The sequence below is a fragment of the Acinetobacter lwoffii genome, from assembly GCF_015602705.1.
GTDB classification, from domain to species: Bacteria; Pseudomonadota; Gammaproteobacteria; order Pseudomonadales; family Moraxellaceae; genus Acinetobacter; species Acinetobacter lwoffii_E.
Genome location: NZ_CP059081.1, coordinates 1,379,554 through 2,302,299, shown reverse-complemented (window position 1 = coordinate 2,302,299; position 922,746 = coordinate 1,379,554). Strand labels below are relative to the sequence as shown.

Below are 922,746 nucleotides of genomic sequence, written 5' to 3'. Positions count from 1 at the left end.
AACCAGTCTCGTTCTAAATACGGTACTAAACGTCCTAAGAAATAATTCGTTAAGAATTAAGTTTTAAGAACGTAGAACCGCAATCCTTTATCGTCTCGCTTGTCTGATTTCTGCATTAATTTTGTGAAAATTCCAAGCGACGTATAGTAAGGCCAGCGAGTAGTACATGACACTTTGTACTCATGCTGGATAAACCTGAAGTGTCATCTTTATAGGTAGTTTAAAATGCCAAGACGTCGCGTAGTCGCTGCTCGTGAAATCCTTCCGGATCCTAAGTTCAGCAGCCAAACAATCGCTAAATTCATGAACCACGTAATGCAAGATGGTAAAAAATCTATTGCTGAAAGTATCGTTTACGGTGCTTTAGACCGCGTTCAAGAAAAATCTAAAGTAGACCCAGTTGAATTTTTCGAGACTACTCTTGAAAAAGTTCGTCCTATGGTCGAAGTAAAAGCACGCCGTGTTGGTGGTGCTACATACCAAGTTCCTATGGAAGTACGCCCATCCCGTCGTACTGCTCTAGCGATGCGTTGGTTAGTAGATGCTGCTGCTAAGCGTTCTGAAAAAACTATGGCTTTACGTCTTGCTGGCGAGTTGCTTGATGCATCTGAAGGCAAAGGCGCTGCGGTTAAGAAACGTGAAGATGTGCACCGTATGGCTGAAGCCAACAAAGCATTCTCTCACTACCGTTTCTAAGCAGATAAAACAGGCCCTATTCAGGAGGGTGATAAGACCGTCATGGTTTTGTCACCAAAGCGCTTTAAGTTGCTATGCAGCTTAAAGCGTCCTGTTTTAAACAACAAAATTTAGGAATGCTAGAAATCATGGCACGTCAAACCCCAATTTCTCGTTACCGTAACATTGGTATTTCTGCGCACATCGACGCAGGTAAGACAACCACTTCTGAACGTATTTTGTTCTACACAGGTGAGAGCCATAAACTTGGTGAAACTCACGAAGGTTCGGCAACTACGGACTGGATGGAACAAGAGCAAGAACGCGGTATTACCATTACCTCAGCAGCTGTAACATGCTTCTGGAAAGGTATGGGTAACCAGTTCGAACAACACCGTATTAACGTAATTGACACCCCGGGACACGTTGACTTCACGATCGAAGTTGAGCGTTCTATGCGTGTTCTTGACGGTGCGTGCATGGTTTACTGTGCTGTAGGTGGTGTTCAGCCGCAGTCAGAAACTGTATGGCGTCAAGCAAATAAATATAAAGTTCCACGTATTGCGTTCGTTAACAAAATGGACCGTACTGGCGCGAACTTCTTCCGTGCAGTTGAACAAGTTAAAACACGTCTTGGCGGTAATCCGGTGCCAATCGTTGTTCCAATTGGTGCAGAAGAAAACTTCCAGGGTGTTGTTGACCTAATCGAAATGAAAGCGATTATCTGGGATGAAGCATCTCAAGGTATGAAGTTCGAATATGGCGAAATCCCTGCTGAATTACTTGAGCTAGCTCAGGAATGGCGTACTAACATGGTTGAAGCTGCTGCGGAAGCATCAGAAGAACTCATGGACAAGTACCTAGAAGGCGAAGAGCTGACTAAAGAAGAAATCGTTGGTGGTATCCGTAAGCGTACATTGGCGAACGAAATCCAACCAATGCTTTGTGGTTCAGCATTCAAGAACAAAGGTGTTCAACGTATGTTGGACGCAGTAATTGAATTCTTGCCAGCACCGACTGACGTTGAAGCGATCAAGGGTATCCTTGATGACAAAGCTGAGTCTGAAGGTTCTCGTGAAGCGTCTGACGAAGCACCGTTTGCTGCGTTAGCGTTCAAAATCATGAACGACAAATTCGTTGGTAACTTAACGTTCGTACGTGTTTATTCTGGTGTTCTTAAAGCGGGTAGCCCGTGTTATAATCCAGTAAAAATGAAGCGTGAGCGTGTTGGCCGTATCGTACAGATGCACGCAAACGATCGTCATGATATCGAAGAAATTCGTGCGGGCGACATCGCGGCATGTGTAGGTCTTAAAGATACGACTACTGGTGATACATTATGTGATGAAAACCACGTAATTACACTAGAGCGTATGGAATTCCCAGAGCCAGTAATTGCACTTGCAGTTGAGCCTAAAACTAAAGCTGACCAAGAAAAAATGTCAGTTGCTTTAGGTCGCTTGGCGAAAGAAGATCCATCATTCCGCGTTCGTACAGACGAAGAATCTGGTCAAACGATTATTGCTGGTATGGGTGAGCTTCACCTTGACATCATTGTTGACCGTATGAAGCGTGAATTCGGTGTTGAAGCGAACATTGGTAAGCCAATGGTTTCTTACCGTGAAACGATCAAAAAGTCTGTTGAGCAAGAAGGTAAATTCGTACGTCAAACAGGTGGTAAAGGTAAATTCGGTCACGTATATGTACGTTTAGAGCCGATGGATCCTGAATCTGAAAAAGATTACGAATTCGTTGAAGAAGTTGTAGGTGGTGTTGTACCTAAAGAATTCTTCGGCGCGGTTGACAAAGGTATTCAAGAACGTATGAAGAATGGCGTTTTGGCTGGCTACCCAGTAGTTGGCATTAAAGCGACATTGTTTGACGGTTCTTACCATGACGTCGACTCTGACGAATTGTCGTTTAAAATGGCGGGTTCTTATGCCTTCCGTGATGGTTTCATGAAAGCGGATCCTATCCTTCTTGAACCGATCATGAAAGTTGAAGTAGAAACTCCAGAAGACTACATGGGCGATATCATGGGTGACTTAAACCGTCGTCGTGGTATGGTTCAGGGTATGGACGATCTTCCTGGTGGTACTAAAGCCATTCGTGCTGAAGTTCCATTGGCTGAGATGTTTGGTTACGCAACTCATATGCGTTCTATGTCTCAAGGTCGTGCGACTTACTCTATGGAATTTGCTAAATATGCTGAAACTCCACGTAACGTGGCTGAAGGCATCATTTCTAAGTTCCAATCTGGCGGTAAAAAAGGTGACGACGAGTAATCTTTCGATTACTATAAGCCCAAACTAATTCATAGTTAAACCCAAGTGCTCATGCAGTGATCCTGCATGAGTAGTTTAAAAAGGAAGATCTCATGGCTAAGGCTAAGTTTGAACGTAATAAGCCACACGTTAACGTGGGCACAATTGGTCACGTTGACCATGGTAAAACAACTTTAACAGCTGCAATTGCAACTGTATGTGCGAAGAAATTCGGTGGCGAAGCGAAAGACTACGCTGCAATCGACTCTGCACCAGAAGAAAAAGCACGTGGTATTACAATTAATACTTCACACGTAGAATACGATTCTCCAACTCGTCACTACGCTCACGTAGATTGCCCGGGCCACGCCGATTATGTTAAAAACATGATTACTGGTGCTGCTCAGATGGACGGCGCGATCCTTGTATGTGCTGCGACTGATGGTCCTATGCCACAGACTCGTGAACACATCCTGCTTTCTCGTCAGGTAGGTGTACCTTACATCGTTGTATTCTTGAACAAATGCGACCTTGTAGACGATGAAGAGCTTCTTGAGCTAGTTGAAATGGAAGTTCGTGAACTTCTTTCTACTTACGACTTCCCGGGTGATGACACTCCAGTAATTCGTGGTTCTGCTCTTCTTGCGCTTAACGGTGATGACAGCCAATACGGCGAGCCAGCGGTAGTTGCGCTTGTTGAAGCACTTGACTCTTACATTCCAGAGCCAGAGCGTGCAATTGACCTTCCATTCCTTATGCCAATTGAAGACGTATTCTCAATCTCTGGTCGTGGTACAGTAGTAACTGGCCGTGTAGAGACTGGTATCGTTAAAGTAGGTGAGTCTGTAGAAATCGTTGGTATCCGTGATACTCAAACTACTACAGTAACTGGCGTAGAGATGTTCCGTAAACTTCTTGACGAAGGTCGTGCGGGCGAGAACTGTGGTGTTCTTCTTCGTGGTACTAAGCGTGAAGACGTACAACGTGGTCAAGTATTGACTAAACCAGGTGCGATCAAGCCACACACTAAATTCGATGCAGAAGTATACGTACTTTCTAAAGAAGAAGGTGGTCGTCACACTCCATTCCTTAACGGTTACCGTCCACAGTTCTACTTCCGTACTACGGACGTAACTGGTGCGATCGCGCTTAAAGAAGGCGTGGAAATGGTTATGCCTGGTGACAACGTTGAGATGTCAGTAGAGCTAATCCACCCGATCGCAATGGACCCAGGTCTACGTTTTGCGATCCGTGAAGGCGGTCGTACGGTTGGTGCTGGTGTAGTTGCTAAAGTAACTGCATAATCGCTGATTGTGTAAGAAAAGCGCCTCTTTGAGGCGCTTTTTTTTGATTCAAACTTTTTATAAAACTAAAAATAGATTGTCGGACAATGATTTTAAAAGCTGTCCTTATCTGATATTGGCTTGACCTAAACTGCACTTATGTAAAAAAAATTACCACGTAATATACAGATAAGAATATGAATCTTACATTTTTGGGCCTGGATTGGCCTGATGGGAGTGGTCACATGAATGCGAAAGTAAATATTACCAATCGTGCGGGTGCAAGTTTTCCAGTTCGTCGCATGAACTTTGATTTTGATGCTGTACCGGAATATTGGATGAATGGTTCAGCAGGTCTCACTCATTTTATGACCGCATTATCTGCGCTATTTCCAGCAGGTGAAAAGTTTTTTATAGATTCAGTCCGCGCGGTACGTAACCATCCTGCAATTGCCAATAATGAAGCATTACAAAAAGAAATTTCTGCTTTTATTGGTCAGGAAGCCATGCATACTCACGAGCATATCGGCTTTAATACTTCTGCGCAAAAACATGGGCATGATGTCGAGACGCTTGATCGTTATACCGATAAAGTCATTCAAACGACACGTAAAGTCATGGCTAAACTGGGTAAGCCTGTGGGAATTACCCAAGAAATGGTAGATTTGACTGCAACTACGGCACTTGAGCATTTCACTGCAACCATTGCCTCACAGCTTTTGACCAATAGCCACATTCAGGAATTGATGACAGATGAAACCATGAAAACCATGTGGTTATGGCATGCTATCGAGGAAAATGAACATAAGGCAGTGGCTTATGATGTCTTCGAAGGGGTTTTTGGCAAAGGATTAAAAGCCTATGCATTGCGTACGTCTTCCTTGGTCATCGCAATGGCAACCTTATTTGTGGTGCAAAGCTATTTCCTCGCCCGTTTGCTTAAACAGGATCAGCAGTTTAATCTTGAGTCCTTAAAAGCCATTTATACCTATGCCTATAGTCCTTCTAAAGGTGTCATTACGGGTATGGCGAAAGAAATGCTGATGTATTTTAAACCGGGATTCCATCCGAATGATCATTATACAGATCAACTGTTGGCGACCTGGAAAGCCAAATTGGGTTTGTGACAGAACTGAAGATTGGAGAGCGACTAAAATCGCTCTTTTTTTTGCTCGATTTTTTGGATGAAGTTTCTATAATGCGGAGGTTGATTCTATATAAGATGAACGAAGATGATTCGTTTAATGCAAGCAGCGGATGTAGAAGTCGTTGCAAAGATTGAAAAATCAGTTCAATCACATCCCTGGACTTTCAAACAGTTCGAAGATGCTGTAACGGCTTATCAAAGTACCGTGATTGAAGTGCAAGGGCAGGTGGCCGGATTTTGTATTTTACAACCGGTGCTGGATGAAGCCAATTTATTGCTCATGGCAATTGATCCGGCACAGCAAGGTCAGGGTTTGGGCTATCAGTTGCTGGAGGCTTCAGTGACGATGCTAAAAAATAATCCGGTGCAGATTTTCCTGGAAGTGCGCGAGAGTAATCAGGCTGCGATCAAGCTTTATGAAAAATCAGGCTTTCATCAGATTGATCTGCGTAAGAACTATTATCCAAATGCCAACGGAAGCCGTGAACATGCCATCATTATGGTGAAAGCATGTACAGATGATTTTGCTAGTCTATTTAAATAATACAAACTGACGACCTTATTTAATAATCTGGTGATTCCATCCGCTGGGTAAGGTCGTCATTAATGAGTTTCCCAAGTGCTGAATCTCCGTGGCACTCAATGCATGATTTAAACGTCGCCATTGTCCATCGATCAAGAGTTCCAGTGGCAGATACTGAGATTTGTAATTCATCTTGTTGGAATGTGGCACCCAATAACCCAGATAGATAAATTGCAAGCCCAGCTTTTGTGCATGTTCAATCTGTTTCAAGATTGCAAAAGCACCGAGTGAACGACGATTTTCATCCGGATCAAAGAAGGTATAAACGGCAGAGATGCCATCATCCAGCAGGTCGCAAGTGGAAACGCTGATTAGACGCTCACCTTGCCATAATTCTAGAAAGAAGCTGTCGGTGCAGCTTTGCAATAAAAATTTTTCGAACTGATCCCGGGTGGGTGGGAACATATCGCCATCTGCGTGGCGTTCATTGATATAGCGTTCATACAGCGCATAATGTAGGTCCCCGGCGTGCTCTGGACTGGTAATTTTTATCACCAGATCCTGATTACGTTTCCAGGCTTTTTTTTGTGAACTGTTCATGCGGAATTCAGCAACAGGCACACGCGAAGACAGACATTGACGACACAAATGACATTCGGGGCGATACACGAAATCACCACTGCGACGGAAACCGGTACGTGACAGTTCCGATAAAGTTACGACATCAATTCGATGTGCGGGATCCAGAAAAACCATGCGCGCCGACTTGTTGGGCAGATAGCTGCAATCATGCGGCGGCGTAATATAATACTGTAAATCGTTCAGTAGGGCCTTTGGCTGATAAGAGTTCATAACAACTACCCTCTGTTATTTTCATTCACTTAAGCGCGCGTTTTGCGCTATTGTTTTACTTGAAAATACACCTTCCTGATACTTTTTCCAATCAATCGCAGGCTTTTTTACAATATCTTGTAAAGAATTAAGATAGGCTTGGCGAGAAAGTGTGCAGGCACCTAGGCTTAAAAGATGATCGTTGACCAGTTGGCAGTCGATCCAGGGTAGTTTATTTTCCTGTCCAATCAGCATTAAAGTATAGAAAGCCATTTTAGAAACATCGGTTTGCGTACTAAACATGGATTCACCAAAACAGCCTTGACCGATGGTCACACCATAAAGTCCACCCACGACGCGATCTTCATCCCAGACTTCAATGCTATAGCTATATCCTGCGTCAAACATGTCGCAATAGCCTGCGATAATATCTTCACTGATCCAGGTGTCGTCTGCATAAGCACGAGGTAGGGAGCAGGAACGAATCACTCTTTCAAAAGCATGATTGACCGTAATTTTATAGTCCTGCTTTTTCATATTACGTAGCAGGGATTTGCTCGGATGATAATCTTCGGGGCGAATAATGCAGCGTGGTTCCGGACTCCACCAGCAAATCGGATCACTTTCTGAAAACCAGGGAAATAATCCATGCGTATAGGCTTCATAAAGTGTGGAAGGGGAGAGGTCTGCACCAATACAAATCAGGCCTTCACCTTCAGGATCAACCTCGACCGGATTGGGAAAAATGAATTCTGAGGGAGGAAGTAAAGACATGGCAGACCCGATATAAATCTATAGATAAATCATCATCTCATTCTAGCAATAAAAAAGCCGCCCATAATGGACGGCGTTTTTATTCTTGCTGCTTAGTCTAGTTTACCCATCGCATCAAGATATTTTTCCGCATCCAGTGCAGCCATACAGCCTGACCCCGCAGAAGTAATCGCCTGACGATAAATGCTGTCTGCAATATCACCGGCTGCGAATACACCCGGTACCGACGTTTGTGTTGCATTACCTGCAGTACCGCTTTGCACCTGGATATAGCCGTCACGAAGTTCTAACTGGCCTTCGAACATGGTGCTATTTGGCTTGTGACCAATCGCCACAAACATACCCGTCACATCAATGTTTTGAGTAGAGTCATCTTGCGTTGATTTAATACGAACTGAGGTCACACCAGATTGTGCATCACCGAGTACTTCATCGACCTGATGGTTCCAGATAATGCTGATCTTGCCTTCTTTTTCTTTGGTAAATAAATGATCTTGCAAGATTTTTTCGGAACGTAAGGAATCACGACGGTGAACCAGAGTCACGTGAGAAGCAATGTTAGATAAATACAACGCTTCTTCAACAGCAGTATTACCACCACCTACGACCATTACTTTCTGGTTTTTATAGAAGAAACCATCACAGGTTGCGCAAGCACTGACACCTTGACCCATATAGGCTGCTTCAGATTCCAGACCGAGGTATTGGGCAGTTGCACCGGTACAGATAATCAGGGCATCACAGGTGAATTCTTCCATATCGCCTTTTAACACGAACGGGCGCTGGCTAAGATCCACTTCATTGATATGGTCATACACGATTTCAGTGCCAAAACGCTCTGCATGTGCCTGCATACGTTCCATCAATGCGGGACCAGTCAAACCTTCGGGATCACCCGGCCAGTTATCGACGTCAGTCGTCGTGGTCAGCTGACCGCCCAGTTGCAAGCCTGCAATCAGGGTAGGTTTCAAGTTTGCACGCGCTGCATATACTGCTGCGCTATAGCCTGCAGGGCCAGAACCTAAAATAATCAGTCGTGAGTGACGTGCGCTCATCAGCTGTATCCTTTTTTATTTAGAAATTTATTGAATTATACGTGAAACTGTATAACAGTGGTGTGAGATTAAAGTCGATATTATTGATCATTGAAATCGATTTGGGCTATATAGCATAAGTAACATTGTGCTTGCACAATAGTGCATCTTTTTTCACAGAACAGGTGCATAATATACATTTTATTGCGTCGCTTTTTTCAAGCATTGAAGCAAAAGAATATTCATGAAGAATTGGTTACAGGACAGTATATGACAGCGGTGTCGAGTGCCTATGCACAGCGCTTAGTAATGACATTATTTTTAGTCTCATTTGGGATTTATCTGTTTCTTGCAACAGTGACCTATACGCCATTTGATCCGGGGTGGATGCATATCTCGAGTGATACGCAGACGGTTTCGAATGCCAGTGGGGTAGCGGGTGCCTGGATTGCAGACCTTTTGTTTGGCTTTCTCGGTTGGGCAAGTCTGCTGATCCCTGTCTATCTGTTTATGGAAGCAATTCAGGTCTGGTGGCCGCGCAGCTTCCTGAACCGGCCATTTCGCTATGCTGCGCAATTCTTCCTGTTACTGACCACCTCAGCGCTATTGTTTTTATTCTGGCAAGTTCCTGCTGATACGCTGGATAATTCTTCCGGCGGTATTATTGGCTATGAATTAGGTCAGAGTCTGGAACAACTGCTGACAGTCTATGGTGCAGCATTCTTCCTGCTGGTGCTTTGGGTGGTGTTATTTACTTTGGCTTTTGGGGTGAAGTGGAACAAGACCTGGAGCAGCCTCAAAGCAACCCCTGCTTATTTACAAGACCTGTTCTACCGCAATGTGCCTGAAGGCATGTCTGATTTTGACCGGACTGCACCTGTCGCCAAAAAAGAGCCAGTCATTAGTGCAAAAAAAGTAGCGGTTGCAGTAACACCTGCGCCTGAGCATCAACTGGTAGAAATAGATCCGGTGGTGCGCGATCAGGTGGCTGAACGCTTATTTGATGATTTTGCCGATAAAGAATCACAACAACCGCAGTTTTATGAGGATATTCCTGAGGCTGAGCAGCAGGCTCCTGAGCCAGTCGAGACATTTAAGCAAGTACAGCAAGTGCCTCAACAGCCGGATCGTGTGGTAGCGACAGGCGAGGTGTGGCGTGCCTTACATTCAAATGAAGATCAGCGCCATAAACAGGATATTGATGCCTTACTCAAAGCAGCCGAAGAAGAACAGCTTAATTCTCCAGTCTCACATATAACCGCTCCTCAACCTGTTTCAGCACAGACTCATGCTCACACCAGAACCGCATCGGCTCCACATACAGGCCTGGACTGGGATGATGATGAAATCTTTGATGAACTTCTGGCTGCAGTTCCGCAAGGCAAAACTGCGACAGATGTGCATAGCCCATTCAATACCGCGCCGCCTGAAAAAACGTCAAGAATTGTAGAAGACATGACCAATGTTGCACCTGTCATGGCATCTATGACAACGGCACATGTCGTGAAAAATAGCGCATTACAGGCCGATCTGGATGACCTGGGTGATTTGCTGATTGAAGAAGAGCCAAGCCAGCCGGTACGCAGCTCTAGCTATGCCCAGTCTTCTGCTTTTGTTCAGGCCCCGATTCAGCATCAGGGTATAGAGCAACCAGCATCTCCTCCTTCTGCAACTCATGCAGCAGTACGCGAGGCTTTATCTAAAGAAGAATTTGTAGAAGCTTGGCAAGAAACGGCTGGTAAACCACATGATGAAGACGAGTTTGATTTTGATGCACCTTTAACCGATGCTTCAGGCCGTCCGATGTCACGTGCCATGCAGGTGGCAGAGCGCCGTAAAGATTTATCGCCGCTTCCAGGCCTGGATTTACTGGATGAGGTCGATCCTAATAAAAAAGTGAATTTTACCGAAGAGCAGCTGGCACGTTTATCTGAGCTGCTTGAAATCAAGTTGCAGGAATTCAACGTCAAAGCCAAGGTGGTAGAAGCACAGCCAGGCCCAGTCGTGACACGTTTTGAACTGGATCTGGCGCCAGGGGTAAAAGCCTCTAAAGTGACGAATATTTCGCGTGATCTGGCACGTTCGATGTCGATGGCATCAGTGCGTGTGGTTGAAGTCATTCCGGGCAAACCGTATATCGGAATTGAAGTACCAAACAGTACCCGTGAAATGGTCCGTTTGATCGAACTTTTGACCATTCCAGCCTTTACTGATCCGAATAGTATTCTCTCTATGGCAATGGGTAAGGATATTTCCGGTAATCCGGTGATTGCTGATCTGGGGAAAGCGCCGCATATGCTGGTGGCAGGGACCACAGGTTCGGGTAAATCAGTGGCGGTCAACTCGATGATTCTATCGATGTTGCTGAAATATACCCCAGATGAATTGCGTCTTATTCTGATCGATCCGAAGCAGCTAGAACTGGCGAACTATAATGATATTCCACATTTGTTGACGCCTGTAGTTACCGATATGAAAGATGCGGTCAGCGCATTGAACTGGTGTGTCAATGAAATGGAACGTCGTTATAAACTGATGTCTTTCCTGAAAATCCGTAAACTGAGCGACTATAACCGCAAGGTGGAAGAGGCAATTGCCAATGGTGAAGACCTGATCGATCCAACCTGGAAAGCCAGCGATTCTGTTGTCGGTGAACGTGCGCCGCGGTTAACACCGTTGCCTTCTATTGTGATTGTCGCGGATGAATTCGCGGATATGATCATGCAGGTCGGTAAAAAAGCCGAAGAAATGATTACCCGTCTGGCACAAAAATCACGTGCGGCCGGTATTCACCTGTTGCTTGCGACCCAGCGTCCATCAGTAGATGTGATCACCGGTCTGATCAAAGCCAATATTCCAACGCGTGTCGCGCTACGTGTGAACTCCAAGATCGATTCGCGTACCATTCTGGATGCAGGTGGTGCAGAAGACTTGCTCGGTCATGGTGACATGCTATTCCTCGGCCCGGGTAAAATTGAACCTGAGCGTGTACATGGTGCGTTTATTGCCGATGATGAAGTCAACCGGATCTGTGATGCATGGCGTGAACGTGGTTCACCAAATTATGTCGAAGAGATCCTGACACCATTTGATGAAGAACCATCCAGCCGTGGTTTTGAAGATGGTGGCGACGGTGGATCAGACCGTGATGCGCTGTATGACCAGTGTGTAGCTTTTGTCTTGGAAACCCGGAAGGCTTCCACTTCATCCTTACAACGAAAATTCAGTTTGGGCTATAACCGTGCTGCACGGATCATTGACCAGATGGAAGAAAATGGCATTGTCAGCGGCATGGGTGCCAACGGCAAACGCGAGATTCTGGTTTAGTTTCAGTGTATCTTCAATAAAAAAGCCTGCTTTCAAAGCAGGCTTTTTTATGTATTTTTGACTCAGGCAAATTTTGCCAATACATCCAGAAATTCGGCACTTTGACGCGGGAAAGTGGCAATCACGTCATGAATCCGTTGTCCTTCCGGATTGGTTGCATTGACATCACGGCCATCAGCGACAAATTTCGTCAACAGGCGTTCATAATCGAATGGACGCATATGCTTGAAAGCATGATAGAGTACGTGAAAATCAGCATTAACACCTGCAGGAGGAAGCTGATTTAAATAGGCAAATACACGCTCATCTGACCATTCTTCGTTAAAGGTCGCTGGTTGAGATAATGCCATCGCAATTTCCTTGATCTAATGTAGTTTTTTCGGCATGAAAAAAGGCAAAATATGAGACTAGATTAGCAAAGCACTGCTTTGCCTAGTCGCAAGACTTGAAGCTATGCTTCAAGTGTGCGGAATATAGCTAAACTACTATTTCTACCACTCTCATATTTTGCCTTGAATCAATTTACTTGACCAATCAAAAATCAGATTATCGTTCTTCAGGTAAATTGATATTCATTTCAAGCATTTCAATATTGGCTTCAGAACGAACCTGCATTTGAATATGCTGTTCATCGACACCACGAACATAACGATTGACCACTTGCATGATTTCAGTCTTCATCTGGTCAATTTTGTCCTGGCTCAAGCGACGACCCAAGCCTTGTTCGGATGCAACGATCACCTTCAAACGGTCTTTAGCAGTCCGTGCGCTTGATGGCTTCTCCTCACCACTAAAAAGTTTACTCCAGAATCCTGCCATGTCTACGCTCCAAATAGTCGTGCTAACCAGCCCTTAGGTTTTACCTCAATATGACGGTAAGGACGCTCTTCACCAAGGAAACGCGCCACCAGGTCATCATAAGCCTGACCCGCTGAAGCCTCAGTGAAAAGAATCACTGGCTTACCTTCGTTTGATGCTTGTAAAACGCTTGGACACTCAGGAATAACACCTAGGGTCGGTACACGTAAAATATCCTTAGAAATATCGTCAATCGTCAGCATTTCCTGTTTATCGGCACGTTCCGGATTGAAACGGGTAATACACAGATGCTTACGGATGCGACCTTCGTTTTGTTCTACTTTTTTTGTTTTGCTATCGAGCATACCAATGATACGGTCAGAGTCACGGACTGAAGAAATTTCAGGGTTGGTCACAATGATCGCTTCATCCGCATGGTACATGGCCAGAATGGCACCACGCTCGATACCGGCAGGTGAATCACAAATAATATAGTCAAATTCCTGCGAAAGCTCATCCATTACACGTGCTACACCCTCATCGGTTAAGGCATCTTTATCACGTGTTTGGGAAGCAGGTAAAATATATAAATTCTCAATATCTTTATCGCGAATCAGTGCTTGTTGTAATCGTGCTTCGTTATTTAAAACATTCACAAAATCATAAACTACACGGCGTTCACAGCCCATAATCAAATCAAGGTTACGTAAACCTACATCAAAATCAATAACAACAGTTTTGTGACCACGTAGGGCTAAACCTGTTGCAAAAGATGCACTTGTTGTAGTTTTACCTACACCACCTTTGCCTGATGTTACGACAACAATTTTCGCCACCGAATCCACTCCTGTTATGGTTCAAATCCCCTGTTTAAAATGGGGTTTTTGGTGTTTATTTATACATTAAAATTGTAGAGCTTCAAATACAAGCTCTTGTTGATCATTCAAGTAAATATGCACTGATTTTTTGACCACATGCGGAGGAATGTCATCCGCTACGCAATAGGTGCCTGCGATCGAAATCAGTTCTGCTTCGAGGCTATGACAGAAAATGCGTGCTGCAGTATTGCCACCCGCACCCGCAATGACCCGACCACGTGCGCTGCCATAAACATGAATATTGCCTGAAGCAATCACTTCTGAGCCACTGTTGATACCGGCATTAATAATAATGTCGCCATTATGCTGCACGATACATTGGCCGGTACGCAGGATTTCATCATGATATGAGGTGATATGCGCGACGATCGGAGCAGCAGGTGCTTGATTATCATTCACCGCTGTAGGTTCTGGTTTAACTTCCACGACCTGTTCTTTGGTGGCTTTAATTTCTTCTAACTGGCGATCAGGTGGCAGTACCGGGAACTGAATGGCACGTGCCTGATCTCCAAGTAAGCCTTCAGTAACAGCCATAGGCTGTACATCCAGACTGATTAATAGTTGAATCAGCGCAATGAGTTCCTGTTCAACTGAACTTTCAATGACTGCCAAAGTGCCGGGTGGAAATGCTGCTTGTAATTTTGGGCTAAGTTGCTGGCGGATTGCATCATGATCATTGGTATCTAGGCTAATGCGTATCGCATTGACCATTCTGCCTTTTATCCGTATATCAGCCATAATTCTTCCTTAAATACTTCTGACGTGCTGGTTTTGTGTCGAAGCAATGTTGTAAATAGTGCAAATCCTAGAACAAATTGCAGTAATTCTCTAGCGATCTCAGTTATTTTTTTATGCGAACAGAACCGGACGGATTGATCTGATTCTGTACTTTAAACTTTACTTATCTATTGAGCTCTGATTTTGCTCATGTTCTTCTAAAATCTGTTGCCACTGTTTGACTTTTACCTGTTTTCGGATTGCTTCAAGTGTTTCAAAAACAGCCGATTCGACCAATTTATCAATATGTGGATTATGTTCAATCTGAATCTGGCTGATTTTATCTGAAATTAGGGTAAAAGTCGGATTTTCTTTTTGACCTGTGTGGGTAAATGGTTCAATCAGTCCTTGCGTGATATTTTCTCCGAGGCGTTGACCAATACTTTGAATTTGCTGTTCAATCCGGCTACCTACGATTGGAATCAAACGTAATAATTGGGTCAGTTCTGGAGTATCTTCAATCGCCTGATTCACTACTTGCCCTACATTTTTAGCGATCATGGAACGTTGTGACTGTAATTCCCTACCTAAAGACTCCTGCAAGATATCTGCCAAGGCAATGGCCAGTAATTTACGGTGATGTTCCACTAAATCATCAATTAACTGTTTATGTGATGTACTTGTGGTCAGTTCACGCTTGATGCTGTCCAGTACGGTCAGTACCACCCGGCTGGAAAGCTCTTCCATCAGCATGTTGTAATAAAAGTTGCCTTGGCGATACCAGCGATTGGGAATTACTTTATAACCATGGCTATGCAGGTTGTAGCCAATCGCGACCGCACGCAGCAGGCGCAGGAAACGTAGCTGAGGGATAATGGATAAAATTTCATACCAGTGCACAAAAGGGAAGAACCACCAGCGTCGATGATGACGCAGGACAATTGCGATAACCCAGCGGGCCAGTAATTCACAGACCAAGAAGGTGGTAAACCAGCCCTCGGTAATGATGACCCAAGGGCGTAAATCACTTTTATAAAACTGCAACACTTCGGGTAAACGAATGAAGTCAAACAACCACTGACCAAAATCGCTCATTAAAATGGCGTTGGCACTGAGACAGAACAGGTTGATGACGATCAAAACCATCATGAAAATGTCGTAAATCAGTGCAATTTTCCAGCCCCAGGTTCCTTTACGAACAAATTTAAATGAGCTGGACGTAATGTCCGGGTTGTCGTTCTTCATAATTACTCGGTTACAGATCCGACCGGGGCTTGGGCAAAGTTCTGCTGCATTTGTGCGATGAGCTGATCTTTTTCAGTCCAGATTTGATCAATCCATTTTTGAAAACGTGCACGATATTCAGAATCATCTTCATAATTGCCGCCCAGTACCCAGTCAGGAATATCAATTTTTCTTAAATTTACCGCAATACGTGGCACTTCACCTAACCAAAATTCACCATAGCCCGGAATACCGTCGGGATAAACAATGGTCATGTCGACCAGCGCATCAATTTCATCGCCGAGAATACTCAGTGCCAATGCCAGACCACCGGCTTTAGGTTTCAGTAAATGTGTATAGGGAGACTGCTGCTGATCATGCTTTTCTTGGGTAAAACGCGTGCCTTCCAGATAATTTAACAGGGTAAAAGGCTGACTGATCAGCTGTTCACAAGATTTGCGTGCTTCTTCCATATCCCGGTATTTCAGCGCAGGATTCTTGGCGATCTGTTCCTTGCTATGCCGCTTCATCATCGGGAAGCCTAAGATTTTAAAGGCCTGACCCACAAAAGGAATAAAAATAAGTTCCCATTTGGTAAAGAAGCGCGTCAGGGGCATACGGGTCAGACCGAAGTATTGATTGACAGTAGTATCGACCCAGCTTTGATGATTACAGGTCATCAAATAACGGCCCTGCATATTCAAATCCAGTGATTCATCTACGCTGATTTGCCATTGCGTGTTTTTCAGCACATGCTCAATCAGCCAGTTATTGACCCCTAACCAGCTGTTGGTAATCTTGATATTGGTTTCATCCACTTTTGCGGATTTTTTAAAAATTTTGGTTAAACCCAAGGCCAGCACCGGGGGGCCATGAAAAAAAGTACTGCCAGTCATGACTGAAGTGACCGTCAGGCCACGTGCCAGTTTTTTTAAAGTCGGTTGCTTATTGCTATTCGATGACATATCCAAACAGTCCCCACAGATTAATCACTTAAATTTTTTCATATTTTGAGTAATATAGAGACAGTTAGGCAAATAAAAAAGCCTAAACAGGAAACTATGAAGATATTGTGACGAACTACTTGGTTTTAGTTACATATAAACATTACAAAATATTACTAAACGATTTATTATTAACAAAAATTCAATGGTTAGCCCATTCAATTTAAATCATTATCTCGCTTAACAACAAAGCATACAACAAGGAGTCATGCGATGCGTGCACTAGTCATTTCAGCAGCTGTAGCAGGGGCCGTAGCACTTACAGGTTGTCAATCAACTGGTAATAACATCGGTGGTGTGGAATATGATAAAGCGGCTCTAGGTACTTTAATTGGTGCTGCAGCTGGCTACGGCGTTTCTAAAAGTAATGCAAATACTAGCCGTCAAAACAACCGTGCAGCAGCAATTGGTGCTGTTGTAGGTGGTGCAGCGGGTGTCTATCTGGATAACAAAGAGAAAAAATTACGTCAAGCAACGGCCGGTACTGGCGTAGACGTTAACCGTAATGCAGATGGTTCGATTAACCTTGTAATGCCAGGCAGCATTACATTTGATACGAACAAGTCAAATATCAAACCAAACTTCTATGGCACTTTGAACAAAGTGGCGCAAGTATTAACTGAAGATAACCAGAGCGGTATTCTTGTGACTGGTTATACAGATAGTACGGGTAATGACTCAATTAACTTGCCATTGTCTCAAGCACGCGCAAACTCTGTAGCGACTTACTTGGCAGGCCAAGGTGTTTCACGTACACGTATTAATGCTCAAGGTTTAGGTTCAGCGAACCCAATCGCAGATAACACAACTGCTGCGGGTAAAGAACAAAACCGTCGTGTAGAAATCGCGGTATATGCAGTTCAATAATTCTTGAACGCTTAAGAAAAAACCACCTTCGGGTGGTTTTTTTATATCTGAACATTGACCTGATTAATCGTATTTTAAATTAGGCAACTGACGCAGAGATGACTATAATCGGAGCCGAATCTAGAAGAGGAAGCCATATGTCACTCGCCAGTCAGTTAAATGACAAGCAACTTGAAGCCATGAAATACACTCAAGGACCCTTGTTAGTACTTGCAGGAGCGGGTTCAGGCAAGACTTCAGTGATCACGCGAAAAATCGCATATTTAGTCAAGCATTGCGGGATTCCTGCACATCGTATTACTGCGATGACCTTTACCAACAAAGCGGCACGTGAGATGAAAGAGCGTGTCAGCAAATTGTTGACGCGTGAAGAAAGTAAAGGGGTTTCAGTTTCGACCTTTCATACCTTTGGCCTGAATATGCTGCGCCTGGAGCTGAAACATACCCCACTGAAAAATAATTTCTCGATTCTGGATGCTGACGACTGTAAACGCATTCTGATGGATCTGATGCAGCGTGACAATTTATCCGGTGCAGAAAGCAAAGAACTGATCGCCAAAGCCATGAAAATGATTTCGGACTGGAAAAATGATCTGATTCCACCGGAGCAAGCCCATACCACCTGTGAAACTGCCGAAGATGTACAGTTCGCGCATTTATATCAGCTTTATGAACGTAATTTGCGCGCTTATAACGCCGTGGATTTTGATGACCTGATTGTGATGCCAACGCGCTTGCTGCAGGAAAATGCCGAAGTCCGTGACAAATGGCAAAATCGTGTGCGTTATCTGCTGGTCGATGAATATCAGGATACCAATACGGCGCAGTATATTCTGGTAAAATTACTGGTTGGCGTGATGGGACAGTTCACCGCCGTAGGAGATGATGACCAGTCGATTTATGCCTGGCGTGGGGCTAAACCGGAAAATATGGCTTTGTTGCAGCAGGATTTTCCTAATCTGAAAGTGATCAAGCTGGAACAGAACTATCGTTCGACCAGTCGTATTCTGAAAGCAGCGAATACGGTGATTGGCAATAATCCGCATATTTTTGATAAAAAGCTCTGGTCGGACAAAGGCCATGGTGAAGTGATTCGTGTGATTACCTGCCGCAATGATGATGATGAAGCAGAACGCGTGGTTAAAGACCTAATCACACATAAATTAATGAATGGTAAAAGCTGGAAAGATTATGCAGTGTTGTACCGCGGCAATTTCCAGGCGCGTATTTTGGAAACCCATTTACGTCAGATGCAGATTCCGTATAAATTGTCTGGTGGACAGTCCTTCTTCGCGCGTGCTGAAATCAAGGACATGATGAGCTATTTACGCCTGATCATTAACCCTGAAGATGACAGTGCATTTTTACGAATTATCAATACGCCAAAACGGGCGATTGGTCCGGTAACGCTGGAAAAGCTCGGCTTATTTGCTCAGGAAAATAATCTGTCACTTCTGGCTGCGGCAGCGGATCAGCGTCTGACTATGGCGATTCCGAAAAAGGCCACCACCCAATTGGCTGAATTTGCCGATTTTATTGAGGGCTTTACCCGCAATTTACTGGATGATGATGAACCAGTCCCGATCATCCGCCAGATGATGATTGAAGCTGGTTATATCGATTACATCAAGGAAACTGCAGCCACGCCAGCACAAGAAAAAACCAAGCTCGACAATATCGAAGTGCTCTACAGCAGTATTCAGAGCCTGATTAACCGCGCTGAAGATGTCGACGAAAAAAATATTGAAAGTGTGATTCGTAAAATGGTGTTGCTGGATATGCTGGAGCAGCAACAGGAAGAAGAAGACACCGATAAAGTCAACTTATTGACCTTGCATGCGTCCAAAGGTCTTGAGTTTCCTTATGTCTATTTAATTGGGCTGGAAGAAGAAATTCTGCCGCATAAAAATTCGATCGCTGCGGAAACCGTCGAAGAGGAACGCCGTCTGATGTATGTGGGGATTACCCGTGCACGTCAGGGCTTGACCATTACTTTGGCAGAACAACGCAAGGCGGGCGGGCAGATGAAGCAAATGACCCCAAGCCGTTTCCTGGATGAATTACCAGAAGATGAGCTGGAATGGTTAGGTCGTAAGAAAAAGCTGGCAGGCAACATCGATCCGAAATTACAAGCCCAACATTATCTGGATAATTTGCGTAATCTTATCAAACGATAAGGCGCAAGGCTTGCTCTTATTTTAAATGAAACAACAGGAATGAATACATGAAAGTTCAGGTGAAAGTCCTTGACTCGCGTCTTGGTCAGGAATGGCCATTACCGACTTATGCTACGACAGGTTCAGCGGGGCTGGATTTGCGTGCGTGTGTTACAGAAACTACGATCATTGAACCAGGCCAGACTGTTTTGGTAAAAACTGGTTTAGCAATCTATATTGAAGATCCTGCATTTGCTGGTCTGATTTTGCCACGTTCGGGTTTGGGGCATAAACACGGGATCGTGTTGGGTAACCTGGTGGGTTTAATCGATTCTGATTATCAGGGTGAATTGATGGTATCTGTGTGGAATCGTAGCCAGACGGCTTTCAGCTTAGAGCCAGGTGAACGTTTGGCGCAGTATGTCTTGGTTCCTGTGATGCAGGCTGAATTCGATCTGGTGAATGAATTCGAAGCCACTGAACGCGGTGTTGGCGGTTTTGGTCATACGGGTAAAAACTAAGTTTTAATCGTGACTTACATTCATTAACTGGATGTAAGTCATTTTTAGTTGATTAGATTCAATATTAAAAAAATGAGTGGGTTGAAATATATTTAAAAATAAAACCTTATTTTCTGGCCAAATAGAGTTCTTTAAATCTAAAATTGATGTAGTGATCAAATATCTAATCAGATGAAACTCAAAATAAATATAATTAAATAATCATTATTTAATTACAAGAACCTTATAATTTAGGACTTACGCACTGTTATTTATAGACTCTCTGTGGTAGCAGATGATTTTTATCGAGAATAAAGTCATCAATGAAGTTTTTGATAATTGGTCTAAATAATTTCTTCTGCCAACGATATACATTTTCAAAGATCCGCTCAAACTGGTTCTTTTGTATCTCAACGTAGGCCATCAAGGCTGAAAAAATATGATTCAAAATCAGTTTAGACCGTCTTACCTGAAACTTTTCAATATGACAAACCTGTTTAATCACCCGGTGATATTGTTCTATTTTCCAATGACTTGAATGTAATTCATGAAAACCCTCAAAGGATAATAAATCATCTTCATCTTGATACACAATATAAAACCTCTGCTGTTCTTTTAACTGAGTCTTAAATAATTGTACAAAGCCAAAATCTTTGAGCCAGACCACTTGACCCTGATGGAAATTTGGCAATAAACGCAGTTGAAACCATTGTCCTTTTTCAGGGGAAACCTTACGGTTACAGTCGATACCAAACATAAATCGAATACCATGTTTTCTTATGGTTTTTAGATTTCCAGTCGATGAATACCAACTATCACCTGAAATAAATTGAATCTTTGCACCCCAACTAAGTACTTCACTTAACATATCCATAAAGTAATCATTCTTGGTTTTACTTTCAGATTTGTCATAAATTCGGAAATTAATTGGAATATTTTGACCATTTTGATCTGTCGCATACAAGGTAATGAGATTAATACCCTTGACGGATCGGTGGTGTTTGCCTGACCAAAAATAGCTAACCAAGTCCATATGTTGACTATATGGTTTATCTAAAACAGTATCATCAATACTGACTATAAGCTTATTATTATCAATATGTTGAATTGCTTCTTGATATAGGTCGTGAGGTGTGTAGTCTTCACGCTCTAGAAAGCGATTTACACTATCATGCGAGATATTATAAGTCTCGGCAAGTTGTGTGCAGCTAATAGAGTTCGGTTCTGTCATGAGAAAGCCCATATAAATGGGTAATGTACAAGTTGCTGTAGAAGCATGTTTAGTTCGTCTGATCACAGATACGTTATAAACTATTGTAATACTTTTTTGAATCCGTCAATGCGTAAGTCCTATAATTCTAAAGTTGTAGATTATATTTTTATAATTGATTGTTACATTGAAATCGTTTAAAAATAGCAGGTCTTAAAACAAAAACAAATGTTTAAAGTCATTATGATGAAATCATCATTTTAAATCTCCTTATTTTAACGAATAGTGAAAAGACAGTTTTATGGGATCTATGAATCATCCATTCCCCATGCATATCTTTCGTGCCTATGACATACGCGGTAAAGTCAGTCTATTAGGTGCCGGGATCATTGATGCAATTGCCCACGGTTTAGCCCAGCAGTATCAGGCTGCGGGACAGACACGTGTCGCCATTGGTTATGATGCACGCATCAGTAGTCCGGCTTTTGCCGACATCATTGCCCGTATTTTTAAAGACTATTCGCTGGAAGCCACTATTATAGGCTGTTGTTCCAGCCCGATGCTGTATTTCACCGCACGCCAGTTTGATGGCAATGGCATTATGGTCACCGCCAGTCATAATCCTAAAGAAGATAATGGGATTAAATGGATTATTGATGGTGAACCACCTTGTCCTGAGATGATTCAACAGGTGGCTCAACTGGCAAAGTCGCATTGCGATAGCCAGCTACTTGGTTTAGCCGAACTGCCGCATCAGATTATTCCAGAGTTTTGCCTGCAGTATCAGCAGGGAATATTAGAAGATATTCAATTAAAGCGCTCATTTAAAGTGATTCTGGATGGTCTGCATGGCTCCGCCGGACGTTGTGCCGACTTGGTACTCAGAAAAATGGGCTGTGAAGTGACTGCTTTACGTTGTGAGGCCAATGGACATTTTCCGGATCATGCGCCGGATCCTTCGCAAGACAAACATCTTGAGACTTTACGTCAAACCGTCATGCAACAGCAGGCTGATCTCGGTATTGCCTTGGACGGTGATGGAGATCGCCTGGTTCTGATTGATGAACATGGTCAGATTATTACTGCAGATCAGTTATTATGTCTGTTTGCCGAAATTTGTCTCAGTGATTCAGCACCATGCCAATTTGTTTATGATGTGAAATGTTCAACTCTAGTTCGAGATACAGTGCAACGTCTGGGCGGGGAACCGGTGATGATTCGTACTGGCAGTTCATTTCTCAGAACCTATCTGAACCAGTCTCAGCATCAGGCGATTTTTGGTGGGGAATATGCTGGACATTATGTCTTTAATGATGGTCGCGGCTGGGGCTATGATGATGGCCTCTATGCAGCGCTCAGAGTCATGGAATATCTCGACCAAACGGGACAAACTCTGGCACAGGCCTTGGCAGCTTATCCAAAACGACATGGTACTGAAGATCTTTATATTTCAACGCGCCAAGTGCGTCCAGTTGAGCTTTTAAACTTCGTTGAACAACAATCCGCAAGAATTCATGCGCAAATCAGTAAAATTGATGGGATACGTCTTGATTTTGAGGATGGTTTTGGCATCATTCGAGCATCCAATACAGGTGAGTATTTCACGGTGCGCTTTGATGCCAATAATGCCCAAGGTCTGAATGAAATTCGTCATCTGTTTGTAGCCATGTTGCGTGACCGTTACCCAGAGATCGCTCAAGACATTTTAGATGCTCAATAAGGAGAGGCGAATGCCAAATCAACAAACAGGCATCGACAAAGCACAGATTTTGACAGAAGCTTTGCCGTATATTCAACGCTTTGCGGGTAAAACCCTGGTGGTAAAATACGGCGGTAACGCGATGACCGATCCTGAGCTGGAAAGTTCATTTGCACGTGATATCGTATTATTAAAAACAGTCGGTATTAATCCGATCGTGGTACATGGTGGTGGCCCGCAAGTCGATTCCATGCTGAAACAGCTGGGCCGCGAATCAGACCGTATTGACGGCATGCGCGTGACTGATCCTGCGACCATGGAAGTAGTCGAGATGGTACTTGGCGGTAGCGTTAACAAATCTATCGTGAACCTGATTAACCAGCATGGTGGTCGTGCGATTGGTCTTACCGGTAAAGACGGCAACCTGATTCGTGCGCAAAAGCTGCTGATGGAAAAAGTGGCTGAAGATGGTTCGGTTCAGCAAATTGATCTGGGTCTGGTCGGTGAAGTTGTCGGTGTGAAAACCGATGTTCTGGAAATGTTCACCAATAGTGACTTTATTCCAGTCATTGCCCCGCTAGGCGTCGACGAAGAAGGCAATACCTATAATATCAATGCTGATTTGGTCGCTGGTAAAGTCGCTGAAGCCCTAGGTGCAGAAAAACTGATTCTACTCACCAATATCACCGGTGTCTTGGATGAAAATAAAAACCTGTTGACTGGTTTGACCACTCAAGAAGTCGATCGTCTGATCGAAACTGGCGTGATTTATGGCGGCATGATTCCAAAGGTCGGTTGTGCGCTGGATGCGGTAAAAGGCGGCGTCGTAAGTGCACATATCGTGGATGGCCGTGTACCTCATGCCAGCTTACTAGAAATTTTCACCGATCATGGTGTGGGCACCCTCATTACCAATCGTGCCAATCCGCATCGTTCTTAAGCCAATTTTTGCGAAAAAGAGTCTCAATAGAGACTCTTTTTTATTTGGATTTCTTATAGCCACCTATTTGAAAGGACTGGGACAGTCATGCACAATAAGCTTCTAAGTAAATAGAGAGCTGAAACCAGACCATGTGCCAACTGCTCGGAATGAATTGTGCCACCCCGACGGATATTACTTTTTCTTTTCGCGGGTTTTCCCAGCGGGCGGGCATTACCTCTGATCATGCGGATGGTTTCGGGATTGCTTTCTTTGAAGATAAAGCCTGCCGTCTGTTCGTCGATAACCAGTCCGCGATTGAATCACCGATTGCCGAGCTGGTACGTAATTATCCAATCAAATCACGCAATGTGATTGCCCATATCCGTAAAGCGACCCAAGGCAAAATTAATCTGGAAAACTCGCATCCTTTTAGCCGTGAACTTTGGGGGCGGCAATGGATTTTTGCCCATAATGGCGATTTATATGATTATTTTCCTGAACTGTCAGGGCGCTTTACCCCAGTCGGAAATACCGACAGTGAGCGTGCCTTCTGTTACCTGCTGGATCAACTGGTGAAACGCTTTGGCTATCATGAGCCGAAACTGGATCAGGTTTTCGATCTTCTAGCTGAAATTTCACCTGCAATCGCGGAGCATGGCACCTTTAATTTCTGCCTGTCGAATGGTCAGGCGCTGTTTAGCTATGCGATTACTAAACTCCACTGGCTGGTACGTGAATACCCGTTTAGACCGGCTCAGCTGATTGATATTGATGTCGAAGTGGACTTTAGTCAGGTCACGACCCCTGAAGATCGCGTCGCAGTGATTACCACTGAACCATTGACCCAGAATGAAGAATGGACTGCCTTCCAGCCCGGTGAAATGATCCTGTTTCAGCATGGGGCGAAAGTACGTTCTCAGTTGACACATGTTGAACGTCTGGAACGTGAACGTCTTGATCCTTCCTTAAAACGCGTCACGCGAGCTGATCAATATTAAAACGCGATCAAAGACGGAGTTTAAACTCCGTTTTTTTATATTTTTAAATAGGAAAAAATCTAAGAATAAATAAAGGTTTATTACAGTTTTTGGTTAATTAATATCTTAGCCTTTTACTCAGGATAAATTATTTTTAATTATATATAACAGAAACTTAAAATGAAAAAGCCGGATTTAGGCGGAAAGCCGACTAATTTGCTTCATTTTTATTTGAATCAATACGCTATATGCTCATTTTCACGTTATAAGTCCTTAATATTTATAGGTGGTCGTAATGAAAATGAAATGGGTTCCAGATTATAATACTGGTATCGATGTGATTGACGATCAGCACAAACGAATTCTCGATTATATCAACGAAATTGATGCCAATACCGAGCGTGCCCGTATTAAACAGATTCTCGACAATATTATTGATTATACCCAGTCGCATTTCACCTTTGAGGAATCTCTTCAGGAAGAAGCCGGCTATAAATATCGGGTGCCGCATAAACGTGTGCATGACCTGTTTATTAAAAAAATCGAGTCTTATCGTGACCGTTTTGAACTGGGACAGTCCATTGAATCAGAGCTGCACGAAGTATTATCGAAATGGCTGATTAACCATATTCAGCACGATGACGCCGATTATGTCGGTGCCGTAAAAGAAAATATGATGGGGATCATCAAGGAAAAAGAAAAGAAAACAGGTAAAAACTGGTTCGCTCGTTTCTTCTCATAATAAAAGACGTAACGAGATAACAAAAATTAAAATCTAATTATAATTTTTGCGCAGCAAATCACTGTCATGGTGGTTTGCTTTTTGTTTTTGATTTTCACCGCTTCACAAGGCAAAATAGCGCTAGATTTTTATAGGAATGCATCATGCAGGACAATGCTATGTCAAAATGGTTATCGCCGCTGATGGCTTTCTGTTTATCGTTTATTATCATCGCGACGCTCGCACCGATAACCGGTATCCAGATTGATCGTCAGCTGGATTTCTGGATGCTCTGGTTGGCCACCATGCTGATTCTGGCGCTTCCAGTCTGCTACTTGGAAATTGCTTTGGCCAAGCGCTCTAAAACAACGCCATTACAGGCGCTGTCGACGCTGACCCGTGAAGCTGATGCGTCACAGAAATGGCGTATTGTCGGCTGGTTAAGTGTGATCTTTATTCCGTTTTTGGCAGGTGCCATGCTGAACAATGCCAGCAATGTTCTGGCGATTGCTGCACTTGATCTTGCACCCAATCTTCTGTTGATTGGATTGGCAATAGTAGCGTTGGCCCTGTCACTGCTACCGCGTCAAATTTTATTGGCTGTTACCACGATTGGCGTACTGGCGTCTCTGGTTCTAGCCAATGTGATGGGAACGGCGCTACCTGCATGGCAAGTCACACCAGTCGAGTTCTCGGAATGGGGCAATGCCACCGTATTGGCTTTGGTCGCAAGTGGTCTGGGCATGGGCTTGTACTGGCAATCTAGTCTGAGCGCTGTACAACAACAGGATGTCGCCAGCAAGACGGTATTGCCGATCTGGATTGCGCAGCTAGTTGCTGTCATTGCATTTGCTTTCTTTGCTATACAAGCGCAAATCCCTGCATTTACTCTAGTCGTAGCGATGGTCGCAGCTGCTGCATTAATTCTGCAAATGGCACGTGAACAGTTACAGCAACGCCAGCTTCATCGTGCGATTCAATGGGCGATTGTGGCAGCGGTTACACTGATCTGGGCTATTCCAAATCTAAGCCCAATTTTCAATGTGGTCTTGTTAGTCTGGGGCCTATTGATTTGTTTGATCTATGCATTATTTGCCGGCTGGATCATGAAGATCAGTCATTTGCGTAAATCAATGAATTTTAGCTCTGAAGCGTTTTATAACATCTGGCGTATTGCAGTACGTGTGGTGTTGCCGGTCGGGATTATTCTTGCAATCATTGCTGTCTTAGGACAATTCGTCTGATGAGTGAGGCGATGATCTGGGTAGCGTATGCGACGTCAGAAAAACAATTTCATCTAGCCGTGCCATTTCAGCCTGGCATGACGGCACTGGATGCGATTCAGCAAAGTAGAATCCGTGAGCAGGTCGAATTGCCTGAACCGTTATCTCTGGGCATTTTTGGCGTGCGTTTGCAAGATCATCAGCAGCTATTGGCAGCAGGGGATCGGGTGGAAATTTACCGAGCACTGACCATCAATCCTAAGGATATTCGACGTAGACGTGCCGAAAAAAATCCGGTGGGTCGTTATGCCAGAGGCAATCTTTTAAGAAAGCTGAAACCGTCTTCCGAATAGAAAGCGGCTTGAATGAGCAGTAGCCTCAATGATCTGCTCAATCAATCAGCTTAATCAAAAAAGCCCCTGATGATTCAGGGGCTTTTTCATGAGAAACCGACTATAGTGGAGGAGCATTTAAAATTGCTTCTTTTGATCCTGGTAAGCCGGGTTGAGATTCTGGAATCGTCTCCAGACCTTCAACACGTTCTACGATACCAGACTGGTTAAAGTAGATTTTCAAATGCTGGCCTTGGGCTGCCGGGATCTTGGCTTTTTTAGCGTAGGTTCCTGGGGTATAGTTATAGATGTAGTCCCAACGTAAAGGATTCAGTGGATCGCTTACTGTTGGACTGCCCAGTAAGAAACGCACCTGTTGATGGCTCATTCCTACCTGAATTTTAGCGGCTTGTGCTTGGGTTAAAGGGGTTCCTTGTGGAATATCTACTTTATAAACACCTAATGTCGAACAGCCGACGAGCAATGAAGTGACGAATAACGTCAACATGATTTTTTGCATTTTGCTAAACTATCCCAAATTAATTATGATGCATTTGATCCAAGGATAGATCATACTGCATCTAAACTTTGTTGCATATTCCAACTTTGATTTTGTTGAGAGACCTTTTTACATGACTATTTCAAACCAAGATTTACGAAAAGCTGGGCTGAAAGTTACCCTTCCACGAATTAAAATATTAGAATTACTAGAAAATTCAAAACAACATCATTTAAGTGCGGAAGATATTTACAAGACTTTACTCGATCAGGGCGAAGATGTAGGTTTAGCAACTGTGTATCGTGTGTTAACGCAGTTTGAAGCAGCGGGCATCATCGAACGTCATAATTTTGAAAATAATCATTCAGTTTTTGAAATTATGCAGGAAGATCACCACGATCACCTGGTATGTTTAAATTGCAGCAAAGTTGTTGAATTTATTAATGACACGATTGAAAAAGAGCAGCATGACGTTGCTGAAAAATTTGGTTTTGAATTAACCGGTCACTCCCTGAATCTGTATGGCTACTGCGATGCGCCTGCCTGTCAGGAAGTGTTTCGTAAAAAATAATTTGAGCTTGGTTCAAACAAAAAAAACAGGCTTCATGGGAAGCCTGTTTTTTTATGCCTTCAAGATGATCAGGACTGACCATCAAAGGTAATATTGGAATGTGCACGTAATAAGTGGCTGCCACCTTCTTCTGACAGTTTGATTTGCAGACGCAGATCGTTGGGTGAGTCCGCATGTTTCAGCGCATCTTTATAGCTGATCTGTTTGGCTTTATACAAATCATACAGCGCCTGATCGAAGGTCTGCATGCCCAGTTCACGGGAACGCTTCATCAGATCCTTGATCTCATGCACATCACCTTTACGAATCAAGTCGGCAATCAGTGGTGAGTTAATCAGAATCTCAATCGCTGCACGGCGACCATTACCATCGATGGTTGGAATCAGTTGCTGTGCCACAATGGCTTTCATGTTCAGGGACAAGTCCATGAACAGCTGATTATGTCGGTCTGCTTCGAAGAAATGGATAATCCGGTCAATCGCTTGGTTGGCGTTGTTGGCGTGCAGGGTAGCAAAGACCAGATGACCGGTTTCGGCAAAGGCAATCGCATAATCCATGGTTTCACGTGAACGGATCTCACCGATCAGAATCACGTCTGGTGCCTGACGCAGGGTATTTTTCAGGGCAATTTCAAATGAATCAGTATCGATGCCGACTTCACGCTGGGTGATAATACAGCCCTTATGCTGGTGAATAAATTCGATCGGATCTTCAATGGTAATGATATGACCTTTGGAATTTTCATTGCGATAACCGACCAAAGACGCCAGCGAGGTTGATTTACCGGTACCCGTTGCCCCGACAAAAATAATGATGCCACGTTTGGTCATCGCCAGTTCTTTTAAAATTGGCGGTAACTTGAGTTCATCCATAGTTGGAATAACAGTTTCAATCCGACGCAAAACCATCCCCGGTTGATCGCGTTGCTGAAAGGCACTGACACGGAAGCGGGCACTTTTGTCCGGTGTGCTGATGGCAAAGTTACATTCACGACTGTCAGCAAATTCTTTACGCTGCTTTTCGGTCATGATGGAATTGAGCAGTTGTCCTACTGCCGCACCCGGTAATTTTACTGAGCCAATCGGTAAAATCTGACCATTAATCTTGATGGATGGTTCGACATCGGCAGTAATGAACAGATCCGATGCTTTTTTCTCCACCATATAATCGAGTAAGCCGTTAAAATCCATGTATATAAACCCCAATACAATTCAATTTTCTTATAAAAATGCTTCTGGCTGTTTGGCTGCAGTACGTGCAACTTGCGGGCTGATCAAACCTTTGGACACCAGTGTTTTCAGGGTCTGGTCCAGTGTGGTCATGCCATAGTTGGCACCGGTCTGAATTGCTGAGTACATTTGTGCGACTTTGTTTTCACGAATTAGGTTACGAATCGCCGGAATACCAATCATGATTTCATGCGCCGCCACACGCCCACCGCCATTTTTCTTCAGCAGAGCCTGTGAAACTACGGCTTGTAGGGATTCAGACAACATGGCACGTACCATGTCTTTTTCTTCAGCAGGGAATACGTCGATCACACGGTCAATGGTTTTGGCCGCTGAGGTGGTATGCAGGGTACCAAATACTAAGTGGCCGGTTTCTGCCGCAGTTAAAGCCAGACGAATGGTTTCAAGGTCACGCATCTCACCGACCAGAATAATATCCGGATCTTCACGTAATGCAGAACGTAATGCTTCATTAAAGCCATGCGTATCACGATGCACTTCACGCTGGTTAATCAAACATTTCTTGGACTGATGCACAAATTCGATCGGATCTTCGACGGTCAGAATATGGTCATAGCGGTTGTCATTAATATAATCCAGCATCGCCGCCAAGGTAGTTGATTTACCCGAACCGGTTGGACCTGTGACTAGTACCAGACCACGTGGATATTCACAGATATCTTTAAAAATCTGTCCCATGCCCAGATCTTCAAGGGTCAGTACTTTAGAGGGAATGGTACGGAATACCGCACCGGCACCGCGGTTCTGGTTAAATGCGTTGACACGGAAACGTGCCACGCCAGGCACTTCAAAAGAAAAGTCAGTTTCCAGATTTTCTTCAAAATCACGGCGCTGTTTATCGTTCATGATGTCATAAACGAGTTTATGCACTTCTTTGTGTTCTAATGCTGGCAGGTTGATGCGACGAACTTCCCCATCGACACGAATCATTGGCGGTAAGCCCGCAGACAAGTGTAAATCCGACGCACCATTTTTAGCAGAAAATGCCAACAATTCTGTGATATCCATAAGGTCCCCGAGTTCATTAAAATGTTAATTATTTTGATAGAATAATAAGGCTTTCCCACAGCTTAACCAACACTTAGTTCATGGGCAAGGGAAAAAAAGATGAATGAAATGAGAACCCCATCAATGAATATGTTGCAACAGTCACGAAATCAGGTCTTAGTGCAAATTGAAACTGCCTGTGTTGAGGCCGGCCGCGAAGCAGATGCGGTGCAACTGCTTGCCGTTTCCAAGACCCAGCCGAGTAGCGTGCTGGTAGATATGTATCAGGCAGGGCAACGTGCTTTTGGTGAAAACTATTTGCAGGAAGCACTGGAAAAAATCACGGCACTGAAAGAGCTGGACATTGAATGGCATTTTATTGGACATGTGCAACGTAACAAAACCAAGGCTCTGGCAGAAAATTTTGCCTGGGTACATGGAGTCGATCGCCTAATTATTGCCGAGCGCTTATCAAATCAGCGTGGAGATGATCAGCCTGCACTAAATATCTGTATTCAGGTCAATATTGACGGTCAGGATACCAAGGATGGCTGTCAGCCGGCAGAAGTTGCAGATCTGGTGGCACAGATCAGCCAACTGCCGAATGTACGTTTACGTGGTTTGATGGTGATTCCAGCACCGAATAATCCTCAAGCCTTTGCTGATGCCAAAGTTTTATTTGATGTAGTAAAAACACAACATGCTCATCCTGAAGACTGGGATACTTTAAGTATGGGCATGTCTGGGGATATGACCGAAGCGATTGCTGCGGGTTCTACCATGGTTCGTGTTGGCACAGCCCTATTTGGTGCACGGCCTAAAAAAGATGTATAAACTACTAATGTCAGTTTTTTGCAGCAAAGCGTTATCGCAGGGTATTGGATAACGCTTTTTTTCTGGCTGGTTCGAGCCATTTAGCCATCAGCCAGGCAAAAACTATTAAGCTGCACATGCTGGCAAGCAAGGCTAAAACTGCTCCACCCAGACCATAGGCCAAAGTTGCTGGAATACAGCCCAAAATAAATAAAAGTAAGGGGAAATGGGTGACATACAAGGTATAGGAAAAGTCTGCGGATTGAACCCAGACCGGATGGTAGTGACTACATTGATGCTGGAGCTGTACCAGCCAGCAGCTAAAGGCCAAACCCACACAGAAATTAAAAGGGGCAAAATTCGCAGCACGGTATTGCTGGGCCTCATCAATCAGCTGAAACTGGTAAGCATCAAAACAGGCGATTAGAAATGCCAAGCCGACTAGGGCTAATTTGACCGATTGTAAGCGGTTTAAAAAACGTAGCTGGATATATCGAAATGAACAGGCAAAGGCACTAAGCCAGACCAGAAAATAAATAAAAAACTGGATGTTCAGTAATGACAGTATAGCCAGAACCATAAAAAATCCGATTTTGGCGATTTCCGAATTTTTTAAAAAAGGTAGGAATCCGGCCAGCACATAAAACCACACTTCATAGCTCAGGCTCCAGAGTGCAGCATTGGCTGAAACCGTTGGTGTTACAAAGCCATTCAAAAATAGCAGCGAACCAAAAAATTCCATCATGTCTACATTATAGTCAGTCCGGATCATCATGCCAAAACTGTGTTGAAAAGCATGAGTATGGCTGGCAAATAATAGTGGAGCGAGTAGATAGAGAACCAGGGTCAACCCCATGGCAAACACAAAGGGTGGTAAAATTCTGCTGCAACGCTGTCGAGCATAACGGTGCAGATTGAACTGACCATGCTGATGAATGTTGTGCTGGATCGAATAGCCGATCAGATAGCCACTTAAGGCAAAGAAAATCATGACTGCAGCCTGTCCAAGCAGGCGTATCCATGAATAAATGCTGGTATCGAAAGGCGCAATAAATGCCTGAAAGCAATGACTGAACAGCACCACAATGGCACTGATACCCCGTAGGCTCTCAAGCTGTAGGCTGAAATAGGGTGAGAGCGTGTTCGGGGCAGGGTGAATCATCGTTAACCTATAATCTGAATGGTACTGGCGCCTGCACCTACAGGCTTGACCTGAATCTGTACAGGAATCCGTTCATGCATTTCCTGAATATGTGAGATTACGACCACTTTACGTCCCTGACTTTGTAAATGATCCAGTGCATTCATCACCATATGTAATGAAGATGCATCAAGGGTGCCAAAACCTTCATCGATAAACAGGGATTCTATTTTCATGGAGCCTGAAGCCATATTGGCAATTGCCAAAGACAAGGCAAGGGCGGTCAAGAATGACTCACCACCAGAAAGCGATGAAACAGAACGGGTTTCACCACCCATATCATGGTCAATAATGGCAAGACTGAGTGAGTTGTCTAAACGTTTTAAGGTGTAACGCTGAGACAGCATCGCGAGTTGCTGATTGGCAAATTCAAGCAAAATATCAAGGTTATATTGCTGCGCATAATCACGGAATTTTTTGCCTGTGGCATCCCCCATAAGACTGGAAATTTTATTCCAGCGATGTTCTTCAGTTTGAATTTGCTGAATTTGTTCAGCAAACTGTTTTTGCTTGTCTAGGTTCGAGTAGTGAACATCTAACTTGGTCTTAAGTTGGTCACGCTGTTCTTGTCGCTCTGCTAAAGCTTTAAGGTTCAGTTCAATGGCACGCTCAATCTGTAAGATTTGTACTTCAGGTTGAGTTTGTAAATGTTGTGTGAGCAGATGTTGTGTGGTTTTCAGTGCGGATGCTGCATCGACAAAGGCATGTTCGATATCTTTAATATGTTGACGTAGTTTTTGAGTTTCTTCAGTTGAAATGAGGCTTAATTGTGAAATCAAAGCATGATTAAAATCTAAATTTTGATTTAACCAGTGTTCGATTTCTAAAACACAAGCATGATGCTGTGTTTCAAGTTGAGCCAACTGAATTTTGAGTTGATCAAGCTGCCGTTGTTGGCTATCAAATTGTTGACGAGCTGTTTCGAAACTTTGTTGTATTTTCTGATATTGCAGCTGTAAATTTTTACGCTGTTCATCGTGTTGAGTCAGCCATTCATGTGGTTTATCGACCCAAGTTTGAGTCATCTCAAAAATAAGCTGAACGGCAAGTTCCTTGTTCTCTTGTCCTTGACGCTCAAATTCAACTTTATCTTTTTCAGCGAGTTCAATCTGATTATTTTTGGCTTGAATCTCGTTATTTTTTTGAGCGAGTAGTTGAGCTTTCTCATTCAGTTGCTGATTTAAAGTCTCAAGATTCTGCAACAGATGCTGACGCTCATGCAATTGTTGCACAATGTGTTGTGCAACAGTTAAGGTTTGCTTATGCCAAGCATTTCGTTGATCAGCAGTGAGCAGGTCTAGAAGGTATTGAATATTCTGTTCAGCTTGTTGAACAATCGACAGTTGTTGTGAGATTTGCTGAATATTTTGGGTTAAATTCCGTTGTGTTTTTTCAACCTCATCGAGTTGTTTGATATTTTCCTCAAGTGTTATTTTTTCTTGTTGCAGGATTTGATTGACTTGAAGCAGTTGTTGTTCAATCTGTTCAGATTGTTGGGTTAAGTCTATTTGAATTTGGGTATTTTTGAAGCTTTGATAAAGCGCCTGTTCATGCTGTTGATGTTGAATATTTAAATCATCGAGACGTTTTTGCTGTTCGCTCAAAGATGCTGTTTGCTGTGTGTGTAATTGCTGAATCTTTTGCCAAGCATTAAAACTGTCTTGTTCGATTTGAATCGCTTGCTGCTCTTGTTGCTCTTGCAAATTGACGAGTTCACTCGATAGTGCAGAAAGGTCAGTTTTAAATGGATGATGTAAACTGCCACAGACTAAACATGCTTCTCCATCAATCAATTGCTCGCGTAATTTCTCAATATTTTCAGCATGTAATAAGCGCTGTTGTTGCAGCATGCGTTGTAAGTTTTCACGTTCAAGTTTATGGGTTTGGTATTGCTGTTCTTGCAAATCAACTTGGATTTTACTTTGGGCACTCTGCTGTGCGAGCGCATTGCACGTTGTTTGCAGTTGATGCTGTTCAGAGCGTTGTTGTAGCCATTGTTTAAATTGATTTTGAATTAAACTAAATTGATGTTGTTGCTCCAAATTTTTTGCCTGATCGCGGCGAAGTTCTAATAGTTGGTGATCAATTTTTTGGTCATCGCCATACTGTTGTTGTAGTGATTCCAATTGCTGCTTTTTCTGACTTAAATCAGTTCTAGCAGAAGCAATATCGCCATATTGTTTTTCAAAACTTTGGTAATGCTGAATAAATCGTTGTAACTGTGTGAGATGCGCGGAAAGTCCATCATCTAAACTGCTTAGTTGCATCGTTTGATTCAACTGTTCGGTTTGTTTTTGCTGATCTGACTTGAATTGCGCTAATTCCTTGTGTAGCTGAGTTTGTACAAGGATTAAGGGCTGTAACTCTTTTTGAAACTCGTCCAATACAGATTTTGCTTTAACAAACTGTTTACCAATGAATTCACGTTCTTGAATACAGTGACGGACTTGGTCAATACGGTGCTGATGGGTGTGTTCAAAATGCTGTAGCGCTTTGAGTTGTTCATCAATCTGTTTAAATGCAGTCTGTTTTTGCTCAAAAACTTGCTGAATGGTATGAAACTGTAGTTCAGTACTTTGAATTTGAGATTTTAACCGAGCTAATTCTGTTTGTGTTTTTTCTTGCTGGATCATACTTGGACGGATGGATGCAAAAACTTCGAGTTGTTTTAGACGGCCACGTTCTGTATTCAGTAAATCAAATTTTTGTTGTTGCTCCACATGCTGACGCTGTCGTTGCTGAACATCATTTTCCAGCTTTTGCTTTTGTTCAAACCATCGCTGGTTTTTTTCGAGTGCCGATTTTTCTTGTTCTAATTTTTTGTATTCAGTACAGATTGTATTGAATTGATCGCTTATAGTCGCTAAATCTTCTTCTGACAAAGTCTCGATATCACCGAGTCTGACTTCTAAAGCTTTGCGCTGATTGGCGATTTCCTTGGTTTTTTCATATGCCAATTGACCAATTTTGCCAAAAATACTGGAGTTGGTCAGATATTCGAGCAGTTCACCACGTTCAGTATCCCGTGATTTTAAAAATGCGGTCACTTCAGATTGAGCCAATAAAACGGCACGGGTAAATTGCTCAAAACTCAGCTGAGTAATTTGCAGAATTTTAGCTTCTACCGCTTTGGCTTTATCGGCAAGAATATTGCCATCACTCAGACATTTCAGTGAACGTTGCACACTTTGCAATTTGCCTGTGGGATTTTCACGTGCACGTTTAATTTCCCAGCGAGCTGAATATACTTTTTGATCTTGTGCAACAAAACTTAGTTCGGCAAAACCAATGCCTGTACCGCGACGCAAAACAGTTAATGGGGAATTGGTGAGAAGTTCAGAACCATCGATATCAGTCAGTTTGCCATCGCTATCTTTTAAACGAGGTACACGATTGAACAGTGCCAAACACATTGCATCCAGAATCGTGGACTTTCCGGCACCTGTTTTACCGACAATTGCAATTAAGCCTGCACTGGCAAGTGGATTGCTTTCAAAATCAATAAAATGTTCACCTGCAAGCGATGCCAAGTTTTTTATACGAATAGATAAAATTTTCATGGCATATCCTTATGGCGTTTCATTAGCATCAATATTTTTTTCCGCCTCAATAATCAGGCTGAGGAAATCTTTCAGCACCGAATCATCGGCGCTGTAACCCTGTTTGAGCCAAAGCTGTTCAAATAGTCTTTTGGGTGTTGGCGGCTCTAAATGGATCTTCTGAGCTTGTGCATCATCAAGATTAATAGCTTGATATTGACGTGAAATGCGCACCAGTCGATAGCGGTTCGGCGGAAGTGCATCTTCAAAAGTTTGTCTTAAATTGGGTGGAGGAGGCGTTGCCGTATGATATTCAATATCGATATATTCACGTTGATCAATTGCTTCAATTTCCCCATGTTCAAGGGTTCGAATATGCTCAAAGATTTCATTGAGTTCACCACGGAGTCGATGCAGGCGTACACTGCGTGGAATAAGCAAAGCTTCAAACTGAAAACGTGCCTCATCTTCTAATTGAGGGTCAATCCTGACTTCAACTATTTGATGCTTATAATTAATCTCACTAAATGACAGCGGAATCGGAGAGCCACTATAGCGAATATGCGGCTGACCGACTTTTTGTGGTTTATGCAAATGCCCCAGCGCGACATAATCAATCACGTCATCAAACAGCGCCGTCGACAGGGCTTCTTCATTGCCGACAATAATCGGACGCTCGGAGTCCGAGGTCTCACCACCTTGCATGTGCGCATGTGACATTAAAATCAGTGCCTGATGTGGCTGTTTGCGGGCTTTGGCTTCAGCAATCAGTTGTTGATGCAGATAACTGATCGCGTTCTGATTATTGTTGGTATGTTCATTCAGTCCGGTAATTTCGGCACTGCGTAAATAGGGCAGGGTCAGACACCAGGCGATGATATTTTTATCCTGATCATAAATAGGAATAAGTAGACGATCCAGGTTCAGGGTATTTTCTGCAGTGCGGCCTACGATTCCCACAGCTTTGGCATTGAATTTGGCCAGCAAGGGTTCAACCTGTTCAATCCGGTAACCGGAATCATGATTGCCTGCAATCATCAGGGTCTGCATATGTGGCGCCAGATCGTGGGCATCGGCCAGAAACTGGTACAGCTGTCTTTGCGCACTGGAAGCGGGATTGATCACATCAAAAATATCGCCGGCAATCAGCAAGGCATGCGGTTGCTTTGCTTTAATTTGCTCAAGTAGCCAAGTCAAAAACTGCGCATGTTCAAATTCACGGTCATGGTTATGGAAAAATTGTCCCAGATGCCAATCGGAAGTGTGAAGAAAATGAACTGCCATGTAATGAACCCCAAGATATCTGCCTTGCTACTATAGGAAAAAGCACAGGTAAAAATCTACTTGAAATCGATATTTCAGTGAATTGTTTGTGATTTGGAGGCTGAATTTATTTTGATCAGTATGGATATTAATGGACGGTTGTATCCAGATCATCAGATATTAAAGGTTCTGCAAGCCCTCAGATTTTAGAAATAGGGATTTTAAAAAATAAAAACCGACGATTCGAGTGATGATGAAATCGTCGGTCAAATTTGTGTTACATGAAGATTTTGGCTGCTATTCAAAATTTCCCTGTACACTGGACTTATTGCTTTAGCTCTAAAGGTCAGCAAAAATTCGTGGATGCCAGTCCAAATTTTTGTACCTTGTACCCTATATAACGTCACCCTGTAGTGGATGGTTGACAATAAAATGAAAAAAAACCTGATTTTTTTTATACTAGCTTGTTGAAGATCACTGAGTCATGCATATGTTGCCGCTAAGTCGTTATTTTATCTGGTTTTTCGTTATATGTTTTATTTTTACCTGTATTTGCGGTGTACTCGCAGCCTTGCTGCCGATGGGCATGGGTGCAGTCTTGACGATTGTTCCGTATCTGGTAGCCATGATTTGGGTGCTTTTTAAATTTTTAAAACAGCAAAAACGTGCCCCGACCCAAGCAGAGCGTAAAAAATTCACCCTCGGGTTTAGCCTGATTTACTGGGGCTATAATTTATTATTTCTCTTGCTCGGTATTGTTATCGCCACCCGTTCCAATCCGAATGCTTGGCAGGACTTTCTGTTGTATCTACAGCAGCCACAATTTATGAGTATTGTGCTGATCATGTTCCTGATGATCGCAATTCCGCTGTATCTGCTGACCTACTGGTTTTATGGCAAGCAGGCCCAGCGTATGGCAGAGAAAATGTTTGGCCATCCACCTCAGTGAGTATAGATGAATCATTGTGTGACGACTGATCTTCATAAATTGATTGAATGATGAAAGATACAAATTCTCCACTACAAAGATCTTCTCGGTTTAAAAAGCTAAAGATGAGTGGCGTATAATTTAAATCAAGAAAATAATAAGGCGAAGAATGACGAATGTATAAACCTGTAGTGCTGTTGACGGGAGCGAGTGGTTTTATTGGCAGTCATCTCGTGCGTTTTTTACTGGAACGGGATTATCGGGTGATTGGGCTGACCCGTCAGAAAAATAAACATGAACCACATCCGGACTTCCATTGGATCAATCAGCTGGATGAATTAAAACAGCCTCAGATTGATTATGTGATTAATCTGGCTGGCGAAAGCATCGGTCAGGGACGCTGGACGGCAGCGCGTAAAAAGAAATTGCTGGATAGCCGTTTAGACACCACCAAACAGTTATTTGACTATTTAGAAAAATACCAGATCAAACCGAAACGGATTATTTCAACCTCAGCCGTTGGTTATTATGGTATTGACCCGAGCGAGCGCTGGGAGCAGGTCTGTACGGAACAAAGCCCGCCACAAGATATTTTTATGTCTGAGCTCTGTGCGAAGTGGGAACAACTGGCTTTGTCCTATAGCAGTCAGGACACCAAAATTGTTCGCTTTGCTGTGGTCTTCGGCAAAGGTGGTGGAATTCTGCCGCAGATGTTATTGCCGATTAAACTGAATCTGTTCGGGCGGATTGGTCATGGGCGTCAGCCAGTCACTTGGGTGCATTTAGAAGATGTATTGCGTGCGATTGAATTCTTGATGCTTGAAACGACGACCGGGCAGATTTTTAATGTGGTTGCTCCGGAAAAAGTCAGTCAGGCACAGTTTGCCCGGACTGCTGCACAGCTACTGAAACGCAAACCTTTACTGCCACTGCCAGCATGCAGTTTGAAAATGATGCTGGGAGAACAATCGCAACTGGTTTTAAACGGTCAGTATGTACAGCCTCAAGCTTTACAGGATGCGGGCTTTCAGTTTGATTATCCAACCTTGAAAGAAGCGCTGCATAATATCCTAAAGCACTAAGCGACCTGGCTCCAATAGATGGGCCGGAGCATAGGGCTGTGGATCTACAATGGTCGGTGTTTGTGCAAGCATCAATTGAGCCAGTAATTTGCCTGAGGCTGGGGCCATGCATAAGCCATTGCGGAAATGGCCAAAATTGGCCCAGGCATTTTGAAATTCGGGGATTTTGCCAATATAGGGAATACCATCGGGTGAGCTAGGTCTTAATCCGGCCCATTGCTTGACCAGCGGAAAATCCGCCAGTTCCGGTACCATCCCCAGACAAGCCTGTAGAATATCTTGCCGGATTTCAGCAGAAGGCGAGGTGTCAAAACCGACCTGACGCATACTGGAACCACATACAACATGTCCGTCGCGCCGTGGAATCAGATACATGACCTTGTTCATGCACATGCTCGGTAGCCAGTTTTCTGGGGTTTTAAACAGCAGCATTTGTCCTTGCACCGGTTGTACCGGAATTTCACAGCCAAGCTGTTCTGACCAGCCTGCAGACCATGCGCCTGTGGCGATTACAAACTGATCTGCCTGAAAGTGTTGGCCGCTTTCACTGGACACACTCGTTACCCAGCCTTGCTGAATATTGAGCTGAGTGATTTTACAATGTTCTTGCCAGGTGACATGCGGATGCTGTTTTAAATAGCTGATGACCGACTGTAATAGCCGGGGGTTGCGGATATTGGCCAGTTCCGGAAAGTAAATCGCCTGTTGGAACTTGTGTTGATCAATTCGAGGATTGATTTGTTGTAGCTGAGTCTGATCAAGCAATTCGGCCTGTTGCTGAGGGTCCTGATATTTTTCCGCATAGCGCAAGCCAAGCTCAAAATCATCTTCATCAAAAATCAGCATACCACTTTCATGAATCTGGAAATCGATACCGGTCACTGGCTGCAGTTTTTGATTCCAGTCCTGATAGAGCGGTTTGGCATGTCGGGCCAACGTATTGACTGCAGCGGGGTAGCGCCAGGGATACATCGGAGAAAGAATCCCGCCTCCGGCCCAGGACGCAGCCTGCCCGGCAACTTGCTGATCAAAAATCGTGACAGAACATCCCTGTTCAAGCAGTTCCAGCGCCGACATCAACCCTGTGATGCCAGCGCCGATAATGGCGATATGCATTGCGCCGAAATCCTTTTACTTCATGTCTTTCAGTTTAAGCGCAGCTTCTTCGGCAAAGTAAGTCCAGATGCCATCGGCACCGGCGCGGCGGCAGCTCATCAGTGATTCAATAATTACGCTGTCAGATAACCAGCCATTTTGAATGGCAGCGGCCAGCATCGCATATTCACCACTGACCTGATAGACAAAGGTTGGTACACCAAAAGTGTCTTTAACTTCACGGACGATATCCAGATAAGGCATGCCCGGTTTGACAATCACCATGTCTGCGCCTTCCTGAATATCCAGCGCAATTTCATGCAGTGCTTCGGCACGGTTACCGACATCCATCTGGTAATTGTATTTATTGCCGCCTTTTAAATTGCTGGCAGAACCGACTGCATCACGGAATGGACCATAGAAGCTGGATGCATATTTGGCTGAATAAGCCATGATGGAGGTATAGATATGCCCATTTTGTTCAAAGGCCTGACGAATTGCACCGATCCGGCCATCCATCATGTCACTTGGAGCAAATACGTCTGCACCGGCTTCAGCATGGCTGAGACCCTGTTTAATCAGACATTCGACCGTTTCATCATTTAAGACATAACCGGTCTCATCAATAATGCCATCCTGACCATGCGTGGTATAGGGGTCGAGTGCACCATCAGTAATCAGCACCATTTCTGGCAGTTCTTTTTTTAATAAACGCAAAGTGCGTTGGACCAGACCATCTTCGCGCCAAGCCGCTTCGGCGGTCAGGCTTTTATCTTCTTGTGGTGTGACTGGAAACAGTGCCAGTTTATTGACACCCAGTTCCAGCAGACGCTCTGATTTTTTTAACAGCAAGTCTGCTGACAGGCGCTGGATATTCGGCATACTGGGAATATCTTGACTCTGGTTTTGTCCCGGCAGTACAAATACTGGATAAATCAGGTGATCTGCACTGATATGCGTTTCACGTACCATAGAACGTAAATGCTCATTTTTACGAATACGACGCATGCGAGTTGCAGGAAACGCGGGACGATTGAACGTATAGGTCATAAAAATCTCAGCAATCAGTATTAAACTAGGCACCTATTGTAGCCCTAACTGAAATTTTTGGGCATAAATTAGCGGTTTTTTATTGCGGTGGATTTGAGCAGAGTGATGACTAAGACAGAGAAAAGCTGGACAGGTAATATACACTTGGGGGCAAAGGTGGATATTGATGTGGTCTTAAATCAGTTGGTACATGCTTTTAATAGCTCTCCTTTTTTTAAGCATAATGGTATGAGCATGCGGGTGGTGGAAGGCCAGATCGAAGCCTATGTCGAAATGCAGGATTTTATGGTTGGGAATGTCGCGTTTCAAATTTTGCATGGCGGTCTTGCGGCCACGGTACTCGATAGTGTCGGTGGAATTGTAGCGATGGGGGAGCTATATAAAAAAGCCGAACCTGAAACCATTGCCGATACCATTAAAAAAGTCTCGCGTTTGGCGACAGTGGATATGCGGGTGGATTATCTGGCACCTGGGCGCGGTAAATATTTTATCGCGCGGGCAGAAACCTTACGTTTGGGGCGTAAGGGCTGCACCATGCGTATGACCATGGTCAATGATGAAGATAAGCCAATTGCTACAGCGATCGCATCTTATGCTTATTGAGGGTAAGAGATAGAAAATAAAAAGCACTGTTGAACAGTGCTTTTTTAGCTTTCGACCTTCAGATCGATACAGGTTATAGATCTGATTTGGCCCGATTTAAGGCCTTCTGCCATTTGGCTAAATGAGCTTCACGTTCATCATTTTGCATTTTCGGTTCAAAGGCATGTTCAAGTTGCCAAGACTGCGAAATTTCCTCCAGACTGGAAAATATTCCGGATTTTAATCCGGCCATGGCTGCTGCTCCCCAAGCGGTAGACTCCAGCATTTTCGGACGCAGTACCGGTACATTCAGAATATCGGCCTGAAATTGCATTAGCATGTCATTGCTGCTGGCACCACCATCAACCCGCAGTTCTTTAAGGGGATGTGCAATATCAGATTGCATCGCACTGAGCACATCCGATACCTGAAAGGCGATTGATTCTAATGCGGCACGAGCGATATGCGCTTTGGTCGTACCGCGTGACATGCCACAGAGTAAGGCACGTGCTTCACTATCCCAATGCGGCGCGCCCAGTCCGGTAAATGCGGGAACCAGAACCACGCCGTCACTATGCTCGACCTGATGCGCCAGTTTTTCCACATCACTGCTTTTTTGAATAATTCCGAGGCCATCGCGTAACCATTGCACTACAGCACCAGCCATAAATACGCTGCCTTCGAGCGCATAGGTAGTTTGGCCCTGGGCTTGCCAGGCGAGAGTAGAAAGCAGCTTGTTCTGGCTAAGCTGAATGTTATGTCTGGTATTGAACAGCATAAAGCAGCCAGTACCATAGGTGTTTTTAGCACTGCCCACCTCAAAACAGGACTGGCCAAAGAGTGCAGACTGCTGATCCCCCAAAATTCCGGTAATGGGAATATTGGCCCCCAGTAAGCCAGAAGCCGTGTCAGCGACATAACAGTCAGAAGAGATAATTTTCGGTAAGACCGAAACCGGGATATTAAACAGCTCGAGTAGCTCTTCATCCCACGATTGTTGCTGCAGATTCATTAACATGGTACGAGAAGCGTTACTGGCTTCAATGACATGCTCTGCACCTTGGGTCAGATTCCAGATCAGCCAGCTATCGATAGTGCCAAATGCCACATGGCCCTGTTCAGCAAGTGCCCGTACCCCCTCGACATGCTCTAAAAACCAGACCAGTTTTCCCGCACTAAAATAAGGATCAATCCGTAGGCCGGTTTTTTGCTGAATTTTGGACATCAGGCCTTGTTCAATCAGCCGGTTACACCAGTCAGATGTACGACGGTCCTGCCAGACGATTGCCGGAGCGAGCGGTTTGCCGTTTCTACGATCCCAGACTACGGTCGTTTCGCGCTGGTTAGTCAGGCCAAGGGCTTTAATATCTTTTGCCAGAATACCTGCAGTCGCCAAAGCTTGTTGTACCACGGCAATCTGTGAGCTCCAGATTTCTTGAGCATCCTGTTCCACCCAGCCCGAATGTGGGGTGTGGATATGCGTTTCACGTTGAGCCGTTGCCTGAACTTGTCCATGTTCATTAAAAATAATGGCCCGACTTGACGTAGTTCCCTGATCTAGTGCCAGTAAATAGCTCATAATTTTTCTGTTATTTGGCTTGAAAAGTAAAATATTAGCGCAATAATGTAATTAAGCGCATCAAGTTGTGTAAATGTTCAGAAAATACATCGTAATTTTTGACATTTATGCTATGATTGCCTTGTACTTTGGGGGTGTTTCTGGCTTCGACGCTGGTGATGAAACTCATAGATGCATGCCGAGAGCGCATTTTCTCTCGTAAATCAAATTTGCATTTTTTAGTCGCAAACGACGAATCATACGCTCTAGCTGCCTAAGGGCAGCTTGTCCGCCTCTCCGAATACTTGTGGTTAGAGAGTCCGACTGAAGCGCACGCACACAAGTCCGTATAAAGCCAAGCCTCGGGGCTTTGTACTAAATTAAGAGGATCGCGATTTGTACCCTGTTCGTCGGGTCACAAAGAGTTAAAACAATAGACGATATCTAAGCATGTAGTATTCTCGAGCGTAGTGCTGGCGGACGCGGGTTCAACTCCCGCCACCTCCACCAAAATTCTTTCCGAAGTAATCCATCGGAATCTAAAAAAGCCTTTAAACTCAATGTTTAAAGGCTTTTTTTTATGCCTGTTTGTCCGATATTGTCTGATCCTATTTGACCCCATATTTGCTCTTTGCGGGTAAATATTGGGAAAATTTACCCAGAAATTAATACATCAATTATGGGTAATCGACATGCCACTTACAGATACTGAATGCAGAAAAGCACAGCCGAAAGATAAACAGTATCGTCTTTCGGATTTACATGGTTTATCCCTCATCATTACCACCAAAGGTCAAAAATATTGGAATGTACGCGTCACTGTCCATGGTGAACGTAAGTCTGAATCGCTTGGCCCATATCCAGATTTAAGCTTAAAAAAGGCAAGGGAGCTTGCATATGAGCTTAAGCATCGATACTCACGTTCAGTATTGCATGAAGACTTAAAGCCCTATTTCGAAGAAGTTGCAGAAGATTGGTTTAATAATCAAAAAGAAACCTGGTCATCCAAACACATCAGTAATGTTCGAGCTTCATTGGATGAGCTTTATATTGCTCTTGCTAATAAGCGTATTAATCAGATTCAGGCACCTGAGATTCTGCAGATCATTAAGAAGATTGAAGCTAGAGGCTCGCTTGAAATTGCAAAACGGACCTTATCTCGTTGCGGTATGGTCATGAAGTACGCCATTGCGCATGGCTATCGCTATGACAATCCGGCAGGTGATTTAGTCTACGCCCTCAAGAATAAAAGGGTCAAAAACCTGGCTTCGCTTTCTGCCTCTGAGATGCCTGAATTTCTTAGACGTATTAAGGCTTATCCTGCCGATGCTCAAACACATCATGCCATTGTCCTGATTATGCTGACAGGCGTTCGGGTCAGTGAGTTACTACAAGCACGCTGGGAAGAATTTGATCTGGAGGGGCGTAAGTGGGATATCCCTGAAGAGCGGATGAAGAACCGACTTTCACATCGTGTGCCGTTGACGGACATGATGATTGCCGAGCTTCAGGCTTTGAGACTTACCCATAATCAGGAACTGCTATTTCCCCATCGTTTAAATAACAAAGAACCTATGCGTAGCGAGTCTATTTTGGCTGTGATCAAGCGTTCGGGCTATGCAGGTCGGATGACCACACATGGTTTTAGATCGCTATTTAGTACAGTCGTAAACGAATCGAATCTGTTTAATCCAGATGCCATTGAACGCCAGCTTGCTCATGTGCCTCAAAATAGAATTCGTTCGGCATATAACCGAGCGCAATATTGGGATGAGCGGGTGAGATTGATGCAGTGGTATGGGGAGCAGGTAGAAGGATGGATGGCTCAGTATTGAGCCTTTCCTTTCTAGTTACTTATAGTCTTTATATTCTTCATATTCCTTATTAATCAATTTTTCTAGAAGTTCTGATTCAGAAATATTGTAAAGCTCTGCTAATTCTTTCAATCGAACTTTTGTATTTTTTCTTAAGGGTAAGTGAAATTTCTTTTTAAGATTATCCTTATTTTTTAATCTAAAAACATTTTGCTGCCATGCTTTTTTAAGTTTATTTAAATCATTAATATACTTTTCTCTATTATGAATATAAAGATCGTCAAAATAAGCATAGATATAATTTTCATGTAACTTTTCTTTTTCAAAAAGAAATTGAGGGAAAACATTGTATTCAAAATTTTTATCAATATAGCTTTTACTCCACTCTATAAAATCTTTATTCTTAATGTATTTATTTAGATTTATTTTTTCTTTTATTATTTTATCAAAATCAGCAATATATTCTTCCAAGTCTAAATTTTTTTGAATGATATTGTGCGTTATTTTGGGGTTTAAATAAATCAAAGCTAAAATAAAAATTCTAGGATTATTAATGTTTTTATGAACTTTATGATTGTCGTTTTGTCTAAGTATTTTAGGGTTGTGGGCGGATTTGTGTATTATATTATTATTAATTTGACTTGATGTTTCTGAGTTTTTTAATTTTTTAAATGTACTTTCTCTAATAAAAATAGGTATATCGTAGTCTTGGGTGAATCTATTAATTAAGAACCAACATAATCTGTCATCCTTTAGGTGTAGATTAATATCTATATTTAAAGTATATTCTTCCTGTTCTTTATGACAATTCTTAATAAAGATATTTATTTCTTCTTCTTCAAGTTTAGATAAAGTTGTTTTTATATAATCAAATAAATATTCATAAGAATATTTTTCATTATAAAAATTGAAAAAATCACGAGGGGTGTAATTATTAGTGCTAGCCACTTTCCAAGCTATCCATACATACTCATGCTCTTTAAAACCTCTTAAAAGTTTGTCAATCAAAAGCCCTTTACGGATATTGTGATTTACTGAAGTTAAGCCCATTTTTATTAATTACCTGTAGTATTTCTTGTAGTATTTATACTAATATTTTCTCTAGTATTTTTCAATACTGAAGTCACCTTGAATGCTTAAAAATATTAGCTTATGGACATTTTTATTAGCTATTAATTAGGTTTTAGCTTAACTCTAGCTTTTTTGAGACTCGATCCTACATGAATTTAAGCATAGAGCAGGGAGGAAAAGTTTTTCATGTGGAGAATAGGTACTGCACTACAGGAGGAATTTGGACTCCCTAGAGCTTTGGTTATATATATTATCTTTTATTAGCTAACACCTGATTGAGAAGTAAAAATTATATATATACAGAATTCCCTATCTCTTATGTAACTATCACACACTTAGGTTTAAACATGAGAGCTTTAATTAATCAGGCACAACTTACACTTGAGATCGAGAGCTTCTTAAAATGTCTAAAAAGAAGAAGTAGGGAATGGGATGAATTCTATTCACAGCTTACCAATCTGTTATTAGACTTTGATGATATTTATAATCCTGATGATGAATACCCAGGTTATCTCCAATTCTTTGTAATTCTGAGATATGACTTACAGAGAATAGACTCCGATTATTTTGATCTTAAAGATGAATTGGAAATGATTGGGTATAGAGCGTTGAGATCGGACTTTTTGAAGTTATCTAAGAGTTTCGAAAGAGATTATGAAATTATCGAAAAACAGAAGGATGAAAATAAAATTGAAGTGCAGGAATATTGTAGGTCAATACTTAATAAATGCAGTCGAATATTAGTTGCTCGTGTAGACTTGGGTTATTTGCAAGAATATTCTAATCGAATCAGAGTTGAAGATATTTATAAGGACTTAGATATACTGCTTAATCGTATCCAAAATAAAGATGGCATATTTAAATATGTGATCGGATATATATGGGGAGTAGAGCAAGGTGGTAAAAGTAAAGGTTTTCATTGCCATTTAGCAATCATTTATGATACTGCCTTTCGTGATGGAAGCGCAGCATATTGGGGGAATAAAATTATCGCGCTTTGGAGTGAGATTACTCGAGATTATGGTCAAGGCTATAATTGTTGGAATCGCAAACGCGTAAAGGAGCTCCGAGGTAGAGATGAGTTGGGGATCGGTTTAATTTATCGTCGCGATTCAACCCAAGTGACAAATTTCATTGAGGCAATGGAATACCTCACTGATCATCACAAACGTACCCTTCAATACTTACGTGTAAAGCCCAAAGGACGAAGAGTATTTGGTAAGGGTCAGTTAAGAGCGCAGTATGATAGACGCTAAATCAAAATAATCTCAGATATACATTATCTAGGTGAAAACGAGTTTTTTAACTTTGCAAGGCTTGCCCATCGGTGAGCTTTTGTCATTTCTAGAGGTATATATTATGAGTTTAAATTGTCCTTATTGTTTTTCCGATCAGGTTATTCAAGTGGTTAATCAGCAGGTGAGTGGATCTGAGTCTACAGGTCTAGCAGCATCAGCTTCGTTCGCAACCATCGGTGCATCCATATCAAAGGGTTTACCTTTACCTGTATCACCACTGCTTGGCGGGCTTGCAGGTGCGGTCATTGGTGGTTTATTCAGCAGCGTGTTTGATGAGCCTAAAAAGCCGATCACCCTGGCCTACTATCACTGCAATCACTGTCAGCAGAATTTTCGTTGAATCAGCATAGGAGATAAGAACGATGGCACATCAAATCGAACAAATCGCCTATGTTGGCGAAACCCCTTGGCATGGTCTGGGTAATCAACTCAGTCCGAACCAACCACTCGAAGTTTGGGCACAGCAAGCTGGAATGGACTGGCGGATTGAATCGTCGAATGTCAGTTATATGGCACAGAATGAACGTGGTCAGAGCATCATCATGCCTTTTGAAGAGCAGCGAGTGTTATACCGTTCAGATACACATGCACCTTTATCTGTGGTCAGTCAACGTTATCAGGAAGTTCAGCCTAAAGAGATTCTGGAGTTCTACCGGGATCTGACTGAGCAATCTGGCTTTGAGTTAGAAACCGCAGGGGTTTTGAAAGGTGGTAAGAAGTTCTGGGCTTTGGCACGTACCGGGCAAAGTACCGCGTTAAAGTCTAAGGATGTCAGTAATGGTTATATCCTGCTGGCTACTGCGTGTGATGGCACCTTGGCAACGACAGCACAGTTCACAAGTATCCGAGTAGTCTGTAACAACACTTTAGCTATTGCGTTACGTGGGCAGAGCAGTAGTGCTGGAGTAGTGAAGGTTCCACATAGTACCAAGTTTGACGCAGAGAAAGTGAAGCAGCAATTAGGTATTTCAGTGCGTGCCTGGGATGAGCACATGTATGAAATGAAACAGCTCACACAGCGTAAGGTGAGTCAGCAGGAAGCCAAAGCCTACTTTGATGCCGTGTTCAATAACAGCACCATGTCAATTTCCGATCCTGAAGAAAACATCATTCAGTTCTATCGTAATGTCGCGCATCAAGCTCAGGAGAAAAAGCCTGAACCAAATGGTCGTGCCATGAATAAAGCCTTGGACATGTTCAATGGTCAAGGTCGTGGTGCCGAATTGTCATCAGCTAAAGATACGGCCTATGGCTTACTGTGTTCGATCACGGAATTTGTGGATCATGAACGACGTGCCATGAGTACAGATCACCGTCTTGATTCAGCTTGGTTTGGTGCAGGAGCAGGTCTTAAGCAACGAGGATTAGAGCAAGCACTTGCTTTGATCGCCTGAAATTAACTGACTCATTTATGTCGAAATCAAGTCACCCCAAACAAATGCTCATCAGAGCACTCATGTAACCCCTTTCAATTAATAAGCATGCATATCGCCATACCCGACCTCGTGTCGGGTATGGCTTTTTTATGCATTTCTTTTACAGAGATCAGAATTAATAAGGATAATTCCATGAATCAAATTGTACCTATTTCCCATCAGCCTACGACTGTAGGCTCAAAGATTGTAGTCAATCCAACCATCACTACCAAACGCTCAACAGCAGCCAAGCGACTGGTCAACACCAAAGGGATGGAATATCAGGACTGGCTCGAAGTTCGTAAACAAGGTATCGGTAGCAGTGATGCCGCGACTGCCTGTGGTCTCAATCCCTATATGTCGATGCTTGAACTCTGGCTGATCAAAACCGGACGGCAGACTACATCCATAGAAGATGAAAGCTCAGGTGTAGCACCGCTGTATTGGGGCAAGCAGCTGGAACCTTTGGTGGCAGAGTTCTATAGCATGCACACCAATAACAAGGTGCGACGGATCAATGCGGTACTTCAGCATCCTGATCCCGATAAACACTTTATGTTAGCCAATCTGGATTACAGCGTGGTCGGTAGTGAGGACGTTCAGATCTTGGAATGCAAAACAGCAGGTGAGCATGGAGCAAAATTGTGGCGTGATGGTGTGCCTTTATATGTGCTATGTCAGGTGCAACATCAACTGGCCGTAACTGGTAAACAGGCAGCGCATGTTTGTGTCTTGATCTGTGGGCATGAAACCAAGATCTTCAAAGTGACACGATCAGAATCGGTGATTGAACATATTGTTCAAGCAGAACGATATTTCTGGGAATGCGTGGAAAAGGATACACCACCATCAGTCGATGCCAGTGAATCCGCAGCTAAAGCGATTCAACAACTTTATCCAGCGCATGTACCTTTAACCGTAGAGGATCTTTCGCAAAATGAAAATGCCAATTTTATGTTTGATCAGCTCATCAAAATGAAAGAAGAGATTCAGCACAAGCAGGAACGCTTTGACCAGCTTAAACATGAAATTCAGATGATGATGCAAGACAAGGAAAGGGCTGTCTTTGCTCATGGCTCAGTAGTCTGGAAGAAAGCCAAGGATTCCATCAGCCTCAATACTAAGGCATTGCTTCAGCACCAGCCTGAACTGATCGACCTTTATCCACTTCAAAAGCAGGGCAGTCGTCGATTCAACATCTATACCGACTAAGTCCTATTTACACAGCACCAAATCAAAAATTCACAAAAATCGCTCCCCGCTCTCTACCCTTCGGTAGAGAGCAAATCGGTCGCGATTTCTGTAGCACTTTATCTGGCTCTACATTCTTTGGGTAACTTATTTGGTCCTTGTTCCGACCTACATACATAGACCCAAATTTGTAAGGTAATACATTAAGGAATATCAACATGATTAAAGGTTTAGCAATTACTCCACCAATTCTGGGGCGTATCAGTATCGGTCGTATGATCGAAAAGAATGGCAAGCGATTGCCTGAAAAGGATGACCAGTTCACCATTACTTCCCAGATTCAAAGCAAAGAAGGCTGGGTTAAACATCCATTAGATGATCAGCTTCGAGCCAATACTCCCAATCAAAAGTTGCGCTCAATCCCGGTCAGAATGATCTTTAATGATCCTGATTTAAACCTGCGTGCAGAATACAGCCTGTTTGACCGACAGACTGGAAGACCTATCTGTGTCGGTAATGGAGAAACCTGCCAGCGTTTAACCAATCAAGGCGTGGAGCAACTTCCCTGTCCATCCCCTGATTTGTGTCCATTGGCTCAAGGAGGGAACTGCAAGCCCTATGGGCGTTTGCATGTGAACTTAGATGAATCGGATGAGTTTGGCACATTCATCTTTAGAACCACGGGCTTTAACAGTATCCGGACTTTGGCTGCACGGTTGAGTTATTACCATGCGGCATCAAATGGCCTGTTGTCATGCCTCCCATTGCAACTGATATTGCGGGGCAAGAGTACGACACAGAGTTACCGTCAGCCAGTCTATTACGTGGATCTAACTTTAAGAGATGGGATTAGCTTGAATGAAGCCATTATGCAAGCGAAGCAAATTGATGAACAGAGTAAACAGGCGGGATTTTATCAGGAGGCTGTGGACTTTACCGCAAGGAAGGGTTTTGCCAATGCACGGTTTGAAATGGATATAGAGGAAGGTTTGGATATGGTTGAGCAGTTTTATCAGCCTGTTGAAGGTCAGCAGATCGAAGAGACTCAGACTGCATTGGATATTCAACAGGGATTGAAAGGATCTGTGAAGGCTTTGAATTAAATCAGACAAGGTAAAACCTTACGAGATTGCCGTATCTCATGAGCGAGTTGCTCGAAATCATGAGATAGGAGTAAACATCATGAATGCATTTGTAGGTCAAACTTTTCAAATGAATCAACTGATCAGTATCAAGCAAGTCATGGAATTTGTTGGAGTGGGGCGTTCTACTATCTATGAGATGATGGATGAAAACTCACCTTATTACGATCCTTCATTCCCAAAGAAAGTTAAAATTACTCAAAATCGTATCGGCTGGTCAGCTTATGAGATCCATCAATGGATTGAAAGTAAGTTGGCGAATCGAGAGTAAGGGACGCTCTTAGCTCCCTTATTTTTTGTTTTTTAGTAGACTAATTGTAATTTTTAGGCTAAGTATTCGTAATCAAAACAATAAATTATCAGCTATTTATAGATGAATTACCTAAAGCTTCTCATATCCTTGACGTTGGTCGTGGTTCAGGTTGAGATCCCTTAGCTTTTTAAAAATAAAAGTTATGAGATTAAAGGAGCCTAATGTTGAAAAAAGCATTTATCTTCTTTGCGAATATAAGTGCTTTTTGGGGCAACAAATCCTGTATTTCTCCATTCATTTTTGCTGAAAAAACTTTAATTTTCGGTACACTAGTCATGTTTTATTCTTTTCATCGGACTTCTATAACAATGACCCACGTACAACTGCAACAATTACAAAAACGACTTTGGAATATTGCCAATACTTTACGTGGCACCATGGGCGCCGATGAATTCCGTGATTACATTCTGGGCTTTATTTTCTTTAAATATTTATCAGAAAAATCGGTGAACTTTGCTAATGAATTGCTGGATGGCGAAGACCTCAGCTTTCTTGAGCTGGATGAAAGCAATTCTGAGCATGTGCCTTATATCGAAGAAATCAAAAAGAATGCCATTGCCGAAGTCGGTTATGCGCTCACACCCAAACAGCTATTCCATACCTTAGCCGAGCGTGGTCGTCAGGGCGAATTCATTCTGGATGATTTAACTGCGACCTTAAAATCGATTGAACAAAGCACGTTAGGCACTGACTCTGCCGATGACTTTGCCAACCTGTTTGAAGATTTGGATCTAAACTCGACCAAGCTCGGCAATAATGCCAGTGACCGTAATGCACTGGTGGCGAAAGTCCTCAGTCATTTAGATGACATTGATTTTGATATTTCCAATACCGAAGCCGATGTACTGGGGGATGCCTACGAGTACCTGATTGGTGAGTTTGCATCAGGCGCGGGCAAAAAAGCGGGGGAATTCTATACCCCACAAACGGTATCGACTTTATTGGCGAAAATTGTCACCCAAGGCAAAGACCGTTTACGCTCAGTCTATGACCCAACTTGCGGTTCAGGTTCTTTGTTGCTACGGGTAAAACGTGAAGTTAAAGATGTCGATATGATTTACGGTCAGGAGATGAACCGTACCACCTACAACTTGGCACGCATGAACATGATTCTGCATGATGTGCATTTTGCCAAGTTCGACATCAAGCAGGAAAATACTTTAACCCGTCCGCAGCATTTAGATAAAAAGTTTGATGCGGTGGTGGCGAATCCCCCATTTTCTGCAAAATGGTCTGCCGATCCGTTATTTTTACAAGATGAACGTTTTGCCGCGTATGGCAAACTGGCGCCAAGTTCTAAAGCCGATATGGCATTTGTACAGCACATGCTGTATCAACTGGATGACAATGGCACCATGGCGGTGGTGTTACCGCATGGCGTCTTGTTCCGTGGTTCGAGCGAGGGCGTGATTCGTCAGTATTTGATTGAACAGTTGAATGTGGTGGATGCGATTATTGGTCTACCCGCCAATATATTCTATGGCACGTCTATTCCGACCTGTATTTTGGTATTGAAGAAAAACCGTGAGCAGAGCGGCAATATTCTGTTTATTGATGCCAGCAATGATTTTGAAAAGCAGAAGAATCAAAACAAGTTATTGCCTGAGCATTTGGATAAGATTGTTGCGGCATTTGAAAAGCGTGAAAATATTGAAAAATATGCGCATGTGGCGACCTTGCAGGAAGTGAAAGATAACGATTACAACCTGAATATTCCGCGTTATGTGGATACCTTTGAAGCGGAAGCCGAGATTGATTTAGATGCGATTGCAAAACAGCTTCAAGCTTTGGAAGTAGAAAGCAAAAAGACTGATGCCGTGATTAATGGTTTCTGTGCCGAGCTTGGGATTGTTTCACCGTTTGCGGAGGTGAAGTAATGGCTGTGCCTAAATTACGTTTTAAAGAGTTTGATGGGGATTTAACAGAATCAAAACTTGTTGAATTAACTTTATGGGCTTCAGGTGGTACACCAGCAAAAGATATTCCTGAATATTGGGGTGATGATATTCCATTGATTAGTGGTGCTTCCATGCACACAAATCAGCTTTATGAATCTGATGTAAAGATTACTAGGTTAGGTCTACAGAAAGGTTCCAAATTAGCACCAAAAGATTCAATTTTAATTTTGGTGAGAGGAAGCATGTTGTTTAATAAAATACCTATGGGAATTACATTAGGTGATGTCGCTTTTAATCAGGATGTAAAATGCATTCGCCCGAAACAGGAAGTTGCCCCACAATTTTTGTTCCAATGGTTACATGCTAAAGAAAATACTATTCAAAATAAGGTAACTGCTACAGGTATTGGTGCTGGAAAACTGGATACTGCTGACCTACAAAACCTTAAGTTATATAAACCATCCTCAGAAGAACAAACCAAAATTGCCTCTTTCCTTTCTGCAGTGGATGAAAAGATTAGCCAACTCACCCAAAAACACGAACTACTTAGCCAGTATAAACAAGGCATGATGCAAAAGCTGTTTAGTCAACATATTCGTTTTAAAGCGGATGATGGGAGTGAGTTTGGGGAGTGGGAAAATAAGGCTTTAAATACTCTTTGTTCTAGAAGTTATCAAGGTATTAATACAGTCGCTGACAAGGTTGAATACCAGCAATCTGGTTATCCTATTTTACAAGCTAAGCATATCACTAGTGAAAAATTGGATTTAGTAGATGTTCGATATTTATCGGACTTAGACTATGAAAAGTATAAAGAAAAGTATATTCCGAATGTTAATGATATCCTTTTTTCAAACATTGGAACAATTGGTAAGGTTGTTTTAGTTGATGCTAAGAATCCTTTTTTTATTGCGTGGAATATTTTTCTCATCACACCCAAAGAAACTTTAATTACACCTCTATATTTGTCTTCATATTTAAGATGGCTTACTGCACTAAATTATTTTGATAATTTACAGACAGGCAATGCAACTAAATTTATTAATAAAACAGATTTATTGGCTACCGTAATTAATCTTCCTTGCCTAGCAGAACAAACTAAAATCGCCAATTTCTTATCTGCCATTGACCAAAAAATTGAAGTGGTGGCACAGCAAATTGAACAAGCCAAAACTTGGAAAAAGGGCTTGTTGCAGCAGATGTTTGTCTAGGGGGAAGTTATGGCAAGTTGGCTAGTAACCGTGAATTATGCTGAGTTTGATTTAGAAGCAGCTTATGATGCTTTGCCGCAGATTTATTGGAAGAATTCAGCCACTAGTGAAGGTAAAGGGTTACAAATCAATGATATTGTTCATGTATATGTGACCCAACCCATCTCAAAGGTGATGTATCAATTCAAAGTTATTGGACATGCGGAAAACTCAGAATACCCAGTAGCACAGAAAGTATTTTGGTCGGATAAAAAGAAAATTGAAAGTTATCTAGGTGGATACTCTATTTTTGAAAAGTTAAACAAAGTGGATAAATCCACTTTGTCTTTTGAATATTTCAAACAGGAAAACTTAATTCCTGATGCTCCTATTCAAGGCCGTCGCACAGATCGAGATAAAGCTTCAAATGATCCAATCCGCATTTTTTTAACTCATATTTTTAATGAGTTTAAAACTGATAGTGTGAATACCGACTATCCAGATGAAGCAGGTTTAGAAAATGAAACCTTTCCTGAAGGAGCTAAGCAAATGGTTTTAGTGAATAAATATGAGCGTAACCCTGAAGCAAGGGCTAAATGTATAGAAATTCATGGAACACGTTGTTATGTCTGTGGCTTAAGCTTTGAACATATGTATGGCTCATTTGCTAAAGATTTCATCCACGTACATCATCTTAAGCCTTTGAACACGATTGGCGAAGAGTATGAAGTAGATCCTAAAGAGGATCTTCGACCTGTATGCCCGAACTGTCATGCCATGCTCCATAAAACCGAAAATGGTATTCCAATGACAATTAAGAGATTAAAACTCTTATATAGCGTTTCTTTGAGTAATCCGCTTAGACAAACATTTGAAGAATAAATAATTCGAGATTTTTAATGCAGCTTTATCAAACCCAAGCACAGTCATTAGTAGAACTTACAGAAGATCCTTTTCGTTTGGAAAGAGAAATTCAAAGCCTGTTTGAAAGCAATCTTTACAGTTTTACAGGTCTGGAATTCATCAAGTCTGAATTCACCATTAAAAATAACCGTATTGATACACTGGCTTTCGATCCCGAAAGTCAGGCCTTCGTAATTATCGAATACAAGCGTGAACGCAATTATAGCGTGATTGATCAAGGCGTTTCTTATCTGAATCTGATGCTCGACTATAAGGCAGATTTTATCGTTGAGTACAATGAGAGCCAGAGCAAACAGCTTAAACGTCAGGATGTGGATTGGTCACAGAGCCGAATCATCTTTGTTTCACCGAGCTTTACCGACTTTCAAAAGCAGTCTACCAACTTTAAAGATTTAGGCATTGAGCTGTGGGAAATCAAACGTTATCAAGGCGGAATTGTTTCAGTCAATCCATTGCAGAAAGCCAAATCAGCGCCTTCAATCAAGCAAGTGCAAAAAATTGAGTCAGAACAAATTCAAAAGATTGCTAAAGAAATTCAGCAATATGATGAAGAACATCATTTAGGTGATAAATCTGATGATATTAGAGAGTTATATGAAAGATTCAGGGATTCTATTTTGAATCTTTCTCCAAACTTTGAACTAAATATTAAAAAAGTCTATATAGCCTTTCAAATTAACAATAAAAATCTAGTCTATTTCTCAATCAGGAAAAATCAAATCAAGATCTATTTGAATAGAAAGTACAGTGAAATAGATGATCCTAAAGGATTAGTCAAAGATATGACAGGAGTTGACCATCATGGAAGTGGTGATTGTGAAATTGTAGTTATAGATACAGAAAATCTAGAATATTTACTAAGCCTGATCAAACAACTTCTGAAGTAACATCTATGCTGTTAGAAACTAAAATCAAATATTTTGAGTCATTACTTGAATCGGCTAAAAAATTTAAAAAAAAGCCTCGAGAAAAAACTTTTTTCGATACTGCGATTCGTAACCATTTCGAAAATCCCACCACTGAATTGCTTGAATTTTTCTTAAACCCTCAAGAATTCCATGAGTTGGGAGAGGTGTTCTGGAAAGGCTTTAGTGATGTTGTTGTAGGAGTTAGCACTCTAGAGAATTCTAGTTTAGGTCAAATGGAAAACTTGGAGCGAGAATGCGTTACACAAAACAGTAATCGTATCGACCTAATGATTGATACCGATACGCATCTCATTTTACTGGAAGCTAAAATTTACCATCATCAAAACAATCCATTTGATGACTATGTGAAATATGCTCAAACACGCTCAAAAGACAAAACTATCCTTGGCTTGATACTCAGCATCTCTGGTAAAAGTGAAGCCAAAAATTGGCACGGTATTTCCTACCAACAATTGGTGAATGCTGTCCGACCTTACCTTGCAGAACAAATGATGGCGAATCCCATGAATAAATGGAATTTGTTTGCACGTGAGTTTTTGCTGCATCTTGAAAGTTATTATCGTACACAGAAACTAGATATGAACCGTATCCAATTTATTTTTGATCATTATCAAGAAATACAAGAGTTACAAAAGTTGAAAACTAATACTATTCAAGAAGTTGTCGATAGTATCAGTCAGCTTCTTAATCAATCCATTGATGGTTATATCTCTAGAAACAAATATGAATCATGGGGAGGGATTCGTTTTTATAACGATGCGTGGAATAACCTGACAAATAACACTTTATACATTTATGAAAATCAAGGCGAGACAATCTTTGGGGTGAATACTTATATTTTGAATTTACCAGAAGAATTAGAGGAGCAAGCATTTTCTATTTTGAAATGCAACGATGATTCACGCTACCTCAACTGGAAAATTGAAAAATATAAAGGTGGTGCTGAACGCTGGTTATGTATCTATTGGCGTGCACCTGAAAATAATTTTGAAGCGATTCGAGATTTGATTTTGGAGAAAGCAAGTTTGTTAGATGTGATTGAAAAAACTTTAAGATAAATCAGTATATTGAATATAAAGCGAATAAGAATTTAGAGAGTAGAGGGTGAAATGACAGTACAAAGCGAATATCAACTTGAAAATGAACTGATTAGCCAACTCAAGCAATTGGGATATGCCTCCGTCACGCTCAAGGACGAAAGCCAACTACTGTCTAACCTGAAAACCCAGATTGAACGTGCCAATGGACTAGCGCCTCTGTCAGAAACTGAATGGAAACAGGTCATCAGTTTTTTAAATACGGGCACAGTATTTGAGCGCGCCAAAAATCTGCGTGATCTGTTCCCAGTCAAATTTGATGATGGAACCAGTAAACACCTTTTTTTCCTGTCTGATGATCCTAGCAAAAACATCTATCAGGTGACCAATCAAATCACCATCGACCACCGTGACTATAATGGCAGAACCAGCCGTTTTGATGTCACGCTCTTGGTCAATGGTTTGCCTTTGGTACAGATCGAGCTGAAAAAACGCGGCATGGAAATTGCCGAAGCTTTCAATCAGACCCAACGCTATATTCGTGAAACCTACTGGGCAGGGCAAGGGCTATTTGGTTTTATTCAGCTTTTTGTGATTAGTAATGGCGCAAATACCCGTTATTACTCAAACGGTACAACAGGCATCGAGTTTGCCTTTCCATGGGCGGATGTCCATAACAAACACATCAATGAAATTGTCGACTTTGCCGAAGCATTTTTAAATCAGCAGCATCTGACCCAAATGTTGACCCAGTACATGGTGCTGCTAGAAACCACCAAAAGCCTAATGGTGCTGCGTCCCTATCAGGTTTATGCGGTACAGAAAATTGTGGAGCATGTGCAAAACTCCGATGAGAACGGCTATATCTGGCATACTACAGGTTCAGGTAAAACCCTGACCTCATTTAAAGCCAGTCAGATCATCATGCAAATGCCCGATGTGGAAAAAGTCTTGTTTGTGGTAGATCGTAATGACCTCGATACGCAAACCTCACGCGAATTTAATGCTTTTAAAGCCGACAGCGTAGACAGCACCGATAACACATCGACCTTGGTGAAACAGCTGGATCAACGCCACGACAAACTGATTGTGACCACCATCCAAAAACTCAATCGAGCCATCAGTACCGACCGTTATTTAGAATCGATTGATTATCTTAAAAATAAAAAAGTGGTGTTTATTTTTGATGAATGTCATCGCAGTCAATTTGGTGAGACTCATCAGAACATCAAAAAATTCTTCAGCAATGCACAAATGTTTGGTTTTACCGGTACGCCTATTTTTGAAAAGAACAGCCAAAGCAAAGCAGGTTTAAAACTCACCACAGACTACCTGTTTAATGAGTGTTTGCATAAATACGTGATTGTAGATGCGATCCGTGACCGTAACGTCTTGCAGTTCCAGATTGATTATCGGGGCAAATACACCGCCAAAGGCATGGCGACGAATGAAAGTTATGAGGAAGATGTAGAAGGCATCGATACCAAAGAACTGTATGACAACCCGCAACGCCTAGAAATGATTGCCCGCTACATTGTCAATATCCACGATACCAAAACCCGTAATCGTGAATTTACCGCAATGTTCTGTGTCAGTTCGGTCGAAACACTGACCCAATATTACGACATCTTTGAAAAAGTGCAGGCTGAAAAACGAATTGAAGATGAAGCACAAGGTCGGATATTTAAGCCATTGACCATTGCCACCATCTTTTCCTACGCTGCAAATGAGGCTGTACCGACTGATGACTTAAATGGCTTGATTGATGAAGAAGCCGCAGATATTCCAAGTCAGGTCAATTCATCCAGTCGGGATAAGCTGGATCGCTACATTGCCAATTACAACCGACAGTTTAAAACCAACTACAATTCAGGTGATCAATTTTATGCGTACTACCGCGACATTGCACAGCGCGTAAAAAACAGACAGATTGATATTCTAATCGTGGTCAATATGTTCCTCACGGGCTTTGACTCTAAGCCGTTAAATACCTTGTATGTCGATAAAAACCTAAAATATCATGGCTTGATTCAAGCATTCTCACGCACCAACCGTGTCTATAACGATAAGAAGCCATTTGGAAACATTATCTGCTTCCGTAACCTGAAACGTGCGACAGATGAAGCACTGGCGCTATTTTCCAATAAAGATGCGCAAAAGGTGGTACTGGTTCCAAGCTTTGAGGAAATTAAGCAGGATTATGATGCTGCTGTTCAGAAGTTGCTCAAGATCACGCCTGATTATCAAAGCGTGGATGATCTCATGACAGAAGATCAGCAGTTGGAGTTTATTAAGGCCTTCCGTGAAGTGATGCGTTATAACGCTCAGCTGCAAACCTTTATCGAATACGATCAGAACCAGACCGCTTTAGATAAACAGCACTTTGCCAATTTTGCTTCCAAGTATGCTGACTTATGTCGTGATGTACGCAAGACTACGAAAAAAGAAAAAGTCTCTGTACTGGATGATGTCGATTTCCAATTGGATCTGCTACATAGTGACCGGATCAATGTGGGCTATATTATCAATTTGCTGCAAATGGCTCTGGATAGCGGGGATGAGGCCAAACGCAAGAAATACGAAGCACAGATACATGATCTAATTGGTAATGAAGTTACCTTGCATGACAAGCAGGAACTGATTCAGAAGTTCATTGAAGAAAACATGCCGAAGATGATCAATGGACAAAGTGTCCAGAGCACTTTTGCTGCTTTCTGGGATGCGGAGAAAGAACAAGCCTATCAGTACCTCTGCCAAGAGGAAAACTTGAAGCCTGAAGCAATGAGAACTGTTCTGGAAAACTACGAATTTACAAAGCGTTTACCAAGGAAAGAAGAGCTAAAGGATTTACCAAACTATAAGGTTAAGCTGTTTGAGCGGGAGAACGTGTTTAGCAATTTGCTGGTCAAGACCCAGAAACTGATTGAAAAGTTTTATGTGGGGTTTTAAATTGCTAAAGAAGTAAAGCACTTGGTGGTGCTTTATATCCTTGGGTGTGCATTTATTTTAACCTTTCTAAGACGGTAGTAGAGAACGGTTGCCAATAGTTCCATGAACGATATTTTTGATCAAAACGGCCACCACCTTCATTCCGCCATTGCTTTAGTATCGTAATGATTTCGGAGTTATAAATACAACTCACGGATATCGATTTGGTCATTTGAAACTTAAAGTGGAACAAATGAAATAGATCAACAAGGGGTAAATAAGGGTAATCACTTTATTAAATTTATAAGAAATTTTAATGGGTTAAATTATGAATTATGCTGCCACCATCTCTGTAATAGGTATATATGTAAAATACCCTTAGCTGATAATAACAACAGTGAACGCTTTTATCAGTTAATGGCTCAGGTCATACCAGATTGGGAAAAATCAAGAAGCAATTGGATGGTAGGGCGAATCGGTTTTTTGGTATAAAAGTAGAGTTTTAAATATTTTTTATTTCCTTTAAGATCATTAAATTAAAAAATTCATTTTACTAAATGGTCTTTATAAATAGGTAGATTTGTGCAGAAAACTGAGGAGTCAATACTCCATAATTTAAAAATTAATGATTGGTTGGAAAGTCTTCAGAATTACTACCTTAGAACAGATGGGCCATATGGGACTACAAAACTGACTTCATTGGATGTCACTCCCGCTGGTCTTGCTGCGGCAGTTGGTGTTGAGAATTTTTCAGATGAGACAGTGCTTCAAGCCTTCATGTCATTATTTACCAGAAATTCTGTACAAATAGTATTGGGGCAAAAAAATCATGTATATAGTGGTCTTTATGCATATAACAATTTTCATTACCTTGTTCTTTCTTGTGTGGTTGCTGCTACTACGACCAACGCAGGTGATAGTAAACAATATAGGGAACGCTTAGGTACATTGCTAGATGATGGTAAAGGAGCAGAGCAAAAAGTCGATGGTGTAAATAACCTATGGAAAGCTTTAGCTATTTGGATTAATAAAAAAGATGATTTATATCGAGAAATAGTTCTTCCTGAACCAGGTAGCTGGACTTTAATTGGGTATGCAGCAAAATTAGCATATCCTTCTAGAAAGGATCGAGCTGATCTAAAAAAAATTCTCAAAGAATTACCCGATAAGGCATTGGATAATCAAAATATTTTATTGAATTATTTAAAGAGTTGGTCTTATTGTCTTCCTGAGCGCATGAGCGAAGACTTAGCTGATTTATTACGATGTTATCGTAATAATCAATCTTTAGAAACACATCATTTTTGGCACTTAATTGAAACTATTCTCGTTGAAATTTCTAGAGAATCACCTAGACACTTCACATTGTTGTGGTCTATTTCAGTGAGTTTTAGCGGGTGGGATGGTGATGAACTAGATGAAGTATTTATATCAAAAGGTAACAGACGATCAGATTTAGAAAACTCTTTTTGGCATGGGACTTTTAGCCAATTACTGAAAGAGTATGGAACACCTCCTCAAATTAAAAAGCTTTTAGATTCAGGCTGTCTTATTTTGTGTGAAAGTTATGGAGGTTTATGGACACAAGATGATAGAAGGCCTCAAAAAAATCAAAGCACTATTATTTTAAGTTCTTCTGAAAAAATCGTAAGAGAATTCAAAAAGCCATTAAAGCTAGGTCATAGATGGTATTGTTCAGAACGAATGTCATTTAATTCAGCATTACGTATTACTGCTGGAAAGGGTGTTTCTGAGTCGAATCATAAAAATACTGATTTAAGAATCGAAGGTGGTATTCCTATTGGGAGAGGGAAGTGGCTTTCTCGACCAGCGAACCGCCCATTGATCTAAAAAAACTACATGCAAAAATCGGTGAGCAGGCATTAGAAATTGATTTTTTAGAAGGTGTGTTGAAGAAACTGGGCCGCTTCAACCACAAAAGTTAATCGACGACTCACTTCAGATTTCAGTATCTAAGCAAGCTAAGCTACTGAAAGTCTCCCGTGGTTGTTATTACTATCGCCCAAAACCTGTGAGTGCATCAGATCTGAAGCTGATGCGCTGTATTGATGGATGGTAAAGGTCGTTGGGTTGATAATGTGATGATTGAACGATTATGGCGGAGCGTTAAATACGAGGAGGTTTATCTCAAAGCCTACAGCAATGTTTTTGATGCGAAAAAGCAATTAAATGCCTATTTTGAATTTTATAATTTGAAACGACCTCATTCGAGTCTGGACAAAATGACTCCAGATGAGTTTTACTATGACCAGCTACCACAACAAAATAAGGTAGCTTAACTAGAGCAGAATATCACTTATAAATAAGCTTTTAGTTGTTCAAACAAGTGGGACCACCTCTATAAAACACTAATCAATGTACAGGCTATCTTCAGTAAGCAAAGAGATAAAGATACCTACAGTTGGAAAGCGATATCAATTTCATAAAAATAAGCCACTCTATCTGAGTGGCTTATTTCATTTTAAATATATTTTATAGCTTTTGAGTTTTTGGGAATCTCTTTAGTTTCATCAATTTCAGGGAATCTTATCCGTAAGAAAGATTCATTTGAAAAAGTGACAAAACCGATACCCCATAAAGGGTGTTGTACTGAATTTTGATGTATGGCAGAACCATCTGATACATCTGATACATCTGATACATCTGATACATCTGATACATCTGATACATCTGATACATCTGATACATCTGATACATCTGATACATCTGATACATCTGATACATCTGATACATCTGATACATCTGATACATCTGATACATGTAACTGATTATTAGTTGAGATTCATCTTAAAACTGGCTTAATTGCAGTGGGGTTAATTTATTAAAAATAATTCTTGTTCCATCGTGGGATATTGAAAAAAACTAGGATCTATAACTTTTTAATATCTAAAAATCATTGTTTTAGAAAAAAATCTCACCTTTTTCAATATCAGAATATTTTAAGTTTTGGATCACCCTACCGCAAAACAACTCACGGTTGCACTAACTGCTCAGCTTCCACTTTTTTCATATCAAATTCAGGACTTTCCTTCGCATGAATAATTTGTACTGGAATAAAACGCACCTGTACCATACTTGGTTTGCCTCTTGGGTCTTGTTTTAATTTCTGATTCAAATCTGAAATTTGCTGTGTTTGAGGAGCAAGATCACCACGTAAAACTACCCGAACCAAAGTCATGTCACTACGACGGTCAAACTGTACCGTATCAATTAAATTGTTATGCTGATTCAATTGTTCAGCAATGGTCGTTTCTATATGGTTTTCATAAATTTGCTTATTGAGCATAAAAAGAAAATTAAATGTTAAATAAACTCCTAAACCCAATAAAAAAATCAAACTCATTGCATTTCTTTTTATGAATTCCAATACATTACTCTGTACTTCTTCATCTGAACCACGTCTAAAACCAGCCATCCACAATACAAGTGAAGAACTAATTTGTATGGCAACAATATTGGTCATAGCCAATAATGCCGCATTGGCCGCATGTTTCCATTCCAAATGGGCCAATAAAATACCACTCGCCACCAAAGGTGGAACCAAAGCTGTTGCGACCGCAACCCCAACCACAGCCACCGACAGACGTGGAGAAACTGCGGCAAAAGCACCCGCTGCACCGCCAGCGAGCGCAATCATCAAATCCATAATGGTAGGTTGAGTGCGAGATAAAATTTCATGGGTAATAGGAAGATTAATATTGATTAAACCCAACACCACACCAATCACAACAATCATAACCACGCCAAGCACCAAGGTTTTGAATGCTGTTTTAAACAACAACCAACGGTTATCAATAAAAGCTAGCGCAATCCCGGATATTGGCCCAAGCATCATTGCTACTAACATTGCACCAATCACTACTGCAGCAGAATTTGACAATAAGCCATAACCTGCAATAACAGCAGCCAAAGCATTCATAATAAAAAAGGTTTTACTTGGCAGCGCATCGGCCTGAATATTCAGACGCACCTGTTTATGATCAATTTTCTTGGAGTTTTCTCTGGCCGCTTGTTTATATTTGAGTTTTTCCTTGAGCAACTCGTATTTTACTTGTTCAGGGCCATCATCTACCACAATGGTTGCTTCTTGATCTTTATCCATCTTCTTCCTCGGTTAGGCTAAGCAGGTATAACCTTAAGATTCCAGCTCAGCCGTAGAACGTGTGCAGTTACGCCCACTGTGTTTTGCTTCATACAACTTATTGTCAGCTATCTCCAAAACTTCAGAGACATCTAGTGCGTCTTTAGGCCAGAAAGAAATGCCTATAGAGATCGTGATTTGCCCCATGTCATGAATAGTGCTTTCCTGCATGGTTTTGCGCAGACGCTCTGCGGCTTTATACGCCACACTTGGCTCGCCTGTGATCATTAATACAACAAACTCTTCACCACCACTGCGGCAACAAATATCATGCTCTCTGAAATTATCTTGCATAAATCGTGCAAGTGTCTGCAACACTAAATCACCTTTAGCATGCCCATATTGATCATTGACCCTTTTAAAGAAATCAATATCTATGGCTAAGGCTGCAAATTCAGTCCGCGTATCAATTAATTCATTTAAAAAAATTGCATACCACGACGATTATACAAACCTGTCAGTGGGTCTGTATTTACATGTTGCTTTAATTCTGAAATTCGGTGACTAAACGTTTCAGAACTGAGCAACATTGACGTTCTAAACTTTAAAACCTCAAAATACCAAGGATCGACCTCTTTAATTTTATCTTGAATATCTGGCTGATTCAGCATACTTGCCATTCTAGCCAAACGATTCAGTGGTGAAGCAATAAAATTAGAAATCCACCAAATCAAGATAAAAATAAATAAGTAGAAAATAAAAATACCCAAAGATACTTTTAAAATTAAAGTATTTGCTTTAGCAAACAATTCATCTGTAGGCTGTTGAGATATTACTGTCCAGTTCACACTTGGGATATGTGCAAAACCTGCTAAGTTATCAACACCTCGACTATTCACCAATCTTATAGAACCACTTTTATTTTTTCTTATATAGCCCAAACCAGTATTATTGACAATTTTATCACCAATACGTTTTTCATCTGGATGGAAAATAATTCGATCGTGTTGATCAACAACATACATATAGCTATTTTTATAATCATACTGATTAGACAGCATTTCATTGAGTACATTTTTTTTATGTAAATGAATAATACCACTAATCAGTCCTAAATATTGATTATTTTTCCCATGTATCGGCTTTGACATCATAATTACAAGGTTGTTATTCACCGACCAATATGGAGAGGAAATATAAGTTTTCTTTTTTTGTAAAGATTCAATAATCCCTTCAGTACCATAAGTCTGTTGAAAACTTAACCCCAAACTACTTGGTGAATAGGCTAACATTTGTTGTTTAGCGCTAACCAATAAAATACTATTGAAATTATCAGACTGGTTTTTTAAACGAGAGACTTCGTTATATTTTAAAACGGGGTTATTTAAATCTTTTTCTAACTGCGCTGCACTATATTCTAATTCTTTAAGCATATCGCTAAAATGCTGATCTGCACTAAGAGCAATTTTTTCAGCATATTTTTCATTTACAGAAAGAGAGTTTTGAATAAGTTGCTGTTTAATGACATAATTTAAAATAAATACACTAACAACAAATAAACCCGACACGCTCAAAATTGTCGAGATCAAAATGAGTTTACGAAGATTTAATTTTAAAGATAAAAGCAAGTCCTTCAACAGCGCAGACCTCTAACTTCAAAGAGCGTGAATATTTTTAACTTTATCATACAATACTGTCGAATTAAGCATGTTTTTTGAGCTGTATGAAGAGTTTAATACTATTTTCCCCTACTTTGCATCAATCACACAAATTGGATAATTCCCTGGATTTTGCCCACCACCTAAATCCAAACACGTATCGGTGTAACTAAATTTTTGCCACGCGCTTCCTAAGAAAAAACCTAAGATTAAACGTAAGCGTCCGCTGAACCCCATGCCTATTTTTTAATTTGAGTTGGATTTCCAGCGATGTGGTAGTAATTCTTCTATTTGGGTCGCTTTATGCGTCGGCAGCCTTTTCAGCACATCACTGAGATAGGCATACGGATCCAACCCATTCAGCTTTGCTGACTGGATTAAAGTCATGATATTTGCCGCTCGCTGTCCACTGCGCAGCGAACCTGCAAACAACCAGTTCTTACGGCCCAATGCCCAGGGGCGCATTGAGTTCTCTGCCCAGTTATTGTCAATGGGTAGATTGCCATCATCCAGATAGCGGCTTAAGGCTGGCCAACGCTTCAGACTGTAATTGATGGCCTTGGCAGTGGTTGAACTCGATGGAACCGTCGGATGATGTTGAGTGAGTTTAGTCAACAATTGGGTGAATTGATTGAGATCTTCTTCTGTTTTGATTCCTTTAGCAAATTCTGCAGCAAGGTCTTTTAGTTTTTGTTCGTTCATCATGTTGCCTGACTCCGTTGTGAATATGAACATAGCAAATTCAGGCAATTACACAATTTAATTTACAGTCTCATTTTTGTCCGAGCTACCGTACAAGCTTTGCTAAATACCTAATACCACCTGATATGGTTTAAATCCTTCTAGCACTGCATCGGAGACTAACTTGATAAAGGCTTCGGTTTTTCCGTAAGCCATCCACTGATCAAGAGCCTCATAGTAAGCCAAACGATTTTCTACTGTAATAACACAAGGTGGATAACCAGCTTTAAGTAATTCTAGATTCATCAATAGGCGTGATGTACGCCCATTACCATCAATGAAGGGATGGATACCTACAAAATCCGCATGTACTTTAGCAGCACGTTCAATAGGATGAAGCTTATGTGCTTCACTATTATACCAATCTACCAATTGAGCCATCTTATCATTTAACAAAGTATAGTCAGGTGGGGTAGTGGTAGCACCTGATATCAGGACGTTTTGTTGACGATAACGTCCAGCATTATCATCATCAATATTCTTTAAAATGAGTTGATGGATATTACGAATTTGCCATTCAGAAAAAGGTTCTTCTTTTCGAATAATATCTTCAACATAGTAAATTGCATTTCTATGGTTGATCGCTTCGAAGTGTTCTCTTAATGCCTTTCCACCAACAGTAATACCCTCCAGTACTACTTTTGTTTCTAGTAGAGTAAGTGTATTACCTTCAATTGCATTTGAATGATAAGTCCAGCGAAGAATAAGGTCTTCTTGTAAATTTTTTACAATTGAATGAGAGAGGGGGCGATGTTGATCTAATTTTTTCTTTAAATCATCGATAGTTTCAAACATTACCTTATCCCTGAATTTGTCTTAGTTGATCATACATGAAAAAATAAAGATCAGAAATGTAGTGATATATCATTACATTTTGTATGAGTTTTAAAAGTGGTAAGTGGACTGCTCCAAGTATTCTAGACACGAGACAGCTTCATTTCGGAAACACATTATTGTTCATTTCACCCACGCATCTATGGCATGTTGTAGATGACCAGTTTTGACATAAAGCGTTGCGCCTGATGGACCTGCCTGAAATTTAGCAGCACTATTGAGGGGAAGACGGACCCACGAACCTGCTGGATATATTTCAGTGCCGCAAAATAATTGACCTTTAATAATGAACAATTCAATCCCTTGTTCTGATTTCTCTACGAAAATTTGATCAGGTTCTAGCTTTTCTAAATAGGTCTGCTCATGTTCAGATTGAAATAGCGGGCATATCATCCGACGTTGGGTAAGCTTCTAATTCGCTAAGTCATTGGTGTTAATCCGGGTTGGTTCTCTCTCATGTTCAGTCATTTGCATCAGTTTCACAAAGATTAAACAACCTGCTTTACTGGAAACCCGATGAGTTGAATGATGGAGGTTACGTAAATACCAGCCTACCGGATAATCATCTTCAGCATTCTCGGTAAAAATGCCTGACAATATGAGGACTTCTTCACCCAAAGGATGTTGATGTTCAGGAAAGGCAGATTCTGGTGCGTATTTCACAAGGCTAGTTGCACGTGCTTTCTCATCGCCAATACGATCAAGCATCATTCTATCGACTTCACCTCCTGGAGATTTCACCCAATGGTAATCTTCTGGTTTGATGATGACGGGTTGTGAGAAGTCGGCATGAATAAACATAATGCTGTCCTGTAATGAAGAAACCTAAGTATTTTAACGAGAATGCATAGGTTTATTTTAAAAGAAATAGCGATTAGTTAGCTCACTGTTTCAGAAAAGATAAGCATGTTAATAGCAGATATTACTCACTAAGCTATGAAATATTAATATTTTAGAGTTTAATCAACTGTGCTTTGTTTTTACATCAATGAGGAATGGCATGAAATATCAACCGCCTTATACGATCACCTCTAAAATTATTCACTTGATTGCACAAATTAGTGAATCAATAGGGCGTTTGACTGCATTAACCCAAATCCAAGATAGCCTTAAATTGCGAAAAGCCAATCGTATTCGAACGATTCAAGGGTCTTTAGCAATTGAAGGGAATACCTTGAGTACAGAGCAAATCACCGCAATCCTGAATGGCAAGACCGTTATCGCTCCACCTAAAGAAGTGCAAGAGGTACGTAATGCCCTAAAGGCATATGAAGAAATTCAAGATTGGAATCCTGATCAAGAATCGCATTTGCTTAAAGCACATCAAATATTGATGACAGGACTGATTGATGAGGTTGGACAGTATCGCCATAGTGGTGTGGGTGTGATGTCAGGGGATCGGGTCGTGCATATGGCTCCGCCTGCGAATCAAGTTCACCGTTTAATGGGAGAATTATTGCATTGGTTGGCTGAGGGTAATGAGCATCCATTAATTCAGAGTTCAGTATTTCATTATGAATTTGAGTTTATACACCCATTTGCTGATGGCAATGGGCGGATGGGGCGTTTATGGCAAACTTTAATCTTAAGCCAGTGGAATCCAATTTTTCTCAATATCCCTGTAGAAAGCTTGATTTATCAAAACCAAAAAGCTTATTACGATGCATTGCAAGCGAGCACAGATCGCTCAGATTCTGCACCTTTTATTGAGTTTATTTTGCAGATGATTCTAGATGCAATACTTAGTTCTGATGCCAGCGATCAATATACCGCTCAAGCTAGCGTACAAGTTAGCGATCAAGTTAAACGTCTCATCCAGAATATGGAGCAGAAAGCATATAGCTTAACTGAGCTTATGGCTCTATTAGACTTGTCCCATCGAGCCACATTCCAAAAAAATTATTTAACTCCAGCATTAGAAGCAGGTGTGATTGAACGTACCCTTCCTGATAAGCCTAAGAGTCCTAAGCAAAAGTACAAATTAAAAAATTGAACTATACTGAGGTTGATGTGATTATTAATATCATAATGAGCTAATTGAAATGTTATAACATTGCATTTATTTTTAGGTGTAATTTTCTGCTATAATGCCGTACGCCACTTCAAATCCTGAATTCGGATTTGAACAAGATTTTAAAGTGATTCAATGCACTAAATCTAATATGGGTCAAAATTGGGTCAATGAATTTTTTTATTCAATAAAAGAGCTTTAAAATGAATGAGTTAGGTTTTGAGTTCAATTGACGCCACCTCCACCAAAATTCTTTTTATAAATCAGCCGCTTATTTAAGTGGCTTTTTTATTGCCTAAATTTTATAAGCAATTTAAAAGAGCAAATCAAAACTAGAACGAATACGCTCAATTAATAAATGTTTCGACTCTGACAAATGGGTATTTTTGCGGACCATCAATTGGGTCTGAGCCGTGTTGCACAGCTCGGAATCAATAGTTAAGGCAACGGCCTGACCTTCTTTAACCGCATCTGCGATATCTGCATAGCGCATGGCGGAAATCCCATGTCCAGCCACCACATAATTTTTTAAGGCATAAATAGAAGTGGTGGTCAGACCAATATTCAGGTTCACTTGTAAGCGCACCATTTCACTGTCGAGTAGCTGACGGAAACCATGCCCTACGGGTATTAAGGCAAATTTATAGTCTGAAATTTCGGAAAGACAAATGCGATGCTTGAGCTTGGCAAGAGGAGGACCGGCAGGAACAGCCAGAATAAAAGGTTCTGTTTTATGGGCAATGGTGCTGATGTCTGTATGAAATGGAGGATTATACGCCAGTCCAATATGCGCCAGGCTGTCCACAATATGTCGTACCACATGCTGGGCACTCATTAATTCTAACTGGATTTCAAGATTTGGATATTTATAATGCACATGTCGAAGTACATCATAAATCATGTGTTGCATATAACTTTCACTTGAAACAATGTTCACTTTGCCGAGTTGAGAAGATTGCAGCTGAAATAAACTATCAAATAATTCATTTTCACGATTTTTATTTTCCTTGAAATACTCAAGTACCAGATAGGCGGCTTCAGTCGGAATAATATGCCGACCCTTACGTTTGAACAGGTTTATTTTTAATTCTGATTCAAAGAGTTGAATTTGTCGGCTCATGGCGGACTGTTCAATATTCAGGATATCTGCCGCTTTGCACATCGAGCCAAACATCATCACCGTATAGAAATAACGCAAACGCTTTTCATTGATTCCGTTCAGTGGCGCAAGGAATTGCAAGTTTCTGTCCATAAAAACTCTGATGCTTTTAAAGCATCAGTATGCTAAATAAATTACATTGTTATCAAGTCAGGAGCATGCTTACATGGATTTTGAACAATAAGAAGATCTAGATAAAAAGGAGTTTTAGATGGATTTAATAACTTCCCGTCAACAACGGTTAGACCAGATTTACAAGAAAGTAAGCTGGCGGCTACTGCCATTTTTATTGCTGTGTTATTTCTTTGCTTATCTGGACCGGATCAATATCGGATTTGCCAAGTTACAAATGCAGCAGGAGCTGGGCTTTAACGATGCAATTTATGGCATGGCAGCCGGCATATTCTTTTTAGGTTATGTGCTGTTTGAAGTACCAACCAACCTGTATTTTGAAAAAGTCGGCGCCAGAAAAACCATTACCCGTATCATGATTTTGTGGGGCCTGACCTCCATGTCGATGCTGTTTGTCACCACCCCACAAATGTTTTATATCTTGCGCTTTTTGTTGGGTGTATTCGAAGCCGGTTTTGCCCCGGGCATGATTTTCTATCTGACCTATTGGTATTCCGGTGCACGCATGGCACGTGTGATGGTGATTGTTATGCTGGCTGGGCCGCTCGCTGGCATGTTAGGTGCGCCGTTATCGACGCAAATTATGAGTACTTTCCATCAGATTTATAATCTTTCTGGCTGGCAATGGTTATTTTTATTAGAAGCTGTGCTAACCGTGCTATTGGGTTGCGTAGCGTACTTTTATTTGACCGATCATCCTTCACAAGCAAAATGGCTGTCTCAAGAGGACAAAGCCTTATTGGTGAAAGAAATTTCCCAACATCAGTCTGCCACTGGTCATAGTAATTTTAAAGCGGTATTAAAGGATCCCTGGATTTATTTCATGGCCTTGGCCTACTTCACCATTATCTGTGGGATCTATGCGATTGGCTTCTGGCTACCATCTTTACTGAAGTCGGGCGGTATCCAGAATTTGCAGATGATTGGCTGGCTGGTGGCGATTCCATATTTATGCGGCGCAATTTTCATGATCATTTTTGCCCGCAGCTCGGACAAATGGCAGGAACGGAAATGGCATTGTGTAGTGCCTACGGTATTGGCCGGAGTCAGTCTGATGTTGTCGGTGATCAGTGCGAATTTCCTGCTGTCCTTTATTGCGATCTGTACCGCAACGGCCTTTATGTTTAGTGCCTATACCATTTTCTGGTCGATTCCATCGAAATACTTAAGCGGTAGTGCGGCAGCAGGCGGAATTGCCCTGATTAACAGTATTGGATTACTCGGTGGTTTTGTCAGTCCAAATATTATGGGCATGGCACAGTCAATGACCGGTTCCATGCTGGCAGGCTGGTTCACGATTGCTGTGATCATGATGCTCGGTGGCGCTTTCCTGATTTATGCCTTCAGACTGAAAAAGCAAGTTGTTCCCGAGCAAGTAACACGCGCTGCCTTAATTGTCGATAAATAATCAATACGTAGCATAGGAAGGATTCAGGATATGAAGAAAATCATCATTGCGGGCTTTCAACATGAAACCAATACCTTTGCCCCGACCAAAGCAAGCTACGTCGATTTTGTCCAGGGTGGGGGATTTCCGCCGCTCAGCCGCGGCGCAGATGTCCTGAAATTTTGGGAACAGAACATTCCGATTGGCGGTTTTATTCAACAAGCAGAACAATTCGGGTATCAACTTTTACCGGTGATCTGGGCTGGAACTTCACCTTCAGCGCATGTAGAGCAGGACACTTACCAGCGGATCTGTGATGAAATTATTGCAAGCATCCAGCAGCATCCGGCAGATGCGGTGTATCTGGATCTGCATGGTGCTATGGTCAGTGAACAGGTGGATGATGGTGAAGGCGAATTGTTAAGACGGGTTCGTGAAGCAGTTGGGCCGGATATTCCGGTAATTGCCAGTCTGGATTTCCATGCCAATGTCACGCAAGCGATGTTTGCCCATAGTGATGTGCTGATTTGCTATCGGACCTATCCGCATGTAGATATGGCCCAAACCGGACAACGTTGCGCTCAAGTGTTGGATCAAATATTCCGGGGTAAAAAGCTGCATAAGCAAATGTATAAGCTGCCGTTTTTGATTGCGCTGAATGCACAATGTACCGAGCTGGAACCTACCCAATCATGCATGAATTTACTGGAACAGCTAGAGCAAAATAATTCTGTCCAGATGAATTTCACGCCGGGTTTTCCGGCGGCAGATTTTGAGGAATGTGGTGGTTGTATCTGGGGTTATAGTGAAAACGTTGAGCAGTTAGATCAGGCCATGCAACGCTATATCGCCCATGTGCTGCAACAAGAAACGCATTGGAATATGGATTTTTTATCACCCGATCATGCCGTGCTGCAGGCACTTCAACTTTATCAACAGCATCATTCGACCAAACCTGTGGTGATTGCAGATACTCAGGATAATCCGGGAGCCGGTGGTGATTCGAATACGACCGGGATGTTATCGGCGCTACATCGGCATCAGGTTAAAAATGGATTGATTGGCCTCATCGTAGATCCTGCGGTGGTGCAACAAGCATATCAGCTTGGGCTTGGTCAGCATTTTTATGCGCAACTGGGCGGAACATCGGGTATTGCGGGGGATGCTCCATTTAGCGCTAAATTTAAAATCAAAGCCTATAGCGATGGAAAATTCAGCTATGGCGGACCCATGATGCATGGCGTCGAGGCGGATATCGGCCCGAGTGTATTACTGGAAATAGACGGTATTGAAATTGCAGTCAGTTCCTATAAAGCTCAGTTGCTCGATCGTAATATGTTTAGAATTTTTGGTATTGTGCCTGAAGATAAAACGATTGTCGTAGTGAAAAGCTCGGTACATTTTCGTGCAGATTTTCAGGACATGGCTGCTGCCATTTTGGTCGCGAAAGCGCCTGGTGCCATGAAAGCAGACCCGAATGATCTGCCTTGGCAAAAGATTGATCCTGATAGACGACTCGTGCCGATGGGCAAAAGTCTGGCGCAACGTGATCAGCCATTGCGTCGTACGGTCTAACATTTAACTAATATCCAATTAAAACACCCAAGCGATTGAACAGGCGAGCTCTATCATGATCTAGCCTGTTTTTTAATGAAAGCTCCCATTCCTTGAACTCAAGAGAAATTTAATACAATTTTCTGTTACCTGATCCCGTGTCTGGATCTGTTATTGATTAAATTCACTGACACCGACTTAAGCTAGCTCATAAAAGTGGACAGGAACTCAACATTCTTTTCAAACTCAATAAAATACCTATAATTCCAATTAGAAACTTGTTGTAAATTAAACCTTAGGGGAAAAAATAAATACAGTTTTGACTTTCTTATTTTAAATTAGACGAATCAACCGGAGATTCTCATTGCGCGCTGCCCGCTATAAAATTTTGCTCGTTATCGTATTGCTACTGGCAGTAGGGTTTGCTCTATTTCGCTGGTGGCAGGGGCCAGTGGTGCCCAGTTATACGCTGAGTGCCATGCCGCTAGTACAAAATGTTGTTGCGACCGGACGTGTTGCGACAGTATCACGTGCCCAGGTAGGCAGTGAAATTAGTGCTGTGGTTCTGCAACGTCTGGTGCAGGAAGGCGATCAGGTTAAACCGGGTGATCTGCTAGTGGTATTGAAGTCGGATGAATTGCTGGCCCAAGTCAGACAGGCTGAGCTGGCATTGACTGAATTGGCAAGCAGCCGACGGCCACAGGCTGCAGCAGAACTGGCCAGTGCCAAAGCCCAGTTGGAGCAGGCCAGCCGAGAAGCAGCACGTAGACGTAATGCAGAAGCCGGCATCCTGTCGAGGGAAGAAGTCGAACAGGCTGTGGAAGCGGAACGAGTCGCGCGCAATAATTATGAGACAGCCCGGGTAAAAGCAACAGCATTGGCTGCGGGTCAAGTCGAAGAAGCATTGCTTCGGGAACAGCTGGCGGTGGCACAGGCTCAACTGGCCAAAACTAAGATTCGGGCTGCAGTCGCCGGTACAGTGCTGACACGCGATGTCGAACCGGGTGATCTGGTTCAGCCAGGACAGACTTTATTTACCATTGCATTAACGGGGAACACAGAAATCCGGGTACCCCTGGATGAGCGGAATTTACCGCAACTGGCCTTACAGCAAAATGCTACCGTGATTAGCGATGCCTATCCGGATCAGTCTTTCCCGGCCCGGATTAACTTTATTGCACCAAGTATCGACCCACAGCGAGGTACGGTAGAAGTCAGACTTACTGTCAATCCCGTGCCAGATTTTTTGCGTCAGGACATGACGGTATCGGTGAATGTCGAGACGGCCAAACGAGCACGGGCACTGGCGATTCCGAATGATGCTTTAAGCAGTATTAAGGGAGATAAAGCCGTGGTCTTCATGGGACGTGATGGAAAAATACAGCGTCAGCAGATTACTTTAGGCTTGCGTGGCCTGGCCATGTCAGAAGTGAAATCCGGCCTGAGCGAGGGCGATCAGGTGCTGGCAGATGGCGAATCTTCATTGGAGGATGGCACCAGAGTTCGCTTAAAACCACAACTGAGTTCATTACAGAATTCTGCTGATATGGCCAATAGTAAAAATGAATTACCGGTGAACTTCGATTGAAAAATTTATTCGGGCGGCTCTGGATCGAATGGAAAATCGCGGTCAGTTTTTTGCGTGAGGGTTGCGCGCAGTCCATCATGATCACCATCGGGGTCGCCGTGGGCGTGGCAGTAATCGTCTTTATCACCGCTTTGATTCAGGGGCTACAAGCCAATATTGTCGAACGAACCTTAGGCACACAGGCGCATATTCGCCTGTTGTCACCCGATGAAGTTAACCAGATTGTGCCGTCTCCCGCCGGGACCGTGCAATTATTGCAGGAAGATAAACGGGCACAGCGGTTGCGTTCGATCAACAATTGGCAGCAGATTACCGAAACGCTGGACCAGTTACCCGTACTGACAGCTGTCTCGCCGGTGGTGTCTGGACCGGCCTTTGTACAACGCGGTGATGCGATTGAATCCGTGGCCTTGGTCGGGATGAATCTGGAGCGTTATCAGCAGATCATTCCATTAAAAGAATATTTAATCAGTGGTCAGTTGCGGGTCGGCGCGGATGATGTGCTGATTGGCAGTCAACTGGCCAAAGACCTCGGTGTTCAGGTCGGCAGCAAGTTGCGACTGGATACTGGTCAACAAAATAGTGCTTTGGTGAATATTGCCGGTATTTTTGAACTGGGTGTGCGCGAACTGGATGCGCGTTATGTCTATCTGGATCTCAAGCAGGCACAGTCCTTACTCGGCCTGCCAGGCGGGGTAACGGTGATTGACCTAACCATTGCCAATATTTTTGAAGCAGACCAGGTTGCCGCACAAGTCGGACGCCTGACCTCATTAAAAGCCGAAAGCTGGATTGAAACCAATGCCCAACTGATGAATGCCATTACCGCACAAAGCCTGTCCACCAATATGATTATTGTCTTTGTCGCAATTTCGGTGGCTTTCGGGATTGCCAGCGTCATGTCAGTTAGTGTGGTGCAGCGCACCCGGGAAATTGGTATTTTGCGGGCGACAGGTGCAACCCAATCGCAAATCCTGCGAGTTTTTCTGTTTCAGGGCGCAATCTTTGGCTTACTTGGTTCAGTTCTGGGCAGCATAGTCAGTTATGGCCTGGTGTGGGTATTTAATAATTTTGGTCCGGGATTATTCTATATTCCGATATCGATTGAACTGGTGATTTTGGCATTATTGTTGGCGACATTAACAGGCGTACTGGCTGCAGCGGTGCCATCACGTCGGGCCGCGGCACTCGATCCAGTGGAGGCGATTCGTCATGTCTGAGCAATCTCAGGAAGTTCTGCGTCTGGAAGCGCTACGCAAGTCTTATAACATTGGACAGCCCAATGAAGTTGAGGTTTTGCATGGCATTGACCTGCGCATTGATCGCAACGACTTTGCTGCACTTATTGGCCCTTCCGGTTCTGGAAAAAGTACCTTACTGAATATTCTGGGACTGCTGGATAAACCAACGAGTGGCGAGCTGTATTTGTTGGGACAACCTACCAGTGCGATGGATGATACCGGCCGTACGGCGCTGCGCGGCAACAGCATCGGATTTGTATTTCAGTTTCACCATCTGATTCAGGCCTTTAGTGCACTGGATAATATTCTCATGCCTTTAATGATGGCGCATGGCAAACCGAATCAGCAGGCAATGCAACGCGCACGTGATTTACTGGCGGCAGTGGGACTGGAAAAATTTGCCGAGCGTAAACCGAATGAATTGTCCGGAGGACAGCAGCAGCGGGTGGCCATTGCTCGGGCCTTGATTACTGAGCCGGCATTATTATTGGCCGATGAACCGACAGGTAATCTGGACACCCAGACCGCGGCTGATATGTTTGAACTGTTTCGTAAAGTGCATCGTGAACGCGACTGCGCCGTACTTTTAGTCACGCATGATCCGCGCCTGTCTGCCACTTGTGATCGTACCATCAATCTGGTCGATGGCCGGATTGAAAGTGATTCGAGCAATTCTCCTCAAGATTAAGCTGTACTGTAAGGAGCCAGGAGGGCTAATTTTTTGAAGCGATCGAAAAGATATTTCAGATTTATAGCTTTCAAAAAATGATATCCATATATGAGATTGAAATAATCTGTAAACAATCTGTTTGTTAAAAAAGGATGTATGCGATTGCCTACATCCTTAAATTTTGATGGTTTAATTTTAATGATCCTGACTTTTAGCTTGATCTAATCATTGAGCGTCGGTAAATCATACCTATTGAAAGCGTCAGGATGAAACCGAACTTAGTGGCACTACCATAAGTTTGCGCTTCATCCTTGCATGAGCCTGATCTCAAATTTGATTCGATCCGATTTTATTGTTCCAGATTACTTCTCAGCATCCAGGCAGTTTTTTCGTGTACTTCCAGTCTTTGCGTGAGAATGTCAGCAGTCGGCTGATCATTGGCTTCTTCAATGATCGAGAAAATACTTCTGGCAGTACGTGCCACAGTTTCATGTGCATCTACCAGTAAACGTATCATTTCTTCAGCTTTAGGCACACCTTCGACTTCTTTAATAGAAGTGAGTTTCACAAACTGTTTATAAGTGCCGGGTGCTGCAAAACCCAAAGCCCGAATACGTTCAGCAATGACGTCCAGCGCATTCCACTGCTCGGTGTATTGAGTCATAAACATGGTGTGCAGGCTATTGAACTGGGGGCCAGTGACATTCCAGTGGAAATTATGGGTCATCAAATACAGGGTATAACTGTCTGCTAAAAGTCTGGATAAACCTTCGACAATTTTGGCGCGATCATCATGCGAAATCCCGATATCAATTTTCATTGCTTTAGATTCTTTTTTAGAAGAGGCCATGCTCTTACTCCTTCAAACTTAACGTGATACGGTGTATTAAAATAAAGTCGGATGTAGTCGAAGCCCGAGCCAAGAGATGAAATGATCTCTATGACTTTGTATTTGATCTGAAAAGGCTAAGAGATTTAAGTGGTTATAAGTTATAGATATTAGATCAATATAAGGGCAGGAAGTTTAGTCATTATGTATAAGCAGGGCGCGGGATTGTAACTATTTAAATCTGTCAAATTTTGACTATACTTCAGCGGTAGTACGTTAATTTCTCATAGCAAATTCAACTTCTAAAAAACTCCTAAGTATTTCAGGATTGAAACATCGTGTTAGGGTATGACATCTATTTATGAGCAAGATCACATATCACCATACTGAATCTTTATTTCGAAATATCTCTGTGAAATTTTAATATTTTATTTTAAATAAATAACTTAGATAAAAATTTAAATCATAAATAAACCCGAAATTTATAAAAAATAACACAATGCTGCCTTAATTAAACAAGGCACTACAAACAATAATAAATCTCTTTCTCAAATGCAGTTATGTTAGGACACAGGCGAAACCAATAACAATATTCCCAGAAGAGCAAAAATGCTTCGAGTCAGCATATTCAGAAGAAATGTGAGGCTGATACAGGATCGGCTGTAGCAGATTGACTTGCGGGATGATTTTGATTCGGTAAGCCATGCAATATATAAGCTCAAGCGACTTTGAGATAGACCAAAAATATCTGAACTAAACTCAAGCTCAGCAAGGAATACATCATGAAAATTAAGGCCAATAGCCCCGCGACTGGTAAAGACGGTTTAGACAAACAAAATACCAATAAAAAAAGTGAACAGCTCGACGCATATCGCAGTGATGCGACCGAACAGGCACTCACTACCAATCAAGGGGTTAAAATTTCCGATAACCAGAACAGTCTCAAGGCAGGCGTTCGCGGTGCGACCTTGATCGAAGATTTTATTCTCCGGGAAAAAATTACCCATTTTGACCATGAGCGAATTCCAGAACGTATTGTGCATGCCCGTGGTGTCGGCGCACATGGCTATTTTGAGGCTTATCCGGGTAATGAAAAACTGACCAAGGCAGGCTTCTTGACTAATACCAGTGTGCAAACGCCAGTATTTGTGCGCTTTTCTACCGTACAGGGCCCGCGTGGTTCAGCAGATACGGTACGTGATATTCGCGGTTTTGCGACCAAGTTTTATACGGATGAAGGTAACTTTGATTTAGTGGCGAATGATGCGCCGGTATTCTTTATCCAGGATGGGATCAAGTTCCCGGATTTTGTACATGCGGTCAAACCTGAACCTCAGACCGAGATTCCTACCGGTGCATCTGCACATGATACTTTCTGGGATTTTGTTTCTTTAGTGCCTGAATCTGCACATGCGGTGATGTGGGCCATGTCGGATCGGGGTATTCCGCGTAATTTAAGAGCCATTCAAGGCTTTGGTGTACATACTTTCCGTTTTATCAATGCCGAGAATAAAGCGGTTTTTGTGAAATTCCACTGGACGCCAAAACAGGGTCTAGCCCAACTGGTCTGGGATGAAGCACAAAAACTGGCGGGTAAAGATCCGGATTTCCATCGTCGTGACTTATATGAAGCGATTGCCTCCGGTAACTATCCGGAATGGGAGTTGGGTGTACAGGTCGTCCCAGAAGAAGATGAGATGAAGTACGACTTCGACTTGCTGGACCCAACCAAAATTATTCCGGAAGAACTGGTGCCGGTGACGCCGATTGGCAGAATGGTGCTGAACCGTAATGTCGATTATTTCTTCGGTGAAACCGAGCAGGTGGCATTCTGTCCGGGACATATTGTGCCAGGACTGGATTTTACCAATGATCCATTATTGCAGGCCCGTCTGTTCTCTTATACCGATACTCAGCTCAGCCGTTTAGGTGGTCCAAACTTCCACCAGATCCCAATTAACAAGCCGGTTTGTCCATTCCACAATAACCAGCGTGATGGTTTACACCAGCGTATTGTACATACCGGTCAAGCCAGTTATGAGCCGAATTCGATTGACAATAACTGGCCGACTGAGACTCCGCCAGCTGAACAAGGCGGTGGTTTTGAAAGCTATCAGGAGCGTATTGATGGACACAAGATCCGTCAGCGTAGCGAATCATTCAGTGATCACTTTAGTCAGGCCCGTCTTTTCTACCGCAGCCAGGCACCACATGAGCAAAAGCACATTGTCGATGCCTATGTCTTCGAGCTGAGCAAGGTGGAGCGCAAATATATTCGTGAGCGTGAAGTGCTTGAAGTGCTCTGCAATATCGATCTGGATTTGGCACAGCAGGTTGCTGACCAATTGGGTATTGAAATTCCAGCAGAGAAAAAAGCAGCAAAATTGCCAGAGGTGCAGATTTCACCACGCTTATCTTTCGAGGCATTCAAACCTGAAGATATTAAGGCACGCAAAATTGCGCTACTGGTGCACGACAAGGCCAATGAGGCGAGTATCAAAGCTGTTCAAGCCTGGGCAGAATCAGAAGGTGCTGTGGTCGATGTACTGACCCCAAAACCGGGTCCGGTACTGGGTCTGCAAGGCGAGGTGATTCCTTCCGATGGTATGCAAAAAGCCGAGCCATCCATCGCCTATGATGCTGTGGTGATTGCTGACGGTGATAATTACGATGTGGTGATGAAAGATGGTGTGGCGACTCATTATCTGCTGGAAGCCTACAAGCATTTAAAACCAATCGTGTTCCTGGGCGATAAAGGCAAGCTGATTGAACATTTACGCTTGGTTAGCGATGAAGGAACTCTGGCAAACGGACAGTTTGCAGCAGTACAAGATAGCTTCAAGACTTTGATCCTGAACCATCGTGTCTGGGCGCGTGAAGCGATTGCAGAAGCAATTCCTGCCTAAACGATCTAATTTATATTTTAGAGGATAGAGGCTCCGGCTTCTATCCTGATGGTTTTAAAATGGATGAAGAGATGGTGAGACCGGATGTCAAAAAGTTGTTGGCTCAAGCACAACAAACCAAATGGAGCAGAGAGCAGGATATCTATCTCATTGAGCATAATCATTTGCCTCTAACTGAACTGATGCAGCAACTCTGTTTCAATGAAGAAGAGATTAATGCAAGACGTAAGGTATTAGGATTAACTACACGTTTGAAACAAATGCGTAAGCTTTCTCACTAACTGAAATAACTGACTTTAAAAAAACACAAAAATATTCTCCGAATTTTATGAGGAACCGCATGCATGAACCTCGGTTCAATATTACAAAGATTTGAAACTTCTCCTCTGGAGCTACAAGAAAAAATTCACCACACTTTAATGGAGCTGGTGGAGATTTCCGCTCAAGTGCCTTATCCCGCTTCTGGAGCTACCTTAAAACGCTGGCAGATGCTTAGTCAGGTTTCGGCAAGCAATTTGAGCCTGGGCAAACTGTATGAATCGCATTTAGATGCTTTAGCTATTCTGCATGAACTGAATATTCCGGTAGAACAAAAAGGCTTATGGGCAGTATGGGCGGCAGAAGGCGGTCCCAAACCTTTAACATTGCAAGCAGGAAAGCTAAGCGGAATTAAGCCCTGGTGTTCTGCATCGGTCTGGGTGCAACACGGTCTGCTGACTTACCGTGATGAGCAGCAACAATCCCAATTACTGATTCTAGATTTGTCACAAGAAGGCATTCAGCATCATCAGGATGCCTGGCAGGCAGTGGGCATGCAGCATACCTTGACTGCCCGGCTTGAACTGGATCAGGTCAAGGTGAAAAAAGTCGCAGCTCCAAATGCCTATCTGGATCGGCCCGGATTCTGGCACGGCGCCGCAGGTGTGGCCGCCTGCTGGTACGGCGCAACTGTGCGTTTGGCTGAATATTTAAGACAGGCATTATTGCTCAAACCGCATGCCTATAAGGCCATGTATCTCGGTGAAGTCAGTCGGGAGCTTTTAGCAACACAAGCCTTATTTTATCAAGTTGCTACATTGATTGATCGGCAACCGCAACACGCACATGAGTTAAAGATTCGTAGCCTACGTGCTCAGGTGGAAGCGACTGCCTTAAATGTACTAACTCATGTAGGTAAGGCACTTGGTGCTGGGCCGTATTGTGAGCATCCGCATTTCGCTCGGCTTGCAGCAGATCTTCCGGTATTTATTCGTCAAAGTCATGCTGCATTTGACTTGGAGCGGATTGGCGAGCTGACTGCACAGGAGGAACAATTATGGACGTTATAAGACATGAGATTGTAGGGGATCGTGTCATCCATGGTGAAGGCACAAGACTTGAAGAATGGCGTTCCTGTCAGATCCTGCAACAGATGCCGGAATTTGATATTCCTAAGGTTATTCCTCTAGATGCCAGAGTCTGCATCATTGCCCCTCATCCTGATGATGAAATTTTGGGCTGTGGAGGCCTGATTCAGCGTCTGGACAAACTTGGCTATCAGATCATACTTTTTGCCGTTACCAATGGGACAGCCAGTCATCCCGGCTCTAGTCTATATACTCCCGAAGAGTTGAACCAGATTCGTCCTGCTGAAACGCGAGCAGCTTTAGAAGCGTTACCTTTAAAACAGAATATCTTGCGGATCGCTTTAGATATTCAAGATGGCAAGGTGGCCGAACAGCGGGATGTGTTGCAACAGCATCTGCAATCTTATCTGCAACCGAATGATGTGTTAATTAGCACATTTGTTCATGATGGACATCCAGATCATGAAATTACGGGGCAGGTCACACAGCAGCTGGCCACTGAACTTCATTTGCCCTGTATTCAGGTCTTGATTTGGGCATGGCATTGGGCAACACCTGGAGATACCAGAATTCCCTGGACCGTCGCTCATCAACTCAAATTAACTGAGGAAGAATTACAATATAAGTCTCGAGCTGCGCGGTGTTTTAAGAGCCAGATCGAGCTTGATCCGACGATAGATCAATCACCGATTCTGCCAGAGCAGGCATTGCAACGTATTTTACAGCCCTGGGAGGTGTATCTATATGAATAGTAAAGCAGCCTATGATCAGGAATACTTCGATGCCTTATATGCACTGAATCAGGGAGATCCCTGGCAATATGAACAGCGTTGGTATGAACAGCGCAAACGCCAGATTTGTCTGGCGGTCTTGCCGAGCTTGCAGTTTGACTCCGCGATTGAAATTGGTTGCAGTAATGGCATCTTCAGTCAGGAACTGGCGCAGCGGACAGATAGCTTAACGTGTCTGGATGCCAATGATACTGCGATCCAGTTAGCGCAGCAGCGTTTACAAGATTATTCACATGTGCAGGTGTTACAGCGTGTCGTGCCAGATGACTTGCCCAAACAGAAATTTCAGCTCATTGTCGTCAGTGAGATTTTATATTATCTGAACCCGATTGCTCTGCAACAGGTGCTGACATGGTTGCATACTGCACTCGAACCGGGCGGATGTATCTTGAGTTGTCATTGGCGTGCGCCGATCTCGGGATTTAGCTTAAATGGTGAAGATGTCCATCAATATCTTAAAGCGCATTTGAACTATGCACATCGTTTAAGTTTGCAGGACTCCGATTTTTTGGTAGATCTGTGGCTGAATTCAGCACAATCCGTAGCAGAGCAGGAGGGCTTAAGATGAAAAAAATCGGTGTGGTGATTCCGGCCTGTAATGAAGAAGCCTATATTGAACGCTGTCTGTTAGCCTTAAAATCAGCACAAACTTATTTTTTTCAATATTTTAAAACAATAGAAAATCTTCCTGAAATCCAGATTCTCGTGGTCTTGGACCATTGTACTGATAGCACCGCCGTTAAAGTTCAGCAAATGGGCATTCCGGCTATGAGCTGCGACTTCCGAAATGTCGGTAAGGCACGCCATTTGGGGATTCAGCAAATGATCGAGCAGGGCTGTGACTGGATTTGCTGTACCGATGCCGATTCATTCGTACAGTGTGACTGGTTTCAGATGATGTTACAGCATCAACCCACCGATGCGATTTGTGGTGTGGTCGAGCTGGATCAATGGGATCATTTAAGCCGGAAAACCCGTCAGGCTTATCTCCGACATTATCAGGACAGCATGGGACATCGGCATATTCATGGCGCAAACCTGTGTTTTAAAGCTTCGGCTTATATACAGGTCAATGGGTTTCAGCAACTGGACTGTCATGAGGATGTTGATTTCATCCGTCGTTTAGAAAAAGCCGGCGCGCAGATTGTCTGGTCGAATCAACTGAGAGTCACCACCAGCAGTCGTCTCAGCTCAAAAATTGCTGCAGGTTTTGCCCATTTTCTGCAAAAACTTGAGCTTAAGCAGGCCACTAAAAAACCGATCAGCCTGTGCAAATAAAAGCATAAAACTATAAATTTTATACAATCAGATACTTGTAAAAAATCTTAAAATTCGGTTCTAAAAACTATTCCATTTAAATTTATTCTGTTTATAATTCACGCAAATTCAGCCCCGCATACTTATATATTTCAACTATAAGTCTGTGGGGTTTTTCTATGGATGATCGGTAATGGATGCCTGAGCCTTCTTTTTTGGTAATACAATGTTCAATCAAACACTGCTTTCTCGAATTCAGTCTCCATCACCATATCTATGGCAGAAAATAGCGACTGCGTTGTGCTTCTTTAGCTTGGGCTTTAGTACTGCGGCTTGGGCACCCTTAATTCCATATGCACAGCAGCGCCTGTTATTAAATCATGCTGATTTTGGCCTGTTATTGCTGTGTGCCGGAATCGGTTCAATGCTGGCGATGCCACTGGCTGGCCGACTGGCCAATGCCTTAGGTTGTCGTACCGTTTTGGCTGTAATTCTCAGTGCATTTTTGTTCATTTTGCCTGCTCTGGCTTATAGTCCGAATCATTTAATGATGGCAATCAGCCTGTTTTTCTTTGGTGCCAGTGCCGGGGCTTTGGGCGTGACTGTCAATATTCAGGCTGCACAGATTGAGAAAAAACTCGGTAAAAGTTTAATGTCGGGTTTTCATGGGGTGTGTAGTTTAGGTGGTCTAGCAGGCGTACTGGGCATGACCATGTTAATGGGATTCGGCTTGGCACCTTTAACTGGTGCGGTGATTGTTAGTGTGATTTTGCTGCTTATTGCCTTATTTGCTGTTCCTTTGAGCTTGGGTGCTGAGCCAAAAACAGCGGTAGAAGACACATCATCAGAACAGCCAGTGAAAAAAGCAGCACCGACCTGGGCAATTTTAGGTATTGGTCTGATCTGTTTTGTGGCTTTTCTTTCGGAAGGTGCCGCCATGGACTGGAGTGGTATTTATCTTGCTACTGAGTTCAGTCTGCCTGCGGCGCAAACCGGTCTGGCTTATAGTTTCTTTGCTGGTTTGATGGTACTGGGACGTTTTAGTGGACACCTGATTATTCAGCAGTTTGGTGAAAAAAATACGATTCTGTTAAGCGCACTCTTGGCTGCAACCGGTTTATTGACCGTAGTCTTTGCGCCAGTCTGGCAGGTGGTATTGGTAGGCTATGCGATTTTAGGTTTAGGTAGCGCTAACATTGTACCGCTGATGTTTTCCCGTGCAGGACGTCAAAAAACTTTGGCTTCACATGTGGCATTGTCTTATGTATCGGTATTTGCTTATACAGGTTCGTTGATTGGACCAGCCTTGGTCGGCTTCGGTAGTGAAATTATCGGATTGAGTCTGGTATTTAGTGTCATTGCAATTGGTCTATTGAGTATTGTGATTTTGAATCATCTCACTGCAGACCCAAGCGAAGTGCAACACAGCGAAGAGATTGTGGCTCCTCTTCAAAACGAAACACCAGCTTAATGCTGGTGTTTTTTTATTTAAAAATTTAGGCATGCACACTGAACTGGTTTGAAGCTCCTGCAGCCACCGGGCGATAGATCCGCAAGCTTTGTGAGTTTTTCAGGTCAGTGATAAACTGATCACGCCAGCGAATAATATCGAAATTTTTCAAGCCTTGGCTTAAATAACGATAGCGCTCCAAACGTTCTGATTTAGACATGCGCAGCGCCTTCTTCAAAGCTTTAGCCATACTGTCATGCTCATAAGGATCGACCAGTAAGGCTTCTTTCATTTGTTCAGCAGCACCGGCATATTTAGATAGAATCAAGACACCCGGATCTAAAGGATCCTGTGCAGCAATATATTCCTTGGCGACCAGATTCATACCATCCCGGATCGAATTTACCCAGCAAATATCTGCCTTACGATACAGTTGCATCAAGGCCTCATGGCCCAAAGTATCATAGCTGCAATCGAAGGGTAACCAGTCCGCTGTGCCATGCTGGCTATTGAGTTCATGCACAGCAGCTTTAAATTGCGTATACAGGTTCTTATAGGTCTTTACATCCAGTCGGCATGGACAGGCAATTTGTAATTGCTGGAATTGATTTTTAAACTCCGGTTGATCTTCTAGCAAGCTCTGCAACGATCCGATTTTTTCCAATAAGCCTTTACTATAATCAATCCGGTCAACTGAAATGATGGTTTTATAAGGCTGCACTGTATCCAGATCAAAGGGAAGCTTTTCCAGATGGGTATCTGAGGCCTGATTCTGTAGTTGCACAGGATGCACACCAATCGGATAGCATTTCACATGAATCTTTCGAGATTGATAATTCAGGATTTCATTGTGACGATGCTGCACTTTTAAGGTCTGTTCAAGGAAATTTAAACAGTTTTCCTGATCGCGAGAGGTCTGCAAACCCAGTACATCGTAGTTGGCCAAATGATGTGCCAGATCGCGATGGGCGGGTAAAGTCTGCCAGAGCCTTAGTTCAGGAAAGGGAATATGCAGGAAAAAGCCAATACGGTTACGCATGCCCAGTTTACGGCAATAATGCGCCACGCTTAAAAAATGATAATCATGGATCCAGATAATATCGTGTGGAGATGCTACCTGTTTAAGGTGCTTGGCAAAGCGTAAATTGACATCCTGATAGATCTTAAAATCCTGCGGCTGATAATCTACAAGTTGATGCTGGTCGTGCATCAGCGGCCACAATGCATTGTTGGCAAAACCACAATAAAAGCCTTGATATTGGGATTCAGTCAATGGACTCGTGTGATATTCAACATTTTGATGCTTCAGGATTTGAAACTTCTGCTCTTTCGTCTGGTCAACTCGGGATCCATTCCAGCCAACCCAGATACCGCCTATATCCTGCAAAGCATCCTGCAATGCCACCGCTAATCCACCTGCCTGTGTATTGTCTGACTTAGGTAGATTTACACGATTTGATAACACTATGAGTTTCGACATGTAATTTCTCCAATAATAATTGTTGTTGTGCTTTCAGTATTTCTAAAAATTCTGCTAGAAAAGCCTGTACTTGAGTCACGTTTTCGAGGCGATGTTGTGCCACGGTGTTGCCTGTACCGACTTTGATAGAGCAGCCTTTGAATGTGTTGATGACTTGAAAACCGGCTTCGTCGGTCAGGTCATCTCCGATAAAAATGGGGTAATGATCACTTAAGTGATATTGCTGAATGATTTGCTGGATGGCTGAACCTTTATTTGCCCCTTTGGGCACCAGTTCGAATACAAACTTTCCAGCCTTAAGTTCAAAATCCTGAAAATGAGTAAGACAATTCAAGGCAAATGCATGCACTTGATGCTCTAAATAGGGATGTTCACGAAAATGCAGGGCGACTGAATAGTCTTTAATTTCTATTCGAGTCTGAGGAATATTATTACTATGTTCTGTAATATAATTTTTTAATAATTCAAACTGTTCAGGATTTAAATCAATTAACTTGCTTAAACGCGATTGATAGCTTAATTCCAGACCGTGAGAACCGGCAATATTCCAGTCAAATGGATAAATAAGTTTTTGTGCTTGTGCAATTGAGCGACCGGTCACTAATATTAGCTGAATATATTGTTGTAACTCTTTTAAGGTATTTAAGGTTTCGCTCTTAATTATACTTTTTGCTGGATCTGGGTGGAATTCAGAAATGGTTCCATCAATATCAAGAAATAAAACAATTTTATGAGAATAAATAATAGGTTTGATTTGATTTAAAATCACTTGAGGTAATATATAAGAAGATGTAGCAAGTGAATCTTCTAGGTCTTGATCTTCTTTTAGAGTCGACATAAATACTACCTAAGCCTCTGAAGTTAAATTGATTTAAAAGTTAGAATTACCTGAATGGTCATTGCTTTGATTAAATTTATAACATATTTCATTTAACAGACTGGCTTTAAGTGCAGAAACGAAACACTTTTAACAAGTACAGTTACTTTGTAAGATTTAGAAATATTTTGGTAGAAATCCAGTATTGTTAATAAATTTTAAAAATAAATTATGAGGATTTTATATTTTAAGATTTTCTTGGATTGATTGTTTTTCAGGATTTTACATAATAAGATTTATTATTTAATCTTTATTTTTGAATATGTATTTTTTAATTAATTTTTTAGAATATAGTTTTATTATTAATTCATTTTTTTATTTTTAAATATATGAGGGAGATGTAATTTTGAGATCTTTTTAAATATAATAATTTAAATAAATTTAAAAATTGAGCATATATAATAAAAAATGTAAATTAAGTTCATGAAAATTAATATTTTTTACAATTGGCTAAGCTGTCTTAACAGCAAAAATACTAAAATTGGCTAGAGGGAAATTTCGTACCATCAAACTTTCTTAGGATCAATTGGAGAGATATACAATTTAAATAGCCTGTTAATTTAGTATCTCAGATTAATTTTTTAATTCTTATCGGTAAATTTTATCAGAGGATAAAAAATCGAAAAAAAATGAACGCCAGTTCTATGACTAAACTCTGAAAATAACTTGAATATTCTTTTTTTGAATCGAAGCTTAGGTGTTAGATGAAGTTGAGCTAAACAGAGAGAAGAGATGTAAAGGTGTCATCGCAAGGACAGAGTAGATACAAAAAACCGAAAACAGATCATTAGTGATCTTACATAGGTTACAAAACTAAATGATGTTTCAATTAAAAAGAATTTTTTGCTCAAATGGATGAGTCAATTTAACAGCAGTAAATGATGAGAGAAAAGGGAAGAAATAATTTCTTGAAAAAATAATGAAAGAGCAATTAAAGTAGAGAGAAGCTCAGGGTCGTATCATATAAGTTAAGAAACCAAACTCAGATACAACCCGTCTATTTGCATGAAAGAAAAATACTCAGATTTCTCGCCACACTTCATTTTCGTCTTTTAAAGGAATGGTAAAGTTAAAATCATCATCATTACTGACCAGAAGACTGGTTGGAGTCTGCATGACCACTTTCAAAACAGTACCTGCTTCAAAACTAATAGGGGCGCAGTTTTCTTTTTCTAGAGTCACCGGTTTAAGTAATTCAATTACCGAACTTTCCATAGTTTTTTCCAAAATAAGATTACTTTTCGATAATTAAATCATAGCATGATTTTTGAAAATTTAACTGTTTCTTCAAAAACTGAGAACTTGATCAATGATTTATTCAAATAGGGAGAAGTGCTCTATTTAGGTAAAAGACACCTAGAAGACATGCAGTATGCCTGATTTTCATCCTATTCTTGCAGTACTCGGAAGCATGAGGTTCTTTTACATAAACCCGACAGATAACAGGCATAAAAAAGTCTATCAAAATAACGAAAGGTCAAAAACATGATAATTTTTTTGTTTTTGATATCGCTCGGCTGAATGATAAAAATCGAGAATATAAGGAAAATCATAACGCAGAGCTGAATGATAAAAATAATTTTCTAGAGACTCGATATCTTTCTATCCTTTTTTACACTAAATTGAAAATTAATGCTTTATAACAGTAAAAATCTAAAATAAGAATAAACTATGCGTCATTTGGATGACCAAGAGACATAAGGAGAACTGGGTCGGCATGTTTAAGTCATTTTTCCCGCAACCCGTCTGGTTTTTTAGCAGCCTGATTTTGTGGTTTATCATTAATCTTGTACTTTGGCATAGTGGTGGATCAGGATGGGGAACCTATCTGGGTTTTCCTGAAGGTTATTTTGATGAAAAGCTTACAATCGGTATCGGGCGTTTCTGGTCAGCTCAATTCATCTGGTTCTATCTCTGGTATTTCATTGCAACTACGATATTTGCGCTGTTCTGGCAATGGAAAGCCGGACACCGATGGCAGCGCTGGTCGGTCTGGGGCTCGGCATTTATTCTGTTTAATATCTGGTTCGGGGTACAGGTCAATGTCGTATTAAATGAATGGTATAGCCCGTTTTATGATCAGATTCAACAAATGCTCACTAAGGGTGGTGGGGATGTTTCATTGCTGTATCAAGGCGCATTAACCTTTATTTATATTGCGATGGTTTATGTCACTTTAGCGGTATTTAACCTGTTTTTTGTCAGTCATTATGTCTTCCGCTGGCGTACCGCGATGAATGATTATTACACCGCACATTGGGAGCAGTTACGTCATATTGAAGGTGCATCACAACGTATCCAGGAAGATACCATGCGCTTTGCCAAAACCACGGAGCAGTTAAGTGTTTCCTTGATTGAAGCGCTGATGTTGCTGATGGCATTCCTGCCGATCTTATATCAGCTCTCTAGTCATGTGAAAGTTTTACCAATTGTAGGGGAAATACCGCATGCTTTAATGTGGGCCTCGATTGGTTGGGCGGTATTGGGTACGGTCATTTTGATGGTCGTGGGAATGAAGCTGCCCGGACTGGAGTTTAATAACCAGAAAGTTGAGGCAGCCTATCGTAAAGAGCTGGTCTATGGCGAAGACTATGCTGATCGCGCACATCCGTTGACATTACAAGAACTGTTTAGCCGAGTACGCTGGAATTATTTCCGGTTGTATTTTCACTATGCTTATTTCAACATGGTTCGGATCTGGTACTTGCAGTTGGACAATATTTACGGATTATTTATTCTGTTTCCAAGTATTGCAGCAGGGGCAATTACCCTCGGTTTAATGATGCAAATCCTAAATGTGTTCGGCAAAGTGCGAGAATCTTTCCAGTACCTGATTTTGTCTTGGCCGACGATTATTGAACTGATGTCGATCTATAAACGGTTGAAAGCATTTGAATCACATATTGATTAATTTTTTCTCATATTATCATCCTGCTTTATTAGCCAAACAGTTTTAGGTTTGGCTTTTTTTATGGCGAGTTAGTTTACAAAATCCAATGGAAAATATCGATCTGACCGTTGGTCAGATGACTTGGGTAAATCGTGTCAGAACCTCCCAATATTGGGGTATTCAGATATTTTTTTCTTGTCTAGAATCCTAAGGGCCAGCCAAGATGGCGTTTAATTTCCGGTGGTTTGACGTATAAAAATAACAAGTGTACGTTGAGGAAATTATTCTTATGCTGATCTTGTTCAGGCAATGTTACAGCGGATAAAAGGTAAATTTATTACCCATTATAATAAAGGCCTGTAGCGTTCCCTGAATAAGCCGCCGGAGAAGGACTCACCGCCTTCTTCGGTTTTTTATGTGTTTTTTCTATCTTTTTCTTGAGTCCTGAATGGAATTGTTTATTATTTGAACTGATTTAAAAATGATACTTGTGTCAATTTTTATCACATGAAGCTTGGCATAATCAGCAAAGTTGAGGCTGATATGTGCCTTTTTACCATTTAAATATTATAGTTATCAATATCTTGTGTTTGTTGTTTTGTGCTATTTAAGCTATGTTATACGGGATTTTGGGGTTGAGATATTTGCTGTGAAGCTAAAAGTAATAATTCTAATAATAGGGGCAGCAGCTTTAGCTGGATGTAATAGCGTGAATCGGTTGAAATCAGAGGTGTTACATCCTTTTGCCAGTCCGGAAGAACTAATTGCCAAACGGGCTTTGAATCAACGTGATGGTAGTGCAAAAGATTATGTTTATCTTTGGGGACAAGCTCAGAAAAATAACACGACTCAGGCCATGTATCCGCGTTCGATACTGACGCAATATTGTCATGAACAGGGCGGTAAATTTTCCCTGCTGTATAAAAGTAATTTTAGTGCCATGGCAGATGTTGCCCAGCGTAAACGCCTGAGTGCCAATCGGGGTGTTGTACAAGGTAGCGGTGCCTATCAGTGTCGTATGGATGACCTGACTGAAAGCTGGATTGTCTCGATTGAACCAACTTCTGAACGACAAGTTGATAAATCTAGCCAGACGCGTAGTGTTCGACTACTCACCCAGGTCATGAGCCCTTCTCAAGCAAAAAACTTTTATCGTCCAACTAAAGCCAGGGTTGCTGTGGAGAAAACCACCCCTGCATTGATAAAAACCATGACTCCTCCTAAGACTCCTGTCGCAAAGACGACAAATGAACTGAAGGAATCAGCACGTAAAGAGCTGGAGAGGAAAGAATTAGAGCGAAAGGAATTAGAAAGAAAAGAGCTTGAGAAAAAAGAAGCAGAGAAAAAGCAGCTAGCAGCGGCATCAGCTCGAGCTACAATAGCAGAAACACCGCAACAACATCAGATGAAGATTTATGTGGCAGCGCGACGTGATATTAATAGTGGCAAGAATCTGAATAATGCCTGTAACAACGCCCAGCGTGCCTATAACTACGGTAAATTGCAGGGCACTGAGGGAACACGTGTCTATACTGAATCAGGGATGTTGGTTGCACGCTGTCTGAACAGTATTCCGGTCTATGCCAGCCGTTTCCCAAATGCTAAAGCGCAATCCAAGCGGATTTTGCAGAATTTGGCCAATAACTATAATCATGCCGGAGCCAAGAATCTTTTGAGGCAGTTAAAATAAGCGCGGGATCAAAAGACTTAATCCAAAATCCGTATGATCCTTTTGACGATCGAGAAGATAGGCGCAAAAATCTGTTCGATCCGACGGGAGAGAGTAGAAGAAAGTCCGCTTGGTTTAGCGGAGAGATCACGTGACCCGAGAATCTCCTTCCGTGATGTCGGATGGATGAATAAAAATACGATCAAGACGAAAAAAAGGACAAGTCCCCACAGTATGATGCTGTGAAATATGTTGGTATTCATAATTATAAGTTTTTATTTTTATTGTTTTAGTCTAAATCATAGCGCTAAGTTTGACTGATCAATATCCTGACCTGATGAATAGCAATATGGACATCAGAATGATCATCCAAGTGTTGCAAATCTGATTTAGGTTTTACAGAGCTCTATCAGTTTATTGCCCTGTTCCATGCTACAAATAACTGGTTTTATATCACTGGCCGGACATCGAAGAACAGGAAATTATGATGGCGCATAGATCTTTCACAAAGCTTCGTACATTTTTAATAAGGGCAACATTATTAGGTGCAACTCAGGTTGCCATAGCAGGTCCAACAGTTGATCAGCTCAGTGACTGTTTGATGAAATCCACCACAGCCACCGATAAAACCACGGTCTTGCAATGGACCTTTGTGGCTTTAGGTAATCATCCGGACTTAAAGGCTTTTAGTAATGTGACCGCTACTCAAAAGGAAGCATTAGATAAGAATCTGGCGACCGTTTTACAGCGCATCCTTGTAGAGCAATGTTCTACACAAACCAAAGCCGTGATTCAGGCGGAAGGCTTGCAAGCTGTAGGGGATAGTTTTCAGGCATTAGGTAGAGCTACAGGCGATGAAATTTTAAAGAATCCTGAAATCAATAATCAGCTCAAAGGTGTGTTGCGTTATATCGATTTGAATCGTGTTGCACAGACTTTTTTAACCCCAGATTTGTTGAATAAGTTGGGACTATAAGGCGATAAGTCATGAGGCTTTATTTGAAGATGCCTGCAATAAGTTTAATTAGCCAGTAAATGGGAATAAAAATAAGTTCTAGCCCATCTGCCCAATCAGATCCTCTTTGACGTTTGGAGGTATCGCCTTTAGGTTCTGTGATCTTTTTTCGCCATTTGGGATAGATGAGCATGATGACGATCACAAGCACGAATATGCCAATGAAAGCTTGAATGATGGTAAGTAATAGTTCAGGTGTCATTTTTGTTTTTCTATTAGTTAGTTTTTTGATTTTATAGCATAAAAGTAATCCTCTCCCTAACCCTCTCCTTTAATAAAGGAGAGGGAACTACGCGTATCCAATTAATCACATGACAAAGTCTCCCTTTTCTAAAGGGAAATTTAGAGGGATTAGGGAAGCTGGATACGTCCTAAGTCTTCAAGTTTGGTGATGGAGGATACTTTTTTAATGGTCATGTTATTTTACGTTGAGAATTATCACTTGAATAAAGTTGGAAAGATTTTATAAATTAACATGTTATACCGTCATAATTAGAAAAGTGAGAGTTTTTCCTTGAAATTAGGGTGTGTTGACACTTTTAGCTTAAAAAAATAGCGAAGTAGTAAAATCAAATCGCCAAACCCAATTTTACTATTCGCTATGCCTCGTACCATGCTGACAGATCAACACTGGCAAAAGTTGAAAGTTATTCTGCGTAATTTATCCATTCACCACAACTCAAATTTACGCAATTTTATTGAAGCTATTCTCTATAGAATTAGAACAGGCTGTCCGTGGCGAGATATTCCTTGTTGTTTTGGTCATTCCAACTCTATTTTCAAACGTTTTAATCATTGGTCAAGCAGCGGTAAGTTACTTAGATTATTCAAATTACTAGCCTCATGTCCCGATATGGAGTGGATTTTTATTGATGGCTCTCATGTACGTGCTCATCAACATTCTGCCGGCATAGCGAATCAATCTATTTCTAAAAGTGTAGGGGGAAACTCCTCAAAAATACATTTGATTGTTGATGCACATGGCAATCCTATTGATTTCATGATTACCGATGGAACCACACATGATGTTAAAGTTGCACCTGATTTAATATCAACATTAGATTTAAAAGAGACAAAAGTGGTATGTGCAGATAAAGGCTATGATTCAGAACCACTGCGTGAACAGATCAGGAAAACAGGGACTAAAGCGAATATACCAAAGAAAACAAATAGCCAATCGAACAATGATCATATGGACTGGTATTTATATAAAATCAGGCATTTAGTTGAAAATATGTTTTGTAGATTAAAGCAGTTTAGAGGAATAGCTACTCGATATGACAAGCTCAAAAGAAATTATCAAAGTTCTGTTGCTTTAGCCTGTATATTTTTATGGCTACCTTTATAGGGTTAATTATGAACAGTAAATGTCAACAGACCCTAGATGAAATACAGAAAAATATCGAAAAAATTTCAATAGAAAATTGGAATAAATCATTTGGTGGAACCGCTAGTTCAGAAATAGCAAATAAAATTGAAATTGATAATTCAATTGTCATGCGTGCTATGGAAGATTTAGTAGCTGCGAACTATGGGACTATCAATGCAAATGTCGAATTGTCTCAAATATCAATAGACTCAGAAACGAGAGAATTTGAATTTACTCCGATTAAGGTGCATATATATTTTCCTTCAAAGCAGATGCTAGAAGAATTTTTTTACTCTAGTGATTTAGTTAGAAAAAGTATTCCAGAGTATAAGAAAAGATTATATCTAGGAGCTCATCAGTTATCACAGGTACTTTTTGATGAATCTGTATTAGCTCGATATTTTGATTATCCTTAATATTATGAACTCGATGATTCTAGATCAGGTGGGCATATCTCTATTTGTTCTGAAGAAACACCTGAAGAAAGATATATCCATGTTAGACATGGTAGAAAAGCATTAGCAAATGGAAAATCAGCCATTGTTGCCATATATAAAGATTTGGCTAACATGAGCGAATTTGAACAAAGATATTGGCATTCGCACGAGCTTAATATCCATGAATTAGATTTTCTCCCTAATGACGAAGCCTATGAAAAATTCTTTAATAGAAATTATGAAGGTGCGTGGGTGAACTATACTGATGAATTATCAGATTTAACTAACAACTTAGAGTCATTAAACTCACTGTTTGAGAATAATATTTTTAATAAAGTACAAAATATTTATTGCCGTCCTCCAGTCGAAAATACTCAAAAATCTTATTTTGATAGTTGTAGTGAACTCTTTAAATTAGTCGGACCAGATAATATTAATCAGAAAACTTTAAAAGATTTTCTTAGAAATAATAAAGATTGTTTAGATAAGGATTTTGTATATGAATCAGGACGAGATATTAGTAAGTTAGAGTTATTAGGATTGTTTGAAGAAAAAATAGGATCTTCAAAAAAATTAACCAAAGCAGTACGTCTTTTGCAAAAAGATAGAACAGAAGCCGATCATAAAATCATTGAGTCAAAAATTGCTAGAGAAAACTTATCAGAACAGTTTTTTAATCATGTAGAAGAGATTAATGCCAACATTAAAGAAATTATTGAAAAAATAAAAAACCTGCTCTAAAGCGGGTTTTTTATTCCAAAATTAATCAGTTTTAACCAATCAATTTCTTCATTAATTCATTTACTTGTGCAGAGTTGGGTTCAGGATGCCAAATCGATAGAACTATCAGTTTCATTCATTTCTTTAGATTCATCTTTATCAGCACTATTCTTCATCAGCTTGAGAAAATTTAAAGCTTCTTTCATATCATCGGCAGTATTTAAGAATCTTGTAGCAAGTATAATCAGTGCGATACTAATTATATTATCGAACCAAGTTACTTTTAAAAACTCAATCCATCCAACTAATGTAAATATAGCTAAAGTAAGGAAACAAGCATACAAGACATAATTTAACTTGGATACAGTACTTGAGGTATATCTCTTTGTTTTAAAAGTAATTACATTATTATTGCTGTTATATGTAAGAAATCTACTTCCCCAGTAGTAATGATCTGTGGCTTGATCAAAGTTTACTAAACCCTTTTCATGTAAATTGATTAAATAGTGAAGTAATTCTGCATTCATATCTTTGGAGCGAGTAATATTTTGAGCAGCTTTATCTCTTAATAATTTGGGATACTTACTTTCATCTGCTTTATAAAATTTTTCAAAATATTCGATAAAATTATCTAATTCGTCCTTAAACTTTTTACGTTTGTGTTCGCCGATTGCATGTAAGGATTTAGGAATAGAGAATATTGCTACTACTATGCCAATAAGAGCTACGATGACATCGATTGATTCCATTATTTTTATTCAAATAATTATGATGTTTTAGTATATAAAAAAGCCCCGATAAATCGAGGCTTTTTTATTCAAATTAATGGTTTAAATCAACCAATCAATTTCTTCATCAACTCATTTACTTGCGCAGGGTTCGCTTTACCTTTTGCTGCTTTCATGACTTGACCAACCAGACCATTGAAAGCTTTCTCTTTACCAGATTTATACTCTTCAACCATCTTCTCGTTGGCAGCAAGCACTTCCTTAATAATCGCTTCAATCGCGCCTGTATCAGTTTCCTGTTTCAAGCCTTTTTCAGCAATAATCTCGTCCGCAGATTTGCCTTCTTCCCACATAAAGCCGAATACTTGCTTCGCGATCTTACCGTTAATCGTGTTATCCACAATACGCGCGATCATACCGCCAAGTTTTTCCGCAGATACAGGAGAATCCGCCAAATCTAAGCCTGCTTTGTTTAAAGCACCAGAGAATTCACCCATCACCCAGTTTGCCGCAATCTTACCTTGTGCAGCACCACCAGCAGCTTTAACGACTTCCTCATAAAATTCAGACATTTCACGAGTAAGTGTAAGCACGTGCGCATCGTACTCAGTCACGCCAAAGTCCGCCACGAAACGCGCACGACGTGCCGCAGGAAGTTCAGGCATGGTCGCTTTAATTGCTTCGATTTGCTCATCAGCAATCACCACAGGCAACAAGTCTGGGTCAGGGAAGTAGCGGTAATCGTTCGCTTCTTCTTTAGAACGCATTGAACGCGTTTCCATCTTTACAGGGTCGAACAGACGCGTTTCCTGATCAATGGTGCCATCCCAGTCCAGAATTTCCATTTGACGTTCAATTTCAACATTGATCGCTTGTTCAATGAAACGGAATGAGTTCAGGTTTTTCAATTCACAACGTGTACCAAACGGTTGACCCGGACGACGTAAAGATACATTACAGTCACAGCGGAACGAACCCTCCGCCATGTTACCGTCAGAAATACCTAACCAGCGCACTAAAGTGTGAATTGCCTTGATATAAGCAACCGCTTCTTCAACCGAACGCATATCCGGTTCAGAAACGATTTCAAGCAGCGGCGTACCAGCACGGTTCAAGTCGATGCCTGACATACCTTCGAACTGATCATGAATCGATTTACCCGCATCTTCTTCGAGATGCGCACGGGTTACGCCAATGCGTTTAACCGTGCCATCTTCAAGCTGGATGTCGATATGACCCAAGCCCACAATCGGGTTCTCCATCTGGCTGATCTGATAGCCTTTTGGAGAGTCCGGATAGAAGTAGTTTTTACGCGCAAATACAGACGCCTGATCGATGTAAGCATCGATGCCCAAACCAAAGCGAATCGCAAGATCAACCACTTCTTTGTTTAATACCGGTAATACGCCCGGCATAGCCAAATCAACCAGGCTGGCTTGCGTGTTTGGATCATTACCGAAAACAGTCGATGAACCTGAAAAAATTTTGGTATTGGTGGCAAGCTGAGTGTGAATCTCGATACCAATAACGACTTCCCAACCATCAATCAGGTTGGATTTTGGTTTAGCCGATTTTTGAGCTTGAGCCATTATGCGTTCTCCTCAGCAATTGCAGCGCGTTTTGTATGCCAATCGGTGGCCTGTTGATACTGGTGTACCACAGACAACAATTGAGATTCTGACCAGTAATTACCAATCAGCTGTAAGCCAACTGGCAAGTTATTTTGGTCAAAACCGACAGGCGCGTTAATCGCAGGAAGACCTGCCAGATTTACCGCAAGCGTATAAATATCGCCCAGGTACATTTCAACTGGCGTTAAATCTGCACCAATTTTATAGGCAGTCGTTGGCGCAGAAGGTGCAGCGATGACATCAACAGATTCAAATGCTTTGAGGAAATCTTGCTGGATCAGACGGCGTACTTTCTGTGCTTTTACATAGTAAGCATCGTAATAACCTGCAGACAGGGCATACGTACCAATCAAGATACGGCGTTGCACTTCGGCACCAAAACCTTCTGAACGTGAACGTTTGTACAGGTCCATCAGGTCCACAGGATTTTCTGCGCGGTAGCCATAACGTACGCCATCAAAACGTGACAGGTTCGAAGAAGCTTCGGCAGGTGCGATCAGATAGTAAGTCGGCACATAGCTTTCAGTCATGTTGAGATCAATCTCAACCAGAATTGCGCCCATCTCTTCCAGTTTTTTTAAGGATTCTTCAACGCGTGCTTTGACTTCAGCATCTAAACCAGCAACATTAAAATATTGCTTTGGAATACCAATGCGTAAGCCTTTTACTGAGGTAGCGTTCAAGTTCGCGACATAGTTATCTACCGCTTGATCCATCGAGGTTGAATCTTTTGCATCATGACCGGCCATGACATTCATCAGGTAAGCACAGTCTTCCGCCGAGCGCGCCATTGGACCGCCTTGGTCTAGTGATGATGCATAAGCAATCATCCCGAAACGCGATACACGGCCATAGGTCGGTTTAAGGCCGGTCAGACCACAGAATGACGCAGGTTGACGGATAGAGCCACCGGTGTCAGTACCAGTTGCAAATGGTGCTAGATCGGCTGCAACGGCTGCCGCAGAGCCACCAGAAGAGCCACCAGGGACATGACCCAGGTTCCAAGGGTTAGCCGTTGCGCCGTAATATGAGTTCTCAGAGGTCGAACCCATCGCGAATTCGTCCATGTTCACTTTACCTAAAGTGACCAGGCCCGCAGCTTTGCCTTTCGCTACAACGGTCGCGTCGTAAGGAGAGATAAAATTGTCCAGCATTTTAGAACCGGCGGTGGTCTTGATGCCTTGGGTACAGAAAATATCTTTGTGGGCAACTGGCACACCAGTCAGGGCAGAGGCATTACCAGCTTTGATTGCGGCATCGGCAGCATCAGCTTCAGCCAACGCCTGTTCAGCAGTTACGGACACATAAGACTTTACCTGAGCATCAATTTTTGCAATGCGCTTTAAGTAGTGTTCAGTCAATTCGCGAGATGAAAACTGGGCATTTGCCAGACCTTCACTAAGTTCACGAATGGATAAGCGATGTAAATCTGTCATGAGAAATAATTCTTTACGTTTAATTTAATAAAAAGAATGAACTGGGTAGTAATTACTCAATCACGCGCGGTACGAGGTACAAGCCATCCTGAACAGCTGGTGCAACTGCCTGGTATTGCTCACGATGATTGGTTTCAGTAACCACATCATCACGTAGCGGCTGAGGGTGGTCGAAAGGACTTTTCAGGGGTTCAACACCATCGGTATTGATGCCTTTCAGGGTTTCCATCATGCCTAAAATTTTATTTAAACTTTGAGCATATTCAGCAGATTGCGTATCATTGAGAGATAACCTTGCAAGGTTGGCAATAGCTGAAACTGTTTCTGCACTTAAATCTGCAGAATGCTGTGCATCCGATGTAGACATAATATTACCTAATCAGTATTAAAAAAATTCAAATTATCATGCGTTATGATAAGCGATTGACTTGTCCAAATCATCACATTTAGTTAAAGTGGCCACCTTGCGTCCATATAAAGTTTAACTGAGAACGTCCCCGTGATTCTAAAACGACTAATAGGCTTGTTTTCGCCCGATCTTGCCATTGATTTAGGTACAGCAAATACACTTATTTATGCGCCAGGACGAGGCATTATATTAAATGAACCAACGGTTGTAGCCATCCGTCATAGTGGTTCACATAAAATTGTTGCGGCAGTCGGTCTTGAAGCGAAGCAAATGCTAGGTCGTACCCCAGCCAATATCTCGGCGATCCGTCCTATGAAAGACGGGGTGATTGCGGATTTTGAAGTCACTGAGACCATGCTGAATCAGTTTATTCGCAAAGTACATGAAAACCGTTTATTCACTCCGGCACCGCGTGTGGTAGTTTGCGTGCCATGTAAATCGACTCTGGTTGAGCGCCGTGCCATTCGTGAAGCCGTGTTTAATGCGGGCGCACGTGATGTGCGTTTAATCGAAGAGCCAATGGCAGCAGCGATTGGTGCAGGGATGCCAGTTGAGCAGGCCTGTGGTTCGATGGTCGTCGATGTTGGTGGTGGTACGACTGAAATTGCAATCATTTCCCTACAAGGTTGTGTTTATGCCGATTCTTTACGTATCGGCGGTGATGTCTTTGATGAACAGATCATTAACTACGTGCGTAAAGCGCATGGCTGTGTGATCGGTGAAACTACGGCTGAAGTGATCAAAAAAGAAGTCGGTATGGCTTTGCCTGATGAAGGTGCTAAACCGCTTGAAATTGAAGTTCGTGGCCGTAACCTCGCAGAAGGTGTGCCTCGTGCGATTGTGGTCAATTCAGACGAAGTGACCCAAGCGATTTCTGATCCATTGCAAAACATCGTGTCTGCTGTGAAATCTGCTTTAGAACATACCCCTCCTGAGCTTTCTTCAGACATCGCTGAACGTGGTATCGTGTTAACCGGTGGTGGTGCATTGCTACGTAACCTGGACAAGCTGCTTGCCAAAGAAACTGGCCTGCCAGTGGTAGTGGCAGAAGATCCACTATCATGTGTGACTCGTGGTGGCGGCAAGGTACTCGAATTTTTCGACAACCCAAATCATGACATGTTATTCGTAGGCTAAGAAAAGGATTCGGCGGGTGCAAGCACATCTGTTTTCTCGACAACCGCCATCTTTTCGCTCTTTTATCATTGCATTGGTAACATGCCTGGTGGTGCTTTTCTTTGATTGGCGCATGCCGCATGTTGTTCAACCTGCAAGGGATGTCCTGTACGCTGCTTATAATCCTATTTATGCGGTGGCTAGCTATCCGGTATTGTCGCGAGAGTGGTTGAATCAACAAACCAAGTCTGAAGCTCAATTGCGTCGGGAAAATACCGCGATGCAAGCCGAGCTGTTACAGGCACAGGTACGCTTACAAAAAATCTCTGAACTTTCTGCTGAAAATACCCGTTTGCGTGGCCTATTGGACACGCCGCTGATCATTGATGGACGTATTGAAATTGCCGAAGTGATTGGTACCGATGCCGATCCATTACGACATATTATTGTGATCAACCGGGGTTCGAATAATGAGCTGAAAGTCGGGCAAACGGTACTGGATGACAAGGGTATCATGGGACAGATTATCAATGTCTATCCGCATAGTAGCCGGGTCATGCTGTTGTCTGATAAAGAACATTCACTGTCAGTACGTCTGGAACATACCGGTATGCGTGCCATTGTCTCGGGTACGGGTGATCTGGGACGTTTAAAAATGGAATATGTACCGACCAGCGCCAATATCAAGGTCGGTGAAAAAGTCTATAGTTCGGGTTTGGGACAACATTTCCCGGCAGGTTATCTGGTAGGGCAGGTGTCTAAAGTACAACGACATAATTCTGGTGAATTTGCCCAGATTGATGTGACGCCTGCGGCTCAACTCGCCGGTGGACATCATGTGGTGGTGTTATTTTCCGATTCATTAGCGATGGAGCAACCGCATGTCAATCGCTAAGATGAAATCCAGAAAGCATCGTGACCCTTTAATGGCCATTGTCATTTCGGTGATTGTGGCTTCCATTTTAATGGTCTATCCACTTTCTTATAATCTCTCGGGCTGGCGTCCGCTGTTTATGCTGATGATCATGCTCTTCTGGGTGTTGTGTCAGCCGACCTGGTGCGGGATCTGGTTTGCCTTTGGTACCGGTATTTTTATTGATCTGCTGCTGGATGCACCTTTAGGTCTGAATGCGCTGAGCTTTATCATTATTGCCTTCTTAGCCCGCTTTCTGACCCGTGAACGCCGTATCCTGACCTTTAATAATCTCTGGGTGATTATGGGGCTGGCGATTGTCGCATATCTGCTGATGATCTTTTTTACCCAGATTATAGCTGGCGTGCAATTTTCTTATGCACGGCACTGGATTCCGATGCTGACCAGTATTCTGGTTTGGCCTGCTATTTATTATATGCTCAAAAAATGGCGCATATAATTCTAGCTTCGAGCTCACCCCGGCGTCGCGAGTTATTGCAACAACTCGGGCTGAGCTTCGATATTTACAGTCCCGAGATCGACGAATCTGTACAAGCAGGCGAGTCGGTCGCAGCCTATGTTGAACGTCTGGCACGTGCCAAAGCCGATGCCGTGGCAGAGCTTTATCCTGATGCAATTATTATTGCTGCGGACACCAGTTTGGGGGTGGATCAGGAGATTTTGGGCAAACCTGAATCCAAACAACATGCGATTGAAATGTGGACAAAAATCTCCGGTCGGTGGCATGATGTATATAGCGGTGTCTGTGTTCGTACAAAGCATGAAAAATACAGTGTAGTGGTACGCACACAGGTCGAATTTCAAATCCTGAGCGCTGCAGATATGGAAAGTTACTGGGCGACAGGTGAGCCACTGGGTAAAGCAGGGGCTTATGCAATTCAAGGAATTGCAGCACGTTATATTCCAAAAATACAGGGCAGTTATTCCAATGTGGTTGGCTTGCCTTTATATGAGACAGTACAGTTATTACAGACGGTTAAGGCACTAAATTAACTGCTGAAAAGAATTCTTATAATGTTTTGAGTGTAGTTATGTCTGACGAGTTGTTGATTAACGTCACGCCGATGGAATGTCGGGTCGCGTTAATTGAAAACGGCACGGTCAATGAACTGTTTGTCGAGCGTACGGCCAAGCGTGGCCTGGTAGGGAATGTCTATAAAGGAAAAGTGGTGCGGGTCTTACCTGGCATGCAGGCTGCTTTCGTAGATATCGGACTCTCTCGCACTGCGTTTTTACATATCAATGATATGGTCTGGCCACGCAATCAACCCACGCCTAATGTTTTTGAGCTGCTTCAACCGGGACAAGTCCTCACGGTTCAGGTGATGAAGGATATGCTCGGCACCAAGGGTGCGCGGCTATCTACCGATCTCTCTATTCCTTCGCGTTATTTAGTGTTGATGCCATATGGCAATCATATTGGTGTATCGCAACGGATTGAATCCGAGGAAGAGCGGAATCGCTTGCGTTCCATCATTGAGCGGATTCAGGCAGAACATAAGCTGCCGGGTTCAGTGATTGTTCGTACTGCGGCAGAAGGCATTGAAGAAGAAGCCATCGCACAGGATATGGCTTATCTGGCCAAGCTTTGGGAATACATCCAGCGCAAGCAAAAGATTATTGCAGTGCCGTCCTTGATCTTTGAAGAATTGCCTTTACCGCAGCGGGTGATTCGTGATCTGGCCAATGAAGAAACTGCCAAAATTTACGTAGATTCACGTGAAATTCATGCCAAGTTGCAGGAATTTGTCGAAGAATTTGTTCCGAACATGAAAGACCGTTTGCTGCATTATCCGGGCGAGCGGCCAATTTTTGACTTGTATAATGTCGAAGAAGACCTGCAAAAGGCATTGCAAACTCGAGTCGCATTGAAGTCTGGCGGTTATCTGATGATTGACCAGACGGAAGCCATGGCCACAATTGATGTCAATACCGGTTCTTATGTTGGTGGACGTTCGCTGGAAGATACGGTTTTTAAAACCAATATGGAAGCGACGGATGTTATCGCGCGTCAGTTACGGCTGCGTAATCTCGGCGGCATTATCATCATCGACTTCATTGATATGCAGGAAGCGCAGCATCGTGAAGAAGTGATGAAACAGTTTGAGCGCATGTTAGAACGTGACCACGCCAAGACCAAGATTACTCAGGTATCAGAACTGGGCTTGGTGGAAATGACCCGGAAACGCACCCGTGAGTCGCTGGAACATCTGCTGTGCGAGTCTTGTCCGACCTGTCAAGGACGCGGTTATGTCAAAACAGCCGAGTCAGTATGTTACGAAATATTCAGGGAGATTCTGCGTTATGCTCGTGCTTATGAGTCACAGAGTGGCTTTACTGTCGTTGCGCATCCGGCTGTTATTGATCGTCTATTAACAGCAGAAGCGCCTGCAGTCGCTGATCTAGAACATTTCATTAATCGCGTGATTAAGTTTCAGGTGGAAAATCTGTATACGCAAGAGCAATACGATATCATTCTCAGCTGAAATTGTAACAGAATATCGTTAAACACTTGTTACATCTGAAATTTTACAATCGGGCCTTTATTTACAATACTAGATGCATGAATTAGCCAAAGCCGTTTCTCCCAGTTTCAGGCTTAGCAAAAGGAGTGTGTGATGAGTATGAGTAAAGCAGTGATCCATAAAGGCCTAAAACACGTATTAGAACCAAAGACTGTACATGCGGGATATATCGTCGATGAGCGCGGTAATGAAGTTCAGATTACCGCGAGCATGATCCGTAACGTCTGCCATCAATTATTACAACAGTGCCGTACCATTAAAAGCTGATTGCATTTGTGCATTGTTTCTAACTTATCAAAAATGATTTGGATAGACGTTTAAATCGAGAAGTCTTCCAAAAATTCTAAAATAATTTAAAAAGATTTCCAAAAATAAAGAAAAGGGACCAGATCGGCATTGCTGTCCCACAATTTTTCACAAGAGGAAGCTCATTTGAGCTTCCTCTTGTTTTATGGGTATTTTATCGGGTGAAAATAAAGCTTTTAAAGTTCTTCTTTCAAACAAATTCACTTGAATTATTCTGAGTAAACGTTGAACTGTCCAACCTGTTTTCCCTAAATGTTGAGCGAAACTCACCAATAAATAGGCGATCATCGCAATCCAGATTTGTGTCTGAATTGCGTTCCTGCTGCGGCCTAGAAACGCTTTTAATTTGAGATTCTGCTTAATCGCCTTAAAGAACAGCTCAACTTTCCAACGATCTTTATAAATCGCCGCAATGGTGGAGGCGGCTAAATGAAAGTTATTGCTGAGAAAGCTAAAGTGCTTGCCACTTTGCTGATCTCTATATTCAATTCTTCTTAACACTGGGGCTTTTCTTTTTAGGGCATGTGCGCTATTCAGCTGAATGGTTTCATCTTTTAGAATACCTTTGGATTCAAGCACTGGATGTTGCCGGATCACCTGATACACAGATTTAGGCCTAAAACGTGGGACAAATCCAATGTTTTGAGCAGTCAGATTTGCATACCATTGGTAATCGACATAGCCTTTATCAAAAACTACAATGCTGCCAGCAGGAAACTGGAATTTGCGGCCTTGTACCATGTCATTTTCTTTGCCATTTTCAACTGCAACAAACTCAGGAATATCATTGCTGTGATTCAATCCTATGCTGAGTTTCATGCTGGCTTTTGAGTCGTGAACTTTGGCCCATTCACATAAGGAAAGCGACAGGTCAATATGACTGGCATCCAAGGAATACAAGGGATTCTTAAAGCGAAATTTATGAGCTACTTTTGAGTGTTCATAGTATTTAAGCAACTTGTAAAATAGCTGTTGATACAAGGCAGCAGGCTGCTGCTCATTGATTCGTGCCAGCGTGCTTCGGGGAATAGACTTTGCTCCGAGATGACTTAGCTTTTCCTGTTGGCACTCCAAATTGGATTGAATATCTCTCAGACTTTGCCTACAAGAGAATTGAGACATCAATATGGCAATAAACTGATCCCACCGGGAAGCCGCTCTAAATTTCTGTCCAACATGGTGTACTTTAGCAAGTTGTTCAAAATCCTGTCGCACAACAGGTTTAATTAGCTCATGAAATACGGTATTCTGATGTGACAAAACCTGAATCCTGGTCGTTAAAGTGTTTGTTTGCACTCATATTTTAACTGTTAGGACTCAGGTTTTTTTATTTAAAGCAAACTATGGGACAGCAGTGACCAGATCGGTCCCTTTATTCTGTGCTCAAAGACTGGCAAAAATGATCAGCATCTTTGGCAGTCCATCTATCTTATTTATTCATCCGCGGTTAGCTTACCGCTCGTAACTTTGGGACAGGTTCGCCATCTACAATAAGTTCAAAACGTTGAATTTCTTCTTCCAGATGTGTTAGCAAGTTCTGCATTTTCGGCAGGGCATTACGACATGCGGTCAAGCCGACTTCCAGTTTGTCTAGATAGCTGGTCATGGTGATATTTAGAGCCTGACCATCCAGTACGATAGAAGCCGGATAAAGTGCTTCAAGACGTGCACCATTCCAGTAAAGGGGCTCTTGTGGTCCAGGTACATTGGAAATAATCACGTTAAACGCCTGACGTGTCGGCATTAAACCGGAGGCAATATTCAGACCTGCTGCACCGTAGACAAAGGCACTATAGTTCAAAATCTGGTTGGCATTCATACGTTTGAAGCGTTCTTTGGCACTCAGCACACTGCGACGTACGATCTTGAGACGTTCCAGCGGATCTTCTTTATGCGTACCCAGATTGGCCAGAATCATGGTAATACGGTTGGATATATCTGAATCGTCACTGCGAACAGAAGCTGGAACCATAGCAATTAACGGTTTTTTCGGTAAGGCATTTTGCGATAATAAATATTCACGTAATGCACCTGAACAAATGGCCAGGACGATATCATTAATGGTCACGCCCAATGCCTTAGAAATATGACGTAAACGTGAAAATTCGAAAGACTGGGCTGCAAAGCGACGTGAAGCACTGACGCGTTGATTCAGAATACTGCTTGGCGCCTGAAAGCTGGATACATAATCCGGATTGCGTCCCATATCTTTCATGACGGTTTGCGACAGTTCATAAGCAACTCGTGGCGCACATTCCAGTTGCCCCTTAATGGTCTGCAGGACATTTTTAAACCTGTTCACTTTAGGTGCTTTCAGGCGTTTAGCACGTGGCCCTTCTACACACCACGGCGGTACAATACTCTTGGCATGGGGGTCAAATGAAAGTGATTTTTCTACCAGACGCATGCCGGCAATCCCATCTACCATGGCATGGTGAATTTTGAAATACATGGCAAAACGGTTACCTTCAATACCTTCAATAATATGACAGGTCCATAAAGGTTTGGCACGATCAATCAGGGCACTATGTTCTTGAGAAATATAGGTCAGCAATTCACGGATACGGCCCGGTTTTGGCAGGGCGATATGACGAAAATGATGATCTAAATCAAATTCTTGGTCTTCATCCCAAAACAGGCCGTTTAAATAATTGTTAAAAGGTGGGATTGGAGAGCATTTCGAATTTTGGATATCCGTGACTAGATCCTGAATAAAGGAAGCTGGCGCATTGTCGGGAATTTGGAATAAAAATAGTCCACCTACATGCATAGGCTGCTGCCGTTTCTCTAAAGTTAAGAAAATAAAATCAATTGGATGTAATGGACGCATAGCGTGGATTGCCTCACTGCATTCTCTATGGCTTTTTTGCTAAAAGGCCTTGTTAGAATTATTACTTTAGTTTTTAAAGTATATCTTTTTTAGCATATAAATGAACTGCTTTATCTTGCCTCAACTGTGAAAAAGTGGCTATTGACAAGAACAAAATATCTTCCTAAGTTTATGAAATGTGAAAATTTTAGTTTTAAAATAGTTTTCTAAAAATAGTATTTACTAGGCGAAGTGGAATGTAACTTAATAATTATGTGTTATTAAAAGAATAGCATTGTGATCAATTTCACATTTTATGCAAATAAATCAATGAGCTAAAATTTTATAAATTCTTTAATTAAAATAATATTATCCCGATAAAAGGTAATTTATATCTTGTCACTAAATGTAAAATTATCAATTAAAAAGACTATCTTTATTAAAAATAGTCTTTTAATCAATAGGAACGATAAAACTTAACTTTATTTTTTTAGATTGCCAGCATGTAAGCCACATTCTTTATGGGTAGCTTCTTCCCACCACCAGCGACCTTCGCGTTCATGCTGATTTGGCAGCACAGGGCGAGTGCAGGGCTCACAGCCGATAGAAACAAAACCTTTCTCATGTAGGGCATTGTAAGGGACTTCCATCATACGGATATAACTCCAGACATCCGCACTGGACCAGTTGGCAAGAGGATTGTACTTGATCAACTGTTTTCCCGGACCGGAGAAACCTGAATCGGCCTGAACCACTGGAATTTCATTGCGTGTACCCGGACTTTGGTCTTTGCGCTGACCGGTAATCCAGCCGTCCAGCGTGGCCAGTTTTTTACGTAGCGGTTGAACCTTGCGTATACCGCAACATTCCTGATGGCCATCTTCAAAGAAACTGAATAAACCTTTAGCGGTCACTAAATTTTGTACTGCATCCGTTTCAGGGAAGCAGATTTCAATCTCGATATTATAATGCTTACGCACCCGTTCAATAAACTGATACGTTTCAGCATGTAGGCGGCCAGTATCCAGACTGAATACCCGGAACGGTTTACCGAGATGCGATGCCATATCAATCAATACAACATCTTCAGCACCAGAAAATGAAATCGCAATTTCACCTTGCTGGCCCAGTGCAAGTGCCAAAATTTCATTGGGCGATTTATCTGCATATTCAGATGCAAGAGCATCAATACGATCAATAGTAGGAATGATGGTCATGAGAGTCCTGGCGATATAGGCTTGGAAAGGACGTGGCCTATATTAATTAATTTCACATCTATTTTAATAGAATTGATTTAGTTGACTTATCACTAAAAAATAAATACTTATGAAAAAAATAGATTTAAAAAAGTACAGTACAAAATCTGTTGCTTCAGCTATGATAGTACAAAATTTTTTCAATACAACTTAGAGGGAATGTTCATGGAAGTCGTATGTCTAGATTTAGAAGGTGTATTGGTTCCAGAAATCTGGATTAACTTTGCCAAAAAAACCGGTATTAAAGAGCTTGAAGTGACGACTCGTGACATTCCTGACTATGATGTATTGATGACCCAACGTCTGAATATTTTAAAACAGCACGGTTTAGGCTTGAACGATATTCAGGAAGTGATTGCAGAAATGGGGCCGTTCCCGGGAGCAAAAGAATTTGTGAAATGGGTGAGTACGCATTTTCAATTGATTATTCTTTCAGATACTTTCTATGAATTTGCGCATCCACTAATGAAGCAGCTGGATTGGCCAACTATTTTCTGTCATAAATTGGAAACGGATGAAGCTGGCATGATCTCGGCTTATAAACTTCGCCAGCCAGATCAAAAACGTCAAGCCGTAAAAGCATTACATGGCTTGAACTTCCGTGTGATTGCAGCAGGAGATTCTTATAATGATACCACGATGCTAGGTGAAGCAGATCATGGTTTCCTATTTGATGCGCCTGAAAATGTGATTGCTGAATTCCCGCAATTCCCGCCAATTCGTGGTTATGATGCGTTAAAAGAAGCGATTCGTAATGCTTCAGTACGTGATATTCCAGCTTAATATTTAAGTGTATGTAATAAAAGAAAGGGCGCTTATAGCGCCCTTTCTTGTTGAATACTAATTTTTTAACGCAATTAGAAACGGTAACCGATTTTCATACCATAGCCGATTGCATGGTTGTCTTCAAAGCTACCTTTTACTTCACCACCTGTTTGTGCTTGTGCATCTCCTAGCCAGAAGTATTTAACCCCAGCCTGGATAAAATAGTTTTCTGCAGGGCTGTATTGGCCGCCTAGACCGACACTCCAATAACCTTCAGTTGGACCCAAGGTGGTTACCGGGTTTCCTGCACCAGAGTCATAACCTACAGCAGCAGAGCCTGACCATTTAACGTTAAATTTATGACCTAAACCCACATTTGCAGACCATTGATCATCTGAATAATCGACAAGATTCTGCTGTTTTCCGGTGAGTGCGCCAGTTAGCTGAGATAAATAAGCAGGTTTTACTGCAAACTGATCCCAATGTACCCAGCGAATATTAGCAAAGGCTAAGGTATTTTTTGCAATGCCTGACTGTAAGTCAATGTTGACTGATTGTGGTGTAGTAATTTCCGCTTTATGGTAAGTTGGAATTACTGGTTTACCTAATAATGTGCCAGTTAATCCAGGAATATATAAAGCCCCATCTGTACCAAAACCGAAGGTTTCTGTGGTATCTAATTCATGTTTAATTTCAGAGCGATAAGTCACAGCAGCTTTTAAAGCAATTTCAGGAATAGAATATGCAAAACCAGCTAACCAACCGTAAGCTTCACTTTCTTTAAGGTCAATATCATAACCGCCAAGAACTTGCGGGCCTCTATAAGCTGTACCACGTAGGGAGACTTTCGCCTTTACGCTTTGATAGACAGGTCCGGCATAAACATTCCAGTTCTCATTTGGCTGATACCCTATAAGTGCTGTAATGCTATTGGTTTTTACTTCAACAGAAGTGCCTTCCAATACACCAGTATTGGTATTTACTGTAGCAAAAGCATTAGATTCAGGCGCATATTGAGAGTCAGCTCCAAATGGCTGGTCATAAAGTAAACCCAGAGATATTTTATCAGTTGCCTGAATTTTTATAGCAGCAGTAGGGAAGTAGTAATCTTCAGCCATATCGCTGACTTTATTGCCGGCATTGTCTTTACCTTGAACTTCTGGATCTAAAACAGAAATACCTGCTTCCGCATAGTTACCCGGCTGTAAAAAAGCAGAAATAGATTGACCAGAACGGTCTAAGCCAGCTGCTTGAACTGCAGAAAGAGGTAAAGTGCTAAGTAAAATAGCAGAATAAATTTTATTAAGCTTCATGGTACGTTCCCTGATGCCATCTGTAACAAAAATGTGATGGAAAAGTAACATAAATTTAAAAAGAGTAAATGCTCAGCTTTGTCGAAGAAATGAACTAAGGCGGTTAAGGAAAGGGCTTGATTAGAGTTTTTATACTAATTTTGTTGGTATAAATATATGAAAAATATCAGATTAAATTAACTTTAAATAATGTGAAAGGATTGAAGTTCTGTTAATTTTAATTGGTGCTAAAATAATCGAATGATATGCAAGTGAATAAAAATAGAGTAAAAAAGTTAAAAAAACCACCCGAAGGTGGTTTTTTTATTAAGGATATCTTAGAAACGGTAACCCATTTTTAAGCCATATGCCCATGCTTTATTGTCTTCAAATTCAGCGACGTATTCAGAACTACCAGCTTGCGCGCCTGTTTGTGCTTTTGCATCACCTAACATGAAGTATTTAACACCACCCGCGATGAAAGTAGCTGGTGTTGGACTGTACTGAAGACCTAAGCCTACATTCCAATAACCTTCAGTTGGACCAAGTGTAGATACAGGGTTGCCTGCACCAGAGTCCCAACCTACAGATACGTTACCAGCCCATAGATCATTAAATTTACGACCCACACCTACAGTTGCTGAAATTTGGTCATCTTCATATTCAACCAGATTAAAGCCATCTGGACGACCTATTAGAGGGCCTACAGCTTCACTTACATTGCCAAATTGGTAAGGACGAATAGAAAAGTTTGACCAGTCTACCCAGCGTACATTAGCGAAAGCTACAGTATTTGCCATTACACCTGTTTGGAAATCCAAGTTTACAGATTGAGGTGTAGTAATTTTGGTTTTTCCAGAATCATCTAGAGTAGCAAGCTGAGCAGGAGAAACACCTAGACCACCTAATACAGTTGTTAGTAAAGGGAAGTTTAAAAGTGATAAGTCTTCAGAAGCTGAAATATCATGGTCAATTTCTGAACGATAAGTTACAGAAGCTTTTAAAGCAATATCTGGGATTTGGAAGGCTAAACCTGCTAACCAGCCTGTACCACTTGTTTCTTTAAATGTCGCATCATAACCATTGAAAAGGCTATATGCTTGACCGCGTAAGCTTAGATTCCCTTTAACGGTTTGATAGACACCACCACCATAGATATTCCAGTTTTCAGTCGGTTGGTAACCAAAAACTAAAGATAGGTTTTGAGTATCTACTTCAACTTTAGTATTGCCTTCGCCTAAGAAATTATTACCTGCAGCAAGTGCTCCAGTTAACTGTTGAAAAGCTGGACTACTTCTAACTTGTGCTTCAGCACCTGCTAGCGTTTGTTCATTTACTGGTGCTCCTAGGGCTTCAAGAGCTGCAACTGCTCTAGCGCGTACAATATTGTTTATTGCACCAGTTGATAAGATAGTGTCTGTACCTGGGTTTGAAGTAAAGACATTAGTGCCTTGGTATTCAGCATCAGCACCATATGGTTGATCATATAAAATACCAACTGAGAATTTTTCAGTAGGTTGAAACTTTAATGCTGCACTTGGGAAATAGTAATCACCAGCCATATCATCAATATTACGGCGTGTTTCACTTGTACCAGCTTCTTTACCAGATACATCTGGGTCTAGGACAGAAATACCTGCTTCAAAATAATTACCTGGTTGCAGGAAGGCCGCCATTGATTGGCCTGAACGATCTAAAGCTGCTGCAAAAGCACCCGTCATTGGTACAGTTGCAAGAATCATTGCAGTAGTTAATGTTTTTAATTTCATTTACGTCTTTCCTTGAGGTACAAATTTATATCTAGCGTTGTTGTTTGCACTTATTAAATTCTTGGAGATTTCGGGTATTTATCCGCAATCATTTGTTACTCCATGTGACAAAAATAGCACAATTAAAATAAGAGTAAATGCTCTAGAAAAAACTAATTAGTCTAAAAAAGCATCAAAATAGAGTTTTTACACCAAAAAATAGCCTCATTTTGAAATAAGTATTTGAAAGTAATAGAAATAAAATAATGAAGAAAAAATGATTTTTTGTATAAAAAATATTCTAAAAATATGAAGATTAACGCTGATTTTTTGAAGTATAGATCACATTTTGAAAGGATGGTGCGCCCTGCGGGACTCGAACCCACGTCGGTCGCTTAGGAGGCAACTGCTCTATCCAGTTAAGCTAAGGGCGCGAAAAGAAGGCTATTGTACTGTAAAAAATACAAAAAAAGTTATTGCCGAAGCAATAACTTTTAAGGACTCATAGCTACAGGAGTTGTCTAAGTATTTTTAGGCTTAAGTAACTTAAACAGACCGAACATGACCACGATCCAAAGCGGGATCATCAAAATGGATTCCTGGAATCCTTGCGTCCACATGATGTAAAGAATCGTAACAATAAAACCAAGAACTAGAATATTGCCCGCCGGAGACCACAGCGCAGGGAAGGAAGTCTTCTGTCCCAGCTTTTTCATGCTTTGAATAAATTTGAGATGGGTCAGGGTAATCATGGCCCAGTTCAATACCAATGCACCGACTACGATGTAAATCAGATGACTTAAGGCATCTTCAGGCACGAAGTAGTTAAGTAGTACACAACCGAAAATCAGCGCAGCAGAGAACAATACAGCGGGAATCGGTGTCCCTTGCTTATTCACTTTCATGAAGACTTTAGGTGCATTTCCTTGTTGAGCCAGACCATATAGCATACGGCTGTTGGCATACATACCACTGTTATACACAGACAGTGCTGCTGTCAGGATAATAAAGTTCAGTAAGTGTGCTGCCCAGTCAATGCCAAGCTGGCTGAAAATCATCACGAAAGGACTTTTGTCCAGACCACCAAGCTCAAGCTGATTCCAAGGCACGAGTGACAACAGAATCGTCAAAGCACCGACATAGAAAATCAGAATACGGAAAACCACCTGATTAATGGCTTTCGGAATGGTTTTTTCCGGATTTTCAGCTTCTGCAGCCGCCATACCGATCAGTTCAATACCACCGAAGGCAAACATCAGGAAGGCCAGCATGTAGAACAGACCTTCAAAACCATTCGGGAAGAAACCGCCCGCGGTCCAAAGATTGCTAAAAGATGCGCCTGAAGAAGCATCAGCAGTCAGGATCAGATACAGGCCAAAGACAATCATCGAGATGACCGCAGTCACTTTAATGATGGAAAGCCAGAATTCTGATTCACCGTAGAATTTCACATTGCCGAGGTTGACCAGTGTAATCACGATAAAGAAAAACAGTACCGATGCCCAGGCTGGAATATGCGGCCACCAGTAGTTGATATATTTCGCAACTGCGGTAAGTTCGGTCATGGCTACCAGGATATACAAAATCCAGTAGTTCCAACCCGCAAGGAAACCGGGAAATTTTCCCCAGTATTTATAAGCAAAATGGCTGAATGAACCTGCGACAGGTTCATGAACAATCATCTCACCCAATTGACGCATGATTAAAAATGCAATCAGGCCCCCAATGGCATAGCCTAAAATAATAGAAGGACCCGCAGATTGGATCACCTGTGCGGAACCTAAGAATAAGCCTGTGCCAATTGCACCGCCCATGGCGATCAACTGAATATGACGGTTCTTTAAGCCACGCTGAAGTTGTGAAGACTCGTTATTCAAAGTGTTCAGCCCGACAATGGAAAATGATAAGTGGCTGATTGTAATTGATCAGACTAAAGAAGCCTAGTCCATCCTAAGAATGAAATATTGTTGGAGGAATAATAAAAAATATTCATATAAATAACTGAAATAAAATATAAATGAATCAATATATTAATTTTATTGAAACTGTTACTGATGAGTTCTCTATTTTCTTGGATAAAATACAAATGCCGTTTTTTTATACTAAGGTCTGGCAGCCAAGCAGTTCTGCTTTCAACATACTATACTTTGAATATAAATATTGAATAACCTGTACGAAAACAAAGACAAGTCAAAGGATGAAATAATTCATGAGTTTTGCCGCCCAAATCAAGATTCCTGCAACCTATATGCGTGGAGGCACCAGTAAAGGTGTTTTCTTTAAGCTGGATGACCTGCCTGTAGAAGCACAACAGCCTGGCCGGATTCGTGACCAGCTTTTGCTACGCGTGATTGGTAGCCCAGATCCATATGGGAAACAGATCGACGGTATGGGTGGTGCCAGTTCCAGTACCAGTAAAACGGTCATTCTGTCAAAAAGCCTGCACGCTGATCATGATGTCGATTATTTATTTGGTCAGGTGTCAATTGACCGTCCTTTTGTAGACTGGAGCGGTAACTGCGGCAATCTGACCGCGGCAGTGGGAGCATTTGCCATTTCCAATGGTCTGGTCGATGCCGAACGTATTCTTGAAAATGGGTTATGCACGGTACGGATCTGGCAGACCAATATTCAGAAAACCATTATTGCACATGTGCCGATGCGAAATGGTCAAGTGCAGGAGCTGGGTGATTTCGAACTGGATGGCGTAACCTTTCCTGCGGCGGAAGTGCAGATCGAGTTTCTGGATCCAGCTGATGACGATGCTGAAGGCGGTTCGATGTTTCCAACAGGCAATCTGGTCGATACTTTGGAAGTGCCCAATATTGGCAGTTTCGAAGTGACCATGATTAATGCCGGCATTCCAACCGTCTTTTTGAATGCGAGAGATCTAGGCTATAAGGGCACAGAACTCCAGGATCATATCAATAATGACGTAGCCGCCCTGACAAAGTTCGAAACGATTCGTGCCTATGCAGCCAAACAGATGGGATTGATTCAGGATATTGCAGAAGCCGTAACCCGACAACACACGCCAAAAATTGCCTTTGTTGCACCACCGAGTAACTATACTTCATCCAGTGGCAAAACCGTCACCGAATCAGATACCGATATTCTGGTTCGGGCCTTGTCTATGGGTAAACTCCATCATGCCATGATGGGCACGGCTGCAGTGGCTATTGGTACGGCAGCTGCCATTCCCGGAACATTGGTGAACCGGGTCGCAGGTGGGGTAGAGCGTGAAGCGGTGCGTTTCGGTCATCCTTCCGGGACTTTAAGAGTGGGTGCACAAGCAAGTTTTGAAAATGGTGAGTGGAAAGTGAAGAAAGCGATTATGAGCCGTAGTGCCCGCGTATTGATGGAAGGCTGGGTGCGCGTACCAGAAGATGTTCTCGTTTAAATGCCGTGCATACATTTAGCCTGTAAAACCACCGGTTCTGCGGTGGTTTTTTATGGTTTAAAATCTCTGACTTGCTTATTTGATATTGAATAGCAAATTTCAGTAGAACAATTCGATTTATGGCTGAAAATTCAAGGCATTTCTAGGTACAATGCCTGATCACCGTACAGGCATTTATTCGCTTGTCATTTTATTCTTCTGGACTACGTATTCGAGGCGAATGTGTCATCTATCACTGACGTATCAACCCATGCACTCACTCAAGCACAACACCGCATTCAACAGGATTTATTGACCGCTCTGGAAGCCTTTGCCATTTCGGAACCGTTAAGGTCGGCAGTCCATCATGCTGTGATGCTTGGTGGCAAGCGAGTACGTCCAGCGCTATGCTATGCCACTGCTGCATTAAAACCCAATCAGAATAGTGCTGCAGTGCGCCGTGCAGCGGTTGCAATCGAGTTTATTCACTGCTATTCACTGGCCCATGATGATCTGCCGTGTATGGACAATGATTTGCTGCGCCGTGGCCAGCCGACATGTCATGTGGCTTATGGAGAAGATACCGCGCTTTTGGCAGGTGATATCCTGCAATCGATGGCTTTTGAAATTTTGGGTAGCCGTCTGTTTGATCAGGGGCCAGCGGTGGAAGCTTCCATTGTACTGAAGCAGATGCAGATTCTGGCAACCGCTTCTTCGAAAATGGTGAATGGCCAAGTTTTAGATTTGCAGTCTGAAGGCAAAAAAATCGATCAGCAAGCACTGGAAAATATTCATCGCAATAAAACCGGTGCTTTGATTAGTGCCGCGATCATGATGGCGGCGGTGACTATTTTTGAGGGTACCGATCTGGCCATTCCTAAATTACGTGAGTTTGGACAGGCGATTGGTCTGGCCTTTCAGGTACAGGATGATATTTTGGATATTATTTCCGATACCGAAGTGTTGGGGAAAACAGCCGGCAAGGATGAACAGGTAGAAAAATCGACCTATCCGGCATTGATGGGTTTGGAGCAGGCCAAGGCCTATGCCCAGCAATTACATGATCAGGCGATCAATGCCTTGAACCATTTTGAAGGGGCGGAAGAGTTGAGGCAAATTACCCAGTTCCTGCTCACGCGCAAAAGCTGATTGAAAAATTATTTTTCTAAAAAATTTTAAAGGAACCGCATAAAAAAAGAGGACTTGAAGTCACTGCTGTCCCATAGTTTGCTTTAAATAAAAAAACCTGAGTCCTAACAGTTAAAATATGAGTGCAAACAAACACTTTAACGACCAGGATTCAGGTTTTGTCACATCAGAATACCGTATTTCATGAGCTAATTAAACCTGTTGTGCGACAGGATTTTGAACAACTTGCTAAAGTACACCATGTTGGACAGAAATTTAGAGCGGCTTCCCGGTGGGATCAGTTTATTGCCATATTGATGTCTCAATTCTCTTAGTAGGCAAAGTCTGAGAGATATTCAATCCAATTTGGAGTGCCAACAGGAAAAGCTAAGTCATCTCGGAGCAAAGTCTATTCCCCGAAGCACGCTGGCACGAATCAATGAGCAGCAGCCTGCTGCCTTGTATCAACAGCTATTTTACAAGTTGCTTAAATACTATGAACACTCAAAAGTAGCTCATAAATTTCGCTTTAAGAATCCCTTGTATTCCTTGGATGCCAGTCATATTGACCTGTCGCTTTCCTTATGTGAATGGGCCAAAGTTCATGACTCAAAAGCCAGCATGAAACTCAGCATAGGATTGAATCACAGCAATGATATTCCTGAGTTTGTTGCAGTTGAAAATGGCAAAGAAAATGACATGGTACAAGGCCGCAAATTCCAGTTTCCTGCTGGCAGCATTGTAGTTTTTGATAAAGGCTATGTCGATTACCAATGGTATGCAAATCTGACTGCTCAAAACATTGGATTTGTCCCACGTTTTAGGCCTAAATCTGTGTATCAGGTGATCCGGCAACATCCAGTGCTTGAATCCAAAGGTATTCTAAAAGATGAAACCATTCAGCTGAATAGCGCACATGCCCTAAAAAGAAAAGCCCCAGTGTTAAGAAGAATTGAATATAGAGATCAGCAAAGTGGCAAGCACTTTAGCTTTCTCAGCAATAACTTTCATTTAGCCGCCTCCACCATTGCGGCGATTTATAAAGATCGTTGGAAAGTTGAGCTGTTCTTTAAGGCGATTAAGCAGAATCTCAAATTAAAAGCGTTTCTAGGCCGCAGCAGGAACGCAATTCAGACACAAATCTGGATTGCGATGATCGCCTATTTATTGGTGAGTTTCGCTCAACATTTAGGGAAAACAGGTTGGACAGTTCAACGTTTACTCAGAATAATTCAAGTGAATTTGTTTGAAAGAAGAACTTTAAAAGCTTTATTTTCACCCGATAAAATACCCATAAAACAAGAGGAAGCTCAAATGAGCTTCCTCTTGTGAAAAATTGTGGGACAGCAATGGACTTGAAGTCCTCTTTTTAGTTGATACAGAATTATTTGCTTTCGTTATATAGACGTTCAGCCTGTTCAAAGCGGTCGGTAATTTCTGCTGTCGGCGCTTTACCCATCAGGCTCACCACGACAATCGCAAACATTGAGCAGATAAAGCCCGGAACGATTTCATACAGACCTGTGTCGGCAAAAATGTTCTTCCATAAAATAACGACGACTGCGCCAACGATCATACCGGCCAAGGCACCATTCAAGGTCATGCGTTTCCAGAACAAAGACAGGATAATCAATGGACCAAAAGCGGCACCAAAACCTGCCCAGGCATAAGCCACCAGCCCCAGAACTTTAGATTCAGGATTACCCGCCATCCAGATTGCCAGCAAGGCAATCAGTAGCACCATTAAGCGGCCGACCCAGACCAGTTCTTTTTGCGAGGCATTTTTACGCAGGAAAGATTTATAAAAATCTTCCGTCAGGGTACTTGAGCAGACCAGCAGCTGACAGCTTAAAGTACTCATTACCGCAGCCAGAATCGCAGCCAGTACCACCCCGGCAATCCATGGATTAAACAGGATTTTGGTCAGTTCCATAAATACCGTTTCAGGATTGGCATTCACCACGCTTGCCAGTTCCGGATGCTGCTGGAAATAGGCAATCCCGAAGAAGCCGGCCGCAACTGCACCACCCAGACATAAAATCATCCAGGTCATGCCAATACGACGTGCATTTGGAATGGATTTGACTGAATCTGCTGCCATAAAGCGCACCAGAATATGCGGCTGGCCAAAATAGCCCAAACCCCAGGCCAGCAGGGAAATAATCGCAACAAGGCTGAGATCACCCAGAATATTCATTGCTTGAGGGCGAGCAGCTTCAAGTGCCAAAGTCACTTGCGACAGATCCGAGAAGGCCATTAACGTCACGATTGGCGTTAGCAACAGGGCAAAGATCATCAACCCGGCCTGAATGGTGTCGGTCCAGCTCACAGCCAGGAAGCCACCAATAAACACATAGCTGATGGTGGCAATTGCACTGATCCAGAGCGCAGTGCTATACGACATATCAAACATGCTTTCGAACAGACGAGCGCCTGCAACCATGCCGGAAGCGCAGTAAATCGCAAAGAAAATCAGAATCACGACAGCCGAAACAATACGCAGGATTTTCTTCTGGTCATTAAAACGATTCGAGAAATAATCCGGCAGGGTCAGGGCATTGTGCTGGACTTCGGTATGCACCCGCAGACGGCCAGCAACCAGTAGCCAGTTCAGCCAGGCACCAATAATCAGACCAATGGCAATCCACATTTCAGACAGGCCTGAAAGATAAATCGCACCGGGCAGGCCCATCAGTAGCCAGCCACTCATGTCGGAAGCCCCTGCAGAAAGTGCAGTTACGAAACTCCCTAAACGTCGGCCCCCTAAGATGTAATCGGAAAAGTTGCTTGTCGCGCGATAAGCCATCAGGCCAATCACCACCATCGCGACAATATAGAAAAGAAAAGTAATTAAGGTTGGATTTAGGGAGCTCATACGGTATCCATTTTTAAGTTGGACAGTAGATCGAAACAAGGAATAAGACAGATGCGAAAAGCTTTAATCCGAAAGCCAGGCAACATCGAATCCAGTAGATTTCAAAAATAAACGCGAAATTTAACCATAAATTCACATTTTTTGCTGAGATTTTCTTGCGCGAATAAAAATAGGCAACCCTCGGGCTGCCTATGTATAAAGTCAAAAGATAAATTAGTTAGGGCGACCCATGACACCGCGGATCGTATTTAACACATCGGCTGGAAGGACCACGGTCTTGGCATTTGGCGACTTGGCCATATCCTGCATGGCTTTAATATACTGTTCACCCAGTAAATAGGCGACCGGAATTTCATTATCACCAATGGCAGAAGTCACCATGTCAATTGCACGTTGTGAAGACTCAGCCAGAACCACTTGCGCTTCGGCATCACGACGTGAGGCTTCCAGACGGCCATCCGCTTCCAGAATTGCGGCCTGTTTTTCACCGTCAGCTTTGGTGACGGTTGCACGACGCTGGCGTTCAGCAGCGGCCTGTTCTTCCATCGCAGTCTGCATGGTAATTGAAGGTTTAATATCCTGAATTTCCACAGTCTTTAGGGTAATTCCCCAGTCCGAGATATCATCGGAAATACTGGATTTCAAGCGTGCCTTGATATGGTCACGTGAAGATAGCGCATCATCCAGATCCATTTCACCGACAATCGAACGCAGTGAAGTCTGTACCAGGTTCTGAATTGCCCATGAGTAGTTTTCAATCCCGTACACTGCTTTTTCTGGTGTGGTCAGGTTGATATAGGCCACTGCATTCATCAGCAGAACCGCGTTATCACGGGTAATCACTTCCTGTGAGGGAATATCCAGAACGATATCTTTGGTTGTGACTTTATAGGCGACTTCATCGACATAAGGAATGACAAAATTCAGGCCCGGATTTAGGGTGGTGTGGTATTTACCCAGACGCTGTACGATCCATTTGTAGCCTTGCGGCACAATCCGCACACCTTTAAAAATGGTAATCGCAACAAAGGCCAGAAACGCGATAACAATGATAGAACCACCAGACATAGCTTATTCACCTTATTGATTTTGATAATTCGTGCTGTAAGGTTGTACGACCAGGTCATTACCCAGAATATCCACGACGCGAACGCGGTCTCCGACCTGAACTGGGTCCAGAGTTCGGCATTCCCATTCATCCGAACCTAAAACTGGCATCGGAAAGCGCACCCGGATTTGCCCATGATCCAGATTGATCTGAATCACCATGCCCACTTGACCAATGGTCGCCTCACGCGACAGACCGGCTTTGGTCTTGTCAATGGAAAGCGGTTTGATAAACTTGAACCAGAGCAGCGTACACAGTACAGAAAGTATGATCCAGGTCAGGAGCTGGGTCGTCAGTCCCATCATCGGGAACATCCAGTACAGGACGCCAACCATGATGGCACCGATCCCGAACCACAGGGCAGCAAATGCGGGCAGCAGTAATTCAGACAGAATCAGAAGAATGCCTAATACAAACCAGTGCCAAGGTTCAAGAACTAATTCCATATCGTGACCTATATCGCTAAGTATTTAATTAATCATCATCTTTATATGATTGATCTTCAATGTAGCAGATGCGGCCGCAGATGAATATAAAAAATTCATACATCAAAATTTTGCCTGACGTGGCGGTTTAAATGCCGCGGGAGACTGCTTAAAGTTGCTAATGGCTTTTTCAATAGTACGGATTTTCAGCTGAGCGGCCTTTTCACCTTCCAGAATGGTGGCATTGCTGGCTTTCAGGTCTAAAGTACCGATATGACCGACTTTGGGCTGAATCACCACAGTGGCCTGACTCAACTCTTCATTAATGCTTTGCTGTCCCATAATATTCAGGGTCTGATCCAGTACGCCCCACATATTTAGAGCCTTATTACCATCCGGACGGGCAGAAATATCCACGGCAATCACAATGTCTGCTCCCATATCTTTGGCGGTCTTGACCGGAATCGGACTGACCAGACCGCCATCGACATATTTGCTTCCACCAATCACGGCAGGCACAAACACATTCGGAATACTGCAAGACGCTCGGACCGCCTGTCCGGCATTGCCTTTAATAAAGTCAGCTTTACGGCCATTGTCCAGACGAGTGGCAACAGCAGCAAAGCGAATCGGGAATTGTTCAATTGGTTTGTTCGCCACATTCTTATTGACGAAATCCTGCAATTTTTGTCCGGCAATAATCCCTTGCCGGTTTAAGGTTAAATCACGGATATCAGATTCTTTAAAATTCAGGGCAATCTGCTGTAACTGATAAGGCGATTTGCCACTGGCATACAGGCTACCGACAAAACTACCGGCACTGGTACCGGTGACGATTTTCGGTTTGATGCCGTGTGATTCGAGCACTTTAATGACGCCAATATGGGCAAAACCTTTGGCACCGCCGCCACCGAGGGCAATGGCGACGACAGGTTCACGGGCTTTTAATGGCGTGGCAGGCGTAGGTGTTTTAGTGGCTTTGTCACAGGCTGCAAGACTGAAACCAAGGCAGCCAATTAAGGCATAACGAGCTAATTTCATTATAAAAACTGGTGATTAAATCAACAAAATTCAGGCTATCACATCAAAAAAAGGCGTATTTGCCTAGTCTTTTTTCAAAAGCTTTTGTAACGGCTTGGCCACCCAGTCCGGATTTTTGGCCGAGAATTTACCTTGATAATGCTGATAAATCTGTTCCAGGTCGTATTCATAATCACCGGTCAGATGGTATACGCCCAGGATATGAATGGTCTTGATATCATAATCAAAGGAAAACATCACAATCGGCAAATGGGCTGCTCTGGCAATAGGATAAAAACCGCTGCGAATTTTATCCGGTGCCTTACGTGAACCTTCCGGTGCCATACCGACCCAGATCTGTTCTGATTTTTCAATAATCTCGACAATTTGTCGGGTATGACCTTGTGGACTATCTCGGACGACCGGAACGACGCCAATCCATTCCAGAACCGGTTTTAGTGGTGTGCGAAACAGGCTGTCTTTACCAAAAATCGTAATCTGAATACCGAGACCAAGCAGCGCATTAAAACCCAGCCAGGCATCAATATTTGAAGTATGCGGAGAAATAATCGCGACTGCTTTAGGTAAGTCTGGAAATTCACCTTCCAGACGCCAGCCTTGGCCCAAAAAAAGCTGCCTGAAAAAAGTCCGGCTCAGCTTGCTGCCGCGGGCTGGTACATGCGGCGGGAGTTGGGGGAAACGTGTCTGGGCCATTGCTTATGTCTCTTCCTGAAACGAATTTTTCTTTATTTTTGATCATATTAGACTTTTGTAAAATCCGGATCATTGGCAAAATGTATAGCATCTTAAATGCTGGTGATGCATTTTCAACTGAAGGACTTGGCCTAAATATGCGGAATACCTATATCTTACTATTTTCGCTGTATTGGGCACAGGGGCTTCCGGTCGGATTTATGACGCATGCCTTGCCGGTCATTTTACGGGCTGAAGGGGTATCACTGGCGCATATCGGGGGCTTTGGCCTGTTAATGCTGCCTTGGTCGATTAAAATATTCTGGGCACCTTGGGTCGATCGTTATGGGAAGAAATCCCAAGGCCATTACCGTAGCTGGATTATTCCCTTGCAATGGCTGTCAGTTGCTGTATTGATTGGGCTCTCGTTTCTACCGATTCAGGCCTTGAATCAGCCGCTGTATTTACTGCTGTTTTTTATCACGCTTTTGCTAATGAATGGGATCGGGGCCACGCAGGATATTGCGACTGATGCACTGGCGGTCAATATTCTGAAAAATGAACAGCAACATTGGGGTAATACCTTTCAGGTCATCGGTTCACGACTGGGATTTATTGTTGGAGGTGGGGCCATATTATGGCTTTTGGATATTTTAAAATGGCAAAGCACCTTTTTATTATTGGCGGCTCTGGTCTTTCTTAATACTTTACCCATTTTATTTTTTAGAGAACCTCAGCATTCAAAAATTATCACGCCAGCTGATAAAGGACCTGCACTCAGCAATATAAAAACCTATTTTCAATACTTCTGGTCAGATTTAAGCTTGGCGAGGTGGCTTCTGGTCTTACTGACCTTTAAAATCACTGATGGTTTATCTGGGCCTTTGTTAAAACCTTTAATGGTAGATCTCGGACTGAGCTTTAGCCAGATTGGTCTCTATGTCACCATGCTGGGAGCGTTGGCTGCCTTGATTGGGGCCGGATTGGCTGGCTGGTGCCTGAAATACTGGTCGCGCAGCTCGAGTTTGATCGTTTTCTCAATTCTAAAAATATTAAGCTTAATAGCTTATGCCTGGCTGGCTGGCCAGTATGAAGCTCAAAACAAAGTAGAAAATTGGATCATTTATCTGATCAATGCGGCCGAAGACATGGTCTCAGCCATGCTTTTGGTGGTCATGTTGACCTTGGTCATGCAATACAGCCGTAAGCATCTGGCAGGGACAGATTTTACCTTTCAGGTTGCTCTGATCGCCACGGTGAGTGGGGGACTTTATAGCCTGAGTGGCATTTTTGGAGATGCTTTAGGCTATCAAAATTATCTGAATCTGATCGTGATCGTGGCAATTTTCAGTCTAATTCCAATTTTCCGATGGATGAAAGTTGCAGAAAAAGTATAAAATTTCTAAATAATCAACTATTTGGTTAAATGTTAGCCTAAAGTACTAAATAGAATATATAAATATTAATTTAATAATTTTGTAATATAAGCGCCGTGTGTATTATTTGTTACAAAATAAATTAAGGATATTTTTGATGAAAACTAAGTTAGCAACAGCAATTGCATTCAGCCTTTTGGCGGGGACAACTTTTGCAGCACCAACTTTTTATGGTGAGATTGATGCCACAGTTGATTATTTACCTGAAGACAATGCTTCACCTGTGTCTGATCGCGATGTTATTGAACTGAATACTAATAATTCATTCTTGGGTTTAAAAGGTGAGGAGAAACTTACTGACCGTTTAAGTGGGCTTTATCAAGCTGAATTTACCTTCTATGTAGACAATGGTGGAAGTACAGATACATTTGTACCGCGTAATCTTTTAGTCGGTCTTAAAGATGAAAAGTTAGGTACAGTAAAACTAGGTAAAATCGATACGCCTGTAAAACAGCTTTCTTCAGTAGTTGATACTTTCAATAACTATGTTGCAAATAAAGCGGATATGGCAGGTATCTTTACCGGTGAAAACCGTATCGATAATGTTGTCGTCTATGAAGCTCCTGGCTTTGCAGTCGGTGAAGGTAAACTAAAAGCAACTGCACTATTAGCTACAGGTGAAGCCGGTGGTATTAGCTCTTCTAAAGGCGGTGCTAAAGTTGCAGGCCGTGGCTTAGGTGATGCATGGTCAGCATCTTTAGTATATGACAGCAAAGCAGTTGTTTTAGGTCTTGGTTATGATAAAGCGATTCCATCCAACTTTGCTGGTGTAGGTATCTTAAACACACAAAATGGTGAAATTGGTACAGCAAAAGCTTTGTTAGCTGCTGCTGATACAATTCGTGCGATTGGCCGAGTAAATGTAAATGATAACTTAGCCATTAAGGCGTTATTCCAAACATCTGATCTTGCAGAGGTTGAAGGTAATTCAAATGCAACTTCAGTGGCAAGTAATGGTATTGCTGTAAATGGTAATGATATTGATGATGCACAAGGCTGGCTAATTGGAGCAGAATATAAATTACCAAATGCTGATAAGTGGACAGTAAAAGGCCAATATAGTCAAAACTCTACAAGCTTTACAAAAGCCAATGTTGCAGATTTTGAAGCCCAACAAATTCTTGTGGGTGCAGACTATGCATTCTCTAAACAAGTAAAAGCATACGGTTACACGGGTCTTTTAACACTTGAACAAGGTTCAGCTGAAACTAAACAGCCAGTTGTTGGTACAGGTGTTGAATACAAATTCTAATTTAGACTTTGTAAGCTAAGAAAAGGCGGTGCTTTGGCATCGCTTTTTTTATGCTTAAAACAACAAAACTTAGCAATTTTATGTCTGATCTAACAAGTGTAGGGCTGTTAACATGATTGAAAGTTTCAGCATTTCGTTTTGAAAATTATGCCTATTCAAGCCGTTTTATTTGACCTCGACAATACCTTGACCCATCGTGATCTGACGACACAAGCCTATAGCCGTTATCTGGCAGAATATTATGCGCCAACATTGAAACAGGTCGAGTCTGACAAAATTATCGAGATTGTAAGACGCATCGATAATGGCGGTTATCCTAAAAAGGAATTGCTGACGCATGGTAGTATCGGGGCTTCGGCTGCTTATGCGTTGTTGCAGGAACTGTCTTGGTTAAATCCCCCAACCATAGATGAACTGGCCCAATTCTGGTTTAGCCAGTTTGGCCGTTTCGCCGTAGAAATGCCGGCAGCAGAGCAAGTATTAACGCAGCTGAAAGATGAGGGTTATCAGCTGGCCATTGTTTCCAATGGCGGACATGACACCCGTTTAAATACGATTCGGGGTTTGGGTATTGAAACTTATTTTGATGAGATCATCAGTTCGGGGTTGGTGGGTTTTAACAAACCACAGCCGGAAATATTCCAGATCACGGCAGAGCGTCTAGGCGTGCAGCCTGCACAGTGCCTGTATATTGGCGACCATCCCATTAATGATGTACAAGGAGCTACAGAGGCCGGAATGCATGCATTATGGATGCAAGGCTTTCATGCCGATGCCGAACATATCCGATATAAAATTCAGCAACTGCCGGAAATTTTTGCGCATTTGCAGTTACTGAATCAGACTTAAGTTATTCTTAAACAGTCAATCGTTTCGGCCCATTGCGAAGAATCACAGCGCGGACATTGCTGGTTGGCATGCGAAAGGGTTTGTACCTGTCCACAGTAAATGCAGGCATATAATTGCCCAGCCTTGACCTGTTGGACTATAGAACAGGTTTTAGGGAAAAGTGGCAGCCCAGGCCGAACCTCATCCGATTTGAAGAACAGGATACTGAACTTACCGTCAGTTTCCAGTAAACCGGTGCGTACCTGACCCAGATGCTCTACGCCTTGCTGGCGCATTTCGGCAAAGAATTCATCATGTGACATCTTACCTTTTTTAATTTCTTCAACGACCAGCACGCCATCTTCTACGATATAAATCGGTTTACCTTCCAGTAGGTCTTCAAACCACTGATATTTCATCATGAGCCAGGTGGTCAGGCGGTACATGATAATAATCACCGACATCACCAGAACTGCCTGAATCAGGGGAATATCTTCAGTAAACATCGGGTCGCCGGCAATCGAGCCCAAGCTCAAAATGATAGCGACTTCGAAGATAGAAAGTTGACGTACCCCACGTTTTCCGGTCAGACGCAAAAACAGGATAATCATCGTGTACATCAGGGCACAACGCAGCAAAATTTCTGCGGTAAACTCCCAGGTGGTGTCATTTATAAATATGGTCGCCCAGTCCATTTAAATTCTTTATCCTCATTTTTCTCTTTGGCTCGAGTCTAGCAATATCGGTATTTTATTTGCTGCTGTGTTTATGTAAGTTTATGAATAAAGGTAGATTCTATTTAAAAAAGAAGCTTGAACTTAAAAATCTAGCTATTTGATCTATTGAAAATAAGATAGAGATTTCATGTAAATAATGCATAAAAAATCAGCAGATTAAATTTGAAGAAGATCACATTCTCTACTGTCTATTTTTAAATCTATAAAAGTATTATCCATTTGAAATTTATCAATATATATTCTGAATAATGTGTTTTGAATAATTAGGAGTATTTAGAAATTTGTAAGCAAATCACTTCATCTTTATAAAAATCTGTAGTTTGTGGCCTGAAAAATAGAGTGATTACACTACTTTAATAAACTGTTTTTAAATTAGAAATTGTGATTTTGACTTCCAACAAGGGATGTATTGTGAAAAGAATATTCACGCTTTTAACGGTTATGGGTTTAAGTACAGCGGTCTGGGCAGATGCGGAGTGGGATTATACTCAGCCTGAACAATGGTCGACTTTGAGCCAGAAATATTCGGCCTGTAATGGTCTGAACCAGTCACCAATCAATATTGAACGAACAGTGAAAGCAGAACTGGAACCGCTCAAGTTCAGCTATAACACCATGATTCATGCGATCGAAAATAAAGGTCATACCGTTCAGGTGGATTTTGCGCAAGGTGGTGAATTGCAGCTGGATGACGATACCTTTGTACTGAAGCAGTTTCATTTGCATAGTCCGAGTGAAAACCTGATTAAAGGCAAAAGCTATCCACTGGAAATCCATTTTGTCCATGCCAATGCCAAAGGTGAGCTGGCTGTCGTGGGGATGATGTTTGAGCAGGGTGCAGAAAGCCAGATGCTCAAACGCATGTGGAACCGTTTACCGAAAAAGCAGGGCGAGAAAGTGGTTTTGAAAACGCCACAACCTGTGAATGCAATGTTGCCTAAGAATCTGGATTATTACCGTTTTAGCGGTTCGCTGACCACACCGCCGTGTTCGGAAGGGGTGCGCTGGCTGATTCTGAAAGATATTCAACAGGCTTCTGCCAAGCAGATTTCGGAATTTGCCAAATTGATGGGGCATCCGAACAACCGCCCGGTGCAGTCATTGAATGGACGTATCATTGTTGAAAATTAATTGATTTCCATCAAGCAGACTTCGGTCTGCATTTTTATTTGCAGTAAATCAGCAGTCACTCAAAAGTTTTAGGGATAAAATAGCATTTATTTGCGTTGCATCTTTGCCATGTCTTTTGATTTAAAAACCACTGTTCAGCCAGATGCCGAGCTTTCACCACAGCAGAGAAAGCTGAACCGTCTGATTGATAAAATTGAACAGCAGCAGCTTGAACTGAAGCAGTGGCAGCAGGCGCAGGAACAGATTCAGCAATATACCCGTCAAACCTTGATGCCGGTCTATCATGAGTTACATGCAGTGCTGTTTCAGCAATTGGAACAGCTCTGGACGCATTTGCATGAGGCAGAATTTTCCAAGGCAGAGGCAACGCAGCTGGATGTCAAAATCCAGTATCTTGCGACCTATTTAAAAGACTCTCAATCTTTATCAAAGCAACAGGCGCAGATTGTTGATGATATTTATAATTACTATCAACAGCATATCGAACATATGCAGGCCAGAAAAAACAAAAAGCCAAGCATAGAGGATATAGAGCTATTTTTTGATGAAGAAAATGCTTCGGATCAGGCGGCATCTGAAGTATTTGAAGAATGGGAATCGGATCATTTTCAGCAGGCACGTGAGCAGGCCAGATTAAAACGCCAGCAGGAAAAACAGGAACATGCAGCAGCGACGGCAGAACAGTCATTGAAAACCGTATATTTAAAAATTGCTGCCATCATTCACCCTGACCGTGAAGTGAACGATGTCAAAAAAATCAAGAAAACTGAATTATTGCAACGTGCCAATGAGGCTTATGCAGAGCAAGATCTGTTTACGTTACTGAGAATGCAATTGCAGATCGAGCAAGATCAGGATGTTTCAAAAAAAGGTTTAAATGCGGAACAACTCAAGTTTTATCAACTGGCTTTGGATGCACAGAGCCAGAAATTACAAGAGCAGATTAATACATTGATTCATAGATTGGTCTGGTCATCGAAAACCAGAATTGCAGTAAAAAAGGCGAAAGGGAAAGTTCAAATTGCTGACCTGTATAAGCAGATTGATGAAGATACTTCAGCCATCAAACAGCAGATTAAAGTAGAAAAAGAACGGTTGATGTATATCAAAAAGGTAAGTGGCTTGGAGATGTTTTTAAGGCATGGGATGCTTTAATCTCTTATTCGTATAATAACTCTAGATGTAGTAATGAAAATTCTCTCTCCTTGTAGGAGATGAGCATCCTCAGAATATATTCTGAGTGCGCAAGGGTGAGGGCTATTTTAAGATTCACCTCTCCCTAATCCTCTCCCAGAGGGAGAGGGAGTCGTAACTGATTAGATGCCATCAATTAATTTAATAATGAACGTTCCCTCTCCTTTTAGGAGAGGGCTAGGGAGAGGTTATAAAATTTGATAATCTAAAGAAAATAATAAAAACATAAGCCTATGAATAAAAAATTCGATCCCCAGCTATTAGAATTCGCCAAATCCATGCGCCACACTGCCACCGATGCAGAACACTTCATATGGCAAATTTTACGTGCCAAGCGTTTTATGAATCTTAAATTCCGTCGTCAGCATGTGATCAAACCTTATATTGTGGATTTTTACTGTCATGAAATTGGTTTAGTGATTGAGTTAGATGGTAGTCCGCATGGAACGGATGATGCGATTGACTATGATGCAGAGCGAACAAAGTTTTTAGAGGCTTTGGGTTTAACGGTGGTTCGGTATTGGAATCATGATGTGTTGGGGCGGATGGATGTGGTGTTGCAGGATTTATGGAATATATGCCTTGAGTTGAAAGCAAATCAATAATGGAAAATTCCTTCTCCCTCGGGGAGAGGGTTAGAGATAGGGAAATATTATTTTTCAACTTTTTCATAAATTTTAGACTTTATTTTTTCAAATAACTCAAGAAAAATAATGACAGTATTCTTGTCAATACCTACAGTAGAATCGCCGTGTACAATCGTATTTCTAATTATTCGAGCATGATTCAAAACTTGATATTCTTCCTGATTAATTAATTTGTCATCAAATAGAATTTGAAAAATTTTTAATGGTGAATACATTTTTTGTTCAGGGAAAAAACTACGAAGAGCTTTTTCTAGAGAAATAAATCCTGTAAGAAGAGCAGTCTCATATTGATTGTTTTCAAGTAGTAAATTCGTCTCTTGATCGAATTTTGCATAGATTTTAATTGAAAGTTCTTTAACTACATTTTCTAAATTTTCAATATCAATATTATGTAACTTAGTATCAAAATCAATAATATGAATCCTACTTGATTTAGTTTTTGAAATTTTTTGGTCTAAAATCATTTTATAAATTGGATGATTATTTGAAAAAAAGTCATTTTTATCTTTAATGATAATAATATTAAAATTTTCGTTAGAATGTAAAAACTTATTAAATATTATATTGGCTTCAGATAATACATATTTAGATTTGGATGTAAGATCTACGATACAAGTATTCGATGTATCGATTAATTTCTTTATTCTTGCGAGATAGTTTTCTGTATTATCTACAAAATTATCTATTGAAACAGCTGTAAATCCATATTTATAAAATATTGGAAATAAATTCGATTTATAATATGGAAGTTTTGCTGCGTCGATTGAGAAAAAACACAATCTATTTGTTCTATTTGATGAAATATTGGAGAGAGTTAAGTCAAGTTCAGATTCCTCCTCCGTAGCATTTGTTGGCATATTTTTTAGCCAGTAATCATTTAACTCCTCAAAGATATTTGAAAAAACCTTATTATAATCAATATCTTTTTTAGCTATTGGGATATTGATTACATTAATTCATCTTCGAGAAAATCTATTTATTTCTTGAATAGAAGAGTTAATTCTAATTGTATATGCTTTTCTTTTTAATTTTCCAAGTCTATTTTTTATCATTTGAAATAATTGTCTAATATCATTATCGTCTACGCTATAGCCAATGAATAATACAGTTTTAGATATAAATAAATTAGTAATAAATGTGGCAAGCATTGGGAAATTACTAATGAATGAATCATAGTCTTCTTCTGTTGCTACAAGTCTAGAAGGATGGCTAAGATCACCATGTATTTTTAGTAAATTTAAATGTTTCGGATTATTGTTGATAATAGGAAGTTGTTCTTCATCAATAATCGTACGGCAAAATTTATTACCAGATTGAAGATATGATTCTTCTAATAGATAATCAAAATTTGTGGTGGCTATTAGCTGAAATGGAAGTTTAGCAAAAGATTTATGTGCTTCATCGGGATGTATTGTGCCAATTTTCAATGCTTGATACATTTTTTCAATGAGTTTTGAACGAGAATATTCATATTCAAAAGCAGAAATAGCATCTATAGCTCCATTATAAGTATAGTGAACTATATCCTTTGCAAAGTAGCGACCTAATTCATCCCAGTCTAGACTCGGTCTGTCGTCATCACTTTTTGCATTACGTGAAAAACCAGCCCCAATGATTGGGAATACATGACCTTCAATTAAATCTTCTAAGAATGGTTTAGGAAAGTATTCTATATATTTATTTGTCATAAAACATTAATAATAAAGGGCTGAATAATCAGCCCTTTATACTACAAATTAGATCAAACTAACAACACATTAAAGCGCTGCAATTTGCTCCATATTCGCTTTAATCTTCGCTAACTGATCAGCAAACTCAGCAAGTTTCACTTTCTCACCTTCAACCACAGCTGCAGGTGCTTTTGCCACAAAACCTTCGTTAGAGAGCTTAGTTGCAATTTGGTCATGTTGCTTTTGAACCTTGTCTAAGTCTTTTTGAAGACGACCCAATTCCGCTTTCGGGTCAATTAAACCCTTCATTGGAACGTATACAGACACGTGACCAACGACAGATGAAGAAGACAATGGTGGTTGTTCGCCATCAGCAAGGAAAGTAATGCTTTCAACTTTTGCCAATGCTTTGAACAATGCTTCAATACGTGTGATCTGTGCTTTTTCAGCATCAGTGGTATTTTGCAAAAGAACAGGCAACAAACGAGCATTACCTAGACCCATCTCACCACGGATGTTACGTACCGCACCAATCAAACCTTGCAGCCATTGCATGTCTGCTTCAGCCTGGTCATTCATCAATGCTTGCTCAGCAACAGGGTACGGCGCCAACATAATAGTTTCGCCAGTGATGCCAAGTTTCGGCGCAAGTGTTTGCCAGATTTCTTCTGTCAAATACGGCATTAACGGATGAGCTAAACGTAAAGACGCTTCCATTACCGAAAGAAGAACACGACGTACTTCAGCTTTACGCTCTTCAGACACATTTTCATCGTTCAGAACCGGTTTGGTTAACTCAACATACCAGTCACAGTATTCATTCCAGATGAATTCATAAATCGCTTGCGCAGCTAGGTCTAAACGGTAGGTTGCAAATGCTGTTTGCACCGCTTGTTCCGCTTTTTGCAGACGGCTTACGATCCATTGTTCAGGCAACTCCCAAAGGTCTTGACGTGCTTCTGAACCAATCGTTTGACCTTCGACATTCATCATCACGAAACGCGTTGCGTTCCAGATTTTGTTGGCAAAGTTACGGTAGCCTTCAACACGTTTCATGTCGAACTTGATGTCACGACCAGTATTGGCAAGCGCACAGAAGGTGAAACGAACTGCATCGGTACCGTAAGACTGAATTCCTTCAGGGAATTCTTTACGGGTTGATTTTTCAATCTTCGCTGCCTGTTTCGGGTTCATCAAACCTGTGGTACGTTTTTGTACTAAAGTTTCAAGATCCACACCATCAATCAAGTCTAATGGGTCAAGCACGTTACCCTTCGATTTAGACATCTTCTGACCTTCGCCATCACGTACCAGACCGTGAACGTACACAGTCTTGAACGGCACTTGAGGCGTACCATCTTCATTCTTCATGAAGTGCATGGTCAGCATGATCATGCGGGCAACCCAGAAGAAGATGATGTCAAAACCGGTTACCAGTACCTCTGTCGGGTGGAAGGTATTCAGGAAGTAGTTTTCTTTGTCTTTTGCTTCGTCGCCAGTCCAACCTAAGGTTGAGAATGTCCAGAGACCTGAAGAGAACCATGTATCCAGTACGTCTTCGTCTTGGTTCAATTGAACATCGGCAGGAATATTGTTTTTCGCCCGAACTTCAGCTTCGTCACGACCAACATAAACACTGCCTTCCGCATCGTACCAAGCAGGGATACGGTGACCCCACCATAATTGACGCGAGATACACCAGTCTTGGATGTTGTTCATCCACGCCATGTACATGTTGCTGTACTGCTCAGGTACGAACTTGATACGACCGTCTTGAACCGCTTCAATGGCAGGTTTCGCAAGAGGCGCGATTTTTACATACCATTGGTCTGTTAATAACGGCTCAACGATCACGCCTGAACGGTCACCGCGAGGGGGTTTCAATGTATAAGGTTGGATTTGGTCTAACCAGCCTTCAGCTTCTGCTTGTTCAACCAGTTTTTTACGTGCTTCAAAACGTTCTAAACCAATGTAGTCCGCAGGTGCAGGGATGGTTTTAGAAATTTGTTCGCCCGCTTTCGCGATGTATTCAAACTCAGCAAGAACTTCAGCATTTTTGTTGAAGATGTTGATGATTGGCAATTCGCAACGTTTACCTACTTCATAGTCATTGAAGTCATGCGCAGGGGTGATTTTCACACAGCCTGTACCGAATTCTTTATCGACATATTCGTCTTTAACGATTGGAACCGCACGACCAGTGATTGGCAGGATGATGTTTTTGCCAACAAGCGCAGCATAACGTTCATCATCAAGTGCAACGGCAACAGCTGTATCACCAAGTAGTGTTTCAGGACGTGTTGTAGCTACTACGATGTGATCTTTACCATCATGCGTGCGCAATGATTTGTCTTCAAAGAAGTATTTGAAGTGCCAGAGTGAACCTGCTTCTTCTTTATCAGACTCAACTTCCAGGTCAGAAAGGGCAGTTTGCAGTTTTGGATCCCAGTTCACCAGACGTTTGCCGCGGTAGATCAGGCCTTCTTCGTGAAGTTTTACAAACACTTCTTTTACTGCGTTTGATAAACCATCATCCATCGTGAAGCGTTCACGTGACCAGTCAACCGAAGAACCTAAGCGACGGATTTGACGGGTAATGTTACCGCCAGACTGTTCTTTCCATTCCCAGACTTTTTCGATGAACTTTTCACGACCCAGGTCATGACGGCTAACCCCTTGTGCACCTAGCTGACGCTCAACCACCATTTGCGTTGCAATACCTGCGTGGTCAGTACCCGGTTGCCAAAGCGTATTTTTACCAGACATACGGTTGAAACGCGTCAAGGCATCCATGATGGCATTGTTGAAACCATGACCCATGTGCAGGCTACCAGTGACGTTTGGTGGCGGAATCATGATACAGAAAGATTCGCCTTTTTCAGACGGCTTAAAGTAACCACGCTCTTCCCAAGTTTGGTACCATTTTTTCTCGATCTCGGTCGGATCGTAGGTTGTCGCGATATTTTGCGCTGAGTCAGTCATAGTCTAAACAGATCAAAAGTGAATGAAAAATTGGATCTATTGTAGCAAAAAAAATAGTGCATGCGGCAGCTTAACCAAATGCAAACTTTAGCCAATTGGCATGTATAGCAACTCATCGTATGATAGATTGATAAAAAAACGCGACTCATCGCAGCATATCAAAAAGGATAATAAGATGAGCTATAACATTTCCCTGAAGCTTCAACCCGAAACCCATCAGCGCTTTAAAGACCTTCATTCCAGATTAAATGCCGGCGAGCGAGACAGTCTTGCCAGACCCTTAGGTGAAAATCTGGCCGATATGGCCTGTGAAATTATTGACCAGATTTTTGGTCAGGTGGTGCAGTTGGCCAATTCACCGGACAGCGAGTCCGAAAAAGTGATTCAGCAGATTATGCATAACACCCGTAAATATATGCCGTGGTCGGTTTCGTTGTTTGGCAATGAGCGTCTGATGCCTATGGTGAACTATTTGCATCGCATGACCTATGAGCATCAAGGTGATGCTTTTGTTCGATATCCGGTGGAAAAATTGCTGGTGATGGAGTTGCTCGGCTGTATTGACCAGATGAAAAATGGTAATCATCAATATGTATCACCCGCTTTAAAAGCCTTTACTCAGGTGGTCGATCAAGGGGTAACACATCTGATCCGTGAACCGAAAAAAATGTTGAAATTTAATGTGGTGGTCGATAAAACCTTGAATGGGGTGATTCATTTAACCACCCAGTTAGGCTATAAACGTTTTGACAAGCTCGGTAGCATCTATGATGCCGATACGATGAGTTATTATTTTGAGCATTTGCTGGCATTTCTGGAAGATGAAATGCAGCAACATATTCATTAAAACAAGGGAAAGAGGATTTCATGGCGAAAGTTGAAGACTTAAATGGAAAAGTGGTCTGGATTACCGGCGCATCTTCAGGGATTGGCAAGGCGATTGCCCAGCAATGTGCTGAACTCGGAGCCCAGGTGGTACTGACTGCACGCCGGCATGCAGAACTGGAAAATGTTCGCCAAAGTCTCACCAATGCAGATCAGCATATTTCAGTCATTGCCGATATCACAGATGAAAGTCAGGTTCGTCATGCTTATGAACAGGTTTTGCAACAAAAAGGCCGGATCGACTGGCTGATTAATAATGCTGGGCTGAGTCAACGTGCTTTGATTCAGGACACCACCATGCAGACTGAACGTGCCATTATGGAAGTGGATTATTTCTCGCAGGTGTTTCTCACCAAAATGGTATTACCGACCTTTCTGGCACAAAAAACAGGTCGTATCGTGTTTATTTCCAGTGTGGCAGGTTTGCTTGGCACCCAGTATCGCGCCTCCTATTCAGCAGCCAAAGCAGCGATTCATATGTGGGCCAATAGTTTACGTGCTGAAGTTGCTGATCAGGGCGTTCAGGTCTCAGTGATATTCCCGGGCTTTGTTCAAACCAATGTGTCGTTTAATGCTTTAAATGGGGAAGGCAAGCCACAAGCCAAGCAGGATGAAGCGATTGAAAATGGTCTGTCGGCAGAAGATTTTGCCCGTCAAAGCGTACAAGCCTTGCAGTGCGGCGAAGAATATATCGTGATTGGCGGAAAGAAAGAAAAACTTGGTGTGCTAGTTTCACGTATTTCCCCCAAGGTGCTGTACAAAATGATTCGCAAGACCAAGGTGAAATAAGAGATTTAAAGTTTTATCAAATTCAGGCAATTTTCTCTTGAGCGAATTGAACCTGATTACGGCCCATCTGTTTGGCCTGATACATGGCATGATCAGCCGCTAAAGTGGCTTCTTTAATCTGATTAGGATGATTGAAGAAGCTGACTCCGATACTGATAGTCAGGTAAATATGCTGCTGTTCATGATGTAATGGGGTTTCTTCAAGCTGTAACCGGATCCGTTCAGCAATTTTAAAGGCGGCATCTTTTTGAATGTCATGCAAGACGAGCAGAAACTCTTCACCACCAATACGTGACACTTGGTCTTTGTCCCGAATATTGGCTTTAAATATCTGACTGATATGTTGTAAAACCAGATCACCGACCTGATGTCCATAACGATCATTAACGGCTTTGAAATGATCTAGATCTGCCATCAAAACTGCATGCTGTAAGGCGGGATTGGGATCTATTTTTTGAATATAGGCTTCAAAGCCACGACGGTTTAATAATCCGGTCAGCGGGTCGTGATGGCGCTCCCGTTGCAACTTTCGCACCAGATCCAAAATTGCACAGCCAATGAATAAACCTAAAAAGATCAGATCAATCAACAGCAGGAGCAGCTGCGTAAATGCCCATGCCGGTTCGTAATGGGCGACAAATCCCTGATCCTCAAGTAAAACAGAGAATAGCAAGGCACGACCCATGATGATGAACGCGGTCGCGAGGGTAAAAATTTTCAGGTAACTGTCGATACGTAAGCGTGTACTCGTCCGAATAAAGGCAATCGGGCGGTGCAAATAAATTGCCGCAGTAATGCTACCAATAATCAGCAAACGGGCAGTCTGGTCAGCAGTCACTTGGGTAAAGTAGTAAATGCCAAACGCACCCAAGGCAATCAGGTAAATATAGTTTGGCCATACATAGTCGATTTTTAAACGCTCATAAATGGCTTTGCTGTGAAAGGTACAGGACAAGAAGTAAAGAGCAGCAATGAAACTGGAGATTTCAACTAAAACTGCTGCAGATAAAACGGTATTGAGTAATATCGTTACGCCAATCAGAATCAGTGCATAAGCATAAGATCTTAAATAATTAGGTAAGCCTTTATAATAGGAAATACTCAGCGTGATGATCCCCAGGCTCGACATGATGCTGGGCACGAGTAGACTGTAAAAATTCAAATCCGGGATCAGTGTGTTAGATTATAATGTGAGCAGGTGGGTGAATAATATCATTTATTTCGATGAAAAATATAAATAAAATGGATAATCAAACTAATCGAAATGACCTGTTGAACCGCTCGATATTTTATAAAAACTCAAAAAAATAATATCAAAATGCCCCTTACTCCTGATGATCATTGAGCTGAAAAGGCATTTGTTTTAGTCCAAATCGATGGACGTATTTATAAAATGCTACCAATTTGGACTTGTAGTTTTATCCTGAAAATTTAAGGTGGAAACAGGATGAAAATATAAAGGATCTATCTGAATGAAAACCCCGGTGCCCGATTATCTTCAGCATGTATTAACGGTTTGTCAGGATAATGATCAGGGCGCTTTGGCTGACTATATCCCTGAACTGGCAGCGGTAGATCCAAACAAGTTCGCTTTGGCGCTGACCACGGTGGATGGCACGATTTATTCCACGGGAGATGATGAAATCGAATTTACCATGCAGTCGATGTCCAAACCTTTTGCCTATGCCTTGGCATTGCAGCATCTGGGGATCAGCGCTGTGCTGGAAAAGGTCGGCGTTGAACCTTCAGGAGAGGCTTTTAATCAGATTTCACTGGATAAAGAAACCAATCTTCCTAAAAATCCAATGATTAACTCGGGTGCGATTACCACGCATTCTTTAATTCCGGTACAAAAAGGCATTTCACGTGCGGAATGCTTGCGCCGTTTTTTAAGTGAACTAGCAGGCCGTCAACTGGAATTCGACAAGCAGGTGTATAAGTCTGAAGTCAAAACTGCATTCCGGAACCTATCGATTGGCTATATGCTGCGTACTGTAGGTGTTCTGGATTCGGATCCTGTGGAAATCGTCAATGGATATATCAAGCAATGTGCGATTAAGGTGACGGTCAAAGATCTGGCAAATATCTGTAGTGTGCTCGCCAATGGTGGTGTTCAGGCCAAAACTGGCAAACAGCTGCTAGAGCGTGATGTGGTGCGCCAAGTGCTCAGTGTGATGATGACCTGTGGCATGTATGATGCGGCGGGTGACTGGCTGACTACGGTCGGCATTCCTGCCAAAAGTGGTGTATCTGGCGGAATTATCGGAGTATTGCCGGGGCAGGTGGGAATTGTGGTTTTTTCTCCTAAAATTGATGAGCATGGGCATAGTGTACGTGGCGTGGATATCTTTGAGCGTTTGTCACGTGACATGGGCTTGCATCTGATGGAAGGGACGCCATCGGCACAGACCATTTTGCAAAGTCGTTATATAGCAGGTAAGAACAATGACATTGTCGTGTATGAGCTGCGCGGTGTATTGCAATTTACCGAATCGGAAATGTTGCTGCGGATTTTGCAGGATGAGCCAGACGCTAAAACACGTATAGTCATAGACCTGACTAATTTAACTTTGATTCATGATGTAGGTGGACGCATGTTATTTGAAGGCGTCAAACGTTTACAAGCGAATGGACACAAAGTGGTGGTCATTGACTCAGAAGGCGTATTGAGTGAAGAGCAAGTGAAAGGCAATAAGCGGATAGTAGTGACAGAAGAGTTAGAGCGTTATTTGGAGAAGTTTAGTTAGACCATGTTCATGGGGATGAGCAATGCCTTTCATTACTGGTGTTTTTAAACTTGCTCAGTAGAGGAAATGAAATTTGAAAAAAGCCCCGAACAGTGTCGGGGCTTTTTTTTAAATCTTGCAAAGCTTATTTAATATGCTCGGCAATGTCCGTAAAGATCACGCCTAAGCCATGTGCACCAGCATCCGGATAGCCTAAGCTACGATCACCCACCGTACCGGCGCGGCCCATACGCGCTACGATGTCTTTGGTAGATTCTGCACCTTTTACCGCAGCCTCTGCACCAAGTATAAAGTTCTCTTTAAAAGGTTTGTCTGTATTGGCAGACCATGAATCTGCACAAGGAAACAAAGCATCAATCAGGGTTTTGTCGCCCACTACAGCGCCACGACCAAATGAACGCTCACCTGTCACTTGAATGCCTTTGACTGCTGCTTGAAGCATCTCGGCAAAATCTGCCACGCTTAGGGTTTGTTTCCCTTGAATGGTTTTACTGGCCGCACGGAATGCTGAACCCCAAATTGGACCGGACGCACCGCCACAGTGTTCCATAATAATCATGGAACTATTCAGCAGGAATTCATCCATGTACTGCGCTTGAATCAGGCCTTGCCATTCGCGTTTCAGCTGTTTAAAACCTTTAGCCACACTCATGCCAAAGTCACCATCACCTGCATGGGCATCCAGCTCGCAGAATGGCACTTCGTTTTTGATAATACAGGCAGCCATCACATCGACCACATAACGCATATTTTCTATCGTAAACTGTTCATTTTGAATTTCAGCATGTTCAGGCTGAGTTTCGATTTCCGTATTTATGACATCTTCTGCTGCGGCATTTTTTGTTGAGAAAATTAAAGGCTGTGCTGCTGAGCCATCCATTTTAAGAGCAGGCGTGTTGGCTTCTGCATCTAAGTAGCCTTTTAGCTCATCATCGACTGCCAAAAGAGACACTGATGCACCATTCATGTCGATACTGGTCATGTAGTTGCCGACAAAAGTGCGATAAATTTTGATGCCTTTGCGCGCCAGATGTTCGCAAACATCATTGTTAAACACATACAGTTCTTGCATTGGCGTTGAACCAAAGCCGTTGACTAGAACAGCAACTTCAGTCAGATCAGGACGGTCCAGAAACAGGTCATCGATAATACGTTGTGCCAGCTCTTTGGATGGCAGGATTTTTTCACGACGGATACCCGGTTCGCCGTGGATGCCGACGCCGTATTCCATTTCATCATTCGCTAAGGTGAAGGTGGGCGTGCCTTTGGCAGGAACGGTACATGAGCTATAGGCGAAACCAAGACTAATCACGTTATCTGCTGCTTTTTGAGCCACAGCTTTGACTTCCTTAAGCTCTAAACCTTTTGATGCTGCTGCACCTGCAATCTTATGTACGAAGATGGTACCAGCAACGCCACGACGACCCACGGTATAGAGGCTATTTTTTACCGCGATATCATCTGCTACTTTTACATAATCGACTTTAATGCCATCTTCCTGAGCAAGTGCTGCACCATTCTGGAAATTCATCATATCGCCAGAATAGTTTTTGATGATCATCAAAACGCCTTTGTCTGTTGCCACATGTTGCAGGGCTTTGTAGACCTGAATTTGAGAAGGTGATGCAAACACGTCACCACATACAGCCGCGTCTAACATGCCTGTACCGACAAAGCCCGCATGTGCAGGTTCGTGACCACTACCACCGCCACTAATCAGTGCCACGTTATTGTGTTTTTGTTTACGTGAAATGATTTTATGCGATTCGGTAAATGTCAGTTCAGGGTGAGCAAGGACAAAGCCTTTGCACATTTCGACAACCAGATTTTCAGGGTTGTTGATGATTTTTTTCATGGAGGAGGGCCTTCACGTATTCTGGGAGATGTATAAAGTCTTATTATTATGGAAATGTTTGAAATTTGCAGACTGAAAAGTGTAAAAACAGATGATTTTGGGGTGAGCGGTTAGAAAAGGGGCTAAATTTGGTATATAAGTTAATTTATATTAATCCCCCTAAATCCCCCTTTGATAAAGTGGGACTTTTCTTCGTTTTTATGAGGCAATAGAATTCGCTTAACTCCTTCCTTTGAAAAGGGGAGTTGGTCATGTGATTAAATGAATTTCGTGACAGTTCCTCCCTTTGCAAAAGGGGGGTAGGAGGGATTTATAAAAACAAATTAGTAGAATAAAAAATGAAACCCTACAATAAAAATTTAAAACAAGCCTCGCGTGATTTACGCAATCATATGACCGAGGCAGAAAAACTATTGTGGTCGCGAATTCGCAATAAGCAAATTTTAGATTTGCAGTTCTATCGACAAAAGCCGATTTTGAATTACATCGTGGATTTTTACTGTCCTGCTGCCAATTTGGTGATTGAGTGTGATGGCAGCCAGCACTTTACAAATGAAGGCTTAGAAGCGGATCGAGTTCGAGATGAGGCTTTGGCGCAGTTGGGTTTAAAGGTGTTTAGATTTGATAATGGTCAGGTGATGGGGCGGATTGATGATGTAGTGGAAGTGGTTTATCAGTGTTGTTTAAATCAGTTAGAGGATCAATTCCCCTAAATCCCCCTTTTTCAAAGAGGGACTTCACACGAATTTGATCGAAGTTTGGAATTCATATTGTTCACCCTTTTCTTAAAGGGAGATTAGGGGGGATTAATCTATTATACAATTGTTTCGTTTTTCTTAACGATGAAGTGCTGAATCTCATCACCTTTTTTATTGATATCCTTTTTTCCCATCTCTAGAAGTTTAAAGTTGGAATTAGTAATATTTTCAATTAATTCTGTTTGAAAAGCAGAGATAGAGTCTTGCACTCTACGCCAATCTTTCTCAAAAAAATGATAAAGAGGATGTTCGTCACCATCATTGAAATTTGTTAGATGTTTTTCAAGTATCGTTTCAAATAATTCATATCTATCTACAATTGTATCTAAATATCCATTTGCTTGTTCAGGTAAAATAAAAACACTTTTGAGCAAGTGCTCAACAATCTCAAGGGCAATTTTTAAAGAGTTTTCTTTTGGTGCTTTAATTTCATGTGCAGAATCATTGCCCATGAATCTGATAGCATGTAATCTTTCAGCATCTTTTTTTGATATATATCCAGCTGTAGCTAATTTATTGATCCGTATAGCTAAATTACCACCTGTTATTTCAAGATGATTACAAACCGATTCAATGCATGCTCTAAGACCTAAGCTAGATAAAATTTTTGCATCTTCTTGTAAAGTTAATAATACTTCATTGTAAATATTCCTGACTAGTTTTGGGATTAGATAGTCATTGTCGATCTTTCTATGATTTTGAAGTTTCTTCGGATAGCATTTAATTGTTATGGGAACTTCCCAAGAATCATCGTATGTTTGGTAAGCAGATTCGATATCGTGATCTTCAATTCGTAAAGATACATTATCACAGCCTAAGCATTTAACTAATTTATGATATTGGGCGTGACTATAATCATCAGGATCTGAATGCCATTCATGACTTGCTAACAAGGAATGATTTGTATTTTTATCGCAAACATTGCAATAGTTTTTTAGGATAGTTTTTTCAGTCATATGAGTAAATTTTCAATGAATTTATGAGATTTAAATAATTATAAATTAAATATTTATTTAAATCCCTCCCAACCTCCCTTTAAAAAGGGAGGAGCTATCACGTAATCAATTTGATCCGTGAAATCCCCCTCTTTGAAAAAGAGGGGTTAGGGGAGATTAAAAGATTCAAAACAAAAAATCCCCTCACTCGAGGGGACTTTTTATTCCCCCTTTAGTAAAGGAGGCTAGGGGGATTAAGTGGTTATTAAACCACAGAATCATCCAAATTCGGCGCTAACCAACGTTTCGCTTCATCCAAGGTCCAACCTTTACGCTTCGCATAATCTTCTAGCTGATCGCCAGAGATTTTACCCACGTTAAAGTATTCAGTTTCAGGGTTTGCATAGTAGAAACCGCTCACTGATGACGGTGGCCACATTGCAAAACTTGTGGTTAAGTACGTACCAATCTTGTCGGTTGTACCTAACCAGTCAAACAATGGCGCTTTTTCAGAATGCTCAGGACAAGCAGGGTAGCCCGGTGCAGGACGAATACCGACATACTTCTCTTTGATCAAATCATCATTTGATAAAACTTCATCTGCTTGGTAGCCCCAGAACTCTTTACGAATACGCTCGTGTAAGTGCTCTGCAAATGCTTCAGCAAAACGGTCACCCAAGGCTTGAACCATAATTGCGTTATAGTCATCGCCTTTGGCTTTGTATTCTTGAGATAATTCTTCCGCACCAAAGATCGACACCGTAAAGCCACCCAAGTAATCCTGAGCGACATCTTTTGGCGCAATAAAGTCAGCCAGAGAGTAGTTTGCTTTGCCAGTGACTTTGTCAGACTGCTGACGTAAATGCTCGAAGCTGTGAGTTACATTACCAGCTTCATCTGCAACCGCAACTGTATCTGCCGCTACACGGTTTGCAGGGTAAATGCTGAACGTCGCACGCGCATCAAAACGTTTATTCTCGATGATGTCTTTCAGCATGGCTTGAGCTTGTTCATACAAGTCACGCGCTGCTTCACCCACCACTTCATCTTCAAGGATTTTCGGGAATTTACCCGCCAGGCTCCATGAAATAAAGAACGGCGTCCAGTCGAAGTATTCCACCAAAGTTTCAAGCGGATAATTGGTAAAGGTTTCAGATCCGATGAAGTTCGGTTTAACCGGTGCATTCTGGTCGAAGTCGATCTTAAAGCCGTTTTCAACAGATTCTTGATAAGATAATTTCGCCGCTTTCGGTTGCTTGTTGGCAAGACGAGTACGAATTTTTTCATAATCCGCTGCATAGTCAGCCAAAAGTTTTGGTTTCATTTCAGGAGAAAGCAATTGTGTTGCTACACCCACGGCACGTGAAGCATCTGCGGTGTAAAGCACGCCATCATTATGATATTGCGGTGAGATTTTCACTGCGGTATGCGCTTTAGAAGTCGTCGCACCACCAATCATTAACGGAATGTTAAAGCCTTTGCGCTGCATTTCTTTGGCAACAAAGACCATTTCATCCAGAGACGGCGTGATCAGACCAGACAAACCGATGATATCGACTTTTTCATCAATCGCAGTTTGTAGAATTTTCTCACATGGCACCATCACGCCCAGATCCACGATGTCATAACCATTACAGCCTAATACTACGCCAACGATGTTTTTACCGATGTCGTGTACGTCGCCTTTCACCGTAGCCAGCAGGATTTTACCTTTTGCTTCGGCTTGGGTTTTCTCAGCTTCAATGAACGGGTTCAACCACGCTACAGCCTGTTTCATCACGCGTGCAGATTTGACTACTTGTGGCAAGAACATTTTACCGGCACCGAACAGATCGCCGACTACGTTCATACCCGCCATCAATGGACCTTCAATCACATCCAGTGGACGTGTAGAGTTTAAACGCGCTTCTTCAGTATCTTGATCGATATAAGTCGTGATGCCTTTTACCAATGCATATTCAAGACGTTTTTCAACAGACTCATTACGCCATTCCAGATTTTCTTCGGCTTTTTGCGTACCACTTTGACCACGGTATTTTTCAGCAACAGCAAGCAGTTTTTCGGTTGCTTCCTGACCGCTTTCACCCTGGTTCTGGTTTAAAACAACATCTTCAACCGCTTCTTTCAATTCTTTATCGATGTCATCGTAAATCGCCATCTGACCGGCATTTACAATACCCATAGTCATGCCTTGCTGAATGGCATGGTACAGGAACACCGAGTGAATCGCTTCACGCACCGGTTCATTACCACGGAACGAGAACGATACGTTGGATACACCACCAGAAATCATCGCATTTGGCAGGTTCTGTTTAATCCAGCCAGTCGCTTCAATAAAGTCCACACCATAGTTGTTGTGTTCTTCAATACCGGTTGCAATCGCAAAGACGTTCGGGTCAAAGATAATATCTTCGGACGGGAAGCCTACTTCATTCACCAGAACATCATATGAACGCTTACAGATTTCTTTTTTACGCGCAGCTGTATCGGCCTGACCATCTTCATCAAATGCCATCACGATGACCGCAGCACCATATTGACGGCAGAGGCGGGCACGTTCGACAAACTCGTCATGACCTTCTTTCAGGGAAATCGAGTTCACCACGGCTTTACCTTGCACACATTTCAGGCCCGCTTCGATAATCTCCCATTTAGAAGAATCCAACATGATTGGTACGCGTGAAATATCTGGCTCAGAAGCAATCAGATTCAGGAAGTGCACCATCGCACCTTGCGAATCGAGCATGCCTTCATCCATGTTGATGTCGATGATCTGCGCACCGGCTTCAACCTGTTGACGGGCAACATCAAGTGCTTCGGCGAAGTTTTCTTCACGAATCAGACGCAGGAATTTTTTCGAACCGGTGACGTTGGTACGTTCACCGACGTTCACAAACAGTGAATCTTTGGTGATGTTAAATGGCTCTAAACCACTTAAACGACAAGCCGGTTCAATTTCAGGAATTTGGCGAGGGGTAATGCCTGCAACAGCATTTGCAATCGCGCGGATATGATCCGGCGTAGTGCCACAGCAACCACCGGTAATATTAATTAAGCCACTTTCAGCAAATTCTTTAATAAATGCTGCAGTTTCTTCCGGCGTTTCATCATATCCACCGAAGGCATTTGGCAAACCAGCGTTTGGATGCGCTGAAACAAAGGTATCGGCAACGTCAGACACGGTTTTCACGTGTGGACGCATCGCATCTGCACCCAGCGCACAGTTAAAGCCGATAGAAAGTGGCTCCGCATGGCGCATCGAGTTCCAGAAAGCTTCAGCGGTTTGACCAGTCAATGTACGACCTGATGCATCCGTGATCGTACCTGAAATCATGATTGGCAGTTCATAGCCTAATTCTTTAAAGACTTCTTTTACTGCAAAGATGGCAGCTTTGGCATTTAAAGTATCGAACACAGTTTCGATCAGGATGATGTCTGCACCACCTTCGATCAAAGCTTTGGTTGATTCAATATAATCAACTTTTAAAGCATCAAAGGTGATGTTACGGAACGCCGGGTCATTCACGTTTGGAGAAATAGAAGTGGTACGCGATGTCGGACCAATCACACCTGCCACAAAGCGTGGTTTTTCAGGCGTTGAATATTTGGCACAGGCTTCTTTGGCCAGACGCGCTGCTTCACGGTTAATTTCAGGAACCAGATCTTCCATGTGGTAATCCGACATTGAAACGCGGGTACCGTTAAAGGTGTTGGTTTCAATAATGTCGGCGCCAGCTTCCAAGTAAGCTTCATGAATGCCTTGAATGATTTGTGGCTGAGTCAGCACCAGCAAATCATTATTACCTTTGAGATCATAGGCCCAGTCAGCAAAACGCTCACCACGATAATCGGCTTCTTCCAGTTTATGGCGCTGGATCATAGTACCCATCGCACCATCGATAATTAAAATTCTTTTGGCAAGAAGTTCTTTTAAAGTGGTAAGTGTAGACATTCAAACTTTCTCAGCAGAAATCAAAAAAAACGACGCTAATCTTAGCAGATTAGTTGGCTGATTTCTGCTGAGATTGCTCAGAATGATGGATAAGCATGATATGAAAATTTGATAAGTCATCTAGAAAAACAACAAGTTTTAACATCCGGATCAGAAAATATTGCAATCTCTAATCTGATTCGATGTCTTTGAGACAGTAAACAAAATCAAAAAATTAAGCTGATGCTTTCATTCATGAAATTGTCATATTGATGGCTTATGCTGTGCAAATGAAACTTTTGCTCAGCTTGATGACAGGCAGGGCGTAAATCGTTTTGGTAGCAAAATATGTTGAGTTTTTAAGCTTGAAGAAGCTGGAATCTTATCTTAAGTAAATGATTTATAAAATCAAAATCTAGTGTTTTAGTCGGAATTAAACAGGACGAATAGCAGCAAGAAAATCCAAATAATTGCTTCATATGACAGCAGTTTGTCATATAATTGTCACAATTTAACTGAACAATATGGGGATTCTTGAATCCTCTATTCCTGCTTGCATGAATCCTAATCAAACTCCCGTAGATTCAGCACACGGGTCGGCTTCCCAAAAGTCGACCAATGTTCATGTGCCAACACCGAAATTCTTTATGCCGGTGTTCCTGACTCTTATTATCACTACGCTGATTTATATCGGCTTCCAGTTGTCTGCAGATTTAGCGCATGTACCGGCCTTGGGCTTGTATTCAGTTATTTTGTTAGCGACGGCACTTTTTATTGCGTTGAGCTTTGAGTTCGTCAATGGCTTCCACGATACCGCCAATGCAGTTGCCACGGTCATTTATACCAATGCACTTTCAGCTCCTGTCGCAGTGATGTGGGCCGGCTTCTGTAACTTCCTTGGAGTTATGGTGGCCAGTGGTGCGGTCGCTTACGGCATTATCGCGTTATTGCCGGTCGAGCTGATCATGAATGTCGGCTCCGGAGCAGGCTTTGCCATGGTCTTTGCCATGCTGATCGCAGCAATTCTCTGGAATCTGGGAACCTGGTTCCTCGGTATTCCGGCATCCAGTTCTCATACCCTGATCGGTTCGATTCTGGGTGTGGGCATTATGAACTATATTCTGAATGCCGGTACTGGCGCTTCAGGTATAGACATGGAGCAGGTGATGAAAGTCGGTAAGGCGCTGTTATTCTCACCTTTAATCGGTTTTGCATTTGCTGCGATTGTGTTCCTGCTGGTGAAAAAAATCTTCAAGCGTCAACTGGAATTGTTCCAGCCACCTGAAGGTAACAAGCCACCGCCACCATTGATTCGTGCCATGCTGATCTTTACCTGTACTGGGGTGAGCTTTGCCCATGGTTCAAATGACGGTCAAAAAGGTATGGGCCTGATCATGCTGATCCTGATCGGCTGTGTACCTTTAGCGTACTCGCTGAACAAGAATCTGGATGCACAACATATTCAGTCTTTTGGTCAGTTATCTGCACAAACAGCGGATGTGATCTATCCAAATCATCAGGACATTCCGGATGAACAAGCCCGTGATGTGATCACCAAGTACATTCAGACCAAAGAAATTACCCCTGAAGTCGTGCCTGCATTGGCAAGCTTGACGGATCATCTGGGTGAAAAAGTTGGTAGCTATACCAGCATTAAGGATGTTCCTGAAGCTCAAGTATCTGAATTCCGTAATGACATGTACCTGAGCACTACAGCATTTAAACGTCTGGATAAAGCAGAAGCTTTACCGGCAATGAGTGCTGCACAGGAAAAAACAGTAGATGAATACCGCGACAATCTGGATTCATTCCTGCAATACATTCCGACCTGGGTGAAAGTGGCGACAGCCTTGGCACTTGGTCTGGGTACGATGGTCGGCTGGAAGCGTATTGTCGTGACGGTTGGTGAGCGTATTGGTAAACAGCATATGACTTATGGTCAGGGTATGTCTGCCGAACTTGTGGCAATGTCAACTATTGCAGCGGCAGATGGCTTTGGTATGCCGGTATCCACTACCCATGTATTGAACTCTGCAGTAGCAGGTACCATGGTGGCGAACAAGTCAGGTCTGAACTTCCAGATGGTGAAAACTATTCTGTCTGCCTGGATCTTTACTTTACCAGCAACGATCTGTCTGTCAGGTAGTTTGTACTGGGTACTGTTAAAAGTATTCTAAATTATTTAGACATAAAAAAGCTGCTCTAGAGCAGCTTTTTTGTATGGGTGATTTTTACTTCTCCCTAACCCTCACTTGCGCTTCGTTTTAAAAGTGGTGCTTTAAAACTTGCTCAGGAGAGGGGGATTTTACGTTATATATTCAAATATGGGGATTGACGCTAAATCTTGCTCTTTTACCTGATAGAAAAGTAGCTTGTAGGTAGATATCTAACAGTTACTAAAATTTATGATGAGTGCTCCCTCTCCCTTTGGGAGATGAGAGGCACTGCTTCGCAAGGGTGAGGGGATAAACATTAAATAAAAGTTTATCTAACGTAGAAGAAGTCTCGAAAGAAGGAACTAAATTACTTCTTTAACTTACTCAACAATCCCTTTGGTAACTTCTCCGTCGCAAAACCATACAGCGCAGCAAAAGGCAGTGCGGTACGCGCCAGATAAGCAACCCGCCACAAACCACCATGATTCGCGCCATGCATCATCAATTCAAGCGGATGGTTGAGTTTTACTTCAGGATTGGCCACCGATTCCGGATTGCGAAGGTCATGAATCCATAGTGCCGCCATAATCGCATTGGTGGTTTCAGGCGCGAAAGCTTCAACATCAAACAGGCTGGCACCGTTAAATGCGGCTTTTAATAGCGGATTCTTGGTCACGGAATAGGTGGTCGTCGAAGGCGCAATATTGATACTGACCCGTTGGCCTTGAGCGCGAGCCAAGGTGGCACGCCATTGCTGGATACGTTTTGCCAGCGCATAGTTCGGGCCTTGTTCAACTACTAGACAGTCACAAATGCCATATGCCTGATCACCAGACTGAATCAGTTCATGCGCATTTTTCTGGAAAAAATGTTTGCGGCTTAAAGTGGAAACACCTTTAGAAAGGATCGCCTGTGCCTTGGAGCGTTCAGTATATTTTACTTTTGACGCTTCAATCACTTCACTCGGCACCGCATACACATCGGTCGGCGTACACATGTACATCAGGCTGGTATTGGCTTTTTGCTGGCTGACATGCTGCATGATGGCATCCATCGCCATAGAGACGCGGACATGCTTTTCACCATCAAGATAAGCAATTGCAGCCAGATCCAGATCCTGCTTGAACTGTAATAACCATTTGGCAATTTCAGGAATCTGGGTTAGCAAATTCGCGCCCAGTTTTTCTTTTAAAATATCAAGTGAAGTATCAGCAGGCAGGTCTTCAGTACAAGGTGCATACAGCGTGGCATTGCCTTGGTTGATGGTATCAACAATCTTGCCCCATACACGGGTATTCGGCAGATCAATCGCTACAATATTGGCTTTCCATTTCGCCAGCCAGGTCAGAGGACCGGCTTCAGATGCTGCACCAAACAGCACCGTGGTCCGATCGGAAAGATCAAACCATTCAGGATGCACCACACATTCACGTAGGGCATTGGCATGGCTGGTTTCCACGATGCCTTGGCTTTCCCAGCGCTCAATCTGCTCCAATAAGGCATCACCTTGCAGCTTCTGGCCGTGGTAGGGCACATACCATTCTGGTGCAGCCTGACTGCTTCCCATCAATTTAAAGCTATGTAGTTGATCAGCGGGCAAGGTGAGGGCATCTTTCAGTAAATGCTTTTGTCCATCACGGTAAAATTCAAAGGTCTGATGCGCCTGTGCCAGACCATCTTCAGCAATTTTCAGGCTGGCTTCAGGCGAGCTTAGCCCTTGCTCGACCAGTTGCTTAAAATGCACGGTATATTGTTTGCGCCAGTTTTTTTCTGATTGTGCCTGTGCAGCACTGTGTTGATTCACATTGGCCAAAGCTGCTGCGATGATCGCGCGTCCTGTTTTTGAGCTACTTGGTTTTTGTTGATTGGACTGAAGCGGAAATTGAAGACCGTCTGGTGTAGTGGACATGCAAAATATCTCGTAAATGACAGTAATTAATATACAGATGTATACATTATCGCTGCAAAATTCACTCCAAGATTGGCAATAAGTGACATCATGACTTTTTAATATATTACGAGATGTTTCAAATAAATATCAGACTTATCTTATATGTAGCCTTATTTCTCTAGCCTTCAATAACCCTGATTAAAACGGAACCTGCATCAGTTTATTCAGGAAATGCGGAATCAGGCGTGGCTCCAGAATAATGGTCATGATCACGCCGTAGGCTGCTCCCCACAAATGCGCGCTATGATTAATGTTGCTATTGCCTTTTTTGCCTGACCAGATGCTATAAGCCACATAGAGCACGGCAAAAATAATTGCAGGAACCGGTATAAAGAACACAAAAATCAGCTTCCACGGCTCAAACAGAATATAGGCAAACAGCACCGCAGAAACTGCACCTGATGCACCAAGGCTGGCCCAGCGCGGATTATTTTTATGGGTCAGATAACTTGGAATAATAGCTGCAATCAGACCGCCCAGATAGAACAGAATAAAACCCAGATCATATAAATACTGACGATAAAAGCTCTCGATCACACTGCCAAAAAAGAACAGGGTAATCATATTGAATAGCAGGTGAGTTCCATCGGCGTGAATAAAACCATGGCTAATAAAGCGGTCATATTGTCCACGTTGCAGTGCCGGTGGCCAGAAAATCAGGCGATTCATCACCGTCTCTTTAGAGAAGGCAATAAAGGACACAATACAGGTGATCAGAATAATGGTAACGGTGTGATTAAAAGGTAAATCAAGCATATAAAGTAATTCTAATGGTGCCTATTTGCCAATTATCATGCCATTAAAATTGCACTAAAGTTGTACTTTTATAATAAATCCGACAATTTTAGTTGATTTTTAAAAATTCCCCCCGATCTTCAGTTAAAATAGCCGTCTGAGCTTGAGGAAATTATTGTTATGTCGACTGAGAACAGCAGCACTCCAGTTGTTGGTGAAATTCCCAACTTATTGATTACACCAACAGCACAAGAGTATTTAAAGGATTTACTGGATAAACAGAACACCCCGGGTATTGGTGTGCGTGTTTTTGTAGAACATCCGGGTACTCCTCGCGCTGAATGTTGCATGGCCTATAGTGCACCTGATGAAGTTGTACCGACAGATTATAAGCAGGAATATCCTGATTTCCCTGCTTTTATCGACTCGCCATCTATTCCGTATTTACTCGATGCCGTGATTGATTACAACAAAGACCGTTTTGGTGGTCAGTTGACTTTCCGTGCACCGAACTCCAAAGTGCCACGCGTGGGTCCAGATGCATCAGTAGAAGAGCGTATTACCTATGTATTGCAGTCTGAAATTAACCCGGGTCTAGCAGGCCATGGCGGTAACTGTGCACTGGTCGAAGTCAAAGAAGACCCTGAAAAAGGTTTAACCGCTGTACTTAAATTTGGTGGTGGTTGCCAGGGTTGTTCAGCGATTGATATCACTTTGAAACAAGGTGTTGAAACCACATTAAAACAACATGTACCAGAGTTAATGCATGTCGTTGATGAAACGGATCATAGTCAGTCTGAAGGTGCGTATATGAAATAAGCTGTTCCATATAACAGTTCATTTATCGCATTTTAAAAAAACCTCGAAAGTTCGAGGTTTTTTTATATCTGGCTTAAAAACCAGTGAATGTTAATGATAATGGTTATCAGTATTAATTGCATTCAATTGAAAAGCTGTTACACTTCGCAACCGAATAAACATGATCTCTTCATAAGTATTGGAGCGCACAAGGTATGAATAAGCCATTCTTAAAAACAACTTTGGCATTTGCTGTACTCACAGCCATGGTGGGAAATACATCTGCAGTAGAAGTTGTTGTTCCACAGGCGGAAGCGACTAAATTACAAACGATTGTGGTGACTGCAAGTGGACAGGCAGTTGATGTTAAATCTGCGCCAGCTTCAATTAGTGTCATTACGGCAGAAGAAATACAGAAGCAGCCTGTTTCAAGTCTGGCCGATATCTTGAAACGTGTGCCCGGCGTAACAGGGGGCCTAAGTTCAAATGGGGCAGGTTCCAAAATACAATTACGCGGGATGCCTGACAATTACACGCTGATCTTAATTGATGGTAAACGTGTCGGCTCTTCTCGAGATACCAATTATCGTGCAAACCTAGGACATCAAGATCTAAACTGGGTGAGACCAGAAATGATTGAACGTATTGAGGTTGTACGTGGACCCATGTCTTCTTTATATGGCTCTGATGCGATGGGTGGAGTGATCAACATCATTACCAAAAAAATCCCTTCAGAATGGGGTGGCTCATTGACCTTAAACCATACCATGCCAACGACATCTTCGGATTTAGGGCGAACCATTCAATCAGGACTCGTGGGATATGGCCCTTTAACCGATACATTAGGTATGCGTGCGACAGTCGGGATCACTGAACAGGAAGCGGATCAAGGCTATCAAATCTCTGACCGTAATCTTCCCGGAATGGCAGGAAGTAAAGCAACCGGACAATCGGGTAGTCGTGATCAGAATGCGAACTTAAAGTTCGATTATACGCCGAACGATATTCATAGCTTATCTTTAGAGCTGGGTTATGGCTTGCAAGAGAATAATGTCTCGACCACGCCTCAGGTGGTGGATGGTAAAGAACAGGCTTTATTAGCATGGGGTCCATCTGAGTTAGAACATCGTTCAGTGTCTCTATCACATGATGCTCAATGGGGTTTCGGTGATTCAAAAATTACGGCTTACTACAATGATTATGATCAAAGTCAGGTGACAGAGACTGGGCCGACCACACAAAAATCCAAGGAAAGCATTGTAGAAGCTAATCTCAATATTCCGTTTAAATTAGGTGTGGAGCATGTTGCAACAGTGGGAGGTCAATGGAAATCAGAAGAACTGGTTAATACCCGTAATATTGGGTTGGCTATTCCAAGTTATGACGGCAAAGAATATGGTTCAGAGCTAGAAGGAGATACCTGGGGATTGTTCGTTGAAGATAAAATTGTTTTTAATGATCAAGTCAATTTGACCCTCGGTAACCGTTTTGATCATCACGATAAATTTGGCACACATAATAGTCCACGTGCTTATTTGGTGGTGCAGCCAAATGATGCATTGACCATTAAAGGTGGTGTTGCTCAGGGCTTTAGAGCTCCTTCACTCAAAGAGAATACTGCAGGTGCAGCGACGCGTTCAGGGGGGAATGGATGTACATCCTTGAAACCTTTAGGCTATGTATCGGGCGGATGTTATATGGCGGGTAATGCAGACCTGCAGCCTGAAGAAAGTACCAACTATGAACTTGGATTTAATTTTGCTCAAAATGATTTTGATCTCGGTTTAACTTATTTCCACACAGATTTTAAAAATAAAATTGAATATCGTGCTTTAGGAGAAATTAATGGGGTGTGGTGGACACAATATCAAAATGCTGAAAAAGCGCGTGTACGGGGCTTGGAAGCAAGTGTGGCATTACCACTTTTAGAGAATTTAAGCTGGAAGATCAATGCAACCTATTATTTTGAATCAAAAAACTTAGTGACTGGCAGAAATCTTTCAACGATTCCCGAGTTATCCGTTTATAGCGCACTCAACTGGATTCCTACTGATCCACTTTCATTGGAACTTGCAGCGCAATATACCGGTGAACAATATACGGCAAGTATTGAAGATACGGTAGTGATGCAAAAACCACATACGGTATTTAACTTATCTGCGAATTATGAAGTGAACGATCAAGTGACTGTTCGAGGTGGTCTCAATAATTTATTTGATAAAAAATTAGTAAATGCTTCAAATGATTATTATCTGGATCGTCAGGAAGTCTTTGTCGGACTGACTTATAATTTCTAAACAATTTAAAAGCCGCTCTCGAGCGGCTTTTAAACTTTATACTTTAAGAATCTTCAAAGTATCTTCTGAATAATAAAACTGTTCCAGATATCTGCGTGTACGTTCACGTAAATGACCTTGTGAAACCATCTGTTGAATGATCGGGCTCAACAATTGCTGTAACTCATGCTGGATTAAGGCTTCATCAATATTCAGATCACGCAGTAAGCTGTCAAAAGTATGTTCCTGATTGCGTACATACCAGGTATGAACTCCATCATGAACTTGCTGTTTTAGATAATCCGTCTGACGCAAATGATCCCAGATCTCATGTCCTAAACCGACTGTCTGATTTAAATCCTGAAGCTCAATATAATTTTTCAATACCGATACCGGCATATCTTTAATTTTATGCCAGAGATTGGCCTGAAAATGATAGAGTTTTTCATCATCAAAGTGCTGGTTCAGCACATGTTCACTCATCTGGCTCAGTTTTAAAATATTCTTTTGCAGATAACGCGCAATAGTACTGTCCAGATCCGTATCGGTGACATTTTCCAGTACCGACTTGCCCATTTTCATAAAACGGGAAACCCCGGGCACGCTTTTAGCGATGACAGAATTATCCAGATAATCCTGAATGGAATGCTGGATCAGTTGCGTGATCATGGCCGAAAATGCCGGATTATTCACGACGGTCTTAATCAGACGCTGACGATGGCCACTTTTACTGGCAACATATTGTGCGATTTTATCCACGGTCAGGACTGGAATCACATCGGCAATTTTGGTCGTATCGTTGGCCGGATGTACCAGTGCAAAACGGATATGCTCAGCAATCTGCTCAATCAGAAAGCTGCTGGCAGCAGTATCCAGAATCTGTTTTTGTAAAAGCTGATGAATCAGATCACAGCTCCATAGATCTTTCAGGTTCTGTTTACGCAACCACAGATAAAACGCATGAAACTCAGTTTGAATCGTTTCAGATTGAGAAAATGCCTGATCGAGAAAATCAAGTTGAGCATCGATCAACTGCTCAATCATCGGGTGTTTCTGCATAACGGCTCTGAAACTTAATTTAAAGGAATGAGTTTATCAGCAAGCGGGTTTTTTAGGGTCTGGGTCTTGGCCAGAAAAGGCAAATAATGTTGTGCCACCTGTTTTTCTGCTTCCAGAATCGGCATATGCCCGACATTGTTTAAAATCACCGGTTTTTCGGCACGTTTCAGCAGGGCATGCAGTTCTTTAACTACTTCGACATTAATGATCCGATCCTGTCTGCCCCATAAAATCAAGGTGGGTGCTTCTACCGTGCGGGTCAGGCGGGCAAAGGTTTCCGGTGTATAAATCCGATTTAGCATCACCACCTGATCAATCGATTTGCTGGTTTGTTCAGCGCGTGAAATCAACAGTTTTTCCTGTGCATGCCGTAACTGATAAGGAATCACTGGCGGATTCTGCATCAGCTGTTTGGAAACATCTTGCAGATCACCGGGTTTGCTGACGATCAGGTCTTTTAAGGCTTGAGGATCTTTGGTATAGGGAGTATTCCCCATTTTGTAAAGACCAGCACTATTGATTAAAAAAAGACTTTGCGTATCGAAAGGATATTGTGAAGCATACACCGTAGCAATCGATCCACCCAGAGAGTGGCCGGCAATGTGTAAATTTTCGTCCACATTTAAGGTTTCAAGGAACAAACGCAGTTGAGAGGTCACATTGGGCACAGAAACATCAAAATTGTCCGGAACTTTGGTGTCGCCGTTGCTTGGCAGATCCGGAATAATGACATGATAATAGGGCGTCAGAAACTGGGCGACCCGGTTCCAGTTGTCGCGCGTGCCGGCCAGACCATGAATCAGTAGAATGGATGGTTTGTTCTTGGCACCGCCTTCGCTATAACTCCAGGTGACCTCGCCAATTTTGAGGGTCTTGGATTTGAGACCGGCAAGGCTGCGTTCTTGTAACAGATGCTGCTGCAAGACTTTGGCAGATGTTTCATTTTTCTGGCTAAATAGTATTTGAGCATGTGTCAGGCCCGGTAATGCCATGCTTAAGGCAACTACGGCTGAACAAATCATTTTCGAGCGCAATTTTATTATTTTCTTCATTGGCCATTCCCCAAAACAAACCCAGTGAGCAAATTGCTCAATCAAAATACTTCCATGTTATAAATTTGCAATTTTCATTCAAATAAAAACATTATTCTTCACTCTATTTTAAATCAATCTTTGCGCTTGTCACCCATTAGTTTTTTGCTGAATTACATTCAATGACTGGAAAATGTGATGTATTGCGCATAAATTACCTGCAGAAATGAAATTAGATAAATGCTAAAAATTTAATCAGCTAAGATTTTTTGCAAGTGACATTCAAAAAAACTGGCAGTAAGATATTGCAACTAAAACCATCGGTGATAGAAAAGAATGCTCACAGCTCAAGAAGCTTTAGAACGTCTTAGACAGGGTAACCAACGTTTTGTCAGTGGCGATACCACGCATCCAAAACAACTTAGCCACCAACAGCGCGCAGAAATGGCAGAGGATCAGAATCCGTTTGCGATTGTCTTGGGATGTTCAGATTCGCGCGTTCCAGCCGAAATGGTTTTTGATCAGGGTCTCGGCGATCTTTTTGTGATTCGTGTTGCAGGTAATATTGTTGCACCCTCACAGGTCGGCAGTGTTGAATTTGCCGCGGCACGTTATGATTGCGCGATTGTGGTGGTGTTAGGTCACAGTCACTGTGGTGCGATTAAAGCGACTATTGATACCTTGATGTGTCCTGATTGCCCCCCATCGGCAAACCTGATGTCGATTGTGAACCGCGTACGTCCTTCAGTTGAAACTTTAATGCAAACTGAACTGAAAAATGACTTGGCAAAATTGTCCAAGCATGCAGTACGTTCCAACGTATTTGCTTCGGTGAATCAGTTGCGTCACGGTTCAGCCGTTCTGGAAAACCTGATTGGACAAGGAAAACTAAAAGTCGTGGGTGCTGAATATTCACTGGAAACTGGTGAAGTGACATTCTTCGATTTCTAATCACGATTCATCTAAATATATTCTAAAATAAGTTAAAGGCGCTTTATAAAGCGCCTTTAATGTATGGATAAGCATTATTTAACAGGATTGTCTGTGCTTTAGCATTTGGATGAATCAGATCCTTTTGCATCAATGTTTTATTACCGGCGACACCCTGCATAAAGAAGGGCAATAACTTCACCTTATATTGCTGACTCACCACTTTATAATTATTTTCAAAAGCCTTGCTATAGGCCTGCCCGTAATTAGGCGGCATTTTTATGCCAAAGACGATGACCTTGGCCTTGGCTTTCTGGCTCTGCTGAACCAGGCTGGCTAAATTTTTTTGAATCATTTGCGGTGGTTGTCCACGTAAGCCATCATTGCCACCTAACTCAATCACCACAAGGTCTGGACGATGCGTCTGCAGCAATTTTGGCAGTCTGGCCAGTGCTCCGCTGGTGGTTTCACCGCTGACACTTGCATTGACCACTTTATGCTGTTTCGGATACTGTTGCTCTAAACGCTTTTGTAATAAATGTACCCATCCCTGCTGGGGCTGGATACCATAACCTGCACTTAAACTATCACCTAAAATCATAATCGTCTTTGCTGAAACCCCAAGAGGTAACAGGCACAGACTGAGCAAAAAAAAGTAAGGCAATAGCCGAGTTTTCTGATTAAGATCTTTCATATAGGACACGTATGATTCAAAGCAGCAACGATTCGACCATCATGCCACAGGCTATTATTTCTGCCCAGAAATTGACACAAAAGATACAACTTTCACAAAAACAGCTCACCATTTTTGAGGATCTTGATCTGGATATTCAGGCCGGAGAACAAGTGGCAATTACCGGTCGTTCCGGTTCCGGAAAATCCACATTACTGGGTATTTTGGCGACACTGGATCAGGCGAGTTCAGGTCAGCTTATGGTCTGTGGCGAATCGGTCTCTAGCTTGGATGAAGAACAACGTGCACTGGTACGTTTAAGAAATATCGGGTTTGTCTTTCAGTCTTTTCAGCTCTTACCGCACCTGACTGCACTTGAAAATGTAATGCTGCCACTGCGCCTGCAGCCCGGCTTTAAATATGCAGAAGCCGAGCAAAAAGCCTTGGCTCTGTTGCATAAAGTGGGTCTGGATCGACAGGCGCAGCAAACGCCGAAAGTACTGTCTGGCGGTGAACAACAGCGTGTAGCCATCGCTCGTGCACTGGTCAGTGAACCAAAGATCATTTTTGCCGATGAACCTACGGGCAATCTCGATGGTGAAACGGCCAGAGAAATTGAACAACTAGTCTTTCAACTAAACCGGGAACTGGGGACGACTTTGGTGCTGGTCACGCATGACCGCAAACTGGCGCAGCAGTGCCAGCGGCATTTTGAACTGCTGAATGGCGAGCTGATTGAACATCCGAGTGGAGGATGAAATGAATCCGTTATTTCGTCCTTTACTGACGCAAAGCTTTAAAACGACCGGAATTTATCTGCTGATTATTGCCTTAACGTTGGCAATTAGCGCGACCACTGCACTTAAGTTTAGTAATGAGCAGATCCAAAATGCAGTCGCCTTGCAGGCAGCAGAAATGCTGGCCGGTGATCTGGTGCTTTCAGATAATGAGCCTTTGCCGGAGCAGTGGCGTGATCAGGCCAAGCAGCTGGATCTAAAGCAGTCAGAAGTCACTTTTTTTAGCAGTATGGCCTATACCGATGCGCAGTTTGTCATGGTCAATGTCAAAGCCATTGATCAGGCTTTTCCTTTGCGTGGTGAACTGCGGGTGCAACCGGCAAAAAAATCGATTCAGTCTGGTGAAATCTGGCTCAGTCCACGAGCCATGGATTTGCTCAAAGTCAAACTGGGGGATCAGCTCAATATTGCCGATGCGGCGTTTAAAGTCACCGCCAAGATTGAACAGGACTCCAATCAGGAACTTGGATTTTCCGGATTTTCGCCGACCGTAATTATTTCCCAGGCAGATGTCGCACGAACCAATGCCATTCAGGTGGGGAGCCGGATTGAATATCGCCTACTTATGGCTGGCCGTCCGGATGATACCCAACAATATGAAGCCCTGTTCAAGCAGCAGGTCAAGTCAGCAAACGCCTCAGCTGAAACACCAACGGAAGTGCAAGGGCAGGAGTTTGAGGAGCAAAGCAGTCTCAGGTTACGCAATGCCAGTGAAGGCAATACCCGCTTGATGAAGCCAATCGCCAATCTGGACACTTTCCTGCAACTGGCCAATATTCTGACCATTCTATTATGTGGGATTGCCATTGCTTTAACCGCGCAGCGTTATGTGCAGCAGAATCAGGATCATATTGCCTTGATGCGTTGTATCGGTGCCACCAAGCAGCAGATTCTGTCGGCTTATCTGGCTTTACTTGGGATGGTGCTGTTAATTGCGATGCTAATTGGTACCGTGGTCGGGATCAGTCTGGGTTATGGACTGTTGCAATTGATGTTGCAGCTGATTCCAAATTTGCAGATTGAATTTTCAGCCCTGGCAATGTTGCTCGGACCATTGCCAGTCGCGATGCTGACCAGTGCCGTGGTGTTACTCGGCTTTGTCATGCCAAGCTTGTTGCAATTGCTGAATACCCCGCCAATTCGGGTGATCCGCCAGCAGGAAAAATCAGTGCAATCCATGCTGTGGATGCTGCTGACTGGAACGCTCAGCCTGATTATTTTTAGTGTGATTTTGACTGAAAACTTGCTGCTGACCGCCTGGGTGATTGGCGCAATTATTGTGTTATGTGCGGTGCTGTATCTGACGGTATGGGGAGTGTTGAAACTGCTGCGGAATATGAAGCTGAATCTGTCGGCCTATGTACGCACACCTTCTCAGACCGCCTTGCAGATTACGGCTTTAGCCTTGGGCTTGAGCCTGATTACAGTATTGGCAGTCTTGCGTACCGATCTGCTGGAGCGCTGGCAGCAACAGTTACCGGAAGGTACGCCGAACCAGTTTGTTTATGGTTTACCACCTTTTGATATGCCGGATCTCAAAGCCCAACTTGAGCAGAATGGCTGGAAAAGTACGCCACTGTATCCAAATGTCCGTGGGCGTCTGGTCGCCAAAAATGATCAGCCTTTTGCCGATGAACTGCTCAAAAACAGCAATACCTTAAAGCGTGAGCTGAATCTGACCCAGTCAAACCGCTATCCTCAGGATAATGTCATTGTTCAAGGTAAGGCAGAATTAAAACAGCCGGGTGAGGTTTCAGTCGAGGCCAATACGGCCGAAGAATTAGGTATTAAGATAGGAGATAAACTCAGTTTCAGTCTGCCTGAAGGCATACTGGAAGCTAAAGTCGTTAATCTAAGAACGGTTGAGTGGGAAAGTTTTAGTCCGAACTTTTTCTTTATTTTTGCCCCGAACAGCATGGATGCCAATGCAGGCAGTTATCTGGGCAGTTTTTATGTACCGGAGGCAGATAAAGGCAAACTGGTGTCGGTAATCCAGCAATTTTCCAACACGGTTTTTATTGATGTCAGCCTGATTCTGGAAGAGATCAAACGCCTGGTGAATGTACTGGTGCAAATCGTGACGATTCTGGCGGTACTGGTCAGTATTTCCGGTTTTCTGGTGCTGATGGCCTGTTTGAACCTGTTAATGGATGAACGTAAACGTGAAGTGGCTTTGCTACGTTCATTTGGTAGTTCCAAGCAGAAACTGAAAACCATGATGAGTCTGGAAATTGGTTTTATCGGGCTGTTTGCCGGAATTGTTTCCTGCCTGTTTGCCGAAGTCATCAGTGCAATTGCCAGCTATAAAATGGATTTGATGATTCAGCCGCATTGGGAAATCTGGATTATCCTGCCGATCTTTATGACCGTTTTATGTATGTTAATTGGCCGTTATCGTCTGAGTTATCTGTCGGATATTCCGCCTTTACAAAGCTTGCGTGAGATGAATCAATAAGATTCATCTCCGTGGCTTTTCAACGGGCTGAGCGTTAAAGCTGTAATTGCTGTTGCATCATTTCCAGAATCTCTTGCCACAGTGGGCGAATTGCTTCAATCAAGGCCAAGTTATGTTGATAAAGCAGCACACAAATGCCGAAACCGACAAGCAGGGCAATCAGATTGAACAGGTGGCTACGCTGCATTTTTTGACCGATGTACCAGAGCAAGGTGAGAAAAGCACCCATCAGCATGCCGCCAATATGTGCGGCATTGTTGATTCCGCTGATCATAAAGCCCAGCGCGAGGTTTAGACCCATCACCATCACCAGGGTTTTTTTATCCAGAATAAAACGTTGCTGTGGCAGCATCGGCAATAAGGCCAGCACCGTCAGTGAAGCCCCGAGTCCCATCACGGCACCGGATGCGCCGGCACTGACCGCAGGCAATAAATCGGGATTGGCGACACCGCCTTCGATCAGGCTATAGCTGTCCTGAATGTTCATATAGCCACTGAGCAGGCTGCCCATTAATCCGGCACACACATACAGGCCAATAAAATACATCCGGCCAAACAGCTGTTCGGCAACACTACCAAAAATATACAAGGCCCACATATTCAACATCAGGTGAATCAGGCCAAAATGAAAAAACATGCTGCTAAACAAGCGCATGGGTTCCGCTAAATAGGTTAAAGGTGCATAATCGGCACCCCAGAGAATAGCGTCTCGGGTACTCGGCTGGCTAACATCCATGCCATGCATGGCTTGCCAGCCAAATAATCCAACATTGATCCCGATTAAAATGGCGGTGATCCACCAGAGATGCATTTCAAGTTTGCGATGTTCGACAGGGGGAGAGTATTCAGACATGCTATTTTTTTGCTGTGATTGTATATTTCGAATAAGCTTAACACGAAAAATTAAATTTTCAGGAGTAACGCACTGACATGAAAGCCTTTCTGATCCGCACGATGCTCGTCATCGTCAGTGTGATTCTGCTGGTTCAATTGTGGATCTTTGCCAGTCTGGCCTGGTGGCGCACCCATCCGGTAAACACCACCATGATGATGCGGATCGATTACTGGTCAGAACCTTCCAAACCGATTCAGCATCAGTGGCGGCCCTACGACGAGATCAGCCTGAATCTGAAACGTGCAATTGTCACTGCGGAAGATGGAAAATTTATTCATCACCATGGTTTTGACTGGGAGGGCATTCAACAGGCGCTGAATAAAAACCGGGATCAAGGCCGAGTCGTCGCAGGAGGTTCCACCATTTCCCAGCAACTGGTGAAAAACCTGTTCCTCGTAAATAAGCGTTCATTTGTACGTAAAGGACAAGAAGCTGTCGCCACCTGGATGATGGAACGCATGTGGTCCAAACAGAGAATTCTGGAAGTGTATATGAACTCGATCGAGTTCGGGGACAACATCTATGGAGTGGAAGCCGCGGCCAAACATTATTTTGGTAAAACCGCGCAAAGCCTGACCCAGGATCAGGCCATCTTTCTGGCCGCCATTCTCACCAATCCGAAATATTTTCAGGATCATCGTAACTCGTCTGCTTTAAATGCACGTAAACGGATGATTCAGCGCTATATGCGCTATGCAGAATTACCTTAATTGATGATTTGAAGAGAAAGACCAATTATTTGGGCTTTTTTTTATGAAATTGTCATCAATTTGAAGCATACTTGGAGCGATAAGCACAATTTTAAATCCGCATAGGTTTGATATGAATACGGCAGCCAGCACAACTTCAGCACAGCCCGAATATACATATAATGATCGTTATATTAATCGCGAACTGTCTATCCTAGACTTCCATTTACGTGTCCTGGAACAGGCTGTCGATCCTTTACATCCATTGCTCGAACGCATGAATTTCCTGTTGATTTTCTCGCGTAATCTGGACGAGTTTTTTGAAATCCGGGTCGCCGGGATGATGGAACAACTGGATCTGGATAATGAAAGCCGGAGTCCGGATGGCTTGACTCCAAAGCAGGTTTTAGAACAGATTTCTAAAACCGCACATGCTGCCATTGAACGTCAATACCGTATTTTAAATGAAGAAATTTTGCCAAAACTGCGTGAGGAAGATATTTGCTTCTTGCGCCGTGGTGAATTGACCCCAGCGCAATCTGCCTGGATTAAAAAATATTTTCAGGAGCAGGTTGCGCCGGTTCTCACGCCGATCAGCCTAGACCCAGCGCATCCATTCCCGCGGCTGGTGAATAAATCACTGAACTTTATTGTGACACTGGAAGGCAAAGACGCCTTTGGCCGTCAGATTGATCTGGCTGTGGTGCCTGCACCGCGTTCACTGCCACGCGTAGTGCGTTTACCGGATGAACTGACCGATGGAAAAGAACATCATGTGATGCTGTCTGCGATTATTCATGAGCATGTCTCTGATCTGTTCCCAGGCATGACAGCGACTGGGTGTTATCAGTTCCGTGTTACCCGAAATGCCGATTTAGCCTTGAATGAAGATGTCGAAGATCTGGCCAAGGCGCTCAAAGGCGAGCTTAGCTCACGCCGTTTTGGTCGTGCGGTACGTCTGGAAGTGACAGAAAATTGTCCGCAGCATATTTATGAATATCTACTGAATGAATTTGATCTGGACGACGAGCAGCTTTATAAAGTCGCGGGCCCGGTCAATCTGGCACGTTTGCTATCTAACTTTAAACGTCCGCATTTACGTTATGACTCGCATACTCCCATCATTCCTAAAGTACTGAAAAAATCTGAAAATATTTTTAGTGCGATGCAGAAACAGGATATTTTGCTGCACCATCCTTTTGAATCTTTTGCGCCGGTCATTTCATTATTACGTGAAGCGGCACGCGATCCGCAAGTGCTGGCGATCAAGCAAACCTTGTACCGCAGTGGGCCAGATTCTGAAATTGTGCAGGTACTGGCTGAAGCTGCCCGCAATGGCAAGGAAGTCACCGCAGTGATTGAATTGCGTGCACGTTTTGATGAAGAATCCAATATTGCGGTGGCCAATGTCCTGCAAGAAGCGGGTGCGGTCGTGGTCTACGGCATTGTTGGTTACAAGACTCACGCCAAGATGATTCTGGTGGTGCGCCGGGAAAATAACAAACTGGTGCGCTATGTGCATCTGGGTACCGGTAATTATCATGCCGGCAATGCACGAATCTATACCGATTATGGTCTATTAACGACAGATAAAGATCTGTGTGAAGATGTGCATCGTATTTTCCAGGAATTGACCGGTATGGGGAAAATGGCCAAGCTGAAAAAGCTGCTACATGCGCCATTTACCTTGCATGCCCAGTTACTTAACTATATCGATAATGAAATTGCCTATGCTCAAGCAGGGAAACCGGCGCAGATTATTGTCAAAGTCAATGCACTGACCGAAATGCAATTGATTAACAAACTCTATGAGGCTTCTCAGGCCGGGGTACAGATTGACCTGATTATCCGCTCAATTTGCAGTTTGCGTCCGGGGTTGCCGGGTCTGTCGGAAAATATCCGGGTGCGTTCAATTGTCGGGCGTTTCCTGGAACATACCCGCGTATATTATTTCAGCAATAATGGCAATTCACGTATTTACTGTTCAAGTGCAGACTGGATGGATCGTAACCTGTTTAATCGGGTCGAGGCCTGTTTCCCGGTCGAAGATGAAGCCTTGAAAAAACGCATCTATCAACAAGGTCTGTTGAATTACTTGAAAGACAATCAGCAATCCTGGTTATTGCAAGGTGATGGTACTTGGCTGCGGGCACAGCCCAAAGAAGGTGAAAAACCGCATAATGCACAACGTATTCTGTTAGAGCTGTTTAAATAAGTTTAAGTATGTAAAGAGGCTGAATATTCAGCCTCTTTTTTATTCCGAACATAGAATTTAACTGTTCAAGCTGAGTTTAACCAGTTTTCGATAGATGTGTTTGACCCGACTATACATCTGATAGTCCTTCATCTGGAGCTGATCTTGTCGTTCAGCTTGCGATTGATGTTGACTCAATAATTTTAATAACTGCAATTCAGCGAGGTTAAGACAGGTTTTAGCAATGGGCTGGTGCAGGATATAGTCTGCCAGTTCAGTATGAATGTAGGCTCCACCGCGCAAGACAGTTTTTAGACTATCAGCGAACTGGGGTAATGAATCATGATGCTGCATATAGCTATCTGCGCCGGACAGCAAGGCTGAATAGATCAGTGCTGTGGAATGAGTATTGAGTATGCCAATAACGGGCGTATCTGAGCTTTGCTGTTTCAGCTGATGAATCAAACTGATCTCTGAAGTTGTTGCTGCATGATAAAGAATCAGGTTGGGCAGATGTTCAGTAATCATGGATTGTGCGGACAGCATATTGTCCGCATACAGCAGCATATCTGGCTGATAGCCGAGTTGCTGTAGCACGGTCTGGATTTTTGACAGGTCGAGTCCAGTCGGTGAACGAATCACTAAAACCGGTGCAGGCAAAAGGCTAGCCAATAAAACGCGATCCTGTAGATGCGATAGAGAGCTATACTGTGAATCAGGCAGATGCAAATGCCTATCCCAAAGAATAGTGATTTAGCTGAAATGTAGAGATTCTAAGTTTCTAGGCGGACTGGATGCATTCAATTCAAGATATAAAAAAGGAGCAACATGTGCTCCTTTTTATTATCTATAGATCAGGCAGCATCGTGCTGAGTGATTTTCTGGAAAATCTGTAATAGCACATCAAACTCGCTTTGCAGCGGTGTGCTTTTACGGGTTACCAATGCCAGGGTACGACTTGGGGCTGAATCGATCGCTTTTACCTGAATCTCAGGATTGCCTTTAATCATATTGGTATGAATCGCGATTTCAGGTAACAAGGTAAAGCCAAGATTGGCTGAAACCATTTCAATTAAAGTCGGCAGTGAGCTGGCTTTTAAACGATGATCATTTTTACGTTCACCAATCGGGCAAGCACTCAAGGCATGATCACGCAGACAGTGACCTTCTTCAAGTAACATCAGGCGAGACAGATCCAGATCTCCTAAAGAGTTTGCTTGTGCAGCATGCTGATCAGATTTTTGGTAAACCAGATACAGATTTTCTTTGGCAATTTCAGCAACTTTCAGACCACGGGTGTCGAAAGGCAATGCCAAAGCCACCATGTCCAGGTTGCCATGTTCCAGCTTTTCTACAATCTTTTCACTTTGCGCTTCATGCAGATGCAACTGGATTTTTGGTAATTGCTTATGTACTTCGTCCAGAAGCTGTGACAACAGGAAAGGTGCAATTGTTGGAATAACGCCGAGATGTAGATCACCGGTTAAAGGTTCACTCATCTCACGACTTAAACGCATTAGGTCCTGAGCATCGGCCAGTAGAACACGTGCGCGTGCAACCACTTGTTCACCAAGAGGCGTTAAACGAACATTCTGGCGGTCGCGTTCAACAAGTACGCCACCGAGTAAACGCTCCAGCTCCATGATGCCGCCAGACAAGGTTGACTGGGTGACAAAGGAGCGGCGAGCAGCTTCTGTAAAGTGTAGCGTCTCTGACAGTGTTACGAGGTATGACAGCTGTCTTAGGGATGGTAATGCAGCCATAGTGTCCTAATGTTTATGATTTAAAATGATCAGCAAATAATTCGCTAAGATATGGAATAAAATGCGGTGGGATATCATGCCCCATTCCATCAATTAATTCAAATTTAGCCCCTGAAATTGCTTTCGCAACGGCCTTGCCATGGCTAGGAGGCAGCAATCGATCTCGAGAACCATGGACTACCAGGGTTTCTTGTTTGATTTGCTTGTCCAGTTGCAGCAATGAGCCTGTACATAATATTGCTAAAAACTGTTGAAGTACACCAGCAGGATAGTAACTTCGCTTATATAATTTACGGGCGGTCTGTACCGCTTCCAGATGATTGACATAACCTGGCGAGCCGATGATCTTAAACAGTTTCAAACTATGATCAACAATGCCATCTTCATCTGTTGAAGTCGGTTTGTCAATCAAACTAAAGAGTTGCTTAGGGAAGGGCGGTGGCAACATCGGCTGGTTATTGCTGGTAAACAGTAAGCCCAGTTTTTTGACTTTGTCCGGATAACGCGCGGCCAGAATCTGGGCAATCATACCGCCCATCGAAGCACCCAGCACATAGACCTGTTCCAGCTGCATTTTTTCAATCAGCAGACTGACATCTTCGGCCATATCATATAGATCATAAGGTGCACCCTGATTACCCAGACCCAGCACAAAACGGCTCATCATTTTCAGGGTATTCAGGCGTGGACCTTTGTGATGGACTTTTGAAGACAGACCAATATCACGATTATCAAAACGGATGATGTGATAGCCATTGTCTATCAGTGATTTGCAGAAAAAGTCAGGCCAGTACAGCATTTGCCCACCCAGACCCATAATCAGCAAAATGGTGGGATGTTCCGGATTTCCGCCAACCTCGACATGTAGCTGGATCCCATTACCAAGATCAACCTTGGTTTCATGCATAAACGAGGTATATGGGGAAAGATTAAACTGTGCTGCGCTGTACATAGTCGCTGTCCTAATTAAAGGATATTTCGTTTAAAAAATATCCTTGCTATTAAACCTCTAAACCGCAGCAGGAATCAAGTCAGGAACCTGCTTGGTCAAGGCCAGACGCTGTTTGGCTGCAGTGGCGCCCAAAAGCACAAAACTACGTAAGGTTCCATTAGCATCGAACGCTTTAGCCAGCATGCCATCGTCAAACTCTTCAGTTTCCCAGGTGACATCAACATCAACCGGTGCAGGCAATACCGTTAAAGGAGCAGCAGGCGTTTTAACTGCCACTGGCATAGCCGGATAATGCACGGCAGTATGTTCACCATTTAAGGTTTTTGCCAAAGCGCGGGCTTGTTGCATGATCGGCATAACATAAGGCAATAAAGTTCCATTGACCTCGGCACAGTCGCCCACAGCATAAATATCGACCTGGTTGGTTTCCAGTTGTGCCGTGGTTAACACTCCGCGACTGGTATGTACGTCTGCCTGTTTCGCCAAAGAAATATTCGGCTGTAAACCCACCGCAGATAACACTACATCAGCAACCAAAGACTGACCGTTGGCCAGCGTGACCAGATAATCACCATTGTCCGCACGAGAGACTTTTTCGACTGTTGTGCCCAGGACAAAGTGAATGCCGGTTTCTTCAAGGTTTTTCTGGAATGCTGTGGCAACATGTTCTGGCAATAAACGGCCAAGCGGCTGAGGAGCTAAATCAATGACTGTGACTTGATGATCGGTATTTTGCAGGTCATTGGCAAATTCACAGCCAATCAGGCCTGCACCTAAAATCACTACACGTTTGTCTTCACGTGCTGCCAGATTGTTACGGAAAGCTTTATAGTCACTCAAATTGTTGACGACATGAATATCATCGCTGGCATCACCGGCAATCGCCAGACGTACCGGATTGGCACCGATGGCTAATACCAGTTTGCTATAATGTTGCGTGCTTTCCTGGCCATCTTTTTCCAAAACCAGTTGATGATCTTCCGGATGAATCGCCTTAACCCAGGTATGCTGTTCAATGCGCATATTCAGCTGTGCCGACATTTTAGCTGCATCGCCTAGTGGAATTTGTTCAGGTGCTTTATTGCCGGCCAGAGCATTGGAAAGCGTCGGTTTGGCATAATTGACCGCATCATCCGCACAGATCATCAGCAATTCATGTTCTGGATTAAGTTTACGAAATTCACGCGCTACGGCATAACCCGCCATACCTGAACCAATAATGACGATAGGATGCATAGTTGTTTCCATATGGTAGAGCTCCATGCTGTATAAATGATTGAAAGGCATAAAAAAAGACCATATGGATATGGCCTTTAACTGGACGTGATTAGACTTCGATCATTTCGAAATCGACTTTAGACACGCCGCAATCTGGACAGGTCCAGTCATCGGGGATATCTTCCCATTTGGTGCCTGCCACGATCCCGTCTTGAGGCCAACCTTCTGCCTCGTCATAAATCCATCCACATACGATGCATTGAAACTTTCTCATGTAACTCTCCAAAACTGAGCAACTGTAGGCGTCAGCTTAAAATCCATAAAAGGCAAGACTCTAAAAGAATATGACTTTTTAACAGTGAACATATTTGGCTAAATTTTTACGCAGTTCTATTCAGAAAGTAAAGTGAATAAAAGCTTAATCAGCGAAATTAGCAGCAGAATAGACGACACATTCCTCATTTATCAGAAAATCACGCCAATCAGCTTTTCTAGCGCAGACGGTTAAAGGATAAAAAGCTGAGGATGGCAAAAATGAGCGTTTATCTTGGGGGATAGACCAAAGTCGTGCAGTAAAAACTTGAGTTTTTAGGTAATTTAGAATCAGTAAAGTCTGGGTTAAATATTTTTAAAATAAATCAATATAATAAAATCAATATCTTGTGGTTAAACATCGGGTTTTTATTAGACAGCTTGGCTTGTTCGTTTCACTCAAATAGGTTTAAAATTCCCATATTCCTTTTCTTTTTTTAAGATCTCCCATGAGCAATTTGTATACTTCTTTGTGGTCTCACATTCGTACGGTCCAAGATTTTCCAAAACCAGGAATTTGCTTCTTTGATTTGACCCCACTTTTCATGAGCAATATTGGTCCATTGACTGACGCTTTGATTGCCAGCATTCCTGCTGACAAACTGGCAGAAGTAGAAAGCTTTATTGCGGTTGAAGCGCGTGGTTTTGTGTTGGCAAGCTTGTTGGCACAACGTACAGGCAAAGGCTTATTGTTGGTGCGTAAAGCAGGTAAATTGCCACCTCCAGTGGTCGGTGTGGGTTATAGCCTGGAATATGGTCTGGATCGTTTAGAAATGTCTGCGGAAGTTCAGTCCCAGAAAGTAATTATTGTGGATGATGTTCTGGCAAGTGGCGGAACCTTAAAAGCAGTGAATGAACTGGCTCAAAAATGTCAACATGAAGTACTTGGTGCAAGTATTTTCCTTGATCTTCCTGACCTGCATGCAGAATTAGGCTTAGATATCTGGTCAGTACTGGACGACAAATCTCAGCCTGAAGCGGCAGTTGCTTAAGTCATAAATTAAAAAAAGCCCCAAAATTGTGGGGCTTTTTTATTGCCTGATAAAATGATCTTCGATTTCCTGAATCAGTGTATTAATTTGCTCAGGATGTTCCAGACGATGGTGGCCGCCATCAACTGCCTGAATTTGCATATAGTCTTCAAGTTGTGTCTGAACCGCATGCATATCCAGAATTTCATCGCCCAGCTCCAGATAGGCAAACTGAGGAATATCATGCTGTAAATCGTGATGCCCAATGGCTGGATAATCATCGCGGAAGTTGGGTTGCAAAATGGGATTGGCTACTACACAGGGAATTTGATACGCCTGTGACATTTTCAGTGCCCAATAACCGCCAAGACTGTGGCCGACCAGAATATCTGGTTTGATGGTTTCAATCATCTCATGATAAAACTCGGTGACCGAACTATAACTCAGATTTCGGTAATCGACATCGATACAGTATTTATGTACCACATCAATGGCGTGGAACTTGGTGGATTCTCTGGAGGAATCTAAGCCATGTAAAAACAAAATCTTAGACATAGTTCATTACTCATTTTTATGGGACATGCCATATTGGTTATTTGTTGATTGGCACATCATCTTCAATCTGAGCGTCATTGTAGAACGTCTAGGTATACAAGGCAGTTAGCTATTGGTCTAAGCCGCAGTTTTGCAGTGCAATGATTTTATATAAGACCTGTCTGTTTTAGACTTTAATCCCAAATGAGAGCAGCAGGATGTTGCAAAAGGTTGAAGAAAGGCAATTTAAAAGAGTGACAGACGGGCTGAACCGAATGGTGTAAATAGCGGGATAGTGGATTCTTCCAAAGAAAAGCCGGTTCCTGAGAGTGTTTACGCTACGATTTGAGAAGGATTTCTGCTATTCTATGCAACTTCTATTTTTTAACTAATCTTATTCGAGGCAGAGATGACGCAAACTAACGCTCAATCGACTTCTGAACAAATCATTTCCGAAAACGATTTAATTGCACAGCGTCATGCCAAGTTAAAGCAAATCGAAGCTCAGGCACAAGAAACAGGTAAGAGCCCATGGCCGAATACCTTTAAGCGTGAGCACTATGCCCAGGATTTACAAGACCAGTTCGCTGATAAATCTAAAGAAGAAATTGAAGCAGGCGAAAAGGTCTACGTCAAAGTTGCCGGTCGTGTGATGTTGAACCGTGGTTCATTTATTGTGATCCAGGACATGACAGGTCGTATCCAGCTTTATGTTGCGCGTAAAGAACTCGCTGAAGATGTACTGGCTACCATTAAAGGTCTGGACCTTGGCGATATCATCGCAGTCGAAGGTTATATCGGTCGTTCGGGTAAAGGCGATCTGTATGTACATATCGAGCATTTTGAATTATTGACCAAATCATTGCGTCCACTGCCAGATAAGTTCCATGGTTTGAACGATACTGAAGTAAAGTATCGTAAACGTTATCTTGACCTGATCGTTAACGAAGAAACGCGTAAAACTTTTGAGATTCGTGCCAAAGTTGTAGCGGGTATCCGTGCCTTCCTGACTGAAAAGCGCTATATGGAAGTTGAAACGCCAATGATGCATGTGATTCCAGGTGGTGCATCGGCACGTCCTTTCGAAACACATCATAATGCATTAGATATGTCATTGTTTTTGCGTATTGCGCCAGAGCTTTACTTAAAGCGTTTGGTAGTTGGCGGTTTTGAACGTGTGTTTGAAATTAACCGTAACTTCCGTAACGAAGGTGTTTCTACCCGTCATAACCCTGAATTCACCATGATTGAATTCTACCAGGCGTATGCAGATTACAAAGATCTGATGGAATTGACCGAGCAAATGCTGGAGCGTCTGGCGATTGATATCTTGGGTACGACTGACGTGCCTTATGGCGATGAAGTATATAGCTTCAAAGGGCCATTCAAGAAAATTTCAATGTTCGATGCGATTTTGGAAAATAACCCGCAATTTACTCCTGAAAATGTCAATGACCGTGAGTTCCTGGCAAACTTCCTTCAGGAAGAATTGAAAGAGCAAGTGAAGCCAGGTTTTGGTCTGGGCAAACTGCAAACTATGGTATTTGAAGAAACCGTAGAAACCAAATTGCGTCAGCCGACGTTCATTACTGAATATCCAGCGGAAACTTCTCCATTGGCACGCCGTAATGATCACAATCCACACATTACCGACCGTTTTGAATTCTTCATCGGTGGCCGTGAGTTGGCAAATGGCTTCTCGGAATTAAATGATCCAATCGATCAGGCTGAACGATTCCAGGCACAGGTTGCTGAAAAAGATGCTGGTGATGATGAAGCTATGCATTACGATGCAGACTTTGTAGAAGCATTGGAATACGGTCTTCCTCCAACAGCAGGTGAGGGTATTGGTATTGACCGTCTGGTGATGATCTTTGCTAATGCAGCAAGTATCCGCGATGTGATCTTGTTCCCGCATATGCGTCATAAAAATGCTTAAATGCTGAATTCAAAATAACCCACCATTGTGTGGGTTATTTTTTGTCGATACATCTGAAAGCTTGAGTAAAAAACAACAGTTTAATCGTTGAAAATTAACATAGGAGCGATTAAGGTGAAGCAGAAAATAAACTTGAGAATATTCATCCCATGTTGCTAAAAAAAACATTATTGAGTGTGTTACTGACTACGCTTGCGCTTCTGCTTTTGCTCAGGGTCTGGTTCTAAATGATGCAAATTTGCGTACGGACCTAAACTGGTTAAACCAGCAAGGGGTTATTCAAATCAGTACCTCAACCTGGCCACTGAGTGGGGATGAAATTCAACGAGCCTTATCAAATGCGCAGATCAGCAATACTGTACAGCAGCGTGTAATCGATTCGGTTCTGGCTAAACTAAAGGCAGATAATCAACAGCTAAAATTGGGTGTATTTGCAGAAACCGATCAAAAAAATATTCCACAGGCTTTCGGGGATCAGCAAAAAGCACAATATCAGGCAGCTTTAGAGTTTAATGCTGGCAGTACGAATTGGGATGCCAAGATCAGGGTGAATGCTGAAAAAGATCCACAAATTGATAATGATCAAGATGTAAATCTTGAAGGTTCTTATCTGGCGGGGAAACTTTGGAATCAATGGTTGATTGCTGGGCAGATTCCAACTTATTGGGGGCCAGGCCATGATGGCAGCTTGATGCGTGGTGATGCCAGCCGTCCAGTCTATGGCTTTACAGTTCAACGTGCAGAACAGACAGCATTTGAAAATAAATGGTTATCTTGGATTGGCCCGTGGCAGTATCAGGCTTTTGCGGGTCAACTCGATGACTATAGCGCAGTTCCAGACGCCAAATTGATTGGTTTGCGTGTTACAGCACAGCCTTTACCTTATTTAGAGCTTGGTGCCTCGCGTGCGATTCAGTGGGGTGGGGAAGGACGACCTGAAAGTTTAAGTTCGCTGTGGGATGCTTTTGTGGGTAGTAAAGATAATGAGGGTACAGGTGAACCAGACCCATCTAACCAGATTGCCGGCTTCGATGCGCGGTTAAATTTATTTTCTCTTACCCAAATTCCGGTAGGTCTATATGCTCAATATGTAGGAGAGGATGAGGCTGGGGGCTTACCTGCAAAAAAAATGTATCTTGCCGGCATTGACTATTCTTCCACTGTACAAAATATGCCATATCAGCTCTACACAGAATGGGCAGATACGCGGACTAATGGCAAGGTTCAAGGCATTTCCTACAACCATACGAATTATACAGACGGTTTTTATCAGCATGGTTATCCTCTAGCACATGCTTTAGGTGGCGATGCGCAGATGATTTCCGTGGGTGGAGATATTCGTATTGATTTTATGAACCGCTTATCAGGGCGTATACTTTTTGCTGATGTGAATCAATCAGAACTTGCCGCTGTTAATAATGCTGCTTTTGCTTTTAATGATGAGATTAAAGCACTGGATTTGACCTGGTCACATTATATACGTCCAGAAATGCCGCTTAAAATTAATGCATGGGTCGGTGATTCAAAGGTAAATGGTCGAGATAGCGGAGTTTCTTTAGGTATCGAAATACCATTAGAAAAAGGCTTGTTCAGTTATTAATTCTTAGCCATGATTAAATCCTGCTTAAACGCAGGATTTTTTTATCATTTTAAAAAACTATAAGCAAAAAAAACGCAATGATTGGGGTTGTCATTGCGTAGAAAAAGGAATGTTTTTTCAAACTATTTCAAAATTAACTGTGGAGAGAGTTAAATCTGATTCCTTACTGAATATGACCATAATAGGACGCATTCTCATATGACTCATCAGTATTCATGTTAATACATGTTAAATAAGGTTAAAACTATGAAGATTATGTGGGGATATTTGCATCATTTTTGCGCAATTTTAGCTTAAACAAAAAAGCTCTTCATCAGAAGAGCTTTTAAGAGCAATTTTTTCTAATTAAAAATGGAATACACCGAGGCCAGATTTAACTTCATCCAGTGTCGCCTGGGTAATATCGCGACATTTATCCGTACCGGTTTTCAGGATATCCATGATGTAATCGGGATCTTTAGCCAGTTCAATACGACGCTCACGAATTGGGCCGATCAACTCTTTTAAAATGCCTTCCAGACGTTTTTTCACTGTACCATCGCCTAAACCGCCACGACGATAATGGGCTTTGAGTTCTTCCAGCTCTTCTTTATTTGGATCAAAAGCATCTAGATAAGTGAATACCACGTTGCCTTCGACCTGACCCGGATCTTCAATACGTAGATGATTTGGATCGGTATACATGGCATTGACAGCTTTCTTGATATCTTTATCTGTCGCATCCAGCACAATAGTATTGCCCAAAGATTTCGACATTTTTGCTTTACCATCAAAACCAGGTAAACGGCCTACATTGGAAAGCAATGCTTTACATTCTGGTAGCAGGTCATGCCCAATTTGACGGTTCAAACGACGCACGATTTCATTGGTCTGTTCGATCATTGGAATCTGATCTTCACCCACAGGAACAACCGTTGCTTTGAATGCTGTAATGTCAGCAGCTTGAGCCACCGGGTAGCACAAGAAACCGGCTGGAATATCACGCTCAAAACCACGCATCTGGATTTCAGATTTAATGGTTGGGTTACGCTCAAGACGTGAAACCGTCACGAAATTGAGGTAAAGCATGGTTAGTTCATTTAGTGCTGGCAGGCATGACTGAACACAAATTGTGGTTTTAGTTGGATCAATACCGACAGCTAGATAATCCGTCGCCACTTCAATAATGTTACGACGTACTTTTTCAAAATTGTCCGCATTATCTGTCAATGCCTGAGCATCGGCGAGTAACAAGTGTTGATGGTGAGAATCTTGCAGACCTACACGAGAGCGTAGTGAACCCACAAAGTGGCCGAGGTGGAGTTGTCCGGTAGGACGGTCGCCCGTCAAGATCACTGGACGATTATCTTGATTACTCATTATCTATTCCAAAGGGTAGTCAGTACTACAGCTGTATTTTAACGAATGGCAACATTGTACGGCATTCTGTTTTTGATTGTCAGCCAGAAAAAAAGCTGTCGTAAAAAAATCTTATAAATTAAACAAGTGAATACAATATTTTTAAGAATTTTGATTAAACTAGATGGAAAGAGGATAAGGATAATAAGTATGGCGAGCAGTTTATTACTATTATTAGATGATATTGCTACAGTCCTGGATGACGTCGCTGTCATGAGCAAAATGGCAGCAAAAAAAACGGCAGGCGTTCTCGGTGATGATCTGGCTTTAAATGCGCAGCAAGTGACAGGTGTGAGGGCTGATCGTGAATTGCCAGTGGTCTGGAAAGTTGCCAAAGGTTCTTTTGTCAATAAACTGATTTTGGTGCCGCTGGCATTATTAATCAGCTTTATTGCAGGCTGGCTGATTAATCCCTTGTTGGTGCTGGGTGGTTTGTTTTTGTGTTATGAAGGCGTGGAAAAAATTATTCATACCTTGCATGCACCGAAGGCCAAAGATGCTGAACAGGCGCGTGAACAATTAATCCATACGGAAATGGATTTGCACCAGTTTGAGAATGAAAAAGTGAAAGGCGCCATTCGCACCGACTTTATCTTGTCTGCTGAAATTATTGTGATTACCTTGGGAACAGTCGCTGCAGCCTCGATGCTGACCAAAGTGACCGTTCTAAGCCTGATCGCGGTGGTGATGACCATTGGTGTTTATGGTTTTGTCGCGCTGATTGTCAAGCTGGATGATATCGGTCTGCATCTGACTGAACAGCAGTCCGATTTTAAACAAAAAATAGGACGTGGCTTGTTGGCATTTGCTCCGGTCCTGATGAAAATTCTCTCCATTGTTGGAACCGCTGCAATGTTTCTGGTGGGCGGTGGAATTATTAACCATGCTATTCCTTTTATTCATCACTTTACTGAAGACAGTGTGGCTTATGTGCAGGATATTCCCAGCATTGGCAACATTGTGGGTGCTGTTACGCCGACCTTGATTAATTTCGCTGTAGGAATTTTAGCGGGTCTGCTGGTCATGCTGGTCATCAGCCTGATTAAGAAAATCTGGCCTAAATCATCAAAAGCTTAAGGTGTGGAAATATCTGGATATTAAGCAGATTAAGAAAAGGAAAAGACTATGCGTTGGAAAGGTCGTCGTGTCAGTAGCAATGTAGAAGACCGTCGCGGTGGTGGTGCCAAAGCTGGCGGAATCAGTATTGTTGGATTGATTGTGGCCTTTGTGGCCTGGAAGTTTTTCGGTGTCGATCCACAACAGGCTTATCAAACCACCAAGCAGGTCACTCAGGGGGTATCGGGTGCGGCAGAAACACGTGGCCTGGAAAATCCCACGCCAGAACAGCAGGAGTCGATTGATTTTGTTGGAACTGTATTGGCAGATACTGAAGATACCTGGAATCAGGTGTTTCAGCAGCAGTTAAATCAGCAGTATGTCCCACCGAAACTGGTGTTGTTTAACGGCATCGTGAATTCTGGTTGTGGTACGGCTCAGGCGGCGATGGGGCCTTTCTACTGCCCGACAGACCAGAAAGTGTATATCGATACGGCATTCTTTAAAGATATGCGCACTCAAATGGGCATTACTGGAGAACAGAATGCCACCGAACTTTCCCGTAATGATCAGGCGGGGGATTTTGCGCTGGCCTATGTCGTGGCCCATGAAGTGGGGCATCATATCCAGACGATTTTAGGTATTTCTTCTCAAGTACAGCAAGCACGTCAGCAAGCAAGCGAAGTGCAAAGTAATCAGCTTTCAGTGCGTCAGGAATTGCAGGCAGACTGTCTGGCCGGTGTCTGGGCTTACCATAATCATGAACGTACCCAATTTTTGGAACAGGGTGATGTGCAGGAAGCGATGGATGCCGCCCATAAAATTGGCGATGACTATTTACAGAAACGTGCTCGCGGACAGGTGGTGCCGGACAGCTTTACTCATGGCAGCAGCGCGCAGCGGGTACAATGGTTTAATACCGGCTTGAAATCCGGTCAGGTTGCGAATTGTGATACCTTCAATCAAAATATTTAAATGACTTCGATAAAAAAAGGAGCAGATGCTCCTTTTTTTATTTATGCAGAAAACGCCGGAAATTTCTTAATATCTTGATACTGACGAATAATGCAGCCAAAGCAAACAGTGCAATTGCAAAGACCGTATATTTGAGGTTGCTCATGTCATTTTGATAGAACTGCTGAATATCTTGTTTGTTATATTCTAAAGCAGTTGCTTTGCCAGTCCGGCTATCTCTGAACTGGATTTTTTCAATATAGAAGAGATTTCCCGCTTTAATTAAGTCAACGCTCTGGATTTGTCGGGTATGCGATTGATTGTCTTCATCGCTACATAAAGCGCTGTAATGCTCACAATTGATTTTGGCCACATAACCATTTCCTGCAATCAGAATAAAAATGGCATTGTCCGGTCGCTGGTTATTGGACACCAATACATACTGCTCCCCGGTTGAACTTTGTAAGGGAATGCTGGTGGCTTGCTGATAATGCTGTTCTGCTTGCAGAATTTCCTGAATTTTAGCAAAGCAGGTAAAACATAAGGACAACGTGATCAGAAAAATCACGCTGGCAAAACAGAGACGAAAAATGGTTTTGACAGTTTGATGCATTGGAGAAAAATTCAAAATAGAATGATGGGAAAGCAAAAGCCGAGTGCTGCCCTGTATGTTAAATCATCATTCGAAAATACTGAAAAGAAACTTAACTCAATTCGATAAAAAACGGACTAAACTTGTTTTGCCAGAATACCTTTCTATTCAAATCTCTATTTTAACAACGCCTCTCGGCGCATAGTGCTCCATATCGCCCGATTTTAGGAAACCGAATGGGAAATTTCTTTTTTCTTCAGCTACTCACAGTCGTATTTGCCCTGTCCATTGCTACGACGATGTTTAATAAGCGTGTTTTAGGCTTTCCGCAAGCGATCGGTGTCCCTATTGTCTCTGCAATCTTTGTTTTCATTTTGCAGTGGGGCGCCAGTTTACTGCATGGTAATCCATTCTTTAGCATCAATATTTACAATATCGAGCAGGCTGTTCGTCACGTCGATTTCTATGATTTTCTGATCAATGGTGTGATCTGTTTTATCCTGACTTCATCTGCGCTGAAGTTTAAGGTCTCAGATTTGCGTAACCACTGGCGGCCGATCAGTATTTTGGCTGGTCTGGCTTTGGTGTTCTGTGCAGTGTTCTTTGGTGTGGTGTTGTATGGTTATCAGTTCCTGATTGGTAAACATGTTGACCTGCTGGTTTTGCTCTTGCTAGGGGCGGCCTTGGGCGCCACAGATCCGATCGGCATCAAAGGCGTATTGAGTTCGGTTCGCGCACCGCATCATTTGATTGTCAAGCTTGAAGGCGAATCACTGTTTAATGATGCAATGTGTATTGCCTTATTTATGACCTTGCTCAATGTTCTGCAAGGTGAAAACTTTACGGTACTGGCAGTGCTGCAAACCTTGCTTTATGAAATTGTCGTGGCGGTGCTGATTGGTCTCGGATTCGGTTTTGCGATCTTGCGGATTTTGCGCGGTAAGCATGAAATGGAATCTCTGATTTTGACCACGGCCTTGCTGGCTTGTGGTTCCTATCTGGTGGCTTTGCTGGCACATGCTTCCGCGCCAATTGCCTGTGTGATTGGTGGTTTGATTGTTGGCAATAAATGGAAAGAAATCCTGGCAGATGCTGAAATTGGTGACGTTAATCATTTCTGGCATACGGTTGAGGGAATTATCAATTCATTCCTGTTTACCCTGATTGGTCTAGAATTGTTTATTCTGGACTTGAGTACCAGTCTGGTTCTGGGCGGAATGGTGGCTTTTGTGATTCTACATCTGGCCCGTTTTGCAGCCAACTATCTGGCCTTTGCCATGTTCCCAAAAGTCAGCAAGAAAAGCTATAACGGCAGTTTGACCATCCTGTCTTGGGGCGGAGTACGGGGCGGGATTTCTTTGGCCTTAATTCTGGCGGTCGCCAATGTTCCTCAGCTGGAAGCCTATAGCAGTATTCTGGTGGGCTATACCTTTATTGTAGTGCTATTGTCCGGTGTGGTATGTGGCTTGGGCCTGCCTGCGGTGATGAATGCGTTTTATTATAATCCCAATGAAGAGACGCAGGGCTTTAAAGGCTGGTATCAACGCATGTGTCATAAAATGAATCGTAAGGGTTTTCGCTATATTGTTGGAGAAGATGCCAAAGGAAATGAGACTATTACTATCTTTCAGCCAGAAATTCTGATTGATCAGAAAGATGCAGATGGCGTTGCCACGGTGCATCATCCAGATAAAGTTCAGGAAGTAAAAAGACTGGAAAATCCGGATAATTTCTAAAGATAAAACTTAGAAGATCAAGAGACTGTTAGATTGGTTTTTATAGTGAGATGAGAGCTTGAATCAGCGTATTTCATCAGGCTTAATCACTCTCCTATAGCTTTTTTACTGGGGGTGGATTGTGATTTTTGATTTAAATAAGCTATTAATGAGATGAAAATGACCCAGACAAGTTCAGCCAGTCAGGAAATGGCAGAAATGATTTTGGCTGTGGTCAATCAGATTCCGTATGCCAAAGTCGCCACCTACGGACAGATTGCTAGACTGGCAGGTTTACCCAAACATGCGCGATTGGTCGGACGGGTATTAAGTCATCTAGATTCGGACACTGATATTCCTTGGTATCGGGTGATCAATGCCCAGGCGAAAATCAGTGTGAAGCAACTGGACGAACATGGCCAGAATATCCAGCAGCAAAAACTCATGCAGGAAGGAATTTTTCTTAAAGGTGATCGCTTGGATTTAAAACGCTATCAATGGGATGGTCTGGTCAAGATATAAAAAAAATCCCCACTTGGTGAAAAGTGGGGATTTTAAACATAACTTAGTTGCGAATCACCATTACTGGGATATCCGCTTGGCCGAGAATGCTTTGCGCTACGCTGCCAAGGAACAGCTTTTTGAAGCCCGTGCGACCATGGGAACCAATCACGATCAGGTCAGAATTTAAATCTTTAGCTGCTTTGACAATCTCGCTATAAATTACCTGACCCTCAAGGAGCTGTGTATCCACTTCAACACCGGCACCAGAGAATTTTGCTTTGGCTTCATCCAGCGTTTTCAGGATGGAAGTACGGGCACGTTCAATCAGGTCATTGGTTTGTGCCGCAGAGATATATTCCGCAGCGATATAAGGGTCCAGTGCCAGCACTTGAACCACTGTGACTTTACTGTTAAATGCTTTGGCAATTTCTACAGCTTTATCCACTGCAGCATACGATGTTTCTGAACCGTCAACAGGTACTAAAATATGTTCAAAAGGCATTAGAATTCTCCTGAGGGGAATTTAGAGTTATTAGAAAATTATGACGCGTTAAACCGGGTACGAATAGTTGTTTATACTTTGATCATAGCCTGTATTGTATAAAAATAAAACCAAGTAAATACATAGGTATAATGTCTAATAGATTAAAGAATCAAGCACCTGTTTAGAGCTATTGAACCGAGTTGTTTATTTAGACTAAGTTAATCATTTATATGTAATTAATAAGTTTATTCAAAATGTCAGTTAATCACATCGAATAGAGGTGGAGTCTAATTTTATTTGCGGTGACAGCTGTTCATAGCGATTTAAAATTGTTTGAGTTTCACCTGCATAAATTTTTTGCTGTAGCTGCTGGATTTTATGTTCTGTCACATGCAAGCGCGCACAATGTAATGCAATCTGATTTTCCCAGGTTACCGCCAGTCGTTGAGGCTGCTCATATTCCGGATAGCGCTCGATTTTCTGCTGTGCTCTGCTGAGTTGTGCCAAAGACCTTTTCTGCTGCATGCTCATCAGTTGCTGCTGATTAATCCACTGTGCCACATCACGTCTGACGCCATTATAATCTACGAAAATAGGCGAGATGGTCTGGCAGGCACTCAGACTTGAAAGGCCAATGAGTAAAATAAATATTTTGATTTTATACATCTAATGATTCCTCGAAGAATTAAATGGTGCTATGAATGCGTGAATTACATACTAAAAAACCCTTTTTTGTTTAAAATTTAAAAGTTTATTCCGTATTTGCATAAAGACTGAACATTTGTGTTTTAAAATGCTTGACGATAGAGGCTGAAATTACGATAATGCGCACACAGTTTACGGCTATGTAGCTCAGTTGGTTAGAGCACCGCACTCATAATGCGGGGGTCACAAGTTCAAGTCTCGTCATAGCCACCATTTTAAAAGACCAAGCTCTCAGCTTGGTCTCTTTTTTTGTCTTTTAAAAAGCACTGCAAACCACAAAAAAATATTTGAAGCATCCACTAATTTTTTTTCAGTTTCCGCAAAACATTATTTTTCCTTCTTAATGTTGGGGCTATTCTTCATTTTACTGCCGCATAAAAAAAATCGCCCAAGCATTCACTTGGACGATTCTGATTTACATCACTGAAAACAGAATTTAGCTACCTGCTTTCCAGCCATTGACGATTGGATAACGACGCTCACGGCCATAAGAACGTGAGCTGATACGTGGCCCAATGGCACCTTGACGGCGCTTGTACTCATTGATATCAACCAGACGAATCACTTTCTTCACGACTTCAGCGTCAAAACCTTTGGCAATGATATCGTCTTGACTCATATCTTCTTCAATATAAGAGTACAAGATCGCATCCAGAATATCATAGGCTGGTAAAGAGTCTTGATCGACCTGATCCGGACGCAATTCTGCTGAAGGTGGACGAGTAATCACACGTTCTGGAATCACTGGAGTTTCTGAAATACTATTACGGTATTTCGCCAGTTCAAACACAATGGTTTTATACACATCTTTCAGCACCGCATAACCACCAACCATGTCACCATACAAGGTGCAATAACCGACAGCTAGTTCAGATTTATTACCGGTTGCCAGCACCAGATTACCGAATTTGTTAGACAGGGCCATCAATAAGGTGCCACGTGAACGTGCTTGCAGGTTTTCCTCGGTGGCATCGACTGGAGCGTTGCCAAAGAATGGGAATAGCACCTGCATAAAGCCGCTTACCACTGGATTGATTTCGGCAATACCGAAAGTCACGCCCATGTTTTTGGCTTGAGCCGCTGCATCTTCGACACTGATTTGTGCGGTATAGGTATAAGGCATCATCACGGCTTGAACTTTGTTTGCGCCAAGCGCATCTACAGCAATCGCCAGGGTCAGGGCAGAGTCAATGCCGCCAGACAGTCCCAGAATCACACCTGGGAAGCCAGAACGCTGTACATAATCACGTGTAGCCATGACCAGGCTTTGATAAATCTCAGCCATGGTGTCTAAAGCAGGTGCAATTGCACCTTTGCTGAATTGCAGTTGTTCAGCATTAAATTCTGCAATTGCCAGATTTTCCTGGAAAGTTGGTGCCTGTAAAGCCACCTCGCCAGATTTGTTGAGCACAAAACTGGTACCGTCAAAGATCAGATCATCCTGACCACCGACCTGGTTGCAGTACACCAGATTGATATTCAGCTGTTTGACCAAGGCCGCCATGGTTTCAATGCGATGTTGTGGTTTACCCACTTCATATGGCGATGCATTCAGTACCAAAGCTGTGTCGATATTCAATTTTGCCAGTTGCTGAACAGTCGCCAAAGACCAGACATCTTCACAGATCAGTACGCCAAATTTATGTCCAAGATACTCAAAAACCAGATGCTGATGACCTTCGCCAAAATAACGCTTTTCATCAAATACGCCATAGTTTGGCAACACTTGCTTGTTATAAACACCCAGTACTTCGCCATCTTTCATGACAGCAGCCGAGTTATAACGCTGACCATCTTCAGTTTGATTAACAAAACCAAAGACCATGACAATATCTTTTACTTCAGTCAGTTTTTCAAAAGCCGCTTTGGTGCGTTTCACCAGGCTCGGGCGAATTAATAAGTCTTCTGCAGGGTAGCCCAGCGTTGAAAGTTCAGGAAAGATAATCAGATCCGCTTTATCTTTTTTAGCCTGATTGGCCAGATCAATCATTTTTTGCGTATTTGCATCCAGATTGCCCACATGTGGAGAGAATTGAGCAATCGCAATTTTAAAACTTTTCATTCCAAGTAAATCCTATTCCTATAGGTTGATACACTAAATTACTGATTTTTATAATTCTAATTATCCAGTTGAGTGCACGTCGATATTCATAAAATGCCAAATGGCTTAAATAAAAAAACTTTTTATCGCATGATCATTGAATCTTAATCTGCGATGCAAAATAATCATACCGGCTTATTTTATCGAAATTTTATCGATAAGCTAGAGCTGATTTAGCAGAACAGGCATTGAGTGAAAAAGTTATTATATAAAATTAGAAAATATGCTGATTTTTTATGCATCTAGGCTTATATAGATTTAAAGATTGAAGTCGAAATTTTGGCTTTTAAAATATGCCTTATCTATTTTCTTTGGAATTAAACTGATTAAATATCATCTGTTTATTTGTGAGTTTAAAATAATATTCGGAATTTTTTTTAGAAAAATATCCCGGGCAATATCGCCTTGCTGTTCAATATTGTAGGTTGAAAATGATTTGTTGGGATTAAATTGATATTTGTACGGATTATATTTTCCCAAGCTAAGAAAATAAGCACTTTGTAAAAATGCGCCTTTTAAAAGCACATTGATGCGGCATTGGTGTTGATAAATATGCGCCATCTCATGAATAAAGAGCGCTTGATAAGATAAACTCTCGCGTGAATAATCTTCCCGATAATTTAAATTGCGTACATGTATGTAGCCACTGGGCGCCATAATGACATGTTTGGATTGCCAGGGCAGGTAGGGGTGATTCATGATTTTAACGCGGGAATAATCGATCAGGTTGCCAAATACTCGTTGGGAAATTTTGATTTCACCAGACGTTAAACTGCGGCACTTAAACTGTTCAAAACGAACCAGTCTCAAAATAAAGGGCAGAAAATACAACAGCATTCAATATACGTCCTGTTTTTAGGTGACTTAATCCGTGAATATAATTTTCATATATTCATTTTAAAACGTTTCAGATCAACTTTTTGTAGGCTTTTGTCAGTGCTAAAAAAACCACCCGGGTGGGTGGTTTTCTTGAGTCTTTCGACGCGGTTCGAATTAACGAACGATATCGCGTTGAACTTCGCCAGTATAAAGCTGACGAGGACGACCGATCTTGTAAGGACCGCTGTGCATTTCTAACCAGTGGCTGATCCAGCCAACAGTACGTGCAAGCGCGAAGATCACAGTAAACATTTCAGTCGGGATACCAATCGCTTTAAGGATGATACCTGAGTAGAAGTCTACGTTCGGGTAAAGGTTACGCTTGATGAAGTATTCGTCAGAAAGTGCGATACGTTCAAGTTCCATAGCCAATGCAAGCTGTGGATCATTGATGCCAAGTGCACCAAGAACTTCGTCGCAAGTTTCTTTCATTACTTTCGCACGTGGATCGAAGTTTTTGTAAACTCGGTGACCGAAGCCCATCAGTTTAACTTCTTTAGTTTTCACTTTTTCCATGAAGCCAGCAACGTTTTCTACAGTGCCGATTTCGTCAAGCATCTTAAGAACAGCTTCGTTCGCGCCGCCGTGAGCAGGCCCCCAAAGTGCAGAGATACCCGCAGCAATACATGCATACGGATTAGCACCAGTAGAACCAGCTAAACGTACAGTAGACGTAGACGCATTTTGTTCGTGGTCAGCATGAAGCGTGAAGATACGGTCCATTGCTTTTGCAAGGATTGGATCAACTTTGTAATCACGATCTGCAGGCGTAGCAAACATCATGTGCAGGAAGTTTTCTGCATAACCAAGGTCGTTACGTGGGTAAACGAATGGTTGACCGATGGTGTACTTGTAGCTCCAAGCCGCCAGTGTAGGAATCTTCGCGATTAAACGAATCGCAGTGATTTCACGATGGTTCACATCTTCGATGTCAAGGTTGTTGTGATAGAACGCAGACAACGCACCCACCACACCGACCATGATCGCCATAGGATGCGCATCACGACGGAAACCATTATAGAAACGGCTAACTTGATCGTGAACCATAGTATGGTTACGTACTTTAGCGTCAAATTCTTCTTTTTGCTCAGCAGTTGGAAGTTCGCCATTTAACAATAAATAGCAAGTTTCCAAGTAGTCAGCTTTAGTCGCCAATTGATCGATTGGGTAGCCACGGTGTAAAAGTACACCTTTGTTACCATCGATGAACGTGATTTTAGACTCGCACGCAGCTGTCGCCATAAAACCAGGATCAAAAGTAAAGTGACCTGCAGCCAACACATCTTTAACGTCGATTACATCTGGGCCCAATGTGCCGCTGTAAATTGGTAGTTCAATTTCTTTGCCATCAAGCTGTAAAACGGCTTTCTTGCCAGTTGCTTCAGACATTCAATAGATCTCCTGTCCTGGTGAATGTATATCCGCTTTGTCTATCAATCTTTTAATGCACAAAACGGACGGATCAAAAATTTGCTATAAGATTAGTGAGTACTGAAATTTTGTCAATTATACTTATGGATGAAAAAATGGCGGCCGCACAGCGGTTTAGTCATATTCGCTCAGTATAAAAAGTTCAGTAAAATCACAGCATCAAACCTCTATAATAAGTCAAATTGATGCAGAGGTGCAGAAAAAAATAGACTGCCTGGGGCATTTGTAAGCGTTTTTTCCTAGTAAGAAATGCGAGCGAAAATAGTGAGAGATTAAGGTGAATATGCTTAAAACTATATAAATCTCATAACTTACATCGTTTTTACCAAGCTGAATTTCACAGGTGGAATTATAAATAAAAGCAATTAATTGAATTTTAAATCCGGTTTAATTGATTAAAAAATAGCTTAATAAATGGCCAACTTTGCAGCAAAGCTAGGCAGGATAAAAATAAATGAATGATTTTTTGAATCTAAATGCTTCAAATTGATTGAAAAACCCATCATCTGATGCACTAAGTCGCTATTTAACATCAGGTTATCTGAATCACTGTGCTGCTGAATTGGGGCAAGTGGTCTGTTAAATATAGGCGCTTGATTTAAATCTGAATTAAAAAGAGATTTAAATAATATTTGTGATGGAACTGTGCGTCTTTAGTCTAAAACTCAAACATGGTCCTGCAGGCTTAAAACCGAGTGAATTGATCATCTTAATTATTTAAAAACAATCATATAGATAGGAATTGAAAGGGCGGAATAATATATTAAGCCCGACTTATTGTTGTTAATGATTCTTATTTAATGGTTTTTTATCCAAAAAGCCAAATTCAGCCGTTTGTATTTTAATAGTTCACGTTTTATAATTCAGTGTCGTTTTGATTTTAGGCATGTATTTGCCTGAGAATGCCAGCTTTCCTTCGAATTAATTCCAACAAACTCCGGATGGAGTTTTTACTTACAGGATGCCCGCTGTGAAAAGCAACAGACCTGTCAATTTGTCCATGGGTCAAGTTTTAGAAGTAAACTTAAAATCACCCGTGGCTATTGCATCAATTCTACACCGTCTTTCAGGTGTTATCGTATTCTTACTCGTACCGGTCCTTCTATGGATTTTAGACAAGTCATTGTCTTCGCCTGAAGGTTTTGCGCAAGTTCAAGAAATCTTTAACGGTTTCATTGTTCGTTTCATTGTATGGGTATTTGTCGCCGGCTTGATTTTTCACTTTATTGCGGGTGTTAAGCATTTACTTGCTGACATTGGCGTTGCTGAAGAACTAGAAAGTGGTCGTGTTGCATCTACTATCGCATTAATCTTGTCTGCAATCGGTATTGTTGCAGCATTTGTATGGATCGTACTCTAATGAAAAGCGCTACTGGTTTAACAGGTTCAGGTTCTCGCGATTGGTTTCTCCAACGTGTCAGTGCTGTAGTTCTAGCTGTTTATACCGTTGTTGTACTGGGTTGGATTCTACTGAATGGTGGTTTCAACTTTGAACAGTGGTACGGCTTTATGATGACAGTTCCAATGAAGATCATGTCTTTGTTGGCGGTCTTATCTCTTGTTGCACACGCATGGATCGGCATGTGGCAGGTATTCACGGATTATGTGACTACTCGTCAAATGGGTCCTTCAGCTTCAGGTTTACGCCTTGTACTGACTTCAGCAGTGATCATTGCTGTACTTGCATATGCAATCTGGGCGATCCAGATTTTTTGGGCGAATTGATAGGAAACAATCATGGGCGCTATAAACCCTAAAGAAGATTACACAAATATTCCGCATGAAACTTTCGATGCTGTCATCGTTGGTGGTGGTGGTTCAGGTATGCGTGCGTCTTACCAACTTGCTCAAGCTGGTTTGAAAGTTGCGGTTCTGACTAAAGTATTCCCAACTCGTTCACACACTGTTGCAGCGCAGGGTGGTATTGGTGCATCTCTTGGTAACATGCAAGAAGATAACTGGCACTACCACTTCTACGATACTGTAAAAGGTTCGGACTGGTTAGGTGACCAAGACGCAATCGAGTTCATGACTCGTGAAGCGCCTCAAGTGGTTTATGAACTTGAACACCTGGGTATGCCATTTGACCGTAATGCTGACGGTACAATTTACCAACGTCCATTCGGTGGTCACTCAGCAAACTATGGTGAAAAAGCTGTGCCACGTGCATGTGCTGCTGCCGACCGTACCGGTCACGCACTTCTTCACACGCTTTATCAAAGCAACGTGAAAATGGGTACTCAGTTCTTCGTTGAATGGATTGCGCTTGACCTGATCCGTAACGAAAAAGGCGACGTTTTAGGTGTTACAGCAATTGATCAGGAAACTGGTAAAATTGCGGTATTCCAAGCAAAAGCGACTTTGTTTGCTACTGGTGGTGCTGGTCGTGTTTACCGTGCATCTACAAATGCTTATATCAACACTGGTGACGGTCTTGGTATGGCAGCTCGTGCAGGTATTCCATTACAAGATATGGAATTCTGGCAATTCCACCCAACGGGTGTTGCGGGCGCAGGCGTATTGTTAACTGAAGGTTGTCGTGGTGAAGGTGCAATCCTTCGTAACAAAGACGGCGAACCGTTCATGGAACGTTATGCACCAACTTTGAAAGACTTGGCGCCACGTGACTTCGTATCACGTTCTATGGATCAAGAGATCAAAGAAGGTCGTGGTTGTGGTCCTAAAGGCGATTACATCCTGCTTGATATGACGCACCTAGGTGCGGATACGATCATGAAACGTCTTCCATCTGTATTCGAGATTGGCAAGAAATTCGCGAACGTTGACATCACTAAAGAGCCAATTCCTGTAGTACCAACAATCCATTACCAAATGGGTGGTATTCCAACGAATATTCATGGTCAGGTGGTTGTTCCTGAGTCTCCTGAAACTGAAGCGCTTGTTGCTAACTACAACAAAGACACCGACGTTTACTCTACCAATGCTGAAGGTCGTGACTTTGCTAAGCCAGTAAAAGGCTTCTATGCAATCGGTGAATGTTCATGTGTATCTGTACACGGTGCAAACCGTCTAGGTACGAACTCATTGCTTGACTTGGTTGTATTTGGTAAGGCCGCTGGTCAACATATCATTGAATATGTTACTAAACAGCACGATGGTGAATATGAGCCACTTCCAACAACTGTGCTTCAAGAAACTGTTGAACGTATTCGTAAACTTGACGAATCGACTACAGGTGAGAATGCTCAAGACGTTGCTGATGCAATCCGTGATATCGTTCAAGATCACGCTGGTGTATTCCGTACATCTGCGCTTCTAGACGAAGGTGTGAAACAGATTCTTGCAATTGAACCGCGCGTACGCAACATTCACTTGAAAGACAAATCTAAAGTATTCAACACTGCACGTATTGAAGCACTTGAAGTTGAAAACTTATATGAAGTTGCGAAAGCAACGCTTATTTCAGCTGCTGCTCGTAAAGAATGCCGTGGTGCGCATACGGTTGTAGACTTTGAGGAGTCTCCAGACCATGCTGAATACCCATATGGTCGTCGTGATGATGAGTGGATGAAGCACACTTTATGGTTCTCTGCGGATAACCGTCTAGAGTACAAGCCAGTTCGTTACCGTCCATTGTCGGTTGACGCGATTCCACCTAAACCACGTACATTCTAATCAGGAGAATTCAGATGAGTAGAGGTACTCGTACATTTCATATCTACCGCTACGATCCTGACAAGGATAAAGCACCGTACATGCAAACTTTCAAACTTGAACTGACTGACAAGCACCGTATGTTGCTTGATGCACTTCTTGCATTGAAAGTACAGGACGAAACTTTAACGTTCCGTCGTTCATGTCGTGAAGGTATTTGTGGTTCTGATGGCGTGAACATCAATGGTAAAAATGGTTTGGCGTGTCTTTGGAACCTGAACGATTTACCAAATGAAATTACTGTTCGTCCATTGCCTGGTCTTCCTGTAGTGAAAGACTTGGTGGTTGACATGAACCAGTTCTATGATCAGTACAACAAGATCCATCCATTCTTGATCAACAACCAGCCTGCGCCTCCTAAGGAACGTTTACAGTCTCCTGAAGAGCGTGAGCATCTTGATGGTCTATATGAATGTATTCTATGTGCATGCTGTTCAACTTCATGCCCGTCATTCTGGTGGAACCCGGACAAGTTCTTGGGTCCTTCAGCATTGTTGAACGCTTACCGCTTCATTATTGACTCGCGTGATACGGGAACACAAGAGCGTTTGGCTCGTCTAGACGACCCGTTCTCATTGTTCCGTTGTAAAGGCATTATGAACTGTGTATCTGTATGTCCTAAAGGCTTGAACCCAACTAAAGCAATCGGTCACATCCGTAATATGCTTTTAGATATGGCAGGCTAATAGGCTGCTCTTCGCAGTTTAGAAAAAAGCACACCTTCAGGTGTGCTTTTTTTATGCAAGCTATTGGAAAAATTAAAAAATCATAGGATAAAAATAAAGATACTAGGACTTACGCATTGACGGATTCAAAAAAGTATTACAATAGTTTATAGCGTATCTGTGATCAGACGAACTAAACATGCTTCTACAGCAACTTGTACATTACCCATTTATATGGGCTTTCTCATGACAGAACCGAACTCTATTAGCTGCACACAACTTGCCGAGACTTATAATATCTCGCATGATAGTGTAAATCGCTTTCTAGAGCGTGAAGACTACACACCTCACGACCTATATCAAGAAGCAATTCAACATATTGATAATAATAAGCTTATAGTCAGTATTGATGATACTGTTTTAGATAAACCATATAGTCAACATATGGACTTGGTTAGCTATTTTTGGTCAGGCAAACACCACCGATCCGTCAAGGGTATTAATCTCATTACCTTGTATGCGACAGATCAAAATGGTCAAAATATTCCAATTAATTTCCGAATTTATGACAAATCTGAAAGTAAAACCAAGAATGATTACTTTATGGATATGTTAAGTGAAGTACTTAGTTGGGGTGCAAAGATTCAATTTATTTCAGGTGATAGTTGGTATTCATCGACTGGAAATCTAAAAACCATAAGAAAACATGGTATTCGATTTATGTTTGGTATCGACTGTAACCGTAAGGTTTCCCCTGAAAAAGGACAATGGTTTCAACTGCGTTTATTGCCAAATTTCCATCAGGGTCAAGTGGTCTGGCTCAAAGATTTTGGCTTTGTACAATTATTTAAGACTCAGTTAAAAGAACAGCAGAGGTTTTATATTGTGTATCAAGATGAAGATGATTTATTATCCTTTGAGGGTTTTCATGAATTACATTCAAGTCATTGGAAAATAGAACAATATCACCGGGTGATTAAACAGGTTTGTCATATTGAAAAGTTTCAGGTAAGACGGTCTAAACTGATTTTGAATCATATTTTTTCAGCCTTGATGGCCTACGTTGAGATACAAAAGAACCAGTTTGAGCGGATCTTTGAAAATGTATATCGTTGGCAGAAGAAATTATTTAGACCAATTATCAAAAACTTCATTGATGACTTTATTCTCGATAAAAATCATCTGCTACTACAGAGAGTCTATAAATAACAGTGCGTAAGTCCTAGATACTATACTTAAAATGTATAAAGTTGAGTGAAACAGTCAGGAAAAGGTTAATGGCTTTGAGCGCCATCTAAGAAGAACATGTGATTATTTTGGGTATTTATGATTTTTAGATGTAAAACTGACCTGAAAAATAGCAAGAACGATGTTATTATATAACGGAAATTTAAGGAGGGAGTGGATTGAAAGGTTTGCTCTCTTTTTATTTATCGGAAATGCTTAGGACTTAAGTCTACATTGAATCTATTTTTGAGATAAAGCACCATATATTAGAGTAAAATATCTGAACTGTATTTAGCCAATTTATGGAAGGTATGTGTCAAAAAAATCAATTGAAAAGTTGAGAACATGTTAGCATTTAGCCCATGACTATGTTTAAAAAATGCCACGCCAGGTACATTTTTTAAACACTGCATAATCAGGGACTGGTATATAAAAGGTAGACCCGAGTCGCTTTAGAAAAAATCTTTGTTAATGCTTGCTTTTTTCTAAGTCGATTTGCAAAAAATTGCCCGGTTTCGATCGGGTATTCAATGAGTGATGATGCCGCTGAGGGGCGTTATTGTTCATTAAACATATCAAGATTTTCTTGGTGTGGTGATAACGCCTCATGGCTTATGCCTTATGGGGGACTAGTATCATATTACCAATTTGATGCTAATAATCCTGGGTTTTGCTTAAAAAGCATCCTGAAAATGTTTTTGCAATAGGAAATGGGTCCACAAATGCAAGAAGTTGCTGACGCTCTGCGTCTTGACACTGAACTTTCCGCTGATAGTGCAGCGTATATTGAAGAACTTTATGAGCAGTATCTGACTGCTCCAGACTCAGTGGGTGCTGACTGGAGAGCGTACTTCGATAAATTCCCAAAAGGTGATCAACCACACAGTAATGTACGTGAGCAATTCCTACTTTTAGGTCGCAATTCAAGCCGTATTCAGCCTATTGTTCAGTCGACAGTCAGCTCAGAGCATGAACGTCGTCAAATTGGCGTGCTACAGCTGATTGCTGCGTACCGTAACCGTGGCCACCAGAAAGCAAAACTGGATCCATTAGGTTTGGCGAAGCGTGAAGTTGTGCCTGATCTAGATCTTGCTGCGCATGGTTTGACTCAGTCTGACTTAGACACAGTATTCAATACTGGTAACCTGGCGATCGGTAAAGAAGAAGCGACTTTGGCTGAAATGGTTCAGTCAATGGAAGCCACTTACTGTGGTTCAATCGGTGCTGAATACATGCACATCGTGGACACCAAAGAAAAACGTTGGATTCAACAACGTCTAGAAAGTGCACGCGGTCAATATGGCTTCAATGCTGATCAAAAGAAACATGTCCTTGAGCGTTTAACTGCGGCTGAAGGCCTAGAAAAATATCTTGGTAATAAATTCGTTGGTGCCAAACGTTTCGGCGTTGAAGGTGGTGAAGCATTCATCCCGATGGTCAACGAAATTATTCAGCGTGCAGGTTCTGTAGGCTGTAAAGAAGTTGTGATCGGTATGCCTCACCGCGGCCGTTTAAACCTTCTTGTTAACATCATGGGTAAGAACCCGGCTGACCTGTTTGGTGAGTTCGAAGGTAAATCTATTCACAAGAAAGGTTCTGGTGACGTTAAGTATCACCAAGGCTTCTCTTCAAACGTGATGACTCCAGGTGGCGAAGTTCACTTGGCATTGGCGTTTAACCCGTCACACCTTGAAATCGTTGGCCCTGTGGTTGAAGGTTCAGTACGTGCACGTCAAGTACGTCGTAAAGACATTGGCGGCGATGACGTATTGCCACTAATCGTACACGGTGATGCTGCATTTGCAGGTCAGGGCGTTAACCAGGAAACTTTCCAGATGTCACAAACTCGCGGTTATACCGTGGGTGGTACAGTGCACATTGTAATTAACAACCAGGTTGGTTTCACGACGTCTGATCCACGTGACGCACGTTCTACAGAATACTGTACTGACATCGCAAAAATGATTCAGGCACCGATCTTCCATGTGAATGGTGATGATCCTGAAGCTGTGGTGTTCATTTCACAATTGGCACATGACTTCCGTCATACCTTCCGTAAAGACGTTGTGATTGACATGTTCTGCTACCGTCGTCGTGGTCATAACGAAGCGGATGAGCCAGCTGCAACTCAACCAATGATGTATCAAGTGATTAACAAGAAAGCGACCACACGTACGCTTTATGCGGATCAGCTGGTACAGCAGGGTGTTCTTGATCGCGCAAGTGCAGATCAAATGGTTGAAAACTATCGTGCAGACCTGGAGGCGGGTAATCATGTTGCCAATGCACTGGTACTTGAACCAAACAAAAAAATGTTTGTGGACTGGACACCTTATTTAGGTCATGAGTACACAGACGAGTGGGATACAACTTTCCCAATCGAACGTTTGAAAGAGCTTGGCACGAAAATGCGTGAGCTTCCTGAAGGCTTCGTGATGCAGCGTCAAGTTGCAAAAGTGATCGACGATCGTCTGAAAATGCAAACGGGCGAAATGCCACTGAACTGGGGTGCTGCTGAAACTCTGGCGTATGCAACTGTACTAGATGATGGTTACTTGCTTCGTTTAACGGGTGAAGACGTAGGTCGTGGTACTTTCTCACACCGTCATGCAAAACTGCATAACCAGGTAGATGGCTCAACTTATCTTCCGCTGTGTAACCTGAAAGAAAACCAGCCGCGTACTGCAATCTATGACTCTTTATTGTCAGAGATGGCTGTATTGGCATTTGAATATGGTTATGCGACGACTCTTCCTAAGAGTTTGATCATCTGGGAAGCGCAATTCGGTGACTTCGCAAACTGTGCACAAGTGGTAATTGATCAGTTTATCTCATCTGGTGAAACCAAATGGGAACGTGTATGTGGCTTGACCATGCTTCTTCCTCACGGTTTTGAAGGTCAAGGTCCAGAGCATTCATCTGCACGTTTGGAACGTTTCTTGCAGCTATGTGCTGAAGACAACATGCAAGTCATCACACCGACCACGCCTGCGCAGATTTTCCACGCATTACGTCGTCAAGCGATTCGTCCAATCCGTAAGCCATTGATTGTTACTTCGCCGAAATCTTTACTTCGTCACAAGCTTGCTGTATCTAGCCTTGAAGAGCTTGCAAACGGTACATTCCAGACCGTGATTGATGAAGTAGACAACATCAACAAGTCAGATGTAACCCGTCTGGTACTGTGTGGTGGTAAGGTGTATTACGACCTAGTTGAAAAACGTCGTGAAAAAGAATTGAACAACACTGCAATTGTACGTATTGAACAATTATATCCATACCCAGAAAAACGCCTGGCAGAAGTGCTTGCGCAATATCCAAACGTTAAAGAACTTGTTTGGGCGCAAGAAGAACCGAAGAACCAAGGCGCTTGGTTGTTCATCGCACCGCGTCTATATGACGACGTGATGAAAGCGGGTAAACAAGTACGTATTAGCTATGCAGGCCGTGAAGCTTCTGCTGCACCGGCATGTGGTTCACCATATTTGCATGCAAAACAACAAGCTCAGCTCATCAACGACGCGCTTGCGATCGACGCTGAATAATCCAGGAGATTCTAAGTAATGGCAACCGAAATTAAAGCACCGGTATTCCCAGAGTCAGTTGCGGACGGTACGATCGCAACTTGGCACAAACAACCAGGTGAAGCTGTATCACGTGATGAAGTGATCTGCGATATTGAGACTGATAAAGTTGTTTTAGAAGTTGTTGCTCCTGCAGACGGTACACTTGCATCTATTATTAAAGGTGAAGGCGATACTGTTCTTTCAGCTGAAGTTATTGCGCAGTTTGAAGAGGGTGCTGTTTCTGGCGCGGCTCAAACTCAAGCAGTTCAGTCTGAAGAGAAAGTTGAACAAGCTGCGGCAAATACTGAAGCAGGTAATTCACCAATCGTTGAACGTCAGCAAGTACAAGACCAGGCTCCAGCAGTGCGTAAAGCATTGACTGAATCTGGTGTTGCAGCAGCTGATGTTGCTGGTACAGGCCGTGGCGGTCGCATCACCAAAGAAGATGTGGCAAATCACCAAGCGAAACCAGCAGCACAACCGTTAAGTGTTGCAGTGGGCGAGCGTATCGAAAAACGTGTTCCAATGACACGTCTTCGTAAGCGTGTTGCTGAACGTTTACTTGCAGCGACTCAAGAAACTGCAATGTTGACCACGTTCAACGAAGTCAACATGAAACCAATCATGGAAATGCGTGCGCAATACAAAGATGCATTTGAAAAGCGTCATGGTGCACGTCTTGGCTTCATGTCATTCTTTGTTAAAGCCGCAACTGAAGCACTCAAACGCTATCCAGCAGTGAATGCATCAATCGACGGTGATGATATTGTTTATCACGGTTACTACGACATCGGTGTTGCAGTTTCATCTGAACGTGGTCTAGTGGTTCCTGTACTTCGTGATACAGACCGCATGAACTATGCTGAAGTTGAAAACGGTATTCGTGCTTACGCAGCTAAGGCGCGTGATGGTAAACTGGGCATCGAAGACATGACTGGCGGTACATTCACAATTACCAATGGTGGTACTTTCGGTTCATTGTTATCTACTCCGATCTTGAACACGCCACAAACTGCGATTCTGGGTATGCATAAAATCCAGGAACGTCCGATGGCGGTGAATGGTCAAGTAGAAATCTTGCCAATGATGTACCTTGCACTGTCTTATGACCACCGTTTAATCGATGGTAAAGAAGCAGTCGGTTTCCTTGTAACAATCAAAGAATTGTTAGAAGAGCCAGCGCGTCTGATCCTTGATCTGTAATTTATTCATTAAAAATCTCCCCTAACCCCTCTTTAAAAAGAGGGGAAGATCCCCCTTTGGAAAAGGGGGATTAATAAGGGGGATTAGTTGGAGATAAACATGTCTCAATTCGATTTAGTCGTAATTGGTGGTGGCCCGGGCGGCTACGAAGCAGCAATTCGTGCAGCTCAACTTGGTTTTAAAGTTGCGTGTATCGAAAAACGTATTCATAAAGGTAAACCATCTTTAGGTGGTACTTGCTTAAACGTCGGTTGTATCCCGTCTAAAGCTTTACTTGATTCTTCACATCGTTATGAAGATACAGTTCAACATCTAGATGACCATGGTATTACGACTGGTGAAGTTAAATTCGATCTTTCTAAAATGCTGGCTCGTAAAGACAAAGTTGTAGATCAATTGACTGGCGGTATCGATCAGTTACTTAAAGGTAATGGCATCGAGTGGTTAAAAGGTACGGGTAAACTGCTTGCAGGTAAAAAAGTAGAATTTGTTTCTCACGAAGGTGAAACTCAAGTTTTAGAGCCTAAATATGTGATTCTTGCGACGGGTTCTGTACCAGTAAATATTCCAGTGGCTCCTGTAGATCAAGACTTAATTGTTGATTCTACTGGCGCGCTTGAATTCCCAGAAGTACCTAAGCGTTTAGGTGTAATTGGTGCGGGCGTGATCGGTCTTGAGCTTGGTTCTGTATGGCGTCGTCTTGGTGCTGAAGTTGTTGTATTTGAAGCAATGGATGCATTCTTACCAATGGCTGATAAAGCATTGGCAAAAGACTTCCAAAAACTGTTGACTAAGCAAGGTATGGATATCCGTATCGGTGCAAAAGTTGCAGGTACTGAAATCAATGGTCGTGAAGTAACGGTTAAATATAACCAAGCTGGTGAAGACAAAACTGAAACTTTCGATAAATTGATCGTTTGTGTCGGTCGTCGCGCATATGCTGAAGATTTATTGGCTGATGATTCAGGCATTAAATTGACTGAACGCGGTTTGGTTGAAGTCAACGATTGGTGTGCAACTTCAGTTGAAGGCGTATACGCAATTGGTGACTTGGTACGTGGTCCAATGCTTGCGCATAAAGCAATGGAAGAAGGCGTAATGGCGGTTGAGCGTATTCACGGTCATGCTGCACAAGTGAACTATGACACCATTATTTCTGTAATTTACACACATCCGGAAGCGGCGTGGGTAGGTTTAACAGAACAGCAAGCGACTGAAAAAGGTCACGAAGTTAAAACGGGTCAATTCGGTTTTGCTGTGAACGGTCGTGCTTTAGCTGCGGGTGAAGGTGCCGGTTTCGTGAAGTTTGTTGCTGATGCAAAAACGGATCGTTTACTCGGTATGCACGTGATTGGACCTGCTGCGTCTGATATCGTTCACCAAGGTATGATCGCGCTTGAGTTTGTATCTTCAGTTGAAGATCTTCAGTTGATGACTTTCGGTCACCCGACCTTCTCTGAAGTGGTACATGAAGCTGCACTTGCAGTTGATGGGCGTGCGATTCACGCGATCCAACGTAAGCGTAAGTAATTCGAAAAAAGAGCGACTTAGGTCGCTCTTTTTACATTTCATGGTTGTTTTTATTGGAACAATCATCTAAAAATAAAGATAACGATTTTAAGAAATGCTGGTACTGCTTTGACGGACGTCTGGGTGCTAGTGGGTTATAACAAGGCAAAGAAGTAATAAAAGGTTATTCAATGAATTTACATGAGTATCAAGCAAAAGCGCTATTAAAAAAATATGGTATGCCTGTACAGGAAGGGATACTTGCCACCAATGCCGATGAAACGGTGCATGCTTTCGAGCAGTTGGGTGGAAAGTTTGCAGTATTGAAAGCACAGGTGCATGCGGGTGGCCGAGGTAAGGCTGGTGGGGTAAAAGTAGTGAAATCGGCTACTGAGGCTGCTGAATATGCCAACCAGATTATTGGTTCACGCTTGGTGACTTATCAGACTGATGCCAATGGTCAGCCGGTCAATAGCATTTTAGTTTCTGAGGATGTTTATCCGGTTGAGCGCGAGCTGTACTTGGGCGCTGTGGTGGATCGCTCGACTCGCCGCATCACTTTTATGGCATCGACTGAAGGCGGTGTTGAAATTGAGAAAGTGGCCGAAGAAACCCCTGAAAAAATTATTAAAGTTGAGGTTGATCCTTTAGTTGGTCTAATGCCATTTCAGGCGCGTGAAGTTGCTTTTGCACTTAAACTCAAAGATGGACAAATCAATCAATTTGTTAAAGTCATGACGGCTGCCTATCAGGCATTTGTAGACAATGATTTTGCACTTTTCGAAATCAATCCGCTGTCTGTGCGTGAAAACGGCGACATTCTGTGTGTCGATGCCAAAATCGGAATTGATTCGAATGCACTGTACCGTTTGCCTGAAGTGGCTGCTTTGCGTGATAAGTCTCAAGAAAATGAACGTGAGTTAAAAGCCTCTGAGTTTGATCTAAACTATGTGGCACTTGAGGGTAACATTGGTTGTATGGTCAATGGTGCCGGTCTTGCCATGGCAACCATGGATATTATTAAGCTGTATGGCGGTCAACCAGCCAACTTCCTGGATGTGGGTGGTGGTGCGACCAAGGAGCGTGTGATTGAAGCCTTTAAAATTATCTTGGCAGATCACTCTGTCCAGGGTGTATTGATTAATATTTTTGGTGGAATTGTACGTTGTGACATGATTGCTGAAGCAATTATTGCAGCGGTTCAGGAAGTAAATGTGACAGTTCCTGTGGTTGTTCGCCTCGAAGGCAACAATGCGGAACTGGGTGCAAAATTACTGGATGAATCAGGTTTGAAATTGATTTCTGCACACGGTCTTGCTGATGCTGCAGAAAAAATCGTTGCTGCTGTAAAAGCTTAAGGAGTATCTAGCATGAGCGTATTAGTTAATAAAGACACTAAAGTATTGGTACAGGGCTTTACAGGCAAAAACGGTACATTCCATTCTGAACAGGCTCTGGCCTACGGCACTAAAGTCGTGGGTGGTGTAACCCCGGGTAAAGGTGGTCAAACTCATCTGGAACTGCCTGTATTTAATACCATGCGTGAAGCGGTGAAAGAAACAGGTGCAGATGCTTCGGTGATTTATGTTCCGGCACCCTTTGTACTGGATTCTATTGTCGAGGCGGTTGATTCTGGCATTGAGTTAATTGTGGTAATTACTGAAGGTGTACCGACCATCGACATGCTTAAAGCCAAGCGTTATCTGGAAACCAATGGCAATGGCACACGTCTGATCGGGCCAAACTGTCCGGGTATTATTACGCCGGGTGAATGTAAAATCGGGATCATGCCGGGGCATATTCATCAACCGGGTAAAATCGGGATCATTTCGCGTTCAGGCACACTGACTTATGAGGCTGTGGCGCAAACCACGAAACTGGGTTTGGGTCAGTCGACCTGTATCGGGATTGGTGGTGACCCGATTCCAGGCATGAACCAGATTGACTGCTTGAAATTGTTCCAGGAAGATCCGCAGACTGAAGCCATCATCATGATTGGTGAGATTGGTGGTACGGCGGAAGAAGAAGCAGCTGAATATATTCAATCGAATGTGACCAAGCCAGTTGTTGGTTATATTGCGGGTGTAACTGCACCTAAAGGCAAACGTATGGGTCACGCAGGTGCGATTATTTCAGGTGGTAAGGGCACAGCAGAAGAAAAGTTTGCTGCCTTTGAGCGTGCGGGTATGGCCTATACGCGCAGTCCTGCCGAACTCGGTTCAACCATGCTACAAGTGTTAAAAGATAAAGGTTTAGTTTGATATTCACATTAGACCTTCAATAAAAAAGCTCCCATCTGGGAGCTTTTTTATATCTCACTCTATTTTTAAGTTTTAGCTTTGAGGCTCTGGGTCATGCCGTTGATATCTCCACCCTGAATACCAAGCTCACTCATCAGACTGTCAATAAGCGGTGCTTGGCTACGATAACGTAGGGCGCTATTCACTACCTGATCTGATAGGGCAACATTGCTACCTTCATGATGGGAATCTGCCTGACAGGCACCGGCATGACCGCCATGTAGGCCATTTACCTGGAGAATCTTGATATCATCAATATTTTCCATTGGCTTGACACTTTCCCGGATAATTTCAGGCAAGTATTTCAGCATGGCCAGACGAATCTGCATTTCGACTTGTTCAGGTGACAGGACGTTATTGGCTTCATTGACCGCACGTGTACCTTCAGCATCCACCTGATACTGTTTCTCCATTGCCTGAGCCAGTAGAATTTTTGCATCCGCTTCACCCTTGGCTTTAAAGCGGACTTTTTCTGCTTCGGCCTCAGCCGCAATCCGCACTGCTTCTGCATCATCTGCTGCCGCCTGTTTGCCGGCTTCAGCAGCAACTGTAATTGCAATCGCATCTTTTTCAGCGTGTTCTTTGGCTGCGACCAGCTCAACTGCCTTTTGACGCTCTGCCTGCTGGATTTGACGTACGGTGATGACTTCTTCTTCCGCTTTTACCGCTTGTGCACGCGCCTGATCGGCTTGGGCCTTGGCTTCAGATTCAGCACGTGATTTTTCCGCAATGGCAATGGCGCGATCCTGTTCAGCCAGTTCAATGGTTTTCTTTTGTTCGACCTGTGCTTTTTGAATCAGCTGGGCCTTTTGAATATTTTCATTTTCGACATCACGGGCGGCCAAAATACGCTTGAGTTCGACTTCTCGTTCAGCGGCAATTTGTGCTTCTTCTGCTTCACGTTTTTTGCCGGCTTCCTGAGCGGCAATTTCAGCCAGCTGTTCAGCACGGCGAATGGCAATTTCACGCTCTTGCTGCAGTTTGGCATATTCTTCTTCACGAATAATTTGCAGGCGCGCCTGTTCAGCTTCCAGATTTTTGGTTTTGATCGCCAGATCGGTATCCTGTTCGATATGGTTACGTTTGCGACGGCGATCCTCAATGGTTTCAGTGAGCTTGGTCAGGCCTTCAGCATCAAAGGCATTTTGCGGATTGAAGTATTTAAATCCGGTCTGATCCAGTCCGGTTAGGGAAACAGTTTCAAGCTCCAGACCATTTTTATGTAAATCTTCCGAAACGACTTGCTGTACTTTTTGCACGAAATCAACGCGTTTTTCATGTAGTTCTTCCATGGCCATTTCTGCTGCCACTGCGCGCAGTGAATCAACAAATTTGCCTTCCACCAGATTTTTCAGTTCATTCGGTGACATAGTTTTTTGACCAAGGGTTTGTGCTGCGGTGGCAATTGAATCTGCGGTAGGCTTGACCCGTACATAGAATTCGGCCATGACATCGACCCGCATCCGGTCACGGGTAATCAGTGCCTGATCATCTGCGCGACGGACTTCAAGGCGTAGGGTATTCATATTTACTGGAATGATTTCATGCAAAACAGGAAGCACGATTGCGCCCCCACCTAAAATCACTTTTTCACCACCCCAACCGGTACGCACAAAGGAAATTTCTTTGCTTGAACGACGGTATAAGCGTGCAATGATGAGACCGAAGGTCACCAATGCCACAAAAATAATTCCCGCAATAATTAAAATATTATATAAATCAAATGTTAACATTGTTATAAAGTCTCAATTGAGTGCTAGCTAAATAAAATTAAAGTGCAATGGCTTGAAAGCCGTTCTTGGTTTTGTGGGTTAGAACTACATTCTGACCTTGATTTAAAATTTGATTGTTTTCTGGTTCAACCAGTACATAGTGGGTCTGACCATGTTGATCACGGACTTTGGCCTGCGCCGGAGAATTCACTTTGGCATCTCCGAGAATAATGGTCGCGGTACGTCCGATGAGTTCATCACTATGAATCGCAGAGGTTTCGTCTTGGGGCAGGAGCTTACTGGCGGCCATGGCAAGAAAGCGCACCACAGGCATACACAGAAACAGGCAGGCCGGAGAAATCAGCCAAACATTAAACAGCTGGCTGGTCAGGCGCTCAAATATGCCCTGAATCAATAAACCGCTTAACCCATAACTGGTCAGAAAAATGATTAGCCAGATAAATAAAGGCAGACGCCCCAGATATAACCAGTCAAATACTTTGCTGAAAACACCCGGAGACTGATCCGGGCTTATTTCTGGTTGCAGGGGATCTTCAGGTAAAAACTGTTCAAAGATATGCTGAGAGCCACCGCCAAGCAGCAATAGAATACATTCTAGTGCTGCAAACATCAGCATTAGGCTCAGGCTAATACTAAATACGATATTGGATGGATGCGTAAACAGTTCCCACATTTTTTTATCTCTATAATTATGTTTTTAGGAAAAGTATCTGAAAGTTTTTATTGATATAACGATAACAGTAATTGTTGATTTTGTATGTAAAAAATAACAAAAAAACTTATAAACAAGGATTGAATATATTGATTATTTAATAATTATTAAACTATTAAAACTAGGGTGTGTTGACACTTTTAGTTTAAAAAAATAGCGAAGTAGTAAAATCAAATCGCCAAACCCAATTTTACTATTCGCTATGCCTCGTACCATGCTGACAGATCAACACTGGCAAAAGTTGAAAGTTATTCTGCGTAATTTATCCATTCACCACAACTCAAATTTACGCAATTTTATTGAAGCTATTCTCTATAGAATTAGAACAGGCTGTCCGTGGCGAGATATTCCTTCTTGTTTTGGTCATTCAAACTCTATTTTCAAACGTTTTAATCGTTGGTCAAGCAGCGGTAAGTTAATTAGATTATTCAAATTACTAGCCTCATGCCCCGATATGGAGTGGATTTTTATTGATGGCTCTCATGTACGTGCTCATCAACATTCTGCCGGTATAGCGAATCAATCTATTTCTAAAAGTGTAGGAGGAAACTCCTCAAAAATACATTTGATTGTTGATGCACATGGCAATCCTATTGATTTCATGATTACCGATGGAACCACACATGATGTTAAAGTTGCACCTGATTTAATATCAACATTAGATTTAAAAGAGACAAAAGTGGTATGTGCAGATAAAGGCTATGATTCAGAACCACTGCGTGAACAGATCAGGAAAACAGGGACTAAAGCGAATATACCAAAGAAAACAAATAGCCAATCGAACAATGACCATATGGACTGGTGTTTATATAAAATCAGGCATTTGGTTGAAAATATGTTTTGTAAATTAAAGCAATTTAGAGGAATGGCTACTCGATATGACAAGCTCAAAAGAAATTATCAAAGTTCTGTTGCTTTAGCCTGTATATTTTTATGGCTACCTTTATAGGGTTAATTATGAACAGTAAATGTCAACAGACCCTAATAATAAACTATAAGTTAAATGGATGTTTGAGCAAGTGATGTCATAGCGGCAATAGGAATTCTGAATAGCATGGCATTCTGTGTATGCTTGCCTGAGAAAGATATAGAGATACATCGACCTGAGTATCTCCAAATTTTTCTGTTCAAGTTTAAAGTAGGGCAGTCTGAATCCGGACTTTCATATCTAGAGTCTGTTGCAGAATATAGTGTTGCATCCATTTGACTTGTTCGCCCATAGGATTGACCTTGACTGCAGTATTCAGGAAGTCGAGATCAGGCTGCTTGAAAAGCTGCTTTTGCAAGGTTTGCTCCAAAATCTGACTGTTGGTTGTCAAAGGTAATGCCACTAGATAGAACGCTTTAGGATAATTATAAAAGGCATATAATAAGTTAAAGGCTTTTTGATCACCTTTGAGGTTGCCAGCACCAATTTCGTAAGCTGCGTTCTGGTTACTATAAGTAACGCCGATTAGAAATTCCCAATGACCTTCTTGCAAACGCAGACCAAACTGTAATCCGATTTGATCCGCGGTCAGCTCGTGTTGCAGATAGATATTTAAAGGCTTGCCATCATCACTGAAAGGTTCTTGCAAGACTAGAATATGTTGCTGATGCTGATAAATATAACCAGCAAGCTGGGCCTGTTCCAGACGGGTTTTTACAGTGGCAAGACCAAAAGCGCTATAGGGCATAAACGAAGTATATCAATAGGGAGAATTGGGTCTTACTCTAGTAATTTTTTAACTATTTGAGAACCACTACTTTAGATTATTTTCCTAGGATTTTATTGGTTTAGCGACAGGTTAATATATACCTCTACCACACAATATCCTCGCTTGAATTGTGCAAATCATTGATTCATAAAAACTGATATTCATTATTGATGAATTTTTATATGAGCTTTTGATATATCAATATCATAAAACAAGCAATGGATAGGATAAGTAAATCACTATAATGAATATAAATTTTCAAAAGTGTCATAAGTACACGTTTTTCTAAGCTGGTGTTGTCCATGTCGTTAAATGAGGAAAGACTTACTCATCTCAAACAGCTTGAAGCTGAGAGTATTCATATCATCCGCGAAGTTGCTGCCGAGTTTGAAAATCCGGTCATGCTGTATTCGATTGGTAAAGATTCAGCGGTCATGCTGCATCTTGCGCTAAAAGCGTTCTACCCAGCAAAACTTCCATTTCCATTATTACATGTCGATACAGGCTGGAAGTTTAAAGACATGATCACTTTCCGGGACAACATGGCGAAAACCCATGGTTTCGATTTGATCGTGCATCAGAATAAAGAAGGGGTTGAGGCAGGTATTAACCCATTCGACCACGGTAGTTCTAAATATACCGACATCATGAAAACTCAGGGCTTAAAACAGGCTCTGGATAAATACGGTTTTGATGCTGCTTTTGGTGGTGCGCGCCGTGATGAAGAAAAATCACGTGCGAAAGAACGTGTTTATTCATTCCGTGATTCGAAACATCGTTGGGATCCGAAAAACCAGCGTCCAGAACTTTGGAATCTTTACAACGGTAAAGTGAACAAGGGCGAAAGTATTCGTGTATTCCCATTATCCAACTGGACTGAGCTGGATATCTGGCAATACATCTATTTGGAAAGTATTCCATTAGTACCACTTTATTTGGCTGCAGAACGTCCTGTGGTTGAACGTAGTGGCACACTTATTATGGTTGATGATGAACGTATGCCTTTAAAAGAAGGTGAAGTTCCACAAATGAAATCGGTACGTTTCCGTACTTTGGGTTGTTATCCATTAACAGGTGCTGTGGAATCTACAGCCAATACCTTGCCGGAAATTATTCAGGAAATGTTGCTGGCAACCAGTTCTGAGCGTCAAGGTCGTATGATTGACCATGATGAAGCAGGCTCGATGGAGAAGAAGAAGCAGGAAGGCTACTTCTAATTTAATCTCCCCCCTTGCGCAGCAATGCTGCTCACCTCTTTAAAAAGAGGGGGAACTCCTAAATCAGAACGGAGATAAAGTCCCTCTTTATTAAAGAGGGATTTAGGGAGATTAAAAAAAGATTCAAAACAACCGATTTCTAAAGAATATGTGGAGCTTTGAGCGATGTCTCATCAATCTGATTTAATCAGCCAAGATATCTTGGGCTATCTGAAACAACATGAAAATAAAGACCTGTTGCGTTTCCTGACTTGCGGTAACGTGGACGATGGTAAATCGACGTTAATCGGTCGTCTGCTGTACGATTCAAAATTGATTTATGAAGATCAATTACAGGCTGTGACCCGTGACTCGAAAAAAGTCGGTACGACAGGTGATGCACCTGACTTGGCACTTCTGGTTGATGGTTTACAAGCGGAGCGTGAGCAAGGCATTACCATTGATGTGGCATATCGTTATTTCTCGACAGAAAAACGTAAATTCATCATCGCGGACACGCCGGGACACGAACAGTACACCCGTAACATGGCAACCGGTGCGTCGACTTGTGACCTTGCAATCATTTTGATTGATGCGCGTTATGGCGTGCAAACCCAGACGCGTCGTCATACCTTTATTGCGAGTTTGCTCGGGATCAAGAACATCATTGTTGCAATCAATAAGATGGACTTGGTGGAATTCTCTGAAACGCGTTTCAATGAAATCCAGGCTGAATATGCGGCATTCGTTGCACAATTGGGCGACCGTAAACCAAGCAATATCATCTTTACGCCTATTTCTGCATTGAATGGCGATAACGTGGTGAACAAGTCAGCCAATACGCCATGGTACACTGGTGAAACGCTGATGGGTACACTTGAATCGGTGGAAATTAACCGTAGTTCAGCGAAGCAGGATTTCCGTTTCCCTGTGCAATACGTGAACCGTCCAAACCTCGACTTCCGTGGTTTCTGCGGTACGATCGCACTTGGCGATATCAATGTTGGCGATACCGTAACAGCATTACCTTCTGGTAAATCATCGACTGTCAAAGAAATTGTCACTTTTGATGGCAATCTTGAGCATGCAGTTGCAGGTCAGGCAGTGACTTTAACGCTTAACGATGAAATTGATATTTCACGTGGTAACGTGTTAATTCGTGCTGATCAAGCGGTTCCAAATATTTCACGTTCAGTTCAAGCGACTGTAGTGTGGATGGCAGATCAACCACTTGTACTAGGTAAGCTGTATAACATCAAGATTGGTACACAAACCGTTCCGGCAAAAGTAACGGCAATTCATTACCGTACCAACGTCAATACATTGGAAAAAGTTCAGGTGGATAAACTTGAGCTGAATGCAATTGCCAATGTAACTGTTGAATTTGATGCACCAGTGGTCTTTGACCGTTATCAGGACAGCCGTTTCACCGGTTCGTTTATCTTCATCGATCGTTTAAATAACGTGACGATTGGTGCGGGTATGGTGGAAGAATCAGTTGAATGGTCTGCACATGATGAGCCTGTCACTGCAGAAGTACGTGCAGCACGTTTGGGTCAAAAACCTGCTGCTGTAACTGTAACTGCCAAAGCTCTGGAAAATGCTCAGGCGCTAGAAAGCTTGCTGATTCAGCAAGGGATCGTTGCTATTGCTAAAGCAGGTTTGAATGCGGAGCAGGTTGCACTGGTTCGTGAAACTGGTGTGGTTGTGATTACCGATGCCGCTGAAGGTACAGACACGACTTTAACCGTAGATACAGTTGAAGAACTTGCTGAGAAGATTGTGGAATTAGTTCGTCTATAAGACTGGGCTAATTTGAAAAAACCCGCTGGAAAGCGGGTTTTTTTATTGCCTAAATTTTGATTGCATGAAAATCATTCGATTAGTCAAAATGTGATCTTTCAATTTACTAGTCAATTAATACAATACTCCCTAGATTTGGGGAATATATGAAAAAATTAATATTGCTGGCTAGTTTGTGTATGGCTTTTGGAGTAGATGCCAAGCAAACCACAACCAGTACTGAATCGATCAAGCAAAAAATAATCCAGCAGTCGATTGAGAGTTATTCGGGCAATTGCCCATGCCCTTACAATACTGCACGTAATGGTAGTCGCTGTGGTAAACGTAGTGCTTATAACCGTGCAGGCGGATATGCGCCACTATGTTATCCGGAAGATGTGAGTGAAAATATGGTAAAGGAATATAAAGGGCGTAGTTAATTAAAGTCTCCGTATTTTTATAGCGAGCTAAAAGAAATATTTTTATTAGATTTAGCTTTAGATGGATAATTATTCATAAGAATCATTGAGGACTAAGGTCAGAATAGCTTTCATTTCGGTTAAGCTTTTCACGCCTGCAATCCTTTTAATGATTTCTCCATTTCTAAAAATAAGCGTAGAAGGCAAACCATAGGCATTATAGCGCAAGGTTAAAATCGGAGACTGATCTACATTGATCTTGCCAAATTTAATCTCAGGATTTACCTCAGCATAGTATGTCGCCAGTTCGGCAAAGACCGGAAAATTCTGAACACAAGGCTTGCACCAGTCTGCATAAAAGCGAATCACGGCAAAACCTTCAAACCACTCAAAATCACTGTAATTGTTTTCGCTATATTCGATCACTTGGGTCATGGTCGGCCTATTATCAATTTTCTGAATAGTTACCCGATTATACATAAGTCCGATGTGGCTTCATTCCTCATGCTAACTATGTTCAAATAAGTCCAAGACATATGAAATGCATAGATTAGGGAAAGAAACCATGTCGCAACAAACCATGCAGCAAGTCATTATTACAGAACCGGGTGGTGTCGATAAACTCGCTTATGAAACGGTGACTGTACCTGAACCTAGAGCAGATGAAGTTCTGGTGAAAGTTCATGCCTTTGGTATTAACCGTCCAGATATCCTGCAGCGTCAAGGCTTATATCCGATGCCGAAAGGGGTAACGCCAGTTCCTGGCCTGGAAGTGGCAGGTGAGGTGGTTGCGATTGGTAGTGATGTAAGTCAGTTTAAAGTTGGTGATCAAGTCTGTGGTTTGACCAATGGTGGCGGTTATGCTGAATATTGCGTCATACCTGAAAGCCAGACCTTGAATATTCCTGAAGGCGTAAGTTTTGTACAGGCAGCGGCCATTCCTGAAACTTTCTTTACTGTATGGGCGAACGTGTTCCAGATGGGTAAGGCCAAAGCAGGGGAAACTGTACTGGTACATGGTGGAACGAGCGGGATTGGTACGACTGCTTTGATGTTGTGTAAATCACTTGGCATCAAAACCTTTGCAACCGTCGGTTCAGATGAAAAAGTTGCGGCTATTGCAGATTTAACCACGGCTATTAACTATAAAACTCAGGACTTTGAGCAAGTTATTAATGAAGCCACTGACAATGGCGGTGTTGATGTCATTTTAGATATGGTCGGTGCTCCTTATTTAGAGCGTAATTTGAATTTGTTGCGCCGTGATGGACGTCTGGTCTATATCGCGTTCTTGGGCGGGGCTAAAGCCAAAGAAGTTAAACTCGGTCAGATTATGATGAAACGTTTGACCATTACCGGTTCCACCATGCGTGCACGTAGCACGGCTGAAAAAGCGGAAATTGCACAAGGTCTGAAAGAGCAGATTGCACCATTATGGACAAAAGGCGAATGTCTGCCGATGATCTATAAAACGTTTAAATTTGATCAGATTCAGGATGCCCATGCCACAATGGATACTGGAGAGCATGTGGGTAAAGTTGTAGTTGAAATTATTTAATACGAGATAAGTGATTCAAAAAAAGCCAGTAATTTTACTGGCTTTTTTTAATTTTAAGTAAAATATTATTACAAATAAATATATAAAATCTTGAATAAAAATTAAAAAATGTTAACTGTTCGACACAACCTGTCAATTATGACACGTAAATTGCATGTATAGATAATTCCGACCAAATGGTTAAACATTCACATGAATGTGAGAGGGAAAATAAGATGAAAATTATTTCAACAGCATATAGTTCAAAACATAGTTTAAGAGCATTACGACGTATTCATAAAATGATTATTCGCGGAACCATCAGCTGGGTAGAGTTACATAAAATGTATCGGGCGATGCTGCATCTGGAGCGTTATATAGAAAGATTAACAATACAAAATCGTCATTCAAGCAAGAAAGCATCCAGAAAATCCAAATAAGATCTTGTATGTTTAGGGTGAATAAAGGGTCAAGATCTGATGCAAAAAAATATCTTAGACTTTGTCCTAATATTATTCATTGATCGGCATTCAGTATAATCATTCAACATCTAGCGATAAATAAGTACATGAGAATGTATTAAGTGGGGATTTATGAAGCGCCCAGCTTCAACACATGAGCGTCTTGCAGAGCGTTTAGCCAGAATTTTGACCAAATTAAACGTCGGATATCAACTCCGGGCTGCAGAGCTAGCTGCAGAATTTCAGGTCAGCACCCGCACCATTGAGCGTGATTTTGATCGTCTAGGCTCTTACTTACCCTTACTTCAAGATGAACAGAAACGATATTATCTGGAACCCTCTTATTTAGGGCGATTTAAATTGCAGGATATCCAGACTTTTGCCCAGCTTTCGGGGATCAGTGAGTTGTATCCGGCGTTGGATATGTCTTTTATGCGTGAACTGCTGGATGAGCGGGCAAATCAGGTATTTTCGGCAAAAGGCTATTATTTTGAAGATGCCAAACAGTTTGCCGAACATTTCAAGTTGCTTGCAAGCGCAATCTATAAACGTCAGCAGGTTGAGTTGCAATATTCAGATCAATTGCGAATCATTAAGCCTTATCGCTTGATTCACCATCATGGTATCTGGTATCTGGTGGGCGTAGATCAGGACAAGTTGCGCACTTATCGCTTAAGTCAGGTGCAACAGCTCAAGCTGGTTTCTAAGGCGGAGAGCTTTGCGCATGATCCTGAAATACTGAAAATGCTGGCAGATGAAGACAGCATCTGGTTTGGGCAGCAAAAGCAGCAAGTCTTAATCAGGGTACAACCTGAAGTCACGGTCTTTTTTAAAGAGCGCCGTTTATTTCCAGAACAGCAGATCGAGCAGGAAGCCGAGACTGGAGAGTTAGTGATCAGTTGCCAGATTCGTCACGAAATGCAGTTGTTGCCTTTGGTGCGTTACTGGTTGCCCTATGTGAAAATTATTGAGCCGATTCATTTTCAGCAGAAACTGGAACAGGATTTGCAAGGATATTTACGTTCTGCTGGATGATATTGAGAAAGCAGAGCAGGAGGGCCTGATTAATGATGACACTTTAAATGGGAATTTAATTTACTTATTTTTTGACTAACTAAATTACAGACATAAAAAAACCAGCTTTCGCTGGGTTCTTTATTTGCACCATCTTTCTATAGTAGAAGAATGGTGCCCGAGGCCAGACTCGAACTGGCACGCTTTGTGGGCGGGGGATTTTAAATCCCCTGTGTCTACCGATTTCACCACTCGGGCTTTAACAAGATGGAGGCGGAGGTCGGAATCGAACCGGCGTCCACGGAGTTGCAGTCCGCTGCATGACCACTCTGCCACCCCGCCGCGTCTTGTTGATGCGTATATTAGCAAGCTCAGAAAAAAAAACAATAGTGTATTCATCTGTATGCGCATAAAAACATCATCTGGCGGAAAATATTTAAATTATTCATGTAGAATGTGCAAAATTGATTCATATCAACACTTGGGAGAAGTGCCGTGGCATTAGTTCTAGACGGTCGTGCATTGGCGAAGCAAATTGAAGCTGACTTGTTTACTCGCGTAGAAGCGCTGAAAGCAAAATCAGGTCGTACTCCAATTCTTGCGACGATTTTGGTAGGTGACGATGGTGCATCTGCAACTTATGTTCGCATGAAAGGCAATGCCTGCCGCCGTGTTGGTATGGATTCACTCAAAGTGGAACTTCCTAAAGAAACCACAACTGAAGAATTATTGGCTGAAATTGAAAAATTAAATGCAAATCCTGATGTGCACGGTATTCTGCTTCAGCACCCGGTTCCTGCGCAAATTGATGAGCGTGCCTGTTTCGATGCAATCTCGCTTGAAAAAGACGTAGATGGTGTCACTTGCCTGGGCTATGGTCGTATGGCAATGGGTGAGGCAGCCTATGGTTCAGCGACGCCTGCGGGTATTATGACTATCCTGAAAGAGAACAACATTGAAATCGCTGGTAAACATGCGGTAGTTGTAGGTCGTTCTGCAATTTTGGGTAAACCAATGGCTGCGATGCTGCTAGAAGCGAATGCAACCGTAACCATTTGCCATTCACGTACTCAAGATCTTGCAAGCTTTGTTAAGCAAGCAGATATCATTGTCGGTGCGGTAGGTAAAGCAGAATTAATTCAAAAAGACTGGATCAAACAAGGTGCAGTGGTTGTTGATGCTGGTTTCCATCCACGTGATGGCGGTGGTGTTGGTGATATCCAACTTGTTGGCATTGAAGAAATTGCTTCTGCTTACACACCAGTTCCGGGTGGTGTAGGTCCAATGACGATTACCACTTTAATCCGTCAAACGGTTGAAGCTGCTGAAAAAGCTTTAGGTTAATCAAATCCTCCCTAACCCTCCTTTTTCAAAGGAGGGAACTCTGATCACTATTTTTGGATGGAGTTTCCCCCTCTTTTTTAAAGAGGGACTAGGGGAGATTCTTCAAAGACATTAATACTAATTAAAAGAAATCTAATGAGCTGCACCTTCCGACTCCCTCAAGCCCCAGAACATCTACTAAAAGCCTTGCATGATGTGATTCCACACTGTGAGCTACATGCACAGCAATTGCCGGATACACCCATTTCCCTGTGGCTGATTCCGCCAGTATTCCCAACAGATAAGCTGGATGATGAGGTGATTCGTCGCATTTGGAATGATACACCATACTGGATCTTTTGCTGGGCCTCAGGCTTGGCGATGGCGCAGTGGCTATTGGCAGAGCCGCATCATGTTAAAGACAAAGTAGTTTTGGATTTTGGGGCGGGATCGGGCGTAGTTGCCATTGCGGCGAAAATGGCAGGTGCAAAACGTGTGATCTGCTGTGATATCGATCAAGTTAGTCTAGATGCCTGTCGTGCCAATGCAGAGCTAAATGATGTCGAGCTTGAATATCTGGATGACCTATATAAGGCAGAGAAAGTGGATATTTTATTAGCCGCAGATGTGCTCTATGATCAATGTAACCGTTTCTTCCTGAATGAGTTTTTAAAATTTGCACCTGAGGTGTGGGTTGCAGACAGTCGGGTAAAAAACTTTAGTCATCCTCAATATGAAAAACTGGATGAGCGTAGTGCGACGACCTGGCCGGATTTGGATGAATCGCCCTAATTTCGTAATGTCAGTTTCTATAAAACACGTTAAATTTAAAAAATTAAAAAGGGCACTAGGCCCTTTTTGATTGTCTTACTCTGATTAAGTAACTAAGTATCAGATATTAAGAACAGGTATAACGAATAACCCGCATGGTCGTAGGGCGGGCTTCTAAAGCTTCGCGTGCACCCGGGTTCTCGCTATTATGTAAATCAGGCGTATTGCTCAAGCTGATTTGCGTGCGGCTATTACCCAGTTGGCGGCCATAGTTTTCCTGTTCCGCAGTTGGATTGGAAATTTCATTGGTGCTTAAAATCTGGATGTTGTAAGTTTTGGAATTTCCTAATACGTGTCTGCAAGCGGCTTGCAAGCGATTTTCATCCTGGCTTGGTCGTCCTGAGAGGGTGTAGCTCAAGGTTGCTGTATTGCCTGAACGTTCCAGAATTTCATAGCCACTTTGTCCATTGAATTGATGGGGTGTGGTCTGACATGCACTCAGTACGAAACTGCTCGCAGCCATAGCCAAAATTACTGTTGTTCTTTTCATATTTATAGTTCCTGAAGTCTTGGCTTAAGTATGCCATATTTTGCTTAAACTGCTGCTCTGGTCAATTGTGATCAATTGTAGGACTTACGCACTGTTATTTATAGACTCTCTGTGGTAGCAGATGATTTTTATCGAGAATAAAGTCATCAATGAAGTTTTTGATAATTGGTCTAAATAATTTCTTCTGCCAACGATATACATTTTCAAAGATCCGCTCAAACTGGTTCTTTTGTATCTCAACGTAGGCCATCAAGGCTGAAAAAATATGATTCAAAATCAGTTTAGACCGTCTTACCTGAAACTTTTCAATATGACAAACCTGTTTAATCACCCGGTGATATTGTTCTATTTTCCAATGACTTGAATGTAATTCATGAAAACCCTCAAAGGATAATAAATCATCTTCATCTTGATACACAATATAAAACCTCTGCTGTTCTTTTAACTGAGTCTTAAATAATTGTACAAAGCCAAAATCTTTGAGCCAGACCACTTGACCCTGATGGAAATTTGGCAATAAACGCAGTTGAAACCATTGTCCTTTTTCAGGGGAAACCTTACGGTTACAGTCGATACCAAACATAAATCGAATACCATGTTTTCTTATGGTTTTTAGATTTCCAGTCGATGAATACCAACTATCACCTGAAATAAATTGAATCTTTGCACCCCAACTAAGTACTTCACTTAACATATCCATAAAGTAATCATTCTTGGTTTTACTTTCAGATTTGTCATAAATTCGGAAATTAATTGGAATATTTTGACCATTTTGATCTGTCGCATACAAGGTAATGAGATTAATACCCTTGACGGATCGGTGGTGTTTGCCTGACCAAAAATAGCTAACCAAGTCCATATGTTGACTATATGGTTTATCTAAAACAGTATCATCAATACTGACTATAAGCTTATTATTATCAATATGTTGAATTGCTTCTTGATATAGGTCGTGAGGTGTGTAGTCTTCACGCTCTAGAAAGCGATTTACACTATCATGCGAGATATTATAAGTCTCGGCAAGTTGTGTGCAGCTAATAGAGTTCGGTTCTGTCATGAGAAAGCCCATATAAATGGGTAATGTACAAGTTGCTGTAGAAGCATGTTTAGTTCGTCTGATCACAGATACGTTATAAACTATTGTAATACTTTTTTGAATCCGTCAATGCGTAAGTCCTAAATTGTTTAAACAGCCAATAAAAAAGGCCGCTTACGCGACCTTTTTTAACTAAATCAGCAATTAAGCAGATTTAACCGCAGCAATAAGTTCTGCTTGACGAGTTTTTAACGCTTCCGGTAAACGCTCACCTAACTTATCGAACAATTCAGTATGGCTTTCAAGCTCTTTGATCCATTGATCTTTGTCTTGAGAAGTTACTAGGTCAAACTGTTCTTTAGTGAAGTCAGAACCAGTCCAGTTCAGCTGTTCGTAAGTAGGAACTAGGCCGATTGGTGTTTCAACAGCATCAGCACGACCTTCACAACGGTCAATGATCCACTCAAGAACACGCATGTTTTGACCGAAACCAGGCCATACGAAGTTGCCTTCAGCATCACGACGGAACCAGTTCACGTTGTAGATACCTGGAAGTTTGTTGCCAGCAGCAGCAGCTTTCGCACCCACTTGCTCACCCATTTCTAACCAGTGCGTGAAGTAATCTGCCATGTTGTAGCCCGCGAATGGAAGCATCGCGAACGGGTCACGACGAACAACACCTTGTTGACCAACAGCAGCAGCAGTTGTTTCAGAGCCCATCGTTGCAGCTTTGTAAACACCGTCAACCCAGTCAAATGCTTCTGAAATTAGAGGCACAGTGTCTGCACGGCGACCACCGAAGATGAACGCAGAAATTGGCACGCCAGCTGGATTTTCCCAGTCAGCGTCAATAGAAGGGCATTGACCAGCTGCAACTGTGAAACGAGCATTTGGATGCGCTGCTTTTTCTTCGCCAGTGTGTGGTTGACCTTTCCAGTTAGTCAGGTTGGCAGGCGCTTCTTTAGTCAGACCTTCCCACCATACTTCACCGTTGTCAGTCACAGCGACGTTTGTATAAATCACGTCTTTGTGCATGGTTGCCATACAGTTCGGGTTGGTCTTGGTGTTGGTACCAGGCGCTACACCGAAGAAGCCAGCTTCAGGGTTGATTGCATATAAGCGACCGTCTTCACCTGGTTTGATCCAAGCAATATCGTCACCTACAGTTTCAATCTTCCAGCCTTCATAGCCTGCTGGTGGAATCAACATAGCGAAGTTTGTTTTACCACATGCAGATGGGAATGCAGCTGCGATGTAGTGTTTTTCGCCTTGTGGATTGGTCACGCCAAGGATCAGCATGTGTTCAGCTAACCAGCCTTGTTGACGACCCATAAATGATGCAATACGTAATGCCAGGCATTTTTTACCCAACAATGCGTTACCGCCATAACCAGAACCATAAGACCAGATCTCACGCGTTTCTGGGTAATGCACGATGTATTTTTCTTTGTTGCAAGGCCATGCGACATCTTTTTCGCCGTTCGCAAGCGGAGCACCTACAGTGTGTACGCAAGGAACGTATTCACCGTCAGTACCAAGAACGTCATAAACAGCTTTACCCATACGAGCCATTTTAGACATGCTTACTGCAACGTAAGGAGAGTCAGTTAACTCGATACCGATATGAGCGATATGAGAACCCAATGGACCCATTGAGAATGGAACCACATAAAGTGTACGACCTGCCATTGAACCGTCAAATAAACCGTTCAATTTTTCGCGCATGACAGCAGGTGCTTCCCAGTTGTTGGTCGCGCCAGCATCGTCTTTGTTTTCAGAGCAGATGTAAGTACGATTTTCAACACGTGCTACGTCAGAAGGATCAGAATTTGCAAGATAAGAACCAGGATGAGTTTCTTGATTCAGCGCTTGCATTGTGCCGTTAGCGATCATCAAGTCGATATAACGTTGATATTCTTCTGCGCTACCGTCACACCATTCAATTTTTGCTGGTTTTGTTAATTTAGCAATCTCTTCCACCCAAGCAATAAGCTTAGGGTGACGAACGAATTCTGGTGCGTTCACTTGGGTCATGGTGAGGCCTATCTCAAATGTGTACAAATTAGATGTACAAAGTACAATCCGAGCAATAAAAAATATCGCCCAGATGAAATATGAAAAAAAGTGGCTGTATTAAAGCATAAAATGATAAAAAAAATAAGACCAAAGAAGTGCTAGATTTCTTTTGGAATATAATGCTATTTTATTTATAAATATAAGTAAAACAACAAGATAAAACTAAATGTTTGAATTATTAATATTATTTATTTAAATTATGGATAGTATTTATTTTAAAAATTAATATTAAAATCATTATCTTAATTTTATAAGACCTTTAATATTCATTATTGATTAAATAAATGGTTGCCATTTGAATTTTACATAAAGCCACTGTTAATTGTCTATGAATTGGACAAAATGCCAATAGGCTTCAATGAAATTGCGCGAAAAATGTCTAATCAATCTAAACCCTTATCGCTAATTTTTAATCATAAAGCTGGTTTTCGCATACAGGGGCCAGAAGGCATTTATGAGCAGCTGATCGATATATTTTCAGCCCAGGGTTATCAAACTAAAGCTTATGAAATCAATGATTCACAGCAATTTGATAAAATTATGGCTGAGGTGCTTGAACAGCATTTGGCATCTAGCGAGTCAGGAATTATCGTTGCGGCAGGCGGAGATGGAACTTTAAATACAGTCGCCAAACATGTGTTGAATACGCAAATTCCTGTCGGTATTTTGCCTTTAGGGACTTTTAACTATGTAGCCAGATTATTGGGGATTCCGCTAGATTTACTTGAAGCGGCAAAAGTGATTGCGACAGGACAGCCACAACGTATGAATGTTGCTCGGATCAATCAGGAAATTTATCTGAATAATGCCAGTTTGGGTCTATATCCTTTATTTATTAAAAAACGTGAAGACTATAATCGTATTTTTGGTCGCTTACCGCTACATGCCTATACTTCTGCACTGGATGTTTTAATTCGCGACCGTAAAGAATTAAAACTAAAAATCTGGGTGGATCAAAAGAAATATCCGGTAAAAACACCACTGATCTTTTTTGGCAATAATCCTTTGCAACTGGCGGATATGAAAATGCGCATTGCAGAGGCGGCTGAAAAAGGTAAAGTGGCGGGAGTGATAGTTTCTAAAAGTGATAAGCTTACTTTATTTAAGTTGGTGTATCGGCTGATTCGTGGGAAGATTGACCAGGCATCGGATGTTTATAGTTTTGCAGCCGATCAAGTCCGAATCGAATCCAGAGCCAGGAAACTGATGGTGGCGATTGATGGGGAAATTGTGGAAATGGCCCCGCCACTCAATATTTCTGTATTAAAAGATAGCCTAAGTGTAATGGTGCCACATGATCCTGCATCTGTCTGATCTGCATTTTGGAACAGAGAAGCAGGAGTGTTTAGAAGCGATTCGGCATTTCTGTCAGACCCATCCACTTGAAGCTGTCGTCATCAGTGGTGATCTGACCCAGCGCGCACGTTTGGGCCAGTTTTTTGCCTGTAAAAAATTTTTAGATCAGCTCAATACGCCTTATATGGTGATCCCAGGGAATCATGATATTCCGCTCTATCATTTATGGAATCGGCTTTTCAATCCATTTACCCGTTACCAGATTTTTTTTGGTGAATTGGAGCCAATATTTGAAACTGAAAATTTTTATCTGATTGGGGTGAATTCGATCCGACGTCGATATCATACCAAAGGGCATTTATCCCTTGAGCAGATTCAGCGTATTGACCTGACGCTGGCGCAGGCGCCTGCGTCCAAATTAAAAATCATTGTCAGCCATCAGCCTTTTTATGTGCCTTTTCAAAATAAGCGCGGTTTCAAGGACAGCCCATTGATGGCCAAAATTGCTTTAGAGGCCTGGGCAGAGCATGGTCTGTTTGCGCTGTTGCATGGGCATCTGCATCAACCGGCGATTTATGATTTGAATCAGATGTTCGGATTGGGGATGGATCATCCTGTATATGATGTACATGCAGGGACTTCTGCGTCAAATCGTCTACATAAAGATGAACCGAACAGCTTTAATCTGATTGATGCCACAGGAAAAATTTCTCAATATTTATTCGATGAAGTGGCACAAGCCTTTATGTTGAAGGCTGATCTGCCGAATAAATAGACGAAAACCTATGATTCGTTAAAAAAAACCAATTTTTTTTCATTTTTGCCCTTGAAGCGTTTTATTCCATCTCCATAAAAGTGACATCAAAAATTTTTGATGATGACCCATGGAATAATTAAGTCGTCATCAGTGACCTAAAAAAGACTTAGTCTGATGGAGTTATTTATGAGCAACATTCGTCCATTACATGACCGCGTTGTTATTCGTCGTGTTGAAGAAGAAACTAAAACAGCTGGGGGCATTTTACTTCCAGGTTCGGCTGCTGAAAAACCTGCTCAAGGTGAAATCATTGCAGTTGGTAATGGTCAAATCACTGACAATGGCGTACGCGCGTTAGACGTAAAAGTTGGCGACAAAGTATTGTTCGGTACTTATGCAGGCACTACTGTAAAAGTAAACGGCGAAGAGCTTTTAATCATGAAAGAATCTGACATTTTAGCGGTATTAGAAGCTTAATCTGCGCTAAAAAAGTTTTATTCATTCCAAATCAGATTTTGTAAAGATACAACAATATTCGGAGTCAAATATGTCAGCTAAAGACGTAAAATTTGGTGATTCAGCTCGTTCAAAAATGATTGCTGGTGTAAACACCCTTGCAGATGCAGTAAAGGTTACTTTGGGTCCTAAGGGCCGTAACGTTGTTATCGACCGTTCTTTTGGTGCACCGCACATCACTAAAGATGGTGTCACTGTTGCCAAAGAAATTACGCTGAAAGACAAGTTCGAGAACATGGGTGCTCAACTGGTTCGTGAAGTTTCTTCAAAAACCAATGACATCGCAGGTGATGGTACAACGACTGCAACTGTATTGGCACAAGCAATTTTGAATGAAGGCATCAAGTCAGTAACAGCGGGTATGAACCCAATGGACTTGAAACGCGGTATCGATATTGCGGTACGTTCTGTAGTTGAAAACATCAAGGCAACTGCAAAACCAGCATCAGACTCTAAAGCGATTGAACAAGTAGGTTCGATCTCTGCTAACTCTGATACGACTGTAGGTCAGCTGATTGCGCAAGCAATGGAAAAAGTGGGCAAAGAAGGCGTGATCACGGTTGAAGAAGGTTCAGGCTTCGAAGATTCGCTTGACGTAGTTGAAGGCATGCAGTTCGACCGCGGTTATATTTCTCCGTACTTCGCGAACAAGCAAGATACTTTAACAGCTGAACTTGAAAATCCATTCATTCTTCTTGTTGATAAGAAAATCAGCAATATTCGTGAATTGATTACAGTACTTGAAGCTGTTGCTAAAACTGGCAAACCGCTTTTAATCATTTCTGAAGATGTTGAAGGCGAAGCGCTTGCGACGCTTGTTGTCAACAACATGCGCGGTATTATCAAAGTATGTGCGGTGAAAGCACCTGGTTTTGGTGATCGTCGTAAAGCTATGCTTCAAGACATCGCGATCTTGACTGGCGGTACTGTGATTTCTGAAGAAATCGGCATGCAGCTGGATCAAACGACGCTTGATCACTTGGGTACAGCACATAAAGTAACTGTATCTAAAGAAAATACTGTAATTGTAGATGGTGCTGGTAATGCTGGCCAAATCGCTGACCGTGTACAGCAAATCCGTGCACAGATCGAAGAATCTACTTCAGAATATGACAAAGAAAAACTTCAAGAGCGTGTAGCGAAACTTGCTGGCGGTGTTGCTGTCATCAAAATCGGTGCTGCAACTGAAGTTGCAATGAAAGAGAAAAAAGACCGTGTAGATGACGCGCTTCATGCGACTCGCGCTGCAGTTGAAGAAGGTGTCGTTGCGGGTGGTGGTGTTGCACTAGTACGTGCTGCATCTGCACTTGAAGGCGTAACAGGCGCGAATGATGACCAAAACGTAGGTATCAACATTCTTCGTCGTGCGATTGAAGCACCGCTTCGTCAAATCGTATCTAACGCAGGTGATGAGCCTTCTGTAGTGATCAACGCTGTGAAGAATGGCGAAGGTAACTTCGGTTATAACGCTGCAACTGGCGAATATGGCGATATGCTGGAAATGGGTATTCTTGACCCTGCTAAAGTAACGCGTTCTGCACTTGAGCACGCCGCTTCTGTTGCTGGCTTGATGCTGACCACTGAATGCATGATCACTGAAATCCCAGAAGACAAACCTGCAATGCCTGATATGGGTGGCATGGGTGGTATGGGCGGCATGATGTAATTCATCATCCGAGCATTTCATAAAAAATCCCCGCAATAGCGGGGATTTTTTTATGCGTTTACAAAATTATGATGCGGACTTTTTAACTAATTTATAATTTAAATTACTGTCGATTTTTTTACCTGATTTCATCTCGCGTGCTTCAACAAAATTTTCACCAACAAAGAATTTACGGTTTTCAGCTTTGTTATCTAATGTGATGATTGAAGGATCTTGAGGGTCAAAACTGAAACTACCTTTAGTTTCCGTCTCATTATTTCCAGCTTTACCTAAATATTCCTCATTTAGCTCATAGGTTTTATCCGGATTGAGATCTAACTCGACCTTAATCCCTTCACAGTCAGCACAAGGAAAAACACCTTCGTATTCACCTGCCCAATCTAGCGAAGTTTCTGCGCTATCAGCACGGTTCACACTGGTATCCGCGTTATTTTGCTCCATCATGGCTGGGCTGGATTGAGCATTATTGTTCCTCGGCTCATTATCATTAGGCTTTGAACAGGCGGTTAAAGCTCCTGCAATAACGACTGCTATTGCAGCAGTAAGCGTTAATTTTTTCATTGTTTTGACCCTATTAAATTATTTGTTATGAATTACATTAAAAGTAGTCAGTACAGATAAATAGGGCAATCTTGTTAAAGTTTGATTCATTAGGTGAATCAGGCCAGAGTTATTGATAAGTGAGCAGGATTTAAGAATTTTTAGCCAAGTTTAAAGTCACTTTATGCTGTTTCGTTAACCAATTCTGAACGCTATGATTAGAAAATAATGATAATGCGGAGGGAATAATGAAATTAGAACAAGAAAATAATCTGATTGCAAAAATTTATGACGCTGCTGTATTGCCATCTTTGTGGCTGGACGTGATCAAAGATATCGTGAGCTATACTAAAAGTAAGAGTGCAATTTTTACCGGTCTGGATCAGCTTAATCCAGGCTATGATTTTGTCTATACGCACAATATCCCGAATGAAAGTCTGGCCGCTTATCAAGATGAGCGTGTCAGAGTGATTGATATGAAACTGCATATGCCCTTATGGAATGCGATCGAGATGGGCGATGCACTGGTCATAACTGTCAGCACTATGCAGAACAGCCGGGTACGGATCACTATGTTTTCTATGAGAAGTGTTTAAAGCCTGGCGGTGTATCTTATCTGGCAGGGGTATTGCTGGATCGGGGAAATTATCGTTGGGCGGTACTGGGTATTCATCGTGCACCTGAAGTACAGCCTTTTGAACAAGTTGAGCTGGATTTTCTAAGACGTATCAGTATTCATTTACGCCGGGCTTTGCAAATTCACCGGCAAATCAACTTGATTCAGCAAGATAATTTAAGCTTGTATACCGTATTGGACAGTTTAAAAACCGGGATTGTACTGCTCGATCAAGACCTGTGTTTAAGTTATTCCAATCCTGTTGCGCAAAAGATGCTTGATCAAAGTTCATGTCTGGATCTCGATATACATAACCGTCTAAAAACCAATTATGCTCAGCAGATACGTCTTGATCAGCTTTTGGAAAGCGCTTTGCTGGAAGATACGACCATTCAGACTGAAGTTGGTGGAGTCTTGGCGTTGAGCAATGGGGCAGGTTCGCAATTCATGCTGACGGTGGTGCCATTTCAGAAATTAAGAAATATGCAAAATTTACAGTCTACTCAGCATCAAATTGCCTTATTTATGACGGATAAAAACCAGCATTATTCCCTGTCAAGAACTTATCTGCAACAGTGTTACCAGCTTTCCAAACGAGAGTTTGATTTATGCGAGTTGTTAATTAATGGTTATAAAATAGAAGATATTGCAGAACAATGTGGCATTACGCTGAGTTCGGTACGGACGTATTTTAAAAATATTTATGAAAAAACCCAATGTTGTTCGCAAATTGAACTGATGCATTTATTGATGGGCTGTACCATTCAATTTGAACATATTGATTAAACCGGCCTGAATTTCATATTCAAGCCGGTTTATGTGGATTATTTAACACGTTGTAAGGTTACAGGATCTTCACCTTGCGGATGTAAGATAAGATTGTTGTTAGATATATTGATGCTTGCAATTGTCTTGCTGCCATTTGAACTATCTTGTAATCCACCACACTCGTTGGTATCGAATAATACCTCGGTTGTGGTGAGAGTATTTGCTGACAATGTATATTTGCCATATTCAATTCCTGGCCAACCACAGTCATCTCCACCTTCAGTGTCTAGGAAGAAATAATAGTTGTTATCAAAGAAAGCAAATAGGTGCGTTTCATTGAGTCGCCACGTGCCGACGAGACTATTAGACTGCTTAACTCGATTTAAACGGTATTCAGTACTAACGCCGGGTTCAGTAAGAATTAATTGAGTTCCATTAAAGTTTAAAGAATAAGGTTTATTCTCGGCAGGATGTGAAAGTCCCCATTCACCATTGGTGTCATGTAGGATTTCCGGTTCAATCACAGTTGTTGTTGCATTCCATTTTAAGCGGCCCATTTCAATGCCTGCTTGACCACTCTCATCTTTTGCTTCTGCTTCACCTAGTGCATAGCGTCCATCTTCCAGAATGTGAATCAACACAGCAGTGTTATCGGTACGGTTAATCTCCCACGTACCGGCAATATCTTTGTAGAAGGTCGCTTGGAAGTTTTCTGAAGCTTTTTCTGGTGTTATCAACTGATCTGGTGTGATGGCTGTTTTGGTGACAACTTCATTTACGAAGTCGGTGGTACTTTGGTTAAAATTAAGCTTTACAGCAGTGAAGGCTGTTTTAGTGTCATCACTAATCTGAATGCCATCGCTATGATCACCTTTTCCATCTAAGGATTGTAAAAAAACCATAAGGTTGATACGCGCATTTTCACTTTCGACTAAATCTAATGGTGTGATACGCTCCTTTGCTTCAATTTCATCACCGAGTTGTACACCCCCAATAAAGAATTTTACTTTTTCATCATCATTAAATTTAAATTCTCCTTTTTCGTTGGTAACTCCTGTTGCACCACTACTGGTGATATAGGTCACCCCTGAAATGATTCCGTCCGTCAGTACGCCGGTTTGGGTGCCAACATTGTTTGCTGGAGGTGTACTGGCATTATCATCCGAACCGCCGCAGGCACTAAGTAACCCCGCTAAAGCAATACAAAGTAAAGTCTTTTTCATTAGAACCTTCCTGAAATTTATAATGTGGATTCAGTATAAAAAGACCCTCGTTTTTGCCATATCCCAAAATTAGGAGGTCAAGAGCTTTTTAATGCATGGATCCTTTAAATTAGAAAGAAATTTCTATTGATATTGGGAAGCAATCTGAACTATCCGTAAATTGATGTATGAGATAAGTTCAAGGTGGAAAAAATAATCAACTATTCATTTAAAAATTCCAATTATACAAATATAGATTAATTGTTTATTTATTGCTCATAGAGCACTATCTATATTTGCCTAGGTTGCTAAAATTCGTGCAATTTTGAATAGAATTGGTGCGTGACGTGTTTGAGAAGTTAGCAGAACAAAGCCTGAACCTGATGGGTTGGGAAATTGATAACCATTGGCCCCTAGATTTAGACCAATGTGTCATGATTGCTGCTCCTCATACCAGTAATTGGGATGCACTGTATGCACGTCTGGCCTTAAAAGCATTAGGCGTGAATGTTCGCTTAACCATTAAAGACAGTTACATGAAATTGCCATTTGGACCTTTTGTGCGTGCTATGGGCGGTATCGGGATTGATCGCCGTCCTAAACAGCCGGGGGAGCCTCGTCCGAGTATGGTTCAGCTGATGACAGACTTATTCAAGACTCATCCTAAACTGGTCATGCTGGTCACGCCAGAAGCAACTCGTGCCAAACAGGAACAGTGGAAGACAGGTTTTTATCATGTAGCGATTAGTGCCGGTGTGCCGATTGCATTGGCCTATATGGACTATGCCAAGAAGAAAACTGGCGTAGGTAAAATCGTTTATCCGACAGGGGATTATGAAAAAGATATGGCAGAAATCATGGCATTTTATGCAGAGATTCAACCAAAATTCCCTGAATGCTTTAGTGTAGATCAGCGCTATTATCAGAATTAAAATTGAGTTGAAAAAAAGCAGGAAAATTCTCCTGCTTTTTTATTGCCTAATCATCATGAAGATTGACAGACTTAAGATGCATTTTCAGAAGCGGGTAAAATTCCACCCAGATTTTGGCAGGCATCTTTATAAAGATCATATTGTTGCTCCACCACTTCATGCAGTGGTAGGTCAAATAACTCTTCACCCTGATGATACTGTTTGATATAAGATTCGACTTTGGATTTGCTGCTATACAACATCTGCTGATAATAGTCGGTCATACTGCTATGTGGCATTTGGGCGGTATCTACCTTGGCACAATGGAAATTTTGCAGTAATTGTTCGGACTTCTTCAAATCGCTGGACATACAACCTGCTAGTAGCAAGGTACTGAGCAATGTCGTGATAAATTTCATGGAAAGTAGACTAAAGGTTTTATGGGAGCGCACTATTGTAGAAGTAAAACCCGGTCACAAAACCTTTTTAATCTACCAAATGGTTAAAAAATAGAACAACAGAATTTGAAAATTCAAGTCCATTCTCTAAACATTTAACCTTTGACCAGCCCGCCATCTACAATCAGGTTTTGTCCTGTGACGGCACGTGAATAAGGTGACAAAAACATCAGGATTGCAGCAGCAAATTCTTCTGGTGTAATTACGCGGCGTAAAGGCGTCGATTGAGCAATCAGGTCAAAGACAATGTCAGGTGTGGCCTTACTGGCATCCGTGGTTTGTAACAGGCCACCAGAGAGCATATTCACATTGATGCCATATTGTCCCAAGTCCTGCGCCGTGGTGCGGGTAAAGGCCAATAATGCAGCTTTGGCGGTGGTATAGTCATGATAAGGAACCACCGGATTTTGCACCAGGTTTGTACCAATATTCACGATCCGGCCAAACCCTGCCTGTTTCATATCATCCAGTGCGGCTTGTGTAGTATTTAAGGCAGCCTGTACTGCACCGCTAAATTGCCGTTGCAACATATCCCAAGTCAGCGTTTCTACTTTAGGGCGTGCATCACCATTAAATTCAAATTGAATCAGTGCGTTATTGATTACAGCATGAATCGCTTCCCCGAAATGGGTTTTAGCTGCGGCAAATAAAGCGCGGACCTGATCAGTTTGAGTGACATCTGCCTGATAAATAAATACCTGTTCAGGATACTGCTGGGCCAGCTGTTCAGCTTGCTGCTGACTGCTATGATAATTGACGACCACGCGCGCGCCCTCAGCCAGTAAAGCCTGAGTAATGGCTAAACCCAAACCACGTGCACCACCAGTAACAAGAACAATCTGATCACGAATCTGCATAATGATGATCTATATTTACAAAGATTGGCCTTAACATAGCAGTTATTTCAACGGATTCAAGCTTTAGCGGGGAAGACAGACTCGGCTTGATCTTGTGTTTAAATGAATTGGGACGCTAATAGAAAACAACCTGCACTAAAGAGTAAACTTAAGATCATGCGTTTGAACAGTAATTCCGAAATTTTATAAAATAGTTTTGCGCCTAAAATTGCCGGAATACTCACAAAAACAATCAGCAAGGCCATATAGGGTAAATGGCTTTGATTGATCAGGCCTTGCCATACATAAGTACCCAGCGTGAAAAGCTGAATTGCAAAATTAAAGTGCCGTAAAATATAGCGCTGCTGGGTTTTGGGTAATTGTTTTAACATCACCCAGGCCGAAGGAATGGCACCGCAAAAACCGCCCAGTCCTCCTAAAATTCCGCCAATAAAACCGATGCAGCTATCAGTCAATTTTCCTGAATGCTGAATTGTTTTGAATTGCGGATTGAATAGCATCACCGGACACCACAGTACCAGAAAAAATCCCAAGATCATCTTAAAGGTATCTGCTTGAATGATCTGCAACAGATAAGTACCCAGCGGCACGCCAATCAGACCAGCAATCAGATAAGGCAGCACCAACTGCCTGGATAAAACTAGCTGCTTTTTTTCCTGACTGAGTGAAATCACATGACTCCAGATCGAGGCAAATACCAGCAAGGGCGCGGCCAGTTGCGGAGGCAGCACCCAGACCCAGAAAGACATGGCGATCAGGGCAAAGGCAAAGCCGGTCAGCCCCTGGACAAAACCTGCGACCATTGCACCAAGAATAAATAACAGCCAAGTCATAAAGATCAGGTCATAAGCAAAGGCAGCAGTATTCTCAAGATTTAAACAAAAGCCAAGCTTCCATTTAGCTGGATTTATGCAAATGAAAGTTCAAATTCTCATAAAAGCATGAATGCTAATTAAGAAAAAAGAGGTTTACGGCCATGCATAAAACATGCATAAATCTCTACAAGAGTGCAACAATGGCTCCGTTCACTCTCCATGAACTCGCCTGATACTGACAGAGTGCAGTAAGAGGTGATGGACATGATGAAAAAAGTGATATTACTTTCTGTATTGGCTGTGTCATTAACCGGTTGTGTGGTTGATCCTTGGGATGATGATTATCGTGGCAACAGAGATCGTAATGGACATTATGATCGAGACCACAGAGATCATGACTGGAAAAATAAGGATCATAAAGATCATCGGGATTGGAAACGTGACCGAGATAACCGCGACTGGCGCCGTGATCGTTAATCACAGTCTTTAAATTTGACTCACTACAATGACAAAAAGGATTCCACTGAGGAATCCTTTTTTAATGGCTCTTCAAAATAATTTAATTCAAGAAATACTTTTTTGATAAAGCCCCGCACGAACTGTACCGGCTTTGGTATTTTTAATTAAACGCCATGAGGGTGGCAATTTAAGCAATTGTAAATCACGATCTGCTTCTACATAAATATAGGCATTGTCCTTGATCAGAGGATCTGCCTTTAGCGCGAGTTCTTCCCATAAATCCAGGCTATATGGTGGATCCAGAAAAACCAGATCAAACTGTGCCTGAAGGGTAGACAAAGCTTGCTGCGCCGTAGCCACTTTTAATTGCGCACGTGCTTTGGTGACTTTTAAAAGTTCCAGATTTTGGGTCAGAAATTGTGCCTGAGTACGATCCGGTTCAATCATCACCACTGATGCAGCACCACGCGATAATGCCTCAAACGCCAATGCCCCAGAGCCAGCACAAATATCCAACACCTGTGCATTTTGTACATCCCACATCAGCCAGTTAAACAGTGTTTCCCGAACACGGTCAGGCGTCGGGCGCAAACCCTCAATGCTGGCAAAAGGCAGTTGGCGGCGTTTCCAGTCACCACCAATAATTCGAAGCTGGTTTTTCATCTTTAATCTCGCTCTATCGGTGTCGGAGCAGGTGTTGCTGCGGGAGATGCAGCCGTATTTGCAGAAGTCGGAGCAGCATTGTCGGGCTGGTCACTGGCTGGAACGGCACTAGATGCTGCATCCTGACTCAACATGCCTGCACCACTTGGCAATTCAGCTGGCTTGATTCCGGCCGTCATCAGACCACCACTTAATTGGTGGCCTTGTGGGCGTACCGGATTTTTATCTTTATGCAGTAACCAGTAATCAAAAATTGGACGGGCCAGAGCCGTTGCGGCACTACCACCGCGACCATTTTCCAGAATAACTGCAATCGCGATTTCAGGATTTTCAGCAGGTGCAAAACCGACAAACAGGCCATGATCCAGCTGACGGTCAGTCAATAAGGATTCATTATAGCGCTTGCCCTGAGCAATACTTTTTACCTGTGCCGTACCGGTTTTTCCGGCAATAGAATATTGTAAGCCGCTTTTGATGCCTCGGCCTGTACCGGATTGAATTACGTCCACCATCGCATCACGCATTTTGATCCAGTCTTCTTCCTGACCATTAAAATCGATCTTGCCATGCGTGCCATTATGCACCTTGAACGGTTTGGCACCGCGACTTTCGCGCAGAACATGGGGAATGACTTTATTGCCATGGTTGGCGGTAATGGCTGTGGCCATAGCCAGCTGCAATGGCGTTGAAGTAAAAGCACCCTGACCAATACTGACAGAAATGGTTTCACCACGTGACCATTTGGCCTTGCGGGTACGCATTTTCCATTCCGGGTTTGGATATAGTCCTGAGCTTTCACTTGGTAAGTCCACGCCGGTTTTTTCACCAAAGCCAAACTGACGCATCCAGGTATTCATTTTTTCAATACCCATGCGGTAGGACATGACATAGAAATAAGTATCACAAGAGACGACTTGGGCCTTATGCATATTCACTGCGCCATGCCCGGATTTTTTATGGTCACGGAAACGGTGACTGTCTCCCGGCAGGCTGAAATAACCCGGATCAGAAATAGTGGTATCCCAGTCCACCAAACCATGATGCAGACCACCGAGTGCAAACATTGGTTTAATAGTAGAGCCAGGCGGATAAACCCCTTGCACGGCACGGTTATATAAAGGTTGATCAAGGTTATCACGCAGGAACGAATAATCTTTGGTGCTGATCCCGGTCACAAACAGGTTAGGGTTAAAACTTGGACTGGAGACCAGCGCCAGAATTTCCCCGGTTTTAGGATTCATCGCCACAATCGCGCCACGACGCCCGGCCAGTTGCTCCGAAGCGACTACCTGCAAGCCGTAATCCAGTGACAGGAACAGATCATTACCACGTACCGGATCTTTACGGCCCAAATGACGCAGCACATTACCAAAGGCATCTGCTTCTACCGATTCATTTCCCGGCACACCATGTAAAAGTTCTTCATAGGATTTTTCCACACCGATTTTTCCGATCAGGTTGGTTCCAGCATAGAGATCCTTATCAATTGATTTCAGTTCTTTGTCATTAATCCGACCGACATAACCAATCACATGTGCGAACAGGTCACCATGCGGATAGTAGCGGGTCATCTGGGTTTCAATATTCACGCCCGGAAATTGATATTTCACTTCACTGAAACGGGCAATATCATTTTCATTCAGGTTGAGCTTGATTGAAACCCGTTCGGTTTTACGTGCTGTTTTAATCCGGGTTTGAAAGCGTTCAAGATCTTCTTCGGTCAATTCCAGAATCGGTTTCAGGCGTTCGAGCGTTTGATCGATATCCTGTACGTCAGCACGACTTAAAGTGGCAGTAAATACTGGATAGTTATCGGCCAGCAACACGCCGTTACGGTCATAAATATAACCACGCGCTGGCGGCAAAGGTTGTAGACGAATCCGGTTCTCATCAGAAGCTGTAGTAAAGCTTTCAAAGTTGAACAGTTGCAAATAGGCATAGCGGCTGACCAGCAGCAGCATAAAGAAAATGACAATCCCCATGGAAATCAAGACTCGACTGCGATAGATGCGCTTTTCTTGTTGTGCGTTTTTTAAAGGAAAGTGCTGCTTCATACGCGATCGACTTAAGACCTGAGAGTGGTAGAAAAGAATCAAAGTGGAGTATTCTAACGCAACTGCACTTGATTTGATAATGAAAAACTACCCTTGCAATCAGTTCCTTTAAGCTTTGACTTTGCAGACATTAAAATTGTAAAGTGCTGTATATAAGAGTTGTGATAATTCTGCTAGAGTAAAATCTAATAAAAATAGGACTATACCAAAAACTATAATTAAGGAAGATGGTGAAGGAATGAACAAGGTTTACCCTTTGTTAGCGTTTGCATTGTGGGCGAACGGGGCTTATGCACATGATCAAATGAGTACTACTACAACCAAAATAGAGCCTGCTCAGGCAAAAGCCTTTAATGTGGGTGTTGGTTTTACCCAGAAATTACTGCATTTAAATACCGAATGGGTGAACCCTTATGGGATTGCTTATGTGAAAGGTGGTGTTTTTCTGGATGATGATCGTACGATTGGCGGTCAGGCAGGCTTTCGTTATCCTGCACATCTCACCGGCAAAGACAAAAATGGTTATTATGTCGGGGTTTATGCCGGTCATATCGACAGCAAACAGGTTGATGGCGAGTATGAAGGCCGTTTAGGTGCTGGCGTTGATTTGGCCTATGTTTTGCTTAGTTCAGAACGGATCAGCAGTTTTAGTATCGGGATCGGTGCCGGAGAGAAACTCGAAGACCGAAATGGTCGTGCTGTGGCTGAAACAGAACCCCGGCTACAATTTTCCTATACTTTAAGTATCGGTTTATAGACAAAATATTCGACCTTATTAATATGTGTATTCTGTGAACAAAAAATTAAATATGGAAGTTATGCATGCTTGAGTACGTCAACGAGTTGTGGCAAACCTTTGTAAACCGCCCGGATTTTTGGGCCGTGCTCAGCATTATTCCAGTGACTGCATTTGTAACCTGGGCTCACGTCTGGATGGCGCTGAAAATGGTCTTTTATCCGATCAATTTTTGGGGTTTCCATCTCGGGCCATTACCTGTGGGCTGGCAAGGGATTGTGCCACGCAAAGCTGGACGTATTTCAGGCATTATTACCGATAACACACTGTCAAAATTAGGCTCTATCCGCGAATTTTTACAGGCGATGGATCCGGATGATATGGCACGCATCATTGGCGAGCAGGTCGGTTTCGAACTGGAACATCTGATTGATGAAGTCATGATGGATCGCAATGCGGTGCTCTGGGAAAACCTGCCTTTTGCCATCAAACGCAGAATTTATGCACAAGCACAAAAACAAATGCCGGCAATTTTGCGTGAATTAGTGACTGAGCTGACCATGAACGTCGAGTCACTTGTAGATATGCGTGAAATGGTAGTGAGCCAGATGGAAGGCGACCGTCGCTTGATGGTGCGTATGTTCCTGAAGGTGGGTCAAAAAGAGATCAATTTTATCTGGCATATCAGTGCCCTCATCGGGATGTTCTTTGGGATTTTCCAGATGATTGTCTGGTTTGTAGTGCCGTGGCACTGGACTGTACCGTTCTGGGCTGCGATCTGGGGCTTTTTGACCAACTGGATCGCGATCTGGATGGTATTCAACCCACTCTATCCACACCCAGTAAAGTACCCGCAATTCTTTGCCCGTACCACAAATCGCAAGTTTCCGTGGATTAAGCCGGTGATTCCTCGTATCGGCACCTATAACATACAAGGCGCATTTATGAAACGTCAGGATGAAGTCTCTGACGTCTTCGCAAGTGTAGTCACAGAAGACCTGATTACGTTAAAATCGATCATGACCGAGATGATGTATGGCGGCAGAAAAGACAAAACCCGCCGCATTATCAAACGTCATATTAATGAAATTATGGAAACACCCCTGGTTCGGACCTCTTTACAGCTGTCTTTAGGACCAAAAGAGTATGCAAAACTCAAGACGGACTTGATCGATCGCTCGATTGAAATTACGATGGTACCTGTATGCGACCCAGCATTTAATGCGAGCCGTGCACAGAAAATCTACCAAATGTTTAGAGACCGCATACGTGAGTTGACTCCGAAGGAGTTTCAGAATCTTTTACGTCCTGCATTTCAGGAAGATGAATGGATTCTGATTTTATTGGGTGGGGTAACCGGTTTTGTCGCGGGTTTAATCCATTTGTTTGTGGCTTTCTTATAATGAGATGTCGGGGGACACAATCGGGTGATTGTGGTCGTGGCGTCATACATATTGTTTAAATGAGGATGTTTATATATGCGCATTATCTTACTCGGACCACCTGGAGCAGGTAAAGGTACACAAGCTCAGTTGATCTGTAAGCGCTACAATATCCCACAAATTTCAACCGGTGATATGCTCCGTGCTGCAATTCGTGAAGGAACTGAATTAGGTCTACAAGCTAAAAGTGTCATGGACAATGGCGGTTTGGTTTCTGATGAGTTGATCATTGGTCTGGTGAAAGAGCGCATTGCGCAACCTGACTGTGTAAACGGCTGCATTTTTGATGGTTTTCCGCGTACCATTCCTCAAGCAGAAGCCTTGGAAAAAGAAGGCATTGCAATTGATCACGTGATTGAAATTGATGTACCAGATGAAGAAATCGTACAACGTCTTTCTGGCCGTCGTCAGCATCCTGCATCTGGCCGTGTCTATCACATCGTTTACAACCCGCCAAAAGTGGAAGGTAAAGATGACGAAACGGGTGAAGATCTGGTTCAACGTCCTGATGACCAGGAAGCAACCATTCGTAAGCGTCTAGGTTCTTACCATACTGAAACCGAGCAACTGGTTGGTTTCTACCAAGGCCGTGCAGCGTCTGGTGAAAATGCACCAACTTATGACAAGCTAAATGGTTTACGTCCAATCGATGAAGTTCAAACTGATCTTTTCGCGATTCTGGATCAGGCAAAATAATCGGCTGACGATGATTTTGACAATCGGAGAGCCCTAAGTCATATTAGGGCTCTTTTTTATTGCGTATTTGAACAGGGTACTTGTTGCTATGAAATTTGGCGTATTGGTGTTGATGGTAGTCTTTCTGGCAGTATTGGTAGGTCTGTTCTATTTCAGTTTTAAAATGCTCAACAAAGTACGTCAGGAAGAACGTGCTGAAAATGCAGCAAAGCGACCTGAGCGCCAGCTCCATCCAAAATTACAAGCCGAACTTGAACAGCGCAAGCAGCAGGAAAAGGCTGAACAAGATCAGGATAAATAATCCATAATAGTTCAGCTCAGCTAAGAATTTGGTTTGAACGAAAAGCACTCTTCTCATAGTCGATAAAAAGGTGACACATTGGTCACCTATTTTTATCCCAGCTTGATCACGCCGTTCTATTCAGCAAGCTCAATATTTTTCACTGCAATTTGGCGGGCTGCACCAAATTCAAACCGATCCGGCCAGTTACACACATCGGATACTACACATTCATGACATTTCGGTTTGCGCGCAATACACGTATAACGACCGTGTAAAATCAGCCAGTGATGTGAATCAATGATAAATTCCTTGGGAATGACTTTGACCAGATGGTGTTCAACTTCCAGCACATTTTTGCCAACCGCTAGTCCGGTACGGTTACCTACCCGGAAAATATGGGTATCAACCGCCATGGTCGGCTGACCAAAGGCCGTATTCAGTACCACATTCGCCGTTTTACGACCTACACCCGGCAGGGCTTCTAAGTCTGCACGATTGTCCGGTACGATGCTGTTGTGCTTCTGAATCAGCATCTCGCAGGCTTTAATCACGTTGACCGCTTTTGAGTTATATAAACCAATGGTCTTGATATATTCCTTCAAGCCGTCCACACCTAGCGCATAAATGGCTTCCGGTGTATTGGCGACTGGAAAGAGTTTGTCTGTGGCTTTGTTGACGCTGACATCGGTAGCTTGAGCAGAGAGCGTGACCGCGACCAGTAATTCAAAGGGATTGGAATAATTCAGCTCAGTTTTTGGGTTAGGCCGCTGTTCACGCAGGCGTTCAAAAAAGGTCTGAATCTGCTTTTTGGTCATGTTTTTAACGGGCTTGGCCTTTGCTGTGGTCATGTTCTATCCCTGTAAAGCCTGTAATTGCTGTGTCAGTTCTTCCAGTTGGGTGCGTTTTCGGGCATCTTCACGAACCGAAAGCTGTTTTTCCAGTTTTTTAATTTGGGTACGTAGTTTTGCCAGTTCAATCGTGGTCTTGGAATCGAAAGCTACAGGTGCATTCTCTGGCTTGCTCGCGACTTCAATCACAGGAAGTTGCTCATTTAAAGCAGAGAAACGGGCAAACAGGGCAGTATCAATTTCTGCACGGACCACAGGTCCCTTACGATCGGTACGCCGTTTTTCTTCACGCTGGATGTGCGCATAGTAACGCTGACGCAGATCATCCTGTTCCGCAAGACGCTGTGCTTCAGTCGGCAAGGGTTGTTGATCTTCAACCAAATCGATGCAGTCTACCGGACAGGGGGGAATACATAACTCACAGCCCGTACATAGATCGGTCAGAATGGTGTGCATCAGTTTACCGGAACCAATAATTGCATCGACCGGGCAGGCGCTAATGCATTTGGTACAGCCAATACATTCATCTTCACGAATTACGGCTTTGATGCGCTGAGGACGACCATCGGCTTGAACTGGCCAGACACTTTCTTCAGCTTGAAGTTTAGGACGATTTAATAATGCAGCCAAAGCATCGGCAACAGGCTGTCCGCCCGGCACACATTTATTGGCATTTTCCCCCTCAGTAATCGACTGGGCATAAGGTAAACATCCGTCACGGTGACCGCAGAGTCCACATTGGGTTTGGGGGAGTAAAGCGTCAATCGATTGGACCAGAGAAATGGGCGAATTCATGTATAACCAGCGTTACTCATGGCAAGCATGAGAGAGTAAGTGAAACAAAATATGTCGATTCATCAATTTTAACATATTTTTAAACTCCTAAGTCGTGCGCAATTAAGGGTCAACTTGTGCCTTATTATTAGGCATAAATCTGAATGTAAGCCTTGATTCGATTGGCATTTCCTAACATAGAAAAAATTTTCATAATCAATATAAATATTTGTTATCAAATTAATTTTAAAGTATTTTCAAAAAAAGTATTGTAGATTAGTTACAAAAGATATTTAATATTTTGCGCCAAAATTTAACATTGATTGTAAATTTGACCAATTTTGATCCATTTTCTGCTGAGGATTAAGCGTTGAAATACAACACACTTAATGAGTTCCTAGATTACGTAAAATCACGTGATGCACATCAACCAGAATTTCTTCAAGCTGTAGAAGAAGTGATGACCAGTTTGTGGCCGTTCATTGAAAAGAACCCACAATACGCAGCACATGGTTTACTAGAACGTCTAGTTGAGCCAGAACGTGCGATCCAGTTCCGAGTTTCTTGGGTAGATGACCAAGGTCAGACTCAAGTAAACCGTGCGTTCCGCGTACAGTACAACTCAGCGATCGGTCCATTTAAAGGTGGTATGCGTTTCCACCCTTCAGTGAATCTTTCAATCCTAAAATTCTTAGGCTTTGAGCAAACATTTAAAAATGCTTTAACCACACTTCCTATGGGTGGCGGTAAAGGCGGTTCTGATTTTGACCCTAAAGGCAAATCAGAAGGCGAAATCATGCGTTTCTGCCAGGCTTTAATGATCGAGCTGTATCGTCACCTTGGTGCGAACACAGATATCCCTGCAGGTGATATTGGTGTAGGCGGTCGTGAAGTGGGCTACATGGCCGGCATGATGAAAAAATTAAGTAACGATACGGCATGTGTATTCACTGGTAAAGGTTTAACTTTCGGTGGTTCATTGGCACGTCCGGAAGCAACGGGTTACGGTACTGTGTATTTTGCTGAGGAAATGCTTAAGTCTCGTGGTGAAAGCTTCAAAGATAAAGTCGTTGCGATTTCAGGTTCTGGTAACGTTGCGCAATATGCTGCTGAAAAAGCAATGTACCTCGGTGCGAAAGTGGTTTCACTTTCTGACTCTGCCGGTACAGTTCACGTTAAAGACGGTTTCACTGAGGCGCTTCTTGCTGAAGTCATGGAACTTAAAAATGTAAAACGTGGCCGTATTTCAGAATTCGCGTCTAAACATGGTTTCGAATATCTTGAAGGACAACGTCCTTGGGGTATCAAGTGTGATATCGCATTGCCATGTGCGACTCAAAACGAACTTGATGCAGACGACGCTGCTCAGCTTCTTGCAAACGGTGTAATCTGTGTGGCTGAAGGTGCGAACATGCCTTCTACGCTTGAAGCGGTTGAGAAATTCGTTGAAGCGAAAATTCTTTATGCGCCAGGTAAAGCATCAAATGCAGGTGGTGTGGCAACTTCTGGTCTGGAAATGTCTCAAAACGCATTGCGTTTGGGCTGGACTTTCGAAGAAGTTGATGAGCGTTTACACGCAATCATGAAAGAAATTCACCGTAACTGTGTGAAATTCGGTACTAAAGAAGACGGTACTGTGAACTATGTTGACGGTGCGAACATTGCTGGCTTCGTAAAAGTTGCTGATGCAATGCTTGCTCAAGGCGTATTCTAAGTCTGACTTAGTCTAAGCTGAAAAAACCGGGGCTGTTGCCCCGGTTTTTTTATATCTGGTATTTTTAGCCTTAAAGAGCACCCTTAACTAATTCACGCTCAACCGCCATATCAAAAATATAGGCATATTTCGATTGATCAGCTGCCGGATGCTTAATTTCAAAACGTTTGACCCGAATAATCTGCCGTTCATTTGGTGAATGCCGAAAACCTTCAATCTGATCATAGAATAAAGTCCAGTCCTTATCGACCTGAGTTTTCAGGCCATTCTGATCATATTTCACTTCTTTGACTTGCAAGCAGCTTTGTTGGGTTACGCCGGTACATTGTTTGGTATCGGGGGAAATTTCCAGAAAAATTGTTTCAGCCAGTCCTTGGTATTTGGTTTCCGGAGTCATTTTCCCGATAAATTCATAGGTTTGACCATTTGCGGCCATCAACGTCAGGGTCGGCTTGTCAGGATCTGTGGTATTGAGCGTAAAAGGAATGTCACGCTTCTGTAAAAGTTGGCTGACAAAACGTTCCTGCTCCATCAATGCTGCATCACAGGCCATTTCAGTGCCTATAACTTCGCTGGTGGTGATGATATTGTTTTTGACTGACCAGGTCGTCCCGAGTCCATTACAGCCCATCACGGCGCTCAGCCGGCCTTGAGCGTTGAAACTCAGTACAACGGGTCGTTCTAGTCCACGATTCAGTTCCCAGTAATAGGCTGGAAGAATCTGATCTGCATTTTTTTGTTGGATGGTGGCCACCGCAAGATCTCCAGCTCGTTGAATATCACTGGACTGACAGCCTGCAAAAGTTAAAGGCAATAATGCCAGCACAATAAATTTTAATTTCATGGACTTATAATGAAGTATATAAAGTTCAAACAATAATAATGGATGTATTGCAAAAAAATATGGATACATTTCGCAGCTTTGGGTTGCAAAATGTATCCATCATTAAGATTTTAGCGCTGAAGCAAGATTAATCGAAGCGGTAAATATCCATACCGAGTGAACCCATGGTGAAACTGCTATGTACCAGACTAAAACGCTGACCTGTGCCCATCGCAAAGAAAATCGGAGCAAAATGTTCCAGCGTTGGATGATTCCGTGCCATATGCGGAATATTGGACCAGTCCAGTACAGCATCATAATCATTGTGCGTCAGTTTATGCACCACAAAATTACGGAAGCCTGAGGCCCATTCGGGTACATCAGCAGCCGATCCATCCCAAGACAGTTCACGTAAATTATGGGTAATACTGCCCGAACCAATCAGCAGGATTTGCTGTTCACGTAAAGGTGCGAGACTTTGACCAATCTGATAAATCTCATCCGCACTCATCGACATGGGTAAGGAAATTTCTACCACGGGAATGTTGGCATCTGGATACATATGTAGCAGCGGCATCCATACACCATGATCACGCGGACGGGTACTGTTGGCATGTGCAGAAAAGCCGGCATTGGCCAGCAAGCCTAAGACTTTCTCGGCCAATTCAGGATTTCCGGGTGCAGGGTAGCGCAATTGATACAGTTCGGGCGGAAAACCACGAAAATCATGCCAGGTTTCTGGGCGAATTGCGCTACTGACTTCCAGCGCATCACTTTCCCAATGCGCGGACATCACAATAATCGCTTCCGGGCGTGGCAGATTCTCGCTCAAACGATGCAAGGCAGGACCCACTTGCTCAGGATTCAGCGCCAGCATAGGAGAGCCATGAGAAATAAATAAGCCGGGCAACGTTTGTAAGTTCATAATTCAAACCACATCTGGAAGATGCCTCAATAATGCATGAAAAATAGAAATAAGAGCAGGAGAGATTATTCAACAAAACGTTGCATATAAAGAACGCTTCAGAAAATTATTAGCCTGCCCGATGATAAGGATGGTTATTGTTGATACTCATGGCACGATAAAGTTGCTCGATCAGCATGACACGTACCAGAGGATGCGGCAGAGTTAACTTGGAAAGTGACCAGTGCCATGCAGCAGCTTTACGCACGGCTTCTGAGTGACCATCCGGTCCACCAATTGCAAGTGCTACATCATTGCCTTCCTGCATCCAGCCTTTCATGGTTTCAGCCAGTTTCTCGGTACTGAATTCGCGTCCGCCCACTTCTAGTGCAATCAGGGTTTCATTCTGCTTGAGCGCATTTAAAATGCTGTCGCCCTCAATATTGCGGTATTTCAGAATATCCGCTTCAGAATCATTTTTCCCGCGCTTGGCCATCGGCAGTTCAATAATCTGGGTCTGTACAAAAGGCTGAATACGTTTGAAATAATCTTCAAAACCAGTCAGCACCCACGCTGGCATTTTTTGACCAATGGTCAGGATACGGATTTTCATACAGACAGATCAATAATTGGATACCTCATTATAACGATCAAACAACATGAAGTTGAGCAGGGAAACAAATTGAAATTGAAATGAGAGATTTAGTGTTGCTTTAATGTCCTTAGTTCAAGTATCCGCTTGATAAAGGAATGGAATAATAATAAATGCGGAACAGTGTCATGATAAAAGGATGTTGTACTGTGCTGCTATTACTGATAGGCCTCATGGGGCCTAGTCTCTGTGCAGCCAATTCGAGCAAAAATGCTCAGGTCTCTCATCTGGAATTATTTTTTAGCCAGATCATGAGTGTCGATGAATACCGAAATTATAAAAATCTAAAAGAGCTGAATCGGGTATCTGCCTGGATCAAAGGGCAGATGCAGCGCTTTGGTATTCCATGCCAGTTTCAGGTTTATGTGGTCAATAACCTGAGTTACCGAAATGTCATCTGTAGCTTGGATACTCAAGCCAAAACCAAGATGGTGATGGGGGCACATTATGATGTCTTTAGTGCCCGAAACGGTGCTGATAATAATGCCTCAGGGGTAGCGGGTTTACTGGAAACTGCAAGATTACTGGCCCTGCAAAAATCCAAGCTCAAACATGATGTCGAATTTGCTTTCTATACGCTTGAAGAGCCGCCTTTTTTCAAGACAGAACATATGGGCAGTTATATGCATGCCAAGTCTTTAAAAAAGCAGAAGCAGAAAATTGAGGGCGTGGTGATTCTGGATTCGATTGGTTATTTTGATGAACATCAGGTGCAGAGCTATCCGGTGGGATTAAAATGGATTTATCCACGACATGGCAATTTCATTGCAGCCATTGGGCATTTAGCCTCAACTGGCCTGACTGGAGATTATTGTGATGCCATGCAGCGTTTTAACCGTCTGGAATGTCAACGCTTTGTCAGCCCAAGTTTTGCTCAGGATATGAATTTCTCGGGCTATCTGAATTATGCCAAATTCAACTATTCGACCATGCTGATTACCGATACTGCGAGTTATCGTAATCCTTATTACAATACCGAATTGGATACCCTCGACAAGCTTGATCTGAACAAGATGACTCATGTGATTGATGGATTGGTTACGATGGCACTACAGCCATAATTCAGTTGTTTTATTCAATAACTCAATAAAAAACCCTGCCGAAGCAGGGTTTTTTATACGAAACATCAAGTCTTAATGACGCGCTGCTTTCGCTTCTTCTTTGGTTTTCACAATTGGTGCTTTAACCAAGGCTTTTGGCAAAGAGGTCAGTGCCAGCGGTAAAATCTCATCAATCGATTTTACGGCTTTAATTTCTAGACCTTCTTTGACATTTTCTGGAATTTCCGCCAGGTCACGTACGTTTTCCTGTGGAATGAATACCAGCTTGATGCCACCACGATGGGCTGCCAAAAGTTTCTCTTTCAAGCCACCGATACGCAGCGCACGACCGCCCAGACTGGTTTCACCTGTCATCGCGATATCCGGACGAATCGGGATACCCGTGAAAGCAGATACCAGTGCTGTAGTCAAAGCCAAACCTGCCGATGGACCATCTTTCGGTGTTGCGCCTTCAGGTAAATGCACATGCACGTCGGTTTCTTCAAAGCGCGAGGCTTCGATGCCGAGTTCATCCGCACGGGTACGCACCACAGTCATTGCAGCAGTAATCGATTCTTTCATGACATCGCCAAGAGAACCGGTGGTAATGAACTTGCCTTTACCTGGTACTGCTGCAACTTCAATAGTCAGTAATTCACCACCAACAGAAGTCCAAGCCAGACCATTTACACGGCCGATTTGCGCTTCTTCTTCCGCCATACCGTAGTCAAATTTATGTGGACCTAAGTATTCTGGAAGATTCGCTGCGGTCACTTCAACCTGAAGGTTTTTAGATTTCTTGCTAACAGCCTCTTTCACCACTTTACGTGCAATTTTTGACACTTCACGTTCAAGGTTACGAACACCGGCTTCACGCGTATAACGACGCACGATGTCACGAATTGCTTCTTCATGCACGGTCAACTCTTTGGCACGTAGACCATTGTTCTTGATGGCTTTAGGAACAAGGTAGCGGTCCGCAATATTGACTTTCTCTTCTTCGGTATAACCCGGAAGACGAATTACTTCCATACGGTCTAGCAGGGCCTCAGGAATGTTCATGCTGTTTGCGGTACAGATAAACATTACTTCAGACAGGTCCAGATCAAGATCCAGATAGTGATCGCTGAACTTGTTGTTCTGTGATGGATCAAGTACCTCAAGCATCGCAGAAGCCGGATCGCCACGGTAGTCTTGCGCCATCTTGTCGATTTCATCGAGCAAGAATAACGGGTTTTTTACGCCCACTTTAGTCAATGACTGCACAATTTTACCTGGCATCGCACCGATATAGGTACGACGGTGACCGCGAATTTCCGCTTCATCACGCACGCCGCCCAGTGCCATACGCACGAACTCACGACCAGTTGCTTTGGCAATTGATTCACCGAGTGAAGTTTTACCCACACCTGGAGGACCAACCAGACACAGAATCGGGCCACGCAATTTTTTCACGCGTGACTGAACTGCCAGATATTCCACAATACGATCTTTGACATCGTCCAGACCATAATGGTCTGCATCCAGAATTTCCTGTGCTTTGCTCAGGTTAATGCTGACTTTGCTGGCTTTATTCCATGGTGTATCCAGAATGACTTCCAGATAGTTACGTACCACAGCAGCTTCACTTGAAGCAGGCTGCATCGCTTTTAATTTACGGAATTCAGCTTCTGCTTTTTTACGTACATGCTCAGGCAAATCTGCTTCAGCCAGACGTTTTTCAATTTCAGCGACATCGTCTTCCGCGCCGCCATTCATATCGGAAAGCTCGCGCTGAATGACTTTCATTTTTTCATTCAGGAAATATTCGCGCTGGTTCTTTTCCATCTGACGTTTAACAGAATCATGCAGGGTTTGCTCAATCTGTTGTTCTTCAGACTGTTGCAATAGATAAGTCATCAGCTCAGTCAAATGCGCTTCGAATTCGTCATGTTCCAGGAATTTCTGTTTGACATCAATATTCAAGGGAACACGGGTTGCGACGAAGAACAATAACTGTAATAGATCTTCAATTTTGTTGGCTGCGGTGATCAGTTCACGCGCATTACGAAGTTTCGCTTCTGCATATTGAGCGAAAAGCGCACGTAATTCCTGCAAGCGCACAGCTTGGGTGTCTGCATCGACGCTCACCGTCATTGGGCTGAGTTCATGCTCTGCTGTCAGATACTCAGTTTCGTCAATGATAGTTTTCAGCTTGGCACGGTGCAGGCCTTCGATCAGGACTTTAATACAGTTTTCATCATTTTCGTGATTCACAACTTGCACAATCTTCGCGACAGTACCGTATTGATATAAATTGTCGTGATCAATTTCTTCTGTAAGCGAATCTTTTTGCGCAACTACAAATACTAGATTGTCACTGTTACGAGCCACATCAACTGCATTGATCGATTTTTCACGACCGACAAACAGCGCAATTTGCATATGTGGATAAACCACCACATCACGCAGCGCCAAAAGGGGTAGTACACTTGGAACCTGAGGCTCTAAGGTTTCTTGATTCATAATAATTTCAGACATGAGCACTCCTAATGAGTGACAACGGTGTTGCCATGCTTTTAATAGTGATGGGTAATTTAAAAAATACAAGGGCAGTTAAGATTAAATTGTATAAAAAATGACTAATTATGTGATTTTAAAGTAGTTAGCAAGGATAAAATTGCAAAATTAACGTTTGAACTTTATAAATATTGTCGGGGTGATTAAAGCATCAAGGGGCTGATCCCATGGTTCACGTTTTAACGGCTGTGCCAGCAGTTGAAAGTCATGTGCCAGCCCCAGACGGAACGGACGCCCAGGCGCAGAAGCCAAGGTACGATCATAAAAACCGCCGCCCATCCCAATCCGTGTGCCTGAAGTATCACAGGCCAATAGCGGCATGAGTAATAAATCCAGGTTGGAAACATGCACACCACGGGTGCTCATGGGCTCTCGCATACCCAGCCGATGATGGGCAAAGCGCTTGTTATGATATTGATGCTGGGTGATCCGGATCCAGACCAGCTGTTGATTCATGTCGCAAATCGCTGGGAGATACACCTGTTTGCCCAGTTTAAAGCAGCGTTCAATAATCGCCTGGGTCTGAATCTCCCCAAAAGCATGCAAATACAGGCCAATATGTTGGGCGTGAATAAATTCTGGACTGCGGATCAGGCGGTTTAGAACTTTTTGTGCGGACTGCCTTTGCTCAAATTTAGAGAGATGACGACGTGTTTTACGAAGGTATCTTCTTAATTCCTGAATGGTCATAGGGCAAAAAGCATATGCAACAAAATTGTGCTCTAGTCTAAGTGGGAATTCTGGAAAAGTAAAAAATAATTATGAGCTGCAATTTTATATTATTCCATATCTGCTTATTTAAATTTCGGCTAATTTTGCCAGCAGTCTCAAAGTTAAAAAACTAAAAAAGTATTTATATCACTAATTTTTTTAATATCTCGAAACGGTCAATTCATTTTCTTTGATTCACGATTTTCCAAGCAATCCATCGTTCAGTGACAAACTCTGGAAACGCATCAATTTAAGCACTTTGAAACAGCTTTCGATCAATAAAAATACAATTCTAAAGTAGGTTTATTCTGTTTTTTGGTGAAAGATAGACAAGGGATCATATGAATATTCTCGACCGATATATAAGACACATTGTGCTTAGGCAGAGCGCGTAAGACCTAAATCAATGGAGATTGAACATGATGAATATTGCGAAGAACACCATCTGCCTTTGGTATGATGACGATGCCGAAGGTGCAGCACGATTTTATGCAGAAACCTTTCCAGACTCCTCAGTTGGCGCGATCAATCTTGCACCCGGAGATTATCCCTCCGGAAAAGAAGGCGATGTTATCACCGTCGAATTTACGGTGATGGGCGTTGCCTGCATTGGACTGAATGGTGGCCCTGACTTTCAACACAATGAAGCATTTTCATTTCAGGTGGCGACTGAAGACCAAGAAGAAACAGACCGATACTGGAATGCCATTGTGGGCAATGGCGGTCAGGAAAGCGAGTGTGGATGGTGTAAAGACAAGTGGGGTATTTCCTGGCAGATTACGCCAATGGTCCTCATCAACGCCTGTAACAGTCCTGACCGTGCTGCGGCCAAGCGCGCATTTAATGCGATGATGACCATGAAGAAAATTGACATCTCCGTGATCGAAGCAGCATTTCGTGGTTAAGCGCCAAAGATATTGTCTTTCATTGCAGTTGATATTGCTGTGTAGCGCAATTTCACTGCAATAGTTAAATCTTCTCCTTTGTTTTGATCAACTCAAATTATCCCTCAACTCTATAAGGATACGTTACAAAAATTACAGATTAATCCAACTTGATCTGAACCTAAATCCAATTTCTTCATGATGATTCAAGGAGAATGTGCCATGAATTTTCCTCAATTACTGCTTATGGCGGGATGGGTCGCGCTGTCTGCACCTGCCGCTTTAGCCGTTGAACCGCCCATGTCGGGCAAAGCCAGCTCAGGCGCAGCTTCATCTGCTGCCGATAAGAAAGCCATTGCAAGTGCCATGACTGCTGCACCTAAGAAAGTAGCCGCTGCAGCCACGATTGTCGCTGTCGGTGCAGATGGCAAAATACGTACCTTGCGCAAGGGCAATAATGGTTTTACCTGTATGCCTGATAATCTGACCACTCCAGGTCCAGACCCAATGTGTATGGATCAGGCCGCTCTAGAATGGGCAGAAGCCTGGATGGGGAATAAACAGCCCACAGTTGGAAAAGTAGGCTTCATGTATATGCTGGCAGGTGGTACGGATGCCAGTAATGTCGATCCCTATGCCAAGAAGCCTACTGCGGGCAATCATTGGGTCAAAACGGGTCCCCATGTCATGATCGTCGGTGCTGAAGCTCGTTTCTATGATATGTATCCTAAACATACGCAACCGGATACCGCTGTGCCTTATGTCATGTGGTCTGGGACGCCTTATCAGCACTTAATGATCCCGGTGAAATAGTGAATACCGTAATGACGAATACACGCTGATTCAAACCTTTCAATTCAGGTATTTAATACACTCAATTTTTATGACTGTACTAAGCTACAAATAGAATAGTTCACTTAGAAGCTCATCAACAGATGGGCTTTTATATGAGCATTGCAAAAGTTGAGATGATGCAGATTATACAATATGAGTTGCAGAATAATTTTTGCACTGAATTGAAAACAGGCTGAACCAAAAACAACCATCCAATGAAATTCTTCCCAATTTATACATCTTAAATTTTGTTAATATATTGAAAATAAAATAAAAATTAAACTGGCATAAGTTCTGCATAACTGTATTCAAACTTGGATACAAGATTGGATGCAGAATGCTTTATCAGAAAATGATCGGCTGGACAGTCCTAAAATGGCGCGATGCCGATCAGTCAAAACAGCTTCAACTGAATCATCTTGCTCAACGCACTACCCATGTTGAGGTGGGTGAACTTGTCTGGATTTCGGTTGCGACTGCTGCACATCTTCGAGCAAAAATCGATGCATTTAAAAAAGCTGTATTTGCGGAAGGTATGCATCAAAGGCTACGACAGAGAGCAGTGAACATAGTCGATAGCGGGTTTATATGCAGCAGCTGAATCAGAAAAAAACGAAACAGATCCATTCAGCAGATTCAAAAAATAGAGAGAATAAAAGGGGATTCACATGTTTAAAACTGTACTGATTGCAAACCGGGGCGAAATTGCCGTTCGTGCCATTCGCACATTAAAAAAAATGGGCGTAACCAGTATAGCCGTCTATTCAGAAACGGACCGTTATGCACAGCATGTGATTGATGCAGATATTGCAGTGTCCTTAGAAGGGACCAAACCTAGCGATACCTATTTGAGTATCGAAAAACTGATTGCTGCAGCCAAAAATACCGGAGCCGAAGCAATTTTCCCGGGTTATGGGTTTCTGTCAGAAAGTGCTGATTTTGCCCGTGCCTGCGAAGAAAATAATATTGCTTTCATGGGACCAACAGCTGAGCAAATTTTAGAGTTTGGTTTAAAACATCGTGCCCGTGAACTTGCTGCAGCTGCCAATGTACCGATGACTCCCGGTACAGGTCTGCTAAATAGTCTGGACGAAGCTTTGGCAGAAGCTGAAAAAATTGGTTATCCAATTATGCTGAAAAGTACAGCAGGCGGTGGCGGAATTGGCTTGACCCGTTGTGATGATGCCGAGGCACTTCAGGAGGCTTATGAAAGTGTAAAACGTCTGGGCGAGCAGTTCTTTAAAGATGCCGGAGTATTTTTAGAACGCTTTCTCGATAAAGCCCGTCATGTCGAAGTACAGATTTTTGGGGATGGTCAGGGGCAAGTGGTGGCTTTGGGCGAGCGTGACTGTTCACTGCAGCGCCGTAATCAGAAGGTTGTGGAAGAAACACCAGCGGCACAGTTACCTGAAGCAACCCGTCAAAAATTGCATCAGGCGGCAGTTGAACTGGGTAAATCGGTGAAATATCGCAGTGCCGGTACGGTTGAGTTTATTTACGATGCAGCACGTGACGAGTTTTATTTCCTTGAAGTGAATACCCGTTTGCAGGTAGAGCATCCGGTGACTGAAATGGTGACCAGTTTAGACCTGATTGAATGCATGTTGAAAGTTGCAGCAGGCGATACTCTGGATTGGAAGCATCTAAGCAATATTCAGCCTCGGGGTGCAGCGATTGAAGTACGCATCTATGCAGAAGATCCAGTCAAGAATTTCCAGCCGAGTCCAGGGATTTTGACCGATGTCTTTTTTTCGGAAAATGTCCGCGTTGATACCTGGGTGAGTACTGGTACTGAAATTTCCCAATATTTTGACCCGATGGTTGCCAAGATTATTGTGCATGCTGAAGATCGTGAAACTGCGATTACAGCTCTTAAAGCGGCACTAGCTGAAACTCGCTTGAATGGTATTAGTACCAATCTGGATTATGTCCATACCGTCATTTCAGATCCGCGTTTTGAACAGATGCAGATCTGGACACGCATGCTGGATGATTTCAAGTATGTGCCGAATGTGATTGAGGTGATTCAGCCGGGTACACAAAGTTCGATTCAGGATTATCCGGGTCGTGTCGGGTATTGGGATATCGGTGTACCGCCTTCAGGCCCAATGGATGATTATGCCTTCCGGCTGGCCAATAAAATTGTTGGGAATGCCGAGGCCGCCGCTGGATTTGAATTTACCCTGCAAGGTCCGACCCTCAAGTTTCATGCAGACAATATCATTGCTTTAACTGGCGCACCTTGTCCGGTAAGTCTGGATGATGAAGCAGTAAATTTCTGGCAGCCTATTCAGGTAAAAGCAGGAGAAACCCTAAAAATCGGACAGGTTGAATCTGGATGCCGGACCTACCTGGCTGTGCGAAATGGTCTGAATGTGCCGGAATATCTGGGTAGCCGTTCTACCTTTGCTTTAGGTAATTTTGGTGGACATGCAGGCCGAGTGTTACGGGCTGGTGACATGGTTAAGATGGTGAATCCTGACCTGCCAGCTGATGGTCTACCTTTGGCGATTGCAGAACCTGAAGCTTTGGCAACAGATCTGATTCCAAGTTATGGCAAGGAATGGAAAATTGGTGTGCTCTATGGTCCGCATGGAGCACCTGATTTCTTTAAAGCTGAATATATTGAGGAGTTTTTTGCATCAAGCTGGAAAGTGCATTTTAACTCGAACCGGTTGGGTATCCGTTTAACCGGACCGACGCCAAGTTGGGCGCGTGAAAATGGTGGTGAAGCTGGATTGCATCCATCCAATGTCCATGACTGTGAATATGCCATTGGTGCAATCAACTTTACCGGTGACTTCCCCGTAATCCTTGCCAAAGATGGTCCGAGCCTGGGGGGCTTTGTCTGTCCGGTGACCATTGCCAAAGCTGAACTCTGGAAAATTGGTCAACTGAAAGCCGATGACACGATTAGCTTCTATCCAATTTCGGTAGAACAGGCCAATGCGCTGGAGCGGCAGCAAATTCAAACCCTCCAAAACTTTGCCAAGGCAGAGATGCCCTACGAGGCTGAAGTCGTGGCAGTTCAAGCAGAAAGTATTCTGGCATTGCGTGAAGCTACACCAGATGCACCAAAAGCTGTATATCGTCAGGCAGGTGACAGTTATATCTTGCTGGAATACGGTGATAACGTACTGGATTTGGCCCTACGCCTGCGCGTACACCGCTTGATGCAACTGATCCGTGAAGCTGATCTTGACGGTATCCTGGAATTATCACCTGGTGTGCGATCCTTGCAGATTAAATATGATGGTCTGCGTTTGAGCCAGCAGCAACTGATTCACTTCCTGCTTGGTCTTGAAGAACAGATGGGTGATTTACGTGACATTAAAATACCTTCAAGAATTATCCATTTACCCATGGCCTTTGAGGACTCGGCGACTCTGGGTGCTGTTGAGCGTTATCAGGAAAGCGTCTGTGCCACAGCCCCCTGGCTTCCGAATAATATTGATTTTATTCAGCGGATTAATGGTTTAAGTCACCGCCAGCAGGTCAAGGACATCATTTTTAATGCCAATTATCTGATTTTAGGGCTAGGTGATGTATATCTGACTGCACCTTGTGCAGTGCCCATTGATCCGCGCCACCGTTTACTGAGTTCCAAATATAATCCGGCCCGTACTTTTACCGCTGAAGGTACAGTCGGGATTGGTGGCATGTATATGTGTATTTATGGCATGGACTCACCGGGTGGCTATCAGTTGATTGGCCGTACCGTACCGATCTGGAATAAGTTTAAAAAGAACAAGCAGTTTGGCGATCAGCAATGGTTCTTACGCTTTTTTGACCAGATTAAATATTATGAGGTCACTGAGGCCGAACTGGATCAGTTCCGTGCTGATTTCGCCCATGGTCTGGCAGAAATCAAAATTGAGGAATGCGAGTTTGACTTTGCAGCATATCAGGATTTCCTTGCTGCAGAACAGGACAGCATTGCCACCTTTAAAGCGCAGCAGCAGGCTGCTTTTAGTGCCGAGGTAGAACGCTGGAAAGACGAGTTTGATGCACCTGTAGAAATAGAAGTGCTGCAGGATGACGCCGATTACAGCCAGTATGTCCCTCTCAACGCCTCTATGACCGGCAATATCTGGAAGATTTTTGTAGAAGCGGGGCAGATTGTGAAAAAAGGCGACACGGTGGCCATCATTGAAGCCATGAAAATGGAACTGCCGGTCTATGCTGACGATGATGGTATCGTTAAGGCGATTATCTGCCGTTCTGGTCAGACTGTACATAGCGGTGAGCCACTGGTCTATATGGAGTAATGGAGTGAGCCATGACTATTGTTCGCAATCCAAGTACTAAAGCGACCGGAAAAAGCTCAGACAATCTGTCTGAGCTGGTTTTCCAGAAAATTAAAAATGATATTTTTGACTTTAAGCTGATGCCGGGAGAGCGGTTTACCGAATCAGAGATTGCTGAAAGCTATGCCGTAAGCCGTACCCCCATTCGGCAAGCCTTATATCGTTTGCAGCAGGAAGGCTATGTCGAGGTGCAGTTTAGAAGTGGCTGGCAGGTCCGGCCACTAAATTTTAAAGCTTATGAAGAACTGTATGATCTGCGAATTTTGCTGGAATGTTATGCAGTCGAGCAACTGTGTCAGATGCCCAAAGACCAGTTGAAAGCTGCTCTAGAAATTTTGATTCAAACCTGGTGTGTTCAACCAGAACAGTATGTTTATGATCTCAGGCAGCTATCTGCACAAGATGAAGCATTTCATTGTCATTTAGTATTTGCAGCCGGCAATGCAGAAATAGCGAAAATTCACAGTGAGATCAGCGAGAAAATTCGGATCATACGTCGTCTGGATTTTTCCAAGGATTATCGGGTTACAGCGACCTATGCCGAGCATCAACAAATTTTAAAGGCGCTGCTTGCCCAAGATGCAGTCGCTTGTCTTTCTATATTAGAGGCTCATATTCGACACAGCCGTAATGAGGTAAAAAAAATTACTTTGGAAATGTTGTCCTGCCGTCCTGCGTAAGTTAGTCAGGATAAATTTATTTTTATAGCAAGATAAATATCAGACTTAACTCAAAATTGATAACCAATTCATAACCAGAAAAAACAAGAACCCGCTAGTGACATCTCAAATTGTTTTTTAAAGTAAGTCGAGGATGATAATAACAAGAGATAAAAATGCTTCATCAGCCTATTCAATTTTTACTTACGGGTGCTAGCTGTGCACTTCTCCTAACCATGACTGGATGTGCCATGCCTTCCAAGTCGCCTATCAATGACAGTTATGGTTCCCAGCCACATTTGCCCAAACCAAAATCAAGCTTGCTGCCTACGGTCAATATTGCACCTGCTAAAGGTTGGCCTGAAGGTAAAATGCCGACACCAGCGACAGGTTTAAAAGTTCAGGCCTTTGCCAAAGGACTGCGACATCCGCGCTGGCTGTATGTATTGCCGAATGGTGATGTACTGGTGGCCGAAACCGATGCACCGCCCAAGCCCGATGACAGCAAAGGGATCAAAGGCAAAATTATGAAATGGGTGATGCAACGTGCCGGCTCATCGCATCCCAGTACCAACCGCATCAGTCTGCTTCGCGATAGCAATGGAGATGGGGTAGCTGAACAAAAAACCGTATTTTTACAGAATCTCAATTCTCCATTTGGCATGGCGCTGATTGGTAATACATTGTATGTAGCCAATACTGATGCGCTGATGCGCTTTCCTTATCATAACGGGATGACTCAAATCACAGCAGCCGGTACCAAGGTGCTGGATTTACCGGCAGGCCGTTTAAACCATCACTGGACCAAAAATGTCATTGCCAATCCTGCAGGCAATAAACTTTATATCACAGTGGGTTCCAACAGTAATGTAGCTGAAAATGGCTTAGAGCAAGAGCAGGGCCGAGCACTGATCATGGAATTTGACATCACCAGTGCTCAAGTACGACCTTTTGCTACCGGACTGCGTAATCCGAATGGCATGGATTGGCAACCCCAGAGCGGCACACTTTGGACGGTGGTGAATGAACGTGATGAGCTCGGCAATGATCTGGTTCCTGATTATCTGACCTCTGTCAAAGAAGGCGCTTTTTATGGCTGGCCCTATAGTTATTATGGCCAACATGTAGATACGCGGGTCAAACCGCAAAACCCTGCGCAAGTTGCGCGGGCAATTCTACCGGATTATGCATTGGGCAATCATACTGCGTCATTGGGCTTGGCCTTCTATAAGGCAGATCTGATGCCTCAATATCGAAACGGTGCGCTGATTGGCCAGCATGGTTCATGGAACCGCAAACCGCACAGTGGCTATAAAGTGATTTTTATTCCCTTTCAAAATGGACAACCGATGGGCCCACCTCAAGATGTCTTGACTGGATTTTTAAGTGATCAGGGCGATGCATATGGGCGACCGGTCGGTGTGGCGGTAGATTCTTCAGGTGCCATTTTGGTTGCTGATGATGTCGGTGATGTGATTTGGCGAGTATCACCCTTGTGTACACCAGCTGCAGTAAGTAAATAAAGGTTTAGGGATTCAGGATTTTATTCGGATCTGAATCTGTGGAAAGTAAAAGTTAAAGCAAAGACTGTTTCATTCAAACGTCAATATTTTGATTGAAAATATGCAAAGGCTAGCGGATTTAAAATAATTTTTAAGCTTCATTTAAGCTGGCTGAATTAGGCTTTCAGGATATTTTTACGCGTGATTACAGCATGTACAGAGATTCTGCTGATCCTATTAAAAATATCTAAATCTAAGTGCTAGTTTTAAGTGCCAATAAAAACTGGATATAAAAGTTAGAACGTTGCAAAAAAAGAGGGTTTTAAGAATGAAATCAATTGTTGCATTTATTTTCCCTTGGTCATTATTTATGGCCCTTCATCGACCAGCCGAAGCCACAGTATGCTTAATGCTTCAGATTTCGATTTTAGGCTGGATTCCTGCTGCAATCTGGGCCATGCATACTTTATATCGGGATAAAATAGCCTGAAAATAGGAAAATAAGTTACTGAAAGATTGTTTGATTTTGACGGAAGTAATTAAAGCCCTATCTTTTTTATAGCTAAAGATTTTTTTTCATTCCAGATGATGAATACATCAATAAAATGAATGTAGAGGAATGTTCGAGAGAAATACTACAAAATTAAAATAAGAGGAAATTCAGGAAAAATTATAATTATATTTTGAAAACGAAATTGAAGTACTCCGAAGATGCCGCTGCATGTGTCGTTACCCTGAACCCGATGAGTTCAAGGAGGATGCGACGTATAATTGCTGGGTTTCCCATACGGAGATGGGCATACACTCTAAATATACAGAACACACCCATAAGTGTTAGTATCGGCAGGGGAATAGACCCGCTGGCGAACACCTCAGAGTTAAGTTAATTATAAACAATAATCCCGGTGTGGCAACTCTATGCTGTTCATGAACTGTAAACAGTTCGGTCGAATGTCCGAAGTTTAAACAGAATTCGAGATTATTCAGTCAGTTCTTCAACTTCTTCTAAAATAGTTTGTAACAAACGCTCGCAATGCGCATATTGTTGCAGTGATCTATTCATATTCAAAACCTCCTGCATCAGCTCAAGTGCCACCATAATAATCAGCTTACTAGGTTCCATGCGTGGCGCTTTACGGCGAAATTCATCATATTTGTCATTCAATAACTGTGCTGCGCGCTCTAATTCTTCCTGCTTGTCAGGAGTAGAGGCCAGACGGAAACTATGCCCCAATACTCTGAGATCAATTGCAATTTGTTCACTCATGATGAGGCTTCCTCAGTCGCTTCAGTCGGATGGGCCAGTTGTTGAATTTCCTGTGCGTGATGATCCTGCGCAGTACCGAGAATCGCCAGACGTTGAATAATCGCTTCAACCTTGGCTTTGGCATTTTCATTTTTCTGGGTTAAGCGTTCAGATTCCTGAGTCAGACGCTGAATTTCCTGCTGGGCATGACGCTGTTCAAGGATCATCTTTTCCTTAACTACGCGCAGCTCATTTCGTTCAGCCAGAATTTCCTGAAAACGGTTTTTCAGATCGGTACAGCTTTTTTCCAGACGGCCATAACGGTCTGCCAGTGCAGTTGCATCATTATTGAGCAGTTGAAATTGGGCACGAGAATCCGTCAGCTGTTCAGTCAGATTTTCATTTTCTTGTTGTTTTTGCGCAATCACGCTGTTCTTTTGTTCAATTTGCTGTTGATGTTGCATCATTGAAGAGTCTTGCTCTTCGCGCAAACTGGAATTTTCACTTTCAAGCCGTGCAAGTCGCGTTTTTAACACGCCGATCTGCACTTGTAGACGCTGTAATTCTTCTAACATATCGAGGTCGCACAGTGTTGCAAACAAAGGTAATATATAAGCAGTATAAAGATTGGATAAACGAATGCAAGACGATATTTCAGGTTGGACCGAATGGCACCGCAATTTTTCTTCAATTGAGGAAATTTCTAGCCCTAGCGAACTACATGGTTTGCTGACTGGCATTGTTTGTGTCACCCAGGCGCCAAGCAGTGAAGAGTGGTTACAGATTTTAGAAACACTGGATGTACCTGAACTGGATGCCGAAGCATTAGAGTTGTTGGCGGGCGAAGCTGAAGATGTGTTCCATGCATTGTCTGAAGATGAGCTGGATTATTTACCTTTGCTGCCTGATGATGAGCATGTGCTTTCAGAACGCGTACAGGCTCTGGCGGACTGGTGTGCAGGCGTGGTCTTAGGTTTCGGACTGGCTTCAGGACATATCCGTCAGGATGAAGTTGAGCTGATTGAACATTTACAAGATGTAGCCGCAGTTGAATTTGAAGACTCAGACGATGATGCTGAAGGTGAAGAAAGCTATCAGGAATTGTACGAATTTGTGCGTCTGATTCCTGTCAGTCTGTCTTTAGGGCGTAAAAAGGTCGAAGTTGAAGAAACGCCACTCTTACAGCAATTTAGTCAAAAAAATCAGCCTAAAGTCGCTACTACAGAAGCGCAAAGTGTAGTCGAGATTTTCTCGCCTAAACGTCCAAGCTGATGAAATGCTGAGGTGAGTCATCACCTGCTTGAAATCAGGCATATATTTTGCTGTTTACAGTGAAATCTATAGTCTGATTTCAAGACTATATTCTAAATACAAGTATTGATCGATAAGAAGTAAGGTGTAATGAAGAAATTGACACAGGCAGTTTTTGAGGAGCGTCGCGCAATCCTCGCAGGGGAAATCGGTTTACGCAGTATCGCTATTATCGCGACCAGTCCGGTAGCTATGCGTAACCGTGATGCAGATTATAAATACCGTGCAGACAGTAGTTTCTTCTATTTAACCGGATTCGCGGAACCTGAAGCTGTGGCTGTGATTGAAACCTTTGACACTGAAGAAGAAGGCTATAGCTACAGTTTGTTCTGTCGTGAACGCAACCGTGAAATGGAAATCTGGAATGGCTACCGCGCGGGTATTGATGGGGCTATTCAGGATTATGATGCAGATGAAGCCTATGCGATTGATCTGCTGGATGAAGAAATCTTAGAAAAGTTACAAAATAAAGATCAGTTATTTTATCGCATTGGACAGCATGCAGAGTTTGATGCGCGTGTCGCCAAATGGATTGCGACTGCAAGTGGTGAAAGCCGTCGTGGGACTTCTGCGCCAGCGCAAATAATTCAGCTGGACCGTATTGTCGATGAAATGCGTCTGCATAAAGATGCAAATGAAATTGAATTGATGCAGATTGCTTCTGATATTTCTGCTGATGCACATACTCAAGCGATGCTAGCAATACGTCCGGGCATGATGGAATATGCGCTGGAAGCCGAGCTGAATTATATCTTTGGCAAAAATGGCGGTGTTCCGGCCTACAACAGTATTGTCGGTGGTGGTGAGAATGCCTGCATCCTGCACTATGTAGAAAATGACAAAGAACTGAAAGATGGCGATTTAGTCCTGATTGATGCTGCAGCTGAATATCAGCTTTATGCTTCAGACATTACCCGTACCTTTCCGGTAAATGGTAAATTCAGTCCGGAACAGAAAGCCTTATATAACGTAGTACTGGATGCTCAAATCGCTGCGATCAATGCCGTGCAAATTGGTAACTCGTATAAAGAACCTCACAATGTTGCAGTGCGTATTTTGGTGCAGGGTTTGCTCGATCTTGGCTTGATGCAGGGTAATATCGACGAGATTATAGAAAAAGAAGCTTTTCGTCAGTTCTACATGCATGGTACGGGACATTGGCTCGGTATGGATGTGCATGATGTCGGTGCTTATAAGGTGGACGGTGAATGGCGCTCGTATGAAGAGGGTATGGTCGTGACCGTTGAGCCGGGTCTTTATATCGCGCCTGATGATGAAACAGTAGATGCTAAATGGCGTGGAATTGGCATTAGGATTGAAGATGATGTGGTGGCCACTGCAAATGGCCCGCTAGTTTTAACCGCGAAAGTCGTCAAAACGGTAGAAGAGATTGAGGCATTAATGGCGAAAGCCCGCGCTGCCTAATCTAAGAAAAATACAGAAAGCCGGTCGCGAAATCGGCTTTTTTTATGACATTTCTATGCCGTTTTAAACAAGAATTCCTAGCTATATCGAATCGATCAAAAAGTGACTTAGCTTACGTTTATATCGAACAAGTCAAATAAAACTCACCTAAGTAAAATTTACAGCTTAAAAATTGACAGGAAGTCAACACAGAAAATCCGTTTTTAGCATCAAAGCTACATATTAAATGGGCTGAGATTCTCATACTTTCTCTGATCCTTAAATAAACTTAAATAAGAGCAGGAGAACACTTATGAGATTAAATACGATTGACTGGATTGCTTATGCTTTAACAATCATTGGTGGCATTAATTGGGGTTTAATTGGTGCATTCGATTTTAATTTGGTCGCTGCAATCTTTGGTGATATGAGCGCCTTATCTCGAATTGTTTATGTATTGGTTGGTTTGTCGGCATTGTACCTGATTTATACAGGAACGAAGTTGGGTAAAACAGTACACCACACAGATCATCATACCAATATTGTGCGTTAAGCTAATCTTCTTGGGCGAGTTTCTTGCAAGATAGGATTCATGTCTTCGAGTAACTTGCCGAGAGGATAGAAATAGTGTGGAAGATGAAGAAACCTCGGTAGATTTCCGGGGTTTTTTATTAGGTGTTTATACGTTATTAATAGAACCATCCCCAGATCTACAACAATGCCTAGCTAAAGATTGATGATCACTATCATACAAATAAGATTAGATTGTACATGGTTGGATAAATTTTTTTAAAATATCTGTTAGCTCAAAGATCGAGTTATATTTATACAATTATCTTAAAATAAGAAAAGAATAGTGATTGTAAATGGGCCTCCTGCTACTGAAAGTGAATATCAGCTCATTTATAAATGGCTTGATTCACAATTGTATCATTCAGGATTTACCAGCATCAGTATGTATTCAAAATTGTGCGAAGCGAGTAGATCGAGTTATACCAATTTGACTAGGTTTGCGATCGAATCGTACAAGTGCCAAATGAAATTACAACATTCCGTTTTTTAATGCCGAGTTGATAAAAGTGAGTATAAATATTTTAGTTGCTGAATTAAAGACAACTCGGTTGGAGTTAAGAGCATATAAAGTTGGAGATGAAATCTCATTATTCCAAGAATATTGTGGCAACGTTGAAGCATCAAAATATTTACAACGACGGGTGCATACAACAGTCAATCAAACTCAACAGATGTTGCAGAAATGGGCGTTAAGCTATTGGCAGCAACCGAGTGAAGGATTTTCATGGGTGATTGTTGAGCGAAAAAGTCATCTGGCAATCGGATTACTAACGATCATTCAACAGCAAAATAACAGCTTTGAAATTCATTTCGGACTTGGTCCTCGATTTCAGGGGCAGGGCTATATGCTTGAGGCGATGAAAGCGGTGATTCATTATTTTAAATAATATCTTACACTTAAATCACTGGATACTTTCTGCGATGCAGAACATATACAGGCACACCAAGTGCTGTTAAAGACAGGGTTTGAAATCGTTGAACGGATCAATGCCTATACTGTATTGCCGAAGTTGGGTACTGAAAAGCGCGATGTCTTGGTTTTTCAATATAGGCTGGATCATCATGAAGAAAACTAAATAAAACGAATCATTATAAAAATTTAAAGCCTTGAGGTAAGATAAAACCAGTATACGTTTTATGTAATTCGCCATAGATGCGAATAAACAGATAAGGAAGTAAGCATGCAACAAGAAGTCATCATTGTCGGTGGTGGGATGGTGGGTTTAAGCCTCGCACTGATGTTGGCGAAAACCAATATTGCAGTCAAACTTTTAGAAGCGATCAAATACCCAAATTATGATGATGAAAATCTTGCGCCATATCATTCCAGTTTTGATGCACGTAACAGTGCCTTGTCACGCCGTAGCGTGCAGATCTATCAGGAGCTTGGACTTTGGAATGCCTTGCAAGAACATGCTACCCCAATTCTGGAAGTGAATATTACCGAACAGGGCAGTTTTGGTAAGGCACGACTGAAAGCCGAGCAGGAAAAAGTTGAAAGCTTTGGTCAGGTCATTGAAAATGCCTGGCTCGGTCGTGTACTGCTGACCCAAGTCAAAAAAGAGCCATTAATTGAACTGATTGATGGTGTTCAAGTGACATCCCTTATCCAAGGTACAGACTTTGCTTATATCGAAGCTCAGCGCGGTGAATCATCACTAAAATTACAGTCCAAACTGGTTATTGCCGCCGATGGACGGGATTCTTTCTGCCGTAAAGCCTTGGGTATTGGTGCGTCAGAACACGATTATGATCAAGTTGCAATTGTGACCACAGTACAAACATCGAAGCCACATGGTCATGTGGGCTTTGAGCGTTTCAGCCATCTGGGCCCTTTGGCACTGTTGCCCTTACCGGGTGAGTATCGCCGTTCAGTGGTCTGGCCTGTGAAAAAAGGTACTGAAGGAGAATGGTTGGGAGATGAAAATGACCAGCATTTTCTGGATGCCTTGCAGGAAACGTATGGCGATCGTGCCGGAAAATTTCAGAAAACCGGAAAACGGTTCAGTTTTCCATTGTCTCAAGTGTTAGCCGAAAAACAGGCTGTTAGCCGTGTCGTGTTGATGGGCAATGCAGCACATACGATCCATCCGGTGGCTGGCCAAGGATTTAATCTGTGTATGCGTGATGCGCATGTATTGGTGCGTTACCTGAAAGAGCAGCAGGCACAAGGCGCAGACTTGGGCGATGCGGCAATATTGCAAGACTATGAAAAATCCCGTCTTAGTGACCAGCAGCGTGTAATCAAGTTCTGTGATTCAGTGGTGCGGGGCTTTAGTAACCAGAATCCATTTTTAAAGCTGATTCGTAATACGGGTTTAATCGCTTTTGATACGATTCCTGGCATCAAGCCACTGGTTGCAAATTATGCCATGGGGTTAAAAGCATGAGCTTAAATCAAACTAACGAAATATTAGACGTCGTCGTTATTGGTGGTGGGCTGGTTGGTGGACTTACAGCGCTTCTGTTAGCTCAAGGTGGCGTGCAGCCTACAGTTCTGGATGCAGCGCCAATTCTGGATGCAGATAAAACTTTGCATGTGGCCAATCCGCGTGTACTGGCCCTAAGTCAGGCAACCATTCATCTACTAAAAACGGTGGGTGTCTGGGAAAATTTAGCACGTCAGCAGCCTTATACCGGCATGCAGGTCTGGAATAAGAATGGCTATGGCGAAATTAATTTTGGCCAGTCTTCAGAAAAAACGCCCTCGGTAGAACAGGCCTTGGGTTCAATGGTGGAGCCAAGCATTCTGAATCTGGCCATTCAGCAAAAGATGCTTGAAGATATTCAAGATTATAGAACACAGGTCAAAGTCAGCCGCATCGAACGTGGCGTCGGTGTATGGATCATTCATCTGGCTGATGGTACACAACTCCAAACTAAACTGGTGATCGGCGCAGATGGGGCCAATTCCTTTGTCCGTGAGCAAGCGTTCATCGATATTGATGTACTGGACTATAAACAGGCAGGCATCAGTTGTGCCATTAAAACTGCACAGCCTCATCAGCATATGGCACGTCAGATTTTTCTTGAAACCGGTCCATTGGCTTTTTTACCTATGGCCAGCCTTAATCAGGAAGAGCAGGGACACTGGCAATCGATTGTCTGGACTTTGCCAGATGATTATGCAGAAGAATACGCAGCGTTGCCAGATGCTGAATTTACCCAGCTATTAACCCGTGAGAGCCAGCATATGCTGGGTGAAGTCTTAGAGGCCACGCCACGTGCCACTTTCCCTTTAAAAGCCCGCGCTGCCCAACAATATGTCCAAGATGGTTTAGCCCTGATTGGAGATGCTGCACATGTCATTCATCCACTAGCAGGTCAAGGGGTAAATATTGGCTGTCTGGATGCTGCGGTGCTCTGTGATGTTTTGCTGCATGATCATGCGCGTGGCGTATGGGCACATGAGCAGACCCTGAAACGCTATGAGCATCGCCGTAAAGGTCAGAACGATGCCATGATGCACAGCATGTCGGCGATTGGCTGGATGGAAACTACATTATTCTTCCCGATGGTTTGGGCACGCAATTTCGGCCTGAAACAGGTAGAAAATCAGCCCATGTTGAAAGATGCATTTATGGCGCAGGCCAACGGTCTGAGTTTACTTAAAGACACACGCTACGCAGCTTAAGACAGAAATGTAAATTTTTTAAACAAACACCAATAAAGAGTAACGATTTTGTTTAAAAAAGATACGATTTTTTGATGTTTGGTACTAGGCGAAGCCCAAAGAGATTGCTAAATTTCACTTAATTCGACACCTGGCTTGGAATACCAAGCAAGCGCCATTTTTGGGGAGATGCAAATGACAGACATGAATGATTATGATGACGACGTTGAAGATTCAATCGTTGACGATGATGAAGCAAAAGCAGCTGAAAAAGGCGCAGCAGATAGCACAGAGGTCGTGAATGATACCGATCTTGCAGAAGCTGAAACCTTGACCGTCACTGCAAAGTTAAAGAAACGTCAGGCACTTGAAGATGAAATTGCGGCTTTCCTTGCCAATGGTGGTCGTATTGTTGAAGTCCCAGCAGATGAATCAGTAGCCAAAGAATAAGTTATTGATTGACTTGCCTCTTATAAAAAACACCACATCAATTGTGGTGTTTTTTTTGCAAATCAAAACGTGATAGAAAATCTAGAACATTAATCGTTTGCCGAAGTCAGTTCTAAAGCACGTTGATAAGCGACTTTCTTTTTGATACCTGTTAAATCTGCTGCCAACTGTGATGCTGCTTTGACCGAAAGGTCCTGTAACAAACGGTTCAATAATTTATCCAGTTTTTCCTGATCCAGATCTTTTTCTTCGATGGCACCACCAATCACCAAAACAATTTCGCCTTTTTGCTGATTGTGATCATTGGCAATGAATTCGACCAGCTCACCTAAGGTCATTTTCTTGATAGTTTCAAAAGTCTTGGTAATCTCACGCGCAAAACCGACCGGGCGATCTGCTCCGAAAACGCTGGCCATATCTTTAACGGACTCCAGAATCCGGTGCGGTGCTTCATAGAAAATTAAAGTCTGGGTTTCATCTTTCAGTTTTTCCAGATTCTGTAGGCGCTGACTTTGTCTGGATGGCAGAAAACCTTCAAAACTGAAACGGTCACTCGGCAAGCCGACTGCACTTAAGGCAGCAATAGCCGCACAAGCACCAGGTACAGGAATCACGCGAATATTATGCGCTTGTGCAGCACGGACAAATTTAAAACCAGGGTCGCTGATCAGGGGAGTACCAGCATCACTGATCAGGGCCATATCTTCGCCATTGAGTAGGCGCTGGATTAGTTGATCAATCTTGTTGCTTTCATTATGTTCATGGCAAGCGGTCAGAGGTGTTTGAATATTAAAGTGTTTAAGCAACTGTGCTGAAGTTCGTGTATCCTCAGCAGCAATAAGACTCACCGACTTCAACACCTGAATTGCACGATAACTAATATCATCTAAGTGCCCGATTGGAGTCGCAACAACAAATAACTGAGCACTCATAGGTTTCTCCATGTGGAATAAATTGAATAATAAAAAATGGAAGATTAAAAATAAAATATTGGGCTTGTGTTTAGTCAGCTACATCAGCAGCGTACAAGCAGAAGTGTTGATTATTCTACCCGAATCCGGACCTTTGGCGCGAGCTGCATCGAGTATCAAACAGGGATTTCTCAGTGCCTATGCGACGTCAGGACAAAAAGTTTCACTGAAATGGGTCAATTCCAATCAGAAAAATATCTCCCAACTACTGAAACAGCATGTCAATAAAAAGACCAAAATGGTGGTGGGTCCATTGGCACGTAGCGATGTGGAACAACTACTCAAGAGCAAACCTAAAGTACGTACCCTCAGCCTGAATGATGTAGCAGGGTCATCACCGCAAGTCTGGCAATTCAGCCTGTCCAAAAAAGAAGATGCTGCTGCCTTAAAAACCTTATTGCACAAAGATGGAATTCAACAGCTGCTGATTTTACGCCAGCCGGGCAGTGAAGCTGAGCATGAACTGTTGCTGATGTCATTGTTCAGTCAGAGTGATCTGAAATTTAAGATCGTGAACAAGGCGCCCATTTTTTTAATGCCGAAGCAGGGGCTGTTATTCCTCGGCAATGCAGAAGGGCTGGCTACTATACCGGAATTAAGCCGTAAACGGATGTATACCGTAGCCAATGCGATCAGCGAGCAGCACAAGCTGCCACAAGGGATCAAGTTCTGTGATGTTCCGGTACTTTATCTGGCTGACTGGCCGGATGTTCTGCAGGCTTATGTCAAAGAGCCGGTGGATATGTCCTATCAGCGGCTGATTGCCTTCGGTGGCGATGCCTGGCAGATCACCCAGCAGTACCTGTCACAACCGCGTTCACAGAATATTGAATTTCAGGGTAGAACTGGCCGGATACAGATCAGTGAAGACAGCATTCAGCGCAGTCCACAATGTTTCCAGTACAGTGGCACAGGTGTCAAGCTGTTATGAGAGAAAGAGGAATGCTACGACAGCAATTAGGTGCATGGGCGGAGCAGCAAGCGGCCCAATTGATGCAAAACCATGGATTTCAGTTCCTGGCAGCCAATTATCACAGTCGCTATGGCGAGCTGGATCTGATTCTGGTGCGTGATCAGGAACTGGTCTTTGTGGAAGTCAAAGCACGTGCGCAAACCCGATATGCGCAAGCGATCGAGTCTATTTCCAGAGCAAAACAGGGAAAGATGCTCAAGACTGCGATGTGCTTTATTCAGAAAAATCCACAACTTGCACACTATTACTATCGTTTTGACGTGATTTGTTTTGATTTTAAACAGCAATTTGCAAAAACCATACAGCATGACTTTTCGCAATACCCTTATGATCTGGAATGGATTGAAAATGCTTTTACTTTTGATCAAGAGTTTATTAACCTTTGAACAAAATAAGGTCTAAAGATGCTTATATTTGCTTCAAGATCATTGTAAAGTTCAAGCAGAATTGACATGATCTGAGCTTGAAAACAGATTATTAGATTGAAAAAGACGTAATAAAATGAAGGAGTCTTGCTGAGTGGTTAAGCGTATTGCAATAACAATGCTGTGTGTCGCAAGTTTATCAGGTTGTGCCAGTTTTATTTCCAGCGGCACAGGTACGGCTCCTGTAGGAACTGAAAGTGGGGCGCGTACCTTGGGGCAGGTATTTATTGATTCCTCAATTGTCCGTACTGCAAAAATTAATCTTTATAAATTGGATTCGCGCTTTAAGCAGGCCCGGGTCAATATTGAAAGTTTTCATGGCAATGTCTTATTGACCGGTCAGGTGCCGGATGCCCATTTAAAGCAACTGGCTGAAGACAATGTCAAATCCATGAGTGATGTCAAAGCGGTACATAATTTTATTACTGTAGGCAATCAGATCAGCTATAGCACCATCATGCAGGATACTGCAGTGACTGCAAATACCCGTGGCTTGATCATGAAAGCGACTGTGGTGGCGGATAGCAAGGTGCATGTGCATACTGAAGATGGCGTATTGTATGTAATGGGGCGTTTAAACGGTGCCGAGATTGCTGACCTGAATCAGGTGCTACAACAGGTGGGTAATGTCACCAAAATTGTGACCTTGATCGATAATGTTGAGCAATCCTCAAGTCTGGCCAATCAGAATTTTGCCGCACCGGCATATGCGCAGCCGGGTATTGAACAGACGCCGGTTGCCATTGATCCTGATACGGTTGAACCGACCTATGAACCATAAGGTCGGCCAGTTTAAAACCCAGCTCTCACAGCGTATTTTGCAGTTTCAACAACACTATCAAGATTTCCGGTTATACGATTTTGGCAGTTATGCTTTAAATCGTTTAACCCCGAAACGGGGTTATACGGTCGAAACCCAATTGGCCTATGGCCTGAAATCCCGGCAACGCTTTGACCTGTTTCGGAGTCAGCAGCCTTTGCTCCATCGTCCCCTGATTGTTTTTGTGCATGGCGGTGCCTGGTTACATGGCGATAAAAAGGATTATCAGTTTATTGGCGAGGCTTTTGCCAAAGAAGGTTATGACGTGGTGGTAATGAATTATCATCTGGCACCACAACATATTTTCCCAACTTATATTCATGATCTGCATTTGTTACTGAATCATTTGCAGCAGTCGGCTAAGCACTTGCAGATCTGTGCTGATAATCTGGTCCTGATGGGACATTCTGCCGGGGCCTTTAATGTCATGTCTGCCTTGTACCATCCGCAATCTGCCAGTATTGACCACGGTCAAATTCGGGCGATTATTGGTCTGGCGGGGCCTTATCATTTTGATTACAAAAATGATCCGATCTGTGCCGATGCATTTGATCAGGCGGTGCCTTATCAGCAGGTGATGCCTTATTATTTTGTTAAAAATAGCTCAATCCGGCATTATCTGTTTATTGCCGAAAAAGACAAGATTGTTGGGCATTTCAATAGCCAGGATTTGGACCGTGTACTGAAAGAGAAGGGCAATCATAGCCATCTGATTCAAATTCCGAAACTTGGTCATATTACGATTGTGGGTTCACTCTCCAGTTTGTTTAGCCGGTTTTTCCAGACCAAGGCACAGGTGCTTTGGGCGCTCGAGGATGCATTTAAATCCTGAGACTGATATTTGGTTTAACCAAGCAATAGATAAAAAAGAATCCAGGGGAGATCACCCACTGGATTCTTTTTTAAGCCGTTAAGCTAAATCTTTCGAGTGCAGATTTATAGCCAGGTCTTGGTGTCGTCTGCGACTGCCGTACCTTGAGTGACATGCATGATCATGGCATGGGCAATACTGCCTTTAAACGGAATTTCCGGCAGCTGATCGAATTTAAAGAATTGCGCATCGCTAATTTCCTCTTCCTGCAGCTGTAGCTCACCGCCAGCATATTCTGCCTTGAAGGCAATCATCAGGTTGCTTGGGAAAGGCCAGGGCTGGCTGGCCAGATACTGAATATTCTTGAGTTGCAAACCGACTTCTTCCAGCGTTTCACGACGTACTGCGTCTTCCAGCGTTTCACCCACTTCAACGAAACCGGCAATCAGTCCATACATCTGGCTTTTGGTATTGCGCGCATTTTTGGCCAGCAAAATCTTGTCTTTGCCTTTGGTAATAACGGTAATTACGCAAGGCTGTACCCGTGGATATTGACGATAGTTGCAGGATGGGCAGACCATGGCATATTCAACAGCATGCGCTTCAGTCGCTGTGCCGCAATGACTACAGAATTTATGGTTACGACGCCATTCTAAAAGCTGCACCGCACGACTGGCCTGTTCAAATTGCTGGGTATTCCAGAACTGTAACAGCTGACGGATGGGAACCAGTTGCAAGCCTGCAGGAATTGGCTCATCGGGAAGAAGATCACGGGCAATCACCTGATCACCCGTGTGGAGTAGCAAATCACTTGCTAAGGCTTCAACCCGTGGAAGTTGAAAGTGTTGATCGACCAGCAGTTGCTGTTGTTGAAAAATATAAGCAAGTGATAATTTGGACATTAGGCAACTATTTTGAGTTTCTCACTACTGTCCAATGCTACCTGAAACATCGCCTGTAATACAGGCTGTTTGTTCTTTAAGTTATCAATCATCATGTCGGCACTGGCCAGGGTGTCTAAAGCACGATGAATTTCTTCCCGACTTAATGCAATCGACAGATCAATACGGTTCTTGATGAATTCTGCAGTGGTGGTGAACGCAGTACGAACATGTTCTGCATTCAGGAACAGCATCGCGCCGCCAATCTCGCAAAACTGTACAGGAACAGGTTCGAGGGCAGTCAAGTCATGATCTTGCAGGTAATTGCTGAGAATCTGGCTAGAAAGCTCGATCAGGGCCTTGGTTTCTGTGAGTAAAGCAGCGTGTGCTTCATCCAGACGGTCCAGAGAAATATTCATGTTGTTGACGCGCAGCTGCAAGCGGCTCGAAGTGTGATGACGTTCCAGTACGCCAATCGAGTTCATGGCAGACAGAATGACATTCATCAACTGCTGGGCAAAGCTGGCATCCTGCATAATCTCGGGCTGGCTCAGTGAAGCAGCCTGACGGGTCAGGTCATGATAGGCTTCATTCAGGTTCAACACCTTGAAGATATTGGCCAAACTATTCAGTTGAGCCTGTAATTCCTGAGTCTTTTCAGGCGTCATATTCTGATAGTTGAACTCGATGTCATTACGAATCTGTGCCATTTCCGTGGTCACCAACTCGCTGATGGTATGCATGGTTTCAAAGTCAGGACCATACAGGTGGCGACTGAAGACCTGTAATTGCATATCGGTCAGTAGGTCATCGCCAACATTGAGCTGGCTACGGATAGATTGCGCAGTTTCATCTTCCTGACTGATACACAGGCTAAGAATATTAGCTAAATCTGACAACGAAGCCTTGAAGCTGTCTGCTGAGCTAAAATATTGTGCCATGTTGCGTTCAATGCTCACCAGTGTGCGTAGACGTGGTTCATTAATCAGCAGGTGCTCAATATTGTTTAACGCGACATATACCAGATTCCAGTACTGCTTGCTGTCATGTTGTTCTGCAAGTCCTGCCAGATAAGCCCCCACCAGTTTGATGGCTTGCAAATCCAGTTCACTTTCTTCCTGATTGATCAGCTTGTTTAGTGACAGCTTATACAGGCGATGTACATATTGGGATTTTTCCAGACTTGGTGCCTGTGGCAACGAAAAATCAGGGGTGACGCAATCCAATAAACCTTCTACATGCTGGCCTTCAGTCGTCAGTGGCTTACCCAAAGCCAGTTCCAGACGGTTCAGGGTATCCAGCAAAAACTGTGGAATTTTCACTTCACGCAGACAGATGAATTCGATATAGCGTTTCAGCATAGTGGTGCCTTCACTCAAGGCGATCACTTCTTGAGTATTGACCTGCGCCGGATTCCCCATAATCTTGCGCATCAGTTCTGCTGAATATTGAGCGACTTTTGCCAGACTGGACATGTCGATGAGTGCCAGAACCTGGGCGCATTGTTCGAACTGATTTAATGCATCATCAATACCAAAAGGTAAAGTCTGGTCTTCTACCAAGGTGCTTACTGCTGATTCGACTAACTTGATCGAGTTATCAACCTCATTTTTTATTATCAGTAAAGCTGTTGGATCAAAATGTATAGAGGTTTGGTAAGACATGATCTGCACCTTTCCTGGAGTATTATCTATATATGAGCCCCACTTTAAACTACGGGGCCTCTTTGTATTTACTATAACTGAAGAACGATAGTTTTAAACCTAAAGTATCCCCGGAAATGTAGATTTTATTTCGCGAAAAGGCAAGCAGTTCCATGTTTTTCTTCGAATTGTTTGACCCAATTCTCATGTTCTTGCAGTTCCTGTTCTGACGGAAGAATTACCGGTAATTCAATTTCAACTCTGGCCATCCCTGAGCGGCTGTTCTGGTCTTCAGACTGAGACAGGGCATCGATATCAAAAGACACCTGTCCACCGGTCATCGCCAGATAAACATCCGACAGGATTTCCGCATCAAGCAAGGCACCGTGGAAAGTACGGTCGCGTTGTGGAATCTCGTAACGGCGCACTAAGGCATCTAGCGAGTTTTTCTGACCGGGATGCTTGGACTTGGCCAGTGCCAGGGTATCGGTGACGTCACAGACTTCGGAGAGCGTTTTAAAACCTGCGCGTTTGAATTCCATATCCAGAAAGTTCATATCGAAGGTCGCGTTATGCGCAATAATTTCCGCGCCGTGTAAATAGTCAAACAGCACTTGAGAAATTTCTTCAAACAGCGGTTTGTCTTGCAGGAATTCGTCGGTGATCCCGTGGACATTGACAGAATCACCGACCGGTGTTTTCGGATTGATATAGATATGAATCGAGCTGCCGGTCAGTTTGCGGTTAATCATTTCTAGCGCGCCAACTTCAATAATCCGGTCACCATCCTGATAATAAAAACCGGTGGTTTCGGTATCCAGAATCAGTTGTCGTGGGCCATGCAGCTGTAGCTTTGCTGGTGTAATGACAATTTGCGGATGTAGCTCAGTCGAGGCAGATGATTCTGAAGATGAAGCATCTTCATTGCTGTCCGTTGCTAAAACTTCAGTCTGTACAATTTCTTCAACCATCACTTCAATGATGGTTTCGGGCAGTTCTTCCAGCTCTTCTTCTTCGCTCTCGGCCAGATCCAGGCCGAAAGGATCATCTAGCAACCAGTCGGGTTCAGATTTTTTTTTATCTTCAGACATTGAAGGGCTTTGCTTGGATTTTTTCAGGGTTTCATCAGCACCCAGGTTGGCCAGCTGATCGGCCATTTCATTGCCCGGATGTCCAGCATGACCTTTGACCCAGTGCCATTCGATCTCACGTCCCTGACAGACTTCATCGAGTTTTTGCCAAAGATCCGGATTTTTGACATCTTTCCAGTTTTTCTTTTTCCAGCCATGAATCCATTCGGTAATGCCTTGTTTGACGTACTTGGAATCGGTATAGATCACCAGTTTGTCTTGCTTGTCACAGAACAGAATCCCTTCAATCGCAGCCGTCAGTTCCATGCGGTTATTGGTAGTATGATCTTCACCGCCATAAATTTTGTGTTCTTGTTGGCCATTAACAATGTACGCACCCCAGCCGCCTAAACCCGGGTTGCCGCGACAGGCGCCATCAACATAAAGTGTGATAGTGTGTGACATAGATTAAATCCGATCAAAATAGAACAAGCTGGAAGGCTTATTGTATAGCGCAAATGCAGTCGATCAATCTATATGTCCGGGATTTTTTAATTTCTTGTAACATTTAACGTGAAATCGCGGTAAATTATTGGCTTGAGTCTTCGACATGCTTCACTACAATGGCATATCTAAAAAATAAATTTATATACGAGTTGTTTGGATTTCTTTATGTATAAACCAACCGCAATTTTGTGGCAGCCGACATTACCTACATTTTTAAAATATTCTGTACTGGGAACTGCACTTGCTTCCCTAGGACTGACGGGCTGTTCATCTACACAAAGTGCGACCCAAACAGCATCAAGCAAGCAGGTTGGATCACAATATCTGGATGCCAGCAGTCTGGATGGACTGGAAGATTTACTCTCTGCAACGGATATGCGTGCAGTCGAAGGCGACCGTTTACAGATTCTGAAACATGGTGATGTCTGGAAACGCATGACCGTGGGTTTCAAGATGGACTTAAGTGTCTGGAATCCGCGGATTGATGCGCAGCGTGGCTGGTTTATTTCACGTCAGCCTTATCTGGATCGCTTAAGTGCGCGTGCATCACGTTATTTATATTACACGGTAAAAGAAGCAGAACGCCGTGGTATGCCGACCGAGTTGGCGCTGTTACCGATTATCGAAAGTTCTTATGATCCGGCTGCGACCAGTAGTGCGGCGGCGGCAGGTTTATGGCAATTTATTCCAAGTACCGGCCGTATTTATGGTTTAAAGCAGACCTCATTATACGATGGTCGCCGTGATGTAGTGGAATCGACCCGTGCAGCCTATGAATTTTTAGGCAGTCTGTATAACCAGTTTGGTTCCTGGGAATTGGCGCTCGCTTCTTATAATGCCGGCCCAGGCCGTATCCAGCAGGCAATTAACCGTAACAAAGCCGCAGGTCTGCCCACCGATTATTGGTCATTGAAACTACCACAAGAAACCATGAGTTACGTGCCACGTTTCCTGGCGGTTGCACAAATTATTAAAAATCCGGGCAGTTATGGGGTGAGTTTGCCACCGATTGCCAACCGTCCGCATTTCCGTGAAGTGCCAGTGGGTGTTGCCAGTTTAAATGAAATTGCAGCGATTACCGGTTTGAGCCGTGCAGAACTGTATCAATTAAACCCGGGTCATCGTGGTGATCATATTGATCCTGCAAGTCCGCGCCGTATTCTGATTCCAGCTGACCTAAGTCCTTCAGTCGATGAAAAGCTAAAAAAATTATCCGGTTCAGGTGGTTTATGGGCGAGTAACACGAGCAGCCTGCCGCGAAATACGACGACAGTGGTGCCCACCAGAGCTGCACCGCCAGAATTAAATACCAAAACGATTACACCTTCTAAACAGACTCCGCCAGCGGTTGTTAGTAATCAGCCTGCAACGACTGTTGCTAAAACAACGACTCCGGCTAAAGCTGCAAGTACGCCACCTGTCGTCACAGCAGCGGTAAGTACCGCGACAACGGCAAATACTGTAACGCAGACTACGAAAAAGATTTCGACGCCTAAAGGCTCATCTGCCTTGGCCAGTTTTGCGGCACAAAGTGATTTGCCGATTCCAAGTGCGCCGCGTATTCCGGTAGCTGTAACACCTGCAGCGCCAGCGAAACAGATTCAGGTCGAACCACCGATTTCGGCAGCTGAGCGTCAGCAAGTTGAGCAGGCGGTCATCGCACAGGATATTCAGAAAACTGTAGATGAAATTCTGCAGCCTGTCGCAACACCGGCAGAACAGGCCCAAGTGGTTGAAGAGCTGAAAGCATTGGCGCCGGCAGGTACAGAAATTGTTGATCCTTATGATGGCAAAATCAAGCTGACTGCCATTCAAACCAGCCTGTCTGTGGCTGAGCAGCAAGGCAAAGAACTGACAAAAGGCTTCTCTTATCCAAAAGAAGTTGCTGACAATACCACTGCGAATTCGGTTGAAGCCCAGCTGAATCAGGGCAAAAATTACGTCAAGACTGATTCTGAAGTGGTGGTGGTCGCTCCAAAAGGCAAACGCAGTACCTATAAGGTGTTACCAGGTGATAATCTGGCAATGATTGCGGCTAAAAATGGCGTGAACTGGCGTGATGTGGCGAAATGGAACCAGATTGATCCAAATTCTCCACTGTATGTGGGCACCACCATTTATCTGTATGATGCCAAACCTGTACAGGAAGCCAGTAAAGCCAAAGAAAAGCCGGAAACTTATGTCGTTCAGGCCAATGATTCTCTGACCAGTGTAGCGAATCAGTTTGGTTTCAGTGTGAAACAACTGGCTGATTTTAATGGACTGAGTACCAATAGCGGTCTATTTGTTGGGCAAAAGCTGTCACTGAAAGAAACGGTTGCCTCTAAATCTAAAGCTGAAGAGATTAAAAAAGCTGAAACTGCCAAGGTTCAGACCAAATCTTATACGGTGAAACGCGGTGAGTATCTGAAACTGATTGCCGATCGTTACGGGCTTTCAAATACCGAACTGGCATCATTAACGTCGGGTCTGACTGCCGGTAGCAGTCTGATGGTGGGACAGAAAATCAATGTACCACTTCAGGAAGTTGAAGGGCTAACAACATCTAACCAGAAAACTGAACAGAAGTTTGAAAATGTTAAAGTCGATCAGACTGCAACTGAAAACTATCAGGTCAAACGCGGTGAAACACTGTATAGCATTGCCAGTCAAAGCAAGCTGAGTGTCTCTGAACTGGCTGCACTGAATGGGTTGTCTGCCAATAGTGGTTTACGTATAGGTCAGACCATCAAGATTCCAGCCGGCAGTCAAATCCCTGAAACCTATACGGTTCAATCGGGTGATACGCTGACCGGTATTGCCGCAAGATATAATTTGTCAATGGACCAGGTGGCGAGCCTGAATGGCATGTCACGTAATGCAGGTTTGCGAGTGGGGCAGCGTCTGAAACTGAGTGGTGACGTGACAGAACCGGTAAGTGAAGTGGTCGCGGAAACTGCGGTCAAGAATACAAAATCGGATTCGCATGTGGTGAAGTCAGGGGAAACCTTAAGCTCTATTGCACGTCAGTATCATTTACAACTGCAATATCTGGCAGATTTGAACGGCCTGAATACCAATAGCACAGTGCGTATTGGTCAGCGTTTAAAAATTGAGGGTGACTTTCCGACAGATAAAAAAGTTGAAGGCGTGAAAGTGGCAGCTAAGCCTGTAGCTTCTAAGGCAACTGAATCCTATACGGTAAAATCCGGTGAATCCCTGAATGTAATTGCCAGCCGTTTAGGCATAAGCGTGACCGACTTGGCTCAGTTAAATAATCTGAGTCCACGCGCAGGATTGCGTGTCAGTCAAACGCTCCAGATTCCAAAACTGGTGACAGATTATAAAGTCAAACGCGGTGATACCTTAATCGGTCTGGCTTCACGTTATGGTCTGAACAGCAATGAACTGGCGGAAATGAATGATCTCAAACCAAATACACAATTGCGTATTGGTGATGTGATTAAAGTGCCGAATTAATGAATGGATCATGAGATTCGCGCATTTATTTAAAACTTTCAGGTTGATCTGGCTAGCCCCGCTGCTCGTAAGTAGCAGTTGGGCAGCCCTGATCGCCACCCCATATATTGCACTACATAGCCAGCCGAAATATGCCCAGGCCAAATCCCTGCCTTATGCCAATCCGCAAGCACCGAAAGGCGGTACGCTGATTCTGGCAGCTGATGGCAGTTTCGATAATTTGAACAGCATGAATGGCAAGGGCAATGTCACTGAGGGGGGCAACTATATTTTTGACAGTTTGCTGTCCAAGTCACTGGATGAGCCCGGTGTGTACTATCCTTTGCTGGCGGAAAAAGTCAGTTTTGACCCCAAGAAAACTGCCTTTATTATTTTTCATTTAAATCCCAAAGCACGGTTTAGCAATGGCCAGCCGGTGACTGCACAAGATGTCAAATACAGTTTTGAGTTGTTTCAGACCCAGTCCAATTTTGGCCTGCAAATGTATCTGGCTGATTTAAACCGGCTGGAAGTCCTGTCACCTTTACAGGTCAAAATGCATTTTAAATCCGGACATAATCCGGAAATGGCGATGATTGTCGCGCAGATGCCCATTTATTCTAAACAGGAATGGCAAAAACGTAATTTTAAAGAATTGACGCTGAAACCGATGCTGGGTTCAGGGCCTTATGTCATTGAACACATAGATGCTGGACGTAGTATTAGCTACAAACGCAATCCCCGATACTGGGGCAAAGACTTGATGGTCAATCGCGGGCGTTATAATTTTGACCGGATCAAGTATCGTTATTATCGTAGTCCTGAAATCAAGTTTGAAGCTTTCAAGTCGGGCCAATTTACCTTGCATGAGGAAAAACAGGTCAACCGCTGGGTGAAAGACTACCAGTTTCCCGCCGTTCGGCAAGGACAGGTGCAGCGTTACCGCTTTCAGCATCACAACCCGATTCCGACCCAGAGTCTGATATTCAATACCCGCCGTCAGCCTTTTGCCGATATCCGTTTCCGCCAAGCCTTGAGTTTTGCCTATGACTTTGAATGGCTGAATAAAGCCATGTTCTATGGTGAATATCAGCGCCTGAACAGCTTTTTTTCCAATAGCGAGCTTGCATCTCATGGACGGCAAAGTGTTCAAGAACTGCATATTTTAAAACCCCATTTAAAGCAGCTTGATCCGGTTCAACGTCAGGCTGTATTGCAGGACTGGAAATATCCTCAGTCAGATGCCTCCGGTTTTAACCGGAACAATCTGTTAAAAGCCCGTCAATTGCTATTAAAGGCAGGCTATCGTTATCAACAGGGGAAGTTGATTAATGCTTCGGGTCAACCGGTACAAATTGAGTTCCTGTTGCATCAGGCGGAACAGCAGCGTGATCTGATGCCATATCTGCGTCATTTAAAACGCTTGGGCATTCAGGCCAGCATTCGTATGGTAGAAACCGCGCAATATTATGAACGGCTGCGGAATTATCAGTTTGATATGATTGTCGATACCATGCCGCAATCCCTGACACCGGGGCAGGAGCAGAAACAGTTCTGGGGCAGTCAGGCCGCCACGCAGCCAGGTAATTATAATTATGCCGGCATTCGAAATCCTGTCATTGATGCCATAATTCAGCAGGTGACTCAGGCTCAAAACCGTGAACAGCTGGTGAATAGTACCCGAGCATTAGACCGTTTACTGCGCGCAGGCTATTATCATATTCTGACTTATGGTACAGGTGAATACTGGTATGCTTACTGGAATATGTATCAGCAGCCGCAACGAAAACCTAAACTCTCCGCCGGGATTGATTACTGGTGGGTCGATGCGGCAAAGGCCAGACATGTGGCTGATTATTTCAAACAGCATTAAGCTCCAAGCCTATCAGGGAGTGCCATGAGCACTTATATTCTCAAACGTCTGTTGCTGATGATTCCAACCTTGCTGATCATTTTGCTGATCAATTTCATGGTGATCCAGCTGGCACCCGGTGGTCCGGTGGAGCAGGCGATTTATCAGGCGCAACAGGTCAATGGTTTGGCGCATACCGGATTGCAGTATCAGGGAAAGCAAGGCCTCACACCGGAGATGCTTGAGCAGATTAATATCCAGTACGGCTTTGACCAGCCGCTGCATATTCGATTTTGGGAAATGCTAACGCGTTATGCGCAGTTTGATCTGGGGCAGAGTTTTTTCAAAGACAAACCTGTGACTGAACTCATCTGGGAAAAATTGCCAGTATCGCTTTCTTTAGGCCTGTGGAGTACCTTGCTGATTTATCTGGTCTCCATTCCTTTAGGGATTAGAAAAGCCCGAAAACATGGCAGTCTGTTTGATCAGACTACCTCTCTACTGTTGGCAGTAGGCTATGCCATTCCAGCCTTTATTTTTGCCATTTTAATCATTGTATTTTTTGCTGGTGGGTCTTATCTGCACTGGTTTCCCTTGCAGGGAATTCGCTCTGAAAATTTTGCTGAACTCTCATTCTTTGCGAAAATTCAGGATTATTTCTGGCATATGGCCTTGCCGCTGTTGGCCATGGTGCTTGGCGGATTTGCCAGTTTGACCTATCTGGTCAAATTTTCCTTTGTAGAAGAGCTGACTAAGCAATATGTCTTGGCTGCGCGGGCCAAAGGTTTAACTGAACATGCAGTGCTGTATCGGCATGTATTCCGGAATGCCATTTTAGTGCTTATCGCAGGTTTGCCTGAAGTTCTGATCGGGGTGTTTTTTGTGGGAAACCTGTTTATCGAGATTATCTTTAATCTGGATGGGTTGGGTGTTTTAGGCTTTGAGGCGATTATCCAGCGTGACTATCCGGTGATTTTTGGTACTTTGTTTATTTTCACCTTGCTCGGTCTGATACTGCGTTTACTCAGCGATTTGCTCTATCAACTGATTGATCCAAGAATTCATTTCAGTTCACGTCGAGGATCACAATAATGTCTTCCTTGATGCAAGTACGCTGGCAACGTTTTAAGCAGCATAAGCTGGGCTTTAGCTGCTTTATTATTTTCAGTGCTATTTTCATCATTTCCTTAGGTGCAGAACTGATTGCTAACGATAAGCCCTTGCTGGTGAAATATGATCATGCTTTTTATCTGCCCATCCTGAAATCCTATCCGGAAACCACGTTTGGTGGGGTATTTGAGACAGAAGCAGAATATAAAGATCCGGCTGTGCAGCAACTGATTGCAGAAAAAGGCTGGGCGATCTGGCCCATCATTCCGTTTTCCTATCAAACGCCAAATTTTGAACTGGCTGAACCGATGCCTTCGCCCCCAAGTACGCAAAACTGGCTGGGAACAGATGACCAGGGCCGTGACGTTCTGGTACGGATTCTATATGGCTTAAGGATTTCATTACTGTTTGGTTTTGCTCTGACTTTGTTTTCTGCGGCGTTGGGAATTTTAGCAGGGGCAATTCAGGGTTATTATGGTGGATGGATTGACCTGATCGGGCAACGCATACTCGAAGTCTGGAGCGGTTTGCCGATGCTGTTTATGGTGATGGTACTGGTCAGTCTGTTTACTCCGAGTATTTACTGGCTGTTTCTGATCATGCTGTTATTTGGCTGGACCACACTGGTGAGTATGGTGCGCGCTGAGTTTTTGCGCGCCAGAAATCTGGAATATGTCTGGGCAGCAAAAAGTATCGGGGCAGGTGATGGACGGATCATGTTCAAACATATTCTCCCCAATGTGATAGGTTCTAGCCTGTCACAGTTACCTTTTATGCTAACCGCCAATATTACTGCACTGACAGCGCTGGATTTTTTAGGGTATGGTTTGCCACCTGATTCGGCATCCCTCGGGGAACTCTTGCTTCAGGCCAAAAACAACTTCAATGCGCCGTGGCTAGCATTGTCGGGATTCTTTAGTTTGGCCATTGTACTGAGTTTGCTAATCTATATGGGAGAAGCGGTACGGGATGCTTTTGATCCAAGAAACTAAATCACAAAAATCTTTAATCATGAAAAAATAAGTAGATAAAAATTGTGTAAATTTGACAAGACTGATTGTCAATTGTTCTGGCTTACGTTATAAACGAGTACAAAATAAAAGTAACGTATCAGGACAGATCATGACTCAATTGGCCGATTCCATTCAAATTCGCAATATCACTTTTAAAAACCGCATCATTAAAGGTGCCATGAGTGAAGCACTGGCCAATGATGCCGGCCAACCCAATCAGGCGCATTTCAAGTTGTATGAAGCATGGGCCGAAGGTGGTTTGGGTTGTGCTATTACGGGTAATGTCATGGTGGATTATCGTGCTAAGAATGAACCGGGCGTCGTAGTGGTAGAAACAGAACGTGATCTGGCGCAGCTCAAAGTCTGGGCTGACGTAGGCAAACAACATGATATGGTACAACTGGTCCAGTTGTCACATCCGGGCCGCCAGTGTCCCAAAGGTCTGAATAAAGAAACGGTTGCACCGTCCGCAGTCCCATTTAGTCCGGCTTTGGCCATGAGCTTTGGAACCCCACGGGAATTGCGTGAAGATGAAATCCTGGATATTATCCAGCGCTTTGCCACTTCGGCTGCTATCTGTGAACAAGCAGGATTTGAGGGGGTGCAGTTGCATGGGGCACATGGTTATCTGATTAGCCAGTTTCTGTCACCGCTGACCAATAAGCGTCAGGATCAATGGGGTGGTAGTATTGAGAATCGTACCCGTTTCTTGCTGCAAACCTATCAGGCTGTTCGTGCTGCGACTTCGGAAAATTTTATTATTTCAGTCAAGCTGAATTCAGCTGATTTCCAGCGTGGCGGTATTAGCGAAGAAGATGTCATTTATGTCTTTAAGGCGATGGACGTTGCAGGCATCGATATCATTGAAGTGTCAGGTGGTAGCTATGAAGCACCTGCGATGGCCGGCGTGAAAGCAGACAAGCGCAAGGCCTCGACCATTGCCCGTGAAGCCTATTTCCTCGATTTTGCCGAAAAAATCCGCCAGGAAGTGAAGTGCCATATCATGGTCACTGGTGGATTCCGAACAGTTGAAGGCATGAATGCCGCGCTCGACAGTGGTGCTTGTGATTTTGTCGGGATTGCACGTCCCTTTGCGGTAGAACCTGACTTGGGCAATCGTCTGGTTGCAGGGCATGATGTACGTTATGCGGTTGAGAAAATTAAAACCGGTATTCCAATGGTCGACAAAATGGCGATTATGGAAATCATCTGGTATGCCGCGCAGTTTAAAGAAATTGCCAAAGGCAAGCAGCCTAATCCAAAGCTGTCACCACTAAAGGTCTTTTTGCAGTATCTGAAAGGCAATGTCAAAGCGGTGATCAAGGGACAATTAAACTCGCGAAAATCGGCTTAATCTTTATTAAAAAACCGGACACTGCAAATGTCCGGTTTTTTAATTTCTGGCACTTAGGGGTGCTTTAGGAATAATGCATCGCCTGGGTCTGAAAAGGAAATAATAACTGGCTTAACTGACGAGTCGCCCATAAACCAATTTCAGTATGATGCATATGCGGTGCAGTATAAGGAATCAGTAAATCAATTTTCTGTTCCGCACCTTCACAGCGCATGAAGCGACTTTTTAACTGATTCAAGCGTTGCTGGTCCATACGGCTCATTGCAGGTTCAATTTTTACCTGTGATGGGGTTGCACTACGTGAGGACAGGCGAGTTGCCAAGCCTGCCCCCTGAATCCAGTCTTTAATAATCTGTTTTTCAGTCGCATTAAAGACCCCAAACATTTTACCTTCCGGTTGATCTATCATTTTCCAAAAGCGGCTTTGTTCCACTGCTGCACCTTTTACGATCCAGCCTTTTTCAATCATGACCTGCAAAAACTCGGCAATCTGGGCAGGATCGGATAACCAGTCATTGATGGTCTTACCACTAAACTGGCATTTCTGATTGTGAATATACTGGCCAATCAGAGCCTTGTTCTGGAAAACTTTTAAAGCCATCTGTTCAATGTCCAGTTCCTTGATGATTTGGGAAGAACTTTTACCGATGTCATTCAGAACATAGCCTTTTTTAATCAGTTCCAGATAAGTTTCTGGGTTTTCTGCATGATTAAAATGCTGGATAAATGCTTGCAGGGATTTCTGCGCATGGCCATTGTGAGCATTATCAATAGTAATGTGCACATTGAAATAATGCGGATCGATACCCAGTTCAGCCAGTTCATAATTGGTGATTAACAGATGTAGCGGTAACTGTTCATAGCCGAGATTAAAGCCAATGACCAAAGGTAAATATTTGGCTGGGGCATAAGCTAGTGCTAGCTGTACGGCAGCCTGTTCGTAGTAACTATCATCTAAATGCTCGGCATAACTGTTCAGCTCATAATGACTCAACAGGTCCTGATACATGGTGACATGATTGGCACGCGGATGCCCTAAACCAAGCTCTTCGAGATAGATGTAAATCAAATCTTTTAGCTCGGGCTGATTACAGTTTGGCACGGTCGAATATAACCAGGCACCATCGACCAGTTTGACCGGTGCAACTTTCGCCAGGAATTCGAAAGCATGAGAAACCGTTGGAAAATATTCCCGAGGCTGCTGCTGTTTACGGCGATTGACATAGGCCTGGAAAGTGGCACAGATTTGATGATGTTGTTCTAAAAGATGCTGTTCAACCTGTGCGGGCTGATCTAACCATCCGAGAGTATCAATATTTAAATTTTTAATCAGATCGCTCAAATAAGATTCAGCTTTTTCAGTTTTGGTATATGTCGAAATTTCAGTATCTTGAAAAAAGTCGACCCAATCCTTAAAGCTTTTAATTTGATAATTATGATTTTTATTTGGCGATAAAGGTAAACTTAGCTCTGTGCTGACGAACATAATCTGATCCTTGCAGATTTCTCTTGATTTACCTTAACGTGCCCTCTAAAAGCAGGGTGTTGAATTTTTGTTCTAATTTATTGGTGTATTGCTTTAAGTGAAAATGAACGGATATTTCTATGAATAGAAATGTTAAAACAATACAAATTGTAAAATTAAGAATGGGATGGCAGCCGAAAGAGTGAGGGAGTAATTTGAACAAATGATAAAAACTGGGTTTAAAGATTCGAGAAATAAAATTTGCAAGATAAAAAAAGCCCGAGTCGCAATGCTCGGGCTTTTTGTTGAGATGTTGCCATCTCGAATATGGCGTCCCTACGGGGATTCGAACCCCGGTTACCGCCGTGAAAGGGCGATGTCCTAGGCCTCTAGACGATAGGGACAGTACAGAAGATAAATTTTAAAACCCTTACTTTTAGCTGGAAGTAATGGCGTCCCTACGGGGATTCGAACCCCGGTTACCGCCGTGAAAGGGCGATGTCCTAGGCCTCTAGACGATAGGGACTTAATAAAATGTACTTCTGAAAATTGGCGTCCCTACGGGGATTCGAACCCCGGTTACCGCCGTGAAAGGGCGATGTCCTAGGCCTCTAGACGATAGGGACGTTTCAGAGGTGGGCGTATAATAGGGTGAAAACAGGGGGGTGTCAAACGCATTTCCATAAAAAAAATGATTTTCTGGGTTGAGTGCATAAATTTAAAACAATCTAGAGAAAATACTGGAAAATTACATGGTTTAAGCTGGATTTTTAAGCAATTCCAGAATTACTTCTACCACCTGCGGATGGAGTAAATAGCCGGTAATATCATGCGGGCGGTGAATATGGGTACGAATGCCGTGGTTAATAATTGCGGGTTGAAACTGAAATGGCGGTTGTGTAAGAGGAAAGGCGGTAAGAAAATCATCAGTTGAATAAAAATTTATCCAGTCGCCTGTAATTGCAGCAGGTCGTACAATCGGTTGCGGTAAATGTGACTGGATCACCTGGAAGGCTAATGGCGATCCTAAAGTAATAAAACGCTGTACATTCAGTTCAGGATGCTGAATAAGATAATTATAGGCAATCACACTGCCCAGAGAATGAGCAATTACAATACAAGGTTTGCGACCATTCAATTGCCGGGCAATCCGCTCATGAACTTCTTTCATGAAAGCAGGATTGTCGAGATACAGATAGGTTTCAATCAGAAATTTCTGAAGCAGGCTCCGATGCAGACTGGGAAAATAATTAAGCAATAATACAAAGTCTCGCAGTGCAACATTTTTGCTTAGCGTGGTAATAAATTTGAATTTCTGTTTGAAATCCATCTGGTCATTCAGGTTAAGCTGGGGAAGATCGGAAATCACTGGCTTGCGCCAGCCAGGACGTGGAACTGGTGCAGGAAGCTGAGGGTGGACAGGTTGACGGAAACGAAAGCTGGGCCATTGCTGTGGCATCAAGGTGCCAGCATTTAGGATGTTGCGAACGTTATAGTGTGAAAGCAAGTCCCCATAAAATGGAATGTGAATGTGACGTCGTAAATAACTGAATCTGGCATCATGACGGTGTTTGCGAATGCCTTTTTGAAGTATATGCAGCCAGCGCTGGCGAATCGATGCAGCACTATGATGTTGCTGGTTCATTCCATGAATAAAAATAACTTTCATCGATACCTCACGGAGGTCGATCTATATATTCACAGTATAGAGAAAATTGCGGCAAGCCAAGCTGCTCTTTTTGTGGCGTTAATGTGTAAATTATCTTTGATAAAACAATCATTAACAGACATCTGTATATTTATAAAAAAGGCAGAAAAAGCAGTAAATTGGTAGGTCTGGATGAAAGATTTTATTGAATAGAAAAAGAATATGAATGGAACGGTAAAAGTTGAATTTAGAGTTTGGTGTGAGTCTTATAGTAATTCCAGGAGCGCTTTAATGACGTCCGGATGCTGAATCAAATAATTATAGGCAATCACGCTGCCAAGCGAATGTGCCACCAGAATCTGTGGCCTGCTGCTATAGAGTTGATCATGAATGCGGCGGTGAACTTCCTGCATAAAATCCGGATTGGCCAAATAAAGATAAGTTTCCAGCAAAACTTATGCAAAAAGCTGGCATGTAAGCTGGGAAAATAATTGATGAGTACCGCAAAATCCCGCAAGGCAATATCTTTGCTTAATGCTGTGATGAACTTCAGTTTCTGATTGAAATTCAGGGCATCATCAAGATTTAACTGCGGGACGTCACAAATTTGATAGGTGCACTGGTCTAGTGGCGGTGCCGGTTGTAGCTGTGCGGGATGTAAAAAAGGGAAATGCGGCCACTGTTGCGGCATCAGGGTGCTGGCATTCAAGACATTATAAAAATGATGCCGAGAAAGTAAATCACCATAAAAAGGGATACGGATATGCCGCTTTAAATAAGTAAAACGGGCTTGCTGTTGTGGGTTTTTCCGGAGGCCTCTTTTGAGGAGATGCAGCCAATGTTGACGTAATGAAGTAGCCGTATACTGTTGCTTGTTCATGCCGTGAATAAACACAATTTTCATCGACGCACCATTAGGTTGCACAATATACAATCAGTATAGTATAGATAAAAAAAGAGCGGCCGAAGCCGCTCTTTTAAAACTGATGATTAAGACTTGTTATGATAAAAGGCATAATAACTTGCGTAACATGCTGCAATAAATAACAGACAGCCTACGAAGCTGATGCGCATTGATGGATCAAAGACCATACTGATACAGGTAATAAAACAGAAAACAAAGCCCAGGATTGGCACAATCGGGAACAATGGTGCAGCAAAGCCCAGTTCTTTGGCAGTATGACCTTGTTTATACCATTGACGACGGAAGTTGAACTGGCTTAAGCAGATACTCATCCAGACCACCACCATGGTAAACGCCGCAACGCCCAGCAAGTTGGTAAAGATCGTCTCTGGCGCAAACTGTTCAGACAATAAACCTGGCAATGCACCCAGCATGGTCACCATGACTGCAATATACGGTACACCGCGAGCATTCAGTCTTGAGAATACGGCAGGCAACTGTTTGCTGTATGACAATGACCACATCATACGAGAAGCAGCAAATAAGCCCGAGTTGGCGGCAGACAACAATGCAGTGATAATTACAAAGCGGATGATGTCTTCAGCATATGGGATACCAATGTGCTGGAAGACGGTTACGAACGGACTGCTACTCACGCCTTCAGCAGCTAAGCCTGCTTCCTGATGCGGAAGTAAGGCTGTTACCACGATAATGGTACCTACAAAGAAAATTAATAAGCGGAAAATCGCAGTATTAATTGCTTTAGGAACATTTTTCGCAGGATCTTCAGTTTCACCGGCAGCCACACCAATCAGCTCGGTACCAGAGAAGGCAAAGTTCACAATCAGCATCGTAGCAAAAATCGGGAATAGACCTTCAGGGAACCAGCCTTGTGCAGTCAGATTGGTAAATAAAGGCGCAGCTTCATAGCCTTGATAGCCCAGAACACCAAAGATGGCCAATAGACCTAAAAGAATAAAAGCAACAACCGTGACCACTTTTACCAGTGCCAGCCAGAATTCGGATTCGGCAAACCAGCGGGTAGAAATCATATTTAGACTAAATACGAATACACCAAAGATAATGGTCCATAACCACATAGAAATGTCCGGGAACCATTCCTGCATCAGCAAGGCCGCTGCAGTAAATTCAGTTCCAAGAGTGACCGACCATGTCAGCCAGTATAACCAGGTGATGGTATAGCCTGTGCCTGGTCCAATATAACGTTTGGCATAAGCACCAAATGAACCAGATTCTGGCATATGAACGGCAAGTTCGCCCAAACATAGCATCACCATGTACGCGATAATACCGCCCAGGAGATAAGCGAGAATGGCACCTACAGGCCCCGTTTGTGCAATGACTTCACCCGACCCTAAGAATAGGCCTGTTCCGATTGCGCCACCAAGCGAAATCATGACCAGATGTCGAGTACTCATAGCGCGTTTTAAAGGCGCAGAATTGCCCTGATGCGTAGCATCATTCGGAGATGAGTGCATAGGAAATAAGAAATACTTCAAAGGAATGAAGCGAGCTATTGTAGTGAAAAACTACAAATCTGCAATCGAATAATGGTAATTTCGAATAAGGTCTGATCGTATGGGATCAATAGATGGCGTCCCTACGGGGATTCGAACCCCGGTTACCGCCGTGAAAGGGCGATGTCCTAGGCCTCTAGACGATAGGGACGTTGCGAGGTGATGCGTATATTAAGGATTAAGCCGGGATTTGTCAAAAGGGTTTTTGCTAAAATTCATTTAACAGTTTAAACATTAGGCAAAACAAAAACTTTATTTTATTGAGATGTTATTTTCTGAACAGATTTCAGGACTATAAAAAATAAATATTTGAAAAGATCACTAAAACTTAGTGATCTGGAGTTTGATATTGCTCAGGCTGAGAGTTTTCAGTTGGCGTTGACACTGTTTCAGTCTCCGCAGTTTTATTGTCATCACGGTTGACGATATAGAGATATAGCGCGGATGGGGCTAAAATCAGTAAAACCAGTAAGATCTTTTTTAACATGACACAAAGGCACAATATGAAATCGCATTAATTATAGCCTAAGCAAATTAAAAAGAGCAGCAGCATGTACCTATTCAGGCTCTAGAATTTAAAAGTAACATCCGCAATAAATTGGCGGCCGATTTCAGTCATCACACGTGGTCTATCATTTGAGGTCGAGCCTGTTGTATAGGTATTCACGCGGTTGGTTACGTTGTTAATGGTTAAACCAAAAATTGCATGTAAATCTTTTGAAATTTCCCAGTCATAGGTGGTGCGCATATCCCATGTAAATTTGGGTTTAATTTCAGAGGCTAAATAGGTGTCAAGCAGTTCACCTTCATATTCGACTTTGTCATTTTTATCGGAGACTGCAACCATATCATCGTAACTGTCTTTATAGCTAAAGAAGTTTGAAATACGTACAGGCAGTGTATCGAATGCAATATCCCAGTTTACTCGTGCGGTCCATGGTTGGTTAAAGTTTGGGGCAGGGCGGTCTGACCAATGGATAATTTGACCATCATAAGAGACCCATTCATCTTGAATGGCTTGATCATAGGCTGAAGTGTAATCTACATAAGTGCGGAAGACTTCACTGTAGTCAAATCCCAAGGCAAATAAATGTTGGCTATCCCCCAGAGCGATCGGTTGACGATTTTTAAGTATTAAGGTGTAGATGTCAGCTTTGCCACTTCCATCATTGTTATATTCGTAGAAGAATTTTGAACCCTCTAAAGGAGTAACTTTAGTTTTTGATATTTCATCCTGATATTTACGATTGACCCATTTTAGCCCTAGATCCCAATTCTGGATTTGTGTATTCAGGCCTAAAACAGTCTCGTCCCTGAAAGGGGTATTGAGCGCTGAACTACGCGTACCGCTGGATAGTGTAGTTTGTGTTTCTACCCAAGGTGCATATGGGTTTTCACGTGACAGTTTGTAGAGCAAATCATTTTGAATTTCATTCAGTTCTGTACCTAACGTTTGCTGACCATAGTAGCGATTCCACCCAGCGGATAAATGCAATTGATCATTACTAAAGGGTTTGTAAGAGAAACGACTACGAGGGGCAATATTGATATTACTACTTAAAGAGTCATAATCAGCACGAACACCAAGGCGTGTTGAAAATTGATCATTCCACTGAATATTATCTTCAATAAATATATTTAGGCGATCTTGCTGAGCTTTGATATCACCAGCTTTGTACAGAGTCCCACCAGCGATATATTGTCCATTCCAACCATTTATAGTTAGTTTCTCATCACAATATGGGTCACTTTGAAGGCAGGTAGTATCTTTGCCAAGTTCTTTTAAGTTGATCTTTGTCGCGAGTAAAACATCCTCGACTCGTTTCCACGCAACATTAGCATGGCTATAACCCGTACCTATAGTCATGTTGTGTTGGGATTGACCAACTTTAAATGGGTCTATATTGGCTTGTAGGTCGTAAGAGAGAACGTCTTGGAGTTGTTTGATTTCTCCCATGATGGCGCCTTCTCGAACAACATCGGTATTATTCCAATCTTTACTTCCTTCGGCGTAGTACCAATGCATACTGTAGTTATTATCTGCAATGCGTTGTGTCGCCGAGTTTTGGAAATTAAGTTTATGTACGAGAGTACCTAGATTGAATTGGTGTTCGAGTTCAGAGAATAATGTAAGTGTTTCGGTTTCAGTGGTACTTCCCGAATCACGATTGCTGTCCACATAGCTCAAACTGTCCAGCAATCCATAATCCAAACCAAACTTCGCTTTGGTTGAGGCGTTTGGTGTATAAAATAATGTTGCACCAAGATTTGAGATATGTCGTTCTTGATCAATTGTTTTAGGTGTTTCAAAGCCACTTTTGACTGGGATGATAGACTCTCTTTGAGAAGCATAAGCATTAAAGCCCCAATCATTCGAGAGCTTCCCATAAATATTGGTGCTTACACCTTGTTTGGTATATTCCTTTTGGTAGTCATCTGTAGGTTCTTCAAATTTACTTTCTTCTAAAGGTGAAATTGAGTTGTAGCGAGCCCAATCACTTTCAGTGTAATCGTAAGTGATAGAACCGTGAATTTTACCTATCTCTGTTTGCGGTGCGCATATTTTAGCATTTATAACACCACCTGTGAATTGACCATAAGCGGCAGACACATTGCTATCTAATACTTCAAGCTCACAAAGTAGGTCAGTGTTCACTGCCATAGCTTGTGCGCCAGTCCCAATATCTTGAAACGTATTTGTGTTTGAATTTGCTGGATTAATAAGTAGGTTGTTGGAAACACCATTCACAATGAAATTGTTTTGGAAGGTTTGTGCACCATTAATTGAGATTTCGGCAGGTTTAATTTCACCTTGAGAACCTGCTGCAAGTTGTGACTGACTAAACTGCACATTCGGATTCACTTTTAAAAAATCGGTAATGTTCTTTGAGCTATTTGGCGTACTTTCTAAATCTTCTTTTGAATAAACTGTTTTTCCCACTTCATTTACTTGCTGAGCTTCGATAATAATCGTGCTGAACTTAACCGTAGCTTCCTTGAGGATGGATTCTTGATAATTTGATTCTTCTGCAAAACTAGATGTTGATAAAGCTGTTAGAACCGCAATAGAAAGTGGGGAATAAGCAAAACGCATGAGAAGGGTTAAATCTGCGAAAGATAATGAAAGTGATTATCATTAACTTAGAGTAGGTAATCAATAGTAATGAGAATTATTTTCATTAATTAATTGATAAAAGTGTAGGACTTGAGCAGCTTAAGATGCTGATCAAAGAAATATAAAGAAGAGAAAAAATAGATGGCGTCCCTACGGGGATTCGAACCCCGGTTACCGCCGTGAAAGGGCGATGTCCTAGGCCTCTAGACGATAGGGACGTTTAGAAGATGGCGGTATCTTATTGATCCGCCACCAGAGTGTCAAGCAGGTGAGGTGCGAGTTTGTTTAAAATATAGCAAAACAGTTCAGCGGTCTTCTGCGTATCATATAATGCAGAATGGGCTTCTTTACCATCAAACTCGATTCCAGCTTGGATACAGGACTTCGCCAGTACAGTCTGACCAAACATCACCGCACTTAAAGTCACTGTATCGAAGACAGAAAAACTATGAAACGGGTTCTGGTTTTTGGTCCCGGTACGGGCAATCGCGGCCTGAAGAAAACCTAAATCGAAATGTGCATTGTGTCCGACTAAAACTGCATGGGTACAATTTTGCTGGCGACGCACTTCATTCACCGATTTAAAAATGCGCTTGAGTGCAGTTTTCTCATCTTCGGCCATGGCGATTCGCATTGGATTAGAAGGATCGATCCCAATAAACTCCAGCGAACGTCGGTCGAGGTTTGCCCCTTCGAAAGGATTGATATGTGCATGGTAAGCTTGACCCGGCACAAATTGACCCTCCTCATTATAAACAATCGGAATGGCCGCAATTTCCAGCAATGCATCAGTCTGCGCATTAAAACCTGCAGTCTCGACATCGACAACTACAGGTAAGAATCCACGAAAACGTTGACCAATGATTGGGAGCGTTTCATTTGTCACACTTTTCTCCATTGAATGGTTTTACCAGCATACAGTGGGATAATCTGTTCACCATCCAGATAGTCTAAACTTTCAGGGATTACTTGATCTTCTTTAACCAGGGTAATGGTATTGGTATTACGTGGCAGGCCATAGAAGTCTGCACCAAAATGGCTGGCAAAACCTTCCAGGCGTTCAATTTTACCCACCTGATCAAATGCCTGAGCATACAGCTCAATGGCAGTCGGCGCACTATAACATCCTGCACAGCCACACGCATTTTCTTTTGCATTTTTTGAATGCGGCGCGCTATCTGTTCCCAGGAAAAATTTAGGATTACCGCTGGTTGCGACTTCCAGCAAAGTTTGCTGATGCGTTTGACGTTTTAAAATCGGCAAGCAGTAGAAATGCGGCTTGATCCCACCAACCAGCATGTCATTGCGGTTAAACAATAAATGTTGCGGCGTAATGGTTGCAGCGACATTACGGTCTTGCTCAAGTACAAAGTTTGCTGCTTCGCTGGTGGTGATGTGTTCGAGCACCAGTTTCAGCTTGGGAAATTGTCTGAGTAAGGGAGCCAGCACTTCATCCAGGAAACGCTTTTCACGGTCAAAAATATCGACATGATTATGCGTCACTTCACCATGTAGCAATAAAGGCACTTGGTGTTCTTCAAGCTGTTCAATTACGCCGTAGACTTTGCTCATATCGCTCACACCACTATCGGAGTTGGTGGTCGCACCCGCAGGATAGAGCTTGATGGCATTGACATGCGCAGATTCTTTGATCTTTTTAACTTCGCTTGCCGGGGTGTTGTCAGTGAAATACAGCACCATACGCGGGTCGAAATTTACCCCTTCAGGCACATGTGCCATGATACGTTCACGGTAGGCATTGGCCTCTTCGACAGTTTTAACGGGTGGCACCAGATTTGGCATGCAAATGGCGCGAGAAAACTGCTTGGCTAAATCGGGAACAGTACGTTGAAGTGCTAAACCATCACGCAGGTGAACGTGCCAATCATCTGGCTGGAGAATCGTAATCGTATTCAAGGCAAATTCAGTCGAACAAATAAAACAAATGATAATCCATCTATAGTAAAAATGGTAACGAGAAAGCGCTACAAAATAAGGGATATGTATAAATTAATTTTAAAAAGTATGTTATTTTAAAATTAATAAAAAAATTACATAAATACTTGGCAATGGAATACAAGTACAATCTAGCGAAATTGCAAGATGATAAAGAAGACATAGAACAACTGATTACACGGCAAAGCCAGCGTGTAGGCCCGGTGTTCCCACAAAATCTGGAACAAGAATTCTGGACCAAAAATCTGGAACGCGCCCGTAAACATGTCGAAAAATATGTCTGGGCTGGAGTACTAGCCTATTTCCTTTTTTTAGTGGTAATGATTCCTACAGATTACTGGAGCATCAGCAAAGAATATTTCGTACATGATTTTGTCCTGTGTATGCTGGGCCTGCTCAATGGTGGCATGTCATTAATCATTTTTTATATATTCTCCTGTTTACCCAAGATCAAGCGCTTTTTCCCGCAGGCTTCGATGCTGTTGGTGTTCTGGATACAGGTGTCAATTTCATGCATTACCATGTCGATTAAAACTGATGCCTTGCAGCATCAGTCCATGGCCATAGTCACGATCGTGTATATCCTGGGTTATATTCTGACCGGTATTAGACCGATTCAGATGCTGGTCACCGGATTACTCGCTGCGGTAACTACTATTCTTGTATTGTTTAGCCTTTCAGTTGAATTTAATCCTATGGTTTTTGGCCGGATTTTAATTGGAAGTTGCTTGCTGGGTTATGTGATTAGCCATATGATTTTTGCCCGTGAACGTGTGATATTTCTCTATAGCATTCGCGCCAGAATCAGTGAGCAGATCCAGCGTATCCATACCAACGAATTATTACATTTGAGTCAGTACGATGAGCTGACCAAGATTTCCAATCGACGGACTTTTGATGAGACGCTGCAAGTCCATTTCGAACGTGCACATCGTGAAGAAACGGCATTGGCAATTCTGTTTATCGATGTAGATTTCTTTAAAAATTACAACGATTTTTATGGGCATCAGAAAGGTGATGATGTCATTTCGACTATTGCCAAAACCATCAAGAATGCCATTCGTCATATGGACTTTGTCGCACGTTATGGCGGGGAGGAGTTTGTAGTGCTCTTGCCAGAAACGGACGCACATGGTGCTTATGCAGTGGCTTCAAATATTTTTAAGGCGATTGACCGTCTGGAAATCCCGCATGAAAAATCCTCGGTTGCGAAACATATCACCATCAGTTTAGGCATTACCGTTTATCGTGGTGAAGATGATATTGATAAAGACGCCTTATTGGGAATCGCGGATCAGGCGCTATATCGTGCCAAACAGCTTGGACGCAACCAGATTTATTATCAGTCCATTCGTTCAGTCAATTCAGATATCGCAAATGGTTAGAGATTATTACAATCAATAAACGAACCCTCAATAAAAAACCGCTCATCAGGAGCGGTTTTTTATGAAACTAAAAAGGACTAAAACTTAGTTTTTGTCTTTTAGTTGTGGCACTGCAGATGCTGAACCAACTGCCAATAAACCAGTCTCTGTATAGATGCCCAGTTTCGCACGAGTATCCGTGATATCCAGGTTACGCATGGTCAACTGACCAATACGATCCATCGGCGAGAACATAGAATCACCTTTCTCCATAGTCAAACGCTCAGCTTCATAAGTGAGGTTCGGAGATTCAGTATTCATAATGGTGTAGTCATTACCACGACGCAATTCGATCGTTACAGTACCGGTAACTGCTTTAGCAACCCAACGCTGTGCAGTTTCACGCAGCATAAGCGCTTGAGAATCGAACCAGCGACCTTGGTAAAGCAAACGACCTAAACGTAGACCGTTAATACGGTATTGTTCAATCGTATCTTCGTTATGAATACCCGTTACCAGACGCTCATAAGCGATGTGAAGCAGCGCCATACCCGGAGCTTCATAGATACCGCGAGATTTCGCTTCGATGATACGGTTTTCGATTTGATCCGACATACCTAGACCGTGACGGCCACCGATGCGGTTCGCTTCAAGAATAAATTCAACTGGATCTTCAATGCGTTGACCGTTGATAGCAACCGGGAAGCCTTCTTCAAAAGTAATCGATACTTCTTCAGCTTTTACTTCTACGTCATCTTTCCAGAACGCAACGCCCATGATTGGCTCAACGATTTTGATGCCTGCATTCAGGTATTCAAGATCTTTAGCTTCGTGCGTCGCACCCAGCATGTTTGAGTCAGTTGAATAAGCTTTTTCTTTTGACATTTTATAGTCAAAACCATTGTCGATCAGGAACTGTGACATTTCTGCACGTCCGCCCAGCTCGTCAATGAAAGTTTGGTCTAACCAAGGCTTGTAGATTTTAAGCGCAGGATTGGTCAATAAACCATAACGGTAGAAACGTTCAATGTCGTTGCCTTTATAAGTCGAACCGTCACCCCAGATGTTAACGTCATCTTCTTTCATGGCAGTTACAAGCATGGTGCCAGTTACTGCACGACCCAATGGTGTCGTGTTGAAATAAGGCATACCACCTGTAGAAATATGGAACGCACCACATTGAATTGCAGCAATACCTTCTAATGCAAGCTGTAAACGGCAGTCGATTAAACGTGCTTTTACTGCGCCATAAGCTTCAGCTTTTTTTGGAATCGCATCGTAATCGTCTTCGTCTGGCTGACCCAAGTTTGCTGTGTAAGCATAAGGTTCAGCGCCTTTTTGTTTCATCCACAAAAGAGCAGCAGAAGTATCTAGACCACCAGAGAAGGCAATACCAACTTTTTTACCTACTGGGACATTCTGCAAGATAGTTGCATTATCAGACATTGTTCATCCTAATGATATGAAATAGGCACGCCAGAATTGGTGGCCTGAAAAAATACATATTGCATCAATTGTATCATTAATTTATTTAGGTTTGCTTTAGAAAAGAAAAACTCGTTTTAAAATCTCTATTCAATAGGCTTAAATAATCATAAATCGCACGATTTTCACCAGAATCCTGCTGAAAACGGAAGAAATTGGTTATATTCACCCGAATAAAGTTAAAAACCAGATAAAACAGGAATAAAAGCATGGCGACTCGCATTCCACCTTTACCTAATTTAAATCCTAAAGCTAAGAATGAAACGCTGGCACTGTTACATGGGATTTATGCCGGCCTGATTGGTTTTAGTACAGTGCTGTTTTTATATCTTGAATATCAGCAATCCAGTATTTCCATGCTGAGTTTAGGTGTGGTGCTGCTGCTTTTAGGCTTGTTGATGTTTTTTAATATCCAGGCCAGTATAAAGGTGAAGCAGGGCAATGGTTCAGGACGTACTTTATCCAGAATAATGGCTATTCTGATGTTGCTGAGTTTTCCAATTGGTACAGTATTGGGCGTGATTGCATTATGGAAATCCAGCGCACGACAATGGCAGAACTAATTCGTCATGTATAGAAAGAACTGTTTCGAAGATTGATATTTGTGCCTGAAAATGCTGAACTCCGGGTCATAAAAAGCCGCTGAAAATCAGTTAAAGTAAGGGAATGACTTGCTCAGCCAAATATAATCAGGGATTTGTTATGACCACGACGCGCTATGCCAACATTTTAAAGCCACTGCATTTGGGTTTTACCACCATTAAAAACCGGGTGGTGATGGGGTCGATGCATACTGGTCTGGAAGACCGCTTCTATAACTATCCTAAACTGGCAGCTTATTTTGGCGAACGTGCAAAGGGTGGTGTGGGTCTGCTGATTACAGGTGGAATATCGCCAAACCGTCAAGGCTGGCTGTTGCCGGCGGGCGGTACCATGAATACCTTGGGCGATATTGCACCACATCGTCTGGTGACACATGCAGTGCATAAGCATGGTGCTAAAATTCTTTTACAGATTCTGCATGCCGGACGTTATGGCTATCAGCCTTTTGTGGTTTCGGCCAGCCCGATCAAATCACCAATTTCTCCTTTTAAACCGCGTGAAATGTCAGATAAACAGATCCTGAATACCATTCAGGATTATGTGAAAACTGCCAGCATTGCCAAAAAAGCCGGCTACGATGGCGTAGAAATTATGGGTTCTGAAGGCTATTTGCTGAATCAGTTTTTAAGTCGTCATGTCAATCAGCGTATTGACCGTTGGGGCGGCCCGATTGAAAACCGGATGCGTTTTGCCGTAGAAATTGTTAAAGCGATTCGCGCTGAAATTGGTGAGAAATTTATTATCTGTTTCCGTTTGTCACTTCTCGATTTGGTACATGATGGCAATACCATGCAGGAAGTGATTACCGTAGCTAAAGCTTTGGAAAAGGCAGGAATTACTTTGCTCAATACCGGGATTGGCTGGCATGAAGCACGTATTCCAACTATTGTGACTTCCGTGCCTCGAGCTGCTTTTGTCGATTACACTTCTGAAGTTAAGAAACATGTTTCGGTGCCGGTGATTGCCTCTAACCGGATCAATATGCCAGACACTGCCGAGGCGATTCTGGCCTCTGGTCAGGCAGATATGGTACAGATGGCACGTCCACTTTTGGCCGATGCTTTCTGGGTCAACAAAACCGCAACCAATCGTGTTGATGAAATCAATACCTGTATCGCCTGTAATCAGGCTTGCTTGGATCATACCTTTAAAAACCAGCGCGCAACCTGTCTGGTCAATCCGCGTGCCGCTTATGAGACCGAACTGGTCTATGTCAAAACCAAAAAACCGAAAAGTATTGCAGTGATTGGTGGTGGTGTTGCAGGTCTGTCAGCGGCTACTGTCGCAGCCAGTCGCGGGCATGATGTCACTTTGTTTGAGGCCAGTCATGAAGTAGGCGGGCAGTTCAATCTGGCTAAAGTGATTCCGGGGAAAGAAGAATTTCACGAAACGATTCGTTATTTTAAAGTGCAGCTAGAAAAAACCGGAGTTGATCTGCGTCTCAATACCCGGGTCAATCGCGAGCAGTTGGAGCGTGAAGGTTTTGATGAGGTGATTGTGGCCACAGGGGTTGTGCCGCGTGCCTTGAATATCGAAGGTAGTCAGGCACCACAAGTGTTGTCTTATGCAGAAGTGCTACGCGGTGCGCCTGTCGGTGATCGTGTTGCGGTCATCGGCGCGGGTGGTATTGGTTTTGATGTGTCGGAGTTTTTATTAAAGCCGCCGCATCAGGTACAGCCACAGCCTGTAGATGAGTGGAAACGTGAATGGGGTGTAGATTCTCATCCAGATTATGTGACTGAAGGCGGGTTACAGCGTGCTGAAGTAGAACCTCCAGTACGGGAAATTTATCTATTACAACGTAAAAAGACACCGCTTGGCGCAGGACTAGGCAAGACTTCAGGCTGGGTACATCGTGCCCAGTTAAAAAAACATGCCGTGCGGATGTTGCGCGGTGTGCAATATAAATCTGTCACGGATGAAGGCTTATGGATTGAGGTAGATGGCCATGCTCAATTATTGCGTGTGGATACCATTGTGGTATGTGCAGGTCAGGAATCGGTAAAAGACCTGATGCCGAGTGCTGGGGAAAATACCTTGGCGCAGTATCATATTATTGGCGGTGCAAAACTGGCTGCTGAACTCGATGCCAAGCGCGCCATTCGTGAGGGAGCGGAATTAGCAGCAAAACTGTAAGGATTTGATGAAACTATATGCAGTTGATTGCATTCACTGTAATTTTCACTTGTCAGCCGGACAAAAGCTCCGTATTATTGCGCCCATGGAAGCGTGGCAGAGCGGTTTAATGCACCGGTCTTGAAAACCGACGAGGGTGTGAGTCCTCCGTGAGTTCGAATCTCACCGCTTCCGCCAAATTTTAAAAATCCTAGTCGAAAGATTGGGGTTTTTTTATTGCTTATGATTTTAATAAAACGATTTAAAATAAGCTGATAGCGAACAAAGTCAAAATTTTAAAATTCCATAATTGATAAATAAATATTCTTTAATCGCCTACTTCAATCTTGATCAGAGCCAAAGCAATTCTTTGCACATGTTGGTAAGCAGGCTGTTCCAGTTCTTCACCAAAAATATCCGGGTCAATTTCCTCATAGGACCAAGTTATATTTTGATGCTGTTTCATCAAATTTTTAAGATGCTGCAAAAACAGATTGCCATGCTCAGTTACAGTTACTCCAGTATAGAGGAATAAACGTCCACCAACATTCAGCCGCTGTAGACCTTCTTTTATAATCCTGAATGATAAATCACAGCCATCCAGTTTATTACCGCCATGACGATATTGACGTTGATCCGGATCAATTAAATACGGCGGATTAGCAAAAATCAGATCAAATTTTCCATCAAGATTGGAAAATAAATTACTTTGAACCGGATGAATATGGTTTAAGCTGGAAAGACTGATATTAATCTGGCTATAGAGCAAGGCTTTGGGATTCAGGTCTGCAACCATAATTTCATTCACATCTGGAAAATGTCTGGCTATACTGATCGCGGCTGCTGAAGTGCCACAACACATTTCCACGGCCCGTTTGAAAGGACGAGGCTGAGTGGCTAGATATTGCTTGAGATGATAGATAAAGCGATACGTATCCGGGCCAAAAAATACCGCATCTTGCTGAGTAGTCGGAAAAGCTGAATGAATAAAGAGTTCGCCATCGAGTGAAGAAACTCGAATCTGACTCAAGTATTGATCTTCCTGAACCTGTAGAAGTTGATGTTCTTGCAATAATTCAAACAGAACGGGATCAAGATCAGTTTTTTTAAAGTTTAGATTCCAGCCAAAGATATCCTGAAGGGTTCTGTGCTTATAAATTTCATTCTTTTTCCGATTCAGAATTCGCTGGTGGGAAAGTGGTGTAATGGTCGTAAACTGATAATCTTGTTGTTTTAAAAAGGCTAATAAATAAAGCAAAGCTTGCTGCGGGCTGCTTTGAATCTCTAAAATTTGGTTCATACGGATATGCTCTTCTATTTATTTAACCTACATGAAAAGATTAATTCACTTTATGGCTGCAAAAGACAATATCAAACCAGTCGTGAATGATCAAAGCTATACAGCACTGGATTCCATGGAAAGGGATCAGTTTATATTCACCTAAATAATGCATTGCTTAGGTAAAAATGTGATGAGAATTGGTTGGATTTGTATAGGTAGCAGGCATAATTTTCTTAGTTAGGAAACCTTATTATGATATTGCCACCTATTATTTCTTATTTACGATTATATGTATAAAAAATGGCTATTAATCACTGGGATCAATAGCCATTAGAGCTGAGAGCTTTAAAAGCTTAGTTGGGTACTTCCGGCAAATCAAACCAGATCACTTGCGCATCTTCGCTTGCTTTAATTTCTGTATCATCTAGAAAAGCAATTGCGCCGCCAGCTTCAACTGTATGTTCAGCGATCTGGACAGTGCCAGAAACAACATGTACATAATTAATATGCTGGGTCGCTTTCACTTCCAGACTTTGGCCTTGCTGAATCACCGCAGTTTTGACTTCGGCATTCTGACGAATATGCATCGGTGCATTGTCATTCGGACCACAAATCAAATGCCACTGGTTCGGTTGCTCATGCGGGTCAAGACGGATTTGCTGATAGTTCGGCTTGGCATCACGTTCATTTGGAATAATCCAGATTTGCAGTAAATGGACCTGTTCGTCGCCTTGGTTCATTTCACTGTGCCGCACACCTGTTCCTGCACTCATCAGTTGCCATTCACCCGCAGCGATTCCGCCATGATTGCCCATGCTGTCCTGATGGGTAATGGTTCCTTTCAGCACACAGGTCAGGATTTCCATATTGTCATGTGGATGCGTTCCAAAACCCTGATGTCCATCAATCAGGTCATCATTAATGACACGTAAAGCGCTGACACCCATATACTTTGGGTTATACCAGTTACCAAATGAGAAACTGTGTTTAGACTCCAGCCAGCCCATTTTTACATGACCACGATTTTCGCTAGGATGTAGAAAAGCATTCATGATTTTATCTCGACATTATTTTTAACTTGAGATCATCATACTGTCGTTTTATAACTGAAAAAATCTCAAATAGGCGACAGATCATTGCATTTTTGCAACGAAAGAGCTGAAAGTAAACATAAGGAATAAAAAAGCCCGCTCAAAAGCAGGCTATTTTTATTCAAATCGGCAGACCGATCATCATTCTAAGAAACGAACCGTTACCCCAGATTTGACTTTACGGCCAAGATCATTGGCATCCCAGTTAGTCAAACGAATACAACCATGTGACGCTGTTTTCGAAATGGTAGACGGGTTTGGTGTTCCGTGAATACCAAATGATTTCTTGCTTAAACCAATCCAGATATTCCCGACAGGACCGTTAGGACCCGGTGGTAAAGATAGTGGTTTTAAGTTTTTACCTTGTACAAAGTTAGACGGTGAATAGCTGTACCAAGGGTTTGGTGCAACACCTGTTACTTTATAGGTTCCGGTCGGAGATGGTGTATCCGCACTACCAATGGTGGCAGGGAATGACGCGATCATTTGATTTTTACTGTTAAATAAGTACAGTTGTTTCGCACCTTTATGTGCAACAATCAAGTGAATACCTTCAGGCAAGTCATTACGTACATTACTGACCAGTAATTTTTCCCCAACTTTATTAAAGTTAGCATTTGGATTGAGTTTCTTTAAGAAATTCTCATCCATATGGAATTTTTCACTCAACATTTCACTGACACGTGTGTAGTACAAGCCTTTCATTTTCGCCTGTAACGCATAATCTGAAGGAATAGACTTGGCAAATGGGCCTGCCAGATCTTTTTCAGTAATGGTGTATTCAACAAAGGTTGGCTTGGAACCCTGACGTGCAACTAGTTTATCCCAGGTTTCCTGAGTCAAAACACCGGTTGGCTTGATGCCATTCATTTGCTGGAAAGATGCAATGGCTTTTAGTGTATTTTTACCGCTGGTTCCGTCAATCGCACCTGGTGATGCATGGGCATTATTCAGCATGACATGCGCACGTGCGTAAACTGGGAATTGACCTGCACCGATATTTTCATACCATTGGGCATTGTTTAAACCGTCTAAAGTCCAAGAAGCTTTGGTCATCGCAGAGTTAGTCGGTGCTTTGGTATTTGGTGCTGCGCCAACAGAGGCAGTCTGATCTTCGGTATCCTGTAGCTCATTCAGCTCTTCAGATGCCTGTTTTAAGTCTTGTTGTTCTTGTGCAGTAATTTGCGCTTCTGCAGGTGCTGCTTGGGCCGCTGAAGCTTCAGTTGCTAATGGATCAATCGGATCTTGCACTGCAACATCAGTCACCACTTGGGGTTTTAATGGTTGTTCAGCAGTAGACGCGGCAAAAACTTGACCTGCGAAAATGCAACCTAGACTCACAGCGAGCATTGTGCGAACGAACATGTAACTCAACCTTAAGAATTATTTCTTTAACTATGTGAAAAAACACTATAAGTATTACAGAAAAAATGTGGAGATGCAGTAGTTGTTTTGTGTAAATCACTAGGTTGCCGTTCAATCCGATCGGTTTTTAAAGTTGCCAGAAGTTATTAAAACTGCGGCCTTTTTGCTATGATGTTGGCAATGTCAAAGAAAGATGGGAATGTGAATGACGACCTTAAAAAATGATCGTTTTCTGCGCGCATTGTTGCGTGAGCCTGTAGATGCTACGCCAGTATGGATGATGCGTCAGGCTGGCCGTTATTTGCCTGAGTACCGCGAAACGCGTACCAAGGCAGGAGATTTCCTTTCGCTTTGCAAGAATACTGAACTGGCCTGTGAAGTAACTTTGCAGCCTTTACGCCGTTATGATCTTGATGCCGCGATTTTATTCTCGGATATCTTGACGGTTCCGGATGCTTTGGGACTGGGGCTGTATTTTGAAGCCGGTGAAGGCCCGAAATTTCACAAGACCATCCGTACCGAACAGGATGTCGCCAATCTGCCTGCATTTAATGCCAAGTCGGATCTGGATTATGTGATGAATGCCGTTTCGACCATTCGTTCAGCCTTGGGCGGTCAGGTTCCTCTGATTGGTTTCTCGGGCAGTCCATGGACTCTGGCAACGTATATGGTCGAAGGCGGTTCAAGCAAGGATTTCCGTTTTACCAAACAGATGATGTATGCGCAGCCTGAAGTTTTGCATGCTTTACTGGATCGTCTGGCTGATGCAGTGACTGAATATTTGAATGCGCAGATCTATGCGGGTGCACAAGCGGTACAGATCTTTGATAGTTGGGGTGGGGCATTAGCACATCGTGAATATATCGAGTTCTCGCTGAACTATATGCAGAAGATTGTCGCTGGTTTGCAACGTGAGAAAGACGGCCGCAAGATTCCGGTAATTCTGTTTACCAAAGGTGGCGGTCAATGGTTGGAACCGATGATTACGACAGGCGCAGATGCATTTGGTCTGGACTGGACCACGCCATTGAATGTCGCTCGTCAAACGGTTGCTGGTCGTGCAGCACTTCAGGGTAACCTGGATCCTGCAACTTTATATGGTTCATCAGACACCATCATTAAAGCGACAAAAGCCATGCTGGATGATGCCTATGCCAATGGCGAGAAAACCGGTTATGTTGCCAATTTAGGTCATGGTATTACCCAGTGGGTTGATCCGGCGAATCCAAAAGCATTTATTGATACCGTACATGAGTATAGTGCCAAATATCTTTAGGATGTAAACCTTGATCGATCTATTCAAATCAGGGTTTGAATTTACTTATAAGGCAGCTTCGGCTGCCTTATTTGGGATTTTACTCCTGCTCGCTTTTGCGCTGACTGCTTCTATGGGCAGCGATCTCTTCTTTGGTTTTTACCGGTATGACTATCTGCTTTTTTTTGCTTTGCTGATTCAGGTGATATTGCTCTATACCAAACTGGAATCCTGGGCTGAAGCCAAAGTGATTGCGTTATTTCATCTCATGGCCATGGTGATGGAAATCTTCCTGACCCATCCGGCAATTGCTTCCTGGCATTACCCTCAACCCGCAATATTTAAAATCCTGACCGTGCCTTTATTTGCCGGTTTTATGTATTCTGCGGTCGGCAGTTTTTTTGCGCGCTCTTTACGTCTATATCAGGTTTCATTTGAAAAATTGCCGCGTTTTAGCCATATGCTGACATTGGCTGTCTTGTCTTATATCAACTTTATGAGCAAGTTTTTTATTCCCGATTATCGGGTGATTTTATTTGTCTGGAGCGTGCTGATGTTCTGGAAAACCAGAATTCGCTTTCAGCTGAATCGGCATACTTTTCAGTTGCCGATGTTACCCGTACTGCTGATTCTGGCGTTTATTATCTGGATTGCCGAGAACATCAGTACCTTTTACCAGATCTGGCTCTATCCAAGCCAGATTGAGCAATGGCATATGGTGGGATGGGGCAAACTGGGCTCCTGGTATTTGTTGTTATTGCTGAGTCTGGTGTTAGTACTGAAAATCTTGGGACAGCGTAATTCACAAGGCGATTGGGCGCTCAAGGAACAGTAAAATCAATCAGGTTATGTTTATGTAAAGCATACATTTTTTCAATTGCGCCAAACTTGACTTGTCGCTACTCTGCTGAGTATGTAATTTAAATTACATTATTAGAGTAATAACAAAGATTGCATGAGAATAATTGGAGAATAACTATGTTGAAAAAAATTATGCTGGCGGCGGTATTGGCGACTGGTTCAAGCATGGCGATGGCTGACCGAGATGTCGGTTGTGGTATCGGAAGCCAGGTGTGGGCGGGTCAGTCTGGTATTATTCCTAAACTCTTTGCAGGTACGACCAACGTTCTGTTCACGAATCAGTGGCTCGGGATCACTTTTGGTACTTTAGGTTGTAGCCAGGGCGGTACCGTAACCGCTCAAGTGGTGACCTTTACCAATGAAAACGCTGAAACATTGGCGCGTGATATGGCAGTTGGAGAGGGTGAAAGCCTGAATGTTCTGGCTGAACTTTTGAATATTAAATCTGAAGATAAAGCTCGTTTCTTTAGCGTTTCCAAGCAGAATTTCTCTGAAATTTATTCCGAAGAAAACCAGAATACATTACAAGTTTTAAGCACCTTACAAACTGTGATGGCCAAAGATGAAGTATTGAAATCCTACATCTGATCCGCACCCTAAAAACCCTGCTGTTCTGGCAGGGTTTTCTTATGACTAAAAGAAATTGATGAGAATAAGTTAACTGAATGAAATATGCGTTCTTCATGTTGGGCCTGACATTCAGCCCTTTAAGTTTTTCTAGCGAAATTAATCCAGACATCCAGCATTATATCGCTCAGGCCGAAACTCAGCATCTGGATCAGAGCACTACCTGGCAACGTCTCATGTATGCCAATCCCCAAGGTCATAGCGAGGTTAACTATTCGGGCTATTTCCTGGCAGAGCAGGGAAAAACTGATCTAAAAAAAGAAATGCAGCATAACATTCAGGCTTTATTCCTGAGCGCAGAGCCGAATCAGTCCGTCCGCTGTAAGTTTCCTGCACGCAGCAGCTGGTTAATGCAGCAATTGAATATTTCCGAGCAACAATTGCCTGCGGTCAGTTGCCCGGATTTGGATAAATGGATTGGCGAGGTCAAGCCTTATCAGGCAACCCTGATCTATGCCACGGATTTTATGGGTAATCCCAGCTCGATGTTTGGTCATACCTTGTTGCGTCTGGACCCTAAAGACCAGCAACAACTCAATCTGATTTCTTATGCGGTCAACTATGCTGCGACGGTCGATGGCAATGACAACTGGTCCTTTGCCTGGAAAGGGCTGACCGGACAATATCCGGGTGAATATTCCCTGATGCCGTATTACCGCAAGGTCAAAGAATATGGTGACTTTGAAAGCCGGGATTTGTGGGAATATGAATTAAACTTAAGCCCGCAAGAAACCAGATTTTTGGTACAGCATCTCTGGGAAATGCAAAATGTAAGTTTCCCTTATTATTTTATCAATGATAATTGTGCTTATCGCCTGCTGGGGCTATTTGATCTGGTACGTCCCGAGTTAAATCTACAGAAACAGTTTAATTCGACTGCGATTCCGATTGAAACACTGAAAGTCGTAGAACAGCAGGGTTTGATCAAACAGAAAGTTTACCGTCCAGCGCTTGAAACTCAATTGCTGGCTCAATCCAGACAGCATGGCAAAGCGCTGGCAAAAACTGCGCATCAGTTAGCTTATGCAGAAACAGGTGTAATGCTTTCAATTTTGCAGCCTTATCCGGCAGAAGATCAGGCCAAAATTCTGGAAATGGCCTATGATCATTTATATCTGGACTTTCTTCGACAAAAAGTCGATGAATCTTTTGCTCAACCACGTTTTCGCAAGTTATTAGGCTTAAGAAGCCAGCTAAATGTCGAGAAACAGCGTAAAGCACCGGAACGTTCAAAAATAGATCCGGTACAAAGCCATCATGCACGCAATATCAGTCTTCAGGCCGGACAGGTTCAGGGTGAATCTTTTGTCCAGCTTGGACATCGGCAGGCCTATCATGATCTTATTGATCCGCAAGGCGGTTTTCGAACCGGCACACAATTGCTGTTTCTAGATGGGGCTTTGCAATATCGTGACAGTGAACTCAAGCTGGAACATCTGGATCTATTTGCCGTCAATTCCTATAATCCGGTCAATCCATTTAATACGCCATTATCTTGGGGTTTTAATCTGGGCTGGAAACAGGAGGCACTGGATGCGCATGGCCAGTTTAGTGAAAATGAACAACATGGCGTCGCTAGCTTAAAAACTCAGGGCGGTTATAGCTGGGCAAATGCCAGCCGTGAATATCTATGTTATGCACAAATGCAAACTCAGCTACAGGCAGGCAAGGTACTGGATCAGGGCTGGCGGGTAGGTGCAGGCCCTACTGTGGGGTGCCAGAATATCTGGAGCGATCAGATCAACAGTCTGGTGCAGGTGGAACTGCCTTATTGGGAAGATTCGCATCGCTGGCAGCTGAAACTGAATACTGAACTCCAATACGCATTCAATCCACAACATGCACTTCGGCTGTCTTGGGAATATCAGCAGCAACAAGCCAAAGACTGGGATCAATGGATTCTTGGTTTGATCCGGTATTTTTAAGATTGAGTCAAAACTGATTAACACTATTCATAAAGTGCTGTGTATCCATGAGGCTGCTGTTCGGTTTTCCCTTGTATAAAAAAATTGGCTAGGTTGGGTACAAATAATCTGGTCGATATTTTAGGAAAAATACCTGATATTTGTTATATTTGTCACATAATGTGAGTGCGAATTGCAAGGTTTTGGGGAACAGACAGTATGAATAATGAATGCATGGCAAGACTGGCCGAGCAATGGGAACAGATCTGTCAAAATTATTCATCTGATGACTTATTGCATGCCTTTCACTTTATTCAAGATCATTCCCTGATTCTGGTGGAAGAATTCTATAAAAACATGCTCATTGAAAAGGAATCTGCAGAATTCTTTTCCGATGACTTGATTCAACAGCGCTTGCGCGACACTTTAAATGCTTGGCTACTTGAAAGCTTTAGTGTGGGAATTAATAAACGCTATGCCGATGCCGTGCAGAAACAGGCGATGGTGGGGCATGTGCATGCGCGTGTCGGAATTCCGTCTTGGCTGATCATGCGCGGTGTGCGTGAAATTGAGCGTAAAATGTTTGAACTGCTGGATGAGAATCCTCACCACAGTATGTTGACCACCTGCAGTTATATTGTCCAAATCATGGGATTTGCCACAGAAGTCATGTGCCGATCTTATGAAGCCAAAACAGCCATGAATCAGGAAATTAAACACAGTTATCGTGTTTTTTCAGCGATGCAGGATGTGGCCGTACAAAAAGATAAACAGCGCAGCTCATTGCTGGACTGGGAAAATGAGCTCATGTTCAAGGTCTTTTCTGAGCATGAGAAATTGAATCATTCGATGCTGTCCAAGTCGGAGTTTGGTTTATGGTTTATCCATAAAGCCTCTTATGCTTTTACCGGTTCTGACCAGGTCGATTTAATCATTGAACGAATTTATCAAGTCGATGAACTTAATCAAGAGATCATGGACTGTACGGACAAAAACAATATGCTGGGACTGATCCAGCAGATCCGTGACTTAAACCGCGAAATTCAGCTGCTGGTGGACCAGTTATTTCAGGTGGCCGAATATATTGAATCCGGTAATGATTCATTGACCCAGTTATTGAATCGTCGTTATTTGAATACGATTATTTCACGTGAAATCACTTTTTCCCGCAAGAATCATACGCCTTTGTCTTTACTTGCCATTGATGCCGACTATTTCAAAAGTATTAATGACAAATTTGGACATGCAGCAGGTGATCTGGCCTTGAAATTTCTGGCCGAAGCATTGCAAAAATACAGTCAGGGCAGTGATTATGCTTTCCGGGTCGGCGGCGAAGAGTTTTTGCTATTACTGGTGGATACTGATGAGAAACGTGCCCTCAATATCGCCGAAAGTATTCGTAAATATATTGAAAATGGCATGATTAATTCGGCACAAGGTCAGCAGTTTAAATTTACGGTCAGTATTGGTTGTGTGCTTTATGATGGACATCCGGATTATCAGCGCTTCCTGAATGCGGCAGATTCTGCCTTGTATATGGCCAAGAACAACGGGCGTAACAGAGTCTATATGACTCATCAGTCCCTGAACCCAGTCGCACAGCCACTCTCAGTTTAAATGAAAGGTTTTTATCCAGTTGCAGACTGCTGCTCTATAAATTCCTTAAATTTCTGTTTTTGCTGAAGATATTTGGGATGATTTTTAGCTTCATCCCATTTCTGTTTAAAGATTTTGGCAGCAGCGGCTTTAACCGGATCTTCATGATTACGTGGCAGCTCGGAACGACCATGTGCACCACTCAAGCCTTTTTTATCCTCCGGAACCGGGCCATCGTATTTTTTGCCACCTTTATGATTGGCATAACGTCGGGCACGGGTGAAACCCATCTGTAAAAACTTGCGTGCCATGTCCGCACCGATAAAATCTTCTTGCTTTAAATAGTCTAGAAAAAGCTGATAGATTTTCTCGCTACTGGCTTGTGCTTTTTCTTCATCTGCAAAGCGCCAGTGCGGCAGGATTTCTGATTTATAAGGCTCAACCAGTAATACACCTTGTTCACCACGGCCAATCCGGTAGAGCTCCGGTCGTTTGCGGAAATTAACCTTTGCAAAGTCCAGAGAATAATCAAAACTATTCGAAACTACACGTGACGGACGTTTTGGTGGCGCTACTTTGGCAGATGGCTTCATATTCGGCCTTTTCTGAAATTTAAAATTGCTCAATATTTCAGCTAATACAAATTATAAAAATAAAGGGGCAGGATACAGAAAAGCCCCTGTCATTTAGAGCTAGGGGCTTTCATTTTACTTCGATTTTTTTGAACTGGTCTTCGAGGTTTTAGCCTTGGTTGACTTGCTCTTAGAGGAGCTACTCGACTGCTTTTTAGCAGGCGCCGATTTTTTTGAAGAAGACTTTTTCACTTTAGTGTCGTCTTTACTCTTGTTGCTGCTTTTCGCTTTAGCCGGTTTTTTCGCGGAAGAGGTCTTTTGGTCTTTCGCTTTATCACTGGCTTTTGAGCTCGAATTTTTCTTCGCCTTCACTTTTTCATCTTTGCTGGCATTGTCTTTCTTAGAAGATGCCGCTTTAGATTTACTGCTCGCCGCTTTTTTAGTGACTTTGCGATCACTGTCTTTGTCACTACTCTTATTCGACTTTTTCAGTTTCTCATCTTGGGTCTTTTTAGCAGTTTTTGCTGATTTTTTGCTGTCTTTCGCCTGGTTATTTTTACTATTCGCCATGGTTACTTTCCTTATCATTAAAAATCAATCAGAAAGATATAAAGCGCTTTGCTGTATATCAACTTCAAATTACTTTAATGGGAGAGCGGCAGGATTAAAACTTTATCGTGTATCCAAGTGTAGGCTTGTTGCAAACACAAGCAGGAATTGTTCGAGTTCCAGACTAAAATATAGCAAGTTTTGGGACAGGTCTTTAAACCCTGTTACCAGATGTCATTTATAGCAAGTGAGCTTTTGAATTAAGTATTGATATCCTCTTCCTTTAAAAGCAAAAAACCCCGAATGATCGAGGCTTTGAGTAACTTATTTTTAAGCTTTAATAATTAATAGCTTTCTGGAACCGCACTTAAAAATTCACGACGTGTTTCTTTGTCGGTTTTAAAATCACCAATAAATGATACCGTACGTGTGGTTGATTCCTGCTTGCCTACACCGCGCATCATCATGCACATGTGTGCAGAATCAATCATTACTGCAACACCGCGTGCTTTGGTGACTTCAGCCACTGCTTCTGCAATTTGCTGAGTCAGATTTTCCTGAATCTGCAAACGGCGTGCAAACATTTCAGTAATACGGGCAAATTTAGACAGGCCTAAAACATGACCTTCTGGCAAATAGGCGATATGTACGCGGCCATAAAATGGCAATAAGTGATGCTCACATAGCGAATAAAATTCGATGTTTTTGACCAGTACCATTTCACGGTTATCGGAAGGGAAGACCGCCTTGTTGGTCACTTCTTCAAGTGTCTGGCTATAACCCGAGGTTAAATATGAAAATGCTTTCGCAGCGCGCACAGGCGTATCTTTGAGACCAGGGCGATTTAGATCTTCGCCAACGGCAGTAAGAATGTTTGCGTAGGATTGCTGCATAGTCATATGACGTATTCACTTAAACTGAGAATGAACAAGGACGGCATTGTAGCAGAAAACTTTTACAATGCCTTGTTTTGAGGCTAAAACCGTTTACTGTTTGAACTTTGGATTCTTTTCTGCACGTTTGAGCAGAACCAATACCGCACCGGTACCACCTTGCTTTTCAGGTGCACTGACAAAAGCCAAAACATCGCGATGCTGACGCAGCCAGCCGTTGACATAGGTTTTTAAAATCGCTTCTGGACCTTTACCATGTACGATTTTAATCACGTTCTGGTTTTCATCTTTGGCGATCTGGATAATCTGCAGCACGGCTTGACGCGCTTCTTCCACGGTACAGCCATGCAGATCCACAGCTTCAAACCAGCGCAAGTTACCGGCTTTCAAGTCTTCAAACACTTTATGCTGCAAGGTGGCGATGCGATAGCTCAAGTTGGCCTGACTGCCGACAGGATTGAGCATGGCCTGAGTATCTGATAAAGCCATTGCCTCTGTTTCCAGCGGGCCAGTAGCCGCTGCACGCTTTGCCAAGATTTGTGCATCCGGCTTTTTCTTGCGTGGTTTGTCCAGTTGAACCGTATTTCCCGATTCAATTTTTTGTACGCCCTGCATTTGCTTGCGGAATAATTCCAGTTCTTCTAACGCTTCTTGCTCGACAGTCTTTTCAACAGGTGCAGCAACGACCGCAGGCGTTTGCGGCTGTGTAATTTGCTTCTTAAAAGATTTCAGCAGGTTGTACTGATCTTTAGATAATGAAGAATCGTGTTTACTCATAATGTAAAAACAAGGGAGATGCGGAATTTACAAGAATTATAGTCTGAAAATAGACAAAGGAGAACTGAATTGCGTTCATGACATTGCTGAGGATTTTAAATACGCTCGAGAATCTATGATCTACTTTTCAATATTGAAAATAAAAAAGCCCAATCCTGAGATTGGGCTTTTTTAATGCTTAGGTGAGCATTTACATTTTAAACCGCTTCAGGCTCACCAAACAGATCGCGGAAAGCATGATCCGGACGTGGTTGTTTCATGAAGCTTTCGCCGACCAGAAAGGCGTGAATATCATTTTTCTGCATCATCGCAACATCCGCAGGTGTGGCAATACCACTTTCAGTCACCAGCAGGCGTGAAGGGTCCAGTAATTTTTTCAAACGTAATGATGTGTTTAAATCGACATCAAAGGTTTTTAAATTACGGTTATTCACGCCAAGCAGACAACGATCAGAAAGCTTTAAAGCACGTGATAGTTCTTCTTCATCATGAACTTCAACCAGTACATCCAGATGATGTTCAAATGCAGTTTTGGACATTTCTTCTAACTGCTGGTCAGACAGGCAAGCTACAATCAGCAAGATACAGTCTGCATGCAGAGCACGTGCTTCAATGACCCCATAAGGGTCAATCAGAAAGTCTTTACGCAGCGCAGGCAGGTCGCAATGTGAACGGGCAATCTGAATATTGTCATCATGACCCTGGAAAAAGTCTACATCGGTCAGCACCGATAAACAGGCTGCACCTGCATCCTGATACTGTGCCGCAATTTCCGCAGGGTTAAAATTCTCGCGAATAATGCCCTTGGATGGCGAAGCTTTTTTTATTTCAGCAATCACACCAGGACGTTTCGACACTAAAGACCGGGCAAAACTACGTACAGGTGATGCACCCTGAGCCAGCTCCTCCAGATCTTTATAGCTTTTCTGCTTTAAACGTAGGGCAAATTCTTCTTTTTTACGGTCAACAATCTTGCCTAAAATTGTGTTTGCGATATTCACCATGATCAAAATCCCTGACCGAATTAAGCTTCGTAATGTTTAATGGTTTTGGTAAATTCAGACAGCACACTCATTTTTTCAAGTGCCTGACCGCCATAAATAATGTCATGTGCCAGCGCAACACCTTGCTTATAGCTGCTGGTCAAACCGGAGACATAAATACCTGCACCAGCATTCAGCGCGATCATGTTCGCTGCTTTATCACCGATGTCTGATTTCTTCTTGCCCAGCGCATCTTTGATCAAAGCCAGACTTTGCGCAGAATCTTCCACAATCAGTCCGGTCAGGGTTTGCGACTCAATATCGACCGATTCAGGAATAATTTCCCATTCAGTGACTTCACCATTTTTCAGTTCAGCAACATGAGTTGAAGAGGCAATACTGATTTCATCCAGACCATCACGTGAATGTACCACCATCACATGTTCAGCACCGAGCTGTTTCATGACTTCCGCAATCGGACGGCAGAGTTCATTGGAAAATACGCCAATGACTAAACGATTTACTCCGGCCGGATTCGTAAGCGGGCCAAGTAAATTGAAAATACTACGAATTCCTAATTCTTTACGTGGGCCGATTGCATATTTCATGGCTTGATGATGATTCGGCGCAAACAGGAAACCGACACCAACGTCACGGATACAGCGTTCAGTCTGCTGCATGTTCAGGTCCAGGTTAATCCCGGCCTGTTCCAGTAAATCCGACGAACCTGATTTGGTCGAAACGCCGCGGTTACCATGTTTGGCAATGGTTGCGCCCGCTGCTGCAATTACAAATGCAGAAGCAGTAGAAACATTAAACAGGTTCTGGCCATCACCGCCTGTACCCACGATGTCCACTAAATATGGAATATCACTGACATCAATTTTGGTAGCCAGTTCACGCATAACACGTGCAGCTGCAGTAATCTCATCAATGCTTTCGCCTTTAAGGCGTAAGCCCATCAGCAGAGCACCAATCTGGGCATCGGTCGCTTCACCTGACATGATGGCACGCATCACGTCTTGCATTTGATCCTGGGTCAGGTGAATGTTTTTAGTAATATTGCTTAAAGCTTGTTGAATATTCATAAGGTGTTCTTAGGCATAAATTTCGAGAAAGTTTTTAAAGATTTGATGACCATGCTGGCTCAGAATCGATTCAGGATGGAACTGCACGCCTTCGACCGGCAATGTCTTATGTTTCACACCCATAATTTCTTCCATGGAGCCATCCGCTTCATTGGTCCAGCAGGTGACTTCCAGGCATTCAGGCAAGGTGGCTTGATCAATTACCAGTGAATGATAGCGCGTTGCAGGAAATGGAGAAGGAAGATTGCTGAAAATCCCGGTATCACTGTGGTACATATCAGACAGACGGCCATGCATGACACGTTTGGCACGCACGATATCACCGCCAAATGCCTGCCCAATACTTTGATGACCAAGACAAACGCCCAGTAAGGGAATTTTGCCAGCAAAATGCTGAATCGCAGGAATAGAAATCCCTGCCTCACTTGGCGAGCATGGGCCGGGACCAATCACCAAATACTTGGGTTGCCATCGCTCTATATCTTCCAATGTCACGGCATCATTACGGACTACTTTTACTTCTTGATTCAGTTCGCCAAAATATTGGACGATGTTATAAGTAAAGGAGTCATAGTTGTCGATCATTAAAAGCATGAGCTTAACCTATTGAAATTAATGCACTTAACTGTGCTAATGTTGTCCAGATCGTACTTTATTTATACGTGTTGCAAGCACTTGCCTGACACAACTAAATCATTGATTTCATTGTGTGAAAATAAAGCACGCTTCATCATAGCAAAAAATAGCCCCATTCGGCGCAACAATTTCGCTCAATTTATTGGCTTTAAAAACCTGTAGATAATTAAATAAAATTTTATAATGATTTAAAGTAATAGGCTTACTAATAGAAAGATTTAAAAGGCTATTTTTTAGAGTAAAACTTAAAAATGAAAAAATGAGATCAAAGAGAGGTAAAATGCTTGATGAAAAAAACATCACTTGAATAATTAAGCTTTATATAAACTTTTCTATTGAAAGTAGATTTAAAGAAAATGCCTCATAATAGGCATACAATCCCAAATGAATCGCAAAATTTTCTTTACTGACATCTTCTAAAAAACGCTCAATTTTTAGCCAAAAGCAAGTAAAAATATAACAAAAGTAAGAAAAAGCAGCATATTTGCTATAAAAAGCTATGTTTCTTATACATTTTTATAGATACATGCACTATTTAGGTGCGCTAAAAAATAAAGCTGAAATAAAATAAATGAAGAATGCTTGAATATAGTGCATTTAGTTTTGCAGCTAGTATAATAGCCGCAAAGTATTTTTGTCACTTCATGATTTCTTATAAAGATTTCAAGATTTTATCTATACTTTTAAAAGTTGGTACGGTAATTGCTTAATAACTATCAACTGCTAACACGCACTTCACGGGTGCAACAAAAACATCGGAGCAAAATGAGCATGGCGAACAAGGTCCTTCAACTCATACAAGAAAGTGGCGCAAAATGGGTCGATTTTCGCTTTACTGATACCAAGGGTAAAGAGCAACACGTCACTTACCCAGCAGACAGTATTGATGAAGATACATTTGAAGACGGCAAAATGTTTGACGGTTCTTCAATTGCAGGTTGGAAAGGCATCGAAGCATCGGACATGATTTTACGTCCGGATGCGGCAACAGGTTTTATCGACCCGTTCTTTGCAGAGCCAACAGTTGTTGTAACTTGTGACGTCATCGAGCCATCAACTGGTCAAGGTTATGATCGTGACCCACGTTCGATTGCGCGCCGTGCAGAAGAATATTTGAAATCTACCGGTATCGGTGATACTGCATTCTTTGGTCCAGAACCAGAATTCTTCGTATTTGACGAAGTAAAATGGGAAATCGACATGTCTGGCGCGCGCCATACATTGATCGCTGAAGAAGCTGCTTGGTCAACTAACAAAGACTACGAAGGCGGTAACTCTGGTCACCGTCCACGCGTAAAAGGCGGTTACTTCCCAGTTCCTCCTGTAGATTCTTCACATGACATGCGTGCAGACATGTGTGCGCGTATCGAAGACATCATGGGTCCAGGTCGTGTAGAAGTACATCACCACGAAGTTGCTTCTTGCCAGTTAGAAATTGGTGTGAGCTTCAACACTATGGTGCGTAAAGCAGACGAAGTTCAACAGTTCAAATATGCGGTTTGGAACGTTGCGCATCAATATGCAAAAACAGCAACCTTTATGCCTAAACCAATGGTTGGCGATAACGGTTCTGGTATGCACGTGCATATGTCGATCTCTAAAGACGGCAAAAACCTGTTTGCTGGTGATGAATATGCAGGCCTTTCAGAAATGGCGTTGTACTTCATCGGTGGTGTAATTAAACATGCCCGTTCTTTGAATGCGATCACTAACCCTTCTACAAACTCGTATAAGCGTTTGGTTCCACATTTCGAAGCACCGATTATGCTTGCTTACTCAGCGCGTAACCGTTCTGCATCTATCCGTATTCCTTACGTGTCTAGCCCGAAAGGCAAGCGTATTGAAGCGCGTTTTCCAGATCCAATGATGAACCCGTACCTAGGTTTCGCGGCATTGTTGATGGCTGGTCTTGACGGTATTCAAAACAAGATCCACCCAGGTGAAGCTGCTGACAAGAACTTGTACGATCTTCCACCGGAAGAAGAAGCAAAAATCCCTACAGTGGCGCATAGCCTGGATATGGCGCTTGAAGCACTTCAAGCGGATCATGATTACCTGTTAAAAGGTGGCGTGTTCACGAAAGAAATGCTTGATGCTTATATCGAGCTTAAAACTGAAGAAGTTCGTCGTCTAAACACGACTACTCACCCAGTTGAATTTGATATGTACTACAGCTTGTAATTCATCACGAATTAAAGCGAAGAAAACCCGCGCATGTCGCGGGTTTTTTTGTATCATCTATTTATAATTTTAAATGATTGATGGGCTTAAATGGCACAACGTAAAAAGCACACCAGCTTTTATCCATGGATTGATCCAAAAGATCATAACAAAGGTTTTAAGTTGAACTTCTCTGAAGTGACTTATCTTGAAGTGGGGCGGACTCCCGAGGGTTATAAGCAGGCTCAATTTGTGGCGCTGAAAAATCCTGAAATAGCGCTGGATTATGCTTATCCAGAATCATTTTATTTGAGTGCTGAAGGTTTTATTTTAATTAAAACCCCACAAGGCAAATATGAAATCATTGCAAAAACAGATAACTGTTAACAATGAATAGTCGTTCTAGAAATCAAAATCAGCGTGTGTTGCTGTCAACTCTGCCTGTTGAGTTAAAACCGTGGCTGTATGCATCGGGTTCACTCACGCAACAACTGACCGATTTGGCGCAAGGACAATTCCATGTCGAGCCAATTCAAGAGCATTTTCAGCGTTTAGGCTTTGCCAATGCCAAATGGATGCAGATGTCACATCAGCATACTTCCTGGGTGCGTGAAAGTTATCTCTACGGCTCGGAACAGTCTCCTTGGGTGAAAGCCAAAAGCATCTTTCCGATTTTAAGCCTGCAAAAAAAAGCCCGAATTTTTCAGCATATTGGCACCAAACCGATTGGCTGGTTTCTGTTTCAGCGCACCAATCCACTCTGCCAGCGTCGGGTGGTACTTTTAGATGAGGGCTGGACCCGTCAGAGCTGCTATACTTGGCACGGCTGTAAATTTATCGTACAAGAGACATTTTTACCGGCATTTGAACACTTTATACAAAATTCACGGGCTTGATTTTTATGGCAACCGCACAAGCAATCACCTGGCGTGAGCGTCTTAGCGCCTATTATTATCTTTGTCGTTTTGATAAACCGATTGGCACTGAACTGGTCTTTTGGCCTACCATGTGGGCGCTGTGGATTGCCGCTCAGGGGATGCCACGTATTGAAATTTTAATTCCCATGATTTTGGGTGTGATTTTTATGCGGGCGGCAGGCTGTGCCATTAATGATTTTGCTGACCGTAAAGTCGATGCACATGTGGAGCGTACTAAAAACCGTCCGCTAGCGACTGGGATTATCAGTGCCAAAGAAGCTGTGATGGTATTTCTGGTTTTGGTGTCTGCCAGTGCCTGCCTACTATTTTTTCTGCCAATCGAAACTTTTTACTGGTCATTTGGGGCTTTATTTTTAGCGTTTATTTATCCTTTTATGAAGCGCTATACCCATTTACCTCAAGTCTTTTTGGGTGCAGCATTTTCCTGGTCGATTCCGATGGCTTATACCGCAGTTGGACAAATGCCGGATTTAACCTGCTGGCTTCTATATTTTGGTAATCTGGCCTGGACCGTAGCCTATGATACCCAATATGCAATTGCAGATCGTGAATACGATTTAAAGATTGGGGTGAAATCAACCGCGATCTTATTTGGTCGATATGATATTCAGATCATTAGCGCTTTGCAGGCCATTAGTATTCTTTTGATTGCTGTGGCACTTTGGCTAGAGAATTTATTGCTTCCATTTGGCCTGGCTGCATTAATTGTTGTCGCTCTTGATTTTATTTACCAAGGGTTAAAAACACGGAATAAAGATCCACAGCTTTGTTTCTGGGCGTTCCGTCATAACCGCTGGATTGGATTCATAATCTTTGCTGGAATTTTTCTGGCTCTTTGGTACTAACCGTCTATCGGCTAATAACAAAAGCGTCCTATAAGGATGCTTTTTGTATTGCCTAATCTATAAGGCTTGAGCTATGACTTTATTTTGTTATATTGAGCAGTGTAATTAAATGACGAAATTAAAGCAGGTTTGTTATGTCCGAGCAGCCACAGCCCCGCAGTGTCAAAAAGCTTTTGATCTTCGGTACGCTTGCACTTTGTATTCCGGTATTTTTAATTAGTATGGCATTTCTTGCAGTGAATAGTGATGCTAAAAATCAGGAAAAATACAAGCAGCAGCAGGCAGATATGATTGCGCGTATTGAAGCACGAGAAGCTGCGGAAAAGCTCAAAGCAGAGCAGGATGTTAAGGCAGATTCAACTCAAGCTGCGTCTGAAAGTAGTGCAACAGCACCTTAATCTATCTAGAATCCCTTTGCACTTGTCTAATACTGCAAATGTCTGTGTAGTAGATAGTTGCATGGGTTTCTGCAAACGATGATTTGACTGTAGATATTCGATACTTAGTAATTAGGCAAGCCGTATTCTAGAATGGAAAAATATAGCCACCCATCATCCGATCGGTGGCTATATTTAAATCATCTTAAAGCAATTCTTTGCGCAATTGTTCTGAAGATTTAATTGAAAGTAGGGCAGGTGCTACATCTAGGGCTGTTTTGGCACCATATTGCTGAGTTTGATTCAGACGGTAGCAGGCACGGGCATAAGCCACTAGAACACTTGCAGTAAACTCTGGATTGCTATTCAGCTTTAAAGAAAACTCAATCACCTGTTTTTGTGCATCACTGGTATTACCACTACGAATGACAAAACCGCCATGTGGCATATCTTGGTGATCTTTCAGTAAAGTTTCCTCACTGATAAAATTCACAGTCGTATTATAATCTGCAAAATAATCAGGCATGCTGACGATGGTTTGTTCAACTGTTGCTGCATCAGCTCCTTGTTCCAAGACCACATAACAGTCACGATGATGTTTATCTTTGGTGCTTAACTCAGGTCGTGCGCCACTGCGGACTTGTTCAATAGCATCAGTGGATGGAATAGTATATTGCACACCGGCTTTTACACCCGGTACACGGCGGATCGCATCTGAATGGCCTTGACTTAAGCCTTTACCCCAAAAAGTATAAGTTTCGCCATCTGGTAATAATGCTTCACCAAATAAACGGTTAATCGAGAACATGCCGGGATCCCAGCCAATAGAAATCATGGCTGTTTTTTTGTTAGCAAGGGCAGGTGCATCGACTGCAGCATAGTATTCCGGAATACGTGCATGCGTATCAAAACTATCTACAGTATTGAATTTACTTGCAAAGATGGGAGCCTGTTGTGGCAAGTCATCTTTAGAGCCGCCACAAAGAATCAGCACATCAATTTTATCGCTAAAATCATTTAATAGTGCATCCATGCTATACACTTGAGTTTCTGCAAAGCAAGGAGAGACGCTGCTTGGTGAGCGGCGAGTAAAAATACCGACAAGCTGCATATCAGGATTTTTTTGGATGGCAGTTTCAACACCGCGGCCAAGATTACCGTAACCCGCGATACCAATACGAATAGAATTTTGCATAAATAAATGATCACTGAATAAAAAAACAACGCCAAAAATAAGCAAGGTGATGATGGCCGGAAATGAAACAGGCCAATCAGGTCATCTGACTTATATTTTGTTTTCGAAAGGATTATAGAGCGATAACTTAAACTTTATCACCCTAATCCTACAGAAAGGCAGGTTTAACTGAGAATGCTTGTGATGAGACGCTAAATTGGACGAAGATTGGCTAATTTTGAAGCACTAAAAGCTGCCGAGAAATTAAAAGCGGAGCAGGAGGCTTTGATCAATCCAATTCAAGCTGCACCGGAAAGTACCGCAATTGCAGCTTAACTTATCTTAAATCCCTTTGCAGTTGTCTTATAATTGGAATCTGGGTGTATCGAATCACGGTATAGCCTGCTGCAATCAGCATGGCATCGCGTTCAGCATCTTCCTGCTCTTTGCCAATATGGCTCGGATCATCCAGTTCGACAATTGCCACTACATTATATTCACGATCAAGTACGACGAAGTCTGTGACTTTGCGATTAAATTGATTGCGCATTTTCATCTGATCGTGCGTGATCAAAGCGCTAAACGCGACTTGTGCCAGAATGTGATGATGGGGAAAGGCATCTTTTAGACGTGTAAACATCCTGCTTTCAAAAGCAGTAATGACGCGCTTTGGATAGAATTTCTTTTGACGGGTGAAGAGATGCGGAAAGAGCAGGCAAACTAATGCAAATGTTGCCAGGCAGCCAATCACAAAAAATATAAACTGACTCAAATCAAACACAGATCACAAATAGGGGAGAATAAAAAACCCACTTCGCAATGAGTGGGTTTTTAGAATCTTGGCTCTCCCACCTGGGCTCGAACCAGGGACCTGCGGATTAACAGTCCGTCGCTCTACCGACTGAGCTATGGGAGAATAGATTGGCTCTCCAACCTGGGCTCGAACCAGGGACCTGCGGATTAACAGTCCGTCGCTCTACCGACTGAGCTATTGGAGAATCTGACAGCGATTATAGAGAGATTTGAAAAGGGGTCAAGGCACTTTTGGAAAAAAGCAGCATAAATTGAATCAAGTGTTTTAAAAATAGTCGAAAAGGTTTGTAGTTCAAACTGTTATGTTTATGTAAACCGGCCCTAACAGCAAAATCGTGATCAGCCTTAATTTTGATAAGTGATCTGGAGCATAAGAAATGAGCGGTTGATCGCGCATATAAATCAATATGATCTCAATTTAAAAAATACAGCTATAAAAAAACCCACTTCGCAATGAGTGGGTTTCTTCAGAATTTTGGCTCTTCCACCTGGGCTCGAACCAGGGACCTGCGGATTAACAGTCCGTCGCTCTACCGACTGAGCTATGGAAGAATAGATGGCTCTCCAACCTGGGCTCGAACCAGGGACCTGCGGATTAACAGTCCGTCGCTCTACCGACTGAGCTATTGGAGAATCTGATCGGCATTTTAGGGATGAATGACCAGGTCGTCAATCAATTAATGTAAAGAAATGAATTGTTTGCTTCATAAATATTCATTTAGAGCCTAAAAATAAAAAAATCACCCGAAATGGGTGATTTTTTTAGCAAAGAAATAAAAAATTATTTCTCAACACCTGCAGGCTGACCTGCATATTTCGCATTTGCATAATCCCAGTTTACTAGGCTTTCTAGGAAAGTAGAGATGTACTTAGGACGAGCATTACGGAAATCGATGTAGTAAGCGTGTTCCCAAACGTCAATCGTCAACACTGCAATTTTACCGTGCGCCATTGGCGTATCAGCATTTGAAGTTTTCATGATTGAAAGCTGACCGTTTACTTCGTCAGCCACTAACCAAGCCCAACCTGAACCAAATTGAGTAATTGCAGCAGCAGCAAATTCTTCAGCAAATTTTTCATAAGAACCGAATGCTTCGTCAATTTTCGCAGCCAAAGTACCAGTTGCTTTACCGCCACCGTTTTTAGCCATACAGTTCCAGTAGAAGGTGTGGTTCCAAACTTGAGCCGCGTTATTGAAAACACCTGCTTTAGAAGCATCACCAGCAGTTGCTGTAATAATTTCTTCTAGAGTTTTGCCTTCAAGCTCAGTACCAGCGATCAGGTTATTCAGGTTAACCACATACGTATTGTGGTGTTTGTCGTGATGGTATTCTAAAGTTTCCTTGCTGATGTGTGGAGCAAGATCTTCGTAGCCATAAGGTAATGCTGGTAAAGTAATGGTTGTCATGTTCTCAATTCCTTGCATTTTGCTGGGTTTTAACAATAAGTGGCTTTATTGTAATAGATAATCGGGCAGAAATGGGCATCGTGTATAAATAACAATACAGAATAAAGCCTGAAAATATATGAATAAAGCCACTGATCATAACCGTCAGTCGAATTAAATCGGATTGTTTAATTCGAAATAATCATACTCAATATTAAACTGTTCTGAAATAGCCTTGCCAAGGCGTTGCACACCGTATTTTTCAGTCGCATGATGGCCACAAGCATAATAATGCACATTCAGTTCCTGAGCTTCATAAAAGGTCCGTTCAGACACTTCGCCCGAAATATAGGCATCACAGTTCTGTAGTGCTGCTTTTTGAATATAATCCTGCGCACCACCGGTACAGAAACCGACTTTATGGATTTGAGTTTGGTCAGCAGGAAGATGAATCGCATCAAATCCCAGCTTTTCTGAAACATAATTTTTAAAATCTTCTGGACTCATCGGCTGTTTTAAATAGCCAATATTGCCAATCGGACGTTTTTCACTCGGATCAAGCTGTTCGATATTTTCGAGTTCCAATAAATCCGCAATGGCAGCATTATTCCCCAATGTTGGATGGCTGTCTAAAGGCAGATGATAGCCAACCAGTGAGATATCATGTTGAATCAGGGTTTTAATACGCTTACCACGCATGCCGGTAATTGGATAGGCTTCACCTTTCCAGAAATAGCCATGATGCACCAGCAATAAATCTGCACCTTGCTCAATTGCGGCTTCAATTGCACTCTGGGAGGCGGTCACGGCACAGAGGATTTTATTCACCTCGGATTTGCCTTCAATCTGCAGGCCATTCGGTGCATAGTCCTTAAATTCACGTGCTGCCAAAGTCTGGTCACACCATTGAATAATATCGTTCAAATTCGCCATAAAATTCCTGTAAGTTTAAAAACTTGCCCATATTTATCTATAGGTCTAATTGTAACTAAAGCTGCACAAATCTCTGTGGAATTTTTTGTGTTTAGTTATGTATTTCGCATTACAATAGGACACAAATTACTTAGTCATCAACGAATTAAAATATTTTAGAGGATAGCAACGTGCGCCGCACCTTTACATGGTTACCCTGGGTGTTACTGATTTTAGTCATTATCGGTTTTTTGGGGTGGCAACAACTACAAAAACCAAAGGCACCAGTTGCGCCAGATGGTGTCAAAATGCCTGCTGAAAAAGTAGAGCCGTTGATTGATACGTCGCGCTCAGGAGGCGTGGTCTCCTATAGTGCTGCTGTAAAAGTGGCAGCACCCGCTGTCGTGAATATTTTTACTACTCAAAAAGTCAAGCAACAGGCGCATCCTTTACTGACCGATCCGGTATTTCGTGAATTCTTTGGCGATCAGTTGCCTGACCAGTATGGACAAAGCCCGAATGAAAACAGTTTAGGTTCGGGTGTAATTGTACGTCCAGACGGTTATATCCTGACCAATAACCACGTGATTGCACAGGCCGATCAGATTGTAGTGGCTTTGCAGGATGGACGTCGTGCTGAAGCCAAGGTGGTCGGAACTGATCCGGATACCGATCTGGCTGTGATCAAGATTGAACTGACGCAATTGCCAGTTTTGCCATTTAAACTCAGTGGCAATGAAGTCGGTGATGTGGTTCTGGCCATTGGTAATCCTTTTGGTGTTGGGCAAACCGTGACGCAGGGGATTATCTCGGCAACGGGCCGTTCAGACTTGGGTATTAATACCTATGAAGACTTTGTGCAGACTGATGCTGCAATTAACCCGGGTAACTCGGGTGGTGCGCTGATTGATGTCGCCGGTAATTTAATTGGTGTGAATACTGCAATCTTCTCGCAGTCTGGTGGTTCGCTGGGGATTGGTTTTGCCATTCCGGCCAAAATCTGTCAGCAGGTGATGAATGCCATTTTGAAAGATGGCCGTGTGGTTCGTGGCTGGTTAGGGATCAGCTTATTACCTGCAGAGCGTGATGATGTTCTGCAACCTAAAGAAAAAGGCGTAACTGTCGCAGAAGTGCTACCGGATGGACCTGCTGCCAAGGCTGGAATCCAGCGTGGCGATAAGATTATGAAAGTAAATGAGGAAGAGATTAGTTCTGCCTCACATCTGATTAATTTTGTGGCCTTGCAAAAGCCAAACAGTACCATTCAGATTGAAATTGAGCGGGCAGGAAGAACCATGATCCTAGAGGTTGTGGTGACTGAACGTAAGGCACAAAACAGTGCTTCACAATATATTCCTCTGCCAGGCCAATAAGTTTGATTAAAAAAAATCCCTCATGATGAGGGATTTTTTTTATACTTTCTTTCAGCATGTTCTGATACAAAAGTGAAATATTAAGCGTTTTATAAATCATTTAGCTTAGTGAAATAACATTAAAAGAGAAAATAAAAATGAATTTTATGACGGCAGATCAGGCCAAAATTTTATCTAATGTTGCTAACCTGAATATTGAAATGTATAAGCCACGTCTGGCGCAACTGATTGAAGATAATGCCCGGCAAGGCAATACAGCGGTACTGACAGTTTTTCCCAAACATCTGCCTTTGGAAGATATCCGTGCCTTGTCTGCCGAGTTAACAGATCTGGGTTATAACGTACGTTTTGAAGTACAAGAATTTTATTACAGCTTTAATGTCTACTGGCTGTAATTTTAACAGTTGTTCAAAAAAGGTCCTGTTTAGGCATATATTTTGCTGCGTTCATCTCATATTTAAACTATGAGAAATTTATGTCTTTATTTATTAATCATGCAGCACAGGCAGATGCACCTTATGTGGTGCTTTCGTCCGGACTGGGCGGACATGCCAGTTTCTGGAATCCTCAAATTAGAGTTTTACAGCAGCATTTTCATGTGGTTACTTATGACCAGGAAGGCTGTCATTCAGATTCTGAACTCTTGCCCACGCCTTATTCGATCGACCATATGGCCGGCCAGATTCTGGATTTATTGATCAATGATGGCATTCGAGAGTTTCATTTTATCGGGCATGCGTTGGGCGGACATATCGGCATGCAACTGGCGACCTATCAGGCTGAAAGAAAGTTTAAGCTGCTCAGTTTGACCATGTTAAATGCTTGGGGAGAGCTGGATGCTCATACTCAGAAGTGTTTCGAAGCCCGGACTTCGTTATTGCTCAATAGCGGGGCAGAGGCATATGTGAGAGCACAGGCTTTATTTCTTTATCCGCCGCAGTGGATTTCAACCCATATTGATCAGTTAACCGAAGCAGAAAATAAGCAGCTCCTTGACTTTCCACCGATCAAAAATGTTCTGGCACGCCTACAAGCCGTGCAGACTTTTAAACTAAACACAGAACATCAACAGGCACTCAAAGATATTCCTATACATCTGCTTGCCAATCAGAATGATTTCCTGGTGCCTTATCAACGGTCACAGCAATTACAGCAATGCTTGCCGCATAGTCAGCTAAGTTTGCTTGCTACAGGTGCACATGCATCTACTGTGACCGAGACAGATCAGGTGAATCAACTGATCCTTTCATTCCTGATTACCCCTTAGTTTGAAGATTTTTTTAAAGCCAGACCTCGTGTCTGGTTTTTTATTTTTTCTAATCAATCATTTTTGTAGCATCAGCATGGTTTTTACTTCGAATTGATGCATGAACTGCAAATGCAAAAATTGCTACGAGTGCACTTGAATGAAACAATATGTTCAAAATTGACTCATAGGTAAAAATGGTTATTTTACTAAAAATTCAAAAAATAAAATATTAAGTAATTGATAATTATAAATTAAATATAGTTGGCACACGCTTTGCAATGTTTATCTTGTAAATAAAATTCCCGAAGTGGAATCAGAATTTTGAATAAGTGTTAAAAATAATGAGGTGTGAAAATGAAAATAGGTGTCTTCTGTCCAATCGGAAATAATGGCTGGTTACTCTCTGAAAATGCACCGCAGTACATGCCGACTTTTGAGTTAAACAAACAAATCGTACAGCGCGCTGAGCACTATGGTTTCGATTTCGCACTTTCTATGATCAAGCTGCGTGGCTTTGGTGGCAAGACTGAATTTTGGGAACATAACCTGGAAACTTTCACCCTAATGGCAGGTCTTGCTGCTGTCACCAGCAAAATTAAAATTTTCGCAACTGCCGCAACTCTGGTGATGCCACCTGCAATTGTCGCGCGCATGGTATCAACTATTGATTCGATTTCAAATGGTCGTTTTGGTCTAAATGTGGTGACCGGCTGGCAACCACCTGAATATACCCAAATGGGTATGTGGCCAGGTAATGACTATTTTGGTAAACGCTATGAATATCTGTCTGAATATGTACAAATTCTGCGTGAACTTTGGGCGACTGGTAAGTCAGACTTTAAGGGCGAACATTTCCAGATGGAAGACTGTCGTGTCAGCCCTCGCCCGCAAGCAGACATGAAAATCATCTGTGCTGGTCAGTCTGATGCCGGTCTGGAGTTTTCTGCGCAATATGCTGACTACAACTTCGTGTTTGGTAAAGGGCTGAATACACCGACCGCTTATGCAGAAATTAATGATCGCCTAAAAGAAAAAACAGATGTGACGGGTCGTGATGTACAGACTTATGTGCTGTTTATGGTCATCGCGGCAGAAACTGATGAAGAAGCTCAAGCCAAATGGCAACACTATAACGATGGCGCAGATATGGAAGCGATTAACTGGTTGATGAATCAGGGCGGGAAAGACACGACTTCCGGTGCAGATACCAATATCCGTCAAATGGCGTCTAGCGTATCTCCAGTGAATATCAATATGGGAACCTTGGTAGGTTCTTATGAAAATGTGGCACGAATGTTGGATGAAATTGGCGAGATCAAGGGCACTGAAGGTGTGTTGCTGACCTTTGATGATTTCGTTCAGGGTGTAGAAGATTTCGGTCAGAAAATCCAGCCATTGATGAAATGCCGTGACCATATTGTGATTGAGGGTGAAGCACCTGTACTGGAGAAAAGCGCATGAGTGAATTAGTGGTAAGGGCCGGTTTTACTGAAAAACTCGGTACCGGAAAATCGCTTAAAGCTGAGCCTGAACCAATCTGCCTTGCACCTGAACAGACTGCCCTGATTGTGATTGATATGCAAAATGCCTATACCTCGCAGGGCGGCTATCTGGATCTGGCGGGCTTTGATGTCTCAAAGACCAAACCAGTCGTAGAGAACATTAAAAAGGCAGTCGATGGAGCGCATGCGGCCGGTATTCAGGTCATCTATTTTAAAAATGGCTGGGATGCAGAATATAAGGAAGCAGGTGGTACGGATTCTCCGAATTTCCATAAATCCAATGCCTTAAAGACCATGCGTAAACGTCCTGAATTACAGGGTCAATTGTTAGCAAAAGGCAGTTGGGATTTTGAGCTGATTGATGAGTTAAAGCCACTGCCACAAGACCTGGTGATCGAAAAGCCACGTTATAGCGGTTTCTTTAATACCGCGCTGGACAGCATGTTACGTGTGCGTGGTATTCGTAATCTGGTCTTTGTCGGGATTGCCACCAACGTTTGTGTAGAGTCGACACTACGTGACGGCTTCTTTCTGGAGTATTTCGGTGTAGCACTTGCCGATGCCTGTCATCAGGCAGGTCCAGTCGAAGCCCATGAAGCCAGTCTGTATAACATCAAGACCTTCTTTGGCTGGGTGTCAGATACTGCAAATTTTGTCGATACCTTTCAAAAAGAAAGTGAGTCACTAAAAGAAACTGAATTGGCTGTAAGCGCGTAAAGAATTAAAGAACAGAATTAAGGAAAAAATAGTATGCCTAAAGAAATCATTATTCCAGCAGGAACATCGAAACCATTAGCACCGTATGTACCGGCAACCAAGGCAGACAATATTGTGTATGTATCCGGTACATTGGCCTTTGATGAAAATAATAATGTGGTGCATGTCGGTGATGCCGCAGCACAGACCCGTCATATTCTGGAAACCATCAAGCGTGTGATTGAAGAAGCAGGCGGCAGTATGGATGACGTGACCTTTAACCATGTCTTTGTCAAAGACTGGGCAGATTATGCTGCGATTAATGCAGTTTATGCAGAATATTTCCCGGGAGATAAACCGGCACGTTATTGCGTACAGACAGGTTTGGTCAAACCTGATGCGCTGGTCGAAATTGCTTCGATTGCCCATGTATAAGCCGATCCACCTGATTCAATCTCATTACTAGATGCCCCAGGTCTGAAACTGAATATTGACTTGGGGGCGGGAGAACAGCATGAATGCCAAACTATCTAAAATCATCACAGAGACAGTTGCAGAAAATAAAGCATTAAATAAGGTTTTGGCGACTAACGCATCGGGTGACATCTTTACCCAGGTCGATCAGCAGATTTTCCGTCAGGGCATGTCTAATCTAGGTGCTGCAGTGAATGTCATTACCACGCAAGGCGATGCAGGAATGGCTGGATTTACCGCTTCGGCCGTATGTAGCGTGACGGATACACCACCAACGTTACTGGTGTGCCTGAACCGTTCTGCGTCAGTCTATGAAACCTTTAAAAAGAATCAGGTGTTGTGTGTGAATACCCTGGCATCACATCAACAAAATCTTTCCAATCTGTTTGGTGGAAAAACACCAATGGCAGAGCGTTTCAGTCAGGGGAACTGGAAAACTTTGGTGACCCAGTCGCCTGTACTTGAAGATGCCTTAGTCAGTTTTGACTGCGAGGTGGTCCAATGTTTATCCGTAGGCAGTCATGACGTGCTGTTCTGTGAGGTGAAAGCCATGTGCCAGAGTCAAGGCAATGCGCTGATGTACTTCAACCGTTCTTACTGTGAGCCACACAAAATGTGCTAATTCAATTCAATCCTAATCAAGGAGGGGAAGCCGATGCAAGAAAAAGAAACGTGGTTTCCAAAATTTAAGCCTTACCAAGGCAATCTCGATACCACACCCGTGCAAACAGATGAATATCTGCCTGCTGGAAAAAGTATTATTCTCGGGTTGCAGCATGTGTTTGCCATGTTTGGCGCAACCGTGCTGGCACCCTTATTAATGGGGTTTGATCCCAATCTCACGATTTTCATTACCGGGATTGGGACCATTTTATTTTTCCTGATCACGGGCGGTCGATTGCCTAGTTATCTGGGATCCAGCTTTGCCTTTATTGGTGCGGTCGTCGCAGTTACAGGTTATTCCGGAGTTGGTGCGAATCCTAATATCGGACTGGCGCTTGGCGGTACCATTGCTTGCGGTATTGTCTATGCCTTGATTGGTCTGCTGGTCATGAAAACCGGTACCAACTGGATTGAAAAACTGATGCCGCCAGTAGTGACAGGCGTGATTGTGATGATCATTGGTTTGAACCTGGCGCCAGTCGCAATTAAGAGTGTTTCAGCGAACCAGTTTGATTCGTGGATGGCATTAATCACCATTATCTGTATCAGTGTGATTGCTGTGTTTACCCGAGGAATGGTACGCCGTCTGTTGCTGTTATTGGGCTTGTTATCTTCCTATCTGATTTACTTCCTTTTCACAAACGTCATGGGCTTCGGATCTGCGATTGATTTTACCAAAGTCAGTGAAGCAGCATGGTTTGGTTTGCCGAATTTCCAGAGTCCGGTCTTTGAAATGAATGCCATGCTGATGATTGCACCAGTGGCCATTATTCTGGTTGCAGAAAATCTTGGGCACTTTAAAGCAGTATCCGCAATGACTGGTAAAAATCTGTCGCCGTATATGGGACGCGGTTTCTTTGCAGATGGGGTTTGTACTTCATTATCCGCTTCTGTCGGCGGTACCGGGATGACCACTTATGCTGAAAATATCGGTGTGATGGCAGTGACCAAAGTGTACGCCACCACCGTGTTTATTTTTGCCGGGATCTTCGCTATTTTGCTGGGACTTTCACCTAAATTTGGTGCGGTGATCAGTACCATTCCAGTAGCTTTATTGGGTGGCGCATCGATTGTGGTCTTCGGGTTGATTACTGTGGCGGGTGCCAAAATCTGGGTGGATAACCATGTTGATTTTACCAAGAACAGTACCCTGATTATTGGTGCGGTGTGTCTGATTATGGGGACAGGTAATTATAGCTTGCAGATTGGTGGTTTCGATTTGGGTGGTATCGGTACTGCGACTTTGGCTGCGATTTTGTTGAACCTGTTCCTAAATCGTGGTGAAGATAAAGAATTGCCTGAACCTGCATCGACCGCAACAGAAGTTGAGGTTAAGCCAGTCGCTTAATATAAGGAGTATTTTTTGAGTCATACAGTTGCATTTTTAGGACTTGGGGCAATGGGCTGGCATATGGCCTCCCATTTGCCAAAACTCGGACATCCGGTTTGGGTCTGGAACCGGACTGAACAGAAAGCGCTAGATCATGCTCAATCTTTCAGGACTCAGGCAGTGGGTATTGAACAGGCGGTTCAGGCAGATTTTATTTTTTCTTGCTTGCCGACCAGTCAGGATGTAGAGAAGCTAATTGCTGCACATCCACCTAAACCGGGTGCAATCTGGATTGACTATACCAGCGGTGTACCAGAATCGGCCCAAAAACTGGCAAATCGATTGGAGCAACAGGGAAGCTATTACCTGGATGCTCCGGTATCTGGTCAGACTGTTGGGGCAGAAAAAGGCACTTTAACCGTGATGGTGGGAGGAAGTGAATCTGCCTTTACGCAAGCCAAACCGGTCATTGCTGCTTTTGCTGGGTTGATTGAATATGTGGGAGAAAGTGGTTCCGGTTTTGCAGTGAAAGCCATTAACAATACTTTGATGGCTACGCATTTATGGGCGCTGGCTGAAGGCTTAACTGTACTGAAAGGGCAGGGAGTTGACTTAAGCAGTGCGTTGAACTGTATTAATCATTCCAGTGGTAAAAGTAGCATGTCGGAAAATATCATGGCGCAGCGTGTACTGAGCCGTGAGTTTCATAAAACCTTTGCGCTGGATTTATTGCAGAAAGATATTGGTATTGCTTTAGAACTGGTGCAACAGCAGCAACTGGATTTATCAGTGATGTCTTTGGTTCAGCAGCAGTTTCAGCAGATTGCCAGACCTCAGGCCAGCCAGCTGGATTTTTCCGCTGCGGTACAAGGATTGGAACAACGTACGCAAATTGAATTAAGGGGATAAAGTTTTTATTAAAACCTGTTATTAAGAGAAATAATTAATTTTCAATTAAGTTCATCGCAATAGATTTCTTTACCTAAAATATAAAAATCCGGGGATTTAAAATTCCCGGATTTTTATTTCAATTGCTTTAAATAGCCTAAGCTAATTTTAATATGACAAGCTCAAACAATTTAAATAAATATCTTAATTTTGTTGATTCGTCTCATATTCCTGAATGACTTCAAGCGCGGCACGAAACGCTTCCTGGGTTGCCGGTGCACCGCAGTAAGGCAGGCTATGCAACAACACTTCCTGAATTTCCTCAACCGTTGCGCCGTTATTTAGGGCACCTCGCACATGACCTTTTAGTTCAGTGGGACTTTTTTGCGCGGTTAGAAATGCAATGGTAATTAAAGAACGATATTTACGCGGTAAAATACCTTCACGTTGCCAGGTCGAACCCCAGGCATGTTCATTAATCCAGTCCTGTAATGGCTGGGTAAAAGGCACGGTATTTTCCTGAGCACGCTGCACAAAGCTTTCCCCCATTACTTCAGTACGGACTTTCAAGCCATTTTCATAATCTTGTTGTGACATGCTTTATCCTCAATTTTATTATTGCTTTAGCTTAACGCTTTTAAGCCAAAATACTATCGTGCAATAGTCGTAAAAAAAAGTGGCTGAAAAGCCACTTATGAAGCTTCCAAAGTGAGGTATTGAAACATGGCTCCACTCTGGAATTTATGACACCTTTGATCAAAAGTTTGATTTAAGGTGATACTGAGTGTGAAGGATCAGTTTGCACTGAAGTATCGGTACCTGTAGCATCTTCCTTGATGAGATACGGATTCTCAAGCTCTAATACCTCATTCAAATGTAGATCGAATACATCGGTCAACATGCTGTCATAACGGCGCGCATTATAGTGCAGCAGTTTTTCTGCTTCCTGATCATTAATAAAGCCTTGTAGCTGTGCATCGGCTACATGCTCAGCAAAACTGAGTCCTTTAAATTGTCCTTTATTTTCAGCTTTTTTAAAGCAATCCCAGAGTTTTTCAATCTCGAGTAGCAGATTGAAAGTAGATTCCATACGGCCAGTGACATCATTTTCATTAATATTATAGTAGACATGTTTTTTGAGTGACTGCCGGAAAGCATTGTTTTCCATCATGCTGTTTGCTACCTGTTGTTTCAGCTGGTCTGATGGTTTCTGTACCGGACGGCCAAATGGGAAACATAGCAGTTTGACCATGCCTGCTGCTGCACCTGATGGAAAGTTGGCAAACAGGTCAAAAAATGCTTCTTGCGCTGTATACAGAGACTTTTCTACCGCAAGCTGTGCATGTAAACGCTCATCTTCAGTCTTTTTGCTATGCTCAAAATATTTCAGAATTGAGGAAGCAATAAACAGATGTGCATGAATATCGGCCAGACGACCCGAAAGCATTTCCTTACGTTTGATATCCCCTGCGAGTAAACCTAGGCACATATCCGCAGTTAAAGCAAAGTTGGCACTCAGCCGATTAATGATCTTATAATAAGGCTGGGTGAAATCAACCGCACTTTGCGGCGCAGCACTTGAGCCACCTGTAAAGGCATAGGCAAAGGAGCGAGCAGTCCGGTTAAAGGTGTAACCCAAATGCTTAAACAGCAAGTTATCAAAAGGATTTAGAGCCGCTGCCGAGTCTTCTGCCTGTAAGAGCTGTAATTCTTCATATAGATAAGGATGGCAGCGTATTGAACCCTGTCCAAAAATCATCAAGGAACGACTGAGAATATTGGCGCCTTCGACGGTAATGGAGACTGGAATTGCCTGATAGTAAGGTGCCAGAAAGTTACGCGGCCCCATCTGAATGGCACGACCACCGACCACATCCATGCCGTGATTGACCACTTTACGCATGCCTTCAGTTGCATAGTATTTGGCAATCGCCGTCATTACGGCAGGCTTGCCACCCTGATTCAGACCACAGGTGACCAGATAACGGAAGGCTTCCAGCATATAGGTGTCACTGGCGATTTCACTATTGGCTTCCTGAACACCCTCAAACTTACCAACTGAAATCTTGAATTGCTGACGAATACGAGAGAAAGCACCCACATTTAAATAAGTCATTTCTGAAGTAGAAGTAGACAGCGCTGGTAGGGAAATGCCACGACCGACTGCCAAACATTCCATCAGCATGCGCCATCCTTTACCGGCATTTTTTACGCCACCAATAATCCAGTCCAGTGGAATAAAGACATCTTTACCTTCCACTGTTCCATTCATGAATGGCGGTCCCGGGTTATGCCGTGGTCCCACTATTACGCCTTCATGACTGGCAGGAAGCAGGGCACAGGTAATGCCATATTCAGTCTGTTCACCCAAAAGATGATCCGGATCATACATTTTAAAGGCCAGACCCACCACTGTCGCAATTGGTGCCAAAGTAATCCAGCGTTTGGAAAAATTCATTCTCAGACCGAGTACTTCCTGACCTTCAAACTGGCCATAGCAGACTACACCGGTATCAGGAATCGCACCAGCATCGGAACCGGCCTCCGGACTGGTCAAACCGAAACAGGGAATTTCTTCGCCTCGCGCCAGACCCGGCAGATAACGGTCTTTCTGTTCTTCGGTACCATAATGCAGTAACAGCTCGCCTGGTCCGAGTGAGTTCGGTACCATACAACTCACGGCTGTGGTCAGAGATCGCGAAGCAATCTTGCTCATCACCCGACTTTGGGCAAAGGAGCTAAAGGCACGACCGCCGTATTCTTTGGGAATAATCAGGCCTAAGAAACCATGTTCCTTAATATATTGCCAGACATGATCAGGCAGCGCTTTCTGCTCATGGATTTCCCATTCATCCAGCATGCTGCACAAGGTCTCAACCTCATTGTCCAGAAAAGCTTGTTCTTCTAGCGATAATTTGGGATAGGGATAACTGTTAAAGGTTTCCCAGTTCGGTGCACCCATAAACAGTTCTTTTTCCCACCAGCTGGTTCCGGAGTCCAGTGCTTCACGTTCTGTCGGGCTGATACTCGGCATGGCATTGGCCAGTGCTTTATAGGCCGGTTTAGAAATGAACGACATACGTAAAGGGTCGATCATCACCACAAGGCTAATCAGGATCAGCGGAATGCCGAGAATAAGTGACCATGGGCTAATAAAGGCACAGACTACTGACATGACAATTAGTGCAATTGCACCCGCGCTACGGGAGAGATGAAAATAGAAAACCGCCCATAAACTAAGTAATAGCAGTAGTACAGCAAATATAAATAGCATTGTTATAGTTCTCCAGATTTATACAACGCTGCCTGTGCCGAGATCTCATAGAATTTTTGTCACAGTTCATTCATTTTTTTTGTCGCTTGAGGATCGGACAGGTTCAGCATTGCACGTGTGAGAATGATCGTTTTCAAGTCTTGCAACGATATTTTTAAATCTTTCATCTATTTTTGAGATTGTTTGAAAAATGCTCAGTCTTCAAGTGAGAACGCGCAAAGAAATGTGAAGATAAGTAATGACTTAATCTTATCTAAAATAAAAAATGGGGTTTAACACTCAGTAAAGATTTAAATTGAAGAGATAAAAAAGCCCTCTACAAGAGAGGGCTTTTATTTCATTAGTTTAAACAGGATTAAGCTTCAATGGCCTGAACTGCAATTTTTTTGGCAGGATCCACTTTACGACGCACTGCTGGTACAGGTTCGCCGTAGTATTGGCGGTCGGCAAAGTAGCTTGAACGAACCATTGGTGCTGCCCAGATATTACGGAAGCCCAGTTTTTGGCCATGTTCGGTATAACGCTCGAATTCTTCAGGTGTTACGAAGCGGTCAATCGCTGCATGTTCTTTTGAAGGCTGCAAATACTGACCAATCGTCACATAATCCACGCCATGCGCATGTAAATCATCAAGCAGAGCAAGCACTTCTTCTTCAGTTTCACCAATACCGACCATGAGACCACATTTGGTTGGTACGTCCGGGCAGTATTCTTTAAACATTTTTAGCAGGTTTAAAGAGTGCTGATAGTCAGAACCTGGACGCATGGCTTTATATAAACGCGGTACAGTTTCGATATTGTGGTTAAACACATCTGGCGGACATTCAGTCATGATACGCAGCGCGATATCCATACGGCCACGGAAGTCCGGCACCAGAATTTCGAGTAAGGTATTTGGGCTTAGAGCACGTGCTTCTTTAATACAATCGACAAAATGCTGTGCACCGCCATCCAGTAAATCATCACGGTCTACCGAAGTGATTACCGCATATTTCAAACCCAGGTTGGCAATAGTTTCTGCCATATGACGCGGTTCATCTGCATCCAGTGCATTTGGACGGCCATGAGCCACATCACAGAATGGACAGCGACGGGTACAGATATCACCCATAATCATAAAGGTCGCAGTACCGCCACCAAAACATTCAGGCAGGTTTGGACAGGCGGCTTCTTCGCACACCGTATGTAATTTTTGCTGACGTAGTGTGGTTTTAATGCGTTGAACTTCTTCAGGTGCCGCCATTTTTACCCGGATCCAGTCCGGCTTGCGTGGCGTTTCAACCGTAGGAACAACTTTTACAGGAATGCGGGCAACTTTTTCCGCACCGCGAAGTTTGACGCCCTGTTCAGGTTTACGGTTTTCAGACATATTCAACTTTTCCACTGTTTTTGAAGGGGGAGATACTCAAAGATAGCGCAGTTATTATAACGGACTTCGTTCTAAATAGGGCAAAAAGGGGTATTCATTTAAAAAATGTTCTTATCAAGCAATATATGTGAGTTAAATACACCAAATCAACAGGATTTACGTCATAATAAGAGTGTAGATTAAAGTGAATTTTTTAATTTTGAGGAGCGTTGAATGCCACGTAAAAAAGAGGTCGTTAGTGGGACTTTCGTTAAATATGATGCGGTAGTTCTAGGTTCGGGCCCTGCGGGCGAAGGCGCGGCAATGAAACTTGCCAAATCTGGTAAGCGTGTTGCAATCGTTGAGATGCGTGAACAGCTGGGTGGTAACTGTACCCATGTCGGTACGATTCCAAGTAAAGCATTGCGTCAAACAGTATCCAGTATTATCCGTTATCAACGTGATCCACTGTTTCAAAAAGTTGGGGACTGGAAGCAGTTCACTATGAAGCAAGTGTTGCGTCATGCACATAAAGTTATTCAACAACAAGTAGATACACATTCACGTTTCTACGACCGCAATAAAATTGATATTTATCATGGTCGTGCCTACATTCAGGATCAAAATACCATTTTTGTATTTAACCCAGATGGCATTAAAGAAACGCTGATGTTTAAGCAACTGGTCATTGCCAGCGGCTCGCGTCCATATCGTCCAGACATTCTTGATTTTAATCATCCACGTGTATTTGATTCAGACAAAATTCTGGATCTGGACTATTCCATCCAGAAAATCATTATTTATGGTGCAGGTGTAATCGGTTGTGAATATGCCTCGATCTTTATTGGTTTGGGACATAAAGTTGACCTGATCAACACCCAACACAAACTTTTAAGCTATCTGGATGATGAAATCTCTGATGCGCTGTCTTATCACTTGCGTGAACAGGGTGTGCTGATTCGTCATAATGAACAGATCGACTTTTTAGAAACATTTGACGACCATGTGGTGATGCACACGCAAAGCGGCAAGAAAATTAAAGCCGACGCGATTTTGTGGTGTAATGGCCGTTCAGGCAATACCGATGGTCTAGGTCTTGAAAATGTTGGCCTGAAACCGAACAGCCGTGGTCAATTGACTGTGAATGATCAATATCAGACTGAAGTTGAAAATATCTATGCTGCCGGTGATGTGATCGGCTGGCCTTCGCTAGCCTCTGCTGCCTATGACCAAGGTCGTTGCGCGGGTGCCAACATGAGCGGCGAGAAAGACGTTGCACCGGTGACTGATATTCCAACCGGGATTTATACCATTCCTGAGATTTCTTCGATTGGTAAGACTGAACAGCAGCTGACTGAAGAAAAGATTCCGTATGAAGTCGGTCAGGCATCATTCCGTCATTTGGCACGTGCACAGATTACCGGTGATACCATGGGCGAATTAAAGATTCTGTTCCATCGCGAAACGCTAGAAGTTTTGGGTGTACATTGCTTCGGTAACAATGCCTCTGAAATTATCCATATTGGTCAGGCGGTCATGAACAGCCCGAATAATACGATCAAGTACTTTGTAGAAACCACGTTTAACTATCCGACCATGGCGGAAGCGTATCGTGTAGCGACACTGAATGGTATGAACCGTTTATTCTAAGTGAGATATTTGACTTAGACAGAAAAACCGCAAGTCTTCACTTGCGGTTTTTTTATTGGAATTGATTAAGTCAGTCAAGTTGATCAAATTGAATTTTTAAGCAGCCATTTTTCGGCATTCTTCAGCACAGCGGCGGCATGCTTCGGCACATTGCTGACAATGTTCATGTTGGTGCTTGCCACATTCTTCTGCACAGTAGTCACATGCTTTGGCGCAAAGTTCACATATCTCATGCATGAATGGAGACTGCTTTTGTTCCATACGGGCACACAGCTGACAGATATCTGCACAATCCAGACAGCGCTGGATACATTCCCGCATCATGTCTAAATCTTCTTCTTTAAGACAGGCACTGGCACAGTTAGCGCATGCCAGGGAACAGTTCATACAGGTTTGAACACAATCTGAAAATTGAAGCTGATTCATTGTCGTTTCCTCTTTCCATAGGTTTATTGCTGATTTTCTAATACGCTAAGCAGAAAAAGGAAAATACACTAGGCAGATTAGGTGAGGAAAAGTAAACAGGCACTTTGTTTTGTTAAAGGATTTACTTCCATATTTATATTCAGAACCAAGGATGTTGATTGTTTGAAAAAATAAAAAACCATTGAGGCGGTCAAAGTCTCAATGGTACAGGATTTAAATATGAGTCATTATTATCGAAGGTTGTAATGTCCTTTCTTATTATTCGGATTTTCTGGTTTTTTAAAATGGGCGGCTACCGGCCAGACTGATGCGTTTCAATAAACGGCGCTGATCCGCCGGGAATGGACGGCGTGAGTGCAAAGTCACCTGATTGTCCCAGAACACGATATCGCCCACTTCCCAATGATGTTCATAAGCGAACTCAGGTTTTGAAATATGCTCACGTAATTTTTCGATCAGTTGACTGCCAGCCTGATCATCATAATTGACCAGCTCGACCTCGGTATGCGTGTTTAACCAAAGCGCTTTACGGCCAGATTCAGGATGGGTCCGCACCAGTGGGTGCGGATAGGCATGACTTAATATGGGCTGATCTTTAAAGCGATACAGCGGACTATTACCGTAACCTTGATCAACAGCCTGATCTTTAGTTTTTTGATGGCGCACAAAAGGGTTATAAGTAATCAGTTGCAGCTGATCGATCTCTACCTTGGTTGCTTCATCGAGTGCATCATAAGCTTTAATGGTATTGATCCAGCTGGTCTGTCCGCCGTCCTGAGGCAGTTCAATGGCATACAGAAGGGAACCAAAAGAAGGTAAGGGCGTCCATTGATGATCGGCATGTGGAGTCAGTTCACCATGCCCGGTGTAATCTCCCTGACCAACAGCATTGGAAACCGGCACGACATCGGGTGGAACACCGCTATCGGACTGCGCAGCCAGTACCGGTGTATCTGCACCGGGACGGAAAATGGAACCGAAATAAGTTGAAAACGCCAGATACTGTAAATCATCCAGACTTTGCTGCTTAAAGATCAAAATCAGATGCTCGGCCAGCGCCTGTTTTAACTTTAAAATGGTTTTGGATGATTGGGCTTTACGGGCATCCAAGCCATAGACCACTGCGCCTAAGGCCTGACCGGTTTGCGGTACAATCTTGATTTCAGCCGGATGTTGAAATTGATCTTGCTGATGCCAGCGTGGAGCATCATGAATCGCTTGTGAAAGTTGGGTTAAGCTGGTCATTATCAAGTCTCAGAATTTTCTTGTTGATCAAAATCTAAGAAAATTCCGGACTGAAATAAAATCAAAAGAAATGATAAGTTTATGAATAATATTATATTTTTATTATTCAATTGATTTTAAAACATTTAACTTATTGTGCGATGGATTGCGCATTTTCTGCTGAGGATATTTCAGCAGTTTAGTGTGCGCAGAAAGCCTGATTAAAATACTCAAACAGCTCAGGGGTCTGAAACCACAGTCCAATCGACAAAGCCAGTAAAAGCAGGATTGCCACAGCAATCGAAAGTTTGAGTTTCAGCAGAGAATCAGTCATGGACGATTTGCTCCTCATTGACCCAGAAATGCACCAGTACCCCCAAAATGCTGAGGACAATTGATAGCATCCACACCGCATTATAATTGCCGCTCAAATCATGGTTGACTCCACCGAGCCAGCCACCGAAAAACGAGCCAACCTGATGGGTAAAGAACACAATGCCACTGAGCATGGTCAGATATTTCACCCCGAACATATTCGCCACAATACCATTGGTCAGCGGAACGGTCGATAACCAGAGTAGTCCCATAATGACACCAAAGCTATAGACTGTCCATGTGCTGAGAGGCAGCATGAGAAAGGCAATAATCGCAATTCCACGCAAGGCATATAATCCCATTAGCAGATGCGGTTTGGAATATTTTCCACCGAGCCAGCCGGCGGTATAGGTGCCTAGCACATTAAACAGACCCACTAAGGCTAAGAAAATCGTACCGGTTGTGGCATTAAAGCCATGATCAATCAGATAGCCCGGCAGGTGGATGCCAATAAAAACTACTTGAAAACCACAGACAAAAAAACCCATGGACAGAAACCAGAAGGGTTTATGATTTTTCACTATCACCAGAATCTGTTTAAAACTCAGTGAGACTTTATTGGGGGTAGAGGCTGCGTTGGGATTAACATACATCGGTGCTTTCAGCATCCAAGCCAATGGCACAATCAGTGCAATTAAAATGGCACTGACCACCAGCGCCGCTGACCACCCGACATTCTGTAATAGCAGCAGGGTCGAAGGCAGCATAATAAACTGACCAAAAGACCCGGCTGCACTGGCAATACCCATGGCCAGACTGCGTTTTTCTGGTGGTGCCGCACGCCCGACCGCAGACAATAATACCGGAAATGAGGTGGCTGACAGGGCGAGACCCAGAATCAGGCCGACACTCAGATTAAGCAATAATCCGGTTGAGCTAACTGCCATCAAGAGTAGACCGATGGCATATAAAGCGCCGCCTACAGCCACCACAATCTTGCTGCCATATTTATCGGCAAATGCCCCGGTAATCGGCTGAACTGCACCCCAGATCAGGTTTTGCATGGCAATGGCCAGGCTAAAAACATTATGACCCCAGCCAAATTCTTCGCTCATCGGCACCAGATACAAGCCAAATGCGTGACGTACACCCAATGACAGTGCCAGAATGATGGCAGAGCCAATCAGCATAAAAATAAGAGCTTTGGAAAATTGACTGTCAGCCATACGTCATTCATGCCTATAAAGTTGATATGTATAGTATTCGATTCAAGCAATAGAGGCGATTAAATAAATATTGATCAAAAGATAAATTTTTTTTATTAATATATTAAGCCTAAAAAAACGGCCGAAGCCGTTTTAATTAAAAATCGGATATTGAGCTTAGAAACGCATCCCAATCCCGGCATAGGCCAGAATCGGATTGACTTCGATATCGGCTTTAGAGCGAATCAGTTCACCTAGATTTGCATCTGTCACTGTAATTGTCGTGTCATTTTTTAGATGTGCATAAGAGACTGAACCTACAGCAAACCAGGTGTCATTAAAGTCATAGCTAAAGCCGACCGTGGCCACGGGCGCGAAAGCATCGGATGCTTCAAGTTTGACTTTTGGATCGGCCCCTTCATTTGGCGTACCATCTAGAGAAGCACCTGCTTTGTTTCGTTTAATGTTGGCAATCATATGTCCGGCAGCAATCAGGTCCTGCTCGGTACGTGAGTTAATTTCCAGTTCATTGAAATAGGCATACATCACACCTAAGCCGACATAAGGCCGGAATTTATTGATCCCTGTTTTACCAAAGTGATACTGGAATTCAAAGGCAGGTGTCCAGGCGCGGGCAGAGGCGGCCGGCCCATAAGCTTCCAGATCAGTAATGAGAATATCATTTTTTAATTCAATGCCGGGTAAATCAATTCCACCTGGAATTTGTGGAATCAAATCAAGACTTGGAGTCGCAAGCGCAGAGAAAGGAGCATAAATTTTACCACTGCCTTGCAAGTCTACTTTAGGTGGAATGCCGGCTTTCATTTCAAAAGAAATATTATCGGTAAAATAGTAATTGGTCATAATGCCTAAAGTGGTGACATCATCCGCTTCCAGGCCAGTACCAGGATTATTCCAGCTTTCCAGTCCATAAATTTCAGCTCGCCCACTGAGCGCTGCAGGCAGTGTTTCTGTACCAAGTCGATCCAGAATATTAACAAAAACAGAGGAAAGGTTTGGATCCATGTCTGGATCAAGATTATTTTTCACAGAGTCAATTGAGATATCACCTACTTGTGATGTTTCACCTTCTTTGACAGCAGTATTCACTTTAAAGGGCTGGGCCTTGCCTTGCGGCATCACATGCAATGTACCGACCGATACCGAAAAGCGCTTAAAGCCATCTCCATCTTGCAAGCTAAAATAAGGGGAATCTGCATGCGCGACCATAGGTAAAGTGGCTAGGCCTGCCATACATGCCAGCAATGTTTTCATTGATTTGGAACTCCATGTCCAGTTTGTTTATTCGTTTTTCTAGTTAACTAATTATGTGAATTGCCTTAAAAAAATCAGTTATAGAACAATAGATCAAAAGTTAAGCGAGGGTTGAGATTGGTAACTTCTGTATATTTTTTGTTGATATCTCTTGAGTTTTGAGAAATGCATAGTGTGTAAAAATCATTATTTTTACCTGACTAGCTTAAGTATAAAAGTGAAGAAAATTTACTCTTGAGAGCGTTAAAATTTCAATCCTATGAATTTTTATCATGGAAGATATAGAGAAGAGTTTAGGTAAATTTTAGGCTGCATTGATTCAAGCATTTACCATCACGGGATCATTTTTTATTTTTCAAAAACAAAAGCATATGAATTTATCCAAGATCCTGCTACCCAGTCGACTGAGTTTTTTTGTACAATAGCTGCATATATTATTGAGTGAATCACATGAGCACCCAAACTCCTCCCAAAAGAAAGCCCCTGGTTAATTTACCTTTCCCGATCAAACAGGCAGAGCAAAATGCTGCAGAAGAAGTTCTGGAAGATTTAAGACCAAGACCACAGCGTTATGCTGACCGTACCTGGATGCCACCACGTGGCACTCGCCGTTCAATGGGCAAACGCTAATTGATCAGACTCAAAAAGCTATGATAAATCATGGCTTTTTTTATGGAATTTTTTAGGGAGTTAGTGATCAATATTTGATTTAATTTTCGAACAAAAAGAAATTAAAACTCTGATTTAGCCAAATCTCTTTCAATTTTATTCTTAATAAAGCAAACGAAATATTTAAGCTCTGTAAATACCCATCAAAATAAAATCCAGACCTGATTGATTTCATATTCGATATTTTAGCCGCCCATAAAAAAAGCCAATTCAAACCTTGGCTTTTTTTGAAAGATATTTTGATAGCACTAACGAATGCTTTTACGCGCTTTATTTTCCGGTTTCGGTGGCGCAATTTTTCGCTCACCTTGCCAGACATCAATAAAATCTTTCTCGTTAATATTATAAAGTTCCAGTAGCGCTAAAATCACGCCTCCAAATAACATGGTACCTTCTGAATGGCTCTGAAAATCGACTAGCTTGGTATTCAGATTGTGCAGGATATCTTCAATTTCAAAGACACGTTCCCGCCCATTGCTGTCGGTCGGATAGATCTGGGTATTTAAAATAATTCTCGCCAGGCTTTTTTCATTTTCGGTCAAAGGCAGTTCTTCAATCAATTCATCGCTGGCCGGAGTTAAAATCACGGAATCGCGGAATATGGTGTGTAAGAAATTTGCGCTTAATTTTGGCAGGGGCTTTTCGACAAAAGGACGGAAAGATTGTGGGAAAATTACATTGCATGAGATGCCTTTAAACATCGGTGCAATTTCCTCGACTTTATAACCTGCGATCCCACAGCCCAAGGAAGTAATAAAATATTTATTTTTAGGATGATTTTTGGTGTAAATCTTAAAGTCATCAATATAGTGTTGAATTTGTGAGAGCGGCATTTGTTGTAAATGCTCGTTCATTGTTGGAATAGCATAGCTCTGACCCGCCCAGCCACGACCCACGCCCATGACTGCACCAAAATGCTCAAGTGCCGTTCTGGCAGCTCCACCACCATGCTGTCCAGCCAAGTTACTGCCAAAAACAAAAACCGTATTTTCCGGAAGGGATTTAACAATACTTTCATCGTGATAGTGGTAAGTCATAATTGTCTATTCTAGGCCATCCTGATCTTCATGTTGCCCGTGAAATGAATAGGGGTCAAGGCAAAATTGTGCCGGACTAGCCAAACAGATAGGTCAATATTCCACCCATGATCCAAAACAGGATGCCGAGTACGCCCAAATAAAGCTGCTGGCTGAAAATGCTTGGTTTTTTCTGTATTTATTCCCTTTGTAACTGTATATTTTATTGATGATTTTTCAAACTAGAGAGTGAGTCAAGCGCTAACAAATAATGAATGCTAATATTGTTTTATTTTACCAAACAGAAACCTAAGCAGGGATTGAGTAATTCCAATTTACCCTCATAATAAATCAAATCTATATCCGCAGCGAAGTCAGCGAAAGCTATGAGTGATAAAAAACCCTTTGAATTGGTGACCAGTTATCAACCAGCAGGCGATCAGCCACAGGCCATTGCAAAGCTGGTCAAAGGCATTGAACAGGGTTTTCATGATCAGCTTTTACTGGGGGTTACCGGGTCTGGTAAGACTTATACCATGGCCAATGTCATTGCACAGACCCAGCGTCCGACCATTGTCATGGCACATAACAAAACCCTGGCTGCACAGCTTTACGGCGAATTTAAAGCGTTCTTCCCGAATAACGCTGTGGAATATTTTGTCAGTTATTATGATTATTATCAGCCGGAAGCTTATGTGCCATCTTCAGATACTTTTATCGAGAAAGATGCTGCAATTAATGACCATATTGATCAGATGCGCCTTTCCGCAACCCGTTCACTCCTAGAGCGTCGTGATGCGATTATTGTCGCGTCGGTGTCTGCCATTTATGGTTTGGGTGATCCGAATGCCTATATGAGCATGTTGCTGCATGTGGTAGAAGGTGATCGTATCGGTCGTGATGACATTATTCGCCGTCTGGTCGAGATGCAGTATTCACGTAACGAACTGGAATTCCTGCGCGGTACTTATCGTATTCGTGGTGAAATTATTGATATTTTCCCGGCAGAATCGGATCAGGATGCGATCCGGATTGAACTGTTTGATGATGAAGTTGACTCCATTCGCTGGTTTGATCCGCTGACCGGGAAAATGGTTCGTAAAGTGCCTCGTGTCACTATTTATCCTAAAAGCCATTATGTTACGCCGAAAGACAATTTATCCCGCGCGATTGAAACCATCCGGGACGAACTCAAAGAGCGCCTGGTGTTCTTCCGTGAAAATGACAAATTGCTGGAAGCACAGCGTATTGAACAGCGGACACGCTATGATCTGGAAATGATGCAACAACTGGGTTATACCAACGGCATTGAAAACTATTCGCGTCATTTATCTGGCCGTCCTGCGGGTGAAGCGCCACCGACCTTGTTCGATTATATTCCTGATGATGCCTTGCTGATTATTGATGAGTCGCATGTGACGGTGCCACAGATTGGCGCCATGTATAAGGGCGACCGTTCGCGTAAGGAAAATCTGGTCAATTACGGATTCCGTTTGCCAAGCGCGCTGGATAACCGGCCGATGAAATTTGAGGAATGGGAACGAATTGTGCCGACGACTGTTTATGTCAGCGCAACGCCCGCACGTTACGAGCTGGAAAAGTCCCAGCAGATTGTCGAGCAGGTGGTGCGTCCGACTGGTCTGATCGATCCAGAAATTGAAATTCGTCCAGTTCTGACGCAGGTCGATGATGTGCTTTCAGAAATTAATCTACGTAAAGACATTAATGAGCGGGTGCTGGTTACGACCTTGACTAAGCGTATGGCCGAAGATTTAACTTCTTATTTGAAAGAATACGGGATTAAGGTTGCTTATTTACATTCGGATATCGATACCGTCGAGCGGGTCAAAATCATTCATGAACTGCGTACCGGGGTGCATGATGTACTGGTCGGGATTAACCTGCTGCGTGAAGGGCTGGATATGCCGGAAGTGTCACTGGTTGCCATTCTGGATGCAGATAAAGAGGGATTTCTGCGTTCTGAGCGCTCTCTCATTCAGACCATTGGTCGCGCTGCGCGTAACCTGAAAGGTAAGGCGATTTTGTATGCTGATCGCATTACTGATTCGATGCAGAAAGCCATTGATGAGACGGATCGTCGTCGTGCCAAGCAGATTCAGTTTAATGAAGAACATGGCATTACGCCGCGCAGTGCAGTGCGTCAGGTGATCAAGGAAATTGATACTGGTGAAGTATTGGATGATGATTCAATTGAATTGAAAGTCTCGGATCAGGCACGTGCGATCAGTGCCGATGAGCGGCATATCATGGCAGATCCGAAAATGTTTGCGAAACACATTAACAAGCTTGAAAAGGAAATGCTGAAAGCTTCCAAAGAGCTTCAGTTTGAGCAGGCTGCGCGTATGCGTGATGAAATTGTGCGTTTAAAAGCCCAGATGTTTGATTGATTTTTGTTGCATTAAATCTTATTTAAATGACGTAAAATCAATCACAAACCAAACATAATGTAACAAATTTAGGAATTGGATAAAGCTATTGTATGAACAGAATTTTTTTAAATAAATATTTTGTGAACATGCAATAGGTATCTTTATGACAACTCAAAAATCTTCACGTACTGGATTAAAGCTGGCAAAAATTGCGGTGGGTAGTGCGGTTCTTCTCGGTTTGGGCGCCGCTACCATGGCCTATGCGAAAGAGGAGCCATTACCGACCATTGAGAAAGTTGAACTGGACCGTTATCTGGGAACATGGTACGAAGTAGCACGCAAGCCTTTGTATTTTCAAAATAAGTGTGATCGTGATGTTACAGCGACCTATACTTTAAATGAAAATGGCAATATCGTGGTGGATAACCGCTGCATTAAAAAAGATGGTGAACAAACCCAGTCGCTGGGCGAGGCATTTGTGCAAAATCCACCGCAAAATACCAAATTAAAAGTCAGTTTCTTGCCGGACTTTATTCGCTGGATTCCGGTCGCTCGTGGCGATTATTGGGTCTTAAAACTGGATGAAAATTATCAAACTGTTTTGGTCGGAGAGCCTAAACGTAAATATATGTGGATACTCTCACGTAATCCACAACTGGATAAAAATGTGGTGAATGAATATTTACAATATGCACAGTCGGTCGGTTATGACCTGAGTGATGTGATTCATACCAAACAAACTCAAAGATAAAAATATCGTCTTAATGGAAACCATGCTACAGCATGGTTTTTTATTTTACGTGTCGAAAGACAATCTAACATCGAGAGATGACTACATTTTAAATAGATGAAGCATCAAGCTTTCTATTGTACTAATCGTTATAATGCCGGCGAACGAAAGTAGAGTTTAAATATGTATAAAGGCATCGCGTTATCTGTCTTGGCCTCCGTGGTTTTTGGAGTGCTCTATGTATTTACGCCTTTTTTACAGCCTTTAGATAGTGAGCAGACCTTTGCCTGGCGCATGCTGGCGACCTTGCCATTCCTCACAGCCTTCATGTGGTGGTCGGGTGATCTGAAACATATCAGCAGTATTTTTAAGCGGGTATTACGACAGCCTTCATTTTTGATCTGGTTGCTGATTAGTTCGCTGTTATGTACTACACAATTGTGGTTGTTTTTATGGGGCCCTATCAATGGGCGTGGCCTCGAAGTCTCACTCGGTTATTTTCTCCTGCCTCTGGTGATGGTGCTGGTCGGCTGTGTGCTTTATAAAGAAAAATTATCATCCTTCCAGATGGTTGCTGTTGCTCTGGCAGTTTTGGGAGTAGGACATGAAATCTGGCGGATCGGTTCAATCGCATGGGAAACTGTTTATGTCGCTTTAGCTTATCCACTTTATTTTTTTATGCGGCGTAAATTCGCGACCGATCATCTTGGTGGATTCTGGTGGGATCTATTTCTGATTTTGCCGGTGGCATTTTATTTGGGCTTTATCTATAGCGATTCCATGCCGCTTATATTGAATCATTCCCACTTGATTCTGGCAGTTCTTGGATTAGGCTTTTTAAGTGCGCTCGGTTTGGGTAGTTATATTTTGGCCAGCCGATATTTGCCCTTTGTGATCTTTGGGTTATTAAGTTATCTGGAACCGGTACTACTCGCTTTTGCCTCGATGGCATTGGGCGAGCGCGTGGAATCAGGTGAGTGGTTGACCTATATTCCAATCTGGTTGGCTGTTTTATTACTGGTTGTGGAAGGAATATTGCATTTAAAACACCAGCAGTTGAAGAAATATGAGCTGGTAAATAAAGCCGCACAGCTAGAAAAAATCAGAAAAAATAATGAATAATGTGGTTTGCATAAGCATTATATTCGTCAGACAATATTGACCTGATTATTTTCAAAATCGTCTACCATTTTGTTTAAAAGAATGTTTTCTATATTTTAAGGGGATAAACATGTCACAGATTGCGATTCCATATCAGTTACGTGCACGTTTATCACAACTGGAACCAAGTCTGGATTTAAATTGGGAGCGAGAGCTTCGTACTATTCTGGCAGAAGTTTCACCAGAATTAAAAGAAAGTATTGATTTTCAAATTTTAAAGCCCAAGAAAATTCTTTGGGATCAAGAAGTGGATCAATACCGTTATCAGGCTCAACATTCGGTAGAACGCCTTAGCCAAAAATTTCTCAATGACCGGATGCGTTATTATGCCAGTACCTTTGGTCTGTCACTGAAAAGTTTGCAGGGTTTGAATGATAGCTTGCAAATCGCGGACTACTTAGAAAACGTACTTGAACAAATCGATAAAATTGACGTCAATGAAAATTTTCAGATGCAGCGTGAAAAGCTGGAACTGCGTCGTACATTTTTATTAAATGCTGCTGAAATTTTCGCGGCCTCCGCTTACAGCCGGTTGAGGGGGTGCGTCAGCTCACTGAACAGCAAATCAAATGCTTTATTATTGAAGTTTTTATCAAGCAGCAATTGTTGGGTTATTGGTATAAGCCGCTATTAAAAAAACAGACTGCAGAAATGACGCATCCACTTTTCCATTATTTCCTGATTAAAGAGCAGCAGATTCGTCATTTTGATATTGTCCGTACCTCGCAATTTCTATTTATTGTTGCGCCGGTGATGGATGTGCAGCAAAACCCGTATTCTATTCGTCGTTTCCTGATTGAAGAAAAAGGTGCACTTGAAGATCAGGTCTACCTGAATATCCTGATTTTGGACCTCCAGGATGATATGGATGAAGCGGTGGTAGAAACCCTGAAATCGCAGATGCAGCGGATGGTAACTTTACAGAGTCAGATTCATTTGGATGTAATCGATATCGTGCATACGCTGGAACAGGTGTCTGAACAGAAGTTATTGCCTTTACTGGTTGAGCCCATTCAAGTCGTAGAGAAAAATGCCGATGTGGTGGCACAACGTCACTTGAAACAGTTTGAAGAAATTATGACGCGTGAATTGCTTTTGCCGATGCGGGATGCCATTCGTGATCATTTATCGCATATTGAAGAGTTTGATTATCTGTATCTGCATGTCCATAAAATATTTACAGAAATTCTGGCCTATTACCGCGATTTCAAGTCCCAGCCGGGTTTGATGTTTAATCAGTACATCCAGAATTTTGAATATAAGCTGCTGGCTTTTATCCGTTTACTGGAAAAGCGTAAAGCGGAAACCTTTATTCCTACATATCGCAATGAATGGCAAGTCATGCATCAGCGTTCACAGCAGGCTGTTTTGGATATTCAAAATACGATTTCTGAAAATGTACAGCAATACCGGGATCTGAAAAAATATATTAATACACTGCAGCGGCAAAAAGCGGATGAAGAGAAAAAATCCGTATTTAAAAAGTTATGGCGTAAAAATAATTTCGATGAGGCAATTGATACCGCGCTCAACCAATTACAGTAGTTAAAGCGCAGTATGTTTCTGGAAATTATTCAGGTGCCAAGAACACATGAAAACTGTAGTGTATTTCTGGAATTTGAAAGTTTGCAGCATTTGCAGCAGGTTGATCGCCACTATGCTTTTCCCTCTGGGGATAATGGCCTGACCCGTTTACCTTTGCTTATTCACTTGCCCGAAACCTATGATGATTTCGATGTAGAAAACTTCAATGCCTCCATGAGTCTGGACATGAATTTTTCAGCAGGGAGTAGAATCCAGCCTGAACAGGGCGGGACGCTAAATTTTGAAATTTAGATTTGTTTGAATAAACAACATTTAACAAATTTGTGTCAGGTACTGAAAAATAGTGGTCTTTAGCATTTTCGGATGCAAAATCATTCAGCTAATTACAACTATTTTTGAAATTTATAGTGAATATACGTTAAAAACCACCCGTCTCAACGAGCTTTTGATTCAAACTTGCGGCCAATTCCATTACAATTGTCGGGTTTAGAAATTTATGCTTAGATTTACAATTAATTAGAGGACGTATCTGTGAGCAAAGACACTATTGTTGCCCTCCATGCAGAACACCAAGGTCGCTGGAAAAACCGTGAAGAACTTGCGGAACGTATGATTGCCCTTGTTGGCCAGTTATATCGTGAAAAAAATATTGTAGCTACAGTTTATGGTCGCTCTTTAATTAACCGTTCTGTAATTCAGATTTTGAAAGCACACCGCCGTACTCGCGTACTGGACGTTGAACTTTCTGTAGTTGATACTTTCCCAATTCTTGAAGCATTGGTGAAAGTTGAAAACATCGGTTCTGCTGAAGTTGATCTGGGTAAACTTGCTGTTGAATTTAAAGAAAAAGGCGGCGACATCGATGCATTTGTTGCAGACGCTGTTAAATCGATCGAAGGCAATGCTGCTGCTGTAGAACATAAAGATGTGGTTCTTTATGGTTTCGGTCGTATCGGTCGTATCCTGGCACGTTTGATGATTGGTCAATCAGGTCTGGGTCGTGGTCTTAGCCTGAAAGCAATCGTGGTTCGTAAATCATCGGATGGTGATTTGGAAAAACGTGCTTCTTTACTTCGTCGTGACTCTATTCACGGTCCATTTGCAGGCACAATTTCTGTAGATGAAGAAAACGAGGCAATCATTGCCAACGGTAACTTTATCAAAGTGATTTATGCATCGAATCCTTCTGAAGTAGACTACACTGCATACGGTATCAACAATGCACTTGTGATCGACAACACAGGTAAATGGCGTGATGCTGAAGGTCTTGCTCAACACCTTAAATGCCCGGGCGCTGCTCGTGTGATTCTGACTGCACCTGGTAAAGGTGACATGAAGAACGTAGTTTACGGTGTAAACCAAGCGGATATCCTTGATGAAGATACCATCATCTCTGCTGCAAGCTGTACGACTAACGCTATTACACCTACACTGAAAGTATTACATGACAAATACACGGTGTTGAATGGTCATGTTGAAACAGTTCACTCGTTCACGAACGACCAGAACCTGATCGACAACTACCATAAAGCTGACCGTCGTGGTCGTGCTGCAACATTGAACATGGTTATTACTGAAACTGGTGCAGCGAAAGCAGTAGCGAAAGCGCTTCCAGCTCTTCAAGGTAAATTGACAGGTAACTCTGTACGTGTACCTACACCAAACGTATCTCTTGCGATTCTTAACCTGACTTTAGGTCAAGACGTTGATCGTGATGAAGTGAACGAATACATTCGTCAGATTTCAATCGGTTCTAGCCTGCAAGGTCAAATCGGTTATACCAACTCGACTGAAGTGGTATCTTCTGACTTTATTGGTTCACGCACTGCAGGTGTATTTGACGCGCAAGCAACGATCACTTCAGGCAACCGTTTAACTGCTTATGTTTGGTACGATAACGAAGTGGGTTATAGCTGCCAGGTATTGCGTATTGCTGAACAAATGGGTGGCGTAAGCTATCCAAAAGTTCCTGCTGAAACTAATGCATAATTAGTATTTAGCTAAAAAAAGAGCCTCATTTGAGGCTCTTTTTTTATGATTTTTTTATTTAAAGTGAACTTTCTTAATCTAATAAGAATCAACAAATCTGCTTGCTGGCGAAATATGAATCTGATAACTTACAAAGAGTAAGTATATTAAAATGAGTAAGTAATAAAAATATGGTGAGAATAGTATGACAAATTATGCAATTAGCCCGTTATTGGGGCAGGTTTTATCAACTGAATGTCCATCACGTGAAATATTGGAACACCTTGCCAATAAATGGTCGGTCTTGGTTTTGCGTTGCTTAAGTGAAGGTGTGCATCGTTTCAGTGAACTGAAACAACGCATTGAGGGGGTAAGTGAAAAAATGCTCTCCCAGACTTTAAAAATGCTTGAACAGGATGGTTTTATTTTGAGAACGGTTTATCCGGTGGTGCCGCCAAAAGTGGAATATCAATTGACGATTACCGGTTCACAAGCGGCTGAAAAAATCATGTATTTAATTGGCTGGATTGAAAAAAGCCTGCCAGATATTTTAGAGCATAAACAAAGTGTTATTAAATAGTTATTATTAAATGGCAGGAATGCAGTGTTTATGAAAATAAAAAATTTGGACTTAGCTTAGTTGATATAAAATATAGATTTTAAATGGTATCCGCATCAGAATATTTTCTTGTGAATACGGTATTTGAAAATTTACTCCTCTATAAATTATTTTAAAAATCATCAAGAAGTTCACAAAAAGAATTTCCAGAATAGGGAATGGTACTAAGGCAAAAGCGCTTGATTTCCTGCCACTTCTTTTCCATCTTTTAAGCCTTCTGTTTCTAAATCTATGCCTTGAAAAGATCAAATAGACTCGGTGAGAAAACGACTAACTAAGATTTATGGGATTGCTGCATAATTCTATTCGAGAAATTCTTTAAAATATGGCAGAATATGGGGTTTTAAAGTTTTTAGAGGATTGGCAATATGCGCTTTGTTGATGAAGCAGTCATTACCGTAGAGGCTGGCGACGGTGGCAATGGCGTAGCCAGTTTTCGCCGTGAAAAATTCGTGCCATTTGGTGGTCCAGATGGTGGTGATGGTGGTCGTGGCGGCAGCATTTATATTCAGGCTGACGACGACACCAGTACGCTAGTTGATTATCGTTATACACGTAAATATCGTGCAGAACGAGCAAAAAATGGCCGTGGGGCGAACTGTGCTGGTCGTGGCGGTGAAGATACCGTATTAAAAGTTCCGGTAGGAACAACAATTGTAGATGTAGAGTCTGGTGACATTATTGGCGACTTGATCGAAGACGGTCAACGCGTGAAAGTTGCAGCAGGCGGTGATGGTGGTTTAGGTAATACCCACTTTAAATCATCGACCAACCGTTCACCACGTAAGTGTACGCATGGTCAAAAAGGCGAATTCCGTGAAATCCGTCTAGAGCTTAAAGTTCTGGCAGATGTCGGCTTGCTGGGTATGCCAAATGCGGGTAAATCCACCTTCATTCGTGCTGTATCAGCGGCAAAACCAAAAGTTGCAGATTATCCATTTACCACCATGGTGCCAAACCTGGGTGTGGTCGATGCCGATAGTCACCGTTCATTCGTGATGGCGGATATTCCGGGCCTGATCGAAGGCGCATCTGAAGGTGCAGGTCTTGGGATTCGCTTCCTGAAGCACTTGGCGCGTACCCGTATCTTGTTACACATCGTTGACGTACAGCCGATTGATGGCTCAGATCCGGCACATAATGCTAAAGCAATTATGAAAGAGTTAGAAAATTTCTCCCCAACGCTTTCAAAACTGCCGATCGTATTGGTGCTGAACAAAGTCGATCAGTTGGCTGAAGAAACACGTGAAGAATGGTGCACCCATATTCTTGAAGAATTGCAGTGGGAAGGCCCAGTTTTTGAGACTTCTGGCTTAACGGCTGAAGGCACCAAAGACGTAGTTTACTACCTGATGGATCAGATCGAAGAGCAACGTGAACGCGAAGCTGAAGATCCAGAATATGCAGCAGAAATGAAAGCATTCCGTGATCAGCTTGAAGCTGAAACACGAGAACAAACCATCGCTGCAAAAGAAGCGTATCGTGAGATGCGTCGTCAGCAACGTCTTGCCGGTATTCTGGGTGATGACGAAGATGATGAAGATGGCGATGATGATAGTGATGTGGAAGTGTACTACGTACGCTAATCTCTGAGAGAAGAGTCTGAGGACAAGATGATAGAAGTGGTAGATGGGCAACGTCAGCTCAAGGGTTGTAAACGAATCGTTGTTAAAATCGGATCATCTTTACTCACAGCAAACGGACAAGGTTTAGATTTAGATGCTATCTCGCATTGGGCGGGACAAATTGCAGATCTACACAATGCAGGACACGAGATTATTCTGGTGTCTTCCGGTGCTGTGGCTGAAGGTATGGTGCGAATGAAACTTGAGAATCGACCCACTGATCTACCCAGTCTTCAGGCTTGTGCTGCCATCGGTCAGATGGGCCTGATTCATACTTGGTCAAGCGTACTTGAGAAGCATCAGATTCGAACTGCGCAAGTATTGTTAACCCATGATGATCTGGCAGATCGTCGTCGCTACCTCAACTCATGTGATGCCTTGCAGAACCTGATTGATTGGCGCGTGATTCCGGTGATCAATGAAAATGATACTGTTTCGACTGACGAAATTCGCTTTGGTGACAACGACACGCTTGCGGCCATGGTCGCAGGTCAGGTTCATGCAGACCTTCTGATTATCTTAACGGATCAGGAAGGGATGTTTGACTCAGACCCACGGTCTAATCCAGATGCCAAACTGTTCCATACCGTACGTGCGATGGATGAAAGTCTGTTTGATATGGCCGGTGGAGGCGGTAAATTTGGTCGTGGTGGCATGCTGACCAAAGTTCGTGCTGCACGTCTGGCTGCAAAGTCGGGCTGTCCGACCTTAATTGCAAGTGGTGATAGTGATGGTGTTCTATCACGTCTAATGTCTGGCGAATTGTTAGGTACTTTATTTGTGACTGATAAAGACCGGATGACAGCGCATCAGCAATGGTTGGCTGCTCACTTGCAAACCGCAGGTCGTTTAGTGATTGATGATGGCGCAGTGAAAGCCATTAAAGACAATCATCGCAGCTTATTGCCTGTAGGGGTGAAAGCGGTTGAGGGTCATTTCGAACGCGGTGATGTGGTGGAATGTGTCGATACACAAGGTCACCGGATTGCGGTCGGTCGTGTCAACTTCAGTTCGCGTTCAGCAGATATCGTTCGTGGTCTGGCATCAGATAAAGTGCATCAGGTGTTAGGTGAAGCGCGTTCGCTGGAAATGATTCATCGCAATCATATGGCGATTTACTAAATTATTCAGATTCAAGTTTAGAGATTCAAAAAATCCCGCTTTCGAGCGGGTTTTTTATGACATTTTAATTAGATTTATTTGATCCAGCCCATTCGAATTAAAGGCGAAAATACCCAATAATGAATACCCAAAATAAAGTTTATGATTTGATTCTCATATTTCCACCACAGCGGCAAGCCAGCTAAATTTACTATTATTGCCATCAGGAATGCACCCAGCATATCAATTGGAAAATGCACACCGACATAAACACGCGACCATGCCACCAGCCAAGCTGTCCAGATTAGAATTCGTCCCAAGTCTCGCTGCGGTGAAAAATAATAGGCGAAGGCAATCCCACTAAAAATACTCATATGGTTGCTGGGAAAAGAACCAGTCGATGCATGTTCAATCAGGGTGCGACCAACATCCATCACAAACGGGCGTGGGGTATTGAGTACCGCAGACAATACTTCACTCATCAATAATGTAATAGCTGTAAAGATGAAGGCTTTAATAATCCCTGTTTTTACTTCGTAACTACCACGGAACCAAGCAATAGCAAAAATCAGCAAAAAGAGATAAACCAGGTCATGCGCAATCAGGGAGGCATAGTTGATCATCCAGATTGAGGCTTGGTCGGGTACATTTAAGATATGAAACAGGTAAAGATTCAGTTGGTCAAGGGACATGAGCAGAGAGGACTGGAACAAATGTCCGTTACTCTAAACCGGTCAAGCCTCAATTCCTACCTGAGTTTGTATGAATTTGTAGTCTTGCTTTTTAAAGAATATAGGACTTACGCATTGACGGATTCAAAAAAGTATTACAATAGTTTATAACGTATCTGTGATCAGACGAACTAAACATGCTTCTACAGCAACTTGTACATTACCCATTTATATGGGCTTTCTCATGACAGAACCGAACTCTATTAGCTGCACACAACTTGCCGAGACTTATAATATCTCGCATGATAGTGTAAATCGCTTTCTAGAGCGTGAAGACTACACACCTCACGACCTATATCAAGAAGCAATTCAACATATTGATAATAATAAGCTTATAGTCAGTATTGATGATACTGTTTTAGATAAACCATATAGTCAACATATGGACTTGGTTAGCTATTTTTGGTCAGGCAAACACCACCGATCCGTCAAGGGTATTAATCTCATTACCTTGTATGCGACAGATCAAAATGGTCAAAATATTCCAATTAATTTCCGAATTTATGACAAATCTGAAAGTAAAACCAAGAATGATTACTTTATGGATATGTTAAGTGAAGTACTTAGTTGGGGTGCAAAGATTCAATTTATTTCAGGTGATAGTTGGTATTCATCGACTGGAAATCTAAAAACCATAAGAAAACATGGTATTCGATTTATGTTTGGTATCGACTGTAACCGTAAGGTTTCCCCTGAAAAAGGACAATGGTTTCAACTGCGTTTATTGCCAAATTTCCATCAGGGTCAAGTGGTCTGGCTCAAAGATTTTGGCTTTGTACAATTATTTAAGACTCAGTTAAAAGAACAGCAGAGGTTTTATATTGTGTATCAAGATGAAGATGATTTATTATCCTTTGAGGGTTTTCATGAATTACATTCAAGTCATTGGAAAATAGAACAATATCACCGGGTGATTAAACAGGTTTGTCATATTGAAAAGTTTCAGGTAAGACGGTCTAAACTGATTTTGAATCATATTTTTTCAGCCTTGATGGCCTACGTTGAGATACAAAAGAACCAGTTTGAGCGGATCTTTGAAAATGTATATCGTTGGCAGAAGAAATTATTTAGACCAATTATCAAAAACTTCATTGATGACTTTATTCTCGATAAAAATCATCTGCTACCACAGAGAGTCTATAAATAACAGTGCGTAAGTCCTAGAATATTCACATGATAAAAAACCACTCAAAAGAGTGGTTCTTAAAAGTCCGAATAATATAATGAAGTCTTATTTAAACTGAATCGCCCCATTCGCGCTGACGGTCATTTGCGATTCACCCGCCGCAACTTCCTGCTCAGGAACCGCCATATCAGCCGATGCAGATTTCATCATGGCCATACGAGGTACTGGCTGTGGTGAATAATTGTTAGTATTCAGGTTTAAGTTCACCAGTTGATAACTCGGTTTATTCCAGGTCTGGGTGAGTGCCTGTGCGCGTTGCTGGAAGTTTTTGGTGGCTTCAATCATCAGCTCGCTTTCAACTTTTTTACGCTTTTCGTCAGATACCTTGAAATTAATCGACTGGGTCTGGAAGTGCTGTTGTAATTCGGCAATCAGTTGAGATGTCGCTTTAAAATCTTTTGATTCCAGACGAATCTGGGCACGACCACGCCATTCTTTTAATTTGCGGTTGTCATTGTCATAAATAGGGTAAGTGCTTTGTGCACCTGTCTCGATTTTCACAGTAGGATATTTGCGTGCTGTGGCGATCGCCTGATTCATCAGCTGGTTAATTTGAGTGGCCAGTTCAGCCGGCTGTTTGTTGGATCTTTCAATATAAAGCACAGCATGCATTTCATCATTTGAGATTTCACGGCTAGCTTCTGCTGAAAGATTAACAACATTATAATTCAGAGATTCAGCAGGAGCTGCAAATGCGCCTGTGGCGAGGGTGCTGGCAAGGATCAAACTGGTAAGTGCTAAGAGACGCATGAAATTGTCCTGTTTTTCTTAAAATTGGCCATCTAAGCCGTTGTTAAAATATTAAATCTCAATTGTGATCTTTTTACGAAATATTTGTCGTAAGAGTGTTAAATTTTCTTTAATTTTATCTCATTATTTAATTTATATTTATTTTTAATAATTAAATACTTAATGAATAATTTTAAGATTAATTATCGGAATGTCGCCTGCGCTACAAAAAAGCATAAAAGAACACGCTTTTCTTTCTGCTGTCACACTGTAAGATGATGATTTAGGGGATGGATTAGCGTGATGTTTTTTTTCGATAAAGATTAGGACAAAATGTGACTGAAAGTTGTTTATTTTCCTGAAAAATTCGGTATCATCCGCCTCCTAGTTATTCGAATACAAAACTGCTAGCTAGAACCTTTATAAAGCGCCGAGTCAAAGGACCAAACGTCACCAGACTTATTTCTTTCACCCATATCAGAGATGGTAATTCGATATGAGCGTTACTTCTGTAAACCCTGCCACCAATTCCACAAACGAATACTACTTGACTCGCCAAAGTCAGATGGAATCGAATGTGCGTAGTTATCCACGTAAATTACCGTTAGCGATAGCGAAAGCACAAGGTTGCTGGGTTACCGATGTTGAAGGTACTGAGTACCTTGATTGTTTAGCTGGGGCAGGGACGTTGGCATTAGGCCATAATCATCCTGCAGTCATTCAAAGTATCCAGGATACGATTGCAAGCGGTTTACCATTGCATACCCTGGATCTTACTACTCCTTTAAAAGATGCTTTTACTGAAGCACTTCTTTCTTATCTTCCGGGTGGCCAGGAAGAGTACTGCTTGCAGTTCTGTGGTCCATCAGGTGCAGATGCAACTGAAGCCGCGATTAAACTAGCAAAAACCTTTACCGGTCGTAGCTCAGTGATCAGCTTTTCTGGCGGCTACCACGGTATGACTCATGGTGCATTGGCAATGACAGGTAACCTGTCTGCGAAAAATGCAGTGAACGGTTTGATGCCGGGTGTACAGTTCATGCCGTATCCGCATGAATACCGTTGCCCATTGGGTCTTGGCGGTGAAGCGGGCGTTGATGCCCTGACTTATTACTTTGAAAATTTCATTGAAGATGTAGAAAGCGGTGTGACCAAACCTGCAGCTGTAATTCTTGAAGCAATTCAAGGTGAAGGCGGTGTGGTAACTGCGCCAGTAAAATGGTTGCAAAAAATCCGTGAAGTGACTGAAAAACACAACATCGTGTTGATTCTTGATGAAGTTCAGGCAGGCTTTGCGCGTTCAGGCAAAATGTTTGCATTCGAACATGCAGGGATTGAACCTGATGTCGTAGTGATGTCTAAAGCTGTAGGTGGTAGCTTACCGCTTGCCGTACTTGGTATTAAACGTAAGTTTGATGCTTGGCAGCCAGCAGGTCATACCGGTACTTTCCGTGGTAACCAATTGGCGATGGGTACAGGCCTTGCAACGATCAATACCATTAAAGAACAGAACCTGGCGCAAAATGCACAAGAGCGTGGTGATTTCCTGCAAGCTGAACTGAAAAAACTGGCTGCTGAATTCCCATGTATCGGTAACGTGCGTGGCCGTGGTCTGATGATCGGTGTTGAAATCGTAGATGAGCGCAAAGATGCGGATCATATGGGTTCTTTGCCTGCTGATGGTCAGTTGGCTGCAGCGATCCAAACCGCTTGTTTCAACAACAAACTGTTGCTGGAAAAAGGTGGTCGTAACGGTACAGTGATTCGTTTACTTTGCCCGTTGATCATTACTCAAGACGAATGTGTTGAAGTGATTGCTCGTTTCAAAAAATCGGTTGCTGAAGCACTAGTTGCAGTTCGAGGCGCATAATTCATGGTAGATTTCGCAGAACATCGTAAAGCGTTACTCTGCAATGATGCTGCATCCATTGCTGACTATCAGGCTGGCATGGACCAAGCGACCAAAGCGGTTGCGGCATGGTTGCAAAACGACAAAATGTACACGGGCGGCAGTATTAAAGAGCTGCGCAGTGCAATTGCATTTCATCCTTCAAAAGAAGGTTTGGGTGTAGAAAAATCTCTTGAGCGTATGGTTGAGCTATTCCTTAACAAGAGCTTAAAAGTGCATCATCCGCATTCACTTGCGCATCTTCACTGTCCAACGATGGTGACTAGCCAGATCGCGGAAGTGCTGATTAATGCAACCAACCAGTCAATGGACTCATGGGATCAAAGCCCGGCCGGTTCATTGATGGAAGTTCAGCTGATTGACTGGTTACGTCAAAAAGTGGGCTATGGTGCGGGTCAGGCAGGTGTATTTACTTCTGGTGGTACACAGTCTAACTTGATGGGCGTATTGCTGGCGCGTGATGCTTGCATCGCGAAAAACTGGAAAGACGAAAACGGTAATCCGTGGTCGGTTCAGCGTGATGGTATTCCTGCGGATGCGATGCGTAATGTCAAAGTCATCTGTTCTGAAAATGCACATTTCTCTGTGCAAAAGAACATGGCGATGATGGGCATGGGCTTCCAGTCAGTGGTCACTGTTCCTGTGAATGAAAATGCACAGATGGACGTAGATGCACTGGAAAAAACCATGGCGCATCTTCAGTCTGAAGGCAAGATCGTGGCATGTGTGGTGGCAACAGCGGGTACAACGGATGCTGGCGCGATTGATCCATTGAAAGCAATTCGTGAAATCACCAATAAATATGGCGCGTGGATGCACATCGATGCGGCATGGGGTGGTGCACTGATTCTATCCAATGACTATCGTTCTATGCTGGATGGGATTGAGCTGTCGGATTCGATCACGCTTGATTTCCATAAGCATTACTTCCAGGCCATTTCTTGTGGCGCGTTCTTGTTAAAAGATGAAGCGAACTACCGTTTTATGCATTATGAAGCTGAGTATCTGAACTCCGCTTATGATGAAGAGCATGGCGTTCCTAACCTGGTGTCGAAGTCACTACAAACGACGCGTCGTTTTGATGCCTTGAAATTGTGGATGACTGTAGAAGCATTAGGTGAAGAGCTTTATGGTTCGATGATCGATCATGGCGTGAAATTAACCCGTGATGTGGCAGACTACATTAAAGCGACTGACGGTCTGGAGCTTCTGCTTGAGCCTCAATTCGCGTCTGTCTTGTTCCGTGTGGTTCCAGCGGGATATCCGGTTGAATTACTCGATACGCTTAACCAAAACGTAGCAGACGAACTGTTTGCACGTGGTGAAGCGAACATTGGTGTGACGAAAGTTGGTCAGGTTCAGTCTCTGAAAATGACGACTTTAAGCCCGGTTGCAACGCTTGATAATGTGAAGAACCTGTTGGCGCTAGTGCTTGCAGAAGCGGATCGTATCAAAGATTCAATCGCTGACGGTACTTATACGCCACCCATTGCATAAGTGATGGTGGTGTGAAAAAAAGGAGATCGAAATGATCTCCTTTTTTGTGCGCTTAAAAATAAAAAAAGGTCCTTTCCCAGATCGAAATTCCTCACAAAAACACGGAAGGTCTGAATCCCGTTTGGCCTGTTATTTATTTGTCATAGGCTTATGTAAAACTGGGGAGCAGGATTTATCCTGAATTCAGGTTTATAAAAATTGTTACATGTCATTGGTCTAAAATTTTTTATTGAAGTGAATGACATAAAGAACTTAATCATTGAAATCCATAAAAATTTAATCAAGAAAAAGCCGCTAGATTAAAAATCACTAAATCGTAATAAAGCTGTAACTTATCTGTCATATTCTAAAATCAAAATGCAGGTATCGAAAGAAGTACAAAACTGAATAAAAAGTGGTGTACTCCAAATTTGCATAAATGAGAGAGATACTAGAATGCGCTTTACAAATATAGCTTTAGCATTAGCAGTAACCGGGGCAACTGCTGTAACGACTGCACACGCAGCACGTGACACCATTCAAATTGCAGGTTCTTCAACTGTACTTCCATATGCCAGTATCGTGGCAGAAGAATTCGGGAATACTTTTCCACAGTTTAAAACACCAGTTGTCGGTTCTGGCGGTTCTTCAGGTGGTTTAAAGCAGTTCTGTAATGGCGTGGGTGATAACACGATTGATATCGCAAACTCTTCTCGTCAAATCAAGAGTACAGAGCTGGCAGAATGTAAAAAGAATGGCGTTAACCAAGTCCTAGAAATCAAAATTGGTTATGACGGTATTGTGTTTGCATCGAATGCAAACAAAGCGGCTTATAAACTGCGTCCACAACATGTCTTCGCTGCACTTGCTGCACAACTTCCATCAAATGGAAAAATGGTCGCTAACCCGTACACGCGTTGGAACCAAATTGACAAAGCACTTCCGAATGAACCTATCACCCTGGTAATTCCTGCGTCGAATCATGGTACGCGCGAAGTCTTCCAGGAGAAAATGGTTGATGCAGGTTGTGAAACGTATGCTGCAATTAAGTCTCTAGACAAAGATGCTAAGAAAAAAGCTTGTACAACATTCCGTAAAGATGGCCGTGTGGTTGAGATTGCCGGTGACTATACCGAAACATTGGCACGTTTAAAAACTTCTCCAAGTGCGGTAGGTGTGTTTGGCCTAGGTTTCTATGACCAGAACCGTGACCGTCTACGTGTTGCTACGGTGAACAATGTAGCGCCTTCTGAAAAGACCATCTTGAATGGTGCTTATCCGGTATCACGCCCATTGTTCTTCTACGTAAAAGGCGAGCACTTGAAATCGATCAAAGGCTTACCGCAGTTCACAGAATACTTCCTGAACAAGAAAGTATCTGGCAAAGGCTCTAAGCTGGAAAAAGCAGGTCTGATTTCAATGTCTGATAAAGAACGTGCAGCAGTCCTGGCAAATTTCAAGGCTGGTAAAGCGGTTGTTGTGAAGTAATAAATGATTTTGAAAACGCTGGTGGTAGGGTCAACCTACCATCGGCTTTTTGCGATAAACAAGTTTTTTCAAACCATGAAAATTGAAAAAACAGTGGAGAATACATGAATCTGCTACTTATAGGTGTGTTATTGGCCATCATGGCCATAGCCTATCAAATCGGATTAAGTAAAAGCCGTAGCTTAGCAGGTAAGGGAAGCAATTCTGCAAACTTACACTCGCGTCCCGGATATTATGGTGCCCTGGTTGCACTATGGTGTGGTATCCCTGCGTTTTTAATTTTGATTGTTTGGAATATGGTAGAACCCACTTTTCTGGAGCAGGTGGTACTCAACCATTTGCCAGAAAATGTTTCGGCCAGTCTGGATCCGGCAAGTTTGAGCGTTGTGATTGATCGCGTTCAGGCACTTGCCTCAGGTTTTGGAGTGAGTGATACACCTGCAGCCTATGAAGTCGCAGCCGCAGAGCAATTGGCTAAATTCTCGACCATTGGTACCTTTGCCAAATTGGCAGTCGTGATTTCGGCGGCGCTGGCTGGTCTGGTCTGGGCCAAGAAACATATTAGTCAGGAATTCCGTGCACGTAACCAAGTCGAAAAAATGATTAATATCGGCTTGGCATTGTGTTCAGGTGTGGCGATTCTGACTACTCTCGGGATTGTGATGTCGATGTTTGGCGAGGCAATGCGTTTCTTCAGCTTCGTCAGCCCACTGGATTTCTTCTTTGGTACCCAATGGAACCCGGGGTTTAGCACCTCTGGCAGTGCCGAAGGTAGTTATGGTTTATTGCCACTGTTATGGGGCACGCTCATGGTCAGCGGGATCGCACTTTTAGTTGCAGTTCCGGTTGGCCTGATGATTGCGATCTATCTGGCAGAATACGCTTCACCGCGGTTCCGCTCTTGGGCAAAACCCACGATTGAAGTGCTGGCGGGTATTCCTACGATTGTCTATGGTGTTTTTGCCTTGATGATCATCGGTCCATTCCTTAAAAGCATGGGTGCTCTGGTCGGACTCGAAATTAATGCGACCAGTGCGCTAACTGCCGGTCTGGTCATGGGTATCATGATCATTCCATTTGTATCTTCTCTGTCAGACGACATCATCACTCAGGTGCCGCGTGCCTTACGTGATGGTTCTTTGGGCTTGGGCGCGACCAAATCTGAAACGATCCGTCAGGTGGTTTTACCCGCGGCTCTACCGGGTATTATCGGTGCGTTCCTGTTGGCGGCGTCACGTGCAATTGGTGAAACCATGATCGTGGTTCTTGCAGCCGGGAACAGCCCGCAGTTGCATGCCAATCCGCTTGAAGCAGTATCCACGGTCACGATTACCATCGTGAATCAGCTAACTGGCGATACTGATTTTGCTAGTCCACAAGCACTGGTGGCCTTTGCACTAGGACTGACGCTATTCGTCATTACCTTAGGTTTGAACATTGTTGCACTGATCATCGTGCGTAAATATCGTGAGCAATACGACTAATGAGTACTTCAAATACAACGCCTGTGGATCAGCGTATTGATCCATCCATCGCCGCCGAGCTGCGTGAAAAGCGTAAGAAGACCATTCAAAGCTCTTTGGCACGACGTCATCGTAAAGAAAAAACCTTTCGTTTATTTGGTTTCTCTGCGGTACTGGCAGGTCTGTTCTTTGTGGTATTGCTGTTCGGGAGTATTTTATCCAAAGGTTTGCCTGCATTCTGGCAAAGCAGCATGAGTTTGCCGATTCATTTCGATCCAGCCCTTGTGGATATTGGTCCAAAACCGAAGCCAGCTGCAGGAGAATCTCCAGCACAGTTTGAAGATCGCTTTATCGCGTGGCAGACCGAAGTCGGAATGGTGGATTGGGATGCGTTGATTATCAACGGCATGATCGCCAAAGACAGCAAGCTGGAAAGCCAGCGTGATGAACTGGGTTCTTTATATACCAGTTCTGAGGCGTACCGCTTGCGAGACATGGTCATGAATGATCCAAGTCTGGTCGGTCAAAGCAAGGAAGTGAAAATTCTGGCGGATGCCAATGTCGATGTCTGGCTAGCGGGAAATATTGACCGTGATCTTCCAGATGAACAGCAGCAGCTCAGTCCTGAAGTACGCCAAGTGGCGGACGACATGAAAGCCTCTGGTGTGATTGAAAACAGTTTCAATACCAATATTTTCACCAGTCCTGACTCGCGCAGCTCACCAGCAACTTCTGGCTTGGCAGGTGCCTTCATGGGCTCGCTGTTCATGATGATGATTGTGATCTTTATCTCGATTCCAATCGGGGTGGCCTCCGCGATCTACCTGGAAGAATTTGCTCCGAAAAACTGGATTACCGATGTGGTCGAAGTCAATATCAACAACCTGGCAGCCGTACCATCGATTGTCTTCGGTCTATTGGGTGCAGCGATCTTCATTGGCTGGATGCATTTGCCACTGTCAGCCCCATTGGTGGGTGGTCTGGTACTGAGTCTGATGACCTTACCAACGGTGATCATCACCACACGCGCATCACTTAAAGCGGTTCCACCTTCGATTCGTCAGGCAGCTTTGGGCCTCGGTGCTTCCCGCATCCAGACAGTATTTCATCACGTCTTGCCTTTGGCTTTGCCGGGTATTTTGACGGGCGCAATCATTGGGGTCGCACAGGCTTTGGGTGAAACTGCACCATTGTTATTAATCGGGATGAGTGCTTTTGTTGCTAGCGTTCCAGCCACACCATTTGATCAGTCAACGGCTTTACCGGTGCAGATTTTCTTATGGCAAGGCAATGAGTTGCGTAACTTCTTTGAAGGGCGTACCGCAGCAGCAATTATTGTACTTCTGGCCATGATGATCAGCTTGAACAGCTTGGCCATCTGGTTACGTAAGAAATTTGAAGTCCGTTGGTAATAGGGGCAGAATCATGAACACAACTGTTATTCAAAATTCCTTAAAAAAGGATCAAATCGTGAATCCACAACAGACACAATTCACCTCGGATGAGGCAACTCAAAAGCCAGCAACTCCGTTTGTTTCCCAGTTCGATACGCAAAGTAGCAGCAAAAAAGATGGGAAGTCGACGAATGTGAAACTTAGTACTTCTAATGTGCATGTGTACTATGGTGAAGCGGAAGCGATTAAAGGCATTGACCTGAATATTTATGAAAATGAAGTGATTGCTTTTATTGGGCCATCAGGCTGTGGTAAATCGACCTTTCTGCGTACCTTAAACCGCATGAACGATACCATTGATAGCTGTCGTGTGACCGGTAAAGTGATGCTGGATAATCAGGATATTTATGATCCAAATCTTGATGTGGTCTTGCTACGTGCTCAAGTCGGGATGGTGTTCCAGAAGCCGAACCCATTTCCAAAATCAATCTTCGATAATGTCTCCTATGGTCCGAAGCTGCATGGTTTGGCACGTGACAAGTACGATCTTGAAGAAATTGTAGAAGGTAGCTTGCGTAAAGCTGGTTTGTGGGAAGAAGTGAAAGATCGTTTGAACCAGCCAGGTACAGGTTTGTCCGGTGGTCAGCAGCAACGTCTGTGTATCGCGCGTACCATTGCAGTCAGTCCGGAAGTAATCCTGATGGATGAACCGTGTTCGGCACTGGATCCCATTGCAACGGCCAAAGTGGAAGAGCTGATTTCTGAGCTATCTACGCAATATACCATCGCGATTGTAACGCACTCCATGCAACAGGCAGCACGTGTATCAGATCGTACTGCTTATTTCCATTTGGGTGATCTGATTGAAGTCAACTCGACCGAAAAAGTCTTTACCCAGCCGGATCATCAGTTGACTGAAGCCTATATTACCGGGCGTTTCGGTTAATCCGATATCTAGAATAAGAGCCGCAAGGCCAATGCTGTCCCATAGTTTGCTTTAAATAAAAAAACCTGAGTCCTAACAGTTAAAATATGAGTGCAAACAAACACTTTAACGACCAGGATTCAGGTTTTGTCACATCAGAATACCGTATTTCATGAGCTAATTAAACCTGTTGTGCGACAGGATTTTGAACAACTTGCTAAAGTACACCATGTTGGACAGAAATTTAGAGCGGCTTCCCGGTGGGATCAGTTTATTGCCATATTGATGTCTCAATTCTCTTGTAGGCAAAGTCTGAGAGATATTCAATCCAATTTGGAGTGCCAACAGGAAAAGCTAAGTCATCTCGGAGCAAAGTCTATTCCCCGAAGCACGCTGGCACGAATCAATGAGCAGCAGCCTGCTGCCTTGTATCAACAGCTATTTTACAAGTTGCTTAAATACTATGAACACTCGAAAGTAGCTCATAAATTTCGCTTTAAGAATCCCTTGTATTCCTTGGATGCCAGTCATATTGACCTGTCGCTTTCCTTATGTGAATGGGCCAAAGTTCACGACTCAAAAGCCAGCATGAAACTCAGCATAGGATTGAATCACAGCAATGATATTCCTGAGTTTGTTGCAGTTGAAAATGGCAAAGAAAATGACATGGTACAAGGCCGCAAATTCCAGTTTCCTGCTGGCAGCATTGTAGTTTTTGATAAAGGCTATGTCGATTACCAATGGTATGCAAATCTGACTGCTCAAAACATTGGATTTGTCACACGTTTTAGGCCTAAATCTGTGTATCAGGTGATCCGGCAACATCCAGTGCTTGAATCCAAAGGTATTCTAAAAGATGAAACCATTCAGCTGAATAGCGCACATGCCCTAAAAAGAAAAGCCCCAGTGTTAAGAAGAATTGAATATAGAGATCAGCAAAGTGGCAAGCACTTTAGCTTTCTCAGCAATAACTTTCATTTAGCCGCCTCCACCATTGCGGCGATTTATAAAGATCGTTGGAAAGTTGAGCTGTTCTTTAAGGCGATTAAGCAGAATCTCAAATTAAAAGCGTTTCTAGGCCGCAGCAGGAACGCAATTCAGACACAAATCTGGATTGCGATGATCGCCTATTTATTGGTGAGTTTCGCTCAACATTTAGGGAAAACAGGTTGGACAGTTCAACGTTTACTCAGAATAATTCAAGTGAATTTGTTTGAAAGAAGAACTTTAAAAGCTTTATTTTCACCCGATAAAATACCCATAAAACAAGAGGAAGCTCAAATGAGCTTCCTCTTGTGAAAAATTGTGGGACAGCAATGGCCGCAAGGCTCTTTTTTTATAGGTGAAATAGAGGGTGATAATCGTAATAATTCTCGAAATAAAGTTGAAAAAAACCGAAATTGACCTAATCTAAAGGAATAAATCCGAATTAAATAGAGAATAGATTTTTTATGTTATTTCATACTCCGAAACTGTCCGCTGAAATCCGTATTAGTCATCTCAATGCGCGTATCAATGAACAACGAAAAAAGATAGCGCAAACTACTGGCTCTAAACTGGAACTTTTACAGTTATCACAACAACTGTCAAAAGAAGCGCGTGCGCGTAAGAAAACCAATCAAAAAATCTATGTACTCGATTTTAAAGGTGATATGGCGGCTTCTGCGGTAGAAGGCTTACGTGAAGAAATCACCCTGATTCTGGCCACTGCCAAAGCAGGTCGTGACCGTGTGGTAGTGCGTCTGGAAAGTCCGGGTGGCATGGTACATGGTTATGGACTTGCAGCAGCTCAACTGGTACGGTTACGTGAGGCAGGTTTTCATCTGACCATCTGTGTCGATAAAGTGGCGGCCAGTGGCGGTTATATGATGGCATGTATTGCCAATGAAATTATTTCTGCACCATTCGCGATTGTTGGTTCAATTGGTGTAGTTGCTCAAGTACCCAATTTTAACCGTCTGCTGAAAGACAATAAAATCGACTTTGAACTCTATACCGCAGGTCAATACAAACGTACCGTGACCATGTTTGGTGAAAATACCGAAGAGGGTAAGGCTAAGTTTGAAGAAGAACTACAGCAAACCCATGCTTTATTCAAACATTTCGTTGAAAAGTATCGCCCACAGCTGAATATTGAAAAAGTGGCCACTGGTGAGCATTGGTATGGTCGGGATGCGCTGGATCTAAATCTGGTGGATAAACTGCAAACCTCAGATGAATACCTGCTCAACTTGTTGACCCAACATGATATCTATTCCATCCAGACCCGAAAAAAACCAACTTTGGGTGAAAAGCTGGGCCTGCAAGCAGCGCAAATTGCTGATTCACTGGTACCCACTGTCATGAATAAAGTCATGGAAAGCTTAAGTAAAGCCAATGCAAACTTGGTACAAATGCGTGATCCAAAACTTTAATTCAGTTGATCTTGAATGAATTTTAAAGCTCACTTCGGTGAGCTTTTTTATTTTTTGAAATCATATTGTTATGATATAAGTGGAGTACTCTGATTGAGTCTAGGCTCATATGCTCACGTTTATTTTGTTGCTTGGGTTTTTTAGTATCGTATTTATTCCGATGTTATGTATGCTTTATTCTGAAGCAAAATTAACTCAGGATAATTCTAAGAAGGTTTTGTTTTGGCTGAGTTTTCTACCCGGCGTTTGTATCTTTCTGCTGTATAGCTTTCTAAAGCCCAATGATCCACCTGTTATTCCATCGAAGGAATGTGGTGTTGTGCAGTTTTATCAGATGCATAAAGTTCGAGGTGGTAACGAATTTGAACGTGTGAGTATTCGCTTTGATGGCGCTCAATATAGTCGGCATTTATTCTTCGATAAGCATCTGGATAAAATCCCTCAAGGCCAAAAGGCCTGCTTTGAATATCTAGATAAGTTCAAATATCCACATTTGTCAGAATCTAAGTTTGTTCAATGGATTGAACCGAATGAAATGTAAACCATCACTGAAACTAATCAGATAAAATAAAGCATATTTTATTGTTAGAGCAGAAACATGGCTATAGCTGAAGCATTTCTTGCGACGCAAAATTGTTATTTTAATTATGAATTTGAAGAACTTTATTTAGAGGATGATTTTCCTGAGGAGTTATCTGTGTCACTGCGTGGCATAATGTTCCGTCATGAGATTCAATATCCTGATGCAACCTATTTCATTTATTACAGTGAGATGTTGACGGATAATGAACTGCAAAAAATGAAAGATGATTGGATGCGATATTGCCCACATTCATAATTGAAGATATGAATGTAATTAAATGCGTCATCCAAAACTTTAATTCAGCTATTAGATTGTGATTTTAAAAGCTCACTTCGATGAGCTTTTTTGATTTTTCGGTATCAATTGCAGCCCGCCTGTTATCGCCGCGCCAATCGTAGCAAGCAAGATGTCTTTGTGCGCATCCCACATATCACCTTGTTGTCCATTATAGTTTTCAGCTTCCTCAGGAGATAAACCAATGGCAATCAGCCATTCCAGCCATTCATAGAGCATGCTGCTGGCCACCACAAACTGAATCACCAGCAGGAAAATGACCACAGGTTTTTGCTGCGGTAACCAGACCTGAAACAGGCGATGGAAAATTGGATAAAGTAATAATCCGTAGGCCAAATGGACAAATCGATCGAACATATTGCGTGACCAGTGCATGGCTTCATTCAGATTAAAGCCAAAAATCTGTTCGATCCACTGGTTATAGGGCACATAAGAATACAGATAGTGCGCAGCAATCACATGAACAATCAGAAAAAGAATATATAAATTAAAACTTAAAAAATTCAGCCCGATTTTATACAGGCAGATGAGCAGCATGATGATCATGAAAACTGTGCCTGCTTGATGCAAGAGATAAGCTTCCAGTTCTAAAGGACGAATACTGACAAGCAAACTCGCCAGAATTAAAATGCTCAGGCTTGTGTAATGTTTGGCAGAAAGTCGATGTTCAATCATGTCGTTATTATGAAATATCTTTTTTAGAATAAAACACATTATAAATAAAAAGGCGAAGCCTGAGCTTCGCCTTTTCGTCTTATTGCAAATTAGATTTTTGCAATCAGCGCAGCTACTTGTTTGGCCTGGTCAGCAGCATTACCTGTATATGATGCAGGGGTCATTTCCGCTAAACGCGCACGGTCAGCAGCAGGAACAGCTTCTAACTCGTTGCCGTTTACGAAATCAACCATCATGTCGCGAGTCATGGCTTGACCACGAGTCAGGGCTTTTAGTTTTTCGTATGGTTTTTCAACGTTGTAACGACGCATTACAGTTTGAATAGGCTCAGCCAATACTTCTTGCGCATTGTCTAAATCTTCATTGATACGCGCAGCATTCAACTCAAGTTTACCAATACCTTTAGAGCAAGCTTCAAAAGCAATTAAGCTTTGCGCAAAACCAACACCCATGTTGCGAAGCACAGTAGAGTCAGTCAGGTCACGCTGCCAGCGAGAAATTGGCAGTTTTTCGCCAAGGTGTGCAAGTACAGCATTGGCAATACCCAAGTTACCTTCAGAGTTTTCAAAGTCAATTGGGTTAACTTTGTGTGGCATGGTTGAAGAACCAACTTCGCCTTCTTTTAGTTTTTGCTTGAAGAAACCAAGAGAGATATAGCCCCAAATGTCACGGTTAAAATCGATCAGAATAGTGTTGAAACGACGTAGCGCATCAAACAGTTCAGCCATATAGTCATGTGGCTCGATTTGAGTGGTGTACGGGTTGAAGTCTAGACCCAAAGACTCTACAAATGCTTGTGAATGCGCAGGCCAGTTGATGTCTGGGTAAGCAGAGTAGTGCGCATTGTAGTTACCTACTGCACCATTGATTTTGCCCAGTAGCTCAACATTTTTGAACTGTTTGATTTGGCGTGCAAGGCGGTAAGCCACGTTCGCCATTTCTTTACCCAAAGTTGTCGGGCTTGCAGTTTGACCATGAGTACGAGACAACATTGGCTGGTCTGCATGCTTTTCAGAAAGCGCAACGATTGAATCGATGATTTGCTGCATAGATGCAACCAGTACATCACGACCGCTTTTCAGCATCAAGGCATGTGACAGGTTGTTAATATCTTCAGACGTACATGCAAAGTGAATGAATTCACCGGCATTTTTAAGTTCTTCGATACCAGCGATTTTTTCTTTCAGGAAATACTCAACCGCTTTAACGTCGTGGTTAGTGGTGCGTTCGATCTCTTTGATGCGATTCGCGTCATCTTCAGAAAAATCGCTCACAATCGCATCAAGCGCTGCATTAGTTTCGCCTGAAAACGCCGGTACTTCAGTAATTTCCGGGTGGTTTGCAAGCGCTTGTAACCAACGCACTTCAACAGTCACACGAGCATGGATTAAACCAAACTCAGAAAGAAAAGGACGTAGAGCATCACATTTGCTCGCGTAACGTCCATCTAATGGAGAAAGTGCAGTTAAAGCGTTCATATCGATTCCTTAGATTTTGGAATTAAACGTAAAACGAAACACGTGCAGCATCAGTTAAACTACCTGAAACTGTAAACGCGCTAGATTCTGAATATCTTGTAGCAACTTGCGTTTGCCAAATACCATGCCCCAAGAGCTGCCACCGAGCTGACGCCACAGGTGTGCCATTTGCAAACCGGTAAATAAGGACGCACGAATACGATTGGTGTGTCCGGCATCTTTAAAGGCTTCGGCATTGCCACGTACCATAATGCGCGGATTAATCTGTCCGGCGGTATCGACATAGGTTTGAGCCAGATTGGCAATGATGCTGGGGTGCACGTAATTATTATCGAAGAAGGAGAGCTGTCTGAGAATTTTCTGTTGGGACTGTTCAATAATTTCAACAAATTTGGGGTTGCTATAGACCTTCTTTTCTAACTGAAGAAGTGCCATTGCATAGCTCATGGGAAGTTTGGTGCTGGAAAGTTTTGGAATTCTGGATTTTGGAGAAGTATTGAAGGGTTGAATGATACTGCTTTCTAATGTTTTTAAACCTAAGGAAATATCGGCCAGTTGATTAAAAAAGTCGAGTGTCTGGGCATTCTGATTGCTGCCGGGACGGATATTAAGACTGGCTCTAATCAACTGTTCAAAATAAAAGTTACCACTTTCACCAATGCTTTGCTGACCCGTCAATGCTGTCATATGGGTTAGCTGGGTGGCCTGAAACACACCCGCTAATGCCAAAGCACGATTTTGACGAGTATTCAACGTTGTGGCTGGTTGAAATGGTAACTCCGTCATGCCGAATTCATCCTTTTATAAAATCAGGTTTAGGTGCATTGGTATGATGAATCACACCACCTCCTAAACAAACTTCACCTGAATAGAACACCACGCTTTGACCCGGGGTCACTGCACGTTGAGGTTCATCAAACTCAACACGAACACCATTCGGTGATTCTGAATCTTGATACACAGTACATGCTTGATCAGTCTGACGGTAACGGGTTTTGGCCGTACAGCGGAAACCTGTTTCAGGAATATCCTGCTCACCTGCCACCCAGTCAATTGCCTCAGACCAGAGCATCGTGCTCTGCATGAGTGGGTGTTCATGGCCTTGACCGACCACCAGACGATTGCCTTCGATATCTTTATGCAATACGAACCAGGCACCTTCAGCAACGCCTTTCATACCGCCAATACCAATACCACCGCGTTGACCGAGCGTATAGTACATTAAGCCGTGATGATCACCAACCTCTTTACCGTCTTCCAGTACAATTTTTCCGGGTTGAGCGGGTAAATATTGCTTCAAGAAGTCATTAAAACGACGTTCACCAATAAAACAGATCCCAGTCGAGTCTTTTTTCTTGGCCGTAACCAGATCTAATTCTTCTGCAATTTTACGGACTTGTGGCTTTTCAATTTCACCAACAGGGAACAGGGTCTTATTAATTTCACGACCATGAACCGCATGCAGGAAATAAGTCTGGTCTTTGTTATTGTCCACACCACGCAATAAAGGTGCATATTCTTCACCACGTGAGTTGGTCATGGTTTCACCACGAAGGCAATAATGACCCGTCGCAATAAAATCTGCACCCAGATTTACTGCGTGATCGAGAAAGGCACGAAATTTAATTTCTTTATTACATAAAATGTCTGGGTTTGGCGTACGGCCAGCTGCATATTCCGCCAGGAAATGTTCGAATACGCGATCCCAATATTCCATGGCAAAGTTTGCGGTATGAAGTTTAATGCCGATTTTGTCGCAAACGGCTTGTGCATCGGCAAGATCCTCCATCGCCGTGCAATATTCTGTGCCGTCATCTTCTTCCCAGTTTTTCATGAAAAGACCTTCAACCTGATAACCCTGTTGAAGTAAAAGCGCAGCAGAAACAGATGAATCTACACCACCCGACATACCGACGATGACACGTTGTTGCATAGGATTAGGCATCCAAATTTGAAATTAAGGGAGAGTTTTGATGCTCGTAAATGAGCGATAAAGGGTATTTTTGACCTGACAGGGCATCTTGCACGGCTTTAATCACCAGGGGACTACGGGCACGCGCCGATTCTTTCAGTTCGTCCAATGTCATCCAGACTGCGCCGACAATATCCGTATCTAAAGCGGCATTTGGGTCGTAGTCAGTGGATTTGGCTAAAAAGCAGAAACGAAAATAAGTACGATCCGGAAACATCGGTGGGGTATAAGTATACATCCCTAAAAGATGGGTCACTTCAATCGTATGTCCGGTTTCTTCCATGGTTTCACGAATTGCGGCTTCGATAATGGTTTCACCGCATTCCACATGACCTGCTGGCTGATTAAATACGGTGTGTGTCACAGCTTCTGTATGTTCTTCGACAAACAGGAATTTTCCGTCTTTTTCGATGACGGTTGCGACAGTGACGTGAGCAGTCCAAGCGGTCATAGAATAGCACCAAGGAAGAGAGTGCACTATTGTATAAAATTTTGGGGTGTGTGGCTATGTCTTAAATCTAATGATTTAAAAAGGTCAGTAACCATTGTCGTAAGAAGTTTTAAAGATTCTAATTTCTTCGCTCGTTATTATATGACTTATATTTTCAATACTATTCTCATTAATTATAGGGTATGAGTCAATAACTTTACATAGAGTTGGTGATAGCCAACCAGAATTCCATAAAATTAATGAACTATCGTTAACTTTTTTAGTTATCGGTTCTACATATTCAAAAAAACGATCATATTTAATAGTTAATCTTTGTAACCAAACTTCTAAGTGTCCTGTATTAGGTATATTTTTAAATTTAAACAATATTAGATTTAAAATTTCTTCACATTCAGCAGGTAACGTGCAAAAAGTGAAAAGTTCACTTAAAAGAGCAGTAGTTGTACTATAAGTAGATGGGTTTTTAACCATGATATCCACTACTATGCTAATTAACACTCTGTAGTCACTTACCTCACTTTTTTTAGATTCAATTTCTAATCGTAAATGAAATTTATGTAATGCCTTTTTTAAAGTTCCAGAATTAGGGTATTTTATTGACAGTTGATGAATTAAGATCAAATGCTCTTGAAGAGATTTATTCGATCTTTTTTGGTTTATCCAAAACAACTTGTCAGGTTTTATTGAGCTTTGAATTATGTTACTAGACATTCCAGTTTTTTGATTATTTAAACTCATTCCCATGTTTAATAAGCACTCTGTTAATAATTTAGCTATGTGCTCTGCTTCATGAGGTGAATGTGTAAATATTCTATAATCATCACGATATCTTATAATTTTATAATTAATAATTTCAGTTTTTTCAATCTCCTTAGTTAGTGATAAGTCGACGTAACCGAGAATGATTTCTGCAATAAAATCCATTAAAGTACTGCCTTGTGGTATACCATTAGTCTGACCATGGCACATATCTCTAATGGCTTTATCTATAGGACTTACGCATTGACGGATTCAAAAAAGTATTACAATAGTTTATAACGTATCTGTGATCAGACGAACTAAACATGCTTCTACAGCAACTTGTACATTACCCATTTATATGGGCTTTCTCATGACAGAACCGAACTCTATTAGCTGCACACAACTTGCCGAGACTTATAATATCTCGCATGATAGTGTAAATCGCTTTCTAGAGCGTGAAGACTACACACCTCACGACCTATATCAAGAAGCAATTCAACATATTGATAATAATAAGCTTATAGTCAGTATTGATGATACTGTTTTAGATAAACCATATAGTCAACATATGGACTTGGTTAGCTATTTTTGGTCAGGCAAACACCACCGATCCGTCAAGGGTATTAATCTCATTACCTTGTATGCGACAGATCAAAATGGTCAAAATATTCCAATTAATTTCCGAATTTATGACAAATCTGAAAGTAAAACCAAGAATGATTACTTTATGGATATGTTAAGTGAAGTACTTAGTTGGGGTGCAAAGATTCAATTTATTTCAGGTGATAGTTGGTATTCATCGACTGGAAATCTAAAAACCATAAGAAAACATGGTATTCGATTTATGTTTGGTATCGACTGTAACCGTAAGGTTTCCCCTGAAAAAGGACAATGGTTTCAACTGCGTTTATTGCCAAATTTCCATCAGGGTCAAGTGGTCTGGCTCAAAGATTTTGGCTTTGTACAATTATTTAAGACTCAGTTAAAAGAACAGCAGAGGTTTTATATTGTGTATCAAGATGAAGATGATTTATTATCCTTTGAGGGTTTTCATGAATTACATTCAAGTCATTGGAAAATAGAACAATATCACCGGGTGATTAAACAGGTTTGTCATATTGAAAAGTTTCAGGTAAGACGGTCTAAACTGATTTTGAATCATATTTTTTCAGCCTTGATGGCCTACGTTGAGATACAAAAGAACCAGTTTGAGCGGATCTTTGAAAATGTATATCGTTGGCAGAAGAAATTATTTAGACCAATTATCAAAAACTTCATTGATGACTTTATTCTCGATAAAAATCATCTGCTACCACAGAGAGTCTATAAATAACAGTGCGTAAGTCCTAATCTATTAAATTTCCTAACAGATTTTTATCATTTTTTAATTTTTTTGCCTCATCTTTACCATGTATGGCCCAAGCAATAGAATGGGTATAAATAGATCCATAGCAATTATTAATATCTGTATGAAGTACATAATCATATATTAAAGCTAGTTCAATAGATTGTTGCTCTATATTTTTCCACCATCTGTGAATATTTTGACTGGAAACAGAATTAGATGAGAAATCCTCTACAGGGGGTAAGCTATAACAGCTTATATTTTTATTATTTTTAAACTCCTTAAAGCGATTTTGAAGCAAACGCCAACTAGTTTCATTGCATATTAAATTGCTTAAATATATATAAAAAGCAGGATGGATCAATTGAAAAGGTCGCCAAGAAAATTTTCCATCTTTATTGTTGAGGAAAATATAATTTACATCTGAAAGTTCATAAGGTTTTGTTGTTGAATTTATTAGGGTGTGTTGACACTTTTAGCTTAAAAAAATAGCGAAGTAGTAAAATCAAATCGCCAAACCCAATTTTACTATTCGCTATGCCTCGTACCATGCTGACAGATCAACACTGGCAAAAGTTGAAAGTTATTCTGCGTAATTTATCCATTCACCACAACTCAAATTTACGCAATTTTATTGAAGCTATTCTCTATAGAATTAGAACAGGCTGTCCGTGGCGAGATATTCCTTGTTGTTTTGGTCATTCCAACTCTATTTTCAAACGTTTTAATCGTTGGTCAAGCAGCGGTAAGTTACTTAGATTATTCAAATTACTAGCCTCATGTCCCGATATGGAGTGGATTTTTATTGATGGCTCTCATGTACGTGCTCATCAACATTCTGCCGGCATAGCGAATCAATCTATTTCTAAAAGTGTAGGGGGAAACTCCTCAAAAATACATTTGATTGTTGATGCACATGGCAATCCTATTGATTTCATGATTACCGATGGAACCACACATGATGTTAAAGTTGCACCTGATTTAATATCAACATTAGATTTAAAAGAGACAGAAGTGGTATGCGCAGATAAAGGCTATGATTCAGAACCACTGCGTGAGCAGATCAGAAAAACAGGGACTAAAGCGAATATACCAAAGAAAACAAATAGCCAATCAAACAATGACCATATGGACTGGTGTTTATATAAAATCAGGCATTTAGTTGAAAATATGTTTTGTAGATTAAAGCAATTTAGAGGAATAGCTACTCGATATGACAAGCTCAAAAGAAATTATCAAAGTTCTGTTGCTTTAGCCTGTATATTTTTATGGCTACCTTTATAGGGTTAATTATGAACAGTAAATGTCAACAGACCCTAATGAATTAAACTGCTTATTATCCATATATTCCGATACTTTGGATAAAAGTGGTGAAAAATTAAAATATACAGGAAGGTCTAAATTACAATAATTATGAGATTCTTGAAAAAATTTTTTAGCATCTAAATTATTTAATTTTATTATGGTCTTCATGTATTATTTACCGACTTCTAAAGTGATTGAATTATTTAAAAGATCTATAATTCCCCGAAACCTTCACATAATTCTGCGCTGAATAAGGCAAAAATGCTTTTTCCTTATCTGTCAGCGGACGCACTTTTTTCACAGGGCTGCCCACATACAAATAACCACTTTCCAAAACCTTATTCGGTGGAACAAGCGAACCTGCACCAATCATGACATCATCTTCAACAATCACATCATCCAGAATAATCGTACCAATACCGACCAAAACACGATTGCCAATGGTACAACCATGTAGTTTGACATGATGGCCAATGGTGACATCTTCACCAATAATTAAAGGCGAACCTTCAGGCTTATCGGCTTTTTTATGACTGACATGCAACATAGCATGATCCTGAACATTCGAATTTTTACCAATCCGGATGGAATTGACATCACCACGAATCACGGCAAAAGGCCAGACTGAGACATTTTCAGCCAAGACCACATCGCCGACCACGATTCCCATCGGATCGATATAACACGATTCATCAATTTCTGGAGTAGTGTCCAGATATGGTCGAATATTTTGGCTCATGGTGATCTGCTCATTAAAAGTTTAAGGATCATGTGCATAGTATAAAATAAAAAGCACCCATCTGAATGAGTGCTTTGGTCTTAGTCCGGGACTAAAACAGTCTATTTAAACTTAGAACAAGTTTGAGAAGAACTGTTTAATATGATCGAGCATACGCGCGAAGAAACCTGCTTCTTCAACTGCGTTTAAAGCCACCAATGGTTTTTCTGAAATCACTTTGCCATCCAGAGTCGCAACGTATTTACCTACGACCTGACCTGGCTGTAAAGGTGCAGTCAGTTTAGGCTGAACCACGAGCTGGGTTTTAATCGCGTTGGCCTGACCTTTCGGCATGGTCACGTTAAAGTTTTCAGCAAGACCGATCTGAACTTCATCTTCCTTACCAAACCAGACTTTGGCTTTGGCAAGTACCTGTTTAGCTGGTTGAACATTTTTGGTTTCGAAGTTTGCATAACCCCAAGCCAGCAACTCACGTGTTTGTGTCGCACGTTCCTGCATGGTTGGTGCACCAAAAATCACTGAAATCAGACGTGTAGGACCACGTTTTGAAGAAGTGGTCAAGCAATAACCGGCTTCATTAGTATGGCCAGTTTTTAGACCATCTACACTCGGGTCAGTATATAGCAGGGCATTACGGTTACCTTGCTTGATGCCATGAAAGGTAAATTCTTTTTCCGCATAAATCGGATAATATTTAGAACTGTCTTTAATGATGTGCTGTGCCAGCGTTGCCATATCTTTGGCAGTTGAATAATGGCCTTCAGCCGGCATACCGGTTGAGTTCACGAAGCTGGTATTGGTCATGCCAATACGTTTAGCTTCCTGATTCATCATATGTGCAAAGGTACCCTCGTTCCCTGCAATATGTTCAGCCATGGCTTTCGATGCATCATTCCCTGATTGAATAATAATCCCGCGAAGCATTTCAAGTGCAGTTGCCGTACCATTTAAAGGTACATACATACATGATTCCGCGCTACTGCCGCGACACCATGCTGACTCGTTCATGCGCACTTGTTCATCTTCAGTGAGTTCACCGCTCAATAGTTTTTGTTCGATGATGTAACTGGTCATCATCTTGGTCATTGAAGCAGGGGCTAATTTTTCATTTTCATTTTTTGAAGCGAGAAGTTGCCCTGTCTCGTAGTCCATTAGCACGTAGGATTTATTATTCAATTCTGGTGGTGCAGATAGGACAGTTGCTGCAAAGCTAAAACTAGGAACTAATAATAATGCAGCAAGGGCAGTTTTTTGGGTCATTTCTAGTGGGTTCCTATATCTTGATGTAAGCACGAAGAGCCTAGCATTTTAGGACAAAGCTAGGCTGACTTCTATGGGAAACCCGGTCTTATTTCAAAAGTATTGTAAGTTATCGGCAGAAAAGCAGCTTAATTGTTATAGGTGGTTAATTCATTACAAATCACCTGATTTTTTTTCTTGCCGGCTTTCTTGGCATCCGATTGTGCTTCGGCCAGAATATTGCGGAAATCGTTCTGTTTAGCCATCTGGTTTAAGCTTTCAACCGGATTACGCTGGCCCGGCATATACTCAGTCACCAGCTTGGTATAACCCTGATTAAACTGTGACTTGTCTTTGACCATGCTTGGACAGATTTCTGAAAGAACATAAATGGCTGCCAGTTCCTGTTTGGTCACTTGCTGAGTTGGGGTAACATTAATGTTTTCATCGGCTGCAAATGCAGAAGTTCCCAAAAGAGTGGCGGCAGAAATTGCGCAGAATGTTAAAGCTTGGAATATTGGATTTTTCATTGAAAACTCAAAAAATGGATTTAGAACAATAATTTGCCTAGCTTAAACTTATTTTTGAAATTGAAAAGTGGGAAAATGTAGCGAAGCTGTAGAATTATGAATAAATCTGTAAGAGAAAATAAGACGATGTTTACACCGTCTTATTTGAAAATTTAGCTGGCTTAGCCTTGGTAGTTCAGCATTTCTTCACAGACAGTTTTCTGCTCGTCTGAGCTGGTTTGCTTTGCACCCTGACGTGCTTCTTCAAGTAAAGATTTATATTCACTGTCTGCCTGTAGCTTTTGATAGCTCATGCCTTTATCTGAGTAGTCTGCAAGATAAGACTGGATCAATTGTTCAACGGTGCTGTTAAATTTTGGATTTTGACCAATGATTGCCGGGCAAACTTCAGCCATAACCTGTGCTGATGCAATATCTTCTTTTACAATGGTATTGTTTTCTTCAACAGTCAGATCGTTTGCCATAACTGAAGGGGAAATAAATGCTGCCAAGCTTAAAGTGAGAGCGCTAAATAAAGAGAATTTTTTAATCATCTTGAGCCACATATTATAAAGATGGATGTCGAGCAATAAATATATATAATTCCTGCACTAATACAATGAAATGTCCTAGTCAGTCATTTTTTAGCGTAACGAGATTTTTTAGTGAATATTTTAGTTTCAAATGATGATGGGGTGTTTGCACCCGGTATTCAGGCTTTGGCGCAAGCGCTAAAGCCTTTGGGGCGAGTGGTGATTGTGGCACCGGAAAGTGAACGCAGTGGCTTTTCTAGTGCCTTAACTTTGGACCGCCCTTTACGCCCAATCCAGATTTCTCCTGATGTCTGGGCGGTTAATGGGACGCCGGCAGATTGCGTTTACTTGGCTATGAACGGGCTATTTGATTTTGAATTTGACCTGGTGGTTAGCGGGATAAATAGCGGCGCAAATCTGGGAGATGATATCTTGTATTCCGGTACAGTCGGGGCGGCCTTTGAAGGTCGTTTAACTAAACATCCTGCGATTGCCGTATCACTGAGTGGGCCGAATGTACGTGGCTATCAGCAGCCTCAGGATTATCAGTTGGCCGCCGAATGGGTGCATGATTTTATTGCTCGTGGTTTGCCTGTTCTGCCTGAGCGACATATTTTTAATATCAATATTCCAGATGTAACTGAATTGCAGGGGGAAAAAGTGACATATCAAAGTCGCCGCCGTCAGTCTAAACCGGTGACGAGTCATATAGATCCGCGTGGTCGTCAGGTATTCTGGATTGGACTCTCAGGAGAAGCAGTCGCAGACCCTAAGCCAGGGTTTAACGAAATCGATTCGGACTTCTCTGCGGTCGCCAATGGCTATGTCAGTATTACCCCGATTCAGATGGATGCTACCAATTATGAGAGTCTGCGGAATTTACAAACACAATTGGCAGAAAATGCGTCCTTAGTGTTATAACTTTGTGAAAAACTCGCGATTGCAAGTATATTGCCGTAAAACTTTGCTAATCTTAACGGAATTTTGCAACCGTATAGCATTAGAGAGGAAGATAATGTTCTTGGTGTTACCGAAATGTGTCGTAGCTTCGCCTGCAACCCTGATTAAAACCCTCGTTTTATCGACCGTTGTTATTTCTACAGGAGTAATTACCGGTTGTGCCACCAAACCCCAGGTGAATAATGCAACGCGTTATGCAACAGCTCCTGATTTCTATACGGTGCGTTCAGGAGATACATTGAGTGGGATTGCAGCACGTTATGGACTGAACTATATCAGTGTTGCCGAGATGAATGATATCAGTGCGCCTTACCGGATTTATGTCGGACAATCAATCCGCCTGAAAAGCAATACTGCGCGCCGTAGCACCAGTACTCAGGCTATGACTCAGGCAGCGCCAATCCAGCGTCAAACAATTGCAGTGCCTACACCGGCACCGGTTACGCCAGCAACCACAGTACAAACCACACCACGCGTCAATACATCTGCACCGGTTACGCCAGTATCTACGGCTGCAGGTTTACGTTGGGTAAAACCATCGAATGGTGCGATTCTTCAGCAATACAATTTAGCTTCTAATATCAAGGGCACCCGCTATAGTGGCAATGTCGGCGATCCGGTATTTGCAGCAGCAGACGGGCAGGTGGTGTATGCCGCTGATGGTCTGAAAGAATATGGCAATCTGGTGTTGGTAAAGCATATCAATGGCTATATCACGGCTTATGCACATAACAGTAAATTGAACGTGAAAAGTGGCCAAAATGTAACGGCTGGTCAAAAAATTGCAGAAATGGGGTCGACTGGTACAACCCGCACCATGCTTGAGTTTCAGGTGCGTTTAGACGGCAAACCTATTAATCCTACTGCAGTTTTACCAAACAATTAAATAAATAATGCAAAGTGTAAATTTCGCCGTATAATACAATAAGTTGCTTTTATCAAATGATGGAGCACCTCATAAGTTTAGAGGGAAATTTATGTTAGATCAACTTCGAGCAATGGGTGTCTTTGCTTGCGTTGTGGAAAAAAACTCGTTCAGCGGTGCTGCCCGTGAATTAGGGATTACGACCAGCGCCGTCAGTCAACAAATTCGCTCATTAGAACACGATATGGAAGTCGTACTTCTAAACCGTTCTACGAGAAAATTAAGTCTGACCGAAGCGGGACAAGCTTTTTTCCATAGCTGTCAAGAAATGTTATCTGCTGCTGAACGCGGTAAAGTCCGGATCAATGAGTTACGTGATGATCTTGTGGGTGAGCTGCGTATCGTTTCTTTGCCAGAATTATGCGCGAATCATGTGATTCCTGCACTTTCTCATTGGATGGCTGCACATCGTGGCTTGGCAGTACATTTAGAAACAAACAATCATGAGGTTGATTTGTTGGATGGGCGGGTTGATATCGCCCTAAGATTTGAACAGAAAAATGATGAGCATAATCTTCAGGTTGTGCCATTGATGCAGATTGAGCAAATTCTGGTGGCGACACCGAGTTATATTAATCAAAGCACCATTATTTCGAAACCTGATGATCTTAAAAATCATGAGGTCTTGCCTTTAACGCATCTTAAAAACCATCAGTATTATCATTTCCAACATGTGAATACTGCAGAAAAAGCCGAGTTTGAACTGAAATCCCGTTTCAGTACCAATAACGGTTTGGTTGCGAAATCGATGTGCTTGCAGGGTAATGGAATTGCCAAGGTTTTATATCTTGATGCTAAAAAGGATTTGCTTAACGGTACTTTAGTTGAAGTTCTGCCTGAATGGAGACTGCCACCGATTACACTGTATGCCGTTATTCCGAAACGTGAACAACAACCTACAAAAATTCTCCGTTGTCTTGATACCTTGAAACAATATTTTAGCCAGATCTCTGGCGGACGTATGTTACAAAACGCATCATAGAATGCAGAATCATAAAAAAGCCGCTTTAGAGCGGCTTTTTTAATTTTTAGGCTAGGGCTTTATGCCAAATAAGCTTTGATCATTTTTACCAGACGTTCGATCAACTGGTCTGCCTGCTCCTGGGTAATATTCAGGGTAGGCAACAGACGAACGACATTGCCTGCAGTGACATTGATAATCATCTTGTATTCATTGCGTGCAATCGCAACCAGATCACCACATTCTTTTGGTAATTCAATCCCGATCATCAGACCGAAACCACGTACGATGACATTTTGATCTGCCAGTTTGTTGCGTAGCTGGTCAACGATATAAGCACCTTTTTCAGCCGCATTCGCGACGATATTTTCTTTTCGCATAATATCGAGAATGGTATAGACCACACGCGAACCCAGTGCTGTACCGCTATAGGTAGAACCGTGATTTCCAGCAGTTAATACACCGACGCCACGACCTTGGGTCATGACTGCACCAATCGGGAAGCCATTTCCTAAGCCTTTGGCTGTGGTCAATACATCCGGAATAATATTGGTGTGCTGATAAGCAAAGTATTTACCGGTACGGCCATTACCAGTTTGTACTTCGTCTAGCATCATCAGCCAGTTGTGCTGGTTACAGATTTGACGGATTTCTTCTAAATAGCTGAAACCTTGAGGTGCGGTATTGACACCGCCTTCACCCTGAATAGGCTCAATCAAAATCGCTACGATATCCGGATGATTGATTGCAGCTTCTTCAATTGCTTCGATATCACCAAAAGGTACACGAATAAAACCTTCAACCAGCGGGCCAAAACCTTCTTGCACTTTTTTATTGCCTGTAGCAGACAGGGTGGCCATGGTACGACCATGGAAAGACTGGTCAGCAACAATAATTTTTGGTGAAGCAATGCCTTGCATATGACCGAATTTACGTGCAATTTTGATTGCACCTTCATTGGATTCTGCACCACTGTTCGAGAAGAATACCTCTTCCATGCCTGCAACTTCAGCCAGTTTTTGTGCGGCAGCAGTTTGCCAAGGCACTTCAAACAGGTTGCTAGTATGAATCAGGGTCGCTGCCTGTTCAGCAATCGCTTCGGCAATGACTGGATGCGCATGGCCCAAACCGCATACGGCAATTCCGGTTAATGCATCTAAATACTCTGTACCATCTTCGGTATAAAGATATGCACCTCGTCCTCGGACAAAGCTGATCGGTTGACGGCCAAAAACAGGCATCAAATGAGACGGTTGATCAGTTTGTACCGGTGCGAGGGTAATATTATTCATGACTAACTCTTAACTGTTAGGTGGAAAGAAAAACTTATATAAGCAAAAACCCGCTCAGATTTAAAGGGTAATTGTAAATAAAATTGGAATTATTGCTTTAGACATACTGTTTTGCCTGGATTTGGGTATAATGCGAGACAGATGAGTTGAGGATTTATCAATGACTGAACAAGCACGCGATACCGAAGCGTTAATTCGTGACCAAATTGCAAAACACGCAGTACTTCTTTACATGAAAGGCACACCGCAATTTCCACAATGTGGTTTTTCTGCACGTGCAGTAGAAGCACTCAGTCAAATTGGTCGTCCGTTTGCTTATGTAAACATTCTGGAAAACCAGGACATTCGCGCGATGTTACCACAAATCGCCAACTGGCCGACATTTCCACAGCTTTGGATCAATGGTGAGTTGATCGGTGGTAGTGATATCATGCTCGACATGTTCCAAAAAGGTGAATTAAAGCCTTTAGTTGAACAGTATAGCCCGGCAGCTGATGCTTAATTTTCTATTAAATTAAGTTCAGATGTGAAAAAGCGCTTCATTGAGAAGCGCTTTTTTTTATCTCTATTTTATCTGGAGCAAGGTCAGAGTTAATTCTCTGTCGCTGCATCCGGCTTTTCAACTGTCGAAACATCAGCTTCAACTTCAGTTTGTGGCTCGACGATTTGCTTCTTGTCTTTCTTCTTCTTTTTTTTCTTTTTCTTCGGTACTTCGACCAGTTCGGCACCATCTTCAATCGCTTGCCAATAATCCAGCTGTGCCATCACTGCGGCATAGATTGAATTTTTGCTATAGCGACCTTTTTTATCCAAGGTACCGACAGGACGCGCCATCAGGATTTCCAGTGCCTGATCAATAGTATCAATCGCGTGAATATGGAACTGGCCTTCTTCCACAGCAATGGTGACATCTTTACGCAGCATTAGATGTTGCATATTTTGCCGTGGGATAATTACACCTTGTTTTCCGGTCAAGCCTTGTAACTTGCAAGCATCAAAGAAACCTTCAATTTTGGCATTCACACCGCCTACCGGCTGTACTTGACCCAGCTGGTTCATGGAACCGGTAATGGCCCAGGACTGATCAATCGGTAACTGACTGATGGCAGATAGCAAGGCAGAAAGTTCCGCGACTGTGGCGCTGTCACCATCGACCTGACCATAACTTTGTTCGAACGCTAGCGCAGCAGAGAAGTGCAAGGTCTGTTCACGGCCAAAATGTGCTTTCAGGAAAGACGACATCAGCAACACGCCCTTGGCATGTAAGGAGCCACCGAGTTCGACACTGCGTTCGATATCCAGAATATCACCGCCACCTTGGTAAACCGAAGCAGTCAGACGTGAAGGCAGACCAAACTCAACATCAGCATAGTGAATGACGGACAGGGCATTGATTTGGCCCAGACGATGACCACGGGTTTCGATCAGTTGAGTACCACGGGTCAGATCCTGCCAGTACAGTTCACGTAAATAGCCGAGACGATATTTACGGTGATCCAGTGCGGTGTTGATATGTTTTTCTGAAACCATCTTGTCACCGGCCTGGAAGGCATGATGATGTGCTTCACGGATCAGATCGCCCAGCGTCAGAGCATGTAATGACAATGAACTTTGATCTTCGGCTTGACGGCTGGAATCTGTGAGCAAGGCGGCCAAAGCAGAACGGTCAAAAGGCAATAATTTATCCGATTGCACATAGTCGGCAATCAGCTGCATATAAGCCTGCTCGTTATTGTCATTACGTTGTAATGTATCGGTGAAATCGGCACGGATTTTAAAGATGCTGCCTAGCTCTGGTTCAAGCTCTAAAATTTCATAATAAATTTCAGGCTCAGCCAGCAAGATGACCTTGATATTCAATGGAATCGAAGCCGGTTCAATCGAAATGCTGCCGGTCAGCGTGATCATATGCTCGAGCGAGGACAGTTTTAAATGCCCGGATTTAAGCGCGCGCTTCAAGCCTTGCCATGCATAGGGCTGTTCCAGCAATTGTTCCGCTTCAAGCATCAGGAAGCCGCCATTGGCCTTATGCAATGTACCTGGACGAATCAGGGTGAAGTCTGTAGTGATCGTGCCATTTTGGGTCAGTTGTTCCACATGACCCAGCAAGTTGTAATGCGTTGGAAAATCTTCAAAGATCACCGGTACGCCACTGTTCGGCTTGTGTGTGATAATCACATTTGCCTGATAGCGGGCTGGTACGCGGCTGAATAGTGCCGGAGTGAAATCATCTTCTTCCTGTTCCAGCACAATTTCGACATTATTGATAATGTCTTCGGCATAATACTTCAGGTAATGTTCCAGACCTTCCACATGTTTGAATTTCGCCAGAATCTGTTCGACTCGCGGTAAGACCACCTGCTTGGCGATATCGCGGTTCAGGATCTGTACGCGGTCGCGTGCATCATCTTCCAGATCACCCAGATGCAAACCCAGACGTTCCAGTTTCTTGTCCATATAACGCATGTTGGACGCCAATTCGGCACGATCTTTGTTGCTTAAGGCATTCAGATCTTCTTGGGACATTTCCTGTAATTTGTCATCAATCAGATGCACAGGGACAAAACAGTGCTCATCATGTCGCGAAATCAGCTTCAGATCCAGTTCTGCGCCTTCCTTGGTCAGTTCGATGAGCGCCTGCTGCTGTTCATCACCGGTTTCCTGGCGAATCATTTCAATGCGGTTGTGATAGGTCTCTGCAGTAAAACGGCGCTCAAGCTGTTTTAGAATTGTTTGCCAGCTTTGATTCAACATGGCTTGGAATTTTGGACCCTGACCCGGAGGCAGTTCCAATGCAATCGGCTGACGCTGGTTCTGAAAGTTATTGACGTAAACCCAGTCATTAGGAGTTTCCATAGTTTTGGCGTACTGCTGCAGCAAACGCTTCACCATAGTGCGTTTTCCGAGTCCTGCGGTACCAACAGCAAAAATGTTATAGCCGGAATAAGGCAGGGCAATCCCGGCCTCAACTGAGGCGCGTGCGCGATCTTGGCCCAGAAAATTATTCAGGGGTTTGATCCGTTTGGTTGACGCAGGAATTTTTTCTAGGTTTGGAATATGCGTCAGCTGGGTGGATATTAACCGGGTATGGTCCAGAGTATTTTTAATTTCGCTTTGTTCAAATGCAGAGATAAGTAAATCTGAGCGGATTTTTTGTGGAGTTGTGCTGGTGTTGCTGGCAATAGAAGAATTAATTTGATCGAGTCTCTGGGTCACTGTTGAAAATCCAAAACGAAATATTACGTTGATAAGAGTTAAGGTATACAGATTTACTTGAAAAATTCAAGCCAACATGTCGCTTTTGCCAGAAAATAAAAAACCGGAAATGTGATAAATATATAAATCTTGTTGAAAGATACGCTATTACAGGATTGAATAGCAGCAATTGGTTTTTCTGCGGAAAATAATAAAGCAATGACAACACAAACGACGGGTTGGAAATCCGCATTTACAGCATTTTTAGATCGACGTGCATTGATCATGCTGTTTTTGGGATTTTCGGCTGGTGTGCCGATTCTTCTGATTTTTTCCAGTCTGTCTTTATGGTTAGGTGAGGCCGGAATCAGCAAAAGTGCAGTAACTTTCTTTAGCTGGGCCGCATTGGGCTATTCATTTAAATTCGTCTGGGCACCGCTCATTGATGAACTGCCAGTCCCATTTCTGACCAAGGTTCTGGGACGCCGTCGTGCATGGTTGCTGATTGCGCAGATTCTGATTGTCTGTGCCATTTCCATTATGGCCTTTTCTGATCCGGCTTTGGGTGCAACACATTTACAGCAAATGGCGCTCGGTGCAGTCCTGCTTGGTTTCTCCGCAGCAACGCAGGATATTGTGATTGATGCCTACCGGATTGAACTGGCGGAAACCCAGATGCAGACCGTATTGGCTGCCACCTATAATGCCGGTTACCGGATCGGGATGATCGTGGCCGGTGCTGGTGCCTTGTTTCTGGCAGCCTATTTGGGAACAGCTAAAGGCAACTATATCTACGATGCCTGGAAATGGACCTATCTGGCGATGGCTGCCGTCATGCTGGTCGGTATTATCACCACCCTGTCCATTCGGGAGCCACAGATTGACCGTGTACGCAAACATTACGTGCGCAGTGATTATTTCCGTTTAGTCGCGGTGTTTTTTGTGGCGGTAATCAGTTTTGTCTTGAGCTATATCTATTCAGGCAATCTGGTGGCCAGCATCACCGAACAATTCGCCATTCAAGATACCTTTGCCTTGTTCTGTTTTGAAGCTTTGCGCTTTATTGGCTCGGGTGCCGTCGCATTTGTCATCGGGGCAAGCTTGGTAAAAATGGGTGCGGTTAACAAGCAGATGGCCTACGAAACCTGGGTCAATCCGGTTGCCGACTTCTTTAAACGGTATGGTTTAAAGCTGGCTTTGGTGCTGTTATTGCTGATTGGTTTTTATCGGGTCTCCGATATTATTGCCGGCGTCATTTCCAATGTGTTCTATCAGGACCTGAATTTCAGTAAAGAACAGATTGCCGAGGCGGTTAAAGTCTATGGAGTCATTTTCTCTTTAGTCGGTGGATTCCTTGGCGGGCTCTTGGCCCAGAAGATGAACATCATGAAACTGATGTTTGTCGGTGCCGTGCTGGCCTGTTCCACCAACCTGATTTTTATCGGACTGGTCAAGTCAGGTGAAAAACTGGCAGCTGTCGAAGTTAAAGCCGGTAATCAGGTTTATCAGGCAGAGACCGATGAAGTAGGTTACTGGAAGCTGGATATCCCAAGTGCAGTGCTGGCGCAGAGCAAACAGCTGCAAGTCTCAGCCGCTTATCTCAATACAGATAATACCAATCAAGCGCCTGTGAAGGTCAATATGCCATATTTGACCGCAGAACAGGGCAGCACCCAGTTACAGATCCTGCCGATCACCAGTGACAATACTCTCACCGCAGCTGAGCAGGACAAGACTATTGTGGTGCGCGGCCAGTATGTCGGTGAAGCACTGCAAGAGAATCAAAAGATTGTTTTGCAAATCAATGATCAGAATATTGAGGCAAAACTGGAAAGTGAAGGCGTATTTACTGCCGCGATTCCTGCACAACAACTGATTCAGTCACCTGCACATATTATCAGTGCCGTCTTGATGCAAGATGATCAGGCACTGCAGCAAACAACACATGTTTATCAGGTCAATGCTCAGCTGAGCAATACCCAGAATCTAGATGTCGATATTCAGCCCTTAGCGGTCGTAGATGGCAACAGTTCAGATACGGTCGAAGTCAGTGGTAAGGTGATTAAACCTTATAGCGACAAGTGGCTTTATTTTGCCATTATTGTCGATAATCTGGCTGCCGGGCTGGCTGGTGCTGCGTTTATTGCATTCTTGTCGAGCTTGACCAGTGTATCATTTACCGCTGTTCAATATGCGATTTTTAGCTCACTCATGACCCTGACGCCTAAGATTTTAGGCGGATATTCGGGTACTATAGTCACCAATATCGGTTATCCGAATTTCTTCCTGATGACTACTCTGATTGGGATTCCGATCCTGATTCTAGTGGTTTGGGTCGCAAAACTGCTCGGTGAACACCAACAACAATCTGTACAGAAGGATGATTAATATGCGCATGCTGCATACCATGTTACGTGTAGGCAATTTAGAACAATCTCTCAAGTTCTATACTGAAGTACTTGGCATGACTTTGCTTCGTAAGCGTGATTACGAAGAAGGCCGTTTTACCCTGGCTTTTGTCGGTTATGGCGATGAAGAAAATCACACCGTACTGGAATTGACGCATAACTGGGATACAGACAGCTATGAACTGGGCAATGCTTATGGTCATATCGCAATTGCAGTCGATGATGCATACAAGGCGTGTGAAGAGATTAAAGCGCGTGGCGGTAATGTGGTGCGTGAAGCCGGCCCAATGAAAGGTGGCGTGACTGTAATTGCATTTGTTGAAGATCCAGATGGCTACAAGATCGAGCTGATCCAGCAAGACAACAATGCACGTAATAACTAAGTGTGACGTAGCGAGATATATGAAATGCATTCATGTATAGATGAAAATATTACATCAATCTGAGTGCATAGCATGGGCCCGGCATCTGTTAAGATAGCCGGGCATTTTTATATCAAACAATAAAATCTGAGGGATTATAGGGATATGCTTAAGTTCTTGGCATTGGATCGGTTTACGATACTGTTGTTTGTGATGGTTTTGCTGGCCAGTGTGCTGCCAGTTTCGGGGCAGGCGGCTGAAGTCTTTGGCTGGGTGACGACAGGAGCGATTGCCATCCTGTTTTTCCTGCACGGCGCCAAACTGTCTCGTGAAGCTGTGGTGCAAGGCATTATGCACTGGAAATTGCATACTTTAGTTTTTGCGCTAACTTTTGCCCTGTTTCCGATTCTCGGGCTTTTGGCCAAGCCGATTTTATTACCCATGCTCGGACAGGAACTATATTGGGGTTTCCTGTTTATGTGTTTCCTGCCATCCACCGTGCAGTCCTCGATCGCCTTTACTTCAGTGGCTCATGGCAATGTCGCCGGGGCGGTATGTAGTGCCTCTTTTTCCAATCTGATCGGTATGTTTATTACTCCATTATTGGTAGCATTTTTTATTCTCGGTCAATCTGATCATGGTTTTGATCCGACTTCTTCGATTATCCAGATTACACTGCTGCTCTTGGTGCCGTTTATTTTAGGACAGATTCTGCGTCCATGGATCTATCCGCAAATGATGAAAATGCCAAAAATCGTCAAGGTCTTCGATCAAGGCTCGATTTTACTGGTGGTGTATGGCGCTTTTAGTAGCGCCGTCGTGGCCGGGCTGTGGAATGAAGTGAGCCTGAGTACCTTGTTGCTGCTATTGCTGGCTTGCTCGGTGTTACTCACCATTGTGATGCTGTTATCACTTTATATTCCACGCTGGCTGGGCTTTAGCCGCGCTGACCAGAAAACGGCATTCTTTTGTGGTTCTAAAAAAACCCTGGCCAGTGGAGTGCCGATGGCGCAAATTTTATTTATTGGCCAGCCGCTGGGCATGATTGTTCTGCCGATCATGATTTTTCATCAGATTCAGTTAATGGTCTGCGGGATTATTGCCAATCTGTGGGCCAAAGAGAGTGAATCAGAAGCTGAAGAATAATTCGCATATTGAATTAGTTTCACGTATAATAATGCCCACTTGTTGCGCTTAGCTCTGACGGTATCCGTCTCGGTGGGCCAAAAGAATGGTCTGTTGTGGTGTTGATCTGCATGAACGATGTTCCTGCTTCCTCATTTGAGAGTGATCAATAGCGATGACAGCTAAACCTTCTTGAATCTAATGGAGTAATCGACGATGCGCGCCGATATTCACCCAAAATATGAAACTTTAGTTGCTACTTGTTCATGTGGTAACGTAATCGAAACTCGTTCAGCTCTTGGTAAAGAAACTCTTTATCTAGACGTATGTTCAGCTTGCCACCCATTCTACACTGGTAAGCAAAAGAACGTTGACACTGGCGGTCGTATCGACAAGTTCAAACAACGTTTTGCTGGTATGTCACGTTCTGTTAAACGTTAATACCCAAAATGAAAAAACGGGCTTTAAGCCCGTTTTTTTGTGCCTGCAATTTAGAAAATTATCATTGGATTCCCTAAATTGTAGGCTTGTACAAGATCTTAGTGATCCTGTACATCAATCAAATGATCGAGTTTTTTCTGGAAATAATTCCCTTGAATAAAGCGGGCATCCACATTCCAGGCATTCGCGAACAGTGTCATATCATTTAATTCACGGATCAGGATATTGAGTGGCTTGATTTCATTATAGCTGGTGATTTTTTCCTGTAGTTGCTCAATCTCGGTATCTTTATTAAGCATATTGGTCAAGCTCGAATGTAAGCTAACACCATCCAGTTCCAGTTCGCGCAGTAAATTTGGACTATAAATTGATTGACCAAAATCACGAAGTGCAATCAGCGCACCATGTTCGTACAGCACTCGTAGATATTTTTGTGCATCTTGCTGATTCAGTAAAATATCTTCTTCTGAGAATTGTAAGATTAGCGGATGCTTCACTTTACTGCGAATAATCGTAATCAGCTTGGAAATAAATTCCGGGAAGGTGCGGTCTTTAAATAGCACGGCACGGTTCAAATTGACAATTAAGCTTGCATCAGGATACTGGGTAATAAAGTTGTGTAGCTGTTTACTGGCTTCAACCAGAATCCAGCGATCCAGTTTAATGGACAGTTCATCATCTTCATGAAGTTCTAAAAGGCTAGAAATATCCTGCCATTTATTCTCAAAAATAAAGCCACTGGTCACTTCATAGGTATATAAACGCGTATCTTCTTTATCATAGAGTTGCTGATACTTTAAATGAATCTCGCCACGTTCCAGACATTCACTTAAGGCTTTCAAAATAGAAGGTGTAGCGCTAGGAATAGACGTGACTGCTGGACTGATCGCTGCCACTGTTGGGCTGGCAACTGGTGTTTCAGCAACGCTGAAATCTATGCTTGGCATTTCTACAGAAGCTTGGCTGCTTAGTGACGCAGGAATATCGAGTTTAAATTCAGGTACAGCTTCTGCTTGAGGTAAAGATGTCGAGAATGCTTTTCCAATCAGCGTATTGCAGTGCATTTCATCCTGTAAACCCTGTTCAAGCATGACATAGCCCAAGCGCAGATTTAGAGGGAATGACTTTTGTCCCACTGTAATGAGTTGCGGTTTGCTTAAGGCATTTAAACTGATTAGTTTGGATTCAAGAATTGCTTTAGAGTCTGCCTGAAACAGACCAACAACGACATCATATTCCAGTTTAAACAGGGGAATATGGGTCTGTTCCGTGAGGAATTCTTTGGCTGCTTTAAAGTAGCCACTAAAAGTTGCCCAGTCAGACTGCAGAAGTTCCGGATCATAAGCGCTAAAAGAGAAAGTGACCAAGGCATTCACCGGTGCAGACTGCTTATGGAGTTCACGTTTAAGTGACTGAAAAACGCTTGGTTTTCCAGGAGTCTTCTCGGAGGAAACTGTTTTAGATTGAGTATCAATGCTAATTTGTACCGCATCTTCTTCAGCAGTTGAAGGCAGGAATTCCAGTTTTAATGGGTTAGATACGGACACATGCGGATTCAAAGACTGGATCTCGACCCGACCTAAATCAAATTGACCCTGAGAAATCTTTTTGAAACGGGTTTTAAAATCATTCAAATCTGAAGGCTGGAGCAGATCCAGAAGCGGTAGGCCAATAATCTCATCTTCATTTTGCAAGCCAAACAGTTTCAGGTAGTCCGCATTGGCCTGAATATGAATCCCTTCCTGAATGGTGGCAACAGCACGGTTGCTGTCGTCTACTAAAGATTGTGCCTGAATTTGTGCTATTTCCAGCTCAGTCATTAAATGTTGCTGAGACTGTGACAAACGGCTAAATGACAATGCTCGGACCAGTCCCACATAAAAGCGTTCCAGGTAGTCAAAATTGAGAATGTCATATACCCCTTTACGGATATATTGCGCATATTGTTCAGCCTGGTAATCATCCGGTTTAAGCAAAATCATCGGCAGATTAGGTTGCTGCGAAAGGCGCACCAAACTTAAGGCCTGTTCATATTTCAGGTCGTAGGCACGTCCAAAAATAATCAGATCCCAGTTGAAATTTAATTGTTTTTCAAAAGATTGCAGATCATCCAGCAGCACAGCATCGACCTGATAATCATGACTGGTCAGAAGATCACGGATTTGGTTATATCTAATTTGATTATCATCAATAATCAGTAAACGTGTTTCAGTACGTTTTAACTTTTTAGACAATAATGGATTTCTCACTTCAATGCTTCCCATAAATCATGATTTCTGCTTTCATTCATGTGCTGATCGATAAAGTTTTCGATCATCTCTTCTTCCTGATCATTGAGTAATTCATAATCAAAACGGATGAAACTCTGCGTAATCAGTTGTGCTTTGGTCAGATAGATTTTGATTTCTTCCTGACCGAGACGTAAATGAATGGTTTGTTTTTCCCTAAACATCTGTGAACCAGAGACAATCAGGCTGGTCGAGACCTGATCCAGTTGCGTCATTTTCACCAACAGGGCAGGCTGATAGTTGACATGATGACGTTCGGTACGGGTATAAGCTGCACAAGGAAAGAGCTCTTGTGCCAAAATTTCCAGCCCGATTTCCAGGCTCTTATCCGTTGACTGCTTGATCCAGCGAATCACACCGCCACGCCACTGACTCTGGGTTTTTTCCTGAACCAGAATGAATTCACCGGTTTTCAGGTTAGCCGGGGTAATACCAGTCCATTTAATCCGGTAACCATTGACACTAATATCCAGAACTTCAGCGCTATGAATCTGTTTCGTTTCACGATCGAGCGCCTTGATACTGCTAAAGGCACTTGGAATCGTATTTTCCATCGAGCTGACAAAACTGCTTTCGCTCTGGAAATTATAATTGGCATCGAGTTCCAGGGTTTCGTTGAAGTTTTTACCTTTAGACAGGTAAAAATGCGCCACGCTTAAGCCAAAGCAGATATTGATCTGGGCTGAATATTCATAACGTTCATGACGACGCTCGACATTGTTCGAGAGCAGATTGTAGATATGAAAATGCAGTGCAGGGGTCAGGAACAGTTTTTCATTTCGCGACAGATACTGCGCATTTTTGCTTTGAGTACCCGTTAAATGATCCATCAGATTCTGTGTGGAAATATAGAAGCTCGGCTGAAACTGTGGCTCTTGATGGGAATTAAAGATCGGCGGATGATCTTTGCTGGCATCGACCACATAACGGGACAGCGTGGTTTCCTTCGGCAGGATCTGTACCAGTTTGGCCCAGTCAAAACTGCATAGATACAGGCCCTGGATTTCTGCAGGCCGGATCTGATGAGTATTGAAGATATCCAGTAAAATCAGCTGTGCATAGGCATGTGCAATGTTCTGGATCTCATGCTGGGTACCTAATACCTGATTGATATTGCTTTGATAGAAATTATTGTCTATTGCACATTCAAGCAGTTGATGGGCAGCCAGCCATTGTCCCAGACCTGGCGTGCTATACAGCATATGCTGTTGATATAAAAGAAGTGTGAGTTGTTGCAGGGCATAATAAATCGATACCATCCGGGCAGTTTGAATGCTCTTCTTTTTGCCTAGAGAAAATAGCGAAAACTTCTGATGGGTCAGCTGATGATTACAGCGTTTGACGATATCAATATAAATTTTGGCAAAATGACTGCGCAGCAGCATGGCCAGTTCAATGATCTGGTCATTCCGGTCGGAAGTGATCAGGCCCTGATTGACGAAATGCTTTTCCAGACTGGTCAGGACATTTTCAAGGGTGGGATGCAAGACCTGAATCAGGTCAAAGCGCAGGGTTTCTGTACATTTCAGCTCAGAAACTTCCAATAAGGCATTAAACAGGGATTTGGATGAATTCCCCAGCTGTAGAATCGAAATCCCCGCAACCCATTCCTGCAAAGCCTTGGCAGTGGTTGGGCAAAAGCTCAACTGCTCTCGTTTAAGTTCCGTCGGTGTCTGAAAAATGTCTGAAGTATGCGTGCTCATCTTTATTATTTAACTCAAAAATGTTGAAACCCCAAAAAGCGGTGTCTTATTCTTCTCGCCCGCTATTTCTCGAACCAGTTTAGGAACCAAATACCCCGGCAGGTTCGCTAAAACTTCTGTATAAATCTCATTAATATGGTCAGGCGCTAAATCAAAATGATGCGCACCTTTTACTTTATCAAGTACATGTAAATAATAAGGCATGACCCCGGCATCAAACAAGCGATAGCTTAAATCTACTAAAACCTGAGCAGAATCATTCACCCCGTTTAATAAAACTGCCTGATTCAGAACGGTGATCTGCTGTTGAACCAGTTGGTTTAAACGCTTGCAAGTGAAGTCATCCAGCTCCGATGCATGGTTTGAGTGTACCACCAGAATAATACGTAGCCTACTGTTTTTTAACATGCTAAGTAGCTCTTCGTCGACTCGGTTGGGGATCACAATAGGAACTCGTGAATGTATTCTTAAGAATTTGAGATGTGGTACTGATTCTAGTCGTTCAATCCAGGTTTTTAATTTCCGGTTCGATAAGGTTAGTGGATCACCGCCACTCAGAATCACTTCATTAATATCAGGCTGGCTTTCCAGATATTGCTTGATATTTATCCAGTCTTCGTTTTTAGGCAGATTTTCCTGATAGGGGAAATGTCGGCGGAAACAATAACGGCAATGTACAGCACAGGCACCAGTCAGTGTCAGCAAGAAACGGGATTTATATTTGTGCAGTACGCCGGGTTGCTGATTGGCCTGTTCTTCGCCCAAGGGGTCGGTAACAAATCCTGGATGTTCTTCCAGTTCCAGATGATGGGGCAGCACTTGTAAAAGCAATGGGTCTAAAGGGTTTCCGGTCTGCATTTTGCCCACAAAAGCACGTGGTACGCGCAACTTAAACTGTTCAGAAGCTAAAATGGCACCTGAGAGCAGTTGCTCTGGTGCAAGTTGCAGCACTTCAAGCAGTTCGCGTGGATCAGTGATCAGGTCGCTGAGCTGTGATTGCCAGTTTTGTTCTTGATATAAATAGTTCGTCATGCCGGAAGATTAACAATAATAAGTGAGAGGACAAAGCCTGATGGGCACAGTTTAACAGTTTGTGCGGAAGCGCAATAATCCACTGCGCTATAAAATAAAGAGTGATTAAGCTATGCTGATCTTCGTGCTCGCCTGATGGTATTTTAACGTTGAGCAAGACATGAATAAACAAAGGATTTTCATGTCTGATTGTAACTTAAACAGCCTGAGTGGGTGAAAGCGGATTTTTTCATTGCGGCAAAGTGTATTGCTCATTTAGAATACGCAACATCAAATGAATGTGCATGTGGCAACTCAATGTTCGTGTCAGACTTGCTAAATGACATCGCAACAGCCCATAGCATCAATAGATTAAAGTTAGTAAGTTTGGAGTGCGCCAGTCATGGCCTATTATTCTACGAATGATTTCAAGTCAGGCCTTAAGGTTATGCTTGATGGCAACCCATGTTCAATCATGGAAAACGAATACGTAAAACCAGGTAAAGGCCAAGCTTTTAACCGCGTAAAATTACGTAACCTTAAATCAGGTAAAGTTCTGGAAAAAACTTTCAAATCAGGCGAGAACCTAGAAGCGGCTGATATCGTTGAAGTAGAAATGGAATACTTGTACAACGATGGCGAAATGTGGAACTTCATGGATCCTGTTACCTTTGAACAGATCGCAGCTGATAAAACAGCAATGAGCGATGCTGCAAAATGGTTAAAAGACGATTCAAATGAAAAATGTACCATCATGTTGTTTAATGGCGTGCCTTTAAACGTGACTCCACCGAACTTCGTAGTACTTAAAATCGTTGAAACTGATCCAGGTGTTCGTGGTGATACTTCTGGCGGTGGCGGTAAGCCAGCGAAACTTGAAACAGGTGCTGTAGTACGTGTTCCATTATTCGTACAGCAAGAAGAAAGCGTTCGTGTAGATACCCGTACTGGTGACTATTTAGAACGTGCATAATGGTTTGAAAATAGACTATTATCGAGAGGGATGATTTAAATCATCCCTTTTTTTATGCCAAAGTCGTAGAGGAAAAGCAAAAGAACAGGCGTAAAGTCGCAAGGGAAAACAGCAGTACCTCGAACAACAACAATCACGCTGATTTGTATGCATCACAATATGAGGGATTGAATGGAAACTTTACAAAAGAAGTCGACGCGGACTTCGAAAATGATTTGGCTTTTGGTAGCCATTGTGGGTGCAGTCTCTTTTGGAGTTCTAGCACTGAGTCGGGGTGAGCATGTCAATGCAGTCTGGCTGGTACTTGCCGCCGCCTGTGTCTATAGCATTGCTTACCGTTTCTACAGTTTGTTTATCGCCACCAAAGTATTTGAGCTGAATGAACGCCGTTTAACGCCTGCGCATCGTCTGGCCGATGGTCTGGACTATGTGCCGACCAATAAAAGCGTTCTGTTTGGCCATCACTTTGCAGCGATTGCCGGTGCAGGTCCGCTAGTAGGTCCGATCCTGGCAGCGCAGATGGGTTATTTACCCGGTACAATCTGGCTGTTAGTCGGTGTGGTGCTTGCCGGTGCAGTTCAGGATTTTCTGGTGCTGTTTATTTCCACCCGTCGTGACGGTCGTTCACTCGGTGAGATGGCCAAGCAGGAACTCGGAACCTTTGCCGGTATTATCGTGATGCTCGGTGCCTTGGGCGTGATGATCATCATTCTGGCAGTATTGGCGCTAGTCGTTGTTAAAGCACTGACTAACAGTCCATGGGGTGTATTCAGTATTGCAGCCACCATTCCGATTGCGATCTTTATGGGCATCTACATGCGTTTTATCCGCCCGGGTAAAATTGCTGAAGTCTCGATTATTGGTTTTGTCTTGATGATGCTGGGCATTATCTACGGTGAAAACATCGCACAACATCCATATTGGGGTCCGTTCTTTACGCTTTCTGGCACTGAACTCACTTGGGCACTGATCATTTATGGTTTCATTGCATCGGTACTGCCAGTCTGGCTATTGCTTGCTCCACGTGATTATCTGTCGACCTTCCTGAAAATTGGCGTGATTGCCGGTTTGGCCGTGGGTATCCTGTTTGCCATGCCTGAAATGAAACTGCCAGCGATTACCAAATTCATTGATGGGACTGGTCCTGTATTCGCAGGTTCTATGTTCCCATTCCTGTTCATTACTATTGCGTGTGGTGCGATTTCCGGTTTCCATGCCTTGGTTTCTTCAGGGACGACACCGAAACTGGTCAACAACGAACGCGATATCCGTATGATCGGTTATGGCGGTATGTTGATGGAATCTTTTGTAGCGATCATGGCTTTGATCTGTGCTGCAATTCTGGATCCAGGAATTTATTTTGCGATTAACTCACCAGCAGCCTTGCTCGGTACTACCGCAGAAAGCGCAGCAGAAGCAGTGCGAACCCTTGGTTTTGTGGTAACCCCTGAAGCCTTGACTTTACTGGCACAGGAAGTGGGTGAAAACTCGATTCTGTCGCGTACTGGTGGTGCGCCAACTTTTGCAATCGGTATGGCACATATCATCACCGAAATTTTCAACAGCCGTGAAATGATGGCATTCTGGTATCACTTTGCGATTCTGTTTGAAGCATTATTCATCCTGACTGCTGTAGATGCTGGTACCCGTGCCTGTCGCTTTATGGTTCAGGATACCGTGGGTATCGTGATTCCTGCGGTGAAACAGTCGCATAACTTCTTCGGAAACCTGTTGGGTACTGCGGTTGCAGTGGCAGGCTGGGGCTTCTTCGTCTATCAGGGCGTAGTCGATCCACTCGGCGGGATTAACAGTTTATGGCCGCTGTTTGGTATTGGTAACCAGATTTTGGCTGCGATGGCGCTCATTCTTGGTACTGTCATTCTGTTCAAGATGAAAAAACAGAAATATGTGTGGGTGACAATTATCCCGACAGTGTTCCTGTTCATCACTTCCATGACAGCAGGCTGGCAAAAGATTTTCCACGAAAATCCAAAGATTGGTTTCTTGGCGCAGGCAGATCGTTTCAACACGGCGATTGCCAATAATGAAATCCTAGCGCCAGCGAAAACTGTGGCAGAAATGCAGACGGTAGCAATGTCAAACCAGATCAATGCTGCACTCTGTGCTTTCTTTATGATTGTGGCCTTTGTGATGCTGTTTGCTGCAATTCGCGTGATCCGTCGTGCCTTGGCAAATCCTGAGCCATCTGTACATGAAGCAGAAGCGATTTATCGCGATCCTGAAGAGATTCAGCCAGCGAAAGGTCATTAAGGGAAATATTATGAATCTGAAGTTTGCCAAAAGCGGGAAAACGATGATTTATAAAATCATCAAAATGACCGTGATGTCACAAAAGGATTTAATCCTGAATCCGAAAAACTGGTCGCGGATTGCGACCTTGTGGCAACGTTTGCAGCAAAGTTTCCGTCTGATGGTCGGTGTACCTGATTACCAGACCTATGTGGAGCATATGCGCAAGCATCATCCCGATCTGGAAGCCATGGACCCGAAAACATTTTATCGTCACTGTGTGGATTCCCGTTATCCATCTGCGGGCGGTGATATGAAGAAGTGTCCGTGTTAATCATTAATTCATAGCAAGCGCCTTTCGGGGCGCTTTTTTTTATCGTTAAAAATTAATATGAGGAATAGACGATCGCGTTAAATCTGAGGTCATTGATTGAGCTAGCGTAGAAAAGTTTTATTATAAAAATCCATGAAATCGCTTAAGTCTCTATACCTTTTAAGTATGATTCTTTTCAAATAGATGGATGAGCTCAGATTGGTATTTTGAGATTTGAGCGAAAAGAAAAATGATCTCTATTTGTGTCGATCATTTTATTTGTTTTCTGCGCTTCTTACTTCTTTTCAACCTGATCATTTTGACTCTTCTATTATTTGAATCCTCGCCATTTTCTAATCAGTATTTTTATTCAGTTACACAGACAGATGATTGATCTTTTGGGAAAATTTAAATTTCAGTGTATGTTAATCTTAGGCCATGTTTTATTAAGGAAATTATTGTGATCTGGGGCATGAAACAAAAGGAAAATAACGACATTGCACACATCAATACTGTGCTTGAACAAAAAATTGCAAGTTATGCACCCAAGATCCAGCGTTTTTTTGAAGAAGTTAATGCCATTGTGTTGGATAAGCAGGCCCAGACCACACTGGCACTCTGTTGTTTGATTGCAGGCGGACATGTCTTATTTGAAGATTTACCCGGATTGGGTAAAACTACATTAGCCAGCAGTCTGGCACATCTGGCTGGGTTAAAGTTCCAGCGGATCCAATTTACCAATGACATGCTGGCCAGTGATGTCATCGGTATTAACATGTTTAACCAGAAAGAACATCAGTTCGAGTTTAAACAAGGCCCGATTTTTACTCAGATTTTACTGGCAGATGAAATCAACCGTTGTAGTCCCAAAACCCAGAGCGCCTTACTCGAAGCCATGGAAGAAGGCTATGCCACCATTGATGGCGTACGCTATGCCTTACCGAAACCTTTCTGGGTGATTGCGACACAAAACCCGCTATTCCAAAGCGGTACTTACGCTTTGCCGGAATCCCAGCTAGACCGTTTCCTGATGCGTTTATCTTTGGGGTATCCATCACGCCATGCAGAAAAACTGTTATTACAGCAGGAATCCCGTTTTGCCCTGATTGCAAGTCTGGCGCATATTTTTACCGAAGATGAAATTCTGGATCTGCAAAGTCTGACGCATCAGATATTTATCAGTGAAGCGATTCAGGAATATTTGCTTGATCTGGCAGAAGAAACCCGTAAAAGCCGTCATGGACTTTCTACGCGTGGCCTTCTGGCCTTGAAGCGCGCAGCACAAGCGTATGCTTTGATTCAGCAACGTGCTTTTGTCACACCAGATGATGTGCAGGCTGTATTTGTCGCGGTGACTTCGCATCGTCTGGGTTTAAGTGAGGCAGAAGCCTTTAATGTGATGCAACAGGTTGCGGTCAGCTAAAGGAGTCCTCTCTTGGATAAAACCTGGCAAAAATGGCTGGCCAAGCGCTTTCAATTCTCACAGCAGAAACAGCTCTCGCAGAAAGATGTCTTGGTATTTATTTATCAGCAGGGCTATCTGTATCTGGTTTTGATCTTCATCACCTTTGTGGCTGGGGTAAACTATGCCAATAACCTGATTTTAGGTTTCTGTTTTTTAATCAGTGCGGTGCTGTGTATCAGTTTTTATCTGACTTTTAAGCAATTGCATGACCTGAAAATTGAATTGATCGCAGATGATGTGGGGCAGGTGGGTCATAGCGTGAATCTGCATCTTTATTTTCAACAGCAGCAGCTTCGCCCCCGTTATTTGTATATCAAAGCAGGAAATCAGCTAGCGAAAGTTTATCTGAATGCAGCAAAGCAGCAATTTATTCTGCCATTTTATGCAGAGCAACGTGGCAAGTTTGATTACCCGGTGATTCAGATTTATTCGGTTTATCCCTTCGGGTTAGTTCGAGCCTGGACCTATCTTTATCATCAGCATTCGGCCTGGGTCGCGCCTAAAGCTGAAGTTTTTAGCACAGAAAATAAATATCACTTTAACCGTTTTGAACCGGATATGGATGAGTTCCGTGAATTGCGCAATTACCAGTCAGGTGATTCCTTGCAGGCAGTGTCCTGGAAGCAGTTTGCGCGTGGACAAGGCCTGTATGTCAAAGTCTTTGAGCAATATGAGGATGAACACAGTATCGAGATTCATTATGCACATATGCCGAGTCAGTCACATGAAGAAAAACTTGAATTTGTGATGGGTCTGGTCGAGCAGTGCGAGCAGCAGCAATGTGCGTATAGTCTGCATTTGCCACAGGCCGAATTGCCTCAGGGCGCAGGTGAAGAACAACTGCGGAAAGCCAAACAATTGTTGGCGCAGGCCTAAGGCGGGTAAATTCATGATCAATGCAAAAATCCGTACCTCGATTGTGCTGACTTTGGGCCTGATTCTCATCGCCCAGATGGCATTTATTCCGGTTCTACTCAGTATTATTTTTGCGATTAGTATTGTATGTATCTGGATTTTCCTGAAACGTCAGCAGCCATTTCCCAAAACGGGCACTTTTCTACTGACGGCTTTGGCACTCGGCAGTATTTATTTGAGCCATCATAGTTTTATTGGTGTTGAGGCTGGGGTAGCAGTTTTATCTACTTTTTTATTTGCCAAATCACTGGAAAGTAAAAATAAACGTGACCTGATTATTCTGTTTAATTTTGCCCTGTTTGTCGCTGCCAGTTCATTCCTATATAGCCAATCTTTTGGGATGGCGATCGTGATTGTGCTGTGTTTAATCAGCTGTTTGATTGGCCTGTACCGGATTCAGACCAGTGAGTTTGAACAGGAGCAGACTACTCAGCGCGCAGCATTGCAACAGGATGCCAAGCATGTGGGCAAGTTTATCTTGTACGCCGTTCCATTTTTCATTTTACTATTTATTTTCTTTCCGCGCTTGCCGCCACTTTGGCATATTCCCATTCCTGAAAATAAGGGTATGACCGGCATGAGTGACAGTATGTCACCTGGGGATATTGCCGAATTATCCCAATCTAGTTCACTGGCTTTCCGGATTATTGGTGATGTCGGCAAGCTTCCGCCGCGCTCAGAACTCTATTGGCGAGCTTTAGTGCTAGATGAATATGATGGGCAACGCTGGACCAGCAGTTTCGTCAATCAGCAGCCTTTAATGCGACAACCGATGGATACTTCACCTGTACCTACAGGCTGGAACTACCAATATCTGGCTGCGGATCCTTCGGTGTTCTGGATCATGGGGTTGGAAAAATCGATACCTGTGGAACGCCGTTATTATAACCGTCAGGATTGGAGCATTGTGCCGAGACGGCTCACGCAACGTGTTGAACCGATTTCGTTACAATGGATCGGGACAGAATATGACCCTCAGACTTTGCCAACGCAATATATCGAGCGAACGAATACTCAGGTGCAGCGCCGGCTTGACCCGCGAGCGCAACAATTAGCACAACGTCTATATGCGCAAAGTGCGGAAGATCCTCGGCGTTATGTACAGAAAGTCTTGAATTGGTATCGACAGAATAACTTTGTTTATACCCTGAAGCCGGGCCAATTGGGGCAAAACCGGATTGATGAATTCCTGTTTAATTCCCGTCAGGGATTTTGTGAACACTATGCCTCGAGTTTCGTGATGTTGATGCGTTATGTCGGGATTCCTGCACGGGTGGTCACCGGCTATCAGGGGGGGGAGTTGGCACCAGATCGCATGAGCTGGGAAGTCCGGCAGCTCGATGCGCACGCCTGGACAGAAGTCTGGATTGACCAGAAATGGCAACGCTTTGATCCAACCGCAATGATCACTCCACAGCGTATAGATGATGGTATGCAAAATCTGCTTTCTCAGGATGCATGGGTATCGGCAAATCAGTCGATCTGGAACTCGCAGCATAATCTATGGATCACCAAACTACGTGTTTGGAGCGATTATGCCAGCTACCAATGGCAAAGTAAGGTGGTGGGTTATAATGCAGAATCACAACAGAGCTGGTTATCAAAATTAGGACTCGGTTCAGTTTATTCGAGTGTCATAATTTTACTGGGCAGTATTGCACTATTGATTTTGGCCTATATCTTCAGAATTTATCTAAAAGCCCGACAGGCGCAATCTCCATTTGATCGTGCGATTCAACAGCTGAATCAATCTCTAACTGATCATCTCAAAAAACAGCCTGCAGAAACTTTTCATCACTGGATGCAGCGTTTATCTCAACAGGTTCAGATTGAAAACCAGACTGCCTTTATTCAAGCTATACAGGTTTTTGAAAAAAATCTTTATTCGGGAACCCCAATAACTGAACAAGAATTGAAAAAATTCAAGGATTTGCTTAAAACTTGCGCGGACGTTTTAAAAACTAAATGAAAAGGCTTGTTTTCGGTCGGAAAAATTTATAATATGCCAAGCATTCTAGGTGTATAGCTCAGTTGGTTAGAGCGCTACGTTGACATCGTAGAGGTCAGCAGTTCGAGTCTGCTTATACCTACCAAGATTCTAAACGTTATGTTATAAGGGTTTTAAGCGAAAACAGTAGCTTAAAGCCCTTTTTTAATGCCTTGAGTAAAGTGAGCCGTTATCCGCACTATCTGCAAAACCCGTATTTTATGCAGTTATTGCCGTTAAACTTACGTCAAGTTTACGTCAAGAATTTTGGAAATTACGTCATGAAATTACCCAAGCCCAGAAAGCGCGGTTCGGCCTACTACATTGAACTAATGATCAATGGAAAACGTTCTTCAGCAACTCGTGATACCGCAAAAGAATGTGAGCAAGGGGTAGCTCAAAAGATGCTTGAAGCGAAGGTCAATCAGATGGCGGAAGACTTGAGCATAAAACAGTACTATCCCTTCAAAACACTTTTTCATAAATACTATGATGAGCATGGCCGTAAACTTCGCGGATCCAAATACGTCAAAGAACAATTAGCGCCGTTTGATGAAAAGTTTGGTGCACTGGCAGATATGTCTATTCATGACATTTAGCTTAAATATTTCAGCTCAAAGTGCCGCAAATTAATAAATTGATTGAAGTGCTGCACTTGCGTTGTACTCGGCTGGAATAGGCTGATCAGCCACAGGCAGATTCGCAGTGTAGGTTCAGTCAATTTTTTATCACGCACAGCGCTTGCTTCATGCTAGATGACATCTTCTAGGGTTTGCGCATCGTAAGATGTTGCTGATGCTGATATGCCTTAAAGAAGAAAGGTAAGAGCAGATAGATCTGTATAAATGTTTGGGCCTGCAGCATTTCGGCTTGTATGACTTTTTTACGTTGGTCACTACGGCGCTCGCTGGCGAACTTAAGGTTTTTTGGCATGGACTTTTATTATTTTTATAATCAGTCTTCATGATAAAAGTAAATTGTTGATCCTAACCGTTTGATCAAAAACCTGGGAATAAACTGCAGGATTTTTGTTGGAAAAGTCGCAATTTTGATAGGGCTAAGTGCAGAATTAAAACGGATTAAAGCTCTTAATAATATGAAAAATAATAGTTTTTATTTCAAAAAATCTCTAGGGTTTTCGGTTATATTGAATTATTTCAATAGTACATCTTCAGATTGTAGATAAGGCCTTACCAGATACAAAGACTGCATCGGGTAAGTAGTTTAATTAATGGCTACTCGATTTGACCATAACTTTATTCTGATACATCTTTGCATCTGCTTCTTTGATAGCTTCAGCTAACCCAAAGGTTGGATTACGCATTGCAAAGCCAATTGCAGCACTAATTCCAACTTTTGTAAAAGTATTTTGAATTCTTAATGCAAGCTTCTTCGCATGCTCTAAGTTAGTTTCAATGGTCATCACAGCAAACTCATCACCCCCTAAGCGAGCGATAATATCATTACTACGTACCGTGTTTTTGAGAGCTAAAGCCATTCTTTGAATGAGCTCATCACCTGCAGCATGACCCAGAGTATCATTTGTGATCTTAAGATCATTAAGGTCTATCATAAGAATAGCAGTAGGGTGACCATAACGCTTACAGCGCTCTTCCTCTTTGATAATAAGCTCATCCCAAGCACGACGGTTGAAAAGTCCAGTCATTGGGTCGGACATTGCTTCTATTTCAAAACGCTCAGCTTTACGTATGTACTCAGCAGCTTTCATATCAGCTTGAATCGTATAACTGAGTACCTTTGCTATCAACTCGAATAATGGAGCATCTTCAACAAGAATTTTAGGTTGAGGTTCGGGATCAATTGCACATAGAGTGCCAAAAAGAGAGCCATCTTCTTTATACAGAGGTTGGCCGATATAGGCTTTAATTGAGACTAGGTGATTTATAGGTGCATCTGCGTAAACTTGAATATCAGGTGAATAGGGAGCAATACGAGGCATATTACTTTGTACCATGTGTGAGCAGAATGAGTCTGCCCAATGAAATACTTGTCCGGGCTTAACGTTATAGCCATTATCTTCACTCAATAATACAATCCAGTCGTCACCCTCAGTACGAGTAATCATCCACAATTTGAAGCCAAAGCGTTGAGATAAGAATTTTAAAATGGCTTGGCCAGCTTCTTCAAAGTTCTTAAAGTTAATATTATTCATGAAGTGAACCTACTGCAACAGTAAGAATATATATGCGAAATACTCAATATATGAGTAATTCTTATAAACGGGAGCCTAAAATAGGTATTATATAGAAATGTGTGAAATTTATACTAAAAATAATACTTAAAGAAATTTATTTTTATAATGAAATTTAAAATTAGCCTGCGGTTAGAAATACCAAGATGTAATTTTCTTATTACTTATGAAAAAATGCAATCACTGCCATTATAGCTGCGATATTCATAAGTATTAGAAATATATAAAAAGTCATAATGAATCGAAGCTACCAAAAAATTTTCAAAATTATAGTTCTAAAGAAGCATTTTAAATGTATCTTAATTATTAACAACGAAAGGAAATTGTAAAGTCGAAAGGAAAAGTGTCTAACCCTTTATATTATAATAATATTTATATTAATTTAGTGATTTATCCAAATCATTCAACAGTTTATCTTCATTGTACGCATTGGGGGGGACAATCTTATAAGAGCTGGTATATAGTTTCCTTTAAATTTTTTGGGATAAGCTTCACATATAAGAAAAAATATAAAGTTTATTGTTATTTAACTTTGAATTATATAGAGAATCTTATAAAAGAGAACTCGTACATATCGGATTGTTTAATATGAACTTAGAAAAATAAGAGATTAAAATCATGTCATCGTTTCTAATAATTATAGGATTTATATGATGTTTTACAGGGATAATTTTTAGACCACATATTTCCCATAAAAAGGTCAAGAATTATATGGCTGCAAAAGCTGCTGGCTTCTTATGTATGTTACCAGGAGTATTTCTATTTTGTCTTAGATCTTATTTAACATAAATCCCCACGCTAGGGGGACTCGATTCTAGTCTTAAAAAACTTCGTAATTACATACTTCTATTCTTGAAATAAAATCGAGAGGCATTGTCAGTCTCTCAGCTGTAATAGTTTCAAAATGAACCCAGATAGCAGCATCTCTATTCTCAAAACTAATACTTACAAGTTTAACTAAGTCGTAAGGTTCAACATTATGAGTCAAGATAATATTATAGAGGTGATCTGAGCGTACGTACGAAATAAGCATTTGATGGATAGTTAATTGCTCTTTAGTGCTTAACTCACTGTAATTACTTAGTTCTGGTAAATCATTTTGAATATTCACTTCAATCCTTAACAATCTTAAATTTTCTGTAGAAAACGGCGATTTTATCAATTTAGACAACGCTGAATATATTGGCTTTTGTTAATTCTTTCTAAATCTTGTTCTCGCTCGATAAACATAGCGTATACAGTTAACTACCTGACCTACAAATATACATTGGTTGTTTAACTCAATAATATTTGGCTTGAACTCTGGACTTAGAGCCTGAAGATATCTTTTTCCATTTGTCTCAATAACTAATTTTTGAAAGTAGCATCATCACCGTAACGAACCATAATAATGTCATCAGATTGCATGTCTCCGTAATAAGCATCCGGATCAACTGGACTGCTCCCAGTATCCTAGACATAAGACAGCCTCATTTTGAAACTGTTTCCAATGGTTTTAGAGTCCTCATCTCAGATTTTATTCATAAAGCACATATATTTTATATTGCGAATATGCGTATATTCATATATAAAACTATGACTCATTGATAAGAGGGAAGCTCATGAATCAAATGCCAAAAGTCCAAATTTATCATAACCCGGCCTGTGGCACCTCACGCAATACGCTGGCGTTAATTCGCAATGCGGGAATTGAGCCGGAAGTGATCGAATATCTGCTTACGCCACCCTCGAAAGATCAGCTGGTCAACATGATTCGGGATGCCGGTTTGACGGTTCGTGAAGTGCTCCGTGAAAATGTCGATCTCTACACCGAGCTGAATCTGGATGATGCCGGCTGGAGCGATGAGAAACTGCTGGATACCATGCTGCAACATCCGATCCTGATCAATCGCCCGTTGGTGGTTACCGAGTTTGGAACCCGATTATGCCGTCCATCGGAAGTGGTACTGGATATTCTGCGTTTGCCACAATTAAAAGCCTTTGCCAAAGAAGACGGTGAAATCATCGTGGATGAACAGGGCAATCGGGTAAAATAAAGTGTCCCCCCATGCGAAAAAGCTTCAACTTGATTGGAGCTTTTTTATCTGAAAAACACATTGACGATGATCTATATCGGAAAAAGCGGGAAATTGTTGAAGCGAGCGCTTTCTGGTAGGCATATTCTGATCTGGATATCATTTTTGACAGGTCATCTTTACCATATATATGGATATGTGTATATTTGCATAAAAAATGGGAGCAATTATGGACCACGTTCAGTTTTTTAAATGTTTATCTGATGAAACACGTCTCAGTATTGTCCTGCTAATTGCACAAAACAAAGAGCAATGCGTCTGTGATCTGACCGATAAACTGCAGTTAAGCCAGCCGAAAATTTCACGTCATCTGGCCTTGTTGCGGTCTTGTGGTTTACTCAACGATCGCCGGCAAAGCCAGTGGGTGTACTACAGCATTAATCAGCAATTGCCGGCCTGGTGTTTTGAAATTCTGGACGTGCTAAAAGCTAGTGAGGTTCCGGTTTTATTTGATTCTTCCGCTCTATCGATTCAGAGCCATTGCGAGTAAGTTTTCATGAAATTTTTGTTTTTATGTACGGGGAACAGTTGCCGCAGCATTCTCTCTGAAGTGTTGTTCAATAGCCGTGCGCCAGAAGGCTGGGTCGCTTACAGTGCCGGCAGCAAACCTTCCGGTCAGGTGCATCCCTTGACGCTTGAAACCCTGCACAATCTGGGCTTGTCGACTGAAGGCTTATCCAGCAAAAGCATTGATGCCTGTGAACAGTATCAGCCAGACGTGGTGATTACCGTCTGTGATGCGGCTGCACAGGAAGCGTGTCCTCTTTATCTTGGCGGAGCGATCAAGGCGCACTGGGGCCTGTCTGATCCGTCCCATTTAGAGGTGGATAAAGAAGAAAAAATGCAAGCCTTTATGAGCACTGTTGAACATATCAATCGTCGCCTGGATGCTTTGTTTAAACTTAACGTAAATGAGCTTTCTCGCTCGCAATTGATTGCAGCGATTAATCAAATTTCGAATGTTGAGTAAGTCACATGTCTGAAAAACGCATGTCCTTTTTAGATCGCAACCTGACGCTCTGGATTTTTATTGCCATGGCGTTAGGCATCGCCATAGGAAACTTTTTTCCTCAAGCATCGGTTGCTCTGGATCAATTCAGTATTAATTCAGTCAATATTCCAATCGCGATTGGTCTGATTCTGATGATGTATCCACCCCTGGCAAAAGTGGATTATGCGACCTTGCCACAAGTGTTTAAGGATAAAAAGACCCTGACGCTATCTTTAATTCAAAACTGGTTGATTGCTCCGGTACTGATGTTTGCGTTGGCTGTGATTTTTTTGCATAGCTATCCAGAGTATATGACAGGCGTGATCCTGATTGGTTTAGCTCGATGTATCGCCATGGTATTGGTGTGGAATGGCCTGGCCTGTGGTGATAACCAATATGTTGCAGCATTGGTGGCGTTTAACAGTATTTTCCAGATTTTATTCTTCAGTACCTACGCCTGGTTATTCCTGACCTTCCTTCCGCCATATTTTGGTATTGAAGCTCAAGTGATCAATGTTAGCTTTTGGACCATTACCCATGCTGTTCTGGTTTATCTTGGAATTCCGTTCTTATTGGGTTTCTTAACGCGCTTAATTTTGGTGAAACAAAAAGGCGTGGAATGGTATCAAACCAAGTTCATTCCAAAAATCAGCCCGCTGAGTTTAATGGCTTTGCTGTTTACGATTTTGGCGATGTTTAGCTTAAAAGGGGGTGATGTTGTGAGTCTTCCACTGGAAGTTTTACGCATTGCGATTCCTTTAATCATTTACTTTGTGGCCATGTTCTTTATTAGCTTCTTTATGAGTAAATGGATGGGCAACGATTATCCAAAAACTGCTGCAATCTCATTTACTGCGGCTGGAAATAATTTTGAATTATCACTTGCAGTCGCCATTGCAACTTTTGGTATTGCTTCGCCGGTTGCTTTTACCACGATTATTGGACCATTGGTTGAAGTACCTGTGTTAATTGCTTTAGTGAGTGTTTCACTGTGGCTAAGAAAGAAATATTTTAAAGAGGCTTGATACGATGAACCTGCCTAACGTAGATCTAAATCTTATTGAACAACCCACCTTTGAAAAAGTTCAAGCCAAAGAACTAGCTCATCCTCCTCGGATTTTGCTGCTCTATGGGTCTAATCGGGAACGTTCTTACAGTCGCCTTGCAGTTCTTGAAGCCGGTCGAATTCTTGAGTACTTTGGGGCTGAAGTAAAAATCTTCCATCCCAAAGGACTGCCTTTACCGGAAGATGCTGATACTGAACATCCAAAAGTAAAAGAACTGCATGAGCTTCTGGCATGGGCTGAAGGTATGGTGTGGTGTTCACCGGAACGCCATGGTTCTATGAGTTCCATCTTTAAATCCCAGATTGACTGGATTCCTCTGGCAGGGGGTGCAATTCGTGCCACTCAGGGAAAAACCCTTGCCTTGATGCAAGTCAGTGGGGGATCACAGTCCTTTAATAGTCTGAACCAGATGCGTGTTTTGGGGCGTTGGATGCGGATGATCACGATTCCAAATCAGTCTTCAATTCCAAAAGCATTCCTGGAATTTGAAGAAGATGGACGAATGAAGCCATCAGCATTCTATGACCGGATTGTCGATGTGATGGAAGAACTGTATAAGTTTACTTTACTAACCCGTGGGCAAAGTGCTTATTTGACCAACCGTTATTCGGAACGCAAGGAATCGGCTGAAGAGCTTTCCAAACGGGTAAATCAGCGTAGTTTATAAATTCTAGGTGATCAGAGAGACTGAAAAGTATCTTGAGCAATGGAAGGCTAATTTAAACGCTTGAAAATTTTATGAAATACGCCCAGTCTGATAAGCAGGCTGGGTTTTTATTTGATGACAATAAAGAAGGGGGGAAATATTTTGGCTCAATTACAAGCTGAAGTTGATGTGATCATCATCGGTGGTGGACAGGCCGGTTTGTCCACGGCTTATTTCTTAAAGCGTAAGAACAGTCCGTTTATCATCCTAGATGATCAGCCTCAGCCTGGAGGTGCCTGGCAGCATGCCTGGGAGTCCTTGCGCCTTTTCTCCCCGAATAGCTGGAGTTCGCTGTCAGGCTGGATGATGCCGGCGACCGAACAGACCTATCCGACCCGCAATGAGGTGATCGATTATTTGACCGCCTATGAGCAGCGCTATCACTTTCCTGTAGTTCGTCCGGTGCGTGTGGAACGCGTGGAAAGTAAGGGCCAGTATTTAGAGGTTTATGCCGGGGAACAATCCTGGAAAGCCAAAGCGGTGGTAAGCGCTACAGGGACATGGAGCCAACCATTTATTCCCGAGTATGCCGGCCGTGAGCATTTTCAGGGCGTACAACTGCATTCCGCAGATTATAAAAATGCTGAGTTATTTAAAAACAAGAAAGTCATGGTGGTGGGTGGCGGTAACTCTGGTGCACAAATCTTGGCAGAAGTATCTCAGGTGGCCGAAACGCTTTGGATCACCCAGACACCGCCGCAGTTTCTGGCAGATGATGTCGATGGCCGTGTCCTGTTCTTAAGGGCGACTGAGCGCCTGAAAGCCCAGCAGGAAGGTAGAAAGATTGAGCAGCCCATTGGGGGGTTGGGTGATATTGTCATGATTGATTCAGTTAAAGATGCACGTGAGCGAGGCATTTTGCAGAGCAGGCGTCCATTTTCAGCTTTTACAGAACATGGCGTGATTTGGGAAGATGGCAGCACAGCGCATGTGGATGTGGTGATCTGGTGTACAGGATTTAAGGCGGCGCTGAATCACCTCAGCAGCCTCGGAATTATCCAGCCGGACCAGACCATTGCGGTTCAGAATGGCCGCTCTGTTCAGGTACCAAATTTATGGCTGGTGGGCTATGGAGAATGGACCGGTGCTGCTTCGGCCACGCTGGTCGGGGTTTCCCGGACAGCTCGGGCAGTAGCGGAAGACATCGCTGCATTTTTGGCCTGAGAGGATTTGATCCTGATTCAGTCGAGTGGATTGAGTGAATAGTATCTGTCTGCAACGAGCGTCATACCCGATGGTCTGATGCTCGTGATGATACGCTTGCATTGACGTTCGAATTTAATCAGGTAACTTATGCCCACAATGTGGACAGAAGAAATATTTGTTTTTTTCCTGCTCGAGTTGTTCTTTCTTACGCTCATGAATAAGTTCTAACAGGATATCCTGCATTTGTTCTTTGCTCAGTCCGACTTCTTTACGTAAAATTTCAATTTTTTCTTGATCTTCAATTAAGTCAATTTCTGCATCATCGAGCAGTTCACGAAATCTTAATTCCAGTTTGTGCTTGCGCTGTCTCAGCTCATTGGCCAGACCATTTGCCAGAATACCCGCAGGAAGCGCTGCCAGACCCACCCCTAAAATAGTAATTAAAGCCCCTAGAAAGCGGCCTAAGGGGGTGATTGGTGTCACATCGCCATAGCCGACCGTGGTCAGTGTCACCACTGCCCACCACATGGATGCAGGGATGGAGCTAAAGACTTCTGGTTGAGCCTTATTTTCAACCACATATACTCCAGCCGCCGCGATGATGATCATGATCAGCAGGATAAAAATAACCGCCTGAAATGAGCCCTTTTCGCGCTTGATCACCCGCAATAAAATCTGCAGGGAGACGAAATAACGGGTTAATTTGAGTAATCTGAATAATCGAAGGATTCGCAGGAAGCGTAAATCGAGATGCACAAAGAAGTTAATATAGGCCGGGAGAATCGCCAACAGGTCAATGATGGCACCGCCACTACGGATCCATAACCATCGGTTTTTCCATGCACCTTCAAAAGGGTCTTTTTCCGCAATGGCCCAAAATCTTAATAAATATTCCAGGGTAAAAATAAAGATCGAGAATAATTCAAAGGCATCAAACAGCAGCTGATAGGATTGATAGAGGTCATTGATTGATTCAAGTAAAACGGCAGCAGTATTCCCAATAATCAATATAATCAGAAATATATTGATGACGCCACTTAAGATGCTTTCGTGTTCTTCATTATGCAAATTGTCATAAATAAATCTGCGAAGCTTATACCAGGCCTTGAATTCCATAACAGTGCATTACGGTGCGATAAGATGCTTTGAGTTTAGCGCAAGCCCGGCCATCGAAAGGAAATTTTTAAAAAATTAATCAGAACTGTGGGGTGGTGATTATCCTGGATTTTTAGGGCTAAAGCGAGTGTGCACGACTCTAAAATCCCCAAAGCATTCTGGTAAATCTCACTACGGAATACTTGAACGATACCGATACAATACTGCTTCAACAAATACCCTGTTGTCTTTGGCAGTTACTCAAACAGTACTTGCTCGTCCGGGCAACAGATCCTTAATCTGTTCCCACTGATCATCTCTTAATGCATAGCGTTTAGTCATGAAAAAATAATGAGGACAGATTAGATTTTTTTAAGCTAATTGGTGACAGGCCTAGTTGCATCAAGTGATCTTTTTTCTCTGGCATTTTTGTTTTCATAGAGGGGTCTTATTATTTTTATACCTGTTTCTATGCTAAAAATTAAAAGTGCGTTGTGATCGCCTGATCATAAACTTGAGAATACAGAGAAGGTTTTTGTTGAAGAAAAAGTTATTTGTATAAACAAAGGAAGTGATTTGAATTGGTGATATCTTTATTGGATGTTGAAAAGTAAGAATTTTTATTTCAAAAAATCTCTAGGGTTTTCGATTGTATTGAATTGATTTCAATGCGAAGCCCATAGGGCTGTCGGGCATTGAAAGAGAGCTGATAGCCATACTGTTTTAACAGGTTAGCGGTCAATGCCAGTCCTAAACCATGGCCGTGCTGCTGAGCAGATTTGCGCCAGAAGCGTTGTCCTAAATGTTGGATATCCTGTGCTGTCAGTTGCTGTCCATCATCTTCAATCACTAGGCAACCAGACTGCATGGAAATCCAGATATGGGCAGCCTGTGCATGCAGCAGGGCATTTTCAAGCAGATTTTTCAGTACGGTATACAGCACAAATTCAGGCAGCTGAATTTCGCCCAAGTTGTCCCAGTTTACTTGTATTTTTTTGTTCATTTCTGGATAGCGTGTACCTAAGTCTGCAAGAACTTTCTCAAGTGTGGGGCGAAGCCAGATGGCCTCAGGCATTGCCTGGATACTGTTTTCTGATTGGGTCAGCAATAAAAGCTGCTCGAGTAACAGCGTATAACGCCGGATACTCTCATTGGCCTGCTGCAAATTATGCTGAATGGATTCAGGCAGGTGCTGCTGCTGACCGATCAGCTGGGCCAGTTGTACATGGGTTTTAATTGCAGTCAGGGGACTGCGTAATTCATGTGCAGCATAGGCACTAAAGGCTTTCTCCTGTTGCAGACTGTCATTGAGTTTTTGAATCAACTGCGTGGAATTGTTGACAAAAGGCTGTACTTCTTGGGGAATACTTGCAGGCTTGAGCTGCATTAAAAAATCTGCCACCTCTGAATAGCTAAGGTTTTTCTGGTTCAGGTATTGACTGAGCTGATCCAAAGACCGGAACTGTCTGCGGATAATAAAGATGATCAGGGCAATACAGATCAGCAGTGAGAAGACCAAGGGAATCAGTACGGACTGCAGAATCTGCTGTAGTAAGGTATCCCTCAAGAACATACGTTCTGCTGCCACCACCTGAATATCGCCACGACGCAGAACATAACTGCGCCATTCCGTATCACCCTGCTGCCAGGTGCTGAATCCTTCTGGTCGCTGGCTTAAATTTTGGGGGGCACCGCGTGTTTTGGCAATCACCTGATTACCTAACGAGATGTCAGAGCTAAAAAGAGAAACTTCACAGGCAATTAACTGGTTTGCATCATCATTCTTGGCTAATTTGGATAAGGTTGCATCCCCTAGACTATCCAGCGGTAACTGCTGAATCAGCCGGGCAACCATTTGTGCAGATGCCGATAAGCGTTGATCCAGTGTGTCTTGTAAACGCTGTTTCAGGTCAATATACAGCCATGAAAATACTGCACTCCACAGCACAATAAACACGGCCAAAAGACTCATGACCAAACGCCATTTCAAGCTGTGACTAAACATGACGCTGCTCAAACGGTTTGAAAATATATCCCACACCACGAATGGTCTGAATTAAATCTGGATGCAGTTTTTGTCTCAGGTGATAAATGTGTACATTCAGGGCATTGCTCTCTATAGAGTCCTGAAAACCATAGAGCTTGTCAATAAGCTGTTCATTTTTCAGGATCTGGTTGGGGTGGCTCATCAGGGTTTCCAGCAGGCTGAATTCACGGCGAGATAAATTCACGGTCTGGTCTTGATAGATCACAGTCTGGGTATCCCGATTCAGAACCAGTTCATCAAATTGCAGGGTATTGGAGGCAAAGCCGCGGTGGCGACGGGTGAGGGCATGAATCCGGGCAATCAGTTCCTCCAATTCAAAGGGTTTGGTCAGGTAGTCATCGGCACCAGCATTCAGGGCCTGAACACACTGATCGGTCCGTAGCCGTGCCGTCAATACCAGTACCGGGAGATCAATCTGGTCGCGTCGCCAGCTGTGCAGCAAGTCCAGGCCATCCTGATCGGGCAGGCCTAAATCCAGTAAACACAAATCGACTGCACTATGCCGGATAAAATAATCTGCAGCACGTGCGTGACTGACATGCTCCACTGAAATATTCAGATAGTTCAGAGCAGCACAAATGCTCTGTGCGATATAGGGATCATCCTCAACCAATACAATAAACATAGAACATCCTGATCAAACTGCCATTATTTTATAAATGATTTGGGCTGTTAATGTTGTCTTAATTTTAGTTTTTCAATAATGCAGTCCTAACAGGAGGAGATCAGCTGGATGTTGAAGTGGATATTGGGTGCCGTGATCGGCGGTGGAATCATGACGGGAACTGTACATGCAGACTTTTTACCACCGGATCAGGCATTTCAGTTTCAGGTGGTTTCTACAAGCCAGGATCAGGCAGAGCTTAGCTGGAAAATCGCAGAGGGTTATTACCTGTATCATGACCAGCTTAAAGTGTCTCATCAGCAGACCCCAGTCAAGTTGGCACTGCCCAAACCCGAAGACAAAGACGACCCCAATTTCGGTTTGACCCAGGTCCATTATGGGCAAGTCAAAACCAATCTGAATGTCCAGCCCAACCAGCAATTTGTGGTGCAATGGCAGGGCTGTGCAGAAAGCGGTTTATGTTATCCGGTGCAACGCACCACAGTAAAAACTGATGCAGATGGTTTATTTCCAGCGCAAAACCTGAGCAAAACACCAAAACTGCTGGCCAGCACTGCACAGCCAGAAGCAAATGACAAGATTCTGACCGCCCAGAAAGATAAACTAGAGGCTATAGGGAAAATTCCAAGTGCAGATCAAGCACTGACTGAAGAAAAGGTGGAGAAAGTGCAAGTCGCTGCAGTTTCCGACCCTGTGGTGCAGCCTGAGACGGGATTAGCAGAGAAAAACGACCAGCTCATTGCAGACCCTAAAAATCAAACTTCGTCAGCAGGCATGAATAGCCAGTGGAACAATGACCAGTATTTTTTAAGTTTGCTGTCGGAACAAGGTCTGTTAATTAATGCACTGATTTTTCTCGGGCTTGGCATTCTGCTGGCATTTTTACCGTGTTCTTTACCTTTAATTCCAATTTTAACGGGAATTCTGGTCCAGCAGCACCGGGGCTACCGTGCTGCACTGATTGCACTGGTCTTTGTTTTCGGTATGGCACTGGTGTATGCGATCATGGGACTTGCTGTGGCACAGCTCGGTTACAGTTTTCAGCGCTGGTTTCAAAGTCCCGTATTCATCAGTATTTTTAGCATTCTGTTTGTTTTGTTCGCGCTCAATCTGTTTGGAACATTTCAGCTGTCCTTACCCCAAGGAATGTTACAGCGGCTGGATCAATGGCAGCAAAAGCAGAAGGGCGGCACGCTGATTGGTGCTGGTTTCATGGGGATGATCGCCGCACTGATTGTAGGGCCATGTATGAGTGCACCGTTGGCCGGTGCCTTAATCTATGTGTCTCAGCTCAATCAGCCGATACTGGGCGCCAGTTATCTGTTTGTCTTAGGCCTTGGGCTGGGCTTGCCGCTATTTATTGCTGCCGTATTTGGGTCCCATCTTTTACCCAAACCTGGCATCTGGATGGATCGCCTGAAGTTCAGTTTTGGTTTTGTCATGCTGGCTCTGGCCTTGTATTTCGCCCGGCCCCTATTGCCCGGCATTTTATACCTGAGCCTTTTGGGGGTGGTACTGATCACCTGTTCAGGCTACTTCTTGTTCAAGATGCTGCCCCATGTGCATCGGTCTGTATCGAAAATAGTCCTGATGCTGCTCAGTGGTTTACTGGTCTATGCAGGAGGCATACAGCTCTATCATGTCTGGAGTCAGGTACAGGTGGCCCATGTAGAATCACGGCTTGAATGGCAGAAGGTCAGTACAGCCGCAAAATTACAACAGGTTTTAGCCAAACATCCTGCACAGCCGGTGGTGATTGATGTCTATGCAGACTGGTGTGTGGCCTGTCAACCGATTGAAAAGGAAGTGATTCCACGTAGTGATGTCCAGGCGGCTTTACAAAATGTGGTTCGTATCAAATTAGACCTGACCCACTATCATCCAAGTCAGGATGAGCTGCTAAAAGAATGGCAAATCCTCGGTCCACCCACTTTCATATTTTTAAATGCAGCGCATCAGGAGCAGCGTGAGTTGCGCTTGACCGGAAGCTTTAGTGCGGCACATTTACTAGGCACATTGCAGCAACTACAAGGGGAGCAACCATGATGATTTCCAGTGATGCGCTGCATCTGGGACCTTTGATGTTGCCCTGGACACTTATTATTGTTGCCACTGGCTTGATGCTGTTATCTGCCCTCCTGTTTGGATTAGCCAGAAAGTATTCATGGTCTAAACAGCTGCTTGGACAAAGTCAGGATTTGCTCTGGAGCAGTTTTTTGCTAGGGATGCTGGGTGCACGTCTTGTTTTCGTTCTGCTCAATGCCGAGCTGTATTTTGCAGCACCCATCGACATACTGAAAATCCAGGACAAAGGTTTTCATTTATGGGGCGGGGTGCTGATTGGTACTTTGTGGTATGTCATTCGAAACAGACAGCTGCAGACCCGATTCAAAGCCATCTTGTTGCTCATATTGGTACTCTGGATCGGGCTTGGACTCGCGTTCAAATCCAGTCTAAAAACTGAAGCAGCGTTTCCTGATCTAGCCTTTGCTGGACTAGAACAGGAGCGTCTGGGTACAGACAAGATTCCACTCAGCCAATTCGTTGGCCAGCCCACGGTAATTAATTTGTGGGCGAGCTGGTGTCCGCCGTGTCATCGCGAAATGCCGGTGTTGGCCAAAGCAGCCAAGCAATATCCTCAAGTGAATTTTGTCATGCTGAATCAGGGTGAGGAGGTAGCCACCGTAAATGCCTATTTAAGAAAACATCAGTTTCAATTTAAACATGTCCTGCTGGACCCATATGGTGAACTGCCACAGCAGATGAATAGTTTTGGCCTGCCAACGACGCTGTTTTTTAATGCTCAAGGCCAGCTGGTCGAGCGGCATATGGGGGAACTCAGTCCGGCCATGTTGCAGCAATATTTAAACAGAATTTCAGATCAACCTTAAAAAAACGGAAGGACTTAGTATGAACAAAATTTACCGGGTGCTTGGTGCAGGCATGTTCCTGATCATGAGCATGCATACGCAGGCAAATATTAAACAGCATATTGAAAAACAGGGTTTTGTGTTTGTAAAACAGATTCCGGCACCGCAAGGAATGACCGGCTGGGTAGGGCATGAAGACCAGTACTCCAATACGGTATTTATCTCCCACGATGACAAATATTATATCAAGGGCGAACTGTTTGACGCACAAGGGAAAAGCCTGTCCAATGAGCAGATTGAAAAGCATATGAAAAAAGCGGTATTGGACGATGTCTGGAAAACCCTGGAAAAATCGACCTGGATCCAAGATGGCAAGCCAGATGCACCACGTGTGGTCTATGTCTTTTCCGATCCGAATTGTCCATATTGCTATAAATTCTGGCAGGCGGCTCGGCCTTGGGTCGAATCAGGCAAGGTACAGCTGCGTCATATTCAGGTCGGTGTGATCCGTGAAGAAAGCCGTGGTCAGGTGGCAACATTGTTAATGTCGAAAAATCCAGCAGCAGCTTTTAATGATATAAACAAGAATAAAGGCAAAAAGCAGCTCAAGAAAATGGCAAAGATTCCTGCAGAAATTGCTGCAAAAATTGATGCCAACCAGGCCCTAATGGGGAAATACGGCTTTTTCTCCACACCGTCGATGGCCTGGAAAAATAACCAGGGTGAATTTAAATCTACTCAAGGCCTGGCGATGGACGTCAAAGAAATTTTTGAACAATAAGATCGGATGAGATATGTCCACTTTGGATCATCCACGGGTATTGTTTGCTTTGGAATGAACCACTCTGGCATGAAACCGGAATGGTCTGACATTAATTGCATTTGGTTTTGTGATTGAAAAATCCAACCGGCTATTGTAATTAGTCGATCATGAACGTTATGCATAAAAAATAGCCTATGCACAGTGGATGGGGATTGCGGTGATTGTGTTTTACATGTTGGTGAATATCGCCTCAATCCTGCAATATCGAGGGGGATGGACATCACTGGGACCGCCGGAATTTATTGAAGGTTATTATACCCAGCACCCCGTATGGCTAAACCTGTTTACTGCTTTTAGCGGGCTGCTTCTGATCATTTCTTTTTGGCTGCACTAAGAAGGAGGGCTAAGCGCAATACAGCTCGTACAGCTTTTGCATTAGGCTCAAGACCTTGGGATCACTCAGACGATAGAAAATCTGTTTACCCTCACGTCGGGTGCTGACCATGTCGGCCTTACGCAGTACAGTCAGTTGTTGTGAAAGTGTAGGTTGATGAATATCCGTAGATTCTTCAATTTCCTGAACATTCATTTCCCCATCCACCAGGACACATAAGATTTTCAGGCGATCAGGATTGGCCAAAACTTTCAGGCATTGGCTGACGAAATCGACTTGAGAAAAATCAATTTTGGCATTTTCAGCAATCATATCCATAAATGTCCTCACAACTTTTGATGTAGCCCGTGCAGTTTACATAATTTACCATAAAACTGCTTGATTAATATTTTTCATTATATAATATAAAAAAGTATATTATGTAGGGATTAATTCATCATGCATGACTTCCTCATCGCATTTATTGGCGGCTTAATGCTCGGGCTTTCCGTAGTTGGTTATCTTTACGTCAATGGCCGTATTGCAGGAATCAGTGGTTTGATTGGGCAGGTATTAAACTCAAAAACCATGTTTAAAACACCTGCAATCTGGTTTTTATCAGGCTTGATTCTCACACCGTTTATTTATGGTCTGTTTGTACAACCTGAAATCGAATTGAATGCCAGCCCACTGATGATGATTGTGGCAGGTCTGCTGGTGGGTTTTGGGACGCGCTTAGGTTCGGGCTGTACCAGTGGTCACGGAATTTGTGGCATCAGTCGCATGTCTAAACGTTCTTTCATCGCGACCATGACTTTCATGTTTGCAGGTTTTGTCGCTGTTTATATTATCCGTCATATCACAGGAGCATTCTAAAATGAAAAATCTGTTTGCCTTTTTATTTGGTGCACTGTTCTCTGTGGGGTTGATGGTATCGGGTATGTCCAATCCGGAAAAAGTACTCGATTTCTTGGATCTGTTTGGTGACTGGGATGCCAGTCTGGCCTTTGTCATGATGGGCGCGATTGCGGTGGCCTTTATTCCTTTCCAGAAAGTATTACGTACGGCACAACCGAAAACAGTATTTAATGAACCTATTGATTTACCTAAAAATAATCAGATAAATAAGAAGCTGATTACGGGTGCGGTTTTATTTGGTGCAGGTTGGGGCATTGCCGGCATCTGTCCGGCACCAAGTTTTACCTTGATCGGTTTGGGCCACTATCAAGTGCTCTATTTTATTGTAGCAATGCTGGTGGGTGTATGGATTCACCGTAAATGGTCAGGAGCTTAACGATGTCAAACTTACCTATAGTAAAAGATTTTTTTCACGAAGATACCAATACCTTCAGTTATGTTGTACGTGATCCTGCGACCAAAGCCTGCGCCATTATTGATAGCGTTCTGGATTATGATCCGGCATCAGCAAGTACATCAACTATTCATGCCGATAAAATTATTGCCTATATTAAAGAGCAGGATTTAACGGTTGAGTGGATTCTCGAAACCCATGTACATGCTGATCATCTGACTGCTGCACAATATCTCAAAGCTGAGTTAAGTGGCAAAATTGCCATGAGCCAGAAAATTGGCATTGTACAGGAAACCTTTGGTGCGATTTATCATCTGGATATTAAACAATGGAATGCCCAGCAGCTCTTTGATTATTTATTTGAAGATCATGAGTCGTTCCAAATCGGAACATTGAAAGCCTATAACATTCCAACACCGGGACATACGCCTGCTTGCCTGAGTTATGTCATCGGTGATGCGGTTTTTGTGGGTGATACCCTGTTTATGCCAGATTATGGTACAGCACGTTGTGACTTTCCGCGTGGCAGTGCAGAACAGCTTTATGATTCGGTACAAAGCCTGTTTCAGTTGCCAGAAGATACCCGGGTTTTTTTATGTCATGACTATTTGCCTGAAACACGTGAATCCTATGTGTGTGAATCTGATATACAGACACAAAAGACACAGAATATTCATATTCATCAGGGAATCAGTAAAACTGAATTTGCTCAGATGCGCAACCAGCGGGATTCAGGACTGAGTATGCCTAAACTGATTTTACCTTCGATACAGATCAATATGAAAGCAGGGCAGTTTCCTGAGCCAGAAGAAAATGGTGTTTCTTACCTCAAGCTTCCTCTTAACTACTTCAAATAAGCTTGTGTCGTGATTCAACAAAAAGTTCAACCTTTATTGAATCACTTTTGTGGATAAGGGAGAGGGCGATGTGGGCATTAATACTTGAAGGGCTGGTTTATCGGAGTGCTATTGGGTTTGACTGGTGCCGGTGGCGGTATTCTGGCTGTACCGGCACTGATGGCGAGTCAGGGTTGGACCGTGGCCCAAGCTGCGCCGGTGGGATTGCTTGCAGTCACGCTGTCCGCCTTGGTCGGAACGTTCGAGGGTTTGTTCAAGCGTATTGTGCGTTATCGTGCTGCGCTCTGGATCGCGCTGATCAGTATTCCTTCAGCCCGTTATGGCGTACATCTGGCTGATATCGTTTCTCCGGTCTGGCTAACGCTGGCTTTCAGTCTGGTGATGCTGATTGTGGCTTACCGGATCTTCTTTAATAAAGTGACCGATCATGGCAATGCACCGTGCAAGGTCAATCAAACCACCGGTCGCCTGATCTGGAATGTCAAAACTGCTTCGTTCCTAGCAGGTATTGGTGTCGTGGCAGGTTTATTAACCGGTCTGTTGGGGGTGGGGGTGGTTTTGTCATTGTTCCAGCCCTGCATAAATTCACCGACCTTGATATGCGCAGTATCGTTGCGACTTCCCTGATGATTATTTTTCTGATTGGTGGGGTGAGTATTTCTGCACACGTGCTGGATGGCTTTCAATATCCTGTTTCGGTTACGCTGACTTTTGTTCTGGCCTGTATTGCGGGGATATTAATTGGACGCAGTCTGATGCAGCGGATTGACAGTAACAAGGTACAGAAAATATTTGCCACTACCGTGGTTGGGGTAGCGATGTATTTAATCTATTCAGCGCTCATGGGCTAAATAGCCAGTTGGAAATTTAAACTCAAACGCTTTCAATCTACCTGAGCATCGTTTATACAAAATATAATTTTAATGGCCGAGGAAGAATGAAAATGATGAAAACTGCAGAGCAATTGATCCAGAATGCAAAAAGCCGGATTCAGGAAGTCAGCGTAAATGAACTGTTTGAAGCGATGCAAAACCATCAACCAATTGCTCAACCATTTTTATGTCAGCAACATGTCCATTCGATAAAGCAGAACAACTAATTTCACCAAATTGGTTCATCACGATATGTAATTTACAGCCATAAAACCAACCCATAGAACTTTTGCCACGTGATGCGATTTGGGCTAATGATTTATGGCATTGAATACGTTGATTTTTACAAACAGGTAGCGTTGTTGAATCAATCTATAAGTATTGTTTATCTTTGCCTTTCATCAAAGCTACATACAGGGCATGTAGTGCTAATTCATGCCTATTGATCAAATGAATCATGCGTTGGTAGCAAGGCAAGTGCTTAAATAAAAAGCTTTTATCCAGCTTTAGCCATGTAAAAAAGGCTTTGAAATTATTGAAATGAGAACATTTGTACCAAATGGTGATAAAGCAGATTTCTGAAATTGTGAGCTGAGCATTTCTGATTCTTAGAGAATGATGACTTTGTTTGAGGAACTTCCAATAAGTTGCTTCAAATTTAAGAAAGAAATCATCAATTAAGCAGAATCGGTACTATTGAACATCAGGACTAGACTTGTGAGTTTGGTTTGGTAACTCAACTGATGGCTCTAGTCCTCTTATTTTTCAAGTCAATTTCTTATCCGTGATTCGGGTTAAATTATTTAAATGATGATTCATTCTGTATTCATATCTTCATAAATTTAAAGGATACTTATTAGGGATATATTCTGTTTTAGACTTAATTCAGGATGCATAAATGAAGTACTCATTTATACAGCAGGCTTTCACTGGTCCCGTGGATATCGTAGGGGATATTCATGGTGAGATTGCCGCGCTGGAACAACTGATCCAGGTATTAGGTTATGACCGGAATGGTCATCATCCAGAACAGCGCAAACTAATTTTTGTCGGTGATCTATGTGACCGGGGGCAAGACAGTGTTGCGGTGATCAAACGCGTCAAACAGCTGGTAGATGAAGGCTATGCACAATGTGTGATGGGTAATCATGAATTGAACCTATTGACCGATACTTTGCGGGAAGGCAATGGCTGGTTTTTTGGTTCACCGCATCAGGATGATCTGAAACCTTTTGATTCGATCCAAGCCTCAATCAAAGATCGACAATGGATTCTGGATTTTTTAAATAGCTTACCGTTGGCCTTGGAGTCGGAGCAGCTGCGTGTTGTGCATGCCTGTTGGCATCAAGGATCAATTGATCAATTACGCAATTCTGGTTTTACTTCGCTTGGCGAAGCCTATGCTGATTTCGTTCAACATACAGCGCTGGATCTGCAAGCCTTAGGTATTAATGAATTCATCCAGATAGAGCAGCAACGCTACCAACACCAGTTCAAAGACCCGGCTGCAACTTTACCTTTATTGCAACATCTCGCAGAAAAAGAGCTACGTGAGCAAATGCACAATCCGATTCGGGTCATTACTTCTGGTGCGGAAAAAATCGCCTTAGAACCGATTTATGCCGGTGGAAGGTGGCGGATGATCGACCGCGTGCCATGGTGGGACAGCTATACCGACCAAATTCCAGTCATTACTGGACATTATTGGCGGAACTTTAAATCTACTGAAGAAAAAACCGGTTTACTCAAATCGATCGATGCACTGCAATGGTATGGACAGCAACAAAACGTATTTTGTGTGGATTATTCAGTGGGTAAACGCTATCTCGATCGTCAACAGGGTGTCGCGTTCAGACATCGACTCGGCGCCTTAAGATTTCCAGAAAATATCTTGAGCTTTGAAGATGGCAATCAGTATTCAGTTCAGCGGTTCTGAGAAAAGGCAATTTTCTGATACAAAAAAAGCAGCTTTTCCAGCCGCTTTTTTACAGAATCTAGATTTTATTCTGCTTCGATTATTTCATAATCATGGGTGATTTCAACACCGCCATCAGACAGCATTTTGCTGGCAGAGCAATATTTTTCAGCAGAAAGTTCTACGGCTTTTGCGACCTGTTTCTCTTTAATCGCTTTGCCGGTCACTACAAAATGCAAGTGAATTTTCGTGAATACTGCCGGAATTGTATCTGCACGTTCAGCCTTTAATTCGCAGCGTACATCGGTAATATCCTGACGAGCCTTCTTTAAAATGGTAACAATATCAAAAGACGCACAGCCGCCCAGACCAGTTAAAAGTAGCTCCATTGGACGAGGACCACGGTTTTCACCACCGTATTCAGCTGAACCATCCATGATAATAGTATGACCACTTTGAGTTTTTGCTTTAAAAGCAACATTCTCTAACCAATGAACGCTTGTTTGCATTGAAACTACCTAAAAAAAGCTATAAATTTGTCAAGTAACTGTACACTAACATAAATTGGGTTGATACGGAATTTCAATCCCACTGTGTGACAAGTTCACATTAGGTCTTGTGCGATCTATAAATTATCCATAATCGGAACTGTTAGCATGACTTCAAACTTTTCACAATTAAGCACTGATGCGCTTTCTCCGGGGCAATTACCAGAATCCGTGAAAGCACTGTTAAAACGTGCATATATTAATCGTTATCCAAAACGTACCACGATCATTGATGCAGGATCAGAATCTAAATCTTTATATTTAATTCTGAAGGGGTCTGTATCTATCATTCTTCGTGAAGATGATGATCGTGAAATTGTCGTGGCTTATTTAAATGCGGGTGACTTCTTTGGGGAAATGGGTCTATTCGAGGTTAATCCACAACGTACTGCGGAAGTTCGTACGCGTGATGTGTGTGAAATTGCCGAAATTACCTATGAAAACTTTCACGAAATCAGCAAGCAATATCCTGATCTGAGCTATGCGGTATTTGCTCAATTAGTACGTCGTTTGAAAAATACCACACGTAAAGTTACTGATCTGGCATTTATTGATGTTTCAGGCCGGATTGCACGTTGTCTGATCGACCTGTCTTCACAGCCAGAAGCGATGATTTTGCCGAATGGCCGTCAGATTCGTATTACCCGTCAGGAAATTGGTCGCATTGTTGGCTGTTCCCGCGAAATGGTCGGACGTGTACTAAAAACCCTGGAAGAGCAGGGCATGATCGAAACCGATGGTAAAGCCATCCTGATCTTTGATGCTTCATTAGAAGAAGCATCTGAAGCAGTGGCAGATGGTGCCATAGACGAATAATCCAGATATTAAAAAGCAAATCTTCGGATTTGCTTTTTTTATGCGTCATTACTCAATACATAAAAATTTAGAACAAGCTTCTCAGAAAAGATGATTTAAGTCTCCCTTATAATTCCGATAGGTTATAGCCCACTTAATCTCAATTCACTGAATAAAATTCACAGGATGTTTTTATGCAATTCAGACCGTTGGCGGATACCGGCATTCTTTTGCCAGAAATTTGTTTGGGCACCATGACCTTTGGTGAGCAGAACACGCAAGAACAGGCTTTTCAGCAACTGGATTATGCCTTAGATCAGGGACTGTATTTCTGGGATACTGCGGAAATGTACCCGGTACCGCCAAAACCTGAAACGCAGGGCGCCACCGAGCGCATGATTGGAAACTGGATCGCTGCCCGTGGTGGCCGTGACAAACTTTTTTTAGCCTCAAAAATTGCCGGACCATCGCAAGGTGGTAGTCATATCCGGGATGGTAAAACCCGTTTTGTTGCCGATGAAATTTCAGCAGCAATAGACCAGTCATTGTCACGCCTGCAAACGGATTATATCGACCTGTATCAGTTACACTGGCCACAACGCCCCACCAATTTCTTTGGCATGTTGGGTTATGGCAATGCTGAAGCGGCAGAAGACCGTGCCGTAACGGATCTGGAAGAAACCCTGACTGCCTTGCAGGATGAAATTAAAAAAGGCCGTATCCGTTATATTGGTCTTTCCAATGAAACCCCGTGGGGCACGATGAAATTTCTGCACCTCGCAGAGAAATTAGGTTTGTCCAAATTTGTCAGTGTACAAAACCCATATAACCTGCTGAACCGTACTTATGAAATCGGCATGTCAGAAATTGCCCATTATGAAGGTGTGGGCTTGTTGGCGTATTCACCTTTGGCATTTGGTTATCTGACCGGTAAATTCCGGCATGGTGCACGTCCTGCCAATGCGCGTGTAACACTGTTCTCCCGCTTTAGCCGTTATAGCAATCCGCAAAGTGAATGGGCAACCGAGCAATATGCCCAGCTGGCAGAACAGCATGGCTTAAGTCTTACCCAATTGGCTTTGGCCTTTATCAAGCAGCAGTTCTTTGTGACCAGTACCATTATCGGTGCGACCAATCTGGATCAGCTCAAAGAAAATATTCAGGCTTTTGAAGTCGACCTGTCTGAAGAAGTACTGAAAGGTATTGAAGATATTCACCGTCAACAGCCGAATCCGGCACCATAATCATGGTGTTGTTATTTTAAAGCACCCTCCAAGCGAGGGTGTTTTAATTTTATGAGAAATTAAATTTGATGATAAACAACATGGCCGGAAAACAATAAAAGCAGCATAATCGAAATAAGACGCATCAAGATGATTTGATAAAAATGAATAGTGAAACAGGTATTTCTAAATCCCAAGTATTAGCTATAGCAGTATTCAACTTAGCTGAGCAGTTGCAACTGAAAGAATTCGAACTTGCATTGATTCTGGGTTTATCTGAGGCGGAATTATCTCTGGTTATAAATGAAAAAGAATTAGAACCAGATACTACAGCAGGCGAAAAAGCTATAGCTTTAGTAAATATCTATCAAAAGTTATTTAGCTTGCATGGTGGAGACTTGAGCTGGATGCGCCATTTTATCAATTCACCTAACAAGCTTTTGAATCATCAAACGCCAAGATCCTTGATGCAAACAGAACATGGTTTGAGTGAAGTATTGCGATTACTAGGAAGGTTGCAACCGTACTAAAAATATCTCTCTATTCTCTACTAAGCTGAAAAATAGCAGAGTAAATTAAATAAAATATGAATTGTTTATCTTCACCTTAAAAATTCTTCTAACCTCACTTGAAATATGATTTGATTACACCAATATTATTATTAAAAACTGTCTAAATGTTTATATTAAGTTTTTGAAAAATATATAAAAATGATTTGAAATTTTATCAAGTGCACCCATATATCCATCAAGTAGAACATTTGTTGTGAGGAATAACAAGAATGCGTTTTGAAAAATTTACCAATCGCCTGCAGCAGATCCTTTCAGATGCACAAGTCTTCGCTATGAGCAAAGACCATACCGCAATTGAACCGATTCATCTTCTCCATGCAGTTTTAAAAGAAGCTTCTTATGCAAGCTTATTACAGCAAGCAGGTGCAAATTTAGTTGAGCTGCAAACGAAGCTACAACAAGCCCTCAATGATGCGGCAAAATTATCAAATCCGTCAGCGGACATTAATGTAAATCCTGAAGCTTATAAAGTACTGACATTAACGGAGAGTTATGCACAAAAAGCCGGAGATGAATTCGTTAGTGTTGATTGGTTGATTTTAGCACTGGCTGAAACAGGATCTACGCAAAAAATACTCAGTAGTGTCGGCGTAAAAGCAGATCTACTGAAACAGCTGATTAATCAAATCCGAGGCGATGAAAAAGTCATGAGCAACAATTATGAAGATCAGCGTGATTCACTGAATAAGTACACCATTGATTTAACTGAACGTGCGTTGGCAGGCAAGCTTGATCCTGTGATTGGCCGTGATGATGAAATCCGTCGTACTATTCAGGTCTTGTCACGCCGTACCAAAAATAACCCGGTACTTATCGGTGAGCCAGGGGTCGGTAAAACGGCGATTGTCGAAGGTCTGGCGCAGCGGATTATTAATGGTGAAGTGCCTGAAGGACTCAAAGGGAAGCGTGTTTTATCTCTAGATCTAGGTTCTTTGCTGGCTGGCGCCAAATACCGTGGTGAGTTTGAAGAGCGCTTAAAAGCGGTTCTGAAAGATATTGCCAAACACGAAGGTGAAATCATCCTGTTTATCGACGAGTTGCATACGCTGGTGGGTGCCGGTAAAGGTGATGGCGCGATGGATGCCGGTAACATGCTGAAACCTGCGTTGGCCCGTGGCGAGCTGCGCTGTGTCGGTGCGACCACACTGGATGAATATCGTCAGTATATTGAAAAAGATGCAGCGCTGGAACGTCGTTTCCAGAAAGTACTGGTCGATGAGCCAAGCGTGGAAGATACCATTGCGATTCTGCGTGGTCTGAAAGATCGCTATGCCACCCATCACGGGGTACAGATTCTGGATTCCGCGATTATTGCGGCGGCGAAAATGTCACATCGTTATATCACCGACCGTCAGTTGCCGGATAAAGCTATTGACCTGATTGATGAAGCAGCATCGCGCATCAAAATGGAACTCGATTCTAAACCAGAAGCACTGGATAAACTGGAACGCCGTCTGATTCAGTTAAAAATGCAGCTGGAAGCGGTGAAAAAAGATGAAGACTCAGGTGCCAAAGCTGAGATTCAATACTTGTCCGATCAGATCGCCACAGTTGAAAAAGAGTATCATGACCTGGAAGAAGTCTGGCGTGCAGATAAAGCGCTGGTCGAAGGCAATAAAGACGTACAGATCAAACTGGATCAGGCACGTACAGCACTTGAAAAAGCGCAACGTGAAGGTGATCTGGGCGAGGCCGCGCGTTTGCAATATGGCGTGATACCAGAGTTGCAAAAGCAGCTTGAACTGGCTGAAAAAGCCGATGAAAGCGCAACGCCAAAATTGCTGCGTAACAAAGTCACCGACAATGAAATTGCTGAAGTAGTGAGTGCTGCGACCGGTATTCCGGTTGCGAAAATGCTGCAAGGCGAGCGTGACAAATTGCTACATATGGAAGAATTCCTGCATAACCGTGTAGTAGGGCAAGATGAAGCCGTGGTGGCGGTATCCAATGCAGTACGCCGTTCACGTGCCGGTCTGTCAGATCCGAACCGTCCAAGTGGGTCATTCCTGTTCCTGGGGCCAACGGGTGTCGGTAAAACAGAATTGACCAAAGCCTTGGCGAATTTCCTGTTTGACAGCGACGATGCCATGGTGCGTATCGATATGTCAGAATTTATGGAAAAACATTCGGTCAGCCGTTTGGTTGGTGCGCCTCCGGGCTATGTCGGTTATGAAGAAGGTGGGGTGCTTACTGAAGCCGTACGTCGTAAACCGTATAGTGTGATCTTGTTTGATGAAGTCGAAAAAGCGCATCCGGACGTATTTAACATCTTGCTACAGGTACTGGATGATGGCCGTTTAACTGACTCGCAAGGCCGGGTAGTGGACTTTAAAAACTCTGTGATCGTCATGACTTCGAACCTGGGTTCGCAGGATGTACGTGAATTGGGCGGTAATGCCACAAAAGAAGAAGTCCGTACGGTGGTGATGAATGCGGTATCGGAACATTTCCGTCCAGAATTTATTAACCGTATTGATGAACTGGTAGTGTTCCATGCGCTGGAAAAAGACCAGATTCGCGGTATTGCCGATATCCAGTTGAACCGTTTACGTCAACGTCTGGCAGAACGTGATATGCGCTTGTCGGTAGATGACAGTGCTTTCGATCAGTTAATCGATGCTGGCTTTGATCCACTGTATGGTGCGCGCCCCCTGAAACGTGCAATCCAGCAGCGTATTGAAAATGGTCTGGCGCAGAAAATCCTGGGCGGAGAGTTCCAGCCGGGCGATACCATTCTGGTGAAAGCTGAAGCAGGTGAGTTAATCTTTGAAAAAATGAAACTTAACTAAACCACTTCTCCTTGCAACAAAAAACCCAGCCTAGGCTGGGTTTTTTTTAATCTTATTGTTAACTTCGAGCATTGCAACACTTTTGTATTCTTGTTGCGGCGAGCTTTAAAGCATGGCTTAAAACTCAGCTCAGGGAAAATAAAGAAGATATCAATCGTGATAAAGACAGTTAATTCATCATCAAATTACACTTGCGGATGACGGATTTTCCAGGCACGGTGAATCTTTTGATTCCGCTTGAAGTCAGGTCCAATGGTTTCCTGGGTAATTTCTTCAACATCAAAGAAGGCCAGAATTTCTTCATCCATCTCAAAACCACGATAGTTATTTGAGAAATACAAGGTACCATCAGTGGTTAAGCGGTTCATCGCACGTTTTAACAGGGACAAATGGTCGCGCTGTACGTCAAAGGTCCCGTAGAATTTCTTCGAGTTTGAGAAGGTTGGTGGGTCGATAAAGATCAGCTCATATTGCTCATGACCTTCTTTTAGCCATTCGAAACAGTCAGAGGCAAAGAACTGATGCTGTTCATCCGCATGATCCACGGTTAAGCCGTTCAGAACAAAATTTTCTTTAGACCAGTTCAAATAAGTATTCGACAGATCGACGCTGGTTGTACTTGCAGCACCACCCAAAGCAGCATGTAAACTTGCCGTTGAGGTATAGCTGTACAGGTTCAGGAAGTGTTTGCCTTTTGCTTCACGTGCAATACGTAAACGCATTTGACGGTGATCCAGAAACAGACCGGTATCCAGATAATCGGTCAGGTTGACCAGAATCTTGGCTTGACCTTCCTGAACGATAAAACGCTTGGATGCTGTACTTTGTTTGGTGTACTGGTTTTTACCTTCCTGACGTGCACGGGTCTTGATAAAGATCGCATCACGGCCCAAACCGGTCACGGCACGAATGGCCTGTAAGGCCAGGTTGAAACGTTTTTTGGCTTTTTCCGGATCAATAGTTTTAGGTGGCGCATATTCTTGTACATGCAAACGCTCGCCATACAGATCTACTGCGACGTTAAAATCAGGTAAATCTGCATCATAGAGACGTAAACAATGGATCTGTTCCTTGACTGCCCATTTTTTTAGAGCTTGCATATTTTTGGTCAGACGGTTGGCAAACTCCATCGCACCTTCAATCGGTTCAAACTGCTGAGGCTGCCAGCTTTCTAGGAATGGACGTACCACTGCGGCCGGTTTAACCGTACCGAAGCGGATATAGATCGGCAATTTACCATTCATCAAACGCAGGATTTGCGGATCATTGAACGCCAGCACATCGGCCTGTTCCACTTGGGAGGCAATCACAGCCGCTTTTTGATTCGGGAAATTCTTTTGCAATAAAGCCGATAAACCCAGGTATAAAGAACGGTTTTGCGCTTTATCGCCGAGACGTTCGCCATATGGCGGGTTGGTCACGAAGAATACTTTCTTGCCTTCTGCATGGAAATCAGGCCAGTCATTTAAAGTCCGTTCTTCGATCATGATATTGTCGAGAGCAGCTTCAAAACCCGCCGCGATAATATTTTGTCTGGTGGCTTTAACCGCTTCCCAGTCCGCATCGAAGGCATAGAATTGTGGTAATGGATTTTCCATTGCCGCTTGATGACGTTCAGCAGCTTCGGCCTTGATGCTCATCCACAGTTCATGGTCATGGCCATTCCAGCCATTAAAACCGAAACGACGGACCAGACCCGGTGCACGGTCGGTCAAAATCATTAGGGATTCAATAATAAAGGTACCTGAACCACACATTGGATCGACAATGATGTCCGGATTTAACGCTTTTAAACCACCTTTTTGCAGAATCGCAGCGGCCAGGTTTTCCTTGATTGGGGCGTCAGTCATAAAGCGGCGATAACCGCGTTTATGCAAAGAGTCGCCAGACAGGTCCAGGCAGTAAGTATGTTCTTTCTTGCCTGCCAGAATATACATGGTAATTTCAGGCTGTTTGGTATCAATGCTTGGACGTTTGCCTACGGCTTCCATAAAGGAATCTACGACACCATCTTTGGCACGTAAAGTCGCAAACTGGGTATTGACCTTGATATCACGTTCGACATGCAAACGAATCGCAAAGGTACTTTGTGGTGCAAAAATCAGCGACCAGTCAAAGCTGAGAGCCCCTTCATAGAGTTCTTCTGCCACATCACGGGCATCATGAGAAAATTCAATTTCATGCGTGTGGATCGGCATCAAGACACGTGAAGCCAGACGTGACCACATGCAGATACGATAAGCATTTTCCAGTGTACCTTTAAAGGTTAAACGGCCTGGAAAACGCTCAATATTCTGAACACCTAAGCCTTGTATTTCTTCTTCTAATAAGGTTTCCAGACCATCGGCACAGGTGACCCAATAATTGCTTAAACGTGGAGAGGTATTCATATAATAGAGAGACCAAAAAAGATAAATAAAAAACTGCGCTAAGTTTACCGTATTTTTATATTGAAAGCTTTTGAAATTCTCTGAAAGGCCGTGGCATGTGATAGAGAAAAATAATATTCACACTATAAATTGAGGAACTGGTATGCATTTTGCTCTATACATGGCAAATCAGGCGGTCAGTCGATGGGGAGCGATGGCTGCCTGATTTTTCAATTTTATAATGGGGGTTAAGATGTTAGAGAATCAGTTACGCAACCATGACGCTTTTTCAGTGGCCACTTTAATCTATGCGCGTTTACGACGTGTTTCAGGTCGGGTGATTGATGCAATTTATCTGGCAGAGAACCTGGATTATGCCCGGCATGTGATTCAACTGGCAGAGCAGACCCAAGACCCAGATTTGAATCATCTGATCCAGCGCCTGAAAATGGTCCTGGAGATTTCGGAAACAGCACAAGATTCACCAACAGAATCTGCACACCCAAGCCAGCAGGAAGGGCTGATCTCGGTCGAACCGGATGAAGACGATATCTATCGTGCACAGGTGTCACATCGTTATATTGGTGCACTGCGTTAAACCTGAGATGGGTGTGAATGCTCCAGACTGAAGCGCCCGTTGGTTTTGTACTTAAAATCAGCAAGATGCAAATCGGGTTAAATTATGTTATTGAAAAAATACAAAGGAATCTGATTTTTTATTTTTATTGTTCAGATGCTTTTTGTACAAGTAGCAGCATGGCCAACTATAAAAATTCGCCAATCTCTGTATAATATGTTGACTTAACGCATAAGGAATCTCTCATGCACTTGGCGGCATTGCATACACCGAGCCAGATTCAACTCAATAAAGAAGGTAATCTAAAACACTTCTTGACCATCGAAGGTCTTTCTAAAGAAACCCTGACAAAAATATTGGACACTGCACAGTCCTTTTTTAATGACCAAAATCAGCTGATCACCAATAATTTGCTCGAAGGCAAAACGGTGATGAACCTGTTCTTCGAAAATTCAACCCGTACCCGCACCACCTTTGAAGCCGCTGCCAAGCGCCTTTCTGCCAACGTTCTCAATATCGATATTGCCCGTTCGAGTACTTCCAAAGGTGAAACCCTGCGTGACACCTTATGGAATCTGGAAGCCATGGCGGCCGATATTTTCGTGGTGCGTCATTCATCTTCAGGGGCAGCGCATTTTATTGCCAAGGATGTCTGTCCAACAGTGGCAATTATTAATGCCGGTGATGGCCGTCATGCGCATCCGACTCAAGCGATGCTGGACATGCTGACCATTCGCCGCGAAACCAATAAAAAATTCGAAGAAATGTCGATTGCCATTATTGGCGATATCAAGCATTCACGTGTCGCGCGTTCAGATGTGGCTGCCTTGCAAACTTTAGGTTGCCAGGATATCCGGGTGATTGCACCGAATACCTTGCTGCCATTGGGTTTTGAAGAATATGGCGATGGTGTTCGTCTATTTAACAATATGGAAGACGGCATCAAAGACTGCGACGTGATCATTACCTTACGTATTCAAAACGAGCGTATTGATTCTCCGGCACTGGCCTCGCAAGCAGAGTTCTACAAAATGTATGGCTTGAATAAAGAACGTCTTGCCATGGCCAAACCGGATTGTATCGTGATGCATCCGGGACCAATGAACCGTGGGGTTGAAATCGACTCAAGTATTGCGGATGGTCCGCAATCTGTGATTTTGAAGCAGGTGACCAATGGTATTGCCGTGCGTATGGCGGTGTTGGCTTTATCGATGCAAGGCCAGTTACAAGAACAAGGTTTGATTGAAGCGATTGCGGGTTAAGGAATAAGTCATGACTATTGTAAAAATTGAAAATGTCCGTGTTCTTGATCCGATCCAAAACACTAATTCTATCCAGACCGTGTATCTGGAAAATGGAAAATTCGTTGCAGAAACAGCAGACGTCTCTGAAACGATTGATGGTCAAGGCAAATGGTTAATGCCAACCATGGTCGATTTGTGTGCGCGTTTACGTGAACCGGGTCAACAGCAACACGGTACGCTTAAGTCTGAAGGAAAAGCGGCACGTGAAAATGGCATTTTGCACGTATTTACGCCACCCGATTCAAAGCCAATCGTACAAGATAATGGTGCGCTGATTCACGGTCTGGTCGAAAAAGCCATGCTGGATGGTGGGATCTATCTTCAAGTGATTGGTGCGCAAACCCAAGGCTTAAATGGTCAACAACCGGCAAATATGGCGGGCTTGAAAAAGGGCGGTTGTACTGCGGTTTCCAATGCCAGTGCGCCGTTTGCCAATGATGATGTGGTACTGCGTACCCTTGAATATGCTGCAGGCTTAGACCTGACGGTGGTGTTCTATGCGGAAGAACCACAAATTGCCAAAGACGGCTGTGTGCATGAAGGGTTTATTGCATCACGTCAGGGCTTGCCGATGATTCCGGCACTGGCTGAAACCGTGGCGATTGCCAAATATCTGTTGATGATTGAATCAACCAAAGTACGAGCACACTTTGGTCTGTTGTCTTGTGGTGCTTCGGTGGAATTGATCCGTATTGCCAAGGAAAAAGGCTTACCGGTGACCTGTGATGTGGCCATGCATCAGTTACATTTAACTGATCATTTGATTGATGGATTTAACTCTCTTGCACATGTGCGTCCACCGCTTCGTTCTGAACAGGACAAAGAATTACTGCGTCAGGGTGTAAAATCAGGTGTGATTGATGCGATTTGTACTCATCATGAACCGCTAAGCAGCTCTGCGAAAATGGCGCCGTTTGCTGAAACGCAGCCAGGTTTCACTGCTTTTGATACCTATGTGCCTTTTGGTCTGCAATTGATTCGTGAGGGGTTGTTGACTCCACTGGAATGGGTGGAAAAAGTGACCCTAGCTCCGGCTCGTGTTGCACAAATGGCAGATCGATGGATAAATGAATCAGGCTGGGTGCTGCTAGATCCGGAACTGGAATGGACCCTGAATAAAGAAAGCATCGTGTCACAAGGTAAAAATACCCCGCTAATTAATCAAAAAGTGCTGGGTAAAGTGGTTCAAACTTTTGCTGCTTAAATGATCCCAATTTTATAAAAGTCAGCTTCGGCTGGCTTTTTTTATTTTTTAAATTTTGTGTTGGTAAAATGAGTACTCAACAAAAACAGTGAAACTTTATGATATTCATACAATTATTTACATTTTCAAAAAATGGGGATCGTTACACTGATTAAATATTAAACATTAGAAAAATCAAAAGAATGGTGACGATTATGAATATAGACTTTATAGAACGCTTAAAAAGCGATGTTACGGCGATTGTGCTTCAAGGTGAAACCGAGCATTTATTTGCCAAAGATCAAGCTTTGGCTCAATTCTATCCCATATTTTTAAGTATATTGCGTGCACGTCCCGCCTGGATTGAGAATCTTGGTCAGCAACTTAATCCAAAAATTCATGAATTATTCAATGCAAATCCGGCACTCAAGCAGCAGTTTCTGGATCAAGTGGATCAGAGCGCGCCACAAGATGAAATAGAGCATACCTTGAACCGGTCAATTGTACCGACCATGAATTTTTTACAGACCGAAGCGGGTGCTTCAAGTCCGGAAGCGATTAGCCATTTGCTGGAAACCCACGCCGATTCGATTCAGCGCGCATTACCCGTTTGGGCTGGCCCTATTCTGGCAGCGCTTGGAGTTTCACCCTTGGCAGGGCAGAATTTAAATCAGGAACCTGTATTGGCGGAGCAGACCATCATTGTTCAGGAAGAGAGAAAAACCGGCTTTTTATGGCCGTTTATTATTTTTCTGATTCTGGCGGGTTTGATCCTGTTTTTGGTTCGTAGCTGCATGCAGGATGATGTTGAAGATTCAAATACCCAAGCGACCAGTGAAGTTGCTGCAGCTCAGCCTGCATCCTTGCGATTAAGTACAGGCAGTAATGGCGAAATTGTCAGTTGTCAATTACAGCTGAATAATCCGCAGTATATGGAAATTTTGCAAAACGAGATCAAACAGATCTTTAATTATAATATTGGTTGTGGGGCGCTGAGCAGTGAGGTTTATCATTCAGAATTTATTGATCAGGATACTATTCCGACTGTGTTGAGAACAATGCAGGGAATGCCAAATGTGTCACTTGACTGGATTGGCAATCAGGTTTCAGTGCGTGCAGCAACCAATGCAGAGGCCGAGCGTCTGGCAGCACAAATTCGTAGTCTGGCCAAAAATGTCACAGTGGTGACCCAGCAGCCGCTCAATAGAAGTGACGTGATTAATACCGCCAATAGTGAGGCAGAACAAGCCTTGGCCAGTATCAAGACCGATAATGTTAAAGCGCTGGATGTGGCGACTGCACTGAATTTACAGATCATTAATTTTGATACGGCATCGACTGAAGTTCCCGAGGTCAATAAATTGGTGCTGGATCAGGCTGCTGCATTATTGCAACGAGCACCGCATGTCATTCTGAAGGTTACAGGACATGCCGATGCTCAGGGTAGTGAAGCAGAAAATAAGGTGCTGTCTGTGCAACGAGCTCAAGCGATTACCAGTTATCTCGTTGGAAAAGGGGTCAATCCTGCACAGTTACAGGCAGTTGGCATGGGAGAGGATCAGCCGGTTGAACCCAATGCCACACCTGCCGGACAGTTTCAGAACCGTCGCGTGACCTTTGAGGTCGTGAATACCGAAACGGGAATTGTTCGTGAAGTAGATGATGAAGGTGTAGTTGAGAAGACAGGAAATTAAGAGAGCGGCCTAAATAAAAAAGGACGAATTTTCGTCCTTTTTTATTGTTTTGAATTAAGAAAATACCGGCGGGCTGTAGGTCAGCGTTCTTCCTAGGAACCAGAGCAGGAACAGTACCAAAGGCAGATGGAAAATCAGCTGGGTCACCGTGAATCCAATCACATCTTTAGCTTTCAGTTTCAGGATACCCAACATCGGCAACATAAAGAATGGATTAATCAGGTTGGGCAAGGCTTCTGCCGCATTATAAATCTGCACCGACCAGCCCAGATGCACTTTCAGGTCATGCGCAGCCTGCATCACATAGGGTGCTTCGATAATCCATTTGCCTCCACCGGATGGAATAAAGAAACCCAGAATCGCCGAGTATAAGCCCATCACAATGGCAAAGGTTTCCTGTGAGGCAATGGAAACAAAGAACTCGGCAATGTAATGTGACAAGGACAGATCGGCCGGGTTTAGCGCATTGGTCATCATAAAGGCAATACTGCCATACAGTGGAAACTGGATCAGTACCCCTGAAATAGCCGGAACGGCCTTTGAAACTGCATTCAGAAAATTTCGTGGTGTACCGTGCAAGGCCACGCCCAAAATCAGAAAGATAAAGTTATAGGTATTTAAGCTGGAAATGGCCAGAATCGGATTGCTTTTGGAAAATTCGTTAAACATCCAGACTGCGCCCAGAATCACAATCAGAATGCTTAAAATGGGTGAATTTTCCAGCCAATCCCCCGGTCTTTTTTCGGCAGATACTTCCGTTTTTTCTTCTTCAATCTGAATCGGGAAGTGTTCAATGGTTTTAATGTCAGAGCCTTTAGGAGCTGACCAGTAAGCAATTGCAATTGAAGCTACAATCAGTACCGCCGTCATGATCATAGACTGTGGCAAGAAAATAGTCTCAGTAAATGGAATCACGCCCGTCAGATTATAGATCGGTTCGGGTAAACTGCTTTTATTGGCCTGTAACTGTGCAGCAGAAGAACTGATGCCCAGCGCCCAGGTCGCACCCATTCCGATAATCGCAGCAGCCGCAGCAGCGCGGTAATCCATGTTCAGCTCTTTACGCTGTGCCAGTGCAATTACTAGAAGTGCAGTCAGTACAGTACTCATGGCCCAATTAATCAGAGAAATTAACAGGCTGACCGTGGCGACCAGGACAATCGCACCACGACCGGAATGTGGCAGGCGCGCCATTTTCTGGATCAGAAGCTGGACAGGCTTAGATACGGAAACCACATAACCGACCACGATCAGCATGCACATCTGCAAGGTAAAGGGGATCAGGCTCCAGAAGCCGTCTCCAAAGGAAATCGCGACATCCTGTGCGGGTGCACCAATTCCGATGGCGGCAATCGCCACAATGATGACGCCAAGCAGGGCAAAAATATAAGAATCCGGAAACCATTTTTCAGACCAGTCGCTGACGCGCAAGGCGAAGCGCTGCAAAATATTTTGTTGAGTTTGCATGGTTAAAATCCATTTATTCTGCGATTATTATTTTGAAATGAAACAGCTATATATAAAAAAGCCCTTAAGATGCTTCATTCTTAAGGGCTGGCTGGATCAGGCAGCGTTACGTAGTAGCGCTACCCCCGTGACTTTTTGAATCTCTTCAAAACTTACCTCTGGTGCCAGTTCAACCAGTCGAATTCCATCAGGAGTAACATCCAGTACACCGAGATCGGTAATAATCCGGTTCACCACAGCTTGGCCGGTAAGGGGCAGGCTACATTGCGGTACAATTTTCGGTGTACCATCTTTGGCGCAGTGTTCCATCAAGACCACGACCTTTTGTACACCCGCGACCAGATCCATGGCACCGCCCATGCCTTTGACCTTTTTGCCTGGAATCATCCAGTTGGCCAGATCACCAGTTTCGGACACTTCCATAGCACCCAGAATGGCAATATTGACATGACCGCCACGGATCATGGCAAAGGAGTCGGCACTTGAGAAAAATGAAGCACCTTTACGCGCGGTAACCGTCTGTTTACCGGCATTGATCAGGTCGGCATCCACTGTCTCCTCGGTTGGAAATTCGCCAATCCCCAGCAGGCCATTTTCCGACTGCAGCCAGACATTGATATTTTCCGGAATATAGTTCGCGACTAGCGTCGGCAGGCCAATCCCTAGATTGACGTAGAAACCATCTTCAAGCTCTTGTGCCGCGCGCTGCGCCATTTCATTACGTGTCCAAGCCATGATCAAGCCTCCGCCTTTAAAGTCATCTGTTCAATACGTTTTTCCGGTTGAGCATTCAGGACTATCCGGTTCACATAAATTCCCGGAAGATGGATTTCGTCCGGATCCAGCACGCCAATTTCGACAATCTCTTCGACTTCAGCAATGGTAATTTTGCCGGCCATGGCACAGACCGGATTAAAGTTCTGGGCGGTTTTACGGAAAATCAGGTTGCCGGCTTTATCGGCCTTATAGGCTTTAACCAGAGCAACATCAGCTGTTAAAGATTCTTCCAGAATATAAGACTTGCCATTAAATTCACGGACATCCTTACCTTCAGCGATCACGGTTCCTACACCCGTCGCCGTATAAAAAGCCGGAATACCGGCACCGCCAGCACGTAATTTTTCTGCCAGTGTACCCTGTGGGGTCAGCTCAACTTCCAGTTCGCCATTTAAATATTGACGTTCGAATTCCTTGTTTTCACCGACATAAGAGGAGATCATTTTTTTAATCTGTTTTGTTTCCAGTAAAAGCCCCAGACCGAAGCCGTCTACACCGGCATTATTGGAAATACAGGTCAAATTTTTGGCACCAGTTTCTTTTAGGGCCGTGATCAAAGCTTCTGGAATACCACATAGGCCGAAACCACCGACAGCCAGAGTATGACCATCTTGCACCACATCCTTTAAGGCGGATTGAGCGCTGTCATAAACCTTGTTTGACATCTTGTCACCTCTATTGTTATTACAGCAGACTTAAATCTGCTGTTTATATCCTTATGGGTTGCTTAAGTTTATTTTGCTCAAGCATGATTATTGTTAAGCACAGGCTTTTTGCCAGTAGGCATTGGCATAATTGGATGGATTATTGCGCTGCAAGACTTCACTGATATTACGACTGGCCTGCATCAGTGCATCTAGCTGAATACCGGTTTCAAAGCCCATATTCGAGAGCAGGTAATACAGGTCTTCGGTCGAGACATTGCCAGATGCACCTTGGGCATAAGGACAGCCACCCAGTCCAGCAATGGAGGAGTCAAAGACCCGAATGCCTTGCAACAGTGACTGATAAATATTGGCAATCGCCATGCCGTAGGTATTATGGAAATGACCTGCCAAAACTTTAGTATCAAGTTCAGCCAGACAAGCCTCCCAGACATTTCTTACCCGATCCGGTGTTGCTGTACCAATGGTTTCACCCAACGACACTTCATAGCAGCCCATCTCCAGCAAACGCTGCGTGACTTTCACCACCTGCTTGGGATCAATGGCACCTTCATAAGGACAGTCCACCATGCAGGAAACATAGCCACGTACCTTAATATCATTGGCTTTGGCTGCTGCCATGACATCGGCAAACTTCTCGAAGCTTTCATCAATCGAGCAGTTGATGTTTTTGCGGGTAAAGCTTTCAGAAGCTGCAGTAAATACCGCCACTTCCTTGCAACCCACAGCCAGTGCCGATTCAAAACCTTTCATGTTTGGGGTTAATAAACTGAACTGAATATTCGGATCTTGGGGTAGGCTGGCAAAGAGCACATCACTTTCTGCCATTTGCGGTACCCATTTGGCTGAAACGCAGGAGCCGACTTCGATGGACTGCAGACCGGTTTTCATCAGGTCCAGAATCAGGTTTTTCCGGTCATCCAATGTCAAAGGTATTTTTTCATTTTGCAGGCCATCGCGTGGCCCGACCTCTACGATTTTGACAAAATCCGTCATGCCACTTCCTCCGCCAGAGGCTGGAACTCGACCAGTTCATCACCGGCTTTAACCTGATCACCCTTCTGAAAATATGAGCTTGCGATGATGCCGTCATGCGGTGCGCGAATCGAGTATTCGATCTTCATGGCTTCCAGCGTCATCAGCACATCATCTTTTTTGACTTTGTCATTGGCTGCCACGAGCACCTGGGTAATGACACCTGGCATTGGTGCGATCAGGTTATTTTCCGTGCCTTGTTCATCCTGATTATTAAAATCAGACTTCAAGTAATTAAACTTATAGCCTTGACCATTCTGGAACAGGGTAATGCCTTGCTCACTCTGGCTAAAAGCCAGTTTTTGCTGTTTACCCGCCAGTTGCAAGGCTAAAGTATGGGCATCGACGAGTTGACCCTGAATCTGAATTTGCTGACCGTTATAGCTGGCAACAAAGCCTTGATCTTGGGTGCTGAACTGAATTTTCAGGTTAATGCCATTGCATTGTAATTGCACTGTATGGCTATTTTGCTGGTTCAGGCGCCAGAATGCTTTTTGCTGCCACACCGGATTGCTTGGAACGGGATTCTGTGCTTGACGTGCCAGGAATTCAATCAGTGCGGCACTGACCACCAGTTCGGCACTGATATCCGCAGAAGGTTTGAGCAGGAATTCCTCTTCACGCTGAATCAGGCCAGTATCTAAATGTGCATTTTTAAACGAGTCACACAGCACCAGGCGATCTAGAAAAGCAATATTGTTACCCAGACCATCAACATGGAACTGACCCAGTGCATGGTGCATCTGGGTTAGGGCTGCTTCACGGTTTTTGCCCCAGACAATCAGTTTGGCAATCATCGGATCATAATAAGTGCTGATTTCATCGCCTTCGACAATACCGCTATCCACACGTACACAGTCACTTTGCTCCGGATAATGCAGGTAGCTGATCTGACCAATCGCAGGAATAAAGCCTTTTTCCGGTTCTTCGGCATAAACACGGGCTTCGAGTGCATGTCCATGAATCTGCAACTCATGCTGCTGCTTCGGTAAAGGTTCACCAAAAGCCACGCGCAGTTGCCATTCCACCAGATCCTGTCCGGTAATCATTTCCGTCACTGGATGTTCAACCTGAAGACGGGTGTTCATTTCCATGAAGTAAGCTGTGCCGTCTTGCTCCACGATAAACTCGACTGTACCGGCACCGACATAGTTCACTGCACGCGCAGCATCGATTGCCGCCTGACGCATCGCCTCAAGTTTGTCTTCCGGCATTTTCGGTGCAGGCGCTTCTTCCAGCACTTTCTGGTGACGGCGCTGTACCGAGCAATCACGTTCGAACAGATGTACATAATTGCCGTGGGTATCACCAAACACCTGCACTTCAATATGACGTGGCTGAATCACATAGCGTTCAATCAGAACGTCTTCATTGCCAAAACTTGAACGTGCTTCACTTTTACAAGATGCCAGTGAACTCAGGAAATCTTCACTGCGTTCCACCAGACGCATGCCTTTACCGCCACCGCCGGCACTGGCTTTAATCAATACCGGATAACCAATATTGTCTGCCTGCTGTTTCAGGAAGTCGGCATCCTGATTGGTACCATGATAGCCGGGGGTTAAAGGCACACCGGCTTTTTCCATCAGGGCTTTAGAGGTGGCTTTCAGACCCATTGCCAGAATGGCATCGACTGGTGGGCCAATAAACACAATATTGTTGTCCTGACAGGCCAGGGCGAACTGGTCATTTTCAGACAGGAAACCATAACCTGGGTGAATTGCCTGAGCACCAGTGCTTTTGGCTGCCTGAATAATGTGATCAATCTGTAAATAACTTTGTGCAGCTGGCGATTCACCAATATAGATCGCTTCATCGGCCAGTTTGACATGTTGTGATAGTGCATCGGCATCGGAGTAGACGGCAACAGTAGCAATACCTAATTTCTTCGCTGTACGAATGACACGGCAGGCAATTTCACCACGGTTGGCAATTAAAATCTTTTCAAACATCGTAGGATCCTTCTTGTTGTTATGCCGTGGTCTTGATCCAGGCCGGGCTTTGTTTGTTCAAAAATGCATTCAGTCCATTTTTCGCCTCATCTCCCTGGCGAATATGGGCAATATGCTGTGCTGTTTTAAGCAGTAAATCTTCGGTCAAAACCTGTTGGTCAACCAGTTGGATCAACTGTTTCGATGCGCTCTGTGCAGCAGGACCACCCAGTAAAAGTGCTTCCACAATTTCATCAATTTTGCTGTCGAGCTGTTCTGGTGTAGTAACTTCATGCGCAAGACCAATGCTTTTGGCCTGTTCAGCAGTAATCCGCTCGGCGGTCAGGAAATAACGTGAGGCCTGACGGGCACCAATCGCACGAATCACATAAGGGCTGATGGTCGAAGGTGCCAGACCTAAGCGAACCTCGGAAGTGGCAAACTTGGCATCTGTACTGGCCACACAAATATCACAGGCTGAGGCCAGCCCCATGCCGCCACCAAAGGCAATGCCGTGTACCCGGGCAATGGTTGGCTGTTTTAAGGTCGCCAGACTTTGCAGCATTTTTGCCAGTTTGAGAGCATCCGCTTCGTTGTCTGCCTGTGATGCCTGACCTGCCTGTTTCATCCAGTTCAGATCCGCGCCAGCAGAGAAACTCTTGCCTCGGCCTGCCAAAATCACCACACGCACATCATCATGGTCATTTAAAGACCGGAAACAGGCATGCAGTTCTTCAATCACCTGGGTATTAAAAGCATTGTGCAGTTCGGCACGGTTAATCCAGACTGTCGCGACCTGATCCTGCTGTTCGAGCTGTAAAAATTGATATGTCATTTTGTCACCCCTTACATGCGGAACACGCCGAATTTGGTTGGCTGGATGGGCGCATTCAGTGCCGCAGCCAGACTCAAGGCCAAGACTTCACGCGATTGCGCTGGATCAATCACACCATCATCCCATAAACGCGAAGACGCATAATAAGGGTGGCCTTGGCGTTCGTATTGGTCACGGATTGGTTGTTTAAACTGGTCTTCTTCTTCAGCTGACCAAGTTCCGCCTTTTTGCTCAATCTGGTCACGTTTTAAGGTCGACAAGACGCTGGAGGCCTGTTCACCGCCCATCACTGAAATACGCGAGTTTGGCCAGGTCCACATAAAGCGTGGCGAGTAAGCGCGTCCACACATACCATAGTTGCCTGCACCAAAAGAACCGCCAATCACTAGAGTCAGTTTCGGTACATTGGCATTGGCGACGGCCATCACCAGCTTAGCACCATTTTTGGCAATGCCTTCATTTTCATACTGGCGGCCGACCATAAACCCGGTAATATTTTGCAGGAAAATCAGCGGAATATTGCGCTGGGTACACAGTTCAATAAAATGTGCGCCTTTTTGGGCAGACTCGGAAAATAGAATGCCATTATTGGCAATAATCCCGACCGGCATGCCATAGAGCTTGGCAAAACCGGTCACCAGGGTAGTGCCGAAACGTGCCTTGAACTCGTCAAAACGTGAGCCATCGACAATACGCGCTATCACTTCACGGATATCAAAAGGCTTGCGCGCGTCACTCGGCACAATGCCGTACAGTTCCGAACTGTCAAACAGCGGCGCTTCGATTTCATCTGCGGTCTTGTTTGGCTTTTTGTTCAGGTTGGCCACGATGTTGCGGGCAATCGCAAGTGCATGTTCATCGTTTTCAGCCAGATGATCAGCCACGCCAGACAAACGGGTATGCACATCACCACCACCGAGATCCTCACTGGACACCACTTCACCAGTAGCTGCCTTAACTAGAGGAGGGCCGCCTAGGAAAATGGTGCCCTGATTGCGGACAATAATGGTTTCATCTGACATGGCAGGCACATAAGCACCGCCTGCAGTACAGCTGCCCATCACCACTGCAATTTGGGCGATACCTTGGCTCGACATACGTGCCTGATTGTAGAAAATACGGCCGAAGTGATCGCGGTCTGGAAATACTTCATCCTGTAAAGGCAAATATGCACCGCCTGAATCCACCAGATAAATACAAGTCAGATGGTTCTGTTCGGCAATTTCCTGGGCACGTAAATGCTTTTTCACTGTTAATGGATAATAAGTACCGCCTTTCACCGTAGCATCATTGGCGATGATCATGCAGGTCACACCCTTGACCTGACCAACACCAGCGACCACACCTGCGGCAGGAACATCATCCTGATACACCTGATAGGCAGCCAGCTGACCAATTTCCAAAAAAGCTGTGCCTGGATCAATTAAATGATTAATCCGTTCACGGGGGAGTAATTTGCCACGGTCCAGATGTTTTTGACGGGCAGTTTCGCCACCACCCAAAGCAATTTTTTCAACTTTCTGTTTTAGGTCATCCACCAGTTGCAGCATGGCAGTCTGGTTGGTTTTAAACTCTTCACTACGTATATTGATTTTGCTCGATAACTGATTCATGACCAACATCCTTGTTTTATTCTAAGTGTTAAGGTTTAGGCTGTTTCGTTGAAAAGTTCACGGCCAATCAGCATGCGGCGGATTTCTGAAGTACCGGCGCCAATTTCATACAGTTTGGCATCACGCCATAAACGGCCGGCAGCAAATTCGTTGATATAACCGTTACCACCTAAAGTCTGAATGGTTTCTCCTGCCATCCAGGTCGCTTTTTCAGCAGCATATAAAATGGCACTGGCAGCATCTTTACGCAGGCTACGGCTATGCTCAGCTTTGTCACATTCAGCACCGACCGCATAAACCAGTGCCTTACAGGCTAGCCAGGTCGAATACATGTCGGCAATTTTGCCTTGCATTAACTGGAATTCGCCCAGCGCCTGACCAAACTGTTTACGGTCATGAATATATGGAATCACGGTATCCATACAGGCATCCATAATCCCCAGTGGGCCAGCACTCAATACAGCACGCTCATAGTCCAGACCACTCATCAAGACCTTGGTGCCATTACCGACGCCGCCCATGACGTTTTCTTTCGGAACTTCAACATTGTCAAAAAACAGCGGATAAGTGTTTGAACCACGCATGCCGAGTTTGTCCAAATGGGTGCCGTGGCTAAAACCTGGCATATTTTTCTCAACCAGAAATGCAGTCATGCCTTTGGCACCGGCTTGCAAATCGGTTTTTGCATAGACCACCAGGACATCGGCATCGCCACCATTGGTGATCCACATTTTTGAACCATTCAACAGGTAGTGATCGCCTTTGTCTTCTGCTTTCAGTTTCATGCTCACCACATCCGAGCCTGCATTCGGTTCAGACATTGCCAAGGCACCGACATATTCACCTGAAATCAGTTTAGGCAGATAACGCTGTTTCTGTTCTTCAGTACCATTTCGCTTAATTTGGTTTACACATAGGTTAGAATGTGCGCCATAGGACAGCCCAATGGATGCAGAAGCACGGGAAATTTCCTGCATGGCAATGATGTGCGCCAGATAACCAAAATTTGAACCGCCATATTCCTCACTGACTGTCAGCCCGAGCAGGCCCATCTCGCCAAATTTTTTCCAAAGGTGAGCAGGGAACTCGTTGTCACGGTCAACCTGTTGAGCAATCGGGGTAATTTCTTTGGCGCAAAATGCGGCCACTGAATCACGAAGCGCTATTAGAGTTTCATCCAAACCGAAATCCAAGCTTTGTAAATTCATTCTTCATCCATCCTGAGGTTATATTTGTTGTGTCCAAAAAAGCATTGTTGTTGTGCTTGTGGTTTTAACATACAACGAAAAAATAAAAAAGTGAATCTATATTCACAAAATGATTTACAATTCATTTTATCTTGTTGAGATTAATTTTATGAGTTATAAAAGATCATCATTGATGCAGGAACGAATGGAACAAAATCGCCTGTCGATTTTGGAATCTGCTCGTGAACTGATTATTCAAGGGGGCTTGAAGGAGGCATCGATTCAGGCGATTGCAGAACGCGCAGGCGTTTCTACAGGGCTGGTCTATCGATATTTCGAAAGCAAAAGCCAGATTTTAATTGAGGTTTTGTCGGCCGCGATTCAGCATGAAGTCGGAATTCTGAACCATATTGCCGAGTCAGATTTATCGCCAAAACTGAAATTGCAAAAATCTGTTACAACTTTTGTCAAGCGTGCCATGAATAGCCCCCAATTGGCGTATTCACTGATGTTCGAACCGGTTGATCCGGAAATGGAACATGAGCGTTTTCGCAGTAAGCAGCTGCTTAAGCAGAGCATTAAGGAAATTCTGGCCGAAGGAAAGGTCAATGGAGAATTCGAATTTGAAGATTTGAATACGGCAGCATTAGGTGTGGTTGGTGCCATGACCTTTGTCGTGATTGAACCTTTAAATCCGTCCCGAAATGTCATGTTTGATCAGAAGTATAAGGATCACTTTGTCAAACAGATTGCCGATTTTTGTGTCAACGCAGTACGTGGGCAGGAGGAAAATTTACAAGCATAAACACACAAAAAACCGGTACACAGACAAGGTCGTCGTGGTCATAAAACAATTAGTAAAGTTGAAAATCAGAATTACAAAGAATCAAGGAGATCGATTCAATGACACAAGTACGGTTAAGCTATGCCTATGGAACCAGCAGCCAGCCTTTATTGGGCATGACGATTGGTGAAAAATTTGATCAGGCTTGCGAGCAGTATGCAGAACGTGATGCGGTAGTGAGTTTGCATCAGAACATACGCCTCAGTTACCGGCAGCTACAGGATCAGGTCAATGCCTTTGCCTGTCAGCTGCTGAAACTAGGTATGCAAAAAGGTGACCGTCTGGCAATCTGGTCGCCGAACTGTGTGGAATGGACCATTACCCAGTTTGCGGCCTTCAAGGCAGGCATTATTCTGGTGAACCTGAATCCGGCCTATAAAAGCAATGAGCTTGAATATGTGCTAAACAAGGTCTCCTGTAAGGGACTGGTGATTGCAGCGCAGTTTAAGACGACGGACTATCAGGAAATTCTGACTAAAATTGCACCGGAATTGCAGGAAACCGAGGATAAGTTCCTTAATGCAGAGCGTCTGCCGCATTTAAAACATGTAATTAAAATTGATGACCAGCAGCATACCGGCATCCACCGGTTTCAGGATTTGCTGAGCTCGCCTGGCGAACAAGAGCTGCAACAACTGCAACAGATCTCCAGTGAACTGCAGTTCGATGAAACCATTAATATCCAGTTTACCTCGGGCACCACCGGCAATCCGAAAGGCACCATGCTGACCCATAATAATATTTTAAATAACGGGTACTTTGTTGGCGAAGCCATTCATTTAGGGCCAGAAGACCGTGTCTGTATTTCAGTTCCTTTATTTCACTGCTTTGGTATGGTCATGGGCAATCTGGCCTGTATTACGCATGGTTCCGCCATGATTTATCCGTCTGCCGTGTTTAATCCATTAGAAACCTTAAAAGCCATTCAGCAGGAAAGATGTACCGCGGCTTATGGTGTGCCAACCATGTTTATCGCCATTCTTGAGCATGAACAGTTTGACGAATTTGACCTGTCCAGTCTGCGTACCGGGATTATGGCGGGTAGTCCATGTCCGCAGGAAATTATGCAGCGCGTGATTGAACGGATGCATATGTCTGAAATCACGATTTGTTATGGCATGACTGAAACCGCACCCGTCAGTGCACAAAGCTCAACGGCAGACAGTGTCGAGCAACGTGTCAGTACGGTTGGCCGGGTACATCCGCATCTGGAAGTTAAAATTGTCGATGAAAATGGCAAGGTGGTTCCACGCGGCCAATTGGGTGAGCTGTGTGTACGTGGTTATTCAGTGATGCTCGGTTATTGGGAAGATCAGGATAAAACCCAGGAAGTGATTGATGCGGCGCGCTGGATGCATACCGGTGATATCGCTGAAATGGATGATGAAGGCTTTGTCAAAATCAAGGGCCGAATCAAGGACGTGGTGATTCGTGGAGGGGAAAACCTGTTCCCGAAAGAAATTGAAGATTTCCTTTATACCCATCCGGCAGTTTCGGACGTACAGGTAATTGGGGTGCCAGACCATAAATATGGAGAAGAGCTGTGTGCTTGTATCATCCTGCATGAAAATGATCCATGTACTGAAGAAACCATCCGTCAGTATTGTAAGGAGCATATTTCTCACAACAAAGTGCCGCGTTATGTGCGTTTCTTCCAGGAATTTCCAATGACGGCTTCAGGTAAGGCGCAGAAGTTCAAATTGCGTGAATTTATGCGTGAAGAGCTGAACTTGAAAGAGATTGCTTAAATTATATTGATGCGATTCTTAAGTGGGGCAAAGCAGTATTTAATGCATGCATTGCCTCCATTTGTATAACGGCTTCGATATCAATGTTCAGGCTTTTCTTACTTTTGATGGGCCAAAAGTAAGCAAAGTCCCTTTATTTTGCTGAAGGGACTTCCATGTCGCCGGGCCTATGATCAAATTTCAAGAAAACAGCAAATAAGATCAAGCTATAAGATTTAAATATTCAATCTATCTAAAGACCCGCCTGAGTTTTAGATTCGTGCATAGATTTAGAGTAAAAATATGGCAAAAAACTTTCACAGTGAAGTCGTGGTCGCTAGTTATGACGATCATATCCGTAAACTGATTCCCGGTTATGAACTGGTGCATCAGCAGATTGAAGCAATTTTCAGCATTGAACTCCTGAAAACCGCTCATATATTGATAATAGGTTGCGGAACAGGTTATGAACTGTCCTATTTATTGCAGCGTTATCCAGACTGGACCTTTACTGCAATTGATCCATCAGCAGCTATGCTGGAACAGGCCAGTAAAAATCTGAATTCTATAGATCGACAAAGGGTGAAATTCGTCCAAAGTATGATTCAAGATTTGAATCAGCCAGATACGTTTGATGCTGCGTTAGCCATTCTGGTGGCACATTTCATTTCAAATTCCGAAAAAAACGGATTTTTTCAGGCTATCCAGCAGTGTCTTAAAACCAATGGTCTTGCATTGACCTATGACCTGATGCAACCCGAAGATCAGCAAGACATCAAAATTATGCAGAAGCTGGCACAACAGACAGGGTTAAGCGTGGTGCAAAGTAACAAGATGGTTGAACGCTTGGAGCAGGATTTTCACTTGTTATCTGCACAAAATTTTAAAGCGCTTTTAACCAAAGTCGGATTTAAACAGTGCAAGATTTATTGTCAAATCATGAATTATCATGGCTTTTTGATACGAAAATAAAGATCAAAGAACTTTTTGTAAACTCTTAAGTTTAAGTGAATATTCAGGGAAGTATTAAAACAATGTCGGCATATTACAGTTTTATTCAGCGCGAACAGCATCCAGATGGCAGTACTACGGCTTATTACCGTTCTAATATTCATGCACAAGGTGCATGGAATCCGCATGAGCAGCACATGGCACCAGCCACTGGTATTCTATGCGTCGAACTGGAACAGTTTCAGCCACGTGCTGACATGCGTATTGGTCGGGTCGGGCTGGATATTTTTGGCCTGATCGCCTTTGGTGAATTTTCAATTACTACGCGCATGATCCGTCCGGGTAAAACCATCGAACTGGTTGAAGCTGAAATGTGTGCCAATGGTAAAACCTGCATTGTGGCACGCGCGTGGAGAATGCTAACTTCAGATACCAAGGCCATTGCCGGAGTGGAAGACTTTCCGATCGAAAGTCCAGAATATTTACCTGTTTGGGAGGGTATGCGCTGCTGGCCAGGCGGTTATATCCAGAGTATTGAAACCCGTGCGCATGCTGACCATCGTGCAGGCAAGGGCATTGTCTGGCTGAGAAATTCGCTAGACATGGTAGAAGGCCAACCGACGACAGACTTTAGCCGTTTACTTGGTATGGTCGATACAGCCAATGGCATTGTGCCACGTCAGGATCCGAATTCCGGTTGGGGATTTCCGAATCTGGACCTGCAGATTCATATGCACCGTCTGCCGCAGGGTAAATGGCTAGGACTGGAAGTGGTGCAGCAATATGGTGGAGATGGTATCGGTTTGACCAGCGGAATTCTGCATGATGTTCATGGGCCTTTTGGTCGAAGTGAACAGATTCTGACCCTGCGAAAGTTTTAAAGTCTATTCGAAACATCAAGGCCAATTGCCTCAATCTTTATTTATTGGCATGCTGTGCGTAATTTATCAGGAAGAACAGCAGATGCGGATCAGTATGATTGGGGCAGGGCGAGTGGCATATCATCTTGCCCTTGTATTGTCAGCACACCATGAGATCGTACAGATCTACAGTCGAACCCTAGAAAAAGCACAGCAACTGGCTGAGCAATTTAAAGCTCAGGCAATCGCTGAGCCTGAACAGCTGGATCATGAGGTGGATCTGGTCATTATCGCGGTCAGTGATCAGTCGATTGCCAGCGTCATTGAACAGATTCATCCATATCTGCAGCAGAATCTGATCGTACATACCTCTGGCAGTACCCATCTCGATTTACTGAAAAATGTGCATGCGCGTGCAGGCGTATTTTATCCTTTACAGACCTTTAGTCTGGAACGCCAGATTGATTGGCAGCAGACGCCACTGTTTATTGAGGCGATGAATGAGCAGGACCAAATTCTGTTATTAGAACTGGCAAATAGCCTAAGCAATCGCGTTTATACTTATAGTTCTAGTCAACGTCTCAGTTTGCATCTTGCAGCGGTATTTGCCTGTAATTTTGCCAATTATTGTTATGACATGGCCAAGCAGGTGGTTGATGCACAACAGGTCGATTTTAGCCTGCTGTATCCCTTGATGCTGGAAACCGCCAATAAAGCCACTCAGAATGATCCCAAACAAATGCAGACCGGTCCAGCGATGCGTGGTGATCAGAATATCTTGAATATGCATCAGCAGATGTTAGCCAATATGCAGCGTGAAGATTTACAAAATGTCTATCAGTTGTTGAGCCAGCAGATTCTCACGCGTCATCAGAAATGAAGAATCTGAAGATTTATCTACGGAGAAGGGCTCAAAGATAAATTTTCTCCATAAAAAAGCGCTGATTAATCAGCGCTTTTTTGAATCTTGGATTAAGAAATTTTCTTGAAGATAAAATCATTAATCTTGTGACCGGCTTCAATCCCGCGACGTTCAAACTTGGTTTGTGGACGCCATTCCGGACGAGGGTAGCTGTTGCCTTTGCCCGCCAGATTTTCCAGTCGTGGACGTTCTTCCAATACTTCAATCATCCATTCCGCATACGGTTCCCAGTCCGTTGCAGCATGGAAAGTTCCGCCAAGTTCTAGCTTTTGCTCCACCAGTGGCATACGGTCATGCGAAACAAAACGGCGTTTAAAATGACGCTTTTTCTGCCATGGATCCGGGAAATACAATTGCACAGTATTGATACTATTGTCTGGCATTTCACGTAATACCTGAATTGCATCAGCATCCAGCACACGTAAGTTCGTTAGGCCTTCAACACCTGCTTCATACACGCACTGCGCAATTCCAGGTATATGCACTTCAATCCCGACAAAGTTTCGCTCAGGATTGGCTTTGGCCATCAATACCAGTGAACGGCCCATACCAAAACCGATTTCTACAGTCAAAGGACGTTCAGGATGTTCAAAGTGCTCACGCAAATCACCGACTGGATATTCCAAAATTAAGTGACCATATTGTTCAAGCGCAGTACGTTGAGAGGTGTTTAGCGGCATTGAGCGGCGCATAAACGTCACGATTTCACGGTGCTCGCTTAAGTTTTCCAGCTCCACGACTTGCTGGTCTAATTGATCGTTCGACATAACTTTGGCAAATCTAAAAATTCAGAATGCGGTATTTTAAGTCCTGAGCCGAGCAAGTCAAACTTTTCTCGGTATTTCTCCATAAAAATCGGCAAGATCTTCCAGATAAAATAAAAGAGCCAATTGAAGCTCTTTTATTAATCACCGTTCATCAGCTACTAAAACGGTCAATCAGTGTACTGCTGGCTTCATTCAAACCGATCACTGTTACGTCTATATTTTGAGCTTTAAATTTCTGGATCACATTATTCAACATGTTCACTGAGGTCACATCCCAGATATGCGCATGGGTCAGATCCAGTTCGACATGATCAAGCTTTTCTTTAAAATCAAAGAACTGATAGAATTTTTCTGTACTGCTGAAGAAAATTTGTCCAGAAATAATATAGCTACGTGAATGGGCTTCATTTAAATGCGTATAGACATGTACGGTTCTTTCCAGTTTATTAATAAAGAACAGGGCAGAGAGCAATACGCCGACAAATACACCAAGCGCCAGATTATGAGTGGCAAGCACGACAATAATCACGGCAATCATCACGGTATTAAATTCTAGCGGATGTTTGCTGAATTGCTTGATTGCTCCCCATTGAAAGGTGGTAAATGCCACCATAATCATGATCGCAACCAGAGCTGCCATTGGGATATAAGCCAGCCAGTCTTTCAAAAAAACCACGAGACACAGCAGAAACACGCCAGCGACCAGAGTCGATAAACGGGTACGTGCCCCTGAAGACACATTGATAATTGACTGGCCGATCATGGCACAACCGGCCATCCCGCCCATAAAGCCGCTGACAATATTGGCCATACCCTGACCACGACATTCCTGATGACGGTCACCTTCAGTTCCGGTCACTTCATCAATAACCGTAGTGGTCATCATGCTTTCCAGCAAACCGACAGTCGCCAAGGTAAAGGAATAAGGCAGGATAATTTGCAAGGTTTCCAGATTGAGTGGAATCTCGGGAAGCAGGAATACCGGCAAGGTATCTGGAAATTGCCCCAAATCACTGACGGTACGCATATCTGCACCCAAGAAGAGAGCTAAACCGCTAAGTACGATAATACAGATTAAAGGTGAGGGAATGGCTTTACCGATTTTAGGGATATAAGGAAACAGATAAATAATTGTCAGACCAATCGCAATAAACAGATAACCGGTGCTATCCATCCGGTTAATTTCCGGGATTTGTGCCACAAATATCAGGATCGCCAAGGCATTCAAAAATCCGTATACCACCGCCTGCGATACAAAACGCATTAATTTAGCGACTTTAAAATACCCCGCAATGACCTGAATGATACCGGTCAGAATTGTGGCAGCCAGCAGATATTGCAGACCATGTTCTTTTACCAAGGTAATCATCAAAAGCGCCATTGCGCCTGTAGCAGCAGAGATCATGGCGGGACGTCCGCCAAAAAAGGCAATGGATACTGCAATGCAGAAAGAAGCATATAAACCGACTTGCGGATCGACGCCGGCAATGGCAGAGAAGGCAATTGATTCAGGAATCAGGGCAAGTCCCACCACCAGACCTGCCAATACATCTGTGCGGATATTGGAAAACCATTCTTCTTTTTTCAGGCTAATCACGAAATATCATCTATATTTTGAAAACCTGTGTATGTTAAACAGATAGAGATAAAAATCTACACAAGATTGACTTGCAAAAGCCCGGAATATCCTGAATATTGAATGAGTAACTGCCCTGAGGTGACAGTTACGCTTTTTTGCAATTTACAGGTTTGATCACTTGAAAGTTTGTCAGAAGCGATTTAAAACATTGAGAAGTGTATAACAAGGATCAGAAATGAAGCTTTACTATTCACCAGGTGCCTGCTCACTGGCAGCACATATTATTTTAAATGAAATTAATGTCGATTTTGATTTGGAACGTGTTGATTTAAAAACACATAAAACAGAAAAAGGTACGGATTATTACGAAGTTAATCCTAAAGGCTATGTACCAGCGTTAGAAATTAACCCTGGTCTGATCCTGACAGAAAATGTTGCAATTCTACCGTTTCTTGCTCAACACGATCCAAAACAAGATCTGATTCCACCATCGGGCATGGGACGTGCCAAAGTGCTGGAATGGTTAGGTTATCTGAACTCTGAACTACATGATGCCTATGCGGTGTTCTTCGGTGGCAAGTTATCCGACGATGAAAAGAAAAAAGCCTATGCGGAAATTGATCGTCTATTGAGTTATATCGATAAAGCGATTGGTGAATCGGACAATGATTATCTGGTGGATGATAACTTTGGCCCTGCGGATGCTTATCTATTTGTCTTGACCAACTGGTCGAACCAGATTGAGCATGATCTGAGTCCATATAAAAATATTATTCATATCCGTAATAAGGTGGCAGAACGTCAGTCTGTACAGATTGCCATGCGTGATGAAGGTCTGATTCCTTAATTACTGGAAAAAATAAAGGACTCAATTGAGTCCTTTATTTTTGTTGATGAAAATTTATTTAAAGAAATAGCCGGTTTCCGGCGAGCTGGCATTGGCCATACGCTTGCGCGGCATACGGCCTGCAAGAAAAGCTTCTCGGCCTGCTTCAACGGCTTTTTTCATCGCAGATGCCATCAAGACCGGATTTTGCGCTGCCGCAATCGCTGTATTCATGAGTACGCCGTCACAGCCCAGTTCCATCGCAATCGCAGCATCACTGGCTGTACCGACACCGGCATCGACCAGAACCGGGACTTTGGCATTTTCCTTGATGATTGACAGGGTATGTGGATTCAGAATGCCCAGACCAGAACCAATCAGGCTACCCAATGGCATAATCGCAACACAGCCCATGCTTTCCAGCTCTTGCGCCACGATCGGATCATCCGAGGTATAAACCATGATCTCAAAGCCATCGTCAATCAAGGTGCGCGCAGCTTTCAGTGTTTCGGTTACGTTTGGATAAAGTGTCTTTTCATCACCCAAAACTTCAAGTTTGACCAGATTGTGGCCATCGAGCAACTCACGCGCCAGCATACAGGTGCGGACGGCACTATTGGCATCGAAGCAACCTGCAGTATTCGGCAAAATGGTATATTTTTCCGGAGGAATCACTGATAGCAGATTCGGCTGGTCAGGATCTTGGCCAATATTGACCCGGCGAATAGCGACAGTGACAATCTCTGCACCACTGGTTTCAATGGCCTGCTGAGTTTCATTTAAATCTTTGTATTTGCCCGTGCCTACCAAAAGGCGTGACTGGAATTGGCGTGAACCAATCTGTAATAAATCTTGCATAATTGTCCCGAGTATTAGCCGCCACCGACCGCGTGAATAATTTCTATTTTGTCTGTATCGCAAATTGGCGTATCGCCCAATCTGCTTTTAGGAATAATCATTTCATTGACTTCAACTGCAAAACGCTTACCCTCAAGCGCCATACTCTGAATCAGTTCCAGCAGATTCTTGCAGTGAGTTTCCTGTTGTTCGCCATTGATGTAAATCATCATTCTAGCAACCCTCCATGATTAAGTGTTGTTCAAACTTATCTGGCGTATTTTAAAGCATTCCAGGCCAGAATTAACCATCCGGCAATCATTAAAGCCCCGCCGATGGGCGTAATAGCACCTAAACCGCGGGGTAATCCTAAGGCCATGATATACAGTGAGCCAGAAAACAGTAAAATGCCGACCTGAATCAGACCGAAGCTCCATTGAATGGGCAATGCAGGGATGACTTTCGCCAGTAAAGAAAGAATCAGTAGTCCTAAGGCATGATAGAAAAAATAATCCGTTGCCGTTTGCCACCAGCCGAGCTGTGCTTCAGTCGCCCGCGCTTTTAAACCATGTGCACCAAAAGCACCGAGCATGACTGCAAGTGCCAAATTAAGTGCTGAAATCGCAATCCACATTTGAATTGATCTTCCTGATAAAGTTTGCGCTCAACCTTAGCATAAATTCAAAATGCGGACATAAAAAAGCCTTCATCAAAGAAGGCTTTTTCGAGGTAAATCAGTAACAGAATTTGGTGTTAATTGGATGACATCGCCACTTTAATTTTTTCCATGGCATTTTTTTCCAGCTGACGAATACGTTCCGCAGAAACATTATATTCGGCTGCAAGCTCATGCAGGGTCGATTTCTCGTCATCTAGCCAGCGACGCTGCAAGATATTACGTGAACGATCATCTAGCTGATCCATGGCTTCATGCAGGGCAGAGGTGCTTTGCTCCTCATAGTCTTCATTTTCAATCAGACGAGCCGGGTCATAACGATTATCTTCAAGATATAACGCTGGTGCCACATGGGTGGAACCTTCATCATCGTCATCGCTTGATGCATCAAAAGCCGCATCATACGCCGTCAGACGGCCTTCCATTTCCAGTACTTGTTCTGGTGTGACATTTAAATCATTGGCAATAGACTGTGCTTCTGCGAGCGTCAACTTTTTCGATGATTTCTTCAGGCTGCGCAGATTAAAGAACAGTTTACGTTGCGCTTTAGTGGTGGCGATTTTCACGATACGCCAGTTACGGATCACGTATTCGTGAATTTCCGCCTTGATCCAGTGCACGGCAAATGACACCAAACGTACGCCCATATTCGGGTCAAAACGTTTCACAGCTTTCATCAGACCCAGGTTGCCTTCCTGAATCAGGTCACCTTGTGGCAGACCATAACCTGCATAACTACGCGCAATATGTACCACAAAACGCAAGTGCGACATGACCAGCATTTTAGCTGCATCTAAATCTTGGTCATAGTAATAGCGTTCAGCCAACTCTTTTTCTTGTTCGGCTGTTAAAATCGGAATCTGATTGACAGTGCTGATATAAGCACCGAGGTTGACACCTGGCGCCGATAATGACAGGGGCATCAACTGATTGCGGCTGTCACTCATGTGTTCTCCTTGAAGTGCGGGATAACCCTAAACTAGGTTTTATCTTAATCCAATCTCTCCACAAATAATGGATATTTGGGTAGAGAAATGTAAAAAAGTATACGAAAGTGAGGATCAACAGTTTAATTGAAATTTTTTAAGATTCAATTAAGTAGTGAAACTCTGTATCAGAAATTTTTTTAAATTCAAGCTTGAGCTGATGCAGCTGACAATAGCGGCTGACATCCGTCTGGCTATGCGGATCAGATGATTTCAGCAGGAATGTTTTCTGATTTCCGGCCTTTAATGCGCGCTTTAACATTAATAGCGGCATCGGGCACGGTTTTCCCATGGCGTCTATAAGGCTGAAATGCGCTGGATCTTCGAGCATTACGGTTTCATTTAGGTAGCAGAAAAGGCTATAAATAGTAGCAAATATGATGCCAGAACCAAACTAGTTTAAGAAAAAGAAGATCTAAATGACTTTATAAAGTCTTTTGACAATTTTCATGAAAAAAATAACTAAATCAAACAGAACATGCTAAAAAAAATCTATTAATTGTGATAAACCCATGTTAAGCTCGTTGCGTATTTGGGACTTTGAATAAACAAAGTGATTGTTTTTCACCCTATTACATAAATGGATGTAACCGGGATTTTGTTGATAGTTTTACAGAATGATTACAAGCTTAAAAATAATATTTTCAAACTTGTTTGCTCTGCTGTTTGCAACACCGGGTGGTCCTTCTTTTAGTTTCAATGAGGATTAACTTATGACAGCTGCTCGCGAACAAGGCGTAGTTAAGTGGTTTAACGATACTAAAGGCTTCGGCTTTATTCAACGTAACGGCGGCGATGACGTATTCGTTCATTTCCGTGCTATCCAAGGTGACGGTCACCGTTCACTTCGTGACGGCCAACGTGTTGAATTCAGTGTTGTTAAAGGCCAAAAAGGCTTTCAAGCTGAAGAAGTTCAACCATTAGACTAATCTTCGGATTAAGCTAAAAAGAAAACGCTCCAATATAACTTGGGGCGTTTTTTGTTTATACTATCCCTATCTTAGTGATTACCCAATTAGAGCACCGCTTTATGTCATCTGGTTTTGAAACCTTAAATTTACATCCCAATCTGAAAAAAGCGATTGATGCTTTAGGCTTTACCACCATGACGCCTATCCAGCAGAAGGTTTTGAAATTCACGCTGGCAGGACATGATGCAATTGGCCGTGCACAGACTGGTACAGGTAAAACTGCGGCCTTTTTAATTAGTATCATGAACGATCTGTTAAATAATCCGATTCAGGAACAACGTTATCGTGGTGAGCCGCGCGCGCTGATTCTGGCACCGACCCGTGAACTGGCATTGCAAATTGAAAGCGATGCACAGCACCTGGCGAAATATGCGGGTTTGCATGTGGTGACCTTGCTGGGTGGTGTGGATTTTGACAAGCAAAAGAACCAGCTTAATAAAGCGCCTGTCGATATTATGGTGGCTACACCAGGTCGTCTGATTGATTTTGTAGAACAAAAAGAAGTCTGGCTAGATCAGATTGAATTTTTAGTCATTGATGAAGCAGACCGTCTACTGGATATGGGTTTCATTCCATCGGTTAAACGGATTGTACGTTTCTCGCCGCGTAAAGAGCAGCGTCAGACTTTAATGTTCTCTGCAACATTTAGCTATGATGTGTTGAATCTTGCGCAGCAATGGCTGTTTGAACCGGTTACGGTTGAAATTGAGCCAGAAAAGAAAACCAATGCTGATGTCGAGCAACGGGTTTATATGGTGGCAAAATCAGATAAATATAAATTGTTGCAAGAAATTCTGCGTGATGAGCCGATTGAGAAAGTCATGATTTTTGCTAACCGTCGGGATCAGGTACGCAAACTTTATGATCATTTAAAACGGGATGGTTATAAGGTGGTGATGTTGTCTGGTGAAATCGCGCAAGATAAACGCACGAAAATGTTAGATCAATTTAAAAATGGTCAGCATAATATTATGATTGCGACGGATGTGGCAGGACGTGGTATTCATGTAGATAACGTATCCCATGTGGTGAACTTTACCTTGCCAGAACAGTCAGATGATTATGTACATCGTATTGGTCGTACAGGCCGTGCCGGTGCGCAAGGTGTAAGTATCAGTTTCTTGTCCGAAGATGATGCGTTCTATCTTCCGGAAATTGAAAAAGCCATTGGGCAAAAATTGCCTTTGACCCGCCTGGAAGGTTATTGTTAATCCAGATCATAGAAAAACCGCTCTTGAAGAGCGGTTTTTTATTGCGCTATGGTTTGGCTTATTTGGCCTGACAGCGGAATGTAAGCACCGTCTGATAGTCGTCATTCTGGTTTAAACCAGTATTGGTACCTGCGATATTGCCAAGGACAGTAGCTGCTGCCTGAATCATCTGACCTGTTTGTTCATCGACCACGCCTTTTAAAGCGCCGTTATAAGCTGTCTTTTCATCTACAATAATTGGGGTTGATCGAGAGCCACAGGCTTTATTGGCCGCAGTAATCGCGTTGTTTTTCGAAGTCAGTTGATTTTTACCTAATCCGGTCACTTCATACTGGTTATTTTCCTTTTGCACTGCCAATGCAGTCGGGTTTGAGGCACAGGCAGTAAGCAGTAATGCGGAAATAGCTAATCCGCTGAAAGCGATTGTTTTTTTCATCATGAAATCTCAAGTAAATACGATGCTGAATATTTCAACACAGCAAGCAGCGCAGATTTTGTAGCTGTTGTATAGGTTTGGCAATTTTTGGTATAGCTCTATGTGAGTTAGGTGAAAAATAGAGCAGCACAGGATTGAAAAACCAAGCAACTTTATCTTCAGATTGTGATGAGCGTGCTGAATCGCTATGAAGTTTCTAGCGTATTTTTCTTTGAATATGCTAATCTTGAGTATGGTTTTTTAAGTGTAGATATACAAGGCAATGACGGAATCTGCGATTGACATCGTTCATCAAAATATTCACCAACGGCAATCGATTGGTCATCTGCTGGCACCCGCACCCAATGCAGAACAACTGGAAAGAGCCTTTCAAGCGGCATTAACTGCACCCGATCATCATCGGCTCAAGCCGACCACATTTGTGGTGGTTCCAGATAATCAGCGTGAAGCTTTTGGAGGGTTGCTGTCGCAGGCGCTCGTCGATTTGGGTGAAACTGAAACAGCGCAGATTGAGCGGGTCAAGAATCATCCATTTCGTGCGCCTTTATTGGTGCTTGCCTTAACGCGTTTGCAGGATCATCCTAAAGTTCCGCATTTTGAACAAATCCTTAGTTCAGGCGCAGCCATTCAGAATTTTCTGTTGTCACTTCAGGTTCAGGGTTTCTCGACCATGTGGCGTAGCGGTGCTGTAGTCGAGTCTGGCCTGTTTAAGCAGGCATTGGGAATTTCAAAAGATGATCTGGTCTCAGGTATTATTTATATTGGCACTGCAGCAAAAGCAATTCCAGCACGCGCAGAGATTCAAACCGGTGATTTTGTCAGTTATTGGAACCAGAACAGCTAGTTTGCAGGGTATAACAGGATATTAAAAAATAAGATGTCAGAATTAAATTTCTCAAAACTGGTAGAACCGGTTGCAGTTGATCATAAGACAGCTTTAAGAGTCACAGTATTGGGTGGGGGCAGTTTTGGTACTGCAATGGCCAATACTGCAGTGCGTAATGGTTGCAATACCATGATCTGGATTCGTGACGAAGCAGTTGCGGCAGATATTAATGTCACGCATATCAATAAACGCTATTTGCCAGATTTTAAGTTAGAAGAAAATCTGCTAGCGGTGTCAGATCTGGAACAGGCTGTGCGTGATCGCGATATTATTTTAGTCGCTATTCCGAGTCATTCCTTTCGGGATGTCTTGCAGCAAATCAAACCTTTTATTACGTCGCAAGCCGTGATCTCGCTGACCAAGGGTATTGAAGCCAAAACCTTTAGTTTCATGAGCGATATTATTCGCGAAGTGTTGCCTGAAGTGCCTTATGGTGTGTTATCAGGACCGAATCTGGCCAAAGAAATTGTGGCAGGACAGCCAGCAGGAACCGTGATTGCCAGCCAGTCCGAGCTGGTGCGTTATGCCGTACAACAAGCCTTACATAGTGCCTTGTTCCGCGTATTCGCCAGTGATGATGTGCATGGGGTAGAACTCGGGGGCGCATTAAAAAATATCTATGCTGTCGCGATGGGCATGGCTGCTGCGTATAACGTGGGTGAAAATACCAAGAGTATGATCCTGACCCGTGCTTTGGCCGAAATGAGCCGTTTTGCAGTAAAACTCGGTGCTAATCCGCTGACTTTCCTTGGGCTTTCAGGTGTGGGTGATTTGTTCGCTACCTGTAGCAGCCCTCTTAGCCGTAATTATCAGGTGGGTTATGCGCTTGGTAAAGGTAAAACCTTGGAGCAGGCAACGACTGAGTTGGGGCAAACGGCAGAAGGGATTAATACCATTGTACAGGTCAAGGCACGTTCGGAAGAGCTCGATGTGTATATGCCGATTACCTCGGCCTTGTATGATGTGATTTTTGAAGGTGCGCCGCCACTCAATATTGCATTGTCATTGATGAAAAACGGTCATCGCAGTGATGTTGAATTTGTCTTGCCACATCATCAAGTCTGATCTATAACACAGGGACTGTCTGCGAATTGTCATATTCGCTGCTTATCATGCAGGCAAAAGAATATAAGGAAATCAAATGCAACTGACTTTAGTTCGACATGGCGAGGCCGCACCACCGGTCAATGGTAATGACACCAAGCGACCTTTAACGGAGCGTGGTCATCAACAGGCTGAGCAGACTTCACAGTTCTTAAAGGATCTGATTAAGCCTGAAGTCTTTGTGGTCAGTCCGTTATTGCGTGCGCAGGAAACTCTGGCACATTTGCAGCATTATTTTAAAGATGTGCCGGTGGTGATCTGTAATACGATCAAACCGGATGATGATGCCAAAGTCGCAGTGGAATGGTTGTCGCAACTGCCTTATGAGTCGATTGCAGTGGTATGCCATATGAATGTGGTGGCACATATGTCTTCCATTCTGCTGGCTGAATCTTTTCAACCTTATGCATTGGCAGAAGCACGTATTTATGATCAGGCGGTGATTGCCCCTGGCTTATCCACACAGATAAAAAGCTTTATTCCTACACTATAAAAAATTTATTAAAACGGCAGAACACAATCGATGTTGTATTTATGGATGCCTGAAGCCAATGGGGTTTGGCAATGGTCAACTGGGGAATTCTGGAACACTGCAGCCACACTTGAGCAGCTGATTCAGGATATACAGGCTCATCATGGCGAAGAGGCGGTGGTGTTTTTTCCGAGCCGTCATGTGCAAATTTTGCAGCAGACCTTGCCTAAGAGCCAATATAAGAAAATGGGCAATGATGGCATCAAATATTTGCTCGAAGAATACGTGGTGCTGCCGGTAGATGCCATGAAAGTGCTGCATCATTTTCAGCAGCCGGATCAGATCAGCATTATGGGGATTGCGAATTCTACGCTTGAGACCTTGCAACATGCTTTAAGCCTGATCCCAGTCAAGCTGGCAGCTTTGTTACCGGACTTTTTGGTGCTGCCGGTTCCTGATGCCAATCAGCGTGTGATTGCGCAAATCGGTGGACGTTTGCTGGTGCGCGAGTCGGAATATATCGGCCAGTCGCTGGATGATCTAAGCCTTTATCTGGATTATCAGCCCAAGGATCTCAGCTATAAGGTGAGCAATCTGAATCAGGAGCAGTTGCGTAGTCTTGAAGCACTGGTCACTCAGGAGCAACTGGAGTCTTTCCAATATGGAATTCCTGTACTGAAAAAACCGAAACAGCATCCGTTTAATGTCTTGCCTAAAGCAAAATCCAATGGCGCTATTTCCGGCTACTGGAAAGCCTGCGCGGCGGTTTTTCTGGGTATTTTAGTATTGCAGTTTAGTTATGATGCTGTGCGCTGGTATCAATATAAGAAAGTGGCGAATCAGACCGCCGCGCAAGCCATCGACCAGTTTAAATACTGGTTTGGACAAAATTATCCGGTCACTGAGCAGAATATCAAAAGTCAGTTTGAAGGGCAGTTGCGTCAAAGCCAGATTGCAGATACGCATGCATTGCAGCTGATTAGTCGGGTGGGGCCAGTCTTGATGCAAAATCAGATTGTGGCACAACGGGTGAATTATGATGCTTCTGTGTTAAGTATGGAGCTTAAGGCCAATTCATCAGAAACGTTAAATGCACTGACCACACAATTAAGCCAGCAAGGCTTTAAGGTGGAGCTGGGGAATATTCAGGCCAGCGGAACAGCTGCGATCGGACTGGTGAGGATTCAATAATGAAAGGCATTGAAGCGCTACAAAATCGTATGGATCAGTCTTTTGAAAAACTGAGTGATTATCTGGACAGCTTGTCGGTACGTGAACGGGTAATGGTGATTTTTACCACTGTTTTTGTGATTGTGGCGGCAGTCGGTTCTGCACTCTGGTATATGCATCAGGCGGCAGATACCCAGCAAAAACGCTTAAATCAGCTGAAAGATACCATTGTTTGGATGCAAAGTAATGCAGTAACCATGAAACCGGCTGGGGACACCCAACTGGATGCAGCGGAGAAAGTACAGCGAGTCGCACAGCAGCAAGGATTGTCGGTGGCTTCCCAGCAAATGGAAGGAAAAATTCAATTGGCGGTCATGCATGAAAATTATGCAGTACTGGCAAATTTCCTGACTCAGCTGGCACAAATGGGGCTAAGTATCGAGAAAATGGAACTAAATAATGAGGCAGGACAGATTAAATTAACGGCGACCATACAATAAACGGTAAAAATAAAGATTTGCAAAGCATGGTTTTTTTGTCAGCCTATGCCTATAATATGCCGACTTAAAAAGCAGTAGACTTTTCTGGATATGTTGTATTCTCTAGCCCGCCCTTTGTTGTTTTCTTTAGCACCAGAGCGTGCACATGAGCTGACATTATCACTATTGAAATCATCCCATAAAATGGGCTTGATGCGTCAAAACGTTGCTGCGAAACCTGTGACCTGTATGGGAATCGAATTTCCCAATCCGGTAGGTCTTGCGGCAGGTTTGGACAAAAATGGTGCCTATATTGACGCCCTTGCCGGTCAAGGTTTTGGTTTTATTGAAATTGGTACCATTACCCCGCGACCGCAAGCCGGCAATCCTCATCCGCGTTTATTCCGTTTGCCACAGGCCAAAGCCATTATTAACCGTATGGGCTTTAATAATGATGGCGTGGATCAGCTGGTTGAAAATGTCAAAGCGGCCAAATTTAAAGGCATTCTCGGTATTAATATCGGTAAAAACGCTGATACTCCGGTAGAAAAAGCAGTAGATGATTACCTCATCTGTTTAGAAAAAGTCTATAATTATGCTTCTTATATTACCGTCAACATTTCTTCTCCCAATACCAAAAACCTGCGCAGCCTGCAAAGTGGTGATGCACTCACCGAACTGCTGGAAACATTGAAGAAGCGTCAGCTTGAATTGGCTCAGGAATACCAGCATTATGTACCTTTGGTACTCAAAGTGGCGCCTGATCTGGATAACAGCGATATTGCCTTTATTGCCAAGCAGTTATTGCAATTCAAGATCGATGGTCTGATCGTGACCAATACCACACTGTCACGTGAAGGGGTAGAGGGTCTAGAGCATGCAGAAGAAGCAGGCGGTTTGTCTGGCGCGCCAGTATTTGAGAAAAGTACCGCATGTCTGGCTGCATTTGCTGCGGTATTAAAAGGACAAATTCCATTGATTGGTGTGGGTGGTATTCTTTCAGGTGCAGATGCTGCTGCCAAGAAACAGGCAGGCGCCAGCCTTGTACAAGTTTATAGTGGCCTCATCTATACTGGACCTAAACTTGTAAAAGATTGTGTAGACGCACTTTAAATCCTATGAATGCCATTGATATCTTTCTACTGATTATCTTGCTCATTGGAGGGCTCAACGGTTTGCGTCAAGGATTTATTAAAGCCTTTGCGAACTTAGTGGGATGGATCTTTGCCCTGATTGTTGCGGCAAAATATTCAACGCTACTTGCGCCGTCTATGGTTGCTCTGAGTACAGATCCAGTCGTACAAAAGATTGCGGCCTTCGCTTTTATCGTCCTGCTGATTGTAGTTCTGACCTGGATCGTTACTGCACTGTTGAACCGTATTTTAAAGAGTCTTAAACTGGGCCCTCTCAACCGTCTGGCGGGTGGTGTCTTTGGTAGCCTGAAAGGTTTGCTAATTGTTCTGATTACCATGCAGGGTATCGGCCCTTGGGTAGAGAGCTCACCGCACTGGAAACAGTCCAAGTTTATTCAAGCCTTATTGCCTTATGCGCCTTGGGCGACTCAAATGTCGAAAGAAGCCGCGAATGGCGCACTACAACATATCAAGTCTGAAGGGGCACCGAAACCTTCAGCTTCATCATCTGAAACATCGTCCAAGTCTGGAGCTTCAGATGAGTCTACAAATAATCCTTTTTATTAATCCTAGCTTGTCTGCGAGGTTGCTATGTGTGGAGTAGTTGGTATAGCTGGTAAATCACCCGTTAACCAAATGTTGTTTGATGCATTAACGATGTTACAACATCGTGGACAAGATGCAGCTGGGATCGTGACATGTGATGAAGGACGTTTATTCCTGCGCAAAGACAATGGTATGGTGCGTGATGTATTCCATACTCGTCATATGCGTGCTTTGAAAGGAAATTACGGTATTGGTCATGTGCGTTATCCAACAGCCGGTTCATCGAGCAGTGCTGAAGCACAGCCGTTTTATGTGAACTCACCGTACGGGATTACCTTGGCACATAATGGTAACCTGACCAATGCCGAAGAAATTCATGATGACCTGTTCAAAACTGACTTGCGTCATATGAACACTGATTCTGATTCAGAAGTCCTGTTAAACGTGTTTGCGCATGAACTGCAAAAACATGGCAAACTGGTACCGACGTCGGAAGATATTTTCCATGCGGTAACACGTGTGCATGAGCGTTGTAAAGGTGCTTATGGCGTGGTGGCGATGATTACCGGTCAGGGTCTGGTAGGCTTCCGTGATCCAAATGGTATTCGTCCATTGATCTACGGTTCGCGTGAAACTGAACAGGGTATGGAGTATATCATTGCTTCTGAGTCGGTTGCGATTACTGCGCTGGGCTTTAAAGTTGAGCGTGATATTTTGCCTGGTGAAGCGATATTTATTGATTTAGAAGGTAACTTCTTCACCAAGCAATGTGCAGTGAATGCTGAATACCGTCCTTGTATTTTTGAATATGTTTATTTTGCCCGTCCAGATGCCATCATTGATGGAATCTCGGTGTATAAAGCACGTTTAAAAATGGGTGAGAAGCTGGCGCAAAAGATTCTGCGCGAGTGGGGTGAAGAGCATGATATTGATGTGGTGATTCCGATTCCGGATACTTCACGTACTTCTGCATTGGAACTTGCCAATATGCTGGGTGTGAAATTCCGTGAAGGTTTCATGAAAAACCGTTACATTGGTCGTACCTTCATTATGCCTGGTCAGCAGCTGCGTAAAAAATCGGTACGTCAGAAACTGAACCCGGTTGAGCTTGAGTTTAAAGGTAAAAATGTACTGTTGGTGGATGACTCGATTGTCCGTGGTACAACCTGTAATGAAATTATCCAGATGGCTCGTGATTCTGGCGCGAAAAAAGTATTCTTTGCTTCTGCAGCACCGATGGTGAAATATCCAAACGTTTATGGTATTGATATGCCGGCGAAATCTGAGCTGATTGCATCGGAACGTAGCGTGGAAGAAATCCGTGAAATTATTGGTGCTGACCGTCTGATTTTCCAGGATCTGGAAGATTTGAAAGATGCGGTAAGAACCACCAAAGTACCGGATGTCAAAGACTTTGATTGTTCAGTCTTTGATGGCATCTATGTTTCGGGCGGTATTGATGCGCAATATCTGGATGATCTTCAGCAAAAACGTAGTGACAGTGCCATGAAAGAAAGCAATTATATTGATGTCAATATTGATGCAGCTTCAGTGGATTTGACTGGCGTACGCGAAGTCTAAGTAGTTAAAATCATCATGAAAAAGCGGGAATTTCCCGCTTTTTTGTTTTATGATGAGCCCATTGAAAATCATCATTTTAGGATTCTGCATTGCGAAACGTAGGATACGATTTTATAAAAAACAAAAATATAGTACTGCCTGTAAGTTTTTGCCTGATTGCAATTCTGTTGACTATTTTTATTATTAATACCGTTGTTGGTCTCTTTGTTTTTTATACTGATCCTAGCCAGTCAATCTTCTGGCATGCGCTGAGTCCTTACCTGATTGCTTTGTTGTTATGTGCCATGATGATCTCGGTCATCTACGAGTTTTATATTTTTCGGAATGGTGGTTATTCACTGGCGAAGCAGTTGGGTGCGCGTCGGTTGAGTCCGATGGACAGTATTCCAGAAGAAAGTGCTGCACTGCACATTAACCAGCAACTGGCAGAGACTTTTCTGATTGAAGTTCCGGCGGTGTATGTGCTGCCCGATGAAGTTGGTGTTAATGCACTGACGGCGGGATTTAGTCCGCGGGATACCGCGATTATTCTGACTTGGGGTGCGATACAAACACTCGATAAAGTCGAGCTGTATGGCTTACTCAGCCATGAATTCAATAAAATCCTCTCTGGTGAGGCTGCGGAAAATACCCGTTTGAAAATTCTGTATAGCAGTTTAACTACGTTTAGTCAGTGTGGCAGTAAGATTGCCAAGTCTGGTTTTTATCGAGCGGGTAGTCCGCGTGAAAACAAGTTCGAAACCTTCTATGTGGCAGTTGGTGCGGTGATCTGGCTGATTGGTAGTTTGGGCGTTTTGATTTCCCGTTTTATTAAATATATTTCGTTGGGTGGTCGAACCTATAAAAATGATCAGAAAACTCGTCGCCTGATTCAAAATGATGCCAATATCCAGACTTTACTCAGAATCCATGTGCATCATTCCGGATCCCAGATTTATAGTGAATATGCTGAATCCATTTCACATATGTGCTTTGCCAATTCTTTGAGCCCGCAAAACTGGCTGAATATTCATCCCAATATCAATCAGCGGATTTATGAATTAAATCCTGCCTTGATTCAGGACTTACAGCTTGAGAATCTGAAAAAACTCAAAAATCAGCCTTTGTTTAGTTTGTTCCGTTCTTTGGAAGAAGTGGTGCCTGAAACTGCAATGAGCTGGAGTTCGCCACAGCCTTTGCCATTATTACGGCTGTCTCCGATCAGTTTTGCGATTAAAGATGCGATCAAGCCGCTGAATCCGGAACTTCGGCTCAAGATGCCACGTCCGGAACTGATTGAGCGTGCATTACAAACGGCAACCGGCTCTCGTGAAGTGATGGTCGCCATTTTAATGATTCGTCAATATCGTGAATTTATTCCGACTGAGGCTGAAGTTAGTCGTGCAATTGTAGATTCATTGCTCAATCTCGATGGGCGTGTGCATATTTCGATTTTCCAGCAAGCCTGCAAGAATATCGGCGGCATGCCGACAACTGTCGCACGGCAGTTTTTGATGAAGCTGGCACGGATTATTCAGGAAGATGGCGAAATTGGCCTGCTGGATGCGTTATTACTGGAATGTGTGAAATATGAGTTAAATCTGCTTCCTGCACATACTCCTACAGCACTCGAAGAAGTCAAGCCACAGATTGTGCGTTTGATTGACGCCTTGCTGCATGTACAGCAGATTAATAGCGGCAACCAGCTTGAGGTGCGGGAGCGGATTTTAAACCGGATTCTGACCGCTCAGGAACTGGACTTATACAATGAAATTTCTGATGAGCCGATTGATCTTGCAGAAATTCTGAATGATATTGCGGGGCTGTTATTACGTGATCGTCTCAGTATTTTAGGTATTGCAGAAGCCTGTTTGTGGAGTGATCGTATCGTGACACAGGATGAGTTGGACGTGATGGAGCTGTTGTATTGGCGCTTGGGTTTTGAGGCAGAACAGGTCGTTCAGCAAATGTTAAAGAAGAACAGTTTAACCATTCTGTAGAAAATAAATGACAACGCGCAGCTTTAGCCGGAATCTGTTATAACAGCAGAAATGGTTTGATGGTGTATTAAAAGCACGGTTTTTAGCAGACAGCTAAACTTTGTACTAGAATCCATCAGGATAAAAAAGAAAAGCTGAAAAAGTTCGGCAAAGCACAGGCAATCCGGCTAAAATGTTCAGCCTGAAATTGGTGATGATGAAAAGATGATTGGGCATCAGCGTGACATACTGGCAACATTAGGAATCGATCTCTGGATTCCTAGGGACAGCGCATGTCAGCCGCACCAGGTTTCGATCTGGCGTGATCAGGCTGCACCTGAATTTCACACCGATATCGTCTTACCACAGCCTGCTTCCGTAGAGGCGTTGGCTGATCTACCGATTCCTGAGCCAGAGCCAATTGTTACGCTTAAGGTTGATACACCACCTGCGGCACCGACTCACATTGCAACTGTTCAGGAAGAGCGTGAAATCGTACAAATCCCGCCATTCAGTTTGCAGGCTTTAAGTCTGGCACATTGCAGTATCGTGATTGATGCAACTGCAATGACCGAAGACACCCAGAATTTATGGGGCAATATCCAGCGTGCAGTCCCAGGTGAGTTTCATGAGCTGAACTGGCCATTTCCCTGGGCCAATGTTCAGGATGGACGTGGTGTAGAATCCTATATTCAGGGTTTTCTGGATGGAATGAGTGCAGAGAAAAATATTATTTTCCTCGGGCCTGTAGCGCATATATCAAATACGAAAATGATCCAGTTGGCATCTTTACAAGAAATGCTGGATCAGCCGATTCTAAAAAAACGTTTATGGCAGTTTATGCAAAATAGGACTGCCAGTCTGGAATAATCTTGCTGTGGAATAAAAATAGATGAAACAAAAAGTGGTTGTATTTAGTCAAATTGATACTGATATTCAAAACAAGCTGGAACAAAATTATCAGGTTAGTTATATACAACCGAAGCTAGGCGATGTGAATCAACAGCTTTTGCAGCAGGTTCAGGATGCTGATGGCATGATTGGCGCAGGGCGCTTGTTGAATCGCGATAATCTGGCCAGTGCCACCCGGTTAAAAATTATCTCCAGTGTCAGTGTCGGTTATGACAACTATGAACTGGATTATTTAAATGAAAAGAAAATTTATCTCAGTCATACGCCGCATGTACTGACTGAAACCACTGCTGACCTGGCTTTCACTTTACTGATGTCAGCAGCACGCAAAGTGGCTTACCTGGATCAATGGACCAAGCAGGGACAATGGCAGCGTACCGTGGGCGAAGCACAATTTGGTATGGATATTTTTGGAAAAACCCTCGGAATTATTGGTCTCGGTCATATTGGGGCGGCAATCGCACGTCGTGGTTTTTACGGTTTTAATATGAATATTCTGTATCATAATCGCCGGGAAAAACCAGAACTCGCTCAAGGGGTGAATGCGCAATATTGCCAGCTTGAGGAACTGTTACAGCGTTCTGACTTTGTGGTTGTTGCAGTAGATTTGAATGCGGATTCCAAGGCGCTGATTGCAGCAGCAGAATTGGCGAAAATGCAACCTCATGCGGTATTGGTCAATATTTCACGTGGTTCGGTCATTGATGAGCAGGCATTAATTGAAGCTTTAAAAACCAAGCAGATTTTTGCTGCCGGTCTGGATGTATATCAGAAAGAGCCGTTAAAAGAATCGGAATTATTCCAGTTGGATAATGTGGTTACATTGCCACATGTGGGTTCGGCCACTGCAGCCACCCGTAAAAAAATGGCAGAACTGGCTTATCAGAATCTTGTTGATGCCTTGGAAGGACGAGTGCCCCGTTATGTGGTCAATCCGGAATTTTAAAATGCATCTGATTCGTCGTTTAAATGGTATTAAAAAATAACATTTTCTTGCGTCTCTGCTCATTGTTCAATGCTATATTCAAGATAAATTAGATCGGCAGGATTAGAGATTTTTCATTGAAACGATTGGCGCTGGCGTGTGGCTTAAGTCTGTATATGGTAGCAGGGCACGGCTCTAACCATGATTTTAATCAAGTAAATGTACAATTTTCTGTGCCTGATATTGGTACAGGCGTCGGCTTACTCGATCAACAAAAAGAAAAAATGATCGGTGAAAAAGTCTATCGTGAAGTGCATAAACAAATGCCGGTCCTGCAAAATCCATGGCTTGAAGATCAGCTGCTTTCAGTATTTTCTCATATCCTGAGTCAGACTCAATTGCAACAGCCGATCGGTTTGCTGGTTATTAATGACCCGCAAATTAATGCCTTTGCTGTACCAGGTGGTCTTTTTGCACTTAATGCTGGTCTGATTAATTCAGCCCGAAATATGGATGAAGTGGCAGGAGTGATGGCACATGAAATTGCACATGTCACACAACGTCATTACAGTCGCTCTCAGGATGCCTTTAAAGGGCAAGGTTTACTGGCGCTAGCTGGAATTCTCGTCGGTGCTTTGGTCGCTTCTCAGGCAGATGGTGATGTCGGCACAGCGGTCATGATGGGTTCACAGGCAGCACTTCTGGATAAACAGCTCACTTATAGTCGTAATCAGGAACGTGAGGCAGACCGGATTGGTATGCAATATATGTATCGTTCCGGCTATAACCCGCATAGTATGGCAGATTTCTTTGAGGTCATGCATCGCTCGACCAGCCGCTTAAGCTTTCTGCCGGATTTCTGGTTCACTCATCCACTCACCACCGAGCGTATGAGTGAAGCACGTTTACGTGCCAACCAGCTTCCTGCGGTGAAACGCAGTCTCAATGACCAAGACTTTGACATTATCAAGTGGTATAGCAGGGTATTGTCTGGTCAGACCAATGCAGAGCAGCTTATCCTGATGGACCAGCAAAATAATTTTGCAGGCCAGCTTGCCTTAACTGCCTATCGAATACAGCAAAGTGATTTCCAGGCCGCGCAGGCCACTTTAGATCGAGCAAAAAAGCATAACCAGATGCATCCTTTACAGGTTTTATTCCAGACTGATATTTATTTAGCTCAGAACCAGCTTGATGCAGCTTTGGAAAGTGTAGCGTCAGCAGCGCGGATCATGCCGGAAAATCGAGCGCTCAATTATAAATATGCAGAAGTGCTGATTCGCGCCAAGCAACCCGATAAAGCAAAAGTTTTAGTGCAGCGATTTCTAAATGCCAATTCACGGGATGTCAGTGGCTGGCGACTAATGCAACTGGCTGCCAATGCAGAGCCAGATTCGCCGATTAAGGCTGCTAATGTGCTGCGCTATCGTGCAGAAGTAGAATATTGGTCAGGATATGAAGAAACTGCCATCAAATCATTATTACATGCCCAGCGTAGCGTAAAGAATAATCAATCTTTATCGTCCACCATTCGCCAGCGTCTGAAACAGATGCAGCAGGCACATCAATACAAGATTTAAGGTTGCACTGGGTTTTAAGTTTTTGTATCAGGATGATATAGCAAGAATATATTCAATCAGGCTACAATCTTTCTAAATATTAGTGTGATTAAATCCGAAGCATGATATGAAAAAAATACTATTGGGCGTGTGTCTACTGGGGTGGAATTATGGGGTTTTTGCTGCGAGTGCAGTTGAATATGTAGAAGCGGTAGAACGAATTAATGCGGATTATAAAAAGGAATCGCGTCAATTTTTAAGTGGTTTAAATCCGCAGCAACAGGGATTTAGTCCTGAGCAGAATGCAAAATTTTGTGGAATAGTAGGACGCTATGTTGATCGTTTATATCAAGCCGCTGACCAGAATCGTGCTTATCTGGATCGTAAGTTTCAAAATATGAGTAAACGGGATGTAATTGTAGAAGTGAAATCGTCGAAAGAGATGCAATTACTTAAGCGTTATCAGGTCGATTGTAATTTGCAATGAGAATACGTCAGGAACTGTCTTTGATTAAAGGCAGTTCAACGTTAAAGAGAAAATACTAGAGAGTATGGATTAAGCAAGTTGCGCTTTGATTTTGGCGGAAACTTGTGCAGGATCGGCGCGCCCGGCTATGAGCGGACGCAGAGAATTCATCACCTTACCCATATCTTTCATGCTAGTAGCTTGTTGCGCTGCAATAGCTTGCGCAATCATGGAATCAAGTTCTTCCTCAGTCATAGCTTCTGGTAGAAACTGAGACAAAATCTCAATTTCGGCTTGTTCCTTACTAGCTAAATCATCTCGGCCAGCGCCTGCAAAGGCTTTAACCGATTCTTTACGTTGTTTAATTTGTTTTTCAATGACCGCAAGAACCTGAGCGTCGTCAAGTTCTTTGCGCTCATCGACTTCGATTTGCTTAATTGCTGCCTGTAGACTACGAATGACCGTCAGCTTGGACATTTCTTTGGCACGCATTGTTGCTTTCAAAACATCCGTGATTTGGTCTTTTAAAGTCGTCATTATTTATTCCAGGCAATCAATCACAAATTAATCTTAGTAAAGGCGAGTTGTACGTACTGATTCACGCGCCAATTTCTTTTGGTAGCGTTTAACAGCAGCAGCTTTTTTGCGCTTACGTTCTTGAGTTGGTTTCTCGTAGAATTCACGCTTACGTACGTCAGCAAGAACACCCGCTTTTTCGCATGAACGTTTGAAACGACGGATAGCTACGTCTACTGGTTCGCCTTCTTTCAATTTAACTTGTGGCATGAAGAATCCTCATATCAGTTAGGGTAAGATCTCGGGCTGAATTGCCCTCAATCACAAGTGAAGGTCACTATTTTACTCATTTACATCTCATACCACAAGTCTATAATAGTTGCTGCAATAGAATTGATAAAGGTTATAGGCAGTTTAATGATCGTTTTAGGCTTGGAAACGTCGTGTGATGAAACAGGACTTGCGCTGTATGACAGCGAGTTGGGTTTGCGCGGACAGGTGCTTTATAGCCAGATTAAACTGCATGCAGAATATGGCGGTGTAGTTCCAGAGCTGGCGTCACGTGATCATGTGCGTAAACTGATTCCACTCATCAATGAGCTGCTTGAACAGAGCGGCGTGAAAAAATCAGAAATTGATGCAGTCGCATATACCCGTGGCCCGGGTCTGATGGGCGCACTCATGACCGGTGCATTGTTTGGTCGTACTTTGGCCTTTGCGCTGAATAAACCCGCAATTGGTGTGCATCATATGGAAGGTCATATGCTGGCACCTTTATTGTCAGAAACTCCGCCTGAGTTTCCATTTGTCGCATTGTTGGTATCGGGTGGACATTCTCAGCTCATGGCTGCTTATGGCATTGGCCAGTATGAACTCTTGGGTGAATCCATTGATGATGCGGCAGGCGAAGCATTTGATAAAGTCGCGAAGATGATGGGTCTGCCGTATCCGGGTGGCCCGAATATTTCCAAACTGGCAGAGCAGGGCGATCCAAATGCATTTGCATTCCCGCGACCAATGCTGCATCAAGGTTTAGAATTTTCATTCAGTGGTCTAAAAACCGCAGTTTCTGTACAAATGAAAAAACTCGGTGATGAAAACCGCGATGCCGATATCGCTGCCAGTTTTCAGGAAGCCATTGTCGATACTTTGGTGAAAAAATCGGTCAAAGCACTGAAGCAAACTGGATTGAAACGTTTGGTGATTGCCGGTGGTGTCAGCGCTAACAAGCGTTTACGTGAGCGTTTAGAAGCAGATTTAGCCAAGATCCGTGCTTCGGTTTATTATGCGGAACCTGCACTCTGTACAGACAATGGTGCCATGATTGCTTTTGCGGGCTATCAACGTCTAAAAGCAGGACAGCATGATGGCTTGGCGGTAACAACCACACCACGCTGGCCAATGACGGAATTAACTAATCCGACAGAAGCATAGATTTCAGGCTTGAAAAAAAGAGGTTAAGGCCACTGCTGTCCCATAGTTTGCTTTAAATAAAAAAACCTGAGTCCTAACAGTTAAAATATGAGTGCAAACAAACACTTTAACGACCAGGATTCAGGTTTTGTCACATCAGAATACCGTATTTCATGAGCTAATTAAACCTGTTGTGCGACAGGATTTTGAACAACTTGCTAAAGTACACCATGTTGGACAGAAATTTAGAGCGGCTTCCCGGTGGGATCAGTTTATTGCCATATTGATGTCTCAATTCTCTTGTAGGCAAAGTCTGAGAGATATTCAATCCAATTTGGAGTGCCAACAGGAAAAGCTAAGTCATCTCGGAGCAAAGTCTATTCCCCGAAGCACGCTGGCACGAATCAATGAGCAGCAGCCTGCTGCCTTGTATCAACAGCTATTTTACAAGTTGCTTAAATACTATGAACACTCGAAAGTAGCTCATAAATTTCGCTTTAAGAATCCCTTGTATTCCTTGGATGCCAGTCATATTGACCTGTCGCTTTCCTTATGTGAATGGGCCAAAGTTCACGACTCAAAAGCCAGCATGAAACTCAGCATAGGATTGAATCACAGCAATGATATTCCTGAGTTTGTTGCAGTTGAAAATGGCAAAGAAAATGACATGGTACAAGGCCGCAAATTCCAGTTTCCTGCTGGCAGCATTGTAGTTTTTGATAAAGGCTATGTCGATTACCAATGGTATGCAAATCTGACTGCTCAAAACATTGGATTTGTCCCACGTTTTAGGCCTAAATCTGTGTATCAGGTGATCCGGCAACATCCAGTGCTTGAATCCAAAGGTATTCTAAAAGATGAAACCATTCAGCTGAATAGCGCACATGCCCTAAAAAGAAAAGCCCCAGTGTTAAGAAGAATTGAATATAGAGATCAGCAAAGTGGCAAGCACTTTAGCTTTCTCAGCAATAACTTTCATTTAGCCGCCTCCACCATTGCGGCGATTTATAAAGATCGTTGGAAAGTTGAGCTGTTCTTTAAGGCGATTAAGCAGAATCTCAAATTAAAAGCGTTTCTAGGCCGCAGCAGGAACGCAATTCAGACACAAATCTGGATTGCGATGATCGCCTATTTATTGGTGAGTTTCGCTCAACATTTAGGGAAAACAGGTTGGACAGTTCAACGTTTACTCAGAATAATTCAAGTGAATTTGTTTGAAAGAAGAACTTTAAAAGCTTTATTTTCACCCGATAAAATACCCATAAAACAAGAGGAAGCTCAAATGAGCTTCCTCTTGTGAAAAATTGTGGGACAGCAATGAGGTTAAGGCCTCTTTTTTATTGTGAATTTTTAAATGAAAACTTATAGCAACGGTATGTTGTAAATATATAGTTTTATAGCTGTATTTAGAGCTTGTATATTCTATTGAAACCGGAAAAATAGTTTAATAGCTTAAGTTTATATCATGCATATTTTTACAGGTTTGTAGCAGAGGCAATCTCGGATGGAAAATATAAATTTCAAAAGTTTTCAGGATGCTGGAGAGGCAGTATTAAAGTTTCTGCATCAGCATTTTGGCTTTGATTTATGGATGATTACCCGGGTAGAAGGCCAAGACTGGATTGTGCTGCAAAGTGAAGACCATGGTTATGATATACGACCCGGCCAAGTGTTTCAGTGGGCTGATTCTTTTTGTTCTCATATGGTCGCAGGTAAGGCCCCGAGAATTGCACCTCGCTCTGAAGAAATTCCTTTATATGCCACAGCGCCGATTAATCAGCAGGTCTGTATAAAATCTTATATTGGTCAGCCACTCCTTAAAGAAGATGGTAGTTTGTTTGGAACGCTCTGTGCGATTGATCCAGAAACCAAATCGGAAGCTATTGTGCAAGATATGCAACTGGTCGAGTTGTTGGGACAATTGCTCAGTTCGATCTTGCAGGCAGAATTACGTCAGAGTGAGCAGATAAGACAGCATGAATTATTGCAGGAAGAAGCCAGTAAAGATGAATTGACCGGGCTCTATAATCGCCGTGCCTGGGAAAAACTGCTGCGAGCAGAAGAAGAGCGTTGTAAGCAATATGGTCATCCCGCCGCTGTATTATTTATTGACCTGAATGACCTAAAAAAGGTGAATGATAGTTTGGGGCATGATGAGGGTGACAAGCTGATTCAAAATGCGGCTCAAGTATTGCGAGATAACGTACGAATTAATGATATTGTTGCCCGTTTGGGTGGCGATGAGTTTGTGATTCTTAGCGTGGAAAATGATGAAACGGGTACTGAAAGTTTAGTGGATCGTTTAATTAATGCCTTTGCAGCAGCAAACATTGGCGCAGCGATTGGTATGGCAATGCGTCATCCTGGTCAGGGTTTATTTGCAACGCTCGCACAAGCGGATCAGAACATGTTTGAATATAAACGTCGGAAAAAATCCAGTGAATCCATGACCAATCTAAAATAATTGACGCTTTAAATCTTCTTTAAATGATTCAGTATTTCATATCATAAAAATGATCATTTTCTATGCTCTAAAGTCATCCTATCTTTTAATATTTTCTTTCATAGCCATGTATGAAAGTTGAGCATGATTCTCCATAAAAAGAAAATTCAATCCGTCTTTAACTTAACCATTACAAATTTTATAAGCTTTGTTGCAAAGTTAATCGATTTAATTAAATGCGCTTTAAGTGTTTTGAAAAGTGACTCTGGTAAGGAACAAGATTCAAATAAGCAATTCATTTCTTATGATAATTGTTGTTTGAAATATACATTAAAATTACAGAACCAAAAAATTCTTTGTTTAAAGATAAAGCGCTATCGAAGGATAAAGCTGGCTGCCAAGAAAAAACATTACCGGCAGAAATAGCATTTGAGCTGTTCCGTTTCGAGAAGGCCAATCTTTAGTGATCACCAAATAAAAATGCAAAGAAATTTTAGGGAATAAATTTTATGAAAAAGCAGATTTCTATCTTTGGACTTGCTCTTGTTTCGGGTTTAATGAGTGCCTGTGGCGGTGGTGGGGGAAGTAGCTCAGACAGTCCTACTGTCACTACACCTCCAAATGTTCCTAAGGAAAGTATTTCCCCTGAGCTTTCAGAGGAGTTTGTCCCGTTTGAAGATCAGGATATTGTAAAGAAAATTCGCGATAAAATTTCCGGAAATACCAGTAATGATACCGACTATAATGTTGCTCTAGGTCACATGATTGGAGAAGTATTCGCAGATTATCCTTATGGGCGTACTGCACGTATTATCAAAATTTATAATTTGGGCATCAATAGTATTAAATATCCAAATCTGATCTGTTCGGAAGTCAATACCACTGGTTCGGTCAAAACCCTGAAATTAAAAACAAATAAAGATAACTGTATTATTCTGGATAAAACTTACCGTAAAGGTTCAACCATTACTCAGACGGTGAATGGTGACACGACGACTTTAAGCTTTAGCAATGTCCGTTATGGCTCAAATGTAGATTTTAATCTCAAGGACGACTACCTGATTTCTGGCACAATTGTGCATCGTAAAACTAAAAATGAAATGGGTGAATCCGAGTCTTATCAAATCGATCAGTTGGAATTCCAGCGTATAGCCGAGACCGGTCAGGCAGGTACTTCTGGAATCGCGTTTGATACAAAGAGCAAAGAATACCTGCAAGTGCGTAATTATAATTACACCTTGGTGGATGATTATGGCAGTGGCAGTAATGGGATTCGTACCTTAACCAGTCGCGGTACGATTATCGGTCAGCCTGATCTGGCAGATTATCGTTATAGTTTTGATTTTAATACCACGACACCATTCAAGATGGACGAAACCGTATTAAATAACTATAGGCATTTGCCAAAAGAGGGCGTGCTTAGAATTAAGGACAGCTATGATCAGGTAATTGAAGTCAAGCAGAACCAGCCTGAATCGTTGAAGGCTACTGTGTATTTCAATGGCAGTCAGATTGATGACTTGCTGTGGTCCACCATTATCGGTGATAAACAATAATTTGAGATGTCAAAAAAGCCCCGTATTACTGGGGCTTTTTTTATTATGAATCGAGGGTAGTCTTTATTAAAAAACTCTTTAAATAGCCGTGCTAATAAATCAGGTAGCTGTAGCATCCAATAACAATTCAGCGGGATAAACTGCTTGCCATGAAGTTTTAAACTGTTTATGCACTTGATCAATCGGACAATTGTTGAATTTCACAATATTTTGTGTCTTTTGAATATCGTCGGCGCGCATATATGCAATTAAATAGTCTTGACCATGAAGTTGCAGATAAAACCAGGATTCAACGTGAACCTGTTCAGCCTTAAGCGTTTCAATTACTTCGTCTTGACGTGCTTTCAAAGTACGCTGCCAGTCATGAACTTGCTGCATGTGTAAGGGCTTAAGTTGAATGAGAACTGCGCCGACATCCATAATTTTAATTTTCTTTTGAGTATCATCATTATATAAATGATTTATATGAAAAAAGCGACCTGAACCGGTCGCTTTTAAGTTTTTAAGAGGCATTTAGTTGGGTTGAACCAATCCAGTGCTTGGAAAACTGATAGGCAGCACGTCCTGAACGTTGACCGCGTGCCTGACACCAGCGTAGGGCTTCAGCACGGGTTTCTGGCGTGAGTTCCATGTCTGCCTTTTTGAGATAATGTTCTACAATTTCTAAATACAGGTTCTGATCCATTGGATAGAAAGACAGCCATAAACCAAAACGGTCAGATAGCGAAATTTTCTCTTCAATCGCTTCCTGAGGATGCAATTCGGTATATTGCGGAACATCAACCCGGGTAACTGGGGTATTTTCATGCATAAATTCGGGTAATAAATGACGACGGTTACTGGTCGCATAAATCACAAAATTGCTGGAACCGGATTGTAAAGAGCCATCTAAAACACTTTTTAAACTGCGATAATTTTCGTCTTCGGCATTAAAGGCCAGATCATCACAGTAGACAATAAACTTCTCTGAACGCTCTGCAATGAGTTGCTGAATTTGAGGCAGATCGGATAAATCATCCCGTTCGATTTCAATTAATCGTAACCCTTGATCTGCATACTCGGTGAGTAGGGCACGAACAATGGAGGATTTACCCGTACCGCGTGAACCGGTCAGTAAGACATCATTGGCAGGTAAGCCGTTTAAAAACTGCAACGTGTTCTGGATGACTTTTTCTTTTTGTCGCTCAATCCCTTTTAAATCGGCCAGTTCCATCTGTCTAAGCTGATGAATAGGTTTGAGTTCACCATGTTGCCATTTATAGGCATGAGCAGAAAAATCAGGAATTTGTTTTAGTTCGGGCAGACTTTGCTGAAGTTGCTGCAGAACAGTCGAAAGAGCATTTAAAATATGGTCAGGTAACTCAATTTTCGCCATGATTTAACATTACAGATTTAAAATTATGGCTAAGATAGTACCATTGCAAAATTCACAGTCAAAGCCAGAAAAGTATGATAATTTGCTTAAAGTAGAGAATTTTCGTTATTGTAGAGGATAGAAAATTTGTACACATTTTCTGGCTCTGGGTACGAGCTGTATCAAGAATAAATATAGGGAAAAGGCAGATGCTGTTTAAAGATTTTACTCAGGATATTAATCCACATCAGGCCTATCGTATTAAAAAGCTCAAGCAGCAGCTGCAACAGGCTGAGTCCTATGAGGAATGGAAATATATTGCCCTGAAAATAGATGAAGAATCAGGTGCACAGGAATGGAAATTTGATAACAGTTCACCCTACTTTGATGCAGAAGTGATCGCACATCGTCTGGGTAAATTACGACGCTATCGACAACAAAAGCGCACCCGTGACCTGATGTATATTTTGCGCGAAGGCCTGAGCTACGATATTGCCAACATTGCCCATCCTCTACTGTTTACCGAAGCCTATGTGGGCACTAAAAGAATTATTGAAGATTATGTCGAAGAAGTCAGCCAAGGCTTAGCCTATATTGCTTCAATAGACTGTACCTGTCTCAGTATGGAAGAAAAAATCGAATATTTTCAGCATTGTCAGCGCGCCTATGGCCAGCCAGCCCTGATGTTTTCCGGTGGTTCGACGCTGGGTCTGTTTCATACTGGTGTATGCAAAGCCTTAATGGAGCAGGACTTGTTGCCGAAGGTAATGTCCGGTTCAAGTGCGGGTGCCATCATGACCGCCATGTTAGGTGTGTCCAAACCTTCGCAATATATTGATATTTTGAAAGGTCATAATTTCTTTCATGAGGCTTTTCATTTTCGCACCATGAGTGAATTGATGAAAGGCAATGGTGGTCTGGCGGATGTAAAATATCTGAAAAAATTTCTAGTCGAAAATCTGGGTGATCTGACCTTCGAAGAAGCGCTTAAAACCTCAGGTCTGCATATCAATATTGCGGTTGCGCCTTATGATGCTGGACAGGATGCACGCATTTTAAATGCCTATACTTCTCCGGATTTACTGGTCTGGAGTGCAGTACTGGCTTCTTGTGCGGTGCCGATTCTGTTTCCACCGGTTCGTTTGACCAGTAAGCGCTATGATGGTCAATATACGCCTTATATGGGTTCAACCCACTGGGTAGATGGCAGTGTACGGAGTGATTTCCCACAGGAAAAAATGGCACGCCTGTATAATATCAATTATACCATTGCCAGTCAGACCAACCCGCATATCGTGCCATTCATGCAGGATGATATTTCACGTTTCCGTAAAGGTACCTTGAGCTGGCCGCAACGGATTGTTCGCCGTCAGGGCGCGGTGATTACCAAAGGCATGATGGATTTTGCCCGAGAGCATGCCGGAAGCTTACCTCCTGTACGCCGTCTGCTGGATCATGGCTATGGTGTGGTGGATCAGCGTTATTATGGTGATGTGAATATTGTTGGTAAATATAGCCTGCGCCACTATAGCTATATGTTGCAGAATCCACGGCCGTATCTGTTTAAAATTTTACAGCGTGAAGGCGAGCGTGCCACATGGCCGAAAATTTCCCTCATTGAGACTCAGGAACGGGTCGGGAAAACTATTCAGCATTGTCTGGAGCTGCTAAATTATCAGCATACACTTAATCCAATACCTGAATACATTGCCACGACTTAATTTAGATCATCTCGATATTTCTGATTTTGAACTACGAACCAAAGCCCGTAGTCTGGGTTTTGGTCGGCGTCTTTATTATGCCAAGGGAAATGCGCTCTGGCTAAAAACCCAGATATCGCATAGATCTGATAGTTTAATATCATCTCCACATGCTGAACTAGGCTGGCAACATGAGCTGGATTTTTATCAGGCTCATGCCAGCTCAGGTGATCTAAATTTTTTCCTTCCACATCAAATTATTCAACAGCCTTTCAAGATCAATCATGAACAATTTGAGCAGGCCTTAATTCTGGTCGATGCGCCGGCGCATTTTCAGATCATGCCGCATCAGCAATCTATCGGGAAAATTTGGCAACATTTGCTGCAAGCCGTGGAGCCTCTAATCTGCCTGCAAGAATTGGGTTATTTACATGCCGATTTAAAGCAGGAACATTTTGTAAATAATCAGGACAGGGTCTGCCTGCTTGATTTTGAGCAAGTCCAAACCCTCCATCAGAATGACCTGCATGAACTGAATGCGACACCGCGTTATATGGCGCCAGAACTGTTTCAAGACCAAGCCAAGAGCTTACAAAGTGAAGTTTATGCTTTGGGGATTATTTTTTATGAGTGGTTGAGTGGTCAGCGTTTACAGGCGACTGATTATCTGGATTGGGCCTTTTTGCACTGTCAGCGCCTGAAGATTGAGTTACCGGAACACATCCAAACTTTTCAATGCTTATTAGAAAAAATGTTACATAAGCAGAAGCAGCATCGTTTGGCCGATTTTCAAGCGGTTAAAGACTACTTAATGACTGAAATTGAATGAGAAAAATACAACAAAACTCGGATTGTTTCTTATTTAATCAAACGAGTGTTTTTTTATGATAAACGGCTTGTCAGTTGGAAATGATCTCTATAATATACACAGCCATTGGGGACGTGGCGAAATTGGTAGACGCACTGGATTTAGGTTCCAGCGCCGCGAGGTGTGAGAGTTCGAGTCTCTCCGTCCCCACCAATCGATATTTGGGAAACTGGATATTGGGTAGAAGTAGAGGATTGGTGTAATGGTAGCATGACGGTCTCCAAAACCGTTCGTCAAGGTTCGAATCCTTGATCCTCTGCCAAAGTTTGAAAGAAATCCAACGCTAAGTTGGTATCCTGATGGGGACGTGGCGAAATTGGTAGACGCACTGGATTTAGGTTCCAGCGCCGCGAGGTGTGAGAGTTCGAGTCTCTCCGTCCCCACCATCATATTAAAGCAAGGCCGATGCCTTGCTTTTTTATTGCCTGAAATTTGAGGTCGGTTTTTTAGTACCAGATTTTTGCTGTCAAGATTGATGAACATCAATGCGTTCTGGGCTTAAATTATCTAGCGAATGATTGCAAGGGCAGGGCTTTAGTAAATTTCATGGTATTGCATGCAATCTGCATATTGAATAATTTAAATGTCATATGGATCAGTTCCATTGTATTCATCAATTTTATATGTTGGTCTAAATAGAGCATTATTTGCTCAATAATGAATTAACTGCTTAATTTTTGATATAAAAGTATTTAGCTTTTTGCAGAACTACTTGTGAATCAGGTCTGATCGCTATAATATACACAGCCATGGGGATATGGCGGAATTGGTAGACGCACTGTGTTCAGGTCGCAGCGCCTTCTGGGCGTGAGAGTTCGAGTCTCTCTATCCCCACCATCATATTAAAGCAAGGCGAGTGCCTTGCTTTTTTTATTGCCTGAAATTTGGTAAAGCTGTTGTTATTTATGCGGTATTGTATTCTGATTTCAAGCACTGGTTCAGACATTATTTATCAATAATAGTTTCAGTATTCTGAATGCCTATGTTGATCAAGATTAGAAATTCATTTGAGTTTTAATTTAAAATGCTGGAATTGAATCGAAATGATTAAAAATAACGAATGGGCAGTCATATCCTAAAATGAATCAAATTTTCGGCAGAAATTTTATAAAAAATTAAAAAATAGAACTAACTGTTTATTTTATAGCGGAATAGATTGTGATTGCTTGTAAAATCGCTTGTCAATGTCGGTCTATCTCTATAATATACACAGCCATTGGGGACGTGGCGAAATTGGTAGACGCACTGGATTTAGGTTCCAGCGCCGCGAGGTGTGAGAGTTCGAGTCTCTCCGTCCCCACCAATCGATATTTGGGAAACTGGATATTGGGTAGAAGTAGAGGATTGGTGTAATGGTAGCATGACGGTCTCCAAAACCGTTCGTCAAGGTTCGAATCCTTGATCCTCTGCCAAAGTTTGAAAGAAATCCAACGCTAAGTTGGTATCCTGATGGGGACGTGGCGAAATTGGTAGACGCACTGGATTTAGGTTCCAGCGCCGCGAGGTGTGAGAGTTCGAGTCTCTCCGTCCCCACCATCATATTAAAGCAAGGCCGATGCCTTGCTTTTTTATTGCCTGAAATTTACTAAACAAAGAAAAGCCCATCGAAATGGGCTGAATAACTGAAGAATAGCGCTGTTGAATCAGTGGAAAGATTAATTTATTTTTCTGCTCTTAAATAGAAGCAATCAGGCTTTTAAATGATCTTCAAATTCCTCGCCTAACTGTAGTGCCAGAGCATTACCTGCCAGATCACAGGTCACCAGGCCATATTCTTTCTTGAAGCTGAAACTGAAACCACGATCATCCGCCAGGGTGCGTACCGAATATCCCAATTTTTCTAACCATAGTCGAAATGCAATCAAATTTTTCGCTTTAACCACTTTTTTCACGAGATCACTCCTTCATCATTGTTAAATCTTAAATAAGGGTGAAAAATTATCTTTTAAAGGGCAAATGCCTTTATTTAAATTAATTTAAATGAATTTGTGTATATAGTGAACATCGGTTGATTAAGAAAAAATCAATTTAAACGTTAAGTAAATGATTTTTATCATATTGAATAGGTTGTAACTAAATATTAAGTTTTTATAAGCTATAAATTTGGATAATTAATTTTCTAATTCAATAGCTTATTAGTGAAACAGGTTATTTCCTAATTTTATCAATCGTATGAAATAGAAAATTTCAGATCTAGAATGAGAAAATTAAAATCCAATCGACTTATTTATTAAAAGAATACCGGCTGCTGGTTTTCTGATCTTCAGCTCGATTTGCATGCTTTATACTGTCTGAAATGTAATTCTCAAACTGAATACCCGCACCATGACTGAATTAACCATTGAAGACTATGTGAATCAGCAAATTGAATTAATGCAGCAGCAGGGACTTGATCCGGTTGCTGTGATGTTGGGACATGAAGACTGGTTGAGCTTTAGTATTCAGTCGAAAGTGGGCTATACGCCTTTCGGCAGTGCCCGTCGTTATCAGCCTGCTTTAGGTGGCTTGCTACTGGTACGTATTGATGAAATGCAGGCGGTGCGTGTCGTGACTCAAGGTGAACTGGATGCTTATGCACAAAGTAACCAGATTCTTTAACATGGCTTTAGGCGACAGATACGTTGTCAGTTTTAGTAAATAGAATCCAAGAAACTAGTTACTGCTATCCTACATATCATCATTCGGGATCGACATGGCCAATGTCACTTTTAAATTTGTACGACAGAACTAATGTCATGCTCTGAAAGCAGACATTTTATTTCTATTTTGGTTTACATTTTAATTTTGAATAATGCCCATTATATTAAATGGGTGCAAATGAGAGAGGGTATTTAAATCTCACTTGTCAAAAATAGACAGTATAGACAGTGAATCGTTCATGAAGTACATGGTTAAATATCCCAATACTACAAGCCATATCAGGATAATAATTCCTGCGGCCCAACAGTTTATAGGCCTTTCAACTAAGGTTTCTGCAAGAATTCTACAATCATCTATAATGTTTTGTGGGGTAAGCTTGATAACTAATAAAATACCTAAAGGTACAATAATAATATCGTCTAAATACCCCAGTACGGGAATAAAATCTGGAATTAAATCAATTGGTGAGAAGGCATAGGCAGCAATAATTAAAGCTAAAAGCTTTACAGAATTGGGCGTTCGCTTGTCTTTTGCAATAAGCCAAACAACCAAGATGTCTTTTTTGATTGATTTAGCCCATTGTTTGATTCTTTGATACATAGCAAATATTAAAAGAACTATAGAGATTTAATCATAAGAGAGTTTTCTTAAAACAATATAGATTTTTATTATCCTATTACGATTTTCTAAAATTAACATAATACACGTTATCCGAAATTCTATTTTTTATTATATATAAATCATATCTTTATAGTTTTTAAAAAGCCCAATTCAAGTAAATTGGGCTTTTTTATTCACTTGTTAGGTTCCATGCTGATTATTTAAGCAATGTTCCACGAATTTCTCTAATTTAAATCAATATCATCCTGTTATTTATAAGTCATTATTTCATGTGTTGGAACTGAAATTGGTTTCTAAAAAAATAGAGGACTTGATTAATTATAAGAAAGCAAAAATGGCACAGAAAGACATTTTTTAGATGGAGATTCAACTTATTCCAATTTGTGCAAAATTTGTACGTGCCTTTCAATAACATTCTATGCATCGCAAATGACAAATAAGTAAGTCGGCTGAAGCATTGATCTTCAGCTTTGAATCCGGTTTAAAACTGATCTTTCAGGGTTCTTAAACGCTGGAATTCTTCCACGCTTTCTGCGCGCAGAAAAGGATTGGTTTGCAATTCATCTTCAATACTACTTGGCAGCGTGCACTGGCCTAGTATACGCAAACGCTCAATATGTTCGAAGCGTTCCAGAATTGCCGAATTGTCCGGTTCAACGTGTTTGGCAAACTGTGCATTCGATAATGTGTATTCATGGGTGCAATAGACTTGGGTGCGCGGTGGCAAGGCAGCCAGACGGGACAGTGAATGATACATCTGTGAATAGGTGCCTTCAAAAACCCGGCCACAACCCATGGCAAATAAGGTATCGCCGCAGAACAGCACATCAATCGCATCAATAAAATAAACAATATGGCCGAGTGTATGCCCGGGTACAGCAATCACCTGGATATCTATTCCATGAAAATTAAACTGTTCTTCATGCTCAAGAGGATGGGTGATAAACGGAATTTTGCTTAGTTCTGCCCGTGGGCCATACACAGGCAGATTTTGTCCTTGGATCAGTTCCGGCACACCGCCAATATGATCTTTATGCCAGTGAGTCAGCCAGATTTGACTTACAGTTAAACCGTGTTCGGCACAATAGTCTTGTACCAATTCTGCTTCGGTTGGATCAATCACAGCCACCTGATGCGACGCGGTATGTTCAAGCAACCAGATATAATTTTGCAGTGAATTCTGGACATCAATACAGTGAATTTTAAAGGGTGTCATAGCACATCACATCAAATGAAGATTATAGATAAAGTAGCATAATTTCGGATACTCTGGTGCTGGTTGATATCGTCTGATCATCCGCGATTACTTTCATTTATTCCAAATTTGAAAAATTTATAATTCCGGATCATCAATGCTCACCGCATTGCCGATGGTGTAAAAATGCCCGCCGGCTACATGATGAATACTTTTCCACTCTTCAGCCACTTCATGATAATGCCAGTGGCCGTCGCGGAAGACCCGATCATCGGCATAGGCTGCAATCACCTTGCCTATAAACAGGTCATGCATTTGCTGGTTATGCGGCTCAGGAATCAGCTCGCAGAGTATCCAGGCCGCACAGCCTTGTACTACAGGAATATCAGCATCAGGAAAATGAAATAGTTCTACTCCGGATTGTGCCAGTTTGTCAGGCACATCATGCAGGCTCTGCGTACCCAGACGATAGACCATATTCAGTTGTTTCAATGTTGGAATTTGCAGCGCGAAATAACCTGAATTTTCAATAATATTTCGGGTTTTGGTGCTTTTATCCAGAACCACAGTCACTTTTGCGGGGCTGAATTCCAATGCGCATGCCCAGGCTGCTGCCATAACATCTGTATCCTGCTGATCTTGAGCAGACACCAGTACAGTAGGGCCATGGGTAATCAGACGATAAGCTTTTTCTAAGGGAACGCTTTGAATATGGGAGTTTGTCATGCAGCACCATTTGCTCTATTTATTTACTAGGCCAGATTAATGAGATCATTAACATATTCAAGTTCATTCTTGCAAAAAAGCTTTTAAACTAGAGATCGTTATATTCAGGAATTCAAAAAATGAAAATGTACCAGGTCGATGCGTTTACCACGGAACTGTTTAAAGGCAATCCTGCAGCCGTGATTGTGCTGGATGAATGGCTCGAAGATGGTCTGATGCAAAATATCGCCTTGGAAAATAATCTGTCCGAAACGGCTTTTGTTAAAGTCATCGATAGCGATAATTATGCCATCCGCTGGTTTATGCCAACTAAGGAAGTGGATTTTTGTGGTCATGCGACATTGGCCAGCAGCTTTGTGCTATTCAATCAATTTGATACGGGGAAAACGATTCATTTTCATGTAAAAGATTTGGGAATCTTTGTGGTCAGCCAGGATGCGGATGGCAAGATCAGAATGAATTTTCCAATCCGTCGTGCAGAGCCAGTTGCTGAATATCCTGAAGCTTTAAGACAGGCTTTGAGCAAACCGTTTAAACAGGTTTATCTGAATGCACAGGGCTATATTGTTGAATACGAATCGGTACAAGATGTGCTGGATGAAACGCCTGATTTTGAATTGTTGAAACAGTTGAATGGTAAGCGTACAGCCATTACTGCTCAAAATACCTATTTAGATGTTGCAATTACTTCACAAGATACCCAATACGACTGTATTTCACGTTATTTTGCACCGAGTAATGGAATCAATGAAGATCCGGTAACCGGTTCAATTCACACTGGAATTGCGCCGCTCTGGGCCGAGAAACTTGGTAAAAATGAACTGGTTGCCTATCAGGCCTCGGCGCGTGGTGGGGTGCTATATTGTGCCTTGCAAGATCAGAATCGAATTGAAATTTCCGGTTACGGCAAGCTATATATGCAAGCTGAGATTTATCTTTAATTTTTTAATTACATAGAACTACATGTCGTCAGGTGAGGCGGCATGTTATTTTGATGGTCCGGCTTGGAATAGATTATTCAGAAAAAGAATCATTCTCTAAGAAGGGCGCGAATAAAAATTTATATTTATAATTTGGATGAAGAATGTTGCTACGTTATAAAAATTTAAGTCTGGCGATTGTATTGTCTGGCTGTAGTGCACTGAGTTTTGCACAACCTGTTTTGGTGAAAACGGAACAAAATGTTGAAGAATACCGACTGGATAATGGACTACGCATTATCCTGGCACCGAATGATAAAGAAAATAAAGTTTTTATGAATACGGTCTATCTGACCGGCTCCCTGAATGATCCTCAGGGCAAGGGCGGACTGGCCCATCTGCTGGAACATTTGGCCTTTAAAGGCACAGAAAATGTCAAAGGGGATGAATTCCAGCGTCGACTGGATCAATATACCTTGATGACTAATGCCAGTACCGACTATTACTCGACCAAATATACCAATGTGATCCGTCCTGAAAAAACTGCGCTGAGTGAAGTCATTTTTCTCGAAGCCGAACGCATGGACAAGCTGGTGCTTCAGGAAAAATATGTACCGACTGAAATTGATATTGTAAAACGCGAGCGTGAAATTCGTCTGGATCAGCCATTTTCAGTATTGATCGATCAGGTGTTTAAATCTGCTTATGGCAATCAGTATTTAGGCCGTTTGCCGATTGGTGACCTAAATGAGCTGCAATCAATCAATATGCAGGAACTAAACCATTTTTACCGTCAATGGTATGCACCGAATAATGCCTTTGTGGTCATTTCGGGCAAATTTGATAAGGCCGAAGTCTTAAAACAGCTGGATACGCATTTCAGTCCGATTCAATCCCGAAATGTACCAGCGCAAGTGAAAGTCCCAGCGCTTAAACCAGAGCAAATCAAACAGCGTGAATTTACAGTAAAGAAAGGCAGTGATCTGGCCAAGTTTAATCTTTATTTGAATCAATCCGAAGAAAGCATTAAAACGGCTTTGGCTGTTTCGCCAACGCTCTATACTTTGCAGCCAAGTGGACATCTCTATCAGAATATGGTGGAAACTGGGAAGTCAACAGCGGTGCAATCCAGTACCTGGCTGGATAAAGACTTTAATCTGGTGTTTATGGGAGCAATCTATGCTCCGAATCATCAGGCACAGGATATTGAAAAGGGGCTGATCCAAGGCGTAGAAAAGAGCCAGCCATTTACCGAAGCAGAATTAAACCGGGCTAAAAATCTGACCCGAAATCAGGCCGACAATATTAAAAATAGTGCGACTGCTTTAGGTTCACGTTTAAGTGATTATGCAGTGGCGTATTCGGGTGACTGGAGCCAGTATTTTAAAGATCTGAGCGCGATTCAAAACCTGAATGTGAATCAGGTCAATCAGGTCTATAAGAATTTTTTAAAACCTGAATACCGTATTTCTGGCAATATTTTACCTACCCCGGAAGATCAGAAAAAAGCGCAGGAACTGGCACAAACAGAAGCACCGGCAAAAACTCTGGATCAACAGACTGAAGCAGAAGAGCCACTGAAAGATGTCAGTGTTTATCAGGCTGAAGTGAAGCAATATGTCCAGGAATCCAAACAGTATTTGTACAGTAAAGACAAACAGATTCAGCGTGGCAAGTTGAAAAATGGCATTAAATACGCGTTGTTTCCGACGACTACCCGCGATGACAAGGTTTATGCCACAATTTCACTGGATTTTGGTACTGCACAAAGCCTGATGAATAAAGGCGAGATTCTGGATCTGACCGCTTATTTAATGTTGCGCTCATCGAAAACTCAAAGCTTGCAGCAGATTGCCGATAAAATTATTGAAGTAGGTGGTTCGGCAACTGCCGGTGCATCCGGCAATGGCCTGACCTTGCAGATCAGCGCCAAAAAAGAAAAGTTTGAGGAGTTTTTCCAGTATGTGGTTGATGTGCTGAAAACGCCGGCATTTGAGCAAAGTCAGTTTGATTTAATCAAGGGGCAGACTTTATCCAGTCTGGATCGTCCTTATACTGAACCAGATACCGTGTCGAGCTTGACGATGGCTCGAACGATCGAGATTTATCAGCCTGGCGATCTGCGTTTTCATTTCGAGCCGGAATTGGCCAAAAAACAGTATCAGAAAGCGACTCGCGAACAGGTTATGGCACTGTATCAGCAGTTTTTAAAAACCCAGCATGCGCAAATAGCGGTTACGGGCGAATTTAATCCGAAATCGATGCAAAAAACGCTGAAAAACAGTTTCTCAGACTGGAAAGCTACACAGCCTTATGAGCGTCTGAAATCGGAATATCGAAGCTATCCAGCCCAGAAAATTCATGCGTTGTCTGAGCAGCGTGAATTCGGGAGTTATGAGGCATTCATGAGCATGCCGGTCGGCGCAGATCATGCCGATGCACCTGCATTACAGGTATTTCGATATATTCTGGGTGATTCACAGTTATCGTCACGACTGGCACAAGAGCTACGCGAGAAAAATGCACTAGTCTATGGTTTTAGTGCAGATGTGCAACTCGATGAATGGGCAGATGTGGGCGCCATGATGATTAGTGCCAATTATACGGCTGGAAAATCCGCACAGGTTTCTCAGGCAGTGCATAAGGTACTCAATGAACTGCTGACACGTGGCGTGACTGAACAGGAAGTCGAAGCGGCAAAAGCCAGTATCTTGAAACAGCGTTTAACTGCACTCGAGGATGATCGTCGTATTCACACTATGTTGATCCCACAGCTGGAAAAAGACCGTAATCTGGTTTACCGGGAAAAACGTGATCAGGCGATTGCTAAACTGAGTAAAGCCGATATTGATACCATGATTAAAAAATACATCAAGCCGGATCAGCTGGTTGAAGTGATGGCTGATCAGTACGGTAAGCAAGTTAAAACATCGTAGTGTTGATAAAAAATCCCCTCAAGTGAGGGGATTTTTGATTTTAGTTTTATGCTCTAGGTTGCTCTATGGCTAAAAATAATCCCTCCGATTATGCCCGCAAGGATAGATAGGGGCAGACTCCAAACAGATACAATAAGAAGAAAAATCAATATTCCACAGCCAATCAAAGCTGAAACGAAAGCAATATCTCGATCAAAAAAATGATGGATCACCATTTGATAATAATAAGACGTTATCCAGCTTGAAATAATAGTGAGTAAAATACATAGTCCTTTGCCTGAAGGCGTATTTAGACTGGAATCTGTTATCCAACTTAGCATGTCCTCATCTACTCAAAGTCGATAAAAACGTTTAGCATTTTCATAAAAAATCGACTTTAAGGCATTTTCATTGTAGTCCTGCACAATATCGCTAAAGGCATCAATAATGTTGGTGAGTGAGCTACTGACACTGTCCATTGGAAAGTTGGATGCAAACATCACGCGCCCAGAACCAAAACAGTCTAAAGTATGCTGGATCACGGGTGCGGCACGTTCCACTAATTCCTGTTTACTTGCCAGCCGTTTCTGCGTGTGAAAATCATGTCCCAAGACTGGCATAAACAGACCAGACATTTTGGTCGATACATTTTTGCATTCGGCCAGTTCTGCCAACTGATCTTTCCAGTCTGCAAATATCTGGGTGCGATCTTGTTCGGTCTTGCCTGTAGCTTTGCCCACTTTGCCAAATAAACCTGCGGGCGTACCCAGATGATCCAGCACAATAGGGGTGTTTGGAAAGGCTTTGGCCAGCGCAGTAACATCCGCAATCTGGGTAGAGTACACCCAGGCATCAAAGCTTAAATCTTGCCTGGCCAGTTCTTCAAAGCCCTTCAGGAAATCTGTGTTGCGATAGAGATGCGGTTCATCGGTCCAGGCATGAATCCCTTTATCTGGATGTACTGCAGCCATTTTACGGATGCCCCGAAACTTGGGAGAAGCTTCGCGATGCAATTGAATCAACTGTTTAAAATTTTTCTGCCGCGGATCCGCCGTGGCGACAATTCCACCCAATTGGATAGTGTGCTGATCAAAAGGAAGCCCAGCGATAAAACGGGTTTCATTTACCACACCCGTACCTTTATGGTCATGCCAGCTGGCTTCAACATGCACAATCTGCTCTATTTCATAATGTCCTGCATCTTTCTTGTAATTTGCAGGCAGATAAGGTGCAGTCAGGTGCTGTGTCAGGCCAATGGTCTCAATGACGTCTCTGGGTTTCAACAGTCGAACCATTCTGTCTAGTAATTTGGGATGATTGCCGAACAGCTTTACCGCTAGCGCTGCCGCATGTGGGGTATTGTACGGATCCCATTGGTGGATATGAGGGTCAATGATCGGGAAGGGAAGTTGCTGCATGCTATGCCTTGTTTTCGTTTATTTATTATTCAATTTATATAGTGCTTAAATCACTTTAAAGTCAATATGATAAATGACAGCAAATAAAAAAAGCCCCGCGGGGCTTTTCGTATTTTAATCAATGATCATGCTTGTGATCATGCTTGTGATCATGGTTATGCTTGTTGGCATGAAACTCTTCATTGTGACGGAAACGTAAATAGTTTTCGAACTGTTCACAGTATTCATCATAGTTATCTTCCAGCATCATTTGAAATTGCTGCAAGATATAAGACATGACCTGATCTTTGGCATCGCGCATTTCATTCCCATCTTTAAAGTTATTCGCTGCCACCCAGGTATTGAAACGGGCAGTACCAAATAACATCGCCGCACTGACTTGACCGCGCTTATCGCTCGGTTTTTCCTGTGAGCCTTTTTCTACGCGACAAAACTCGTTGGCTTGTTGAATAAATTCATCAGCACGTTCAAAGAATGCCGCATTTAACGCTTCTTCTTCGGTTACATCGGTTGCTTCAATCTTTTGAACCATGAATTTGTTCCTAACACTAAAATCTCAATCGTTAATTATAGGCAAAGCCTTGCAGAAACTAAACCTTTGCCTTAATCTAAAAAAATAGCCTAAGCATATAAAAGTGAATGCCATGCAGGATGCGATTGCAGTACAAAGCCTAAAAAGTGATATTGCCTTATTGCGCCAGAATATTTGGCCACCGGCAAATCTAGCCAATGTTGAAGGCTTGCCGATTTATTATGGCAGCCAGTCACAGGTAGATGAATACTATAGCCAGTGGCTCGGGCTGATTGAAAGGGCACAGGATCTGTTTCAGCCTTTTATGGAAGATGAAATCTTGGATGCGATCCATCTGCCGAGTCATTTAAACTTGCCGCTGTTTTATTTTCATGTTGACCGGATTCGCATTAATAAAACCCGCGCCAAGGAATCCAAAACTTTTCGTGGGGTCGCCAGCCTGATCGAAAAATGCGGCCAGTTCGAACCCGAGCAGATTGCAGCCATGCGGCAGTGGCTTGATAGTGACGATACTGCAGCTTTGGTGGCACACCGTGAATTTGTGGATTTACGCACTTATGTGTTTCAGCATGGCCAGAGCGAATATACGCGCACCCGTTTTTATGTGAATGGGATTGTGCTGAGTGTTGAGCCACATTTTGAACTGGTCGATGCACGCGATAAGCCACGCAAGCAACGCAGCGACAGTTATAACGATCCTCTGGCAGACAATAATACCTGGAAAGTATTCGGCAAATATCGCTAGCACAGTTTGACCAAGCCCGGTCTTACCAGAAGGGCTTGGTATTTTCTGCAAACTGCTGTAAACGCTCTGCTGCTTCGTTCGACAAACGCTGCTGTTCCGCACTTATCCAGCCTAGCACAAACCAGGCCTTGGCCTGTTGTTTGACATAAGGTCTAAATAATTCGTCTGCTACAAATAGGTCATTATAATGCCCGAGACTTTCCTGCAAGGGTTTTAAGGCTTTTAGATAGGCTTTAACCTCTTTTTCAGGAAATAAGCTTTGCAAGAATTCTACGTTATAGCGTAAGCGTTTGACCCGTTTGCGTGTGCGATGCCGGGATTCAATATCCAGTTCTTGATAGTTCTCGGCATCCTGACAGATTTGCTGATGCAGCTTGCTCAGGCCTTTACACAAAATTTTATGCGAAGACTTGGCTTTACCCTCTGTATTTTCTTGGCTAAAGCTGAATAGTTGCAGCATTAATTCTACTGTGGCAGGACTTCTGAACAGCGCACTGATATCTGGTTGTTTTTGTCGGTGTGGTGGTAATTTCAGTAAGGGTGAACCTGCTTTTTCCAGTTGTGGAATCAGGCTTTCTGCCAGGGCATCGCGATCTCGGGTAGAACCGAGTTGCTGAAAAATATCCCGTAGCTGTTCCGGCCATTCTGGCTGCACATGTTCAGTTACGGACTGAAAAATTTTAAAAGCACTGCGCAAACGTCGAATCGCAACACGTGCCTGATGCACATGATCACTATTATAGTTTTCGGCAGCAATCGCCGTCGCATTGGGGAAAAGATGAGCCAGACAGTTGGCGACAATTTTTTGTAAAATCGTACTGATCTGATCTTTCTGTTCAAGCACTAAGGGAAGCTGATGCTGAACTGGCAGACTCTCTTCATCATGTAATAAGGCATAACCGCGTTCCGATTTGCTCCGTGTATCCAGCCACAAAGCATAACGCTGAACCCAGGGCTGAATGAAATCAATCAATTCACTCAGCTGGCCGGATTTAAGCTCAAATTCGACTTCATAAATATCGATGGCTTGATCATTGTGTCGAATTTCTCCGACATCAAAGGCAATTTCAATCTTACTGTCCAGATGACTTTCTGTGAGTACATACCGTACGACATCAGTTTCAAATTGCAGAATAAGAGGTGTCTCCAAATCACCGAGCGCCTGTTTCAGGATTTTTTTGGCCGGTTTATGTTTGCGATATAACTGAAAATCACAATGTTCCGGAGGACTTTTTAATTCATGCTCAAGTTCAAAACGTTCAAATTGTTGTTCAGTCGCTGCTTTCAGGGTTTGAATCCATTGCTGGTCTTCCAGACGTTGCCGCAGGGCAATCTGATGTTGTTGTAATTGTTGCGCTTCAGTATCAAAGTAGCGTGCACACAGACGATGCCGAGTCGGCTGAAGTTTCTGAATGTCCTGTTCAAATTGCACACGAGACTGTGGCGGAATCTGGAATTTGAGTTCTATTTCTGCCATCGGGTCATTCCTCCGCGATGTTGGTTTTATAGATTAATATAGCCCAAAGATCGGCAGGGGTGTGATGTGCTTCTGCAACAAAAAGCACGCCAGAGAAGGCGTGCTTTGAGTTTTTCTTGTGATATTTATTTCAATATTTTTATTTCAGGAATTTACGACTGACCAAGAACTGTTCGGTCGCTTCAAGCAGTTTCTGCGCATAGACTTCCTGCTTGGCGGTCAGCCAGCCCAGCACAAACCAGTCACTTGCTTCCAGCTCGGTCTGCTGAATATAAACTGCAGAAGAGGCCAAAGTTTGATATTCACTGGCTGCCAGTTGAGCATCGTTCAGCGCTTTGCTGTATTTCTGCAAATTTTTGACATCATAGATCGTGGTTAAAATCGGAAAGCTGAATTTGAGCTCCTGAATCCGGCCCGACAATTGATCCAGACTTTCAAAATCAGTGATATCCGTCTGGTTCATTTGTTCCTGCAAAGCTTTATATTGCTGTTGCAAGGTAGTTTGAGCAGCAGTTTTCAAGTCCAGCGAGGCATGCTCATTTTCATTTAAACTGAACATCAGCAATTCCAGATAATGATGCACATTCTGTGTAGATTTGACCAGATTACCGAGTTTCTCCTGCGCATACAGAATATCTTTGCTCAGATTTTCTGCCGTGGTTGGATTTTGCAGAAAGCCGGCCAGGCTGTTTTGCATATGCTGCAAATGTTGCAGATGTTCAAATTGCTGCTTAAAAGCCGCCAGCTGGTGAGCCCACTTGTCCGAAAGCTGTGGATGCCAGTCTTTGAAGAGCAGCAAGGTCAGATACAGCTGATCCAGTGCCAGTCGTGCCTGATCAATATGTTCCTGCTCTGCAACCTGAGCTGCAATCGCCGCGATATTCGGCAATAAATGCTGCATCTGCTGTGCAATCAGACTGTACATGGTTTTACTGGCGCTGTCTTTTTTGCTGATCTGAAATTCTTTGCTAAGGGTCGCAGGACTGACGCGCTGTGAAGTGGCCAATAGATTGCCTATTTCAGCCTTGCTGCGTACATCGAGCCAGAGCTGGTATTTCTTGACCCATTCAAAACTAAACGCCAGTAGATGTTGAATTGAACCATTTTTAAGCTCGAACTCGACTTCATGTACTTCTTGCTCGGCATCATGTGTGCGGATATGCCCAATATCCAGGCTGACTTCGATCTGGGTATCTTCATAGTCAATCACCCTTAACGTACGGGAAATATCGGTTTCAAACTGGAGTTGGAGCTGGTCGAACTGATTGCCGAGCGCATTGCTGAGAATTGCCCCGGCTTCTGGAAATTTTTTATAAATATCTAAATCCAGTTCAGGAGATGCGGTTAATTTCCCTAGATCATGATTATGTTCAAAGCGTTCGATATGGCTTTTTCCGGCCGCTTTTAGTGTTTGCACCCAACGTGTACCTTCCAGACGCTGACGCAGTGCCACCTCATGCCGGGCCAGTTGACGGTCGGTAGTATCATAATATTTGGCTTGAAGCTGGATCTGTTGAGACTTTTTCGGATCAAGTGCCTTGAGCAGCGCAGTGCGTCGTGCCACAGGAATTTGGAACTTGAGTTCAACTTCAACCATGATGATCATCCTATCTGTTCAGTGCAATTAAGTACTGAATCTTCACTTGAATAAGGTTTTAAAATGAGGCGGACAGCAGCCGCAATTATATTTTTAGATTTGTGCGCAGCAGATTGTAACCAAAATCAAAATGCATGTAAGACTTGACTGAGCATAAAAAGCTTAAACAGAAGTTTGAAACTTAGATTTCATCGGTTCATTTTAGGCTAAAACGATCGGATTCAGGCGTTCACAGAGAGGTTCAAGATGCATTGAAGCGCGCATCAAAAGGCTGTTATTTGGCTAAAATATACGCTAAGGTAAAACAAAAAACGTCAGGATGATGACAGATGAATGTACAAGTACAACCAGAAAGTAAGAATGAGGTGATGGTTCAGCCCCAGATGCCGATTAAGAACTATCATGAATTTTATCGCTTCTATTTGACTGAGCATCGGCATATTATTAGCCGCCGTCTGCACGTGGCCGGCAGTAGCATCGGTTTATACTGTTTTGCCAAAGCCATTCGTCAAGGCAAGCCGCGATATTTTGCATATGGTTTACTCTCGGGTTATGCCTGTGCTTGGGTCGGTCATTTTATCTTTGAGCGCAATAAACCAGCCAGCTTCAAACAGCCTGTATATAGCTTTATCTCGGACTGGCGCATGTTTGCCGATGTCCTGCGTGGTAATATCAGTCTGATCGACCTTAAATACGATAAAATTTCCAGTTAAGCCAGAATGACTTTTATCGGAATGTGCCCACTTAAAGCATGAAATTTCGATAAAAGCCTTGCAAGTCTAGAATTATTATTCTAATAATTATGGTATTGCAGATTAGGTTTTTTGATCAACCATTATATTTTAATTAATACATCAGTTTTCCAAGCCTGGAGCGACCTTCTCCGGGCTTTTTTTATGCCTGTTTGCTACCAATAAATGTTCAAGATTTTGCTCATGCTATTGTGTAAATATTCATAGAAGAATTCATGTGGATTTGTGCTGAAAGTAAAAGATCCTTTCTGGCTTTGAAACGTTTCCCCACAAACGAATGACTCAAAACCAGAAAGGATCGGGTATTACAAACACAGGTATTTATTTTTCTGTTTATTTTCTGTGTCTAAGGCTATTTAAGACGCTTCGTGCCGATTGGGCTATCCCTGAAAATGGGTATTTTTAATATTAATTAATTTGAGTACGCTTGAGCCAGGCGAAAAAAAGACAAAAAAATCGCTCTTAGAATTTTGCAACTTCTCCACCAAGTTATCTGCAAAATCCTAAAAGCGTTTGTCGGAGGGCGTAAGCATTAACACGTTATAATTATTGTTATAAGGCCATTAAAACGCAGATTTGAAAGTCCGTATATCCCTGAAAATGGTGATATTTACGATTTAATTGATAAATTGTGCTAAAAAACTGCAAATCTGTTGCTACCTGGTCTCAGAAACAGCAAGATGGCGGCAATTAAACCGAGTTATGCCTATAATAGAGCCATCCTAGCAAGTGGCGAGCAAGATGCGCGGTTTATATTTAATTACCAATGATGATCCATTAGAGCTTTTATTGGCGAAGTTGGAAGGTGCAATGGCCAATGGTGGTGTTGCGGTCTTGCAATATCGCCGTAAAAAAGTGGCGAAAGAAGATCAAATTTACGAAATCGAGTACATGAAAGCCATGTGTGCTGAATATGGCGTACCTTTCGTGATTAACGATGATCTGGAAATGGCGGTTAAATACGGCGTGGGTGTGCATTTAGGCCAGGATGATGGTTCGATTGTCGACGCTGTTGCGCGTTTGCCTAAAGGCGTGTTGATTGGCCGTAGCTGTAATAACTCACTTGAGCTGGCTAAACAGGCCATTGCCGATGGTGCGAATTATGTGGCATTTGGAGCAATTTATGCGACTGATAGTAAACCTGAAGCGGGTAATATTGGTCTTGAAACCTTAAAACTGGCCAAAGAAAAATTGAACGTGCCTCTCTGTGCCATTGGTGGTTTAACGGTTGAAAATTCAAAGGATGTCATTGAGTCAGGTGCGGATTATTGCGCGGTGATTAGTGATATATTGGGACTTCCTATGAATGCCATTCCTGAACGTTTAGATGAATGGTCTGCGCTTTTTCAAGCTACAGCATAAAATTTTTTGATTGATTTAATTTTGAGTCGAGTGCCTTCATGAGCTTATCTCCAAAGCAAGAACAATTGTTCAAACAAGCCAATAAACATATCCCGGGTGGCGTCAATTCACCTGTACGCGCATTTAATAGTGTCGGTGGGACGCCGGTCTTTATCGAAAAAGCCCAAGGTGCGTATCTGTATGATGTCGATGGCAAACGTTATGTGGACTATGTAGGTTCATGGGGGCCGATGATTTTGGGTCATGCGCATCCAGCGATTATTAAAGCGGTTCAGGATGCCGCAGTAGACGGTTTGAGCTTTGGTGCGCCCACAGTTCATGAAACCACACTGGCAGACATTATCTGCGAGATCATGCCATCGATTGAGCTGGTTCGTATGACCAACTCAGGTACAGAAGCGACCATGACCGCGATTCGTTTAGCGCGTGGTTATACTGGCCGTGACAAGATTGTAAAATTTGAAGGCTGTTATCACGGTCATTCGGATTCATTATTGGTAAAAGCCGGTTCAGGTTTATTGACCAGTGGTGAAGGGGAAGCGACGTCGGCAGGCGTGCCAGCGGATTTTGCAAAACATACGCTGACACTTCCATATAACGACATCGCGACTTTAAAAGAATGCTTTGCCAAATTTGGTTCGGAAATTGCCGGCGTGATTGTTGAGCCAGTCGCAGGCAACATGAACTTGGTGAAACCAATTGACGGTTTCCTGCAAGCGATCCGTGATGTCTGTGATGAACATGGTTCAGTGTTTATCATTGATGAAGTAATGACCGGTTTCCGTGTCGGTTTGGGTGGTGCGCAAGCACATTATGGCGTTACTCCGGATTTAACCACTTTAGGTAAAATCATTGGTGCAGGTCTGCCAGTGGGCGCTTTTGGTGGTAAGCGTGAAGTGATGGAATGTATTGCACCACTGGGTAAGGTATACCAAGCAGGTACATTGTCGGGTAATCCACTGGCAATGCGTGCCGGTATCGAGATGTTCAAGCATTTACGTACCGAAGGTTTTTATGAAAAATTAACCGCACAACTCGAAAAATTGCTCGCCGGTTTACAAACTGCTGCTGATGAAGCAGGCATTCCATTCAAGACCCAACAAGTGGGCGGTATGTTTGGTCTTTACTTTACCGATCAGGAAGATATTACTAGCTTCGACTCTATGCTGAAATGCGATGTCGATGCGTTCCGTAAATTCTTCCATGGCATGTTAAATCGTGGCGTAAACCTTGCACCATCTGCTTTTGAAGCAGGATTTATTTCTGCTGCGCATAGTGATGAAGATATTGCTTACACGATTCAAGCGGCTAAAGAAACTTTTGCTGAGATGAAAGGATAATTCGACCTCTCCCTGACCCTCTCCTAAAAGGAGAGGGAATATAAGCCCGAGTGATCGGGCTTATTTCATTCTTTGGATTAGACATCATAAGATTTGAAATTGATAAATTAAAGGATTAGATAGATCAATGAAAACCAAACATTATTTGACTTTAAGTGATGCGGAATTTTTATTAAATGAAGCTCATCAATATGCGATTCAGAACAGTTTTAATGTCAGTATTGCTGTAGTGGATGAAACCGGAAATTTACTGGCGATGAAGCGTATGGATGGCGCAGCACCAATGACTGCAAATCTGGCTATTGAAAAAGCCAAATGTTCCGCTATGAGTCGCCGTCCATCGAAGTTATTTGAAGATATTATCAAAGGCGGACAGATGGGTTTTTTGACCATGGAAAGTTTCTCAGGAATGCTGGAAGGTGGTGAACCGATTATGTATCAAGGGCAGTTGGTAGGTGCAATGGGCGTGTCAGGTGTAAAGTCGTTTGAAGATGCGGAGATTGCACAGGTAGCGATTGAGAAGTTTTTGGCGCAGCAAAGCTAATCTAAAATAGAAATTGATCAGCTCAATTTAATAAAATCATCCAAAGATGTTCCAAAATGAAGCGTGGAATGTGAAATGTCAGCTAAAAAGCCCAATCGCTAATGATTGGGCTTTTTACACCAATATAAGAGTTTGTTTTAAAATGAAATTTACAGAGGATTTCATATAACATGTATTATATTAATTTTAGGAAAACTTAATTTTCAAATGCGACAGAAGCAGTCATCGCTCGTAGACACTCGCTCAATTCTTATCTATAACTATAAAAAAATGATTTTGAAGGAATTTTTATGAACGTAGCTTTAGTAAATTTACAAATGGTATGTGTTCATGTTGTGAACAGCTACTCTAAATCTGAGACAGGTTTCGGCTCTTACAAAATTCCAGATATTAGGTGCTCAAAACCCTTAATTTATAATGTTAAAAAAAACGATCAATTGGTTTTTTTACAGAGAATGTTAGATTTAAAAATTGATAATAAAGAGATCAATTTATCGCTTCCTAATGAGATCGGACTATCATTGAATATATTTACTAAAGCTAGAGATGAAGCTGAAAATCTACTAGAAAAACTTAAAAAAGATATGGAAAAGAATAAAGATTTTTATAGTGAAAATGTCTCGTTATTTTATGACTATATTGAACAAATACAAATAGCATCTGTTTTTTCTTATAAAGCAGTTGAAGCATTTTGCAACGCCACAATCCCTAATGACTTCGTTTATAAAAAAACAAACTCAAAAGGTATTCAAGAAGTCTATGAAATTTCTCAAATTGAAAAATGGATACCAACTTCAGAAAAACTCACTGAAATTATTCCAAATATTTTGAACTGTGAATCACCTAAGCAAATCAAGTATTGGTCAATGTTTAAAGAATTAGAAACCCTTAGAAATGAAATTATTCATTCAAAAAAGAAAAATAGCATTGAAAATACAAAAAAATGTTATCAAATAACGTATTAGATATTCTTAATTCAAGCATTTATATTCTTAACCACTTTATTCAAAACGATATATCGAATGAGGTTTTTCCATTAGGTTTTTTAGATAAGAAGTGGCGAATTTATGAAATTGATGACCCGAAGAAAATTTTTGAGTGGACTCATTGGGCAGAGTGATTTTTAGTGCCTCAGATACTCCTCTTTTGCTTATGTTAGTTTTAGCATTTAGTCCTTATTTGGCTAAATCACCCTATTTTTAGGATAGTCGCGTTAATCAACTCTAGGCATATTTAATATAATGGCGATTATGCGAAATTAGAGCAATAATCATCTGTGAAATCAAAGTGTTTTTCAAATAATGCTAAACTAAAATAGCATGAATCATCATGCTATTTTGTATTTATAAGAGCCTCCCATGCTGTACTCTATGCCCAAAAAAATCCAACTTGCTCCATCCCAAGCCAAATGGCAGCTTGCATCAAATGAATCTGTTTTGGTTTTAGTCGGATTACAAAACTTGCGTATGCAACAGGGCATACAAGAGAGTGGACTCATGGTGAATTTGATTCAACTAACCAATAAAGCCAAAGCGCTGGATATTCCGATTGTTGATTTGTACGGTGATGATTTGATGCAAGGCATGCAGCAATTGGGAGAATATGCCTCAACGCATCCGCAGCTGATTTTTGCCGGGCAGGTTACACCGATGCTGAAACAGATTCTGCCGCATCTGATGAGTGTGACGGATCAAATTGGTGTGGTCGATGATGCGATTTTATTGGCAAATCAAGATCAGCATATTCAATGGATCGAAAATATTTCAGCACAGGGGATACATCACTTAAATACCTATAGCCTGACCCGCTTATGGGATTTAAGCGCATCTTCCGAATATGTATTGTCGGCCAAAGGCATTATGTTGGCTGTCGCAGAACAGCTGGATATGGATGCTTTGGAAATTGATCCCTATGTCGACTTAAAAAATTATGGTCTGGATTCGGTAGCGGTGGTGAGTCTAGTCGGTATATGGCGTGCACATGGTGCCAATATCCGTTATGAAGATGTGCTAAAACATCCGTCTTTGCACGAATTGGCAAGCTTCATTTTAAAATCCTCAGGTTGATGCGCTGCGATTGAGCAATTTTATGCGCTAAATCGGAAATTTCATCGTCATTTACATAAATGCGCATTGTAATTATTGGCTAAGCTTTCTATCATTGCCGCCTTGTTTTTCGCGATCAGCCTGGGATTGAACTTTGAGTAATTTTCTAACCGAACATCTGATACATCGTGATGACGATTTCATGGTCATCCAAAAACCTGCAGGTTTACTCACAGTTCCCGGTAAAACAGAAGACTTACAAGATTGCCTGATCAACCGTCTGGTCAAACTAGAACCCAAAACTTTACTGATTCATCGACTGGATCGCGATACATCCGGCATTTTGGCCTTTGGTCTGACTAAATGGGGACAAAAAACCATTTCCCGCCAGTTTCAGGAACGCCAGACCGATAAAACCTATCAGGCTGTGGTTGCCGGTAAACTAGAAGGTGAAGGCACTATTGAAGTGCCGGTGGTATATGATCCAAGCCGTCCGCCCTTACATATCGCAGATCCCGCACATAATAAGCCAGCCATCACGCATTGGCAGGCGATTGAGCATTTTAATATTCAGGGACAGCCTGTGACCCGGGTGAAACTGATCCCAATTACCGGCCGTTCTCATCAGCTACGGGTGCATATGCAATATCTCGGACATCCGATTATTGGCGATACCTTATATGCGACACCCGAACAGCAACAGCTCAGCTCACGTCTATGTTTACACGCGGAACATTTGAGTTTTTATCATCCTCAAACAGAGCAGTTGGTCGAATTTTATTGTCCGGCGCCGTTCTAGGAAATACTTCTTTAATCGGCGTGAATTATGCTCACTTTTTAGTGGGCTTTATGTCAAAATACATTGCTTGAAGGTGTGGAATTTTGCTCCAATGACGTTTCGTGATTGAGCCTAATATTCATAATCTTGTACTTAAGATAAAGGTGGAAAAATTGCAGCAATTTGCTATTGGTCAACGTTGGTTATCAGATACTGAAACAGAACTCGGTTTAGGCGTTCTTATTGATGTTGATGAGCGGTCGGTCAGCATTTTATTCCCGAAAAGCGATGAAACCCGCGTCTATGCACGCAGCAATGCACCCTTATCTCGTATCGTATTTAATGTGAAAGATGAATTACAGGATCAGGAAGGGACCAAGTGGATTGTAGAATCCGTTGAAGACCGCAATGGCGTGGTGCGTTATCATGTCGTTCGTACCTTAGAAGATGGAACTGAAGAACGTAAATCGCTGAATGAAACCCGTATTGGTGCGACCATCCAGCTGTCTAAGCCTCTAGACCGTTTATTGGCCAGTCAGGTTGATTATAAAGAATGGTATGACCTGCGTATTGAAGCGCTGCTGATGCAGGCCAATATGCAAAGCAGTCCACTGCGTGGTTTGGTAGGTTCACGTGTCGGCCTGATTCCGCATCAATTGTATATTGCACATGAAGTCGGTCAGCGTTTTGCACCGCGTGTATTACTGGCCGATGAAGTTGGTCTGGGCAAAACCATCGAAGCGGGTCTGATCATCCATCAACAGCTGAAAACTGGCCGTTCTGAACGTATTCTGATTTTAGTACCAGATTCACTGCAATATCAGTGGATGATCGAGATGCGCCGTCGTTTCAATCTTGAGTTCTCGCTATTTGACTTGACCCGTACTGCGTCGATCAAAGAACATGACCCTGAACAGAACCCATTCCTGACCGAACAAAAAATTATTGCCTCTGTCGATTTGATGGTCGACCATGAAGATCTTCGTGAACAGGCACTTGAAGCAGGTTTCGACTTGCTGGTGGTTGATGAAGCGCACCATTTGATGTGGAGCGAAGAAGATGGCGGTAATGACCGTTATGATCTGGTTGAAGAACTGGCTGAACATACGCCGGGCGTATTGTTATTGACCGCAACACCGGAACAGCTCGGTGTAGAAAGTCATTTTGCACGCCTGCGTTTGCTCGATCCGCAGCGTTTTAACTCGCTGGATCGTTTCCTCGATGAAGAAGCACAATATCAGCATACCGCTAAAATTGCAGAAGTGTTAATGTCAGACCTGCCTCTTGAAGCAGACCACTTGACCGCGATTGAGGCCTTGTTGGGTCATGCGATTGAAGATCATCCTGAACAGCGTTTCCGTGCCATTCACGAACTTTTGGACCGTCATGGTACGGGTCGTATCCTGTTCCGTAACACACGTGAAGCCATTCAAGGTTTCCCGGGTCGTGACTGTCAGCCGGCACCATTGCCAGCACCAGAAAACTGGTCGAAAGATGGAAAATTACGTGAACAGATGTGGCCTGAAGAGGCGCAGCTCGATGGTGCATGGATGGAAACTGATCCGCGCGTGATGTGGCTGATGGAGCGTTTACGTACCGATCTCAAACATAAGAAAGTCTTGCTGATCGCACGTAGTGGGCCAGTGGTTGAAGCACTGGAAAATGTACTGCGTCTACATGCCGGTATCCGTACTGCGATGTTCCATGAAGGCATGAGCTTACTTGAGCGTGACCAAGCTGCGGCGTATTTTGCTGAAGATTCGTATGGCGCGCAGATTTTGCTCTGCTCGGAAATTGGTTCGGAAGGGCGTAACTTCCAGTTTGCCTCTGATCTGATTTTATTCGATCTTCCTGCGAACCCGGATGTGCTGGAACAACGTATTGGTCGTCTGGATCGTATCGGTCAGGAAAACCGCATTCAGATTCATGTGCCTTATCTGCTAGGAACTGCACAAGAACGTATGTTCCGCTGGTATAATGAAGCTTTGAATATTTTCAGCAATATTTCTCCAACCGCACAGACCTTGCAAGAAAACTTTATTGTTCGCTTGAAAGACTGTCTATTGGCAGACAAAGGTCAAGAATTTGAAGACCTGCTGGAAGAAGTCAGCGTGCAACGTGAAGCGCTGGAAGCTGAATTGCAGGAAGGTCGTGACCGTTTGCTTGAGTACAACTCTTGCCGTCCGGTGGTAGCACAGGAAATTGTCAACGCGCTTGAAGACTATGATGACAATACCACTTTGCCGATTTTCATGAAGCGCTTTATGGCGTCCACGAATATCGACTTTGATGAGCAAAGTAACGGGACAGTGATTATCAAGCCAACCGATCAAATGCAGGTTCAAGGTTTGACGCTAGATGAAGAGGGGATTACAGCGACTTTCTATCGTGATCAGGCGCAAATCCGTGAAGATGCCCAATACCTGACACTTGAACATCCATTCACTGAAAGTGTGATGGAAATGATCAATACCCAAGGCTTTGGTAGCACCAACGTTGCGGTACTAAAATCTGCGGCGTTGCCACAAGGTTCGGTATTGCTAGAAGTCTGGTTCAAGGTAGATGTGGTTGCACCGAAAGCATTGAACTTGCCATCTAGCCTGCCGCAACAGTTAATCCGTGTCTTGCTCAGTGAAAAAGGTCAGGATCTCTCCCAGAAGATTGCACCAGAAATCCTGAAGCCTTATCTACATCATTTGGATGGCAATAGCTGTCGTCAGGTGGTGAAAGCACGTCGTGATGTAATTGAAGCACGTTATCAGCAGGCCCTTGAACTGGCACGTAGTGCTTTGCCGGGCTTCAAGCAGCAAGCCAAAGAAGTGTATGGCAATAAATGGCAATATGAAATTGATCGCCTGACCTATCTGAAACAGTTCAACCCAAGTATCCGTGAAGATGAAATTGCACGTTTACAGAAGTTGCAAAAAGAAGGTTTAAGCCTGCTGGATGGTCTATCTGTAACACCGGAAGCGATTCAGGTAATGGTCGTGGTCAAGCCTTAAGTTTTACACAATTAAAAAATGCAGCTTTCGGGCCACTGCTGTCCCATAGTTTGCTTTAAATAAAAAAACCTGAGTCCTAACAGTTAAAATATGAGTGCAAACAAACACTTTAACGACCAGGATTCAGGTTTTGTCACATCAGAATACCGTATTTCATGAGCTAATTAAACCTGTTGTGCGACAGGATTTTGAACAACTTGCTAAAGTACACCATGTTGGACAGAAATTTAGAGCGGCTTCCCGGTGGGATCAGTTTATTGCCATATTGATGTCTCAATTCTCTTGTAGGCAAAGTCTGAGAGATATTCAATCCAATTTGGAGTGCCAACAGGAAAAGCTAAGTCATCTCGGAGCAAAGTCTATTCCCCGAAGCACGCTGGCACGAATCAATGAGCAGCAGCCTGCTGCCTTGTATCAACAGCTATTTTACAAGTTGCTTAAATACTATGAACACTCGAAAGTAGCTCATAAATTTCGCTTTAAGAATCCCTTGTATTCCTTGGATGCCAGTCATATTGACCTGTCGCTTTCCTTATGTGAATGGGCCAAAGTTCATGACTCAAAAGCCAGCATGAAACTCAGCATAGGATTGAATCACAGCAATGATATTCCTGAGTTTGTTGCAGTTGAAAATGGCAAAGAAAATGACATGGTACAAGGCCGCAAATTCCAGTTTCCTGCTGGCAGCATTGTAGTTTTTGATAAAGGCTATGTCGATTACCAATGGTATGCAAATCTGACTGCTCAAAACATTGGATTTGTCACACGTTTTAGGCCTAAATCTGTGTATCAGGTGATCCGGCAACATCCAGTGCTTGAATCCAAAGGTATTCTAAAAGATGAAACCATTCAGCTGAATAGCGCACATGCCCTAAAAAGAAAAGCCCCAGTGTTAAGAAGAATTGAATATAGAGATCAGCAAAGTGGCAAGCACTTTAGCTTTCTCAGCAATAACTTTCATTTAGCCGCCTCCACCATTGCGGCGATTTATAAAGATCGTTGGAAAGTTGAGCTGTTCTTTAAGGCGATTAAGCAGAATCTCAAATTAAAAGCGTTTCTAGGCCGCAGCAGGAACGCAATTCAGACACAAATCTGGATTGCGATGATCGCCTATTTATTGGTGAGTTTCGCTCAACATTTAGGGAAAACAGGTTGGACAGTTCAACGTTTACTCAGAATAATTCAAGTGAATTTGTTTGAAAGAAGAACTTTAAAAGCTTTATTTTCACCCGATAAAATACCCATAAAACAAGAGGAAGCTCAAATGAGCTTCCTCTTGTGAAAAATTGTGGGACAGCAATGGCTTTCGGGCTGCTTTTTTTATGGGAAAAATCCGGGTTTATTATTTTTTGTCGGAGAATGCTGGTCTGTCATTTTTCTCCTGTTTAAAATCAGCTTACTGAATAATAAGAATGACAAAGCATGTCAAAAGCATTGATTACCCTTGGCACAAAGACCAGTCATGGCGGCATGGTGACTAAATGTGAACCCTCTTTTTTGATCAATGGTATTGCCGTACATTTAAATGGCATGAAGCATTATTGTCCCAAATGCCAGACCATGGTTACCGCAATTTCCAGCAATTTGTCTATTACTGTCAAAGGACGGGCAGTGGTCATCGCGGGGGATAAGGCCAGTTGCGGCGCGACTTTTCTACCGATGCAACATTTAACTTTATCGCAGAAATAAACCTTAAATTCTGAAGAAGTACAGAGAAATGACTTTGAGGTCATGCTTTGAGCATTTTTGCACTGCCGAATGAAAGAATAGATCAGTAAGCTCATTTGATGATTTCAGGATGAATACGCACTGCGTTTAAAAAATAATGAAGCAAGCCCTACATTTTACCCATGCCAATGGTATCCCTTCGGCAACTTATCAGAAGTTTCTGGACTGTTTTCAGCAAGACTATGAGGTCAAAGCGATTCCATTTATCGGCATGAATCCGCAATATCCAATTACGCGAGACTGGCGCTATCTGGTCGATGAAGTTATTGCAGATATCGAGCAGCAATTTCCTCATCAACAGGTGATTGGTTTAGGGCATTCCTTCGGCGGTCTGGTGACCCTGATGGCGGCGTATCGACGTCCCGAACTGTTTTCCAAGCTGATCATTATGGATCCACCATTTGTGATTGGAAAAAACAGTGCCATGTTTGAACTGATCAAAAAGCTGAATCTAAAAAGTGTCGATCGTTATACACCCGCAGGAATTACGCTAAAACGCAAAGATTATTGGCCATCGAAACAGGTCGCAATTGAAGCACTCCGGTTTAACCGCTTATTTAAAAATTTCGATGAGCAGTGTTTTGCTGATTATATCGAGAGCAGCATTCAGCCAGAACCTGAACGTGGTGGGGTGACGTTAACTATTCCAAAACAGATAGAAGCGGAAATCTTCCGGACTGTGCCAGCCTGGTGGTGGAGAACACCACGCCGACCGCCTGAAGTGCCGATGCATCTGATGACTGCAGAGCAAAGCCAGTTTTATCAGCAGGGTTTGCCACAAGGGATGCACAAGATTTATCGGATTAATTATTCTGTGGTCGAGGGCGGGCATATGTTCCCGCTTGAGTATCCGGAAGCCACTGCAAAGGCAGTCAAAGCTCAACTCGCACTTTTGTAATCATCATAAAAAGAGACTTTGATTACGTCTCTTTTTATACTAGTTCATGCAAATCGGAAAATTAGCGCAGCTGAGAATCTTCCAGATGACGTGCACCTTCAAGGATCATCCGGATCATGATCATGGTCTGTTCGGCAATTTCTTTGCGGTCTTCGGCAGGCATATCAATCACATTAGCACCCATGTTGAAGACCAGTTGGGTAATCGCTTTGGCTGCAATATCGGGATGAAATAACTTCTTATTGTTTAAGCGTTCCAGACGAATCAAATCATCCTGAAGTTCCTGCTGAAAATAATTCAACTGACGTTCTACCGCCTGTTTATAAGATTTGGAACCGGTATAACCTTCACGTAATAATAGGCTCAGATTACCTTCATCGGCATCCAGCTGGGCAATAAAAACTTCTACAGAACTGCGGATGATGCTGTTCTGGCGAGAAGCTTGCAGACGTGCTTCATGCAAAATCTGACGCAATACAATTCCGGCACGATCAATCAGCTCAATGGCCAGTTCATCAATATCTTTAAAATGACGATAGAAGCTGTTCGGTGCAATACCGGCTTCACGCGCGACTTCACGTAGACTTAAAGAGGAAATACTTTTTTGTGGCCCAATCAGATTCAACGCAGCCTGAAACAGTTCTTCCTTGGTAATGGTGGCCTTGCGACCGACACTCCGTACGATAATCGGCTCATCAATGCTTTTCGATTGTAATAAAGATGCGTCACTGCTTATTTTCATTGAAGGCTCGTTCATCGATAGGTTCATGCATGAATCATTTTATTATAACCGAGCCAGTCAAGCTTGTGAAATGATTAGAAACAATACGGTTGTATATACAAATATATATACATGTGTATAATAATTAAAAACCCAAGGTGATGTCACAAACGATGCATGTACTGCAAAAACTTAAAATGCCATTGAATGCACTGTCTGATAGTGTAGTTGATCAGCATGCAATTAATTTCTGGATTCAGAAACTCAATCCTGTATGGTCGTTGAATCAGCCATTAGGCAAGATCGTGCATATAGAAAATGCAGCACAGGATATGCTGAGTCTGAAAATTCAAGTGAATCGCTTATTTAAGTTTGGTGAAGCAGGGCAGCATCATCCGGTCTATGTGGTGGTAAACGGCATCCGTTATGAACGTAGCTATAGTTTGACCCGTGTAGATGCGCAACATGTTTTATTGACCGTGAAAAAAGTCAATGCCGGTAAAGTCAGTACCTGGTTGGCAGAACAGGCACAAGTAGGTGATGTGATCGAATTTGGTCAGCCTTATGGTGATATGACCTTGCCTGTGCAGACGAGTCCATTGATCTTGCTTGCAGCAGGGAGTGGTATTACCCCAATGCTCAGTATGCTGGAAAGCTTGAGCAAAAAAGGTGAACTATCTGCACCGGTTACTCTCTGGTACTGGGTTAAAAAAGATCAGGATGCCGCATTTAAAGCACGGTTTGAAGAACTTGCTCAGAAACATGCAAATTTCTCATTTCATGTGTATGCCACTCAAGAACAGCCAGCTGCTGCGCGTCTGGATGAAACCTATCTGACCGATCTGCAAAATCTGGAAAATAGCATCGTATATTGCTGTGGTCCTTCAGGTTTTGTATCCAAAGCAGAACAGCTTTTTGCTCAGGCAAAACAGTTTAAAGGTGAAGCCTTCAGCATGAGCTTGGCGGATCAATCGGATACCGGCTTTATTAATGTCACCCTGACCCAGTCGAAAAAAATTGTCAGCATTCCAAAAGGCCAGTCCATTTTGGTGAGCCTGGAACAGCAAAATATTAAACCGACACATGGTTGCCGTATGGGCATTTGTAATAAATGTGCCTGCAATAAAGTAGAAGGTTCGACCAAGAATTTGGTCAATGGTGCGCAAAATACCGAACCCGGCAACCTGCTCAAAATTTGTATTAACTCAGCGCAGACTGACCTTGTCATCGACTTATAAGCGAGTTTTATCCTATGAATATGCCAGTAAAATTACAGTATTTTAAAAATCCTAAAAACCGTGAATTAACCCAGTTTGAACTTGATGAACTTGCACGTGAACTTGATGCGATTAAGCAAGAAGTGTTAGATGATCTAGGTGAGAAAGACGCCAAATATATCCGCCGTGTCTATTCAACTATTCGTTATTCGTCGATTGCCGGTCGCGCCTTATTGTTTGCAGGCTGGTTCCCGCCAGCATGGTTATTGGGTACAGGCTTATTAGGCTTTGCCAAAATTATGGAAAATATGGAACTGGGTCATAATGTCATGCATGGTCAGTATGACTGGATGAATGATCCTAAACTCAATGGTCAGACCTATGAATGGGATATCGTAGGGACTTCAGACAACTGGCGTCAAACCCATAACTTCAAGCATCATACTTATACCAATATTAAGGGTATGGATGATGATATCGGTTATGGTCTATTACGCTTGTTCCCGGAACAGCGCTGGAAACCGGGTTATTTATTGCAACCGATTTATGCAGTGCCATTCTGTTTATTGTTCCAGTGGGGCGTTGCGATTCAGAATCTTGAATTGGGTAAATACTTCAAAGGTCGCAAAAGCAAAGAGCAGACCAAAGAAGAATGGCGTCCAATGCAGAGCAAAATCGGTAAACAGCTGTTTAAAGATTATGTATTCTTTCCACTCATCGCAGGTCCTGCGGCTTTACCGGTTTTGACTGGCAATATGGTGGCCAATGGTCTGCGTAATATCTGGACCTTTAGTATTATTTTCTGTGGTCACTTTACCAAAGATGTGGAAGTATTCCCGAAATCGGTGCTGCAAAATGAAAGTCGTGGTCACTGGTATATGCGTCAGATCCGTGGTTCATCCAACCTGACTGGTTCTGAAGCATTTCATATCTTGACGGGTCATTTAAGTCATCAGATTGAACATCATCTGTATCCTGATGTACCTGCACGCCGCTATCGTCAAATGGCGCCAAAAGTTCAGGCGGTTTGTGAAAAATATGGTTTGAACTACAACAATGCTAGTCTAGTTAAGCAGTACGGTAGCGTGATTAAACGTATTGTGAAATATGCATTTCCATTTAAGAAGTAATTTTTCTTAAAGCTAAAAAACCACTTCAAATGAAGTGGTTTTTTTTATTTAGGAGGCTAATACTTACAGAAAGTAAAAGCCCTGATTGCGAAGCTATTTAAGATGATTTCAAGGCATAAAGTAAAAAAATTAATCTGTCATTTATAGCGTTGTTTAAAGGCGTTTAGTTGGTTAACCCTATAGAATGGAAAGGACTAATATGGCATCGAATGAGCTGAAATATTAATTTTTGGAAGCTGTTTATCATGCCCTTCGAGATAACGTTGATGCGCTAGACTCAACATTTCTTCATCCTCCTCACTATTCCCATAAGCATAAATTTCCGCATAATCTTGCAGTTTATATTTTTCTAAAATTCTGGATTTCTTTTGCTGATTACTACAGTCAGGAGTTTGATAAAACCCTGTCATTTTCCCAGCTTTGATTTCAACTTCGCTACAGATTAAATCGATATTTAAATAACTGCACACCGGTTTAAGATACAAATCCAATGAGGCTGATACCAGCACGACTTCATGTCCTAATTGTTGATGCTGTTTAAGTTGTTCTAATAATTTCGGATTCAACTTGAATATTAGTTGTTGTGCATAATCCTGAGCTAATTGCAGAATTTCCTCTGCATCACTGTTTTTAAACATGCTGGCATACAATTTGGGTCGCATGCGGTGTGCCGGATAGAAATTTAAATAATAGGCCTGTATCCATGGCAAAATTTGCATGCCGCGTTTCACAATATGCCGTTTTCTTAAGGCATGGAAAATGAACCCGGTAAAGCTATCATGTAGATACAGGGTTCCATCAAAATCAAATAAGGCTAGAGTTTTAGATTTTTGATTTTGCGCATGCATGTTTGATATCGACCATCGACGCGGGTAGCAAACCAGTTAGTATTATAATCACGACTTAATTTTGGTCCGGAAATAACCACTTCAGGCATGATCGCATAAATAGGGTCTTTACCGGTTTTTTCCTGATAGAGCTTGCTGACACCACGATAAGTCATCGTATCTTCAAAGTCTTTGTCTTTTTCTTTCTTTAAATCAGCTCGGATTTGACGTTCAGTAATAATAAAATTATTTTTGGCAAAAACACTGATTAACTCACGCTCAGATTGACTCTTCTGCGAACGGATCGCGCCATCTTTGGTGTAGAGTAATAAATCGCCATCCAGATCGAGTTCGGCTTCAGTTAAATCATTCAACATGCTCTGGAAAGCAGCATTTCGACTGGAATACATACCGGAATTATAGTCCGCAAAACGGTAAATCGGCTTGTCATAATCTGCCGGATACATCATCAGGCGATGAATCCCATAATACAGACCGCCATATTGACTGTAGAGATCAGTACGTAACTCTGCGATATTGCCGCCTTGGCGTTTATGTTCTTTCGCATAGCTGATATGCACTTGCATTGAGCCCAAGGTGGTAATTGGATTCATTTTCTCGCCAATATTCTGGCCGACTAGTTTGGCAGCACCAGTCAGGGCGCTAACATGATAGTGTTTCGACATATAGTCAAATATTTCACGATATAATTCGTCGAGTTCACGTTCCGTTTTAACCCGGCGCATCTGGCTCAAGTAGTTGTCTTCAGGACTTGGATGGTTCTTGAGAACTTCCTGGAAATATCCTGCAACTGTGCCACCAATTGCTTGACCGAGTTTATCTTTGAATTTTTCGTCGAGACGGCCTTGGACTTCCTTAACCGCCTTTTCACCCAAACCCGGAACAGTAGGATCTGCAACAAAGTTAGATTCCTGATCAACCACTGCCACAATCGTACAAACATTTTCCTTGGTTTGAGGAATGCCAAGCTGTTCAGTAATGTCGTAAATATCTTGTGCCCAAGACTCACGTTGGTTGACACGGTTTGGAATAGCTTTGCGAATATGTTCAACTTCAAGTGTCGGTTCATCATCTTTTGACCACCATGAACCATTGCCACAGCCGGCAAGACCCAGAGAAAGTGCAAGTACAGACAATGACTTAAAAGAAAAACAAGAAGCGAAAGTTTTATTCATGGTGTCGTAAATTAATTGAAAAGATGAGCGAATAAGGCAGATGCAGTATACTATGCCCATCAAAAAAGTGATGAATTTATATGTATATTGGTCCATATCAACTGTCAAACAATTTGATTGTCGCTCCCATGGCAGGTGTGACCGATCGTCCGTTTAGAACCTTGTGCAAATACTTTGGTGCAGGCCATGCGGTCAGTGAAATGATGACATCTGACAAAACTTTGCGCATGAGTAAAAAGAGCTTATATCGTGCCAATTTTGATGGAGAGCTGGCACCGATTTCAGCGCAGATTGCTGGTTCAGATCCCCATGATCTGGCTGAAGCGGCACGTTATCAGGTGGCCAATGGTGCGCAAATTGTTGATATTAATATGGGCTGCCCAGCCAAAAAGGTCTGTAACCGACTTGCCGGTTCTGCTTTATTGCAGGATGAAGATCTAGTTGCACGCATTCTGGATGCAGTCGTGGCTGCAGTTGATGTGCCAGTGACCTTAAAAACCCGTCTTGGTTATTTGAATGGTCAGGAAAATATTATGCGGGTCGCCAAACGTGCTGAACAAGCCGGGATTGCGGCACTGGCTTTACATGGCCGTACCCGTGAAGACATGTACCTGAATACCGCGCGTTATTCTTTAATCAAAGACGTAAAGGAAATGTTGAATATTCCTGTGATAGCCAACGGTGATATCGACAGTCCGGAAAAAGCCAAATATGTGCTGGATTATACCGGTGCAGACGCAATTATGATTGGTCGTGCAGCCCAAGGTCGGCCCTGGATTTTTCGTGAAATTGCCCATTATTTAAAAACCGGTCAACACTTGGATGCCCCGAGTATTGCGGAAGTTAAAGATGTTCTATTGGGACATTTGACAGAATTATACGAGTTCTATGGCGAGTATTCCGGTTGCCGGATTTCCCGTAAACATATTGCCTGGTACACCAAAGGACTGCGTTCCAGTAACGAGTTTCGTCAAAGCATGTATCAGGTAGAAAATACCGCTGACCAGTATCGTGTGGTAGAAGATTATTTTAATGCACTGCTAGAACATGGTTTAACCATGAATGATGTACAGGTCGAGCAGGTGAATTTACTGGAAACCAAGTAATGACGGGCAAAATTCAGCGAATCATGTAATATTTTTTGCATGAAATCCCTACCTTTTTTATCTTGAGCAGGCGGATTTTTGCATTCTGTTTACACTTCAGCCTGTCTAATACATAGCAGCACAGTTTGTTCACTTAAACTGGACAGGACTTGGACATTGCTTACTCAAGCTTCCTCTATGATGAACCTATCCAGATATAAACCAGATGTGATCCATCTTGTTTATCGTCATCATTGAGGGAGATCTGTAATGACAAATACCAATCGTCCAGTCACAGAGTTTAGCCATAAAACGTCAACGGAATTGTCACAAGAACGCAGTGAAGGCCTGAATATCAATCCGACTGATACCAATGCGCGTCCAGATTTGAATACACCCGTGAAAGATAATCCTCGTGTTCCAGACATGAATGAAGGGGAAGATAATCTGGCTGCGACCAGTGCCGGTACTTTGGGCGGAGCGGCTGTAGGCGCAGTTGCAGGTCTGGTGGGTGGCCCTCCAGGTGCAGTGGTGGGTGGTATTATCGGTGGAGTGGTTGGCGGTATTGCAGGTAATGACATTGCAACGTCTGATCATGGGAAGCAGACAGATAATTACCAGCATCCAGAGAACTTGCCTGAGGCAAATAATTATCGACATCCAGATCATTTGAGTGCAGAAGATAATTACTGGAGAGATGAGTATCATAATCGCCCGTATTTCAATGAAACGCGTAGCACATATGGCGATCTAGATTATGATCGTGATTATCGCGGTGCTTATCGAGTCGGTTATGAAAACCGTCCAATGTATGAGCATGATACGGATTTTGATCGTGCTGAACCTGAACTGCGTACCAAATGGGAACAGTTAAAAGGTGAGTCCCGCCTCAACTGGGAAGAAGCTAAATTTGCAGTTAAAGATGCCTGGCATCGTGTCACACGCTAATTCTAGATAAATTAAAAACCTCTCCATGTGAGAGGTTTTTTTATGATTCAATAATTAAAGATGCTTCATTTCCAGTACGAGCTGGTTAATCAGATCGGAAGCTTCCATTTCACGAATCTGTGCCACGTTCGAACCTGCCCAGAATGCACCATAACCTTGATCCCCATGTTTGGCAGCAGCAGCATGTAATTGCTTGGCCAGATCATAAGTATATGGATAAGCCGGAACATCCAGCCGATCGGGTGTATCCACTTCAATATGCCAGTGGTTAATGATGCCGCGTGCAGGACGACCGGAAATACTGGCACTCACCTGAGTGAGTGGCTTGGAAAATAAGGCTTTACGATAGGCATCATTGGCATTAGAAGATTTACACTGCACAAATGCAGTCCCAAGTTGCACGGCATCTGCACCGAAATCCATCATTTGACGCGCTTGCTCACCCGTCATAATCCCGCCTGCCGCTACAATCGGCAAGGAAGAATGCTGTTTGATTAGCTTGACCAGATTGGAGGTTTTAACTGAGGCATCAAATTTGGTTGAGAAAATTCCCCGGTGTCCGCCGGCCTCAATACCTTGCGCAATAATGATATCAATTCCGGCTGCTTCAATGGCTTTGGCTTCGGCATAATTAGTTGCAGATACCATGGTCAGAATCCCGGCCTGTTTGAGGGCTTGAATCTGATGCGGATGTGGAATCCCAAAATGAAAGCTGACAGCCCGTGGTTTGGTTTCCAATACCAGATTCAGGAAGTCGTCATTATCTTTAAAACTCGGATAAATACACTCCAAATGATCCGGTGCCTGAGCGCCATATTCGGCAAATTTATCTTTAAACTGGGCGATCCATGCCTGCGCTACAGCTTCATCTACAGGAACAGTGTCATGACAGAAAAAATTAACCTGAAAAGGGCAATCTGTCAGTTCTTGAGTCTTTAAAATCTGTTGCCGAGCTGCATCAATACTGCTGGCCCCCAGACCCAGTGAACCCAAGCCGCCCTGATTGGACACTTCGGCAGCAAGCTCGGGCGTAGAGACACCTGCCATCGGTGCCAAGAAAATAGGATGTTTAATTCCGAGATTTTCTAATAAAGACATAGATTTGCTCCTTGTTATGCTTTTACTTTGCCTTTGAGCACAAAATTAAGCAAATCATATTGGTTATTTTATTTTGAAATACTGCAGCATGGGTTACGTGTTATTTACATTTCTTGCGACACGCTACGTCGCCAAGAAGATAGAACTTTTATTAGCCTAGAATTGAACACTTTATAATAGCTTTTTGGTCACATATTCTCTGAGCTCATGTCTGATCGTATCCGTGAAAAACTGCAAATTTTAGCCGATGCTGCCAAGTATGATGTGTCTTGTTCATCTAGTGGTAGCAACCGTAAAAATAAAGACAAGGGTGTGGGCAATACCGGGAATGGCATCTGTCATAGTTATACCGAAGATGGCCGCTGTGTTTCCTTGCTGAAAATTCTGTTCTCTAATGTCTGTATTTTTGACTGTTCCTATTGTGTTTCGCGCCGTTCCAATGACGTCCAGCGTGCAGCATTTACCGTGCAGGAAGTCGTGGATTTGACCATGAATTTTTATCGGCGTAATTATATTGAGGGTCTGTTTCTCAGTTCGGGGATTTTTAAATCGGCCGATCACACCATGGAACGGATGCTGCAGGTCGTCAAAAAATTAAGACTCGAAGAAAACTTTAATGGTTATATTCATCTGAAAACCATTCCGGGTGCATCACAGGAGATCATTACCGAAGCCGGACTGTATGTCGACCGTATGAGTATTAATCTTGAAATGCCGACGGAAGCGGGACTGCAAAAATTTGCGCCTGAGAAAACCCATGCCGAAGTACAAAAAGACTTGGGCATTGTACGCGACCGGTTGATCCAGCTCAAAGATGAACGCAAGCTGATCAAGTCAGTCCCCAAGTTTGTACCTGCCGGACAAACCACACAGATGGTGGTGGGCGCGCATAGTGAAACCGATCAGGATATTATTTTGATGGCTGATCGGCATTACAAGGAATTCAAGCTGAAAAGGGTGTATTTCTCTGGTTATATCCCGATTAATCCTGAAGATAAAGCCTTACCCGCCATCGGTTCAGCACCGCCATTATTAAGAGAAAATCGTCTGTATCAATCTGACTGGTTGATGCGTTTTTATGGCTTTGCTGCTGATGAAATTGTCGATGAGCAGCATCCGAATCTGGAGCTGGATATTGATCCCAAACTCAGTTGGGCCTTGCGTCATCCTGAAGCCTTTCCAGTCGATATTAACCGTGCCGACTATAAAATGATTCTACGGGTACCCGGTATAGGTGTACGTTCTGCCCAGAAAATTGTACAGGCCCGCCGTTTTGGACAGATTCATATTGACCAGCTAAAACGCATGGGCGTGGCTTATAACCGGGCGCAGCATTTTATCTGCTGTGCAGATACACCGAAATTTAAGAAAGATCAGCAGTCCCATCAGATTCGCCAGCAAATTTTGATGTCAGGACAATCCAAATATCAGCAGCAACTTTCACCTCAATTAGGATTGGGTTTCTAGTGGCAAGTTACTGTTTTGATGGCAGCATGACTGGTCTGCTCAGTTGTGTATTTCGTGCTTTCGAGTTTAAAGAATTTAACGTGATAGTGACGGCCAATCCTCAAGCACAAACAGGTTTATTTGATGAATTTATCCATGTGGCCTCTAATGATCAGCATGGGCAGCGGGTGTGGCAGGGATTAAAGCAGAAAGTATCTTCCAGCAGTTTGCGTGCTTTTTACTATACGTTTTTGTCAGAGCAGGAAGCAGCGTTCCAGACTCTTTTTGATTTTGCAGTCTATGTCTTTCAAAACCAGCGTCCAGTCGATAAAGATTATGGTCATACTGCGGTGATCGGCATGTCGCAATGGGCCAAGCAAGTGGGGCGGGAAAAGCATCGTATGGAGGCTTTTGTACGCTTTAAAAAAGCCAAAGATGGTTTGTTTCTGAGTCTGGTCAGACCGGATTTTAATGTCTTGCCGATTATTTCCCGACATTTTCAGGAGCGTTATCAGGATCAAAGCTGGCTGATTTATGACGAGCAGCGTAATTACGGTATTTATTATGATTTAAGGCAGATGCATCAGGTCGAGATGAACGCTGAAATAATCGATCCACAAATCCGGATTGGTCATAGTCAATCATTCAGTATTGAACTGGATGATCAAGAGCTGCTATATGATCAGCTCTGGAAAGACTATTTTAACAGTGTGAATATTCAGGCGCGCAAGAACATGAAATTGCATATTCAATATGTGCCAAAGCGCTACTGGCGTTATATGAATGAGAAAATACTTTAAACAGTACATCAGGCTGCTTTCAGGCATAATAAGCATTGGTATATTTAAATTGAGTGTATAAACATGAAGGTATGGCTAACGTCATTAGCGCTGCTCACTGGATTAACTGCATGTTCGGAACAACCACAAAAAACGGTCGTAGATCCAGTGAAATATCAGGTTCAGACTGCAGAGGAACTGCAGCAACGTTTTGATGCACTCAATGTCCAGTTAGCCCAAGACTTTCAGAAATTTAAGAAAGTCGAAAGCATTGCTTTCGCGCACCAGTTTCCTTTAGATGTCAATAATCTGCAAAGCTTGAACCAGCATCTTGTCAGCAGTACTGCATTAAAACCCAGTAAAATCGCCTATTGCGATATGATGAATAGTTATTTTGCGGATATGTACCGTTTGGGACATTACAATCTGGAACTGGTCGATGACATTAAACTGCCTAATGCCAAGAATGAAAATTTAAAAGCCAATTTCTCTGACGCTGATCATTTTTATACCTTTATTCTGGATCGTTATACGACTTATCGTCAGGTCCAGCAGACCATGGGTTATGGCTGTAATTTAAAAGCTGCGCTGTAAATCCTAAAGCCAGAAAAAAGCCCATCACAGATGGGCTTTTTTGATTTTAAGCATTAGCAACCGGTCAGTTTTTCAGACTGCGGTTTTTCATCCGAGAAGAAAATCGGACGAAGTTTTACCCCGATCCCGTTACCAATAAAAGCGAAGACCAGCCATAACCAGCCATGCAGACTACCCGACGCAATTCCACTGAAATATGCCCCGATATTACAACCATAAGCTAAGCGTGCGCCGTAGCCCAGCATTATGCCACCTACAACAGCAGCAATCAGTGAACGTTTTGGAATATTGAAATTCGGCGCAAATTTACCTGCCAAACTTGCTGCCAACAAAGCACCCAGCATGATACCGAAGTTCATCATTGAGGTAATATCAAACCATAATGATTCTGCCAGTGCTTTAGCATTGCCTGCTTTTTGCCAATAATCCCAAGAAGCTACATCAACACCCACAAGCGTAGCACCTTTGGCACCCCAAACAGCGAGTGCAGAGGTCACGCCCCAAGGACGACCTGCCAGTGCCAAAGTGGCAAAGTTGAGTAAGGTCAGAATAATCCCGCCCCAAATCAGAGGCCATGGACCACGAACAAAGCGCTTCCAGCCCTGATATTCACTGCGTGGCTCAATTTCCAGGCTGCCATGACGTTTCTTTTCGAAATAAACAGTTGCCGCAGCAATGATGGCAAAAACGATAAAGCTCAACAGCAATCCAGGAAGAACGCCTAAACTTTCTACCAGTGAAATAGGCTCAAGATGTGGCAGAGCAAACCACCAGTCAAGGTGCGAGGTCGCAATCACAGACCCGATACAGAAGAACAAGAGCGTCACCAGCATACGTGCACTACCGCCACCGACGGTATACAGCGTACCTGATGCACAACCGCCACCAAGTTGCATACCGATACCGAAAATAAAGGCACCAATCATGACTGACATGGAAACAGGGTTAACATTGCCTTTGACTGGGTTGCCGAACAATTCACCTGCACCTAAAGCGGGGAAGAACAGTAAAACTGCCAGCGCCAGCATAATCATCTGCGCACGTAAACCACGGCCGCGACGTTCCTTGATAAAGACACGCCAGCTCGAAGTAAAACCAAATGAAGCATGGTACAGGGTCATGCCCAGTGCACCACCAACCAAAAATAATAGGGCCTGATTTAAGCCTACGATTTGATAGGCACCGATTGTACCTATGATAAGCAAAATAAAAGCTGCCCAGACCGAAATATTCGACCGTTGGGAAGCAGCAACAATGACTGACATGGGAGATTAAATTTTAAAAATAAAGGCTGGTATTCTACTGAATTTCAGTTTAAATGCAGCCCGTTTTGCCGATTCAATCACAATTAAGTCATTCTAATACTTGATAAGTTTTATCAATTTATTTGATTTTATCGAATCATTTAGATAAAAAATTGATCCCATCAAGAAATAATGCAATTTCAATTTAGATCATTCGATATTTAAAATCATCGCTGATAAAAAAAGCCTGCAATCGCAGGCTTTTAAACATCAAACTGAATGCTAAAATCAGTTTTCAGCTTTTTCCCGAACTTCTCCGGCACCTTCTTCAACTGCCGCTGCAGTTGCTGCAGTTGCTTTACGTGCTGCTTCCGCAGTGGCATCTGCTGCTCTAGACGTTGCAGCAGCTGCTTCGTCCGCTGCCTGAGCAGTATTTTCTGCGGCATTATCCATTGCTCGTTCGGTTTCTACCGCAGCCTCACGGCTGGCATCTTCCATATCATGACCGGCTTGATTGGCTGCATTTTCTAAATGCTCACCTGTGGTTGCGCCGGTTTCAGGCGCTTCTTCTTTACTACAGCCGACTAAGGCAACAGTGGTCGCCAAACCTAAAGCAATCAGTAATTTATTCATCGAGTAATATCCTTTTGTTGTTGTAGAGCTGCAATCTAATTTAGCAGCCATTTATTTAGATTTATGCTAGCAAATAGATCAATATTTGTTGATTAACTGTAACTTTTTTCGATACTTATACTGTAATGGCTCAGTCGGAAGTTGTTTTAAGTTTCATGGAATAGTGATATTCACAGAGAGGGAAGTCTTAATAGTATCATTCGATAGGCAGGTTATAGTATGAAGCTTGGCATTTAAATATTTGTCATCACGACCTAGAGATAATTCTAAAGATGAAGAAATGAAAGACATAAAAAAAGCCCGCATGATGCAGGCTTTTTTTAAGAAAAACTTATAGACCAGCAGACGCTTTAAGCGCTTCCACTTTGTCAGTTTTTTCCCAGGTAAATGCAGTATCTGAACCTTCACGACCGAAGTGACCATAAGCAGCAGTTTGCTTATACATCGGCTGGATCAGGTCAAGCATACGGGTAATGCCATATGGACGTAAGTCGAAATGTTCACGAACCAGTGCAATAATCAATTCTTCAGAGACTTTTGCAGTATTGAAGGTATTGATTGAAATTGAAGTTGGCTCAGCAACACCAATCGCGTAAGACACCTGAATTTCACACTTGTCAGCCAGGCCAGCAGCAACGATGTTTTTCGCTACATAACGACCTGCATATGCAGCAGAGCGGTCAACTTTAGATGGATCTTTACCAGAGAAAGCACCACCGCCGTGACGTGCCATACCACCGTAGGTATCTACGATAATTTTACGTCCAGTCAAACCACAGTCACCCACAGGACCACCGATCACAAACATACCCGTTGGGTTGATGTGGAATTTGGTCTCTGCATGGAACATGTCAGCAGGAATGATTTTCTTCACGATTTCTTCAATCACAGCTTCTTTCAGGTTTGCTTGAGTGATTTCAGGATCATGTTGAGTCGAAAGAACGACTGCATCTAAACGAACTGGTACGCCATTTTCATAAGCAAACGTTACCTGGCTTTTTGCATCTGGGCGTAACCATGGCAAGGTGCCATTACGGCGTAATTCAGCCTGCTTTTCCATTAAACGATGCGCATATGAAATCGGCGCAGGCATTAATACATCAGTTTCGCGACTTGCATAACCGAACATTAAACCTTGGTCGCCGGCACCCTGGTCTTCAGGTTTCTGGCGGTCTACACCCTGAGCAATTTCAGGTGACTGTTTACCAATCATATTGATCACGGCACAGGTCGAACCATCAAAACCAAGATCAGAATGGTGATAACCAATTCCGTTTACGGTATGACGTACAATTGCCTCAAAATCAACATTTGCTATCGTTGTGATTTCACCGGCAAGTACAACCGCACCTGTTTTTACAAGCGTTTCACAAGCAACCCGTGCATATGGGTCTTCTTTTAAGATTGCATCCAAAATAGCGTCACTGATTTGGTCAGCCATTTTATCTGGATGGCCTTCGCTTACAGATTCCGAAGTAAATACAGCGTACTCGCGCATAGTCCTATCACAGTTAATTTTAAAGACCCGATATGTTACATCGAGTTGCGCTCTAGGACTAGCTTAACACGACAAAATTGGTCGAAATTGTTTCAAATTATTGTGTTTTTAATTGATTAATAGAATTAAAAAAATTGATATGTCTATTTAGACAGCATTATTGATTGGGGAATATGAAGCAACAATATTTTAATCCGTCAGACTGTCAGAAAATTAAATGCTTAGATTTCCGATTAAATCTTAAAAAAATAGACGATAGAAAAAATACAAAGCTCAAAATTCAAAATTTACTTAAGCAAGTGATCATTACATCAATAAAGCAGATTCAGGCTGTGCGCCTTGCGACCAAATGTCTTGTTGATGTTCGGGTATATCTTCATATTAGCGCTAAGTATTCCACATTAGCTGGTTAGGAATGGCGACATCTTTTGCTATGGACTTCTTGGAGCAAGACTGTAAGGAGATCAGAAATCATGTATCAAAAGGCATTTACCCTGATTGAAGTGCTGATCGTGCTCATCATTATCGCGATTTTAGTGACGATGGCTTTTATGAGTTATCAAGCTTATGTCGTGCGTAATCAATTGGCCGAAGTGTTTGAACAGGCTGGAGCATATCGAACCCAGTTTATTGCTTCGGATCAGCACTGTGATGCCGGACGCCAGATTGGTGGGCATGGTCAATATATCGAAAAAGTCATTATTAATGCCGCTTGCCGGATAGAGTTCAAGATACGAGAGCAGGGAGTCGATATGGCCATTCGCGGGAAATCAGTCGCTTTTGATGTTCATAGTGACAAATGTTATTCCACTGATATTCAGCAGCGCTATTTGCCTAAAGATTGTCAAGGGCAATAAGTCTGCCGAGGTTGGAAATTAGCCTAAGCAAATTAGATTTCACCTGTATATCAAACAATCCTGCCAATATTTTATAAAATTTAATACAAATTACATTATGAATAGATCAGAGAATTGTATGAATTTTCTTCAAAAATAATGGTGTGAGACATATGAAATAGAAACAAAATCAGCATAAATTCAATCCTGTTTATCAGCTTGAAATCCAGATACAGAAATTAAAGTCGCTTTTGAAATGCAGGATAATTCAATCTGTAAACCAGTAGAGCGAATCAAAGCCGAAGAAGAAATGTGGAATAATTGTACGATAAGGCAAGAGACACTCAATAAACTGATAAATATTGTTGGTTAGTCTTTACCCCTCGCTGTTTTTTTAAGACAATAGACAGCAGTTTTGAAAGTCTTTTCATCATTTCCTATTTCTGAATATTTTGGACTCTGATTTATGACAACCCCGCTTAATGAACGTCGTATTGCAAACGCAATTCGTGTATTGGCAATGGATGCTGTGCAAAAAGCAAACTCAGGACATCCAGGTGCTCCAATGGGGATGGCAGATATCGCTGATGTGGTTTGGCGTGAATTCATGAACCACAACCCGACCAACCCGAATTGGGCAAACCGTGACCGTTTTGTATTGTCAAATGGCCATGGCTCTATGCTTCAATATGCGCTTCTTCATTTAACGGGCTACGATCTTTCGATTGAAGATCTTAAAGCATTCCGTCAACTTCATTCTAAAACACCTGGTCACCCGGAGTTGGGCTATGCACCAGGGATTGAAACGACGACTGGTCCTTTAGGTCAAGGCATCGCGAATGCTGTCGGTTTTGCACTGGCTGAAAAAACTCTAGCTGCGCAATTCAACAAAGACGACATCCAAGTTGTAGATCACTTCACTTATTGCTTCCTCGGCGATGGCTGTTTGATGGAAGGTGTTTCTCACGAAGCATGTTCTTTGGCGGGTACATTGGGTCTGGGCAAATTGATTGCTTACTATGACGACAATGGCATCTCGATTGATGGCGAAGTGGAAGGCTGGTTCTCTGACGATACAGAACAACGCTTCTTGGCGTACGGCTGGCAAGTGATTAAAGTTGATGGCCACGATGCAGATGCAATCCGTCAGGCAACTGTTGAGGCGAAAGCTGAAACTGCTAAACCAACCATCATTATCTGTAAAACCGTGATTGGTTTGGGTTCACCAAACAAGCAAGGTAAAGAAGACAGTCATGGTGCACCACTCGGTCATGACGAAATCGTCTTGACTCGTGAAGCACTAGGCTGGACTGATGAAGCATTTGTAATTCCTGAAGATGTTTACGCAGCTTGGGATGCGAAAGCTAAAGGTGCTGAATCAGAAGCAGCTTGGAACGAAACATTTGCTGCTTATGCTGCAAAATATCCAACTGAAGCCGCTGAATTTAAACGTCGTTTATCTGGTGAATTACCGGCTGACTTCGTTGCAAAAGCGGATGCCTATATTGCAGAAGTGAATGCCAAAGCTGAAACAATTGCAACGCGTAAAGCCAGCCAAAATGCATTGCAAGCACTTGTTCCATTATTGCCAGAAGTTCTAGGTGGTTCTGCGGATCTTGCAGGTTCTAACCTGACCCTTTGGAAAGGCGCGCAAGGCGTACAGGACAATCCGGCAGGTAACTACGTACACTATGGCGTACGTGAATTCGGTATGACTGCAATCGCGAATGGTGTTGCACTGCATGGCGGGTTCATCCCTTATGTAGCAACATTCCTGATGTTTATGGAATATGCACGTAATGCGGTACGTATGTCTGCATTAATGAAACAGCGCGTGATCCATGTGTATACGCATGACTCAATTGGTCTGGGTGAAGATGGCCCAACGCATCAACCTGTTGAGCAGATCGCATCCCTTCGTGGGACACCAAACCTAAATACATGGCGCCCATGTGATACCGTTGAAGCAGCAATTTCTTGGAAATCTGCATTAACGCGTGCTGAAGGTCCAACCGCATTGATCTTCTCTCGTCAGAACTTGCCATTCCAAACCCGTACTCAAGCTCAAATTGAGAACGCTGCGAAAGGTGGCTATGTATTGGCTGAAGAAAAAGGCGAATTGAAAGCCATCATCATTGCAACTGGTTCTGAAGTATCTCTGGCAATGGAAGCTTATGCACAGCTTGAAGGCGTGCGTGTCGTGTCTATGCCATGTGCTGAAGAATTCATGAAGCAAGATGCAGCTTATCGTGAAGCGGTTCTTCCATCAAATATTCGTGCACGTGTTGCTGTTGAGGCTGCACATGTTGATTACTGGTGGAAATTTGTGGGTCTTGATGGTCGCGTAATCGGTATGACAACGTATGGCGAATCTGCACCTGCAAAAGATCTGTTCCAGTTCTTCGGTATTACTACTGAAGCAGTTGTAGCAGCTATAAAAGAGATTACTGCATAATCAACTGATTAAGCAGTTTTTTAAAAGGCGCTCCAGTTTTGGGGCGTCTTTTATTTTTTCGCTTTTTAGCGTTGTTTTCATGTGGCAACTGTTAGAAGGTTCTCCCATAGTCGAAATGAAAGAGTGAGATGAACATGAGCTTGTATGAACAAATTAACGATGAAATTACTTTAATGGATGCAGGCGAACTCAAGTGGATCGGACAGGAATTACCTCTTGAAGCGATGGTTGCAGTTGATTTAATGCTGCAAGAATTAGCCGAAGAAAAGGTCATTAAAGTGCGTCGTAAAAATCATGAAAAGACGACTGGCCTAAAACAGGTTGATCGTATTCTGGTTGAAAAACTTTAAACATAATGCATGAAAAGTCCCTGATTGGGACTTTTTTTATGCCGGATGATTTTCATCTGACAGGTTGCTTATGAGCACCAGATGAGATAAAGCTAAGTTTAGGCCGCTATAAAAATTCAGCGACCACTATTGAAACGACTTAAATTAAAGAAATAAGCCAAAGAAGCAGTTAAACATGAATATACAGTGCCAGATCCAGATCAAATCTCTAGAGCAAATATCACAGCCGGAATGGCTATTTTTATGGCAAGACTATCAACGCTTTTATCAGACCCAAATTTCGGATGAGGTAAGTAAAAATACCTGGGATAAATTAACTAATTATGAGTTAGATTCAATGTACGGTTTTGCGGCCTTGATTGATGGAAAGGTCGTAGGGATTGTGCATGTCATCGAACATAACAGTAGCTGGACAGTAAGACCCTATGCCTATTTACAGGATCTATTTACCCATCCTGATTATCGCGGACAGGGCGTGGCGCGCAAGCTGATTCAGCATGTCTATCAGGTCGCGCAGCAGCGTAATTGCGACCGGGTTTACTGGCTGACTCATGAATTAAACCATCAGGCACAAGCGTTGTATAACAAAGTCGCCAAGAAAACTGGATTCATCCAGTACCGTATGGATTAAAGCTCAAAAATTAAAAAAATAACTTACAATTTTATCGTTTCATCGCTGCAACAAAACGTTTTATCTTTAGGGCTGTAAACGGTTCCAGATTCTATACACTTAATAACATCCAAAACGTGAGATAAAAACATGAATTTCAAAACATTAGCATTAGGCTTGGCGGTCGCATCTGTAGCAACAGTTTCTATGGCAAAACCAGTGGCCTATACGATTGACCCGACTCATTCAGCAACGGTGTTCTCTTGGAGCCACTTTGGTTTCTCTACACCATCTGCAAACTTCAGTGACATCCAGGGTACGATTAATGTTGATAATGCAAAACCTGCGAATTCTTCGGTCAATGTGAATATCCCGGTTGCAAGCATTAATACGAATGTGAAAGCGCTGGATGACCATATTAAGACAGCAGAATTTTTTGATGCTGCCAAATATCCGAATATCACTTTTAAAAGTACTAAAGTTCAGGCTTTAGGCAAAAACAAATACAAAATCACCGGTAACTTAACCGTGAAAGATGTCACTAAACCTGTGGTACTGGATGCAGTTTTAAATAAACAAGGCGTACATCCAATGACCAAATTACAAACGATTGGTTTCAATGCAACCACTTCATTTAACCGCTCAGCCTTTGGGGTAGGCGGTTATGTTCCAAATGTGGGCGATAAAATTACAGTGAATATTACTACCGAGGCTTCTGTACCTGCTCCGAAAAAGTAAAAATGAAAAATTTAAAAAGCACCCAATTGGGCACTGCTGTCCCATAGTTTGCTTTAAATAAAAAAACCTGAGTCCTAACAGTTAAAATATGAGTGCAAACAAACACTTTAACGACCAGGATTCAGGTTTTGTCACATCAGAATACCGTATTTCATGAGCTAATTAAACCTGTTGTGCGACAGGATTTTGAACAACTTGCTAAAGTACACCATGTTGGACAGAAATTTAGAGCGGCTTCCCGGTGGGATCAGTTTATTGCCATATTGATGTCTCAATTCTCTTGTAGGCAAAGTCTGAGAGATATTCAATCCAATTTGGAGTGCCAACAGGAAAAGCTAAGTCATCTCGGAGCAAAGTCTATTCCCCGAAGCACGCTGGCACGAATCAATGAGCAGCAGCCTGCTGCCTTGTATCAACAGCTATTTTACAAGTTGCTTAAATACTATGAACACTCAAAAGTAGCTCATAAATTTCGCTTTAAGAATCCCTTGTATTCCTTGGATGCCAGTCATATTGACCTGTCGCTTTCCTTATGTGAATGGGCCAAAGTTCACGACTCAAAAGCCAGCATGAAACTCAGCATAGGATTGAATCACAGCAATGATATTCCTGAGTTTGTTGCAGTTGAAAATGGCAAAGAAAATGACATGGTACAAGGCCGCAAATTCCAGTTTCCTGCTGGCAGCATTGTAGTTTTTGATAAAGGCTATGTCGATTACCAATGGTATGCAAATCTGACTGCTCAAAACATTGGATTTGTCCCACGTTTTAGGCCTAAATCTGTGTATCAGGTGATCCGGCAACATCCAGTGCTTGAATCCAAAGGTATTCTAAAAGATGAAACCATTCAGCTGAATAGCGCACATGCCCTAAAAAGAAAAGCCCCAGTGTTAAGAAGAATTGAATATAGAGATCAGCAAAGTGGCAAGCACTTTAGCTTTCTCAGCAATAACTTTCATTTAGCCGCCTCCACCATTGCGGCGATTTATAAAGATCGTTGGAAAGTTGAGCTGTTCTTTAAGGCGATTAAGCAGAATCTCAAATTAAAAGCGTTTCTAGGCCGCAGCAGGAACGCAATTCAGACACAAATCTGGATTGCGATGATCGCCTATTTATTGGTGAGTTTCGCTCAACATTTAGGGAAAACAGGTTGGACAGTTCAACGTTTACTCAGAATAATTCAAGTGAATTTGTTTGAAAGAAGAACTTTAAAAGCTTTATTTTCACCCGATAAAATACCCATAAAACAAGAGGAAGCTCAAATGAGCTTCCTCTTGCGAAAAATTGTGGGACAGCAATGGCCAATTGGGTGCTTTTTTATTACGGTTATTTAAGTTGCAGATTTTCTAAATAATGCATCAATACCGAACTGGCTGCCTGTTCAAGCGCGGGCGCATAGCTTTGATGATCCGCCCGTAAGGCGGGAATATTGATCTGGGCTTTGCGTAACTCACAGGTATGTCCAATCAGCCATTTCTCTAAACTTTCACTGGCCACTTCAGCATGGAATTGTAGTGCTAGAATATTCTGTCCTACCCGAAAGGCCTGATTTGGATAAAGATCAGAGCTGGCCAGTAATTCTACCTGTTCAGGTAGGTCAAAGGTATCACCATGCCAATGCAGGACGTCAATATCCTCCAGAGCTTTTAGTGGATTGTTTTCAATAGAAGCAAGACTGAGTTTAGACCAGCCAATTTCCTTCACATCTCCGGGGTAGACTTTAGCATTCAATGCAGCAGCAATTAACTGCGCACCTAAACAGATGCCTAAAGTCGGTAAATTCTTTTCCAGTCGAACTTTAAGTAAGTCTATTTCTTGTTGTAAGAAAGGGTAATCCTCAGTTTCATAGACTGCAATCGGGCCACCGAGAATAATTGTTAATCCAGGATGTTTAAAAGCCTTGGTAAGATCATCGATGCCAGCTTCGAAATAACGCACACGTAAGCCGAGCTGATAAAAAATATCTTCCCAAGCACCTAAGTCTTCAAAAGCCAAATGTTGAATGGCATACACGGTATCGGGGAGGTGAGCTAAGTTCAGCATAGTTTTTTGATATCAAGAGAATGATTTAATTTAACGTGAATCAAAAGCAAAATAAAAGGCTTTATGCCTCACATCACATACATTATAGAAAATAATGAATATCGCTTCGCTATCGGCAACTGTATAAACATTTTTGTGTGATTGCTACATGAAGCGGGTCATTTTCCTTTTATATAGGAAAGAGAGTAGAGTAAGGCTGCCGTACTGAATAAAAACAACAAGCCTATCAGGATCAAGGATATGCAAAATATAAGTTTATATGTCGATAAAAACAGAATCAGCCCTTATGCCATGTCGGTCTATGTTGCCTTAAAAGAAAAGGGTTTAGATTTTCAGGAAATAGTGGTCGATTTAGATCAGCAGCAACAGAAATCTGCGGCTTATCAAGCCATTTGTCCAAGTGCTAAAGTTCCGTATTTAATAGTAGATAACTTTAGCCTGTTTGAATCATGGGCGATCACTGAATACTTGGAAGATGCCTTTCCAGCACCTAATTATCCAGCCTTATATCCAAAGGAAATTCATGCCAGAGCTAAATGTCGGGCCATACAAGCCTTGGTCAAAACGGATTTTATGCAAATCCGCCAGCAGATGCCTTCCGATTCGGTATTTCACCCAGCAAAAATATCTACACCTCTTACAGCTCCGATCACTGAAGAAATTCAGCGCTTGGTGAATGTGGCAGAATATATGCTGGAGGACATATGGTTGACTGAACACTGGTCAATTGCAGACTTTGATCTGGCCTTTATGTTGCATCGTTTGTTGAGCCATCAGGTGAAACTTCCTGTGAAAATAATAGAATATGTCGAGCGTAATTTTAAGCGTGCTTCGGTACAGGCCTGGCTGGCAGAATATGAAAAAGCTAAAACTTTAATCTAATGTCGACTGATAAAACAGTTCATAAAAAACCTACTTAAATAGGTAAAATTCAAGCGTAATATGAATCAGAACAAAACTTGAAAAGATGCTGAGGATACAGTCCTCGTTGAATAAGAAGGAGGGAGGGGTCGGTGGGGAATTCACATCATCATGAACATAGTCATGTCGCCGTGACTGCAAAAAATGCCAGAAAATTATCAATAGCGCTGGGATTAACCACCACTTTTTTAATTGTGGAAGTGATTGCTGGTTTTCTAACTCAAAGTTTGGCCTTACTTTCTGATGCTGCGCATATGTTTACCGATGCTGCTGCACTGGCTATCGCTTTAGTCGCTATCAAAATTGGACAAAAACCGGCAGACAATAAACGGACATTTGGTTATCAGCGCTTTGAGATTTTGGCTGCTTTGTTTAACGCCTTAATGCTGTTTGTGGTTGCGATTTATATCTTGTTTGAAGCTTATCAGCGTTTGAGTCATCCACCAGAAATTCAAAGCCTTGGCATGATGATTGTTGCTGTTTTGGGGCTGATCATTAATCTGATTTCCATGAAAATTCTGGTGTCTAGTAGTCAGGAAAGTCTCAATGTCAAAGGTGCTTATCTGGAAGTGCTCAGTGATGCACTGGGATCTGTAGGCGTGATTATTGGAGCACTAGTGATTTATTTCACCGGCTGGATGTGGATAGATACACTCATTGCAGTATTAATCGGATTTTGGGTATTGCCAAGAACCTGGATTTTGCTGAAACAGAGCATCAATATTCTGCTTGAAGGTGTGCCGGAGGAAATTGATATTGAAAAATTACGTCACGATCTTTTGGCGCTTGACGGGGTCCAGGATATTCATCAGCTCAAGGTCTGGGCGATTACTTCCAAAAAAGTCATGCTGACCGTGCATCTGGTTGCACCGAATGTGGATTATCAGAAACTGCGGCATCAGACCTTTGAGATGCTTCACCATGAGCATCATATTACCGAGATGACCTTGCAGATTGAAGCGGAAGATTGCCCGCCGGAACATCGGGGACAATCCTCACATCCGCATTCACATGCTGAAACCCATCAGCATTGAAGTGGAATAATCTAAGCATCGGGAAAGTTGATTATTTTTTTAAAAGTGAACGAATCACATCCAGATAACTTGGCGGAGCATCGACATACTGACGCTCCCTTAACATCTGATGCATTTTCGCCAGCTTTTGATGCGGCACAGAGGCCATCAAATGATGTTCAATATGATAGTTCACATGAATTGGGGCTACAAAAGCACGTGCCAGCCAGTCTGCACGGGTGGTGCGGGTATTGCTAAGGGCAGAATGACTGGTTTCTAATCCGGCATGCTCAGCCATGGCTCGGATGCGGATGAACAAAGGAAATGGAGTGATATAGGCAAGAGGCCATAATAAATACAGTTTGGGATGCCCACTGGCCCACAGTGCAGAAAAAATTGCTGCATTTGAGATGAGCATACCGGAACTGTTCTTAAATAGATTCTTTGCTAACTCTAAATTGCTGCGATCACCACGCGGAATTGGCTTGGGGTCATTGGAAACACTCCATTCCAGTAATTCAAGATCCATTAATACTCGACCAGCGAGAAATTTAAGCCCAGACTGCCCATTCAGGTCACGGAAGAATTTCCTAAATAATGATGTTTGCGTAATAGGGAAATTCTTCACCAACCCCAAGTCAGGATCATCTGGTTGCGAGGTTTTAGCATGATGTTTCAGATGATAAGGACGGTATTTGCTGACATCATTCCAGATCGGACGTGCACAGAGCCAGTCAGTCAAATGAGTGTTCAACCATTTGGTTTTAAATAGACTATGATGTGAAGCATCATGCATCAGTATGGCCAGCGTAAGCTGGCGTCCAGCCAAAATGGCCAATGCCAATGCACACATCAGGACTTTTCCCCACGTAGGTAAATATTCCCAGCTATAGGCGACCGTGCCAAAGGTCATGACAATTACGGTCCAGGTTGAACCTACTGCCCAAGCACCATGCAAGTCTGAGGTCGTGGTGAGTTCTTTAATTTCATCACGACTAAAAAGTTCTGTGACACTGACCTTGCTGTTCATTTTTCTGCCTATATTTAGTTCTTATTGCTTTATTCAATATATTTGGATGAAATATTACAGTCAATTTATTTTTGTGTATAAAAAAGAAATAAATTAGACCCCTTGGTCTTTAAAATAGTGTTGCCATAAAAGTTGACCCTGTTTTTCTATTTTGCGGACTGCGAGCTCAAATTGTTGTCGGGCATCGGTGTCTATCCATTCTGCAGGAAGCAAAGGATCAGCACGTAAACTAAACAGGGCAGATTTACCTAGATAAAAGGCACTTTTTGCAGCCTCTGCTAAAGTCAGATTTTGGTAATTTTCAAACCAGTCGTTAATATCATGCTGTACTGCATGATAGGTCTGATGTAGCTCTTCGATATCCCATAAATCACGAATTTCGGTTTCACTTTCCAGTTGACTGACTTGGAAAAAACGTGCGTCAGGATCTAATCCAAACTGGATTACAGCTGTTTTTAATGGACTTAGGTTTAGCGTTAAATTATCGGGACGAATAAAAACATTTTGCTCTAGTTCCTGAAAACCATAATAACGCAGCGCTTTTTCTCTTTTAGATAAGGCGGTACGGTCTACACGTCCCAAAGTGCCGGTATAGACCAATACATATTTTCCGTTCCATGTGGTCGCCGTTTGCATATCAGGGTGTTTGTTTAAGCTGATAAAAGAAGTATCGAATTTTTTCTCTAGCAATTGATACACGCCGCGTTCCACAGCTTGAATGAAATTTTCCTGATTTAATCGAGCCACAGCTACACGGATACCATTGTCAGATATACCCAATAATTCAGCAGCAGCTAATATCCGCTTAATAGTCAAGGTTGAGTTCTTAGAAGCGTAGAGTAAGTCTAAAACAAGATGACGAGCATTCAATTTATAAGTCATGAAACGATATCGTAATTAAAAGAATTGAAAGTTTTGAAGTTTATTTACAATAGCACTTTGTCATGAATAACCCAAAAAAATGTCAGGGTGAAAGAGAATGAATAAGTGATTTGAGATATGCATTTTATTAATAAATTTTTTTCAAACACAATAAAAAACCCTTATCTTTCGATAAGGGTTTTTCGTATTCTGGAGCGGGAAAGGAGACTCGAACTCCCGACCCCAACCTTGGCAAGGTTATGCTCTACCAACTGAGCTATTCCCGCAATGAGGTGAATTATAGAGAATTCCACAGCAGTGTCAACTCTCTATAAATCTGTTTGATTAATTAATCAGCACGACGCCAAACTGTACCTTGACGGGTATCCTCAAGTACCACGCCTTGATCAAGTAAAGATTGACGAATCTCATCCGCACGTGCGAACTCTTTGGCTTTCTTGGCATCCTGACGCTGTTGAATCAAATCTTCAATTTGTTCAGGTGACAATCCTAGAGCTTCTTGACCAATGTCAGATTTGAGGAACTCATCTACATTTTGCTGTACCAGACCGAGAATGTTGGTCAGATGGCGTAAAGTTGCGTAGTAGATCGCTGCCTGTTCCGCATTTTCTTCTTTCACGGTACGATTCAGCTCTTTATTGATTTCGAACAATACCGCAATCGCTTCAGGCGTATTGAAATCATCACGCATAGCGGCATTGAAACGCTCAACCAAAGCCTCATCCAGAGTTTCAATCAGATGATCACCATAAACCGCCTGATAGGTTTTAAAAGAATGGTAGAAACGAGACAAGGTATTTTTTGCTTCTTTTAAGGCAACATCCGAGTAATTCACCGGGCTACGATAATGGGAAGAGACAATAAAGTAACGCACCACTTCCGGATGGAATTTTTCAATCACGTCGCGAATGGTGAAGAAATTGCCTAAAGACTTCGACATTTTCTCGCCATCGACATTAATAAATCCGGCATGCATCCAGTAATTGACATACTGTTCACCAGTTGCTGCTTCAGATTGTGCAATTTCATTTTCATGATGCGGGAAGGTTAAATCAGCACCACCGCCATGAATATCGAAATGATTGCCTAGGCAGCAGGTCGACATTGCGGAACATTCAATATGCCAGCCTGGACGGCCATTGCCCCAAGGTGATGCCCATGACGGTTCATTTTCCTTGGCATGTTTCCACAGTACAAAGTCAAACGGATGTTTCTTTTCGACTTCAACATCGACACGTTCAGATGCACCGGCTTGCATATCTTCCAGTTTACGGCCAGAAAGGCGACCGTATTTGGCAAACTTCTCGACCTCAAAGTAGACATCGCCATTATTGGAAGGATAAGCCGTACCTTTGTCGACCAGGTTGCCGATCATATCTTGCATCTGATCGATATAATCTGTTGCTTTAGGTGCAACATCAGGTGCAAGGCAGCCCAGTTTGGCAAAGTCTTCATTCATCGCATCAATAAAGCGACCTGTTAATTCTGAGATACTTTCGCCATTTTCATTGGCACGTTTAATAATTTTGTCGTCAATATCCGTAATATTACGCACATATTTGACTTTCCAGCCTTGGCTACGCAGGAAGCGGATAATATAGTCAAATGCAACCACTGTACGTGCATGTCCAATATGACAGTAGTCATAAACCGTCATTCCACAGACATACAGGTCAATCTGACCTTCAACACGAGGTACGAATTCTACTTTTTTGCGTTGCTCTGAGTTATATAGAACAAATGGTTGCATAGCTGTTCAAAAGACTTCAAATAAAAGGATGAATCATCTTAACCTAAGCATAATTATTCATAAAGATAAAAGCGTAAAAAGCCTCAGTTATTTAGGGGAGTTAGGCGACAAGAGTGATTTAGGAAGAAGAGGTTTAGGAAGTGAAATGGCGATATTGAGCTTACATTTTCAGAGGCAGTGTTTGCCAGTATGATTGAATTATATTTGAATGAGTCTGGTCTGATTTGAACCAAACCTATTTTGGATAGCGTAAGCGTGTTCCCCTAAAAAATAAAAATAAGTACATTCTATAGTTTTAAAAATGGAGCGAATGTAGAGGTGGAGATACCAGATTGCGCAAGTTGAATACAATCTGAATATATTAAAAATCCGTCGAATCTTCTACATTTAGAAAGCTTACAATTGCATAGCTATGCTAAAATTGCGAAAATTATGCCCATCAAACCAGAGTTTTTCTCTGTCCTTAGCGTAGGTAAACAGGCTTTGAATCCACAAAAAACAGCGAATCAACTAGATTTCCAGAAAGTCGCACTTGAAACACTTCGCATCGAAGAAAATGCACTACAGATTTTAGCAACACAGATTGATGACCGTTTTAGCTGGGCATGTGAAATTATTCTACAGTGTACTGGCCGTCTGGTGATTACCGGAATGGGCAAGTCAGGTCATATTGGCCGTAAAATGGCGGCGACCTTTGCTTCGACCGGAACACCGTCGTTCTTTATGCATCCGGGTGAAGCCGGTCATGGCGACTTGGGTATGCTGGTGGCTGGTGATGTGCTGATTGCAATTTCAAACTCGGGCAAGAGTGATGAAATCATGATGCTGATGCCGCTGATCAAGCATCTGGAAATTCCGCTGATTACCATCAGTGGTGATGATCGTGGTCCAATGCCACAAAATGCTGATGTAGCTTTAACGCTGGGTAATATTCAGGAGGCTTGTCCACTGGGTTTAGCGCCGACATCGTCAACGACGGCAACATTGGCTTTGGGCGATGCTTTGGCGGTAGCTTTATTGGATGCTCGCGGCTTTACCTCGGATGATTTTGCACGCTCACATCCTGCAGGTGCGCTGGGTAAGCGTCTGTTATTGCATGTGAAGCATCTGATGCGTACTGGCGCAGATTTACCTAAAGTCTCGCCAGATACCGCCATGAATAAAGTATTGTACGAAATTTCCAACAAGCGCTTGGGCTTAACCACAGTCGTCGATGAAAATGATGTGTTGCTGGGGATTTTTACCGATGGTGACTTGCGTCGCTTGATTGATAAGCAGCAAGGTTTTGATGTCAATCTGGCTATTCAGGACGTGATGACCAAAAATCCGTTGACCATTTCTCAGGAAGCACGTGCAGTGGTGGCACTGGAACGTATGAATGAGCATAAAATTAATCAATTTGTAGTTGTTGATGATGCCAATAAAGTCATTGGTGTGATTAGTATGCATGACCTGATTCAGGCTGGGGTAAATTAATAAATGGCATCTTATGTATTATTAGAGCAGGCACGTCATATTGCAGCACTGGTGCTTGATGTAGATGGTATTTTAAGTGATGGCTTTGTAACGCTGACTAATACTGGCGATGAGATCAAATCCTTTGATATTCGTGACGGTCTGGGCATGAAACTGGTTCAGCAAGCAGGGATCAAGGTGATTATTATCACCGGACGTAAAAGCAATATCGTAGAAAAGCGTATGTCGGATCTGGGTGTTGATCTGGTCTATCAGGGCCGTGAAGACAAAGGTACAGCACTTCGTGAAGCCTGCGCACAGCTCAACATTGATCCTGAAGATTGCCTGTACATGGGCGATGACTGGCCTGATCTGTCTGCTTTTGCCATTGCCGGCATGAAAGTGACCGTGCCTAATGGTCATGTTGAAGTTCGCCGCCGTGCCGATCTGGTGACTCAGGCCCAAGGTGGACGTGGTGCGGTGCGTGAAATCTGCGATATGCTGTTAATGTCCAAAGGCATGTACCAAGAGTTACTTGAAAAATATACTCGTGCGCCTTATTAATAAGTCATATCTTTTGGATTAAGTACACCGCTTATGGATACTAAAGTTTTATATATTACGGCTGTGATTATTGCCGCAATAAGTGGTGGTTATTACTATTACAGCGGCAAGGGCAACAAGCTGCAGGCAGACTCTGCGCGCAGCATGACCTATTCCGCTCAAAATATTAACTTAACCCAGACAGATGAAGCAGGCCAGGTGTCGGTTCGTGCCCAAGTGGACCGACTTGAGCAGAACCTGCAGCTAGAAACCTCAAAGCTGGAAAATCTGCGAGCATCGACCTATGACAACGGTAAAGTCGATGCGACTTTCTTTGCCAAAATGGCGCATGGTTATGATGACAATACAAAAGTTGTACTCTCTCAAGAAGTGCTCGCCACCAAAATCATGCAAAATGGGAAAATGCAGTTCCGTACTGAAGAACTGACCGCTTTTCCGAAAACACGTGAAATTGAAACAGACAAGACAGTGATTGTGGAATCTCCACAGGCTGAATTTGTCAGCCAGGGTCTTAAAGCCAATCTTAATGATGGTCAATACGAATTCTTTAATATTCGAGGAAAGTATGAACCAAACTCCTAAAGCCAAAATGATGCACACTTTCCTAAAGCGTATGACGCTGGCGACTGTGGTTGGACTCGGTTCAATCACTGCTTTTGCCCTGCCATCTGACCGTAACCAGCCAATTACCTTGCTGGCTGACCGGGCGACTTTCAATGAGCGGACGGGTGTGACGACGTATTCGGGCAATGTCATCATTGAACAGGGCACTATGAAGCTGCAAGCCAATTCAATTGTGGCCAATCTGAACAATAAGCGCCAAATCAGTCTGATTACGGCGACAGGCAGCCCGGCACAGTTCCAGCAAAAAGTGGATCCGGCCAAGGGTCTTGCCAAAGGCCAGGCGCAGAAAATTGTCTATAATGCTGAAACTGGCATTATTACCCTGTCAGGTAATGCACTGTTGCAGCAGAATGGTGCCAGTATTCGTGGTGCGACTTTAAAATACAGCATGAACAAGGGTGATGTTGAAGCCATCGGTACACCGAATAAAACCGGTTCAGCTGAAGGTCGCGTAAAAATTGTGATTCCCCCATCTAGTTCAACATCCTTCCCGGGAGCGCGTGATTAATGGAGCAATCGCAGCAGGTTCAAACCCTCACCATTAAACATCTGGCGAAAAATTATAATAAACGCTGGGTAGTGAAAGATGTGTCGTTCAGCATGGAAAGTGGTCAGATTGTCGGGTTGCTGGGACCGAATGGCGCCGGTAAAACCACCAGTTTCTATATGGTGGTCGGTCTGGTGCGGATGGATAAGGGGGAAATCTATCTCGATGATCTGGATCTTTCCGACCTCGCAATGCATGAACGGGCACGTAAGGGAATTGGTTATTTGCCGCAGGAAGCTTCGATTTTCCGAAAACTGACGATTTCTGAAAATATTATGGCGATTCTGGAAACCCGTAAAGACTTGACCAAGGCACAGCGTCAGCAACGTCTGGCGGAGCTACTGGCAGACTTTAAAATCACCCATATCAAAGATTCCTTGGGTATGAGTGTATCCGGTGGGGAGCGACGTCGTGCCGAGATTGCACGTGCACTTGCGGCGGACCCAAAATTTATGCTACTCGATGAACCTTTTGCCGGTGTCGATCCGATTTCGGTTGGAGATATTAAGGATATTATTACGACCTTGAAAGATCGCGGGATTGGGGTACTGATTACCGATCATAACGTACGTGAAACGCTGGCGATTTGTGAGCATGCTTATATTGTTAGTGAAGGTGCATTGCTTGCTGAAGGTACACCAGAAGAAATCCTGGCGAATGAGACCGTAAGAAAAGTTTATCTGGGTGATGATTTCACTGTTTAAATAATCCTGCTTTATATAAAAACCCTGCATCAGACGCCAGTTGTCGGATGCAGGGTTTTTTTTGATCAAATCAAAGTGAAAAAGATTTCTTTTAAAGTGATTTGACCTATTGTTATGCTAAAACAAGAAAACATTACATAATTATGCGATTTAGAGCAGAACACTTTTAAAAGAAATCAGGGGAAAACAGAATGAAAAAGAAGGAGATTAATTCTTCTTTTGCCTTTATCTGTGTCTTTGGGGCATGCAGAAAGCTCACCCCATTATTTTACCAATCTCAAGAATGGCTTGGGTCAGCTGATTGTACCCAAGCCGACACGGTCAGCGCATACCATTGATATTACCTCGCTCGGTCATTATTCATTAGATACATCAAAAGTAGCTGAGCTGCCGCAAATTACCCGGCCACAGTCAGGACAGCCAGCTTTCAGTCCTACGGTCACAGCTGGTATTCCACAAAAAATGAATTTGGTGGAAGCTGTACACCGGGCAGTGCAGCGACGTCCTGAAATCACACAGAGTATTTCGACATTATCTGCGCAGGCCGCGAATATCGATGTGGCGAGAGCGGGTTATTATCCGCAGGTATCCGGTGGTATCGGGACAGGTGACCTCACTTCCGGTGAACGTGGACGTCAAATCGTTTCTTTGAATGCTACCCAGATGCTGTATGACTTTGGCAAAATTAAAACCAATGTTAGTGTAGAAGAAGCCCGTTTGGCAGAAGAACAGGCAAGGGTGCTGGTTAGTCTGGATCAGGTCGCATTTGAAGTGGCTGATGCAATAGTGAATATCAAACGCTATCAGCAAATCACCCAGATTGCCCAACAGCAGATTCAGGGCATTGGACGGATTGCAGAAATTGCCAATTTGCGTGCCCGCGCCGGGATCAGCAGTCAGGCCGACCCGATTCAGGCCCAGTCCAATCTGGAAGCAGCGCAATCGAATCTGATTGTTCAGCAGACCCAACTCAGACAATATCAAAAACGCTTGCGTACCTTGCTAGGATTTGATGTATCCGCCATTGAATGGGATATTCCTGATCGTATTGTGGCACAGGCCGATCTTTATCAAGATCCGGAATTTACCCAGATTCCGAACATGATTCTGGCACATGCCGGGGTCAATGTTGCCCGTTCGCAAAAAGATCAGGCGCGATTAAGTTCTTATCCGACTATTAGTGTTAAAGGTAGTCTAAGTCAGGCGATGAATGGGCGAAATCCAAATAATAATGAAGATGATGGCTTCTATAATTCAGTCATGATTGAAGTCAGCAGTAATTTGTATCAGGGTGGTGCAACGCGTTCACAGACCCGTGCCGCAAGCTATGCCGAAGAAGCTGCACGCGCACAGGTTAATACGGTCTATCTGGATGTGCTAGATCAGGTGCGCTTGATCCGCGAGCAAATTGAAAATAAACAAAAACAAATGGGGGTTTTATCCCAGCGCCGCGCAACCACGATACGCACCAAAGAGCTGTATCAAGAACAATATAAATTGGGTACCCGAACCGTGGTGGATTTGCTGAATGCAGAGCAAGCCATTCATAGTGCCGCGCAGGAAATTGAATCGGCACGCTATGATATTTATTCGGCGATCGTACAGTACATTCAGGTCACGGGCCGTACACGGGATATTTATGCGCTTAACAGTATTTCTATTCAGGGGTTTGAAGTTCAGCCATGAGTACTACAATAATAAATTATCAACCTTGGCTTCATGCAGTTTTAAATATTGCCAGGCATTACCGGATCGAACCTTCTGAGGAGCGGATTCGCCTGCAACTGGACTGGAATCAGCATCATGACATTGATGACATGCTCAAGATTGTCAGTCGTCAGATGGGTTTAAATCTCCGTAAAAATAAATTTGAGCGCAGCCTGCTGAATCCATGGCGTTTACCTTTAATGGTTGAATTCGATAGTGGTGATGTGGGCGTGATTGAACGCATCGATACACAGGGGAATGTCAGCATTCAGCTCAGTGGTGATGAAGGTTTATCTCAAAGCTTTACAGTTGAACAATTAGATACTGGCGTAAAGCATCTTTATGTACTGCGTCCTGAATCTTCAGTTCCGGATGCGCGGGTGGATGAATATATCAAACCTTTTGAAAAAAACTGGTTCTGGTCGATTGTCCTGAATGACTGGAAGCGTTATATCGATGTGATGTTTGCATCTTTAATTGCCAATATTCTGGCACTGGCCACGATAGTCTTCTCGATGAATGTCTATGACCGTGTCATTCCATCACAGTCCATTCCGACGTTATGGGTGTTGGCCGGTGGTGTGCTGATCGCCGCGATTTTTGAGTTTGTTTTACGTGTCTCGCGGATCTATCTATCAGACATTATTGGTAAACGTGCGGATTTAAAAATTTCTGACCGGGTTTTCGGTCATTCATTACGTATCAAAAATAGTGAACGTTCTAAATCAACAGGAACCTTCATTTCACAAATTCGCGAGCTGGAAGGCGTCCGCGAACTGGTGACTTCAACCACAGTCACGGCGATTGTCGATCTGCCATTCTTCTTCCTGTTCTTAGGCATCTTCTGGGTGATCGGTGGCAATCTGTTCTGGGTCATGTTACTCGTTGTGCCCTTAATGATTCTTCCGGGAATGCTGGCGCAGAAAAAACTGGCACAGCTGGCGCAATTGGGCATGCGCGAATCTGCCATCCGCAATGCCTTGCTGGTAGAAGCCGTACAAGGAATTGAAGACATCAAGCTGTTAAGAGCTGAAACACGTTTCCAGAATCAGTGGAACCATATGAATGAAGTGTCAGCTGATGTCAGCATGCAGCAACGTAAAATTTTCGGCTTGATGACCGCCTGGACCCAAAAAATTCAGGGACTGACCTTTGCAATTGTAGTCTTGGTCGGGGCTTTTGCGGTGATGGAGGGTGACATGACCACAGGCGCACTGGTGGCCTGTTCGATTCTATCTTCACGCATGCTGGCACCAATTTCACAAATTACGGGTGTACTGGGTCGCTTGCAACAGGCTAAAGTCGCCAAGGCTGGTTTGGATGAACTCATGAAAAAACTGGTGGACCAGCCGGATTATTCGCACCTGATTCATCGTTCGGCACTGGATGGGCATTATGAGCTCAACGGTGTGGTGTTCAAATATGGCGATGATGATCCGAAACCGAGTTTGATGATTCCCAAGCTAGAGATCAAGCCCGGGGAGAAAATTGCAATTCTGGGCCGTAATGGTGCAGGAAAATCGACCTTATTGCAGCTCTTGTCTGGGATGCAGACACCGTTACAGGGCAAGGTCAAGCTGGATGGGATTGATCTGACCCTGATTGATCCGTCAGATGTGCGGCGTGATATGAGTTTGCTAAATCAGAACTCGCAGTTATTTTATGGTTCAATTCGTGAAAACCTGACTTTGGGTGCACCTTTGGCCACCGATCAACAAATTCTGGAAGCCTTACAAATTACCGGTGCACTGGGATTTGTACAGGAGAAAAAAGAAGGGCTGGATCATATCATTTTAAAAGGCGGTGTCGGCTTCTCTGGTGGACAGCGTCAAGCCTTGTTATTGGCGCGGTTGTTGATCCGTCAACCAAAAATTTTGCTGCTGGATGAACCGACCGCTGCTATTGATGATGTGTCAGAAAAACAGTTGATTGATCATCTTAAAGGCTATTTAACCCATCGTACGATGATCGTTGCGACTCATCGCCGTGCGGTATTGGAACTGGTGGACCGTATTCTGGTGGTCAATGATGGCAAGATTGTGATGGATGGACCACGGGATCAGATCCTGAATCAATCGCAAGGTGGTAAGAAGCGGGTTGTGGGAGCAAGTGCATGAGTGAACTACAGCAACTAAAACGTTCCAGCAAGGTCAGCTTTCAGGAACCGCCATTACCCAAATCAAGTGTCATCATCTGGATTATCGGCATTGGCCTATTGGTATTGCTGAGCTGGGCCTGGTTATTCAAATTGGAAGAAGTATCTACCGGTACTGGAAAAATAATTCCATCATCCAAAGAGCAGGTGATTCAGTCTCTGGACGGCGGTATTCTCACCACACTCAACGTCAAAGAAGGTGAAATTGTCGAGCGTGGGCAAGTATTGGCTCAGCTTGATCCGACCCGCTTTGAATCCAACGTCGGTGAATCAGAATCCTTGCTGGTTTCGTCACGTGCTACTTCAGCCCGTTTACGTGCGGAAGTCACCGGCGCACCGTTGGTCTTTCCTGAAGAAGTGTTGAAATACCCCAAATTGGTTAAAGAAGAAACGGCCCTGTATCAGTCGCGTCGAGCCAATTTGCAAGAATCTGTTGCAGGCCTGGAACAGGCTTTGTTACTGGTGCAGCAAGAACTAGAAATGACCGCACCATTAGTTGCCAAAGGGGCAGCCAGTGAAGTTGAAGTGTTGCGTCTAAAACGTGAAGCCAACGATTTGCGTAATCAAATGAATGATATCCGTAATCAATATTATGTAAATGCGCGGCAAGAGCTGTCCAAAGCCAATACCGATGTGGAAACCCAGCAACAGGTGGTACGTGGCAAGTCGGATACTTTGAGCCGAACTGTTTTTAAATCACCGGTTCGCGGTGTAGTCAAAGAGATTGATGTGATGACGCTGGGCGGCGTGATTCCACAAAATGGCAAGTTGATAACCATCGTGCCACTGGATGAAAAATTACTGGTTGAAGCACGAATCTCGCCGCGTGATATTGCCTTTATTCGCCCTGATCAGGAAGCATTGGTTAAAATTACAGCTTATGATTATTCGATCTATGGTGGGTTGAATGGTAAAGTTGCGATGATTTCACCGGATACCTTGCGTGATGAAGTCAAGCAGGATCAATTTTATTATCGGGTGTATATCCGTACCGATAGCGACAAGCTCAGCAATAATGCCGGGCAGGAGTTCAATATTACTCCAGGGATGGTGGCCACCGTGGATATTCGTACTGGTTCAAAAACCGTGATGGATTATCTGATCAAGCCATTTAATAAAGCCAAAGAAGCCTTGCGTGAACGGTAATATTTGCCAAGCAATTGAGTAAAACAATCGATCAAAATCAGGCCTCTCCGTGGAGAGGCTTTTTATTTGTCTGTGCAAAGCGGGTATACTGCAGCAGTGAGAGTTTAAAGCCTGAAGTTATGCCATTTACCATTGCCAGCCTGGTCAGTTTTGAGGAAGACATCAAAAAAAGCCGCTTTCAGGCCTTTGCCACACCTGTTGAAAATGAGCAGGACGTCAAAGATTTTCTGGAGGCTTATCGCGATCCAAGTACCACCCATCAATGCTGGGCCTGGAAAATTGGCCATCAGGTACGCTTTAATGATGATGGTGAACCTTCAGGTACTGCAGGACGCCCGATTCTGGCAACTATTGAAGGCAATGAGCTGACCAATGTGCTGGTATTGGTCAATCGCTGGTATGGCGGGATCAAGCTGGGAACAGGGGGCTTGGTACGGGCCTATGGCGGTTGTGCTGGGCAATGTTTGTTGTTGGCAGAAAAAATTGAACTGATTGAAAAGAAAAAGGTGCAATTTTCCTGTCAATTCAATGAATGGGCCATCTTTCAATATGAATTGAATCAGCAACAAATCGATTATCAGGAAGAATATACAGCCGAAGGGGTGCAGGTCAGTGCCTTATTTCAGTTACATCAAATTCAATCTTTTGCCTTAAAAATTCAAGATGTGACCCGCGGCCGCGAACAGCTCAAAATCATAGAAGAAGCGACAGATGACTGACGTAGATCCATTACTGAAATATCGTGAACAGCACAAACATCGCCTGAATTATATGCCTTGGCTGTACTGGTCTTTAAAGCCTAAAAATCGTAGCTGGGCAGAAGCGTGGCAAAAGGACTATCAGGCTTACTTGATGGAAATGGAAACCATCGAGATTGGTGAAAACTGTTTTATTTCACCACTGGCACATATTTTCGCGGAGCCGGGACGCAAAATCATTATTGGTGATAATACCTTTATTGCCGCAGATTGCACCTTGCATGGCCCACTGGACATTGGGAATGAAGTGGCGATTAATCATCACTGTATTCTGGATGGCGGTCGAGTAGGGATTAAACTGCATGATCAGGTGCGTATCGCCGCTTATTGTCATCTTTATGCCTTTGATCATGGCATGGATCTGGAGCAGCCGATTTATCAGCAGCCAGTACGATCGCAAGGCATTGAGATCGGTCGGGATGTATGGCTGGGTGCGCATGTCGGTATCAAGGATGGAATTAAAATCGCAGATCAGGCCGTGGTGGGAATGAACAGTATGGTGACCAAGAATGTTGAGGAACGCGCGATTGTCGCCGGTAATCCGGCTCAATTCATTCGCTATCGTGAATAAGCTTTTGGAAGTCAATTGCTTGATACAACAGCCTGACTCAGCAAATAGATCGATATGTTGATCTATATTTGTTCACATAAAAGTTAACATATTTCAATTCAAGCCTTACAGATTTTGCTGCACATTTTTGAATGCTTATGCTAAGTTAAAAATAACTAAGAAATTTTTATCATAAATAGAAGAGAGGCTAAACATGAAACGTGTCATCGCCTGCATCGACTCATCACCATGTATAAACGCGCTGGCAGACGCGGCGGCATGGATTGCCAAACAGACTGGGCGTGAACTGGTCCTGTTACAGGTTTTGGATTATTACCCGGCCAGTTATCATCTGGGGGAAATCAGCGGAGTGATCGGCTTTGAAAGCAATGCCATGTTACTCAAAGAACTGGCTGAGCTTGAACAAAAACAAAGTGAAATTGCGCTGGATTATAGCAATAACCTGCTGCAACACATTTCCGAGCGGATTCTGGCAGAACACGGTATTCAAACCACACATATTCAGGAAAAGGGTGATTTTCTGGAGCAAAGCTTCCAGATCCTGCAGCCTGATGATATTGCAGTGATTGGATTACTCGGTGAACGCTCGGCTGAAAAAAACAAACCGATTGGTACCAATGTCGAAAATTTTATTCGTGGGGCAAACTGTACCGTGATGACAGTCGGGGAACAGTTTAAGCCACCGACACGATTTATTTTTGCCTATGAATATTCACCAACCTGTATCAAGATGATGAAACGGATTGCGGAAAGTGATCTGCTGCGCTTATTGCAATGCCATTTGTTATATATCGGTGATCATGCTGAGATTCTGAATGAGCCTTTGCAATATTTAAATCAGGCTGGTTTAGATGTGGTGCCACAATACCGCTATGGCGATGTCGCAGAAAATATTTTGACCTATCAGCAGGAACTCGGAATTCAACTGATCGTGTTGGGTGCATTTAGTCACAGTAAAATTCACCAGTTCTTTTTGGGCAGTATTGCGACCACGATTTTCCGGAATTCAAAAGTGCCTTTACTGGTTGCGAAGTGAGAATTGCATATAATAGCCAAGCGCGAAGTCTAATCGTAAATTGTTACAGCTTGATTTAAAAATGACCAGAGTTATCCTCATATATTGTGGATAACTCTGTGGATAATATTTATAAGTTAATGTTATTTATGGTAAATATGTCATTGGGTGATTTTTGTTCTTCTTGTTTTATTTCACAATCGCGAGTGCAAAACCATCATGTCCTTTGCTGCCAACCGTTTGTAAAGCAGTGCATGACAAGATACGTGGATGATTTTGAAGCGCTTTAAACATGTCACGAATGCCTTCAATACTTGGTTTATTATTGTCCGGGTTAATGATTTCGCCAGCACGAATCACATTGTCCAGAAAAATAAGTGTACCTGAGTGCGACAGGTTTAAACTGAGTTCCAGATATTCCGGATAACTCTGTTTGTCTGCATCAATAAAGATGAAATCGAAAGCTTCCGTATCTTCAGGCAGGGCTTTAAGCACATCTGCTGCACGGCCGCATTTCAGTTCGACGGTCTGTTTAAGCTGCGCGCGATCAATATTTTCCTGACCCATCGCTGCATGGGTATCACGTCCTTCAATGGTCAGGATATAGCCATCATCCGGCAAAGCACGTGCCAGCCACATGGTGCTATATGCTGCAAATGTGCCGAGTTCCAGTATACGTTTACATTGGTTCATCTGGATTAGCATCTGCAACAACATGCCTTGGTTCGGTGCTACAGCCAGATGATCAGGAAAACCGTGCGCTGCGGTATTCTCAAGAGTTTGATTCAGAATAGGGTCTTCAGGAATTAAATGTGAATCAATATAGTGATCAATGTCTGTCCACATTTGTTGCATAGTCTTAGCACCTCGATTGCGATGCGTGCATTTTAAACTTTTCGCGGCAGAGCGCAATTTATTGTTCTATAGGTGATGATTTTTTAGGCTCTACAATGTTCTGAATGAACTTTGTAGAGTGGTTGTCATGACTTAGTAATTACACATCGAGGAATTACGGCCTAAACTCGGTCCCCAGGTACGATAACCTTGGGTATCGATGTGGATTTGACCTGAAGCATACATGCCAAGTCCCATATTCAGACTTTGACCATGCTGTACCCAGAACTGACACAATTTGAACTTGGTATTTTCAATATAGCTATAATCTTGTGCCTGCGGATATTCAGGCCCAATCCGGAAATCGATGGCAGAGTTGTACAGATGGCGTGAAGAGTTGGCACCACCGGCACACTGGTTTAAAGGCAGGTCACGATAGACTGACGTGACTTCAAAATCAGTCAGTACATTGGCTGCAACCAGATATTTAAAGACTTTTAAAGTTGGGATCTGATTGGCCCATAATTCACGGCTTGGAATCATATATTGGGAACGGCCACACTTGGCCCAATCACGTGCAGTACGCATCAATTCGAAACTCGGAATGATATTGCCAACCCCATGACGTTCCAGAAAAACCTCATATTCACGCACGCGTGACAAATTATCCAGTGCCGATACCCAGTGGGTATACACATAAGGCACAGTTTTTGGGTGGGCTTTACGATCGTATTGAACACGTTCTTGTGGAATGTAAATCCGTTTTCCAGCAGGTGTGGTGGCCTGTCCAGGTTGTTTTGTGGTCGTGGTACAGCCCACAAAAACAAGAGGAATTATACAAAGACTCAATAATCCCTTTAACAAGTTCTTCATTTATAGAAATCAGATATTTACAAAATAGCGCTATTTTAGACTAAATATAGGGAGAAATTTGGAGAATATTGCAATGAAATGTGTGCGTTGAGTATAAAAAAGATCAGCATTTGCTGATCTTTTAAAGTTTAAACTAATTACTTTTCAAGGTATTGTAATTTGTCTGCTTTGCCATTCCATTCTTCACGGTCTGCTGGCTGGTCACCAATTTGTGTGATATTTGGCCATTTTTGTGACAAGTCAGCATTCAGTTCAATAAAGACTTCCTGACCTTCTGGTAATTCGTCTTCAGAGAAAATTGCATTTGCCGGGCATTCAGGTTCGCATAACGCACAGTCGATACATTCGTCCGGGTTAATCACAAGGAAGTTAGGACCTTCATAGAAACAGTCTACAGGGCAAACTTCAACACAGTCTTGATATTTACATTTAATACAATTTTCAGTGACAACGAAGGTCATGGCGACAGCTACCTAAAAAATATGGTTCTAATTACGAATGCTGTATTTTAGGCAAAAACAGGGGGAACTAACAATTCCTTTTATTGATATTTGTTATATATAGGGCTGTTAAATTTGAAAAAAGGTCGCATACCGATGAATTACAGCATTCATCGGTATGTTCAGGACATCGACCCTATGCCAGATGAGGTCTAGGACCGAGAATTAACTTGGCTGTTTGATCAGGTCTTTGAGCGCATATAACTGCTGCAAGGCTTCACGCGGAGTTAAACTATCTACATCAATATCTTCGAGTAAGTCCAGTGCAGGCGATTCTTTTTCAATTTCGATGATACGTTCTATAGGCTCCATAACTTCAGGCATTGCAAACAGATCATGCTGCGGGCTCAGTGGCTTGGCCTGATGCTGTTTTTCCAGAATCTTTAAGCGGTTTTGCGCTTCTTTAATCACCGCAGCCGGAATGCCTGCCAATTTCGCGACTTGCAAGCCATGACTTTGACTGGCCGGGCCATGTTGCACCTTATGCAATAAAATCAGATTACCATTCAGCTCTTTGGCCGTGACATGGTAGTTATTAATGCCACTTTCCTTATCCAGTTCAGTCAGTTCGAAATAATGGGTAGCAAATAGACATAAACATTGAATGCGTTTGGTCAGATCCAGCACACAGGCCCAAGCCAAAGACAAGCCATCATAGGTACTGGTTCCACGGCCAACTTCATCCATGAGTACCAAAGACTGGCTGGTGGCATGATGCAGGATTTGCGAGGTTTCGGTCATTTCCACCATAAAGGTTGATTTGCCGGTCGATAAATCATCGGCAGAACCAATACGGGTAAAGACACGGTCAACCGGACCTAAAGTTGCAGCTTGCGCTGGAACATAGGCACCACAATAAGCCAGCAACACGATCAATGCAGTCTGGCGCATAAAGGTGGATTTACCCCCCATGTTGGGACCGGTAATAATCGCCATCCGATGGGAAAAATCTAGTCGCGTATCGTTCGGGGTAAAGGCCGTTTTACTGAGGGCTTCTACCACCGGATGTCGTCCGGCAGTGATACTTACGCCAACCTCAGGGCTGAATTTTGGACGCGACCAGTTGCGTAAACGTGCCTGATGGGCAAAATTAGCAATCAGATCAATCTGGGCAATGGCACTGCTCATTATCTGTAAATTGCCGATATCCTGACGCAGTTCATCCAGTAGCATTTCAAACAGCATTTTTTCACGGGCCAATGCACGCGATTCGCTAGATAAGACTTTGTCTTCAAATGCTTTCAGTTCAGGTGTGATGTAGCGTTCGGCATTTTTCAGGGTTTGCCTACGAATATAGTGCTCGGGTGCCTGTTCGGCTTGTGCGCGTGTCAGTTCAATATAATAGCCACTGACGCGGTTGTAGCCAATTTTCAGTCCCGGAATTCCGCTTTGTTCACGCTCTTTAATTTCCAGATCAATCAGGAACTGGCTGGCATGATCACGAATCTGACGCAATTCATCCAGTTCACTGTCAAAACCTTCGGCAATGACATTACCATCACGAAGCAGGACGGGCGGGTTTTCCACAATGGCGGACATCAGACGTTGATGTAGATCATGGAAGTCGCCGAGTTCTTCATTGAGTTGTACTAAAAGTTTGGACTGTTGCTGACTGACAATCGGTTGCAGGGCATGGCGTAAAAATGGAATTTGCGCGCAGGCCTGTCGCAATTGCACCAGATCACGTGGACGGGCACTGCCAAGTGCAATACGGCTCAGCACGCGTTCAATATCGCTAATTTCTTTTAGTACCAAACGTACAGGCACTTCGTGGAAACCTTGCAGCAGGGCTTGAATGGCATCCAGGCGCTCATCCAGCAGCGCGGTATCGCGTAAAGGTTGCATCAGGGTGCGACTGAGCAAGCGTCCACCCATAGCAGTCTGACAGTCATTGATCAGTTGAAATAAGGATGTCCCATGTTCAAATAAAGGCTCAATCAGTTCAAGATTACGGCGTGTCACCGGATCCAAAGCAATAAAATCTGAACTTTGTTCTAGCTGAATCGTGCGGATATGCGGTAACGCAGTTTTCTGGGTTTCTTTTGCATAGTGAATCAGTGCCGCAGCCGCTGCTTTAGCCAAAGGTAAATGATCAATGCCGAAACCTGAAAGCGTGCTGACAGCAAACTGGTCGCATAAGGTTTTTTGCGCATTGTTCAGGTTGAAGTCGACATCGGGACGTTTGGTGACCGAGATATCCAGTTGCTGTTTGAGTTGTTCGGTCAATGTTGGATCAGTGATACTTTCATCCAGCAGAATTTCGCTTGGCATCAAACGCGCCAGTTCAATCATGAGCTGGTTAAGATCATAATCCTGCTGCTGGACTTTAAATAGGCCGGCGCTGAGATCAAGAAGTGCAATGCCGATCTGATTCTGCTGAATACATAAAGCCACCAGATTCGAGCTCTGATGTGCACCGAGCATGGCATCATCGGTCAGGGTGCCCGGCGTAATAATTCGAACTACACCACGCTCAACCGGTCCTTTGCCAGTAACCTCGCCGATCTGCTCGCAGATCACCACGGTTTCGCCTTTTTTGACCAGACGTGCCAGATAGCCCTCGGCTGCATGATAAGGCACGCCCGCCATAGGAATCGGCTGACCATTGGCCTTACCGCGATGGGTCAGGGTAATGCCTAAAATCTTGGCTGCTTTGTGTGCATCTTCAAAGAACAGTTCATAAAAATCACCCATACGATAAAACATCAATGAATGCGGATGCTGCATTTTCACCGACATGTATTGCTGCATCATGGGCGTTAAGGTAGAAAGATCAGCCATAATTTCTGAACTGGTCATTAAAAATAAATCCTTTCAACAAGAGATAAATGCAAATACTGCTCAATAGGCTATGCAGGAAAATTTAAAGCACATTTTCAATCTGGCCAATCCCACATGATTGAGCACAGGAGATTGAAAATGTGAAATGAATCTGCTGATTCAATTCAGCTTTAAAGCTGTATTGCAGCAAGTCTATCAAATTTAATTTTTAGAAAGAAATGAAATTCCAGATGAATCTTTAAGGCAGCGCTCAGATCTGTCGCTATGGCTTCTTATTCAGCACTATTTGCAATTTTAAAAAATAAACCACCGGATGTGAACATGCGGTGGTGAGTCTAAATCAAGACGATAGTTTATTCCGGATCATAAAGACCAAGATCGGTCAGATGTAATCTGAGAATCCGGCGTAATTCCAGTACGGCTTCAGGCGTTTCCTGAATCGAGTGGCCACCCTTAATGACTTTGCTAGATACAGCACCTTCCAAGTAAGCACTTTCGTATGAAACGATATCATCGCTCATGAGCTTGGTATCTTGCGTATCTACGGTATTGCCGATAATAGAATGAAATTTGATATTTTTAGAAGGCTGAATATCCTTAGTTAATGCAGTAAATTTCGAATTTTCACTCAGATCGCTTGGACCATTCTGAATCAGGTCATGCCCCAGTTCTTTGACAAACTCGTTTAACCCGATCTGGCCTTGCAGGGTATCGGCAAAGGCACCCAAAAATGCACCCGGTATACGGATAATTTTACGAGCCAGTTTGGTATGCCAGCGGTCGGCATATTCTGTCCCACGATGTGGTGTCGCTAAGAAAATGGCCCGAGTGAAATTTGGAATAGGCCGCATTTGCAGGCGTGCTTTAAAGAGCGGGTTATCCTTAAATTGTGCAATGCGGGTATTTTGTACCAGCTTGAATGCATCTTGGGTAATATCGGCCTGACTGACCATTAAACGGGCAATCACACCTCCCATGCTATGTCCGACCAGTACCGCATCTTTTTTGGCTGGTGCATTGTTCGCGACCTGGGCAAAGCCTTGCTGAACCAGAGCATTAATTTGAAAACGGCTTTCCAGAATCGGCATATTAGTAGAATAAAATACCTGCCAGACCTGGAAATTTTCCCTTAATACCGGATCACCCATAATGTCGTTGGTCAGACGAATCCAGGCTTCAGGACTGCTGGCCAGGCCATGAATCAATACCAGCACTTTCTTGTTCGGATTATAAGGTTCCAGCATGTACAGGTGCGGCATGCTCAGACTGTCTTCGCGATTAATCAGGGTCAGATAGGCTAAACGCCCCAGATTATTCTCGGCTAGCCATAAGCCGTAAGGTGCAGAAAAGTTGGCGGCCAGCGCATATTCTTTCGAAGCCACCTTAATCTTTTCATGCTTATAAGGATCATACAGTTTCAGGTGAAACTCTGAAGTAGATAAAATCTGTTCCGTCGAATTCGCGGATTTGGGTACAGCGGTAATGGTGGTCGCCAGATAGCGGGCTGAATGAATGTTTGGATTGATATCATTTGGATAGTTGTGCTTGAGCGGATCGACAATATATTTTTTATCCTGCTCGGTTTGCTGTGCTTCAGGTAAGACCACTAAAAATTCTGAACCAAAACCATCACGGCGGGTGATGGAACGTAGGCCGGAAAAGTTCATGTTATAGGTAGACATCAGCTGTTCAATGGTCTGGTTTTTCAGCTGCGGAAAATTTTCCAGATCAAGGGTGTATACACTGTCACCGACCTGAATGCGCTGGCCGGACTGTTTGGCTTCATAACGTTCAGCATAGCGTTGAATCAGATGAGCAATTGCCAGGTTATAAAAGTCACGAATCTGGACCTGGCGGTTATCAAAAATACGCTCTTGCGGCGCACGCTCGGTTTTAAATAGATAGGCATAGCTATAACGAATGCTTTTATCCAGCATAGTGAGCTGCTGATCCAGACATTTCTGGATGTTCTGCTTGTGTTGTTGCTGTTTTTCCGGTGATCGGGTTTTGTTTAAAATTCCGGTGTTACATTCAGCAGACTTGGCATTTTGTAAGGAGTTGGCTAGATATAATTCACTTGCTGTAGAAAGCAATTGTTCATCTAAAATTTGGGGAATACTTTTCAGATCTTCCACACATTCTTCGGGCTGATCAATACAGATCTGGGCTTCACGACCTGTCATGGACAACACATTCAGACTGGCTTCACTGAGCTTGTCGCGGGTCAAGATACTGTCACGCTCATTGTTCAGCGTGACATTAATGGCCTGTTCCTTAACACTGACCACCTGACAGCCGCTGAGTACGCTGGTGATGAGTAAAGTGCACAGCATTAATCTTTTATTTATTTTTTCGTGCATAAAACTTTTCACTGAATTCAAGTTATAAAGCGGGATAATGTTTTGTATTTTACTAATTTTTTCCCATAAAAATAGACCGCCGTAGCAGTCTATTTGTAATCAAATTGAAGCGAATCTTGATTATGGGGTCACCGGTGCTGTTGCTGGGTCTGTAGCCGGAGCGGGTGTTGATGTTTGCAAAATTTGCCAAACATTCCAGCGACCATTTTTCTCAATTTCCTGAATCAGACGGTCTGCTACTTCAGCTTCTTGCGGATATTTCACCTTATAGTTCGCCAAGGTTTGAGTGGCATTTTTTTTCTGTTCCAATGCAATATAGTTATTGGCTGCAGAAAGATAAGCCTCCTGAACGCCAGCTTTCATGGCTTTGTCCAGATAAGCGATGGCTTCACGTTGACCACCGCCTTCAGACAGACCAAAACCAAACCAGAAGTTGACCTCAGGATCATCTGGATTAATTTTGAGAATACGCTGGGCATAGGTCAGGGAACTGGTGGTATAAACTGAACCCAGATCCAGGTTACGTGCCATCACGCTGGCTTTAAAAGCACGCATCAACACATCAAAAGAGGCATTTGGACGGGCCGCTAAAGTATCCAGTTGTCGGGTGACTTCACGCAATTTGGCTTCAAAACCACGGCGTTCCTGACGATCGCTGAAACGTGGTGGATAATGACGTGCCTTACCTTCGACCATTTGCAGGAAATCGTCAATTTCGGTGATATCGATTTCATTTGAATTGGCAAGTGCTGCATAACGCATTGCACGTGTATTGCTATCTACCACTGGAATAATCAGTTTATTCACATCCAGGGTCAGTTGCTTGGATGGATCATTAGGATCCGTCACCACCATCTTGGTTACAGGCTGCGCTGCAGCTTTTTTCAAATGCACTTCAAATTCAGGTGGTTCATTATAATTGAATGGATTTAAAGCATAAAATGGTGGGCTCAGTTCAGGCTCTACAAAAACCACTTGATCTACAGGTTTCTCAGCAGATTTCTGAGGAGTGGTTGAACACGCAGTAATTGTGAATGCTAAGCAAGCAAGTGCCAAGGGCTTAAAGGTCATAATAGTCATCCATTCTGTTATTTTTAAAACATCTATTCAAAAATTGCATGATCGTCAGTCTATGAAAAGTATAACGATCATGCAAGTAAACCCGTGTTACAGAGTGAAGTGTGATATTCAGGCTTTGGATTGGCTGGTTTGCGCTTCACATTCACGGCGCGCTTCTTCCAGAATCTCCAACTCTTTTTTACTCAAAGGCTGGCCATCCTGTTGCTGCTTGTTAAAGGTCGGATCTAACAAAGAAAGACGATTGCACAAGTTGTTCATGCGTTTTTCATTTTGCTGAATGCGATCCAGCAGAATCCGCATGCCTTCCAAAATCGGATCGGACTGGTCTTCAGTTGCGGCATAGGGCTGGAAACCGATACTTTCTGCATAGTCACGACGACGCGCTTCAGCATCATCTTTGGGTTTGTCTTTGGTGATAAAACGTGCCGGGTTGCCCACAGCTGTGGCGTTCTCAGGAACCGCTTTGGTGACGACCGCATTAGAACCGACTTTGGCATTTTTACCTACGGTGAATGGCCCAAGAATCTTGGCACCAGCACCGACTACCACGCCATCTTCTAGGGTCGGATGACGTTTACCTTTATTCCAGGTCGTTCCACCCAAAGTCACACCGTGATAAAGCGTCACGTCATCGCCAATTTCAGCAGTTTCGCCAATGACTACACCCATACCGTGATCGATAAAGAAACGGCGGCCAATTTTTGCACCCGGATGGATTTCAATGCCCGTGGCAAAGCGGCTAAACGAAGACAATGCACGTGCAGTTCCTTTACACTCTTTGTTCCATAGCTCATGTGCCATGCGATGCATGATCAGCGCATGAATGCCAGGGTAAGTGGTTAAGACTTCTAAGGTATTGCGTGCTGCAGGATCGCGCGCAAAGACAGCTTGTATATCTTCTTTGAGCTGTTTTAGCATTAGATTTGATCCTCGTCCTGTGATGATGTGTGTGAAGATTTTTTCCAGGTACCGTTGTTCAATGCCTGAACACGGCTGAAAATACCACGAAGTAAGTGATATTCCATACGATCTAATTGTATACGTCCAAAGAGGCGACGCAAGCGTAAAGGCAATAATCTTGGATTTTTTGGATCCATAAATTCAATTTCTGCCAACATTTTTTCCAAGTGTGGATAGAACTGTTCCATCTGCGCATGATTGACCAAGGGTTCATCCCATTCCATTTCAATGCCATCAATGACTTGCATGGTCGCTTTAGCATCACGTGGTTGTTCAATTTGACTCATCGTTGCCATGCGCATCTCATAGCAGATCACCTGAATCGCCTGAGCTACATTCAGTACGCCATAATCAGTATTCACAGGAATAGTCAGATGATAATTGGCCATCGCCAGTTCTTCATTGGTCAGACCACGGTCTTCACGGCCAAATAGAATCGCGACTTCCTGCTGATCTTGTACCACGGCGGTCATGGCTTTTTCAGCGGCAGGGCGCACATCTAACAGCGGCCAGGGAATGGTACGGCTGCGTGCGCTAGTACCGAATACAATCTGACAGTCTTTAATGGCATCTTCAAGTGTTTCTACAATCTCGATCTGCTCGATCAGGTCAGTTGCACCCGCGGCCAGCGCATCAATATCCGAATGTGGATAGGTTCTCGGTGCCACCAGAACCAGCTTAGACAAGCCCATGGTTTTCATGGCACGTAGGGCACTGCCGATATTGGCAGGTAAAGTGGTATTGATCATGACAATACGCACATGGGAGAGATGTGCTGAAACAGCAGCATTGTCAATTTGACTCATGAGGATTCCAATTTTAAGGTGTTTTAAAGATCAGGATTTATGAATATTGCGGCTGGGATTCAGCCTGATACAGTTCCAGTGCATCATCCATGCTCATGCCCACAGGCGGCGGAGGAATATCCACCGGCTTGGCCTGTTCATAGGACACGGCTTTGGCAGCTTTGGACTTGACCTGATACTCAATATGCAAGGCTTCTTTACCAAAATAGTCACGCAATTTGGCTAAGAGCTCATCCAGTGGGGCGACTTTCCAGTTGAGACCCAGATGCAGTTCAGTCGTGGCATACGGATAGTCCAGATACAGAATCACCGGAATATGTGCGGACATATCAACATTGCAATAAGGAGTCAGAATCTGCTGCAAGTCCCGGCTCAAGCTCTTGCTGAAATGCTCGGCTGTGAGAGTGATCTTGATGCTATTGGCACGTTTCTGGCGAATTTCATTCAGGCTGAATGCTTTGGTGAGGCGTCCCATCGGACGGTCAAAGCCTTCACGCTCATAGATTTCGCCTTCAATCACCACCACTTTATCGAGCTGGATAATCTCTTTAAAGCGGTTGAAGCGTTCGTGATTGGCTGAAATCTCAATCCGTGCCGTACCATCATCCAGGGTCATCATCATTCGGTTCGGAAAGTTGGCAATATCCACCACCAATCCTGCAAACACGGTGGTCACGCCACGGCGGGTCGGCGTCAGCTCATTGATCTGACTAGGCACAAAGGCTTTTAGTTCATTGCGATACACATCAATCGGGTGGCCGGTTAAATACAGGCCAAGCGTGTCTTTCTCACCTTTCAGGCGAACTTCATCCGCCCAAGGTTTGACTGGCTTAGATGGCTTGCGCTGAACTTCTTCAACTTCGCCAAACAGGTCCATGATGCCGGTTTCACGATTGGAACGTGCCTGTTCCGCAGCTTGAACCGCTTCAGGCAGTTGCGCCATCAGGTCGGCACGGTCAATTCCCAAGCAATCCAGTGCACCTGAACGAATCAGTGCTTCTAGAGTACGCTTATTGATTTTTTTCAGGTCAATACGATGACAGAAATCAAACAAGTCACGGAATGGACCTTCTTGTGCACGCGAGTCAATCACCGACTGCATCGCCGCTTCACCGACGCCTTTGATCGCCCCCAGACCATAGACAATGGTTTGCTCATCGATAGCATGGAATTGATACAGCGACATATTCACTGACGGCGGTAAAACTTCCAGATTATTCTTGCGACAGTCATCAATCAGGAATACCACGTTGTCGGTGTTCTGCATCTCCGAGGTCAATACTGCCGACAGGAATTCAGCCGGATAATGCGCTTTCAGCCATGCGGTCTGGTAGGCAACCAAAGCATAGGCAGCCGCATGCGATTTGTTAAAACCATAGCCGGCAAACTTTTCCATATAGTCAAAGATATGGTTGGCCGTAGCTTCATCAATGTCTTTTTTCGATGCACCTTCAATAAAGATCTGGCGCTGTTTGACCATTTCTTCCGGTTTTTTCTTACCCATGGCACGACGTAACAAGTCCGCGCCACCAAGGGTATAGCCGGCACAATACTGTGCAGCCTGCATTACCTGTTCCTGATAGACCATAATCCCGTAGGTGGGTTCTAGTACGCCTTCAAGCAAGGGATGCAGATATTCAAAATCGCCACCATGCATCCGGTGAATAAAGTCAGGAATCAGATCCATCGGACCTGGACGGTATAGTGACACGAAGGCAATAATTTCTTCAAACTTGCTCGGGCGTGCCTCTTTCAGCATCTTCTTCATGCCCACGGATTCAAACTGGAATACCGCAGTGGTGTTGGCATTGGCGAAGACCAGATATGCGTCTTTATCTTCAAGCGGGATATAAGCAATATCTAAAGGTTTATCCGCTTTGATGCGTTTATTAATATTTTTAACCGCATCTTCAATCACGGTCAGGTTACGCAGACCCAAGAAGTCAAACTTCACCAGACCTGCAGATTCGACATCGTCTTTATCGAACTGTGCCACGCGTCCGGTACCATCGGCATCACACATGACCGCAGAGAAATCGGTAATTTTGGTTGGCGAGATCACCACACCACCGGCGTGTTTACCGGTGTTTCGGGTAATACCTTCCAGTTTCAGTGCCATTTCCCAGATTTCGGCTGCATCGTCATGGTCTGGATTGGATGGATTGGTGACGATATCTTTAAGCTGGGGTTCAGCTTCTAGTGACTCAAGCAGGCTTAGACCTAAAGGCTTGGTCGGAATCATTTTCGAGATACGATCCGCCAAGCCATAAGATTTACCCAAAACGCGCGCAACATCACGAATCGCACCTTTGGCAGCCATGGTGCCGAATGTTGCAATCTGGGAGACCGCATCACGGCCATAGGTACGTGCTACATAGTCAATCACGCGGTCACGGCCTGCGATACAGAAATCGACGTCGAAGTCGGGCATCGAAACACGTTCCGGGTTCAGGAAACGTTCGAACAGCAGTTCATAACGCAGCGGGTCAAGATCGGTAATTTTTAAGCTATAGGCGACCAGTGAACCTGCACCCGAACCACGGCCCGGACCGACCGGAACGCCGTTACTTTTCGACCACTGAATGAAGTCCATCACGATCAGGAAGTAGCCCGGGAATCCCATCGAGTTAATGATGTTAATCTCGTATTCGATACGCTCATCATATGGCTTACGAATGTCCGGCCAGTCTTCATCACGTTGTTCAGGCGGATAAAGGAAATTCAAGCGTTCTTCCAGACCTTCTTTGGACAAGTGCGCAAAAAAGGTGTCAATGGTATGACCTTCAGGAATCGGATAATCGGGCAGGAAGTATTTGCCCAGTTGCAGCGTCACATTACAGCGTTTGGCAATGTGATAGGTGTTCTCAATCGCAGATGGAATATCCGAGAACAGCGCCGTCATTTCTTCAGCAGATTTGAAATATTGTTCAGGTGAATAGGTTTTAGGGCGGCGGTTGTCACCAAGCACATAACCATCTGCAATACATACCCGTGCTTCATGCGCTTCATAATCTTCACGGGTCATGAAATGCACATCATTATGTGCGACCACACCGATATTGTATTTTTTTGCCAGCTTAACGGCTTCCAGAATAAAGTTATCTTCATCCGGACGATTGGTACGGGTCAGGGCAAGATAAACACGATTACCAAATTTTTCGACCCATTCTTCTAGCAGCGGTTCCGCTTTTTGCGGATTTGAACTCATCAGCATTTTGCCGACGTCGGAATGCATGCCGAGCAGGGCAATCATGTCCTCAGGCTGATTTAAAATCCATTGTTTTTGAACGCAGGGAATATCCAATTGCTGGCCACTGATAAAGCCTTCAGATACTAATTCAGTCAAATTACGCCAGCCGGTATTGGTCATGGCCAATAAGGTCATGCGATGTTCGGCATCATTCAGGCGAATTTCAGAACCCAGAATCGGCTTGATGCCTTTGCTCAGACATTTGCCATAGAACTTGACGGCAGCATGCAGGTTAGAAAGATCCGTGAGCGCAAGGGCAGGCATCTGTTCTTCTTCGGCAGCTTTGACCAAGTCAGGTATCCGTACGATGGATTCAGTAATCGAAAATTCTGTATGAATACCAAGATGAACAAAGTGCATAGATGAGTCCCTGCTAAAACCATTGAATAGTTTAACATGGGATTTATTGTTTCAGTTTGAAATTGATGGGAAATGGCTAACTTTTAGGTCAAGTTTGAATTTGATTTTTTAAGCTGATTATTTAGTTAGTTGTTAGAAGATATTTTCTTTTACTTTTGACGGGACAAAAGTAACAAAACCCCTTTGTTGATCTGATGGCACTTCCTGAGCAAGCTTTAAGCATTGCTTTAAAGCTTGTGCAAGACAGAACAACGGCAGCATCCATGTCGCCGTGGCACGTATCAAATAGTTGCAGGACTTTACTTTGAAATAATGAGAAAGGGATCGTAAGTATTAAAAACAATAAAACCCTCTTTTTAGAGGGCCTTATTCATACATAAAAACTAGCTTAACGAAGTCGGGATAACCAGTCACCGAGGCTTTGTACAATCTGCACTAGAATCAGTAATACAATCACCGTCATGATGACTACAGAGGTATCAAAACGCTGATAACCATAAGAAATCGCTAAGTCACCAATACCACCCGCACCGACAGCACCGGCCATTGCCGTTGCACCAATCAAACTGATGGTAGCAGTAGTCAAGTTTAGAATGACTGAACTACGCGCTTCCGGCAAAATAAACTTAAAGATAATCTGCATTGGCGTCGCGCCCATGGCTTGAGCAGATTCGATAATACCTTCATTCACTTCAAGCAAAGATGTTTCAATCAGGCGACCAATGTATGGGCCGACATAAATGGTCAATGGAACAATCGCTGCCCATGTACCAATTGATGTGCCGACAATTAACTTGGTCAGTGGAATCACCGCAATCAACAAGATAATAAATGGCAGCGAACGCAGCGCATTCACAATCGGATTGAGACCGTGATAAATCACACGATTCGGCAGAATCCCATTTGGACGTGTCACCAGCAGGGTAATCGCCTGAATAAAGCCCCAGATACAGCCAAACAGCATCGCGAAGAACACCATATGAAAGGTTTCTTGTAGCGCTGTCACGAACTGATCTATCGACAGGGAGCTTTTCCAGAACGGTGCAGTGATCGTCGTCAGCCACTGTACAATCAAATCTCTCATGCCTGTACTCCCGCCTGATCGACTTGTACGCCGTGTTGTTCAAGGAATTTTATTGCTGCTTGAATTTCTTGTGCATCACCCAGTAGCTGAATAAACATCTGGCCAATCACCGTGCCATTAATTTCGGTCATGTTTGCAAACAGAATATTTAAACTGATATCAAACTGTTTAATCACCACTTGAATCACGGTTTCCTGTGCCGAGCTACCAAGGAATTTCAGGCAATAAATACTGTTGTGATTCTGGTTTTCCAGATTATTCAGAATATTGACTGGTAAATGCTGCTGTAATACGGTCTGAATAAAATTCTTGGTCGTCGGATGTTGCGGTTGGCTAAATATTTGTAAGGTGCTGCCGGTCTCAATTACGTCACCTTTTTCCATCACGGCGACATAATCACACACGGTTTCAATTACATCCATTTCATGGGTAACCATAACAATGGTGATGCCTTGTTCTTCGTTAATTTTTTTAAGTAGCTGTAGAACAGATTTGGTGGTTTGTGGATCAAGTGCAGAAGTCGCTTCATCACAGAGTAAAATTTTTGGATGATTGGCAAGGGCACGGGCAATACCAACACGCTGCTTTTGACCGCCAGACAATTCATCTGGAAAAGCATGACGTTTATGTTTCAGGTCAATAAAGTCTAATAATTCTTCGAGGCGCTTTTCCCGTTCTGCCTTGCTCCAGCCGAGGAGTTTCATGGGCATTTCGATATTGGCTGCCACGGTTTTGGTTTGCATTAAATTGAAATGCTGGAAAATCATGCCGATGCTGGCACGTTCTTGACGCAATGCTTTGGCATCCAGTGCGGTAAAATCTGTTCCGTTAATGATAATCCGGCCTGAGCTTGGGCGCTCAAGCAGATTGATCAGACGGATGAGGGTGCTTTTACCGGCACCACTATAACCGATGATGCCAAAAATACTGCCGGTTGGAATCTGAAGATTAATCTGATTCAAGGCATGCAAGGTTTGACCCTTAAGCTCATACTGTTTTGAAATATCTTTAAATTCAATCATAGTGTCAAAAACTGCATCACGGATAAAAAAACAGGCAAGAAATCGTCCTTGCCTGTTCTAAAAGTCTATTATAGTACTATTTTGATTCAGTTAAATACGTCACAGGTTTGTTTACCGCAACTTTAGTACCACCAAAATGCTCATCAACATATGCTTTTACTGCTGGCGTATGATACAACGCACCTACTTTTTGCAGAACTGGATCATTTTGACGATCTGCTGCAACCGCTAATACGTTGACGTTCATTTTTGTGCTTTGATCAATCGGCTCATAGTAAATCGCATCTTTTAATACGTTTAAACCACCTTCCATTGCCAAGGTATTGCCCAGCACAATCGCATCAACTTCGTCTTTTACGCGTACTGCAGTCGCCATTTGAATTGGCTTAATCACGATTTGTTTTGCATTTTCGGTCACATCAGAAGTTGTGCCTTTGACATTGTCAAAACCAGCTTTTAATTTAACCAGACCTGCTGATTGTAAAAGTAATAATGCACGCGATTCGTTTGCGCCGTCATTCGGAATGGCAATGGTCGCACCAGTTTTAAACTCGTTTAAAGATTTGACTTTGCTTGAGTAAATGCCCATTGGCTCTAAATAAGTGGTAGATAGAGGTGCAATTTTGGCTGTGTTAGCATCGTTGTAAGCAACCATATAGGCATAAGACTGGAATGCATTTACATCAATTTCTTTGTTGGCTACTGCCGTGTTCATTGACACGTAGTCAGTGAAATTTTTCACATCAAGTTTGATGCCGGCTGCTTTGGTTTCAGGCAATGTCGCGATATAACGCCATACGTCTGCATCTGAACCGGTCGAAGCCATAGTTACAGTCTGAAGACCATTTGCATCTTTGCTTTGCGCTGCATCAGTGGCAGGCGCTTCCTGTTTACCACACCCAGTTAAAGTCAATACAGAGGCACTCAAGATAACGCCAAGTAACTTTTTCATGAAATTGTCCTAATTCTATTCTTGCCTAGAGTATAAGCATTTTTAAATCGTGTTAAATAAGAGTTTTATTACGATCTAAGTAGATAGCTTGATCATGGTTGAAGAAAGCTTGAAGTCGAAAGCTGCAAGCGTGCAACAACAATTCTGGTGAACTTGATCAAGTCAGAGGCAGCCCAAATCTGATGTATTTAATCTATTTGGAGAGAGAAAATAGATATTTTATAAGTACATGGCAAGGTTTGAGTGCTCTGAAGTTGCGGATATCATAGCAATAAATCTATATTCGATATACTGGATAAAAAAGCCTTGCTTATCTCTTTAGTCGAATATAAAAAAAGATCTTTTAAAGAAAATATTAATTAAAACAATATATTATTTATATTGAAAATATAGCTTTAATAGATGTGTTTAAATAGTGATCTTTATAAGATTTTGTAAGATAGAAATATGAAAAATGTATATAAATAAATATAAGAAAATATCTGATTTTTGGCAAATTAAGGAAATTCTATCATTAACGAGATAAATCTTTCCTTTATATTAACTTAAGCGAGTCAGTATCTGATCTTGGTTTCCTCTGGTCATGATATTACAAGCTTGTTTTAACAGAAGGGAATATAGAGATAATCCGAACGCTGTTTTTCATAGAGTACGTGTCTACACAAGATATGATCGGCAGGTACAAGCGGATGGTCAAACTCTCCTACTTTTTCTAAGCTAATGTTTTGCATGACACGTTCTGAGGGCGTGTTGACGCATGCAGTAAAAGAAATGACTTTCTCGAGTCGTAGAGTTCTAAAGGCATATTTCAGTACCGCTTTGGCCCCTTCAGTGGCATAGCCTTGATTCCAGTATTGTGGTAGCAAGCGCCAGCCAATTTCAGGGGCATCAGCAATTTTAAGCTCAGGTGGATGCACGTGTAAGCCAATAGATCCGATAAATTCGCCTGTGGTTTTCAATTCTACGGCAAAGGCTCCCCAACCGCGTGTATCAATAGCATTACGAATACGTTCAAGAAAAGCAGTTGCCTCAGCCGCATCGAGTTTTTTAGGGAAGTAGCGCATGACCTCGTCATCTGCACACATTTGGATAAATGGGGCAGTGTCGGAATCTTGCCATTGGCGTAGGATGAGGCGAGGGGTGGTAATTGAAGCTGATGACATATACTTAGACCAAGATATAAGATGTTATCTATTAATCATTAAAATTTAATATAACATGGATGAAATTATGTTGGATGATCAACAGATTCAGAATCAAGAAACGCAAGTTTGTAGTAATCCTGCTTGGATGGTTCATCTAAAACCTTTTTCAGCAATCATTAGTGAACAACAACCTAGGATTAATTTTTCATTAGATCAGATCAATAACAATGATTATGAGGGAATGCAACTATCAAAAGTAATCGGAATTCTTTCTTTAGAAAGTGATGATAGTTTAGGTGCTTTAATTAGTTATGACGGAGCAATTGCAATCCCTCAAAGCGAAAATTTTCCAACACGCATTGATGGTATTACTAAATTAAATGAGATTTTGTGTTGCCTGTTATTAGGTGGGATCCATGCAGAGGTCTTGCATCCTCATGAGTTAGATGTAGGTACATTATATGAAAAGCGAAGTTTATTTTCTAATTTGCCATCGCTTCATAATCAATTAAGGTGCAATTGGACATCTATATCTGAACGATATCTACCGTTGATGCATCCTAGAGTTTTACATTTTAATGATCTAAGACTCGCTTATAATGCTGGGCAGGAAATAATTAAGTCAATTCCATCTTTTACACCATTCTTTCTATTAAATGGTTATACATCTTTAATTAATCAAAACAATAATGATGCGCTTAATAATTTGTGGATTGTAGTTGAGCAAATTACAGAAATTTTATGGAAGAAAATTTATATTAAATGTAAGGATAGCTATCCAAGACAAGTAAGATGTTTACATACAACATGGGAAGAAGCTAAGTTTTTAAAAAATATAGCAACTAAGCATAAACTTTTAAGGTTAGCCAAAATTATCTCAAGACAAAATTATAAGATATTAGAGAGTGCTCGAAAATCTCGAAATAAACTAGTGCATAGTGGAAGACGTCCAGAATATGAAGTAATTTTTGAATTGTGGGGAATATTATCCGAGTTGCTTGAGCTAGCTACTTGTAGAAGAAATATAGGTCTTAGAAAAATAAAAGTCGGGAAAGAATTAAACTGGAGTAATCCACAAGATACTAATTTTGATGAATGGAAAGAATTAGTAGCTCAAATGAAATAAAAATTACTAATTAAAAACCCCGCACTTAGCGGGGTTTTTACTTAACCAAAATTTAGATTAAGCATTTTCACGCGCAATCGCACGGTAACCAATATCTTTACGGTATTGAACGCCGTCGAATGTCACTTTTTTGCAAAGTTCTAAAGCTTTTGCTTGTGCTTCACCAATCGTGTTACCAAGCGCAGTTACGCAAAGTACACGACCACCAGCAGTCACGATCTCACCATTTTCATTGGCTTTAGTACCTGCATGGAACACTTTCGCATCAGTCATTTCAGTGTCTAAGCCTGAAATTACATCGCCATTGCTTGAAGTTTCAGGGTAACCTTTAGATGCTAGTACGATACCTACAGTCTTACGCTCATCCCATTCAGCTTCCGCAGGTAAGTTACCCGCAATACCAGCTTCAACCAAATCAACTAAAGATGATTTTAAACGCATCATGATTGGTTGAGTTTCAGGGTCGCCAAAACGACAGTTAAACTCGATCACTTTTGGTTGACCTTTGTCGTCAATCATCAAGCCTGCGTATAAGAAACCTGTATAAACGTGACCATCTTTTTTCATACCTTCAACGGTAGGACGCATCACTTCATTCATGGTTTTTTCAAATACGTCAGCAGTCACAACAGGCGCAGGAGAGTACGCACCCATACCGCCGGTGTTCGGACCTTGGTCGCCTTCAAAAATACGTTTATGGTCTTGAGAAGTTGCCATCGGCAAGATGTTGTCGCCATCAATCATACAAATGAATGATGCTTCTTCACCAGCAAGGAATTCTTCGATCACTACGCGAGAACCTGCATCGCCAAATTTGTTGCCTGCAAGCATGTCATCAATTGCTGCAAATGCTTCTTGATTGGTCATGGCAACGATTACGCCTTTACCTGCAGCAAGACCATCAGCCTTGATCACGATTGGCGCACCATTTTTCTCAACAAATGCTTTCGCAGCATCTACTTCAGTAAATACGTCATAGAAAGCCGTTGGAATGTTATGGCGTTTAAGGAAGTGTTTAGCGAATGCTTTAGAGCCTTCAAGCTGCGCAGCAAATTGAGTTGGACCCCAAATTTTAACGCCAGCTTCACGGCATGCATCTACAACACCATTTACAAGTGGTGCTTCAGGACCAACAACCACTAAATCAACCGCATTGCTTTTTGCAAAGTCGATAATCGCAGCATTGTCTAAAATATTTAAGGCAACATTTTCGCATTTATTTTCTGTTGCAGTACCTGCATTACCCGGTGCTACAAATACTTTTGCGACTTTATCATCTTGCGCGATTTTCCATGCAAGTGCATGTTCACGACCACCATTACCCAAAACTAAAATATTCATTAAAAAAAATCCTTCTGAAATAGAATCCCCCTAAATCCCCCTTTGATAAAAGGGGGATTCCCTTCGCTCTACTATGATATAGAAAACCCTCCTTTATTAAGGAGGGCTAGGGAGGATTTAAAATTAATTAGTGACGGAAGTGACGCATACCAGTGAACACCATTGCAATACCAGCTTCGTCAGCCGCAGCAATCGTTTCTTCATCACGCATAGAACCACCCGGTTGGATAATGCATTTGATACCCGCTTTCGCAGCGTTATCAATACCATCACGGAATGGGAAGAATGCGTCAGATGCCATTACCGCACCTTCAACTACTAAGCCAGCATGTTCAGCTTTGATTGCAGCAATACGAGCTGAGTTTACACGGCTCATTTGGCCAGCGCCGACACCAATGGTTTGACGGTTTTTAGCATACACAATCGCGTTAGATTTTACGTATTTCGCTACTTTCCAAGCGAAGATCATGTCATCGATTTCTTGTTCAGTCGGCGCACGTTTGGTGACTACTTTAAGATCATCTTTAGTGATCATGCCCAAGTCTTGATCTTGAACTAACAAACCACCGTTTACGCGTTTGTAGTCAAGTTGCGATTGACGCGCATCGATTGCTGGAAGTTCGCCACATACAAGTACGCGTACGTTTTTCTTCGCGCCTGTTACTTCAAGAACGCCTTCAGCAACGCTCGGTGCAATGATCACTTCAACGAATTGACGATCTACAATCGCTTGTGCAGTTGCAACGTCTAATTCACGGTTGAATGCAATGATGCCACCGAAAGCAGATTCAGGATCTGTTGCATACGCAAGATCATAAGCTGCTTGAATACCGTCTAAAGATACTGCAACGCCACATGGGTTAGCGTGTTTAACGATCACACAAGCAGGCTTCGCAAATGATTTCACACATTCAAGTGCTGCATCAGTATCTGCGATGTTGTTATAAGAGAGTTCTTTACCTTGAAGCTGTTTCGCTGTTGAAACAGAAGCTTCAGTCGCTGTGTCTTCTACATAGAATGCAGCAGCTTGATGCGGGTTTTCACCGTAACGAAGGTCTTGAACTTTGTTCAATTGAGTATTGAAAGTACGTGCAAATTTGTCTGCCTGACCTTCTTCTTTACCTACGCGAGCGCCTAAGTAAGATGCGATCATGCCGTCATATTGAGCAGTATGTTCAAATGCTTTTACTGCTAGGTCAAAACGAGTTGCATGAGATAAAGCACCCTCAGCTTTAAGCTCGGCAACGACAGTTGCATAGTCAGAAGCATTTACGATGATACCTACAGATGCATGGTTTTTTGCTGCAGCACGAACCATGGTAGGACCACCGATGTCGATGTTTTCGATAGCATCAGCAAGTGAACAGTTTGGTTTGGCTACCGTTGCAGCAAATGGATAAAGGTTTACAACGACTAAATCAATAGCATCAATGTTGTGTTCAGCCATCACAGCTTCGTCTAGACCACGACGAGCCAGGATACCCCCATGAATTTTCGGATGTAGTGTTTTTACACGGCCGTCCATCATCTCTGGAAAACCTGTATGCTCCGAAACTTCAACTACAGCCACATTATTGTCTTTCAACAATTTGTAGGTACCACCTGTAGATAAAATTTCTACCCCTAGAGCAGCAAGTTCTTGTGCAAATTCAACAATACCAGTCTTGTCAGACACAGAGATTAAAGCGCGTTTAATAGTCATGATCTTCGTCACAGTTTTCAAGGAACAGAATAAAACAAAATCAGCAATTTACAGGTTAAAAAAAATGCCTGCGGAAGCCGCAAGCATTTTATCATTTATTCACTCATTAAACCGTGAGCTTTTAACTTTTTACGTAAAGTACCACGGTTGAGTCCGAGGATCTCGGCAGCACGTGTTTGGTTACCACGTGTATATTCTAGAACTACAGATAGAAGAGGTTTCTCCATTTCTGCTAGCACCATGTCGTATACCTGAGATGGTTGCTCGCCCTGCAGTTGTGCAAAATAGTGGCGAACTGCGCGATCTACGTGGATACGTAAAGCAACATCAGATTGTGCAGTAAAAATAGGAGATTTGCTATTCATGCGAATTAATCCGAAAAACAAATATCACTTGGGTAAAGTGATATATAAAAGTGGTCTAGAAATTGAAATGAACTCCATTTTAGATCCTAAAACGGAAGTTCTAAAACTTAGTCATTACATTGAGCCTGTAGCTTGACACATCTCTGCGATTTGGTCGAAAAATAAGCGTAACAATAGTTAAAGTTTTGTTACTGACCAAAATCAAAACAAAAAAATCTGCACGATACGCAATAAATTTTATAGCGCATTAGGCAAGACTGTATTTGTTGTGAAAAAGTCGCGAGGAGTTGCAGCACATAGCTTTCGTGGCGCGTATCATACCATTGTCTAAGCAAAAGTGAGCAAGAAAACTGCATTTTTTTTAACTTTTTTTAATTTTTTAATGCTTTCTCAGTAGATTAGGGGCGAATTATTTCCAAAGTATAGCGATCAAAGCTTTTGCGATCGACTGGAAGCTTAAATTTGAATTTAAACGGGCTGTTTTTCGGAATGCGCTGAATATTGACTAAACTTTCAATCAAGTACTCTTCGGAGGACAGGTTATAAGTTGCAATCACTTCACCGCGATGTTCCAGATTGATTCTTAAAATTGGTAAAGCCAGACTACGGTCATGAAAATTAATCAGCTCACCGCTAAACTCAGCTTCATTATTACCGGTTGCCTTGATTTTGACTTTATTAACCTGAATTAGTGTGTAGTATTTTTCCAGATTGGAACAATTAAACACTTCACAAGCACTGTTAAAGGCCAGACTCATGACGTGACTGTTTTTGATGTATTGCGGATTGAACCAAAAAAATTGAAACAGCAGCAGGCTAAACAGCGACAGATTGAGTAAACTCCAGCCTATATAGTACATTGGCCCGCGCTTAGCCTGCTTTTCTGCCTGATCTTCCCAGTTCATGCTCGGTAGGACTGAAATCGGTTCGGTACTGAAATAATTCAAGTTATTTAAATAGGTTTCCAGATCAATATTGGAATGTTCAACTTTTTGGTCAAAAATCTGTAGCAGGCTATGACGATGCTGCTGATCCGTGTGATAAACACCTGGTCTATTTTGAGCATCAGTTTTGCTGAATTCGCTGGAGCTCGACTGAGCGTGAGACATTGAGGCGGTGACCGAATTCCGGGTTTCGGTCACCAAATGCGATAAGGCATTAAATGAGGTGGTACATTTGGGACAGCAAACCATACCCTGCGCAACGGTGAGTTGAGCAACTGTGACCTTATAGGTGGTGGAACAGGTAGGGCAATGGGTTCTTTTGTCACTCATGGATTATTTATAGGCTCATTCATTCTTATGGCGTTTACCCGAGATACGGCACCAGTGCTCATCTCGTTTTTCTACTTCTAATATATCAAAATAATTTGAGTAAATGCTAGTAACATCAGCAACTTGCTCTTCAATTACTCCGGCAAGTGCGAACTGTCCCTCAGATTTAATTAAAGTTGCGAACTCGGGAGCTAGCATCATTAGTGGTGCCGCCAGAATATTGGCAACAAATACGTCAGCTTTGGTATTGCCGAGCTCATCTCTAAATTCTTCTGGCAGTCCTACATAAAGCTTGTCCAGTACGCCATTCAGTTCAGCATTTTGCTGAGTCGCCAGTACAGCTTGTGGATCGATATCAGTGGCATATGCTTTTTTCGCACCTAAGAGAAGTGCAGCTACCCCGAGAATGCCTGAGCCACAGCCATAATCGATGACAATTTTATCTTTCACATCAATCTTTCCGAGCCATTGTAAGCACAGGAAAGTTGAAGCGTGGTTGCCTGTTCCGAAAGCCAGACCTGGATCAAGCTTGATGTTCACCGCCTCGGCATCAGGTGCTTCCATCCACTCCGGTACGATCCAGTATTTATCAGCAATCTGAATGGGCTCATAGGCATCCATCCAGGTACGTTCCCAAGCCTGATCTTCAATCAACTCATGACGGATCGGAGCATCTGGCATTTGTGCACGAATAAAGGTTTCTAGTGCGGCAACATCGATTTCTTCGCCTTCTTCCTGCGCATAAATACCGGTCACAATCACTTTATTCCAAAGTGGCGTTTCACCTGGAAGTGGTTCCAGCAAATCCTGGTTTTCAGCATCATCCAAAGTCACACTCACTGCGCCTAGTGAGCTGAGTAATGTCTCAGTAAAATCAACCTGAGCCTGTTCAACCGTAATATGAATTTGTAACCACTTCACAGAAATAACCTTTATACATTTTTCAAAAAGCTATTGTAACGGAAGTTCAGACTCAACGCTGCTATCTTCTTAATCCATTCCAAAAATAAAAAAGAATGCATGAAGCATCCTTTTAATCGTTCCAGATGTTGTCTAATCCAGATTCGTTAGTGGTGTTTGCGCCGGGAGTGGTGCAAGCCGATTCAACAAGCTGCCAAAAATTGCAGCAAAGATATACATAAAAATAGAATAAACCGCGGCTGGCATCGCCACAGCAGCACTGCCAATCACAGTTAGGGCAATGGTCATGGCGAGGGTGCTGTTATGAATGCCGATTTCAAATGCACTGGCGCGGGCTTGAGCGCTATTAATATTGAGTAATCGCGGAATCAGATAACCAATACTCAGGCTCAGGATGCAGAATAAGGCAGTCGCCAGACCCACTTGGGTTAAGTATTCGCCGATATTTGTTCTTTCTTTAATGAGTGTGGCAATAATAATCAGCACCAAAAAGCCAATGGAAAAAATCCGCAGCGGCCGATTCAGTTTTGCTGTCACGCCTGGAGCATAGCGCCGAATCAACATGCCAATTCCTACTGGAATCAGGATGATGGCAAAGACTTGCAGGATTTTGCCAACTTGCAAGCCGACTTGCTGGCTATCCTGCATAAAATGCATGATCGAAAAATTAATAATTAAAGGTAAGGTAATCGCTGCGATGACTGAATTGATTGCAGTCAAAGTGATATTGAGGGCTAAGTCACCTTTAAACAGATAGCTAAACAGGTTGGCCGTTGCACCTCCTGGCGAAGCCGCCAAGAGCATCAATCCGACTGAGAGTAATGGGGTTAAAGCGAATAGCTTGCAAAGCAAAAAGGCAATGCCAACCAGAATAACCAGTTGGCAGAACAATGCTATAAATACGGCTTTGGGGTGACGAGTGACACGGCTAAAGTCCCGAGGTGTCAGTTCAAGGCCAAGTCCCATCATGATGATTGCAAGTGCCAGCGGCAGTAATATCGTTATAAGGCCAGAATCCATCTGTATGCTCCTTGTCGAAAATTGTTTTAATACTTCTGATTTTCTTTGGAAAAGCATACAGCCTTATAGCAAAATCAGCCAAATAAATTACAAATCTGATAAACGACTTTTATTACTATATACCACTTGCTGGCGGCTAATCAGCACACCGAAAATGGTGGCGAAACTGTACATGAAAATCGTATAAATGCCTGCTGGGATGGCCATCGTGACATTATTCAGAACCGATATCGCAATGGTCAGGGCAATGGCAGTGTTATGAATGCCGATTTCAAAGGTACAAGCACGTGCCATTTTCTCTGGAATGCCCATGAGTAGAGGGATGCAATAGCCAATAAACAGGCTGGAAAAACATAAAATCGCAGTTGCTGTACCAATATTGGCAAAGTATTCGACCAAATTCGAACGTTCTCTGAAAATGGCGAATATGAATAGGATGGTTAGAAAACCGATAGAGAGTAAGCGCATGGGCCTGCTGACAGTAATCGACAGGTTTGGAAATTTGGCTCGAAGCAGCATACCCATGATCACGGGAATCAAGGTAATTAAAAACACTTGTACAATCTTTTCAACTGGAAAAGTCACGTTTGAGTCATGACTCATAAAGTAGTGTAAGGACAGATTGACAATAAAGGGCAAGGTAAAAATAGAGATGATGGTATTAATGGCGGTTAGAGTAATATTCAGTGCCACATCACCTTTATATATGTAGCTAAATAGGTTCGCGGTTGGGCCACCAGGTGAGGCGGCTAGCAACATCAGACCTACAGCAAGCAAAGCGGGCAAGTCCAAAATCAGACAAATAAAAAAAGCAACGCTGGGTAATAGGACTAACTGCGCAAATAAAGTAATAAAAATGACTTTAGGATAGCGACTTAAGCGCAGGAAATCTTTGATAGTGAGTTCTAGCCCCAGCCCCATCATCATAATTGCCAATGTAATTGGCAAAAAAACGCTAAAAAACCCCGAATCCATGAATTTGCCTTTTTATTATACATTTATAGGTATATTTCCAGTTTAGCCTAGATGAATAAATAAGCAATAAAAAACGGGCAAAATGCAGTCACTTTGCCCGTCAAAGCTTTTACTTGAAATCTAAACTATTTAGATATATATCGGCTACATACCTGGCTGGCCTTGCATTGGTGAATCAGGCTGTGCTGGCTGGTTCATCTGATGCTGCATAGGCTGGTTTTGCATATGTGGCTGCATCGGTTGGCTTTGCATCTGAGATTGTCCCTGAGGGCGTGGTGGCATAAAGCCTAATGCACATTTACCTTTGACTTCGGCACCATTGATGGTGGCAGTAGTCGCACCACTGTTGCCACTACAGGTACTCATGAGTTCGGCTTCATCGCCTTTGATTGAAGCATTTTTGGATGAAGCGAAAAACTGCGGCTCACAGGTACCATTCCAGATAATGCCGCGATAGGCAAAACTGACTTGTGCACCTTGGGATTTGCCTTTACAAACCTGTTGGTACTTTTGTGCATTATAAATGGTTTCGACCTTATCATTCGCTGATGCAGCAAATGGCGCAAAACATAAACCACATAGAACGGTTGAGAGGAAAATATTCTTATTCATCTTTTATACCTTTGTTTGTAATGTAACCAACATATAGATTAAAAAATGCGCCAGAATAAACAATGCAAATCGAGTAAATTTCTCAGTTTATATGTTTAATTTATATAGTCCCTCTGCAAAGTTAAATTACAGTGCTTTATTGTTATGCGAGTTAAGTGCGATTTATCTCAGGATAAATTCAACTGAATTTGTCTACTTTAGAGTGAAATTTGCTATAATACTCAGCTATTCTTTTTTATCTCTCAATTACCACTATGCATTATCCTAAAGTATACGATGTCATTGTTATCGGTGGCGGTCACGCCGGTACGGAAGCGGCTCTGGCTGCAGCGCGTATGGGTCGACAGACTTTACTCTTAACTCATAACATTGAGACTTTAGGGCAGATGAGCTGTAACCCGGCCATCGGTGGTATTGGTAAATCGCATTTGGTGCGTGAAATTGATGCCTTGGGCGGTGCGATGGCACTGGCTGCCGATAAAGGCGGTATTCAATTCCGTATTTTGAACTCGCGTAAAGGTGCTGCAGTACGTGCAACACGTGCGCAGGCGGACCGTGTACGTTATAAAGCGGCTATTCGCGAAACATTAGAAAACCAAGCAAACCTTGATATTTTTCAGCAAGCCGCAGATGACCTGATTGTTGAAGGCGATACCGTTAAAGGTGTGGTTACCCAAATGGGTATCCGTTTTGATGCGAAAACTGTGGTGCTGACAGCAGGTACATTCTTAGGTGGTGTCATCCACGTTGGTCTGGAGAAATCTAGCGGTGGTCGTGCTGGTGATCCGCCATCTATTTCACTTGCACATCGTTTGCGTGAATTAAACTTGCCAGTAGGTCGTTTAAAAACAGGTACACCACCACGTATTGACGCGCGTTCAGTGGATTTCTCTGTGATGACACCACAGCCGGGTGATTTCCCATCTCCGACCATGTCATTCATGGGGGATGTGTCTATGCATCCTGAGCAGGTAAATTGCTATATCACGCATACCAATGAACGCACGCATGAAATCATTCGTGGCGGTTTAGACCGTTCACCGATGTACACGGGTGTGATCGAAGGTGTTGGACCACGTTATTGCCCATCGATTGAAGATAAGATTCACCGTTTTGCCGATAAAGATTCTCACCAAGTCTTCTTGGAGCCTGAAGGCTTGGATACACATGAGCTTTATCCAAATGGTATTTCGACTTCTTTACCGTTCGACGTTCAGTTTGAACTGGTTCGCTCGATCCGTGGTATGGAAAATGCGCACATTCTTCGTCCGGGCTATGCCATTGAATACGATTACTTCAACCCACAAGCGTTGAAATTTACCCTTGAAACCAAAGCAATTAATAACTTGTATTTCGCCGGTCAAATCAACGGCACAACCGGTTATGAAGAAGCGGGTGCGCAGGGTTTGCTTGCAGGCTTGAACGCTGCACGCCGTGCCTGGGATCAGGAGCAGTGGACACCGAAACGTGATGAAGCTTACATGGGCGTACTGGTTGATGACCTGATTACACTCGGTACCAAAGAACCATACCGTATGTTCACCTCACGTGCCGAATACCGTTTGATGCTGCGTGAAGATAATGCAGATCAGCGTTTAACAGCAATTGGTCGTGAAATGGGTCTGGTGGATGACGCGCGTTGGGCAGTGTACTGTGAGAAAATGGAAGCAGTGGAAAAAGAAACGGGTCGTTTACAACACCTGTGGGCTGCACCAAATAATCCAATGGGCAAAAAATTCGTTGAAATGACAGGTGCAGATCTGTCTAAAGAGTGTTCTGCGATTGACTTGTTGAAACGTCCAAACATTTCATTCGCTCAAATTGCAGAATTAACCAATTCTGAAGTCTCCCCATTTGTTGGTGAGCAAATTGAAATTGCAGTGAAATATGCGGGTTATATTAACCGTCAGCATGAAGACGTCGCACAAATGAAACGTCTGGAAGAAACCCGTATTCCTGCGGATTTTGATTATGACATCGTGTCGGGTCTTTCCCGTGAAATTACTCTGAAACTGAAAGATGTTCGTCCTGAAACATTGGCGCAAGCCAGTCGTATTCCGGGTGTGACGCCTGCAGCAGTTCAACTGGTGATGATTACAATTCGTAAGAATGCACAAGCAAAGAAATCTGCTTAAGATTTTGAGCTAAAAAAGCCCGCGTTAAGCGGGCTTTTTATCGGCTTGTAGTTTTGTATAAGTTTTGACTATCGTTGAATTAAAAATAACTACTATTAAATTAAGTTATTGATAAATACATATAATAAATATTATTAAGATGTATTAAGTCTATAAATACAATCTTTTAGGTCTAATTTAGATGATATTTACACATGCTAATGTGCTTAAACCCGACTATTGTCGTGCTATTTCTCTATTAAGATTAGGTTAAGAATAATGTAACGGATCGTCAGACTATCAAACGGTTTGTGAATTATTGATGGAGATCAGTCATGGCACAGCCATACAGCGGAAAAGCCCAAAAAATATTAACTATAATCTTGTGTTTCTGGGTTGCATTTTTTGAAGGTTTTGATCTTCAAGCTCCCGGGATTGCAGCGAAAGGAATTGCAGCAAGCTTTGCTTTAGATCAAATCCAAATGAGCTATGTATTTAGTCTGGGTGTCTTTGGAATGCTATTTGGCGCATTCTTTGGCGGACGTATCGCGGACTATTTGGGACAAAAGAAAGTCCTGATGCTCTCTGTGACTATTTTTGGTCTGTTTATGTCGCTGACTGCAATTGCGCCCAGCATCGAAGTTTTATATGCAGCGCGTTTCTTTACCGGTCTGGGTTTAGGCGTGGCAATGCCAACCATGATTTCAGTCGTCGGTGATGAAGCAACCGAAGCCAACCGTGGCAAGTTGAATAGTTTGATGTATTGTGGTTTACCGGTAGGGGCGATCTTTGTTGCTGGTCTGGCCATGCTGCTTCCGGAGATTCAATGGCAAACCTTGTTCCTGATTGGGGGATTAACACCTTTAGCACTGATTCCATTGATGGCGTTTATTCTTAAAGATAAGCTTAAGGTAAATGCGGAGGTACAGGTCTCTGGTGAAGCTGTGCCGGGCATGGCTGAAGTTTTGTTCAAGCAGCGCCAGTATAAAAATACAGTACCTCTTTGGGTCGGTTTCTTTTTTACCTTAATGATCAATTATATTTTGATCAGCTGGTTACCTAACTTACTTATGGAACAAGGTTTGCAGAAACAACAGGCATTTCTGGTGATGTTGGTGTTCCAGGTGGGCGCGGTTATTGGAACCCTGAGCCTAGGTTATTTACTGGATCGTTTAAAGCTTTGGCAAATGGCGACCATCATTTATAGTGGCTTGTTTGTTGCCTTGGTATTGTTATTCACCACAACTTCTATTCCGTTATTAATTTTGGCGGGAGTCATGGGTGGCATTTTCTCTACGGGTGGTCAATCTATTCTATATGGGATCTCACCGATTTTTTACTCAGGCGCAGGCAAAGTGACAGGCGTGGGCAGTGCGATCTCTTTAGGGCGTTTAGGGGCGATGACTGGACCATTATTAACTGGAAAAATTCTGGCATTAGGTTTGGGCACCACAGGTATTCTTGTGGCAAGTTTACCAGCAGTGGTCGTATCGGCAGTAGCCGTCACTGCACTATCACGTTATAAGGCTGCTCATAAGTAATTAATCATTGAGATCTATCAATACAAAAAGGGAATCTGAAAAATCCCTTTTTTATCGTCGAGACTTTTAATTGAATAAAGTCAGTCCATAAAATTTGCTAAAATATACGAATAGCAAACAGATTGATTTTTATATGGCTTATCAACTTATTCCACTCTCGATTCAGGCCACCGATAATATTGCTTGTCCGCATTGTCAGCACAACGTGATTGATTGGGCAGAAGAGCAATATGTGCAACCTTGTGAACATACCCTGTTTATTGCCATGGATATTGGCTTTGAATATATGACCGATGAATTCGAGCACAGCATGCCGCGTTCTGTAGATGATCTGCATGCCAATGATGATCAGGTGAATATGCTGGATGAAATCACCCAAGCGACTTATTCAAATTATGTGATCTATAAGTCTGATCTGGGCATAGATGGGTATTTCCGCTATGTGGGTTTTACTGCATAAATTATCATTAACAAAAAAGCGCCAATCGGCGCTTTTTTATATGGAAAGATTAACTTTCTATTTCTTCTTCGATTTCATCATCCGTAGTATCCATGCCCAGTTCTTTAAGCTTGCGCGTTAAAGTATTGCGACCCCAACCTAGAAGTTCTGCGGCATGACGTTTACGGCCACGGGTTTGTTGCAAGGCTGCATTAATTAAGGTGCGTTCAAACATCGGCGTTGCAACATCCAGAAGTTTCATTTCACCATTTTTGAGTTTCTGCATCGCCCATTGACCCAGCAATTCATCCCAGTGATGTGGTGCGATCTGGTTCAGCGTTGGAATTGGCGCGCCCGGATCCTGCTGATGAATTGGAATCTGTTTCAGCTCAGGTGGCAAGTCTTCCGGATAGACTTCACGACCTGTGATCATGACAGTCAACCAACGACAGGTATTTTCAAGTTGACGCACATTACCTTGCCATGGCAATTTCTGCATATATTCTTGGGTTTCAGGACGCAGAATCTTTGGATTGACCCCAAGTTCCTTCCCGGCACGTGCCAGAAAATGCTGTGCCAGCATTGGAATATCTTCACTGCGATGTGCCAGTTTTGGAATATGAATACGAATTACATTCAGGCGGTGATACAAGTCTTCACGGAAGCGACCATCATGAACCAGTTTTTCCAGATCCTGATGTGTTGCAGCCACGATACGTACATCGACCTTAACCGGAATATGACCGCCAACTCGGTAGAACTCTCCATCGGCTAGGACACGCAATAAACGGGTCTGGGTCTCAAATGGCATATCGCCAATTTCATCTAAAAACAGCGTGCCGCCATTTGCCTGTTCAAAACGACCCTGACGCTGAGTGTTAGCGCCGGTAAATGCACCTTTCTCATGGCCGAACAGTTCGGTTTCGATCAGGTCTTTTGGAATCGCCGCCATATTCAGTGCAATAAAAGGTTTTGAACTGCGTGGTGAATGACGATGCAGGGCATGTGCCACCAGTTCCTTACCTGTACCAGACTCACCATTAATCAATACGGTAATATGCGATTGTGATAAACGGCCAATGGCACGAAACACTTCCTGCATGGCAGGCGATTCACCAATAATTTCGGTAGATTGAATTGGTGGAGCCGCTTTTGCTGATTCTTGTTGCTGTAGCTTGGTGATATGTAAAATTGCACGATTTACCAGCGCCAGTGCTTCATCAATATCAAAAGGCTTAGGCAGATATTCAAAAGCACCAGTTTGATAGCTAGAAACAGCCGATTCTAAGTCTGAATGCGCCGTCATAATAATGACAGGTAGGTCAGGATAACTGTGTTTAACCTTGCCCAGGAAGGTAAGTCCATCAATACCCGGCATGCGGATATCGGTCAAAATCACATCGGGTGCTTCCAGACTCAGTTGGTCTAGTGCAGATTGTGCTTCTTCAAAACTGGTAACGTCCAGACCTTCCTCTTTAAAGGTCTTTTCCAGTACCCAGCGCATGGCGCGATCGTCATCAATCACCCATATTTTATTTCGCGACATGATTTGACTCCCAAGGTAAATATAAGCTAAAGACGGTTTTTCCAGCTACCGACTGACACTCGATCATGCCGTTGTGCTGATGAATAATATTTTGAGCAATACTGAGGCCCAGTCCGGTCCCTTTGGCACGGCTGGTGACCAGCGGATAAAACACCGATTCGATAATCTCTTCCGGCACACCTGGGCCATTGTCTTCAATATCAATCCGTACCACAGAGCGGTGAATCACCCCGTTAATAGTAAAAAGACGCTGGATCCGGGTTCTTAAAATCAGTTCCGGTTGATGTTCGACAAAGAATTCCTTGTTTTCGGTCATGGCCTGTACGGCATTGGCGCAAATATTCAAAATGACCTGAATCAATTGGTCACGGTCTGCCAGAACTTCCGGTAAGGACAAGTCGTAATCCCGGATAATCTTGATTTTCTTTTTGGTCTGGTTGGCAATCAGTGAACGTACACGTTCCAATGGTTCATGGACATTGACCAGTTCATAGCTTGGAAGCTGGCGTGAACCGAGCATGGTATCGGCCAGATTTCTCAGTCGATCGACTTCGCTAATGATAATGTCGGTAAATTCTTTGTATTGTGGATCATTCAAACTACGTGCCAGTAATTGAGTCGCGCCACGAATGCCACCCAAGGGATTCTTGATTTCATGCGCGACACCGCGAATCAGCTGACGCGCTACCTGATGCTGTTGCAGCAGATTTTCTTCACGAGAGATTTTTAACATGCGATCGCGAGGATTGAGTTCGATGAGCAGTAGCGGATGATAAGGTTTGCCCAGATTTAGCTGAGAAACAGTGTAGTCAACATGAATGTCTTTAAAGTTGACCAGAATAGTGGCTTCGCGGCGTGTATAAGGCTGTCCCGTAGTTAAAGTATTATTCAGGGCTTCTTCGGTATTAAACTCATCTGTCGGGTTTTGCAAAATATTGAGCACGGATGTGCCGCTCGCGCGGAATAAGCTCACATCAAATAAGGCTTCACAGGCAGAATTCAGATAATAAATATTAAGATCGCGGTCTATCAATAAGATACACGTGGTCATATTGTCCACTAAAGCACGATAGTCGATCGGAATAATTTGATCCATTCGCGGGTTTGTTCCTGTATTAAAATGGCGCAATGGCATCTTCATAAAGCAATTTAATCAATTTTAAGTTCTGATTTGATGCAAGATGCACGCCAACTTTTATGACGAGAGATTATTTATTGCGATGAAATGCAGAAATGTGACAGAGCAACACAATTCATCTTAGATATAGCGGATTAAATTGAGGCTGTAAATCTAAAATGATTCATTTTGGTGCATGAGTGGGTATGTTGAATATTTTATGGCAATATTTTAGTGCATGATGCAAAGAGTCAGGTTTTCAACTATTTTTATGATGCGAAAAGACATACAATACGCGCATTCTAGTAGAGCGAAAATTCATGAAGTCCCCCAAAGTCGGTTTTGTATCTTTAGGTTGTCCTAAGGCATTGGTAGATTCTGAACGTATTTTAACCCAGTTAAAGACTGAAGGTTATGACGTCGCTTCGGATTATGACGGTGCTGATTTAGTTGTAGTAAATACCTGTGGTTTCATTGAATCCGCAGTGCAAGAATCGCTAGATGCGATTGGTGAGGCGATGAGCGCGAATGGTCGCGTGATCGTAACAGGTTGTCTAGGTAAAGACGAAGACAAGATTCGCCAAATGCATCCCAATGTCCTGAAAGTGACAGGTGCAGCGGCATATAAAGAAGTTATGGATGCGGTTCATCAATACGTGCCTGAGCCGCCAAAACACAATCCATTTATTGATCTGGTTCCAGAACAAGGCATCCGCCTGACGCCAAAACATTATGCTTATCTGAAAATATCCGAAGGCTGCAACCATCGTTGTACTTTCTGTATTATTCCAAGCATGCGTGGCGATCTGGTTTCACGTCCAGTCGGTTCTGTGCTTGATGAAGCTGCAGCGCTGAAACGTGCCGGTGTAAAAGAAGTACTCGTCATCTCCCAGGATACTTCTGCTTATGGCCTGGACACGAAATACAAGCTGGATTTCTGGAATGGCCAGCCGGTTAAAACCAAATTCTATGACATGTGTGAAGCATTAGGTCAGTTGGGAATCTGGGTGCGTTTGCACTATGTTTACCCGTATCCGCATGTAGATGCAGTAATTGACCTGATGGCACAAGGCAAAATCCTGCCTTATCTGGATATTCCATTCCAGCACGCAAGTCCAAAAATTCTCAAACTAATGAAACGACCTGCGCACAGTGAAAATACACTGGAGCGTTTGAAAATCTGGCGTGAGAAATGTCCTGATCTGGTGTTGCGTTCAACATTTGTGGTGGGCTTCCCGGGTGAAACCGAAGAAGACTTCCAGATGTTACTGGACTGGTTGAAAGAAGCCCAGCTGGATCGTGTGGGATGTTTTACCTATTCGCCAGTTGAAGGTGCGACAGCAAATGATTTGCCAGATCACGTTCCTGAAGAAATTAAACAAGAGCGTTATGAGCGTTTCATGCAGGTTCAGCAAGAAATCTCGGCAGCCAAACTCCAAAAACGTATCGGTCAGACCATGACTGTGCTGGTAGATGACCTGGAAGACGAATTCCCGGTAGCGGTTGCGCGTTCTTATGCAGATGCACCTGAAATTGATGGCAATGTTTTTGTTGAAGATATCGATAAAAGCGTCATTAAGGCAGGGGATTTACTTGAAGTCGAGATTACCGATGCAGATGAATACGATCTGTACGCAAAACTCATTTCAATCAAGTCTGCTTAAGATTTTGAATTAAAAAAATTTAAATTGAATACTTTGGAGTTTGATGATGTTGGATTCTAAAAAGCCACGCTTTGGTCGCATCCTGTTAAAGCTTTCTGGTGAAGCGCTGGCAGGCAATAAAGACATGGGGATCGATGCACAAGTGCTCGATCAGATGTCACTTTCTATTGCGCACCTCGTGGGTTTAGGCGTACAAGTAGGTATTGTTGTGGGTGGTGGTAACCTGTATCGCGGTAGCCAGCTACAAAAAGATGGTCTAGTTGGTCGTGTAACTGGCGACCAGATGGGTATGCTAGCAACAGTCATGAACGGTTTGGCACTTCGCGACGCTTTGGTGCGCCGTAATATTAAAACCCGTTTAATGTCTGCATTGCCAATTGGTGCCGTGGTTGAGTCTTACTCAAGCCGTGATGCAATCCGTCACCTGACTCAGGGTGAAGTGTGTGTATTCGTGGCAGGTACAGGTAATCCGTTCTTTACGACAGATACAGCTGCCTGTTTACGTGGTATTGAAATCGAATCAGACTTGATCTTGAAAGCGACCAAAGTTGATGGCGTATATAACAAAGATCCAAGCAAATATGATGATGCGGTTAAATATGACACATTGACTTTTGACCAGGTTCTGGACGAAAAGCTGGGTGTAATGGACTTAACTGCAATCTGTTTATGTCGTGATCACAACGTGCCGCTACAAGTATTCGATATGAATAAATCTGGCGCATTGCTTTCCGTTGTGATGGGTGAAAAAGAAGGGACTCACGTTACCAATTAATGACGTGAGCACCAAAGCACTTTATACTACACGCTAATTTAGTAATAACCTCTTTTCAAGAATTAAGTAAGGAAGATCATATGATTAACGATCTTAAAAAAGACAGCGAAGACCGTATGAACAAAACTCTAGAATCTCTAGAGCATGGTTTTGCAAAAGTTCGTACCGGTCGTGCGCATCCATCAATTTTAAATAACGTGATGGTTTCTTACTATGGTTCAGACGTTCCATTAAACCAGGTGGCAAACGTAGGTGTTGAAGATTCACGTACTTTGTTAATCCAGCCTTTCGAACGTTCAATGGTTTCTGCAATTGATAAAGCGATTCGTGAATCTGATTTGGGTCTAAACCCAATTACAGCAGATGCGATTCGTGTACCGATGGCTGCGTTGACTGAAGAAACGCGTCGTGACATGCAAAAAGTTGCGCGTAATGAAGCAGAAAATGCCAAAGTAGCGATCCGTAACATTCGTCGTGATGTATTGGGCGATATCAAAGCTTTGTTGAAAGAAAAAGAAATTTCTGAAGATGAAGAGCGTCGTGCTGCTGACGAAATCCAGAAAATTACCGACAAATTTGTTGCTGAAGTTGACAAGCGCTTGGCTGCGAAAGAAGCTGAATTGATGAAGGTCTAATTCATCGATGACCGTTGCTGAAGAAAATCCCCGTCTTCCGAAACATGTTGCCATCATCATGGATGGCAACAATCGTTTTGCCAAAAAAAATCAGATGCAAAAAGGTGATGGACACCGTGAAGGAAAAACGGTTCTGGATCCGATTGTTGAACACTGTAAAAAAAGAAATATCCAGGCTTTAACTGTATTTGCCTTTTCAAGTGAAAACTGGAATCGTCCACAGTTTGAAGTTGAATTGCTCATGAAATTGCTGGTTGATACCATTCATGAACAATTGCCCCGCATGGAAAAATTCAATATTGCCTTACGCTTTATCGGTGATCGCAGCCGTTTGTCCCCAGAATTACAGGGACTTATGTTGCATGCCGAAGAAAGGACTGCTAATTTCAATAGTATGACACTCACTATTGCAATCAGTTATGGTGGTATGTGGGATATGGCACAAGCTGCACAGCGAATTGCCAGCGATGTTTTAACAAATAAATTAGATCTTGATGCAATTAATACTGATGTATTTGGTCAATATGTCAGCCTCGGTGATTTACCTGCAGTTGATCTGCTGATTCGTACGGGTGGAGATTTCCGTCTTTCGAATTTCCTGTTGTGGCAGGCAGCCTATGCAGAGCTTTATTTCACTGAGACGCTATGGCCAGAATTTACCGTTGAAGAACTTGATGATGCACTTGCCGTATTTGGTGGGCGTGAACGTCGTTTTGGTAAAACATCAGAACAGATTCATCAGGAAAAACTTGAGAATTAATACATGTTTGAGCGGATTATAACCGCATTGGTGTTGGTAGCAGTTGTACTGAGCTGTATGTTTGCTACCGAATCACATTATCCAATGTTTGTATTGATGGTTCTTGCTGCTGGGGTGGCCGGCTATGAGTGGTTCAAACTCATGCCGCGAAAATTTAAACATGTCATCAAACCTGTTGCTTGGGGATATGGAGTGCTCACTGCGGCACTTTCAGCTTTGGCATTGTATTTTGCCGAAGTTGCCTTATTGTTATGGGTAGCTTCTATAATTACCTGGTTGCTCAGTATTTACTGGGTTAAAACCTATCCTGAATATGATGGCTGGTACAACGCCAGCCTGCACGGAATCGGCGTAGTTCTGATCTCTGCTGCGGTTACTGCAATTTTCTCTGTCTGGCAAAGTTCACCGTGGTGGCTGATGTACCTGTTTTTACTGGTATGGGGCGCAGATAGTGGTGCATATTTTGTGGGTCGTAAATTTGGCAAGAAAAAGTTGGCGCCGAATGTTAGTCCTAATAAATCCGTAGAAGGGCTGTATGGCGGTATCGTTACTTCAATGCTGATCGTGACGGCAGTTGCCTTGCTTTATCTGGATATGACTTGGCCAGAACTGATTTTATTTCTGATTCTATCTGTCGTTACAGTATTTAGTTCGGTACTGGGTGACCTGTTTGAATCCATGATCAAACGTCGTGCCGGTATTAAGGATTCAGGTCGAATTTTGCCAGGACATGGCGGAGTACTGGATCGTATTGATTCTTTGCTTGCTGCAGCTCCAATCTTTGCAGCAGGTATGGCTGTTTTAAAACTTATTGGTGTAGATTTATAAATGTCACAAGCAGTTTGTATACTGGGTGCTACAGGTTCCATTGGTCAAAGTACTTTAAAAATCTTGCAGCGACATCCTGAAGCATACTCGGTTTTTGCTGTGACCGCGCAAAGTCGTATTGATGAGCTGGTCGAAATTTGCCAGCAATACCGTCCTAAAGTGGCGGTGGTACCGGCTGAAAAAGTAGATGAACTTTCAAAACTACTTCAGCAACATCATTTATCTGATATTGAAATTCTGCAAGATGAAGCCGGTTTAATTGCTGTGGCTGAACACGCTGATGTTGATATCGTCATGGCGGCAATCGTTGGTGCAGCAGGCTTGTTGTCGACACTGGCTGCAGTGAAAGCAGGTAAGCGAGTATTGCTGGCCAATAAAGAAGCCTTAGTGATGTCAGGTGACATCATGATGCAGGCAGCGCGCGATCATGGGGCATTACTGCTTCCCGTGGATTCCGAACACAATGCGATTTTCCAATGTCTGCCACAGCATTATTTTGAAGCAGAGCGTCATGGCAAGCCCAAACTGGGTGTGTCCCAGATTCTACTGACCGCTTCAGGTGGCCCATTTCTGAACCACAGTATGCAGCAACTTGAAGAGGTCACACCTGCCCAAGCTTGCAAGCATCCCAATTGGTCCATGGGTCAAAAAATTTCAGTTGATTCTGCTACCTTGATGAATAAAGGTTTAGAATTGATCGAAGCGTGTCATTTGTTTGCAGTTCAAGAACAATTTGTTACAGTTGTTGTGCATCCACAGAGTATTATTCACTCCATGGTTCAATACGTTGATGGTTCGACTTTGGCACAAATGGGTAATCCGGATATGGGCACGCCTATTGCACATGCATTGGCATGGCCTGAGCGTATTAGTACGCATGTGGCGCCACTGGATCTGTTTATGCATTCACAACTTAATTTTCAAGAACCGGATATGCTCCGTTTCCCTGCATTAAAATTGGCCCGTCAGGCCATGCAGAGTGGCGGAATTGCACCTGCGATTTTAAATGCGGCCAATGAAATTGCAGTTGCTGCATTTTTAAATCAACAGATCAGATTTACCCAAATTCCTCAGGTAGTTGAGCACGTCCTAAATCAGATGGACAATCAACCTGCACATGATCTGGAAGCTATCTTGCAAGCAGATCAAATGGCACGAGGTTTATCACAGCAATACGTTGTGAATAAAGGAAGTTAAGATATGAATGCCTTGTTTATGATTGCCGCTGCAATTCTCTTACTCGGTCCCTTAATTGCGATTCACGAGTTCGGTCACTATATTGTGGCGCGTAAACTGGGCGTTAAAGTATTGGTCTATTCGATTGGATTTGGGCCAACATTATTAAAATGGACCTCGAAAAAATCCGGAATTCAGTATCAATTGTCTGCCTTGCCTTTGGGTGGCTATGTCAAGATGCTGGATGAACGTGAAGGTAATGTTGCTGAAGAAGACTTACCCAAAGCTTTCAATCGTCAGCATCCGTGGAAACGGATTGCCATCGTGGCAGCGGGACCATTAATTAACCTGATTTTTGCAGTCCTTCTGTTCTGGGTGTTATTTTTACCAGCTCAAGAACAGCTGAATACCCGTGTGGGTAAAGTTTTACCAAATACGCCTGCTGCCACCGTACAAATGCAGCCGGGTGACAAAATTATAGCTGTGGATGGTACCCAGGTGGAAACTTGGGAAAAACTCAGTTATGCCTTGGTAGATCGTGTTGGTGAAACTGGCGTAGTTTCTATTCAGGCAGATCGCGCTGGTGAAAACAAACTGTTCCAGTTGCCGATTCAAAACTATTTAAAAGATCAAAGTCAATCGCCGCTAGAAAGCCTGGGGTTCTTGCCTTATCGGCCAGAAATTCCGGCAGTGATCAGCAAGCTGAGTGAAGATGGTGCAGCCATCCGTCAAGGTTTGAAAGAAGGCGACAAGATCCTGGCTATTGACGGCGTTCAGATGAAAGACTGGTTTGATGTGGTGCAGGTGGTACAGGCATCTCCAGAAAAATTACTCAAAATGGATGTTCTACGCGAAAATCAGGTGGTTCAGCTAGAAGTCATGCCGCAAGGCAAACGTGACAATATGGGCAATGTGACCGGTATGCTGGGCGTACAAAGCGATCCGGGTAAACTGAATATTCCTGCAGAATATAAACAGACCATTCATTACTCGCCAGGCGAAGCACTGGTGATGGCATTTGATAAAACAGCACATTTATCTTCGATGATTCTGAACTCGATTGTCAAAATGGTACGTGGCCTGATTGGCCTGGATAATTTATCAGGTCCAATTACCATTGCCAAAGTGGCAGGACAAAGCGCAGAAATGGGCTGGGAAACTTTTATTTCCTTTATGGCGCTAATGAGTGTAAGTTTAGGAATATTAAATCTACTGCCTATTCCAATGCTTGATGGCGGACATCTGGTTTACTATTTTGTTGAATTAATTCGTGGTAAACCTGTTTCCGAACAAATACAATTGGTTGGACTAAAAATTGGTATGGTACTGCTCGGCAGTATGATGCTTCTGGCATTATTTAATGATTTTATGCGTTTATAACAACGTAAATGGAATAAATTAACAGCGGAAAAGACTGGCATGCAGCACACACATTTATTTATGCCTCTGGCACTCGTTAGTGCAATGGCAGTAGCACAACAAGTATATGCAGCAGATGAATTCATTGTACAAGATATAAAATTTGATGGATTAGTACGTTTAACTCCTGACAATGTGTATGGCCTAGTGCCGATTAACAGTGGTGATCGGGTCAATGATCCAATCATTGCCAATGCAATTCGTAGCATGTATGCATCAGGCCTGTTTGATGACATTAAAGCCGTTCAGCAGGGCAATACCTTGGTTTTCCAAGTTGTTGAACGCCCGGTCATTTCGAAAATCGAATTGAAAGGCAATAAGCTGATTCCTAAGGAAGCACTTGAAGATGGCCTGAAAAAAATGGGTCTGGCTGAAGGTGAAGTGCTGAAAAAATCAGCGCTGCAAACCATTGAAACTGAACTTGAACAGCAATACATGCAGCAAGGTCGTTATGATGCCGATATTACGGTCACTACGACGCCTCGACCAAATAACCGTGTTGAATTGCTAATTGATTTTATTGAAGGTAAAGCGGCCAAAGTTTTCGATATCAATATTATCGGGAATACTGTATTTAAAGAATCTGATATCAAGCAGGCCTTTGCAGTAAAAGAAAGCGGTTGGAGTTCGGTTATTTCGCGTAATGACCGTTATGCACGTGAAAAGATGGCGGCAAGCCTGGAAGCTTTGCGTGCCATGTATCTCAATCGCGGCTATATCAACTTTAATATTACCAATTCCAGCCTGAACTTGAGTGAAGATAAAAAGAATGTCTTCATCGAAGTTTCTGTGGATGAGGGCGAGCAATTTAAATTTGGTCAAACCAAATACTTAGGTGATGCGCTTTATAAAACTGAAGAATTGCAGGCTTTACAAATCTTCAAAGAAGGTGAAATTTATTCGCAGGAAAAAGTTAACGCGGTTAAGCAGTTATTACAGCGTAAATATGGTAATGCTGGTTATTACTATGCAGAAGTCAACATTGTTCCTCAAATTAACAACGAAACCAAACTGGTTGATCTAAATTACTATATCAATCCAGGTCAGCAAGTTACGGTAAGACGTATTAATTTCACTGGTAATACTAAAACTGCAGATGAAGTATTACGTCGTGAAATGCGCCAAATGGAAGGTGCGCTTGCCAGTAATGAAAAAATTGACCTGTCTAAGGTCCGTCTGGAACGTACCGGGTTCTTTAAAACTGTCGATATCAAACCTGCACGTATTCCGGGTGCGCCAGATCAGGTGGACTTGAATGTTGCCGTTGAAGAGCAGCATTCAGGGACCAGTACTTTAGCAGTTGGTTTCTCGCAAAGCGGTGGTGTAACTTTCCAGGCAGGTTTAAGTCAGACCAACTTCCTGGGTACAGGTAATAGTGTTTCAATCGATTTGTCGCGTTCTGAAACTCAAGATTACTATAACTTGAGCGTGATGGACCCGTACTTCACCATTGATGGTGTGCGTCGCGGCTATAATATGTACTACCGTAAAACCAAGCTTGATGATGACTATAACGTCAATAACTATGTAACAGACAGTTTTGGAGGTGGGATTAACTTTGGTTATCCAATCGATGAAAACCAGAGTGTTAGTTTAGGATTGAATGTCGATCAGACTGAAGTAACAACTGGTTCTGGAGTATCTACTTATGTTCGTGATTATTTATTAGCGAATGGTGGTAAAGAGACAGGGCGAATAGATACTTATTGCCCACCAGAGTTCTGGAATGCGACCACAAGAGAGTGTAGTCAGCCTGCTCAATTCTTTGATGAATTTAAAGGTGATTTTTTAACATATAATCTGAATTTGGGTTGGTCGTATAATACTTTAAACCGTCCTATGTTCCCGACAACGGGTATGTCACATCGTGTGAATGCGGAAATTGCATTACCAGGTAGTGATGTCGAGTATCAGAAAGTCACTTATGATGCTCAAGCCTTTTTCCCATTAGGCAAAGATTTTGTCCTGCGTGGTTATGGTAAGTTGGGTTATGGTAATGACCTGCCATTCTATAAGAATTTCTATGCTGGTGGTTTCGGTTCAGTTCGTGGCTATGAAAATAGTACATTAGGTCCGAAATATGATGGTGTATTTTTTAGTGAAAGAGGTGAGCCTGACCCTTCACCTGAAGAGGTTGGTGGTAATGCTTTAGTGCAATTTGGTACTGAACTGGTACTTCCGGTGCCATTTAAAGGGGATTGGGCACGTCAGGTACGTCCAGTGATTTTTGCTGAAGGCGCACAAGTATTTGATACTAATTGTGATATACCAGCTTCAGGTAGCGATATTATTGTAGGTAGTACTACATATAATGCGCGCCAATACTGTAAAGATAACTTCGGTTTTGATGCAGATAATATGCGTTATAGCGTGGGTGCTGGTTTCACCTGGATCACCATGATTGGGCCATTGTCTCTCAGCTATGCTTATCCGTTGAATAAAAAAGACGGTGATGATACTAAAAACATCCAGTTCGAAATTGGACGTACTTTCTAAAATCGTTTTGACCTAGAAACTAAATTTTGCTCATAAAGCCTGCAGGTTTTGTGAGCAAATTTTTTTGAATGAGTAAGAATATGAAAAAAATGATTATGGCAATGAGCCTGGCTTTGGCAAGTGTTGCACCTTTAACTCAAGCGGCCAGTATGGGGGTAATTGACTTGGAGCGTGTGGTTGAAGGTAGTACTTATCTGAAACAACAAAACACGGCATTTCAGCAAAAAATTCAGCCACAAACCACCAAGATTGAGCAACTCAGCAAAGAGCTGGAAGCTTTGCAGCAACGTGCTCAATCCAATACTAAGCTCAGTGAGACTGAAAAACAGAAAATGTCTGCGCAATATCAGGCTAAGCTGCAAGAATTGAATCAGTTACAACAATCTGTACAGACTAATGTTCAAAGCTCGATTCAGCAGATCCGAATTGTATTTGATGCACGAGTAAAGCAAATTGCTGAACAATTGCGTAGAGAAAACAACTTGGATGTGGTTTTAAATAAAAATTCAGCACTTGCTTATGATGCTAAATATGATTTAACTGATAAAATGATTCAAAAGGTTAATGCAATTAAATAATCAATGAATCATCAACAGCTTCAGTTAGCTGATCTCGCTCGCCTGGTTCAGGGCGAGTGCATAGGTCAGACAGATTTGCGTTTGAGCGCTTTGGCCAGTCTTGAGCAAGCGACCTCACAAGATCTTGCATTTGTAAATGCCGATAAATATGTAGAGCAGGCCAATCAAAGTCAGGCAGGTGCTTTAATTGTCACGGCTGAACTAAAACAACAGATAACTTCACATCAAAACTTTATTGTTGTGGCAAATCCCTATCTGGCTTTTGCGATTCTGACACATGTATTTGAGAAAAAACATCGCCAGCGCGGCATTGAAAGTACTGCCCAAATTCACCCGTCGGCAGTGATTGCGGACGATGCTTATATTGGTCATTATGTGGTGATTGGTGAGCATTGTGTCGTGGGTGCGAATACGATTGTTCAGGCGCATGTGCAGATCGATGATGATGTCGAGATCGGTCAGGACTGTTTTATTGACTCACATGTGACCCTCACCGGCGCAGCAAAAATTGGTAATCGGGTGCGTATTCATGCCAATAGCGTGATTGGCAGCGAAGGGTTTGGTTTTGCGCCTTATCAAGGGAAATGGCACCGTATTGCGCAATTAGGTTCTGTACGCATTGAGGATGATGTACGTATTGGGTCAAATTGTAGCGTAGACCGTGGTGCACTGGATGATACGATTTTGCAACAGGGTGTGATCATTGATAATCTTGTGCAAATCGCGCATAACGTTAAAATTGGTGCACATACCGCCATTGCTGCAAAAACTGCCGTTGCAGGAAGTGTTTCAATTGGCAAAAACTGTATCATTGGTGGTGCCTCTGCGATTTCTGGACACTTAAATATTGCCGATAATGTGACGTTGACCGGAATGTCAATGGTGACAAATAATATTTCTGAAGCTGGAAAATATTCATCGGGGATTGGTCTGTTTGAAAACCAGAAATGGAAACGTACTGTGGTTCGCCTCAGACAATTAGCAGATGTGCCATTGACCCAGGTGATCAAACGACTAGATCATATGCAATCTCAGATTGAGTCCATTGAATCAACATTTAAGTTGCGTAAATAATTATGATGACAGAGTCGAATTTGCCTACATTCACGAAGCCTGAATTGCCAATGAATATTCAAAAGATTCGTGAATATTTGCCCCATCGCTATCCATTTTTATTGGTTGATCGCGTCGTCGAAATTACCGATAATGGCATTGTTGGTTATAAAAACGTCTCAATTAATGAAGAGTTTTTACAAGGCCATTTTCCGAATTATCCAATTATGCCGGGTGTACTGATTGTTGAAGCGCTGGCACAAATCTCTGGAATTCTGGGTTTTGTGATGAATAACGAAGTGCCAAGTGAGGGTTCTTTGTTCCTGTTTGCCGGTGCCGAAAAAGTTAGATTTAAAAAACAGGTGGTTGCAGGTGACCAATTGGTTTTAAAATCTGAATTAGTGATGCAAAAGCGGGGCATTTACAAATATAATTGTATTGCCACTGTAGATGGCGTCATCGCAACAACCGCGGAAATTATGGTTTCGCATCAAAAAGTCGAGCAGGCATGAGCAATAATCCCCTTATTCATCCAACTGCCATTATTGACCCGTCAGCAGTCATTGCTGCTGATGTAGAAATTGGCCCATATTGTATTATCGGGCCAAATGTCACTATTGGTGCGGGTAGCAAACTTCATTCACACGTGGTGGTGGGTGGCTATACGCGTATAGGTGAATATAATGAAATTTTCCAGTTCGCCAGTGTAGGCGAGGTGTGTCAGGATCTTAAGTATGCTGGTGAAGAAACGTGGCTTGAGATTGGCGATCACAACAAGATTCGTGAGCATTGCAGTCTGCATCGTGGTACGGTTCAGGACCAGAGCCTGACCAAGATCGGTAGTCATAACCTGCTCATGGTCAATACTCATATTGCACATGACTGTATGGTTGGAGATTATAATATCTTTGCCAATAACGTCGGTGTGGCTGGACATGTCCATGTCGGGGACTACGTCGTCATTGGCGGAAACTCGGGCATTCATCAGTTCTGTAAGATTGATTCTTATAGCATGATTGGTGGTGCATCACTGATTTTGAAAGATGTGCCGGCTTATGTGATGGTTTCAGGTAATCCTGCGCATGCATTTGCCATGAATATTGAAGGCATGCGTCGTAAAGGCTGGTCGAAGACCGTAATCAGCGGTTTACGTGATGCCTTTAAACTGATTTATAAATCAGGTTTAACGACTCAGGAAGCAATCGAGCAGATCCGTACAGGAATTTTGCCGGAAGTGGCTGAAGTACAGCGTCTCATTGATTCTCTTGAACAGTCGAAGCGCGGTATTGTGCGCTAAAAGTTTAAGATAATAAAAAAGACACCTTATTTAAGGTGTCTTTTTTATTTTGGGAACTTCTATTTTACTTAAGAAATTTAATTTCCTCAGCTTTCGGATAATTCTTCAATAGCTTTGTTTTGTATTGCGATGCAAGCGTAGTATTCTTTTCAACATCTTTGCTGATGTTATAAAGCTGATACAGGGCAGTGGAGGCTTTCGCAGAATTTGGGTAACGGTCAACGACAATCAGATAATTACGTTTCGCTTCAGTAAATTTTGGCGGGTCAATCGCCAGATTGAATTCCGCTAACCAGAAATAGGCATTGCTGATATAAACGCTATTCGGATTGTTTTTAATAAAGTTTTGCATCGGTGCAATGGCTTTGGCTGCACCGCCATTTTTATAAGCATCTAAAGCCACGGTATAAGCTGCTTTTTCCAGCTCAGCAGGTTGCTGTCCGCTGCTTGCTGTATTGACCTTATTTGCGTCTAGGCTGGGCGCAGTATCCTGTGGGTTTTCCTCCGCTACGGTGTCTTCGCTTGGTTCAATTTTTTGCTGTAACAGTTCCAGGCGCTGATCGAGATCGGCATAGCGATTGGTCAGTTCGCTTTTCAGTTGGGCAATTTCATTTTCCTGTTCTTCCATTTTGCCGCGCAAAATCCGTAGGTCATTCTCGAGTTGCTGGTTCTTTTGCATGATTTGCCAGCTAGTATTGGTTTGAACGGTTGGAGTTGCGCCCGCCGTAATTGCCGCTGGGGTATTTACTGCGGTCTGACTAGAAGCTTGGCTCAAGCCACGCGATTCAATCGGAATATTGGCAAATAGAGGCGTGGTAAAGAGTGCTGTCACTGCACACAATACGGTCTTTTTAAACATCATAAAATTTCCATAATTCTTTGTGAGATGCGGATCCGCTGCTCATCTTTTCAAAGTAGATCATTCATATACATTGCACACATTAAAAACGGCATTTTTAGAAAATGCAACAAGGTTTTACAAAGATCATGTGAATCTGAGTATTGATGGATTGATTATGAAGATCCCTTAAAAATCAGCAGAAATATCAATATTGTTTTTAAAATAATCAAACGGATAGCTTGAAGGATGATTTTAGGAAACAAGGCTTGCAACTTGATTAAAAATCTCTATACTCTGTTTTTGTAATGGTAGCCCTGCTGGTTACTTCGCAATTGTACTCTATGAACCCCGCCAGGACCGGAAGGTAGCAACGGTAATAGAACTATGATGTGCCGGAGCTTTGCTGGTAGGGTTGCCACCATATTCTTCTTATTATAATAACAATACAAATTCGCAGTTTTCTATTCTCAAATATCATTCCTTTTTCAATATCGTCAAATAGCATTATCTTATTGTTTTAATGATTAAATCATCATTATATTTTGCCGTGCTTTATTTTATTTTGCAGCTAATATTGGATAAATAACCAATATACTTATACGTGTATTAAGGCTTTCAAAGAAGATAAGAATTAATCTTCTGCTTTACGGTTAATCGCTTTGATAATCGCATCCATTTCAAAACCACGATACATTAGAAAACGGATCTGTTTGGCTTTGAGCTTCGGGTCTTTGGTAGCTTCAGTCCCATATTTTTTAACTTTAAGTTCATAGGCTTGTTGAACCCAGTCAGTTTCTTTAAGTTCTTCCGAAATAAGCGCGGCATCAATCTTTTTGCTCTTGAGTTTCATTTTAATTTGATTGGGACCTTTGCCTTTACGCTTTTGACTCGACAGCATGGTTTCCGCCAAGCGCTGATCACTTTGATAGTTCTCACGGGATAGCTCTTCAACCAGGTTAATAACTTCATCACGATGCTCTGCATAGAGGGCTAATTTCTCGATCAGTTCGGCTTTGGAATATTCCTTGCGCGTCAGTACGGCAAAGGCATAAGAACGTAAGCGTGAGCCTGTCAGTCCCAGTTTTTTCTCATCCTGAGTTGGGGTAGAGGAAAACAAACGCTCTTCGGGATCAAATTCAGGAGTGTCTTGCAGCGCTGTTTTTGCAGGTTGAGCTTGATCTTCAGCATCACCAAATTGCTGTTTTAAAGTTTCATAATCGAGCAGTTTGCTGAATTTCGCGTCTGACATGATTCTCTCGGATTTTACATTCCCTATATAATAACAAAACGCCCCGGAGGGCGCTGTGTATTGACGTTTAAAGATGATGCACCTAATAAGATCACGCATCTAAAAAGTCAGGTTCTTCCTTGCTATCGTCTTCTTCAACAACCACTGCTTTGGTGAGAAGCTGGTCGCGAATCAGCTTTTCAATCGTCTGAGCCATTTCTTTATGCTCTTCCAGATAACGGATGGTGTTGTTCTTACCTTGGCCAATTTTGTCGCCTTGATAAGAATACCACGCACCAGCTTTCTGCACGATTTCTTGCTGTACAGCAAGGTCGATCAATTCACCTAGATGGTTAACACCTTTGCCATAAAGAATCTGGAATAATGCTTCTTTAAACGGAGGCGCCATTTTGTTTTTCACGACTTTGACTTTAGTTTCAGAACCAACAATCTCGTCGCCTTCTTTCACTTGGCCAATACGACGGATGTCCAAGCGAACAGAGGCATAGAATTTCAGTGCATTACCACCAGTTGTGGTTTCAGGGCTGCCAAACATGACGCCAATCTTCATACGAATCTGGTTAATGAAGATCACCATACAGTTGGAACGCTTAGCATTACCAGTAATTTTACGCAGTGCCTGGCTCATCAAACGGGCTTGCAGACCCATATGCGAGTCACCCATTTCGCCTTCAATTTCGGCACGTGGTGTCAATGCAGCAACAGAGTCGACAACGATCATGTCGATCGCACCAGAGCGTACCAGCATGTCTGCGATTTCAAGTGCCTGTTCACCGTGGTCCGGTTGCGATACCAGTAGATTGTCGATATCTACACCCAGCTTGCGTGCATATTGAGGGTCAAGCGCGTGTTCGGCATCGATGAATGCACATGTACCGCCTGCTTTTTGACACTCTGCAATTGCTTGCAATGTCATTGTGGTTTTACCTGAAGATTCAGGACCATAGATCTCGACGATACGACCTTTAGGTAAACCACCAATACCGAGTGCAATATCCAGCGTTAAAGAGCCTGTAGACACAGCTTCAACTGCCTGAACGGTATTGTCACCAAGACGCATAACTGTATTTTTACCAAACTGTTTTTCAATCTGGCTTAAGGCAGCGTTGAGCGCCTTGTTTTTATTCTCATCCATCTTACAACCTCAATACGATGTCACTAAGTTAGTACTCAAGTGGATGTCTTAAATTAGAGCTTTGTTCCACAGGTGTATAGTGACAGAATTTTCCCTAGTGTTCTATAAAAGTCAGCGCATGTACGACATATTCTGACGCTTAAATTTAATCGTCATTATAGGACCATGACTGATCGAAATTCTGACTATTTTCATTTTTAAATCTACTGATATCACGACGATCTTTCTTGCTTGGACGATGGTCGGGACGAGCTAGATTATGCAACTTTCTTTGTGACGTAATCAATTCCCGGCGCGCAATACTGACTTCGGTTTCTTCATACAGTTTTTGTGCCACGGGTGCAGGTCCACGAACATCAGAAAGTTCCTTAACCAACACGGTTTTTTTGTCGATGCCTTGCTGAATCGTCAGTTCCATACCAACACGGACTTCGCGCGATACCTTGACACGTTCACCATTGTGATGGACTTTGCCACCTTCAATCGCATGTTTGGCAATCGAGCGGGTTTTAAAAAACCGTGCTGCCCACAGCCATTTGTCTATACGCATGCCTACCGCATCTTCGGGTAAAGACGATTTACGCATATTTTTTTTCTACCTCAGCCTGATTTAAATGAGTGATTAAATCTGTTAATTGGTGCAGCATCGGGTAATTACAAGTCTGGCGTGCTACTTTGGCTGAAGAGGGTTGCTGGATGCTGAACAGGTTCTGAATGCCATAGGCTTTGGCACCATTCAGAACTTTTTCGGTATCATCAATAAAATAAGCATGTGCAGGGTCAAATGGATGCAACGCATTCAGGCCTTGCCAGAATTCGATAAATTCTTTGGCATGCCCAATCGTTTCTGAACTGACAATCACATCGAAATAATCTCTTAAATTTAAGTGATCCAGTTTAAAGGCCAAGCCAGCACAGTCAGCATTGGTGGCCAGCCAGATCGGATAGCCATTATTTTTAAGATAATCGAGCAATTTGAGACAATGAGTGCGTAAAGCGACTTTATCTTTATGTTCAATTTGCATCGCCAGAACATCGACTTCGACTTTAGCCGTCCAGAAGCGTGAAGAGTACCAGTTTAAGGTATGATTATGTTCCTGATAGAATGCATAGAGTGTCGCCTGGCTGTGTTCCAGGCTACAGCCATGTGTGGCAGCATAACGCACAGGCAATAACTCGTTCCAGATGAAATCATCGTAGGCAAGATCAAGTAAAGTACCATCCATATCGAAAATTATGGTAGGTTTTTCAGAGCATTTTGACATATTTAGGTTTTCTATGTTTAAAGCAACAGCAGCACCACAAGATCCAATGATTTTGCAGTTTGTGCCCATTTTGACACAAGCCTGTGAAATTTTGCGAGAAGAATATCAGCGTTATTGTTCTGGTGCGGCTTTTGATGTCATCAAAAAAAATGATAATTCTCCGGTGACTCAGGCAGATTTTCGGGTCAATACTTATCTGACCCAAGCTTTGGCAGAGATTTCAAGTTTGCCTTTACTGTCTGAAGAAGGACAGGAGCATGAACGCCGCTCATGGTCAGAATTCTGGTTACTGGATCCGTTGGATGGCACTAAAGAGTTTTTGCGCCAACGCCCCGAATTCACTATTAATTTAAGTCTGGTCAGAGGCAGTTTAACCACTTTTGCCATATTGGCGGTTCCGGAGCAGCAACTGATTTATTTCTGTCCTGAGCAAGGCTTGCCTTATAAATATGATATTCAAACTAGAACATGGTTTGCTTATGCAATGTCTTCGACATCTAAAATGATTGCTGTAGGGCTGAGCCAAAGTAGCCAGCAGAAACCGAAATATCTGGAGTATTTGCAAAGTTTGGCCAAGCTCACGGAATACACCGAATTTAAAGCGGGCAGTGCCTATAAATTTTGCATGATGCTGGAAGATCAGGTTGATATCTATCCACGTTTTCATCCGACCTCGGAATGGGATACCAGCGCTGGTCAATGTATGCTCGAACGGATTGGTGGTGGCCTGGTCGATTTAGAAGGCCGTCCATTTATTTATAATCATCGGGATACCTTGCTGAATGGTGGATTCATTGCCTATAAAAATAATGATATGAAAATTATTGCATTGCAGGCGGTGTCTGACATGCAGGCCGAGCATTGAGCAAAATTCTGAGCGTGTTATAGTGGTACTTAACCTATTACCAATCCAGAGTTGGCTGTAACGTGTCCCTGAAACTGCTTCCACCGAGTATGTTGAGTGCAATTGATTTATTGCCCGATGTACAAACGCCTGTCACCTTATTCACACGGCATTCGATTCGTGAAGATGTTCCGGGGCAGGGTTTGGCAGGCTATGATCTGCAACTGACCAGTCAGGGACGCGATCTGGCGCACGAATGGGGTGCTTATCTGGCTGATCAAACCGATCGCGTGATTCATCACTGTATTTCAAGTCCGATCCAGCGGTGTATTGATACCGCTGCATTGATGATTGAAGGGGCAGATGCGGTTACCCCTGAGCAGAATACCCATCGTATTGAAATTATCGAACAGGGACTTCTGGTGGAGCCTGGCAGCTTTGTGCTGGATATTCAAAAAGCCGGACCTTATTTTGCCAAGCAGGGTGCGCTCGGTTTCATCAACAGTTTTGTCAATAATGCCTTGCCGGGGATGAAACAGCCGATTCATGGCGTAGTGGATGTACTAGAACTGATTTACAACACCCATCCACAAAATAAATATGGGCTAAGTTTGGCCGTTAGTCACGACACCATTTTGGCAGCGATGATTGCAGTGATGTCAGGGCGTCAGGATGTCAGTCGGGAAGACTGGCCAAAAATGATGGAAGGTCTGTTTGTTTGGTTTGAAGGTGATGTATTCCTGGAATCCAAACTGAAATGGATCTGGCGCGGACAGGTACACGAACTGGATATTGCCGATTTTAAACGTTCCCAACTTTCTTAAATCAAGTTGATCTATTCAAAACTCAATTGTTCGAAGCAATTGAGTTTTTTTATTGGGGAGTTAAAAATTATAAAAAGGATGTGGCCTTTCATATTGATCATTCAATAAAAGTCAGGCTAAAACGATAAAAATAAATTCTAAACTGCTTCTTTTACATTTATAGGGTGAAAATTCAATAATGTAAGTATAAAAATTATCTATGCTTAATAAATATAGAAATATTCATCTTGAGGAAAAACCATGAAAATTATCACAATTTTTAGCCTGATCGCGATTTTGGGTTTAACCGCATGTCAAAAGCGGGATACTGACAATACGAAACAGGATAAGACTACTTCGCCATCCTCTATGGATAAAGATCAATAATCTAAAAAGGGAGGTGCGACTTATTTTTTTATCTCATCGTATTGGCAGGATGAGGGGCATCTAAACGGATTGTTTTTCTGATTTCTTGAAATTTCAGGCACAAAAAAAGCCCTAAAAAAGGGCTTTTTTCATTTGCGATTAGTTAGAAGCTAATGCTTTAACTTGCGCGTTCAAGCGGCTCTTATGACGAGCTGCTTTGTTTTTATGGATGATGCCTTTGTCAGCCATACGGTCGATTACTGGAACAAGCGATTTGTACGCTTCAGTAGCAACTGCATAGTCATTAGTGCTGATAGCAGCTAATGTGCGTTTAAGATAGGTACGAACCATAGAACGCAAGCTTGCGTTGTGTTTGCGTGCTTTAACGTTTTGACGAGCACGTTTTTTAGCTTGAGCAGAGTTTGCCACTCGTGCACTCCTTGAAATAGATTGGTCTGGGCGGGCTGAAACTCAACTGAAAACCAACATCAGAGGAATTATCACCAGCCCGTAAACAAGTGCCATATTTTGATTAAACTAAGCACCGAAGTCAAGTCTTGACATGCTTTGACAACATTTTAGATGCAGAAAAATTCTAAAGAAAACGTTAGATTAGTATTCCACCTAGGAGATCGTATAAAAAATGACTAAATCACTGACTCATCCCATCGTGATAGGTGCCACCGGCTTGGTGGGAAAACAACTGATAAAACGTTTGCAAGATGAGCCGACTTGCCAGCAGATTACTGCAGTGGTCAGAAAACATCAAAATGATCTGGATGCTTTGGATAAAGTTCAACAACTGGTACTGGAAGATTTCCTGATGTTGAATGATCAGGATGTCAGCAAGCATAGCCATGGTTTTAGCTGCCTGGGCAGCACCATGAAAAAGGCCGGATCCAAACAGGCATTTTATAGTATTGACTATACCATAAATGCTCACTTTGCAGAACTGTTACAACAAACTTCAGCGCATTACCTGTTGCTGAGTGCAATGGGTGCCGATCCACAATCTCATTTTTACTATAATCGGGTCAAAGGTGAACTGGAAGAATATATACAAACATTGTCCTTGGACAGAATCAGTTTGATTCGACCTTCATTGCTCATTGGTGAACGTCCAGAGCAGCGTTTTTTGGAAGATATCGCGCAGCAGGTTTACCACAAAGTATCGCGTTTTATTCCAGATAGTTTTGCGTATAAGCCAGTGACAGCCGAGCAGGTGGCTCATACTATGGTCGAGGCCGCGCTAACTCAGACGGTAAAATTTGAAATTTATGATAATTTACGCATACAAAAAATGAAATGAGGGGAAAACACCGTGCCTACAGCAGCATTTGTTACCTGTGACTTGTTAGATGATCATCCAGAATTAGAGCTTCAGGTGGTGACACCTTGCCTGGACGGTAAATTTTTTAAGAGTTATGGGGCGCGCAAAACCTTTGGCGGTCAGATTGTGACAGTAAAATGTTTTGAAGATAACTCGCGGGTGAAAGAGTTGTTGGCCACAGATGGAACAGGCAAGGTCCTGGTCGTAGATGGCGGTGCATCCATGCGCTGTGCCTTGATGGGTGACCTGATTGCAGAATCAGCGGTAAAAAATCACTGGAATGGCGTGATTATTTACGGTTGCGTTCGTGATGTCGATGCAATTGCTGAACTTGATCTTGGTGTGCATGCATTGGGGGCTATTCCACAGAAGAGCAATCGCAAGGGTGTAGGTGAAGTTGATATTTCTCTCTGTTTTAGTGGTGTCACGTTTAATGCAGGCGAGTATGTCTATGCAGACAATAATGGTATTGTGGTGTCTAAAACAGCATTAGTGGCTTAATCGGCCGGAATCTGCATTTCTGCATGAAAGAATAACAACAAAACTTATCTGTACCCTGAAAGACAGGATGCCTAGATTCTGTCTTTCATTCATATAAAACAAAAATAGGAAAATACTATGTTGAGTCATCAAATTAAAGTTGTACAAGCTTTGGCCTCTTCAATCGCTGAAGGTGGACGTGGGATGGTGGGTACACCGTTTCCAAATCAGCCTGAAAAAGCCTTGAAGCTCTATGAATACGAGGGTTCACCATTTTGTCGTCGGGTGCGTGAAGTCATGACCTTACTCAATCTGGATTATGAAGTTTATCCATGTCCACGAGGGGGTACTCATTTCCGTCCTGAGGTGCAGCAATTGGGTGGAAAACTGCAATTTCCTTTTTTAGTTGATGAAAATACCGGTGATCGACTCTATGAGTCTCAGGATATTATCGATCATCTGTTCAAGCATTATGGCAAAACCGGCAAAACTCCCAAGAAATATGCTCACTATCCTAAAATTCCAGTGGCTGCAATTGCGGGAACCGTCCTCAATGGTTTACGCGGCGGAATGGTGAATCCCAAGATTAAGGATCGGCCAACACCTGAACTGTTATTAGAATTATGGGGCTTTGAGGCCAGTCCTTATACCCGAATTGTACGCGCCGCTTTGAGTGAACTGGAAGTGCCGTTTGTTTTTCATAATGTTGCTAAAGAGCGCTGGCAAGATTATGGACCGGCCAAATTGCGTTTAAAACCGGGAAAATATGAACCACTACCAGGCGGTAAGCGTGAACATTTGTTTGAAATAATGGGAAATAATATTCAGCTTCCCTATCTGGTCGATCCAAATACAGATACCAAAATGTTTGAATCGGCTGAGATTGTGAAATATTTAAAACAGCAATACGGTACTGCTTAAAGTAGACAGCTCGTATAACTTCAAAAGATTTTCTATCTTGAACTGCCATCTGCTAAACAGATGGCATTTTTTATGTCTATGATATGGAAAACGGGCGTAAGCGTTTCTCGCTGCTTAAAACTTCAGATAATAAAAAATAAATAAATCATGATTTTTAGTGTGATTTTGTTTATATTTTAATCTTAAAGGGGATATATAAAAATAAATATAAGGGGCGTGCTTATGACAGCATCGGAGGCAGTCTTGCCAGTACCAGTATTAATCGTTGAAGATGAATATGTCATCCAGCGCCGTTTAAAAATCATATTAAGCAATCTAGGTTATCAGGATGACGTTCTGTTATTTGCCAATACGGTGAAAGAAGCATATGCCGTTTTGCAGCAACAGCCGATTGCACTGGCCTTAATAGATTTGGGTTTACCGGATGGAAGTGGCATTTCAATTATTGAAAAAATCCGCGAACAGGACGCACAAGCGCTGATTCTAGTGGTGTCTGCCTGGAGTACACAGGATAGTCTGTTTAGCGCAATTCAGGCTGGTGCGACCGGTTATGTGCTTAAAGAGCGCGATGATGTGGAAGTCGCCTTGGCTATTCGCAGTATTTTGCGTGGCGGTGCACCGATTGATCCCTTTGTTGCTCGTGAAATTTTAAAACAGATTTCTATTCCCACCATTTCAGCAACAATAGAGCAAAACAGGTCAGCTGCGGATCAGGAAATGCTGACACAGCGTGAGCAGGAAATCCTGTCCTTGGTTGCGCAAGGTCTGAGTAATCGTGAAATTGCCGAGCAGCTCTATGTGTCGCGCTATACCGTCGAAAGTCATATCAAGCATATTTACCGGAAACTTTCGGTCAGTAAACGTACTAAGGCAGTCAGTACCGCACGGTACTTGGGAATTCTGTAATGTCATCTGGCTGTTCCAGAAGTAGCAAGCAGCAGCGACTGAAATGGATGGGCGTTTTTGTCCTGTGCATCTGGCTCTGTCTGTTCTGTAGGATGAGTCAGGCACAAAGCCATTTTCAGATTAATGATCTTTGTCAGGTGAAGATCGACTATATTCAGAAGGTTCAGGCTCAGGGTCCTACCGAGATGCCGACATCGGGCTGGCAAAGCGTACGTTTGCCGGATAACTGGCAGAACAACTGGAAGAATTATCATGGGGGTGCCTGGTACAAGATTGTCTGGCGCTGGTCATGCCAAGACAACATCCGCCTTGCAGAACCAGTTGCCTTTTCTATTGATTATATTAATTCGGCAGGTGCCGTATTCCTGAATGGTGACTTGCTTTGGTCTGACCGGAACTTGCAAGAACCCTTGTCGAAAAGCTGGAATATGCCGCGTTACTGGGTTTTCCCGATTAGCGGTTTGCGTAAAGACAGTAATGAAATCCTGATTTATGTAAATGGCTACAGTTTCCAAAGCGCGGGCCTGGGCAACATTCAATTTAATAATGTGCTGGTGAATAGCCAGCAGTATCTAGGCAAAATCTGGGATCGCCGTACTGTATTCCAGATTAATATGATTTTCTCTGCCACGATTGGGCTGATCTGTTTCATTATCTGGTTATTCCGGCGTTCAGAAACCACTTTTGGCTGGCTGGCACTCAGTTCACTGTTGTGGATTCTGTTTATTTCCAATGTCTTGACTACAGAAAATTTTCCATTTCGCTCCACGATTTCGGCAGCTAAAGCCGATATGCTTTTTTTATTGCTTATATCCATTGTTTCTGTCTGTATCTGATCCGCTTTGTAAAACAGAAATTTAAGCAGTTGGAGCGAGGATTTATTCTGGTCAGCGTTCTGTCCAGCCTACTGGTGATGATCAGTCCCTTGAATTATCTGGAGCATGTGCTAGGTGGAGTGTTTATCTTCTATGTATTGTTCTTTGTTAGTTGTACTGTGTATATCAGCTATCAGGCCATCAAAACCCGAAATGGAGAATATCTCTTCCTGATGCTGTGTCTCTGGGGAATTCTGCTGTGTGTAGTCATCGACCTGATCATGTTGAACCAAACCAAGATCAATGAATTTTCACCTTTATCTCCCTATACCTCACCGATTATTACCTTGTTTGTCGTGCTGATTATGGGCACACGCTTGAATCGTAATGTTAGGAAAATCGAAAAATTTAATACCCAGTTAGAACGTAAAGTCCAGCAGGTCAGTGCCGACCTGAATAAAAGCCTGAGCGATAAACATCAACTGGAGCTGACGAATGTTCGTCTGCAAGAGCGGATTAATCTGTCACATGAACTGCATGACGGGTTGGGAGGGTCTATTGTCCGTTCTATGATTCTGGTGGATCAAAGTAGCGAAACAGTTTCTAAACAGCAGTTTCTATCCATGCTGAAATTGCTTAGAGATGATCTCAGACAAATCATTGACAGTGGTTCATCTATTGAAAATAAAGTCCCACAAACGCCGGTACTCTGGATTGCACCGGTACGCTATCGTTTTACCCAGCTGATGGAAGAAATGGAGATTGAAGTTGAATGGTCATTTCCAAAAGTCTGGCAGCGTGAACCGACGGCATTACAGTGTTTGACCCTGATCCGGGTGGTTGAAGAAAGTCTGACCAATATCATTAAGCATAGTCAGGCCAATCAGGTAAAAGTCAGTCTGGAATATTCCCAGCCGCATCAGCTTAGCTTAAGCATTCAGGATAATGGCATCGGTTTCGATGCTGAAATGGTGCAAAAAAATGGCCTGAGTATTGGAATGCGCAGCATGAAAATGCGGGTTGAGCGCATGGGAGGATTGTTCCAGATTGAATCTGAACAAGGAGATACGCTGATTCGTGTTGTATTAGAGCTGTATCAGCCTTAATTAGTTAGAATTCTAGACTCTAAAAATAAAAAAGAGGATCATGTGACACTGCTGTCCCATAGTTTGCTTTAAATAAAAAAACCTGAGTCCTAACAGTTAAAATATGAGTGCAAACAAACACTTTAACGACCAGGATTCAGGTTTTGTCACATCAGAATACCGTATTTCATGAGCTAATTAAACCTGTTGTGCGACAGGACCATTGCGGCGATTTATAAAGATCGTTGGAAAGTTGAGCTGTTCTTTAAGGCGATTAAGCAGAATCTCAAATTAAAAGCGTTTCTAGGCCGCAGCAGGAACGCAATTCAGACACAAATCTGGATTGCGATGATCGCCTATTTATTGGTGAGTTTCGCTCAACATTTAGGGAAAACAGGTTGGACAGTTCAACGTTTACTCAGAATAATTCAAGTGAATTTGTTTGAAAGAAGAACTTTAAAAGCTTTATTTTCACCCGATAAAATACCCATAAAACAAGAGGAAGCTCAAATGAGCTTCCTCTTGTGAAAAATTGTGGGACAGCAATGGATCATGTGATCCTCTTAAAATTATTGCCTAAATAGAACCGTGGAAAGATTACTCGTCTTCTGGCGGTGGAACCAGCATCAACACGGCTTCATTTAATAATGCAGCAACATCTTCCAGAATTTCTTCATCAGCGAAGTCTTCACCGAATAACAGCGCTTCACCATCTGCAAGCTGTTTGAGTTTTGCGGTAAATGTCCCAGAGATGCACACACCCTCACCATTTGCCCAGAACAGAACGTCGCCGTCCGTTTCAGTATAAAGCAGGCGTGACGCAGGTTCGAGCATCAGGCTATAGCCCTGATCGAGTGCTTCTTCCAGATCACCTGTACCGATTTCTTCTGCTTCAGGCAGGTTTTCAGGATATTTAGGTTCGGACATCAAGCTCATGATGGCATCTTCGAGAACGTTCGAGTTATGCAGTTGCTGCATGATGTGTTCTTTCAGATATTCCAGCTCATTGCTGCTCACTTCACCGATAGCACCGACTTGATCACGGATGATATCCAGCAATGGGTTACGCAGCGTTTCATTTTCAGAGAATTTATCCCCGACACGATCCATCATGTCACTGACATTTGGCATACGGAAACCGAATGAATAAGTCAGGCAGTCATCTTCAGCTACGCCGTAGTGAGCTAGACCGGGCGGTACATAGAGCAAGTCGCCAGGTGCCAGGACTTCATCAAAGTTCACTTCTATTTCAGGTAATAATTTAAGTGGTTGACCTGGAACGAATGCCGTTTCGGCATCACACATTTGCCCAAGCTGCCAGCGACGATGGCCGTAGCCTTGTACCAGAAACACATCATAGAAATCGAAATGCTTGCCGACTGAACCGCCTTGCGGTGCATAAGACACCATGATGTCATCGCGACGCCATTGTGGAATAAATGGGAATTTTTTCCAAAGTGCCGACAGGTCAAATGAATAGTGATCTACAGCCTGAACCAAAAGCGTCCAGAGCTTGGGCATTTTCTGGAAATCTGCTTTGAGCAAAGGTGAAGATTTCACGCTCCATTGATTCGGATCACGATCTTTTTGCTTGATGAGACGGGCAGTGACATGCTCTTCAAGCGCAAGTTCCATCACATCATTGGGTTCAAGCAAACTGGCGATTTCAGGCATTGCATTACGCACCAGTAAAGGTTTCTTTTGCCAGTATTCGCTAAGGAATTGTTCAGCGGTAATACCGCCTAATACGTCTAAAGGTTGAGACATAGATTACAGCCTGAATTTAAATGGGAGATTAAGGAACCAAAATTTTTAATTCACGAAGAATATGACAGAGCTTGATCATTGGCATGCCCATCAACGTGGTCTGATCTTGTCCGATCATTTCTTCAAACAAGCTGATACCGAGGCTTTCACATTTGAAACTGCCTGCACAATGCAAAGGTTGTTCAATTTCGACATAACGCTCGATTTCGACCTGAGACAGTTTGCGGAACTTGACTTTATAGTGTTCAACCAGACTTTGTTCAAAACCGGTCGATAGCTGCTGCACACTGAGCGCAGTACTAAAATAGACAATCTTGTCCGAGTTGGCTTGTAGCTGGCGAATGGCCTTTTCAGTCGTTAACGGTTTACCAATAAAAATATCCGGCGCACCTTCACGCCATGCCACCTGATCTGAGCCGATCACAATCGCTTCTGGATTTTGTTCAGCAATATATCTGGCTTTCTCAAAAGCCAGTCGTTGTGCCAGATCATCTGCGTGATTTTCCCCGCGATGAGATTCATCAATATCCGGTACCATGGAAATATAATTAATATGCAGACGATCCATCAGCGCTTTGCGGGTTTGACTGGATGATGCCAAAATAATCTGTACAGAATTCATTAGACAGCATATTCCTCAAGAATATTTAACGGCACATAAGCCAGAACAGCTTTGTGACAGGCTTGCAGCTTGATTGGAGGTGCTTGACCTGCTTCATAGGCTTCGACCCAGCGCGTTACGCAGATACACCAGAAATCGCCAGGTTGCAGGCCGGGGAAATCCAGTTCAGGCAAAGGCGTAATCAGGTCATTACCGACTTTTTGAGAAAAATTCAGAAATTCTGAAGTCATTTGCGCGCAAACCGTGTGCTGGCCCAGATCAGTGGTCGCAGTATGGCAAAAGCCATTGCGGAAATAACCGGTAATCGGATCGAAGCAACAGCTGGACAAAGGCTCACCTAACACGTTCAAACGGTTAAGATTTGGATCAGGATGTATCGACATAGGGACTGAATCTAAAAGAGGCTTTTTTCTATCATAACAAAACTTTGGCATTCATAATGTTTTCTGCAAAAGATGCTAACCTTTTTCTGCATAATCATTTAAAATCGCCTGGTTTTAATATCTATAAAGTGAGCTCTACATGAACTTTCAGCGTATGACTGACCTCGATTTAGCAGGTAAACGTGTTCTGATCCGTGAAGATTTAAACGTTCCTGTTAAAAATGGTGTGATCACCAGCGATGCGCGTCTTCGTGCAGCATTGCCAACGATTAAAGCAGCACTAGAAAAAGGCGCTGCAGTCATGGTGTATTCTCATCTGGGTCGTCCGGTTGAAGGTGAGCCTAAAGCTGAACAGTCACTTGCTCCTGTAGCGGCTTACTTGACTGAAGCTTTGGGCCAAGAAGTAAAACTGTTTACTGACTATTTAGATGGCGTTGATGTTCAGCCAGGTCAGGTCGTTCTGCTTGAAAACTGTCGTTTTAACGTCGGCGAGAAGAAAAACAATCCTGAACTTGCAGCAAAATATGCAGCGCTGTGTGATGTATTTGTAATGGATGCCTTTGGTACAGCGCACCGTGCAGAAGCCTCTACTGAAGGTGTAGCGCGTTTAGCGAAAGTTGCAGCAGCAGGTCCTTTATTGGCAGCTGAACTGGATGCGCTTGGCCGTGCACTGAAAACTCCAGAAAAACCAATGGTGGCGATTGTTGCAGGTTCTAAAGTTTCAACCAAACTTGACGTTTTGACCTCACTTTCTGATATCTGTGATCAATTGATCGTTGGTGGCGGTATTGCCAACACTTTCCTTGCTGCGGCAGGCTATAACGTGGGCAAATCACTGTGTGAAAAGGATCTAATCGATACAGCAAAAGCCATTGCTGCAAAAGTATCAGTTCCACTTCCAACTGACGTAGTCGTTACAGATGCCTCTGAAATTAACTTTGAAGATTTCTTGGGTTCATTGGCTGCTGCGAAAGCGACGGTGAAAAACGTTGCAGATGTTGCTGACAACGACATGATCCTAGATGTAGGCCCGGAAACTGCGAAAGCATTTGCAGAAATCCTGAAAACCTCTAAAACCATTCTTTGGAATGGCCCAGTCGGCGTATTTGAAGTAGATCAATTCGGTGAAGGTACTAAAACTTTATCTTTAGCGATTGCTGAATCTGAAGGTTTTTCGATTGCGGGCGGTGGGGATACACTTGCTGCGATTGATAAATATGAAGTGGCTGACAAAATTGGTTATATCTCGACGGGTGGCGGTGCATTCCTTGAATTCGTTGAAGGTAAAACCCTTCCTGCTGTTGCAGTACTTCTAGAACGTGCTTAATTGTATGTCCTAAGCTAAAAAGCTGGCCCAGTGCCAGCTTTTTTTATGTCATTTTTTTGACAGTGAAAATTTACCCTTCATGGCTTCGTCATTAAAATGCAATAAATCTGTCATAAGATGCAGTCATTAAATCACCAAATGAAGAGAATACGTGATGAAAAAACAGTTAACTACGGCAGTATTATTAGCAGCATCTCTGGCACTGACTGCATGTGCAAAACAGGAAAGCGCACCAGAAGCTGAAGCAGAAAGCTCGGCAGCAGTGGCGGATCAGACTGTAACTCCAGAACAGCAAGCCGCCATTGACGCCATTGATCAGCCAATTTTAGATGAAAAAAATACCGATATTCCAGCTGAAGTTGCCAATGCGCCAGCCGATGAAGCGACTGCAGACGAGTCAGTTACTGCGACTTCAGAGCCTGTAGCACCTTAATCTGGCTGATGTGACACAAAATCCCTGCAAATGCAGGGATTTTTTTTAAATAGTGTTATTTGTTGCTGAATTGAAACCTTTGAACATGTAGAATATGGGGCATTCACTGGGAGGATATTATGGCTCTTATTTCATTGCGCCAGCTCTTGGATCACGCCGGCGAACATGCTTACGGCGTACCAGCATTTAACGTAAACAACTTAGAACAAATGCGTGCAATTATGCTTGCAGCAGATGCAACCAATTCACCTGTTATCGTACAAGCATCTGCGGGTGCGCGTAAATATGCAGGCGCTCCGTTCTTGCGTCACCTAATTTTGGCTGCAATTGAAGAATGGCCACATATTCCAGTGGTAATGCATCAAGACCACGGTACGAGCCCTGACATTTGTCAACGTTCAATCCAGTTAGGCTTTTCATCAGTGATGATGGACGGTTCACTCGGTGAAGACGGTAAAACACCAACTTCATATGAATATAACGTTGATGTGACTCGCCGTACAGTTCAAATGGCACATGCGTGTGGCGTATCTGTTGAAGGTGAAATCGGTTGTTTAGGTAGCCTTGAAACAGGTATGGCGGGTGAAGAAGATGGCGTAGGCGCAGAAGGCGTACTGGATCATTCCCAACTCCTGACTTCAGTTGAAGAAGCACGTAGCTTCGTTGCTGATACCAATGTTGATGCGCTTGCAATTGCAGTAGGCACTTCACACGGTGCGTACAAGTTCACGCGTCCACCTACAGGTGATATTCTTGCGATTGACCGCATTAAGGAAATTCACGCAGCACTTCCAAACACGCATCTTGTCATGCACGGTTCAAGCTCTGTGCCACAAGAATGGTTGGCAGTGATCAATCAGTATGGCGGCGACATTAAGGAAACTTACGGTGTTCCGGTTGAGCAGCTGGTTGAAGCAATCAAACACGGTGTGCGCAAAATCAACATCGATACTGACTTGCGTTTGGCATCTACCGGTGCAATGCGTCGTATGATGGCAGAAAAACCAAGCGAATTCGATCCTCGTAAATTCTTCAGCGCAACTGTAGACGCAATGAAGCAAATCTGTATCGATCGTTACGAAGCTTTTGGTACTGCAGGCAATGCAGACAAGATTCGCCCAATCTCTTTAGAGAAAATGGTGTCACACTATAAATAATTCCCAGTGAATCATTTATAAAAAAAGCCCACTGCAAATGTGGGCTTTTTTGTAGACTCATAAATATCAAGAATAAGAGCAGCATATGGAACTGATTTTCGCAGCAGCGCTATGCAGCGTTGCGGTCTCAATATTATTAAAAGTCGCCAAAAATAAGGGCTTGAGTCCGATACACATGATTAGCTGGAACTATATGACAGCCAGTCTCTTGTGTTTTTTCTGGTTTAAGCCTGATATTCAGCATATTTCAATGTCTCAGACGCCTTGGTTGCTTATTCTGGCTCTGGGTATTTTACTTCCAAGTGTATTTTTGTTTTTGGCTAAAGCCTTACAAACGGCTGGAATTTTAAAAACCGAAATTGCCCAGCGACTTTCTGTAGTCTTATCACTGGCTGCGGCCTATTTTATTTTTCAGGAACAGTTTAATCAGCTGAAAATACTCGGGATCGCTTTAGGTATTGGCGCAGTGCTGTGCATCCTGTTTTCACATCGACAAAGTACAGGACAGGGCAGTCAGGGAATGTTATATCTGGGCTTGGTCTGGGTCGGTTATGCACTGATAGATGTATTGTTGAAATATACAACCAGTCTTGGCCTGCAATTCGCGGTGGCGCTGAATCTGATGTTTGTTTGCGCTCTGATCATTTCGATGGGCTATCTGTTACTCAAATATAAAAGCTTGGGCTCGATGCAGAATATCGGCGCTGGTCTGTTATTGGGTATCCTGAATTTTGCCAATATTGCGTTCTATGTCAAAGCCCATATGCTGCTCAAGGATTCACCGGCGATCGTCTTTGCCGGCATGAATATTCTGGTGGTGGTATTTGGTGTGATAGCAGGTCTGGTATTCTTTAAAGAGCGGCTCAAACCTGCAAGTACTGTAGGGTTGCTGCTAGGCTTGACTAGTGTGATTTGCCTAGCTTATGCAATGTCTGTTTGACATAAGAAGATGCAAATTCAATCGGATGTCGGAGCAGGTCGCCTGCTTCGGCCAGTCCAAGCAATAAACCGGCCTGTTGGCAGTCTGGACAATGCGGATAACGATGCTGCTGATCTTTATAGTGCTGGAGATAAATTTTATCGCAATGATGGCATTCAAATTTCAGGGATTTGGATGTAAGGAGCGACATAGATGACCTCTATTGTTATTCTATTAGATGGTAAATTAAATAAAGCAAAAAATAGGCCCGAATTGATATGGAAAGGGGCGCTTGCCCCCTTTTATAGCACAAATTCCTTACAGTTTGGTGAAAATATCTTCAGCGGCAAGACGTGATTTAGGCAGTTTGGCATTGAAATCATTTTCACTACGATAGCCTAAAGTCAGCAATACAGAGGGGATCAAGCCCTGTTCTGCGAGTTGTAATTCTTCACTAATTATCTCTTCATCAAAGCCGCCAATTGGTGTGGCATCGACACCTTCAATTCCGGCAGTCAAGAGCATTTGACCGAGTGCAATAAAGGTCTGGTTTTCAGCCCAACGCTGAATATCACCTTTTTCATTACGATAATAATGAATATAACCTGCACGGGTGTTTTTCTGACCTTCCTTGGCGGATTCATCTTTAAATCGGCCACTGAGATCATCGCGGTTCAATAAGTTTTCCAGATGCAACTCATTAATATCGGCTTTGGTGCAGAATAAAATGGTATGTGAAGAATCCAGAACTTTGGGTGCATTGTAGGCATAAGTACCAACCAAGGCTTTGGCAATGCGCTGTTTGGCGGCATCATGATCGGCAATAAAAAAATGCCAAGGCTGAATATTGATCGAAGAGGGTGCCAGACGCAAAATTTCTAACAAGCGTTCAAACTGTTCTGCTGGGATTTTCTTGCTAGGATCATAGGCTTTAGTGGTATAGCGGGTCTGTGTGATCTTGAGTAAATCCATCAATGGACTCCAATCTTTTTAAATAAACAGCGAGTAGAAGTTTTAAATATATACATTTTTCACATCCCCTGATTATTACAATAAAAAAGCATCAGGCAAAGCCTGTTTTGAGATGATCTTGAGCTGGATTCAAGCAAAACTTAGAGTTAAATCAGATTAAAATCCAGTTTTTGTCTATTGGCACTTTTAAGCGAGAAGCGTTTAATAAGAGGCATCGCCAGCAACATGCAAATAGGTTAGCGGATGCAAGTGACCAATTACTTTAAACACAAACTGAAAACCCAGCAGCAAATCGGCTTATGGATTGGATTGGCAGATGCCTATGGAACCGAGATTGCGGCAAATGCAGGTTATGACTGGCTGCTGATTGATGGTGAGCATGCACCCAGTGATTTGAGAACGACTTTGTCGCAACTGCAAAGTATTGCTGCTTATCCCTCGCAAGCAGTGGTACGACCACCCATTGGTAGCGTACAACTGATCAAGCAACTCCTTGATATCGGTGCACAAACGCTGTTGATTCCGATGGTAGAAACCGTGGAACAGGCCGAACTCATGGTCAGGGCAGTCCGTTATCCGCCTGAAGGAATTCGTGGCGTTGGTGCTGCACTGGCACGTGCCACCCGCTGGAACAGCATTCCAAATTATTATCAGACGGCACATGAAGAAATCTGTTTATTAATCCAGATTGAATCGGTCACAGGACTTGAAAATCTGGATGCTATTCTTCAGATCGACGGGATTGATGGCGTGTTTATTGGCGCCGTTGATCTATCTGCCACTATGGGTTATCAAGGTGATCCGAATCATCCTGAAGTACAAAAAGCTGTAATTGATGCAATCCAGCGGATTCGTTCTGCAGGCAAAGCTGCAGGAATTCTGTCAACCCAGCATGAAGTGACGCAAAAATATATCGAACTTGGCACTGAGTTTGTAGCAGTGGGCGTAGATACCAGTGTTTTGATGAATTCCTTGCGTGATCTATTGGGGAAATATAAAAAGGATATCAATGTGATTAATCCGACTAGCGGTTATTAATCAACAAGAGATTCTGAATGAATAGCTTGCTTAGATTTTTAGTTTATTTTTAACCGGAAATTCTTTAGATGAGCTATTCATTCAGCCATAAGAAAATCATAATGAACCTTCAAGATGCAGAACAATTTTTACAAGAACAGCAGAACATCTTAGAGAACCAACGTCAGCAAAAAACTAGACGAGTGCAACAAGCCTTTTTTATGATTCACGTACTGTTTGTAGCCTTAAATGCTATTCTCTTGATCCTAAATTATCAAAAGACGGGAGAGTGGAACTTGCTGTACCTCGGGCTGAGTTTCATGTCTCTAATATTGATTTTAAGGTATTTAAAGACAGGTTTTGTTTATCAACGGAAATGAAATAACGTTAAAATGAATTTTAGATCATAAAAATCAAAAGCCTAATAATTAACAAAGCATGAAAAAAGTTCTTAAAAATCCCATTCTATTGTCATTACAATGTAATTTTGCTTTTAGTAAATAAATAGCTTACACTGGTTGCACTTCAAGCAAGTACTGTTCTTGCTTCTATTATTATTTTAAGCTGATTGTGATGTACTTTTCAGTTCAAGTATTTGAACTCAAATAAGATCTACTAACCATAGAACTATTATGTAAACTAGGTTGTTATTAATCTCTCTCCATATAGTCACAAAAAGCTCATATCGTGTGAGTAAATATTTTGATCAAAATCAATGAATGGCATATTGCCACTGCCGCTGATGGCAATGAAATTAACGTGAAACTGGTTCCATTAAAGCGTAAGCAAAATACAATGGACGGTTTTATCTGGGTTGAAGTCGGTAAAATGATTCAATTGCCAACGGGTGAGGAATTTCAGTTCAATCTCGATGGTAAAAGTTTCTATACTGGGGTAAACCAGCTTTATCGTCTGTGTTAAGCAGATCAATATCGTAAAAAAGTGGCTGATTAATATCGCCACTTTTTTAGTTTCAGGGTATCAAAACTCTGATCTTCCTGAATTTCCAGAATCTCTGCGCTGTCTTCTTTCCAGTCGCCCAGCACAATTCTTCTCTTTTGACCCAGTTCATGAATGGCTGCGCGATGCGTATGACCATGGATCAGTACATCTACATGCTGTAATGCCAGCTCAACTGCATGCGGGTTGACATCCATCACTTCATAGCTTTTAAACTGTTGTGCCTGATGGCTTTGTTGACGAAAGCGGTTGGCTAGTCTGGTTCGAAATGAGAGAGGGGTTTTTCTTAAGAAGCCAAGTAGCCAGGGATGACGAATAATCTTTTTAAAACGCTGATAGGAGACGTCATCGGTACATAGGGCATCGCCATGTTCCAGGCGAAAATGTGTTCCGGCAATGATTAGCTGATCGATTTCGGGAAGAAGCTGCCCGCCAAATCGAGCTAAAAATTTACTTCCTAAGACAAAATCCCGGTTGCCGGCCTGAAAATAGACTTGATTCCCAGCCTGAGTAAACTGTTTTAATGCAGTGACAATCTCGTCCAGCCACGGAGAGGTATAGTCATCACCAATCCAGGCATTGAACCAGTCGCCCAAAATATACAGTTGGGTATTTTGATCTTGATACTCAGTTAATAAATCTAAAAACCCCCGAACAAGTCGAGGGTGATCAGGTGACAAATGTAAATCTGAGATAAACAGATAGATCACGAATCTTTTCCTTGTTTAATTTAATCCCTCCCGACCTCCCTTTGAAAAAGGGAGGAAAACCTTATTTTGATAAAAGGTGATTCCCTCCTTTATTAAAGGAGGGTTAGGGAGGATTTAAACTTATTCAGAAATGATTTTTGCAGATTCGATCACTACATTTTCTAGAGGAACGTCAGCGTGGTAGCCACGGTTGCCAGTACGTACGTTTTTGATTTCGTTCACAACGTCCATACCTTCAACCACTTTACCAAATACGGCATAACCCCAACCTTGAGCAGTTTTGCCAGAGTGGTTAAGGAATGAGTTGTTTTTCACGTTAATGAAGAATTGAGCAGAAGCAGAGTGCGGTGCCTGAGTACGCGCCATTGCAATCGTACCTTCGTCATTGGTCAAGCCGTTGTCTGCTTCGTTTTCGATTGCATCACGTGTTGCTTTTTCTTTGAAGTTTTCATCCATGCCGCCGCCTTGGATCATGAAACCATCAATAACACGGTGGAAAATTACGCCGTCATAAAAACCGTCACGTACGTATTCTAAAAAGTTAGCTACGGTTTTAGGTGCTTTTTCAGCATTGAGTTCTAGAACAATACGACCTTTATTGGTGTTTAATTCGACTTGAGGAAAACTCATTGTGTAATCTCCTGATCATGGACGAGTGCCATGGTTTTTTCTGAATGAGTGAAGCATAAGCAAACTACATTCGACAAGGCAAGTAAAAACATTATTTTCTTTGTTAAAAGCATAAAAATAATACCTTATTTATACGTTGATTTATCAAGGCATTTCAAATGCAGCCAGACAGGGCGTTATATTTCGGACAGGCACGAATTGAATCATTTTCCAGTTTCGTAAAGTGTTGATATTTTAGTTTTGGGCAGCTTGCTGTATTTTCACTTTTTAAAATGAGTGAATTGAAATCAAATACCGTAGTTAGCGGTTGAGAGATTAATCACCTATAGTTAAACTAAGGAACTTTGACAATGAATATACGTACAACTTGTACGATGAAATATTTGTTAATCCCTTTTTAACTTTAGAAGTGAATGATTGATCATGAAGCCAAATGATGTTGTGACATCTCTGCCCGAGAACCCGACCCAAAAGAACAATGCAGTCGATTCAGTGCAGCAGCAAGAACAACAACCAGGCTTGGACTTTGTACGTCAGGTCATTACTGATGATTTAGCCGCTGGTCGTACTCAACAGGTGGTGACGCGTTTTCCGCCTGAGCCGAATGGCTATTTACATATTGGCCATGTGAAAGCAATTTGCTTGAACTTTGGTATTGCTGAAGAATTTAAAGGTGTGTGTAACCTGCGTTTTGATGATACCAACCCAGATGCCGAAGAGCAGGAGTATGTGGATGGTATTGCCAATGATGTGAAATGGCTGGGTTTCCAGTGGGAAGGTGAGCCGCGTTATGCATCAAGCTATTTTGATCAACTTTATACCTGGGCAGTTCAGCTGATTGAGCAGGGTGATGCCTATGTGGATTTGCAAAGTCCAGAAGAGATCCGTTTAAACCGCGGTAATTTCGTTGAGCCAGGTAAGAACTCGCCACAACGTGATGCAAAGGTTGCAGAAAACCTGGAACGTTTTGAGAAAATGCGCAGCGGTGAATATGCAGAAGGTCAGGCCGTTTTACGTGCCAAGATCGATATGACGTCACCGAACGTGCATATGCGTGATCCGATTCTGTATCGTATCCTGCATTCTGAACACCATCAGACTGGCGATAAATGGAAAATTTATCCAATGTATGACTATGCGCATCCACTTTCTGATGCGATTGAAGGCATTACGCATTCACTGTGTACTTTGGAATTCCAGGATCACCGTCCGTTCTATGACTGGGTAGTGGCAAAAGTTAAATCACCATCCGTGCCACGTCAGTACGAATCTAGCCGTTTAAATGTGGACTATACCATCACCTCAAAACGCAAATTGCGTAAGCTGGTTGAAGGTGGCTATGTTCAGGGCTGGGATGATCCACGTATGCCAACTGTAGTGGGTATGCGCCGTCGTGGTTTCACGCCTGAAGGTCTGCGTGATTTCTGTCAACGTGTTGGTGTATCGAAAGTTGATGGCAGTATCGTCGATGTAGCCATGCTGGAATACTGTATTCGTCAATCTTTGGAAAATACCGCCGCTCGTGGTATGGCCGTGTTAAATCCATTAAAAGTGACTTTAACCAACTTGCCAGCTGATATGGACCTGACCCATTCACGTCATCCGAATGTCGATATGGGCGAGCGCGTTATTCCATTGACGACCGAGCTGTTTATTGATCGTAAAGACTTTGAAGAAGAGCCACCAAAAGGCTTTAAACGTCTGATTCCAGGCGGTGAAGTCCGTTTACGTCATGCCTATGTCATCAAATGTGACGAAGTCATTAAAGATGAAAATGGTGAAGTGGTTGAACTGAAATGTTCGATTGATCCTGAAACTTTAGGTAAAAATCCTGAAGGTCGTAAGGTCAAAGGTGTGATTCACTGGGTATCTGCGACAAAAGGCGTTCCTGCAGAAGTGCGTATTTACGACCGTCTGTTTACGGAGTCTGATCCAGAAGTGGGTGATGACTTCTTGGCAAACCTGAACCCTGAATCATTGAAGGTGGTTCAGGCCGTGATTGAGCCTGCATTAGCGCAAGCTCAGCCGGAGGATCGTTTCCAGTTTGAGCGTGAAGGTTATTTCGTGGCAGATCAATATGATCATTCCAGCGAAAAACCGGTATTTAACCGTATTCTGGATCTTAAGGACAGCTTTAAACCAGGTAAATAAGCTGGTTTAAGTCAGAATGTAAAAAGCCCAACTCTGGTTGGGCTTTTTCAATACAACAGGGAAAATTGCATGATTGTGCGTGATAAGAATAATAGTTTGGGTTTACTGTTTGCCTGGCAGGGAACGATTCTGCCCAAGGTGCTGCCAGCATTAATCTTGGTGGTTTTTATTTCCGCTTTGCTGGTGTATTTGAGTCAGGCGCATTTGGTCAGCCTTCCTGCCGTCCCGGCAATTGGTTTTACCATTTTTGGTGTGATTCTCTCGATCTTTCTGAGTTTTAGAAATACGGCCTGCTATGATCGCTGGTGGGAAGGGCGCAAGCTTTGGGGTGCGTTGATTGCAACCACGCGTCATTTATGCCGTGACAGCCATGTGCTAGATGAGCAAACCCGTGAAATCTTATTGTATCGCATGATGCTGTTTACTTATCTGTTGCGGGACCGGCTGAGACAGCAAACGCCTAGCATTCAGGCTTATAAAGCCACGACCGGTTTTGCACCCAAGTCATTTGAGCAATTGCCCATGCAAATCAATCCATCACAATGGGTGCTGGAACAGATGCAAAAAGAACTGGTACAGCAATATAAACAGGGCAAGATCAGCGATATTATTTATAATAACCTGAATCAGCATACTGTGGCCTTGGGAGATATTCAGGCCGGTTGTGACCGGATTTTGTCAACGCCATTACCATTTTCTTATTCGGTGCTGTTGCATCGTGCGGTTTATTCTTTTTGCTTTATCTTACCTTTCAGTTTACAGGCGAATTTGGGACTGTGGACACCAATTTTAGTGGGATTGATTGCTTATATGCTACTCGGGCTGGATGAGCTTAGTGCGGAGCTGGAAGAACCCTTTGGTCTACAAGACAATGATCTGCCGCTAGATTCAATTGTACGACTGGTAGAGCGAGAAACCTTAAGCTCTTTGGGTAAAGCACTGCCTGAAGCGATTCAAGCCAGAAAAGGCCATTTAACCTGATTCCTTATCGATATCATCAAAATGTAAACACGAACTTAAAATTTCTTGCTAATAAAAAATCATCGGCAGGCTGAGCTTTAAATTAACGATGTTTAAGATTGGTCAGGTCTGACACTTTGGTTTTAGCCTGATCTTGGAATTCACGGTATTGTTGCAAACGTAAATTGGCTTTATCTCTGAGTTTCTTCTTGATGTACAGCGCCAATGCGAAACTGGTCGTGGTCAGGGTCAGGAACATGCTGTTCATAAAACTCATCATCGAGCTGATATAACCAATCGTGGTCAGACGATTCATCATATAAATCACTTGCGGGCTGCTTTCCACACCGGTAATCGCCCAAGTACACAAATGTTCGCAATTATTAATAATCAGATGATAGTTATTTTCATGCATTCTGGACCGCATGCGGCGCACCACTTTACGACCTTTATATTTTGCCGAGTCATAATGCTGCATATGAATCGGTTTGCCATGACTGAATTTTTCAATCGAGGTGATTTCAATGGGGCGTTTCTTGAATAAATGCGCAAAGCCGGAATAATGAATGACACGACCACGTCCGGCGTAAATCCCATGATGGGTATAACCGAAATGTTTAACCATAAGGTGTGCGCCTATGGGAAACCGTTTAGTCTGTTGCATATCAGAATTAAGCCATTTAAAAAGCATTGTCGTTTAATAGGAAGTGTACTGTGTTTTGCTAAATTAATCGATGCCTTGCCTGAGTTTCAGATCAGAATTGAAGAGTTATTAAGCCAAATTTAAAGGGATTTAAAGAAAGCAGAATTTAGAACATATTCTTCTGATAAAGGTTTTAAATAGCCTAAGCAAGCCTTAACATTTCTTCAAATCAAAGGGGATCAAATGAGTTGTTTAGAGTTTTCCTGCCTGATCTCTGAAGTTTTAAAGTTGGAGTTAATAAACTATGCTGAAATAGAGAAGACCAAACCCTTCAACTATAAACTTTCAAGCATAAAAAAAGCACCTGACTACGCAAGTGCTTTCTTTATACGGCTGTAACCTTGGCCGATTACTGCAATGGCAAGTGCTGAAGTTCATTCAGTTCTTTACGGCTATAGCCGCGAGATACCAGAACCTTTTTAATTCCGATGATGATTTCTTCATCAGTGGCTTTAGAAAGTGCTTCAAGAAGCTGTTCATTTGTCTTGCAAGAGCAATCATTTTCAACACAAGCAATTTGATTCTTGTGTTCATTGTGTTGTTCATTAGAAAACAACTTTTGCCAAAAACTCATAGAGCCTTCATACAACAACCTAACATAGAGTGAAATATAGCCAATTAAATAAATAAAGCAATAGGACCTATGTGATAAAAGCAGCAGTTGGTCTTGAAAATTTCCGATTGAAGCCCGAAGGTCTAACGATATTTCTTGCTGTACAAGTCAATATTTATTATTAAATACATGATTTTTAATATAAAAAATGGAGCTTTAAAAAGCTCCATTTTTGTAACAATATAATAAATTGAAACAAATTCTTTATACTTTTTCCAACAATACACCCGTTTCAACATGATGTGTATACGGGAACTGGTCAAACATGGCGAACTTGCTGATTCTATGCGTTTGAGACAACTGTTTCAGATTGTCATATAAGGTATCTGGATTACAAGAAATGTAAATAATACGCTGGAAACGCTGTAACAGTTTCAGCGTTTCATCATCAATACCAGCACGCGGTGGATCGACAAATACCGTATCAAAATCATAAGTCGAAATGTCAATTTGTGCTTCCTGCAAACGACGGAAAACACGTTCGCCATTATAGGCTTGAGTGAATTCTTCGGCAGACAGACGCGCAACCTGAATATTTTCAATCTGGTTCTGCTCAATATTCCACTCAGCTGCATAAACTGAAGATTTGGCTAATTCAGTGGCCAAAACACGGCGGAATTTGGTCGAAAGCGGCAGGGTAAAGTTCCCATTGCCACAGTAGAGTTCCAGCAAATCTTTATCTGATTGTTCCGCTGCATCACATGCCCATTCCAGCATTTTTTGACAAACTTGTGCATTCGGCTGAGTGAAGCTGCTTTCGATCTGCTTGTATTTATAGCGACGATCAAAGACCGATAGCTCTTCCACCACATATTCATCAGTCAGGACGAATTTCTGGCCACGGCTTCGGCCAATCAGTTTAATATTCAGTTTTTCCGCCAGTGCTTTTGCTGCAGGTTCCCAGCTTTCATCCAGCTTGCGGTGATAAATCAGGGATACCAGAACCTGACCACTTAACGTCGCCAGAAAATGGACTTCAAATAAACGATGACCCAGATTGGCATCTGCCTTGAATGCTGCCAGTAGTTGCGGCATCAAGTCATTAATACTGCGGTCTGCAATTGGAAACTCATCAATACGAATCACTTTTTTATTGTTGTTTGCGTCACGTTCGAACATGGCATAAAACAGATCATCTTCAGTATGCCAGATCCGGAATTCAGCACGCATGCGGAAATATTTTTCAGGAGACTGGAATACTTCTAAAGCAGGTGGTTGATATTCGGCAAACTGAGCGCTGATGCGTTCAATTTTGGCTTCAAGTTGTTGCTGATAAGATGAAGTCATATGCAGTAAGAAATCGCAAATATTTTAAAGCGCAAATGGTAGCAAAAAATTGCCGATCTGCCTAAGCCTATTGTAGTCAAGCCGCTTTAAAAGCTGCATAAAAAAGACCAAACCTTCTGAGGAGAGAGGTTTGGCCATAAAGAGGAAAGATTTAAGCTAAAAATGCTGAGATGATTGGACTGATTTAGAGATTATCCATCGTCATCAAGCTGGCATTGCCGCCTGCCGCCGCCGTATTGATACTGATCGCGCGTTCAATCACAAATCGCTCGACCGGAATATCATAGTTGCCCGAACTTAAATGGGTGATACCAATAATTGCACCTTTTCGGCCTGCAATGCGTTTTTGCAAATCAATCAGTTCAGAAGAATCACCATGATGCATGACGGCATCAAACGCGCCTGTTTCAATATCCCGGACCACTTTAAATTGCTTGCTGATCGCGGCTGGCATGGTTGGTAAATATTTCAGAATAAAAGTATTGTCAGCTAGGAATGCAGGACGACTGCCGACCGATAAAATTGCCAGAATTTGCTGAATCTGGTCTTGCTCCGTGTGTGCCAAAGATAGAAGACTTTCTCGTGGCAAGATTAGGTACTGATTTTCCTCACCGGTTGGACCTTGCAGGCTAAAGCTTTGACCAGTCGCAATTTGCATAGGTGCTTTTAAAGATAAAGTTGGGAAAGTTTTAGCTACCCAGACTTTAAACTCCTGAACAAGTTTATTTTCAACAAGTGCTGGACCCGCTTGAACTGCATAAGCCTGCGCCAGTTTTTTCTCGGATACTTGATGCATTAAACGGTAGATATACAACGGGCCACCTGCTTTCGGGCCGGTGCCAGACAGACCTTCGCCACCAAAGGGCTGGACGCCCACGACCGCACCAACGATATTGCGGTTGATATACAGGTTGCCGACTTCCGCTCGTGCAATCACGGTTTGCATGGTTTCATCAATACGCGTGTGCAAGCCCATGGTCAGGCCATAACCCTTGCTGTTGATCTGATCTAACAACTGTTCCAGTTCGCCATATTTATAGCTGATCAGATGCAGTACCGGGCCAAACACTTCACGTTCCAGATCATCCAGATTTGGCAGTTCAATCAGGGTTGGTGCAATGAATGTTCCTGGAGTTAATTCAGTCTGGTCCTGATTAAACATCAACTGATGAACTGTATGACCTTTGCTGCGCATCTGCTCAATATGCTTTTGGATATTTTGCTGGGCTTCTGCATCAATCACTGGACCAATATCGGTTTTCAGCAAGACCGGATTGCCAACGCGCAACTGTTGCATGGCACCTTTGAGCATGTTGCGAACAGCCTCCAGATTATCCTCTTGCACACAGAGGACACGCAGGGCAGAACAACGTTGACCGGCACTGTCATAGGCAGAGCTCACCACATCCAGCACCACCTGTTCAGTCAGGGCGGATGAATCCACAATCATGGCATTCTGACCACCGGTTTCAGCAATCAGGTTGACGCTTTCTCCAAACTGGTTTATTCGTTCTGCGACGGTTTTTTGCAGAATTTGTGCGACCTCGGTGGAACCGGTAAACATGATGCCTTGAATACGCGAATCTGCACTGAGCTGTGCACCAATAGTTTCACCACGGCCCGGCAACAGCTGTAATACATCCTGCGGAATGCCGGCTTCCCATAAAATCTGCACGGCTTGTGCTGCAATCAGCGGTGTTTGTTCAGCCGGTTTGGCAATCACAGTATTGCCAGCGACCAGCGCTGCTGCAATCTGACCGGTAAAAATCGCCAGCGGGAAGTTCCATGGACTGATACATAGCACGGTGCCTAAAGGCTGGATCTGTACATTGTCACTGAGATCCAAAACTTGAGCTGAATAATAACGCATGAAATCTACCGCTTCACGCACTTCGGCAATGGCATTGGCATAGGTTTTACCTGCTTCGCGAGAAAGAAGAACCATGAGCGGTAGCAGGCGCTGTTCCATCAGTTCTGCGGCTCTATTCAGGCAGGCAGCACGCTCATTTTTTGACAGATTGGCCCAGAAACTTTGTGCATTAACTGCTTGGGTGAGTGCAATTTCGGCCTGTTCAGAAGTTGCTTCATAGACCGTACCGACCACATCCTGATGGTGTGCTGGATTAATGATTTGCACTACGTTGCTTGTATCGATAACTGTAAACGCCGTTCCCATAGCAGCTGCCTGAAATTGCGTATTTGCCAGACTGGAGGCGACTTCATTTAAAACACGGAGTTCAGCATCATTGGCCAAATCGAGTCCTGAAGAGTTAATGCGTGCATCGGCATAAAGATCTTGCGGATATGGAATATGAGGATGCTTGGCTCCCAATACGTTTTCCTGTTTTGATGCCTTTAAAATCGTTTGTTGAGGATTTTCAATCAAATCCTCAATGTTTAAAGTCTTGTCGGCAATACGATTGACGAAGGAGGTATTAGCACCATTTTCCAGTAAACGGCGCACCAGATAAGCCAGCAAAGTTTCATGATTACCGACTGGCGCATAGATCCGGCAGGGTATACCCAGTTTATTTTTCGATGGATCGCCCACAACATTTTCATACAGCGGTTCGCCCATGCCATGCAGACATTGAAACTCATATTGACCGGCATAGTATTGCTCAGGTTGCGCCAGTTGATAGATCGTCGCTACCGTTTGTGCATTGTGAGTGGCAAATTGCGGATAGATATAGTCCGGTTCAGCCAAAAGCTTACGTGCACAGGCGATATAAGACAGATCGGTATGTACTTTACGGGTAAATACCGGATAATCCGACATTCCATCAATCTGGGCTTTTTTGATTTCGCTATCCCAATACGCGCCTTTGACCAGACGAATCATCAGGCGTTTCTGACTGCGCTTCGCCAGATCAATGATGTAATCCACCACATAGAAGCAGCGTTTTTGATAGGCTTGAATCACAAAGCCAATGCCTTTCCAGTCCTGCAGTTGCGGTTCAAAACACAGGCGTTCTAACAGTTCCAATGAAATCTCAAGGCGATCGCTTTCTTCAGCATCGATATTTAAACCAATATTGTACTGCTTGGCCAAGACTGCGAGTTTAAGTACTTTTGCATAGAGCTCATCATGCACGCGATCCATTTGGGAACGCTGATAACGTGGGTGCAGCGCAGAGAGCTTGATAGAAATTCCAGGCCCGTCATAAACATCTTTATCCTGTGATGCTTGACCAATAGCATGAATGGCTTGCTGATAATCCTGATAATAACGTTCAGCATCCGGATCGGTCAGTGCCGCTTCACCCAGCATGTCATAGGAATAGCGAAAGCCTTTTTCTTCCAGCGGCTCCGCATTTTTCAGGGCTTCATCAATGGTTTCACCCGTAACAAACTGCTCGCCCATCATGCGCATGGCAACATCGACGGCCTTACGGATAATCCCGCGACCACTGCGTGCCAAAAGACCGGTCAATAAGCTAGACAGGCTTTTTTGCTGTGGGGTTTCCATCAGCTTGCCGGTCAGCATCAGTCCCCAGGCTGCTGCATTCACAAACATCAATTGGCTCTGGCCCAAATGTTCTTTCCAGTTACCTTGATTGATTTTGTCACGGATCAGCAAGTCACGTGTGGCTTTGTCCGGAATCCGCAGCAAGGCTTCTGCCAGACACATCAGGGCAATGCCTTCCTGAGAAGATAAAGAAAATTCCTGCAATAAGCCTTGGACAATACCGGCTTTCCCAGTGGAACTTTTGCGTTCACGTAAGGAATGTGCGAGATCAAAGGCAAGCGCCTGAATCTTGTCACTCATCTCGGAAGAAATTTCACTATGGGCCAATAACTCTTCGACGCATTCAGTTTCTGCACGACGCCATGCCGTATTAATACGTTCTTCGTATTGGTTTTTGTGTTTAAATTCAGCAATATAATTTGAGTGCTGGGCTGAATCTAAAATTGAATCTGGGCGGAGAGTGGTTGGCATAGTGAATTCCTGTACTGCGTCAATCAGTTCTTTGAGGTGAATGAGTTTTAATCTATAATCACAGAATATTTGACGAATATCTCACTATAGTTTTCGCTTTTTTTAGAGAATAATTCTAATGCCAAGTCCTTATTTGAACCTTGACCGTATAGATATTAGTATACTGGGTTTATTGCAATCCGATGCCAAGCTATCCAATATCAAACTGGCTGAACTGGTCAATTTGTCGCCTACAGCAGCCTTGGCGCGTGTACAAAAGCTGACCCGGGAAGGTTTTATTGTGGGCTATGAAGCGCGCCTCAATCCAGTCATGTTGAATAATGGTTTTGTGGTCTTTGTTGAAATTTTATTGGATAAAACCACGCCGAATGTTTTAGATGAATTTTCCCATGCTGTGCGGCAGATTCCTGAAATTATCGAGTGTCATATGATCAGTGGCGGGTTTGATTTCGTGGTAAAAATCCGCTGTGCCAATATGGATGAGTTCCGGAAAATCTCTGGTCAGATCTTGTGGCAATTGCCCGGAATTAAAGAAACGCGCAGTTATCCGGTGATGGAAGTGATTAAAGAAAGTCAGCAGATCCATCTGAAAATGCCGGGAAAAGCCAAGTAATTTTCAAGAACTTCATTTGTGAATCTAAGAAACATAAAAGGGACGATTAAGTCCCTTTTATGTGCAAGAAAAAAGGTGATTATTTTTTCATTTCTGCCATTTCTTTTTGATACTCGGCTTTAGCCATTTCAAAGCGTTTGACCACATCAGCACTCGGTGCTTTATCCAGCAGGCTGACGATGATAATGCTGAGGGTGGCCAGAATAAAGCCTGGAATGATCTCATACAGACCGGTATCACCCATATAATTTTTCCAGACAATTACAGTCATGGCACCAACCACCATACCCACAATTGCGCCGTTGAGGGTCATTCGTTTCCAGAATAGCGACAAGATAATCAGTGGGCCAAATGCAGCACCAAAGCCGGCCCAGGCATAAGCCACCAGACCCAAAACCTTACTGTTCGGATTAATTGCCAGTGAAATGGCAATCAGGGCAATCACCACGACCATGCCGCGACCGACCCAGATCAGTTCTTTTTGTGAAGCATTTTTACGCAGGAAACTCTTATATAAATCTTCGGTCAGGGTGGTTGAGCAGACCAGAAGCTGACAGCTCAAGGTGCTCATAATTGCCGCCAAGATAGCAGCCAGAATGATTCCGGCAATCCATGGATTAAACAGGATTTTGGTCAACTCCATAAATACAGTTTCAGGGTTTTGATTCACCACCAAAGCCAATGCGGGATTGACACTGAAGTAGGCAATACCGATATAACCGGCAGCCACTGCACCGCCTAGGCATAGAATCATCCAGGTCATGCCAATACGGCGTGCAGCAGGAATGGTTTTGACCGAATCTGCTGCCATAAAACGCACCAGAATATGCGGCTGACCAAAATAACCCAAGCCCCAAGCCAGACTGGAAATAATCGCAACAGTGCTTAAACCTTCAAGCATGCTTGAAGCATGTGGGCGAGCCGATTCAAGGATGACACTCACTTGCTGGCTGTTGTCGCCCAGAGCCAAGAAGGTAATGATCGGAGTCAGCAATAAGGCAAAAATCATTAAACCGGCTTGGAATGTATCTGTCCAGCTGATCGCCAAAAAGCCACCAATACAAACATAAAGAATCGTCGCCATCGCACCAATCACAAGCGCTGTGGTGTAATCCCAGCCAAACAGGCTTTCAAACAGTCGTGCACCTGCGACCATACCTGAGGCACAATAAATTGCAAAGAACACCAGAATCACCAAGGCAGACAAGACCCGTAAAATACGTTTACGATCGGAAAAACGGCTGGTGAAATAATCCGGCAAGGTCAGGGCATTGTTCTGATATTCGGTATGGGCACGCAGTCGACCTGCCACCAGTAACCAGTTCAGCCACGCGCCGATAATCAAACCGATCGCAATCCAGGCTTCTGACAGGCCAGACAGGTAAATGGCTCCCGGAAGACCCATCAACAGCCAGCCACTCATATCCGATGCGCCCGCCGAAAGTGCAGTAACGACACTGCCCAGACTCCGTCCACCTAGAATATATTCGTCAAAATTGGAGGTGGCACGATAAGCATATAAGCCGATTGCAATCATGGCGATAATATAAAACATGAAAGTAATCAGGGTGGGGTTTAAAGAAGTCATGGGCAGGTCATCCTGTAAATATGGAAATCATCGTCCAAGATGATTTTTTGTACTGAGATTGCAAGGAGGTGATTCAAGCATGGTTTAAAAATTACACTCTGTAACAATTACACAGCTTTTATGTATACCTATTGTAAATAGAGTAGTAATTCACTGAAATTGAATTAGGAATAACTAAAGCGGATAAAAGGCAATATGACGTCGAATTCAGGGGAAAAGTGGAAATTTTGAATAAATAATGAAAATATTTGAATTTTAGCTAACTGCTTACACAATCTTACAAAACTCACAGCCTTAGCGTATTGGTAATAAATCGTAGCAAATCTAGGTTAAAGTCTTCCTATTAGGCCTGTATTTGTTTGCTCATATTAATGTCACACCAAATACGGTGCATCGCCAAGAGTATTTTTTAGTGGACAATATGCTTCAAATCGAACCGACCCGCATTGAACGTGATTTATTGGGGGAAAAACAAATCCCGTTGTATAGCTATTATGGGATTCATACCTTACGTGCCATCGAAAATTTTAAGATTTCTGGATTGGCGGTGGGGCAACAAACGCACTTTATTCGTGCTTTGGCCCAGGTGAAAAAAGCTTCGGCACAAGCCAATCTGCACTTTCAAAAATTGTCCGAGCAGACCAGTACTGCCATTCAGAAAGCTTGTGATGAATTGATTCAGCATCCGGAAGCGTGGCAAACGGCATTTCCACTCGATCCTTATCAGGGCGGTGCCGGAACTTCCATCAATATGAATGCCAATGAGGTAATTGCCAATATTGCACTTGAAATGTCAGGTTATCAGAAAGGCGATTATCACATTCTGCATCCGAATGATCACGTCAATACCTCGCAATCGACCAATGATGTCTATCCAACAGCTTTGCGTCTGGCGACCTATAGCAGTCTGGATGAATTGTTGAGCGTGCTTAAAGCATTGATTGACTGTATCGATCATAAAGCTGCCGAATTTGAATATGTCATCAAAATGGGACGTACCCAGTTACAAGATGCCGTGCCGATGACCATGGAACAGGAGTTCCGGGCATTTGCCACCTTATTAAAAGAAGATCTGAAGCTGATTGGGCAGATGCGACAGTTATTGCTGGAAGTCAATTTAGGCGCCACCGCCATTGGGACTGGGGTCAATACACCGCCGGGCTATGCCAAGCGGGTGGTGGAAATCTTGGCGCATCTGACGGGTTTGCCTTTAAAAGGTGCGGCAGATTATGTCGAGGCGACCAGCGATTGTGGCGTCTTTATTATTTTGTCGAGCAGTTTAAAACGTCTGGCGGTAAAACTGTCCAAAATCTGTAATGATCTGCGCCTGCTCAGTTCGGGACCGCGTACAGGTCTGGCTGAAATTCGTTTACCTGAGTTACAGGCAGGTTCTTCGATCATGCCGGCAAAAATCAATCCGGTGATTCCGGAAGTGGTCAATCAGATTGCCTTTCGGGTGATTGGTAATGATTTAACCATTACTATGGCTGCGGAAGCCGGGCAGTTACAATTGAATGTTATGGAGCCTGTGATTGCCGTGGCGATGAATGAATCGATTCAATTATTGACCCAAGGCATGCAAACCCTGAATCAGAAATGTATTGCTGGCATTCAGGCCAATGAACAGATTTGTTTAAGTTCGGTCATGCGCAGTGTCGGGATCGTAACCTTGCTTGAACCGATATTGGGACATGCCAAATGCGATGAAATCGGCAAACAATGTATGCGGGAAAATAAAACCGTGCCGCAAGTAGTATTAGAGTTAGGTTTATTGAGTGAAGCGCAATTAGAAGAGATTTTTGCATTTGAAAATCTGGTGTCTGAAATCCCTTCAGCAGAGAATCAGCTCGAACAGGTTTCTTAACATACATATATCTATTAAATCGTCTGAAACAGCGAATCGCTGCTATTTTGATAATTTGCCTCAAGTTCAGGATGTGGATTTGAGGTATTTTCATCTAGACTAGAGCCTGAACTATATTTGGCTGGGTAAATGGCGATGTTTGATAAAATCAGTGCATTATTTAAAAGTAATAAACCGACTGCTGCACAGCTATATCTAGAAGAGCAGAATATTCAGTATGTAGAAGGTACAGGTTATATTGTCGATGATATTCAACTCAATCAGGAGTGGGGTGCACGATTAGAGTATTTGTCGAATCGGCGTTTAAAACAGTTTGATGATTTAAAAGCGTTATATGATACCGCGATGCTGATCAATGAAAAAATTGATCTGGAAATTGCCCATCAGCGTTTTAATGCGACTTTAGGCAATACTGAAGAGAATCTGCTGCAATTTAAAATGATCCTTAAGAAGTTAAATGATTATTATCGTAACTTTCTGCGCGATCAAAAATAAGCTGCAAAAGTGGCTTAAAATCGAAGTATATGGATTTGGCAAGACTGCATAAAAATAACAAAATATCCTGAGATCATCGTGCTAGTATAAGCCTCAGGTTATTTAGACTTTAAAGCTATATCCATGTTCCAACAAGAAATTTCCCAACTCAATTTACCACAGCTCAAAGCAGGCGAGAAACGCTGGTTAGGCAATCTGCAAGGTTCCTCAACTGCATTATTGCTCAAGGAAATCGTGCAGCAGCAATCGCGTTTATTTATCGTGATTGCACGTAATAATCAGCATTTGGGTCAACTGGAAAGTGAACTGGAATTTTATGGGGTTAAACCCACGATTTTTCCAGATTGGGAAATCTTGCCTTATGACCGTCTCTCCCCCCATCAGGATATTGTCTCGGAACGTCTGGCAATCTTATCCAATATGCCAAAAACTGGCGTACTGTTGCTGTCCGCCTCAACTTTGGCACAACGTGTGGCGCCGACCTCATGGATTCTGGGTGAGCATTTCGATATTCATGTCGGTCAGAAATTTGATCTGGAACAACAAAAGAAAAAGCTGATTCAGGCCGGTTATCATCTGGTCGACACCGTTTATGATCCGGGTGAATTCGCGGTACGCGGCAGTATCATGGATATTTATGCCTCGGGGCAGGAAGCACCGATTCGGATTGACTTGTTTGATGATGAAATTGAAAGCCTGAAATTTTTTGATTCCGAAACTCAGCGCACCACGCAAAGTTTGCAGCAGTTTACCGTATTGTCCGCACAGGAATTTCCGCTTAAGGAAGGTCGTGCGACGTTCCGTGACCGCTATGCTGAATTTTTCCCGACCGCGAATCCGAAGAAAAATCCGATCTACCAGGATGTGATGGATGGCATAGTCTCACCGGGAATCGAGTTTTATTTGCCCTTGTTTTTCAGCGCTGAAGCCATGCAAGGTCAAAGTTCGCTCATTTCGTACTTACCTAAGAATGGCATTGTCATTACAGATAAGGCTTTGGAAGAAAGTCTGAGCCAGTTTTGGCAAGATGTAGTGCGCCGTTATGAAGATCGTCGCCACAATGTCGACCAACCGATCATGCCGCCTGAAAGCCTGTTTTTTCAGACCAATCAGGTGCTGGAGCAGCTGAACCAGTTTGCACGCATCATTGCCGCACAAACATCTTTTGATCAAAAAGCTGGGGTATTGAATCTTGATACCCAGTTGCCACCGCGTCTGCCCGTAGATCCGAAACGTGAAAAACCGTTTCATGAAGTCAAAAAATATATTGATCAGGCTAATCATCCGGTATTGCTAGTGGCTGAAAGTGCTGGACGCCGGGAAAGTCTTAAAGATGCCTTAAGGCCAAGTCTGGGTGATATCCCCACGGTTGAAAATTTTGATAGTTTTATTCAATCTCTGTATGCAATTGCCATTACCAATGCGCCTTTAGAGCGTGGTCTGGTATTGACCGATCGTGTCAGCGTAATTTCTGAAAATCAGCTGTATGAACATCGCGTGGTACAGCGCCGTCGCAAACGTCAACAGGAAGTTTCCGAAGAGTTTCTGATCCGAAGTCTAACTGAGCTGACCATGGGCGCGCCTGTGGTACATATCGATTATGGGGTCGGACGTTATGCTGGTCTGGTCACCTTAAGTATTGATGATCAGGATCACGAATTTTTGCAGCTGGATTATGCGGATGCCGCCAAAGTGTATGTGCCGGTGACCAATCTGCATTTAATCAGCCGGTATAGTGGTGGTGATCCGGATCTGGCACCGTTACATAAGCTCGGTACAGATGCTTGGAATAAAGCCAAACGTAAAGCACTGGAACAGATTCACGATGTCGCGGCCGAATTGCTGCATATTCAGGCACGGCGTTCTTCTAAGCCTGGAATCAGTTTTGAAGTCGATCAAAGCCTGTATATGCAATTTGCCAGTGGCTTTGCCTATGAAGAAACACTGGATCAGGCCAATGCGATTGAAGCGACGTTGCATGACATGCAGCAGGCCAAGCCGATGGATCGACTTGTGTGTGGTGATGTGGGTTTCGGTAAGACAGAAGTCGCAATGCGTGCCGCATTTGTTGCAGTACAGAATAACCGGCAGGTGGCGATTCTGGTACCGACCACTTTGCTGGCACAGCAGCATTATGATTCATTCAAAGACCGCTTCGCCGACTGGCCAGTCCGGATTGAAGTGCTGTCACGTTTCGGCTCTTCCAAAGCACATACCAAGACCATTGACGACCTGATTGAAGGTAAAGTCGATATTGTGATTGGTACACATAAGATTTTGCAGGAAAATGTTCAGTTTAAGAATCTTGGCTTGATGATTGTCGATGAAGAGCATCGTTTCGGGGTGCGCGACAAGGAACGAATCAAGGCCATGCGTGCCGATGTCGACATGCTGACACTGACTGCAACTCCAATTCCACGGACACTGAATATGGCCTTTAGTGGCATGCGTGATCTGTCGATTATCGCCACACCGCCGGCACGCCGTCTTGCGGTGAAAACCTTTGTGCAGGAACATACCGATGACACCATTAAAGAAGCGATTCTGCGTGAATTGCTGCGCGGTGGTCAGGTTTATTTTCTGCATAATGAAGTTGATACAATCGATCGTGCCGCCGAGCATATCCGTAAACTGGTGCCGGAAGCGCGGGTGATTGTGGCCCACGGACAGATGCGTGAACGTGAACTGGAGCAGGTGATGCAGCAGTTCTATCACAAGGAATACAATGTTCTGGTATGTTCGACCATTATTGAAACCGGGATTGATGTTCCGAATGCCAACACCATTCTGATTGAACGTGCCGACAAACTGGGCCTGGCGCAATTACATCAGCTACGCGGACGTGTAGGGCGCTCACATCATCAGGCTTATGCATATTTGATGGTACCGTCATTAAAAGCCTTAAAAGGTGATGCAGAAAAACGTCTGGATGCCATTCAGCGTGCTTCAACTTTGGGTGCCGGTTTTATGCTGGCAACTGAAGATCTGGAAATTCGCGGCGCAGGTGAATTACTCGGTGAACAGCAGAGTGGTTCGATGCAGGCGATTGGTTATAGCCTGTATATGGAAATGCTGGAAAAAGCCACCAAAGCCATTCAAAAAGGTAAAACGCCAAACTTCGACGCACCATTGTCATTGACTGCCGAAATTACCCTGCATATGCCAGCACTGATTCCGGATGAATATCTGGGTGATGTGCATCAACGTCTGTTGTTCTATAAACGCATCAGTAATACCGATACCCAGGAAAAGCTGGATAATATCCGGATGGAATTGATTGATCGTTTTGGTATACCGCCGCAACCGGTCAAACAGCTCTTTGCTGTACATCAGATTCGATTGAAAGCCGAGCAGCTTGGTATTACTAAAATTGATATCAGCAGTCAGGGTGGGCATATTGAATTTGCACCGGATACTCCGGTTCAAGCCATGACGATTATCCAGATGATGCAGAAACATCCGACCTATTTTCGGATGGATGGCGGTCAACGTCTAAAAGTCATGGTCATGCTGGAAGACTATCAAAAGCGGATTCAGTTTATACAGGATTTACTGGACAGTCTGCTTAAAGAATTGCACTGATTTTATTCGATTAAATCAGCCTGAAAATTCAGTTTGGATTTCATTTTCCAATGAAGTTTGCAGGAACAACAGGCTTGATTTTTTAATGAATTGTTTACAGTAATTGTTGTGATGTGCTTCGCAACAAATCATGAGAATTTGTCTTTAAACACATTGCTTTCAATATTCAGCTTCAGTTGGATATGTTAGTATTAGCCATCATTCTAATTTTGCATCATTTATAAAGATATGTTTAGTTTGCATCCACAACTTGCTCAAGATACGTTTTTTGTAGGCGACTTTCCTTTGTCAACATGTCGTTTGATGAATGATATGCAATTTCCCTGGCTCATTCTGATTCCACGTGTGCCGGGTGTCTCTGAATTATATGAATTGAGTCAAGCTGACCAAGAGCAGTTTTTAAGAGAGTCAAGCTGGTTATCAAGCCAGCTGGCACGTGTTTTCCGTGCAGATAAAATGAATGTAGCAGCGCTGGGTAATATGGTGCCGCAATTGCATTTTCATCATGTAGTTCGTTATCAGAACGACGTTGTATGGCCGAAGCCTGTTTGGGGTACACCTGCTGTTCCTTATAGCAGTGAAGTATTGGCACATATGCGTCAAACCTTAATGCTGGCTTTACGTGGTCAGGGAGACATGCCATTTGACTGGCGCATGGACTAATCAGCCAAGGCATTCCGAGAACCATGAACAGTTGCGGACTTCAGGAAGTGAGTGAGTGCAATTAGACGACTGGATTCAAAAAGAACCCCATCAGTTTGAGTATTTCCATCGCATGATGGGATACATCATGCTGTCTGTGGTTCTGGTCGTCTTTCATTACACTGAACCAGATACCCAGTATCAGCTTTTTGTTCCATTTTTTTTGTTTCTGGTTTTGCTAATTACACCGAAACTATCTCGCTGGCTGATCTATCGTCATGATTATCACATCCGGCGTAATATTCTTTTCCTGATTGATGTCATTGTCATTTCGGTGGTTTTGGCGGCGGTGCATCTGGACTTGGTCTTGTCCTTGCTGGGTCTGGTCGCAGTGCTCTATACCGCGATCAGCAATAAAATTTCATTTATGATGGCATCTCTAGCCAGCCTGATCGGGATTACGCTTTTTTATCTGGCCAATATTCTGGTCTTTGGGTTTAATAATTATTTCGAACCGACCAGCAGTGAGTTGACCGTTTTAGGCTTTATCTGTCTGATTACCTATTTTGGTGTCGGAAGTTTTTATCAAAGTGGTCGTGTGCAATACATGACCCAGAAAAAAGACCATTATTTCGAACAGATGAACCGTTATATGGAATTTGCCAATCAGCTGAGTCGCTATGCGCCCGTGCAGTTATGGCAATCCATTATGAAAGGTGAATCTGAAGCCAAAATTGAATATAAACGTAAAAAGTTGACGATCTTTTTCTCTGATATTCAAGGCTTTACAGAGCTATCTGAAACTCTGATTCCAGATGATTTAGCATTCCTGTTGAATGACTATCTTCGGCATATGACCGAAATCGCTAAAAATTATGAAGCGACTGTCGATAAATTCATGGGTGATGCCATCCTGATTTTCTTTGGTGATCCGAACTCCGAAGGTGTGGAACAGGATGCTAAGAACTGTATGGAAATGGCATTGGCGATGCGTCAGCAAATGAAATTGCTGCGGGAACGCTGGATTAAAATGGGTTATCCGCCACTGCATATCCGCATGGGGATTTCAACCGGTTATTGCCACGTAGGGAATTATGGGGCTACGCATCGTATGGCTTATACCATTGTAGGACGTGATGCCAATCTGGCAGCGCGTTTGCAAAGTGCAGCGGAAGTCGATGAAATCCTGATTTCGGAAGATACTCATAATCTGATCAAAGATGATTATCTTTGTGCACCGAAAAAGCCGATATTCTTGAAAGGCATTAAAGCACCTGTAAGAACCTGGCAGGTCATGGAAAAATATGCGTCTCAGAAAGTCGAGTATCAGCGCTGGTTTGATTATGAATATAAGGGCTTTCATTTATTACTGAATCTGGATGAAGTGCAAAACTTTGAATATCCCGAGCTGATTCATGTGCTGGAAAAAATGATTAAACGTATTGAAACTCAGCAGAAAATGACCAATTCACAAGGTATTGTCAAATTGAAGCTTGAGGATGAAGTAATTGAACACATTTAAAGTTCATGTAAATTTACTTTAATTGTTTCTTATAAAGAGAAAAAACCACGCCTGAGCGTGGTTTTTTATTTTAGCCTGCAACGAAAATCTTAGTGATTTTCTGACGCATGGTTAATGGTGTATTTTGGAATTTCAATTTCCAGATCTTCATCGTCCAGTTTAACCTGACAAGAAAGACGTGAATCAGGTTCTAAACCCCAGGCACGATCGAGTAAGTCAGCTTCAACATCATCCATTTCTTCCAGGCTGTCAAAACCTTTGCGTACCACTACATGGCAGGTGGTACACGCTGCTGACATATCGCAAGCATGTTCGATTTTAATGCCATTTTTTAGCAGGCTTTCGCAAAGATTGGCATTTTGTTCGACTTCAAACTCAGCACCTTCGGGGCAAATCTGCGCATGTGGAAGAACTTTAATACGTGGCATAGTCGTTACCTTAAATTAGTTTGAGTTTGACCAGTCGTCGAGTTTAGTGCCCTTAAGAGCTGCATCAATATGTTGATTCATACGTGCTGCTGCAAAAGCATCACTATGTATTTTAAGCTGTTCAACGGCAGATTCAATCGCTTTGATATCTGAACCCTGAAGCTGAGTTTCAAGTTGTGCTTGCGCAGTTTGCAGTGCTGCAAGTTGATCTTCAGTCAACAGACCGGCATCCGCTTTGAGTGCCTGAACCAGTGCTTCCAGCTCACGCTGTGCTTCCACTTTGGTTTCATTCAAATGACGAAGATTCTTATCTTCTTCAGCGAACTTATAACCGTCTAGCAACAGACGTTCAGTATCTTCACCCGATAAACCATAAGATGGTTTGATATCGATTTGAGCCGTCACGCCAGAGGTGGTTTCTTTGGCAGATACAGTCAGCAAGCCATCTGCATCGACCTGGAACGTCACTTCAATACGTGCCTGACCGGCAGTCATTGGTGGAATGCCATGCAGGACAAAACGCCCTAAACTACGGCAATGCTCAACCAGATCACGTTCACCTTGCACCACATGAATCAACATGGCAGTCTGGCCATCTTGATAAGTCGTAAATTCCTGACGACGAGCGACTGGAATCGCAGTATTACGCGAAATTAATCGTTCAACCAGTCCGCCCATGGTTTCAAGACCAAGAGACAGAGGCGTCACGTCTAATAGTAATGAGCCATCAGTTGAGTTGCCAATCAATTGGTTCGCAGTAATTGATGCGCCAATCGCAACCACTTCATCCGGGTTAATGGTGCAAAGCGGTTCTTGGTTGAACACTTCACGCACGGCTTTTTGTACCGCATAAGAACGGGTTGAGCCACCGACCAAAACGACATTTTGAATGTCATCCAGTTCAAGCTTGGCATCACGCATCACACGCTTACATACGCTGATGGTCTTATCCAAAGCAACTTTAATGATCTCTTCAAATGTCGGACGATCCAGCGTCAATACCTGATCCAGCAATTCGAGTTGAACTGAATCTGCATCAGACAAAGCTTCTTTGGCTTTGCGTGCCGCAACCACAAAATGTGCATATTCTGCATCATTTAAAGTGTCAATATTCAGTTGTTTTTTGGCCCATTTCAGGATCAACCGATCTAGGTCATCACCACCGAGAGCAGTATGACCACCGGTGGCCAAAACTTCAAACACACCTTGAGAGAAACGCAGAATCGAAACGTCAAAGGTACCACCTCCCAAGTCGTAGATCACATAGTTACGATCTGTACTTAAGTTGCTTTCCTGATCAAGACCATAAGCTACAGCAGCAGCGGTTGGCTCATTCAACAAACGTAAAACATTCAAGCCGGCAAGCTGGGCAGCATCACGGGTTGCCTGACGCTGTGCTTCATCGAAGTACGCCGGAACAGTAATCACTGCACCATTAACCGGATTTTGCAGACTGGCTTCAGCGCGGTCTTTCAACTGCTTTAAAATTTCTGCAGAAATCTCAACCGGAGTCTTACGGCCTTGCGCAGTTTCAAAAGCTGGCATTTCATTGGCTTCACCGACCAAGGCATAAGGGTGCTGGAATTTGATGTCAGCTTTCGAGCGACCCATAAAACGTTTTACAGAAACGATGGTGTTTTTAGGGTCAGTAGTAATGAAAGGCGCAGCTTCATTGCCGTATTGAGTTTGTTGTTCTGCATAATGCACGATAGAAGGAAGTAGCACACGACCTTGTTCGTCATTAAGTACTTTGGCTTTACCTGAAAGAACCGTGGCAACCAAAGAGTGGGTGGTGCCTAAATCGATACCAATCGCAATGCGGTGTTCATGTGGTGCACTTGATTGACCTGGTTCTGCAATTTGCAAGAGAGCCATAGTGTTACATCCTTTGCACGTTAAATATTAAATACTAAAAATTAGAAATCATCATCAAGATCAAAGCTGTCATCGTCCAGGAAGCGGTCTTCCGCTTTGTCGATATCGGCCATGACTTTAACGAAGAAGCGTAGTTTGCGCACTGTATCGCGTGCTTCGGCCCAGTCTTCATCCGCATAATCAATTTTGAACTCGCGAACCAAGCCCTCAATCCATTGCTGGACTTCGACTTTCAGTGAAGTTAAATCTTCAGCAGAAGTTGCATCGTCAAGTTGTTCACGAATTTCCAGAGCGTCCTGCAAGAATTCAAAATCACTGATCGACTGATCTAAGTGATAGTCCTGTTTCTTGAGAGACAATAAATACGCTGCACGGCTATCGACCGCTGACAAGACTTTAAATGCCTGATTGATATCACTTGATTTAATCAGAGCCTGATCTTTGTCTTCAGCTTTATCTGGGTGATATTGTTGCTGCAACTTTAAAAATTCAGTCTTTAAAGCCGCCAAATCAATATCGAGTGCTACAGGAAGGTTCAACAACTCAAAATGATTCATGGGAGATGGGATCCGCGATTAATGTGCAAAAATAACTGTATAAATGCAATTAAAACAGTGTGAAACACACTGTTTTAATGTCAAAAGAGAATAACTGCCGGGTTTATACAGTGAAGGATTCACCACAACCGCATTCGCCTTTTTTGTTGGGGTTGTTAAATTCGAAGCCTTCGTTCAAGCCGTTTTTAACATAGTCCATCTCCATACCTTCAAGATAAACCAGACTTTTCGGGTCAACGAATACTTTAACCCCAAACTGTTCAAAGGCTTGGTCATGTGCATCGACTTCATCGACGAACTCGAGCACATAGGCCAGACCAGAACAGCCTGAAGTTTTCACACCAACGCGAATGCCTTCACCCTTACCGCGATTTTTTAAATAATTGCTGATATGAGTTGCAGCATTTTCAGTTAAATGGATCATGAAAACTCCGTTAAAATTTCAAAACGTGGAACAATTAAGCTTTAACTTTCTTGCTACGGTAGTCTTCTACAGCTGCTTTGATTGCATCTTCAGCAAGAACAGAACAGTGTACTTTTACTGGTGGAAGTGCAAGTTCAGTTGCAATATCAATGTTCTTGATTGCTTGAGCTTGATCCAAAGTTTTACCTTTGAGCCATTCAGTCACAAGTGAACTTGATGCAATGGCAGAACCACAACCATAAGTTTTGAAACGTGCTTCTTCAATCACGCCTTCGTCGTTTACCTGAATCTGTAAACGCATTACGTCACCACATGCTGGCGCACCAACCATACCAGTACCAACGTTTTCAGCATTTTTGTCTAAAACGCCAACATTACGAGGGTTTTCGTAATGATCAATTACTTTTTCGCTATAAGCCATGTTGCTTCTCCAAACCTCGGGGTCAGCCTTAGTATTAAATATGGGGGTAAAAAAACTTTTCTCAATGAGATAGCAACGGATTTGTCACTATCTCAAAATGAAAATTAGTGCTCAGCCCACTCAACTTTAGAAAGGTCGATACCTTCCTTATACATATCCCAAAGCGGAGAAAGTTCACGCAACTTCTCAACAGCAGCTTTAGTGATAGTCAATACGTGATCGATATCTTCTTCAGTAGTGTATTTACCAAAGCTGAAGCGGATCGAACTGTGTGCAAGTTCGTCTGAAAGACCCAATGCACGAAGTACATAAGATGGTTCAAGTGTTGCAGATGTACATGCCGAACCTGAAGATACCGCAGCATCTTTCAATGCCATCATCAATGATTCGCCTTCAACGAAGTTGAAGCTGATGTTTAGATAGTTCGCAACGTTTTGTGTTGGATGGCCGTTCAGGAATACTTGTTCAAGACCTTGTAAGCCATTCCACAATTTGTCGCGAAGTACGCGTAGACGAGTCTGTTCAGCTTCCAGGTTTTTGCCTGCAAGTTCAAACGCTTCACCCATACCTACAATCTGGTGAGTTGCAAGGGTACCTGAACGCATACCACGTTCATGGCCGCCACCATGCATTTCAGCTTTAAGGCGTACACGTGGGCTACGACGTACAAACAGTGCGCCAATACCTTTAGGGCCATAGATCTTGTGCGCAGAGAAACTCATCAAGTCTACTTTTAAAGTTGAAAGATCAATTTCAACTTTACCTGCCGCCTGAGCTGCATCTACATGGAAGAAAATCTTGTTGGCGCGAGTGATTTCACCAATCGCTGCAACATCAGTCACAGTACCGATTTCATTGTTCACCATCATCAGGGAAACAAGAATCGTATCTGGACGGATCGCTGCCTGTACCATTTCTGGAGTAATTAAACCCGTTTGAGGTTGAGGCTCAATATAGGTAATTTCAAAACCTTCAGACTCAAGCTCACGACAGGTATCTAAAACTGCCTTATGTTCGATTTTAGAGGTAACGATATGTTTACCTTTAGATGCATAGAAATGAGCCACACCTTTAAGCGCAAGGTTGTCTGACTCGGTCGCACCCGAAGTCCATACGATTTCACGTGGATCAGCTTTAATTAAATTCGCAACTTGTTCACGTGCATATTCAACTTTTTCTTCTGCTTGCCAACCATACGCGTGTGAACGAGATGCCGCATTACCAAAGGTACCATCGAATGTTAAGCATTCCATCATACGTTCAGCAACCTGAGGATCTACAGGAGTTGTAGCTGCATAATCAAGATAAATCGGACGTTTCATGTCAAATACCTGTAACCGATAAAAGGGCTGAATCTAAAGGTGCTGATTTTTGGCGTAATGACACAGTCTGGACGTTGTCACGTGCAACCAGATCAGCAAGCGAGATTTTTTCTAAATAATCGGCGATGTGATGGGAGAGTTCCTGCCATAAATCATGAGTCAAGCACATCGCGCCATTCTGGCAGTTGCCTTTATGGTCACAGCGAGTCGCATCAACTGTTTCGTTTACAGCTTCAATAATTGCTAACACAGTAATTTCATCTGCATTACGTGCTAAATGGTAACCACCATTTGCGCCACGAACACTAGAAACTAAACCATGACGCTTGAGCTTCGCAAATAACTGCTCAAGATAAGCAACAGAAATAGTTTGACGTGCTGCAATTTCAGCGAGCGTTATCGTTTTTTCAGAAGGCTGCAAAGCTAGATCAAGTAGAGCAGTCACAGCGTAGCGACCGCGAGTGGTTAGGCGCATGATTCGATACACATGGTTAGACTAGATGTGTAGATTTTATGAATCCCGACTAAATTAGTCAAGTTATTTTTAGTAGACCTTAGTGGGATTTAATTTTTGGAGAATGAAAGATTTACATGCTCAGCCAATTATACACTAATAACGTAATCAAAAGTACGCTGCTTAAGCCAAAAATGATGTTAATGCGCTTTTGACGGCGTTCAACCCGTTTCAGGCGGTTTTTATACTGTTTGACTTCCACTTGCAGGGTATTGATCTTGGAACGCTGCTCTTCAATTTTCTTTAGAAGCGGCGCAATACGCTTTTTAGAGGCAATAATTTCTGCTTCATTGGTCGGCACTTCAGATAGCCAGTGTCTCCAGTCAGCCAATACTTTTGGTAAGCTCAATACGGTTAACAGATCACGAAACTCATCTTTTAAAACTTGATGACCATCAATGCGCATGCTGCGAATGCTACGACGATTACCAAAAATGAAAATTTTAATCAGATCGGGCAGTGTAGTACGCACATCCAGGTCGACAATACGCCCCGGTGCTTTATGGTCAAATAACAGTCCATTCGGGGTGAATTGCACATAAAAGTCGAAATACGGAATATAGCTATTGATTTTAACCGAGATGTTTTCATCTACAAACTTTTTGGCCTGTAATGCAACGACATGATCATGCTTGAGAATGAAGGTAAATATTGTCTCTAAAACAATTAACGTCATCGTAAGCAACAAATGCGGTTGATTTTGACTTTGTTGCGATTCGCTCATATACAACCAATCCTTACCTGAAATATAAAGTGAAAAAGCTTCCTGCCTGTGAAGAGATTTCAGGGTTAAATCAAATTAGACTTGAAATAAATTGCTTTGTAGAACAGTTTATCAAATCTATCAAGTACTAAATTTGCTATTATGCAGTGGTTTTGTAGAAGAATTTATAATAATTGCGCAGAAAACAAACAGGAGCCGTGCACATGGACAAGTCAAAAACAGCACAAGACTCAGCTGAAGCTTCGAATGAGAAAATGCTGAAACCCAAGTCTAAATCTGCCTCGGAGCGCAAATCGGTTCTTGATTTTCGTAAATACACCAAACAGATCTGGCTGGCTGGACTGGGAGCTTTTTCACGTGCAGAAGAAGAAGGCAACAAACTGTTTGACTCGCTGGTCAAGGTCGGGGAAGAACTTGAATCTAAAACTGCAGATATTGCCGATCAAACTGTAGAGAAGGTTTCAGAAAAGGCCAAAGAGTCGGTCACAGATACCAAAGACAAAGTGGAAAAATTAATCGACAACTCTGTTCATCACTCATTGAATCGTATAGGATTAGTCACACTGAAGGATGTACAGTATTTGGAACGTTTAATTCTTCAGTTGCATGCCAAGGTTGATCAGTTGACTGCGGAACAAGAAAAAATGAAAGAAGAATTGTCGAAAAAACTTAAATAAAATGACTTTATTTATTATTCAATGTTTTTTTCGCATATTTTTTGAAAAAAAAGAGGTTCTTAAGTATTGCGTTTATACCTAAAGCATTGCTATAAAGGCGTTATGGCATGTTAAACCAATTCTTGAACCTTAAATAAACGATATTAAGAGGACGTAATCTTCATGAATAAATCAGAATTAATTGATGCAATTGCAGAAAAAGGGGGATTATCTAAGGCTGACGCAGGTAAAGCTTTAGATGCTACAATTGCTTCTGTTACTGAAGCTTTAAAATCGGGTGATACAGTAACTTTAGTGGGTTTTGGTACTTTCGGTGTGAAAGAACGCGCTGCACGTACTGGCCGTAACCCACAAACTGGTGCTACTCTTGAGATCAAAGCAAGCAAAGTACCTAGCTTCAAAGCAGGTAAAGGCTTAAAAGACGCTGTAGCTTAAGCTTACCCAGCGACGAAACGCGCCTTCTTTGGCGCGTTTTTTATTGATAAATTTAATTGTGATGATTAACACATTCATTCAATGGGTATTTTCGGTTAAAATCCTTTGCAAATAAAATATTGGAATACTTATGGAAGCTTTTCGTAAAGTTATTAAGGGGTGGTTGGGCAAAGTCTTGCTCGTTCTGTTTTTGACCCCGTTAGCACTTGTAGGTATTGAAGGATATTTTAGCAGCGGAAACTCTGATGCGGCAAAATCAGTGAACGGGACTGAAATATCTCAAAAAGAATTAGAGTCACTGACCAAATCATTTAAAGAACAATATCTCAGTTATGCCAATGGGGATGAAACTTTACTGAATCAAAGCTTCATTGACCAGAAAGCCATGGAGACGCTGGTTGCACGTACTTTATTGCTGCAACAGACTGAAGAATTAGGGATCAGTCTGAGTGACCAGCAAATTGAACAGATGATTGCTCAGCAGCCTACTTTTCAGCAAGATGGCAAGTTCTCGAATGCTTTATATGAAAATTATCTAAAATCAATTGGCATGACCAATCGCGCTTTGATTGAAAGTTTACGTAAAGATCATGCGCTGAAAATGCTGTCATCAACTTTCCTGGATTATCCACTAGTGAGCCCAGTCGAAATGCAGCAGATTGCCGATTTACAAACTGAACAACGTCATATTCATATTTCCAGCATTAATCTGGACAGCTATAAAAAAGATGTCAAAGTGACGGATGCAGACATTACTGCCTATTATGAAAAGCACAAAACACTGTTCAAACAGCCGACCAGTGTGGATGTCGACTATGTGGTGTTAAAGCCAAGCGATATTCAGGTACAGAGTTTAGCGGTTACAGATGCTGAACTTCAGGAAGCATACACGGCTTTTGTTGCGACACAAAAACAGGCAGTTAAACCAGATGTGAAGCATATTTTAATTACGGCGGACAGCCGTAGTGATGCTGAAGCAAAAAAACTGGCGACCGACATTGCAGCCAAAATTAAATCCGGTACCACTTTTGCTCAAGCTGCAGCACAATATTCTGAAGATCCTGAATCTAAGTCTAAAGGTGGTGCGCTTGCTGTTTATGAAGAAGGTGTATTTGGTACTGCATTTGATCAGACGGTTAGTTCTTTAAAATCAGGTCAGGTGTCTTCACCAGTGAAAACAGATTATGGTTACCACATTATTTCTGTGCAAACGCCAGATGTTGCAGTTCCTTCTTTTGAATCACAAAAAGCACGTTTGTCTGAAGAAGCCTTGGCTGCTAAAAAATCTAATGCATTTTCTGATACGGTCAATACGCTAAATGATATGGTGGTAGGAAGTGATTCTCTGGATGTCGTTACACAGGAAGTTAAAGGTGTACAAGTCCAGAAAGCTCAAGGAGTGACACTTTCGACTCGTGATCCTGTGCTGAGCGATGCTAACCTTAAAGTCAAATTGTTTAATGATGATGTTAAAAATGGTGATCGTAATGCTTCATCAAGCATTCAGTTGGCCAATGGTGATGTAGCCTGGATTAAGGTGCGTAATTATCATGCAGCTGGCGAACAAACACTGGCAGAAGCAAAACCGCGTGTTAAAGCTCAGTTGATTGAAGACAAAGCAGCTGCTTTGGCAAAAGCAAAAATTCAGAAAGCTTTGGATGAGTTCAAAACCAAACCGGCTGCGGCAGTGGCGAAAGGTGATTTGATCTTTGAAGATGCTGGTGTTTACACACGTGCTGAAGGTTTACTAAAACGTGATGTACAGCGTGCGGCCTTTAGTCTTCCGACACCAAAAGCAGGCCATTGGTCAGTGACTACAGCGAAAATGCCAAATGAGCTGGTTGTGGTTGCCGTATCAGAAGTGAAGAAAAATCCGGTGGATGTGTTGAGTGCAGAACAACGCAGTGAGTTGGTGAAGTTATATCAACAACTTCGTGGTCAGCAAGAATTTGATGACTATACGCGTTACCTGAAGTCTCAGGCAAAAATCAAATAAAATTGTTGTATAAAAAACCAGCCTGCGGGCTGGTTTTTTATTTTCTAGGCAAATAATGGTTTAAGCACGAATAATCAGTTCATAACCGGTATATTTGCGCATATTAATTACGCCAGTATCCAGAATTAAATACTGACCCTTGATGCCTTGTAATTTTCCACGAATCACAGGAGTTTTATCCAGATTATGCGATTTAATCTTTTCTGGATATTGTTCTACCGGATAAATAAACTCTCGTGCGAACTCATCGTCAAGCACTTCAATATTTTCATTAAATTCTAGATTCTGATTAAATTCTTCACGAATGCTTTGAATTTTAGGCGCGAATTCTTCTAAAAGTTGTTCACGCACTTCAATCAGATTGAGGGGTTCTGCTTCACCTTTGAGTAGCTTGCGCCAATCAGTTTTATCAGCAACCTGAGTACTAAACATGAATTCGAGTTTTCCGGAAAGACGACGTGAGCCAACTTTCATAATCGGCAGGGCTTGGGTCGCACCCTGATCAAGCCAGCGAGTCGGCATTTGGCTGGTACGGGTAATTCCGACCTTTAAAGCACTAGAATTGGCCAAATAGACAATATGTGGCTGAAAGCAGACATTCTGTGCAAACTCATCTTCGCGGCAAGTGCCTAAATGATAATGGCATGTCTCTGGCTTCATGATGCACATATCACATGAAGCATTGGTTTTAAAACATTTAAAACAGTGACCTTGCGAAAATGATTTGGAAGTTTTGTTGCCACAGGACACGCAGTAAATATTACTGGTCCATTCAATCTCGATTTCTTGGCCTAAATTAAACGGAAGATCAATTTCTGCACGATCTAAAATTAATTTATATTCAACATTTGCCCGCTGTATCTGTTGATCAGTTACACTAAGGTTCTTGAGGCCGACGTGCATTTTATGACAAATGCCCTGAAGTTCCATAAAAATTACTCACTTAAATCATAAGGATGCAGTTATGGCTGAGCAGAATGTCATTACTTCAATGCTAGACGATTTCGCACAGGAACAGCCAATTCATACTGCTATTTGTATTGGGCAGGACTTGAGCCAAGTCCAGTTTCAGCCAGCTATTCAATGGTCCTATTTTAGCGTATCTGACTTTTTAAATCTGCCTTTTCAGCAACGTTATGACTTGGCTGTGGTGATGCTGGATACTGCAGAAACAGAACATTTGTCTGAACAGATCATGAGTCAAATTCTGGTGAAATTACGTGATTTGTTTGCCAAACGGCTAGTGGTGATCAGCCGACTGCAAAATGAAAAGTTATTGAGAGCTTTAGGATTTACCCAGCTGATTGACAAGACCACACATGAGGCCGATTTTGCGCTGTGGCAGTTTAATATTTTAACCTATAAGCACGTGCCAGACTGGTTTAACTCCAAATTTTGGGCTAATCCGGAAAACTGGGATAAATTTCGCTGGTAAGCCGAAAACCTGCTTAACCAAGATTGCAAATATTAACACAATCTTGCCTAGACAATATGAGGGCAGGCCGTATTCTGTAATTAAGATGCACATAGGATATAGGACATGACAAACCTGAGTAGTATTGTGGAAATATTAGCAAAGCAGGCATTGGGTGGCGGGCAGTCGCAGCAAAAGTCCTCACAACAAGGTGGCTTGGCAGATATCCTAGGGTCTGTGCTAGGGCATTTAAACCAGTCAAATCCTCAGCAAAATCAAAATCCTCAAAACCAGCAGAATCAAACCGGTCAGCAGAACCGACAAAATGGTCTGGGGGCAATTTTAGGTTCAGTACTAAGTCAGTTTGGTGGTGGTAGTACTCAAAGTACTGCCCAGCCTCGTTCAGGACTAGGTGGTTCTACCGGTAAAACCTTATTGATTGCAGTACTGCCTTTAGTACTGGCCTGGATTCAAAAACAGGGCGGTTTACAGGGTGCATTAGACAAGCTCAAAGGACAGGGGCTTAATAGCCAGGTCGATGATTGGGTGTCGACCGGTCCCGGTGAAAATGCAAATGTCGATCCGCAGCAGGTGCAAAAACTGTTTGATGAGCAAGAAGTTGAAGAAGTTGCACAGCAAACCCATGCACCGAAGCAGGATGTGTATAGTGCGATTTCACAGGTCTTGCCGCAGATTATTGATTCGCTTACTCCACAAGGTGAGCAAACCAGCAAGCAGGAAGCCAATAATGATATTCAAAATGTATTGAATATGGTTTCAGGACTTCTTAAAAAATAAATATAGACATTAAAAAATCCCGATATCTGTCGGGATTTTTTAATAACTATCAAATGATTTAGAATTTAATCTAGATTCATGCTGAACAGCTGATTAGATTTACAAATTTTCTTAGCAACATAATGAGATTTTCTCATGCGAATCAGGATAATCTGCGACTGAAAACCTAGTTCACCAAACTCAGGTTCTACCTGTACATAATGCAGTTGCCCATACTCATCTCGCACCCGTGCTTGAGCAGAAAAACCGGGACGGGCATTGCCACTGGAAATCGTCGCCAAACGGCCGAGTAAATTGACATTGTTCTTTTTATATTTAGGTGGAATGACCTGATCCAGACAGTGAATCATAAAAATAGTAAAAAAAGTCGCAATGATTAAAGCCGGAATAATCAGGTAATAAGCAGGCAGAAATTTAAATTCCTGAGAATAGATCAGGAACTGTAAAACATAGCCAGCAAAGCTAAAATTCATCAGGAAGAAAAACACAATCAAAGTTTTGGAAAATTTGACGTTTAGTAGATCCATCTGCTGAAAGTCATAAGGTGAAATTTTTTGCAGAAACTTGCTGGGTCTGAGTCCAAAATAAAAACCAATGGTTTTCACCACACCGAACAGAATAATCGCCAATAAACTCAGATGAAAAGGCATCAGGTTATAGTCTAGAAAAAATGCAGGCATGGTGAAGTCCGTTTTAGTCTTATTCTGAGAGGTAAATTCCACCATCAGAATGCACGGTAATCTCTACTTTTTCAAGTGCTTGACCTTGGCAAGGCCCAGAAATGCATTCACCGCTTTCTACCAGAAACAAGGCGCCATGCGTGGAGCACTCAATAAATTCCTGATCACGATCCAGAAACTGGTTTTCCAGAAATTCCAGCTCGACCTGCAAATGCGGACACAGGTTTTGATAGGCATAGAAGGCACCATCACGTTGGGTGATAAAGATATTATCTCCATCGGGAAGCTCAAAAGAGCGTGCTTCGCGTTCTGGAACGTCTTCGGTCATGCAAATTTTAAACATTAAGCACATTCCTTTTGAAAGTCTTGTAATAATGCCGCATAGTCTTCAACTGCCAGGCGCGGACCAAATTGTGAAACCACTTGGCTCGAAATCAGAATCGCCAGTTCAGCCGCAGCTTGTAAACCCAAATTAGCATTCAATCCGTACAGGAAAGCCCCGGCAAAAGCGTCACCGGCACCGTTGGCATCTACTGCAGTGACTTTGCGACCAGGAACAGTAAAAGTATTCTGATGATCCGAAATCAGTGCGCCTTCAGCTGACAATGTAATGACAACGTGCTGACTGATTGTTTTTAATTTAAGCAGGGCTGCCTCAAGATTATCTGTTTCTGTATACATCAGCGCTTCTTGCTGGTTACATAACAGCAAGTCTACACCATCTGCAATCATTTCATCCAAACCGGCACGGGCATATTGCACCATGGCAGGATCAGATAAAGTTAGAGCAATTTTAACGCCATTAGCACGGGCAATATCACGTGCTTGTTGTACGGCATGACGTGCTGTGTCAGAAGTTGATAAATAACCTTCGAGATATAGCCATTTCGCGCTATGTAATGCGCTGAAATCAATTTGTTGATCAGTCAGTTCGGCCGTAATACCCAGATAAGTATGCATGGTACGTTCAGAATCAGGGCTGACCAGAACCATACAGGTTCCTGTCACACCTTCACTGATTGATTGGGTGGTGGTCTTAATACCGGCATCATTCAAACCTTGCAGGTAGATGTGTCCGAGTTCGTCATTTCCGACCCGACAGCCATAAAATGCAGAACCACCGAGCGCAGAAAATGCCACGGTAGTGTTGGCTGCTGAGCCGCCTGAAGCCTGACCTTTATACACTTGAGTCGCTTGAAGATTTTGATAAAGAGTGGCCTGAGTCTCACCATCTGCAAGTTGCATGGTGCCTTTTTGCAAGTGATGTGCAGTTAAAAAGTCATCAGAAACTTTAAATTCTTGGTCAATCAGCGCATTACCAATCGCAAAAAGATCAACAGTTGCCATGTTCAAATATCACATTAAAAATGAAAGTCCTAAGTTTACACGATTGCTTGGGATTGCTGTAGTTTGCTGAATCATTTTCAAATACTTTTCAAAAATGCTGTATTTTGTTCAGCAGCTATCTTTGGTCTAAAAACTGGCTTATTTTTGTGCACTGGTGCGCCGCAGCATTGATTTAAGGATCAAATTTTATTTATAAAGAGATATCGCTCCTGGCATGATACTTTAAGTCGCTTGGCAACTGTCATTCTCCACAACAATTTCAAATAGTGTGCGTATATGAATATTAAAATTGTAACAGCCGAACAACTCCCGGATCAGATCGAAACACTGGCAACTCTGGCACGTAAAGAAGGCTATAATTTGGTAGATAAGTTAATAGAAGAATATCGCACCGGGAAAAACTGCTTTAGCCACGCCAATGAATATCTGGTGGTGGCGCATGATGGCAAGAAATTGGTTGCCTGTGGCGGCTTAAACCAGCAATTGGGAGATAACGGCATTGAAGACCGCATTGGTCGTGTACGCCGTTTCTATGTGCATCCGAAATATCGTCAGCATGGCGTAGGCAAACAGCTTTTGGCTTACCTGGAGCAATTGGCACGTCCGCATTATTCAGCTTTGTGCCTGCAAACAGATACCCGACTGGCCGCCAGTTTTTATCAAAAGCAGAATTATGTATTTGTGGAAAACAATCCAAGCTATAACTATTTTAAATATCTGATTTCTTAAGCTTGTAAATACTCATCTAGAGGCAGGAAGTAAATTTGATGATTTAATTTTCAAATGATCAAGTTTACTTAATTCGATCAAAATCCTCGGTTTTCAACGTGAATAATTCAGATAACTAAAGCTATAATGCGCTTAGTTATTTTAATTAAAGCATTAGGAGATCGCATGACTGTAGATGTCACTGAAACCATTTCTCAAACTGTACATCCTGCGTTTCAGTTGGTACGTCAACAACATGTTGAAGCTTTAGACATTTTCGTGTCTGAATATAAACATAAAGTGACTGGCGCCACACATTATCATCTGGCGACCAATCACGACGAAAATGTCTTTCTGGTGGCGTTTCGTACCCAGCCGATGGATTCTAAAGGCGAAGCACATATTCTGGAACATACTGCGCTGTGTGGTTCAGAAAAATTCCCGGTGCGTGATCCATTCTTCCTGATGATTCGCCGTTCACTGAATACTTTCATGAATGCCTTTACTGCGGCGGACTGGACTGCGTACCCATTTGCGACGCAGAATAGCAAGGATTTCCAGAACCTGCTTGAAGTGTATATGGATGCAGCATTTGCTGCGAACCTCAATCCACTAGATTTTGCCCAGGAAGGCATTCGCATTGAGCTGGAAAATGGCGAGCCTGTCTATAAAGGCGTGGTCTTTAATGAAATGAAAGGTGCGATGAGTTCGCCTTCAGATCAGTTGTATCACACGCTGGCGCATCATTTATTCCCAAATACGACCTATCACTATAATTCGGGTGGTGATCCTAAAGATATTCCTGACCTGACTTACCAAGAGTTGGTTGATTTCTATAAGTCACATTATCATCCAAGTAATGCAGTCTTCATGACCTTTGGCAATAAGACCGCATTCGAATTGCAAGAGCAGTTTGAACATCTGGCATTGTCTAAATTTGAAAAAGGTCAGACGCTGTATCCAACACCTGAAACCCGCCTGACTGCACCATTGACGGTTACAGACAGCTATGCGGTCGATGCCGAAGATCTACAGGACAAGACCTATCATGTGCTATCATGGTTATTACCGGAAGCCAGTGACATTAAACTGCGTTTGGGCATGCGTTTAGTTGAAGGTATCTTATTAGAAGATTCAGCATCGCCACTGCGTCATTATCTGGAAACTTGTGGTTATGCAGATGCAACAGGTCCATTCATGGGCGTGGATGATTCTAATTTTGAAATGACTTTCTACTGCGCGGTACAGGGTTCAAATCCTGAACATGCAGAAGAATTTAAAAATGGTGTGTTTAAGGTTCTGGAAGATGTTGCCTCTAAACCAGTTGATCAGAGCATGGTCGATGCGATCCTGCATCAAATTGAATTGCATCAGCGTGAAATCAATGGCGATGGTACGCCGTATGGTTTGAGCTTGATTCTGAGCGGTCTGGGTAGCGCGATTCATCATCGTGATCCGGTCGAAGTCTGGGATGTGGATTCTGCGATTGCCGCAGTGAAAGAAGAACTGCAAGATCCGATGTGGTTATCCAATCTGATCAAAGAGCATCTGCTGGATAATCCACATCGTGTCCAACTGACGCTGGTTCCGGATGCGACCAAATCTGCCAAAGAAGCAGCGGATGAAAAAGCACGTCTGGCTGAAATTGGCAAGAATCTGACTGAAGAACAAAAAGCTGAAATTATTGCCCAGACTGAAGCATTAAATGTGCGTCAGGACACACCGGATGACTTGAACTTGTTGCCGAAAGTGGGTCTGGAAGATGTCCCTGCGGAATTGCAGATTGTTCAAGGCCAGTTACGCGAGATTATCTGTAACCGTGTTGATACGCCGTTGAACCTGTATCATGCTGGCACCAATGGTATTTATTACCAACAGGTTCTGGTTAATATTCCGGATGAAGTGGTGCAGTCGCCTTACTTTAACCTGCTGTCGATCTTGATGGGCGAAGTCGGGGCGGGTGAGTATGATTATCTTGAGTTCCAGCAACTGCAAACAGCGGTAAGCGGCGGTCTGGGTATGGGCGCGTCTTTGCGTTCTAAAGTCGATGACAAAAACAAGATTACTGCGTGGTTGACGTTGACCACCAAATCTTTGGTGAATCATCTGGATGCAATCCGTCTGTTAAAGATCGGTTTTGAACAGCTTCGTTTTGATGAGAAAGACCGTATTGTTGAACTGTTACAACAGCGTAAAACGCGCTGGCAGTCACGTATTTCTGGTTCTGGACATAGCTATGCAATGCAAACGGCTTCACGTCAGCATAGTGCATTAGCATTGCGTGATTATCACAATACCGGTCTTGGCGCATTAAACTGGCTGATCGAACTGGTGTCTAAGATCGAAAAAGATCCGGCTGAATATGACCTGCTGATTGACGAGTTAAAACGAATTCATCGGGTATTGTTGCAAGCGCCGAAGCAGTTCCTGTTAGTCTGTGAAGAGCCACAATCTGATAGCTTGATCGAAGAAATTCAGAATGTCTGGGACAAACTGGCGGTTGATTCTGCACCGGTTGCACTGACTCAAGTCGAAAAAGTAACCCATGATCAGCACGAAGCCTGGTTAATTCAAGCCAATGTCCAGTTCTGTGCGGCTGCTTATCCGGCAGTTGAAGTCTCACATCCTGATGCTGCTGCATTGATGGTACTGGCAGGTTATTTGCGTAATGGTTTTCTGCACAGCGCCATCCGTGAAAAAGGTGGTGCCTATGGTGGTGGTGCGAGTTATGACGGTAATGCCTGTTCATTCCGTTTCTACAGCTATCGTGACCCACGTCTGGCAGAAACTTTCCAGGATTTTGATGCCAGTATTCAGTGGTTACTCAATGCACCACAACAGCCACATCAGCTGGAAGAAGCCATTCTGGGTCTGATCGCCAGCATGGACAAACCGGGTTCACCGGCGGGTGAAGCGATCACTGCATGTTATGCCTATCTGCATCAACGCACACCGGCGTTCCGTAAAAAATTACGCGAACGTTTATTGAATGTCACACTGGATGATTTGCAGCGTGTTGCACAGACTTATCTGGTCGAGCAGCAGGCGACGAAAGCAGTTGTAGCACCAGTGGTAAAACGTGAAATGCTGGAGCAGCTTGGTTTTGTAATTCAACAAGTTCTATAAATAAAAAAAAGAGGATAAGGGATGGCGCTTAATTCGTTTAAGCGCTCAACTCTGCAGCTGAGCGTATTGCTGGGCTGTGCAGTTGGGACGCAAGTGAATGCGGAAGAAACAGTAGTTAACAGCCCCATGCCGGCAACGGCCGAAGCCTGTGCCGCACTGGAAAGTAGTGCAGAGCGTCTGGCTTGCTATGATGCTTTATTTAAAATTCCGGTCACTGAGAAGCCTGCAATCGTTTCTGAACGTCGTGCAGCAGCAGAAATTGCGCCTGAACCCGATAATTTAAAAGCGAAAATTGGTCAAACTGTTTCCAATATTTATGCTTCTGAAGGATCAAAGCTGACGCCGAATCTGTCTTTGCTGGATAGCCGCTGGGAACTCTCTCCGGAAAGTAAATTAGGCACTTGGAACATCCGTTCTTATCAGCCGGTGTATTTGATGCCAGGTTTCTGGACATCAAACAAGAATGAATTACCCGAGAGTGAAAACCCCAACAATATAGAGACAGAGAAACAGAATCTCACCTCAACTGAAGCTAAGTTCCAGTTGTCTTTAAAGACCAAGGCAGTTGAAAATATCTTGGGCGATAATGGTGATCTCTGGCTTGGTTATACTCAGTCTTCGCGCTGGCAGGTGTATAACTCGGAAGAATCACGTCCGTTTCGTGAAACCAACTATGAACCCGAAGCCAGCTTGGTTTTTCGGACTAACTATGATCTTTTAGGTCTTAACTGGCGTATGTTGGGATTGACCATCAATCATCAGTCCAATGGCCGTTCTGATCCGTTATCACGTAGCTGGAATCGGGTGATGCTGAATCTTGGTTTTGAAAAAGACAATTTTGCCCTGATGGTTCGTCCTTGGTATCGCTTTGAAGAGAAGCGAGAAGACGATAACAATCCCGAAATCAAAAACTACATTGGCCGTGGAGACATGACCGCATTTTATCGTTATAAGGAGCATGATTTTTCATTGATGCTGCGACATACCTTAAAAGGTGGAGATGAAAACCGTGGAGCCGTGCAGTTCGACTGGTCATTCCCGATTAGTGGGCGTTTGCGTGGTCAATTCCAGCTTTTTGATGGCTACGGAGAAAGTCTGATTGATTATAATCACCGTGCCACTTATGTCGGTTTAGGTGTTTCCTTGATGAACTGGTTCTAGGATTCCAACTTTAAACATCTTGGAATGAAAATAAAAAACCATGCTGCGGCATGGTTTTTTATAGGTGGATTAGCCAATCTGGATTTCTGCAGGCGGATGTTTGAGACGACTCTTTTTCGGAGTCGCAATAAAATAAGCAAGTGTGAGTGGCCCTAGACGCCCTGCGAACATTAACAACATCAGAATGATCAAACTGGCCGGTTGTAGCTCTTCAGTGACACCTCGGGACAAGCCAACGGTGCAGGCCGCAGACACAGCTTCAAACAACAGATCCAGAAAATCCTGCTCAGGTTCCAGGATTAATAAGCTCATAAAACCCATCATGATCAGCGCTGCAGTAATACACAAAACGGCCAATGCTTTAAAGGTGGTTTTTTCAGGAATAGAGTGATTAAACAGCCGGATTTCATCTTCGCGTCTTAAAAAACTGATTACGCTGATCACGACAATAATAAAGGTACCGACTTTAATGCCGCCCGCCGTACTTAAGGAACCTCCACCAATAAACATTAGAAATATGGTAACTAAAGTGGATGCATCACTCATTTGTTCCATCGGCAAGCTATTAAAACCCGAAGAGCGGGGAACCGTGGCATGGAACCAGGCATTCACGGCCTGATCGCCCAAACTCATGAGACCTAAGGTCTGTGGATTGGAAGCCTCTAATAGCCAAAGTACGATAAAAGCACTGAGGTTCAGACCTAGAATCGTTGAGAGGATTAGCTTGCTGTTGGTACTCAACTTACGCCAGCGCTTATGTTCTTTAACATCCATTAGCACCAGAAAACCGATACCGCCAATGATATACAGCATACTGATGGTAAAGGTAATCAGATACTGTCCTGAAAAGCTCATCAAGCTATTTGGAAATAGTGAAAATCCACCATTATTAAAAGCAGAGACGCTATAAAAAGCTGCATAAAATAGTGCATCACTGAACGAATATTCTTTGAGCCAGGACAAGGTCAGAATCAGCGTGCCGATCGCTTCAAAAAACAGGGAATATAAAAACACGGCTTTAATGGTAAAACTGACTTTCTTCAGACTGGTTTGTCCGATCGATTCCTGTGCCATGACTTGTTGTTTTAGCCCCAGTTGCGGTGCCAGACTCATCACTGCCAGAATGGCAAAGGTCATAAAACCCAAGCCACCGCATTGCAACAAAAACATAATCACGATTTGGCCGAATACGGTATAGGCATCACCGACATTTACCACCGATAGCCCGGTAATGGTCACAGCAGAAGTTGCTGTAAATATCGCCTCCAGCCAGCTGATTTCTCCATGATGGGCGATAGGCAGCATCAGAAGTAATGAGCCAATCAGAATTAATCCGAGAAAACCCAAAGCCAGTAAGCTCGGAGGACTGAGGTTAATCGTCCTGTGTTGCTTTAAATCAGAACTTTTCATAAATGTTTAAAATATTTAGCAAGACGGCGCAAAGGTTCCAGCAATCCTTCAACCAGTAAAATGTCGCCTTCTTGAAGAATCTGATTGGCATCTACGTGGTATTGCAGCGTAGATCCGCGTTTATGTAATAAGGTGGTAATTTCAGGTATATGCTTCATCAACTGATTCAACGGTGTACCATGATGATCTGCATGAATCTCGATCTTGACAATATAGTGATCATCTTCAAGTGACATATAACGGCTAACCATCGGGTAGCTGAGTGATTGTGCCACACGGACGCCCATATCTTCTTCTGGGTGAATAATTTTTTCGACGTTCAGATGGGTCAAAATCATATGGTGGGCTTTGGATTTGGCTTTGGCCCAAATTTTCTTTACACCCATATTTTTCAGATGCAGTACACACAGAATGCTGGCTTCAATATCTTCACCAATTGCGACTACGACCGCTTCACAGCGCTGGATATCCAGTTCATCCAGGACATGCTCATCGGTTGCATCGGCAATGACCGCATGGGTGAGCTGATCGGAAATATTTTCCACATATTTTTTATCGAGATCGATTCCAATCACATCATGTTTCAGGCTGATCAGTTGAGTCGCCACTGTTGCACCGAAGCTGCCCAGCCCAATGACTGCAAATAATGCCATGCATATTTCCTTAAATCTTTTTATTTCAAATCAGTTCATGTCTAAGTATGTATCTTAAAGATTTTTATAGTTTTCAGCTATCTGGCCTTACATAAATACTTCATACATTTTCATTCAGCCGGACATAAAAAAACCGCCTCGAAAGGCGGTTTATGTTTGAAAGAATTACTTCAAGAAACGTTGATAACCCAGATTATTGGTAATTTCCTGATATGGATAGGTAATGGTTTCGAGAGTTTCGATCAAGCCATCCGGATTCTGTTGTGCATCGGTTGCTTCAAGACCCACCAGAACACGTCCTTCAGCAGCGCCGTGGTTCCGGTAGTGGAACAGGGTGATATTATGGGTTGGGCCAAGACGTTCCAGGAACATCAGTAAAGCGCCAGGACGCTCCGGGAATTCCACGCGGAACAGGCGCTCATTTTCAATATCGGCATGACCACCGATCAGGTAACGGATATGCAGTTTGGCCACTTCGTCATCAGACAGATCGTCAACGTCATACTGGAACTTTAAGGTTTCATAAATTTCCTGACGTTCTTTCTCGCCATTTTTCAGACTGATGCCGACAAAGACTTGCGCAGCAGAAGCATCGCTGGCACGGTAGTTAAATTCAGTAATATTACGGCCTTGTAATGCACGGCAGAAACTCAGGAATGAACCTTTCTGTTCCGGAATGGTCACGGCAAAAATCGCTTCTTTGCGTTCACCCAGTTCGGTACGTTCAGCGATATAACGTAAACGGTCGAAGTTCATGTTGGCGCCGCAGACAATCGACACCATGTTCTTCCCTTCGATGCCATGTTCAGCCACGTATTTTTTAATACCTGCCAGAGCCATTGCACCAGATGGTTCTACAATGCTACGGCATTCGTCATAAGTGTCTTTAATCGCTGCACAGACTTCATCCGTATTCACCAGCACCACATTCGGTTCCACGATTGGGCCAGAATTGTCCGATTTTTGCAGACGAATCACATCAAATGGTTTTTCACCAATTTGGGCTACCGCTGTACCATCAGCAAACAAGCCCACAGATGGGAGAATCACACGTTCATTTGCTTCTAAAGCAGCTTTTAAACAGGCAGATTCGTCGTATTCCACTGGAATGACTTTAACGTGGGGTGCGACATCACCTAAATACGCTGCAACACCTGCGATCAGGCCACCACCGCCAACTGCGACAAACACGTAATCCACATCGCGCCATTGACGCAGGATTTCATTAGCAATCGTACCTTGGCCAGCAATCACCAGTTCATCATCATAAGGCGGAATGAAGGTCATGCCATCTTCCTGGGCACGTTGAATCGCATACTTGTTGGCGACATCAAATGAATCACCATGCAAAACCACTTCGCCACCAAGACGCTTAACCGCCTGTACCTTGATATCAGGTGTGGTTTTAGGCATCACAATAATCGCGCGAATACCCAGCTTTTTCCCTGAGAGTGCCACGCCCTGTGCATGGTTACCCGCTGAAGCAGTAATAACGCCACGTTCCATTTGTGATTTCGGTAATTGACTAATACGGTTATAGGCACCGCGTAGCTTGAATGAAAAAACCGGTTGTAAATCTTCACGTTTAAAGCGGATATTATTATTGAGTCGTTCGCTAATTCGTGGCGCTGCTTCGAGTGGAGTTTCGATTGCAACATCGTAGACCGTTGCTTGTAAAATTTGTCGAACCAAACGAGACAGCATGTTAATTTTCCATCTAACAGTTTAAAATAGGGGCTTATTGTAACAAACCACACGGCTTTGCGGTTTAAAAAAGCTGCAAAAGTCCAAAATAGTTGAGTGAAGCCATGAGTCTATATGCAACCCAAGATGAGAAAAAACAAGCAGCAGCCAAAGCCGCTTTAAAACACTTGCCAAAAGGGGGCATTTTAGGCGTAGGTACAGGCAGTACTGTAAACTTTTTAATTGACTTATTGCCTGAGCTGCAATTGGAAGCTGCGGTAGCCAGTTCAGAAGCAACTGCACAACGCTTGAAAAAACTCGGCATTGAAGTGGTAGATATGAACTCTGTCAGTGGTCTGGATGCTTATGTTGATGGTGCAGATGAAATTGATCGTCATATGCATATGATCAAAGGTGGCGGTGCAGCGCTGACACGTGAAAAGATTGTTGCCTCTATTGCGAAAAAATTTGTGTGTATCGTGGATGATTCTAAATGGGTTGGACAATTAGGGCGTGAGTTCCCGCTTCCTGTAGAAGTGATTCCAATGGCGCGTTCTGCAGTCGCGCGTAAAATCGTATCTTTAGGTGGCGATCCTGCGTACCGTGAAGGTGTGGTCACTGACAACGGTAATGTGATTTTAGATGTGTACAACCTGAATATTCTAAATGCACTTGAACTGGAAAAAACCTTAAACGATATTCCGGGCGTGGTATGTAACGGTATCTTTGCGATCAACAAAGCAGATATCGCCATTGTCGCGACTGATAACGGAATTGAAGAGCGTACAGCGGTTTAATTAAACTTTCTAGAAAAAATCCCTCTAAATCTCCCTGAGCGAAGTTTTGAAGCACTGCTTTAAAACAAGTGCAAGAAGGGAGACTTTTAAAAGCCCCTCTTTGAAAAAGAGGGGGTTAGGGAGATTAAAAAAACTATAATGACCTTATCCGATCTACCCGAAATCCAAATCACCCGAAATGTCCGTTCAACCCGGTTACGTTTGCGTGTCGATGCGACCCAGATTCGCCTCACAGCCCCGGTTTTTTGCAGCAAAAAACAGATACGGCATTTTATTGAACAATCTGAAAGCTGGCTGATTAAAACCTGGCAATCCCAGCAAGAAAAAATCGAAAATATTGACCGGACGTTACCGATTGAGCTGCGGTTATTTAATCTAAAAGAACCTGTACAAATTTCTTATCAAAGCCAGAAGAACAACTTCATTTTTGATCATAAAAATTTACAGCTTTGCATCAGTGACCGACATCCTGAAGAATATTTAAAAACTTTCGTGATTGCCTACGCAAAAGAACAGCTTCCTTCATATTTAAATCTTGTCTCACAGCAATGTCATTTGCCTTTTAAAAACTGCAGTATTCGACAACCTAAAACCCGGTGGGGCAGTTGTTCGGCCAAACATGACATTATGCTGAATAGTGCGCTAGTATTATTCCCTGAACAAGTCACGCGTTATGTCACTGTCCATGAACTTGTACATACAAAGCATTTTGATCATAGCCCACGCTTTTGGGCAGAAGTTGCCAAGCATGATCAGCATTTCCAGCAGCATCGTAAAGCGCTGAAAAATACGCCGTTGCCATATTGGTGGGGAGCCTAAAAGCATAATTAATAGGTCAATACAACTCTATTAAAATAGCCTAAGCAATCCAGGCATTTTATCCTCTAAATCGGACTTATCCTGCTGATCAATTAAAAAACCAGCAAACCCCAGTGAAATGGTTTAGAAAACCTCAACTTCCTGTCATACTAGGCTGTATAAAGGAAACATTTATTTGAGGTAATCATCGTGATTTCAGTGGGTATTGTGGGTGGTACGGGTTATACAGGCGTTGAACTTTTGCGTCTTTTGCTACGACATCCAGATGTAAATGTAACAGCACTGACATCACGTACTGAAGCAGGCCGTCGTGTAGATGACATGTTCCCGAGCTTGCGCGGGCATACCGATCTTAAATTTTCCGATTTAAGTCTGGATTTATTAAAATCATGCGATGTGGTGTTCTTTGCAACACCGCATGGTGTCGCAATGAAACATGCCGAAGAGCTGGTCGCTGCAAATACCAAAGTGATCGACCTAGCTGCCGATTTTCGTTTACAAGATCTTGCACAGTTTGAAAAATGGTATGGCATGCAACATGCATGTCCAGAACTGTTAAAAGATTCTGTTTACGGTTTATCTGAATTGAATCGTGAAGACATTAAAAAAGCCAATGTGATCGGGAATCCGGGGTGTTATCCAACCACAGTTCAGCTGGGTCTGGCGCCAGTCTTAAAATCTGCTGAAGCATTGGTGAAACCTGAAAGTATTATTATTGATGCCAAGTCGGGTGTATCAGGTGCAGGACGTAAAGCCAGTCTGGGCATGATTTATTCTGAAAATGCTGATAACTTTAAGGCCTATGGTGTAGCGGGTCATCGCCATCATCCTGAAATTGTCGAAGCACTGGAAAATATTTCAGGTCAAAAAAATGTGTTTGATCATATTTTATTTGTACCGCATTTGGTGCCAATGATCCGTGGTATGTTGTCGACCATCTATATCGATTTAACTGAAGCAGGGCAAACCGCAGATTTACAAGCGCTATATGAGCAGTTCTATGCCAATGAAGCATTTGTCGATGTCATGCCGGCAGGCAGTTCACCAGAAACGCGTTCAGTGCGTGGAGCGAATCAGTTACGTATTGCCTTGTATAAGCCACAGCCAACGAAACTGGTGATCCTGGTTGTACAAGACAATCTGGTAAAAGGCGCAGCAGGTCAGGCTGTGCAAAACATGAACCTGATGTTTGGTTTTGCTGAAGACGCTGGCTTAAATAATATTGGTTTATTACCATAAAAAACGTATTAGAACTTCACACACATTTAGATTTGCATTTAAATGTGTGTCTTGATTAAAGCAAACAAGAGATCAAAATGCCGAATAACGAGTCAAATACGACGCTTCCTCAGGAACCCGGTACTAAGAAACCATTCATGAAAGGCAATACGCCCTTAGCCATTGGTGCGGCTGTATTGATCTTAAGCAGTGGCGTACTCGGATATACCGTAGGACATCGTCAGGGTTTGACTGCGGCGGGTTATGATGCGGATGCAGAGCAACTGGTCGATGTGGTACAGACTCAAAAAGCCAGTCTGGAAACACTGAACAAGACGCTGAATACTGCGGTTCAGGAGCGTGATCTGGCGGTCAGTAATGCCAATGATCTGTATCTGGCCATGACCAAGGCACGTGATGAACAGGTGCAGGCCGAAAGTGTGGGAACCATTTATCGCGAGATTTTGCGTCAGCGTGGTGGTCTAGCATTGGCGGTTCAAAACCTGTCGATTAAACCTTTGCCGGAAAATGCCTTTGAATATCAGATTGATCTGGTGCAGGTCAGTCCAGGCAAAAGCCGTGCTTCAGGTAGTGTGGAATTGCGCCTGATTAAAGGGACTGAAATTCTGGTGGTGCCACTGGAAGATAAAAACTTTAATTTCGAAAATTATGAGCGACTCACTGGCCGCTGGACCATGCCTAAGGGCTTTAAGCCAGAATTTATTGAAGTGCGTCTTACTGGTGCCAAACCTGTGATTCGTCGTTTTAGTTGGGAACAGGGCAAAGCAGTAGAAAATCAGTCTGCCACCTTGTCAGAAATTCCGAAAACCGAAGCAAATGCAAATTAAGTGTGAAATATAAATCTTATGCCAAGCAATAAACGTCAAATGTGTTTAAGTGATATTAAAAATTCTTTTAATGAGTCTGGAATCGTTGATTGGCATATCAGCCCACGTTTAGCAAATGAACCCTCTGAAGACGGTGATTCTGACTTAGCTATACAGACTGCACCGCCAGAACTGAAACGTCCACCGTTGTATGCCGTTGTTTTATTAAATGACGACTATACGCCGATGGAGTTTGTAATTGAAATTTTACAACAATACTTTGCAATGAATCTTGACCAAGCTACACAAGTAATGCTAACTGTACATTATGAAGGAAAGGGTGTAGCTGGGGTCTATCCTCGAGACATTGCGGAGACCAAAGCGAACCAAGTCAATAATTATGCTCGATCACAAGGTCATCCGTTACTTTGCCAAATAGAGCCTAAAGATTAAGGGGGTTACATGCTCAGTCGTCAATTAGAAGTATCACTACGTTTGGCTGTCAGCATGGCTCGTCAAAAGAGACATGAGTTCCTGACCGTAGAACATTTATTGTTAGCCTTGCTCGACAATGATTCTGCCGTAAATGCTCTCAAAGCATGTGGTGCCGACATCATCGTGTTGCGTAAGGAATTAGAAGAGTACGTAGAACAACATACCCCTAAACTTGGTGAAAATAGTGATCAGGCACCACACCCGACAGAAAGCTTCGACCGGATCTTGCAACGCGCGATTTTTCACGTGCAGTCAAGCGGTGGTGATCGTACTGTAGAAGGTGCCGATATTCTGGTTGCCATGTATTCTGAGCGTGACTCATTTGCAGTCTATCTGCTGAAACGTCATCAAATTAACCGTCTGACCCTGACTCAGTACCTGTCTCATGGTACCCGTAAAGAAGATGTACAGTCTGAAGAAGAAATCGAAGACCTAGATGGCGAATCAGCATCTTCAGCAAGTTCAGGTCCACTTGAACTTTATACCACTAACCTGAATGTTGAAGCACAAAAAGGCAAGACCGATCCACTGATTGGTCGTGAAAAAGAAATCGAGCGTGCCGCGCAAATCCTTTGCCGCCGTCGTAAAAACAATCCACTCCTTGTCGGTGATCCGGGAGTTGGTAAAACCTCGATTGCTGAAGGTCTTGCTTGGTTAATCGTCAATGGTAAAGCGCCAAAACCACTGGAAAATGCTGAAATTTTCAGTCTGGACATTGGTGCTTTGGTAGCAGGAACCAAATACCGTGGTGATTTTGAAAAACGCTTGAAACAGCTTTTAAATGCGCTGAAAAAGAAACCTGAAGCAGTGCTGTTTATTGATGAAATTCACATGATTATTGGTGCAGGCTCGAGTATGGGCAGTACCATGGATGCATCGAATCTGATCAAACCGGCGTTGGCAAATGGTTCTTTACGTTGCATTGGCTCAACCACATTCCAGGAATATCGTCAGGTCTTTGAGAAAGATCATGCTTTATCGCGTCGTTTCCAGAAAATTGATGTGAATGAGCCATCTATTTCTGAAACTATTGATATCCTACGTGGTCTGAAATCGAAGTTTGAAGATTTCCATCATGTGGAATATGAAGATCAAGCCTTAGTGTCTGCGGTAGAACTTTCTGCGAAATTTATCAACGACCGTTTCTTGCCAGATAAGGCGATTGATGTCATTGATGAAGCCGGTGCTCAGCGCCGTCTCAAAGCAGAACAAGATGACAGTTTAATCACCGTAGAAAATATTGAAGACATCGTTTCTAAAATTGCGCGTATTCCTCCGAAAACTGTCTCTAAAGATGACAAGAGTGTGCTGGAAAATCTTGAGCGTGATTTAAAACGTGTGGTCTTTGGTCAGGATGAAGCGATTGAGGCCTTGGCTTCTGCAATTAAACTGTCACGTGCCGGTTTGAAGTCTCCAGATAAGCCTGTAGGTAGTTTTGTCTTTGCGGGTCCTACAGGTGTTGGTAAAACCGAAGTGACCAAGCAGCTCGCGAAACAGATGGGTGTGGAACTGGTTCGTTTTGATATGTCGGAATACATGGAACGTCATGCAGTGTCACGTTTAATCGGTGCACCTCCGGGCTATGTCGGTTTTGATCAGGGTGGGTTATTGACCGATGCGATTCATAAAAATCCGCATTGTGTACTGTTGCTCGATGAGATCGAAAAAGCGCATCCAGATGTGTTTAACCTGTTATTGCAGATTATGGATCATGGTTCATTGACTGATAACAACGGGCGTAAATCTGATTTCCGTAACGTGGTCTTGGTACTCACCACCAATATTGGTGCGGAAAGTATTTCTCGTGTCAGCATTGGTTTTATGGAACAGGATAATAGTAACGATAATCAGGAAGCGATGAAGAAAGCCTTCTCACCAGAATTCCGTAACCGCCTCGACGGCGTGATTCAGTTCAAGGCATTGCCAAGCAGCATTATTGAAAATGTCGTGGATAAATTCCTGACTGAACTTCAAGCACAACTGGATGACAAAAAAGTCATGCTGGAAGTGGATCAAAGTGCACGTGAATGGATGTCAGAACATGGCTATGACCGTTTAATGGGCGCACGTCCAATGCAACGTCTGATTCAGGAACACCTGAAAAAACCGCTGGCTGAGATGATCCTGTTTGGTGAACTGGCTGAAAATGGCGGCAATGTTGCAGTATCGGTGAAAAAAGAAAATGGTAAAGCGGTTGGCTTAAAACTTGAGGTTTTTGAAGATCAGACTGCTGAACCAGCCTAATTAAAAAGAAGGATCAAACCCGTGCTTGCACGGGTTTTTTCATGCACTCATATTTTAAATTATCAAATTTATATCATTTAAAAGATAAATTATGGATATTCAAGTTAGCAAGCTGTTCACGACATTTTTACTGTTTTTAGTCACGGCATTGATGGAAATTTTAGGTTGTTATTTTCCCTACCTGATTTTAAATCAGGGAAGAAGCCACTGGTTATGGATTCCGACAGCTCTGGCTTTGGCGGCTTTTGTCTGGCTGTTAACCTTACATCCAGCTGCTTCAGGACGGATCTATGCCGCTTATGGTGGTATCTATATTTTTTCAGCGCTAATATGGTTGCGTTTCGTTGATCAAGTCACACTGTCACGTTGGGATCTGCTTGGTGGCATGGTGGTAATACTGGGCGCGTTGATTATTATTTTGCAGCCGCAGGGTCTGGTGCGTTAGCAGGATATAGCAGCAAACCTCATCAAAAAAGGTAGCCATAGCTACCTTTTGTTTTCTCGATTCTTGAATCCTGAATCGAAATAAATGTCTTATGGGTTTAGATTATTTTAATTTGCAATCTTTCTGGGAAATATCAGTTTTATAGGTTTGTGTCTGCGAGTTCAGGCTGAGTTCAACCTTGTATGGATTCTCAATCTGATAGCGATGTTCAAAGAAAATTTCACAATTATTAAGCAGATTATTACGAATGACTTTCATCACTTCTTTGCGCCCCAGGTCTTTTTCAAACTGGCTAAAATCGGGCGTAATGATCATGCCTTTCAGTGTGGTTTTATTGGCGCTCAACTGCAATTGCTCAATAATCGTATTTTGATCAATCTGCAACGGTAAAGTTCTGGAATCTTCTGCACTGAGCACTGCGAGTAATTCATTCAGTTCAGCTTTTTTCTGAATTTTAAATTTGCTGTCAATAATATTTTTTTCTTGAAGATATTGGTCAAATTCAGAAGCATGCACCGGTAAGGCGACACTGCTAAAACCAGTCAAGAGTGCCAAAGCCCAATATTTTTTTTGCATTGTATAAAATCACTTTTTATTCCATTTCAACAATGATTATAAGAGCTGAGACAAAAAAAGCACCAGAGATTGGTGCTTAATTTGTGAAGATTCATCTTAAAAAATTAGTCTTTTTTCAGATTTTCATTAATCAGGAATTCAACCAAAGCTTTTTGCGCGTGCAAGCGATTTTCAGCTTCATCCCAAACTACAGCATTTTTATGGTCAAGCAGATTTTCTGAAATCTCTTCACCACGATGCGCAGGCAAGCAGTGCATAAACAAGCAATCCGGATGTGCAAGATCCATCAGACGTTCATTGACCTGATAATCTGCAAAGGCTTTTTCACGGATCTTCTGTTCTTCTTCCTGCCCCATGCTTGCCCAAACATCAGTGACGATCAGATCAGCATTCACCGCTGCATCTTCAGCAGAAGGAACCAGTTCCACACAATGCGCAAATTCAGACAGGAATTTTTCTTGTGGCTCATAGCCTTTTGGTGCTGCAATTTTCAGATTAAAGCCCCACATATGTGCAGCCTCAATATAAGAGTTACACATATTGTTGCCATCACCAATCCAGGCCACAGTTTTCCCTTCGATTGAGCCACGTTGCTCGACATAGGTCTGCATATCAGCAAGCAGCTGGCAAGGGTGGTGATCATCAGTCAGTGCATTGATCACTGGAACCTTAGAATAGGATGCAAAACGCTCCACGATATCATGACCAAAAGTACGGATCATCACGATATCCAGCATGCTTGAAATCACACGTGCAGAATCTTCAATCGGTTCACCACGACCTAACTGGGTATCGCGTGAAGACAGGAAAATCGCGCTACCACCAAATTGGCTCATGCCAGCTTCAAACGAAACACGCGTACGGGTACTCGATTTCTCAAAAATCATGCCCATCACTTTACCAACAAATGGTTGGAACACTTCATTGTTATGCTGTTTGCGCTTAAGCTCAATTGCGCGTTGCAAAATCTGGTTAAGTTCTAAAGTTGATAAATCGCGTAAGGTGAGAAAGTGACGGAGAGCCATTCGTTACTCCACAATAATTGCCGAAAAACTCGATCAACAATCAGTTGTTGGTTAGTTTAAGAAAAAATACGGAATCGGCTAATATACTATAAGCAATGAAAAATGCAAAAAAACTAGACTTTTTGGTGACCGTCTAAAAAGCGATCCACACAATAACTGATGTATTTGTCGATTTCCTGATCATCTTCCTGTACCGGAATTCCCATCAGAATACGCCATTCCAGATTGCGCAAAATACCAAAATACAGCTGCGCCGAATATTGCGGATTCTCGCAATGCAATAAACCTTGCGCATCTGCCTGTTCTAAAGCCGTAGCAATGGCACTTTGCACATGCACCGGGCCTCGCTCATGGATATGCTGAGCAAGTTCCGGATTGCGCTGACTCTGTTCCAGTACCAGACGCATAAAGGCCGAGTTTTCAGGTTGCATGATCTGGTGATAAAAATTGAGTAGCGTGTGTACTAAATAACTACGAAAATCCAGTGCCATCAGTTCGATTGGAATACTGATATCTTCAAAAAACTTGATACGACGATAATCGCAGATGGCTTTAAACAAGCCTTCTTTATTGCCAAAGTACTTATAAATAGAGGCTTTAGAGCCACCGGCATGCTGAACGATATCATCCAGAGACACAGCATCATAACCTCGTTCCAGAAATAGCTCGGTTGCACTGATCAGCAGCGCAATACAGCGCTCATGACCACGTTTGGTCTGTGGCAGATCTTTGGCGAGCGGTTCTAGGGCGAGGTCTTGCATAGGAGATAGTACATCAACATGTCAATAGAGATTGAAACGCCATCATAGCAAATATATGCACATATTTCATAATTGCGCCAGATAAGTGTGCTATTTGCTAATTAGGTAAAGCAAAACTTAAAAATTTGACTAAAGTTTTAGAGTATTTGTTCTATCGGGTTATGGAATGAGCAAGCCAAATGAGTATACTCGAATTTCAATAATTATAGCCAAGACTGTGGAAAAGGAAGATGACAGAACAAATGTCTGCAGGTTTAAGATTTAGACAAGCACTTGAAATCGAGAAACCATTGCAAATTATGGGCACGGTAAATGCCTATGCTGCCATGATGGCCAAACAAGTCGGTTATAAAGCCATTTATTTATCAGGTGCGGGTGTCGCGAATTATTCTTATGGTTTGCCTGACCTGGGCATGACCAGCCTGGATAATGTTCTTGAAGATGTACGCCGGATCACTGAGCGTGTCGATACCCCTTTATTGGTCGATATTGATACCGGTTGGGGCGGTGCATTAAATATTGCCCGCACAATCAAACAGATGATTGCTGCAGGAGTCGCTGCGGTTCATATTGAAGACCAGGTGGCACAGAAGCGTTGTGGTCATCGTCCAAATAAAGAAATCGTATCGCAACAGGAAATGGTCGATCGTATCAAAGCTGCAGTAGATGCGAAAACCGATTCCAACTTTGTAGTGATGGCGCGTACCGATGCGCTGCAAAAAGAAGGCCTGCAAGCAGTGATTGACCGTGCTTGTGCGTGCGTTGAAGCGGGCGCAGATGCGATCTTTGCTGAGGCGATGACTGATATCACCATGTACCGTACAGTGTGTGATGCGGTCGGTGTGCCAGTCTTGGCGAATATTACCGAATTTGGTGATACACCCTATTATACGGTAGATGAACTGGCTGAGCAGGGCATTGGCATGGTGCTGTATCCATTGTCAGCGACACGTGCCATGCAAAAAGCCGCACTTGAAGTGATGCGTTCAGTACGCGAACATGGTACTCAGGTAAATGTGCTGGATATTATGCAACAACGAAAAGAACTCTACGAATTTTTAGATTATCACAGCTTCGAAGACACATTAGATAAACTGTTTAAACAGGAGAATTAAAAAAATGGCTGAAGGAAAAGTACTCACTGGCGCAGGATTGCGCGGACAAGTGGCAGGTAAAACCTCACTTTCAACAGTAGGCAAAAGTGGCGCAGGTCTGACCTATCGCGGCTATGACGTGCAGGATCTGGCTGAACATTGCCAGTTTGAAGAAGTCGCTTATCTGATTTTCTTCGGAGAATTGCCGACTGCAGAGCAATTGGCTGCCTACAAAGCCAAACTGAAATCCTTGCGCACTTTACCTCAGGCATTAAAAGAAGTCCTTGAGCGTATTCCTGCGGATTCGCATCCAATGGATGTGATGCGTACTGGCGTTTCCATGCTGGGCAATCTTGAAACTGAGCAGTCTTTTGAGCAGCAACAGGATATCGCAGACCGCATTTTGGCAACTTTGCCGGCAATCATTTGTTACTGGTATCGTTATAGTCATGACGGCGTACGTATTGAAGAAAATACTGACGATGATTCGATTGGTGCACAGTTCCTGCATCTTCTGCATGGTGAAAAACCAAATGAGCTACATGAACAGGTAATGAATGTTTCCTTGATTCTGTATGCAGAGCATGAATTCAATGCTTCGACTTTTACCGCTCGTGTGTGTGCATCAACGCTGTCAGATATGCATTCCTGTATTACCGGTGCAATCGGTTCCTTGCGTGGCCCTCTACATGGCGGTGCCAACGAAGCTGCGATGGACATGATCGAAAACTGGAAGTCGCCTGAAGAAGCTGAACGTGAAATGCTGGGCATGCTGGAACGTAGAGAAAAAATCATGGGCTTCGGTCATGCGATCTATAAGGACAATGATCCGCGTAATGGCATTATTAAAGTCTGGTCGGAGCGTTTAGCCAAAGATGTCGGTGATACCGTACTTTATCCAGTGTCAGTGCGCTGCGAAGAAGTCATGTGGCGTGAGAAGAAATTATTCTGTAATGCGGATTTCTTCCATGCTTCGGCTTATCATTTCATGGGCATTCCAACCGAGTTGTTTACCCCGATCTTTGTTATGTCACGTGTGACAGGTTGGGCAGCGCATGTGATGGAACAGCGTGCAGATAACCGTATTATCCGTCCAAGCGCGGACTATACCGGTCCAGAACTACGTAAAGTAGTGCCAATCGCTGAGCGTTCTACAGCGGCTTGATCCGTAAGTGTCCTAGAATAAAAATAAGGTCTCAATTGAGACCTTATTTTTTTTAGTGAATTCTGTTATCGACTTAACAGTGCCGGATCTTCAATGCTATAACCTGTTTCAAAAGGAATACCCAGATACTTTACTATTACCAGGGTTTTATTCTGTTTCGGAACTTTATAGGCCTGGCTAATTTTCAAGCCTTGCTGATAACTGACTGCTTGCTGAACCGGACTTTTTTGTAAGCTGGATTTTACTTGATATTGATAGGTCCATTTTGGCACTTTTTCCTGAGGATCATGCCAGGCAGGCGCGCTACCTTTTTTTGTCTTTAACACCTTAAGCTGTAGTTTTGATTTTTGAATTGGATTTAATGGAACTAAACGTTTTTTGATTTTGGCAATGTCCTGATCAAACTTGCGACTGTCTTGATCATAATCGATGCGCTTGGTTTTAGGATTGATATATAAGGAATTGACCTGAACCAGTTGATTTGGTTTTTGGGATTTAAAATTATAATAATATAGTTGAGGCAAGCGTCCACGACCATCAAGATAATGACGCATGATATAAAGCTTCTGTTCTTTGACTTCATAGCCTAGAACTTCAATATTTTGTGGACCGCCTACGGTAGCGAAAGCCAGAGTGGGCAAGCTCAGAGGGAGCAGGAGCAGTGCAGTTTTAATATTCATGGTCATTCCACCCTCAAAAAAATAGATTGGCATTTGATCATGCCAATCTATCTTAAAATACGGTAGAAATAATGAAGCTTATTCAGGCTATACAGTAACTTTGAAAGCTTAGCTGTTATTCAACAGATTGATCATGTCATGTGCAACCACAGCTGACAGTTTGTTGAGGCGTTCAAGTGGCGAGCCTTTGAGATAATACTGGAACTGATGGATTTGCGTGCCGTCATTAATGGCCACAAAAAATGTTCCTTCCGGTTTCTCTGGTGTCGCGCTACCACCTGGTTTAAGTAACCCTGTACAGGCGATAATCCAGTCAGCATCACGGAACATTTTTTTACCTGCTTCCGCCAGAGCAACTGTTACCGGCATAGATTCCGCAGTATGACTATTGATCAGATTCTTGGAAATGCCCAATACTGAAGTCTTGACACTTACATCGTAACAGATCAAACCACCAATCAGAATTTCGGCACCTTCTCCTTTACAAATGGAGAACTGGCTACTGAGATATCCAGAACTTGCGCTTTCGATAAAGGCAATTTTTATGTTTTTCTCTTCGAGTAAGCCGCAACAGGTTTTTATCATAGTCTCTATATTTTCTTTGTGAGAGTGATTTTAGATCAATTTAGACAGATTTTTTCTGTCGATCAACTCCAAGTATATTTATATTTTTATGAAAGTTAAAATTTTTTTCATAGATTAGTGTAATTTCATGTTGATCTGATCGCAAAATCTGAATGGTTAAAGCTTGGGCTATTTTCAAAAATAGAGGTTTCTTCTCAGGCGGAACAGTGGTAAAAATAAAAATAAAGTGCTTAGTGAAAGTAGGGTGTTGGAATGAAAACCACAGTAAAATATGTAGTCTTAAAAAGTCTTGACTATCAATTGGGTACACCATTATTTCAGGAAGAAATTGACGCTGATGGTCAATATTTTGATCAGATACCAAGCACAATTTCTTATCAGAACTTACAGTTCAAAGTAAAAAGCAAAGAGCTTAAACGTTTGCATCTGGCCGAAGAGCAGGAAGATACTCAAACGATTATCGTCAAAGTGGTCAATATCTAATAAAAACTGAATTTAATAAGCCTCTTTAAAAGAGGCTTATTAATTATCAATAGATTAATAAATATAATTACAAACAATGATTTGATCTAAGTTTATACCAAAATAATAAGTAAAAATATTTGAATTAAAGTCAAGGTAAATTCGAAACAGCTTAAGTTTTATTGGTGAGGTCATGTTAAGTATCGTATTTCTTCACAGTTAATAATATTCAAAAAGAATTGTATTTTTAATGTTTTATTTAATTTTTTAAAAATATAGAAGATTTAGATTTATTTTTATATATTTATAGATATCAATAGTATAGTTATTAAGTGGTTCTGTTTAATAACGCTTTTTAAATTTTATTAAAAATTTTCCTATATATGAAATAGGACTTAAGTTATTCCTTTTATTGGATAATAAATTTTTGACCTATAAAGTCTTTCATTATGTTTCTGTTGCATTATATCAGGTAATTTATGTTGCGCATTAATCTCCACTTCAAGTACTTATCTTACTATTTTTTACATTGAATTAATCTGTAACAGGTTAAAGGTTGGCGAAATCTGAAAAATGCGTAGAGTAGATATTAAGTCGAAACCTATCGGCTTTTAATTTAAAGCAAATAGTAAGGAATACCACCATGGCTAATAATCAACAGCAAGACCAACAGAAACAGCAGCAACAACAGCAACAGCAAAATCAACAGCGCAATCAAGATCAGCAGCGTCAACAAAACAACCAGCAAAACCCAAATCAGCAACAAAATAACCAGCAACAACAACAGCCGCAGGGTGGTCAACACAACCAGCAACAGCGCGACCAGCAGCAACAAAACCAGCAAGGCCAACAGCAACAACAGCCACAGCAAAACAGTAACCAGCAACAACAACGTTCACGTAATCAACAAGATCAGTGAAAGCCACAGCGTTAATCTTTTTAAGATATATGCTCTTCATAAAAAAACCGCCTGATTCAGGCGGTTTTTTTTATATTTCATTGCACGATTAGACTAAGTATTTATTAACACTGAATATTGGCTTTTAGCTTGTAGAAATTCAAGGCATTGTCTAGGTCTGTGAGCAACTCTTTTTCTGTATATTCCTTGGGTGCAAGTTTTAGCAGAGTAGGCATGTAGTTATTTTTATATTCTTTAGGATATTGTTCACACAGGATGCGTGTTCTTTCTTCCAGACTAATTGTTGAAGAGTCGAGTTTGTCCAGATAAGCACTGAGTTGATTATCTGACTGTTCAAACTGCGCTTTAATATTTGCAGCAGCCTCGGCTGAATTCTCTGCTTGCTGTTTTTGGCAGCCGCTTATTGCCAGACTCATCAATAAAGTAATTAGGATGCGATTTTTCATGCTGCCAAAATATTGTTATTGCTCATATGAAAAATTATAGAGAGAAATGACTAAAAAGAAAGCAGTGATGCATAAACTTTATGAGACATTGAACATTCATAACATCTGATATTGACTGAAATAAGGAATTTTCTCCTAAAAATCTGAATTAGCCCATTCTCATTTATAGGTTTAGCAATTCTTCTTAGGTTTTGGTTGTTTAATCGTCTTATTTGTTCATTAAAAAGATTTTTGGATAAATTACAGTCATTTAATTAACAAAAGTAATGGTTTTTTCATATTTTGAAACATTGCATCTATATATCCTACACAGATTGGCTGCATGGCTAGTGATATCTTGGCGTCATTCTAAGAACTTAATGAAAATAATTAAAAATCAGCACATTATAAGGCCTGTTTAATTTAGGAGAGTTAAACAGGCTTTTTCTTTTCCATATTAAATCTTGTTTTTTTCTTTGCTGATTGTATTTTTTGCTCATTCTCTTTCACATAAGTTTTCATACACAACATAAAGCCTGAAAATTCCCTCAGGAGAGATACATGAATAGATGTTATTTATATATCTCTTTTCACGAAAAGACAGGACAAAGCTATGATGAGATGTATATGCGCATTTGGCATGGGCGTGATGGTTGGCTGTTGTTTTAAATCTTGCAAAGAGAAAATGTGTCAGATGATGAGCAGCAAGCATTGTAAAAGTGATCATTGTAAAAAAGATCAGACGACTCAAGCTGAAGAGCCTGTACAAACTTAGCCCAAAAGCTTCAATTTTACTGAAAGGCTAAACAGAGCTGAGTACTGAAGTTGTTCTAGATCGCTGATCCAATCATTTTATATTGAATCATTCTATATTTAAAGCAATAAAGCTTGATCCTAGATTGAGCTTTTTACACTTAGGAGAAAAACATGATGCAATTTATATTTTGTTTATTTGGTCTTCATGGTGCGACTGAAATTAACTACACGTGTGACCATGATGAGGTCAAACAGTGTCGTGATTGCTTGAAAAATATTGAATAATGTGCCAAATCATCAGACATCTTAATGAAGATCAATCCCCGTTCAATCATCAGTTGGCGGGGTTTTTCTTTACTGATGAAATTTTTGGATCTAAACATAATTTCTCACAAGGAATACTTTATAAAAGAATCATTTCAATAGGATTACGTTTTGATAAATTCTTAGCTGCTTAGAACTGGAATACAATAAAATTTATGCGTGTGATCACCCATGCTCGAATTCTTGAAGCAATTCAAAAGAGGCCAAAGGCTGAAACTGCATTAGCTGGTGGGGATTGACTGATTAAGGCCAAGCATCCTAAAGGTTTTGCTGAGATGAAAAGACTTTTTCCGGCAGTGGGTAAGGTTAGAAAATTTCATGTATTTGATATCGGCGCGCACGCGAATTCATATTCTCTGCTGTACCGTCTACGATCAGGCTGAATAGCTTATTTGCTCAGATGGACAACAAGAATTGTGAAATGTCAAAGAGCACTTGAAGGAAAGTTTGTCTCTTTATAAAACTGAATGTGCAACATAAATAACATTGATGTTTAGCAGCAGATATCATATTTATTTATTAATAGATATATGAAGGAGATGCATATGACAAATAAGCCAGAGCAAGAATCAAATCCGCATAAAGAATCAAATGACGACAAGGGTAATCAGGCATCTTATAAGCATGTCAAACCAGAGAAAAAACCCAATGCAGAACCGGAAAATCCATTGAGAGAGCAAAAATAGCTTTTTCACATGGACGAAGCCCTAACTTGGTTTAGGGCTTTTTAATTTCCCAATAAGCGTTGATCTCTAGGCTTTGCAATAAATTCATCTTTCATTTCAAAGAAAAATTCATGGGCTTGTTCATGATCACAGTGCAACCAGTCATGTCGTGATTTTTCCGGAATCACAATGATCGAGCGTTTTTCGTCATTCGGATCATGAAACTGTTTCATAAAGGGATGTTGATCTGAATTTATGGTTAGCATCGAAAATGATCTGATTTTCTCACCATCAATGTGTGCGTCATCATAAATTGCCGCTACGGTAAAAGGATTGCCATCTTCACGTGAAATACCAAACCAGTGCGGTTTACCGTCTATATATTTAGGTTCATAGAAGGTATCGACCGGTACTAAAGCAAACTGGTTGTTTTTCCAGGCATGTCGAAAACTCGGTTTGGATGCCACTGTTTCAGTCCGTGCATTATAGGTATGCCGGCCATATTTCAATTCTTTCGCCCAGGCTGGAATCAGTCCGAAACGTGCAATATCCAGCTCAAATTCGTCAGCACCGCGCATAATGATTGGAGCTGGCGCTAAAGGATAAACATGCATTTTCATTTCCAGTTGATCTTCATGAATATCTAATAAGGAAAGACGTTTTTTTGATGGGAATTCATAGTTCGAGCACATAAATAACCTCTTTCTTTCTAATTATTGTCTGCTAAAGAATTAAGGTATAAAAATGATGGGCTCAAAACAATTCGAAATCGTAAATGTAGTTTTAACACAAAGTAAGAATACGGATTAATATCAGTTTATCCTCTTTATAGAATAGCGCTCCTTTAAAAGACTATTCTATAAATATGAAGATTAAAATATTTGCGTTTTTAATGATTAAATATAAAAGCTCGCCGGGTTATTTTGTAGGGCAGGTGCTCAAAGCTTTTCCTTGTTCAACTGAATGGATAAAGTTTTCAATCAGAAATTCACTCTGTTTTAAGGAATCACGATGATCTCCATTTTTGACTAGATGAAAGGCGATAGATTTCTGCTTTGTACATACCTGCTGGTAGTAAGCATAAGTACCACGATAATCGACCAGTTGATCTTTCTCGCCTTGTACCAGCAGAACCGGCACAGTCGGTGTCATATTCTCAATAGACTGTTCTTTTAAATAATTTGTCAAAGGTGCCAGATTTACATTTGATTTAAAGATAGTCTTAGGTGCTTGTTTTAAGTCCGATTGTAATTCTGACAAACAGCGACTGCGTGCATGATTAAGAATTCCTCCCATTTCTGGGCTCACTAAATTTGCTGGAGCAAGCATCGGGTCTGCAGCTTCTGCTCCTAAAAGCACAATTGGAAAAAATGCGGCGACATCAGTCGTGATTTGCGAATTGCTGGCAACATATTCAGCGATTCCTTCATAATGATAACCGCCCGGCGCCAGTGCAATTGCCCCGCGAAGATTAAATTCAGGCGCATCTTTTTGACCGGACGCTGCAACTTTAAGAGATGCTGCACCTCCTTGACTATGACCCATAACATACCAATTTTTACTAAAGTTATAAGGCTTTAAATGGTGGATCGCTCGTACAGCATCAACGACAGTATGCAACTGACTTCGCGCATTCATATAAGGATGACCGCCCGGAGTGCCTAAACCTTGATAATCAGGTGCAACAACTGCATAGCCGCGAGCGAGCCAGGCATTCAATGCCTTAGCAGCGATTTGCTGATAGACATGGACTGGCCCACCTATATAATCGCCAGAGGGTGCACATGTATCAGCAACGCCAGTTGTACCATGCGCCCAAGCCAGAACAGGCCATCCATCTTTAGGGACTTTGCCTTTAGGTAACAAGATATAGCCTGAAGTGACGATAGGCTCGGATTTTGTGCCACGACTGCGATAATTGATTAAGAAACGTTGTGAGGCATTCGTAAACAGATCAGTATCTTGTTCTTGTATAGATAATATTGTACCCGGTATTTTTTCCGAAATATGAGATGCTTGGATTTTGCTGTTATCGGGAAGTGGAGGAGAGGCTATTGCATATGTTGAACCTAAACATAAACAGCTCATGATCAATTTAATAATAGGAGGTTTAATTTTCATCACTGAAACCATTTTCCTTTTTATAATGTCATTTTTAATGTAGCAGCTTTATTTATGTTTCTAAATTAACTCTGCACAAAGTTTGTAAACTAAAGCTTTTAAGTTAAGGCGAATATGCAATACAACAGGTTATTTTAGGTTAGCTGATAACTTTAATATAAGCACTTATATTTTAATGTGGTTCTGATCTGTGAGTAGAATTCATATCATGTCTAAGCTGACTAATACGATCATAAATCACTTTTCGCATTCGGTTTATTACTCCCAGAGGTTTGTGCTCCGGTAGTGTATGCCATGGTGTAAAAGAGAGATTTTCACAAAACTTGTTTTGTTCAGGTGTATCAAAAACTTGCTGAGGAATGCGGATAGTGGCTACCTTGTAGAAAGGTGCCTCACTTTCTTGCCATTCAGTCATGGAATCTTCGACTGACATGGTGTTTGATGTTCTAGGCTGTATCAGAAACTCCATACATGCTTCACTTTTTTGCAAATATTTGCGCAATTTTTCTCTTAGAAAATTATGATGCGGAGCATGTGGAAGAGGGTCTATCACTGTCGAACATGCTTGAGCTGAATACTTTACAGCTTGACGATCAGTGCCTATTCCTAATTGATAGGGCACCATAGACCAATATCTAGTTTGCAAAGGATTAGAAATTTTATTTCTCGTATTTAAGGCAATCCAGGTTCCTTTAGCTCCTAATGCAAAAGGAATATGCAGCTTATTGAAAAATCTATCGCTATTTATATCTTGCATAAATGACCTATATCGGACTGGATCATTCACAAAAAAGACAGGATGATTGATCATAATGAAATCTTGAGTAGAGGTTTCATCATCTAAAAGCTTTTCTCCCGGTACTCCTAAAAGTTTTATCGCCATGCCACGGGCATCTTTTTTAATATCTGCTTGTTGGGCATCTTTAGAACCATTAGAGAAACGAATCCAGGCTTGATATGTTTTTCCAGGAAGAAAAACACCTTGAGCCAAGTTTTTAGGAAGAGCTTCATCTACTTTGAATTCTGCGCGTACACAACCGTGTGCTTTGGGATGGGCATCACGTAGCGCGATACCTGTGGAATATTCTTTCCGAATCGATATCTCAATTATATCTGCGATTTTTTCAGTTATATTTGCTTCATCAGGATAAAGACTTTCACTTAAATGATGATCTATATTGGGATGAATATTATCTTTTGAAGAGTTAGATGCTATAGGGGAAGCGTTAGCATATGCAGCACTACAAATACTTATTGCCATTAAAGAGAAAACTAGACCCGAGCATATAGGTCTTATAAAGTTAGGCATTGATTTTCTCCTTGCTATAAAGCTAGAGTTAGTTTTAATTTTTTAGCCTATGAACTGAAAATTCTTTGGACATACTTTAGCCATAAAACAATGATAATGTCTGTGTAATTATTGATCTTCAGATTTTAAGTCCATCCAATTCCTTCCTAAAACTGTTTCCACTCTTTGTCGTGTGCTCAATATAGAAGACGATTTATGTTCTTACTTTAATTTAACTCAACACAGAGTTTTTTACTTTAGCAAAATTTATCCATAAACTTATGAAAATTTATTTTTAGACTAATGCGAGATGCTCGTAGCAAAATCAAGAGTCGTCGAATACAGTGCTATAGAAATTTATTGAGTTTAAAATTTTGAAAATATTAGGATATATAAATCAATGCCAGTTCTAGCAATCCAGCATAGACTCAGTGGATTTTACTTTTTTTACTATGCGATTGTTGGGGCATTCATGCCTTTTTGGAGTCTGTATCTTGAAGATCAAGGCTTCAATTATCAGGAAATCGGGATTTTATCTTCTATTGCGATTGTTACCCGATTCTTTGCGCCGTTGATCTGGGGTTGGATTGCAGATAAATCCGGTAAACGCATGTTGCTGGTGCGTATTGCCACCTGGATGGAAGCCTGTATCTGGTTCATGATTTTTATTATTCCCAATAGCTTTCAATCTGTAGCTTTACTGATGCTGATTTTCAGTTTCTTTCAGAATGCCATTCTGGCACAGTTTGAAGGCGTGACTTTGTTCTGGCTCGGGGAAAAAAGAGCAGAACTCTATGGCAAAGTACGAAAGTGGGGATCTGTCGGCTTTATTATCGGTGTATTCGGCTTGGGCGCCGTCTTTGAAATTATTAGCATCAGTATGTTACCCGTCTTGTTGCTGAGTATTTCATTTCTGGCCTTTCTTTGGTCATTTACCATTAAAGAGCCCACGACAGCGCCTACCGCCCAGAAACAGCTCGAACCCTTATGGCCGATATTCAAACGCCCAGTCGTCTATAGCTTTTTCCTGATTGAATTGATTCTGCTATTTTCACACGCGCCATTCTATAGTTTTTATAGCAATTATCTCAGTCAGTCGGGATTTAGCACCAGCCAGATAGGGCTGTTTTGGTCAGTCGGGGTCATTGCGGAAATAATCATGTTTGCCTATGCGACGTTCTTTCTGACACGCTGGTCGTGGCGTCATCTGGTCACGCTATGCTTGTTAATGACCGGATTAAGATGGTTCATCGTCGGGATATTTCCTGCTTCATTCATGGCACAGTTTTTTGCCCAAACGATTCATGCTTTAAGTTTTGGTTTATTTCATATGATCGCGATGCGGGTGATTTTTCAGAACTTCTCTGCAGGGCAGCAAGGACGTGGACAAGCGCTCTACAGCACCATGTGGGGGATTGGTGTGGCGAGCGGCAGTATTCTGGCTGGGCATTATTGGGATCAAGTTGGCGGCACATCTATTTTTATCGCTGCTGCAGCATCGACCTTGCTTGGCTTATTACTGATTTTTGGATTGCCAAATAAGGTCGAACTGCAAAAACAGGCTTGAAAATATCATCTCAACATTAAATACGGATTTTGGCGTATTGCCCAAACCACGGTTGTGCCTGCTCCAATTGGGCTGCCAGTTGTAGTAGCAGATCCTCACGGGCAAATGGTGCAATAAACTGTGAACCGAGCGGCAGGTTTTGTTCATTCCAGTACAGCGGTACAGACATCGCCGGGAGTCCGGTAATATTGGCCAGTTGCGTGAAAGGCACCCATTTCAGATTTTCTTTCACAATCTGGTCGACCAGTTTACCTTGCGCCAGCAAATGTGCTTTATTTAGTTTCAATAAAGCTTTAAGAATCGGTTTCTGCCAGTTTGGTGTTTTGACCTCACCATTTTTTGGCGCCACTGTCGCCGTTGCAGGCGTCAGGTACAGATCATAATTATCAAAGAAATGATTCATCTGGGTTACATATTGACCCCAGTTATTCAGGTTCTGGATATAATCAATCGCGCTGGTTTTGGCCCCAAAAGCTGCCAGCGCTAAAGAGTCCAGTTCAAAATCATTCGATCTAGACGGATAGCCTTTCTGAATTTCATCCAGCATAAATGAAAACTGGCTAAACCAGGTGGTAATAAAATCCTTGGCCAGTTGCATGCCATCAATGGCTGGGCGGTCTTCGACCACTTCATGGCCCAAAGATTCTAGCAATTTGGCTGTTTGTTCAATGGCTTTAATGGCATCCTGGGAAACAGGTGTGCCAATCGTAGAATAAGTGCTAAACGCAATTTTCAGTTTTTTTGGCGGTTGCTGAATCACATCCAGATAATGATGCTGTGGACGCTGAATCTTAAACAGTGAACTATGATCTTCACCATGGGTGGCATCCAGCATTGCAGCACTATCCCGTACCGTTTTGGTCAGTACATGCTGAATCGCGGCGCCATGCATGGCTTCACTCATTTGTGGTCCCCAAGGCGTGCGGCCACGACTCGGTTTCAGGCCAAACAGGCCGCAATAGGAAGCGGGGATACGTATCGAGCCGCCACCATCACCAGCACCCGCAATTGGTACAATTCCGGCAGCCACGGCAGAAGCGGAACCACCGGACGAGCCGCCGCTATTATGCTGTAAATTCCACGGATTTTTACAGCTGCCCCAAGCATCCGGTTCAGTAATACCTTTAATCCCAAATTCAGGAGTATTGGTACGTCCAAAAGTCACAATCCCGGCTTTTTCCCAGCGATTGACAATCTCGGCATTGGTCTCGGCGATATAACCAATCCGTTTTAAGCCCTGACAACCATAAGAAGTTGGATAACCGGCATATTCCTGAAACAGGTCTTTGACCAGAAAAGGCACACCGGCAAAAGGCCCCGACAGATTTTGCTGGCTCCGTTTCAATGCATGCTCATGCATCGGAATAATAATCGCATTTAGCTCGGGATTGGCAATTGAGCTACGCTCTAGTGCAGCAGATAAAAGTTCACTTGAATGTACTTGTTTATTGGCGACCAGATCAGCCAGTCCTAAACCGTCATATTGCAGATATTCTTCAAATTTCATTGCCATTCCCTAGTGTTGCTGCTTCAAGGTTGTAGATCATTTAGGCTCAAGATGCAAGCACCACCTGATTTCGCCCACGATGTTTGGCCTGATACAAGGCTTGATCTGCAATATTGATCAGGTTTTGCAGGTCTTGGGCCTGCGGTTCATTTTGATGAGTGATGCCCACACTCACGGTAATATACAGGGGCGAGCCATCTGATTGATAAATCGGGGTTTTTTCCACCAGATCATGAATCCGTTCTGCAATAAGACGTGCTTCTGATGGTTCGGTATTCCAGAGTAACAGCACAAATTCTTCCCCACCAATTCGTGCAAACAGATCTTCAGCACGTAAATTGCAGCGAATGATTTCCGCAAAATGTTGCAGCACCTTGTCACCGACATGATGGCCAAAATCATCGTTCAGACGTTTGAAATGATCAATATCCAGCATGATGACCGAAAATTCCATTCTGTTGGCATATTGCAGTAAATATTCACCTTTCTGAAAGAAAAAATGACGGTTCATGGTGCGGGTCAGACTGTCATGATTGGCCAGATAGAGAACCCGTTTAAACAGCTCATTGCGGTTTTGACTAATAATACAAAGAATAAGCGGCGATAAGGCCAGCATAAACAGCCCGATCCGGAGCGAAATATAAATCGTAGAATCTGCCAAGGTGTCATGCGTTGTGGCATAAAACCGCGTCAGGCTGTAATAGGTTAAAATAGTCACAAACGCATTAATCAGTGTCATGCTAAACAGGCGATAGGTCAACGCAGCCCAGATCAGTGCAGCCAGAGGGTAGAGCATTGCACCCGGGCCTGCAAAAATATTGGTAATGATGACACAGGCCACGACTGAAGATGCAGGTAAAAAATAGCTGAAGTAATTACGTTTTTGACGACGGTTTTTAAATAAGTACTGCATGTCTTTTATTCTTGGAAATGCCAAGATTAAAGGAAGAAACACAATATAATTCACCATTTCACCGGTCCACCACAGACCAAAATCAATCCATAAATTTTCTTTGGTCATGAATGAATTGGGTAGATTGGGCAAGGTGATGACTGCAAAAGCCGCACTGGCCAGGCAGCCTGCAAAAGCGAAGATGCCAAATAAATGAACGAAGGTATAACCGGTATTATAGTATTTGTAATTAATTAGGACTTACGCATTGACGGATTCAAAAAAGTATTACAATAGTTTATAACGTATCTGTGATCAGACGAACTAAACATGCTTCTACAGCAACTTGTACATTACCCATTTATATGGGCTTTCTCATGACAGAACCGAACTCTATTAGCTGCACACAACTTGCCGAGACTTATAATATCTCGCATGATAGTGTAAATCGCTTTCTAGAGCGTGAAGACTACACACCTCACGACCTATATCAAGAAGCAATTCAACATATTGATAATAATAAGCTTATAGTCAGTATTGATGATACTGTTTTAGATAAACCATATAGTCAACATATGGACTTGGTTAGCTATTTTTGGTCAGGCAAACACCACCGATCCGTCAAGGGTATTAATCTCATTACCTTGTATGCGACAGATCAAAATGGTCAAAATATTCCAATTAATTTCCGAATTTATGACAAATCTGAAAGTAAAACCAAGAATGATTACTTTATGGATATGTTAAGTGAAGTACTTAGTTGGGGTGCAAAGATTCAATTTATTTCAGGTGATAGTTGGTATTCATCGACTGGAAATCTAAAAACCATAAGAAAACATGGTATTCGATTTATGTTTGGTATCGACTGTAACCGTAAGGTTTCCCCTGAAAAAGGACAATGGTTTCAACTGCGTTTATTGCCAAATTTCCATCAGGGTCAAGTGGTCTGGCTCAAAGATTTTGGCTTTGTACAATTATTTAAGACTCAGTTAAAAGAACAGCAGAGGTTTTATATTGTGTATCAAGATGAAGATGATTTATTATCCTTTGAGGGTTTTCATGAATTACATTCAAGTCATTGGAAAATAGAACAATATCACCGGGTGATTAAACAGGTTTGTCATATTGAAAAGTTTCAGGTAAGACGGTCTAAACTGATTTTGAATCATATTTTTTCAGCCTTGATGGCCTACGTTGAGATACAAAAGAACCAGTTTGAGCGGATCTTTGAAAATGTATATCGTTGGCAGAAGAAATTATTTAGACCAATTATCAAAAACTTCATTGATGACTTTATTCTCGATAAAAATCATCTGCTACCACAGAGAGTCTATAAATAACAGTGCGTAAGTCCTATTAATCTTGAAATATCGAATAAAAAATATCGAGACAATGGTACTGATCAGATTAGAAAGCGTGAGAAACAGGCTTTGTAATAGGCTGTTCCCGTTGACCAGATCTGCAAACATAAAAGCACTGAATGCACCGAGCCAACCTCCCAGATTATTTAAATGTGGAAAGCGTAAGAACAGGGCTAACAAGGCAGCATTGGCGGGCCACAATAAGGCCAGGTACTCAATCGGTCTGGTTGCGATCCCAATAAAACAACAGACTAAAACAGCGAAAACACTGACAAAATAAGCATAGGTTTCATGATTTAATTGTTGTTCTGTTATTCGAGCTAATTGCAAATTTAAAATCCTATTCAAATTTTTAAGTGTGAATGATCACTTTGTTCAGCAACTAAGTTTGACCCAAAATATAATTTTATTGTTTGATTAATCTGTTATTAATACGAACTTAAGATTCTTATATACGAAATATATACAAAAAAAGTCAGAAAGGAAATCCATCTTTTTAAACAATGTGATAAATAATTTCTGACTCTGTATTGAAATTGCGTTAGAGCGGGACACGATCCCAAAAAATATGATAATTTAGAATCAATTGTTAACAAGATGCCGGTAAATATGAAAAAAATATGTCTTAGCCTTATCTTACTCATGAGCTCACCTTGGCTAATGGCGACAGAAAATAAAAAACCAGCAAATGCTCCTGCTAAAGCTGCTGAAATCCCAAATACATTTACTGTGAAAACCCGTCCGGAAATTGTCGGATTGTGGGGAATGGAAATCCCGAATAATAAAAAATGTATCGAATATTATAATTTTAAAGGCAATAATAATGTGGTGATTAAAAGTGGCGATGAGTGGACGTCGGGGCTATATGACTATCAGCCGGCACAGGATCCTTCGCAGCAGATTCCAGCGCTGATTCTGCAAGTAAAATATGACAATAATGAAAAAGACTGTTCAGGCAATCAGGTGGATCAGTCTGGTGAAATTTCGCAATATTTTGTGAAATGGCAAAACCCTTATACCATTAACTTCTGCGCCAATGAAAAAGCCGAACAATGTTTTGCTGTGCTCAGACGCGTATTGCCTTAAATTGCAAACAATAAAAAAACCGCTGAATGACAGCGGTTTTTTTATGAGCTTTGATTTAAGCTTTGTCTTCAGCACCTTCAAGCTGCTTTAACAAATGCTTCTCTAGGTAATGAATATCCATTGCCTGTTTGCAGAAGTTTTTATCCTGAAGGATTAAATCTTTATGCAAAGGAATATTGGTTTTAACGCCAGTCAAAATCATTTCTTCCAAAGCATTTCTCATTCGAGAAATAGACGTCTCACGATCCTTACCATGCGAAATCAGTTTGGCAATCATCGAATCATAATACGGTGGAATGCTGTAACCTGGATAAACATGCGAATCTAAACGGATACCTGCGCCGCCTGGTGCATAGAAGTTGTCAATCTTGCCTGGTGAAGGCAGGAAGGTCGATGGATCTTCTGCGTTAATACGGCATTCAATCGCATGTCCTAAAACCTTGACGTCTTCTTGCTGAATATCGAGGCCTAAGCCGCCAGCAATACGCAATTGCTGTTCGATAATATCGATACCCGTGACCATTTCAGTTACCGGATGCTCAACCTGAACACGCGTATTCATTTCAATGAAGAAGAACTCATCATCTTCAAACAGGAATTCGAATGTACCTGCACCACGATATTGCATCAATTTACAGGCATTGACACAGGCTTCTAGAATATCAGCACGTGCTTGCTCTGGTAAGTTCGGTGCTGGTGCTTCTTCCAGTACTTTTTGATGGCGACGCTGTAGTGAACAGTCACGATCATACAGATGAATCGCATGACCATTACCATCAGCAAGTACTTGCACTTCGACGTGACGTGGCTTTTGCAGGAAACGTTCCATATAGACCGTATCATCACCGAACCACATTTCTGCATCACGCTGTGCAGCCTGAACAGATTCCAGCAGGGTATCGACATTTTCTACGATACGCATACCACGACCACCACCGCCAGAAGCAGCTTTTACAATCAGTGGAAAACCGATCTCTTTGGCTTCAGCCATGGCATTGTGAATCGTTACGGCATGGTCGCAGCCCGGTACTGTTGGTACACCAGCTTTTTTCATGGCAATAATGGCAGAAACCTTGTTTCCCATTAAACGAATATGTTCCGGACGCGGACCAATAAAGATAAAACCAGAATTTTCTACGATTTCTGCAAATTCTGCATTTTCAGCGAGGAATCCATAACCAGGATGGATTGCATCTGCGCCGGTAATTTCAGCAGCTGTAATAATCGCAGGAATATTCAAGTAGCTGTCACTGCTCGCACCAGGGCCGATACATACTGCTTCATCACAGAAACGTAAGTGCATCAGGTCCTTGTCTGCGTCAGAATAGACACCTACAGTTTTGATCCCTAAAGTTCTGCAAGCACGGGTGATGCGTAACGCAATTTCACCACGGTTTGCAATTAAAACTTTTTGCAACATTATAAATCCCCGGGGTGATTAAGCGCGGTAGCGGAAAAGTGGTTGACCGAATTGAATCACTTCACCATTTTTCACCAGAATTTCTTCAATCACACCGCTTTGAGTAGCTTCAATCGGGTTCATGATTTTCATTGCCTCGATAATACCCAGCGTATCGCCTGCAGAAACGGTCTGGCCAACTTTAACAAATGTCGGTTCACCTGGGCTTGGTGCTGCATAGAACACGCCGACCATTGGTGAAGTTTCAACTGCGCCACGAGGAGATTTTGCTGCTGGCGCTTCGGCTGCTGGTGCAGGCATAGCAGGAACAGCTGCTGCAACCACTGGATTACGACGAGTTAATGCAATCGACTGATCGCCTTCTTTAACTTCGATCGCCTGTAAGTCAGATTCAATCATCAAGTCGATGAGTTTCTTGATTTTACGGATATCCATGAGACAGTATTCCTAATTAAGATTGTGTAGAAGGTTGTATTTTTTCAATGATATAGTCGAGGGCAGCAGCATAGCCTTTTGCACCTAGACCACAGATCACGCCGATGGCTTTATCGGACAAGTATGAATGATGTCGGAATGCCTCACGTGCATGCACATTAGACAGATGGACTTCAATGAAAGGAATGGCAACGCCAAGGAGGGCATCGCGAACAGCAACAGAGGTATGGGTCAATGCTGCTGGATTAATAATGATATATTGAATGCCGTCTTGCTGGGCTTGATGAATTCGGTCAACAATGGCACCTTCCCAGTTGCTCTGGAAAGTATCGAGTTGTAAGGTAGCTTGTTGAGCCTGAGCAATCAGCTGCTGGTTAATATCGTCAAGACTAAGGTGACCATAAACTTCCGGTTCGCGCTTCCCAAGCAAGTTTAAATTCGGTCCATGAATAACCAAAATGGTCGAACTCATCCAGCATGCTCCAATTAAAAAGTATCGGGGTTTGTTTGCAAGATGTCTGCAAACTCTGCTTATTATTGCATGATTTTCTACATTACTATTTATAATTTCTTTGAATTAACGTAGAAAGCATATAGCAAACAGTGGCGCTATAATGAAAACTTTGCAGAGATTTGGCAATGTTAAAAAATTACAATTCGCTGGGTATTCAGATTATTTTCATTGTAAACCCAATTGGCAAAAACAGTTAATATCCTTTATGTAACTGTATCTTCATGTTAACGCTAAATTCTTCCTTTTAGTGATATTTTTAGTTTTAAACAAGAGTTGTCTGGCTGATTTTACTGCAATGTTCGACTTCTATAGCATAGAAAACTCTTTACATTCTGACTTTAGAGTTGTGCTGATTATCCTCTTTATATATAAGCTATCGACCGTTTCTCAAAACTTGACGAAAATTTAAAAATATAAGATAAGACAATATGTTAATGATATTTTCTCTTATTGTACTTGGATTTTCCTAGGTCTATTCTTCCAATATATTGGAATTAATTACATCATTTTCAATTCAAGTATTCATGACAGACACTGTACAAGAATCTATTTCTTCTTCCGGAGATAAAGGTTAAATCTCAGCGGGTTTAAGATAAAACGCTCGACTTATATGCCTCGTATTTATAGACGCATGAAATGACGAATGTGTTCATCTTCAAGCCTTCTACACAGTGAAGCCATTAATCGCCTAACGCTTAGATAGTGGCAAAAACACATACATTTGTTGATATTTTGCTCGTCATCATCTTTGCAGAAGAGTTCAAAAGTATTGAAGAGCGTAAAGATTGAACCAAATAGGTCTGATTGAAGCGGAATACGGGCTTAAAGCAAAATTTGCTCTGTAGTTGCCTCATCTAAATTAACTTCTTGAGCTAATCTTTATATAATCATGCGATTCCTCTCAAACAAGACTTTCTATGACACCTGCATGCAAACTATTAAAAGCCAATAAAATCGAATACAGCATTCATGAATATGAACATGATGCCAATGCCAAAAGTTTCGGGTTAGAAGCTGCTGAAAAATTAGGGCTTTCGGTGGAAGAAGTCTTTAAAACTTTATTAGTCACGGATGATAAACAGTATTTTGTTGCCATATTGCCGGTACATCATCAGTTAAATCTGAAAAAAGTAGCCCAGGCTGTGGGATGTAAAAAACTCCAGATGGCAGATCCTAAACATGCAGAACGTTTGACCGGTTATCTGGTCGGTGGAATCAGTCCCATTGGTCAAAAGAAACGATTAAAAACGGTGATTGATGCCAGCGCAGAACAGTTGGATAAGATCTATGTCAGTGGCGGTAAAAGAGGCTTGGATATTGGATTAAAGCCGGCTGATCTTGCCAAAGTGCTCAATGCACAGTTTGTCGATGTGCTGGATATATAAGATCGGAGTACGATGATCAGCTAAATTCATAGAACCTGAAGTGATAGATTTAAAATGGCTGCATATTTTTTGGTCGGAAATAACAGTAAATAATTTTATACGTTTGTATATTAGATAAGTTAAAACACAGCCTGACTGTGTACACAACAAGGAATGAAAACAAAAATATAAATTATTATGCGGAGCATAATGGATGAAAATTCAAAATAAAAAATGGCCACGGTTCTGTCTAACATTATCTGCGATGGTGATGCTATCTGCGTTGCCGAGTGTACAGGCCGCTTCTGCACCTTCAGCTGCACCTGCCAATTCACAGCAGGTTTTCTTTGTCGGAAACAACTGGGATGGCACAGTGACTGTGATTCGTCCATCGGGTGATTTTGGCAAAATTGGCGTCATTAACATGATTCCTGACCGTAAAGAGCGTCTCAAAGAAATTCATCTCAATCCAATCAAGCTGATTGCCTATACCTATATTCAGGCCACAGCGGGTGAAGGTAATGATCAGTTGGTAGATGATATGTACTCGACGCCAGGATGGTCAGTCCATCGTGGCATCGCGTCCAAGTTTCGCCGATGTGGTCTCTATTAATATCAAAACAGGCAAGATGAACTGGCGTACACCGGTTGAAGGTTTTCGTGCCGATCACATGGCGGTTTCGCCAGATGGTCAACGCGTGGCGGTGTCAGCATCTTCAGGCAATGTGGTACATGTCCTGGATATTCACACTGGCAAAGAGTTAGGGCGTTTTGCTACGGGTGATAAACCGCATGAAAATATCTACTTCGATGATGGTAACAAAATCCTGAACTCCGCGATTGGTAATGTTGAAACGTCAATGGATGCACAGTGGCAGGATTTCACCAAAGGAAAACGCTACATTAGCATCGCGGATGCCAATACCCATCAAGTGCTGAGAAAAATTGATTTCAGACCTGCACTCGATGCATTTGGTCGCAAGGATTTATCCAATTCAGTTCGCCCAATGGTATTTAGCAAGGATGAAACGAAACTTTATGCCCAGGTTTCATTTTTTAATGGTCTGATTGAGTACGATCTGAATCAGAACAAGATTAGCCGGATCGGACAGCTCCCTGGCAGTGATAGTATCCCGAAAGACCGGACAAAATGGGTCAATGATTCGCGTCATCATGGTTTGTCAATTAGTGCTGATGGTGAAAAACTCTGTGTTGCAGGAACCATGGATGACTATGCCACGATTGTAAATCGCAAGACGCTGACTGCGGGCAAACTGATTTCTGCCGGCAAACCCTATTGGGCAACGCGTAGTCCAGATGGTAAAAGCTGTGTGATTTCCGAAAGTGAAACCGATGTGGTGACCGTGATTGATTTTGCCACAGGGGATAAAGTGCTCAGTGTGCCAGTTGGGAATCATCCACAACGTGTCCGGATCGGCTATGCACCAATAGACTGGTCAACGCCGTAGTCGAGCAACGATATAGGCAGCGTTTTGATAAGAGCTGTCTTTATTGGGTTGAGGAGATCAAGATGAAAGATAAGACCGTTCTTTTATATCTCATCATCGGATTACTCTTGTTCGGCATTTTGGTGGCTATTGCTTACCAGATACGACAAGACATCTATCGGACTGATTTTGCCAATCAAGTCCAAGCCCATCGTGATCAGGTTGCCCGACTTGAAAAATCATCCAGCTATATGTCTCTGAGTTTTAAGAGCAATAGCCAAAATACACAGGCTGAACCAAATAATGTAGCTACAAAGCAAAGCCTATTGTTAAAGCAACAACAACAGTTATATCTAGACTTTGCTCAAATCATCAGTGCTTTAGGTCAGGGGCAACAACCAGATCCTAGACAGGTCAGTTTGCTGGTTAGTCTACAGCAGACGCTGGTAGAAGCTAAACTGGTGACTCGAGACGAGGCGAAAGCACAAATTGAGTTTCTGCTGAAAGTTCTGCCAGAAATGGATCATGAATTGCATCGGGCTTTGCGAACCTTAGAACAAATCCGAAGTTGAGGAATTCAAGCCACGAATATCTTTTATTATTTTAGATGTGAAAATTGCTTTCATAAAAAAGCCCAAATGAGAATTCAGGCGTTTAGATATAAGTATTGAATACAGCGTACTTTTATAAACAATTCGCAGGCTTGGGTACGCCGGCCAAACGGCTTAAATGCCGCGCGACCAGACCCGTATTAAACTTTTCCTGAAGCATGGCATTGTTAATGTCAGCACTAACCGTTTTCATTAGGAATTTAATTAAGGGACGTGTGGCCGGTGAATGGCCAAACTGCTGATAGAACTGACGCACTGCTTGCAGAATTTCAAAATGCCACGGGGTTAAGTTCAGTTCCAGGTTATTGGCCAGGACTTGCGCGACTTCTTCACTCCAAATGGTGTAATCGATCAGATGACCATCTTGATCCAGTTCTAAATTCATATTTAACTCATTGATTATTTCATTGAAATACAGCGATTAAACCCGAGGCAAAGATCTGCAAAATCGGCAAAATTGACAAGCTTGACTTGATCCGGCAAAGGCTGTGTCAAAAGCTCTGCATCATTTTCCAGCATGTAAATTTGCGGCAAATTTTGTAGAAATGAATGCTCCAGCTGTAATACGGCTTCACCCATCAGTATGATCTGATCAACTGGGGTATAAATTTGAGCGAGTTGTTCCAGAATCTGCGCCGTTGCCGCATAGTTCGATTGGATCAGATAAAGTGTGTGATTTGACATTTTATATATCCTTTATTCCTTACCAATACAGCACATGATCAAAGCCTTGAATAAATGCTGGGCTTAGCTCAATAAATTCAATCTCTTGTTCGCTCTGAGCCACAAAGGGCGAGTTCTGGTTTTTCTGTTCAATCAGAATTGGAGTGAGGTCATAAAACTCAAAACTGTCGACCATATTCGAGGCCAGTTTAAAGGCATGTTGTAACTGATCAAATTGCAGTTCTGAGCGTAGAAGACTAAGGCCTGCACCTTGTAGCAGAACTTTCACTTCCGCACCAAATGTCGCCAAAACCATGGTCGCAGACAGGCTTTCATGCACTTGCAGGCTGGTCAGATTGGCTTGGGTTAATATAACAAGTACAGATTTCACACAAGATTCCTTGGAAAAGCAACACATTCTAAAAAATGGAACATCTAGAATTGAATCAGACGTTGTGAGGATTGAACAGCATCGGCAAGTTCACCTAAACCGACCAATTCAAAGGCATCCGCCAGATTATGCTGCTGAATATTGTGACGTTGAGCATTGTCCTGATCTGTAATCCCTCGCGCCAGTGCTGCACTTACACAGACCGGTAGGCGAATATTGAGTGCTTGCCAGGCATGTGTAAGATGACGTTGATCGTCGGGCACCCATTGCAGTGCATTTGCGACCGACACGCCGTCCTGATAAAAGAATACGCGGAATTCTTGGTTTTTGTTGTGTAATGCCTGCGCCAAACCAAGGGCATGCCAGGCATAAATAGAAGTTGGTGCGGAGGTAACAAGAATTAAGGTGCTCATCGAAATTCACTACAGGCTTGATCAATAGCAACAGCTTGATCTGGGCTTCATCAGAAAGTAGGTAGTATACAATGATTTTAGTGACGGGTGGATTAGGCTTTTTAGGCTCACATATTGCTTTAAGTCTGTTAGCACAAGGATTAGAGGTCATTGTGGTCGATAATTTGGCCAATGCCAATTTGCAGACGCTGGAGCGACTTGAATATATTTCCGGGATGTATGTGCCTTTTATCAAAATTGATATTCGCAATACGCCTGCATTAAACAAAGTATTTGAACAGCATTCGATTCAGGCTGTAGTACATGCTGCCAGTTTTAAGTCGCTAGAAGAATCAGTATTAAAACCCCTTGAATATTATAATGATAATGTCAGCTGTATTATGAGCTTAATGCGCGCCATGCAACGTACCGGCGTACGGCATCTGGTGCATTTATCCAGTCTGGCAGTCTATGGACAATCCGGTACGGATCTCAATGAAGATCTACCTTTTAACTATACTTATCCCAATCCCTATATTAAATCGCAACAGATGGTTGAGGAAATTATTCGGGATACTGTCAAAACAGATAACGAGTGGCGCATTGCTATCTTAAGACTATCTAATATTAGCGGCGCCTTCGAGCATGGTGTCCTAGGCGAGGCGGTGCCACCTTTACCAAAAAATATTTTGCCTTTGGCGATGCAGGTCGCTGCGCAGCAGCGCGAATATCTGGAATTACGCCGTCAGGCTTATACTGCGGATGGAACAGTAGAGCGGAGTTTTCTGCATGTGGCAGACAGTTGTGATGCGGTGATTAAATCCTTGCAGTGGCTATGGCAACAACAGGAATTAAAATGTGAAGCCTTCAATATTGCTGGAACGCTCATTTCGATACAGGATTTGTTGGATCAACTGGCAGAAGTGACCCAATCTGCAATTAGAACAGTCGATGCCTTGCCTTATCCTCATGCAGAGCTTGACCAGCTAGGCGCGAATATTGAAAAGGCACAGCAGATTTTGCATTGGCAACCGCAACGTTCACTGAAAAAGATGCTTGAGGATGAATGGTTGTTTTATCAGAATATGCTCAGAGGGCAGTAATTAAGAGTGTTTAGCTAATATTTGATAATAATTATCATTTACATGATTGCTGTAATCAATTACTTTAAATAAATAGATTAAATCATTGATATAGAAATTCCTAAGATCAGTAACAGGCAAGAAGAATTGAGGTTGAACATGCAAACACGTATTGAACATGACACGATGGGAGAAGTGGCTGTACCGAGCGAGGCTTTATGGGGCGCTCAGACTCAGCGTAGCTTGCAAAATTTCAAAATTGGAAATGAGCGTTTGCCTCGGCCAATGATTCGTGCCATGGGACTCGTCAAAAAAGCTGCCGCCTTGACCAATGCCGAGCTGAATCAGATTCCCCAAGAACTGTCACACTATATCGTGGATGCGGCAGATGAAGTCATCAGCGGGAAATGGGACAGTCAATTTCCATTGGTGGTCTGGCAAACCGGTTCAGGTACGCAAAGTAATATGAACTGTAATGAGGTGATTGCCAATATTGCCAACCAGAAATTGGGCAATCATTTAGGGGCACAAAAACCGGTTCATCCAAATGATCATGTCAACCGTGCCCAATCTACCAATGATTCATTTCCAACTGCGATTCATGTGGCTGCGAGCTTGCAAATCAATGAACTGTTAATTCCGGCAGTCACACGCTTACGCGATACCTTATATGCCAAATCTCAGGATTTTGCCGATATTGTAAAAATTGGTCGGACACATCTACAAGATGCTACGCCTTTAACTTTGGGGCAGGAATTCAGCGGTTATGTCTCTCAGCTGGATCATGGGCTTCTTCGTCTAGAACAGGCCTTAGTTGGTTTATATGAATTGCCATTAGGCGGGACAGCGGTCGGTACTGGTCTGAATGCTCATCCCGATTATGCCGTTCAGTCTGCTAAAACACTAGGACAGTTAACAAGCTTACCATTTGTAACTGCGCCAAACAAGTTTGAGGCTCTGGCAGGCCGTGATGCTGCGGTATTCGCGTCTGGTGCATTAAAGACTTTAGCGGTTAGCTTAAATAAGATTGCCAATGATATTCGCTGGCTGGCCAGCGGGCCTCGTTGTGGTTTTGGTGAATTGCGTATTCCTGAAAATGAACCGGGTTCTAGCATCATGCCGGGTAAGGTGAACCCGACGCAAAGTGAAGCGATGACGATGGTGGTCGCGCAAGTTCTCGGAAATGACACCACCATTAACGTGGCAGGTGCATCAGGTAACTTTGAACTGAATGTATTTATGCCGGTCATTGCCTATAATCTGTTGCAATCCATCCAGCTTTTAGGCGATGCGTGTAACAGTTTTAATGATCATTGCGCCGTAGGCATTGAGCCGAATCATGAGAAAATTGAACATTTCCTGCATGATTCTTTAATGCTGGTCACGGCATTGAATCCGGTCATTGGTTATGAGAATGCAGCCAAGGTTGCCAAAACAGCTTATAAGGAAGGAAAAACCTTAAAACAGGTGGCTGTTGAACTGGGTTTAGTCACCGCTGAACAGTTTGATGAAGTGGTGCGTCCTGAACAGATGGTCTCACCGAATGCTAAATAAGGGCCGGAGCACTTTTATTTTCAATCTTTACGCCTGTTTTATCATGGAATAGTCAGCAGTGGTTTTTATCTCAGGCAGAGTTGCGTACAATAGTGTTAGATGAGATTAACCACTGATGATTGTTTTATGCTTGATATTTATTTAACAGATGTTCAAAGAAAGGTGCAATTCAAGGATTATCCAGGTGAGCATCCTGTTAAATTTATTCTGAATTTCAAAAAGATTTTCCCAAGTGTGATGGAACTTCTTTTACCTGTGCTTCCCGATAATGAAAATCTGGAAGAAATGTCTTGGGAATCGACCAGCGATGATTTTGAAACCTTCCAGATGTTCTTAACTGGATGGGGTATTATCGAACTTCGATTAAAAGCAATTACCCAGTTTAAAGATAAAGCATTTGCGGATCGTCTGGTTAAACAAGCCCAACAGAAACGCAAAGACTATCAAAAACAGCAGACTAAACTAACCACAGTTGAACTGGATTATTTGTTTATGCATGAGATGCATGCTCTGATTGATGCAGAACTGGTGGAACTCGGTGAGAAATTCTATTTACCGATTTTACGTGAGCTCTGGAAGACTAAAGTATCTGCTCAGGTGCTGAACGCGAAGTTTTAAATCGGTTTTTTAGCTTTTAATTATAAAATTAATCCTCCAATTTTGGGGGATTAATTTTTATCTGCAAGATGAGATTTATTTCATGATGTGCTCTCTCTTAGAATAGCCTAAGCAAGATTAAATTTGGTGATTGAAGGTCTTTATTCTTAAAATTTTGATCAATAATAGCGCATGTTGAACCATTGTTTAGCGTCAGGCACTCGCATAGGGCAGTAGTTTTAACGATTGTTCAAAAAATAGATGAAAATGATCATTTTTAGCTAAAAAATATATAAAAATATCAATTAAATAGCCTAGTAATTGAGTCCATTATTTTTTAAGGTATATAGGCTTTATCTTACGTTAAAGCAAAAGCTCCATTGATTAGCTATCCTTCATAAAAATAACTGAAGGTTCAAATTTTCCCGAAGATATATCCCAGGATTTTCAAAAATGTCGAATCAGTTTTTAGATTTAATTACTAAACGCCGTACTATTTATGCCATTGCCAAGAATGTTGAACAATCTCCTGAACATCTAACTGATTTGATTCAGACTGCAATTAAGCAGAGCCCATCTTCTTTCAATTCTCAGTCTTCACGCGCCGTCATTTTATTCAATTCAGAACATGAAAAGTTCTGGGGCTTTGTAGCAGAAAAATTAAAAAGCTATGCTAAAGATGAAGAAAGTGCTGCAAAAACCACAGTAAAAATGGCAAGTTTTGCGGCAGGGCTAGGTACCGTTTTATTTTTTGAAGATCACACAGTCGTACAAGGCTTACAGGAACAATTCCCATCTTATGCTGATAACTTCCCAATCTGGGCAGAGCATTCGACTGCGATCGCACAATTTGCAACCTGGACAGCATTGCATACAGAAGGTCTGGGCGCATCATTGCAGCACTACAATCCGATCGTGGATGAGCAAGTTCATGCGGAATGGGACATTCCATCAAACTGGAAGTTGCGTGCACAGTTGGTATTTGGTTCGATAGAAGGCGAGCCACGTGCCAAAGATTATCTGGCAGATGAAGAGCGCTTTAAAGTATTCCAATAAGCTGAGATCCATATCTGCACTTAACACGGTTTAAGGGCAGATATTTTTTAGATCTCGATGAAATCCCAATCAGCTTCATTAAAATTAAGTTAAAATAGCGTGCTAATGAAAATTGATGAGTAAGACCGAATGTCGAAAAACACGCAAAACCTGTCACCTTTACAAGAACTGATCGCAGAGCAAAAGCTACTTTGTGAAGAAGTAGGCTCGGCTTATGTTGAAGTCACGGGTGATGATGTTGTTGCTGTGGCCGTACATACCTTAAAGCAGGATCCAATTGTCGGCATCCGTAAAAAGCCTGAAACGGCTGAAAATATCAGCTGGTACATTTATGGTGGAGAGCCTTCAAGTGAAGAGGCTTTTGAAACCATGACAGTACGTGAATTACAGGACATCGCACCAGAAGTTTTACCGTATCTGGCCTTGGAAACAGGTTTTCGTTTCATGATCGATGCCGATGATTATGAAGATGTCTGGAAAGAAGAAATCTAAATGCTAAAAAAATCATCTTTCATTTGTGCTGGATTTTTATTACTGAATAGCATGGTCTTCGCAGAGCCGCTTTCACAAAGTGCCTATGATGAGTTTATTTCAGCACAGACTAAAATAGTGAATGAAACCAAGCATATTTTAGATGAAGATGATCAAAAGGCAGATGTCCAAACTCAACGCCAGGCTTTCTGTAATCGATTGAAAGCCTATCAGGATATTCAAAAGGTGTCCGAAGAAAATAGTAGTCTGAAGATGGCGCCTACGATGGCCATGATCGCCAAAAGTTTTCTTGAGCGGCAGGATCAAAGTTTGACTCAATCTGGAATGACGGCGAGCGTATTTTGTAAAAATAGGGAAGTAGAATAAGTTATAAACTACTTTTTTATCTTGAAAGTTTTTCGCAGTGGAATAAAAATAAAGTAGCTAAGTCTATTTTCACAACCAAATTTTATAGATATTAAAACCTGAAAGACCATCTCCCGAATATCATTTAATAAAGAAAATGTTAAGTTAATTTAAATTTATCTTGGTGTGGATATCTCATATCCCGCGGATATATCCACTGTATTCCATATATTGATAAGAATAAATGAATTGAATAGCCACCGATTTTGTAGACACCTTTTAGTTAGATAAAATGGCTAATTAACGAGGTGCTTATGAGCAGTAAACGATACCCTGAAGAATTCAAAATTGAAGCAGTAAAACAAGTCACTGAGAAAGGTCATAGTGTGGCTGAAGTTGCTACACGTTTAGGAACCACTACACATAGTCTGTATGCTTGGATCAAACGTTATGATCCACAGCAGCCCAAGACAACAGAATCTAGTGATCCAACTACAGAATTAGCGAAATTAAAAAAAGAGCTGCAAAGGGTCACTGAAGAAAGGGACATATTAAAGTGAAAGCACTGCTTTCACGCCGCTTCGCAAGCCAGTCCAAATGAGGTACGCCTTTATTCGGGACAACCAACATATATGGTCTGTTCGTCGTTTATGTTCAACGTTAGATGTTCATCACAGTGGTTATTACGCCTGGTTAAAGAAACCTACCAGTATAACTGCGAGGAAGCGGCAACAGCTTTCAGGATTAATTAAACAGTTCTGGTTGGAATCTGGCGGAGTCTACGGTTATCGCAAGATTCATTGTGATTTGAAAGACGTTGGCGAAAGTTGCGGTATCAATCGAGTACATCGACTCATGAAGGCGAATGGTCTCAAGTCACAGCGTGGCTATCGCAAACCTAGAGCTAATGTTAGTACTCCATCGATTGTGGCTCGAAATACTTTAGACAGACAGTTTAACCCCACCCAGCCCAACCAGTTGTGGGTGACTGACATCACTTATATTCGCACTCATGAAGGATGGCTGTATCTTGCAGTAGTAATCGACCTATTCTCACGGCTAGTCGTTGGCTGGTCTATGAAGTCGAGAATCACAACAGATCTGGTTTTAGATGCTCTACTGATGGCTTTGTGGCGAAGAAGCCCAAAGAACAAAGTCCTGATTCATTCTGATCAAGGTAGCCAATACACCAGTCATGAATGGCAGACATTTCTCAAGCATCACAACCTTGAAAGCAGTATGAGTAGACGACTTGCGCAGTATACTGCTCATGCCATGATAATGCTGTTGCTGAGAGCTTCTTTCAGCTGTTAAAGCGAGAGAGGATCAAGAAGAAAATCTATGTGACAAGAACTGAAGCAAGGTCGGATATCTTTGAATATATAGAGATGTTCTATAACTCAAAACGCAGACATGGTTCTAATGGTCAGCGTTCTCCATTAGATTATGAAAAGGCCCATCAAAAGATGGTTATGTGTGTCTAGAATTTTGGTGGCTATTCAAATAATCTGGGTTTTATAATTTTCTAAAAATATCTTATTTATGTGATGTAATTTCTTGATCAGGACAATTTAAGTAGGATAGCACGCTTATATTGAAGCATCCTAAGATACTAAAATAGCCTAGGCAGGACATAGGTTTAACAACTTTCTCAAGAAAAGGAGAGGAGGGAATTGATAATACTGATGTTTACTGTCTGTAACTCATTTGGACTTAAGACGTATTATTCTAAACAGAATCAAGTCGATTAATAAGCTACTTATGAATGGTCGATCTTTAATAAAGTATGAGCAGTGAATATTAAGGAAGATTGTTTAACTTACCTCAGTATATTTTAATAAAATGAATTATTTTTAAGAAAAAGTCCAACCTAAAATGGTTTACTTGGTATTAAATCCCAGTTTTAAGGTTTTCATTAATTTTATATAGTCAGATATCCATCCAGATCTTAAATCGTAATTTTAAATACTTATAAATCGATTATAAATTATTTAGCCTAAGCAAAATATATTCTCCTAAAATAGCCTAAGCGGAATTTTATATTTAAAAATTTCGCAATTGATTAATTCCCAATATAAACCCACTATAAACATTTAAATAAAGAAATCACGGAATTCTCAAATGATCCTAAATTATCAACTTCAACACCACGAAACGTCGGTACTATCTCCAATGGTCTTTATTCATGGTTTATTCGGTAGTTTAAGTAATTTAGGGATACTAGCTCGATATTTTTCTGAGCAAAGAACCGTGCTTCAAATTGATGTACGTAATCATGGGCTTTCTGGTCATAGCTCAGACCTAAGCTATAAACTTATGGCTGAAGATGTCCTAGAAACTTTATCGAGTTTAAATATTCAAAAGTTCATAGTAGTAGGGCATTCCATGGGTGGGAAAATTGCTATGAAAATAGCGGAATTAGCCCGTGTACAAATTGAAAAGTTGGTCGTGCTAGATATTACACCAATCCAATATCATGAGAGTCATCATAATGAGATTTTTAAAGCTTTATTTGCGGTGCAACAAGCAAATGTTGCTTCACGACTTGAGGCAGCAAAAATTATGCGTGAATACATTCATGAAGAAATGGTAATTCAGTTTCTATTAAAATCCTTTAATAAAGGGCAATGGCTCTTTAATGTTCAGGCTTTATTTAATCATTATTCAGATATTATGGCTTGGGAAAAGGTCGAAAAAATTAATCAGCCAGCTTTATTTCTTCGTGGCGGTAATTCTTTTTATATCTCAAAACCTGAACATTTTGCGGCAATCAATGAACAATTTTCTCAGGCGAAAATTGAATGCATTGAAAATACAGGACATTGGCTACATGGTGAAAAACCAGAAGAAGTGATCCAGCACATGAAAGCCTTTTTGAATTAAGCTGATAATGTAGGGCCAAAGCTAAGCAGATGTTCAGAAATAATGGCAAGGCATTCTGATTTTAACAGATCGTCATGGCGACGATGACCCGCTTGGCCACATCTGGCATGCATCAGATATGTAATAACCGAGTATTTGATGGATTGAAAGATTCAGAATTTCAGCAGCACGGACTTGTGTAATACTTTGATCTCGAACGTCTTGCAGAACTGCAAGACGTTGAATTTCTTTGTCAGACATAGTGATCAGCATCTATATTTTATATCCAGTCCATGGTGATAAAAACCATCATAAACTAGACATTTTTATTGGTGAGAATATAGACACTTTAAATGGGTTCTAACAAATGCATTTCGTATAATGTATATTATGTTAAATACAAGTTAAATAAGATACACTTAACCATAAGTTCATATCTTCCTTGTCCATAAAAGTGAATTTTGAAATTTTTAGAAGAAAATTGAATTAATCAGTCCAGCCCAATAAAACTGGGCTGATACTTTATTGTGGGATTTAGCAGACGCTCTGCACTGCATTTACAAACCGCTGTGTATCAAAAGTATGGTTAGATACCAGACCGAACTGGCTCACCTCGCCAACAATTACGGCGCGTCCCATGCTCAGTGCGACATAAATGCCGGCAATATTTTCCAGCAAGGTGGCAAATGGAATCAGGCACAAATGCCGTCCAAGCTGACTGCTGGCCAGTGCCTGACTGAGTGAATGCGTAATTGATTCTATGGTATCTTCTACCAGACACACGCCTTTCGGTGTTCCGGTACTGCCTGAGGTATAAGTGATTTTTGCCGGCTGCTGGGTTTGTAAAGGAGGTGAATGCTGTACTGCCTGCTCTAGCTGAAAAAAGCGCGCATGTAGCTGGCCAGCAATAAAAATCTCATCTCTACTCATGTCTTTAGCTAGATTTAACAGCCATTCTGGTGCAGAGAAAGATTCATCCAGAATACAGAGCAGCTCGGTTCGGCTGTCGGAAAGCAGATGCCGTACCTGCGCTGCAGTAAAAAACAGAGGCACCGGAATCACGGTCATGCCGGCTTTTTGTGCGGCAAGATCGACCACAATCCAGTCGATGCTGTTCACGCCCCATAAGGTCAGACGTCGCAGATTAAGCTGCATGAAACTGGCACTCAATAATTCTATCCGCCGTTGTAGTTCCGCATAGCTCAGTGTTGCCTGTGCGGTAACCACAGCTTCTCGCTGCGGATACTGGTGTGCTTGTAGGCTGATACGTTCAAATAAAGCAGTCATCATTTAAATTCTGTGCCTCGCTGATCAAGCAAAATGCTTTAATGACTAAATTGATAAAGTTGACGAGCGACTTGTAGGGCTTCTGCCACATCAATCGCCAGCACATAAGGTTTCTGCTGGTAATAACTCTGCCCCACAGGCGTTGTGCCTCTCCAAGGACTTGCGGATCAGCCTTTTCAAGCACATGAAAACGTAATCCCATCTGTTGCAACACATAACGTACTGCAGTTGTTCCGGTACATACTGCCCATTCGATGTGTTGCTGCGAGAGATGAAAAACCAGAAAGGCCACCATCAGTTTGGCTTTGTCCATATCTAGTGCTGCCAGATTGCCAATTTCTACTACTTTGTCTCGGCTGACCCTGGTCTGGCTCAGTTTGCTTAATATGTTTTCAACGGGTTCATCGAGATACTGTTCCAGAAAGGCATTAAATTGATTTAAATGCTGCATACCAATCACCACCTGCATCTCGGCTCCGTGATAACCGGCAAACAGGGTCGAAGAGAAGCTCGATACAGTGGCCTGATGGACTTGCTGATATTTTTCCTGAATAAAATTTTCCAGGCTACTGCGTTCAGGTGTCTCGCTTTGTTCTACAGTTTTGACCGTCAAATGTAGCGATTGATCCTGTGCTGAAATTACCGGATACGCCGGAGGTACTTGTAGTAAAAATTTATTGTGATGGGTTTGTTTTTTATATTCAGGCTGCTTGAAATATCCATCCAAATAATGAATCTGATCAGATGACTGAGGATCAAAACTAAACTTGATCATTCGGCTCATACCACGAAATTAACTTGGTACTCAAGATAGAAGTCCAAACTTAAAAAATTCTTAATTTTGTGCAAAAGAATGTAAAAGCTATGTGTATAAAAAATCCAGAGAACGGCCGGTTTTTTTAAGAGCATTTTAAGATTGAAAATTTAAGTTAATCCTATCTCTCTATTGACTGAATCTGCTTTATGTCTTCCTACCGATCACCTTATAAAGGTACCTCAGGAACGCAGCGTATTTTTAATGCGACCCGTTATTCCCTGGCTGGTTTTAAAACCGCCTTTCAAAATGAGGCCGCCTTCCGGCAGATCCTGCTGATTAATCTTATTTTGATTCCTCTAAGCTTTTGGATGCCGGTTACCCGGGTTGAGCAAGCACTGATGGTCGCCGTGTGCCTATTGGCGTTGATCATTGAACTGATTAACTCAGCGATAGAGGCAGTGGTAGACCGGATTTCCATGGAACGGCATGAACTGTCTAAAAATGCCAAGGATATGGGCAGTGCGGCTCAGTTTGTAGCACTCAGTTTAATTGCTCTGACCTGGGGCATCATTTTGGCTGGTCATTTGATTTGACCTCTGCTCTTGCTACTGCCTGAAATGGACAACTTAAAAATGATCACTGACCGTTCCCGGTTTTTACTGACCCAAACTTTACTTTTGATCTTCAGTTTTTTGATTCTTCTCAACTTCTTTGACATTGGAGGAGTGCTGGACTTACAGCTCATCTATCCCTTTATCGATGATCATGGTCAATTTCCCCTTCGAAAACAATGGGCACTGGCAGAACTCAATCATCGCTATGTGAAAGACCTGCTGATTCTGGTGTATATCACATTATTACTGGCCTGGTTGGCATCACTAAAATGGCAGAACTGGCATACGCGGCGCTGGGAATTTGGCTATTTCTTTAGCATGGTGGTGCTGACCACGGCCTCGATCGGAATTTTAAAATCTCAGTCGGCCCATGCCTGTCCCTGGGATATGACCATACCTACCCATAACGGGATTTTGTGGGATTTTAGTGCTACTGCGGGCCACTGTTTTCCTGGAGGGCATGCATCTAGTGGTTTTGCGTTGATGGCTGGTTATTTTGTTTATCGCATTTCTAACCGCAAGCGTGCTTATTTTCTTCTGATCGCTGCAGTAATTTTAGGGTTGACCATGGGCTGGGCACAAATGATGCGCGGAGCACATTTCCTGAGTCATAACCTTTGGACTGGCTGGATTATCTGGTGCATGAATGTCATTGGCTATACGCTGTTTAGCCATAAACTCCCCATAGAAAAGACCACTCCTATACTCTCTAGTATCAGGCAACCTTAACTCCAAAAAAACCAGAAGCTTATTCGCTTAGGCTTCGATTAAAGGAAGCTTGACCTGTACACAAAGGCCACTCAGATTGGTACTTCGCGAAAATTCTAGTGTTCCACCCAAGCGCTCGGTGGCTTTATCTACAATGGATAAACCCAAACCGCTGCCAATTTCTGCATGGTTATGTATCCGGTAGAAGCGTTGCCGGATCTGAGTAAATTGAGCAGGATCTATCCCTGCCCCACTGTCTTCAATCTGTAAAACTGCCTGCTGGCCTTGCTGGAAAATCGACACATTAATTACACCATCCTTCGGGGTATATTTAATCGCATTATCAATTAAATTATAAATAATCGAGTGCAGGGCCGAAGCTTGGCCCTGAATCAACAGTTCCTGCTGCTGTTCTACTCCTAAATCAATGTCTTTCTGTAGCGCCAGTTGAATCAGTTCTTCGATACAGGTGACTGTCATTTGATTCAGTGATAGCAATTGAACAGGTTCTCTTAAACCTTCGGTCACATCCTGTTTGGCCAGACTTAATAACTGGTTGACCAGATGCTGCATACGCAAAATGCCTTGGCTCAAATTATGGATAGACTCGCTTTGAGGAAACTGCTGCAGCAAAATTTGTAGCTGTAAATTCAACGCCGTCAGTGGCGTGCGTAATTCATGCGCAGAATCTGCTACAAATTGACGTTGTTCCTGTTGGGCCAGAGAAATTCGGCCAAACAGATAATTCATTTCCTGAATGGTCGGTTCCAGCTCCAGGGGATAATCTTTCATTGCAATTGGCTTTAAGTCTTGTGCCTTGCGGCTGGCCAATTCAGTTTTAAAATCATTGAGCGGCTGAAAATTTTTCCGGATCATCCAGCCTAAGCCAAATAATGCAAAAGGTAAAAAAAGCACATAGGGAAGAAACATATTGGCTGCCAGTTCCAGCGCCAGTTCCTGCCGGACATTTTGCTGCTGGCTCACCTGAATCTGTAATTGCTTAGCAGGAATAATATAAGTTAACCAGGTTCCATATGGCGTTTGATGCTTGTAGAAACCTGCTTTCCTGACCGGTGCCACCAGAATATCTTGCGGATGGAAGGAAGTGGCTGTATCTGTATAGGACCAGATATCTACAAATAAATCTTCTTCACTGTATTGTTTGGATAGATCGATTTGACTCTGCAGGGGCTGCGGATGATTTTCTGCAATACGCTCTGCCAGACTTTGCATCTGTTTATCCAGTACTTCATTAATTTCTTCGAGCGCAATCCGGTATGCCGAAAAGATCAGCACACAGCCCAGTACTACGCTAAATAATGAAATATAAATAACCAGACGTTTTTGCAAGGAATAACGTTTCTGCATGGCGCTCATCCTAAGCGATATCCTAGCCCACGTATGGTACGGATGAAGTCTTTTCCTAATTTTGCCCGCAGATGATGGATATAGACTTCTACCGTATTACTACTGACATCACTATCAAAGTCATAAAGCTTGTCTTCCAGATCATTCTTGGAAAAAATTTTATTCGGATGATTTAACATGGCCATTAAAATGGACCATTCCCGGTTGGATAATTCTATAGCCTGTCCATTAAACAGAGCGATATGCTGCTCTAGATCTAGTTCCAAACTGCCGTGTGATAATTTCTTATTCGTATCTATCCCGGTATTTTTTAAACCACTACGGCGTATTAAGGCATGAATACGGGCCAGCAACTCGTCAAATTCATAAGGCTTGATTAAATAGTCATCTGCTCCCTGATTCAGCCCATCTACCCGGTTTTGTAACTGATCCCGGGCGGAGATAATCAGCACCGGTAAATTCGGAAACTTCTGCCGGATATTTTTCAGCACCAGCATGCCATCCATCATCGGCAAGCCTAAATCGAGCAGCACAATATCGTAGACCTGCTGCTGTAACTGTTTTAAACCCTCAATCCCATTATTGACCCAGTGCACATCAAACTGATGCAGCTTGAGCAATGTTTCAGTCGACTCGGCAATCATAAAGTCATCTTCAATAATCAGTATTTTATGCATTTCAAGCTCTGTTCTTTAATGATGGTGAGCATTGTGCAAGCATATCATTTTTAGCTTCAGTCACTTGCGTTTTTATATCCAGCATACTTAATAAACTGGGGAAAAGATGATCTTGACTACGGGCCTGTCCGGTCTGTGCTTTAAGACAGCTGACCTGATGAGTATTCTGCTGCTTCCAGGCGTCGGAGAACCACATCAACATCGGGACATGAGTTTGCTGGGTCGGTGCCATGCTATAAGGTGCACCATGCAGGTATAAACCATGCTCTCCGGTGGATTCTCCATGATCAGACAGGTACCAGAAACCGGTCTGATATTGAGTTTGCTGCTTTAAAGTTTCAACGATCTGGGCAAGAACATGGTCTGTATATACAATCGAATTATCATAACTATTCTTTAATTCTTCTGTACTGCAGCCCTGAATGGCATTGCTATTACAGGTTGGTTGAAATGGTTGATACGGCGTTTTGGAACGCTTGAAATATGCCGGCCCATGACTGCCCATCTGATGTAGCACAATTAACTGCAGTTTCGGGTTACTTTTATCCAGATGCGCCAGATAATCTTTCAGGCTATCCACCAGAATTTCATCAAAACATTCACCACCAGCATCACACCACTTCTGTTTCAATTGTGCCGGAATCTGATACTTTTGTACCCGGTCACAGGCACCTTTACAGCCTGAGTTATTATCAATCCAGGTCACCTGATACCCGGCGCGCTGGGCAATATCCAGCAAACCTTCTCGGTGGCTGGCTAGCTGCTCATCATAGGCCTCACGTGGCATGCCCGAAAACATACAAGGGACTGAAACGGCTGTTGCAGTTCCACAGGAGCTGACCTGATTGAAATTAATCACCGCTAACTTGCTCAGTTCAGGATTGGTATTGCGCGCATAGCCATTTAAGGCAAAACTCTCGGCACGTGCAGTTTCTCCAACAACCAGCACCATCAATTTGGGGTGCTCCTGCATTTGGGCCTGCTGTAACAGATGTGCATCTTCGCCAAAAACCACCAAAGGCAAATTTGCTTTGGGTGCTTTCTTTTTATAATAAGACAAAGTAGACGCAATGCTGTTTTGTGGAGAAAGCATGCTCTTCAGATCACGATGCTCTCTGAAGATGGCTGCATAATCGACATAGAAACAGAATAATAAACCTAGAATCAGTCCAAGTGAAACTACACTGCTCAGGCTTTTATGCACCAGCTGATATCCAAGCGATGTAGGCTGAATTTGAAGCATCCAGACGATGCCGAGTGGAAATATTACAAATCCCAGTGTCCAGATGATCAGTCGCATTGACCAAAGATCACGGACTTCACGGGCATCAGTTTGCAGCATATTCTGGATCTGGTCAGGCGTAATAACGACCCCCAGACTATTGACAAAATAAGCACTAAAACCACCCAGAATGATCAGGACACTGGCCAGTATTTTGGCGTTCCATTTCCAGTTCAGCCACTGTAATACCAAGTTGTAAAAGGCAATGATGATCAATGCCGTGGCGGCCACTAACAGACCTGCTTTCAGATTGGCATAAGGCGTAAATTCATGAATTTTCTGATAGAAAGCAAAGTTTAGGATCAGTCCTAGCCAAATAGCCAGTAACATATTGAAGCCTGAAAGACTGATCGACTTTTTAGGTCGCTGACTAAAAGAAGACGAATGGGAAAACAGCTTCAGCATGATCCATGGCTCAAAGACTTTAAGATGCTTTAGCCTAGAATCTGAATCTTAAAAATGACTTAAAATGATTGGATCATTTCATAATATATGCAAACCAGCCCTTCTTTATTTCAAACTCAGAAGAATAAAGATAAGTCCTAACATATGTAGAATCTGGCTAGGTGCAAAATACAGAAAAAACTTCCATCCCCCGGTCACAAAAGAATTGATACTTTTAGACACCGCATGTGCCGCAAGTCCAATCATGACCGCATAAATTAAAGTCAGGTTGTGAGGATTTCCCTGTATCACTACACCTGCTACAGCAGCATGCACTTCAAATAAAGAGGCTAAAAAAGTTCCTAAAATTAAGCCGCTATCCCCCAGTAAAAGATTCGCGCCGTAAATCCCTGCCTGGATTAAGGTTAAACTGACCGCAATAATTACCGCTTCTTTTATACTGAACATCCGGCTATCAATTTCTTGTATTTCATTGATGGTCGTACTGTTATCCGCTTGGGGAGTTCGATAAATCAAGAATCCAGCAGCAATACATAAAATTCCGATCCCTACCAAACTCGGAATCAGCAGGAACTTGAACCATTCTACGCTCACTCCCAGAACAATCAGCAAAAGCTGTAATAAGGTGGCAATACAGGAGATCAATCCAGCACCTGCATTTAATTTTGCACTGGCCCGCCCGGATCGGACTTGCATACCCAAACTGGCAATTGTGGCCGTACTGGAGACAAATCCCGAGGCTAAGGCAGATAAAATGAGAGCCTTATCATTGGACAGGATTCGTTTTGCCACATGTGCCATGGACTGCACAATCAAGATTAAAATGAGTAGTTTAAGGATGATATAGGGGTTCAGTACGGCGCCCCACAAGGGCTTATTGGGCATGACCGGCAACGCAATCAATATCAAAGCCAATAAAAGTAGCCCGTCTCTTAACTCATAGCTTTGGATCGTTTTTCCAGCAAATTGATGCAATGTCTGTTTGCCCATCAGAATGATCGTGAGTAGAACCGCTATCCCTGCAGCAAGTGGGATATTCCACACACAAATAGCGCCAATGATATAGGTCATTAAAAAAGCCAGTTCAGTGGTAGAGCCGATATCGACAGCGCGAACATAGGCTTAAAAAGATTATTTTTAGGAGATTTAAGCTTAGAAATATCTCACATCTCAATATTTGCGTGGTTGAACATAAAAAAACCTGGAAAGATGCTTATTTTGTTTTTAATCGCCGGTCAGTGTTCTGATTTACGCAATCCTATGCCCAGTTAATTGAAATTTCATAGAACACCTTGCTGTTTTATAGTCCAGCTAAAGGTCACGACACAGAACCCATTATGAATACAAATATCGCTACTTTTAGTCCCGACTTACCAGTCCATATGACATTCGAGGAACATGACTGGCATCTCTTGGCTCAGCACTGGTATCCGATTGCTCTTGCGCGTGATATTACAGATCAGCCAACAAGTAGCATGCTGCTTGATATGCCTCTGGTGATTTATAAAATGAACGATGAACTGGTGGTGGCGAAAGATGTATGTCCGCATCGCGGTGTATCTTTAAGCTTGGGAAAAAATGATGGCCAAGGCGTGGTGTGTCGTTATCACGGTTTACGCTTTGGCAATGAAGGTAAATGCAACCGTATTCCTGCACATCCTCAGCATAAAATATCGGAGCGCTTCCATCTGAAAACCTATGCTGCTGTAGAAAGGTATGGCTTGATCTGGTGTTCATTAAGCGCTTCAAAGGATGCAGAACCTCATATTCCTAACATGCCTTTTTGGGAGGATGCTGAATATCAGCAACTGGTCTGCCCTCAGATAGACATTCAATGTTTTGCAGGAAGACAGCTCGAAGGTTTTATTGATGTGGCACATTTTGCCTGGGTGCATCCAGATACTTTTGGCGATCCGGACGATGTAGAAGTTCCTGAGTATAGTACGACAGAAACGGAGGTTGGTTTTAACGCAGATTACATCAGCAGTGTAGGACGTTATCCGATTGGAACCGAGCAGCGGTCAGGAAGATTTTAAATGGTTACGTCATTTCGAAGTGAGCCTACCCTTTACTGCAACACTTACGATTCATTTTCCAAATCATGCCAAGCAGGTCATCATGAATGCTGCTTCACCCATGACTGCGCGTTCAACACGACTTTTTGCGCCCATTTGCCGTAATTATGATAAAGATTTACCGGTTGAAGATGCCTACGCATTTAATCTGAAAATTTTCGAAGAAGATCGTTTAATTGTAGAAAATCAGAAACCTGAATATTTACCTTTGGACTTATCTTTAGAAGCTCATTTTCCGGCAGATCGAAGCTCAAGTATGTACCGAAAATTACTACGTAAACGGGGATTTAGTCCTTTATTTGCCGCTTAAAATTTTATTCAAAAGAAAGATTCATAATAAATAACCAGGGTTAGAGCTCCTCTGATATTTAAAAATTAATTGGGTTATATATTGATTTCTATGAGGATACATCTTGTTATATAGCCTCATAAGCCTTGTATTCTGGTGAAGATAAGGCCTTTTAGAACGATAAAGAACTTTAAGAAGATAAAATTAGTTTTTTATTAAAATAGGTATATAATAAATAAAATCACTTTACTTTACTATTTTAATAAAATTATGGATCAATATTGCACACTGCAGATTTATCAGGAAGATGAATGGCTGGATTGCGCTATTGTTGAGATTGTCGGTCAACAACAAACTGGATGGCAAGCAGCCACGCGCACATCATATCTATTTGAATATGCTATTTCTTATATGAACCTAAGCGATGGGCATGCGCTAGCCTATCATTTACCAGTAAATGTGCAAAATACCTTGCAATCTACCTGGCCGGCCTTCCTGATGGATTTGTTACCTCAAGGTTATGGTCGTAAAGAATTACTCCTTCAGCTTAATTTTTCTGAAAATACTCAGGAACAAGCAGACTGGGCGCTTTTAAAAGCGGGTGCAGGCAATCCGATTGGTAATTTACGGATTAAAGAGGCTTATGAATGGCTACAGGGGCAGTTCCCTGTTCAGCAGAATCATGGCTTTAGTCTGGACCAAGTCGTAGAACGTCAAGAAAAATTTATTGAATCCTTGGCCTCTTATGGACTTTTTATTGCCGGTTCTTCTGGTATTCAGGGCGAGTGGCCAAAATTACTGCTGACCCAAGGTCACGATGACCTGTTCTATCTGGATCACACGCTGACAGATGATCAGGTCAAACAGCATTGGCTGGTGAAATTCAGCCGTGGCAGCGATCAGAATCTAGATAAAATTTTGATGCACGAAGCCTTATATATGAAAATTGCCCAATACCTGGGACTTCGTGTTCATCAGGAACTGGAGCTGCATGGTAAGACTTTATTTATTCCCCGATTTGACCGTAAAGTCAGCGATGGGAAGGTTGAAAGAATTGCCCAGGAAAGTATTGCTTCTCTGGGAGGAAAAGCCGGTTTTGGGGTAAGAATGATCCATAACCAGATCTGTAGCCTGTTGATGCAATGCTGTACTGAACCAAAACAGGAAATCTTTGAATATTTGAAGCGTGATCTTGCCAATGTCGCTTTAGGCAATAAGGACAATCATACCCGTAATACAGCGATTCAACGTTTCAATAATGGAATCATTCGACTAACCCCATTATTTGATTTTGCGCCGATGTGGCTACATCCAGATGGTATTGCCCGAACTACGCGTTGGGAGCGAGATGATCATGGTGGTATGCCAATTTGGCATTCAGTCATTGAACAGATCGCCGAAAGCACGATGATTGATCCAAAAGAAATCAAAGCGGTGTTAATCGAACAATTACCACTTTATCAGGGATTACTCGAGCACATGCAGTATCTGCAATTGGCACCTGAAATTCTGGAAAATAGCCAGTATCGAATTGATAATATTTGCCAACAATTGGAGGAGCTGAATTATGGATAAACGCTTCAAGCCACTGACTCCGATTCAACAGATGCAAAAGAGATTGTCTGTACTTGAAACCGTCAGTAACAATCCTGACTGGCCTTTTCATCAGGTTGCTCGCTTCATTCGTACCGAGTTGCACCTCACACTCAACGATATGGCTAAAATTACCAAGATTGCTCCCCAGACTCTACAGAAAATGGAACAACCTGAAGGCAATCCAACACTCAAGTCTATGCAGAAATTACTGGATGCTTTTGGTTTAAAGTTAGAAATCAGGGTTAAATCCTGATGAGAAGCTGATGCTTTAATTGATATTTGCGGGAATTTTAGAGAAGAAGAATGGTTTAACAACTGAAAATATGCCCTGCTCCAATCTGTCTGTTAAATCCTTGCTCCATCACAGGAATCCCGGTTTAAATTAAACGCGGGATTCACTGGAGGCTGATATTTTCTTATCAGTTTTTTAATGAATACGTTTACTTTTTAAACGTCATTATGAAGAAATATCAACACAGAGATATTTCATTTCAAGATATTCATCCATACCGAATTTGGACCCTTCACGGCCTAATCCTGATTGCTTGACTCCACCAAATGGCGCAACCTCATTAGAGATAGCTCCGGTATTGATTCCCACCATACCGTATTCTAAGGCTTCGCCTACACGCCACTGACGTGCTGTACTTTGGGTAAATACATAGGTGGCCAGACCGAATTCCGTATCGTTCGCCATCTGAATTGCTTCTTCTTCAGTCTTGAAGCGGAATAACGGCGCCAACGGTCCAAAAGTTTCTTCTTTTGCAATACGCATCTGCTGGGTGACTTCAGTCAGAAGCGTTGGTTCGAAGAATGTACCGCCCAGATTTGAGCGCTGTCCACCGGTTTTCACCTGTGCACCTTTGCTCACTGCATCAGCGATATGTGACTGCACTTTTTCAATCGCAGCCTCATCAATTAATGGACCTTGGGTAGAAGCTTCATCACGGCCATCACCGACTTTCAGCTTGGCAACGGCAGCCACCAGTTTTTCTACCAGCGCATCATAAATGCCATCTTGTACATAAATCCGGTTCGCACAAACACAGGTCTGTCCACTATTACGGAATTTACTGGCCATAATGCCCTGTACAGCCTGTTCAAGATTGGCGTCATCAAAGACCAGAACTGGCGCATTGCCACCAAGTTCTAAGGAGAGTTTTTTGATGGTCGGCGCACATTGCTGCATCAGGATACGACCGACTTGAGTTGAGCCGGTAAAGCTTAACTTTTTCACGGTTTCGCTTTCACATAAGACCTGACCCACTGCAACCGCATCACCACTAACATGCAGCAATACATCTTGTGGCAAACCTGCGCGCAAGGCCAAAACTTCAAGCGCATAGGCGGTTAAAGGTGTTTGTTCAGCCGGTTTAACCAGCATGGAACAGCCAGCAGCCAGAGCTGGCGCGGCTTTACGGGTAATCATCGCCGCCGGGAAATTCCATGGCGTGATCGCAGCTGTTACCCCAATCGCCTGTTTGATAACCAATAAACGTTGATGGGCAAGCGTTGGTGTCAACACGTCACCATCAATACGGCGCGCCTGCTCGGCAAACCAGCGGATAAAGGAAGCGGCATAACCAATTTCACCACGCGCCTCAGCCAGTGGCTTGCCCTGTTCAGCAGTCAGGATCTGAGCCAAGGACTCTTTATGTTCCTGCATCAGATCGAACCAGGCCCAAAGCACATCCGCACGTTCAAGAGCTGTCTTGGCTTTCCAGGCTTTCTGGGCTTGCTGAGAACGAACAATCAGCTGTTCTACAGACGCCCGGTCATGGGATTTTACCCAGGCCAAAGTGGCTTGGGTTGCTGCATCGTTGACTTCAATATATTCACCCGTGGCAGGCTGATCGAAGCTGATATCAGGATGCTGTAATAAATCTCTATATTGCGCTTGAAGCATGATCATTACTCTTTCATTAGGCTGCGACAGACAGTGCAAACCCTTGTTTCAAGATAGCCAATCCCGCACGGAACTGTTCTGCCGGAATTGTGAGCGGGTATAGGAAACGGATTACATTACCATAACGACCGCAGGTCAGGATTAACAGACCATTTTGCATGGCATGGTTTTGTACAGCTTTTGCCTGTTCCGCGGTTTCAAGCTCAACTGCCACCATTGAACCCAGTGCGCGAATATCTTTGACCATGCTAGATGACATTTTCAGTTCATGTAAAACATCAACCAGTTCTGCGCCTAGATCATTCGCTCTTTCACAAAGCCCTTCTTCTTCAATGATATCCAGTACCGCATGGGCAGCCGCAACAGCAACCGGGTTACCTGCATAAGTACCGCCCAATCCACCTGGATTTGGTGCATCCATGACTTCAGCACGACCCACAACGCCTGAGATCGGGAAACCGCCGCCCAGACTCTTTGCCATCGTAATCAGATCTGGCTTGGTTTCATAATAATCCATCGCAAACAGTTTACCTGTACGCGCAAAACCAGACTGTACTTCATCAGCAATCAGTAAAATGCCGTTTTGATCGCATAGGACACGCAAGCGTTTCAGGAATTCTGCAGGCACCACATTAAATCCGCCTTCGCCTTGTACAGGCTCAAGCACAATTGCTGCTACGTCATGCGCAGCAATATCTTCTGCGAAAATGTCTTCAATGCTTTGCATTGCATCATCAACACTAATGCCTTTGGATTCCACCGGGTAACGGGCATGGAAAACACCACAAGGCATCATCCCAAAGTCGCGTTTATAAGGTGCAGTTTTACCGGTCATGGCCATCGTCATGAATGAACGGCCATGAAAACCATTACCAAAAGTCACAATGCCATGACGGCCAGTATGGGCACGGGCAATTTTAACTGCATTTTCGACAGCTTCAGCACCAGTCGAAAAGAATGAGGTTTTTGCAGCACCTTGGATGGGAGCGCGTGCATTGATACGTTCTGCCAGAGCAACGTAACTCTCGTATGGTACAACCTGATAAGCCGTATGGGTAAATTTGGTTAATTGTTCAGTGACCGCAGCAATAATTTTAGGGTGACGATGGCCAGTATTCAGTACGGCGATTCCGCCCGCAAAGTCGATATATTGATTGCCTTCTGCATCCCAGATGGTCGAGTTTTCTGCTTTTTCCGCGTACCATTGACACATGACCCCAACACCACGTGGTGTCGCCTGCTGTTTACGTGCATTCAGTGCTGAGTGTTTACTGTCCATTTTGTATCCTCATTCTTGATTCATACGTTGTAAATTTTGCTATCCGGATTTTGGGATAGAAATTTGCCAAAGACTGGCTGATGTTGTTCATTTTGCGCTTTTATGCGTATGAGACGAGAGCCACTTTGCAGCAGATGGAAGGAGCCAATTGGTCTGGTTAAAATAAGAAAAAGAGTCAAAATTTAAAATTATTTTATTTATAAACAAATATTTATACTTTTAATAAAAATTGGCTCCTTTTTAAATAAAGAAGCCAATTTAAAAATCCATTGCAAAAATTCACGATGGGTAATAATGAATTAAATCTAGTCGTTTTTATGGATTAATCCATCTTGAAAAAAAACTTCGCTTAACCCGGATAGATGCCGCGTTCCTGGCGTGCCATTAAAATCCGCTCACAAGCCAGAATATAAGCGGCTGTACGCAAAGAACATCCGGCCTGAACTGCTTTTTGCCATACATCCTGTACCGCATTTTTCATGCTGGCATCCATACGCTGGTTAATCTCTTCCTCAGTCCAGAAGTAGCTGGCCAAATCCTGAACCCATTCAAAATAGCTGACCGTCACGCCACCCGCATTGCAGATTACGTCTGGCACCACGGTAATATGACGCTCACTCAGAATTTCATCGGCTTCAGTCAACGTGGGACCATTGGCACCTTCCAGAATCATTTTGGTCTGAATATTTTGCGCGACCTGAGTATTAATCACACCTTCCAGCGCTGCCGGAATAAAGACTTCGGCGGGAATGGTCCAGAAAGCTGATGCAGAAATTTCATCGCTGGCAGAAAATCCCTGAATTTTATGGTGGGCATTGGAGTATTCAAGCAGCTTTTTAATATCAATTCCCTGTTCCTGATACAGAGTGGCAGAATGGTCCTGAACACAGATCACTTTGCTGCCATTTTCCTGGAAAAGCAGCGCAGCTTCACTGCCCACATTACCGAAACCCTGTACACAGACCCGGGCATTTTTTAAATCCAGACCAATTTGCTGGGCAACTTCACGACCGCTAATAAATACGCCGCGACCTGTAGCTTTACTGCGGCCTAAAGCCCCCCCTAAATGAACCGGCTTTCCGGTCACTACACCAGTAATCGTAGAACCCGCATTCATGGAAAACGTATCCATCATCCAGGCCATGATTTGCGGATTGGTTCCAACATCCGGCGCCGGAATATCTTTTTGCGGTCCAATAATTAAATTGATTTCTGCCGTATAACGTCGGGTCAAGCGTTCCAGTTCGCGCTTGGAAAGCTGGCTCGGATCAACTCGCACACCGCCTTTGGCACCGCCAAAAGGTAAATTTAGAGCAGCACATTTGATCGTCATCCAGGCCGACAGAGCCATCACCTCATCTAAATTGACATCTGGATGAAAACGCACGCCGCCTTTGCCTGGACCGCGAGTTAAATTGTGCTGAACACGATAGCCTTCAAAATGCTGAACCGTACCATCATCCATGATGACCGGAACATCGACAATTAAACTGCGCTTTGGGCGTCGCAGCATGTCCAGTCGTTCACTCAGCTCACCCAGATAAGGCGCTACTTTATCCAGTTGCTTAAGATAATTGTTCCAGGCCGTTGTACCTTGCTCGGTATAGGTCAATCCTTTCATCATCATGTTCATTCTATGATCCTTTTGTTATATGCAGTCGTATGTCCTGGCGGCTGCAACACATCTCTATTCGGCTGTTATGGCAATCATTGCTTGATTCAGGTCTTAGTTCAGCGAGCTCCAAACAAAATCAGTGTCTAGATTTTCCGCTTTAGTTTTAATCGGTATCTGTGTATATTGCCTGCCCGCCTGTATGCTCGCATTCAAGCCGCAGGTACATGATCAAAACGCATACAAGACACTTTACAATGACTGCCTGATCAGACTATTTTGCACCTAGCAATACCGCTCTCACGAGAGCCATTTCAAATTTGTAGGAGAGAGCCAATTGCGTAGCTTGCTTGGAGATTATTTACTGCAGCGATTGCAGCAAGATGTCACAGGAACATTACAGATGCGCCTGTTCCGCTGCTTGCGTAACGCGATTATTGATAGCGTATTGGCTCCCAAAACCCGCTTGCCTGCATCACGTGATCTGGCTAAAGAGATTCAGGTATCGCGTAATACGGTGTTAAATGCCTATGAACAATTACAGGCACAGGGTTATGTTGATGCCCGTACCGGTCAAGGTACCTGGGTAGTAGAGAAATTACCCGAATCCTTTTTGGTGAAGGCAGAACAGAATTCTCCTGCCGTTGCAGAAAAAAAAGCACAGCAAAATTATAATCTGTCGCAACGCGGTTCTTACTTGCTCGGCTATTCCGCGGCTTCGCCTTATCAATGGGGAGCCTTTGTACCGGGCGCACCCGATGTAACCGAATTTCCGCATCATATTTTCAGCAAAATCCAAACGCGTTTGAGCCGTGAACCTCAAGTTAACAACCTGATTTACAGCAATGCCGGTGGCTCCCTAGAACTGCGTCAGGAGCTGGCAGAATATCTGAAAATTGCCCGTTCAGTGCAGTGCGATGCTGATCAGATCATTATTACCGAAGGCACCCATCAGGCGATTGATTTGGTCTCGCGTACTTTAAGCGACATAGGCGATGAGGTCTGGATCGAAGATCCAGCCTATTGGGGCGCGCGTAATATTTTACGAATTAATGGTGTGAATCTGCGTTCCTTACCGGTCGATCAGGAAGGGATTATTCCCGATCTGCATCCCAAGAAACCGCCTAAGCTGATTTTTGTGACGCCTTCGCATCAATATCCCTTAGGTTCACATTTAAGTTTGGAACGGCGCAAACAGTTAATTGCACTCGCACGCCAACACAACAGCTGGATTGTTGAAGATGATTATGACAGTGAGTTCAGGTTCTCGGGCCAGCCCTATCCTTCTTTACAAGGTTTGGAGCCGGATTCTCCGGTGATTTATATGGGGACGTTTAGTAAGACCATTTATCCGGCTCTGCGCATTGGCTATTTAGTGGTACCAAAGCAGCTCTTTTCTTCGTTGCGAATTGTGGCCTCGGAACTTTATCGTGGTGGTCACTTAATCGATCAGCAAACACTGGCTGAATTTATCCGTGAAGGACATTATGAGGCGCATATCCGACGGATGCGTTTATTGTATGGCAAACGCCACGCTTTTTTAATTGACCTGATTCGCCGACATTTAGGTGAAGATTTTCTGCATGAATACAATACCGCCGCCGGTTTGCATCTGATTTTAAAATTGACGAGCAGCAGTGATGATGTCTTGATTGCATCCAAAGCGCTTGAACTAGGAATCAAGGTCAGAGCCTTATCGCAATACTATACCAAACATTATTCCACCCGGCAGAAAGGATTATTACTGGGCTTTGCCTGTGTGAGTGAACAGGAAATTCTGGTGGCTTTCGGGATATTGTTAAAGTGCTTGCGCGAGCATGGGATCCGCACTTTAACTTAGTAAAAACTTAAGGATCAATACAATTATATTTTTAAAATCAAAAAGCTTTTAATTTATTTTTAAAGGGAACGTAAACCTGCTTTTAGCCTGATATTTTAGGTAGGCTTTATTTTTCTGTAAATATTGCCTGCTTATATTTTTTATCTCTTAAGCCAATTGGCTCCTTTGAATTGCTCAAAAATGGCTCTCGTCACTTTACAACAAAAAAGAGAAATTAACCGCATACATGAACAGCATGTAACCGTACTTTAATCAAAGTGTGATCCTGTCTATAGGGCTACAAGGATTCATTTTATTAAGATTAACTTAATATTGGTCAAGCACTGATGAATTCGGTTACAGTTTCAAAGGATAAGATAGCGTAAGCCAAATAAGGAATTTTATTGCCGCTACGCTATTGATATTAAGGGAAATTATATGGCAGAACATCAACATTTCTCCAATTCCGAATCATCAAACGGCTTAAAAAACGGACTTAAATCACGCCATCTCACCATGATTTCAATTGCCGGTGTCATTGGTGGAGCACTCTTTGTCGGCTCCGGTAATGTCATCTATTCTGCAGGACCGGCTGCACTCATTGCCTATACTCTAGGTGGAATATTAGTTTTACTCATCATGCGTATGCTGGGAGAAATGGCGGTACTGAATCCCGACAGTGGTTCATTTTCAACCTATGCGGATCGTGGAATCGGGCGCTGGGCTGGATTTTCTATCGGCTGGTTATACTGGTCTTTCTGGACGTTGCTCATGGGCTGGGAAGCCTTTGTTGCCGGGAAAATCCTAAATAGCTGGTTTCCATTTATCCCGATCTGGGGCTATATGCTTCTGGTCACTGTAGCACTGGTCTGGATTAATCTCCGTGACGTAAAAAACTTTGGTGAATTCGAGTTCTGGTTTGCCCTGATCAAAGTTATTGCCATTGTACTGTTTCTGGTGTTTGGTAGTTTGGCCGTGATGCACCTGTGGCCTTGGGGCGATGCCTCTATGCTCGGTGGTACAACTCATCTAACCGCTCAAGGCTTTATGCCTAATGGGTTTCCATCGGTGATCACGGCCTTATTGGGTGTAATGTTTGCTTATATGGGAGCAGAGATTGTCACCGTAGCAGCAGCTGAAACCAAAGATCCAGCCAAGGAAATTCGTAAGGCCGCTAATTCAATTGTATGGCGTATCATTTTATTCTATGTCGGTTCAATGTTGATTACGGTTTGCCTGATTCCACACAATAATCCTTTATTGAAAGATCCGACCTGGGGTACGTATAGCGTAGCGCTTACTGCACTCGGTATTCCAGAAGCACGCCATATTGTTAATTTTGTCGTGCTCACCTCGGTATGTAGCTGCTTTAACTCCGCACTTTATACCTGTTCACGCATGGTCTATTCCCTCTCGAAACGTGGAGATGCACCAAAGAGTTTCGGTTTAACCAACCGCAATAACAGCCCATGGGTAGGTGTCATCTTTTCAAGCCTGTTTTCTTTCGTGGCGATTTATCTGACTGCCACCGAAAGTATGAATATTTATGATGTCTTGATGTTAGCGACTGGTACCGTATCTTTATATGTCTATCTTGCTATTGCCATTTCTCAGCTTAAGTTACGTAAAAAACTGGAAGCTGAAGGACAAAATATTCCATTCAAGATGTGGTTATTCCCATGGCTCACTTATCTGGTCATTATCTTTATTGTCGGCGCTTTAATTACCATGATTATTGAAGGAACCTATTTTAAAGAAGTGGTTTATACCAGTGTGCTTGCATTATTTATTGTGGGCTTAGGCATCTGTGCACAAAAGTTTAACTGGGGTAAAGCCTCAGCCAAAAAGGAAAAGGCAGCACAGGCCAGAATTAATTTAAGTGATAATCTTTAATTTATTTCTATAGAAATTTTTTAAACACATCAGAATGAATAAATAAATGGAGAGTTAAAAAACTCTCCATTTATTTTATATACAAGCCCAGTAAAAAAGGCCTATGTATGTCTAGATTTTAAATCTCCGTTGATACCTCACCTTTCCTAATCAAATTTCACCTTTCAAGACCACCTCAGCTATCAAAGTGTAGCCAGAAGCTGTTTCATCAGCTTTTTCTGTTCTGGTTGCTCAACCTGATCCGTTTCAACGAATAATTGATAAATCTCGAATACATTCTGTTATGAAATGTTGAGTCCAGCCTCATTTTGCCTAAAAGCTTCTAATATATTTTTTCTTATATGGCCACAATCATTGGAATTGGAAAAGATATGAATCATTATCCTGAAACCCCAGCTTCAACTGAAACACAAGACCATCAACCGGGTGTGCAAACCAAAATGGACCCTGCACCGGAAATTATTAAACCGCATTATAAAGGCAGTGAAAAATTAAAAGGCAAAGTTGCCTTGATTACTGGTGGTGATAGCGGAATTGGCCGTTCTGTATCGGTCTTATTTGCTCGCGAAGGTGCCGATATTGCCATTTGCTATTTGGATGAAGATCAGGATGCACGGGACACCAAAAAAATGGTGGAAGATGAAGGCCGCCGTTGTCTGCTGATTCAATGTGATTTACAAGATCAAGATGAAATCAAGAAAATGGTGGAAAAGACCCTTCAGGAATTTAAAACGATTAATATTCTGGTCAATAATGCCGGGGTTCAATACCCGCAAGAAAGTATTACCGATATCTCGCCCGAGCAATTACTTAAAACATTTAATGTGAATATTCTATCGATGTTCCACCTGACTCAGGCGGTGATTCCGCATATGCAAGAAGGTGATAGCATTATCAATACGACGAGTATTACCAGTTATCATGGTCATGACCAGCTGATTGACTATGCGAGTACGAAAGGTGCCATCACCACATTTACCCGAAGCCTTTCCACCAATTTATTGAAAAATAAAACCGGCATTCGTGTCAATGGGGTCGCGCCAGGTCCCATCTGGACACCATTGATTCCGAGCAGCTTTGATGAAGAACAGCTCAAAGATTTTGGTAAAAGCACCCCAATGGGTCGTATGGGCCAGCCGAGTGAAGTAGCACCGGCGTATTTATTCCTGGCCAGTGAAGAAGCCAGTTATATTTCAGGTCAGGTGATTCATGTGAATGGCGGCAGTATTATTAACGGCTAATCTGGCACAGAAGATAGCGGTTCTAGTTGACCGTTATCTTCATCTATTTAATCTTTAGATTTTCATATTTTTTAAAAATTTTGTTTTTATAAAATGATTCCAACAAATACTTACCCTCGTAAAAATAAGCTCTTGTTATAGTAATTTCAGCCAAACCTGATGAGGATATTAAGATGCCTAGAGGTGACAAATCAGCCTATACCGATAAACAGAAACGTCAGGCTGAACATATTGAAGAAAGCGAAAAAGAACGTGGTCATTCTGAGGAAGAAGCCGAACGTATTGCCTGGTCGACGGTCAATAAACAAGACGGTGGTGGCAAGAAAAAGAAAACGTCCCACTAAGCAGAATTCATACTGATGACGCTATAGGACACCTATAAAGACCCTTTATAATTTACTTATAGAGGGTCTTTTACCATCAAGTTTAAGTGATATTTTCGATACGCTGCTGAGTCCAAACTGGCCAGATCTTTTGCAAGGTCTTTTCAAATTTTGCATTCTCAGTTCGCCATTTTGGATTTTTGTCCTTATCAATAATCAGCGCACGAACGCCTTCAATAAAGTCGCCCTGCTCTAACCAGACATCTTGCAAGTCGCGTTCTAACTGCATGCATTTTTCTAGCGACAAATTCTGTCCGGCTTGCTGTAACTTCAGGCTGGTTTGCTTGGCCATAACCGGACGTTGCTGCAAAATTGCCAGCATTTTACTAGCCCATTCCTGATCGGTTGAATTACTTGTATGAGCAAGACTCTGTTCAATCTCCTTGAGGTTTGGATAGCCAAAATGCTGATTAATCAGATCTGCACGTTTTTGCAGCTCGCTTTCTACCGGATGCGTAATATAGCCACTAATGATTTTCTGGATTTCAATCGAATTTAACACAGGCGCAGTAATCAACGCTGCTTCCAATTCAGCAAAACGCTCACTCGGCACATGATAATCCACCAGATCGAGATACAAGGCATCACTGCTACTGATCTGCTCCCCGGTCAAAGCCATATAGACACCGACTTCATCCAGTCGGGACAGGAAATGGGTGGCTCCAACATCTGGGAAAAAACCAATTGCGGTTTCGGGCATGGCAAAACGTGATTTTTCACTCGTAACTTTGATATGACAGGCTTGAGCGAGGCCAAAGCCTCCGCCCAGTACATAGCCATCCATCATCACGATCACGGCCTTTGGAAAATTACGCAAGGTGCTCAGCATCTTATATTCAGTGGCAAAAAAATCCTGATATTGGGTATTGCCGGCCTGATAGCTGTCATACAGATAGCGGATGTCGCCTCCAGCACAGAACGCCTTGGGACTGTTGGAATTGATCAGGATGGCTTGCACTTCTGGATCATGGCACCACTGATCGAGTTGCGCCTGAATGCCTTGGATCATTGGCAGGGTTAAGGCATTTAAATGGCTGGTGCGGTCCAGGCTGATAATGCCCAGACTTCCTGCGACCCGTATCGCTAAATTATTTTCATCACTCATTTTATTTTCCTATTTTTGTTTTATTGATGGGTAAATTTGGCTGGGCGTTTTTCTACAAAGGCCTGCATGCCTTCTTTTTGATCGGAACCGGCAAAAATCGAATGGAAAACCCGGCGTTCAAAGCGCAGGCCTTCAGCCAGGCTCACTTCAAAGGCCCGATTAATTGATTCTTTAATCATCATCACGGCAGTAAGCGACTTTTCAGCAATTTTCTCGGCAGCTTGCAGGGTTTGTTCCAGCAATTCTTCCTTGGCAAAAACCCGAGCGGCCAAACCACTTTGTTCCGCTTCCTGCGCCCCCATCTGCCGTGCAGTCAGGCACATTTCCATGGCTTTGGCCTTACCAATCGCCAAGGTTAAACGCTGGGTCCCGCCAATGCCGGGCAACACGCCTAAGGTAACTTCAGGCAAACCAAATTTTGCATTATCAGCGCAGTAAATAAAGTCGCACATCAATGCCAGCTCGCAACCACCACCCAAGGCATAGCCGCTCACTGCGGCAATTAAAGGTTTACGGCGCTGCGCAATCCGGTCGGCCAGACTAAAAAAATCGTCCAGATAAATTTGCGGAAAATTCAGATCTGCCATTTCTTTAATATCGGCACCAGCAGCAAAAGCTTTTTCCGAACCGGTAATCACGATACAACCAATTTCGGGGTCTTTTTCCAGCTGATCAAGAGCCTGATTGACCTCGACAATCAGCTGGTTATTCAGTGCATTTAACGCCTGAGGACGGTTTAAGGTAATCAGTCCAACACCGTTACGTTGTTCGAGTAAAATGGTTTGCCATTGCATGATAAAAATCCTTTTTAATTCCTTATAAACTGCGTGCAATCACCAGGCGCTGAATATCGCTGGTGCCTTCATAAATCTGACAAATCCGCGCATCGCGATAAATCCGCTCAATCGGAAAATCTTTCAGATAACCGTAGCCGCCAAAAATCTGCAGCGCTTTGGAGCAGACACGTTCCGCCATTTCCGAAGCAAATAGCTTGGCCATGGAGGCTTCAGTTAAACAGGTTTCACCGGCTTCTTTCTTGCGTGCTGCAAAATGGACCAGTTGCCGTGCTGCTTCAATTTCAGTCGCCATACTGGCCAACCTGAAAGAAATCGCTTGCTGTTCAAAAATCGGTTTGCCAAAGGCCACGCGGTCATGCGCATAGGCCGTTGCTTCTTCCAAGGCGGCACGCGCCAAACCAACCGCCTGTGCCGCAATACCGATTCGCCCGCCTTCCAGATTGGCCAAGGCAATTTTTAAACCTTCGCCTTCTGCACCGAGTCTTAAACTTTCATGAATGCGGACATCGGTTAAGGCAATCTGACAGGTATCCGAAGCATGCAGGCCGAGTTTTTCTTCGACCCGAATCACTTCATAACCGGGCGTGTCGCGCGGCACTAAAAATGCACTCATACCTTTTTTCCCCGCAGCTGGATCAGTCACGGCAAACACAATAATCATTCCGGCATTGTGGCCTGAGGTAATGAACTGTTTCGCGCCATTCAGAATGTAATGATCGCCGTCCTTGACCGCCCGGGTTTTAATCGCGGCAGCATCCGATCCGGTATGCGGTTCGGTTAAGGCAAAGGCACCAATCATTTCACCTTGAGCCAAAGGCTTTAGAAAATCCTGCTTTTGCTGTTCCGTCCCGAACTTGAAAATCGGCACACACCCTACAGAGTTATGTACGCTCATAATCGCAGATGTTGCACCATCGGCCGCAGCGACTTCTTCTAAGGCCAGAACATAAGCCAGCGTACCTGTGCCCGAGCCGCCCCATTCTTCCGGAATCAGCATGCCTAAAAAACCCAGCTCTCCCATTTGGGCTAAGGCCTGTTTAGGAAAGATGCCTTTTTGATCCCACTCGCCGGCAAAGGGTTTAATCTGTTCCTGGGCGAAGCTTTTTGCCATGTCCTGAATCAGTTGTTGTTCTTCCGTTAATTGCATGGATTCTTCCTTCAATCTCTTTATTTAATCTTCTTATTCAATCTGTTGGCTTTAGCTGTTATGCGGTCTTGGCTTGCTGCTTGTTGATTTCCTGATTGCGCAGTAAAAAGCGTTGAATTTTACCGCTTGGGGTTTTCGGCAATTCAGTCACAAATTCAATCAGGCGTGGATAGGCATGCGCAGATAACCGCTTTTTCACAAATTGACCCAGCTCTTCTTCCAGATGGGCCGAAGCTGCAAAATTATTCGCCAGAATCACAAAGGCTTTAATGATTTCGGTACGCTCAGGATCAGGCACGCCAATGACTGCTGCTTCAATCACGGCATCATGTTCCAGCAAGGCACTTTCCACATCAAACGGGCCGACCCGATAACCTGACGTTGTAATGACATCATCACTACGCCCAACAAAGCTCATACTGCCATCTGCATGAATTTCTGCGGTATCCCCAGTTAAGTAATACTGTCCGACAAATGGAGATTTACGGCTTTCTTCATAGCCAGAGAACCACATCATTGGGGACTGGCTGATATCCACTGCCAGGATGCCCGGGACGTCAGCTGCTAATTCATGCCCCTGTTCATCGACAACGGCAATCCGGTAACCCGGGCTGGCAAAGCCTGCCGAACCTGAACGGACCGGATGTTCCAAGGCATGATGATTACACACCACCATCCCGACTTCGGTCTGGCCATAATGGTCATAAATCGGCACATCCAGTACCTCTTTAAACCAGCGGATCACTTCCGGATTTAACGGTTCTCCCGCACTGCTGACAACACGTAACTTACCGCGTAGTTTTGCCATTTGAGCAGGATCGGCCGCCATCATCATGCGGTAAGCGGTTGGTGCACCGGCCAGATTGGTAATGCCATATTCCTTAACAATTTCGCAGACACTTTCGGCATTAAAACCGCCTTCATAAAACAAGGTCGAGTGTCCAAGCATTAAGGGACCAGTAATCGCGTAATACAATCCGTAGGCCCAGCCGGGATCAGCAATATTCCAGAAAGCATCTTCAGGAGTTAGACCAATGGCATTTTGCATATAGCTTGCAAAAGCAATCAGTGCTTTTAACGGCACTTTAAGCGGTTTCGCCGGTCCGGTGGTGCCCGAGGTAAACATCAATAAAAATGGATCATTAACATTCAGGATTTCCAGCTCACAAGCTTCAGCCTGACGGTTTAATACTGTCCAGAAGCTAAGATCGTGCGGATAGCGCTCTGCCTCAGTTTCGGCATGTACCGTCACAATCGGTGGACAGTTGCTAATTTCAGATAATTTATCCCGATTCGCCAGATCAGTCACCACCAGCTTGCTTTGCGCCAGCTGAATACGATGCTCGATGGCTTTGGGACCAAAGGCCGTAAATAAGGGTTGATAGACAGCACCAATCCGCCAGGTTGCCAAAATAGTAATGATCAACTCGGGAGTACGTGGTAATAATCCGGAAACGCGGTCGCCTTTACCAATGCCTTGAGACTTTAAAAAGTTGGCAAACTGGCTGGAATATTTTTTGAGTTCGGCAAAACTATATTGTTCTTTTCTGCCATCTTTACCATGCCAGTATAAGGCAATGGCATCGGAATCGGCATGACGGTCACAGCATTCATAACAGGCATTTACTGCCTGCATGGAACCGGAGAGATACTGGCTTGCAACCGTATTTAAATCAAAGTCTTGAACCGTTGTTTGATAATCTAACATGTTAAACCTCAGCCTGAATTTATCGTTATTACTGACAAGGTGTAATTATTGAAGCGAATCCTTGCTCCATCTGAATCTTTTAAGTTTTAAGCATTTGGCGTGGTGTATTGATGCATGATGCTGGAGAAGTCCAGATGGGCATCTCCTTCCTGACAGAGCTGTTGATAGAGTTTTTGTACCATGCTGCCGAGTACAACCGGCTGATCCACCTGTTGCGCTGCATCGACCGCCAAACCTAAATCTTTGAGCATCAATTGTGCGGCAAAACCGTCGGTATAACCCCGCGATGACGGTGCATTGGCACAAATATCGGGCCATGGATTATAAATTTCAGAACTCCAGCAGCGTCCAGTGGAGCTGTTGATTACCCCAGCCAGCGCCTGCGGATCAATACCCAGTTTGGCTCCGAGTGCCATCCCTTCTGCTACCGCAGTCATGGAAATGCCCAGAATCAGGTTATTACAGATTTTTGCTACCTGTCCTGTTCCCACCGCACCACAATGCACCAGATTTTTACCCATACAGCCGAGAACTGGTTTGACCGCCTCAAAGGTGGCATCATCTGCACCGACCATAAAGGTTAAAGTGCCATCTTTGGCACCTAAAGTACCGCCGGATACCGGTGCATCACAGACGCGAATCTGCTTGGCCTGCGCTGCTGCGGCAACCTCCTGAATGGTTTGCGGGTCAATGGTGCTGCTGTCGATACATAAGCTGCCCGCTTGAAGCACCTCCAGAATACCGTGTTCACCTAAATAGACTTCACGCACATGCTTGGCGGCGGGCAACATGCTGACCACGATCTCCGCCTGCTTCGCGACAGCTTGTGGACTGTCGCAGACGATACCGCCCCCTTCTGCAAAATGCTGTAAAGCCACTGCACTTAAATCATAACCAAAAACCTGATGACCGGACTTGAGCAAGTTTTGCGCCATGGAGCCGCCCATATTGCCTAAACCAATAAATGCAATCTTCATGCTGATGCTCCTTAACGCAGACTGATCGTGGTATTAACACCTGTGGTTTCCTGGTCATCTTCAAACCAGCGGCTGGTAATGGTTTTGGTCTGGGTATAGAACTGCACCGCCTGTTTGCCATAAGGACCTAGATCACCCAGTTTTGAACCGCGTGAACCGGTAAAACTGAAGAAAGGCACAGGGACAGGAATTGGAATGTTGATGCCCACCTGACCGATATCAATCTGGTTCTGGAAGGTACGTGCCGTATTGCCATTCTGGGTGAACAGTCCCACGCCATTACCAAAGGGATTGGCATTAATCAGCTCAATGGCCTGCTCTAAAGTATCGACATGCATGATCGCCAGTACCGGGCCAAACACTTCTTCTTTATAAATGCGCATATCGGTCGTAACCTGATTAAAAATCGTTGGCCCGACAAAATTGCCTTTTTCATAGCCTGGAACCTGTACATCACGACCATCCAGCAGCAGTTCAGCGCCTTGTTCAACGCCACTGTTAATTAAATCGATCACACGTGCTTTGGCACGGGTTGAAATCACCGGTCCCACATCGGTATTCGGTTCATGTCCGGCATTCACCTTTAAGGTTTTGGTTTTATTGACCAGTTCATCGACCCAGTGCTTGGTCTCACCGACCATCACCGCCACCGAAAGTGCCATACAACGCTGACCTGCTGCACCAAAAGCTGCACCGACCAACGCATTTAAGGTCTGTTCTTTATTCGCATCTGGCATTACCACGACATGGTTTTTAGCGCCCATCATAGACTGCACACGCTTGCCGTGCTGGCCTGCCAGGTTATAGACATGCGTACCGACCGCGGTTGAACCAACAAAAGAAATCGCTTTAATGTCGCGATGGGTACACAGTAAATCGACCACTTCTTTGCCGCCATGTACTACATTCAGTACGCCAGCCGGTACACCGGCTTGAATCGCTAACTCAACCAGCATCATGGTCGATAGCGGATCCTGTTCTGAGGGTTTTAATACAAAGGTATTGCCGCAGACAATCGCCATCGGGAACATCCACAGTGGAATCATCGCCGGAAAGTTAAACGGGGTAATTCCTGCACAGACACCCAATGGTTGCTGCAAGGTATAGGTATCGACACCGCGTGCCACACCTTCAATATACTCACCCATTTGTAGTGAACCGATCGAACAGGCATGCTCCACCACTTCCAGACCGCGCTGAATATCACCTTCGGCATCGGCCAGAGTTTTCCCCTGTTCTGCTGTTAAGACCTGGGCAATACTTTTTAAATTCGTACGAATCAGATCCTGCAGCTTCAGCATGATGCGCATGCGTGCCTGGATCGGGGTTTGGCGCCAGCTGGTAAAGGCATTTTGCGCAGCCGCAATCGCAGCATTGACTTCTTCTGTAGTAGCAAATGGCACCTGCCCCAAGACTTCCTGAGTGGCAGGATTAACAATATCTTGCCAATGGCTGGTTTTTGATTCGACAAATTCACCATTAATGAGAAGTTTTGCGGTGGTGAATCCGGTACTTTGCTGTGGATGAGAAATGGCGTTCATGGTCGCTCCGTGCTGGTTTGTTATTGTCGTTGTATCTGCCTTTACTGGCTTTTATTTAACGTATAATTTTTACGCTGTTTCAGCAGACTAACAAAGAACACTTTGACCACCAATAGAAATTGGTGCACGATGGTTGTGCAAATATGCACAGGAATTTAACAGGATGTTAAATAAAAAATGAAAGTAGATTGGGATCATTTACGCTTTTTTTTAGTTTTGGCGCGTGCTAAAACACTCACCAACGCAGCACGCTTAATCGGGGTTGAACATAGCACCGTAGCGCGGCGGATTCAGGCCCTGGAAAGTACTTTAGGTACGCAACTGTTTAAGCGCGAAGCCACCGGTTATGAACTAACCTCGGAAGGTCTGGCACTGGTGCCGCGTGTGGAACAGATGGAACAGTCCTTTATCCAGATTGACAAGCGCCATGATCCCTTGCAAGGTCGGGTCCGGATTGGTGCGCCAGAAGGTTTTGGCACGGCATTTTTAGCTCGTCTTTTGGCAGAATTTTCCCAGCATTATCCTTTGCTGACCATTGACCTGATTCCGGTACCGAAAGCGATCAAACTTTCACATCGAGAAGCCGATATTGTGATCGCGATTGACCGGCCCAAATCTGGTCCGTATATCATTACTCGTTTGTCTAATTACTGTTTAAAGCTATATGGCAGCCAGCATTATTTACAGCAAAATCCGGAAATTAAAAAACTGGAAGACCTCCAGCAGCACCGTTTTGTCGATTATATTGATGATCTGGTCTATAGCACTGCATTATATTCGCTAGAGCGTCTTCCCTTGCAGGTCAGTGCCTGTTTTCGCAGTAACAGCATTCTGGCGCAGGAAATTGCCGTGCGTGCAGGTGCTGGACTGGCCATTTTGCCGAAATTTCTGGTCAATGATAAAAGTGAACTGAAAGAGGTGCTGGGTCAGCAGCTCAGTTTTACCCACACTTTCTGGATGCTGACGCTGGTCGATCTGCAACATGAACCAAAAATTAAACTGGTCTGGGATTTCTTGCGTAAACAAGCCGATCTTCAGCAAGACCTGTTAATGGGCAGATGAATATTGAACACACTGTTCACTTTGCAAGGCTACGTACTTTAGTTAAATCAACTGAAACAACAACGTATCGATACAGCAAATGAACGTATCACAACATTCCTGACGCTCATGACTTGTTAAATTAACAGTCGATCATTCGCGATGTTTTTTAATGAGCTACAGGAAAATAATATGAAAATCTTGATGGTACTGACTTCACATGACCAGCTGGGCGATACTGGCAAAAAAACTGGCTTCTGGTTGGAAGAGCTAGCTGCGCCTTATTACACCTTTGTCGATGCAGGCGCAGAGGTAGTTTTGGCTTCTCCTGCAGGTGGTCAGCCACCATTAGATCCAAAAAGTAATGAGCCGGATGCGCAAACCGAAACCACCAAACGCTTTGAAGCAGATGAGGTGGCCATGCAGGCTCTTGCCAATACACATAAGTTGAGTGAAGTCTTAAATCAGGATTTTGATGCCGTGTTCTATCCGGGTGGTCACGGTCCATTATGGGATCTAGCCAAAGACCAGAATTCTATTTCTTTAATTGAGCAGACTTTACAGGCAGATAAACCTGTTGCGCTGGTCTGTCATGCACCGGGTGTACTTCGTGAAGTCAAAGATGCCGAAGGTCATTCGATTGTAGAAGGCAAGACAGTCACCGGTTTTACTAATACCGAAGAAGACGGCGTAGGCCTAACCGATGTTGTCCCATTTTTAGTGGAAGACATGCTGAAAGAAAAAGGCGGGAAATATTCCAAAGCTGAGGATTGGCAGGTGCATGTACAGCAAGATGGTTTACTGATTACCGGGCAAAATCCGGCCTCTTCTGCTGCAACCGCAGAAGCTTTATTAAAATTATTAAAATAGAAGTTAATCTAAAATTCGTATTAATCTTTTAGATCACTTCTTTTTAAATAAGAAAACCCTGAATGATGCAAGATTATTCAGGGTTTAATTTATCTATTTATTCCCAGATTTAGTTCGCTTCAGCCGCTGTGGAGGCAATATGCTGAGCCAGTAACTCTCTGAGTTTAAATTTCTGGATTTTCCCTGATGGGGTCATCGGAATTTCATCCCAGATCTCCAAACGTTCCGGAAGATATTGCATAGCCAGATTATGAGTTTTCAGGAAATCTACCAGCTCATTAAAACTTAACGGCTTTGTCTGATCTTTCAGCTTGATGATTGCACAGGCACGCTCGCCCATTCGCTCATCTGCATAAGCGACCAAAGCTACTGTTGCAATATTCGGATGCTTATAAAGTAGTGATTCAATTTCCGCGACCGGAATATTTTCTCCGCCACGGATAATCACATCTTTCTTGCGGCCGCAGATCCGGATATAGCCCTGCTCGTCCTGATAGGCAATATCGCCAGTATCAAACCAGCCTTCAGTATCTGTATCGTTCAAATGTGGACGTTTTAAATAACCACCAAAATTTGAACAGGTGCGGATCATCAAACGCCCGGATTCATTCACGGCTTTGGTCTGACCTTTTTTATCCACGATCTTGATTTCCACACCTGGCAAAGCGATGCCATCAGTATTGAAAGAGCGTTCATCCTCATCTTCAGGTAGAGTCAGCGTCACCGCACCACATTCGGTCATACCCCAGGCTGATATGACTTTAACACCCAGAGTTTCCCGGGCTTTTTGCACCAATGGACCGGGAATGGGTGCACCGGCACACAGGAAAATTTTTAGTGAATCGACTTTATCATGCTGTTCTGCCACGGTATTGGACAAATCATTCAAAAATGGGGTCGAGGCCATGGTGAAATTCACCTGATGCTGATGAATCAGATCCACGGCTTTGGCTACATCCCAGCTTGGAAACATGGGATAACTTGCAAGCTGATTTCTTTGATTTTTATGGTCAGGCCTTAAATAAGCTGGCTTTTGATGATGTGATTACCCTGATTCATCTGCTCAATAAAGTAAATGATGGTTTAAAAAGTATTCATCTGCATAAAGAAGCAGATCAGGAATAAACAAATAGAAATTCAGCTTTAATTGATGAATATAAAAAAAGAGCCTGTATTCAGGCTCTTTTTTTATAAGTTGAAATTATGCCTTTTGTGGATCGTATTGACGGTCTTTGATGAATATCCCTGACACTGCACCACACAAGAAATAGGCACCGCCCATAATCAGGAAGCCTAGGCCAATTGAACCACCGCTGGCTGCTGCACCAATAATTGCAGGGGCAAACATGGCGCCAATACGGCCTGCATTATAAGCACCGCCTACCGCAGTACCACGAATCGAGGTGGCGAAGCTTTCTGTCATATAAGTGGCATTAATCGCATATGGAATACCATACAGGAATCCAAAGAAAATCAGCAGATAGGCAATATTCTCTGGCGTATTGAATAGCACAATCACGGGCAGGAAAATCGCCGTTCCAATTGCTCCAAACGAAAAGACAGCGCGTCTACCCAGACGGTCTGCGGCAAAGCCCGCTAGAATTTTCCCGAAAATCATCGCCACATAAGTACCAATCATATAGCCGGCCATAGATTTAAAATTCATGTGCAATTCAGATTCCAGATATGCCGGCATCCAGTTGTTTACGCCATAGTAGCCAAATTGCAGAAAACCGGCCGTAAAGATCCACAAAATAAACATTCTGCGATTCGCAGGATCCGCGAAAATCTCTTTGACTGTGCTTTTTTTGGCGGGTTGCTGTGCTGTGATTTCAGCTGGGGCATATAGACGCTGCAAACGTGCACGCTGCCAGGATTCTGGCTCAGGAACCAGTTTCTGGATAAAAATCGCCATAACCGAGGGAATAATGGCAATAAAAAACAGGGTTCTCCAGCCATATTCCGGAATGATCCAGCCTGCCAGTACAGTGGCCACAATATAACCGACGGTCCATCCTGCCTGTAAGGTACCTAAAACCGTGGTGCGATATTCAGTTGGAACATATTCAGCCATGAGCGTATTGGCTGCAATATATAAAGAGCCAATACCGAAAGCAGACAGAAAGCGTAAAACAGCAAATTGTTCAAAGTTTTGTGCAAAACCTAAGGCTGCGGTCAATATGGAAAATACCAGAATCGAAATGACTACGGTACGTACACGGCCCAGACGGTCACAGGCCCAGCCACCTATAAAGCCACCAATCGCCATACCTGCCAAGCTAAAACTGCCCAGTGCACCAGCCTGTAAATTACTTAAGCCAAATTCTGCTTTCAGACTGTTTAAGCTGAAAGACAGCAGCAACATGTCCGCGCCATCCACCAGTAAAGCCAGAAAGGCGAAAATAAAAGCAATTTGCTGGGTTCGTTTGGTCGTCGGTTTAATCTTTTCTAATTCTCTCGCTAAATCCGTCATATTTAAATCTCTGTTTTCCTATCCTTAGGTTTTCATGATCTTTTATATTTAAAGCTATTCCGCTAATGAATATGCTTTAAGGCTAATCCGTTTTTAATTCACTTGATTGACTCCTTTTTTAATCCTGTCTGGGAGATCGCTTTTTCCTTTTTATCAGTGACCTCTTGTTCTTCGTTCATACTTATATTTGCATCAGGCTAAAGAAAATAAGATGAATATTCATCAATTTAGATGTTTTATTTTGTTATACGAAATTTATTATCATAAAGTTGATTGTTCTTTCATTTTCATATAGCTTTAAAAAGAGGGATAAGAACGATATGTCATTTGAATATGATCGAACAGGGAGCGTAACGATGGGTGCTTTAACAGGATTTCGTGTACTGGATTTAAGCCGGATTTTGGCTGGGCCCTGGTGTAGCCAGATTCTGGCTGATCTGGGTGCAGAAGTGATCAAGATTGAAAAACCGGATCATGGGGATGATACCCGTATCTGGGGACCACCTTGGCTTAAAAACAATCAGCAGCAAGATACCCATGAATCGGCTTATTACCTGTCAGCCAACCGTGGCAAGCATTCGGTTGCAATCGATTTATCTACACCTGAAGGTCAAAGTATTATCAAAAAGCTTGCTGAACAAAGCGATGTAGTCATTGAAAACTATAAAGCCGGTTCGTTGAAACGATATGGGCTGGATTATGAAAGTCTGAGTCAGCTAAATCCGCGACTGGTATATTGTTCTATTACCGGTTTTGGCCAGAACGGTCCGCGTGCGCAAGAGCCGGGCTATGATTTTATCGTTCAGGGAATGGGCGGCATGATGAGTGTCACTGGCGAACGTGACGATCTGCCCGGTGGTGGCCCGCAAAAAGCAGGTCTGGCCTTTGCCGATTTGACCACCGGCTTATATGCCGCAATTGCCATTCAGGCGGCTTTGTTGTCCCGTGAGAAAACCGGTGAAGGTCAGTATATTGATATGGCGCTGTTAGATACCCAGGTTGCTTCCCTCTCTGTTCTGGCCATGAATTATCTCACCTCAGGCAAAGTCCCCGGTCGCTTCGGAAATGCACATGCCAATATTGTGCCCTATCAGGTGTTTAAAGCCCAGGAAGGTGAATTTATTATCGCCTGTGGTAACGATCTGCAATTCCAAGCTTTGTGTCAGGCCGTTGGTCTGGCTAAGGTGGCAGAAGATCCTCGCTTCTTAAAAAATTCTGGACGTGTTACACATCGTGAAGAATTGACCACAGTTCTACAGGCTCATTTCTATACTAGACCGGCAAAAACCTGGGTGGATTTAATCCATGCGGTTAAAGTGCCGGTAGGAATGATCAATGACCTGAAACAGACTTTGCAAGAAGAACAGGTATTGGCACGCGATATGGTGATTCAGATGCCGCATACTTTACGTGAAGATTACACCTCAATCGGTTCACCGATTAAACTCTCCAAGACACCGGTAGAATATAAAAAGGCCCCACCTTGTCTGGGTGAAGATACCGATGCCATTTTGAGTCAATATTTAAGTTCTGCTGAAATAGAAGAACTAAAAAGCAAAAAAATCATCCAGCAGCTATAATCCTGCAAGCAGTAAAAAAGGAATCTTTCGATTCCTTTTTTACTTTAAAGATAATGGATTAGATCATTCCTTAACAGGCCTTAGCGCTGGGCTGAACAGTACGAGGCAGTTCACGACGCAGAATTTTGCCTACTGCAGACTTTGGTAGTTCGGACACAAATTCAATGAATTTCGGCAGTTTATAACTGGTCAGTTGCTGCTTCAGATAAGTCATGACTTCATCTTGGGTCAGAGTTTTATCCTGTTTCACAATAAATGCCTTGGGTACCTGTCCAGATTTTTCATCATCAATACCAATCACTGCACATTCCAGTATATTAGGATGTTTGGACAGTACGCCTTCCAGCTCATTGGGATAAACATTAAATCCGGAGACCAGAATCATGTCTTTTTTGCGGTCCAGAATGGTGATATAGCCTTGTTCGTCCATACAACCGATATCACCTGTCAGGAAGAATCCATCTTTGGTAAATACCTGTGCTGTTGCTTCGGGTTGCTGCCAGTATCTTTTCATTACCTGTGGACCACGTATGGCGATTTCTCCAGCCTGATTAAGCTCTACAGGTTTTCCTTCATCATTCAGAATTAGAATTTCAGTTCCTGCCAATGGCAAGCCAATCGTGCCACTAAATCGCCGGCTTAAAGGCGGGTTAAAAGTTGCAGTCGGTGAGGTTTCAGAAAGTCCGTAGCCTTCATAAATCTGGCAGCCTGTAACCTCATGCCATAACTCTGCCGTATTTTTCAGAATAGATGCTCCTCCGCCGGTTGTGGTTTTCAGGCGTGAATGATCCAGCTCACGGAAACGTGAATGATGCGCCAAGGCATTAAACATGGTATTCACACCCGGAAAAACGGTCGGTGGATGTTTCTGGTATTGATCCACCAAAGCATCCAGATCTCTCGGATTTGGAATCAAGACATTGGCAAAACCACGGCTTAAACCATAACTGAACAGGCAGATGGTAAATCCATAAATGTGATACAGTGGCAAAGCACAGAATACATATTCATTTTCAGCGGCATAGCGATCACCAAAATGGCTGATAAACACGGTACTGTTCTGGGCGATATTAAATAAAATATTGCGATGGCTCAGTTCTGCGCCTTTAGAAACACCTGTGGTACCTCCCGTGTATTGCAGAATGACCGTATCTTCCTGATGCTGTACAGGCGGTGCAAAATCAATAATCTCTACCTGATTTATTGCCTGTCTAAAGTCAGAAAACTGTTTATCCGGATATTGTGCTGCCTGACTATAAATAGTACTTGGCTGCTCTTGAATAAAATCCAGCGGATGCGTTGAAATGACATATTTGAGTTGAGGACATTCATCTAGTGCTGTTAATTGCTCTAAAGTCTGTCCCAGGATAATCAAGGCTTCTGCACCTGAATCCTGTAGTTGATGATAGAGCTCGCGCTGGGTGTACATGGGATTGACATTGACCAGCACATAACCCGCACGAATAATGGCAAAAGTAGCAATTGGATATTGAATAATATTAGGCAGCATCACCGCAATACGGCTGCCAGCAGTCAGCCCAAGGCTCTGTAAATAGCTTGCCAGTTTCTGGCTATACACATCGATATCGTGATAGCTGAATTTACGATCCAGATAGATAAATGCGGTTTTATCCTGAAATTTTATCAAATTCTCAGCAATTGTCGTGCTCAGGGTTTTCTCAGGATCTGGCCGGGTAAACTCCGGATTGATATTCCACTTTTTATATTCTTCCATCCATGGCTGACTGCTCATGACTATACTCCTGTCCTGGATTTACAATTATTTTGTATTATTTAAACCATAAGATTTTGATTTTAATTAAATATTTTTACACCACTTTCTGCTGTCTCGATTCAACATACTGGTAGTGATAACCGCTACGAATAAAATGCTGATTTTTATCCCTAAATGAATGAGCATAATCCGGCCAGACCAAAGTCAGCTTGCGACTGACCGGGTCCAGATACCAGCTTTTACAGCTTTCCGATAACCAGACACTACCTTGGGAAAGCTGCTGTAGCTCCTGCATATAGCTATTTTCAGCACTCTGATCCGCTTCAAAGACCTGAATCTGTTCCTGCTCAAAAAACTGCAAGGCATCCAGCACCAGATCAAACTGGGTTTCCAGAAAATAAAGTGCTGAATTATGTCCACTGCCTGTATTTGGCCCATTCAGGATGAACAGGTTTGGAAAGTTGTGTACGGTCGTTGACTGATAACCCTGCATACCGCTGGACCATTGCTGCTCCAGGCTTAAACCCTGTTTACCCACCACCTTTGCGGCATAGGGTGGACGTGCCGCTTCAAATCCTGTCGCAAATACGATGATATCTGCAGAAAATTTATTTCCAGCCTGGCTTAATACACCGTCTTTCATAACTTCTGCCAATGCTGAGTCTTCAAGTGTGACATTTGGTTTTAGAAAAGTTGGATAATAATCATTAGAAAGCAATAAGCGCTTACAACCAGGTTCATAATTCGGCGTAAGTTTGCGCTGTAATTCAGGATCTGAAATCTGATGTTTTAAGAATTGCAGGCAGTTTTTCTTGACCCGCTCAATCTGGCTTTTCAGATTACGGCGCTGGGCAAAATTGTATTCATTGCCCCAGAACAAGGAATGTCTGAGGGCCGACATACTGTCCGGATCTTTGCGGAAAAGCTGTTTTTCTGACTCAGAATAAGCTCGGTCTGGTCGGGGCAAAATATATGGCGCACTACGTTGCAAGACGGTCAGGCTTTTGGCTGTTTTGGAAATTTCCGGCACAAGCTGGATGGCAGAAGCACCAGAACCCACCACAACGACATGTTGATTTTCCAGATTCAGCTCGTGGTTCCAGCGCGCGGAATGCATCACTTGGCCTTCAAATTCTTCCAGCCCCGGAATTTTCGGGAGATGCTCATCTGCCAGATGCCCGGTTGCGGTAATTAAAATCTCAGCCTGATACAGACCTATAGAGGTGTGAATTTCCCAGATGCGTTCTCGTGCATTCCAGCTGGCCTTTTCCAGTTGGGTATGAAAATCGATATGTGGCCGGATATTTTCCTGATCACAGCATTGAATTAAATAGCGCTGAATTTCTACCCCTTGTGGAAAGACACGCGACCAGTTGGGATTTTTAATAAACGAGAAAGAATATAAATGGGAAGGTACATCACAGGCGACCCCGGGATAGGTATTGTCACGCCATGTTCCACCCACTTCTGCTGCACGTTCAATGATTTTAAAATCGTGGATGCCCTGCTGTTTAAGGCGGATTGCCATTCCCAAACCACCAAAACCGCTGCCTACAATCAGAATCTTGCTGCGCTGTCCTTGAGCTTGCATTATTTATCTCCTTTAAGGCATATAAGGCTGGATTTTTTGATTCGCCGGATATTGTTCTGGATGCTGGCTAAACTGATTGATCAGTTGCACTACTTCTGCTGGCGCTTCGACATAGAGCGCATGTCCTGAAGAAATTTCGATATAGCGACTGTTCGAAATTGAAGCAAACAGCAGTTTAGCTTGCGCTACAGGCACCATGCGGTCTTCACGACAGGCAACGACTAGAGTCTCTGCACAGATGTCAGATAAAGCTGATGTAATATCAATGCGATAATTCAGTTCACGCTGTTTGGCTGCATCTTGGGAAGGTTTAACAAAACGTGCCAGATCCAGTACCTGCTGTTCGCTACGGGCAGATAGATAGTCATCGCTATATAGGCAATAATTGACAAAATGAGGCAAGGCCGCAGATTGTTCAGTAAATAACTGTTGCCAGATAACGGTACGCAGTTGTTGCACCGAGCTGGTTTTGGCCCAACCGGCTAACAAGATCAAACGCGCTACGCGCTGTTTTAAACTGGCTGCCACTTGTGCAGCAATCACGGCACCGAGTGAATAGCCGACCACTGTAATGATTTCATCTTTTGCAACTGCATGCTGAATCAATGCTTCAACCTGTTGGCTAAAATCAGTCACCTTTAGATCAGCTTTATTCGGGGTATGCAAATCAATGGATAAAACCCGCTGATGAATACCCAGCATCGGAAAAATATAGCTGAAATGCTTGTCGGTATTTCCACCGGTGCCATGAATCAAAATAATAGTCGGAAATGCAGAACGCTGTCCGACTTCATGAAAATTAAGCTGCAGATCAGCATAAGGACACTGTCGAGTAATCATGTCTAAATCCATATAGACTCCTGATCTTGTTGTTTTATGGTTTATTCAATATCCGAGAATAAATCTCAATATTTGAATTGGGTGAGGATGCAAAAATTATTAAAAAAGACCCACGACACGAGTATCGTGGGTCAAAAGGTTTAATCGAATTTGAACTCTTCAGGTTCAAGTAAAAACAGGCTTTCACCGCCCGCCTGAATATTGGCAAAGTGGGTTGAAGTTCTTGGCAAAATACGCGCAAAGAAGAATTGTGCAGTTTTGATCTTGGCTGCATAGAACGGATCAGTATTGCCTTCTTCAATTTTCTGCTGCGCAGTAATTGCCATTTTCAGCCACAAATAAGCGGACACGACATAACCAGAGAAATATAGGTAGTCAACTGATGCTGCCCCAATTTCATTGGCAGACTGTTGAGCCTGCTCCTGAATGGTTCTGGTTAATTTCAGCCATTTTTCAGTCAACTGGCTGACTTGTGCAACTTGCTGGCTGAACTGGACATGTTGCTGATGCTCTTTTACAAAGCCCTGAATTTCATCGGTTAATGCGGTCAGCAAACCCAATTTTGAGCCCAGCACTTTACGCGCCAGCAAGTCAATGGACTGAATTTCAGTAGTTCCTTCATAGAGGCTGGCAATACGTGCATCACGGGCAATCTGTTCCATGCCATGTTCAGCAATATAACCGTGACCACCGAAAATCTGCATACCATGTTTAGCCGCTTCTATGCCGGTTTCGGTCATTAATGCTTTGGCAATAGGGGTTAATAATGCTAGACGGTCTTCAGCTGCTTTCTTTTCTTCCGGGCTGTCAGTGGCTTCAGCGATATCGGCATAGGTCGCCAGATAATATGCAAGTGCACGTGAACCTTCTGCAAACACCTTTTGAGTCAGCAGCATGTTACGTACTGCCGGATGCACGATAATCGGATCTGCAGGTTGGCCTGGCGCTTTCGCACCTTCAAGTGAACGCATCGCCAGACGGTCTTGGGCATAAGCCAATGCCCCCTGGTAAGAAGACTCTGCTGCTGCCAAGCCTTGAATGGCTGTACCGATACGTGCCGAGTTCATAAAGGTAAACATGCAGTTTAGGCCGCGATTTTCAGGCCCAATCAGGAAACCTTTGGCATTATCAAAATTCAGCACACAGGTCGCGTTACCGTGGATCCCCATCTTGTGTTCAAGAGCGCTACATACCACGCCATTACGGGAAGCCACATTACCAGCTTCATCCAGATTGTATTTCGGCACAATAAACAGCGAAATACCTTTGGTTCCCGCAGGTGCATCTGGCAAACGTGCCAATACGATATGCACGATATTTTCAGCCAGATCATGTTCACCGGCTGAGATAAAGATTTTCTCGCCACTGATGCTATAGCTGCCGTCTTCATTTGGCACTGCTTTGGTACGGATTAAACCTAGGTCAGAACCGGCATGAGATTCAGTCAAGCACATGGTTCCAGTCCAGCGGCCTGCAATTAAAGGTACCAGAAACTTCTGTTTCTGTTCATCGCTACCGTGGTGCTCTAAAGTACGCATGGCACCATGGGACAGGCCTGGGTACATGCCCCAAGACCAGTTCGTTGCGGTAATAATTTCAGAAATGGCAATACGGTATAAGGTCGGGAAGCCCTGACCGCCATATGCTTCGTCACCAGTTAATGAGGTAAAGCCGAGTTCTACATATTTGTCATAAGCTGCTTTAAACCCATCCGGGGTAGTTACGACGCCATCCTGCAAACGGCAACCCTGCTGGTCGCCTGTCGCATTAATCGGTAGAAGTTCGTTTTGGCAAAAGTCCGCAGCGACTTCCAGATATTGCTCCATAATATCCATAGAAACCTTGTCTGCGAATTTTGCATAGCCCTGATATTTCTTTTCAACGTTTAACAGGTCTTTCAGGACAAACTTCATGTCTTTTAATGGCGCAATATAATTTCTCATCGTAATTCCCTTGTATGAGTTCTAATTTGTATATTTATGACAATTAATTTCATAATACGAAATTATGTTTTAAATCCACTATAATATAATTTAAAGAATAAAATCTAGTCATTCGATGAAATTTCTCATTTAAAAATAAAAAATATACAGGATGAAAAAAAGCCATTCATGGTGGAATGGCTTTCCTATTCAGCGACTGCACTAAAGTTAATTAACGTGGAAAAAATTGAGCTAAACGCTGATGAACGATCTGCTCTGCCTCCTGCATAATATTTTCAATCAGCGTCTGACAAGTCGGAATGTCATGAATCAATCCCATCACTTGACCTGCAGTCAGTACACCAGCATCAATATCGCCATTTTCTAAAGCAAGCTTGCCTTTTAAGCCACTGACATAGGGACGAATCTGTTCAAATTCCAGATCTGGATCTTCACTCATTTTTACCACTAAATCAGATACCGAATTTTTGGCAACACGGGCAGTATTTCTGAACTGTCGATACAGCAGATGTGTCGCCCTTTCATCATTGTCGACATAGAACTGTTTGATGTTTAGATGGATCGGCGCTTCCTGAGTTGCACAAAAGCGTGTACCCATATTGATGCCTTCAGCACCTAAAGCCAAAGCTGCGACCAGACCACGGCCATCAGCAAAACCGCCACTGGCCACAATCGGCACAGTAAGCTGATCCGCTGCCGCAGGAATTAAAATCAGGCCAGGAATATCATCTTCACCCGGATGGCCCGCACATTCAAAACCATCAATCGAAATGATATCCGCGCCAATTCTTTGTGCTGAAAGCGCATGACGAACGGAAGTACATTTATGAATGACAATAATGCCATGTTGCTTAAATGCCTCAATATGTTCATGAGGCTTGTTGCCTGCTGTTTCTACGATCTTGATACTGCTTTCAATGATCGCCTGTCGGTATTCTGCATATGGCGGCGGATTCACAGCGGGCAATAAAGTCAGATTGACTGCAAAAGGCTGATCGGTCATTTCTCGGCAGCGTGCAATTTCCTTGACCAGGGCTTCAGGCGTCGGTTGAGTCAATGCCGTTAATGTTCCCAAGCCACCAGCATTAGATACGGCACTGGCCATTTCTGCGGTACCGACCCACATCATGCCGCCCTGAATAATTGGATAACGAATGCCTAAAAGCTCGGTAATACGGGTCTGAATTTTCATAAATGCTCTCCTTAGCATCCGGTAAATTGTGCAGGGCGTTTTTCGACAAAAGCCTGGACACCTTCTTTATAGTCCTGACTGCTCAGAGCCAGATATTGCAGGTTTTGTTCCAGCTCCAGTTGCTGGTCCATGTTATTTTCAGCACTGCGTTGCAAGGCCTGTTTGGTTAAAGCCAGCGCATAAGTCGGCTGTTGAGATAATCGCTGTGCAATGTCGTCGATATAAGCATCAAATTCTGTATCTGGAAGCATTTTCCAGATCATGCCCATTTCGGCGGCCTCTTTGGCATGCACCGGTTCGCCCAGAAAAGTGAGTGCCATGGCACGTGCATAACCGATTAAACGTGGCAACATCCAGGTGCCACCGGCATCAGGAATCAAGCCAATTTTAGAAAAAGCCTGAATAAATCGGGCACTTTCCTTGGCAATGACCAGATCACAGGCCAGTGCGATATTGGCACCTGCACCGGCAGCCACACCATTCACTGCTGCAATCACCGGTTTGGGACTCTGGCGGATCAGGTTAATCAAGGGATTATAGTATTTGGCCAGCGAGCCTTGCGGTGGCAAAGGCACATTGCCGAGCTGTCCAGCACGTTCTTTTAAATCCTGTCCTGCTGAAAACGCCCGGCCTCTGCCGCGAATCACAATCACCCGAATATCCGGATCTGTATTCCAGTTTTTCAGTACCTGCTGCACTTCCTCATGCATTTGCCGGTTAAAACTGTTGAGTGAATCTGGACGGTTAAAGCTTAAGGTCGCGACGCCTTGCTGAATCTGGGTTTGAATCATTTCCCACATCATCAATTTCCTTATTTTTTTGTCTGTATCTCTACAATTAATAGCCTTTATTAACATCTACCTGATGGCACAAATCCAGCCCGAGATTTAAACGTCGGTCATTTTCCAGAATCTGTTCCACTACCACAGACATGGGCGCATGTGAGGCGACATGTGGTGTAACTACGATCTTTTCATGCTGCCAGAATGAATGTTCAGCAGCTAATGGCTCCTGTTCAAATACGTCGATAATTGCACCACGTAACTGGCCGGAATCCAGTGCATTGAGTAGATCCTGCTCGATTAAATGCTGACCCCTTCCTACATGAATTAATGCTGCTTGTTCAGGCAACTGCTGAAATAATTCAGCAGAAAGAATGCCGGTATTTTCTTCAGTGAGTGGCAGCAGATTAATCAGGATCTGACTTTGGGCCAAAAACTCGGAAATTTGTTCTGATCCGACATAGCTTTTGACCTGAGCAATCTCTTTTGGGGAATTGGACCACCCAGACACCTGATAGCCCATGTCGGCAAAACGTTCTGCCACATAACCGCCCATATGGCCAAGGCCCATAATCCCGATCTGGATATGATGGCTATAACTTTGGCGATACTGCTTCCATAGCTGCTGCTTTTGCTGCTGGATCATGCGGTCAAAATAACGCTGGAAATACAGCACGCCCCAGAGCAGATAATCAAACATGCCTTTTTGATGATGTGGATCCAGTACCCGGCAAACGGCTTGATCTGAGCGTACAGCATTTAAGTTTAAATGCTCGACCCCGGCAGCAATGGAATGAATCAGGCCAAGTTCTGGAAGTTTTTGGAGTTTTTCCAGATCTGGAAACCAGGCAGCAACTGTCGTTGCCTGATCAGCTTCCGGGCTGTCCACTGTACAGAAACTGCCAGCAGGCGCATATTTCTGAAAAGACTTCACCAGAATTGCTTCAATATTTGGCACAGTACTGGATATCACAATCATGATGCATACTCCGTATATTGATGCTCAATCAAGGATAACGCAGCCTGCCAGGCATGCTGTAAAATCGGTTCAACCAAAGGACTGGCGAACTGCTTGGCGGTTTTAATTCGGACTTCTTCTGCTGGATAATGCAGTTCGGCACCGCCACTTAAGGCTTTCACCTGTGCCTGACAGGCACGCTCAAGGAAATAGATTTCATGAAAGGCCCGTGCAATGGTTTCGCCAGCTGTTAAAAGTCCGTGATTGCGTAAAATCATGGCGCGATGGCCGCCTAGGTCCTGAATCAGGCGTTCCTGCTCATCTGTTGAGAGTGCCACGCCTTCATATTCGTGATAGGCCACCTGCTGATAAAATTTCAGCGCATGCTGGGAAATGGGAAGAAGTCCGTGTTTCTGTGCAGACACTGCTATGCCGTCTGCAGTATGCGTATGAATGACACAGTTCAGATGAGCATGTGCTTCATGAATTGCGGAGTGGATGACAAAGCCTGCCATATTCACCGGCTTATCCTGTTCATAGCTTTCTACGACCTGCCCTTCATGATTAATCTTGACCAGCGTTGAGGTACACATTTTTTCAAAAGCGACACCATACTGATTAATCAGAAAACAGTCAGGCTGATCAGGGACTCTTAAACTGATATGGGTATCAATTAAATCAGTCATCCGGTAATGCGCAATAATGCGATAAAGCGCTGCGAGTTCACAACGTGCCTGCCATTCAGCATCTGTGACGAGATTTTTTATTGTCATCGTTCCATCCTGGAAAAATATAGCATTTCGATCACTATCTGTTATATCATAATTTTAGAAAAACAGAATATTATTTCATAAAGCGAAATAAATCATTACAAGGAGTTGATATGTTAACATCACAATTAAACGGACTCGAATATCTAACCGCAATTAAGAATGGGGAAATTTCCAGTTCAGCCATGAGTGAAATTATTCCCATGCGTCTGATCTTGGTACGCGAAAACTATGTGGAATATGAGGTGCGTCCTGATCAGCGCCATTATAATTTACAGGGTGGTATTCATGGCGGCTTTTGTGCAACGGTTCTAGATAGTGCCACTGGCGCTGCCGTGCATACGACAGTAGATGCAGGTGTCAGTTTCTCGACCATTGACCTGAATGTAAAAATGCTGAAAGCGATGAAAAGCGGCGAAACCTATACAGCTATTGGTGAAGTCATCCGGATCGGGCGTAATGTACTGACCTCAGAAGGCCGAATTATCGATAAAGAAGGTAAAGTTTATGCTTTTGGTTCAGCGACTTTATTAGTCACTGCCCGTAAGTAAATCATTACAGTGATGTAATCAATCCCTGCATGTGCAGGGATTTTTATTTTGAAAGAAAAATCCCAATAAAGAATGCCATGCATATCATAGATACATGGCATTAAGACTATGACTAAAGCTGTGATGCAGCTTCAGGGTTTTCAATCACCATCGCCAAGCCTTGACCCAGACCGATACACAGACTAATCACGGCATATTTTTTACCGGTACGCTGTAACTGACGTGCAACGGTTAAAGCCAAACGCGCACCCGAACAGCCCAGTGGATGACCAATGGCAATCGCACCACCATTTGGATTGACACGCGGATCATCCAAAGCGACATCCAGACCTTTCAGGCAAGATAATACCTGACTGGCAAAGGCTTCATTAATCTCGATGATATCCATATCGTCCAGCGTCAAACCAGCACGTTGTACTGCCTTTTTAATCGCTTCAATTGGGCCTGCACCCATGATGCGTGGCTCAATGCCAGCGGCTGCAGAAGACAGGATGCGAGCCAAAGGTTTTAAGCCATACTGTTCCTGAACTTTTTCACTGCCGATAATCAGTGCTGCAGCGCCGTCATTGATACCTGATGCATTACCCGCAGTCACTACACCACCTTCGAAAAGCGGTTGTAGCTTGGATAATGCTTCAAATGTTGAAGATGCACGTGGATGTTCATCTTCAGTCACCTGTTTAGGCGGTAATTTACGCCCTTGTGATACTTCAATTGGGGTAATTTCACCTTCAAAGAATCCCGCTTCTTTTGCAGCCTGATATTTGGCTTGTGATGCAGCTGCAAATGTATCAGCTTGTTCACGGCTAATGCCAAATTCTTCAGCCACGTTATCACCTGTTTCAGGCATGCTGTGCGCGCCAAACTGATCCGTGAATTTACGGTTCGGGAAACGTGTACCAATCGTGGTGTCATAAATTTTGGCATCACGTGAATAAGCGCTTTCTGCTTTACCCATCACAAAAGGTGCGCGGGTCATACTTTCTACGCCACCAGCAATGTACAACTCGCCTTCACCTGCAGTAATGGCACGTGCCGAATCAATCACAGCACCGAGACCTGAAGCACATAATCGGTTTACCGTCTGACCCGGAACTGTTACCGGCATACCTGCTAACAATGCTGCAAAACGTGCCACATTACGGCTGTCTTCACCGGCCTGGTTGGTGCTACCAAAGATTACATCTTCTACATCTGCTGCCGGAATACCGGTTTTTTCCAGCAGGTTTTTAATGACTGTAGCTGCCAGATCATCTGGACGTACGCTTGCCAGACTTCCTGCATGGCGACCGATTGGTGAACGTAAACCATCATAAATATAGGCATTTAACATGAGTGTTATTCCTTTAACTTTCTAATTAATGTGTTGTATGAACAAGAGGTAGACCAAGCTGAACGCGGCGACGCAACCAAGGACTTGGACGATAACGCTGGTCACGGGTAATCGCAGTCATGCGATCCAGAATTTTCAGAATTTTTTCAGCACCCAGCACATCACCCCATTCAATTGGGCCATGCGGATAACCGAGGCCTAGTTTTACCGCAACATTGATGTCTTCAACTGTCGCGACGCCTTGCTGGGCAATATCACAGCCGAGATTCACAATCATTGCCAAAGCACGTTGAGCCACAAAGCCAACGCTTTCCTGAATTACACTCGCAGTCACACCATCCAGATTGAAAATCGATTGAGCCGCTTGGGTCAGTTCAGGCTTGGTCACAAAAGTTGGCATTAAGGTGCGGTGTTTATTCAGCCCATACAGTAGGTCGATACACACCACTTGTTGAGGTGCCACCTGATAACGGATCGCAGCTGATGTTGCATCTTCACCATAAGTGGCAATCAGGATTAAAGCCTCTGCTGAAGGTGTCTCAGTTTGCTCAATATGAATGTTGAACTGTTGCAGATATTGCTCAAGTGCCTGACGGTCTTCGTCATATTCGGTGCCTAGCCAGACTGCTGGATATTGATCGAGTTTTTCAACCAGTGTTGGAGCCACATCCCCTACTTTGCTACCTGAAGTGTAATCATAGAAGCCTTTACCGGTTTTACGACCGAGCTGTTTGGCAATAAAGCGCTGACGGGTAATCACACTTGGACGGTAACGTGCTTCTTCATAATACTGGTGATAAATCGATTCACTCACCGGATGCGATACATCCATACCGGTCAGATCACCTAGCTCAAAAGGTCCCATTTTAAAACCGATCCCATCGCGGTAAATCCGGTCAATCTCATAAAATGGCGTGACATTTTCATTCAGAATGGCATAGGCTTCGCTACCAAAGGCACGGCCGGCATGGTTAATAATAAATCCTGGGGTATCTTTGGCTTTGACCGGGCGATGACCCATCTTGGTAGATAATTGAGTCAAGGCTTGCACAATATCAGCGCGGGTATTAAAGCCTTCAATTACTTCGACCACTTTCATCAGTGGTACCGGATTAAAGAAATGATAGCCGGCCACACGTTCCGGCTGACTACAATTGGCAGCAATGGCACTGATCGATAATGAAGAGGTATTCGATGCCAAAATGGCTTCCGGTTTAACAATGTCTTCTAGTTGCTGCATCAGCTTTTGTTTGATTTCCAGATTCTCAATAATCGCCTCAACAATCAGATCACAATCTTTCAAATCTTCTAATTGCTGTGCGATTGATAAATGGGCAATATCTTCAGCTGCTTTTTCGTGGCTGAATTTACCTTTATCTGCCAAGGTATTTAATGTTTTGGCCAGTTTGTCCTGTGCCTCTTCAGCTGCCCCTTCTTTGGCATCAAACAGTATCACGTCATGACCAGACTGAATCGCAATCTGGGCAATACCTGCACCCATCGTGCCTACGCCAATAATTCCGATTTTCTGAATTTGAATGCTCATGCCTATCGTCCCTGATAATTCGGTTTACGTTTTTCGATAAAGGCCTGCATACCTTCTTTTTGATCTTCGGATGAGAACAGCATCTGGAAAGACTTACGTTCCAGGGTAAGTCCGGCATTAAGCGGCACATCTTCAGCCAGTAAAGCCACTTCCTTGATTTGTTCAAGCGCAATTGGCGGCATTTTTGCCAGACCTTCAGCCATCTTGATTGCTGTTGCAAGGGTTTCGCTGTCTTCCGTTACTTGAGACACTAGGCCAATCTGATAAGCTTCCGGCGCTGGTATCAGACAACCCGTCATGATGATACGCATCGCATGGAATTTACCCACGGCACGGAATAATCGCTGGGTACCACCGGCACCCGGCATGACACCCACTTTCACTTCAGGCTGACCAAACTGGGCGCTTTTCCCGGCAATAATAATATCTGCATGCATCGCCAGTTCACAGCCACCACCAAGTGCATAACCGTTTACAGCTGCAATCACCGGTTTTGAACACTGTGCAATCGCCTGCCAGTAACGTTCAGTCCGGCGCTGCATCATTTGAATGGTTTCTGCATTGGCCAGTTCTTTAAGATCGGCACCTGCTGCGAAATCTGTTTCACCACCGGTAAGAATAATGGCACGTACATTTTCATCGTCATTCAGTTGCAAAAATGCCGCCGCAAGTTTCTGGCGAACTTCTGTATTCAGGGCATTTTTCGCTTCTGGTCGATGAATTTTAACCATCGCTACATGTGCTGAAACTTGTTCTACTTGAACGACCTGTTCCATTAAAATCTCCATTTATTTTGTATAGCGAAATTTTATTTTATATAAAACTAAGGTTTCTCAAGCTATAAATCAAGGATTTTTAACTCCAGAATTCAAAAAAAGTTATTTTTTACTAAAAATAGAGTAAAAACTCTTGTTTAGATGCTTATTTTGTGATTAATTGATTTCGCAATACGGAATTAAATATTTTAAATGCAATCTGATTATCCATTTAAATGAATAATCACCATAAGGCAGAACTTAAAATTAATTTACGAAATCAAATTTTCCATCAATGAGATGATTTTGATTTAGCGTAAATCGTGAAAAATCGAATGTAGCCTGATAATAAATACAGCGGCTGTAGCGTTCAGGAGCAAGTCTGTTAAATCAGGAAAACTATGTTTCCGTGAGGAAGAAAAATGGATTTAGCGGTAGCAGAGGAAATGCTACTTTTAATATATAGAGGATATAAGAATGACAAGCGATACCATCGTAACAGGAGACAATAAAACCGATGTCTCCTCCACGGATACCATCAAACAGGCGCCAAAACGTCTATGGATGACGGCTTTTGTCTTTGCTTTTCTGATTTTGCTCTGTGACGGTGCAGATATCGGGATTCTGGCTTTCAGCCTGACCAGTCTGAAAGCTGAATGGGGACTAACTTCTGTACAGGCTGGTGCTTTAGGAAGTTATTCTCTTTTGGGTATGGGGATAGGAGGTTTTATTGGTGGATGGGCATGCGACAAATTTGGACGTGTCCGCGTCATTGTACTGGCCACCATCGCCTTCTCGATCTTGTCAGCCTACTCAGGTTTTGCTCAGTCTTATACTGAATTTGCAATTTTACGTACTCTTTCTTGCTTGGGTTTAGGCTGTTTATATATTGCCTGTAATACCCTGATGTCAGAATACGTACCGACCAAATACCGTACTACTGTACTGGCAACATTGATGACTGGTTTCACTTTAGGTTCATTGGTGATTACCATGATTTCAGGCTGGATTATTCCTGAGTTCGGCTGGCGTATGCTGTACTGGATCACAATTGCTCCATTAGCTTTGGGTATCCTGATGCACTTTATGGTGCCAGAGCCAGAATCATGGAAACGTGTCCGTGAAATGAAAAGAACTGGTCAGATTGTGGATAACGATACCAAAAAAGGTAATCCATACATCACCATTCTTAAAGATAAAACTCATGGCAAGATGTTCATCTTGTGGTCTTTCAGCTCCGGTTTCCTGTTATTTGGTTACTTCGGTGTAAGTAACTGGTTGCCAAGTTATCTTGAAGCTGAATTAGGCATTAAGTTTAAAGAAATGGCACTGTATATGGTGGGTACATTCATCACCATGATTTTTGCTAAAATCATTGCAGGTTATGTTGCTGATAAAATTGGTCGCCGTATTGTGTTTGCTTTCGGCACCATGGGAACAGCGCTATTTATCCCTGTCGTGGTGTATATGCATAATGCCGATAACATTGGCGTACTGATGCTAATCTTCGGCTTCCTGTACGGTATTCCATATGCCATCAATGCAACCTATCTAACCGAAAGTTTCCCGACTGGTGTTCGTGGTACAGCGGTGGGCGGTGCATTCAATATTGGTCGTATCGGTGCAATCTTTGCGCCAATTACGATTGGTTATCTGGCGATGCATGGTTCGATCGGTACAGGTCTGTTGGTAATGGGTGCAGCATATTTCCTATGCGGTTTGATTCCTGCCCTGTTTATTAAAGACCGTTTATACGATCCGCAAAAAGCAGAATAAACCCTACTTCGGAAGGCAGGTCAAATCGCTGCCTTCCTCACTTCAAATATTTACAACACGTCAGTATAGAAAGGTCTCCTTTCATTCAGGATTAAAAATTTCTTTAGGGATTAAGAAATGAAAAAATTAGTTTTAGCGACATTATGTGGTATTGCTTCAGCACAGGCATTTTCAGCAGAAGCTTCTGAAGACCGTATGCAATTTCTTGAGTCACAGTTAAAGCAAATCCAGGCAGAACTAGAACAACAAAAAGCCGCGCAACTTGCATTAAAGAACCAGCAGGAACAAGCCAAAGCGCAAGACTCTAAAACGCTGAGTTCAATGGTAGATAATGTCGATGTTTATGGCTTGATCCGCTTTGATGGTGCAGTCGATTTCAAAAGTACTACTGAAGCCCGTGGCCGTACCATTAACCAGATTAATAAAGTACCTTTTACTGAACCGGATTCTGTACGTTCCGATTTTACTGCGGCTGCCAGCCGGATTGGTTTCCTGGCCAAAGATCTAGGAGGCAATCCGAATGTTTCTGCTCGTTTAGAAGCCGACTTCTGGACCAACAATGGTAAAGGCGATGGTGGATTACGTATCCGTCATGCACACTTAAAATACTATAACTGGACGTTTGGTCAGGCCTGGTCATTGATGTCAACACCAGAGATTAGCACTGAAGCTGTCGACTACAGCTTGTTCCTGGGTGGATCAGTCTTACGTACACCTCAGGTGAGCTATGCTTTCAAACTTGATCCGGAAAATACCTGGAATGTCGGTCTGGAGTACATGGCCGGTGGCGATCGTTCTTCTGCCTTACCTGCCTTAAGCACTAAATATGTTCATCAATCAGGCCCTCTTCATTTATTAGCTCAAGGCTTTGTCAATCAAAAGCAAGCGCAAACAGATACAGGTGATATTGAAAAAGTTGGCTGGGGTGTGGGCGTTGGTGGACGTTACCGTTTAGATGATCAAAACTCAATTCAGGGGAACTATTTCCATATGGTCGGTGATCAGCGTATTGCAGCTTTCTTGACTCAAGGTTCAACAACCGATGGTGCTGCCTGGGGTGGCGATTATTCAGTCGATCCAATCAATAATGAACTTTTATTGAATGAGTTCAATAGTATAAATATTGGCTTCACGCATAAATTTACGCCGAAACTACGTAGTAGTATTAATGCCAGCGTGGTTGATTTTGATGATTCTAGCGATTATGCCAAAGCCAATCCGGAAACCAATAAGCGCTTAACCGACTATGTGGCTAACGTGATCTATTCTCCTGTTCCAAAGATTAATTTGGGTGCAGAATATCATCATGGCAAGCGTGAAACCTTTGACAATAAGGAAGCAGATATTTCGCGTATCAACCTCTCTGCCAACTATAGTTTTTAAAGCCTCAGGAGACAAGGATGTCAGCCCAAGGGCAAATTTCACGCCGTTTCATGTTCATGATGGCAATGACCTGCGCACTCTGCGCAGGTTGTAACTATTTTAACCAGCCCTTGATTTATTCTATTGCAGAGGATCTGCAGATCAGTGTGGCTCAGTCTGGCTGGACTGTAGTACTGACCCAGATTGGCTATGCCACCGGATTATTTTTGTTTGTCCCTTTGGGTGACTTGTTCGAAAAACGGTTGTATATCTGCAGTTTGATGTTCTGTACCGGATTGGCGCTTATTGGGCTTTCAGCCAGTACCAATCTGCATATGTTGTATGGCTTTACCCTGCTCGCCTCTTTTTGTTCGATCACCACCCAGATTCTGATTCCTTTTGCCGCCAGCCTGTCGCAGCGTGATAAAAGTGCCGAAGTCGTTGGCCTACTCATGAGTGGTGTTCTGGTGGGTATTCTGTTTGCCCGTACCGTGGCCGGACTGATTTCTACTTTATGGTCCTGGCATGCGGTGTACTTGTTTAGTGGTTGTGCAATTCTTCTGCTGAGTCTGGCCATGTGGTTCCAGTTACCAAGCGCTAAGAGCCAGTTGCAGATGAATATATTGCAAATTTATCGCTCACTATTTACCTTTGCACGCACAGAACCCATGCTGATCCGGCGTAGTATGATCGGAGGTTTGGGTTTTGGCGTGCTGAGTATTATCTTTACTACCATGACTTTTATTCTGGCTGAAGCACCTTATCATTTTAATGATTTCCAGATTGGCCTCATGGGCATTGTGGGGGTGGTCGGCATCTGGTCCTCTCAGTGGACCGGTAAAATGATTGGCAGGCATCGGGAAAAATGGATTGCGCATCTGGCTACGTGCGGACTGATTCTGGCCTGGATTCCTTTATTCTTTGCCCAGAATTATTTATGGATTTATATCTTGGGCTTAATTCTGGCTTATTTTGGAATTTCCTGTTTGCATGTCTTGAACCAGAATCTGGTCTATCGAATTTCAATGCAGGCTCGCTCGCGGATTAATGCCATCTATATGACCTGTTATTTTTCAGGTGCCGGTCTGGGTGCATTTTTATCGCTGCATTTATGGAAAAGCTATGGCTGGTCTGCCTGCGTCATTTTAGGTTTTATTTTTGCCGTGTTGATCTTTTTGATTAACTATTATGATTTAAACCAAGAAAGAAATTTAGCCAATATTCAGCCTGAGCCTTAGATACTGTTAAAAACCTTTGGGGTTAAAAGCTTATTTTTTTATCCCGCTTTCTGTACCGAGCATAAATTATAGAGATGATACGCTGATAAAATAGAAAAATTCTTTAAGCCTGTTTAACGTTTCCTTTCTATCTGAAGAGCGGTTGAAAATATTGATATCTTAACTTTTTAGAGTTAATTCAATTTACTATTTTCCATTGCGAGATAAACAGGCTTCAATTCAGTTAAAGGCGCAGGTTTTGCATAAAAAAAGCCCTGTAGCAAATCACAGCCCTGTTGATAGAGCAAACTGGCTTGACTTACGGTTTCGACACCTTCTGCGACAACTTCCAAATCCAGCTGATGTGCCAAGTGAATAATCGATTGCACAATTGCAGCATCTTGGCCATCGAGGGTCAGCTCTTCAATAAAACTACGGTCTAACTTGATTTGATTAATCGGCAAGCGACGCAGATAACTGAGACTCGAATAACCTGTGCCAAAGTCATCAATGGCGACCTGTACACCTAAAGCACGCACTGCTTTCAAAATTTCTATGGTTCGATCTGCACCATTAATGATGACACCTTCCGTGATTTCAATTTTAAGTAATTCCGGCGGTAATTGACTGAGTTCAAGTGCATGTTCAAGCACCTGCAAAAAGCCTGCTCTACGGAATTGCAAAGGAGAAATATTCACCGATACCGTGATCTGGCTATTGTGTGTCTTGTTCCACTCGGCAATATCTAAACAGGCCTTTTCCAATACCCATTGACCTACACTAATAATTTGCCCAGTTCTTTCTGCAAGTGGAATAAAAATCGCTGGGGAAATATAACCCTGCTGTGGATGGCACCAACGGATTAAAGCTTCTACACCTGTTACCAGTCCAGTTTCAGGATGAACCAGCGGCTGATAGAACAGGTCAAAATTTTCTTGATTGATCGCTTCCATGAGTTCCAGACGCAGATTGGTATAGTCTATTTCTGCGACAGGCTGCATTCTGGTTTTTTCATACCACTGCCACATATTACGACCTTGTCTTTTGGCTTCCTGCATCGCCAAAACAGACTGATAGATCAATTCAGAAGAATGATGGATCGAACTGTCATCTGCCACAATACCAATACTGGCACTTAAATGTATTTTGTACTGATCAACAATAAACAGCATGGAAAGAAGATCAAGAATTTCTCCGGCGATCGCCTCGACTTCAGTATGCTCATCTGTCCCTGAGAGCAGCAAAATAAATTCATCTTCAGCGAAGCGGCATAGCACATTATTGCCTTGAACAAATTTTTGCAGCCGCTCGCCTACAATTTTGAGAATCTGGTCACCCACCAGATGACCTAAGCTGTCATTGATATTTTTAAAATCATCCAGATCTATATACAGCAAGACTAAAGGTTGTGAGCTCTCGTGCTGTGCTTCAAAAATATTTTCCAGAATCTGTTTGAATGCATACTGGTTCGGTAAACCGGTTAAATGGTCATGGGTATGCTGATGCTGAATATATTCTTCGTGAATACGTTGCTGGGTAATATCTTCCTGAATCCCCAAAAAATGGGTGCAGGTTCCTGTCTGGTCAAAAATAGGACCTATAGTTAAACGATTCCAGAACCAGCTACCATCTTTACAGTAACTTTTTATAGTCACCTGAATTTCTTTTTGTTCTTTGACCGCTTGCTTGAGTAATGCAATCTGATCCGGATCAGTATCTGGACCCTGTAAGAAAAAACAGCTTTGTCCTAATACTTCTGCTGCTGTATAACCGGTGAGCTTTAGAAAAGCCGGATTTACATACACCATTAGCCTTTCTTCAGAGACATCGGTAATAAAAAGACTATTCGGACTGGCCTCTACCCCCCGTTTTAATAATCGTAGAGACTCCTTGTTTTCACGCGATACAGTAATATCTCGGGCAATGCCAATAATACCGGTGACTTTCTGATTTTGAATAATCGGTAAATTGGTCAGATCCAGCCATAAGATATCGCCTGCAACATTATAAATTGGAAGTTCATAATGTTGAGATTTACCTTGCGCCGCTTCTGAAAATGAAACGTTAGCAAGTTCATGGAATTCGGGCGGTATGAAGGCACAATAGTGCTGACCATGGATTTGCGCTTTAGAAAAACCTGTAATTTCTTCGCAAGCAATATTGGTATTAAGCACATGTCCCTGTAGGTCAAGTTCAAAAATAATATCTGGATGATAGGTATAAAATGAGCTGTATTTTTCATTAAGCTCATGTCTTTTTTGACGTTCTTGATCAAGCTCAATTGCCAGAGCAACTAATTTTGCCGCTTGCTGTAAAAGCTGAATATGATGTTCAGTCGGTATTTTCGGTGTTCGATAATAAGTGGCAAACGTTCCGTACAAAATATCTGAAGCATTAATAATCGGCATAGACCAGCAGCTAGACAATTTTTCTGCATTTACCAAAGCACGGTAAGACTGCCAGTTTGGGTCTTTCATTAAATTCGGACTAATGACCAACTGACGTAAGAAAGCAGCTACGCCACACGATCCTTGATTTGGCCCAATTTTCAAATCTTGAATAGCATTACAGTACTCTTTTGAAAAGTGCTGTTTGCCACTTATAACATTTAAAGTTTGGGTGTCATCCTGATAGAGCATAATGGTGACAAGCGCATCTGGAATGCGCGATTCAAGCCACTGGCTAATGACATCGAGGATAGGCTTAAGTTCAGTATGGCGACCAATCAGATTAAAAATATGAAAAATTTCTTGATCATCACAATTATTATTCATTCAGACTATCACCTTCCTTAGCTTCTTAACATTTTAGACTTATTATTAAAATAATCATTAGCAAAAGTTTGTATTTATATCTTTAAAATACGGAAATACGGAAATACGGAAATACGGAAATACGGTCAATATTACGTGTATTTTATAATAATTCTAAAATTTAAAAATCACAGCCGAAGCTGTGATCTAAAACTATACTTTTACTTAATCAGAATATTGCGGACTTATTTTTAGGCTGCTTGTTGACGACTGTCCACTAATTTACAGCCTGTCTGCTGTTGTAATTCTTCAAAGCTTAAGCCATCCACTATTTCAATAACCTGAGCTTGTAGGTCTTTTAATTCAATCACACACAAATCAGTATAAATACGGTTGACACAATGTTTACCTGTTAGAGGATAAGTCAGTTCTTCAACAATTTTTGCCTCACCGTTTTTGGTCACATGTTCCATGCAAACATAGACACAGCGAGCACCCACTGCCAGATCCATCGCACCGCCTACAGCAGGTACAGCATCAGCATTACCGGTATGCCAGTTCGCCAGATCACCATTAATAGCGACCTGAAAAGCCCCCATGATACAGATATCCAGATGCCCGCCTCGCATGATATCGAAAGAGTCGGCAGAATTCATAAAACTGCCACCTTGCAACATGCTTACGAGTTCTTTGCCGGCGTTAATCAGATCATCATCTGCCTGTTCAGGATCACTCAATGCAGCAAAACCTAAAACGCCATTTTCCGAGTGTAGAATTACTCCTTGTTCAGGTTTTAAATAACCTGCTACGCGTGTCGGTAAACCAATACCCAAATTTACAAAAGAGCCGGTTGGAATGTCTTGTGCAACTTTAGCTACAATCTGTTCACGACTACGTTTTTGAATATTCATTATTTAATATCTCCAACCTTGACCACATGCTGTACAAAAATTCCTGGCGTTACAATGATCTCTGGATCAAGTTCTCCCAGTTCCACAACTTGATGGACTTGTGCAATGGTGGTTTTTGCTGCTTTGGCCATGATCGGACCAAAATTCCGTGCTGCCTTACGGTAGGTCAAGTTGCCCCACTGATCTGCCTGATTGGCATAAACCAAGGCATAATCAGCATGTATCGGATATTCCAGCACATAATCTTTTCCATTGATATTACGGGTTTCTTTACCCTCAGCTATTTTGGTACCAAAACCGGTTGGAGTAAAAACAGCTCCTAAGCCTGCACCGGCTGCCTGAATACGGCAGGCCAGATTGCCTTGTGGCACCAGTTCCAGCTCAACTTTTCCGGCTTTATACAGATCTTCAAAGACGGTTGAGTTATTGGCTCGTGGAAATGAACAGATCATTTTTTTAACCAGTCCAGACAACAGCAGATTGGTTAACCCACGATCTCCGGAAGCAGCATTGTTGTTAATAATGGTCAAGTCTTTAGGACCAAGATCAATTAATGCTTCGATTAATTCTACCGGCTGACCTGCCAGGCCAAAACCACTAGTCATAATGTGTGCACCATCGGGAATTTGCTTGAGTACTGTCTCGATATCCTGTGTGATTTTATTCATCATATTGCTTCCTAGCATGTTCTATCTATATTGCAATTGCAGATTAATCTGCCTTTTGCGGATCAAATAAGCGGTCTTTAATAAAGAAAGCGGGAATTAGACCGCAAAGAAAATAGGCAATGCCCATAATCAGTAAGCCCGTACCAATTGAGCCTCCTTGAGCAAAATAGCCAATAGTAAGAGGTGCAAATACAGCACCCAGTCGGCCCACGTTATAGGCACCGCCCACGGCTGTTCCACGTACTTTGGTGGAGAAGCTTTCTGTCATGTAAGTCGCATTAATACCGTATGGAATACCATAGAGAAAACCGAAAAATAACATCAGCCAGAGGATGTTATCCGGCGTATTACCAAAGACAATCACAGGGATAAAAATTGCCGTACCCATGGTACCAAAAGCAAATACCGCACGACGGCCAATCCGGTCAGCGATGAAACCGGCAATAACTTTGGTACACATCATGATCAGGAAAGTCCCGATCATATACATGGTCATTTCTTTAAACTTGATTCCCAGATCAGTCTCTAAATAGGCCGGTAGCCAGTTACTGACTCCATAATAGCCAAACTGTAAAAATGCGGTACTGAAGGACCAGAGGATAAACATGCGACGGCTGAGTGCATCTTCAAAAATCATTTTAAAAGTATTTTTTGGTTTTTCCTGAACAATACCACTGGCTTTTGCATCCAGGCGGGCCTGACGTGCTTCTAACCAAGCTTTCGGTTCAGGCACCAAGAAGTACATCGCGAAGGCCAGTACAATTGGAATAATGGCAATATAATAGAGGTATCGCCAGCCAAATTCAGGCAATAGCCATCCAGCCAGAACAGTTGCGACCACCGAGCCTAAAGTCCAGCCAGTCATAAGCGTTGCCAATACTGTAGAGCGATATTTGGTGGGTACATACTCTGCCATGAGTGTGTTACAGGCAATATATAGAGCACCTAGTCCAATCGCAGACGTAAAGCGCAGCCATTTGAACTGATCATAACTTTCTACGAATCCTAACCAGAAGGTTAATGAAGAAAATAATGCAATGGCAATGACGATCACACGAACCCGGCCAAAACGGTCACAAGCCCAGCCACCAAAAAAACCGCCGATAGCCATGCCTGCAAGCGTCCAGCTCCCTAAGGCACCGGCCTGCATATTACTTAATGAAAACTCTTGTTTCAGACTGGTCAGACTGTAGGCTAATAACGCAATATCAGCACCATCAACCAGTAATGCTAAAAATGAGAAAATAAAGGCCAGAATCCAGACTCTTTGCTTGGGTTCGTTTCCACCTTCCACTGGGTGTTGTTGTGAACTGATCGTATCCATAATGCTCTTTCTACTTTTCGGCACTCCTGTGCCTTTTTAAAACGCATATTTCACTTAATTATTTAGGTGAAATATAGAATATTCGCTGATCATTACCACGCTTTAGCAAGGTGGTATAAAATGATTTTCAAAGTTCTTGATAAATTTTCTCTGCAGAAATCACGTAGCAATACATTGAATGATGTGATTAAGCACAATTCTTAAACCCGTAAAACAATCTAGCCAGCAATGCTGGCTAGAAGTTGATGTCAGGTTTAGTTGCAAAAGGCTGCAATTCCGGTTTGTGCACGACCTAAAATCAGGGCATGTACATCATGGGTACCTTCATAGGTATTTACCACTTCCAGATTAACCAGATGACGGGCCACACCGAATTCATCGCTAATCCCGTTACCGCCCATCATGTCACGGGCCAAACGGGCAATATCCAGCGCCTTGCCGCAGTTATTACGCTTAATTAAAGACGTACCTTCAACTGACGCAATGCCCTCATCTTTCATGCGGCCAAAACGTAAAGCCACCTGTAAGCCAAGGGCAATTTCAGTTTGCATATCTGCCAGTTTTTTCTGAATTAACTGATTCGCAGCAAGTGGTCGGCCAAACTGTTTACGATCCATGGTGTATTGATGTGCGGTATGCCAGCAGAATTCTGCAGCTCCCATGGCACCCCAGGCAATCCCGTAACGCGCACTATTCAAGCAAGTAAAAGGCCCTTTTAAACCACGAACTTCCGGAAATGCATTTTCTTCTGGAACAAAGACGTTATCCATTACAATTTCACCGGTGATCGAGGCACGTAGACCCACTTTACCGTGAATCGCTGGAGCAGAAAGCCCTTCCCAGCCTTTTTCTAGAATAAAGCCACGAATGTCACCGACATTACCTTCGGCAGAAACTTCTTTAGCCCAAACTACAAATACATCAGCAATCGGGCTGTTGGTAATCCACATTTTTGCGCCAGTTAAACGGTAACCACCCTCGACTTTTTTGGCACGGCTAATCATGCTGCCCGGATCCGAACCATGATCCGGCTCGGTCAGGCCGAAGCAACCAATATACTCACCGGTTGCTAATTTTGGTAAATACTTCTGCTTTTGCTCTTCAGAACCAAATTCATTAATGGGTACCATCACCAGAGAGCTTTGTACGCTGGCCATTGAGCGATAACCTGAATCGACACGTTCAACTTCACGAGCAATCAGACCATAACTGACATAATTTAAACCTGCACCGCCGTACTGTTCCGGAATGGTTGGGCCTAGCAGACCAAGTTCACCCATCTCACGGAAAATAGCCGGATCGGTTTTTTCATGGCGGAACTGTTCCAGTACCCGCGGCATCAGTTTGTCTTGACAGTACGCTGCCGCTGCATCGCGGATCATGCGCTCTTCTGACGTCAGTTGCTGTTCGATTAAAAACGGGTCTTGCCAATCAAATCTAATTTTTGTCGTCATTTTAATATTTCCTTATTTTAAAATTATGAGATCAGGCGGTTGCTTGTTTAATCATTTCACGCGCAATAATAATTTGCTGGATTTGTGTCGTTCCTTCATATAAACGGAACAGACGCACATCACGGTAGAAACGTTCAATTGAATATTCACTGATATAACCCGCTCCGCCATGAATCTGCAAACAGCGATCAGCAACTCGACCACACATTTCAGTTGCAAACATTTTGGCACAAGAGGCTTCAGTCGTAACATTTTGGCCAGCATCACGTAGACGCGCAGCATCCAGAACCATACATTTGGCTGCATAAATCTCGGCTTTGGAGTCTGCCAACATACCCTGGATCAGCTGGAAATTCGCAATGGGCTGACCAAACTGTTTGCGCTCCACTGCATAGTTAAGTGCGTCTTCCAGCATACGCTCTGCCATGCCGACGCTATAACCGGCAATGTGCAGACGGCCCTTATCCAGCACACGCATAGCTGTTTTAAAGCCGATCCCTTCTACACCGCCAATCAGTTGATCTTTATGCACTTTACAGTTATCAAAAATTACATCACAGGTATAGGAACCATGTTGGCCCATTTTCTTGTCAATTTTACCTAAGCTTAAACCAGGTGTGCCTGCTTCAACTAAAAATGCTGAAATACCGCTCGCACCTTTAATCTCTTGATTGGTACGTGCCATCACGGTAAATGTCGTGGCGCGTGGCGCATTGGTGATGAAGCGTTTAGTTCCGTTTAAAATATAATAATCGCCGTCTTTGACTGCACTGGTTTTTAAAGCAGCAGCGTCTGAGCCTGAATCCGGTTCGGTCAAACAGAATGAACCAATAATTTCGCCCGTTGCATAACGCGGTAAATATTTCTGTTTTTGTTCTTCTGTACCGTCGATAATGATGCCACTTGAGCCAATGCCGTTGTTAGTACCAATTAAAGAGCGGAAGGCAGCCGATGTATGACCTAACTCCATCGCGACCAGAATTTCTTCTTCCATGGTAATGCCTAAACCACCATATTCTTCTGGAATCGTCAGGCCAAACAAGCCCAGCTCTTTCATCTGTTCCACAATATGTTCAGGAATGGCATTGTTCTCTTCTACTTCATGCTCAAGAGGCACCAGTTCATTTTTTACAAAATCGCGAATCGTTGACAGAAGTTGGTCTAGCATTTCCGGATCACGAATCATATGAATCTCCATGGATATAATTTAGGTAAATTCCTTTACCCTTATTTTTGTTTCGTATTACGAAATAAATAATCATATAAAATCATTTTGAGCAAGTGAAATTATTAAAAATTTTATGTTTTAACTAAAAAATGAAATTTTTCTGGTATTCCAGTTGATTTATGTTTAAGATTTAATTTCACGATACGAAATATTTTGATGAATAATTGTTTCACTTATCAGTTCTTTTGAATAGATGATTAAACCTTTTTTTCTTGCTGTAATACTTATCGATCACTGACTCTTTCGGAGAAATTGAAACTTCTTAAATGTGTTGGCTACGTATTAAACCTAAAAAACTAGATGATTTTTTTATCGTCTTTAAACTTGGGTAACAGGATTCTTTTCGACTACAAATAATTTCGGCACTTTTTCCTATATTTTATCTTTTGTAGAAGTGTTTTATTTTGTATCGTGAAATTATGTTGCTATCATATTCATTAATTTAACTTTAATTGCCCTGACCATGACAAAAAATAAAACTGGTGAAATTCCCAACTTTGATGAAATCCGTTTAGATCCGATTTCACATATTCATAGAGAAAACAATCCTCAATTTATTGCGTCTATTGCGCGTGGATTGGAAATCTTGCGTTGCTTTTCAGCGACCAATCAATTACTTGGCAATCAGGAAATTGCACAATTAACCAACTTGCCTAAGCCGACTGTAGCGCGTATTACCAGCACTCTGGTTTCTTTAGGTTATTTAAAACAACTGCCGAATACCACGAAATATCTACTGGATGTTGGGGTATTGGCTTTAGGCTATGCAGCTTTGAGTAATATTTCTGCACGTACTCAGGCCTATCCATTTATGGAAGAAATGTCACGCTATTCCCAAGCCCCTGTGGCAATGGCTACCCGTGACCGTCTCAGCATGATTTATCTGGAAGTAGTACATACAGAATCGACACTGACTATGCGCCGCCCTGTCGGTTCGACTTTACCGATTCATAGTAGTGCCATGGGACGTGCCTGTCTGGCAGCGATGGATGTAAAGGAACGCGAATATTTATTTGACGCGATCAAGAAAAGAAACGAAGATCAATGGCCAACCATCAAGCGTAATCTGGAACGTGCAATCCGTGATTATCAGGATTATGGCTATTGTCTGTCTCTAGGTGACTGGGCTAAGGATGTGAATTCCGTGGCAGTTCCATTGGTTCACCCTAAACACGGGATATTAACGTTTAACTGTGGTGCTCCAAGTTATCTGTTAAATCAGGAAAAACTGGAAAATGAAATTGGGCCGCGTCTGATTCACATGGTGAACAATATTGCTATGAATCTCAATAATATATAAAAAAATTAATCATCAGAGCGACATTCAGTCGCTCTTCTTATTGAATACCCAATCTACACATCTTCTTCCTTTATCTATAATTTACAGCAAACCTTTTTAATACGGTGAAATAGATAAGATTTAAAAAATAGATAAAGTCCTATTTCAAATAAAAAGATCAAAAATAAGCTTCATAACCGATTTAGATAATGCTATAAATATCGTATAGCGAAATTGGATTTTATATTATGGAAGATATAACAAGAGAATCGATGGAGTTTGACGTCGTCATCGTAGGCGCAGGCCCTGCGGGTCTTTCTGCTGCGATCAAAATCCGTCAACTTGCAATTGAAAACAACTTAAACGATTTGTCCGTTTGTGTCGTAGAAAAAGGCTCCGAAGTCGGTGCACATATTCTGTCTGGTGCTGTGCTTGAACCACGTGCCATGAACGAGCTGTTCCCCGACTGGAAAGAACAGGGTGCCCCGCTGAATGTCCCGGTGACTGAAGATAAAACCTTCTTCCTGCTTTCAGATGAAAAATCACAGGAAGCACCGCACTGGATGGTGCCTAAAACCATGCATAACGATGGCAACTATGTCATTTCACTGGGCAATGTGGTGCGCTGGTTAGGCCAGAAAGCGGAAGAACTGGAAGTGTCGATCTTTCCGGGCTTTGCCGCGTCTGAAATTCTGTATCATGCCGATGACACAGTCAAAGGCATCCAAACCGGTGACATGGGCATTGGTAAAGATGGCGAGCCGACGCATAACTTTACCCCGGGTTATGAACTGCATGCCAAATACACCATCTTTGCTGAAGGCTGTCGTGGTCACCTCGGTAAACGTCTGATCCAGAAGTTCAACCTGGATAAGGACGCTGATCCGCAGCACTACGGTATCGGCATTAAAGAGCTTTGGGAAATCGATCCTGCCAAGCATAAACCGGGTCTGGTGATGCACGGTGCCGGCTGGCCACTAAATGAAACTGGTTCTTCAGGTGGCTGGTGGTTATACCATGCTGAGAATAACCAGGTGACTCTGGGCATGATCGTAGATCTGTCTTACACCAACCCGCATATGTATCCCTTCATGGAAATGCAGCGCTGGAAAACCCATCCATTGATCAAGCAGTATCTGGAAGGTGGTAAGCGTATTTCTTATGGTGCGCGTGCTGTGACCAAAGGTGGTTTTAACTCATTACCAAAATTCACCTTGCCGGGTGGTTCTTTGATTGGTGATGATGCCGGCTTCCTGAACTTTGCCAAGATCAAGGGTTCACATACTGCGATGAAATCCGGCATGCTCTGCGGTGAAGCGGTATTTGAGGCGATTGCGGCCGGTGTAGAAAAAGGCGGTGATCTGGCGGTGGCACGTGTGGCTGAAGGTGAAGATTTCTTCGTGAAAGAACTGACCGCGTATACCGACAAGTTCAACAACAGCTGGCTGAAAGAAGAGCTATATAACTCGCGTAACTTTGGCCCGGCAATGCACAAGTTCGGTCAATGGATCGGTGGCGCGTTTAACTTCATCGATCAGAACGTGTTTAAAGTGCCATTTACCCTGCACGATCTGGTTCAGGATCATGCTGCGTTGAAAACCCAGGCGGCTGAAAGCTTCAAGCCAAACTATCCAAAACCGGATGGCAAGCTGACCTTTGACCGTCTGTCTTCAGTGTTTGTCTCGAATACGGTCCATGAAGAAAACCAGCCAGCGCATTTAAAACTCACCGATGCCTCTATTCCGGTGGAAGTCAACCTGCCGACATGGGATGAGCCTGCACAGCGTTACTGCCCGGCAGGTGTCTATGAAATCATGGAAAATAATGACGGTTCCAAGCGCTTCCAGATCAATGCAGCCAACTGTGTGCACTGCAAGACCTGTGACATCAAGGATCCTTATCAGAACATCACTTGGGTGACACCGGAAGGTGGTGGTGGTCCGAATTACCCGAATATGTAAGGTAGTTCCTGTGAATGAGAAAAATACATCTATTTCTTACATTCACATACCCAATCTTGAAGCAGTTAGTATTAACACTTCACTTTAATTTTTTAGGTAATTCCAGTTCCCTCGGGAGCTGGGATTAATAAATTTTCAAATAGAAAAATAGAAAAATAGAAAAATAGAAAAATAGAAAAATAGAAAAATAGAAAAATAGAAAAATAGAAAAGATTGCATATAGGGTCAGAGATAAAAATGGCCTACTCGAAACCGAGTAAGCCATTTTTTAAGATTTAAAACAAATGACGAAAAATTTTAGTCATTCTTCTATGGATTATTGCTGAGCCACAAACTTGGCACGCGCTGCATGCAATTTCTTATAGCTGTCAATTAAACGTAGATGACGATCCAGCCCTTCAAGCTGCATGTTGGTTTCGGTCAAACCATAGAAACGGACTGTTCCTTCAATTGAACATAAAACGGCATCCATACGGGCATCACCAAACATACGACGGAAGTTGTGTTCATAATCTTCCAGTTCCATTTCATCATCCAGAATGACTTCCAGAACGACATTCATGCACTGGTAGAACAGGCCACGTTCAACGGTATTGGTATTGAACTGCAGGAACTGCTCAACCAGATCTTTGGCTTCTTCAAATTGCTGCAAAGCCACATAAATCAGCAGTTTCAGTTCAAGAATAGTGAGTTGGCCCCATTCAGTATTTTCATCGAACTCGATACCGATCAAGGTTTTGATTTCGGTATAGTCATCCTCATCTGCTTCTTCCAGACGCTCAACCAGTGCTTCCAGTTGTTCATCATCCAGACAGTGCAGATTCAGGATTTCTTCACGGTATAAAAGCGCCTTATTAGTATTGTCCCAGACCAGATCTTCTACCAGATAAATTTCCGAATAGCCCGGTACTAGAATACGGCAAGCCGTGGCTCCTAAATGCTGATACACCGCCATATAAACTTCATGGCCCATGTCTTCCAGAATCGTGAATAATTCCTGAGCTTCGTCCGCATTCGAATTTTGACCGTTATTCGTGAAATCCCACTCGATAAAATCATAATCTGATTTCGCGCTGAAGAAACGCCAAGACACCACACCGCTTGAGTCGATAAAATGTTCGACGAAGTTATTTGGTTCAGTCACGGCGTTACTGCTAAAGGTTGGTTTTGGCAGATCATTCAGACCTTCAAAACTACGGCCTTGTAAAAGCTCAGTCAGACTGCGTTCTAATGCCACTTCAAAGTTTGGATGGGCACCAAATGAGGCAAATACACCGCCAGTACGTGGGTTCATCAAGGTGACACACATGACCGGGAACTGACCGCCTAAAGAAGCATCCTTGACCAGAACCGGGAAGCCCTGTTCTTCCAGACCTTTAATACCTTCAACAATTTTTGGATATTTTGCCAGAACCTGTTCAGGCACATCCGGTAGTGCAAGTTCACCTTCCAGAATTTCACGTTTAACAGCACGCTCAAAAATTTCAGACAGACATTGTACTTGCGCTTCAGCTAAGGTATTGCCGGCACTCATCCCGTTACTTAAGTAAAGGTTTTCGATCAGATTGGACGGGAAATAAACGGTTTCACCATCAGATTGACGTACAAATGGCAATGAACAGATACCACGAGCCTTGTTTCCCGAATTGGTATCATAAAGATGGGTACCCAATAGCTCATCTTCAGGATCATAAATTTCACGGGTATGTTCATCTAAAACTTCTGCTGGTAATTCGCCTTTCGGACCTGGCTGGAACCACTTTTCATCTGGATAATGCACAAATTCTGCATTGGCAATATCTTCACCCCAGAACTGGTCGTTATAAAAGAAGTTACAGTTCAGACGCTCAATAAATTCACCTAAAGCAGATGCCAGTGCACTTTCTTTGGTTGAGCCCTTACCATTGGTAAAGCACATTGGTGACTGCGCATCCCGGATATGCAATGACCAGACATTCGGCACGATATTACGCCAAGATGCAATTTCAATCTTCATGCCGAGGCCTGCCAGAATGGCAGACATATTGGCAATGGTTTCTTCCAGTGGAAGGTCTTTGCCCGGAATGAAAGTCGTATGATCAGAAGCCAGACTTGGCATTAACAAGGCTTGAGCATCCGCATCGATACTTTCTACTTCTTCAATGACGAATTCAGGACCGGTTTGAATTACTTTTTTGACGGTACAACGGTCGATCGAACGTAAAATTCCCTGGCGGTCTTTTTCAGAAATATCAGCCGGTAGTTCCACCTGAATTTTAAAAATCTGTTTATAGCGGTTTTCAGGATCAACAATATTGTTTTGCGAAAGGCGGATATTATCAGTCGGAATGTCACGTGCTGCGCAATAGACTTTGACAAAATAAGCCGCACAAAGTGCTGATGACGCCAGAAAATAATCGAATGGGCCGGGTGCCGAACCATCGCCTTTATAGCGGATCGGCTGATCGGCGATTACCGTGAAGTCATCGAACTTGGCTTCCTGACGAAGATTATCGAGATAATTGACCTTAATTTCCATGTGGATACCTAAATATTCTTATGTGCCGTCACGGACAGATAAGATGCTGAATCTGAATATACAAGCCGGTTCACGGAGGAGAACTTGAATGAAAAATAGAAAATGGTCAGGTTATGCCATTTGACTAAGTGTCTGGATAACGCTGCCGAGAATGGGCGCTATTATAGAATTATTTTATGAAATTGATAATATTTGTCTGAAATTCTGGCAGATTAAACCAGATCCTCAGTCTTTCCTGAGCTGCCGGAGCATGAATCCACTTCCAGTCATGGCTTATGCTATTAATCAAAGTTGCAGATAAGGCAGATTTTCACCCGCCTAGTCTGAATGATTTCATAATTTTAAAAATCATAACTCAGTGCAACTACTGCAAGATTACGCTGCTTGTCATCATAGCGGTCGTAACCTCCAAAGATATACTCACCCGATAAACTTACTTGGGGCAGAAGCGCATAACTGAGTCCGGCAGAAGCATAACGAAAGGCAAACTGCTTTTCAGTATCGCCCAGTTCACCGCCCTCATATTTGCCTTCATCGTTAAAATAGCTTCCCGCTGCCGTAACGCTGGCATTCAGGCGATCATTCAACTGATGATTCAGGTTAAGCGTATAAAAAGTATCGCCCTGATTGGCATAAGCCACATCATACAGATAGGTCGATACACTGGCGCCAATACTGGTCTGATCATTCAATGCACGACTTATATTTAAACCCAGCTCATTTCCGGTAGTATGCTTGCCGCCCGGATAATAATAGGTTGCGTTCCATAGATCCCAATCATAATTTTCGCTGCTATGGGTATAACCCAGCAGAAAGTTATGCTCGAATTTGTCTGAACGATGTCCCTGACGCCCCTGCACTTCTGCATAAGAGTATCCAAGCGTAGATCCCCAATATCCGACATAAAAATTACCATAAGCCAGATTCAATGCAGCCTGTACAGCAACATCATCATTTTCAGGCGCATTGGTCAAACCGCGGGAGACGTATTTGGAGACCACACTCAAGTTTCCGCTTGCTTCTATTTGTTTTACTTCCGCATCATCGGCATAACAGTAAAAACTTGAAACAGCAGCACAGCCAAACAGCACTGTTTGATTGAATATTTTCATAAAATATAAATGTATTAAGTAAAGCGGAGATAAAACGACAGCAGTCGAGGTTTTATCTCCGGCTTTGGGAAAAAATTGAAATTCGTTTTACTCCTGCTTTGCCAGATGACAGGAATAAAACCATGATTTAAGCGCGAGGCGCCTTGTAAAAAGGTGCCGATGAAGGCGCAAGAGCAGGTTTGCCACGAATATGGTCTGCCAGTTTTTCAGCGATCATAATCGTAGTTGCATTGAGGTTACCGGTAATGATCAAAGGCATTATCGAGGCATCAATCACACGCAGACCCTGCATTTCATGTACGCGTCCATAACCATCGACAACCGCCATGTCATCCTCACCCATTTTACAGCTACACGATGGATGATACGCGGTTTCTGCATGATTACGAACAAATTCATCAATTTCAGCATCTGTTTGTAGATGTTTTCCCGGACTGATTTCTTCACCACGATAGGGATCCAATGCTGGCTGATGCATAATTTCCCGGGTAATGCGGATGGCATCACGGAATTCACGCCAGTCCTGCTCGGTACTCATATAATTAAACAGAATACTTGGATGCTCAAACGGGTCTTTGGATTTCAGACGAACACGGCCACGTGACGGCGAACGCATTGAACCAACATGAGCTTGAAAACCATGCTCATGAATGGCATTGGTGCCATTGTAGTTAATCGCAATCGGTAAAAAGTGATACTGAATATTCGGCCATTCAAATTCATCTGAAGAGCGGATAAAACCACCTGCTTCAAACTGATTGCTCGCGCCAATGCCCTTACCCAAAAATAACCATTCTGCCCCAATCATCGGCTGGTTATACCATTTCAAAGCCGGATATAAGCTCACCGGTTTTTTGCACTGATATTGCAAGTACATTTCCAGATGGTCTTGCAGGTTTTCACCCACTCCCGGTAAATCCTGAACTACAGGAATATCCAGACTTTTTAACAGTTCAGCCGAACCCACACCAGAACGTTGCAGGATTTGCGGTGATGCAATTGCACCAGCACAAAGTAGCACTTCACGATCGGCAAACACCTGAATCGGCTGCAAGGTATTTTGCCCCTCGAAATACTCTACACCTATCGCCTGTTTCTGGTTAAACAGAATTCTATTGGTCATGGCATGAGTAATAATGGTCAGGTTGTCGCGACCTTTGGCCATGTCCAGATAACCACGTGCTGTACTGGAACGACGGCCTTGCGGCGTCACAGTTCGATCCATAGGACCGAAGCCTTCCTGTTGGTAACCGTTCAGATCATCGGTACGTGGATAACCGGCTTGAACCCCAGCTTCGACCATGGCATGAAACAGCTCATTATTACCATTCTTAGGCGTTGCGACTGAAACCGGGCCTGAATCGCCATGATAGTCATTGCCGCCAATATCGCGGGTTTCAGCTTTTTTATAATACGGCAGACATTCAGCATAGCTCCAGTGTTCTAGCCCCTTCAGGCTGGCCCACTGTTCAAGATCCATAGCATTACCACGGATATAGCACATGCCATTAATCAGTGAAGATCCGCCCAGACCTTTACCACGGCCGCATTCCATACGGCGATTGTTCATGTGGGGTTCTGGATCGGTCAGATAGGCCCAGTTATAACGACGTCCTTGTAAAGGATAAGCTAAAGCAGCCGGCATCTGGGTTCTAAAATCCAGACGATAGTCCGGGCCACCTGCCTCAAGTAATAGCACCTTAGTATCTGGATCTTCAGTTAAACGCGCTGCCAGAACATTACCCGCAGAGCCCGCACCGATAATAATATAGTCGTAATTCATCCAATCCTCCCTTATTCGCTAAATACAGATTGGAAAGGACTGAGTTCGACCTGAACCGATTTGGTCTGGGTGTAATGCTGCAAGGTCACAAGCCCATTTTCACGTCCAACACCGGAATGTTTATAACCACCGACAGGCATTTCTGCAGGCGATTCACCCCAGGTATTGATCCAGCAGATACCCGCTTCTACCTGATGAATAATTCGGTGTGCACGGGCTAAGTCTGGTGTGACGACACCTGCAGCCAGACCATAATCGGTATCATTGGCACGACGAATGGCTTCTTGCTCGGTGTCATAACTCAGGATGCTCATGACTGGACCGAAGATTTCTTCACGTACAATGGTCATGTCATCACGGCAGTCGGTAAATACGGTTGGCAGGACATAAGCTCCTTGGACAAACTGTTCATCCTTAGCACGGCCGCCGCCACATAATAGGCGTGCCCCTTCTATCTTGCCTTTTTCGATATAACCCAGCACTTTTTCCATATGCTCAAAGCTGGAAACCGGACCGAAATTGGTTTCAGGATCAAGTGGATCACCCATACGGATATGTTCAACACGTTGCAAAATCTTTTCTTCAAATTCTGCTTTCAAGGCTAAAGGTACAAATACCCGTGTACCATTGGTACAGACCTGACCGGAACTGTAGAAGTTGGCCATCATGGCAATATCTGCCGCCAGATTCAGATCGGCATCTTCACAGATAATCAGCGGAGACTTACCGCCCAGCTCCATCGTGACTTCTTTCAGGCTAGAATTTGCAGCTTGCGCCATGACCTTTTTGCCGGTAGAAACGCCACCGGTAAACGACACTTTGGCAATATCAGGATGCGAAGTCAGATAACCACCAATTTCACCACTGCCGGTCACCACATTGAATACGCCATGCGGCACACCTGCTTCAGTATAAATTTCTGCCAGTTTTAATGCAGTTAAAGGCGTCACTTCACTGGCTTTAAAGATCATGGCATTGCCTGCTGCCAGTGCAGGTGCAGATTTCCATAAGGCAATTTGAACCGGATAATTCCATGCACCAATCCCGGCAACCACACCCAAAGGTTCACGGCGAGTATAAACAAACGAACTGCTTCTGAGCGGGATTTGCTGGCCTTCTAATGCTGGCAAAATACCTGCATAGTATTCGAGTACATCTGCACCTGTCGCAATATCGACGGTGGATGTTTCACTGAAAGCTTTACCACTGTCGAGACTTTCTAAACGCGCCAGCTCGTCATTACGTTCACGGAGGATGGCAACAGCCTTGTTCAAAATACGGGAACGTTGAATCGCCGTCATTTCTGCCCAGACTTTTTGTCCTTGTTGTGCCGATTCAACAGCACGATCGATATCTTTTCGCGTACATACCTGCACGTCTGCCAGAATTTCGCCTGTTGCAGGATTAATCGTTTGAAACGTGCTATTGGACGTTGCATCGACATATTGTCCATGAATATAAGGACGTTGCAGTTTGAATGTTGTCAATGGAATTTCCTCGCAGGTGGGTTATTTGAGTTGTTGCCGGATATATTCACTACACAGTTCAATCGGCAGTTCTGGGTCAATTTCGCCATTTACCAAAGCACCTCTTAACCAGAATCCGTCAATCAATGCTGCCAGACCTTGAGCGGCTTTCTCTGCCTGGTCTTTATTTAACTTTTTCATGAATTCGTATTTAAGATTGGAATGTAAACGGTAATGATTGATCTGCTGTAAACGGTGTAATTCAGGTTGGTGCAAACTGCTAGCCCAGAACGCCAACCAGACTTTCATGGCCGCCTTGTCCGTTTGTGGAGCAGCAAAATTACCACGTACGATCGCTAACAAGCGCTGCTCCGGTAAGTCATCAACCTGTATCTTTATCTGTGCAACAGATTTACCCAATTGCTGCAATAAGTAACGCATTGTGGCTTCAATCAAGCCATTTTTACCTTGAAAATAATGACTTATGATGCCGGTTGAGACACCTGCCCTCTGAGCAATCTGACTAATTGAAGCTTCTGCAAAACCTAGCTCATTCACTGCAGCTAAGGTGGCATCGATCAGTTGCTGGCGACGGATCGGTTGCATACCAACTTTTGGCATAAGACTAACCTGAATAACGGATATAACAATAGAAAGTCACTCTGCTAAAGCAAATAGCTGAATGATGTAACAATTCATAAACGCTTTTTTAATTGAACGTTCAATTAATAAAAATTATAGTGCCAGCTCACCCTTGATGTACAGCGCAGTTTGTTTTGGATTTGCAAAAGTTTGTAATTCACGAAAACAAGGAAGCTTTACCGCAGGCTTTTGCTTTTAAATCACACTGCACTGTAGATCATCCGGCAACAACACGATGGTCATGGATTTATGCAAAAGAAAAATGAAGAGATGCAAGATGGTCTGAATAAAGTAGTTTTTTATTTTTCGGCGACACTTATTCTGCTGTTTTCTATCATTACCATTTTATTTAATGAACAAGCCAATCAAGTCATTATCAATATTTTAAACTGGGTCAGTCGTACCTTTAGCTGGTATTACCTGCTAGCGGCAACGCTGTATCTGGTTTTTATCGTCTTTATCGCCTGTTCCCGTTATGGCGAGATTAAATTAGGCCCCAAACATTCCAAGCCAGAATTTAGCCTGTTGAGTTGGTCGGCGATGCTATTTTCTGCCGGAATCGGGATTGACCTGATGTTTTTCTCAGTGGCGGAACCGCTTTCGCATTATATAAATCCGCCTGTAGGCGAAGGTGAAACCTTCGAAGCTGCGCGCCAGTCCATGGTATGGACCCTGTTTCACTACGGTTTAACCGGCTGGAGTATGTATGCACTGATTGGGGTCGCGCTAGGTTATTTCAGCTATCGCTATAATTTACCGCTCACCATCCGATCAGCACTCTATCCTATTTTTGGAAAAAAAATTAATGGTCCAATTGGCCATACTGTGGATACGGCTGCAGTACTCGGCACGATTTTCGGGATTGCCACCACCTGCGGGATTGGCGTTGTGCAATTAAATTACGGCCTGCATGTATTGTTTGATTTACCAGAAAATATCTGGATTCAAACTGCACTCATCGCCGTTGCCGTGATTATTACTATTATTTCAGTCACTGCCGGTGTCAATAAAGGCATCCGGATCCTGTCTGAAATTAATATCTATGTATCAATTGGGCTACTGCTATTCATTCTGTTTGTAGGCAATACCGAGTTTTTATTAGCCGCCTTGATTCAGAATTTTGGTGACTATATCAGCCAGTTCCCGAAGCTTTCTTTAACCAGTTTTCCTTTTGAACAACCGAAAGAGTGGATGAATAGCTGGACCCTGTTCTTCTGGGCATGGTGGATCGCCTGGTCACCTTTTGTCGGTCTGTTCCTGGCCCGTATTTCCCGTGGTCGTACCATTCGTGAATTTGTCACCGGGACTTTGGTTATTCCTCTGTTATTTACCCTGACCTGGTTGTCTATTTTCGGTAACAGTGCTTTATACAGCGTGATTTTTGATGGTAATACTCAACTTGCTACGACAGTTTTAGAAAATCCGGCACATGGTTTTTATGATCTGCTGGCGCAGTATCCAGGCTTTACCTTTACTGCAGGTGTCGCCACCATTACCGGCTTGCTGTTCTATGTGACCTCAGCGGATTCAGGGGCATTGGTATTGGGAAATTTCACGACCAAATTCACTAATATTGAGCATGATTCACCGCGCTGGCTCAGTGTGTTCTGGGCCATTGCCATCGGTTTGCTGACTTTGGCAATGCTCATGGCGAATGGCGTGACAGCATTACAGAACACCACAATTATTATGGGTCTGCCTTTTAGTTTCGTCATTTTCTTTGTGATGGCGGGACTCTATAAGTCCTTGCGTCTGGAGGATTTTCGTCAGGCAAGCACCAGTCTGAATGCGGCACCTGTGGTCGGTAATGTGGATATTTTGAACTGGAAGAAGCGTCTGAGCCGGGTCATGCTGCATCCAAGCCTGTCCCAGACGCGGACCATGCTGGACAATGTTTGCAAACCAGCCATTGAGGCCGTTGCAACCGAGTTAATTGACAAAGGTATTCAAGTCAATATTCAGGAAAAATCGCTGGAGGAAGAACCTGAACTGTATCATCTGGATCTGACCATTCAGCTCGATGAAGAAGAAAACTTTGTCTATGAAATATGGCCGGTACGCTATGACACGCCAAATTTCAGTTCACGTGGTAAACGAACCAAACGTTATTACTATCGTCTGGAAAGTTATCTGTTTGAAGGCTCTCAGGGAAACGATCTGGTCGGTTACAGTAAGGAACAGGTGATCAATGACATCCTGGATAAATATGAACGCCATATGATGTATCTACATATTAACCGTATTAGCCCAGGTAAACGTCCGCTGTTCCCGGATCGTGAAATCTAGGATCTCTCAACTACGGAAGGACTCAATGATGTCAGAAAGTTTGAATGCCTTTGCCCTGTTTTTCTCCCTGCTCAATCCATTTTTGATGAGTATTTACATGCTCGGAATTATCCGTAATTCCGATGCAAAAGTATTCAACATGGCATTGATTCAAGGCAGTCTGATCAGCTTTATTGTGTTCATCATTTTTGCAAAAACCGGTGAAGCCTTCTTTAATGAAGTCTTGCATGTACGGTTTGAGTCCTTCCAGATTTTTGGCGGTATTATCTTTTTGGTGATCGGCTATCGTTATGTCTTTGAAGGTGCTGATACGATTGGTGTGATGCGTGGAGCGCCCAGTCATCTGGCGGGTACGATTGCCATGCCGTTTATGATCGGTCCCGGCACCATTTCGGCTTCCGTGATTACCGGGATTCAGCTCAGTTTAATGCAAACCATTCTGGTGATTTTCTTTACCCTGTTTCTGACCTGTAGCTTGCTAATTCTGATGAAATACCTGCATGATCATTTACAGCATAAATATTCCAACTACATTGACCTGTATGTCGATATTGTCGGTCGTGTTGCAGCGCTTCTGATTGGTACGATTGCCATTGATATGATTGTGACAGGCGTTACCGGAATTTTGGAAACCTGATAAATCCTTTCTATCAATAAATAAAAAGAGCGGTTTTTACCGCTCTTTTTTTGATTTTAAATAATTAAAATTTAAATGACACACCGGCATAAGTAGAAAAACCTTCACCTGGCGAAGATCGCGCTACATCAGCGCCTTGATCATTTAAACCAGGAATCACGACCGCAGCATATTTTTCATCGGTGATATTTTTAAAGTTGATCCAAGTTTTCCATGATTGATGTTCTGGTGCATAACCCAAGTCAATGCCCCAGATCTGATAGTCGTCACTGAATCGGCTATTGGCATAATCATGTGCCATTTTGGATGCATATTCAGTATTCAGACCAATATAGAGGCCATTATTCAAAGCATAACTCAGTTGAGCCTGATAAAGATGTTTTGGAATCCCCGGTAACTGGTTCTTACCAAACAATGGATCATTTTTATACTGAAAATCGCTAAGCGTATAAGCTTGTTGCAGACGCAGTTCGCCATATTCGGATTCATGCAATGGCGTATCCAGACTTAGCTCCACCCCTTGATGAATCGTTGGTGTCGCATTTGCTTCTACACTAATTCTTTCCTCTGAAGTAGTAGAATCAGAATCATTCCCGTAATTTTTAATCATTTCAGAAGACAATAGCTCCTTTTTAATCTTGGAATAATAGTAGCTCAGTGCCCAGTCTCCAAAACCTGATTGTCCACGCCCCCCCAGTTCAAAACTATTGGTGGTTTGCGTATCCAAATAGATTGGCGCACGTACTCGATTTGATGCAGCTCCACTGTCTTTAGAATAGTAATAAGGTGAAGACCAAGCCATCGCCCAGGGATGTGCCGGCTCAATACTGCGGCTTAAATTGGCAAACCATTGCACAGAGTCATTCGGCTGATAGGTCAACCCAAGTCGTGGTGCAAAATTCCATTCATAACGACTGACTTTAGGATCTACCTCAGGACCTGAATCTGGGTCGGGAAGAATATTTGCATAAGTAACTTCACTTTCCCGATGGGTATACACAGCTGCCAATCCCAGATCTAATTTGAACTGATCATTTAATGTAGTTTCCTGATCAAATTGCAGCACGTTGTCTGAACCACGATAGGTATAGCGGCGGGTAACTGTGTCTACCGGATACGTTTGATTACCAATTTCTGTATTAAATCTTAAAGTTTCAGTAACCCCACTGTCCGGGCGATGAGTGGTGCTACGCAAGGCAATACGCCCCTGATGCTCCAGACCTAGAAACTGATAAGGCTTTTCATACTGGAAGCGCGCAGTAATATCTTCATAATCGACATTAGTACGATAACGACTTTCACGTAGATCCAGCGGATAATGATGATAAGCCAGACTTCCTGTCAGTTTTGCATCATCCTGCAGATTCCATGTCGTAGTATTGGCCAGCCAGGTACTGCCCGGCTGGATCCGTTTGGCGTCAATAGCTACAAAATTACTGTCAGCCGTTTCAGGGTTATTTTTAAGATCTTTTTGTTTAATCCGCCCTGGAGTTAAATGTTTGCTCTCACGGTAACGGGCATAAAAACGGGTTTCGATATCCGGACTAATTTGATAGCCCAAATTAAAAGCCAGACCTTTGCCATCGCCTTCAGCATGATCCTGAATCCCATCGAACTGGGTACCCGTCAGCGCCAAATAATAATCCATCTGATCCAGCTTTCGGCCGGTACTAAACTGATATTTCTGATAACCATGGCTGCCCATTTCATATTTTAGTTCAGAGCCATCCTGATCAGCGCCAGTCTTGGATTTGTAATTGATTGTTCCACCTAATGCCAGTCCACCCTGTTTAAAGCCATTGGCTCCGCGATAAACCCCGACATGATCAATCCACCAGGGTTCTAGCAGTTCATACGCTGTGCCGCCCGGTCCGGTAAATGGAATATCGTCAATCAGGACGTGCGTACCGGATGCGTGTGCACCTGAAGTCCGGTTGATTCCTGAACCACGGATTGAGACTTTTGCACCTTCATTTCCTGCAGACTGGGCATAAATTCCTGGCTGTAAACGGAACACATCGGCTGTGGTCGCAAGTCGCTGCTGTTCTAACTGCTGCTCGCCAATAAAATTCGTTCCTCCTGAAACCTGAGCCAGCTCTTTCTGATATTGCTGCTGCGGATTGGCATTTTGCTCAGCGCTGATCACAATGGTATTCAGCTGTTGAACGTTGCCCGGTTCTACAGCAGTTTCAGCATAAAGATGACCTGAGACAATCGACAGAATCATGAGGCTCAGCGGGCTTTTCTTGAGAGGAATTTTTGTCATGTGCATGGCGAGTTTATACAGTCCTGTATAAGTGATTCCGTTTTATGAGAGGAAATCAGTTTAAAAATTATGCTGTAGCATAGATCAACGTTGTTATTTTCAGGAGTTATTTTCTGCCAAAAAATTGACTGATCAGCGTATGTTTTTTATTTTATTTAATCTTTTTATTAAAAATCAACTTGCAAGATCAGAACCACATCCTCACAAGTTCCAAGAACTTAATTTTTAAGTAATTGATATTGAATAATATGATATTTAATTCTGCACAAATGCATTTCCACTTGGCAAAATGTGATAAGTAGAAAATTTATAATCGACTAAACCAGTTCTTTAATTTCTAAAGTTGGCCGAAGTTGTATATTTTCTGACTCGAAGTAGACAAGATTAACCTCATCATCTTATAGAAAAATTGGAATTCTTGAGAGAAAAACAATCAATTTTTAAAAATCCTGACGATGCAGGATTTTTAAGAATCACGGGCTTATAGACATTCAACTATTGATTGATCAGTTATAGTAGACCTGTCTTTTTTTGGAAAACCGATCCAGCTGTTTCAAGAAGCCTTCAAAATAATCTTTCTGTTTTTCTTCCGTACGATAGCCGGCATATAAAGTTCGACGTAAGCCTTCAGGCGCCACGCAGTCCAAACGGCGTGATGTCACCCAGCCTTTTTGCTCATATTCATTTACCACCCAATCAGGTAATGCACCAATCCCGCGACCACTTGCCACCAACTGAATCAGCATTTGGGTCAAGTCGGTGGTACGAATGGCTTTGGGTAAAATATTAGCGGGAATAAACAAGCGCGACATAATGTCCAAACGATGTTTATCCACCGGATAAGTCACCAGCGTTTCTTCAGCAAGTTCCTGAACAGTAATCTCTTTCGCACGTACCAGTGGATGAGTGTTGGATAAAACCAAGCGTGATTCGTATTCAAAAATCGAAAAATATTCAATGCCTTTAAGCGCAATCGGATCAGCCGTAATCAGCAGATCAAACTCTCCAGTTTGCAATAATTCATGCGGATTCGATTCAAAACCTGAGGCAAAATCCAGGTCTACATCCGGATATTGCATCCGGTATTGATTGAGTAGTGGCATCAACCAGTCAAAACAGCTATGACATTCAGAGGAGAAAACTATTCGCCCGGTCTGGCCATGCACAATACGGCTGATATCGCTCTGTGCAATTTGAACTTGCGGTAATATTTCATCTGCCAGTTTTAACAACCGCTCCCCAACATTTGAAAAACTTACGGGACGACTACGCCGATTCACTACTTCAACCCCGAACCATTGGTCGAGTTCACGTAGCTGATGTGATAAGGCTGATGGGGTTAAACATAAATCACTTGCTGCTGCAACCAGAGAACCATGCTCCCGCAGAGCAGTTAAAGTTCTTAAATGGCGGAGTTCTATCATGGAAAATACCGGAAATTTCAAAAGATGGATGACACTTGATCTGTCTTAAGCATAACCCATTTCTCTTATTTTGTTTAGTTTTTCTCATTTTTAAACCAGAATAATGAGATATATTCACCTATTGGGTTTATAGGTTCGAATTGCTATTCCCTTAATTTTTATTAATTTTATTTTATTGATTAAATTAATTTTATTAAATTGGTCTATAAAATAGCGCTTAAATTTACAGCAGCAACAAGATAGAAAACTAACTCCGGTATAAAAGTCACAGAATAATTTTGCTGCATTCATACAATAAAAATTAGAAAGTATTTTAGAGGATGAAAGACTATGTCCAATCCAACCGACCGAAATGATGATGAACTCACTGAAGAGCAACTTGATCCGCAAGAAAAACAGGATCGTGAGATCCAGCGCGGTCAATTAGGTCTTCATGATCCACAGCGACAACGTGATCAGCTGCGTCAGGAAAGACAGGATGAGGAACAAATTCAGTAATTTTCCCTGAGATGCAAAATAAAAAACTCCCCATTCTTAAAATAGATGGGGAGTTTTTTTTCAGTATTAAAAAGTTAGGGACTAGTTTTTCGCATCACCACATCTTATACATCTGATCTAATCTGAACAGCTCACCTTCTTGGATGAGTGCTATTTTACTATTTCGTTTCTGTAGAGGCTTTTGCTTGTAGGGACTGCGCTTGTATTTCTGCCGTTTTTTTCTTGGCCTGAATTTGTGCCGCTATTTCCTGATTTTTCTCAGCAAAACGCAAGCCACCATCTCCGGCGAGACTGGTTTGGCTCATCACCATGCTGCTGCTCAAGATTAAAATCAGCTTAAAAAATTGAATTTTCATGTCTCATCTGCCTTTTTATTCTAATGGTATTAAAAATAAGCAATTATTATTCCAATGTTTTTATGCTTACTTAGATTTTAACTGCACTTTCTATTTTATAGGGATAATCTTCGAAAACACAGAGTCAATCATCGTAAAAATATAAAAATCTGCAATAAGAATAAATAGATATTTTGACTACATCTCAGCTTAAATCACTATTGATTTTTTATTTAAATCAAAAAAATCTTTCAACAGCTTATTTGGATTATTTTCATTGGCTAAAATATAGTGCAAATACCCAGAGCAATAACAAAAACAGAATCGCTGTGCAGGATTTCCAGAAAGTGACTGGATGCTTTTCAAGCATAGGACGTGAAACTGATTTTTTTAATTTGAGATCTGGGTGTTTCAGATCATATATAAAGGCTGAAAGTGCTTCATAGCGCTGCTCCGGGCGAATGGAAAGCGCTTTTTTAAAGATGGCGTCCAAGCCATGCGGCAGATCCGGTCGATATTCAGACAGTGAATGATAGCGTACCTTTTTTAATTTTTTTTCGGTCTTGCAGCGCGCGAGGTCTGTTCCATAAGGCAATTGTCTGGTCAATAAATAATAACTCATCACCGCCAGCGAGAACTGATCTGATTTTACTGAGGGCGAGCGTCCAATAAAATATTCAGGTGCCATAAAGGCCAAGGTTCCCAAAGGAACATCTGCGTGTTTGGGATTCAGTTCAACCAGACCTCTGACCGCTGTCGATCCATAATCAATCAGTTTTACTTTTAAAGCATCAGCAGGTTCAAGCAGCATGACATTTTCTGGTCGTACATCCTGGTGCAGCATTTCAAGACGGTGCATGGCATTCAATGCTTTGGCCACCTGCTCAATGATCGGAAGCAACTGCTGTAAAGTTAAAGCAGTTTTATGACGGTGCAGCCATCGGTTTAGGCTTTCCCCTTGTAAATATTCATAACTTTGAAATAAAAACTTCTTGCTGCCCTTATGCGGATAGCATTGCAGCAGATTTTCATGTTTTAAGCGTTTCGATACCCAGTCTTCCAGCTGAAATTGTTCCATCGCTTGCAGGTCATCCTGCACATCGACAGACAAGGTTTTAATGACCAGCTGATTTTGTGTTGCTTCATCATGCGCCAAATAGAGGCTGCTGCGATGATTTTGGTGCAAGATTTTATCAATTCGATAACCTTCAAACAGGTCGCCATGACTCAGCTGTTGCGGAAATAAAACATGGCTCTTGATATGAAAGGATTCCTCATCAGGCAACTGTTCCACTTTAATGATTTGAATGGTGAGATTATCATCACTACCCCGCTTTAAGGCCAGTTCGACTATAGACTTGGCAATGATATCCAGATGTTGTTGCTGCTCGACCATATTCGAGATGAGTTGAATATCTATGAATTCATAGACACCATCTGTCATCAAGATAAAGAAATCATCTTCACATAATTCAAGCTGCTGATAATCGACATCGATACGATGGTCGGCACCCAGTGCACGACTTAAATAATGTTCTGTTGATGACAGGCAAACACGGTGATCAGCCGTCAACTGTTCAATGGCTTGTGCCTGAATGCGATAAATCCGGCTGTCGCCAGCATGAAAGATATGTGCCCTGTTTTTTTTCAAAATCAGTGCACTAAAGGTGCAGACATAACCCTGGTCTTTATCAAAACGCCCGCGGCTTTGCTGGGTTTGTGCATAGAGCCAGGAATTAGTCGCACGAATAACCCGTGCCGCTGAAGTTTGAGTACTCCATGCATCCGAAGTCGAATAATAATCGGATAAAAAACTACTGACCGCCGTTTCTGCCGCAATATGGCTGACATTGCTGCTGCTAATCCCGTCTGCAATGGCACAGGCAATACCTTTGCTGCTCAGCGCATGGCCTTCAGGAATATAAATGCCATGGAAATCCTGATTCTGTGCTTTGATTCCAGCGGAAGAATATTGCCCGACACTGATCTTTAATTTTTTATTCATTTTAAATACTCAAAAAGGGATCGAATTGATCCCTTTAATCTCAAGACATAAATCATCATGCTCAGATTAGAATTCTTTTTTATCGCCAGTACGTACATGTGTGGTATAGAGCGCCAGACCTGTCAGAGCCAGACCACCCACCAGATTCCCCAGTGCCACCGGTAATTCATTCCACAAGAAGTAGTCTGTAATCGAGAAATCACCGCCCATCATCATGGCAAATGGGAACAGGAACATATTCACCACTGAATGTTCAAAGCCCATGGCGAAAAACAGCATGATTGGCATCCACATCGCAATGAATTTGCCGCTGACCGTGGTTGACATCATGGCACCAATTACCCCGAGTGACACCATCCAGTTACACAGCATGCCGCGGATAAAAATCGTCATCCAGCCAGCAAAACCATATTCGGCATAGCCTAAAGTCCGGTCTTCACCAATATGGGCAATTTTCACCCCGACCGCATTCGGTTCAGCGGCGAAACCCATGGTATAGACTGCGGCCATCAACACTGCCACGGTTAAACATCCGGCAAAGTTACCTAAAAAAACCAGTCCCCAGTTTTTTAAAATACGTGACCACGTTACCCCAGGACGTTTATCTAGCCAGGCTAATGGAGTCAATACAAATACCCCAGTGAGCAGGTCATAGCCCAAGAGATACAACATGCAGAAACCGACTGGAAATAGCAGCGCACCGATCAGTGGCATCCCTGTTTGCACCGCAATCGTGACAGCAAATACAGCTGCCAGCGCCAGAATTGCGCCTGCCATAAACGCACGGATTAAAACATCGCGCGTTGCCATATGAAGTTTTGCCTCACCGGCATCGACCACTTTTTTTGCAAACTCTGCAGGAGCAAGATAAGCCATATTTTTATCCCCTTTATATAAATTACTTGCCTGTTTGCAAATAAAAGACGCCTAAGGTCTATTTCAACCCTAGGCGTCTTTGCCTTGTATTATTCAAACAGATCAATTGTGTCATGGCGCCGTTGCCATATTTAATATAGATTAAAGCAAATAGCATGCCATTTATTTTAAATAGCTAATAAAAATCAGATGAATTATTTTAAAATTTAATCCTAATAATTATATTGGCACAATCTCTGCATTATCTATAACGGTCATTTTTTAAATATAGCTATTGGAGAAGATTAATGATTAGCCATCGTCAACAAGTGACAGACATGATTATTTCAGCGAAAGTTTTAAAGTCTATTAAATGGGCAGATGTCGCTGAAACAATAGGCCTTTCTAAAGAATGGGTGACAGCCGCATGTTTGGGTCAGATGGCTTTTAATAAAGAACAGGCAGAAAAAATTGGTGAAATATTTGGATTGACTGATGAAGCCATCGCCTGGCTGCAAATCGTACCCTATAAAGGTTCTCTGCCAACTAGCGTGCCGACAGATCCGCTGATTTATCGCTGGTATGAGGTTGTCAGCGTCTATGGTATGACTATTAAAGAACTGATCCATGAAGAATTTGGTGATGGAATTATGAGTGCAATTGATTTCAATATGGATATTCAACGTGAGAATAATCCAAACGGAGATCGGGTGAACGTCGTATTATCCGGAAAGTTTTTACCTTACAAAACCTATTAATTTATCATTCTAAAAATAAAAGCCATTTTGAAAATGGCTTTTATTTTATCTGCACTCATTAAATTCATTTATTTTTTAAAATCGTTATTAAAATATATATAATTTTTTCATCTAAAATTAAATTTATAAACTATAAATACTTTTATTTTTATTCGATGAATTCAATCACCCTGTACTTTTTAAATAATACTTTCCCATCCTGAATATTGAGTTCATCATTTTATTAGTGAGTTAGTAAAAACAACAAAAAGGATATTGCTATCCTTTTTGTTCATTCATTTTAAATCAGGAATGTAGTGTTATTGCTGTGCTTCTGCCAGATGACGTTCATTTACTGCCTGTTCATATAACAGCTGTTCTTTTTCTTTATGTTCGACAGAGAAGCGGATCATCAACACACAACTTGCAGCAATCACTACCAAGCCACCCAGTACCATCAAAGTGGTTTGAATATCCAGCATGCCTTTTAACAGGAAACCTGCAGCTACCGCGCCGACATTGCCACCTGCTCCAATAATACCGGCCACACCACCCAAGGCATCACGGTCGATAAAGGGTACCAGTGCATAGGTTGCACCACATGCCATATGAGTAAACAAGGCAAATATAGTCATCGCCATGATCGCCAAGGTCGCGCTGTTCATTTGCGAAAACAGAATAAGAAACAGACCTTCCAGCATGATCAAGGCAAACAGGACTTTGGTTCGACCATCCAGACCTTTTTGAATCGCAACTTTGTCTGAAACAATGCCACCCAAGGCACGGGCAAACAATGCCAGTAAACCAAAAATCCCGGCAGCCATGCCTGCTTCTTTTAGGCCAAACTGGAAGTTGTCGACAAAGTACAAGGCAATAATGTTATGGATGAAAATTTCAATACCAAAACAGGCTGCATAAGCTCCAAACAAAATCCACACACGGTAGTTACGTGCGGCATGCATCAAGATTGCAAGGCCGCCTTTTTTATCGCTACCAACAGAAATACCTTCAGCACGGAGTTCTTTAAAATTGCCTTGTGGACAGTCTTGGGTGAATTTCCAGTACAGTACACCGACAATGATCATCAGAATACCCGGAACCAGAAGTGCAATTCTCCATCCCATTGCCTGTTCTACACCGAACATCACCAAAGCAGCCAGCATTAAAGGCATCAGGGCTTGAGTCGCACCGCCACCGGCATTCCCCCAACCTGCTGTAGTTGCATTTGCCGTTCCCACCACATTTGGCGCAAACATGATACTGGTATGATATTGAGTAATCACGAAGCTGGCACCGATGGCGCCAATCAATAAACGGAAAAACAAGAAAGATTCATAACTGTTGGCCGACGCCACACCAAACACCGGAATACTGCCAATAATCAGTAAGGCGGTATAGGTTTTACGCGGACCGTATTTATCACACAACGGCCCCACGATCAGACGCACCAGAATTGTAATAGCGACTGCGGCAATATTGATATTGGCGATCTGCTCTTTGGTCAGGCTGAATTCACCGGCAATCACTGGCATTAACGGTGCACAGGCAAACCACGCAAAGAAACAGACAAAAAAAGCGAGCCAACTCATATGGAAGGCCCGCATCGCTGAACTACTGAAGTTAAATAGACTTATTTTTGTTGCTTTATTGAGACTTGTATTTGAAGACATAGCCATTTCCTTACCAGAACTGAACGTATTTAAGTCACTGTGATGCACAAGGCATATCAGTAACGATCAGAACGGACGTCATTGGCCGTCATACAAATGTAGAGTCTTCTTTGACTTTAATTAGATATATGCATAGGTCATGCCAGATTATTTTTAACATAAAATAAACTATTCTTTTATATAAAATAATTTTTATTTCACTTTCAAATTTAGACTTTTATTTCTTAAAAATAGAGAGAAAAATAGATATCTTCTGAGAAATTATGAGCAAAACAGCGATAGGATGACCTGCCCGGAGTCATTGCTGGTTTAAATCGGTGCAGGGCTGGATCAAATAATTTTTCCCTTTTCAAAATGCAGCAGTTCTGCCTGTAAATACGCCACTTCATCTACATGATGAGTCACATAAATCATGGGTAAATCTGTTTGATGAATCACAATTTTCAGAAAAGGTAAAATCTGGTTTTTCAGCTTTTGATCCAGTCCATTTAAAGGCTCATCCAAAAGTAATAGGTCGGGAGAAGATAAAAGTGCACGACCGATAGAAACGCGCTGTGCCTGTCCACCAGAAAGCTGATGCGCCCGATGCCGAAGTAGTGGCTTTAATTCGAGTAACTCCACAATGTCTTCAAACGTAAATTTCTGCTGACCTTTATTTTTTATATTTAGCTGTTCTGCATATTTCAAATTCTGCATGACATTCAGATGCGGAAACAGTAGGGCTTGCTGAAAAATCAGGGCAATTTTTCTTTGATGAACAGGAATATTCAGTTTCTGCTGATGATCAAATAATATTTTTTGCTGAAAATGAATAAAGCCTTGTGATGGTTTTAATAGCCCTGCAATATTTTTTAAAAAGGTGCTTTTCCCACTTCCTGAGGCTCCCACAATACCAATCAATTGTGTCTGCATATCCAGACTGGCCTGTAGCTGGAAATTTGCGTAATTAAACTGAAAATCACACTTCAGCATCTTAGCCCTCCAATTTACGTTGATACTTCTGCATGATCCAGTAATTTGCAATCAAGGCTGAAAAAGCCAGAATCAGAGATAAAATGACCAAACGCATAGCCATACTTTCTCCATCAGGCTGTTGTAACAGGCTATAAATGGCGATGGGAATGGTACGGGTTTCTTCTGGAATATTGCCAACAAAGGTAATGGTGGCACCAAATTCTCCCAGACTGCGGCTGAAACATAAAATGCTGCCGATTAAAATTCCCGGCAAAGCCAATGGCAAACTAATGCTACAGAATACCCGCCATGGTGCTGCGCCTAAAGATCCTGCCACCTGCTCTAATTGCCAGTTGATCATTTGAAAAGACAAGCGAATTGGTTGAACCATTAAAGGAAATGCCACCATCATGGCAGCGAGTACCGCACCTTTCCAATTAAATATCAGCTGAATTCCCCATTTATGTAGATATTGCCCCAGTATCCCCTGATGGCCAAATAGCAGGAGCAGAAGATAGCCCAGCACTACCGGCGGTAGCACCATGGGCATCTGCAATATCGCTTCAACGAGAAATTTGGCCCTGAATTCATAACGTGCCAGTAGCCATGCTACGGCGATAGCAAATGGCAGACACACCGCTGTGGCAAAGCCCGCCACTTTGGCTGAAAGCGCTAAGGCACTCAGTTCTTCTGGTGTAAGCATGAGCAGTTAGCCGACCTTAAGCTTAAAGCCATATTTCTGGAAAATCTGTTTGGCCTGTGCGCTTGTCTGGATAAATTCAGAAAATTGGACTGCTGCCTGATTTTTCTGGCCCTGCCGGGTTAAAGCAATCGGATACACAATCGGACGATGTGTTCTGGCTGGAAACACCCCCGAAATTTTAACTTTTTTACTCATCAAGGCATCAGTTCTATACACAATACCGACCTGACATTCGCCACGTTCTACAAATGCGAGAGTTGAACGAACGCTATCCGTACCGACTATTCTGCCCCGAAGCGGATTCAACCAGCCCAGCCGGGTTAAGCTTTGCTGGGCATATTTTCCAGCAGGCACCGATTCCATTTGTCCGGTACATAGATAGCCTTGAAAGGCTTTAGCAAAATTAAAGTCGGCTGACATTTTAAAATGATTTTTTTGCTGAATAGGACTAATCAATACGAGTTCATTCAAAAGCAAAGGTCGAATCTGACCGATCTGAATTTTTTGTTTCTTGATCAGCTCATTCATCCAGTCCAGGTCTGCAGAGAAAAATAGATCACTGCTCGCTCCCGCCGCAATTTGTTTCGCCAATACCGAAGACGCAGCAAAAACCGGAACGATCTGGATATCCCGATGCTGTTGCTCATACAGCTTGGAAATATCAGTAATCGCATTGGTGAGGCTAGCTGCAGCATAGATTTTAACTGTCTCGGCATGCAGCATGGGGCTAGTCAACAGCATGCCAGTGAGTAGAACTTTGATTAAATCCATCTTTCTTATTCTATGTGGTTCGAATATTAACAATTGATACAGGCATTTCAAATCAGCAAACCCTGTACCACATGCCCAGCCTGGATTTCTGTTCCTGCCGGAATGCGCACCAGACAGTTGGCCTGCATCAGATTACTCAACATATGTGACTGCTGTTTTGCCAGGCTTTTGAGCTTTAAGGTACCCTGATCAAATTCTGCAGCCATTCTTAAAAAACGTTCACGTGCATCCGCTTTCAAATCATGTGTCATTACCGCACTAAGCCATGCAGGTGACTGCTTTTGCCCTTGTAAGGCATTCAGTAAAGTTGTCGTATAGATTTGCATCCCGACATACACGGCAGCCGGATTTCCCGGCAAACCCAAGAGATAACAGTAACCTTGATCATCTCGACGATACTTGGCAAATAACATCGGTTTTCCGGGCTTCTGCTTCACTTTCCAGAAAATCTGCTCAAAACCCTGCTCCAGGGCAACAGGACGAATGAAATCATAATAACCCACCGAAACCCCGCCTGTGGTCAATATGAAGTCGTATTGGTTTTTAAGACGATGTATTAACGTTTGCAGCTCATACTCATTATCTGAAACATGCAGAATATCTACGTTTTGACCCTGTGATTGAAACCAGGCCTGAATCAGTGGAGCATTGGCGTCAAAGATTTTTCCGGAATTCAGGTCTTCAATGCTGGAAGCGACTTCATCTCCAGTAATCACAACAGCAATTTTAGGATAACGATAGACTGAAACCTGCTTTACGCCTGCCATGCTCAAAGCTGCAATTGCACCTACATGCAGTTTTTGACCTGCATCTGCCAGACGCTGCCCTTGTGCGATTTCCTCGCCTGCATCACGTATATCCGTATGAGGCTTTAGGTCTGTTGTAATAATGATTTGATTGGCATGGCATTTGACAATTTCCTGACGGGCGACCGTTGTAGTTCCTGCTGGAATCCTGGCACCGGTAAAAATCCGGACCGCCTGACCTGGCCGCAGTTCAATTTCAGTACTTTGCCCTGCCCGAATCTCTCCAATGAGTTCAAAAGTGCTGTGAGCACTAACATTTTCTGGACTGCAAAGCGCATAGCCATCTACAGCACTTTGTGAAAACAGCGGCAATGGTATGGCCGAATCAATCGCCTCTGCCAGATAGCGATTCAGAGCCCGAGCAAGCGGCAGGCTTTCAGCTACCAAGATATGCGTCTGCTCAAGTAACATCTGCAGTGCCTGATCAACAGAAATCAGTCCCGGTTCAGCACCGCAGGCTGAATGTGATAGTGCCTGATTCATTGATAGCCCCCCGCATGTGGGATATTTTTTTGCACATCAAACAAGTGCACCAAAGCCGGAAGTACCGCGATCAGAGATTCTTTCGCACCCTGACGACTTCCCGGTAGGGTCATCACCAGACTGTTCTCAATATAGCCAGCCACGCCACGACTTAATGCTGCATAAGGGGTACGTTTTTGCCCAAAACTACGTGAAGCTTCCATTAAACCGGGAATTTCCCGTTGCAGCAAAGGTTGTAGGGTTTCGACGGTCAGGTCTTTAGGACCTAAGCCAGTACCGCCCACAGTTAGAATCAGCGGATACTGATTTTTCTGCTGTTCAATCAGGGTCAAGAGCTGTTCTGGGCTATCGGGAATAACCTGATAACTAATAGAATCAAAATTGGCTTCTTTTAAAATTTCCATTACGTTTTGTCCGGCAGTGTCCGGCTTTTTGCCTGCTGCAACCGTATCGGACAGCACAATAACCGAAGCGGACAGACTCTCTTTAAGTACACGGGTAAAATGTGATTTTCCACCTTTTTTCTGCTGTAACCTGCATTGATCCAGCGACAAATCTTCCGGTTCACAATGCGGCTTCAGCATGTCATACAGGGTCAGACCTGCCAGACTGACCGCTGTCAAAGCTTCCATTTCCACACCGGTTGGTCCAATGGTTTCAACAGTAGCAATAATTTCGACATGCGCATCAAACAGTTCATATTCCACATCGGCACGATAAATCGGTAATGGATGGCACAATGGAATCAGCTCATCGGTCCGTTTGGCACCTAGAATGCCGGCAATGCGTGCTGTTTTCAGGGCATCACCTTTTTCAGTATTGCCATTACGTAGCAGCTCAATGCAATGTGGCGGTGCATGCAGGATTCCAGTGGCAATTGCTGTACGGTAACTTTCTGCTTTCATCCCTACATTTTTCATGATTCATCCCAGGCTAATTTTTAAAATCTGTTTTAAAGTGATTCATCTTATGCATCCTCATTGGACGCATTTAATTAGATGGTGATTGGCAAGCGTGTTCTGCTACATGGTGATGGTGACAATGCGCTTCTTCTGCATGATGAGAGTGATTAGTTTCAGGTCCATGATCTTTTCGGATACAACAGCCTTCCACATACTGGCTGCTACCATCCAGATAAAACTCTTCTTTCCAGACCGGAACCTCATGCTTCACCCGTTCCACAGCTTCCTCACAGGCAGCGAAGGCCTCACGACGATGGGCCGCATAAGCCATAGCAATAATGGCTGTTTCCCCAACCTCCAGCTCACCAATACGGTGCACTACCCGTACATAAGACACCTGGTATTTGATCTGGATCTGCTGTTCAATTTCACGAATCATTTTTTCAGCCACAGGCGCATAGGCGGTATATTTCAGGGCACGCACAGCTTTCCCCTGATGATGGTTACGTACTGTTCCGACAAAGATGCCGATTCCACCACATTCTGGAAAATGCTGGATACCATCAAAATCCTCCAGACTAAAAGCAGTCTGCTGGATTCGGGCAAATTGTTTTAGTGACTTGAGTTGCATCTCAGCCTCCTGCTACCGGCGATAACAGCACCAGCGTACTGTCACGATTTAAAACATTCTGTCTGGAAATAATGTCTTCACCGATTGCACAGGCACAACGTTCCAGCATGGGCTGTATATCGGGATAGAGGGATAGCAACTGGTTCAGGACTTCAGAAACATGAATTTCAGACTCGCATTGCAAATTTAAATCTGCGGGAATTTGTCGTTCAATCGCACCGAAGGCTTCTATTTTGATATGAATTAATTTTTGCTGAGTGAGTGACATATTTACCCTCCAATGCTGTGCATGCTGATTTTTCGGATCGGCTTTTGTATTGGCGATTGCTGGATCGCATGGAAGCCGGCCTCTTTATGCCAGATATAAGCGTGGAGCTTGTGCTGAAATGTCTGTGTGGCGAAATGATCCAGCGCCAGTTGTTCGATATCTGCCTTAAGGTTCAGGCCTTGTCTGGCAAATAAACAGTTATAAAATTCACCTTGGGCATTGAGGCGCAGACGGTCACAATCACTGCAAAATGAATGGGTAATGGTGGAAATAATCCCCAAAGGCTGCCCATTGACCAAATAGCCACGGGCTGGATTGGCGCCTTGTCCTTGAGATACCTGGACATCAAATTCAGTTTTCAGTTGATCCAGGATATCCTGCTCACTGATGACATCAGACGGATTCCATTTCTGATCGCCATCGAGGGGCATAAACTCAATAAAACGCAGTTCTATAGCCTGATGCTGTGCCCATTTCACCAAAGGAATAATCTGATTGTCATTGATGCCTTTGATGAGCACACTATTGATCTTGACGGTCAAACCTGCCTGCTGTGCGGCAGAAATACCTTGAAGTACAGGCTGTAACTGTTTTTGGGTCAGTTGCTGAAACTGCTTTGGATCAAGACTGTCTAGACTGATATTCAGATCGTCCAGTCCTGCCTGTTTAAGCGCTTGAGCATAATCTTTTAAATAATGGCCATTACTGGTCATGGAAATACGTTTCAGGCCAATTGCTTTCAATGTCTGTAAGCAGGCAATAAAATGAACAAGACCCTGACGCATCAACGGTTCGCCCCCCGTCACGCGGATCTGCTCAATCCCGTGTCGCACCATAAACTCGCAAAAAGCATACAGGGCTTCAAAACTGAGCAAATCTTTTTTATTCATCCATTCCGGATGTTCAGGCATGCAATAGCTGCATTTGAAATTACAGCGGTCAGTCACCGAGATCCGCAACTTACGTTTCTGGCGTCCAAACTGATCCTGAAAGATACTGCGAGGTGCTAAAGCTGTCATGCTATTCATTGCTGCGGTCCATGATGAGATCTGCACGGTTATTTAACAGTCTTGATTTACTGCGCTATTTCTTCACAATGAATGAGCAATAAGTGTTCCAACTTTGCACAAATTTATTTTTAATGAATGTTAATGGATAATATTTGTTCTTTTTTAGTCCGAAAGTTTGCTCGAAAAATAAAAAAAAGCAATATTTTGGTGAGCCAGAATATGATAATTCGGCTTTTAGCATTTTAAACGCTAGAGAAAGTTAAGCTGTTGATGCTGCTGTAGCTCATCAAATGAATTAATGCTGTGGAAAAACAGGGCACGATTTTTAAAACTTGCCCGCTGCATGTGCATGTCAGCAAAACAGATTTTTAAACTGTGCTGATCATTTTCAAGATGTTGTATAAGAATGGGTAAGCTGCTGCGTTTCATCAGACAGAATGGAAACAATGCTTTTTCATTTATTTCAACCACCGCCACTTCAGATAAAGGATGTCGTTGCAGGGCTTGATGTAAACGTGAAATGACCTTTTTGGGAATATAGGTCACGTCACAAGGCACAAACAACACATAATCAGATTGCACATGTGACCATGCGCTCTTCATGCCCATCAATGGTCCCTGAAAGCCGGATTCATCGTCCTGATAAAAGTCGATCGAAGGAATCATCCGTTTATAAATGGAATGATCCCGATGGCTATTGACCCAGACTTTGCTTGCCCGGGACTTCAACTGCTGATGGATTTTAATGAGCTGGATTTCATCATCAAATTTGTGCAGCAATTTATTGATGCCATTCATGCGCCGCGCTAAACCGCCGGCCAGGATCACCACGTCAGTTTCCGGATAAGATACCGTTTTAACTGCTTTTCTTTTCATTCTATGCACTCCGTCTGGCAGACTTTAATCAGGCCTCTAATTTCTGGCAAGCATGAACCACAATTTCCTCCGGCTTTTAGACATGCAGTCACCTGTTTTTCATGCGTGATATTTTTATCTTTAATGGTTTGAATAATTCGGTTCTTACCAACTTTAAAACAACTACAGACCAATGCCCCTTCACTATTTCCCATCGACATGGCCTGACCTGCCAGCAATGCTTTACGATGCAATGCACTCAGACGTTCACGTCTAAACAGGCCAGCCACCCAGTCACGATCTGGCAATAGCGCCGCCGGTGCGATATAAAAACTGGCAATTAACTGGCCATCCTGAAGCACCACACTATGACTGATATGTGCAGTTTGATCTTCGAGATTCAGCCATTCAAAGCTTTCATCATTAAAGTCTAACAGGCTCTTGATCTGCCCGGTGATGTCAGAAAAACGGCGCCGGTCTGCTAGCTCATAACGGATGGCCTGCGTGGTTTGAATTTTGCTCCACCACACTGTATTTTCAATCATGGTCTGGATCTGCTGCTCAAAGCCTTCCCGTACATACAGCACGCCCTGCCACTGGGTATAAAATGGCTGGATCATCACCGGAGTATGTTTAAATTCTGGCTCACCAGAAATCGGGTCAACTACAGGATTCACCACTTTGCCAATCCGCGCATCTGAGGCAAACTGGTCGTTCCAGTGAATCGGTGCAAAAATCTGGCCACGTCGCATATTTTGTGAAAATTGCACACGGAGCACACAACTTCCCCAAGCGGATTTCACCTCGACCAGCTCGGCATCTTTCAGGCCATATTTCAGCGCATCGTGCGGATGCAGCTCACAATAAGGCTCGGCACGATGCTGGGATAAACTGGCAGATAATCCGGTACGGCTCATGGTGTGCCATTGATCGCGAATCCGTCCGGTATTCAGGATCAGAGGATATTCAGCAGAAATAGCATGTACCGGATCGGCTGCAACTGTCGGCACCAATCTGGCTTTGCCATCTGCATGGCTAAACTGGCCTTGGCTAAATAGTTGACCAACCTGATGAACTTCTTGCTTATCCCAGACCGGCCACTGGATCGGTGTTAGATTCTGATATTCAGCAAAACTGAGATGAGTTAAACCTTGCAGATTGAAATAGCGGAAATTAGGGGTATCTTCACGTTGCGAAAGCGAACTATTCTGATAAGCAGATAAACGGGCATGTTCCAGAAAAATGTCATGGCTATTATTAAAGTCAAAACCGCTAAAATCCAAGACCTTGGCCACTCGGGAAATGGCCCACCAGTCTGCTTTGGCTTCACCCGGAGCCGGCAAAAAAGCCTTTTGCCGGGAAATACGGCGCTCCGAATTGGTGACTGTGCCATCTTTTTCGCCCCAACCCAATGCCGGTAACAGTACATCGGCATATTGCGTGGTATCGGTGTCGAGACAAATATCGGAAACGACCACAAATTCACACTTTTCCAGAGCGCGTTTAACCTGATCTGCATCGGGCAAACTCACGATCGGATTGGTGGCCATAATCCAGATGGCCTTGATTTTCCCGCTTTCCACCGCTTGAAATAAATCTACTGCTTTTAATCCGGGCTGCCGCGCGATGACCGGGCTTTGCCAGAAATCTTGCACCAGTTGCTGATGCTGCAGATTGTCTAAATCCAGATGACTGGCCAGCATATTGGCCAGCCCACCGACTTCCCGTCCGCCCATCGCATTCGGTTGTCCAGTCATGGAAAAAGGTGCCGAACCGGGTTTGCCTATTTTCCCTGTCAATAAATGACAGTTGATAATGCTATTGGCCTTGTCTACTCCTTGAGAGGATTGGTTTACGCCCATGGAAAACAGGCTCATGATTTTTTCGGTCTGTGCAAATTTCTGAAAAAATAAGGTTAATTTTTCAATAGCAATACCGGTACATTTTGCCACGCTTTCAATCGATGACTCTGTCGAGCTGCTGGCAAGCGCCTGCTCCAGACCTTGAGTATGTTGGGTAACAAAATCCAGATCGGCATGACCATTTTGCTGAAGATACTGCAACAAGCCATTAAACAGCGCGACATCCTGACCTGGTAAAATCGGCAAGTGTAAATCTGCCGCTTCACAGGTTGCAGTAAAGCGCGGATCAATCACCACCACGAATAAATCCCGCTCTTCCTTGGCTTTCATGATGCGCTGATAAAGCACCGGATGGCACCAGGCAGTATTGGAACCTACCAGAACCACCATTTCTGTCTGCTCAAAATCTGTATAGCTGGCTGGTACCAGGTCTTCGCCAAAAGCCCGTTTATGTGCCGCCACAGCAGATGACATGCACAGTCTTGAATTGGTATCAATATTGGCAGTACCGAGATAGCCTTTTACAAACTTGTTCACCACATAATAGTCTTCAGTCAAAAGCTGGCCGGAGACATAAAAGGCGATGCTGTCGCGTCCATATTGATCAATACATTGCTGAAATTTATTGGCAATACTAGAAATGGCATGATCCCAAGTGCTTATTTGCCGCTGCTCTTTTCGACCTGTCATCGGATGCAGAAGCCGGGTTTTTAAGCCAAGTGTATCGGCAAGATGACTGCCTTTAATACACAACTTGCCCAAGTTCGCAGGATGCTGAACATTGCCTTCAATCTCAACCTTTTCACCCATCGGGGTTTGGCTTACGTGCGCGATGACGCCACAGCCTACTCCACAATAAGGACAGGTCGTCTGAGTAGTTTTTATTTGGGATTCAGTAGAGCTATGTAGTTCCATAACCGGAATACTATTCATTGCTGCTGTGCTCCTTAATCATCCAAATTCACGTGTTTCACCAAATCTCTGATATCTAGCTTTTACAGGTTTGATTTAAATTTTTTCTATGTCTCAACAGCTTTAATCCTCCCCAATCCTCCTTTAGCAAAGGAGGGAGATACCCCCTCTTTTTTAAAGAGAGGTTGGGGGGAGATTGATCTGATTACCCTGCCTTTTTTAATGCAAAATCCCGACCAAAAAGAAGTTTGCTGCGGATATTACTAATTGGTGTCTGGTCTGCAATCAGTTCTGCATACCAAGCCCCATCTTCGGTATCGCCAAATAGCACCGCACCAATGACCTTGTCCTGCTGTATGATGATCCGTTTATAAATCTGACGTTTTTCATCATTCAGCACGATATCTTCAAAATCATCCTGAGGTTCAAAATTTCCGGCTGAAAAGACATCACATCCGCTAACCTTGAGTTGGGTCGGAACATTCGGTGCCTTAAAGGTCAGTCGGCCATGTTCAGCCAGATGTGTCGCACAGATAAAGGCCTGTCCCCATAATGGCTCAACCAGTCCAAAGGTTTGGCCACGATGCTCAATACATTCACCCACCGCATAAATACTCGGGTCATAGGTCTGCATGGTGTCATTCACCAGTACTCCACGATTGCAGCGCAAGCCAGCCTGCTCAGCCAAAGTTTTATTTGGTCGAATCCCGACGGCAAAGACCACCAAATCGGCATCCAGCACTGTCCCGTCTTTTAAACGCAGTTGAGTCACGTGACCATCAATACCGAGAAGTTCTTCGGTGTTGGCTTCGGTAATGATCCGGATACCTTTATCTTCAATTGATTTTTTCAGCATTTGACTGGCTTTCATATCCAGTTGACGATCCATAATACGGTCCATCAGATGCAGCACAGTCACATTCATTCCCTGCTGCTTCAGTCCATAAGCTGCTTCCAGCCCCAGCAGGCCGCCCCCAATCACGACGGCATTTTGCCTGGTTTTGCAGTAATCCAGCATGCGACTAACATCCTGAATATCCCGGAAGCTAATCACGCCTTCAAGTTCAGCACCTGGAATTGGCGGCATAAAGGGTTTGGAACCGGTCGCGAGGATCAGACGGTCATAAGCAACGACTTCGCCTTTTTGGGTGTGGACCTGTTTACGCGAACGGTAGATAGCGATGGCAGCATCCCCAGCAATGAATCGAATGCCTTTTTCAGCATACCAGTCGGCTGAATGCAGCATAATTTCGGCAAAGCTTTTCTCACCAGACAATACCGGTGACAACATGATCCGGTTGTAATTGCCCCATGGCTCCTTCCCAATCACGGTAATGTCATAACGATCTGGCGCCATATCCAGCAAGTCTTCCAGACAACGCATACCCGCCAGTCCATTCCCGATCAGTACCAGTTTTAAGCGCTCTGTGTTTTGACCATTACTGGAAATATAAGTTTTTTGTGGAGTCGGACTCACCAGAACTTTGCCATTTTCAATTCGGGTTGGAAATACCAGTAATTTCTGCTCTTGTTCTTCCAGACAACGACCGGTCACCAGACTGAAATGCTGCTTGTAAATTGGGGATGCGACTACACGCTCACCTTGCAGATCACCCAGAATGCCACGTGCCATGACATTGGCCAGACTAAACGGATCCTGATTGCTGAGTGCATAAACCCGCTGTTCCTGACCCACGCGAAAAATTGCAATCTGCTGATCTTCAATCAGGGCTGCCACACCGGTATTCGGAGTGATCTCATCCAGATTGCAGACTTCGTACCAGTTCAGTTCGTTCATGTCTTTTAAAATTGTCATTTTCATTCTCCCTGACTGTGGTATTTAGGCTTCAACCACTGGAATACGGTTTAAATCACGTTCAGCTTCTGTCTTTGGACGAATCTGGCCACGTACAGGCGCAAACTGAATATGCGGGTCATTCTGCTCGGCTACTTTGGCATTAATAAAAGTCTTAAAGCGTTTGCGCACTTCAGGATCTTCAATCGCAGTGCGCCATTCATCCTGATAAGTGCCAATCACATGCTGCATACGGCTTTCCAGTTCAGCGGCAATGCCGAGCGAATCATGCACAATGACATCTTTCAGATAGTCCAGCCCACCTTCCATATTGTCACGCCACACACTGGTGCGCTGCAGACGGTCTGCTGTCTGGATATAGAACATAAAGAAGCGGTCGATATATTTGATGAGTGTGGGAGTATCCAGATCCGAGGCGAGCAGTTCAGCATGGCGCGGTTTCATGCCGCCATTTCCGCATACATATAGATTCCAGCCTTTTTCCGTGGCAATGACACCGACATCCTTGCTCTGTGCTTCTGCACATTCACGGGTACAGCCGGATACTGCCATTTTGGTTTTATGTGGTGAACGCAGGCCTTTATAACGATTCTCCAGGAAAATCGCCAAGCCGACAGAATCATCGACTCCAAAACGGCACCAGGTACTACCCACGCAAGATTTCACCGTACGTAAGGATTTGCCGTAGGCATGTCCGGACTCGAAACCGGCATTGATCAGTTTCTCCCAGATTTCAGGCAGTTGATGTACCTGTGCACCAAACATGTCAATTCGTTGTCCGCCCGTGATTTTGGTATATAAACCATAATCTTTGGCGATCTGACCGATGGTAATCAGGCCATCCGGAGTAATCTCGCCGCCTGCCACACGTGGCACAATCGAATAGGAACCATCTTTCTGGATATTGCCGAGGTAGTAGTCGTTACTATCCTGCAAACCGGCATGACTTGGTTTCAGAACAAAATCATTCCAGCAGGATGCCAGAATATTGGCTACAGTCGGTTTGCAGATATCACAGCCCATGCCGTGCCCATGTTGCTGAATCAGGTCAGAGAAAGTCTTGATTTCATGCACGCGTACCAGGTGATACAGTTCCTGACGCGAATAGGCAAAATGTTCGCACAGGTGATTGTTCACCGTGACACCCTGACGTTGTAATTCAGATTTGAGAACCTGCGTTACCAGTGGCGCACAGCCACCGCACGCCGTTGCAGCCTGGGTGCATTTTTTCAGTGCACCCAATGAAGTTGCACCGCCATCAATGGCTGAACAGATATCAGCTTTGGAAACGTTATTACAGGAACAGATGGTCGCACTGTCAGGCAATAAATCGATGCCACTGCCACCTGATTTGGAGGTTGACTGATCAAAGCCCGGCATGATCAGGCTTTCCGGTTGCTCCGGTACAGCCAGACCATTCAGCATCATTTGTAGAAGATCACTATATTCTTTGGCACATCCCACCAGCACCGCGCCCAGCAGTTTGGTCTTATCTGCTGACACCACGATTTTTTTATAAACCTGCGCGGCTTCATCAGCATAAAAATAGCTCAAAGCACCTGGGGACATGGCATGTGCATCACCAATAGAAGCAACATCCACGCCCATCAGTTTGAGTTTGGTGCTCATGTCTGCACCAGCGAATGCATGACTTTCTTGGCCTAGGACATGTTTTGCCGCGATCCGCGCCATGTCATAGCCTGGTGCAACCAGACCATAAATTTTATTGTCCCAAAGTGCACATTCACCAATGGCATAAATGTCCGGATGTGAGGTCTGGCAATAATCATTAATGATGATGCCGCCACGCTCACCAATCAGTAAACCACTTTGGCGCGCCAGTTCATCACGCGGACGAATGCCGGCCGAGAACAGGATGATATCGGTTTCAAGCACCGAACCATCTCCGAACTTCATTACATGCTGAGTGCTGTCACCATCTTCAATACTTGACGTGGCCTTTTGAGTATGTACCTTGACACCAAGGTCTTCAATTTTAGAGCGCAGTACCCGGCCGCCCAGATCATCAATCTGCACCGCCATCAGACGCGGAGCAAATTCTACGACATGAGTTTCCAGATTCAGATCTCGCAGGGCTTTCGCTGCTTCCAGCCCTAGCAAGCCGCCGCCAATCACTACGCCAGTTTTGGCATTCAGACTGGCTGCACGAATGGCATCCAGATCTTCAATGGTACGATAAACAAAGCAATTCTGACGGTCATTGCCCGGGATTGGTGGCACAAAGGCATAAGAACCGGTAGCGAGAATCAACTTGTCAAAACTCAGCACATCACCCTGGCTGGTGGTGACGGTTTTATGGAGCTGATCAATTTCAACCGCTTTAGTATTAAGTCGCAAATCAATGCCATAAGCATCGGCAAAATCACTACGACACAGACTCAGATCCTTGACCGACTTGCCGCTGAAATATTCGGTCAAATGTACCCGGTCATAAGCTAAATGTGGCTCTTCTGCCAAAATGGTCAGCTCAATGTCATCACCGGCCTGTTCCAGTACAGATTCGATGAATTTATGCCCCACCATGCCATGCCCAATCATGAGAATTTTCATATCTGCACTCCAACTATTGTTTTTTTAAAGATGATAAAAAGCCGCATATCACGTCTAGGCATTGATATGTCTGCTGATTGAATATGTTGTAAATACCGCAACCCAGCGCTTTGTAATGCTGGAGGAAGGGTTGAAACGCTTGTGCGTTTTGTATTGCTGAACAACTGACCATGTCATTTATCCTGTGCTGAACGAAATACCAATCACACTCCTTGAAAGTGCAATTACGATCAGAACGGACATCGTTGGCCGTTGTTAGTATTGAAAGTCATCTTTGACGATTTAATAAATGCAGAAATCGTGCCAACTTTTCCAATAAGAAAACGCCTTATTTCAGGCAGATGATCTACCTAAACGCTTCATTTTGATCAGCCATCAGCTGAAATCCCTAAAGCTATGCACTAAATTGAACAGAAAAATAGAATTTTATGCACCAATTTAATGGCATGTTTTTTGCTTTACTCCTGCTTGAATATTCCTTAGGCCTTACTTGAAAATATTCCATGTCCAAATTACGAATTGCTCTTATTGATGATGATCTGGAGCGCGCCCAATTCATCCAGGAATCCTTACTTTCACATGATTTTCAGGTGGTGGCCTGTTTAATCCTGAATGACCTGAATATGGTACATGTTAAGGGTATTCATGCAGATGTGATCCTGCTGAATATGGATCATCCGCATCGGGATATTATTGAAAGCTGTGTCAGCCAATATGAACTTCCGACCGTGCTGTTTACCCAGAACTCCAATAAAGACACCATCAAGAGTGCGATTGATGCCGGAATCACGGCCTATATTGTCGATGGTATTGATCCCACGAAACTAGAAAGCATTCTGGAAATTTCAATTGAACAGTTTCGCAAACATAAAAAGCTGCTGAACGATTTAAAAGAAACCCAGGACAAGCTGGTTGACCGTAAAGATATCGATAAAGCCAAAGCCCTGCTCATCCAGCTGCATGCCTTAACGGAAGAACAAGCCTTTGCTTTATTGCGTAAAAATGCCATGAGTCACCGGATTACCATTGGTGAAATGGCCAGACGCTTACTGGATGCACAGAAGCTGTTACTGGGCCAATAAGGAAAAGCATATGTCCACATTAGAAAAAACTGAACTCAATATTGGCTATATTCCTTTACTTGATTGTGTTGCCATTCTCTGGGCTGAAAAACAGGGGTATTTTGCCGAGCAAGGATTAACCATCAATTTAATCCGCGAAGCCTCATGGTCAAGTTTGCGTGACCGTCTGGCCTATGGCTTTCTGGATGCTGCACATTGCCTGTCTGCCATGTTGCCCGCTGCTGCCCTGGGCACAGACCAGTTACAGGTGGCTTTACAAACCCCTCTAGTACTGAGTGTGAATCAGGCTTTTATTAGTCTGCGCCAAGATCTGTGTTATGAACTCGGCATCCAGCCTGAGGATGATGAACAGATTACCTCAAAGAAACTTGTACTGGCTTTACAACAGAATCATTCCATCAATCTGGCCTATGTTTATAAATATTCGATTCACCATTACTGTTTAAAAGAATGGCTGGCACTGACTGATCCACAACTGGCCAAGAATATCCAGCTGATGACCTCTCCACCGCCTTCTATGGTAAAAGGAATCGCAGAACAGGTATTTGATGGGTTTTGCGTGGGAGAACCCTGGAATATTCAGGCCAAACTTGAAGGCTATAGCTTTATTGTCGCTGCCAGCCAGAATGTCATTCCAAAAGTTGCCGATAAAGTCTTGGCCATGACCCAAGAATGGGCAGAACAGCATCCATTTACCGTAGAGGCAGTGGTCAAGGCTGTACAAAAAGCGCAGGATGATTTAAAGCAGCGCAGCGATTTATCAGACGTATGGAACATGCTGGTGGATTATCAGATTATTCAGTTTGAATGTTCCGCCCAGCGGCATGTCTATGACTTTTACAAAATCAAGAATATTATCCGGAATTTTGTTGGAGAAAGTGCCAAACCGAAAGTCGATGATTTTATCTGGCTTCTGCAGCAGATGCAGAAATGGGAAGATATTGAAATGACCGCAGCCGAGAAAAAACAGATTGCACAGCAGTGCATCTATAGCTTGCAAAACCAGCATGCAGACATTATTGGCTAAATGATGTTACTGAAAAAAGAGGCCTGATTTTTCGGGTCTTTTTTATTGAGTCTATTTTCCAGAAAATGATTAAAAATCTTTGCATTCTGATCTAACTTCTTGAATATGATTAGGGTGTGTTGACACTTTTAGCTTAAAAAAATAGCGAAGTAGTAAAATCAAATCGCCAAACCCAATTTTACTATTCGCTATGCCTCGTACCATGCTGACAGATCAACACTGGCAAAAGTTGAAAGTTATTCTGCGTAATTTATCCATTCACCACAACTCAAATTTACGCAATTTTATTGAAGCTATTCTCTATAGAATTAGAACAGGCTGTCCGTGGCGAGATATTCCTTGTTGTTTTGGTCATTCCAACTCTATTTTCAAACGTTTTAATCATTGGTCAAGCAGCGGTAAGTTACTTAGATTATTCAAATTACTAGCCTCATGTCCCGATATGGAGTGGATTTTTATTGATGGCTCTCATGTACGTGCTCATCAACATTCTGCCGGCATAGCGAATCAATCTATTTCTAAAAGTGTAGGGGGAAACTCCTCAAAAATACATTTGATTGTTGATGCACATGGCAATCCTATTGATTTCATGATTACCGATGGCACTACACATGACATCAAAGTTGCACCTGATTTAATAGCAACATTAGATTTAAAAGAGACAGAAGTGGTATGCGCAGATAAAGGCTATGATTCAGAACCACTGCGTGAGCAGATCAGAAAAACAGGGACTAAAGCGAATATACCAAAGAAAACAAATAGCCAATCAAACAATGACCATATGGACTGGTGTTTATATAAAATCAGGCATTTAGTTGAAAATATGTTTTGTAGATTAAAGCAATTTAGAGGAATAGCTACTCGATATGACAAGCTCAAAAGAAATTATCAAAGTTCTGTTGCTTTAGCCTGTATATTTTTATGGCTACCTTTATAGGGTTAATTATGAACAGTAAATGTCAACAGACCCTAAGAGTTGTCTGCTAATTTTTTCTATAAAAATAAGCCATTTTAAGAGTCATTTCAGGATTTGGGATGAAATGGCATCCATTTTGCTTATTTAGTATTACGTTTTATAAAATTTGTAATATTGAGGGGCAACACTATGAGTTACGTTGCACGTGAACTCAGTCAAAGAAATAAATTGCTGTTTGGCTTGGGGTCTTTTTTAATACCAATTTTAATTTGGTGTGCAGTCAGCTACTTGCCATTTATCTGGCATCCACAAGTCCAGATTACTGATTCAGGTAGTGTTGCCTATTTACAGGTCGAAAGTCGTATTGATAAAGACCAGTTTTTTTCTGCTGCGCAGTCTGCGGTAGATCAGGGTCTGGCTCCGCCGCAGGGTATTCTGGTCAACCCGATTTATCTGCCTGCACCACATGAAGTTGCGATTGCACTGGTCACGGCCTTTACCACGGAGCCTGCTCAGGCCAATGCACCCTGGTTTCATGAAAGTCTGTGGCACAGTATCAAGCTGGTCTTTACTGCGTTCTTTATTTCTTCCTTGGTCGGTATTCCACTCGGTATTTTATGCGGGTTTTCAAATAAAATTTCCCAGCTGATCGAACCCTTTGTCGAATTCTTCCGCTATTTGCCTGCTCCGGCCTTTGGTGCACTGGCAGTGGCAATTCTCGGAATTAATGATGCACCAAAAATTGCCATTATTGTGATTGGAACCTTGTTCCAGCAAATCCTGATTATTGCCAATACCACACGTCTGGTGGATCGCAGCCTGATCGAAGCCGGTTTTACTCTGGGCACCAATAAACTCAAAAGTCTGTTACATGTGGTGATTCCTGCCGCCCTGCCTGAAATTTACCGTAATCTGCGTGTGTTGCTCGGCTGGGCATGGACTTACCTGATCGTAGCAGAACTGATCGGCAGTACCTCAGGAATCACATGGTTTATTACCCAGCAAGCCCGCTATCAAAACTTTGATAATGTCTTTGCCGCGATCCTGATTATCGGTGTGATTGGTCTGCTGTGTGATGTGATTTTAATGAAACTGGGACAACGCTTATTTAAATGGAAACCGGGAGCCAACTGATGCAAAACACTGAATTTAATACCCGCGAATACTTTGACAAGATTTATAGCCGTCCGGTGATTCTGGAAGCGAAGCAATTGACGCAAAAATTCAGTCATGGCAAAACCGAGCGTACGGTTTTAAATGCACTAAATTTGAAAATTCATAAGCGGGAGTTCATCTGTGTGATTGGGCCTTCCGGTTGCGGCAAGTCAACCTTTAGCCGTGTAGTCGCCGGTCTGGATCCTTATAGCAGTGGTGAGATTCTGGTGGATGGCCAGCCGATTACCGGCCCAAGTCCAGAGCGTGGCATGGTGTTCCAGGGCTATACCCTGTTTCCATGGAAAACCGTCAAGGAAAATGTCATGTTTGGCCCGCGCATGAAAGGCCAAAGTAGTGCAGCTGCCGAAGCGCAGGCACGTGAATGGATCAATATCATTGGTCTGGAAAAGTATGAAAACCAGTATCCGCATGAGCTGTCTGGCGGGATGAAACAGCGTGTCGCGATTGCCCGGGCTTTGGTCAATGAACCGAAGATCCTGTTGATGGATGAACCCTTTGGAGCACTCGATCCGCATACCCGGCAAAAAATGCAGCGTCATCTGATGGATCTTTGGCAAAATATCGACATCACCATCATTTTTGTGACTCACGATATGGATGAAGCCATTTTACTGGCCGACCGTATTGTGGCGCTGAAAGCCAATCCGGGTGAAATCAAGGAAATTATCGAAGTTGATCTACCTCGTCCACGCCATCCAGACGTCATGCTTAGTCCTGAATTTAAACAGTTAAGACAACGTGTCGATTATCTGGTGCATGCTGAAGAAGATGAACTGGATCCGGCACTAGCAGAACTGCCGGTCATTCCGCGTATGACCAAGGTCAGCAGCAATAAATAATCTTATCCAAAATGCCTTTGGGACGACCCGAAGGTTTTAATCGCTGTGTTGGACGACCAACATTAGAGGTGATTATCATGCAAGCGCAATATGTACTCCCACTGGTTGATATTTCAAAATTACAAAGTCCGGATTTAGCCGATCGTATTGAAGTTGCTCATGCTCTGGATCATGCCTGTAAAGAAGTCGGATTTCTTTATCTGCAAGGTAGCCAGTTTAATTCTGATTACGCCAAAGCCCTGATTGAAATGGCCCAGTCCTATTTTTCTCAGGATCTGGACACCAAAATGCAGCACTATATTGGCAAATCAAAAAACCATAGTGGCTATGTGCCGATTGGCGAAGAACAGTTTGCCGGCAACAGTTATGATTTAAAAGAAGCCTATGATGTCAATTATGATTATCAGGGGGTAAGAAAAGACTGTCCTTTACTTGGGCCCACCTTATGGCCAGACCATCCGGATTTCAAGTCTATTGTCAGCCAATACTATAGTCATCTGCGTGAGATCAGCCGGCAGATTTTTTCTGCCTTTGCACTGGCGTTGGGCGTTCGTGAGGACTTTTTTGAAAGCAAAATTACTGATGCACCAAGTCAGCTACGCTTGATTCATTATCCCTATAATCCGGAAGTGCAAGATGCCGAAGGCATTGGCGCACATACCGATTACGAATGCTTTACCTTGCTGTTACCCACCGCACCCGGCTTACAGGTTTTGAATAAAGCCGGCGAATGGATCGACATTCCTCTGATTGAAAATACCCTGGTGATGAATATCGGTGACATGATGGAAATTCTGTCGAATGGTAAATATCTCGCCACCAAGCACCGCGTGAAAAAGATCTCGGAAGAACGTTATTCATTCCCGCTGTTTTGCGCCTGCAATTATGACACCGTTATTGAACCGGTTATTCACACTGAAAATTCCAAATATTCTGCCCTGATCGGGGGTGAGCATCTGTTTAATCAGACCGCCCAGACCTTTCAATATTTAAAACAGCGCATTGCTAGCGGTGAACTGATCTTAAAAAATGCTGTACCACTTTCCTCTTTTGGACTTGAAGAACAGGCGGAGACAGCATCATGAATCTGTTTGAAGTGATTAAGACTTTAAAGCCCACCACCCCTCAGCCAGAGATTATTCCGGACTTTTTATACGGTGCTTTCCGGCGTAAAAGTATCAGTTTTTATAATGGCCTGACTGATGAAAATACCATTGTGTACTGGTTTCAGTCGCGCAGTTTTACTATTGATCTTCGTCTAAAAAGCCAGACGGGAACTGCTGTTCAGGAACGCCAAGGCTGGATTGGCAATACACTTTGGGATAGTGCCAGCCAACTCTTGTCCTGGGAAGTGAAAGACTACGCCAATTACCAGAATCATGTGCAATGGCCGGAACCAGCCAGGTTACATGCGATTGGCAACTGCATTCTGGAATTTTCTCCAAGTAATGTTTATGTCGAAGACTGGCGCCAGCAGGTACAGCACGGTTTATTTTTAGGCCTGCGTCTTCAGTCTGCACTTGATGTTCAATCTGGTCAGACACTGGAAATGGATGGTGGCCTGATTATTTGTGCTGATCATATTGCCTATGCCCTGACGCGTTTGCCTGAAGTGCAAAGTGCAGTCGCTCAAATGGACTTGAAAGCTGTCGATCCGACCGTATTTGCCTTGTTAGAAAGTTTTGAGGTCTCTATCGGGACTGATGGTCAAAGCAAAACTTACAGCACCCGCAGCAGTGAAACAAACAAAACCTTTAACCTGGAAAATTTTGAAGTTCTCAATGAGAGCAGTCTGGTTCAGCACGTCATTTTAGATGGTCGCGATATTGACCTGATTTTTGAGCTGGACATGTACCAGCCGGATTACCAATTTCAATATGCGACCCCCACGACTACACAAGCTGAAAGCTGGCTGAAGTCAGAACAGGATCACCTGATGCAGCATGCAGAACGGGTGTTATAGGGAGAAATATGTCTTTTTTATATCTTTCGATTGCCATTATTGCAGAAGTCATTGCCACTTCTGCATTGAAAGCTTCCAATGGTTTTAGCGTGCTCTGGCCTTCACTTGCCACAATTGCCGGTTATGCCGTTGCCCTGTTTTTCCTGTCACTGACCATGAAAACCATTCCGATGGGCATTGCCTATGCAATCTGGTCTGGTGCCGGCATTATCCTGATTTCAACGGTTGGCCTCTTGGTGTTTAAACAGCAACTGGATCTTCCCGCACTGATCGGTCTGGCATTTATGATTATTGGCATTATTTTTATCAATGTCTTTTCCAAAAGTACGCAGCTTTAATTTTTTAATATTCATCTGATAGTAAAAAATCCCCAGACCGGGGATTTTTTATGCAAGAGATCAGGCTTTATTGCAGCTCTTGTACCAGCGTTGGAACAATCACGCCATCCACGTTCATTTCAGTCGTATAAATGCCGTTAGCCACATTGAACTTGTTCACATGATAGCTAGAACCATAGATCGAGTCGAAACCATTACCTTTGGTAAAGACTTTCTTGTTGGCGGCCAGATCCAGTAAATGGGTGCCATCAATGAACTGCATATAGGTTTTCGCATCGACACCAACCCGTTTGGACATAATCTGTGCAGCATCTTCACGAGTCGCCGGATCATTGATGTATTTGACGGTTTTATCCCAAACCTGAATCACCTTTTTCCATTGCTCTTTATTGGCTTCCAGATGGGCTGGATTCACGGTCAAGGTATCGTAGATTAATCCCGGCTTGTCTTTAGAGGTGAAAATAATCTTGGAACCGGCCACTGCAGATAATGCCTGATTTGCCACTGGCTGCCATACTGCAATCGCATCAATATCGGGAGTAGCAAACACCTGTGGCAATTCATTGGTCATGGTATTGACCAGTTTAACTTCAGTCAGTTTAACCTTGGCATCATCTAGTGCAGTGGACAGCAATAAGTGATCGACGAGGCCTTTTTCAGTTGCAACCGTTTTACCGCGCAGATCCTCAATTGAGTTAATGCCATTCTTGGCAATAATTACATCATTTCCGGCCGAATAATCAGTTGCCATGATCATTACGCCCTTGGTCCCGCCAGAGCCAGTGACCAGATTATCACCATTAGTCACCAGTACAGCATCCAGCTGATTCGCTGCGAATGCAGAGAGTGAAGCAGAATAGTCAAACCATTTAAAATCGGCATTAACTCCGGCATCTTCCAGCCAGCCTTTTTCAATCGCCACTTGCCAGGCCACAAATCCCGGCCAGTCACTATAACCAATCCGGATGGGCTGAGTATTCACACTCCCTGCTGCCTTGGCATTTGGTTCAGGTACTTTAGCGGTATTGTCACAGCCACTAAAAAGGATTGCAGACAGTACGGAAACGGACATCAGTGCTTTTTTGATCATTTTGCGACTTCCCCTATGCATTCACATTTAAATTTGGTATTTGAAAGTTGTTTAGATTTCATAAATTCGCGCCAGCCACCGAAATGACTGATATCTGTAGCATCTTCAAGTGCATAGCCTTCACAGATAAAGCCTTTAACCCATGTACCATCAATCAGTTGGGCATTGCCAATACCCAATGGTGCTGGCACTTCTGCAACAATGTCCCCGAACAGTGCACGCGGAATGTCCCAGACTTCGACTTCAATTGAAGAACCTTTCTCGTGGTATTGCAGGCCAGGTTTTGGCGGAGTGGTATTTTTTAAAGCGTAAAGCTTGTAATGCGACGCGGTACGGGTCTGCTTGATCAGCGTGCCACCACGCGTGGTCAGTTGAAAGTTCAACGGCATACCGGTTAGATGTGCGCCCACCACAGCCAGTTTGACGCTATGGCTCGATGAAATTTCCGTGGTTTTTTCATAGCTACGTGCAGAGGTTCCCAGCTTTAACTGGCTCGCCTGCTGCCATTTTTGCCCGAATTTGGCCAGTGCTTCATCCATCCAGGCCGGCGCAATAAAGGTCACACCGGTTGGCAAACCATCGGCACGGATGCTATTCGGCAATGCCAAAGCTGACAGATCAGCAAAATTGACAAAATTGGTATAAGCGCCCATGTGACTGTTTTTGACCAATGGATCTGCTTCTACCTCTGCAATGCGATAAATGGTAGGTGCGGTGGGCACCATCAAGGCATCATAATCCGCCAAGGTATTTTGAATAATACGACTGAGTCGGGCACGTTCATATTCATCTTGCATGGCATCTACAGCACTGAACTGGTCTGCCTGTGCAATGATTTGACCAATCACGGCATGGGTATGCTCGCGTTGCACCATTTTTTCCACGGCACTGGTACGTTCAGCTACCCAAGAGCGGTTATACAAGGCCGCTGCCAGTTGTTGAAATGGAGCAAAATCAATCGGCTCAACCGTATAACCCAAACTTTGTGCACGTGCGATCGCCAGCTGGAATGCTTTTTCAGTTTCAGCATCGCCATAAAATTCCAGTGTATCCGGAATGGCAATTTTGCCTTTTGAAAATTGGCTCGGTACATTTTGAGGATGCATTCTGGAATAATCATCGCTGGCATCATAGCCTTGCATAACTTGCGCCACCTGCCAGGCATCATCCACCGTTAAGGCAAAAATCGAAATCACATCGATGGTACGACAAGCTGGAATTAGGCCCGTAGTCGAGAACCAGCCTTTGGTTGGTTTGAGTCCGACAATGTTATTATGCCCTGCCGGTACACGTCCTGAACCTGCAGTATCTGTACCCAGTGAAAATGGCACTAATCCGTTTGCGACGACTACACTGGAACCCGAACTCGAGCCGCCACTGATATATTCAGGATTAAAGCTGTTCTTTACCGCGCCGTATGGGGAGCGCACACCAACCAGACCCGTCGCAAACTGATCCAGATTGGTTTTACCCACGACAATCGCACCGGCAGCTTTTAATTTGGCTACTGCTGTTGCATCGGAAGTCGCCAGATAGGCTGCCTCTTTACATGCTGCTGTGGTATAGAACCCTGCAACATCAATATTATCCTTGACCGCAAATGGCACCCCATAAAGTGGCAAGCTTTCAATATCTGCACCAGTCAATGCATCAATTTGTGCCTGTAATTGTGCTGCTGCCGCAATTGATATCCAGGCATGATCGTCATGATTCAACTCGGCTACATACTCAATCAGGTCACTAAGCTGGATATTGTTATTCTGGTAGGCGTGTTGCCAGTCCTGTACAGTCCATAAGTTGTGCACAGCTGTTCTCCTTAAGTGTGTTCGGTATTTTGTGGAATAGGCGGCATGACGGCATCCATCAGTTCGAGATGCCCTTTAATCACGCCTTTCAATGCAATAAATTGTTCGCTAATTTCTTTCAGATCACTGCTCGCGCCCTGCATCAGCATGACTTGCAGAATTTTTTCATCATCCAGCTGGATATGAAGTGAATTGATCACTTGCGCTAGATACTGCTGCTGCAGATCGACCAGCTGACTGCGCAGCGGTTTCAGACTGACGTCGTAGAGCAAGGTGAGTGTGCCAACCATGACTTCATCGCGAATCACCAGATCATCAATCAGGTGGCGGTTAATCATGTCGACAATGGCCTGTGAACGGCTTTCATAGTGTTGCTCGACAATTTTTTGATCCATTGCCTGAAGCGTTGTTTCTGGCACGGTGATACTGATCCGTGCCAATTTTTGTTTAGGCACGATGTTGATCCTTGGGTTGATATTGGGAAGACTGTTTAATGTGAAAGCCTGCGCGTACGCTGAGTAGCTCAACCAGAAAGTGAAGCCATGGATGCATTTTTTTATTTGATGTCGGATTGTTCATGTGCATCTCCTGTAAATATTACAAAACCAGAATTTCGTATTACTTAGGAAAATGCAGAAAGCGTGCCAGTTTGTGCTTATTGGGAGGTGATAAATAAAATTGGGTAAAAAGGCGAAAAAAAGCCCCATAACATTGAAATGGGGCTTGTTCTAAAGCAAAAGTAAGTTTTGTATTTCACCGGTTTATTCCATTTTGATTGCTCATGTTCTTGCTATTCTTTTTATACATGAATGGTTAACCGATGTTTTTGATTATGAGTGATCAAGTGTATTGCTCTCCTCTATTTATGTTGTATATAAATAAAAGCATAAAGCATGCCACAATATAAAGTAGAATAGATTTAAGCAGAATGCTTTTAAAATTGATCACATACATATATAAGCCAGAATAAGGATGATTTAATTTTATTAAGTGCGGCTAAAAAATAGCCCATTTTGCACCATTGGGGTTCGAGTGTGCATCAAAGTGTGGCTAAGTGATTCAGGCCGTTATCTATTTAGGTGTTATACTTCTAAAATAAAGACCAACCAGATGATCAATCACTATTTTATAACTCATTTGAAAAGTGATGAATTACTGCTAAATTAGCACCTATATCTGGGGGCATTTTTATGACAGAAAAATTATATTATTGGGCAGAAAATTTAGAAGACTATACTTCAGATAATGATACAGACACAGAGAATAAAGAAGTTATAGAAATCAAAAGACTTAATTTTTTTATTGGTAAAAATAATGCAGGAAAAAGTAGGTTTCTGAGAGAGCTTTTTTTATCAAAATATAAGATAAATGACTATAATGATGGAAATAATAAGAATGACTTCTATGCTGAAATTTATCCTATAGTTAATTCTACCAATGGCACTCTAATAGGTAACAACAGTCATTTCGGTGGTTCTAATAAAGCTGAATTATTAAATAAATTAAAACAACTAGATAGTCTACCAAAACAATTTGATCCTAAATCATTATATAATTTAAAAGAGGAAATTTCTAAATTTCGATTCACCAAAAATGATGCTACTGTTAGAATCTCCGATACTATAGATAAATATTTGCAATCTTATTCAAAATTATATATCCCTATTCTTCGCGGCATGCGCCCTGTGACAGAAGAGGTAAATAAACAACCTTACATTGAACGTGCCCAAAAAGATTATTTCCCTGATAAAGAAAAGTTCAACTCCCAAAATATTATTACAGGTGAATGTTTATACCACGAACTTAAAATTCATCTTCTAGGTGAGCCTGAACAACGTGAATTGATAAAAAATTACGAAGACAAATTAAGCCAATATTTTTTTGATAACGAACCTGTTTCACTTATTCCCAAGCATGACCAGGACGTTGTGAATATAAAAATTGGTAAAGATGCTCAAAGACCTTTATTCGAATTAGGTGATGGTCTGCAACAAGCAATTATCCTAACCTATGAAGCTTATATAAAAAGCAAAGATAAAAATGGAAATACTGAAACACATGCATTCTTTATTGAAGAACCTGAACTTCACATGCATGCTGGTATGGTTCGTCAATTGATGAATTTCTACTTAAACGAAACACCTCATTATTATTTCTTTACTACACATTCAAATCATTTACTAGATATGGCTGATGAATCTGATCAAGTCATGATTCAAAAATTTGTAAAACAGCCGAAAGATGATGATCAAAGCAAATTTGACTTTAAAATTTATCGTTGTGACCGTGATCGTGACTTACTTGCCTCATTAGGTGTAAGACCTTCTTCTGTATATTTAGCCAATTGCACCATTTGGGTTGAAGGCATTACAGATCGCTTATATATCACTAAATATATGGAAAAATATTTAGCTGAATTAGAGAAATCGAATAAAGAACTTTATAAAAAGTACCGTCGCTTTATGCCGAATTATCACTATACATTTGTAGAGTATGCAGGAAGTAATTTAGTGCATTGGTGCTTTAGTGATACATATGCTGATCAGTTGGAAGATAAAGGTTTAAGTGCTAAAGCTGTCGCAAGTGAAATGTTACTCATTGCTGATGGTGATATTCAAGGTAAAGCTGATCGTGTAGAAGTTTTAAAGCGTGAGTTGAAAAAAGATAATTATTTAATTTTAGAGTGCAAGGAAACAGAAAATACTCTGCCGAAAGAGGCAATCATTAGAGTAGCTCAAAAAAAGTTTAGCAAGATGCAAACTAGAACTAAACAGGGGTTTACTATAGAAAAGTTAGATTCAATCACTGCATCTGATTACTTTGATCATAAAGATTATGGAATAGGAAAACTATTAGACGATCAAATACGAAATACCAAAACATCAACTGATAAAACTGCATTTGCTGATGGTAAAGGTGTAGGTACAATAAAATATAAACTAGATTTCTGCCGAGAAATCATCAAAGATTTCGATGAAAAACCTGATTGGGAACTTACACCAAAAGCCAAAGCGTTATGTGAACGAATATTTAAGCATATCGAAAAATGTAATTCTTAAATCTCCCCTAACCCCTCTTTAATAAAGAGGGGAAATTCCCTCCTTTGAAAAAGGAGGGTTAGGGAGGATTCTTTAAGCCACTGGCGCCAACGTAAACAACACCTGCCCCGTTTTCACCGTTTGCCCTTTTTCAATGGTAATCGCTTCAACCTTCATACGCTCAGGCGCAATAATCGGAATCTCAATCTTCATCGCTTCAATCACTGCAAGCGTTGCACCTTCTTCCACAATATCCCCCGACTGACATTCAATTTTCCAAATTGAACCCGGCATGTGCGATTCCACTGCACAACCACCTTCAGGCACTTCAACGCCTTCACCATCATCCACCGTATCTAGGCTTTCAGAGACATATTCTGCAAGTCCTGCTTCATGCCAACGACGGCGCTCTGCATCAAAGTTAGCTTGTTGCACCGCTTTAAAGGCACAAATAGATTCTTGGTTTTCAGTTAAGAAGTCATTGTATTCTTTCAGATTCAATACACCTTCTTCAATCCGCAGTTTTAAACGACCTGCTTTAAAGTCTTCACGCATGTGCATCAACTCGGACTCAGACACTTCATAGAACTTAATCTGGTCAAAGAAGCGAAGTAACCACGGCATACCTTGCTCAAAATCAGGGTTTTTACGGTAGCGTGACCACATTTGTGAGGTACGACCGACAAACTGATAACCACCCGGACCTTCCATGCCGTACACACACATATACGCACCGCCAATACCAACAGCATTTTCGGGTGTCCAAGTGCGTGCAGGGTTATATTTGGTGGTGACTAAACGCTGACGCGGATCAAGTGGCGTTGCCACAGGTGCACCCAAATACACATCGCCCAAGCCCATGACCAAATAACTGGCGTTATAGACCACATCTTTCACGGCTTGTTTGTCTTTTAAGCCATTAATACGACGGATAAATTCGATATTGTCCGGACACCACGGCGCATCAGGTCGTACCGTTTGCATATAACGCTCAGTGGCAAGTTGAGTTTGTGAATCTTCCCACGCAAGCGGTAAATACACAGTACGTGATGGCACTTGCAATTCCGTCACATCAGGCAATTGCTCTTCAGCCACTTGAAGCATACGCAATAAATCAATTTGATCGAGCTGGGTCGAATCAAAATGGATTTGCAGTGAACGAATACCCGGTGTGAGGTCAATAATGCCTGGAATATTTTGCTCTTTGACCCATTGCATCAGTGCATGAATACGGAAACGCAAGTTTAAATCTAAAACCAGTTCGCCATATTCCACCAACATATAATTATTACCGGCAGGACGATACACCACATCAGGCGTACCATTTTGACCTTTTAAAGTATCTAAAATGGCAGATTTTAAGGTGCTGATTTCAGGATAGAACGACTCATCAAATGCCACAGCTTGCGTATCTTCAGCAGTTAATTGCGCATGATATTTTTCATTCAGCAATTTCGCTTGATGATAGCTGACAGGCACAAATTTGACTTTATCACCTGCTTTAAGCTGACCCAATTTCCAAAGCTCAGAATTGATCACCACCGCGGGACACACGAAACCGCCTAGGCTTGGACCATCTGGCCCCAAGATAATTGGCATATCACCTGTAAAATCAATTGCCCCAATGGCATAGGCATTGTCATGAATATTCGATGGATGCAGACCTGCTTCGCCACCGTCTTGACGTGCCCATTCAGGTTTTGGACCAATCAAACGGATACCGGTACGGCTTGAGTTAAAGTGAATTTCAAACTCGTTGGCAAAGAAAGTATCAATATCGTTTTTGGTAAAGAAATCAGGTGCGCCATGTGGACCATACATCACCGCAATTTCCCATGTATTTGAGAATATCGGGATTTGATCTTCGCTTAATGCGTTCACTTCATTGGATGTAAATGCTGTGATTGGAAGCATATCGCCAATCAATAAATTACGCCCCGCATGACCGCCAAACTGACCCAAGGTAAAAGTCGCTTGTGAGCCTAAATATTCAGGCACATTCAGACCACCTTTAATCCCGATATAAGTACGGCAACCTGTGGCGATCTTGCCACATTTCAGCATCTGACCTTTACGCACATTCACAGTTTGCCACATTGGGACAGCAACACCATCCAACGTCGATGGCATATCGCCACCTGCCAAGACAATTTGGCTATCGCAATGGAATTTTAAACTTGGTCCTTGGAGTGTACATTCTAAACCTGCGGTATTGGGTGCATTGCCGAGCAATTGGTTCGCCACATTTAAAGACAGTGGATCAATCGCACCGGATGGTGGCACACCGACATCCCAATAGCCCAAACGACCTGTGACATCTTGCACAGCGGTTTGAATACCCGCTTGTAACACTTCAATTTTTTGGGTTTTCCACTCGAATGTATTCAAAAAGCGTGTAGTTTGCGTGCCTGCTTTAAATACATCGCAGTCGATAATGTTTTGTAGATATTCAAGATTGGTTTCAATGCCGGCAACTTGGGTTTTAGCCAATGTTTCGGTCATGGCTTGAATTGCTGATTCACGATCATCTGCTGTGACAATGATTTTGGCAATCATCGGGTCATAGAATGATGAGACATTTGAACCTGTTTCTACCCAAGTTTCATTACGCGCATTGGCATCGAACTCAACATGCGTCAAAAGTCCTGCACTTGGTTGGAAGTTTTTGATTGGATCTTCGGCATAAAGACGCACTTGAATTGAATGTCCTTGTGACTCAAGTTTTGATGTTGGTGCAACCCAATCGCCACTGCCTAAAGTCACCATCCATTCCACTAGATCGACACCAAAGACTTGCTCGGTTACACCATGCTCTACTTGTAGACGGGTATTCACTTCCAAGAAATAGAATTCTTGGGTGTCGGTATCCATCACAAATTCAACTGTACCTGCCGAGCGGTAATTCACCGATTGCATCAATTGAATCGCGACATTTTGAATATAGGCACGTTGCGTATCGTTTAAGTGTGGTGCAGGCGTTTCCTCAATGACTTTTTGGTTACGACGTTGCACCGAACAATCACGCTCGCCCAGTGCTAGAACTAAACCGTTGCCATCACCAAAGATTTGCACTTCGATATGACGAGCATTTTGTACGAATTTTTCTAAGTAAAGGCCTGCATCTTTAAAGTTGGCTTGCGCTAAATAAGACACGGTTGCATAAGCTTCTTTCAGCTCCTCCGCATTCCACACCAAACGCATGCCAATACCACCACCACCTGCGGTACTTTTCAGCATCACAGGATAGCCAATACGCTCAGCCTCAAGCAGGGCTTCAGCTTCATCAGCCAATAATTGGCTACCTGGCAATAACGGTACATTGGCTTGAATCGCCAATTCACGTGCAGTGTGTTTCAGACCAAATGCTTTCATTTGCTCGGCATTTGGGCCCAAGAACACAATGCCTTGTGCTTCACAGAGATTACAGAATTCGGCATTTTCAGACAGGAATCCATAGCCCGGATGAATCGCTTGCGCACCGGTATGTTTGGCCACTTCTAAGATTTTATCGACATTCAGATAGCTTTGGCTTGCAGGTGCATCACCAATAAAGACCGCTTCATCCGCTAAAGTCACATGCAAGGAATCACGATCTGCTTCCGAATACACCGCAACCGATTGGATGCCTAATTTTTTAAGGGTACGGATGACACGACAAGCAATTGCACCACGGTTGGCGATGAGAACTTTATTAAACCCATATTTTAAAGTCATAGTCTTATACCTCGCCTTCACGGACAATCAGTTGAATTTTTGTTGGGTTATAGGCATTACATGGGTTATTCAGTTGTGGGCAGTTTGAGATCAACACAATCAAATCCATCTCAGCTTTAATTTCCACATATTTGCCCGGTGCAGAAATCCCATCATCAAATTTCAGGTGACCATCTGAAGTTACAGGTACATTCATAAAAAAATTAATATTTGGACCGATATGGCGCACATTCAGACCATGCTTTTTCGCAATCGGATGTTGTGACAATGCAATCATGAAATTGTTACGGCAACTGTGCATTGGATATTTATCATGCGCATAACGAACCGTGTTACTTTCACATGAACATGCACCGCCTAAAGTATCGTGGCGACCGCAGTTGTCATCATGAATACTCGCAATTTTATTGCCAAAGTTGGTATATAAAGTCGTACCTTTTTCTAGATAAATTTGACGGTTCATCGCCAAAGTATCGGTTGCGCTATAACGCTCTTCAGGGTTATGTGCGGAAATAAACAAAGTATCCACCGCTTGATTACCTTCAAGATCAACAATACAGAAATACTGGCCTTTTTTGACTTCACACATCCATGCTTCACCGGCAGGACAAACTTCGCTAAGTACTGATTTTTCATGATTTTGTGTTGGGTTTACGAGTGCAGTCATGATCATTCCCCTTAAGCAGTTAAAGCGTAGTAGCGGTTATTATTTTGGAATGCACGCTGATTTTGCGGGCATGAATCACGGCAGACATCGGTGTCGCCTAAAGGCAGTGCTTTAAAGAGTGAGAGCTGAATATCGGCAGGTGCATATTCAGTAGAATTGTCTAAGGCATGTGGTGCACTGGATAAAAACACCAAACAATCCATTTCAAAACGTAGTTCAATCACCTGATCAGTATTGTCAGATACGACATAAGACAAGTTACCGTTGTCATCTGGTTGCACTTTAGAGAATAGATTTAAAGTATTGCTAAGATCGGTCGCAGATAATCCAAATTTGGTCATCTCTAAAAGCAAACTGTCTTTGCCATTGCGGTACATGTCGTTACGCGCATCTTGAAACGTTTGCGTACCAAACTGTTGTTCGATTTGCTGTGCTGTGCTTGGCGCACAAAAGGCATCGTTCCAACCGTGATCATCTTTCACAATGGATACCATCGCGCGTCCAAGGTCAGACGCTAAAATATGCCCTGTACTTAAAAATGCCGTGTGTTGTGCTTTTAAGCTGTCTGGCATGTTATAGGCTTCAAGCTTGTCTTCGCTATTTACACAAAACAGTGAAACATTGGCATTCGCGCCTAAAGATTTGAGTTGTAAAACTGCGCCACGCTGAATGCGTGCTGACCAGTGGTGTCCACCCGGTAAACGTTCAGTCCAGAGGACTTGATCTTCGTGATAAGTTATTGTGCTCATTTGCATCCATCCCAATCTTTTTACGGTTTACCTCCCGGGCTTTTATCCCTCCGTGTAGCTTGGGTTTGAACAAACCTAGCCGTGAACTCTCGGTCGCAGACCTACATGAATGTTCATGTATCGGAACCCTAGATCACTTTATGATGATGTAGATAGATGCAAAGGACGTGCCAAACTAGTAATACTATTTTTTATATTCGTAATACTTTTTTTTGAGATGGAACTGATCACTTCAGGTGCAAGGCTCTGAAAAAGGCATCAAGATGTACCAAAATAAAAAAATCCCGGCTTGTACCGGGAATTGTAAAATCTAGAGATGAGAACTCAATCAAACTATTTAAGCGGTAGAGTTATTTACTTAAAATCTCATGCAGCATATTACGTAACCATTGATGGCTGGTTTTATGATGACAGGACATATGCCAATACTGCTTTACGGAATAGGTCGGGAACGCAATTGGCGCATTAAAGATCTTGAGATTGCCACGTGATAACAGGACTTCACTCAAATAATAAGGCACGGTCGCAATCGCATCGGTTTCCTGCACTACCAGTCCGACTCCCAGATAACTTGGCAGACGCATTAGAATGTCACGCTTAAGTTCCAGATTCAGCAATTCATTTTCAATATGGTAATGCCCCATCCCGGCATCAATATCGATATGCGTTTCACGTAAATACTCTTCGGTCGTGATGCTGTCACCCGTGAGCCGCGGATGATCTTTCGCCGCGATCACTACATAATATTGCTCAAACAGTTTCTGCTGATAAAAGCCATTCTCCAGATTTGGCAAGAAGCCCAAAGCCAGATCAATCTCGCCATTGGCCATTTGATAGCTGGTTTCTGACGTAATCGGACGCACATTCAGACGGATATGGGACGCATGCTGCTTCAGATACTGTGAAATTTTTGGCAACAGTACCAGATGCGATACATCAGTCATTGCCAGTGTAAAGCGCTGCTGTGAAGTGACCTGATCAAAATTGATAGTAAAGTTATTAATGGCTTCAACTTTGCTCAATGCTTCGCTGACCAAGGGAAAGAGCTGTTTGGACAGGTCTGTCGGCAGCATTTCATTGCCAATACGTAAAAATAAAGGATCACCATAATGCTGGCGAATTTTATTCAGCAGATTGCTCACCGCTGGCTGGCTCATATCTAAATGATCGGCTGCCTGAGATACGTTTTTAAATTTATAGACATAATAAAAAATACTGAGCAATTTACAGTCAAGTTCAAACACAGAAATACATTTCCTTTAACTTTCTCATCATTCGGACAGGTCTTTCATCCGCATAAGTCTATTGAGGGTCAGATTAAAATATAACACTTCGCAACTATTTTCAGGATTAAACTCGCTGTAATTTTCCGTAAATAAATACTTTTAACAGGTGAATAAATCCATTAAAAAGTCCCTTAGCGTAAAATTTCCAGCCCGGTTTGCTCAGGTCAGTTAAACATTTAAATCGTATGCGATATACTCAGCCCCACCGAATAAATGGTAAAAATACAGAGAAATCTTATATGTTTCAGGATAAAAAGCTGGTCTGTTTTGATCTAGATGGTACGTTGATTGATTCTGTAGGCATCTGGAATCAGGTAGATGCAGCCCTGATTGATGAGCTCTCCAACAGAAAAGTCGATTTACATGAGATTCAGATTCAGCAACAGCGCGATCTTCAACTTACCGCCTTGAGACATAGGTCAGATCCTTATCTGGAATATTGTGGATTTTTAAAAGAACAATACGGTTTTGAACCAGCTAAAGAAGAAGTAAAAAATCGTCGTTATAGTATTTCCCGACATTTTCTGGATGATATCGTCGAGTTAAAACCTCAGGCAGACCTCCTGATTCAGGCTTTAAAACAGCAACAGATATCACTGGCTTTGACCACCACCACCAGTTTATTCAATGTACAGCGCTATCAGGATAACAATCGAAATATTAACTCTAAAATCAGCTTTGATGAGGACTTTTCCTTGATTCTCACCCGTGAAAATGTCCAGAACATTAAACCTCATCCCGAAGTTTATCTGAATGTTTTGCAAGCCTTTAACCTTCGACCTGAGGAATGTCTAATTATTGAAGACTCTCTAGTCGGTGTAGAAGCAGCAAATCATGCGGGCATCGAGGTAGTGGGAATTTATGACCAGCACTCCGCTCATGAAATAGATTTGATCAAAGCCAAAGCAAATTATTATGTCGAAAATTTTGCTGAATTATTAAGTTCATTCAATAACAACATCCACTAAAAAAGATGCCATGAAGCATCCTTGTTCATGACATCTTGAATACTATTTGTGGCTTAAAAATCTTGCTGACTATTTGGCTTTTTTATAGATTGAGCCTGAACCAACCAGATTTCCGGTTTTCTCATCGATTGCAAAATCGACCATACCTGCACCTGCGTTCAACTGAAGCATGCCATTTTCGTTCACTGCAGCGGGCATTGGATTCTTTTTCTCGGTTTTACCGGTTTCCTTATCTTTGATCGTATTGGTAATCAGATAATTTTCACCATTTTTTGAAATAACCAGAATATTTTCAAGTTTTGGATTTTCCACGGTGTTTTTCCAGTTGCCCTGATAATCTGGTGCGGGTGCTTCAGTGGTGTTACAAGCAGTTAAAAGTACTAATAATGGAATTGCTGAAAAATATTTAAGATGTTTCAAAACTGAGACCTTGAGTGTAACGACGCGGCCATTATAGAGAGAAGCCTTTAGAGCTGAAGCAGGTTGTTGTAGGCAAAGCGTTTCAGCAGTACTGGATCTGTTTTGCTTTCGTCATTTTTTGAAATCTGTATCCATATTTTATTCATAAACAGGATTATTCTAATGATATTAAATCTGATAAAACTTAAAAAAAATTCCTCAATAGACCATCCAAATCTATTGAGGAGTACCAAAATGGTGAATAAGTAACGCTTAAAAATTATGACAATAGTTTCGCTTTAAAGTAGTTGAATACAGACTTGGCAGCATGGGTTTTTTCAACCACTTGCTCGGTCCAGTGATTCGGTAGAGAACATTTAGCCAGACCTACCCACACTGTAGAAAACTGTTTCATGAAGCTGGCTTCGTTATAGTGAATACCATATTCTGCACAGAGCGCTTTGATTTTTGGCGCAACCTGCGCATAGCGATTGGCGGGCATGTCCGGGAATAGATGATGCTCAATCTGATGGCTCAAATTGCCACTCAAGATATGTAGCCAGGTTGTTCCACTAAAATTGCTCGAACCACGAATCTGGCGTAAATACCACTCGGCACGGGTTTCATTGTCAGTATTGTCCATTTCAAAGGTTTCAGCATCTTCAGTGAAATGACCGTTAAAAATGACAGCAGAAGCCCATAGACTGCGAATCACATTGGCCACCGCATTTCCGGTAAATACCGGAATGGCGTTTGGGCCGGCAATGAGCGGGAAAAATACATAATCTTTTAACACCTGACGGCGCATTTTCTGGCGTAAAGGTGCTGCCTCTTCCCAGACTTCTTTCCAGGTCTTGGTTTTATAGGCAATCACATCTTCCAGATGCAGGCGTTGCAGGCCAACATACCATTCGAAAAATACCATTAACTGAATGCCCAGTGGAATATTGAACAGAAAGCGTGGTTCCCACTTCTGCGATTCACTGACCCGAATCAGACCATAACCGACATCATGATCCATTCCGACGATATTGGTATAGGCATGGTGAATATAGTTATGGGTGTATTTCCAGTCATCGCCGGTTGAAATCGTATCCCAGTCATAGGTCGCACCGTTCAGACTCGGATCATTCATCCAGTCGAACTGGCCATGCATGACATTGTGGCCGAGTTCCATATTTTCCACGATTTTGGAAAGACCGAGCAGACCTGTCCCCGCCAGCCATACCGGTGGCAACCAGCCGGCAAACATCAGCATGCCGCGTGAGGCAATTTCACTATAGCGGACAAAGTTGCGGATTTTATAAATATATTCGGCGTCTTTTTCCCCCAGATCATCCATGACCTCGCGGCGGATCGCATCGACTTTGGCACCGAATTCCTCAATCTGTTCCGGATTGAGAAATTGGCTTTTGCTATGTCGTTTAAAATCGATTTGCATATTCATGGGAGCACCTTCTTATAGTTTAATTAATGGCTTATCAATAGTTTATAGATTAATCACCACAGGACTCACTGCCTGAGAAATGCACAGTTTGATCTGGGTATTATTACCATGATCAATTTCACCAGTCAGGACATTTCGTACCGAACCACTGACCTTGATACAGGAACAGGTATTGCAGATACCCATCCGGCAACCATGTGCTGGTCGCAAGCCGGATTTTTCGGCACTTTCCAGTAAATTGGACTGTGCCTGAAACTCTTGCTGCGATCTTAAAAACTGTACCGGCTGTGCTTTAATTTTTTCATCGATTACAACCTGGAAATATTCCGAATGAAAATTGGATTTCAAATCCAGTTTATCAACGATTTTCAGTGCAGCTTTCATCATCCCGGCAGAGCCACAGGCGTAAATTTTTCGTTCTGCAAAGTCTGGCACCAGCTTTTGCAATAAGCTCTGCGTCAGATGCTGCTGGTGTTCCACGGTATTGAAATGGTGATATTTCAAGTTTGGATGCATGAGAGCCAAGGTTTTCAGTTCAGCATGAAAGGCATCATCTCGAGTGAAATAAATCAGGTCGATCTGTTCCAGAGACTGAATGACTGCTTTTTGCAGCAAGGAATAAATTGCGGTAATACCACTGCCTGAAGCCAGAAATAAAATCGGCTGGGTGGATTTTTGCAATGTGAACTCGCCTTGCGGCTGTGATATTTCGATCACGGCACCAATTTGCATCAGGCTTAAGGCATGTGACACTTTGCCCTGCTGTTTAACCGCAATGATCAGATCACCATTTTTCAATACAGTGACCACAGAATAATGTCGCTGATGACGTACGCCATCGAGTCTAACAGTCACTGCAATATTCTGGCCGGCCTGAAATGACTTGGCTTTAAAATTATGATTTGGACGTAAGTGAATCTTGAAAAAGTCAGGGCTGATGGCTTGAATACCCATAACGGCAGCCTTAACTTTTTTGATTGCCCAGGTTGGATGAATTTTTTCACCAATAAAATCAATGAAATCTTCCCGGATCCAATGCGGCTGATAGGTTGGCATGCTTGTCATTTTTATCCCCTTATCCGCAGACAGTTCCATTAATGTACAACTGTCTAATTATTATATTGCTCAGGATAAAGAATTCTCACATTCAGACCATGTCAATACAGGTCAAATTATGTTCCTAAGCCATATAATATGACTTTTTGTCGGACAATATCGTCTAAAAGTAGCGATCAAGGCCATATGGATTGAGAAAAAGCATTTTTAAACCGACAACGCTGCTTAGCCTATACATAAAAAAACTGACCTCTCATAGAGATCAGTTTTTTGACTTCATGTTAGGATTTTCAGCTTAAATGATGCGTTAACCTGCCACCTGTTCCAAAAGAATAGTACCATATAATTCACGCAGATCCTTTTTCAGCATTTTACCGGTACCACTGAGAGGGATCGCATCAACAAATACGACTCGATCTGGAATCTGCCATTTGGCTACCTTGTCCGCATAATAATCTAGCAAATCAGTTTCACTTAGCTGGCTATCCGGTTTTTTAATGGCAATCAATACCGGGCGCTCATCCCATTTAGGATGCTGGGCGGCAATTACGGCTGCCATCGCAATTTCCGGATGCCCCATGGCAATATTTTCTAGCTCCACCGATGAAATCCATTCTCCGCCAGACTTGATTAGATCTTTAGAACGGTCACTGAGTTTCATAAAGCCATCCTGATCCAACGTGGCAATATCGCCGGTATCAAACCAGCCATCTGCAGTCAAAGCTGATTCTTCCTTGCCGAAATAATGGCTGATGACCCAATGCCCTTTCACCTGTAAATTTCCTGTGGTCTGTCCATCACGCTCAATTTCATGCGTCCCTTTTTCTGCATCAGTCAAACGTAGGTCAACCCCGAATGGTGGACGACCTTGGGACAGCCGAATCTGTAATTTTTCTTCATCAGACAGATGTAAATGTTTGGTCTTGAGCTGATTTGCCGTACCCAGTGGACTGATTTCTGTCATGCCCCAGGCATGGATCGTTTCACAATTAAACTGTTCTTTGAAAGCTCTTAACATGGCCGGTGGGCATGCCGATCCACCCACTACATTTCGTTTTAGGCTTTCCAGTTTGGAGCCTGACTGGTTTGCGGCGGCAATCAAACCTTGCCAGATGGTCGGTACGCCAAGTGCTACCGAAACCTGATAAGTATCAATCAGGTTGACCAGACTGGCGCCATCCAGACCCGGTCCAGGAAGGACCAGAGTGCATCCCACCATCGCAGCGGCATACGGCGTGCCCCACGCATTTACATGGAACATAGGCACCACAGGCAACATAATATCGGCAGCTGAGACATTTAAGGAGTCAGGTAAAATGATGGCATAGCTATGTAATACCGTAGAACGATGGCTAAACAGTACACCTTTGGGATTGCCCGTAGTTCCCGAGGTATAACATAAAGAGCTTGCCGAGTTTTCATCAAGTGTTGGCCACTCAAATTCTGTATTTTGCCCGGCAATCAGATCATCATAAAATTGTACTTCTGGAATCGCTTCTCTAACTGCCGGATCAACCGCATCCAGACAGATAAAATGCTCGACTGAGGTCAACAGCGCTTTCACGGCTTTAATTAAAGGGACAAATGTTTTATCGAACAGCACCACGCGATCCGCAGCATCATTAATAATAAAAATCAGCTGTTCCGGAAATAAGCGAGGATTAATGGTATGACAGACCAAGCCGCTGCCAGAAATGGCATACCAGGACTCTAAATGGCGATGATTATTCCAGGCAATAGTCGCGACCCGATCTCCCTGCGCCAAGCCGAGTTGTTGTAATGCATTGGCAAAACGTTTCGAGTTTTGATGAATTTCTCCCCAATTGGTCACTGTAATACTGGTATCGGTATTTTTGGAAATTACCTCGGTATCGGCATGATAGCGTCCTGCATGTTCAATCATGCTGCTGATCAGTAAAGGCTGAAACATCATATTTCCGAGCATTCTCCACTCCTTTGCGCTTGTTATTGGTCCGTATTTTCGTATCGTTGTTATAGTTGCATGATGGCTCGGTCTTAGACCGTCACTTACTTTTTATCATCATGTGGACCGAATTTAGCAAGGAAATCTAACTTTGTAAGTATCGAATTGTGACAAATTAAGCCAAGTGACTGAGGCGTATAAAAATGGGAATACAATTTATGTAGAGATAAAATTTCCACAGAAAATCTGAAACCGGATTTTCACTTTAATTGTCGTGTATCGAGACTCAAGCTTAAAAATAGAATGACAATAAGCCTAGTCCTCCCTTTTGTTATATTAAGCATCTTAAAATATGCTATAAATCAAAATAATTAGAACAGTTATAGTTCAAGAAAGTGTATGTATAAGTCTGAAAAACTGGCACAGAATATCCGTCAGATGATTGAAAATGGCGTATGGAAGGCACATGAAAAATTGCCTTCACTTCGCGAACAGACCCAATTATCTGGTTATAGCCTGATGACGGTACTCAATGCTTATCAGGAACTTGAAGCACAAGGTCTAGTCTATGCCAAAGACAAATCGGGCTATTACGTTGCAGAACACACTCAAGCACTGCTCAATAGCAAACAGTTCGTACAGATTGGTTTAAATCCTAAAATTCAAATCAACTCGGTGGTATTTAATTATTTAAAATCGACTCAGTCAGCCGAAATTGTGCCTTTTGGTTCTGCCTTTCCCAATGCAGAGCTGTTATATAACGCCAAATTTATGCAGATTCTGGCGCAGCAGGCCAAAAGAAAAAGCAGTTATAACAATCAGAATCACATGCCGCCCGGGAATCAGGACTTGAGGCAACTGATTGCCAATCGTTATCAATTACAAGGGATTAAATGCAATCTGGATGACATTGTCATTACATCTGGCGCACTAGAAGCATTGAATCTGTCTTTACAGGCCTTAACCCAACCCGGTGATTTTATTCTGCTACAGCAAACCATATTTTATGGTGCCTGGCAGGCAGCCGAGCGTCTGGGATTACAGGTGATTACGATTCCGGAACATCCACAGTTTGGCTTTGATCTGGAATCATTTGAACAGGCTTTAAAACAGTATCCGATCAAGGTGTGCTGGCTGATGCTGAATGCCCATAATCCGATTGGCTTTACCGTCAGTTCTGAAATCAAACAAAGAATTGCGGAACTCTTGTATGAATATCAGGTGTATTTAATCGAAGATGATGTTTATCAGGAATTAAATTATGGTTCATCCAAACCGCTACCCGTTAAATATTTTGATCGGCATCAGATGGTTTTGCACTGCGCCTCATTTTCGAAAACGCTGGGGATGGGTGCACGCGTCGGTTGGGTGTATGCCGGCCCATTTTCCGATGCCATTCAGCACTTACAGCTCATGAGCACTTTAACAGTCAGTCCCTTACTTCAAAATGCGCTGGTCGAATTTATTTCACATCATCATTATGAAAAACATTTGCGGCATTTAAGGCAGCATCTGGAAAAATATAAAAAGAAATTTTATCAGGAACTCAAAGCAAGTTTGGGAAGCATCTGTGAAATTTACTATTATTCCAGCGGTTATTTTCTTTGGATTGAGTTTCCTAAAGAAGTTGATGCCCAGCAGCTCTATGAACAATTGCTTCAACAACATATTTCAGTTGCCCCTGCACTGCTGTTTAAGCCTGAGCCTACCAGCCAACATTATATTCGGCTGAATTGTTCGTTTGAATGGACAGCCAATATTGAAAATGCAGTCAATCTGCTGACAGAAACCATTCTTCAAAATAGCAAAAGCGCGGATTAATTCATCCACGCTTCTGTTACAGATCAGACTCTCTCATTGAAAGAAGTCTTAGAAGTTGTAAATCGCAACCGCATTGATTCGGTTGTCTTCACCTGTACGACCACTAATTACGTCACCATCAATATTTAATGCAGGCCCATATGCTTCGCGTTCACCATAAATATATTCCAGACCGAAACTTAAAGGTTTGGTTGGGCTATAGAAAACGTTTGCCCAAGCCTGCCACAGATCTTTGTTAACTGTACTTGTATTCACGGCAGTAAGATAGCCATTATCTTGGTCAAAATTCATATAACCATAACCTAATGTACCGCGCAATTTGTCATTAAACTGCTGGGTAATACCTACTGTAATCGAGTCAAATTCACTTTGGTAAAGATTTCCACCTGCTGCAACAACACCTGTATTGGCAAAAGAAACAAAGCTGCTATCGCCTTTAACATGATAATAATCCGCTTTTAAAGTGGTACCCGGTACAACTTCATATTTTGTTCCCAGACCCACACCCCACGCCATTTCTTCATCTTCATTGATACGTTTTTCCTGGCCCATGGCACGCGCACTAACGGTAAGATTATCAGCAAATTTATGATTTAACCGTGCTGTTAAAGCAGGTAGACGCTGCTTAATAGAACCATCTTTTGGATCTTCTACCGCCAGTACCAGATTGGTAGCCGGGCTGAAGGTGCTGGTATGACGAACTTGTGGAGTCCGTTTAATTGAACCGCCAGCATAAACCAGTGCATCTACAGTTTCTGGAATATAATCTGGTACCGCAAAGTTTGACCAGGTTTGACCAATTAACCAGTTGGCATAGCTGATATAAGCATGGCGGATACGTAAATTATCAAAGCTTGCACCGCCCAGAAAGTCTACTTCAACTTTACCACTCAGGGCTTTGTCCCCAGCGCCGACAGGTGCTTTGAAGTCCATTCCTAAGCGGGTAGCAGAAAGTGTTGATCTTAAACGATCACTATTTTCATTATTTCCTTCTAATGCCACAGCATTAATATGGTTGTATGGCAAATCTCGACTGGTTCCCTCTACCTGATAAGAGGCATCGGCTCGGACATTTCCGTAAAGATTAAATTCGGCACCACTGGCAATTTTCATGACAGGTTTGCTTGCTGGAGCGGGTGTTGCTGCAACATGTGCAGTGACCACAGCCGTCTGTCTTTGCTGTTGTTCAACCAGTGCGCGTAAGGCCTGAACTTCCTGGCGCAGTTGTTCAATTTCCTGCTGATTCGACTGAGTGGAGGTTTGTGCTTGAGTCGATAAGCTGATGCCCCCTAAACTCATTGCCATCATGCTCATCAGAACTGTGCGTTTGAATGTGATTGTTGGTTGATTAAATAATTGTGTCGTGTTCATCCTAAACTCGCTTTTTATTATGCGTTTCGATTCTAGCAACAGATCACCACCCGTTACGATGGCGATCTATATCATTGGGAATATTATCTTTATTGATTGAAATCTAACTTAATGTGTCGCTTCTTTTGCCAATGGATTCGGCTTCACATCAGGTGTTGCAAGGGCTTGGCCATCTACGGAAGTTTTTAAGTTCACCAGGAAAATTGCCAGCGCAGCGATTACGCCAGGAATCGCAATTGCAAAGAAGTTCATTTGATGCGGTAAATTCATGGTTAATAAAGCACCAGTGAGTACCGGCCCAACAATCGCACCAATACGTCCAATACCTGATGCCCAACCCATACCGGTAGAACGTACCGTCGATGGATAATACTGCGCCACGAAGGTATAGAGCAGAATTTGTGAGCCAATCGTTGCAGCACCTGCCACAGCAATCAAGGTATACAGCACGAATTGCGGACTGTTAAAGCCAAGCAGAATCAATGCAATGGCACCGCATAAGAACATGATAGTCAGCACTTTTTTGATATGGAATTTATCTGCGAGATACCCACCACCAATGGCACCCACCATTCCACCAATATTCAGCGCGAACAGGAAGATCATACTTGCACCCAGCGAGTAACCTGCCTGAATCATGAGTTTTGGCAACCAGCTACCCAGTGCATAGACCATTAACAGGCACATAAAGAATGCCAGCCAGAACATAAAGGTACTGAAGCTACGGCCTTGTTGAAACAGTGCTTTTAATGGTGCTTCATCCCCTTTTTGCACTTCATTCAGTACAAACTGGGTGTCACTGGTAATGACCTGTGTCGGAGAAATTTTCTGAATAATAGTATGTGCTTGAGCCGTCTGTTGCTTGTTGGTCAGGTACATCAGGGATTCTGGTAAATATTTCCATAGAATCGGCAAGATGAGCAATGGAATACCGGCAAGCAGGAACATGATTTTCCAGCCAAATTGAGGTACCAACCATGCACCGAGTAGCGCAGAAGTCATCCCGCCAATGGCATAACCACTAAACATCAGGGCAACCAGCGTGCTGCGGATGCGTTTAGGGGCATATTCGGTCATCAATGCCACGACGTTAGGCATGACACCGCCAATTCCAAGACCAGCCAGGAAACGTAAAATCCCGAATTCGACTGGTGATGTGGCAAAGGCACCGATAAAGGTAAACCCACTAAAAATAGCCACACAGATCATGATGGTCTTTTTACGGCCGAGTTTATCGGACAAAGTGCCGAAACTCATGGCACCAAACATCATCCCGAATAAGGCAGTACTGGCCAGCATTCCCGCTTGCACCGCACTTAGCGACCATTCTTGCATCAGCAGCGGCAACGCCACCCCATAGATCACCAGGTCATAACCGTCAAAAATAATGATCAGCAAACACCAGATCAATACTCCCCAATGAAAGGGCGTAAACTTTGCCTCGTCAATCAGCGTATTTATATTCACTTTATTTGTAGACATCTCCACCTCCAGATTGTGAAGTTCAACTTATGCTGCTCACAATGCAGAAAATAGGAAAAAATGTCTAAAACTGAATAGGCATGGCTTTATACCTATAAGGTCTGGGTCAAATTAAAATATTCAATTAATTAATAAATATATTACTCAATCATTATGTTTTCTAAAACAGGTTGTTTTTATCACGTCCTCATCGGTTTTTGGTGCTATATCATTCACACGATTTTTAGCGATTAAAATACCGATCGATCGTATTTTAGCGCTTCAAGATCATAGACTTGATACACAGCATCAAACAGGTAACGAATGTATTCGCTTTCATCCATATTGCGCATCGCCATAAAGACAGGACTCACTGCAAAAGCATCTGCTAGAGGTACAAAGTTGAGATGGGCTAATTTAATGTTTTGTGCGCTTTCCGGTACGATGCAGACGCCTTCTCCGGCAGCGACAAAGCCCAGTGCCAGCTGTAACTCACGGACAATCCGGATATTTTTCGGTTCAAGACCATACTCAGAAAATATGCCACGAACCTGGGTAGAGAAATTTGCCTTTCCAGTATTCGGATATAAGAACAGATGCTGATCGACCAGTTCAGATAAATGTATATTTTCACGATGACCCAGTACATGACTTGAATGAGCTGCCACCACTAGGCGTTCTTCACGCAATAACACGCGTTTTATCGCAGGATCCGAAATTCTTAAACGGCCGAAACCGACATCAATTCTTCCTTCTTTCAGCGCCTGAATCTGTTCATAGGTATTCATTTCCATCATCTCGATTTTGAGATAAGGATGCTGCTGCTTAAATAGAAACACAATACGCGATAGTAAACCGAATAATAAAGATCCGACAAAACCAATGCTAATAGTGCGATCCGCGATGCCAATCCGCTTGGTCATCGATTTTATTTCTTCAGCATTAGACAAAAGTTTAACAGCATGCTGATAGAAAAATTGACCGGCTTCAGTGGTTTTTAGCGGGCGGCTACCACGCTCAAATAGCTGAATATCGAGCTCTTGCTCTAGATTTTGGATCTGTCGGCTCAAAGGTGGTTGAGCAATAAACAGTTTTTCTGCCGCTTTGGTAAAACTTTGTTCTTCGACGACGGCAACGAAGTAACGCAAATGTCTGAGTTCCATGTCTCTGAATACCTTTAAAGTATAAAAAAATGCTAAATCGATCTTAGACCAATCAACATTATTCTTTTAAGGTATATCAAGTCAAAGCATTAAAGCAAGAATGTGAACCCGTATTATGTATAAGTCAGTTGAAACCTTGCTGGTAGAAATCCCAACCATTCGCCCTCACAAGATGGCAGTGGCGACGATGCAAACCCAGACCCTGGTATTGGTCAAAATCACCAATGAAGATGGTTACATCGGTTGGGGTGAAGCAACAACTATCGGTGGCTTAGGTTATGGTGATGAAAGCCCGGAAAGCGTAAAAGTTAATATTGAAACTTATTTTGCGCCTCTTTTAAAAACATTATCCGGTTTAAATGTTGCACAGACATTACAAGCAATCAAAAAGAATATTAATGGTAACCGTTTTGCTAAATGTGCGATTCAGACTGCACTTTTAGACATTCAGGCACAACGTTTAGGTTTGCCATTAAGCGAAGTCCTCGGTGGCCGCTTACGTGACAGTATTCCAGTTCTTTGGGTATTGGCTTCTGGCAATACCGAAAAAGATATTGCAGAAGCAGAGAAAATGGTTGCGGCAAAACGTCACAACATTTTCAAACTCAAAATCGGTTCGCGTCCGGTAGAAGAAGATGTCGAACATGTTCTGGCAATTAAGAAAGCCTTAGGCAAAGACGTTTCGATCCGTGTGGATGTGAACCGTGCCTGGTCAGAACTGGAAGCGATTAAAGGCATTCAGTTATTGCAAGATGGCGGTGTTGATCTGATTGAACAGCCATGTGCAATTGATAACCTGGATGCCATGCGCCGTCTGACCCGACGTTTTGATGTTGCCATCATGGCAGACGAATCGTTAATGGGCCCGCACTCAGCGTATGAGATTGCCAAACAAAACGGTTCTTCTGTGTTTGCGGTCAAAGTTGCCCAGTCAGGTGGCCTGATTGAAGGCTGTGAAGTAGGCAAGATTGCCAAACTTGCAGGTATTGACCTGTATGGCGGCACCATGCTGGAAGGCCCGGTGGGCACAATTGCTTCGGCACATGTGTTCTCTACTTTTGAAAGTCTGGCGTTCGGTACCGAGCTGTTTGGTCCTCTACTGCTGACTGAAGATATTTTGAAAACCCCACTCAACTATCAAAACTTTGAACTTGAGATTCCGAAAGGACCAGGTCTGGGGATTGAGTTGGATGAAAACAAGATTGACAACTTGCGTCGTCAGTAATTAGGAGAAACCCATGCTTTTCCACGTACGTATGGATGTAAACATTCCACGTGATCTGCCAGTTGAACAGGCAAACGAAATTAAGGCTGTTGAAAAGGCTTATTCACAGGAATTGCAGCGTCAAGGCAAATGGCGTCATATCTGGCGCATCACGGGCCAGTACTCAAATATCAGTATTTTTGATGTTGAAAGCAATGAAGAGTTGCACAACCTGCTACAAGGCTTGCCTCTCTATCCTTATATGAATATTGAAGTAATGGCATTAAACCGTCACCCATCTTCAGTTCGAGATGACGACAGTTGATTAAATGAGCGGATTGGGAGTCACCGGATTCCCCTTCCGAATCGAAAACAGAGGGTACCTCAACAAGGATTGTGGCCAGCCAGATTTAGCCAGCCAATGAAAGCTAAAAAAGTGCGCCACTAAAAGATGAAAGACATACTTTAGGAGCAATAGTATGAATCGCCAAGAAATTGATGCATTAGTTAAGCAAATGAACGTTGATACAGCGACAGGTCCTGTAGATGAACGTGTACAACAAGTTGTTGTGCGTTTATTGGGCGACCTTTTCCAGGCTATCGAAGATCTTGATATTTCTCAGTCAGAACTGTGGAAAGGTCTGGAATACTTTACTGATGCCGGTCAAGCGAACGAATTAGGTTTATTGGCTGCAGGTTTGGGTCTGGAGCATTACCTAGACTTACGTGCTGATGAAGCGGATGCTAAAGCAGGCATTACTGGCGGTACGCCACGTACGATTGAAGGTCCACTTTATGTCGCTGGCGCACCTGAAACTGTAAGCTTTGCGCGTATGGATGATGGTTCTGAAGAAGGCAAAATCCCGACTTTAATCATTGAAGGTACAGTGACGGATACTGACGGCAACCGTGTTGAAGGTGCCAAAGTTGAAATCTGGCATGCAAACAGCCTGGGCAACTACTCATTCTTTGACAAGTCACAGTCTGACTTTAACTTGCGTCGCAGCATCATTACCGCTGCCGATGGTCAATATACTGCATTGACTACAATGCCAGTGGGTTATGGCTGCCCTCCAGAAGGTACAACTCAGTTTGTACTGGACAAACTAGGCCGTCACGGTAACCGTCCATCGCACGTACATTACTTCGTATCTGCACCGGGTTACCGCAAGCTGACTACTCAATTCAATATTGAAGGCGACCAATACCTGTGGGATGACTTTGCATTCGCTACTCGTGAAGGCTTGGTTGCAACTGCGGTTGACGTGACTGATGAAGCTGAAATTGCAAAACGTAGTCTAAACGGTCCTTTCAAACACATTCAATTTGATATTGAACTCGTGAAAGAGAAACAAGACGCACCTTCTACTGAAGTTGATCGTCGCCGCGCTAGCGCTTAATACATTAAGAAGCGGGATATGCCTTGAGATATATCCCGCTGACTTCCCCCTTGGAAAGTCGGAGAAAGGACATGCCTCGTATTCCCGTAATTAACACCAGCCATTTAGACCGCATTGACGAATTACTGGTTGATGATTATGAATCTGGTGAATTTAAACTACACCGTTCAGTATTTACAGACCAGGCCCTGTTTGACCTTGAGATGAAATACATCTTTGAAGGCAACTGGGTTTATCTAGCACATGAAAGCCAGATTCCAAACAATAACGACTTCTATACTACCTATATGGGTCGTCAGCCGATCATCATTGCGCGTAACCGTCAAGGTGAACTGAATGCAATGATCAATGCCTGTTCGCATCGCGGTGCACAATTATGCCGTAACAAGAAAGGCAATAAAGCAACTTATACTTGCCCATTCCATGGCTGGACGTTCAATAACTCCGGCAAGTTATTAAAAGTTAAAGATCCGGCTGAAGCGGGTTATTCAGACTGCTTTAACAAAGACGGTTCACATGACCTGAAAAAGGTTGCGCGTTTTGAAAGCTATAAAGGTTTCCTGTTCGGCAGCTTGAATCCGGATGTCCCTGCTCTGGAAGAATACCTGGGTGAAGCGACCAAAATCATTGACATGATCGTGGATCAGTCTGAACAAGGTCTGGAAGTTTTACGTGGTTCTTCGACTTATACCTATGAAGGTAACTGGAAGTTGACTGCTGAAAACGGTGCTGATGGTTATCACGTGTCTGCTGTACATTGGAACTATGCTGCAACCACTCAGCAACGTAAAGAAAAACAGGCGGGTGACAACATCCGTGCCATGAGCGCAGGCGCATGGGGCAAACAAGGCGGTGGTTCTTACGGCTTTGAACACGGTCATATGCTGCTTTGGACTCAATGGGCTAACCCGGAAGACCGTCCTAACTTTGCCAAGAAAGATGAATACACTGCGCAATATGGCGAAGCCATGGCGAAGTGGATGATCGAACGTTCACGTAACCTGTGTATCTATCCAAACGTTTACTTCATGGATCAGTTCGGTTCACAAATCCGTGTCCTACGCCCGATTTCTGTCGATAAGACTGAAGTGACGATCTACTGTATCGCACCTGTAGGCGAAGAGCCAGAAGCGCGTACCCGTCGTATCCGTCAGTACGAAGACTTCTTTAACGCTTCAGGTATGGCAACTCCGGATGACCTGGAAGAATTCCGTGCTTGTCAGGCGGGTTATGCCGGTATCGCGCTTGAGTGGAACGATATGTGTCGCGGTTCTAAACACTGGATCCAAGGCCCGGACGATGCAGCCAACGAAATCGGTTTAAAACCAAAACTGTCTGGTATTAAAACTGAAGATGAAGGTCTATACCTGTCTCAGCACCAGTACTGGTTAGAATTGATCAAAAAAGGTATTGCGACTGAGAAAGAAATTGCAGCATCAACTGAAGGAGAAAACGCATGAGCGACATCACTTTAGAAAATATTGCTCAGTTCCTGTATCAAGAAGCCCGCTTTTTAGATGATGAACAATGGGATGACTGGTTAACTTGTTATGCTCCTACTGCATCTTTCTGGATGCCAGCTTGGGATGATGATGACAAGCTGACCACAGATCCGCAGTCTGAAATCTCGTTGATTTACTATCCAGACCGTCAAGGTTTAGAAGATCGCGTGTTCCGGATCAAGACTGAACGTTCATCTGCAACCATGCCGGATACACGTACCTGCCATAACCTTAGCAATATTGAAATTGTTGAACGTGATGGCGACAAAGTGACTGTACGTTTTAACTGGAATACTTTGAGCTTCCGTTACAAAACAAGTTACAGCTACTTCGGTATGTCTCGTTATGAAATTGATTTCTCAGGCGATAAACCGCAGATTTTAAGCAAATATGTGGTACTGAAAAACGATTACATCAACCAGGTTATCGACATTTATCACCTCTAAGACTGTTTATACAGCCAGGTTATGCCTTTCGGTCAGATGGAAAATTGGCTGAAAGGCTCAGTTACAAAGATTTATATAGGATATTCAGCCATGTCAAACCACAATGTTGCACTTCAATTTGAAGATGGCGTTACACGTTTTATTTCTGTTTCTGACGGAGAAACCCTGTCAGACGCAGCTTACCGTCAAAAGATCAATATTCCTTTGGACTGCCGTGATGGTGCTTGTGGAACGTGTCGTGCGTTTTGTGAATCAGGTTCATTTGACATGCCTGAAGAAACCTATATTGAAGATGCACTAACACCTGAAGAAGCCGCTGAAGGCTATATTCTGGCTTGTCAATGTAAACCGACTTCAGATGCAGTGTTCCAGATTCAGGCCTCTTCAGAAGTTTGCAAAACTGAAATTCATGAATTCAAGGGTACGCTGGCTCGTGTCGAAAACCTGTCTGATTCAACCATTACTTTTGATATCCAGTTAGATGAAGGTCAACCAGACATTCACTTCCTAGCAGGTCAATATGTCAATGTCGGAATTCCAGGCACCACAGAGACCCGTTCTTATTCATTCAGCTCAAAACCGGGTAATCGTCTGACTGGTTTCGTAGTACGTAATGTACCGAATGGGAAAATGAGTGAATTCTTGAGCAAAAATGCCCAAGCTGGCGACAAAATGACCTTTACTGGTCCATTTGGTAGCTTCTACCTGCGCCCTGTGACCCGTCCTGTCTTGATGCTGGCGGGTGGTACAGGTATTGCACCATTCATGTCAATGCTACAAGTACTGGAAGAAAAAGGTTCAGAACATCCAGTGCGTTTAGTATTTGGTGTGACCAATGATTTCGACTTGGTAGCGATTGAAAAACTGAACGAACTGCAAGACAAATTCCCATGGTTCGAATACCGCACAGTGGTTGCTAACCCGGAATCTGCACATGAGCGTAAAGGCTATGTAACCGGTCATATCGAAAACGAATGGCTAAATGGCGGTGATGTAGATGTCTACCTGTGTGGCCCTGTACCAATGGTTGAAGCGGTTCGCGGCTGGCTGGATGCTGAAGGCGTAAAACCTGCAAGCTTCCTGTTTGAAAAATTCTCTGCCAACTAATAGAGGGAATTTGTTCAATGTCTAATCGTCAAAGATTTGAAAATAAAGTCGTAATCGTGACCGGTGCCGCGCAAGGCATCGGTCGTGGTGTCGCGCTGCAAGTGGCGAGCGAAGGTGCTCAAGTCGTCATGGCTGACCTTTCCCCTTATGTGGAAGAAGTTCTGGCTGAAATTGAAGCGACTGGCGGTGATGCGATTACCGTGAAAGCCAATCTGGAAACGTTTGCTGGTGCCCAGTCAGTCGTTGAAAAAGCCCTAGAAACCTATGGCCGTGTCGATGCGTTAATCAACAACGTGGGTGGCGCGATCTGGATGAAACCTTTCGAAGAATTTTCTGAAGAGGAAATTATCAAGGAAGTGAACCGTTCATTGTTCCCGACGCTGTGGTGCTGCCGTGCAGTACTTCCGGAAATGATTAAAAATCAGAAAGGTACCATTGTAAACGTATCTTCTATTGCGACACGCGGCATTAACCGTGTGCCATATTCGGCATCGAAAGGTGGTGTGAACGGCCTGACCGCTTCCCTTGCCTTTGAACATGCTAAAGACGGAATCCGTGTCAATGCAATCGCGACAGGTGGTACTGAAGCACCACCACGTAAAGTACCGCGCAATGCCAATCCACTGACTGAATCTGAAAAACAATGGATGCAGCAAGTGGTTGATCAGACCATTGACCGTACTTTCATGGGACGCTACGGTACGATTCAGGAGCAAGTGAATGCAATTGTATTCTTGGCTTCGGATGAATCATCTTATATGACAGGTACAGTAGTACCGGTCGGTGGTGGTGATCAGGGCTAATCCTGATCATCACGATTTTTAACAGGCTCATGGTTCGACGCAAGGAGGCACATCACCAATGAACACCCTGTTTCAGACATTAAAAAATGATTGGTCCATTTCAGCCACTGTTGCAGGATTTTTAGCAGTCCTGATCTCCTATTCGGGGCCACTGATCATTTTTTTCCAGGCGGCTCAGCAAGCCCAAGTTTCCCCGGACATGATGATTTCATGGATTTGGGGAATTTCTATTGGTGCTGCGCTCGCAGGTATCTTTTTATCAATTAAATACAAAATACCTGTCGTCACCGCCTGGTCTGCGCCCGGAACGGCTTTATTAGTCACGCTGTTTCCCGATATTTCACTCAATGAAGCGGTTGCTGCCTATATCACCTCTGCTGTGGTGATTTTTTTCATTGGGATCACCGGTTATTTCGACAAGTTACTGTCCTGGATTCCTCAGGAAGTGGCTGCCGGGATGATGGCAGGGATTTTACTGCAGTTTGGTTTAGGGCTGTTCACCGCGACCGATACCATGCCCTATATCGTCTTTGGCATGCTGGCGGTATTTTTGCTGGCCAAGCGTTTCAGTCCACGCTATGCCATGGTCTGGGTGCTGATTGCCGGTGTGGTTTTAAGCATGCTGCTGGGCAAGATTAACCCGGTCACGGCAGATTTCAGTCTGGCGATTCCGCAATTTATTGCACCGGAATGGACCTGGAGTTCAACCCTGAATCTGGCCCTCCCGCTCATTCTGGTCAGCCTGTCTGGCCAGTTTTTACCGGGAATGGCGATTATCAAACTCAGTGGTTATGACATGCCCGCTAAGCCAATCATAAGCGCAACCAGTATTGCCTCGCTTGCAGTGGCCTGTGTAGGTGGTATTACCATCGTATTGGCCTCGATCACAGCTGCATTGTGTTTAGGCAAAGACGCACACGAGCTGAAAGAAAAGCGTTATATCGCCGGCGTGGCCAATGGGCTTTTTTATATTTTAGGCGGCTTATTTGCCGGCAGCATTGTCATGCTGTTTAGCCTGATGCCCAAAGAGTTGATTGCGGCTTTGGCAGGACTGGCATTACTGGGTGCGATTGCTACCAACATTTCCGTGGCCATGGGCAAAGAATCACAACGTGATGCAGCACTGATTACCTTTTTAGCGACTGCTTCCGGCATGCATTTCTTGGGACTGAGTTCAGTCTTTTGGGGAATTTGCATTGGCTTAGTCGCACATTTTCTGCTGTCACAGAAAAACCGTAACGCAGTTCCGGTTACAGCATCAGATTCAAAACGAGTTTAAAGACATCCATCAGTTTAGGATATGTAAGGACCAGATTATGATAGATAAAAGTTCATTATCATTGAAAGAAGCACTCTCCCAGATCAAGGACGGTTCTACCATTATGATCGGTGGTTTCGGTACAGCGGGTCAGCCTGCTGAACTGATTGATGGTCTGATCGAATTGGGTATTAAAGACCTGATTATTGTTAACAACAATGCCGGTAATGGCGACTATGGTCTGGCGAAACTGCTTAAAGCGGGTGCTGTTCGTAAAATCATTTGCTCTTTCCCGCGTCAGTCTGATTCCTGGGTATTTGACGAGTTGTATCGTGCTGGAAAAATTGAACTGGAACTGGTACCACAAGGTAATCTGGCTTGCCGTATTCAGGCGGCTGGTATGGGTTTAGGTCCAATCTACACGCCTACCGGTTTTGGTACCTTGCTGGCTGAAGGCAAACCGACCATGAACTACGAAGGTAAAGACTACGTTTTAGAAAATCCGATTAAAGCTGACTTTGCCTTGATTAAAGCTTCTAAAGGCGATCGTTGGGGCAATCTGGTCTATCGAAAATCTGCGCGTAACTTCGGCCCGATTATGGCGATGGCAGCAGATGTGACCATTGCTCAGGTATCAGAAGTGGTTGAGCTGGGCGTACTCGATCCAGAGCACATCATCACCCCGGGAATTTTTGTTCAACACGTTGTTCAAGTTAAACCTGCACAATAATTGGCATCGGAGATAAATAATGAGCTATAGCAAACTGACCCGTGACCAGATCACTGAACGTGTGGCACAAGACATTCCTGATGGTGCTTATGTGAACCTGGGTATCGGTTTACCGACCAAGATTTCCAGCTACCTGCCAAGCGATAAAGACGTCTTCCTGCATTCCGAAAATGGTCTGTTGGCGTTCGGTCCTCCTCCCGCTGAAGAAGACCGTGATCCTGAACTGATCAATGCTGGCAAAGAATTCGTGACCTTACTTGAAGGCGGTTGTTTCTTCCATCATGGTGATTCATTCGCGATGATGCGTGGCGGTCATTTAGACATCGCCGTATTAGGCGCGTTTCAGGTCGCTGAAAATGGTGATCTGGCCAACTGGCATACTGGTGCTCCAGATGCAATTCCAGCAGTCGGCGGTGCGATGGATCTGGCTGTGGGTGCCAAGAAAGTCTTTATTACCACAGATCATGTGACCAAAAAAGGTGAGCCAAAAATTGTGGCTGAACTGTCTTATCCGGCTACAGGCCTGAAATGTGTCGACCGTATCTATACCGACCTATGCGTGATTGATGTCACGCCTGAAGGGATGAAAGTGATTGAAAAAGTCGAAGGTCTGTCATTTGAAGAATTGCAGTCATTGACTGGTGCCAAACTGATTGATGCGACTCAATCAAATTAAGGGGAAGTCCCTCCTTTATTAAAGGAGGGACTTAGGGAGGATTTGAGGAATAAAACTACTTCATTAAATCCCTCCCAACCTCCCTTTAAAAAGGGAGGAGTTTTCTTCTTTTAAATATGTGAGCAAATACACAATGAAAAACGCATATATTATCGATGCCATCCGTACTCCATTCGGTCGTTATGCCGGTGGCCTCGCGCCTGTCCGTGCAGATGACTTAGGTGCGCTGCCAATTAAAGCGTTGATGGAGCGCAATCCAAGTGTGAACTGGGAACAGGTCGATGACGTGATCTATGGCTGTGCCAATCAGGCCGGTGAAGACAACCGTAACGTCGGTCGTATGTCTTCTCTGCTTGCAGGCTTACCTTATCAGGTGCCAGCGACGACCGTGAACCGCCTGTGTGGTTCATCGATGGATGCCATCGCAATGGCAGCACGTGCGATTAAAGCCGGTGAAGCGAATCTGATTATTGCTGGTGGTGTAGAAAGCATGTCACGCGCCCCATTCGTGATGGGCAAGTCAGAAACGGCGTATGGCCGTAGCCAAAAGATTGAAGACACCACCATGGGCTGGCGTTTCATCAACCCGAAACTGAAAGAAATGTACGGTGTGGAAACCATGCCGCAAACCGCTGAAAATCTGGCGGAGCAGTTCAACATCAACCGTGCAGACCAGGATCAGTTTGCCCTGACCAGCCAGCAACGTACCGCAGCAGCGCAGGCCAAAGGTTTCTATAAAAATGAAATCATTCCTGTGGTGATTCCGCAGCGTAAAGGCGAGCCGGTGGTTGTCGATACAGATGAACATCCACGTGCCTCTACCACTGCAGAAGCTCTGGCAAAACTGAAACCCGTGGTCAAAGCAGATGGTACGGTAACGGCTGGTAATGCTTCAGGGATTAACGATGGTGCAGCTGCCCTGTTGATCGCGTCTGATGAAGCAATTGCTCAACATGGCTTAAAACCACGTGCCAAAATTATTGGTTCAACCGTCGTTGGTGTTGAACCACGCATCATGGGCTTTGGTCCAGCACCTGCCATCAAGAAACTATTGGCGCAAACCGGTCTGACTTTAGAGCAGATGGATGTGATCGAGTTGAATGAAGCCTTTGCTGCTCAAGCGTTGGCATGTACCCGTGACTTGGGTATCGAAGACGGTTCAGAGAAAGTCAATCCAAACGGCGGTGCAATTGCCTTGGGTCATCCACTGGGTGCATCTGGCGCGCGTTTAGTGACAACTGCATTGAACCAGCTGGAACACACTGGTGGTAAATACGGTCTTTGTTCAATGTGTATTGGTGTTGGTCAAGGCATCGCTTTGATTATTGAACGCGTCTAACAACCTATTAAAAAGATAAACCTCCTCCCTTTTTTAAAGGGAGGTCGGGAGGGATTTCAATGCCAACTTTTACATCCAAAGATGCCCAGATCAATTACCAGACCTTTGGTGATGCAAAGAATCCGGCTCTGGTTTTTTCTAACTCATTGGGCACCAAATTCAGCATGTGGCAGCCACAAATTGAATTTTTCCAGCAGGACTATTTTGTCATCTGTTATGACACGCGTGGTCATGGGTCTTCCTCTGCACCACAAGGTCCATATAGCCTTGAACAGTTAGGTCAGGATGTGGTCAATTTGCTGGATCACCTGAACATCCAGAAGGCCGCTTTCTGTGGCATTTCTATGGGCGGTTTAACCGGTCAATGGTTAGCGGTTAACAAACCTGAACGTTTTAGCCACGTGATTATCTGCAATACGGCTGCCAAGATTGGTCAGGAACAAGCCTGGCTGGAACGTGCCGCGCTGGTGCGTGAACAAGGTCTGGCTCCGATTGCATCGACTGCAGCATCACGCTGGTTTACCGATCCCTTTGTCCAAAGCAACGCAGCGACAGTTGCAGAACTTTCAAACGACCTTGGAGCTGGCAGCCCGGAAGGTTATGCAAGTTGTTGCGAAGCTTTGGCTAAGGCGGATTTACGTGAACAGATCAAAACGATATCAGTGCCGGTACTGATTGTGGCCGGTCAGCAAGATCCAGTGACGACAGTTGCAGATGGACAAGCCATGCAAGCTGAAATTGCACAAAGCCAGTTGTTTGAAATCAATGCTTCGCACATTTCCAATATGGAACAACCAGAAGCCTTTAATCAGGCGGTTCAGAAATTTATTGCTGCTTAAACAATAAATGCAAAGAAAAAGCCACTGTTGATCAGTGGCTTTTTTATGCTTAGATTTAAAAAACTGGTTCTACATCAGGCCCAGATCACTAAAATCGCTGCAATCACTACTAAGCCCAGACCCCAATGCTCGGTACGTGCCAGTTTATCTTTAAAGAAATATGCAGAAATCAGCATACTAAATAGAATCTCAATTTGTCCCAAAGTTTTCACGACCGGCACACTCATCATGCTCATGGCAGTAAACCAGCCGAGTGATGCTATAAAACTGCACACACTCACTTTAAAAGTTAAGCCCAGACGTTGCCACATGGCTTGCAAGGTTTGGCGGCTAAACAGGCTGAGATAGATCAGCATACTGATACACTGAAAACCGATCACTGAGACTAGCACCCATGAAGCACGGTGTATGGTGGGTAGCATCGGTAATTCCAGACTTGCTTCACGCACCAGTAACGAAGTAATGGCGAAACTTAAACCACTGCCAATCCCAATCGCTAAAGTCTTGGTAGACAAGCCTGTCAGCTGACTACCTTTACTTAGCAGGAAAACTGCATAGCCCCCCATCAGCACACCCAGCCAGGCCAGCACAGACAAATGATCAGACAGGAAAATTACCCCGATAATAGCCGCCAGAATGGCTTCACTTTTTGCTAGCCCTACGCCAATTGCATAATTTTTCTGTTTAAACAGCTGCACCATCAGGGCAGTTGCCAGAATCTGGCTGATGCCGGCAATCAGGATGTAGAACCAGTATTTCGGGGTGAAATGCACCACACTTTCAACTGGCTTGAAATAATACAGGCTACTCAGGTACAGCGCAGCAAATGGCAATCCAAAAATAAAGCGTGCCAGGGTGACTCCCCACACATCAACCGTGGTGCTAAGCTGTTTTTGAAAGGCATTACGCCAAGCCTGCATAAATGCAGCCATTAAAGTAAAAAAAATCCAGCTGAATGCCATCTACTGATCGCTATTACTACAAAAGTGAATTAATTCTATGCCTTAACAAAAGGACTGACTAATTAAAAATAGGATGCAGGCCGATAGCAGAAAGTTTGCCTTAATTTGGAAAGATTCCAGCGGAAAAAACAATTTTATTTTTCTCTTAAAAATCCCGATAATCCTTTCGCATCGGGATAAAACGGATTCCATGTTCTTCCGTATATTGTCCTGTTTCCACAAAACCAAAGCGCTTGTAAATATCCAAGGCATAAAGACTGGATTTTACCGTAATAATTGAATGGCCTTGACGGCGGATCTCGCTTTCTAAAAAGTGCCACATTTGCCGGCGGCCATAACCCTGCCCCTGATAGACTTGGTTCAGGAAAAAATGCATGAAGTGTGCAGGTTCCATATAAGCCACGACGCCTATCACCTGATGGTCAATTTCTGTCACAAAATAATGAATGTCCGGACGCTCGAAAATGGTCTGGATCATCTCAGGCTGAAAGCGCTGGCGACCTTCTTCCGAACTGATCACGGCATCGACAAAGGGTGCAATCACATCGACAATGGCACGAGTATCCTGAAGATTGGCTTTTCTAATTTTCATGTTTTTTTTAATTCCTCTTTATTAGCTTGCTCACATTAAAAATTTTTTATTCTTAAAAGTTAGCTGTTCTTGAATGGACTTCCCCCAAATTTAAAAACCGGTCGGAATATTTGGTAATATCCTTCAATACGCCTTGTCCGTGTTTTTAAGATGGCAACTCACTCTATTTAAAAATCTATTTATTTAAAAGCTTGTTTAACTATACTTTTTTATTAAAACAAAGATTCAATTGATGTTTCATTTAATATCAAGCAGCCTATATTTACAATTCATCCATATAGAATTTTCAATGAAATTTTTATGATGTTTCTTTATCAGGAAGAAAATTAGGTAGGCATTCTGAACCTTTTTTCGTGTTCATCATCGATAAACATTTTAGGTCGTTCGCTTCCCTACAGGGAGTTTAATGAAACATTTTGAATGTGCCGTCTGCAAGCAACAGCTGTTTTTTTACAAATCAGTTTGTGATCACTGCCTGTCACCGATCGGTTATATCGCTTCGGAAAAAGAGCTATGCGCATTCGAAAAACAGAGTGCTGAGCGATGGGTTCCAATCGCCAAGAACTACCAGCATGCCAGTTATAAACCCTGTCACAATTATGTAAATTATCAGGTATGCAACTGGATGATTCCTAGCGATGAAGACGAGGAGTTTTGTGAATCCTGTCAGCTGACTCATGTCATTCCTGATCTGGAAAATTCCGAGAACCTGATTTACTGGTTTCGACTGGAAGAAGCCAAACGCCGTTTTCTGTATTTGGCACAGCGCATGAACATGATGCCACGTCCTAAAAAGTCTGAAGATGATCCATTTGGTCTGCGTTTTGATTTTCTCCTGCCCCAAGAAGACAAGCCTGTTTTAATTGGTCATGCCAATGGTGTCATTACCCTCAATGCCATTGAAGCTGATGTGGTTTATCGTGAAACTACACGTGTGAATATGGGTGAAAACTACCGGACTTTATTGGGTCATTTTCGTCATGAAAGCGGCCATTATTATTTTGCGCTCATGCAACATATGCATCCGGAATTGCTAGATGAATTCCGTCAGTATTTTGGCGATGAGCGGCAGGATTATGGCAAGGCACTTGAACGCCATTATAATGAAGGCGCGCCAATCAACTGGCAGGAAAAGTACATCAGTGCTTATGCTACCGCCCATCCCTGGGAAGACTGGGCAGAAACCTGGGCGCACTATCTGCATATGATGGAAACACTGGAAACTGCCTACTATGGTGGTATGCGTGTTGAAGGAAATGGCAGCTATCTCGCCAGCATGGATTTTAAAGAATGCCCGATTGGTGGACAGGATTTTGAACATATTCTGGAAAACTGGGTTACCTTGACCTTTAATCTGAATGCCTTAAACCGTTGTATGGGCCTGGAAGATGCCTACCCGTTCAAGCTGAGCGAAGCGGTTAAAGACAAGTTACGATTTATTCACCGGCATGTGCTGGAAAAAGTTTTTAAATAATTTAAAAAGTAATTTTTATAGTAAAACTATTGATGGAATGGGATCAGCAAAGTCTGAAAATATGGATTTTATTGTGTATTTTAAAAATTAATATGATTTAAAAAATCCCTGCTCCTGGCGAACCAAGAGCAGCAACTTTTGAATGAATCAGTATTGAGTTTGCTACCTGAATATACGATTTAAGATGGGCTTAAATTAGTTCCACAGCAATCGCAGTCGCTTCACCACCACCGATACATAAGGATGCAATCCCTTTCTTGCCGCCAGTACGTTTTAAGGCATGAATCAAGGTCACGATAATACGGGAACCAGAAGAACCCAATGGATGACCAAGTGCACAGGCACCGCCATTAATGTTCACTTTTGCTGGATCAAGTTTAAAGCCATCAATGGCTAACATGGTCACCATGGCGAACGCTTCGTTGATTTCCCAAAGGTCAACATCCTGAGCATCCCAACCGGTTTTTTTCAGGACTTTTTCAATCGCACCAACCGGTGCAATGGTAAATTCTGATGGATGCTGCGAATGGCTGGCATAGGCCAGAATATGAGCTAGCGGTTTTAAGTTACGCTGTGCAGCAATTTCGCTCGAGGTGATCACCAGTGCTGAAGCACCATCTGAAATTGAACTGGCATTTGCCGCAGTAATGGTTCCGTCTTTTTTGAACGCTGGACGCAGAGTTGGAATTTTGTCAGCCTTGGCATTTAAAGGCTGTTCATCCTGTTCCACCACCACATCGCCTTTACGGCTACTGACAGTGACCGGTACGATTTCATCTTTAAAGAAACCTTGCTGCACCGCCGTCACGGCTTTATTTAAGGAACCAATCGCATAGTCATCCTGCTGCTCACGGGTATAACCTTTTTTATCCGCCATTTCCTGGGCAAGAATTCCCATCGACAGACCTGTTTCAGCATCTTCCAGACCTTCCTGGAACATGTGATCAATGACTTTGCCATGTCCCATGCGGAAACCGGCACGTGCCTTGTCCATTAAATAGGGTGCGTTTGACATCGACTCCATCCCGCCTGCAACCACAATCTCTGCTGAACCGGCCTTGATCGCATCTGCTGCCTGCATCACGGCTTTCATGCCTGAACCACAAATTTTATTGATGGTGGTCGCACCAGTTGAATCCGGTAGACCTGCCTGACGCATGGCCTGACGTGCCGGACCCTGTTTTAAACCGGCTGGCAGTACGCAGCCCATGATCACTTCATCAATATCATTGGCCGACAGACCTGCACGTGCCACTACTTCTTTAATTGCCACAGCACCCAAATCTGGCGCGGTACAGCTTGACAATGAACCTTGAAAACCGCCCATCGCGGTACGTACTGCATCTACAATTACGATCATTTTAGTTTCATCCTTTTTCATCATTGTTATCAACCCTACATAGCCAAAGCACTGTAGGGCTGGTCCTTCGCAATCATTGCGGGTTAAGCCTGTGCGGTAAAATATGCTTCAGGCAATTGCATGACCAGTTCCGCACCGGCCTGAATACGCTGGATTCGTGCACTCAAATCCGGAAGTACTTTGGCCACATAATAGTTGGCCAGTACCAGTTTGTTCTGGAAGTAACTATCGTCTTTGGCTGCGGCGGCTTTGCTAATCCGCGCATACATATAGACAAAGCTGAGCAGCCCAACCGCATGTAAATAATCGACAGCAATCGAATTAGCAAAATCAGGGTTCAGCTTAGACTGCTCGACGATGAATTTGGTGATATCTTCAAGTTGCTGGCAGGCTTCTAATGTCGCCGTTTTAATCGTCAATGAATCATCTAAATTTTGGGCAAATTCACGGATTTCAGCAATATATTCCGCGATATAAGCCCCATTACATTTGGTGGTTTTACGCCCAATCAGGTCAATCGCCTGCACGCCATTGGTGCCTTCATAAATCTGTGAAATACGCAGGTCACGAATACACTGTTCCATGCCCCATTCACGGATATAGCCATGACCACCGAAGCACATTTGCGCTTCCAGTGCAGAATCCAGTGCCTTGTCGGTCAAATAAGCTTTGGCGATTGGCGTTAACAGCGCCACACGGTCAGTCGCTTTACGCACCGCTTCAGGGTCGGTTGAGTATTTGGTGATATCCAGCTGTTGACCGACATACACCGCAAAAGCACGTGAAGCTTCATTGTTAGCACGTACATTGAGCAGCATACGGCGTACATCGCCATGGACTAGAATTGAATCGGCTGGTTTTTCTGGAGATTTTGCACCAGTTGATGCACGGCCCTGTAAACGGTCCGTCGCATATTGTGCCGCATTCTGGTAGGCAAATTCTGCTGCACCAATGCCCTGAATTCCCATAGACAAACGTTCGTAGTTCATCATCACGAACATGCCGGCCAGACCTTCATTTTCATTGCCAACCATATAGCCCTTGGCGCCGTCAAAGTTCATGACGCAGGTCGCCGAGCCTTTAATTCCCATTTTATGTTCGATCGAACCGGCAGCTACTGTATTACGCTCACCCAGTGAACCATCGGCATTGATCAGGAATTTCGGCACAATAAATAATGAAATACCACGTGAACCTGCTGGTGCATTCGGAGTTTTTGCCAGCACCAGATGAATGATATTTTCACTCAGATCATGCTCACCGCTGGTAATAAAAATTTTGGTACCGGTAATATTGTACGAACCATCTTCATTCGGTTCAGCTTTGGTCTTGATAATGCCAAGATCGGTACCGGAATGTGGTTCAGTCAGACACATGGTGCCCGACCATTCACCCGTATAGAATTTTGGTAAATAGGTTTCTTTCTGTTCCTGTGAGGCGCGGTCATTGATCGCCATACCTGCACCCACAGTGAGTAGTGGATAAAGCATAAAAGATGGGTTGGTGCTCCAGATCATTTCATCCGCCAGAACCGTGAGCATCTTCGGCATGTTTTGCCCGCCCCATTCTTCAGGAGCACCCAAGCCTACCCAGCCACCTTCGGCAAACTGTCTGAACGCTTCTTTAAAACCTTTGGGTGTCGTCACCACACCATTGTTAAACTGAGCACCACCTTCTTCATCAGCAGGACGATTCAGGTCAAGAATAACATTCTTGGAAAATTTGGCCATCTCTTCCAGAATTGCATTTGCCGTCGCCATATCTAAATGTGCAAGATTTTCATTACCTTGCCAAAATTGTTCCGCTTGGAATACATCATTTAAAATAAATTCCATGTCTTTTAGCGGCGCATTATAAATCGGCATTTTTAAATTCCTTAAAGGGTGATACTCAATCCTGTTGCTAAATATTTTCTAATTTTCATTAGAATACAAACAAGCCATTTTAAAATTGTGATATCCAATTCTTGCAGTATTAAATCTATATCTAGATTCATAAAGTTGCATTGAAAATCACGTCTTCATGTTCAGTATGAGTAACTGAATATACCAGCTTAATATTGATCTACTTTCCGTACTAAACCCTGATGAATATGGGTTTAAAACAGTCAAAGGATTTAGCTTCGTGCGCTGAAACAATAAAATAATTATACTGAAAATGGAATTTTATTTAGCAAAGTTGATCTCTAGGGTTCAGTTTTCTTGACAATATTTCTGTCTGCTCAGCATCGCTATTTTTATTTGTCACCAGTTGCTGCATAAATATACAAAATGAGATAAATATCACGACCTTAGTTTTATAGCCATCGCGTGCAAAATTGCATATTCTTGGAAGGTTCTTTTTCGAAAAGTATGGACCAAGAAGATGACGACTGTAAGACAGCAGAACTTCCTTCTTCGTAAAGAGAAGATCCTCAGCATGGCGGAAAGCCTGCTACTGGATAATAATCAGGACATTACCCTGAGTGAGCTGGCCAGTGAACTGGACATCGCAAAAGGAACCATCTACAAACATTTTAAAAGCAAGAACCAGTTATATTTAGAACTGATTATTCTGAATGAAAAAAGAATTCTAGAAATATCAAAAAAGCATAATAACGATATTAAAAATTATGTTTCACAATATATGCTCTATCACATGCTCAATTCGAACCGAACCATCCTGTTACATGTCATTGAAGAGCGTTTAACCAATAACGAAAAAAATCTGAAAGAGTTATTTCAGGAGCTTTATCGTATTCGTGAAGAACGGATTATCCGGATTAAAGACATCACCCATGATTATCTGGTGGCTTTAGAAAGTGCCATGTCGATTCGCGATTATTTATCTTATATCTGGACAGTCACCTATGGCGCTTCGCTGTTATTAAATTCGACCCATTACCAAAAAGCAATTGGGTCACGTGAACGTTTGATTAAGCTGTATATTAATCAGGCGCTGATGACGCCAGATAAAATCTCATCGGTATGATCACTAGAATAAAAAATGCCTGATTCAATCAGGCATTTTTTATTTGGCTGTATGAGTGCATAAGATCACTTTCGCAATCTAACTCGACAATGATCAGGCTGCCACAGGCGGGAAACCATCTTCGGTTAAAGCTGCCACAATCTCAGACTCACTGACTGTCGATTCAACTTCAACTAGCTTAGTCGCCACATCAATATTCACAGTGGCATTTTCATCCAGATCTTTAATCGTAGCCGTGACACTGCGCGCGCAGCCACCACAAGTTATATTTTCAATACGGAATTTCATGTTTAGCTCCATAGGATCGGTTTAAAGTTTATAGGATTCAGCAGACTATATTTAACCTAAATTTAATTGAAGATCAGGTCAGTGCTGCTCAGGAATGATACCCTGTTCAATCTGTTTTAAAATCTGGCAATCGGACTGTTCATTGCCGGCACACTGCTCAACCGATTGCTGTAAAATTAATAGCATATGCTGCATATCGGCAATTTTCTGTTGTAAAAACTGGATATGTTTTTGTGCCAACTGTTTGACCTCACTACTTTGGCGTGAGCTGTTCAGCCACAGGCCGAGTAATTCTTTCATCTGCTCTGAAGAAAAGCCCAGTTCACGTGCATGCTGGATAAAACTTAAGGTTCTAATGTCCGCGTCACTATAAACCCGATAACCTGTATCACTGCGTTTCGGAGCCGGCAACAAGCCGATTTCTTCATAATATCGGATCATTTTTGCAGAGATGCCGGACCGTTTTGCGGCCTGACCAATATTCATCATACTGACTCCTTAAACTGCACCGGTTGATAAGCTTTTAATCTCAAGGCATTACTAACCACAAACACAGAGGATAGTGCCATCGCGCCTGCGGCAAACATTGGTGATAACAGAATGCCCCAAAACGGATACAGTACACCTGCGGCAATCGGAATTAACGCAATATTGTAAACAAAGGCCCAAAACAGGTTCTGTTTGATATTGCGCATGGTCGCCTGACTCAAGCCGATGCCTGTCGCCACATGCTGTAAATTGCCTGACATCAACACCACATCGGCTGCTTCAATCGCGACATCAGTGCCGGTACCAATCGCCATACCGACATCGGCCTGTGCCAGTGCCGGCGCATCATTGATTCCATCCCCGACAAAAGTGAGCACGCCGTATTGCTGCTGGAGTTGTCGTACGGCATCGACTTTTTCATGCGGCAAGACTTCCGCAATCACCTGATCGATTTTCAGCTGTTTGGCAATCGCCTGCGCAGTATGCTGATTATCACCCGTAATCATCGCTACTTTAAGGCCTTGGTCATGCAAGGCCTGAATCGCGCTATAAGTAGTCGGTTTAATCGGGTCAGCGACAGCAATAATCGCAGCCAGCTTTTGATTAATCGCTACATATAAAGGACTGCGGCCCTGATCACCGAGCTTTTGTGCAGTAGCTCTAAACAGATCGACATTTAAGCCCAAGTCCTGCATCAGACGTTCTGCACCGATATGCAGCTGCTGACCAGCAACCTGTGCTTTTACCCCTGCACCAGTGATCGAATCAAAATCGGTCACTTTACTCAGTTGCAGTTCTTGCTCACGAGCAGCCTGAACAATGGCGTGGGCAATCGGATGTTCTGACTTGGCCTCCACTGAAGCGACGAGCTGTAATACGGTCTGCTGATTAAAATCTGCAGTGACTTCAAAGTCGGTCAGCAGCGGTTTTCCCTCAGTTAAGGTTCCGGTTTTATCCAGCGCGACGACTTTGGTTTGTTGCAGCAACTGTAAAGCTTCACCCTTACGGAATAGCACGCCCAGTTCTGCTGCACGTCCAGTTCCGACCATAATTGAGGTAGGAGTCGCCAGTCCCATCGCACATGGACAGGCAATAATCAGTACGGCGACTGCATTTACCAAGGCGTAGGTCAGATTCGGCTCAGGCCCAAACAGGAACCAGACCATAAAGGTCAAGGCCGCTAGCGCCATAACAGCCGGCACAAACCATAAAGTCACTTTATCAACCACGGCCTGAATCGGTAATTTTGAACCTTGTGCCTGTTCCACCATCTGAATAATCTGCGCCAGTACCGAATCCTGGCCGACCGCAGTAGCCTTGATTTGCAATGTTCCGTTCTGGTTTACCGTACCGCCGACAACCTGATCACCAGCCTGTTTGGCCACAGGTAAAGGCTCACCGCTAATCATCGCTTCATCGATATAACTTTGCCCGGCAACCACTTCACCATCGACGGCGACTTTTTCACCCGGGCGGATTTCAATCAGCATGCCTTGTTGTACATCGGCAATTGCCAGATCAACCCAGTGATTATTTTGTTGCACTCGGGCTGTTTTCGGCTGCAAACCGACCAGATACTGAATCGCTTCCGAGGTTTTACCTTTGGCTTTAGCTTCCAGATAACGCCCCAGTAAAATCAGCGCGACAATAACGGCGGCCGCTTCAAAGTACACATGCACGGTGGACTGCGGTAACAGCTGTGGAAAAAAGGTCGCAATACAGGAAAATCCGTAAGCTGCAATGGTTCCGACTGCGACCAGAGAATTCATATCTGGTGCCAGACGTAATAAAGCTGGAATACCATGCTGATAAAAACGCCGTCCCGGAATAATCAGCACCAAAGTGGTCAGTACAAACTGCAGATACCAGCTGTTCTGGGTTCCCAGCGTATGGGCAATAAAATGATGAAATGCCGGAATCAGATGCGAGCCCATTTCCAGAATAAATACAGGCGCTGTCAGAATGACTGCAAGCCATAAATCTCGTTTCAGTTGTGCCGTTTCATTGGCTTTCTTTTCCTGAAAAGCACCATGACTATCTGCCGACATATCCGTACCGGATTTTACTGTAGCCTGATAACCGGCTTTCTCCACAGCAGCAATCAAGGCCGGAATCTGGGAATGTAAGGCTTTCACCCAGGCCGTTTCGGTGGCCAGATTGACCTGTGCTTCGCTGACACCTTCTACTTTCAATAAAGCTTTTTCCACACGTGCCACACATGAAGCGCAAGTCATGCCTTCAATAGCCAGTTCAATGCGATCGCTCTGAATATCAAAACCGGCTTTTTGCACGGCTTGAGTCAGCTTGGACAATGGCACAGAATTGATCGCACTCACATGCGCCTTTTCAGTGGCCAGATTCACTTGTGCATCCAACACGCCTTCCACTTTTTTTAGGGCTTTTTCTACGCGAGCCACACAGGATGCACAGGTCATCCCTTCAATGTTCAAATCAAACTGTTGCGTCGGTACATCGAAACCGGATTTTTCAATTGCTTGAACCAGCGCAGCGGCAGCAATCGGCTGCTGGCTTTTAATAAAAGCTTTTTCAGTCGACAGGTTGACAGATGCCTCGACCACACCTTCAATTTTTTTCAAGGCTTTTTCCACCCGAGCGACACAGGAGGCACAGGTCATACCGCCAATCTGCACCTGCTGCTCATATAAGCGGTTGCTGTCTTGTTCTACCATGCCCATCTCCATGCCTCAACTCACTGTTGATGTTATAGCTTAAACATTCCCATCATGGTAAGGTCAAGTCCTTCATCTGACTATTTTAAAAATAATGCAGCGTCCTGCTGCGATTTAAAACTACCCAATAAAAAAGCCCGAAGATGACTTCGGGCTTGTATGCCAGTATTTAAAATATAAAATGCATCAATGTTATTCGGCAGAAATATCTTCAAATAAGATCGAAGACAGGTAACGTTCACCACCGTCTGGCAAAATCACCACAATATTTTTACCAGCATTTTCAGGGCGAGCCGCCAATTGTGCCGCGGCTGCCATAGCCGCGCCACTTGAAATGCCGACCAGGATACCTTCCTGAGCCGCCGTTTTACGTGCCCACTCGACTGCATCTGCGCTATTAATGGCAATCACTTCATCAACGAGGTCTAAATCCAGATTACCCGGAATGAAGTTGGCACCAATCCCCTGAATTTTGTGTGGTCCAGGTGTAATGTCTTCACCGCGTTTGGCCTGACCAATAATTGCAGACTCAGCGGGTTCCACCGCCACTGAATATAAAGGCTTATTTTTTACCTTTTCAAAGTAGCGTGAAATACCGGTAATGGTTCCACCCGTTCCGACACCTGCGACCAGAATATCGACATTGCCCGCAGTCGCTTCCCAGATTTCTGGGCCCGTAGTTTCTTCATGAATTTTAGGGTTAGCAGGATTTTCAAACTGTTGTGGTAGATAGTACAGTTCAGGATTTTCATTGACTAGACGTTGTGCTTCTTCAATCGCGCCTTTCATGCCTTTGGCCGGATCAGTCAGTACCAGATTGGCACCCAATGCTTTCACCACCTTACGGCGTTCAATACTCATGCTTGAAGGCATGGTCAAAGTAATGTCATAACCTTTGGCTGCCGCAACAAAAGCCAATGCAATACCGGTATTGCCGCTGGTTGGCTCGACAATATGCATACCGGATTTGAGCTTGCCAGATTTTTCAGCATCATTAATCAACGCTGCACCAATACGACACTTGACTGAAAATGCCGGATTACGGCTTTCAATTTTCGCAAGTACCGTGGCCGGAGCGGAAATCACACGATTAATACGAACAAGCGGTGTATTTCCAATCGCGTCTGCATTATTACTATAAACCGCTATACCTAAATTATTCGGTGTTGGAAAAGCTGAATCTGTACTCATGATGATATCCCTGATGTTATTGGTTCAAGTCGCTTAAACATCATACAAGCATTTTTTTGCTTTGTAGATGTTTGATGAAACTTGCACTTCATTGCACGAATGTGAACTAAAATACTTTCTACACTATGCAATAAATTTATCTTATCTATCAATATTTAAAATATAATTTTAATTGATAATTCAATTCATTAAAAACCATAAAACTTAACTGTTTTTAGCAAGGTATTACGGGCTAAGACCCGTATAATTAGCGGGCTGTAACTTTATAATGGACATATTGAATGAAAACCGATTTTGAAATCACGACTATGCGCGATTCAGCAGAACAGGTCGTCGGCATTTTAAAATCTCTGGCCAATACCGACCGTCTTCTTATTTTATGTCATCTGTCTCAAGCGGAACTGAATGTTTCAGAAATTGAGGAAATAACTGAGATTAAACAGCCGACTCTTTCCCAACAGCTCATGATGCTGCGTAAAAGCGATGTGGTAGATACCCGACGCGATGGCAAACAGATTTATTATTCAATTAAAGATCAAAATTTGATTGTGGTCTTAAATACCCTTTATCGATTGTATTGCGGCAATCCAGCTAAATAAAGAATCTTTCTTTTTTCAGTCATCAAGATGAATTTCTTTAAACTCTTATTGATGTCGTTTTAAATCATTAAGATCACGATCATAAGTTTTCGAATGATACGTGACTGACCCAGATGATTCATTTTAAACATGAATCATCAAGAAGCTAGATCAGCTAAGACTTCTTAGCAGAATTTGTGCATAATATATCTATATTTGTGATTTAGACCTTTTTATGCCAAATTCCAAGTCTAAACTTCTGCATAAACTGCCTGCCTGGGCATGGTTAAGCCACTATACGCCGGTCAAATTTAAGTCCGATGTGCTAGCCGCCCTGATTGTGGTGGCGATGCTGGTGCCTCAAGGGATGGCGTATGCCATGCTGGCAGGACTGCCGCCGATCATGGGCTTATATGCAAGCATCCTGCCGATGATCATTTATGCGCTGCTCGGTGGGAGTTCAACTCTATCGATTGGCCCCGTGGCCATCATTTCCATGATGACTTTTGCTACGCTTAATCCACTTTTTGAAGTCGGCTCACCGGTCTATATCGAAGCTGCGACTTTATTGGCACTGATGGTTGGCATTATTTCCCTGCTTTTAGGATTATTCCGTTTTGGTTTTCTGATCCAGTTGATCAGTCATCCGGTGATCCAAAGCTTTATTATTGCCTCTGCCTTATTGATTGCTTTTGGACAGTTAAAGTTTTTGGTTGATCTTCCCTTAAAAGCCAATAACATTCCGGAGTTTGCCAGCAGTCTGCTGCAATATTTCCCGCTGCTGCACGTGCCCAGCCTGATTTTCGGCCTGCTCTCTATCGGTCTGCTGATCTATCTGCCCAAGTTATTAAAATCTCAGGCTGTCCAAAGCCGGCTTGGCTCTACAGATTTTTTAGTCCGTGCGGTGCCGCTGATTTTGGTGTGTCTGGGGATTGCGGCGATTGTCTTTCTGGATTTAAAGCTTCAGGGTATTAAAACGGTCGGTGCAATTCCTTCCGGTTTTCCACCCTTGTCTTTTCCACACTGGAACTGGGAATTGGTGATGACCTTGTTACCGGGTGCCAGCATGATCGCCATGATCAGTTTTGTGGAGTCACTATCGATTGCTCAAGCCACGGCCTTACAGCAACGCAGTCATTTAAACAGTAATCAGGAACTGATCGCGCTCGGTCTGGCCAATATCAGTGCAGGCGTGAGTTCAGCTTTTCCTGTGACCGGCAGCCTGTCGCGGACGGTGGTGAATGCCGATGCCGGTGCCAAATCACCTATGGCCGGTGTTTTATCCTCGATTCTGATTATTTTCGTGAGCCTGTTCTTTACCGGATTTTTTGAAGATCTGCCGCTGACCATTCTGGCCGCGACGATTATTGTTTCCATCTGGAAGCTGGTTAATTTTCAGCCATTTTTTGATGCCTGGCGCTATTCCAAGGCAGATGGCCTTGCCATGTGGATTACCTTTCTGGGCGTGGTTCTTATTGATATTTCGACCGGTTTGATCATTGGGATCGTATCGACATTTGTGCTGATGTTATGGCGAATCAGCCGACCGCATATTGCGGTTGTCGGTCTAGTGGAAGGAACCCAGCATTTTCGCAATATTCAGCGGCATCAGGTCAGTACCTCAAACCGGGTGCTGTCACTGCGGATTGATGAGAATCTGACATTTCTGAATGCCAATAGCTTTAAAGGTTATCTGATCAATGCGATCAGCCTGAATGACCAGCTGCAACATGTGATTATTAACTGTTCCAGCATCAGTGCGATTGATCTGAGTGCCTTGGAAATGCTGGAAGATTTAAATGCGGAACTGGCCAAACTGGATATTCGTCTGCATTTTGCCGAAGTCAAAGGTCCGGTCATGGACAAGCTGCAAGCTTCTAAATTGATGACGCATTTGAGCGGTCGGATTTATCTGACCCATTTTCAGGCGATTCAGGACCTGGCGCCAGAGATCTTTGAGCAGCATAAAGATTATACAATTTAAGACAGCAGATACTTGAACTTATGGCCGAAAATTCCAACCGGTCATAAGTTCTAACTTTTTAAATTTTCAAATATAATTTGAATTTATCTATTTAACTTTGATATTTATTTCATGAATACAATTTTAGAAGTGGTGATTTATTCATCATTTTAAGAAGTTTTTCTTCAATATAAGCAATGTTTTAAAGCAATTAATTTTAGAATAAATGAATAATATCAATATCTTGGTTTTTATATGAAAATATATTTTAAGCCTTGTTTAAATTAAGTATAAAATAGCGCAACTTTTTCCCAAATTTAGCCCTCGTAATTTTCACAAGGCAACCTTATGTTTTCTGCCCTTATGCGCATGAGCTTAGTCTCTCGAATCATCATCGCCATTATTTTAGGTGTGGGTGTGGCTGTGGTATTTCCCGAAGCTACTCCCTCATTAAGCCTATTGGGCGACCTGTTTATTAAAGCCTTGAAGTCTGTTGCACCGATTCTGGTTTTCATTTTAGTGTTAGCTTCTATCGCGAATTTTAAGGTGGGTCAATCCAACACCCCCATCAAACCGATTATGATCATGTATGCAGTGGGTATGTTCCTTGCTGCACTGAGCGCCGTGGTTGCGAGTATCTTATTTCCAAGTACGCTGTTTCTGGATATCGCTGCACAAGCTGACTTACAGCCACCTGGCAGTCTGGTAGAAATCCTGAAGAATTTACTGCTCAGTTTTGTTACCAATCCGGTCGTTGCGATTGCTGAAGCAAACTTTATTGGTATTCTGGCTTGGGCAGTGGCCTTGGGTATTGCCTTCCGTCATGCATCTGATAGTACCAAAACGCTTTTAAATGATGCGGCCTTTGCGGTTAATTATGTGATCCGTCTGGTGATCAATTTCGCGCCTGTGGGTATTTTTGGTCTGGTGGCAGTCACTTTTGCTGAATCTGGTCTGGACACGCTGACGAGCTATGTACATTTGTTGACTGTATTGTTAGGCACAATGGTGTTTGTTGCACTGGTCATCAATCCGTTGCTTGTTGCTGCCGTTACTCGCAAAAATCCTTATCCACTGGTGTTCACCTGCTTACGTGAAAGTGGCATTACCGCCTTCTTTACCCGTAGTTCAGCAGCCAACATTCCGGTCAATCTGGACTTGGCGAAACGTCTGGGTGTTAAAGAATCGACTTCAAGCATTGCCATCCCTCTGGGAGCGACCATCAATATGGGTGGTGCATCAGTGACTATTACGGTTCTCGCCTTGGCAGCAGTCAATACCTTGGGCATTAGCGTGGACTTTAGTACCATGCTGATTCTTTCTGTGGTGGCAACCGTCTCGGCATGTGGTGCTTCTGGTGTTGCAGGCGGTTCATTGTTACTGATTCCAGTTGCATGCGGCCTGTTTGGGATTTCTTCGGATATTGCCATGCAAGTCGTTGCGATTGGTATGGTCATCAGCGTATTGCAGGATTCTACTGAAACCGCGCTAAATTCATCGACCGATGTTTTATTTACTACAGCAGTAGACCGCGCATCAAATTGATTTTATATTGATTAATCAATATGTTTAGCCAATGATGTTGTTATGCCATTACAGCGTTTACCTACCTGGGTACAATTAGGGGCGTTTTTTCTTGCGGTCAATGCCGGCATGATTAACGTCCTGGGGCTGGTGACGGTACTGCACCAGTCTGTTTCACATATGACCGGTAATGTCAGCATGCTGGCCATGGCCCTGCTAAACTGGCAACCAGAACAGATGTTGTATCTCTTTTTGGTCACACTCTGCTATGTCATTGGTTCATCCTATAGCGGGCTCATTCTTGGAAATAGTCACTTTCGCCTAGGGCAACTTTATGGTTACCCTTTAAGTCTGGTGGCTATTTTTATTTTGATCTGCTGGTTATTGTTGCCCTATTTCCCGCGCTACGCCTTGTTATGGGCCTGTGTTGCCATGGGGGTGCAAAATGCCATGGTCAGCCATTATAAAGGTGCCATCATTCGCACCACGCATTTATCTGGCGTACTGACCGACCTTGGCTTGGCGATGGGCTACCGGTTGCGCGGTTTAGAGGTAGAATCACGACGTGTGGTTTTGCATCTGCTTATTTTGCTCGGTTTTTTAAGCGGCGGCATTCTTGCCAGCTGGCTATATCCTTATTTAAAATTAAATGCATTCCTGATCCCGGCAGTGCTGAGTCTGGTTCTCAGTCTCACGTATTGGGTGATTTATTTACGTTATCGACATCAACACGACTAATATCTGGACATTCTCATGGTTAAAAATGCATTGCAGGCACAATTGTTAAAGGCAGGATTGGTCGATAATAAAAAAGCCAAAAAACTGTCTAAACAGGCTGTGCATGAAAAACGCACCGGTGACGGTACCGAGGCTGAAATCAAGGCCAAGATTGAACAAGATAAACAGCAAAAAATGGCCAAAGATCAGGCAATTGAGCTAGAGAAAAAAGCAGCTTTGCAGGAAAAAGAACTGAAAGCCGCAATCATGCAAATGATTAATCAGCACAAAATCCGTAATACTGACGGCGATGCGGTGTATCAGTTTATTGATGACAGCAAAATCAAAAAAGTCTATTTGAACCAGCAAATCTATAATGCGCTGGTGGCAGGCAGTCTGGTCATTGCACGTGAAAATGACAGCTATGCTTTCTTGCCAAAAGCGCTGGCAGATCGTATCAATGCGAAAATGCCCGGCTTTATCATTGTGAATAATTCAGAGAAAAATGAAGAAACCACCGATGAAGAAGATCCATATGCAGCTTATGTCATTCCTGATGATTTGATGTGGTAAGTATCGCGATATCATTACTGAAATATCGAAGATCATAAACCGGCGAAGTCGCCGGTTTTTTATTTGTAGGCACTTTTATTGAACGATTTGCACCAATAGATATGTTTTAAAAAGTTATCCAATATTAAAAAATCTGATCCAAACCTATAAACTTGATCTAAATTTTTGATTGAAGAGAAAGATCGTTTGGAACAGTTTAATTTTATTCGGAATATTCAAGAATGGGCAAATCAGTACCCATGGCTGGAAATGCTATCTTCACTGAGTATTGTGATTTTACTGGCGATTCTTGCCAATCTATTTGCCAAACAGATTGTGGTACGCGGAATACGTCAACTGATTTCCAGAATGCCTTTTGCCAATAATCAGATTTTTGCTGAGCATAGCGTGATTCGCCGGATTGCCAATATTGTTCCGGCAGTGGTGATCATGAACGGGATTACCACGGTACCGCATTTATCTGACAAGGTTGAGTCCTTTGTGCAAATGGGGGCACAGGCTTTTATCTTCCTGACGATTGCCCTGGCTCTTGGTGAATTACTGAATATTTTTAACCTGGTCTATCAGCGTAATCCCAAGTCACGTAACAAACCGATTAAAGGTTATTTGCAGCTGGTCAAACTGATTATCTTTATTGTCTGTGGCCTGATGATTCTCGGCACTTTCCTGAAAAAGGATGTCTTTACCTTGCTGGCTGGCTTCGGTGCCATGGCCGCGGTGTTGATGCTGGTCTTTCAAAATACCATTTTGTCACTGGTGGCGTCAGTGCAGATTTCATCTTATGACATGGTGCGTATTGGCGACTGGATCGAAATGCCCTCGCTGAATGCGGACGGCGATGTCATTGATATGTCATTACATACCATTACGGTACAGAACTTTGATAAAACGGTGACCACCATTCCGACCAATAAACTGGTGACGGATACCTTTAAAAACTGGCGTGGTATGCAGGAAGCCAGTGCGCGCCGGATCAAACGCTCGATTCATATTGATCAAAGCAGCGTGCATTTTATGTCGGCTGAAGAACAGAACAAGCTGAAAAATTTTATTCTGCTCGATCAGTACCTGAATACCAAATCAGAAGAGCTGGAACAATTTAACCTGCAACTGAGTCATCATTCGCAATATAACCAGCGTCGTCTCACCAATCTGGGAACTTTCCGTGCCTATGTAGAGTTTTATCTGCAACAACATTCGGGCATTAGTAAAAATCATTCCCTGATGGTGCGCCAATTGCAGCCAACCAGTGAGGGTTTACCATTAGAGATTTATGCCTTTACTAATACCACCGCCTGGGTGGAGTATGAAAATATCCAGTCGGATATCATGGATCATCTGCTGGCGATTATTCCGGAATTTGGATTAAAGGTCTATCAAGCGCCTTCAGGTCTTGATTTAAAGGAAGCATTTACTCAACCGTCTTCTATTATTACTTAAATACAAGTCATCCAATCTCAAGCCTGAGGTGCTGCTGCATTTCAGGCTTTTTTATTTCCTCATCTATTTAAAACCTGACTGGCATAAATCTGGCTTTAGTTTAATTTTTATAATCCAAGTTTTAATTGAGTGAATCATTTTGTGGCAATTTCACCCAATTACGGGCTTAAAAAAACAGAATCCTTTATAATTCCCGAAAAGCAAAATGCATGATAAGAGTACGATAATGTTTCGATGGCTTGAAAGACTGGTTGACCCCTATCCCACCAAAAATCTGAACCAACCTTTACCGACCAAGTTTTTTCCATTTGTCTGGCGGGCAGCCTATGGAGTCCGCCGTTATTTGCTGATTCTGGTACTGTGTACTGCCGGTGCTGCCAGCTTCGAAGCTTTTCTGTATTCAAAAATTGGTGAGCTGGTGAACTGGCTCAGTAAAAGCCAGCCCGATACTTTTCTGGAACAGCATGCTAGCAATTTAACCTTACTGAGTATTGTTCTTCTGGCCAATATTTTTTTCGCTAGCGCCCAATCCCTAATTAAGCATCAGATTTTGTATAGCAATTTCCCGATGCGTTTACGCTGGCGCTTTCATAATCTGCTCATGAAACAAAGCCTGGATTTTTTCCACAATGATTTTGCCGGACGATTATCGGCCAAAGTTATGCAAACCGCTCTGGCAGTACGCGAATTCTGGGTCATTCTGGGTGACATGCTGGCTTATGTGCTGATTTATTTCATCACCATCAATATTGTTTTGGGTGCAATTTCACCCTTGCTGATCATTCCATTGATGGTCTGGCTAGCCTTGTTTATCTGTGCAGCGTGTTATTTCATTCCACGTTTGAGCAAAATTTCCAATGCTCAGGCGGATGCCCGTGCCGTCATGACCGGGCGTATCACGGATGCCTATACCAATATTCAGACTGTCAAGCTGTTTGCTCATGCCGGTCGTGAAAGCCAGTATGCCAAGACCTCTATGCAGGAATTTATGGTAACGGTATATAAACAGATGCGTCTGGGTGCCCAATACGAAATCAGTATTTTACTGCTGAGTGTAGTGTTATATGGCGGCGTACTGGGTACTGCGATCTGGTTGTGGATGGAAGGTCAGGCCGAGCTGGGCATTATTGCTGCAACTACAGCAATGGTACTGAAACTGAACAGTATTGCCGAATTTATGATGTGGCAGACCTCTGCCCTGTTTGAAAATGTCGGTACCATTCAGGATGGTATGAAAACTTTAGGCCGCAAAATTGCCATTGAAGATAAACCGGGTGCCAAAGAGCTACAGCTCAATCACGGTGAAATTAAATTCGAAAATGTCAGCTTTGCCTATAATGATAAAAACGTGATTGATCAGTTTAATCTGACCATTCGCCCAGGTGAAAAAATTGGTATTGTCGGCCGTTCAGGTGCAGGGAAATCTACCCTGATTCAACTGTTGCTGCATTTTTATCATATTAACCAGGGTCGTATCTTGATTGATGGTCAGGATATTGACGATGTGACTCAGGACAGTTTGCGCAAGAATATTGCATTAGTGACTCAAGATACTTCACTGCTACATCGCACTGTCGCGGAAAACATTAAATATGGTCGTCCAGATGCGACTGATGAAGAAATGTTTGAAGCTGTGCGTAAAGCCAAAGCAGAAGAATTTATTCCTAATCTGACGGATTTGCGTGGCAAAAAAGGCTATGAAGCCTATGTCGGTGAACGTGGCGTGAAACTTTCCGGCGGACAGCGTCAGCGAATTGCAATTGCACGTGTATTCCTGAAAGATGCGCCGATTCTGATTCTGGATGAAGCGACCAGTGCGCTGGATTCTGAAGTCGAAGCAGCAATTCAAAACAGTCTGGACGACTTGATGCAAGGTAAAACCGTGATTGCAATTGCGCATCGCCTGTCTACCATTGCCCAGATGGATCGTCTGATTGTACTGGATCAAGGTCGAATCGCCGAGCAAGGCACGCATGATGAACTGGTGGCATTAAATGGCATCTATGCCCAACTTTGGCAGCGTCAAACTGGTGGCATGCTGATTCAGCAACAGGTCAAAGCATCAAAAGATCATGAATAATATGATCTGTAGAAGATTTCAAAACTTCTGATCATTTGCTCGTCCTTAATATTGAACAGGTCTGGAAAAAGGAAAACTTTGCCAGACCTCTCTTTTTAAAATTTTCTCTACAGATGAACAGCAAGTTGCCATCTATCTGGTATTTTAATGAAATGACATAACTCTCTAGTTCTGAAAGCTCTCTGAAGAAGTCCTATTCAATGCTTAAGCAATTTCCTTGTCCTTAGTCAGCCAATGCAGAGATGTGTCCGGTTCAATAAAATAATTTTAATTTCATCAATAAAATTATGTGGTTTAAATTGATTTTAATGCTGAATTTAGACTAATCTGCCAGTGGCAGAGTCACAATCGCCAAAATTTTGTCCAACAATTTTAATGAAAAATTTGGCGGCTTCATGCCAATATCTATTTATAAATAAAAAAATTTGAATGAGTGCAACGGATCGCGCATGAAAACAATTGCTCCACGCCAAGACCAAGGAATTCCAGGTGTTTACGGTCTCCTGCTTCTCGATGTCATTTCCCGCTGGGGTTATAACAATGAATCGCTTTTCCAACCTTTTAGCCTGACCAGTGAACAGTTGGCAGATCCTGATTTTCGTATTCCAACCCCTGTCGCCAACGAACTGGTCAAATATGCCCTGAAACTGACCGGAGAGCCGACCTTGGGTTATCATCTCGGCACACAGATGCGGATCTCGATTCATGGCTTTATTGGCTATGCGATTATGACGGCGAATAATATTACCGATGCGCTGGTACTGGCGAATCGATTTATTCAACTTCGTTTACCCTTCCTGCAACTGTTTTTCTCGACTTTTGGTGCTAAAGCCACGGTACAGCTGCAAACCGATATTCAGCTTGAACCGCTGCGCACCGAAATTTCCATTGCCTTGATGATTGGTCTGATCAGTATGGCCAAAGCCATTACAGGCGTTACCGATGCCACGGGAGAAATCGACTTCGATTTTAAGAAGCCGGAAGGTTTTGAACGCTTTATGGCGAAGTTTCCAACGCATCAGTTCCGTTTTGAACAACCGCATTTAATTCTGAGCTTTGATAAAAGTTACCTGATGAATAAGCTGGTGCACGCCGATCCGATTGCCAGCCAGATTGCGATTAACCAGTGTGAAACGGAACTTTCTGCCTTGGGCGAACGGCATCGGATTGCGATGCGCGTCCGAGATATCTTGACCCATGCCGAGCAGCATTATCTGAGTATTGAAAGTGTGGCAGATCGCTTACACATGTCTGACCGCACCTTAAAACGTCAACTCGCCGCCGAAGGCACCTCCTTTTCTACCCTAGTCGATGAAGTTCGTTACCGGCATGCCACCTCATTATTGTCCCGGACAGATTTCACTCTGGAACAGATTGCCGATGAACTGGGTTATAGTGATGTCGCCAATTTTAGCCGGGCGTTTAAACGCTGGAGTGGCCGCAGCCCGAGCAACTGGCGCAAAGATCCTTATTTATAAAGGAGCATAAGCCTTTTGTTTTTCTTAAAAAGAATGTATAAAACATGTCAAAAATGATCTTAAGATTTTTAAGGAGTTATCAATGAATCATCCTGCAGAATTAAAGTACGCAAGTACACATGAATGGGTCCGCATTGAGGGTGATCTTGTTGTGACCGGTATTTCCGACCATGCACAGGATGCGTTAGGCGATTTGGTCTATGTCGAAGCACCAGATCTTGATTCACATATCACTGCGGGCGAACAAGCTGGCGTGGTTGAATCAGTAAAAACAGCTTCTGATATTCATGCGCCGGTGTCTGGTGTGGTAGTTGAAATCAATCCTGATCTTGAAGATGATCCTGATTTCATTAATGACGACCCATATGGCAAAGGCTGGATTTATAAAATCAAGCCAGACAATATGGCCGATGTCGAAAAGCTGCTTTCCAATACAGAATATGAAGCTGGCCTCTAAACTGGTCTAAGATTCAGATAATCAGCCTCCGGGCTGATTTTTTTATTAAAGATTAATCGTTGTATTTCCCAGTTCAAATTAAATTTCATGCATTTATCATGAAATATCATTGTATTTTTCACTTATTTTTCACTTATTTTTCCTAAAGTCTTGCTCATATCCATTTCGCTCCTGAATAGGTCGCGCTTATTTATAACAATAATTTCCCATGCTGAGCCCAGCGTCTTACAGCATATCATTTTAGGAAAATCATGAACGCCATTGCAGCGCTATTATGGACCAAGTCATTTATCCTTTGTCTGGCCAACAATCTGTTTTTATTTATTTTCTATTTTGCACAAACTACAATTTTGCCGATTTATATCTTAAAAGAATTAGGCGGCAACCTGACCCAGGCGGGGCTGGCCATGACCTTGTTTATGGTGTCTGCCATTGCTGTGCGACCTTTTAGCGGTTTAATTATCGAAAAATTTGGGGTACGTAGAACCCTGATTATTTCTGAAGTGTTCTTTAGCCTGTTTTCACTTACTTATCTGTTGGCAGATCAAGTCACGATTCTGTTTATCATCCGTTTCTTACATGGCATCTGGTTCAGTATCTTGACCACAGTTTGCGTGCCTGTTGTGAACCAGTTTATTCCGGAGCAGCGTAAAGGTGAAGGCATGGGCTATTTTGTCATGTCGGTTAATCTGGGGATTGTCTTAGGTCCGTTAATAGGTCTAAGCCTGATGGAATACTGGTCTTATTTTCAGGTCAGTATGCTATTGATCGTCTTGGTTTTTATCGGATTTGCCTTCTGTTTTTTGATTCCGGTCAAAGAACCTGAAAAAATCATCAAAAATACTAATAAGAAAACCTCGCTTGAGCTGACAGATTTTGTGGAAAAGAAAGTGCTGCCTGTCGCAGTATTGGCCATGCTGATTTCTTTTTCTTATGCGAGCATCATGTCTTTTATCGCACCCTTCGCAGCCAGCAAGGATTTAATGGCCTATGCAGGTTTATTCTTTGTGGTTTTTGCGATTTCCATGATGAGCTTACGGCCGATCACCGGAAAGATTTATGATCGTAAAGGCCCGCAATATGTGATTTATCCGGCATTGCTGGCTTTTAGTTCGGGTTTATTTTTACTGAGCCAGATTCAGAGCTTATGGGGATTTATGCTGGCTGCAGTCATGGTTGGTGTGGGCTTTGGTAGTGTGCAGCCGTGTATTCAAACTTTGGCGATTCAATGTGCGCCCAAGCATCGAATTGGCTATGCAACTTCAACTTTTTATACGTTTTATGACCTGGGTATTGCCATCGGTTCACTACTGATTGGTGCCATCATTGCAGCTTACAGTTATCAGTTTGCTTTTATGCTATGCGGTATTTTAACCTTAAGCAGTATTGTTTATTTTAAGCTGGTGGTGCAACGTAAAACCGTCTAGTTTTATGGATTGAATCGAATAATAAATAAGATCAATAAAAAACAGGCAGAAAATTCTGCCTGTGATTTTTTGAGCAAATATTTATTCTGACACCGAAGTATTCTCTGCTTGTTTCTCTTCCGCTTTTGGCTCTTGCATCATGGTGAATTGGGTTGCCTCTGTGGCTACGGTAGTGTCCTGTCGGTTACTTTTCAGCTTGATTTGTAAGCGCAGTTCATTGGTCGAATCGGCATTGCGCAAGGCTTCTTCATAAGAAATTTCACCCTGGTTATACAGGTCAAATAAGGCCTGGTCAAAGGTCTGCATGCCCAGTTCACGGGATTTAGCCATAATGGCTTTCAGCTCATGAAACTCGCCTTTCAGGATCAGGTCGGAAATCAAAGGCGTATTCAGCATGATTTCAATCGCTGCCCGACGGCCTTTACCATCTTGAGTCCGAATCAGACGCTGTGAAATAATTGCCTTCATATTTGAAGACAAATCCATCAATAACTGATTCCGGCGTTCTTCAGGGAAGAAGTTGATAATCCGATCCAAAGTCTGGTTGGCATTATTGGAATGCAGAGTTCCCAAACACAAATGGCCAGTTTCCGCAAAAGCAATCGCATGTTCCATAGTTTCAGTATCGCGAATTTCCCCGATCAGAATTACATCCGGAGCCTGACGCAAGGTATTTTTCAGCGCATTATGCCAGGAATGGCAGTCCACTCCGACTTCACGATGAGTAATCATGGATTTTTTATGCTTGTGCACATATTCAACCGGATCTTCTACGGTAATGATATGCCCGGCTGAATTTTCATTTCGATAGTCAATCATGGCTGCGAGTGAAGTTGATTTACCGGAACCTGTTCCTCCGACTACCAATACCAGTCCACGTTTTTCCATAATCACATGTTTCAGAGATTCCGGTAATTTCAGCTTCTGGAAATTTGGAATTTCTGCAGTAATGGTACGAATTACCATACCGACATTAAGTTGTTGTACAAACACATTGACCCGAAAACGGGAAACACCTGGCACGGTGATGGCAAAATTGCACTCAAGTTCAGTTTCAAATTCTTTACGCTGTTTATCATTCATCAGACTGTAGGCAAACAGCTTGGTTTTTTCAGCTGTGAGTTCCTGCTGTCCAAAAGGTTTCATTAAGCCTTGATGTTTAATACTCGGTGGAAAATCAGCCGTAATAAATAAATCTGAACCGCCATATTCCACCACCTTGGTCAGCATGTGATGCATGAATTTTTTTGCTTCGTCCAACAATTCTGCCGTGAACATCTTTTCCCCCGGAAATGCACAACTGCACAAATCTCAATCTTAGATTTATGCCAAATATTTTAATTTCATTGTGCAGCGTTTTATAAATATGCTCAAATATATTTGATTTATAAAGAAAATATTTTTTAATATTTATGTGACCTACTTCAATAAAAATTAAATTAAGTAGAAGTATTCAAGCTTTTTAAAGCAACTCTGCCAAAAAAAATAGGATTGTAATTTTAAAGGTTGAATTCTGTTAGACGATTCATTATTTGTCATTTGCGACATATAGAATGTTATTTTTCTTTCTTTATGATTACCAACTCCCCTATTTTTTATGTACCAATTTCGGTTCTATTAGATGTAATAATGAATTATGAAAAATAGGATAATGTTTATGAAAATTGAACAAAATCGTGGAACTTTGCTCAAATAACAGGCGTGAAACTTGGTAAATTATTAAAAAAGCCCGATTCAGCTAAGTTAGGCTTTTTATTTGACTATAAAAATATGATTTATATAAAATAAAATAGAGAATTTCGTATAAGGTGTATTATGTTAATTTTAGGAAATCTTAAGATAATTATTAATGAGTGGCTTAATGAATAAAGAAATTTCTGTATTACTGCATGACGTTCCTACTCATGCAGATTACGCATGTGATGCAACCGATTTAGATCTAGAAGATATTCCTGAAGATCGTATAGAAAAAGTCATAAATTTATTAAATTCTTCTGATGAAAATACTGTCTTTGAAGCAGCAAAACTTTTGACTCATTGGGGACAGTCATCTGGTTTTGATGTATTAGTAAATTTATTAAATGAGAATAAATTAGACGGTTATATAGATCATCGTTTACATGGTTATGATGATACACTGCAGCATGTACTTCGCGCTTTTGTCAGCTATTGGGCAACCCAAGCTGACTTAGGATTTAGTGAGCAGGCTAGAAGTAAAATATTCCCTCCTATACAAAAAATTATCGAAAAATCTAACATTCAACCATTTGATATCGCAGGTGTATTTTGGGTAATTGAAAAGTATAAATATAGTGAATATATTCCTTTGATAAAAAATCATTTAACTCAAATAATTGATCATCCTAAACTACATTTTTGGAAAATACATGATGCTATTGATCTTATGCTCAAGTTGGATCCTGAGTTTGTTCATAATTTATTAAATGAAAAAGGCAAAACATTAGAAGACTTTAAAATTAGTAGTTTATAAAGCCTTTCATTTAACATAATGGCGATTATACGAAAGGCCCTTGTTAGAACCCATTTAAAGTGTCTATATTCTCACCAATAAAAATGTCTGGTTTATGATGGTTTTTATCACCATGGACTGGATATAAAATATAGATGCTGATCACTATGTCCGATAAAGAAATTCAACGTCTTGCAGTTCTGCAAGACGTTAGAGATCATCGTATTACCCAGGTCCGTGCTGCTGAAATCCTGAATCTTTCCACCCGTCAAATTACCCGGTTATTGCAGAAGCTCAATCAAGATGGTGTCTCAGGTATGGCACATGCCAGTCGTGGTCAACCGGGTCATCGTCGCCATGACGTCCTGTTAAAATCAGAATGTCTTTCCATTATTTCTGAACATTTACTTGGCTTTGGTCCTACATTGGCTCATGAGAAGCTCAGCAGCATGTTTGGCCTGCATATCCCGGTAGAAACGGTTCGTCGCTGGATGACTGCAAATGACCTCTGGATTCCTCGATCCAAGCGCCTGAAACGTCCATATCAGCCTCGATACAACCGTGATTGCTTCGGTGAGCTGATCCAGATCGATGGCTCATATCATGACTGGTTTGAAGGTCGAGCTTCCAAATGCTGCTTGCTAGTTTATATCGATGACGCCACTGGAAAGCTGTTGCATCTGCGCTTTTGTGAGGCTGAAACGACCTTTGATTATATGCTTTCAACCCGAGCCTACATTGAGCAATACGGCAAGCCTTTAGCGTTTTATAGCGATAAACACTCGGTATTCCGAGTGAATCAGAAATCGAGCCAAGATAGCCAGATCACGCAATTTGGGCGGATTCTGAATGAGTTAAATATTGATATTATCTTCGCCAACTCACCCCAGGCCAAAGGCCGTGTGGAACGTGCCAATAGAACACTCCAGGATCGCCTGATCAAGGAAATGCGCCTAGAAGGTATCTGTTCAATTGCCGAGGCAAATGCCTGGCTGCCCTGCTTTATTGAGCATTTCAATCAGAAGTTTGCCAAGTGTGCGCGAGACTCAAAGAATTTACATCGGCCATTAACCGAATCTCATCTTGAACTGGATGATATTTTTACCTGGCAGGAACTGCGTAAGGTCACCAAGAATCTGACCCTGACCTATGACAAATGTATTTATCTGCTTGAACCGACAGAGCTGAATCATAAGCTTGTTGGGCAATATATTTCATTTCTGGAGTACCCGGATGGGACTGTGGCCCTCATGCACGAGGGACGAAAGCTCAACTACAGCATTTTCAATAAATTAGCTGGGCTACAGCAGAATGAGATCGTTGAGAATAAACGGTTAGGTACAGTTCTGGCACATATTCAGCAACAGCATGAAGAGTTGGAAAAACAGAATAAACGTTCCCGTCTCAAGAAAAGTATGCCGAGTTGTAAAGCTCAGAAAGCTGTTATTGAACAAAGAAAGTTAAATCCTGTGCTTGACTCTTGTGGTTAAAAACAGGACATTTTAAATGGTTTATCGCATAGACATTTTAATTGGTGAATAACACAGTGTTGTAAGTCCAAAATAGAAATATCCGCTTTCAGACTCTGGCATTGATTATGCCACCTAACATTAAAAGTGACATTGGCCATACGTTTTTAGCCAAATTATGCGTTGCCCAGATCCTCAGTATTAATCGGTAGAAAGTGTGCGTGATCTAGACTGCTCAAGCATAGATATTTGAGTACTTTCCGCCTGCAAAACTGGGTTAAGACGATTACTTTTCAATTTGATTTGCAAGCGCAGTTCATTATTGGAGTCCGCATTACGCTCAGCATATGGTGCATAAATTTACGTGCTTCATCAAGCAATTCTGTTGTATACATATCGAGATTCCTGAGATCATGACTGGTCAGCCGTATAGAATGAGCAGGAGCAAGACCTCTAATAAATTATTGTTATTGTTTATTTTTTAATTTAATTATTTTTATTCAATTTATAAAATCGTTCTAATCATTATTTTTATTTTCAAACGCTGTGATGAGCTGCTTTAAGCATCAGGTAGATGCGGTGATCAGCTTCATCCGATTCTGTCTTTCCCCAATCAATTGAGGAAAGACATCTTTCAGTTTTAAGCACTACGCTTCAAACCTTCGAGTCGTAGTGAGTCAGTCATATTTAACAATAGTTGTTCGGTTTTTTTCCAGCCCAGACATCCATCAGTGACTGACTGACCATAAGTCATTTGCTCAGAAATTTTTTGATTCCCGTCAACAAGATGACTTTCTAGCATTACACCACGAACATTGGTCTGTAAGCGTTCTGCCACGATCTGCTCCAGTACTTCAAGCTGCAGCATCGGATTTTTTGAGCTATTGCCATGACTACAGTCAATTACCAATGCCGGTAAGTCGATCTGATGTTTGGCCCGGATTTTCTCAATTTCTGACAATTGGTAATTTGGTCCGCTATTCGAGCCACGTAAAATCAAATGTGCTTTCGGATTACCTTGCGAGTGTAAAATACATGGTAAACCAGACTGGCTCATCCCCAAGAATTGATGCGGATGAGAGGCAGACTGGATGGCATCTAGTGCAATCTGGATCGAACCATCAGTACCATTTTTGAAACCGATGCTGTACGGCATATGGCTGGAAATTTCGCGATGAATTTGCGATTCGCTGGTACGTGCGCCAATCGCACCCCAAGCCAGTAGATCATCGAAATAAGCGGTTGCCATCGGGCTAAGAATTTCAGAGGCAATCGGCAGACCCATTGCAATGATTTTGAGGTATAAGCTACGGGATTTTTCCAGTCCCAATTGCATATTGGATGAACCATCCAGATTTGGATCGTAAAGGAAACCTTTCCAGCCTACGGTAGTCCGTGGTTTTTCGATATAAGCACGCATCACCAGGAAAATCTGATCAGATAGCTGTGACTGAAGCTGTTTTAATTTTTCTGCATAGTCTAGCGCGGAAGCTTCATCATGAATGGAACATGGGCCTGTGACCACCATCAAACGATGATCCTTGCCTTCTAATATATTTTGAATGGTTTGACGATGTTCAGCGACCTGGCTGGCCAATTGCGGAGACAGTGGCAATTGCTGCTTAAGCTGCTGAGGTAAAATTAGAATGCTTTCAGCATGATGTTGTTGTGATGTATTTGAGCTATTCATGACTTTAATCCTGGGACTGGCAATCAGTCCAAACTTTTATTTGAGCGTTATGGGTCTAATCGAAGGTGTTGTGAGTGTCATTAGCTGACTAAAATAAGACCAATAAAAGTTGTTAAAGTATGAATAGTTAAAGTTTGTCATGGCTGTCTCCAAAATATTGTAAAAAATGAAAGGCATAAAAAAACCTGATCAGGGTTGCCGATCAGGTATAAACTGGTGGGCAACCTTTTCATTGCCCAAACGCGTTCAGGCAATTAGCTAAACTGCCAGAAATAAAAATATGCGTTTGAAATGATAGGTTGCTTTAACATGTTATGTCTTTCATAAAATGTGATTCTGAAATTAAAATACGCGCTCTGTGAGCATTTGACAAGTATTAAATATAAAAAAATATTTATTAACTTTTCTAGTTTTATTTATCGATTCATAAAACCGTGAGATGTATCACTAAAAGTGGTAAAACCCACAAACCTTTCGCAGGTTTTACCAAAGAAAATTCAGTTTAATCCAAAGATTAAAAATTAACGTGAAACACGATTCCAGGCATCACGCACTGCAAATTTAGCCTGTTCCCAGTTTAAACGTGATTCGCCTTTCATTTGTTCCCATTTCAGTCTCAAATCAGGTTCTACGTCTTCAAAACGGGTATGGGCATCATAGCTGCCACGGTTTTCATAACCAACTCGATAGGCCGTATCATAATCACGGTCATAATCCAGATCGCTATAGGTGGTACGAGCATCTGAATAATATGGCGTATTGATCGAATTATCACGCCAGTAAGCTTGCTCTTCTGTTGGATTTATAGCTTCGCCTACACCTTTACCTGCCAGACCACCAACAACAGCACCAACTACACCACCGACAGCGACACCCACTGGCCCGCCTGCAGCACCAATGGCTGCACCTGCAGCTGCGCCACCTGCAGCACCTACACCTGTACCTACAGGATGTGCGCCAGGTTCACCAGTAATTGGATCGGCATTTAAATCATCACGGACATCTTTAGGCGCATTCTTAATTACATCACGATCAAAATTATCATTCGACATAGAGCTTATCCTTATTCTTTAAAATGGTTTTAGCACGCATTTGCATACGTTCTATTTAATATAAGCATCTGGCATGTAATGACATTAGCAGGCGTGTGTTGTTTCAGTGACGCTCTGTGAGGCTTTCATGCACTAATGTATCCTGAATCAAGTGAGAGCCGCATAAAAAAGACCGGTTCGATACCGGTCTTTCTTAAAATTGAAAAAGATTAGTCAAAATGAATCACGGTACGGATTGACTTGCCTTCATGCATCAGGTCAAAAGCTTCATTGATCTGATCTAATGGCATGGTATGAGTCACAAAAGGTTCAAGCTGAATTTCACCTTTCATCGATTGCTCTACCATTCCCGGCAATTGTGAACGACCTTTCACTCCACCAAATGCAGTACCCATCCATTTACGACCTGTGACTAGCTGGAATGGACGCGTTGAAATTTCTTTACCTGCTCCGGCTACTCCAATAATCACCGACTGACCCCAGCCACGATGCGCACATTCTAGTGCTGAACGCATCACATCTACATTACCGATACATTCGAATGAATGGTCTACACCCCAACCGGTCATTTCAACAATCACTTGCTGGATCGGCTGATCATAGTCTTTTGGATTAAGGAAATCGGTCGCACCAAACTGTTTTGCCAGCTCAAATTTATCCGGATTGGTATCAATCACAATGATACGGCCTGCTTTAGCCTGACGTGCGCCTTGTACCACAGCAAGACCAATACCGCCTAAACCAAATACCGCAACACTGTCACCTTCCTGCACTTTAGCCGTGTTATGTACCGCGCCAATACCGGTCGTCACACCACAACCCAGCAGACAAACATGCTCATGGTTGGCTTCAGGATTAATTTTTGCCAGAGAAACTTCAGCAACCACGGTATATTCAGAAAAAGTTGAACAACCCATATAGTGATAGATCGGCTCGCCATTATAAGAGAAACGGGTCGTACCATCTGGCATTACGCCTTTACCCTGGGTCTCACGCACAGCAACACACAGGTTGGTCTTACCTGACTTACAGAACAAGCATTCTCCGCACTCAGCAGTATAAAGCGGAATCACGTGATCGCCCGGTTTCAGGCTAGTGACCCCTTCACCGACTTCAACGACCACACCCGCACCTTCATGACCCAGGATTGCAGGAAATACACCTTCAGGATCTTCACCAGACAAGGTAAATGCATCAGTATGACACACGCCTGTATGGCTAATTTTTACCAGTACTTCACCTGCTTTTGGTGGAGCAACATCCACTTCTACAATTTCTAATGGCTGACCTGGACCAAACGCAACTGCTGCACGTGATTTCATGTAAAACTGTCCTTTTTTTACTGATTTACAGATGACTAACAGTAACCTCTTTCTATTCGGAGATTCAACTATTAACATCACCAGATAAGGAATAAAAGATCCTATAATTAATGGAACATCAATGACTAAACCTTCGCCCTTTGTATGTTTGAGCATTTTTACTTTTAGCATCATGCTTTCTGGCTGTGAACTGGCTCCCAACACTGCTGAAGAAGCGAAAATTACGCCGGTTCGACCTGCGCACTGGATCGACAATCAACTTTCAAAACAGCAAATTAATAGCGGTAAAACGGCTTTCTTGCCGCTCTATGATGGCTTTATGAGTATGGCAGCACGTCTGCACCTGATTAACAAAGCTAAATATCATCTGGATCTACAATATTACATTTGGAAGGATGATTATATTGGCAATATGATCTTGTCCCAATTACTTAAAGCCGCCGATCGCGGTGTCAAAGTACGGGTTCAGATTGACGATCAAAATGGTACCCAGCTTGATGACAAGCTTCTTGCTCTAAGCCAACATCCAAATTTTGAAGTTCGGATTTTTAATCCCTATAAATTTCGTCATTTACGTGCGCTGGATTATGGCTTCCGGATGAAAAAGGTCAATCATCGCATGCACAATAAATTGATCATTGCGGATGGCACTGCAGCCGTGACCGGCGGCCGCAATATCAGTAGTGAATATTTTGATGCCAGTGAAGATTTTCAGTTCACCGATGTGGATATATTCTTCGCAGGGCAAAGCGTAACAGATGCCAATCAGACCTTTATTAACTTCTGGAATGATGATCTGAGTTATGACGTTCGACAGATCTTGAATGATGCCGGCCATCCTGAAATGCTTAAAAGGCTTAGAACTGAATTTGAACGAGAAGATGTTGACGAAACTGAACTCAAACGCCGGGTGGGCATTGCCGAGAAACAAGTCGAACAACACTTAAAAAAACAACCCATTCACTGGGCGCCGGCTTATTTTGTTGCGGATAGTCCCGCAAAAGCACGCCCCCATGCCAAAAATGGCGATTATATTTATACCCATATGCTCGAACTGATGGGTGAGCCAAAAAAACATCTGGAACTGGTGTCCTCGTACTTTATTCCCACGCAAAAAGGGGCCGACTATTTAACCCGCCGTGCGCAACAAGGTGTGAAAATCAGAATCCTGACCAACTCTTTTCAGGCCAATGATGTGGCTGCGGTGCATGCCTATTATCAGCAATATCGTCAGCAATTATTGAAAAGTGGCATCGAACTCTGGGAATTTAAACCCTACATTGTCCGTCCGGAACGGACCTGGTATGAAATTATGACTGGAGACATCATCCCGGCTAAAAACAAAAATAGCTCCAGTTTGCATGCCAAATTTTTTGATCTGGATGGCATGGTGTTTGTCGGTTCATTTAATTTTGATCCGCGTTCAGCCTATCTGAATACCGAAGTCGGTCTGGTCATTGAATCGGAAGATTTTCAGAAGGAAATCACCAGTGCGATGGATCAGTACTTACCACGCGTGGCTTATCAACTTAAACTGAACGAAAAAAATGAAATGATTTGGCTGGAACATCAAAAAGATGGCCGTAGCATTCAACATTCACATGATCCGGAAACTACAAAATTCCAGCGTTTTATGATGAATCTGGTGACGAAATTTCCCGGTGAATGGTTAATGTAATGACATTGGAATGACCTTAAAATTACATGCTATGAAAAGCCCGTATTTCGAGAATAGCCGATTAACCTAACTTAGTCCGATCATCTTTTAAAAGGTTTTACAGTCGATTGCGCTTACTTTAGAATTACACTTTTCTCGTATTTTGCGATTGTTCGCCCTCCACTCCCATGCAATTTTTTGATTTAAGCCGTCAGTTTAAGTTCAGTGATATTCTGACGCCTGTAAAAACTCTCCATGATTTATCCCAGCAAGAATGGTATTTGGCCAAAATTCGGGTGGAACATGACTGTCTGTCCGACTCCGATACGGTCGAGGGACAGGTAGTTTTGAAATCCAGTGAAAATATTCAACTTGAACTGGAATGGCTGATTCAGGATAGTAGTTATGAATTACAGGTTTTATTTAAAGGTGTAGAAACCGAAGCCACTGATGAGACCGGTATTATGTTGAAAGGTGCACAACTGGTCGATGAACTGCAGCAAGTACTCTCTGCCCAAGCATTGAGCTTATGGATTGATGGCACTCTTTTGCCGATGTTGCCCGAGATCCGTCAGGAAATTAAAGCACGTTTAAACTTATGGGATTATGTCGAATACGATGGCTAATCGCCGAGTTTTGCATTTTTTAAAGAGCCTATGGGGCTCTTTTTTATAATCTGAATAACGATTTAGATTGATCAAACTGCCGTAGCTTCAGTTTTTTCAGGCAATGCCGAGCTGGGTAACTTGTTATAAAATTTATAAAAATAATAAGAGAATCAAGGCATGATTTCTGATAATGAATGGCAACAGATTCGCCAGGTGGTCGCTGATGCACAACGGGCCGCCATGCATGGCTCTATTGCAACAGTCAACTCCAAAGGCTTTCCTAGTATTACTCCGATCGGAACCGTATTCCTCAACAAAAAGACCAGTACGGGTTTCTTTTTTGATACTTATTCCACTACTTTTTCTGAGAATTTGCAGCATCAGCCGATGGCCTGCATACAGGCTGTGAACAGTAGCAAAACGTTTTGGTTTCATGCGTTGCTTAAAGGTAAATTTAAGCGTTATCCAGGAGTACGCTTATATGCAGAAATTGAGCCTTTACGTCCGGCCTCACCTGAGGAAATACAGCAGGTGGATTCGCGTATTCGAGCTTTAAAATGGACCAAAGGTAGCCAGTTAATCTGGTCAAGCTTTCATCATGTCCGGGAGATTAAGATCAATAGCTATCGCTGGGTCGAATATCCAAATATGAATAAATAAAGCCAATAACTTACAAATAGTAAGTTTATGTCTTGTCTGTAGCCTAAAACCTCTTTAACCATTTTATCTGATTATTGGATTAAATATTAAACTAGACCCACATGTTCAAACATCAATCGGTAACTTTCGGCTTTTTTCTCTAGAGAAACCGGATATGCTCGAGAAGATGAAGGCATGCGATATAAATGCAGATCACGTCCGACAAAATAAGCCTGACTTGGTTGCCCAATACTCGGCTTTAAAGTCCCTTCAGGCATAGACAGCATCATGGTATCTGTGGCCTTGTCGCCTGTGGTCATAATATGATTGCACTGCGGCATTTGGCTGAGTAGTTGCTCAATATTGGTAGGTACTACAATTTCCAAAAATTTGTCTGAAGCATTGCCCTTTAAACGCCGGATCTGATAGCCACTATCAAAAATCGCAATCCCCGTTTCTGTTAAAAACTCCCGGATCAATTGTTCCTGAAATTTTTTATTGGGTAGATCTAAAAAGTAATCTTTATTTTCAAAGAAAATCAGTCCAAAAATCCGCCACATATCATTTTGATAGTTTGGATAATAAAAGTTCATTTTCCAGCGTGTGGCAGGTGGCGGAAAACTACCCAACATCAGTAATTTGGCATTGGGCGGTAAAAATGGCGGTAGCGGATGCGTTTCAATATCAGACATAGAATTAACTAAATTGAGAGATTTCAACTATTTTAGAAGGTCTTCCGAATCTTGCCAGCTACTTCTTGTCCCCAAAGTGTATAAACTTCCTTACTCGGATGAAAACCATCTGCAGCCATTTGTAAATTCATGGCACGATACTTCTCAATATCGTATTCAATCCATTGCATATTCACTTGCTGATTCACAAAATTTTCTAGTTGCTGGTTCATCTGTTTAGCATACTGGCCAAATAGCCAGGCTAAAGGATTCGGTAGCGCCGGAAACATATTCATTGGCGGCACACCGGCAGCAATGATCAGTTTCGGACTAAATTTTTGCTGAATTTTACTATAAAGCTGTTCCTGTTTCTGAATCCAAACCTCGACAGGTATCAGTTTGGTCACATCATTGACGCCAACCGACGTGACGATTACATCATAGTGCTGGACTTCTATTTGGTCCAAAGCATGAATTACTTTTGAGCTGGTATCGCCTGTTTTGGCCTGTAATTTCCAGTCAATTTCAAAGTCATCTTTCAGTTCATGCAGAATTGCACCCAGTAATGCGTCATCCTGATGTTCTACTCCTACACCTGCTGCTGCCGAATCCCCTAAAATCAGCAGAGACAGTTTGTTGCCGGTTCCGGTTTGACCTTCACGTGCACCTTCAGGTTCCGGCAGTCTTAGGGTATTTTTCTTGACACGATTACCCTGAATGACAAGTGCAGGAATCAAGGCAATGGTGGCGGCTTTCAGCAACATAGCGGGCTAATTTATATAGGGATATACTTAATTTTACCTGAGTTTATTCTTTTGAACTATTTCCTCAACAGTCATTTTAAATGAATGTTCACCTAAATTTAACTAAGATAGGATTCTTGCAAAATACAGGCTTATACATCTTGCCATTGGGTAAAACATCAAGGATAAATATAAAAAAATCCCGCTTAAAAACGGGATTTCTTATGGAAATTAAAGCTTAGATTTTATAGTCATTCCAGCGATTCATACGCTTAAAAGTTCCCACATCATTAAAACGCACGCCCACTTCTTTCATTACTTTATGCGCCGTTTTGGACGTCAGTTGACGGATATAAAATGGCTCTTTGACCACAAAATGATGAATCGCATGGGTCGAACCAAAATTACAGCAGAATAACTGGAACGGAACCATCCACCATGGATTGAGCACTTGGGTTTGTTTGATCACATCACGTGGATCAATATCGCCATAGTAATGCATATTTGAGCTGACAAACTGCAAGCTAAAAGAACGGATAAAGTTCGGAATCACCCAGATGACTGCCAGCAGATTTACAATCGGCATCGCGTCGACAATGCCTTGCGACCAGAGCATCTCATAACCGAATAGCGGTGAAACTGCATTTAAACCATGAAAGACCACAAACAGGTAGCACAATCCATAGTAAATAATGCTGAGAGGTAAAAAGCCAAATAGCTGAGAAATCATGGCAATTTTACGTTCTTTTTCAGGCTGTTTTTCCAGAAAAAGATGAATCATTTTAATCATCTGAAATGGACGCAGATACACTGACATCAACTGGTCACTAATCACCAGAATTCGGCGAATGCCCCAAGGCATACCATTACTGATGCCACGTTCTTCCAGGTCATGTTCAGTGCCTGAATATTTATGATGATGCAAATGTAAACGACGACGTGCCCACGGACTGATGGTGTTTGGACGTGCCAACCAGACCAGTGCCAGCATCAGATGATGTGCCCAAGGTGTTTTTTTGAAATACATATAATGAATCAGGTCATGTTCCAATTCATGGGTCAATGACGCAAAAATCGCAATCAAGGGAATGGTAAACCATGCTGAGAGATAACCTGTTCCATATGCTACCGCGCATGCAATCATGCCTGCCCAGGCAAAGCTTAAAATACTCGCACCTATAAAGTTCTGATGTTTGAGTATGGGATAACGAGCACGCACCTCTTCCCCGGCCTGGGTAACGATACTTCTGACCTTGGAGATTCGCTGCTGGTCAGTCATATCCGCAGATGTAGACATATGGACAACCTTTAATTTCTGAACGGTTGCACATTAAAGGAAATTCTAAAAAAGAGAAGTTATCTTTCCACTTTTAGAGTGAGTATGTCTAAGTTTTGGACAGTTTGGAAAAGTTCTTAAAATTGGCGAAAATTAGGAAAAGTAAAAGATGGTCTTTCTCATGAAACAAAAATTTAAAAGTAATTGATTTAATTGCAAATTCATCAATAAAATAAAAATATAATTTTTGATAATTTAAAACTTTATTTTAATAATCAATATATTAGGATTTATAAAATTTCGCTTTTTTGTAAATTCAAGCTATACATTTTTTAGAAAAAAATACTGATTCAGAAATTTTTCTCAGTTTGTCATAAAAAATAAAAAGAGAAGCGCTCTAGCTTCTCTTTTTATAGATCTAAGAGCGCTTTTAACCTAACTTGTTCACCAGTTTAAGTGGTAATACTTTCATGGCTAGACCGAGTGGCAACCAAGGCCATTTCGGCACATAAGCCTTAACTGGTGCTTTTTCAATTTCTGCTGCCAATAAACGCGAACCAGTTTTTTCATCTACTTCAAAAGGTAGCTTTTTTGCCCCTTCATTAATTTCAGTACGAATATATCCTGGGAAAATGGTGGTCACTTTTATTGGCGTATTGATCAATTCAGCTCGAATGCCTTCCGCTAAATGAGCCACGCCGGCCTTACTTGCACCATAAGCCGTTAAATGTTTTGGCATACCGCGCATTGCACTCATAGATGAAATCATCACCAGATGGCCAGAGTTTTGTACACGGAAGATTTCAACTGCAGCTTCACATTGTGCTAATGCCGAAATAAAGTTGGTTTCAACCGTGGCTTTATTGATAGCAAAATTACCTTTACCAATCCGGCGGCCCTCACCGACACCAGCATTCACAATAACTCGGTCAATGGTGCCAAAGTCTTCTTTAAAAGCACGAAACACTTCAAACACTTGATCGTAATCGGTGACATCTAGTGTTTTGGCAATGACTTTGATGCCATATTGGCTTTCCAGTTCCTGCTTTAAGATTTCCAGACGCTCCAAACGACGTGCACAAATCGCCAGGTTATAGCCTTTTTTCGCAAATTCACGTGCCATACCGGCGCCGATCCCTGAACTTGCACCGGTAATTAAAATTGTTTTAGCCATGTATTTACCCTATTCCTTTATTTTTCTAGCGTATTAGGTTTTAAATCCAGGTCAATAAGTCTGGACGCTGTGCTTTAATAAAATGATGTTCATTTAAACTGAGTAGTTGCGGTTCATTACCCACCAGACGTAGTGTCGTGATACTGGTATTGGTAATCGCCCAGTTCAGAGCAAAGGTTTTCTCCGGACTAAGGCCCAAAATTTTGCCTACAGCCACAGAAATCACCCCACCTGAGGTATAAACTACTGCATAGCGTGGTCGGCTTTTGGACAACTGGTCACACAGATTTTCTAAGCCGCTTTCCACGCGTGCTTTGAAACTTGGCCAAGATTCATCATATTCATGGTGATAATCATCGCCAGTCCAGCGTGCAATGGCACCGCTAAAAATCTTGCTCAGATAATCCCGTGGATTTTCATGTTCTGATACATCCTGTTTCAGCAATTCAGGCTGATTAAAGCGCGGCTCATAACGGGCGAATACCTGCTGATGATTAAATTCATTCCAGGCACTATCGGTCAGAATCTCACTTTCCGGAAAACATTTGTCCAGTGATAATTGCGCTGTCTGTTGATGGCGTTGCATGGAACCAGCCACCACATAAGGCGCTTCTTTCAGGATTTCGTCAAAATAGCGACCCAAAAGCTTTGCCTGTAACTCGCCGTTGGGCGAAAGTTGATCGTAACTTTCTGCGCCAAAAGAGGCCTGGCCATGCCGGATCAAGTAAATGGTTGTCATTTTGGCATTATCTCTTTAAATTTAAGCACATACTTTTGTGCAATCTCATTGGCTTCCAGTTTTTGCTTGCCAATCAGTTTTAAGGCACGAATATGCAAGGCATGAATCACCACCCAAAAATCCTTGAACGCTGGATTATTAGTCTGTTTATGGTAATAACGATAATAGATCTGCTGGGCAATCACCGCGAGACGGAAAATTCCGAACACCTCATAAAACGCCCAGTTTTCCGGTTGCAGGCCGGTTTTTCCCAAGTAGTAATCCACCACTTCTTTACGGGTAAACATACCTTTTAAATTGGTCGGCTGGCGACGTGTTGCTTTAAAAATGGCATTATCCGTATCTTCTACCCAATAAGCCAAAGCAGAACCCAAGTCCATCAGCGGATCACCCAGGGTGGCCATTTCCCAGTCCAGTACGCCAATCACTTCAGTCGGATTTTCCGGATTCAAGATGACATTATCAAAACGCCAGTCATTATGAATGACACAGGTTTTAGAATCTGAAGGAATATTATCTTTAAGCCAGTTGCGTACATATTTAAAGGATGGAACATTAAGCGTTTTGGCCTTTTCATAACGGCCATCCCAGCCTTCTACTTGGCGGCGACAATAGCCTTCACCCTTACCGAGATTTTCAAGTTCAGTCCCTTGATAAGGCACCTGATGCAGTTCGATCAGTTTATCAATCACATTGATACATAAAATCCGGATATCGGATTCAGTAAGCTGCAGCTCAGGTGGTATTTTGGCGCGAGGGATAATTCCTTCCAGACGTTTCATGACATAGAAATCACAGCCAATCACTGATTCATCCTGACAAAGCGCCACCATTTCAGGCACCACCGGATAATGTTCAGACAAGGCTTTTTGTACATGATATTCACGTGCCATATCATGGGCTGATTTGGCTTTGGTACCTTGCGGCGGACGACGTAAAATTAGATCGGCATTGGTATACTGTAAACGGTAGGTCCAGTTTGAAGCTCCGCCTGAATATTGGGTCACTTGCACAGGGCCTTCAACATTCACATTTTGCTGAATTAGCCAATTGGTGATGGCTTGTACATCCAGTTCTTCACCTGCACGAACTGCTCCACCTACATCAATAACCGCCATAATTTTTCCTTAAAATTTTTTAATACGTTGCAATTTTCTAGTTAAAGCCAGCTTATTTTTTGCGACGAGTACTGTAGCCACGTTTTGCCAGTTCCAGTTTGGCAATCATGCCCTTATGCACTTCGTCCGGGCCATCAGCCAAACGCAAGGCACGTGCCTGAGCAAAAAATCCGGTTAATGGTGTATCCCGAGAAACACCGGCACCGCCGTGGATCTGGATGGCCATATCAACAACTTTTTCCAGCACACTTGGCGCAACGACTTTAATTGCAGAAATTTCAGTCAGTGCTGCCATATTCCCTAAAGTATCCATTTTATAGGCGGCATACAAGGTCAAAAGACGTGCCTGATCAATCGCAACCCGTGCTTCCGCGACACGCTCCAGGTTGCCACCGAGTTTTAAAATCTCTTTGCCAAATGCGCTACGGCTCATACCACGGTCAATCATCAACTCTAAGGATTTTTCCGCAGCACCAATACAGCGCATGCAATGATGAATACGGCCTGGTCCTAAACGACCTTGAGCAATTTCAAAACCCTGACCGGCGCCACCAATAAAATTCGCTACCGGAACGCGGACATTTTCAAAACTGACTTCGCCGTGGCCATGTGGTGCATCGTAGTCACCAAACACTGGCAGCATACGTTCAATTTTTACCCCTGCGGTATTTACCGGAACTAGAACCATCGAATGCTGATGATGACGGTCTTTTGTTTCATCTGGAGTATGTGCCATAAAAATAATGATTTTGGCGTTAGGATCGCCCAGACCTGATGACCACCATTTACGGCCATTCAAAACAATCTCATTACCTTCCACCATCGCCGTTGCCTGCATATTGGTGGCATCACTGGATGCAACTGCAGGTTCAGTCATACAAAAGACTGAACGGATTTTTCCTTCTAAAAGTGGCATCAGCCATTCTTGTTTTTGTTCTTCAGAACCATAACGCCACAATACTTCCATATTGCCGCTATCTGGCGCATTACAGTTAAATACGACTGGTGCAATCAGGCTACGACCTGAAAGTTCGGCAATATGTGCATATTCCTGAACTGATAAACCTTGGCCACGTTCAGGACAAGGGAGAAACATATTCCAGAGGCCAGCTGCCTTGGCTTTGACTTTTAAGCTTTCCAGTTCTGCTGGCCATTGCCATTTGGTCCAGTCACCGCCTTGATTCAACTCATGAACCTGCTGCCAGAAATCAGCTTCAACTGGTTCAATTTCCTCAGCAATAAATTTTTTGGTTCTATTTAAATAATCTTGTGCACGTGCTGAAAGCTCAAACATCTCTTTATCCCTCTAAATATTCTAATTCATACCCTTTACAACACCTTAACCCAAAACCTATTATGAATAAAATGATTTTACCCCATACATTATTATGCATAGTATTCATTCTAAAACAGTCATGGACCTGCGAAATTTTCATCGTATCGACATTAACCTTTATCCGCTTTTTATAGCAATTTATGAGCAGAACAGTATTTCTAAAGCTGCACAGATTTTATCAATTAGCCAGTCTGCTGCCAGTCATGCTTTGCAACGTTTAAGACAGCATTTACAGGATGATTTATTTGTACGTACTGGTAGCAAAATGCAGCCTACGCCGTTTTCAGAACAGATCTATCCTGAAGTAAAAAAAGCACTTTTTGCGATTCAACATATTTCAATACAGCATCAGCACTTCAGACCAGAAATGATTCAGAGTTTGAAAATTGCCGTTCATGATGAAATTGAGCCAATGATCTTTCCCAGACTGGTTCAGCACTTTCAGCAACTCAATCTGGAAATTCAACTTAGCAGCATGAAGCTGGACCGTAAAAATATAGCAGCAGACCTCGCCTCTCAACAGGTCGATTTTGTCATAGATCTGGAACAAAATATTGCTGACAAAATCCAGTTTGAACGCTTGGTGCAAGATGAATTTGTAGTTTGTACTCAACTAAAGGAGATGAATGAAAAGATTTATCTGGCCTCACCTCATATTGGCGTGTCATCACGCCGTACTGGTGTTTTGGTTGAAGATATTTATTTAAGCCGTAAACAATATTCACGACAGATTTTTTTACGTTGTCAGCATTACTCAACTGCTCTGCAAATTTTGGAACAACAAAAGACAGCCATGCTCACGATTCCTAAAAATGTATTGGCACATTTACAATTAGCTATAAGTCTAAATATTTTTGAAGTCCCTGTTGATCTGCCGAAAATTAATATGGGGATGTATTGGCATAAGGATTTGCAAGACAATAAGAGACATCAATTTTTGAGAAGTGAAATTTATAAAATTTTCGCTTAGGCTATTTATAAAGGAGTTAAAATTGCTTAGGCTATTTAAAATATTATTTTTTGATGGCTGTGGATTTGCCTTATCAGTAAAAGAATATACTTAGGCTATTTTAGCTGGTACAAAACTAAACACTGAGTGATTAGCTTTTAATCCGTAGAGCTACTGGCTTTGCTCTAAAATGGCTCGACTTTTAGCTGTGATTTTACAGCTGGTTTTGCTGATTTGGATCTTGCCTTTGTTAAATCTCTCCACCACCTGGCAAATTGTGCTGGGCCTCGTACTGCTATGTTTTTCTTATTATCTGCTGCATAAAATTACAGTTTATTTAAAAGATGTTTTCCGCCCTTTTAAGAAAGGCAAAAAATACTGGTGCCGTGTAAAAGCCGTAAGTGATGGTGATACCCTCACCTGCTATCGTTTTAACTTCCGTCGCTCTGAGACCAAATTGCGCTTTGCCTTCGTTGATGCCCCTGAATCATCGCAAGCCTATGGTAAAGAATCGCAACGTCTGGTCAAAAGCATGGTGAATAATAAAATGGTTCGGGTCAAGATAACCGACATTGACCGTTATGGCCGCTGTGTCGGTGTGGTCTATCGCTATCGCAAAAATATCAATGAAGAGATTGTCAAACGTGGTGCAGCGTGGGTCTATGAAGAATATATCAAAGATAAAAACCATTTACGCTATATGATGGAGCTGCAAAATAAAGCTAAGAAACAGAAAAAAGGCCTTTGGAAAGGCAGTCGCCCTGTACGTCCAAGTGTTTATCGTAAGCAGGTAAAATCGTAAATTTGATTTTGTCAAAGATGAATTGCAAATGATAAAAAGTGATCAGGACATTCTGATCACTTTTTTTTCACTCATTTTAGTTTTACTAATTTAATAAGCCAAATGCACCAGAAAGCGGAATGCGCCAGCAATCAGGGCCAGCGTTAAAAATCCTGCCAGCCACAACCCTACAAACCATAATGCCTGTTTGCCTTTCATGACCACTCCTTAATGATAGCCATCATCGCCGACCCTGACCTTATGCCGGAACACCCAATATGACATACCAGTATAAATCACAATAATAGGAATCAGGATCAAGGCACCAATCAAGGCAAATAGCTGGCTATTTTCATGCGCTGCTGCCTGCCAGATAGTCACGCTCGGCGGAATAATATATGGCCATAGACTGATCAAAAATCCGGTATAGGCGAGGAAAACCAGAACCAGCATATAGGTAAAAGGGCCTAATTCACTGCGTTTTTTACAGGCACGTAAAGCCAGCCAGGTAAACAGCAGAACCAGAATTGGAACGGGCATAAAATAAGTAAATTGTGGCTGACTAAACCAGCGTTCGGCAATCTGTGGATGGGTCAACGGCGTATAAATACTGACAGCACCCAATATGATCAGCAAGGCAATAATCAGCTTAGGCATTAGTTTAAACATTCGATCCTGTAAGTCATCTCCGGTTTTATAGATCAGCCAACCACAGCCTAATGCTGCATAGAGCACCACCACACTGATTCCGGTAAAAATACTGAATGGAGTGAGCCAGTCCAGACCTCCACCAACATAGACACCATTTCGAGTTTCAATACCCTGAATATAAGCGCCTAAAATCATCCCTTGCAGGAAACTGGTGATCGCAGAACCACCGATAAAGGCTTTATCCCACCAATGCTTGCTGCGGTTTGCCTTGAAGCGGAATTCAAAAGCTACGCCGCGGAAAATCAAGGCAATCACCATCAGAATAATTGGCATATACAGCGCCGAGAGTACGGTCGAGTAAGCAAGTGGGAAGGCTGCAAACAACCCTGCACCGCCCAAAACCATCCAGGTTTCATTGCCATCCCAGACCGGAGCCACGGTATTCATCATGACATCGCGTTCATCCTGATGCGGAAAGAAAGGAAACAAGATGCCGATGCCCAGATCGAAACCATCGAGAATGGTATAAATCAATACACCCAAACCAATAATCACAATCCAGATTAATGATAAATCAATCATTTTTTATCCTCCTGATCCGGTTGTTCAGGAACTTCTTCGATACGTTCGCGAATACTGCTTAATGGTCGACGCGAGGCCTGAACCACATCGCTATCTGATTCATGATCTGGTCGGGTATGAATAAACTCTGGACCTTTGTGCATCAGGCGCAACATGTAGTAAATTCCGATACCAAATACCACACAATAGACGACTACAAAAATAATCAGGGTTAGCCCCACCTGTTCAGCGGAAACCGGTGACAATGCATCCTTGGTACGCATGATGCCGTATACCACCCAAGGCTGACGGCCGACTTCTGTGGTAAACCATCCCGCCAGCATGGCAATAAATCCAGAAGGTCCCATAATCAAGGCAAATCGGTGCAATGCACGGGATTCATAAAAACGGCCTCGGGTACGTGCCCACGCTCCCCATAATGCCAGTAACAACATCAGCACGCCCAGTCCAACCATAATCCGGAAGCTCCAGAACACCACCAGTGAATTCGGCCGGTCTTCAGGTGCAAAGTCTTTAAGTCCCGTAACCTTTCCATCCATCGAGTGGGTTAGAGTCAGGCTACCCAAGTTGGGAATTCCGATTGCATATTTGGTTTCTTCGGCCTCCATATCTGGAATACCAAAGAGATATAAGGGCATGCCTTCATCATGATTGGTTTACCAGTGCCCTTCCATGGCTGCAAGTTTGGCGGGCTGATGCTCAAGGGTATTAATACCGTGCATGTCACCGACGATGACCTGCAAAGGCGCTAGTACCAGAAGCAGCCACATGGCCATGGAAAATGAAGTTTTAACTAAAGGATCACGACGGCCTTTGATCAGATGCCATGCGGCTGTAGCAGCGACCAGTAGGGCGGAAACCAGAAAGGCAGCCATAGCCATATGCGCCAGACGATAAGGGAAAGATGGGTTAAACACGATAGCAAGCCAATCTTGCGGCACAATTAGGCCATTTTCAATCGCAAAGCCTTGTGGAGTCTGCATCCAGCTATTGGAGGATAAAATCCAGAACATGGAAATACAGGTTCCTATCGCAACCATCAAGGTTGAGAAAAAGTGCGCCTTTGGTCCTACCCGTCCCCAGCCAAATAACATGATGCCCAGAAAGCCCGCTTCCAGAAAGAAAGCGGTGAGTACTTCATAGGCCAGTAAAGGTCCAGTTACACTGCCTGCTACCCGGGAAAACTCACTCCAGTTGGTTCCAAACTGGTAGCTCATGACCACACCAGAGACAACGCCCATCCCGAACGCCACAGCAAAAATTTTTACCCAAAATTTGAATAGATCCTGAAAAATCGGGTTTTGAGTTTTGAGCCAGCGCCATTCCAGAATGGCCAGAAAGCTGGCCAAGCCGATTGAAATTGCCGGAAAAATGATATGAAAAGATACAGTAAAGGCGAACTGTATTCGTGCTAACTCTAATGCAGTTAAACCCAGAGTCATAAGCTTCACCTATGCATTGTTATTTGGCATCTTTGCCCTTCAATTTTTAAGTCATGAATTTTTCTAGTGACATGGCTAGCTTAGGCGTGGCTGTTATAAAAAGTATGTAGTCTTTTGTTGATTATTTTTTAATCAGGTTAAACTGTGTAAACGCTGCTGGCAGATAAAATATTGCTCTCAATCATTTTTAAAACTCTTCTCTTGAGCTTTGGATAAAACAGGCGTAAATTAGGCCTAAATTTAGTTACCTAGGTTAACTAACTACATGTTTTCCGAATCTCCCCGACTTCGTACGCTGTTATTACGCTGCGCACGACTGATGAGCGATGAGATCAATACGATCTTGTTGTCATCACAATTGAATTATTCATTATGGCAGGTGTTATACGTTATCCAGTCAAAGCAGCAATGCACGCTGGCAGATATTTCCAGTTATCTCAATGTATCCAAGCCCGGCATTACCAAGCGGATTCAGCAACTGGTTGAACTCGATCTGATTGCCCAACTCGAAACTGAAGATAAGCGTCAAAAGCTGTTCAAGCTGAGTGAGCAAGGAATTGAGACCTTTGCGATGTGTTCCACCCAGATCGATGCATTTGAAGATCAGTTGCTTGAGCACATTGCATCAGATGATCTTGAAGGCAGCAAAAATACCTTGATGCAACTCATTCAGCAGTTATATCCCTCATCTCAGGACAGACCTCAATGAGCCAAGAACAAGAAGCGCCTTTATGGACGCCCAATTTTATCCTGATCAGTCTGGTAAATTTCCAGCTGGTTCTGGTGTTCTACTTGCTGGTGATCGTGATTGTCGGCTACTCGGTTGCTGAGCTAGGTGCGTCGACTGCGCAAGCCGGTTTGGTATCCGGTCTGTTTATTGTGGGTACGTTATTCGGACGATTATTGATCGGAAAATTACTGAATCGTCTGGGCCTAAAAAATACGCTTGTCATTGGTTTGACTGGTTTTCTTCTCTTTTCCGGACTGTATATGATTCCGGCCAAGCTGGAGGTTTTATTAGGTATCCGGCTGATACACGGCTTTATGATGGGTATGGCTTCTACTGTACTGGGTACAGTGATTGCACAGACCATTCCTGCCACACGGCGTGGTGAAGGAATTGGCTATTTCAGCATGAGCAGTACCCTTGGCACAGCGATTGGTCCCTTTGTCGGAATCTGGTTGATGACAAATTTTAATTATCAGGTAATTTTCATCTTTACCAGTATCGTTGCGCTCAGCTGCCTGATCTGTGGACTGTTTATCCAGCCACCACGTCTTAAAGCCAGTACGCTAAGCTCATCATCTACTCCACAAAGCACCAGCAAACTGGCCCAATATATTGAACCGAATGCCTTACCCATTGCCGTGATTGTGTTGCTAGTAGCGACGTGTTATTCAGGTATATTGTCGTTTATTCACTTTTATGCCAAAGAAATCAATCTGGTCGAAGCAGCATCATTCTTTTTCTTAATGTATGCCTTTGCCATTTTGTTGTCGCGCCCTTTTACCGGCCCACTTATGGACCGTAAAGGCGAAAATATCATTATCTATCCTGCCATTGTGATTATGGCACTAGGGATTTTTCTGCTGAGTCAGGCACAGAATTCTGTGATGTTACTTACTAGTGCAGCATTGCTCGGTTTTGGTTTCGGGAATATCCAGTCGGTCTGTCAAACCATTGCCGTGAAAAGTACGACATTGCAGCGTATGGGACTCGCAACCTCAACCTTCTTTATTGCCCTGGATGCCGGTCTTGGTTTTGGCCCTTATTTCCTGGGTATGCTGCTGGATCAGATCGGTTATCGCCAGCTTTATCTGTTCTCGGCGCTGCTCACCCTGAGCTGTCTGGTCTGGTATTACCTGCTGCATGGCCGTAAAGCAGGAAAAGTACAGCCTTCTCATTAAACGCTTTTAAAAGCGCCGGCTAAACCGGCGCCGGTATTCCAACGGCGTCAGGCCAGTTTTTTTATGAAATAAACGGCGGAATGAACTTGGGTCCTGATAGCCGACATTTTGCATAATCACATCCACAGCTTGATCGGTTTCTTCCAGTCGTTTACGTGCGGCTTCAATCCTGATCGCTTGTAGATACTGATTGGGCGGTATGTCTAAGGCTTGTTTAAAGCGTCGAATCAGGGTTCGGCCAGTCACATTAAACTGTTCCGCTAGCTCGTTTAAACTAAAATCTTCATGAAAATGCTGCTCTAGCCAGTTCTGGACTTTTTGTACCAGTTCATCATGGTGCGGCTGGCCAATATTCAGCAATGAATAAGACAACTGGCTATCACGGCGGTAATCAATTACGAAAGATTTAGCCGATTGCATGGCCACCTCAAAGCCATACAAGCGCTCAATCAGATGCAAACCCAGGTCAAACCAGGCCAGACCTCCACCCGCACAATAGATATTCTGATCCCGGCTAATCATCAGATCGGCATTCAGTTTCACCTTAGGATAGCGTGAACGAAACACTTCCTGAAAACCCCAATGTGTTGTTGCAATCCGGTCATCTAAAATGCCTGCTTCTGCCAGAAAAAAATTCCCCGTACAGTTTCCTGCAATTAAAGTCGCCTCTGCATGTGCAGATTTTAAAAAATGAATCAGTTCTGGATTCTGTTGCAATACATCCTGAATCGGTGCAGCGATGGTCGGTACCACCAGAATATCTGCAGTTTGAATCTCTTGATAAGAAAAATGTGCCTGCAACTGCAGCCCATTGATACACCGAATCGGATGTCCCTCCGGACTGGCGATACTCACCTTAAACAGGCGCTGTACGTCCTGCTGCTGGATCCGGTTCCAGCTTACGCCAGCCATGGTAAATAAATCGACCACACCCGTAATGGCCGAAGCCAGAGCCCCATGAAAGCCTAAAATCACCACCTGTTGCATACTTTACTAATTGTCACTTTTCACCCGATTCATGTCATTATTGACAATCCTCCTCAATAAAAGCAACTGCTAGTCTTGATGCTATCTCAAGGATTGCACATTCAGGATAGTACCGTGACCCAACTGATTAATGATAAAGATCTGCATTTCCAGCTTTATGACGTATTCAAACTTGAAGCGCTGACTAAACTGCAACGCTATCAGGATCATGACAAAAATACTTTCGACAGTATTCTGGAAACGGCAAAAGGTATCGCGACTGATTATTTTGCGCCGCATAATGCCAAAGCTGATCAACAAGAACCGAACTTTGATGGCAAACAGGTCAAAACCATTGATGAAGTGAAGACAGCCTGGCAACAGTTTGCCGATGCCGGCCTGCTTTGCGCCCAGCATGATTATGCAGATGGTGGCATGCAACTGCCCACTTTGGTGAATATGGCCTGCAATGCTTATTTTATGTCGGCCAATCCGTCCACCGCGGCTTATTCTTTTCTAACGGCCGCTGCGGCGAACCTGATACAGGCTTTTGCCTCCCCAAAACAAAAGCAAATATTCCTACCGCATATGTTGAGTGGCCGCTTTGCTGGCACCATGGCCATGACAGAGCCGAATGTAGGTTCCTCTTTGGGCGATCTGACCACTAAAGCCATTCCTCAGGCAGATGGAATTTATAAAATTAAAGGCCAGAAAATGTTTATTTCGGGTGGCGATCAGGACATTAGCGAAAATATTGTGCATCTGGTCTTGGCGCGGATTCAGGATGCGCCGCAAGGCGTGAAAGGAATTTCCCTGTTTATCGTACCAAAATTCAAAACCAACGAGGATGGTTCACTCGGTGAAGCTAATGATGTACAGCTGGCTGGCTTACTGCACAAAATGGGCTATCGAGGTACTACATCTACAGTTTTAAGCTTTGGAGAAAATGATAATTGCTTAGGCTATTTAATTGGTGAACCCGGTCATGGCTTAAAATATATGTTCAAGATGATGAATGAAGCACGTGTGGGTGTCGGTCTGGGCGCAGCCATGATTGGTTATCGTGGCTATCTGGAATCTCTGGATTATGCTAAAAACCGTCCGCAAGGCCGGCCAGTTCATGAAAAAACACCTGACTCGAAACCAGTGAATATCATTGAACATACCGATGTCAAACGCATGCTACTGGCGCAAAAGTCATATGTAGAAGGTTCGCTGGCACTTTGCTTATTTGCAGCCCGATTAATTGATGAACTTCAGGCAGCTCAAGATGAAGATAGTGCAATTCTGCTTGATCTCATCACCCCGGTGGTCAAATCTTTCCCTTCTGCCTATGGTCCGAAAGCCAATGATCTGGCTATTCAGGTCCTGGGCGGCGCGGGTTATACTCGTGAATATCCGGTGGAGCAATGTTACCGTGATAACCGGCTCAATCCGATTCATGAAGGAACTTACGGCATTCAATCTCTGGATCTGCTGGGACGTAAACTCTGGCAGCATAATGGCAAAGGGCTCAATCTGCTCATGCAGCGCATCCAGAAGACCTTGTCAGAGATTCATGAACCTAAGATAGTGGAACTCGCAAAGATCTATAAACAGCATCTTGCCACTGTGCAAAAGACTACACAGATTTTAGGCCAGGCCTTGCATCAAGGCAAAGTCAGCGAAGCTTTGGCCAATTCAGGCCTGTATCTGGATATGATGGGTAAGACCATCCTAGCCTGGCTATGGCTGGAAATGGCGAATCAGGCTCAACTCAAGTTTGGCACATCTTCGCAGGCAGAAGATCAGACTTTTCTGGCAGGGAAAATTCAGGCAGCTCAATATTTTATTCGCTGGGAACTCCCTGAAATTGAACATCAGGCCAAATTACTGATGCATCTGGATGATACTTGCCTGAATATGCAAGCCGACTGGTTCTAGGCAGAATTAATCAAAAAATGCGCCTTTATCGGCGCATTTTTATTTTGTAATTCATTAAGCTGTAGAGTTATTTACACCAAATTTTTTAAATAGCTTGGCACGCTTGGAAGGCAAGATATTAGCCTTACTTAAATCGCCCTGATAGTGCTGATATACCCGCTGATCCATGATTTTGTACCATAAAGGTGGAATCAAGGCTGGAATCAGCATGGTTGCATAACCGCTGGGTAATTCTGGCGCTTCATCAAAATGCCGCAACGCCTGAAATGGACGGCTTGGAAAAGCATGATGATCAGAATGGCGTTGTAACTGATACAAAAACAGATTAGTTACGATATTGTTGTTATTCCAGCTATGTTCCGGCAAGGTTCGCTCATAACTGCCATCCGCTTTCTGTCCACGTTTCAGTCCGTAGTGCTCGATATAATTCACAATCTCAAACAGGCTAACGCCATAAAATGCCTGTGTCAGTGTATAAGGAATAATTTTCTTGCCATACGCCTTTAGCATCAAGGCATGATAGCCGGCACTCATGGCCCAACCATGAAACAGCTCATTTTCCTGATTAAAGAATTTCAGTCCCTTACGCTCGAGCCGTCTTTTTTCAATCTGGATTGCAGATTTTAATCCGCCTATTACGGTACGTGGCCAGAAACGGTAAAAAGATTCACCCATTTTTGAAGATGCCGGATCTTCAGGCGTGGCTACCCGTTTATGATGTCCATAAGGATGTTCAATCCGGAAATGGTTATAGCCCAAAGGCATCAGGCTGGCATGAGACCAGTAATGGTCTTTTTTCTGTGGACGATGGCTGAGTTCATGTGCGGTATTCACCCCCACACCATTAATCGCACCCATAGAAACTCCCAGCAATACCTGATCTAGCAAAGACATATTTGGGCGACTTACGACATAGCCAGCAAAGGCATTGGCTGCCATTTGTAAGGGAATAAATGTTTTTACAATGCGGTCATAATAAGGATCGTTAACCAGTGCCTTGATCTGCTCATCATTTGGGTTATTGGCATCATCGCCAATCAGAGCATCCAATGTCGGAATGATGACATGCAATAATAAAGGCCCGCCCATTGCAAAGACTTTTTGAGTGGCTTTAGGACCAAAATGATAACCGGCCAGAATTCCCATTCCGATCACAGGCAGACCTGGGCTGAGCAACCAGCCAAAACGTTTTTTATCCAGCTTTACACCTTTTAGTGCCGACGCTTCCTGCGTAAACTGCGCTTTCTGGATTTGTGCAGGGGCATTCATTGCGACCTTCCTTTTTTATGTTACTCTGCACTTATAGTTGAATATTTCAGCAGCCGCGAACAGTATTCAACGTCCAGAAAAGCTATGTCAGCGTCTTTGGCACATGCTGCCAAATTCTGGCCTAAAATCACAAAGTTAAAAAATTTATAGTCAATTAAATGAAATAAAACAGAAGAATAGAGTTAGGCATGGATGCTTTAAGTAAAATTTTTGATGATATTCATCTGGAAAAATCGGAATATCTTTATCTGAATGTGTTTCATCCGGGCGGCTTTGACTATCAACATGAACCCTTTATGCTGGCCTATATCCTGTTACAAGGACAGGCGCAATTAAAGTTCATGAATGGTGATCGACTGGAGCTGCAACAAGGTGATCTGGTGCTATTACCCGCAGGTTCCTCCCATCATGTTTCCTGCCCAGACAATGCCGATTTTTCTGAGCACCATGCGATTAATCCTTATTTTCAGAGCAATGTACAGCAATGTATTGATCTCAATCGGGAAAATTCGGCGGATTATAGTTTCATACTGGCTATTCGTTCTAGCTTGGATATCCAGATGGCCAAACCTCTTTTGAGTGCATTACCTAAATACCTGCATATTCAACATATTCTGGGTGATACGGCGCCAGAATGGTTACAGGTTGGCTTGCAGTTTCTGGCACTGGAAACCCAGCAGCTTCGTCCCGGACGTGACAAGATTCTGGATCATCTGGTCAGTATTTTACTGATTGAATGCGTACGTGATTATATTTTAAACCTGGAAAATGCCTCGAGCTGGCTAAATGCGCTCTCGCATCCGGAACTATCCAATGCACTGGCAGCGATTCATGGCAAACCTGAACAATTCTGGACTGTAGAAAGTCTGGCCGAACAATGTCATATGTCACGTTCCAAATTCGCCCAGTTATTTACCCAGATTGTCGGTGAACCGCCCCTTGCCTATCTGCAACAGCACCGCCTGCGTCTGGCAGCGCAATATTTGAGAAATAGTGGATTTGGTATCCAGCAGATCGCTTATCTGGTTGGTTATTCATCCGAGACGGCGTTTAGTCAAAGTTTTAAAAAACAGTTTGAACAGACGCCGACCCAATACCGGCTGAATTGTCAGAAGAACCAGTCTTTATTACCAGACTAAAATTACTGGACTAATGCCAATACTGCTGTGACCGGATCTTCGCTATTGCCAGAAAGTAGCTGCTTGTGCATGGTGATATGCTGCATAACCTGAATCTGCGCTGCTTCAATATCCATCAGTTTTTCAATTTCAGCTGCCAGATTTTCAGGTGTAGCAGCGGATTGGATGAGTTCTTGAATCACTTTTTTGCCAGCAATTATATTTGGTAATGAAAAATATGGGATTTTTACCAGTAATTTGGCAATTCGATAGGTCAGCCAGTGCAATTTATAAAAAGTCACCATCGGACGGTGCAGCAACATCGCTTCAAGCGTTGCTGTTCCAGACGCCAGTGCAATGATATTGGATGCATTCATGACCTGACGGCCAATTTTGGACTCAGCGCTGGTATTTTCCATCAGGCGAATTTGGGCTTTTAAGCTCTCAGGATAAGTGGCCAATAAACTTTCGATTTGCTGTTTACGCGCATCATTAATCGCAGGAATCAGAAAGGTATAATCCGGATGTTTCTGATGCAGAATATTGGCAGCATCCAGAACCAAAGGTCCCAAACGCTCAATCTCGCCACGACGACTGCCTGGCAATAAGGCAATATATTTCTGATGTGGATCCAGACCTAATTCTGTCTGAGCATCCAGAATCGGATTTTCAAGCGGCAACTGACTGGCGAGCGGATGTCCAACAAAAGCTGCCGGAACATCCCATTGCTTGAAAAAGGCTTTTTCAAATGGAAATAGGCACAGTACCAGATCAATACTGGCTTTAATGCCATGTATACGGCCTTGACGCCATGCCCAGACCGAAGGACTGACGTATTGCACGGTTTTAATCGGTAACTGTTTTTGTTTAATGGTTTTTGACAAACGCAGGTTAAAATCAGGCGCATCAATCCCGATAAAAATATCGACCGGATCTTTAGTCCAGGTTTCCACCAGACCATCCCGCACAGCAAACAGTTTTTTAATATCTTTTAAAACTTCGACAATGCCCATCACCGATAAAATATCCATCGGATAATAGCTTTTAAAGCCTTCAGCGATCATTTGTGGCCCACCGATACCTTCAAATTCAGCATCAATGCCTTGCTCACTAAAACGGCGAATCAATTTTGCGCCAAGCGTATCTCCAGAAACTTCACCGACCACGATTCCAATTTTAAGTTTTCGATTTAGCAAGTGGGTTTCCTCTCAGATCCGCATGGAAATTTATTGAATCGGGATTCTAACATAATCCTATGGCTATTCCGGAAGAAGCTTAAGTATCTTCTAATTTTAAGAAACCCACCGTTTAGAATAACTTAGTCAATAAGGGAGCTTGCATAAAAAGAATTAAATCGACATTTACAGGTACATTCAATTAGACAGAAATGGGGCAAATCGGACAGTTAAAATCAATCATTATATTCGCACTTTATACATAACCCAGTGAATAAACATGAAAGATCACCTAATATTCTTCACCTAGCTTTATCTTTTTTATGCATAAGTAAATCAATAATCAAGACAACGACTTATATCCAAAAGTCATAAGATATGCTCGTTTTTTGATTTTGGCATATATGCATGTTTGGTCCGATTGAATTTATTTTAGCAGGCGTTCTGGTAGGTTTTTGTGTAGGTGTCACCGGTGTCGGTGGCGGTTCATTAATGACGCCAATTCTTATCAGTTTATTCCGGATTGAACCGCATATCGCGATTGGTACTGACCTGCTCTATGCCGCGATTTCTAAATTCTGTGGCTCGTTTGTGCATGCCAAGAAAATGAATATTGTCTGGCCGATTGTGATCTGGCTGGCCGTTGGCAGTATTCCCGCATCTTTTGCAACGCATTGGGTACTCGAGAACTATCTGAGCCAATCGACGCATTACAAAGCCGTCCTGACCATGGTCTTGGGCTTTATGCTGACTATTACCGGCTTATCCATTCTGTTTCGCACCCAGATCGAAAATCTTTTTAATAAATACAGAAAACAAGAACTACCGGATATGACGCAGGATCTGGAAAAAGTGAAGCTGCAAGCCAAAGAAAAGCGCGTTGCTATCATCATCATGGGCATTATCTTGGGCATATTTGTCACGCTATCTTCAGTGGGTGCCGGTGCATTTGGTATCATGGCACTTGTAGTGATGTTCCCGAATCTGCCGATGATTCGTATTATTGGCTCTGACGTGGTGCACGCGGTATTACTGACACTGGTTGCAGGGCTGGGTCATATGTCTTCAGGCAATGTCGATTTCATGCTGCTCATGTGGTTATTGGTGGGGTCTATTCCGGCGATTATTGTCGGCACTTTACTCAGCTCACGTATGCCGGAAAAACTGATCCGCAAAATTTTAGGTATTACCCTATTTGCCCTCGGTGTAAATTTCATGATTAATCCTGTGAAATCAAAACCGGCTCAACCTGCTGAAACAGCAATGATAATTGTGAATCAAAATTCCCCGTCCGTTTAAGTTAACTATCCGATTCATCACTTTTTTTTCAAAGAAGTATTCATCTTTTTTATAACAAAGTGACGCATCATTCATGTTATATTCGGGCTATTAAACAACCTTTTGTATGATCGAACCAGTGACGGCAATGAATACACAACAGTCAAATCCTATTTCAGCATCAGATATTGATGACGTGAATATCCACAGCATGATTCCTCTTGTAACCCCTGCTGAGCTTAAAGCAGAGTTACCGTTGACTGAAACTGCTTATCAAACCGTACTGCATGGTCGTGAAACGATTCGTAAAATTCTGGATGGTGAAGACAAACGCCTGTTCGTTGTAATTGGCCCTTGTTCTATCCATGATCCGGCGGCGGCGCATGAATATGCTGAACGCTTAAAAGTACTGAGCGAAAAAGTTAAAGACAGCTTATACATCGTGATGCGGGTTTATTTTGAAAAACCACGGACTACCGTAGGCTGGAAAGGCCTGATCAATGACCCAGACATGAATGATTCATTCAATATTGAAAAAGGTCTGCGTATCGGTCGCAAGCTATTACTTGAACTGAATGAAATGGGCTTGCCATGTGCCACTGAAGCACTTGATCCAAACTCGCCACAGTATTACCAAGACCTGATTTCATGGTCAGCAATTGGTGCACGTACCACAGAAAGCCAGACCCATCGTGAAATGTCTTCTGGCCTTTCTTCACCAGTCGGCTTTAAAAATGGTACTGACGGCGGTTTAACGGTCGCGACCAATGCGATGCAATCTGTGAAACATGGTCACAGCTTCCTCGGTCTGAATGATCAGGGTCAGGTGGCTGTGATTCGCACTTCAGGCAATCCTTATGCTCACGTGGTACTGCGTGGCGGTAATGGCAAACCGAACTACGATGCAGGCTCGGTTGCCGATGCAGAAGCTGCTCTAGCCAAGGCCAAAGTCAGCACCAAGATCATGATTGATGCCAGCCACGCCAACTCTAACAAAGACCCGTACCTGCAACCACTTGTACTTAAAAACATTTCCGAACAAATTCTTGATGGAAACAAGTCAATTGTTGGTATTATGGTAGAAAGTCATCTTAAGGGTGGTCGTCAGGACATTCCGGCGAACCTGAATGATATGGAATACGGTCAATCCGTTACGGATGGCTGTATCGACTGGGAAACGACTGAAAAAGTTTTACTCGACATGCATGAGGCATTGAAAGACATTTTACCTAATCGTTAAATGATCTGACCAACGCCATCGCCAAGATGGCGTTTGCATTTCTAGAACAAGGAAAATTTATCTGATGAATGATATTGAAACGGCATTAAGCCAGATTGAGAATTTTCAGTTCATACACGAACATCTGTTTAGCTCCGGTCAACCGACCACTACCCAATTACAGCTGATGAAAGAATACGGTGTATCTACTGTCATCAATGTGGCGCTGACCGATAGCGAACAGTATCTGCCGCATGAAGATAAAATTTGCCTTGAGCTGGGACTGAACTATATTCAGGTTCCGATTTCCTGGGAAACCCCTTCAGACAATCAATGCCTGCTGGTACTGGACCTGATCGATCATCTGGTAAAAGAGCAAATGGTCTGGGTACATTGTTCGCAAAACTACCATGTCAGCTGTCTGATGTATTTATATCGTCAATACTATATGGATATGGATCTGCCTACAGCACAAGAACACTTGCATCAGATCTGGGAACCGAATGAAACCTGGACCGGTTTAATGCATGCGGTTGCTCTACAGCTACAAGGCCGTAAAGCAACTCAGGAACTGGAACTTTCCTTGATTAATCCGAATTATTTTGCCTGATTTTATTTGCTGTGGCTCAATAGCACGGTTGCCATGGACATAATTCCTTCCTGACGACCGGTAAAACCTAACTGTTCAGTGGTGGTGGCTTTGATACTGATTTGAGTCACATCAACATCCAAGACATCTGCAATACTTTGACGCATCGCCAGATTGTGTTTAGCCAGTTTTGGACGTTCACAGGCCACGGTAATATCGGCATTATTCAGGTGATAACCACGATCCAGAATTAGCTGATAAACATGCTTGAGTAGTACCCGGCTATCCGCACCTTTAAACTCAGGATCTGTATCGGGGAAATGCTGGCCAATATCTCCCAGCGCCAAAGCACCCAACAAAGCATCACAGAGTGCATGCAGCACTACATCACCATCCGAATGTGCTTTCAGACCGTGAGTATGCGGAATTTGAATGCCTGCCAGAGTGACAAAATCACCTTCTTCAAATGCATGCACATCCAGCCCCTGGCCAATACGAATTTGTGCGATCACCTTATACATCCTTTAGAAATAGCCCATTGAAATCTTGTACACTTGCTTTCTATTTCGCTATAGTTAGACCAAGCGTAACACAGTGAAAGTATAAGCGATCATGCTACTGAAAACTGATATAAATATGTTGAAAATAATTGGCCTGATGCTCGGTCTGGGGATGATTTCTACGGGTAGCTCAGCGATCACAATGGATTGTAGCGATGACAGCAAAAAAACGGCTGCCATGAATAAAGTCTGCTCAGCATCGCTGGCTGAATCTCGTGCAAAACTCGCAGACCAATACTTTACTGCTTTTCTGATTACCGATGCGCCTGTGCGCTTATTGCAAGATAGCCAACAATTATGGGCGACCCGTTTACAGCAATGCAAAACGCTAGACTGTTTTAAACAGCAGTTTGAATGGCGTTTAGATGATTTAAATGTCTATATTTCACTGAATCAAAGTCTGACCCAGCATTATATTAAGTTTGAACAGGGACAAATCGCCAAGCAGCCTGTACATCTCAAGATTCATCAACTGACCAAAGACCGGATCAAGATTGAAGGCCTAGCCTATCGTAATCCGAATAACCGGACCGAGAAACAGATCATTCCTTTTTTAGCCTATACCACGCCTGAGACAAAAAACCAGATCACCGATAATGAAAATGACTGCCGCTATGAGTTTAACTATAGTAAAGCCATTTTAGCGGTCAGTAGCCAGCAGAAAGGCTGTGAACGCTTTACCGGTATTTATCGACTATATGATTGATTTAATTTAAAAATATTAAAATTTACTGTTATATAAAATGATATCTTTGATGTAAAAAATAGCCCGCAAGCGGGCTATCAATTTAAGCTGGATAGTATTGCGCAATTTCCTGACTAATCATCGCAGCCGTTGCAGCTGATAAAGTCCAGCCCAGATGACCATGTCCGGTATTGTAAAAGACCCGCTCATGTTTGCCACGGCGTACCACAGGCATCATATTTGGCATCATGGGGCGTAAGCCTGCCCACGGAACAACATGCTCAGTACACAGGTCAAAATTACGATTGGTCCAGTCAATTAAAGGTTGAATTCGGTCAGCACGAATATCCCGGTTATAGCCATTAAACTCGGCTGTTCCTGCAACACGCAAACGATCCTTGCCTAGGCGTGACAAGACAATTTTCGCACTTTCATCTAGCAGACTGACCCAAGGTGCGTTGTTCTGGCTCTGCTCATCATTCAGTTGCACGGTAATCGAGTAGCCTTTGACTGGATAGACATTGACTCGTTCACCAAGAATCTCAGCCAGTTGATAACTGCCAACACCTGCACAGATCACAATGGCATCTGCATTAATTTCTAGAACATCCTCTGGAGAGGAATGGACATTTTCAGTACTGGGTTTGCATTTAACCCGAATATTTTGAGCCTGATGATCAATAGCGAAAACATCTTGACCAAACTCAAATTTCACGCCTTTTTGCATACAGGCTTTGGCCAGAACGGTACTAAATTTATGAATATCCCCGGTGGCATCGCTCTGGCAGTAAAATCCTGCGTAATAATCGCCCGTTAATGCGGGTTCGATCTGTTTGATTTCTGCATTAGAAATTGCGTTGCGCTCCAGACCACCGCTACACAACAGATCATTCACTTTGATCGCAACATCATAATCCGTCTTGTTATGATAAAAATGTAAAATGCCGCGTTTTTCCAGATCGAAATCAATATTTTCTGTTTCGGCAATTTCAAATAAGCGTGCTCTTGCCAGTAAAGCCAGCCGTACCGTTTCTCGGGTATTGGCTTCATAATGTTTGATATTGCCCAGAAATTCCATGAGCCAGCTGTATTTATGTATACTGAAAGAAGGATTGAGCAAAAGTGGTGCGGTTTTTTGTGACATCCATTTGATGCCTTTGAGTACCGTGGCTTTCTGGTTCCATACTTCGGCATTACAGGCAGAAAGCTGGCCGCCATTGGCAAAGGATGTTTCCATTGCCGGATATAGATGCCGATCAACCACGGTCACTTGATAGCCTGATAATGCCAGCTCATAAGCTGTGGTTACTCCAGTAATCCCGGCCCCAATCACCACGACATGACGCATAGACACCTCCTTGATTGTATTGATGTCTTTTCCCATCTGTCATGTGTACCTGAGAGCTTCGGTAGATACATTGCACATCAATGCGGCCACCTTCCCCTTCGGTGAGTGATTCAACACTTCTCTCCAGAGTCTTTATCCATTATCACAGTCCTTTTGCCTGAGAGTTTCCTGGGACCTTGCTCCTTCGGCGAATGCAGAAGCATTTCTCTCCTGCAATAATGTTTTATTATCATGAGCAATTTATATACCATTTTTAGGAGAAACACAGTTTTTATTTATGTTAATTCACGTGAATTTATCCATGATTCTTTTTTTTAATTAACAGTATACATGTGTGATAGAGGATATTGCCTAGATATTAAATTTTTAGATTTTGCTGCCGTAAGTAAAACGAGTAAGTTCTACCCTTTATAAAATTCCAGAACTTATTTAATTTTGGCGCTTAAATAAAATTTAACCTTTTTTTTGCTTAGGCTATTTTAATAATTTAAAATGTAGAGTTTTCCTTATCCATTTTAGAATTTTAGATAAGCCAAGAAAGCATCAGTACTAAGCTTACTGCTGCGACCACTGTTTGTACACTGATAATACTGGCCATTAACTCGCTATCGCCGCCATATACCCGGGTTAAAACATACGAAGCTGAAGCGGTAGGAAGTGCAAAGAACAAGACCAAAACCTGAGTAGTTAATGCATCAATCTGGAAAATTTTACACACTAAAAATGCAATCAGCGGCATTCCGAACAGGCGGCCAAAGGTTATCAGGCTGAGTGGCAACACATCACGCTGAAAACCCTGAAACTGTAAGGCTGCTCCCACACACATCAAACCGAGCGGCAAACTGCACAGTGCAATCTGTTTAAGAAACTGCTCTGCTCCAGTCCAGAGTGACAAACCAGAAAGATTAAATAAACCACCCACAATACAGCCTAGAATTAATGGATTTTTAGACAAATCCAGGATGATTTTTTTCAGCTGCATATCATGACTACGGGTAAATGCCAGCACCGATAAGATATTCACCAAAGGAATACACAGCACCATGATCACCGCGAAGATGGTCATACCTTGCTGATGAAATAAGGCACTAACAGCAGCAAGGCCAATATAGGTATTAAAGCGCAGCAAGCCCTGAACATAGACGCCGAAACGCGCATAAGATATCTGGTAAATATGACGCAAAATATACAGTGCAATACTGACCACAGCCATTATACTAAATACGACAAGCACTACATCCTGAATGACATCCATTTGAATCTTGGCAGTGGCCAGATTTAAAAACAGCATCACCGGAAACAGTGCATAATAATTTAACTTTTCTGCGCCTCGCCAAAAATCATCACTCAACCATTGCCTGCGCTTAAGTAAATAGCCAAAGCTGATCAGTCCGATGAGAGGAAATAAAGAAGTTAAAATAATATGCAGCATATGACATCCTGGTCTGTTTTCTGCCTAATCTTAAGTCACTTAGACTGAACAGAAAACTTAGCATGTTCAGGAGCTTTCCCACTACTCAATTTAAGCAGTAAAAAGCTTGAATTTCCATCAACTAATCATATTGATTTGCTGATTTTTTCTAAAATCAGCAAATGTAACGTAATCAACCGTTCTCCGACATTTTGACCCAGTGGATATGCTTCAATCTTTTCAGTCAGCTGATAGCCACGGCGCTGATAATATGCCAGCAGTTCAATACGGACATTTAATACTGACATCTGAATCACTTTCTTTTTAAATATTTCGAAAATATGGGATTCGGCAAAGTCCAATAATTGCTTGCCATAACCCGAGTTTTGCTCAGCAGGTGCAACAGCAAAGCTTCCAATCTCTGCTACTTGCTGTCCTAAGCTCACGCCAATACAACCAAGAAGCTTATTATCAATTTCCAACACAAAGAGCTGAAAATTTTCTAAATTGAGCAAGTCATATAACTGTTTTTCTTGAATACGATCACCCTGGATCATTCCTGCTTCAGTCGTCCATCCACCCGGAGTACGATAAGCTGTATTAATCAGCATAGTAAGTTGCTGAACATCAGCTTTGCTTGCCAATCGTATATTTTTATAGTGATTCATTTTATAAATAAAAAAAGTCAGACCGGAGTCTGACTTTAAAACAATTTCACTTTAAAGTTAAAGCAAATTATTTAGGTTCAATCGGTGCAAATGGCGCAACTACATCGGCATTTTGCGCACGGTGACGCATGAAATGATCCATGAGTACTATCGCCAGCATCGCTTCAGCAATCGGGGTTGCACGCACACCCACACAAGGATCATGACGGCCTTTGGTCAACACATCAGTATCTTCACGCTCAATATTGATGGTTTTACCCGGCGTGGTGATAGATGCAGTCGGCTTCAACGCAATCGCAACACGAATGTCCTGACCGCTAGAAATACCGCCTAGAATACCGCCAGCATGATTGGCCAGGAAGCCTTCTGTGGTGAGTTCATCACGGCTTTCATGACCAAACTGTTCAGCAACGCCAAAACCATCACCGATTTCTACACCTTTAACGGCATTAATCGACATCATGGCATGCGCAATATCAGCATCCAGACGATCAAAGACTGGCTCGCCCCAACCGACTGGCACTTTAGATGCAATGATCTCCAGTTTAGCGCCACAACTGGTACCTTGCTCACGCAAAGACGTCACTAGCGCTTCAAAACGCGGTACTGCATCCACATCGCCACAGAAAAACGGATTGTTTGGAACTTCGTTCCAGTCCAGTTTCTCTGCTTTTTCAGTACCAATCTGGGTTACATGACCACGAATCTCAATGCCAAATTTCTCGAAAAGGAATTTCTTGGCAATTGCACCCGCAGCAACACGCATTGCCGTTTCACGCGCACTTGAACGGCCTCCACCACGGTAATCACGGAAACCATACTTTTGGGTATAGGTATAGTCGGCATGACCCGGTCGGAATGTCTGCGCAATATTGCCGTAGTCTTTCGATTTTTGATCCGTATTACGAATTAACAAACCAATTGAAGTACCGGTGGTTTTACCCTCAAACACACCGGAAATAATTTCTACTTCATCTGGTTCTTTACGCTGGGTTGCAAATTTCGATGTACCCGGCTTACGGCGGTCCAGATCTTTTTGCAAATCCGCTTCAGTCAGCTCAATGCCGGGTGGAACCCCATCGATGATGGCCATCAGGCCAACACCGTGAGATTCACCACAAGTCGTTACACGGAACAGTTGCCCTATACTATTACCTGCCATGTCAAACGACTCCTTATGCTTGAATAGACTGAATAAATAAATCGCGGTAAGTACGGCATTGCTCTGCAGTCAATGCAAAGATACCCGTACCACCTTTCTGGAATTGTAACCAGTAGAAATCAACCGAATTAAAGTTTTGGCGCATCGCCCATTCTGAGTTACCCACTTCGATCACGATCAGGCCATTCTCAGTCAGATAATCTGCAGCTTGAGCCAGCATTTTACGCACCAGATCCAGACCGTCCTGACCTGCAGCAAGCGCAAGCTCAGGCTCATGATGGAATTCCTCAGGCAAATCCGCCATATCTTCCGCATCGACATACGGCGGATTAGATACGATTAAATCGTATTGATTTTCGGCTGGAATTTTTTCGAACAAATCCGATTCAAGCAATGCGATCTGATATTGCTTGTCATGATGCTCAGTATTGATTTGCGCAACTTCTAAGGCTTCTTTGGAAATATCAGTCGCATCCACTTCCGCTTCAGGGAAAGCATAAGCCAAGGCAATCGCGATACAGCCTGAACCGGTACACATATCTAGAATACGTTGAGGCGTCTTTGGATTCGGGTTTTCCGGCAAGTTATTGACTGCCTCACCCATTTGACCATGTTCACCCAGGCAATACGGGGCAAAACGGTTTTGAATCAGTTCAGCAATCGGTGAACGAGGGATTAGCACGCGCTCATCAACGTAATAAGGTTTACCGTCGAAGTAAGCCAGGTTCAATAAATATGAAGTTGGTACTTTTTCATTAATACGGCGTTCCAGCAGACTTAAAAATTCGGCTTTTTCACTTGGTAATAATTTGGCATCTAAAATTTCAGCGTCCGCTTTCCATTCTAGCGACAGGGTTTGCAGCACTAGCGCTGAACTTTCAGCAAAATAATCTTCTGTGCCTTGGCCCAAATGTGCATCGTATTGACGTAATGCTGTCACACCAAAACGAATAAAATCACGAATGGTGGTTAAATTTTCAGCGGCTTCCTGCATATGTTCAGGGCTAATAGTCGGTCGATCCACTTAAGGCGTCTCCAAGGTCATTTTTTTAAACGCCTTATGATACCTTGTTTTGCCTGCTTTTATAATGCTAAAAGCAGGAAAAACACGAATTCTCTACGCCCACAAAAATTATAAAACTCCTGTTTTTGTGAGCGATTATTCAGATAAATGTTTACTTTATTCAGGGATGTTTCTGTTAAATGTCGATGCTAATACTATGATGATTTATCGGAACCCGGACGCATAAGAGCGGGATTGATAAAGATTGGCCTGATCCATGATCAAAGCCAGCATACATTGACCCTGTTGCTGCTTGGCATATTTTCCTGACATTCTAAAGTTACATTGCTGGGACAGTTTACGTTCCCACAATACATGCTGACTGCGGATAACTGCAGTCTGATTCGGATTCAATTTAAAATAAGTTTTATAGTTTTTCTTCAGACGTTTATTGTGAACTTTCAGCTCTTTTTCCAGGCATTTTTCCGCTTTGGGTGTATTACCATAACTAAAATTCATGCACTGTGTATATTCCTTGGAATACCCAACAGCAGCCTGTGTCTGAACCGCAGTACCCACAAAAATTGCAACTAAAAACCATGCAAGACGCATAACTTCCCCTTGACCGAAACCGGTACAATCCCAATAAATGTTTAACAATCAATATTGTTTAAATTATCCACTGATATTAACGCAGTCCAGACAAAAATCCTATGCCTTTCTCGGAATGAAAGATTAAACAGTTGCACAATTGAAAATTGGCACATGACCCACATATAATCCGCATTCAATCTTCAAATGAGCCCAGATCTATGAGCTATAAGCACAATAATCTTATGGCGATGCGCCAGAATTACTGGAATGATAAAGCCTCCAGTCAGGTGCAGCAAGAAAAGGTATTTTTGCAGTCGACCTTAATGCAACATGGCGTATTTACCAATGCGACATTGGACGATGCTAAATATCTGTTTTTTGGCTTGCCAAGTATTGTGATTGTAAAAGGCTATGCTTTGGGCTTCATGCATGACAGCGTACAGCGCCTGATTCATCAACATATTCAAACAAATAAACAACAGTTACAACAACGATCCGAATTAAAAATCCAATTTCAAATGGCATAATGCCCTGTCTAAACTGATACAAGTTGGTGAATAAATGAAAGCTTGTCTAGCTTTTACTATGAATTCAGCGGCTTAAACTTTTTTAATACGTGCAGAAACGCTACTATCCCTTACAATGATTTATTCTGCTTCATGCTGATGATGAAAGGATCGAGTTTACATGTCAGATCAGAACGATAAGCTTAAACAACTGAAAACCTCCTCTATGGATCGACGCTTATCGATCGCAAAGGCATCCTTGCTGGCAGGTACGCGTTGGGCGGCTTCTAGTGCAAGCTCCATGTTCTCAAGCGAAGAAGAAAAAGAAAAGAAACGTAAAAAAGCTATGAAAGAACAGGCCGATTATCTGGTCGCAGAAATTGGCAAGCTGAAAGGGTCTATCGTTAAAATTGGCCAGATGATGGCGCTATATGGTGAGCATTTTCTGCCAGAAGAAGTCACTCAGGCTCTCAATACCCTAAACAATCAGACGGTAGCATTGGCATGGCCAGCCATCAAGACCCAGTTACAGCAACAACTCGGTTCAAAACTCGACGATCTCACCATTGATCATGAACCTTTGGGCACAGCTTCTTTGGCACAGGTACATCGCGCTACCCGAAAATCTGATGGCATGGAACTGGTGTTAAAAATTCAGTATCCGGGTGTGGCAGAAGCGATTGATTCCGATATGAGCCTGTTTAAAAACATGCTGAAATTGACTCGCATCGTGCCGCAGACCCGCGAATTCGACCAGTGGTTCGATGAAGTCCGTGAGATGATGCACCGTGAAGTAAATTATCAGATTGAAGCAGATACCACGCGTCGTTTTGCGGCGCGTTTAAAAGATGATCCTCGTTATATCGTCCCAACCATTATTAATGAATATTGCTCAGATCGTGTGCTATGCATGACTTTTGAACGTGGTGTGCCGATCAATAGCCCGGTAATGTTATCCCTGCCCCAAGAACGCCGCAACCTGTTAGGTGAAGCGTCTCTGGAAATTGCAGTGCGTGAAATCTTCGAATGGGGCGAGATGCAAACCGATCCGAACTTTGGTAATTATCTGGTTCGTCTGGGCAATGGCGCAGATGTGCACGACAAGATCATTCTGCTCGACTTTGGCGCGATCCGCCAGTTTGACCAGCATCTGCTCAGTGTTGCGCGTAACCTGATCCAGGCAGGCTATCATCATGACTCGGATATGATGGTCAAGGCGATGACTGGTTATGAGTTTTTTGATTCGATTCCGCAAAGCATCAAACCGGATATGGCCAAAGTCTTTTTACTGGCCACCGAAGCGTTTAGTTCACCGCTAAATAATCAAGAATTGCCAGCTGGCATCATGGATGAACATAATCGCTATGACTGGAAAAAAAGCCAGCTGCATAGCCGTGTGATGCAACAGGCATCGAGATCTATGGCTTCACGTTATTTCAGTGTTCCACCCAAAGAATTTATGTTTATTAGCCGTAAATTTATTGGTGCCTATACCTTTATGACCGTGATTGATGCCAAAACCAATGTGCGTGCCATGATTAGACATCATCTCTCTTAAAATAAAATCTGCATTAAAAAGACCCGGATGATTTTGTCATTCGGGTCAATTTTTAGACATATTCGATTTTTTATATTTTTATCTTTCTTTTATTTTTCATTGATTTATTCCTCCATTTCTTCAATCCCCGAAACCTAAAAATTGTCAATCATTCGTGTCAGGGATGGCATGGTTTTATCTCTGAGTGCATGTCAGTATTAAAAAAAATAACGTGACAACACCTTTAGGATAATCAGAATGAATAATATGGTGAATAAAGCCCAAGGATTTGGCTTGTCCATACTGACCAAAATCGCGGGTAGCGAAGTATTAGACCAGTTAAAGCTGCGGAAATTTGTAGAAAAATCACTTTATCAAAGTTCAAAAGTAGGATTCAAAACCCTGAGTCAAACCCAGAAAATCCTGAAATCTGGCCAGAAGATTCAAAAACAGCGTCTGCCGCATCAGTCTAAATCCTTATTTGATCTAAACCTGACTGAAGAACAGCAAATGACCTGTGATGCCATGCAGCAATTTGCCCAAGAGGTGCTGTATCCCTTGGCGCATGATGCAGATCAGCATGAATTATTTCCCCATGAACTCTGGCAATACAGCACTGATTTAGGCTTGAATTTCTATGCCCTGCCTGAAGCATTGGGGGGCGTTGCATCGGAACAGAATATTGTCAGCAATATTTTAATCGCTCAACATTTGGCTCAGGGTGATTTCAGTCTGACGGCTGGCTTACTTTCGACTTTTAGTTTCATTAACGCCATTACCCGCTGGGGCTCAGAGCAGATTCAGTCAGAATATCTGGGCGCTTTCGCAGAGAATCCTGAGTTAAAGGCCACCTTTGCAGTGCAGGAAGAAACAGCAGCGTTTAACCCGGAGCAACTTAGAACCAAGGCTGTTGCACATCAGGGACATTATCTGATTCGGGGTCAAAAGACCTTAGTGCTCTTGGGAGAAAGTGCCGATCTCTATCTGGTCAGTGCTGATCTGGATGGCAGAGCTGAGGTCTTTGTGGTGCAACGCGACAGTACCATCACTGCGAAAAAATCGCCGGCTATGGGTTTAAAGGCCACTGAAACAGTCACGCTAAAATTTGAAAATACTCCGGCATATCGTCTGGGTGATGAAGATTTTGATTATCGTGCATTCGTAGATTTGGGCAATTTGATGTGGTGTGCGATGGCGGTGGGCACCTGTGAAGCAGTCAAAAAATACTGTGTGCAATATGCCAATGAACGTATCGCTTTTGGTGAACCGATTTCCCATCGTCAGAGTGTCGCCTTTATGATTGCCGATATGGCCATTGAAATTGATGCGATGCAAATGTTGATCTTGAATGCCGCCAGTCTGGCTGAATCCGGTCAAGCTTTCCATCGTGAGGCTTATATAGCGCGTCTGCTCTGCGCAGAAAAATCCATGAAAATAGGCACCGATGGTGTACAGATTTTAGGTGGTCATGGCTTTACCAAAGAACATCCGGTAGAACGCTGGTATAGAGACTTGAGAGCCACTGCCATTCTCCATTCTGGCTTGCATACCTGATCAGAACATAAAGAAGAACAATGATGAATCTACAAACTCCAAAAAAATTTAAGCTTTTAATTGATCAAGCACATGAAGTTGCCCTCAATGTTTTGCGTCCTATTTCACGTAAATACGACAAGGCTGAACATGCTTATCCGATAGAGCTAGACATGCTCGCTTCAGTCGTGGATGGCATGAACCAAGGTAGTGAAGGCATGAATGCTGGTGCAGCAGTCAATAAACGTGGCGATGCAGATACGACTAATAAAAATGGTATCAATATGTCTACCGCCCTAAGCATTATTGAAATGTGTTATGGCGATACTGGCTTATTACTCTCGATGCCACGCCAAGGATTAGGAAATTCAGCCATTGCAGCTGTTGCCAATGAGGAGCAATTGCACCGTTTTCATGAAACTTGGGCCGCCATGGCGATTACCGAGTCAGGTTGCGGTTCAGATTCCGCTGCAATTCGTACCACTGCAACCAAAGATGGTGATGATTATATTCTGAATGGTGAGAAGATTTTTGTAACCTCCGGAGAGCGTGCTGATGCAGTGGTCGTTTGGGCAACTTTGGATAAAAAACTGGGACGATCGGCAATTAAATCATTTGTGGTGACCAAAGGTACTCCAGGAATGAAGGTTGAACGACTAGAACATAAATTAGGGATTAAATCATCCGATACTGCCATGATTAGCTTTATCAACTGTCGAGTACCTGCAGCAAACTTGCTCGGTCATGCAGAAATCGATGTTGCTAAAGGCTTTGCTGGCGTAATGGAAACCTTTGATAATACTCGCCCGCTGGTTGCAGCCATGGCGATTGGTTGTGCGAAAGCCTCGCTGGAACGCATCAAGGAGATTTTTAAGGATCAACTGGACTCTACTTATGCCACACCGTATTTACAAAGCTCTAATATCGCAGCACAAATCTATCGTATGGAAGCTGAATGGGAAGCAGCACGCTTGCTGATGCTGAAGGCCGCCTGGATGGCCGATAATCACAAACCAAATTCATGTGAAGCATCTATTGCCAAAGCCAAGGCCGGTCGGATCGGTAATGAAATTACCTTAAAATGTGTCGAACTTGCGGCAGCCATTGGTTATAACGAAACTGAACTTTTAGAAAAATGGGCGCGTGATTCCAAGATTCTGGATATTTTTGAAGGCACCCAGCAAATTCAGCAACTGATTATTGCCCGTCGGGAACTAGGAAAATCATCGAGCGAATTAAAATAATGATTACTCATTAAGTAGCGAATTAAACTTACATGAGTTAATTAAACGATGGATTTTTTAAGGATTTAAGGTTATAAAAATTCATCGTTTTTTCAAAATAAAATCAGTCCAATATGTACTCTATTCGTCCTATTCAGCCTGAAGATAATGCCCAAATTGCAAACATTATTCGTCGTGTTTCCCAAGAATTTGGACTGGCAGCAGAATCTGGTTTTGCCGTAGGTGATTCTATTCTAGATGAGCTATATCAAGTTTATCAGCAACCAAAATCAGCTTACTGGGTTGTTGTGGATCAACAAAATAAAATTTACGGGGGTGGTGGAATTGCGCCATTAAAAGGTGATGCAACTATTTTAGAAATTCAGAAAATGTACTTTTTACCTGAAATTCGTAAGCAGGGTTTTGCCAAGAAAATTTTAGAATTATCCTTTGAATTTGCACTGGCCCATCAGATTAAGTCAGTCTATCTAGAAACAACTAAAGTGCTTTGGCAAGCGGTGAAACTTTATGAAAAATTCGGTTTTCAGCATCTTGATCACCCTGAAGGCAATACCGGACATAGTGAAGCCTGTGAAATCTGGATGCTAAAAAACCTTTCAACTTAGAGATTTTTTAGTAGATAGATAAAGTTTGTACATTAATAAAGTGCTTTCATCAGCAGCGAGCTTGACTCTTGTATATAGGCTGCCTAACATCGAAATACGTTTATTCAGGCATGGAATTCACAGTTTGTTTTTTTCTCATCTATTAAATCCAATTAAATCTAAACGTTCACTATTTAATTCTCATTCTTTTAAATTTTCTTCTATTTTATTGAGCACTTTTCTTTTTGCGGGTTGCTCATCTTTGGGCGGAGGCTCGGTAGAAAAGCGCGCAGCTAAATTATCTAAAGGCATTCAAACTGCTTACTCCACCCCATCCAGTACAGCTAATCGTGTTTCACCTTTAATTGTTCAACATGCACAAAATCAAGGTGTAGATCCGCTCCTAGTGGCGGCTGTGATTCATCAGGAATCTACTTATCGTAGCCAAGCAACTTCGCCAGCAGGTGCGGTAGGCTTGATGCAAGTGATTCCAAGATATTGGCAACAAACCTGCCCAGGTGATTTATACAATGAAAGCAGTAATATCCAATGTGGTACATATATTCTTTCTAAATATAATCAATCATCCGGTGACTGGAAGAAAGCGCTTGCCTATTATAATGTAGGTCCGTCAGGTTATGAAAATAATCGTAAAATGCGTAAACAAGGTAAACGTTATGCCAACCAAGTAAAACAGCATAAAAAAATGCTAAAAGACTCTCTCTAATGACTGAATAAAGAGAATTAATTTAACCATACTTAGGCTATTTTATTTAATATTTGGTAAATAGTAATCGCTAATTGTGTCCATTAAAGTTTTTACCATGAAAGTATACCTACAACCTATTAATCTCAGCCATGATATATATATTCAGCTAAAATAGTCTGCAATAAAAAACCAGCGATTCGCTGGTTTTTTATTTTGTAAGGTTTATAAGATCAGCTTGTAAACTCTTATAGCGCTAGTTTTACAGAGATCCCAATAGGTCAAACAAATTAACAGGAATTCTCTGTCTCAGAAGAATCTGATCAGCTTTGAGATAGATATATTAAATATCTTATCTAAAATTCCACGCACAAAAAAATCCCCCTCTGCTAATGCGGAGGGGGATTTCGAATAATGAGCTGGCGATGACTTACTCTCACATGGGTAACCCCACACTACCATCAGCGCTAAGAGGTTTCACTTCTGAGTTCGGGAAGGGATCAGGTGGTTCACTCTTGCTATGGTCGCCAGCACAACTGGTATGATTACTTACTGAGGTCTTATGGTTGCCTTAGCTTTCTTCAAATCTTGCACTCTGTTCAAAGCAGTGCTTTGAACATCGTTCATTAACAGGTATATCTGAGTTGCAGTAGTTTGTTCGATTAGCTTAACTAAATCAAGGCTTCGTCTGATCGTTAGATCAATATGAAATCAATTGATGCTTTATATACAACTGCTTGGGTGTTGTATAGTCAAGCCTCACGAGCAATTAGTATTGGTCAGCTTCACATATCACTATGCTTCCACATCCAACCTATCAACGTCGTAGTCTTCAACGGCTCTTTAGGAGACATAAAGTCTCGGGGAAATCTTATCTTGAGGTAGGCTTCCCGCTTAGATGCTTTCAGCGGTTATCCCTTCCGAACATAGCTACCCGGCGATGCCACTGGCGTGACAACCGGTACACCAGAGGTTCGTCCACTCTGGTCCTCTCGTACTAGGAGCAGATCCTCTCAAATTTCCAACGCCCACGGTAGATAGGGACCGAACTGTCTCACGACGTTCTAAACCCAGCTCGCGTACCTCTTTAAATGGCGAACAGCCATACCCTTGGGACCTGCTTCAGCCCCAGGATGAGATGAGCCGACATCGAGGTGCCAAACACCGCCGTCGATATGAACTCTTGGGCGGTATCAGCCTGTTATCCCCAGAGTACCTTTTATCCGTTGAGCGATGGCCCTTCCATACAGAACCACCGGATCACTAAGACCTACTTTCGTACCTGCTCGACTTGTGGGTCTCGCAGTTAAGCGCGCTTTTGCCTTTATACTCTACGCGTGATTTCCGACCACGCTGAGCGCACCTTCGTACTCCTCCGTTACTCTTTAGGAGGAGACCGCCCCAGTCAAACTACCCACCAGACATGGTCCTCGTCCCGGATAACGGGACAGAGTTAGAACCTCAATATTACCAGGGTGGTATTTCAAGGACGGCTCCATCGCAACTAGCGTCGCGACTTCAAAGCCTCCCACCTATCCTACACAAGTAAGATCAAAGTTCAATGTCAAGCTGCAGTAAAGGTTCACGGGGTCTTTCCGTCTAGCCGCGGGTACACCGCATCTTCACGGCGAATTCGATTTCACTGAGTCTCTGCTGGAGACAGCGCCCCCATCATTATGCCATTCGTGCAGGTCGGAACTTACCCGACAAGGAATTTCGCTACCTTAGGACCGTTATAGTTACGGCCGCCGTTTACTGGGGCTTCGATCAAGAGCTTCGCTTACGCTAACCCCATCAATTAACCTTCCAGCACCGGGCAGGCATCACACCCTATACGTCCACTTTCGTGTTTGCAGAGTGCTATGTTTTTAATAAACAGTTGCAGGGGCCTGGTTTCTGAGGCTGTCGGCCGCTCAAGGAGCAAGTCCTATCACAGACAACAGCGTACCTTCTCCCGAAGTTACGGTACCATTTTGCCTAGTTCCTTCAGCAGAGTTCTCTCAAGCGCTTTGGTCTACTCGACCTGACCACCTGTGTCGGTTTCGGGTACGATTCCTGTGTAACTGAAGCTTAGAGACTTTTCCTGGAAGCATGGTATCAGCCACTTCACTGTACAAGTACAGCTTGCTATCAGTTCTCAGCATAGAGTACCCCGGATTTGCCTAAGATACATGCCTACAACCTTCCACCTGGACAACCAACGCCAGGCTGACTTAACCTTCTCCGTCCTCTCATCGCATTACACAGAAGTATTGGAATATTAACCAATTTCCCATCGACTACGCCTCTCGGCCTCGCCTTAGGGGTCGACTCACCCAGCCCCGATTAACGTTGGACTGGAACCCTTGGTCTTTCAGCGTGCGAGTTTTTCACTCGCATTGTCGTTACTCACGTCAGCATTCGCACTTCTGATACCTCCAGCAGACTTCTCAATCCACCTTCATCGGCTTACAGAACGCTCCCCTACCACGCATAATAAATTATGCATCCGCAGCTTCGGCATATAGTTTTAGCCCCGTTACATCTTCCGCGCAGGCCGACTCGACTAGTGAGCTATTACGCTTTCTTTAAAGGGTGGCTGCTTCTAAGCCAACCTCCTAGCTGTCTATGCCTTCCCACATCGTTTCCCACTTAACTATAATTTTGGGGCCTTAGCTGGCGGTCTGGATTGTTTTCCTCTTGACTACGGACGTTAGCACCCGCAGTCTGTCTCCCGGATAGTACTCATTGGTATTCGGAGTTTGCATCGGTTTGGTAAGTCGGGATGACCCCCTAGCCGAAACAGTGCTCTACCCCCAATGGTATTCGTCCGAGGCGCTACCTAAATAGCTTTCGGGGAGAACCAGCTATCACCAAGTTTGATTAGCCTTTCACCCCTATCCACAAGTCATCCCCTGGCTTTTCAACGACAGTGGGTTCGGTCCTCCAGTTAGTGTTACCCAACCTTCAACCTGCTCATGGATAGATCACCTGGTTTCGGGTCTATACCCAGCAACTAAACGCCCTATTAAGACTCGGTTTCCCTACGGCTCCCCTATGCGGTTAACCTTGCTACTGAATATAAGTCGCTGACCCATTATACAAAAGGTACGCAGTCACCGAACAAGTCGGCTCCCACTGCTTGTATGCATGCGGTTTCAGGATCTATTTCACTCCCCTCACAGGGGTTCTTTTCGCCTTTCCCTCACGGTACTGGTTCACTATCGGTCAGTCAGGAGTATTTAGCCTTGGAGGATGGTCCCCCCATATTCAGACAAGGTTTCACGTGCCTCGCCCTACTCGACATCATCATATAAGCCCTTTCGTGTACAGGACTATCACCGTCTACGGTCGCACTTCCCAGAGCGTTCCACTAGAACTTATATGACTTAATGGGCTCTTCCCCTTTCGCTCGCCGCTACTGAGGGAATCTCAATTGATTTCTTTTCCTAAGGGTACTGAGATGTTTCACTTCCCCTCGTTCGCCTTGCAACACTATGTATTCATGTTGCAATACCTACCTTATGGTAAGTGGGTTTCCCCATTCAGACATCTCCGGATCACAGGATATTTGCCGCCTCCCCGGAGCTTTTCGCAGGCTATCACGTCTTTCTTCGCCTCTGACTGCCAAGGCATCCACCACATGCACTTAATTACTTGACTATACAACCCCAAACAGTCGTTTGATCCTACAAGTAGATCAACCAACATAACAGTTTAGAGCACTGTGCACTTAAGCACCGTACAGCTTCAATTAGATTCATATACCAAAACGCTTGATTCAGTTAATTTCGCTAGTTCTCATTCAATCACTTCAACAATCAATCTTGCGATCTCTTGTTTCCGCTCTTGTATGAGTATGAACAAATTATTTCAACTCAAATATATTCTGTTAATGATTTAATGCATCCTCGTCGGACTGCATTACTGTGATAAATCACAGAGCTTAATAACAATGCCGCGCATTATACGCCGCTTTCTTACTAAGCTCTATAAGCTATCAAACCGTTTGCTTATTACGTATTCGAACGAATACGTGGTGGAGACTAGGAGAGTCGAACTCCTGACCTCCTGCGTGCAAAGCAGGCGCTCTACCAACTAAGCTAAGTCCCCAGCTTATCAATAAGTCAATGTATCGTTCTGTTCTGTTTGCTTCAGCACTTTCATGCTTCGTTAGTCAGATTTGGTGGGTCTGACAAGACTTGAACTTGTGACCCCACGCTTATCAAGCGTGTGCTCTAACCAACTGAGCTACAGACCCTCAGATACATCGTATGAAGAACAACTTGTTGTGGATTCTTACCAATCGTCAATCTTTCGTTAAGGAGGTGATCCAGCCGCAGGTTCCCCTACGGCTACCTTGTTACGACTTCACCCCAGTCATCTGCCACACCGTGGTAAGCGTCCCCCCTAAGGTTAGACTACCTACTTCTGGTGCAACAAACTCCCATGGTGTGACGGGCGGTGTGTACAAGGCCCGGGAACGTATTCACCGCGGCATTCTGATCCGCGATTACTAGCGATTCCGACTTCATGGAGTCGAGTTGCAGACTCCAATCCGGACTACGATCGGCTTTTTGAGATTAGCATCCACTCGCGTGGTAGCAACCCTTTGTACCGACCATTGTAGCACGTGTGTAGCCCTGGTCGTAAGGGCCATGATGACTTGACGTCGTCCCCGCCTTCCTCCAGTTTGTCACTGGCAGTATCCTTAAAGTTCCCGGCTTAACCCGCTGGCAAATAAGGAAAAGGGTTGCGCTCGTTGCGGGACTTAACCCAACATCTCACGACACGAGCTGACGACAGCCATGCAGCACCTGTATGTAAGTTCCCGAAGGCACCAATCCATCTCTGGAAAGTTCTTACTATGTCAAGACCAGGTAAGGTTCTTCGCGTTGCATCGAATTAAACCACATGCTCCACCGCTTGTGCGGGCCCCCGTCAATTCATTTGAGTTTTAGTCTTGCGACCGTACTCCCCAGGCGGTCTACTTATCGCGTTAGCTGCGCCACTAAAGCCTCAAAGGCCCCAACGGCTAGTAGACATCGTTTACGGCATGGACTACCAGGGTATCTAATCCTGTTTGCTCCCCATGCTTTCGCACCTCAGTGTCAGTATTAGGCCAGATGGCTGCCTTCGCCATCGGTATTCCTCCAGATCTCTACGCATTTCACCGCTACACCTGGAATTCTACCATCCTCTCCCATACTCTAGCCAACCAGTATCGAATGCAATTCCCAAGTTAAGCTCGGGGATTTCACATTTGACTTAATTGGCCACCTACGCGCGCTTTACGCCCAGTAAATCCGATTAACGCTTGCACCCTCTGTATTACCGCGGCTGCTGGCACAGAGTTAGCCGGTGCTTATTCTGCGAGTAACGTCCACTATCCAAGAGTATTAATCTCGGTAGCCTCCTCCTCGCTTAAAGTGCTTTACAACCAAAAGGCCTTCTTCACACACGCGGCATGGCTGGATCAGGGTTCCCCCCATTGTCCAATATTCCCCACTGCTGCCTCCCGTAGGAGTCTGGGCCGTGTCTCAGTCCCAGTGTGGCGGATCATCCTCTCAGACCCGCTACAGATCGTCGCCTTGGTAGGCCTTTACCCCACCAACTAGCTAATCCGACTTAGGCTCATCTATTAGCGCAAGGCCCGAAGGTCCCCTGCTTTCTCCCGTAGGACGTATGCGGTATTAGCATCCCTTTCGAGATGTTGTCCCCCACTAATAGGCAGATTCCTAAGCATTACTCACCCGTCCGCCGCTAGGTAATGTAGCAAGCTACATTTCCCCGCTCGACTTGCATGTGTTAAGCCTGCCGCCAGCGTTCAATCTGAGCCATGATCAAACTCTTCAGTTTAATACTATGTAGCACCTTAAAGGGTGCCAATCTTGGCTCATCAATTTTCTGACAAATATTTCTCAAATAAACTTCGAGTAATTTCTACCATCAATCAATGAAAATAATTTCGATCGATCAACCAGTAAAAATCCACACAAGTTGTTCTTCATAAGCTCTTAATGATCTTCTTAAAACCTCGTCAGTTTCAAGCTCCAACCCAATCACTTAACGTTTCGTTTCATGCATTGCGTTGGTGTGCTGCGTATTCTATACAGTTTCAAAACGAGCGCAAGGGCTTTTCTTAAAAATATTCAAAAAAACCAATCATGCGTTTATTTTTTAATCTAAAAGGCTATTTTTAACACTTTTTTGCGTTTTTCTAGCTAATTCCGCATGAAAAGTTTAAGCAAATGTTAATTTTCTAGCCTTCATCTCATAAAAAAAGATCACCTCAATGGTGATCTTTTTGATTCTTCATCAAAATATTTTAATTTGTCTGCTCAGCGAGCCAAGTCATAAATTTTTGACGTTCAGCTTTAGAAGCTTTCTGCCATAATTGAATCAGCTGCTGATCATTCTGTTCTACTGACTGAGTATATATAGCTGCCGGTTGATGAACTGGTGTCGCGGCTTGAGTTGTCATATCTACTTTTTTAGTCAATACGCGATTTCCAAACCATGGTTTCGCTGAATCTTTAGCACCCGTCTGCTGGACTAAGAGCTGATTTTTCGCATCATATAGGCCAATAATGGGCTGATCTTTATATTTTTGCGCTGCATCAAAATCTTTAGGCGCCTGAATAAGTGCTAAACGGTAAGTTTCACCATCTTTAAGGCTTGGTGTTTTTACCGTAACCACACCTGACTTTAAAATGTCATGTGAATTGTCTGAATGCTGGAAAAATTCGTTATAGCGTACGCTGATCGCATTTACACCTGCATCCAAGCTATAAGTCTGATTAGAACGTAATAGACCCGAGTTCACCTCTTGATCATTTACGGCAACAATTTTTATTTCTTCAGGTACTGTGACGGTCACTGCCGAAAAAACTGGTGTGCTAAACAGAAACACTGCTGCAGTTGCCGCAATACGTAAACCCATATCCTATACTCATTTTTGGTTGTTTATTAAAAATTAGCTGCACTATGCCGCGTCTAAATGACAATCTTATGACAAAAGCTGGAGCGATACAGCCTGTGTTCTTAGCATTTATTTGGCTAGACATATTACATCACATCTAAATACAACTCGAAGACATAAAAAAGAAGCATCAACGTCATTGCTGTCCCACAATTTTTCACAAGAGGAAGCTCATTTGAGCTTCCTCTTGTTTTATGGGTATTTTATCGGGTGAAAATAAAGCTTTTAAAGTTCTTCTTTCAAACAAATTCACTTGAATTATTCTGAGTAAACGTTGAACTGTCCAACCTGTTTTCCCTAAATGTTGAGCGAAACTCACCAATAAATAGGCGATCATCGCAATCCAGATTTGTGTCTGAATTGCGTTCCTGCTGCGGCCTAGAAACGCTTTTAATTTGAGATTCTGCTTAATCGCCTTAAAGAACAGCTCAACTTTCCAACGATCTTTATAAATCGCCGCAATGGTGGAGGCGGCTAAATGAAAGTTATTGCTGAGAAAGCTAAAGTGCTTGCCACTTTGCTGATCTCTATATTCAATTCTTCTTAACACTGGGGCTTTTCTTTTTAGGGCATGTGCGCTATTCAGCTGAATGGTTTCATCTTTTAGAATACCTTTGGATTCAAGCACTGGATGTTGCTGGATCACCTGATACACAGATTTAGGCCTAAAACGTGTGACAAATCCAATGTTTTGAGCAGTCAGATTTGCATACCATTGGTAATCGACATAGCCTTTATCAAAAACTACAATGCTGCCAGCAGGAAACTGGAATTTGCGGCCTTGTACCATGTCATTTTCTTTGCCATTTTCAACTGCAACAAACTCAGGAATATCATTGCTGTGATTCAATCCTATGCTGAGTTTCATGCTGGCTTTTGAGTCGTGAACTTTGGCCCATTCACATAAGGAAAGCGACAGGTCAATATGACTGGCATCCAAGGAATACAAGGGATTCTTAAAGCAAAATTTATGAGCTACTTTCGAGTGTTCATAGTATTTAAGCAACTTGTGAAATAGCTGTTGATACAAGGCAGCAGGCTGCTGCTCATTGATTCGTGCCAGCGTGCTTCGGGGAATAGACTTTGCTCCGAAATGACTCAGTTTGTCCTGTTGGCACTCCAGATTGGATTGAATATCTCTCAGACTTTGCCTGCAGGAAAGTTGAGACATCAAGATGGCAATAAACTGATCCCATCTTGAAGCCGCTCTAAATTTCTGTCCAACATGGTGTACTTTAGCAAGTTGTTCAAAATCCTGTCGCACAACAGGTTTAATTAGCTCATGAAATACGGTATTCTGATGTGACAAAACCTGAATCCTGGTCGTTAAAGTGTTTGTTTGCACTCATATTTTAACTGTTAGGACTCAGGTTTTTTTATTTAAAGCAAACTATGGGACAGCAGTGGCATCAACGTGCTTCTTTTAAATCTACTTTTTAATCTAAAATTATTTATGCAAAGGTCTTAAAGCGCTCTGCATCATCCATAAAGGTTTTTTCACCTGCAGGAGCTTCAATCGAACCAAATACCAGTTGAGCGCGAAGTTTCCAGTGAGATGGAATCTCGAAAGTTTGTGCGACTTCTTCATCAATAATTGGATTGTAGTGCTGCAATGAAGCACCAATATTTCTTTCTGCCAAAGCGGTCCAGGTTGCAAACTGTGCAATAGCAGAAGAATGCTCAGACCAGACCGGGAAGTTATCGGCATAAAGTGCAAACTGCTCCTGCATCGACTTCACCACGTTCTGGTCTTCATAAAACAGTGCGGTACCATAACCTGCAGCAAAAGCATTGATCTTGCTATTGGTTGATTCAAATGCATCTGCTGAAACCAGATCACGTAAAGTTTCACGTACAATATGCCAGAAAGTATCATGTGATTGACCAAATAAAATCACCACACGCGAGGTTTGCGAGTTAAAAGATGACGGACTGTGCTTCACCGCATCTTTAATGATTTTCTCAATTTCTGCTTGATCCAGCTCTACATTTTTTCCAATTGAATAAATGCTACGGCGTTGTTTAATCTGATCTAAAAATGCCATGAACCCACCTCTGTATATTTTGATTATTTGAAAATCGATAAAGTCATATTACGTGCTTTAAACACCCAAGACAGGTGCATTTCGATAACAATGTGTTTTATTTATAGAACAATCAGATCTAGATCTGAGTAGCGTATTTGTATCTGATTTTATTCACAGCTTCCATGCTGTCACATATAAAGTGCTCTATAAAATTTTAATTAAATACTTTGAAACGATGCTAATCCGGCTTTTGTAATTTTTCTTCTACTGTTTGTTCAATTGATCCAAAGCAAAGTTGTGCACGTAACAACCAGTTCTTTTCAATCTCAAAATGCTCAGCGACCCTTTCATCAATCAGTGGATTGTAGTGCTGTAAGGATGCTCCCAAACCAGAATCTGCCAGCGTCATCCACACAGCAAATTGCGCCATACCGGAAGTTTGTTCCGACCACGCTGGAAAATCCTCACTATTTAATGGCATTTTCTTTTGCAATTGTTGAATCACGGCTTGATCT

Annotated in this window: 805 protein-coding genes, 25 tRNA genes, 3 rRNA genes, 3 other RNA genes, 33 pseudogenes and 2 riboswitches (2 of these 871 cut by a window edge); of the genes and pseudogenes, 464 read left to right on the top strand and 405 right to left on the bottom strand. The window is 43.0% G+C overall.

The features are described 5' to 3' along the window. The 6 genes from rpsL to rimI form a co-directional block, all read left to right on the top strand. Window positions 1-45: the final stretch of a 30S ribosomal protein S12 gene (rpsL, locus tag H0S56_RS11045; RefSeq protein WP_002050319.1), read on the top strand. 330 nt of this gene lie to the left of the window's left edge; only the last 45 of its 375 coding nucleotides appear in the window; the start codon falls outside the window, past its left edge; its stop codon occupies window positions 43-45. 180 nt (window positions 46-225) lie between these two features. Then, window positions 226-696, top strand: coding sequence for a 30S ribosomal protein S7 (gene rpsG, locus H0S56_RS11040; RefSeq protein WP_004279240.1), 471 nt, complete (start codon window positions 226-228; stop codon window positions 694-696). A 128-nt stretch (window positions 697-824) separates the two neighbouring features. Further along, window positions 825-2,960 carry an elongation factor G gene (fusA, locus tag H0S56_RS11035; RefSeq protein WP_174894616.1) on the top strand — a complete coding sequence of 712 codons (2,136 nt, stop codon included), beginning with the start codon at window positions 825-827 and terminating at the stop codon, window positions 2,958-2,960. A 92-nt stretch (window positions 2,961-3,052) separates the two neighbouring features. Next, window positions 3,053-4,243, top strand: coding sequence for an elongation factor Tu (tuf, locus tag H0S56_RS11030; protein WP_004646112.1), 1,191 nt, complete (start codon window positions 3,053-3,055; stop codon window positions 4,241-4,243). A 224-nt stretch (window positions 4,244-4,467) separates the two neighbouring features. After that, a complete protein-coding gene (locus H0S56_RS11025; RefSeq protein ID WP_195725066.1) occupies window positions 4,468-5,349 on the top strand; it encodes a metal-dependent hydrolase in 882 nt (293 codons plus the stop codon). Window positions 5,350-5,454: 105 nt separating this feature from the next. Further along, window positions 5,455-5,913, top strand: coding sequence for a ribosomal protein S18-alanine N-acetyltransferase (gene rimI / locus H0S56_RS11020; RefSeq protein ID WP_121980278.1), 459 nt, complete (start codon window positions 5,455-5,457; stop codon window positions 5,911-5,913). A gap of 15 nt (window positions 5,914-5,928) precedes the next feature. Here the strand turns inward: rimI and H0S56_RS11015 are convergent, their stop codons facing one another. The 3 genes from H0S56_RS11015 to trxB all read right to left on the bottom strand — a co-directional run bounded on the left by H0S56_RS11015 (window position 5,929) and on the right by trxB (window position 8,552). Next, window positions 5,929-6,744, bottom strand: a complete 816-nt coding sequence (locus H0S56_RS11015) for an arginyltransferase (protein ID WP_121980279.1) — start codon at window positions 6,742-6,744, stop codon at window positions 5,929-5,931. A 21-nt stretch (window positions 6,745-6,765) separates the two neighbouring features. After that, complete coding sequence (aat, locus tag H0S56_RS11010; protein ID WP_180181426.1) at window positions 6,766-7,497, bottom strand: leucyl/phenylalanyl-tRNA--protein transferase; 732 nt, start codon at window positions 7,495-7,497, stop codon at window positions 6,766-6,768. A gap of 92 nt (window positions 7,498-7,589) precedes the next feature. Beyond that, window positions 7,590-8,552, bottom strand: a complete 963-nt coding sequence (gene trxB, locus H0S56_RS11005) for a thioredoxin-disulfide reductase (RefSeq protein ID WP_164543259.1) — start codon at window positions 8,550-8,552, stop codon at window positions 7,590-7,592. 249 nt (window positions 8,553-8,801) lie between these two features. Between trxB and H0S56_RS11000 the strand changes: the two genes are divergently transcribed. Then, window positions 8,802-11,858: a DNA translocase FtsK gene (locus tag H0S56_RS11000; protein ID WP_195725065.1), complete on the top strand. Its 3,057-nt coding sequence runs from the start codon at window positions 8,802-8,804 to the stop codon at window positions 11,856-11,858. Window positions 11,859-11,920: 62 nt separating this feature from the next. Here the strand turns inward: H0S56_RS11000 and H0S56_RS10995 are convergent, their stop codons facing one another. The 6 genes from H0S56_RS10995 to H0S56_RS10970 form a co-directional block, all read right to left on the bottom strand. Continuing rightward, window positions 11,921-12,208: a PA4642 family protein gene (locus H0S56_RS10995; protein ID WP_004279254.1), complete on the bottom strand. Its 288-nt coding sequence runs from the start codon at window positions 12,206-12,208 to the stop codon at window positions 11,921-11,923. A gap of 196 nt (window positions 12,209-12,404) precedes the next feature. Next, the gene (minE, locus tag H0S56_RS10990; RefSeq protein WP_005104804.1) at window positions 12,405-12,677 is read right to left on the bottom strand and encodes a cell division topological specificity factor MinE; all 273 of its coding nucleotides are present in this window, start codon (window positions 12,675-12,677) and stop codon (window positions 12,405-12,407) included. A gap of 2 nt (window positions 12,678-12,679) precedes the next feature. After that, the gene (gene minD / locus H0S56_RS10985) at window positions 12,680-13,492 is read right to left on the bottom strand and encodes a septum site-determining protein MinD (RefSeq protein ID WP_004646120.1); all 813 of its coding nucleotides are present in this window, start codon (window positions 13,490-13,492) and stop codon (window positions 12,680-12,682) included. 66 nt (window positions 13,493-13,558) lie between these two features. Then, a complete protein-coding gene (gene minC / locus H0S56_RS10980) occupies window positions 13,559-14,272 on the bottom strand; it encodes a septum site-determining protein MinC (protein WP_195725064.1) in 714 nt (237 codons plus the stop codon). A 159-nt stretch (window positions 14,273-14,431) separates the two neighbouring features. Next, window positions 14,432-15,496 carry a preprotein translocase subunit SecA gene (locus tag H0S56_RS10975; RefSeq protein ID WP_195725063.1) on the bottom strand — a complete coding sequence of 355 codons (1,065 nt, stop codon included), beginning with the start codon at window positions 15,494-15,496 and terminating at the stop codon, window positions 14,432-14,434. Window positions 15,497-15,498: 2 nt separating this feature from the next. Next, the gene (locus tag H0S56_RS10970; protein WP_195725062.1) at window positions 15,499-16,440 is read right to left on the bottom strand and encodes an acyltransferase; all 942 of its coding nucleotides are present in this window, start codon (window positions 16,438-16,440) and stop codon (window positions 15,499-15,501) included. Window positions 16,441-16,692: 252 nt separating this feature from the next. Here H0S56_RS10970 and H0S56_RS10965 point away from each other — a divergent pair, with 252 nt between their 5' ends. From H0S56_RS10965 to dut, 3 genes are all read left to right on the top strand, one after another. Beyond that, window positions 16,693-17,346, top strand: a complete 654-nt coding sequence (locus H0S56_RS10965) for an OmpA family protein (RefSeq protein WP_195725061.1) — start codon at window positions 16,693-16,695, stop codon at window positions 17,344-17,346. A 137-nt stretch (window positions 17,347-17,483) separates the two neighbouring features. Then, window positions 17,484-19,523 (top strand): UvrD-helicase domain-containing protein, encoded by a 2,040-nt coding sequence (locus tag H0S56_RS10960; protein WP_004730583.1) that lies wholly within the window; start codon window positions 17,484-17,486, stop codon window positions 19,521-19,523. A gap of 47 nt (window positions 19,524-19,570) precedes the next feature. Continuing rightward, a complete protein-coding gene (gene dut, locus H0S56_RS10955; protein WP_195725060.1) occupies window positions 19,571-20,023 on the top strand; it encodes a dUTP diphosphatase in 453 nt (150 codons plus the stop codon). Between the two features lie 247 nt (window positions 20,024-20,270). Here the strand turns inward: dut and H0S56_RS10950 are convergent, their stop codons facing one another. After that, window positions 20,271-21,299, bottom strand: a complete 1,029-nt coding sequence (locus tag H0S56_RS10950) for an IS701 family transposase (protein WP_082190861.1) — start codon at window positions 21,297-21,299, stop codon at window positions 20,271-20,273. Between the two features lie 214 nt (window positions 21,300-21,513). On the opposite strand from H0S56_RS10950, the gene H0S56_RS10945 reads away from it, so the two are divergent. The 6 genes from H0S56_RS10945 to H0S56_RS10920 all read left to right on the top strand — a co-directional run bounded on the left by H0S56_RS10945 (window position 21,514) and on the right by H0S56_RS10920 (window position 27,107). Further along, window positions 21,514-22,932 (top strand): phosphomannomutase/phosphoglucomutase, encoded by a 1,419-nt coding sequence (locus H0S56_RS10945; RefSeq protein WP_195725059.1) that lies wholly within the window; start codon window positions 21,514-21,516, stop codon window positions 22,930-22,932. Window positions 22,933-22,942: 10 nt separating this feature from the next. Beyond that, window positions 22,943-23,851, top strand: coding sequence for an acetylglutamate kinase (gene argB / locus H0S56_RS10940; RefSeq protein ID WP_005104791.1), 909 nt, complete (start codon window positions 22,943-22,945; stop codon window positions 23,849-23,851). Between the two features lie 131 nt (window positions 23,852-23,982). Next, the gene (locus tag H0S56_RS10935; RefSeq protein WP_004730575.1) at window positions 23,983-24,831 is read left to right on the top strand and encodes a class II glutamine amidotransferase; all 849 of its coding nucleotides are present in this window, start codon (window positions 23,983-23,985) and stop codon (window positions 24,829-24,831) included. A gap of 274 nt (window positions 24,832-25,105) precedes the next feature. Then, window positions 25,106-25,552, top strand: coding sequence for a bacteriohemerythrin (locus tag H0S56_RS10930; protein WP_004279272.1), 447 nt, complete (start codon window positions 25,106-25,108; stop codon window positions 25,550-25,552). 143 nt (window positions 25,553-25,695) lie between these two features. Continuing rightward, window positions 25,696-26,775 (top strand): hypothetical protein, encoded by a 1,080-nt coding sequence (locus tag H0S56_RS10925; RefSeq protein ID WP_114541547.1) that lies wholly within the window; start codon window positions 25,696-25,698, stop codon window positions 26,773-26,775. Continuing rightward, window positions 26,775-27,107, top strand: coding sequence for an RnfH family protein (locus H0S56_RS10920; protein ID WP_005247100.1), 333 nt, complete (start codon window positions 26,775-26,777; stop codon window positions 27,105-27,107). The genes H0S56_RS10925 and H0S56_RS10920 overlap by 1 nt, the downstream gene beginning before the upstream one ends. Before the next feature lie 100 nt (window positions 27,108-27,207). Here H0S56_RS10920 and H0S56_RS10915 read toward each other — a convergent pair whose 3' ends face one another. Further along, entirely contained in the window at window positions 27,208-27,606 is a 399-nt protein-coding gene (locus H0S56_RS10915) for an outer membrane protein assembly factor BamE (RefSeq protein WP_004279275.1), read from the bottom strand. A 112-nt stretch (window positions 27,607-27,718) separates the two neighbouring features. On the opposite strand from H0S56_RS10915, the gene fur reads away from it, so the two are divergent. Next, the gene (gene fur, locus H0S56_RS10910; protein ID WP_004279276.1) at window positions 27,719-28,156 is read left to right on the top strand and encodes a ferric iron uptake transcriptional regulator; all 438 of its coding nucleotides are present in this window, start codon (window positions 27,719-27,721) and stop codon (window positions 28,154-28,156) included. 68 nt (window positions 28,157-28,224) lie between these two features. Here fur and H0S56_RS10905 read toward each other — a convergent pair whose 3' ends face one another. Both H0S56_RS10905 and H0S56_RS10900 read right to left on the bottom strand, forming a co-directional pair. Further along, on the bottom strand, window positions 28,225-29,346 hold the full coding sequence (locus tag H0S56_RS10905) for a PilT/PilU family type 4a pilus ATPase (protein WP_004646138.1): 1,122 nt from the start codon (window positions 29,344-29,346) through the stop codon (window positions 28,225-28,227). 30 nt (window positions 29,347-29,376) lie between these two features. Next, complete coding sequence (locus H0S56_RS10900) at window positions 29,377-30,414, bottom strand: type IV pilus twitching motility protein PilT (RefSeq protein WP_004279279.1); 1,038 nt, start codon at window positions 30,412-30,414, stop codon at window positions 29,377-29,379. A gap of 123 nt (window positions 30,415-30,537) precedes the next feature. On the opposite strand from H0S56_RS10900, the gene H0S56_RS10895 reads away from it, so the two are divergent. Further along, a complete protein-coding gene (locus tag H0S56_RS10895) occupies window positions 30,538-31,227 on the top strand; it encodes a YggS family pyridoxal phosphate-dependent enzyme (protein WP_195726084.1) in 690 nt (229 codons plus the stop codon). A gap of 31 nt (window positions 31,228-31,258) precedes the next feature. Here the strand turns inward: H0S56_RS10895 and H0S56_RS10890 are convergent, their stop codons facing one another. From H0S56_RS10890 to H0S56_RS10880, 3 genes are read right to left on the bottom strand one after another with little or no spacing between them, the layout of a single operon-like run. Then, window positions 31,259-32,365, bottom strand: a complete 1,107-nt coding sequence (locus H0S56_RS10890; protein WP_406935375.1) for an acyltransferase family protein — start codon at window positions 32,363-32,365, stop codon at window positions 31,259-31,261. 5 nt (window positions 32,366-32,370) lie between these two features. Continuing rightward, window positions 32,371-35,967, bottom strand: coding sequence for an AAA family ATPase (locus tag H0S56_RS10885; protein ID WP_195725057.1), 3,597 nt, complete (start codon window positions 35,965-35,967; stop codon window positions 32,371-32,373). 9 nt (window positions 35,968-35,976) lie between these two features. Beyond that, window positions 35,977-37,230: an exonuclease SbcCD subunit D gene (locus H0S56_RS10880; RefSeq protein WP_195725056.1), complete on the bottom strand. Its 1,254-nt coding sequence runs from the start codon at window positions 37,228-37,230 to the stop codon at window positions 35,977-35,979. Between the two features lie 469 nt (window positions 37,231-37,699). Between H0S56_RS10880 and H0S56_RS10875 the strand changes: the two genes are divergently transcribed. Both H0S56_RS10875 and H0S56_RS10870 read left to right on the top strand, forming a co-directional pair. Next, a complete protein-coding gene (locus H0S56_RS10875) occupies window positions 37,700-38,158 on the top strand; it encodes an ABZJ_00895 family protein (RefSeq protein WP_005107697.1) in 459 nt (152 codons plus the stop codon). A gap of 155 nt (window positions 38,159-38,313) precedes the next feature. Then, window positions 38,314-39,219 carry a TIGR01777 family oxidoreductase gene (locus H0S56_RS10870; protein ID WP_195725055.1) on the top strand — a complete coding sequence of 302 codons (906 nt, stop codon included), beginning with the start codon at window positions 38,314-38,316 and terminating at the stop codon, window positions 39,217-39,219. Here H0S56_RS10870 and thiO read toward each other — a convergent pair. After that, on the bottom strand, window positions 39,208-40,335 hold the full coding sequence (thiO, locus tag H0S56_RS10865) for a glycine oxidase ThiO (protein WP_074384142.1): 1,128 nt from the start codon (window positions 40,333-40,335) through the stop codon (window positions 39,208-39,210). The two genes, H0S56_RS10870 and thiO, sit on opposite strands and share 12 nt — an antisense overlap. A 15-nt stretch (window positions 40,336-40,350) precedes the next feature. After that, complete coding sequence (hemB, locus tag H0S56_RS10860; RefSeq protein WP_159138477.1) at window positions 40,351-41,364, bottom strand: porphobilinogen synthase; 1,014 nt, start codon at window positions 41,362-41,364, stop codon at window positions 40,351-40,353. 105 nt (window positions 41,365-41,469) lie between these two features. Here hemB and H0S56_RS10855 point away from each other — a divergent pair, with 105 nt between their 5' ends. Next, window positions 41,470-41,967: a thioesterase family protein gene (locus H0S56_RS10855; protein WP_180000918.1), complete on the top strand. Its 498-nt coding sequence runs from the start codon at window positions 41,470-41,472 to the stop codon at window positions 41,965-41,967. A gap of 73 nt (window positions 41,968-42,040) precedes the next feature. Here H0S56_RS10855 and glpK read toward each other — a convergent pair whose 3' ends face one another. Beyond that, complete coding sequence (glpK, locus tag H0S56_RS10850) at window positions 42,041-43,525, bottom strand: glycerol kinase GlpK (protein ID WP_195725054.1); 1,485 nt, start codon at window positions 43,523-43,525, stop codon at window positions 42,041-42,043. 130 nt (window positions 43,526-43,655) lie between these two features. On the opposite strand from glpK, the gene ssrA reads away from it, so the two are divergent. Together ssrA and H0S56_RS10840 are read left to right on the top strand one after the other, a co-directional pair. Continuing rightward, window positions 43,656-44,014, top strand: a transfer-messenger RNA (tmRNA) gene (gene ssrA / locus H0S56_RS10845). Between the two features lie 182 nt (window positions 44,015-44,196). Beyond that, window positions 44,197-45,339 carry a tyrosine-type recombinase/integrase gene (locus H0S56_RS10840; RefSeq protein WP_005027452.1) on the top strand — a complete coding sequence of 381 codons (1,143 nt, stop codon included), beginning with the start codon at window positions 44,197-44,199 and terminating at the stop codon, window positions 45,337-45,339. Between the two features lie 15 nt (window positions 45,340-45,354). On the opposite strand, the gene H0S56_RS10835 is transcribed toward H0S56_RS10840, so the two are convergent. Further along, complete coding sequence (locus H0S56_RS10835) at window positions 45,355-46,368, bottom strand: hypothetical protein (RefSeq protein ID WP_195725053.1); 1,014 nt, start codon at window positions 46,366-46,368, stop codon at window positions 45,355-45,357. 368 nt (window positions 46,369-46,736) lie between these two features. On the opposite strand from H0S56_RS10835, the gene H0S56_RS10830 reads away from it, so the two are divergent. From H0S56_RS10830 to H0S56_RS10765, 15 genes and pseudogenes are all read left to right on the top strand, one after another. Then, window positions 46,737-47,645, top strand: coding sequence for a YagK/YfjJ domain-containing protein (locus H0S56_RS10830; RefSeq protein WP_195725052.1), 909 nt, complete (start codon window positions 46,737-46,739; stop codon window positions 47,643-47,645). 103 nt (window positions 47,646-47,748) lie between these two features. Next, window positions 47,749-48,027 carry a hypothetical protein gene (locus tag H0S56_RS10825; RefSeq protein WP_195726083.1) on the top strand — a complete coding sequence of 93 codons (279 nt, stop codon included), beginning with the start codon at window positions 47,749-47,751 and terminating at the stop codon, window positions 48,025-48,027. Between the two features lie 22 nt (window positions 48,028-48,049). Continuing rightward, on the top strand, window positions 48,050-49,081 hold the full coding sequence (locus tag H0S56_RS10820) for a DUF932 domain-containing protein (RefSeq protein ID WP_195725051.1): 1,032 nt from the start codon (window positions 48,050-48,052) through the stop codon (window positions 49,079-49,081). A gap of 174 nt (window positions 49,082-49,255) precedes the next feature. Further along, on the top strand, window positions 49,256-50,314 hold the full coding sequence (locus tag H0S56_RS10815; protein ID WP_195725050.1) for a YqaJ viral recombinase family nuclease: 1,059 nt from the start codon (window positions 49,256-49,258) through the stop codon (window positions 50,312-50,314). Between the two features lie 197 nt (window positions 50,315-50,511). Next, window positions 50,512-51,298, top strand: a pseudogene (locus H0S56_RS10810) (recombination directionality factor); the annotation flags it as partial. Between the two features lie 177 nt (window positions 51,299-51,475). Further along, on the top strand, window positions 51,476-51,706 hold the full coding sequence (locus tag H0S56_RS10805) for a helix-turn-helix transcriptional regulator (RefSeq protein ID WP_005027433.1): 231 nt from the start codon (window positions 51,476-51,478) through the stop codon (window positions 51,704-51,706). A gap of 350 nt (window positions 51,707-52,056) precedes the next feature. Then, the gene (locus tag H0S56_RS10800; RefSeq protein WP_195725048.1) at window positions 52,057-53,625 is read left to right on the top strand and encodes a type I restriction-modification system subunit M; all 1,569 of its coding nucleotides are present in this window, start codon (window positions 52,057-52,059) and stop codon (window positions 53,623-53,625) included. After that, a pseudogene (locus tag H0S56_RS14525) lies at window positions 53,625-54,122 on the top strand (restriction endonuclease subunit S); the annotation flags it as partial. The gene H0S56_RS10800 and the pseudogene H0S56_RS14525, both read left to right, overlap by 1 nt. Further along, a pseudogene (locus H0S56_RS14520) lies at window positions 54,105-54,857 on the top strand (restriction endonuclease subunit S); the annotation flags it as partial. The pseudogenes H0S56_RS14525 and H0S56_RS14520, both read left to right, overlap by 18 nt. Window positions 54,858-54,866: 9 nt before the next feature. Further along, the gene (locus tag H0S56_RS10790) at window positions 54,867-55,718 is read left to right on the top strand and encodes an HNH endonuclease (RefSeq protein WP_195725046.1); all 852 of its coding nucleotides are present in this window, start codon (window positions 54,867-54,869) and stop codon (window positions 55,716-55,718) included. Window positions 55,719-55,735: 17 nt separating this feature from the next. Next, window positions 55,736-56,647, top strand: coding sequence for a DUF5655 domain-containing protein (locus tag H0S56_RS10785; RefSeq protein WP_168398652.1), 912 nt, complete (start codon window positions 55,736-55,738; stop codon window positions 56,645-56,647). A gap of 5 nt (window positions 56,648-56,652) precedes the next feature. Continuing rightward, window positions 56,653-57,747: a PD-(D/E)XK nuclease family protein gene (locus H0S56_RS10780; protein WP_195725045.1), complete on the top strand. Its 1,095-nt coding sequence runs from the start codon at window positions 56,653-56,655 to the stop codon at window positions 57,745-57,747. A 51-nt stretch (window positions 57,748-57,798) separates the two neighbouring features. Next, window positions 57,799-60,675, top strand: a complete 2,877-nt coding sequence (locus tag H0S56_RS10775; RefSeq protein ID WP_195725044.1) for a type I restriction endonuclease subunit R — start codon at window positions 57,799-57,801, stop codon at window positions 60,673-60,675. Window positions 60,676-61,236: 561 nt separating this feature from the next. Beyond that, window positions 61,237-62,505: a hypothetical protein gene (locus H0S56_RS10770; RefSeq protein WP_195725043.1), complete on the top strand. Its 1,269-nt coding sequence runs from the start codon at window positions 61,237-61,239 to the stop codon at window positions 62,503-62,505. Continuing rightward, window positions 62,484-62,954, top strand: a pseudogene (locus tag H0S56_RS10765) (integrase core domain-containing protein); the annotation flags it as partial. The gene H0S56_RS10770 and the pseudogene H0S56_RS10765, both read left to right, overlap by 22 nt. Window positions 62,955-63,201: 247 nt before the next feature. Here the strand turns inward: H0S56_RS10765 and H0S56_RS10760 are convergent. The 6 genes and pseudogenes from H0S56_RS10760 to H0S56_RS14355 form a co-directional block, all read right to left on the bottom strand. Then, window positions 63,202-63,435 (bottom strand): hypothetical protein, encoded by a 234-nt coding sequence (locus H0S56_RS10760; RefSeq protein ID WP_195725042.1) that lies wholly within the window; start codon window positions 63,433-63,435, stop codon window positions 63,202-63,204. A 211-nt stretch (window positions 63,436-63,646) separates the two neighbouring features. Beyond that, window positions 63,647-64,777 carry a DUF389 domain-containing protein gene (locus H0S56_RS10755; RefSeq protein WP_195725041.1) on the bottom strand — a complete coding sequence of 377 codons (1,131 nt, stop codon included), beginning with the start codon at window positions 64,775-64,777 and terminating at the stop codon, window positions 63,647-63,649. 33 nt (window positions 64,778-64,810) lie between these two features. Continuing rightward, window positions 64,811-66,393, bottom strand: a pseudogene (locus tag H0S56_RS10750) (sensor domain-containing diguanylate cyclase). A 267-nt stretch (window positions 66,394-66,660) separates the two neighbouring features. Next, window positions 66,661-67,107 (bottom strand): annotated as a pseudogene (locus H0S56_RS10745) (IS66 family transposase); the annotation flags it as partial. Between the two features lie 111 nt (window positions 67,108-67,218). Next, entirely contained in the window at window positions 67,219-67,950 is a 732-nt protein-coding gene (locus tag H0S56_RS10740; RefSeq protein WP_180096838.1) for a Fic family protein, read from the bottom strand. 162 nt (window positions 67,951-68,112) lie between these two features. Beyond that, window positions 68,113-68,790 (bottom strand): annotated as a pseudogene (locus tag H0S56_RS14355) (cupin domain-containing protein). A 199-nt stretch (window positions 68,791-68,989) separates the two neighbouring features. On the opposite strand from H0S56_RS14355, the gene H0S56_RS10725 reads away from it, so the two are divergent. Then, window positions 68,990-69,982 (top strand): Fic family protein, encoded by a 993-nt coding sequence (locus tag H0S56_RS10725; RefSeq protein WP_195725040.1) that lies wholly within the window; start codon window positions 68,990-68,992, stop codon window positions 69,980-69,982. Window positions 69,983-70,313: 331 nt separating this feature from the next. On the opposite strand, the gene H0S56_RS10720 is transcribed toward H0S56_RS10725, so the two are convergent. After that, a complete protein-coding gene (locus H0S56_RS10720) occupies window positions 70,314-71,252 on the bottom strand; it encodes a LysR family transcriptional regulator (protein WP_195725039.1) in 939 nt (312 codons plus the stop codon). A gap of 118 nt (window positions 71,253-71,370) precedes the next feature. On the opposite strand from H0S56_RS10720, the gene H0S56_RS10715 reads away from it, so the two are divergent. The 5 genes from H0S56_RS10715 (at window position 71,371) to H0S56_RS10695 (ending at window position 77,749) form a co-directional block, all read left to right on the top strand. Further along, a complete protein-coding gene (locus H0S56_RS10715; protein ID WP_195725038.1) occupies window positions 71,371-72,699 on the top strand; it encodes an MFS transporter in 1,329 nt (442 codons plus the stop codon). Window positions 72,700-72,729: 30 nt separating this feature from the next. Continuing rightward, window positions 72,730-74,253: a M81 family metallopeptidase gene (locus H0S56_RS10710; RefSeq protein ID WP_195725037.1), complete on the top strand. Its 1,524-nt coding sequence runs from the start codon at window positions 72,730-72,732 to the stop codon at window positions 74,251-74,253. 343 nt (window positions 74,254-74,596) lie between these two features. Beyond that, on the top strand, window positions 74,597-75,820 hold the full coding sequence (locus H0S56_RS10705) for an efflux RND transporter periplasmic adaptor subunit (RefSeq protein ID WP_195725036.1): 1,224 nt from the start codon (window positions 74,597-74,599) through the stop codon (window positions 75,818-75,820). Beyond that, a complete protein-coding gene (locus H0S56_RS10700) occupies window positions 75,817-77,040 on the top strand; it encodes an ABC transporter permease (protein ID WP_121980078.1) in 1,224 nt (407 codons plus the stop codon). Before H0S56_RS10705 ends, H0S56_RS10700 begins: the two co-directional genes overlap by 4 nt. Next, window positions 77,033-77,749, top strand: a complete 717-nt coding sequence (locus H0S56_RS10695; RefSeq protein WP_004646198.1) for an ABC transporter ATP-binding protein — start codon at window positions 77,033-77,035, stop codon at window positions 77,747-77,749. The genes H0S56_RS10700 and H0S56_RS10695 overlap by 8 nt, the downstream gene beginning before the upstream one ends. 331 nt (window positions 77,750-78,080) lie before the next feature. Here H0S56_RS10695 and H0S56_RS10690 read toward each other — a convergent pair whose 3' ends face one another. Beyond that, a complete protein-coding gene (locus tag H0S56_RS10690) occupies window positions 78,081-78,581 on the bottom strand; it encodes a Dps family protein (RefSeq protein ID WP_005267182.1) in 501 nt (166 codons plus the stop codon). A gap of 761 nt (window positions 78,582-79,342) precedes the next feature. On the opposite strand from H0S56_RS10690, the gene katE reads away from it, so the two are divergent. From katE to H0S56_RS10655, 7 genes are all read left to right on the top strand, one after another. Then, window positions 79,343-81,466 (top strand): catalase HPII, encoded by a 2,124-nt coding sequence (gene katE / locus H0S56_RS10685; protein WP_195725035.1) that lies wholly within the window; start codon window positions 79,343-79,345, stop codon window positions 81,464-81,466. A gap of 71 nt (window positions 81,467-81,537) precedes the next feature. Next, complete coding sequence (locus H0S56_RS10680) at window positions 81,538-81,747, top strand: hypothetical protein (RefSeq protein WP_195726082.1); 210 nt, start codon at window positions 81,538-81,540, stop codon at window positions 81,745-81,747. 63 nt (window positions 81,748-81,810) lie between these two features. Continuing rightward, window positions 81,811-82,794 carry an acyl-CoA dehydrogenase gene (locus H0S56_RS10675; protein WP_195725034.1) on the top strand — a complete coding sequence of 328 codons (984 nt, stop codon included), beginning with the start codon at window positions 81,811-81,813 and terminating at the stop codon, window positions 82,792-82,794. Beyond that, window positions 82,782-83,564 carry a PIG-L deacetylase family protein gene (locus tag H0S56_RS10670; protein ID WP_005107605.1) on the top strand — a complete coding sequence of 261 codons (783 nt, stop codon included), beginning with the start codon at window positions 82,782-82,784 and terminating at the stop codon, window positions 83,562-83,564. The genes H0S56_RS10675 and H0S56_RS10670 overlap by 13 nt, the downstream gene beginning before the upstream one ends. Continuing rightward, window positions 83,557-84,171, top strand: a complete 615-nt coding sequence (locus H0S56_RS10665; protein WP_195725033.1) for a class I SAM-dependent DNA methyltransferase — start codon at window positions 83,557-83,559, stop codon at window positions 84,169-84,171. The genes H0S56_RS10670 and H0S56_RS10665 overlap by 8 nt, the downstream gene beginning before the upstream one ends. Further along, window positions 84,168-84,881: a glycosyltransferase gene (locus tag H0S56_RS10660; protein ID WP_195725032.1), complete on the top strand. Its 714-nt coding sequence runs from the start codon at window positions 84,168-84,170 to the stop codon at window positions 84,879-84,881. The genes H0S56_RS10665 and H0S56_RS10660 overlap by 4 nt, the downstream gene beginning before the upstream one ends. A 205-nt stretch (window positions 84,882-85,086) precedes the next feature. Next, complete coding sequence (locus H0S56_RS10655; protein ID WP_195725031.1) at window positions 85,087-86,331, top strand: MFS transporter; 1,245 nt, start codon at window positions 85,087-85,089, stop codon at window positions 86,329-86,331. A 25-nt stretch (window positions 86,332-86,356) separates the two neighbouring features. Here the strand turns inward: H0S56_RS10655 and H0S56_RS10650 are convergent, their stop codons facing one another. The 3 genes from H0S56_RS10650 to H0S56_RS10640 form a co-directional block, all read right to left on the bottom strand. Beyond that, window positions 86,357-87,790 (bottom strand): alpha,alpha-trehalose-phosphate synthase (UDP-forming), encoded by a 1,434-nt coding sequence (locus tag H0S56_RS10650; RefSeq protein WP_005247031.1) that lies wholly within the window; start codon window positions 87,788-87,790, stop codon window positions 86,357-86,359. Continuing rightward, window positions 87,747-88,628 carry a trehalose-phosphatase gene (gene otsB, locus H0S56_RS10645; protein WP_195725030.1) on the bottom strand — a complete coding sequence of 294 codons (882 nt, stop codon included), beginning with the start codon at window positions 88,626-88,628 and terminating at the stop codon, window positions 87,747-87,749. Before otsB ends, H0S56_RS10650 begins: the two co-directional genes overlap by 44 nt. Window positions 88,629-89,687: 1,059 nt before the next feature. Beyond that, window positions 89,688-89,882: a hypothetical protein gene (locus tag H0S56_RS10640; protein WP_004646210.1), complete on the bottom strand. Its 195-nt coding sequence runs from the start codon at window positions 89,880-89,882 to the stop codon at window positions 89,688-89,690. A gap of 502 nt (window positions 89,883-90,384) precedes the next feature. Here H0S56_RS10640 and sbmA point away from each other — a divergent pair. The 3 genes from sbmA to H0S56_RS10625 all read left to right on the top strand — a co-directional run bounded on the left by sbmA (window position 90,385) and on the right by H0S56_RS10625 (window position 94,202). After that, on the top strand, window positions 90,385-91,578 hold the full coding sequence (sbmA, locus tag H0S56_RS10635; RefSeq protein ID WP_005262445.1) for a peptide antibiotic transporter SbmA: 1,194 nt from the start codon (window positions 90,385-90,387) through the stop codon (window positions 91,576-91,578). A 688-nt stretch (window positions 91,579-92,266) separates the two neighbouring features. Beyond that, entirely contained in the window at window positions 92,267-93,247 is a 981-nt protein-coding gene (locus tag H0S56_RS10630; protein WP_227554893.1) for a hypothetical protein, read from the top strand. Between the two features lie 466 nt (window positions 93,248-93,713). Next, window positions 93,714-94,202 (top strand): hypothetical protein, encoded by a 489-nt coding sequence (locus tag H0S56_RS10625; RefSeq protein WP_195726081.1) that lies wholly within the window; start codon window positions 93,714-93,716, stop codon window positions 94,200-94,202. A gap of 19 nt (window positions 94,203-94,221) precedes the next feature. Here the strand turns inward: H0S56_RS10625 and H0S56_RS10620 are convergent, their stop codons facing one another. Further along, the gene (locus H0S56_RS10620; RefSeq protein ID WP_005107594.1) at window positions 94,222-94,443 is read right to left on the bottom strand and encodes a hypothetical protein; all 222 of its coding nucleotides are present in this window, start codon (window positions 94,441-94,443) and stop codon (window positions 94,222-94,224) included. Window positions 94,444-94,842: 399 nt separating this feature from the next. Here H0S56_RS10620 and H0S56_RS10615 point away from each other — a divergent pair. The 3 genes and pseudogenes from H0S56_RS10615 to H0S56_RS14345 all read left to right on the top strand — a co-directional run bounded on the left by H0S56_RS10615 (window position 94,843) and on the right by H0S56_RS14345 (window position 96,788). Further along, window positions 94,843-95,608, top strand: a pseudogene (locus H0S56_RS10615) (IS5-like element ISAba31 family transposase). Continuing rightward, window positions 95,598-96,026 (top strand): hypothetical protein, encoded by a 429-nt coding sequence (locus tag H0S56_RS14350; RefSeq protein ID WP_227554891.1) that lies wholly within the window; start codon window positions 95,598-95,600, stop codon window positions 96,024-96,026. The pseudogene H0S56_RS10615 and the gene H0S56_RS14350 overlap by 11 nt, the downstream one beginning before the upstream one ends. 153 nt (window positions 96,027-96,179) lie before the next feature. Next, window positions 96,180-96,788, top strand: coding sequence for a hypothetical protein (locus H0S56_RS14345; protein WP_227554890.1), 609 nt, complete (start codon window positions 96,180-96,182; stop codon window positions 96,786-96,788). A gap of 80 nt (window positions 96,789-96,868) precedes the next feature. Here the strand turns inward: H0S56_RS14345 and H0S56_RS10605 are convergent, their stop codons facing one another. The 4 genes from H0S56_RS10605 to gatC all read right to left on the bottom strand — a co-directional run bounded on the left by H0S56_RS10605 (window position 96,869) and on the right by gatC (window position 100,929). Further along, window positions 96,869-97,516 (bottom strand): hypothetical protein, encoded by a 648-nt coding sequence (locus tag H0S56_RS10605; protein WP_195725027.1) that lies wholly within the window; start codon window positions 97,514-97,516, stop codon window positions 96,869-96,871. Between the two features lie 86 nt (window positions 97,517-97,602). Continuing rightward, window positions 97,603-99,084 carry an Asp-tRNA(Asn)/Glu-tRNA(Gln) amidotransferase subunit GatB gene (gene gatB / locus H0S56_RS10600; protein ID WP_195725026.1) on the bottom strand — a complete coding sequence of 494 codons (1,482 nt, stop codon included), beginning with the start codon at window positions 99,082-99,084 and terminating at the stop codon, window positions 97,603-97,605. After that, window positions 99,084-100,562 (bottom strand): Asp-tRNA(Asn)/Glu-tRNA(Gln) amidotransferase subunit GatA, encoded by a 1,479-nt coding sequence (gene gatA, locus H0S56_RS10595; protein WP_195725025.1) that lies wholly within the window; start codon window positions 100,560-100,562, stop codon window positions 99,084-99,086. The genes gatB and gatA overlap by 1 nt, the downstream gene beginning before the upstream one ends. Before the next feature lie 52 nt (window positions 100,563-100,614). Then, window positions 100,615-100,929 carry an Asp-tRNA(Asn)/Glu-tRNA(Gln) amidotransferase subunit GatC gene (gatC, locus tag H0S56_RS10590; protein WP_064095715.1) on the bottom strand — a complete coding sequence of 105 codons (315 nt, stop codon included), beginning with the start codon at window positions 100,927-100,929 and terminating at the stop codon, window positions 100,615-100,617. A 132-nt stretch (window positions 100,930-101,061) separates the two neighbouring features. On the opposite strand from gatC, the gene H0S56_RS10585 reads away from it, so the two are divergent. From H0S56_RS10585 to H0S56_RS10560, 6 genes are all read left to right on the top strand, one after another. Beyond that, entirely contained in the window at window positions 101,062-102,108 is a 1,047-nt protein-coding gene (locus H0S56_RS10585; protein ID WP_004279360.1) for a rod shape-determining protein, read from the top strand. Window positions 102,109-102,124: 16 nt separating this feature from the next. Next, window positions 102,125-102,982 (top strand): rod shape-determining protein MreC, encoded by an 858-nt coding sequence (mreC, locus tag H0S56_RS10580; RefSeq protein ID WP_004279362.1) that lies wholly within the window; start codon window positions 102,125-102,127, stop codon window positions 102,980-102,982. After that, window positions 102,969-103,460 (top strand): rod shape-determining protein MreD, encoded by a 492-nt coding sequence (gene mreD, locus H0S56_RS10575; RefSeq protein WP_004730376.1) that lies wholly within the window; start codon window positions 102,969-102,971, stop codon window positions 103,458-103,460. Before mreC ends, mreD begins: the two co-directional genes overlap by 14 nt. Continuing rightward, window positions 103,448-104,014 carry a Maf-like protein gene (locus H0S56_RS10570; RefSeq protein WP_195725024.1) on the top strand — a complete coding sequence of 189 codons (567 nt, stop codon included), beginning with the start codon at window positions 103,448-103,450 and terminating at the stop codon, window positions 104,012-104,014. The genes mreD and H0S56_RS10570 overlap by 13 nt, the downstream gene beginning before the upstream one ends. Window positions 104,015-104,052: 38 nt before the next feature. Beyond that, window positions 104,053-105,507 (top strand): ribonuclease G, encoded by a 1,455-nt coding sequence (gene rng / locus H0S56_RS10565; RefSeq protein WP_004646221.1) that lies wholly within the window; start codon window positions 104,053-104,055, stop codon window positions 105,505-105,507. A 132-nt stretch (window positions 105,508-105,639) separates the two neighbouring features. After that, the gene (locus H0S56_RS10560) at window positions 105,640-105,813 is read left to right on the top strand and encodes a PA1571 family protein (protein WP_004646222.1); all 174 of its coding nucleotides are present in this window, start codon (window positions 105,640-105,642) and stop codon (window positions 105,811-105,813) included. A 147-nt stretch (window positions 105,814-105,960) separates the two neighbouring features. Here H0S56_RS10560 and H0S56_RS10555 read toward each other — a convergent pair whose 3' ends face one another. The 3 genes from H0S56_RS10555 to H0S56_RS10545 form a co-directional block, all read right to left on the bottom strand. After that, the gene (locus tag H0S56_RS10555; protein WP_195726033.1) at window positions 105,961-107,112 is read right to left on the bottom strand and encodes an IS4-like element ISAbe18 family transposase; all 1,152 of its coding nucleotides are present in this window, start codon (window positions 107,110-107,112) and stop codon (window positions 105,961-105,963) included. Window positions 107,113-107,299: 187 nt separating this feature from the next. Further along, window positions 107,300-108,682: a WS/DGAT/MGAT family O-acyltransferase gene (locus tag H0S56_RS10550; protein ID WP_004646223.1), complete on the bottom strand. Its 1,383-nt coding sequence runs from the start codon at window positions 108,680-108,682 to the stop codon at window positions 107,300-107,302. Window positions 108,683-109,143: 461 nt separating this feature from the next. Then, complete coding sequence (locus H0S56_RS10545) at window positions 109,144-109,878, bottom strand: phosphoadenylyl-sulfate reductase (protein WP_195725023.1); 735 nt, start codon at window positions 109,876-109,878, stop codon at window positions 109,144-109,146. Window positions 109,879-110,082: 204 nt separating this feature from the next. Here H0S56_RS10545 and thrH point away from each other — a divergent pair, with 204 nt between their 5' ends. Beyond that, window positions 110,083-110,700, top strand: coding sequence for a bifunctional phosphoserine phosphatase/homoserine phosphotransferase ThrH (thrH, locus tag H0S56_RS10540; protein WP_195725022.1), 618 nt, complete (start codon window positions 110,083-110,085; stop codon window positions 110,698-110,700). Window positions 110,701-110,774: 74 nt separating this feature from the next. Here the strand turns inward: thrH and H0S56_RS10535 are convergent, their stop codons facing one another. The 4 genes from H0S56_RS10535 to H0S56_RS10520 form a co-directional block, all read right to left on the bottom strand. Further along, the gene (locus H0S56_RS10535; RefSeq protein ID WP_005104694.1) at window positions 110,775-111,995 is read right to left on the bottom strand and encodes an OmpP1/FadL family transporter; all 1,221 of its coding nucleotides are present in this window, start codon (window positions 111,993-111,995) and stop codon (window positions 110,775-110,777) included. Window positions 111,996-112,312: 317 nt separating this feature from the next. Then, window positions 112,313-113,743 (bottom strand): outer membrane protein transport protein, encoded by a 1,431-nt coding sequence (locus H0S56_RS10530; protein WP_195725021.1) that lies wholly within the window; start codon window positions 113,741-113,743, stop codon window positions 112,313-112,315. Window positions 113,744-114,080: 337 nt separating this feature from the next. Continuing rightward, window positions 114,081-114,156, bottom strand: a tRNA-Arg gene (locus H0S56_RS10525). Between the two features lie 87 nt (window positions 114,157-114,243). Beyond that, window positions 114,244-115,599, bottom strand: a complete 1,356-nt coding sequence (locus H0S56_RS10520; protein WP_195725020.1) for an amino acid permease — start codon at window positions 115,597-115,599, stop codon at window positions 114,244-114,246. A 332-nt stretch (window positions 115,600-115,931) separates the two neighbouring features. On the opposite strand from H0S56_RS10520, the gene prpF reads away from it, so the two are divergent. From prpF to H0S56_RS10505, 3 genes and pseudogenes are all read left to right on the top strand, one after another. Further along, complete coding sequence (prpF, locus tag H0S56_RS10515) at window positions 115,932-117,122, top strand: 2-methylaconitate cis-trans isomerase PrpF (RefSeq protein WP_195725019.1); 1,191 nt, start codon at window positions 115,932-115,934, stop codon at window positions 117,120-117,122. A gap of 222 nt (window positions 117,123-117,344) precedes the next feature. Then, window positions 117,345-118,250, top strand: coding sequence for a polyprenyl synthetase family protein (locus H0S56_RS10510; protein WP_195725018.1), 906 nt, complete (start codon window positions 117,345-117,347; stop codon window positions 118,248-118,250). A 158-nt stretch (window positions 118,251-118,408) separates the two neighbouring features. Next, window positions 118,409-119,561 (top strand): annotated as a pseudogene (locus H0S56_RS10505) (IS4-like element ISAbe18 family transposase). Between the two features lie 52 nt (window positions 119,562-119,613). Here the strand turns inward: H0S56_RS10505 and putP (H0S56_RS10500) are convergent. From putP (H0S56_RS10500) to H0S56_RS10480, 5 genes are all read right to left on the bottom strand, one after another. Beyond that, window positions 119,614-121,104 (bottom strand): sodium/proline symporter PutP, encoded by a 1,491-nt coding sequence (putP, locus tag H0S56_RS10500; RefSeq protein ID WP_195725017.1) that lies wholly within the window; start codon window positions 121,102-121,104, stop codon window positions 119,614-119,616. Window positions 121,105-121,317: 213 nt separating this feature from the next. Continuing rightward, window positions 121,318-122,172, bottom strand: a complete 855-nt coding sequence (locus H0S56_RS10495; protein WP_004279377.1) for an SPFH domain-containing protein — start codon at window positions 122,170-122,172, stop codon at window positions 121,318-121,320. A 12-nt stretch (window positions 122,173-122,184) separates the two neighbouring features. Then, window positions 122,185-122,658: an NfeD family protein gene (locus H0S56_RS10490; RefSeq protein ID WP_195725016.1), complete on the bottom strand. Its 474-nt coding sequence runs from the start codon at window positions 122,656-122,658 to the stop codon at window positions 122,185-122,187. Window positions 122,659-122,760: 102 nt separating this feature from the next. Further along, window positions 122,761-123,678: a patatin-like phospholipase family protein gene (locus H0S56_RS10485; protein ID WP_195725015.1), complete on the bottom strand. Its 918-nt coding sequence runs from the start codon at window positions 123,676-123,678 to the stop codon at window positions 122,761-122,763. A 63-nt stretch (window positions 123,679-123,741) separates the two neighbouring features. Continuing rightward, window positions 123,742-124,371 (bottom strand): 1-acyl-sn-glycerol-3-phosphate acyltransferase, encoded by a 630-nt coding sequence (locus tag H0S56_RS10480; protein WP_195725014.1) that lies wholly within the window; start codon window positions 124,369-124,371, stop codon window positions 123,742-123,744. Between the two features lie 137 nt (window positions 124,372-124,508). Here H0S56_RS10480 and H0S56_RS10475 point away from each other — a divergent pair, with 137 nt between their 5' ends. From H0S56_RS10475 to H0S56_RS10465, 3 genes are all read left to right on the top strand, one after another. After that, window positions 124,509-125,747 carry an MFS transporter gene (locus tag H0S56_RS10475; RefSeq protein WP_195726080.1) on the top strand — a complete coding sequence of 413 codons (1,239 nt, stop codon included), beginning with the start codon at window positions 124,509-124,511 and terminating at the stop codon, window positions 125,745-125,747. A 136-nt stretch (window positions 125,748-125,883) separates the two neighbouring features. Further along, window positions 125,884-127,038, top strand: a complete 1,155-nt coding sequence (locus tag H0S56_RS10470) for a porin (RefSeq protein WP_004279382.1) — start codon at window positions 125,884-125,886, stop codon at window positions 127,036-127,038. Window positions 127,039-127,185: 147 nt separating this feature from the next. Further along, window positions 127,186-127,887 carry an HAD family hydrolase gene (locus H0S56_RS10465; protein WP_004279383.1) on the top strand — a complete coding sequence of 234 codons (702 nt, stop codon included), beginning with the start codon at window positions 127,186-127,188 and terminating at the stop codon, window positions 127,885-127,887. Here the strand turns inward: H0S56_RS10465 and H0S56_RS10460 are convergent. Continuing rightward, the gene (locus H0S56_RS10460; protein ID WP_004279384.1) at window positions 127,884-128,561 is read right to left on the bottom strand and encodes a DUF421 domain-containing protein; all 678 of its coding nucleotides are present in this window, start codon (window positions 128,559-128,561) and stop codon (window positions 127,884-127,886) included. The two genes, H0S56_RS10465 and H0S56_RS10460, sit on opposite strands and share 4 nt — an antisense overlap. 483 nt (window positions 128,562-129,044) lie before the next feature. Here H0S56_RS10460 and H0S56_RS10455 point away from each other — a divergent pair, with 483 nt between their 5' ends. The 3 genes from H0S56_RS10455 (at window position 129,045) to H0S56_RS10445 (ending at window position 131,533) form a co-directional block, all read left to right on the top strand. Continuing rightward, window positions 129,045-129,734, top strand: coding sequence for a carbonic anhydrase (locus tag H0S56_RS10455; RefSeq protein ID WP_195726079.1), 690 nt, complete (start codon window positions 129,045-129,047; stop codon window positions 129,732-129,734). A 108-nt stretch (window positions 129,735-129,842) separates the two neighbouring features. Continuing rightward, window positions 129,843-130,889: a coiled-coil domain-containing protein gene (locus H0S56_RS10450; protein WP_195725013.1), complete on the top strand. Its 1,047-nt coding sequence runs from the start codon at window positions 129,843-129,845 to the stop codon at window positions 130,887-130,889. Between the two features lie 272 nt (window positions 130,890-131,161). Then, window positions 131,162-131,533, top strand: coding sequence for an endonuclease domain-containing protein (locus H0S56_RS10445; protein ID WP_195725012.1), 372 nt, complete (start codon window positions 131,162-131,164; stop codon window positions 131,531-131,533). 47 nt (window positions 131,534-131,580) lie between these two features. Here the strand turns inward: H0S56_RS10445 and H0S56_RS10440 are convergent, their stop codons facing one another. The 3 genes from H0S56_RS10440 to H0S56_RS10430 all read right to left on the bottom strand — a co-directional run bounded on the left by H0S56_RS10440 (window position 131,581) and on the right by H0S56_RS10430 (window position 136,227). Next, entirely contained in the window at window positions 131,581-132,432 is an 852-nt protein-coding gene (locus H0S56_RS10440; protein ID WP_195725011.1) for a hypothetical protein, read from the bottom strand. Window positions 132,433-132,531: 99 nt separating this feature from the next. Further along, entirely contained in the window at window positions 132,532-133,263 is a 732-nt protein-coding gene (locus H0S56_RS10435) for an SIR2 family NAD-dependent protein deacylase (RefSeq protein ID WP_195725010.1), read from the bottom strand. Window positions 133,264-133,332: 69 nt separating this feature from the next. After that, window positions 133,333-136,227: a valine--tRNA ligase gene (locus H0S56_RS10430; RefSeq protein WP_195725009.1), complete on the bottom strand. Its 2,895-nt coding sequence runs from the start codon at window positions 136,225-136,227 to the stop codon at window positions 133,333-133,335. A gap of 175 nt (window positions 136,228-136,402) precedes the next feature. On the opposite strand from H0S56_RS10430, the gene H0S56_RS10425 reads away from it, so the two are divergent. Next, the gene (locus H0S56_RS10425; RefSeq protein ID WP_195725008.1) at window positions 136,403-137,074 is read left to right on the top strand and encodes a hypothetical protein; all 672 of its coding nucleotides are present in this window, start codon (window positions 136,403-136,405) and stop codon (window positions 137,072-137,074) included. 20 nt (window positions 137,075-137,094) lie between these two features. Next, window positions 137,095-137,901, top strand: a complete 807-nt coding sequence (locus tag H0S56_RS10420) for an SDR family oxidoreductase (protein WP_114541172.1) — start codon at window positions 137,095-137,097, stop codon at window positions 137,899-137,901. Between the two features lie 22 nt (window positions 137,902-137,923). Here the strand turns inward: H0S56_RS10420 and H0S56_RS10415 are convergent, their stop codons facing one another. Beyond that, on the bottom strand, window positions 137,924-139,030 hold the full coding sequence (locus H0S56_RS10415) for a GGDEF domain-containing protein (RefSeq protein WP_195726078.1): 1,107 nt from the start codon (window positions 139,028-139,030) through the stop codon (window positions 137,924-137,926). Window positions 139,031-139,373: 343 nt separating this feature from the next. Here H0S56_RS10415 and H0S56_RS10410 point away from each other — a divergent pair, with 343 nt between their 5' ends. After that, window positions 139,374-140,648: a glutaminase gene (locus H0S56_RS10410; RefSeq protein WP_195725007.1), complete on the top strand. Its 1,275-nt coding sequence runs from the start codon at window positions 139,374-139,376 to the stop codon at window positions 140,646-140,648. Between the two features lie 124 nt (window positions 140,649-140,772). Here the strand turns inward: H0S56_RS10410 and dhaK are convergent, their stop codons facing one another. Continuing rightward, window positions 140,773-142,503 carry a dihydroxyacetone kinase subunit DhaK gene (gene dhaK, locus H0S56_RS10405; RefSeq protein ID WP_195725006.1) on the bottom strand — a complete coding sequence of 577 codons (1,731 nt, stop codon included), beginning with the start codon at window positions 142,501-142,503 and terminating at the stop codon, window positions 140,773-140,775. 338 nt (window positions 142,504-142,841) lie between these two features. Between dhaK and H0S56_RS10400 the strand changes: the two genes are divergently transcribed. Further along, window positions 142,842-143,216: an endonuclease domain-containing protein gene (locus H0S56_RS10400; RefSeq protein WP_195725005.1), complete on the top strand. Its 375-nt coding sequence runs from the start codon at window positions 142,842-142,844 to the stop codon at window positions 143,214-143,216. A 101-nt stretch (window positions 143,217-143,317) separates the two neighbouring features. Here the strand turns inward: H0S56_RS10400 and H0S56_RS10395 are convergent, their stop codons facing one another. Beyond that, complete coding sequence (locus H0S56_RS10395) at window positions 143,318-144,217, bottom strand: DUF4145 domain-containing protein (RefSeq protein WP_195725004.1); 900 nt, start codon at window positions 144,215-144,217, stop codon at window positions 143,318-143,320. 244 nt (window positions 144,218-144,461) lie between these two features. After that, window positions 144,462-148,148: a methionine synthase gene (gene metH / locus H0S56_RS10390; protein WP_195725003.1), complete on the bottom strand. Its 3,687-nt coding sequence runs from the start codon at window positions 148,146-148,148 to the stop codon at window positions 144,462-144,464. Window positions 148,149-148,684: 536 nt separating this feature from the next. On the opposite strand from metH, the gene H0S56_RS10385 reads away from it, so the two are divergent. Continuing rightward, window positions 148,685-150,304, top strand: coding sequence for an inorganic phosphate transporter (locus H0S56_RS10385; protein ID WP_195725002.1), 1,620 nt, complete (start codon window positions 148,685-148,687; stop codon window positions 150,302-150,304). Between the two features lie 346 nt (window positions 150,305-150,650). Here the strand turns inward: H0S56_RS10385 and H0S56_RS10380 are convergent, their stop codons facing one another. Together H0S56_RS10380 and H0S56_RS10375 are read right to left on the bottom strand one after the other, a co-directional pair. Further along, the gene (locus tag H0S56_RS10380; RefSeq protein ID WP_195725001.1) at window positions 150,651-152,192 is read right to left on the bottom strand and encodes a hypothetical protein; all 1,542 of its coding nucleotides are present in this window, start codon (window positions 152,190-152,192) and stop codon (window positions 150,651-150,653) included. 180 nt (window positions 152,193-152,372) lie between these two features. After that, a complete protein-coding gene (locus H0S56_RS10375) occupies window positions 152,373-152,990 on the bottom strand; it encodes a rhomboid family intramembrane serine protease (RefSeq protein WP_005096237.1) in 618 nt (205 codons plus the stop codon). 159 nt (window positions 152,991-153,149) lie between these two features. Between H0S56_RS10375 and nfuA the strand changes: the two genes are divergently transcribed. Then, on the top strand, window positions 153,150-153,788 hold the full coding sequence (gene nfuA, locus H0S56_RS10370; RefSeq protein ID WP_004279400.1) for a Fe-S biogenesis protein NfuA: 639 nt from the start codon (window positions 153,150-153,152) through the stop codon (window positions 153,786-153,788). A 194-nt stretch (window positions 153,789-153,982) separates the two neighbouring features. Next, window positions 153,983-156,064, top strand: coding sequence for a TonB-dependent receptor domain-containing protein (locus H0S56_RS10365; RefSeq protein ID WP_195725000.1), 2,082 nt, complete (start codon window positions 153,983-153,985; stop codon window positions 156,062-156,064). Window positions 156,065-156,100: 36 nt separating this feature from the next. Here H0S56_RS10365 and H0S56_RS10360 read toward each other — a convergent pair whose 3' ends face one another. Both H0S56_RS10360 and H0S56_RS10355 read right to left on the bottom strand, forming a co-directional pair. Beyond that, window positions 156,101-157,102, bottom strand: a complete 1,002-nt coding sequence (locus tag H0S56_RS10360) for a hypothetical protein (protein WP_005096242.1) — start codon at window positions 157,100-157,102, stop codon at window positions 156,101-156,103. Window positions 157,103-157,116: 14 nt separating this feature from the next. After that, the gene (locus H0S56_RS10355; protein WP_044111633.1) at window positions 157,117-158,154 is read right to left on the bottom strand and encodes an alpha/beta fold hydrolase; all 1,038 of its coding nucleotides are present in this window, start codon (window positions 158,152-158,154) and stop codon (window positions 157,117-157,119) included. Between the two features lie 315 nt (window positions 158,155-158,469). Between H0S56_RS10355 and H0S56_RS10350 the strand changes: the two genes are divergently transcribed. Next, window positions 158,470-159,084 (top strand): carbonic anhydrase, encoded by a 615-nt coding sequence (locus H0S56_RS10350; RefSeq protein ID WP_004646264.1) that lies wholly within the window; start codon window positions 158,470-158,472, stop codon window positions 159,082-159,084. A gap of 43 nt (window positions 159,085-159,127) precedes the next feature. Here the strand turns inward: H0S56_RS10350 and H0S56_RS10345 are convergent, their stop codons facing one another. Further along, entirely contained in the window at window positions 159,128-159,757 is a 630-nt protein-coding gene (locus tag H0S56_RS10345; protein WP_195724999.1) for an arylesterase, read from the bottom strand. Between the two features lie 11 nt (window positions 159,758-159,768). On the opposite strand from H0S56_RS10345, the gene H0S56_RS10340 reads away from it, so the two are divergent. Then, entirely contained in the window at window positions 159,769-160,494 is a 726-nt protein-coding gene (locus H0S56_RS10340) for an ABC transporter ATP-binding protein (RefSeq protein ID WP_195724998.1), read from the top strand. A 1-nt stretch (window position 160,495) separates the two neighbouring features. Continuing rightward, a complete protein-coding gene (locus tag H0S56_RS10335) occupies window positions 160,496-162,988 on the top strand; it encodes an ABC transporter permease (protein ID WP_195724997.1) in 2,493 nt (830 codons plus the stop codon). A 34-nt stretch (window positions 162,989-163,022) separates the two neighbouring features. Here H0S56_RS10335 and H0S56_RS10330 read toward each other — a convergent pair whose 3' ends face one another. Continuing rightward, window positions 163,023-163,841, bottom strand: coding sequence for a rhomboid family intramembrane serine protease (locus tag H0S56_RS10330; RefSeq protein ID WP_195724996.1), 819 nt, complete (start codon window positions 163,839-163,841; stop codon window positions 163,023-163,025). A 77-nt stretch (window positions 163,842-163,918) separates the two neighbouring features. On the opposite strand from H0S56_RS10330, the gene mtgA reads away from it, so the two are divergent. Together mtgA and ppk1 are read left to right on the top strand one after the other, a co-directional pair. Further along, window positions 163,919-164,593, top strand: a complete 675-nt coding sequence (gene mtgA / locus H0S56_RS10325) for a monofunctional biosynthetic peptidoglycan transglycosylase (RefSeq protein ID WP_195724995.1) — start codon at window positions 163,919-163,921, stop codon at window positions 164,591-164,593. Between the two features lie 112 nt (window positions 164,594-164,705). After that, complete coding sequence (gene ppk1 / locus H0S56_RS10320) at window positions 164,706-166,787, top strand: polyphosphate kinase 1 (RefSeq protein WP_005246972.1); 2,082 nt, start codon at window positions 164,706-164,708, stop codon at window positions 166,785-166,787. Window positions 166,788-166,844: 57 nt separating this feature from the next. Here ppk1 and H0S56_RS10315 read toward each other — a convergent pair whose 3' ends face one another. The 5 genes from H0S56_RS10315 to rubA all read right to left on the bottom strand — a co-directional run bounded on the left by H0S56_RS10315 (window position 166,845) and on the right by rubA (window position 170,973). Continuing rightward, a complete protein-coding gene (locus H0S56_RS10315; protein WP_195724994.1) occupies window positions 166,845-167,438 on the bottom strand; it encodes a response regulator transcription factor in 594 nt (197 codons plus the stop codon). A gap of 182 nt (window positions 167,439-167,620) precedes the next feature. Next, window positions 167,621-168,529: a LysR family transcriptional regulator OxyR gene (oxyR, locus tag H0S56_RS10310; protein WP_195724993.1), complete on the bottom strand. Its 909-nt coding sequence runs from the start codon at window positions 168,527-168,529 to the stop codon at window positions 167,621-167,623. Between the two features lie 13 nt (window positions 168,530-168,542). Beyond that, entirely contained in the window at window positions 168,543-169,481 is a 939-nt protein-coding gene (gene estB, locus H0S56_RS10305; protein ID WP_227554889.1) for an esterase EstB, read from the bottom strand. A gap of 57 nt (window positions 169,482-169,538) precedes the next feature. Continuing rightward, complete coding sequence (gene rubB / locus H0S56_RS10300; RefSeq protein WP_195726076.1) at window positions 169,539-170,717, bottom strand: rubredoxin reductase RubB; 1,179 nt, start codon at window positions 170,715-170,717, stop codon at window positions 169,539-169,541. A gap of 91 nt (window positions 170,718-170,808) precedes the next feature. After that, complete coding sequence (gene rubA, locus H0S56_RS10295) at window positions 170,809-170,973, bottom strand: rubredoxin RubA (RefSeq protein ID WP_004279415.1); 165 nt, start codon at window positions 170,971-170,973, stop codon at window positions 170,809-170,811. A 487-nt stretch (window positions 170,974-171,460) separates the two neighbouring features. On the opposite strand from rubA, the gene H0S56_RS10290 reads away from it, so the two are divergent. Next, on the top strand, window positions 171,461-172,003 hold the full coding sequence (locus H0S56_RS10290; RefSeq protein ID WP_005246968.1) for an adenine phosphoribosyltransferase: 543 nt from the start codon (window positions 171,461-171,463) through the stop codon (window positions 172,001-172,003). A 39-nt stretch (window positions 172,004-172,042) separates the two neighbouring features. Here H0S56_RS10290 and H0S56_RS10285 read toward each other — a convergent pair whose 3' ends face one another. Beyond that, window positions 172,043-172,537 carry a YqiA/YcfP family alpha/beta fold hydrolase gene (locus tag H0S56_RS10285; protein WP_085064482.1) on the bottom strand — a complete coding sequence of 165 codons (495 nt, stop codon included), beginning with the start codon at window positions 172,535-172,537 and terminating at the stop codon, window positions 172,043-172,045. Between the two features lie 388 nt (window positions 172,538-172,925). On the opposite strand from H0S56_RS10285, the gene lysS reads away from it, so the two are divergent. Together lysS and H0S56_RS10275 are read left to right on the top strand one after the other, a co-directional pair. Further along, on the top strand, window positions 172,926-174,455 hold the full coding sequence (gene lysS / locus H0S56_RS10280) for a lysine--tRNA ligase (protein ID WP_085064483.1): 1,530 nt from the start codon (window positions 172,926-172,928) through the stop codon (window positions 174,453-174,455). Between the two features lie 149 nt (window positions 174,456-174,604). Further along, a pseudogene (locus H0S56_RS10275) lies at window positions 174,605-176,055 on the top strand (capsule assembly Wzi family protein). A gap of 345 nt (window positions 176,056-176,400) precedes the next feature. Here the strand turns inward: H0S56_RS10275 and trpS are convergent. Continuing rightward, entirely contained in the window at window positions 176,401-177,414 is a 1,014-nt protein-coding gene (trpS, locus tag H0S56_RS10270) for a tryptophan--tRNA ligase (protein WP_064095663.1), read from the bottom strand. 189 nt (window positions 177,415-177,603) lie between these two features. Here trpS and H0S56_RS10265 point away from each other — a divergent pair, with 189 nt between their 5' ends. Further along, window positions 177,604-178,530 (top strand): DUF808 domain-containing protein, encoded by a 927-nt coding sequence (locus H0S56_RS10265; RefSeq protein WP_195724992.1) that lies wholly within the window; start codon window positions 177,604-177,606, stop codon window positions 178,528-178,530. A 48-nt stretch (window positions 178,531-178,578) separates the two neighbouring features. Then, window positions 178,579-179,484 carry a KPN_02809 family neutral zinc metallopeptidase gene (ypfJ, locus tag H0S56_RS10260; RefSeq protein WP_004279421.1) on the top strand — a complete coding sequence of 302 codons (906 nt, stop codon included), beginning with the start codon at window positions 178,579-178,581 and terminating at the stop codon, window positions 179,482-179,484. Between the two features lie 37 nt (window positions 179,485-179,521). On the opposite strand, the gene H0S56_RS10255 is transcribed toward ypfJ, so the two are convergent. Then, entirely contained in the window at window positions 179,522-180,076 is a 555-nt protein-coding gene (locus H0S56_RS10255; protein ID WP_004730281.1) for a hypothetical protein, read from the bottom strand. 215 nt (window positions 180,077-180,291) lie between these two features. Between H0S56_RS10255 and H0S56_RS10250 the strand changes: the two genes are divergently transcribed. Both H0S56_RS10250 and H0S56_RS10245 read left to right on the top strand, forming a co-directional pair. Then, window positions 180,292-181,791 carry a cation:proton antiporter gene (locus tag H0S56_RS10250; protein WP_195724991.1) on the top strand — a complete coding sequence of 500 codons (1,500 nt, stop codon included), beginning with the start codon at window positions 180,292-180,294 and terminating at the stop codon, window positions 181,789-181,791. 159 nt (window positions 181,792-181,950) lie between these two features. Then, on the top strand, window positions 181,951-182,292 hold the full coding sequence (locus H0S56_RS10245; protein WP_004730272.1) for an MGMT family protein: 342 nt from the start codon (window positions 181,951-181,953) through the stop codon (window positions 182,290-182,292). A gap of 43 nt (window positions 182,293-182,335) precedes the next feature. Here H0S56_RS10245 and H0S56_RS10240 read toward each other — a convergent pair whose 3' ends face one another. Further along, window positions 182,336-182,776, bottom strand: coding sequence for a universal stress protein (locus tag H0S56_RS10240; protein WP_004279425.1), 441 nt, complete (start codon window positions 182,774-182,776; stop codon window positions 182,336-182,338). Window positions 182,777-183,019: 243 nt separating this feature from the next. Beyond that, on the bottom strand, window positions 183,020-183,424 hold the full coding sequence (locus H0S56_RS10235) for a hypothetical protein (protein WP_195724990.1): 405 nt from the start codon (window positions 183,422-183,424) through the stop codon (window positions 183,020-183,022). 175 nt (window positions 183,425-183,599) lie between these two features. Between H0S56_RS10235 and H0S56_RS10230 the strand changes: the two genes are divergently transcribed. Continuing rightward, a tRNA-Met gene (locus H0S56_RS10230) sits at window positions 183,600-183,676 on the top strand. A gap of 223 nt (window positions 183,677-183,899) precedes the next feature. On the opposite strand, the gene H0S56_RS10225 is transcribed toward H0S56_RS10230, so the two are convergent. The 3 genes from H0S56_RS10225 to gltA all read right to left on the bottom strand — a co-directional run bounded on the left by H0S56_RS10225 (window position 183,900) and on the right by gltA (window position 187,832). After that, window positions 183,900-185,525 (bottom strand): NAD+ synthase, encoded by a 1,626-nt coding sequence (locus H0S56_RS10225; RefSeq protein ID WP_180086575.1) that lies wholly within the window; start codon window positions 185,523-185,525, stop codon window positions 183,900-183,902. 372 nt (window positions 185,526-185,897) lie between these two features. Then, window positions 185,898-186,401, bottom strand: a complete 504-nt coding sequence (locus tag H0S56_RS10220) for a hypothetical protein (protein ID WP_004646287.1) — start codon at window positions 186,399-186,401, stop codon at window positions 185,898-185,900. Window positions 186,402-186,557: 156 nt separating this feature from the next. Beyond that, entirely contained in the window at window positions 186,558-187,832 is a 1,275-nt protein-coding gene (gene gltA / locus H0S56_RS10215; protein ID WP_004279429.1) for a citrate synthase, read from the bottom strand. A gap of 1,003 nt (window positions 187,833-188,835) precedes the next feature. On the opposite strand from gltA, the gene sdhC reads away from it, so the two are divergent. The 10 genes from sdhC (at window position 188,836) to sucD (ending at window position 201,980) form a co-directional block, all read left to right on the top strand. Then, window positions 188,836-189,234: a succinate dehydrogenase, cytochrome b556 subunit gene (gene sdhC / locus H0S56_RS10210; RefSeq protein WP_085064488.1), complete on the top strand. Its 399-nt coding sequence runs from the start codon at window positions 188,836-188,838 to the stop codon at window positions 189,232-189,234. Beyond that, window positions 189,234-189,599, top strand: a complete 366-nt coding sequence (gene sdhD, locus H0S56_RS10205; RefSeq protein ID WP_004279431.1) for a succinate dehydrogenase, hydrophobic membrane anchor protein — start codon at window positions 189,234-189,236, stop codon at window positions 189,597-189,599. Before sdhC ends, sdhD begins: the two co-directional genes overlap by 1 nt. A 12-nt stretch (window positions 189,600-189,611) precedes the next feature. Further along, window positions 189,612-191,510 carry an FAD-binding protein gene (locus H0S56_RS10200; protein WP_004279432.1) on the top strand — a complete coding sequence of 633 codons (1,899 nt, stop codon included), beginning with the start codon at window positions 189,612-189,614 and terminating at the stop codon, window positions 191,508-191,510. Window positions 191,511-191,524: 14 nt separating this feature from the next. Continuing rightward, window positions 191,525-192,235: a succinate dehydrogenase iron-sulfur subunit gene (locus tag H0S56_RS10195; RefSeq protein WP_004279433.1), complete on the top strand. Its 711-nt coding sequence runs from the start codon at window positions 191,525-191,527 to the stop codon at window positions 192,233-192,235. Between the two features lie 159 nt (window positions 192,236-192,394). Continuing rightward, entirely contained in the window at window positions 192,395-193,423 is a 1,029-nt protein-coding gene (locus H0S56_RS10190; RefSeq protein ID WP_195724989.1) for an IS701 family transposase, read from the top strand. 740 nt (window positions 193,424-194,163) lie between these two features. Next, the gene (locus tag H0S56_RS10185; protein WP_086044910.1) at window positions 194,164-196,986 is read left to right on the top strand and encodes a 2-oxoglutarate dehydrogenase E1 component; all 2,823 of its coding nucleotides are present in this window, start codon (window positions 194,164-194,166) and stop codon (window positions 196,984-196,986) included. Window positions 196,987-197,004: 18 nt separating this feature from the next. Then, window positions 197,005-198,210: a 2-oxoglutarate dehydrogenase complex dihydrolipoyllysine-residue succinyltransferase gene (gene odhB / locus H0S56_RS10180; protein ID WP_195724988.1), complete on the top strand. Its 1,206-nt coding sequence runs from the start codon at window positions 197,005-197,007 to the stop codon at window positions 198,208-198,210. 99 nt (window positions 198,211-198,309) lie between these two features. After that, the gene (lpdA, locus tag H0S56_RS10175) at window positions 198,310-199,740 is read left to right on the top strand and encodes a dihydrolipoyl dehydrogenase (RefSeq protein ID WP_195724987.1); all 1,431 of its coding nucleotides are present in this window, start codon (window positions 198,310-198,312) and stop codon (window positions 199,738-199,740) included. Between the two features lie 170 nt (window positions 199,741-199,910). Beyond that, window positions 199,911-201,077, top strand: a complete 1,167-nt coding sequence (gene sucC / locus H0S56_RS10170; RefSeq protein WP_114541150.1) for an ADP-forming succinate--CoA ligase subunit beta — start codon at window positions 199,911-199,913, stop codon at window positions 201,075-201,077. Window positions 201,078-201,089: 12 nt separating this feature from the next. Further along, window positions 201,090-201,980 carry a succinate--CoA ligase subunit alpha gene (gene sucD / locus H0S56_RS10165; protein WP_004646291.1) on the top strand — a complete coding sequence of 297 codons (891 nt, stop codon included), beginning with the start codon at window positions 201,090-201,092 and terminating at the stop codon, window positions 201,978-201,980. Between the two features lie 65 nt (window positions 201,981-202,045). Here the strand turns inward: sucD and H0S56_RS10160 are convergent, their stop codons facing one another. Together H0S56_RS10160 and H0S56_RS10155 are read right to left on the bottom strand one after the other, a co-directional pair. Continuing rightward, window positions 202,046-203,752, bottom strand: a complete 1,707-nt coding sequence (locus tag H0S56_RS10160; RefSeq protein ID WP_195724986.1) for a flotillin family protein — start codon at window positions 203,750-203,752, stop codon at window positions 202,046-202,048. Between the two features lie 37 nt (window positions 203,753-203,789). Then, window positions 203,790-204,425, bottom strand: coding sequence for a YqiJ family protein (locus H0S56_RS10155; protein ID WP_005107512.1), 636 nt, complete (start codon window positions 204,423-204,425; stop codon window positions 203,790-203,792). A gap of 241 nt (window positions 204,426-204,666) precedes the next feature. Between H0S56_RS10155 and H0S56_RS10150 the strand changes: the two are divergent. Then, window positions 204,667-205,432 (top strand): annotated as a pseudogene (locus tag H0S56_RS10150) (IS5-like element ISAba31 family transposase). Window positions 205,433-205,597: 165 nt separating this feature from the next. Here H0S56_RS10150 and H0S56_RS10145 read toward each other — a convergent pair. Beyond that, window positions 205,598-206,140, bottom strand: coding sequence for a hypothetical protein (locus H0S56_RS10145; protein WP_195724984.1), 543 nt, complete (start codon window positions 206,138-206,140; stop codon window positions 205,598-205,600). A 323-nt stretch (window positions 206,141-206,463) separates the two neighbouring features. Here H0S56_RS10145 and cysD point away from each other — a divergent pair, with 323 nt between their 5' ends. The 3 genes from cysD (at window position 206,464) to H0S56_RS10130 (ending at window position 209,579) form a co-directional block, all read left to right on the top strand. Next, window positions 206,464-207,378, top strand: a complete 915-nt coding sequence (gene cysD / locus H0S56_RS10140) for a sulfate adenylyltransferase subunit CysD (RefSeq protein WP_004730252.1) — start codon at window positions 206,464-206,466, stop codon at window positions 207,376-207,378. A gap of 165 nt (window positions 207,379-207,543) precedes the next feature. Continuing rightward, on the top strand, window positions 207,544-209,160 hold the full coding sequence (gene cysN / locus H0S56_RS10135) for a sulfate adenylyltransferase subunit CysN (RefSeq protein WP_195724983.1): 1,617 nt from the start codon (window positions 207,544-207,546) through the stop codon (window positions 209,158-209,160). A gap of 146 nt (window positions 209,161-209,306) precedes the next feature. After that, on the top strand, window positions 209,307-209,579 hold the full coding sequence (locus H0S56_RS10130; protein ID WP_195724982.1) for a hypothetical protein: 273 nt from the start codon (window positions 209,307-209,309) through the stop codon (window positions 209,577-209,579). A 69-nt stretch (window positions 209,580-209,648) separates the two neighbouring features. Here H0S56_RS10130 and H0S56_RS10125 read toward each other — a convergent pair whose 3' ends face one another. After that, window positions 209,649-209,993 (bottom strand): thioredoxin family protein, encoded by a 345-nt coding sequence (locus H0S56_RS10125; RefSeq protein ID WP_195724981.1) that lies wholly within the window; start codon window positions 209,991-209,993, stop codon window positions 209,649-209,651. 130 nt (window positions 209,994-210,123) lie between these two features. On the opposite strand from H0S56_RS10125, the gene H0S56_RS10120 reads away from it, so the two are divergent. From H0S56_RS10120 to H0S56_RS10110, 3 genes are all read left to right on the top strand, one after another. Next, window positions 210,124-211,116, top strand: coding sequence for an NAD(P)H-quinone oxidoreductase (locus H0S56_RS10120; RefSeq protein WP_195724980.1), 993 nt, complete (start codon window positions 210,124-210,126; stop codon window positions 211,114-211,116). A gap of 215 nt (window positions 211,117-211,331) precedes the next feature. After that, a complete protein-coding gene (locus H0S56_RS10115; protein WP_004646307.1) occupies window positions 211,332-211,535 on the top strand; it encodes a hypothetical protein in 204 nt (67 codons plus the stop codon). Window positions 211,536-211,688: 153 nt separating this feature from the next. Then, window positions 211,689-212,591, top strand: coding sequence for a helix-turn-helix transcriptional regulator (locus H0S56_RS10110; RefSeq protein WP_071850596.1), 903 nt, complete (start codon window positions 211,689-211,691; stop codon window positions 212,589-212,591). Between the two features lie 151 nt (window positions 212,592-212,742). Here the strand turns inward: H0S56_RS10110 and H0S56_RS10105 are convergent. After that, a tRNA-Leu gene (locus H0S56_RS10105) sits at window positions 212,743-212,828 on the bottom strand. A 10-nt stretch (window positions 212,829-212,838) separates the two neighbouring features. After that, a tRNA-Cys gene (locus H0S56_RS10100) sits at window positions 212,839-212,912 on the bottom strand. A gap of 153 nt (window positions 212,913-213,065) precedes the next feature. Between H0S56_RS10100 and folD the strand changes: the two genes are divergently transcribed. Both folD and H0S56_RS10090 read left to right on the top strand, forming a co-directional pair. Beyond that, entirely contained in the window at window positions 213,066-213,914 is an 849-nt protein-coding gene (gene folD, locus H0S56_RS10095) for a bifunctional methylenetetrahydrofolate dehydrogenase/methenyltetrahydrofolate cyclohydrolase FolD (protein WP_004646309.1), read from the top strand. Between the two features lie 135 nt (window positions 213,915-214,049). Continuing rightward, window positions 214,050-214,685, top strand: coding sequence for a class I SAM-dependent methyltransferase (locus tag H0S56_RS10090; protein WP_195724979.1), 636 nt, complete (start codon window positions 214,050-214,052; stop codon window positions 214,683-214,685). A gap of 106 nt (window positions 214,686-214,791) precedes the next feature. Here the strand turns inward: H0S56_RS10090 and H0S56_RS10085 are convergent, their stop codons facing one another. The 3 genes from H0S56_RS10085 to H0S56_RS10075 all read right to left on the bottom strand — a co-directional run bounded on the left by H0S56_RS10085 (window position 214,792) and on the right by H0S56_RS10075 (window position 218,284). Then, window positions 214,792-215,214 carry a hypothetical protein gene (locus H0S56_RS10085; RefSeq protein WP_004646311.1) on the bottom strand — a complete coding sequence of 141 codons (423 nt, stop codon included), beginning with the start codon at window positions 215,212-215,214 and terminating at the stop codon, window positions 214,792-214,794. Window positions 215,215-215,308: 94 nt separating this feature from the next. Continuing rightward, a complete protein-coding gene (locus H0S56_RS10080; RefSeq protein WP_082190861.1) occupies window positions 215,309-216,337 on the bottom strand; it encodes an IS701 family transposase in 1,029 nt (342 codons plus the stop codon). A 117-nt stretch (window positions 216,338-216,454) separates the two neighbouring features. Further along, a complete protein-coding gene (locus tag H0S56_RS10075) occupies window positions 216,455-218,284 on the bottom strand; it encodes a phosphoenolpyruvate carboxykinase (GTP) (protein ID WP_195724978.1) in 1,830 nt (609 codons plus the stop codon). Between the two features lie 417 nt (window positions 218,285-218,701). On the opposite strand from H0S56_RS10075, the gene H0S56_RS10070 reads away from it, so the two are divergent. The 4 genes from H0S56_RS10070 to groL all read left to right on the top strand — a co-directional run bounded on the left by H0S56_RS10070 (window position 218,702) and on the right by groL (window position 222,561). After that, window positions 218,702-219,640, top strand: a complete 939-nt coding sequence (locus H0S56_RS10070) for a diacylglycerol/lipid kinase family protein (RefSeq protein ID WP_227554888.1) — start codon at window positions 218,702-218,704, stop codon at window positions 219,638-219,640. Continuing rightward, window positions 219,621-220,397 carry a metallophosphoesterase family protein gene (locus H0S56_RS10065; RefSeq protein WP_195724976.1) on the top strand — a complete coding sequence of 259 codons (777 nt, stop codon included), beginning with the start codon at window positions 219,621-219,623 and terminating at the stop codon, window positions 220,395-220,397. The genes H0S56_RS10070 and H0S56_RS10065 overlap by 20 nt, the downstream gene beginning before the upstream one ends. 168 nt (window positions 220,398-220,565) lie before the next feature. Then, complete coding sequence (locus H0S56_RS10060) at window positions 220,566-220,856, top strand: co-chaperone GroES (RefSeq protein WP_004646315.1); 291 nt, start codon at window positions 220,566-220,568, stop codon at window positions 220,854-220,856. Window positions 220,857-220,926: 70 nt separating this feature from the next. Further along, window positions 220,927-222,561: a chaperonin GroEL gene (groL, locus tag H0S56_RS10055; protein ID WP_004279474.1), complete on the top strand. Its 1,635-nt coding sequence runs from the start codon at window positions 220,927-220,929 to the stop codon at window positions 222,559-222,561. Between the two features lie 66 nt (window positions 222,562-222,627). Here the strand turns inward: groL and H0S56_RS10050 are convergent, their stop codons facing one another. Then, entirely contained in the window at window positions 222,628-223,122 is a 495-nt protein-coding gene (locus H0S56_RS10050; RefSeq protein ID WP_195724975.1) for a copper resistance protein NlpE, read from the bottom strand. Window positions 223,123-223,349: 227 nt separating this feature from the next. Here H0S56_RS10050 and H0S56_RS10045 point away from each other — a divergent pair. Further along, a pseudogene (locus H0S56_RS10045) lies at window positions 223,350-224,503 on the top strand (LuxR C-terminal-related transcriptional regulator). 38 nt (window positions 224,504-224,541) lie between these two features. Here H0S56_RS10045 and H0S56_RS10040 read toward each other — a convergent pair. Then, on the bottom strand, window positions 224,542-225,708 hold the full coding sequence (locus H0S56_RS10040) for a hypothetical protein (RefSeq protein ID WP_180049623.1): 1,167 nt from the start codon (window positions 225,706-225,708) through the stop codon (window positions 224,542-224,544). A 362-nt stretch (window positions 225,709-226,070) separates the two neighbouring features. On the opposite strand from H0S56_RS10040, the gene H0S56_RS10035 reads away from it, so the two are divergent. Next, window positions 226,071-226,619, top strand: a complete 549-nt coding sequence (locus H0S56_RS10035) for a 1-acyl-sn-glycerol-3-phosphate acyltransferase (RefSeq protein ID WP_195726075.1) — start codon at window positions 226,071-226,073, stop codon at window positions 226,617-226,619. A gap of 71 nt (window positions 226,620-226,690) precedes the next feature. On the opposite strand, the gene H0S56_RS10030 is transcribed toward H0S56_RS10035, so the two are convergent. From H0S56_RS10030 to H0S56_RS10020, 3 genes are all read right to left on the bottom strand, one after another. Beyond that, on the bottom strand, window positions 226,691-227,017 hold the full coding sequence (locus H0S56_RS10030; RefSeq protein WP_005107497.1) for a hypothetical protein: 327 nt from the start codon (window positions 227,015-227,017) through the stop codon (window positions 226,691-226,693). A 134-nt stretch (window positions 227,018-227,151) separates the two neighbouring features. Beyond that, window positions 227,152-227,913: a 3-oxoacyl-ACP reductase gene (locus H0S56_RS10025; protein WP_005246935.1), complete on the bottom strand. Its 762-nt coding sequence runs from the start codon at window positions 227,911-227,913 to the stop codon at window positions 227,152-227,154. 98 nt (window positions 227,914-228,011) lie between these two features. Next, window positions 228,012-228,746 (bottom strand): sulfite exporter TauE/SafE family protein, encoded by a 735-nt coding sequence (locus H0S56_RS10020; RefSeq protein WP_004730222.1) that lies wholly within the window; start codon window positions 228,744-228,746, stop codon window positions 228,012-228,014. A gap of 246 nt (window positions 228,747-228,992) precedes the next feature. On the opposite strand from H0S56_RS10020, the gene H0S56_RS10015 reads away from it, so the two are divergent. Then, a complete protein-coding gene (locus tag H0S56_RS10015; protein ID WP_005104632.1) occupies window positions 228,993-229,205 on the top strand; it encodes a hypothetical protein in 213 nt (70 codons plus the stop codon). Between the two features lie 87 nt (window positions 229,206-229,292). Here the strand turns inward: H0S56_RS10015 and rsmD are convergent, their stop codons facing one another. Together rsmD and mrdA are read right to left on the bottom strand one after the other, a co-directional pair. Next, window positions 229,293-229,850 (bottom strand): 16S rRNA (guanine(966)-N(2))-methyltransferase RsmD, encoded by a 558-nt coding sequence (rsmD, locus tag H0S56_RS10010; RefSeq protein WP_195724974.1) that lies wholly within the window; start codon window positions 229,848-229,850, stop codon window positions 229,293-229,295. A gap of 2 nt (window positions 229,851-229,852) precedes the next feature. Next, on the bottom strand, window positions 229,853-231,904 hold the full coding sequence (gene mrdA / locus H0S56_RS10005; protein WP_195724973.1) for a penicillin-binding protein 2: 2,052 nt from the start codon (window positions 231,902-231,904) through the stop codon (window positions 229,853-229,855). Between the two features lie 238 nt (window positions 231,905-232,142). On the opposite strand from mrdA, the gene H0S56_RS10000 reads away from it, so the two are divergent. From H0S56_RS10000 to H0S56_RS09985, 4 genes are all read left to right on the top strand, one after another. Next, window positions 232,143-232,661 (top strand): hypothetical protein, encoded by a 519-nt coding sequence (locus tag H0S56_RS10000; RefSeq protein WP_005246933.1) that lies wholly within the window; start codon window positions 232,143-232,145, stop codon window positions 232,659-232,661. A gap of 65 nt (window positions 232,662-232,726) precedes the next feature. Beyond that, on the top strand, window positions 232,727-234,043 hold the full coding sequence (locus H0S56_RS09995) for a membrane protein (RefSeq protein WP_004279487.1): 1,317 nt from the start codon (window positions 232,727-232,729) through the stop codon (window positions 234,041-234,043). 75 nt (window positions 234,044-234,118) lie between these two features. Continuing rightward, on the top strand, window positions 234,119-234,778 hold the full coding sequence (gene adk, locus H0S56_RS09990) for an adenylate kinase (RefSeq protein WP_004279488.1): 660 nt from the start codon (window positions 234,119-234,121) through the stop codon (window positions 234,776-234,778). A gap of 88 nt (window positions 234,779-234,866) precedes the next feature. Then, window positions 234,867-235,079 (top strand): hypothetical protein, encoded by a 213-nt coding sequence (locus H0S56_RS09985; RefSeq protein ID WP_004279489.1) that lies wholly within the window; start codon window positions 234,867-234,869, stop codon window positions 235,077-235,079. A 116-nt stretch (window positions 235,080-235,195) separates the two neighbouring features. Here the strand turns inward: H0S56_RS09985 and nth are convergent, their stop codons facing one another. Both nth and H0S56_RS09975 read right to left on the bottom strand, forming a co-directional pair. Then, window positions 235,196-235,909, bottom strand: a complete 714-nt coding sequence (gene nth, locus H0S56_RS09980; protein WP_195724972.1) for an endonuclease III — start codon at window positions 235,907-235,909, stop codon at window positions 235,196-235,198. Between the two features lie 3 nt (window positions 235,910-235,912). Then, window positions 235,913-236,704 (bottom strand): RnfABCDGE type electron transport complex subunit B, encoded by a 792-nt coding sequence (locus H0S56_RS09975; RefSeq protein ID WP_005104626.1) that lies wholly within the window; start codon window positions 236,702-236,704, stop codon window positions 235,913-235,915. A 349-nt stretch (window positions 236,705-237,053) separates the two neighbouring features. On the opposite strand from H0S56_RS09975, the gene gdhA reads away from it, so the two are divergent. Continuing rightward, a complete protein-coding gene (gene gdhA / locus H0S56_RS09970) occupies window positions 237,054-238,397 on the top strand; it encodes an NADP-specific glutamate dehydrogenase (protein ID WP_004646331.1) in 1,344 nt (447 codons plus the stop codon). Window positions 238,398-238,467: 70 nt separating this feature from the next. Here gdhA and H0S56_RS09965 read toward each other — a convergent pair whose 3' ends face one another. The 3 genes from H0S56_RS09965 to rlmH form a co-directional block, all read right to left on the bottom strand. Beyond that, a complete protein-coding gene (locus H0S56_RS09965) occupies window positions 238,468-239,241 on the bottom strand; it encodes an META and DUF4377 domain-containing protein (RefSeq protein WP_195724971.1) in 774 nt (257 codons plus the stop codon). A 127-nt stretch (window positions 239,242-239,368) separates the two neighbouring features. Further along, window positions 239,369-240,145, bottom strand: a complete 777-nt coding sequence (locus H0S56_RS09960) for a DODA-type extradiol aromatic ring-opening family dioxygenase (protein WP_004646334.1) — start codon at window positions 240,143-240,145, stop codon at window positions 239,369-239,371. A 109-nt stretch (window positions 240,146-240,254) separates the two neighbouring features. After that, complete coding sequence (gene rlmH / locus H0S56_RS09955; protein WP_195724970.1) at window positions 240,255-240,737, bottom strand: 23S rRNA (pseudouridine(1915)-N(3))-methyltransferase RlmH; 483 nt, start codon at window positions 240,735-240,737, stop codon at window positions 240,255-240,257. A 167-nt stretch (window positions 240,738-240,904) separates the two neighbouring features. Here rlmH and H0S56_RS09950 point away from each other — a divergent pair, with 167 nt between their 5' ends. Beyond that, window positions 240,905-241,837, top strand: coding sequence for a M28 family peptidase (locus H0S56_RS09950; protein WP_086043997.1), 933 nt, complete (start codon window positions 240,905-240,907; stop codon window positions 241,835-241,837). 72 nt (window positions 241,838-241,909) lie between these two features. Here H0S56_RS09950 and lon read toward each other — a convergent pair whose 3' ends face one another. Beyond that, complete coding sequence (lon, locus tag H0S56_RS09945; protein ID WP_195724969.1) at window positions 241,910-244,336, bottom strand: endopeptidase La; 2,427 nt, start codon at window positions 244,334-244,336, stop codon at window positions 241,910-241,912. Window positions 244,337-244,483: 147 nt separating this feature from the next. Continuing rightward, on the bottom strand, window positions 244,484-245,065 hold the full coding sequence (locus H0S56_RS09940; RefSeq protein WP_071850612.1) for a 5-formyltetrahydrofolate cyclo-ligase: 582 nt from the start codon (window positions 245,063-245,065) through the stop codon (window positions 244,484-244,486). A 443-nt stretch (window positions 245,066-245,508) separates the two neighbouring features. On the opposite strand from H0S56_RS09940, the gene H0S56_RS09935 reads away from it, so the two are divergent. The 7 genes from H0S56_RS09935 (at window position 245,509) to H0S56_RS09905 (ending at window position 253,762) form a co-directional block, all read left to right on the top strand. Further along, entirely contained in the window at window positions 245,509-245,991 is a 483-nt protein-coding gene (locus H0S56_RS09935; RefSeq protein ID WP_195726074.1) for a VOC family protein, read from the top strand. A gap of 201 nt (window positions 245,992-246,192) precedes the next feature. Next, the gene (locus H0S56_RS09930) at window positions 246,193-246,783 is read left to right on the top strand and encodes a hypothetical protein (RefSeq protein ID WP_195724968.1); all 591 of its coding nucleotides are present in this window, start codon (window positions 246,193-246,195) and stop codon (window positions 246,781-246,783) included. 358 nt (window positions 246,784-247,141) lie between these two features. After that, on the top strand, window positions 247,142-247,405 hold the full coding sequence (locus H0S56_RS09925) for a hypothetical protein (protein WP_195724967.1): 264 nt from the start codon (window positions 247,142-247,144) through the stop codon (window positions 247,403-247,405). A 67-nt stretch (window positions 247,406-247,472) separates the two neighbouring features. Further along, the gene (gene uca, locus H0S56_RS09920; RefSeq protein ID WP_195724966.1) at window positions 247,473-251,072 is read left to right on the top strand and encodes an urea carboxylase; all 3,600 of its coding nucleotides are present in this window, start codon (window positions 247,473-247,475) and stop codon (window positions 251,070-251,072) included. An 11-nt stretch (window positions 251,073-251,083) separates the two neighbouring features. Further along, window positions 251,084-251,791 (top strand): GntR family transcriptional regulator, encoded by a 708-nt coding sequence (locus H0S56_RS09915; RefSeq protein ID WP_138742665.1) that lies wholly within the window; start codon window positions 251,084-251,086, stop codon window positions 251,789-251,791. A 215-nt stretch (window positions 251,792-252,006) separates the two neighbouring features. Further along, entirely contained in the window at window positions 252,007-253,293 is a 1,287-nt protein-coding gene (locus tag H0S56_RS09910; RefSeq protein ID WP_406935374.1) for a PQQ-dependent sugar dehydrogenase, read from the top strand. A gap of 307 nt (window positions 253,294-253,600) precedes the next feature. Beyond that, window positions 253,601-253,762 (top strand): YqaE/Pmp3 family membrane protein, encoded by a 162-nt coding sequence (locus H0S56_RS09905; RefSeq protein WP_195724964.1) that lies wholly within the window; start codon window positions 253,601-253,603, stop codon window positions 253,760-253,762. A 208-nt stretch (window positions 253,763-253,970) separates the two neighbouring features. Here the strand turns inward: H0S56_RS09905 and ssrS are convergent. From ssrS to H0S56_RS09890, 3 genes are all read right to left on the bottom strand, one after another. Further along, a non-coding RNA gene (gene ssrS / locus H0S56_RS09900) (6S RNA) lies at window positions 253,971-254,154 on the bottom strand. A 97-nt stretch (window positions 254,155-254,251) separates the two neighbouring features. Beyond that, window positions 254,252-254,539, bottom strand: a complete 288-nt coding sequence (locus tag H0S56_RS09895) for a cell division protein ZapA (protein WP_004279505.1) — start codon at window positions 254,537-254,539, stop codon at window positions 254,252-254,254. After that, window positions 254,536-255,093 carry a hypothetical protein gene (locus H0S56_RS09890; protein WP_004279506.1) on the bottom strand — a complete coding sequence of 186 codons (558 nt, stop codon included), beginning with the start codon at window positions 255,091-255,093 and terminating at the stop codon, window positions 254,536-254,538. Before H0S56_RS09890 ends, H0S56_RS09895 begins: the two co-directional genes overlap by 4 nt. A gap of 64 nt (window positions 255,094-255,157) precedes the next feature. Between H0S56_RS09890 and H0S56_RS09885 the strand changes: the two genes are divergently transcribed. The 8 genes from H0S56_RS09885 to H0S56_RS09855 all read left to right on the top strand — a co-directional run bounded on the left by H0S56_RS09885 (window position 255,158) and on the right by H0S56_RS09855 (window position 261,869). After that, a complete protein-coding gene (locus tag H0S56_RS09885) occupies window positions 255,158-255,790 on the top strand; it encodes a UPF0149 family protein (RefSeq protein ID WP_184412547.1) in 633 nt (210 codons plus the stop codon). Between the two features lie 129 nt (window positions 255,791-255,919). Then, a complete protein-coding gene (gene pepP, locus H0S56_RS09880) occupies window positions 255,920-257,254 on the top strand; it encodes a Xaa-Pro aminopeptidase (RefSeq protein ID WP_195724963.1) in 1,335 nt (444 codons plus the stop codon). A 292-nt stretch (window positions 257,255-257,546) separates the two neighbouring features. Further along, entirely contained in the window at window positions 257,547-257,786 is a 240-nt protein-coding gene (locus tag H0S56_RS09875) for a DUF378 domain-containing protein (protein ID WP_004279510.1), read from the top strand. 526 nt (window positions 257,787-258,312) lie between these two features. Further along, window positions 258,313-258,693: a GNAT family N-acetyltransferase gene (locus tag H0S56_RS09870; RefSeq protein ID WP_227554883.1), complete on the top strand. Its 381-nt coding sequence runs from the start codon at window positions 258,313-258,315 to the stop codon at window positions 258,691-258,693. A gap of 60 nt (window positions 258,694-258,753) precedes the next feature. Next, a complete protein-coding gene (locus H0S56_RS14445) occupies window positions 258,754-258,882 on the top strand; it encodes a hypothetical protein (RefSeq protein ID WP_257229609.1) in 129 nt (42 codons plus the stop codon). A 105-nt stretch (window positions 258,883-258,987) separates the two neighbouring features. Further along, on the top strand, window positions 258,988-260,196 hold the full coding sequence (gene ubiH / locus H0S56_RS09865; RefSeq protein ID WP_195724962.1) for a 2-octaprenyl-6-methoxyphenyl hydroxylase: 1,209 nt from the start codon (window positions 258,988-258,990) through the stop codon (window positions 260,194-260,196). Beyond that, complete coding sequence (locus H0S56_RS09860; protein WP_195724961.1) at window positions 260,193-261,440, top strand: FAD-dependent monooxygenase; 1,248 nt, start codon at window positions 260,193-260,195, stop codon at window positions 261,438-261,440. Before ubiH ends, H0S56_RS09860 begins: the two co-directional genes overlap by 4 nt. 174 nt (window positions 261,441-261,614) lie before the next feature. Continuing rightward, window positions 261,615-261,869 (top strand): hypothetical protein, encoded by a 255-nt coding sequence (locus tag H0S56_RS09855; protein ID WP_005246889.1) that lies wholly within the window; start codon window positions 261,615-261,617, stop codon window positions 261,867-261,869. An 89-nt stretch (window positions 261,870-261,958) separates the two neighbouring features. On the opposite strand, the gene rsmI is transcribed toward H0S56_RS09855, so the two are convergent. Beyond that, entirely contained in the window at window positions 261,959-262,801 is an 843-nt protein-coding gene (rsmI, locus tag H0S56_RS09850) for a 16S rRNA (cytidine(1402)-2'-O)-methyltransferase (protein ID WP_195724960.1), read from the bottom strand. A gap of 10 nt (window positions 262,802-262,811) precedes the next feature. Between rsmI and H0S56_RS09845 the strand changes: the two genes are divergently transcribed. From H0S56_RS09845 to H0S56_RS09830, 4 genes are all read left to right on the top strand, one after another. Continuing rightward, window positions 262,812-263,771 carry a penicillin-binding protein activator gene (locus H0S56_RS09845; protein ID WP_195724959.1) on the top strand — a complete coding sequence of 320 codons (960 nt, stop codon included), beginning with the start codon at window positions 262,812-262,814 and terminating at the stop codon, window positions 263,769-263,771. 11 nt (window positions 263,772-263,782) lie between these two features. Then, window positions 263,783-264,199 carry a YraN family protein gene (locus H0S56_RS09840; protein WP_195724958.1) on the top strand — a complete coding sequence of 139 codons (417 nt, stop codon included), beginning with the start codon at window positions 263,783-263,785 and terminating at the stop codon, window positions 264,197-264,199. Between the two features lie 133 nt (window positions 264,200-264,332). Continuing rightward, window positions 264,333-265,019: a BON domain-containing protein gene (locus tag H0S56_RS09835; protein ID WP_195724957.1), complete on the top strand. Its 687-nt coding sequence runs from the start codon at window positions 264,333-264,335 to the stop codon at window positions 265,017-265,019. Beyond that, window positions 265,009-265,890 (top strand): alpha/beta hydrolase, encoded by an 882-nt coding sequence (locus H0S56_RS09830; protein ID WP_195724956.1) that lies wholly within the window; start codon window positions 265,009-265,011, stop codon window positions 265,888-265,890. The genes H0S56_RS09835 and H0S56_RS09830 overlap by 11 nt, the downstream gene beginning before the upstream one ends. Window positions 265,891-265,994: 104 nt before the next feature. Here H0S56_RS09830 and nudC read toward each other — a convergent pair whose 3' ends face one another. From nudC to dnaQ, 3 genes are all read right to left on the bottom strand, one after another. Further along, window positions 265,995-266,771 carry an NAD(+) diphosphatase gene (nudC, locus tag H0S56_RS09825; protein WP_195724955.1) on the bottom strand — a complete coding sequence of 259 codons (777 nt, stop codon included), beginning with the start codon at window positions 266,769-266,771 and terminating at the stop codon, window positions 265,995-265,997. After that, complete coding sequence (locus H0S56_RS09820) at window positions 266,771-268,414, bottom strand: chemotaxis protein (RefSeq protein WP_195724954.1); 1,644 nt, start codon at window positions 268,412-268,414, stop codon at window positions 266,771-266,773. The genes nudC and H0S56_RS09820 overlap by 1 nt, the downstream gene beginning before the upstream one ends. 125 nt (window positions 268,415-268,539) lie before the next feature. Then, window positions 268,540-269,928: a DNA polymerase III subunit epsilon gene (gene dnaQ, locus H0S56_RS09815; RefSeq protein ID WP_195724953.1), complete on the bottom strand. Its 1,389-nt coding sequence runs from the start codon at window positions 269,926-269,928 to the stop codon at window positions 268,540-268,542. 207 nt (window positions 269,929-270,135) lie between these two features. On the opposite strand from dnaQ, the gene H0S56_RS09810 reads away from it, so the two are divergent. The 5 genes from H0S56_RS09810 to H0S56_RS09790 all read left to right on the top strand — a co-directional run bounded on the left by H0S56_RS09810 (window position 270,136) and on the right by H0S56_RS09790 (window position 278,737). After that, window positions 270,136-273,429 carry a LysM peptidoglycan-binding domain-containing protein gene (locus H0S56_RS09810; RefSeq protein ID WP_195724952.1) on the top strand — a complete coding sequence of 1,098 codons (3,294 nt, stop codon included), beginning with the start codon at window positions 270,136-270,138 and terminating at the stop codon, window positions 273,427-273,429. 10 nt (window positions 273,430-273,439) lie between these two features. Continuing rightward, window positions 273,440-275,281, top strand: a complete 1,842-nt coding sequence (locus tag H0S56_RS09805) for an extracellular solute-binding protein (protein WP_195724951.1) — start codon at window positions 273,440-273,442, stop codon at window positions 275,279-275,281. A gap of 24 nt (window positions 275,282-275,305) precedes the next feature. Then, on the top strand, window positions 275,306-276,352 hold the full coding sequence (yejB, locus tag H0S56_RS09800) for a microcin C ABC transporter permease YejB (protein ID WP_195724950.1): 1,047 nt from the start codon (window positions 275,306-275,308) through the stop codon (window positions 276,350-276,352). Next, window positions 276,352-277,362, top strand: a complete 1,011-nt coding sequence (locus tag H0S56_RS09795) for an ABC transporter permease (RefSeq protein ID WP_195724949.1) — start codon at window positions 276,352-276,354, stop codon at window positions 277,360-277,362. Before yejB ends, H0S56_RS09795 begins: the two co-directional genes overlap by 1 nt. Before the next feature lie 130 nt (window positions 277,363-277,492). After that, window positions 277,493-278,737 carry an NADH:flavin oxidoreductase/NADH oxidase family protein gene (locus H0S56_RS09790; RefSeq protein WP_195724948.1) on the top strand — a complete coding sequence of 415 codons (1,245 nt, stop codon included), beginning with the start codon at window positions 277,493-277,495 and terminating at the stop codon, window positions 278,735-278,737. Window positions 278,738-278,801: 64 nt separating this feature from the next. Here H0S56_RS09790 and H0S56_RS09785 read toward each other — a convergent pair whose 3' ends face one another. From H0S56_RS09785 to pyrC, 13 genes and pseudogenes are all read right to left on the bottom strand, one after another. Next, window positions 278,802-280,223 carry an iron-containing redox enzyme family protein gene (locus H0S56_RS09785; protein ID WP_195724947.1) on the bottom strand — a complete coding sequence of 474 codons (1,422 nt, stop codon included), beginning with the start codon at window positions 280,221-280,223 and terminating at the stop codon, window positions 278,802-278,804. Window positions 280,224-280,530: 307 nt separating this feature from the next. Further along, a tRNA-Glu gene (locus H0S56_RS09780) sits at window positions 280,531-280,606 on the bottom strand. Between the two features lie 46 nt (window positions 280,607-280,652). Next, a tRNA-Glu gene (locus tag H0S56_RS09775) sits at window positions 280,653-280,728 on the bottom strand. Window positions 280,729-280,752: 24 nt separating this feature from the next. Next, a tRNA-Glu gene (locus tag H0S56_RS09770) sits at window positions 280,753-280,828 on the bottom strand. A gap of 131 nt (window positions 280,829-280,959) precedes the next feature. Continuing rightward, window positions 280,960-281,871, bottom strand: coding sequence for an alpha/beta fold hydrolase domain-containing protein (locus H0S56_RS09765; protein ID WP_195724946.1), 912 nt, complete (start codon window positions 281,869-281,871; stop codon window positions 280,960-280,962). A 272-nt stretch (window positions 281,872-282,143) separates the two neighbouring features. Beyond that, window positions 282,144-282,754, bottom strand: a pseudogene (locus tag H0S56_RS09760) (alpha/beta hydrolase); the annotation flags it as partial. 86 nt (window positions 282,755-282,840) lie between these two features. Then, window positions 282,841-284,253: an amino acid permease gene (locus H0S56_RS09755; protein WP_005107442.1), complete on the bottom strand. Its 1,413-nt coding sequence runs from the start codon at window positions 284,251-284,253 to the stop codon at window positions 282,841-282,843. Window positions 284,254-284,367: 114 nt separating this feature from the next. Further along, window positions 284,368-284,443: transfer RNA gene (locus H0S56_RS09750), tRNA-Glu, on the bottom strand. A 177-nt stretch (window positions 284,444-284,620) separates the two neighbouring features. Continuing rightward, complete coding sequence (locus H0S56_RS09745) at window positions 284,621-284,779, bottom strand: hypothetical protein (protein ID WP_185950188.1); 159 nt, start codon at window positions 284,777-284,779, stop codon at window positions 284,621-284,623. Window positions 284,780-284,860: 81 nt separating this feature from the next. Then, window positions 284,861-287,386, bottom strand: coding sequence for a TonB-dependent receptor plug domain-containing protein (locus H0S56_RS09740; RefSeq protein ID WP_195724945.1), 2,526 nt, complete (start codon window positions 287,384-287,386; stop codon window positions 284,861-284,863). Between the two features lie 163 nt (window positions 287,387-287,549). Continuing rightward, window positions 287,550-287,625 (bottom strand) — tRNA-Glu (locus H0S56_RS09735). Window positions 287,626-287,645: 20 nt separating this feature from the next. Continuing rightward, window positions 287,646-288,305 (bottom strand): ribonuclease T, encoded by a 660-nt coding sequence (rnt, locus tag H0S56_RS09730; protein WP_004279557.1) that lies wholly within the window; start codon window positions 288,303-288,305, stop codon window positions 287,646-287,648. Then, a complete protein-coding gene (pyrC, locus tag H0S56_RS09725) occupies window positions 288,290-289,324 on the bottom strand; it encodes a dihydroorotase (RefSeq protein WP_004279558.1) in 1,035 nt (344 codons plus the stop codon). Before pyrC ends, rnt begins: the two co-directional genes overlap by 16 nt. A gap of 152 nt (window positions 289,325-289,476) precedes the next feature. Here pyrC and H0S56_RS09720 point away from each other — a divergent pair, with 152 nt between their 5' ends. Next, the gene (locus H0S56_RS09720; protein ID WP_174894580.1) at window positions 289,477-290,748 is read left to right on the top strand and encodes a GGDEF domain-containing protein; all 1,272 of its coding nucleotides are present in this window, start codon (window positions 289,477-289,479) and stop codon (window positions 290,746-290,748) included. Window positions 290,749-290,832: 84 nt separating this feature from the next. On the opposite strand, the gene argG is transcribed toward H0S56_RS09720, so the two are convergent. Continuing rightward, window positions 290,833-292,173, bottom strand: coding sequence for an argininosuccinate synthase (argG, locus tag H0S56_RS09715; protein ID WP_004279561.1), 1,341 nt, complete (start codon window positions 292,171-292,173; stop codon window positions 290,833-290,835). A gap of 248 nt (window positions 292,174-292,421) precedes the next feature. Between argG and H0S56_RS09710 the strand changes: the two genes are divergently transcribed. From H0S56_RS09710 to H0S56_RS09700, 3 genes are all read left to right on the top strand, one after another. After that, window positions 292,422-292,775, top strand: coding sequence for a hypothetical protein (locus H0S56_RS09710; protein WP_195724944.1), 354 nt, complete (start codon window positions 292,422-292,424; stop codon window positions 292,773-292,775). A 139-nt stretch (window positions 292,776-292,914) separates the two neighbouring features. Beyond that, on the top strand, window positions 292,915-294,951 hold the full coding sequence (locus H0S56_RS09705; RefSeq protein ID WP_195724943.1) for an NADPH-dependent 2,4-dienoyl-CoA reductase: 2,037 nt from the start codon (window positions 292,915-292,917) through the stop codon (window positions 294,949-294,951). An 87-nt stretch (window positions 294,952-295,038) separates the two neighbouring features. Beyond that, window positions 295,039-295,128 (top strand) — tRNA-Ser (locus H0S56_RS09700). A gap of 130 nt (window positions 295,129-295,258) precedes the next feature. Here the strand turns inward: H0S56_RS09700 and H0S56_RS09695 are convergent. From H0S56_RS09695 to H0S56_RS09685, 3 genes are all read right to left on the bottom strand, one after another. Continuing rightward, entirely contained in the window at window positions 295,259-296,230 is a 972-nt protein-coding gene (locus H0S56_RS09695; protein WP_195724942.1) for a methyltransferase, read from the bottom strand. 335 nt (window positions 296,231-296,565) lie between these two features. Then, window positions 296,566-297,264 carry a pirin family protein gene (locus H0S56_RS09690; RefSeq protein WP_114541932.1) on the bottom strand — a complete coding sequence of 233 codons (699 nt, stop codon included), beginning with the start codon at window positions 297,262-297,264 and terminating at the stop codon, window positions 296,566-296,568. A 180-nt stretch (window positions 297,265-297,444) separates the two neighbouring features. Beyond that, entirely contained in the window at window positions 297,445-298,668 is a 1,224-nt protein-coding gene (locus H0S56_RS09685; RefSeq protein WP_195724941.1) for a L,D-transpeptidase family protein, read from the bottom strand. A 205-nt stretch (window positions 298,669-298,873) separates the two neighbouring features. On the opposite strand from H0S56_RS09685, the gene hemE reads away from it, so the two are divergent. The 5 genes from hemE (at window position 298,874) to H0S56_RS09660 (ending at window position 304,932) form a co-directional block, all read left to right on the top strand. Next, window positions 298,874-299,944, top strand: coding sequence for a uroporphyrinogen decarboxylase (hemE, locus tag H0S56_RS09680; RefSeq protein ID WP_004646388.1), 1,071 nt, complete (start codon window positions 298,874-298,876; stop codon window positions 299,942-299,944). Between the two features lie 10 nt (window positions 299,945-299,954). After that, window positions 299,955-300,758 (top strand): DUF817 family protein, encoded by an 804-nt coding sequence (locus H0S56_RS09675; protein WP_004646389.1) that lies wholly within the window; start codon window positions 299,955-299,957, stop codon window positions 300,756-300,758. Between the two features lie 143 nt (window positions 300,759-300,901). Beyond that, window positions 300,902-301,372 carry a DUF3015 family protein gene (locus H0S56_RS09670; protein WP_004646390.1) on the top strand — a complete coding sequence of 157 codons (471 nt, stop codon included), beginning with the start codon at window positions 300,902-300,904 and terminating at the stop codon, window positions 301,370-301,372. A gap of 77 nt (window positions 301,373-301,449) precedes the next feature. Further along, window positions 301,450-303,336 (top strand): Lnb N-terminal periplasmic domain-containing protein, encoded by a 1,887-nt coding sequence (locus H0S56_RS09665; RefSeq protein WP_195724940.1) that lies wholly within the window; start codon window positions 301,450-301,452, stop codon window positions 303,334-303,336. A gap of 198 nt (window positions 303,337-303,534) precedes the next feature. Beyond that, on the top strand, window positions 303,535-304,932 hold the full coding sequence (locus H0S56_RS09660; RefSeq protein WP_195724939.1) for a diguanylate cyclase: 1,398 nt from the start codon (window positions 303,535-303,537) through the stop codon (window positions 304,930-304,932). Window positions 304,933-304,943: 11 nt separating this feature from the next. Here the strand turns inward: H0S56_RS09660 and H0S56_RS09655 are convergent, their stop codons facing one another. The 7 genes from H0S56_RS09655 to H0S56_RS09625 form a co-directional block, all read right to left on the bottom strand. Beyond that, entirely contained in the window at window positions 304,944-305,504 is a 561-nt protein-coding gene (locus H0S56_RS09655; protein ID WP_195724938.1) for a DUF4385 domain-containing protein, read from the bottom strand. A gap of 114 nt (window positions 305,505-305,618) precedes the next feature. Beyond that, on the bottom strand, window positions 305,619-306,053 hold the full coding sequence (locus tag H0S56_RS09650) for a hypothetical protein (protein WP_004646396.1): 435 nt from the start codon (window positions 306,051-306,053) through the stop codon (window positions 305,619-305,621). Between the two features lie 323 nt (window positions 306,054-306,376). Next, the gene (folE, locus tag H0S56_RS09645) at window positions 306,377-306,925 is read right to left on the bottom strand and encodes a GTP cyclohydrolase I FolE (RefSeq protein WP_004730181.1); all 549 of its coding nucleotides are present in this window, start codon (window positions 306,923-306,925) and stop codon (window positions 306,377-306,379) included. 93 nt (window positions 306,926-307,018) lie between these two features. Further along, window positions 307,019-307,702 carry a Smr/MutS family protein gene (locus H0S56_RS09640; RefSeq protein ID WP_005246851.1) on the bottom strand — a complete coding sequence of 228 codons (684 nt, stop codon included), beginning with the start codon at window positions 307,700-307,702 and terminating at the stop codon, window positions 307,019-307,021. A gap of 197 nt (window positions 307,703-307,899) precedes the next feature. After that, window positions 307,900-308,706 (bottom strand): indole-3-glycerol phosphate synthase TrpC, encoded by an 807-nt coding sequence (gene trpC / locus H0S56_RS09635; protein WP_044110283.1) that lies wholly within the window; start codon window positions 308,704-308,706, stop codon window positions 307,900-307,902. Between the two features lie 20 nt (window positions 308,707-308,726). Continuing rightward, window positions 308,727-309,773 carry an anthranilate phosphoribosyltransferase gene (gene trpD, locus H0S56_RS09630; protein WP_064095533.1) on the bottom strand — a complete coding sequence of 349 codons (1,047 nt, stop codon included), beginning with the start codon at window positions 309,771-309,773 and terminating at the stop codon, window positions 308,727-308,729. A 9-nt stretch (window positions 309,774-309,782) separates the two neighbouring features. Continuing rightward, window positions 309,783-310,367 (bottom strand): anthranilate synthase component II, encoded by a 585-nt coding sequence (locus H0S56_RS09625; RefSeq protein WP_004646400.1) that lies wholly within the window; start codon window positions 310,365-310,367, stop codon window positions 309,783-309,785. 807 nt (window positions 310,368-311,174) lie between these two features. On the opposite strand from H0S56_RS09625, the gene glnA reads away from it, so the two are divergent. The 5 genes from glnA to H0S56_RS09600 all read left to right on the top strand — a co-directional run bounded on the left by glnA (window position 311,175) and on the right by H0S56_RS09600 (window position 314,750). Next, window positions 311,175-312,590, top strand: coding sequence for a type I glutamate--ammonia ligase (gene glnA / locus H0S56_RS09620; protein ID WP_004279641.1), 1,416 nt, complete (start codon window positions 311,175-311,177; stop codon window positions 312,588-312,590). Between the two features lie 90 nt (window positions 312,591-312,680). After that, window positions 312,681-312,956 carry a hypothetical protein gene (locus H0S56_RS09615; RefSeq protein ID WP_004279642.1) on the top strand — a complete coding sequence of 92 codons (276 nt, stop codon included), beginning with the start codon at window positions 312,681-312,683 and terminating at the stop codon, window positions 312,954-312,956. Between the two features lie 2 nt (window positions 312,957-312,958). Continuing rightward, window positions 312,959-313,465, top strand: coding sequence for a chorismate--pyruvate lyase family protein (locus H0S56_RS09610; RefSeq protein WP_044112763.1), 507 nt, complete (start codon window positions 312,959-312,961; stop codon window positions 313,463-313,465). Window positions 313,466-313,470: 5 nt separating this feature from the next. Next, a complete protein-coding gene (ubiA, locus tag H0S56_RS09605; RefSeq protein ID WP_195724937.1) occupies window positions 313,471-314,352 on the top strand; it encodes a 4-hydroxybenzoate octaprenyltransferase in 882 nt (293 codons plus the stop codon). A gap of 134 nt (window positions 314,353-314,486) precedes the next feature. Then, window positions 314,487-314,750 carry a hypothetical protein gene (locus tag H0S56_RS09600; RefSeq protein WP_005107416.1) on the top strand — a complete coding sequence of 88 codons (264 nt, stop codon included), beginning with the start codon at window positions 314,487-314,489 and terminating at the stop codon, window positions 314,748-314,750. A 184-nt stretch (window positions 314,751-314,934) separates the two neighbouring features. Here the strand turns inward: H0S56_RS09600 and H0S56_RS09595 are convergent, their stop codons facing one another. From H0S56_RS09595 to H0S56_RS09560, 8 genes are all read right to left on the bottom strand, one after another. Continuing rightward, window positions 314,935-315,924 (bottom strand): diaminopimelate dehydrogenase, encoded by a 990-nt coding sequence (locus H0S56_RS09595; protein WP_195724936.1) that lies wholly within the window; start codon window positions 315,922-315,924, stop codon window positions 314,935-314,937. A gap of 316 nt (window positions 315,925-316,240) precedes the next feature. After that, a complete protein-coding gene (locus H0S56_RS09590; RefSeq protein ID WP_195724935.1) occupies window positions 316,241-316,684 on the bottom strand; it encodes a DUF2726 domain-containing protein in 444 nt (147 codons plus the stop codon). Between the two features lie 59 nt (window positions 316,685-316,743). After that, window positions 316,744-316,819: transfer RNA gene (locus tag H0S56_RS09585), tRNA-Asn, on the bottom strand. 6 nt (window positions 316,820-316,825) lie between these two features. Next, window positions 316,826-316,901 (bottom strand) — tRNA-Asn (locus H0S56_RS09580). Between the two features lie 291 nt (window positions 316,902-317,192). Then, window positions 317,193-317,268 (bottom strand) — tRNA-Asn (locus tag H0S56_RS09575). Window positions 317,269-317,273: 5 nt separating this feature from the next. After that, a tRNA-Asn gene (locus H0S56_RS09570) sits at window positions 317,274-317,349 on the bottom strand. Between the two features lie 148 nt (window positions 317,350-317,497). Beyond that, window positions 317,498-318,124: a superoxide dismutase gene (locus tag H0S56_RS09565; RefSeq protein ID WP_195724934.1), complete on the bottom strand. Its 627-nt coding sequence runs from the start codon at window positions 318,122-318,124 to the stop codon at window positions 317,498-317,500. Window positions 318,125-318,277: 153 nt separating this feature from the next. After that, on the bottom strand, window positions 318,278-319,036 hold the full coding sequence (locus tag H0S56_RS09560; protein ID WP_005107415.1) for a Nif3-like dinuclear metal center hexameric protein: 759 nt from the start codon (window positions 319,034-319,036) through the stop codon (window positions 318,278-318,280). Window positions 319,037-319,206: 170 nt separating this feature from the next. Here H0S56_RS09560 and H0S56_RS09555 point away from each other — a divergent pair, with 170 nt between their 5' ends. The 9 genes from H0S56_RS09555 to H0S56_RS09515 all read left to right on the top strand — a co-directional run bounded on the left by H0S56_RS09555 (window position 319,207) and on the right by H0S56_RS09515 (window position 327,211). Continuing rightward, complete coding sequence (locus H0S56_RS09555) at window positions 319,207-320,388, top strand: S1C family serine protease (protein ID WP_044112775.1); 1,182 nt, start codon at window positions 319,207-319,209, stop codon at window positions 320,386-320,388. 137 nt (window positions 320,389-320,525) lie between these two features. Continuing rightward, entirely contained in the window at window positions 320,526-320,783 is a 258-nt protein-coding gene (locus H0S56_RS09550; RefSeq protein WP_004730148.1) for a hypothetical protein, read from the top strand. Between the two features lie 80 nt (window positions 320,784-320,863). Continuing rightward, the gene (gene rutD / locus H0S56_RS09545; protein ID WP_195724933.1) at window positions 320,864-321,655 is read left to right on the top strand and encodes a pyrimidine utilization protein D; all 792 of its coding nucleotides are present in this window, start codon (window positions 320,864-320,866) and stop codon (window positions 321,653-321,655) included. 336 nt (window positions 321,656-321,991) lie between these two features. After that, on the top strand, window positions 321,992-323,098 hold the full coding sequence (gene rutA, locus H0S56_RS09540) for a pyrimidine utilization protein A (RefSeq protein WP_195724932.1): 1,107 nt from the start codon (window positions 321,992-321,994) through the stop codon (window positions 323,096-323,098). Beyond that, on the top strand, window positions 323,095-323,856 hold the full coding sequence (gene rutB / locus H0S56_RS09535; RefSeq protein ID WP_195724931.1) for a pyrimidine utilization protein B: 762 nt from the start codon (window positions 323,095-323,097) through the stop codon (window positions 323,854-323,856). Before rutA ends, rutB begins: the two co-directional genes overlap by 4 nt. 33 nt (window positions 323,857-323,889) lie before the next feature. Next, window positions 323,890-324,270 carry a pyrimidine utilization protein C gene (gene rutC, locus H0S56_RS09530; RefSeq protein ID WP_004646493.1) on the top strand — a complete coding sequence of 127 codons (381 nt, stop codon included), beginning with the start codon at window positions 323,890-323,892 and terminating at the stop codon, window positions 324,268-324,270. A gap of 145 nt (window positions 324,271-324,415) precedes the next feature. Next, window positions 324,416-324,931: an NADH-dependent FMN reductase RutF gene (gene rutF / locus H0S56_RS09525; protein WP_406935373.1), complete on the top strand. Its 516-nt coding sequence runs from the start codon at window positions 324,416-324,418 to the stop codon at window positions 324,929-324,931. A gap of 33 nt (window positions 324,932-324,964) precedes the next feature. Beyond that, window positions 324,965-326,320, top strand: coding sequence for a pyrimidine utilization transport protein G (rutG, locus tag H0S56_RS09520; protein WP_168730740.1), 1,356 nt, complete (start codon window positions 324,965-324,967; stop codon window positions 326,318-326,320). 51 nt (window positions 326,321-326,371) lie between these two features. After that, entirely contained in the window at window positions 326,372-327,211 is an 840-nt protein-coding gene (locus H0S56_RS09515; RefSeq protein WP_265088333.1) for an NAD(P)-dependent oxidoreductase, read from the top strand. 183 nt (window positions 327,212-327,394) lie between these two features. Here H0S56_RS09515 and H0S56_RS09510 read toward each other — a convergent pair whose 3' ends face one another. From H0S56_RS09510 to lipA, 3 genes are all read right to left on the bottom strand, one after another. Continuing rightward, the gene (locus H0S56_RS09510) at window positions 327,395-327,787 is read right to left on the bottom strand and encodes a carboxymuconolactone decarboxylase family protein (RefSeq protein WP_195724929.1); all 393 of its coding nucleotides are present in this window, start codon (window positions 327,785-327,787) and stop codon (window positions 327,395-327,397) included. 172 nt (window positions 327,788-327,959) lie between these two features. Then, window positions 327,960-330,464 (bottom strand): acyl-CoA dehydrogenase, encoded by a 2,505-nt coding sequence (locus tag H0S56_RS09505; protein WP_195724928.1) that lies wholly within the window; start codon window positions 330,462-330,464, stop codon window positions 327,960-327,962. 355 nt (window positions 330,465-330,819) lie between these two features. Then, window positions 330,820-331,833: a lipoyl synthase gene (lipA, locus tag H0S56_RS09500; RefSeq protein WP_005246834.1), complete on the bottom strand. Its 1,014-nt coding sequence runs from the start codon at window positions 331,831-331,833 to the stop codon at window positions 330,820-330,822. Window positions 331,834-332,046: 213 nt separating this feature from the next. Between lipA and sthA the strand changes: the two genes are divergently transcribed. After that, the gene (gene sthA / locus H0S56_RS09495) at window positions 332,047-333,462 is read left to right on the top strand and encodes a Si-specific NAD(P)(+) transhydrogenase (protein ID WP_004646501.1); all 1,416 of its coding nucleotides are present in this window, start codon (window positions 332,047-332,049) and stop codon (window positions 333,460-333,462) included. Window positions 333,463-333,558: 96 nt separating this feature from the next. Here the strand turns inward: sthA and H0S56_RS09490 are convergent, their stop codons facing one another. From H0S56_RS09490 to H0S56_RS09475, 5 genes are all read right to left on the bottom strand, one after another. Further along, window positions 333,559-333,888, bottom strand: coding sequence for a four-helix bundle copper-binding protein (locus H0S56_RS09490; RefSeq protein ID WP_195724927.1), 330 nt, complete (start codon window positions 333,886-333,888; stop codon window positions 333,559-333,561). Between the two features lie 279 nt (window positions 333,889-334,167). Then, complete coding sequence (locus H0S56_RS09485) at window positions 334,168-335,133, bottom strand: TauD/TfdA dioxygenase family protein (protein ID WP_086043988.1); 966 nt, start codon at window positions 335,131-335,133, stop codon at window positions 334,168-334,170. A 178-nt stretch (window positions 335,134-335,311) separates the two neighbouring features. Next, on the bottom strand, window positions 335,312-335,446 hold the full coding sequence (locus tag H0S56_RS14440) for a hypothetical protein (protein ID WP_005107399.1): 135 nt from the start codon (window positions 335,444-335,446) through the stop codon (window positions 335,312-335,314). Then, a complete protein-coding gene (locus H0S56_RS09480) occupies window positions 335,439-336,653 on the bottom strand; it encodes an MFS transporter (protein WP_195724926.1) in 1,215 nt (404 codons plus the stop codon). Before H0S56_RS09480 ends, H0S56_RS14440 begins: the two co-directional genes overlap by 8 nt. A gap of 156 nt (window positions 336,654-336,809) precedes the next feature. Beyond that, window positions 336,810-337,907, bottom strand: coding sequence for an OmpW/AlkL family protein (locus H0S56_RS09475; protein ID WP_195724925.1), 1,098 nt, complete (start codon window positions 337,905-337,907; stop codon window positions 336,810-336,812). A gap of 450 nt (window positions 337,908-338,357) precedes the next feature. Between H0S56_RS09475 and H0S56_RS09470 the strand changes: the two genes are divergently transcribed. Further along, window positions 338,358-338,537, top strand: a complete 180-nt coding sequence (locus H0S56_RS09470) for a hypothetical protein (protein ID WP_005246830.1) — start codon at window positions 338,358-338,360, stop codon at window positions 338,535-338,537. Window positions 338,538-338,824: 287 nt separating this feature from the next. Here H0S56_RS09470 and H0S56_RS09465 read toward each other — a convergent pair whose 3' ends face one another. Beyond that, window positions 338,825-339,613, bottom strand: a complete 789-nt coding sequence (locus H0S56_RS09465; protein ID WP_195724924.1) for an A1S_2505 family phage non-structural protein — start codon at window positions 339,611-339,613, stop codon at window positions 338,825-338,827. 365 nt (window positions 339,614-339,978) lie between these two features. Between H0S56_RS09465 and uvrB the strand changes: the two genes are divergently transcribed. The 10 genes from uvrB to proB all read left to right on the top strand — a co-directional run bounded on the left by uvrB (window position 339,979) and on the right by proB (window position 350,752). Further along, window positions 339,979-342,000, top strand: coding sequence for an excinuclease ABC subunit UvrB (gene uvrB / locus H0S56_RS09460; protein ID WP_195724923.1), 2,022 nt, complete (start codon window positions 339,979-339,981; stop codon window positions 341,998-342,000). Window positions 342,001-342,145: 145 nt separating this feature from the next. Then, on the top strand, window positions 342,146-342,733 hold the full coding sequence (locus H0S56_RS09455) for a lipocalin family protein (protein ID WP_005107392.1): 588 nt from the start codon (window positions 342,146-342,148) through the stop codon (window positions 342,731-342,733). 162 nt (window positions 342,734-342,895) lie between these two features. Further along, window positions 342,896-343,834, top strand: coding sequence for an EamA family transporter RarD (rarD, locus tag H0S56_RS09450; RefSeq protein WP_195724922.1), 939 nt, complete (start codon window positions 342,896-342,898; stop codon window positions 343,832-343,834). Between the two features lie 109 nt (window positions 343,835-343,943). Continuing rightward, entirely contained in the window at window positions 343,944-344,507 is a 564-nt protein-coding gene (locus H0S56_RS09445; RefSeq protein WP_195724921.1) for a hypothetical protein, read from the top strand. Further along, window positions 344,414-345,418, top strand: a complete 1,005-nt coding sequence (locus tag H0S56_RS09440) for a hypothetical protein (protein ID WP_227554882.1) — start codon at window positions 344,414-344,416, stop codon at window positions 345,416-345,418. Before H0S56_RS09445 ends, H0S56_RS09440 begins: the two co-directional genes overlap by 94 nt. A gap of 33 nt (window positions 345,419-345,451) precedes the next feature. Continuing rightward, window positions 345,452-345,709, top strand: a complete 258-nt coding sequence (locus tag H0S56_RS14335; RefSeq protein ID WP_227554881.1) for a hypothetical protein — start codon at window positions 345,452-345,454, stop codon at window positions 345,707-345,709. Window positions 345,710-345,949: 240 nt separating this feature from the next. Then, window positions 345,950-347,407: a glyceraldehyde-3-phosphate dehydrogenase gene (locus H0S56_RS09435; RefSeq protein WP_004279679.1), complete on the top strand. Its 1,458-nt coding sequence runs from the start codon at window positions 345,950-345,952 to the stop codon at window positions 347,405-347,407. 184 nt (window positions 347,408-347,591) lie between these two features. Further along, the gene (locus H0S56_RS09430; protein ID WP_071851909.1) at window positions 347,592-347,966 is read left to right on the top strand and encodes a winged helix-turn-helix transcriptional regulator; all 375 of its coding nucleotides are present in this window, start codon (window positions 347,592-347,594) and stop codon (window positions 347,964-347,966) included. 407 nt (window positions 347,967-348,373) lie between these two features. Continuing rightward, window positions 348,374-349,591, top strand: a complete 1,218-nt coding sequence (cgtA, locus tag H0S56_RS09425) for an Obg family GTPase CgtA (RefSeq protein WP_004279681.1) — start codon at window positions 348,374-348,376, stop codon at window positions 349,589-349,591. 27 nt (window positions 349,592-349,618) lie between these two features. Continuing rightward, on the top strand, window positions 349,619-350,752 hold the full coding sequence (gene proB, locus H0S56_RS09420) for a glutamate 5-kinase (protein WP_004279682.1): 1,134 nt from the start codon (window positions 349,619-349,621) through the stop codon (window positions 350,750-350,752). 74 nt (window positions 350,753-350,826) lie between these two features. Here proB and H0S56_RS09415 read toward each other — a convergent pair whose 3' ends face one another. Further along, complete coding sequence (locus tag H0S56_RS09415; protein WP_195724920.1) at window positions 350,827-351,423, bottom strand: phosphatase PAP2 family protein; 597 nt, start codon at window positions 351,421-351,423, stop codon at window positions 350,827-350,829. Between the two features lie 157 nt (window positions 351,424-351,580). Here H0S56_RS09415 and H0S56_RS09410 point away from each other — a divergent pair, with 157 nt between their 5' ends. Further along, window positions 351,581-352,609: an IS701 family transposase gene (locus H0S56_RS09410; RefSeq protein WP_082190861.1), complete on the top strand. Its 1,029-nt coding sequence runs from the start codon at window positions 351,581-351,583 to the stop codon at window positions 352,607-352,609. An 84-nt stretch (window positions 352,610-352,693) separates the two neighbouring features. On the opposite strand, the gene H0S56_RS09405 is transcribed toward H0S56_RS09410, so the two are convergent. Next, entirely contained in the window at window positions 352,694-353,398 is a 705-nt protein-coding gene (locus tag H0S56_RS09405; protein ID WP_195724919.1) for an SIMPL domain-containing protein, read from the bottom strand. A gap of 475 nt (window positions 353,399-353,873) precedes the next feature. Here H0S56_RS09405 and H0S56_RS09400 point away from each other — a divergent pair, with 475 nt between their 5' ends. The 10 genes from H0S56_RS09400 to H0S56_RS09355 all read left to right on the top strand — a co-directional run bounded on the left by H0S56_RS09400 (window position 353,874) and on the right by H0S56_RS09355 (window position 365,284). Then, window positions 353,874-355,247: a diaminobutyrate--2-oxoglutarate transaminase gene (locus H0S56_RS09400; RefSeq protein WP_005246815.1), complete on the top strand. Its 1,374-nt coding sequence runs from the start codon at window positions 353,874-353,876 to the stop codon at window positions 355,245-355,247. 3 nt (window positions 355,248-355,250) lie between these two features. Beyond that, window positions 355,251-356,783: a pyridoxal phosphate-dependent decarboxylase family protein gene (locus tag H0S56_RS09395; RefSeq protein ID WP_195724918.1), complete on the top strand. Its 1,533-nt coding sequence runs from the start codon at window positions 355,251-355,253 to the stop codon at window positions 356,781-356,783. 435 nt (window positions 356,784-357,218) lie between these two features. Beyond that, complete coding sequence (locus H0S56_RS09390) at window positions 357,219-358,250, top strand: substrate-binding domain-containing protein (protein WP_004279710.1); 1,032 nt, start codon at window positions 357,219-357,221, stop codon at window positions 358,248-358,250. 104 nt (window positions 358,251-358,354) lie between these two features. After that, window positions 358,355-359,734, top strand: coding sequence for a phosphate ABC transporter permease subunit PstC (gene pstC / locus H0S56_RS09385; RefSeq protein ID WP_005107378.1), 1,380 nt, complete (start codon window positions 358,355-358,357; stop codon window positions 359,732-359,734). After that, complete coding sequence (pstA, locus tag H0S56_RS09380) at window positions 359,734-361,125, top strand: phosphate ABC transporter permease PstA (protein ID WP_195724917.1); 1,392 nt, start codon at window positions 359,734-359,736, stop codon at window positions 361,123-361,125. Before pstC ends, pstA begins: the two co-directional genes overlap by 1 nt. Window positions 361,126-361,138: 13 nt before the next feature. Further along, window positions 361,139-362,053, top strand: a complete 915-nt coding sequence (gene pstB, locus H0S56_RS09375; RefSeq protein ID WP_195724916.1) for a phosphate ABC transporter ATP-binding protein PstB — start codon at window positions 361,139-361,141, stop codon at window positions 362,051-362,053. A 126-nt stretch (window positions 362,054-362,179) separates the two neighbouring features. Next, a complete protein-coding gene (locus H0S56_RS09370) occupies window positions 362,180-363,331 on the top strand; it encodes an IS4-like element ISAbe18 family transposase (RefSeq protein WP_195726034.1) in 1,152 nt (383 codons plus the stop codon). 152 nt (window positions 363,332-363,483) lie between these two features. Next, window positions 363,484-364,446, top strand: coding sequence for a protease SohB (gene sohB / locus H0S56_RS09365; protein ID WP_044112889.1), 963 nt, complete (start codon window positions 363,484-363,486; stop codon window positions 364,444-364,446). A 109-nt stretch (window positions 364,447-364,555) separates the two neighbouring features. Continuing rightward, window positions 364,556-364,987: a hypothetical protein gene (locus H0S56_RS09360; RefSeq protein ID WP_004279718.1), complete on the top strand. Its 432-nt coding sequence runs from the start codon at window positions 364,556-364,558 to the stop codon at window positions 364,985-364,987. A 57-nt stretch (window positions 364,988-365,044) separates the two neighbouring features. Next, on the top strand, window positions 365,045-365,284 hold the full coding sequence (locus H0S56_RS09355) for a hypothetical protein (RefSeq protein WP_195724915.1): 240 nt from the start codon (window positions 365,045-365,047) through the stop codon (window positions 365,282-365,284). 72 nt (window positions 365,285-365,356) lie between these two features. Here the strand turns inward: H0S56_RS09355 and H0S56_RS09350 are convergent, their stop codons facing one another. The 6 genes from H0S56_RS09350 to H0S56_RS09325 all read right to left on the bottom strand — a co-directional run bounded on the left by H0S56_RS09350 (window position 365,357) and on the right by H0S56_RS09325 (window position 370,823). Then, on the bottom strand, window positions 365,357-365,998 hold the full coding sequence (locus H0S56_RS09350; protein ID WP_195724914.1) for a DUF2238 domain-containing protein: 642 nt from the start codon (window positions 365,996-365,998) through the stop codon (window positions 365,357-365,359). 89 nt (window positions 365,999-366,087) lie between these two features. Further along, window positions 366,088-367,476 carry an adenylosuccinate lyase gene (gene purB, locus H0S56_RS09345; RefSeq protein WP_121980356.1) on the bottom strand — a complete coding sequence of 463 codons (1,389 nt, stop codon included), beginning with the start codon at window positions 367,474-367,476 and terminating at the stop codon, window positions 366,088-366,090. Window positions 367,477-367,530: 54 nt separating this feature from the next. Next, window positions 367,531-368,262 (bottom strand): high frequency lysogenization protein HflD, encoded by a 732-nt coding sequence (gene hflD, locus H0S56_RS09340; protein ID WP_195724913.1) that lies wholly within the window; start codon window positions 368,260-368,262, stop codon window positions 367,531-367,533. Window positions 368,263-368,269: 7 nt separating this feature from the next. Continuing rightward, entirely contained in the window at window positions 368,270-369,409 is a 1,140-nt protein-coding gene (gene mnmA, locus H0S56_RS09335) for a tRNA 2-thiouridine(34) synthase MnmA (protein WP_195724912.1), read from the bottom strand. A gap of 4 nt (window positions 369,410-369,413) precedes the next feature. Further along, window positions 369,414-369,899: an NUDIX hydrolase gene (locus H0S56_RS09330; RefSeq protein ID WP_195724911.1), complete on the bottom strand. Its 486-nt coding sequence runs from the start codon at window positions 369,897-369,899 to the stop codon at window positions 369,414-369,416. Between the two features lie 84 nt (window positions 369,900-369,983). Beyond that, on the bottom strand, window positions 369,984-370,823 hold the full coding sequence (locus tag H0S56_RS09325; RefSeq protein WP_195724910.1) for an RNA-directed DNA polymerase: 840 nt from the start codon (window positions 370,821-370,823) through the stop codon (window positions 369,984-369,986). A 121-nt stretch (window positions 370,824-370,944) separates the two neighbouring features. Here H0S56_RS09325 and H0S56_RS09320 point away from each other — a divergent pair, with 121 nt between their 5' ends. Further along, on the top strand, window positions 370,945-371,973 hold the full coding sequence (locus H0S56_RS09320) for an IS701 family transposase (protein WP_082190861.1): 1,029 nt from the start codon (window positions 370,945-370,947) through the stop codon (window positions 371,971-371,973). 13 nt (window positions 371,974-371,986) lie between these two features. Here H0S56_RS09320 and H0S56_RS09315 read toward each other — a convergent pair whose 3' ends face one another. Beyond that, window positions 371,987-372,349: a hypothetical protein gene (locus H0S56_RS09315; RefSeq protein WP_195724909.1), complete on the bottom strand. Its 363-nt coding sequence runs from the start codon at window positions 372,347-372,349 to the stop codon at window positions 371,987-371,989. Window positions 372,350-372,522: 173 nt separating this feature from the next. Between H0S56_RS09315 and H0S56_RS09310 the strand changes: the two are divergent. Beyond that, a pseudogene (locus H0S56_RS09310) lies at window positions 372,523-373,288 on the top strand (IS5-like element ISAba31 family transposase). Between the two features lie 201 nt (window positions 373,289-373,489). On the opposite strand, the gene H0S56_RS09305 reads toward H0S56_RS09310, so the two are convergent. The 4 genes from H0S56_RS09305 to H0S56_RS09290 form a co-directional block, all read right to left on the bottom strand. After that, on the bottom strand, window positions 373,490-374,029 hold the full coding sequence (locus tag H0S56_RS09305; protein WP_195724907.1) for a gamma carbonic anhydrase family protein: 540 nt from the start codon (window positions 374,027-374,029) through the stop codon (window positions 373,490-373,492). A gap of 111 nt (window positions 374,030-374,140) precedes the next feature. Further along, window positions 374,141-375,289 carry a D-alanyl-D-alanine carboxypeptidase PBP5/6 gene (gene dacC, locus H0S56_RS09300; protein WP_195724906.1) on the bottom strand — a complete coding sequence of 383 codons (1,149 nt, stop codon included), beginning with the start codon at window positions 375,287-375,289 and terminating at the stop codon, window positions 374,141-374,143. Between the two features lie 128 nt (window positions 375,290-375,417). Then, window positions 375,418-375,798: an MCR_0457 family protein gene (locus H0S56_RS09295; RefSeq protein WP_005104587.1), complete on the bottom strand. Its 381-nt coding sequence runs from the start codon at window positions 375,796-375,798 to the stop codon at window positions 375,418-375,420. A gap of 161 nt (window positions 375,799-375,959) precedes the next feature. Continuing rightward, entirely contained in the window at window positions 375,960-376,331 is a 372-nt protein-coding gene (locus H0S56_RS09290) for an MCR_0457 family protein (protein WP_004279733.1), read from the bottom strand. 111 nt (window positions 376,332-376,442) lie between these two features. Here H0S56_RS09290 and surE point away from each other — a divergent pair, with 111 nt between their 5' ends. The 3 genes from surE (at window position 376,443) to H0S56_RS09275 (ending at window position 379,177) form a co-directional block, all read left to right on the top strand. Beyond that, window positions 376,443-377,231, top strand: a complete 789-nt coding sequence (gene surE, locus H0S56_RS09285; protein WP_004279734.1) for a 5'/3'-nucleotidase SurE — start codon at window positions 376,443-376,445, stop codon at window positions 377,229-377,231. 94 nt (window positions 377,232-377,325) lie between these two features. Continuing rightward, a complete protein-coding gene (locus H0S56_RS09280) occupies window positions 377,326-378,156 on the top strand; it encodes a peptidoglycan DD-metalloendopeptidase family protein (protein WP_195724905.1) in 831 nt (276 codons plus the stop codon). Window positions 378,157-378,247: 91 nt separating this feature from the next. Then, window positions 378,248-379,177 carry a LysR family transcriptional regulator gene (locus H0S56_RS09275; RefSeq protein WP_195724904.1) on the top strand — a complete coding sequence of 310 codons (930 nt, stop codon included), beginning with the start codon at window positions 378,248-378,250 and terminating at the stop codon, window positions 379,175-379,177. A gap of 59 nt (window positions 379,178-379,236) precedes the next feature. On the opposite strand, the gene H0S56_RS09270 is transcribed toward H0S56_RS09275, so the two are convergent. Further along, a complete protein-coding gene (locus H0S56_RS09270; protein ID WP_195724903.1) occupies window positions 379,237-380,448 on the bottom strand; it encodes an aspartate aminotransferase family protein in 1,212 nt (403 codons plus the stop codon). A gap of 160 nt (window positions 380,449-380,608) precedes the next feature. On the opposite strand from H0S56_RS09270, the gene grxD reads away from it, so the two are divergent. Then, on the top strand, window positions 380,609-380,950 hold the full coding sequence (gene grxD / locus H0S56_RS09265; protein ID WP_004279738.1) for a Grx4 family monothiol glutaredoxin: 342 nt from the start codon (window positions 380,609-380,611) through the stop codon (window positions 380,948-380,950). An 89-nt stretch (window positions 380,951-381,039) separates the two neighbouring features. Here grxD and H0S56_RS09260 read toward each other — a convergent pair whose 3' ends face one another. Next, window positions 381,040-383,664, bottom strand: a complete 2,625-nt coding sequence (locus tag H0S56_RS09260) for a Lon protease family protein (RefSeq protein ID WP_195724902.1) — start codon at window positions 383,662-383,664, stop codon at window positions 381,040-381,042. A 198-nt stretch (window positions 383,665-383,862) separates the two neighbouring features. Between H0S56_RS09260 and H0S56_RS09255 the strand changes: the two genes are divergently transcribed. From H0S56_RS09255 to rpmE, 4 genes are all read left to right on the top strand, one after another. Beyond that, complete coding sequence (locus H0S56_RS09255; RefSeq protein ID WP_195724901.1) at window positions 383,863-386,031, top strand: AmpG family muropeptide MFS transporter; 2,169 nt, start codon at window positions 383,863-383,865, stop codon at window positions 386,029-386,031. 1 nt (window position 386,032) lies between these two features. Further along, window positions 386,033-386,434, top strand: coding sequence for a lactoylglutathione lyase (gene gloA, locus H0S56_RS09250; RefSeq protein WP_004279741.1), 402 nt, complete (start codon window positions 386,033-386,035; stop codon window positions 386,432-386,434). Window positions 386,435-386,578: 144 nt separating this feature from the next. Continuing rightward, on the top strand, window positions 386,579-387,559 hold the full coding sequence (locus H0S56_RS09245) for a bile acid:sodium symporter family protein (RefSeq protein WP_005104573.1): 981 nt from the start codon (window positions 386,579-386,581) through the stop codon (window positions 387,557-387,559). A gap of 195 nt (window positions 387,560-387,754) precedes the next feature. Further along, entirely contained in the window at window positions 387,755-387,979 is a 225-nt protein-coding gene (rpmE, locus tag H0S56_RS09240) for a 50S ribosomal protein L31 (protein WP_004279743.1), read from the top strand. A 98-nt stretch (window positions 387,980-388,077) separates the two neighbouring features. Here rpmE and H0S56_RS09235 read toward each other — a convergent pair whose 3' ends face one another. Genes H0S56_RS09235 through epmB form a run of 3 tightly spaced genes read right to left on the bottom strand, consistent with a single transcriptional unit; the run spans window position 388,078 to window position 393,002 of the window. Next, on the bottom strand, window positions 388,078-390,243 hold the full coding sequence (locus H0S56_RS09235) for an EAL domain-containing protein (RefSeq protein ID WP_195724900.1): 2,166 nt from the start codon (window positions 390,241-390,243) through the stop codon (window positions 388,078-388,080). Further along, window positions 390,225-391,970, bottom strand: coding sequence for a GTPase (locus H0S56_RS09230; protein ID WP_195724899.1), 1,746 nt, complete (start codon window positions 391,968-391,970; stop codon window positions 390,225-390,227). The genes H0S56_RS09235 and H0S56_RS09230 overlap by 19 nt, the downstream gene beginning before the upstream one ends. Window positions 391,971-391,979: 9 nt before the next feature. Further along, on the bottom strand, window positions 391,980-393,002 hold the full coding sequence (epmB, locus tag H0S56_RS09225) for an EF-P beta-lysylation protein EpmB (protein ID WP_005251335.1): 1,023 nt from the start codon (window positions 393,000-393,002) through the stop codon (window positions 391,980-391,982). 382 nt (window positions 393,003-393,384) lie between these two features. On the opposite strand from epmB, the gene efp reads away from it, so the two are divergent. From efp to H0S56_RS09185, 8 genes are all read left to right on the top strand, one after another. Continuing rightward, a complete protein-coding gene (efp, locus tag H0S56_RS09220) occupies window positions 393,385-393,954 on the top strand; it encodes an elongation factor P (protein WP_004279747.1) in 570 nt (189 codons plus the stop codon). A 171-nt stretch (window positions 393,955-394,125) separates the two neighbouring features. Continuing rightward, entirely contained in the window at window positions 394,126-396,225 is a 2,100-nt protein-coding gene (locus tag H0S56_RS09215; RefSeq protein ID WP_195724898.1) for a carbon starvation CstA family protein, read from the top strand. A gap of 7 nt (window positions 396,226-396,232) precedes the next feature. Next, a complete protein-coding gene (locus tag H0S56_RS09210) occupies window positions 396,233-396,538 on the top strand; it encodes a YbdD/YjiX family protein (RefSeq protein WP_171054308.1) in 306 nt (101 codons plus the stop codon). 439 nt (window positions 396,539-396,977) lie between these two features. Beyond that, the gene (locus H0S56_RS09205; protein ID WP_195724897.1) at window positions 396,978-397,940 is read left to right on the top strand and encodes an AAA family ATPase; all 963 of its coding nucleotides are present in this window, start codon (window positions 396,978-396,980) and stop codon (window positions 397,938-397,940) included. A 12-nt stretch (window positions 397,941-397,952) separates the two neighbouring features. Further along, window positions 397,953-398,858, top strand: coding sequence for a DUF58 domain-containing protein (locus H0S56_RS09200; RefSeq protein WP_195724896.1), 906 nt, complete (start codon window positions 397,953-397,955; stop codon window positions 398,856-398,858). A gap of 13 nt (window positions 398,859-398,871) precedes the next feature. After that, on the top strand, window positions 398,872-400,866 hold the full coding sequence (locus tag H0S56_RS09195) for a transglutaminase family protein (RefSeq protein ID WP_195724895.1): 1,995 nt from the start codon (window positions 398,872-398,874) through the stop codon (window positions 400,864-400,866). Between the two features lie 47 nt (window positions 400,867-400,913). Next, window positions 400,914-400,990, top strand: a tRNA-Val gene (locus H0S56_RS09190). Between the two features lie 175 nt (window positions 400,991-401,165). After that, complete coding sequence (locus H0S56_RS09185) at window positions 401,166-401,483, top strand: hypothetical protein (RefSeq protein ID WP_004730048.1); 318 nt, start codon at window positions 401,166-401,168, stop codon at window positions 401,481-401,483. 629 nt (window positions 401,484-402,112) lie between these two features. Here H0S56_RS09185 and H0S56_RS09180 read toward each other — a convergent pair. The 3 genes and pseudogenes from H0S56_RS09180 to H0S56_RS14330 form a co-directional block, all read right to left on the bottom strand. Next, entirely contained in the window at window positions 402,113-403,057 is a 945-nt protein-coding gene (locus H0S56_RS09180; protein WP_195724894.1) for a sensor domain-containing diguanylate cyclase, read from the bottom strand. 859 nt (window positions 403,058-403,916) lie between these two features. After that, complete coding sequence (locus H0S56_RS09175; protein WP_195724893.1) at window positions 403,917-404,207, bottom strand: hypothetical protein; 291 nt, start codon at window positions 404,205-404,207, stop codon at window positions 403,917-403,919. Window positions 404,208-404,288: 81 nt separating this feature from the next. Continuing rightward, window positions 404,289-404,530 (bottom strand): annotated as a pseudogene (locus H0S56_RS14330) (S24 family peptidase); the annotation flags it as partial. A 167-nt stretch (window positions 404,531-404,697) separates the two neighbouring features. Here H0S56_RS14330 and arsC point away from each other — a divergent pair. The 6 genes from arsC (at window position 404,698) to H0S56_RS09145 (ending at window position 409,099) form a co-directional block, all read left to right on the top strand. Then, window positions 404,698-405,132, top strand: a complete 435-nt coding sequence (arsC, locus tag H0S56_RS09170) for an arsenate reductase (glutaredoxin) (RefSeq protein WP_195724892.1) — start codon at window positions 404,698-404,700, stop codon at window positions 405,130-405,132. Between the two features lie 208 nt (window positions 405,133-405,340). Continuing rightward, on the top strand, window positions 405,341-405,661 hold the full coding sequence (locus H0S56_RS09165; protein ID WP_004646559.1) for a metalloregulator ArsR/SmtB family transcription factor: 321 nt from the start codon (window positions 405,341-405,343) through the stop codon (window positions 405,659-405,661). Window positions 405,662-405,667: 6 nt separating this feature from the next. After that, on the top strand, window positions 405,668-406,141 hold the full coding sequence (locus H0S56_RS09160; RefSeq protein WP_195724891.1) for an arsenate reductase ArsC: 474 nt from the start codon (window positions 405,668-405,670) through the stop codon (window positions 406,139-406,141). Window positions 406,142-406,146: 5 nt separating this feature from the next. Then, entirely contained in the window at window positions 406,147-407,187 is a 1,041-nt protein-coding gene (gene arsB / locus H0S56_RS09155; RefSeq protein ID WP_004730035.1) for an ACR3 family arsenite efflux transporter, read from the top strand. Between the two features lie 4 nt (window positions 407,188-407,191). After that, complete coding sequence (gene arsH / locus H0S56_RS09150) at window positions 407,192-407,896, top strand: arsenical resistance protein ArsH (protein WP_005262099.1); 705 nt, start codon at window positions 407,192-407,194, stop codon at window positions 407,894-407,896. Window positions 407,897-408,037: 141 nt separating this feature from the next. Next, window positions 408,038-409,099, top strand: coding sequence for an ArsO family NAD(P)H-dependent flavin-containing monooxygenase (locus H0S56_RS09145; RefSeq protein ID WP_195724890.1), 1,062 nt, complete (start codon window positions 408,038-408,040; stop codon window positions 409,097-409,099). Window positions 409,100-409,213: 114 nt separating this feature from the next. On the opposite strand, the gene H0S56_RS09140 is transcribed toward H0S56_RS09145, so the two are convergent. From H0S56_RS09140 to H0S56_RS09125, 4 genes and pseudogenes are all read right to left on the bottom strand, one after another. Next, a complete protein-coding gene (locus H0S56_RS09140) occupies window positions 409,214-410,197 on the bottom strand; it encodes a potassium channel family protein (RefSeq protein ID WP_195724889.1) in 984 nt (327 codons plus the stop codon). 174 nt (window positions 410,198-410,371) lie between these two features. Continuing rightward, window positions 410,372-410,518: pseudogene (locus H0S56_RS14515) on the bottom strand (IS5/IS1182 family transposase); the annotation flags it as partial. A gap of 283 nt (window positions 410,519-410,801) precedes the next feature. Then, the gene (locus tag H0S56_RS09130) at window positions 410,802-412,181 is read right to left on the bottom strand and encodes a sensor histidine kinase (RefSeq protein ID WP_004730032.1); all 1,380 of its coding nucleotides are present in this window, start codon (window positions 412,179-412,181) and stop codon (window positions 410,802-410,804) included. Next, window positions 412,174-412,848: a response regulator gene (locus H0S56_RS09125; RefSeq protein WP_184104100.1), complete on the bottom strand. Its 675-nt coding sequence runs from the start codon at window positions 412,846-412,848 to the stop codon at window positions 412,174-412,176. Before H0S56_RS09125 ends, H0S56_RS09130 begins: the two co-directional genes overlap by 8 nt. Before the next feature lie 108 nt (window positions 412,849-412,956). Between H0S56_RS09125 and dsbD the strand changes: the two genes are divergently transcribed. From dsbD to H0S56_RS14480, 4 genes and pseudogenes are all read left to right on the top strand, one after another. Further along, window positions 412,957-414,894, top strand: a complete 1,938-nt coding sequence (dsbD, locus tag H0S56_RS09120) for a protein-disulfide reductase DsbD (RefSeq protein WP_195724888.1) — start codon at window positions 412,957-412,959, stop codon at window positions 414,892-414,894. After that, complete coding sequence (locus tag H0S56_RS09115; RefSeq protein ID WP_195724887.1) at window positions 414,891-415,739, top strand: TlpA disulfide reductase family protein; 849 nt, start codon at window positions 414,891-414,893, stop codon at window positions 415,737-415,739. Before dsbD ends, H0S56_RS09115 begins: the two co-directional genes overlap by 4 nt. A 19-nt stretch (window positions 415,740-415,758) precedes the next feature. Next, window positions 415,759-416,499 carry a thiol:disulfide interchange protein DsbG gene (dsbG, locus tag H0S56_RS09110; protein ID WP_195724886.1) on the top strand — a complete coding sequence of 247 codons (741 nt, stop codon included), beginning with the start codon at window positions 415,759-415,761 and terminating at the stop codon, window positions 416,497-416,499. A gap of 64 nt (window positions 416,500-416,563) precedes the next feature. Beyond that, window positions 416,564-416,875, top strand: a pseudogene (locus H0S56_RS14480) (YidH family protein). A 9-nt stretch (window positions 416,876-416,884) separates the two neighbouring features. On the opposite strand, the gene H0S56_RS09105 reads toward H0S56_RS14480, so the two are convergent. Further along, window positions 416,885-417,193: an ArsR/SmtB family transcription factor gene (locus H0S56_RS09105; RefSeq protein ID WP_005251415.1), complete on the bottom strand. Its 309-nt coding sequence runs from the start codon at window positions 417,191-417,193 to the stop codon at window positions 416,885-416,887. A gap of 120 nt (window positions 417,194-417,313) precedes the next feature. Between H0S56_RS09105 and H0S56_RS09100 the strand changes: the two genes are divergently transcribed. The 4 genes and pseudogenes from H0S56_RS09100 (at window position 417,314) to H0S56_RS09085 (ending at window position 419,874) form a co-directional block, all read left to right on the top strand. Continuing rightward, entirely contained in the window at window positions 417,314-417,730 is a 417-nt protein-coding gene (locus H0S56_RS09100) for a YeeE/YedE family protein (protein ID WP_005400072.1), read from the top strand. 1 nt (window position 417,731) lies between these two features. Next, a complete protein-coding gene (locus H0S56_RS09095; protein WP_005400071.1) occupies window positions 417,732-418,148 on the top strand; it encodes a DUF6691 family protein in 417 nt (138 codons plus the stop codon). Window positions 418,149-418,150: 2 nt separating this feature from the next. Then, window positions 418,151-419,023: an MBL fold metallo-hydrolase gene (locus tag H0S56_RS09090; protein ID WP_195724885.1), complete on the top strand. Its 873-nt coding sequence runs from the start codon at window positions 418,151-418,153 to the stop codon at window positions 419,021-419,023. Between the two features lie 68 nt (window positions 419,024-419,091). Next, window positions 419,092-419,874: pseudogene (locus tag H0S56_RS09085) on the top strand (sulfite exporter TauE/SafE family protein). Between the two features lie 168 nt (window positions 419,875-420,042). Here H0S56_RS09085 and H0S56_RS09075 read toward each other — a convergent pair. Continuing rightward, window positions 420,043-420,573, bottom strand: a pseudogene (locus tag H0S56_RS09075) (IS982 family transposase); the annotation flags it as partial. Between the two features lie 220 nt (window positions 420,574-420,793). Between H0S56_RS09075 and H0S56_RS09070 the strand changes: the two are divergent. Further along, window positions 420,794-421,831, top strand: coding sequence for a metallophosphoesterase (locus H0S56_RS09070; protein ID WP_005262073.1), 1,038 nt, complete (start codon window positions 420,794-420,796; stop codon window positions 421,829-421,831). Between the two features lie 65 nt (window positions 421,832-421,896). Here the strand turns inward: H0S56_RS09070 and H0S56_RS09065 are convergent, their stop codons facing one another. Further along, complete coding sequence (locus tag H0S56_RS09065; protein ID WP_121979955.1) at window positions 421,897-422,319, bottom strand: OsmC family protein; 423 nt, start codon at window positions 422,317-422,319, stop codon at window positions 421,897-421,899. A gap of 147 nt (window positions 422,320-422,466) precedes the next feature. Between H0S56_RS09065 and crp the strand changes: the two genes are divergently transcribed. The 4 genes from crp to clpB all read left to right on the top strand — a co-directional run bounded on the left by crp (window position 422,467) and on the right by clpB (window position 427,737). Then, window positions 422,467-423,174 (top strand): cAMP-activated global transcriptional regulator CRP, encoded by a 708-nt coding sequence (gene crp, locus H0S56_RS09060; protein ID WP_004280141.1) that lies wholly within the window; start codon window positions 422,467-422,469, stop codon window positions 423,172-423,174. A gap of 173 nt (window positions 423,175-423,347) precedes the next feature. Continuing rightward, a complete protein-coding gene (locus H0S56_RS09055) occupies window positions 423,348-424,397 on the top strand; it encodes an NADP(H)-dependent aldo-keto reductase (protein WP_191112402.1) in 1,050 nt (349 codons plus the stop codon). Window positions 424,398-424,540: 143 nt separating this feature from the next. Next, window positions 424,541-424,906 (top strand): antitoxin Xre/MbcA/ParS toxin-binding domain-containing protein, encoded by a 366-nt coding sequence (locus H0S56_RS09050; RefSeq protein ID WP_004646580.1) that lies wholly within the window; start codon window positions 424,541-424,543, stop codon window positions 424,904-424,906. A gap of 251 nt (window positions 424,907-425,157) precedes the next feature. Beyond that, entirely contained in the window at window positions 425,158-427,737 is a 2,580-nt protein-coding gene (clpB, locus tag H0S56_RS09045; protein WP_004646581.1) for an ATP-dependent chaperone ClpB, read from the top strand. 185 nt (window positions 427,738-427,922) lie between these two features. On the opposite strand, the gene rlmKL is transcribed toward clpB, so the two are convergent. Continuing rightward, complete coding sequence (gene rlmKL, locus H0S56_RS09040; protein ID WP_004280136.1) at window positions 427,923-430,127, bottom strand: bifunctional 23S rRNA (guanine(2069)-N(7))-methyltransferase RlmK/23S rRNA (guanine(2445)-N(2))-methyltransferase RlmL; 2,205 nt, start codon at window positions 430,125-430,127, stop codon at window positions 427,923-427,925. Between the two features lie 232 nt (window positions 430,128-430,359). Between rlmKL and H0S56_RS09035 the strand changes: the two genes are divergently transcribed. The 4 genes from H0S56_RS09035 (at window position 430,360) to H0S56_RS09020 (ending at window position 434,864) form a co-directional block, all read left to right on the top strand. After that, window positions 430,360-430,704: a hypothetical protein gene (locus H0S56_RS09035; protein ID WP_004280135.1), complete on the top strand. Its 345-nt coding sequence runs from the start codon at window positions 430,360-430,362 to the stop codon at window positions 430,702-430,704. Window positions 430,705-430,928: 224 nt separating this feature from the next. Continuing rightward, complete coding sequence (locus H0S56_RS09030; RefSeq protein ID WP_004280134.1) at window positions 430,929-431,945, top strand: aspartate carbamoyltransferase catalytic subunit; 1,017 nt, start codon at window positions 430,929-430,931, stop codon at window positions 431,943-431,945. 10 nt (window positions 431,946-431,955) lie between these two features. Then, entirely contained in the window at window positions 431,956-433,191 is a 1,236-nt protein-coding gene (locus tag H0S56_RS09025) for a dihydroorotase (protein WP_004280133.1), read from the top strand. 182 nt (window positions 433,192-433,373) lie between these two features. Further along, window positions 433,374-434,864, top strand: a complete 1,491-nt coding sequence (locus tag H0S56_RS09020; RefSeq protein WP_004646583.1) for an OmpA family protein — start codon at window positions 433,374-433,376, stop codon at window positions 434,862-434,864. A gap of 54 nt (window positions 434,865-434,918) precedes the next feature. Here the strand turns inward: H0S56_RS09020 and H0S56_RS09015 are convergent, their stop codons facing one another. The 8 genes from H0S56_RS09015 to H0S56_RS08980 all read right to left on the bottom strand — a co-directional run bounded on the left by H0S56_RS09015 (window position 434,919) and on the right by H0S56_RS08980 (window position 444,395). Next, window positions 434,919-436,331, bottom strand: coding sequence for a short-chain fatty acid transporter (locus H0S56_RS09015; protein WP_004280129.1), 1,413 nt, complete (start codon window positions 436,329-436,331; stop codon window positions 434,919-434,921). A 96-nt stretch (window positions 436,332-436,427) separates the two neighbouring features. Then, complete coding sequence (locus H0S56_RS09010) at window positions 436,428-437,066, bottom strand: CoA transferase subunit B (protein WP_005262069.1); 639 nt, start codon at window positions 437,064-437,066, stop codon at window positions 436,428-436,430. Between the two features lie 2 nt (window positions 437,067-437,068). Then, complete coding sequence (locus tag H0S56_RS09005; RefSeq protein ID WP_004729993.1) at window positions 437,069-437,773, bottom strand: CoA transferase subunit A; 705 nt, start codon at window positions 437,771-437,773, stop codon at window positions 437,069-437,071. Window positions 437,774-437,866: 93 nt separating this feature from the next. After that, window positions 437,867-438,769: a hydroxymethylglutaryl-CoA lyase gene (locus H0S56_RS09000; protein WP_180086732.1), complete on the bottom strand. Its 903-nt coding sequence runs from the start codon at window positions 438,767-438,769 to the stop codon at window positions 437,867-437,869. Continuing rightward, window positions 438,766-440,760: an acetyl/propionyl/methylcrotonyl-CoA carboxylase subunit alpha gene (locus H0S56_RS08995; RefSeq protein ID WP_195724884.1), complete on the bottom strand. Its 1,995-nt coding sequence runs from the start codon at window positions 440,758-440,760 to the stop codon at window positions 438,766-438,768. Before H0S56_RS08995 ends, H0S56_RS09000 begins: the two co-directional genes overlap by 4 nt. 19 nt (window positions 440,761-440,779) lie before the next feature. After that, window positions 440,780-441,574 (bottom strand): enoyl-CoA hydratase/isomerase family protein, encoded by a 795-nt coding sequence (locus H0S56_RS08990; RefSeq protein ID WP_004646590.1) that lies wholly within the window; start codon window positions 441,572-441,574, stop codon window positions 440,780-440,782. An 11-nt stretch (window positions 441,575-441,585) separates the two neighbouring features. Next, window positions 441,586-443,187: a carboxyl transferase domain-containing protein gene (locus tag H0S56_RS08985; protein WP_004646591.1), complete on the bottom strand. Its 1,602-nt coding sequence runs from the start codon at window positions 443,185-443,187 to the stop codon at window positions 441,586-441,588. 35 nt (window positions 443,188-443,222) lie between these two features. After that, a complete protein-coding gene (locus tag H0S56_RS08980; RefSeq protein ID WP_004646592.1) occupies window positions 443,223-444,395 on the bottom strand; it encodes an isovaleryl-CoA dehydrogenase in 1,173 nt (390 codons plus the stop codon). A 148-nt stretch (window positions 444,396-444,543) separates the two neighbouring features. Here H0S56_RS08980 and H0S56_RS08975 point away from each other — a divergent pair, with 148 nt between their 5' ends. The 5 genes from H0S56_RS08975 to H0S56_RS08955 all read left to right on the top strand — a co-directional run bounded on the left by H0S56_RS08975 (window position 444,544) and on the right by H0S56_RS08955 (window position 449,636). Further along, window positions 444,544-445,179 carry a TetR/AcrR family transcriptional regulator gene (locus H0S56_RS08975; RefSeq protein WP_005251442.1) on the top strand — a complete coding sequence of 212 codons (636 nt, stop codon included), beginning with the start codon at window positions 444,544-444,546 and terminating at the stop codon, window positions 445,177-445,179. Window positions 445,180-445,277: 98 nt separating this feature from the next. Beyond that, the gene (locus tag H0S56_RS08970) at window positions 445,278-446,966 is read left to right on the top strand and encodes an AMP-binding protein (RefSeq protein WP_004646595.1); all 1,689 of its coding nucleotides are present in this window, start codon (window positions 445,278-445,280) and stop codon (window positions 446,964-446,966) included. Between the two features lie 282 nt (window positions 446,967-447,248). Continuing rightward, complete coding sequence (locus H0S56_RS08965; protein ID WP_004646596.1) at window positions 447,249-447,917, top strand: class I SAM-dependent methyltransferase; 669 nt, start codon at window positions 447,249-447,251, stop codon at window positions 447,915-447,917. Window positions 447,918-447,979: 62 nt separating this feature from the next. Beyond that, window positions 447,980-448,777, top strand: a complete 798-nt coding sequence (locus H0S56_RS08960) for a thioesterase family protein (protein ID WP_191730695.1) — start codon at window positions 447,980-447,982, stop codon at window positions 448,775-448,777. Window positions 448,778-448,859: 82 nt separating this feature from the next. Further along, on the top strand, window positions 448,860-449,636 hold the full coding sequence (locus tag H0S56_RS08955; protein ID WP_195726073.1) for a Rossmann-like and DUF2520 domain-containing protein: 777 nt from the start codon (window positions 448,860-448,862) through the stop codon (window positions 449,634-449,636). Window positions 449,637-449,728: 92 nt separating this feature from the next. Here the strand turns inward: H0S56_RS08955 and trmB are convergent, their stop codons facing one another. Next, on the bottom strand, window positions 449,729-450,445 hold the full coding sequence (trmB, locus tag H0S56_RS08950) for a tRNA (guanosine(46)-N7)-methyltransferase TrmB (protein WP_195724883.1): 717 nt from the start codon (window positions 450,443-450,445) through the stop codon (window positions 449,729-449,731). 151 nt (window positions 450,446-450,596) lie between these two features. Further along, window positions 450,597-452,042 (bottom strand): SulP family inorganic anion transporter, encoded by a 1,446-nt coding sequence (locus H0S56_RS08945; RefSeq protein ID WP_195724882.1) that lies wholly within the window; start codon window positions 452,040-452,042, stop codon window positions 450,597-450,599. Between the two features lie 217 nt (window positions 452,043-452,259). On the opposite strand from H0S56_RS08945, the gene H0S56_RS08940 reads away from it, so the two are divergent. Next, entirely contained in the window at window positions 452,260-452,871 is a 612-nt protein-coding gene (locus H0S56_RS08940; protein WP_004729975.1) for a glutathione binding-like protein, read from the top strand. Window positions 452,872-452,925: 54 nt separating this feature from the next. On the opposite strand, the gene H0S56_RS08935 is transcribed toward H0S56_RS08940, so the two are convergent. From H0S56_RS08935 to H0S56_RS08915, 5 genes are all read right to left on the bottom strand, one after another. Then, entirely contained in the window at window positions 452,926-453,708 is a 783-nt protein-coding gene (locus tag H0S56_RS08935) for a thiazole synthase (RefSeq protein ID WP_004646601.1), read from the bottom strand. Window positions 453,709-453,722: 14 nt separating this feature from the next. Then, complete coding sequence (thiS, locus tag H0S56_RS08930) at window positions 453,723-453,920, bottom strand: sulfur carrier protein ThiS (RefSeq protein WP_004280105.1); 198 nt, start codon at window positions 453,918-453,920, stop codon at window positions 453,723-453,725. Between the two features lie 35 nt (window positions 453,921-453,955). Next, window positions 453,956-454,321, bottom strand: a complete 366-nt coding sequence (locus H0S56_RS08925) for a DUF423 domain-containing protein (RefSeq protein WP_004280103.1) — start codon at window positions 454,319-454,321, stop codon at window positions 453,956-453,958. Window positions 454,322-454,440: 119 nt separating this feature from the next. Further along, window positions 454,441-455,310 (bottom strand): RNA polymerase sigma factor RpoH, encoded by an 870-nt coding sequence (rpoH, locus tag H0S56_RS08920; protein ID WP_004280101.1) that lies wholly within the window; start codon window positions 455,308-455,310, stop codon window positions 454,441-454,443. A gap of 136 nt (window positions 455,311-455,446) precedes the next feature. After that, a complete protein-coding gene (locus H0S56_RS08915) occupies window positions 455,447-455,680 on the bottom strand; it encodes a sulfurtransferase TusA family protein (protein WP_035335151.1) in 234 nt (77 codons plus the stop codon). 382 nt (window positions 455,681-456,062) lie between these two features. Between H0S56_RS08915 and H0S56_RS08910 the strand changes: the two genes are divergently transcribed. Both H0S56_RS08910 and rhlB read left to right on the top strand, forming a co-directional pair. Continuing rightward, entirely contained in the window at window positions 456,063-456,278 is a 216-nt protein-coding gene (locus H0S56_RS08910) for a cold-shock protein (protein WP_004280099.1), read from the top strand. 101 nt (window positions 456,279-456,379) lie between these two features. Continuing rightward, entirely contained in the window at window positions 456,380-457,531 is a 1,152-nt protein-coding gene (gene rhlB, locus H0S56_RS08905; RefSeq protein WP_004646602.1) for an ATP-dependent RNA helicase RhlB, read from the top strand. A gap of 58 nt (window positions 457,532-457,589) precedes the next feature. Here the strand turns inward: rhlB and H0S56_RS08900 are convergent, their stop codons facing one another. Continuing rightward, complete coding sequence (locus H0S56_RS08900; RefSeq protein WP_004646604.1) at window positions 457,590-457,970, bottom strand: hypothetical protein; 381 nt, start codon at window positions 457,968-457,970, stop codon at window positions 457,590-457,592. 259 nt (window positions 457,971-458,229) lie between these two features. On the opposite strand from H0S56_RS08900, the gene H0S56_RS08895 reads away from it, so the two are divergent. The 13 genes from H0S56_RS08895 (at window position 458,230) to H0S56_RS08835 (ending at window position 471,179) form a co-directional block, all read left to right on the top strand. Beyond that, window positions 458,230-458,811: a nitroreductase family protein gene (locus H0S56_RS08895; RefSeq protein WP_044112675.1), complete on the top strand. Its 582-nt coding sequence runs from the start codon at window positions 458,230-458,232 to the stop codon at window positions 458,809-458,811. A gap of 33 nt (window positions 458,812-458,844) precedes the next feature. Beyond that, entirely contained in the window at window positions 458,845-459,918 is a 1,074-nt protein-coding gene (locus H0S56_RS08890; RefSeq protein WP_071850342.1) for an NAD(P)H-dependent glycerol-3-phosphate dehydrogenase, read from the top strand. A gap of 76 nt (window positions 459,919-459,994) precedes the next feature. Next, window positions 459,995-460,450: a phosphoglycerate mutase family protein gene (locus H0S56_RS08885; protein WP_195724881.1), complete on the top strand. Its 456-nt coding sequence runs from the start codon at window positions 459,995-459,997 to the stop codon at window positions 460,448-460,450. A 30-nt stretch (window positions 460,451-460,480) separates the two neighbouring features. Continuing rightward, window positions 460,481-461,620, top strand: coding sequence for a type II secretion system protein GspL (gspL, locus tag H0S56_RS08880; protein WP_005107298.1), 1,140 nt, complete (start codon window positions 460,481-460,483; stop codon window positions 461,618-461,620). Beyond that, window positions 461,620-462,099: a type II secretion system protein GspM gene (gene gspM / locus H0S56_RS08875; RefSeq protein ID WP_004280088.1), complete on the top strand. Its 480-nt coding sequence runs from the start codon at window positions 461,620-461,622 to the stop codon at window positions 462,097-462,099. The genes gspL and gspM overlap by 1 nt, the downstream gene beginning before the upstream one ends. A gap of 90 nt (window positions 462,100-462,189) precedes the next feature. Next, window positions 462,190-463,191, top strand: coding sequence for a quinone-dependent dihydroorotate dehydrogenase (locus H0S56_RS08870; protein WP_004729961.1), 1,002 nt, complete (start codon window positions 462,190-462,192; stop codon window positions 463,189-463,191). A gap of 5 nt (window positions 463,192-463,196) precedes the next feature. Further along, a complete protein-coding gene (locus H0S56_RS08865; protein WP_195724880.1) occupies window positions 463,197-463,778 on the top strand; it encodes a CvpA family protein in 582 nt (193 codons plus the stop codon). A gap of 24 nt (window positions 463,779-463,802) precedes the next feature. Next, on the top strand, window positions 463,803-465,338 hold the full coding sequence (gene purF, locus H0S56_RS08860; RefSeq protein WP_114541762.1) for an amidophosphoribosyltransferase: 1,536 nt from the start codon (window positions 463,803-463,805) through the stop codon (window positions 465,336-465,338). An 89-nt stretch (window positions 465,339-465,427) separates the two neighbouring features. Further along, the gene (locus H0S56_RS08855) at window positions 465,428-467,317 is read left to right on the top strand and encodes a M48 family metalloprotease (RefSeq protein ID WP_004646611.1); all 1,890 of its coding nucleotides are present in this window, start codon (window positions 465,428-465,430) and stop codon (window positions 467,315-467,317) included. Window positions 467,318-467,521: 204 nt separating this feature from the next. Beyond that, a complete protein-coding gene (locus H0S56_RS08850; RefSeq protein WP_071850340.1) occupies window positions 467,522-468,166 on the top strand; it encodes a hypothetical protein in 645 nt (214 codons plus the stop codon). Between the two features lie 22 nt (window positions 468,167-468,188). Next, window positions 468,189-469,154, top strand: coding sequence for a 2-hydroxyacid dehydrogenase (locus H0S56_RS08845; protein WP_195724879.1), 966 nt, complete (start codon window positions 468,189-468,191; stop codon window positions 469,152-469,154). A 116-nt stretch (window positions 469,155-469,270) separates the two neighbouring features. Next, entirely contained in the window at window positions 469,271-470,713 is a 1,443-nt protein-coding gene (locus tag H0S56_RS08840) for a M48 family metalloprotease (protein ID WP_004646615.1), read from the top strand. A 106-nt stretch (window positions 470,714-470,819) separates the two neighbouring features. Beyond that, window positions 470,820-471,179, top strand: coding sequence for a hypothetical protein (locus tag H0S56_RS08835; RefSeq protein ID WP_195724878.1), 360 nt, complete (start codon window positions 470,820-470,822; stop codon window positions 471,177-471,179). Between the two features lie 69 nt (window positions 471,180-471,248). Here H0S56_RS08835 and H0S56_RS08830 read toward each other — a convergent pair whose 3' ends face one another. Next, window positions 471,249-471,695: a GatB/YqeY domain-containing protein gene (locus tag H0S56_RS08830; RefSeq protein WP_004280076.1), complete on the bottom strand. Its 447-nt coding sequence runs from the start codon at window positions 471,693-471,695 to the stop codon at window positions 471,249-471,251. Between the two features lie 33 nt (window positions 471,696-471,728). Continuing rightward, a complete protein-coding gene (gene rpsU / locus H0S56_RS08825) occupies window positions 471,729-471,944 on the bottom strand; it encodes a 30S ribosomal protein S21 (RefSeq protein WP_001136722.1) in 216 nt (71 codons plus the stop codon). Window positions 471,945-472,091: 147 nt separating this feature from the next. On the opposite strand from rpsU, the gene tsaD reads away from it, so the two are divergent. The 4 genes from tsaD to H0S56_RS08805 all read left to right on the top strand — a co-directional run bounded on the left by tsaD (window position 472,092) and on the right by H0S56_RS08805 (window position 477,086). After that, window positions 472,092-473,108 (top strand): tRNA (adenosine(37)-N6)-threonylcarbamoyltransferase complex transferase subunit TsaD, encoded by a 1,017-nt coding sequence (gene tsaD, locus H0S56_RS08820; RefSeq protein WP_004280030.1) that lies wholly within the window; start codon window positions 472,092-472,094, stop codon window positions 473,106-473,108. Window positions 473,109-473,235: 127 nt separating this feature from the next. Then, window positions 473,236-474,387, top strand: a complete 1,152-nt coding sequence (locus H0S56_RS08815) for an IS4-like element ISAbe18 family transposase (RefSeq protein ID WP_195726033.1) — start codon at window positions 473,236-473,238, stop codon at window positions 474,385-474,387. Window positions 474,388-474,591: 204 nt separating this feature from the next. After that, on the top strand, window positions 474,592-475,551 hold the full coding sequence (locus tag H0S56_RS08810; RefSeq protein WP_195724877.1) for a sensor domain-containing diguanylate cyclase: 960 nt from the start codon (window positions 474,592-474,594) through the stop codon (window positions 475,549-475,551). Window positions 475,552-476,039: 488 nt separating this feature from the next. After that, window positions 476,040-477,086 (top strand): hypothetical protein, encoded by a 1,047-nt coding sequence (locus H0S56_RS08805; protein WP_195724876.1) that lies wholly within the window; start codon window positions 476,040-476,042, stop codon window positions 477,084-477,086. A gap of 99 nt (window positions 477,087-477,185) precedes the next feature. Here the strand turns inward: H0S56_RS08805 and H0S56_RS08800 are convergent, their stop codons facing one another. Together H0S56_RS08800 and H0S56_RS08795 are read right to left on the bottom strand one after the other, a co-directional pair. Next, window positions 477,186-477,599 carry a DUF6176 family protein gene (locus H0S56_RS08800; RefSeq protein WP_195724875.1) on the bottom strand — a complete coding sequence of 138 codons (414 nt, stop codon included), beginning with the start codon at window positions 477,597-477,599 and terminating at the stop codon, window positions 477,186-477,188. Continuing rightward, the gene (locus H0S56_RS08795) at window positions 477,589-478,461 is read right to left on the bottom strand and encodes an ATP-binding protein (RefSeq protein ID WP_195724874.1); all 873 of its coding nucleotides are present in this window, start codon (window positions 478,459-478,461) and stop codon (window positions 477,589-477,591) included. The genes H0S56_RS08800 and H0S56_RS08795 overlap by 11 nt, the downstream gene beginning before the upstream one ends. 188 nt (window positions 478,462-478,649) lie before the next feature. Here H0S56_RS08795 and H0S56_RS08790 point away from each other — a divergent pair, with 188 nt between their 5' ends. From H0S56_RS08790 to H0S56_RS08750, 9 genes are all read left to right on the top strand, one after another. Continuing rightward, window positions 478,650-480,161 carry a DUF3336 domain-containing protein gene (locus H0S56_RS08790; protein WP_114541754.1) on the top strand — a complete coding sequence of 504 codons (1,512 nt, stop codon included), beginning with the start codon at window positions 478,650-478,652 and terminating at the stop codon, window positions 480,159-480,161. Beyond that, window positions 480,148-480,969, top strand: coding sequence for a protein kinase domain-containing protein (locus H0S56_RS08785; protein ID WP_195724873.1), 822 nt, complete (start codon window positions 480,148-480,150; stop codon window positions 480,967-480,969). Before H0S56_RS08790 ends, H0S56_RS08785 begins: the two co-directional genes overlap by 14 nt. A gap of 107 nt (window positions 480,970-481,076) precedes the next feature. Next, window positions 481,077-481,161: transfer RNA gene (locus H0S56_RS08780), tRNA-Leu, on the top strand. Window positions 481,162-481,196: 35 nt separating this feature from the next. Further along, a tRNA-Trp gene (locus H0S56_RS08775) sits at window positions 481,197-481,270 on the top strand. Window positions 481,271-481,309: 39 nt separating this feature from the next. Next, window positions 481,310-481,394, top strand: a tRNA-Leu gene (locus H0S56_RS08770). 365 nt (window positions 481,395-481,759) lie between these two features. Next, window positions 481,760-481,845, top strand: a tRNA-Leu gene (locus tag H0S56_RS08765). A 381-nt stretch (window positions 481,846-482,226) separates the two neighbouring features. Beyond that, window positions 482,227-482,311: transfer RNA gene (locus tag H0S56_RS08760), tRNA-Leu, on the top strand. Between the two features lie 35 nt (window positions 482,312-482,346). Then, window positions 482,347-482,420: transfer RNA gene (locus tag H0S56_RS08755), tRNA-Trp, on the top strand. A 39-nt stretch (window positions 482,421-482,459) separates the two neighbouring features. Then, window positions 482,460-482,544 (top strand) — tRNA-Leu (locus H0S56_RS08750). Window positions 482,545-482,696: 152 nt separating this feature from the next. Here H0S56_RS08750 and H0S56_RS08745 read toward each other — a convergent pair. Next, window positions 482,697-482,900: a hypothetical protein gene (locus H0S56_RS08745; protein WP_004280022.1), complete on the bottom strand. Its 204-nt coding sequence runs from the start codon at window positions 482,898-482,900 to the stop codon at window positions 482,697-482,699. Window positions 482,901-483,333: 433 nt separating this feature from the next. Between H0S56_RS08745 and H0S56_RS08740 the strand changes: the two genes are divergently transcribed. After that, complete coding sequence (locus H0S56_RS08740; protein WP_195724872.1) at window positions 483,334-483,606, top strand: hypothetical protein; 273 nt, start codon at window positions 483,334-483,336, stop codon at window positions 483,604-483,606. 240 nt (window positions 483,607-483,846) lie between these two features. Here H0S56_RS08740 and H0S56_RS08735 read toward each other — a convergent pair whose 3' ends face one another. From H0S56_RS08735 to H0S56_RS08725, 3 genes are all read right to left on the bottom strand, one after another. Next, window positions 483,847-484,248: a YkvA family protein gene (locus H0S56_RS08735; RefSeq protein WP_005246728.1), complete on the bottom strand. Its 402-nt coding sequence runs from the start codon at window positions 484,246-484,248 to the stop codon at window positions 483,847-483,849. A 502-nt stretch (window positions 484,249-484,750) separates the two neighbouring features. Continuing rightward, window positions 484,751-485,485 (bottom strand): hydroxyacylglutathione hydrolase, encoded by a 735-nt coding sequence (gene gloB / locus H0S56_RS08730; protein ID WP_004280019.1) that lies wholly within the window; start codon window positions 485,483-485,485, stop codon window positions 484,751-484,753. Between the two features lie 117 nt (window positions 485,486-485,602). Then, on the bottom strand, window positions 485,603-486,190 hold the full coding sequence (locus H0S56_RS08725; RefSeq protein ID WP_195724871.1) for a flavin reductase family protein: 588 nt from the start codon (window positions 486,188-486,190) through the stop codon (window positions 485,603-485,605). Between the two features lie 119 nt (window positions 486,191-486,309). On the opposite strand from H0S56_RS08725, the gene H0S56_RS08720 reads away from it, so the two are divergent. After that, complete coding sequence (locus H0S56_RS08720) at window positions 486,310-487,131, top strand: PhzF family phenazine biosynthesis protein (RefSeq protein ID WP_195724870.1); 822 nt, start codon at window positions 486,310-486,312, stop codon at window positions 487,129-487,131. A 143-nt stretch (window positions 487,132-487,274) separates the two neighbouring features. Further along, window positions 487,275-490,046 carry a M16 family metallopeptidase gene (locus H0S56_RS08715; protein WP_195724869.1) on the top strand — a complete coding sequence of 924 codons (2,772 nt, stop codon included), beginning with the start codon at window positions 487,275-487,277 and terminating at the stop codon, window positions 490,044-490,046. Window positions 490,047-490,378: 332 nt separating this feature from the next. On the opposite strand, the gene H0S56_RS08710 is transcribed toward H0S56_RS08715, so the two are convergent. Continuing rightward, window positions 490,379-491,443, bottom strand: a complete 1,065-nt coding sequence (locus H0S56_RS08710) for an amidohydrolase family protein (RefSeq protein WP_195724868.1) — start codon at window positions 491,441-491,443, stop codon at window positions 490,379-490,381. 118 nt (window positions 491,444-491,561) lie between these two features. Then, the gene (locus H0S56_RS08705; protein WP_195724867.1) at window positions 491,562-491,975 is read right to left on the bottom strand and encodes a DUF3144 domain-containing protein; all 414 of its coding nucleotides are present in this window, start codon (window positions 491,973-491,975) and stop codon (window positions 491,562-491,564) included. Window positions 491,976-492,087: 112 nt separating this feature from the next. Here H0S56_RS08705 and H0S56_RS08700 point away from each other — a divergent pair, with 112 nt between their 5' ends. Next, window positions 492,088-492,720 carry a hypothetical protein gene (locus tag H0S56_RS08700; RefSeq protein ID WP_004280010.1) on the top strand — a complete coding sequence of 211 codons (633 nt, stop codon included), beginning with the start codon at window positions 492,088-492,090 and terminating at the stop codon, window positions 492,718-492,720. A gap of 22 nt (window positions 492,721-492,742) precedes the next feature. Here the strand turns inward: H0S56_RS08700 and H0S56_RS08695 are convergent, their stop codons facing one another. Together H0S56_RS08695 and H0S56_RS08690 are read right to left on the bottom strand one after the other, a co-directional pair. Further along, the gene (locus H0S56_RS08695) at window positions 492,743-494,197 is read right to left on the bottom strand and encodes a CYTH and CHAD domain-containing protein (RefSeq protein ID WP_071852229.1); all 1,455 of its coding nucleotides are present in this window, start codon (window positions 494,195-494,197) and stop codon (window positions 492,743-492,745) included. 139 nt (window positions 494,198-494,336) lie between these two features. Then, window positions 494,337-495,794, bottom strand: coding sequence for a CYTH domain-containing protein (locus H0S56_RS08690; RefSeq protein ID WP_195724866.1), 1,458 nt, complete (start codon window positions 495,792-495,794; stop codon window positions 494,337-494,339). 329 nt (window positions 495,795-496,123) lie between these two features. Between H0S56_RS08690 and H0S56_RS08685 the strand changes: the two genes are divergently transcribed. From H0S56_RS08685 to H0S56_RS08635, 11 genes are all read left to right on the top strand, one after another. After that, window positions 496,124-496,507 carry a DUF962 domain-containing protein gene (locus tag H0S56_RS08685; RefSeq protein WP_005104473.1) on the top strand — a complete coding sequence of 128 codons (384 nt, stop codon included), beginning with the start codon at window positions 496,124-496,126 and terminating at the stop codon, window positions 496,505-496,507. A 780-nt stretch (window positions 496,508-497,287) separates the two neighbouring features. Then, complete coding sequence (gene thiE, locus H0S56_RS08680) at window positions 497,288-497,908, top strand: thiamine phosphate synthase (protein WP_005107266.1); 621 nt, start codon at window positions 497,288-497,290, stop codon at window positions 497,906-497,908. Between the two features lie 38 nt (window positions 497,909-497,946). Further along, window positions 497,947-499,248, top strand: coding sequence for a glutamate-1-semialdehyde 2,1-aminomutase (gene hemL / locus H0S56_RS08675; protein WP_195724865.1), 1,302 nt, complete (start codon window positions 497,947-497,949; stop codon window positions 499,246-499,248). A 127-nt stretch (window positions 499,249-499,375) separates the two neighbouring features. Next, entirely contained in the window at window positions 499,376-499,792 is a 417-nt protein-coding gene (locus H0S56_RS08670) for a GlcG/HbpS family heme-binding protein (RefSeq protein WP_195724864.1), read from the top strand. A 290-nt stretch (window positions 499,793-500,082) separates the two neighbouring features. After that, complete coding sequence (locus H0S56_RS08665) at window positions 500,083-500,757, top strand: hypothetical protein (RefSeq protein ID WP_195724863.1); 675 nt, start codon at window positions 500,083-500,085, stop codon at window positions 500,755-500,757. Window positions 500,758-501,150: 393 nt separating this feature from the next. Next, complete coding sequence (locus tag H0S56_RS08660; protein WP_195724862.1) at window positions 501,151-501,858, top strand: phosphopantetheine-binding protein; 708 nt, start codon at window positions 501,151-501,153, stop codon at window positions 501,856-501,858. A gap of 133 nt (window positions 501,859-501,991) precedes the next feature. Further along, a complete protein-coding gene (locus tag H0S56_RS08655; protein ID WP_195724861.1) occupies window positions 501,992-502,636 on the top strand; it encodes an RluA family pseudouridine synthase in 645 nt (214 codons plus the stop codon). 143 nt (window positions 502,637-502,779) lie between these two features. Continuing rightward, window positions 502,780-505,617: an RNA polymerase-associated protein RapA gene (gene rapA / locus H0S56_RS08650; protein WP_195724860.1), complete on the top strand. Its 2,838-nt coding sequence runs from the start codon at window positions 502,780-502,782 to the stop codon at window positions 505,615-505,617. 130 nt (window positions 505,618-505,747) lie between these two features. Then, window positions 505,748-506,899 (top strand): IS4-like element ISAbe18 family transposase, encoded by a 1,152-nt coding sequence (locus H0S56_RS08645; RefSeq protein WP_195726034.1) that lies wholly within the window; start codon window positions 505,748-505,750, stop codon window positions 506,897-506,899. Window positions 506,900-507,039: 140 nt separating this feature from the next. Continuing rightward, complete coding sequence (locus H0S56_RS08640; protein ID WP_195724859.1) at window positions 507,040-507,306, top strand: PAAR domain-containing protein; 267 nt, start codon at window positions 507,040-507,042, stop codon at window positions 507,304-507,306. A gap of 136 nt (window positions 507,307-507,442) precedes the next feature. Beyond that, window positions 507,443-508,243: an alpha/beta fold hydrolase gene (locus H0S56_RS08635; protein ID WP_195724858.1), complete on the top strand. Its 801-nt coding sequence runs from the start codon at window positions 507,443-507,445 to the stop codon at window positions 508,241-508,243. A gap of 61 nt (window positions 508,244-508,304) precedes the next feature. On the opposite strand, the gene fabR is transcribed toward H0S56_RS08635, so the two are convergent. Continuing rightward, window positions 508,305-508,985 (bottom strand): HTH-type transcriptional repressor FabR, encoded by a 681-nt coding sequence (fabR, locus tag H0S56_RS08630; RefSeq protein WP_004729898.1) that lies wholly within the window; start codon window positions 508,983-508,985, stop codon window positions 508,305-508,307. Between the two features lie 152 nt (window positions 508,986-509,137). Between fabR and H0S56_RS08625 the strand changes: the two genes are divergently transcribed. Together H0S56_RS08625 and H0S56_RS08620 are read left to right on the top strand one after the other, a co-directional pair. Then, on the top strand, window positions 509,138-510,202 hold the full coding sequence (locus tag H0S56_RS08625; protein ID WP_191113006.1) for a flavin reductase family protein: 1,065 nt from the start codon (window positions 509,138-509,140) through the stop codon (window positions 510,200-510,202). Between the two features lie 14 nt (window positions 510,203-510,216). After that, window positions 510,217-511,311, top strand: coding sequence for a fatty acid desaturase family protein (locus tag H0S56_RS08620; protein WP_004646650.1), 1,095 nt, complete (start codon window positions 510,217-510,219; stop codon window positions 511,309-511,311). 194 nt (window positions 511,312-511,505) lie between these two features. Here the strand turns inward: H0S56_RS08620 and H0S56_RS08615 are convergent, their stop codons facing one another. Both H0S56_RS08615 and H0S56_RS08610 read right to left on the bottom strand, forming a co-directional pair. Further along, entirely contained in the window at window positions 511,506-512,159 is a 654-nt protein-coding gene (locus H0S56_RS08615; protein ID WP_195724857.1) for an HAD family hydrolase, read from the bottom strand. After that, entirely contained in the window at window positions 512,126-513,334 is a 1,209-nt protein-coding gene (locus tag H0S56_RS08610) for a DUF1615 family protein (protein ID WP_195724856.1), read from the bottom strand. The genes H0S56_RS08615 and H0S56_RS08610 overlap by 34 nt, the downstream gene beginning before the upstream one ends. Window positions 513,335-513,414: 80 nt before the next feature. Here H0S56_RS08610 and dusB point away from each other — a divergent pair, with 80 nt between their 5' ends. Beyond that, window positions 513,415-514,440, top strand: a complete 1,026-nt coding sequence (gene dusB, locus H0S56_RS08605) for a tRNA dihydrouridine synthase DusB (protein WP_195724855.1) — start codon at window positions 513,415-513,417, stop codon at window positions 514,438-514,440. 249 nt (window positions 514,441-514,689) lie between these two features. Next, on the top strand, window positions 514,690-515,367 hold the full coding sequence (locus H0S56_RS08600) for a hypothetical protein (RefSeq protein WP_195724854.1): 678 nt from the start codon (window positions 514,690-514,692) through the stop codon (window positions 515,365-515,367). Window positions 515,368-515,421: 54 nt separating this feature from the next. Here H0S56_RS08600 and H0S56_RS08595 read toward each other — a convergent pair whose 3' ends face one another. Continuing rightward, window positions 515,422-516,465 carry an NAD(P)H-dependent flavin oxidoreductase gene (locus tag H0S56_RS08595; protein ID WP_195724853.1) on the bottom strand — a complete coding sequence of 348 codons (1,044 nt, stop codon included), beginning with the start codon at window positions 516,463-516,465 and terminating at the stop codon, window positions 515,422-515,424. Window positions 516,466-516,672: 207 nt separating this feature from the next. On the opposite strand from H0S56_RS08595, the gene H0S56_RS08590 reads away from it, so the two are divergent. The 3 genes from H0S56_RS08590 to H0S56_RS08580 all read left to right on the top strand — a co-directional run bounded on the left by H0S56_RS08590 (window position 516,673) and on the right by H0S56_RS08580 (window position 519,284). Next, window positions 516,673-517,932, top strand: coding sequence for a putative DNA modification/repair radical SAM protein (locus H0S56_RS08590; protein WP_195724852.1), 1,260 nt, complete (start codon window positions 516,673-516,675; stop codon window positions 517,930-517,932). Next, window positions 517,932-518,711 (top strand): TIGR03915 family putative DNA repair protein, encoded by a 780-nt coding sequence (locus tag H0S56_RS08585; protein WP_195724851.1) that lies wholly within the window; start codon window positions 517,932-517,934, stop codon window positions 518,709-518,711. Before H0S56_RS08590 ends, H0S56_RS08585 begins: the two co-directional genes overlap by 1 nt. Before the next feature lie 63 nt (window positions 518,712-518,774). Next, window positions 518,775-519,284 (top strand): hypothetical protein, encoded by a 510-nt coding sequence (locus H0S56_RS08580; protein WP_005107249.1) that lies wholly within the window; start codon window positions 518,775-518,777, stop codon window positions 519,282-519,284. Window positions 519,285-519,337: 53 nt separating this feature from the next. On the opposite strand, the gene H0S56_RS08575 is transcribed toward H0S56_RS08580, so the two are convergent. From H0S56_RS08575 to metK, 3 genes are all read right to left on the bottom strand, one after another. Next, entirely contained in the window at window positions 519,338-520,549 is a 1,212-nt protein-coding gene (locus H0S56_RS08575; RefSeq protein WP_195724850.1) for a YeeE/YedE family protein, read from the bottom strand. A gap of 267 nt (window positions 520,550-520,816) precedes the next feature. Continuing rightward, window positions 520,817-521,161: a hypothetical protein gene (locus tag H0S56_RS08570; protein WP_005104359.1), complete on the bottom strand. Its 345-nt coding sequence runs from the start codon at window positions 521,159-521,161 to the stop codon at window positions 520,817-520,819. A gap of 331 nt (window positions 521,162-521,492) precedes the next feature. Further along, window positions 521,493-522,659, bottom strand: a complete 1,167-nt coding sequence (gene metK / locus H0S56_RS08565; RefSeq protein WP_195724849.1) for a methionine adenosyltransferase — start codon at window positions 522,657-522,659, stop codon at window positions 521,493-521,495. A 473-nt stretch (window positions 522,660-523,132) separates the two neighbouring features. Here metK and H0S56_RS08560 point away from each other — a divergent pair, with 473 nt between their 5' ends. The 6 genes from H0S56_RS08560 to H0S56_RS08535 all read left to right on the top strand — a co-directional run bounded on the left by H0S56_RS08560 (window position 523,133) and on the right by H0S56_RS08535 (window position 528,982). Beyond that, entirely contained in the window at window positions 523,133-523,516 is a 384-nt protein-coding gene (locus H0S56_RS08560) for a prepilin-type N-terminal cleavage/methylation domain-containing protein (RefSeq protein ID WP_044109680.1), read from the top strand. Window positions 523,517-523,961: 445 nt separating this feature from the next. Then, window positions 523,962-525,950, top strand: coding sequence for a transketolase (gene tkt / locus H0S56_RS08555; protein WP_195724848.1), 1,989 nt, complete (start codon window positions 523,962-523,964; stop codon window positions 525,948-525,950). A 134-nt stretch (window positions 525,951-526,084) separates the two neighbouring features. Continuing rightward, window positions 526,085-526,300, top strand: coding sequence for a hypothetical protein (locus H0S56_RS08550; RefSeq protein ID WP_004729883.1), 216 nt, complete (start codon window positions 526,085-526,087; stop codon window positions 526,298-526,300). 175 nt (window positions 526,301-526,475) lie between these two features. Beyond that, window positions 526,476-526,931: a GNAT family N-acetyltransferase gene (locus H0S56_RS08545; protein WP_004729882.1), complete on the top strand. Its 456-nt coding sequence runs from the start codon at window positions 526,476-526,478 to the stop codon at window positions 526,929-526,931. Between the two features lie 129 nt (window positions 526,932-527,060). Then, the gene (locus tag H0S56_RS08540) at window positions 527,061-527,648 is read left to right on the top strand and encodes a YceI family protein (protein WP_004646669.1); all 588 of its coding nucleotides are present in this window, start codon (window positions 527,061-527,063) and stop codon (window positions 527,646-527,648) included. Window positions 527,649-527,776: 128 nt separating this feature from the next. Then, window positions 527,777-528,982, top strand: a complete 1,206-nt coding sequence (locus tag H0S56_RS08535) for an IS4-like element ISAbe18 family transposase (protein WP_195726072.1) — start codon at window positions 527,777-527,779, stop codon at window positions 528,980-528,982. Here H0S56_RS08535 and H0S56_RS08530 read toward each other — a convergent pair. Continuing rightward, window positions 528,975-529,691: a glutamine amidotransferase gene (locus H0S56_RS08530; RefSeq protein WP_195724847.1), complete on the bottom strand. Its 717-nt coding sequence runs from the start codon at window positions 529,689-529,691 to the stop codon at window positions 528,975-528,977. The genes H0S56_RS08535 and H0S56_RS08530 overlap by 8 nt on opposite strands. Before the next feature lie 240 nt (window positions 529,692-529,931). Here H0S56_RS08530 and yfcF point away from each other — a divergent pair, with 240 nt between their 5' ends. Both yfcF and H0S56_RS08520 read left to right on the top strand, forming a co-directional pair. Further along, window positions 529,932-530,573, top strand: a complete 642-nt coding sequence (gene yfcF / locus H0S56_RS08525; RefSeq protein WP_195724846.1) for a glutathione transferase — start codon at window positions 529,932-529,934, stop codon at window positions 530,571-530,573. Window positions 530,574-530,704: 131 nt separating this feature from the next. Next, window positions 530,705-531,646, top strand: a complete 942-nt coding sequence (locus H0S56_RS08520) for a cation diffusion facilitator family transporter (protein WP_004646672.1) — start codon at window positions 530,705-530,707, stop codon at window positions 531,644-531,646. Window positions 531,647-531,677: 31 nt separating this feature from the next. Here H0S56_RS08520 and H0S56_RS08515 read toward each other — a convergent pair whose 3' ends face one another. The 4 genes from H0S56_RS08515 to cysS form a co-directional block, all read right to left on the bottom strand. Continuing rightward, window positions 531,678-532,655 carry a fatty acid desaturase family protein gene (locus H0S56_RS08515; protein ID WP_195724845.1) on the bottom strand — a complete coding sequence of 326 codons (978 nt, stop codon included), beginning with the start codon at window positions 532,653-532,655 and terminating at the stop codon, window positions 531,678-531,680. A 93-nt stretch (window positions 532,656-532,748) separates the two neighbouring features. After that, window positions 532,749-533,537 carry a PaaX family transcriptional regulator C-terminal domain-containing protein gene (locus H0S56_RS08510; RefSeq protein WP_195724844.1) on the bottom strand — a complete coding sequence of 263 codons (789 nt, stop codon included), beginning with the start codon at window positions 533,535-533,537 and terminating at the stop codon, window positions 532,749-532,751. Window positions 533,538-533,727: 190 nt separating this feature from the next. Then, window positions 533,728-533,803, bottom strand: a tRNA-Gly gene (locus tag H0S56_RS08505). Between the two features lie 62 nt (window positions 533,804-533,865). Continuing rightward, window positions 533,866-535,287 carry a cysteine--tRNA ligase gene (gene cysS, locus H0S56_RS08500; RefSeq protein WP_195724843.1) on the bottom strand — a complete coding sequence of 474 codons (1,422 nt, stop codon included), beginning with the start codon at window positions 535,285-535,287 and terminating at the stop codon, window positions 533,866-533,868. A gap of 432 nt (window positions 535,288-535,719) precedes the next feature. Here cysS and H0S56_RS08495 point away from each other — a divergent pair, with 432 nt between their 5' ends. From H0S56_RS08495 to H0S56_RS08445, 11 genes are all read left to right on the top strand, one after another. Beyond that, entirely contained in the window at window positions 535,720-536,763 is a 1,044-nt protein-coding gene (locus H0S56_RS08495; protein ID WP_227554879.1) for a KpsF/GutQ family sugar-phosphate isomerase, read from the top strand. A 3-nt stretch (window positions 536,764-536,766) separates the two neighbouring features. After that, on the top strand, window positions 536,767-537,306 hold the full coding sequence (locus H0S56_RS08490; protein ID WP_004279958.1) for a KdsC family phosphatase: 540 nt from the start codon (window positions 536,767-536,769) through the stop codon (window positions 537,304-537,306). A gap of 33 nt (window positions 537,307-537,339) precedes the next feature. Further along, window positions 537,340-537,888: an LPS export ABC transporter periplasmic protein LptC gene (gene lptC, locus H0S56_RS08485; RefSeq protein WP_004646678.1), complete on the top strand. Its 549-nt coding sequence runs from the start codon at window positions 537,340-537,342 to the stop codon at window positions 537,886-537,888. After that, window positions 537,872-538,438 carry a lipopolysaccharide transport periplasmic protein LptA gene (lptA, locus tag H0S56_RS08480; RefSeq protein WP_195724842.1) on the top strand — a complete coding sequence of 189 codons (567 nt, stop codon included), beginning with the start codon at window positions 537,872-537,874 and terminating at the stop codon, window positions 538,436-538,438. Before lptC ends, lptA begins: the two co-directional genes overlap by 17 nt. Next, window positions 538,438-539,181 carry an LPS export ABC transporter ATP-binding protein gene (gene lptB, locus H0S56_RS08475; protein ID WP_195724841.1) on the top strand — a complete coding sequence of 248 codons (744 nt, stop codon included), beginning with the start codon at window positions 538,438-538,440 and terminating at the stop codon, window positions 539,179-539,181. The genes lptA and lptB overlap by 1 nt, the downstream gene beginning before the upstream one ends. A 219-nt stretch (window positions 539,182-539,400) precedes the next feature. After that, window positions 539,401-540,867, top strand: a complete 1,467-nt coding sequence (locus tag H0S56_RS08470; protein ID WP_195724840.1) for a TolC family outer membrane protein — start codon at window positions 539,401-539,403, stop codon at window positions 540,865-540,867. After that, complete coding sequence (locus H0S56_RS08465; RefSeq protein ID WP_195724839.1) at window positions 540,864-543,005, top strand: type I secretion system permease/ATPase; 2,142 nt, start codon at window positions 540,864-540,866, stop codon at window positions 543,003-543,005. Before H0S56_RS08470 ends, H0S56_RS08465 begins: the two co-directional genes overlap by 4 nt. After that, the gene (locus H0S56_RS08460) at window positions 543,002-544,189 is read left to right on the top strand and encodes an HlyD family efflux transporter periplasmic adaptor subunit (RefSeq protein ID WP_195724838.1); all 1,188 of its coding nucleotides are present in this window, start codon (window positions 543,002-543,004) and stop codon (window positions 544,187-544,189) included. Before H0S56_RS08465 ends, H0S56_RS08460 begins: the two co-directional genes overlap by 4 nt. A gap of 119 nt (window positions 544,190-544,308) precedes the next feature. Beyond that, on the top strand, window positions 544,309-544,908 hold the full coding sequence (locus tag H0S56_RS08455) for an IMPACT family protein (protein ID WP_195724837.1): 600 nt from the start codon (window positions 544,309-544,311) through the stop codon (window positions 544,906-544,908). Next, entirely contained in the window at window positions 544,901-545,518 is a 618-nt protein-coding gene (locus H0S56_RS08450; RefSeq protein ID WP_005107225.1) for an acyltransferase, read from the top strand. Before H0S56_RS08455 ends, H0S56_RS08450 begins: the two co-directional genes overlap by 8 nt. A 193-nt stretch (window positions 545,519-545,711) precedes the next feature. Beyond that, window positions 545,712-546,554, top strand: a complete 843-nt coding sequence (locus H0S56_RS08445; RefSeq protein WP_004279943.1) for a universal stress protein — start codon at window positions 545,712-545,714, stop codon at window positions 546,552-546,554. Window positions 546,555-546,722: 168 nt separating this feature from the next. Here H0S56_RS08445 and H0S56_RS08440 read toward each other — a convergent pair whose 3' ends face one another. The 13 genes from H0S56_RS08440 to H0S56_RS08380 form a co-directional block, all read right to left on the bottom strand. After that, window positions 546,723-547,388 carry an O-methyltransferase gene (locus tag H0S56_RS08440; protein WP_004646686.1) on the bottom strand — a complete coding sequence of 222 codons (666 nt, stop codon included), beginning with the start codon at window positions 547,386-547,388 and terminating at the stop codon, window positions 546,723-546,725. A gap of 132 nt (window positions 547,389-547,520) precedes the next feature. Beyond that, a complete protein-coding gene (locus tag H0S56_RS08435; RefSeq protein ID WP_004279938.1) occupies window positions 547,521-548,240 on the bottom strand; it encodes a D-Ala-D-Ala carboxypeptidase family metallohydrolase in 720 nt (239 codons plus the stop codon). A gap of 137 nt (window positions 548,241-548,377) precedes the next feature. Further along, window positions 548,378-548,701, bottom strand: coding sequence for a ferredoxin FdxA (fdxA, locus tag H0S56_RS08430; RefSeq protein ID WP_004279936.1), 324 nt, complete (start codon window positions 548,699-548,701; stop codon window positions 548,378-548,380). A gap of 204 nt (window positions 548,702-548,905) precedes the next feature. Continuing rightward, window positions 548,906-551,539 (bottom strand): DNA mismatch repair protein MutS, encoded by a 2,634-nt coding sequence (gene mutS / locus H0S56_RS08425; protein ID WP_195724836.1) that lies wholly within the window; start codon window positions 551,537-551,539, stop codon window positions 548,906-548,908. 335 nt (window positions 551,540-551,874) lie between these two features. Then, window positions 551,875-553,881, bottom strand: coding sequence for an esterase/lipase family protein (locus tag H0S56_RS08420; protein ID WP_227554878.1), 2,007 nt, complete (start codon window positions 553,879-553,881; stop codon window positions 551,875-551,877). A 120-nt stretch (window positions 553,882-554,001) separates the two neighbouring features. Next, window positions 554,002-554,952 (bottom strand): ABUW_2363 family tetratricopeptide repeat lipoprotein, encoded by a 951-nt coding sequence (locus H0S56_RS08415; protein ID WP_195726070.1) that lies wholly within the window; start codon window positions 554,950-554,952, stop codon window positions 554,002-554,004. Between the two features lie 117 nt (window positions 554,953-555,069). Further along, a complete protein-coding gene (cysE, locus tag H0S56_RS08410) occupies window positions 555,070-555,903 on the bottom strand; it encodes a serine O-acetyltransferase (RefSeq protein ID WP_265088332.1) in 834 nt (277 codons plus the stop codon). Next, a complete protein-coding gene (locus H0S56_RS08405) occupies window positions 555,879-556,727 on the bottom strand; it encodes an RNA methyltransferase (protein ID WP_195724833.1) in 849 nt (282 codons plus the stop codon). The genes cysE and H0S56_RS08405 overlap by 25 nt, the downstream gene beginning before the upstream one ends. Window positions 556,728-556,764: 37 nt before the next feature. After that, window positions 556,765-560,337 carry a DNA polymerase III subunit alpha gene (gene dnaE / locus H0S56_RS08400; protein ID WP_195724832.1) on the bottom strand — a complete coding sequence of 1,191 codons (3,573 nt, stop codon included), beginning with the start codon at window positions 560,335-560,337 and terminating at the stop codon, window positions 556,765-556,767. A 388-nt stretch (window positions 560,338-560,725) separates the two neighbouring features. Further along, window positions 560,726-561,421, bottom strand: coding sequence for a methionine ABC transporter permease (locus H0S56_RS08395; protein WP_005107217.1), 696 nt, complete (start codon window positions 561,419-561,421; stop codon window positions 560,726-560,728). After that, window positions 561,418-562,443, bottom strand: a complete 1,026-nt coding sequence (locus H0S56_RS08390; RefSeq protein ID WP_195724831.1) for a methionine ABC transporter ATP-binding protein — start codon at window positions 562,441-562,443, stop codon at window positions 561,418-561,420. The genes H0S56_RS08395 and H0S56_RS08390 overlap by 4 nt, the downstream gene beginning before the upstream one ends. 76 nt (window positions 562,444-562,519) lie before the next feature. Then, on the bottom strand, window positions 562,520-563,395 hold the full coding sequence (locus H0S56_RS08385; protein ID WP_195724830.1) for a MetQ/NlpA family ABC transporter substrate-binding protein: 876 nt from the start codon (window positions 563,393-563,395) through the stop codon (window positions 562,520-562,522). A gap of 602 nt (window positions 563,396-563,997) precedes the next feature. Then, a complete protein-coding gene (locus H0S56_RS08380; protein WP_195724829.1) occupies window positions 563,998-564,558 on the bottom strand; it encodes a GNAT family N-acetyltransferase in 561 nt (186 codons plus the stop codon). Window positions 564,559-564,625: 67 nt separating this feature from the next. On the opposite strand from H0S56_RS08380, the gene H0S56_RS08375 reads away from it, so the two are divergent. Next, the gene (locus H0S56_RS08375; RefSeq protein WP_227554876.1) at window positions 564,626-565,666 is read left to right on the top strand and encodes a hypothetical protein; all 1,041 of its coding nucleotides are present in this window, start codon (window positions 564,626-564,628) and stop codon (window positions 565,664-565,666) included. A gap of 57 nt (window positions 565,667-565,723) precedes the next feature. On the opposite strand, the gene purD is transcribed toward H0S56_RS08375, so the two are convergent. From purD to H0S56_RS08335, 8 genes are all read right to left on the bottom strand, one after another. After that, window positions 565,724-567,007, bottom strand: a complete 1,284-nt coding sequence (purD, locus tag H0S56_RS08370; RefSeq protein ID WP_195724827.1) for a phosphoribosylamine--glycine ligase — start codon at window positions 567,005-567,007, stop codon at window positions 565,724-565,726. Between the two features lie 127 nt (window positions 567,008-567,134). Continuing rightward, entirely contained in the window at window positions 567,135-568,709 is a 1,575-nt protein-coding gene (gene purH / locus H0S56_RS08365; RefSeq protein ID WP_004646700.1) for a bifunctional phosphoribosylaminoimidazolecarboxamide formyltransferase/IMP cyclohydrolase, read from the bottom strand. A 95-nt stretch (window positions 568,710-568,804) separates the two neighbouring features. Further along, entirely contained in the window at window positions 568,805-569,074 is a 270-nt protein-coding gene (gene fis / locus H0S56_RS08360) for a DNA-binding transcriptional regulator Fis (RefSeq protein ID WP_001086304.1), read from the bottom strand. Between the two features lie 398 nt (window positions 569,075-569,472). Next, window positions 569,473-570,348, bottom strand: coding sequence for a DUF3426 domain-containing protein (locus H0S56_RS08355; RefSeq protein WP_195724826.1), 876 nt, complete (start codon window positions 570,346-570,348; stop codon window positions 569,473-569,475). A gap of 15 nt (window positions 570,349-570,363) precedes the next feature. Then, window positions 570,364-571,269, bottom strand: a complete 906-nt coding sequence (gene prmA, locus H0S56_RS08350) for a 50S ribosomal protein L11 methyltransferase (protein WP_195724825.1) — start codon at window positions 571,267-571,269, stop codon at window positions 570,364-570,366. A 132-nt stretch (window positions 571,270-571,401) separates the two neighbouring features. Beyond that, window positions 571,402-572,289: a bile acid:sodium symporter family protein gene (locus tag H0S56_RS08345; RefSeq protein WP_195724824.1), complete on the bottom strand. Its 888-nt coding sequence runs from the start codon at window positions 572,287-572,289 to the stop codon at window positions 571,402-571,404. A gap of 87 nt (window positions 572,290-572,376) precedes the next feature. Continuing rightward, on the bottom strand, window positions 572,377-573,264 hold the full coding sequence (locus H0S56_RS08340; RefSeq protein ID WP_195724823.1) for a bile acid:sodium symporter family protein: 888 nt from the start codon (window positions 573,262-573,264) through the stop codon (window positions 572,377-572,379). A 144-nt stretch (window positions 573,265-573,408) separates the two neighbouring features. Then, complete coding sequence (locus H0S56_RS08335; protein WP_004279893.1) at window positions 573,409-573,876, bottom strand: hypothetical protein; 468 nt, start codon at window positions 573,874-573,876, stop codon at window positions 573,409-573,411. A gap of 254 nt (window positions 573,877-574,130) precedes the next feature. Here H0S56_RS08335 and mnmG point away from each other — a divergent pair, with 254 nt between their 5' ends. The 3 genes from mnmG to H0S56_RS08320 all read left to right on the top strand — a co-directional run bounded on the left by mnmG (window position 574,131) and on the right by H0S56_RS08320 (window position 577,991). Beyond that, the gene (gene mnmG / locus H0S56_RS08330) at window positions 574,131-576,011 is read left to right on the top strand and encodes a tRNA uridine-5-carboxymethylaminomethyl(34) synthesis enzyme MnmG (protein ID WP_004279892.1); all 1,881 of its coding nucleotides are present in this window, start codon (window positions 574,131-574,133) and stop codon (window positions 576,009-576,011) included. Between the two features lie 314 nt (window positions 576,012-576,325). Further along, a complete protein-coding gene (gene mhpT, locus H0S56_RS08325; protein ID WP_195724822.1) occupies window positions 576,326-577,531 on the top strand; it encodes a 3-(3-hydroxy-phenyl)propionate transporter MhpT in 1,206 nt (401 codons plus the stop codon). A gap of 133 nt (window positions 577,532-577,664) precedes the next feature. Continuing rightward, a complete protein-coding gene (locus tag H0S56_RS08320; protein ID WP_195724821.1) occupies window positions 577,665-577,991 on the top strand; it encodes a hypothetical protein in 327 nt (108 codons plus the stop codon). Between the two features lie 49 nt (window positions 577,992-578,040). Here H0S56_RS08320 and glnG read toward each other — a convergent pair whose 3' ends face one another. Further along, on the bottom strand, window positions 578,041-579,516 hold the full coding sequence (gene glnG / locus H0S56_RS08315; protein WP_004279889.1) for a nitrogen regulation protein NR(I): 1,476 nt from the start codon (window positions 579,514-579,516) through the stop codon (window positions 578,041-578,043). Continuing rightward, on the bottom strand, window positions 579,503-580,612 hold the full coding sequence (glnL, locus tag H0S56_RS08310) for a nitrogen regulation protein NR(II) (RefSeq protein ID WP_004646711.1): 1,110 nt from the start codon (window positions 580,610-580,612) through the stop codon (window positions 579,503-579,505). Before glnL ends, glnG begins: the two co-directional genes overlap by 14 nt. Window positions 580,613-580,953: 341 nt before the next feature. Here glnL and rimO point away from each other — a divergent pair, with 341 nt between their 5' ends. The 12 genes from rimO to lpxA all read left to right on the top strand — a co-directional run bounded on the left by rimO (window position 580,954) and on the right by lpxA (window position 593,314). Continuing rightward, a complete protein-coding gene (gene rimO, locus H0S56_RS08305; protein ID WP_005107200.1) occupies window positions 580,954-582,297 on the top strand; it encodes a 30S ribosomal protein S12 methylthiotransferase RimO in 1,344 nt (447 codons plus the stop codon). A 46-nt stretch (window positions 582,298-582,343) separates the two neighbouring features. Further along, the gene (pyrH, locus tag H0S56_RS08300; protein WP_004279886.1) at window positions 582,344-583,072 is read left to right on the top strand and encodes a UMP kinase; all 729 of its coding nucleotides are present in this window, start codon (window positions 582,344-582,346) and stop codon (window positions 583,070-583,072) included. Window positions 583,073-583,152: 80 nt separating this feature from the next. Then, the gene (frr, locus tag H0S56_RS08295) at window positions 583,153-583,707 is read left to right on the top strand and encodes a ribosome recycling factor (protein ID WP_004279885.1); all 555 of its coding nucleotides are present in this window, start codon (window positions 583,153-583,155) and stop codon (window positions 583,705-583,707) included. Window positions 583,708-583,714: 7 nt separating this feature from the next. Then, on the top strand, window positions 583,715-584,467 hold the full coding sequence (uppS, locus tag H0S56_RS08290; protein WP_004646714.1) for a polyprenyl diphosphate synthase: 753 nt from the start codon (window positions 583,715-583,717) through the stop codon (window positions 584,465-584,467). A 3-nt stretch (window positions 584,468-584,470) separates the two neighbouring features. After that, entirely contained in the window at window positions 584,471-585,295 is an 825-nt protein-coding gene (locus tag H0S56_RS08285; RefSeq protein ID WP_004279883.1) for a phosphatidate cytidylyltransferase, read from the top strand. After that, window positions 585,296-586,492 (top strand): 1-deoxy-D-xylulose-5-phosphate reductoisomerase, encoded by a 1,197-nt coding sequence (gene ispC / locus H0S56_RS08280; RefSeq protein WP_195724820.1) that lies wholly within the window; start codon window positions 585,296-585,298, stop codon window positions 586,490-586,492. It begins immediately after the preceding gene. A gap of 3 nt (window positions 586,493-586,495) precedes the next feature. Further along, a complete protein-coding gene (gene rseP, locus H0S56_RS08275; RefSeq protein ID WP_195724819.1) occupies window positions 586,496-587,851 on the top strand; it encodes an RIP metalloprotease RseP in 1,356 nt (451 codons plus the stop codon). Between the two features lie 39 nt (window positions 587,852-587,890). Beyond that, window positions 587,891-590,386, top strand: coding sequence for an outer membrane protein assembly factor BamA (bamA, locus tag H0S56_RS08270; protein WP_195724818.1), 2,496 nt, complete (start codon window positions 587,891-587,893; stop codon window positions 590,384-590,386). Between the two features lie 80 nt (window positions 590,387-590,466). Next, window positions 590,467-590,964, top strand: a complete 498-nt coding sequence (locus H0S56_RS08265) for an OmpH family outer membrane protein (protein ID WP_195724817.1) — start codon at window positions 590,467-590,469, stop codon at window positions 590,962-590,964. Between the two features lie 3 nt (window positions 590,965-590,967). Continuing rightward, window positions 590,968-592,038, top strand: coding sequence for a UDP-3-O-(3-hydroxymyristoyl)glucosamine N-acyltransferase (lpxD, locus tag H0S56_RS08260; RefSeq protein ID WP_195724816.1), 1,071 nt, complete (start codon window positions 590,968-590,970; stop codon window positions 592,036-592,038). A 5-nt stretch (window positions 592,039-592,043) separates the two neighbouring features. Further along, window positions 592,044-592,529, top strand: coding sequence for a 3-hydroxyacyl-ACP dehydratase FabZ (fabZ, locus tag H0S56_RS08255; protein ID WP_195726069.1), 486 nt, complete (start codon window positions 592,044-592,046; stop codon window positions 592,527-592,529). Continuing rightward, entirely contained in the window at window positions 592,526-593,314 is a 789-nt protein-coding gene (gene lpxA, locus H0S56_RS08250) for an acyl-ACP--UDP-N-acetylglucosamine O-acyltransferase (RefSeq protein ID WP_004279876.1), read from the top strand. Before fabZ ends, lpxA begins: the two co-directional genes overlap by 4 nt. Window positions 593,315-593,378: 64 nt before the next feature. On the opposite strand, the gene H0S56_RS08245 is transcribed toward lpxA, so the two are convergent. After that, window positions 593,379-594,176: a tol-pal system YbgF family protein gene (locus H0S56_RS08245; protein WP_195724815.1), complete on the bottom strand. Its 798-nt coding sequence runs from the start codon at window positions 594,174-594,176 to the stop codon at window positions 593,379-593,381. A 294-nt stretch (window positions 594,177-594,470) separates the two neighbouring features. Between H0S56_RS08245 and ffs the strand changes: the two genes are divergently transcribed. After that, an RNA gene (gene ffs, locus H0S56_RS08240) (signal recognition particle sRNA small type) lies at window positions 594,471-594,567 on the top strand. 219 nt (window positions 594,568-594,786) lie between these two features. On the opposite strand, the gene H0S56_RS08235 is transcribed toward ffs, so the two are convergent. The 4 genes from H0S56_RS08235 to H0S56_RS08220 all read right to left on the bottom strand — a co-directional run bounded on the left by H0S56_RS08235 (window position 594,787) and on the right by H0S56_RS08220 (window position 597,804). Then, window positions 594,787-595,404 (bottom strand): regulatory protein RecX, encoded by a 618-nt coding sequence (locus H0S56_RS08235; protein ID WP_195724814.1) that lies wholly within the window; start codon window positions 595,402-595,404, stop codon window positions 594,787-594,789. A 91-nt stretch (window positions 595,405-595,495) separates the two neighbouring features. After that, window positions 595,496-596,539: a recombinase RecA gene (gene recA, locus H0S56_RS08230; RefSeq protein WP_004279873.1), complete on the bottom strand. Its 1,044-nt coding sequence runs from the start codon at window positions 596,537-596,539 to the stop codon at window positions 595,496-595,498. A 145-nt stretch (window positions 596,540-596,684) separates the two neighbouring features. Next, complete coding sequence (locus tag H0S56_RS08225) at window positions 596,685-597,125, bottom strand: RNA-binding S4 domain-containing protein (protein ID WP_004646726.1); 441 nt, start codon at window positions 597,123-597,125, stop codon at window positions 596,685-596,687. Beyond that, window positions 597,118-597,804 (bottom strand): HAD-IA family hydrolase, encoded by a 687-nt coding sequence (locus tag H0S56_RS08220; RefSeq protein ID WP_195724813.1) that lies wholly within the window; start codon window positions 597,802-597,804, stop codon window positions 597,118-597,120. The genes H0S56_RS08225 and H0S56_RS08220 overlap by 8 nt, the downstream gene beginning before the upstream one ends. A 13-nt stretch (window positions 597,805-597,817) precedes the next feature. On the opposite strand from H0S56_RS08220, the gene H0S56_RS08215 reads away from it, so the two are divergent. The 3 genes from H0S56_RS08215 to H0S56_RS14435 all read left to right on the top strand — a co-directional run bounded on the left by H0S56_RS08215 (window position 597,818) and on the right by H0S56_RS14435 (window position 599,838). After that, window positions 597,818-598,669, top strand: coding sequence for a 3'(2'),5'-bisphosphate nucleotidase CysQ family protein (locus H0S56_RS08215; protein ID WP_195724812.1), 852 nt, complete (start codon window positions 597,818-597,820; stop codon window positions 598,667-598,669). A 62-nt stretch (window positions 598,670-598,731) separates the two neighbouring features. After that, on the top strand, window positions 598,732-599,472 hold the full coding sequence (locus H0S56_RS08210; protein ID WP_085064672.1) for a histidine phosphatase family protein: 741 nt from the start codon (window positions 598,732-598,734) through the stop codon (window positions 599,470-599,472). Window positions 599,473-599,712: 240 nt separating this feature from the next. Beyond that, complete coding sequence (locus tag H0S56_RS14435; protein WP_004729839.1) at window positions 599,713-599,838, top strand: hypothetical protein; 126 nt, start codon at window positions 599,713-599,715, stop codon at window positions 599,836-599,838. 138 nt (window positions 599,839-599,976) lie between these two features. On the opposite strand, the gene rpsT is transcribed toward H0S56_RS14435, so the two are convergent. After that, window positions 599,977-600,246 (bottom strand): 30S ribosomal protein S20, encoded by a 270-nt coding sequence (gene rpsT / locus H0S56_RS08205; RefSeq protein WP_004279868.1) that lies wholly within the window; start codon window positions 600,244-600,246, stop codon window positions 599,977-599,979. A gap of 214 nt (window positions 600,247-600,460) precedes the next feature. On the opposite strand from rpsT, the gene H0S56_RS08200 reads away from it, so the two are divergent. The 6 genes and pseudogenes from H0S56_RS08200 to H0S56_RS08175 form a co-directional block, all read left to right on the top strand. Then, complete coding sequence (locus H0S56_RS08200; protein ID WP_195724811.1) at window positions 600,461-601,126, top strand: NAD(P)H-binding protein; 666 nt, start codon at window positions 600,461-600,463, stop codon at window positions 601,124-601,126. 12 nt (window positions 601,127-601,138) lie between these two features. After that, window positions 601,139-601,648: a ribonuclease E activity regulator RraA gene (rraA, locus tag H0S56_RS08195; RefSeq protein ID WP_195724810.1), complete on the top strand. Its 510-nt coding sequence runs from the start codon at window positions 601,139-601,141 to the stop codon at window positions 601,646-601,648. 117 nt (window positions 601,649-601,765) lie between these two features. Next, entirely contained in the window at window positions 601,766-602,548 is a 783-nt protein-coding gene (locus H0S56_RS08190; protein WP_195724809.1) for a glutathione S-transferase N-terminal domain-containing protein, read from the top strand. A gap of 222 nt (window positions 602,549-602,770) precedes the next feature. Next, a complete protein-coding gene (locus tag H0S56_RS08185) occupies window positions 602,771-603,454 on the top strand; it encodes a response regulator (RefSeq protein WP_195724808.1) in 684 nt (227 codons plus the stop codon). Continuing rightward, a pseudogene (locus tag H0S56_RS08180) lies at window positions 603,454-605,375 on the top strand (sensor histidine kinase). Before H0S56_RS08185 ends, H0S56_RS08180 begins: the two are co-directional and overlap by 1 nt. A gap of 186 nt (window positions 605,376-605,561) precedes the next feature. Next, window positions 605,562-605,882 (top strand): annotated as a pseudogene (locus tag H0S56_RS08175) (transposase); the annotation flags it as partial. 69 nt (window positions 605,883-605,951) lie between these two features. On the opposite strand, the gene H0S56_RS08170 reads toward H0S56_RS08175, so the two are convergent. Genes H0S56_RS08170 through H0S56_RS08160 form a run of 3 tightly spaced genes read right to left on the bottom strand, consistent with a single transcriptional unit; the run spans window position 605,952 to window position 608,126 of the window. Further along, window positions 605,952-607,121 (bottom strand): ribosomal protein uL16 3-hydroxylase, encoded by a 1,170-nt coding sequence (locus tag H0S56_RS08170; protein WP_195724807.1) that lies wholly within the window; start codon window positions 607,119-607,121, stop codon window positions 605,952-605,954. A 28-nt stretch (window positions 607,122-607,149) separates the two neighbouring features. Next, window positions 607,150-607,743, bottom strand: a complete 594-nt coding sequence (locus H0S56_RS08165) for a Maf family protein (RefSeq protein WP_195724806.1) — start codon at window positions 607,741-607,743, stop codon at window positions 607,150-607,152. Then, window positions 607,743-608,126 (bottom strand): DUF2237 family protein, encoded by a 384-nt coding sequence (locus tag H0S56_RS08160; protein WP_004279857.1) that lies wholly within the window; start codon window positions 608,124-608,126, stop codon window positions 607,743-607,745. Before H0S56_RS08160 ends, H0S56_RS08165 begins: the two co-directional genes overlap by 1 nt. A 139-nt stretch (window positions 608,127-608,265) precedes the next feature. Between H0S56_RS08160 and H0S56_RS08155 the strand changes: the two genes are divergently transcribed. The 4 genes from H0S56_RS08155 (at window position 608,266) to H0S56_RS08140 (ending at window position 611,983) form a co-directional block, all read left to right on the top strand. Continuing rightward, the gene (locus tag H0S56_RS08155) at window positions 608,266-609,453 is read left to right on the top strand and encodes a phosphoglycerate kinase (RefSeq protein ID WP_071852145.1); all 1,188 of its coding nucleotides are present in this window, start codon (window positions 608,266-608,268) and stop codon (window positions 609,451-609,453) included. A gap of 154 nt (window positions 609,454-609,607) precedes the next feature. Continuing rightward, window positions 609,608-609,886: a hypothetical protein gene (locus H0S56_RS08150; RefSeq protein WP_085064666.1), complete on the top strand. Its 279-nt coding sequence runs from the start codon at window positions 609,608-609,610 to the stop codon at window positions 609,884-609,886. Between the two features lie 119 nt (window positions 609,887-610,005). Beyond that, complete coding sequence (fba, locus tag H0S56_RS08145) at window positions 610,006-611,043, top strand: class II fructose-bisphosphate aldolase (RefSeq protein ID WP_004279853.1); 1,038 nt, start codon at window positions 610,006-610,008, stop codon at window positions 611,041-611,043. An 85-nt stretch (window positions 611,044-611,128) separates the two neighbouring features. Then, window positions 611,129-611,983: a DMT family transporter gene (locus tag H0S56_RS08140; RefSeq protein ID WP_195724805.1), complete on the top strand. Its 855-nt coding sequence runs from the start codon at window positions 611,129-611,131 to the stop codon at window positions 611,981-611,983. On the opposite strand, the gene H0S56_RS08135 is transcribed toward H0S56_RS08140, so the two are convergent. Together H0S56_RS08135 and nfsB are read right to left on the bottom strand one after the other, a co-directional pair. Next, entirely contained in the window at window positions 611,946-612,173 is a 228-nt protein-coding gene (locus tag H0S56_RS08135) for a hypothetical protein (protein WP_005171148.1), read from the bottom strand. The genes H0S56_RS08140 and H0S56_RS08135 overlap by 38 nt on opposite strands. A 107-nt stretch (window positions 612,174-612,280) precedes the next feature. Further along, on the bottom strand, window positions 612,281-612,934 hold the full coding sequence (gene nfsB / locus H0S56_RS08130) for an oxygen-insensitive NAD(P)H nitroreductase (RefSeq protein ID WP_195724804.1): 654 nt from the start codon (window positions 612,932-612,934) through the stop codon (window positions 612,281-612,283). Window positions 612,935-613,177: 243 nt separating this feature from the next. On the opposite strand from nfsB, the gene hpaI reads away from it, so the two are divergent. Next, window positions 613,178-613,972 (top strand): 4-hydroxy-2-oxoheptanedioate aldolase, encoded by a 795-nt coding sequence (gene hpaI / locus H0S56_RS08125; RefSeq protein WP_004279848.1) that lies wholly within the window; start codon window positions 613,178-613,180, stop codon window positions 613,970-613,972. A gap of 681 nt (window positions 613,973-614,653) precedes the next feature. Beyond that, complete coding sequence (locus H0S56_RS08120) at window positions 614,654-614,872, top strand: hypothetical protein (RefSeq protein WP_004279847.1); 219 nt, start codon at window positions 614,654-614,656, stop codon at window positions 614,870-614,872. 29 nt (window positions 614,873-614,901) lie between these two features. Here H0S56_RS08120 and H0S56_RS08115 read toward each other — a convergent pair whose 3' ends face one another. Beyond that, a complete protein-coding gene (locus H0S56_RS08115) occupies window positions 614,902-615,621 on the bottom strand; it encodes a UDP-2,3-diacylglucosamine diphosphatase (protein ID WP_195724803.1) in 720 nt (239 codons plus the stop codon). Between the two features lie 120 nt (window positions 615,622-615,741). Next, window positions 615,742-616,251: a peptidylprolyl isomerase gene (locus tag H0S56_RS08110; RefSeq protein WP_004279844.1), complete on the bottom strand. Its 510-nt coding sequence runs from the start codon at window positions 616,249-616,251 to the stop codon at window positions 615,742-615,744. Between the two features lie 423 nt (window positions 616,252-616,674). On the opposite strand from H0S56_RS08110, the gene H0S56_RS08105 reads away from it, so the two are divergent. Next, window positions 616,675-618,402, top strand: coding sequence for a glutamine--tRNA ligase/YqeY domain fusion protein (locus H0S56_RS08105; RefSeq protein ID WP_195724802.1), 1,728 nt, complete (start codon window positions 616,675-616,677; stop codon window positions 618,400-618,402). 69 nt (window positions 618,403-618,471) lie between these two features. Then, window positions 618,472-619,383 carry a bestrophin family protein gene (locus H0S56_RS08100; RefSeq protein ID WP_195724801.1) on the top strand — a complete coding sequence of 304 codons (912 nt, stop codon included), beginning with the start codon at window positions 618,472-618,474 and terminating at the stop codon, window positions 619,381-619,383. An 82-nt stretch (window positions 619,384-619,465) separates the two neighbouring features. Here H0S56_RS08100 and H0S56_RS08095 read toward each other — a convergent pair whose 3' ends face one another. The 4 genes from H0S56_RS08095 to putA all read right to left on the bottom strand — a co-directional run bounded on the left by H0S56_RS08095 (window position 619,466) and on the right by putA (window position 625,905). Further along, window positions 619,466-620,026: a lecithin retinol acyltransferase family protein gene (locus H0S56_RS08095; protein WP_195724800.1), complete on the bottom strand. Its 561-nt coding sequence runs from the start codon at window positions 620,024-620,026 to the stop codon at window positions 619,466-619,468. A 388-nt stretch (window positions 620,027-620,414) separates the two neighbouring features. Next, window positions 620,415-620,639 (bottom strand): hypothetical protein, encoded by a 225-nt coding sequence (locus H0S56_RS08090; RefSeq protein WP_034436106.1) that lies wholly within the window; start codon window positions 620,637-620,639, stop codon window positions 620,415-620,417. Between the two features lie 243 nt (window positions 620,640-620,882). After that, window positions 620,883-621,965: a tRNA (uridine(54)-C5)-methyltransferase TrmA gene (gene trmA, locus H0S56_RS08085; RefSeq protein WP_195724799.1), complete on the bottom strand. Its 1,083-nt coding sequence runs from the start codon at window positions 621,963-621,965 to the stop codon at window positions 620,883-620,885. A gap of 184 nt (window positions 621,966-622,149) precedes the next feature. Then, window positions 622,150-625,905 (bottom strand): trifunctional transcriptional regulator/proline dehydrogenase/L-glutamate gamma-semialdehyde dehydrogenase, encoded by a 3,756-nt coding sequence (gene putA, locus H0S56_RS08080; RefSeq protein ID WP_195724798.1) that lies wholly within the window; start codon window positions 625,903-625,905, stop codon window positions 622,150-622,152. A 118-nt stretch (window positions 625,906-626,023) separates the two neighbouring features. On the opposite strand from putA, the gene H0S56_RS08075 reads away from it, so the two are divergent. Then, window positions 626,024-626,518: an Lrp/AsnC ligand binding domain-containing protein gene (locus H0S56_RS08075; protein WP_114540748.1), complete on the top strand. Its 495-nt coding sequence runs from the start codon at window positions 626,024-626,026 to the stop codon at window positions 626,516-626,518. A gap of 79 nt (window positions 626,519-626,597) precedes the next feature. Here H0S56_RS08075 and putP (H0S56_RS08070) read toward each other — a convergent pair whose 3' ends face one another. Continuing rightward, entirely contained in the window at window positions 626,598-628,106 is a 1,509-nt protein-coding gene (gene putP / locus H0S56_RS08070) for a sodium/proline symporter PutP (protein ID WP_191112446.1), read from the bottom strand. 421 nt (window positions 628,107-628,527) lie between these two features. Between putP (H0S56_RS08070) and H0S56_RS08065 the strand changes: the two genes are divergently transcribed. From H0S56_RS08065 to H0S56_RS08045, 5 genes are all read left to right on the top strand, one after another. Next, on the top strand, window positions 628,528-629,970 hold the full coding sequence (locus H0S56_RS08065) for an aspartate ammonia-lyase (protein ID WP_191112455.1): 1,443 nt from the start codon (window positions 628,528-628,530) through the stop codon (window positions 629,968-629,970). Between the two features lie 129 nt (window positions 629,971-630,099). Further along, window positions 630,100-630,465, top strand: coding sequence for a hypothetical protein (locus tag H0S56_RS08060; RefSeq protein WP_191112447.1), 366 nt, complete (start codon window positions 630,100-630,102; stop codon window positions 630,463-630,465). Between the two features lie 123 nt (window positions 630,466-630,588). Then, window positions 630,589-634,047, top strand: a complete 3,459-nt coding sequence (gene mfd, locus H0S56_RS08055; protein ID WP_191112448.1) for a transcription-repair coupling factor — start codon at window positions 630,589-630,591, stop codon at window positions 634,045-634,047. 228 nt (window positions 634,048-634,275) lie between these two features. Next, window positions 634,276-634,710 (top strand): HIT domain-containing protein, encoded by a 435-nt coding sequence (locus tag H0S56_RS08050; protein ID WP_004279825.1) that lies wholly within the window; start codon window positions 634,276-634,278, stop codon window positions 634,708-634,710. 55 nt (window positions 634,711-634,765) lie between these two features. Continuing rightward, complete coding sequence (locus H0S56_RS08045) at window positions 634,766-636,211, top strand: adenylate/guanylate cyclase domain-containing protein (protein ID WP_180038714.1); 1,446 nt, start codon at window positions 634,766-634,768, stop codon at window positions 636,209-636,211. Window positions 636,212-636,300: 89 nt separating this feature from the next. Here H0S56_RS08045 and fdx read toward each other — a convergent pair whose 3' ends face one another. From fdx to H0S56_RS08005, 8 genes are all read right to left on the bottom strand, one after another. Continuing rightward, window positions 636,301-636,639, bottom strand: a complete 339-nt coding sequence (gene fdx / locus H0S56_RS08040) for an ISC system 2Fe-2S type ferredoxin (protein WP_004279821.1) — start codon at window positions 636,637-636,639, stop codon at window positions 636,301-636,303. Between the two features lie 15 nt (window positions 636,640-636,654). Continuing rightward, a complete protein-coding gene (gene hscA, locus H0S56_RS08035; protein ID WP_191112449.1) occupies window positions 636,655-638,514 on the bottom strand; it encodes a Fe-S protein assembly chaperone HscA in 1,860 nt (619 codons plus the stop codon). Window positions 638,515-638,555: 41 nt separating this feature from the next. After that, window positions 638,556-639,071 (bottom strand): Fe-S protein assembly co-chaperone HscB, encoded by a 516-nt coding sequence (gene hscB / locus H0S56_RS08030; RefSeq protein ID WP_195724797.1) that lies wholly within the window; start codon window positions 639,069-639,071, stop codon window positions 638,556-638,558. 103 nt (window positions 639,072-639,174) lie between these two features. Beyond that, a complete protein-coding gene (gene iscA / locus H0S56_RS08025; RefSeq protein WP_005107159.1) occupies window positions 639,175-639,495 on the bottom strand; it encodes an iron-sulfur cluster assembly protein IscA in 321 nt (106 codons plus the stop codon). Window positions 639,496-639,529: 34 nt separating this feature from the next. Next, window positions 639,530-639,916 carry a Fe-S cluster assembly scaffold IscU gene (gene iscU / locus H0S56_RS08020; RefSeq protein ID WP_004279815.1) on the bottom strand — a complete coding sequence of 129 codons (387 nt, stop codon included), beginning with the start codon at window positions 639,914-639,916 and terminating at the stop codon, window positions 639,530-639,532. 104 nt (window positions 639,917-640,020) lie between these two features. Beyond that, window positions 640,021-641,238, bottom strand: coding sequence for an IscS subfamily cysteine desulfurase (locus H0S56_RS08015; protein ID WP_004279813.1), 1,218 nt, complete (start codon window positions 641,236-641,238; stop codon window positions 640,021-640,023). Window position 641,239: 1 nt separating this feature from the next. Next, window positions 641,240-641,713 carry an Rrf2 family transcriptional regulator gene (locus tag H0S56_RS08010; RefSeq protein WP_004279811.1) on the bottom strand — a complete coding sequence of 158 codons (474 nt, stop codon included), beginning with the start codon at window positions 641,711-641,713 and terminating at the stop codon, window positions 641,240-641,242. A gap of 112 nt (window positions 641,714-641,825) precedes the next feature. After that, the gene (locus tag H0S56_RS08005; RefSeq protein ID WP_004279809.1) at window positions 641,826-642,476 is read right to left on the bottom strand and encodes a hypothetical protein; all 651 of its coding nucleotides are present in this window, start codon (window positions 642,474-642,476) and stop codon (window positions 641,826-641,828) included. Between the two features lie 203 nt (window positions 642,477-642,679). On the opposite strand from H0S56_RS08005, the gene H0S56_RS08000 reads away from it, so the two are divergent. The 3 genes from H0S56_RS08000 (at window position 642,680) to H0S56_RS07990 (ending at window position 645,584) form a co-directional block, all read left to right on the top strand. Further along, the gene (locus H0S56_RS08000) at window positions 642,680-643,153 is read left to right on the top strand and encodes a phasin family protein (protein ID WP_114540741.1); all 474 of its coding nucleotides are present in this window, start codon (window positions 642,680-642,682) and stop codon (window positions 643,151-643,153) included. Between the two features lie 162 nt (window positions 643,154-643,315). Beyond that, entirely contained in the window at window positions 643,316-643,588 is a 273-nt protein-coding gene (locus H0S56_RS07995; RefSeq protein ID WP_004279807.1) for an HU family DNA-binding protein, read from the top strand. A gap of 130 nt (window positions 643,589-643,718) precedes the next feature. Continuing rightward, window positions 643,719-645,584: a SurA N-terminal domain-containing protein gene (locus H0S56_RS07990; protein WP_195724796.1), complete on the top strand. Its 1,866-nt coding sequence runs from the start codon at window positions 643,719-643,721 to the stop codon at window positions 645,582-645,584. Between the two features lie 60 nt (window positions 645,585-645,644). On the opposite strand, the gene H0S56_RS07985 is transcribed toward H0S56_RS07990, so the two are convergent. Further along, on the bottom strand, window positions 645,645-646,514 hold the full coding sequence (locus tag H0S56_RS07985; RefSeq protein WP_004279803.1) for a DUF2797 domain-containing protein: 870 nt from the start codon (window positions 646,512-646,514) through the stop codon (window positions 645,645-645,647). A 34-nt stretch (window positions 646,515-646,548) separates the two neighbouring features. Between H0S56_RS07985 and H0S56_RS07980 the strand changes: the two genes are divergently transcribed. Next, on the top strand, window positions 646,549-647,019 hold the full coding sequence (locus H0S56_RS07980; RefSeq protein WP_004279801.1) for a DUF6231 family protein: 471 nt from the start codon (window positions 646,549-646,551) through the stop codon (window positions 647,017-647,019). A gap of 105 nt (window positions 647,020-647,124) precedes the next feature. Further along, the gene (locus H0S56_RS07975) at window positions 647,125-647,796 is read left to right on the top strand and encodes a YidB family protein (protein WP_005246557.1); all 672 of its coding nucleotides are present in this window, start codon (window positions 647,125-647,127) and stop codon (window positions 647,794-647,796) included. Window positions 647,797-647,861: 65 nt separating this feature from the next. Here the strand turns inward: H0S56_RS07975 and H0S56_RS07970 are convergent, their stop codons facing one another. The 3 genes from H0S56_RS07970 to H0S56_RS07960 are packed head-to-tail and all read right to left on the bottom strand — an operon-like array spanning window position 647,862 to window position 649,823. After that, window positions 647,862-648,476, bottom strand: coding sequence for an OB-fold-containig protein (locus H0S56_RS07970; protein ID WP_004279798.1), 615 nt, complete (start codon window positions 648,474-648,476; stop codon window positions 647,862-647,864). A 19-nt stretch (window positions 648,477-648,495) separates the two neighbouring features. Beyond that, complete coding sequence (locus H0S56_RS07965; protein WP_004279797.1) at window positions 648,496-648,804, bottom strand: Rieske (2Fe-2S) protein; 309 nt, start codon at window positions 648,802-648,804, stop codon at window positions 648,496-648,498. Window positions 648,805-648,818: 14 nt separating this feature from the next. After that, entirely contained in the window at window positions 648,819-649,823 is a 1,005-nt protein-coding gene (locus tag H0S56_RS07960) for an adenosine kinase (protein WP_195724795.1), read from the bottom strand. A 276-nt stretch (window positions 649,824-650,099) separates the two neighbouring features. On the opposite strand from H0S56_RS07960, the gene H0S56_RS07955 reads away from it, so the two are divergent. The 3 genes from H0S56_RS07955 to H0S56_RS07945 all read left to right on the top strand — a co-directional run bounded on the left by H0S56_RS07955 (window position 650,100) and on the right by H0S56_RS07945 (window position 654,818). Then, the gene (locus H0S56_RS07955) at window positions 650,100-650,552 is read left to right on the top strand and encodes a GNAT family N-acetyltransferase (protein WP_180087298.1); all 453 of its coding nucleotides are present in this window, start codon (window positions 650,100-650,102) and stop codon (window positions 650,550-650,552) included. 165 nt (window positions 650,553-650,717) lie between these two features. Next, window positions 650,718-653,657, top strand: coding sequence for an insulinase family protein (locus tag H0S56_RS07950; protein WP_195724794.1), 2,940 nt, complete (start codon window positions 650,718-650,720; stop codon window positions 653,655-653,657). Window positions 653,658-653,678: 21 nt separating this feature from the next. After that, the gene (locus H0S56_RS07945; protein ID WP_195724793.1) at window positions 653,679-654,818 is read left to right on the top strand and encodes a phospholipase A; all 1,140 of its coding nucleotides are present in this window, start codon (window positions 653,679-653,681) and stop codon (window positions 654,816-654,818) included. 69 nt (window positions 654,819-654,887) lie between these two features. On the opposite strand, the gene H0S56_RS07940 is transcribed toward H0S56_RS07945, so the two are convergent. The 3 genes from H0S56_RS07940 to ilvA form a co-directional block, all read right to left on the bottom strand. After that, the gene (locus tag H0S56_RS07940) at window positions 654,888-656,228 is read right to left on the bottom strand and encodes a TrkH family potassium uptake protein (RefSeq protein WP_195724792.1); all 1,341 of its coding nucleotides are present in this window, start codon (window positions 656,226-656,228) and stop codon (window positions 654,888-654,890) included. Beyond that, window positions 656,225-656,881, bottom strand: a complete 657-nt coding sequence (locus tag H0S56_RS07935; protein WP_004646780.1) for a potassium channel family protein — start codon at window positions 656,879-656,881, stop codon at window positions 656,225-656,227. The genes H0S56_RS07940 and H0S56_RS07935 overlap by 4 nt, the downstream gene beginning before the upstream one ends. Before the next feature lie 165 nt (window positions 656,882-657,046). Beyond that, window positions 657,047-658,585: a threonine ammonia-lyase, biosynthetic gene (gene ilvA, locus H0S56_RS07930; RefSeq protein WP_004646781.1), complete on the bottom strand. Its 1,539-nt coding sequence runs from the start codon at window positions 658,583-658,585 to the stop codon at window positions 657,047-657,049. Window positions 658,586-658,689: 104 nt separating this feature from the next. Between ilvA and rpiA the strand changes: the two genes are divergently transcribed. The 7 genes from rpiA (at window position 658,690) to H0S56_RS07895 (ending at window position 665,409) form a co-directional block, all read left to right on the top strand. Continuing rightward, window positions 658,690-659,361, top strand: a complete 672-nt coding sequence (rpiA, locus tag H0S56_RS07925; RefSeq protein ID WP_004279784.1) for a ribose-5-phosphate isomerase RpiA — start codon at window positions 658,690-658,692, stop codon at window positions 659,359-659,361. 138 nt (window positions 659,362-659,499) lie between these two features. Then, window positions 659,500-660,180, top strand: a complete 681-nt coding sequence (locus H0S56_RS07920) for a M48 family metallopeptidase (RefSeq protein WP_195724791.1) — start codon at window positions 659,500-659,502, stop codon at window positions 660,178-660,180. A 183-nt stretch (window positions 660,181-660,363) separates the two neighbouring features. Next, entirely contained in the window at window positions 660,364-661,419 is a 1,056-nt protein-coding gene (argC, locus tag H0S56_RS07915; protein ID WP_195726068.1) for an N-acetyl-gamma-glutamyl-phosphate reductase, read from the top strand. A gap of 77 nt (window positions 661,420-661,496) precedes the next feature. Next, on the top strand, window positions 661,497-662,246 hold the full coding sequence (locus H0S56_RS07910; RefSeq protein WP_004279781.1) for a DUF6776 family protein: 750 nt from the start codon (window positions 661,497-661,499) through the stop codon (window positions 662,244-662,246). 18 nt (window positions 662,247-662,264) lie between these two features. Further along, entirely contained in the window at window positions 662,265-662,678 is a 414-nt protein-coding gene (clpS, locus tag H0S56_RS07905; RefSeq protein ID WP_195724790.1) for an ATP-dependent Clp protease adapter ClpS, read from the top strand. Between the two features lie 9 nt (window positions 662,679-662,687). Continuing rightward, window positions 662,688-664,964 (top strand): ATP-dependent Clp protease ATP-binding subunit ClpA, encoded by a 2,277-nt coding sequence (gene clpA, locus H0S56_RS07900; RefSeq protein WP_005246535.1) that lies wholly within the window; start codon window positions 662,688-662,690, stop codon window positions 664,962-664,964. Between the two features lie 91 nt (window positions 664,965-665,055). Next, on the top strand, window positions 665,056-665,409 hold the full coding sequence (locus H0S56_RS07895) for a YnfA family protein (protein ID WP_195724789.1): 354 nt from the start codon (window positions 665,056-665,058) through the stop codon (window positions 665,407-665,409). A 102-nt stretch (window positions 665,410-665,511) separates the two neighbouring features. Here the strand turns inward: H0S56_RS07895 and H0S56_RS07890 are convergent, their stop codons facing one another. The 3 genes from H0S56_RS07890 to H0S56_RS07880 all read right to left on the bottom strand — a co-directional run bounded on the left by H0S56_RS07890 (window position 665,512) and on the right by H0S56_RS07880 (window position 667,771). Then, on the bottom strand, window positions 665,512-665,985 hold the full coding sequence (locus tag H0S56_RS07890; protein ID WP_004646787.1) for a hypothetical protein: 474 nt from the start codon (window positions 665,983-665,985) through the stop codon (window positions 665,512-665,514). A 104-nt stretch (window positions 665,986-666,089) separates the two neighbouring features. Then, the gene (gene argF / locus H0S56_RS07885) at window positions 666,090-667,010 is read right to left on the bottom strand and encodes an ornithine carbamoyltransferase (RefSeq protein WP_004280178.1); all 921 of its coding nucleotides are present in this window, start codon (window positions 667,008-667,010) and stop codon (window positions 666,090-666,092) included. A 113-nt stretch (window positions 667,011-667,123) separates the two neighbouring features. Beyond that, window positions 667,124-667,771, bottom strand: a complete 648-nt coding sequence (locus tag H0S56_RS07880; protein WP_004646788.1) for a TetR/AcrR family transcriptional regulator — start codon at window positions 667,769-667,771, stop codon at window positions 667,124-667,126. Window positions 667,772-668,001: 230 nt separating this feature from the next. On the opposite strand from H0S56_RS07880, the gene prpB reads away from it, so the two are divergent. Then, window positions 668,002-668,886, top strand: coding sequence for a methylisocitrate lyase (gene prpB / locus H0S56_RS07875; RefSeq protein WP_195724788.1), 885 nt, complete (start codon window positions 668,002-668,004; stop codon window positions 668,884-668,886). 4 nt (window positions 668,887-668,890) lie between these two features. After that, window positions 668,891-670,030 carry a bifunctional 2-methylcitrate synthase/citrate synthase gene (gene prpC, locus H0S56_RS07870; protein WP_180087306.1) on the top strand — a complete coding sequence of 380 codons (1,140 nt, stop codon included), beginning with the start codon at window positions 668,891-668,893 and terminating at the stop codon, window positions 670,028-670,030. Window positions 670,031-670,095: 65 nt separating this feature from the next. On the opposite strand, the gene H0S56_RS07865 is transcribed toward prpC, so the two are convergent. Both H0S56_RS07865 and H0S56_RS07860 read right to left on the bottom strand, forming a co-directional pair. Next, window positions 670,096-670,716, bottom strand: coding sequence for an aminotransferase (locus H0S56_RS07865; protein ID WP_180087307.1), 621 nt, complete (start codon window positions 670,714-670,716; stop codon window positions 670,096-670,098). A gap of 102 nt (window positions 670,717-670,818) precedes the next feature. Next, window positions 670,819-671,295, bottom strand: a complete 477-nt coding sequence (locus tag H0S56_RS07860) for a CinA family protein (protein WP_004280184.1) — start codon at window positions 671,293-671,295, stop codon at window positions 670,819-670,821. 252 nt (window positions 671,296-671,547) lie between these two features. On the opposite strand from H0S56_RS07860, the gene H0S56_RS07855 reads away from it, so the two are divergent. After that, window positions 671,548-671,778, top strand: a complete 231-nt coding sequence (locus tag H0S56_RS07855; RefSeq protein WP_004280185.1) for a hypothetical protein — start codon at window positions 671,548-671,550, stop codon at window positions 671,776-671,778. 622 nt (window positions 671,779-672,400) lie between these two features. Beyond that, complete coding sequence (locus H0S56_RS07850; RefSeq protein WP_005107131.1) at window positions 672,401-672,676, top strand: hypothetical protein; 276 nt, start codon at window positions 672,401-672,403, stop codon at window positions 672,674-672,676. A gap of 104 nt (window positions 672,677-672,780) precedes the next feature. On the opposite strand, the gene H0S56_RS07845 is transcribed toward H0S56_RS07850, so the two are convergent. Beyond that, window positions 672,781-673,122 carry a hypothetical protein gene (locus tag H0S56_RS07845; RefSeq protein WP_195724787.1) on the bottom strand — a complete coding sequence of 114 codons (342 nt, stop codon included), beginning with the start codon at window positions 673,120-673,122 and terminating at the stop codon, window positions 672,781-672,783. A gap of 1,604 nt (window positions 673,123-674,726) precedes the next feature. Between H0S56_RS07845 and H0S56_RS07840 the strand changes: the two genes are divergently transcribed. Further along, window positions 674,727-674,867: a hypothetical protein gene (locus tag H0S56_RS07840; RefSeq protein WP_005107128.1), complete on the top strand. Its 141-nt coding sequence runs from the start codon at window positions 674,727-674,729 to the stop codon at window positions 674,865-674,867. 41 nt (window positions 674,868-674,908) lie between these two features. Here the strand turns inward: H0S56_RS07840 and H0S56_RS07835 are convergent, their stop codons facing one another. From H0S56_RS07835 to H0S56_RS07825, 3 genes are all read right to left on the bottom strand, one after another. Further along, complete coding sequence (locus H0S56_RS07835) at window positions 674,909-675,538, bottom strand: SOS response-associated peptidase (protein WP_195724786.1); 630 nt, start codon at window positions 675,536-675,538, stop codon at window positions 674,909-674,911. A gap of 226 nt (window positions 675,539-675,764) precedes the next feature. Beyond that, window positions 675,765-676,979: an alpha/beta fold hydrolase gene (locus H0S56_RS07830; RefSeq protein ID WP_457758481.1), complete on the bottom strand. Its 1,215-nt coding sequence runs from the start codon at window positions 676,977-676,979 to the stop codon at window positions 675,765-675,767. 160 nt (window positions 676,980-677,139) lie between these two features. Continuing rightward, a complete protein-coding gene (locus tag H0S56_RS07825; protein WP_195724785.1) occupies window positions 677,140-678,276 on the bottom strand; it encodes a catalase family protein in 1,137 nt (378 codons plus the stop codon). Window positions 678,277-678,655: 379 nt separating this feature from the next. Between H0S56_RS07825 and H0S56_RS07820 the strand changes: the two genes are divergently transcribed. Beyond that, window positions 678,656-679,822: an MFS transporter gene (locus H0S56_RS07820; RefSeq protein WP_195724784.1), complete on the top strand. Its 1,167-nt coding sequence runs from the start codon at window positions 678,656-678,658 to the stop codon at window positions 679,820-679,822. 16 nt (window positions 679,823-679,838) lie between these two features. Here H0S56_RS07820 and H0S56_RS07815 read toward each other — a convergent pair whose 3' ends face one another. Next, on the bottom strand, window positions 679,839-681,329 hold the full coding sequence (locus H0S56_RS07815) for an amidase (RefSeq protein ID WP_195724783.1): 1,491 nt from the start codon (window positions 681,327-681,329) through the stop codon (window positions 679,839-679,841). Window positions 681,330-681,375: 46 nt separating this feature from the next. After that, window positions 681,376-682,476 (bottom strand): annotated as a pseudogene (locus H0S56_RS07810) (GGDEF domain-containing protein); the annotation flags it as partial. A 56-nt stretch (window positions 682,477-682,532) separates the two neighbouring features. Here H0S56_RS07810 and H0S56_RS07805 point away from each other — a divergent pair. Continuing rightward, window positions 682,533-683,561 carry an IS701 family transposase gene (locus tag H0S56_RS07805; protein ID WP_082190861.1) on the top strand — a complete coding sequence of 343 codons (1,029 nt, stop codon included), beginning with the start codon at window positions 682,533-682,535 and terminating at the stop codon, window positions 683,559-683,561. Window positions 683,562-683,567: 6 nt separating this feature from the next. Here H0S56_RS07805 and H0S56_RS14320 read toward each other — a convergent pair. Further along, window positions 683,568-683,912 (bottom strand): annotated as a pseudogene (locus tag H0S56_RS14320) (response regulator); the annotation flags it as partial. A 312-nt stretch (window positions 683,913-684,224) separates the two neighbouring features. Here H0S56_RS14320 and H0S56_RS07800 point away from each other — a divergent pair. Further along, window positions 684,225-684,668 carry a hypothetical protein gene (locus H0S56_RS07800; protein ID WP_005100815.1) on the top strand — a complete coding sequence of 148 codons (444 nt, stop codon included), beginning with the start codon at window positions 684,225-684,227 and terminating at the stop codon, window positions 684,666-684,668. A gap of 55 nt (window positions 684,669-684,723) precedes the next feature. Here the strand turns inward: H0S56_RS07800 and accC are convergent, their stop codons facing one another. Genes accC through aroQ form a run of 3 tightly spaced genes read right to left on the bottom strand, consistent with a single transcriptional unit; the run spans window position 684,724 to window position 686,995 of the window. Continuing rightward, complete coding sequence (accC, locus tag H0S56_RS07795) at window positions 684,724-686,088, bottom strand: acetyl-CoA carboxylase biotin carboxylase subunit (RefSeq protein ID WP_004646808.1); 1,365 nt, start codon at window positions 686,086-686,088, stop codon at window positions 684,724-684,726. Window positions 686,089-686,106: 18 nt separating this feature from the next. After that, window positions 686,107-686,523, bottom strand: a complete 417-nt coding sequence (gene accB / locus H0S56_RS07790; RefSeq protein ID WP_005107117.1) for an acetyl-CoA carboxylase biotin carboxyl carrier protein — start codon at window positions 686,521-686,523, stop codon at window positions 686,107-686,109. Window positions 686,524-686,539: 16 nt separating this feature from the next. Further along, on the bottom strand, window positions 686,540-686,995 hold the full coding sequence (gene aroQ / locus H0S56_RS07785; RefSeq protein ID WP_005246503.1) for a type II 3-dehydroquinate dehydratase: 456 nt from the start codon (window positions 686,993-686,995) through the stop codon (window positions 686,540-686,542). A gap of 959 nt (window positions 686,996-687,954) precedes the next feature. Here aroQ and ybaK point away from each other — a divergent pair. The 3 genes and pseudogenes from ybaK (at window position 687,955) to H0S56_RS07770 (ending at window position 690,421) form a co-directional block, all read left to right on the top strand. Further along, window positions 687,955-688,422 carry a Cys-tRNA(Pro) deacylase gene (gene ybaK / locus H0S56_RS07780; RefSeq protein WP_071851354.1) on the top strand — a complete coding sequence of 156 codons (468 nt, stop codon included), beginning with the start codon at window positions 687,955-687,957 and terminating at the stop codon, window positions 688,420-688,422. A gap of 193 nt (window positions 688,423-688,615) precedes the next feature. Further along, window positions 688,616-689,870, top strand: a pseudogene (locus H0S56_RS07775) (YncE family protein). A 62-nt stretch (window positions 689,871-689,932) separates the two neighbouring features. Beyond that, complete coding sequence (locus H0S56_RS07770; RefSeq protein ID WP_005171046.1) at window positions 689,933-690,421, top strand: hypothetical protein; 489 nt, start codon at window positions 689,933-689,935, stop codon at window positions 690,419-690,421. 112 nt (window positions 690,422-690,533) lie between these two features. On the opposite strand, the gene H0S56_RS07765 is transcribed toward H0S56_RS07770, so the two are convergent. From H0S56_RS07765 to tusD, 4 genes are read right to left on the bottom strand one after another with little or no spacing between them, the layout of a single operon-like run. Further along, window positions 690,534-690,845 (bottom strand): TusE/DsrC/DsvC family sulfur relay protein, encoded by a 312-nt coding sequence (locus tag H0S56_RS07765; protein ID WP_005171043.1) that lies wholly within the window; start codon window positions 690,843-690,845, stop codon window positions 690,534-690,536. A 14-nt stretch (window positions 690,846-690,859) separates the two neighbouring features. Continuing rightward, window positions 690,860-691,144 carry a DsrH/TusB family sulfur metabolism protein gene (locus tag H0S56_RS07760; protein WP_005171040.1) on the bottom strand — a complete coding sequence of 95 codons (285 nt, stop codon included), beginning with the start codon at window positions 691,142-691,144 and terminating at the stop codon, window positions 690,860-690,862. A 19-nt stretch (window positions 691,145-691,163) separates the two neighbouring features. Continuing rightward, on the bottom strand, window positions 691,164-691,514 hold the full coding sequence (locus H0S56_RS07755) for a hypothetical protein (protein ID WP_005096837.1): 351 nt from the start codon (window positions 691,512-691,514) through the stop codon (window positions 691,164-691,166). A gap of 44 nt (window positions 691,515-691,558) precedes the next feature. Further along, complete coding sequence (gene tusD, locus H0S56_RS07750; RefSeq protein WP_005096839.1) at window positions 691,559-691,927, bottom strand: sulfurtransferase complex subunit TusD; 369 nt, start codon at window positions 691,925-691,927, stop codon at window positions 691,559-691,561. A 71-nt stretch (window positions 691,928-691,998) separates the two neighbouring features. Between tusD and H0S56_RS07745 the strand changes: the two genes are divergently transcribed. The 8 genes and pseudogenes from H0S56_RS07745 to H0S56_RS07710 all read left to right on the top strand — a co-directional run bounded on the left by H0S56_RS07745 (window position 691,999) and on the right by H0S56_RS07710 (window position 699,915). Further along, complete coding sequence (locus tag H0S56_RS07745) at window positions 691,999-693,009, top strand: NAD-dependent epimerase/dehydratase family protein (RefSeq protein ID WP_195724782.1); 1,011 nt, start codon at window positions 691,999-692,001, stop codon at window positions 693,007-693,009. 138 nt (window positions 693,010-693,147) lie between these two features. After that, window positions 693,148-694,542 (top strand): class II fumarate hydratase, encoded by a 1,395-nt coding sequence (fumC, locus tag H0S56_RS07740; protein WP_195724781.1) that lies wholly within the window; start codon window positions 693,148-693,150, stop codon window positions 694,540-694,542. A gap of 126 nt (window positions 694,543-694,668) precedes the next feature. Continuing rightward, the gene (locus H0S56_RS07735) at window positions 694,669-695,160 is read left to right on the top strand and encodes a hypothetical protein (RefSeq protein ID WP_004280216.1); all 492 of its coding nucleotides are present in this window, start codon (window positions 694,669-694,671) and stop codon (window positions 695,158-695,160) included. 432 nt (window positions 695,161-695,592) lie between these two features. Next, on the top strand, window positions 695,593-696,195 hold the full coding sequence (locus tag H0S56_RS07730; protein ID WP_004280217.1) for a nitroreductase family protein: 603 nt from the start codon (window positions 695,593-695,595) through the stop codon (window positions 696,193-696,195). A 129-nt stretch (window positions 696,196-696,324) separates the two neighbouring features. Continuing rightward, window positions 696,325-696,687, top strand: a complete 363-nt coding sequence (locus tag H0S56_RS07725; RefSeq protein WP_071851342.1) for an immunity protein Imm33 domain-containing protein — start codon at window positions 696,325-696,327, stop codon at window positions 696,685-696,687. Next, window positions 696,688-697,053 (top strand): hypothetical protein, encoded by a 366-nt coding sequence (locus H0S56_RS07720; RefSeq protein ID WP_195724780.1) that lies wholly within the window; start codon window positions 696,688-696,690, stop codon window positions 697,051-697,053. It abuts the gene before it with no gap. Between the two features lie 293 nt (window positions 697,054-697,346). Further along, window positions 697,347-698,516 (top strand): annotated as a pseudogene (locus H0S56_RS07715) (IS3 family transposase). Between the two features lie 637 nt (window positions 698,517-699,153). Next, a complete protein-coding gene (locus H0S56_RS07710; RefSeq protein WP_195724779.1) occupies window positions 699,154-699,915 on the top strand; it encodes an alpha/beta fold hydrolase in 762 nt (253 codons plus the stop codon). A 2-nt stretch (window positions 699,916-699,917) separates the two neighbouring features. On the opposite strand, the pseudogene H0S56_RS07705 reads toward H0S56_RS07710, so the two are convergent. From H0S56_RS07705 to H0S56_RS07695, 3 genes and pseudogenes are all read right to left on the bottom strand, one after another. Then, window positions 699,918-700,167, bottom strand: a pseudogene (locus H0S56_RS07705) (ISNCY family transposase); the annotation flags it as partial. A 261-nt stretch (window positions 700,168-700,428) separates the two neighbouring features. After that, complete coding sequence (locus H0S56_RS07700; RefSeq protein ID WP_227554874.1) at window positions 700,429-701,181, bottom strand: AMP-binding protein; 753 nt, start codon at window positions 701,179-701,181, stop codon at window positions 700,429-700,431. Further along, a complete protein-coding gene (locus H0S56_RS07695) occupies window positions 701,165-701,956 on the bottom strand; it encodes a thermostable hemolysin (RefSeq protein ID WP_227554873.1) in 792 nt (263 codons plus the stop codon). Before H0S56_RS07695 ends, H0S56_RS07700 begins: the two co-directional genes overlap by 17 nt. 188 nt (window positions 701,957-702,144) lie before the next feature. On the opposite strand from H0S56_RS07695, the gene H0S56_RS07690 reads away from it, so the two are divergent. After that, window positions 702,145-702,531: a diacylglycerol kinase gene (locus H0S56_RS07690; RefSeq protein WP_195724778.1), complete on the top strand. Its 387-nt coding sequence runs from the start codon at window positions 702,145-702,147 to the stop codon at window positions 702,529-702,531. A 39-nt stretch (window positions 702,532-702,570) separates the two neighbouring features. Next, window positions 702,571-703,281, top strand: a complete 711-nt coding sequence (locus H0S56_RS07685) for a phosphatase PAP2 family protein (RefSeq protein WP_120385344.1) — start codon at window positions 702,571-702,573, stop codon at window positions 703,279-703,281. A 27-nt stretch (window positions 703,282-703,308) separates the two neighbouring features. Here the strand turns inward: H0S56_RS07685 and H0S56_RS07680 are convergent, their stop codons facing one another. The 4 genes and pseudogenes from H0S56_RS07680 to H0S56_RS07665 all read right to left on the bottom strand — a co-directional run. Continuing rightward, window positions 703,309-704,628: a sensor histidine kinase gene (locus H0S56_RS07680; protein ID WP_195724777.1), complete on the bottom strand. Its 1,320-nt coding sequence runs from the start codon at window positions 704,626-704,628 to the stop codon at window positions 703,309-703,311. A gap of 5 nt (window positions 704,629-704,633) precedes the next feature. Then, a complete protein-coding gene (locus H0S56_RS07675; RefSeq protein WP_005100414.1) occupies window positions 704,634-705,305 on the bottom strand; it encodes a response regulator transcription factor in 672 nt (223 codons plus the stop codon). A gap of 1 nt (window position 705,306) precedes the next feature. Next, a complete protein-coding gene (locus tag H0S56_RS07670; protein ID WP_195724776.1) occupies window positions 705,307-706,992 on the bottom strand; it encodes a phosphoethanolamine transferase in 1,686 nt (561 codons plus the stop codon). A gap of 105 nt (window positions 706,993-707,097) precedes the next feature. Beyond that, window positions 707,098-708,096, bottom strand: a pseudogene (locus H0S56_RS07665) (DUF4010 domain-containing protein); the annotation flags it as partial. 233 nt (window positions 708,097-708,329) lie between these two features. On the opposite strand from H0S56_RS07665, the pseudogene H0S56_RS07660 reads away from it, so the two are divergent. The 3 genes and pseudogenes from H0S56_RS07660 to H0S56_RS07650 all read left to right on the top strand — a co-directional run bounded on the left by H0S56_RS07660 (window position 708,330) and on the right by H0S56_RS07650 (window position 711,205). After that, window positions 708,330-709,377, top strand: a pseudogene (locus tag H0S56_RS07660) (Rieske 2Fe-2S domain-containing protein). A 249-nt stretch (window positions 709,378-709,626) separates the two neighbouring features. After that, window positions 709,627-710,931 (top strand): type II toxin-antitoxin system HipA family toxin, encoded by a 1,305-nt coding sequence (locus H0S56_RS07655; protein WP_195724774.1) that lies wholly within the window; start codon window positions 709,627-709,629, stop codon window positions 710,929-710,931. Next, complete coding sequence (locus tag H0S56_RS07650; protein ID WP_004280265.1) at window positions 710,924-711,205, top strand: helix-turn-helix domain-containing protein; 282 nt, start codon at window positions 710,924-710,926, stop codon at window positions 711,203-711,205. The genes H0S56_RS07655 and H0S56_RS07650 overlap by 8 nt, the downstream gene beginning before the upstream one ends. A 204-nt stretch (window positions 711,206-711,409) precedes the next feature. Here the strand turns inward: H0S56_RS07650 and H0S56_RS07645 are convergent, their stop codons facing one another. The 3 genes from H0S56_RS07645 to H0S56_RS07635 all read right to left on the bottom strand — a co-directional run bounded on the left by H0S56_RS07645 (window position 711,410) and on the right by H0S56_RS07635 (window position 715,758). Next, the gene (locus H0S56_RS07645; protein ID WP_195726066.1) at window positions 711,410-712,858 is read right to left on the bottom strand and encodes an NAD-dependent succinate-semialdehyde dehydrogenase; all 1,449 of its coding nucleotides are present in this window, start codon (window positions 712,856-712,858) and stop codon (window positions 711,410-711,412) included. 16 nt (window positions 712,859-712,874) lie between these two features. Next, the gene (gene gabT / locus H0S56_RS07640; protein ID WP_195724773.1) at window positions 712,875-714,137 is read right to left on the bottom strand and encodes a 4-aminobutyrate--2-oxoglutarate transaminase; all 1,263 of its coding nucleotides are present in this window, start codon (window positions 714,135-714,137) and stop codon (window positions 712,875-712,877) included. Between the two features lie 349 nt (window positions 714,138-714,486). Beyond that, a complete protein-coding gene (locus H0S56_RS07635) occupies window positions 714,487-715,758 on the bottom strand; it encodes a Glu/Leu/Phe/Val family dehydrogenase (RefSeq protein WP_195726065.1) in 1,272 nt (423 codons plus the stop codon). A gap of 328 nt (window positions 715,759-716,086) precedes the next feature. On the opposite strand from H0S56_RS07635, the gene pdxR reads away from it, so the two are divergent. From pdxR to H0S56_RS07615, 4 genes are all read left to right on the top strand, one after another. Then, the gene (pdxR, locus tag H0S56_RS07630) at window positions 716,087-717,589 is read left to right on the top strand and encodes a MocR-like pyridoxine biosynthesis transcription factor PdxR (protein WP_195724772.1); all 1,503 of its coding nucleotides are present in this window, start codon (window positions 716,087-716,089) and stop codon (window positions 717,587-717,589) included. Between the two features lie 417 nt (window positions 717,590-718,006). Continuing rightward, entirely contained in the window at window positions 718,007-719,461 is a 1,455-nt protein-coding gene (locus H0S56_RS07625; RefSeq protein ID WP_195724771.1) for an amino acid permease, read from the top strand. 371 nt (window positions 719,462-719,832) lie between these two features. Further along, window positions 719,833-720,702: an SDR family oxidoreductase gene (locus H0S56_RS07620; protein ID WP_004280275.1), complete on the top strand. Its 870-nt coding sequence runs from the start codon at window positions 719,833-719,835 to the stop codon at window positions 720,700-720,702. A 173-nt stretch (window positions 720,703-720,875) separates the two neighbouring features. Then, a complete protein-coding gene (locus H0S56_RS07615; protein ID WP_004280276.1) occupies window positions 720,876-721,046 on the top strand; it encodes a hypothetical protein in 171 nt (56 codons plus the stop codon). Between the two features lie 82 nt (window positions 721,047-721,128). On the opposite strand, the gene H0S56_RS07610 is transcribed toward H0S56_RS07615, so the two are convergent. The 6 genes from H0S56_RS07610 to H0S56_RS07585 form a co-directional block, all read right to left on the bottom strand. Next, on the bottom strand, window positions 721,129-722,190 hold the full coding sequence (locus H0S56_RS07610) for an enoyl-CoA hydratase/isomerase family protein (RefSeq protein ID WP_004280278.1): 1,062 nt from the start codon (window positions 722,188-722,190) through the stop codon (window positions 721,129-721,131). Window positions 722,191-722,210: 20 nt separating this feature from the next. Continuing rightward, window positions 722,211-722,984, bottom strand: a complete 774-nt coding sequence (locus tag H0S56_RS07605) for an enoyl-CoA hydratase (protein WP_195724770.1) — start codon at window positions 722,982-722,984, stop codon at window positions 722,211-722,213. 22 nt (window positions 722,985-723,006) lie between these two features. Then, the gene (locus H0S56_RS07600) at window positions 723,007-724,134 is read right to left on the bottom strand and encodes an acyl-CoA dehydrogenase family protein (RefSeq protein WP_086044840.1); all 1,128 of its coding nucleotides are present in this window, start codon (window positions 724,132-724,134) and stop codon (window positions 723,007-723,009) included. A gap of 58 nt (window positions 724,135-724,192) precedes the next feature. Beyond that, window positions 724,193-725,842, bottom strand: coding sequence for an AMP-binding protein (locus H0S56_RS07595; protein WP_086044839.1), 1,650 nt, complete (start codon window positions 725,840-725,842; stop codon window positions 724,193-724,195). An 86-nt stretch (window positions 725,843-725,928) separates the two neighbouring features. Then, entirely contained in the window at window positions 725,929-726,819 is an 891-nt protein-coding gene (gene mmsB / locus H0S56_RS07590) for a 3-hydroxyisobutyrate dehydrogenase (protein WP_086044838.1), read from the bottom strand. Between the two features lie 11 nt (window positions 726,820-726,830). Beyond that, window positions 726,831-728,360, bottom strand: a complete 1,530-nt coding sequence (locus H0S56_RS07585; protein WP_005106965.1) for a CoA-acylating methylmalonate-semialdehyde dehydrogenase — start codon at window positions 728,358-728,360, stop codon at window positions 726,831-726,833. A 177-nt stretch (window positions 728,361-728,537) separates the two neighbouring features. Here H0S56_RS07585 and H0S56_RS07580 point away from each other — a divergent pair, with 177 nt between their 5' ends. Together H0S56_RS07580 and H0S56_RS07575 are read left to right on the top strand one after the other, a co-directional pair. Continuing rightward, complete coding sequence (locus H0S56_RS07580; RefSeq protein ID WP_086044837.1) at window positions 728,538-729,422, top strand: LysR family transcriptional regulator; 885 nt, start codon at window positions 728,538-728,540, stop codon at window positions 729,420-729,422. 171 nt (window positions 729,423-729,593) lie between these two features. Further along, window positions 729,594-730,271, top strand: a complete 678-nt coding sequence (locus H0S56_RS07575; RefSeq protein WP_195724769.1) for a type 1 glutamine amidotransferase domain-containing protein — start codon at window positions 729,594-729,596, stop codon at window positions 730,269-730,271. A gap of 109 nt (window positions 730,272-730,380) precedes the next feature. Here H0S56_RS07575 and H0S56_RS07570 read toward each other — a convergent pair. Further along, window positions 730,381-731,232: pseudogene (locus tag H0S56_RS07570) on the bottom strand (AMP-binding protein); the annotation flags it as partial. A 2-nt stretch (window positions 731,233-731,234) separates the two neighbouring features. Here H0S56_RS07570 and H0S56_RS07565 point away from each other — a divergent pair. Further along, a pseudogene (locus H0S56_RS07565) lies at window positions 731,235-731,396 on the top strand (MarR family transcriptional regulator); the annotation flags it as partial. A gap of 76 nt (window positions 731,397-731,472) precedes the next feature. Here the strand turns inward: H0S56_RS07565 and H0S56_RS07560 are convergent. Continuing rightward, the gene (locus H0S56_RS07560; protein WP_195724768.1) at window positions 731,473-732,744 is read right to left on the bottom strand and encodes an MFS transporter; all 1,272 of its coding nucleotides are present in this window, start codon (window positions 732,742-732,744) and stop codon (window positions 731,473-731,475) included. Window positions 732,745-733,100: 356 nt separating this feature from the next. On the opposite strand from H0S56_RS07560, the gene H0S56_RS07555 reads away from it, so the two are divergent. Continuing rightward, window positions 733,101-734,324: a CaiB/BaiF CoA transferase family protein gene (locus tag H0S56_RS07555; protein ID WP_195724767.1), complete on the top strand. Its 1,224-nt coding sequence runs from the start codon at window positions 733,101-733,103 to the stop codon at window positions 734,322-734,324. Window positions 734,325-734,394: 70 nt separating this feature from the next. On the opposite strand, the gene H0S56_RS07550 is transcribed toward H0S56_RS07555, so the two are convergent. From H0S56_RS07550 to H0S56_RS07515, 8 genes are all read right to left on the bottom strand, one after another. Further along, window positions 734,395-736,077: an AMP-binding protein gene (locus H0S56_RS07550; protein WP_195724766.1), complete on the bottom strand. Its 1,683-nt coding sequence runs from the start codon at window positions 736,075-736,077 to the stop codon at window positions 734,395-734,397. Window positions 736,078-736,153: 76 nt separating this feature from the next. Beyond that, window positions 736,154-737,650: a flavin-containing monooxygenase gene (locus H0S56_RS07545; protein ID WP_195724765.1), complete on the bottom strand. Its 1,497-nt coding sequence runs from the start codon at window positions 737,648-737,650 to the stop codon at window positions 736,154-736,156. 12 nt (window positions 737,651-737,662) lie between these two features. After that, window positions 737,663-738,502, bottom strand: a complete 840-nt coding sequence (locus H0S56_RS07540) for an alpha/beta fold hydrolase (RefSeq protein WP_195724764.1) — start codon at window positions 738,500-738,502, stop codon at window positions 737,663-737,665. A gap of 128 nt (window positions 738,503-738,630) precedes the next feature. After that, complete coding sequence (locus tag H0S56_RS07535; RefSeq protein WP_195724763.1) at window positions 738,631-740,433, bottom strand: acyl-CoA dehydrogenase C-terminal domain-containing protein; 1,803 nt, start codon at window positions 740,431-740,433, stop codon at window positions 738,631-738,633. 211 nt (window positions 740,434-740,644) lie between these two features. After that, window positions 740,645-741,625, bottom strand: a complete 981-nt coding sequence (locus H0S56_RS07530) for an NAD(P)H-dependent flavin oxidoreductase (RefSeq protein ID WP_195724762.1) — start codon at window positions 741,623-741,625, stop codon at window positions 740,645-740,647. Window positions 741,626-741,636: 11 nt separating this feature from the next. Then, on the bottom strand, window positions 741,637-742,425 hold the full coding sequence (locus tag H0S56_RS07525; RefSeq protein WP_195726064.1) for an enoyl-CoA hydratase-related protein: 789 nt from the start codon (window positions 742,423-742,425) through the stop codon (window positions 741,637-741,639). A gap of 37 nt (window positions 742,426-742,462) precedes the next feature. Further along, a complete protein-coding gene (locus H0S56_RS07520) occupies window positions 742,463-743,386 on the bottom strand; it encodes a 2-hydroxyacid dehydrogenase (protein ID WP_103800033.1) in 924 nt (307 codons plus the stop codon). Next, window positions 743,383-744,138 carry a class II aldolase/adducin family protein gene (locus H0S56_RS07515; RefSeq protein ID WP_195724761.1) on the bottom strand — a complete coding sequence of 252 codons (756 nt, stop codon included), beginning with the start codon at window positions 744,136-744,138 and terminating at the stop codon, window positions 743,383-743,385. Before H0S56_RS07515 ends, H0S56_RS07520 begins: the two co-directional genes overlap by 4 nt. 110 nt (window positions 744,139-744,248) lie before the next feature. Between H0S56_RS07515 and H0S56_RS07510 the strand changes: the two genes are divergently transcribed. Next, the gene (locus H0S56_RS07510; RefSeq protein WP_180087008.1) at window positions 744,249-744,686 is read left to right on the top strand and encodes a PaaI family thioesterase; all 438 of its coding nucleotides are present in this window, start codon (window positions 744,249-744,251) and stop codon (window positions 744,684-744,686) included. A 112-nt stretch (window positions 744,687-744,798) separates the two neighbouring features. Here the strand turns inward: H0S56_RS07510 and H0S56_RS07505 are convergent, their stop codons facing one another. From H0S56_RS07505 to H0S56_RS07495, 3 genes are read right to left on the bottom strand one after another with little or no spacing between them, the layout of a single operon-like run. Continuing rightward, the gene (locus H0S56_RS07505; RefSeq protein WP_195724760.1) at window positions 744,799-746,019 is read right to left on the bottom strand and encodes a 3-oxoadipyl-CoA thiolase; all 1,221 of its coding nucleotides are present in this window, start codon (window positions 746,017-746,019) and stop codon (window positions 744,799-744,801) included. A gap of 25 nt (window positions 746,020-746,044) precedes the next feature. Then, complete coding sequence (locus H0S56_RS07500; RefSeq protein WP_195724759.1) at window positions 746,045-747,565, bottom strand: 3-hydroxyacyl-CoA dehydrogenase; 1,521 nt, start codon at window positions 747,563-747,565, stop codon at window positions 746,045-746,047. Between the two features lie 2 nt (window positions 747,566-747,567). After that, on the bottom strand, window positions 747,568-748,341 hold the full coding sequence (locus tag H0S56_RS07495; RefSeq protein ID WP_114541734.1) for an enoyl-CoA hydratase: 774 nt from the start codon (window positions 748,339-748,341) through the stop codon (window positions 747,568-747,570). A gap of 456 nt (window positions 748,342-748,797) precedes the next feature. Between H0S56_RS07495 and H0S56_RS07490 the strand changes: the two genes are divergently transcribed. The 3 genes from H0S56_RS07490 to H0S56_RS07480 all read left to right on the top strand — a co-directional run bounded on the left by H0S56_RS07490 (window position 748,798) and on the right by H0S56_RS07480 (window position 752,696). Next, entirely contained in the window at window positions 748,798-750,096 is a 1,299-nt protein-coding gene (locus H0S56_RS07490; RefSeq protein ID WP_005096906.1) for an MFS transporter, read from the top strand. A 117-nt stretch (window positions 750,097-750,213) separates the two neighbouring features. Beyond that, window positions 750,214-751,479, top strand: a complete 1,266-nt coding sequence (locus tag H0S56_RS07485) for a DcaP family trimeric outer membrane transporter (protein ID WP_004646966.1) — start codon at window positions 750,214-750,216, stop codon at window positions 751,477-751,479. A gap of 17 nt (window positions 751,480-751,496) precedes the next feature. Next, on the top strand, window positions 751,497-752,696 hold the full coding sequence (locus tag H0S56_RS07480) for an MFS transporter (RefSeq protein ID WP_195724758.1): 1,200 nt from the start codon (window positions 751,497-751,499) through the stop codon (window positions 752,694-752,696). Between the two features lie 173 nt (window positions 752,697-752,869). Here the strand turns inward: H0S56_RS07480 and H0S56_RS07475 are convergent, their stop codons facing one another. From H0S56_RS07475 to H0S56_RS07450, 6 genes are all read right to left on the bottom strand, one after another. Continuing rightward, window positions 752,870-755,449, bottom strand: coding sequence for a bifunctional diguanylate cyclase/phosphodiesterase (locus H0S56_RS07475; protein WP_180049420.1), 2,580 nt, complete (start codon window positions 755,447-755,449; stop codon window positions 752,870-752,872). A 230-nt stretch (window positions 755,450-755,679) separates the two neighbouring features. Further along, window positions 755,680-756,339, bottom strand: coding sequence for a 3-oxoacid CoA-transferase subunit B (locus H0S56_RS07470; protein WP_005096908.1), 660 nt, complete (start codon window positions 756,337-756,339; stop codon window positions 755,680-755,682). After that, window positions 756,339-757,010, bottom strand: a complete 672-nt coding sequence (locus H0S56_RS07465; RefSeq protein ID WP_195724757.1) for a 3-oxoacid CoA-transferase subunit A — start codon at window positions 757,008-757,010, stop codon at window positions 756,339-756,341. The genes H0S56_RS07470 and H0S56_RS07465 overlap by 1 nt, the downstream gene beginning before the upstream one ends. A gap of 40 nt (window positions 757,011-757,050) precedes the next feature. After that, window positions 757,051-758,331, bottom strand: a complete 1,281-nt coding sequence (locus H0S56_RS07460; RefSeq protein WP_180180723.1) for an MFS transporter — start codon at window positions 758,329-758,331, stop codon at window positions 757,051-757,053. 254 nt (window positions 758,332-758,585) lie between these two features. Continuing rightward, window positions 758,586-759,785, bottom strand: a complete 1,200-nt coding sequence (locus tag H0S56_RS07455; protein ID WP_005246320.1) for an acyl-CoA dehydrogenase — start codon at window positions 759,783-759,785, stop codon at window positions 758,586-758,588. Between the two features lie 31 nt (window positions 759,786-759,816). Further along, window positions 759,817-760,971 carry an acyl-CoA dehydrogenase family protein gene (locus H0S56_RS07450; protein ID WP_004280318.1) on the bottom strand — a complete coding sequence of 385 codons (1,155 nt, stop codon included), beginning with the start codon at window positions 760,969-760,971 and terminating at the stop codon, window positions 759,817-759,819. A gap of 505 nt (window positions 760,972-761,476) precedes the next feature. Between H0S56_RS07450 and H0S56_RS07445 the strand changes: the two genes are divergently transcribed. Further along, a complete protein-coding gene (locus H0S56_RS07445; protein WP_004280319.1) occupies window positions 761,477-762,313 on the top strand; it encodes an IclR family transcriptional regulator in 837 nt (278 codons plus the stop codon). A gap of 227 nt (window positions 762,314-762,540) precedes the next feature. After that, a complete protein-coding gene (locus H0S56_RS07440; protein WP_195724756.1) occupies window positions 762,541-764,253 on the top strand; it encodes an electron transfer flavoprotein-ubiquinone oxidoreductase in 1,713 nt (570 codons plus the stop codon). 316 nt (window positions 764,254-764,569) lie between these two features. On the opposite strand, the gene H0S56_RS07435 is transcribed toward H0S56_RS07440, so the two are convergent. From H0S56_RS07435 to betI, 5 genes are all read right to left on the bottom strand, one after another. Then, window positions 764,570-766,771: an OsmC domain/YcaO domain-containing protein gene (locus H0S56_RS07435; protein ID WP_195724755.1), complete on the bottom strand. Its 2,202-nt coding sequence runs from the start codon at window positions 766,769-766,771 to the stop codon at window positions 764,570-764,572. 341 nt (window positions 766,772-767,112) lie between these two features. Beyond that, a complete protein-coding gene (locus H0S56_RS07430; protein ID WP_195724754.1) occupies window positions 767,113-767,883 on the bottom strand; it encodes a TorF family putative porin in 771 nt (256 codons plus the stop codon). A gap of 127 nt (window positions 767,884-768,010) precedes the next feature. Then, a complete protein-coding gene (betA, locus tag H0S56_RS07425) occupies window positions 768,011-769,666 on the bottom strand; it encodes a choline dehydrogenase (RefSeq protein WP_195724753.1) in 1,656 nt (551 codons plus the stop codon). Between the two features lie 11 nt (window positions 769,667-769,677). Continuing rightward, entirely contained in the window at window positions 769,678-771,153 is a 1,476-nt protein-coding gene (gene betB / locus H0S56_RS07420) for a betaine-aldehyde dehydrogenase (RefSeq protein WP_195724752.1), read from the bottom strand. 21 nt (window positions 771,154-771,174) lie between these two features. Then, on the bottom strand, window positions 771,175-771,753 hold the full coding sequence (gene betI / locus H0S56_RS07415) for a transcriptional regulator BetI (RefSeq protein WP_004731001.1): 579 nt from the start codon (window positions 771,751-771,753) through the stop codon (window positions 771,175-771,177). A 270-nt stretch (window positions 771,754-772,023) separates the two neighbouring features. Between betI and H0S56_RS07410 the strand changes: the two genes are divergently transcribed. After that, window positions 772,024-774,060, top strand: coding sequence for a choline transporter (locus tag H0S56_RS07410; protein ID WP_004646980.1), 2,037 nt, complete (start codon window positions 772,024-772,026; stop codon window positions 774,058-774,060). A gap of 28 nt (window positions 774,061-774,088) precedes the next feature. Next, complete coding sequence (locus H0S56_RS07405; protein ID WP_004646981.1) at window positions 774,089-774,697, top strand: MarC family protein; 609 nt, start codon at window positions 774,089-774,091, stop codon at window positions 774,695-774,697. 64 nt (window positions 774,698-774,761) lie between these two features. Here H0S56_RS07405 and H0S56_RS07400 read toward each other — a convergent pair whose 3' ends face one another. Both H0S56_RS07400 and H0S56_RS07395 read right to left on the bottom strand, forming a co-directional pair. Further along, a complete protein-coding gene (locus H0S56_RS07400) occupies window positions 774,762-776,969 on the bottom strand; it encodes a TonB-dependent receptor family protein (RefSeq protein WP_195724751.1) in 2,208 nt (735 codons plus the stop codon). Between the two features lie 500 nt (window positions 776,970-777,469). Then, a complete protein-coding gene (locus H0S56_RS07395; RefSeq protein ID WP_195724750.1) occupies window positions 777,470-778,387 on the bottom strand; it encodes a LysR family transcriptional regulator in 918 nt (305 codons plus the stop codon). Window positions 778,388-778,717: 330 nt separating this feature from the next. Here H0S56_RS07395 and H0S56_RS07390 point away from each other — a divergent pair, with 330 nt between their 5' ends. Next, window positions 778,718-778,885 (top strand): hypothetical protein, encoded by a 168-nt coding sequence (locus H0S56_RS07390; protein ID WP_195724749.1) that lies wholly within the window; start codon window positions 778,718-778,720, stop codon window positions 778,883-778,885. A gap of 158 nt (window positions 778,886-779,043) precedes the next feature. On the opposite strand, the gene H0S56_RS07385 is transcribed toward H0S56_RS07390, so the two are convergent. From H0S56_RS07385 to H0S56_RS07375, 3 genes are all read right to left on the bottom strand, one after another. Then, on the bottom strand, window positions 779,044-779,241 hold the full coding sequence (locus tag H0S56_RS07385; RefSeq protein ID WP_004646985.1) for a hypothetical protein: 198 nt from the start codon (window positions 779,239-779,241) through the stop codon (window positions 779,044-779,046). A 253-nt stretch (window positions 779,242-779,494) separates the two neighbouring features. After that, window positions 779,495-781,225: a bifunctional protein-serine/threonine kinase/phosphatase gene (locus H0S56_RS07380; RefSeq protein ID WP_195724748.1), complete on the bottom strand. Its 1,731-nt coding sequence runs from the start codon at window positions 781,223-781,225 to the stop codon at window positions 779,495-779,497. A gap of 66 nt (window positions 781,226-781,291) precedes the next feature. Then, the gene (locus tag H0S56_RS07375) at window positions 781,292-782,101 is read right to left on the bottom strand and encodes a formate/nitrite transporter family protein (RefSeq protein WP_195724747.1); all 810 of its coding nucleotides are present in this window, start codon (window positions 782,099-782,101) and stop codon (window positions 781,292-781,294) included. Window positions 782,102-782,388: 287 nt separating this feature from the next. Between H0S56_RS07375 and cynS the strand changes: the two genes are divergently transcribed. Then, window positions 782,389-782,838, top strand: coding sequence for a cyanase (gene cynS / locus H0S56_RS07370; protein WP_004280338.1), 450 nt, complete (start codon window positions 782,389-782,391; stop codon window positions 782,836-782,838). Window positions 782,839-783,137: 299 nt separating this feature from the next. Here cynS and H0S56_RS07365 read toward each other — a convergent pair whose 3' ends face one another. The 13 genes from H0S56_RS07365 to nirB all read right to left on the bottom strand — a co-directional run bounded on the left by H0S56_RS07365 (window position 783,138) and on the right by nirB (window position 799,031). Beyond that, window positions 783,138-784,487 carry an MFS transporter gene (locus H0S56_RS07365; protein WP_195724746.1) on the bottom strand — a complete coding sequence of 450 codons (1,350 nt, stop codon included), beginning with the start codon at window positions 784,485-784,487 and terminating at the stop codon, window positions 783,138-783,140. 330 nt (window positions 784,488-784,817) lie between these two features. After that, window positions 784,818-785,459 carry an ATP-binding cassette domain-containing protein gene (locus H0S56_RS07360; RefSeq protein WP_195724745.1) on the bottom strand — a complete coding sequence of 214 codons (642 nt, stop codon included), beginning with the start codon at window positions 785,457-785,459 and terminating at the stop codon, window positions 784,818-784,820. Window position 785,460: 1 nt separating this feature from the next. Further along, the gene (gene modB / locus H0S56_RS07355; protein WP_195724744.1) at window positions 785,461-786,144 is read right to left on the bottom strand and encodes a molybdate ABC transporter permease subunit; all 684 of its coding nucleotides are present in this window, start codon (window positions 786,142-786,144) and stop codon (window positions 785,461-785,463) included. Window positions 786,145-786,150: 6 nt separating this feature from the next. Then, a complete protein-coding gene (gene modA / locus H0S56_RS07350; RefSeq protein ID WP_195724743.1) occupies window positions 786,151-786,915 on the bottom strand; it encodes a molybdate ABC transporter substrate-binding protein in 765 nt (254 codons plus the stop codon). 47 nt (window positions 786,916-786,962) lie between these two features. Further along, the gene (locus H0S56_RS07345) at window positions 786,963-788,204 is read right to left on the bottom strand and encodes a molybdopterin molybdotransferase MoeA (RefSeq protein ID WP_195724742.1); all 1,242 of its coding nucleotides are present in this window, start codon (window positions 788,202-788,204) and stop codon (window positions 786,963-786,965) included. Next, the gene (moaCB, locus tag H0S56_RS07340; protein WP_044110909.1) at window positions 788,201-789,124 is read right to left on the bottom strand and encodes a bifunctional molybdenum cofactor biosynthesis protein MoaC/MoaB; all 924 of its coding nucleotides are present in this window, start codon (window positions 789,122-789,124) and stop codon (window positions 788,201-788,203) included. Before moaCB ends, H0S56_RS07345 begins: the two co-directional genes overlap by 4 nt. Window positions 789,125-789,194: 70 nt before the next feature. Continuing rightward, complete coding sequence (locus H0S56_RS07335) at window positions 789,195-789,737, bottom strand: molybdenum cofactor biosynthesis protein MoaE (protein WP_004646997.1); 543 nt, start codon at window positions 789,735-789,737, stop codon at window positions 789,195-789,197. Between the two features lies 1 nt (window position 789,738). Next, window positions 789,739-790,005: a MoaD/ThiS family protein gene (locus H0S56_RS07330; protein ID WP_004280351.1), complete on the bottom strand. Its 267-nt coding sequence runs from the start codon at window positions 790,003-790,005 to the stop codon at window positions 789,739-789,741. 2 nt (window positions 790,006-790,007) lie between these two features. Then, entirely contained in the window at window positions 790,008-791,033 is a 1,026-nt protein-coding gene (moaA, locus tag H0S56_RS07325) for a GTP 3',8-cyclase MoaA (RefSeq protein WP_195724741.1), read from the bottom strand. Between the two features lie 231 nt (window positions 791,034-791,264). Continuing rightward, a complete protein-coding gene (mobA, locus tag H0S56_RS07320; RefSeq protein ID WP_004646999.1) occupies window positions 791,265-791,891 on the bottom strand; it encodes a molybdenum cofactor guanylyltransferase in 627 nt (208 codons plus the stop codon). Beyond that, a complete protein-coding gene (locus tag H0S56_RS07315) occupies window positions 791,888-794,665 on the bottom strand; it encodes a nitrate reductase (protein ID WP_195724740.1) in 2,778 nt (925 codons plus the stop codon). The genes mobA and H0S56_RS07315 overlap by 4 nt, the downstream gene beginning before the upstream one ends. A 184-nt stretch (window positions 794,666-794,849) precedes the next feature. Further along, a complete protein-coding gene (gene nirD, locus H0S56_RS07310) occupies window positions 794,850-796,460 on the bottom strand; it encodes a nitrite reductase small subunit NirD (protein WP_195724739.1) in 1,611 nt (536 codons plus the stop codon). A 24-nt stretch (window positions 796,461-796,484) separates the two neighbouring features. After that, complete coding sequence (nirB, locus tag H0S56_RS07305) at window positions 796,485-799,031, bottom strand: nitrite reductase large subunit NirB (protein WP_016806747.1); 2,547 nt, start codon at window positions 799,029-799,031, stop codon at window positions 796,485-796,487. A gap of 503 nt (window positions 799,032-799,534) precedes the next feature. Between nirB and H0S56_RS07300 the strand changes: the two genes are divergently transcribed. The 8 genes and pseudogenes from H0S56_RS07300 (at window position 799,535) to H0S56_RS07265 (ending at window position 806,372) form a co-directional block, all read left to right on the top strand. After that, window positions 799,535-800,113, top strand: coding sequence for an ANTAR domain-containing response regulator (locus H0S56_RS07300; protein ID WP_195724738.1), 579 nt, complete (start codon window positions 799,535-799,537; stop codon window positions 800,111-800,113). 10 nt (window positions 800,114-800,123) lie between these two features. Further along, window positions 800,124-801,140, top strand: coding sequence for an ABC transporter substrate-binding protein (locus H0S56_RS07295; RefSeq protein WP_195724737.1), 1,017 nt, complete (start codon window positions 800,124-800,126; stop codon window positions 801,138-801,140). Window positions 801,141-801,330: 190 nt separating this feature from the next. Beyond that, window positions 801,331-802,096, top strand: a pseudogene (locus H0S56_RS07290) (IS5 family transposase). A 149-nt stretch (window positions 802,097-802,245) separates the two neighbouring features. Beyond that, on the top strand, window positions 802,246-803,190 hold the full coding sequence (locus H0S56_RS07285; protein ID WP_114541233.1) for an ABC transporter permease: 945 nt from the start codon (window positions 802,246-802,248) through the stop codon (window positions 803,188-803,190). Then, complete coding sequence (locus H0S56_RS07280) at window positions 803,190-804,071, top strand: ABC transporter ATP-binding protein (RefSeq protein WP_064096740.1); 882 nt, start codon at window positions 803,190-803,192, stop codon at window positions 804,069-804,071. The genes H0S56_RS07285 and H0S56_RS07280 overlap by 1 nt, the downstream gene beginning before the upstream one ends. A 77-nt stretch (window positions 804,072-804,148) precedes the next feature. After that, window positions 804,149-805,156, top strand: a complete 1,008-nt coding sequence (locus tag H0S56_RS07275) for an isopenicillin N synthase family dioxygenase (protein ID WP_195724735.1) — start codon at window positions 804,149-804,151, stop codon at window positions 805,154-805,156. After that, entirely contained in the window at window positions 805,153-806,034 is an 882-nt protein-coding gene (locus H0S56_RS07270; protein ID WP_195726020.1) for a hypothetical protein, read from the top strand. The genes H0S56_RS07275 and H0S56_RS07270 overlap by 4 nt, the downstream gene beginning before the upstream one ends. Window positions 806,035-806,042: 8 nt before the next feature. Beyond that, on the top strand, window positions 806,043-806,372 hold the full coding sequence (locus H0S56_RS07265; RefSeq protein ID WP_004280373.1) for a DMT family transporter: 330 nt from the start codon (window positions 806,043-806,045) through the stop codon (window positions 806,370-806,372). Window positions 806,373-806,439: 67 nt separating this feature from the next. On the opposite strand, the gene H0S56_RS07260 is transcribed toward H0S56_RS07265, so the two are convergent. Genes H0S56_RS07260 through H0S56_RS14430 form a run of 4 tightly spaced genes read right to left on the bottom strand, consistent with a single transcriptional unit; the run spans window position 806,440 to window position 809,846 of the window. Continuing rightward, complete coding sequence (locus H0S56_RS07260) at window positions 806,440-807,462, bottom strand: ABC transporter substrate-binding protein (RefSeq protein ID WP_195726019.1); 1,023 nt, start codon at window positions 807,460-807,462, stop codon at window positions 806,440-806,442. After that, window positions 807,459-809,267: an allophanate hydrolase gene (atzF, locus tag H0S56_RS07255; RefSeq protein WP_195726018.1), complete on the bottom strand. Its 1,809-nt coding sequence runs from the start codon at window positions 809,265-809,267 to the stop codon at window positions 807,459-807,461. The genes H0S56_RS07260 and atzF overlap by 4 nt, the downstream gene beginning before the upstream one ends. A gap of 11 nt (window positions 809,268-809,278) precedes the next feature. After that, entirely contained in the window at window positions 809,279-809,722 is a 444-nt protein-coding gene (locus H0S56_RS07250; RefSeq protein ID WP_004894906.1) for a CopG family ribbon-helix-helix protein, read from the bottom strand. Then, complete coding sequence (locus tag H0S56_RS14430) at window positions 809,715-809,846, bottom strand: hypothetical protein (RefSeq protein WP_004647016.1); 132 nt, start codon at window positions 809,844-809,846, stop codon at window positions 809,715-809,717. Before H0S56_RS14430 ends, H0S56_RS07250 begins: the two co-directional genes overlap by 8 nt. A gap of 611 nt (window positions 809,847-810,457) precedes the next feature. Between H0S56_RS14430 and H0S56_RS07245 the strand changes: the two genes are divergently transcribed. Beyond that, window positions 810,458-812,326 carry an ATP-dependent nuclease gene (locus tag H0S56_RS07245; RefSeq protein ID WP_195726017.1) on the top strand — a complete coding sequence of 623 codons (1,869 nt, stop codon included), beginning with the start codon at window positions 810,458-810,460 and terminating at the stop codon, window positions 812,324-812,326. Between the two features lie 72 nt (window positions 812,327-812,398). Here H0S56_RS07245 and uca (H0S56_RS07240) read toward each other — a convergent pair whose 3' ends face one another. From uca (H0S56_RS07240) to H0S56_RS07225, 4 genes are all read right to left on the bottom strand, one after another. Next, a complete protein-coding gene (uca, locus tag H0S56_RS07240) occupies window positions 812,399-816,019 on the bottom strand; it encodes an urea carboxylase (protein ID WP_195726016.1) in 3,621 nt (1,206 codons plus the stop codon). 4 nt (window positions 816,020-816,023) lie between these two features. Further along, entirely contained in the window at window positions 816,024-816,686 is a 663-nt protein-coding gene (locus tag H0S56_RS07235; RefSeq protein ID WP_195726015.1) for an urea amidolyase associated protein UAAP2, read from the bottom strand. 11 nt (window positions 816,687-816,697) lie between these two features. Next, a complete protein-coding gene (locus tag H0S56_RS07230; RefSeq protein WP_004280388.1) occupies window positions 816,698-817,435 on the bottom strand; it encodes an urea amidolyase associated protein UAAP1 in 738 nt (245 codons plus the stop codon). Between the two features lie 29 nt (window positions 817,436-817,464). Next, window positions 817,465-817,578: riboswitch (guanidine-I (ykkC/yxkD leader) on the bottom strand. Between the two features lie 207 nt (window positions 817,579-817,785). Next, window positions 817,786-818,679 (bottom strand): LysR family transcriptional regulator, encoded by an 894-nt coding sequence (locus H0S56_RS07225; protein WP_004280389.1) that lies wholly within the window; start codon window positions 818,677-818,679, stop codon window positions 817,786-817,788. Between the two features lie 281 nt (window positions 818,680-818,960). Here H0S56_RS07225 and H0S56_RS07220 point away from each other — a divergent pair, with 281 nt between their 5' ends. Beyond that, window positions 818,961-819,689 carry an HAD family hydrolase gene (locus H0S56_RS07220; protein WP_004280390.1) on the top strand — a complete coding sequence of 243 codons (729 nt, stop codon included), beginning with the start codon at window positions 818,961-818,963 and terminating at the stop codon, window positions 819,687-819,689. A 69-nt stretch (window positions 819,690-819,758) separates the two neighbouring features. On the opposite strand, the gene H0S56_RS07215 is transcribed toward H0S56_RS07220, so the two are convergent. The 4 genes from H0S56_RS07215 to H0S56_RS07200 all read right to left on the bottom strand — a co-directional run bounded on the left by H0S56_RS07215 (window position 819,759) and on the right by H0S56_RS07200 (window position 824,536). Further along, window positions 819,759-820,109, bottom strand: coding sequence for a hypothetical protein (locus H0S56_RS07215; RefSeq protein ID WP_004280391.1), 351 nt, complete (start codon window positions 820,107-820,109; stop codon window positions 819,759-819,761). Window positions 820,110-820,368: 259 nt separating this feature from the next. Further along, on the bottom strand, window positions 820,369-821,535 hold the full coding sequence (locus H0S56_RS07210) for a fatty acid desaturase family protein (protein WP_004280392.1): 1,167 nt from the start codon (window positions 821,533-821,535) through the stop codon (window positions 820,369-820,371). A 42-nt stretch (window positions 821,536-821,577) separates the two neighbouring features. Continuing rightward, on the bottom strand, window positions 821,578-822,600 hold the full coding sequence (locus H0S56_RS07205) for a flavin reductase family protein (RefSeq protein WP_195726014.1): 1,023 nt from the start codon (window positions 822,598-822,600) through the stop codon (window positions 821,578-821,580). A 298-nt stretch (window positions 822,601-822,898) separates the two neighbouring features. Then, window positions 822,899-824,536: a long-chain-fatty-acid--CoA ligase gene (locus H0S56_RS07200; protein WP_005246259.1), complete on the bottom strand. Its 1,638-nt coding sequence runs from the start codon at window positions 824,534-824,536 to the stop codon at window positions 822,899-822,901. A gap of 378 nt (window positions 824,537-824,914) precedes the next feature. Here H0S56_RS07200 and H0S56_RS07195 point away from each other — a divergent pair, with 378 nt between their 5' ends. Then, on the top strand, window positions 824,915-826,336 hold the full coding sequence (locus H0S56_RS07195; RefSeq protein WP_004280396.1) for an aminotransferase-like domain-containing protein: 1,422 nt from the start codon (window positions 824,915-824,917) through the stop codon (window positions 826,334-826,336). Between the two features lie 48 nt (window positions 826,337-826,384). Here H0S56_RS07195 and H0S56_RS07190 read toward each other — a convergent pair whose 3' ends face one another. From H0S56_RS07190 to H0S56_RS07180, 3 genes are all read right to left on the bottom strand, one after another. Beyond that, complete coding sequence (locus H0S56_RS07190) at window positions 826,385-827,707, bottom strand: DcaP family trimeric outer membrane transporter (protein WP_039902226.1); 1,323 nt, start codon at window positions 827,705-827,707, stop codon at window positions 826,385-826,387. Window positions 827,708-827,815: 108 nt separating this feature from the next. Then, window positions 827,816-829,189, bottom strand: a complete 1,374-nt coding sequence (locus tag H0S56_RS07185; protein WP_039902227.1) for an MFS transporter — start codon at window positions 829,187-829,189, stop codon at window positions 827,816-827,818. 230 nt (window positions 829,190-829,419) lie between these two features. After that, window positions 829,420-830,331: a LysR family transcriptional regulator gene (locus tag H0S56_RS07180; RefSeq protein WP_168386886.1), complete on the bottom strand. Its 912-nt coding sequence runs from the start codon at window positions 830,329-830,331 to the stop codon at window positions 829,420-829,422. A 115-nt stretch (window positions 830,332-830,446) separates the two neighbouring features. Here H0S56_RS07180 and H0S56_RS07175 point away from each other — a divergent pair, with 115 nt between their 5' ends. The 12 genes from H0S56_RS07175 to pcaD all read left to right on the top strand — a co-directional run bounded on the left by H0S56_RS07175 (window position 830,447) and on the right by pcaD (window position 841,635). Further along, window positions 830,447-831,556: a muconate/chloromuconate family cycloisomerase gene (locus H0S56_RS07175; RefSeq protein ID WP_005246249.1), complete on the top strand. Its 1,110-nt coding sequence runs from the start codon at window positions 830,447-830,449 to the stop codon at window positions 831,554-831,556. Window positions 831,557-831,569: 13 nt separating this feature from the next. Further along, window positions 831,570-831,860: a muconolactone Delta-isomerase gene (catC, locus tag H0S56_RS07170; protein ID WP_004647036.1), complete on the top strand. Its 291-nt coding sequence runs from the start codon at window positions 831,570-831,572 to the stop codon at window positions 831,858-831,860. A 154-nt stretch (window positions 831,861-832,014) separates the two neighbouring features. Beyond that, window positions 832,015-832,935, top strand: coding sequence for a catechol 1,2-dioxygenase (gene catA / locus H0S56_RS07165; protein WP_153566403.1), 921 nt, complete (start codon window positions 832,015-832,017; stop codon window positions 832,933-832,935). A gap of 71 nt (window positions 832,936-833,006) precedes the next feature. After that, window positions 833,007-834,395 carry a benzoate 1,2-dioxygenase large subunit gene (gene benA, locus H0S56_RS07160; RefSeq protein WP_153566402.1) on the top strand — a complete coding sequence of 463 codons (1,389 nt, stop codon included), beginning with the start codon at window positions 833,007-833,009 and terminating at the stop codon, window positions 834,393-834,395. Beyond that, entirely contained in the window at window positions 834,392-834,883 is a 492-nt protein-coding gene (gene benB / locus H0S56_RS07155) for a benzoate 1,2-dioxygenase small subunit (RefSeq protein ID WP_005096959.1), read from the top strand. The genes benA and benB overlap by 4 nt, the downstream gene beginning before the upstream one ends. 90 nt (window positions 834,884-834,973) lie before the next feature. After that, window positions 834,974-835,990 (top strand): benzoate 1,2-dioxygenase electron transfer component BenC, encoded by a 1,017-nt coding sequence (gene benC, locus H0S56_RS07150; protein WP_153566401.1) that lies wholly within the window; start codon window positions 834,974-834,976, stop codon window positions 835,988-835,990. A gap of 17 nt (window positions 835,991-836,007) precedes the next feature. Beyond that, entirely contained in the window at window positions 836,008-836,793 is a 786-nt protein-coding gene (gene benD, locus H0S56_RS07145) for a benzoate diol dehydrogenase BenD (RefSeq protein ID WP_071320741.1), read from the top strand. Between the two features lie 58 nt (window positions 836,794-836,851). Next, the gene (benE, locus tag H0S56_RS07140; protein WP_004731109.1) at window positions 836,852-838,072 is read left to right on the top strand and encodes a benzoate/H(+) symporter BenE; all 1,221 of its coding nucleotides are present in this window, start codon (window positions 836,852-836,854) and stop codon (window positions 838,070-838,072) included. A gap of 37 nt (window positions 838,073-838,109) precedes the next feature. Continuing rightward, window positions 838,110-838,781 carry a 3-oxoacid CoA-transferase subunit A gene (locus H0S56_RS07135; protein ID WP_153566399.1) on the top strand — a complete coding sequence of 224 codons (672 nt, stop codon included), beginning with the start codon at window positions 838,110-838,112 and terminating at the stop codon, window positions 838,779-838,781. Window positions 838,782-838,800: 19 nt separating this feature from the next. After that, window positions 838,801-839,457, top strand: coding sequence for a 3-oxoacid CoA-transferase subunit B (locus H0S56_RS07130; protein ID WP_195726013.1), 657 nt, complete (start codon window positions 838,801-838,803; stop codon window positions 839,455-839,457). 133 nt (window positions 839,458-839,590) lie between these two features. Further along, complete coding sequence (gene pcaF / locus H0S56_RS07125; RefSeq protein ID WP_153566397.1) at window positions 839,591-840,796, top strand: 3-oxoadipyl-CoA thiolase; 1,206 nt, start codon at window positions 839,591-839,593, stop codon at window positions 840,794-840,796. Between the two features lie 59 nt (window positions 840,797-840,855). Beyond that, window positions 840,856-841,635: a 3-oxoadipate enol-lactonase gene (gene pcaD, locus H0S56_RS07120; RefSeq protein WP_153566396.1), complete on the top strand. Its 780-nt coding sequence runs from the start codon at window positions 840,856-840,858 to the stop codon at window positions 841,633-841,635. 74 nt (window positions 841,636-841,709) lie between these two features. On the opposite strand, the gene H0S56_RS07115 is transcribed toward pcaD, so the two are convergent. Together H0S56_RS07115 and H0S56_RS07110 are read right to left on the bottom strand one after the other, a co-directional pair. Beyond that, window positions 841,710-842,597: an EamA family transporter gene (locus H0S56_RS07115; protein ID WP_148334756.1), complete on the bottom strand. Its 888-nt coding sequence runs from the start codon at window positions 842,595-842,597 to the stop codon at window positions 841,710-841,712. Window positions 842,598-842,742: 145 nt separating this feature from the next. Beyond that, window positions 842,743-843,189, bottom strand: a complete 447-nt coding sequence (locus tag H0S56_RS07110; protein WP_148334757.1) for a GNAT family N-acetyltransferase — start codon at window positions 843,187-843,189, stop codon at window positions 842,743-842,745. A gap of 406 nt (window positions 843,190-843,595) precedes the next feature. Here H0S56_RS07110 and H0S56_RS07105 point away from each other — a divergent pair, with 406 nt between their 5' ends. Next, window positions 843,596-844,663 carry a zinc-binding metallopeptidase family protein gene (locus H0S56_RS07105; protein ID WP_004647052.1) on the top strand — a complete coding sequence of 356 codons (1,068 nt, stop codon included), beginning with the start codon at window positions 843,596-843,598 and terminating at the stop codon, window positions 844,661-844,663. Window positions 844,664-844,853: 190 nt separating this feature from the next. Here the strand turns inward: H0S56_RS07105 and H0S56_RS07100 are convergent, their stop codons facing one another. Both H0S56_RS07100 and H0S56_RS07095 read right to left on the bottom strand, forming a co-directional pair. Beyond that, window positions 844,854-846,023 (bottom strand): thiolase family protein, encoded by a 1,170-nt coding sequence (locus H0S56_RS07100; protein ID WP_195726012.1) that lies wholly within the window; start codon window positions 846,021-846,023, stop codon window positions 844,854-844,856. 83 nt (window positions 846,024-846,106) lie between these two features. Then, window positions 846,107-847,888: an acyl-CoA dehydrogenase C-terminal domain-containing protein gene (locus tag H0S56_RS07095; protein WP_195726011.1), complete on the bottom strand. Its 1,782-nt coding sequence runs from the start codon at window positions 847,886-847,888 to the stop codon at window positions 846,107-846,109. A gap of 499 nt (window positions 847,889-848,387) precedes the next feature. On the opposite strand from H0S56_RS07095, the gene H0S56_RS07090 reads away from it, so the two are divergent. Further along, on the top strand, window positions 848,388-848,993 hold the full coding sequence (locus H0S56_RS07090) for a TetR/AcrR family transcriptional regulator (RefSeq protein ID WP_195726010.1): 606 nt from the start codon (window positions 848,388-848,390) through the stop codon (window positions 848,991-848,993). A 93-nt stretch (window positions 848,994-849,086) separates the two neighbouring features. Here the strand turns inward: H0S56_RS07090 and H0S56_RS07085 are convergent, their stop codons facing one another. The 4 genes from H0S56_RS07085 to cysK all read right to left on the bottom strand — a co-directional run bounded on the left by H0S56_RS07085 (window position 849,087) and on the right by cysK (window position 853,651). After that, on the bottom strand, window positions 849,087-849,281 hold the full coding sequence (locus H0S56_RS07085; RefSeq protein WP_195726009.1) for a heavy-metal-associated domain-containing protein: 195 nt from the start codon (window positions 849,279-849,281) through the stop codon (window positions 849,087-849,089). A gap of 78 nt (window positions 849,282-849,359) precedes the next feature. Beyond that, entirely contained in the window at window positions 849,360-849,770 is a 411-nt protein-coding gene (cueR, locus tag H0S56_RS07080) for a Cu(I)-responsive transcriptional regulator (protein ID WP_171260757.1), read from the bottom strand. Then, window positions 849,767-852,466, bottom strand: a complete 2,700-nt coding sequence (locus tag H0S56_RS07075) for a heavy metal translocating P-type ATPase (protein WP_005266310.1) — start codon at window positions 852,464-852,466, stop codon at window positions 849,767-849,769. The genes cueR and H0S56_RS07075 overlap by 4 nt, the downstream gene beginning before the upstream one ends. A gap of 186 nt (window positions 852,467-852,652) precedes the next feature. Further along, a complete protein-coding gene (gene cysK / locus H0S56_RS07070) occupies window positions 852,653-853,651 on the bottom strand; it encodes a cysteine synthase A (RefSeq protein ID WP_180180759.1) in 999 nt (332 codons plus the stop codon). Window positions 853,652-853,932: 281 nt separating this feature from the next. Between cysK and H0S56_RS07065 the strand changes: the two genes are divergently transcribed. The 10 genes from H0S56_RS07065 to H0S56_RS07020 all read left to right on the top strand — a co-directional run bounded on the left by H0S56_RS07065 (window position 853,933) and on the right by H0S56_RS07020 (window position 865,888). Continuing rightward, entirely contained in the window at window positions 853,933-854,250 is a 318-nt protein-coding gene (locus H0S56_RS07065) for an ArsR/SmtB family transcription factor (protein ID WP_004647061.1), read from the top strand. Between the two features lie 214 nt (window positions 854,251-854,464). Then, window positions 854,465-856,213 carry a SulP family inorganic anion transporter gene (locus H0S56_RS07060; protein ID WP_195726008.1) on the top strand — a complete coding sequence of 583 codons (1,749 nt, stop codon included), beginning with the start codon at window positions 854,465-854,467 and terminating at the stop codon, window positions 856,211-856,213. Between the two features lie 327 nt (window positions 856,214-856,540). Further along, window positions 856,541-857,737 (top strand): serine/threonine transporter SstT, encoded by a 1,197-nt coding sequence (gene sstT, locus H0S56_RS07055; protein WP_195726007.1) that lies wholly within the window; start codon window positions 856,541-856,543, stop codon window positions 857,735-857,737. Window positions 857,738-857,779: 42 nt separating this feature from the next. Beyond that, window positions 857,780-858,454 (top strand): YoaK family protein, encoded by a 675-nt coding sequence (locus tag H0S56_RS07050; RefSeq protein WP_004647063.1) that lies wholly within the window; start codon window positions 857,780-857,782, stop codon window positions 858,452-858,454. A 15-nt stretch (window positions 858,455-858,469) separates the two neighbouring features. Further along, a complete protein-coding gene (locus tag H0S56_RS07045) occupies window positions 858,470-859,006 on the top strand; it encodes a DUF2058 domain-containing protein (protein ID WP_195726006.1) in 537 nt (178 codons plus the stop codon). Window positions 859,007-859,192: 186 nt separating this feature from the next. Then, window positions 859,193-860,446 carry a mechanosensitive ion channel family protein gene (locus H0S56_RS07040; protein ID WP_195726063.1) on the top strand — a complete coding sequence of 418 codons (1,254 nt, stop codon included), beginning with the start codon at window positions 859,193-859,195 and terminating at the stop codon, window positions 860,444-860,446. 226 nt (window positions 860,447-860,672) lie between these two features. Continuing rightward, window positions 860,673-862,526: an ABC transporter ATP-binding protein gene (locus tag H0S56_RS07035; protein ID WP_071850550.1), complete on the top strand. Its 1,854-nt coding sequence runs from the start codon at window positions 860,673-860,675 to the stop codon at window positions 862,524-862,526. Window positions 862,527-862,975: 449 nt separating this feature from the next. Then, a complete protein-coding gene (locus tag H0S56_RS07030; RefSeq protein WP_004280421.1) occupies window positions 862,976-864,004 on the top strand; it encodes an AraC family transcriptional regulator in 1,029 nt (342 codons plus the stop codon). Window positions 864,005-864,086: 82 nt separating this feature from the next. Further along, window positions 864,087-864,461: a glycine cleavage system protein GcvH gene (gcvH, locus tag H0S56_RS07025; RefSeq protein WP_004280423.1), complete on the top strand. Its 375-nt coding sequence runs from the start codon at window positions 864,087-864,089 to the stop codon at window positions 864,459-864,461. A gap of 251 nt (window positions 864,462-864,712) precedes the next feature. After that, the gene (locus H0S56_RS07020; protein ID WP_195726005.1) at window positions 864,713-865,888 is read left to right on the top strand and encodes an MFS transporter; all 1,176 of its coding nucleotides are present in this window, start codon (window positions 864,713-864,715) and stop codon (window positions 865,886-865,888) included. An 81-nt stretch (window positions 865,889-865,969) separates the two neighbouring features. Here the strand turns inward: H0S56_RS07020 and H0S56_RS07015 are convergent, their stop codons facing one another. Further along, window positions 865,970-867,166: a PilT/PilU family type 4a pilus ATPase gene (locus H0S56_RS07015; protein WP_195726004.1), complete on the bottom strand. Its 1,197-nt coding sequence runs from the start codon at window positions 867,164-867,166 to the stop codon at window positions 865,970-865,972. 583 nt (window positions 867,167-867,749) lie between these two features. Here H0S56_RS07015 and H0S56_RS07010 point away from each other — a divergent pair. Further along, window positions 867,750-868,379 carry a hypothetical protein gene (locus H0S56_RS07010; RefSeq protein WP_195726003.1) on the top strand — a complete coding sequence of 210 codons (630 nt, stop codon included), beginning with the start codon at window positions 867,750-867,752 and terminating at the stop codon, window positions 868,377-868,379. Window positions 868,380-868,513: 134 nt separating this feature from the next. Next, a complete protein-coding gene (locus tag H0S56_RS07005) occupies window positions 868,514-869,848 on the top strand; it encodes an ISNCY family transposase (RefSeq protein WP_004646891.1) in 1,335 nt (444 codons plus the stop codon). Window positions 869,849-870,028: 180 nt separating this feature from the next. On the opposite strand, the pseudogene H0S56_RS14315 reads toward H0S56_RS07005, so the two are convergent. From H0S56_RS14315 to H0S56_RS06990, 4 genes and pseudogenes are all read right to left on the bottom strand, one after another. After that, window positions 870,029-870,172 (bottom strand): annotated as a pseudogene (locus tag H0S56_RS14315) (type IV pili twitching motility protein PilT); the annotation flags it as partial. Between the two features lie 295 nt (window positions 870,173-870,467). Next, complete coding sequence (locus tag H0S56_RS07000) at window positions 870,468-871,517, bottom strand: 3-deoxy-7-phosphoheptulonate synthase (protein ID WP_004280427.1); 1,050 nt, start codon at window positions 871,515-871,517, stop codon at window positions 870,468-870,470. Window positions 871,518-872,038: 521 nt separating this feature from the next. Further along, the gene (locus tag H0S56_RS06995) at window positions 872,039-872,569 is read right to left on the bottom strand and encodes a hypothetical protein (RefSeq protein ID WP_004280428.1); all 531 of its coding nucleotides are present in this window, start codon (window positions 872,567-872,569) and stop codon (window positions 872,039-872,041) included. Window positions 872,570-872,778: 209 nt separating this feature from the next. Next, entirely contained in the window at window positions 872,779-873,891 is a 1,113-nt protein-coding gene (locus H0S56_RS06990) for an S-(hydroxymethyl)glutathione dehydrogenase/class III alcohol dehydrogenase (protein WP_191112250.1), read from the bottom strand. Between the two features lie 121 nt (window positions 873,892-874,012). Here H0S56_RS06990 and H0S56_RS06985 point away from each other — a divergent pair, with 121 nt between their 5' ends. From H0S56_RS06985 to H0S56_RS06975, 3 genes are all read left to right on the top strand, one after another. Beyond that, window positions 874,013-875,569 carry a phospholipase D family protein gene (locus H0S56_RS06985; protein WP_180038459.1) on the top strand — a complete coding sequence of 519 codons (1,557 nt, stop codon included), beginning with the start codon at window positions 874,013-874,015 and terminating at the stop codon, window positions 875,567-875,569. A 167-nt stretch (window positions 875,570-875,736) separates the two neighbouring features. Continuing rightward, window positions 875,737-876,174, top strand: a complete 438-nt coding sequence (locus H0S56_RS06980; protein ID WP_195726002.1) for a hypothetical protein — start codon at window positions 875,737-875,739, stop codon at window positions 876,172-876,174. Between the two features lie 159 nt (window positions 876,175-876,333). Further along, the gene (locus H0S56_RS06975) at window positions 876,334-876,816 is read left to right on the top strand and encodes a pyridoxamine 5'-phosphate oxidase family protein (protein ID WP_195726001.1); all 483 of its coding nucleotides are present in this window, start codon (window positions 876,334-876,336) and stop codon (window positions 876,814-876,816) included. A gap of 86 nt (window positions 876,817-876,902) precedes the next feature. Here the strand turns inward: H0S56_RS06975 and H0S56_RS06970 are convergent, their stop codons facing one another. From H0S56_RS06970 to H0S56_RS06940, 7 genes are all read right to left on the bottom strand, one after another. Further along, window positions 876,903-877,487, bottom strand: a complete 585-nt coding sequence (locus H0S56_RS06970; RefSeq protein ID WP_195726000.1) for a uracil-DNA glycosylase family protein — start codon at window positions 877,485-877,487, stop codon at window positions 876,903-876,905. A gap of 32 nt (window positions 877,488-877,519) precedes the next feature. Further along, window positions 877,520-878,230 carry an SGNH/GDSL hydrolase family protein gene (locus tag H0S56_RS06965; RefSeq protein ID WP_004280437.1) on the bottom strand — a complete coding sequence of 237 codons (711 nt, stop codon included), beginning with the start codon at window positions 878,228-878,230 and terminating at the stop codon, window positions 877,520-877,522. 217 nt (window positions 878,231-878,447) lie between these two features. Beyond that, complete coding sequence (locus H0S56_RS06960) at window positions 878,448-879,506, bottom strand: fatty acid desaturase (protein ID WP_195725999.1); 1,059 nt, start codon at window positions 879,504-879,506, stop codon at window positions 878,448-878,450. A 409-nt stretch (window positions 879,507-879,915) separates the two neighbouring features. Then, window positions 879,916-880,659, bottom strand: coding sequence for an SDR family oxidoreductase (locus H0S56_RS06955; RefSeq protein WP_195725998.1), 744 nt, complete (start codon window positions 880,657-880,659; stop codon window positions 879,916-879,918). Window positions 880,660-880,699: 40 nt separating this feature from the next. Next, window positions 880,700-881,398, bottom strand: coding sequence for a histidine phosphatase family protein (locus H0S56_RS06950; protein WP_071850090.1), 699 nt, complete (start codon window positions 881,396-881,398; stop codon window positions 880,700-880,702). Further along, window positions 881,395-882,516 carry a phosphotransferase family protein gene (locus H0S56_RS06945; RefSeq protein WP_195725997.1) on the bottom strand — a complete coding sequence of 374 codons (1,122 nt, stop codon included), beginning with the start codon at window positions 882,514-882,516 and terminating at the stop codon, window positions 881,395-881,397. Before H0S56_RS06945 ends, H0S56_RS06950 begins: the two co-directional genes overlap by 4 nt. A gap of 52 nt (window positions 882,517-882,568) precedes the next feature. After that, window positions 882,569-883,810, bottom strand: a complete 1,242-nt coding sequence (locus tag H0S56_RS06940; RefSeq protein WP_195725996.1) for an acyl-CoA dehydrogenase family protein — start codon at window positions 883,808-883,810, stop codon at window positions 882,569-882,571. Between the two features lie 94 nt (window positions 883,811-883,904). Here H0S56_RS06940 and H0S56_RS06935 point away from each other — a divergent pair, with 94 nt between their 5' ends. Next, the gene (locus tag H0S56_RS06935; RefSeq protein WP_195725995.1) at window positions 883,905-884,822 is read left to right on the top strand and encodes a LysR family transcriptional regulator; all 918 of its coding nucleotides are present in this window, start codon (window positions 883,905-883,907) and stop codon (window positions 884,820-884,822) included. A gap of 169 nt (window positions 884,823-884,991) precedes the next feature. Next, window positions 884,992-885,603 carry a thermonuclease family protein gene (locus H0S56_RS06930; RefSeq protein ID WP_195725994.1) on the top strand — a complete coding sequence of 204 codons (612 nt, stop codon included), beginning with the start codon at window positions 884,992-884,994 and terminating at the stop codon, window positions 885,601-885,603. A gap of 90 nt (window positions 885,604-885,693) precedes the next feature. Here H0S56_RS06930 and H0S56_RS06925 read toward each other — a convergent pair whose 3' ends face one another. The 3 genes and pseudogenes from H0S56_RS06925 to H0S56_RS06915 all read right to left on the bottom strand — a co-directional run bounded on the left by H0S56_RS06925 (window position 885,694) and on the right by H0S56_RS06915 (window position 888,257). Beyond that, complete coding sequence (locus H0S56_RS06925) at window positions 885,694-885,801, bottom strand: hypothetical protein (protein ID WP_004647088.1); 108 nt, start codon at window positions 885,799-885,801, stop codon at window positions 885,694-885,696. A gap of 9 nt (window positions 885,802-885,810) precedes the next feature. Continuing rightward, entirely contained in the window at window positions 885,811-886,815 is a 1,005-nt protein-coding gene (gene cydB, locus H0S56_RS06920; RefSeq protein ID WP_195725993.1) for a cytochrome d ubiquinol oxidase subunit II, read from the bottom strand. Continuing rightward, window positions 886,812-888,257, bottom strand: a pseudogene (locus tag H0S56_RS06915) (cytochrome ubiquinol oxidase subunit I). Before H0S56_RS06915 ends, cydB begins: the two are co-directional and overlap by 4 nt. Before the next feature lie 265 nt (window positions 888,258-888,522). On the opposite strand from H0S56_RS06915, the gene H0S56_RS06910 reads away from it, so the two are divergent. Next, on the top strand, window positions 888,523-888,966 hold the full coding sequence (locus tag H0S56_RS06910) for a MarR family winged helix-turn-helix transcriptional regulator (RefSeq protein WP_085064433.1): 444 nt from the start codon (window positions 888,523-888,525) through the stop codon (window positions 888,964-888,966). Further along, complete coding sequence (locus tag H0S56_RS06905) at window positions 888,963-890,165, top strand: MFS transporter (RefSeq protein ID WP_195725992.1); 1,203 nt, start codon at window positions 888,963-888,965, stop codon at window positions 890,163-890,165. Before H0S56_RS06910 ends, H0S56_RS06905 begins: the two co-directional genes overlap by 4 nt. A 6-nt stretch (window positions 890,166-890,171) precedes the next feature. Here the strand turns inward: H0S56_RS06905 and H0S56_RS06900 are convergent, their stop codons facing one another. Then, window positions 890,172-891,152 (bottom strand): GlxA family transcriptional regulator, encoded by a 981-nt coding sequence (locus H0S56_RS06900; protein WP_195725991.1) that lies wholly within the window; start codon window positions 891,150-891,152, stop codon window positions 890,172-890,174. A 78-nt stretch (window positions 891,153-891,230) separates the two neighbouring features. Between H0S56_RS06900 and H0S56_RS06895 the strand changes: the two genes are divergently transcribed. Beyond that, window positions 891,231-893,054, top strand: a complete 1,824-nt coding sequence (locus tag H0S56_RS06895; RefSeq protein ID WP_195725990.1) for an acyl-CoA dehydrogenase — start codon at window positions 891,231-891,233, stop codon at window positions 893,052-893,054. Window positions 893,055-893,108: 54 nt separating this feature from the next. On the opposite strand, the gene H0S56_RS06890 is transcribed toward H0S56_RS06895, so the two are convergent. Then, window positions 893,109-894,323 (bottom strand): alkane 1-monooxygenase, encoded by a 1,215-nt coding sequence (locus H0S56_RS06890; RefSeq protein ID WP_180087538.1) that lies wholly within the window; start codon window positions 894,321-894,323, stop codon window positions 893,109-893,111. A 188-nt stretch (window positions 894,324-894,511) separates the two neighbouring features. On the opposite strand from H0S56_RS06890, the gene H0S56_RS06885 reads away from it, so the two are divergent. Next, window positions 894,512-895,462 carry an AraC family transcriptional regulator gene (locus H0S56_RS06885; protein ID WP_195725989.1) on the top strand — a complete coding sequence of 317 codons (951 nt, stop codon included), beginning with the start codon at window positions 894,512-894,514 and terminating at the stop codon, window positions 895,460-895,462. A 2-nt stretch (window positions 895,463-895,464) separates the two neighbouring features. Here the strand turns inward: H0S56_RS06885 and lpxB are convergent, their stop codons facing one another. After that, window positions 895,465-896,637, bottom strand: a complete 1,173-nt coding sequence (gene lpxB / locus H0S56_RS06880) for a lipid-A-disaccharide synthase (RefSeq protein ID WP_164542831.1) — start codon at window positions 896,635-896,637, stop codon at window positions 895,465-895,467. A 387-nt stretch (window positions 896,638-897,024) separates the two neighbouring features. Between lpxB and H0S56_RS06875 the strand changes: the two genes are divergently transcribed. From H0S56_RS06875 to H0S56_RS06865, 3 genes are all read left to right on the top strand, one after another. Beyond that, complete coding sequence (locus tag H0S56_RS06875) at window positions 897,025-897,915, top strand: sulfite exporter TauE/SafE family protein (protein ID WP_004280461.1); 891 nt, start codon at window positions 897,025-897,027, stop codon at window positions 897,913-897,915. 127 nt (window positions 897,916-898,042) lie between these two features. Then, window positions 898,043-899,134: a 3-deoxy-7-phosphoheptulonate synthase gene (locus H0S56_RS06870; RefSeq protein ID WP_174766804.1), complete on the top strand. Its 1,092-nt coding sequence runs from the start codon at window positions 898,043-898,045 to the stop codon at window positions 899,132-899,134. 64 nt (window positions 899,135-899,198) lie between these two features. Next, window positions 899,199-899,723 (top strand): protein tyrosine phosphatase family protein, encoded by a 525-nt coding sequence (locus H0S56_RS06865; protein WP_004280464.1) that lies wholly within the window; start codon window positions 899,199-899,201, stop codon window positions 899,721-899,723. A 2-nt stretch (window positions 899,724-899,725) separates the two neighbouring features. Here H0S56_RS06865 and ispF read toward each other — a convergent pair whose 3' ends face one another. Then, a complete protein-coding gene (ispF, locus tag H0S56_RS06860) occupies window positions 899,726-900,214 on the bottom strand; it encodes a 2-C-methyl-D-erythritol 2,4-cyclodiphosphate synthase (RefSeq protein WP_004280465.1) in 489 nt (162 codons plus the stop codon). A 100-nt stretch (window positions 900,215-900,314) separates the two neighbouring features. On the opposite strand from ispF, the gene H0S56_RS06855 reads away from it, so the two are divergent. Continuing rightward, window positions 900,315-900,968: an A1S_1983 family putative colistin resistance protein gene (locus tag H0S56_RS06855; RefSeq protein ID WP_039902244.1), complete on the top strand. Its 654-nt coding sequence runs from the start codon at window positions 900,315-900,317 to the stop codon at window positions 900,966-900,968. Between the two features lie 82 nt (window positions 900,969-901,050). On the opposite strand, the gene H0S56_RS06850 is transcribed toward H0S56_RS06855, so the two are convergent. The 6 genes from H0S56_RS06850 to H0S56_RS06825 form a co-directional block, all read right to left on the bottom strand. Continuing rightward, on the bottom strand, window positions 901,051-902,295 hold the full coding sequence (locus H0S56_RS06850) for a D-amino acid dehydrogenase (RefSeq protein ID WP_195725988.1): 1,245 nt from the start codon (window positions 902,293-902,295) through the stop codon (window positions 901,051-901,053). Window positions 902,296-902,430: 135 nt separating this feature from the next. Next, window positions 902,431-902,518: riboswitch (glycine riboswitch) on the bottom strand. Window positions 902,519-902,818: 300 nt separating this feature from the next. Further along, window positions 902,819-903,727 carry an AEC family transporter gene (locus tag H0S56_RS06845; protein ID WP_039902245.1) on the bottom strand — a complete coding sequence of 303 codons (909 nt, stop codon included), beginning with the start codon at window positions 903,725-903,727 and terminating at the stop codon, window positions 902,819-902,821. Window positions 903,728-903,852: 125 nt separating this feature from the next. Beyond that, the gene (locus tag H0S56_RS06840; protein ID WP_004280470.1) at window positions 903,853-904,374 is read right to left on the bottom strand and encodes a GNAT family N-acetyltransferase; all 522 of its coding nucleotides are present in this window, start codon (window positions 904,372-904,374) and stop codon (window positions 903,853-903,855) included. A 67-nt stretch (window positions 904,375-904,441) separates the two neighbouring features. After that, on the bottom strand, window positions 904,442-905,536 hold the full coding sequence (gene aroC, locus H0S56_RS06835) for a chorismate synthase (protein WP_004280471.1): 1,095 nt from the start codon (window positions 905,534-905,536) through the stop codon (window positions 904,442-904,444). Between the two features lie 13 nt (window positions 905,537-905,549). After that, entirely contained in the window at window positions 905,550-906,560 is a 1,011-nt protein-coding gene (gene prmB, locus H0S56_RS06830; protein WP_044108320.1) for a 50S ribosomal protein L3 N(5)-glutamine methyltransferase, read from the bottom strand. A gap of 204 nt (window positions 906,561-906,764) precedes the next feature. Beyond that, window positions 906,765-907,151, bottom strand: coding sequence for a DUF1311 domain-containing protein (locus H0S56_RS06825; protein WP_195725987.1), 387 nt, complete (start codon window positions 907,149-907,151; stop codon window positions 906,765-906,767). Window positions 907,152-907,351: 200 nt separating this feature from the next. Here H0S56_RS06825 and H0S56_RS06820 point away from each other — a divergent pair, with 200 nt between their 5' ends. From H0S56_RS06820 to H0S56_RS06795, 6 genes are all read left to right on the top strand, one after another. Continuing rightward, entirely contained in the window at window positions 907,352-907,660 is a 309-nt protein-coding gene (locus H0S56_RS06820; protein ID WP_004647105.1) for a hypothetical protein, read from the top strand. Between the two features lie 160 nt (window positions 907,661-907,820). Beyond that, on the top strand, window positions 907,821-909,197 hold the full coding sequence (locus H0S56_RS06815) for an ABC1 kinase family protein (protein WP_004280475.1): 1,377 nt from the start codon (window positions 907,821-907,823) through the stop codon (window positions 909,195-909,197). A 246-nt stretch (window positions 909,198-909,443) separates the two neighbouring features. Continuing rightward, complete coding sequence (locus tag H0S56_RS06810) at window positions 909,444-910,730, top strand: acyl-CoA dehydrogenase family protein (RefSeq protein WP_171054319.1); 1,287 nt, start codon at window positions 909,444-909,446, stop codon at window positions 910,728-910,730. A gap of 23 nt (window positions 910,731-910,753) precedes the next feature. After that, the gene (locus H0S56_RS06805; RefSeq protein ID WP_004280477.1) at window positions 910,754-911,953 is read left to right on the top strand and encodes an acyl-CoA dehydrogenase family protein; all 1,200 of its coding nucleotides are present in this window, start codon (window positions 910,754-910,756) and stop codon (window positions 911,951-911,953) included. Between the two features lie 113 nt (window positions 911,954-912,066). Further along, window positions 912,067-912,558 (top strand): GNAT family N-acetyltransferase, encoded by a 492-nt coding sequence (locus H0S56_RS06800; RefSeq protein WP_004280478.1) that lies wholly within the window; start codon window positions 912,067-912,069, stop codon window positions 912,556-912,558. A gap of 124 nt (window positions 912,559-912,682) precedes the next feature. Further along, entirely contained in the window at window positions 912,683-913,264 is a 582-nt protein-coding gene (locus H0S56_RS06795) for a lytic transglycosylase domain-containing protein (RefSeq protein WP_086044746.1), read from the top strand. Window positions 913,265-913,660: 396 nt separating this feature from the next. Here H0S56_RS06795 and rrf read toward each other — a convergent pair. The 9 genes from rrf to H0S56_RS06750 form a co-directional block, all read right to left on the bottom strand. After that, window positions 913,661-913,775, bottom strand: a 5S ribosomal RNA gene (gene rrf, locus H0S56_RS06790). A gap of 216 nt (window positions 913,776-913,991) precedes the next feature. Further along, window positions 913,992-916,885 (bottom strand): 23S ribosomal RNA (locus H0S56_RS06785). A 374-nt stretch (window positions 916,886-917,259) separates the two neighbouring features. Next, a tRNA-Ala gene (locus H0S56_RS06780) sits at window positions 917,260-917,335 on the bottom strand. A 71-nt stretch (window positions 917,336-917,406) separates the two neighbouring features. Further along, a tRNA-Ile gene (locus H0S56_RS06775) sits at window positions 917,407-917,483 on the bottom strand. A 60-nt stretch (window positions 917,484-917,543) separates the two neighbouring features. Further along, window positions 917,544-919,081: ribosomal RNA gene (locus tag H0S56_RS06770) — 16S ribosomal RNA — on the bottom strand. Together the 16S, 23S and 5S rRNA genes with 2 tRNA genes alongside form the textbook arrangement of a ribosomal RNA operon. Window positions 919,082-919,550: 469 nt before the next feature. Beyond that, window positions 919,551-920,165 carry a DUF2057 family protein gene (locus H0S56_RS06765; RefSeq protein ID WP_005100087.1) on the bottom strand — a complete coding sequence of 205 codons (615 nt, stop codon included), beginning with the start codon at window positions 920,163-920,165 and terminating at the stop codon, window positions 919,551-919,553. Between the two features lie 196 nt (window positions 920,166-920,361). Next, window positions 920,362-921,513, bottom strand: coding sequence for an IS4-like element ISAbe18 family transposase (locus H0S56_RS06760; protein ID WP_195726062.1), 1,152 nt, complete (start codon window positions 921,511-921,513; stop codon window positions 920,362-920,364). A 142-nt stretch (window positions 921,514-921,655) separates the two neighbouring features. After that, complete coding sequence (locus H0S56_RS06755) at window positions 921,656-922,249, bottom strand: nitroreductase family protein (RefSeq protein WP_004278677.1); 594 nt, start codon at window positions 922,247-922,249, stop codon at window positions 921,656-921,658. 220 nt (window positions 922,250-922,469) lie between these two features. Next, window positions 922,470-922,746, bottom strand: partial view of a nitroreductase family protein gene (locus tag H0S56_RS06750; protein ID WP_195725986.1) — the 3' end only. The gene runs 389 nt beyond the window's last position; 277 of the gene's 666 nt are visible here — the last part of the coding sequence; the start codon falls outside the window, past its right edge; the stop codon is at window positions 922,470-922,472.

Bases quoted from the DNA above. Each gene is read 5' to 3' on its own strand.
- H0S56_RS10875 (WP_005107697.1), top strand. From the start codon at position 37,700: ATGTTGCCGCTAAGTCGTTATTTTATCTGGTTTTTCGTTATATGTTTT.
- H0S56_RS09350 (WP_195724914.1), bottom strand. From the start codon at position 365,998: ATGATTGAACATCGACTTTCTGCCAAACATTACACAAGCCTGAGCATT.
- H0S56_RS09875 (WP_004279510.1), top strand. From the start codon at position 257,547: ATGAGATTAAATACGATTGACTGGATTGCTTATGCTTTAACAATCATT.
- H0S56_RS08830 (WP_004280076.1), bottom strand. From the start codon at position 471,695: ATGACGACTTTAAAAGACCAAATCACGGATGTTTTGAAAGCAACAATG.
- H0S56_RS08095 (WP_195724800.1), bottom strand. From the start codon at position 620,026: ATGCAACAGACTAAACGGTTTCCCATAGGCGCACACCTTATGGTTAAA.
- H0S56_RS10995 (WP_004279254.1), bottom strand. From the start codon at position 12,208: ATGGCATTATCTCAACCAGCGACCTTTAACGAAGAATGGTCAGATGAG.
- H0S56_RS07655 (WP_195724774.1), top strand. From the start codon at position 709,627: ATGGATCAATATTGCACACTGCAGATTTATCAGGAAGATGAATGGCTG.
- H0S56_RS09845 (WP_195724959.1), top strand. From the start codon at position 262,812: ATGTGGAATAAATTGAATAATAAAAAATGGAAGATTAAAAATAAAATA.
- glpK (WP_195725054.1), bottom strand. From the start codon at position 43,525: ATGAGCTATTTACTGGCACTAGATCAGGGAACTACGTCAAGTCGGGCC.
- H0S56_RS07265 (WP_004280373.1), top strand. From the start codon at position 806,043: ATGTCTTTTTTATATCTTTCGATTGCCATTATTGCAGAAGTCATTGCC.
- H0S56_RS06815 (WP_004280475.1), top strand. From the start codon at position 907,821: ATGTCAGATCAGAACGATAAGCTTAAACAACTGAAAACCTCCTCTATG.
- H0S56_RS07450 (WP_004280318.1), bottom strand. From the start codon at position 760,971: ATGATTCGTGATCCGGAAATGCTAGACCAACTTCTGTCAACGATTCGC.
- purF (WP_114541762.1), top strand. From the start codon at position 463,803: ATGTGTGGAGTAGTTGGTATAGCTGGTAAATCACCCGTTAACCAAATG.
- mmsB (WP_086044838.1), bottom strand. From the start codon at position 726,819: ATGAAGATTGCATTTATTGGTTTAGGCAATATGGGCGGCTCCATGGCG.
- fumC (WP_195724781.1), top strand. From the start codon at position 693,148: ATGCAAACACGTATTGAACATGACACGATGGGAGAAGTGGCTGTACCG.
- H0S56_RS08385 (WP_195724830.1), bottom strand. From the start codon at position 563,395: ATGAAAAAGTTACTTGGCGTTATCTTGAGTGCCTCTGTATTGACTTTA.
- H0S56_RS10435 (WP_195725010.1), bottom strand. From the start codon at position 133,263: ATGACAAATAAATATATAGAATACTTTCCTAAACCATTCTTAGAAGAT.
- H0S56_RS06960 (WP_195725999.1), bottom strand. From the start codon at position 879,506: ATGTCTACATCTGCGGATATGACTGACCAGCAGCGAATCTCCAAGGTC.
- gloB (WP_004280019.1), bottom strand. From the start codon at position 485,485: ATGACACCCTTTAAAATTCACTGTATTGATGTCCAGAATTCACTGCAA.
- ubiH (WP_195724962.1), top strand. From the start codon at position 258,988: ATGCAACAAGAAGTCATCATTGTCGGTGGTGGGATGGTGGGTTTAAGC.
- rlmH (WP_195724970.1), bottom strand. From the start codon at position 240,737: ATGAAAATCCGTATCCTGACCATTGGTCAAAAAATGCCAGCGTGGGTG.
- putP (WP_195725017.1), bottom strand. From the start codon at position 121,104: ATGAGCTCCCTAAATCCAACCTTAATTACTTTTCTTTTCTATATTGTC.
- putA (WP_195724798.1), bottom strand. From the start codon at position 625,905: ATGCCAACCACTCTCCGCCCAGATTCAATTTTAGATTCAGCCCAGCAC.
- H0S56_RS08615 (WP_195724857.1), bottom strand. From the start codon at position 512,159: ATGCATGCGCAAAATCAAAAATCTAAAACTCTAGCCTTATTTGATTTT.
- H0S56_RS09055 (WP_191112402.1), top strand. From the start codon at position 423,348: ATGCAATTCAGACCGTTGGCGGATACCGGCATTCTTTTGCCAGAAATT.
- H0S56_RS07820 (WP_195724784.1), top strand. From the start codon at position 678,656: ATGCCAGTTCTAGCAATCCAGCATAGACTCAGTGGATTTTACTTTTTT.
- H0S56_RS07580 (WP_086044837.1), top strand. From the start codon at position 728,538: ATGAAAGTAGATTGGGATCATTTACGCTTTTTTTTAGTTTTGGCGCGT.
- trpC (WP_044110283.1), bottom strand. From the start codon at position 308,706: ATGGTGAATATCGCAAACACAATTTTAGGCAAGATTGTTGACCGTAAA.
- H0S56_RS06900 (WP_195725991.1), bottom strand. From the start codon at position 891,152: ATGCAACAGGTGGTGATTTTAGGCTTTCATGGGGCTCTGGCTTCGGCC.
- H0S56_RS08375 (WP_227554876.1), top strand. From the start codon at position 564,626: ATGTTGGATGATCAACAGATTCAGAATCAAGAAACGCAAGTTTGTAGT.
- H0S56_RS06975 (WP_195726001.1), top strand. From the start codon at position 876,334: ATGATTTCTGATAATGAATGGCAACAGATTCGCCAGGTGGTCGCTGAT.
- H0S56_RS07635 (WP_195726065.1), bottom strand. From the start codon at position 715,758: ATGAAAGGATTGACCTATACCGAGCAAGGTACAACGGCCTGGAACAAT.
- H0S56_RS09740 (WP_195724945.1), bottom strand. From the start codon at position 287,386: ATGCGTTTTGCTTATTCCCCACTTTCTATTGCGGTTCTAACAGCTTTA.
- proB (WP_004279682.1), top strand. From the start codon at position 349,619: ATGATAGAAGTGGTAGATGGGCAACGTCAGCTCAAGGGTTGTAAACGA.
- H0S56_RS09090 (WP_195724885.1), top strand. From the start codon at position 418,151: ATGTCAAACTTACCTATAGTAAAAGATTTTTTTCACGAAGATACCAAT.
- H0S56_RS09755 (WP_005107442.1), bottom strand. From the start codon at position 284,253: ATGCACTCATCTCCGAATGATGCTACGCATCAGGGCAATTCTGCGCCT.
- H0S56_RS09130 (WP_004730032.1), bottom strand. From the start codon at position 412,181: ATGTTTAGTCACAGCTTGAAATGGCGTTTGGTCATGAGTCTTTTGGCC.
- fur (WP_004279276.1), top strand. From the start codon at position 27,719: ATGACTATTTCAAACCAAGATTTACGAAAAGCTGGGCTGAAAGTTACC.
- H0S56_RS07230 (WP_004280388.1), bottom strand. From the start codon at position 817,435: ATGAGCACAATAACTTATCACGAAGATCAAGTCCTCTGGACTGAACGT.
- H0S56_RS07525 (WP_195726064.1), bottom strand. From the start codon at position 742,425: ATGTGGGAAATGATTCAAACCCAGATTCAGCAAGGCGTCGCGACCTTA.
- H0S56_RS07330 (WP_004280351.1), bottom strand. From the start codon at position 790,005: ATGTCACTCACTCAGCAAAAATTAATTCATATCAAAATAGAAGCCTTC.
- H0S56_RS09245 (WP_005104573.1), top strand. From the start codon at position 386,579: ATGCTTAAGTTCTTGGCATTGGATCGGTTTACGATACTGTTGTTTGTG.
- H0S56_RS11015 (WP_121980279.1), bottom strand. From the start codon at position 6,744: ATGAACTCTTATCAGCCAAAGGCCCTACTGAACGATTTACAGTATTAT.
- H0S56_RS08685 (WP_005104473.1), top strand. From the start codon at position 496,124: ATGAATGTACAAGTACAACCAGAAAGTAAGAATGAGGTGATGGTTCAG.
- H0S56_RS10085 (WP_004646311.1), bottom strand. From the start codon at position 215,214: ATGAAAAGAACAACAGTAATTTTGGCTATGGCTGCGAGCAGTTTCGTA.
- pepP (WP_195724963.1), top strand. From the start codon at position 255,920: ATGAAGAAATTGACACAGGCAGTTTTTGAGGAGCGTCGCGCAATCCTC.
- H0S56_RS10905 (WP_004646138.1), bottom strand. From the start codon at position 29,346: ATGGATTTTAACGGCTTACTCGATTATATGGTGGAGAAAAAAGCATCG.
- rutC (WP_004646493.1), top strand. From the start codon at position 323,890: ATGCCTAAAGAAATCATTATTCCAGCAGGAACATCGAAACCATTAGCA.
- H0S56_RS07060 (WP_195726008.1), top strand. From the start codon at position 854,465: ATGCCAAATTCCAAGTCTAAACTTCTGCATAAACTGCCTGCCTGGGCA.
- H0S56_RS08160 (WP_004279857.1), bottom strand. From the start codon at position 608,126: ATGTCGATACATCCTGATCCAAATCTTAACCGTTTGAACGTGTTAGGT.
- frr (WP_004279885.1), top strand. From the start codon at position 583,153: ATGATTAACGATCTTAAAAAAGACAGCGAAGACCGTATGAACAAAACT.
- H0S56_RS07890 (WP_004646787.1), bottom strand. From the start codon at position 665,985: ATGCAAAAAAAATATTGGGCTTTGGCACTCTTGACTGGTTTTAGCAGT.
- H0S56_RS07920 (WP_195724791.1), top strand. From the start codon at position 659,500: ATGACCTTATCCGATCTACCCGAAATCCAAATCACCCGAAATGTCCGT.
- catA (WP_153566403.1), top strand. From the start codon at position 832,015: ATGAATCGCCAAGAAATTGATGCATTAGTTAAGCAAATGAACGTTGAT.
- H0S56_RS09355 (WP_195724915.1), top strand. From the start codon at position 365,045: ATGGCTATAGCTGAAGCATTTCTTGCGACGCAAAATTGTTATTTTAAT.
- ilvA (WP_004646781.1), bottom strand. From the start codon at position 658,585: ATGCTGTCTCGTTTGGTTCGACAAATTTTACAAGCAACGGTCTACGAT.
- H0S56_RS07725 (WP_071851342.1), top strand. From the start codon at position 696,325: ATGTCGAAAAACACGCAAAACCTGTCACCTTTACAAGAACTGATCGCA.
- H0S56_RS08695 (WP_071852229.1), bottom strand. From the start codon at position 494,197: ATGGCAGAAATAGAACTCAAATTCCAGATTCCGCCACAGTCTCGTGTG.
- trxB (WP_164543259.1), bottom strand. From the start codon at position 8,552: ATGAGCGCACGTCACTCACGACTGATTATTTTAGGTTCTGGCCCTGCA.
- H0S56_RS08515 (WP_195724845.1), bottom strand. From the start codon at position 532,655: ATGAACAGCAAGGTCAGTGTCACAGAACTTTTTAGTCGTGATGAAATT.
- H0S56_RS09510 (WP_195724929.1), bottom strand. From the start codon at position 327,787: ATGTCACAACAAGATTATGAAAATGGCTTGAAAGTCCGTACTGAAGTA.
- pstB (WP_195724916.1), top strand. From the start codon at position 361,139: ATGAACACAACTGTTATTCAAAATTCCTTAAAAAAGGATCAAATCGTG.
- H0S56_RS09005 (WP_004729993.1), bottom strand. From the start codon at position 437,773: ATGTCAAACAAGGTTTATGACAGCGCTCAATCCGCCTTAAAGGATGTG.
- H0S56_RS07840 (WP_005107128.1), top strand. From the start codon at position 674,727: ATGACAAATAAGCCAGAGCAAGAATCAAATCCGCATAAAGAATCAAAT.
- sbmA (WP_005262445.1), top strand. From the start codon at position 90,385: ATGTTTAAGTCATTTTTCCCGCAACCCGTCTGGTTTTTTAGCAGCCTG.
- thiO (WP_074384142.1), bottom strand. From the start codon at position 40,335: ATGCATATCGCCATTATCGGCGCTGGCATCACAGGGTTGATGTCGGCG.
- H0S56_RS08705 (WP_195724867.1), bottom strand. From the start codon at position 491,975: ATGGTTCAAAAGATTGAAGCAACCGATGTAACCGAAGAAGAAGCGTTA.
- estB (WP_227554889.1), bottom strand. From the start codon at position 169,481: ATGTACAGCGCAGCACAGTTTAATCTTTCCCCATATACCTCGTTTATG.
- H0S56_RS10065 (WP_195724976.1), top strand. From the start codon at position 219,621: ATGATCCTGCATCTGTCTGATCTGCATTTTGGAACAGAGAAGCAGGAG.
- H0S56_RS10060 (WP_004646315.1), top strand. From the start codon at position 220,566: ATGAGCAACATTCGTCCATTACATGACCGCGTTGTTATTCGTCGTGTT.
- lpdA (WP_195724987.1), top strand. From the start codon at position 198,310: ATGTCTCAATTCGATTTAGTCGTAATTGGTGGTGGCCCGGGCGGCTAC.
- H0S56_RS08105 (WP_195724802.1), top strand. From the start codon at position 616,675: ATGAAGCCAAATGATGTTGTGACATCTCTGCCCGAGAACCCGACCCAA.
- fdx (WP_004279821.1), bottom strand. From the start codon at position 636,639: ATGCCACGTATTAAAGTTCTTCCACATGCGCAGATTTGCCCCGAAGGT.
- H0S56_RS08965 (WP_004646596.1), top strand. From the start codon at position 447,249: ATGGCAAAAAACTTTCACAGTGAAGTCGTGGTCGCTAGTTATGACGAT.
- H0S56_RS08215 (WP_195724812.1), top strand. From the start codon at position 597,818: ATGTTTAAAGCAACAGCAGCACCACAAGATCCAATGATTTTGCAGTTT.
- katE (WP_195725035.1), top strand. From the start codon at position 79,343: ATGAAAATTAAGGCCAATAGCCCCGCGACTGGTAAAGACGGTTTAGAC.
- H0S56_RS07295 (WP_195724737.1), top strand. From the start codon at position 800,124: ATGTCCACATTAGAAAAAACTGAACTCAATATTGGCTATATTCCTTTA.
- H0S56_RS07815 (WP_195724783.1), bottom strand. From the start codon at position 681,329: ATGAAATTTGAAGAATATCTGCAATATGACGGTTTAGGACTGGCTGAT.
- H0S56_RS07865 (WP_180087307.1), bottom strand. From the start codon at position 670,716: ATGACCATGAATATTAAAACTGCACTGCTCCTGCTCCCTCTGAGCTTG.
- H0S56_RS11000 (WP_195725065.1), top strand. From the start codon at position 8,802: ATGACAGCGGTGTCGAGTGCCTATGCACAGCGCTTAGTAATGACATTA.
- lpxA (WP_004279876.1), top strand. From the start codon at position 592,526: ATGAGCAATAATCCCCTTATTCATCCAACTGCCATTATTGACCCGTCA.
- H0S56_RS10050 (WP_195724975.1), bottom strand. From the start codon at position 223,122: ATGAAAAAATTAACGCTTACTGCTGCAATAGCAGTCGTTATTGCAGGA.
- H0S56_RS10960 (WP_004730583.1), top strand. From the start codon at position 17,484: ATGTCACTCGCCAGTCAGTTAAATGACAAGCAACTTGAAGCCATGAAA.
- H0S56_RS10915 (WP_004279275.1), bottom strand. From the start codon at position 27,606: ATGCAAAAAATCATGTTGACGTTATTCGTCACTTCATTGCTCGTCGGC.
- dut (WP_195725060.1), top strand. From the start codon at position 19,571: ATGAAAGTTCAGGTGAAAGTCCTTGACTCGCGTCTTGGTCAGGAATGG.
- H0S56_RS09490 (WP_195724927.1), bottom strand. From the start codon at position 333,888: ATGAATCAGCTTCAATTTTCAGATTGTGTTCAAACCTGTATGAACTGT.
- H0S56_RS09650 (WP_004646396.1), bottom strand. From the start codon at position 306,053: ATGGCGAATAGTAAAAATAACCAGGCGAAAGACAGCAAAAAATCAGCA.
- dsbG (WP_195724886.1), top strand. From the start codon at position 415,759: ATGAACAAAATTTACCGGGTGCTTGGTGCAGGCATGTTCCTGATCATG.
- H0S56_RS07490 (WP_005096906.1), top strand. From the start codon at position 748,798: ATGACAAGCGATACCATCGTAACAGGAGACAATAAAACCGATGTCTCC.
- H0S56_RS10335 (WP_195724997.1), top strand. From the start codon at position 160,496: ATGAATCCGTTATTTCGTCCTTTACTGACGCAAAGCTTTAAAACGACC.
- H0S56_RS09710 (WP_195724944.1), top strand. From the start codon at position 292,422: ATGGCGACTCGCATTCCACCTTTACCTAATTTAAATCCTAAAGCTAAG.
- H0S56_RS07045 (WP_195726006.1), top strand. From the start codon at position 858,470: ATGGTTAAAAATGCATTGCAGGCACAATTGTTAAAGGCAGGATTGGTC.
- H0S56_RS07400 (WP_195724751.1), bottom strand. From the start codon at position 776,969: ATGCACATGACAAAAATTCCTCTCAAGAAAAGCCCGCTGAGCCTCATG.
- H0S56_RS07495 (WP_114541734.1), bottom strand. From the start codon at position 748,341: ATGGAACAGGTCGTTCAAGTAGAACAAGTTTCAGCACATGTAGCGATG.
- putP (WP_191112446.1), bottom strand. From the start codon at position 628,106: ATGACTTCTTTAAACCCCACCCTGATTACTTTCATGTTTTATATTATC.
- H0S56_RS08060 (WP_191112447.1), top strand. From the start codon at position 630,100: ATGGCGATGTTTGATAAAATCAGTGCATTATTTAAAAGTAATAAACCG.
- aat (WP_180181426.1), bottom strand. From the start codon at position 7,497: ATGTCTTTACTTCCTCCCTCAGAATTCATTTTTCCCAATCCGGTCGAG.
- prpC (WP_180087306.1), top strand. From the start codon at position 668,891: ATGGCTGAAGGAAAAGTACTCACTGGCGCAGGATTGCGCGGACAAGTG.
- H0S56_RS09065 (WP_121979955.1), bottom strand. From the start codon at position 422,319: ATGCAAACAAGCGTTCATTGGTTAGAGAATGTTGCTTTTAAAGCAAAA.
- trmA (WP_195724799.1), bottom strand. From the start codon at position 621,965: ATGACTTCATCTTATCAGCAACAACTTGAAGCCAAAATTGAACGCATC.
- iscU (WP_004279815.1), bottom strand. From the start codon at position 639,916: ATGGCTTATAGCGAAAAAGTAATTGATCATTACGAAAACCCTCGTAAT.
- H0S56_RS09965 (WP_195724971.1), bottom strand. From the start codon at position 239,241: ATGAAATTAAAATTTATTGTGCTGGCATTATTGCCTTTAACTTTTGCA.
- H0S56_RS09030 (WP_004280134.1), top strand. From the start codon at position 430,929: ATGCACTTGGCGGCATTGCATACACCGAGCCAGATTCAACTCAATAAA.
- sohB (WP_044112889.1), top strand. From the start codon at position 363,484: ATGTTATTTCATACTCCGAAACTGTCCGCTGAAATCCGTATTAGTCAT.
- H0S56_RS10560 (WP_004646222.1), top strand. From the start codon at position 105,640: ATGAGTATGAGTAAAGCAGTGATCCATAAAGGCCTAAAACACGTATTA.
- H0S56_RS07220 (WP_004280390.1), top strand. From the start codon at position 818,961: ATGTTTCAGGATAAAAAGCTGGTCTGTTTTGATCTAGATGGTACGTTG.
- trpS (WP_064095663.1), bottom strand. From the start codon at position 177,414: ATGAGTAATCAAGATAATCGTCCAGTGATCTTGACGGGCGACCGTCCT.
- nirB (WP_016806747.1), bottom strand. From the start codon at position 799,031: ATGAAAATTCTCATGATTGGGCATGGCATGGTGGGGCATAAATTCATC.
- H0S56_RS10665 (WP_195725033.1), top strand. From the start codon at position 83,557: ATGAATAGTAAAGCAGCCTATGATCAGGAATACTTCGATGCCTTATAT.
- H0S56_RS09390 (WP_004279710.1), top strand. From the start codon at position 357,219: ATGCGCTTTACAAATATAGCTTTAGCATTAGCAGTAACCGGGGCAACT.
- H0S56_RS09975 (WP_005104626.1), bottom strand. From the start codon at position 236,704: ATGAATTCGCCCATTTCTCTGGTCCAATCGATTGACGCTTTACTCCCC.
- H0S56_RS14435 (WP_004729839.1), top strand. From the start codon at position 599,713: ATGAAAATTATCACAATTTTTAGCCTGATCGCGATTTTGGGTTTAACC.
- H0S56_RS07500 (WP_195724759.1), bottom strand. From the start codon at position 747,565: ATGAGCATTCAAATTCAGAAAATCGGAATTATTGGCGTAGGCACGATG.
- H0S56_RS08890 (WP_071850342.1), top strand. From the start codon at position 458,845: ATGTCAGAATTAAATTTCTCAAAACTGGTAGAACCGGTTGCAGTTGAT.
- H0S56_RS10930 (WP_004279272.1), top strand. From the start codon at position 25,106: ATGAAAATGAAATGGGTTCCAGATTATAATACTGGTATCGATGTGATT.
- argB (WP_005104791.1), top strand. From the start codon at position 22,943: ATGCCAAATCAACAAACAGGCATCGACAAAGCACAGATTTTGACAGAA.
- H0S56_RS10250 (WP_195724991.1), top strand. From the start codon at position 180,292: ATGGGAAATTTCTTTTTTCTTCAGCTACTCACAGTCGTATTTGCCCTG.
- sthA (WP_004646501.1), top strand. From the start codon at position 332,047: ATGCCACGTAAAAAAGAGGTCGTTAGTGGGACTTTCGTTAAATATGAT.
- H0S56_RS09810 (WP_195724952.1), top strand. From the start codon at position 270,136: ATGTATAAACCAACCGCAATTTTGTGGCAGCCGACATTACCTACATTT.
- H0S56_RS10880 (WP_195725056.1), bottom strand. From the start codon at position 37,230: ATGGCAGTTCATTTTCTTCACACTTCCGATTGGCATCTGGGACAATTT.
- H0S56_RS10775 (WP_195725044.1), top strand. From the start codon at position 57,799: ATGACAGTACAAAGCGAATATCAACTTGAAAATGAACTGATTAGCCAA.
- tuf (WP_004646112.1), top strand. From the start codon at position 3,053: ATGGCTAAGGCTAAGTTTGAACGTAATAAGCCACACGTTAACGTGGGC.
- H0S56_RS07485 (WP_004646966.1), top strand. From the start codon at position 750,214: ATGAAAAAATTAGTTTTAGCGACATTATGTGGTATTGCTTCAGCACAG.
- rarD (WP_195724922.1), top strand. From the start codon at position 342,896: ATGTATAAAGGCATCGCGTTATCTGTCTTGGCCTCCGTGGTTTTTGGA.
- H0S56_RS08710 (WP_195724868.1), bottom strand. From the start codon at position 491,443: ATGCAGCAACTTCCCTTCCCGATCATTGACCCTCATATCCACCAATGG.
- oxyR (WP_195724993.1), bottom strand. From the start codon at position 168,529: ATGGCTGCATTACCATCCCTAAGACAGCTGTCATACCTCGTAACACTG.
- bamA (WP_195724818.1), top strand. From the start codon at position 587,891: ATGCAGCACACACATTTATTTATGCCTCTGGCACTCGTTAGTGCAATG.
- H0S56_RS08185 (WP_195724808.1), top strand. From the start codon at position 602,771: ATGACAGCATCGGAGGCAGTCTTGCCAGTACCAGTATTAATCGTTGAA.
- rpsG (WP_004279240.1), top strand. From the start codon at position 226: ATGCCAAGACGTCGCGTAGTCGCTGCTCGTGAAATCCTTCCGGATCCT.
- thiE (WP_005107266.1), top strand. From the start codon at position 497,288: ATGCGCGGTTTATATTTAATTACCAATGATGATCCATTAGAGCTTTTA.
- H0S56_RS07845 (WP_195724787.1), bottom strand. From the start codon at position 673,122: ATGAAAAATCGCATCCTAATTACTTTATTGATGAGTCTGGCAATAAGC.
- glnG (WP_004279889.1), bottom strand. From the start codon at position 579,516: ATGTCGCGAAATAAAATATGGGTGATTGATGACGATCGCGCCATGCGC.
- H0S56_RS09470 (WP_005246830.1), top strand. From the start codon at position 338,358: ATGAGCACCCAAACTCCTCCCAAAAGAAAGCCCCTGGTTAATTTACCT.
- H0S56_RS08850 (WP_071850340.1), top strand. From the start codon at position 467,522: ATGATTGGGCATCAGCGTGACATACTGGCAACATTAGGAATCGATCTC.
- H0S56_RS07505 (WP_195724760.1), bottom strand. From the start codon at position 746,019: ATGTTAAATGCCTATATTTATGATGGTTTACGTTCACCAATCGGTCGC.
- H0S56_RS09705 (WP_195724943.1), top strand. From the start codon at position 292,915: ATGACCACGACGCGCTATGCCAACATTTTAAAGCCACTGCATTTGGGT.
- odhB (WP_195724988.1), top strand. From the start codon at position 197,005: ATGGCAACCGAAATTAAAGCACCGGTATTCCCAGAGTCAGTTGCGGAC.
- rutG (WP_168730740.1), top strand. From the start codon at position 324,965: ATGCAAGAAAAAGAAACGTGGTTTCCAAAATTTAAGCCTTACCAAGGC.
- H0S56_RS10155 (WP_005107512.1), bottom strand. From the start codon at position 204,425: ATGTGGGAACTGTTTACGCATCCATCCAATATCGTATTTAGTATTAGC.
- H0S56_RS08570 (WP_005104359.1), bottom strand. From the start codon at position 521,161: ATGAATAAATTACTGATTGCTTTAGGTTTGGCGACCACTGTTGCCTTA.
- H0S56_RS09600 (WP_005107416.1), top strand. From the start codon at position 314,487: ATGTCCGAGCAGCCACAGCCCCGCAGTGTCAAAAAGCTTTTGATCTTC.
- H0S56_RS09935 (WP_195726074.1), top strand. From the start codon at position 245,509: ATGAATATTGCGAAGAACACCATCTGCCTTTGGTATGATGACGATGCC.
- H0S56_RS10330 (WP_195724996.1), bottom strand. From the start codon at position 163,841: ATGTCTGAATACTCTCCCCCTGTCGAACATCGCAAACTTGAAATGCAT.
- H0S56_RS08440 (WP_004646686.1), bottom strand. From the start codon at position 547,388: ATGCAACAAATGTGGACAGACATTGATCACTATATTGATTCACATTTA.
- rutD (WP_195724933.1), top strand. From the start codon at position 320,864: ATGTCTTTATTTATTAATCATGCAGCACAGGCAGATGCACCTTATGTG.
- H0S56_RS07405 (WP_004646981.1), top strand. From the start codon at position 774,089: ATGTCAGAAAGTTTGAATGCCTTTGCCCTGTTTTTCTCCCTGCTCAAT.
- H0S56_RS09565 (WP_195724934.1), bottom strand. From the start codon at position 318,124: ATGACAACCATTACTTTACCAGCATTACCTTATGGCTACGAAGATCTT.
- mfd (WP_191112448.1), top strand. From the start codon at position 630,589: ATGTTCCAACAAGAAATTTCCCAACTCAATTTACCACAGCTCAAAGCA.
- H0S56_RS07860 (WP_004280184.1), bottom strand. From the start codon at position 671,295: ATGATAAAAACCTGTTGCGGCTTACTCGAAGAGAAAAACATAAAAATT.
- H0S56_RS08660 (WP_195724862.1), top strand. From the start codon at position 501,151: ATGCTGTACTCTATGCCCAAAAAAATCCAACTTGCTCCATCCCAAGCC.
- H0S56_RS09415 (WP_195724920.1), bottom strand. From the start codon at position 351,423: ATGTCCCTTGACCAACTGAATCTTTACCTGTTTCATATCTTAAATGTA.
- H0S56_RS10225 (WP_180086575.1), bottom strand. From the start codon at position 185,525: ATGAAAAGTTTTAAAATTGCGATTGCTCAATTCTCTCCACATGTGGGC.
- H0S56_RS10425 (WP_195725008.1), top strand. From the start codon at position 136,403: ATGAGCTATAACATTTCCCTGAAGCTTCAACCCGAAACCCATCAGCGC.
- H0S56_RS10935 (WP_004730575.1), top strand. From the start codon at position 23,983: ATGTGCCAACTGCTCGGAATGAATTGTGCCACCCCGACGGATATTACT.
- H0S56_RS08265 (WP_195724817.1), top strand. From the start codon at position 590,467: ATGAAAAAAATGATTATGGCAATGAGCCTGGCTTTGGCAAGTGTTGCA.
- H0S56_RS08380 (WP_195724829.1), bottom strand. From the start codon at position 564,558: ATGTCATCAGCTTCAATTACCACCCCTCGCCTCATCCTACGCCAATGG.
- H0S56_RS10285 (WP_085064482.1), bottom strand. From the start codon at position 172,537: ATGTCTAAGATTTTGTTTTTACATGGCTTAGATTCCTCCAGAGAATCC.
- H0S56_RS07005 (WP_004646891.1), top strand. From the start codon at position 868,514: ATGCTGATCACTATGTCCGATAAAGAAATTCAACGTCTTGCAGTTCTG.
- tusD (WP_005096839.1), bottom strand. From the start codon at position 691,927: ATGAGCACCTTAATTCTTGTTACCTCCGCACCAACTTCTATTTATGCC.
- H0S56_RS08075 (WP_114540748.1), top strand. From the start codon at position 626,024: ATGCCAAGTCCTTATTTGAACCTTGACCGTATAGATATTAGTATACTG.
- H0S56_RS10030 (WP_005107497.1), bottom strand. From the start codon at position 227,017: ATGAAATTTATCACGACATTGCTCAGTACCTTGCTACTAGCAGGTTGT.
- H0S56_RS10375 (WP_005096237.1), bottom strand. From the start codon at position 152,990: ATGCTTGATTTACCTTTTAATCACACCGTTACCATTATTCTGATCACC.
- H0S56_RS10235 (WP_195724990.1), bottom strand. From the start codon at position 183,424: ATGTATAAAATCAAAATATTTATTTTACTCATTGGCCTTTCAAGTCTG.
- H0S56_RS06810 (WP_171054319.1), top strand. From the start codon at position 909,444: ATGGTGAATAAAGCCCAAGGATTTGGCTTGTCCATACTGACCAAAATC.
- H0S56_RS09820 (WP_195724954.1), bottom strand. From the start codon at position 268,414: ATGTCTTACCAAACCTCTATACATTTTGATCCAACAGCTTTACTGATA.
- H0S56_RS08465 (WP_195724839.1), top strand. From the start codon at position 540,864: ATGAGTACTACAATAATAAATTATCAACCTTGGCTTCATGCAGTTTTA.
- mutS (WP_195724836.1), bottom strand. From the start codon at position 551,539: ATGACCAGTTCAGAAATTATGGCTGATCTTTCTACCTTAACGCCCATG.
- H0S56_RS07995 (WP_004279807.1), top strand. From the start codon at position 643,316: ATGAATAAATCAGAATTAATTGATGCAATTGCAGAAAAAGGGGGATTA.
- H0S56_RS07300 (WP_195724738.1), top strand. From the start codon at position 799,535: ATGTCCAAATTACGAATTGCTCTTATTGATGATGATCTGGAGCGCGCC.
- H0S56_RS11025 (WP_195725066.1), top strand. From the start codon at position 4,468: ATGAATGCGAAAGTAAATATTACCAATCGTGCGGGTGCAAGTTTTCCA.
- H0S56_RS07680 (WP_195724777.1), bottom strand. From the start codon at position 704,628: ATGCAGAAACGTTATTCCTTGCAAAAACGTCTGGTTATTTATATTTCA.
- H0S56_RS10975 (WP_195725063.1), bottom strand. From the start codon at position 15,496: ATGAAGAACGACAACCCGGACATTACGTCCAGCTCATTTAAATTTGTT.
- H0S56_RS10945 (WP_195725059.1), top strand. From the start codon at position 21,514: ATGGGATCTATGAATCATCCATTCCCCATGCATATCTTTCGTGCCTAT.
- H0S56_RS10160 (WP_195724986.1), bottom strand. From the start codon at position 203,752: ATGTTAACATTTGATTTATATAATATTTTAATTATTGCGGGAATTATT.
- H0S56_RS07440 (WP_195724756.1), top strand. From the start codon at position 762,541: ATGGAAGATATAACAAGAGAATCGATGGAGTTTGACGTCGTCATCGTA.
- H0S56_RS08460 (WP_195724838.1), top strand. From the start codon at position 543,002: ATGAGTGAACTACAGCAACTAAAACGTTCCAGCAAGGTCAGCTTTCAG.
- H0S56_RS10345 (WP_195724999.1), bottom strand. From the start codon at position 159,757: ATGAAAGATCTTAATCAGAAAACTCGGCTATTGCCTTACTTTTTTTTG.
- H0S56_RS09295 (WP_005104587.1), bottom strand. From the start codon at position 375,798: ATGAAAAATCCAATATTCCAAGCTTTAACATTCTGCGCAATTTCTGCC.
- mobA (WP_004646999.1), bottom strand. From the start codon at position 791,891: ATGAAAAGAAAAGCAGTTAAAACGGTATCTTATCCGGAAACTGACGTG.
- purB (WP_121980356.1), bottom strand. From the start codon at position 367,476: ATGAACGCTTTAACTGCACTTTCTCCATTAGATGGACGTTACGCGAGC.
- H0S56_RS10355 (WP_044111633.1), bottom strand. From the start codon at position 158,154: ATGAAGAAAATAATAAAATTGCGCTCGAAAATGATTTGTTCAGCCGTA.
- gatB (WP_195725026.1), bottom strand. From the start codon at position 99,084: ATGGCTCAAGCTCAAAAATCGGCTAAACCAAAATCCAACCTGATTGAT.
- H0S56_RS09915 (WP_138742665.1), top strand. From the start codon at position 251,084: ATGACTATTGTTCGCAATCCAAGTACTAAAGCGACCGGAAAAAGCTCA.
- H0S56_RS07835 (WP_195724786.1), bottom strand. From the start codon at position 675,538: ATGTGCTCGAACTATGAATTCCCATCAAAAAAACGTCTTTCCTTATTA.
- H0S56_RS07345 (WP_195724742.1), bottom strand. From the start codon at position 788,204: ATGAATCAGGCACTATCACATTCAGCCTGCGGTGCTGAACCGGGACTG.
- H0S56_RS08590 (WP_195724852.1), top strand. From the start codon at position 516,673: ATGTCTGATCGTATCCGTGAAAAACTGCAAATTTTAGCCGATGCTGCC.
- H0S56_RS07760 (WP_005171040.1), bottom strand. From the start codon at position 691,144: ATGTCAAATCACACACTTTATCTGATCCAATCGAACTATGCGGCAACG.
- nth (WP_195724972.1), bottom strand. From the start codon at position 235,909: ATGACCACAGCAAAGGCCAAGCCCGTTAAAAACATGACCAAAAAGCAG.
- H0S56_RS07610 (WP_004280278.1), bottom strand. From the start codon at position 722,190: ATGAGTGATGAAAATAATTTAGCGATACGGGTCGCAGGAAGTCTGGGC.
- H0S56_RS10245 (WP_004730272.1), top strand. From the start codon at position 181,951: ATGACCCAGACAAGTTCAGCCAGTCAGGAAATGGCAGAAATGATTTTG.
- H0S56_RS07555 (WP_195724767.1), top strand. From the start codon at position 733,101: ATGGGTGCTTTAACAGGATTTCGTGTACTGGATTTAAGCCGGATTTTG.
- H0S56_RS07975 (WP_005246557.1), top strand. From the start codon at position 647,125: ATGACAAACCTGAGTAGTATTGTGGAAATATTAGCAAAGCAGGCATTG.
- H0S56_RS10895 (WP_195726084.1), top strand. From the start codon at position 30,538: ATGAATATGTTGCAACAGTCACGAAATCAGGTCTTAGTGCAAATTGAA.
- H0S56_RS06945 (WP_195725997.1), bottom strand. From the start codon at position 882,516: ATGGCGGTTATTGATGTAGGTGGAGCAGTTCGTGCAGGTGAAGAACTG.
- H0S56_RS10110 (WP_071850596.1), top strand. From the start codon at position 211,689: ATGAAGCGCCCAGCTTCAACACATGAGCGTCTTGCAGAGCGTTTAGCC.
- H0S56_RS08010 (WP_004279811.1), bottom strand. From the start codon at position 641,713: ATGCGCCTAACCACTCGCGGTCGCTACGCTGTGACTGCTCTACTTGAT.
- gspL (WP_005107298.1), top strand. From the start codon at position 460,481: ATGTTGTATTTATGGATGCCTGAAGCCAATGGGGTTTGGCAATGGTCA.
- H0S56_RS07135 (WP_153566399.1), top strand. From the start codon at position 838,110: ATGATAGATAAAAGTTCATTATCATTGAAAGAAGCACTCTCCCAGATC.
- rpsU (WP_001136722.1), bottom strand. From the start codon at position 471,944: ATGCCACAAGTTAAATTGAAAGAAGGCGAACCAGTAGACGTAGCTATC.
- H0S56_RS09515 (WP_265088333.1), top strand. From the start codon at position 326,372: ATGGGCTGGCATATGGCCTCCCATTTGCCAAAACTCGGACATCCGGTT.
- H0S56_RS07085 (WP_195726009.1), bottom strand. From the start codon at position 849,281: ATGAAATTCCGTATTGAAAATATAACTTGTGGTGGCTGCGCGCGCAGT.
- H0S56_RS06840 (WP_004280470.1), bottom strand. From the start codon at position 904,374: ATGAATCACTATAAAAATATACGATTGGCAAGCAAAGCTGATGTTCAG.
- H0S56_RS10365 (WP_195725000.1), top strand. From the start codon at position 153,983: ATGAATAAGCCATTCTTAAAAACAACTTTGGCATTTGCTGTACTCACA.
- H0S56_RS09485 (WP_086043988.1), bottom strand. From the start codon at position 335,133: ATGACCAGCTTAACCCAACTTTCACAAGCGATTCATGATGCTCCACGC.
- H0S56_RS09465 (WP_195724924.1), bottom strand. From the start codon at position 339,613: ATGACTTACCACTATCACGATGAAAGTATTGTTAAATCCCTTCCGGAA.
- H0S56_RS07180 (WP_168386886.1), bottom strand. From the start codon at position 830,331: ATGGAACTCAGACATTTGCGTTACTTCGTTGCCGTCGTCGAAGAACAA.
- glnL (WP_004646711.1), bottom strand. From the start codon at position 580,612: ATGGATCAAATTATTCCGATCGACTATCGTGCTTTAGTGGACAATATG.
- H0S56_RS07735 (WP_004280216.1), top strand. From the start codon at position 694,669: ATGCTTGATATTTATTTAACAGATGTTCAAAGAAAGGTGCAATTCAAG.
- H0S56_RS09670 (WP_004646390.1), top strand. From the start codon at position 300,902: ATGTTGAAAAAAATTATGCTGGCGGCGGTATTGGCGACTGGTTCAAGC.
- mtgA (WP_195724995.1), top strand. From the start codon at position 163,919: ATGAAAGCCTTTCTGATCCGCACGATGCTCGTCATCGTCAGTGTGATT.
- dnaE (WP_195724832.1), bottom strand. From the start codon at position 560,337: ATGCACTTTGTTCATCTTGGTATTCATACAGAATTTTCGATTACTGAA.
- H0S56_RS09475 (WP_195724925.1), bottom strand. From the start codon at position 337,907: ATGAAAACATTGCTGGCATGTATGGCAGGCCTAGCCACTTTACCTATG.
- H0S56_RS08915 (WP_035335151.1), bottom strand. From the start codon at position 455,680: ATGCTCGAAGATCCAGCGCATTTCAGCCTTATAGACGCCATGGGAAAA.
- H0S56_RS10760 (WP_195725042.1), bottom strand. From the start codon at position 63,435: ATGTATCAGATGTATCAGATGTATCAGATGTATCAGATGTATCAGATG.
- pstC (WP_005107378.1), top strand. From the start codon at position 358,355: ATGAATCTGCTACTTATAGGTGTGTTATTGGCCATCATGGCCATAGCC.
- yfcF (WP_195724846.1), top strand. From the start codon at position 529,932: ATGCAAAATATAAGTTTATATGTCGATAAAAACAGAATCAGCCCTTAT.
- H0S56_RS09910 (WP_406935374.1), top strand. From the start codon at position 252,007: ATGACTGGATGTGCCATGCCTTCCAAGTCGCCTATCAATGACAGTTAT.
- rnt (WP_004279557.1), bottom strand. From the start codon at position 288,305: ATGGAGAAAAGTGTGACAAATGAAACGCTCCCAATCATTGGTCAACGT.
- H0S56_RS08285 (WP_004279883.1), top strand. From the start codon at position 584,471: ATGTTTGAGCGGATTATAACCGCATTGGTGTTGGTAGCAGTTGTACTG.
- H0S56_RS06990 (WP_191112250.1), bottom strand. From the start codon at position 873,891: ATGAAATCACGTGCAGCAGTTGCGTTTGGTCCAGGTCAGCCATTAGAA.
- hemL (WP_195724865.1), top strand. From the start codon at position 497,947: ATGAGCTTATCTCCAAAGCAAGAACAATTGTTCAAACAAGCCAATAAA.
- cysN (WP_195724983.1), top strand. From the start codon at position 207,544: ATGTCTCATCAATCTGATTTAATCAGCCAAGATATCTTGGGCTATCTG.
- H0S56_RS09270 (WP_195724903.1), bottom strand. From the start codon at position 380,448: ATGAATAATATTACCCTCGCACCGGTACAAACTGATCAACCGTCTCAT.
- H0S56_RS08495 (WP_227554879.1), top strand. From the start codon at position 535,720: ATGCCCATCAAACCAGAGTTTTTCTCTGTCCTTAGCGTAGGTAAACAG.
- H0S56_RS06940 (WP_195725996.1), bottom strand. From the start codon at position 883,810: ATGTTTGAGCTTTCAGCACGTGCACAAGATTATTTAAATAGAACCAAA.
- H0S56_RS09290 (WP_004279733.1), bottom strand. From the start codon at position 376,331: ATGATTAAAAAATTCTCTTTATTTAGCGCTCTCACTTTAAGCTTGGCA.
- H0S56_RS09105 (WP_005251415.1), bottom strand. From the start codon at position 417,193: ATGGATATGATTGCTGAAAATGCCAAAATTGATTTTTCTCAAGTCGAT.
- lptB (WP_195724841.1), top strand. From the start codon at position 538,438: ATGGAGCAATCGCAGCAGGTTCAAACCCTCACCATTAAACATCTGGCG.
- H0S56_RS10800 (WP_195725048.1), top strand. From the start codon at position 52,057: ATGACCCACGTACAACTGCAACAATTACAAAAACGACTTTGGAATATT.
- yejB (WP_195724950.1), top strand. From the start codon at position 275,306: ATGAGCACTTATATTCTCAAACGTCTGTTGCTGATGATTCCAACCTTG.
- H0S56_RS06905 (WP_195725992.1), top strand. From the start codon at position 888,963: ATGAGCCAAGAACAAGAAGCGCCTTTATGGACGCCCAATTTTATCCTG.
- H0S56_RS06980 (WP_195726002.1), top strand. From the start codon at position 875,737: ATGCAATTTTTTGATTTAAGCCGTCAGTTTAAGTTCAGTGATATTCTG.
- H0S56_RS07700 (WP_227554874.1), bottom strand. From the start codon at position 701,181: ATGACTGCTTTATTTGAACGTATCAGCCTACAAGCACACCAGTATCCG.
- H0S56_RS10805 (WP_005027433.1), top strand. From the start codon at position 51,476: ATGAATGCATTTGTAGGTCAAACTTTTCAAATGAATCAACTGATCAGT.
- H0S56_RS10715 (WP_195725038.1), top strand. From the start codon at position 71,371: ATGGATTTAATAACTTCCCGTCAACAACGGTTAGACCAGATTTACAAG.
- H0S56_RS10460 (WP_004279384.1), bottom strand. From the start codon at position 128,561: ATGGACTGGGCGACCATATTTATAAATGACACCACCTGGGAGTTTACC.
- H0S56_RS08620 (WP_004646650.1), top strand. From the start codon at position 510,217: ATGAATATGCCAGTAAAATTACAGTATTTTAAAAATCCTAAAAACCGT.
- H0S56_RS09035 (WP_004280135.1), top strand. From the start codon at position 430,360: ATGTTAGAGAATCAGTTACGCAACCATGACGCTTTTTCAGTGGCCACT.
- nfsB (WP_195724804.1), bottom strand. From the start codon at position 612,934: ATGGATTTACTCAAGATCACACAGACCCGCTATACCACTAAAGCCTAT.
- H0S56_RS08740 (WP_195724872.1), top strand. From the start codon at position 483,334: ATGACTGAATTAACCATTGAAGACTATGTGAATCAGCAAATTGAATTA.
- H0S56_RS10815 (WP_195725050.1), top strand. From the start codon at position 49,256: ATGAATCAAATTGTACCTATTTCCCATCAGCCTACGACTGTAGGCTCA.
- H0S56_RS07100 (WP_195726012.1), bottom strand. From the start codon at position 846,023: ATGATCGTAATTGTAGATGCAGTACGTACCGCGATGGGCGGTTTTCAA.
- H0S56_RS07825 (WP_195724785.1), bottom strand. From the start codon at position 678,276: ATGCCTAACTTTATAAGACCTATATGCTCGGGTCTAGTTTTCTCTTTA.
- H0S56_RS08990 (WP_004646590.1), bottom strand. From the start codon at position 441,574: ATGACATATCAATTTTTACAGCTCGAACAGCAGGATCAGGTCGCGACA.
- H0S56_RS07385 (WP_004646985.1), bottom strand. From the start codon at position 779,241: ATGAAAATTCAATTTTTTAAGCTGATTTTAATCTTGAGCAGCAGCATG.
- H0S56_RS07380 (WP_195724748.1), bottom strand. From the start codon at position 781,225: ATGAATAAAAAATTAAAGATCAGTGTCGGGCAATATTCTTCCGCTGGA.
- pcaD (WP_153566396.1), top strand. From the start codon at position 840,856: ATGCCAACTTTTACATCCAAAGATGCCCAGATCAATTACCAGACCTTT.
- H0S56_RS10495 (WP_004279377.1), bottom strand. From the start codon at position 122,172: ATGTCTGGTGGTTCTATCATTGTTATCGCGTTTCTGGCCTTTGTTGCG.
- H0S56_RS08600 (WP_195724854.1), top strand. From the start codon at position 514,690: ATGACAAATACCAATCGTCCAGTCACAGAGTTTAGCCATAAAACGTCA.
- H0S56_RS07990 (WP_195724796.1), top strand. From the start codon at position 643,719: ATGGAAGCTTTTCGTAAAGTTATTAAGGGGTGGTTGGGCAAAGTCTTG.
- H0S56_RS08150 (WP_085064666.1), top strand. From the start codon at position 609,608: ATGAAAAAACAGTTAACTACGGCAGTATTATTAGCAGCATCTCTGGCA.
- H0S56_RS06800 (WP_004280478.1), top strand. From the start codon at position 912,067: ATGTACTCTATTCGTCCTATTCAGCCTGAAGATAATGCCCAAATTGCA.
- clpS (WP_195724790.1), top strand. From the start codon at position 662,265: ATGCCAAGCAATAAACGTCAAATGTGTTTAAGTGATATTAAAAATTCT.
- H0S56_RS07650 (WP_004280265.1), top strand. From the start codon at position 710,924: ATGGATAAACGCTTCAAGCCACTGACTCCGATTCAACAGATGCAAAAG.
- H0S56_RS07175 (WP_005246249.1), top strand. From the start codon at position 830,447: ATGTATAAGTCAGTTGAAACCTTGCTGGTAGAAATCCCAACCATTCGC.
- H0S56_RS09140 (WP_195724889.1), bottom strand. From the start codon at position 410,197: ATGGAATTCAAGGCCTGGTATAAGCTTCGCAGATTTATTTATGACAAT.
- H0S56_RS09275 (WP_195724904.1), top strand. From the start codon at position 378,248: ATGTTAGATCAACTTCGAGCAATGGGTGTCTTTGCTTGCGTTGTGGAA.
- H0S56_RS08135 (WP_005171148.1), bottom strand. From the start codon at position 612,173: ATGTCGCTCCTTACATCCAAATCCCTGAAATTTGAATGCCATCATTGC.
- H0S56_RS07745 (WP_195724782.1), top strand. From the start codon at position 691,999: ATGATTTTAGTGACGGGTGGATTAGGCTTTTTAGGCTCACATATTGCT.
- H0S56_RS06985 (WP_180038459.1), top strand. From the start codon at position 874,013: ATGACTAAACCTTCGCCCTTTGTATGTTTGAGCATTTTTACTTTTAGC.
- rseP (WP_195724819.1), top strand. From the start codon at position 586,496: ATGAATGCCTTGTTTATGATTGCCGCTGCAATTCTCTTACTCGGTCCC.
- H0S56_RS10530 (WP_195725021.1), bottom strand. From the start codon at position 113,743: ATGAAATTAAAAACATTAACTACTGCAATGATTCTTGCAACTGTACCA.
- H0S56_RS08975 (WP_005251442.1), top strand. From the start codon at position 444,544: ATGAGTTATAAAAGATCATCATTGATGCAGGAACGAATGGAACAAAAT.
- recA (WP_004279873.1), bottom strand. From the start codon at position 596,539: ATGGATGAGAATAAAAACAAGGCGCTCAACGCTGCCTTAAGCCAGATT.
- H0S56_RS10920 (WP_005247100.1), top strand. From the start codon at position 26,775: ATGAGTGAGGCGATGATCTGGGTAGCGTATGCGACGTCAGAAAAACAA.
- moaA (WP_195724741.1), bottom strand. From the start codon at position 791,033: ATGAATAGCATGACAGCTTTAGCACCTCGCAGTATCTTTCAGGATCAG.
- hflD (WP_195724913.1), bottom strand. From the start codon at position 368,262: ATGACGGAGTTACCATTTCAACCAGCCACAACGTTGAATACTCGTCAA.
- fis (WP_001086304.1), bottom strand. From the start codon at position 569,074: ATGAATAGCAAATCTCCTATTTTTACTGCACAATCTGATGTTGCTTTA.
- H0S56_RS07560 (WP_195724768.1), bottom strand. From the start codon at position 732,744: ATGACGGATTTAGCGAGAGAATTAGAAAAGATTAAACCGACGACCAAA.
- H0S56_RS08970 (WP_004646595.1), top strand. From the start codon at position 445,278: ATGACACAAGTACGGTTAAGCTATGCCTATGGAACCAGCAGCCAGCCT.
- H0S56_RS10185 (WP_086044910.1), top strand. From the start codon at position 194,164: ATGCAAGAAGTTGCTGACGCTCTGCGTCTTGACACTGAACTTTCCGCT.
- H0S56_RS10265 (WP_195724992.1), top strand. From the start codon at position 177,604: ATGGCGAGCAGTTTATTACTATTATTAGATGATATTGCTACAGTCCTG.
- H0S56_RS08935 (WP_004646601.1), bottom strand. From the start codon at position 453,708: ATGCAAGATTTATTACAGATTGGTTCACGCCAATTCCAGTCACGCCTT.
- H0S56_RS07850 (WP_005107131.1), top strand. From the start codon at position 672,401: ATGGCTAATAATCAACAGCAAGACCAACAGAAACAGCAGCAACAACAG.
- H0S56_RS10070 (WP_227554888.1), top strand. From the start codon at position 218,702: ATGTCTAATCAATCTAAACCCTTATCGCTAATTTTTAATCATAAAGCT.
- H0S56_RS08925 (WP_004280103.1), bottom strand. From the start codon at position 454,321: ATGTGGATTGCGATTTCAGCACTTAATTTGGCACTTGCAGTCATGCTC.
- H0S56_RS10755 (WP_195725041.1), bottom strand. From the start codon at position 64,777: ATGGATAAAGATCAAGAAGCAACCATTGTGGTAGATGATGGCCCTGAA.
- minC (WP_195725064.1), bottom strand. From the start codon at position 14,272: ATGGCTGATATACGGATAAAAGGCAGAATGGTCAATGCGATACGCATT.
- glnA (WP_004279641.1), top strand. From the start codon at position 311,175: ATGAGCATGGCGAACAAGGTCCTTCAACTCATACAAGAAAGTGGCGCA.
- H0S56_RS08545 (WP_004729882.1), top strand. From the start codon at position 526,476: ATGAATATACAGTGCCAGATCCAGATCAAATCTCTAGAGCAAATATCA.
- H0S56_RS08665 (WP_195724863.1), top strand. From the start codon at position 500,083: ATGAACGTAGCTTTAGTAAATTTACAAATGGTATGTGTTCATGTTGTG.
- H0S56_RS09960 (WP_004646334.1), bottom strand. From the start codon at position 240,145: ATGAACTTACAAACGTTGCCCGGCTTATTTATTTCTCATGGCTCTCCT.
- H0S56_RS07730 (WP_004280217.1), top strand. From the start codon at position 695,593: ATGTCGAATCAGTTTTTAGATTTAATTACTAAACGCCGTACTATTTAT.
- H0S56_RS10145 (WP_195724984.1), bottom strand. From the start codon at position 206,140: ATGCCCTATAGCGCTTTTGGTCTTGCCACTGTAAAAACCCGTCTGGAA.
- H0S56_RS08910 (WP_004280099.1), top strand. From the start codon at position 456,063: ATGACAGCTGCTCGCGAACAAGGCGTAGTTAAGTGGTTTAACGATACT.
- H0S56_RS09325 (WP_195724910.1), bottom strand. From the start codon at position 370,823: ATGGATTTTATTGCAGAAATCATTCTCGGTTACGTCGACTTATCACTA.
- H0S56_RS08805 (WP_195724876.1), top strand. From the start codon at position 476,040: ATGAAAAAGCAGATTTCTATCTTTGGACTTGCTCTTGTTTCGGGTTTA.
- H0S56_RS07480 (WP_195724758.1), top strand. From the start codon at position 751,497: ATGTCAGCCCAAGGGCAAATTTCACGCCGTTTCATGTTCATGATGGCA.
- gloA (WP_004279741.1), top strand. From the start codon at position 386,033: ATGCGCATGCTGCATACCATGTTACGTGTAGGCAATTTAGAACAATCT.
- H0S56_RS09445 (WP_195724921.1), top strand. From the start codon at position 343,944: ATGTCACAGATTGCGATTCCATATCAGTTACGTGCACGTTTATCACAA.
- H0S56_RS08940 (WP_004729975.1), top strand. From the start codon at position 452,260: ATGAAGCTTTACTATTCACCAGGTGCCTGCTCACTGGCAGCACATATT.
- H0S56_RS10455 (WP_195726079.1), top strand. From the start codon at position 129,045: ATGGGTTTAAGTACAGCGGTCTGGGCAGATGCGGAGTGGGATTATACT.
- H0S56_RS07765 (WP_005171043.1), bottom strand. From the start codon at position 690,845: ATGAATTTAGAACTGGATCAAGATGGTCATCTGATCGATTACACCATT.
- rutB (WP_195724931.1), top strand. From the start codon at position 323,095: ATGAGTGAATTAGTGGTAAGGGCCGGTTTTACTGAAAAACTCGGTACC.
- uvrB (WP_195724923.1), top strand. From the start codon at position 339,979: ATGAGTGATAAAAAACCCTTTGAATTGGTGACCAGTTATCAACCAGCA.
- H0S56_RS06755 (WP_004278677.1), bottom strand. From the start codon at position 922,249: ATGGCATTTTTAGATCAGATTAAACAACGCCGTAGCATTTATTCAATT.
- H0S56_RS07985 (WP_004279803.1), bottom strand. From the start codon at position 646,514: ATGGAACTTCAGGGCATTTGTCATAAAATGCACGTCGGCCTCAAGAAC.
- H0S56_RS10350 (WP_004646264.1), top strand. From the start codon at position 158,470: ATGCTCACAGCTCAAGAAGCTTTAGAACGTCTTAGACAGGGTAACCAA.
- cysK (WP_180180759.1), bottom strand. From the start codon at position 853,651: ATGAGTACAGATTCAGCTTTTCCAACACCGAATAATTTAGGTATAGCG.
- H0S56_RS07285 (WP_114541233.1), top strand. From the start codon at position 802,246: ATGAGTTACGTTGCACGTGAACTCAGTCAAAGAAATAAATTGCTGTTT.
- H0S56_RS10415 (WP_195726078.1), bottom strand. From the start codon at position 139,030: ATGTCGAGCCTGGGGATCATCACGCTGAGTATTTCCTATTATAAAGGC.
- H0S56_RS09025 (WP_004280133.1), top strand. From the start codon at position 431,956: ATGACTATTGTAAAAATTGAAAATGTCCGTGTTCTTGATCCGATCCAA.
- H0S56_RS06895 (WP_195725990.1), top strand. From the start codon at position 891,231: ATGCTATCTCAAGGATTGCACATTCAGGATAGTACCGTGACCCAACTG.
- H0S56_RS09160 (WP_195724891.1), top strand. From the start codon at position 405,668: ATGAAATTTTTGTTTTTATGTACGGGGAACAGTTGCCGCAGCATTCTC.
- H0S56_RS10420 (WP_114541172.1), top strand. From the start codon at position 137,095: ATGGCGAAAGTTGAAGACTTAAATGGAAAAGTGGTCTGGATTACCGGC.
- H0S56_RS08100 (WP_195724801.1), top strand. From the start codon at position 618,472: ATGATTGTGCGTGATAAGAATAATAGTTTGGGTTTACTGTTTGCCTGG.
- modA (WP_195724743.1), bottom strand. From the start codon at position 786,915: ATGGATTTAATCAAAGTTCTACTCACTGGCATGCTGTTGACTAGCCCC.
- H0S56_RS08845 (WP_195724879.1), top strand. From the start codon at position 468,189: ATGAAACAAAAAGTGGTTGTATTTAGTCAAATTGATACTGATATTCAA.
- gatA (WP_195725025.1), bottom strand. From the start codon at position 100,562: ATGACAGATTTACATCGCTTATCCATTCGTGAACTTAGTGAAGGTCTG.
- rimI (WP_121980278.1), top strand. From the start codon at position 5,455: ATGATTCGTTTAATGCAAGCAGCGGATGTAGAAGTCGTTGCAAAGATT.
- H0S56_RS08625 (WP_191113006.1), top strand. From the start codon at position 509,138: ATGCATGTACTGCAAAAACTTAAAATGCCATTGAATGCACTGTCTGAT.
- H0S56_RS07460 (WP_180180723.1), bottom strand. From the start codon at position 758,331: ATGGATACGATCAGTTCACAACAACACCCAGTGGAAGGTGGAAACGAA.
- H0S56_RS06805 (WP_004280477.1), top strand. From the start codon at position 910,754: ATGAATCTACAAACTCCAAAAAAATTTAAGCTTTTAATTGATCAAGCA.
- H0S56_RS10965 (WP_195725061.1), top strand. From the start codon at position 16,693: ATGCGTGCACTAGTCATTTCAGCAGCTGTAGCAGGGGCCGTAGCACTT.
- H0S56_RS09610 (WP_044112763.1), top strand. From the start codon at position 312,959: ATGAATAGTCGTTCTAGAAATCAAAATCAGCGTGTGTTGCTGTCAACT.
- H0S56_RS06935 (WP_195725995.1), top strand. From the start codon at position 883,905: ATGCATAGTATTCATTCTAAAACAGTCATGGACCTGCGAAATTTTCAT.
- H0S56_RS08220 (WP_195724813.1), bottom strand. From the start codon at position 597,804: ATGTCAAAATGCTCTGAAAAACCTACCATAATTTTCGATATGGATGGT.
- gcvH (WP_004280423.1), top strand. From the start codon at position 864,087: ATGAATCATCCTGCAGAATTAAAGTACGCAAGTACACATGAATGGGTC.
- H0S56_RS08955 (WP_195726073.1), top strand. From the start codon at position 448,860: ATGCGGATCAGTATGATTGGGGCAGGGCGAGTGGCATATCATCTTGCC.
- H0S56_RS10790 (WP_195725046.1), top strand. From the start codon at position 54,867: ATGGCAAGTTGGCTAGTAACCGTGAATTATGCTGAGTTTGATTTAGAA.
- H0S56_RS09180 (WP_195724894.1), bottom strand. From the start codon at position 403,057: ATGAATAATATTAACTTTAAGAACTTTGAAGAAGCTGGCCAAGCCATT.
- crp (WP_004280141.1), top strand. From the start codon at position 422,467: ATGACTTCAAACTTTTCACAATTAAGCACTGATGCGCTTTCTCCGGGG.
- H0S56_RS07950 (WP_195724794.1), top strand. From the start codon at position 650,718: ATGACTGTAGATGTCACTGAAACCATTTCTCAAACTGTACATCCTGCG.
- H0S56_RS10740 (WP_180096838.1), bottom strand. From the start codon at position 67,950: ATGTTTGAAACTATCGATGATTTAAAGAAAAAATTAGATCAACATCGC.
- H0S56_RS07050 (WP_004647063.1), top strand. From the start codon at position 857,780: ATGCCATTACAGCGTTTACCTACCTGGGTACAATTAGGGGCGTTTTTT.
- H0S56_RS09885 (WP_184412547.1), top strand. From the start codon at position 255,158: ATGCAAGACGATATTTCAGGTTGGACCGAATGGCACCGCAATTTTTCT.
- H0S56_RS14350 (WP_227554891.1), top strand. From the start codon at position 95,598: ATGAACAGTAAATGTCAACAGACCCTAGATGAAATACAGAAAAATATC.
- H0S56_RS09015 (WP_004280129.1), bottom strand. From the start codon at position 436,331: ATGCAAACTCAACAAAATATTTTGCAGCGCTTCGCCTTGCGCGTCAGC.
- H0S56_RS07365 (WP_195724746.1), bottom strand. From the start codon at position 784,487: ATGTCTTCAAATACAAGTCTCAATAAAGCAACAAAAATAAGTCTATTT.
- H0S56_RS07585 (WP_005106965.1), bottom strand. From the start codon at position 728,360: ATGAACGCCATTTCTCATCCACAGCAAAGTACCGGATTCACCACCGCA.
- H0S56_RS07540 (WP_195724764.1), bottom strand. From the start codon at position 738,502: ATGGATTTAGACATGATTACTCGACAGTGTCCTTATGCTGATCTGCAG.
- fabR (WP_004729898.1), bottom strand. From the start codon at position 508,985: ATGAAAATAAGCAGTGACGCATCTTTATTACAATCGAAAAGCATTGAT.
- H0S56_RS08540 (WP_004646669.1), top strand. From the start codon at position 527,061: ATGAATTTCAAAACATTAGCATTAGGCTTGGCGGTCGCATCTGTAGCA.
- H0S56_RS08435 (WP_004279938.1), bottom strand. From the start codon at position 548,240: ATGAAGAACTTGTTAAAGGGATTATTGAGTCTTTGTATAATTCCTCTT.
- H0S56_RS09115 (WP_195724887.1), top strand. From the start codon at position 414,891: ATGATGATTTCCAGTGATGCGCTGCATCTGGGACCTTTGATGTTGCCC.
- H0S56_RS09400 (WP_005246815.1), top strand. From the start codon at position 353,874: ATGAGCGTTACTTCTGTAAACCCTGCCACCAATTCCACAAACGAATAC.
- H0S56_RS09615 (WP_004279642.1), top strand. From the start codon at position 312,681: ATGGCACAACGTAAAAAGCACACCAGCTTTTATCCATGGATTGATCCA.
- fusA (WP_174894616.1), top strand. From the start codon at position 825: ATGGCACGTCAAACCCCAATTTCTCGTTACCGTAACATTGGTATTTCT.
- H0S56_RS06995 (WP_004280428.1), bottom strand. From the start codon at position 872,569: ATGTCGAATGATAATTTTGATCGTGATGTAATTAAGAATGCGCCTAAA.
- H0S56_RS10825 (WP_195726083.1), top strand. From the start codon at position 47,749: ATGAGTTTAAATTGTCCTTATTGTTTTTCCGATCAGGTTATTCAAGTG.
- H0S56_RS09640 (WP_005246851.1), bottom strand. From the start codon at position 307,702: ATGAGTAAACACGATTCTTCATTATCTAAAGATCAGTACAACCTGCTG.
- epmB (WP_005251335.1), bottom strand. From the start codon at position 393,002: ATGACGAACTATTTATATCAAGAACAAAACTGGCAATCACAGCTCAGC.
- H0S56_RS06970 (WP_195726000.1), bottom strand. From the start codon at position 877,487: ATGTCTGATATTGAAACGCATCCGCTACCGCCATTTTTACCGCCCAAT.
- H0S56_RS08670 (WP_195724864.1), top strand. From the start codon at position 499,376: ATGAAAACCAAACATTATTTGACTTTAAGTGATGCGGAATTTTTATTA.
- H0S56_RS09050 (WP_004646580.1), top strand. From the start codon at position 424,541: ATGAATAGTGAAACAGGTATTTCTAAATCCCAAGTATTAGCTATAGCA.
- H0S56_RS10535 (WP_005104694.1), bottom strand. From the start codon at position 111,995: ATGAAGCTTAATAAAATTTATTCTGCTATTTTACTTAGCACTTTACCT.
- H0S56_RS06870 (WP_174766804.1), top strand. From the start codon at position 898,043: ATGAATACACAACAGTCAAATCCTATTTCAGCATCAGATATTGATGAC.
- H0S56_RS07185 (WP_039902227.1), bottom strand. From the start codon at position 829,189: ATGTCTACAAATAAAGTGAATATAAATACGCTGATTGACGAGGCAAAG.
- benE (WP_004731109.1), top strand. From the start codon at position 836,852: ATGAACACCCTGTTTCAGACATTAAAAAATGATTGGTCCATTTCAGCC.
- H0S56_RS07530 (WP_195724762.1), bottom strand. From the start codon at position 741,625: ATGAAAATTCAGACCCGTATTACCGAGCTTTTAGGCATTCGTTATCCA.
- prpF (WP_195725019.1), top strand. From the start codon at position 115,932: ATGAGTTTTGCCGCCCAAATCAAGATTCCTGCAACCTATATGCGTGGA.
- H0S56_RS07955 (WP_180087298.1), top strand. From the start codon at position 650,100: ATGAATATTAAAATTGTAACAGCCGAACAACTCCCGGATCAGATCGAA.
- H0S56_RS10040 (WP_180049623.1), bottom strand. From the start codon at position 225,708: ATGAAAAAGACTTTACTTTGTATTGCTTTAGCGGGGTTACTTAGTGCC.
- H0S56_RS08445 (WP_004279943.1), top strand. From the start codon at position 545,712: ATGAAACGTGTCATCGCCTGCATCGACTCATCACCATGTATAAACGCG.
- H0S56_RS09550 (WP_004730148.1), top strand. From the start codon at position 320,526: ATGAATTTTATGACGGCAGATCAGGCCAAAATTTTATCTAATGTTGCT.
- H0S56_RS08595 (WP_195724853.1), bottom strand. From the start codon at position 516,465: ATGTCTTTATTAGAAAATCTCGGAATTAAACATCCTATTTTCTTGGCA.
- H0S56_RS07390 (WP_195724749.1), top strand. From the start codon at position 778,718: ATGTCCAATCCAACCGACCGAAATGATGATGAACTCACTGAAGAGCAA.
- H0S56_RS10340 (WP_195724998.1), top strand. From the start codon at position 159,769: ATGATTCAAAGCAGCAACGATTCGACCATCATGCCACAGGCTATTATT.
- H0S56_RS10545 (WP_195725023.1), bottom strand. From the start codon at position 109,878: ATGACCATCATTCCTACTATTGATCGTATTGATGCTCTTGCATCTGAA.
- H0S56_RS09940 (WP_071850612.1), bottom strand. From the start codon at position 245,065: ATGACCATTCAGGAATTAAGAAGATACCTTCGTAAAACACGTCGTCAT.
- metH (WP_195725003.1), bottom strand. From the start codon at position 148,148: ATGTCTACACTTACCACTTTAAAAGAACTTCTTGCCAAAAGAATTTTA.
- H0S56_RS09925 (WP_195724967.1), top strand. From the start codon at position 247,142: ATGCTTTATCAGAAAATGATCGGCTGGACAGTCCTAAAATGGCGCGAT.
- H0S56_RS10680 (WP_195726082.1), top strand. From the start codon at position 81,538: ATGGTGAGACCGGATGTCAAAAAGTTGTTGGCTCAAGCACAACAAACC.
- H0S56_RS09480 (WP_195724926.1), bottom strand. From the start codon at position 336,653: ATGGCTGACAGTCAATTTTCCAAAGCTCTTATTTTTATGCTGATTGGC.
- pyrH (WP_004279886.1), top strand. From the start codon at position 582,344: ATGTTGGATTCTAAAAAGCCACGCTTTGGTCGCATCCTGTTAAAGCTT.
- sucC (WP_114541150.1), top strand. From the start codon at position 199,911: ATGAATTTACATGAGTATCAAGCAAAAGCGCTATTAAAAAAATATGGT.
- H0S56_RS09895 (WP_004279505.1), bottom strand. From the start codon at position 254,539: ATGAGTGAACAAATTGCAATTGATCTCAGAGTATTGGGGCATAGTTTC.
- H0S56_RS09230 (WP_195724899.1), bottom strand. From the start codon at position 391,970: ATGAGCACGCATACTTCAGACATTTTTCAGACACCGACGGAACTTAAA.
- H0S56_RS08200 (WP_195724811.1), top strand. From the start codon at position 600,461: ATGACTAAATCACTGACTCATCCCATCGTGATAGGTGCCACCGGCTTG.
- H0S56_RS07960 (WP_195724795.1), bottom strand. From the start codon at position 649,823: ATGGCAACTGTTGATCTTTTTGCGATTGGTAATGCGCTGATTGACCAA.
- catC (WP_004647036.1), top strand. From the start codon at position 831,570: ATGCTTTTCCACGTACGTATGGATGTAAACATTCCACGTGATCTGCCA.
- H0S56_RS07615 (WP_004280276.1), top strand. From the start codon at position 720,876: ATGCCTAGAGGTGACAAATCAGCCTATACCGATAAACAGAAACGTCAG.
- ubiA (WP_195724937.1), top strand. From the start codon at position 313,471: ATGGCAACCGCACAAGCAATCACCTGGCGTGAGCGTCTTAGCGCCTAT.
- H0S56_RS10465 (WP_004279383.1), top strand. From the start codon at position 127,186: ATGCCTATTCAAGCCGTTTTATTTGACCTCGACAATACCTTGACCCAT.
- H0S56_RS10970 (WP_195725062.1), bottom strand. From the start codon at position 16,440: ATGTCATCGAATAGCAATAAGCAACCGACTTTAAAAAAACTGGCACGT.
- H0S56_RS06855 (WP_039902244.1), top strand. From the start codon at position 900,315: ATGCTACTGAAAACTGATATAAATATGTTGAAAATAATTGGCCTGATG.
- H0S56_RS07675 (WP_005100414.1), bottom strand. From the start codon at position 705,305: ATGCATAAAATACTGATTATTGAAGATGACTTTATGATTGCCGAGTCG.
- H0S56_RS08995 (WP_195724884.1), bottom strand. From the start codon at position 440,760: ATGTTTGAAAAGATTTTAATTGCCAACCGTGGTGAAATTGCCTGCCGT.
- H0S56_RS07235 (WP_195726015.1), bottom strand. From the start codon at position 816,686: ATGACTGCACTCGTAAACCCAACACAAAATCATGAAAAATCAGTACTT.
- H0S56_RS08715 (WP_195724869.1), top strand. From the start codon at position 487,275: ATGTTGCTACGTTATAAAAATTTAAGTCTGGCGATTGTATTGTCTGGC.
- groL (WP_004279474.1), top strand. From the start codon at position 220,927: ATGTCAGCTAAAGACGTAAAATTTGGTGATTCAGCTCGTTCAAAAATG.
- H0S56_RS07605 (WP_195724770.1), bottom strand. From the start codon at position 722,984: ATGCAATGGCAAACCATTTTACTCGAACAACGTAACGGTGTTGGACTG.
- ybaK (WP_071851354.1), top strand. From the start codon at position 687,955: ATGACACCTGCATGCAAACTATTAAAAGCCAATAAAATCGAATACAGC.
- H0S56_RS09305 (WP_195724907.1), bottom strand. From the start codon at position 374,029: ATGAGCCAAAATATTCGACCATATCTGGACACTACTCCAGAAATTGAT.
- gatC (WP_064095715.1), bottom strand. From the start codon at position 100,929: ATGTCTACATCGGATGCACAGCATTCTGCAGATTTAAGTGCAGAAACA.
- H0S56_RS06820 (WP_004647105.1), top strand. From the start codon at position 907,352: ATGAGCTATAAGCACAATAATCTTATGGCGATGCGCCAGAATTACTGG.
- H0S56_RS09505 (WP_195724928.1), bottom strand. From the start codon at position 330,464: ATGCTATTTATATTTGCTGTACTACTGCTATTACTTAGTTTATGGGCG.
- H0S56_RS07970 (WP_004279798.1), bottom strand. From the start codon at position 648,476: ATGCCTGCATTTTTTCTAGACTATAACCTGATGCCTTTTCATCTGAGT.
- H0S56_RS10925 (WP_114541547.1), top strand. From the start codon at position 25,696: ATGCAGGACAATGCTATGTCAAAATGGTTATCGCCGCTGATGGCTTTC.
- tkt (WP_195724848.1), top strand. From the start codon at position 523,962: ATGACAACCCCGCTTAATGAACGTCGTATTGCAAACGCAATTCGTGTA.
- H0S56_RS08320 (WP_195724821.1), top strand. From the start codon at position 577,665: ATGGCTTATCAACTTATTCCACTCTCGATTCAGGCCACCGATAATATT.
- trmB (WP_195724883.1), bottom strand. From the start codon at position 450,445: ATGTCGAACGATCAATTAGACCAGCAAGTCGTGGAGCTGGAAAACTTA.
- H0S56_RS07645 (WP_195726066.1), bottom strand. From the start codon at position 712,858: ATGCTTCAAGCGCAATATAGAGATTTATTACAGCATCCTGATATCAGC.
- H0S56_RS06925 (WP_004647088.1), bottom strand. From the start codon at position 885,801: ATGAAAGGCAAACAGGCATTATGGTTTGTAGGGTTGTGGCTGGCAGGA.
- H0S56_RS08900 (WP_004646604.1), bottom strand. From the start codon at position 457,970: ATGATGAAAAAAACAATCGCTTTCAGCGGATTAGCTATTTCCGCATTA.
- efp (WP_004279747.1), top strand. From the start codon at position 393,385: ATGGCCTATTATTCTACGAATGATTTCAAGTCAGGCCTTAAGGTTATG.
- H0S56_RS09215 (WP_195724898.1), top strand. From the start codon at position 394,126: ATGGAAACTTTACAAAAGAAGTCGACGCGGACTTCGAAAATGATTTGG.
- H0S56_RS08170 (WP_195724807.1), bottom strand. From the start codon at position 607,121: ATGTCTCAACCTTTAGACGTATTAGGCGGTATTACCGCTGAACAATTC.
- rlmKL (WP_004280136.1), bottom strand. From the start codon at position 430,127: ATGAATACCTCTCCACGTTTAAGCAATTATTGGGTCACCTGTGCCGAT.
- H0S56_RS07520 (WP_103800033.1), bottom strand. From the start codon at position 743,386: ATGATTGTGATATCCAGTACTGTGCCAAATATTGAAGCAATTCTGGTG.
- rubA (WP_004279415.1), bottom strand. From the start codon at position 170,973: ATGAGAAAGTTTCAATGCATCGTATGTGGATGGATTTATGACGAGGCA.
- rpoH (WP_004280101.1), bottom strand. From the start codon at position 455,310: ATGAGTGACAGCCGCAATCAGTTGATGCCCCTGTCATTATCGGCGCCA.
- H0S56_RS09905 (WP_195724964.1), top strand. From the start codon at position 253,601: ATGAAATCAATTGTTGCATTTATTTTCCCTTGGTCATTATTTATGGCC.
- H0S56_RS10820 (WP_195725051.1), top strand. From the start codon at position 48,050: ATGGCACATCAAATCGAACAAATCGCCTATGTTGGCGAAACCCCTTGG.
- H0S56_RS07270 (WP_195726020.1), top strand. From the start codon at position 805,153: ATGAATCTGTTTGAAGTGATTAAGACTTTAAAGCCCACCACCCCTCAG.
- gltA (WP_004279429.1), bottom strand. From the start codon at position 187,832: ATGTCTGAAGCAACTGGCAAGAAAGCCGTTTTACAGCTTGATGGCAAA.
- H0S56_RS07910 (WP_004279781.1), top strand. From the start codon at position 661,497: ATGCCGAATAACGAGTCAAATACGACGCTTCCTCAGGAACCCGGTACT.
- H0S56_RS09805 (WP_195724951.1), top strand. From the start codon at position 273,440: ATGAGATTCGCGCATTTATTTAAAACTTTCAGGTTGATCTGGCTAGCC.
- rng (WP_004646221.1), top strand. From the start codon at position 104,053: ATGTCTGACGAGTTGTTGATTAACGTCACGCCGATGGAATGTCGGGTC.
- H0S56_RS07475 (WP_180049420.1), bottom strand. From the start codon at position 755,449: ATGAATAATAATTGTGATGATCAAGAAATTTTTCATATTTTTAATCTG.
- accC (WP_004646808.1), bottom strand. From the start codon at position 686,088: ATGTTGCAAAAAGTTTTAATTGCAAACCGTGGTGAAATTGCGTTACGC.
- H0S56_RS10035 (WP_195726075.1), top strand. From the start codon at position 226,071: ATGGGTTGGGAAATTGATAACCATTGGCCCCTAGATTTAGACCAATGT.
- rsmD (WP_195724974.1), bottom strand. From the start codon at position 229,850: ATGAAAAACCAGCTTCGAATTATTGGTGGTGACTGGAAACGCCGCCAA.
- H0S56_RS08155 (WP_071852145.1), top strand. From the start codon at position 608,266: ATGAACTTTCAGCGTATGACTGACCTCGATTTAGCAGGTAAACGTGTT.
- cysD (WP_004730252.1), top strand. From the start codon at position 206,464: ATGTCGTTAAATGAGGAAAGACTTACTCATCTCAAACAGCTTGAAGCT.
- arsB (WP_004730035.1), top strand. From the start codon at position 406,147: ATGTCTGAAAAACGCATGTCCTTTTTAGATCGCAACCTGACGCTCTGG.
- H0S56_RS08560 (WP_044109680.1), top strand. From the start codon at position 523,133: ATGTATCAAAAGGCATTTACCCTGATTGAAGTGCTGATCGTGCTCATC.
- argG (WP_004279561.1), bottom strand. From the start codon at position 292,173: ATGTCTGATAATGCAACTATCTTGCAGAATGTCCCAGTAGGTAAAAAA.
- H0S56_RS08165 (WP_195724806.1), bottom strand. From the start codon at position 607,743: ATGAATTCTGTACAGATTATTTTGGCATCATCCAGTCAAACCCGCAAA.
- H0S56_RS08420 (WP_227554878.1), bottom strand. From the start codon at position 553,881: ATGCACGAAAAAATAAATAAAAGATTAATGCTGTGCACTTTACTCATC.
- H0S56_RS07535 (WP_195724763.1), bottom strand. From the start codon at position 740,433: ATGAGAAATTATATTGCGCCATTAAAAGACATGAAGTTTGTCCTGAAA.
- H0S56_RS09020 (WP_004646583.1), top strand. From the start codon at position 433,374: ATGGTGACGATTATGAATATAGACTTTATAGAACGCTTAAAAAGCGAT.
- ispC (WP_195724820.1), top strand. From the start codon at position 585,296: ATGTCACAAGCAGTTTGTATACTGGGTGCTACAGGTTCCATTGGTCAA.
- H0S56_RS07010 (WP_195726003.1), top strand. From the start codon at position 867,750: ATGAATAAAGAAATTTCTGTATTACTGCATGACGTTCCTACTCATGCA.
- tsaD (WP_004280030.1), top strand. From the start codon at position 472,092: ATGATCGTTTTAGGCTTGGAAACGTCGTGTGATGAAACAGGACTTGCG.
- H0S56_RS08000 (WP_114540741.1), top strand. From the start codon at position 642,680: ATGGACAAGTCAAAAACAGCACAAGACTCAGCTGAAGCTTCGAATGAG.
- otsB (WP_195725030.1), bottom strand. From the start codon at position 88,628: ATGTCGACTCTAAAAGAAGATCAAGACCTAGAAGATTCACTTGCTACA.
- H0S56_RS08980 (WP_004646592.1), bottom strand. From the start codon at position 444,395: ATGAATTTACAAAGCTTGGATTTCGGTTTGGATGAAACTCTAATAGCG.
- H0S56_RS09695 (WP_195724942.1), bottom strand. From the start codon at position 296,230: ATGAACCAAATTTTAGAGATTCAAAGCAGCCCGCAGCAAGCTTTGCTT.
- H0S56_RS09985 (WP_004279489.1), top strand. From the start codon at position 234,867: ATGAAATTTGGCGTATTGGTGTTGATGGTAGTCTTTCTGGCAGTATTG.
- H0S56_RS07190 (WP_039902226.1), bottom strand. From the start codon at position 827,707: ATGAACACGACACAATTATTTAATCAACCAACAATCACATTCAAACGC.
- H0S56_RS08810 (WP_195724877.1), top strand. From the start codon at position 474,592: ATGGAAAATATAAATTTCAAAAGTTTTCAGGATGCTGGAGAGGCAGTA.
- H0S56_RS08390 (WP_195724831.1), bottom strand. From the start codon at position 562,443: ATGATTGAATTTAAAGATATTTCAAAACAGTATGAGCTTAAGGGTCAA.
- H0S56_RS09360 (WP_004279718.1), top strand. From the start codon at position 364,556: ATGCTCACGTTTATTTTGTTGCTTGGGTTTTTTAGTATCGTATTTATT.
- H0S56_RS07800 (WP_005100815.1), top strand. From the start codon at position 684,225: ATGAGCTCACCTTGGCTAATGGCGACAGAAAATAAAAAACCAGCAAAT.
- H0S56_RS10090 (WP_195724979.1), top strand. From the start codon at position 214,050: ATGAGCTGCACCTTCCGACTCCCTCAAGCCCCAGAACATCTACTAAAA.
- H0S56_RS08690 (WP_195724866.1), bottom strand. From the start codon at position 495,794: ATGGTTGAAGTTGAACTCAAGTTCCAAATTCCTGTGGCACGACGCACT.
- H0S56_RS08550 (WP_004729883.1), top strand. From the start codon at position 526,085: ATGAGCTTGTATGAACAAATTAACGATGAAATTACTTTAATGGATGCA.
- H0S56_RS07110 (WP_148334757.1), bottom strand. From the start codon at position 843,189: ATGAAAATTAGAAAAGCCAATCTTCAGGATACTCGTGCCATTGTCGAT.
- H0S56_RS07545 (WP_195724765.1), bottom strand. From the start codon at position 737,650: ATGCAAGCTCAAGGACAGCGCAGCAAGATTCTGATTGTAGGCAGCGGT.
- clpB (WP_004646581.1), top strand. From the start codon at position 425,158: ATGCGTTTTGAAAAATTTACCAATCGCCTGCAGCAGATCCTTTCAGAT.
- H0S56_RS08235 (WP_195724814.1), bottom strand. From the start codon at position 595,404: ATGTCAGACGCGAAATTCAGCAAACTGCTCGATTATGAAACTTTAAAA.
- fba (WP_004279853.1), top strand. From the start codon at position 610,006: ATGGCTCTTATTTCATTGCGCCAGCTCTTGGATCACGCCGGCGAACAT.
- rutA (WP_195724932.1), top strand. From the start codon at position 321,992: ATGAAAATAGGTGTCTTCTGTCCAATCGGAAATAATGGCTGGTTACTC.
- H0S56_RS08530 (WP_195724847.1), bottom strand. From the start codon at position 529,691: ATGCTGAACTTAGCTCACCTCCCCGATACCGTGTATGCCATTCAACAT.
- H0S56_RS10025 (WP_005246935.1), bottom strand. From the start codon at position 227,913: ATGCAGATTCGTGATCAGATTGTTCTTGTTACTGGTGGTGCACGTGGT.
- H0S56_RS10240 (WP_004279425.1), bottom strand. From the start codon at position 182,776: ATGCCTTTTGAACATATTTTAGTACCTGTTGACGGTTCAGAAACATCG.
- H0S56_RS07195 (WP_004280396.1), top strand. From the start codon at position 824,915: ATGTATAAGTCTGAAAAACTGGCACAGAATATCCGTCAGATGATTGAA.
- H0S56_RS09255 (WP_195724901.1), top strand. From the start codon at position 383,863: ATGACAACACAAACGACGGGTTGGAAATCCGCATTTACAGCATTTTTA.
- uppS (WP_004646714.1), top strand. From the start codon at position 583,715: ATGACCGTTGCTGAAGAAAATCCCCGTCTTCCGAAACATGTTGCCATC.
- H0S56_RS14430 (WP_004647016.1), bottom strand. From the start codon at position 809,846: ATGAACAATCCGACATCAAATAAAAAAATGCATCCATGGCTTCACTTT.
- H0S56_RS10400 (WP_195725005.1), top strand. From the start codon at position 142,842: ATGAAACCCTACAATAAAAATTTAAAACAAGCCTCGCGTGATTTACGC.
- fdxA (WP_004279936.1), bottom strand. From the start codon at position 548,701: ATGACCTTCGTTGTCACTGAAAATTGTATTAAATGTAAATATCAAGAC.
- H0S56_RS10290 (WP_005246968.1), top strand. From the start codon at position 171,461: ATGAGCAATTTGTATACTTCTTTGTGGTCTCACATTCGTACGGTCCAA.
- H0S56_RS07280 (WP_064096740.1), top strand. From the start codon at position 803,190: ATGCAAAACACTGAATTTAATACCCGCGAATACTTTGACAAGATTTAT.
- cynS (WP_004280338.1), top strand. From the start codon at position 782,389: ATGATTAGCCATCGTCAACAAGTGACAGACATGATTATTTCAGCGAAA.
- H0S56_RS09095 (WP_005400071.1), top strand. From the start codon at position 417,732: ATGAAAAATCTGTTTGCCTTTTTATTTGGTGCACTGTTCTCTGTGGGG.
- aroQ (WP_005246503.1), bottom strand. From the start codon at position 686,995: ATGAGTTCGACCATTTTGGTTATTCATGGACCGAATTTAAACTTGCTT.
- H0S56_RS10675 (WP_195725034.1), top strand. From the start codon at position 81,811: ATGAACCTCGGTTCAATATTACAAAGATTTGAAACTTCTCCTCTGGAG.
- H0S56_RS09070 (WP_005262073.1), top strand. From the start codon at position 420,794: ATGAAGTACTCATTTATACAGCAGGCTTTCACTGGTCCCGTGGATATC.
- iscA (WP_005107159.1), bottom strand. From the start codon at position 639,495: ATGATCCATTTAACTGAAAATGCTGCAACTCATATCAGCAATTATTTA.
- H0S56_RS10360 (WP_005096242.1), bottom strand. From the start codon at position 157,102: ATGCAGAAACACCCGATGATTGAGCAGTTGATCGATGCTCAACTTGAT.
- H0S56_RS08190 (WP_195724809.1), top strand. From the start codon at position 601,766: ATGTTGAGTCATCAAATTAAAGTTGTACAAGCTTTGGCCTCTTCAATC.
- H0S56_RS07770 (WP_005171046.1), top strand. From the start codon at position 689,933: ATGAAAGATAAGACCGTTCTTTTATATCTCATCATCGGATTACTCTTG.
- aroC (WP_004280471.1), bottom strand. From the start codon at position 905,536: ATGGCAGGTAATAGTATAGGGCAACTGTTCCGTGTAACGACTTGTGGT.
- H0S56_RS09195 (WP_195724895.1), top strand. From the start codon at position 398,872: ATGATCAATGCAAAAATCCGTACCTCGATTGTGCTGACTTTGGGCCTG.
- H0S56_RS10395 (WP_195725004.1), bottom strand. From the start codon at position 144,217: ATGACTGAAAAAACTATCCTAAAAAACTATTGCAATGTTTGCGATAAA.
- cysS (WP_195724843.1), bottom strand. From the start codon at position 535,287: ATGCAACCATTTGTTCTATATAACTCAGAGCAACGCAAAAAAGTAGAA.
- H0S56_RS07065 (WP_004647061.1), top strand. From the start codon at position 853,933: ATGAAAACCGATTTTGAAATCACGACTATGCGCGATTCAGCAGAACAG.
- H0S56_RS08090 (WP_034436106.1), bottom strand. From the start codon at position 620,639: ATGAGTTTTTGGCAAAAGTTGTTTTCTAATGAACAACACAATGAACAC.
- H0S56_RS08960 (WP_191730695.1), top strand. From the start codon at position 447,980: ATGTCGGCATATTACAGTTTTATTCAGCGCGAACAGCATCCAGATGGC.
- H0S56_RS08245 (WP_195724815.1), bottom strand. From the start codon at position 594,176: ATGATGTTTAAAAAGACCGTATTGTGTGCAGTGACAGCACTCTTTACC.
- H0S56_RS06885 (WP_195725989.1), top strand. From the start codon at position 894,512: ATGGATGCTTTAAGTAAAATTTTTGATGATATTCATCTGGAAAAATCG.
- H0S56_RS09100 (WP_005400072.1), top strand. From the start codon at position 417,314: ATGCATGACTTCCTCATCGCATTTATTGGCGGCTTAATGCTCGGGCTT.
- H0S56_RS07035 (WP_071850550.1), top strand. From the start codon at position 860,673: ATGTTTCGATGGCTTGAAAGACTGGTTGACCCCTATCCCACCAAAAAT.
- H0S56_RS10430 (WP_195725009.1), bottom strand. From the start codon at position 136,227: ATGACTGACTCAGCGCAAAATATCGCGACAACCTACGATCCGACCGAG.
- H0S56_RS07030 (WP_004280421.1), top strand. From the start codon at position 862,976: ATGAAAACAATTGCTCCACGCCAAGACCAAGGAATTCCAGGTGTTTAC.
- H0S56_RS08800 (WP_195724875.1), bottom strand. From the start codon at position 477,599: ATGCCTCTTAAAAACTTAAAAGCGACCGGTTCAGGTCGCTTTTTTCAT.
- H0S56_RS07275 (WP_195724735.1), top strand. From the start codon at position 804,149: ATGCAAGCGCAATATGTACTCCCACTGGTTGATATTTCAAAATTACAA.
- H0S56_RS10725 (WP_195725040.1), top strand. From the start codon at position 68,990: ATGAAATATCAACCGCCTTATACGATCACCTCTAAAATTATTCACTTG.
- H0S56_RS06845 (WP_039902245.1), bottom strand. From the start codon at position 903,727: ATGCTGCATATTATTTTAACTTCTTTATTTCCTCTCATCGGACTGATC.
- pcaF (WP_153566397.1), top strand. From the start codon at position 839,591: ATGAAAAACGCATATATTATCGATGCCATCCGTACTCCATTCGGTCGT.
- H0S56_RS10650 (WP_005247031.1), bottom strand. From the start codon at position 87,790: ATGTCGAAACTCATAGTGTTATCAAATCGTGTAAATCTACCTAAGTCA.
- H0S56_RS07075 (WP_005266310.1), bottom strand. From the start codon at position 852,466: ATGGGCATGGTAGAACAAGACAGCAACCGCTTATATGAGCAGCAGGTG.
- modB (WP_195724744.1), bottom strand. From the start codon at position 786,144: ATGCTTACACCAGAAGAACTGAGTGCCTTAGCGCTTTCAGCCAAAGTG.
- H0S56_RS08415 (WP_195726070.1), bottom strand. From the start codon at position 554,952: ATGACCTTTAAGCCCTTGGCACTTGCTTGCTTAGCATTCACAATTACT.
- H0S56_RS08450 (WP_005107225.1), top strand. From the start codon at position 544,901: ATGACTGACGTAGATCCATTACTGAAATATCGTGAACAGCACAAACAT.
- nirD (WP_195724739.1), bottom strand. From the start codon at position 796,460: ATGACAATTTTAAAAGACATGAACGAACTGAACTGGTACGAAGTCTGC.
- H0S56_RS10490 (WP_195725016.1), bottom strand. From the start codon at position 122,658: ATGGAATTAGTTCTTGAACCTTGGCACTGGTTTGTATTAGGCATTCTT.
- H0S56_RS09890 (WP_004279506.1), bottom strand. From the start codon at position 255,093: ATGTTAGAAGAATTACAGCGTCTACAAGTGCAGATCGGCGTGTTAAAA.
- dhaK (WP_195725006.1), bottom strand. From the start codon at position 142,503: ATGAAAAAAATCATCAACAACCCTGAAAATCTGGTTGTCGAAATGTGC.
- H0S56_RS09950 (WP_086043997.1), top strand. From the start codon at position 240,905: ATGATAAAAGGATGTTGTACTGTGCTGCTATTACTGATAGGCCTCATG.
- H0S56_RS10660 (WP_195725032.1), top strand. From the start codon at position 84,168: ATGAAAAAAATCGGTGTGGTGATTCCGGCCTGTAATGAAGAAGCCTAT.
- H0S56_RS10120 (WP_195724980.1), top strand. From the start codon at position 210,124: ATGTCGCAACAAACCATGCAGCAAGTCATTATTACAGAACCGGGTGGT.
- lipA (WP_005246834.1), bottom strand. From the start codon at position 331,833: ATGTCTGAAAACCGTAAACCTGAACAGGGCGTCAAACTTCGCGGTGCG.
- H0S56_RS07470 (WP_005096908.1), bottom strand. From the start codon at position 756,339: ATGAATATTCAAAAACGTAGTCGTGAACAGATTGTAGCTAAAGTTGCA.
- H0S56_RS09625 (WP_004646400.1), bottom strand. From the start codon at position 310,367: ATGCTTTTAATGATCGACAACTATGACTCCTTTACTTATAACATCGTC.
- H0S56_RS07105 (WP_004647052.1), top strand. From the start codon at position 843,596: ATGAAACATTTTGAATGTGCCGTCTGCAAGCAACAGCTGTTTTTTTAC.
- sucD (WP_004646291.1), top strand. From the start codon at position 201,090: ATGAGCGTATTAGTTAATAAAGACACTAAAGTATTGGTACAGGGCTTT.
- H0S56_RS07620 (WP_004280275.1), top strand. From the start codon at position 719,833: ATGAATCATTATCCTGAAACCCCAGCTTCAACTGAAACACAAGACCAT.
- H0S56_RS09790 (WP_195724948.1), top strand. From the start codon at position 277,493: ATGACTCAATTGGCCGATTCCATTCAAATTCGCAATATCACTTTTAAA.
- mnmA (WP_195724912.1), bottom strand. From the start codon at position 369,409: ATGCAACAACGTGTCATCGTCGGTATGTCGGGTGGTGTAGATTCATCT.
- H0S56_RS10620 (WP_005107594.1), bottom strand. From the start codon at position 94,443: ATGACACCTGAACTATTACTTACCATCATTCAAGCTTTCATTGGCATA.
- H0S56_RS10480 (WP_195725014.1), bottom strand. From the start codon at position 124,371: ATGGCCCAGACACGTTTCCCCCAACTCCCGCCGCATGTACCAGCCCGC.
- H0S56_RS07445 (WP_004280319.1), top strand. From the start codon at position 761,477: ATGACAAAAAATAAAACTGGTGAAATTCCCAACTTTGATGAAATCCGT.
- H0S56_RS14440 (WP_005107399.1), bottom strand. From the start codon at position 335,446: ATGACTGATTCTCTGCTGAAACTCAAACTTTCGATTGCTGTGGCAATC.
- sstT (WP_195726007.1), top strand. From the start codon at position 856,541: ATGTTTTCTGCCCTTATGCGCATGAGCTTAGTCTCTCGAATCATCATC.
- H0S56_RS08395 (WP_005107217.1), bottom strand. From the start codon at position 561,421: ATGAGAGATTTGATTGTACAGTGGCTGACGACGATCACTGCACCGTTC.
- lptC (WP_004646678.1), top strand. From the start codon at position 537,340: ATGGATACTAAAGTTTTATATATTACGGCTGTGATTATTGCCGCAATA.
- H0S56_RS07375 (WP_195724747.1), bottom strand. From the start codon at position 782,101: ATGGCTTATCTTGCTCCTGCAGAGTTTGCAAAAAAAGTGGTCGATGCC.
- sdhD (WP_004279431.1), top strand. From the start codon at position 189,234: ATGAAAAGCGCTACTGGTTTAACAGGTTCAGGTTCTCGCGATTGGTTT.
- H0S56_RS09455 (WP_005107392.1), top strand. From the start codon at position 342,146: ATGACAACTCAAAAATCTTCACGTACTGGATTAAAGCTGGCAAAAATT.
- benC (WP_153566401.1), top strand. From the start codon at position 834,974: ATGTCAAACCACAATGTTGCACTTCAATTTGAAGATGGCGTTACACGT.
- H0S56_RS07200 (WP_005246259.1), bottom strand. From the start codon at position 824,536: ATGCTCGGAAATATGATGTTTCAGCCTTTACTGATCAGCAGCATGATT.
- rubB (WP_195726076.1), bottom strand. From the start codon at position 170,717: ATGCATCCTATCGTCATTATTGGTTCAGGTATGGCGGGTTATGCCGTA.
- H0S56_RS09655 (WP_195724938.1), bottom strand. From the start codon at position 305,504: ATGAAGCCATCTGCCAAAGTAGCGCCACCAAAACGTCCGTCACGTGTA.
- sdhC (WP_085064488.1), top strand. From the start codon at position 188,836: ATGCCCGCTGTGAAAAGCAACAGACCTGTCAATTTGTCCATGGGTCAA.
- H0S56_RS07550 (WP_195724766.1), bottom strand. From the start codon at position 736,077: ATGAGCAGTCAGCCATGGATGGAAGAATATAAAAAGTGGAATATCAAT.
- grxD (WP_004279738.1), top strand. From the start codon at position 380,609: ATGACTGAACAAGCACGCGATACCGAAGCGTTAATTCGTGACCAAATT.
- H0S56_RS08575 (WP_195724850.1), bottom strand. From the start codon at position 520,549: ATGTCAGTCATTGTTGCTGCTTCCCAACGGTCGAATATTTCGGTCTGG.
- H0S56_RS09995 (WP_004279487.1), top strand. From the start codon at position 232,727: ATGCTTGAGTACGTCAACGAGTTGTGGCAAACCTTTGTAAACCGCCCG.
- H0S56_RS07695 (WP_227554873.1), bottom strand. From the start codon at position 701,956: ATGATCAAGTTTAGTTTTGATCCTCAGTCATCTGATCAGATTCATTAT.
- dsbD (WP_195724888.1), top strand. From the start codon at position 412,957: ATGTTGAAGTGGATATTGGGTGCCGTGATCGGCGGTGGAATCATGACG.
- H0S56_RS10445 (WP_195725012.1), top strand. From the start codon at position 131,162: ATGAATAAAAAATTCGATCCCCAGCTATTAGAATTCGCCAAATCCATG.
- H0S56_RS07090 (WP_195726010.1), top strand. From the start codon at position 848,388: ATGACGACTGTAAGACAGCAGAACTTCCTTCTTCGTAAAGAGAAGATC.
- H0S56_RS10470 (WP_004279382.1), top strand. From the start codon at position 125,884: ATGAAAACTAAGTTAGCAACAGCAATTGCATTCAGCCTTTTGGCGGGG.
- H0S56_RS10200 (WP_004279432.1), top strand. From the start codon at position 189,612: ATGGGCGCTATAAACCCTAAAGAAGATTACACAAATATTCCGCATGAA.
- H0S56_RS06865 (WP_004280464.1), top strand. From the start codon at position 899,199: ATGAATGATATTGAAACGGCATTAAGCCAGATTGAGAATTTTCAGTTC.
- H0S56_RS09280 (WP_195724905.1), top strand. From the start codon at position 377,326: ATGTTCTTGGTGTTACCGAAATGTGTCGTAGCTTCGCCTGCAACCCTG.
- H0S56_RS07455 (WP_005246320.1), bottom strand. From the start codon at position 759,785: ATGACGACAAAAATTAGATTTGATTGGCAAGACCCGTTTTTAATCGAA.
- H0S56_RS07435 (WP_195724755.1), bottom strand. From the start codon at position 766,771: ATGGAAATTAAGGTCAATTATCTCGATAATCTTCGTCAGGAAGCCAAG.
- H0S56_RS08050 (WP_004279825.1), top strand. From the start codon at position 634,276: ATGTTTAGTTTGCATCCACAACTTGCTCAAGATACGTTTTTTGTAGGC.
- H0S56_RS09795 (WP_195724949.1), top strand. From the start codon at position 276,352: ATGTCTTCCTTGATGCAAGTACGCTGGCAACGTTTTAAGCAGCATAAG.
- H0S56_RS08140 (WP_195724805.1), top strand. From the start codon at position 611,129: ATGGAACTGATTTTCGCAGCAGCGCTATGCAGCGTTGCGGTCTCAATA.
- H0S56_RS08340 (WP_195724823.1), bottom strand. From the start codon at position 573,264: ATGGATTCGGGGTTTTTTAGCGTTTTTTTGCCAATTACATTGGCAATT.
- H0S56_RS08610 (WP_195724856.1), bottom strand. From the start codon at position 513,334: ATGAATAAAACTTTCGCTTCTTGTTTTTCTTTTAAGTCATTGTCTGTA.
- H0S56_RS06890 (WP_180087538.1), bottom strand. From the start codon at position 894,323: ATGAATGCCCCTGCACAAATCCAGAAAGCGCAGTTTACGCAGGAAGCG.
- H0S56_RS09765 (WP_195724946.1), bottom strand. From the start codon at position 281,871: ATGAAAGTTATTTTTATTCATGGAATGAACCAGCAACATCATAGTGCT.
- H0S56_RS10075 (WP_195724978.1), bottom strand. From the start codon at position 218,284: ATGACCCAAGTGAACGCACCAGAATTCGTTCGTCACCCTAAGCTTATT.
- H0S56_RS09010 (WP_005262069.1), bottom strand. From the start codon at position 437,066: ATGGCTTGGACACGTAATGAAATGGCGCAGCGCGCGGCACAAGAGCTT.
- H0S56_RS06950 (WP_071850090.1), bottom strand. From the start codon at position 881,398: ATGACAACCATTTACTTGATCCGGCATGGCCAGGCCTCTTTTGGCGCA.
- H0S56_RS09165 (WP_004646559.1), top strand. From the start codon at position 405,341: ATGGACCACGTTCAGTTTTTTAAATGTTTATCTGATGAAACACGTCTC.
- H0S56_RS07690 (WP_195724778.1), top strand. From the start codon at position 702,145: ATGTCTTCCTACCGATCACCTTATAAAGGTACCTCAGGAACGCAGCGT.
- H0S56_RS08725 (WP_195724871.1), bottom strand. From the start codon at position 486,190: ATGACAAACTCCCATATTCAAAGCGTTCCCTTAGAAAAAGCTTATCGT.
- H0S56_RS10670 (WP_005107605.1), top strand. From the start codon at position 82,782: ATGGACGTTATAAGACATGAGATTGTAGGGGATCGTGTCATCCATGGT.
- H0S56_RS10485 (WP_195725015.1), bottom strand. From the start codon at position 123,678: ATGAAATTAGCTCGTTATGCCTTAATTGGCTGCCTTGGTTTCAGTCTT.
- H0S56_RS09235 (WP_195724900.1), bottom strand. From the start codon at position 390,243: ATGGGAAGCATTGAAGTGAGAAATCCATTATTGTCTAAAAAGTTAAAA.
- arsC (WP_195724892.1), top strand. From the start codon at position 404,698: ATGAATCAAATGCCAAAAGTCCAAATTTATCATAACCCGGCCTGTGGC.
- fabZ (WP_195726069.1), top strand. From the start codon at position 592,044: ATGACAGAGTCGAATTTGCCTACATTCACGAAGCCTGAATTGCCAATG.
- H0S56_RS08795 (WP_195724874.1), bottom strand. From the start codon at position 478,461: ATGGCGAAAATTGAGTTACCTGACCATATTTTAAATGCTCTTTCGACT.
- metK (WP_195724849.1), bottom strand. From the start codon at position 522,659: ATGCGCGAGTACGCTGTATTTACTTCGGAATCTGTAAGCGAAGGCCAT.
- H0S56_RS10195 (WP_004279433.1), top strand. From the start codon at position 191,525: ATGAGTAGAGGTACTCGTACATTTCATATCTACCGCTACGATCCTGAC.
- H0S56_RS10410 (WP_195725007.1), top strand. From the start codon at position 139,374: ATGAAAACCCCGGTGCCCGATTATCTTCAGCATGTATTAACGGTTTGT.
- H0S56_RS09405 (WP_195724919.1), bottom strand. From the start codon at position 353,398: ATGCGTCTCTTAGCACTTACCAGTTTGATCCTTGCCAGCACCCTCGCC.
- H0S56_RS10655 (WP_195725031.1), top strand. From the start codon at position 85,087: ATGTTCAATCAAACACTGCTTTCTCGAATTCAGTCTCCATCACCATAT.
- nudC (WP_195724955.1), bottom strand. From the start codon at position 266,771: ATGTCCAAATTATCACTTGCTTATATTTTTCAACAACAGCAACTGCTG.
- thrH (WP_195725022.1), top strand. From the start codon at position 110,083: ATGGAAGTCGTATGTCTAGATTTAGAAGGTGTATTGGTTCCAGAAATC.
- H0S56_RS10015 (WP_005104632.1), top strand. From the start codon at position 228,993: ATGATGAAAAAAGTGATATTACTTTCTGTATTGGCTGTGTCATTAACC.
- H0S56_RS09860 (WP_195724961.1), top strand. From the start codon at position 260,193: ATGAGCTTAAATCAAACTAACGAAATATTAGACGTCGTCGTTATTGGT.
- mrdA (WP_195724973.1), bottom strand. From the start codon at position 231,904: ATGAAGCAGCACTTTCCTTTAAAAAACGCACAACAAGAAAAGCGCATC.
- H0S56_RS09840 (WP_195724958.1), top strand. From the start codon at position 263,783: ATGCTACGACAGCAATTAGGTGCATGGGCGGAGCAGCAAGCGGCCCAA.
- dusB (WP_195724855.1), top strand. From the start codon at position 513,415: ATGTATATTGGTCCATATCAACTGTCAAACAATTTGATTGTCGCTCCC.
- H0S56_RS10900 (WP_004279279.1), bottom strand. From the start codon at position 30,414: ATGGATATCACAGAATTGTTGGCATTTTCTGCTAAAAATGGTGCGTCG.
- lon (WP_195724969.1), bottom strand. From the start codon at position 244,336: ATGTCTGAAATTATTATGAATCAAGAAACCTTAGAGCCTCAGGTTCCA.
- H0S56_RS10605 (WP_195725027.1), bottom strand. From the start codon at position 97,516: ATGGAATCAATCGATGTCATCGTAGCTCTTATTGGCATAGTAGTAGCA.
- cydB (WP_195725993.1), bottom strand. From the start codon at position 886,815: ATGATTGATTTATCATTAATCTGGATTGTGATTATTGGTTTGGGTGTA.
- H0S56_RS08405 (WP_195724833.1), bottom strand. From the start codon at position 556,727: ATGAGTCAAATTGACAATGCTGCTGTTTCAGCACATCTCTCCCATGTG.
- dacC (WP_195724906.1), bottom strand. From the start codon at position 375,289: ATGACCCAAAAAACTGCCCTTGCTGCATTATTATTAGTTCCTAGTTTT.
- H0S56_RS07685 (WP_120385344.1), top strand. From the start codon at position 702,571: ATGATCACTGACCGTTCCCGGTTTTTACTGACCCAAACTTTACTTTTG.
- H0S56_RS08110 (WP_004279844.1), bottom strand. From the start codon at position 616,251: ATGAGTTTTCCTCAAGTCGAATTAAACACCAATAAAGGTCGTATTGTT.
- H0S56_RS07205 (WP_195726014.1), bottom strand. From the start codon at position 822,600: ATGACAAGCATGCCAACCTATCAGCCGCATTGGATCCGGGAAGATTTC.
- hscA (WP_191112449.1), bottom strand. From the start codon at position 638,514: ATGGCTCTCTTGCAAATTGCAGAACCAGGTCAATCAAGTGCACCACAT.
- H0S56_RS10570 (WP_195725024.1), top strand. From the start codon at position 103,448: ATGGCGCATATAATTCTAGCTTCGAGCTCACCCCGGCGTCGCGAGTTA.
- betA (WP_195724753.1), bottom strand. From the start codon at position 769,666: ATGAATTACGACTATATTATTATCGGTGCGGGCTCTGCGGGTAATGTT.
- H0S56_RS08790 (WP_114541754.1), top strand. From the start codon at position 478,650: ATGCTGTTTAAAGATTTTACTCAGGATATTAATCCACATCAGGCCTAT.
- H0S56_RS09685 (WP_195724941.1), bottom strand. From the start codon at position 298,668: ATGTTCGTTCGCACAATGCTCGCTGTGAGTCTAGGTTGCATTTTCGCA.
- H0S56_RS10830 (WP_195725052.1), top strand. From the start codon at position 46,737: ATGAGAGCTTTAATTAATCAGGCACAACTTACACTTGAGATCGAGAGC.
- H0S56_RS08335 (WP_004279893.1), bottom strand. From the start codon at position 573,876: ATGAATAAGAATATTTTCCTCTCAACCGTTCTATGTGGTTTATGTTTT.
- H0S56_RS10020 (WP_004730222.1), bottom strand. From the start codon at position 228,746: ATGACTTGGCTGTTATTTATTCTTGGTGCAATGGTCGCAGGTTTTGTC.
- folE (WP_004730181.1), bottom strand. From the start codon at position 306,925: ATGCAGCAATCCTACGCAAACATTCTTACTGCCGTTGGCGAAGATCTA.
- H0S56_RS09745 (WP_185950188.1), bottom strand. From the start codon at position 284,779: ATGTTAAAAAAGATCTTACTGGTTTTACTGATTTTAGCCCCATCCGCG.
- H0S56_RS07575 (WP_195724769.1), top strand. From the start codon at position 729,594: ATGAAAATCTTGATGGTACTGACTTCACATGACCAGCTGGGCGATACT.
- H0S56_RS09690 (WP_114541932.1), bottom strand. From the start codon at position 297,264: ATGAATGCTTTTCTACATCCTAGCGAAAATCGTGGTCATGTAAAAATG.
- H0S56_RS08065 (WP_191112455.1), top strand. From the start codon at position 628,528: ATGCTTCAAATCGAACCGACCCGCATTGAACGTGATTTATTGGGGGAA.
- H0S56_RS08490 (WP_004279958.1), top strand. From the start codon at position 536,767: ATGGCATCTTATGTATTATTAGAGCAGGCACGTCATATTGCAGCACTG.
- H0S56_RS10000 (WP_005246933.1), top strand. From the start codon at position 232,143: ATGAACAAGGTTTACCCTTTGTTAGCGTTTGCATTGTGGGCGAACGGG.
- H0S56_RS07670 (WP_195724776.1), bottom strand. From the start codon at position 706,992: ATGCTGAAGCTGTTTTCCCATTCGTCTTCTTTTAGTCAGCGACCTAAA.
- H0S56_RS07465 (WP_195724757.1), bottom strand. From the start codon at position 757,010: ATGATGAATAAAATCACACAGGATATCGAGACAGTACTCAAGCAAATT.
- H0S56_RS07020 (WP_195726005.1), top strand. From the start codon at position 864,713: ATGAACGCCATTGCAGCGCTATTATGGACCAAGTCATTTATCCTTTGT.
- purD (WP_195724827.1), bottom strand. From the start codon at position 567,007: ATGAATATTTTAGTTTTGGGTAATGGTGGTCGTGAACATGCACTTGCA.
- prpB (WP_195724788.1), top strand. From the start codon at position 668,002: ATGACAGAACAAATGTCTGCAGGTTTAAGATTTAGACAAGCACTTGAA.
- lysS (WP_085064483.1), top strand. From the start codon at position 172,926: ATGACGCAAACTAACGCTCAATCGACTTCTGAACAAATCATTTCCGAA.
- rpmE (WP_004279743.1), top strand. From the start codon at position 387,755: ATGCGCGCCGATATTCACCCAAAATATGAAACTTTAGTTGCTACTTGT.
- H0S56_RS07830 (WP_457758481.1), bottom strand. From the start codon at position 676,979: ATGGTTTCAGTGATGAAAATTAAACCTCCTATTATTAAATTGATCATG.
- ppk1 (WP_005246972.1), top strand. From the start codon at position 164,706: ATGAATACGGCAGCCAGCACAACTTCAGCACAGCCCGAATATACATAT.
- H0S56_RS10625 (WP_195726081.1), top strand. From the start codon at position 93,714: ATGGCGCATAGATCTTTCACAAAGCTTCGTACATTTTTAATAAGGGCA.
- H0S56_RS07625 (WP_195724771.1), top strand. From the start codon at position 718,007: ATGGCAGAACATCAACATTTCTCCAATTCCGAATCATCAAACGGCTTA.
- adk (WP_004279488.1), top strand. From the start codon at position 234,119: ATGCGCATTATCTTACTCGGACCACCTGGAGCAGGTAAAGGTACACAA.
- H0S56_RS08345 (WP_195724824.1), bottom strand. From the start codon at position 572,289: ATGGATTCTGGCCTTATAACGATATTACTGCCGCTGGCACTTGCAATC.
- H0S56_RS09330 (WP_195724911.1), bottom strand. From the start codon at position 369,899: ATGACCGCTTGGACTGCTCACGTCACTGTCGCAACCGTCATCGAAAAA.
- H0S56_RS10385 (WP_195725002.1), top strand. From the start codon at position 148,685: ATGAATCCTAATCAAACTCCCGTAGATTCAGCACACGGGTCGGCTTCC.
- H0S56_RS10640 (WP_004646210.1), bottom strand. From the start codon at position 89,882: ATGGAAAGTTCGGTAATTGAATTACTTAAACCGGTGACTCTAGAAAAA.
- H0S56_RS06875 (WP_004280461.1), top strand. From the start codon at position 897,025: ATGTTTGGTCCGATTGAATTTATTTTAGCAGGCGTTCTGGTAGGTTTT.
- H0S56_RS09785 (WP_195724947.1), bottom strand. From the start codon at position 280,223: ATGTTCGTCAGCACAGAGCTAAGTTTACCTTTATCGCCAAATAAAAAT.
- H0S56_RS07395 (WP_195724750.1), bottom strand. From the start codon at position 778,387: ATGATAGAACTCCGCCATTTAAGAACTTTAACTGCTCTGCGGGAGCAT.
- H0S56_RS08580 (WP_005107249.1), top strand. From the start codon at position 518,775: ATGAAGGTATGGCTAACGTCATTAGCGCTGCTCACTGGATTAACTGCA.
- H0S56_RS10125 (WP_195724981.1), bottom strand. From the start codon at position 209,993: ATGACCCAAGTGATCGAATATAGCGAAAACAATTACAGTGATTTTGAG.
- H0S56_RS07515 (WP_195724761.1), bottom strand. From the start codon at position 744,138: ATGACAATAAAAAATCTCGTCACAGATGCTGAATGGCAGGCACGTTGT.
- uca (WP_195726016.1), bottom strand. From the start codon at position 816,019: ATGACTTTAAAATATGGGTTTAATAAAGTTCTCATCGCCAACCGTGGT.
- benB (WP_005096959.1), top strand. From the start codon at position 834,392: ATGAGCGACATCACTTTAGAAAATATTGCTCAGTTCCTGTATCAAGAA.
- H0S56_RS07335 (WP_004646997.1), bottom strand. From the start codon at position 789,737: ATGCAACTCAAGTCACTAAAACAATTTGCCCGAATCCAGCAGACTGCT.
- H0S56_RS10835 (WP_195725053.1), bottom strand. From the start codon at position 46,368: ATGGGCTTAACTTCAGTAAATCACAATATCCGTAAAGGGCTTTTGATT.
- H0S56_RS07510 (WP_180087008.1), top strand. From the start codon at position 744,249: ATGTTAACATCACAATTAAACGGACTCGAATATCTAACCGCAATTAAG.
- cgtA (WP_004279681.1), top strand. From the start codon at position 348,374: ATGCGCTTTGTTGATGAAGCAGTCATTACCGTAGAGGCTGGCGACGGT.
- H0S56_RS07115 (WP_148334756.1), bottom strand. From the start codon at position 842,597: ATGGCATTCAGCTGGATTTTTTTTACTTTAATGGCTGCATTTATGCAG.
- hpaI (WP_004279848.1), top strand. From the start codon at position 613,178: ATGCAAGTGACCAATTACTTTAAACACAAACTGAAAACCCAGCAGCAA.
- H0S56_RS08865 (WP_195724880.1), top strand. From the start codon at position 463,197: ATGAATGCCATTGATATCTTTCTACTGATTATCTTGCTCATTGGAGGG.
- H0S56_RS07360 (WP_195724745.1), bottom strand. From the start codon at position 785,459: ATGCTGAAGTGTGATTTTCAGTTTAATTACGCAAATTTCCAGCTACAG.
- H0S56_RS08870 (WP_004729961.1), top strand. From the start codon at position 462,190: ATGTTGTATTCTCTAGCCCGCCCTTTGTTGTTTTCTTTAGCACCAGAG.
- trpD (WP_064095533.1), bottom strand. From the start codon at position 309,773: ATGAATATTCAACAAGCTTTAAGCAATATTACTAAAAACATTCACCTG.
- H0S56_RS09185 (WP_004730048.1), top strand. From the start codon at position 401,166: ATGAAATTACCCAAGCCCAGAAAGCGCGGTTCGGCCTACTACATTGAA.
- H0S56_RS08355 (WP_195724826.1), bottom strand. From the start codon at position 570,348: ATGAGTGACAAAAGAACCCATTGCCCTACCTGTTCCACCACCTATAAG.
- H0S56_RS08735 (WP_005246728.1), bottom strand. From the start codon at position 484,248: ATGTATCAAAGAATCAAACAATGGGCTAAATCAATCAAAAAAGACATC.
- hscB (WP_195724797.1), bottom strand. From the start codon at position 639,071: ATGAATCATTTTGAGTTGTTGAACCTTCCTGTAGCACTCGATATTGAT.
- argF (WP_004280178.1), bottom strand. From the start codon at position 667,010: ATGGCTCTCCGTCACTTTCTCACCTTACGCGATTTATCAACTTTAGAA.
- H0S56_RS07855 (WP_004280185.1), top strand. From the start codon at position 671,548: ATGAAAACCACAGTAAAATATGTAGTCTTAAAAAGTCTTGACTATCAA.
- rimO (WP_005107200.1), top strand. From the start codon at position 580,954: ATGAAGTCCCCCAAAGTCGGTTTTGTATCTTTAGGTTGTCCTAAGGCA.
- H0S56_RS08885 (WP_195724881.1), top strand. From the start codon at position 459,995: ATGCAACTGACTTTAGTTCGACATGGCGAGGCCGCACCACCGGTCAAT.
- H0S56_RS10690 (WP_005267182.1), bottom strand. From the start codon at position 78,581: ATGGCCTCTTCTAAAAAAGAATCTAAAGCAATGAAAATTGATATCGGG.
- H0S56_RS07945 (WP_195724793.1), top strand. From the start codon at position 653,679: ATGGCGCTTAATTCGTTTAAGCGCTCAACTCTGCAGCTGAGCGTATTG.
- moaCB (WP_044110909.1), bottom strand. From the start codon at position 789,124: ATGAAAAATGTAGGGATGAAAGCAGAAAGTTACCGTACAGCAATTGCC.
- clpA (WP_005246535.1), top strand. From the start codon at position 662,688: ATGCTCAGTCGTCAATTAGAAGTATCACTACGTTTGGCTGTCAGCATG.
- H0S56_RS06850 (WP_195725988.1), bottom strand. From the start codon at position 902,295: ATGCGTCATGTCGTGGTGATTGGGGCCGGGATTACTGGAGTAACCACA.
- H0S56_RS07710 (WP_195724779.1), top strand. From the start codon at position 699,154: ATGATCCTAAATTATCAACTTCAACACCACGAAACGTCGGTACTATCT.
- betI (WP_004731001.1), bottom strand. From the start codon at position 771,753: ATGCCAAAAGTTGGTATGCAACCGATCCGTCGCCAGCAACTGATCGAT.
- arsH (WP_005262099.1), top strand. From the start codon at position 407,192: ATGAACCTGCCTAACGTAGATCTAAATCTTATTGAACAACCCACCTTT.
- mnmG (WP_004279892.1), top strand. From the start codon at position 574,131: ATGCATTATCCTAAAGTATACGATGTCATTGTTATCGGTGGCGGTCAC.
- H0S56_RS10115 (WP_004646307.1), top strand. From the start codon at position 211,332: ATGAAAATTATTTCAACAGCATATAGTTCAAAACATAGTTTAAGAGCA.
- H0S56_RS09830 (WP_195724956.1), top strand. From the start codon at position 265,009: ATGAACCATAAGGTCGGCCAGTTTAAAACCCAGCTCTCACAGCGTATT.
- H0S56_RS06955 (WP_195725998.1), bottom strand. From the start codon at position 880,659: ATGGCTAAAACAATTTTAATTACCGGTGCAAGTTCAGGGATCGGCGCC.
- H0S56_RS07430 (WP_195724754.1), bottom strand. From the start codon at position 767,883: ATGAAAATATTCAATCAAACAGTGCTGTTTGGCTGTGCTGCTGTTTCA.
- H0S56_RS14345 (WP_227554890.1), top strand. From the start codon at position 96,180: ATGAGCGAATTTGAACAAAGATATTGGCATTCGCACGAGCTTAATATC.
- H0S56_RS07245 (WP_195726017.1), top strand. From the start codon at position 810,458: ATGACAGAAAAATTATATTATTGGGCAGAAAATTTAGAAGACTATACT.
- H0S56_RS10840 (WP_005027452.1), top strand. From the start codon at position 44,197: ATGCCACTTACAGATACTGAATGCAGAAAAGCACAGCCGAAAGATAAA.
- H0S56_RS07130 (WP_195726013.1), top strand. From the start codon at position 838,801: ATGAGCTATAGCAAACTGACCCGTGACCAGATCACTGAACGTGTGGCA.
- benA (WP_153566402.1), top strand. From the start codon at position 833,007: ATGCCTCGTATTCCCGTAATTAACACCAGCCATTTAGACCGCATTGAC.
- H0S56_RS07000 (WP_004280427.1), bottom strand. From the start codon at position 871,517: ATGAATAGCTCAAATACATCACAACAACATCATGCTGAAAGCATTCTA.
- H0S56_RS07940 (WP_195724792.1), bottom strand. From the start codon at position 656,228: ATGAAAAGTTCTGATTTAAAGCAACACAGGACGATTAACCTCAGTCCT.
- accB (WP_005107117.1), bottom strand. From the start codon at position 686,523: ATGGATATCCGTAAAATCAAGAAACTCATCGACTTGATGATTGAATCT.
- H0S56_RS07410 (WP_004646980.1), top strand. From the start codon at position 772,024: ATGCAAAAGAAAAATGAAGAGATGCAAGATGGTCTGAATAAAGTAGTT.
- H0S56_RS09430 (WP_071851909.1), top strand. From the start codon at position 347,592: ATGACAAATTATGCAATTAGCCCGTTATTGGGGCAGGTTTTATCAACT.
- nfuA (WP_004279400.1), top strand. From the start codon at position 153,150: ATGTCGACTGAGAACAGCAGCACTCCAGTTGTTGGTGAAATTCCCAAC.
- H0S56_RS06765 (WP_005100087.1), bottom strand. From the start codon at position 920,165: ATGGGTTTACGTATTGCGGCAACTGCAGCAGTGTTTCTGTTTAGCACA.
- H0S56_RS07260 (WP_195726019.1), bottom strand. From the start codon at position 807,462: ATGATCAAAAAAGCACTGATGTCCGTTTCCGTACTGTCTGCAATCCTT.
- H0S56_RS08225 (WP_004646726.1), bottom strand. From the start codon at position 597,125: ATGCGTAAATCGTCTTTACCCGAAGATGCGGTAGGCATGCGTATAGAC.
- H0S56_RS09125 (WP_184104100.1), bottom strand. From the start codon at position 412,848: ATGTTTATTGTATTGGTTGAGGATGATCCCTATATCGCACAGAGCATT.
- H0S56_RS07210 (WP_004280392.1), bottom strand. From the start codon at position 821,535: ATGAATATGCAAATCGATTTTAAACGACATAGCAAAAGCCAATTTCTC.
- H0S56_RS09595 (WP_195724936.1), bottom strand. From the start codon at position 315,924: ATGCAAAATTCTATTCGTATTGGTATCGCGGGTTACGGTAATCTTGGC.
- H0S56_RS09395 (WP_195724918.1), top strand. From the start codon at position 355,251: ATGGTAGATTTCGCAGAACATCGTAAAGCGTTACTCTGCAATGATGCT.
- gspM (WP_004280088.1), top strand. From the start codon at position 461,620: ATGAAAGGCATTGAAGCGCTACAAAATCGTATGGATCAGTCTTTTGAA.
- H0S56_RS06965 (WP_004280437.1), bottom strand. From the start codon at position 878,230: ATGTTGCTGAAAGCCGCCACCATTGCCTTGATTCCTGCACTTGTCATT.
- H0S56_RS10450 (WP_195725013.1), top strand. From the start codon at position 129,843: ATGTCTTTTGATTTAAAAACCACTGTTCAGCCAGATGCCGAGCTTTCA.
- H0S56_RS10475 (WP_195726080.1), top strand. From the start codon at position 124,509: ATGCGGAATACCTATATCTTACTATTTTCGCTGTATTGGGCACAGGGG.
- H0S56_RS07935 (WP_004646780.1), bottom strand. From the start codon at position 656,881: ATGGCATTATTTGCAGTCATTGGGCTGGGCAGCTTCGGTGCAACAGTG.
- H0S56_RS08005 (WP_004279809.1), bottom strand. From the start codon at position 642,476: ATGAGCGAATCGCAACAAAGTCAAAATCAACCGCATTTGTTGCTTACG.
- H0S56_RS07595 (WP_086044839.1), bottom strand. From the start codon at position 725,842: ATGTTAGATTATCAAACAACGGTTCAAGACTTTGATTTAAATACGGTT.
- H0S56_RS10780 (WP_195725045.1), top strand. From the start codon at position 56,653: ATGCTGTTAGAAACTAAAATCAAATATTTTGAGTCATTACTTGAATCG.
- pstA (WP_195724917.1), top strand. From the start codon at position 359,734: ATGAGTACTTCAAATACAACGCCTGTGGATCAGCGTATTGATCCATCC.
- H0S56_RS10380 (WP_195725001.1), bottom strand. From the start codon at position 152,192: ATGTCCACTACACCAGACGGTCTTCAATTTCCGCTTCAGTCCAATCAA.
- H0S56_RS10710 (WP_195725037.1), top strand. From the start codon at position 72,730: ATGAAGAAAATCATCATTGCGGGCTTTCAACATGAAACCAATACCTTT.
- H0S56_RS06910 (WP_085064433.1), top strand. From the start codon at position 888,523: ATGTTTTCCGAATCTCCCCGACTTCGTACGCTGTTATTACGCTGCGCA.
- ypfJ (WP_004279421.1), top strand. From the start codon at position 178,579: ATGCGTTGGAAAGGTCGTCGTGTCAGTAGCAATGTAGAAGACCGTCGC.
- thiS (WP_004280105.1), bottom strand. From the start codon at position 453,920: ATGATGATTTACATCAATGGCGAACAACAGGAAACTCACTGCAAGAAT.
- mhpT (WP_195724822.1), top strand. From the start codon at position 576,326: ATGGCACAGCCATACAGCGGAAAAGCCCAAAAAATATTAACTATAATC.
- H0S56_RS07880 (WP_004646788.1), bottom strand. From the start codon at position 667,771: ATGCAAGACCTCGCCCTAGAACCGCTCGCCAAAGATCTGCCACAGACC.
- H0S56_RS10695 (WP_004646198.1), top strand. From the start codon at position 77,033: ATGTCTGAGCAATCTCAGGAAGTTCTGCGTCTGGAAGCGCTACGCAAG.
- rpiA (WP_004279784.1), top strand. From the start codon at position 658,690: ATGAGTCTATATGCAACCCAAGATGAGAAAAAACAAGCAGCAGCCAAA.
- H0S56_RS10440 (WP_195725011.1), bottom strand. From the start codon at position 132,432: ATGCCAACAAATGCTACGGAGGAGGAATCTGAACTTGACTTAACTCTC.
- H0S56_RS09720 (WP_174894580.1), top strand. From the start codon at position 289,477: ATGGAATACAAGTACAATCTAGCGAAATTGCAAGATGATAAAGAAGAC.
- H0S56_RS10855 (WP_180000918.1), top strand. From the start codon at position 41,470: ATGACTAAGACAGAGAAAAGCTGGACAGGTAATATACACTTGGGGGCA.
- dnaQ (WP_195724953.1), bottom strand. From the start codon at position 269,928: ATGTCACACACTATCACACTTTATGTTGATGGCGCCTGTCGCGGCAAC.
- H0S56_RS08985 (WP_004646591.1), bottom strand. From the start codon at position 443,187: ATGAATCAGTTATCGAGCAAAATCAATATACGTAGTGAAGAGTTTAAA.
- H0S56_RS09000 (WP_180086732.1), bottom strand. From the start codon at position 438,769: ATGACGGATTTTGTCAAAATCGTAGAGGTCGGGCCACGCGATGGCCTG.
- H0S56_RS07895 (WP_195724789.1), top strand. From the start codon at position 665,056: ATGGATATTCAAGTTAGCAAGCTGTTCACGACATTTTTACTGTTTTTA.
- H0S56_RS08700 (WP_004280010.1), top strand. From the start codon at position 492,088: ATGCAGGATGCGATTGCAGTACAAAGCCTAAAAAGTGATATTGCCTTA.
- H0S56_RS07015 (WP_195726004.1), bottom strand. From the start codon at position 867,166: ATGTTCACGGCAGAATTGTTGGACGAAGCAAAAAAATTCATGCATCAC.
- H0S56_RS07315 (WP_195724740.1), bottom strand. From the start codon at position 794,665: ATGAATAGTATTCCGGTTATGGAACTACATAGCTCTACTGAATCCCAA.
- lpxD (WP_195724816.1), top strand. From the start codon at position 590,968: ATGAATCATCAACAGCTTCAGTTAGCTGATCTCGCTCGCCTGGTTCAG.
- H0S56_RS06825 (WP_195725987.1), bottom strand. From the start codon at position 907,151: ATGCGTCTTGCATGGTTTTTAGTTGCAATTTTTGTGGGTACTGCGGTT.
- H0S56_RS08640 (WP_195724859.1), top strand. From the start codon at position 507,040: ATGTCAAAAGCATTGATTACCCTTGGCACAAAGACCAGTCATGGCGGC.
- H0S56_RS07095 (WP_195726011.1), bottom strand. From the start codon at position 847,888: ATGCCGATTTATAATGCGCCGCTAAAAGACATGGAATTTATTTTAAAT.
- purH (WP_004646700.1), bottom strand. From the start codon at position 568,709: ATGACTATTAAACGCGCTTTAATCTCTGTGTCTGACAAGACTGGTATT.
- H0S56_RS09660 (WP_195724939.1), top strand. From the start codon at position 303,535: ATGAATAATGAATGCATGGCAAGACTGGCCGAGCAATGGGAACAGATC.
- H0S56_RS10220 (WP_004646287.1), bottom strand. From the start codon at position 186,401: ATGCTGTTGTATTTTCTGCCCTTTATTTTGAGACTGGTTCGTTTTGAA.
- H0S56_RS08835 (WP_195724878.1), top strand. From the start codon at position 470,820: ATGAAAAAAATACTATTGGGCGTGTGTCTACTGGGGTGGAATTATGGG.
- rsmI (WP_195724960.1), bottom strand. From the start codon at position 262,801: ATGAGTGCTCAGTTATTTGTTGTTGCGACTCCAATCGGGCACTTAGAT.
- H0S56_RS09930 (WP_195724968.1), top strand. From the start codon at position 246,193: ATGAATTTTCCTCAATTACTGCTTATGGCGGGATGGGTCGCGCTGTCT.
- H0S56_RS08015 (WP_004279813.1), bottom strand. From the start codon at position 641,238: ATGAAACGTCCGATTTATCTTGATTATGCAGCTACAACTCCTGTAGAT.
- gabT (WP_195724773.1), bottom strand. From the start codon at position 714,137: ATGGACAGTAAACACTCAGCACTGAATGCACGTAAACAGCAGGCGACA.
- H0S56_RS07720 (WP_195724780.1), top strand. From the start codon at position 696,688: ATGCTAAAAAAATCATCTTTCATTTGTGCTGGATTTTTATTACTGAAT.
- H0S56_RS10130 (WP_195724982.1), top strand. From the start codon at position 209,307: ATGAAAAAATTAATATTGCTGGCTAGTTTGTGTATGGCTTTTGGAGTA.
- minE (WP_005104804.1), bottom strand. From the start codon at position 12,677: ATGGCAGGATTCTGGAGTAAACTTTTTAGTGGTGAGGAGAAGCCATCA.
- H0S56_RS08455 (WP_195724837.1), top strand. From the start codon at position 544,309: ATGCCATTTACCATTGCCAGCCTGGTCAGTTTTGAGGAAGACATCAAA.
- mreD (WP_004730376.1), top strand. From the start codon at position 102,969: ATGTCAATCGCTAAGATGAAATCCAGAAAGCATCGTGACCCTTTAATG.
- H0S56_RS10720 (WP_195725039.1), bottom strand. From the start codon at position 71,252: ATGGACAGAAACTTGCAATTCCTTGCGCCACTGAACGGAATCAATGAA.
- H0S56_RS08510 (WP_195724844.1), bottom strand. From the start codon at position 533,537: ATGACTTATAAATTGAATGCTCGTCATCTTGTTTTAGACTTACTCTAC.
- H0S56_RS07980 (WP_004279801.1), top strand. From the start codon at position 646,549: ATGGCTGAGCAGAATGTCATTACTTCAATGCTAGACGATTTCGCACAG.
- rhlB (WP_004646602.1), top strand. From the start codon at position 456,380: ATGTCATCTGGTTTTGAAACCTTAAATTTACATCCCAATCTGAAAAAA.
- H0S56_RS10550 (WP_004646223.1), bottom strand. From the start codon at position 108,682: ATGCGTCCATTACATCCAATTGATTTTATTTTCTTAACTTTAGAGAAA.
- benD (WP_071320741.1), top strand. From the start codon at position 836,008: ATGTCTAATCGTCAAAGATTTGAAAATAAAGTCGTAATCGTGACCGGT.
- H0S56_RS10255 (WP_004730281.1), bottom strand. From the start codon at position 180,076: ATGCATCAAACTGTCAAAACCATTTTTCGTCTCTGTTTTGCCAGCGTG.
- hemB (WP_159138477.1), bottom strand. From the start codon at position 41,364: ATGACCTATACGTTCAATCGTCCCGCGTTTCCTGCAACTCGCATGCGT.
- hemE (WP_004646388.1), top strand. From the start codon at position 298,874: ATGACGACCTTAAAAAATGATCGTTTTCTGCGCGCATTGTTGCGTGAG.
- uca (WP_195724966.1), top strand. From the start codon at position 247,473: ATGTTTAAAACTGTACTGATTGCAAACCGGGGCGAAATTGCCGTTCGT.
- H0S56_RS08635 (WP_195724858.1), top strand. From the start codon at position 507,443: ATGAAGCAAGCCCTACATTTTACCCATGCCAATGGTATCCCTTCGGCA.
- H0S56_RS06930 (WP_195725994.1), top strand. From the start codon at position 884,992: ATGGCTCGACTTTTAGCTGTGATTTTACAGCTGGTTTTGCTGATTTGG.
- H0S56_RS09665 (WP_195724940.1), top strand. From the start codon at position 301,450: ATGAAATATGCGTTCTTCATGTTGGGCCTGACATTCAGCCCTTTAAGT.
- H0S56_RS07965 (WP_004279797.1), bottom strand. From the start codon at position 648,804: ATGACCGAAGACGTTCCAGAACGCGAAGCACGCTCTTTTGAGCTTCCC.
- H0S56_RS08720 (WP_195724870.1), top strand. From the start codon at position 486,310: ATGAAAATGTACCAGGTCGATGCGTTTACCACGGAACTGTTTAAAGGC.
- H0S56_RS10785 (WP_168398652.1), top strand. From the start codon at position 55,736: ATGCAGCTTTATCAAACCCAAGCACAGTCATTAGTAGAACTTACAGAA.
- H0S56_RS10870 (WP_195725055.1), top strand. From the start codon at position 38,314: ATGTATAAACCTGTAGTGCTGTTGACGGGAGCGAGTGGTTTTATTGGC.
- H0S56_RS10885 (WP_195725057.1), bottom strand. From the start codon at position 35,967: ATGAAAATTTTATCTATTCGTATAAAAAACTTGGCATCGCTTGCAGGT.
- lptA (WP_195724842.1), top strand. From the start codon at position 537,872: ATGAACCAAACTCCTAAAGCCAAAATGATGCACACTTTCCTAAAGCGT.
- H0S56_RS07600 (WP_086044840.1), bottom strand. From the start codon at position 724,134: ATGCAATTAACGGAAGAACAACAACTGATTCAGGACATGGCAAAAAGC.
- H0S56_RS09560 (WP_005107415.1), bottom strand. From the start codon at position 319,036: ATGGCGAATTTGAACGATATTATTCAATGGTGTGACCAGACTTTGGCA.
- H0S56_RS09855 (WP_005246889.1), top strand. From the start codon at position 261,615: ATGACAGACATGAATGATTATGATGACGACGTTGAAGATTCAATCGTT.
- H0S56_RS08895 (WP_044112675.1), top strand. From the start codon at position 458,230: ATGACGGAATCTGCGATTGACATCGTTCATCAAAATATTCACCAACGG.
- cueR (WP_171260757.1), bottom strand. From the start codon at position 849,770: ATGATGAATATTGGTCAGGCCGCAAAACGGTCCGGCATCTCTGCAAAA.